This is a genomic window from Ornithinimicrobium sufpigmenti (genome assembly GCF_004322775.1).
Classification (GTDB): Bacteria; Actinomycetota; Actinomycetes; order Actinomycetales; family Dermatophilaceae; genus Ornithinicoccus; species Ornithinicoccus sufpigmenti.
In genome coordinates, this window is record NZ_CP036403.1 from 2,955,997 (window position 1) to 3,864,570 (window position 908,574).

General features: G+C 70.9%; 805 protein-coding genes, 16 tRNA genes, 3 rRNA genes, 1 other RNA gene, 7 pseudogenes and 4 riboswitches (2 of these 836 cut by a window edge). Of the genes and pseudogenes, 343 read left to right on the forward strand and 489 right to left on the reverse strand.

Annotation, left to right across the window (positions count from 1 at the left end):
• The 5 genes in view from ESZ52_RS13550 to ESZ52_RS13570 are tightly spaced (at most 28 nt apart) and all read left to right on the forward strand, a layout consistent with a single transcriptional unit that may run on beyond the window.
• On the forward strand, positions 1-414 hold the final stretch of the coding sequence (locus tag ESZ52_RS13550; protein WP_131105395.1) for an SOS response-associated peptidase. Its footprint begins 429 nt before the window's first position; 414 of the gene's 843 nt are visible here — the last part of the coding sequence; the start codon falls outside the window, past its left edge; the stop codon is at positions 412-414.
• Positions 411-1,271, forward strand: a complete 861-nt coding sequence (locus tag ESZ52_RS13555; RefSeq protein WP_131105396.1) for an alpha/beta hydrolase family protein — start codon at positions 411-413, stop codon at positions 1,269-1,271. The genes ESZ52_RS13550 and ESZ52_RS13555 overlap by 4 nt, the downstream gene beginning before the upstream one ends.
• Positions 1,268-2,719: a 3-phosphoshikimate 1-carboxyvinyltransferase gene (gene aroA / locus ESZ52_RS13560; protein WP_131105397.1), complete on the forward strand. Its 1,452-nt coding sequence runs from the start codon at positions 1,268-1,270 to the stop codon at positions 2,717-2,719. Before ESZ52_RS13555 ends, aroA begins: the two co-directional genes overlap by 4 nt.
• A complete protein-coding gene (rsgA, locus tag ESZ52_RS13565; RefSeq protein ID WP_238154435.1) occupies positions 2,716-3,735 on the forward strand; it encodes a ribosome small subunit-dependent GTPase A in 1,020 nt (339 codons plus the stop codon). Before aroA ends, rsgA begins: the two co-directional genes overlap by 4 nt.
• Positions 3,736-3,763: 28 nt before the next feature.
• Entirely contained in the window at positions 3,764-4,591 is an 828-nt protein-coding gene (locus ESZ52_RS13570) for an inositol monophosphatase family protein (RefSeq protein WP_131105399.1), read from the forward strand.
• A 4-nt stretch (positions 4,592-4,595) separates the two neighbouring features.
• Here the strand turns inward: ESZ52_RS13570 and ESZ52_RS13575 are convergent, their stop codons facing one another.
• From ESZ52_RS13575 to ESZ52_RS13590, 4 genes are all read right to left on the reverse strand, one after another.
• Positions 4,596-5,996 (reverse strand): M16 family metallopeptidase, encoded by a 1,401-nt coding sequence (locus ESZ52_RS13575; protein WP_131105400.1) that lies wholly within the window; start codon positions 5,994-5,996, stop codon positions 4,596-4,598.
• Entirely contained in the window at positions 5,993-7,264 is a 1,272-nt protein-coding gene (locus ESZ52_RS13580; RefSeq protein WP_131105401.1) for a M16 family metallopeptidase, read from the reverse strand. Before ESZ52_RS13580 ends, ESZ52_RS13575 begins: the two co-directional genes overlap by 4 nt.
• Positions 7,265-7,445: 181 nt before the next feature.
• Positions 7,446-7,519: transfer RNA gene (locus tag ESZ52_RS13585), tRNA-Met, on the reverse strand.
• 97 nt (positions 7,520-7,616) lie between these two features.
• A complete protein-coding gene (locus ESZ52_RS13590) occupies positions 7,617-10,595 on the reverse strand; it encodes a UPF0182 family membrane protein (protein WP_238154436.1) in 2,979 nt (992 codons plus the stop codon).
• Positions 10,596-10,937: 342 nt separating this feature from the next.
• Between ESZ52_RS13590 and ESZ52_RS13595 the strand changes: the two genes are divergently transcribed.
• A complete protein-coding gene (locus tag ESZ52_RS13595; protein WP_238154437.1) occupies positions 10,938-11,510 on the forward strand; it encodes a PPA1309 family protein in 573 nt (190 codons plus the stop codon).
• A 69-nt stretch (positions 11,511-11,579) separates the two neighbouring features.
• Here ESZ52_RS13595 and ESZ52_RS13600 read toward each other — a convergent pair whose 3' ends face one another.
• The 3 genes from ESZ52_RS13600 to ESZ52_RS13610 all read right to left on the reverse strand — a co-directional run bounded on the left by ESZ52_RS13600 (position 11,580) and on the right by ESZ52_RS13610 (position 14,325).
• The gene (locus tag ESZ52_RS13600; RefSeq protein WP_131105402.1) at positions 11,580-12,686 is read right to left on the reverse strand and encodes a YlbL family protein; all 1,107 of its coding nucleotides are present in this window, start codon (positions 12,684-12,686) and stop codon (positions 11,580-11,582) included.
• A complete protein-coding gene (locus tag ESZ52_RS13605) occupies positions 12,683-13,108 on the reverse strand; it encodes a molybdenum cofactor biosynthesis protein MoaE (RefSeq protein WP_238154438.1) in 426 nt (141 codons plus the stop codon). The genes ESZ52_RS13600 and ESZ52_RS13605 overlap by 4 nt, the downstream gene beginning before the upstream one ends.
• Before the next feature lie 89 nt (positions 13,109-13,197).
• Positions 13,198-14,325, reverse strand: coding sequence for an NAD-dependent epimerase/dehydratase family protein (locus ESZ52_RS13610; protein ID WP_131105404.1), 1,128 nt, complete (start codon positions 14,323-14,325; stop codon positions 13,198-13,200).
• 133 nt (positions 14,326-14,458) lie between these two features.
• Between ESZ52_RS13610 and ESZ52_RS13615 the strand changes: the two genes are divergently transcribed.
• The gene (locus ESZ52_RS13615) at positions 14,459-15,892 is read left to right on the forward strand and encodes a zinc-dependent metalloprotease (protein ID WP_131105405.1); all 1,434 of its coding nucleotides are present in this window, start codon (positions 14,459-14,461) and stop codon (positions 15,890-15,892) included.
• Between the two features lie 125 nt (positions 15,893-16,017).
• Entirely contained in the window at positions 16,018-16,809 is a 792-nt protein-coding gene (locus ESZ52_RS13620) for a hypothetical protein (RefSeq protein ID WP_131105406.1), read from the forward strand.
• Between the two features lie 49 nt (positions 16,810-16,858).
• Here the strand turns inward: ESZ52_RS13620 and ESZ52_RS20020 are convergent, their stop codons facing one another.
• From ESZ52_RS20020 to nudC, 4 genes are all read right to left on the reverse strand, one after another.
• On the reverse strand, positions 16,859-17,221 hold the full coding sequence (locus tag ESZ52_RS20020) for a WhiB family transcriptional regulator (RefSeq protein ID WP_131105407.1): 363 nt from the start codon (positions 17,219-17,221) through the stop codon (positions 16,859-16,861).
• A 121-nt stretch (positions 17,222-17,342) separates the two neighbouring features.
• A complete protein-coding gene (locus ESZ52_RS13630) occupies positions 17,343-17,564 on the reverse strand; it encodes a hypothetical protein (protein WP_131105408.1) in 222 nt (73 codons plus the stop codon).
• A 134-nt stretch (positions 17,565-17,698) separates the two neighbouring features.
• A complete protein-coding gene (locus ESZ52_RS13635; RefSeq protein ID WP_131105409.1) occupies positions 17,699-19,756 on the reverse strand; it encodes an ATP-dependent DNA helicase UvrD2 in 2,058 nt (685 codons plus the stop codon).
• Positions 19,753-20,709, reverse strand: coding sequence for an NAD(+) diphosphatase (nudC, locus tag ESZ52_RS13640; RefSeq protein WP_238154439.1), 957 nt, complete (start codon positions 20,707-20,709; stop codon positions 19,753-19,755). Before nudC ends, ESZ52_RS13635 begins: the two co-directional genes overlap by 4 nt.
• Before the next feature lie 92 nt (positions 20,710-20,801).
• Here nudC and ESZ52_RS13645 point away from each other — a divergent pair, with 92 nt between their 5' ends.
• Complete coding sequence (locus ESZ52_RS13645) at positions 20,802-22,307, forward strand: phosphotransferase (RefSeq protein ID WP_238154459.1); 1,506 nt, start codon at positions 20,802-20,804, stop codon at positions 22,305-22,307.
• 10 nt (positions 22,308-22,317) lie between these two features.
• On the opposite strand, the gene ESZ52_RS13650 is transcribed toward ESZ52_RS13645, so the two are convergent.
• Positions 22,318-25,611, reverse strand: coding sequence for an ATP-dependent helicase (locus ESZ52_RS13650; RefSeq protein WP_131105412.1), 3,294 nt, complete (start codon positions 25,609-25,611; stop codon positions 22,318-22,320).
• Positions 25,608-28,841, reverse strand: a complete 3,234-nt coding sequence (locus tag ESZ52_RS13655; RefSeq protein ID WP_131105413.1) for a UrvD/REP family ATP-dependent DNA helicase — start codon at positions 28,839-28,841, stop codon at positions 25,608-25,610. Before ESZ52_RS13655 ends, ESZ52_RS13650 begins: the two co-directional genes overlap by 4 nt.
• 111 nt (positions 28,842-28,952) lie before the next feature.
• On the opposite strand from ESZ52_RS13655, the gene ESZ52_RS13660 reads away from it, so the two are divergent.
• The 4 genes from ESZ52_RS13660 to ESZ52_RS13675 all read left to right on the forward strand — a co-directional run bounded on the left by ESZ52_RS13660 (position 28,953) and on the right by ESZ52_RS13675 (position 32,107).
• Positions 28,953-29,594 (forward strand): TetR/AcrR family transcriptional regulator, encoded by a 642-nt coding sequence (locus tag ESZ52_RS13660; RefSeq protein WP_131105414.1) that lies wholly within the window; start codon positions 28,953-28,955, stop codon positions 29,592-29,594.
• Between the two features lie 60 nt (positions 29,595-29,654).
• Entirely contained in the window at positions 29,655-29,882 is a 228-nt protein-coding gene (locus ESZ52_RS13665) for a DUF3107 domain-containing protein (RefSeq protein ID WP_131105415.1), read from the forward strand.
• A gap of 188 nt (positions 29,883-30,070) precedes the next feature.
• Positions 30,071-30,355, forward strand: a complete 285-nt coding sequence (locus ESZ52_RS13670; protein WP_131105416.1) for a GlsB/YeaQ/YmgE family stress response membrane protein — start codon at positions 30,071-30,073, stop codon at positions 30,353-30,355.
• A 264-nt stretch (positions 30,356-30,619) separates the two neighbouring features.
• Positions 30,620-32,107: a DEAD/DEAH box helicase gene (locus ESZ52_RS13675; RefSeq protein WP_131105417.1), complete on the forward strand. Its 1,488-nt coding sequence runs from the start codon at positions 30,620-30,622 to the stop codon at positions 32,105-32,107.
• A 19-nt stretch (positions 32,108-32,126) separates the two neighbouring features.
• Here the strand turns inward: ESZ52_RS13675 and ESZ52_RS13680 are convergent, their stop codons facing one another.
• Positions 32,127-32,990, reverse strand: a complete 864-nt coding sequence (locus ESZ52_RS13680; RefSeq protein WP_131105418.1) for a PHP domain-containing protein — start codon at positions 32,988-32,990, stop codon at positions 32,127-32,129.
• A gap of 104 nt (positions 32,991-33,094) precedes the next feature.
• On the opposite strand from ESZ52_RS13680, the gene ESZ52_RS13685 reads away from it, so the two are divergent.
• Entirely contained in the window at positions 33,095-33,787 is a 693-nt protein-coding gene (locus tag ESZ52_RS13685; protein ID WP_131105419.1) for a hypothetical protein, read from the forward strand.
• A gap of 56 nt (positions 33,788-33,843) precedes the next feature.
• On the opposite strand, the gene ESZ52_RS13690 is transcribed toward ESZ52_RS13685, so the two are convergent.
• Entirely contained in the window at positions 33,844-35,355 is a 1,512-nt protein-coding gene (locus ESZ52_RS13690; protein WP_131105420.1) for a threonine/serine exporter family protein, read from the reverse strand.
• A 69-nt stretch (positions 35,356-35,424) separates the two neighbouring features.
• On the opposite strand from ESZ52_RS13690, the gene ESZ52_RS13695 reads away from it, so the two are divergent.
• Complete coding sequence (locus ESZ52_RS13695; RefSeq protein WP_131105421.1) at positions 35,425-36,957, forward strand: aminopeptidase P family protein; 1,533 nt, start codon at positions 35,425-35,427, stop codon at positions 36,955-36,957.
• 6 nt (positions 36,958-36,963) lie between these two features.
• On the opposite strand, the gene ESZ52_RS13700 is transcribed toward ESZ52_RS13695, so the two are convergent.
• Entirely contained in the window at positions 36,964-37,482 is a 519-nt protein-coding gene (locus ESZ52_RS13700; RefSeq protein WP_131105422.1) for a YflT domain-containing protein, read from the reverse strand.
• A 123-nt stretch (positions 37,483-37,605) separates the two neighbouring features.
• On the reverse strand, positions 37,606-37,734 hold the full coding sequence (locus ESZ52_RS19920; RefSeq protein ID WP_272948385.1) for a hypothetical protein: 129 nt from the start codon (positions 37,732-37,734) through the stop codon (positions 37,606-37,608).
• A gap of 190 nt (positions 37,735-37,924) precedes the next feature.
• Between ESZ52_RS19920 and ESZ52_RS13705 the strand changes: the two genes are divergently transcribed.
• Genes ESZ52_RS13705 through ESZ52_RS13715 form a run of 3 tightly spaced genes read left to right on the forward strand, consistent with a single transcriptional unit; the run spans position 37,925 to position 41,005 of the window.
• Positions 37,925-39,220: a magnesium transporter MgtE N-terminal domain-containing protein gene (locus tag ESZ52_RS13705; RefSeq protein ID WP_131105423.1), complete on the forward strand. Its 1,296-nt coding sequence runs from the start codon at positions 37,925-37,927 to the stop codon at positions 39,218-39,220.
• Positions 39,213-39,809, forward strand: coding sequence for a DUF1003 domain-containing protein (locus ESZ52_RS13710; RefSeq protein ID WP_131105424.1), 597 nt, complete (start codon positions 39,213-39,215; stop codon positions 39,807-39,809). The genes ESZ52_RS13705 and ESZ52_RS13710 overlap by 8 nt, the downstream gene beginning before the upstream one ends.
• 53 nt (positions 39,810-39,862) lie before the next feature.
• Positions 39,863-41,005, forward strand: coding sequence for an Mrp/NBP35 family ATP-binding protein (locus ESZ52_RS13715; RefSeq protein WP_131105425.1), 1,143 nt, complete (start codon positions 39,863-39,865; stop codon positions 41,003-41,005).
• A gap of 85 nt (positions 41,006-41,090) precedes the next feature.
• On the opposite strand, the gene ESZ52_RS13720 is transcribed toward ESZ52_RS13715, so the two are convergent.
• From ESZ52_RS13720 to sigE, 3 genes are all read right to left on the reverse strand, one after another.
• Positions 41,091-41,477: a twin-arginine translocase TatA/TatE family subunit gene (locus tag ESZ52_RS13720; RefSeq protein ID WP_131105426.1), complete on the reverse strand. Its 387-nt coding sequence runs from the start codon at positions 41,475-41,477 to the stop codon at positions 41,091-41,093.
• 64 nt (positions 41,478-41,541) lie between these two features.
• Positions 41,542-42,783 carry a S1C family serine protease gene (locus tag ESZ52_RS13725; protein WP_131105427.1) on the reverse strand — a complete coding sequence of 414 codons (1,242 nt, stop codon included), beginning with the start codon at positions 42,781-42,783 and terminating at the stop codon, positions 41,542-41,544.
• A gap of 44 nt (positions 42,784-42,827) precedes the next feature.
• Positions 42,828-43,409 carry an RNA polymerase sigma factor SigE gene (sigE, locus tag ESZ52_RS13730; protein ID WP_131105428.1) on the reverse strand — a complete coding sequence of 194 codons (582 nt, stop codon included), beginning with the start codon at positions 43,407-43,409 and terminating at the stop codon, positions 42,828-42,830.
• Between the two features lie 76 nt (positions 43,410-43,485).
• Here sigE and ESZ52_RS13735 point away from each other — a divergent pair, with 76 nt between their 5' ends.
• Positions 43,486-44,118 (forward strand): O-methyltransferase, encoded by a 633-nt coding sequence (locus ESZ52_RS13735; protein WP_131105429.1) that lies wholly within the window; start codon positions 43,486-43,488, stop codon positions 44,116-44,118.
• Between the two features lie 146 nt (positions 44,119-44,264).
• On the opposite strand, the gene ESZ52_RS13740 is transcribed toward ESZ52_RS13735, so the two are convergent.
• Positions 44,265-44,432, reverse strand: a complete 168-nt coding sequence (locus tag ESZ52_RS13740) for a DUF3117 domain-containing protein (protein WP_131105430.1) — start codon at positions 44,430-44,432, stop codon at positions 44,265-44,267.
• Positions 44,433-44,574: 142 nt separating this feature from the next.
• Between ESZ52_RS13740 and ESZ52_RS13745 the strand changes: the two genes are divergently transcribed.
• A complete protein-coding gene (locus ESZ52_RS13745) occupies positions 44,575-45,369 on the forward strand; it encodes a PaaX family transcriptional regulator (RefSeq protein ID WP_181009907.1) in 795 nt (264 codons plus the stop codon).
• A complete protein-coding gene (locus tag ESZ52_RS13750) occupies positions 45,359-46,156 on the forward strand; it encodes an enoyl-CoA hydratase/isomerase family protein (RefSeq protein WP_131105432.1) in 798 nt (265 codons plus the stop codon). The genes ESZ52_RS13745 and ESZ52_RS13750 overlap by 11 nt, the downstream gene beginning before the upstream one ends.
• 48 nt (positions 46,157-46,204) lie before the next feature.
• Here the strand turns inward: ESZ52_RS13750 and ESZ52_RS13755 are convergent, their stop codons facing one another.
• The 11 genes from ESZ52_RS13755 to ESZ52_RS13805 form a co-directional block, all read right to left on the reverse strand.
• Positions 46,205-47,467 carry a hypothetical protein gene (locus ESZ52_RS13755; RefSeq protein ID WP_238154440.1) on the reverse strand — a complete coding sequence of 421 codons (1,263 nt, stop codon included), beginning with the start codon at positions 47,465-47,467 and terminating at the stop codon, positions 46,205-46,207.
• A complete protein-coding gene (locus ESZ52_RS13760) occupies positions 47,464-48,102 on the reverse strand; it encodes a DNA-3-methyladenine glycosylase I (RefSeq protein ID WP_131105433.1) in 639 nt (212 codons plus the stop codon). Before ESZ52_RS13760 ends, ESZ52_RS13755 begins: the two co-directional genes overlap by 4 nt.
• Entirely contained in the window at positions 48,099-48,425 is a 327-nt protein-coding gene (locus tag ESZ52_RS13765) for a DivIVA domain-containing protein (RefSeq protein WP_181009908.1), read from the reverse strand. The genes ESZ52_RS13760 and ESZ52_RS13765 overlap by 4 nt, the downstream gene beginning before the upstream one ends.
• Before the next feature lie 18 nt (positions 48,426-48,443).
• Positions 48,444-49,229 carry an LOG family protein gene (locus ESZ52_RS13770; protein ID WP_238154441.1) on the reverse strand — a complete coding sequence of 262 codons (786 nt, stop codon included), beginning with the start codon at positions 49,227-49,229 and terminating at the stop codon, positions 48,444-48,446.
• Positions 49,230-49,361: 132 nt separating this feature from the next.
• Complete coding sequence (locus ESZ52_RS13775) at positions 49,362-50,672, reverse strand: citrate synthase (RefSeq protein WP_131105435.1); 1,311 nt, start codon at positions 50,670-50,672, stop codon at positions 49,362-49,364.
• A gap of 72 nt (positions 50,673-50,744) precedes the next feature.
• Positions 50,745-51,071 (reverse strand): ferredoxin, encoded by a 327-nt coding sequence (fdxA, locus tag ESZ52_RS13780; RefSeq protein ID WP_131105436.1) that lies wholly within the window; start codon positions 51,069-51,071, stop codon positions 50,745-50,747.
• Positions 51,072-51,201: 130 nt separating this feature from the next.
• Positions 51,202-53,031 carry a VanW family protein gene (locus ESZ52_RS13785; protein WP_131105437.1) on the reverse strand — a complete coding sequence of 610 codons (1,830 nt, stop codon included), beginning with the start codon at positions 53,029-53,031 and terminating at the stop codon, positions 51,202-51,204.
• A gap of 105 nt (positions 53,032-53,136) precedes the next feature.
• Positions 53,137-53,775 carry a flavin reductase family protein gene (locus ESZ52_RS13790; protein ID WP_238154442.1) on the reverse strand — a complete coding sequence of 213 codons (639 nt, stop codon included), beginning with the start codon at positions 53,773-53,775 and terminating at the stop codon, positions 53,137-53,139.
• The gene (gene mshB, locus ESZ52_RS13795) at positions 53,772-54,701 is read right to left on the reverse strand and encodes an N-acetyl-1-D-myo-inositol-2-amino-2-deoxy-alpha-D-glucopyranoside deacetylase (protein WP_131105438.1); all 930 of its coding nucleotides are present in this window, start codon (positions 54,699-54,701) and stop codon (positions 53,772-53,774) included. The genes ESZ52_RS13790 and mshB overlap by 4 nt, the downstream gene beginning before the upstream one ends.
• A 2-nt stretch (positions 54,702-54,703) precedes the next feature.
• Entirely contained in the window at positions 54,704-56,632 is a 1,929-nt protein-coding gene (gene typA / locus ESZ52_RS13800) for a translational GTPase TypA (RefSeq protein ID WP_131105439.1), read from the reverse strand.
• A 111-nt stretch (positions 56,633-56,743) separates the two neighbouring features.
• On the reverse strand, positions 56,744-57,232 hold the full coding sequence (locus ESZ52_RS13805) for a (deoxy)nucleoside triphosphate pyrophosphohydrolase (RefSeq protein ID WP_238154443.1): 489 nt from the start codon (positions 57,230-57,232) through the stop codon (positions 56,744-56,746).
• 157 nt (positions 57,233-57,389) lie between these two features.
• On the opposite strand from ESZ52_RS13805, the gene ESZ52_RS13810 reads away from it, so the two are divergent.
• From ESZ52_RS13810 to ESZ52_RS13830, 5 genes are all read left to right on the forward strand, one after another.
• On the forward strand, positions 57,390-59,108 hold the full coding sequence (locus ESZ52_RS13810; protein ID WP_131105441.1) for an ABC transporter substrate-binding protein: 1,719 nt from the start codon (positions 57,390-57,392) through the stop codon (positions 59,106-59,108).
• Between the two features lie 136 nt (positions 59,109-59,244).
• Positions 59,245-60,252, forward strand: a complete 1,008-nt coding sequence (locus ESZ52_RS13815) for an ABC transporter permease (RefSeq protein ID WP_131105442.1) — start codon at positions 59,245-59,247, stop codon at positions 60,250-60,252.
• 10 nt (positions 60,253-60,262) lie between these two features.
• The gene (locus ESZ52_RS13820; RefSeq protein ID WP_425600018.1) at positions 60,263-61,249 is read left to right on the forward strand and encodes an ABC transporter permease; all 987 of its coding nucleotides are present in this window, start codon (positions 60,263-60,265) and stop codon (positions 61,247-61,249) included.
• Positions 61,250-61,262: 13 nt separating this feature from the next.
• A complete protein-coding gene (locus ESZ52_RS13825; RefSeq protein ID WP_131105443.1) occupies positions 61,263-62,315 on the forward strand; it encodes an ABC transporter ATP-binding protein in 1,053 nt (350 codons plus the stop codon).
• Positions 62,312-63,499 (forward strand): ABC transporter ATP-binding protein, encoded by a 1,188-nt coding sequence (locus ESZ52_RS13830; RefSeq protein WP_131105444.1) that lies wholly within the window; start codon positions 62,312-62,314, stop codon positions 63,497-63,499. Before ESZ52_RS13825 ends, ESZ52_RS13830 begins: the two co-directional genes overlap by 4 nt.
• 158 nt (positions 63,500-63,657) lie before the next feature.
• Here ESZ52_RS13830 and ESZ52_RS13835 read toward each other — a convergent pair whose 3' ends face one another.
• Positions 63,658-65,157 (reverse strand): chymotrypsin family serine protease, encoded by a 1,500-nt coding sequence (locus ESZ52_RS13835; RefSeq protein ID WP_131105445.1) that lies wholly within the window; start codon positions 65,155-65,157, stop codon positions 63,658-63,660.
• A gap of 321 nt (positions 65,158-65,478) precedes the next feature.
• Here ESZ52_RS13835 and ESZ52_RS13840 point away from each other — a divergent pair, with 321 nt between their 5' ends.
• Together ESZ52_RS13840 and ESZ52_RS13845 are read left to right on the forward strand one after the other, a co-directional pair.
• Positions 65,479-65,976 carry a hypothetical protein gene (locus tag ESZ52_RS13840; protein ID WP_131105446.1) on the forward strand — a complete coding sequence of 166 codons (498 nt, stop codon included), beginning with the start codon at positions 65,479-65,481 and terminating at the stop codon, positions 65,974-65,976.
• Positions 65,977-66,083: 107 nt separating this feature from the next.
• On the forward strand, positions 66,084-67,268 hold the full coding sequence (locus ESZ52_RS13845) for an NAD(P)/FAD-dependent oxidoreductase (protein WP_131105447.1): 1,185 nt from the start codon (positions 66,084-66,086) through the stop codon (positions 67,266-67,268).
• A gap of 21 nt (positions 67,269-67,289) precedes the next feature.
• Here the strand turns inward: ESZ52_RS13845 and ESZ52_RS13850 are convergent, their stop codons facing one another.
• The 7 genes from ESZ52_RS13850 to ESZ52_RS13880 form a co-directional block, all read right to left on the reverse strand.
• Positions 67,290-68,360, reverse strand: a complete 1,071-nt coding sequence (locus ESZ52_RS13850) for an alpha/beta fold hydrolase (RefSeq protein WP_131105448.1) — start codon at positions 68,358-68,360, stop codon at positions 67,290-67,292.
• 214 nt (positions 68,361-68,574) lie between these two features.
• Positions 68,575-69,909: an HNH endonuclease signature motif containing protein gene (locus tag ESZ52_RS13855; protein WP_181009909.1), complete on the reverse strand. Its 1,335-nt coding sequence runs from the start codon at positions 69,907-69,909 to the stop codon at positions 68,575-68,577.
• A gap of 58 nt (positions 69,910-69,967) precedes the next feature.
• Positions 69,968-70,432, reverse strand: a complete 465-nt coding sequence (locus tag ESZ52_RS13860) for an SRPBCC family protein (protein ID WP_131105450.1) — start codon at positions 70,430-70,432, stop codon at positions 69,968-69,970.
• Positions 70,429-70,773, reverse strand: a complete 345-nt coding sequence (locus ESZ52_RS13865; RefSeq protein WP_131105451.1) for an ArsR/SmtB family transcription factor — start codon at positions 70,771-70,773, stop codon at positions 70,429-70,431. The genes ESZ52_RS13860 and ESZ52_RS13865 overlap by 4 nt, the downstream gene beginning before the upstream one ends.
• A gap of 94 nt (positions 70,774-70,867) precedes the next feature.
• Positions 70,868-71,605 (reverse strand): hypothetical protein, encoded by a 738-nt coding sequence (locus tag ESZ52_RS13870; protein WP_131105452.1) that lies wholly within the window; start codon positions 71,603-71,605, stop codon positions 70,868-70,870.
• A complete protein-coding gene (locus ESZ52_RS13875; protein ID WP_131105453.1) occupies positions 71,602-72,522 on the reverse strand; it encodes an ABC transporter ATP-binding protein in 921 nt (306 codons plus the stop codon). Before ESZ52_RS13875 ends, ESZ52_RS13870 begins: the two co-directional genes overlap by 4 nt.
• A complete protein-coding gene (locus ESZ52_RS13880) occupies positions 72,519-72,923 on the reverse strand; it encodes a GntR family transcriptional regulator (protein ID WP_131105454.1) in 405 nt (134 codons plus the stop codon). The genes ESZ52_RS13875 and ESZ52_RS13880 overlap by 4 nt, the downstream gene beginning before the upstream one ends.
• A gap of 42 nt (positions 72,924-72,965) precedes the next feature.
• On the opposite strand from ESZ52_RS13880, the gene ESZ52_RS13885 reads away from it, so the two are divergent.
• Entirely contained in the window at positions 72,966-73,478 is a 513-nt protein-coding gene (locus tag ESZ52_RS13885; RefSeq protein ID WP_272948415.1) for a GAF and ANTAR domain-containing protein, read from the forward strand.
• A gap of 22 nt (positions 73,479-73,500) precedes the next feature.
• On the opposite strand, the gene ESZ52_RS13890 is transcribed toward ESZ52_RS13885, so the two are convergent.
• From ESZ52_RS13890 to ESZ52_RS13900, 3 genes are all read right to left on the reverse strand, one after another.
• Entirely contained in the window at positions 73,501-74,208 is a 708-nt protein-coding gene (locus ESZ52_RS13890; RefSeq protein WP_131105456.1) for a GAF and ANTAR domain-containing protein, read from the reverse strand.
• Positions 74,205-74,912, reverse strand: coding sequence for a GAF and ANTAR domain-containing protein (locus ESZ52_RS13895; protein WP_131105457.1), 708 nt, complete (start codon positions 74,910-74,912; stop codon positions 74,205-74,207). Before ESZ52_RS13895 ends, ESZ52_RS13890 begins: the two co-directional genes overlap by 4 nt.
• Before the next feature lie 353 nt (positions 74,913-75,265).
• Positions 75,266-75,790 (reverse strand): CarD family transcriptional regulator, encoded by a 525-nt coding sequence (locus ESZ52_RS13900; protein ID WP_181009910.1) that lies wholly within the window; start codon positions 75,788-75,790, stop codon positions 75,266-75,268.
• Between the two features lie 245 nt (positions 75,791-76,035).
• Between ESZ52_RS13900 and ESZ52_RS13905 the strand changes: the two genes are divergently transcribed.
• The 3 genes from ESZ52_RS13905 (at position 76,036) to ESZ52_RS13915 (ending at position 79,459) form a co-directional block, all read left to right on the forward strand.
• Positions 76,036-76,524: a GNAT family acetyltransferase gene (locus ESZ52_RS13905; protein ID WP_131105459.1), complete on the forward strand. Its 489-nt coding sequence runs from the start codon at positions 76,036-76,038 to the stop codon at positions 76,522-76,524.
• 54 nt (positions 76,525-76,578) lie between these two features.
• A complete protein-coding gene (locus tag ESZ52_RS13910; protein WP_131105460.1) occupies positions 76,579-77,883 on the forward strand; it encodes a glycoside hydrolase family 32 protein in 1,305 nt (434 codons plus the stop codon).
• A gap of 82 nt (positions 77,884-77,965) precedes the next feature.
• A complete protein-coding gene (locus ESZ52_RS13915) occupies positions 77,966-79,459 on the forward strand; it encodes an amidase (protein ID WP_131105461.1) in 1,494 nt (497 codons plus the stop codon).
• 153 nt (positions 79,460-79,612) lie between these two features.
• Here the strand turns inward: ESZ52_RS13915 and ESZ52_RS20135 are convergent.
• A pseudogene (locus ESZ52_RS20135) lies at positions 79,613-79,717 on the reverse strand (hypothetical protein); the annotation flags it as partial.
• A gap of 68 nt (positions 79,718-79,785) precedes the next feature.
• Here ESZ52_RS20135 and ESZ52_RS13925 point away from each other — a divergent pair.
• Positions 79,786-80,568 carry an SDR family NAD(P)-dependent oxidoreductase gene (locus ESZ52_RS13925; protein ID WP_131105462.1) on the forward strand — a complete coding sequence of 261 codons (783 nt, stop codon included), beginning with the start codon at positions 79,786-79,788 and terminating at the stop codon, positions 80,566-80,568.
• 47 nt (positions 80,569-80,615) lie between these two features.
• On the opposite strand, the gene ESZ52_RS13930 is transcribed toward ESZ52_RS13925, so the two are convergent.
• Together ESZ52_RS13930 and ESZ52_RS13935 are read right to left on the reverse strand one after the other, a co-directional pair.
• Positions 80,616-81,629, reverse strand: a complete 1,014-nt coding sequence (locus ESZ52_RS13930; RefSeq protein ID WP_131105463.1) for a DMT family transporter — start codon at positions 81,627-81,629, stop codon at positions 80,616-80,618.
• Positions 81,630-82,053: 424 nt separating this feature from the next.
• Positions 82,054-82,800: a hypothetical protein gene (locus ESZ52_RS13935; RefSeq protein WP_131105464.1), complete on the reverse strand. Its 747-nt coding sequence runs from the start codon at positions 82,798-82,800 to the stop codon at positions 82,054-82,056.
• A gap of 246 nt (positions 82,801-83,046) precedes the next feature.
• Here ESZ52_RS13935 and ESZ52_RS13940 point away from each other — a divergent pair, with 246 nt between their 5' ends.
• Together ESZ52_RS13940 and ESZ52_RS13945 are read left to right on the forward strand one after the other, a co-directional pair.
• Positions 83,047-84,465 (forward strand): hypothetical protein, encoded by a 1,419-nt coding sequence (locus tag ESZ52_RS13940; protein WP_131105465.1) that lies wholly within the window; start codon positions 83,047-83,049, stop codon positions 84,463-84,465.
• A complete protein-coding gene (locus tag ESZ52_RS13945; RefSeq protein WP_131105466.1) occupies positions 84,462-85,778 on the forward strand; it encodes an MBL fold metallo-hydrolase in 1,317 nt (438 codons plus the stop codon). Before ESZ52_RS13940 ends, ESZ52_RS13945 begins: the two co-directional genes overlap by 4 nt.
• Positions 85,779-85,907: 129 nt before the next feature.
• On the opposite strand, the gene ESZ52_RS13950 is transcribed toward ESZ52_RS13945, so the two are convergent.
• From ESZ52_RS13950 to ESZ52_RS14000, 11 genes are all read right to left on the reverse strand, one after another.
• Positions 85,908-87,146 (reverse strand): metal-dependent hydrolase family protein, encoded by a 1,239-nt coding sequence (locus tag ESZ52_RS13950; protein ID WP_131105467.1) that lies wholly within the window; start codon positions 87,144-87,146, stop codon positions 85,908-85,910.
• Positions 87,147-87,245: 99 nt separating this feature from the next.
• A complete protein-coding gene (locus ESZ52_RS13955) occupies positions 87,246-87,602 on the reverse strand; it encodes a VOC family protein (protein WP_131105468.1) in 357 nt (118 codons plus the stop codon).
• A 55-nt stretch (positions 87,603-87,657) separates the two neighbouring features.
• Positions 87,658-87,840 (reverse strand): hypothetical protein, encoded by a 183-nt coding sequence (locus tag ESZ52_RS13960; RefSeq protein ID WP_131105469.1) that lies wholly within the window; start codon positions 87,838-87,840, stop codon positions 87,658-87,660.
• A 426-nt stretch (positions 87,841-88,266) separates the two neighbouring features.
• Complete coding sequence (locus tag ESZ52_RS13965; protein ID WP_131105470.1) at positions 88,267-89,460, reverse strand: amidase; 1,194 nt, start codon at positions 89,458-89,460, stop codon at positions 88,267-88,269.
• Positions 89,461-89,518: 58 nt separating this feature from the next.
• A complete protein-coding gene (locus tag ESZ52_RS13970; RefSeq protein WP_131105471.1) occupies positions 89,519-90,124 on the reverse strand; it encodes an RraA family protein in 606 nt (201 codons plus the stop codon).
• Positions 90,121-90,822 carry a GntR family transcriptional regulator gene (locus tag ESZ52_RS13975; protein WP_131105472.1) on the reverse strand — a complete coding sequence of 234 codons (702 nt, stop codon included), beginning with the start codon at positions 90,820-90,822 and terminating at the stop codon, positions 90,121-90,123. The genes ESZ52_RS13970 and ESZ52_RS13975 overlap by 4 nt, the downstream gene beginning before the upstream one ends.
• Before the next feature lie 39 nt (positions 90,823-90,861).
• A complete protein-coding gene (locus ESZ52_RS13980) occupies positions 90,862-91,710 on the reverse strand; it encodes a fumarylacetoacetate hydrolase family protein (RefSeq protein ID WP_131105473.1) in 849 nt (282 codons plus the stop codon).
• A 34-nt stretch (positions 91,711-91,744) separates the two neighbouring features.
• Positions 91,745-92,581: an ABC transporter permease gene (locus tag ESZ52_RS13985; protein WP_131105474.1), complete on the reverse strand. Its 837-nt coding sequence runs from the start codon at positions 92,579-92,581 to the stop codon at positions 91,745-91,747.
• Entirely contained in the window at positions 92,571-93,371 is an 801-nt protein-coding gene (locus ESZ52_RS13990; protein WP_131105475.1) for an ABC transporter ATP-binding protein, read from the reverse strand. Before ESZ52_RS13990 ends, ESZ52_RS13985 begins: the two co-directional genes overlap by 11 nt.
• Positions 93,368-94,411 carry an ABC transporter substrate-binding protein gene (locus ESZ52_RS13995; RefSeq protein WP_131105476.1) on the reverse strand — a complete coding sequence of 348 codons (1,044 nt, stop codon included), beginning with the start codon at positions 94,409-94,411 and terminating at the stop codon, positions 93,368-93,370. The genes ESZ52_RS13990 and ESZ52_RS13995 overlap by 4 nt, the downstream gene beginning before the upstream one ends.
• A 148-nt stretch (positions 94,412-94,559) precedes the next feature.
• Positions 94,560-95,105, reverse strand: a complete 546-nt coding sequence (locus ESZ52_RS14000) for a maleylpyruvate isomerase N-terminal domain-containing protein (RefSeq protein WP_181009911.1) — start codon at positions 95,103-95,105, stop codon at positions 94,560-94,562.
• A 125-nt stretch (positions 95,106-95,230) separates the two neighbouring features.
• Between ESZ52_RS14000 and ESZ52_RS14005 the strand changes: the two genes are divergently transcribed.
• From ESZ52_RS14005 to ESZ52_RS14015, 3 genes are all read left to right on the forward strand, one after another.
• Positions 95,231-95,812, forward strand: a complete 582-nt coding sequence (locus ESZ52_RS14005; RefSeq protein ID WP_131105478.1) for a DUF3267 domain-containing protein — start codon at positions 95,231-95,233, stop codon at positions 95,810-95,812.
• Positions 95,813-95,941: 129 nt separating this feature from the next.
• The gene (locus tag ESZ52_RS14010) at positions 95,942-96,871 is read left to right on the forward strand and encodes an acyl-CoA thioesterase (protein WP_131105479.1); all 930 of its coding nucleotides are present in this window, start codon (positions 95,942-95,944) and stop codon (positions 96,869-96,871) included.
• 44 nt (positions 96,872-96,915) lie between these two features.
• A complete protein-coding gene (locus tag ESZ52_RS14015) occupies positions 96,916-97,407 on the forward strand; it encodes a glutathione peroxidase (RefSeq protein WP_131105480.1) in 492 nt (163 codons plus the stop codon).
• Positions 97,408-97,448: 41 nt separating this feature from the next.
• Here the strand turns inward: ESZ52_RS14015 and ESZ52_RS14020 are convergent, their stop codons facing one another.
• Positions 97,449-97,892 (reverse strand): hypothetical protein, encoded by a 444-nt coding sequence (locus tag ESZ52_RS14020; RefSeq protein ID WP_132974524.1) that lies wholly within the window; start codon positions 97,890-97,892, stop codon positions 97,449-97,451.
• Between the two features lie 175 nt (positions 97,893-98,067).
• On the opposite strand from ESZ52_RS14020, the gene ESZ52_RS14025 reads away from it, so the two are divergent.
• From ESZ52_RS14025 to ilvA, 3 genes are all read left to right on the forward strand, one after another.
• Positions 98,068-98,343 (forward strand): type II toxin-antitoxin system Phd/YefM family antitoxin, encoded by a 276-nt coding sequence (locus ESZ52_RS14025; protein ID WP_238154445.1) that lies wholly within the window; start codon positions 98,068-98,070, stop codon positions 98,341-98,343.
• Complete coding sequence (locus ESZ52_RS14030) at positions 98,343-98,738, forward strand: type II toxin-antitoxin system VapC family toxin (protein ID WP_131105482.1); 396 nt, start codon at positions 98,343-98,345, stop codon at positions 98,736-98,738. Before ESZ52_RS14025 ends, ESZ52_RS14030 begins: the two co-directional genes overlap by 1 nt.
• Before the next feature lie 193 nt (positions 98,739-98,931).
• Positions 98,932-100,173, forward strand: coding sequence for a threonine ammonia-lyase (gene ilvA, locus ESZ52_RS14035; protein ID WP_238154446.1), 1,242 nt, complete (start codon positions 98,932-98,934; stop codon positions 100,171-100,173).
• Positions 100,174-100,310: 137 nt separating this feature from the next.
• On the opposite strand, the gene ESZ52_RS14040 is transcribed toward ilvA, so the two are convergent.
• Complete coding sequence (locus ESZ52_RS14040) at positions 100,311-101,267, reverse strand: HNH endonuclease (RefSeq protein ID WP_181009912.1); 957 nt, start codon at positions 101,265-101,267, stop codon at positions 100,311-100,313.
• A gap of 287 nt (positions 101,268-101,554) precedes the next feature.
• Here ESZ52_RS14040 and ESZ52_RS14045 point away from each other — a divergent pair, with 287 nt between their 5' ends.
• Together ESZ52_RS14045 and ESZ52_RS14050 are read left to right on the forward strand one after the other, a co-directional pair.
• Positions 101,555-103,429, forward strand: coding sequence for a DUF2075 domain-containing protein (locus tag ESZ52_RS14045; RefSeq protein WP_238154447.1), 1,875 nt, complete (start codon positions 101,555-101,557; stop codon positions 103,427-103,429).
• A gap of 101 nt (positions 103,430-103,530) precedes the next feature.
• A complete protein-coding gene (locus ESZ52_RS14050; RefSeq protein ID WP_131105484.1) occupies positions 103,531-104,391 on the forward strand; it encodes an HNH endonuclease in 861 nt (286 codons plus the stop codon).
• A gap of 132 nt (positions 104,392-104,523) precedes the next feature.
• On the opposite strand, the gene ESZ52_RS14055 is transcribed toward ESZ52_RS14050, so the two are convergent.
• A complete protein-coding gene (locus ESZ52_RS14055) occupies positions 104,524-105,357 on the reverse strand; it encodes a hypothetical protein (RefSeq protein WP_131105485.1) in 834 nt (277 codons plus the stop codon).
• Between the two features lie 143 nt (positions 105,358-105,500).
• On the opposite strand from ESZ52_RS14055, the gene ESZ52_RS14060 reads away from it, so the two are divergent.
• The gene (locus tag ESZ52_RS14060; protein ID WP_486644367.1) at positions 105,501-105,926 is read left to right on the forward strand and encodes a PPOX class F420-dependent oxidoreductase; all 426 of its coding nucleotides are present in this window, start codon (positions 105,501-105,503) and stop codon (positions 105,924-105,926) included.
• A gap of 55 nt (positions 105,927-105,981) precedes the next feature.
• Here the strand turns inward: ESZ52_RS14060 and ESZ52_RS14065 are convergent, their stop codons facing one another.
• The 4 genes from ESZ52_RS14065 to ESZ52_RS14080 all read right to left on the reverse strand — a co-directional run bounded on the left by ESZ52_RS14065 (position 105,982) and on the right by ESZ52_RS14080 (position 114,096).
• Positions 105,982-107,667, reverse strand: coding sequence for an ABC-F family ATP-binding cassette domain-containing protein (locus tag ESZ52_RS14065; protein WP_131105487.1), 1,686 nt, complete (start codon positions 107,665-107,667; stop codon positions 105,982-105,984).
• Positions 107,668-108,095: 428 nt separating this feature from the next.
• Entirely contained in the window at positions 108,096-110,480 is a 2,385-nt protein-coding gene (locus ESZ52_RS14070) for a CHAT domain-containing protein (protein WP_131105488.1), read from the reverse strand.
• A 14-nt stretch (positions 110,481-110,494) separates the two neighbouring features.
• Positions 110,495-111,985: an esterase/lipase family protein gene (locus ESZ52_RS14075; protein ID WP_131105489.1), complete on the reverse strand. Its 1,491-nt coding sequence runs from the start codon at positions 111,983-111,985 to the stop codon at positions 110,495-110,497.
• Entirely contained in the window at positions 111,985-114,096 is a 2,112-nt protein-coding gene (locus tag ESZ52_RS14080) for a CHAT domain-containing protein (RefSeq protein WP_181009913.1), read from the reverse strand. Before ESZ52_RS14080 ends, ESZ52_RS14075 begins: the two co-directional genes overlap by 1 nt.
• 133 nt (positions 114,097-114,229) lie before the next feature.
• Between ESZ52_RS14080 and ESZ52_RS14085 the strand changes: the two genes are divergently transcribed.
• Positions 114,230-114,601 carry a hypothetical protein gene (locus tag ESZ52_RS14085; RefSeq protein ID WP_131105491.1) on the forward strand — a complete coding sequence of 124 codons (372 nt, stop codon included), beginning with the start codon at positions 114,230-114,232 and terminating at the stop codon, positions 114,599-114,601.
• A gap of 18 nt (positions 114,602-114,619) precedes the next feature.
• Positions 114,620-114,934: pseudogene (locus tag ESZ52_RS14090) on the forward strand (alpha/beta hydrolase); the annotation flags it as partial.
• On the opposite strand, the gene ESZ52_RS14095 reads toward ESZ52_RS14090, so the two are convergent.
• Together ESZ52_RS14095 and ESZ52_RS14100 are read right to left on the reverse strand one after the other, a co-directional pair.
• Complete coding sequence (locus ESZ52_RS14095) at positions 114,931-115,716, reverse strand: MBL fold metallo-hydrolase (RefSeq protein ID WP_131105493.1); 786 nt, start codon at positions 115,714-115,716, stop codon at positions 114,931-114,933. The pseudogene ESZ52_RS14090 and the gene ESZ52_RS14095 sit on opposite strands and share 4 nt — an antisense overlap.
• The gene (locus tag ESZ52_RS14100; RefSeq protein WP_131105494.1) at positions 115,713-116,507 is read right to left on the reverse strand and encodes an alpha/beta hydrolase; all 795 of its coding nucleotides are present in this window, start codon (positions 116,505-116,507) and stop codon (positions 115,713-115,715) included. Before ESZ52_RS14100 ends, ESZ52_RS14095 begins: the two co-directional genes overlap by 4 nt.
• A gap of 311 nt (positions 116,508-116,818) precedes the next feature.
• Here ESZ52_RS14100 and ESZ52_RS20140 point away from each other — a divergent pair.
• A pseudogene (locus tag ESZ52_RS20140) lies at positions 116,819-116,992 on the forward strand (DJ-1/PfpI family protein); the annotation flags it as partial.
• A 50-nt stretch (positions 116,993-117,042) separates the two neighbouring features.
• Positions 117,043-117,627, forward strand: coding sequence for a GlxA family transcriptional regulator (locus ESZ52_RS19755; RefSeq protein WP_131105495.1), 585 nt, complete (start codon positions 117,043-117,045; stop codon positions 117,625-117,627).
• Positions 117,628-118,403: 776 nt separating this feature from the next.
• Here the strand turns inward: ESZ52_RS19755 and ESZ52_RS19340 are convergent.
• The 3 genes from ESZ52_RS19340 to ESZ52_RS14125 form a co-directional block, all read right to left on the reverse strand.
• Positions 118,404-118,958 carry a hypothetical protein gene (locus tag ESZ52_RS19340; RefSeq protein ID WP_181009916.1) on the reverse strand — a complete coding sequence of 185 codons (555 nt, stop codon included), beginning with the start codon at positions 118,956-118,958 and terminating at the stop codon, positions 118,404-118,406.
• A 432-nt stretch (positions 118,959-119,390) separates the two neighbouring features.
• Positions 119,391-119,729, reverse strand: a complete 339-nt coding sequence (locus tag ESZ52_RS14120; protein WP_131105496.1) for a type II toxin-antitoxin system PemK/MazF family toxin — start codon at positions 119,727-119,729, stop codon at positions 119,391-119,393.
• Positions 119,713-119,910, reverse strand: coding sequence for a hypothetical protein (locus ESZ52_RS14125; RefSeq protein WP_131105497.1), 198 nt, complete (start codon positions 119,908-119,910; stop codon positions 119,713-119,715). The genes ESZ52_RS14120 and ESZ52_RS14125 overlap by 17 nt, the downstream gene beginning before the upstream one ends.
• Before the next feature lie 196 nt (positions 119,911-120,106).
• On the opposite strand from ESZ52_RS14125, the gene ESZ52_RS14130 reads away from it, so the two are divergent.
• A complete protein-coding gene (locus tag ESZ52_RS14130; RefSeq protein WP_131105498.1) occupies positions 120,107-120,955 on the forward strand; it encodes a 3-hydroxyacyl-CoA dehydrogenase in 849 nt (282 codons plus the stop codon).
• A 369-nt stretch (positions 120,956-121,324) separates the two neighbouring features.
• Positions 121,325-121,736 (forward strand): annotated as a pseudogene (locus ESZ52_RS19760) (hypothetical protein); the annotation flags it as partial.
• Positions 121,737-121,764: 28 nt separating this feature from the next.
• On the opposite strand, the gene ESZ52_RS14140 reads toward ESZ52_RS19760, so the two are convergent.
• The gene (locus tag ESZ52_RS14140) at positions 121,765-123,162 is read right to left on the reverse strand and encodes an NAD(P)/FAD-dependent oxidoreductase (protein ID WP_131105499.1); all 1,398 of its coding nucleotides are present in this window, start codon (positions 123,160-123,162) and stop codon (positions 121,765-121,767) included.
• A gap of 221 nt (positions 123,163-123,383) precedes the next feature.
• Here ESZ52_RS14140 and ESZ52_RS14145 point away from each other — a divergent pair, with 221 nt between their 5' ends.
• From ESZ52_RS14145 to ESZ52_RS14170, 6 genes are all read left to right on the forward strand, one after another.
• Entirely contained in the window at positions 123,384-124,841 is a 1,458-nt protein-coding gene (locus tag ESZ52_RS14145) for a sodium/glutamate symporter (RefSeq protein ID WP_131105500.1), read from the forward strand.
• A gap of 152 nt (positions 124,842-124,993) precedes the next feature.
• Positions 124,994-125,683, forward strand: coding sequence for a TetR/AcrR family transcriptional regulator (locus ESZ52_RS14150; protein ID WP_131105501.1), 690 nt, complete (start codon positions 124,994-124,996; stop codon positions 125,681-125,683).
• Positions 125,680-126,606 carry an ABC transporter ATP-binding protein gene (locus ESZ52_RS14155; RefSeq protein WP_131105502.1) on the forward strand — a complete coding sequence of 309 codons (927 nt, stop codon included), beginning with the start codon at positions 125,680-125,682 and terminating at the stop codon, positions 126,604-126,606. Before ESZ52_RS14150 ends, ESZ52_RS14155 begins: the two co-directional genes overlap by 4 nt.
• On the forward strand, positions 126,603-128,258 hold the full coding sequence (locus tag ESZ52_RS14160) for an ABC transporter permease (RefSeq protein ID WP_131105503.1): 1,656 nt from the start codon (positions 126,603-126,605) through the stop codon (positions 128,256-128,258). The genes ESZ52_RS14155 and ESZ52_RS14160 overlap by 4 nt, the downstream gene beginning before the upstream one ends.
• A gap of 363 nt (positions 128,259-128,621) precedes the next feature.
• Positions 128,622-131,132 (forward strand): AAA family ATPase, encoded by a 2,511-nt coding sequence (locus ESZ52_RS19925; protein WP_131105504.1) that lies wholly within the window; start codon positions 128,622-128,624, stop codon positions 131,130-131,132.
• A 9-nt stretch (positions 131,133-131,141) separates the two neighbouring features.
• Positions 131,142-131,843, forward strand: a complete 702-nt coding sequence (locus ESZ52_RS14170) for a type 1 glutamine amidotransferase (protein ID WP_131105505.1) — start codon at positions 131,142-131,144, stop codon at positions 131,841-131,843.
• 10 nt (positions 131,844-131,853) lie between these two features.
• Here the strand turns inward: ESZ52_RS14170 and ESZ52_RS14175 are convergent, their stop codons facing one another.
• Positions 131,854-132,756: a universal stress protein gene (locus tag ESZ52_RS14175; RefSeq protein WP_181009918.1), complete on the reverse strand. Its 903-nt coding sequence runs from the start codon at positions 132,754-132,756 to the stop codon at positions 131,854-131,856.
• A 104-nt stretch (positions 132,757-132,860) separates the two neighbouring features.
• Between ESZ52_RS14175 and ESZ52_RS14180 the strand changes: the two genes are divergently transcribed.
• The 4 genes from ESZ52_RS14180 (at position 132,861) to ESZ52_RS14195 (ending at position 137,714) form a co-directional block, all read left to right on the forward strand.
• The gene (locus tag ESZ52_RS14180; RefSeq protein ID WP_131105507.1) at positions 132,861-135,089 is read left to right on the forward strand and encodes an NADP-dependent isocitrate dehydrogenase; all 2,229 of its coding nucleotides are present in this window, start codon (positions 132,861-132,863) and stop codon (positions 135,087-135,089) included.
• Positions 135,073-136,317 (forward strand): MFS transporter, encoded by a 1,245-nt coding sequence (locus ESZ52_RS14185; RefSeq protein WP_131105508.1) that lies wholly within the window; start codon positions 135,073-135,075, stop codon positions 136,315-136,317. Before ESZ52_RS14180 ends, ESZ52_RS14185 begins: the two co-directional genes overlap by 17 nt.
• A gap of 120 nt (positions 136,318-136,437) precedes the next feature.
• A complete protein-coding gene (locus ESZ52_RS14190; RefSeq protein ID WP_131105509.1) occupies positions 136,438-137,208 on the forward strand; it encodes a pyrimidine reductase family protein in 771 nt (256 codons plus the stop codon).
• Positions 137,205-137,714, forward strand: a complete 510-nt coding sequence (locus tag ESZ52_RS14195) for a flavin reductase family protein (RefSeq protein WP_131105510.1) — start codon at positions 137,205-137,207, stop codon at positions 137,712-137,714. Before ESZ52_RS14190 ends, ESZ52_RS14195 begins: the two co-directional genes overlap by 4 nt.
• Before the next feature lie 153 nt (positions 137,715-137,867).
• Here ESZ52_RS14195 and ychF read toward each other — a convergent pair whose 3' ends face one another.
• Genes ychF through ESZ52_RS14250 form a run of 11 tightly spaced genes read right to left on the reverse strand, consistent with a single transcriptional unit; the run spans position 137,868 to position 148,462 of the window.
• A complete protein-coding gene (ychF, locus tag ESZ52_RS14200) occupies positions 137,868-138,953 on the reverse strand; it encodes a redox-regulated ATPase YchF (RefSeq protein ID WP_131105511.1) in 1,086 nt (361 codons plus the stop codon).
• A 49-nt stretch (positions 138,954-139,002) separates the two neighbouring features.
• Positions 139,003-139,743, reverse strand: a complete 741-nt coding sequence (locus ESZ52_RS14205; RefSeq protein ID WP_131105512.1) for an enoyl-CoA hydratase/isomerase family protein — start codon at positions 139,741-139,743, stop codon at positions 139,003-139,005.
• Positions 139,744-139,797: 54 nt separating this feature from the next.
• On the reverse strand, positions 139,798-140,730 hold the full coding sequence (locus ESZ52_RS14210; protein WP_238160622.1) for an alpha/beta hydrolase: 933 nt from the start codon (positions 140,728-140,730) through the stop codon (positions 139,798-139,800).
• Positions 140,727-141,461 carry a 3-hydroxybutyrate dehydrogenase gene (locus tag ESZ52_RS14215; protein ID WP_131105513.1) on the reverse strand — a complete coding sequence of 245 codons (735 nt, stop codon included), beginning with the start codon at positions 141,459-141,461 and terminating at the stop codon, positions 140,727-140,729. Before ESZ52_RS14215 ends, ESZ52_RS14210 begins: the two co-directional genes overlap by 4 nt.
• Positions 141,458-142,087, reverse strand: coding sequence for a TetR/AcrR family transcriptional regulator (locus tag ESZ52_RS14220; protein WP_131105514.1), 630 nt, complete (start codon positions 142,085-142,087; stop codon positions 141,458-141,460). The genes ESZ52_RS14215 and ESZ52_RS14220 overlap by 4 nt, the downstream gene beginning before the upstream one ends.
• Entirely contained in the window at positions 142,084-143,667 is a 1,584-nt protein-coding gene (locus ESZ52_RS14225; protein ID WP_131105515.1) for a class I adenylate-forming enzyme family protein, read from the reverse strand. Before ESZ52_RS14225 ends, ESZ52_RS14220 begins: the two co-directional genes overlap by 4 nt.
• Complete coding sequence (locus ESZ52_RS14230; protein ID WP_131106654.1) at positions 143,664-144,809, reverse strand: branched-chain amino acid ABC transporter permease; 1,146 nt, start codon at positions 144,807-144,809, stop codon at positions 143,664-143,666. The genes ESZ52_RS14225 and ESZ52_RS14230 overlap by 4 nt, the downstream gene beginning before the upstream one ends.
• An 11-nt stretch (positions 144,810-144,820) precedes the next feature.
• Entirely contained in the window at positions 144,821-145,696 is an 876-nt protein-coding gene (locus ESZ52_RS14235; RefSeq protein WP_131105516.1) for a branched-chain amino acid ABC transporter permease, read from the reverse strand.
• A complete protein-coding gene (locus ESZ52_RS14240) occupies positions 145,693-146,418 on the reverse strand; it encodes an ABC transporter ATP-binding protein (RefSeq protein ID WP_131105517.1) in 726 nt (241 codons plus the stop codon). Before ESZ52_RS14240 ends, ESZ52_RS14235 begins: the two co-directional genes overlap by 4 nt.
• On the reverse strand, positions 146,415-147,203 hold the full coding sequence (locus ESZ52_RS14245; protein ID WP_181009919.1) for an ABC transporter ATP-binding protein: 789 nt from the start codon (positions 147,201-147,203) through the stop codon (positions 146,415-146,417). Before ESZ52_RS14245 ends, ESZ52_RS14240 begins: the two co-directional genes overlap by 4 nt.
• Positions 147,200-148,462 (reverse strand): substrate-binding domain-containing protein, encoded by a 1,263-nt coding sequence (locus tag ESZ52_RS14250; protein WP_238154451.1) that lies wholly within the window; start codon positions 148,460-148,462, stop codon positions 147,200-147,202. Before ESZ52_RS14250 ends, ESZ52_RS14245 begins: the two co-directional genes overlap by 4 nt.
• A 239-nt stretch (positions 148,463-148,701) precedes the next feature.
• Between ESZ52_RS14250 and ESZ52_RS14255 the strand changes: the two genes are divergently transcribed.
• Positions 148,702-149,949 (forward strand): DNA recombination protein RmuC, encoded by a 1,248-nt coding sequence (locus ESZ52_RS14255; RefSeq protein ID WP_131105519.1) that lies wholly within the window; start codon positions 148,702-148,704, stop codon positions 149,947-149,949.
• A 75-nt stretch (positions 149,950-150,024) separates the two neighbouring features.
• On the opposite strand, the gene ESZ52_RS14260 is transcribed toward ESZ52_RS14255, so the two are convergent.
• The 5 genes from ESZ52_RS14260 to ESZ52_RS14280 all read right to left on the reverse strand — a co-directional run bounded on the left by ESZ52_RS14260 (position 150,025) and on the right by ESZ52_RS14280 (position 154,767).
• The gene (locus ESZ52_RS14260) at positions 150,025-150,795 is read right to left on the reverse strand and encodes an amino acid ABC transporter ATP-binding protein (RefSeq protein ID WP_131105520.1); all 771 of its coding nucleotides are present in this window, start codon (positions 150,793-150,795) and stop codon (positions 150,025-150,027) included.
• Positions 150,792-151,553, reverse strand: a complete 762-nt coding sequence (locus tag ESZ52_RS14265) for an amino acid ABC transporter permease (protein ID WP_238154452.1) — start codon at positions 151,551-151,553, stop codon at positions 150,792-150,794. The genes ESZ52_RS14260 and ESZ52_RS14265 overlap by 4 nt, the downstream gene beginning before the upstream one ends.
• An 11-nt stretch (positions 151,554-151,564) precedes the next feature.
• A complete protein-coding gene (locus tag ESZ52_RS14270; RefSeq protein WP_131105521.1) occupies positions 151,565-152,497 on the reverse strand; it encodes a transporter substrate-binding domain-containing protein in 933 nt (310 codons plus the stop codon).
• Positions 152,498-152,796: 299 nt separating this feature from the next.
• Positions 152,797-153,849, reverse strand: a complete 1,053-nt coding sequence (locus ESZ52_RS14275) for a 4-hydroxy-3-methylbut-2-enyl diphosphate reductase (protein ID WP_131106657.1) — start codon at positions 153,847-153,849, stop codon at positions 152,797-152,799.
• 204 nt (positions 153,850-154,053) lie between these two features.
• Positions 154,054-154,767, reverse strand: a complete 714-nt coding sequence (locus tag ESZ52_RS14280; RefSeq protein WP_131105522.1) for an alpha/beta fold hydrolase — start codon at positions 154,765-154,767, stop codon at positions 154,054-154,056.
• Positions 154,768-154,910: 143 nt separating this feature from the next.
• On the opposite strand from ESZ52_RS14280, the gene xseA reads away from it, so the two are divergent.
• On the forward strand, positions 154,911-156,143 hold the full coding sequence (gene xseA / locus ESZ52_RS14285; protein WP_131105523.1) for an exodeoxyribonuclease VII large subunit: 1,233 nt from the start codon (positions 154,911-154,913) through the stop codon (positions 156,141-156,143).
• Positions 156,144-156,385: 242 nt separating this feature from the next.
• The gene (locus tag ESZ52_RS14290) at positions 156,386-157,363 is read left to right on the forward strand and encodes a type IV toxin-antitoxin system AbiEi family antitoxin domain-containing protein (RefSeq protein WP_131105524.1); all 978 of its coding nucleotides are present in this window, start codon (positions 156,386-156,388) and stop codon (positions 157,361-157,363) included.
• Between the two features lie 78 nt (positions 157,364-157,441).
• On the opposite strand, the gene ESZ52_RS14295 is transcribed toward ESZ52_RS14290, so the two are convergent.
• Positions 157,442-158,602, reverse strand: coding sequence for a WD40/YVTN/BNR-like repeat-containing protein (locus ESZ52_RS14295; protein ID WP_131105525.1), 1,161 nt, complete (start codon positions 158,600-158,602; stop codon positions 157,442-157,444).
• Between the two features lie 183 nt (positions 158,603-158,785).
• On the opposite strand from ESZ52_RS14295, the gene ESZ52_RS14300 reads away from it, so the two are divergent.
• Positions 158,786-159,112, forward strand: coding sequence for an exodeoxyribonuclease VII small subunit (locus ESZ52_RS14300; RefSeq protein WP_131105526.1), 327 nt, complete (start codon positions 158,786-158,788; stop codon positions 159,110-159,112).
• A gap of 12 nt (positions 159,113-159,124) precedes the next feature.
• On the opposite strand, the gene ESZ52_RS14305 is transcribed toward ESZ52_RS14300, so the two are convergent.
• Complete coding sequence (locus ESZ52_RS14305; protein WP_181009920.1) at positions 159,125-159,775, reverse strand: DUF4245 domain-containing protein; 651 nt, start codon at positions 159,773-159,775, stop codon at positions 159,125-159,127.
• Positions 159,776-159,890: 115 nt separating this feature from the next.
• On the opposite strand from ESZ52_RS14305, the gene glpX reads away from it, so the two are divergent.
• The 4 genes from glpX to ESZ52_RS14325 all read left to right on the forward strand — a co-directional run bounded on the left by glpX (position 159,891) and on the right by ESZ52_RS14325 (position 163,742).
• A complete protein-coding gene (gene glpX / locus ESZ52_RS14310; RefSeq protein WP_131105528.1) occupies positions 159,891-160,916 on the forward strand; it encodes a class II fructose-bisphosphatase in 1,026 nt (341 codons plus the stop codon).
• Positions 160,913-161,857, forward strand: coding sequence for a carbohydrate kinase family protein (locus tag ESZ52_RS14315; RefSeq protein ID WP_202865347.1), 945 nt, complete (start codon positions 160,913-160,915; stop codon positions 161,855-161,857). The genes glpX and ESZ52_RS14315 overlap by 4 nt, the downstream gene beginning before the upstream one ends.
• A 188-nt stretch (positions 161,858-162,045) precedes the next feature.
• Positions 162,046-162,549 (forward strand): beta-class carbonic anhydrase, encoded by a 504-nt coding sequence (locus ESZ52_RS14320; protein ID WP_131105529.1) that lies wholly within the window; start codon positions 162,046-162,048, stop codon positions 162,547-162,549.
• A 158-nt stretch (positions 162,550-162,707) separates the two neighbouring features.
• On the forward strand, positions 162,708-163,742 hold the full coding sequence (locus tag ESZ52_RS14325) for a MauE/DoxX family redox-associated membrane protein (protein ID WP_131105530.1): 1,035 nt from the start codon (positions 162,708-162,710) through the stop codon (positions 163,740-163,742).
• Here the strand turns inward: ESZ52_RS14325 and glmM are convergent.
• The 3 genes from glmM to rplM form a co-directional block, all read right to left on the reverse strand.
• On the reverse strand, positions 163,720-165,066 hold the full coding sequence (glmM, locus tag ESZ52_RS14330; protein ID WP_131105531.1) for a phosphoglucosamine mutase: 1,347 nt from the start codon (positions 165,064-165,066) through the stop codon (positions 163,720-163,722). The two genes, ESZ52_RS14325 and glmM, sit on opposite strands and share 23 nt — an antisense overlap.
• Positions 165,067-165,209: 143 nt before the next feature.
• Complete coding sequence (gene rpsI / locus ESZ52_RS14335; protein WP_131105532.1) at positions 165,210-165,713, reverse strand: 30S ribosomal protein S9; 504 nt, start codon at positions 165,711-165,713, stop codon at positions 165,210-165,212.
• Positions 165,714-165,724: 11 nt separating this feature from the next.
• The gene (gene rplM, locus ESZ52_RS14340) at positions 165,725-166,168 is read right to left on the reverse strand and encodes a 50S ribosomal protein L13 (protein ID WP_131105533.1); all 444 of its coding nucleotides are present in this window, start codon (positions 166,166-166,168) and stop codon (positions 165,725-165,727) included.
• Between the two features lie 180 nt (positions 166,169-166,348).
• Here rplM and ESZ52_RS14345 point away from each other — a divergent pair, with 180 nt between their 5' ends.
• Positions 166,349-166,984: a winged helix-turn-helix domain-containing protein gene (locus tag ESZ52_RS14345; RefSeq protein WP_131105534.1), complete on the forward strand. Its 636-nt coding sequence runs from the start codon at positions 166,349-166,351 to the stop codon at positions 166,982-166,984.
• Between the two features lie 60 nt (positions 166,985-167,044).
• On the opposite strand, the gene pulA is transcribed toward ESZ52_RS14345, so the two are convergent.
• The 14 genes from pulA to infA form a co-directional block, all read right to left on the reverse strand.
• Entirely contained in the window at positions 167,045-169,729 is a 2,685-nt protein-coding gene (gene pulA / locus ESZ52_RS14350; protein WP_131105535.1) for a pullulanase-type alpha-1,6-glucosidase, read from the reverse strand.
• Positions 169,730-169,738: 9 nt separating this feature from the next.
• Positions 169,739-172,066 carry a 6-phosphofructokinase gene (locus ESZ52_RS14355; protein ID WP_238154453.1) on the reverse strand — a complete coding sequence of 776 codons (2,328 nt, stop codon included), beginning with the start codon at positions 172,064-172,066 and terminating at the stop codon, positions 169,739-169,741.
• A gap of 93 nt (positions 172,067-172,159) precedes the next feature.
• A 5S ribosomal RNA gene (rrf, locus tag ESZ52_RS14360) occupies positions 172,160-172,276 on the reverse strand.
• A 138-nt stretch (positions 172,277-172,414) separates the two neighbouring features.
• Positions 172,415-175,550 (reverse strand): 23S ribosomal RNA (locus tag ESZ52_RS14365).
• Positions 175,551-175,973: 423 nt separating this feature from the next.
• Positions 175,974-177,497: ribosomal RNA gene (locus tag ESZ52_RS14370) — 16S ribosomal RNA — on the reverse strand.
• The 16S, 23S and 5S rRNA genes sit together here, the layout of an rRNA operon.
• A 452-nt stretch (positions 177,498-177,949) precedes the next feature.
• Positions 177,950-178,924 (reverse strand): zinc-binding dehydrogenase, encoded by a 975-nt coding sequence (locus ESZ52_RS14375; RefSeq protein WP_131105537.1) that lies wholly within the window; start codon positions 178,922-178,924, stop codon positions 177,950-177,952.
• Positions 178,925-178,934: 10 nt separating this feature from the next.
• Entirely contained in the window at positions 178,935-179,774 is an 840-nt protein-coding gene (gene truA, locus ESZ52_RS14380) for a tRNA pseudouridine(38-40) synthase TruA (protein ID WP_425600020.1), read from the reverse strand.
• 205 nt (positions 179,775-179,979) lie between these two features.
• Complete coding sequence (rplQ, locus tag ESZ52_RS19770; protein ID WP_238154613.1) at positions 179,980-180,693, reverse strand: 50S ribosomal protein L17; 714 nt, start codon at positions 180,691-180,693, stop codon at positions 179,980-179,982.
• Positions 180,694-180,734: 41 nt separating this feature from the next.
• The gene (locus tag ESZ52_RS14390; protein ID WP_131105539.1) at positions 180,735-181,757 is read right to left on the reverse strand and encodes a DNA-directed RNA polymerase subunit alpha; all 1,023 of its coding nucleotides are present in this window, start codon (positions 181,755-181,757) and stop codon (positions 180,735-180,737) included.
• A gap of 164 nt (positions 181,758-181,921) precedes the next feature.
• A complete protein-coding gene (gene rpsD / locus ESZ52_RS14395; RefSeq protein WP_131105540.1) occupies positions 181,922-182,530 on the reverse strand; it encodes a 30S ribosomal protein S4 in 609 nt (202 codons plus the stop codon).
• 27 nt (positions 182,531-182,557) lie between these two features.
• Positions 182,558-182,965, reverse strand: a complete 408-nt coding sequence (rpsK, locus tag ESZ52_RS14400) for a 30S ribosomal protein S11 (RefSeq protein ID WP_131105541.1) — start codon at positions 182,963-182,965, stop codon at positions 182,558-182,560.
• Positions 182,966-183,126: 161 nt separating this feature from the next.
• Positions 183,127-183,501 (reverse strand): 30S ribosomal protein S13, encoded by a 375-nt coding sequence (gene rpsM / locus ESZ52_RS14405; RefSeq protein ID WP_131105542.1) that lies wholly within the window; start codon positions 183,499-183,501, stop codon positions 183,127-183,129.
• 277 nt (positions 183,502-183,778) lie between these two features.
• Entirely contained in the window at positions 183,779-183,892 is a 114-nt protein-coding gene (gene rpmJ / locus ESZ52_RS14410) for a 50S ribosomal protein L36 (protein ID WP_010148647.1), read from the reverse strand.
• Positions 183,893-183,991: 99 nt separating this feature from the next.
• On the reverse strand, positions 183,992-184,213 hold the full coding sequence (gene infA, locus ESZ52_RS14415) for a translation initiation factor IF-1 (protein ID WP_022925313.1): 222 nt from the start codon (positions 184,211-184,213) through the stop codon (positions 183,992-183,994).
• A 368-nt stretch (positions 184,214-184,581) separates the two neighbouring features.
• On the opposite strand from infA, the gene ESZ52_RS14420 reads away from it, so the two are divergent.
• Positions 184,582-185,568: a type IV toxin-antitoxin system AbiEi family antitoxin domain-containing protein gene (locus ESZ52_RS14420; RefSeq protein WP_131105543.1), complete on the forward strand. Its 987-nt coding sequence runs from the start codon at positions 184,582-184,584 to the stop codon at positions 185,566-185,568.
• A gap of 149 nt (positions 185,569-185,717) precedes the next feature.
• Here ESZ52_RS14420 and map read toward each other — a convergent pair whose 3' ends face one another.
• The 33 genes from map to rplJ form a co-directional block, all read right to left on the reverse strand.
• Positions 185,718-186,590 (reverse strand): type I methionyl aminopeptidase, encoded by an 873-nt coding sequence (gene map, locus ESZ52_RS14425; RefSeq protein WP_131105544.1) that lies wholly within the window; start codon positions 186,588-186,590, stop codon positions 185,718-185,720.
• An 11-nt stretch (positions 186,591-186,601) separates the two neighbouring features.
• Entirely contained in the window at positions 186,602-187,261 is a 660-nt protein-coding gene (locus ESZ52_RS14430) for an adenylate kinase (RefSeq protein ID WP_131105545.1), read from the reverse strand.
• Positions 187,261-188,586: a preprotein translocase subunit SecY gene (secY, locus tag ESZ52_RS14435; RefSeq protein WP_131105546.1), complete on the reverse strand. Its 1,326-nt coding sequence runs from the start codon at positions 188,584-188,586 to the stop codon at positions 187,261-187,263. The genes ESZ52_RS14430 and secY overlap by 1 nt, the downstream gene beginning before the upstream one ends.
• A 285-nt stretch (positions 188,587-188,871) precedes the next feature.
• Positions 188,872-189,360 carry a 50S ribosomal protein L15 gene (rplO, locus tag ESZ52_RS14440; protein ID WP_131105547.1) on the reverse strand — a complete coding sequence of 163 codons (489 nt, stop codon included), beginning with the start codon at positions 189,358-189,360 and terminating at the stop codon, positions 188,872-188,874.
• A gap of 2 nt (positions 189,361-189,362) precedes the next feature.
• The gene (gene rpmD / locus ESZ52_RS14445) at positions 189,363-189,545 is read right to left on the reverse strand and encodes a 50S ribosomal protein L30 (RefSeq protein ID WP_131105548.1); all 183 of its coding nucleotides are present in this window, start codon (positions 189,543-189,545) and stop codon (positions 189,363-189,365) included.
• The gene (rpsE, locus tag ESZ52_RS14450; RefSeq protein WP_131105549.1) at positions 189,545-190,216 is read right to left on the reverse strand and encodes a 30S ribosomal protein S5; all 672 of its coding nucleotides are present in this window, start codon (positions 190,214-190,216) and stop codon (positions 189,545-189,547) included. Before rpsE ends, rpmD begins: the two co-directional genes overlap by 1 nt.
• Before the next feature lie 27 nt (positions 190,217-190,243).
• Complete coding sequence (rplR, locus tag ESZ52_RS14455) at positions 190,244-190,618, reverse strand: 50S ribosomal protein L18 (protein ID WP_131105550.1); 375 nt, start codon at positions 190,616-190,618, stop codon at positions 190,244-190,246.
• A 3-nt stretch (positions 190,619-190,621) separates the two neighbouring features.
• Positions 190,622-191,161: a 50S ribosomal protein L6 gene (gene rplF / locus ESZ52_RS14460; RefSeq protein ID WP_131105551.1), complete on the reverse strand. Its 540-nt coding sequence runs from the start codon at positions 191,159-191,161 to the stop codon at positions 190,622-190,624.
• 22 nt (positions 191,162-191,183) lie between these two features.
• Entirely contained in the window at positions 191,184-191,582 is a 399-nt protein-coding gene (gene rpsH / locus ESZ52_RS14465; RefSeq protein WP_131105552.1) for a 30S ribosomal protein S8, read from the reverse strand.
• A gap of 124 nt (positions 191,583-191,706) precedes the next feature.
• On the reverse strand, positions 191,707-191,892 hold the full coding sequence (locus ESZ52_RS14470; RefSeq protein WP_131105553.1) for a type Z 30S ribosomal protein S14: 186 nt from the start codon (positions 191,890-191,892) through the stop codon (positions 191,707-191,709).
• A gap of 4 nt (positions 191,893-191,896) precedes the next feature.
• The gene (gene rplE, locus ESZ52_RS14475) at positions 191,897-192,499 is read right to left on the reverse strand and encodes a 50S ribosomal protein L5 (RefSeq protein WP_131105554.1); all 603 of its coding nucleotides are present in this window, start codon (positions 192,497-192,499) and stop codon (positions 191,897-191,899) included.
• Positions 192,500-192,501: 2 nt separating this feature from the next.
• Positions 192,502-192,846, reverse strand: coding sequence for a 50S ribosomal protein L24 (gene rplX, locus ESZ52_RS14480; protein WP_238154614.1), 345 nt, complete (start codon positions 192,844-192,846; stop codon positions 192,502-192,504).
• 3 nt (positions 192,847-192,849) lie between these two features.
• Positions 192,850-193,218, reverse strand: coding sequence for a 50S ribosomal protein L14 (rplN, locus tag ESZ52_RS14485; RefSeq protein WP_131105555.1), 369 nt, complete (start codon positions 193,216-193,218; stop codon positions 192,850-192,852).
• Between the two features lie 183 nt (positions 193,219-193,401).
• Positions 193,402-193,785 (reverse strand): 30S ribosomal protein S17, encoded by a 384-nt coding sequence (gene rpsQ / locus ESZ52_RS19775; RefSeq protein WP_131105556.1) that lies wholly within the window; start codon positions 193,783-193,785, stop codon positions 193,402-193,404.
• Positions 193,786-193,787: 2 nt separating this feature from the next.
• The gene (rpmC, locus tag ESZ52_RS14495) at positions 193,788-194,069 is read right to left on the reverse strand and encodes a 50S ribosomal protein L29 (protein ID WP_131105557.1); all 282 of its coding nucleotides are present in this window, start codon (positions 194,067-194,069) and stop codon (positions 193,788-193,790) included.
• Positions 194,069-194,488 carry a 50S ribosomal protein L16 gene (gene rplP, locus ESZ52_RS14500; protein WP_131105558.1) on the reverse strand — a complete coding sequence of 140 codons (420 nt, stop codon included), beginning with the start codon at positions 194,486-194,488 and terminating at the stop codon, positions 194,069-194,071. The genes rpmC and rplP overlap by 1 nt, the downstream gene beginning before the upstream one ends.
• A complete protein-coding gene (rpsC, locus tag ESZ52_RS14505; protein ID WP_131105559.1) occupies positions 194,488-195,315 on the reverse strand; it encodes a 30S ribosomal protein S3 in 828 nt (275 codons plus the stop codon). Before rpsC ends, rplP begins: the two co-directional genes overlap by 1 nt.
• Positions 195,315-195,695 carry a 50S ribosomal protein L22 gene (rplV, locus tag ESZ52_RS14510; protein WP_131106660.1) on the reverse strand — a complete coding sequence of 127 codons (381 nt, stop codon included), beginning with the start codon at positions 195,693-195,695 and terminating at the stop codon, positions 195,315-195,317. Before rplV ends, rpsC begins: the two co-directional genes overlap by 1 nt.
• A gap of 26 nt (positions 195,696-195,721) precedes the next feature.
• On the reverse strand, positions 195,722-196,003 hold the full coding sequence (rpsS, locus tag ESZ52_RS14515; protein ID WP_097188198.1) for a 30S ribosomal protein S19: 282 nt from the start codon (positions 196,001-196,003) through the stop codon (positions 195,722-195,724).
• An 18-nt stretch (positions 196,004-196,021) separates the two neighbouring features.
• A complete protein-coding gene (gene rplB / locus ESZ52_RS14520) occupies positions 196,022-196,858 on the reverse strand; it encodes a 50S ribosomal protein L2 (protein WP_131105560.1) in 837 nt (278 codons plus the stop codon).
• Between the two features lie 28 nt (positions 196,859-196,886).
• The gene (rplW, locus tag ESZ52_RS14525) at positions 196,887-197,195 is read right to left on the reverse strand and encodes a 50S ribosomal protein L23 (protein ID WP_131105561.1); all 309 of its coding nucleotides are present in this window, start codon (positions 197,193-197,195) and stop codon (positions 196,887-196,889) included.
• Positions 197,192-197,863 (reverse strand): 50S ribosomal protein L4, sunset domain variant, encoded by a 672-nt coding sequence (rplD, locus tag ESZ52_RS14530; RefSeq protein ID WP_131105562.1) that lies wholly within the window; start codon positions 197,861-197,863, stop codon positions 197,192-197,194. Before rplD ends, rplW begins: the two co-directional genes overlap by 4 nt.
• Before the next feature lie 7 nt (positions 197,864-197,870).
• Positions 197,871-198,527: a 50S ribosomal protein L3 gene (rplC, locus tag ESZ52_RS14535; RefSeq protein WP_181010026.1), complete on the reverse strand. Its 657-nt coding sequence runs from the start codon at positions 198,525-198,527 to the stop codon at positions 197,871-197,873.
• A 13-nt stretch (positions 198,528-198,540) separates the two neighbouring features.
• Positions 198,541-198,849, reverse strand: a complete 309-nt coding sequence (gene rpsJ, locus ESZ52_RS14540) for a 30S ribosomal protein S10 (RefSeq protein ID WP_006502853.1) — start codon at positions 198,847-198,849, stop codon at positions 198,541-198,543.
• 354 nt (positions 198,850-199,203) lie between these two features.
• The gene (locus ESZ52_RS14545) at positions 199,204-199,878 is read right to left on the reverse strand and encodes an SMI1/KNR4 family protein (RefSeq protein ID WP_131105563.1); all 675 of its coding nucleotides are present in this window, start codon (positions 199,876-199,878) and stop codon (positions 199,204-199,206) included.
• 123 nt (positions 199,879-200,001) lie between these two features.
• Positions 200,002-201,195 carry an elongation factor Tu gene (tuf, locus tag ESZ52_RS14550; RefSeq protein ID WP_131105564.1) on the reverse strand — a complete coding sequence of 398 codons (1,194 nt, stop codon included), beginning with the start codon at positions 201,193-201,195 and terminating at the stop codon, positions 200,002-200,004.
• Positions 201,196-201,315: 120 nt separating this feature from the next.
• On the reverse strand, positions 201,316-203,418 hold the full coding sequence (gene fusA, locus ESZ52_RS14555; RefSeq protein ID WP_131105565.1) for an elongation factor G: 2,103 nt from the start codon (positions 203,416-203,418) through the stop codon (positions 201,316-201,318).
• Between the two features lie 141 nt (positions 203,419-203,559).
• Positions 203,560-204,030, reverse strand: coding sequence for a 30S ribosomal protein S7 (gene rpsG, locus ESZ52_RS14560; protein WP_131105566.1), 471 nt, complete (start codon positions 204,028-204,030; stop codon positions 203,560-203,562).
• Positions 204,030-204,404, reverse strand: a complete 375-nt coding sequence (rpsL, locus tag ESZ52_RS14565; RefSeq protein WP_131105567.1) for a 30S ribosomal protein S12 — start codon at positions 204,402-204,404, stop codon at positions 204,030-204,032. Before rpsL ends, rpsG begins: the two co-directional genes overlap by 1 nt.
• Before the next feature lie 384 nt (positions 204,405-204,788).
• On the reverse strand, positions 204,789-208,712 hold the full coding sequence (locus ESZ52_RS14570) for a DNA-directed RNA polymerase subunit beta' (protein ID WP_131105568.1): 3,924 nt from the start codon (positions 208,710-208,712) through the stop codon (positions 204,789-204,791).
• 138 nt (positions 208,713-208,850) lie between these two features.
• A complete protein-coding gene (gene rpoB, locus ESZ52_RS14575; protein ID WP_131105569.1) occupies positions 208,851-212,324 on the reverse strand; it encodes a DNA-directed RNA polymerase subunit beta in 3,474 nt (1,157 codons plus the stop codon).
• Between the two features lie 509 nt (positions 212,325-212,833).
• Positions 212,834-213,226 (reverse strand): 50S ribosomal protein L7/L12, encoded by a 393-nt coding sequence (gene rplL, locus ESZ52_RS14580; protein WP_131105570.1) that lies wholly within the window; start codon positions 213,224-213,226, stop codon positions 212,834-212,836.
• 68 nt (positions 213,227-213,294) lie between these two features.
• On the reverse strand, positions 213,295-213,927 hold the full coding sequence (rplJ, locus tag ESZ52_RS14585) for a 50S ribosomal protein L10 (RefSeq protein WP_131105571.1): 633 nt from the start codon (positions 213,925-213,927) through the stop codon (positions 213,295-213,297).
• Positions 213,928-214,292: 365 nt separating this feature from the next.
• Here rplJ and ESZ52_RS14590 point away from each other — a divergent pair, with 365 nt between their 5' ends.
• Positions 214,293-215,594 (forward strand): MFS transporter, encoded by a 1,302-nt coding sequence (locus ESZ52_RS14590; RefSeq protein ID WP_131105572.1) that lies wholly within the window; start codon positions 214,293-214,295, stop codon positions 215,592-215,594.
• Between the two features lie 263 nt (positions 215,595-215,857).
• Here ESZ52_RS14590 and ESZ52_RS14595 read toward each other — a convergent pair whose 3' ends face one another.
• The 6 genes from ESZ52_RS14595 to ESZ52_RS14620 form a co-directional block, all read right to left on the reverse strand.
• The gene (locus tag ESZ52_RS14595; RefSeq protein ID WP_131105573.1) at positions 215,858-216,847 is read right to left on the reverse strand and encodes a PDDEXK family nuclease; all 990 of its coding nucleotides are present in this window, start codon (positions 216,845-216,847) and stop codon (positions 215,858-215,860) included.
• A 306-nt stretch (positions 216,848-217,153) separates the two neighbouring features.
• Positions 217,154-217,867, reverse strand: a complete 714-nt coding sequence (gene rplA, locus ESZ52_RS14600) for a 50S ribosomal protein L1 (protein WP_131105574.1) — start codon at positions 217,865-217,867, stop codon at positions 217,154-217,156.
• A 150-nt stretch (positions 217,868-218,017) separates the two neighbouring features.
• Positions 218,018-218,446 (reverse strand): 50S ribosomal protein L11, encoded by a 429-nt coding sequence (gene rplK, locus ESZ52_RS14605; RefSeq protein WP_131105575.1) that lies wholly within the window; start codon positions 218,444-218,446, stop codon positions 218,018-218,020.
• Positions 218,447-218,595: 149 nt separating this feature from the next.
• Positions 218,596-219,453: a transcription termination/antitermination protein NusG gene (nusG, locus tag ESZ52_RS14610; protein WP_131105576.1), complete on the reverse strand. Its 858-nt coding sequence runs from the start codon at positions 219,451-219,453 to the stop codon at positions 218,596-218,598.
• Between the two features lie 62 nt (positions 219,454-219,515).
• Positions 219,516-219,761 (reverse strand): preprotein translocase subunit SecE, encoded by a 246-nt coding sequence (gene secE, locus ESZ52_RS19780; RefSeq protein ID WP_238154615.1) that lies wholly within the window; start codon positions 219,759-219,761, stop codon positions 219,516-219,518.
• 80 nt (positions 219,762-219,841) lie between these two features.
• Positions 219,842-219,914, reverse strand: a tRNA-Trp gene (locus tag ESZ52_RS14620).
• Positions 219,915-220,024: 110 nt separating this feature from the next.
• Between ESZ52_RS14620 and ESZ52_RS14625 the strand changes: the two genes are divergently transcribed.
• A complete protein-coding gene (locus ESZ52_RS14625; protein WP_181010027.1) occupies positions 220,025-221,242 on the forward strand; it encodes a pyridoxal phosphate-dependent aminotransferase in 1,218 nt (405 codons plus the stop codon).
• A gap of 105 nt (positions 221,243-221,347) precedes the next feature.
• Here the strand turns inward: ESZ52_RS14625 and argG are convergent, their stop codons facing one another.
• Genes argG through ESZ52_RS14655 form a run of 5 tightly spaced genes read right to left on the reverse strand, consistent with a single transcriptional unit; the run spans position 221,348 to position 226,495 of the window.
• Positions 221,348-222,799: an argininosuccinate synthase gene (gene argG, locus ESZ52_RS14630; protein ID WP_131105578.1), complete on the reverse strand. Its 1,452-nt coding sequence runs from the start codon at positions 222,797-222,799 to the stop codon at positions 221,348-221,350.
• 54 nt (positions 222,800-222,853) lie between these two features.
• Positions 222,854-223,561 carry an ABC transporter permease gene (locus ESZ52_RS14635; protein WP_131105579.1) on the reverse strand — a complete coding sequence of 236 codons (708 nt, stop codon included), beginning with the start codon at positions 223,559-223,561 and terminating at the stop codon, positions 222,854-222,856.
• Positions 223,558-224,481, reverse strand: a complete 924-nt coding sequence (locus tag ESZ52_RS14640) for an ABC transporter ATP-binding protein (RefSeq protein WP_131105580.1) — start codon at positions 224,479-224,481, stop codon at positions 223,558-223,560. The genes ESZ52_RS14635 and ESZ52_RS14640 overlap by 4 nt, the downstream gene beginning before the upstream one ends.
• Positions 224,478-225,365, reverse strand: a complete 888-nt coding sequence (locus tag ESZ52_RS14645; RefSeq protein ID WP_131105581.1) for an ABC transporter permease — start codon at positions 225,363-225,365, stop codon at positions 224,478-224,480. Before ESZ52_RS14645 ends, ESZ52_RS14640 begins: the two co-directional genes overlap by 4 nt.
• Positions 225,362-226,495, reverse strand: coding sequence for an ABC transporter ATP-binding protein (locus tag ESZ52_RS14655; RefSeq protein ID WP_238154616.1), 1,134 nt, complete (start codon positions 226,493-226,495; stop codon positions 225,362-225,364). The genes ESZ52_RS14645 and ESZ52_RS14655 overlap by 4 nt, the downstream gene beginning before the upstream one ends.
• A gap of 75 nt (positions 226,496-226,570) precedes the next feature.
• Here ESZ52_RS14655 and ESZ52_RS14660 point away from each other — a divergent pair, with 75 nt between their 5' ends.
• Positions 226,571-227,611, forward strand: a complete 1,041-nt coding sequence (locus ESZ52_RS14660) for an adenosine deaminase (RefSeq protein WP_131105582.1) — start codon at positions 226,571-226,573, stop codon at positions 227,609-227,611.
• Between the two features lie 28 nt (positions 227,612-227,639).
• On the opposite strand, the gene ESZ52_RS14665 is transcribed toward ESZ52_RS14660, so the two are convergent.
• From ESZ52_RS14665 to ESZ52_RS14715, 11 genes are all read right to left on the reverse strand, one after another.
• Positions 227,640-229,025: a UDP-N-acetylmuramate dehydrogenase gene (locus ESZ52_RS14665; RefSeq protein ID WP_202865348.1), complete on the reverse strand. Its 1,386-nt coding sequence runs from the start codon at positions 229,023-229,025 to the stop codon at positions 227,640-227,642.
• The gene (locus tag ESZ52_RS14670) at positions 229,022-229,432 is read right to left on the reverse strand and encodes a MaoC/PaaZ C-terminal domain-containing protein (RefSeq protein ID WP_131105583.1); all 411 of its coding nucleotides are present in this window, start codon (positions 229,430-229,432) and stop codon (positions 229,022-229,024) included. The genes ESZ52_RS14665 and ESZ52_RS14670 overlap by 4 nt, the downstream gene beginning before the upstream one ends.
• On the reverse strand, positions 229,429-229,878 hold the full coding sequence (locus ESZ52_RS14675) for an FAS1-like dehydratase domain-containing protein (RefSeq protein WP_131105584.1): 450 nt from the start codon (positions 229,876-229,878) through the stop codon (positions 229,429-229,431). Before ESZ52_RS14675 ends, ESZ52_RS14670 begins: the two co-directional genes overlap by 4 nt.
• 167 nt (positions 229,879-230,045) lie before the next feature.
• A complete protein-coding gene (rpmG, locus tag ESZ52_RS14680; RefSeq protein WP_131105585.1) occupies positions 230,046-230,216 on the reverse strand; it encodes a 50S ribosomal protein L33 in 171 nt (56 codons plus the stop codon).
• Positions 230,217-230,255: 39 nt separating this feature from the next.
• Positions 230,256-230,332 (reverse strand) — tRNA-Met (locus ESZ52_RS14685).
• A 33-nt stretch (positions 230,333-230,365) separates the two neighbouring features.
• A tRNA-Thr gene (locus tag ESZ52_RS14690) sits at positions 230,366-230,438 on the reverse strand.
• 136 nt (positions 230,439-230,574) lie between these two features.
• Positions 230,575-230,946 carry a transcriptional regulator gene (locus tag ESZ52_RS14695; protein ID WP_238154617.1) on the reverse strand — a complete coding sequence of 124 codons (372 nt, stop codon included), beginning with the start codon at positions 230,944-230,946 and terminating at the stop codon, positions 230,575-230,577.
• Positions 230,943-231,398: a hypothetical protein gene (locus ESZ52_RS14700; protein WP_131105587.1), complete on the reverse strand. Its 456-nt coding sequence runs from the start codon at positions 231,396-231,398 to the stop codon at positions 230,943-230,945. The genes ESZ52_RS14695 and ESZ52_RS14700 overlap by 4 nt, the downstream gene beginning before the upstream one ends.
• A 65-nt stretch (positions 231,399-231,463) precedes the next feature.
• Entirely contained in the window at positions 231,464-232,384 is a 921-nt protein-coding gene (locus ESZ52_RS14705) for a MaoC/PaaZ C-terminal domain-containing protein (RefSeq protein WP_131105588.1), read from the reverse strand.
• On the reverse strand, positions 232,381-233,814 hold the full coding sequence (locus ESZ52_RS14710) for a 3-oxoacyl-ACP reductase (protein ID WP_131105589.1): 1,434 nt from the start codon (positions 233,812-233,814) through the stop codon (positions 232,381-232,383). Before ESZ52_RS14710 ends, ESZ52_RS14705 begins: the two co-directional genes overlap by 4 nt.
• A 2-nt stretch (positions 233,815-233,816) precedes the next feature.
• Positions 233,817-235,109 (reverse strand): acetyl-CoA C-acetyltransferase, encoded by a 1,293-nt coding sequence (locus ESZ52_RS14715; protein ID WP_131105590.1) that lies wholly within the window; start codon positions 235,107-235,109, stop codon positions 233,817-233,819.
• Positions 235,110-235,200: 91 nt separating this feature from the next.
• On the opposite strand from ESZ52_RS14715, the gene ESZ52_RS14720 reads away from it, so the two are divergent.
• Together ESZ52_RS14720 and ESZ52_RS14725 are read left to right on the forward strand one after the other, a co-directional pair.
• Positions 235,201-235,974, forward strand: a complete 774-nt coding sequence (locus ESZ52_RS14720; RefSeq protein WP_181010028.1) for a TetR/AcrR family transcriptional regulator — start codon at positions 235,201-235,203, stop codon at positions 235,972-235,974.
• A complete protein-coding gene (locus ESZ52_RS14725; protein WP_238154618.1) occupies positions 235,974-238,019 on the forward strand; it encodes an acyl-CoA dehydrogenase family protein in 2,046 nt (681 codons plus the stop codon). Before ESZ52_RS14720 ends, ESZ52_RS14725 begins: the two co-directional genes overlap by 1 nt.
• Before the next feature lie 169 nt (positions 238,020-238,188).
• Here ESZ52_RS14725 and ESZ52_RS14730 read toward each other — a convergent pair whose 3' ends face one another.
• From ESZ52_RS14730 to ESZ52_RS14750, 5 genes are all read right to left on the reverse strand, one after another.
• Complete coding sequence (locus ESZ52_RS14730) at positions 238,189-239,157, reverse strand: alpha/beta hydrolase (RefSeq protein ID WP_131105593.1); 969 nt, start codon at positions 239,155-239,157, stop codon at positions 238,189-238,191.
• A gap of 55 nt (positions 239,158-239,212) precedes the next feature.
• A complete protein-coding gene (locus tag ESZ52_RS14735; RefSeq protein WP_131105594.1) occupies positions 239,213-240,868 on the reverse strand; it encodes a flavin-containing monooxygenase in 1,656 nt (551 codons plus the stop codon).
• Positions 240,869-241,066: 198 nt separating this feature from the next.
• A complete protein-coding gene (locus tag ESZ52_RS14740; protein ID WP_131105595.1) occupies positions 241,067-242,125 on the reverse strand; it encodes a helix-turn-helix domain-containing protein in 1,059 nt (352 codons plus the stop codon).
• A gap of 263 nt (positions 242,126-242,388) precedes the next feature.
• Complete coding sequence (locus tag ESZ52_RS14745) at positions 242,389-242,955, reverse strand: DinB family protein (RefSeq protein ID WP_131105596.1); 567 nt, start codon at positions 242,953-242,955, stop codon at positions 242,389-242,391.
• An 84-nt stretch (positions 242,956-243,039) separates the two neighbouring features.
• On the reverse strand, positions 243,040-243,822 hold the full coding sequence (locus ESZ52_RS14750) for an alpha/beta fold hydrolase (protein ID WP_181010029.1): 783 nt from the start codon (positions 243,820-243,822) through the stop codon (positions 243,040-243,042).
• A gap of 62 nt (positions 243,823-243,884) precedes the next feature.
• Here ESZ52_RS14750 and ESZ52_RS14755 point away from each other — a divergent pair, with 62 nt between their 5' ends.
• Complete coding sequence (locus tag ESZ52_RS14755; protein ID WP_131105597.1) at positions 243,885-244,871, forward strand: helix-turn-helix transcriptional regulator; 987 nt, start codon at positions 243,885-243,887, stop codon at positions 244,869-244,871.
• 11 nt (positions 244,872-244,882) lie between these two features.
• Here ESZ52_RS14755 and rocD read toward each other — a convergent pair whose 3' ends face one another.
• From rocD to ESZ52_RS14770, 3 genes are all read right to left on the reverse strand, one after another.
• The gene (gene rocD, locus ESZ52_RS14760; RefSeq protein WP_131105598.1) at positions 244,883-246,154 is read right to left on the reverse strand and encodes an ornithine--oxo-acid transaminase; all 1,272 of its coding nucleotides are present in this window, start codon (positions 246,152-246,154) and stop codon (positions 244,883-244,885) included.
• A gap of 111 nt (positions 246,155-246,265) precedes the next feature.
• The gene (locus tag ESZ52_RS14765) at positions 246,266-247,615 is read right to left on the reverse strand and encodes an MFS transporter (protein ID WP_131105599.1); all 1,350 of its coding nucleotides are present in this window, start codon (positions 247,613-247,615) and stop codon (positions 246,266-246,268) included.
• Between the two features lie 40 nt (positions 247,616-247,655).
• Positions 247,656-248,153 carry a YajQ family cyclic di-GMP-binding protein gene (locus tag ESZ52_RS14770; RefSeq protein ID WP_131105600.1) on the reverse strand — a complete coding sequence of 166 codons (498 nt, stop codon included), beginning with the start codon at positions 248,151-248,153 and terminating at the stop codon, positions 247,656-247,658.
• A 148-nt stretch (positions 248,154-248,301) separates the two neighbouring features.
• Here ESZ52_RS14770 and ESZ52_RS14775 point away from each other — a divergent pair.
• The 4 genes from ESZ52_RS14775 (at position 248,302) to ESZ52_RS14790 (ending at position 251,220) form a co-directional block, all read left to right on the forward strand.
• Positions 248,302-248,387: transfer RNA gene (locus tag ESZ52_RS14775), tRNA-Tyr, on the forward strand.
• Positions 248,388-248,451: 64 nt separating this feature from the next.
• Positions 248,452-248,982 carry a DUF421 domain-containing protein gene (locus ESZ52_RS14780; RefSeq protein WP_131105601.1) on the forward strand — a complete coding sequence of 177 codons (531 nt, stop codon included), beginning with the start codon at positions 248,452-248,454 and terminating at the stop codon, positions 248,980-248,982.
• Between the two features lie 128 nt (positions 248,983-249,110).
• The gene (locus ESZ52_RS14785; protein WP_131105602.1) at positions 249,111-249,653 is read left to right on the forward strand and encodes an RNA polymerase sigma factor; all 543 of its coding nucleotides are present in this window, start codon (positions 249,111-249,113) and stop codon (positions 249,651-249,653) included.
• 73 nt (positions 249,654-249,726) lie between these two features.
• Positions 249,727-251,220, forward strand: coding sequence for a hypothetical protein (locus tag ESZ52_RS14790; RefSeq protein WP_131105603.1), 1,494 nt, complete (start codon positions 249,727-249,729; stop codon positions 251,218-251,220).
• Positions 251,221-251,353: 133 nt separating this feature from the next.
• On the opposite strand, the gene htpX is transcribed toward ESZ52_RS14790, so the two are convergent.
• From htpX to ESZ52_RS14870, 17 genes are all read right to left on the reverse strand, one after another.
• The gene (gene htpX, locus ESZ52_RS14795) at positions 251,354-252,223 is read right to left on the reverse strand and encodes a zinc metalloprotease HtpX (RefSeq protein WP_131105604.1); all 870 of its coding nucleotides are present in this window, start codon (positions 252,221-252,223) and stop codon (positions 251,354-251,356) included.
• Between the two features lie 117 nt (positions 252,224-252,340).
• Complete coding sequence (locus tag ESZ52_RS14800; protein WP_131105605.1) at positions 252,341-253,909, reverse strand: NADH-quinone oxidoreductase subunit N; 1,569 nt, start codon at positions 253,907-253,909, stop codon at positions 252,341-252,343.
• Positions 253,906-255,522: a complex I subunit 4 family protein gene (locus ESZ52_RS14805; RefSeq protein ID WP_238154619.1), complete on the reverse strand. Its 1,617-nt coding sequence runs from the start codon at positions 255,520-255,522 to the stop codon at positions 253,906-253,908. The genes ESZ52_RS14800 and ESZ52_RS14805 overlap by 4 nt, the downstream gene beginning before the upstream one ends.
• On the reverse strand, positions 255,519-257,564 hold the full coding sequence (locus tag ESZ52_RS14810; protein WP_131105606.1) for an NADH-quinone oxidoreductase subunit 5 family protein: 2,046 nt from the start codon (positions 257,562-257,564) through the stop codon (positions 255,519-255,521). Before ESZ52_RS14810 ends, ESZ52_RS14805 begins: the two co-directional genes overlap by 4 nt.
• Complete coding sequence (nuoK, locus tag ESZ52_RS14815) at positions 257,561-257,884, reverse strand: NADH-quinone oxidoreductase subunit NuoK (RefSeq protein WP_131105607.1); 324 nt, start codon at positions 257,882-257,884, stop codon at positions 257,561-257,563. The genes ESZ52_RS14810 and nuoK (ESZ52_RS14815) overlap by 4 nt, the downstream gene beginning before the upstream one ends.
• A complete protein-coding gene (locus tag ESZ52_RS14820) occupies positions 257,881-258,387 on the reverse strand; it encodes an NADH-quinone oxidoreductase subunit J family protein (protein WP_131105608.1) in 507 nt (168 codons plus the stop codon). Before ESZ52_RS14820 ends, nuoK (ESZ52_RS14815) begins: the two co-directional genes overlap by 4 nt.
• A complete protein-coding gene (locus ESZ52_RS19785; protein WP_238154620.1) occupies positions 258,384-259,157 on the reverse strand; it encodes a 4Fe-4S binding protein in 774 nt (257 codons plus the stop codon). The genes ESZ52_RS14820 and ESZ52_RS19785 overlap by 4 nt, the downstream gene beginning before the upstream one ends.
• Entirely contained in the window at positions 259,154-260,128 is a 975-nt protein-coding gene (gene nuoH, locus ESZ52_RS14830) for an NADH-quinone oxidoreductase subunit NuoH (protein ID WP_131105609.1), read from the reverse strand. Before nuoH (ESZ52_RS14830) ends, ESZ52_RS19785 begins: the two co-directional genes overlap by 4 nt.
• Before the next feature lie 265 nt (positions 260,129-260,393).
• Complete coding sequence (locus ESZ52_RS19345) at positions 260,394-260,558, reverse strand: hypothetical protein (RefSeq protein WP_181010030.1); 165 nt, start codon at positions 260,556-260,558, stop codon at positions 260,394-260,396.
• A gap of 208 nt (positions 260,559-260,766) precedes the next feature.
• Positions 260,767-261,609, reverse strand: coding sequence for a DUF4097 family beta strand repeat-containing protein (locus tag ESZ52_RS14835; protein ID WP_131105610.1), 843 nt, complete (start codon positions 261,607-261,609; stop codon positions 260,767-260,769).
• 83 nt (positions 261,610-261,692) lie between these two features.
• The gene (locus tag ESZ52_RS14840) at positions 261,693-262,208 is read right to left on the reverse strand and encodes a toxin-antitoxin system HicB family antitoxin (RefSeq protein WP_131105611.1); all 516 of its coding nucleotides are present in this window, start codon (positions 262,206-262,208) and stop codon (positions 261,693-261,695) included.
• A 151-nt stretch (positions 262,209-262,359) separates the two neighbouring features.
• Entirely contained in the window at positions 262,360-262,938 is a 579-nt protein-coding gene (locus ESZ52_RS14845) for an NADH-quinone oxidoreductase subunit C (RefSeq protein ID WP_131105612.1), read from the reverse strand.
• Between the two features lie 37 nt (positions 262,939-262,975).
• Positions 262,976-263,944: a YihY/virulence factor BrkB family protein gene (locus ESZ52_RS14850; protein WP_131105613.1), complete on the reverse strand. Its 969-nt coding sequence runs from the start codon at positions 263,942-263,944 to the stop codon at positions 262,976-262,978.
• Positions 263,945-264,005: 61 nt separating this feature from the next.
• Positions 264,006-265,319 (reverse strand): cytochrome P450, encoded by a 1,314-nt coding sequence (locus ESZ52_RS14855; protein ID WP_131105614.1) that lies wholly within the window; start codon positions 265,317-265,319, stop codon positions 264,006-264,008.
• A gap of 32 nt (positions 265,320-265,351) precedes the next feature.
• The gene (locus ESZ52_RS14860) at positions 265,352-265,960 is read right to left on the reverse strand and encodes an NADH-quinone oxidoreductase subunit B (RefSeq protein ID WP_131105615.1); all 609 of its coding nucleotides are present in this window, start codon (positions 265,958-265,960) and stop codon (positions 265,352-265,354) included.
• The gene (locus ESZ52_RS14865; protein WP_131105616.1) at positions 265,960-266,316 is read right to left on the reverse strand and encodes an NADH-quinone oxidoreductase subunit A; all 357 of its coding nucleotides are present in this window, start codon (positions 266,314-266,316) and stop codon (positions 265,960-265,962) included. Before ESZ52_RS14865 ends, ESZ52_RS14860 begins: the two co-directional genes overlap by 1 nt.
• An 11-nt stretch (positions 266,317-266,327) precedes the next feature.
• Positions 266,328-267,911: a serine hydrolase gene (locus ESZ52_RS14870; protein ID WP_181010031.1), complete on the reverse strand. Its 1,584-nt coding sequence runs from the start codon at positions 267,909-267,911 to the stop codon at positions 266,328-266,330.
• 103 nt (positions 267,912-268,014) lie between these two features.
• Between ESZ52_RS14870 and ESZ52_RS14875 the strand changes: the two genes are divergently transcribed.
• Positions 268,015-269,208: a cytochrome P450 gene (locus tag ESZ52_RS14875; protein WP_131105618.1), complete on the forward strand. Its 1,194-nt coding sequence runs from the start codon at positions 268,015-268,017 to the stop codon at positions 269,206-269,208.
• Positions 269,209-269,279: 71 nt separating this feature from the next.
• Here the strand turns inward: ESZ52_RS14875 and ESZ52_RS14880 are convergent, their stop codons facing one another.
• Positions 269,280-270,218: an amidohydrolase family protein gene (locus ESZ52_RS14880; protein WP_131105619.1), complete on the reverse strand. Its 939-nt coding sequence runs from the start codon at positions 270,216-270,218 to the stop codon at positions 269,280-269,282.
• Complete coding sequence (locus ESZ52_RS14885; protein WP_238154621.1) at positions 270,215-271,045, reverse strand: fructosamine kinase family protein; 831 nt, start codon at positions 271,043-271,045, stop codon at positions 270,215-270,217. The genes ESZ52_RS14880 and ESZ52_RS14885 overlap by 4 nt, the downstream gene beginning before the upstream one ends.
• Positions 271,046-271,215: 170 nt before the next feature.
• On the opposite strand from ESZ52_RS14885, the gene ESZ52_RS14890 reads away from it, so the two are divergent.
• Positions 271,216-272,220 carry a hypothetical protein gene (locus tag ESZ52_RS14890; protein ID WP_131105621.1) on the forward strand — a complete coding sequence of 335 codons (1,005 nt, stop codon included), beginning with the start codon at positions 271,216-271,218 and terminating at the stop codon, positions 272,218-272,220.
• Between the two features lie 69 nt (positions 272,221-272,289).
• On the opposite strand, the gene ESZ52_RS14895 is transcribed toward ESZ52_RS14890, so the two are convergent.
• Positions 272,290-272,793: a low molecular weight protein-tyrosine-phosphatase gene (locus tag ESZ52_RS14895; RefSeq protein WP_131105622.1), complete on the reverse strand. Its 504-nt coding sequence runs from the start codon at positions 272,791-272,793 to the stop codon at positions 272,290-272,292.
• A gap of 128 nt (positions 272,794-272,921) precedes the next feature.
• Between ESZ52_RS14895 and ESZ52_RS14900 the strand changes: the two genes are divergently transcribed.
• A complete protein-coding gene (locus tag ESZ52_RS14900; RefSeq protein WP_181010032.1) occupies positions 272,922-273,719 on the forward strand; it encodes an ATP-grasp domain-containing protein in 798 nt (265 codons plus the stop codon).
• Positions 273,720-273,763: 44 nt separating this feature from the next.
• Here ESZ52_RS14900 and ESZ52_RS14905 read toward each other — a convergent pair whose 3' ends face one another.
• Together ESZ52_RS14905 and ESZ52_RS14910 are read right to left on the reverse strand one after the other, a co-directional pair.
• The gene (locus tag ESZ52_RS14905) at positions 273,764-275,077 is read right to left on the reverse strand and encodes a hypothetical protein (protein WP_131105624.1); all 1,314 of its coding nucleotides are present in this window, start codon (positions 275,075-275,077) and stop codon (positions 273,764-273,766) included.
• Positions 275,077-275,712 (reverse strand): ABC transporter ATP-binding protein, encoded by a 636-nt coding sequence (locus ESZ52_RS14910; protein WP_131105625.1) that lies wholly within the window; start codon positions 275,710-275,712, stop codon positions 275,077-275,079. Before ESZ52_RS14910 ends, ESZ52_RS14905 begins: the two co-directional genes overlap by 1 nt.
• Positions 275,713-275,795: 83 nt before the next feature.
• On the opposite strand from ESZ52_RS14910, the gene ESZ52_RS14915 reads away from it, so the two are divergent.
• The 7 genes from ESZ52_RS14915 to ESZ52_RS14945 all read left to right on the forward strand — a co-directional run bounded on the left by ESZ52_RS14915 (position 275,796) and on the right by ESZ52_RS14945 (position 284,435).
• Complete coding sequence (locus ESZ52_RS14915) at positions 275,796-276,116, forward strand: TraR/DksA family transcriptional regulator (protein WP_131105626.1); 321 nt, start codon at positions 275,796-275,798, stop codon at positions 276,114-276,116.
• A 52-nt stretch (positions 276,117-276,168) separates the two neighbouring features.
• Positions 276,169-276,489, forward strand: a complete 321-nt coding sequence (locus tag ESZ52_RS14920) for a TraR/DksA family transcriptional regulator (RefSeq protein WP_131105627.1) — start codon at positions 276,169-276,171, stop codon at positions 276,487-276,489.
• A gap of 129 nt (positions 276,490-276,618) precedes the next feature.
• The gene (locus ESZ52_RS14925) at positions 276,619-278,514 is read left to right on the forward strand and encodes a 2-oxoacid:acceptor oxidoreductase subunit alpha (RefSeq protein WP_131105628.1); all 1,896 of its coding nucleotides are present in this window, start codon (positions 276,619-276,621) and stop codon (positions 278,512-278,514) included.
• A 71-nt stretch (positions 278,515-278,585) separates the two neighbouring features.
• The gene (locus ESZ52_RS14930) at positions 278,586-279,791 is read left to right on the forward strand and encodes a 2-oxoacid:ferredoxin oxidoreductase subunit beta (protein ID WP_131106666.1); all 1,206 of its coding nucleotides are present in this window, start codon (positions 278,586-278,588) and stop codon (positions 279,789-279,791) included.
• A 99-nt stretch (positions 279,792-279,890) separates the two neighbouring features.
• Positions 279,891-280,844: an EamA family transporter RarD gene (gene rarD, locus ESZ52_RS14935; RefSeq protein ID WP_131105629.1), complete on the forward strand. Its 954-nt coding sequence runs from the start codon at positions 279,891-279,893 to the stop codon at positions 280,842-280,844.
• Between the two features lie 112 nt (positions 280,845-280,956).
• A complete protein-coding gene (locus ESZ52_RS14940; protein WP_131105630.1) occupies positions 280,957-281,598 on the forward strand; it encodes a TetR/AcrR family transcriptional regulator in 642 nt (213 codons plus the stop codon).
• Positions 281,599-281,696: 98 nt separating this feature from the next.
• On the forward strand, positions 281,697-284,435 hold the full coding sequence (locus ESZ52_RS14945) for an MMPL family transporter (protein WP_131105631.1): 2,739 nt from the start codon (positions 281,697-281,699) through the stop codon (positions 284,433-284,435).
• On the opposite strand, the gene ESZ52_RS14950 is transcribed toward ESZ52_RS14945, so the two are convergent.
• On the reverse strand, positions 284,405-285,427 hold the full coding sequence (locus ESZ52_RS14950) for a hypothetical protein (RefSeq protein ID WP_131105632.1): 1,023 nt from the start codon (positions 285,425-285,427) through the stop codon (positions 284,405-284,407). The two genes, ESZ52_RS14945 and ESZ52_RS14950, sit on opposite strands and share 31 nt — an antisense overlap.
• A 101-nt stretch (positions 285,428-285,528) precedes the next feature.
• On the opposite strand from ESZ52_RS14950, the gene ESZ52_RS14955 reads away from it, so the two are divergent.
• Entirely contained in the window at positions 285,529-287,091 is a 1,563-nt protein-coding gene (locus ESZ52_RS14955; RefSeq protein ID WP_131105633.1) for a sensor histidine kinase, read from the forward strand.
• Between the two features lie 30 nt (positions 287,092-287,121).
• Here the strand turns inward: ESZ52_RS14955 and ESZ52_RS14960 are convergent, their stop codons facing one another.
• The 22 genes from ESZ52_RS14960 to ESZ52_RS15065 all read right to left on the reverse strand — a co-directional run bounded on the left by ESZ52_RS14960 (position 287,122) and on the right by ESZ52_RS15065 (position 311,999).
• Positions 287,122-288,069 carry a universal stress protein gene (locus ESZ52_RS14960; protein WP_131105634.1) on the reverse strand — a complete coding sequence of 316 codons (948 nt, stop codon included), beginning with the start codon at positions 288,067-288,069 and terminating at the stop codon, positions 287,122-287,124.
• Between the two features lie 8 nt (positions 288,070-288,077).
• The gene (locus ESZ52_RS19350) at positions 288,078-288,671 is read right to left on the reverse strand and encodes a hypothetical protein (protein ID WP_181010033.1); all 594 of its coding nucleotides are present in this window, start codon (positions 288,669-288,671) and stop codon (positions 288,078-288,080) included.
• 285 nt (positions 288,672-288,956) lie between these two features.
• Positions 288,957-289,598 (reverse strand): response regulator, encoded by a 642-nt coding sequence (locus ESZ52_RS14970; protein ID WP_131105635.1) that lies wholly within the window; start codon positions 289,596-289,598, stop codon positions 288,957-288,959.
• 7 nt (positions 289,599-289,605) lie between these two features.
• The gene (locus tag ESZ52_RS14975; RefSeq protein WP_238154622.1) at positions 289,606-290,604 is read right to left on the reverse strand and encodes a polyprenyl synthetase family protein; all 999 of its coding nucleotides are present in this window, start codon (positions 290,602-290,604) and stop codon (positions 289,606-289,608) included.
• Positions 290,601-292,142, reverse strand: coding sequence for an NADH-quinone oxidoreductase subunit NuoN (nuoN, locus tag ESZ52_RS14980; RefSeq protein WP_131105636.1), 1,542 nt, complete (start codon positions 292,140-292,142; stop codon positions 290,601-290,603). Before nuoN ends, ESZ52_RS14975 begins: the two co-directional genes overlap by 4 nt.
• Positions 292,142-293,674: an NADH-quinone oxidoreductase subunit M gene (locus ESZ52_RS14985; protein WP_131106669.1), complete on the reverse strand. Its 1,533-nt coding sequence runs from the start codon at positions 293,672-293,674 to the stop codon at positions 292,142-292,144. Before ESZ52_RS14985 ends, nuoN begins: the two co-directional genes overlap by 1 nt.
• Positions 293,674-295,581, reverse strand: coding sequence for an NADH-quinone oxidoreductase subunit L (gene nuoL, locus ESZ52_RS14990; RefSeq protein WP_131106668.1), 1,908 nt, complete (start codon positions 295,579-295,581; stop codon positions 293,674-293,676). The genes ESZ52_RS14985 and nuoL overlap by 1 nt, the downstream gene beginning before the upstream one ends.
• Before the next feature lie 57 nt (positions 295,582-295,638).
• Complete coding sequence (gene nuoK, locus ESZ52_RS14995; protein WP_131105637.1) at positions 295,639-295,938, reverse strand: NADH-quinone oxidoreductase subunit NuoK; 300 nt, start codon at positions 295,936-295,938, stop codon at positions 295,639-295,641.
• Entirely contained in the window at positions 295,938-296,831 is an 894-nt protein-coding gene (locus ESZ52_RS15000; RefSeq protein WP_131105638.1) for an NADH-quinone oxidoreductase subunit J, read from the reverse strand. Before ESZ52_RS15000 ends, nuoK (ESZ52_RS14995) begins: the two co-directional genes overlap by 1 nt.
• On the reverse strand, positions 296,828-297,526 hold the full coding sequence (gene nuoI, locus ESZ52_RS15005) for an NADH-quinone oxidoreductase subunit NuoI (RefSeq protein ID WP_131105639.1): 699 nt from the start codon (positions 297,524-297,526) through the stop codon (positions 296,828-296,830). The genes ESZ52_RS15000 and nuoI overlap by 4 nt, the downstream gene beginning before the upstream one ends.
• Entirely contained in the window at positions 297,519-298,937 is a 1,419-nt protein-coding gene (gene nuoH / locus ESZ52_RS15010; protein WP_131105640.1) for an NADH-quinone oxidoreductase subunit NuoH, read from the reverse strand. Before nuoH (ESZ52_RS15010) ends, nuoI begins: the two co-directional genes overlap by 8 nt.
• Complete coding sequence (locus ESZ52_RS15015; RefSeq protein WP_131105641.1) at positions 298,934-301,525, reverse strand: NADH-quinone oxidoreductase subunit G; 2,592 nt, start codon at positions 301,523-301,525, stop codon at positions 298,934-298,936. Before ESZ52_RS15015 ends, nuoH (ESZ52_RS15010) begins: the two co-directional genes overlap by 4 nt.
• The gene (gene nuoF / locus ESZ52_RS15020; RefSeq protein WP_131105642.1) at positions 301,522-302,835 is read right to left on the reverse strand and encodes an NADH-quinone oxidoreductase subunit NuoF; all 1,314 of its coding nucleotides are present in this window, start codon (positions 302,833-302,835) and stop codon (positions 301,522-301,524) included. Before nuoF ends, ESZ52_RS15015 begins: the two co-directional genes overlap by 4 nt.
• A complete protein-coding gene (gene nuoE / locus ESZ52_RS15025; protein ID WP_131106670.1) occupies positions 302,832-303,764 on the reverse strand; it encodes an NADH-quinone oxidoreductase subunit NuoE in 933 nt (310 codons plus the stop codon). Before nuoE ends, nuoF begins: the two co-directional genes overlap by 4 nt.
• Before the next feature lie 89 nt (positions 303,765-303,853).
• The gene (locus ESZ52_RS15030; protein ID WP_131106671.1) at positions 303,854-305,158 is read right to left on the reverse strand and encodes an NADH-quinone oxidoreductase subunit D; all 1,305 of its coding nucleotides are present in this window, start codon (positions 305,156-305,158) and stop codon (positions 303,854-303,856) included.
• Positions 305,159-305,226: 68 nt separating this feature from the next.
• A complete protein-coding gene (locus tag ESZ52_RS15035; protein ID WP_425600021.1) occupies positions 305,227-306,048 on the reverse strand; it encodes an NADH-quinone oxidoreductase subunit C in 822 nt (273 codons plus the stop codon).
• Between the two features lie 73 nt (positions 306,049-306,121).
• Positions 306,122-306,676, reverse strand: a complete 555-nt coding sequence (locus ESZ52_RS15040) for a NuoB/complex I 20 kDa subunit family protein (RefSeq protein ID WP_131105643.1) — start codon at positions 306,674-306,676, stop codon at positions 306,122-306,124.
• Between the two features lie 63 nt (positions 306,677-306,739).
• Entirely contained in the window at positions 306,740-307,105 is a 366-nt protein-coding gene (locus ESZ52_RS15045; RefSeq protein WP_131105644.1) for an NADH-quinone oxidoreductase subunit A, read from the reverse strand.
• 100 nt (positions 307,106-307,205) lie between these two features.
• Positions 307,206-308,498, reverse strand: coding sequence for a geranylgeranyl reductase family protein (locus ESZ52_RS15050; protein ID WP_131105645.1), 1,293 nt, complete (start codon positions 308,496-308,498; stop codon positions 307,206-307,208).
• A gap of 146 nt (positions 308,499-308,644) precedes the next feature.
• Positions 308,645-309,406 (reverse strand): exonuclease domain-containing protein, encoded by a 762-nt coding sequence (locus tag ESZ52_RS15055; RefSeq protein ID WP_131105646.1) that lies wholly within the window; start codon positions 309,404-309,406, stop codon positions 308,645-308,647.
• Positions 309,406-311,271: a putative nucleotidyltransferase substrate binding domain-containing protein gene (locus ESZ52_RS15060; RefSeq protein ID WP_131105647.1), complete on the reverse strand. Its 1,866-nt coding sequence runs from the start codon at positions 311,269-311,271 to the stop codon at positions 309,406-309,408. Before ESZ52_RS15060 ends, ESZ52_RS15055 begins: the two co-directional genes overlap by 1 nt.
• Before the next feature lie 8 nt (positions 311,272-311,279).
• Entirely contained in the window at positions 311,280-311,999 is a 720-nt protein-coding gene (locus ESZ52_RS15065) for a demethylmenaquinone methyltransferase (RefSeq protein WP_131105648.1), read from the reverse strand.
• A 38-nt stretch (positions 312,000-312,037) separates the two neighbouring features.
• On the opposite strand from ESZ52_RS15065, the gene ESZ52_RS15070 reads away from it, so the two are divergent.
• Positions 312,038-313,339, forward strand: coding sequence for an isochorismate synthase (locus tag ESZ52_RS15070; protein WP_131105649.1), 1,302 nt, complete (start codon positions 312,038-312,040; stop codon positions 313,337-313,339).
• 13 nt (positions 313,340-313,352) lie between these two features.
• On the opposite strand, the gene ESZ52_RS15075 is transcribed toward ESZ52_RS15070, so the two are convergent.
• Together ESZ52_RS15075 and ESZ52_RS15080 are read right to left on the reverse strand one after the other, a co-directional pair.
• Positions 313,353-313,856, reverse strand: coding sequence for a GNAT family N-acetyltransferase (locus ESZ52_RS15075; RefSeq protein ID WP_131105650.1), 504 nt, complete (start codon positions 313,854-313,856; stop codon positions 313,353-313,355).
• On the reverse strand, positions 313,847-315,082 hold the full coding sequence (locus tag ESZ52_RS15080) for an MFS transporter (protein WP_131105651.1): 1,236 nt from the start codon (positions 315,080-315,082) through the stop codon (positions 313,847-313,849). The genes ESZ52_RS15075 and ESZ52_RS15080 overlap by 10 nt, the downstream gene beginning before the upstream one ends.
• Before the next feature lie 77 nt (positions 315,083-315,159).
• Between ESZ52_RS15080 and ESZ52_RS15085 the strand changes: the two genes are divergently transcribed.
• Positions 315,160-316,461, forward strand: a complete 1,302-nt coding sequence (locus tag ESZ52_RS15085; protein WP_181010034.1) for a GNAT family N-acetyltransferase — start codon at positions 315,160-315,162, stop codon at positions 316,459-316,461.
• On the opposite strand, the gene menD is transcribed toward ESZ52_RS15085, so the two are convergent.
• Positions 316,458-318,386 (reverse strand): 2-succinyl-5-enolpyruvyl-6-hydroxy-3-cyclohexene-1-carboxylic-acid synthase, encoded by a 1,929-nt coding sequence (menD, locus tag ESZ52_RS15090; protein WP_131105653.1) that lies wholly within the window; start codon positions 318,384-318,386, stop codon positions 316,458-316,460. The genes ESZ52_RS15085 and menD overlap by 4 nt on opposite strands.
• 39 nt (positions 318,387-318,425) lie before the next feature.
• Between menD and ESZ52_RS15095 the strand changes: the two genes are divergently transcribed.
• Genes ESZ52_RS15095 through ESZ52_RS15105 form a run of 3 tightly spaced genes read left to right on the forward strand, consistent with a single transcriptional unit; the run spans position 318,426 to position 323,326 of the window.
• Positions 318,426-319,925, forward strand: a complete 1,500-nt coding sequence (locus ESZ52_RS15095) for a gluconokinase (RefSeq protein ID WP_131105654.1) — start codon at positions 318,426-318,428, stop codon at positions 319,923-319,925.
• A 21-nt stretch (positions 319,926-319,946) separates the two neighbouring features.
• Positions 319,947-322,202 (forward strand): helicase-associated domain-containing protein, encoded by a 2,256-nt coding sequence (locus tag ESZ52_RS15100; protein WP_131105655.1) that lies wholly within the window; start codon positions 319,947-319,949, stop codon positions 322,200-322,202.
• Positions 322,199-323,326, forward strand: coding sequence for an FAD-dependent oxidoreductase (locus ESZ52_RS15105; protein ID WP_131105656.1), 1,128 nt, complete (start codon positions 322,199-322,201; stop codon positions 323,324-323,326). Before ESZ52_RS15100 ends, ESZ52_RS15105 begins: the two co-directional genes overlap by 4 nt.
• Here ESZ52_RS15105 and ESZ52_RS15110 read toward each other — a convergent pair.
• Positions 323,323-325,299: a M13 family metallopeptidase gene (locus ESZ52_RS15110; RefSeq protein ID WP_131105657.1), complete on the reverse strand. Its 1,977-nt coding sequence runs from the start codon at positions 325,297-325,299 to the stop codon at positions 323,323-323,325. The genes ESZ52_RS15105 and ESZ52_RS15110 overlap by 4 nt on opposite strands.
• 49 nt (positions 325,300-325,348) lie before the next feature.
• On the reverse strand, positions 325,349-326,074 hold the full coding sequence (locus tag ESZ52_RS15115) for a GPP34 family phosphoprotein (RefSeq protein ID WP_131105658.1): 726 nt from the start codon (positions 326,072-326,074) through the stop codon (positions 325,349-325,351).
• Between the two features lie 69 nt (positions 326,075-326,143).
• Between ESZ52_RS15115 and ESZ52_RS15120 the strand changes: the two genes are divergently transcribed.
• The 3 genes from ESZ52_RS15120 (at position 326,144) to ESZ52_RS15130 (ending at position 329,266) form a co-directional block, all read left to right on the forward strand.
• Positions 326,144-327,775: an ABC transporter permease gene (locus ESZ52_RS15120; RefSeq protein ID WP_131105659.1), complete on the forward strand. Its 1,632-nt coding sequence runs from the start codon at positions 326,144-326,146 to the stop codon at positions 327,773-327,775.
• Between the two features lie 64 nt (positions 327,776-327,839).
• Positions 327,840-328,271 (forward strand): Rid family hydrolase, encoded by a 432-nt coding sequence (locus ESZ52_RS15125; protein WP_131105660.1) that lies wholly within the window; start codon positions 327,840-327,842, stop codon positions 328,269-328,271.
• A complete protein-coding gene (locus tag ESZ52_RS15130; protein WP_131105661.1) occupies positions 328,268-329,266 on the forward strand; it encodes an LLM class flavin-dependent oxidoreductase in 999 nt (332 codons plus the stop codon). The genes ESZ52_RS15125 and ESZ52_RS15130 overlap by 4 nt, the downstream gene beginning before the upstream one ends.
• Here ESZ52_RS15130 and ESZ52_RS15135 read toward each other — a convergent pair.
• The 3 genes from ESZ52_RS15135 to ESZ52_RS15145 all read right to left on the reverse strand — a co-directional run bounded on the left by ESZ52_RS15135 (position 329,256) and on the right by ESZ52_RS15145 (position 333,558).
• Positions 329,256-330,929, reverse strand: coding sequence for a peptide ABC transporter substrate-binding protein (locus ESZ52_RS15135; protein WP_131105662.1), 1,674 nt, complete (start codon positions 330,927-330,929; stop codon positions 329,256-329,258). The genes ESZ52_RS15130 and ESZ52_RS15135 overlap by 11 nt on opposite strands.
• A 77-nt stretch (positions 330,930-331,006) precedes the next feature.
• Positions 331,007-332,407: a M20 family metallopeptidase gene (locus ESZ52_RS15140; protein WP_131105663.1), complete on the reverse strand. Its 1,401-nt coding sequence runs from the start codon at positions 332,405-332,407 to the stop codon at positions 331,007-331,009.
• Positions 332,404-333,558, reverse strand: coding sequence for a M24 family metallopeptidase (locus ESZ52_RS15145; protein WP_131105664.1), 1,155 nt, complete (start codon positions 333,556-333,558; stop codon positions 332,404-332,406). The genes ESZ52_RS15140 and ESZ52_RS15145 overlap by 4 nt, the downstream gene beginning before the upstream one ends.
• A 157-nt stretch (positions 333,559-333,715) precedes the next feature.
• On the opposite strand from ESZ52_RS15145, the gene ESZ52_RS15150 reads away from it, so the two are divergent.
• Complete coding sequence (locus ESZ52_RS15150; protein WP_131105665.1) at positions 333,716-334,549, forward strand: SurA N-terminal domain-containing protein; 834 nt, start codon at positions 333,716-333,718, stop codon at positions 334,547-334,549.
• On the opposite strand, the gene ESZ52_RS15155 is transcribed toward ESZ52_RS15150, so the two are convergent.
• Genes ESZ52_RS15155 through ESZ52_RS15165 form a run of 3 tightly spaced genes read right to left on the reverse strand, consistent with a single transcriptional unit; the run spans position 334,536 to position 338,344 of the window.
• The gene (locus ESZ52_RS15155) at positions 334,536-335,015 is read right to left on the reverse strand and encodes an NUDIX domain-containing protein (protein ID WP_131105666.1); all 480 of its coding nucleotides are present in this window, start codon (positions 335,013-335,015) and stop codon (positions 334,536-334,538) included. The two genes, ESZ52_RS15150 and ESZ52_RS15155, sit on opposite strands and share 14 nt — an antisense overlap.
• Entirely contained in the window at positions 335,012-335,953 is a 942-nt protein-coding gene (locus ESZ52_RS15160) for a hydroxymethylglutaryl-CoA lyase (protein WP_131105667.1), read from the reverse strand. The genes ESZ52_RS15155 and ESZ52_RS15160 overlap by 4 nt, the downstream gene beginning before the upstream one ends.
• A gap of 42 nt (positions 335,954-335,995) precedes the next feature.
• Positions 335,996-338,344, reverse strand: a complete 2,349-nt coding sequence (locus tag ESZ52_RS15165; protein ID WP_131105668.1) for a glycoside hydrolase family 65 protein — start codon at positions 338,342-338,344, stop codon at positions 335,996-335,998.
• 135 nt (positions 338,345-338,479) lie between these two features.
• Between ESZ52_RS15165 and ESZ52_RS15170 the strand changes: the two genes are divergently transcribed.
• The 5 genes from ESZ52_RS15170 (at position 338,480) to ESZ52_RS15190 (ending at position 345,092) form a co-directional block, all read left to right on the forward strand.
• Positions 338,480-340,183, forward strand: coding sequence for a DNA repair helicase XPB (locus tag ESZ52_RS15170; RefSeq protein ID WP_425600022.1), 1,704 nt, complete (start codon positions 338,480-338,482; stop codon positions 340,181-340,183).
• Positions 340,180-340,926 carry an HAD family hydrolase gene (locus ESZ52_RS15175; protein WP_131105669.1) on the forward strand — a complete coding sequence of 249 codons (747 nt, stop codon included), beginning with the start codon at positions 340,180-340,182 and terminating at the stop codon, positions 340,924-340,926. Before ESZ52_RS15170 ends, ESZ52_RS15175 begins: the two co-directional genes overlap by 4 nt.
• Before the next feature lie 117 nt (positions 340,927-341,043).
• Complete coding sequence (locus ESZ52_RS15180) at positions 341,044-341,763, forward strand: response regulator transcription factor (RefSeq protein ID WP_131105670.1); 720 nt, start codon at positions 341,044-341,046, stop codon at positions 341,761-341,763.
• A 31-nt stretch (positions 341,764-341,794) separates the two neighbouring features.
• Complete coding sequence (locus tag ESZ52_RS15185) at positions 341,795-343,348, forward strand: sensor histidine kinase (protein ID WP_131105671.1); 1,554 nt, start codon at positions 341,795-341,797, stop codon at positions 343,346-343,348.
• A 115-nt stretch (positions 343,349-343,463) separates the two neighbouring features.
• Positions 343,464-345,092: an IS1634 family transposase gene (locus ESZ52_RS15190; RefSeq protein ID WP_131105672.1), complete on the forward strand. Its 1,629-nt coding sequence runs from the start codon at positions 343,464-343,466 to the stop codon at positions 345,090-345,092.
• A gap of 158 nt (positions 345,093-345,250) precedes the next feature.
• On the opposite strand, the gene ehuA is transcribed toward ESZ52_RS15190, so the two are convergent.
• From ehuA to ESZ52_RS15210, 4 genes are read right to left on the reverse strand one after another with little or no spacing between them, the layout of a single operon-like run.
• Positions 345,251-346,084, reverse strand: a complete 834-nt coding sequence (gene ehuA / locus ESZ52_RS15195; protein ID WP_425600023.1) for an ectoine/hydroxyectoine ABC transporter ATP-binding protein EhuA — start codon at positions 346,082-346,084, stop codon at positions 345,251-345,253.
• Entirely contained in the window at positions 346,074-346,712 is a 639-nt protein-coding gene (locus ESZ52_RS15200) for an amino acid ABC transporter permease (protein WP_131105673.1), read from the reverse strand. Before ESZ52_RS15200 ends, ehuA begins: the two co-directional genes overlap by 11 nt.
• Entirely contained in the window at positions 346,712-347,524 is an 813-nt protein-coding gene (locus ESZ52_RS15205) for an amino acid ABC transporter permease (RefSeq protein ID WP_131105674.1), read from the reverse strand. The genes ESZ52_RS15200 and ESZ52_RS15205 overlap by 1 nt, the downstream gene beginning before the upstream one ends.
• 13 nt (positions 347,525-347,537) lie before the next feature.
• Complete coding sequence (locus tag ESZ52_RS15210; protein WP_131105675.1) at positions 347,538-348,452, reverse strand: transporter substrate-binding domain-containing protein; 915 nt, start codon at positions 348,450-348,452, stop codon at positions 347,538-347,540.
• 292 nt (positions 348,453-348,744) lie between these two features.
• On the opposite strand from ESZ52_RS15210, the gene ESZ52_RS15215 reads away from it, so the two are divergent.
• Together ESZ52_RS15215 and ESZ52_RS15220 are read left to right on the forward strand one after the other, a co-directional pair.
• Positions 348,745-350,049, forward strand: coding sequence for a S1C family serine protease (locus ESZ52_RS15215; protein WP_238154645.1), 1,305 nt, complete (start codon positions 348,745-348,747; stop codon positions 350,047-350,049).
• 149 nt (positions 350,050-350,198) lie between these two features.
• Entirely contained in the window at positions 350,199-351,371 is a 1,173-nt protein-coding gene (locus tag ESZ52_RS15220; RefSeq protein ID WP_131105676.1) for a glycosyltransferase family 4 protein, read from the forward strand.
• Positions 351,372-351,426: 55 nt separating this feature from the next.
• Here the strand turns inward: ESZ52_RS15220 and ESZ52_RS15225 are convergent, their stop codons facing one another.
• Together ESZ52_RS15225 and ESZ52_RS15230 are read right to left on the reverse strand one after the other, a co-directional pair.
• Entirely contained in the window at positions 351,427-352,440 is a 1,014-nt protein-coding gene (locus ESZ52_RS15225; protein ID WP_131105677.1) for a DUF1648 domain-containing protein, read from the reverse strand.
• Positions 352,437-352,793, reverse strand: coding sequence for a GntR family transcriptional regulator (locus ESZ52_RS15230; RefSeq protein ID WP_131105678.1), 357 nt, complete (start codon positions 352,791-352,793; stop codon positions 352,437-352,439). Before ESZ52_RS15230 ends, ESZ52_RS15225 begins: the two co-directional genes overlap by 4 nt.
• Before the next feature lie 367 nt (positions 352,794-353,160).
• Between ESZ52_RS15230 and ESZ52_RS15235 the strand changes: the two genes are divergently transcribed.
• Positions 353,161-355,239 carry a HelD family protein gene (locus tag ESZ52_RS15235; protein ID WP_131106676.1) on the forward strand — a complete coding sequence of 693 codons (2,079 nt, stop codon included), beginning with the start codon at positions 353,161-353,163 and terminating at the stop codon, positions 355,237-355,239.
• Here the strand turns inward: ESZ52_RS15235 and ESZ52_RS15240 are convergent.
• Positions 355,236-356,207 carry a glycosyltransferase family 2 protein gene (locus ESZ52_RS15240; RefSeq protein ID WP_131105679.1) on the reverse strand — a complete coding sequence of 324 codons (972 nt, stop codon included), beginning with the start codon at positions 356,205-356,207 and terminating at the stop codon, positions 355,236-355,238. The genes ESZ52_RS15235 and ESZ52_RS15240 overlap by 4 nt on opposite strands.
• Positions 356,208-356,382: 175 nt before the next feature.
• On the opposite strand from ESZ52_RS15240, the gene ESZ52_RS20025 reads away from it, so the two are divergent.
• Positions 356,383-357,033 carry a hypothetical protein gene (locus tag ESZ52_RS20025; protein ID WP_202865350.1) on the forward strand — a complete coding sequence of 217 codons (651 nt, stop codon included), beginning with the start codon at positions 356,383-356,385 and terminating at the stop codon, positions 357,031-357,033.
• Positions 357,034-357,247: 214 nt separating this feature from the next.
• Here ESZ52_RS20025 and ESZ52_RS15250 read toward each other — a convergent pair whose 3' ends face one another.
• Entirely contained in the window at positions 357,248-359,116 is a 1,869-nt protein-coding gene (locus ESZ52_RS15250) for a DUF222 domain-containing protein (RefSeq protein WP_131105680.1), read from the reverse strand.
• Positions 359,117-359,382: 266 nt separating this feature from the next.
• On the opposite strand from ESZ52_RS15250, the gene ESZ52_RS15255 reads away from it, so the two are divergent.
• Positions 359,383-360,096: an HD domain-containing protein gene (locus ESZ52_RS15255; protein WP_131105681.1), complete on the forward strand. Its 714-nt coding sequence runs from the start codon at positions 359,383-359,385 to the stop codon at positions 360,094-360,096.
• A complete protein-coding gene (locus ESZ52_RS15260; RefSeq protein WP_131105682.1) occupies positions 360,086-360,808 on the forward strand; it encodes a DNA alkylation repair protein in 723 nt (240 codons plus the stop codon). The genes ESZ52_RS15255 and ESZ52_RS15260 overlap by 11 nt, the downstream gene beginning before the upstream one ends.
• 30 nt (positions 360,809-360,838) lie before the next feature.
• Here ESZ52_RS15260 and ESZ52_RS15265 read toward each other — a convergent pair whose 3' ends face one another.
• Positions 360,839-361,615, reverse strand: a complete 777-nt coding sequence (locus ESZ52_RS15265; protein ID WP_131105683.1) for a DUF4031 domain-containing protein — start codon at positions 361,613-361,615, stop codon at positions 360,839-360,841.
• A 202-nt stretch (positions 361,616-361,817) separates the two neighbouring features.
• Here ESZ52_RS15265 and ESZ52_RS15270 point away from each other — a divergent pair, with 202 nt between their 5' ends.
• On the forward strand, positions 361,818-362,114 hold the full coding sequence (locus ESZ52_RS15270; protein WP_131105684.1) for a WXG100 family type VII secretion target: 297 nt from the start codon (positions 361,818-361,820) through the stop codon (positions 362,112-362,114).
• Positions 362,115-362,281: 167 nt separating this feature from the next.
• Here ESZ52_RS15270 and groL read toward each other — a convergent pair whose 3' ends face one another.
• From groL to ESZ52_RS15290, 4 genes are all read right to left on the reverse strand, one after another.
• Entirely contained in the window at positions 362,282-363,907 is a 1,626-nt protein-coding gene (groL, locus tag ESZ52_RS15275) for a chaperonin GroEL (RefSeq protein WP_131105685.1), read from the reverse strand.
• Positions 363,908-364,098: 191 nt separating this feature from the next.
• Positions 364,099-364,935: an MBL fold metallo-hydrolase gene (locus ESZ52_RS15280; protein WP_131105686.1), complete on the reverse strand. Its 837-nt coding sequence runs from the start codon at positions 364,933-364,935 to the stop codon at positions 364,099-364,101.
• Positions 364,936-365,025: 90 nt separating this feature from the next.
• Positions 365,026-366,693, reverse strand: a complete 1,668-nt coding sequence (locus ESZ52_RS15285) for a formate--tetrahydrofolate ligase (protein ID WP_131105687.1) — start codon at positions 366,691-366,693, stop codon at positions 365,026-365,028.
• A gap of 89 nt (positions 366,694-366,782) precedes the next feature.
• Positions 366,783-367,073: a DUF3263 domain-containing protein gene (locus tag ESZ52_RS15290; protein WP_131105688.1), complete on the reverse strand. Its 291-nt coding sequence runs from the start codon at positions 367,071-367,073 to the stop codon at positions 366,783-366,785.
• Between the two features lie 194 nt (positions 367,074-367,267).
• Between ESZ52_RS15290 and ESZ52_RS15295 the strand changes: the two genes are divergently transcribed.
• The 9 genes from ESZ52_RS15295 to ESZ52_RS15335 all read left to right on the forward strand — a co-directional run bounded on the left by ESZ52_RS15295 (position 367,268) and on the right by ESZ52_RS15335 (position 375,047).
• Positions 367,268-367,948, forward strand: a complete 681-nt coding sequence (locus ESZ52_RS15295; protein WP_131105689.1) for a uracil-DNA glycosylase — start codon at positions 367,268-367,270, stop codon at positions 367,946-367,948.
• Positions 367,949-368,025: 77 nt separating this feature from the next.
• Complete coding sequence (locus tag ESZ52_RS15300) at positions 368,026-368,910, forward strand: SGNH/GDSL hydrolase family protein (protein WP_272948417.1); 885 nt, start codon at positions 368,026-368,028, stop codon at positions 368,908-368,910.
• Positions 368,907-369,599, forward strand: a complete 693-nt coding sequence (locus ESZ52_RS15305; protein ID WP_131105691.1) for an HpcH/HpaI aldolase family protein — start codon at positions 368,907-368,909, stop codon at positions 369,597-369,599. The genes ESZ52_RS15300 and ESZ52_RS15305 overlap by 4 nt, the downstream gene beginning before the upstream one ends.
• Positions 369,600-369,682: 83 nt before the next feature.
• Positions 369,683-370,078 carry a TOBE domain-containing protein gene (locus ESZ52_RS15310; RefSeq protein ID WP_131105692.1) on the forward strand — a complete coding sequence of 132 codons (396 nt, stop codon included), beginning with the start codon at positions 369,683-369,685 and terminating at the stop codon, positions 370,076-370,078.
• A 164-nt stretch (positions 370,079-370,242) separates the two neighbouring features.
• On the forward strand, positions 370,243-370,890 hold the full coding sequence (gene modA / locus ESZ52_RS15315) for a molybdate ABC transporter substrate-binding protein (RefSeq protein ID WP_202865351.1): 648 nt from the start codon (positions 370,243-370,245) through the stop codon (positions 370,888-370,890).
• A complete protein-coding gene (locus ESZ52_RS15320) occupies positions 370,887-371,756 on the forward strand; it encodes an ABC transporter permease (protein ID WP_238154646.1) in 870 nt (289 codons plus the stop codon). Before modA ends, ESZ52_RS15320 begins: the two co-directional genes overlap by 4 nt.
• Positions 371,753-372,952, forward strand: a complete 1,200-nt coding sequence (locus ESZ52_RS15325) for an ABC transporter ATP-binding protein (protein WP_131105694.1) — start codon at positions 371,753-371,755, stop codon at positions 372,950-372,952. The genes ESZ52_RS15320 and ESZ52_RS15325 overlap by 4 nt, the downstream gene beginning before the upstream one ends.
• Before the next feature lie 58 nt (positions 372,953-373,010).
• On the forward strand, positions 373,011-374,180 hold the full coding sequence (locus tag ESZ52_RS15330; protein WP_238154647.1) for an acyl-CoA dehydrogenase family protein: 1,170 nt from the start codon (positions 373,011-373,013) through the stop codon (positions 374,178-374,180).
• Between the two features lie 93 nt (positions 374,181-374,273).
• Positions 374,274-375,047: an SDR family NAD(P)-dependent oxidoreductase gene (locus ESZ52_RS15335; protein ID WP_131105695.1), complete on the forward strand. Its 774-nt coding sequence runs from the start codon at positions 374,274-374,276 to the stop codon at positions 375,045-375,047.
• Between the two features lie 18 nt (positions 375,048-375,065).
• On the opposite strand, the gene ESZ52_RS15340 is transcribed toward ESZ52_RS15335, so the two are convergent.
• From ESZ52_RS15340 to ESZ52_RS15365, 6 genes are all read right to left on the reverse strand, one after another.
• Positions 375,066-375,473 carry a PH domain-containing protein gene (locus ESZ52_RS15340; protein ID WP_131105696.1) on the reverse strand — a complete coding sequence of 136 codons (408 nt, stop codon included), beginning with the start codon at positions 375,471-375,473 and terminating at the stop codon, positions 375,066-375,068.
• Positions 375,474-375,595: 122 nt separating this feature from the next.
• The gene (locus tag ESZ52_RS15345) at positions 375,596-375,847 is read right to left on the reverse strand and encodes a DUF6457 domain-containing protein (protein ID WP_202865352.1); all 252 of its coding nucleotides are present in this window, start codon (positions 375,845-375,847) and stop codon (positions 375,596-375,598) included.
• A gap of 161 nt (positions 375,848-376,008) precedes the next feature.
• Positions 376,009-379,251: a phospholipase D-like domain-containing protein gene (locus ESZ52_RS15350; protein WP_131105697.1), complete on the reverse strand. Its 3,243-nt coding sequence runs from the start codon at positions 379,249-379,251 to the stop codon at positions 376,009-376,011.
• Complete coding sequence (locus ESZ52_RS15355) at positions 379,248-382,418, reverse strand: hypothetical protein (protein ID WP_131105698.1); 3,171 nt, start codon at positions 382,416-382,418, stop codon at positions 379,248-379,250. Before ESZ52_RS15355 ends, ESZ52_RS15350 begins: the two co-directional genes overlap by 4 nt.
• Complete coding sequence (locus ESZ52_RS15360) at positions 382,415-389,575, reverse strand: OmpA family protein (RefSeq protein ID WP_131105699.1); 7,161 nt, start codon at positions 389,573-389,575, stop codon at positions 382,415-382,417. Before ESZ52_RS15360 ends, ESZ52_RS15355 begins: the two co-directional genes overlap by 4 nt.
• Positions 389,576-389,700: 125 nt before the next feature.
• Positions 389,701-390,681 carry an LLM class flavin-dependent oxidoreductase gene (locus tag ESZ52_RS15365; RefSeq protein ID WP_131105700.1) on the reverse strand — a complete coding sequence of 327 codons (981 nt, stop codon included), beginning with the start codon at positions 390,679-390,681 and terminating at the stop codon, positions 389,701-389,703.
• A gap of 421 nt (positions 390,682-391,102) precedes the next feature.
• Between ESZ52_RS15365 and ESZ52_RS15370 the strand changes: the two genes are divergently transcribed.
• Complete coding sequence (locus tag ESZ52_RS15370; RefSeq protein WP_131105701.1) at positions 391,103-392,080, forward strand: IS481 family transposase; 978 nt, start codon at positions 391,103-391,105, stop codon at positions 392,078-392,080.
• Between the two features lie 146 nt (positions 392,081-392,226).
• On the opposite strand, the gene ESZ52_RS15375 is transcribed toward ESZ52_RS15370, so the two are convergent.
• The gene (locus ESZ52_RS15375; protein WP_131105702.1) at positions 392,227-392,829 is read right to left on the reverse strand and encodes a TetR/AcrR family transcriptional regulator; all 603 of its coding nucleotides are present in this window, start codon (positions 392,827-392,829) and stop codon (positions 392,227-392,229) included.
• Positions 392,830-393,046: 217 nt separating this feature from the next.
• Between ESZ52_RS15375 and ESZ52_RS15380 the strand changes: the two genes are divergently transcribed.
• The 7 genes from ESZ52_RS15380 (at position 393,047) to ESZ52_RS15410 (ending at position 400,810) form a co-directional block, all read left to right on the forward strand.
• Positions 393,047-394,369 carry a short-chain fatty acid transporter gene (locus ESZ52_RS15380; RefSeq protein WP_131106680.1) on the forward strand — a complete coding sequence of 441 codons (1,323 nt, stop codon included), beginning with the start codon at positions 393,047-393,049 and terminating at the stop codon, positions 394,367-394,369.
• A gap of 22 nt (positions 394,370-394,391) precedes the next feature.
• On the forward strand, positions 394,392-396,335 hold the full coding sequence (locus ESZ52_RS15385) for an acetoacetate--CoA ligase (RefSeq protein WP_131105703.1): 1,944 nt from the start codon (positions 394,392-394,394) through the stop codon (positions 396,333-396,335).
• Entirely contained in the window at positions 396,332-397,483 is a 1,152-nt protein-coding gene (locus tag ESZ52_RS15390) for a thiolase family protein (protein WP_131105704.1), read from the forward strand. The genes ESZ52_RS15385 and ESZ52_RS15390 overlap by 4 nt, the downstream gene beginning before the upstream one ends.
• A 14-nt stretch (positions 397,484-397,497) precedes the next feature.
• Positions 397,498-397,911 (forward strand): Zn-ribbon domain-containing OB-fold protein, encoded by a 414-nt coding sequence (locus tag ESZ52_RS15395; RefSeq protein ID WP_181010051.1) that lies wholly within the window; start codon positions 397,498-397,500, stop codon positions 397,909-397,911.
• Positions 397,908-399,095: an acetyl-CoA C-acyltransferase gene (locus tag ESZ52_RS15400; RefSeq protein ID WP_131105706.1), complete on the forward strand. Its 1,188-nt coding sequence runs from the start codon at positions 397,908-397,910 to the stop codon at positions 399,093-399,095. The genes ESZ52_RS15395 and ESZ52_RS15400 overlap by 4 nt, the downstream gene beginning before the upstream one ends.
• Before the next feature lie 23 nt (positions 399,096-399,118).
• Positions 399,119-399,571, forward strand: a complete 453-nt coding sequence (locus ESZ52_RS15405) for a MaoC family dehydratase (RefSeq protein WP_131105707.1) — start codon at positions 399,119-399,121, stop codon at positions 399,569-399,571.
• A gap of 69 nt (positions 399,572-399,640) precedes the next feature.
• Complete coding sequence (locus tag ESZ52_RS15410; protein WP_131106681.1) at positions 399,641-400,810, forward strand: MFS transporter; 1,170 nt, start codon at positions 399,641-399,643, stop codon at positions 400,808-400,810.
• Between the two features lie 221 nt (positions 400,811-401,031).
• Here the strand turns inward: ESZ52_RS15410 and ESZ52_RS15415 are convergent, their stop codons facing one another.
• The 3 genes from ESZ52_RS15415 to ESZ52_RS15425 all read right to left on the reverse strand — a co-directional run bounded on the left by ESZ52_RS15415 (position 401,032) and on the right by ESZ52_RS15425 (position 409,240).
• Positions 401,032-401,610 carry a YdeI/OmpD-associated family protein gene (locus ESZ52_RS15415; protein ID WP_238154649.1) on the reverse strand — a complete coding sequence of 193 codons (579 nt, stop codon included), beginning with the start codon at positions 401,608-401,610 and terminating at the stop codon, positions 401,032-401,034.
• Positions 401,611-402,015: 405 nt separating this feature from the next.
• Complete coding sequence (locus ESZ52_RS15420; protein WP_131105708.1) at positions 402,016-407,067, reverse strand: ATP-binding protein; 5,052 nt, start codon at positions 407,065-407,067, stop codon at positions 402,016-402,018.
• Positions 407,068-407,443: 376 nt separating this feature from the next.
• Positions 407,444-409,240, reverse strand: a complete 1,797-nt coding sequence (locus tag ESZ52_RS15425) for a hypothetical protein (RefSeq protein WP_131105709.1) — start codon at positions 409,238-409,240, stop codon at positions 407,444-407,446.
• Positions 409,241-409,736: 496 nt separating this feature from the next.
• On the opposite strand from ESZ52_RS15425, the gene ESZ52_RS15430 reads away from it, so the two are divergent.
• Entirely contained in the window at positions 409,737-410,195 is a 459-nt protein-coding gene (locus ESZ52_RS15430) for a VOC family protein (protein ID WP_131105710.1), read from the forward strand.
• Positions 410,196-411,366: 1,171 nt separating this feature from the next.
• Here the strand turns inward: ESZ52_RS15430 and ESZ52_RS15435 are convergent.
• The 4 genes from ESZ52_RS15435 to ESZ52_RS15450 form a co-directional block, all read right to left on the reverse strand.
• Positions 411,367-412,551 carry an AlbA family DNA-binding domain-containing protein gene (locus tag ESZ52_RS15435; protein WP_131105711.1) on the reverse strand — a complete coding sequence of 395 codons (1,185 nt, stop codon included), beginning with the start codon at positions 412,549-412,551 and terminating at the stop codon, positions 411,367-411,369.
• A gap of 1,002 nt (positions 412,552-413,553) precedes the next feature.
• Positions 413,554-414,141 (reverse strand): hypothetical protein, encoded by a 588-nt coding sequence (locus ESZ52_RS15440; protein ID WP_131105712.1) that lies wholly within the window; start codon positions 414,139-414,141, stop codon positions 413,554-413,556.
• Positions 414,142-414,803: 662 nt separating this feature from the next.
• Positions 414,804-415,421: a hypothetical protein gene (locus tag ESZ52_RS15445; protein WP_131105713.1), complete on the reverse strand. Its 618-nt coding sequence runs from the start codon at positions 415,419-415,421 to the stop codon at positions 414,804-414,806.
• Between the two features lie 388 nt (positions 415,422-415,809).
• Complete coding sequence (locus tag ESZ52_RS15450; protein ID WP_131105714.1) at positions 415,810-416,652, reverse strand: hypothetical protein; 843 nt, start codon at positions 416,650-416,652, stop codon at positions 415,810-415,812.
• Positions 416,653-417,149: 497 nt separating this feature from the next.
• Here ESZ52_RS15450 and ESZ52_RS15455 point away from each other — a divergent pair, with 497 nt between their 5' ends.
• The gene (locus ESZ52_RS15455; protein WP_131105715.1) at positions 417,150-418,199 is read left to right on the forward strand and encodes a toll/interleukin-1 receptor domain-containing protein; all 1,050 of its coding nucleotides are present in this window, start codon (positions 417,150-417,152) and stop codon (positions 418,197-418,199) included.
• A gap of 450 nt (positions 418,200-418,649) precedes the next feature.
• Here the strand turns inward: ESZ52_RS15455 and ESZ52_RS15460 are convergent, their stop codons facing one another.
• The 4 genes from ESZ52_RS15460 to ESZ52_RS19930 all read right to left on the reverse strand — a co-directional run bounded on the left by ESZ52_RS15460 (position 418,650) and on the right by ESZ52_RS19930 (position 423,242).
• Positions 418,650-419,780 (reverse strand): site-specific integrase, encoded by a 1,131-nt coding sequence (locus ESZ52_RS15460; RefSeq protein ID WP_131105716.1) that lies wholly within the window; start codon positions 419,778-419,780, stop codon positions 418,650-418,652.
• 137 nt (positions 419,781-419,917) lie between these two features.
• Positions 419,918-419,990 (reverse strand) — tRNA-Thr (locus ESZ52_RS15465).
• A gap of 103 nt (positions 419,991-420,093) precedes the next feature.
• Positions 420,094-421,218, reverse strand: a complete 1,125-nt coding sequence (locus ESZ52_RS15470) for a transglycosylase family protein (protein ID WP_202865354.1) — start codon at positions 421,216-421,218, stop codon at positions 420,094-420,096.
• Positions 421,219-421,409: 191 nt separating this feature from the next.
• Positions 421,410-423,242 (reverse strand): serine/threonine-protein kinase, encoded by a 1,833-nt coding sequence (locus ESZ52_RS19930; RefSeq protein ID WP_181010052.1) that lies wholly within the window; start codon positions 423,240-423,242, stop codon positions 421,410-421,412.
• Between the two features lie 128 nt (positions 423,243-423,370).
• Here ESZ52_RS19930 and ESZ52_RS15480 point away from each other — a divergent pair, with 128 nt between their 5' ends.
• Together ESZ52_RS15480 and otsB are read left to right on the forward strand one after the other, a co-directional pair.
• Positions 423,371-424,846, forward strand: a complete 1,476-nt coding sequence (locus ESZ52_RS15480) for an alpha,alpha-trehalose-phosphate synthase (UDP-forming) (protein WP_131105718.1) — start codon at positions 423,371-423,373, stop codon at positions 424,844-424,846.
• Complete coding sequence (gene otsB, locus ESZ52_RS15485) at positions 424,846-425,628, forward strand: trehalose-phosphatase (protein WP_131105719.1); 783 nt, start codon at positions 424,846-424,848, stop codon at positions 425,626-425,628. The genes ESZ52_RS15480 and otsB overlap by 1 nt, the downstream gene beginning before the upstream one ends.
• A 26-nt stretch (positions 425,629-425,654) precedes the next feature.
• Here the strand turns inward: otsB and ESZ52_RS15490 are convergent, their stop codons facing one another.
• From ESZ52_RS15490 to ESZ52_RS15505, 4 genes are all read right to left on the reverse strand, one after another.
• Positions 425,655-426,674 carry a LacI family DNA-binding transcriptional regulator gene (locus tag ESZ52_RS15490; protein ID WP_131105720.1) on the reverse strand — a complete coding sequence of 340 codons (1,020 nt, stop codon included), beginning with the start codon at positions 426,672-426,674 and terminating at the stop codon, positions 425,655-425,657.
• A gap of 5 nt (positions 426,675-426,679) precedes the next feature.
• The gene (locus tag ESZ52_RS15495) at positions 426,680-427,615 is read right to left on the reverse strand and encodes a sugar ABC transporter permease (protein WP_131105721.1); all 936 of its coding nucleotides are present in this window, start codon (positions 427,613-427,615) and stop codon (positions 426,680-426,682) included.
• Between the two features lies 1 nt (position 427,616).
• Entirely contained in the window at positions 427,617-429,305 is a 1,689-nt protein-coding gene (locus ESZ52_RS15500) for an ABC transporter permease subunit (protein WP_131105722.1), read from the reverse strand.
• Between the two features lie 125 nt (positions 429,306-429,430).
• The gene (locus ESZ52_RS15505; RefSeq protein WP_131105723.1) at positions 429,431-430,771 is read right to left on the reverse strand and encodes a sugar ABC transporter substrate-binding protein; all 1,341 of its coding nucleotides are present in this window, start codon (positions 430,769-430,771) and stop codon (positions 429,431-429,433) included.
• Between the two features lie 300 nt (positions 430,772-431,071).
• Here ESZ52_RS15505 and ESZ52_RS15510 point away from each other — a divergent pair, with 300 nt between their 5' ends.
• From ESZ52_RS15510 to ESZ52_RS15525, 4 genes are all read left to right on the forward strand, one after another.
• Positions 431,072-432,154 (forward strand): ABC transporter ATP-binding protein, encoded by a 1,083-nt coding sequence (locus ESZ52_RS15510; RefSeq protein WP_131105724.1) that lies wholly within the window; start codon positions 431,072-431,074, stop codon positions 432,152-432,154.
• Positions 432,155-432,243: 89 nt separating this feature from the next.
• Entirely contained in the window at positions 432,244-433,497 is a 1,254-nt protein-coding gene (locus ESZ52_RS15515; protein ID WP_131105725.1) for a DUF4032 domain-containing protein, read from the forward strand.
• A gap of 92 nt (positions 433,498-433,589) precedes the next feature.
• Positions 433,590-434,066, forward strand: coding sequence for a transporter substrate-binding domain-containing protein (locus tag ESZ52_RS15520; RefSeq protein ID WP_131106683.1), 477 nt, complete (start codon positions 433,590-433,592; stop codon positions 434,064-434,066).
• A complete protein-coding gene (locus ESZ52_RS15525) occupies positions 434,063-435,052 on the forward strand; it encodes a cation diffusion facilitator family transporter (RefSeq protein ID WP_131105726.1) in 990 nt (329 codons plus the stop codon). The genes ESZ52_RS15520 and ESZ52_RS15525 overlap by 4 nt, the downstream gene beginning before the upstream one ends.
• A 12-nt stretch (positions 435,053-435,064) precedes the next feature.
• Here the strand turns inward: ESZ52_RS15525 and rlmB are convergent, their stop codons facing one another.
• Both rlmB and cysS read right to left on the reverse strand, forming a co-directional pair.
• On the reverse strand, positions 435,065-436,018 hold the full coding sequence (gene rlmB, locus ESZ52_RS15530; RefSeq protein WP_131105727.1) for a 23S rRNA (guanosine(2251)-2'-O)-methyltransferase RlmB: 954 nt from the start codon (positions 436,016-436,018) through the stop codon (positions 435,065-435,067).
• Between the two features lie 14 nt (positions 436,019-436,032).
• The gene (gene cysS, locus ESZ52_RS15535) at positions 436,033-437,478 is read right to left on the reverse strand and encodes a cysteine--tRNA ligase (protein WP_131105728.1); all 1,446 of its coding nucleotides are present in this window, start codon (positions 437,476-437,478) and stop codon (positions 436,033-436,035) included.
• Positions 437,479-437,809: 331 nt separating this feature from the next.
• Between cysS and ESZ52_RS15540 the strand changes: the two genes are divergently transcribed.
• The 3 genes from ESZ52_RS15540 to ESZ52_RS15550 all read left to right on the forward strand — a co-directional run bounded on the left by ESZ52_RS15540 (position 437,810) and on the right by ESZ52_RS15550 (position 441,220).
• Positions 437,810-438,835 carry a hypothetical protein gene (locus tag ESZ52_RS15540; protein WP_131105729.1) on the forward strand — a complete coding sequence of 342 codons (1,026 nt, stop codon included), beginning with the start codon at positions 437,810-437,812 and terminating at the stop codon, positions 438,833-438,835.
• A gap of 205 nt (positions 438,836-439,040) precedes the next feature.
• A complete protein-coding gene (locus ESZ52_RS15545) occupies positions 439,041-439,697 on the forward strand; it encodes a GOLPH3/VPS74 family protein (RefSeq protein WP_131105730.1) in 657 nt (218 codons plus the stop codon).
• 38 nt (positions 439,698-439,735) lie between these two features.
• A complete protein-coding gene (locus ESZ52_RS15550) occupies positions 439,736-441,220 on the forward strand; it encodes a TIM-barrel domain-containing protein (RefSeq protein ID WP_131105731.1) in 1,485 nt (494 codons plus the stop codon).
• 97 nt (positions 441,221-441,317) lie between these two features.
• Here ESZ52_RS15550 and ESZ52_RS15555 read toward each other — a convergent pair whose 3' ends face one another.
• The 3 genes from ESZ52_RS15555 to ESZ52_RS15565 all read right to left on the reverse strand — a co-directional run bounded on the left by ESZ52_RS15555 (position 441,318) and on the right by ESZ52_RS15565 (position 443,891).
• Positions 441,318-441,851, reverse strand: coding sequence for an AMIN-like domain-containing (lipo)protein (locus ESZ52_RS15555; RefSeq protein WP_425600055.1), 534 nt, complete (start codon positions 441,849-441,851; stop codon positions 441,318-441,320).
• A gap of 259 nt (positions 441,852-442,110) precedes the next feature.
• Positions 442,111-442,740, reverse strand: a complete 630-nt coding sequence (locus ESZ52_RS15560) for an MBL fold metallo-hydrolase (RefSeq protein ID WP_131105732.1) — start codon at positions 442,738-442,740, stop codon at positions 442,111-442,113.
• Entirely contained in the window at positions 442,737-443,891 is a 1,155-nt protein-coding gene (locus ESZ52_RS15565) for an S-(hydroxymethyl)mycothiol dehydrogenase (RefSeq protein ID WP_131105733.1), read from the reverse strand. The genes ESZ52_RS15560 and ESZ52_RS15565 overlap by 4 nt, the downstream gene beginning before the upstream one ends.
• 403 nt (positions 443,892-444,294) lie before the next feature.
• Between ESZ52_RS15565 and ESZ52_RS15570 the strand changes: the two genes are divergently transcribed.
• Together ESZ52_RS15570 and ESZ52_RS15575 are read left to right on the forward strand one after the other, a co-directional pair.
• A complete protein-coding gene (locus ESZ52_RS15570; RefSeq protein WP_131105734.1) occupies positions 444,295-445,338 on the forward strand; it encodes a hypothetical protein in 1,044 nt (347 codons plus the stop codon).
• A 249-nt stretch (positions 445,339-445,587) separates the two neighbouring features.
• The gene (locus ESZ52_RS15575; RefSeq protein WP_131105735.1) at positions 445,588-447,321 is read left to right on the forward strand and encodes an AMP-binding protein; all 1,734 of its coding nucleotides are present in this window, start codon (positions 445,588-445,590) and stop codon (positions 447,319-447,321) included.
• Positions 447,322-447,470: 149 nt separating this feature from the next.
• Here the strand turns inward: ESZ52_RS15575 and ispF are convergent, their stop codons facing one another.
• Genes ispF through ESZ52_RS15590 form a run of 3 tightly spaced genes read right to left on the reverse strand, consistent with a single transcriptional unit; the run spans position 447,471 to position 449,319 of the window.
• The gene (gene ispF / locus ESZ52_RS15580; protein WP_131105736.1) at positions 447,471-447,959 is read right to left on the reverse strand and encodes a 2-C-methyl-D-erythritol 2,4-cyclodiphosphate synthase; all 489 of its coding nucleotides are present in this window, start codon (positions 447,957-447,959) and stop codon (positions 447,471-447,473) included.
• Positions 447,956-448,813 carry a 2-C-methyl-D-erythritol 4-phosphate cytidylyltransferase gene (gene ispD / locus ESZ52_RS15585; RefSeq protein WP_131105737.1) on the reverse strand — a complete coding sequence of 286 codons (858 nt, stop codon included), beginning with the start codon at positions 448,811-448,813 and terminating at the stop codon, positions 447,956-447,958. The genes ispF and ispD overlap by 4 nt, the downstream gene beginning before the upstream one ends.
• A gap of 23 nt (positions 448,814-448,836) precedes the next feature.
• Positions 448,837-449,319 (reverse strand): CarD family transcriptional regulator, encoded by a 483-nt coding sequence (locus tag ESZ52_RS15590; protein ID WP_022921966.1) that lies wholly within the window; start codon positions 449,317-449,319, stop codon positions 448,837-448,839.
• A 244-nt stretch (positions 449,320-449,563) separates the two neighbouring features.
• Here ESZ52_RS15590 and ESZ52_RS15595 point away from each other — a divergent pair, with 244 nt between their 5' ends.
• Positions 449,564-450,148 carry a hypothetical protein gene (locus ESZ52_RS15595; RefSeq protein ID WP_131105738.1) on the forward strand — a complete coding sequence of 195 codons (585 nt, stop codon included), beginning with the start codon at positions 449,564-449,566 and terminating at the stop codon, positions 450,146-450,148.
• A 3-nt stretch (positions 450,149-450,151) separates the two neighbouring features.
• Here the strand turns inward: ESZ52_RS15595 and phoU are convergent, their stop codons facing one another.
• Positions 450,152-450,856, reverse strand: coding sequence for a phosphate signaling complex protein PhoU (gene phoU, locus ESZ52_RS15600; RefSeq protein WP_337590175.1), 705 nt, complete (start codon positions 450,854-450,856; stop codon positions 450,152-450,154).
• A 256-nt stretch (positions 450,857-451,112) separates the two neighbouring features.
• Here phoU and ESZ52_RS19935 point away from each other — a divergent pair, with 256 nt between their 5' ends.
• Positions 451,113-452,363: a sensor histidine kinase gene (locus ESZ52_RS19935; RefSeq protein WP_131105739.1), complete on the forward strand. Its 1,251-nt coding sequence runs from the start codon at positions 451,113-451,115 to the stop codon at positions 452,361-452,363.
• Between the two features lie 4 nt (positions 452,364-452,367).
• Entirely contained in the window at positions 452,368-453,054 is a 687-nt protein-coding gene (locus ESZ52_RS15610; RefSeq protein WP_131105740.1) for a response regulator transcription factor, read from the forward strand.
• Between the two features lie 5 nt (positions 453,055-453,059).
• Here the strand turns inward: ESZ52_RS15610 and ESZ52_RS15615 are convergent, their stop codons facing one another.
• The 3 genes from ESZ52_RS15615 to mshA are packed head-to-tail and all read right to left on the reverse strand — an operon-like array spanning position 453,060 to position 455,668.
• Positions 453,060-453,815: a phosphoglyceromutase gene (locus ESZ52_RS15615; RefSeq protein WP_131105741.1), complete on the reverse strand. Its 756-nt coding sequence runs from the start codon at positions 453,813-453,815 to the stop codon at positions 453,060-453,062.
• 9 nt (positions 453,816-453,824) lie between these two features.
• A complete protein-coding gene (locus tag ESZ52_RS15620; RefSeq protein ID WP_238154653.1) occupies positions 453,825-454,367 on the reverse strand; it encodes a YbjN domain-containing protein in 543 nt (180 codons plus the stop codon).
• Positions 454,364-455,668: a D-inositol-3-phosphate glycosyltransferase gene (gene mshA / locus ESZ52_RS15625; protein ID WP_131105743.1), complete on the reverse strand. Its 1,305-nt coding sequence runs from the start codon at positions 455,666-455,668 to the stop codon at positions 454,364-454,366. The genes ESZ52_RS15620 and mshA overlap by 4 nt, the downstream gene beginning before the upstream one ends.
• A 75-nt stretch (positions 455,669-455,743) precedes the next feature.
• Between mshA and ESZ52_RS15630 the strand changes: the two genes are divergently transcribed.
• The 3 genes from ESZ52_RS15630 (at position 455,744) to ESZ52_RS15640 (ending at position 457,573) form a co-directional block, all read left to right on the forward strand.
• Complete coding sequence (locus ESZ52_RS15630; RefSeq protein WP_131105744.1) at positions 455,744-456,601, forward strand: class I SAM-dependent methyltransferase; 858 nt, start codon at positions 455,744-455,746, stop codon at positions 456,599-456,601.
• Positions 456,602-456,675: 74 nt separating this feature from the next.
• Positions 456,676-457,005, forward strand: a complete 330-nt coding sequence (locus ESZ52_RS15635; protein WP_131105745.1) for a DUF2516 family protein — start codon at positions 456,676-456,678, stop codon at positions 457,003-457,005.
• A 181-nt stretch (positions 457,006-457,186) separates the two neighbouring features.
• On the forward strand, positions 457,187-457,573 hold the full coding sequence (locus ESZ52_RS15640) for a phosphomannose isomerase type II C-terminal cupin domain (RefSeq protein ID WP_131105746.1): 387 nt from the start codon (positions 457,187-457,189) through the stop codon (positions 457,571-457,573).
• A gap of 86 nt (positions 457,574-457,659) precedes the next feature.
• Here the strand turns inward: ESZ52_RS15640 and dtd are convergent, their stop codons facing one another.
• From dtd to ygfZ, 4 genes are read right to left on the reverse strand one after another with little or no spacing between them, the layout of a single operon-like run.
• Positions 457,660-458,085 carry a D-aminoacyl-tRNA deacylase gene (dtd, locus tag ESZ52_RS15645; protein ID WP_131105747.1) on the reverse strand — a complete coding sequence of 142 codons (426 nt, stop codon included), beginning with the start codon at positions 458,083-458,085 and terminating at the stop codon, positions 457,660-457,662.
• On the reverse strand, positions 458,082-459,143 hold the full coding sequence (locus ESZ52_RS15650; protein WP_131105748.1) for an asparaginase: 1,062 nt from the start codon (positions 459,141-459,143) through the stop codon (positions 458,082-458,084). The genes dtd and ESZ52_RS15650 overlap by 4 nt, the downstream gene beginning before the upstream one ends.
• Positions 459,140-459,985 carry a beta-keto acid cleavage family enzyme gene (locus ESZ52_RS15655; RefSeq protein WP_238154654.1) on the reverse strand — a complete coding sequence of 282 codons (846 nt, stop codon included), beginning with the start codon at positions 459,983-459,985 and terminating at the stop codon, positions 459,140-459,142. The genes ESZ52_RS15650 and ESZ52_RS15655 overlap by 4 nt, the downstream gene beginning before the upstream one ends.
• A gap of 60 nt (positions 459,986-460,045) precedes the next feature.
• Positions 460,046-461,104, reverse strand: a complete 1,059-nt coding sequence (gene ygfZ / locus ESZ52_RS15660) for a CAF17-like 4Fe-4S cluster assembly/insertion protein YgfZ (protein WP_131105750.1) — start codon at positions 461,102-461,104, stop codon at positions 460,046-460,048.
• A gap of 101 nt (positions 461,105-461,205) precedes the next feature.
• Between ygfZ and ESZ52_RS15665 the strand changes: the two genes are divergently transcribed.
• Positions 461,206-462,417, forward strand: a complete 1,212-nt coding sequence (locus ESZ52_RS15665) for an LCP family protein (protein ID WP_181010053.1) — start codon at positions 461,206-461,208, stop codon at positions 462,415-462,417.
• An 18-nt stretch (positions 462,418-462,435) separates the two neighbouring features.
• On the opposite strand, the gene ESZ52_RS20145 is transcribed toward ESZ52_RS15665, so the two are convergent.
• The 4 genes and pseudogenes from ESZ52_RS20145 to ESZ52_RS15680 form a co-directional block, all read right to left on the reverse strand.
• Positions 462,436-462,534 carry a hypothetical protein gene (locus ESZ52_RS20145; RefSeq protein WP_425600056.1) on the reverse strand — a complete coding sequence of 33 codons (99 nt, stop codon included), beginning with the start codon at positions 462,532-462,534 and terminating at the stop codon, positions 462,436-462,438.
• Positions 462,535-462,605: 71 nt separating this feature from the next.
• Positions 462,606-463,712, reverse strand: a pseudogene (locus tag ESZ52_RS15670) (FAD-dependent oxidoreductase); the annotation flags it as partial.
• A gap of 87 nt (positions 463,713-463,799) precedes the next feature.
• Positions 463,800-464,294, reverse strand: a complete 495-nt coding sequence (locus ESZ52_RS15675; protein WP_181010054.1) for a heme-binding beta-barrel domain-containing protein — start codon at positions 464,292-464,294, stop codon at positions 463,800-463,802.
• Between the two features lie 29 nt (positions 464,295-464,323).
• Positions 464,324-465,094: a hypothetical protein gene (locus ESZ52_RS15680; protein WP_131105752.1), complete on the reverse strand. Its 771-nt coding sequence runs from the start codon at positions 465,092-465,094 to the stop codon at positions 464,324-464,326.
• A 51-nt stretch (positions 465,095-465,145) separates the two neighbouring features.
• Between ESZ52_RS15680 and ESZ52_RS15685 the strand changes: the two genes are divergently transcribed.
• From ESZ52_RS15685 to ESZ52_RS15695, 3 genes are read left to right on the forward strand one after another with little or no spacing between them, the layout of a single operon-like run.
• Entirely contained in the window at positions 465,146-465,865 is a 720-nt protein-coding gene (locus ESZ52_RS15685) for a winged helix-turn-helix transcriptional regulator (protein ID WP_238154655.1), read from the forward strand.
• Positions 465,866-465,886: 21 nt separating this feature from the next.
• A complete protein-coding gene (mshD, locus tag ESZ52_RS15690; RefSeq protein ID WP_131105754.1) occupies positions 465,887-466,966 on the forward strand; it encodes a mycothiol synthase in 1,080 nt (359 codons plus the stop codon).
• The gene (locus ESZ52_RS15695; RefSeq protein ID WP_238154656.1) at positions 466,963-467,907 is read left to right on the forward strand and encodes an NUDIX hydrolase; all 945 of its coding nucleotides are present in this window, start codon (positions 466,963-466,965) and stop codon (positions 467,905-467,907) included. Before mshD ends, ESZ52_RS15695 begins: the two co-directional genes overlap by 4 nt.
• A gap of 177 nt (positions 467,908-468,084) precedes the next feature.
• On the opposite strand, the gene ESZ52_RS15700 is transcribed toward ESZ52_RS15695, so the two are convergent.
• From ESZ52_RS15700 to treY, 3 genes are read right to left on the reverse strand one after another with little or no spacing between them, the layout of a single operon-like run.
• A complete protein-coding gene (locus ESZ52_RS15700) occupies positions 468,085-468,714 on the reverse strand; it encodes a hypothetical protein (protein WP_131105755.1) in 630 nt (209 codons plus the stop codon).
• Positions 468,711-470,666, reverse strand: a complete 1,956-nt coding sequence (gene treZ / locus ESZ52_RS15705; protein WP_131105756.1) for a malto-oligosyltrehalose trehalohydrolase — start codon at positions 470,664-470,666, stop codon at positions 468,711-468,713. The genes ESZ52_RS15700 and treZ overlap by 4 nt, the downstream gene beginning before the upstream one ends.
• Positions 470,663-473,206 carry a malto-oligosyltrehalose synthase gene (gene treY, locus ESZ52_RS15710; RefSeq protein WP_131105757.1) on the reverse strand — a complete coding sequence of 848 codons (2,544 nt, stop codon included), beginning with the start codon at positions 473,204-473,206 and terminating at the stop codon, positions 470,663-470,665. Before treY ends, treZ begins: the two co-directional genes overlap by 4 nt.
• A gap of 186 nt (positions 473,207-473,392) precedes the next feature.
• On the opposite strand from treY, the gene metH reads away from it, so the two are divergent.
• Positions 473,393-477,142: a methionine synthase gene (gene metH, locus ESZ52_RS15715; RefSeq protein WP_238154657.1), complete on the forward strand. Its 3,750-nt coding sequence runs from the start codon at positions 473,393-473,395 to the stop codon at positions 477,140-477,142.
• Between the two features lie 4 nt (positions 477,143-477,146).
• On the opposite strand, the gene ESZ52_RS15720 is transcribed toward metH, so the two are convergent.
• Together ESZ52_RS15720 and ESZ52_RS15725 are read right to left on the reverse strand one after the other, a co-directional pair.
• Positions 477,147-477,752 (reverse strand): hypothetical protein, encoded by a 606-nt coding sequence (locus tag ESZ52_RS15720; protein ID WP_131105759.1) that lies wholly within the window; start codon positions 477,750-477,752, stop codon positions 477,147-477,149.
• A 122-nt stretch (positions 477,753-477,874) separates the two neighbouring features.
• Positions 477,875-478,534 (reverse strand): hypothetical protein, encoded by a 660-nt coding sequence (locus tag ESZ52_RS15725; RefSeq protein ID WP_131105760.1) that lies wholly within the window; start codon positions 478,532-478,534, stop codon positions 477,875-477,877.
• A 99-nt stretch (positions 478,535-478,633) separates the two neighbouring features.
• Here ESZ52_RS15725 and ESZ52_RS15730 point away from each other — a divergent pair, with 99 nt between their 5' ends.
• A complete protein-coding gene (locus ESZ52_RS15730; RefSeq protein ID WP_131105761.1) occupies positions 478,634-479,410 on the forward strand; it encodes a methylenetetrahydrofolate reductase in 777 nt (258 codons plus the stop codon).
• Between the two features lie 253 nt (positions 479,411-479,663).
• Here the strand turns inward: ESZ52_RS15730 and ESZ52_RS15735 are convergent, their stop codons facing one another.
• On the reverse strand, positions 479,664-482,279 hold the full coding sequence (locus tag ESZ52_RS15735) for a DEAD/DEAH box helicase (protein ID WP_131105762.1): 2,616 nt from the start codon (positions 482,277-482,279) through the stop codon (positions 479,664-479,666).
• Between the two features lie 79 nt (positions 482,280-482,358).
• Positions 482,359-483,761 (reverse strand): IS3 family transposase gene (locus ESZ52_RS15740; protein ID WP_420886837.1). Its coding sequence is split into 2 segments (ribosomal slippage): positions 482,359-483,428 and positions 483,428-483,761, totalling 1,404 coding nucleotides; the frame shifts between segments, so codons are not numbered across the junction.
• Between the two features lie 194 nt (positions 483,762-483,955).
• On the opposite strand from ESZ52_RS15740, the gene ESZ52_RS15750 reads away from it, so the two are divergent.
• From ESZ52_RS15750 to ESZ52_RS15770, 5 genes are all read left to right on the forward strand, one after another.
• Positions 483,956-484,360: a pilus assembly protein CpaE gene (locus ESZ52_RS15750; RefSeq protein ID WP_131105763.1), complete on the forward strand. Its 405-nt coding sequence runs from the start codon at positions 483,956-483,958 to the stop codon at positions 484,358-484,360.
• A gap of 120 nt (positions 484,361-484,480) precedes the next feature.
• Positions 484,481-485,230: a DUF1648 domain-containing protein gene (locus ESZ52_RS15755; protein ID WP_181010080.1), complete on the forward strand. Its 750-nt coding sequence runs from the start codon at positions 484,481-484,483 to the stop codon at positions 485,228-485,230.
• Positions 485,231-485,465: 235 nt separating this feature from the next.
• On the forward strand, positions 485,466-486,674 hold the full coding sequence (locus ESZ52_RS15760) for a quaternary amine ABC transporter ATP-binding protein (RefSeq protein ID WP_131106689.1): 1,209 nt from the start codon (positions 485,466-485,468) through the stop codon (positions 486,672-486,674).
• Positions 486,674-487,603, forward strand: a complete 930-nt coding sequence (locus ESZ52_RS15765; RefSeq protein WP_131105765.1) for an ABC transporter permease — start codon at positions 486,674-486,676, stop codon at positions 487,601-487,603. The genes ESZ52_RS15760 and ESZ52_RS15765 overlap by 1 nt, the downstream gene beginning before the upstream one ends.
• An 80-nt stretch (positions 487,604-487,683) precedes the next feature.
• A complete protein-coding gene (locus ESZ52_RS15770) occupies positions 487,684-488,673 on the forward strand; it encodes a glycine betaine ABC transporter substrate-binding protein (protein WP_238154690.1) in 990 nt (329 codons plus the stop codon).
• Between the two features lie 109 nt (positions 488,674-488,782).
• On the opposite strand, the gene ESZ52_RS15775 is transcribed toward ESZ52_RS15770, so the two are convergent.
• From ESZ52_RS15775 to ESZ52_RS15785, 3 genes are read right to left on the reverse strand one after another with little or no spacing between them, the layout of a single operon-like run.
• Positions 488,783-489,160, reverse strand: coding sequence for a helix-turn-helix domain-containing protein (locus tag ESZ52_RS15775; RefSeq protein WP_131105766.1), 378 nt, complete (start codon positions 489,158-489,160; stop codon positions 488,783-488,785).
• A gap of 5 nt (positions 489,161-489,165) precedes the next feature.
• The gene (locus ESZ52_RS15780) at positions 489,166-489,699 is read right to left on the reverse strand and encodes a cysteine hydrolase family protein (protein WP_272948386.1); all 534 of its coding nucleotides are present in this window, start codon (positions 489,697-489,699) and stop codon (positions 489,166-489,168) included.
• 28 nt (positions 489,700-489,727) lie between these two features.
• Positions 489,728-491,245, reverse strand: coding sequence for a purine-cytosine permease family protein (locus ESZ52_RS15785; protein ID WP_131105767.1), 1,518 nt, complete (start codon positions 491,243-491,245; stop codon positions 489,728-489,730).
• Between the two features lie 121 nt (positions 491,246-491,366).
• On the opposite strand from ESZ52_RS15785, the gene ESZ52_RS15790 reads away from it, so the two are divergent.
• Positions 491,367-492,038 carry an RDD family protein gene (locus ESZ52_RS15790; RefSeq protein WP_181010079.1) on the forward strand — a complete coding sequence of 224 codons (672 nt, stop codon included), beginning with the start codon at positions 491,367-491,369 and terminating at the stop codon, positions 492,036-492,038.
• 9 nt (positions 492,039-492,047) lie between these two features.
• On the opposite strand, the gene ESZ52_RS15795 is transcribed toward ESZ52_RS15790, so the two are convergent.
• Positions 492,048-493,613 carry an SLC13 family permease gene (locus tag ESZ52_RS15795; protein WP_131106692.1) on the reverse strand — a complete coding sequence of 522 codons (1,566 nt, stop codon included), beginning with the start codon at positions 493,611-493,613 and terminating at the stop codon, positions 492,048-492,050.
• 281 nt (positions 493,614-493,894) lie between these two features.
• On the opposite strand from ESZ52_RS15795, the gene ESZ52_RS15800 reads away from it, so the two are divergent.
• Positions 493,895-493,967 (forward strand) — tRNA-Lys (locus ESZ52_RS15800).
• 93 nt (positions 493,968-494,060) lie between these two features.
• Here the strand turns inward: ESZ52_RS15800 and ESZ52_RS15805 are convergent.
• Together ESZ52_RS15805 and ESZ52_RS19525 are read right to left on the reverse strand one after the other, a co-directional pair.
• Positions 494,061-495,143, reverse strand: coding sequence for a tyrosine-type recombinase/integrase (locus tag ESZ52_RS15805; protein WP_131105769.1), 1,083 nt, complete (start codon positions 495,141-495,143; stop codon positions 494,061-494,063).
• Positions 495,140-495,418: a helix-turn-helix domain-containing protein gene (locus tag ESZ52_RS19525; protein ID WP_202865355.1), complete on the reverse strand. Its 279-nt coding sequence runs from the start codon at positions 495,416-495,418 to the stop codon at positions 495,140-495,142. The genes ESZ52_RS15805 and ESZ52_RS19525 overlap by 4 nt, the downstream gene beginning before the upstream one ends.
• 456 nt (positions 495,419-495,874) lie before the next feature.
• On the opposite strand from ESZ52_RS19525, the gene mobF reads away from it, so the two are divergent.
• From mobF to ESZ52_RS15825, 3 genes are all read left to right on the forward strand, one after another.
• A complete protein-coding gene (mobF, locus tag ESZ52_RS15815; RefSeq protein ID WP_131105770.1) occupies positions 495,875-499,735 on the forward strand; it encodes a MobF family relaxase in 3,861 nt (1,286 codons plus the stop codon).
• Between the two features lie 386 nt (positions 499,736-500,121).
• The gene (locus tag ESZ52_RS15820; RefSeq protein ID WP_131105771.1) at positions 500,122-501,600 is read left to right on the forward strand and encodes a cobyric acid synthase; all 1,479 of its coding nucleotides are present in this window, start codon (positions 500,122-500,124) and stop codon (positions 501,598-501,600) included.
• Complete coding sequence (locus tag ESZ52_RS15825; RefSeq protein ID WP_131105772.1) at positions 501,597-502,328, forward strand: cobalt-precorrin-6A reductase; 732 nt, start codon at positions 501,597-501,599, stop codon at positions 502,326-502,328. Before ESZ52_RS15820 ends, ESZ52_RS15825 begins: the two co-directional genes overlap by 4 nt.
• A gap of 10 nt (positions 502,329-502,338) precedes the next feature.
• Here the strand turns inward: ESZ52_RS15825 and cobN are convergent, their stop codons facing one another.
• Entirely contained in the window at positions 502,339-506,013 is a 3,675-nt protein-coding gene (gene cobN, locus ESZ52_RS15830) for a cobaltochelatase subunit CobN (protein WP_131105773.1), read from the reverse strand.
• Positions 506,014-506,258: 245 nt separating this feature from the next.
• A riboswitch (cobalamin riboswitch) is annotated at positions 506,259-506,441 on the forward strand.
• A 36-nt stretch (positions 506,442-506,477) separates the two neighbouring features.
• On the opposite strand from cobN, the gene ESZ52_RS15835 reads away from it, so the two are divergent.
• From ESZ52_RS15835 to ESZ52_RS15870, 8 genes are read left to right on the forward strand one after another with little or no spacing between them, the layout of a single operon-like run.
• Entirely contained in the window at positions 506,478-507,503 is a 1,026-nt protein-coding gene (locus ESZ52_RS15835) for an ABC transporter substrate-binding protein (RefSeq protein WP_131105774.1), read from the forward strand.
• Positions 507,500-508,558, forward strand: a complete 1,059-nt coding sequence (locus ESZ52_RS15840; RefSeq protein WP_131105775.1) for a FecCD family ABC transporter permease — start codon at positions 507,500-507,502, stop codon at positions 508,556-508,558. The genes ESZ52_RS15835 and ESZ52_RS15840 overlap by 4 nt, the downstream gene beginning before the upstream one ends.
• Positions 508,558-509,340: an ABC transporter ATP-binding protein gene (locus tag ESZ52_RS15845; protein WP_131105776.1), complete on the forward strand. Its 783-nt coding sequence runs from the start codon at positions 508,558-508,560 to the stop codon at positions 509,338-509,340. The genes ESZ52_RS15840 and ESZ52_RS15845 overlap by 1 nt, the downstream gene beginning before the upstream one ends.
• Positions 509,337-510,020, forward strand: a complete 684-nt coding sequence (locus ESZ52_RS15850) for a (2Fe-2S) ferredoxin domain-containing protein (protein ID WP_131105777.1) — start codon at positions 509,337-509,339, stop codon at positions 510,018-510,020. The genes ESZ52_RS15845 and ESZ52_RS15850 overlap by 4 nt, the downstream gene beginning before the upstream one ends.
• Positions 510,017-510,868 carry a precorrin-6A synthase (deacetylating) gene (gene cobF / locus ESZ52_RS15855; RefSeq protein WP_131105778.1) on the forward strand — a complete coding sequence of 284 codons (852 nt, stop codon included), beginning with the start codon at positions 510,017-510,019 and terminating at the stop codon, positions 510,866-510,868. The genes ESZ52_RS15850 and cobF overlap by 4 nt, the downstream gene beginning before the upstream one ends.
• Positions 510,865-512,046, forward strand: a complete 1,182-nt coding sequence (locus ESZ52_RS15860; RefSeq protein ID WP_238154689.1) for a cobalamin biosynthesis protein CobG — start codon at positions 510,865-510,867, stop codon at positions 512,044-512,046. Before cobF ends, ESZ52_RS15860 begins: the two co-directional genes overlap by 4 nt.
• A complete protein-coding gene (locus ESZ52_RS15865; RefSeq protein ID WP_272948387.1) occupies positions 512,043-512,828 on the forward strand; it encodes a precorrin-8X methylmutase in 786 nt (261 codons plus the stop codon). The genes ESZ52_RS15860 and ESZ52_RS15865 overlap by 4 nt, the downstream gene beginning before the upstream one ends.
• Positions 512,825-514,399, forward strand: coding sequence for a precorrin-2 C(20)-methyltransferase (locus ESZ52_RS15870; RefSeq protein ID WP_238154688.1), 1,575 nt, complete (start codon positions 512,825-512,827; stop codon positions 514,397-514,399). The genes ESZ52_RS15865 and ESZ52_RS15870 overlap by 4 nt, the downstream gene beginning before the upstream one ends.
• Positions 514,400-514,414: 15 nt before the next feature.
• Here the strand turns inward: ESZ52_RS15870 and ESZ52_RS15875 are convergent, their stop codons facing one another.
• Positions 514,415-515,173, reverse strand: coding sequence for a cobalt-precorrin-4/precorrin-4 C(11)-methyltransferase (locus ESZ52_RS15875; RefSeq protein ID WP_131105779.1), 759 nt, complete (start codon positions 515,171-515,173; stop codon positions 514,415-514,417).
• A complete protein-coding gene (gene cbiE, locus ESZ52_RS15880) occupies positions 515,170-516,450 on the reverse strand; it encodes a precorrin-6y C5,15-methyltransferase (decarboxylating) subunit CbiE (RefSeq protein WP_131105780.1) in 1,281 nt (426 codons plus the stop codon). Before cbiE ends, ESZ52_RS15875 begins: the two co-directional genes overlap by 4 nt.
• A 308-nt stretch (positions 516,451-516,758) precedes the next feature.
• Between cbiE and ESZ52_RS15885 the strand changes: the two genes are divergently transcribed.
• The 6 genes from ESZ52_RS15885 to ESZ52_RS15910 all read left to right on the forward strand — a co-directional run bounded on the left by ESZ52_RS15885 (position 516,759) and on the right by ESZ52_RS15910 (position 525,361).
• Positions 516,759-518,846, forward strand: coding sequence for a magnesium chelatase subunit D family protein (locus ESZ52_RS15885; RefSeq protein ID WP_131105781.1), 2,088 nt, complete (start codon positions 516,759-516,761; stop codon positions 518,844-518,846).
• Positions 518,846-519,460, forward strand: coding sequence for a cob(I)yrinic acid a,c-diamide adenosyltransferase (gene cobO, locus ESZ52_RS15890; protein WP_131105782.1), 615 nt, complete (start codon positions 518,846-518,848; stop codon positions 519,458-519,460). Before ESZ52_RS15885 ends, cobO begins: the two co-directional genes overlap by 1 nt.
• A gap of 38 nt (positions 519,461-519,498) precedes the next feature.
• Positions 519,499-522,045 (forward strand): bifunctional hydrogenobyrinic acid a,c-diamide synthase/histidinol phosphate aminotransferase CobBC, encoded by a 2,547-nt coding sequence (cobBC, locus tag ESZ52_RS15895; protein ID WP_238154687.1) that lies wholly within the window; start codon positions 519,499-519,501, stop codon positions 522,043-522,045.
• Positions 522,045-523,115 (forward strand): uroporphyrinogen-III C-methyltransferase, encoded by a 1,071-nt coding sequence (gene cobA, locus ESZ52_RS15900; RefSeq protein ID WP_238154686.1) that lies wholly within the window; start codon positions 522,045-522,047, stop codon positions 523,113-523,115. Before cobBC ends, cobA begins: the two co-directional genes overlap by 1 nt.
• An 822-nt stretch (positions 523,116-523,937) precedes the next feature.
• Positions 523,938-524,462, forward strand: coding sequence for a SigE family RNA polymerase sigma factor (locus ESZ52_RS15905; protein ID WP_131105783.1), 525 nt, complete (start codon positions 523,938-523,940; stop codon positions 524,460-524,462).
• A complete protein-coding gene (locus tag ESZ52_RS15910; RefSeq protein ID WP_131105784.1) occupies positions 524,459-525,361 on the forward strand; it encodes a hypothetical protein in 903 nt (300 codons plus the stop codon). The genes ESZ52_RS15905 and ESZ52_RS15910 overlap by 4 nt, the downstream gene beginning before the upstream one ends.
• A 136-nt stretch (positions 525,362-525,497) precedes the next feature.
• On the opposite strand, the gene ESZ52_RS15915 is transcribed toward ESZ52_RS15910, so the two are convergent.
• The 4 genes from ESZ52_RS15915 to ESZ52_RS15930 all read right to left on the reverse strand — a co-directional run bounded on the left by ESZ52_RS15915 (position 525,498) and on the right by ESZ52_RS15930 (position 527,224).
• On the reverse strand, positions 525,498-525,743 hold the full coding sequence (locus ESZ52_RS15915; RefSeq protein ID WP_131105785.1) for a ribbon-helix-helix domain-containing protein: 246 nt from the start codon (positions 525,741-525,743) through the stop codon (positions 525,498-525,500).
• On the reverse strand, positions 525,740-525,982 hold the full coding sequence (locus ESZ52_RS15920) for a hypothetical protein (RefSeq protein WP_131105786.1): 243 nt from the start codon (positions 525,980-525,982) through the stop codon (positions 525,740-525,742). The genes ESZ52_RS15915 and ESZ52_RS15920 overlap by 4 nt, the downstream gene beginning before the upstream one ends.
• A gap of 685 nt (positions 525,983-526,667) precedes the next feature.
• Positions 526,668-526,988, reverse strand: coding sequence for a type II toxin-antitoxin system PemK/MazF family toxin (locus ESZ52_RS15925; RefSeq protein WP_131105787.1), 321 nt, complete (start codon positions 526,986-526,988; stop codon positions 526,668-526,670).
• Positions 526,989-526,990: 2 nt separating this feature from the next.
• On the reverse strand, positions 526,991-527,224 hold the full coding sequence (locus ESZ52_RS15930) for a ribbon-helix-helix domain-containing protein (RefSeq protein ID WP_131105788.1): 234 nt from the start codon (positions 527,222-527,224) through the stop codon (positions 526,991-526,993).
• 146 nt (positions 527,225-527,370) lie between these two features.
• Here ESZ52_RS15930 and ESZ52_RS15935 point away from each other — a divergent pair, with 146 nt between their 5' ends.
• A complete protein-coding gene (locus ESZ52_RS15935; protein ID WP_238154692.1) occupies positions 527,371-527,688 on the forward strand; it encodes a GNAT family N-acetyltransferase in 318 nt (105 codons plus the stop codon).
• A 210-nt stretch (positions 527,689-527,898) separates the two neighbouring features.
• Here the strand turns inward: ESZ52_RS15935 and ESZ52_RS15940 are convergent, their stop codons facing one another.
• Entirely contained in the window at positions 527,899-528,138 is a 240-nt protein-coding gene (locus ESZ52_RS15940; RefSeq protein WP_131105790.1) for a hypothetical protein, read from the reverse strand.
• Between the two features lie 327 nt (positions 528,139-528,465).
• Positions 528,466-528,600 (reverse strand): hypothetical protein, encoded by a 135-nt coding sequence (locus tag ESZ52_RS19940; RefSeq protein WP_272948388.1) that lies wholly within the window; start codon positions 528,598-528,600, stop codon positions 528,466-528,468.
• Between the two features lie 274 nt (positions 528,601-528,874).
• Here ESZ52_RS19940 and ESZ52_RS15945 point away from each other — a divergent pair, with 274 nt between their 5' ends.
• The 13 genes from ESZ52_RS15945 to ESZ52_RS16015 all read left to right on the forward strand — a co-directional run bounded on the left by ESZ52_RS15945 (position 528,875) and on the right by ESZ52_RS16015 (position 539,443).
• Entirely contained in the window at positions 528,875-529,912 is a 1,038-nt protein-coding gene (locus ESZ52_RS15945; protein ID WP_131105791.1) for an NADP-dependent oxidoreductase, read from the forward strand.
• A 79-nt stretch (positions 529,913-529,991) separates the two neighbouring features.
• On the forward strand, positions 529,992-531,026 hold the full coding sequence (locus tag ESZ52_RS15950; RefSeq protein ID WP_238154685.1) for an iron-containing redox enzyme family protein: 1,035 nt from the start codon (positions 529,992-529,994) through the stop codon (positions 531,024-531,026).
• The gene (locus ESZ52_RS15955) at positions 531,023-531,262 is read left to right on the forward strand and encodes a CDGSH iron-sulfur domain-containing protein (RefSeq protein WP_131105792.1); all 240 of its coding nucleotides are present in this window, start codon (positions 531,023-531,025) and stop codon (positions 531,260-531,262) included. The genes ESZ52_RS15950 and ESZ52_RS15955 overlap by 4 nt, the downstream gene beginning before the upstream one ends.
• Positions 531,263-531,290: 28 nt before the next feature.
• Complete coding sequence (locus ESZ52_RS15960) at positions 531,291-531,788, forward strand: DinB family protein (RefSeq protein ID WP_131105793.1); 498 nt, start codon at positions 531,291-531,293, stop codon at positions 531,786-531,788.
• Position 531,789: 1 nt separating this feature from the next.
• Positions 531,790-532,485 (forward strand): hypothetical protein, encoded by a 696-nt coding sequence (locus tag ESZ52_RS15965; RefSeq protein WP_131105794.1) that lies wholly within the window; start codon positions 531,790-531,792, stop codon positions 532,483-532,485.
• The gene (locus ESZ52_RS15970) at positions 532,482-532,787 is read left to right on the forward strand and encodes an antibiotic biosynthesis monooxygenase (RefSeq protein WP_131105795.1); all 306 of its coding nucleotides are present in this window, start codon (positions 532,482-532,484) and stop codon (positions 532,785-532,787) included. Before ESZ52_RS15965 ends, ESZ52_RS15970 begins: the two co-directional genes overlap by 4 nt.
• Positions 532,788-532,883: 96 nt before the next feature.
• Positions 532,884-534,149, forward strand: a complete 1,266-nt coding sequence (locus tag ESZ52_RS15975; RefSeq protein WP_181010077.1) for a sensor histidine kinase — start codon at positions 532,884-532,886, stop codon at positions 534,147-534,149.
• Positions 534,150-534,310: 161 nt separating this feature from the next.
• Complete coding sequence (locus ESZ52_RS15980; RefSeq protein ID WP_131105797.1) at positions 534,311-534,838, forward strand: COG1361 family protein; 528 nt, start codon at positions 534,311-534,313, stop codon at positions 534,836-534,838.
• A gap of 177 nt (positions 534,839-535,015) precedes the next feature.
• Positions 535,016-535,597 carry a signal peptidase I gene (locus ESZ52_RS15985; RefSeq protein ID WP_131105798.1) on the forward strand — a complete coding sequence of 194 codons (582 nt, stop codon included), beginning with the start codon at positions 535,016-535,018 and terminating at the stop codon, positions 535,595-535,597.
• 50 nt (positions 535,598-535,647) lie between these two features.
• On the forward strand, positions 535,648-537,129 hold the full coding sequence (locus ESZ52_RS19360) for an Ig-like domain-containing protein (RefSeq protein ID WP_181010076.1): 1,482 nt from the start codon (positions 535,648-535,650) through the stop codon (positions 537,127-537,129).
• Positions 537,129-537,518 (forward strand): hypothetical protein, encoded by a 390-nt coding sequence (locus ESZ52_RS16005; RefSeq protein ID WP_131105802.1) that lies wholly within the window; start codon positions 537,129-537,131, stop codon positions 537,516-537,518. The genes ESZ52_RS19360 and ESZ52_RS16005 overlap by 1 nt, the downstream gene beginning before the upstream one ends.
• A gap of 1 nt (position 537,519) precedes the next feature.
• Positions 537,520-538,230 (forward strand): response regulator transcription factor, encoded by a 711-nt coding sequence (locus tag ESZ52_RS16010; protein WP_131105803.1) that lies wholly within the window; start codon positions 537,520-537,522, stop codon positions 538,228-538,230.
• Entirely contained in the window at positions 538,223-539,443 is a 1,221-nt protein-coding gene (locus ESZ52_RS16015) for a sensor histidine kinase (RefSeq protein ID WP_131105804.1), read from the forward strand. Before ESZ52_RS16010 ends, ESZ52_RS16015 begins: the two co-directional genes overlap by 8 nt.
• A 22-nt stretch (positions 539,444-539,465) precedes the next feature.
• Here the strand turns inward: ESZ52_RS16015 and ESZ52_RS16020 are convergent, their stop codons facing one another.
• Positions 539,466-539,927, reverse strand: a complete 462-nt coding sequence (locus tag ESZ52_RS16020; RefSeq protein WP_238154684.1) for a MarR family winged helix-turn-helix transcriptional regulator — start codon at positions 539,925-539,927, stop codon at positions 539,466-539,468.
• A 138-nt stretch (positions 539,928-540,065) separates the two neighbouring features.
• On the opposite strand from ESZ52_RS16020, the gene ESZ52_RS16025 reads away from it, so the two are divergent.
• Together ESZ52_RS16025 and ESZ52_RS16030 are read left to right on the forward strand one after the other, a co-directional pair.
• Complete coding sequence (locus tag ESZ52_RS16025) at positions 540,066-540,611, forward strand: YceI family protein (RefSeq protein ID WP_131106700.1); 546 nt, start codon at positions 540,066-540,068, stop codon at positions 540,609-540,611.
• 203 nt (positions 540,612-540,814) lie between these two features.
• Positions 540,815-541,120, forward strand: a complete 306-nt coding sequence (locus ESZ52_RS16030; RefSeq protein WP_131105805.1) for a hypothetical protein — start codon at positions 540,815-540,817, stop codon at positions 541,118-541,120.
• Here ESZ52_RS16030 and pabB read toward each other — a convergent pair.
• Entirely contained in the window at positions 541,089-543,317 is a 2,229-nt protein-coding gene (gene pabB / locus ESZ52_RS16035; protein ID WP_131105806.1) for an aminodeoxychorismate synthase component I, read from the reverse strand. The genes ESZ52_RS16030 and pabB overlap by 32 nt on opposite strands.
• Positions 543,318-543,320: 3 nt before the next feature.
• A complete protein-coding gene (locus tag ESZ52_RS16040) occupies positions 543,321-544,310 on the reverse strand; it encodes a pirin family protein (RefSeq protein ID WP_131105807.1) in 990 nt (329 codons plus the stop codon).
• A gap of 54 nt (positions 544,311-544,364) precedes the next feature.
• Here ESZ52_RS16040 and ESZ52_RS16045 point away from each other — a divergent pair, with 54 nt between their 5' ends.
• Positions 544,365-545,756, forward strand: coding sequence for an NAD(P)/FAD-dependent oxidoreductase (locus ESZ52_RS16045; RefSeq protein ID WP_131105808.1), 1,392 nt, complete (start codon positions 544,365-544,367; stop codon positions 545,754-545,756).
• Here ESZ52_RS16045 and ESZ52_RS16050 read toward each other — a convergent pair.
• Complete coding sequence (locus tag ESZ52_RS16050; RefSeq protein ID WP_131105809.1) at positions 545,725-546,231, reverse strand: GNAT family N-acetyltransferase; 507 nt, start codon at positions 546,229-546,231, stop codon at positions 545,725-545,727. The genes ESZ52_RS16045 and ESZ52_RS16050 overlap by 32 nt on opposite strands.
• 12 nt (positions 546,232-546,243) lie before the next feature.
• Here ESZ52_RS16050 and ESZ52_RS16055 point away from each other — a divergent pair, with 12 nt between their 5' ends.
• The 6 genes from ESZ52_RS16055 to ESZ52_RS16080 all read left to right on the forward strand — a co-directional run bounded on the left by ESZ52_RS16055 (position 546,244) and on the right by ESZ52_RS16080 (position 549,035).
• Complete coding sequence (locus tag ESZ52_RS16055; RefSeq protein WP_131105810.1) at positions 546,244-547,299, forward strand: PHP domain-containing protein; 1,056 nt, start codon at positions 546,244-546,246, stop codon at positions 547,297-547,299.
• 104 nt (positions 547,300-547,403) lie between these two features.
• Positions 547,404-547,476: transfer RNA gene (locus tag ESZ52_RS16060), tRNA-Glu, on the forward strand.
• 21 nt (positions 547,477-547,497) lie between these two features.
• Positions 547,498-547,571, forward strand: a tRNA-Asp gene (locus ESZ52_RS16065).
• A 58-nt stretch (positions 547,572-547,629) separates the two neighbouring features.
• Positions 547,630-547,703, forward strand: a tRNA-Phe gene (locus tag ESZ52_RS16070).
• 184 nt (positions 547,704-547,887) lie between these two features.
• The gene (locus ESZ52_RS16075; protein WP_131105811.1) at positions 547,888-548,376 is read left to right on the forward strand and encodes a DUF4442 domain-containing protein; all 489 of its coding nucleotides are present in this window, start codon (positions 547,888-547,890) and stop codon (positions 548,374-548,376) included.
• Between the two features lie 17 nt (positions 548,377-548,393).
• Positions 548,394-549,035 (forward strand): protein-L-isoaspartate O-methyltransferase family protein, encoded by a 642-nt coding sequence (locus tag ESZ52_RS16080; RefSeq protein WP_131105812.1) that lies wholly within the window; start codon positions 548,394-548,396, stop codon positions 549,033-549,035.
• A gap of 49 nt (positions 549,036-549,084) precedes the next feature.
• On the opposite strand, the gene ESZ52_RS16085 is transcribed toward ESZ52_RS16080, so the two are convergent.
• Positions 549,085-550,992, reverse strand: a complete 1,908-nt coding sequence (locus tag ESZ52_RS16085) for a chorismate-binding protein (RefSeq protein ID WP_131105813.1) — start codon at positions 550,990-550,992, stop codon at positions 549,085-549,087.
• 182 nt (positions 550,993-551,174) lie between these two features.
• Between ESZ52_RS16085 and ESZ52_RS16095 the strand changes: the two are divergent.
• A pseudogene (locus ESZ52_RS16095) lies at positions 551,175-551,492 on the forward strand (hypothetical protein); the annotation flags it as partial.
• A gap of 111 nt (positions 551,493-551,603) precedes the next feature.
• Here the strand turns inward: ESZ52_RS16095 and ilvD are convergent.
• The 4 genes from ilvD to ESZ52_RS16115 form a co-directional block, all read right to left on the reverse strand.
• Positions 551,604-553,364: a dihydroxy-acid dehydratase gene (gene ilvD, locus ESZ52_RS16100; RefSeq protein ID WP_131105814.1), complete on the reverse strand. Its 1,761-nt coding sequence runs from the start codon at positions 553,362-553,364 to the stop codon at positions 551,604-551,606.
• A complete protein-coding gene (ilvC, locus tag ESZ52_RS16105; RefSeq protein ID WP_131105815.1) occupies positions 553,357-554,388 on the reverse strand; it encodes a ketol-acid reductoisomerase in 1,032 nt (343 codons plus the stop codon). Before ilvC ends, ilvD begins: the two co-directional genes overlap by 8 nt.
• A gap of 106 nt (positions 554,389-554,494) precedes the next feature.
• Positions 554,495-554,962, reverse strand: coding sequence for an acetolactate synthase small subunit (gene ilvN, locus ESZ52_RS16110; protein WP_238154683.1), 468 nt, complete (start codon positions 554,960-554,962; stop codon positions 554,495-554,497).
• A complete protein-coding gene (locus tag ESZ52_RS16115; protein WP_131105816.1) occupies positions 554,959-556,803 on the reverse strand; it encodes an acetolactate synthase large subunit in 1,845 nt (614 codons plus the stop codon). Before ESZ52_RS16115 ends, ilvN begins: the two co-directional genes overlap by 4 nt.
• A gap of 282 nt (positions 556,804-557,085) precedes the next feature.
• Here ESZ52_RS16115 and ESZ52_RS16120 point away from each other — a divergent pair, with 282 nt between their 5' ends.
• From ESZ52_RS16120 to murJ, 3 genes are all read left to right on the forward strand, one after another.
• Entirely contained in the window at positions 557,086-557,949 is an 864-nt protein-coding gene (locus ESZ52_RS16120) for a PadR family transcriptional regulator (protein WP_131105817.1), read from the forward strand.
• Positions 557,950-558,265: 316 nt separating this feature from the next.
• Positions 558,266-559,660, forward strand: coding sequence for a dihydrolipoyl dehydrogenase (gene lpdA / locus ESZ52_RS16125; protein WP_131105818.1), 1,395 nt, complete (start codon positions 558,266-558,268; stop codon positions 559,658-559,660).
• 16 nt (positions 559,661-559,676) lie between these two features.
• Complete coding sequence (gene murJ, locus ESZ52_RS16130) at positions 559,677-561,206, forward strand: murein biosynthesis integral membrane protein MurJ (RefSeq protein ID WP_131105819.1); 1,530 nt, start codon at positions 559,677-559,679, stop codon at positions 561,204-561,206.
• On the opposite strand, the gene ESZ52_RS16135 is transcribed toward murJ, so the two are convergent.
• Entirely contained in the window at positions 561,122-562,372 is a 1,251-nt protein-coding gene (locus ESZ52_RS16135; protein ID WP_181010048.1) for an ATP-grasp domain-containing protein, read from the reverse strand. The two genes, murJ and ESZ52_RS16135, sit on opposite strands and share 85 nt — an antisense overlap.
• A gap of 150 nt (positions 562,373-562,522) precedes the next feature.
• Here ESZ52_RS16135 and ESZ52_RS16140 point away from each other — a divergent pair, with 150 nt between their 5' ends.
• On the forward strand, positions 562,523-563,107 hold the full coding sequence (locus tag ESZ52_RS16140; RefSeq protein WP_181010047.1) for a PspC domain-containing protein: 585 nt from the start codon (positions 562,523-562,525) through the stop codon (positions 563,105-563,107).
• A 94-nt stretch (positions 563,108-563,201) separates the two neighbouring features.
• On the opposite strand, the gene ESZ52_RS16145 is transcribed toward ESZ52_RS16140, so the two are convergent.
• Positions 563,202-563,639, reverse strand: coding sequence for a hypothetical protein (locus ESZ52_RS16145; protein ID WP_131105821.1), 438 nt, complete (start codon positions 563,637-563,639; stop codon positions 563,202-563,204).
• Positions 563,640-563,833: 194 nt separating this feature from the next.
• On the opposite strand from ESZ52_RS16145, the gene ESZ52_RS16150 reads away from it, so the two are divergent.
• From ESZ52_RS16150 to ESZ52_RS16190, 9 genes are all read left to right on the forward strand, one after another.
• The gene (locus tag ESZ52_RS16150) at positions 563,834-564,115 is read left to right on the forward strand and encodes a DUF4212 domain-containing protein (protein ID WP_131105822.1); all 282 of its coding nucleotides are present in this window, start codon (positions 563,834-563,836) and stop codon (positions 564,113-564,115) included.
• Positions 564,112-565,878, forward strand: a complete 1,767-nt coding sequence (locus ESZ52_RS16155) for a sodium:solute symporter family protein (protein WP_131105823.1) — start codon at positions 564,112-564,114, stop codon at positions 565,876-565,878. Before ESZ52_RS16150 ends, ESZ52_RS16155 begins: the two co-directional genes overlap by 4 nt.
• A 181-nt stretch (positions 565,879-566,059) precedes the next feature.
• A complete protein-coding gene (locus ESZ52_RS16160) occupies positions 566,060-568,075 on the forward strand; it encodes a beta-propeller domain-containing protein (protein ID WP_181010046.1) in 2,016 nt (671 codons plus the stop codon).
• A 364-nt stretch (positions 568,076-568,439) separates the two neighbouring features.
• Positions 568,440-569,780 (forward strand): bifunctional o-acetylhomoserine/o-acetylserine sulfhydrylase, encoded by a 1,341-nt coding sequence (locus ESZ52_RS16165; protein ID WP_131105825.1) that lies wholly within the window; start codon positions 568,440-568,442, stop codon positions 569,778-569,780.
• Entirely contained in the window at positions 569,780-571,003 is a 1,224-nt protein-coding gene (metX, locus tag ESZ52_RS16170; protein ID WP_131105826.1) for a homoserine O-acetyltransferase MetX, read from the forward strand. Before ESZ52_RS16165 ends, metX begins: the two co-directional genes overlap by 1 nt.
• A gap of 168 nt (positions 571,004-571,171) precedes the next feature.
• The gene (locus tag ESZ52_RS16175) at positions 571,172-571,669 is read left to right on the forward strand and encodes an NfeD family protein (protein ID WP_131105827.1); all 498 of its coding nucleotides are present in this window, start codon (positions 571,172-571,174) and stop codon (positions 571,667-571,669) included.
• Positions 571,670-571,694: 25 nt separating this feature from the next.
• Positions 571,695-573,017 (forward strand): SPFH domain-containing protein, encoded by a 1,323-nt coding sequence (locus ESZ52_RS16180; RefSeq protein ID WP_131105828.1) that lies wholly within the window; start codon positions 571,695-571,697, stop codon positions 573,015-573,017.
• Between the two features lie 163 nt (positions 573,018-573,180).
• Entirely contained in the window at positions 573,181-574,863 is a 1,683-nt protein-coding gene (locus ESZ52_RS16185; RefSeq protein ID WP_131105829.1) for an alpha-amylase family protein, read from the forward strand.
• Between the two features lie 125 nt (positions 574,864-574,988).
• Positions 574,989-575,969, forward strand: a complete 981-nt coding sequence (locus ESZ52_RS16190) for a TIGR03885 family FMN-dependent LLM class oxidoreductase (RefSeq protein ID WP_131105830.1) — start codon at positions 574,989-574,991, stop codon at positions 575,967-575,969.
• Between the two features lie 126 nt (positions 575,970-576,095).
• On the opposite strand, the gene ESZ52_RS16195 is transcribed toward ESZ52_RS16190, so the two are convergent.
• Together ESZ52_RS16195 and ESZ52_RS16200 are read right to left on the reverse strand one after the other, a co-directional pair.
• Positions 576,096-576,707 carry a TIGR03086 family metal-binding protein gene (locus ESZ52_RS16195; RefSeq protein WP_131105831.1) on the reverse strand — a complete coding sequence of 204 codons (612 nt, stop codon included), beginning with the start codon at positions 576,705-576,707 and terminating at the stop codon, positions 576,096-576,098.
• 131 nt (positions 576,708-576,838) lie between these two features.
• A complete protein-coding gene (locus ESZ52_RS16200; protein ID WP_238154640.1) occupies positions 576,839-577,489 on the reverse strand; it encodes an IMPACT family protein in 651 nt (216 codons plus the stop codon).
• A gap of 42 nt (positions 577,490-577,531) precedes the next feature.
• On the opposite strand from ESZ52_RS16200, the gene ESZ52_RS16205 reads away from it, so the two are divergent.
• From ESZ52_RS16205 to ESZ52_RS16215, 3 genes are all read left to right on the forward strand, one after another.
• Positions 577,532-578,206 (forward strand): copper resistance CopC family protein, encoded by a 675-nt coding sequence (locus ESZ52_RS16205; RefSeq protein ID WP_131105833.1) that lies wholly within the window; start codon positions 577,532-577,534, stop codon positions 578,204-578,206.
• A gap of 230 nt (positions 578,207-578,436) precedes the next feature.
• Positions 578,437-578,631 carry a DUF3073 family protein gene (locus tag ESZ52_RS16210; protein ID WP_238154639.1) on the forward strand — a complete coding sequence of 65 codons (195 nt, stop codon included), beginning with the start codon at positions 578,437-578,439 and terminating at the stop codon, positions 578,629-578,631.
• A 60-nt stretch (positions 578,632-578,691) separates the two neighbouring features.
• Entirely contained in the window at positions 578,692-579,213 is a 522-nt protein-coding gene (locus tag ESZ52_RS16215) for a hypothetical protein (RefSeq protein ID WP_131105835.1), read from the forward strand.
• Between the two features lie 65 nt (positions 579,214-579,278).
• Here the strand turns inward: ESZ52_RS16215 and purM are convergent, their stop codons facing one another.
• The 3 genes from purM to purF are packed head-to-tail and all read right to left on the reverse strand — an operon-like array spanning position 579,279 to position 583,281.
• Positions 579,279-580,385: a phosphoribosylformylglycinamidine cyclo-ligase gene (gene purM / locus ESZ52_RS16220; RefSeq protein ID WP_131106702.1), complete on the reverse strand. Its 1,107-nt coding sequence runs from the start codon at positions 580,383-580,385 to the stop codon at positions 579,279-579,281.
• The gene (locus tag ESZ52_RS16225; protein ID WP_131105836.1) at positions 580,382-581,731 is read right to left on the reverse strand and encodes an AI-2E family transporter; all 1,350 of its coding nucleotides are present in this window, start codon (positions 581,729-581,731) and stop codon (positions 580,382-580,384) included. The genes purM and ESZ52_RS16225 overlap by 4 nt, the downstream gene beginning before the upstream one ends.
• Positions 581,728-583,281, reverse strand: a complete 1,554-nt coding sequence (gene purF / locus ESZ52_RS16230) for an amidophosphoribosyltransferase (RefSeq protein WP_131105837.1) — start codon at positions 583,279-583,281, stop codon at positions 581,728-581,730. The genes ESZ52_RS16225 and purF overlap by 4 nt, the downstream gene beginning before the upstream one ends.
• 104 nt (positions 583,282-583,385) lie before the next feature.
• Here purF and ESZ52_RS16235 point away from each other — a divergent pair, with 104 nt between their 5' ends.
• Complete coding sequence (locus ESZ52_RS16235) at positions 583,386-584,111, forward strand: DsbA family oxidoreductase (protein ID WP_131105838.1); 726 nt, start codon at positions 583,386-583,388, stop codon at positions 584,109-584,111.
• A gap of 58 nt (positions 584,112-584,169) precedes the next feature.
• Here the strand turns inward: ESZ52_RS16235 and ESZ52_RS16240 are convergent, their stop codons facing one another.
• The 6 genes from ESZ52_RS16240 to ESZ52_RS16265 all read right to left on the reverse strand — a co-directional run bounded on the left by ESZ52_RS16240 (position 584,170) and on the right by ESZ52_RS16265 (position 588,615).
• Complete coding sequence (locus tag ESZ52_RS16240) at positions 584,170-584,430, reverse strand: hypothetical protein (RefSeq protein WP_131105839.1); 261 nt, start codon at positions 584,428-584,430, stop codon at positions 584,170-584,172.
• 82 nt (positions 584,431-584,512) lie between these two features.
• On the reverse strand, positions 584,513-584,983 hold the full coding sequence (locus tag ESZ52_RS16245) for a sterol carrier family protein (RefSeq protein ID WP_131105840.1): 471 nt from the start codon (positions 584,981-584,983) through the stop codon (positions 584,513-584,515).
• A gap of 11 nt (positions 584,984-584,994) precedes the next feature.
• On the reverse strand, positions 584,995-586,227 hold the full coding sequence (locus ESZ52_RS16250; RefSeq protein ID WP_131105841.1) for an arginine deiminase: 1,233 nt from the start codon (positions 586,225-586,227) through the stop codon (positions 584,995-584,997).
• Positions 586,228-586,307: 80 nt separating this feature from the next.
• An RNA gene (gene ffs, locus ESZ52_RS16255) (signal recognition particle sRNA small type) lies at positions 586,308-586,404 on the reverse strand.
• A gap of 43 nt (positions 586,405-586,447) precedes the next feature.
• Positions 586,448-587,131 carry a hypothetical protein gene (locus ESZ52_RS16260; RefSeq protein ID WP_131105842.1) on the reverse strand — a complete coding sequence of 228 codons (684 nt, stop codon included), beginning with the start codon at positions 587,129-587,131 and terminating at the stop codon, positions 586,448-586,450.
• Positions 587,132-587,187: 56 nt separating this feature from the next.
• Positions 587,188-588,615, reverse strand: coding sequence for a selenium-binding protein SBP56-related protein (locus ESZ52_RS16265; RefSeq protein ID WP_131105843.1), 1,428 nt, complete (start codon positions 588,613-588,615; stop codon positions 587,188-587,190).
• A 226-nt stretch (positions 588,616-588,841) separates the two neighbouring features.
• On the opposite strand from ESZ52_RS16265, the gene ESZ52_RS16270 reads away from it, so the two are divergent.
• A tRNA-Ser gene (locus tag ESZ52_RS16270) sits at positions 588,842-588,929 on the forward strand.
• Positions 588,930-589,158: 229 nt separating this feature from the next.
• Here the strand turns inward: ESZ52_RS16270 and ESZ52_RS16275 are convergent.
• Positions 589,159-590,787 (reverse strand): helicase HerA-like domain-containing protein, encoded by a 1,629-nt coding sequence (locus ESZ52_RS16275; protein WP_131105844.1) that lies wholly within the window; start codon positions 590,785-590,787, stop codon positions 589,159-589,161.
• A 24-nt stretch (positions 590,788-590,811) separates the two neighbouring features.
• On the opposite strand from ESZ52_RS16275, the gene ESZ52_RS16280 reads away from it, so the two are divergent.
• From ESZ52_RS16280 to ESZ52_RS16290, 3 genes are all read left to right on the forward strand, one after another.
• Complete coding sequence (locus ESZ52_RS16280) at positions 590,812-591,123, forward strand: type II toxin-antitoxin system VapB family antitoxin (protein ID WP_131105845.1); 312 nt, start codon at positions 590,812-590,814, stop codon at positions 591,121-591,123.
• 28 nt (positions 591,124-591,151) lie between these two features.
• Complete coding sequence (locus tag ESZ52_RS16285; protein WP_131105846.1) at positions 591,152-591,667, forward strand: LytR C-terminal domain-containing protein; 516 nt, start codon at positions 591,152-591,154, stop codon at positions 591,665-591,667.
• Between the two features lie 164 nt (positions 591,668-591,831).
• A complete protein-coding gene (locus ESZ52_RS16290) occupies positions 591,832-592,191 on the forward strand; it encodes a hypothetical protein (protein WP_131105847.1) in 360 nt (119 codons plus the stop codon).
• 109 nt (positions 592,192-592,300) lie between these two features.
• Here the strand turns inward: ESZ52_RS16290 and ESZ52_RS16295 are convergent, their stop codons facing one another.
• Entirely contained in the window at positions 592,301-592,927 is a 627-nt protein-coding gene (locus ESZ52_RS16295) for a 2'-5' RNA ligase family protein (RefSeq protein ID WP_131105848.1), read from the reverse strand.
• A 420-nt stretch (positions 592,928-593,347) separates the two neighbouring features.
• Between ESZ52_RS16295 and ESZ52_RS16300 the strand changes: the two genes are divergently transcribed.
• Both ESZ52_RS16300 and ESZ52_RS16305 read left to right on the forward strand, forming a co-directional pair.
• On the forward strand, positions 593,348-593,623 hold the full coding sequence (locus ESZ52_RS16300) for an FHA domain-containing protein (protein ID WP_131105849.1): 276 nt from the start codon (positions 593,348-593,350) through the stop codon (positions 593,621-593,623).
• 48 nt (positions 593,624-593,671) lie between these two features.
• Positions 593,672-593,761, forward strand: a tRNA-Ser gene (locus tag ESZ52_RS16305).
• 108 nt (positions 593,762-593,869) lie between these two features.
• Here ESZ52_RS16305 and ESZ52_RS16310 read toward each other — a convergent pair.
• Positions 593,870-594,349 carry a nucleoside deaminase gene (locus ESZ52_RS16310; RefSeq protein ID WP_131106703.1) on the reverse strand — a complete coding sequence of 160 codons (480 nt, stop codon included), beginning with the start codon at positions 594,347-594,349 and terminating at the stop codon, positions 593,870-593,872.
• A gap of 44 nt (positions 594,350-594,393) precedes the next feature.
• Between ESZ52_RS16310 and upp the strand changes: the two genes are divergently transcribed.
• From upp to ESZ52_RS19365, 3 genes are read left to right on the forward strand one after another with little or no spacing between them, the layout of a single operon-like run.
• Positions 594,394-595,032 (forward strand): uracil phosphoribosyltransferase, encoded by a 639-nt coding sequence (gene upp, locus ESZ52_RS16315; RefSeq protein WP_131105850.1) that lies wholly within the window; start codon positions 594,394-594,396, stop codon positions 595,030-595,032.
• A 2-nt stretch (positions 595,033-595,034) separates the two neighbouring features.
• A complete protein-coding gene (locus ESZ52_RS16320) occupies positions 595,035-596,228 on the forward strand; it encodes a pyridoxal phosphate-dependent aminotransferase (protein ID WP_202865356.1) in 1,194 nt (397 codons plus the stop codon).
• On the forward strand, positions 596,216-596,392 hold the full coding sequence (locus ESZ52_RS19365) for a hypothetical protein (protein ID WP_181010044.1): 177 nt from the start codon (positions 596,216-596,218) through the stop codon (positions 596,390-596,392). Before ESZ52_RS16320 ends, ESZ52_RS19365 begins: the two co-directional genes overlap by 13 nt.
• Positions 596,393-596,419: 27 nt before the next feature.
• Here the strand turns inward: ESZ52_RS19365 and ESZ52_RS16325 are convergent, their stop codons facing one another.
• Positions 596,420-597,031, reverse strand: a complete 612-nt coding sequence (locus ESZ52_RS16325) for a YgjV family protein (RefSeq protein WP_131105851.1) — start codon at positions 597,029-597,031, stop codon at positions 596,420-596,422.
• Positions 597,032-597,198: 167 nt separating this feature from the next.
• Here ESZ52_RS16325 and def point away from each other — a divergent pair, with 167 nt between their 5' ends.
• The 3 genes from def (at position 597,199) to ESZ52_RS16340 (ending at position 600,219) form a co-directional block, all read left to right on the forward strand.
• Positions 597,199-597,768 (forward strand): peptide deformylase, encoded by a 570-nt coding sequence (def, locus tag ESZ52_RS16330; protein WP_131105852.1) that lies wholly within the window; start codon positions 597,199-597,201, stop codon positions 597,766-597,768.
• 292 nt (positions 597,769-598,060) lie between these two features.
• Positions 598,061-599,257 carry a pyridoxal phosphate-dependent aminotransferase gene (locus ESZ52_RS16335; protein WP_131106705.1) on the forward strand — a complete coding sequence of 399 codons (1,197 nt, stop codon included), beginning with the start codon at positions 598,061-598,063 and terminating at the stop codon, positions 599,255-599,257.
• Positions 599,257-600,219 (forward strand): 2-hydroxyacid dehydrogenase, encoded by a 963-nt coding sequence (locus tag ESZ52_RS16340; RefSeq protein WP_131105853.1) that lies wholly within the window; start codon positions 599,257-599,259, stop codon positions 600,217-600,219. Before ESZ52_RS16335 ends, ESZ52_RS16340 begins: the two co-directional genes overlap by 1 nt.
• Before the next feature lie 235 nt (positions 600,220-600,454).
• Here the strand turns inward: ESZ52_RS16340 and ESZ52_RS16345 are convergent.
• A tRNA-Arg gene (locus ESZ52_RS16345) sits at positions 600,455-600,527 on the reverse strand.
• A 203-nt stretch (positions 600,528-600,730) separates the two neighbouring features.
• On the opposite strand from ESZ52_RS16345, the gene ESZ52_RS16350 reads away from it, so the two are divergent.
• Both ESZ52_RS16350 and ESZ52_RS16355 read left to right on the forward strand, forming a co-directional pair.
• Positions 600,731-602,557, forward strand: a complete 1,827-nt coding sequence (locus tag ESZ52_RS16350; RefSeq protein WP_131105854.1) for a phosphoenolpyruvate carboxykinase (GTP) — start codon at positions 600,731-600,733, stop codon at positions 602,555-602,557.
• A complete protein-coding gene (locus ESZ52_RS16355) occupies positions 602,557-602,856 on the forward strand; it encodes a hypothetical protein (protein ID WP_131105855.1) in 300 nt (99 codons plus the stop codon). The genes ESZ52_RS16350 and ESZ52_RS16355 overlap by 1 nt, the downstream gene beginning before the upstream one ends.
• A 63-nt stretch (positions 602,857-602,919) precedes the next feature.
• Here ESZ52_RS16355 and ESZ52_RS16360 read toward each other — a convergent pair.
• A tRNA-Ser gene (locus tag ESZ52_RS16360) sits at positions 602,920-603,011 on the reverse strand.
• 133 nt (positions 603,012-603,144) lie between these two features.
• Here ESZ52_RS16360 and ESZ52_RS16365 point away from each other — a divergent pair.
• Positions 603,145-604,791 (forward strand): LCP family protein, encoded by a 1,647-nt coding sequence (locus ESZ52_RS16365; protein WP_131105856.1) that lies wholly within the window; start codon positions 603,145-603,147, stop codon positions 604,789-604,791.
• Between the two features lie 90 nt (positions 604,792-604,881).
• Here the strand turns inward: ESZ52_RS16365 and ESZ52_RS16370 are convergent, their stop codons facing one another.
• Complete coding sequence (locus ESZ52_RS16370) at positions 604,882-605,085, reverse strand: cold-shock protein (RefSeq protein ID WP_131105857.1); 204 nt, start codon at positions 605,083-605,085, stop codon at positions 604,882-604,884.
• 221 nt (positions 605,086-605,306) lie between these two features.
• On the opposite strand from ESZ52_RS16370, the gene ESZ52_RS16375 reads away from it, so the two are divergent.
• A tRNA-Ser gene (locus ESZ52_RS16375) sits at positions 605,307-605,389 on the forward strand.
• 126 nt (positions 605,390-605,515) lie between these two features.
• Positions 605,516-605,923, forward strand: coding sequence for a YtxH domain-containing protein (locus ESZ52_RS19370; RefSeq protein WP_181010043.1), 408 nt, complete (start codon positions 605,516-605,518; stop codon positions 605,921-605,923).
• Between the two features lie 121 nt (positions 605,924-606,044).
• Here the strand turns inward: ESZ52_RS19370 and epsC are convergent, their stop codons facing one another.
• Complete coding sequence (epsC, locus tag ESZ52_RS16385; protein WP_131105858.1) at positions 606,045-606,665, reverse strand: serine O-acetyltransferase EpsC; 621 nt, start codon at positions 606,663-606,665, stop codon at positions 606,045-606,047.
• Positions 606,665-607,600, reverse strand: a complete 936-nt coding sequence (cysK, locus tag ESZ52_RS16390; protein ID WP_131105859.1) for a cysteine synthase A — start codon at positions 607,598-607,600, stop codon at positions 606,665-606,667. The genes epsC and cysK overlap by 1 nt, the downstream gene beginning before the upstream one ends.
• A 178-nt stretch (positions 607,601-607,778) precedes the next feature.
• Between cysK and ESZ52_RS16395 the strand changes: the two genes are divergently transcribed.
• On the forward strand, positions 607,779-610,430 hold the full coding sequence (locus tag ESZ52_RS16395) for a (Fe-S)-binding protein (protein ID WP_238154638.1): 2,652 nt from the start codon (positions 607,779-607,781) through the stop codon (positions 610,428-610,430).
• 96 nt (positions 610,431-610,526) lie between these two features.
• Here ESZ52_RS16395 and ESZ52_RS16400 read toward each other — a convergent pair whose 3' ends face one another.
• Together ESZ52_RS16400 and dcd are read right to left on the reverse strand one after the other, a co-directional pair.
• Positions 610,527-611,555, reverse strand: coding sequence for a M15 family metallopeptidase (locus ESZ52_RS16400; protein WP_131105860.1), 1,029 nt, complete (start codon positions 611,553-611,555; stop codon positions 610,527-610,529).
• 16 nt (positions 611,556-611,571) lie between these two features.
• Positions 611,572-612,153, reverse strand: coding sequence for a dCTP deaminase (dcd, locus tag ESZ52_RS16405; protein ID WP_131105861.1), 582 nt, complete (start codon positions 612,151-612,153; stop codon positions 611,572-611,574).
• An 81-nt stretch (positions 612,154-612,234) separates the two neighbouring features.
• On the opposite strand from dcd, the gene ESZ52_RS16410 reads away from it, so the two are divergent.
• A tRNA-Gly gene (locus ESZ52_RS16410) sits at positions 612,235-612,305 on the forward strand.
• A gap of 105 nt (positions 612,306-612,410) precedes the next feature.
• On the opposite strand, the gene cutA is transcribed toward ESZ52_RS16410, so the two are convergent.
• Positions 612,411-612,824: a divalent-cation tolerance protein CutA gene (gene cutA, locus ESZ52_RS16415; protein ID WP_131105862.1), complete on the reverse strand. Its 414-nt coding sequence runs from the start codon at positions 612,822-612,824 to the stop codon at positions 612,411-612,413.
• A 75-nt stretch (positions 612,825-612,899) separates the two neighbouring features.
• Here cutA and ESZ52_RS16420 point away from each other — a divergent pair, with 75 nt between their 5' ends.
• From ESZ52_RS16420 to ESZ52_RS16455, 8 genes are all read left to right on the forward strand, one after another.
• Complete coding sequence (locus ESZ52_RS16420; RefSeq protein WP_131105863.1) at positions 612,900-614,558, forward strand: AMP-binding protein; 1,659 nt, start codon at positions 612,900-612,902, stop codon at positions 614,556-614,558.
• A 102-nt stretch (positions 614,559-614,660) separates the two neighbouring features.
• Entirely contained in the window at positions 614,661-615,254 is a 594-nt protein-coding gene (locus ESZ52_RS16425) for a GNAT family N-acetyltransferase (RefSeq protein ID WP_202865357.1), read from the forward strand.
• A 21-nt stretch (positions 615,255-615,275) separates the two neighbouring features.
• A complete protein-coding gene (locus ESZ52_RS16430; protein WP_131105864.1) occupies positions 615,276-615,725 on the forward strand; it encodes a mycothiol transferase in 450 nt (149 codons plus the stop codon).
• A 146-nt stretch (positions 615,726-615,871) separates the two neighbouring features.
• Entirely contained in the window at positions 615,872-616,618 is a 747-nt protein-coding gene (locus ESZ52_RS16435) for an HAD family hydrolase (RefSeq protein WP_131105865.1), read from the forward strand.
• Entirely contained in the window at positions 616,615-617,994 is a 1,380-nt protein-coding gene (ribA, locus tag ESZ52_RS16440; protein WP_131105866.1) for a GTP cyclohydrolase II, read from the forward strand. The genes ESZ52_RS16435 and ribA overlap by 4 nt, the downstream gene beginning before the upstream one ends.
• Positions 617,995-618,048: 54 nt before the next feature.
• Positions 618,049-618,534 carry a mycothiol transferase gene (locus ESZ52_RS16445; RefSeq protein WP_131105867.1) on the forward strand — a complete coding sequence of 162 codons (486 nt, stop codon included), beginning with the start codon at positions 618,049-618,051 and terminating at the stop codon, positions 618,532-618,534.
• Between the two features lie 132 nt (positions 618,535-618,666).
• On the forward strand, positions 618,667-619,884 hold the full coding sequence (locus tag ESZ52_RS16450; RefSeq protein ID WP_131105868.1) for a cell wall-binding repeat-containing protein: 1,218 nt from the start codon (positions 618,667-618,669) through the stop codon (positions 619,882-619,884).
• A 109-nt stretch (positions 619,885-619,993) separates the two neighbouring features.
• Positions 619,994-620,608 carry a TetR/AcrR family transcriptional regulator gene (locus tag ESZ52_RS16455; protein WP_131105869.1) on the forward strand — a complete coding sequence of 205 codons (615 nt, stop codon included), beginning with the start codon at positions 619,994-619,996 and terminating at the stop codon, positions 620,606-620,608.
• Between the two features lie 33 nt (positions 620,609-620,641).
• On the opposite strand, the gene ESZ52_RS16460 is transcribed toward ESZ52_RS16455, so the two are convergent.
• Positions 620,642-621,847 (reverse strand): serine hydrolase domain-containing protein, encoded by a 1,206-nt coding sequence (locus tag ESZ52_RS16460; RefSeq protein ID WP_131105870.1) that lies wholly within the window; start codon positions 621,845-621,847, stop codon positions 620,642-620,644.
• Between the two features lie 194 nt (positions 621,848-622,041).
• On the opposite strand from ESZ52_RS16460, the gene ESZ52_RS16465 reads away from it, so the two are divergent.
• The 5 genes from ESZ52_RS16465 to ESZ52_RS16485 all read left to right on the forward strand — a co-directional run bounded on the left by ESZ52_RS16465 (position 622,042) and on the right by ESZ52_RS16485 (position 627,210).
• Complete coding sequence (locus tag ESZ52_RS16465; RefSeq protein ID WP_131105871.1) at positions 622,042-623,199, forward strand: LLM class flavin-dependent oxidoreductase; 1,158 nt, start codon at positions 622,042-622,044, stop codon at positions 623,197-623,199.
• A gap of 203 nt (positions 623,200-623,402) precedes the next feature.
• Positions 623,403-623,840, forward strand: a complete 438-nt coding sequence (locus ESZ52_RS16470) for a flavin reductase family protein (RefSeq protein WP_202865358.1) — start codon at positions 623,403-623,405, stop codon at positions 623,838-623,840.
• A 99-nt stretch (positions 623,841-623,939) separates the two neighbouring features.
• On the forward strand, positions 623,940-625,682 hold the full coding sequence (locus ESZ52_RS16475; protein ID WP_131106707.1) for an AMP-binding protein: 1,743 nt from the start codon (positions 623,940-623,942) through the stop codon (positions 625,680-625,682).
• A 20-nt stretch (positions 625,683-625,702) separates the two neighbouring features.
• Entirely contained in the window at positions 625,703-626,851 is a 1,149-nt protein-coding gene (locus tag ESZ52_RS16480; protein WP_202865360.1) for an epoxide hydrolase family protein, read from the forward strand.
• A 167-nt stretch (positions 626,852-627,018) separates the two neighbouring features.
• A complete protein-coding gene (locus tag ESZ52_RS16485; protein WP_131105874.1) occupies positions 627,019-627,210 on the forward strand; it encodes a hypothetical protein in 192 nt (63 codons plus the stop codon).
• A gap of 19 nt (positions 627,211-627,229) precedes the next feature.
• On the opposite strand, the gene ESZ52_RS16490 is transcribed toward ESZ52_RS16485, so the two are convergent.
• The 4 genes from ESZ52_RS16490 to ESZ52_RS16505 form a co-directional block, all read right to left on the reverse strand.
• Positions 627,230-628,294, reverse strand: a complete 1,065-nt coding sequence (locus ESZ52_RS16490) for a glycosyltransferase family 4 protein (RefSeq protein ID WP_131105875.1) — start codon at positions 628,292-628,294, stop codon at positions 627,230-627,232.
• Positions 628,291-628,680 carry a 6-pyruvoyl trahydropterin synthase family protein gene (locus ESZ52_RS16495; RefSeq protein WP_131105876.1) on the reverse strand — a complete coding sequence of 130 codons (390 nt, stop codon included), beginning with the start codon at positions 628,678-628,680 and terminating at the stop codon, positions 628,291-628,293. Before ESZ52_RS16495 ends, ESZ52_RS16490 begins: the two co-directional genes overlap by 4 nt.
• A gap of 44 nt (positions 628,681-628,724) precedes the next feature.
• Positions 628,725-629,735: a zinc-dependent alcohol dehydrogenase gene (locus ESZ52_RS16500; RefSeq protein WP_131105877.1), complete on the reverse strand. Its 1,011-nt coding sequence runs from the start codon at positions 629,733-629,735 to the stop codon at positions 628,725-628,727.
• A 109-nt stretch (positions 629,736-629,844) separates the two neighbouring features.
• Positions 629,845-630,942, reverse strand: coding sequence for a P1 family peptidase (locus ESZ52_RS16505; RefSeq protein ID WP_131105878.1), 1,098 nt, complete (start codon positions 630,940-630,942; stop codon positions 629,845-629,847).
• A gap of 124 nt (positions 630,943-631,066) precedes the next feature.
• On the opposite strand from ESZ52_RS16505, the gene ESZ52_RS16510 reads away from it, so the two are divergent.
• The 3 genes from ESZ52_RS16510 (at position 631,067) to ESZ52_RS16520 (ending at position 632,182) form a co-directional block, all read left to right on the forward strand.
• Complete coding sequence (locus ESZ52_RS16510; RefSeq protein WP_131105879.1) at positions 631,067-631,357, forward strand: hypothetical protein; 291 nt, start codon at positions 631,067-631,069, stop codon at positions 631,355-631,357.
• The gene (locus ESZ52_RS16515) at positions 631,354-631,575 is read left to right on the forward strand and encodes a hypothetical protein (RefSeq protein ID WP_131105880.1); all 222 of its coding nucleotides are present in this window, start codon (positions 631,354-631,356) and stop codon (positions 631,573-631,575) included. The genes ESZ52_RS16510 and ESZ52_RS16515 overlap by 4 nt, the downstream gene beginning before the upstream one ends.
• A 130-nt stretch (positions 631,576-631,705) precedes the next feature.
• Positions 631,706-632,182 carry a DUF421 domain-containing protein gene (locus ESZ52_RS16520; protein WP_131105881.1) on the forward strand — a complete coding sequence of 159 codons (477 nt, stop codon included), beginning with the start codon at positions 631,706-631,708 and terminating at the stop codon, positions 632,180-632,182.
• A gap of 128 nt (positions 632,183-632,310) precedes the next feature.
• Here the strand turns inward: ESZ52_RS16520 and ESZ52_RS16525 are convergent, their stop codons facing one another.
• The 5 genes from ESZ52_RS16525 to ESZ52_RS16545 form a co-directional block, all read right to left on the reverse strand.
• Entirely contained in the window at positions 632,311-633,192 is an 882-nt protein-coding gene (locus ESZ52_RS16525; RefSeq protein WP_131105882.1) for an ATP-binding cassette domain-containing protein, read from the reverse strand.
• A complete protein-coding gene (locus ESZ52_RS16530) occupies positions 633,185-634,234 on the reverse strand; it encodes an ABC transporter ATP-binding protein (protein ID WP_337590176.1) in 1,050 nt (349 codons plus the stop codon). Before ESZ52_RS16530 ends, ESZ52_RS16525 begins: the two co-directional genes overlap by 8 nt.
• Before the next feature lie 60 nt (positions 634,235-634,294).
• On the reverse strand, positions 634,295-634,621 hold the full coding sequence (locus tag ESZ52_RS16535; RefSeq protein WP_131105883.1) for a TfoX/Sxy family protein: 327 nt from the start codon (positions 634,619-634,621) through the stop codon (positions 634,295-634,297).
• An 85-nt stretch (positions 634,622-634,706) separates the two neighbouring features.
• A complete protein-coding gene (locus ESZ52_RS16540; RefSeq protein WP_131105884.1) occupies positions 634,707-635,363 on the reverse strand; it encodes a class I SAM-dependent methyltransferase in 657 nt (218 codons plus the stop codon).
• Positions 635,360-635,677, reverse strand: a complete 318-nt coding sequence (locus tag ESZ52_RS16545; RefSeq protein WP_131105885.1) for an MTH1187 family thiamine-binding protein — start codon at positions 635,675-635,677, stop codon at positions 635,360-635,362. The genes ESZ52_RS16540 and ESZ52_RS16545 overlap by 4 nt, the downstream gene beginning before the upstream one ends.
• A 46-nt stretch (positions 635,678-635,723) precedes the next feature.
• Between ESZ52_RS16545 and ESZ52_RS16550 the strand changes: the two genes are divergently transcribed.
• Entirely contained in the window at positions 635,724-636,656 is a 933-nt protein-coding gene (locus ESZ52_RS16550; protein WP_131105886.1) for an LLM class F420-dependent oxidoreductase, read from the forward strand.
• A 122-nt stretch (positions 636,657-636,778) separates the two neighbouring features.
• On the opposite strand, the gene ESZ52_RS16555 is transcribed toward ESZ52_RS16550, so the two are convergent.
• From ESZ52_RS16555 to ESZ52_RS16565, 3 genes are all read right to left on the reverse strand, one after another.
• Positions 636,779-637,723: an ABC transporter permease gene (locus ESZ52_RS16555; protein WP_238154637.1), complete on the reverse strand. Its 945-nt coding sequence runs from the start codon at positions 637,721-637,723 to the stop codon at positions 636,779-636,781.
• The gene (locus tag ESZ52_RS16560) at positions 637,720-638,664 is read right to left on the reverse strand and encodes an ABC transporter permease (RefSeq protein ID WP_131105887.1); all 945 of its coding nucleotides are present in this window, start codon (positions 638,662-638,664) and stop codon (positions 637,720-637,722) included. The genes ESZ52_RS16555 and ESZ52_RS16560 overlap by 4 nt, the downstream gene beginning before the upstream one ends.
• Before the next feature lie 215 nt (positions 638,665-638,879).
• Positions 638,880-640,499, reverse strand: coding sequence for an ABC transporter substrate-binding protein (locus ESZ52_RS16565; RefSeq protein WP_131105888.1), 1,620 nt, complete (start codon positions 640,497-640,499; stop codon positions 638,880-638,882).
• Between the two features lie 132 nt (positions 640,500-640,631).
• On the opposite strand from ESZ52_RS16565, the gene ESZ52_RS16570 reads away from it, so the two are divergent.
• Positions 640,632-642,521, forward strand: a complete 1,890-nt coding sequence (locus tag ESZ52_RS16570) for an acyl-CoA dehydrogenase (protein WP_131105889.1) — start codon at positions 640,632-640,634, stop codon at positions 642,519-642,521.
• A 126-nt stretch (positions 642,522-642,647) separates the two neighbouring features.
• Here the strand turns inward: ESZ52_RS16570 and ESZ52_RS16575 are convergent, their stop codons facing one another.
• The 3 genes from ESZ52_RS16575 to ESZ52_RS16585 all read right to left on the reverse strand — a co-directional run bounded on the left by ESZ52_RS16575 (position 642,648) and on the right by ESZ52_RS16585 (position 645,907).
• A complete protein-coding gene (locus tag ESZ52_RS16575) occupies positions 642,648-642,884 on the reverse strand; it encodes a DUF6458 family protein (RefSeq protein WP_131105890.1) in 237 nt (78 codons plus the stop codon).
• A 166-nt stretch (positions 642,885-643,050) separates the two neighbouring features.
• Entirely contained in the window at positions 643,051-643,905 is an 855-nt protein-coding gene (locus ESZ52_RS16580; protein WP_131105891.1) for a carbon-nitrogen family hydrolase, read from the reverse strand.
• 43 nt (positions 643,906-643,948) lie between these two features.
• Positions 643,949-645,907, reverse strand: coding sequence for a bifunctional copper resistance protein CopD/cytochrome c oxidase assembly protein (locus ESZ52_RS16585; RefSeq protein ID WP_131105892.1), 1,959 nt, complete (start codon positions 645,905-645,907; stop codon positions 643,949-643,951).
• Between the two features lie 287 nt (positions 645,908-646,194).
• On the opposite strand from ESZ52_RS16585, the gene ESZ52_RS16590 reads away from it, so the two are divergent.
• The 3 genes from ESZ52_RS16590 (at position 646,195) to ESZ52_RS16600 (ending at position 648,672) form a co-directional block, all read left to right on the forward strand.
• On the forward strand, positions 646,195-646,767 hold the full coding sequence (locus ESZ52_RS16590) for a hypothetical protein (RefSeq protein WP_131105893.1): 573 nt from the start codon (positions 646,195-646,197) through the stop codon (positions 646,765-646,767).
• A 121-nt stretch (positions 646,768-646,888) separates the two neighbouring features.
• Positions 646,889-647,815, forward strand: coding sequence for a maleylpyruvate isomerase family mycothiol-dependent enzyme (locus ESZ52_RS16595; protein ID WP_181010042.1), 927 nt, complete (start codon positions 646,889-646,891; stop codon positions 647,813-647,815).
• A complete protein-coding gene (locus tag ESZ52_RS16600) occupies positions 647,812-648,672 on the forward strand; it encodes a patatin-like phospholipase family protein (protein WP_238154636.1) in 861 nt (286 codons plus the stop codon). The genes ESZ52_RS16595 and ESZ52_RS16600 overlap by 4 nt, the downstream gene beginning before the upstream one ends.
• 130 nt (positions 648,673-648,802) lie before the next feature.
• Here ESZ52_RS16600 and ESZ52_RS16605 read toward each other — a convergent pair whose 3' ends face one another.
• From ESZ52_RS16605 to ESZ52_RS16680, 16 genes are all read right to left on the reverse strand, one after another.
• On the reverse strand, positions 648,803-649,234 hold the full coding sequence (locus tag ESZ52_RS16605; RefSeq protein ID WP_131105895.1) for a hypothetical protein: 432 nt from the start codon (positions 649,232-649,234) through the stop codon (positions 648,803-648,805).
• A 160-nt stretch (positions 649,235-649,394) separates the two neighbouring features.
• A complete protein-coding gene (locus ESZ52_RS16610; RefSeq protein WP_131105896.1) occupies positions 649,395-650,891 on the reverse strand; it encodes a dihydrolipoamide acetyltransferase family protein in 1,497 nt (498 codons plus the stop codon).
• Between the two features lie 81 nt (positions 650,892-650,972).
• Complete coding sequence (locus ESZ52_RS16615) at positions 650,973-652,007, reverse strand: alpha-ketoacid dehydrogenase subunit beta (protein WP_131105897.1); 1,035 nt, start codon at positions 652,005-652,007, stop codon at positions 650,973-650,975.
• A 20-nt stretch (positions 652,008-652,027) separates the two neighbouring features.
• The gene (gene pdhA / locus ESZ52_RS16620) at positions 652,028-653,257 is read right to left on the reverse strand and encodes a pyruvate dehydrogenase (acetyl-transferring) E1 component subunit alpha (protein ID WP_425600024.1); all 1,230 of its coding nucleotides are present in this window, start codon (positions 653,255-653,257) and stop codon (positions 652,028-652,030) included.
• A gap of 245 nt (positions 653,258-653,502) precedes the next feature.
• Entirely contained in the window at positions 653,503-654,879 is a 1,377-nt protein-coding gene (locus tag ESZ52_RS16625) for a papain-like cysteine protease family protein (RefSeq protein WP_181010041.1), read from the reverse strand.
• A 330-nt stretch (positions 654,880-655,209) separates the two neighbouring features.
• Complete coding sequence (locus tag ESZ52_RS19375; RefSeq protein WP_181010040.1) at positions 655,210-656,016, reverse strand: papain-like cysteine protease family protein; 807 nt, start codon at positions 656,014-656,016, stop codon at positions 655,210-655,212.
• 611 nt (positions 656,017-656,627) lie between these two features.
• Complete coding sequence (locus ESZ52_RS16635) at positions 656,628-657,359, reverse strand: hypothetical protein (protein WP_131105900.1); 732 nt, start codon at positions 657,357-657,359, stop codon at positions 656,628-656,630.
• Positions 657,346-657,615 (reverse strand): hypothetical protein, encoded by a 270-nt coding sequence (locus ESZ52_RS16640; protein ID WP_131105901.1) that lies wholly within the window; start codon positions 657,613-657,615, stop codon positions 657,346-657,348. Before ESZ52_RS16640 ends, ESZ52_RS16635 begins: the two co-directional genes overlap by 14 nt.
• Positions 657,616-657,787: 172 nt before the next feature.
• Complete coding sequence (locus tag ESZ52_RS16645) at positions 657,788-659,581, reverse strand: hypothetical protein (RefSeq protein ID WP_131105902.1); 1,794 nt, start codon at positions 659,579-659,581, stop codon at positions 657,788-657,790.
• A gap of 205 nt (positions 659,582-659,786) precedes the next feature.
• Positions 659,787-660,761 carry a hypothetical protein gene (locus ESZ52_RS16650; protein WP_202865361.1) on the reverse strand — a complete coding sequence of 325 codons (975 nt, stop codon included), beginning with the start codon at positions 660,759-660,761 and terminating at the stop codon, positions 659,787-659,789.
• 50 nt (positions 660,762-660,811) lie between these two features.
• Positions 660,812-662,263 carry a hypothetical protein gene (locus ESZ52_RS16655; RefSeq protein WP_131105904.1) on the reverse strand — a complete coding sequence of 484 codons (1,452 nt, stop codon included), beginning with the start codon at positions 662,261-662,263 and terminating at the stop codon, positions 660,812-660,814.
• Positions 662,260-662,853 (reverse strand): hypothetical protein, encoded by a 594-nt coding sequence (locus ESZ52_RS16660; protein WP_131105905.1) that lies wholly within the window; start codon positions 662,851-662,853, stop codon positions 662,260-662,262. The genes ESZ52_RS16655 and ESZ52_RS16660 overlap by 4 nt, the downstream gene beginning before the upstream one ends.
• 17 nt (positions 662,854-662,870) lie before the next feature.
• Positions 662,871-664,181 carry a S8 family serine peptidase gene (locus tag ESZ52_RS16665; RefSeq protein ID WP_186364086.1) on the reverse strand — a complete coding sequence of 437 codons (1,311 nt, stop codon included), beginning with the start codon at positions 664,179-664,181 and terminating at the stop codon, positions 662,871-662,873.
• Between the two features lie 125 nt (positions 664,182-664,306).
• The gene (locus ESZ52_RS16670) at positions 664,307-665,023 is read right to left on the reverse strand and encodes an AfsR/SARP family transcriptional regulator (protein ID WP_181010038.1); all 717 of its coding nucleotides are present in this window, start codon (positions 665,021-665,023) and stop codon (positions 664,307-664,309) included.
• Positions 665,024-665,229: 206 nt separating this feature from the next.
• Positions 665,230-665,979, reverse strand: coding sequence for a dienelactone hydrolase family protein (locus ESZ52_RS16675; protein WP_238154635.1), 750 nt, complete (start codon positions 665,977-665,979; stop codon positions 665,230-665,232).
• Entirely contained in the window at positions 665,979-666,359 is a 381-nt protein-coding gene (locus tag ESZ52_RS16680) for a phage holin family protein (protein ID WP_131105908.1), read from the reverse strand. The genes ESZ52_RS16675 and ESZ52_RS16680 overlap by 1 nt, the downstream gene beginning before the upstream one ends.
• Positions 666,360-666,550: 191 nt before the next feature.
• Between ESZ52_RS16680 and hisC the strand changes: the two genes are divergently transcribed.
• The 5 genes from hisC to ESZ52_RS16705 all read left to right on the forward strand — a co-directional run bounded on the left by hisC (position 666,551) and on the right by ESZ52_RS16705 (position 669,638).
• Positions 666,551-667,642, forward strand: a complete 1,092-nt coding sequence (gene hisC / locus ESZ52_RS16685; RefSeq protein WP_131105909.1) for a histidinol-phosphate transaminase — start codon at positions 666,551-666,553, stop codon at positions 667,640-667,642.
• A gap of 142 nt (positions 667,643-667,784) precedes the next feature.
• Positions 667,785-668,108, forward strand: a complete 324-nt coding sequence (locus ESZ52_RS16690; protein WP_202865362.1) for a GNAT family N-acetyltransferase — start codon at positions 667,785-667,787, stop codon at positions 668,106-668,108.
• Positions 668,101-668,325 (forward strand): RNA-binding S4 domain-containing protein, encoded by a 225-nt coding sequence (locus ESZ52_RS16695; RefSeq protein WP_131105910.1) that lies wholly within the window; start codon positions 668,101-668,103, stop codon positions 668,323-668,325. Before ESZ52_RS16690 ends, ESZ52_RS16695 begins: the two co-directional genes overlap by 8 nt.
• A 60-nt stretch (positions 668,326-668,385) precedes the next feature.
• Positions 668,386-669,195, forward strand: a complete 810-nt coding sequence (locus tag ESZ52_RS16700) for a PfkB family carbohydrate kinase (RefSeq protein ID WP_131105911.1) — start codon at positions 668,386-668,388, stop codon at positions 669,193-669,195.
• A 44-nt stretch (positions 669,196-669,239) separates the two neighbouring features.
• Positions 669,240-669,638 carry a hypothetical protein gene (locus tag ESZ52_RS16705; protein WP_131105912.1) on the forward strand — a complete coding sequence of 133 codons (399 nt, stop codon included), beginning with the start codon at positions 669,240-669,242 and terminating at the stop codon, positions 669,636-669,638.
• 126 nt (positions 669,639-669,764) lie between these two features.
• Here ESZ52_RS16705 and ESZ52_RS16710 read toward each other — a convergent pair whose 3' ends face one another.
• The 11 genes from ESZ52_RS16710 to ESZ52_RS16770 form a co-directional block, all read right to left on the reverse strand.
• Positions 669,765-670,541, reverse strand: coding sequence for a CPBP family intramembrane glutamic endopeptidase (locus ESZ52_RS16710; RefSeq protein ID WP_131106714.1), 777 nt, complete (start codon positions 670,539-670,541; stop codon positions 669,765-669,767).
• Positions 670,542-670,663: 122 nt separating this feature from the next.
• Positions 670,664-671,329, reverse strand: coding sequence for a hypothetical protein (locus ESZ52_RS19380; protein ID WP_181010037.1), 666 nt, complete (start codon positions 671,327-671,329; stop codon positions 670,664-670,666).
• Between the two features lie 135 nt (positions 671,330-671,464).
• Positions 671,465-674,497, reverse strand: coding sequence for a M14 family zinc carboxypeptidase (locus ESZ52_RS16720; protein WP_131105914.1), 3,033 nt, complete (start codon positions 674,495-674,497; stop codon positions 671,465-671,467).
• A gap of 148 nt (positions 674,498-674,645) precedes the next feature.
• The gene (locus ESZ52_RS19385) at positions 674,646-677,120 is read right to left on the reverse strand and encodes a phosphotransferase (protein ID WP_181010036.1); all 2,475 of its coding nucleotides are present in this window, start codon (positions 677,118-677,120) and stop codon (positions 674,646-674,648) included.
• Entirely contained in the window at positions 677,113-678,897 is a 1,785-nt protein-coding gene (locus ESZ52_RS16735) for an ABC transporter ATP-binding protein (protein WP_131105916.1), read from the reverse strand. Before ESZ52_RS16735 ends, ESZ52_RS19385 begins: the two co-directional genes overlap by 8 nt.
• A 130-nt stretch (positions 678,898-679,027) precedes the next feature.
• Positions 679,028-680,398: a glycosyltransferase family 4 protein gene (locus ESZ52_RS19530; protein ID WP_238154634.1), complete on the reverse strand. Its 1,371-nt coding sequence runs from the start codon at positions 680,396-680,398 to the stop codon at positions 679,028-679,030.
• A gap of 80 nt (positions 680,399-680,478) precedes the next feature.
• On the reverse strand, positions 680,479-681,747 hold the full coding sequence (locus ESZ52_RS16750) for a glycosyltransferase (RefSeq protein WP_238154633.1): 1,269 nt from the start codon (positions 681,745-681,747) through the stop codon (positions 680,479-680,481).
• Positions 681,737-683,032, reverse strand: coding sequence for a glycosyltransferase family protein (locus ESZ52_RS16755; RefSeq protein ID WP_238154632.1), 1,296 nt, complete (start codon positions 683,030-683,032; stop codon positions 681,737-681,739). The genes ESZ52_RS16750 and ESZ52_RS16755 overlap by 11 nt, the downstream gene beginning before the upstream one ends.
• Positions 683,033-683,255: 223 nt before the next feature.
• Complete coding sequence (locus tag ESZ52_RS16760; RefSeq protein ID WP_131105917.1) at positions 683,256-683,939, reverse strand: response regulator transcription factor; 684 nt, start codon at positions 683,937-683,939, stop codon at positions 683,256-683,258.
• 9 nt (positions 683,940-683,948) lie between these two features.
• Positions 683,949-685,490 (reverse strand): sensor histidine kinase, encoded by a 1,542-nt coding sequence (locus tag ESZ52_RS16765; RefSeq protein ID WP_131105918.1) that lies wholly within the window; start codon positions 685,488-685,490, stop codon positions 683,949-683,951.
• 83 nt (positions 685,491-685,573) lie between these two features.
• Positions 685,574-686,653 carry a DUF2891 family protein gene (locus tag ESZ52_RS16770; RefSeq protein WP_186364087.1) on the reverse strand — a complete coding sequence of 360 codons (1,080 nt, stop codon included), beginning with the start codon at positions 686,651-686,653 and terminating at the stop codon, positions 685,574-685,576.
• Positions 686,654-686,677: 24 nt separating this feature from the next.
• Between ESZ52_RS16770 and ESZ52_RS16775 the strand changes: the two genes are divergently transcribed.
• On the forward strand, positions 686,678-687,463 hold the full coding sequence (locus ESZ52_RS16775) for a thioesterase family protein (protein WP_131105920.1): 786 nt from the start codon (positions 686,678-686,680) through the stop codon (positions 687,461-687,463).
• A gap of 589 nt (positions 687,464-688,052) precedes the next feature.
• Complete coding sequence (locus ESZ52_RS16780) at positions 688,053-688,586, forward strand: hypothetical protein (protein WP_131105921.1); 534 nt, start codon at positions 688,053-688,055, stop codon at positions 688,584-688,586.
• Between the two features lie 44 nt (positions 688,587-688,630).
• Here ESZ52_RS16780 and ESZ52_RS16785 read toward each other — a convergent pair whose 3' ends face one another.
• Both ESZ52_RS16785 and ESZ52_RS16790 read right to left on the reverse strand, forming a co-directional pair.
• The gene (locus ESZ52_RS16785) at positions 688,631-689,617 is read right to left on the reverse strand and encodes an ABC transporter ATP-binding protein (protein ID WP_131105922.1); all 987 of its coding nucleotides are present in this window, start codon (positions 689,615-689,617) and stop codon (positions 688,631-688,633) included.
• Positions 689,617-691,173: an ABC transporter permease subunit gene (locus tag ESZ52_RS16790; protein ID WP_181010049.1), complete on the reverse strand. Its 1,557-nt coding sequence runs from the start codon at positions 691,171-691,173 to the stop codon at positions 689,617-689,619. Before ESZ52_RS16790 ends, ESZ52_RS16785 begins: the two co-directional genes overlap by 1 nt.
• A 128-nt stretch (positions 691,174-691,301) precedes the next feature.
• A riboswitch (TPP riboswitch) is annotated at positions 691,302-691,407 on the reverse strand.
• Positions 691,408-691,832: 425 nt separating this feature from the next.
• Here ESZ52_RS16790 and ESZ52_RS16795 point away from each other — a divergent pair.
• On the forward strand, positions 691,833-692,264 hold the full coding sequence (locus ESZ52_RS16795; protein ID WP_131105924.1) for an OsmC family peroxiredoxin: 432 nt from the start codon (positions 691,833-691,835) through the stop codon (positions 692,262-692,264).
• 192 nt (positions 692,265-692,456) lie between these two features.
• Here ESZ52_RS16795 and ESZ52_RS16800 read toward each other — a convergent pair whose 3' ends face one another.
• From ESZ52_RS16800 to ESZ52_RS16820, 5 genes are read right to left on the reverse strand one after another with little or no spacing between them, the layout of a single operon-like run.
• Positions 692,457-693,230 carry an amino acid ABC transporter ATP-binding protein gene (locus ESZ52_RS16800; protein WP_131105925.1) on the reverse strand — a complete coding sequence of 258 codons (774 nt, stop codon included), beginning with the start codon at positions 693,228-693,230 and terminating at the stop codon, positions 692,457-692,459.
• Positions 693,227-694,189, reverse strand: a complete 963-nt coding sequence (locus ESZ52_RS16805; RefSeq protein ID WP_131105926.1) for an amino acid ABC transporter permease — start codon at positions 694,187-694,189, stop codon at positions 693,227-693,229. The genes ESZ52_RS16800 and ESZ52_RS16805 overlap by 4 nt, the downstream gene beginning before the upstream one ends.
• Complete coding sequence (locus ESZ52_RS16810) at positions 694,189-695,136, reverse strand: ABC transporter substrate-binding protein (RefSeq protein ID WP_131105927.1); 948 nt, start codon at positions 695,134-695,136, stop codon at positions 694,189-694,191. The genes ESZ52_RS16805 and ESZ52_RS16810 overlap by 1 nt, the downstream gene beginning before the upstream one ends.
• 38 nt (positions 695,137-695,174) lie before the next feature.
• Positions 695,175-695,975, reverse strand: coding sequence for a nitrilase-related carbon-nitrogen hydrolase (locus ESZ52_RS16815; RefSeq protein WP_131105928.1), 801 nt, complete (start codon positions 695,973-695,975; stop codon positions 695,175-695,177).
• Positions 695,975-696,940: a substrate-binding domain-containing protein gene (locus tag ESZ52_RS16820; protein WP_131105929.1), complete on the reverse strand. Its 966-nt coding sequence runs from the start codon at positions 696,938-696,940 to the stop codon at positions 695,975-695,977. Before ESZ52_RS16820 ends, ESZ52_RS16815 begins: the two co-directional genes overlap by 1 nt.
• Before the next feature lie 89 nt (positions 696,941-697,029).
• Here ESZ52_RS16820 and ESZ52_RS16825 point away from each other — a divergent pair, with 89 nt between their 5' ends.
• The 7 genes from ESZ52_RS16825 (at position 697,030) to ESZ52_RS16855 (ending at position 706,210) form a co-directional block, all read left to right on the forward strand.
• Entirely contained in the window at positions 697,030-698,361 is a 1,332-nt protein-coding gene (locus ESZ52_RS16825) for an aminotransferase-like domain-containing protein (protein WP_131105930.1), read from the forward strand.
• 49 nt (positions 698,362-698,410) lie between these two features.
• Positions 698,411-699,352 carry a MurR/RpiR family transcriptional regulator gene (locus tag ESZ52_RS16830; protein WP_131105931.1) on the forward strand — a complete coding sequence of 314 codons (942 nt, stop codon included), beginning with the start codon at positions 698,411-698,413 and terminating at the stop codon, positions 699,350-699,352.
• A gap of 252 nt (positions 699,353-699,604) precedes the next feature.
• Positions 699,605-701,098 carry an APC family permease gene (locus ESZ52_RS16835; protein ID WP_131105932.1) on the forward strand — a complete coding sequence of 498 codons (1,494 nt, stop codon included), beginning with the start codon at positions 699,605-699,607 and terminating at the stop codon, positions 701,096-701,098.
• An 11-nt stretch (positions 701,099-701,109) separates the two neighbouring features.
• Positions 701,110-702,417: a type I glutamate--ammonia ligase gene (locus tag ESZ52_RS16840; RefSeq protein WP_238154631.1), complete on the forward strand. Its 1,308-nt coding sequence runs from the start codon at positions 701,110-701,112 to the stop codon at positions 702,415-702,417.
• Positions 702,401-703,582, forward strand: a complete 1,182-nt coding sequence (locus tag ESZ52_RS16845; protein ID WP_131105934.1) for an amidohydrolase family protein — start codon at positions 702,401-702,403, stop codon at positions 703,580-703,582. The genes ESZ52_RS16840 and ESZ52_RS16845 overlap by 17 nt, the downstream gene beginning before the upstream one ends.
• Positions 703,583-703,646: 64 nt before the next feature.
• On the forward strand, positions 703,647-704,849 hold the full coding sequence (locus ESZ52_RS16850; protein WP_131105935.1) for a M20 metallopeptidase family protein: 1,203 nt from the start codon (positions 703,647-703,649) through the stop codon (positions 704,847-704,849).
• Positions 704,849-706,210 carry an aspartate aminotransferase family protein gene (locus ESZ52_RS16855; RefSeq protein ID WP_131105936.1) on the forward strand — a complete coding sequence of 454 codons (1,362 nt, stop codon included), beginning with the start codon at positions 704,849-704,851 and terminating at the stop codon, positions 706,208-706,210. Before ESZ52_RS16850 ends, ESZ52_RS16855 begins: the two co-directional genes overlap by 1 nt.
• Positions 706,211-706,279: 69 nt before the next feature.
• On the opposite strand, the gene ESZ52_RS16860 is transcribed toward ESZ52_RS16855, so the two are convergent.
• Genes ESZ52_RS16860 through dctP (ESZ52_RS16885) form a run of 6 tightly spaced genes read right to left on the reverse strand, consistent with a single transcriptional unit; the run spans position 706,280 to position 711,437 of the window.
• Positions 706,280-707,020 (reverse strand): IclR family transcriptional regulator, encoded by a 741-nt coding sequence (locus ESZ52_RS16860; protein WP_131105937.1) that lies wholly within the window; start codon positions 707,018-707,020, stop codon positions 706,280-706,282.
• Between the two features lie 29 nt (positions 707,021-707,049).
• Positions 707,050-707,415 (reverse strand): cupin domain-containing protein, encoded by a 366-nt coding sequence (locus ESZ52_RS16865; protein ID WP_131105938.1) that lies wholly within the window; start codon positions 707,413-707,415, stop codon positions 707,050-707,052.
• Positions 707,408-708,586, reverse strand: a complete 1,179-nt coding sequence (locus ESZ52_RS16870; RefSeq protein ID WP_131105939.1) for a CaiB/BaiF CoA transferase family protein — start codon at positions 708,584-708,586, stop codon at positions 707,408-707,410. The genes ESZ52_RS16865 and ESZ52_RS16870 overlap by 8 nt, the downstream gene beginning before the upstream one ends.
• A gap of 9 nt (positions 708,587-708,595) precedes the next feature.
• Entirely contained in the window at positions 708,596-709,879 is a 1,284-nt protein-coding gene (locus ESZ52_RS16875; RefSeq protein WP_131105940.1) for a TRAP transporter large permease, read from the reverse strand.
• Positions 709,879-710,400, reverse strand: a complete 522-nt coding sequence (locus tag ESZ52_RS16880) for a TRAP transporter small permease (RefSeq protein WP_131105941.1) — start codon at positions 710,398-710,400, stop codon at positions 709,879-709,881. The genes ESZ52_RS16875 and ESZ52_RS16880 overlap by 1 nt, the downstream gene beginning before the upstream one ends.
• A complete protein-coding gene (gene dctP, locus ESZ52_RS16885) occupies positions 710,397-711,437 on the reverse strand; it encodes a TRAP transporter substrate-binding protein DctP (RefSeq protein ID WP_238154630.1) in 1,041 nt (346 codons plus the stop codon). The genes ESZ52_RS16880 and dctP (ESZ52_RS16885) overlap by 4 nt, the downstream gene beginning before the upstream one ends.
• 103 nt (positions 711,438-711,540) lie before the next feature.
• Here dctP (ESZ52_RS16885) and ESZ52_RS16890 point away from each other — a divergent pair, with 103 nt between their 5' ends.
• The gene (locus ESZ52_RS16890) at positions 711,541-712,344 is read left to right on the forward strand and encodes a crotonase/enoyl-CoA hydratase family protein (RefSeq protein ID WP_131105943.1); all 804 of its coding nucleotides are present in this window, start codon (positions 711,541-711,543) and stop codon (positions 712,342-712,344) included.
• An 86-nt stretch (positions 712,345-712,430) separates the two neighbouring features.
• The gene (locus ESZ52_RS16895; RefSeq protein WP_131105944.1) at positions 712,431-713,231 is read left to right on the forward strand and encodes an MBL fold metallo-hydrolase; all 801 of its coding nucleotides are present in this window, start codon (positions 712,431-712,433) and stop codon (positions 713,229-713,231) included.
• 40 nt (positions 713,232-713,271) lie between these two features.
• Here the strand turns inward: ESZ52_RS16895 and ESZ52_RS16900 are convergent, their stop codons facing one another.
• The 5 genes from ESZ52_RS16900 to ESZ52_RS16920 all read right to left on the reverse strand — a co-directional run bounded on the left by ESZ52_RS16900 (position 713,272) and on the right by ESZ52_RS16920 (position 718,391).
• The gene (locus ESZ52_RS16900) at positions 713,272-713,991 is read right to left on the reverse strand and encodes an SDR family oxidoreductase (RefSeq protein WP_131105945.1); all 720 of its coding nucleotides are present in this window, start codon (positions 713,989-713,991) and stop codon (positions 713,272-713,274) included.
• A gap of 5 nt (positions 713,992-713,996) precedes the next feature.
• Positions 713,997-714,527 (reverse strand): VOC family protein, encoded by a 531-nt coding sequence (locus ESZ52_RS16905; protein ID WP_272948389.1) that lies wholly within the window; start codon positions 714,525-714,527, stop codon positions 713,997-713,999.
• Positions 714,524-715,978, reverse strand: a complete 1,455-nt coding sequence (locus ESZ52_RS16910; protein ID WP_202865364.1) for a sugar ABC transporter ATP-binding protein — start codon at positions 715,976-715,978, stop codon at positions 714,524-714,526. The genes ESZ52_RS16905 and ESZ52_RS16910 overlap by 4 nt, the downstream gene beginning before the upstream one ends.
• 121 nt (positions 715,979-716,099) lie before the next feature.
• The gene (locus tag ESZ52_RS16915; RefSeq protein ID WP_202865365.1) at positions 716,100-717,221 is read right to left on the reverse strand and encodes a sugar ABC transporter substrate-binding protein; all 1,122 of its coding nucleotides are present in this window, start codon (positions 717,219-717,221) and stop codon (positions 716,100-716,102) included.
• 135 nt (positions 717,222-717,356) lie between these two features.
• Complete coding sequence (locus ESZ52_RS16920; RefSeq protein WP_131105948.1) at positions 717,357-718,391, reverse strand: ABC transporter permease; 1,035 nt, start codon at positions 718,389-718,391, stop codon at positions 717,357-717,359.
• 267 nt (positions 718,392-718,658) lie between these two features.
• On the opposite strand from ESZ52_RS16920, the gene ESZ52_RS16925 reads away from it, so the two are divergent.
• Positions 718,659-719,654, forward strand: a complete 996-nt coding sequence (locus tag ESZ52_RS16925) for a Gfo/Idh/MocA family oxidoreductase (RefSeq protein ID WP_131105949.1) — start codon at positions 718,659-718,661, stop codon at positions 719,652-719,654.
• Positions 719,651-720,472 (forward strand): IclR family transcriptional regulator, encoded by an 822-nt coding sequence (locus ESZ52_RS16930; protein ID WP_131105950.1) that lies wholly within the window; start codon positions 719,651-719,653, stop codon positions 720,470-720,472. The genes ESZ52_RS16925 and ESZ52_RS16930 overlap by 4 nt, the downstream gene beginning before the upstream one ends.
• A 3-nt stretch (positions 720,473-720,475) precedes the next feature.
• On the opposite strand, the gene ESZ52_RS16935 is transcribed toward ESZ52_RS16930, so the two are convergent.
• From ESZ52_RS16935 to ESZ52_RS16995, 12 genes are all read right to left on the reverse strand, one after another.
• Positions 720,476-721,723 (reverse strand): NAD(P)/FAD-dependent oxidoreductase, encoded by a 1,248-nt coding sequence (locus ESZ52_RS16935; RefSeq protein WP_131105951.1) that lies wholly within the window; start codon positions 721,721-721,723, stop codon positions 720,476-720,478.
• Positions 721,716-721,907 carry a hypothetical protein gene (locus ESZ52_RS16940; protein WP_131105952.1) on the reverse strand — a complete coding sequence of 64 codons (192 nt, stop codon included), beginning with the start codon at positions 721,905-721,907 and terminating at the stop codon, positions 721,716-721,718. Before ESZ52_RS16940 ends, ESZ52_RS16935 begins: the two co-directional genes overlap by 8 nt.
• 44 nt (positions 721,908-721,951) lie before the next feature.
• The gene (locus ESZ52_RS16945; protein ID WP_131105953.1) at positions 721,952-722,458 is read right to left on the reverse strand and encodes an aromatic-ring-hydroxylating dioxygenase subunit beta; all 507 of its coding nucleotides are present in this window, start codon (positions 722,456-722,458) and stop codon (positions 721,952-721,954) included.
• On the reverse strand, positions 722,458-723,321 hold the full coding sequence (locus tag ESZ52_RS16950) for an SRPBCC family protein (protein WP_202865366.1): 864 nt from the start codon (positions 723,319-723,321) through the stop codon (positions 722,458-722,460). Before ESZ52_RS16950 ends, ESZ52_RS16945 begins: the two co-directional genes overlap by 1 nt.
• Positions 723,322-723,438: 117 nt before the next feature.
• Positions 723,439-724,841, reverse strand: a protein-coding gene (locus ESZ52_RS16955; RefSeq protein WP_420886837.1) for an IS3 family transposase whose coding sequence is annotated in 2 segments (ribosomal slippage) — positions 723,439-724,508 and positions 724,508-724,841 — 1,404 coding nt in all. Because the reading frame shifts where the segments join, the coding sequence is not laid out codon by codon here.
• Position 724,842: 1 nt separating this feature from the next.
• Positions 724,843-725,250, reverse strand: coding sequence for an aromatic ring-hydroxylating oxygenase subunit alpha (locus tag ESZ52_RS16965; RefSeq protein WP_131105955.1), 408 nt, complete (start codon positions 725,248-725,250; stop codon positions 724,843-724,845).
• A 5-nt stretch (positions 725,251-725,255) separates the two neighbouring features.
• A complete protein-coding gene (locus tag ESZ52_RS16970) occupies positions 725,256-726,221 on the reverse strand; it encodes an SDR family oxidoreductase (RefSeq protein ID WP_337590178.1) in 966 nt (321 codons plus the stop codon).
• Positions 726,115-727,032 (reverse strand): VOC family protein, encoded by a 918-nt coding sequence (locus tag ESZ52_RS16975; protein ID WP_131105957.1) that lies wholly within the window; start codon positions 727,030-727,032, stop codon positions 726,115-726,117. The genes ESZ52_RS16970 and ESZ52_RS16975 overlap by 107 nt, the downstream gene beginning before the upstream one ends.
• A 9-nt stretch (positions 727,033-727,041) precedes the next feature.
• Complete coding sequence (locus ESZ52_RS16980) at positions 727,042-728,499, reverse strand: NAD-dependent succinate-semialdehyde dehydrogenase (RefSeq protein ID WP_238154706.1); 1,458 nt, start codon at positions 728,497-728,499, stop codon at positions 727,042-727,044.
• On the reverse strand, positions 728,499-729,491 hold the full coding sequence (locus ESZ52_RS16985; protein WP_131105959.1) for an ornithine cyclodeaminase: 993 nt from the start codon (positions 729,489-729,491) through the stop codon (positions 728,499-728,501). The genes ESZ52_RS16980 and ESZ52_RS16985 overlap by 1 nt, the downstream gene beginning before the upstream one ends.
• The gene (locus tag ESZ52_RS16990) at positions 729,491-730,510 is read right to left on the reverse strand and encodes a dihydrodipicolinate synthase family protein (RefSeq protein WP_131105960.1); all 1,020 of its coding nucleotides are present in this window, start codon (positions 730,508-730,510) and stop codon (positions 729,491-729,493) included. Before ESZ52_RS16990 ends, ESZ52_RS16985 begins: the two co-directional genes overlap by 1 nt.
• A gap of 38 nt (positions 730,511-730,548) precedes the next feature.
• The gene (locus tag ESZ52_RS16995; protein WP_131105961.1) at positions 730,549-730,743 is read right to left on the reverse strand and encodes a ferredoxin; all 195 of its coding nucleotides are present in this window, start codon (positions 730,741-730,743) and stop codon (positions 730,549-730,551) included.
• Positions 730,744-731,002: 259 nt separating this feature from the next.
• Between ESZ52_RS16995 and ESZ52_RS17000 the strand changes: the two genes are divergently transcribed.
• Complete coding sequence (locus tag ESZ52_RS17000) at positions 731,003-731,791, forward strand: IclR family transcriptional regulator (RefSeq protein ID WP_131105962.1); 789 nt, start codon at positions 731,003-731,005, stop codon at positions 731,789-731,791.
• A 35-nt stretch (positions 731,792-731,826) separates the two neighbouring features.
• Here ESZ52_RS17000 and ESZ52_RS17005 read toward each other — a convergent pair whose 3' ends face one another.
• Complete coding sequence (locus ESZ52_RS17005) at positions 731,827-732,255, reverse strand: type II toxin-antitoxin system VapC family toxin (protein WP_131105963.1); 429 nt, start codon at positions 732,253-732,255, stop codon at positions 731,827-731,829.
• A gap of 83 nt (positions 732,256-732,338) precedes the next feature.
• Here ESZ52_RS17005 and ESZ52_RS17010 point away from each other — a divergent pair, with 83 nt between their 5' ends.
• Positions 732,339-732,518 carry a hypothetical protein gene (locus ESZ52_RS17010; RefSeq protein ID WP_131105964.1) on the forward strand — a complete coding sequence of 60 codons (180 nt, stop codon included), beginning with the start codon at positions 732,339-732,341 and terminating at the stop codon, positions 732,516-732,518.
• A gap of 252 nt (positions 732,519-732,770) precedes the next feature.
• Here the strand turns inward: ESZ52_RS17010 and ESZ52_RS17015 are convergent, their stop codons facing one another.
• The 7 genes from ESZ52_RS17015 to ESZ52_RS17045 all read right to left on the reverse strand — a co-directional run bounded on the left by ESZ52_RS17015 (position 732,771) and on the right by ESZ52_RS17045 (position 738,752).
• A complete protein-coding gene (locus ESZ52_RS17015; protein ID WP_131105965.1) occupies positions 732,771-733,040 on the reverse strand; it encodes a hypothetical protein in 270 nt (89 codons plus the stop codon).
• Positions 733,041-733,292: 252 nt separating this feature from the next.
• Positions 733,293-734,102 carry an SWIM zinc finger family protein gene (locus ESZ52_RS17020; RefSeq protein ID WP_131105966.1) on the reverse strand — a complete coding sequence of 270 codons (810 nt, stop codon included), beginning with the start codon at positions 734,100-734,102 and terminating at the stop codon, positions 733,293-733,295.
• Positions 734,095-737,289 carry a DEAD/DEAH box helicase gene (locus ESZ52_RS17025; protein WP_131105967.1) on the reverse strand — a complete coding sequence of 1,065 codons (3,195 nt, stop codon included), beginning with the start codon at positions 737,287-737,289 and terminating at the stop codon, positions 734,095-734,097. Before ESZ52_RS17025 ends, ESZ52_RS17020 begins: the two co-directional genes overlap by 8 nt.
• Positions 737,290-737,443: 154 nt before the next feature.
• Positions 737,444-737,770, reverse strand: a complete 327-nt coding sequence (locus ESZ52_RS17030) for a type II toxin-antitoxin system PemK/MazF family toxin (RefSeq protein ID WP_131105968.1) — start codon at positions 737,768-737,770, stop codon at positions 737,444-737,446.
• Positions 737,770-738,009, reverse strand: coding sequence for a type II toxin-antitoxin system VapB family antitoxin (locus ESZ52_RS17035; RefSeq protein ID WP_131105969.1), 240 nt, complete (start codon positions 738,007-738,009; stop codon positions 737,770-737,772). Before ESZ52_RS17035 ends, ESZ52_RS17030 begins: the two co-directional genes overlap by 1 nt.
• 78 nt (positions 738,010-738,087) lie before the next feature.
• Positions 738,088-738,522 carry a type II toxin-antitoxin system VapC family toxin gene (locus ESZ52_RS17040; RefSeq protein WP_131105970.1) on the reverse strand — a complete coding sequence of 145 codons (435 nt, stop codon included), beginning with the start codon at positions 738,520-738,522 and terminating at the stop codon, positions 738,088-738,090.
• Positions 738,519-738,752: a type II toxin-antitoxin system VapB family antitoxin gene (locus ESZ52_RS17045; protein ID WP_181010087.1), complete on the reverse strand. Its 234-nt coding sequence runs from the start codon at positions 738,750-738,752 to the stop codon at positions 738,519-738,521. The genes ESZ52_RS17040 and ESZ52_RS17045 overlap by 4 nt, the downstream gene beginning before the upstream one ends.
• Between ESZ52_RS17045 and ESZ52_RS19540 the strand changes: the two genes are divergently transcribed.
• On the forward strand, positions 738,733-738,984 hold the full coding sequence (locus tag ESZ52_RS19540) for a hypothetical protein (RefSeq protein WP_202865369.1): 252 nt from the start codon (positions 738,733-738,735) through the stop codon (positions 738,982-738,984). The genes ESZ52_RS17045 and ESZ52_RS19540 overlap by 20 nt on opposite strands.
• Before the next feature lie 288 nt (positions 738,985-739,272).
• On the opposite strand, the gene ESZ52_RS17055 is transcribed toward ESZ52_RS19540, so the two are convergent.
• From ESZ52_RS17055 to ESZ52_RS17070, 4 genes are all read right to left on the reverse strand, one after another.
• Positions 739,273-740,625, reverse strand: coding sequence for a TRAP transporter large permease (locus ESZ52_RS17055; RefSeq protein WP_131105972.1), 1,353 nt, complete (start codon positions 740,623-740,625; stop codon positions 739,273-739,275).
• Positions 740,625-741,347 (reverse strand): TRAP transporter small permease subunit, encoded by a 723-nt coding sequence (locus ESZ52_RS17060; protein WP_131105973.1) that lies wholly within the window; start codon positions 741,345-741,347, stop codon positions 740,625-740,627. The genes ESZ52_RS17055 and ESZ52_RS17060 overlap by 1 nt, the downstream gene beginning before the upstream one ends.
• A gap of 3 nt (positions 741,348-741,350) precedes the next feature.
• On the reverse strand, positions 741,351-742,415 hold the full coding sequence (gene dctP / locus ESZ52_RS17065) for a TRAP transporter substrate-binding protein DctP (RefSeq protein ID WP_131105974.1): 1,065 nt from the start codon (positions 742,413-742,415) through the stop codon (positions 741,351-741,353).
• 74 nt (positions 742,416-742,489) lie between these two features.
• Entirely contained in the window at positions 742,490-744,076 is a 1,587-nt protein-coding gene (locus ESZ52_RS17070; protein WP_131105975.1) for a carboxyl transferase domain-containing protein, read from the reverse strand.
• A 70-nt stretch (positions 744,077-744,146) separates the two neighbouring features.
• Between ESZ52_RS17070 and ESZ52_RS17075 the strand changes: the two genes are divergently transcribed.
• From ESZ52_RS17075 to ESZ52_RS17085, 3 genes are all read left to right on the forward strand, one after another.
• A complete protein-coding gene (locus tag ESZ52_RS17075) occupies positions 744,147-744,908 on the forward strand; it encodes a FadR/GntR family transcriptional regulator (protein ID WP_131105976.1) in 762 nt (253 codons plus the stop codon).
• A 402-nt stretch (positions 744,909-745,310) separates the two neighbouring features.
• Positions 745,311-748,130, forward strand: coding sequence for a cell wall-binding repeat-containing protein (locus ESZ52_RS17080; protein ID WP_131105977.1), 2,820 nt, complete (start codon positions 745,311-745,313; stop codon positions 748,128-748,130).
• A gap of 540 nt (positions 748,131-748,670) precedes the next feature.
• Positions 748,671-748,994 carry a hypothetical protein gene (locus ESZ52_RS17085; protein ID WP_131105978.1) on the forward strand — a complete coding sequence of 108 codons (324 nt, stop codon included), beginning with the start codon at positions 748,671-748,673 and terminating at the stop codon, positions 748,992-748,994.
• A 122-nt stretch (positions 748,995-749,116) separates the two neighbouring features.
• On the opposite strand, the gene ESZ52_RS17090 is transcribed toward ESZ52_RS17085, so the two are convergent.
• Genes ESZ52_RS17090 through ESZ52_RS17100 form a run of 3 tightly spaced genes read right to left on the reverse strand, consistent with a single transcriptional unit; the run spans position 749,117 to position 752,368 of the window.
• Positions 749,117-749,875, reverse strand: coding sequence for a maleate cis-trans isomerase family protein (locus tag ESZ52_RS17090; protein ID WP_131105979.1), 759 nt, complete (start codon positions 749,873-749,875; stop codon positions 749,117-749,119).
• Between the two features lie 49 nt (positions 749,876-749,924).
• Positions 749,925-751,319 carry an MFS transporter gene (locus ESZ52_RS17095; protein ID WP_131105980.1) on the reverse strand — a complete coding sequence of 465 codons (1,395 nt, stop codon included), beginning with the start codon at positions 751,317-751,319 and terminating at the stop codon, positions 749,925-749,927.
• A complete protein-coding gene (locus ESZ52_RS17100; protein ID WP_131105981.1) occupies positions 751,316-752,368 on the reverse strand; it encodes a carbon-nitrogen hydrolase family protein in 1,053 nt (350 codons plus the stop codon). Before ESZ52_RS17100 ends, ESZ52_RS17095 begins: the two co-directional genes overlap by 4 nt.
• 444 nt (positions 752,369-752,812) lie before the next feature.
• Between ESZ52_RS17100 and ESZ52_RS17105 the strand changes: the two genes are divergently transcribed.
• Complete coding sequence (locus tag ESZ52_RS17105; protein WP_202865371.1) at positions 752,813-753,511, forward strand: TrmB family transcriptional regulator; 699 nt, start codon at positions 752,813-752,815, stop codon at positions 753,509-753,511.
• Here the strand turns inward: ESZ52_RS17105 and ESZ52_RS17110 are convergent.
• The 3 genes from ESZ52_RS17110 to ESZ52_RS17120 form a co-directional block, all read right to left on the reverse strand.
• Positions 753,469-754,416, reverse strand: coding sequence for an NAD-dependent epimerase/dehydratase family protein (locus ESZ52_RS17110; protein WP_131105983.1), 948 nt, complete (start codon positions 754,414-754,416; stop codon positions 753,469-753,471). The two genes, ESZ52_RS17105 and ESZ52_RS17110, sit on opposite strands and share 43 nt — an antisense overlap.
• A 114-nt stretch (positions 754,417-754,530) precedes the next feature.
• Positions 754,531-755,853: a D-glucuronyl C5-epimerase family protein gene (locus ESZ52_RS17115; protein WP_131105984.1), complete on the reverse strand. Its 1,323-nt coding sequence runs from the start codon at positions 755,851-755,853 to the stop codon at positions 754,531-754,533.
• Between the two features lie 193 nt (positions 755,854-756,046).
• Positions 756,047-757,213 carry a thiamine ABC transporter substrate-binding protein gene (locus tag ESZ52_RS17120; RefSeq protein ID WP_131105985.1) on the reverse strand — a complete coding sequence of 389 codons (1,167 nt, stop codon included), beginning with the start codon at positions 757,211-757,213 and terminating at the stop codon, positions 756,047-756,049.
• Position 757,214: 1 nt separating this feature from the next.
• Positions 757,215-757,321: riboswitch (TPP riboswitch) on the reverse strand.
• A gap of 39 nt (positions 757,322-757,360) precedes the next feature.
• On the opposite strand from ESZ52_RS17120, the gene ESZ52_RS17125 reads away from it, so the two are divergent.
• The 6 genes and pseudogenes from ESZ52_RS17125 (at position 757,361) to ESZ52_RS17150 (ending at position 766,563) form a co-directional block, all read left to right on the forward strand.
• Positions 757,361-757,636, forward strand: coding sequence for a DUF4235 domain-containing protein (locus ESZ52_RS17125; protein ID WP_131105986.1), 276 nt, complete (start codon positions 757,361-757,363; stop codon positions 757,634-757,636).
• A 144-nt stretch (positions 757,637-757,780) separates the two neighbouring features.
• Positions 757,781-759,607 (forward strand): nucleoside-diphosphate sugar epimerase/dehydratase, encoded by a 1,827-nt coding sequence (locus ESZ52_RS17130; RefSeq protein ID WP_238154704.1) that lies wholly within the window; start codon positions 757,781-757,783, stop codon positions 759,605-759,607.
• A complete protein-coding gene (locus tag ESZ52_RS17135; protein ID WP_131105987.1) occupies positions 759,604-760,491 on the forward strand; it encodes an MraY family glycosyltransferase in 888 nt (295 codons plus the stop codon). Before ESZ52_RS17130 ends, ESZ52_RS17135 begins: the two co-directional genes overlap by 4 nt.
• Positions 760,488-761,783 (forward strand): SGNH/GDSL hydrolase family protein, encoded by a 1,296-nt coding sequence (locus tag ESZ52_RS17140; protein WP_131105988.1) that lies wholly within the window; start codon positions 760,488-760,490, stop codon positions 761,781-761,783. The genes ESZ52_RS17135 and ESZ52_RS17140 overlap by 4 nt, the downstream gene beginning before the upstream one ends.
• A gap of 6 nt (positions 761,784-761,789) precedes the next feature.
• Positions 761,790-764,768 carry a glycosyltransferase gene (locus ESZ52_RS17145; protein ID WP_131105989.1) on the forward strand — a complete coding sequence of 993 codons (2,979 nt, stop codon included), beginning with the start codon at positions 761,790-761,792 and terminating at the stop codon, positions 764,766-764,768.
• A 167-nt stretch (positions 764,769-764,935) separates the two neighbouring features.
• Positions 764,936-766,563: pseudogene (locus tag ESZ52_RS17150) on the forward strand (IS1634 family transposase).
• On the opposite strand, the gene ESZ52_RS17155 reads toward ESZ52_RS17150, so the two are convergent.
• The 9 genes from ESZ52_RS17155 to ESZ52_RS17195 form a co-directional block, all read right to left on the reverse strand.
• Entirely contained in the window at positions 766,560-766,766 is a 207-nt protein-coding gene (locus ESZ52_RS17155; RefSeq protein ID WP_425600025.1) for a hypothetical protein, read from the reverse strand. The pseudogene ESZ52_RS17150 and the gene ESZ52_RS17155 overlap by 4 nt on opposite strands.
• A gap of 128 nt (positions 766,767-766,894) precedes the next feature.
• Positions 766,895-767,893 carry a Gfo/Idh/MocA family protein gene (locus tag ESZ52_RS17160; RefSeq protein WP_131105990.1) on the reverse strand — a complete coding sequence of 333 codons (999 nt, stop codon included), beginning with the start codon at positions 767,891-767,893 and terminating at the stop codon, positions 766,895-766,897.
• A gap of 1 nt (position 767,894) precedes the next feature.
• Positions 767,895-769,043, reverse strand: coding sequence for a DegT/DnrJ/EryC1/StrS family aminotransferase (locus ESZ52_RS17165; protein WP_131105991.1), 1,149 nt, complete (start codon positions 769,041-769,043; stop codon positions 767,895-767,897).
• Positions 769,040-770,362, reverse strand: coding sequence for a nucleotide sugar dehydrogenase (locus tag ESZ52_RS17170; protein ID WP_131105992.1), 1,323 nt, complete (start codon positions 770,360-770,362; stop codon positions 769,040-769,042). Before ESZ52_RS17170 ends, ESZ52_RS17165 begins: the two co-directional genes overlap by 4 nt.
• Positions 770,363-770,495: 133 nt before the next feature.
• Complete coding sequence (locus ESZ52_RS17175; RefSeq protein ID WP_131105993.1) at positions 770,496-771,278, reverse strand: hypothetical protein; 783 nt, start codon at positions 771,276-771,278, stop codon at positions 770,496-770,498.
• A 50-nt stretch (positions 771,279-771,328) separates the two neighbouring features.
• A complete protein-coding gene (locus ESZ52_RS17180; protein ID WP_181009830.1) occupies positions 771,329-773,950 on the reverse strand; it encodes a tetratricopeptide repeat protein in 2,622 nt (873 codons plus the stop codon).
• A 223-nt stretch (positions 773,951-774,173) separates the two neighbouring features.
• A complete protein-coding gene (locus tag ESZ52_RS17185) occupies positions 774,174-775,148 on the reverse strand; it encodes an NAD-dependent epimerase/dehydratase family protein (protein WP_131105995.1) in 975 nt (324 codons plus the stop codon).
• 392 nt (positions 775,149-775,540) lie between these two features.
• Entirely contained in the window at positions 775,541-777,067 is a 1,527-nt protein-coding gene (locus ESZ52_RS17190) for a glycosyltransferase (protein WP_131105996.1), read from the reverse strand.
• Complete coding sequence (locus tag ESZ52_RS17195) at positions 777,064-779,352, reverse strand: glycosyltransferase (RefSeq protein WP_186364088.1); 2,289 nt, start codon at positions 779,350-779,352, stop codon at positions 777,064-777,066. Before ESZ52_RS17195 ends, ESZ52_RS17190 begins: the two co-directional genes overlap by 4 nt.
• 129 nt (positions 779,353-779,481) lie before the next feature.
• On the opposite strand from ESZ52_RS17195, the gene ESZ52_RS17200 reads away from it, so the two are divergent.
• From ESZ52_RS17200 to ESZ52_RS17220, 5 genes are all read left to right on the forward strand, one after another.
• Positions 779,482-780,345, forward strand: coding sequence for an ABC transporter permease (locus ESZ52_RS17200; protein WP_181009832.1), 864 nt, complete (start codon positions 779,482-779,484; stop codon positions 780,343-780,345).
• A complete protein-coding gene (locus ESZ52_RS17205) occupies positions 780,332-781,225 on the forward strand; it encodes an ABC transporter ATP-binding protein (RefSeq protein WP_131105999.1) in 894 nt (297 codons plus the stop codon). Before ESZ52_RS17200 ends, ESZ52_RS17205 begins: the two co-directional genes overlap by 14 nt.
• Positions 781,222-782,373, forward strand: a complete 1,152-nt coding sequence (gene wecB / locus ESZ52_RS17210; protein WP_238154360.1) for a non-hydrolyzing UDP-N-acetylglucosamine 2-epimerase — start codon at positions 781,222-781,224, stop codon at positions 782,371-782,373. Before ESZ52_RS17205 ends, wecB begins: the two co-directional genes overlap by 4 nt.
• 5 nt (positions 782,374-782,378) lie before the next feature.
• A complete protein-coding gene (locus tag ESZ52_RS17215; RefSeq protein ID WP_131106000.1) occupies positions 782,379-784,709 on the forward strand; it encodes a DUF6270 domain-containing protein in 2,331 nt (776 codons plus the stop codon).
• A 117-nt stretch (positions 784,710-784,826) separates the two neighbouring features.
• Positions 784,827-786,386, forward strand: a complete 1,560-nt coding sequence (locus ESZ52_RS17220; RefSeq protein ID WP_131106001.1) for a hypothetical protein — start codon at positions 784,827-784,829, stop codon at positions 786,384-786,386.
• Between the two features lie 69 nt (positions 786,387-786,455).
• Here the strand turns inward: ESZ52_RS17220 and ESZ52_RS17225 are convergent, their stop codons facing one another.
• From ESZ52_RS17225 to ESZ52_RS17285, 13 genes are all read right to left on the reverse strand, one after another.
• Positions 786,456-788,180, reverse strand: a complete 1,725-nt coding sequence (locus ESZ52_RS17225; protein ID WP_181009833.1) for a heparinase II/III domain-containing protein — start codon at positions 788,178-788,180, stop codon at positions 786,456-786,458.
• Complete coding sequence (locus ESZ52_RS17230) at positions 788,167-790,164, reverse strand: glycosyltransferase family 4 protein (RefSeq protein WP_181009834.1); 1,998 nt, start codon at positions 790,162-790,164, stop codon at positions 788,167-788,169. Before ESZ52_RS17230 ends, ESZ52_RS17225 begins: the two co-directional genes overlap by 14 nt.
• A 211-nt stretch (positions 790,165-790,375) precedes the next feature.
• Positions 790,376-791,617 (reverse strand): UDP-N-acetyl-D-mannosamine dehydrogenase, encoded by a 1,242-nt coding sequence (gene wecC / locus ESZ52_RS17235; protein WP_131106004.1) that lies wholly within the window; start codon positions 791,615-791,617, stop codon positions 790,376-790,378.
• Positions 791,618-791,698: 81 nt separating this feature from the next.
• A complete protein-coding gene (locus tag ESZ52_RS17240) occupies positions 791,699-793,585 on the reverse strand; it encodes a glycosyltransferase family protein (RefSeq protein ID WP_131106005.1) in 1,887 nt (628 codons plus the stop codon).
• 57 nt (positions 793,586-793,642) lie between these two features.
• Positions 793,643-794,197, reverse strand: coding sequence for an NADPH-dependent FMN reductase (locus ESZ52_RS17245; RefSeq protein WP_131106006.1), 555 nt, complete (start codon positions 794,195-794,197; stop codon positions 793,643-793,645).
• Positions 794,198-794,244: 47 nt separating this feature from the next.
• Positions 794,245-794,904, reverse strand: a complete 660-nt coding sequence (locus ESZ52_RS17250; RefSeq protein ID WP_131106007.1) for a GntR family transcriptional regulator — start codon at positions 794,902-794,904, stop codon at positions 794,245-794,247.
• Positions 794,905-794,946: 42 nt separating this feature from the next.
• The gene (locus ESZ52_RS17255; protein WP_131106008.1) at positions 794,947-796,086 is read right to left on the reverse strand and encodes an alpha/beta hydrolase; all 1,140 of its coding nucleotides are present in this window, start codon (positions 796,084-796,086) and stop codon (positions 794,947-794,949) included.
• A gap of 50 nt (positions 796,087-796,136) precedes the next feature.
• Positions 796,137-797,726 (reverse strand): oxidoreductase, encoded by a 1,590-nt coding sequence (locus ESZ52_RS17260; RefSeq protein WP_131106009.1) that lies wholly within the window; start codon positions 797,724-797,726, stop codon positions 796,137-796,139.
• Entirely contained in the window at positions 797,726-798,436 is a 711-nt protein-coding gene (locus ESZ52_RS17265) for an ABC transporter ATP-binding protein (protein WP_131106010.1), read from the reverse strand. Before ESZ52_RS17265 ends, ESZ52_RS17260 begins: the two co-directional genes overlap by 1 nt.
• On the reverse strand, positions 798,426-799,283 hold the full coding sequence (locus ESZ52_RS17270) for an ABC transporter ATP-binding protein (RefSeq protein ID WP_131106011.1): 858 nt from the start codon (positions 799,281-799,283) through the stop codon (positions 798,426-798,428). The genes ESZ52_RS17265 and ESZ52_RS17270 overlap by 11 nt, the downstream gene beginning before the upstream one ends.
• A complete protein-coding gene (locus tag ESZ52_RS17275) occupies positions 799,280-800,269 on the reverse strand; it encodes a branched-chain amino acid ABC transporter permease (protein ID WP_131106012.1) in 990 nt (329 codons plus the stop codon). Before ESZ52_RS17275 ends, ESZ52_RS17270 begins: the two co-directional genes overlap by 4 nt.
• Positions 800,266-801,192: a branched-chain amino acid ABC transporter permease gene (locus ESZ52_RS17280; RefSeq protein WP_131106013.1), complete on the reverse strand. Its 927-nt coding sequence runs from the start codon at positions 801,190-801,192 to the stop codon at positions 800,266-800,268. Before ESZ52_RS17280 ends, ESZ52_RS17275 begins: the two co-directional genes overlap by 4 nt.
• A gap of 129 nt (positions 801,193-801,321) precedes the next feature.
• Complete coding sequence (locus ESZ52_RS17285) at positions 801,322-802,470, reverse strand: ABC transporter substrate-binding protein (RefSeq protein ID WP_131106014.1); 1,149 nt, start codon at positions 802,468-802,470, stop codon at positions 801,322-801,324.
• 216 nt (positions 802,471-802,686) lie between these two features.
• Between ESZ52_RS17285 and ESZ52_RS17290 the strand changes: the two genes are divergently transcribed.
• Positions 802,687-804,108: an FAD-dependent oxidoreductase gene (locus tag ESZ52_RS17290; protein ID WP_131106015.1), complete on the forward strand. Its 1,422-nt coding sequence runs from the start codon at positions 802,687-802,689 to the stop codon at positions 804,106-804,108.
• Here the strand turns inward: ESZ52_RS17290 and ESZ52_RS17295 are convergent.
• Genes ESZ52_RS17295 through ESZ52_RS17305 form a run of 3 tightly spaced genes read right to left on the reverse strand, consistent with a single transcriptional unit; the run spans position 804,105 to position 806,417 of the window.
• The gene (locus tag ESZ52_RS17295; protein ID WP_131106016.1) at positions 804,105-804,506 is read right to left on the reverse strand and encodes a nuclear transport factor 2 family protein; all 402 of its coding nucleotides are present in this window, start codon (positions 804,504-804,506) and stop codon (positions 804,105-804,107) included. The two genes, ESZ52_RS17290 and ESZ52_RS17295, sit on opposite strands and share 4 nt — an antisense overlap.
• A complete protein-coding gene (locus ESZ52_RS17300) occupies positions 804,503-805,162 on the reverse strand; it encodes an IclR family transcriptional regulator (RefSeq protein ID WP_131106017.1) in 660 nt (219 codons plus the stop codon). The genes ESZ52_RS17295 and ESZ52_RS17300 overlap by 4 nt, the downstream gene beginning before the upstream one ends.
• Before the next feature lies 1 nt (position 805,163).
• On the reverse strand, positions 805,164-806,417 hold the full coding sequence (locus tag ESZ52_RS17305) for a homogentisate 1,2-dioxygenase (RefSeq protein WP_238154361.1): 1,254 nt from the start codon (positions 806,415-806,417) through the stop codon (positions 805,164-805,166).
• Between the two features lie 623 nt (positions 806,418-807,040).
• Between ESZ52_RS17305 and ESZ52_RS17310 the strand changes: the two genes are divergently transcribed.
• The 3 genes from ESZ52_RS17310 to ESZ52_RS17320 all read left to right on the forward strand — a co-directional run bounded on the left by ESZ52_RS17310 (position 807,041) and on the right by ESZ52_RS17320 (position 814,878).
• Positions 807,041-807,433: a hypothetical protein gene (locus ESZ52_RS17310; protein WP_131106018.1), complete on the forward strand. Its 393-nt coding sequence runs from the start codon at positions 807,041-807,043 to the stop codon at positions 807,431-807,433.
• Between the two features lie 32 nt (positions 807,434-807,465).
• On the forward strand, positions 807,466-812,994 hold the full coding sequence (locus tag ESZ52_RS17315; RefSeq protein ID WP_131106019.1) for a PKD domain-containing protein: 5,529 nt from the start codon (positions 807,466-807,468) through the stop codon (positions 812,992-812,994).
• Between the two features lie 108 nt (positions 812,995-813,102).
• Positions 813,103-814,878 carry a VWA domain-containing protein gene (locus tag ESZ52_RS17320; RefSeq protein ID WP_131106020.1) on the forward strand — a complete coding sequence of 592 codons (1,776 nt, stop codon included), beginning with the start codon at positions 813,103-813,105 and terminating at the stop codon, positions 814,876-814,878.
• Here ESZ52_RS17320 and ESZ52_RS17325 read toward each other — a convergent pair.
• The 6 genes from ESZ52_RS17325 to rfbF are packed head-to-tail and all read right to left on the reverse strand — an operon-like array spanning position 814,827 to position 820,295.
• On the reverse strand, positions 814,827-815,417 hold the full coding sequence (locus ESZ52_RS17325) for a phosphatase PAP2 family protein (RefSeq protein ID WP_131106021.1): 591 nt from the start codon (positions 815,415-815,417) through the stop codon (positions 814,827-814,829). The genes ESZ52_RS17320 and ESZ52_RS17325 overlap by 52 nt on opposite strands.
• Positions 815,418-815,424: 7 nt before the next feature.
• Entirely contained in the window at positions 815,425-816,651 is a 1,227-nt protein-coding gene (gene lhgO / locus ESZ52_RS17330) for an L-2-hydroxyglutarate oxidase (protein WP_238154362.1), read from the reverse strand.
• Positions 816,648-817,955 carry an NAD(P)H-dependent oxidoreductase gene (locus tag ESZ52_RS17335; RefSeq protein ID WP_131106022.1) on the reverse strand — a complete coding sequence of 436 codons (1,308 nt, stop codon included), beginning with the start codon at positions 817,953-817,955 and terminating at the stop codon, positions 816,648-816,650. Before ESZ52_RS17335 ends, lhgO begins: the two co-directional genes overlap by 4 nt.
• Entirely contained in the window at positions 817,952-818,494 is a 543-nt protein-coding gene (rfbC, locus tag ESZ52_RS17340; RefSeq protein ID WP_131106023.1) for a dTDP-4-dehydrorhamnose 3,5-epimerase, read from the reverse strand. The genes ESZ52_RS17335 and rfbC overlap by 4 nt, the downstream gene beginning before the upstream one ends.
• Positions 818,491-819,519 (reverse strand): NAD-dependent epimerase/dehydratase family protein, encoded by a 1,029-nt coding sequence (locus tag ESZ52_RS17345; protein ID WP_131106723.1) that lies wholly within the window; start codon positions 819,517-819,519, stop codon positions 818,491-818,493. The genes rfbC and ESZ52_RS17345 overlap by 4 nt, the downstream gene beginning before the upstream one ends.
• A gap of 2 nt (positions 819,520-819,521) precedes the next feature.
• On the reverse strand, positions 819,522-820,295 hold the full coding sequence (rfbF, locus tag ESZ52_RS17350; RefSeq protein ID WP_131106024.1) for a glucose-1-phosphate cytidylyltransferase: 774 nt from the start codon (positions 820,293-820,295) through the stop codon (positions 819,522-819,524).
• 310 nt (positions 820,296-820,605) lie between these two features.
• Between rfbF and ESZ52_RS17355 the strand changes: the two genes are divergently transcribed.
• A complete protein-coding gene (locus tag ESZ52_RS17355; RefSeq protein WP_181009835.1) occupies positions 820,606-821,550 on the forward strand; it encodes a glycosyltransferase in 945 nt (314 codons plus the stop codon).
• Positions 821,495-822,445, forward strand: a complete 951-nt coding sequence (locus ESZ52_RS17360; protein WP_131106026.1) for a glycosyltransferase family 2 protein — start codon at positions 821,495-821,497, stop codon at positions 822,443-822,445. Before ESZ52_RS17355 ends, ESZ52_RS17360 begins: the two co-directional genes overlap by 56 nt.
• Here ESZ52_RS17360 and ESZ52_RS17365 read toward each other — a convergent pair.
• The 5 genes from ESZ52_RS17365 to ESZ52_RS17385 form a co-directional block, all read right to left on the reverse strand.
• Positions 822,425-823,687: a hypothetical protein gene (locus tag ESZ52_RS17365; protein ID WP_131106027.1), complete on the reverse strand. Its 1,263-nt coding sequence runs from the start codon at positions 823,685-823,687 to the stop codon at positions 822,425-822,427. The genes ESZ52_RS17360 and ESZ52_RS17365 overlap by 21 nt on opposite strands.
• An 88-nt stretch (positions 823,688-823,775) precedes the next feature.
• A complete protein-coding gene (locus tag ESZ52_RS17370) occupies positions 823,776-824,645 on the reverse strand; it encodes a glycosyltransferase (RefSeq protein ID WP_131106028.1) in 870 nt (289 codons plus the stop codon).
• Complete coding sequence (locus tag ESZ52_RS17375) at positions 824,642-825,688, reverse strand: glycosyltransferase family 2 protein (RefSeq protein WP_181009836.1); 1,047 nt, start codon at positions 825,686-825,688, stop codon at positions 824,642-824,644. The genes ESZ52_RS17370 and ESZ52_RS17375 overlap by 4 nt, the downstream gene beginning before the upstream one ends.
• Entirely contained in the window at positions 825,685-827,055 is a 1,371-nt protein-coding gene (locus tag ESZ52_RS17380; RefSeq protein ID WP_131106030.1) for an O-antigen ligase family protein, read from the reverse strand. Before ESZ52_RS17380 ends, ESZ52_RS17375 begins: the two co-directional genes overlap by 4 nt.
• 13 nt (positions 827,056-827,068) lie before the next feature.
• Complete coding sequence (locus ESZ52_RS17385; protein WP_131106031.1) at positions 827,069-828,019, reverse strand: Wzz/FepE/Etk N-terminal domain-containing protein; 951 nt, start codon at positions 828,017-828,019, stop codon at positions 827,069-827,071.
• Between the two features lie 282 nt (positions 828,020-828,301).
• Between ESZ52_RS17385 and ESZ52_RS17390 the strand changes: the two genes are divergently transcribed.
• The 5 genes from ESZ52_RS17390 to ESZ52_RS17410 all read left to right on the forward strand — a co-directional run bounded on the left by ESZ52_RS17390 (position 828,302) and on the right by ESZ52_RS17410 (position 834,670).
• Positions 828,302-828,823, forward strand: a complete 522-nt coding sequence (locus ESZ52_RS17390; RefSeq protein ID WP_131106032.1) for an acyltransferase — start codon at positions 828,302-828,304, stop codon at positions 828,821-828,823.
• Positions 828,816-829,679 (forward strand): glycosyltransferase family 2 protein, encoded by an 864-nt coding sequence (locus tag ESZ52_RS17395; RefSeq protein ID WP_131106033.1) that lies wholly within the window; start codon positions 828,816-828,818, stop codon positions 829,677-829,679. The genes ESZ52_RS17390 and ESZ52_RS17395 overlap by 8 nt, the downstream gene beginning before the upstream one ends.
• Positions 829,660-830,934, forward strand: a complete 1,275-nt coding sequence (locus ESZ52_RS17400) for a glycosyltransferase family 4 protein (RefSeq protein ID WP_131106034.1) — start codon at positions 829,660-829,662, stop codon at positions 830,932-830,934. Before ESZ52_RS17395 ends, ESZ52_RS17400 begins: the two co-directional genes overlap by 20 nt.
• Complete coding sequence (locus ESZ52_RS17405) at positions 830,934-832,526, forward strand: lipopolysaccharide biosynthesis protein (protein WP_131106035.1); 1,593 nt, start codon at positions 830,934-830,936, stop codon at positions 832,524-832,526. The genes ESZ52_RS17400 and ESZ52_RS17405 overlap by 1 nt, the downstream gene beginning before the upstream one ends.
• Before the next feature lie 65 nt (positions 832,527-832,591).
• Positions 832,592-834,670, forward strand: coding sequence for an acyltransferase family protein (locus ESZ52_RS17410; RefSeq protein ID WP_181009837.1), 2,079 nt, complete (start codon positions 832,592-832,594; stop codon positions 834,668-834,670).
• Positions 834,671-834,693: 23 nt separating this feature from the next.
• Here ESZ52_RS17410 and ESZ52_RS17415 read toward each other — a convergent pair whose 3' ends face one another.
• The 3 genes from ESZ52_RS17415 to ESZ52_RS17425 all read right to left on the reverse strand — a co-directional run bounded on the left by ESZ52_RS17415 (position 834,694) and on the right by ESZ52_RS17425 (position 837,799).
• Positions 834,694-835,605: a glycosyltransferase gene (locus ESZ52_RS17415; protein ID WP_181009838.1), complete on the reverse strand. Its 912-nt coding sequence runs from the start codon at positions 835,603-835,605 to the stop codon at positions 834,694-834,696.
• A 66-nt stretch (positions 835,606-835,671) separates the two neighbouring features.
• Positions 835,672-836,445: a hypothetical protein gene (locus ESZ52_RS17420; RefSeq protein WP_131106038.1), complete on the reverse strand. Its 774-nt coding sequence runs from the start codon at positions 836,443-836,445 to the stop codon at positions 835,672-835,674.
• 88 nt (positions 836,446-836,533) lie between these two features.
• On the reverse strand, positions 836,534-837,799 hold the full coding sequence (locus ESZ52_RS17425; RefSeq protein ID WP_131106039.1) for an ATP-grasp domain-containing protein: 1,266 nt from the start codon (positions 837,797-837,799) through the stop codon (positions 836,534-836,536).
• 121 nt (positions 837,800-837,920) lie between these two features.
• Here ESZ52_RS17425 and ESZ52_RS17430 point away from each other — a divergent pair, with 121 nt between their 5' ends.
• Complete coding sequence (locus tag ESZ52_RS17430) at positions 837,921-838,121, forward strand: hypothetical protein (RefSeq protein WP_131106040.1); 201 nt, start codon at positions 837,921-837,923, stop codon at positions 838,119-838,121.
• Positions 838,122-838,179: 58 nt separating this feature from the next.
• Positions 838,180-838,923 (forward strand): esterase family protein, encoded by a 744-nt coding sequence (locus ESZ52_RS17435; RefSeq protein WP_131106041.1) that lies wholly within the window; start codon positions 838,180-838,182, stop codon positions 838,921-838,923.
• 324 nt (positions 838,924-839,247) lie between these two features.
• On the opposite strand, the gene ESZ52_RS17440 is transcribed toward ESZ52_RS17435, so the two are convergent.
• Both ESZ52_RS17440 and ESZ52_RS17445 read right to left on the reverse strand, forming a co-directional pair.
• Positions 839,248-839,826, reverse strand: coding sequence for a signal peptidase I (locus tag ESZ52_RS17440; RefSeq protein WP_131106042.1), 579 nt, complete (start codon positions 839,824-839,826; stop codon positions 839,248-839,250).
• 8 nt (positions 839,827-839,834) lie between these two features.
• On the reverse strand, positions 839,835-840,281 hold the full coding sequence (locus ESZ52_RS17445) for a hypothetical protein (RefSeq protein WP_131106043.1): 447 nt from the start codon (positions 840,279-840,281) through the stop codon (positions 839,835-839,837).
• Between the two features lie 651 nt (positions 840,282-840,932).
• Between ESZ52_RS17445 and ESZ52_RS17450 the strand changes: the two genes are divergently transcribed.
• From ESZ52_RS17450 to ESZ52_RS17535, 18 genes are all read left to right on the forward strand, one after another.
• On the forward strand, positions 840,933-842,234 hold the full coding sequence (locus ESZ52_RS17450) for a sensor histidine kinase (RefSeq protein WP_131106044.1): 1,302 nt from the start codon (positions 840,933-840,935) through the stop codon (positions 842,232-842,234).
• Positions 842,231-842,896, forward strand: coding sequence for a response regulator transcription factor (locus tag ESZ52_RS17455; protein ID WP_131106045.1), 666 nt, complete (start codon positions 842,231-842,233; stop codon positions 842,894-842,896). The genes ESZ52_RS17450 and ESZ52_RS17455 overlap by 4 nt, the downstream gene beginning before the upstream one ends.
• 164 nt (positions 842,897-843,060) lie before the next feature.
• The gene (locus ESZ52_RS17460) at positions 843,061-843,828 is read left to right on the forward strand and encodes a 4-hydroxy-tetrahydrodipicolinate reductase (RefSeq protein WP_131106046.1); all 768 of its coding nucleotides are present in this window, start codon (positions 843,061-843,063) and stop codon (positions 843,826-843,828) included.
• 32 nt (positions 843,829-843,860) lie between these two features.
• Positions 843,861-844,883, forward strand: a complete 1,023-nt coding sequence (gene dapA / locus ESZ52_RS17465) for a 4-hydroxy-tetrahydrodipicolinate synthase (RefSeq protein WP_131106047.1) — start codon at positions 843,861-843,863, stop codon at positions 844,881-844,883.
• A gap of 5 nt (positions 844,884-844,888) precedes the next feature.
• Positions 844,889-845,719 (forward strand): 2,3,4,5-tetrahydropyridine-2,6-dicarboxylate N-succinyltransferase, encoded by an 831-nt coding sequence (locus ESZ52_RS17470; protein ID WP_131106048.1) that lies wholly within the window; start codon positions 844,889-844,891, stop codon positions 845,717-845,719.
• Positions 845,716-846,879, forward strand: a complete 1,164-nt coding sequence (locus ESZ52_RS17475; protein ID WP_131106049.1) for a pyridoxal phosphate-dependent aminotransferase — start codon at positions 845,716-845,718, stop codon at positions 846,877-846,879. Before ESZ52_RS17470 ends, ESZ52_RS17475 begins: the two co-directional genes overlap by 4 nt.
• On the forward strand, positions 846,876-848,078 hold the full coding sequence (locus ESZ52_RS17480) for a type III PLP-dependent enzyme domain-containing protein (protein ID WP_131106050.1): 1,203 nt from the start codon (positions 846,876-846,878) through the stop codon (positions 848,076-848,078). The genes ESZ52_RS17475 and ESZ52_RS17480 overlap by 4 nt, the downstream gene beginning before the upstream one ends.
• A 58-nt stretch (positions 848,079-848,136) precedes the next feature.
• Positions 848,137-848,346 (forward strand): hypothetical protein, encoded by a 210-nt coding sequence (locus ESZ52_RS17485; RefSeq protein WP_131106051.1) that lies wholly within the window; start codon positions 848,137-848,139, stop codon positions 848,344-848,346.
• Positions 848,347-848,518: 172 nt separating this feature from the next.
• Positions 848,519-849,208 carry a response regulator transcription factor gene (locus ESZ52_RS17490; protein ID WP_131106052.1) on the forward strand — a complete coding sequence of 230 codons (690 nt, stop codon included), beginning with the start codon at positions 848,519-848,521 and terminating at the stop codon, positions 849,206-849,208.
• A gap of 85 nt (positions 849,209-849,293) precedes the next feature.
• Positions 849,294-850,304, forward strand: a complete 1,011-nt coding sequence (gene rfbB / locus ESZ52_RS17495; RefSeq protein ID WP_131106053.1) for a dTDP-glucose 4,6-dehydratase — start codon at positions 849,294-849,296, stop codon at positions 850,302-850,304.
• Positions 850,305-850,307: 3 nt separating this feature from the next.
• Positions 850,308-851,708, forward strand: coding sequence for a sugar nucleotide-binding protein (locus ESZ52_RS17500; protein WP_131106054.1), 1,401 nt, complete (start codon positions 850,308-850,310; stop codon positions 851,706-851,708).
• Positions 851,705-852,571 (forward strand): glucose-1-phosphate thymidylyltransferase RfbA, encoded by an 867-nt coding sequence (gene rfbA / locus ESZ52_RS17505; RefSeq protein ID WP_131106055.1) that lies wholly within the window; start codon positions 851,705-851,707, stop codon positions 852,569-852,571. The genes ESZ52_RS17500 and rfbA overlap by 4 nt, the downstream gene beginning before the upstream one ends.
• 120 nt (positions 852,572-852,691) lie before the next feature.
• A complete protein-coding gene (locus tag ESZ52_RS17510) occupies positions 852,692-853,438 on the forward strand; it encodes a PIG-L deacetylase family protein (protein WP_181009840.1) in 747 nt (248 codons plus the stop codon).
• Positions 853,439-853,512: 74 nt separating this feature from the next.
• On the forward strand, positions 853,513-854,682 hold the full coding sequence (locus ESZ52_RS17515; protein ID WP_238154390.1) for a DUF1972 domain-containing protein: 1,170 nt from the start codon (positions 853,513-853,515) through the stop codon (positions 854,680-854,682).
• A complete protein-coding gene (locus ESZ52_RS17520) occupies positions 854,679-855,887 on the forward strand; it encodes a Gfo/Idh/MocA family protein (RefSeq protein WP_131106058.1) in 1,209 nt (402 codons plus the stop codon). Before ESZ52_RS17515 ends, ESZ52_RS17520 begins: the two co-directional genes overlap by 4 nt.
• Positions 855,888-855,919: 32 nt before the next feature.
• Positions 855,920-856,783: a hypothetical protein gene (locus ESZ52_RS17525; RefSeq protein WP_238154364.1), complete on the forward strand. Its 864-nt coding sequence runs from the start codon at positions 855,920-855,922 to the stop codon at positions 856,781-856,783.
• Positions 856,784-856,881: 98 nt separating this feature from the next.
• Positions 856,882-857,544: a CDP-alcohol phosphatidyltransferase family protein gene (locus tag ESZ52_RS17530; protein ID WP_238154365.1), complete on the forward strand. Its 663-nt coding sequence runs from the start codon at positions 856,882-856,884 to the stop codon at positions 857,542-857,544.
• Between the two features lie 82 nt (positions 857,545-857,626).
• Positions 857,627-858,817: an O-antigen ligase family protein gene (locus ESZ52_RS17535; RefSeq protein WP_131106061.1), complete on the forward strand. Its 1,191-nt coding sequence runs from the start codon at positions 857,627-857,629 to the stop codon at positions 858,815-858,817.
• Here ESZ52_RS17535 and ESZ52_RS17540 read toward each other — a convergent pair.
• The 7 genes from ESZ52_RS17540 to ESZ52_RS17570 all read right to left on the reverse strand — a co-directional run bounded on the left by ESZ52_RS17540 (position 858,798) and on the right by ESZ52_RS17570 (position 869,715).
• Positions 858,798-860,087: a lipopolysaccharide biosynthesis protein gene (locus ESZ52_RS17540; protein WP_131106062.1), complete on the reverse strand. Its 1,290-nt coding sequence runs from the start codon at positions 860,085-860,087 to the stop codon at positions 858,798-858,800. The genes ESZ52_RS17535 and ESZ52_RS17540 overlap by 20 nt on opposite strands.
• Positions 860,084-865,312: a LamG domain-containing protein gene (locus ESZ52_RS17545; RefSeq protein WP_131106063.1), complete on the reverse strand. Its 5,229-nt coding sequence runs from the start codon at positions 865,310-865,312 to the stop codon at positions 860,084-860,086. The genes ESZ52_RS17540 and ESZ52_RS17545 overlap by 4 nt, the downstream gene beginning before the upstream one ends.
• A gap of 16 nt (positions 865,313-865,328) precedes the next feature.
• On the reverse strand, positions 865,329-865,712 hold the full coding sequence (locus tag ESZ52_RS17550; RefSeq protein ID WP_131106064.1) for a hypothetical protein: 384 nt from the start codon (positions 865,710-865,712) through the stop codon (positions 865,329-865,331).
• A 326-nt stretch (positions 865,713-866,038) separates the two neighbouring features.
• On the reverse strand, positions 866,039-867,280 hold the full coding sequence (locus ESZ52_RS17555; RefSeq protein WP_131106065.1) for a glycosyltransferase family 4 protein: 1,242 nt from the start codon (positions 867,278-867,280) through the stop codon (positions 866,039-866,041).
• 30 nt (positions 867,281-867,310) lie between these two features.
• On the reverse strand, positions 867,311-868,744 hold the full coding sequence (locus ESZ52_RS17560) for a tyrosine-protein kinase domain-containing protein (protein WP_272948419.1): 1,434 nt from the start codon (positions 868,742-868,744) through the stop codon (positions 867,311-867,313).
• A gap of 81 nt (positions 868,745-868,825) precedes the next feature.
• Positions 868,826-869,419 (reverse strand): FAD synthase family protein, encoded by a 594-nt coding sequence (locus ESZ52_RS17565; protein WP_337590179.1) that lies wholly within the window; start codon positions 869,417-869,419, stop codon positions 868,826-868,828.
• 56 nt (positions 869,420-869,475) lie between these two features.
• Positions 869,476-869,715: a hypothetical protein gene (locus tag ESZ52_RS17570; protein ID WP_131106067.1), complete on the reverse strand. Its 240-nt coding sequence runs from the start codon at positions 869,713-869,715 to the stop codon at positions 869,476-869,478.
• Between the two features lie 157 nt (positions 869,716-869,872).
• On the opposite strand from ESZ52_RS17570, the gene ESZ52_RS17575 reads away from it, so the two are divergent.
• Together ESZ52_RS17575 and leuE are read left to right on the forward strand one after the other, a co-directional pair.
• A complete protein-coding gene (locus ESZ52_RS17575) occupies positions 869,873-871,378 on the forward strand; it encodes a DNA polymerase domain-containing protein (RefSeq protein WP_202865372.1) in 1,506 nt (501 codons plus the stop codon).
• A gap of 40 nt (positions 871,379-871,418) precedes the next feature.
• A complete protein-coding gene (gene leuE, locus ESZ52_RS17580) occupies positions 871,419-872,072 on the forward strand; it encodes a leucine efflux protein LeuE (protein ID WP_131106069.1) in 654 nt (217 codons plus the stop codon).
• Here the strand turns inward: leuE and ESZ52_RS17585 are convergent.
• Both ESZ52_RS17585 and ESZ52_RS17590 read right to left on the reverse strand, forming a co-directional pair.
• A complete protein-coding gene (locus tag ESZ52_RS17585; RefSeq protein WP_131106070.1) occupies positions 872,044-872,613 on the reverse strand; it encodes a GNAT family N-acetyltransferase in 570 nt (189 codons plus the stop codon). The genes leuE and ESZ52_RS17585 overlap by 29 nt on opposite strands.
• Complete coding sequence (locus tag ESZ52_RS17590; protein WP_131106071.1) at positions 872,610-873,101, reverse strand: Lrp/AsnC family transcriptional regulator; 492 nt, start codon at positions 873,099-873,101, stop codon at positions 872,610-872,612. Before ESZ52_RS17590 ends, ESZ52_RS17585 begins: the two co-directional genes overlap by 4 nt.
• Positions 873,102-873,208: 107 nt before the next feature.
• Between ESZ52_RS17590 and pdhA (ESZ52_RS17595) the strand changes: the two genes are divergently transcribed.
• The 4 genes from pdhA (ESZ52_RS17595) to ESZ52_RS17610 all read left to right on the forward strand — a co-directional run bounded on the left by pdhA (ESZ52_RS17595) (position 873,209) and on the right by ESZ52_RS17610 (position 877,812).
• A complete protein-coding gene (gene pdhA, locus ESZ52_RS17595) occupies positions 873,209-874,384 on the forward strand; it encodes a pyruvate dehydrogenase (acetyl-transferring) E1 component subunit alpha (RefSeq protein ID WP_131106072.1) in 1,176 nt (391 codons plus the stop codon).
• On the forward strand, positions 874,381-875,409 hold the full coding sequence (locus tag ESZ52_RS17600) for an alpha-ketoacid dehydrogenase subunit beta (protein ID WP_131106073.1): 1,029 nt from the start codon (positions 874,381-874,383) through the stop codon (positions 875,407-875,409). Before pdhA (ESZ52_RS17595) ends, ESZ52_RS17600 begins: the two co-directional genes overlap by 4 nt.
• Positions 875,406-876,800 (forward strand): dihydrolipoamide acetyltransferase family protein, encoded by a 1,395-nt coding sequence (locus ESZ52_RS17605; RefSeq protein ID WP_131106074.1) that lies wholly within the window; start codon positions 875,406-875,408, stop codon positions 876,798-876,800. The genes ESZ52_RS17600 and ESZ52_RS17605 overlap by 4 nt, the downstream gene beginning before the upstream one ends.
• A 91-nt stretch (positions 876,801-876,891) precedes the next feature.
• Positions 876,892-877,812, forward strand: coding sequence for a hypothetical protein (locus ESZ52_RS17610; RefSeq protein ID WP_131106075.1), 921 nt, complete (start codon positions 876,892-876,894; stop codon positions 877,810-877,812).
• Positions 877,813-877,975: 163 nt separating this feature from the next.
• Here the strand turns inward: ESZ52_RS17610 and ESZ52_RS17615 are convergent, their stop codons facing one another.
• Positions 877,976-878,638, reverse strand: a complete 663-nt coding sequence (locus tag ESZ52_RS17615) for a CueP family metal-binding protein (RefSeq protein WP_131106076.1) — start codon at positions 878,636-878,638, stop codon at positions 877,976-877,978.
• A gap of 76 nt (positions 878,639-878,714) precedes the next feature.
• Here ESZ52_RS17615 and ESZ52_RS17620 point away from each other — a divergent pair, with 76 nt between their 5' ends.
• The 4 genes from ESZ52_RS17620 (at position 878,715) to recD (ending at position 888,158) form a co-directional block, all read left to right on the forward strand.
• The gene (locus ESZ52_RS17620) at positions 878,715-879,179 is read left to right on the forward strand and encodes a YbaK/EbsC family protein (protein WP_131106077.1); all 465 of its coding nucleotides are present in this window, start codon (positions 878,715-878,717) and stop codon (positions 879,177-879,179) included.
• A 69-nt stretch (positions 879,180-879,248) separates the two neighbouring features.
• Entirely contained in the window at positions 879,249-882,887 is a 3,639-nt protein-coding gene (locus tag ESZ52_RS17625; protein WP_131106078.1) for an exodeoxyribonuclease V subunit gamma, read from the forward strand.
• Entirely contained in the window at positions 882,884-886,312 is a 3,429-nt protein-coding gene (locus ESZ52_RS17630) for a UvrD-helicase domain-containing protein (RefSeq protein WP_131106079.1), read from the forward strand. The genes ESZ52_RS17625 and ESZ52_RS17630 overlap by 4 nt, the downstream gene beginning before the upstream one ends.
• 22 nt (positions 886,313-886,334) lie before the next feature.
• Positions 886,335-888,158: an exodeoxyribonuclease V subunit alpha gene (recD, locus tag ESZ52_RS17635; RefSeq protein ID WP_202865373.1), complete on the forward strand. Its 1,824-nt coding sequence runs from the start codon at positions 886,335-886,337 to the stop codon at positions 888,156-888,158.
• A 795-nt stretch (positions 888,159-888,953) separates the two neighbouring features.
• On the opposite strand, the gene ESZ52_RS17640 is transcribed toward recD, so the two are convergent.
• The 6 genes from ESZ52_RS17640 to ESZ52_RS17665 all read right to left on the reverse strand — a co-directional run bounded on the left by ESZ52_RS17640 (position 888,954) and on the right by ESZ52_RS17665 (position 895,524).
• Positions 888,954-891,530 carry an FtsX-like permease family protein gene (locus ESZ52_RS17640; RefSeq protein WP_131106080.1) on the reverse strand — a complete coding sequence of 859 codons (2,577 nt, stop codon included), beginning with the start codon at positions 891,528-891,530 and terminating at the stop codon, positions 888,954-888,956.
• On the reverse strand, positions 891,530-892,288 hold the full coding sequence (locus tag ESZ52_RS17645; protein ID WP_131106081.1) for an ABC transporter ATP-binding protein: 759 nt from the start codon (positions 892,286-892,288) through the stop codon (positions 891,530-891,532). Before ESZ52_RS17645 ends, ESZ52_RS17640 begins: the two co-directional genes overlap by 1 nt.
• A gap of 201 nt (positions 892,289-892,489) precedes the next feature.
• Positions 892,490-892,858, reverse strand: a complete 369-nt coding sequence (locus ESZ52_RS17650) for a DMT family transporter (RefSeq protein ID WP_131106082.1) — start codon at positions 892,856-892,858, stop codon at positions 892,490-892,492.
• A gap of 1 nt (position 892,859) precedes the next feature.
• Positions 892,860-893,174 carry a DMT family transporter gene (locus ESZ52_RS17655; protein ID WP_131106083.1) on the reverse strand — a complete coding sequence of 105 codons (315 nt, stop codon included), beginning with the start codon at positions 893,172-893,174 and terminating at the stop codon, positions 892,860-892,862.
• 34 nt (positions 893,175-893,208) lie between these two features.
• A riboswitch (guanidine-III (ykkC-III) riboswitch) is annotated at positions 893,209-893,270 on the reverse strand.
• Between the two features lie 182 nt (positions 893,271-893,452).
• Positions 893,453-894,085, reverse strand: a complete 633-nt coding sequence (locus ESZ52_RS17660; RefSeq protein WP_131106726.1) for a response regulator — start codon at positions 894,083-894,085, stop codon at positions 893,453-893,455.
• Positions 894,086-894,159: 74 nt separating this feature from the next.
• Positions 894,160-895,524 carry a sensor histidine kinase gene (locus tag ESZ52_RS17665; RefSeq protein ID WP_131106084.1) on the reverse strand — a complete coding sequence of 455 codons (1,365 nt, stop codon included), beginning with the start codon at positions 895,522-895,524 and terminating at the stop codon, positions 894,160-894,162.
• 167 nt (positions 895,525-895,691) lie between these two features.
• Between ESZ52_RS17665 and ESZ52_RS17670 the strand changes: the two genes are divergently transcribed.
• Positions 895,692-896,204 (forward strand): aminoacyl-tRNA deacylase, encoded by a 513-nt coding sequence (locus ESZ52_RS17670; RefSeq protein ID WP_425600026.1) that lies wholly within the window; start codon positions 895,692-895,694, stop codon positions 896,202-896,204.
• Between the two features lie 14 nt (positions 896,205-896,218).
• On the opposite strand, the gene ESZ52_RS17675 is transcribed toward ESZ52_RS17670, so the two are convergent.
• Positions 896,219-897,301, reverse strand: a complete 1,083-nt coding sequence (locus tag ESZ52_RS17675; RefSeq protein WP_131106085.1) for an NAD(P)-binding domain-containing protein — start codon at positions 897,299-897,301, stop codon at positions 896,219-896,221.
• Positions 897,302-897,441: 140 nt separating this feature from the next.
• Between ESZ52_RS17675 and ESZ52_RS17680 the strand changes: the two genes are divergently transcribed.
• Positions 897,442-898,857, forward strand: a complete 1,416-nt coding sequence (locus ESZ52_RS17680) for a GntP family permease (protein WP_131106086.1) — start codon at positions 897,442-897,444, stop codon at positions 898,855-898,857.
• Positions 898,854-899,435, forward strand: a complete 582-nt coding sequence (locus ESZ52_RS17685; RefSeq protein WP_238154367.1) for a gluconokinase — start codon at positions 898,854-898,856, stop codon at positions 899,433-899,435. Before ESZ52_RS17680 ends, ESZ52_RS17685 begins: the two co-directional genes overlap by 4 nt.
• A 296-nt stretch (positions 899,436-899,731) precedes the next feature.
• On the opposite strand, the gene hutH is transcribed toward ESZ52_RS17685, so the two are convergent.
• A complete protein-coding gene (gene hutH / locus ESZ52_RS17690) occupies positions 899,732-901,312 on the reverse strand; it encodes a histidine ammonia-lyase (protein ID WP_131106087.1) in 1,581 nt (526 codons plus the stop codon).
• A gap of 202 nt (positions 901,313-901,514) precedes the next feature.
• Here hutH and ESZ52_RS17695 point away from each other — a divergent pair, with 202 nt between their 5' ends.
• The 3 genes from ESZ52_RS17695 to ESZ52_RS17705 all read left to right on the forward strand — a co-directional run bounded on the left by ESZ52_RS17695 (position 901,515) and on the right by ESZ52_RS17705 (position 905,935).
• Positions 901,515-902,216 carry an ASCH domain-containing protein gene (locus ESZ52_RS17695; protein WP_238154368.1) on the forward strand — a complete coding sequence of 234 codons (702 nt, stop codon included), beginning with the start codon at positions 901,515-901,517 and terminating at the stop codon, positions 902,214-902,216.
• Between the two features lie 336 nt (positions 902,217-902,552).
• Positions 902,553-905,003, forward strand: coding sequence for a glycogen/starch/alpha-glucan phosphorylase (locus tag ESZ52_RS17700; RefSeq protein ID WP_238154391.1), 2,451 nt, complete (start codon positions 902,553-902,555; stop codon positions 905,001-905,003).
• Positions 905,004-905,170: 167 nt separating this feature from the next.
• Entirely contained in the window at positions 905,171-905,935 is a 765-nt protein-coding gene (locus ESZ52_RS17705; protein ID WP_131106089.1) for an IclR family transcriptional regulator, read from the forward strand.
• Position 905,936: 1 nt separating this feature from the next.
• Here ESZ52_RS17705 and ESZ52_RS17710 read toward each other — a convergent pair whose 3' ends face one another.
• The 3 genes in view from ESZ52_RS17710 to ESZ52_RS17720 are tightly spaced (at most 11 nt apart) and all read right to left on the reverse strand, a layout consistent with a single transcriptional unit that may run on beyond the window.
• A complete protein-coding gene (locus ESZ52_RS17710; protein ID WP_131106090.1) occupies positions 905,937-906,443 on the reverse strand; it encodes a hypothetical protein in 507 nt (168 codons plus the stop codon).
• A gap of 11 nt (positions 906,444-906,454) precedes the next feature.
• Positions 906,455-908,401: a DNA/RNA non-specific endonuclease gene (locus tag ESZ52_RS17715; RefSeq protein ID WP_131106091.1), complete on the reverse strand. Its 1,947-nt coding sequence runs from the start codon at positions 908,399-908,401 to the stop codon at positions 906,455-906,457.
• Positions 908,401-908,574, reverse strand: the 3' portion of a protein-coding gene (locus ESZ52_RS17720) for a hypothetical protein (RefSeq protein WP_131106092.1). Its footprint extends 141 nt past the window's final position; 174 of the gene's 315 nt are visible here — the last part of the coding sequence; its start codon lies beyond the right edge, outside the window — the gene reads right to left on this strand; its stop codon occupies positions 908,401-908,403. The genes ESZ52_RS17715 and ESZ52_RS17720 overlap by 1 nt, the downstream gene beginning before the upstream one ends.

Below are 908,574 nucleotides of genomic sequence, written 5' to 3' on the forward strand. Positions count from 1 at the left end.
CAGCCGTTCTACATCACCCGCAGCGACGGGGCACCACTGGCGCTGGCAGGGCTCTACGAGTTCTGGAAGGACCCGGCGGCACCGCCGCAGGACCCGCTGTCCTGGATCGTCTCCTACACCGTCCTCACCCGCGCGGCCGAGCCGGGGCTGGACCGCATCCACGACCGTCAGCCGCTCGCGCTGGAGCCGGACACGTGGGCGGACTGGCTGGATCCCGGGCTGACCTCCCCCGGCCAGGTGCAGGACCTGCTCGGGGCGGCGACCGACCACGGGCCGGGCCGGTTCGAGGCGTGGCCCATCGGGCAGGCCGTCGGGAGCACCCGCAACAACGGCCCGCAGCTGCTGGAGCCCGTCCCGACCGAGGAGCTGGTGGGGGTCGTGGACCCGATGACCGGCGAGGTGATCGGGGGATGACGGCGTCGGGAGAGCGGCGCCCGACGTCCGACGGCGGCAAGGCTCGGGCCGACGTGGGCGCGACCAGGGCCGAGGTGGACAGCCAGCCCGTCCCCACCAGCCAGGGACCGGCCGCGATCCGGGTCTTCCCGGCAGACCGCGGACGCGAGCGGGGCACCGTGCTGGTCGGCCACGGTGCCGGGGGTCAGCGTGACGCCGCCGACGTCCTGGCCCTGCTGGACCTGACCGCCGACGGGTGGACCGTGGTGCTGCTCGACCAGCCCTGGCGGGTCGCTGGCCGCAGGGTGGCGACCGCCCCACCGACCCTGGACCTGGCCTGGTCGGAGGTGCTCGAGGCGCTCGCCCAGGGCGGGCGGGCCCCGGACGGCATACCCCTGCCCAGGCCGTGGGTGCATGCCGGACGCAGCGCAGGTGCGCGCGTCGCCTGCCGCATCAGCGTGGACGGGCCGCCCCCGCCCCCAGGTGCGGTGGTCGCGCTGGCCTTCCCCCTGCACCCGCCCGGCAAGCCCGAGCGCAGCCGGGCCGCGGAGCTGGCTGCCCCCCTGGCTGCCGGCATCCCCACGCTGGTCGTCCAGGGCGGCCGCGACCCGATGGGGACTCCGCACCAGATCCGGCAGGCCCTCGGCGACCCGTTGCCCGAGACGCTGACCCTCCGCGAGGTTCCGGGCAACCACTCCCCCACCCGGGACGTGGCCGCCTTGCTTGACCACGTCCGCACCTTCCTGGACCGGCACCTGCCCCGCGACGCAGGCGTGGTGGGCGGCCCACCCCGGACCGCGTCCGGCGACCGCCCCGCGGAGGGCCCCGTTGCTAGCGTGGGCCGCACCCCCAGCCGCACAGGAGCCCCGACGTCATGATCGCCCCGACGCCCGCCGTCACACCCCCGCTCTGGACGGCGCCCTGCGCGGACGGTCCCGTCGACGGACAGGTGCGGGTCCCCGGCAGCAAGTCCCTGACCAACCGTTGGCTGGTCCTCGCGGCGCTCGCCGACGGCCCGTGCACCCTGCACCACCCGCTGCGCTCGAGCGACACCGAGCACATGGTGGGGGCGCTGCGTGCGCTCGGGGTCGGGATCGACACCACCACGGAGGACCGCTGGGTGGTGCAGCCACCCCGGGGGAGCTTCACCTCCGGCATCGAGGTCGACTGCGGCCAGGCCGGCACGGTGATGCGGTTCGTGCCCCCGCTCGCGGCGCTGGCGAACGGTCCCGTCCGTTTCGTCGGTCACCACTCCGCCCTCACCCGACCGGTGGGGCCGGTGCTGGACGGGCTACGTGCCCTGGACGTGGAGGTCGACGACGAGGGGCGCGGCACCCTGCCGTTCACCGTGCGCGGCCGAGGCCGCCCGGCCCACCCTGGACAGGCTGGTGCCGCCCAGGATCCCGCGAGGGCGGACGGGACCACGCCCCCGCGGGTGCGCATCGACGCCTCGGCCAGCTCGCAGTTCGTCTCCGCCCTGCTCCTGGCCGGCAGCGCGCACCCCGCGGGGCTGCACCTGGAGCACACCGGCGCCGTGCTGCCCAGCCTGCCGCACGTGCAGATGACCCTGGAGGTGCTCGCCCGGGTGGGGGTGGTCGTCGACCGACCCACGCCCACCAGCTGGCAGGTGCACCCCGGCCCGGTCCGGGCCTTCGAGGTCGAGGTGGAGCCCGACCTGTCCTCCGCTGCCCCGTTCCTCGCCTTGGCGGCGGTCACGGGGGGTCGGATGCGCGTCCTGGGCTGGCCCCCGGCGACCAGCCAGCCCGGTGAGCGGATGCGCGAGGTGCTCGAGGCCATGGGCGCCCGCACCGAGCTCTCCGACGGCACGCTCACCGCCCAAGGGGCACCGGGCGGGCAACTGCGCGGCGTCGACCTCGATCTGGGCGAGGTTGGTGAGCTGACCCCGGTCGTCGCGGCGCTCGCCACCGTGGCGCAGGAGCCGAGCACGATCCGGGGAGTGGGTCACCTGCGCGGTCACGAGACGGACCGGCTGGCCGCCTTGGCCACCGAGATCTCCCGCCTCGGGGCGCGGGCCCGGGAGACGCCGGACGGGCTGGAGATCGAGCCCGCGCCGTTGCACCCGGCACAGCTGCAGACCTACCACGACCACCGGATGGCGATGTTCGCCGCTGTCGTCGGGGCGGCCGTGCCCGGGGTCCTGGTGGAGGACGTCGCCACCGCTGCCAAGACCTACCCGGGGTTCGATCGGGTATGGAGCGCCGCCGTCGCGAGCGCGGCGGGTCCCGGCTCGACGGGTCCTCGCCCGGCTGGCCCGGGCCCCACCGGTTCGGCCGGTACCGAGCCGCGGCACGAGGGGGAGCGGTGAGCGGACGGTACGACCACCTCGACGAGTCGTCGGTGCGCACGCGTCCCTCCCGCAAGGGCACCCGGCCCCGGACCAAGGACCGGCCCGCGCACGAGGACGCGGTGGTCGGGGTGGTCGTCGGGGTGGACCGCGGCCGCTACACCACCAGGCTCGAGGACCGCACGGTCGTGACGATGCGTGCCCGGGAGCTGGGCCGGTCACGCATCGTCGTGGGCGACCGCGTGGCGATGGTCGGCGACACCTCGGGTGAGCCGGACGCCCTCGCCCGGATCGTGCGCGTCGAGGAGCGGGAGACCGTGCTGCGCCGCAGTGCCGACGACTCCGACACGGTGGAGCGGGTGATCGTGGCCAACGCCGACCAGCTGGTCGTCGTCACTGCGCTGGCCGACCCGGAGCCCCGGGAGCGGATGGTCGACCGGTGCCTGGTGGCCGCCTACGACGCCGGGCTGGACCCGCTCCTGGTGCTGACCAAGGCCGACCTCGCCGACCCGGAGACCTTCCTGCGGCACTACCGGGCGCTCGACGTGCCGTGGGTGGTCACCCGTGGTGGCCCGGACGGGCAGCTCGAGGCAGCCTCGGTCGAGACCGTGCGCGAGCGGCTGACGGGCCGGACCAGCGTGCTGGTCGGCCACTCGGGCGTGGGCAAGTCCACGCTCGTCAACGCGCTGGTGCCGGACGCTCACCGGGCCACCGGGGTGGTCAACGCCGTGACCGGGCGCGGACGGCATACCTCGACCTCGGCGGTGGCGCTGGAGCTGCCGGGGGGCGGCTGGGTGGTCGATACCCCTGGTGTCCGCTCCTTCGGGCTGGGGCACGTCGATCCGGCCAGCTTCGTCGAGCACTTCGACGACCTGGCCCCCGGCACCGCCGGGTGCCCGCGCGGCTGCAGCCACGACGAGCCCGAGTGCGCCCTGGACGCGTGGGTGGCAGAGGGGCACGCGGGGGCGTCCGGACCGGCACGGCTGGAGTCGCTGCGTCGCCTGCTGCGCAGCCGCACCGGTGAGGATCGCGGCTGAGCCGGGAGGGCCGGGCTACCGTGTGCGGGTGACCGGCTACCACGACGACCTCCGACTCGCCCACGTCCTCGCGGACGCGATCGAACGCACCGCGCTCGACCTCTTCGGCTCCCCCGACCTCGACGGGCAGGCTGGACCAGAGGCCAGCCTCGAGGGCAGCGTCGTCACCTCGGCCACGACCCGGCTGGAGGAGCTGGTCCGGCACCAGCTGCAGCGCACGCGCCCGCGGGACCGGGTCGAGGGCCGGTGGCTGCCGCCCACCGGGCAGGCCGACCGGTGCTGGACCATCGACGTCGTGGACGGCCTGGCCAACTATGTGCGGGGACTGCCCGTCTGGGCCACCCTCATCTCGCTGGTGGTCGAGGACCAGCCCGTCCTGGGGCTCGTCGCAGCACCCTCCCTGGCCCGCCGCTGGTGGGCGGGGTCCGGCACCGGCGCCTGGACGGGCCGCACCCTCTCACGCGCGCGGCAGGTGCAGGTCTCGGACTCCTCCGTGCTGGCGCACGCCTCGGTCTCCGCAGACGACGTCCATGACTGGACGGCGGGACCGCACGGGGCCGGCTTCGGCCATCTGGCGGAACGGGCCTGGCGGACCCGGGCCTACGGCGACTTCTGGAGCCACGCCCTGGTGGCCGAGGGTGCCATCGACCTCGGGCTCAGTGCCCGGGCCGACCTGCTCCAGCTCGCCGCGCTGCTGCCGCTGGTGCAGGAGGCCGGGGGCCGCATCAGCGACCCCTTCGGCGCGCCGGTCGAGCTCCCGCAGCTCGGCGGCGGGCTTCCGGTCGTGAGCAGCAACGGTCACCTCCACGAGGAGGTCATCCAGCTGCTCGGCGCACTCCCCGACGCCGCCGGCTGAGTCCTCAGACCGGGTCGTCGCCGGGGCCGGAAGCCGTGCGCACCGGACCCAGGCCCAGGTCGGCCGCGCCACCGACCTCGTCGGGGTCACCGACGGCCACGACGGTCCAGCCCGGACCGAGGCGCACCTCGTCCCACGCCGCCCCGGCCTGCTCCGCCGTCAGACCGCGCAGCTGCTCCATGGTGCGGGTGACGGTGTCGGTCGGCAGCTCGTCGGAGACCAGGGACACCAGCTCGTCCGCGACGGCGTCCGCGGTGAGGTAGCGGCCCGGGGCGGTCATCGCGACGAAGTTGGCGGCCTGCTCGACCTCCGCCTGCTCCAGCTCTGCCCCGGGGGTCTGCAGGATCTGCAGCAGCTCCGTCAGCGCAGCCACCGTCGCGTCCGCCCGGACCGCTCCCCCGACCACCGTCAGGCCTCCTGCCGCCCGTGGCCGGAAACCGGCGCGGACGCCGTAGGTGTAGCCCTTCTCCTCCCGCAGGACCCGGTCGATGCGGGCGTGGGGCGAGCCGCCGAGGAGCAGGCCCAGCGCCTGATAGGTGCCCCAGCCGTGGGGAGTTCGCCGGTCGGGCCCCGGCCGGCCCAGGTAGAGCTCGGTCTGGGCCAGGCCCGGACGCGGCACGATGACGAGCCCGGCCGCGTCGTCGGCCCGCCGCGCCGGTCCCGGCGGACCGGGCGGCACGTCGGCCCCGGACCATCCGCCGAGGGTCCGGGCGATCGACCTCTCCGGATCGGGGAGCACGGACAGGTCGCCGGCCAGGATGACCCAGCCACCCTGCGCCGAGAGGGTGGTATGCCGTTCCTGGAGGTGCTCGGGGGTCAGTGCCCGCACCGAGGCCCGGGTGCCGCCGAGCGGGCGGTGCGGGCGGTCGCGCTCGACGTAGTAGGCGGCCATGAACTCCCTCGCCGCCCTGGTACCCGGGTCGGCGAGCTCATGGTCGATGTCGGCGAGGCGGTGGCGCGCCAGGCGGGCCACCTGCGGCTGGGGGAAGGTCGGCTCCGTCAGGACCTCGGTGAGGAGCTCGAGCGCCACGTCCAGGTGGCGGGCGGTCACCTCCAGGCCCAGGTGGACCCCGCGCTCGCCGGCACCGGTCCCCCAGGCGATCCCGTGCCGCTCCATGAGGTCCGCGAGCTCCTCGTCGGTATGGGACCGGGTGCCCTCGTCGAGCGCGCGCGCCATGAGCAGGGTCGAGCCCTCGGTCCCACGAGCCTCGTGCGAGACGGGTGCCCTCAACGCCACCCGCAGGGAGAGGACGTGCTGGCCGGGCAGGTCCACCAGGAGCAGGCGCAGCCCGCCCGGCAGGGCCACCTCGTGCGGCTGCGGGAACGACCATGCTCCCGGGGGCGCCACGGCCGGGCGGTCGAGGACCCGCGGCGGCGCGGCGGGGGACGGTGCGGTGCGCCTCATACCGGCTCCTTCCGGTAGAGGAGGGTGGCGGCCGTCTGTGGCACCAACCACCGGGCGGCCGCCTGACGCACCCGCTCGGCCGGGACCGACTGCACCTGGTCGAGATGGGTGTTGACGTGCGCGGGGTCCCCGAAGATCAGCGCGGCCCGGCTGATCAGCTCGGCACGCTCGTCATGGGTGGCCAGCGCCTCGAGCCAGGACCGTTCCGTATCCGCCCGGGAGGCCTCGAGCTCCGCCGGGGTGGGCCCCTGTCGGGCGAAGCTGGTCAGCTCCTCGGCCACCGCCTGCTCGACCGCCTGCGGGTCGACGCCCTCGGTCACGTCCACCACGAGCAGCCCCAGGGAGGTGCCGTCCCGCAGGCCCAGGGCCGAGGCGGAACACCCGCTCGAGGTCTCCTCGCCGCGCAGCAGCCGCCGGTGCAGCCGCGAGACCGACAACGAGGCGAGCGCGTCGAGGGCCAGCGCACAGGCCAGGAAGTCCGGGTGCGTCACGGCGGGCAGCCGGAAGCCGAGGTAGATCCGCTCGGAGGGGACCTCCTCGGTCAGCTCCAGCCGCAACGGCTTCGGCAACGGGCCCAGGGGGGCTCTGAGCGTCGGCCGGGGCTCGGTGCCGTCGACCAGGTGACCCAGGTACCGCTCGGCGAGGCGGAAGCCGTCCTCGGGGGCCAGGTCGCCGACCATCGTGAGCACGCTCGTCCCCGGGCCGTAGTGGGCGCGGTAGAAGTCGTGCACGTCCTCCAGGGTCGCGGCCTGCAGGTCGGCCATCGAGCCGATCGGGGTGTGGTGGTAGGGGTGCCCCTCGGGGAAGACCAGCGCGCACAGGTGCGCCAGGGCCTGGCCGTACGGCACGGTGTCGTAGCGCTGGCGCTTCTCCTCCACGACCACGTCGCGCTGGACGTCCAGGTTGGTCTGGGTCACCGCGGGCAGCAGGTGACCGTGCCGGTCGCCCTCCAGCCACAGGGCCAGCTCGAGGGCTCCGGTCGGGACCGACTGGACGTAGGCGGTGCGGTCGAAGCTGGTGGTCGCGTTGGCCCGGCCGCCGTGCGACATGAGCAGCGACATGTGCTCGCCCTCCTCCACCAGCTCGCTGCCCTCGAACATGAGGTGCTCGAACAGATGGGCCAGCCCGGTCCGGCCCGGCTGCTCGTGCCTGGACCCGACGTCGACCCACAGGCTCATCGAGACGTTCGGGACCGAGTGGTCCTCGCTCACGACCACGCGGAGGCCGTTGTCCAGGGTCGTCTGGGCGATGGGGAACTGCAGGGACATAGGCACCCCACCCTAGTTCGGCGACGCGAGCCGGGATGAGGCGGGATGAGCAGCGATGCTCCAGAGGCCTCGGATGGACCTGGGCCTCGGATGCACCTGGGCCTTGAATGCCCTTGGGCCTTGGATGCACGAAGGCCCGGACCGTGCGGTCCGGGCCTTCGTCTCGCAGACGCGAGTCCAGTAGCGGGGGCAGGATTTGAACCTGCGACCTCCGGGTTATGAGCCCGGCGAGCTACCGAGCTGCTCCACCCCGCGTCGTTGCGAAACCCCACTCTACGACATGGCCGGGGCCCGCACCAAATCCTGGTGCGGGCCCCGGCACGGTCCCGTCGTCGGGCGGGAGTCCGAAGCCTCAGGGAGCCTCGGTCTGGCCCGCGTCGTCGGTGCCGCCGTCGGTGCCGCCCGGCACGGTCACCGAGCCGCCGGCGGGGTTGGCCGCGACCGCGCGGTCGATGGCCTGGCGCAGCCGCTCCTGCGCCTCGCCGTAGGCCTCCCAGTCCTGCGGGTCGCTGGCGAGTGCCCGCTGACCGGCCTCGTAGGCCGCCTCGATCTCCGCGATCGCCTGGCCCAGCTCGCTGGCCGGGTCGACGGGCTCCGCCGGCTCGGCAGGTTCGGCCGGGTCACCCGGCTCCTCCGTCTCGCCCGGGTCCGGGACGGCGTCCTGACCGGGCTCGCCAGCTGCGCCGGCATCCCCGGCAGTGGCGCCGGAGTCACCGCCGAACAGCTCGTCCAGCGCCCCGTCCAGGGTGTCCGACCAGGCCAGCTCGTTGCCGAAGGCGACCACGACCACGCGCTGCAGCGGGTAGGCCGAGCCACCCCTCGCCTGGACGTAGATGGGCTCGACGTAGAGCAGCCCGTCGCCGACCGGCAGGGTGAGCAGGTTGCCCAGGATGACCTCCGAGCCCTGCTGCCGGTTCAGCGACAGGAACTGGGACAGGGTCTGGGCGAAGGCCTCGGAGTTCTCCGGGGAGGACTCGATGTCGTTCTGGAACTGGCCCGGGCCGCGGAAGGTGGTCTCCCGGGGCAGGGTCAGCAGCCGCAGCTGGCCGAAGTCCTCGCGGCGCTCCCCGGCCTGGGTGCCGGCGTTGGCGTCCACGGCCAGGTAGCCGGTGAGGTTCTGCCGTCCGGCACCGCGCGGGATGTAGGTGGTGGTGAGGCTGAACTGCGGCTCGTCCACCCCCGGCATCTGGATGGACAGGTAGTGCGGCGGGATGTCCGGCGGGTTGTCCCCGCCGACGCTCGGGTCCTCCGAGGTCCGCCAGAAGTCCTGGCCGGTGAAGAAGGCGTCCGCGGTCTCCACGTGGTAGCGCGACAGGATCTCCCGCTGCACCTTGAACAGGTCCTCGGGATAGCGCAGGTGCGACATCAGCTCCGAGCTGATCTCGCTCATCGGCTGGACCGAGTTCTCGAACGCCTGCGACCATGCCATGAGCAGAGGGTCCTCCTCGTCCCAGGCGTACAGCGTGACGGTGCCGTCGAAGGCGTCCACCGTGGCCTTGACCGAGTTGCGGATGTAGTTGACCTGGCCCGGCCCGATCGTCTGGATGTTCTGCGCGCTCTGCAGCGAGTCCTCGGTGACCTCGCCCAGCTCCTCCATCTGGCTGTAGGGGTAGCGGTCGGAGACGGTGTAGGCGTCGACGATCCAGGTCACCCTGCCGTCCACGACCGCCGGGTAGGGGTTGCCGTCCAGACGCAGCCACGGGGCCACCCGCTCCACCCGGTCCCGGGGCTCGCGGTGGTCCAGCATCTGCGACTCGCTGTTGATCGAGTCCGAGAGCAGGATGTTGACCTCGCGGTACTTGATCGCGTACGCCAGGCGCCTGAGCATGTCCCCCATGGGGACGCCGCCGTCGCCCTGATAGGTGTTGCGCACCTCGCCGGTCCCGGCTCCGCCACCGCTGGCCGGGTAGTCCAGCTCCCGGTCGGGGCCGTCCTCCGGACCGCCCACGATCGAGTACGGCGGGGAGTTCTCGCCGAAGTAGATGCGCGGCTCGTAGTCACCCAGCTCGCCGACCGGCGGGATGTTCCGCTCGTAGAAGATCGGCTCGCCCTCCGCCGAGCGCCGGTTGCCGTAGGCGGCGACGACGCCGAAGCCGTGGGTGTAGACGGTGTGGTCGTTGACCCAGTTGCGCTGGTCGGCCGGGATGCCGTCCAGGTTCAGCTCACGCAGGGCGATGACCGTGTCGACGGCCTCCCCGTCCACCTCGTAGCTGGCTACGTCGAGGGCGTCGGAGAACTGGTAGTAGTTGCGCACGCCCTGCAGCTGGCGGAAGGTCGGCGAGACCACCGAGGGGTCGACGATGCGGATCCCGGGGATGGTGTCCGCGTCAGCCCTCAGCTGGCCGGGTTCGACCTCGACCCGCGGGTCGTAGTCGACGCTCTCCACGTCGTCCAGACCGTAGGCGGCCCGGGTGCTTTCGATCGCCCGCTGGATGTAGGTCGCCTCCAGCTGCGCCTCCGAGGGCCGAACCCTCAGGGACTGCACCAGCGAGGGGTAGAGACCACCGAGGAGCAGCGCGACGACCACCAGGCCCACCAGCCCCACGATCGGCAGGCGCCAGGTCTTGCTCCAGATCGTGGACAGGAAGAACAGGGCCACGAGGATGGCCGCGACGGCCAGGATGGTGCGGGTGGGCAGGACGGCGTTGACGTCGGTGTACGTCATACCCGTGATCCGCGCGTGCTGGGTCATCGACAGTGAGTAGCGCTCGATCCAGTAGCCGCCTGCACGGACCAGCAGCAGCAGCGCCAGCAGCACCGACAGGTGGATCCGGGCGGCCTTCGTGGTGCGCGAGCCCCGCGGCTGGCCCTGCAGCTGCAGGCCGCCGTAGATGTAGTGGGTGAGCAGGGCCCCGATGAGGCTCAGCCCCAGTACCAACGTCGCGAAGGACACCAGCATCTGCCAGAACGGCAGGCTGAAGACGAAGAACCCGATGTCGATCTCGAAGTGCGGGTCGACCTCGCCGAACGGCTGACGGTTGAGGAAGAGCAGGACGGTCTGCCACTGGGACGCCGCGGCCGTGCCGACGAAGAGGGCGAGCACGGTGGGCACCGCGACGAAGACCAGCTTGCGCACGGGGTCCAGCGCGCTGCGGTAGCGGTCCAGCGCCGCCTGCTCGGGAGTGCTCGGTGCGTAGATGGGCCGGTGTCGCCAGGCCAGCCACAGTGCGGACCAGATGAGGGCCGCGGTGAACAGGCCCGCGATGAGGAAGAGCGAAACCTGGGTCACCAGGCGGGTGACGAGCACCTCGCGGAAGCCGACGGTCTCGTACCAGAGGAACTCGGTCCACAAGGTGGCGCCCCAGGTCAGCAGCCCCAGGACGACAGCCACGACCACCAGGGTCGGGATGAGCCGGTTGCGCGACCCGCGCCGGCCGGGGGCCCCGGGCCGGCCAGGACCGCCAGGACCACCCGGGCGTCGCGGCCCGGAAGGACCGCCACCACCGGGGCGCCCTGGGCCGCCTGCCCCACCGGGGCCACGCGCTCCCCCGGGGCCGCTCGCGCTGGCCCCACCCGCCCCAGGGCCGCCGCTCGGTCCGCCGGACCGAGGCGTGGAGTCGCCGATGGGGTCGTCCGGGTCGGGGCTGGGGTCAGGGTCGCGATCACTCACGCTTTCAGCCTAACCGTCGAACCTTGACGTCCCGACCAACGGGCTGAGTGGGACCATGGACGGGTGACCGACCTTCCAGAGTCCTCGCAGTCCTCGCAGTCCTCGTCCAGCCCTGGGTCCTCTCGGCCGCAGGATGCGCTGCTGAGGGCGGCCGTCGACACCGAGCGGCACGTGGCCCGGCTCGGGTGGGACCAACCACCCCGCCTGTTCGCCCTGGTGCGGACCGGGCTGCTGCGCGAGCGTGAGCCCAGCATGGCGTCCCAGCTGCAGCAGGCCGACGACGACGGCTACACGGCGGTGGAGCAGGAAGGGCTGCCGCCCACCTCGGACCTGGAGTCGTTGCTGGGCCGGATGGCCTGGCCCGAGGACGTCGAGGGCGTCGCCATGGCCGTCGAGCGGATCGTCGTGCCGCCGGAGGCCGAGCAGGATCTCCCGGAGGAGCCGGACGCGGCGACGGACCGGCTGGCGGCGCACCCGGACCGCAAGGACGTCCGGCTGCTCGCGGCCTGCCTCCGGGACGGCCGCAGCATCTGCCTGCTGCGCCAGCGCGACCACGACAGCGACGACGCGGTGGCGGTCGGACAGGACATCGCCCCGGGGCTGACGCACGCGCTGGCGATGACCCTGCGGGACTGACCGGCCGGGTCCTCCGGGTCAGGCTGGTGGCCGGGTCGGGCTCGTGGCCGCGGCAGGGGAGCGGGCCGGTCAGGCGCCGTCGAGCACGGACTGGCAGGTCGGCAGGTCCAGCCCGGACAGGTCCTGCACGCCCTCCGCCTGCTCGAGGGTGTCCAGTGCGTCCTCGAAGGTCTGCACGGGCACCACGACCAGGTCGTCGGGCTGGCCCGCCACCACCTCGTCGCAGTTGGCGGCAGGGCTGAGGAACAGGTCCACCCCGGCCTCGTGCGCGGCATACATCTTCTGGGTGATCCCGCCGATGCCGCCCACCTGGCCGGTCCCGCTGATCGTGCCGGTGCCGGCGATCGACCGGCCGTCGGTCAGTGGGCCAGGGGTCAGCTTGTCGTAGACGGCCAGGGAGAACATCAGCCCGGCGCTGGGTCCGCCGACGTTGCCGGCGTCGATGGTGATCTCGTAGGGCAGCTCGTAGCGCGGCGCCAGGTAGACCCCGACGATGGTCCGTCCGGTGTCCTCGGCGCGGGTCGTCGGCACGTCGAGGGTGACCTCCTCCCCCTCCCGCAGCAGGGTGAGCTCGACGTCCTCCCCCGGGGTCACGCCCTGGATGCTGTCCTGGACGGCCCGGGTGCTGGTCACCTCCTCGCCGGCCACCGCGAGGATCTGGTCCTCGACGTGCAGGACCCCGTCGGCCGGCGCCCCGACCATGACCTGGGCCACCACGACGTCCTCCGGCACGTCGACCCCGTGCGCCCGCAGCGCCACCACCGCGGCGTCCTGCTGCGAGTGCTGCATCAGCGCGGTGTTCTGCTCCCGCACATCCTCGGCCGTGACGTCCTCGGGGAAGACCATGTCGCGCGGCACGATGGTGGTGGCCGGGTCGAACTGCGACCGCAGCCACTCCCACGCGGTCAACGGGTCGCCCGGGCCCCCCTCGAGCCGGATGGTGGTGAAGAACAGGTGACCCTCGGTGTCCTCGTGGGTCTGCAGCTCCTCGTCCAGCTGCACGACCTCGGCGTCCCGGACGGTGCCCAGGGTGTCGTAGACGGGGCCGGGGTGGTAGACGACCCGAGGCAGGGTGACCAGGTTGAGAAGGCCGCCGACGAGGACGGCGAGCGCCACCGTCACCAGCAGGGCCGTGGCCCGGAAACCGACCCGGGTATGGGGTGGCCGCTCGGTCACAGGCCGACCCACTCGTGCCCGCCCTCCTCGAACTCCTGCCGCTTCCAGATCGGCACCCGCGCCTTGAGCTCCTCGATGAGCCTTCGCCCGCTCTCGAACGCCTCCGCCCGGTGCTCGGCCGAGACGGCGCAGACGACCGCCAGGTCTCCCACGGCAAGGTCGCCGGTGCGGTGCACGGCATACACCCCGTGGACCTCCTCGTCCGAGGCGACGTCCTCGGCGATGGCGCGCAGGGCGGCGGTGGCGTCGGGGTGCGCGGAGTAGCCCAGGCTGCTCACCCCGTCCCGGTCGCCGTCGTGGTTGCGCACCGTCCCCACGAAGATGGCGACCGCTCCGGCACGGGGGTGCCGCACCGCCTCCAGCGCCTCGTCGAGGGACAGCGGGCGGTCCCGGACGTCGACCACGATCTGCTCAGCACTCACCGCGTCATCATGCCGCATCCGGGCTGGGAACCGGCTGAGCACCCGCCGGGATGCGCGGCGGGCGGGCGGCGTGCGGCTGCCGCGTCCCCTCACCTGACCTGGCCGGTCGGGCCCCGCCCGCGACGACGCCGCATCAGCGCAGCGGTCGCGATCGCGGCCACCGCGGCGCTGGCCGCCCCGGCGGCCGCCGCCCCCACCGCGTCCCGGGCACCCACCCGGCGGGCCATGACGGCGCGATTGCCGCTGACCTCGTCGAGCAGCACGGCCAGGCAGGCGGCGTTGTCGTAGCGCGGACGCCACCCCGCCTGAGTGAGCCAGCCGGGCTCGCTGACCCACGGGTGGGCCACGTAGGCCAGGTCGGTCGCCGGGACGGGGACCACCCCCAGCCGGTGCAACCGGTCGGCGGCGGCGTAGGCGGTGCCTTCGGCGACGTCGATGCCGCGGATCCCCGAGAGCTCCTCCACCTGGCCCTGGGTCAGGGCTCCCCCGGCGGCCACGCTCACCTGCGCGGGCGGGTCGCTGTCCCCCTGAGCCACCGCCAGCAGCGCGGTCCCCAGGTCAGCGACGTGGCAGAAGGACCACAGCGGCTCGGTCCCCCGCAGCCGCAGGAGCCGGGGTGCCTCGAAGTGGCGGGTGATCATCGTGTCGACCCCCGGACCCACCAGGGCCGCCGGGCGCACGATCGTCGTGCGCAGACCGGGGTGCACGCTGGCGAGGGCGCGCAGCTCCTCCTCCACCGCGACCAGGTCGGCGACCAGACCCTCGGACTCCGCCGCCCGCCCCGGGTGGTCCTCCGGCAGGGGCACGGGGTTGTCGCGCCGGGCGCCGAAGACCATCGTGCTGGTGACGACGACCAGGTGAGCGACCCCGGCCGCCGCGGCGGCGGTCACCAGGGTCCGGACCTCGTCGATCTGCCGGGCCCGACGTGCGGCGGGCTGCACCTCGAGCACGTGCGTCAGGTCAGGGTCGAAGGCGACGTGCAGCAGCACGTCGACGTCGTCGAGGGCAGCCACCACGGAAGGGGCAGCGACGTCCCCCGGTCGCCAGTCGACCCCCTCCAGCCGACCGGCCCGGGCATCGAGGCCGACCACCTGCACGCCTGCCGCGACCAGCTCCTGGGCGAGGGCGCCACCGAAGGCCGAGGCGGCACGGGTGAGCGCCAGCCGCGGTGCTGGCGTCGGGCTCCGGCGCGATGCCGGGGCACTCGCGGAACTCACGAGGGGTCTCCTGGTGTTGGACCTGGTGCTGGACAAAAGAACGAGGCAGGCCGTGGGCCTGCCACCGACCGTCGCGGCCAGGCGGTCGCCGTGGCAGGCTGGGGTCAGCACCAGACCTAGGAAGGAACACTACGTGTCCGATCATCAGCCCGCCGACCGTCCCGACGAGCCGGACCCGCTGGAGGCGCTGTTCGGCGGCCCGGTGCCACCACCGATGCGGGAGGCGCTGGAGGCGATGGGGCTGACGGACCTGGACCCGTCGCAGGTGGCGCAGATGCGGGCCCAGATCCAGATGCTCATGGGCGGCGCGGCAGGTGGGGACCAAGGACCGGTGGACGAGACGTTGGCGCACGACGTGGCCCGCCAGCTGGTCGCCCAGAACGGCGACTCCTCGATCGGGGACAGCACCCGGCGCGACGTCGCCCAGGTCGTCCAGGTCGCGAACCTGTGGCTGGATCAGGTCACCGACCTGCCCCGGCCGGACGGCGACGGGGTGGCCCTGAGCCGGGCCGAGTGGGTGGAGCGCACCCTGCCGCTGTGGCTGCGCCTGACCACACCGGTGGCCGAGGGTCTGCAGGCCGCGATGACCTCCGCCGTCCAGCAGCAGCTGTCCTCCTTCGGCGAGGACGACGCCCCGCCGATCCCGGGGATGCCCCCGGGGATGAACCCGGCGGCGCTGATGGGGCAGATGGAACCGATGGTCCGGCGGATGTCCGGTGCCATGTTCGGCGGTCAGGTGGGTCAGGCGGTGGGCACCCTGGCCGGGGAGATCCTTTCCGGCACCGAGGTGGGCCTGCCGATGCTGGAGGACGAGTCGGTGGCGATCCTGCCGGCCAACGTCGCCGCCTTCGCCGAGGGGCTGGAGGTCGATCCGGGCGAGGTGCACCTGTACCTGGCGGTGCGGGAGGCCGCCCGCGTGCGGCTCTTCGCCGCCGTGCCGTGGCTGGGCCCCCAGCTGCTCACCGCCGTCGAAGACTATGCCCGTGACATCACCATCAACACCGAGGGCATCGAGGAGGCCGTGCGCCAGGTCGACCCGCAGGACCAGGAGGCCATGCAGCAGGCCGTCGGCGAGAGCCTGTTCGCGCCGGACCCGAGCCCGGCCCAGCAGGCTGCGCTGACCCGTCTCGAGACGTTCCTGGCCCTGGTCGAGGGCTGGGTCGACGTCGTCACCGCCCAGGCGGTCTCCCAGCACCTCCCCCACGCGGACGCCCTCGCCGAGGCCGTCCGCCGTCGGCGGGCCACCGGCGGGCCGGCGGAGAAGACCTTCGCCTCCCTGGTGGGCCTGGAGCTGCGCCCGCGCCGCATGCGGGACGCCGCCAACCTGTGGGCGGCGCTGGAGGACCGGCACGGTCGCGACGCCCGGGACGAGGCCTGGGGCCACCCTGACGTCGCCCCCACCGGGGCGGACCTGGACGACCCTCTGGGCTACGTCGAGCGGCACGGTGCCGCGGCCGCCGACCTCACGGTGACCGACGAGGACATCGAGCGGCTGCTCAGCGGCGGGGAGGACGACCGGCCGTCCGGGCCCGACGACGAGCCACAGGAGGGTTCCGCCGACCGCTGAGCGCGGCGCCAGCCGACCACGCGGCCACCACGCGGGCCGGTAGGTGGCCCCCTGCCCCCACTCGGTGGCAGGGGGCTCTGTGGACAACGAACGGAGCCGTGCGGCATTGGTGACAGGCTCGGGGGATGGACCGCCCCATCCCGTCGCCCCGCCGCCTGCCGGTGTCGACGGGTGAGCGAGCCGGCGCAGTCGGTGACCCGCCGTCGGCGGGCTCCGGCATGGTCCACCTGCGACGACCCGACGGCCGGCTCCAGGTGGGGGTGGGCCCGCGTTCCTGGTTGGTCCAGGGATGGTCCCCGGCGTCCTCGCCCGCGACAGGTCCCGCCTCCCTGCTGGTGCAGGCTCTCTCGGGGCAGGGCCCGCGCCGCGAGGAGGCCACGGCTCGGCCCTGTCGCGTGGTCGGCCACGGAGAGCTCGCCACCGAGGTACGGCGCCACCTGCAGCCGGCGGCCGACCCCGTGCCCACAGGCGGCCCGGTGGTGCTGGTCAGCGCGTATGCGGTGCCGGTCGGCACGGCACGCCGGCCTGACCTCGCGGGCGTCCCGGTGCTGCCCGTCGTGGCCCAGAGCAGCAGGGTGGTGGTCGGCCCCTGGACGGGACGGCCGTCGGGACCGTGCCTGCACTGCCTCGACCTGCACCGGACCGACGCCGACCCCGCCTGGCCGGCGCTGGCCGCGGCCCTGGACGACCCCGTGACCTGCCCCCCTGCACCGCTGCACCCTGCGGATGTGCGGGCCCTGGTGAGCGCCCTGACCGGTCTGCTGGTCAACGGGCTGGGGAGCGACGGACGGGACGAGGAGGGGCTGGCCTACGAGGTGGGGGCGCAGCGGCCGCACCTGGTCCTGCGTAGATGGCCCGTCCACGCGGCCTGCCCGTGGCACCCGGTCGGAACGGGCGCCACGGGCAGGTGGGGTTGAGGTGGGCTGAGCGGGTCGAGGCGGAGGCGAGATGGGCAGACGGGCCGGCTCAGGCCGCGACCTCGTCCTTGCGGGGCCGGCCGCGGGGCCGCTTGCGCGGCACCACTGCCCCTTGGAGGACGAGCTGGCCGCCCCACACGCCCCAGGGCTCGCGGCGCTCCAGGGCCCCGGCCAGGCAGTCCTGACGCAGGGGGCAGGCCTGGCACAGTGCCTTGGCCTCCTCCACCTCGTGGGGGAGCTCGGCGAACCACAGGTCGGCGGGGTGCTCCTGGCAAGGCAGACCGGTCCGGGCCGGTCCGCCGCCGAGGAGCGTGGTGAGAGCCGGTGCGTTCTGCGCGACGAGGGTGTCCACGTCGGGTCCTTCCTGGCGTTGTCGGTGCTGGTCGTCGGTGCGATGCGGTGCGATCGTCATGGCGTGGCTCCTGGGTGCGGATCCGCGGTGGCCGGGACGCCGGTCGACTCTGGTCGAGACAACGACAACGGCCGCGAATCCTCAGACGAGGACTCGCGGCCGGAAGGTAGGCGGTGGGTGCCTAGGTGATCCGGACGGGGGTCTCGTCCTGGGTGGGGTCAAAGATCGGCTGGGGCGTGGGCACGAGGTGGCCGAAGGGAGCGCCCAGACGGACACTGCCGCCGAGGCTGCCCGCGATGACGCCGGAGGCGCGCAGGCGGGAGGCCGAGAGGGCGGGCAGGGTGGTGGGCAGGGTCGAGCCGTGCACGCTGGTGCCGATGCCGGTGACGATCGCGTTCTCCATGTCTTCCACCCTCCTCTCGTGCTGCGTGTGACCCCACAGGCGTACCGCCGTGGGCTGAACGCAGCAACTGTAGAACCTGCCGAGGTCCGTGCGCAACGGATTAAACGACAGCATCTCCTGACCGTGGTCCACGCTCACCTGAGGACGGCCAGCACGTCCTTGCCGTAGAGGTCCAGCTTGCGCTCGCCCACCCCGGAGATCTGCTGGAGCGCAGCCCGGTCGCCGGGCACCGTCTCGGCGATCGCGGTGAGGGTGGCGTCGGTGAAGACCACGTACGCCGGGACGCCGGCTTCCTGGGCGGTGCGACGTCGCCACTCGCGCAGCGCCTCGAAGACCTCGGGGTCGTAGGTCGGCGGACATGCCGTGCAGCGCCCGACCTTGCGCTCTGCTGCCGTGGAGATCAGGGTGCCGCAGGTGCGGCAGGTTCGGGGCGTCCGTGTCACCGTCCGCCGCTTGCGGCCCCCGCCGCGGCTGCGTGCCGGACGGGCGCCCGCGGCCGGGCCGAGCACGTCGACGGCCGGGGCCAGGAACCTGGACACCGAGCGGCTCGACCTGCCGCCCGACCGGCTCTGGGCCCAGCTCAGGTGCAGCCGCTGCCGGGCTCTGGTCACCCCGACGTAGAGCAGGCGCCGTTCCTCCTCGACCCGTTCGGGCGTGTCGGCCAGCGTGATGGGCAGCAGGCCCTCGCTGCAGCCGACGAGGAAGACCGCGTCCCACTCCAGGCCCTTGGCGGCATGCAGCGAGGCCAGGGTGATCCCCTCGACCGTAGGGGCGTGCTGGTCCTGGGCGCGGCGCTCCAGCTCGGTGACCAGGTCGGGCATCCGGGCTCCTGGCGTCTGGGCGGCGAGGTCGTCGGCGAGCACGGCGAGCGCCTGCAGGCTCTCCCAGCGCTCCCGCACCGCGCCACCCTGGCCCGGAGCCTCCGGGGCGTACCCGGCGCCGGCGAGCACGTCCCGGGTCAGCTCGCCGAGCGGCTTGCTCCCGTCGTCAGAACGGACCGCTCCGCGCAGCAGGACCAGGGCGTTGCGCACCTCGGTCCGGGAGAAGAACCGCTCTCCACCGCGGACGAGGTACGGGACGCCGGCGCGTGACAGGGCGGTCTCCAGCGCCTGCGACTGGCTGTTGGTCCGGAACAGGATGGCGACCTCGCTGGCCGGCACGCCCTGGGCGAGCGCGTCGCGGACCCCTTCCGCTACCCCCTCGGCCTCGGCCTCGTCGTCCGGATAGGACTGCAGCACCGGAGCGGCGCCGGCCGGGCGTTGAGCGACCAGGGAGCCGGACCCCAGCACGAGGTTGGCCAGGTGGATCACCTGCGGGGTGCTGCGGTAGTTGCGCACCAGCCGCACCGTGCGGGCGCCGGGGTGGCGGGTGGCGAAGCCGAGCAGGTGGTCGGCCGAGGCACCGGTGAAGGAGTAGATCGACTGGGCCGGGTCGCCGACCACGCACACGTCGTGACGGTCCCCCAGCCACAGGTCGAGGAGGTGCTGCTGGAGCGGGTTGACGTCCTGGTACTCGTCGACCACGAAGTGGCGGTACTGCTCCCGCACCTGCGCCGCGACCTGAGGGTGCTCGGCCAGGAGGCCCACCGTCAGCAGCAGCACGTCCTCGAAGTCGATGACGTGTCGCTCGGCGCAGACCTCGTGGTAGACCTCCATCAGCCGCGACATCGCGGTCGCGTCGAGGTCGGCGACGCCGCGGCTCTCGGCGCGGGCGCGCTCCAGGTAGGTCTGGGGCGTGAGCATCGACACCTTGGCCCACTCGATCTCCGCCGCGACGTCGCGCAGCGCGGTCCTGTCCAGCCCCAGCCGGAGGCGGCCGGCGGCCTCGACCACCGCGGGGACCTTGTGCGAGAGCACGCCGGGCGGGGCACCACCGACCGCCTGCGGCCAGAAGAACTGCAGCTGGCGCAGGGCCGCGGCGTGGAAGGTCCGGGCCTGCACCCCTTGCACGCCCAGGCCGCGCAGCCGGGTACGCATCTCGCCGGCGGCCCGCGCGGTGAAGGTCACCGCGAGCACCTGGCGCGGGCTGTAGGCACCGGCGAGCACGCCGTAGGCGATACGGGACGTGATCGCTCTCGTCTTGCCGGTGCCGGCGCCGGCGAGGACCACCATGGGACCCAGGGGCGAGGTGGCGACCTCCAGCTGTTCGGGGTCCAGGGACTTCAGGATGCGGTCGGCGTCGGCAGCACTCACCGCGGCTCCCGCGGCTCGCGCAACCGGCCCCCGAACCACTCCTCGATCAGCCGCCGCGCGATGGAGACCCGCATCGGCAGGGTGACCTCGCCCGAGGCCACCTCGCGCGCGAGCCGCTCCCGGTCGTACCACTGCGCCTCCCGCAGCTCCACCGGGTCCACCACGAGATCGGTGGAGGTGGCGACCGCCCGGAAGCCCAGCATGAGCGAGGCCGGGAACGGCCACGGCTGGTTGCCCCGGTAGACGAGGTTGGTGACGGCGATGCCCACCTCCTCCTGCACCTCGCGGATGACCGCCGCCTCCAGCGACTCCCCCGCCTCGACGAAACCGGCGAGGACGGAGACCCGGTGCTCGGGCCAGGCCACGCCGGAGCCGAGCAGCAGCCGGTCGTCGACGTCGGTGACCGCCATGATCACGGCGGGGTCGGTGCGCGGGTGGTGCTGGGAGCCGTCGGTCGGGCACACGCGGACCCACCCGCCCTGCTCGATGACGGTCCGGGCCCCGCAACGGGGGCAGTGCTGGTGCCGGTGGTGCCACTCCGCCAGCGCGGTGGCGCTGGTGAGCAGGCCGGCGTCGCGGTCGTCGAGATCGGCTCCGACCTCGCGCAGCCCGCGCCAGACGATCTCGGCGCCCTCGGGGCCGCCAGAGACACCGGGCGGCTCCGTCTCGTCGGCGGCGTCCACCTCGTCCTCGACGGCGAGGTAGGTGCGCCCGTCCTCGACACCCAGCAGCCACGGCTGCGGGGCGTCCTCCGGGCGGGGCGGACGCAGCGCGAGTCGTGGACGATCACCCCCCACGACGGCTGCGGTGCCGGCGCGCAGGGTGAGGACCCGGGTGTCCGGGTCGGACAGCGCAGCGGTGATCGCTTCCGGGTCCGTGCGCAGGGCGCCGGCCCGGTGGACCGTCGATCGGGACAGGGACAGGTCCAGGAAGGTCTCGTCGGGTCCGCTCACCCGGCCACTGTAGGCGTCCGGCCCGACAAGCTCGGGACGTGCCGGGCCACCTGCCCCCGGTCGGCGGCGCCACGGCATACGGTGTGTGCGTGATGCGCAGCGACCTGGCCCTGGCCGCCCTGGCGAGCGCCGCGGTGCCCGGCATGAAGCCGGTGGCCGTGGCCGGTCTCGCCCTCCCGCTCGACGAGCAGCCCGACCATCAGCGCGCGGTCGTGGAGGACGCGACCGGACGACGATGGGTCATCCGCTCCCCGCTCACCCCGGTCGCCGGCGCGCGCCTGCTGCGCAACGACGAGCTGGTCCGCCAGCTCTCGCGCCACCTGCCGTTCAAGGTGCCCAGCCCCGTCGGCCGGGCGCAGGTGGGCCAGGACGGGTATGCCGTGGTCTACCCGCACGTGGAGGGCCTCCCTCTGGACTTCACGCGGCTGCCGCCCGGACCCGGGCTGGCCAGCGCCATCGGCCGGGCGGTCGCCGCCGTGCACAACATCCCGCGGGAGGTGTTCGAGGCCCAGGACGTGCCGGTCTTCGACGCGCCCGGGACCCGGCAGCGGCTCACCGCGATCGTGGACCGGGCCGCGGAGACGGGCCGGGTCCCGACCGGGCTGCTGGCGCGGTGGGAGGAGGCCTTCGACGCCGCCCCGCTGTGGCAGTTCGCCACCACCCCGGTGCACGGCGCCTTCCGCGGCGGCGCGGTGCTGGTGGTCTTCGCCGACGACGACGCCAGCAGTGGGCGGGTCGTCGCCGTCACCGACTGGGAGGAGGCGATGGTGTCCGACCCGGCACTCGATCTGGCCGACCTCTACGCCCGGACCGCCCCGGCCACCTGGGAGTCCGTGCTCGACAGCTACGTCCTGGCCCGGGCCCAGCGGCCCGACCCCTACCTGCACGCCCGCGCCCGCCTGCTCTCGGAGACGAACCGGCTCAGCGGCCTGTCCCAGGCGGTCGCCGACGACGACGAGGACCGGGTCCGGCAGATCGTGGAGTCGCTGCGCCGGATGGACCGGTTGACCGAGGACGAGGACTCCTTGGTGCCGGTGACGGCTCGCGGGGTCGGCGCCAGCGTCCCGTTCGGCACCAGCGCGGTCGAGGACCACCGCGAGCGCCACCGTGAGGACGACAGCGAGCACCACAACGTCGCCGAGGAGCGCAGCGCCGGCGGGGACCATGGCGGCGGCGCCGGAGCGACCGCGGCCACGCAGGTCATCTCTTCGATTCCTGGTCCCACCGACGACGCAGACGTGACCGCCGAGGTGCCCGTGCCGTCCTGGGAGGACGTACAGCCGACGTCACCCTCGGACAGCGATGACGGCGAGGGCCGCGATGTCGGTGGACTCGGCGAGCGCCGCGATCTCGGGGAGGCCGGCGATGGCGGCGAGAGCGGTGTGCAGGACGGTGAGGCGCAGACCGACGACCTGCACACCGACCAGGGTGCTGACGACGCGGCCCCGGAGGGCGAGCCAGGCGAGGCAGAGGGCGCCGAGGACCAGAGAAGGGGCGCCGAGGATGAAGGGGAGGCGCCGGACGTGGAGGAGCTCGACGACGAGGAGCGTCTCCACGAGCTGTACGGCATGCCCGCCCCTTCCCGCGACGACGGCTGACCGTCCGCCGTCAGGCGAGGGCGTTTCCGGCGTCCGTCACCAGCGCGCTCACCAGGGTCTCGACCTCCTGCTCCCCGGGCAGGGGCGGTCGGACCGTCTCGCCGCTGCGGGCGTAGAAGAAGGCTGCGCGCACCAGCTCGGGGTCGCGTCCGGTGAGCCGGGCATAGGCGATGCGGTAGACGGCGAGCTGCAGGGCACGCTGCCGCTGCTGCTCGGCGGAGCCGGGCGAGCCGGTCTTCCAGTCGACGATGGTCACGCCCCCGTCGGGGTCAGGGAAGACGGCGTCCACGCGACCCCGCACGCTGCGTCCGCCCACGACCGTCTCCAGGGCCACCTCGACCTCCAGGGGTGAGCGGTCGGCCCATTCGCTGGCGAGGAAGCTGCGTCGCAGGTGCTCCAGGTCAGCCGGTTCCGCGGTGTCGTCGAGCTGCAGATCGTGCAGGTCGACCAGCGTCGCGGTGGCGTAGTGCTGCTCCACCCACGCGTGAAAGGCGGTGCCCACCCTGGCCTGGGATGCGGGCGGGGTGGGCAGGGGACGCCGCAACCGGCGGCGGAAGCCGTCCGGGTCGCTCGCCAGCTCGACCAGGGACGAGGTCGACAGGTGTTCCGGCACGGGTGTGCCGTCCAGGCGCCGCGAACGCTCGGCGCGCTCGGCCAGCAGCAGCTCGACGAGCTCACCCCAGCGGTCGTCACCCACCCCCATGGGCAGGTGGCCCTGGCTCGACGCCTGCCGCGCGGACAGCAGGGCGGTCGACACGTCCAGGACGGCGCGTCGTCGCTCGTCCCGCGCCACCGGCCAGGTCGCCGTGACCTGCTCGGCCAGGCGTGGGTTCGACATCTGCTCGGGGTCGTCGGGGTCGGGCATCTCCAGCCACGCGCGGGCACGCACGCCCGGGAGGTCTCGCACGTCGTCCAGGAACCGGGAGGTGACCCGGGGGCGGGTGCCCGTGGACCAGACCGGCGCGGTGAGCAGCATCCGGTGGCGGGCCCGGGTGTAGGCGACGTAGGCCAGCCGCCGCTCCTCCTGCACCGAGAACCGTCCCTGCGCCAGCTCGAGCTCCTCGAGCTCGCTGCGCAGGGCCCGGGTGTGCGGCACCGAGAGCCAGCCGATGTCGGGACGGCCCTGTCGGTCACCCCGCAGCGGGGTCGGCAGCCGCCCGATCCCGGCCAGCCAGCCCTTCTCGCGGCGCTCCTTCACCTGCCACCGACCGTCGGCGCACACGGGCGTGAGACGGCCGGACGGGAAGGTCCCCTCCACCAGTCCGGGCACCGCGACGGCGTCCCACTCCAGACCCTTCGCGGCGTGCACGGTCAGCACCTGGACGGCCGAGGTGTCGACGCTGACCTCGGCCAGCTCGGGCACCTCGACGCCCTCCAGGCCACGCTCATGCTCCCGCGCCGCGTCCAACCAGTCCAGGAAGCCGCCGAGGGTCACCCGGTCGGCACCCGCGGCATACCCCGCCGCGACGTCCGCCAGGGCGTCCAGCGGCGCCCTTCCCCAGCTGGGGTGCAGGTCGGGATCGGAGGCCACCTCGATGTCCAGCCCGAGCAGCCGCTCCCCCTCCACGACGAGGTCGGGCAGCGGCAGGCCGCTCAGGCGACGAACCGCGCCCAGCACGCCGCTGAGCCACCCGACCCGCGCCTGGCCCTCGGGACTGAGGTGCTCACCACCGGGGCCCACCCACCCGGACGGTGGGGGATGCTCGACGGCCTCGGCCAGCACTGGCGCGTGCCCGCGCTCCCCCGCCGCCTCGGCGCCAGCCTGCCGTGCGTCGAGGCGGGCCCAGGCCCACAGCGCGTCGATGTCCGCGGCTCCCAGCCGACACACCGGGCCAGCGAGCAGACGCATCGCCTGGTCACCCCGCGTCGGCTCCTGCGCCAGCCAGAGCAGGGCGACCAGGTCGAGCACCTCGGGGGTGTCGAGCAGGCCACCCAGACCGACCACCTCGACCGGGAGCCCGCGTCTGCGCAGCGCGTCGACCACCGCCGGGAACTGTGCGCGGGCGCGGCACAGCACCGCCGCCGTGGAGGTCGCCGGCTCGGCCCACCGCTCCTGCACCCAGTCAGCGACCAGCTCCGCCTCGGCGACGTGGTCCAGCACCCGCGCGACCTCGACCCCACCGTGCTCCGCGCCCGGGCCGGGGCGCAGGGTGGCGACCGGCACCTCGGTCGACTCCCGCAGCGGGGCCGCCACCGCGTTGGCCGCGTCCAGGATCAGCCGGTCGTTGCGCCAGGACGTGGTGAGCTGCAGCACCTCCGCCGGTCTGCCGTCCAAGGCGAACTCGTTCGGGAACCGGGTCAGCGTGGTGGCGCTGGCGCCTCGCCAGCCGTAGATCGACTGGTGCGGGTCACCCACGGCGGTGACGCTCAGGTCATGACCGGCGAACAACGACGTGAGCAGGACCATCTGCGCCTCGGAGGTGTCCTGGAACTCGTCGAGGAGCACGGCACGGAACCGGGTCCGTTCGGCCTGCCCCACGTCGGGGACGTCCCGGGCCAGCCGGGCCGCCAGCGCCATCTGGTCACCGAAGTCCAGGGCGCCCCGGGCGGCCTTGGCCCGCCGGTAGTCCTCCACGAGCGGGTAGAGCAGCGCCTGCACCCTCAGCACCTCCGCCGTCTTCTCCCCGACCTTCAAGGGCTGGCCCTCGTGGCCCAGGTCGACCAGCCGGTCGGCGACCCGGGTGAGGAAGCGGGTGGCCTCCGCCGGCTCGACGAGGTGCTCGCCCAGCTCCCCAGCCAGGGCGAGGACTGCCCGGACCACCGTGGCGGGCGCGGAGGTGAGGCCCGGCAGGTCACCCTCGTGCCGGTGCACGAGGTCGTGGGCAAGCTGCCAGCAGGCGGCCTCGGACAGGAGCACCGAGTCGGGCTCGACGCCCAGCCGCAGGCCGTGCTCGTCGACGAGCCGGCCGGCGTAGGCGTGGTAGGTGGAGATGGTGGGGAGGTCGAAACCGTCACCCTCCAGGGACGGGTCGTCCCCCAGGGGGTCGGTCTCCACCCAGAGGCCGACCTCCCGGAGGCGCCGCAGCTTGCTGCTGAGCCGCGCGCCCAGCTCGAGCGCGGCCTTGCGGGTGAAGGTCAGCCCGAGCACATCCTGCGGGGCGACGAGCCCGTTGGCGACGAGCCAGACGACCCGCGCAGCCATCGTCTCCGTCTTCCCCGACCCCGCCCCGGCCACCACGACGGTCGGCCGCAGCGGCCCCTCGATGACGGCCTGCTGCTCCGCGGTGGGCGGCGGGGTGCCCAGGGCCAGGGCGAGGTCGAGCGCCGAGAAGCGCACTCCCTGCTGCGTCGTCGTCGCGGTCAACGTTGGGCTCCTTCGGGCTGCAGCGGGCAGGCGAAGCGCGCGGGGCAGGACCGGCACCGGCGCTCCAGGTCGTGTGCGGCGAACTGCGCCCCCCGCATGCCCTCACCGACGTCCAGGACCAGGCGGCGGGCGGCATCAGGGTCCGGTCGGTCACCGAGGGGTGGCTGCTCCTGGGCCACCGGTCCGGAGGCGCCCAGCTGGACGAGGCGGGCGCCACCGCTGGTGGTCCCGGCGTCGAAGGCGCCGGCCTCCACCGCCACCTGGTAGGCCGCCAGCTGGGCATGCTCCCCGACCTCGGCCTGCGTCGGCTTGGTCCGGCCCGTCTTGAGGTCGACCACGATCAGGCGCCCCTGCTCGTCCCGCTCCAGCCGGTCGACCGCCCCGACGAGCCGGACGGTGCGGTCCGGGTCGGTGGGGCCCTCCGCAGGGTCGTCGGGCTCGCCCTGCTGTCCCGCGACAGGGGCGTCGTCGGGCACGGTCACCGACAGCTCGAGCTCGGTGCCGATCAGCTCTCGCCCCTCGGCCGCAGCTTCGCGCACGTAGGTGGCGTAACGGCCCAGCATCTCCTGGGCCTGGCCCAACGCCCGGTCCGCCACCCACCCGGCCGGCAGCTCCAGGTCGGGCCAGCGGCGCAGGAGGTCTTCGCGCAGCTCCTCGACGGTCCCGGCCGGGGCCTCGGCGATGACGGCGTGCACGAGGGTGCCGATCTCGGCCGCCCTGGCCTCCCCCGTCTCGGCGCCGCGTGCGGTGAGGAACCACCGCAGCTGGCAGTCCTGGAAGGTCTGCACCTTGGAGGGGGAGACACGCACCGGGCCGTCAGGGCGGACCGGCCGGCCCACGGAGACGTCCCTGACCTGCCACCAGGAGCCGGGGCCCGCGCCGGCGACCCCCTCGGCGTCCAGCCGGGCCAGCAGGTCGACCGCACGGTCGCGACCGGCCAGGTCACCCTCGCGCTGGCACCGGACGGCCGTGCGCCGCATCTCACCGACCAGCCCACGCAGGGTCATCGGCGCGGGCACCTCGACCGGAGGATGCTCGCGGTAGGTGGGGTCCACCAGGTCGAGCAGGACGGACGGCTGCTCGTCGGTGCTGCTCGTCGCCGTCACCAGCAGTGCCTCCCGGGACCGGGTGACCGCCACGTGGAACTGCCGCAGCTCATCGGCCCGCACCTGCGCCTGGGCAGCCCGCCACGCCCCGGCACCGTCCATGGCCCGCCCCTGGAGTGCGGCGACCAGCGCCTCCGCCCCCAGCAGGGTGTCCCGCAGGCGCAGATCCGGCCAGACGCCGTCCTGCACCCCCACGATCGCTGCCCGGCGCCACCGGCGGCCTGCGGCCGCCTGCGGGGTGAGCACCTCCACCGCGCGCTGACGCCGCGCGCCCACCACGAGGGTGTCCGCAGCGACCTCGGCCGACCGCACCAGGGTGAGGAAGCTGCGGGCACGACTGCCTGGCAGGCGTTCCACGAAGCTCTCGGCTGCTCCGAAGAGGACGAGCATCGCATCCAGGTCGCGGTCGGCGCGCGCGCCGAGGGCACCCCCGGCCAGTGCCTGCGAGGTCCACAGGTCGGCGACCTCGCTGGTCCGCCAGAGCGCCCAGAGGACGTCCTCGGCAGTGCCCTGGGGACCCTCGGCCGACGTCCGGTGGGCGGCGGCGCCGGCCTCCAGCACCCGGCCGACCCGGACCAACCCCTCCAGCGCCGGGTCGACGTCGGAGTCGGGGGCGCGCCACAGCTGGGGGTCGCTCACCAGCTCGGCGAGCAGCTCGTCCGCGCGTCGGGTGCCACCGGCAGCGAGCTCGGTGGCACGCACCCGGCGGCGCAGCCGACGCAGGGCAAGCGGGTCCAGCCCTCCGATCGGGCTGCCGAGCAGCTCCACCGCCTCCTCGGGCGTCAGCCACCAGGTCCGGTCGTCATCCTGCTCCTGCGGGCCGCGCGTGGCGATGTCGAAGGCGAGCAGGAACGGCAGCACCGCGGGGTCCTGGCCGAGCGGAACGCCAGCGCGATCCAGGTGCACGGGCACTCCCCCGGTGGCCAGCGCCCGCCGGACCGTCTCCTGCTGCCGACCTGACCTGGCCAGGACCACCAGCTCCTCCCACGGGACACCGTCGACCAGGTGCGCCCGCCGCAACCAGCGCGCCACGTGCGCCGCCTCCTGGGCCGCGCTCCGCGCCAGGGACACCGAGACGACGCCGTCACCCTGACCTGGCTCCGGCCGGCGGTGCGCTCGGCTGCCCGTCACGCCGACGCGTTCGGCGACCCTGTCCGCCACCCTGGCGACCTCGCCCGCGGACCCGTGCCGGTGCCGCAGGACCACGGTGGGGACGGTCGTGGACGTCTCGCCCGCCCCGGCCCGCGGCACGCGCTCGTGCCAGCGGCCCGCCAGGTCCACGAACGCGCCTGGCAGCGCACCCCGGAACCCCTGGGTAGCGGCGTCCGGGTCGCCGACCAGGACCGCGGCCGCCGTCGAGGGCCTGAGGACGTCCAGCAGCCGGACCGCGGAGGCGGTGAGCTCCTGGGCGTCGTCGACGACGACCACCTCGATCTTGTCCTGCACCACCTGGCGCAGCTCGTCGTCGTCCTCCAGCGCGTCCGCCGCCGCGGTGCAGATCCAGGCCGGGTCGTAGCTGCCCGGATCGGACAGCGCCGTGACCTGGTCGTACTCGGCGAGCACCTGCGCCGCGCACGCCCACTCAGGACGGTCGTGGGCCTGCGCCAGCTCCTCCAGGTCAGCCGGCGCCAGCCCGTGCTCGACGGCCCGCATCAGCAGGTCCCGCAGCTGGGCGCGGAAGCCCGTGGTCGGCAGCGCCGGGCGCAGGCGGTCCGGCCACCGTGGCCCGGTGCCCAGCTCCTGGTGGCCGATGAGCAGCTCGCGCAGGACCACATCCTGCTCGGCGCCGGAGATCAGCCGCGGGCCCGGCTCGCCGGAGCGGGCGGCGGCCAGCCGGAGCACGGCGAACGCCAGGGATGCCGCGGTGCGGGCCATCGGCTCGGTATGCGTACGGCCCAGACCCGATCCGATCTGGGTCCGCAGCCGGGCCGCCGCGGGGCGGGTGGGCGCCAGCACCAGGCACCGGTCCGGAGAGGTGCCCGCAGCCACCCGGTGTCGAACGTGCTCCACCAGCGCGGTGGTCCGGCCGGTCCCTGGCGCACCGAGCACGAGCAGTACACCGTCGCGGTGCTCGACGACGGCGATCTGGTCAGCGTCCAGACGCGGGTGCGGGGAGAGGGACATGGGCTCATCACATCATCGCGCCCCGACAGACCCGCGCCGGACGGGGCCCGCCCCTGCATCGTCCGCGCGGGCCCCCCCTAGGATGAGCGGAACGCACCCCAGGAGCCGCCCGTGAGCACCACCCCGCCCGAGAACCGTCCGCGCCTGCGCCGTGACCAGCGGCGCGCCCAGCTGCTCGGCGCTGCCCTGGACGCCTTTTCCGAGGGTGGTTACCACCAGACGCTCATGGACGACATCGCCGAGCGGGCCGGGGTGAGCAAGCCGGTGCTCTACCAGCACTTCGACAGCAAGCTCGACCTCTACCTCGCGATCGCGCGCGGCGTCGCCGACGAGGTGTTGACGACCCTGAGCGGCGCGCTCGCCTCCTCGGACAGCAACCCGGAGCGGGTCAGGGCCTGCGTGGCCACCTTCTTCGACTTCGTCGACCGCCCGGGATCGGGCTTCCCCCTGCTCTTCGCCTCCGACATGGGCCAGGAGCCGGCCGTGGCCGCCCTGCTCGAGGAGACCCGCCGGGCCTCCGGGGATGCACTGGCGGCTGAGGTCGCCGAGGCGACGAGCCTGCCGCGCGAGGAGGCGGTGCTGGTCGGCATGGCCCTCGCCGGCGTGGCGCAGACCGCGGCGATGCACTGGTACCAGTCCCCCGGAGACCTCTCCAAGGAGCGAGCCACCGACCTCGTCGTCGCCCTCGCCTGGGGTGGACTGGACGGACTGCCCGTGGAGGGCGAGACCGAGGAGCAGCACGACGCGGGCTAGGCTGAAGGCTTGCGTCGGGGCCCGTCCAGGTCCCGTCCACGATCTTGAGGAGGTATGCCCATGGAGGTTCGAATCGGCATCCGTGATGTCGCCCGCGAGGTGGCTTTCGAGTCCGCTCAGACCCCCGACCAGGTCCGTGCCACCGTCGCCGAGGCCGTCTCTGCCGGCGCCGGGATGCTGGAGCTGGCCGACGAGAAGGGCCTGATGGTGCTCGTCCCCGTCTCGGCACTGGGGTATGTCGAGATCGGCGCCCAGGACAAGGGCCGGGTCGGCTTCGGCGCCCACTGACGCATCCCGCGGCAGGACCGGGCCGCTTGAGACCGTCTCCGGCAGCCAGCAGACGGGACTGCCCTGCACACTCAGGTGGCAGGTGGGACGGGAGGTAAGTAGCGTGAACGCCGTTCCAGCGGAAGTTGCACTCTCGCTGGACCGGCAGGGCAAACCTTGCTGACCGTCGCAGAAAGGGAAACACCACCATGATCGGCACCATCATCGCCGCCCTGGTCGCCGGACTGATCGTCGGGCCGCTGGCGCGTCTTATCCTGCCGGGCCGCCAGAACCTGTCCGTGGGCATGACCGTCCTCCTGGGGGCGGTCGGCTCGCTGCTGGGCGTCTTCCTCGGCTCGTTGTTCTTCGACTACGAGGGCGGCCCGCTGAACTTCTGGGGCCTGCTCTTCGGTATCGGCGGCGCGCTCATCGTCGTGCTGGCCTATGGCGCCATCACCGGCAACAAGGGCTCCCAGGGGCGCGTCTCCCGCTGACCGCACACCGTGACCGCCTCGGCGCGCCTTCCCCTCGGGAGGGCGCGCCGAGTCCGTTGCCGGGTGGTCACGCGACCATCGTTGGTGCCGCGGGTCTCCTCGGGTAGGCTTGGTCCGTTCACCGGTGACCGGTCGGCCGCCCGCGACATGCGGCGGTTGCTGCCGGTGGGGAAGCGCAGTCTTGCCCCACGGCATACCTTCTGAAGTTCCCGATCGGCCCGGACCGGCGCACGAGCGCCGTCCCACCGCTCAGGAAGATCTCTCATGCAGGACAACCGCACCTTCGCCGACTTCGGTCTGCACCCCGACATCGTGGCCGCCCTGGCCGACATGGGGATCACCACACCCTTCCCGATCCAGGCGATGACGCTGCCGGTGGCGATGAGCCGCCACGACATCATCGGGCAGGCCAAGACCGGCACCGGCAAGACCCTCGGCTTCGGCCTTCCGCTGCTGCACAACGTCGTCGCCCCCGGCGACGAGGGGTATGCGGCGCTGGAGCGGCCGGGCGCTCCCCAGGCCCTCGTCGTGGCCCCCACGCGCGAGCTCGCCGTGCAGGTCGCCGGCGACCTCACCAAGGCGGGCTCGCGGCGCGGCATCCGGGTCCTCACCGTCTACGGCGGCCGGGCCTACGAGCCGCAGATCGAGGCCCTGGAGAAGGGCGTCGAGGTCGTCGTCGGCACCCCCGGCCGACTGCTGGACCTGGCCTCCAAGGGCCACCTGACGCTGGCCCACGCGCGCACCGTCGTGCTGGACGAGGCCGACGAGATGCTCGACCTCGGCTTCCTGCCCGACGTGGAGAAGATGCTGGCGCTCACGCCGGCCGGTCGGCACACGATGCTCTTCTCCGCGACGATGCCGGGGGCCGTCGTCGCCCTGGCCCGTTCGTACATGACTCAGCCGACCCACATCCGCGCGATGAGCGACGACGGTGACGACCGCCGGACGGTGGCCGCGGTCGAGCAGTTCGCCTACCGGGCGCACGCCATGGACAAGGTGGAGATGCTGGCGCGGATCCTGCAGGCCGAGGGCCGCGGGCTGACCATCGTCTTCACCCGCACCAAGCGGACCGCCGCCAAGGTCTCCGACGAGCTCGCCGACCGCGGCTTCGCGGCCGCGGCCATCCACGGCGACCTGGGCCAGGGTGCGCGGGAACAGGCGCTGCGCGCCTTCCGGTCCGGCAAGGTCGACGTGCTGGTGGCCACCGACATCGCGGCCCGTGGCATCGACGTCGAGGCGGTCACCCACGTCATCAACTACCAGTGCCCCGAGGACGAGAAGACCTACCTGCACCGCATCGGCCGCACCGCGCGGGCCGGCGCGGCGGGCGTGGCCGTCACCTTCGTGGACTGGGACGACCTGCACCGCTGGGCCCTGATCAACAAGGCCCTCGACCTCGGCTACCCCGAGCCGGAGGAGACCTACTCCTCCAGCCCGCACCTGTTCGAGCAGCTGAACATCCCGGAAGGGACCCGCGGCACCCTGCCGCGCTCCAACCGCACCCGTGAGGGGCTGGCCGGCGAGGTGCTGGAGGACCTTGGCGGGCCCGAGCACGGTCGCACCGGCGGCCGCGGTGCCGGTGGTGGCCGCTCGGACCGGGGACGCTCCGGCGGCCAGGGCCGCGCGGGACGCTCGGGCAGTGATGGGCGGGACGGGCGTGACGGGCGTGAGGGTCGCGCCGCGACCGAGCAGCGCACCGACGGCGCGGGCCGACGCCGCCGCCGGCGGACCAACCGCGCCGCCCAGGGCTGACCTCGGGTCCTCGGGCGCTTCAGGCGCCCAGGAGCCGCTGACCGGCGGTGGTCTCGAGCAGCCGCTCGAACTCCGCCGGGTCGGTGGTGTTCTCCCCCAACAGGTTGGGCTTGCCCGCCCCGTGGTAGTCGCTGGAGCCGGTCCGCACCAGACCGAGCCGCCTGACGAGGGCCGCCGCACGCTCGCGGTCGGTCCGGTCGTGGTCGCGATGGTCAACCTCCAGGCCCACCATCCCGGCCTCCACCATCTCCTCGATGACCTCCTCGGTGACCACCCGCCCCCGCTTGCTGGCGAACGGGTGGGCCATCACCGCGGCCCCGCCGGCCGCGACGACCAGCTCGACCGCCTCGACGGGGCTGGGCGCGTAGTGGGAGACGTAGTAGGGGCTGGACGAGGCGAGCACCTCCGCGAACGCCGCCTCCCGGTCGGGGTAGCGCCCGTTGGCGACCAGCACGTCGGCCAGGTGCGGACGGCCCAGCGAGGTCTCCCCCGGGCTCGCGGCCCGCACCTCCGCGTAGCTCACCGGGTAACCGTCGGCGGCCAGCCGCTCGGCCATCACCTGGATCCGGGTGTCCCGGCTGTGACGGCTCCGCGCCAGCTCCGCCCCCAGGTCCGGGTCGTCCGGGTCGGGCAGGTAGGCCAGCAGGTGGACCGAGATGCCGCGCCAGCTGCAGGAGATCTCGATGCCCGGCACGACCACGACGCCGTGCTCCCGGCCGGCTGCGCCCGCCTCCTCCCAACCCGTGGTGACGTCGTGGTCGGTGAGCGCCACGGTCCCCACTCCGGCCCGGGCGGCCTGACGCACGAGCTCGGCGGGCGGCTCCGTCCCGTCGCTGCACCAGGAGTGGGTATGCAGGTCGATCACGGAGCGGAGCGGCGGCATACCCCCACCGTAGGCGTTGAGGCGGGACGCACCGCGCCCGAGGCGTCATACTGGATGGCGGACCCGTGCCGTGCCGGCACCGCCCCACCATCCGTAGGAGCAGCATGACCCCCACCCCGGCGACCCTCCGCACCGCGGGCGCAGCCGCCCTGTTGTCGGTGCTCGTGCTGGCCGGCTGCAGCGAGGAGGAACCCCTCCCCCAGCCCCCCGCGACCTCGGCGCCCACGGCCCAGGAGCCCACGACCCAGGCCCCGGACGACGAGTCGGCCACCACCTCACCCGTCGACGACGCGGACGTCACCACCGCGCCCGCCGACGACGAAGGCGCCACCCAGACGGCTGAGCCTGGGCCCGACCCCGAGCTGAGCGCCACCGACGGCAGCTTCACCATCGAGCTGCCCGACGGCTGGGAGGACGCCTACGAGCTGGCCGAGCAGGAGGGCGTGCTGCTCGCGGCCAAGGAGATCGAGCGCAAGGACGAGTTCTTCACCAACGTCGTGGTGACGCAGGAGGAGTACGTCAGCAACCTGACCACCGCCGTCGAGGAGGCCGCCGCGGAGCTCGCCGGGGAGGACGGTGAGTACGAGCTGCTGGAGCCGGCCCCCGTCGACGGCAACCGCGCCCCCGGCTACACCCTGGTCCGCGACGTGCAGGGCTCGACCATCCATCAGACCCAGCGGTGGATCTCCCACGACGGGACCCTCTACGTCGTCACCTTCTCCGCGATCGACAGCCAGGCCGAGGAGGCCGCCGGGGCGCTCGACGAGATCCTCTCCAGCTGGAGCTGGCAGGACTGAGCGCCTGAGCGCTTGCGGGGCGCTTCCGGGCCGCCGCAGCTGCCCTCAGGCGCTCCTCAGGTGGTGACGTGGCTGCCGCGGGAGCGGCGGCGGGCCCGGAGCGCGGCCCGGTCCAGCCCGAGGCGGCGACGGGCCAGGTAGCCGCCCATCGCCAGGCCCGCGGCGAGGGCGACACCGGTCGAGACCGCCACGACCAGCCAGACCATCGCCTGCGGCATGGTCGCGGCCGAGTTCTGCATCAGCAGGTAGAGCGAGCGGTAGACCGACAGGCCGGGGAGCAGCGCCACGATGGCGGCCGTGGCGACCGCGGCCTCCGCCACGTGCAGGCGGCGGTAGGCCACGTAGGCCAGCGCACCCACCAGGGTGGCGGCGACGGCCGTGGCCATCGCCGACGCCAGGCCCAGGGCCATCAGGCTGGCGTAGATCATCCAGGACAGCGCGGAGATGAGCACGCTGATGACGATGGTCCTCAGCCCTGCGTAGGTGTTGAGGCAGAACCCGAGCGCGATGAGCATCGCGCCCAGGGTGCTCAGCAGGGGCGAGCCCGCCGTCGAGACGACGGCCGAAGCCTCCATGGACACCCCCAGGCTGCGCCCGAAGCCGATGACGACCGCCACCCCGACGGCGATGCCGAGGGTCATCATCATCACCTCCAGCCCTCGGGCCCCGGCCGTGACGTAGTACCCGTCCACGGCGTCCTGGGCGGCCCCCAGCACGCCGAGACCGGCGAGCAGCACGACGATGCCGGAGATGACGACCACCGACGGGGTGAAGCTGACCTCCGGCAGGATGACGTCGCCATACCTGAACAGCAGCAGCGCGAACAGGGCCGGGACGGCGGCGCTGACCGCCTGGGTGAAGAAGGCCGCGACGCCGGCGCGGTACAGCGCCCGCTGCACGCGGTCCACCAGGGCCGTCGAGACGGCCGCGACACCCCACATGAAGGGCCCGACGCCGAACAGCATGACGACCCCGACCGCCATGATCGAGGACCCGAGCGTGACCACCCAGCGGCGGTAGGGATGGGGGGAGGCGAGCAGCTTCTGCAGCCTCGTGCGGGCCGTGGTCACGTCCATCGTCGGCCCGCCCGGGCCGGCCGAGGCGATGATCCGCTCGATGTGCTTCTGCACCGCCTCCAGGCGCGTGTAGTCGGGCGACCGGCCAGAGACCACCCGCATCACGCTGAGCGGGTCCTCGTCCAGACCACGGTGGATCGAGACGGTGATCGAGGTGTAGGTGATGTCGACGTGCACCGAGCCCACGCCGTAGGCCTGACCGAGGCGCAGCACGGTGGCGACCGTGTCCGCGGCCGACGCACCCGTCGCCAGCATCGCCTCACCCACCCGCAGCGCCAGGTCGATCACCTCGCGGGCCTTCTGCTGGGTGACCTCCTCGTCCCCGGTGCGCTGACCCAGGGCCATCGTGGGCGGCGCGCTGGAGCGCACGACGTGCACGGCGGCCTCCCGCAGGTGCCGGCCCAGGCGGGAGGCGGGCTTCAGCTGGCGGGGCGGGATCTGCTGGGGACCGGTGACCTCGGTGCGAAGGTCCGTGGTGGGTGACTCACTCATCGCCGACCAGCCTAGTGGCGTCGGCCACCCCCGGCGCTCCGCCGGCGGCGGACGCCTACCATGGTCGGCGTGAGTGAGAAGCAGCACAAGGCCGAGCACCGTAACCGTCCCACCGGCAAGGCGTTCATGGCCTTCATGCGCCAGAACTGGGCTCCCCGGGACGGGCAGCTGCCGCCGCTCACTGAGGCGGCCCGGTATGCCGCGGCGCGCCGGGAGACGGTGTCCGCCGCCTTCCCGGGCGAGCGGCTCGTCATCCCCGCCGGCGGCCTGAAGGTCCGCAGCAACGACACCGACTACGTCTTCCGTCCGCACAGCGCGTTCGCGCACCTGACCGGGCTGGGCGCGGACCGCGAGCCGGACGCCGTGCTGGTCCTGGACCCGGTGACCGGTGAGGACGGCGCTCCCGCCGGGCACGAGGCGGTCCTCTACTTCCTGCCGCTCGCCGACCGGGACAGCGAGGAGTTCTTCGCCGACTCCCGGGTCGGGGAGTTCTGGGTCGGTGCGCGACCCACCCTCGAGTCCGCCTCCACCGAGCTTGGCCTATCCACCCGGCACCTGGGCGAGCTGCCCGACGCCGTCGCCAAGGACACCGGGGCCGGCGGGGTCTCGGTGCGCGTGGTGCGCGACGCCGACGGCGAGGTCGCAGCCATGGTCGACAGGGTCCGTCAGCAGGCGGGGCTCGCGCAGGAGGACCAGGTCGAGGCCGCCGCACAGGCGGACGCCGAGCTGGCCCGCTCGCTGTCGACCCACCGACTCGTCAAGGACGACTGGGAGGTCCGGCAGATGGAGGAGGCCGTGGAGGCGACCGCCACCGCCTTCGACGCCGTCGTCGCCGAGCTGCCGGAGGCGGTCCGCCGCGGCCGGGGCGAGCGCTGGATCGAGGGTGTCTTCGGGCTGCACGCCCGCCACGCCGGCAACGGCGTCGGCTACGACTCCATCTGCGCCGCCGGGGAGCACGCCACCACGCTGCACTGGACCCGCAACACCGGCGAGGTCCAGGAGGGCCAGCTGCTGCTGCTGGACGCGGGCGTGGAGACCGACTCGCTCTACACCGCGGACGTCACCCGCACGGTGCCGGTGTCCGGGACGTTCACGCCCGCTCAACGCCGGGTCTACGAGGCGGTCCTGGAGGCGCAGGAGGCCGGCCTCGCCGCGGCCCGCCCCGGCAACCGGTTCAAGGACGTGCACGCCGCAGCCATCGAGGTCATCGCCCGCCACCTGCTGGAGTGGGGGCTGCTGCCCGAGGGGGTGACCCTGGAGCAGACGCTCGACGCCGAGGAGGGCCAGTTCCACCGCCGGTGGATGGTGCACGGCACCAGCCACCACCTGGGCATCGACGTGCACGACTGCGCGCTGGCCCTGCGCGGGGACTACGTGGAGGGCGAGCTGCGGGAGGGCATGATCCTCACCGTGGAGCCGGGCCTGTACTTCAAGTCCGACGACCTGCTCGTGCCGGAGGAGCTCCGCGGCATCGGCGTGCGGATCGAGGACGACATCGTCATCACGGCCGACGGCAACCGCAACCTGTCGGCGATGCTGCCGCGCACGGCCGACGAGGTCGAGGCCTGGGTGCAGGCCGGGGGCGTGCGCAGCGCCGGGTGAGGCCCCTCAGGTGTTGCCCGGCAGGCCCTGACCGCCCGGCATCCGGTCGAGCAGGTCGCGTGCCTGCTGCGCCAGCTTGTGCTCGGTCAGCACCTCGTAGCGGGTGGCCACCACCTGGCTGACCGAGGTGAAGTCCCGGCGACCGCGGGTCATGGCATACCCGATGAGGGCCCAGACGAGGCCGAAGAACGCACCGAAGAGCACACAGCCCAGGATGGTCATCAGCGCGTCGCGCGGGCCGGCGAAGAGGGCGAAGATCAGCCCGACGAACAGGCCGAGCCACACCCCGGAGAGGGCTCCGCCCAGGGCCACCCGACCCGTCGTCAGCCGGCCAGTGACCCGCTCGACCTGTTTCAGGTCGGTGCCGACGATCATGCACTGCTCGACCGGGAACTCGTGGTCCGAGAGGTGGTCCACGGCGGCCTGGGCGTCCTCGTAGCGGTCGTAGACCCCCAGGCTCATCGGGTAGTCGAGGGCAAGCACGGGGCCAGGGCCGGGCGCAGGACGGCGGGCGGGGGTGGTCACAGCCTCATTGTGCCCCGACCGGACCGGGTCGGCTAGCCGCACGGCCCGGAGGCCGAGTCCGGTCCCGGAAAAGCGAAAGACCCCCAGGCCCAGGGCCTCGGGGGTCGTCGTACGCAGGTCGCCTCAGCGACGGAAGAGCCGGCGGCGGGGGCGGACGACGCGCTTGGCGACGTCCTCGGCCGGGGTATGCCGGTAAGCGCGCTCGGCGGACGGGCGGTAGGTGATCAGCGTGCCCATGTGGGTGTTGCTCATCCTTTCGTGGTTCGTCATCAGGTGTGTCGAGAGGTATGTCGCGAGCGTGGTCGCGGGTTCTCGGTGGTGGCGGGCGACATGACGTGAACGTCAAGTACGTGATCCTTCACCTAAGAGTGTACGTGCTGAGGGGCGCCGATATTCCCGTGCCTGGGCGGGGCCTCCCCGGCTCGCTCGTTATCCTTCCCGGGTGAGCCTCTCCCGTGTCTTCGTCGCCCGGCTCAACGGGCTGAGCGTCTTCGACCCCCTGGGAGATGAGGTCGGTCGGGTCCGTGACGTCGTCGTCACCCTGGCGGGCCGGATGGCCACCGAGGAGCCGCGCGTCATCGGGATGGTGGTCGAGGTGCCGGGCCGGCGCCGCGTCTTCGTGCCGATCACCCGGGTGACCTCGGTGGACAGCGGGCAGGTCATCACCACCGGACTGGTGAACATGCGCCGTTTCGAGCAACGCGCCGGTGAGACGCTGGTGGTGGGCGAGCTGCTGGACCGGCAGGTGATGGTGGTCGACGGGGACGACCGGTTCTCCGCCGTGGTCGAGGACGTGGCGATGGAGCGCCAGCGCAGCGGCGACTGGCGGCTGACCAAGGCCTTCGTCCGCAAGGGTGTCGACGGCCGGCCGCCCCGTGGGAGCGGGCTGCTGCGTCGGCGCCGCGGCGAGACGGTGCTGGTCGACACCGAGCACGTGCACGGGCTGCAGGACGCCGGCCCGGCCCAGGCGGCGACCGCCCTGCTGGAGGCCTACGAGGACCTCAAGCCGCAGGACCTGGCCGAGGCCATCCACGACCTGACCCCCAAGCGTCGCGCGGAGGTGGCCGACGCCCTGGACGACGAGACCCTGGCCGACGTCATGGAGGAGCTGCCCGACGACGACCGGCTCGAGATCCTGACCCACCTGGCCACCGAACGGGCGGCGGACATCCTGGAGGTCATGCAGCCCGACGACGCGACCGACCTGCTGGCCGACCTCCCGGAGGAGACGCAGGAGGAGCTGCTGCAGCTGATGCAGCCGGACGAGGCGGCCGACATCCGCCGCCTGCTCACCTACGAGGAGGACACCGCGGGCGGGCTGATGACCACCGAGCCGGTGATCCTCGGCCCGGAGGCCAGCATCGCCGAGGCGCTGGCGATGGTGCGCCGGGAGGAGCTGCACCCCGCGACCGCCTCCCTCGTCTACGTGACCCGGCCGCCGCACGAGACACCGACCGGCCGGCTCCTCGGCAGCGTGCACATCCAGCGCCTGCTGCGCGAGCCGCCCCACCAACCGGTCGGGAGCGTCCTCGACACCGGCATCGACCCGGTGCCGCCCGGGGCCACCCTGGGCCGGATCACCCGTGCGCTGGCCGCGGACAACCTCGTCGCCCTGCCCGTCACCGACCCGGAGGGCCGGCTGCTGGGCGCGGTCACCGTGGACGACGTGCTCGACCATCTCCTGCCCGACGACTGGCGCGAGGACCGGCACGACCTGACCGAGGTGCACGATGTCTGAGCCGACGCAGGACCGGCGCCGGTGGCGCGCCGCCGACCCCGGGCGGGGGTCGCTCGACCAGCCCCTGGCCAAGCGCGCGCGTCTCAGCCTGCGCCCGCAGAACATGGACCCGGAGAGCTTCGGCGCCTTCGCCGAGCGGTTCGCCCGGTTCATGGGCACGGCCCGCTTCCTGGTCTACATGACGGCCTTCGTGGCGATCTGGCTGCTGTGGAACACGGTGATGCCCGAGGAGGTGCGGTTCGACCCCTACGCCTTCATCTTCCTCACGCTCATGCTCAGCCTCCAGGCCTCCTACGCCGCGCCGCTGATCCTGCTGGCCCAGAACCGTCAGGACGACCGCGACAAGGTGGCGATGGAGCAGGACCGCGCCCGCGACGAGCGCAACCTGGCCGACACCGAGTTCCTCACCCGCGAGGTGGCGGCCCTGCGCCTGTCGATGCGGGAGGTCGCCACCCGCGACTTCCTGCGCTCCGAGCTGCGCGACCTCATCGAGGAGGTGGAGGCCCGCGCGGAGGAGCGCGGCCGCCGCGCCGCCCTGGCGGAGCACGAGGGCGAGGACGTGGGGTCTGGCGAGCGCCCGGAACGCTGACCCTGCCCACCGCCCGTGGGGAGCACCCAGGCACCCGGCCTACCATGGACCCCATGCCATCCCCCAGCACTGACGCTCTGCACGCTGCCCTGGCCACCGTCAACGACCCGGAGATCAAGAAGCCGATCACCGAGCTCGGCATGGTCGACGCCGTCGACACCACCGAGGACGGGCACGTCCAGGTCACCGTGCTGCTCACCGTCGCCGGCTGCCCCATGAAGGACACCATCACCCGTGACGTCACCGCGGCGGTGGGTCGGGTCGAGGGAGTCACCGGCGTGGACGTGCGTCTGGGCGTGATGAGCGACGAGCAGCGCGGCAACCTGAGGAACCAGCTGCGGGGCGGGCAGGCCGAGAAGGAGATCCCCTTCGCCCGGCCCGACTCGCTGACGACCGTGTATGCCGTGGCCTCGGGCAAGGGTGGCGTGGGCAAGTCCTCGGTCACCGTCAACCTCGCTGCTGCGCTGGCCGAGGAGGGTCTGCGGGTGGGGGTCGTGGACGCCGACATCTACGGCTTCTCGGTGCCGCGCATGCTGGGCGTGACCCAGCAGCCGACCCAGGTCGACGACATGATCCTGCCCCCGGTGGCCGAGCCGTCCGGGGTCAAGGTGATCTCCATCGGCATGTTCGTCCCCGGCAACCAGCCGGTGGTCTGGCGCGGACCGATGCTGCACCGGGCGGTGCAGCAGTTCCTCGCCGACGTGTACTGGGGCGACCTGGACATCCTGCTGCTCGACCTGCCGCCGGGCACCGGCGACATCGCGATCTCCGTGGCCCAGCTGCTGCCCAGCAGCGAGCTGATCGTCGTCACCACGCCGCAGCAGGCCGCGGCCGAGGTGGCCGAGCGGGCCGGGTCGATCGCTCTGCAGACCCACCAGCGCATCGCCGGCGTCGTGGAGAACATGTCGTGGCTGGAGCTGCCCGACGGCAGCCGCCAGGAGCTCTTCGGCAGCGGCGGCGGCCAGGCCGTGGCCGACTCGCTGTCCCGCGCGATCGGCGCCCAGGTGCCGCTGCTGGGTCAGGTGCCGCTCGACGTGGCCCTGCGCGAGGGCGGCGACACCGGTTCACCGGTCGTGATGGCGCAGCCGGACTCCCCCGCCGCGGCCGCCCTGCGCGGGGTGGCCCGCCAGCTGGCCCGCCGCGGACGCGGCCTGGCCGGCCGCAAGCTCGGCATCACCCCGACGCTGTCGCGCTGACCCACCTGCCTTGACCTGCCGGCGGTGCCTCCGGGCACCGCCGGTGGTCGGCATACCCCGTGCACCTGCACCGGCTGTGCGCGCGCTAGGTCGCGTCGGTGTCGAAGGGCGTGGGCAGCGAGGGATCGTGCAGCGCCGAGGTGCGCAGGGTCGGGCGCGGGTCGGGCCTGGCTGCGGTCGTCGCTCCGGAGGGGGCCGTCTGCGCCGGTCTCGAGGGCGGCGTGGTCAGGGCGTCCCGGACGATCCGGCGCGGGTCGTACTGGCGCGGGTCGAGCTGGCGCCAGTCGATGTCCTGGAAGGTCGGGCCCAGCTCCTCCTCGATCTGTCCCTTGGCGCCCTCGGCCAGGTCGCGCAGGTAGCGCACCCCCTGCCCCAGCTTGGCGGCATACTCGGGCAGCCGCGAGGGGCCGAGGAGGATGAGGGCGGCCAGGATGAGCAGCACGATCTCTCCCCCGTGCAGCGTCCCGATCATCCTGCTCCTCGTCAGCCCGAGCGGCCCTGGCGACCGCGCAGCCCAGCCTACCTAGCGCTCCCGCCTATCCCTCGCTGCCGGCCAGGGTGATGCTCACCGTCCGCTCGGTGCCGTTGTCCGTCCGCAGCGTCATCTCGACGGTGTCGCCGACCCGGTGGGAGCGCAGGACGACCAGCAGGTGGCTCGAGTCGCGGATCCGGGTGTCGTCGACGGAGACGATGACGTCGCCCGGGCGCACGCCCGCGGCCTCGGCCGGGCCGCCGGGGATCACCGGCGGACTGCCCTCGCGACCGGCCAGCAGCACCCGCGCGCCCTCGCCGGTGTACTGCAGGTCGATGTGGACACCGATCACCGGGTGCTCGCTGCGACCGGTCTCGATGAGCTGGGTCGCGGTGTGCTCCGCCTGGTCGGCGGGGATCGCGAAACCGAGCCCGATGCTGCCGACGGCACGGCCGAGACCGCTGGTCGGCAGCTGCGCCAGGGCCGAGTTCACCCCCACCACGCGCCCGTTCAGGTCGAGCAAGGGGCCGCCGGAGTTGCCGGGGTTGATCGCCGCGTCGGTCTGGATGGCGTTGATGTAGCTCACGCTCGAGGCCTCGCCGGCCACCACGGGACGGTCCAGGGCCGAGACGATGCCACTGGTCACCGTGCTGTCCAGGCCGAGCGGCGCGCCCACGGCCACCACCGTCTGGCCGACCTGGACCTCGGCGGAGTCGGCGAACGGCAGGGCGGGCAGGCCGGTGCCGTCGATCTTCAGCACGGCGATGTCGTAGGCCGTGTCCGAGCCGACCACCTCGGCCGGCACCGGTTCGCTGCCCGGCAGCTCCACGGTGATCTCGGTCCGGGGGCCGGCGTCGGCGATGACGTGGGCATTGGTCAGCAGGTAACCGTCCTCGCGGATGACGAAACCGGAGCCGAGGCCGTCGCCGCCGACCGAGATGAGCGCGACGCTGGGCAGCGCGGCCTGCGAGAGACCCGGGATCGAGCCGTCCGCGGCGACGGGGGACGGGGCGGCCGCCTGCTGCCGGGCGGGCTCGGCCTGGACGACCACGGGCGCCTCCTCGGGCGATCCGGTCAGCTGGTCGGCCAGCACACCGCCGGCCAGGCCGCCCACCAGCCCTGCCGCGCCGGCAGCGGCCACGACCGGACCCAACCGGCCCGGGCTGCGGCGTCGCCGCCGCTCGCGCCCGGTGGGCGGAGGCGGCGTGGACGCGGGCGGCCCGTCGGGTCCGGCCAGCGTGGACGGAGCAGGTCCCAGCAGGGGGACGGTGTGGTCCACGGGCAGTCCCTGGGTCGGGTCGGTCATGGCTCAGAGTGTCTCAGGAGCGTTCGGTCCCCCAGGCAGGGCGCTCATCCGAGGGCGGTCACGGGACGCGAGAGCCCCGGTGCCGGTCGGGCTGCCGTCTCCGGACGCCGGTGCTCCAGGGACTGGCGCAGCAGCGCCCGGCCCCGGTGGATGCGGGAGCGGACGGTGCCCATCTTGATGCCGAGGGTCTGGGCCACCTCCTCGTAGGAGTAGCCCTCGATGTCCGCCAGCACCACCGCGGCGCGGAACTGCGGCGGCAGCGCCAGGAGCGCCTGCTGGATGTCCGCGTCCAGGTGCGTCATCGCGTAGACCTGCTCGGGGTCGGTGCCGGTCGAACGCAGCGGCAGCCGCGCGGACAGCTCCTCGGTGAGGGCGTCGAACCTGATCCGCTGCTTGCGCCGCACCTTGTCCAGGAAGAGGTTGGTGGTGATCCGGTGCAGCCAGCCCTCGAAGGTCCCGGGCCGGAAGGTGTGCAGCGAGCGGAAGACGCGCACGAAGACGTCCTGCGTCAGGTCCTCGGCCTCGTGCGGATCCCCGGTCAGCCGGTACGCCAGGCGGTAGACGCGCGCGGAGTGCTCCCGCACGATCTCCTCCCACGTGGGCGGCACCCAGTCAGGCGTCGTCATGCGGCACAGGGTGGCAGTCCGACCTGTGAACGGGCTGTGGCCGAGCACGCCGAGACCTCGGATATAGGCTGGGGCCATGTCCGCACCCAAGGCCGCCTCGCTGTCCTACGCCGAGGAGTTCATCACCCCGCACCCGGTCATCGAGCAGGCCCAGCGCCGGGCCGAGGAGCTCGGTGCCACCCCCGTCGGGAGCGGTGCCGGGGCGACGCTGCGGCTGCTGGCGGCCACCGTGCAGGCGCGGCACGTCGTCGAGGTGGGGACGGGCGCCGGCAGCTCCGGCTTGTGGATGCTGCAGGGTATGCCGCGCGACGGCATCCTGACCACGATCGACAGCGAGGCCGAGAACCAGCGGGCCGCCAAGGAGGCCTACGCGGCCGCCGGTATCCCCACCCAGCGCACCCGCGTCATCCGTGGCGACGCCGCAGCCGTGCTCAGCCGGCTCACCGACGGCGCCTACGACATGGTCCTCGTCGATGCGGACAAGGCCTCCTACCGCGTCTACATCACCGAGGCCATCCGCCTGCTACGCGTCGGCGGGGTGCTCGCGGTCGACAACATGCTCTGGCACGACAAGGTCGCCGACCCTGCCGCCCGGGACGAGACCACGACGCTGCTGCGGGACCTCGGCAAGGAACTGCGCGAGGACGACCGGCTGCTGCCCGCGCTGCTGCCGGTGGGGGACGGCCTCCTCGTGGCCGTCCGCCGCTGACCCGCCGCACCGCAGGAGCGACTGAGAAGCCCTGGACCGCTCGAAGCGCCCACCTGCCCGGGCGCTCCTCCGGCGAGCGTCAGGGCCCCGGGAACGCAGAAGCCCCCGGACCGGATCGGTCCAGGGGCTTCCGACGCGGGTCGGACTCAGCCCAGGCACTCCTTGATGGCGTCACCCAGCGCGCCAGCCTCCTCGGCGTTCATCTCCACGACGAGACGTCCACCGCCTTCGAGGGGCATGCGCAGCACGATGCCGCGCCCTTCCTTGGTGACCTCCAGGGGACCGTCTCCGGTGCGAGGCTTCATTGCTGCCATGTGGGGGATGCCCTTTCGTGTGACGCGGCGAAAGACCGCGGCCCGCGACGTTCTGCCGCGGACGTCGAACGACCACCATTATCCCCCACCTGCTCAGGTGCTGCCTAATCGGGTATGCGACACGTCGGGCACACTGTCGGGCGTGCATGCACGTTCCGCGGTCGTGGACCTCTACGGCGACCATCTGAGCCGTCGTGGCTGGTGGGCGCCGGTGTCGGCCGTCGTCGGGCTGGCCGAGAGCGTCTCGGTCCAGGCCCCTGCGACGCGTACCGCGATCAGCCGGCTCGTGGCCCAGGGATGGTTGCGGGCCCAGGTGCGCGACGGGGTGCGGGGGTATGCCGCGACCGGCCGTGCGCAGGCACGGTGGCGGCACGCGCACGCCCGGATCTACGCCACGGGTCCGGCCCCCTGGGACGGGCGCTGGCACCTCGTCCAGGTCGACACGGCCGGCGAGCGCCGCCTCCGCGACCAGGTGTCCTCCACCCTGTCCTACCTCGGCTACGGCAGGTGCCCCGGCGGGGGCTGGATCAGCCCCTGGTTCAGCCCCGAGCTCGCGGCCTCCCTGGATGTGCTCGGTGTGCGCTGGCTGTCGGTGCACGGGGACCTGGAGGGGGTGCCCGACCCTGGCCGCTTCGCCGCCTCGGTCTGGGACCTGGGCGGGTTGGCGGCGGCCTACGAGCAGTTTCTCGCCGAGCTGCCCACCGTCCCGGAGGGTGCGGGCCCGCGGGAGGCCTACGTGCTCCGCACGCGACTGGTCCACGCCTGGCGCCGCTTCCTCTTCCTGGACCCCGGCCTCCCCCAGGAGGTGCTGCCGCTGGACTGGGTGGGCCACCGCGCCCGGACCGGGTTCCTGACCCGGGCGCAGGAGCTCGGACCGGCGGCGGGGGTGTTCGTCGACCAGGCGCTCACCGGTAGATTGACCGGCCATGAGCGCTGAGCAGAGCCCTGTCCTCCTCGACCGCGCCGACGGCGTGGCCACCCTCACCCTGAACCGCCCCGAGGCGATGAACTCCCTCGACGTGGCCACCAAGGAGCAGCTGCTGGCCGCGCTGCGGGAGGCGGCCGCCGACCCCGACATCCGGTGCGTCGTGCTCACCGGGACGGGCCGGGCGTTCTGCGTCGGTCAGGACCTCAAGGAGCACGTCGGCCTGCTGGCGCAGGACGCCGAGGCGCTGTGGCGCACCGTCGCCGACCACTACAACCCCGTGGTCGAGCTCATCGCCACGATGGACAAGCCTGTGGTCGCCGCGGTCAACGGGGTCGCTGCCGGCGCGGGCGCCGCCTTCGCGTTCGCCGCCGACCTGCGTTACGTCGCCAGCTCCGCCGGCTTCAACCTGGCCTTCACCGGGATCGCGCTGTCCTGCGACTCCGGGACGTCGTGGTCGCTGCCCCGCCTCGTCGGGGCCGCGAAGGCCAAGGAGCTGCTCTTCTTCCCCCGGACCGTGGGTGCGGAGGAGTCGCTGGGCCTGGGGCTGGCCACCGAGGTCGTCGCCGACGAGGAGCTCGCCGACCGGGTCGGCGAGGTGGCCCGGACCCTGGCCGCCGGGCCCACCCTGGCCTACGGCGCCGTCCGCCGGGCGATGGCCTTCTCCGCCGGCCACGGGCTGACCGACTCCCTCCAGCTCGAGGAAGAGCTGATGACCCGCACCGGCACCAGCGAGGACCACCGGGCCGCCGTGGACGCCTTCCTGGCCAAGGAGAAGCCGCGGTTCAGCGGTCGCTGACCGCTCCTGCGGTTCCTTCGCCGGCCGCAGTGCTGACGTCCGCGCCGATCACGGTGGGTAGTCGCTCGGGGGCACGAAGCGGAACAGGTACCAGGTCCACCACACCTGCCAGGCGACCATCAGCGCGGCCAGCACCACCGTGCGCACCACAAGCAGCCACCGTGGCTGGTCACCGCGTCCTCCACGGCCCTGCCGGCTCCCGGGGTCCCAGCCGCCGCCGACCATGATCACGTAGAGCGGGAAGAGCAGCATCAGGTACCGGTAGAGGCTGGTCCACGGGTCCAGCGCCGCGAACAGGTACAGCGCGTAGCCCAGGCACCAGGTGCGCAGGGCGACCCCCAGCCGCGCCGCCCAGGGGCCGAGCACGGCGAGCACGAGCAGCCCCAGCCCGCCGGCCAGCACCACCAGGCCCAGCACGTCGCCCCATAACCACTGCGCCCGCTCGATGGAGGGTAGGAAGGGCGTCACCGTCTCCCCGCCGCGCCAGGAGGACATCGTCACGGGGTAGGCGTCCGGGACCCCGGTGCGCCAGGCGGCGATGGTGGGCCAGACCAGGCCGGCCAGACCGCAGCCGACCAGCGCCGCGAGCATGCCCGCGCCTTCCCGTCGCGTGATGGGTGCCTGTCCGCGACGCCGCCACCGGACCACGACGCAGACGAGCGCGACCAGGCCGAGCGGCAGCGCGATCGGCCGGGCCAGCCCCGTGAGCAGGGCGACCACCCCCGCCCACCACCAGTTCTCGCGCACCAGCAGCCAGAGGACCGCGGCCAGCAGCAGCAGGGCCAGGGACTCGGTGTAGGCGACCTGGAAGGTGGGTGCGCTGGGGAAGGCCCCGAGCAGGGTCACGCCCCCCAGGGCCGCGGCCGTGCCGACCTTCTCGCGCAGCAGCCCGGCGACCAGCACCGCAGCGGCATACCCGAGCACGGTGGCGACCACGACCCCGCTCACCCCGAACGACCAGCCGGTGAGGGCCATCAGCGCCCGCGCCAGCAGGGGGAAGATCGGGTAGAAGGCCCAGGGGTTCTGGCGGACCTGGCCCCGGGCGTCGACCGGCAGCTGCTCGGGGTAGCCCTCGGTGGCGATCCGCTCGTACCACGCGCCGTCCCACAGGGTGGCGAACTGGAAGTAGCGGGGGGTCCCGGAGTCGTCGTAGACCACGGGGTCCTGCCAGTGGTGCGCGACCTGGACGAGGATGACGGTGCTGACTAGGCGGAGCACGGTCCACAGCAGCAGCACCGCGGCCACGAAGCGCACGTCGAGCAGGTGCCGCAAGGCCGGGGGTCTCGTGCGGGCGGCGAGGGTGGCCGTCATGAGGTGGCGTGCAGCCCCGTCACCCTGGAGCCGGACCGGGAGGCCCCGGCGCGGAAGCAGCCCACGAGGTGGTCGTCGACGAGCCCGCAGGCCTGCATGGCGGCGTAGACGGTGGTGGGGCCGAGCTGGGCGAAGCCCACCTTGCGCAGCCGCTTGGCCAGCAGCTCGGACTCGGGCGTCTGGCTGGGCACCTCGGCGAAGGTGCGGGGCCGGGGGGTCGGCTCGGGCGCGTGCGTCCAGAGCAGCTCCTCCAGCCCGCCCTGCTCCCGCAGCGCCAGGGTGGCCCGGGCGTTCTGGATCGTCGCCTCGATCTTGCGGCGGTTGCGCACGATCGACTCGTCCTCCAGCAGCCGCTCGACATCGGCCTCGGTGAAGGCGGCGACCCGCTCGGGGTCGAAGTGGTGGAAGGCCCGGCGGAAGGCTGGTCGCTTGCGCAGGATGACCAGCCAGGACAGCCCGCTCTGGAAGCCCTCCAGGCACAGCCGCTCCAGCAGCGGGGCCTCGCCGTGCACGGGCTTGCCCCACTCCCGGTCGTGGTAGTCGCGGTAGTCGGCGTGGGACAGGCCCGGCCAGGCGCAGCGGGCGACCCCGTCGGGTCCGACCGTGAGGTCGGGGTGCGGTGCAGCGGTGCTCATGGGGTCCCTCCCACCCGGGGCCCGCCGTCGACGTCCAGCACGTCCCGTTCCTCGCGCAGCCGGGCGATCTCGGCGTCCCGCTCCCCCAGCTCGGCGACCAGCCGCTCGAGGGCGGCGTCGACCTGCTCGGTGCGGTAGCCGCGCAGCGCCACGTCGAAGCGCAGCCTCTGCACGTCGGCCGGGCTCAGCGGGCCGCCCGGCAGCGGCTCCGCAGAGGTGGTGGTCACGGCGTCCGGTGTCCCGGGCACGGCGATCCGCGACACCAGCACGGCGGCGACGGCGCCCAGGACCAGGACGAGCAGGATGACCCCGATGATGACCACGGCACAGATCCTCGCACGTCAGGATCGATCCGAATAGTCCGCCTCCGGCGCGTCGGAGGCGAGCTGGCGCTGGGCCCGGGCCGCCCGGTGCGCGACCATCCAGGCCACCGCCTCGTCGACGTCGTCGGTGACCCGCAGCAGGTCCAGGTCGTCCTCGCTGATCATCCCCCCGCCCAGCAGACTGGTACGGACCCAGTCCAGCAGCGGGCCCCAGAACTCCCGCCCGACCAGCGCGATCGGGAAGTGGGTGATCTTGCCGGTCTGGATCAGGGTGACCGCCTCGAAGAGCTCGTCCAGCGTGCCGACCCCGCCGGGGAGCACGATGAACCCCTCGGAGTACTTGACGAACATCGTCTTGCGGACGAAGAAGTAGCGGAAGTTGATGCCGAGGTTCACGAACTCGTTGAGGCCGGACTCGAAGGGCAGCTCGATGCCCAGCCCCACGGACAACCCGCCCGCCTCGGCCGCGCCCCGGTTGGCGGCCTCCATGGCCCCGGGCCCACCGCCGGTGATCACCGCATACCCCGCCCCCACCAGGGACCGTCCGGCCGCGATGCCCATCTCGTAGGAGGGGTGCCCGAGGCCGGTCCGGGCGGAGCCGAAGACCGCGACCGCCGGGCCGATGTTGGCCAGCGTCCCGAAGCCCTCGACGAACTCGGCCTGGATCCGCATCACCCGCCAGGGGTCGGAGTGGACCCAGTCCGCGGGGCCGCGGCTGTCCAGCAGCCGCTGGTCGGTCGTCGTCCGGGGGACCTGCGCCCCCCGCAGGGTCACCGGGCCCTTGCGGTGCTCTCGTCTGCTCACGGCACCCGACCCTACGGGAGGCCCCCCGACGACGCGAACAGCGACGCGGGTGCCGACGCGAACGGCGGGCCGGTGGAGAACCACCGACCCGCCGTGCGCGTCATCCTGCGCCGTCCGGCGCCCGGAGAGCGGTCAGCCGCGCTCGTCCATGCCGAGGAAGCTGCGCTCAGCGGCACCGGTGTAGACCTGCCGCGGGCGGCCGATCTTGGTGGCCGGGTCGGTGATCATCTCGCGGTACTGGGCGATCCAGCCGGGCAGCCGGCCGATCGCGAACAGCACGGTGAACATGTTGCTGGGGAAGCCCATCGACTCGTAGATCAGGCCGGTGTAGAAGTCGACGTTCGGGTAGAGCTTGCGCTCGACGAAGTAGTCGTCCTCCAGGGCCGTGGCCTCCAGCTCCATGGCCAGCTCGAGCAGCGGGTTGGCGGCCGCCTTCTTCTGGAACATCTCGTGCGCCGTCGCCTTGACGATCGCCGCGCGCGGGTCGTAGTTCTTGTAGACCCGGTGGCCGAAGCCCATGAGCTTGACGCCGTCCTCCTTGTTCTTGACCTTGCGGACGAACTCGGCGACGTCACCGCCCTCGGCCTTGATCTTGTTGAGCATCGCCAGCACGGCCGAGTTGGCCCCGCCGTGCAGCGGGCCGGAGAGCGCCTGGATGCCGGCGGAGATCGAGGCGAACAGGTCCGCCTCGGAGGAGCCGACGAGCCGGACCGTGGAGGTCGAGCAGTTCTGCTCGTGGTCGGCGTGCAGGATGAACAGCAGGTCCAGCGCCTTGGCCAGGTCCGGGTCCATGTCGTAGGGCTCCGTCGGCTGACCGAAGGTCATCCACAGGAAGTTCTCGACCAGGTTGTAGTCGTTGTTCGGGTAGAGCAGCGAACGGCCCTGGCTCTTGCGGAAGGCGTAGGCGGCGATCGTGGGCAGCTTGGCCATCAGCCGGAAGGTCTGGGTCTCCACCGCCTCGGGGTCGTGCGGGTCGTGGCTGTCCTGGTAGAAGGTGCCCAGGGCGGCCACGCCGGAGGCCAGCACCGACATCGGGTGCGCGTCCCGAGGGAAGCCGTCGAAGAAGTTCTTCATGTCCTCCACGAGGAGGGTGTGGCGGCGCAGCCGGCTGTCGAAGGCCGACAGCTGCTCGGCCGTGGGCAGCTCGCCGTAGATCAGCAGGTAGCTGGTCTCCAGGAAGCTGGACCGCTCGGCCAGCTGCTCGATCGGGTAGCCGCGGTAGCGCAGGATGCCGGCGTCGCCGTCGATGTAGGTGATCGCGGACTTGCAGGCCGCGGTGTTGACGAAGCCGACATCGAGCGTGACGTCGCCGGTCGTCTTGAGCAGCGCACTGATGTCGAGCCCGTTGTTCCCCTCGACGGCCGGCACGACCGGCAGCGACAGGTCCTGGCCAGCGTGCGTGAGGGTCGCCGGCTCGTGGGTGGTGGTCGTGTCGTCGGTCATAGGTCCTCCTGGTCGGGGGCGGGGCAGGCGGGGGTCAGTCGGGGGTCAGTCGGAGCTGGGGCCAGCGCCCGGTCACTCGTCGTGGGACTGGGGCGGCAGGGCGGCGATCAGGGGGTGGTCCTTGGGGATGAGCCCCATCTTGGCCGCTCCGCCGGGGCTGCCGAGGTCGTCGAAGAACTCGACGTTGGCGTTGTAGTAGTCCGCCCACTCCTCCGGCACATCATCTTCGTAGTAGATCGCCTCGACCGGGCAGACCGGCTCGCAGGCACCGCAGTCGACGCACTCGTCAGGGTGGATGTAGAGCGCACGCTCGCCCTCGTAGATGCAGTCGACCGGGCACTCCTCGATGCAGGCCTTGTCCTTCAGGTCCACACACGGTTGGGCGATCACATAGGTCATGAGGACAGAGTATGCCGTGAAGGGGGGTGCCCGACGCACGGGGGCACCCTCACGGGGATCGGGACTCACCGGCAGCCAACCGTCGGCCAACCGGCAGCAAACCGTCGGCCAGACAAGAGCCAGCCGGCAGCTAACCGGCCTCCGGATGGGTGCAGGTCACCTGGTCCGAGGCCTGGTAGGTGGTCGTGTACTCATCCCGGTGCACCTCCTGCCCGTCGCGGGACAAGATGCGGACCACGGTGATGGTGAAGCCCTCCGACCTGCCCTGGGGGACGCAGTCCTCGCTGTCGTCCTCCTTCTCCTCCCCCTGCGTGATGTTGCGCCGCTGCCCGTCGATGGTCTGCACGTCGTACTGCCGCTGACCCAGGTAGGTCATGTGGATCTCGTCGCCGCTGACCCAGGCCCGCACCACCACCGGGGTGTCGGTGTCGTTGGTCCAGAGGTTGTCGATGTACGGCAGGGCCAGCGTGGCCTCCCGGCCCGCCGGATAGCGGTCGATGTAGAACGTGTGCGGGGTGTGCGCGTCGAGCTGGACCCCGGAGTTCCAGGAGGTGTTGAGGACCACCGTCGAGATCTGGGACAGGCCGCCGCCCAGGCCCATGACCAGCCGGCCGTCCATGATCACCGGGGCATCCACATACCCGGCCTCCTTCGAGATCTCCCCCAGGGCCGCACCGAGGCTGAACTGCTCCCCCGGCATGACCACGGTGCCGTTGACGTGCCCGATCCCGGCCCGCAGGTTGGCCGTCCTGGCCTCGTTGGCCGGGCCGGTCGGGAAGGCGGAGACGAAGCTGCCCATCGGGGAGAACCGCCAGCCCTCCGACACCTCCGTGGGGATCGCCGGCTCGACCACCGAGACGTCCGCCTCGACGGTGCGCCCCTCCCCCTCCTCCGCGAGGGCGGCGAGCACGCCGTCGGCCACCCCGTCGTCCTCCAGCGCGTACCCGACCCGGGCGGGCACCACCTGCACCTCGGTGCCGTCGAGCCGGACGGTGGCGTCGACCGGTCCGGCCTCCAGCTGGCCCAGGTCCTGACGGACGCGGCCCAGCAGCGCCTCCTCGTCGAGCTCCAGCGACAGCTCGCCCCCGCTCTGCCGCACGGACAGCAGCTGGCGCAGGTCGCGCTCGGCAAGCTCTGCGGTCGCGGTGGCCTCGTCGTCCTCCTCGCCGCGGGCCGCGGTGACCAGCACGGGCGCCCCCAGGGCCAGCTCCAGCTCCTCCTCGACGAAGCGGTCCACCTCGGCCTGCGTCACCTCCGGCGACACCTCGACGGCGTGACCCGGGACCTCCCGGTCCTGGGCGGTCGGCCAGCCCGGGGTCAGCCAGGCCTCCTCGACCTCCTCCGCGGTCGCGGCGACGTCCAGGCCGCGCCCCAGCACCGCGTCCCTCGACTCCACCCCGTCGGGGCCGATCGTGACCTCGCCGTCCTCGGGCTCCCGGTCGAAGTCCTCGGCCAGCCCGGCCACCGCTCCCTCGAGGGTCTCGTGGTCGACCGCGGTGCGCAGGGGCAGCTCCCGGTCGGTCCCGGCCACGTGCGCCCACAGCTCCCGTGGGTCGAACGACAGCCGGGTCGCGCCGGACAGGGTGGCATCTAGGTCCAGGCGCAGGCCCGCCTCGTCGGGGACCAGGCTCAGCTCCTCCACCTGCGCGACGTCCGCAGGAGGCGCCTGCGCCCCCGGCGCGGGGGTGCGCACGGTGATCGGCGAGCTGGTCAGCCCGGCCAGCTGGCGGGAGAGCACGTCCTCGGCCTGCTCCCGCGTCAGGCTGCCGATGTCGACACCGGCGACGGTCACCCCGGCCGGCTGACGGTCCTTGAAGTAGTAGGCGGCGGCGAGGTAGGCACCGCCGAGCAGCACCACCGCCACGGCCAGGGTGAGCAGCACCGACCACCAGCCGCGGCCGGCAGCGGGCTCCTCACGCAGACCGTTGCGGCCGTCCGGGCGCTGGGTGCGCTCGCTCATGTGCCGTTCATCCCTTCGTGTGGCGCGGGCTCACAGCCGCGTCCGGGTCCGTGGTGCCCGCGCAGGGCACCTGGCGGCCGGGCGGCGCGCCGAGGTACCCCCGCCTCAGCGCAGTTCTCCGAGCCGTCCACGGTAGTGGACGAGGCCGGGCTCGTCGGTAGGACCCGCCCGCATCCCGACGACCTCGACGACCGCGATGACGTGGTCGCCGGCCTCGTGCAGGGCGTAGGTGCGGCACTCGAAGCTGGCCAGCACCCCGGTGAGCAGGGCCACGCCGGTGACCGGCCCTCGCTCGTGCGGGATCCGCGCCAGCTGGCCGTGCAGCGGGCGCCCCGTCTCGCCGAGCCACTCCGCCAGCCCACGCTGCCGGGCGGTGAGCACGCTGAGCCCCAACGGGCCTCCCGCCTGCAGCCCCTCCAGCACCCGGGCCTCGCCGTGCAGGCTCACCAGGAGGAGCACGGGGTCCAGCGACACGCTCGTGACGGTGTCCACGGTCAGCGCCACGTCGTGGCCGCGCCACACGGAGGTGGCGACGGCCACACCGCTGGCGAAGCGGCCCATGGCCTGCCGGTACCGCGCGGGGTCGATCGGCTCGGTGGCGTGGTCGTGCCGGTCGTGCCGGTCGTCGTGCTGGTCGGGACGCTGGTCGGGACGCTGGTCGGGACGCTGGTCGTCGAGGTGGTCGGGACGCCGGTGGCCATCCTGGACGCCGTGCGAGGTGGGGCGGGGGCGGTCGCTGGTCACGGCTGCGGCACCCCCTGGGCGTCCGCGAGCGCCTGCCTGGCCTCCGGCCAGCGGGCGAAGGCTTCACGGCCCGGCAGGCGGGCGGCGATGTCGTTGGACAGCGTGTAGAAGCCGTCGAACACGGTGGCCTGGGTGGGGTGCTCGCGCAGGGCGGCGACCTGGCGGGGCAGGGCCGAAGCGTCCTGCACGATGTGCGTCACCACGTGGTCGGGGACCACGCCCGGCGGGTATGGGTCGTCCGGGGCCGGGACCCGCGCCTCGCCCCCGGCCGGGCTGAGGGTGCCGGGTGGGACGTGCGCGGCCAGCCACGCCCGGTCCTCCGCCGCCCACGAGCGCGGCACCACGGTGACGTAGAGAGCCGGCCGCCGGACGGGGCCAGCCTGCGACCACATCCGCTCCACGGCGGCCACCGTCACCCGGTGCGTCTGCAGATGGTCGGGGTGGGCGTAGCCGCCCCAGGGGTCGTAGGTGAGGACGACGTCCGGGTCGACCTGGCTGAGCAGGTCGGCCAGCACTCCTGCCCCCTCCTCCACGTCCGCCGCCGCGAAGGCCCGCGGATGGGCTGCCGCGGGCGACCCGGCCATGCCGCTGTCCCGCCACCTGGGCGGGTCGCCGCCCAGGTAGTGATGGCGGACTCCCAGCACGGCCATCGCCCGGGCCAGCTCCCCGTGGCGGTACGGACCCAGCTCCTCGGTGCCCTCCAGGTGGGCCACCTCGGGGGTGATCACCTCACCCTCCTCCCCCAGGGTCGCGGTCACCACGTGGACCTCGTCCCCGGCCCGCACGTGGTGGGCCAGGGTCAGGCCGGTGGCCAGCGTCTCGTCGTCCGGGTGCGCGTGCACCGCGACCAGCCGCAGCGGGCGCCCGTCGGGCTGACCGTCGCGCAGGTCCGGGCGGCGGGCGACCTCCTGGGGACGTGGGGACATGCTCAGGCCTGGTTCTTGGCCTTCGAGGCCGCGCGGGCGCGCTGGTTCTGGTCCAGGACCACCTTGCGGACCCGGACCGCCTCCGGCGTGACCTCGACGCACTCGTCCTCGCGGCAGAACTCCAGGCTCTGCTCCAGGCTGAGCAGCCGCGGCGGGATGAGGCGCTCCAGGACGTCGGCGCCCGCGGAGCGGACGTTGGTGAGCTTGCGCTCCTTGGTGATGTTGACGTCCATGTCGTCGGCGCGGGAGTTCTCCCCCACGATCATGCCCTCGTAGACCTCGGTCGTCGGCTCCACGAACAGGGTGCCGCGCTCCTGCAGGTTGAACATCGCGTACGTGGTCGCCACACCGGTCCGGTCGGAGACCAGCGACCCGGACTGCCGGGTGCGGATCTCCCCGAACCACGGGGCATAGCCCTCGAAGACGTGGTTGGCGATGCCGGTCCCGCGGGTCTCGGTGAGGAACTCGGTGCGGAAGCCGATGAGCCCGCGGGCGGGCACGACATACTCCATCCGGACCCACCCGGTGCCGTGGTTGGTCATCTGCTCCATCCGGCCCTTGCGCGAGGCCATCAGCTGGGTGATGGTGCCCAGGTGCTCCTCGGGGGTGTCGATGGTCAGCCGCTCGACCGGCTCGTGCACCTTGCCGTCGATCTCCTTGGTCACCACCTGGGGCTTGCCGACGGTGAGCTCGAAGCCCTCGCGGCGCATCTGCTCGACGAGGATCGCCAGCGCCAGCTCGCCACGGCCCTGGACCTCCCAGGCGTCCGGGCGCTCGGTGGGCAGCACGCGCAGCGAGACGTTGCCCACCAGCTCCTTGTCCAACCGGTCCTTGACCAGGCGGGCGGTGACCTTGGAGCCCTTGACCCGCCCGGCGATGGGCGAGGTGTTGGTGCCGATCGTCATCGAGATAGCCGGCTCGTCGACCGTGATGAGGGGCAGCGGCACGGGGTTCTCGGCGTCCGCCAGGGTCTCGCCGATGGTGATCTCCGGGATCCCGGCGATGGCCATGATGTCACCGGGGCCCGCGGCCTCGGCCGGCTTGCGCTCCAGCCCGTCGGTGAGCAGCAGCTCGGTGATCTTGACCCGGACGATCGAGCCGTCGCGGCGGCACCACGCGACCTGCTGGCCCTTGCGGATCTCCCCCTCGTAGACGCGGCACAGGGCCAGCCGCCCCAGGAACGGGCTGGAGTCCAGGTTGGTGACGTGCGCCTGCAGCGAGGCACCGGGGGTGTAGGTCGGCGCCGGCACGGTGTCGAGGATGGTGGCGAAGAGCGGCTCGAGGTCGGGCTCGTCCGGCAGCTCGCCGTCGGCGGGCGCGGTCAGGGAGGCGCGACCGGCCTTGGCGGAGGCGTAGACCACCGGGAAGTTGAGGGCTTCCTCCACCCGCTCGGGGTCATGGTCGTCGAGCAGGTCCATGAACAGCGCGTAGACCTCGTCGACGACCTCGGAGATCCGGCTGTCCGGACGGTCCACCTTGTTGATGCACAGCACGACCGGCTTCGCCGCCGCCAGCGCCTTGCGCAGCACGAAGCGGGTCTGCGGCAGCGGTCCCTCGGAGGCGTCGACCAGCAGGACGACACCGTCGACCATCGACAGGCCCCGCTCGACCTCACCGCCGAAGTCGGCGTGGCCGGGGGTGTCGATGATGTTGATGGTCATCCCGCCCTCGGGGGCGGAGGTGCCGGTGTAGCGGATGGCCGTGTTCTTGGCCAGGATCGTGATGCCCTTCTCCCGCTCCAGGTCGCCGGAGTCCATGACCCGTTCGACCTCGGTCCCTTCCTTCTGGTGCGCGGCGAAGGCGCCGCCCTGGGTGAGCATGGCGTCGACGAGGGTGGTCTTGCCGTGGTCGACGTGCGCCACGATGGCTACGTTGCGGATGTCGTCACGGGTGGCGGCGCGCACGCCGGAGCTGGTGTCAGCGAGAGGCATAGTCTCCAGTCTCTCAGGTCCGGGGCCCTGCTCCTGCACATCGGTCAGAGCGGTCGGTCAGCGCGGGGGGGTCAGCGCGGGGGGGTCAGCGCGGGAAGTCAGGGTCGACGGTCAGGTCGGGCTGGAGCGAGGGGTATGCAGCAATCCGGCGAGGTGCTCGACGATCGGCAGGTCGGCGCTCAGCCAGGCCACCTCGAAGAGCTCCTCGCGGGTCAGCCAGCGCACCTGGTCGTGGTCCTGCAGGGGCGCGGGAGCGGGTTCGCCCGGCCGGACGACGGCCCACCACAGGTCCATCACGGCGGTGGGAGACAGGGGCCAGGCGGCCGGCCCCACCCGGTCTCCCAGGCGCACCCGCACACCGAGCTCCTCCAGGATCTCGCGGTGCACGGCCTGCTGGGAGGTCTCCTCAGGCTCGACCTTGCCGCCGGGGAACTCCCAGCCTCCCGCCAGGTCAGCCGGCCGCGTCCGGCGCGCTGCCAGCACCCTGGTGGGCAGCTGGAGGTCGTCGACGAGGGCCACGGCCGAGACCAGGACCACGGGCTGGTGGGAGCGTTCCGGCATACCGCCATCGTCGCAGTTCAGCGCGCGCGCACCCCTCATACCCCCGTCGAGAGGTGTGCGGGAGGTTACGTTCTCGTAAAGATCCGGGCGGGAATCTCCCACCGGAGGGTCCACCTGTGGTGAGGTTCGATATCTGCCGGTGCACCGGCGCCCGGCCGCGCCCCTTGTGGCGGCCGCCATCTCGAGGAGGAGACACATGATCAACCGCAAGGCTGCCGCCGTGGCCGGCGCCGCCGCACTGGCCCTAATCCTCTCGTCCTGCGCCGAGTCCGAACGGGACAGCGGTGGCGAGAACACCGACACCGAGGACACCGACACCGGGGGCACCGCCACCGGCGAGGCCGGAGGCGGTGAGGACCAGCCCTCGGACGCGACGTTCGTCTTCGGCGCGGCCGGTGCACCGACGACCTTCGACCCGTTCTACGCCAGCGACGGTGAGACGTTCCGCGTCACCCGCCAGATCTTCCAGAACCTCATCGGCATCGAGGAGGGCGGCAGCGAGGCGGTCCCGGAGCTGGCGACCGAGTGGACCAGCGACGACAGCGGGCTGGTCTGGGACTTCACCATCCAGGAAGGCGTGAAGTTCCACGACGGCACGGACCTGGACGCCGAGGCGGTGTGCGCCAACTTCGAGCGCTGGGCCGACCAGAACGAGGCCGGCCAGAGCCCGTCGGGCGCCTACTACTACGGCAACGACTTCGGCTTCGGGGAGGACTCGCTCTACGAGTCCTGCGAGGCCACCGACGACTACACCGCGCAGGTGACCGTCTCCCGCGTCACGGGCAAGTTCCCGATGGTGCTCTCCCAGTCGTCCTACGCGATCCAGTCGCCCACCGCGATGGAGGAGTATGACGCGAACGGCATCGCCCTGGAGGGCGAGGCGTTCGTCTTCCCGGAGTACGCCCAGGAGCACCCGACCGGCACCGGCCCGTTCACGTTCGAGGCGTACGACAACGCCGGTGGCACGGTGACCCTTGTCCGCAACGAGGACTACTGGGGCGACGCGGCCGGGGTGGCCAACCTGGTCTTCAAGATCGTCCCGGACGAGAACGCCCGTCGTCAGGAGCTCGAGGCCGGCACGATCCAGGGTTACGACCTGCCCAACCCGGTCGACTGGCAGGGCCTTGAGGACAGCGGCAACCAGGTCCTCATCCGCGACCCGTTCAACGTGCTCTACCTGGCGCTGAACCCGGTCGCCGACCCGCAGCTGGAGGACCCGTTGGTCCGTCAGGCGCTCTACCACGCCCTCAACCGTGACCAGTTCGTCACCTCCCAGCTGCCCGAGGGCGCCGAGGTGGCCACGCAGTTCATGCCGAACACGGTCAGCGGGTGGGACGAGAGCATCGAGGCCTACGAGTACGACGTCGACAAGGCCAAGGACCTGCTCGAGCAGGCCGGGAAGTCCGACCTGACGATCGAGCTGTGGTACCCCTCCGAGGTGACCCGCCCCTACATGCCGGACCCGCAGCGCGTCTACGACGCGGTGAAGGCCGACTGGGAGGCTGCCGGAATCACCGTCGAGACCATCACCAAGCCGTGGGCCGGTGGCTACATCGACGACACCCAGGCCAGCCGGGCCCCCGCCTTCTTCCTCGGCTGGACCGGTGACCTGAACTCCGCGGACAACTTCCTGTGCGCGTTCTTCTGCGGCGACGACAATCAGTTCGGCACCTCTGGCTACGACTGGCACGGTGACCTGCAGGAGCAGATCGCGGCGGCGGACGCCGAGCCGGACGAGGCCACCCGCGAGCAGATGTACAAGGACCTCAACTCGGCGATCATGAGCCCCGAGTGGCTGCCCGGCCTCCCGCTGTCGCACAGCCCGCCGGCCGTCGTGGTCGCCGGCAACGTCGAGGGTCTGGTGCCCAGCCCGCTGACCGCCGAGGACTTCTCCACCGTCACCATCAACGAGTGAGCTAGCCCCTCGGGCTGAGCCCTGCTCAGGCAGAGTCCGTCACCCGCGGCGGGCCAGGTCGACCGCGACCCGGCCCGCCGTCGGCGGCCTCCGACACTGCCGCACCCCCACCCTTCGCCGTCACCCAGGAGTCCGCGTGCTGAGGTTCATCGTCCGCCGCTTGATGCAGGCGGTGATCGCCCTGTTCGTCCTGAGCGTCCTGCTCTTCGCCTGGCTGCGCTCCTTGCCCGGCGGCGTGGTCGGTGCGCTCCTGGGCGAGCGCGGGACCCCTGAGACGGCGGCCCTGCTGCGCAGCCAGCTCGGTCTCGACGACCCGATCCCGGTGCAGTACTGGCGCTTCCTGGAACGGGCCGTCCAGGGCGACTTCGGCATCTCCAACGGCGTCTACCGCGGGCAGCCCGCGCTCGACGTCTTCACCCAGCGCTTCCCCGCCACCCTCGAGCTCAGCATCTTCGCCATGCTGATCGCCCTCGCCCTGGCCATCCCGCTCGGCTACATCGCCGCCCGCCGCCGCGGCGGGGTCCTGGACACCGGCAGCGTCGTCTTCTCGCTCGTGGGGGTGGCCGTGCCGGTCTTCTTCCTGGCGTACGTGCTCAAGTACCTCTTCGCCGTCCGGTGGGGGCTGCTGCCGCCCTCAGGACGGCAGACCGTCGGCATCGACGCGACGCACATCACCAACATGTACGTCCTGGACGGCCTGCTGACCCGGGAGTGGGACGCGGCCTGGGACGCGTTCAAGCACCTCATCCTCCCCGCGATCGCGCTGGCCTCGATCCCGTTCGCGATCATCTTCCGGATCACCCGGGCCGCCGTCATCGACGTCATGGACGAGGACTACGTGCGCACCGCACGGGCCAAGGGCCTGACCGCGGGCACCATCCGTGGCCGGCACATCATGCGCAACGCACTCATCCCGGTCGTCACCATCATCGGTCTGCAGATCGGCGCCCTGCTGGCCGGTGCCGTGCTGACCGAGAAGGTGTTCGCCTTCCAGGGCATCGGCCAGGCGCTGGCGATCGGCTTCGAGCTGCGTGACTACCCCGTCCTGCAGGTGCTCATCATGATGGCCGCGCTGATCTACATCGTCGTCAACCTGCTGGTCGACATCGCCTACGCGATCATCGACCCCCGAGTGCGGACCTGAGGAGGACGCCGTGACCGAGCAGACAGCTCCTCCCAGCACGACCGGGCGTCGCCAACCGACCGGTCTGGGCGCCCGGAAGAAGGCCCGGATCGACGAGCTCGCCGAGGCGGGGACCATCTCCTCGGAGGAGGGGGTCAGCCTCTGGCAGAGCGCCTGGCGGCGCCTGCGCCGCGACCCGGTCTTCCTCGTGGGCGCCGGCATCGTGCTGGTCTTCGTGGTCATCGCGATCATCGCGCCCTGGATCACCCCGCACGACCCCCGCGCCCGGCTGCTGATCGAGCAGGTGACGCCTGCCACACCCATCCCGCCCGCCCAGCCCGGGCACCCGCTCGGCGGGGACAACGCCGGCCGCGACCTGCTGTCCCGGCTCATCGCCGGGTCCCGCCAGACCCTCCTGGTGGGGGTGCTCGCCACCCTGGGCGGTCTCACCGGAGGCCTGGTGCTGGGGACTCTGGCCGGTGGCATCGGACGGTGGGCCGACACCGTCGTCATGCGCATCGTCGACGTGATGCTCTCGATCCCGAGCCTGCTCATGGCCTTCTCGATCGCCGCGATGTTCGCCCGGCCCAGTCAGTGGACCGTCATCCTGGCCATCGCCATCATCCAGATCCCCATCTTCGCCCGGCTGCTGCGCGGCTCGATGATGGCCCAGCGGCACAGCGACCACGTGCTCGCGGCCCGGGCGCTGGGGGTCCGGGCACCCGCGATCGTCTTCCGCCACATGCTGCCCAACTCGCTGGGCCCGGTCATCGTGCAGGGCACGCTCGTCCTGGCCGTCTCCATCATCGATGCGGCCGCGCTGTCCTTCCTCGGCCTCGGCAACCCGGACGACGCCATCCCGGAGTGGGGACAGATGCTGGGCAAGGCCCAGGTCTTCTTCAACTCCTACCCGCACATCGCCGTCTACCCCGCCCTGTGCATCATCGTCGTCGCGCTCGGCTTCACCCTCGTCGGTGAGTCGCTGCGCGAGGCGCTCGACCCCAAGTCCCGACGCTGAGGTGCGACACCCGATGACCACGACCGCCTCCCCCTCCGCCGGCCGCCGTCCCGGCGCCTCCCGCAGCGAGCCGCTGCTGCAGGTCGAGGACCTGCGCGTCACCTTCGGACCCAAGGGCAAGAACCCGTTCCGGGCCGTGGACGGCGTCACCTTCGACGTCGCGCCCGGCCAGACGGTCGGTCTCGTCGGCGAGTCCGGCTGCGGCAAGTCGGTGACCTCGCTGGCCATCATGCGGCTGCTGCCGCAGCGCGGCAACGAGGTCACCGGCAGCGTCCGGTTCGCCGGTGAGGACCTGCTGACCCTCTCCGACGACCAGATGCGCGACCGACGTGGCGCGGAGATGGCGATGATCTTCCAGGACCCGCTGTCCTCGCTGAACCCCGTCGTGGCCCTGGGCGTGCAGGTCGCGGAGGTCATCGCGCGCCACAAGGGCGCCAGCCGGGACCGCGCGCGCAAGGAGGCGGCGACGATGCTGGAGAAGGTCGGCATACCCGACCCGACGCGGCGGCTGAAGGACTACCCGCACCAGCTCTCCGGAGGTATGCGGCAGCGCGCCCTGATCGCCATGGCGCTCGCCTGCGAGCCCCGGCTGCTCATCGCCGACGAGCCGACCACCGCCCTGGACGTCACGATCCAGGCGCAGATCCTCGCGCTGCTGCGGGAGCTGGTCACCGAGTCCGGCACGGCGCTCATCATGATCACCCACGACCTGGGCGTCGTCGCCGGCCTCTGCGACGAGGTCAACGTCCTCTACGGCGGTCGCATCGTGGAGCGGGCCCAGCGGCACGAGCTGTTCGCCAACCCGCGCCACCCCTACACCCACGGCCTGCTGGCCTCCATCCCCCGCCTCGACGGCGGGCGCGAGCGGCTGTCCCCGGTGCCCGGGTCGGTGGCGGACAACCTGCCCTGGGACCACGCCTGCGCGTTCGCGCCCCGGTGCGTCAACGCCCTGGACACCTGCCTGACCGTCACGCCGGCCCTCGAGCCCGAGCGCAAGGGGATGGACGCTGCCGACCCCGATACGCACCTGCTGCGCTGCCACAACCCGATGGGAGGCCAGGAGTGAGCACACCTGCCCAGCATCCTGACGCTACGGCTGAGCGGCCGGGCGGCAGCACGGACGGCGCCGCTGACGACGTGCTCGTGGACGTCCGCGGGCTCAAGGTGCACTTCCCGATCAAGCGGGGCGTGGTCTTCGACCGGACGGTCGGTCACGTCTACGCCGTCGACGGGATGGACCTGAGGATCCTTCGCGGGGAGACCTACGGCCTGGTCGGCGAGTCCGGCTGCGGCAAGTCCACCTTCGGCCGGGCGCTGCTGCGCCTGGAGGACCTCACCGAGGGTGAGGTCTCCTTCGACGGGACGGACCTGGCCTCGCTCAAGGGCGAGAAGCTGCGCACCCAGCGCCGGCACATGCAGATGGTCTTCCAGGACCCGCTGGGCAGTCTCGACCCGCGCCAAACCGTCGAGCAGCTGCTGCTGGAGGGGATGCAGGCGCACGGCATGGTCAAGGGCGGAGGGGCCCGGGACCGGCTGATCGAGCTGCTCAAGGCGGTCGGGCTGCCCCGGACCGCGCTGTCGAAGTACCCCCACGAGTTCTCCGGCGGCCAGCGCCAGCGGATCGGCATCGCCCGCGCCCTGTCCGTCGACCCGCAGCTGATCGTCGCCGACGAGCCGGTCAGCGCCCTCGACGTCTCGGTCCAGGCCCAGGTGATCAACCTGCTGGTCGACCTGCAGGAGGAGTTCGGGCTGACCTACCTGGTCATCGCCCACGACCTGGCCGTGGTCCGGCACATCAGCGACCGGATCGGCGTGATGTACCTCGGCGGGCTGGTCGAGGAGGCGCACGCGGACGATCTGTATGCCGCTCCCCTGCACCCCTACACCAAGGCGCTGCTGTCGGCCGTGCCGGTCCCCGACCCGGAGGTCGAGGACACCCGAGAGCAGATTCTGCTGGTCGGGGACCTGCCCTCCCCCGCCAACCCGCCCTCGGGCTGCCGCTTCCACACCCGCTGCCCCTGGCGGCAGGAGACCCGCTGCGACGACGAGCGTCCCCAGCTGCGGGTCGTGCAGATCGACGGTGTCCCCGCCCACCACCGGGTGGCCTGCCACTGGGCCGAGGAGATCGCCCGCGGCGAGATCCAGCCGCACGCGGTCAAGGCCTCGGTCACCGACCCCACCCAGCAGCAGTCCGACGGCGACCCCTCCCTCTTCGCCAACGTCACGGGGCACGTCGCCGACGTGGACTAGCCTGACCACTCCTACGGGTTGCTGAACGCCGGCGACCGGGAGCTCCAGACCCATGCAGGCACCTCGTGCAGGCCTTCCTGCTCGTCACAGGACGAGGCAGCGAGGGCGTCCAGCCAGACACCCGCGGGAGCGCCCCGGGCCGGCGCTCCCGTGTCGTGTCACCGATGACCGCGCAGCACCTCTCGCAGGGTGTGTCCGGCCAGTCCGTCCAGCAGCTTCCGGGCATGCTCGGTGACCCCGGACAGGTCCGGGACCTCCTCGAGCGCCTTCACCGCCCGGGCGAAACGGCTCGCGTCCTCGGCCGTCACGGGTCGGTCCAGGACCTCACTCGCCGACCACAGTCCGTCCATGAACGGCTCGAGGGCCTCCTGGACGATCCGGCGGTGCTTTCGGGTGGCAGCCAGCCGGGCCAACGGGACGCGGTGCTCCTGCACGAGCGCGGCGACCTCCCGGCCACCGGGTGTCTCCTTGATGGCGACCTCGACCTCGCGGGCGATGCCTCGGTGGCGCGGCAGTCGCACCCGTTCCGCCCACGACTGGGGTCGAAGGGGCCGGTGCGCCAGCACCGGCTCACGCAGCTGTGGTGGCCACACCCGGGACGGCTTCACCGCGGGCACGAGCCGACGCGCCGGCACCGAGCCCACCAGGTCGTCGGCGGGCCGCGTCGCAAGGCCGCGGTCGCCCCGGTCGCGCGCGAACAGGCCGTCCAGCAGCTGGCCCACCACGCCGGAGCAGATGGTGGTGAGGTCGAGGTCCGCGAAGACGTCGGAGATCGGGTGGGCGTAGGCGTTGTACTCGCTGGGGACGCCGCCCCACAGCAGCCCGACGACGCGGCGCCACGCCGCCCCCTCGGGGTGGTCGCGCTCGACGACCAGCGACCCGGAGTCCCCGAAGTAGGCCATCCGCAGCTGCCCCTCGTCCGGCAGCATCTCGAAGTCGCGGGTCGACCCGTTGTGGCCGAGGGACAGGTCGATGGCCACGATGGTCCCGGTCGTGTGCTCGGTCGTGGCGCCGGACTTCTCGACCTGCATGCCCAGCACGGGCTCGGTGATCTCATACACGCCCGGGGCTATGCCCTCGATCTCGTAGACGACGTGGTCGGCGTCCGTCGGTGCGGCGATGGTGGCGTCCAGAGTTCCGGTGCGCACGTTGTCGGCGATCTGGTCAGCGGCTGCGGTCGAACCCCACGGCTGGAAGACGTTGGCTCCCACCGTGCCGCCCAACACATGGTTGTTGGACAGCAGCACGGGTCCGTCGTTGAGGTCGTCCCACACCCAGCCACCGAGCGTCCCACCGCCCAGACCGCCCTCGATGGCTCGGCCGCCGGGCACCGGCCGGATCCGGGTAGCCAGGCTTCCGTCGGGCAGGTGGGGGTACTCGACGGCGCGGGGCCGCTGCACCACATCGGTCTGCACCGGCTCCCGGTCCGAGCCCCAGACCTCGATCGACGCCGGCACGCGCCACCCGGGGGCGAGCTGGTCCACAGGGACCTTCTGGTCGACGTAGACAACCACTGAGACCTCGTCGGTGAGCTTGCCCCCGACGCGCTTGTAGCCGATTCCCACGGTGTGGACACCCGGGATAGCGAACAGGTCGGCTTCGACCTGAGCCTTGGCCGCCGAGGCGTGCTCGACCTCTGCCGCGCTCGGTCGTCTCATCTCTTCTGGCATGGTGGCTCTCCTTGGATGGACGGCCCGCCCCCGGGACGGGGGACACGTTGCCGCTCAGTTCCAGGAGGGACGCGTCGGATGCGTGATACGTGACGCCTGGCCGACTGAGCGTGAGCACCTGGGCATGCACCCCCACATCCGTCCCGCATGGCGTCGGTGCCGGGCGGTCGCTGGCGCACCGGCAGCGACCTCACCGGGACGCCGCATACCCGGCTGGCGGCGGACTCCGACGTATCACGCAAGGCTGTCCTCCCTCCTCCTCCACAGACCCCGGCGCCCGGCCGGGGCAGGGAGAAGGGACGAGTTCCGATGTGGACATCTGAGGACTTCCCCGGCGTCGACAAGGTGCCGTGGCAGCTGCTCATCCGGGCCAGGTTCGTGCGTGAGGTCGACGCGTTCGTGGCCAGCACCATCGTCAACCAGCTCGCGCACGTCGCCTCGGCGGAGGTCACCGGCAAGGTGGCGAGCGCGGCCGCCCAGGCGATGCGGTCGGCGGCGGTGGAGACCGAGAAGGTCAGCCGCACGGCCCGCGCGGAGGTGCTGGTCGCCGTGGCGGACTTCATCGACATCTGCCCGCCGTGGCCGTGGCCGCGCCCGTGGCCCTGGCCGCCGCGACCGCCGTGGCCACCACGTCCGTGGCCCTGGCCCGACCCGCCGTGGTCGGAGCACGAGCGGCTGCTGCCCGAGCTCGGGACGCCCTACGAGGGCGTGGTCCTGCAGGGGGCGCTGGAGCTGCTCGAGCGTGCCGGGAGCCCGCAGCTGCAGGAGGGCCTGCGCCCCGTGCTCAAGGAGGTCGGGCACGGGTAGGCAGACCATCCACCACGGGGTCGCGGGCGCCGCTCGACCGGCGCGCCCGCGGCCCCGCGGCTACTGTCGAGCCAGGCCCGTTGGACGACCCGAGGACGTGAGCACCCATGCGCAAGCACGACGTCGTGATCGTCGGTGGCGGCAACGCCGGCATCTCCCTGGCCGCCCGGCTGCGGCGTCTCGGCGCCCACGACGTGGCCATCGTCTCGCCGGACCGTCCGCACCGCTACCGCCCGATGCTCAACTACGTGGCCGGCGGCCAGGCGTCCATGGACGAGCTCACCCGCCCGGCCGCCTCCGTCGTCCCCGACGGGTGCACCTGGCTGCCCACCACGGCGGTCGCCGTGCACCCCGAGCAGCGCGAGCTGGAGCTGGCGGGCGGGCAGCGGGTCGGCTACGACGACCTGGTCCTGGCGACCGGCCTCGAGGAGGACCTGGACGCCATACCGGGCCTGGCGGCGGCGATGGACGCCGGCTGGGCCAGCACCGCCCACCTGGAGACCCAGGCGGAGCGGATGTGGACGGCGATCCGGGGTATGACGCGCGGTCGGGTCGTGTTCACCGTCCCGCCCGAGCCCTCACCGTGCGGTGGGACGGCGCTGAAGCCGCTCTTCCTGGCCCTGAACCACTGGCGCGAGCAGGGGGTGCTGCCGGCCATCGACGTCCAGCTGGTCACGCCCTACGCCTCGGTGCTCGACCTGCCCTTCGCCGACCGTCGGCTCGAGCCGCTGCTGACCGCCGGCGGGGTGACCGTCCACCACGGCTCGACCGTCGGGGCCGTCGACCACCAGGCTCGCACCCTCATTCTCGACGGCGCCGCGAGCGGGCTGCTCATCGACGACGTCGACCACGCCTTCGTCGTGCCGTACTACCGTGGCCCCGCCTGGCTGGCCGCGCTCGCCGCGCAGGACGCCGCGGGCCAGGTCGACGTGGACCCGGGGACGATGGCCCACCGCAGCGCCCCGCGGGTGTGGGCGCTCGGCGACGTGGCCCGTCTGCATACCCGCCCCTCCGGCGGGGCGCTGCGCCGCCAGGTCGAGGTGCTGGCCGAGAACATCCGCGCCCGTCGGCTCGGCGAGCCGCTGGCCTGCTACGACGGCTACACGATCATCCCGATCACGACCGACCGCCAGCGGCTCTTCCTGGCCGAGTTCGACCGCGCCGGCGCCCAGCAGCAGTCCACGAGCCTGGTCGACCTCACCGTGCCACGGCGTTGGCTGTGGGTCTTCGACCGCTACCTGGAGCCGGTGATCTACTTCCGCTCGCTGCTCAAGGGGCGGCTCATCCCTTGAGCCGGTCAACGCCATCGGTCGTCATACCTGGCCCTCGAGCAGCTCCTTGAGGTTGTCGTCGACCTCGGCCACATAGGACTCCTCGAAGCCGAAGAGCCCGAAGTGCCCGGCGACCGAGTGCAGCACCCGCAGCTCGCTGTTCGGCACCAGCGCCTGCTCCCGCTCGCAGTCCCGTGGGGGGAAGAACATGTCCTCGTCGATCGGCATCACGAAGGTTCGTGCGGTGATCCGGCCCAGCGCTGCCACCAGGTCGCCGCCGGCGTGCCGGGCGACGTCACCGCGCTGCCACTTCCAGGCCATCGACAGCAGGGCGTTAGGGTCCATCGCCGCGAACGTGGGCCGCAGGAACCGGTCGCGGAACTCCTGGAAGGTGTCCCAGGTAACGTCCGGCAGCTGCACGTTGCGCCAGAACTCCGAGCGCCAGAACTCGGTCGACAGCCCCATCACCGCCCAGATGTCGGCGTGCCGCCGCAGCCCGTCCGCGACGTCGGCCGGCGAGGAGTAGTCGCCGCCGTTCCAGCCTGGGTCGGAGGTGATGGCGTCCATCAGGGTCTGGGTGAAGAGGAAGTCGTGCGGGGTGTTCTGCGCGGTGCCGGCGATCATGGCCGCCCGCTGCACCTTGTCGGGGAAGCGCACCGCCCACTCCCAGGTCTGCTGGGCCCCCATCGACCCGCCGACCACGAGCGCGAGCCGCTCGATACCGAAGACCTCGCGCAGGAGCTGTTCCTGCGCGCGCACGTCGTCCCCGATGCGCACGTTCGGGAAGGCAGCCATCGCGATCTCGCCGTCGCTGTTGTGCGGGGAGCTCGACAGGCCGTTGCCGATCTGGTTGACCACGACGATGAAGTACCTCGACGGGTCCAGCGCCCGGCCCTCGCCGATGTAGGTCAGCTCCCACGTCTGGTGGGTGCCGGAGTACCAGGTGGGGATGAGGATGGCGTTGTCCTTGGCCTCGTTGAGCTCGCCGTAGGTGGCAACCGCGAGCTGCAGGTCCGGGATGACGCCGCCCTCCTCCAGCTCGAACCGGCCGAGCCCGTGCAGCTCGTAGGGCCCCTGCACCTCGGGGGTGTAGAACGGGTTCTCCAGGGTCATCTCTGTCTCCTCCTTGAGCAGGTATGCGGTATCCGGACCCGGGGCGGGCCGTGCCGGCACTTGCCCCGACGCTCGCACCCTACGGCCTCAGCCAGAGCTCGTGCGGACCTGCTCTTCGGCGGTGCGGTGTCCCCCCTGAGTCCTGGCAACGCGATGCCTCGCTCCCGAGGCATGCCTGTGGCCCGGCCCGCTCGGGGCCGGGCGCGGGGCGGGGTCATCGCACGTGCCAGGTGACGCCGTGCTCGTCGACGGTGGCGGTGAGCTCTCGTTCATGGACCCAGGTGTGGTGGCGGGGGCAGAGCAGGGCGTAGTTGGACAGGTCGGATCGGCCGCCGCGGGCCCAGGGGATGACGTGGTGGGCATCGCACCAGGTGGCGGGCACGGTGCAGCCCGGGATGGTGCAGCCCTTGTCCCGCACCGCCAGCCGGACGCGCTGGCCGGGGGTGACCAGCCGGTGGCGTCGACCCTGGTCCACGACCTCCGACGGCCCGCCGAGCACCATCGGGATGAGGTCGGCCTCGCAGGCCAGCCGCCGGATCGACTCCGCGCTGACGGTGGCCCCGGCGATGGTGGCGCCGCAGCCGGGCAGCTGCCCACCGCCCTCGGACAGCTGGCGTCGCAGGGTCTCCAGGTCGAGGGTGACGATCAGCGTCGCCTTCGCGGTCGTCGGTTGCCCCTTGCTGCCGGCCACGCCGCGGCGCAGCACCGTCATCAGCGCGTCGTAGCGCCGCTGCCCTGGCGTGCGCCGGTCCTCCTCCCCGGTCGCCTCGACCTCCTCGCGGGATGCCGGCGCCGCCAGCGGCGACGTCAGGATGGCCTTGACCGCCTGGTAGTCGGCGTCGTCGCCGAAGGTCATGATGATCCGCCTGACGGTGCCGTCGGCCAGCGAGGACTCGTGCACGTCGCGCAGCTCGTGCTGCGCGCGCCGGCGCTCCTCGTGCTTCTTCTCCGGCAGGCACTCCTGGAGCAGCTTGGCGATGATCAGGTCGATCTTGCGGTCGTCGAGATCTGGGTTGCACCCTGCGCTCGCCATCAGGTCGACCGCCTGCCCGTACTCCTCCGGCGAGACTGCCCGTCGGATCCGGGCCAGAACCCGATGCAACTTCGCGGCCCGCTCCAGCGACATACCCCCCGTCAGCACGCCGTCGACCAGCGGGGCGTGGACCTGCTCCTGGCCGGCCTGCGCCATCCGGACCAGGTCGTGCAGCACCGGCTTGGCCAGGTCCGGGCAGCGCAGCGCCAGCCAGTCGGCCAGGCTCATCCCCTCGGTCGAGTGGAGCCCCCGCTGGCGCGCCTCGCACGCCAGACGCACCCGCGCCCGCTGCAGCGCGGAGGCGACCGTCGAGACCGCCTCCAGCCCCGAGCGCAGCTCCGCCTCCTGCAGCCGGCCAGCCTCCTGCGTGGCCAGGTCGGCGAAGGTGGCCTCCCGCCCCGCCTGGCGCAAGCACCCCACGACCCACTCCCCTGGCATCCGGGACGTGGGCAGCCCGCCCTCCCGGACCTCCACCTGGGTGGTCCGGAGCACCTCTCCGGTCCAGCTCCGCTCCATACGAACAACTGTATGACGAGCGACTGACAGACCCCCTTGCCGCAGCTGGACCGACGGCTCAGCCGGACGCGCCTGGTCCCGCATCCTCGTGCGCACCCCCGTCCGAGAGGGCGCCAAGATTGCCCAACACGAACTCCCAGCCCTGCCGGTAGTCATCAGTGCCGCCGCTCGGCGTACGGTGCCGGACCGTGATGGACGTGCCGCTGTCAGTCTCGACCAGCTCGACCCGGACCAGATCCTCGACCCTCTCGCCGCCCCAGCGCCAGGTGAGCTCGAGGACGTGCGGTTCGTCCAGCGCGACCACCTCGCCCTCGACCCCGCTGCCGCCCTGCTCGCTGCGGGCCGACCAGCGCCCACCGACCCGGGCCTCCATGACGTAGACCGTGTCCGGCCAGTGCGGCCACCACCAGCGCGCCAGGCCCTCGACGCTGGTCCACGCCGCCCACACGTCGTGGATCGGCGCGGCGACCTGCTGGGTGACGACGAGCTCGGTGGTCCCGTCCGCGGCGTGCTTCGCGGTCATGATGAGTCCGCCAGGTGGTGCGGTGACGGGGATGGTGTCTCGAGGCTGGCGGCCAACCGTCCCAGCTGGACGGTCCAGAACGTGCGGGTGCGATGCAACCAGGCCTCGGTCTCCGCAAGGGCCTCCGGCCGCAGGCTCACCGTGACCGTCCTGCCCTGCTTGACGCGCCGGACCAGGCCGGCCTCCTCCAGCACACCCAGGTGCTTGAGGGCGGCAGGAAGGCTGATCGAGGTATGCCGTGCCAGTTGCGACACGGTCGCGTCGGTCGCCGCGAGACGGTCGACCATGCGCGCGCGGTTGGGCTCACCGAGGGCGGCGAAGACGTGCACATGGTTAACCATATGGCTAAGTATGGGAGGGCCCGGCCGGGCCAGTCAACACAGTGGCAGAGCGCTTCGTGCGGGCTCCGCCCGAACAGAGGCGTGACCGATGACGTCAGGCGGGCATCCTGCGCAGCGTGAGGTACGAGCCGAGCGCCAGCAGCACGCCCAGCAGGAGGCCCCACATGGTCAGGCCCAGGGCCCCGGCGCTGGTGATCCACATCCACACGTCCGGCCATGCCTGCTGCCAGGTGATGAGGGCGATGCACCCGACGAGCACGAGGGCGACACCGAGCAGGACCGTCACGAGCGTGGCCGTCCCGAACCGCTTGAAGACCGTCGCTGCCCAGAATCCGACGATGAAGAAGAGCATGCACATGACGAAGTAGGTCAGGCCGGCCGCGAGCGGACCCCCTGCCCAGACCCACTCGAGATGGGCGAAGTACCCGTTCATGCCGTAGCCGTCGGTCGCCTGCTCGAGGAGCCCGATCAGCACGAACGCGACCGACATGCCGAGGCTGCTCACACCCGCTGCCGCCAGGGAGCCGACGTAGAACTCCCGACGCGTCAGGCTCATCGCCTGCGAGAAGGGGAAGGTCATCGTCATCGCCTGGCTGCCGATGACCAGGAAGTACCACAGCGGCGCCTGGGAGCCGCCGCCGACCTTGATACCCTCCCCGCCGCCGGCCTGGATGATCCAGTAGATGAGCAACGTGATGACCCACGCGCCGCCCAGCACGAGAGCCGGCACCCAGACGAAGGTCTGCGTGTTGACGAACTGAAGTCGGACGACGTTGACGGTACGGCTGCCCCCGACGGCGGGGTGCGTGCGACTGTCGGCGATGACGCTCATCGAAGAGCTCCTTCATGCGTGGGCGCGGAGACTGAGCCACGGCTGGGTGGACGCTGCTGGGTGCGGCGCACGATGAGCTGTTGCAGCGAGACGGGCGCGAGATCGAGCCCCGCTGCGGCCAGCGCGGCGCGTTCGGCGTCGTCGAGGCGCCCCAGGATCGTGACCGACGCGACCCGGCCGAGGCTCTCGCGGTGGATGACCTCACGACCGGCGATGGCCCTCTCCACCGTGGCGGCATCGCCGACGACGTTCGTGGCCTGCGCCCGGGCGTCCTCCGTGAGCTCATCCATGATGATGCGGCCCGCGTCGATGACCAGCACCCGCTCGATGAGGTTGGCGACCTCGTCGATGAGATGGCTGGAGAGGACGACCGTCCGGGGGTGCTCCGCGTAGTCGGCCACCAGCCGGTCGTAGAAGATCTGCCGCGCGACCGCGTCGAGGCCGAGGTACGGCTCGTCGAAGAAGGTGATCTCCGCGCGGGAGGCGAGACCGATGATGACGCCGACGGCGGAGAGCTGCCCTCGGGAGAGCTTCTTGATCACGCGTTTCGTGGGCAGCTGGAACTCGTCGACGAGCTCATCGGCCAGACCCTGGTCCCATCGCGGGAAGAACAACCGAGCCGAGGCAAAGGCGTGACGCGGCGTGGCGTCATCCGGGTACTTCTGACTCTCGCGGACGAAGCACATGCGACTGAGCACCCGTGCGTTCTCGTAGGGGCTCTCCCCGAAGACGCGCACCTGCCCACTGGTCGGGAAGTTCTGCGCCGTGAGGATGGACATCACGGTCGTCTTGCCGGCGCCGTTGCGCCCCAGGAGTCCGTAGATCGTGTCCTGCTCGATGTCGAAGCTGACGTCCTCGACAGCCAGCTTGTCCTTGTAACGCTTGGTGAGGTTCCGGACCTCGATCACGGCGCTCATGCTGTCCTGTTCCTTGGGTCTGGCGTGGTGGTCACGGTGCCGTCGCTGCTCCCTCCGGCGCGGACGAGGTCGGCGACCTCGTCCGGCCCGAGCCCGAGCTTGCGCGCCTCGGCCAGCAGCGGGTGCACGTAGCGGACGGCGAAGGCGTTGCGACGCTCCTCCAGGAGAAGGCCGCGGGCCCCTGAGGAGACGAACATGCCGATGCCTCGGCGCTTGTGGAGCACTCCCTTGGTGACGAGCATGTTGACTCCCTTCGCGGCGGTCGCCGGGTTGATGCGATAGAAGGCGGCGAGCTCGTTGATCGACGGGGCCTGGGCCTCCTCGGCGAGGCTGCCGTCCACGATCGAGTCCTCGACCTGCTCCGCAATCTGCACGAACAGGGGCTTGCCCTCTTCGATCAAGGCGACCTCCGGACTGTTGGTTAGTTACTCTAGTAGTACACCATCACACCAGCGCGGTCGTCAAGGGTCGTCGGGCGGCGCGAAGGGCCGTGCTACGACGCCATCGACCGGGAGCCGGTCCTCGTCGCCAACGAGCTGCGGCACGACCAGCGGTGGCCCCGCTACGTCCCGCGCGCGGTCGCGCAGGGCGTCAAGGCCCAGATGGGCCTGCGACTCTTCATCGAGCAGGAGACGCTGGGCGGACTCAACCTGTACTCCACGCAGACCGACACCATCGACCCCCACCTGCAGCACCTGGCGGAGCTGTTCGCGACCCACGCGGCACTGGCGCTGGGTAAGGCCCGCCGGATCGAGGACCTCACCACCGCCCTGCAGACGCGCAAGGTGATCGGGCAGGCGCTCGGTATCGTCATGGAGCGGTACCAGCTGGACGAGGACCGGGCCTTCCAGTTCATGGTGCGGGTGTCCTCCCACACCAACGTCAAGCTGCGGGACATCGCCCAGGAACTGGTCGATCAGGCCAACTCCCCCAAGAAGCGCCGGACCGACGCCTGAGTCCGGAGGCCGGCCGCAGGACCTAGCGGCTGTGCGCCCGCCAGACCAGGTTGCGGGCCATCTCGGTGACCGTCAGGCCCTGCTCGCGCGCCTGAGCCGTCAGTGCGGTGTAGGCGCCACCCGGGTCCAGGGCCTTCGCGTGCATGAGGACTCCCTTGGCGTGCTCGACCAGGGTGCGGGCCTCCAGCGCCTGCGTGATGTGGGCGTTGAGTTCCCGGTCGCTGGGTTGCTGCGTCTGGACAAGGGCAAGGGTCGCGATGTCGCCGAAGACCTGGGCCAGGGCGCGTGCATCGTCGGAGAGTGCCTGGGCATGGTCGAAGAACAGGTTCACCCCGCCCAGGGCGCGTCCGTGCCACAGCATCGGCTGGGCGTGGACGCCCTGGTAGCCCGCAGCCGTCATGGCGGGTGCCAGCTCGGGCCACCGCGCCGCGAGCTCCACCTCGCCGTGCGCGGCGACGGGCGCCTGGGCACGGATGCAGTCCACGCAGGGACCTTCCTGGGTCTGGCTCTGGTGGATCTCGATCCCCGAGGCAGCGTGCGTGTTTGAGCTCAGCAGCTCCAGCTGCCCGGACCCCTGCACGACGAGCACCGCGGCAGCCTCCGCACCCGTCGCAGTGAGGCAGTGGCTGAGCATTCCCGCGAGGATGTCGGTGATGTCATAGGGCCGCACGAGCGCCGAGGTGGCGGCGGCCAGCTCCTGAGCCGGGGAGCGTCTCGGGGTGGGTCTCACGGTGTGGAACCTCCTGGCGGGCTCACGTCGAGTCGCACACGGCGCTCGACGATCTCCTCGGCGACCCGGTTCAGGGTCTGGTCGTGGGCGAAGGCGTAGGCACGGATCAGGGCCAGCGCGTCCTCGGGCGCGACCCCGAGCTGGGCCACGACCATTCCGGTAGCCATGTGCACCCGGGACCGGGTCAGCCACGGCTCGCTCGGTGCGTCGCTGCGGCCGTCGGAGTCGCGCAGGATGGCGGCGCCGATGGCATCGGCCAGGAACTGGGCGATCTCCTCCTCCTGCACCGAGAAGGGTGCCTGGCGGTGAAGCGTGAGCACCCCGATGGGATCGGTGCCGACGGCGAGCGGAAGGGCAAGCACGTGCACGGTATGGAGTTGACTGCGGACCGCTTCGCTGAGCATGGGCCAACGGTCCGGCCGGTCGGCGGGGAGCAGCCCGCGGGCCAGGTGCCCCGTCGCCGCAGCCTCCGGACCAGGCCCCTCCCCCAGGACCTCCTGCAGGTCCTCCAGCCGGGCGGCCACGTCGTCGGTGCTGCATACCGTGACCCGGCTGTCGGTGCTGTAGCCGATGGTCAGTGCGACGCCGTCGGCGTGCAGAAGCTCCTGACACGCCCGGCACACCCGGCTCGCCAACGGTTCTTCAGTCGGTGTGCGGGCGATCTTCAGCGCCAGCTGCGCGAGGACGTCGCCTCGATCGACCATCTGTACACCCTACCGCCCGGGTTCAGGAGCGGAGCGGTCTCGACGCCGCCCCACGGTCGAGACCCGTCATCGTCGGTTCGCCGTCTGAACCCGGTGCGCGTAGCGTGTCCGGCAGCGGACCGCCAGGAAGGCGCCAGATGGCGAACCGCTAGGTCTGCCGGGTTCAGACAGGAGCTCGGTGGGCCGACTTGCCACCCGCGCGGGCCACGGGCTGTGCGAGGGCGACCTGTCGCACAGCTCCCCGCGACCCCGCGGGCGTGGGCCACAGGTCGCGAAGCACCGCGCCGAGAAGCAGGACGGGTGCGACTGCCACGCTGAGCAGCCCGCGGGTCTGCCCCGTCACCCGTGACGGATCAGCTCGCCTCGGCCAGCTGCAGAGGCACCGCGGGGACGACACCATCGAGCACGGCTTCCTCGACGACGGAGTCACACTGCTCCCCACTCATCCGCAGGCACCCGACCAGCTCGGAGATGAGGGGCCGGCGGGCGTCCCGTAGGAGGTCGCGCTCCCCCAGCGACAGCCCGCGCTCCTCACGGCGCCGCACGAGGTCGCGCACGACCCCGGCAATGGTCAGGACGTCCCCGGTACGCAAGCGCTGGACCTCGTCCTTGATCCGTCGGGCCCACTGCTTCTCCTGACGTGCGCCTGGGGCGGTGAGGACGCCGAAGAGGTCGTCCAGCTCCTCGCGGCACATCGGCTCCCTCACTCCCACCTCTTCGACACTGCCCAGCGGCACGGCGATGGTCAGGCTGCTCCCCTCGACCTCGAGCCGCACATACCGCAAGAGGCGGCCCCGCAGTTCTCGCTCGGTGAACCCGGCGACCCGGGCAGGACCGTGGTGAGGGTGGACGACGATCTGGTCGTGGACGAGCTGCATGACGCGTGAGCCTCTCTGACGAGCGGGAGCGGGCTCCCGCCCCGAGGAGGGCGTCCACCGCGCGGCAGGCGGGGAGCGCGGAGGGAGACTCTCACCGGGTGGTGCTGCCCGCCCTCCGCGGGACTGCATACGCCATTGTCCCACGCCAGGGCCCCGCCGTGAGGGCGTGAGATGCCTCACACGAGCCCTGTCTGCCGGGCCGAGCCGGGCACCGAGCCGGGCACCCAGCCGGAGAGAATGGACGCATGCTGATCGCTCCGATCCCGCCCGCGCTGAGAACGGAGGCCGTCCGACTGTGGAGTGGCTGCGGACTGGTCCGTCCGTGGAACGATCCGGACGCGGACCTCGCGCGTGCGCTCGACGGGCCGTCGTCCACGGTCCTCGGGGCGGTGGCCGACGAGCAGCTGCTCGGCACGGTGATGGTGGGGCACGACGGCCATCGCGGCTGGGTGTACTACCTGGCCGTCTGGCCAGAGCAACGAGGACACGGGCTCGGGCGTGCGCTCATGGAGGCCGCTGAGTCATGGCTGCAGGGGCAGGGCATCCCCAAGCTCCAGCTGATGGTGCGTGCCGACAACACCGCTGTGACCGAGTTCTACCAGCGACTCGGCTATGTCGACCAGCAGGTCGCAGTCTTGGGCCGGTTCTTCGACGATGGGCTGCAGGGGCTCCGTGACGCGACGACGTCCGAGCGCGCTCACGAGGGCCGCGCGGCACCGCCCGCGCGATCCTGACCCTCCCTTCGGTGGGGGCCGCCACGGAGTGGTTCGTCGGCGGATACTGGACCGATGACGTCCCACCTGCGGCCCACCCGGCACTTCACCCCGCGCTCCACGTGGATGAACGACCCCAACGGCCTCGTCTTCCTCGACGGGGTCTACCACCTGTTCTTCCAGACCAACCCCGAGGGCGTCGACTGGGGCAATATGTCGTGGGGCCACGCCACCTCCCCCGACCTGCTCACGTGGACCGAGCATGACGTCGCGCTGCGCTTCTCCGAGCAGGAGGCGGTCTTCTCCGGCAGCGTCGTGGTCGACCACGACAACACCTCCGGGCTCGGCGAGGGCGACGCCCCGCCGCTCGTAGCGCTCTACACCAGCCACTACGAGCCCGGGTCGCCACGCACGGGCACCCAGGCGCAGTCGCTGGCCTGGAGCACCGACGGAGGTATGACGTGGCGCCGCCACCCGGACAACCCGGTCCTGTGCCGGCAGAGCGCCGACTTCCGTGACCCGAAGGTCTTCCGGCACCCCACCGGGTGGGTGATGGTCGCGGTCGAGGCCGTCCACCGCCAGGTGGTCCTCTACCGCTCGGACGACCTGCTGGACTGGGAGCACCTGTCGACCTTCGGCCCGCTCGGGTCGACCGAGGGGATCTGGGAGTGCCCGGACCTCTTCGAGCTGCCGGTCGAGGGAGGGCCGCGGACCGCGTGGGTGCTGGTCGTCAGCCTCGGCAGCGGCGGGCCCGCGGGTGGCTCGGGCACCCAGTACTTCGTCGGCGACTTCGACGGCCGCACCTTCACGCCCCTGCCGGGCGACACCGGACAGTGGCTCGACGTCGGCCCCGACCACTACGCGGCCGTGTCCTTCGACAACACCGGCGACCGGCGGGTCATGATCGGCTGGGCGAGCAACTGGGCCTACGCAGGCCGCACGCCGACCCCGACCTGGCGCTCCTCCATGTCGCTGGCCCGCGAGGTCACCCTGCGCAGCGCGGCCGACGGACGACCACGGCTGCACCAGCACCCCGTCCTGCCCGACGACCTCCTGCAGCACCGCCTCGTCGTGCCGCCCGGCGGCCGGTCGACGCTGACCCTGACCGCGGACGAGGGCGGGGACCCGCTGGTCCTCACCGTCGACACCGCGGACGACCGCCTCACCCTCGACCGCTCGGGCTGCGGCGACGTGACCTTCTCCCCCGCCTTCCCGACCGTCATCGAGGCATCGCTGCCCGAGCACGGCGGCGAGGTGGACGTCCTCGTCGTCGTGGACGCCTCGGTCGTGGAGGTCTACGCCCTCGACGGGGCGCTCACCCTGACCGCGCAGGTCTTTCCCACCGCGCCCCTGAACACCCTGCGGGTCGAGGCTTCCTGAGGGCGAGCACAGGCTCGACCGCGTCAGGGCCTCGCCCTAGCATGACTCCCACGGGGTGCGACCGATTCAAGGAGGAATCAGGATGCTGGACGATGCAGACGTCGCGTACGCGAGTGCGCATGAGCTGGCCCGACGGGTCCGCGACCGGGACATCTCCCCGGTGGAGCTGGTGGATGCGTTCGCGGCGAGGATCGAGGCGCGCAACCCGAGCCTGAACGCGTTCGTCTTCACTGACTTCGACGGTGCACGCGAGGAGGCGAAGCGGGCCGAGCAGGCAGTCACGGACGGGGCCACCCTCGGTGCCTTGCACGGCGTACCCACCGCCATCAAGGACCTCTTCGACTTCAAGCCTGGGTGGCCGGCCACCTTCGGCGGCGTCAGGGCCCTGGCGAACTTCAGCCTCGACACGCACTGCATCTTCGCCGAACGGGTGGAGAAGGCCGGGGCCATCATCCTGGGCAAGACGAACTCGCCGGTGATGGGTTATCGCGGCACCTGCGACAACCCTCTGTTCGGAGCGACGTCCAACCCCTTCGACACGGATCGCAACCCGGGCGGGTCATCGGGCGGCAGCGCCGCTGCTGTCGCCGACGGGCTGGTGCCCTTCGCCGAAGGTACCGACGGCGGCGGCTCGATCCGCATACCCGCGGCATGGTGCGGCCTGTATGGCTACAAGGCATCCTTCGGGCGCGTGCCGTCGGTCGTGCGCCCCAACGCCTTCGGCAGCACGATGCCGTTCCTGTTCGAGGGGCCGCTCACCCGCAATGTCGAGGACGCCGCCCTGGTCCTCAACGCCCTGTCCGGCTACCACCCCGGTGACGTGTTCAGCATCGACGAGGGACCGCACGACTTCGTCACAGACGTCCACCGCGACATCGCCGGTATGCGGATCGCCTACACCCCCGACTACGGCATCTTCCCGGTCGACCAGCGGATCCGGGACAGCGTGGGCGAGGCCGTCCAGGCCCTCGCAGAAGCCGGCGCCGTCGTGGAGGAGATCGACCTGACCCTGCCGTACGACCAGCACGAGCTCAGCGATCTGTGGTGCCGCCACATCATGCTGGTCAACCTGGGGGCGTTCGAGAACTTCAAGCAGAACGGCCTCGACCTGCTCGGCGAGCACCGCGACGACTTCCCCGACGGTTACCTGCGCTGGGCCGACCACGTCTACGGGATGTCGATGACGGAGCTCAACGAGGACTACGTGATGCGGTCCACCGTGTATGACGCCATCCAGTCGGTGTACGAGAACTTCGACCTGCTCGTCTCCCCGACGCTGGCAGCCATGCCCGTCCTCAACGCAGACACACCCGGTGCGACCGTGGGTCCGAGCGAGATCGAGGGCGTGGAGGTGGACCCCTACATCGGCTGGTGCCTGACCTACCTGACGAACTACACCGGCCACCCGGCCGCGTCGATCCCCGCTGGGCTGGTGGACGGGCTGCCGGTCGGCATGCAGATCCAAGGACGTCGGTATGCCGACGGGGACGTGCTCGCCGCGAGCGGCGCGTTCGAGCGGGTCCGCCCTTGGGCCCACATCTACGAGGCACCCATGACGCGTCACCTGAGCTCGTAGGCACGGCTGCTCACTCGACGATGTCCACGCCCTTCCAGAAGGCAACATGGCCGGTGATCTGTGCCGCGGCTCGCTTGGGGGTGAGGTAGGGGGCGAGCAGAACCGCGACGCCGCGTGGACGTCCACCTCGAGCGTGAAGTAGGACGCAGTGCCCTTCCATGGGCACACCGAGGTGGTCGACGACGGCCGCAGCTCTGGCGGCGCGGGCAGAACGCTCCCGGGCGGGGCGGGGGTGCCGCTTCCACCAGCTGGTCGCATGGGCCACGTGCCAGGGTGTTCTCCGTGACGATGCAAGGGATGCAGCCCGCCCCCCGAGAAGGAGCAGCATGAGCACCTCCCCACTCGCCGTGATCACCGGCGCCTCGACCGGGATCGGTCTGGAGCTGGCCCGAGAGCTCGCCGCGCGGTGCTACGACCTCGTCATCTGTGCCGATGAGCCGCAGATCGAGCAGGCAGCCGCCGAGCTCGCCGACAGCACCCCCACCATCGCGGTCCAGGCCGACCTCGCGACCGAGGAGGGCGTCCAGCAGCTCCTCGACCGGGTCCGCAGCCTCGGTCGGCCGGTCGACGTGCTCGCCCTCAACGCCGGCGTCGCCGCGGCTGGCCCCTTCCTGGAGGTGCCGTGGCGCGACGACGCCCGGCTGGTGGCCCTCAACATCAACCATGTCCTGGCCGTCGCCAAGGAGCTGCTGCCCGAGATGGTGCACCGCGGCAGCGGCCGCGTGCTGATCACCTCCTCGATCGCGGCCACCATGCCGGGGCCGTGGTATGCCACCTACGCCGCGTCCAAGGCGTTCCTGCACTCCTTCGCGGAGGGGCTGCGCTTCGAGCTGCGGGAGACGGGCGTCACCGTCACCTCGCTCCTGCCCGGACCCACCGACACCGAGTTCTTCGACCGGGGCGGCATGCAGGACACCGAGATCTACGACGCGAAGAAGGACGACCCCGCAGAGGTGGCCAGAGACGGTGTCGAGGCCATGCTCAAGGGCAAGGACTCGGTCGTCGGCGGCTCGTTCAAGAACCGGCTCCAGGCCGCGGCCAGCAATGTGCTGCCGGAGCCGGCGAAGGCGCGGGTGCACTCCCAGCTGACGCGGAAGAAGGACGAGTGATGAGGGCCGGCACGGATCCCCGGTAACCCCTTCGGTCACGGACCAGCTCACGTCGTTGTCGACGCCGACCCCTCGCGTGCGTCATTCGAAGCCGGATCTGACCGGGATGCTCTTTCGCGCCGCTTGCCTGTGGCCGCGCCGAGTCCCTGCAGCACCAGGCCGAGAAGCAGCAGTCCGACGCCGGCCGTGCTGATGAGGGTCAACCGCTCGTCGAGCACGACCACCCCGAGGGTGGTGGCGACGACGGGCTCGGCCAGCATGAGCGTGGTGACGGGGCCGGCCGGGAGCTCGGCGAGGCCGCGGGCGAAGAGCAGGTAGGCCAGGGTGGTGGTCACCAGTCCCAGGTGCGTCGCCGTCGCCAGGCCCCGTGGATCCAGCAGCCAGGCCGTCGGCTGGGTGACCAGCAGCGGGACGAGCAGCAGACCACCGAGGCCGAAGGCAGCGGCCATCACGGTGGAGGGTTCGTGCCCGGCACTCAGCTGCCCCTTGGCCAGCACGGTGTAGCCGGCGTAGGACAGACCCGCAAGGAGGGCGAGGGCAACTCCCCCCAGGTCGACCTGTCGCGTCCCACCTCCTCCCGTGACCAGCAGCGTCAGGCCGACCAGGCACAGCCCGGTTGCCAGGACCCAGGACAGCCTGGGGCGTTCGCCCAGGAGGAACCGGGCCAGAAGGCCGGCCAGGACAGGCCCGCTGCCGATCGCGGCGAGAGTCCCGATCGCCACGCCCGCCTGCTGCACCGCGGCGAAGAAGGACACCTGGTACAGCGCGGTGCAGACGCCCATGGCCACGCCCGCGGGGGTCCGCCACAGGCGTATCGCCTCGCTGCGCCGCCCGCCGACCAGAGGCAGGACCATCAGCAGCCCCAGCCCTCCGATGACGAGGCGGACGGCCCCCACCCCCAGCGGCGTGGCCCCCTCAGCTCCGAGCGCCTGCGCGGTCCCCGTCGTGCCGAACAGTGTCGCGGCCACCAGGACCGCCCCCACCGCCAGGAACGCGCTCAACGACCATCCCCCCTCCCCGGGCGTGGCCGCCTCAGCCAGTCCCGCCTCGTACAGGTCCATCCAGTGTCGGTGCCGGCGGTCGATAGAGACCTCGACCAGGGCCGCCCAGGACCCAGGTCGATCAGTGTACGTAGCGACGGGGCACCCATATCTCCGGTCACCACGCCCTGCCCCGGCCATGCCTTGCCGAGGTGGGCCCTGCGGAGCCACGCGACCTGCCCACCTGGACGACCGAGCACCGGCTGCTCTTCGCCGAGCTGCGGTCACGCGTCGACACGCCTGCCGAGCCGTGGTACATCGGCGCCGCCGGCCCCTACGCCGACAGTATGGGGTGCCGGTCCGCTCGTCGAGGGCACCGCCGAGCCCTTGGCCATGACGATGCTGGGCGCACGGCATACCTCGACCAGCTGGCGGCGACGGCGTGCCGCTGGTGCGCGACCGCCTCGCCGCCGCGGGGTGACCCCGCCGTCTGCGACGGGCCCCTCTACGGCTGGGGGCTGAGATCTGTGGCGGCCGGGTCGAGTGCCGTCGCGACTCCTCTGCCGCGCCGGGCCCGGACGTCGCTCGGACGCAGGGTCAGGGCGAGGTGGCGGCCCAGGATGCCGAAGGCGAACATGACCGGCAGCAGCAGGTTGCCCATCGAGGTGAGCTGGGCGATCACCACGTCCAGCGGGATCGTCGCGGCCAGCAGCACCGGAGCCAGGACGGGACGGACCCGCTTGAGCAGCAGCGTGATGCCCAGGGCGGTGGCGCCCAGCAGGATGAGCGGCAGCCCGGCGAGCGCGAAGAAGAAGGAGAACGAGAAGATGCGGGCCTCGATCCCCTGACCGTCGATGGTGCCGGTCCACTGGGTCCAGTACTCGAGGAAGACACCGACGCAGCCGATGACGGCGCCAGTGAGGAACACCCGCCACGCCCACTTCTCGGCGCCGACCGGCTGCCGCCTGCGGTGCACGACGAAGGCGCACAGGGTGAACGCGACGAACACGGGGAACCAGATCTTGCCGTAGGTCACGTAGACCACGTTCGGGTCGGCCCAGGTCAGCAGCGGCGACAGCAGGTCGCTCGCCGGCTCGGACCACGCCGCGGTCAGCGGCAGCTCCAGGTCCTCCCGGCCATCCACCGTGGCGTGGCGGGAGAGCGCGTGCAGCTGCCCCACCACGAGGCCGACCCAGGCCATGACCCAGGCGAAGCGGCCGATCCGCCGCTGGCTCCTCTGCGACTCGAACATGATGCCCTCCCTCACGGGTGGCGGGCGGCTCGAGCGTCGCCCGGTAAAAGAAGTGTCCTCCTCGGCGAGACCTCGGCACAAGGGATGCCTCGCGAAGATGCGGGCTCCAGGATCTTCCGTCCAATAGGCCGCGCGTGCCACCATGGACACACCGTTTCGATCACGGGAGCAGCCATGCACGAGGGCGCGTCGCAGAGGTCCCGAGAGGCTACGCGGGTCCGGACCGCGGTCGTGATCGTGCACGGCATGGGGGAGCAGTTGCCGCTCGAGACACTCAAGCGCTTCGTCATGACGGCCCTGCCGAAGATCGACGGCGAACGCCGCTACTTCTCCCGGCCTGAGAAGGTCACCGAGTCGTACGAGGCGAGGCGTTTCCTGGCGTACCGGCAGCCGCCGGGGCCCGGAGATCCCGTCCATGGCCAGGTCGAGTTCTTCGAGTACCACTGGTCCTACAAGATGACCGACAACCGGCTCAGGGACCTTCTACCGACCTTTCGTCGCCTGATGCTCCGCGGGCCGCGGACGGTGCCTTACGGACTGCTCGTCGTGTGGGTCATCGCCTGGCTCGTGCTGCTCGCCCTCGCGGCACTCCTCCTCTGGCTGCTGGTGCGCGGATCCGTCGACGGGTTCACGCTGGAGGCCATCCTTCTCGCCGTCGGGAGCCCAGTTCTGGTCGCGGCCGTCGTCGTCTGGCTCCTCAAGTTCGTCAGCTCGGTCGTGACCAGCTCGTTCGTCGACGTGGTGCGCTACCTCGACACATCGCCGCGCTCCTACGCAGTGCGCCGTGACATCCGGGAAGGGATGGTGGACCTGCTGCGCGGCATCCACGACCGCGGCCGTTACACCAGGCTCGTCGTCGTCGCCCACAGTCTGGGGAGCTACATCGCCTACGACGGCCTGACAGCCCTGTGGCACGAGATGAACGACCTGCACGGCGGCCCGCTGCGGGACTCGGGTCCCCCGCCCCATCTGGAGGGGCTGTCGGCCCTGCAGAAGGCCGCCCGAGCGCTCGCGGACCACCCTGCGGACATCACCGACCTGACGCCGGAGCAGTGGGCCGAGCTGCACCAGTACCGGGCCCGGCAGTTCGCGCTGTGGAAGTCGTGCCGCAAGCAGGGAAACCCGTGGCTCGTGACCGACTTCATCTCGCTGGGCAGCCCGATGTACTTCGCCGATCTGCTGCTGACGAAGAACCGACGCGACTTCGACCGCCTGGTCAAGAACTCCGAGCTGCCGCAGTGCCCGCCCAGGTCCGGGTCGCAGATGGTCGAGGGAGACGACAAGTCCGTGGGACGTGCATACGCATACGACAACCGGGGTCGGCAGGTCCTGAGGTCCGGGATGCTCTTTGCGGTCGTGCGCTGGACCAACCTCTACTTCCCTCCGGAGAGGCACTGGTTTGGCGACTGGTTCGGCGGGCGGCTCCGCCCTCTGTTCGGCACCGGCATTCTCGACGAGGCACTTCTGGGCAACCTGCCTGGGCGGCGTAGACCGGGCCTGGCGCACGGACGGTATTTCAGCTATCCAGACGACCACAGCGAGGCGAGCGTGACGACGAGACTGCAGAGGCACCTGGACCTCAATATTGATGCCGAGCTGGCGGACGTCGTCGACGTGCCTGAGCCGCTCGCTGCTACCCGCAGCGGGGCGGGGGCGACGACATGATCTCCCACACCGCACGCCAGTGGGCCGTCGGCCACGGCGGCTTCTGCACCGCCGAGATCCGTTCGGGGTATGACGCCGGCCTCCGCCCGATCCGGTACGTCTACGACTGCGGCGCCATGCGTCCTAGACATCTCTACCAGGCGATCCCGGCCTACCTCGCCGAGGTCGCAGCCGACTCTGGGGCCATCGACCTGGTCGTCCTTTCCCACATCGACCTGGACCACGTGAACGGGCTCAAGCGCCTGCTGACCGACTCCCAGGTCCGCGTCGACAGGGTCATGCTGCCGTACCTCTCACCCGCGGAGCGCCTGCTCGCGATCGCCCGGTCCGTGGCGGCGATCGAAGGTGAGGACGGGATGGACCCCGACGATCCGGACGATGACCACGACGGTGGAGCGTTGGCGCCGGACGGTTTCGAGCTTCACCTGATGCTCGACCCGACCACGGCTCTGCGGGGTCTCGATCCCGACGTGCAGGTGATCTTCGTGCACGGGAGCGAGGGGGACGACGATGCGGGCCTCGGCCCCGATCCCGCTCCGGTCGAGGACTTCAGGGTGCTCCTGCGCCCGCCGGAGGAGCCAGGTGACCTCGGGATGATCGCCGTCGGCCCAGGATGGGCCAAGCACGACCCGGAGACCGGTGAGAGCCACATGTCCGATCGCATCGCCGTGCGGGTGCACGAATCGACGAAGTTCACGATGTGGCTGCTCGCCCCCTACGTCTCGGCACGTCGGCGCGACCGCGTAGCCGCCTTCATGGCGGCTGCGGCAGCGACGTTCGATCTGTCCGAGCACGAGCTGAGGAACCAGCTGTCGGAGCCTGGCACGGCATACACGCTCGTAGTCCAGCACCGTGGTCGGCTACGCGACCTGTACAAGCAGTTCGGGGGCACGAACGCGAGCTCCATGTGCCTGTACTCCGGCCCGTTGGCGAGTGGAGGCCCGGCCTCCTCGGAGATCCTCGACGGGGACGGGATCAGCCTGACTCACTCGGACCGGGCCGGGACGCTGCTCACCGGCGACGCGGAGCTGAAGCGTCAGGACGACGTCGACGCGCTGGTCGCGCACTATGCACCGCTCGTCCCTCTCATGGACGTCGTCCACCTGCCCCACCACGGCTCGTGGCACAACATATCCGCTCAGCTGCTGGAGACTCTGCCCAACCTCCGCTTGGCGATCGGCATGACGAACCCCACCAGCCCGCATCATCCGGGGCCGGAGACGATGCACGCCGTGGCGGCACGAGGCGTGAAGGCGCACCTCGTGACGAACGAGCCGGCGTCAGCCCTCGTAACATTGGCCACCGCGACGTAGCTCGAGCTCCGGGTGCACGACTCCCGCCCGGAAGGCCGGCATTGCCTTCCTGATGAGCCACGACCGGTATGAGGCGAGCCGGGAACGGCAGGTTGGGCTGGCCACCGCCGCGGACTGAAGGCCGTGTCCTCAGCCTCGGCTACTAACGCGCTCCCCGCCCATCCAGACCTCCCGGACCCGCTCCCCCAGCCCGGTCCAGTCGTCATACGCGCCGTCGATGACCACCACGTCGGCGACCTTGCCCTCCTCCAGCGTCCCGTGGAGGTGCTCGACCCCGAGCAGCTCGGCGGCGACGCCGGAGGCGGCCGCCCAGACCTGGGCGGGCGGCATACCGAGGGCGGCGAGGTGGCCGAGCTCCTCGAGGTTGGTGCCGTGCACGCCGACCCCGCAGTCGGTGCCCATCGCGACCTTCACGCCGGCCTCGATCGCCCGACGCACCGACGCGTCGTGCACGGCAGCGACCGTGCGGGCCTTGGCGACGACGGCGTCCGACATCGGGGCGCCCGCGTCGGCCTGGGCCAGCACCGCCCGCGGAGCGCTGAGGGTGGGGACCAGCCAGGTGCCGTGCTGGAGCATGAGCTCGATCGCCTCGTCGTCGAGGTAGACCCCGTGCTCGATCGAGCGGACCCCGTTGCGGATCGCGGTCTTGATCCCGTCGGTGGCGATCGCGTGCGCCATCACGTTGAGCCCCGCGGCGGAGGCCTCGCGCACCAGCTCGGCGACCTCGTCGTCCCGCAGGTGCCCGTGGCTGGGGTTGGACCGGGGCGACAGGACGCCCCCGCTCGTGGCCACCTTGATGACGTCCGCACCGGCCCGGACCAGCTGGCGCACCTTGCGCCGCATCTCCATGGGCCCGTCGACGACCGCCGACGGCATACCGGGATGCTCGGCCAGCAGGCCGACGTGGACGCCGCAGACGTGCCAGTCGTCGCCGTGCCCGCCGGTCTGGCTGAGCATCTGGATCGCGATCTGCATCCGCGGCCCGAGCACGTGCCCGCGCCGCACCGCCTCGGCCAGCCCCAGGTCGGCGCCGCCGGCGTCGCGCACGTAGGTGATGCCGGTCGCGACCGTGCGCCGCATCCGGTCGATGGCCTCGTAGAACGGCAGCGAGAACGGCGTCTGCAGGATCTGCACCATCGTCGGCTGCTCGAAGAGGAAGTGCACGTGGCAGTCGAAGAGCCCGGGGGTGACGAACGCGCCCGTGCAGTCCACGACCCGTGTGCCGTCGGCCGCGGGGTCCTCGTCCGGCCCCACGGCGTCCCCGCCGACCACCGCGACCCGGCCGTCCACCACGAGCACGTCACCGCGCGTCGGCTCGGCACCCGTGCCGTCGACCACGACACCACCACGGAAGAGAACCCGGTCCATGACGGCAGACGCTACTCCCGCCCACACCGGTGCGGGCTGCGGGCCCGACGGTCAGCGCGGCAGAAGGCCCCGGCCGGGCGGGTGTCGACGGTGGGCGGACTACTCGACGCAGAGGCAGAACGGGTGCCCGGCGGGGTCCAGGAACACCCGGAACGTCTCGCCGGGCTGGTGCTCGGCCTTGGTCGCGCCGAGCCGCACCACCTCGGTCTCCGCCTCGTCGAGGTCCTCGACCATGACGTCGATGTGCATCTGCTGGGGCACGCCCTGGTCCGGCCAGGCCGGAGGCGTGTAGCCCTCGACCTTCTGGAAGGAGATGCACTGTCCGTAGGGTGCGCGGATGTCGGCCCACCCGTCGTCGGGCTCGACCTTCCAGTCGAGCATGGTCCCGTAGAACTCCGCCAGCGCGGTGGGGTCGGGACAGTCGATCACGATGCTGGGCATGCTTGCGATAGCCATGGTCGTGACCGTAGGTGCGAATGCGGACGGTTCGAGTCCTCAGTCACCACCGGAGTCAAGCACCACCGGGGTTGAGGCGCTGAGCCTCCGCACGTCCAGACGGGGCGTCCAGCCGGGCGGGCGCCCCGAGCTGCGCGAGCCGGCCCTCCAGGTGCTCGCGCTCGGAGTCGTTGCGGCACAGGGTGAGCGCCGACGCGTAGGCGTGCTGCTCTTCGTACCTGCGTCGCGTAAGGGTCAACCCCTCAGCTCGGCGGACGTACCTACTGCTCCCCGAATGACATGCGACCAGCGGCAGAGCCGCGCGGCCCGTCCGTGGTCGGGCCGGTTTCCAGCGCACGAGGACTCACAGAACCAATGTGCGGGAACGGTGTGTCACATCCGTCGTTCACATAACGGATGTGACACACAGTTTCCGCACCACCGGGCACAGAGCCGCCCGAGCGGTGCGCCCCCGCGGCTCCGCGGGCAGAGGCTGGTTGTCTACCGCTCACCGGCCGAGTCGTGAGGTCACGCACAGAGGGAGTGCTGCTGGTATGCCCTTCGGCGAACCCGAATGACTGACATGACCGGGAACGGAGTGCGCTGCTTGGTAGTGAGGTGATCGACCCCCAGATGGGCTGAGTCGAGACCCGGGCTCAGAGCTGACGAGCGACCCGACGCCGGCCTACTCGATGACCGTCCCCGCGAGTGGGCTCATGGCCACCGCCAGGTCGAGCAACGCCTCGTCACCGCCTCGCCAGCCGATGAAGGACAGCGACACCGGAGCACTATCGAGCACGCCGACGGGGATGGTGACCTGTGGGAGACCCGAGATGCTGGCCATGCACACCAGGCGCATACCCCTCACCCGGTAGTTCTCGAGGTCCTTCCCCTCCGCGTCGAGCCGGGGGGCGATCGAGGGTGTCGTGGGCAGCGCCAGGACCGTGCCGACCGGCGTCAGCTCATCCATGGTGCGCCGCGCCGAGGCCAGCACCTGCTTCGCGTCCGCCGCCTCCTCTGCAGAGACCTGAGCGGAGACCTCCATCCGTTCCCGGACCCCGGGTCCTAGGGAGGGGGCCGCGGAGGTGATGAAGGGTCCGAAGGTCTGCCAGACCTCGTAGGCCTGGACGACGCGCATCGCCTCCCGCCAGTCGTCCAGCCGGGCGCCCAGGTCCACCCGGACCGGCTCCGGGACCCTCCCGGCCGCGGCGACGAGGCTGCGTTCGACGATTCGTGCCACCGCCGGGTCGGCCGTAGCCAGGGCGTCGTCCAGGAGGGCGACGGTCCCGACCTGCGCCCGCACGCCCGGGCCCTGCAGGAGCACCGGTCCGGCGTGACGAAGCAGTCCGGCGCTGGCGCTGAACCAGCCTCCCGCGTCGAACGACGGTGCCATCGACATGGCGCCGTCGAAGTCGAAGCGGTCCTGGGTCACCCTGATGCCGTAAAGCCCGCAGTTCGCAGCCGGCACCCGCACCGACCCGCCGGTGTCGCTACCGATCGCCAGGTCGCACGCCCCCGACGCCGTGGCAGAGGCGGAGCCGCTGGACGACCCACCCGGCACCCGGTCGGGGGTGCGCGGGTTGAGCGGCGTCCCGTAGTGGGCGTTCTTGCCCACCGTGGAGTAGAAGAACTCGTCGCACACGGTCTTCCCGACGATGCTGGCTCCCGCGTCCAGCAGGCGGCGCACCACCCCGGAGTGCTCCTCGGCCGGCGGATGCGCCTCCAACCAGGCGGGGCTCCCCCCACCGGTCCGGGTGCCGGCGACGTCGAACATGTCCTTGACCGCGACGGTGAACCCGGACAGCGGCCCGGTCGAGGAGCCGGCGAGCGGCGCCGGGAGGTCGTGCGGCACGAACGGCGAGCTGAAGGGCTGGGACAACGGGACAACTCCTTGTGAAGAAGGATCGACGGCCGGAACGGCCCCAGCCGTCGGCGGATCAGAGCAACCGGGTCAGGGCCTCCAGGCGCGTGCCCTGGCGGAGCTCGTCCAGCCAGTCACTCTCCTTGCGCTCCTTGGCCACCGCGCGCTCCCTGACGTGGGTCCAGTCCGCGGCCGGCACGCAGACGACGCCGTCACTATCGGCCAGGACGACGTCCCCGGTCCTGACGACGGAGCCGGACATCTCGACCGACCCGCCGACCTCGCCCGGCTCGTGCTTGGTCGTCCCTCGGGGGACGATCTCCGCGCTCCATACCGGGAAGCCGAGCTCGACGAGCGCGTCGTGGTCGCGGACCCCGGAGTCGGTCACCAGCCCGCGCACGCCCCGGGCGAGCAGCGCCGTGCAGATGACCTCGCCCGCGAGACCGACCGGTGGGCCCGGGCACGAGACCACCAGCACGTCACCCGGCCCGGCCGCCGCGACCGCTCGGTGCAGGGCGAGGTTGTCTCCGGCACCGGTCCGGACAGTCAGGGCCCGTCCGATCGTGGACCGACCGGCCCGTCGCGAGATGCCTGACCCGAGGAAGACGCAGCTCTCGCCGACGTCGAGCGCGGCCGCCGTGGGGACGAGCTCGGTGAGCGGCAGGGCCGGCGAGGAGGTCATCGGTGCCTCTCCAGGGCCAGGTTGATCATCTCGGGCCGCTCCGGTCCTCCGTAGTAGTCGAACACCGTCAGTGCCGTGGTGGACAGGTGCCGGATGAGCACGGACGCGCAGAGGGACGTGTCCCGCGCGAACGCGGCCGCGACCAGGTCCTCGTGGTCGCAGATCGTCTGCTGCCGACGGTCCACGACACCTTCCACGAGGAACACCCGCCGGTAGCGCTCGGCGTGGTCCCACAGCTCGCTGATCGTGCGGAACAGCCGTGGTCCGACCCGCTTGACGATGCCCAGGTGCAGGGCACGGTGGTGCTCGTGGAAGACCTCCATGTCGTTGGCCCGCAGTGCGGCGCTGCTCGCCTCGAGCGCGTCCTTGACCTCGGCCAGGTCGTCGCGGGTCAGCTGGGGCACGGACACGTGCACGGCCAGCGGCTCCAGCAGGAGCCGCTGGCCGTACACCTCGTCCAGATCCCGCAGCGTCAGCTCCGACACGCGGACCCGCCGGTTGGACTCGGCGGTGAGCAGCCCCTCGGCCTCCAGCCGGCGAACGGCCTCGCGCAGCGGCGTCCGGCTGATGTTCATCTCGGCCGCGAGCTGCACCTGCGACATGACCTGCCCGGCGACCACCTCGCCGGTGAGGATGGCGGTCCGCAGCTCCTGGTAGGCCAGGTCGGCGGAGGTGTTGGGCGGGCTGTCTATCGTCACGTCGGGCTCTCTAGCGTGCGGGGGTCCGGATCGGCGGCGTCACTGGACGGGGTTGTCCATCCGGCCGAGTCCCTCGATCTCGGTCTGCACCCGCCAGCCCGGCTGCAGGAACATCTTCGGCGTGCGGCCCAGCCCCACGCCCGACGGGGTGCCGGTGAAGATGAGGTCGCCGGGGACGAGCTTGACCACCTTGGACAGCTCCGACACGAGGGTCGGCACGTCGAAGATGAGGTCGCTGGTCCGGGAGTTCTGCGCGAGTTCGGTCTCGCCGCCGTCCTTGACCAGCGTCGTCGTGATGGCGAGGTCGTTGGGGTCATCCAGCTCGTCGAGGGTGACGAGGTAGGGCCCGACGGGAGAGAAGCCGGGGTAGCTCTTCGCCAGGCTGAACTGCGGCTTGGCGCCCCTGTTCTGCAGGCGACGCTCGGAGAAGTCCTGCCCGTTCATGTAGCCCGCCACGTAGGACAGCGCGTCCGCCGGCTCGACCTGGTGGGCCTCCTTGCCGATCACCACGACCAGCTCGGCCTCCCAGTCCACCGTGTCGGCGGGGAGCTTGACCTCATCCGTGCTGCCGGCGATGGAGGTCTGGAACTTGGTGAAGACGACCGGGTAGTCGGGGATCTCCGACCCCGTCTCCTCCGCGTGCGCGCGGTAGTTGAGGCCGATGGCGAAGATCTGCACGGGATCGGGCACGGGCGGACCGAACCGCTCGATGTCGACGGCGTGTGCACCGTTGAGCTCTGCGGTCTCCTTCCACTCGGCGAGCTGGTCGAGCTGACCGACCAGGGTGCGGGGGTCGGACGAGTACTGCCCCCCGGTGACGGCCTCCACGTCATACCAGGAGTCTCCGTGCTGGAGGACGGCCCGACCGTGGTGATTGGCGATGCGCATGGTGAATTTTTCTCTTTCTGTATGGGGAGAGGTGTCAGTTACGGACGTTCCAGAAGGTCAGGCGCTTCTCCAGCCAGGCGACGGCCAGGAAGAGCGCCAGGCCCAGCAGGCTCAGGTAGAGGATGAGGGCGAAGACGCGGTCCAGCGCGATGCGGGCCGCGGCCACCCGAACCTGCTCGCCGAAGCCGATGCCGCCGCCGATGAACTCGGCCGCGACGGCGCCGGTGAGGCAGGCCACGACGGCGATCTTCAGCCCGGTGAAGAGGTAAGGCAGGGCGCGGTGCACCCGGAGCTTCCAGAAGATGTCCCACTTGGAGGCCTTCATCGACTGGAAGAGCTTGAGCTCGTCCGGCTCGACGGCCGCGACGCCCTGGGCGGTCGAGACGATGATGGGGAAGATCGACATGAACGCCGCCATGAGGAACTTGGAGGCGATGCCGAAGCCGAACCAGGCGATGAAGACGGGGGCGAAGGCGATCTTGGGGGTGGCGTCCAGCAGCACGAAGAGCGGCATGATGCCGCGCCGGCCGAAGCTCGTCAGGCCGACGACGATGCCGACCAGCACGCCGACGGTGACGGCCAGGACGAACCCGAGCATGATCTCCTGCACGGTGATCCACAGCTGCCCGGCCAGGAAGCCGCCGTCGAACATCTGCTGCGTCACCACGACCACCTGCTCGCCCACCGCCAGAGGCGAGGGCAGGACCAGCTGGGAGACGTTGCCGAAGGAGACCAGCAGCTGCCACGCGAGCAGGAAGACCGCGATCGAGATCAGGACGGGCGCCCAGTTGGGGAGGCGGCCGAGCAGGCCGGACCGGGGCTCGGCGGAGCGGCGCCGAGGCCGGGCCTCGGTGGGTTGGCTACGCGTCATGACCACGGGAGTACCCTTCGTCGAGCGCCTGGCGCACGGTGTTGATCAGCTGCAGGTAGCGCGGATCCTGGAGCGTGTGCTCGCCCCGGGGGTGGGGCAGGTCGATCTCGATGGCCCGGGTGATCCGCCCCGGCCGCGCCGACATCGCGTAGACGACGTCGGAGAGGAAGACGGACTCGGGGATGGAGTGCGTCACGAGCACGGCGGTCGCGCCGGTGGAGCGCACGATGCGCAGCAGCTCGCTGTCCATCCGCTCGCGGGTGAGCTCGTCGAGGGCTCCGAACGGCTCGTCGAGCAGCAGGATCTGGGGCTCGGTCACCAGCATCCGGCAGATCGCGGCGCGCTGCGCCATACCTCCGGAGAGCTGGTGGGGGTAACCCGCCGCGAAGTCGGCGATGCCGACCAGCTCGAGCAGCTCGCGCGCCTTGTCCTTCTGCCTGCGGGCGGCTTTCTTGCCGTCCCGCAGCTCCAGCGGGAGCAGCACGTTCTCCAGCACGGTGCGCCAGGGCAGCAGCGTCGCCTTCTGGAACATGTGGCTGACCTCGGGCGGCGGGCCGTCGAGCTCGCGGCCGAGGATCTGCACGGTGCCCTCGGAGGGACCCAGCAGCCCGGAGAGGATGTTGAGCAGGGTCGACTTGCCGCACCCGCTGGGGCCGATCAGGGAGGTGACGGACCCGCGCGGCAGCGAGATCGTGACGTCCTGGAGGGCGTGCGTGCCGGTGCCGTAGGTGTGGTTGACGTCGGTCACCGAGTACGCGACGTCACTGCCGACGGTCTGGGCGGCCGTCACGAGTTGAAGCCCTCGACGAGGTCGTTGGTGAAGAGGTTCTCGACCGAGACGTCGCCCTCCTCGACCTCGCCCATGTCGATCGCGTCCTGCAGGATGCTCTCCCAGTGCTCCTCGGACATCGAGCCCCACGGCTCGCCGTCGGTGCGCTCCAGGCTGGGGATGAGCGCGTCGAGGTGCGCCTCGACGTAGGTGGGGTCCTCGACCTCCTGCGGCTGGACCTCGGCGCAGGCGTCGGTGACGAGCTGGCGGTCCTCGATCGCCATCTCCAGCCCCTGCCGGTAGGCGTTGCCGAAGGCCTCGAGGCTCTCGGGGTCGGACTCGATGAGCTCGGCCGGGGCGGCCAGCCCGTTGCCGAAGAGGTAGTCGGTGGCGTCGCCAGTGATGTCGGTCAGCGGGATGCCGGCGTGCTCGATGATCGCCATGCCGTCGATCGAGGCGGCGTAGGCGTCGATGTCACCGCGCTCGAAGGCGGCGACGGCCTGGCCGCCCTCGCCGACGGTGAGGATCTCGTAGTCCGACTCCTCCATACCCTCGGCGGCCATGATCGTGTGCGCGAAGCTGACCTCGCTGCCGTCGGCGGTGGCGACCCCGATGGTCATGCCACCAAGCTCGGAGGCGTCGGCGATGCCGGTCTCCTCCGGGGCGACGAGGGCGAAGGCGCCGCCGGGCCACAGGTTGGCGATGTAGCGGATGTCCTCGCCCTGGGCCTGGGTGAGGATCGTGGGGACCGGACCGGGGGTGCCCAGGTCGGTCTGGCCGGCCAGCATCGCCTGCAGGACCGCGGCGCTGCCGTTCATCCGCTCGACCTGGATGTCCAGGCCGTTCTCCTCGAAGAGGCCCTCGTGCTGGGCCACGTAGAGGGGGAAGAACTGCAGGCAGCTGGTGCTGACGGCGGCGACGGACATCGAGGTCATGCCGCCCCCCGCTGCCCCGGTGCCGTTCGTGTCCTCCTGGCGCTCGGCCTCCTCCGCGGCCGGACCCGAGCATGCGGCCAGCAGGGTCAGGGCCGCGGCCGATGACGCAACAATCCACTTCTTCATGATCTGACTCCTATGTCTGATCCTCCGGTGAGGTCTGGATGGCTCCAGGGTGTATACAGTACGGACCAACCTGTACACAGGTCAAGGTTCTACTGCATACAGATCTCGACGCCGCTCCCCCGGCCGGGCAGGCGTGGTGCCCGCAGGCTCAGCTCCAGCGCACCCTGGCCCGCCGACGCCACACGTCGGTGAGGATGCCAGCGGGGTCGTCCATCGCGTCGGGCGCCGTCCTGTTCCACAGCGCGAGGTATGCCGCCACCGCCGGGCCGCGCACGACGGCCGAGTCCTCCTCGGGCGGGGTGTCGACGGTCACCCTCGTGGTGACGACCCTCCCGTCCGGCTGCACCTCGAGGGACCAGGCGGGGGCTGAGTCGGTGAGCCGCACGTCGAAGCGCAACGGCCCCACCCGGGCGAAGCGTGCCGTCCCGCGCGTGACGAAGCCGGTCAGCATCTCGTCGATGCCGTCGACCTGCCGACCCTCGGCGTTCCACGTCGGCGGGGAGCACTCCTCCCCCAACAGGTTGGCCCGCGCCCACCGGTGGACCATGCCCTGGTGGGCCACGAGCTTGCGCACGGTCCACCTCGGGCAGGTCGGGACGTCGGCGTCCAGACCCGCCTCGGTCGCGTGCCGGGCCATGGCCTCCACCGCCATCCGGAGGCCGGCGAGGTGCTCCGCGACGGTGCGCTGATGCATACCGGCCAGCATGGCAGCCGCGCGGCCAATCAGTGACGCATCTCACTGCCCGCGCCAGGACGACCCCGGACAACTACGTCCCGTAGGAATAGGATGGAGGCACCCGATAGAGGCAGATGAGTTAGATGGGCATCCCCCAGGTTTCGCCAACCGTAACTATCCCACCCACGCATGGCCAGGTCGTCTGGACGCTGGACCTGAAGACGAACCGGACGGCCGCACTGACGGTCCAGGTCGGGGTCGCCCTCACCGTGGCCACGGCAATCGCCCTGGCGCTCCTGCTCGACCTGCCGCTCGACAGCGGGTGGGGCAGCGGGATCACCGCGGTGGTGACCGTCGCGGCCGTCGTGGTCTACATGGTCGGACACGAACTCACCCACGGCGCCATGCTGTGGGCGCTGACTCGAGTACGCCCGACGTATGCCGTGCGCCTGCCCTACCTCACCACGGGCAGTCAGGCGCTGCTCACCCGGCCTGCCGCCGTGACCGTCGCGCTGGCGCCCTTCCTGCTCTGGGCCGTGCTGCTGTCGGCCCTGTGGCTGACGCTGCCCCAGGATGGTCGGTTGACCCTCTACGTCCTGCTGGCGCTCAACGCCGCAGGCTCGGTGGGGGACGCGGTGCAGGCGTGGGCCTTCGCCCGTCTGGCACCGGGCTCGCTGATCCGGGACGACGGCAGGCAAACCACGGTGTTCTCGCCGTCGGGCTGACCGTGGTTCCGCCCTGCAGCTCACGGATGAACGAAGACAGCAGTTGCGCGGTCGTGGGTCCAGCACCGCAGGCTGCAGACCGTGTCCCTGCGGCGGCTCACTCCCGCTGTGACGGCATACCCTGTCCCCGTGCGCGACCCCCAGATCACGCTGCGCTTCCTGGCCGCCCCGACCGACGCGGGCCAGTCCGGCAGCGTGAGCGCCGGGCGGGTGCTGGAGTGGATCGACAAGGCGGGGTATGCCGCGGCCGCCCGGTGGAGCGGCGGTTACACGGTCACCGCGTACGTCGGCAACGTCCGTTTCAGCCGGCCGGTCGAGGTCGGCGACCTGGTCGAGGCCCGGGCCCGCGTCGTGCTCACCGGCCGCACGAGCATGCACGTCACCGTGCAGGTCAGCTCCGGGCCGCCGACGACGGGCGGGCTGGAGCCCGCGACGCAGTGCCTGATGATCTTCGTGGCGGTCGACGCCGACGGACGGCCGACGCCGGTGCCGGCCCGGGAGCCGGCCTCCATGGAGGACCGGCTGCTGGCGGCGTGGGCCCAGCGCCGCACCGAGCTGCGCGAGCAGGTGCAGGCGGCCATGGAGGGCCAGACCTACAGCGACACCGGCACCGCGCCGCGGGAGGTGCTGCGCTTCCTCGCGGCGCCCACCGACGTCAACTGGGGCGGCAAGGTGCACGGCGGTATCGTCATGCGCTGGATCGACGAGGCCGCCCACGTCCTGGTCACCCGCTGGACGCACGACCCGCGCAACGTGGCCATCTTCACCGGCGGCGTGCGCTTCTACCAGCCGCTGCGCATCGGCGACCTCGTCGAGGTCGAAGCCCGCCTGCTGCACACCGGGCCGCACTCGGTGCACGTCGGCGTGCACGTGCGCTCCGGCGACCCGGCCACGGGGGACCTCGAGCTGACGACGTTCTGCCGCACGGTGTTCGTGGTCCTGGACGAGGAGCGACGAGCGGTGGAGGTGCCGCGGTGGCAGCCGGTGACCGAGGAGGACCACGCCCTCGACGCGCACGCCGTCGAGCTGGTGGCGATCCGGGAGCGGTTCGGCGACTGAGGCCGGTCGTCCGCAGCGGGGCGCGCGTCCCTACAGTGGGCCGGGTGAGCCTCCACGACATTCCCCTGACCACCCTGGACGGCCGGCCCACCACGCTCGGCGAGTATGCCGGCCGGGTCCTGCTCGTCGTCAACGTCGCCTCGCGGTGCGGGCTGACCCCGCAGTACGCCGGCCTGGAGCAGCTGCAGCAGGAGTATGGCGAGCGCGGCCTGACCGTGGTCGGCGTCCCGTGCAACCAGTTCGCCGGGCAGGAGCCGGGCAGCAACGAGGAGATCGCGCAGTTCTGCTCCGCGACCTACGGCGTGAGCTTTCCGATGATGGACAAGGTCGAGGTCAACGGCGAGGGCCGGCACCCGCTCTTCACCGAGCTGACGCAGGTGGCCGACGCCGACGGCGAGGCCGGCGACGTCGTGTGGAACTTCGAGAAGTGGGTCATCGACCGTGACGGCCAGCCGGTCGCCCGCTTCCGGTCCCGCACCGAGCCGACCGACCCGCAGGTCGTCGGCGCCATCGAGGCACAATTCGCCGGGGCGTAAGCGCCCCGACGCCTCCGTAGTGTGCGGCCTGGCTAAGGCACTCATCTGCGCTGGTCGGTCTTCGGCGAGGCAAACGGCTCCACGACCGCGGGGCCGCGGTATCCCTGCGGAAGGGCCACTGCCCGACCTCGGACGAGCATCCTGGCTCCCGGGGATGGCGTGAAGCGAACTGCCCATGCCGGCTGGCCGACGTTGAACCCAATGTCGTCGTCCGTGGGTTCGTCTCTGAAGGCATAGGTGGCCCGCAGGAGGAATGGCCATGAACCGCAGATCGCGCGCGACCGGAATCTGCATCGCTGGGCGTCGAGAAAGACCTCGCCTCCCTCGTGGATGAGCGGTCGCACCTCGGTCAGATGGCAGAGGCCCTTCTGTTCGATGTCTCGTCGCTCCGCGTCTGTGGCGTTGCGATAGCGGAGGAAAAGAACCGTGAGAAGGAGGACGGCACAGGCGATTATCATGCCGCTGAAGATGCTACCGACGGACATCAAGATGATTCCGAGGGCGCAAAGTAGCGCTTGAGAAACGAGGACGCCCCTGCGCGACAACGGGTGGTCCTGCCACGCTGTCCGGGTTCTCATGCCGCGACCGTACGCAGCCGCACCCACAGACCTGCCGCTGATGAAAGTGCTACCGTGTAGCACATTTCCAGAGGAGTGCACCGTGGCAGAACGAACGATCGGCATCCGTGAGCTGAAGCAGAACGCCTCGGCAGCGGTGTCACGCGCTGCCGCCGGCGAGGTGCTGGTGGTCACCGACCACGGCCGACCGGTCGCGCGACTGGTGCCTCTCGGCAGCAGTCGCGCGTCTGAGCTCGTGACCGCGGGACTCGCCCGCTCACCCAGACGGGCACTGGCGAACCTTCCTCGACCGGCGGGCGCGCCGAGCAGCGCGCTGTCGCAGGCTCTTGGCGAGGACCGCGAGGACCAGCGCTACTGATGGCCTACTACCTCGACACCTCCGCTCTCGTGAAGCTGGTCGCACCCGAGCCTGAGTCCGAGGCGCTCCGTCGGTGGCTCGAGGCCCGATCTGAGGCGCTGGTGACCTCGGACCTTGCCCGGACAGAGCTCTTTCGCGCGGTCCGGCGCGTGCGGCCGGAGCTCGCACCGTTGGCGCGACAGGTGCTGGACACGCTGACGGTCCTGCGGCTGGAGACCGGCGTCTTCGAAGAGGCTGCCCGTCTGGGGCCACCGGAGCTGCGCTCGCTGGATGCGGTGCACCTGGCGGCGGCCCTCTTGCTCGAGGATGACCTGCTGGGCGTGGTCACCTACGACGAACGGCTCGCGGACGCCACTCGGCTGCTCGGCTTCCCGGTCGTCGCACCGGGCCGCTGACCGGTGAGCGGCTGCGCGGTATGAGGCACCACGTAGGGACGCTTCGGTCGGCGGCTCGACATACGGGCACGCCGTCGCGCCTGAGTGATCGAAGGACGCTCCTGACCTGCACCGATGGACGACCGAGCACCGGCTGGGCCGTCGAGGGCCCAGCGCGCCTCATCGCCACGCGCTGGCGGACTAGTGTGGTGTCGTGGCCGACGACGTAGACGCACGACCCGGGACGGTGACCCTCCAGGACGTCCTCGCCGCACGCGAGGGCCTCGCCGACGTGCTGACCCCGACCCCGATGGAGTTCAGCCAGGCCCTCAGCGACCGGACGGGGGTGCAGGTCCACCTCAAGTGCGAGAACCTCCAGCGCGCGGGCTCCTTCAAGATGCGCGGCGCCTACACCCGGCTCTCGCGGCTGACCGCGGAGGAGAAGGCGCGCGGCGTGGTCGCGGCGAGCGCCGGCAACCATGCCCAGGGCGTGGCCCTGGCGGCCCGGCTGCTGGGCATCGACGCGGTGGTCTACATGCCGCACGGGGCCTCGATGCCCAAGCTGGGCGCGACCCGCGGCTACGGCGCCACCGTGATCCAGACCGGCACCACCATCGACCACTGCATCGCCGCCGCGCAGGAGCACGCGCAGCAGCACGGGTCGGTCTTCGTCCACCCCTTCGACCACCAGGACATCGTCGCCGGGCAGGGCACCTGCGGGCTGGAGATCCTCGAGCAGGTCCCCGACGTGAAGACCATCCTCGTGTGCACCGGTGGCGGTGGTCTGATCGCCGGCATCGCCGCCGCGGTGAAGGGCCTGCGGCCCGACGTCAAGGTCGTCGGTGTCCAGGCGGCGGAGGCCGCGGCCTGGCCCGCGTCGCTCCAGGCGGGGCACCCCATACCCCTGGAGTCGATGAGCACGATGGCCGACGGCATCGCCGTGGGCCGGCCCGGTGACGTGCCGTTCGGGGTGGTGGCGGACCTCGTCGACGGGATGGAGACGGTGAGCGAGTCGGCGCTGGCCCGCAGCGTGCTCTTCCTCGTGGAGCACGCCAAGCTGGTCTCCGAGCCGGCTGGCGCGGCGGCCACGGCGCACCTGCTGGAGCTCGGCGAGCAGGCGGCGGAGCACTACGAGGGGCCGGTGGTCGCCCTGATCTCGGGCGGCAACATCGACCCGGTGCTCCTGCAGCGGATCCTGCGCAAGGGTATGACGGTCGCCGGCCGTTACCTGCAGCTGCAGGTCCGGATGCCGGACGGCCCGGGCTCCCTGGCGGGAGTCCTCGCCCGGCTCGCCGAGCTGCGGTGCAGCGTCATCGAGGTGCAGCACCAGCGGCGGCTCCCCGACCTGGCGGTGGACGAGGTGGCCATCTGGGTGACGCTGGAGACGATGGGCCACGAGCACGCGGACGAGGTCTACCAGACGCTGGTCGACGACGGCTACCGCGTCGAGCGCTGACCCGCCGCGCGCCCGTCACCTCTTTGATGCATCAGGGTGTGTGGTTGGTGTATGTCCGCACCAACATCGACATCGACGACGTCCCGACCGCTGCGGTTCGTCTGCGCTACGAGAGCGCTAACGGACTCTTCTCGGTATCACCGCTTGAACACCTCGTCCATGTGCCAAGTCACCACATCGCCGCTCGGGCGTTCGTGTTCCTGGGCCGGCAACAAGATGATGTCCCCGGCTCGGGAATAGAACTCCGTGCCGTTACTGAAGTCTTCGCGGAGCCGTTTGCTCACCTGTAGGCGATGTTTTTCGTCAATACCGATGTACCCGCCGTCGAACAACGTGTGCACGTCGGAACGCAGCAGGAGGCCGTTGTCCACGCGGTGCTGGCCTTCCTTCGCAATGGGCCGAATGTGGGCTGCCTGCAGCGTAGGAGCGATATGACTACCGGTGATAGCGCAACGGCGTTGATAACTGGTCATCACCTTGCTTGCAAACCAACGCTGACCACGGCGAATCCAGTGAGGCCCGTCTATGCGTTCTTTGGTAGGACCCAGGTAGGAGACCGCGTCCGAGTCGGGCCTTAGGTTGGGCACGTCGGCCCTCAGCAGGATCTGGGCGAAGGCTTCCTCCACCGCAGACCAATCGGCGTGGCCTGGACGGTAACCGCGACCCCGCGTGGCATTCATGGGAAAACCGGGCGGGAGCGGCAGCTCCCCACCCTCGGGCACAAAGGTTACGTCCGTAAGCAAGATGCAACCTATTTCAGGATCTGGATCGAAAGGCGCACCGTTCTTGCTGCGATACCGTTGTATGCTTAGCACCAGTGCCTCTAGAGATTCGGCGCCATTCGCCTCGCCGTAGAACCGCCAAGCCTCACTAACACGCATCCGTAGATATTCGGCGTAGAGGGCACCCCCGATTATCTGACCACCGGCGTCCGCTTTGCTTCGAAACAGAAACCGGTCACCGGGAGACAAGTAAGCAAACGCGGTGGAACTGGGTAACCAAAAATTTGCCTCCGTCTGCCCCGGGTCACGCTGTTGTAGCGCAGCAAGGTAACGCGCCCACGACGTGTCCGTCGGGAATACGTAGGCTTTCATGGGAGACGACCGTAGCAGCGCGCGGATGGATCTGAGTTGTCCCGTATCCACCTGGCAGACAGATCGTGTCGTGCAATCGACCCATGTGAAGACTGCCATGAGTGCGAGAGACAGGACCGGTGGGAACAGACCGTGGTGAGTTGCCAGTAGTCCAGGCGCGCGAGCCGACCTGCGCGGACGGGGAGGGCGCGCCTTCTAGAATGGGCACGTCATAGCGGCCCGACGGGCTTCCTCCACGGACACGCCCCCACCCGCACGAGTTTCGTGCTGCCTGGGGAGTCCCGTTCGTGTTCCTGCTTCGATCGTCCGCGCAAGGACTGTCCGTCGCCGAGGCGCAGCTCGCCCAGCACATTGCGGAGCAGATGGCCATGACCACCGGCCGCACGGCCTCCCCGGCAGAACGGCGATCGTGGGAGCGCAGCCTCCCTCGCCTGCGCGCCGACCTGATCGACGCCGGGCTCGGGGACGTCGAGATGTTGGTCGAGTACCAGTTGCCGCTCACCAGCAAGCGCGCGGACGTGGTCCTCGCCGGGCAGCACCCCGAGACCGGCAGGGCGTCCTACCTGGTCGTCGAGCTCAAGCAGTGGAGCGAGGCCGAGCGGTTCGAGGACAGCGACGTGCTGGTGCGGATCGACGGCTACGGCAACCACCCGGTGCAGCACCCGTTGGAGCAGGTGCGCGGCTACTGCGACTACCTCACCGACTTCGTCGTCACGTTGGCCGAGGACGAGCACGAGCTCGCCGGCACGGCATACCTGCACAACGCGACGAACCTGGGCATCGCCGACCTGCGCGACATGGCCGCTCCCGACCCCGCACGGCCGGCGCGGATGTTCAGCGGTCAGGACCGCGGTGAGTTCCTCGACTACCTGCGCAGCCGCTTCACTCCAGGGGTGCCAGGGGCGGGGTATGCCGACCGGCTGCTGAGCAGTCACATCGCTCCCTCCAAGCAGCTGCTCGCGCTGGCCGCCGACGAGGTGCAGCGGCGCGAGCAGTTCGTCCTGCTCGACGAGCAGCGCGACGCCTACGAGCTGGTGCTGCACGCGGTCGAGAAGGCGCGGCGGGGCACCACCAAGACCGCCGTCGTCGTGAGCGGAGGGCCCGGCAGCGGCAAGAGCGTGATCGCCCTGTCGCTGCTCGGTGAGCTGTCCCGGCAGGGACGCGCCGTCATGCACGCGACCGGCTCGCAGTCCTTCACGCAGACGCTGCGCAAGGTCGCGGCCGCGCGGGCGCCGCGCGTGCGCAAGATGTTCAGCTACTTCAACAGCTTCATGGCCGCCGAGCCGAACGAGCTCGAGTGTCTGATCCTCGACGAGGCGCACCGCATCCGGGAGACGTCGGAGTCACGGTTCACCCGCAAGAAGCACCGGACCGGTCGGCCGCAGCTCGACGAGCTGCTGAACGCCGCGCGGGTGCCGGTCTTCCTGCTCGACCAGAACCAGGTCGTGCGCCCCGGTGAGATGGGGACGGTTGAGGCGATCAGCGAGTATGCCGCGTCGCTGGGCATGGACGTCCATGAGATCGACCTCGACGACCAGTTCAGGTGCGGTGGGTCCGCGCTGTATGTGGAGTGGGTCGAGCGGCTCCTGGGGCTCGCGCCGGGTGGACCGTTTGTGTGGGAGGGCGACGGGGCGTTCCAGCTGGAGGTGGTCGACTCCCCCGACGAGCTGGAGCACGTGCTGGCGCTCCGCCAGGAGGACGGCTACACGGCTCGCATGGCGGCCGGCTACTGCTGGCCGTGGTCGGACCCCGAGCCGGACGGGACGCTGGTGCAGGACGTGCGCATCGGCGACTGGTCGCGGCCGTGGAACCTCAAGGGTGACCGCTCCGTCGGCGGGGCGCCAGCCGCGGCTCTGTGGGCGACCGATCCTGCGGGCTTCGGCCAGGTCGGGTGCATCTACACGGCGCAGGGCTTCGAGTACGACCACGCCGGGATCATCATCGGCCCTGACCTGGTGTGGCGCGACGGCCGCTGGCGGTCCCTGCGCGAAGCCAACCGCGACCCGGCTCTGCGCAACCGAACGAAGGTGTCGGACCGCGACTTCGACCGGCTCGTGCGCAACGTCTACAAGGTGCTGCTGACGCGCGGGATGCAGAGCGCCTGGATCTACTCCACCGACCAGCAGACCCGAGACTTCCTCCGGAGCTTGATCCGGAGGTAGAGGGGCAGCGACGCCCCTTGACCACAACCACACACCGACGGATCGACAGGCTTCCACCGCTGGACACGCCTCCCCCGTGATGAGCACGGAAGGCGCATGCCATGGCGGCATGGCTGCTGACGATCAGCAAGGACTACCCCCAGCACTGGCAGTACGCGAAAAAGCACGGTCTCTGGGACCTGATCACTCCGCGCGGGATCAGGGCCGGTGACGTCGTCTACTACTGGCAGAGCGGCGCGTCGCTCCTCGGCAAGGTGCGGGTGCTTCGTGATGCCTCTGAGATCGACGCGGAACACGTCACACCAGGACCGTGGGACGACTGGCCCGGGGCCGAAGAGAAGCCGTACGTCCAGCGGTTCCCCCTCGAGGTGCTCGCTGGCGAAGCGATCGAGCAGCCCCGCTGGCACGACGTCGCTGCAGCCACCGGCCTGCCCAAGAACCCCACCTTCGTCCGGACACTGAAGCCGGAGCAGCAGGCGGTCCTGGACGCCTACCTCGGCGGCGACGTGGAGCCGCAGCAGTCCCTCAGCGACGCCCAGCGTGAGCGCATCTTTGCCGACCTGGACGAGGACCTGCGGGTTCGGCGGCTGCAGCTCGTCGCACTGCGGCAGGGGCAGCCGCGGTTCCGCGGAGATCTCGTCCGTGCCTACAGCGGCCGTTGCGCCATCACCGGCACGGCCATCGAGTCGGTCCTCGAAGCGGCGCACATCTCCCCGCACAAGGGTGAGCACACCAATGAGGTCTGGAACGGGCTACTGCTGCGGGCAGACATTCACACGCTCTTCGACCTCTTCCTCGTCACCGTGGAGGCCACCACCATGCGGGTGCGGATCTCCCCCGCCCTCGCTGGCTCCGAGTACGAGAGTTTGGATGGCGACGTGCTCAACCTGCCGGGCAGGCTTGATGAGCAGCCACTCGCAGAGGCCCTGGCCAGCCACAACGAATCATGCGATTGGCTGTGACCCTGGAGGTTGAGCACTGGCAGGACCAACTCCGGGTCTTCGCCGATGAGCGGGACGGGTACGGCTCCACACGCTGAACAACCAGCGATGAGCCTGCCAGCAGAGTTGCTCGGACCGTTGGGCCGCCGAGTCTCACCACGAGACGAAGGACGCTGTGTTCACAGTGAACCCCTGCCCGGTCTCCTGGCTGGAGCAGGTGAGCCCGTCCGGCTGGACGCTGCAGGACAGGCTGCCCGCCTGAAGCACCCGCCCGTAGCCGAGGATCGGCACGCGAGTGCCACGAGGCGTGACATGGACCTGGCTCTGATCTACCCACGGATCGTTGGCCAGGTCTTCGCCGGGTAGATGGACGACCCCATCGTGGTGGTTGCAGAAGAAGCCGGCGTGGCCGACGTCCTCGAAGAAGTTGAAGTACCACCCGAACCCGTCACTGGGGCAGATCCCTATGAGCTCCTCACCAGGCGGGACGCTGCTCTCCCCCACCTCGCAGGTGAGAGCGGCCCCCCGACCGTCAGCCGGGGCGGACAGAGAGCAGAAGGCTGCCTGGGCGGGCGTCGTGAAGACCGTGCCCTCCTGGACGACGACCACGTCCCCAACCCCGGCGGCGGCTTCTTCCCCTTCGTCCTCCGCTGCCTCGCTGGTGGCCGTGGGTTCTTCAGCTGACGGCGTCGGCACGGTCTCAGCCGCCGTGGTGGCTGCACCATCGACTGTCTCGTCGGCCGCTGTCTCGTCTTCGGCCGACACATCAACGGCTGCGGGCGCCTCGGTGGTCGGCGCGGAGTCCGGCGTCTTGGTGGCCTCCTCCGTGGTCGGCTCCTGCATCTGCGCCACTGTAGGAGCCTCTTCGCCGCCCTCCTCCTGGCAACCTGCGATAGCGAGAAGCACCCCCGCCGCGAGGCCGACGGGCAGCAGCCTCCTCAATGACGTGCGCATCTTCCCCTCCTCGATCGTCCTGACCGGGACCATACCCGTCGACGATCGGTGTGAGCCCTTACCCGATAACGGAGGGCGCCGGTGCAGACTATCCGCGCACCCCATACGCAGCTGGCGTGCAGACTGGTCCCATGCCCAAAGCCATCGCGACCACCACCGACGTCGACCGCGAGCAGATGCTGGACTTCGTCCGGCCGCGCCACAACCTCGTGCTCATCACCACCCGGCAGGACGGCCGGCCGCAGGCGTCGCCGGTCACCGGTGGCGTGGACGACGAGGGCCGGATCGTCATCTCGACCTACCCCGAGCGGGCCAAGACCGCCAACGCCCGGCGGGACTCCACCGTGAGCGTCCTCGTGCTCTCCGACGACTTCGGCGACGCTTGGGTCCAGGTCGATGGTGAGTGTGAGGTCATCGACTGCCCCGAGTCCGTCGAGCCCCTGGTCGACTATTTCCGGGCGGTGGCCGGGGAGCACCCCGACTGGGACGAGTACCGCGAGGCGATGGTGAAGCAGGGCAAGTCCCTGCTGCGCATCACGCCCACCAGGTGGTCCCCCGTCGCCACGGGCGGCTTCCCCGCGAGGCTGGCGCAGGACGACTGACGGACGAGGCGGCCGCAAACCCTAGCGACCTTCCCACTCAGCAGACCACCGGTCCTCAGCCCACCCCAGGCAACACCTCCGTCACCGTCCCAGACTCGACCTCCCACCGCCGCGTCAGCCGCACCGTCTCCAGCATCCGCCGGTCGTGCGTCACCAGCAGCAGCGTGCCGTCGAAGGCCTCCAGCGCCTGCTCCAGCTGCTCGATCGCCGGCAGGTCGAGGTGGTTGGTCGGCTCGTCGAGGACGAGCAGGTTCACCCCGCGCGCCTGCAGCAGCGCGAGCGCCGCGCGCGTCCGCTCCCCCGGTGACAGCGTGGACGCCGACCGGCCGACGTGCCCACCGGTGAGGCCGAACTTCGCCAGCAGCGTGCGCCGGTCGGCGTCGGTCCACTCCGGCAGCTCCAGCGCGAAGACCCGCGCCAGCGGCGTCTCGTCGGCGGCGTCCAGCAGCCGCCGGGCCTGGTCCACCTCCCCCACGACGACCCGTGAGCCGAGCGACACCGCCCCTTCGTTCGGCGCAACTTGCCCGAGAAGCAGCGCCAGCAGCGTGGTCTTGCCCGACCCGTTCGGCCCGGTGATCGCCACCCGGTCACCCAGATCAAGCTGCAGGTCCACCGGCCCCAGGGTGAACGACCCCGTCGGTCCCGACCGGCGCACCACGGCACCCCGCGCCACCGCGACGACGTCACCCGACCGGGGCGCCTGCGCGATCGAGAACTGCAGCGACCACTCCTTGCGCGGCTCCTCGACCACCTCGAGCCGCTCGATCATCCGCTCGGTCTGGTGCGCCTTGGCCGCCTGCTTCTCCGAGGTGGCGACCTGGTGCGCCCGGATGAACTTGTCCTTCTCCTGCCGCCGTGCGGACTTCTTGTTGGCGTTGCGCACCCCCTTGCTCATCCACTCGCGCTGCATCCGGGCGCGCGCCTCGAGCCCGCGCCGGCGCTCGGCATACTCCTCGTAGGCCTCCCGCGCGTGCCGGCGCGTGATCGACCGCTCCTCCAGGTAGGCGTCGTAGCCGCCGCCGTAGGCCACCACCCGCTGCAGGCTGCGGTCGATCTCGACCACCGTGGTCACCGTCGCCGAGAGGAAGGCGCGGTCGTGGCTGACGAGCACGACGGGCGCCTCCAGCCCGTGCACGAACTCCTCGAGCAGGTCCAGGCCCGCCGCGTCGAGGTCGTTGGTCGGCTCGTCGAGCAGGTAGCCGTCGTAGCGCGACAGGAGCAGCCCTGCCAGGCCGACCCGTGCCGCCTGTCCACCCGAGAGCGTCCGCACCTCACGGTCCAGGTCGACGGCCAGGCCCAGACGGGCCGCCACCTGCTCGGCCCGCTCGTCGAGGTCCGCGCCGCCGAGCGCGAGCCAGGCCTCCAGGGCGGCGGAGTATGCCGTGCCGCTCGCCTCGTCCTCCGGGTGGTCCGCCAGCCGCTGGGCAGCGGCGTCCATGGCCGCCTCGGCCTCGGCGACACCCGTACGGCGGGCGAGCGACCCTCCGATCGTCTCCCCCTCGAGCGCGTCCGACTCCTGGGTCAGCAGCCCGAGGTGCGCGGTCCTGGGTGAGACGACCACCGCACCCGCCTCCGGCGCGCGCCGCCCGGCCAGCACGTGCAGCAGCGTGGACTTCCCGGCGCCGTTGGGGCCGACCAGCCCGACGACGTCGCCCGGTGCGACGACCAGGTCGAGGCCGGAGAACAGCACGGTCGCCCCGTGGCCGACGGCCACGTCCCGGGCCTGGATCGTCGCGGTCACCGGGCCATCCTCCCAGCCTGGCGCCTGCTTGTACCGACATACCTGACTCGCTCCCTTAGCACATCGGCGTGCTGCAACGGCCTCGACCAAGACGACATACCAGGGTCAGTTGCCTGGGTGGGAGGGCGACCACGCCGGAATCCTGACAACGGAGCCCTGCCGCAAACGAGTAGCCATGTCGTACCTCACCCGCCACCGCCTCGCCTGGGCCGCGCTGTCGACGGCCCACGCCAGCCGCCGCCCCGCCGGCCTGTCCCTCTTGTACGACCACAGGAGGTGGACCTCGAGGCGGGCATGCTCGTGAGCACCAGCTACTGGGGGTTCGCGGGCGAGTCCCTGTCCTCCGGCTTCGACCCTCCTCCTGCTCCGGGACCCACCACCTCTCGCGCGACCCTCACGGTTGCGCGTAGCGGGTGGACCTGTGGTGGTCAGCCGCTGATTGCGACGAAGGCGGCGTGCGTCCAGTCGCCGTCGGGGGCTGATTCTCGCAGTTCGATGCACGCCTGCCGGAGGGCCTGGGCGGGGGGGTGCTGCGCCAGCAGCTCACCGGTCCGCGACATCAGCGCACGCGCTCGGTCGTCGTCGACCGCCCATTGGGCAGCGATCACCGAGCGAGCGCCAGCCTCTAGGAGCGCGGGGACCAGCCCGTAGGGCTCATCCCCCCGCCCAACTCGGTAGGCGCCGCCGTCGCACACGCTCAGCACGACGCAGCCCACGTTCGCCGCATCGAGTCGGCGTATCGCGTCCGCGGTCACCGGACCGGGGTGGTCCAGCTCGGGAGAGAGCAGCAGCTGGTGGTCGAAGAGCGCCGCGTCGCCGGGGAATGACCCGTGCGCGGCCACCTGGATCACGTCGCACCTTGCGGCCGCCCTGGAAAGCGCCTCGAAGGTCGCGTCCTCTTGGGCAAACGGCTCCACCGTGAGACCCCGACCTCGCCATGCGGCGGTGAGCAGCTCCATCTCCTTCATTGCCCCCGGTAGCTGTGGCAGACCGGCATAACCCACGAGCGGGTCCGCCAGCACACCCAGCCGCCGTACCTGGCCTTCCCGCCGCTGGCGGAGACGTGACCACACCGACCCGCTGGGGACCACCGTCACCGCGGCGTCGTCGAGCAGCCACCGGCCTGCGTCGTCCCGCAGCGCCATCCACGGCACCAGGTGCAGCGAACGCTGGGGCACCACGACCCAGTGATCGCAGTCGTCGGCCAACCCGGTCTCCCGCACTGGTGCGAGCAACAGCTCGTGCATGGCGGTCAGGTAGTCCTTGGCGAGCGGGCCCGGGGGACGGGGGACTGAAGACATGGCGAGACGGGTCTTCAGCACCGCGTTACCGAGTGCACTGGTGTCAAGGGGGCTGCGATCGTCGATCGTGAACCGCGCCGTCGTCACCTGGTGGGCGTCAAGGTCCGGCAGCCGCACGTATGTCGCATCCGCTGCCGTCAGCACCACCACACCGGGGAGATACGCGGGGTGCGACCACCTGTGAGGGAGCACGTAGCGGAGCATCACCTCCCCCGGCCGCAGCAGCCGCTGCACGGACCTCAGGTCCGTAGGGTCCGCGACGCCCGCGTAGCCTGCCCCGACCTGGGCGGACCGTTCCTCCAGCTCCGCCAGAGCGTCCTCAGATCCTACCGGTAGCTGGCTCAGCAGCCGCATCTCCACGAGGACCGGGTCATCTGTTAGCGCGGGTGGGAAGTCGGTCGCCGTGCGCTCCAGAATCGTGCAGAGTTCGTCGTCCGGGGTGGTCAGCAGCCCATCCAGGCCGTCGAGGAGAGTGCGAGCCGAGGCGGTCTCGGTGAGGTGGAAGATCTGGGCCACGTCGGGGGTGTCGATCCTCACGAGGTGGGCGAGGTCCTCCCCGACCAGCTCGTCCAGCCGAGCAGCCTGCATCAATCGGCCCAACCGGCTGCGGAATCGTGCTCGCGGGTCGTGCACCTCGTAAAACGCCTTCCTCAGCCGGTCGAGCGACTCGCGGTCGAACGCCCGGGCACCGTCGACGAGGATCGCCCGGCAGGCGACCGCCCATGCCTCCTGCTGGCCTTCCGAGGCGGCGAGGGCCAGCGCGGTGGCCAGCCGGTCGGCAAGGCTGGACGGCACACCGAGGTCGAGCCGGACCGCGGCGTCGGTAAGCGACCGCGCCAGCACCGAACGCTTCATCGCCTCCTCCGGGCGGTCGAACACGTCGTGCGGCACGCAAGCGTGAGCAGCCCGCACCAATCGCGCGAGCAGGCCTTGCACGTCCTCAGCGAACATGGACTCGACGCGCCCAAGCCAGAGGTCGAGGACCTGGATGGTCAAGCTGGTCAGCTGCTCGACCTGCGCCACCTCGGCGTGCGCCGCGCCACCCTCCCAGGCGGCGACAGTGTCCTCGAGCAGCTGCCGGGCCAGTTCTTTTTGGACCTCCGCCTCGGCCTCGGGGAGGGCGGCGCGAGTCCAGAACGAGCAGTCGGCCGCGATGATCCGTGCCTCCCCAGCCACCGACGGACAGTCCACAGCGTCCGCGGCGTCTGCCAGGCGGAGCAAGGCTTGGCGGACCTGGCCGTACTCCTCCGGGGTCTTTGCGGTGGCGTAGTTGACGGTGAACCGCAGCAGCGACGCCTTGATAGCCGCCTCGTGCTCACCTGCAAGGTAGAAGATTGCCTGCGCGGCTAGAGACCACGGTCCGGCCCTCGGATCACCTTGCGCGAGGGCGCGGCGGGCCTCGTCGTACGCCGCCCGGCCGGTCTCGGCGTTGACGTGCTGTGGGTGGGCTGCCAACCACGCATCGCCGTCACCCCGTTGAACCGCGGCATAGAGCTCTCCGAGCACAGTCATCTCTGCGTCCCACCTTACGGTTCGGCCAACAGGGGTGCGGCCAGCCACCGGGTGAGCGCCTCGCCGGTCGCTCGTTGGGAGAACATCGCGCAATGCCAGAAGAACTCGGTCTGCCCCAACGCGACATGCTGGTCAGCGCCAAGGTTGAGGTCGGCGCGGCCGGTGACCCGGGCGACGCCGTCGGTGGGCACGACGATGTCATTGGCCTCACCTTTGAAGACGCTGTCCACAAGCCCGTCCACGCCGCGAACCAGCCGAAGCAGCCGGCCGGTCGGCTCGAACTCCACGTCGACGGCATACTCCTTGGCCCCAAACTCGCCGAGGAAAGGCAGTCTTCTCAGCCGGTCGTCGTCGGGCCGCATCACGGCCAGCCCAGGCAGCTCCTGGACCGTGCCCGCCAGCAGTGACCGCACCACGGTGAGCAGGCCGGAGAGCGTGTCGGTGACCACGGACCAGGGTCCGTCGGGGATCAGGTTCACCATGGTGGTGACCCGATCCAGGTAGGCCCGGATGTGCCGAGGGTCCGCCAGCGGGGTGCCCCCGTTGGGAGTGGCGACGTAGACGAGGCTGCGCACATCGAGCGGAGCGTCCGGAACGCTCATCGCCTTAGCGACGGCGCGCCCGACTAGACCGCCTCGGCTGTGGGAGAGCAGGTCTACCGCGATCCGACGGCCCCTCGGCAGGTGGACCAGCAGCTCGGCCACGTTGTCGTCGAGGTCGGCGGACAGCGTGTGGTGGTCAAACGCCAGGACGCGGCCCTGATAGGCGGTATGCAGCGCACCGAAGTCGTCCTCATGCAATCCCTGGAAGGAGCCGTGGCTTGAGCTCGCAGTCCCGTGCAGTAGGAGGAGCGTCCTACCTTCTCCGAGCAATGACCAGTCGGTGACCGGGTCAGCACCGGCGGTGCGGAAGCCGGACGGGGTCAGCCAGCGGATCCCCTGCGGGCGCGACCGGTTCTCGTACGCTTTGACCAGCGCCCTGCTAGTCAGGCCGATCGCCTTCTCGACCAGCGGCACCACGAACACCGTCAGCAGCTTGGTGCCCACGGTCGCGACCAGACCGCGGTCGGCGACGTCTGCGTCCTGGGCGACGGCGGGATCCTGGGCCACCGTGCGGTCCACGGTGAACGCGACCTTAGTCGGGTCGGTGGGGTCGACCTCCGGAAGGTGCCAGGTGATCACACCGGCCTCGTCGGCCATCATCAGCACCTGCGGCTGTCGCTCCCCCAGGTCGGGAACCCGCAGCGTCATGCCAGGGGCGCCACCGCGCGTGACCAGGCCGTCGACGGCGAATTTGTCCTCCTCCGCCCGCACCTCCACCGCGTGTTGCTGCACGAACTCCTGCTGGGCCAGGGCGAACTGGAGCGCAGCAGTGGCGTTCGGCTCCTCCACCGACCGCCCGCCCATGAGGCCGGGCTGCCGCTCGGCCGTGCCGACGAGCCCGGGAGCCTCGAGGGTCACCCCCTCGCCCAGGTCGACGGGAACCGACTGCAGTGCGACTGGCATCAGGACTCCTTCGGACGGCGCAGCACGAGGTTCGGGTGGCCGTAGAACACGTAGGCCATCGGCGTCGCGGACGCGGTCGTCTCCGTGTCGGCGCGGAACGTCTCCCGGATCCGGCGTACTGCCTCGCCCACGGGGATGCCCTCATCGAGCGTCTGCTCGTAGAAGGTAAGGCTGATGTCCCGGGCCACGTCGTCGTCGACGTTCCACAGCGGCGCAAGGAAGCCGCGACACCCGGAGACGAGGAACGCAGACGCCAGACCGCCGTAGGAGCTCAGCACGATGCTGGCGGTGCCCACCTGGCAGGCGTTGAGGAAGACGAACGGCCGCGAGGCACGGCCCAACTTCGACCCCTCGATAGATGCAGGGTCGACGACCCGCTTGTCGCGCAGGACGATCCCGGTGTGCTGCTGGGCAGTCAGGCCGACCTTCCCGTGCGCAGCCATGTGCACGACCGCGGGCCGGTAAGGCGTCTCACCCCGCGTCAGCAGGTCGTTCAGAAGCCGAAGCACCTGATCCTCCTCGATATCGACGGGCACGGCGTCATAGCTGAGAATCAGGTGGTTGGCCTCCTCCACCGCGGCGGGGAGGTCGGCGATGCCGGTCACGTTGTAGTCCCCGACCACGACCGCCATCGTCGTCGCATCGACCACCGCGTCCGGAGGGCTGACCGGGAGGGCTGGGCCGAGACTCTGCGGCTCCGGATCGATCCATCGGCCCACCGACCACAGGACGCCGAGCTGCTGGTTGGGCTCCGCGGCGACGGAGCCGTCAGACCGGCGCCCCCCTGGCAGGCAGGCGGCCGGCACGTGCTGGTCGCCCTCCACCCAGGCCAGTTCCCAGGGCACGAACGGCTCGCGGGTGACCAGCATGAGCGTGGGCACCCGGTTCGCCTGCTCCGCCTGGACTTTCTCCCAGACTGCGGCCAGCAGCCGCCAGAACTCGATCGGCAGCACCTGGGACACCCGCAGACCCAGCCCGCGAAGGGTGTTGCCAAGCAGCCCGGATCCTTTCAGCGCCGGCAGCTGAGCCATCAGCTGCTCGGCAAACGCCTGGGCGTTAGCGACCGGGAGCGAGGTCTCGACCTGGTAATCCGGGCGGGCGACGTCGTGCGGCGACTGGAAGAGCCAGTGCAACTCTGGCCGACCCTGCTGGCTGAGGATCGTGACCGTCAGATCGGCCTGGTTAGTGTCCGCGGTGCCGATCTGCGAGCCGCCGCCGGTGCTGAGTCCGGACGCCCCGGCTGTCCAGCTCGGACCCGCGGGCTCGTCGGTGGCTAGGTCGCCGTGCTTGCCGCGCCCGGCAGGCAGCACGGTTATGTCGCACCAGGCGCGACCGACCACGCCGCCGTCGATCGAGAATACGACCTCTATGCTCCGGTCGATGTTTGCCCGGACGTCGTCGGCGACCACCGTGAAGCTCACCGTCGCGTTCTCCGGGTCGTCCCGCTCGATGGTCAGGGGTTGCCGCATACCTTGAGGAAAACGGAACCCGAACCCGTCCACCTGGACCTCGAAGGTCAGCAGGGCGGCCGCATTCGGCCGGATGACCGGTCTGTCCTCGGCTGACCGCGCTTCGCCGGCGAAGCCGACCTCGACCTGGAACGGCGTCCCTGCCGGAGCGCTGGTCGGGCCCGTCACCCGCGGGAAGGCGCGAAAGCGGGCGACGTCGCCGTCGCTGCGCGCCGAACCAGTTCGGCCCACCGTCGAGGCGTGCGCCTCGGCCGGGCCCGACGCCACAGGCACAGCCTTACGCGCACCCTCGACGGGCACCGTGCGACCCCCTCCACGGGTGCCGCCGCCGCCGATGTGAATGCCGAGCACAGACCTTCCCCGCAGGACGACCGTTCCCGGCCTCGCCCCCCGCCAGCCGTCGGCAGTGTCGAGGACGTCTAGGGTGGTGGCGGCCCCGAGTTCGTCAAGCCGCAGCGCCGTTCGAGCCGGGACCGCCGGGTCGGCTCGAGTCAAATGCTTCCGTGCGCTGCCGGCCTGCATGGTGACCAGGCGCGGCGGGTGGTGGAGCCTGTCAACCATCACAATGTATGCCGTACCTGGTTGCGTAGCGACGGCCTCCAGGGCTTCGCCTGCCAGCAAATCCGCATCGAGGACCTGCACCGAATGGAGTCCTCCCGGGCCGCCCATGCCCCGATCGTCCTCCTCCTCGCCCGGCCTGACAAGGGGGCGACGAGACTCACCTAGAGTGGCTCTCCCCAATCATGGTGGAGGTAGGAGCGTGACACGCCGGCTGGTGTCGCTCTACACCTACGATCACCTCACCAACGCGGTCTCCGCGATGCCTTCCCCCGAGGCCTGGGGCGATGCAGCGGCGTTCTTCGACCTGCTGGCCGACTTGGCACTGACCGAGCAGGGCAGTCCGGCAGCGGTGGAGAGCGGGCGGCTGGAGGGGCTCGGTGCCGGCGAGGGGGAGGCCGACTACCCGAACGGGTCCGACGCCTTCTACGGCAACCACTGCGCGGACGCGGACTATCCCGACCGGTTCGCGCTCTCTGCCCACGGACAGGTATGCGCGGCAGTGCTCGCAGTTTGGGCCCTTCTGGTGGTGGAGCAACACCGGGTGCGCGCACTGGGAGGTGAACCAGCACGCTACCTCGGTCTGTAGACGGCCCGCACGTCCGCTCCGGTCCTGGTCGTCGGTAACTACTTCGACGGCGTGACAGACCACGACGGCGCAGTGGCGACCGACTGGTTGCTGCGGAACAGCCGGCTGCTCAGCTACGCGGGCTGGGGCCAGACGGCATACGGCCGCCGTCAGTGTGCGACCGACCACATCGACGACTACCTGCTGACCAGGTCGTTGCCGTCCAGGGGTGAGGTATACCCGGCCAACCCGAACCCGTTCCTGCCGCAGGCCCGTATGGCGCAGTCGGCACCTCTCGTGGGGCTGCCCATGCCGTGGCTGCTGCAGACCGAGCTCCCGGCTGGGAGCCGCTAGTCAGTCGACCGGTACGGCTCCCCTGGGATGAGCCACCGCACCCGGTGCCGGACGTCCGAGGGAGCCAGCGCGAGCGCCTCCTCGACGGCTGGGCGGCCGGAGCGGAAGTGCGACCAGCCCTCGTAGTGGACGGGCACCGCCACCCGCGGGCGGGTCAGCGCGACGAGCTCCACCGCTCGCCGGCCGGTCATCGTGTAGCGCACCGGACCGGTCACCGCGAAGCGCACGCCGCCGACGTGGACGAGCGCCACGTCCACCCGCAGACGGGCGGCGACGCGGCGCAGCGACCGGTGCAGCACGGTGTCACCGGTCACCCACAACCGGACCTCCTCCTCCCCGGCGCGACGCACCGCGAAGCCGACCACGTCCCCCACGACCGGGCCGGACAGCGGAGGGCCGTGGTGCGCCGGGGTGGCGGTGACCTCCAGGGGTGGCAGGTTCGCAGCCTGCAGCACCGTCACCTCCCCCGGGGCCATCCCTAGCGCGTTCGGCAGACCAAGCCTCCGCGCCCCGCTGACCGTGGTCAGCACGGTGCCCACCGCTGGCAGGAGCTGCCTTCCGGCAGCGTCGAGGTTGTCGCCGTGCCGGTCATGGCTCAGGAGGACCGCGTCGATATGCGGCAGGTCGCGGAGCCCCAGGGCCGGCCCCGCCAGCTTGTCCGACGACGTGCCCCAGCCGAAGTCGTAGTGCCCCCCGGCCGGGTCGAACGTCGGGTCGGTCAGGAGGTGCCAGCCGTCGAGCTCGATGAGGACGGTCGGGCCACCGATGTGGGTGAGGATCACCGCGCGTGCTCCACCGCCCACGTCAGGACGTCGTCGGCGATCTGCTCCCAGCCTTCCTGCGCGGGCAGCAGGTGGGCGTAGCCCTCGTACTCCCAGATCTCGGTGGTCGCCGTCGAGGAGTAGTGCTTCTTGTTCGACCGCTGCACCGCGGGCGGCATGATGTGGTCCTCGCTGCCGGACACGAACAGCAGGGGTGCCCGCGCGTCGTTCTGGTAGTCGACCCAGGTGCCCTGCATGCCCCGCTGGAAGTTGGCCAGCACGCTGTCCCACAGGATGCCGCCGTCTGCGGGGATGTGGTACCGCTCGTACAGTCGCGCCGACTCCTCCTCGGTGAAGGTGTTGGTGAACGCATAGCGCCACTGCGCCGGGCTGAGGCCGATCGCCTTGTGCCGGTTCGCCGGGTTTCGCAGCACCGGAAAGGTGGACCGCACCTGCGACAGCGGCACGACGCGCACCCCCTCCGTCGGGGCCGAGTTCAGCGCCACGGCGGAGGCGCCGTAGCCGTGGTCCAGCAGGATCTGGGTGAACGCCCCGCCGGCCGAGTGGCCGATGATGATCGGTGGCCGGTCCAGCTCCTTCACGACGTCCTCGAGGGTGTTCACGATCGCAGGGACGGTGAGGTCGGCGATGACCTGCGGGTCGGCGCGCAGCGCCTCCACCTCGATCTGGAAACCGGGGTAGCCGGGGGCCAGGACGCGGTAGCCCTTGGTCTCGTAGTGGGTGATCCAGTCCTCCCAGCTGCGCGGCGTGACCCAGAAGCCGTGGACGAGGACGATGGTGTCAGGTTCCATGCTCTTGATCGTGCTGGGCAGCGCAGGGGCGGCGCACTACGCTGAGGGACACATACCCCACGGATCCGGCCAGGAGGTGGACGGTGGGACGGCACCGGGTGGCCCTGATCGTCCTCGACGGCACCTTCGTGCTCGACCTGGCGGTGGCGGTGCAGGCGTTCGGCAGCCGTCCCTCGGTGTTCGCCAAGGTCCGGCAGGAAGCTGAGGCCCCCTACGAGGTCGGGGTCTGCGGCCAGGTGTCCACGACCACCGCCCTGGGCTTCACCCTGGCCGACCTCAAGCCGATCGACTGGGTCCGGGGCGCCGACACGGTGGTCGTGCCCGGCCTCGAGGCACCGTGGGCCCCCCAGGACCCGGCGGTGCTCGCGGTGGTGGCCATGGCCGCGAGGGAGGGTGCGCGCCTGGTGTCGCTGTGCGCCGGGGCGTTCGTGCTGGGCCAGGCCGGCGTGCTCGACGGCCGTCGGGTCACTACCCACTGGGCGCTCGCCGAGGAGTTCCGCAGGGCCTTCCCCGCACTGAGCTGGTCGAGCACGCCATGTATGTCGATGACGGTCAGGTCCTGTCCTCGGGCGGGATGCTGGCCTCGGTGGACCTCTGCCTCTACCTCCTGGGCCGGGACCACGGCCAGTCCTACGCCAACGACGTCTCGCGCATCCTCATCAGTCCTCCGCACCGGACGGGTGGTCAGGCGCAGTACGCCAAGCCGGCGCGGCTGCCCGCATCCGGCCCCCTGGCGCCGGTGCAGGACTGGGTGGTCGACCACCTCGGTGAGCCGCTGACCGCGGCCCAGGTCGCGACGCGGGCGCACATGAGCACACGCACGCTGGAACGGCGGTTCAGGGCCGAGACCGGCGACACCCTCATCGGCTGGATCAGCCGGCGGCGCGTGGAGCGGGCGCAAGCCCTGCTCGAGGACACCGACCTCACGGTGACCCGGGTGGCCCACGACGTCGGCTTCGGCAGCGCCGAGTCCCTGCGCCGGCACTTCCTGGCCTACGCCGGCACCAGCCCCCGCGCCTACCGGGCGGCGTTCCGTGGACCCGTTGCTCCGGTCACGCAAGGCGCCAGGCGTGCATCGTCCACCCCGACGACTCCTGCGGCGCTCACGCCCAGCACGTAGTCGAGGTGCCCTTCCGCTGACCGTGCTCGGATTCGGGTCTTCGACCCCCAGATCGCTTCCAGTCCGCCGACCGCAGCAAGGATGCCGCCGTCCACGACATCAACGAAAAGGTCCCGGCCCAGCTCCCCGACCGCTGGGCCTACCTCAAGCCGCTCTACCTGGCTCGCGCCCGAGCGGACCATCGTCGCCACGAACTCCTCCACCCTGGTGCCCCAGCGATATCGCAGGCTCGGCCGGCCGGCCGGCCGAGCGGGCGAGGCCGTAGCCACCTCCGGCACTCCTCTGTGTCTAGGACGCCGTTGGCAAGGCCGTTCTACGCTGTTCTCCGGCGAGTCCGGGAAGTGGCTTGTCCGAAGAGTCAATGCCCTGCAGCACGTCACCCTCTACCAGGGCGGCACGCCTACGGGCACCACCTCGGCTTCTCCAGCACTCCGGCGAAGGAGTCCGACCCGCGGCTGATCGCCCCGCACTTCTACTCCACCCAGGAGGACCTCCTGCGGCAGGCCGCCGCCGAGCGCGGCCTCGCGATCACCGCGCTGCGGCCGGAGGCGGTGGCCGGCTACCGCGACCGGCAACCCGATGAACTGCTGCTCGTCATCGGGGTGTATGCCGCGCTCAGCCACGAGCTGGGCCTGCCGTTGCGCTTCCGCCGGACCCGGCGTGAAAGGTGTCCCGTGGGATCGGCCACCGGTGGCCGATCCCACGGGACATCTTCTACGCGCCGGCGGCCGAGCCCGACCTGTCATAGCCGGGCAGGGCGGAGCACTACCAGCCGCCTACGCCAGGACGTCCAGGAGCCGGGCCTGCAGGGCCAGTTTCAGCTGGGCCAGCTCGAGCACGTAGTCGCCGTGCTCATCCTCCGACACCGCGTCGCCAGGCCACGCCTTCGCATCCGCGCCGCTCGCAAGAGCCTTCAGCCGTGCGGCCTCGGTCTGCCCGATGCCGAGCATGTGGGAGTCCTGGTGCAGCACCGCCGCGAGGTGGTGCAGCTCGTCGAGCTGACGACCGGACACCTCGGAGGCGACGTGGGCGAGGGCGTCGACCCAGGTGTCGTCGTCCTCAGCCAGCTCCCGCACGGTGTCGGTGACCAGCTCGAAGAGGGCGTAGTGCGCTGCCGCCGGTCCCGGCCAGACCTCCTCGAAGTCGTCGAACGGACGCCGAGCCACCTGCGTGGCCATCCGACGTGCCTTGTCCTGGTCGCCCAGTGCCAGAGCCCCGACCACCTTCTCGAAGAGGTTCCCCGCCGCGAGCAGGCCCGCCATCGAGGCCGCCTGCTCCGCCGAGGGAGCGCCGCCGCGCATCGGTCCTGACCAGAAGCTGCTCGTCGACATGGGTCCAGTCTGCCTCGTCCAAAGCCCTCGCTTCCCGGTCCTACGCCACCGGCCAGAGCGCAGCCCGCGCCAGGGCGACGGCCCGGTGGTCTCCCGGGTGCTGCTCCACGTCTCGGTCGCGGAAGGTGCGCCCCGTGACGTCCTTCAGGGTGGCCCACAACGGCCGCACCCAGTGGGCCACCGCGTGGGCTCGACACCGGTCGGCCCGGTCCACGACGGGCCGGGGAGCGAGGTCGACCAGGGGCTGCAGCCCGTCTCGGACATCGGGTCATCGCTCACCGGCCCCACGGTAGCCACCCCTGGTGCGCCGGACGGTGTGCCCCCGGGTGCGTCGCTCGCTCATCGGCGCGAAGGTCTCGTGGCAGGAGTTCCGCGCAACACCTCGAGCCGGTTGTCGTACAGCGACCGGTCCTGGTTCATGGGCGAACCGACTTACAGATCCATGAGCAGCGCGAGGGTCTCGCGGACCTCACCGAGGACGACCGGGCCTACATTTCCTGTGCGCTCGTGTATGCGCGTGGTGGCGACGGAGCGCACATGCTGGCACTGTGCCGACGAAGGCGCCCCCAGCCGATTGCCCTCGTCGGGATCGATGACCACCTCGGTGCTGCTCTGACGGACCGTCCGGGTCAAGGGAACGACCTGAACGACGTTTGGCTCACCCCGCAGGATCCGACGCGCTGTCACGACGATGGCCGGCCGCCGCAGTCCCGCTTCACTGCCCGAGGGCATCCCGAGATCGAGTTCGACGACATCACCCGGCGTCAGCATCCAGCCACGCGCTCTCTTCGTCCGTGAGGTCAGCCGCAAGGTCGCGCGCCATGGCGTCCTGGCGGAGCGCTCGGATCCCCTTGCTGACGGTCTCGTCGATCGTCTCGTTGCGCTCGGCCGCCATCCGAGTCACTTTCGCGTGCGTATCCCGACTGATGCGAATCGTGGTCGTCTCACCCATAGGCACGAGCATAACCCTGGTAGACAGATCCGTCTACAGCCCAGCGGCCAGCCTCACCGCGGCGTGGCCTCGACCCGCGCCCACTTCAGCGCATACGAGCGTTCTATGTCGCGCTGACCCCGCCCTGAAGGACCGCTACGACCCGTAGTGAAAGACTGGAGGTGCCCGCATACCCGTAGGCAGCAGAGAGGAAACCATGCAGAAGCTGACCGTGCTCGGATCCGGGGTCCTCGGCTCCCAGATCGCCTTCCAGTCCGCCTACCGCGGCAAGGACGTCGTCGTCTACGACATCAACGACGAGGTCCTGGCCCAGCTCCCCAACCGCTGGGACTACCTCAAGCCGCTCTACCTGCGCGACGTGCAGGACGCCACCGGCGAGAAGCTCGACGCGGCCGTGGGCCGGATCCGGGCCACCAGCGACCTGGCGGACGCGGTGTCCGACGCCGACATCGTCATCGAGGCGGTGCCCGAGGTGCTGGAGATCAAGCAGGAGACCTGGGCCAAGGTCGGAGAGCTCGCGCCCGAGCGGACCATCTTCGCCACGAACTCCTCCACCCTGCTGCCCAGCGACATCGCCCCCTCGACCGGCCGGCCCAACCGGTTCCTCTCACTGCACTTCGCCAACGAGATCTGGCGCCTGAACGTCGGTGAGGTGATGGGCCACGCCGGCACCGACCCCGAGGCCTACGAGGCCGTCGCCACCTTCGCCGAGGAGATCGGCATGGTGCCGATCCGGGTGCAGAAGGAGCAGCCGGGCTACGTGCTGAACTCCCTGCTCGTCCCGTTCCTCAGCGCCGCGGCGGTCCTCTTCGTCCGGGGCGTCGCCGACGTCGAGACCATCGACCTCACCTGGCGGAAGTCGACCGGCGCGCCGATGGGCCCGTTCCAGATCTACGACATGATCGGTATGGAGACCCCCTACCACCTCGCCCGGAACAACCCCGACCCCGAGATGCGGCAGTTCGCCGAGATCGTCAAGCGCGACTACATCGACCAGGGCCGGCTGGGCACGGGCGTCGGCAAGGGGTTCTACGACTACTCCTGACCGGCAGGGCCCTGCCCTCGGCAACGCGGTCCCCATCTCGGCGTGTCGCGCACAGTGCAGGACGCTCGTTGCGTGTCGCACCCTCCTGCGTGTGACCCGCCGCAGAGCCTTGAGGCACTGTGCGTGACACGCCGGTCCCTCCGCTGGTCCGCCCGGCGAAGCGAAGGCGCGTACGCGGCGATCACCTGAGCCCCTCCCACGCCGCACCACATGCCGAGAGCAGCCCTTGCCTGAACGCCCTCGCGGCAGGTCGGCGTCCGCTTGCAGGCAGCGAGGGGTGTCTGTGCCTCCGCGGACCTCGGTGCAGGCAGCCCTACCCCAGCCCGGAGGTCGGTGTCCGCGGAGGCGCCGGCGGATGTCATCCCGCCCCGTGTCGTGCGGATCACCCAGAAGCCGATCGGCCGCTCGCCGAGGTCGACGCTCGCCACCTACACCGGGATGTGGGACCACGTGCGCAAGACGTTCGCGGCGTCTGCCGAGGCGAAGGAGCGCGGCTTCACCGCGAGCCGGTTCAGCTTCAACACGGCGGCCGGACGGTGCCCGACGTGCCAGGGCGAGGGTGCGGTGTCGGTGGAGCTGCTGTTCCTGCCGGGGACCTACTCGACGTGCCCGGACTGCCACGGCGACCGGTTCGGGCCCAAAACGCTGGAGGTGCGCTGGCAGGGGCGGACCGTCGCCGACCACGCTCTACGTCATGGACGAGCCGACCTCCGGGCTGCACCCCGCCGACGTGCACCGCCTGCTCGCGCAACTGCACGTCCTGGTCGAGGCCGGTCACACCTCACGAGCAGGTTGACACGGGGCTTCTCTCAGCGCGAGGCTCCGACCCGCCCACCCTCGGCCCGCGACCGGGGCCTGCGCCGCCGGGGACGGCCGTCGCGCAGCACGTGGGAGAGCACCCTGGGACGCATCAGCGACTGCGGCGGCTCGAGCAGGGCGGTCACCCGGATCATCGCCCGTGCCACCACCGGGTCGTGCTCGGCCACCCGCTGCGCCCGTCCGACGTAGGCCGCCACCGCGGCTGACCCTCGTGGCCGCTGGCCCTGGACGCCCGGGATCTGCAGGTCGGCACCGATGGCGAGGGCCCAGGCCTGGTCGACGTAGTGGGTGGCCGCCCGGTGGTAGCGGCGCAGTGCAGCCGGCAGCCCGTCCACACCGTCGCCGGACGCGAGGGCCTCTCCCAACGCCACCGCCTGCAGCGCCGCGACGCTCATCCCCTGGCCGAAGATCGGGTTGAACGAGCAGATCGCGTCACCGAGCACGGCATACCCCGGCGGCAGGGTCACGTCCTCGACCTTGCGCCGCACGCCGTGCGCGAAGCGGTAGGGCAACGGGCTGTCGAGCAGCTCACGGTCCAGCAGCGCACCGATCTCCGGCGCCACCAGTCCTGTGGCATACGCCCTCAATCCCTCCAGGTCGTCCGGCGGCTCCTCCTCCAGGTAGCCCGCGACGGTGACCACCCAGGTGCCGTCCTCCTGCCGCAGGGCCGCCCCCCCACGCGGGATGCGGGGAGTCGCCGCCGAGATGACGACCCGGGCCCCGCCGAGGTCACCCTCCCGGTGCTCCACGTGCACGGTGCGGTAGCGCACCCCGAGCACGACGCGCTCCTCCGCCGGCGTGTCCCACCCGTGGTCGGCGAACCATCGAGCAGCGCGACCCGGCCGCCCGGTGGCGTCGACGGCGAGGTCCGCGGTCAGGGTCCGGGGCGCGGCGGCCGGGTCGTCGAGGCCCTGCACCAGGACGCCGGTCACCGCTCCCGGTCGCGACGACACCAGTCCTCGCATGTCGGTGCGCTCCCGCACAGTGACGTTGGGCAGGTCGCGGACGCGCGCCCGCAGGTAGGCCTCGAGCAGCGGCCGGGACACCAGCAGCCCCAACGCGCCGGCCGGGGTGGCCACGAGCCGGTGGCCACCGATCCACCACGGCCCGCTGTCGCCGATGTCCCCCACGAGCCCTCCGTGCGCGACGAGGTCATCGGTGAAGCCGGGCAGCAGACGCTCCATCGCCGCCCGACCGGAGGCGAGCAGCCCGTGGATGTGGGCCGCCTGAGGGGTCCCCGACCGGTGCCCGGGCTCCTCAGGCAGGGCGTCCCGTTCGAGCACCACCACCTCGTCGGTATGGGGTGCCACCGCGGCTGCCGCGAGTAGGCCGGCGATGCTGCCGCCGACGACGACAGCGGTGCCAAGACGTGGGTGGCGAGGGGTCATGGTGTCCTCCAGGGACGGGCCACTTCCGCCGATCGGGGGTCGCTCGTCTCCAGTCATTGTCCACCCGCTGCCCGCCCAGCGGAAGCGGTTTGCGGGATCCGACGGGCGCGTCTGGCGCAGGCATGACGCCGGCCCTGTTGGTCAGCCGGCTCCAAGGTCGAGTCGTTGCACGCTGTCGTGTGCCAGACTCGCCGCACGGACTCCGGACAGAGGTGATCGGTATGTCTCCTGGCCAGATCGGCTTCGCGCTGTTGCTCTTAGGGCTCTTCCTGCTCATCGGGAAGGTGATCCGGGTGAGGACGGGGTGGGTGCAGCGTCTGTTCCTGCCCAGCTCGATCATCGGGGGTGCCCTCCTCCTCCTGCTGGGGCCGCAGGTCCTCGGCCAGCTGGTCCCGGGCATGTCCGAGGCCGGCGTCTTCACCGCGGAGATCCTCACGACCTGGGGGGCGCTGCCCGGGCTGCTCATCAGCGTGGTGTTCGCCACGATGTTCCTGGGCCAGGAGCTCCCCAGCCCGAAGCGTGCGGCACGTCTCGTCGGGCCGCAGTTATCCCTGGGCGTGGCACTCGGCTCCAGCCAGTACGTCGTCGGGCTCTTGATCGCCGCCCTCATCCTGGTCCCGGTCTTCAGCGCCAGCCCGATGACCGGCGCGCTGATCGAGATCGGCTTCGAGGGCGGCCACGGCACGGCCGCCGGCATGCGCCCGGTCATGGAGGACCTCGGCTTCGGCGATGGGGCGGACCTGGCCGTGGGTCTGGCAACGGTCGGCATCGTCGGCGGCATCGTCATCGGGATCGCCCTCATCAACTGGGGGGTGCGCACCGGCCGGACCGAGCTGCTCAAGGGGGACGTCAAGACCTCCCTCGACGAGCAGAAGGGCCTGTTCCGCAAGGACGAGCACTACCCCGCCGCGACGATGACCTCCCGGCCTGCCTCGGTCGAGCCGCTGTCGTTGCACATGGCCTTCGTCGCCGTGGCGATCCTCATCGGGTGGGCCATCCTGGAGTCGCTGCGGTGGATCGAGGCACAGACCTACGCCTCGGTGATGCTGGAGGACAACACGCCGCTGGAGATCTTCGCCTACGTCCCGCTCTTCCCGCTCGCCCTCATCGGCGGAGTCATCCTGCAGGCCATCGCCGAAGCGTTCAAGGTTGCTCACATCATCGACCACCAGATGATGCTGCGGATCCAGGGCTGGGCGCTGGACTTCCTCATCATCGCCGCCATCGGCACCCTCTCGCTCACCGCGATCGGTGCCAACATCGGCACCTTCACACTGCTGGCGATCGCCGGCATCGGAGTCAACGTAGCCCTGTTCCTGTGGCTGGCACCGCGGATCATCGGTCGCTACTGGTTCGAGCGGGGCATCGGCGATTTCGGCCAGTCCATGGGCGTCACCGCCACCGGCCTGATCCTCATGCGCATCACCGACCCCGAGGCCAAGAGCCCCGCCTTCGAGGCCTTCGGCTACAAGCAGCTGATCTTCGAGCCCTTCTTCGGCGGCGGGATGATCACCGCGCTGGCGATCCCGATCATCTTCCTCACCGGCGTCTGGCCGCTGTTCTTCGCGATGCTCGTCATCTTCCTCATCGCCGTGGGTGTCGGGCTGCTCTATTACGGGCCCCGGGCCAAGGCCGAGCGGGCCGAGGCGACGGGAAGCACGTCCGCGGCGACCACCTGAACGGCTCCCCCTCCCCGACGCCTCCTGCTCCCCGCCCCCCTCCCCCCGCCGCGCACCCAGGCATCAACCACGCGTCCGACCCTTGACTGAACGTCCGTTCAGGATCTACGCTGACTGAATATTCAGCCAGCGGGTCGAGGAGGACGTCTTCAGTGGATGACGAGCAGGCCACGCGGGCACCGGTCCCCCAGCCCGGCGGCGCCGAGCGGATCCTGGCGGCTGCCCTGGACCTCTTCGGCCGGCAGGGCGTCAAGGGCACCAGCCTCAAGACGATCGCCACCGCCGCCGAGGTGTCCCCCGCGCTGATCGTCCACCACTTCGGGAGCAAGGACGCGCTGCGGGTCGCCTGCGACCAGCACGTGGCCCGGATCCTGCGGACGGCCAAGACCGAGACGGTCCAGCAGGGCCAGCACGCCGACCCGCTGGCGCTGATGACCCAGCTGCGGGAGAACCGGCCCGTCGTGCGCTACCTCGCCAGGACGCTCACCGATGGAAGCCCGCACGTCAACGACCTGATCGACGAGATGGTCGCCGACGCCGAGGCCTACACCCAGACCAGCGTCGACGCCGGTCTGGTACGCCCCAGCGCCAACCCCCGCGCCCGCGTCGTCGTGCTCTTCCTCTGGTCCATGGGCGTCCTGGTCCTGCACGAGCACCTCGAGCGGCTGCTCGGGGTCTCCCTCGTGGAGGGCGACGAACCACCGCTGCCCTACCTGCAGGCGGTGCTGGAGATCTACGCCGACGGCGTCCTCGCCGACGGCACCTACGACGAGCTGCGGCACTACGTCGGCAGCCAGGACGGGCCGCACGGCCCCGAAAACAGAGGGAGCGAGGAGAGATGAGCGACGTCATCGAGTCCGCGAGGCTCGTCAAGGAGTTCGGCTCCACCCGGGCGCTGGACGGCCTCGACATGACCGTCCGTCAGGGCGAGGTGCACGGCTTCCTCGGACCCAACGGGGCCGGCAAGTCCACGACCATCCGCCTGCTGCTGGGGCTGCTGCGCGCGGACGCCGGCACCCTGCGTCTCTTCGGCCAGGACCCGTGGGCGGACGCGGTAGGCCTGCACCGCCGGCTCGCCTACGTGCCCGGCGACGTCGAGCTCTGGCCCAGGCTGACCGGCGGCGAGGCGATCGACCTCTTCGCCCGGCTGCGTGGTGCCCTGGACCGCCGTCGCAAGGACGAGCTGTGCGAGCGCTTCGACCTGGACCCGACGAAGAAGGCCCGCACCTACTCCAAGGGCAACCGGCAGAAGGTCGCGCTGATCGCGGCGCTGGCCTCCGACGTCGACCTGCTCCTGCTCGACGAGCCGACCGCCGGCCTGGACCCCCTGATGGAGGTCGTCTTCCAGGACTGCATCCGCGAGGTGCGCGAGCGCGGGACGACCGTGCTGCTGTCCAGCCACATCCTGGCCCAGGTCGAGGTGCTGGCCGACCGGATCTCCATCATCCGCCAGGGCCGGATCGTGGAGTCCGGCACGCTGGCCGACCTGCGCCACATGACCCGCACGACGATCGTCGCGCAGACGCGGCAGCCGGCCACCGCGCTGGCCACCACGCCGGGCGTGCACGACCTGCGCACCGAGGAGGGCCAGGTGCGCCTCGAGGTGGACGGGGACCGGGTCGAGCCGGTGCTGCGCGAGCTGGCGGCGCTCGGCGTGGAGTCGATCGTGGCCCACCCGCCCACCCTGGAGCAGCTGCTGATGCGGCACTACGGCGACGACCTCGCGGCGCGCGGGGCCGCGCAGCAGGAGGTGCGGGCACGATGAGCACCGACCTGGCCGCACCACGCACCACGCCGGCGGCTCCACCGCATACCCCCCAGGGTGCGCTCACGGGCACCGGCACGCTGGTGCGCTTCATGCTGCGCCGGGACCGCGTCCGGCTGCCGGTCTGGGTGGCCGGGCACGGGCTCTTCGTGCTCTACATCGCAGCGGCCCTGCCGCAGATCGCGCCCACCGAGGACGACCTGCAGGCCGTGGTGCCGCTGCTGCAGCAGCCGGTGGGCCGGATGTTCACCGGCCCGGCGCTGGGGATGGACGCCCCGACCTACGAGCGGTTCTTCGCCGCCGGCTACGCGCCCTACCTGTTCCTGCTCTCCGCGCTCATGGGCGTCCTGCTCGTCAACCGGCACACCCGGGCCGAGGAGCAGGCCGGCCGGGCCGAGCTCGTCCGCGCCAACGTCACCGGCCACGACGCCGGGCTGACCGCCGCACTCGTCGTCGCGGCCATCGCGAACACCGCTGCCGCGATGGTCGTGGCCGGCCTGGCCACGGCGGTCGGGTTCGCGCCGGTCGGCTCGCTGCTGGTCGGGCTGGGCACCGGCCTGGTCGGTATGGCGTTCGCCGGCACCACCGCGCTCACCGCCCAGGTCTTCGAGTCCTCCAGGGCCGCCGCGGGCGCCGCCGGGGCCGCGCTGGGAGCGGCGTTCATGCTGCGGGGCCTGGGCGACATGGCCGCGGTCGGCGGCACCGCCCTGTCCTGGGCCTCACCGCTGGGCTGGGCCGCGCAGGCCGGTCCCTACGTGCTGGACCGGGCGTGGCCGCTGCTGCCGCTGGCCGGCCTCGCCGTCGCCACGGCGGCGACCGCCTACGCGCTCCAGCGTCGGCGCGACCTCGGTGCCGGCCTCATGGCCGAGCGGCCCGGCCCGGCCGACGCCGGCCCGCGCCTGGGCTCGCCGCTGGGCCTGGCCGTCCGGCTGCAGCGCGGCAGCATCCTGGGCTGGGGGGTGGCCGTCGTGGTGCTCGGCGCCGTCGACGGCGCCTTCACCCAGGTCATGGTCGACGGGGCCGAGGAGATGCCGCCGGCGGTCCAGGAGATGTTCGGGATGGAGGCGCTCTTGGACGGCTACCTGGCATTCCTGGCCGTCTTCAGCGGCTACCTGACCACCGCCTACGTCGTCTACGCCGTCCAGTCGCTGCGCCTCGAGGAGGACCGCGGGCGGGCGGAGGCGGTGCTGGCCACCCCGACCAGCCGCACCGGCTGGGCCGGCTCCCACCTGCTCGTCGTAGCGGCCGGGGCGGCGGTCATCCTGGCCGCGTCCGGCCTGGGCACGGGCGCCGCCGCGGCCGCTGTGACCGGCCAGGCCTCCCTGGTGACCGAGCTCGTCCTCGCCCACCTCAACCTGCTGCCGGCCGTGCTCGTCGTGCTGGGGGTCTGCGCGCTGCTCTACGGCTGGGCGCCCGCGCTGCTCTCCCCCGTCGGCTGGGCCCTCGTGGCCCTGACCGTCTTCGTCGGCAACTTCGCGGCGCTGCTCGACCTGCCGGACTGGCTGCGCGACCTGTCGCCGCTCAGCCACCCGGCCCAGCTGCCGGCCGAGGAGTTCACCCTCGTGCCGCTCGTGGTGCTCGGCGCGCTCGCGGCCCTCGGGGTCGCGCTGGGGCTGCTCGGCCTGCGACGCAGGGAGATCGGCATCCGCTGAGCCCTGTCGGCCAGGCTGTCTCCCGAACTCCCGCCGCACCGCTCGATCAGGTCGGCCACGGCCAGGCCCTGCTCGGCGTGTCGCGCACAGTGCAGGATGCTCGTTGCGCGGCGCAGGTTCCCGTGTGCGACGCGCCGCAGAGCCAGACCGCACTGTGCGCGACACGCCGGGGCACTCCCGTCTCTACGTCACGACCTCGACCCCTTTCAGCGAGGACCTTGGCTCCGTCGTGCGCGCATCACCGGGTAGGCCGACGGCGTCCGCGGCCCACGACCCATACGTCGAGACCGAGCGATGTGGTCTGTTGCTCTCGCGCAACCGCACCACGCGCTCGGTGGACGGTGCCCGCCTAGTGTGGGACCGGTGAACGCAGGGACGATCCAGGTGTGGGGAGCGCGGCTGCACAACCTGCGCGACGTCGATGTCGAGCTGCCCCGCGACGCGCTCGTCGCGGTCACCGGCGTCTCCGGCTCGGGCAAGTCGTCGCTCGCCTTCGAGACGATCCACGGCGAGGCCCAGCGCCGCTACCTCGACTCCGTCGCCCCGTTCGCCCGCCGCCTCATCCACGCCGCCGTCGACCCGCAGGTCCGCGACGTGCAGGGGCTGCCGCCCACCGTCGCCCTCGAGCAGGGACGCGGCGGAGGTATGTCGTCCCGCTCCTCGGTCGGCACCGTCACCACGGCGGGGAGCACGCTGCGCATGCTGTGGTCGCGGTGCGGTGAATACCCCGCCGACGTGCCGCACATGGACTCCGACCACTTCTCCGTCAACACGGCGGTGGGCGCGTGCCCCGGCTGCGGCGGCCTCGGCGTGCGGCACGTGCCGACCGAGGCCTCGATGGTCCCCGACCCGTCGCTGACCATCGCGGAGGGCGCCGTCGCCGCCTGGCCCGGCGCGTGGCTGGGCAAGAACTACCGCGACATCGTCGCCGCCCTCGGCCACGACATCGACGTCCCGTGGCGCGACCTGCCGCCCGAGAGCCGTGACTTCATCCTCTTCAGCGACGAACAGCCGGTCGTCACCGTCCACCCCGTCCGCGACGCCACGCGCGTCCAGGCCCCGTACCAGGGCACGTTCTCCTCCGCACGCCGCTACCTGCTGCGCACCCTCGCCGAGACGCAGTCCGCCAGCCAGCGCCGCCGCGCCCTGCGGTATGTGGAGTCCGTCCCCTGCGGAGTCTGCGGCGGGCGTCGCCTGCGCCCGGAGGCCCTGCGGGTCACCTGGTCCGGGCTCGCCGTCGACGAGGCCGCGACCCTGCCGGTGTCCCGGCTGGTCCAGCTGATGGGCGAGCGGCTGGACGCGCTGCGGCAGTGGGGGGCGCGCGCCGACGCCGACAACGCGGACCACGCCGGCCCGTCGGCCGGCCTCTCCGCGCGGGACGAGGCCGAGCGTGTCCTGCTCGACGACCTCGTCGGCCGGCTGCGGCTCATGGACGAGCTCGGGCTCGGTCACCTCGCCCTCGGCCGGCCCGTGTCGACGGTGTCCTCCGGCGAGCTGCAGCGGCTCCGGCTCGCCACGGCGCTGAGGTCGGGGCTGTTCGGGGTCGTCTACGTCCTCGACGAGCCGTCCGCCGGCCTGCACCCCGAGGACACCGACCGCCTCGTCCGGCTGCTGCGCGACCTCGTCGCCGCCGGCAACACCGTGCTCGTCGTCGAGCACGACATGGCCGTGGTGCAGCGCTGCGACTGGGTCGTCGACGTCGGGCCGGGCGCCGGGACCGAGGGCGGCGAGGTGCTGTGGTCCGGACCGCTGGACGGCCTGCGGGGTGTCGAGGACTCGGTCACCGCCCGCTATCTCGACCAACCCGTCCACCGCCAGGAGATCCGCTCGGGCGCGGCCCGGGAGCCGCGGGGCAGGCTCGTCCTGACCGGACTCACGCGGCACACCGTCCGGGACGTCGCCCTGGACCTCTCGCTCGGCACCCTCACCGTCGTGACCGGCGTCTCCGGCGCGGGCAAGACCAGCCTGCTCGACGCCGTGCACGACGTCGTCGGTGCCCGGCTCGCCCGGGTCGAGGACGAGCGGGAGCCGGAGGGAGAGACTGCGGACGGCATACCCGCCGACGAGGCGGACGGCCCGGCGCTCGGGTCGGTGTCCGCGGAGGCGCCGGCGGACGTCATCCCGACCCGCGTCGTGCGGATCACCCAGAAGCCAATCGGCCGCTCGCCGAGGTCGACGCTCGCCACCTACACCGGGATGTGGGACCACGTGCGCAGGGCGTTCGCGGCGGCACCCGAGGCGAAGGAGCGCGGCTTCACCGCCAGCCGGTTCAGCTTCAACACGGCGGCGGGACGGTGCCCGACGTGCCAGGGCGAGGGTGCGGTGTCGGTGGAGCTGCTGTTCCTGCCGGGGACCTACTCGACGTGCCCGGACTGCCACGGCGACCGGTTCGGGGCCGAGACGCTGGAGGTGCGCTGGCAGGGGCGGACCGTCGCCGACCTGCTGCGGCTCACCGTGACCGAGGCCAAGGACGTCCTCTCGGGGCTGCCGGCCGCACGGCGGGCGCTGGTGGCGCTCGAGGCGCTGGGGCTGGGTTACCTCACGCTCGGGCAGCCAGCGACCGAGCTGTCGGGCGGCGAGGCGCAGCGGATCAAGCTGGCGACCGAGCTGCAGAAGGAGCGGCGGGCACCCACGCTCTACGTGATGGACGAGCCGACGTCCGGGCTGCACCCTGCCGACGTGCACCGGCTGCTCGCGCAGCTGCACGTCCTGGTCGACGCCGGTCACACCGTGGTGCTGGCCGAGCACGACCCTGCGGCGGTGGCGACCGCCGACCACGTGGTCGAGATCGGACCGGGCGCGGGCGACGAGGGCGGCCGGGTGGTGTCCGTCCGGGCCGGCGCCGGTGCCGGAGGGACGTCGGAGCAGGGCTAGGATCCGGCCATGACGCAGCGTCCACGCGTCCTCGTGGTCCAGCCCGAGGACGTCTGCCCCATCGGGATGTTCGGCACCTGGCTGGACCGGGCAGGGGTCGACTGCGACGTCCTGGCGGTGCAGGAGGGCCGGGCCCTGCCCTCCACGCTCGGCGACCACGCCGGGCTCATCGTCATGGGTGGCCGGATGGGCGCCAACGACGCCGCCGACCACCGGTGGATGGTCCCGACCAAGGGTCTGATCGTCGGCACCGTCGCGGCCGGCACGCCGTTCCTCGGCATCTGCCTGGGGCACCAGCTGGCGACGGTCGCCCTGGGCGGCGAGGTCGTCGTCAACCCGGCCGGCCCCACCATCGGTCTGCGGCCCTGGCGGCCCACGTCCTACGGCACCAGCGACCTGCTCACCGGTGTGCTGCCCTCCGGCACGCCCGTCCTGCACCACAACAACGACATCGCCGCGCGGCTGCCGGACGGGGCCACCACGCTGGGGCACGCGCCCGACGGGTCGGTGCAGGCGGCCCGGTTCGGCCCCCGGGCCTGGGGCGTCCAGTTCCACCCCGAGGTGGACGCCGCGACGGTGGCCGGCTGGGCGCGCGACCCCGAGGACGCCACCTCCCACGAGGCGACCCGGCAGCTGCGGGAGCGGGAGGCCGAGCTGCACCAGGCCTGGGAGCCGCTGGCCACCCGGTTCGCCGCGCTCGTCGGCGGCTAGCTGTACTCGGCTAGCCGGCGCGCACCACCAGCACCGGGCAGGACGCGGTACGCATCATCCGCTGGCTGACCGAGCCCAGCAGCCGGCCCCGGATCCCGCCCAACCCGCGGCTGCCCACGACGAGGACGTCGCACTCCCTGGAGTAGTCGCGCAGGGTCATCACGACGGGCCCCCGGGCGATCTTCACGTCGACCTCCACGCCGGGGTAGGTCTCCCGCAGCGGGGCCAGGACGCCCTCGACGAGCTCGCGCCGGTCGGTCTCCAGCTGGACCCACTCCTGCGAGTCCGGCTCGGTGACCACGAAACCGTTGACCACCTCCAGGTACCAGGTGTTCAGCGCGGTGACCCTGGCCCCGGTGTAGTGGGCCAGCGCGAGCGCGGCCCGGGCGGCCCGTCGGCTGTCGGCACTGCCGTCCACGGCCACGCCGATCCGGCCGTGCGTCAGCGCGTCGAGGTCGACGCCGGGGTTGACCACGACCACCGGGCAGCGGGCGTGCGCCGTCACCCCCAGCGAGGTGCTGCCCAGGACGAACTCCTCGATCGCCCCCTTGGCGCCGGTGCCGACCACGATGACGGCCGCCTCGTCCTGGTGCGCAAGCAGCGCCGACACCGGGCTGCCGCGGACCATCTCGACGCGGGCGGTGATCCCCAGCTCCTGGGCGAGGGCGTCGATCCGCCCCTGCAGCTCGCGCTGCGTCTCCTCCTCGGCATCCAGCACCGCGGACACCGCCATGATCTCCGCCCCCGCCATCCGGGAGGCCACCGCCTCCGGGTCGCTGGCGTGCACGACCACCAGCGAGGTCCCCGTGCGGGCCGCGGTGCGGGCAGCCCAGAGCAGTGCGGAGTCCCCCTCCCCTGCACCTGCTACCCCGACGACGATCGGGCTGGTGAGCGTGCGTGTCTCGTCAACCACCGTTGACCACCTCCACGTGGGGATCCGTACGTCCATCCTACCGAGGCCCTTCCGTAGACTCGGGGGGACGTCCGATCTCGCCGAGGCAAGGAAGACCCCACCTGATGTCCACGATCATCTACACCAAGACCGACGAGGCACCGCTGCTCGCGACCTACTCGCTCAAGCCGATCATCGAGGCCTTCGCCGGCGCCGCCGGGATCGAGGTGGAGACGCGGGACATCTCCCTCGCCGGTCGGATCCTGGCGCAGTTCGCCGACCGCCTGCCCGAGGACCAGCAGGTCCCCGACGCCCTCGGCGAGCTCGGGCAGCTGGCCACCACGCCCGAGGCCAACATCATCAAGCTGCCGAACATCTCCGCCTCCGTGCCGCAGCTCAAGGCCGCGATCGCCGAGCTGCAGGAGCAGGGCTACAACCTCCCGGCATACCCGGAGAACCCCCAGACCGAGGAGGAGCGGGACGTGCGCGCCCGCTACGACCGAGTCAAGGGCTCCGCGGTCAACCCGGTGCTGCGCGAGGGCAACTCCGACCGCCGTGCCCCCGACGCGGTGAAGAACTACGCCCGCAGCCACCCCCACTCCATGGGTGAGTGGTCGGCCGACAGCCGCACCCGGGTGGCGACCATGGCCGAGCGCGACTTCGCGCACAACGAGCAGTCGGTGGTCATCGAGCAGCAGGACGCCCTGACCATCCAGCACGTCGCCGCCGACGGCACGGTGACCGTGCTCAAGGAGTCGGTGCCGGTCCTGGCCGGCGAGGTCGTCGACGCCACCTTCATGGACGTCGCCGCGCTGCGCACCTTCCTGGCCGAGCAGGTCCAGGCCGCCGCGGCCGAGGACGTCCTCTTCAGCCTGCACCTCAAGGCCACCATGATGAAGGTCTCGGACCCGATCATCTTCGGCCACGCCGTGGAGACCTTCTTCGCCGACGTGTTCGAGCGGTATGGCGAGCAGCTCGCCTCCGCCGGCCTGTCCGCCAGCGACGGCCTGGGCGGGATCCTGTCCGGCCTGGACGCCGTCGGCGAGGAGGCCGGCGCGATCCGGGAGGCCATCGAGCAGCGGCTCACGGAGCTGCCGCGGCTGTCGATGGTCAACTCCGACAAGGGCATCAGCAACCTGCACGTGCCCAGCGACGTCATCGTCGACGCGTCGATGCCCGCGATGATCCGCAACGGCGGCAAGGTGTGGGGCCCGCAGGGCGAGGAGGACGACACCATCGCGGTGATCCCGGACTCCTCCTACGCCGGCGTCTACCAGGTCGTCATCGAGGACTGCAAGGCCCACGGCGCCTACGACCCCACGACGATGGGCTCGGTGCCCAACGTTGGCCTGATGGCGCAGAAGGCCGAGGAGTACGGCTCGCACGACAAGACCTTCGAGATCGCCGCGGACGGCGCCGTCCAGGTCGTCGACTCCTCCGGCGCCGTGCTGATGGAGCACCAGGTGAGCGCCGGCGACATCTGGCGCGCCTGCCAGACCAAGGACGAGCCCATCCGCGACTGGGTGAAGCTGGCCGTCACCCGGGCCCGCGCCAGCGGCGACCCGGCCGTCTTCTGGCTGGACCGCGAGCGCGCCCACGACGCCAACCTCATCACCAAGGTCGAGACCTACCTGGCCGACCACGACACTGACGGCCTCGACCTGCAGATCCTCTCCCCCGTCGAGGCCACCCGCCTGTCCGTGGAGCGCATCCGGCAGGGCCTGAACACCATCTCGGTCACCGGCAACGTGCTGCGCGACTACAACACCGACCTGTTCCCCATCCTCGAGGTCGGCACCAGCGCCAAGATGCTCTCGGTCGTACCGCTGATGAACGGCGGCGGCCTCTTCGAGACCGGCGCCGGCGGCTCGGCGCCCAAGCACGTGCAGCAGCTGCAGTCGGAGAACTACCTGCGCTGGGACAGCCTGGGCGAGTTCCTCGCCCTCGCCGAGTCGCTGCGCCACCTGGCCGACCGCCAGGGCAACGCGCGCGCCACGGTGCTCGGTGACGCCCTGGACCGGGCCACCGAGAAGGTCCTCTCCGAGGGCCGCAGCCCGGCCCGCCGGTTGGGCCAGATCGACAACCGGGGCAGCCACTTCTACCTGGCCCTCTACTGGGCCCAGGAGCTGGCCGCCCAGGACCAGGACGCTGAGCTGGCGCGGCTCTTCGGCCCCGTGGCGGAGCAGCTGTCCGCCCAGGCGGACTCGATCGCCCAGGAGCTGATCGACGCCCAGGGCAGCCCCGTCGACCTGGGCGGTTACTACCACCCCGACGACGAGCTGGCCTTCAACGCCATGCGTCCCTCGGCCACCTTCAACGCCATCATCGACGGCCTGGTTGGCCAGCGCGCCTGACCGGGGCCCCGCGCCCGAGGACCGCGGGCGCGGGGCACGGCATACCGTCGCCCCCTGGCTCGTCGTCCTCGCGGTCGTGCTGATCTCGCTCAACCTGCGCCCTGGCGCCTCCTCGGTCGGGCCCGTCCTCGACGAGGTGCGCCAGGGGCTGGGGATGAGCAGCACCACCGCGGGTCTGCTGACCGCGCTGCCCGGCTTCGCCTTCGGCGCGGTCGGCGCGCTGGCCGTGGGCCTGTCCCGTCGGGTCGGCATGACCATGGGCATCTGCCTGGGGCTGGTCGCGATCGTCGCCGGCCTCCTGCTGCGGGTCACCTCCGGGTCCACCGTCCTCTTCCTGGTCTTCTCCACCGTCGCCCTGGCGGGGATGGCGGTCGGCAACGTCCTGGTCCCGGCCTGGGTCAAGCGGCACAGCAGGGACGGCGGGGTCCGGCTGATGAGCCTCTACGGTGCCGGGCTGATCCTCGGCGGCGCCGTCGGGTCGGCGCTCGCGGCCCCGCTCACCGCGGCACCGGGTGGCTGGCGCACGGCGTTGGGCACGTATGGCGTGCTGGCCAGCCTGGCGCTGCTGCCCTGGCTGGTCCTGGCCCGGCGCGAGTTCCGCGCCTCCCGCGGCCAGCCCGCGGCGTTCTTCCCGCCGAACGCCAGGCTGACCGGCTCCCCCACGGCCCTGGCGCTGACCCTGCTCTTCGGCGTCCAGTCGATGAACGCCTACGTGCAGTTCGGGTGGCTGCCGCAGATCTACCGCGACGCGGGTCTGTCAGCGGTCCACGCCGGGGCGCTGCTCTCCCTGCTGACCCTGCTGGGGGTGATCGGCGGGCTGACCATGCCCACGGTCATCGACCGGGCGACCACCCTGGCGCCGCACATCACCGTCATGGGGGCGCTGCTCATCGCCGGGTATGCCGGCCTGCTGGTGGCCCCGGCGACCGTGCCGTGGCTCTGGGCCGGCATGCTGGGGCTGTCCGGTTTTGCCTTCCCGATGGCGATCGGCCTGATCACCGCCCGCACCCGCGACCCGCACGTGACTGCCCAGCTGTCCGGCTTCGTGCAGCCGGTCGGCTACGTCCTGGCCGGGCTGGGGCCACTGGTGGTCGGGGCGATCTATGGCGCGGCCGGCGACTGGACGGTGGTCCTGTGGCTGCTGATGGCCAGCGGTGTGGTCATGGTGCTGGCCGGCCTGCGGGTGGCCCGGCACGTCTACGTGGACGACGAGCTGGCCGCGGGCTGACGCGCACGACCTGCCGACCGAGCGCACGCTCCTCACCGACCAAGCGCACGCTCCTCACCGACCGAGCGCACGCTCCTCACCGACCTGCACCTGCGCCGTGCCGGACCTAGGGTCGGGTCCATGCACACTCTCGAGCCCGGCATCGAGGTTCCCGACCCGCTCGCGCCGTACCTGGAGGTTGACCGGTCCCAGCCGCGCCACGAGTGCTGGGTGACCGGGCACATGGTGGCCGGGCTCGACGGCACGGCCGCCGTCGACGGCCGCGTCGGCCCGCTGTCCACCCGGCCCGACCAGGCCCTCTACCGCGCCATGCGGGAGATCGCAGACGTCGTCATGGTCGGCGCCGAGACGGTGCGCCGGGAGCGGTTCGGGCCGGTCCGCCTCTCCGACGAGGCACAGGGGCGGCGGCGGAGTCTCGGCAAGCCGGCGCTGCCGCCGGTGGCCGTGGTCAGCCGCAGCCTGGACCTGGACTGGACGGCGCGGGTGTTCACCCAGGTGCCCGCCGACGCCCGGACCCACGTCATCACCTGCGCGGCGGCGAACGGCGAGCGCCTGGCGGAGGCGGACCGGGCCGGCGTCGTGGTCATGGCGGGTGAGGAGCGCGTCGAGCCGGCAGCGGCCCTGCGGGCGCTCGCCGACCTGGGCCACCGCGTCGTCCTGTGTGAGGGCGGCCCTACCTGGCTGGGCGAGGTCGTGGCCGCAGACCGCCTGGACGAGCTGTGCCTGTCCCTCTCCCCGCTGATGGGGGGCGACCCGCTGCCGGTGTCGGTGACCCCGCCCGGGGCGGGGATGGCCGCCTTCGAACTGAGGGCGATCCTGGCGGAGGACGACACGGTCTTCCTGCGCTACGAGGCCCGGTCCGCTCCCGGGGTCGAGCGGGGCGAGCGATGAGCGGGGACCCGTTCGACGTCCTGATGGCCGCTGCGGACCCGGCCGCCGTCGTGGTGACCACCGCCCTCGAGGGCGTGCGGGCCGGCTGTCTGGTCGGTTTCCACTCGCAGTCGAGCATGTCGCCGCAGCAGTACTGCGTGTGGCTCTCGAAGGCCAACCACACCTACCGCGTCGGCCTGCGCGCCGACCACTTCGCGGTCCACGTCCTCACCGCGGACGACCTGGCCCTGGCCGAGCGTTTCGGCACCCGGACCGGCGAGGAGGGCGACAAGTTCGAGGGTCTGGCCGTCGACCTCGACGAGCAGGGGGTGCCACTCATCGGGCAGTGCCCGCACCGCTTCGTGATGCATCGGCTGAGCGTGCTCGACGACGGCGGGGACCACGTCTGCGTCACGGGCCGGGTGCGGTCAGCCTCCACCGCGGGAGCGTTCGCACCCCTGCGGCTGTCCGACATCGTCCACCTGAAGCCCGGCCGGCCCAGCGACGGCCACGCTGTCCGTCCGTGAGGAGCGTGCGCTCGGTCGGTGAGGAACATGCGCTCGGTCGGTGAGGAACGTGCGCTCGACGGGTCTGCCGGGTGTCGGGTGGGCTGACCGGGTGACGGGGCGATCAGGACGCCGGCGTCATGTCCGAGGGTGCGAGAGTTCCCAGGGCCCCGATCACACGTTGAAGCGGAACTCCACGACGTCACCGTCGGCCATGACGTAGTCCTTGCCCTCGATCCGGACCCGGCCGGCCTCCTTGGCCTTCTGCATCGACCCGGCGGCGTCGAGGTCGGCGAAGGAGACGACCTCGGCCTTGATGAAGCCGCGCTCGAAGTCGGTGTGGATGACACCGGCGGCCTGCGGCGCGGTCCAGCCCTTGCGGATCGTCCAGGCGCGGGCCTCCTTGGGGCCGGCCGTGAGGTAGGTCTGCAGGCCGAGGGTGTCGAAGCCGATCCGGGCCAGCTGGTCCAGGCCGGGCTCGTCGACGCCGACGGACTCCAGCAGCTCGCGTGCCTCCTCGTCGTCGAGCTCGGCCAGGTCGGACTCGAGCTTGGCGTTGAGGTAGATCGCCTCGGCAGGAGCCACCAGCGCCGCCAGCTCGGCGTGCAGGGCGTCGTCGGTCAGGCCGTCCTCGTCGAGGTTGAAGACGTAGAGGAAGGGCTTGGTGGTCAGCAGCCCCAGGCTCTTGGCGATCGCCATATCCACCCCGGCCGGCTCGCCCGCGGCATACAGGGTGTCCCCGGCCTCGAGCACCTTCTGCGCCGCGAGCGCGGTGTCGAGGACCTCCTTGTCGGCGCGCTTACCCTTGACCTCCTTCTCCAGGCGCGGGATGGCGTTCTCCAGCGTCTGCAGGTCGGCCAGCACCAGTTCGGTGTTGATCGTCTCGATGTCGTCGCCGGGGCTGACCTTGCCGTCGACGTGGACGACGTCGTCGTCGCGGAAGGAGCGCACCACCTGGCAGATGGCGTCCGCCTCGCGGATGTTGGCCAGGAACTTGTTACCCAGCCCCTCCCCCTCGCTCGCGCCGCGGACGATCCCGGCGATGTCGACGAAGCTGACCGTCGCCGGCAGGATCTTGGCCGAGCCGTGGATCTCCGCCAGCCGGCCCAGCCGGTCGTCCTTGAGCGGGACCACCCCGATGTTGGGCTCGATGGTCGCGAACGGGTAGTTCGCCGCGAGCACGGAGTTCTTGGTCAGGGCGTTGAAGAGGGTCGACTTGCCGACGTTGGGCAGGCCGACGATTCCGATGGTGAGTGCCACGGGGTCAGGAGTCTAGTCGCTGGGCGGGGCTTCGCCCGCCGCCCCCGCGTCAGGAGAAGGCGCGGTGCGGCGGAAAGGCCTGGAGCATCGGCGCGGAGGCACGGGCCACGGCGGCGGCCAGCTCCTCGCCAGGCCGGGTGAACAGGCGCCCGGAGCCGGAGGACCGAGACCTCGCGGCCTCGGCCAGCGCCAGGTCCGCGAGCGTGGCGTGCTGCTGGTCGAAGAGACCGAGCGGCAGGGCCTCTTCCACGGCGACGACGTGGCGGCCCTCGGCCAGCCGCTCGGCATCGGCCTCGCCCACGAGCTCGGTCAGGCGCCAGCGGGTCAACCCGTCCAGCTCCATCCCGTGGTGCCCGAACGGGAAGACCAGCCGCGGCGCTCCGATCGCGACGCGACGGTCGCAGGCGGCCATGACCTCCACCCCTCCTCCGGCCGCCCCTCCCTCGACCACGGCGACGACCTCGCGCTCGAGCAGGTGCAGCTGCATCAGGCAGGTGACCACGCCCTCGACGAACTCCCGGGCGGGCTCCTCGCCGCTGCCGGCGAACGCCAGCGCGCCCAGGTCGGCACCGGAGCAGAAGTAGCCGCCAGCGCCGATGAGGTAGACCGGCCCTGGCCTCTCCGCAGCCAGCTCGACCACGCGGGCCCCCAGAGCGCGCCACATGTCGAGGGTCAGGGCGTTGCGGCGCTCGGGGCGGTCGAGCAGCACAGCGGGGCCGAGCGGCGAGTCCACCACCCGGACGCAGTCCTGGGTCGAGGGGGACGGCCTCGGCGAGGTGTTCGACGACATGCGGGCCAATCTACGAACCCCGGGGCCATGACCGGCGGCCGGGACCAGGGCGGCTCAGCCCAGCGCCTCCCGCAGGTGGGGCAGCAGCTGCTGCACGCCGCGGTCCTCGAGGATGACCGTGTAGTGGTTGACGTCCTCGAGCGCCACCAGCTCGATCTGGGGGTAGCGGCCGGTCCACAGCTCGCGCGCGGCGTCCGGGTAGAGAGGAGGCACCTCGTCCATCAGGCCGCGGGGCGCGAGGAACCAGCTGACCGGGTGCCGGAGGTGCTCCAGCGCCTGCTGCACGGACGCCCCGTCCACGAGCTCACGGATGTCCTCCTCCAGCGCGGCCGGGCGGGTCGCCGGGCGCAGCTCGGGCTCGGTGCCGGTGAGGTCGTAGTCGACGTAGGCCGTGGTCAGGTCGCCCCATCCTGGCCCCAGCGCCGGGTGCTCGCGCCAGAACTCCCGGTATGCCGCCTGGCTGGGAAAGGTCATCCGCAGCCGGTCGGCCGCGGGGCCGAGCACGGCCGCGGCGACCGCCTCGGGCGCCACACCGGGCGGCGCCAGCAACGGCATACCCCCGTCGACCAGCAGCAGGTTGGCGACCTGGTCCGGGTGCCGGTCGGCCAGCACCAGGCTGACGAAGCCACCCATCGAGTGGCCGACCACCGTCACCGGACCCGTCCCGAGGTGGTCCAGGGCGGCGGCGACGTCGTCGGCGTGCGTCGGCATCCCGTACGGGCCGGGCAGGTCCCGGGAGCGCCCACGTCCGCGCAGGTCGGGCGCCACCAGCCGGACGCCGGGCAGCGCGGCGGCGACCCCCGCCCAGGAGATGTGCGAGGCGGTGATGCCGTGGATCAGCAGCGCGGTCGGGGTGTCCGGGCCCGCGTCGTCCGGCTCCCACACGCCCACGTGCAGCGCGCCGCCCCGCACGGGGACGTCCACGGCCCGGTAGCCCTCGCCGAGCACCGCCGTGACGGAGGCGGGCAGGGTGTCGACGGTGCTCACTGGGCCGTCCACCCGCCGTCCATCGTGTAGGAGGTGCCGGTCACCATGCCGGCGGCGTCGGAGGCGAGGTAGGCGACGAGGGCGGCGACCTCGTCGGGCTCGACGAGCCGCTTGACGGCGGAACGGGTCAGCATGATCTTCTCCACCACCTCCTCCTCCGGTATGCCGTGCGTCCGGGCCTGGTCGGTGATCTGCTTCTCCACCAGCGGCGTGCGCACATAACCGGGGTTGACGCAGTTGCTCGTCACCCCGTGCGGGGCGCCCTCGAGCGCGACCACCTTGGACAGGCCCTCCAGACCGTGCTTGGCGCTGACGTAGGCCGCCTTGAAGGCGGAGGCCCGCAGCCCGTGCGCGGAGGAGATGTTGACCACCCGCCCCCAACCCCGCTCGTACATGTGCGGCAGCGCGGCGCGCGCCAGCAGGAAGGGCGCCTCGAGCATGAGCCGGTGGATGAGCCGGAAGTCGGCCGGGTCGAACTCGTGGACCGGGGCCACCCGCTGGACCCCGGCGTTGTTGACCAGGACGTCGCACTCCAGCGTGAGGTCCTCCAGCGCCGCGGTGTCGGACAGGTCGGCCACCCAAGGGCGGCCGCCCAGCTCCTGCGCCAGCGCCGTCGCGGCCTGCTCGTCGCGGTCGGCGATGACCACGCTCATCCCGTCGGCGGCGAGCCGGCGGGCGACCGCGGCGCCGATGCCGCTGGCTCCCCCGGTGATCAGGGCGGTCCTGGTCATGGCTGGTGTTCCTCTCTGTCGTCGCCACCGCGGTGCGGCGCGAGCGCCGCCTCGATGACGTCCATGAGACCGTCGAAGACGGCCGGGTCGATCTCGTCGGCGCCGTCCCACAGCACCCACCGCATCCCGATCAGCTCACCGGCGCCCATCAGCGCCCAGGCGGCCACCGTCGGGTCCACCGGGCGGATGTCACCGGCCTCCTGGGCCTGCTGCAGGCCCGCAGCGTAGCCCTCGCAGATGGCGTCGTAGTGGGCGCGCATCACCTCCGGGGAGACGAACTCCGCCTGCCGGATGATGCGGTAGAGCGCCGGGTGCTGGGCGGTGAAGCGGAAGAAGGCGGCGAACCCGGCCCGCTCGGCCTCCAGCCGCGTCGTGCCCTGCAGCGAGCCCTCCCGCATCGCCTGCCGGACCCGGTGGGACAGGTCGCGGACCACCTCGTCGAAGATCTCCTTCTTGCCCGGGAAGTGGACGTAGAAGGTCCCCAGCCCCACGCCCGCCTCCTCGGTGATCTTCACGATGGAGGCGTCGTGGTAGCCGACCGTCGCGAAGACGTGCTCGGCCGCCTCGATCAGCCGGGCCCGGGTCCGCGCCCCGCGGGCCGTGCGCGGTTCGCGCGCCACGCTCATACCTGCCCCCGGTCCATCTGGGCCCGCGCCAGGGCCATCTCCAGGGCCCGGGCGCGGGAGATCTTGCCGATCGAGACGGAGGGCAGCTCCTCGACCAGGTGGATCGCGACGGGGACCTTGAAGGCGGCCAGCCGCTCGCGGCAGTGCTCGACCAGCTCGGTCTCGTCGGTGACGACCCCGGCCCGGGCTACGACCAGGGCCACGCCCCGCTCCCCCCAGGTCGCGTCCGGGACGCCGACGACCACGGCGTCCTCCACCGCCGGGTGGGTCAGCAGCACCGACTCCACCTCGGCCGGAGCGACGTTCTCCCCGCCGCTGATGAAGATGTTGCGCAGCCGGTCCACGATCCGCAGGTAGCCCGACCCGTCCCGGGTGGCCACGTCGCCGGTGGCCAGCCAGCCGTCGCGCCAGACCGCCCGGGTGGCGGCCTCGTCGCGGAAGTAGCCGGCGAACATCCCCGGGCCGCGGACCTGCAGCTCGCCGGTCGCAGCACCAGCCAGCTCCTCCCCGGTCACGGGGTCGGTCAGCCGCACGTCCACGTGCGGGTAGGGCACGCCGGCCCAGCCGACCCGGTGGATCGCCTCGTCCGGCGGGACGCACAGCACGTTGGGGCCGGCCTCGGTGAGCCCGTAGCCCTGGGTGAGCGCCACGCCCCGGGCGTGGAAGATCCGCAGCAGCGGCGCCGGCATCGGCGCCCCGCCCACCACCGCCGAGCGCAGGGCGCCGAAGTCGGTGGTGGCGAAGCGGGGGTGCTCGGCGAGCCGGGCGTAGTGCGTGGGGACCCCCATCATCGTGCTCACCCGGTGCTCCTCGAGCAGGCACAGCACGCGGCCCGGGTCGAAGGAGCGCTCGAGCACCACGGTCGCCCCGGTCCACCACGCCAGCAGCGCCTGGATGTTCCAGCCGCCGACGTGGAACTGGGGCAGCACGCTGAGCACCACGTCGTGCTCGTCCAGCTCCAGGGTCCGCGAGAGCGAGAGGTTGGTCCAGAAGCAGCTGCGGTGGGTCAGCACGGCCGCCTTGGGGCGCGCGGAGCTGCCGGAGGTGAAGACCATGAGCAGGGGGTCCTCGTCCTGCACGGCGCGCGGGGGTCCGTCCGGTGCCGGTGCCGTGGAGGCCCGCCACGGGGCCGGCACGGTGCGCTCGATCCCGTCCTCGCCCAGGTATGCCGTGGGCACGGCCGCCGGGCACCGGGCCAGCGCGCCCCGGGCCAGCGTGCTGGTCTCGTCCTCGACCAGGAGCAGGGCCGGGTCGGACAGCTGGAGCTGGTCGGCCAGCTCGCTCACGGTCAGCCGCCAGGACAGCGGCACCAGGACCAGCCCGGCCCGGGCGCAGGCGAAGAACGCGACGACGTGGTCGGCGCTGTTGCCCACCAGGGTCGCGATCCGCTCCCCCGGCCGGTAGCCGGCCTTCAGCCAGGCCTGCGCCAGGGCCGCGGACCGGGCGTCGAGGTCGGCATACCGCAGCTCGACGCCCCGGTCCACGATCGCGACCCGCTGCGGGTGCAGCCGGGCCCGGTCCGCGGGCCACCGGCCCAGCGTCTGGGCTCCGGCTGCACCGTCGCGGGTCGATGTGCTCACGGCTTCTCTTCCTCCTGGACCACCGAGTCCGGGGTACGGATCTGCAGGTCGGCGGGCTCGGCAGCCCCATCCTCCCCCACCGAGCGGCGGGTGAGGGCGGCGCGCAGCCGCTGTCCCAGGCCGGCCAGGCCACCGGGCAGGAAGAGCACCACGAGCACGAAGATGGCGCCGAGGATGAACAGCGGCTCCGACAGCGGGATGCGCAGCACGTCCGGCAGCTCGTTGATGGTCGGGGACTGGGCCAGCACCGCCAGCCGCTGGCTGAGCACGACGTAGAGCAACGCACCCAGGATGGCGCCCCAGCGGGAGCCCACGCCGCCGAGCACCACCATCAGCAGCAGCGAGATCGTCAGGTCCGCGCTCAAGGTGTGCGGGACCGCGCCGGAGTTGAGGATGAGGTGCACCATCCCCATCCCGGTCGCGATGACGGAGGCGGCCACGAAGATGGTCAGCTTGACCAGGAAGGGACGCATCCCCAGGACCCGCACCCGCAGCTCGTTCTCCCGCACCGCCGCGGCGACGTGCCCGGCCCGGCTGCGCTGGATCCAGGTGACGAGGACGAAGGTGAGCACGAGGGCGGCCAGGGCGAGCCAGTAGACGTTGCGGGTGTCGGCCACCCCGACGAGCCAGTCCGGGACGTGGTCCGTCGGCAGGCGCAGGCCCTCCTCACCGCCGGTCAGGCGGGGGTTGCGCCGCACCAGCACGGACCCGGCCTGGGCGAAGGCCAGGGTGACCATCGCGAACGGGATGCCGGTGACGCGCAGGCTCACCGCGCCGAGCAGGCTGGACATGACGACGCCGGCGACCAGGACCAGCACGGCCGCGGGCACCAGCCCCAGCTCCAGCTCGCGCATGACGATCCCGAGCGCGTAGGCGCCGAAGCCGAAGTACAGCGCGTGCCCGAAGGACAGCAGGCCGGCCACCCCGAAGAGCAGGTGGTAGGAGAGCGCCAGCGCGGCCATGACCATGGCCAGGGCCATCAGGTGCAGGGAGCCGGGGGTGTAGGTCGGTCCCGGCAGGACGCCCGGCAGGCTGAGGTCGAGCAGCGGCAGGCAGGCGAGCAGGACGACCAGCCCCAGCCCCAGGAGGGCGCGGAACGCACCCGAGCGCAGGAACGCGTCGCGTCCCGTCCGCGCAGGCATCGCGGGGGTGCTCATGCTGTCCTCCCCATCAGGCCGGCGGGCCGGGTGAGCAGGACGACCGCGAGCAGCACCACGACGGCGAGGTCACCGGTGCCCCACAGGTAGTAGTTGGCGTACTGCTGCAGGACCGCCACCAGCACCGAGGCGACCGCGGCGCCGGTGAGGCTGCCCAGCCCGCCGATGACGGTGACGATGAAGGCGAAGATGAGCAGCGTCTGGCCCAGCATCGGCGAGACGTAGTTGAAGAAGTGCGAGGCGAGCACGCCGCCGAGGCCGGCCGCCGCACCGCCGATGGTGAAGACGAGGGTGAAGGCGTTGCGGACGTCGATACCGAGCGCGGTGACCATGGACCGGTTCTCCACGCCGGCGCGGATGATCATGCCGTAGCGGGTCTTGCGCAGGAAGAGCACGATGGACACCAGCACGGCGACAGCGACGGCGATGGCCACGAAGCGGTCGTTGGGCACGTTGGCCCCGGCGATCGTCGTCGTCTCGCGCATCCAGCCGGGTTTGACGGTGGTGCGGGCGTCGGTGCCCCAGATGCCGTCGAAGAGCGCCACGGCGGCCAGCGCCAGGCCGACGGTCACCAGGACCTGCTCGATGTGCCGGTTGTAGAGCCGCTGCACCAGGAGGCGTTCGGTCAGGGCGGCGAAGGTGGCCCCGGCAAGGGCCCCGACGAAGAGGGAGACGATGAACCCGCTCCAGGTGCCCGCACCCATCCGGGTCGCGACCTCATACCCGAGGAAGGCACCGAGGGAGAGGAAGGCGCCGTGGGCGAAGTTCAGCACCCCCATCAGCCCGTAGATGAGGCTCAGGCCGGAGGCGACCAGGAAGTAGATGGCTCCCAGACCCACCCCGGTGATCAGCAGCAGGATCGGCGTGCTCATACGGCTCCCTCCGCTCCGGCGTGCACGCCGAGCAGGCGTTGGGTGGCGGCCTCGTCGGCGAGGAACTCCCCGGCGGGGCCGTGGTGGACGCTGCGGCCGTCGGTGAGGACGACCGCGTGCTGGGCCAGGTCGCGCACGACCTGCAGGTTCTGCTCCACGAGCAGGACGGGCACGACCTCGGCGGCGCGTGCCAGGACGCGCCCGACCTCCTGGACGAGCCGGGGGGACAGGCCCTTGGTGGGCTCGTCGACGAGCAGGACGCGGTTGTCGTTGAGCAGTGCACGGGCCAGGGAGACCATCTGCTGCTGCCCGCCGGACAGGGTGCCGGCGGCCTGCGCGCCGCGCTGGCGCAGCTCGGGGAAGAGCTCGTAGACCATGTCGTAGCGGTGGTCGTGGCCCTTGCGCTCGGCGAGCCGGAGGTTCTCGGTGACGCTGAGCCCGGAGAAGACCTCGCGGTCCTCGGGGACGTAGCCGATGCCCAGCTGGGCGATCCGGTGGGTCTCCAGGGCGGAGATGTCGCGGCCGTCCAGCTCGACGGTGCCGGTGCGGGAGATCAGACCCATGATCGCCTTGATCGTGGAGGTCTTGCCCACGCCGTTGCGGCCGAGCAGGGCGGTCACGCCGGTGGCGGAGACCTCGAGGTCGACGTGCTCGACGACCTGCTGGCCGGCGACGTGCGCCTGCAGGTCGCGGACGACGAGGATCGGGGCGGCGCTCGTCATACCGGCTCCCCGAGGTAGGCGCTCTGCACGGTCGGGTCGGCCATGACGGCCTCCGGGGAGTCCAGGGCGAGCAGGTGGCCGAAGTGCAGGACGGCGACGCGCTGGACCAGGCCCAGGATGACCTCCATGTGGTGCTCGACGATGAGGACCGTCTTGCCGTGGTCGCGGTGCAGTGAACGGATCACCTCGGTCAGGCCGGGCACGTCCCCGGAGGCCACGCCGGCCATCGGCTCGTCCAGCAGCACGACCGAGGGGTCGGTGGCCAGCAGCATCGCGATCTCCAGCTTGCGCTTGTCACCGTGCGGCAGGTCACCGGCGCGCACCGTGCGCCGGGCGTCCAGGCCGACCTCCTCGAGCAGGTCACGGGCACGGCGGGAGGCGTCGTCGCCGGGCCGCGGGAAGGTGAACAGGCTGATCGCCTGGCCCTCCTTGACCTGCGCCGCGAGCCGCACGTTCTCCTCCACGGACAGGCCGGGGAAGAGCGAGGAGGTCTGGAAGGTGCGGCCCAGCCCGGCCACCGCGCGGTGGTGGATGGAGCGCGTGGTCACGTCCTGGCTGTCCAGCAGGATCGTGCCGCCGGTCGGGCTCAGGACACCGGAGACCAGGTTGAACAAGGTGGTCTTGCCGGCGCCGTTGGGGCCGATGACGCCCACGATCTCGCCCGCGGGCACGGCGAAGCTGATGTCCTCCAGGATCTGCGCCCCGCCGATGCGCAGGGCCAGCTCCCGGACCTCCAGCGCGGGGGCGGTGGCCGCCCCCGCGCCGGGGTGGTCCTGTGCGGTCACTGGCCGGACGCCTCCGGCGGTGCGGCCTGGTCGGCGGGGACGGTGTCGATGAGCTCCGGCACCCACTCGCCGTCCTCCTCCACGAGGCGGGCGGTGTACATGTCCTGGATGAGCGCGTGGTCGCTCTCCCGGATGGTGGTGGTGCCCTTCGGGCCCTCGAACTCCCAGCCCTCGAGCGCGTCGACCATCGCGTTGACGTCGTCGCCGCCCTCGGCGATCGCCTGGACGATCATCTGACCCGCGACGAAGCCGTCGGGGGTGAACAGGTCGGGGGTGCCGCCGGCCTCGGTGACGTGGTCGACGAGCGCCTGGTTCACCTCGTTGTCGGGGGCGCCCGGGAAGTAGTGCGACAGGAAGCTGATCCGGTCGCTGACCTCGCCGTAGGCGGAGTAGGTGGCGCTGTCGGCCAGGCCGGTGACGACCGGGGCGGCCTCGAAGACGTCCTGCTGGTCCAGCGCCTGCCACATGCTGCCGGCGGTGGCGCCGGCCCAGGCGACGAAGATCAGGTCGGGGTCGGCGTCGACGAGCTGGCGGGCGAAGCCGGTGAACTCGGTCGCGTCCTCGGGGACCATGACCGACTCGACCTCGGTGCCCTCGCCGCCGAGGACGAGCTCGACCGCGCTGAGGTTGCCCTGGCCGAAGGCGTTGTCCTGCGCCAGGACGACGATCTTGCCGCCCCCGTCGGGCAGCATCGCGCCGGCGGTGGCCACGTCCTGCAGGCTCTGCCGGCCGGAGCGGAAGGTGAACTCGTTGATGCCGGTCACCACGTCCGCGGCCGCCGGACCGGAGATGTAGAGGATCTCGTTCTGCTCCGCCTGCTCGGCCATCGCGACGGCGATGCCGGAGACGACGGTGCCGCCCAGGATCTGGAACTCCTGGCCGATCAGGTCCCGGGCCGCCGCCACGGCGGTGTCGGCGTTGCCCGCGTCGTCGCGGTAGGTGATCTCCACCGGACGGCCGTTCACCTCCCCGGTGCCGTCGGTGGCGTAGTCAAGGCCGGCCTCCAGGCCCTCGCGGTACTGCTTGCCGTAGGCGGCCAGCGGCCCGGTCTCGGAGTAGATGATGCCGACCTGGACCGGCTCACCGGAGGCTTCCTCCGCGGCGGTGCCGGTCGAGTCGTTGTCGCCGGTGCTGTCCGCGTTGTTGCCGGAGTTGTTGCCCTCGTTGCCGGAGTCGGAGTCGTTGGTGGGCGCGCAGCCGGCGACCACGAGGGTGCTGGCGGCCACCAGGGCGAGCAGGCGGGCTGGGCGTGAGATCACGGAGACACTCCTTCGTGCACTGTCGAACATGAAAGGTGATTCATGTTTCGAGATGGGACGTTATGGCAGGACGCCGCCTCTGTCAACGACGGGTGCCCGCCGTGACCGGATCGTGACCCGCGCCCACCCACCCCGACCGGCGACACGGTCTGCCCCCCACCGGCGACACGCTCTGCCCCGACCGGGCGCACGGTTCGCACCTCCCCAGGTATGTCGGACCTCGCTGCGAGGGTGTGGCCATGGACCTCTCCCCTCTCGTCCTCACGCTGGCGGCACTCGCGCTCCTGCTCATCGGTATGTCGTGGGGCTGGCTGCTGGCGCAGTCCCGCGGCTCCGCGGCGCGCGCCGAGCGGGACGTCGCCCGCAGCGAGGCAGAAGGCCTGCGGCGCGAGCTCACCCTCGCCCTGGACGCTAGCCAGCAGGACCGCCGGGCCGCGGCCGAGCTGGGTCCGCTGCGGGACTCCCTGGACCGGGTGGAGCGGCAGGTCCGGACCTTGGAGCGCGACCGCGTCGAGCAGTTCGGTCAGGTCGGCGAGCACCTGGCTCAGGTCGCGGAGCAGACCCGTGCGCTGCAGCAACAGACCGCCGCCCTGTCGGGTGCGCTGTCCTCCTCCGGCACGCGCGGAACCTGGGGCGAGGTGCAGCTGCGCCGGGTGCTCGAGCACGCCGGCATGCTGGAGCACTGCGACTTCGACGAGCAGGTGAGCGGCATCAGCCGGCACGACGCCCGGGTCCGTCCCGACGTCGTGGTCCGGCTGCCGGGCGGCAAGACGCTCGTCATCGACAGCAAGGCGCCACTGACCGCCTTCCTCCGGGCCCAGGCCGACGATCTGCCGCCAAAGGAGGTGGCCCGGCAGCTGCGCGAGCACGCCCGAGCCCTGCGGGGCCACGTCGAGGCCCTAGCCGCCAAGGACTACTGGAGCGCCTTCACGACCTCCCCCGAGCTCGTCGTCTGCTTCGTGCCCAGCGACGCGGTGCTGGCCGCCGCGCTGCGGGCGGAACCGGACCTCTACGACAGCGCCCAGGCGCACCGGGTCGTGCTGGCCTCCCCCGCCACCCTGCTGGCGGTGCTGCGCGCCACCGCACTGGCCTGGCAGCAAGACGCCCTGACCAGCAACGCCCAGGAGCTGCTCCGCCTGGGCACCGACCTGCAGCAGCGGTTGGGCACCGTCGGGCGCCATCTCGGCGCCATGGGGACGGCCCTGCGCCGCTCCGTGGAGACCTACAACCAGCTCGTCGGCACCCTGGAGTCCCGGGTCCTGGTCACCGCGCGCAAGATGCAGGAGCTGGGCCTGGCCGACGACGCGCCGGCCCCGACCGAGCCGGTGCAGGTCGCTCCCCGCCCCTTGACCAGTCCCGAGCTGCTTGCCGAGGAACTGGCTCGCGAGCTGACCGAGGCCACGCCCCAGCGCGACCTCGAAGACGCGCTGCCCGCGCCGGAGGCCTCTGAGGACGCCCCAGCGTGGCAGCCCCGCCGCCTGGCCTGAGGCGCCAGCGGCGCCACCGCCGCCGCGCTCCCCTGGACCGAGGCGTCTCCACCGCCTTGGCGGCTCGGGCTCGGGCTACCCCGAAATCAGCTCGCGCAGGAAGGCCCGGCCACGCTCACTGCGCGGTTCGTCCAGCACCTGCTCGGGCGGGCCCTGTTCCGCGATGCCGCCGTCGGCCAGCAGGACGACACGGTCGGCCGCTTGCCGGGCGAACCTCATCTCGTGGGTCACCACAACCATGGTCATGCCCTCGTCGGCCAGGTCCCGCATCACCTTGAGCACCTCGCCGACCAGCTCGGGGTCCAGCGCGGAGGTCGGCTCGTCGAAGAGCATCACCTTCGGGTCCATCGCCAGCGCCCGGGCGATAGCGACCCGCTGCTGCTGGCCGCCGGAGAGGTTGTCCGGGTAGGCGTCGGCCTTGTGCGCCAGCCCCACCCGGGCCAGCAGCCCCTCGGCCTTCTCCCGCGCCTCACCCTTGCTGCGGCCGAGCACCTCCCGCTGAGCGACGGAGACGTTCTCCAGGACCGTCATGTGCGGGAAGAGGTTGAAGGACTGGAAGACCATCCCGATGCGGGAGCGGGTCGCGTTGAGCTGCTTCTCCTCATAGCTCAGCCGGTCGCCGCCGACCTCGATGGTGCCGCCGGAGATCCGCTCCAACCCGTTGATGCACCGCAGCAGGGTGGACTTGCCTGCGCCGGACGGACCGATCAGGCAGACAACCTCTCCCTCGTGCACGTCGAGGTCGATGCCGTCCAGGACGGTGGTCGAGCCGAACTTCTTCACGATCCCGCGCATCCGGACCAGCGGTTCGGCGGCCCGGCTCGGGGCGTTCTCCTCCTGCGTCATCGCATACCCTCCGTAGGCTCCTTGCCGGCCTGGGCGACTGGCTCACCCGGGTCCGCGACGTCGTCCCGCCCGGCCGCCACCGGCCGCCGGTGCTTGCTCAGCCGCCGCTCCAGCCCGTTCACTACCAGTGTCAGCACCAGGACGATCGCCAGGTAGTAGACCGCCACGATGATGTATGCCGTCAGCGGCTGGTAGGTGGAGGCCGCCATGTTCTGCGAGGTGCGGAAGAGCTCGTTCATCCCGATGAACGCGACCAGCGAGGAGTCCTTCACCGCGATGATGTACTGGTTGCCCAGCACCGGCAGCGTCGTGCGCAGCGCGAGCGGTGCCTGCACCCGCTTCAGCGTCTTCACCTTCGACATCCCGAGGGATCTCGAGGCTTCCGTCAGGCCCTTGGGCACCGACTGGAACCCGGCCCGCATGATCTCGGCGATGTAGGCCGAGTTGTGGAAGGCCAGGGCGATCGCACCGGCCCAGAACGCAGGCAGCGTGACGACGTAGGCCAGGCCGAAGTAGATGATGAAGATCTGGGTGATCAGCGGGGTGCCACGGACCAGGCCGATGTAGGCCGTCGCCAGCCACCGCAGGGGCCGCACCCTGCTCATGGCCAGCGCCGCGACCGCGGCGCCGCCGACCATGGCCATGAGCAGGGAGACCGCCGTGAGGCTCAGGGTGAGCCACGTGGCCTCGATGAAGAGCGGTGCGTACTCCGCGAACCGGGAGAAGAACTGCTCCAGTGTGGAGAGAAATCCGTCCACGACGGTCGCGCTCAGCCGTCGGTCTCGGCGTCGTCGTCCGCCGGCGCCCCTGTCTCGGTGGCACCGTCGCCAGAGACATCGGTGACCTCACCCGCCGTGCCGGAGATGTCCTGGCCGAAGTACTCCTCGCTGATCTCCGCGTAGGTGCCGTTCTCCACGATCGCGGCCAGCGCCGCGTTGAGGTCCTCGACCAGGCCGGTGTTGCCCTTCTTGACCGCGAAGGCCGGGGACTCGGTGTAGAGCGGGTCGCCGCACTCGACGACGTCGAGACCGGCCTCCTCGATCTGGTAGAGCCCGACGAGGCGGTCGGTCATCACGGCGTCCAGCCGGCCGGTGCCCAGGTCGCGCAGGGCGACGACGTCGGAGTCGAAGGAGCGGATCTCCCCGACCCACTCCGCGCCCTCGTTCTCCAGGTACTCCATGTAGGTGGTGCCGGTCGCCACACCGACGGCGGGGCTGTCCATCTGGGTGATGTCCGTGCAGTCGGTGCCGCTCTGGACGAAGGCCTGGGCGCCGGAGCTGTAGTAGCCGTCGGTGAACTCGACGGCCTGGGCACGCTCCTCGGTCGGGGTCATCGAGGCCACGAGCACGTCATACCGGTTGGCCTGCAGCCCGCCGATGAGCGAGGCGAAGGTCGCGGACTCGGCCCGGATCTCCAGACCGAGCTCCTCCGCGACAGCAGCGCCGATGTCGTGGTCGAAGCCGGTCAGCGTGTTGCCGTCGAAGTAGCTGAACGGCTGGAACTCGCCGGACATCGCCACGATCAGCGTGCCGTCCTCGATGAGGTCTCCCTGGAGGTCGCCGGCACCGGCCGAACCGGTGTCCGTTCCGGCCGCGCCGTTGGCGTCGCCGCTGTCATCACCGTTGTCGCCGCAGGCGGACAGCACGAGCGCGCCGGAGGCGGCGAGCGCGACGAGAGCCGTGCGGGCAGTGGTCATCGACATCTGATACTCCTCGGTGCGGCGGGAGCCACCGGCTGCGGCTCCCTCGTGCCCCGGGCCGGCGCCTGACCATCCCCCGACGGTGGCCCGACACAGACCCGGTGCGGACCACCATGCCACGACCCGGCGACGTCTTCTGCCCAGATCAGCACCGAGTTGCGAGGTGGCCGGGGGTCCGCTACCCGCGCGCGGACAGGAACGGTGAGAGGGCGGAGCCCTGCTCAAGCCTCGCGAGCCGAAGCGTTACCGAACCGTGACCTCTGGCCAGGCGCACCGACTCCTGAGCTCGGCGGCGCAGCGCGTCAGCGCACCGACTCGGCCGACCGCCTGGCGCTGGGGATCGCGTTCGGGTCGTGCTGGACCTTGACCGACTCCTTGCCGGCCGCCTTGAGGTCACGACGGATCTCCGGCGGCAGGGAGAAGAGCAGCGACTCCTCAGCGGCGGTGACGGCCGAGACGTCGGCATACCCTCGCTCGGCCAGCCAGTCCAGGACGTCGCGCACCAGCACCTCGGGCACGCTGGCCCCGCTGGTCACGCCCACGGTCTGCACGCCGTCGAACCAGGCCTCGTCGATCTCGTCGGCGTAGTCGACCAGGTGCCCGTCGCGGGAGCCGTACTCCAGCGCCACCTCGACCAGTCGCTTGGAGTTGGAGGAGTTCTGGGAGCCCACGACGATCATCAGGTCGCAGTCGGCGGCCATCTGCTTGACCGCGACCTGGCGGTTCTGGGTGGCGTAGCAGATGTCGTCGCTGGGCGGGTCCTGCAGCTTGGGGAACTTCTCGCGAAGTCGGCGAACGGTCTCCATCGTCTCGTCGACGGACAGCGTGGTCTGGGAGAGCCAGACGACCTTCTCCGGGTCGCGCACCTCGACGTGCTCGACGTCCTCGGGGCTCTCGACCAGGGTGATGTGCTCCGGCGCCTCCCCCTGCGTGCCCTCGACCTCCTCGTGGCCCTCGTGGCCGACGAGCAGGATGTCGTAGTCGTCGGACGCGAAGCGCACGGCCTCCCGGTGCACCTTGGTCACCAGGGGGCAGGTGGCGTCGATGGTCTTCAGGCTCAGCTGGCGGGCCTCCTCGTGCACGGCCGGGCTGACGCCGTGGGCGGAGAAGATCACCCGGGCCCCCTCGGGGACCTCCTGGGTCTGGTCGACGAAGATCGCCCCGCGCTTCTCCAGCGTGCGCACCACGTGCTTGTTGTGCACGATCTCCTTGCGCACGTAGACCGGCGGGCCGTAGAGCTCCAGCGCCTTCTCGACGGTGACGACGGCACGGTCGACGCCGGCGCAGTAGCCACGCGGGGCGGCCAGCAGGACTCGCTTGGCCCCGTCGGGTCCCGCGGGCGCGGGGGCGGAGATGTCGGCGGGTCGGGTGGACGGCGTGGTGGAAGTCACAGGGGACAGTCTACGGAAGATCCCTGGCTCTCCCCTGAGCACCGTCGGGCCGGACCCCGCCGACCCGTGCCGCCTGCGCACCTTGAGCCGGGTTGTCATGGGTGCGCCGGCAAGAACCGGCTCCCCCATGACGAGCCAGCTCTCTGTGTGGCTCATGAGGCGCCCCGCTCAGCCGGCCTTGGCCACCGCCTCGCGCAGCACCGCGGCCACCTGCTCGGGGTGGGTCGCCGGCATGAGGTGCGTCGCCCGCGGGACCGTGACCACGTGCGGGTCCGGTGCGGCGGCGGCGAACCTGCGGACGTGGATCCGCATCTGGTCCAGCTGGCCGTTGACCATCCACACCGGGCAGGGCACCTCGCGCAGCAGATCGGGACCGCACTCGTCGATCACCAGCTGCCAGGCCGCTGGGAGCGCGGCGTAGGCCGTCCCGTCCGGGAGCAGCTCCGCGTGCTCCCCCTTGGCACCGAGGCGCCGGAAGATGAGGTTCATCGCGGCCGCCATCCGCTCGGGGTCCACGTAGGGCAGCAGGCGGGCGAAGCCGCGGTAGAGGCCGGTGAGCGGTCCGGCGGGGTCGGCCGTGGCCCCGATGAGCACGAGCGCACCGAGGTCGTGCGGGTGCTGGGCCGCCCACATCGCGCCGAGGTAGCCGCCCAGGCTGTGGCCGGCCAGCACCGGCTTGCCGTCCCCGAGCCGACGCGCCTCGTCCACAGCCTCCTCGACGGTGGTCAGGGCCGCGTCGCGGGTGAACTCCTCGCCCGCCCGGTCCCCGTGACCAGGCAGGTCGCGGACCACCAGCGGCAGGCCGGGCAGCAGCTGCTCGTAGGGACGCCACTGACGCCGGCTCATCCGGGTCCCGTGCAGGAGGATCAGCGCCCGTGTCATGCCTCAAGTGTGAAGGTGCAGCGCCCCGGCACCGGAGCCAGCCTCGGTATGCAGACGCTCGGGTATGCAGACGCTCGGCCCGCTTCCACCGCCGTCCCGGTGCGCCGGCCGCCCTGCGGCGGCACACCGCATACCCTGACGTCGTGTCCTCGCAGCTGCCCGCCACCGCCAGGGAGACCACGGCGTCCACCCCCTGGCCGGTGCGCGTCCTGTCGATGAAGATCGGCGACTACGTGGAGAAGATGTCGCCGCTGTGGGTCGAGGGGCAGATCGTGCAGCTCAACCGTCGGCCCGGGATGTCGACGGCGTTCCTGACCCTGCGCGATCCCGACGTCGACATGTCGCTGTCCGTGGCGATCCCGACCGGTGCGCTTGACGCCATGCCGAGCCCGCCGCAGCAGGGGGCCCGCGTCGTGGTGCACGCCAAGCCGACGTTCTGGGCCAAGCGGGGCACCCTGCAGCTGGAGGCCCGGCAGATGCGCCACGTCGGTGTGGGTGAGCTGCTGGCCCGGCTGGAGCACCTCAAGCAGCTGCTGCGCAGCGAGGGCCTCTTCGAGCCCGACCGCAAGCGGCTGCTGCCCTTCCTGCCCCGCCGGGTGGGGCTGATCACCGGTCGGGCGACGGCCGCCGAGCGCGACGTCCTGGCCGGCGTGGCTCGGCGCTGGCCGGCGGCGCAGGTCGAGGTGCGGCAGGTGGCCGTGCAGGGCACCGAGACGGTCGCGCAGGTGACCGCGGCGCTGCGCGAGCTGGACGCCATGGCCGAGGTCGAGGTCATCGTCGTCGCCCGGGGCGGGGGATCCTTCGAGGACCTCCTGCCCTTCTCCAACGAGACCCTCGTCCGCGCGGCCGCTGCCACGAGGACGCCGGTCGTCTCCGCGATCGGGCACGAGAGCGACACTCCCCTGCTCGACTTCGTCGCCGACCTGCGCGCCTCGACACCGACCCACGCGGCGGCCGCGGTCGTGCCGGACGTCGCCGACGAGCTGCGCGGGCTGGTCACCGTCCGTCGCCGGAGCCGCCGGGCCATCGCCACCCGGATCCGCTCCGAACGTGAACGGCTGGAGGCGCTGCTGTCCCGTCCGGTGATGACCGACCGCGCCGCGATCATCACCCGGCACCGGGACGAGGTCACCGACCTGGTCCAGCGCGGACGCGGACGCCTGGCGGAGCGGCTGGTCCGCGAGCGCGACCGCTCCCACCAGCTGCTGCGTCATCTCCGCGCCGTCTCGCCCCAGCACACCCTGGAGCGCGGGTATGCCGTCGTCCGCCACGCCGACGGCAGCATCGTCCGCGACCGCGAGGAGGTCGACGCCGCCGAGCTGCTACGGGTGACTGTCGCCCGCGGTGACTTCGCCGTCCGGCCGGTGGCTGGCTGACCTCCGGACGAAGCCTGACCCAGAGGACGCCCTGCCGCTGCGGGTCGTCGACGCCGGCCGAGGCAGGCCAGGGGCGGCCCCTCCCTGCCTGGGTTGTGCGGTAGCCCGGTGTCGCGATGGCGACACCGAACTACCGTGGACCCGCGCGTCAAGTAGACCCGCCCCTCAGGCAGACCCGTGCTTCAGGCCGCGGCTGTGGACAAGTCCTGCCCCCGGGCTCCCGGCTCGGACATCCTCGTCCCATGTCGAGACCGCTGCCCCCGGTGATCTCGCGCCAGCAGGCGCTGGCGCGGGGCATCACGCCGTCGATGATCCGGCACCGGCTCAGGACCGGCCGGTGGCAGAGGATCTTCGCCGGGGTCTATGCCACCTACAGCGGGGAGGTGGCCTGGCGAGACAGGGCCAGGGCGGCGACCCTGGCGCGAGGACCGGGAGCAGTCGTCAGCCTGCACTGCGCCCTGCACCTCTGGGGCCTGCACCCGTCCGCGCCGCAGATCCTCACGCTGGCCGAGCCGGAGGCGGTGCACCGGCACGGCCCGCTGCCGGGCGTCCGCACCCGCCGACGTCGGCGGCTGACGGCGGCCATGCGCCATCAGGTCCCCGTGACCTCGCTGGCCCAGACGGTCCTCGACATCCTGGCGCTCCCGGCGACCACCGTCGACGACGCCCTCGCTCTGCTCACCCGTGCCGTGTCGATGAGAAGGATCACCGTCCCCGAGCTGCGCGAAGAGCTGCTCCACCATCCCCGGCACTCGCGCCGAGGGGTGCTGGAGGAGATGCTGGTCGCCGCGGAGTCCGGCCTCGGCAGCGTGGCCGAGGCCCGCTACGTGCGCGATGTCGAGCAGGCCCACGGCCTACCACCGATGGAACGACAGGTGCCGATGGACGGCCCGCAGGCGGTGGCCGACGGCCGGTCGCGCCGCCTGGACTTCATGGACCGGCGGAGGGGGCTGGGTCTGAAGATCGACGGCGACCTCTTCCACTCGACCCGGCAACGTCAGGACCGCAGCCGGGACCGGGAGGCCGCCGGCAAGGGCGAGGTGACGATCCGGGCGGGCTGGGTCGAGGTCGTCGTCCACCCCTGCGACCTCGCCGCCGACGTGGCCGCTGCCCAACAGGCACGGGGATGGGCAGGGCAGCCTCGCTCCTGCGGCCCCGACTGCCGGCTCCCCCATGACCCGCGCTGGCGACACCTTCAACCTCTCGCCGCGTCTGGTTGACCCATAGGTCCGCGGTAGGTAGGTGTTGCGCTGGCGACACCTACCTACCGCGGTCCGGGGGGTCTGATGTCCAGAGTCTCAGAGCACCTCCACCGACAGCACCGTCGGCAGGTGGCGGGCCGCCTCCGCCCAGGTTTTCCCCTCGTCGCGGCTGGCGAAGACCGAGCCGGTGTTGGTGCCGAAGTAGACGCCGGCCGGTTCCAGGCGGTCGACGCCCATCGCCTGCCGGAGCACGGTGAAGTAGCACGCCTCCTGAGGCAGGCCGGCCCGCTGGTCCTGCCAGCTGCGGCCGCCGTCCCGCGAGCGCCAGACCGCAGCTGCGGCGGCGGGCGGGTACCGACCCTCCATGTCACCGTTGAGCGGGATCGTCCAGACGGTCTGCGGGTCCTGCGGGTGCACCTGGATCGGGAAGCCGAAGGTCGAGGGCAGCCCGTCAGTGATGTCCAGCCAGGTCTGGCCTCCGTCGTCCGAGCGCCATACCCCCACGTGGTTCTGCTGGTAGAGCACGTCGGCGGGGCCCGGAGCGCGCACCAGGTTGTGCACGCAGTGACCCACCTCGCCGTCGCCCGGACCGCCCGGATGGTCCGCACCGGAGGCGCCGCCGGTCAGCCCGCCGTCCACCAGGGCGTTGCGCCGCTCCCAGGCACCCCCACCGTCCTTGCTGGCGAAGACCCCCGCGGCTGAGATCCCGAGCCAGAGCTTCTCCGGGGCGGCCGGGTCGCTGATGATCGTGTGCAGCACCAGACCCGCGGCGCCCGGTGACCACCCGGGAACCGACGGGTGCTCGGTGAGCGACTCCACCTCGCTCCAGGTCAGTCCGTCGTCCTCGCTCACCAGGAGCGCAGCCGGCTTGGTGCCGGCGTAGAGACGGTCACCCACCCGGGCCAGCGACCAGACCTGGGCGAACCGGTCGCCGAACGGCATGGGTTGCGCACGCCAACCGATCGACGCGGCGAAGTCCGGGTCCTTCTCCGCCCACCGGTCGACCTCTCCGACGGTCAGCTTGCTCAGCGTCCACGACGTGCCGCCGTCCGTGGAGCGGAAGACGCCCGCACCGTTCCACTCGCTCCCGCCCCCGGCCCAGACGGTGCCCGACCGCGGGTCCCCCACGACGTGGTTGATCGGCCACCCGTCGCACAGCGGCCCCCGGACCGACCACCGTTCGCGACCGGCCGTGCCGGTGAGGATGAAGGCGCCCTTGGTCGTGCCCACCAACAGGCGCGGAGCAGGCTCGGACATGACAGCTCCCCTCGTGCGAGGGGGTCGGTCGAGCTCACGGAGCGGGTGAGAGTCGGCCGACCCGGCCCGGGAGGACGGGCCGTTCTCAGTGTGCTGCCGTCGACGCCGCGCCCGCAACCGCCTGCCCGGGTCGCCACCGATGGGTGGGGAGGCCCGGCACAGGGGCCGACTACAGTGGAGCGGGTGAGCACTCCAGACGCCGACGCCCCGACGCCCGTGGCCGACCTGTCCTACGAGCAGGCGCGTGACGAGCTGGTCCGGCTGGTCTCCCGCATCGAGTCGGGCCAGGTGCCGCTGGAGGAGTCGATGCTGCTCTGGGAGCGGGGCGAGGAGCTCGCTGCGCACTGCCAGGCCAAGCTGGACGCCGCGCAGTCGACCCTGGACCGGGCGACGGGCGAGGGAGAGCCCGTCGCGCAAGCCGCCCCCGACGGCGACGGGACCACGGACCCGGCGCCGGATGCGCGTGCGGACCAGCCGGACGCGGCCGAGGGCTCCTCGGCCGGCACCTGAGACGACCCGGCCTCAGTCGCGAGCCTGCACCGACTCCAGGAACTCGGGCAGCTCGGCCAACGCCCCGGCGGTGCCGTGCACGACGACGGTCGAGCCGCCGGTGTCCTCGGGCCCGAGCAGCCAGGCGAGCTCGGCGTTGCTGGGGCGGGGCCCCTGGAACTGCATGAACGCTTGCTCGCCGTCCGGCCCGGTGAGCTCCACCTCGCGGTCCTCGGTGCCGTCACGCAGCACCTCGTCGAGCCAGCGGTCGCTGACGTCCGCGGCCTGCGTCAGCGCGAGGTACTCCCCCTCCGGGGTCTCGTAGGAGATGTGCCAGGTCGGCATCTCGTCGTACCGCGCCTCGTACCAGGCGACCGTCGGGATCCACTCCTCCGGCGGCTGCGGGACCCACACCGGGAAGTCCGACTGCTCAGCGACATACTGCGCGGTCGCCTCCGTCTCGACGTGCGGCCGCACCGGCTCAGAGGGGTTGAAGGGGATGGCCCACCACACCAGAGCCAGCGCCCCCACGGGCAGAACCGAGAGCACCATGTTGCGCACCGAGTAGGACGCGAGCCGCTTGCGCCGCTTGTCCTGCGGGCTCTGCGAGCTCGGGCTCTGTGGGCCCGCAGAGGATCCGGGCTGTCGGTCCGGTGTCTGGGTAGGGGGTGTCGCCGTGCTCACCCCTCCATGGTCCCACCTTCTGGGGCTGCCTCGTCCCGCCTGCGCCCTCCACCGCCCTGAAGAGGCCGGGATAGGCTGGGATCCGCCTGACCGTCCAGACGAAGGAGTCGCCCCCATGGCCGCCGACCGCTCCCCCAAGCCCACCGACCAGGTGCTGCCCGACCGCAACCTTGCCCTAGAGCTGGTGCGGGTCACCGAGGCTGCCGCCCTGGCCGCTGGCCGCTGGGTGGGCCGGGGCGACAAGAACCTCGCCGACAACGCCGCCGTCGAGGCGATGCGCAAGGTGATCAGCCAGGTCGCCATGGACGGCATCGTCGTCATCGGCGAGGGCGAGAAGGACGAGGCGCCGATGCTCTACAACGGCGAGCACGTCGGCGACGGCGAGGGCCCGCAGGCGGACGTGGCCGTCGACCCGGTCGAGGGCACCACCCCCACCGCCAAGGGGATGGACAACGCGATCTCGGTCATCGCCGTCTCCGAGCGCGGCACGATGTACGACCCCTCGGCCGTCTTCTACATGGACAAGCTCGTCGTGGGCCCCGACGCGGCCGACCGGGTCGACATCCGCCTGCCGATCCGGGAGAACCTGCGCCGTCTGGCCCGCGCCAAGAAGAAGCACGTCGAGGACGTCACCGTCGTCATGCTCGACCGCCCCCGTCACGCCGACTACGTGCAGCAGGTGCGCGACGCCGGCGCCCGCCTCCGGTTCATCACCGACGGCGACGTGGCCGGCGCGCTCTCGGCCGCGCGCGAGGAGGGCTCGGCGGACATCCTGCTCGGCATCGGCGGCACCCCGGAGGGGATCATCACCGCCTGCGCGATGCGCGCGATGGGCGGGGTCATCCAGGGCCGGCTCTGGCCCCAGGACGACGACGAGCGGCAGAAGGCGATCGACGCCGGCCACGACCTGGACCGGGTGCTGACCACCGAGGACCTCGTCACCAGCGACAACTGCTTCTTCGCCGCCACCGGCATCACCAGCGGGCCGCTGCTGCGCGGCGTCCGCTACGGCGGGGGCGCGGCGGTCACCCAGTCCCTCGTCATGCGCTCCCGGTCCGGCACGATCCGGGAGATCACCTCCCACCACCGCCTGGACAAGGTGGCCGCGATCGCCGACGCGCACGCCCCGGACGCCGTGTGAGCCAGCGCCCCGACGACCTCGTGCTGACCGTCGGCGAGGCGTTGATCGACGTCGTCGTCTCCCCCGACGGGCAGCGCACCGAGCACGTGGGCGGCTCCCCCGCCAACGTCGCCGTCGGCCTGGCCTCCCTGGGCCACCCCAGCCGGCTCACGGCATACCTGGCCGACGACGAGCGCGGTCGGCACCTGCGCACCCACCTGGAGGGGTATGGCGTGCAGCTCACCGAGGGCTCGCTCGCGGCCGAGCGCACCTCGACCGCCACGGCGCACCTGGACGGCGAGGGCGTGGCCACCTACGACTTCGACCTGGCCTGGCGGCTCGGCGAGCAGGACCTGGGTGGGGTGGGACACCTGCACACCGGGTCGCTCGCGGCGACCGTCGAGCCCGGCGGCAGCGCGGTCGTCGACCTCATGGCGCGGGCGCGGATGGCGGGCGCGACCGTCTCCTACGACCCGAACTGCCGACCCACCCTCATGGGCCGGCCGGAGGACGCCCGGCAGCGGATCGAGGAGTGCGTGGGCCGCAGCGACGTGGTCAAGGCCAGCCTGGAGGACCTGGAGTGGCTGTATGCCGACGCGCCCGCGCTGGACGTGGCGCGCGAGTGGGGCCGGCTCTCCCCCGTGCTGGTCGTGGTGACCCGGGGCGCCGACGGCCCGCTGGTGCACCTGCCCGCCACCGGGACGACCCTGGAGCTTCCCGCGCAGCAGGTGGAGGTGGTCGACACCGTGGGGGCCGGTGACTCCTTCATGGCCGGGCTGCTCTCCGGGCTGCTCGACACCGGGTTGCTGGGCGACGCCGCCGCCAGGGAACGTCTACGCCGTGCGACGGGCCCGGACCTCGATCCAGCCCTAGGACGGGCGGTCGCCGCCGCCTCCTGGACGGTGGGGCGCTCCGGCGCGGCGGCACCCACGCGCGCGGACCTCCACCTGACCTCGACCTGAGTCCGGCTCACCTCCACCGCAAGGCTGCCCAGCAGACGGCCTCGGCCCGAACGCCTACCCGGCTCGGACGGAGAGTGACCGACCCGGACGGGCGTGACCACGGTCGACCCTGACCCTGCCGGAGCCCGCGCTAGGGTGCACCTGACCCGGACCGGGACTGCACCGTCCCCTGACGAGAGGCCTTGCCCATGACCGACGCCTTCGCGGACCTCCTTGCGGCCAACGCCGACTACTCCGCCTCGCACGCCGAGGAGCTGAAGGGATTCGACGGGATCGCCCGCGCCGGGGTGGCGATCGTCACCTGCATGGACAGCCGGATCGAGCCGCTGCAGATGGTGGGGCTGACCCACGGGGACGCCAAGATCTTCCGCAACCCCGGCGGGCGGGTCACCGAGGCGGCCCTGGAGGCGCTGGTGCTCGGGGTGCACCTGCTGGGGGTCGAGCGGGTCCTCATCGTGCCGCACACCCGGTGCGCGATGACGAAGTTCAGCGAGAACGAGCTGCGGGAGAAGGTCACCGAGGTCTCCGGGCAGGATGCCTGGTGGCAGCACTTCCACGTCGTCGCCGACCAGAAGGCTGCCCTCGTGGAGGACGTCCGCCGGGTGACCACCCACCCGCTCATCGCCGGCCGCGTCGAGGCGGGCGGCTTCCTCTACGACGTGGACACCGGTGCCCTGACCCAGCTGGTCTGACCCTGGCCGCCCGGGCAGGAAGCCCGGCGCGTTCCGCGGAACGTTTTCGCACGGTTCCCGGCCACGGTTCTGGCTGTGCGTTCCGCGGAACGTTTCGCGCCCCCGTACGCACCTGGCGCGACCGAGGGGCCATTAGCGGGTCACGTAGCCTGGCTGTCATGCCCCCTGCGTTCGCGCTGGCTCCCCTCGCACTGGCGGCCGTGCTGGTCCTCAGCGGCGTGGCCAAGCTGCCGGACCCGAGGTCGACGCACAGCATGATGACGTCTCTCCGGCTGCCGGGGAGGGCGGCCCACCGCACGGTCGCCCGCCTGCTGCCGTGGGCAGAGCTCGCGGTCGCGGCGCTGCTGCTCACGCCGTGGCGGTGGACCTTCGCCCTCGGCTCGCTGGCCGCGGTCCTGCTGTTCCTCGCCTTCTGGGTGGTCGTGGCGCGGGCCATGACCTTCGACCCCCGCCCCACCTGCTCCTGCTTCGGACGCGTGGGTGACCACCGGGTCACCGGCCGGACGGTGGTCCGCAACAGCGTCCTGCTGGCGCTCGCGCTCCTGACCGCGGCGGTCGCGCTGCAGGGTGAGAGCGGCACCGGGCTGCTGGCGGAATTCGGGGCCGGTGACTGGACATGGCTCGTGCTCGCGGTCGTGCTGGCCACGGTGTCGACCCTCGTCCTCGGCGGCGGTCCCCCCGCGGACCTGGCCGCCGACACCGCCGGCACGCACGGCAGCGCCCACACCGCCGACACCCACCTCGGGGCCTCCCCCGCCGGCGGGACGGGCTCCCAGGACGGCTCGCCCGTCGACGACGGGCTGCTCGTCGGCAGCGACCACGAGGTCGTCCCCGTGCGGCGGCTGGCCGCCCAGCAACCCCAGCTGCTGGTGCTGGCCAGCTGCTGGTGCGGCTCGACGATGGTCACCATCGACCGCCTGCCCGACTGGCGCACCCAGCTGCCGGGCCTCGGCGTGCAGCTGGTCCACACCCACGCCCCGTGGGAGGAGCCCCGGCTCGCCCGCGTCCCGGGGGTCTGGTGGGACCCCGGCGCGCGGGTCTACTCGGCCCTGCAGGCCGGCCCCAGCCCGGCCGCGGTCCTGCTCGACACCGGCGGGCAGGTCGTGGACGGGCCGGTCAACGGCGTCGAGGCGATCGAGCGCCTCGTCGCCCGACTCGCAGGCGACCGGGTCAGAGCGCCAGGCGCTCCTTGACCACACCGGCGAGGCGGTCGGCATACCCCTGAGCACGCTGCTCGGAGTCGGCCTCGACCATGACCCGGACCACCGGCTCGGTGCCGGACTTGCGCAGCAGGACCCGGCCCTCCCCGGCGAGCTCGGCCTCGATGGCGGCCACCTCGGCCTGCAGCGCCTCGTCGCTGCCCACCCGGTCCTTGTCGACGCCCCGGACGTTGGTCAGCACCTGCGGCAGCCGGGTCATGACGGCGGCCAGGTCGTGCAGCGGGCGACCGCTGGAGACGACGCGCTCGGCCAGCGCCAGCGCCGTCAGCACGCCGTCGCCCGTCGTGCCGTGGTCCAGCATGATCACGTGGCCGGACTGCTCCCCGCCGAGCGACAGGCCCCTGGCGCGCATCTCCTCCAGCACGTAGCGGTCGCCCACCGCGGTCTGGACGACCGAGATCCCTTCGCGCCGCAGCGCCTGCAGCAGGCCCAGGTTGCTCATCACGGTGGCCACGAGCGTGTCCTGGCGCAACTGGCCCTGCTCACGCAGAGAGACGGCGAGGATGGCCATGATCTGGTCGCCGTCCACCTGCCCGCCCTGGGCGTCCACGGCCAGGCAGCGGTCCGCGTCGCCGTCGAAGGCCACGCCCATGTCGGCGCCCCGCAGCCGCACGGCCTCCTGGAGCAGCTCCAGGTGGGTGGAGCCGGCCCCGTCGTTGATGTTGAGCCCGTCGGGGTCCCCACCGATGACGTCCACGGTGGCACCGGCGCGCCGGAGCACCTCGGGGCCCACCACGGAGGCGGCGCCGTGCGCGGCGTCGACCACGATCCGCAGCCCGTCCAGCCGACCGGGGACGGCGTTCAACAGGTGCTCCATGTAGAACTCGGCGCCCGCGGGGAAGGGGCGGATGCGACCGACGGCGGCGCCGGTCGGGCGCTCCCAGTCGACCCCCAGCCGTTCGGAGATCCGGTCCTCGATCTCGTCGGCGAGCTTGTGCCCGCCACGGGCGAAGAACTTCAGCCCGTTGTCCGGCATCGCATTGTGCGAGGCCGAGAGCATGGCCCCCATCTCGGCGTTCATCCGGCCGGTGAGGTAGGCGATGGCCGGCGTGGGCAGCACGCCGGCGTCCAGCACGTCCACCCCGGCCGAGGCCAGACCGGCCATGACGGCGGCGGAGAGGAACTCGCCGGAGGCCCGGGGGTCGCGACCGACCACCGCGGTGGCCCGCTGGCCGCCGAACACGCTCTGGCCACCGAGCTCGTGCGCCACCGCGACCGACAGGTCGAGCGCCAGCTCTGCGGTGATGTCCTTGTTGGCCAGGCCCCGCACGCCGTCGGTGCCGAAGAGTCGTCCCATCCTGGGTCCTTAGTGTCGAGAAGGTGCTGTGGTCTCGCGTGCCGGCCAGGCGGCCGCAGTCGACTTGGCAGTATGCCGCACGCGAAAGGGGGCGCGACAGATGTCGCGCCCCCTTCGTGGTCGGTCCAGCAGGACCGGGAGGATCAGCGCTTGCTGTACTGCGGCGCCTTACGGGCCTTCTTCAGACCAGCCTTCTTGCGCTCCGGCACGCGGGCGTCACGGGTGAGCAGGCCGGCCTTCTTCAGGGCCGGGCGGTTCAGCTCCGGGTCCACGCCGTTGAGCGAGCGGGCCACGCCGAGACGGACCGCGCCGGCCTGACCGGAGGGGCCTCCGCCGTGCACGCGGACCAGCACGTCGTAGGCGCCGTCCAGCTCGAGCAGGGCCAGGGCCTCGCCGGCGATCTGCTGGTGCACCTTGTTGGGGAAGTACTCCTCCAGCGTGCGGCCGTTGATCCGCCACTCGCCGGTGCCCGGGATGATCCGGACGCGAGCCACGGCCTGCTTGCGGCGACCGGTGCCGGCGCCGGGGACCGAGGCGCTGCGGCGCTGGGCCTGCTCCTCGGTGGGAGCCTCGGACTCGGTGGTGTACTCGGAGATCGCGTTCTCGTCGAACTCGTCGGTGTCGACGTCAAGGGTGGTGTCAGTCATCGTCATGTTCCTTACTGCGCGACCTGGGAGATCTCATAGGGCACCGGCTGCTGGGCCGCGTGCGGGTGGGCGTCGCCGGCGTAGACCTTGAGCTTGGTGATCACCTGTCGACCCAGGGAGTTCTTGGGGAGCATGCCGCGCACGGCCTTCTCCACGGCCCGGGCGGGGTTCTTCTCGAGCAGCTGCTCGTAGCTCTCGGCCTTCAGGCCACCGGGGTAGCCGGAGTGCCGGTAGGCCTTCTTCTGCTCCAGCTTGGCGCCGGTCAGGGCCACCTTGTCGGCGTTGATGATGATGACGTGGTCACCGGTGTCGAGGTGCGGGGCAAAGATCGTCTTGTGCTTGCCGCGCAGGAGGATCGCCGTCTGGGACGCCAGCCGACCCAGGACGACGTCCGTGGCATCGATGACGTGCCAGGCGCGAGTGATCTCGCCGGCCTTGGGGGTGTAGGTTCGCATCTGCCTAACCTTCGTCTGGTGTGTGATTGGGCAACCCCTCAAGTCTACCGACGCTGTCGGCACCACCCAAAACGGGCAAATCTGCAGGTCAGAGCACCCTGGAGGGGTGGCCCAGGACGCGATGCCGAGTGTTTGTGCATAACTATTGTGCATCCGCGTCGCGCCGCGTAGGCTGCGGGCATGACCGCCCGAGACGACGCCGGGGCCGCCCGCCGTCCTGAGCGCGGCGGGGAGCGCACCAGCCCCCGCACCTCGGAGCGGTCCGCGCTGCGGACCCTGGCCCATCCCCTGCGCAGCCGGATCCTGGCCGAGCTGCGCGTGCACGGCCGGGCCACCGCCAGCGACCTGGCCCGGGCCCTCGACACGCACACCGGCGCCACGTCATACCACCTGCGTCAGCTCGAGGCCGTCGGCCTGGTCCAGGACACTGCCACTGGCACCGGCCGGCGCAGGGTGTGGGAGGCGGTGGCGCAGGAGGACGTCGGCCTGGTCACCGTGAGCTCCGGGGGCGGCGAGGAGGACGTCGACGAGGACGACGCACATGCCGTGGACTGGCTCGCGCTGGACTACCTCGCCCACTTCGGGGACCGAGCGCGGTCCTGGCTGACCGAGCAGCACGCCTGGGACCCGGTCTGGCAGGACGTGTGCGGCCTGCAGGACCACACGGTGCAGGTCACCGCCGAACAGGCCACCGCGCTGCGCGCCGAGCTGCTGGAGGTGCTGGAGCGCTATCGCCGGGTCGGTCAGGGCAACCCCCAGGCCAAGCGGGTGGTCGTCTACACCTGCGCCCTGCCGGTCGACCGCCGCTCACCCTGACCGGCTCCGCCCCGATCCGTCCTGATCCGTCCCGCTCTCACCGCGATCCCGGCATACCGCTCAGCCCGGCCGCACCAGCACGACGGCCGAGAGCCCCGGGACGCTGGCCCGGCCCTCAGCCACATCCCACAGCGCGCCTGTGACCACCTCGTCCACCCCCGTCCGCTGCACCGGGGAGAGCTGCCACCGCTGACCCGCGAGCGCGGGCAGCCTCACCTCACGCCCGCCGCCCGCGTTGAGGATGACGAGGACGCCGGACTCCGGTGCGTCGCTGCGTGGCCCGCGCAGGTCGTCGACCAGCATCACCACCAGGTCGTCCGCCCCGTCCGCCGTGCCGGAGACGGGGAAGGTGACCTTCTCCAGGATCGCCGTCGCGGAGCCCAGCCGCAGCAGCGGGTGAGCCGCGCGCAGTCGCAGCAGGTCGTGGGCGCACGCCACCGCATGGGCCTGGTCCTGCGCGGACGGCAGCAGGGCGGGGTCGGCCAGCAACGGACGCATGACCGGCCACCGCGTCCCGTTGTCCGGCTCCGGAGGCAGCCCGCGGCCGAAGCCGTTGTCGCCGAGGGCGAAGTCAAGATGGTTGAACCAGTCGCCGGAGGCGTAGCTGTTGCGGTCCAGGCTCTTGCTGCGCAGCAGCTCGGCCCCCGCGTGCCAGAAGCAGATGCCCTGCGACAGGGTCACGGTGGCCAGCGCCAGGGTGTTGCGCCGGAGCCGCTCCCTCATCGACGTCCCCTGCGGGAGCTTGAGCACCAGGGTGTCCCACAGCGTCTCGTTGTCGTGGGCGTCGACGTAGTTGACCACCTCCTCGGGCGACTCGGCATACCCGGTGGGCGCCTGGCCGTAGGGCACCCGCTCGCCGGTCACCTGCTGCCCCGTGGCCTGGGACCGGAAGCTGATCCGGCGCAACCCGCCGGCGAGGCCGACCTGGATCTGGTCGACGCGCTCCCCCGTCGGCCCACCCGTGACGAAACCCAGCCCGGTCCGCGGGTCCGGGTCGTGGACCGAGCCTCCCCGCACGGCGTCGCGCAGGCGGTCGTTGAAGGTGCCGATCCCGGTGCCGGCCAGCTGCCCCTGCACAGCCTGGTGGAAGCGGGCGTTGTCGGCGACCTCGCCGAAGTTCCAGCCCTCGCCGTAGAGGAGGACCGCGCTGCCGTCGACGCCGTGCTCGGCGACGGTGAGTGCGTCCAGCGCCCGTCGCACGGCCATCATGGTGGCGCGGCTGTGGTGTCCCATGAGGTCGAAGCGGAAGCCGTCGACCCGGTAGTGCCGCACCCACAGCACGCAGCCGTCCACCATGAGCCGCTCCGCCATGGCGTGCTCGGTCGCCACGTTCTGGCAGCACGTGGAGGTCTCCACCCGCCCGTCCCCGTCGAGCCGGTGGTAGTAGCCGGGCACCACGCGGTCCAGCACCGAGGTGCGGTGCAGCCCGGAGTCGGTGGTGTGGTTGTAGACCTGGTCCAGCACCACCCTGAGGCCGAGCTCGTGCAGGACGCCGACCATGTCCCGGAACTGCGCGGTCCGGCGGCCACCGTGGGCCTCGCCCGGCGTGGACGTGTAGGACCCCTCCGGAACCAGGAAGTGCCAGGGGTCGTAACCCCAGTTGAACGGGTCCCGGCCCGCCACCGCGCGCACCCGCCTCTGCTGCTCCGCCGAGTCCGGTGGCAGCGCGGCGAGCTCGTCAGGGTCGGCGTGCAGCTGTTCGGCAGGGTCCTCCGGGATCGAGGTCAGGTCGAAGGTGGGCAGCAGGTGCACGGTGCTCAGCCCCGCCTCGGCCAGCGCGCGCAGGTGGTCGCGGCCGTGCCCCGGCTGCCCGAACGCCAGGTAGCTGCCACGGAGCCCGTCGGGCACCCGGTCATCGCCCCGGGAGAAGTCACGCACGTGCAGCTCGTAGATCGCCTGGTCGACGGCACGGATCGGCGGCGGCAGCGGGGCCTCGCGCCACCGTGCCGGTGCGTGGACGGGATCCTCCAGGTCCACGATGACCGACCACCTGGAGTCGAGGGCCAGACCGACGGACCAGGGGTCGGTGCTGCGGACGGTCCGGCGCGCGCCACTGCCGGGTATGACGTGCTCCAGCTCGTACAGGTAGCACCGGTCGGTCCACTCCGGGGTGCCGGTCACCGTCCAGGCGCCGTCCTGCTGCCGGTGCATCGCCACCCGGACCGGCTCGCCGACGGGGAAGGAGGCCTCGGCCGGGTGCTGCGCCTGCACCTCCTCCCAGAGCAGGAGGGTCACCCCGCGGGCGGTGGGGGCCCACAGGGTCAGGGTGGGCACGCGGAGCCCGTGGCCGTCGGTGGTCCAGCTGGGGCCGTAGGAACGGCCGGTGGCGGACGCGGCATACAGGTCGTCCAGCACGCCTGGGACCTGGACGGACGTGGCGACCATCACGGCCCCGGTCGGGTCACGGACGAGCAGCGCGGTCTGGCCGCGCAGGAGGTCCTCGGCACGGGCCGCGTCCGGGTCGGCCAGGTGAAGCGGGTAGGCACCCTTCAGGTGAGGCCAGGCGTCGGCCACGGACTCAGGCAGGGGCCCCGCCTGGAGCCGCAGCGGCAGCTCCTCGGCACCATCCTGCGACCCGGCGACCAGGCGGTCGAGGTCCAGGCCACCGTCCGCCGCGACCACCAGCGACCAGGACAGGTGCTCGACCGGGCACCCGGTGGGCAGCGCACCGGGCGGCAGGGCCACCAGGTCCCGCCGGATCCAGTGCGCGCGGGCTCGCGACAGGTCAAGGGGCTCGCCCGACATGCCCGCTCCTCAGCTGCCGCCGACGACGGGCACACCGACGACAGGGGTCGTGGCATGCCGGTCGGAGACGACGGAGCCCACCGGTCGCAGGTCGAGCCACCACTGGCTGCGTGGCCGGTCCAGCGTGGGCTCCATCTCCTCGGCGAGGTGGTCGATGGGGGTGATCCGCTCCTGTCCGTCGACCTCGCCGATGTAGCAGGCGCTGGCTGCTCCGGCGGTCAGCTCGTGGTCGATGTGCGCCAGGGCTGCGCGGACGAGCCGGGTGGCGAGCAACCGGTCGTAGGGCGTGGGTTCCCCGCCGGTCTGCACGTGGCCGAGGGCGATCCGTCGGACGTCGAAGTGGTCGCCGCCCTCCTCCTCGAAGATCCGGGTCATCAGCTCGGCCGAGTAGTTCGCGTTGGCCTGCTCCCCACGGATGGCCAGCCACAGCTGCCGGCCCTGCCCGAAGGTGCGGGTCATCCGCTCCGCATCCTCGGCCAGGTCCACGATCCCGATCTCCTCCTCCGGCAGGTAGACCCGCTCGGCCCCGGCTGCGAGACCGCTCATCATCGCCAGGTAGCCGCAGGGACCGCCCATCGTCTCCACCACGAAGCACCGCTGGGTCGCCGAGGCGGACATGCGCAGCTTGTCCAGCGCGGCGGTGATGGTGTTGAGGGCGGTGTCGGCACCGATGGACAGCTCGGCGCCCGGGAGGTTGTTGTCGATGGCGGCCGGGACGCACACCATCGGGATCCCCAACGCAGGGTGCGCGTCCCGGGCCCCGTGCAGCACGGCTGCGGTCCGGTAGGCCTCGATGCCTCCGACCAGGACGAGTGCGTCGACGCCTTCCCGGGCCAACGTCTCGGCGATCTGCAGCGTCTGAGTAGCGTCCGGGACGATCCTGCGGGTCCCGAGCTCGGCGCCCGCCCGCCCGACCCAGTCGTCGACCTCCGCCCAGTCCAGGGCGGCGACCCGGCCGGCGACGAGGCCGGGGACCGAGCCGCGCACTCCCAGCACCACGTCGCCCGTCACGGACGCGGACCGCACGAGGGTACGCACCGCGGTGTTCATGCCGGGCGCGACGCCCCCGGCGTGCAGCACCGCGATGCGGCGTGGTGCCCGCGTCGGGCTCGGCGGGTATGCGGTGCCGTGCGGGTCAGCGAGTCGCCCGGGCACCCGCGGCGGGGCACAGAGCTCGGCGACGACCTCGCTGAGTGCGGAGAAGGAGCGGCCGCGCGCCGTCCGTGCGGCGGCGAAGTCTCCGCCCTCGAGCGCGGTCTTGACCGCCGTAGTGTCCTCGACCGCGCTGCCGAGAGGCAGCGGTACGAGGCGGTTGTCGCGGACCCCGACCACCTGGGCGGGGATGTCTGTGCCGTGCAGCACCTGCTGCACGGCGGCATACCCCAGCAGGGTGGGCATCCAGCGGTCATAGGCAGAGGGGCGCCCGCCGCGCTGTACGTGGCCGAGGATGGTGACCCTGGCTCCTTCGCCGCCCAGGCGTTCGGTGATGACCTCCCCGACCTGGCCGCTCGTGATCCGGTGCCCCTCCGAGTCGGTCGCGCCTTCGGCCACCACCACGATGAGGTCTCGGAGGCCGGCCTCGCGGGAGGCCTCCAGCCGGCTGACCAGCGCATCGCGCCAGTCCGGCCCCGGCGGATCCTCCGGGACGAGGACCGCGTCGGCGGCGCCCGCGACGGCGGCCATCAGGGCGAGGTACCCGCAGTGTCTCCCCATCACCTCCACCACGAACGTGCGTTGATGGCTGGCGGCCGTGGACCGCAGGGCGTCGATGGCGTCCACGATGCGGTGCAGGGCCGTGTCTGCACCGATCGTCATGTCGGTGCCGGCCATGTCGTTGTCGATGGAGCCCACGAGACCGGCGACGGTCAGCACCGGATGGGCCTGCGGCTGCTCCGTGGTGATCGCCCCCTGCTCGAGCAGCTCGCTCAGCAGCGAGGGCCACTCGTGACGGAACTCCTCGGTCCCGCGCAGGGACCCGTCCCCGCCGATGACGACGAGCCGGTCGATGCCGTGCTGCACGAGATTGCGCGCCGCCGCCCGCATCCCCTCCCGGGTGCGGAACTCGGGGCACCGGGCCGTGCCCAGCACGGTCCCGCCCATGTGCAGGATGCCACCGACGTCGTCCCAGGTGAGCGCGCGGATCGCGACTCCACCCGCAACCGCGCCGGCCCACCCCTCGTGGATGGCGTATGGCTGACCCCCGAGCCGGAGGGTCGCCCGCACGACGGCGCGGATGGCCGCGTTCATCCCCTGCGAGTCGCCGCCCGAGGTGAGCACCGCCACCCGAGGCCCCAGCTCGGTCGGCGGGTGGGACGTGGAGGCGGCAGCGACGGTCACCGCCCCATCTTGGCATGACCGAAGCCGGAGCCGATCGTTCCGGGGCATGCCAAAGGCCCGCCCGGATTGCTCCAGGCGGGCCTTTGAAAAGAGGTCCGGCGGTGTCCTACTCTCCCACACCGTCTCCAGTGCAGTACCATCGGCGCTGTCAGGCTTAGCTTCCGGGTTCGGAATGTGACCGGGCGTTTCCCTGACGCTATGACCGCCGTAACACGATCAACCCTTGTTCAACTCTGTCCTTGTGCCACGGCTGGACGTGGACACAGGGGTGGTTGTGGGTCGGGAACCGTACAGTGGACGCAGATCTTGTCTTGTCTTTGCGGGGTACACGGGGCGGAGCCCCGTGGGATTGTTAAGTTGTCGGCTTATTAGTACCGGTCAGCTTCACACATTACTGTGCTTCCACGTCCGGCCTATCAACCCAGTAGTCTAGCTGGGAGCCTCTCACACCAAAGGTGCATGGAAACCTCATCTTGAAGTGTGCTTCCCGCTTAGATGCTTTCAGCGGTTATCACGTCCGAACGTAGCTAATCAGCGGTGCCCTTGGCAGGACAACTGACACACCAGAGGTTCGTCCATCCCGGTCCTCTCGTACTAGGGACAGCTCTTCTCAAGTTTCCTCCGCGCGCAGCGGATAGGGACCGAACTGTCTCACGACGTTCTAAACCCAGCTCGCGTACCGCTTTAATGGGCGAACAGCCCAACCCTTGGGACCGACTCCAGCCCCAGGATGCGACGAGCCGACATCGAGGTGCCAAACCATGCCGTCGATATGAGCTCTTGGGCAGGATCAGCCTGTTATCCCCGGGGTACCTTTTATCCGTTGAGCGACGGCGCTTCCACAAGCCACCGTCGGGTCACTAGTCCCGACTTTCGTCTCTGCTCGACATGTCTGTCTCACAGTCAAGCTCCCTTGTGCACTTACACTCGACACCTGATTACCAACCAGGCTGAGGGAACCTTTGGGCGCCTCCGTTACCCTTTAGGAGGCAACCGCCCCAGTTAAACTACCCACCAGACACTGTCCCTGATCCGGATCACGGACCGAGGTTAGACATTCAGAACGACCAGAGTGGTATTTCAACGATGACTCCACAACCACTGGCGTGGCTGCTTCACAGTCTCCCACCTATCCTACACAAGCCGTACCGAACACCAATATCAAGCTATAGTAAAGGTCCCGGGGTCTTTCCGTCCTGCTGCGCGTAACGAGCATCTTTACTCGTAGTGCAATTTCGCCGAGTTCGCGGTTGAGACAGTGGAGAAGTCGTTACGCCATTCGTGCAGGTCGGAACTTACCCGACAAGGAATTTCGCTACCTTAGGATGGTTATAGTTACCACCGCCGTTTACTGGCGCTTAAGTTCAGAGCTTCGCCTTGCGGCTAACCCGTCCCCTTAACGTTCCAGCACCGGGCAGGCGTCAGTCCGTATACATCGTCTTGCGACTTCGCACGGACCTGTGTTTTTAGTAAACAGTCGCTTCTCCCTGGTCTCTGCGGCCATCAGCGCTAACCCGCAAAGGGGTTTCACGCGTCCGGCCCCCCTTCTCCCGAAGTTACGGGGGCATTTTGCCGAGTTCCTTAACCACGATTCACTCGATCGCCTTGGTATTCTCTACCTAACCACCTGAGTCGGTTTGGGGTACGGGCGGCTAGAACCTCGCTAGGAACTTTTCTTGGCAGCATAGGATCACCCTACTTCCCACATACGTGGTCACTATCAAGCCTGAGGCACTGATGGGGCGGATTTACCACTCCCCGGCCCTGCGCTCTTAGACGTGGACAACCATCGCCACGCGGAGGCTACCTTCCTGCGTCCTTCCATCGCTTACCTACTACCGGCTCGGGTCACGCGCTCACCGCCCAAAGCCACACACCCGAAGGTGCGTGACCGGCTGGACGGCTCGGGCGCTTAGCATCACCGGACTCGGTATTGGGCGGTCCTTCGCCGGTTCCGGAATATCAACCGGATGTCCATCGACTACGCCTGTCGGCCTCGCCTTAGGTCCCGACTTACCCAGGGCAGATTAGCTTGACCCTGGAACCCTTGGTTATTCGGCGGAAGAGTTTCTCACTCTTCATTCGCTACTCATGCCTGCATTCTCACTCGTGCCGGATCCACACCTCGATCACTCGGATGCTTCACTCCCGGCACGACGCTCCCCTACCCACCAACACGCCTGGACCCACCCCCACAAGGAGGACAGGCCGAGCAAAAATGTTGGTGCCACAGCTTCGGTGGTGTGCTTGAGCCCCGCTACATTGTCGGCGCGGAATCACTTGACCAGTGAGCTATTACGCACTCTTTCAAGGGTGGCTGCTTCTAAGCCAACCTCCTGGTTGTCTTCGCAACTCCACATCCTTTCCCACTTAGCACACGCTTAGGGACCTTAGCTGGTGATCTGGGCTGTTTCCCTCTCGACTACGAAGCTTATCCCCCGCAGTCTCACTGCCATGCTCTCACTTACCGGCATTCGGAGTTTGGCTGACGTCAGTAACCCGGTAAGGCCCATCAGCCATCCAGTAGCTCTACCTCCGGCAAGAAACACATGACGCTGCACCTAAATGCATTTCGGGGAGAACCAGCTATCACGGAGTTTGATTGGCCTTTCACCCCTACCCACAGCTCATCCCCTCAGTTTTCAACCTAAGTGGGTTCGGGCCTCCACGCGGTCTTACCCGCGCTTCACCCTGGCCATGGGTAGATCACTCCGCTTCGGGTCTAGACCCAGCGACTCAAACGCCCTATTCGGACTCGCTTTCGCTACGGCTACCCCACACGGGTTAACCTCGCCACTGAGCACTAACTCGCAGGCTCATTCTTCAAAAGGCACGCCGTCACCCACACAAGGCAGGCTCCGACGGATTGTAAGCGCACGGTTTCAGGAACTATTTCACTCCCCTCCCGGGGTACTTTTCACCTTTCCCTCACGGTACTTGTCCGCTATCGGTCACCAAGTAATATTTAGGCTTAGCAGGTGGTCCTGCCAGATTCGTACGGGATTTCTCGGGCCCCGTACTACTCGGGTGGCATCACACACAGTCCCACATGTTTCGGCTACCGGGGTCTCACCGTCTTCGCCAGGCCGTTCCAGACCTTTCACCTACACGCAGAATTTCTTACTGTGCACCGGGCTGGTAGACCCGGAACGTGACACTCCCACAACCCCGACACTGCAACCCCTACCAGGTATCACACAGTGCTCGGTTTAGCCTCATCCGCTTTCGCTCGCCACTACTCACGGAATCACATGTTGTTTTCTCTTCCTGTGGGTACTGAGATGTTTCACTTCCCCACGTTCCCTCCACACACCCTATATATTCAGGTGCGGGTGACCAGCGATGAAGCTGGCCGGGTTTCCCCATTCGGACACCCTCGGATCACAGTCTGGTTATCGACTCCCCGAGGCTTATCGCAGATTCCTACGTCCTTCTTCGGTTCTTGGTGCCAAGGCATCCACCGTGCGCTCTTAAAAACTTAACAAAAGTCACACAAAGACTTAAGATGCTCGCGTCCACTGTACAGTTCTCAACCAACAACCAGGCCAACCACCAACCCACACCAGCACAACCGGCGTACGTCAACGGCCCCAGCAACCAAAGGACACCCGACCCACCCCCTGCACACCCACGCACACAGTGCGCGCATGTCCAGGAAGACAGGGCCCGATCCTTCAGGACCCAACAGCGTGCCAAGCACCACACCCCCACCACCACACCCCACTTTCCACACCCACCCCCCACCAACAGCAGAGGACGAGCCGTACTCACGACATGCAGCACCAGAAGGCGCAGCAACTGACCTATCGATGTTCCACCCAGAGCAACCACGGGCACCACACTCGGGTGCACCACGCGGCCACCAACCCCACCCACCAGCAGCGGGCGAGGCCGTTGAGCTCCTTAGAAAGGAGGTGATCCAGCCGCACCTTCCGGTACGGCTACCTTGTTACGACTTAGTCCCAATCACCAGTCCCACCTTCGACAGCTCCCTCCCACAAGGGGTTGGGCCACCGGCTTCGGGTGTTACCGACTTTCGTGACTTGACGGGCGGTGTGTACAAGGCCCGGGAACGTATTCACCGCAGCGTTGCTGATCTGCGATTACTAGCGACTCCGACTTCATGGGGTCGAGTTGCAGACCCCAATCCGAACTGAGACCGGCTTTCTGGGATTCGCTCCCCCTCACGGGATCGCAGCCCTTTGTACCGGCCATTGTAGCATGCGTGAAGCCCAAGACGTAAGGGGCATGATGATTTGACGTCATCCCCACCTTCCTCCGAGTTGACCCCGGCAGTCTCCTATGAGTCCCCGGCCGAACCGCTGGCAACATAGAACGAGGGTTGCGCTCGTTGCGGGACTTAACCCAACATCTCACGACACGAGCTGACGACAACCATGCACCACCTGTGCACCAGCCACAAAGGGAAACCACATCTCTGCAGTCGTCCGGTGCATGTCAAGCCTTGGTAAGGTTCTTCGCGTTGCATCGAATTAATCCGCATGCTCCGCCGCTTGTGCGGGCCCCCGTCAATTCCTTTGAGTTTTAGCCTTGCGGCCGTACTCCCCAGGCGGGGCGCTTAATGCGTTAGCTGCGGCACGGACCCCGTGGAATGGGACCCACACCTAGCGCCCAACGTTTACGGCGTGGACTACCAGGGTATCTAATCCTGTTCGCTCCCCACGCTTTCGCTTCTCAGCGTCAGTAATGGCCCAGAGACCTGCCTTCGCCATCGGTGTTCCTCCTGATATCTGCGCATTCCACCGCTACACCAGGAATTCCAGTCTCCCCTACCACACTCTAGCCTGCCCGTACCCACTGCAGACCCGGGGTTAAGCCCCGGGCTTTCACAGCAGACGCGACAAGCCGCCTACAAGCTCTTTACGCCCAATAATTCCGGACAACGCTCGCACCCTACGTATTACCGCGGCTGCTGGCACGTAGTTAGCCGGTGCTTCTTCTGCTCCTACCGTCACAAAAAGCTTCGTCAGAGCTGAAAGCGGTTTACAACCCGAAGGCCGTCATCCCGCACGCGGCGTCGCTGCATCAGGCTTTCGCCCATTGTGCAATATTCCCCACTGCTGCCTCCCGTAGGAGTCTGGGCCGTGTCTCAGTCCCAGTGTGGCCGGTCACCCTCTCAGGCCGGCTACCCGTCGTCGCCTTGGTAGGCCATTACCCCACCAACAAGCTGATAGGCCGCGAGTCCATCCACCACCGATAAATCTTTCCACCACCACCCATGCGAGTGACAGTCATATCCAGTATTAGCACCGGTTTCCCGGAGTTATCCCAGAGTGGAGGGCAGGTTACTCACGTGTTACTCACCCGTTCGCCACTAATCCACGCAGCAAGCTGCGCTTCATCGTTCGACTTGCATGTGTTAAGCACGCCGCCAGCGTTCGTCCTGAGCCAGGATCAAACTCTCCGATAAAAACCTAAACCCTTATCAAGAGCCAGATCACAAGCAAAACCACCACACCCCAACGGGGGGTCAAGACATGGCAGTCAAAAAACGCCGCACCCAACCCAGCCAAAACCAGACCAGGCACGACAAACAAACAATTGGCATCAATAAATCTGACACGCTGTTGAGTTCTCAAGAATCGGACACACACCGACGAGTCGGGCCTGGTGGCCTTCCCCGTCCGGGGCAACCTCTCCAGCCTACATGCTCTGCTCCGCTGCTCCAAATCGTCATCCTGGCGGATGTGAGTGGAGGTGGGTGCCGAGCGGCTGGGCCACCTCCGCTTTCGCGTCCGGCAGCGAGATAGAACAGTACAGCGTCCTCGGCCCACGAGGCAAATCGGCGCCCACGGTGGCCGCCAGCCGGCCGGTCGAGCGGACATCGCCGCAGGTCAGCGCGCTGATGAGGCCCTGAAGGGCTCAGCCGACGGTGATGCCGATCTTGCCCACGACGTCTCCGCGCTCCATCTTCGCCAGGGCCTCGCGCGTCTGCGCCAGGGGGTAGGTGCTGTCTACCTCGGGCCGGAGCCCGCTGGTCTGCACGAACCGGCTCAGGGCGGTCAGCTCCTCCAGGCTTCCCATCGTGGAGCCGAGCACCCGCAGCTGCTTGAAGAAGATCTTGGTCAGCTCCGCCCTGGGCGGGGCGTCGCCGGACGTCGCCCCGCAGATGACGATCGCCCCACCGGGACGCAGTGCGTTGACCGAGTGGGACCAGGTCGCCGCACCCACGCTCTCGAGCACCGCGTCGACCCGCGCCGGCAGCCGCTCCCCCACCTCGAAGGCGCGCGCAGCGCCGAGGTCCTGCGCCCTGCGCAGCTTGGTCTCGTCTCGGCCGGTGACCCAGACGGTCAGGCCCGCCGCGTGACCGAGCTGGATCAGGGCCGTCGAGACGGCGCCGCCGGCTCCCTGGACGAGCACCGTGTCGCCGGGCCGCACGTCGGCTCGGGTGAACAGCATCCGGTAGGCCGTGAGCCACGAGGTGGACAGGGCGGCCGCCTCGACCGCGCCCAGGTGCTCGGGCTTGGGCACCCACTGTCCCTCGGGCACTGTCACCAGCTCGGCCAGGGTGCCCTGGTGCACCTCCGACAGCAGCGAGCGGCGGGGGTCGAGGGTGAGGTCGCCAGTCCAGCCCGGAGTCCCGGACAGCACCGGGTAGATGACCACCTCACCGTGCTCGGGGTGCTGGGCCACCGCGTCGCAGCCCAGGATCATCGGCAGCCGCTCCTCCGGCAGGCCCACCCCCCGCAACGACCACAGGTCGTGGTGGTTCAGCCCTGCTGCCACGACGGGAAGGACCGCCCAACCGGGCCGCTCCTGCGGCTCGGGACGCTCGTCGACCCGTAGACCGGCCAGCGGGTCGTCGGGGTGGAGGGACTCGGCATACGCAGCCAGCATGCCCGTCACCCTAGCGCCCGGGCAGCGAGCGCACCGCGCGACTCTCCAGGTCCCGGGCGGCCAGCGCCTGCTCCCCCTCGGGGTAGGTGATCTCCTCCAGGCACAACCCGTGGGCGGGCATCACCTGGACGTTCGGGTCGCGCACCGCGCGGTCGGCGACCTCCTCGGGCCAGGTCACCGGACGCCTCCCCTCCCCCACCGGGACGACGGAGCCGACCAGGGCCCGGACCATGCTGTGGCAGAAGGCGTCGGCCTCCACCGTCCCCACCACGATGCCGTCCTGGTCCCGGCGCCAGGTATGCCGCAGCAGGGTCCGCACCGTGCTGGCGCCCTCCCGGGGCCGGCAGAACGCCGCGAAGTTGCGCAGCCCCTCCAGCGATCGGGCTGCGGCATCCATGGCGGAGACCTCCAGCGGCCGTCGCACGATGACGGTGTCCCTGCGCCGCAGCGGGTCCAGCTGGGCGGGCCGGTCGCAGATGCGGTAGGTGTACCGGCGGCGAAGGGCCGAGAACCGGGCGTCGAAGGCGTCCGGGACCTCCGTGGCGGCCCGCACCACGACGTCCTCGGGGAGCACTCCGCGCAGGCGGGTGACCAGCGCGGCACCCGGGGTGCGGTCCGAGCGCCCGGGCAGGGCACCCCATACCTGCGGGGTGACGTCGAGATGGCACACGGAGCCGCGGGCGTGCACCCCGGCGTCGGTCCGTCCGCCCACGGTCAGCCGCGGCGGTGGGACGCGCAGCACCCTCCCCAGCGCAGCGGCCAGCTCCTCCTCGACCGTGCGCAGGCCCGGCTGCCGGGCCCAGCCGGAGAAGTCGGTCCCGTCGTAGGCGAAGTCCAGGCGCACACGCACGGGGCCCATCCTGCCACCCGCCACGCGCCGTTCTGTGGGCGCGAGGGACGGGAAGCGAGGGACGGGAAGCGAGGGACGGGAAGCGAGGCACGGGAAGCGAGGCAAGGAGGCGGGTGGATCGACAGGACGCCCTGGACAGACCACAGGGCCGCCTCCCCGTGGGGAGACGGCCCTGGATGAGCGCGCCGTGACGGGCGCGGTCAGCTCACTTCTGGTCGGCGTCCTCGCCGTCGGCAGCAGCCTCGTCGGCAGCGTCCGCGGCGGCGTCGTCCGCCTGAGCGTCGTCGGCACCGGCAGAGACCATGGCGGCCTCGGTGGTGTCCTCGGCGCTCTCGGTGTCCGCGACCTCGACGGTCTCGGCCGGAGCCGCGACCCCGGCGCCCTGCTCGGCGGCGGCGTCGGCGGCCTCCACCTCGGCCTGGGCCTGGTCGACGGCGGCGTCGTCACTGGTCGGCTCCTCGGCGGCCAGCTCGGCGTCGCTCACCGGCGCGGCGGGGGCGCTGTCCTTGGCGGCACGGGTGGTCGCGCCCTCGGCCTGACGCACGACGGCCTTCCTGGCGACGGGCTCGCGGACGAGCTCGATGACCGCCATCGGGGCGTTGTCGCCCTTGCGGGGAGCGATCTTGGTGATCCGGGTGTAACCACCCTCGCGGTCGGCGACGTCGGGACCGATCTCGGTGAAGAGTCGGTGCACGACACCCTTGTCCCGGATGATCGCCATCACCTTGCGGCGGTTGTGCAGGTCACCGCGCTTGGCGAAAGTCACCAGGCGCTCGGCCAGCGGGCGCAGGCGCTTGGCCTTGGCCTCGGTGGTGGTGATGCGGTCGTGCTCGAACAGCGCGGTCGCGAGGTTGGACAGGATCAGGCGCTCGTGCGCCGGACCGCCGCCGAGGCGCGGACCCTTCTTGGGGGCAGGCATGGGTTCTCCTTCGTCAGTTTCTTATCTGCCGTACTGACTGCTCAGTACTGCTCGTCCTCGGCGAAGGCGGCGTCACCCTCGTCGTCGTAGCTGCCGTCCTCGTAGCTGCTCGCGCCCTCGAACCCGGGCGGGCTGTCCTTCAGGGCCAGGCTCATCTCGGCGAGCTTGTCCTTGACCTCGTCGATGGACTTGGCGCCGAAGTTGCGGATGTCCAGCAGGTCGGCCTCGCTGCGGCCCACGAGCTCACCCACGCTGTGGATGCCCTCGCGCTTGAGGCAGTTGTAGGACCGGACGGTCAGGTCCAGTTCCTCGATCGGCAGCGCCAGGTCGGAGGCGAGCGCGCCCTCCCCGGACGAGGGGCCGATCTCGATGCCCTCGGCCTCGACGTTCAGCTCCCGGGCCAGGCCGAACAGCTCGACCAGGGTGCGGCCGGCGGAGGCGACGGCGTCGCGGGGGGCCATCGAGTTCTTGGTCTCGACGTCGAGGACGAGACGGTCGAAGTCGGTGCGCTGCTCGACACGGGTGGCCTCGACCTTGTAGGTCACGGCCAGCACCGGGGAGTAGATGGAGTCGACGGGGATCCGCCCGATCTCCTGCTCACCAGACTTGTTCTGGGCCGCGGAGACGTAGCCACGGCCACGCTCGACGGTCATCTCCATCTCGATCTTTCCCGACTCACCGAGGGTGGCCAGGTGCAGGTCCTGGTTGTGCACCTCCACGCCGGCCGGCGGGGCGATGTCGGCGGCGGTGACCGGGCCGGGACCCTGCTTGCGCAGGTACATCACGACCGGCTCGTCGTGCTCGCTGGAGACGACCAGGCCCTTGAGGTTGAGGATGATCTCGGTGACGTCCTCCTTCACCCCCGGGATCGTGGAGAACTCGTGCAGCACGCCGTCGATGCGGATGCTGGTCAGCGAGGCGCCGGGGATGCTGGAGAGCAGGGTCCGGCGCATGGAGTTGCCGAGGGTGTAGCCGAATCCGGGCTCGAGGGGCTCCAGGATGAACCGGGAGCGGGTCTCGGAGACGACTTCCTCGGAGAGGATGGGGCGCTGTGCGATGAGCACTGTTCTTTGTCCTTCCCACGGGCGACCGCTATATGACGCCGCGTGAACGTGGAGCCTCTCGGCTCCTGCCCGGACCATCTCTGTCCACGGTCCGGACGGACCGGTGCAGGTATGGCGTGGACACGCCATACCTGCACCGGAATCTGGGGCGAAGCCCCAGCGGGTCAGTTCTTGGAGTAGAACTCGACGATGAGCTGCTCGGTGAGGATCGTGTCGATCTGCTCACGCGTGGGCAGCTGGTGGATGAGGATCCTCAGCGAGCCGGGGACGACCTTCATCCAGGCCGGGATCGGGCGGTCGCCGAAGGTCTGGCGGGCCAGCTCGAACGGGAAGGTCTCCACCGACTGCGGACGGACCTCGATGATGTCGTACTGCTCGACGCGGTAGGACGGCACGTCGACGCGCTGGCCGTTGACCAGGAAGTGACCGTGGGTCACCAGCTGGCGGGCGGCGCGGCGGGTGCGGGCCAGGCCGGCACGGTAGACGACGTTGTCGAGGCGGGACTCGAGGATGACCAGCAGGTTGGCGCCGGTGCGACCGGGGCGGCGGGCCGCCTCGGCGTAGTAGCGACGGAACTGCTTCTCCATGACGCCGTAGGTGAAGCGGGCCTTCTGCTTCTCCTGCAGCTGGGTCAGGTACTCCTTCTCCTGGCTGCGGCGACGGCCGTGCTGCCCCGGGGGGAACGGGCGCAGGTCGAAGCTCTTGTCGCCGCCGACGAGGTCGACCTTGAGCCGGCGGGACTTCTTGGTGATGGGTCCGGTGTAACGGGCCATGATGTTCTACCTAGTTCCTTCCGGTGCTCAGTTGCGGCGCTTCTTGGGCGGACGAACGCCGTTGTGGGCCTGGGGGGTGACGTCGCTGATCGCGCCGACCTCCAGGCCTGCGGCGGTCAGGGAGCGGATCGCGGTCTCGCGACCCGAACCCGGCCCCTTGACGAAGACGTCCACCTTGCGCATGCCGTGGTCCATCGCCCGGCGGGCGGCGGCCTCGGCAGCCATCTGGGCGGCGTACGGGGTCGACTTGCGGGATCCCTTGAAACCGACCTGGCCCGAGGAGGACCAGGCGATGACGGCACCGGTGGGGTCGGTGATGCTGATGATGGTGTTGCTGAACGTGCTCTTGATGTGAGCCTGCCCGAGGGCAACGTTCTTCTTCTCCTTGCGGCGCACCTTGCGCGCACCGCTGGCCTGACGGCTCTTGGGGGGCATGTGGTTTCTCCTGATGAGGTATGCAGTGTGGGCGGCAACTGGGCCGAGTAGTCGCAGGGGGTGGGCCCTGCGGGATCACGAGGACGTGAGTCCGCGCACCTCCGGGGTCTGGGGCGGAGCCCCAGCGGGGTGCACGGGGGCAGCGCCCCCGTGTGACTTGGTTACTTGGCCTTCTTCTTGCCGGCGACGGTGCGCTTGGGGCCCTTGCGGGTGCGCGCGTTGGTCTTGGTGCGCTGACCGTGCACGGGCAGACCGCGGCGGTGCCGCAGGCCCTGGTAGCTGCCGATCTCCTGCTTGCGACGGATGTCGGCGGCCACCTCACGGCGCAGGTCACCCTCGAGGCGGTAACTGCCCTCGAGGTGGTCGCGCAGAGCGACCAGCTGCTCCTCCGTCAGGTCCTTGACGCGGACGGACGGGTCGACACCCGTCGCGGTCAGCGTCTGGACGGCGCGGGTACGGCCCACGCCGAAGATGTAGGTGAGAGCGACCTCGACGCGCTTGTCGCGCGGCAGGTCGACACCGATGAGTCGTGCCATGTGGCAGTGCTCCTTGGATTCTTGCGAGAGTCTGGTGCAACACCGGTCCGCATCCTCTGTGGTGGGCCTGCGCCCGCGGTCCCCGGCTCTCGCGGCCGGGGGTGACGTCCCGTGTCGACGGGGGTCGGGTGTTGCGTGCTACGTCGTGACGATCTTCAGTTGTGTGCGTGCACTGCCGGGCGGGAACCGCCCCACAGCTCTTGCATGTCAGCTCAATGCTGACTCGGTGTGTCGAGGTGCGCTCGTCGCGCTCTGCGACGCGTGCTGGTCGCTCTGCTCAGCCCTGGCGCTGCTTGTGGCGCAGGTTCTCGCAGATCACCATGACCCGGCCGTGACGGCGGATCACCTTGCACTTGTCGCAGATCTTCTTCACGCTCGGCTGAACCTTCATGGCAACCTGCCTTGAGTCGATCTGTACGGGTGTGGTCGTGCGACGCGGACCGTCCCGGGCATGCCCGGCCGGTCCGCTGGGGCCTGACGGCCCCGTTCGTCAGCGGTAGCGGAAGACGATCCGTCCGCGGGTCAGGTCGTACGGGCTGAGCTCCACGACCACCCGGTCCTCAGGGAGGATCCGGATGTAGTGCTGACGCATCTTGCCGGAGATGTGAGCCAGCACAACGTGACCGTTGGTCAGCTCAACCCGGAAGTTCGCGTTCGGGAGGGCTTCGACAACTGTGCCCTCGATCTCAATGACGCCGTCCTTCTTCGCCATGTCCTCCACTTTTCGCGTGACGAGTACTGCCATCAGCCCACGGGGGCCGACGCACCATCCTACGCGAGAATCAACCCCCAAGGCCAATCCGTCAGCGTACCCGGTCTGCCGCTCTCCTCCGGCACGACCCGCGGCGGCTGTGACCGTGTCGCCGCACTACCGCAGGACCCTCGGTCTCTCCCCTCCCACCTCATGCCGGTCTGTCATGGGTGAGCCGGTTCTTGCCGGCCCACCCATGACGAACCGGCTCAGGGTATGCGGCACGGGCGCGGCCGCGGGTCCCCGCCGGCTCCGTTCGCTCCGCGTTTGTCCACAGCCTGCGCGCCGGCCACTGCGGGGCCCCGCCCGCCTGCGCCACGGTAGACGCTATGTCTCCCGAGCTCGCAGCGTTCCTGGCCAGCCACGGCCAGGTGGTGACCACCGCCGAGGCCAGTGCTCTGGGCGTCAACCGGGAGACCCTGCGCTCCCTCGTCCGTGCCGGGGTGCTGACGCGCGTGGCGAGGGGCGCCTACGTGCTGACCTCGGCGTTGGCGGCGATGGACCACGAGTCGGGGCGTCACCTGCTCGCAGCCCGGGCCATCCTGCGCTCGCGCCCCGGTGCCTGGGCCGCCAGCCATGCCACGGCCGCGGTCGTCTGGGGCCTGCCCGTGCTTGAGAGGACGCTGGACCGGATCCATGTCGTCCATGCCATGCCCGTCGGGAGCGTGCGTCGCCACGACGCCTTCACCGTGCACCGGTGCCCGGGGACGGCATACCTGATCGAGCGTGCGGGGGTCCCCACGGTCACTCCCGAGGTCGCGGTGGTCGGTGTGGCGCTGCTCGGCCCCCTGGTCTCCGCGGTGATGGCTATGGACGCTGCGTTGCGTGGCGGTTTCTGCACCCGCACATCCCTCGAGGACGCGGTTGGCCGCGCAGCCCACGTCGCCGGCGTGGGACGCGCACGTCGGGCGCTGGCGGCGGCGGACCCGACCGCGGAGTCGCCCGGCGAGTCGTGGCTGCGGGTGATCCTGCAGGCCCTGGGCTACGGGGTGGTGGCACAGCACCCGCTGCGGGACGAGCAGGGACTCATCGGGTACGTCGACTTCTACCTGCCCGAGCTCGGTGTCGTCGTGGAGTTCGACGGCAGGGTGAAGTACCAGGGTCGCCTGGGCGACGGGCTCAGCCCCTCAGACGCGGTCCTGGCCGAACGAGCCCGCGAGCGCAGGATCCGCAAGCTCGGCTATGGCGTCGCCAGGGTGGTGTGGGCCGAGCTCTTCGACCAGGAGAAGGTGCGCCGCGAGGTCGACCTGGCGGCGCGCACCGCTCGCCGTGACCTGATCGCCAGGCACGAGCGGGCCCGCGGAGGGCGGCGCTAGCGAGACGGACCGACCCGAGCGGGGGGTCGGAGTCCCAGCCGACGCACGAGTCACACCTCCGGCCGCTTCGTCATGGGTGAGCCGGAACGAACCGGCTCACCCATGACATACCGGATCTGGGTGTGTCGCGAGCGACAGGTGGGGACGACTCAGTCGGCGAGCGGGGCGAAGGGGGCGCCGCGGGCCGTCAGCTGGGCCTCGCCGCCGTCGTGGGCGGTGAGCACCCACAGGCCGGCGTCGGTGACCGCGACGGTGTGCTCCCAGTGGGCGGCGTGGCTGCCGTCGGTGGTGATGACGGTCCACTCGTCGTCGAGGGTGCGGGTCTGGATCGTGCCCAGGGTGACCATCGGCTCGACGGCGAAGGTGGCGCCGCCGGGGACCAGGGGCCCCTTCGCGGCGACGCCGTAGTTGGGCACGTGCGGGTCCATGTGCATCTGGCGCCCGATGCCGTGGCCGACGAACTCCTCCAGGATGCCGTACTCGTGCACGGGGGCACCTTCGGCACGACGCCGTTCCAGCGCCGCCTGGACACTGTCCTCCACGGCGTCCCCCACCGCGAAGAGCCGGCCGCCGACGCGCAGGGCGGCCAGCCCGTCCCAGAGCGAGGCCTCGGTGTCGTCCATCAGCGCGAGGTCGGCCGCGCTCCCCCGCTCACGGCCGCCGACGACGAGGGTGATCGCCGCGTCGCCGTGCCAGCCGTCGACGATGGCGCCGCAGTCGATGGACACGAGGTCACCGTCCTGCAGCACCCGGTCGCCGGGGACGCCGTGGACGACCTCGTCGTTCACCGAGATGCACAGGCTGCCGGTGAAGCCGTGGTAGCCCAGGAAGCTGGGCACGGCGCCGGCGCCGCGGATCGCGTCCTCGGCGGCCGCGTCCAGCTCTCGGGTGGTGGTGCCGGCGACGGCACGCTCACGGGCCAGGGCCAGGGTGTCGGCGACGACGAGCCCGGCGCGGCGCATGGCGCGCAGCTGGTCGTCGGTCTTGGACTCGATGCGGGGTCCGCGGCGGAAGATCGACATGGTCGGCCGGGTCAGCGGTCGTCGTGGCCGTCGACCGGACCGGCCGGCGGCGCCACGTGGCCCTCGGCCGGACGCCCGACCCTGCCCTCGGTCGACCGGGCCTGTATCGCCGCGGACAGCGCCTGCTCGATGCGGGCGTTGACCTCCTTGACCGAGCCCATGCCGTCGACCTCGTGCAGCAGGCCCCGCTCGCGGTAGACGGCGGCCAGCGGCGCGGTCTCCTCGGCGTAGATGCGCATGCGCGCGCGGATGACGTCTTCGGTGTCGTCGGCCCGGCCCTGCTCCTGGGCCCGGGTGAGGAGCCGCTGCACGACCTCGTCGGTGTCGACGGTCAGCTCGATGACGGCGTCCAGCCGGCGCCCGGCGTCGCCGAGCATCTCGTCCAGGGCGTCCACCTGGCCGGTGGTCCGGGGGTAGCCGTCGAGCAGGAAGCCCATGGCCGCATCGGACTGGGCCAGCCGGTCCTTGACGATCGCGTTGGTGATCTCGTCGGGGACGTAGCCGCCGGAGGCGGTGATCTCCTTGACCTGCAGGCCCAGCGGCGTCTCGTCCTTGATGTTCGCCCGGAAGATGTCACCGGTGGAGATGGCCGGGATGCCGTGGGTGTCGGCGACGAGGGCTGCCTGGGTGCCCTTACCGGCACCGGGAGGGCCGAGCATGATCAGACGCATCAGCGGAGGAACCCTTCGTAGTCGTGCTGCTGGAGCTGGGACTCGATCTGCTTGATGGTCTGCAGACCCACGCCCACGATGATGATGATGGAGGCGCCGCCCAGCGGGAAGTCCTGGATCTGCAGGACGTTGAAGGCGATCAGCGGGATGAGCGCCAGCCCGGCCAGGTACAGCGAGCCGGGGGTGGTGATCCGGGTGATGACGTACTGCAGGTACTCCGCCGTGGGCCGGCCGGCACGGATGCCGGGGATGAACCCGCCGTAGCGCTTCATGTTGTCGGCGACGTCGGTGGGGTTGAAGGTCACCGAGGTGTAGAAGAAGGCGAAGAAGATGATCATCGCGACGTAGATGACCATGTAGAGCCAGTGCGTGCCCTGACCGGTCATCCCCATCGACAGGTAGCGGTCGACGAAGGTGACCCAGCCAGGCGCCTGCTCCCCCACCGCCACGGGCCGGTTGAAGTTGGCGACCAGCATCGGCAGCATGAGGATCGAGCTGGCGAAGATGATCGGGATGACGTTGGCCATGTTCAGCTTCAGCGGGATGTAGGTCGAGGTCCCGCCGTACTGGCGCCGCCCGATCATCCGCTTGGCGTACTGCACCGGGATCCGGCGCTGGGACTGCTCGACGTAGACGACCAGGGTCATGATCGCCAGGCCCAGCAGCATGACGAGGACGAAGGTCATCACGTCGCGCTGGAAGATCGAGGTCAGCGCGCCGGGGAAGCTGGCGGCGATGGAGACGAAGATCAGCAGCGACATACCGTTGCCGACGCCGCGCTCGGTGATCTGCTCGCCCAGCCACATGATCAGCCCGGTGCCGGCGGTCATCGTCAGCACGATGAGCAGCATGGTGCCGATCCCGTCGTCCTGGAGCACGCGCGCGCAGGTGCCGCCGAACAGCCGCGCTGGTTCACGGGCGATGGTGACCAGGGTGGATGCCTGCAGCACCGCCAGACCGATGGTCATGTAGCGGGTGTACTGCGTCATCTTGGTCTGCCCGGCCTGGCCCTCCTTCTTCAGCTGCTCGAACCGCGGGATGACCACGGTGAGCAGCTGGGTGATGATGGCCGCCGTGATGTACGGCATGATCCCCAGCGCGAAGATCGACAGCTGGACCATCGCCCCGCCGGAGAAGAGGTTGACCATCCCCAGCACGTTGCCCGAGAGCTCGGCGTTGGAGAGGCACTGCTGGACCAGTCCGTAGTCGACGCCCGGGCTGGGGATGTGTGTCCCGAGCCGGTAGATCGCCATGATCGCGAGCGTGAAGAGGATCTTCGTCCGAAGATCCGGCGTCTTGAACGCACGCACGAAGGCGGAGAGCATTCAGGTCCTCCTGTGGGTCCCCTGGGTGCCACGGTCCACGAGACGGGCACCGGGGAGCGGGCATCGATCCGGATGACGATAACACCCTCGTCGGTGGGGGCGGTAAGCGTCGGTGTCTGACGAATGTGTGTGGTGCAGGTATGTCGGGCACGAAGCCGTGCCCGACGTCAGTGCGGGACCTGCGGCTCGACCCGGCGTGGTGCGCCGGGACGCGCGGGCCCGCCTGGGACGGAACAGGCCCCGGGTCGCGCGTGCGACCCGGGGCCTAGTCCGCGTTGGTGCTGCTCAGGCCTGCGTGACGGTCCCGCCGGCGGCCTGGATCTTCTCCTGGGCGGAGGTCGAGAACCGGTCTGCGGTCACGTCGACCTTCACGGAGATCTCGCCGTTGCCCAGGACCTTGACCGGCTGGCCCTTGCGGACCGCGCCCTTGGCCACCAGGTCCGCGGGGGTGACGGTGCCACCCTCGGGGAACAGCTCGGAGAGGGTGTCGAGGTTCACGACCTGGTAGGTGGTCTTGAACCGGTTCTTGAAGCCACGCAGCTTGGGCAGCCGCATGTGCATCGGGGTCTGGCCGCCCTCGAAGGTCGCGGGCACCTGGTAGCGGGCACTGGTGCCCTTGGTGCCGCGCCCGGCGGTCTTGCCCCGCTTACCGCCCTCACCGCGACCGACGCGGATCTTGGCGGTCTTGGCGCCGGGGGCGGGCCGGAGGTGGTGCACCTTCAGCGCGCGCCCGGGGGTGTTGTCGGCGCCGGTGGCAGAAGTCTGCTCACTCATGGTCAGTCAACCTCCTCGACGGTCACCAGGTGGGCGACCGTGCGGACCATACCCCGGAACTCGGGGCGGTCCTCCTTGATGACGGTGTCACCGATCCGCTTCAGGCCCAGGCTGCGCACGGTCTCCCGGTGCATGTGCTTGGTCCCCACGGTGGACTTGATCTGGGTCACCTTGAGCTTGGCCATCAGGCACCCGCCTTCGCCTCGGCCGCCGCGGCGGCGCGGGCCCGCAGCATCGCGGCCGGGGCCACGTGCTCCAGCGACATACCCCGACGGGCGGCGACCGCCTCCGGCTGCTCCAGGCCCTTCAGGGCGGCCACCGTGGCGTGCACGATGTTGATGGAGTTGCTGGAGCCGAGCGACTTGCTCAGCACGTCGTGGATGCCGGCGCACTCGAGCACGGCGCGCACCGGGCCACCGGCGATGACACCGGTACCCGGGCTGGCCGGCTTGAGCATGACGACGCCTGCCGCCTTCTCACCCTGGATGGGGTGCGGGATGGTGCCGGCGATGCGGGGGACGCGGAAGAAGTTCTTCTTCGCCTCCTCCACGCCCTTGGCGATGGCCGCGGGCACCTCCTTGGCCTTGCCGTAGCCGACGCCGACGGTGCCGTCGCCGTCACCCACCACGACGAGCGCGGTGAAGCTGAAGCGGCGGCCACCCTTGACGACCTTGGCCACCCGGTTGATGGTCACGACGCGCTCCAGGTACTGGTTGCGGTCGTCTTCACGGCCGCGGCCAGAAGACCTGTCGCGGCGGTCGTTGCTGTTGCTGTCGCGGCCGCCCCGACGGTTGTCGCGGGCGCCACCGGCGGACGCTGTGTCACCGGTGCCGCGGCGCTGGAAGTCACCAGCCATAGGAATGGTTCCTCTTTCCTTGTCGGATTACAGCGACAGGCCGCCCTCGCGGGCGCCCTCCGCGATCGCAGCCACGCGGCCGGCGTAGCGGTTGCCACCCCGGTCGAACACGGCGGTGTCCACGCCCAGGGCCTTGGCGCGCTCGGCGAGCAGCTCGCCCACGCGCTTGGCCTTGGCCGTCTTGTCGCCCTCGAGCGCGCGCAGGTCTGCCTCCATGGTGGACGCGGACGCGAGCGTCTTGCTCTCGGTGTCGTCGACCAGCTGGACGAAGACGTGGCGCGAGGACCGGTTGACCACCAGGCGCGGACGCGCCGGGGTGCCGGTGACCTTCTTGCGCAGCCGCAGGTGCCGCCGCTGACGGGCCGCAACCTTGGTCTTGGAGCGCTTGACGATCTGTGCCATGGCTTACTTACCAGCCTTTCCGACCTTGCGGCGGATGTGCTCACCCTCGTAGCGCACGCCCTTGCCCTTGTACGGGTCGGGCTTACGCAGCTTGCGGATGTTCGCAGCGACCTCGCCGACCTGCTGCTTGTCGATGCCCGTGATCGAGAACCGGGTGGGGTTCTCGACCTGGAAGGTGATGCCCTCCGGGGCCTTGATCGTGATGGGGTGGCTGTAGCCGAGCGCGAACTCCAGGTCGCTGCCCTTGGCCACCACGCGGTAACCGGTGCCGTGGATCTCCAGCTTCTTGGTGTAACCGTTGGTCACACCCTCGACCATGTTGGCGATGAGGCTGCGGGTCAGACCGTGGCGGGCGCGGGACTCGCGCTCGTCGTTGGGCCGGCTGACCTGCACGGTGCCGTCCTCGCCCTTGCCGACGGAGATGGGCTGGGCCACGTTCAGCGCCAGCTGGCCCTTGGGCCCCTTGACCGTGACGGTCGCGCCGTCGATGGCCACGTCCACACCGGAGGGGATGGTGATCGGAAGTCGTCCAATACGAGACATATCTAGTTCAGCTCCTTCCAGGTCACCAGACGTAGGCGAGCACTTCGCCGCCGACGCCCTTGGCGGCTGCCTGGCGGTCGGTGAGCAGGCCGGAGGACGTGGAGATGATCGCCACGCCCAGGCCGCCCAGCACGCGGGGCAGGTTGGTGGACTTCGCGTAGACGCGCAGGCCGGGCTTGGACACCCGGCGCACGCCCGCGATCGAACGCTCGCGGTTCGGACCGTACTTCAGGTCGATGGTCAGCGTGCTGCCGACCTCGGCGTCCTGCGTGGTCCAGGAGGCGATGTAGCCCTCCGCCTTGAGGATGTCGGCGATGTTCGCCTTCAGCTTGGAGTACGGCATGGAGACCTGGTCCTTGTGCGCCGAGTTGGCGTTCCGGATCCGCGTCAGCATGTCCGCGATCGGGTCGGTCATGGTCATGGGGCTTCGTGCCCTTTCTCATCGCGGTTTCCCCCGGGACCCTCAGGGCCCGGGCGACCTTCGATGGTCAGGATGGTTCTGGCTTCGGTGGTGGGGTGGGTATGCCGTGCGCGCAGCAGGCTGCTCACCAGCTGGACTTGGTCACGCCGGGCAGCTCGCCGCGGTGGGCCATCTCCCGCAGGCAGATCCGGCACAGGCCGAACTTGCGGTAGACCGAGTGCGGACGGCCGCAGCGCTGGCAGCGGGTGTAGCCACGAACCTTGAACTTCGGCTTGCGGTTGGCCTTGTTGATCAGAGCGGTCTTCGCCATCGGCTCAGTTCTCCTTGAACGGGAAGCCCAGACGCTTCAGCAGCGCCCGGCCCTCGTCGTCGTTCTTCGCGGTGGTGACGACCGTGATGTCCATGCCGCGGACCCGGTCGATCTTGTCCTGGTCGATCTCGTGGAACATGGACTGCTCGTTGAGACCGAAGGTGTAGTTGCCGTTGCCGTCGAACTGCCGCGGCGAGAGGCCGCGGAAGTCACGGATACGGGGCAGCGCCAGGGACAGCAGGCGGTCCAGGAACTCCCACATCCGGTCGCCGCGCAGGGTGACGTGTGCACCGATCGGCATGCCCTCGCGCAGCTTGAACTGCGCGATGGACTTGCGGGCCTTGGTGACCGCCGGCTTCTGGCCGGTGATGGTGGCCAGGTCGCGGATGGCGCCCTCGATGAGCTTGCTGTCGCGAGCGGCCTCGCCGACACCCATGTTCACCGTGATCTTGACCAGGCCGGGGACCTGCATCACGTTGCCGTGGCCGAACTCGGCCTGCAGGGCGGGCTTGATCTCCTCGTGGTAGCGCGCCTTGAGCCGCGGGGCGGCAGGCGTGCCGTGGGTGCTCGTCTCGGTGCCCGTCTCGGGGCTGATCGTCTCGGTCATGCTCACAGGTCCTTACCCGAGCGCACCGCGACGCGGGTGCGCACAGTCTTGTTGCGGCCATCGCGCTCGACGGTCTCGACGCGGGTCCTGGTCCGGGTCGGCGTCTTGGTCTCCGGGTCGACCACCATCACGTTGGACACGTGGATGGGGGCCTCCTGGACCTGGATGCCGCCGGTGTTCACACCACGGTCGCCACCGGCACGGGTGTGCTTGGTGATGCGGTTGACACCCTCGACCAGGACGCGGTCGGTCTCGCGGTAGACCGCGATGACGCGACCCTGCAGACCCTTGTCCTTGCCGGCGATGACCTGCACGAGGTCATTCTTCTTGATCTTCATCTTCGCCATGGCTCAGATCACCTCCGGCGCGAGCGAAACGATCTTCATGAATCGCTTGTCGCGCAGCTCACGACCCACCGGGCCGAAGATACGGGTGCCGCGGGGGTCACCGTCGGTCTTGAGGATGACCGCGGCATTCTCGTCAAAACGGATGTAGCTACCGTCGGGGCGACGGCGCTCCTTCTTGGTGCGCACGATGACAGCCTTGACGACGTCGCCCTTCTTGACGTTGCCGCCGGGGATGGCGTCCTTCACGGTCGCCACGATGGTGTCACCGATGCCCGCGTAGCGGCGGCCGGAACCGCCGAGCACGCGGATGCACAGGATCTCCTTGGCACCGGTGTTGTCGGCGACGCGCAGTCGCGACTCCTGCTGGATCACAGTTCGTTCTCCTACTGCCGGCGGGTTCTCGTCCCGGTGACCGGGGCGAGCCTTGCCGAACGTCGTGGATTGGTATGGCGTTATGCCGGTGTGTTCGTGCCCCTCGCCCCAGCCTGTCGGTGGGTCCGGGGGGCGGAGCCCTCCGGTGGGGGGTACCCGGGGGCGAAGCCCCCGGGCGAGGTGTTACTTGGCCTTCTCCAGGATGTCCACCAGACGCCAGCGCTTGGTGGCGCTCAGCGGGCGGGTCTCCATGATCAGGACGCGGTCACCGACGCCGGCCGCGTTGGCCTCGTCGTGCACCTTGACCTTCTCGCTGCGGCGCAGGACCTTGCCGTACAGCGCGTGCTTGACGCGGTCCTCCACCATGACGGTGATGGTCTTGTCCATCTTGTCGCTGACCACGTAACCCTGGCGGGTCTTGCGGTAGTTACGGTCGCCGCCGTGGCCCAGCGAAGCCTCGCTGGCCTCGTGCGCGACGTGGGTGCTGGTCTCGGTGGAAGTCTCGGTGGCTGCGGTCTCCTGCGAGTCCACCTCGACCTCGGGGTTCTCGGTCGTGTTCTGGCTCATCCTCAGCCCACCTTCTCGTTCTCGTCCGCGCTCGCTTCGGCGCTGTCATCGGCGCCCTGGGGGGCCCGGCCGATACCGAGCTCACGCTCGCGCATCTCGGTGTAGATGCGCGCGATGTCCTTCTTGACCGCGCGCAGGCGGCCGTGGCTCTCCAGCTGGCCGGTGGCCGACTGGAAGCGCAGGTTGAACAGCTCCTTCTTGGCCTCGACCAGGGCGTCCGCGAGCGGACCGTCCTCGAGACCGCGCAGCTGCTCGGGGGTCAGGTTCTTGGAACCGACTGCCATCAGATGTCACCACCCTCACGCGTGACGAAACGGGTCTTCATGGGGAGCTTGTGCTGCGCCAGGCGCATGGCCTCGCGAGCGACCTCCTCGGTGACGCCGGAGAGCTCGAACATGACGCGTCCGGGCTTGACGTTGGCCACCCACCACTCGGGGGAGCCCTTACCCGAACCCATGCGGGTCTCGGCCGGCTTCTTGGTCAGCGGGCGGTCGGGGTAGATGTTGATCCACACCTTGCCACCACGCTTGATGTAGCGGGTCATCGCGATACGCGCGGACTCGATCTGCCGGTTGGTGATGTAGGCCGGCGCGAGCGCCTGGATGCCGTAGTCACCGAACGCCAGCGCGGTGCCGCCCTTGGCCATGCCGGAGCGGCCGGGGTGGTGCTGCTTGCGGTGCTTGACGCGACGGGGAATCAACATCAGGACTGCTCTCCCTCGGTGGTAGCAGGAGCGGCGGCGGCCGGAGCACCGGAGGCCGGGGCCTCGTCGCGACGCGGCGCACGGCCGCGACGCTCGCCACGCTCAGCGCGCGGGCCACGGTCCCCACGACCGCCGCGGCGGTCGCCACGGCTGCCGGCGGACTGGGCCTCTTCGCGGGCCAGCTCCTTGGCGGTCAGGTCACCCTTGTAGATCCAGACCTTCACGCCGATCCGGCCGAAGGTGGTCTTGGCCTCGTAGAAGCCGTAGTCGATGTTCGCGCGCAGGGTGTGCAGCGGCACGCGGCCCTCGCGGTAGAACTCCGACCGGGACATCTCGGCGCCGCCGAGACGACCGGAGCACTGGATCCGGATGCCCTTGGCACCGGCGCGCAGCGCGGACTGCATACCCTTGCGCATCGCGCGCCGGAAGGTGACGCGGGCGGCGAGCTGCTCGGCGATGCCCTGGGCGACCAGCTGGGCGTCCACCTCGGGGTTCTTCACCTCGAGGATGTTCAGCTGGACCTGCTTGGCGGTCAGCTTCTCCAGCGCGCTGCGCAGGCGGTCGGCCTCCGCGCCGCGACGGCCGATGACGATGCCCGGCCGGGCGGTGTGGATGTCGACGCGGACCCGGTCACGGGTGCGCTCGATCTCGACCTTGGAGATGCCGGCGCGGTCCATGCCGGTGGAGAGGAGCTCGCGGATCGCGACATCCTCCTTGACGTAGTCGCGGTAACGCTGACCCGGCTTGGTCGAGTCGGCGAACCAGCGGCTGCGGTGGTCGGTGGTGATGCCGAGGCGGTAGCCGTTCGGGTTGATCTTCTGCCCCATCAGCGGGCACCTCCCTTGGCGGTGGTCTTGCGGGGACGCTCAGCGAGCACCACGGTGATGTGGCTCGTGCGCTTGTTGATGCGGCTGGCGCGGCCCTGGGCGCGCGGCCGGAACCGCTTCATGGTGGGGCCCTCGTCGACGAACGCCTCCTGGACGAACAGGTCCGCCTCGTCGAAGGCGGTGCCGTGCTGGTCCGCGGCGAAACGGGCGTTGGCCACCGCGCTGTTGAGGACCTTGAGCACCGGCTCGCTGGCGCTCTGCGGGGCGAACCGCATCAACGCCTGCGCCTCCGGGACGGACTTGCCCCGGATGAGGTCCACGACGCGCCGGGACTTCATCGGCGTCACGCGGACGTACCGCGCCACGGCCTTGGCTTCCATGGTGTTTCCTTCGGTCTGGGTAGTCATCAGCGACGGCGACCCTTCTTGTCGTCCTTCTCGTGACCCTTGAACGTGCGGGTCGGAGCGAACTCACCGAGCTTGTGGCCGACCATCGACTCGGTCACGAAGACCGGGACGTGCTTGCGGCCGTCGTGCACGGCCAGGGTGTGGCCGAGCATGTCGGGGGTGATCATCGACCGGCGGGACCAGGTCTTGATGACGTTCTTGGTGCCGGCCTCGTTCTGCGCGTCCACCTTCTTGACGAGGTGGTCATCGACGAACGGGCCCTTCTTCAGGCTGCGAGGCATTGTTGTCTAACTCCCTGCTCAGCGCTTCTTGCCGGTCCGGCGACGACGCACGATGAGGTTGTCGCTCGGCTTGTTGGGCTTACGGGTGCGGCCTTCTTTCTGGCCCCAGGGGCTCACCGGGTGACGCCCACCGGAGGTGCGGCCCTCGCCACCACCGTGCGGGTGGTCGATCGGGTTCATCACCACACCACGCACGCTGGGGCGCTTGCCCTTCCAGCGCATGCGGCCGGCCTTGCCCCAGTTGATGTTGCTCTGCTCGGCGTTGCCGACCTCGCCGATCGTGGCGCGGCAGCGTGCGTCGACGTTGCGGATCTCACCGGAGGGCATGCGCAGCTGAGCCATCGCGCCCTCCTTGGCGACCAGCTGCACGCGGGCGCCGGCGGAGCGGGCGATCTTGGCTCCACCGCCGGGGCGCAGCTCGATCGCGTGCACGACCGTACCGACCGGGATGTTGCGCAGCGGCAGGTTGTTGCCCACCTTGATGTCCGCGGATGGGCCGTTCTCGACCACGTCGCCCTGCTTGAGCCGGTTCGGCGCGATGATGTAACGCTTCTCGCCGTCGGTGTAGTGCAGCAGCGCGATGCGTGCCGTCCGGTTGGGGTCGTACTCGATGTGCGCGACCTTGGCGTTGACGCCGTCCTTGTCCGCCCGGCGGAAGTCGATGACGCGGTAGGCACGCTTGTGCCCGCCACCGATATGCCGGGTGGTGATGCGCCCGGAGGCGTTGCGGCCACCAGACTTGGACAGCGGCTTGACCAGCGACTTCTCCGGGGTGGTGCGGGTCACCTCGACGAAGTCGGCCACGCTGCTGCCGCGACGCCCAGGCGTCGTCGGCTTGTACTTGCGAATAGCCATGTCTAAAAGTTCCTCTACTCGTCCAGGCTCAGAGCGTGCCGAAGATGTCGATGGTGCCCTCGCGCAGCGTCACGATGGCGCGCTTGGTGTCCTTGCGCTTGCCCGTGCCGAAGCGGGTCCGACGGGTCTTGCCCGGCCGGTTGAGGGTGTGGACCGACTCGACCTTGACCCCGAAGATGCTCTCCACGGCCCGCTTGATCTCGGACTTGTTCGACCGGGGGTCCACCACGAAGGTGTACTTGCCCTGGTCGAGCAGCGCGTAGGACTTCTCGGAGACGACCGGCGAGAGCAAGATGTCGCGCGGGTCCTTGCTGGTGTTGAAGGCTGCGGTGCTCACTTGCTCTCCTCCTCGGCCTGGGTGGTGGCGCGGGTCCCGCGCGCACCAGACAGGTAGGCGTCCAGGGCGGCCTCGGTGAAGACCACGTCGTCGGCGCAGAGCACGTCGTAGGTGTTCAGCTGGTCGGCGAACAGCACGTGCACCTGCTCCAGGTTGCGCACGCTGCGCAGGCCGACCTCGTCCGCGCGGTCCAGGACCACGAGGAAGTTGGGCCGGTCGGACAGGGCGGCGATCGCGGTCCAGGCGGTCTTGGTGGAGGGGGTGTCCCCCTCGACCAGTGCGCTGAGGACGTGGATGCGGCCGTGGCGGGCCCGGTCGGAGAGGGCACCGCGCAGGGCGGCGGCCTTCATCTTCTTGGGGGTCCGCTGGCTGTAGTCGCGCGGCTGCGGGCCGTGGACGACGCCACCGCCGGCGAACTGCGGGGCGCGGGTCGAGCCCTGGCGGGCGCGGCCGGTGCCCTTCTGGCGGTACGGCTTGCGCCCACCGCCACGGACCTCGCCGCGGGTCTTGGTCGAGTGGGTGCCCTGGCGGGCCGCGGCCAGCTGGGCCACGACGACCTGGTGGATCAGCGGCACGTTGGTCTGCACGTCGAAGATCTCGGCGGGCAGGTCCACGGTGCCGGCGTCACCGCCGGTGGGCGTGTGTACGGAGATGGTGGGAAGTGACATAGGAGGCTCACGCACCCTTCGCGGCCGTGCGCACGAGGACGACGCTGCCTCGGGGGCCGGGGACGGCACCCTTGATCAGCAGTAGGCCCTTCTCGGCGTCCACGGCGTGGACGGTCAGGTTCGGGGTGGTCTGGCGCACGCCGCCCATCCGGCCCGCCATCCGCATGCCCTTGAACACGCGGCCGGGGGTGGAGGCGCCGCCGATGGAACCGGGCTTGCGGTGGTTGCGGTGGGAGCCGTGCGAGGCCGAGACACCGGCGAAGTTGTGGCGCTTCATCACACCGGCGAAGCCCTTGCCCTTGGTGGTGCCGGTGACGTCGACCGTCTGGCCGTCCTCGAAGACGTCAGCCGTGATCTCCTGGCCCAGCTCGTAGGTCTCGGCGTCGGCGGTGCGCAGCTCCACCACGTGGCGGCGGGGGGTGACCCCCACCTTGGCGAAGTGGCCCTTCAGCGGCTGGGTGACCTTGCGGGGGTCGATCGCACCGAAGGCGATCTGCACCGCGTTGTACCCGTCGGTCTCGGCGTTGCGCAACTGGGTCACGACGGCCGGCCCGGCCTTGATCACGGTGACGGGGACGAGGCGGTTGTCCGCGTCCCACACCTGGGTCATGCCGAGCTTTTCGCCGAGGATGCCCTTGACGCTGCGCTCTGTCGTAGCAGTCATTGGTCTGTGGTCCTTACAGCTTGATCTCGATGTTGACGTCGGCCGGCAGGTCGAGACGCATCAACGAGTCGACCGCCTTGGGGGTGGGGTCGACGATGTCGATCAGGCGCTTGTGCGTGCGCATCTCGAAGTGCTCGCGGCTGTCCTTGTACTTGTGAGGCGACCGGATGACGACGAAGACGTTCTTCTCCGTCGGGAGCGGCACCGGGCCGACCACCGTGGCGCCGGCACGGGTCACCGTGTCGACAATTTTGCGCGCCGAGCTGTCGATGACCTCGTGGTCATAAGACTTCAGCCGGATGCGGATCTTCTGTCCCGCCATCGCTTGTCTGACTCTCTCTCGTCGTCCTGCTGGAACATTCGTGGTTACCGTCCCTGCCTGGCTCGGATTCCTCCGACCCCCGCGGTCGGGCGTGTCGCCCTCTCCGCGGACGCGGCTGATGACAGACCTTCTCGTCATCGGCGGTGTCCGTGCCCGGCCGGTGCCGGGGCTTGCGCTGCCGTCGCCCGCCCCGTTCGTCCGACCGGCCCGGGTGAGACCCGGATCAGCCAGCTCGTGCTGGGGCGTGCCGGACGGCCGGCGGCGCGCACTCGGATGCACACCACGCGTCAAGCAACCTGTCTAGTGTGCCATGGATCCGGCCATGGCCCCAAATCGGGCCGGGTCGGGCCGGACTCAGCGCGTGGACAGCCTGGTCAGGACGTCCGGGTCGACGGGGCGCGCGTAGGGGTCCGGCTCGTCGTCCGGGAGGTCGGGCGAGGCCCAGGCGAGCAGCGCGTGCAGGTGCTCGTCGTCGAACTCGCTCTCCCCGTCCCGCAGCCCGGACGGCACCCCGAGCTCGTCCAGGCAGGTGGCGACACCCTCGGTCTCCCCCAGCGCCAGCGGCAGGTAGTAGGCCGCCCACGCGGCGAGGAAGCCCGCCAGCGAGGTGCCCAGGACGGCCATGGCCGGCCGTCCGTCCAGCGACATGACGGCCTGCACCACCGTGCTGCGGCGGGCCCCCGCCGGCGTCCACACCCCGATCGCCCCGTCCCCGCCGTCGCTGCCCAGCAGGACCAGCTCCTGGGGGATCACCCAGTCCCAGGAGCGGTAGGTGGCCGCCGCCTCCACGACCCCGAGCTCCTCGTCGGTGCCCAGGAGCGGGTAGAGCTGCAGCTCTCCCCCGCCCAGCTCCAGCCCGTCGGCAGCCCGGTACAGCTCGACAACCTCGGAAGGTAGTGCGCGCCCCACGGCGCTCTCGGCTGCGGCCACCGTCTGCGCCGAGGCGCCGGGTGCGAGACGTACGGCCTGGCCCACGCGGGACAGCGCGGACAGCACCTGCGGGACGGTGTGGCTGGACGAGCGGGTCACAGCTCAGACCTTAGGACAGCGGCCTACCCGGCATGCACGAGGCCCCCGCCACCAGGTGGTGGCGGGGGCCTCGCGAGCCGTGCGGCGGGTCCGGGTCCTCCTCGGGGGGAGGACCCGGTCAGATCACTTCAGGATCTTGGTGACCCGGCCGGCGCCGACGGTGCGGCCACCCTCACGGATGTTGAACATCAGGCCGTCCTCCATGGCGATCGGCTGGATCAGCTCGACGCGCATGTCGGTGTTGTCGCCCGGCATGACCATCTCGGTGCCCTCGGGGAGGTGCACGACGCCGGTCACGTCCGTGGTGCGGAAGTAGAACTGCGGGCGGTAGTTGTCGTAGAACGGGGTGTGCCGGCCACCCTCGTCCTTGGACAGGATGTAGGCCTGCGCCTCGAACTCGGTGTGCGGGGTGATCGTGCCCGGCTTGACGATGACCTGGCCGCGCTCGACGTCCTCGCGCTTGGTGCCGCGGAGCAGCAGGCCGACGTTCTCACCGGCGCGCCCCTCGTCGAGCAGCTTGCGGAACATCTCGATGCCCGTGACGGTCGTCTTGGAGGAGGTCGGGCGGATGCCGACGATCTCGATCTCCTCGTTGACCTTCAGGATGCCGCGCTCGATGCGGCCGGTGACCACGGTGCCGCGGCCGGTGATGGTGAAGACGTCCTCGACGGGCATCATGAACGGCTTGTCCAGGTCGCGCTCGGGCTCCGGGATGTAGCTGTCCACGGTGTCCATGAGCTCCAGGACGGAGTTGGCCCACTTCTCGTCGCCCTCGAGCGCCTTCAGCGCCGAGACGCGCACGACCGGCAGGTCGTCACCGGGGAACTCGTAGGAGGACAGCAGCTCGCGGACCTCCATCTCGACGAGCTCCATGATCTCCTCGTCGTCGACCATGTCGGACTTGTTCAGGGCCACGACGATGTAGGGGACGCCGACCTGGCGGGCCAGGAGGACGTGCTCCTTGGTCTGCGGCATGGGGCCGTCGGTGGCGGCGACCACGAGGATCGCACCATCCATCTGGGCCGCGCCGGTGATCATGTTCTTGACGTAGTCGGCGTGACCGGGGCAGTCGACGTGCGCGTAGTGGCGCTTGTCGGTCTGGTACTCGATGTGCGAGATGGAGATGGTGATGCCGCGCTGACGCTCTTCGGGGGCCTTGTCGATCTTGTCGAACGGCGAGGCCTCGTTGAGGTCCGGGTACTTGTCGTGCAGCACCTTCGAGATGGCAGCCGTGAGCGTGGTCTTGCCGTGGTCGATGTGACCGATGGTTCCGATGTTGACGTGCGGCTTGCTCCGCTCGAACTTGGCCTTAGCCACTGGGTCCTCCTGTTGGACTTTCGTTGTGCGTTCGTCACCGGCTGGGTGCCGCGACGACGTTCATGGGTTGGATGGTGATAGTTGCTCAGGTCCATCACTCCGCAGGCGGAGTGAGTCAGCTCACTCGCCGCGAACCTTCTTGATGATCTCCTCGGCCACGTTCCGAGGAACCTCGGCGTAGGAGTCGAACTGCATGGTGTAGTTGGCACGACCCTGCGTCTTGGACCGCAGGTCACCAACGTACCCGAACATCTCCGACAGCGGCACCACGGCCCGGACGACCTTGGCGCCGGACACGTCCTCCATGGCCTGGATCTGGCCACGGCGGGAGTTGAGGTCGCCGATGACGTCGCCCATGTAGTCCTCGGGCGTGCGCACCTCGACGGCCATGACCGGCTCCAGCAGGACCGGGTCGGCCTTGCGGGCAGCCTCCTTAAAGGCCATCGAACCGGCGATCTTGAACGCCATCTCCGAGGAGTCGACGTCGTGGTAGGCACCGTCGATCAGGGTGGCCTTCACGCCCACGAGCGGGTAGCCGGCGAGGATGCCCAGCTGCATCGCGTCCTGGATGCCCTGGTCCACGGAGGGGATGTACTCGCGCGGGACGCGACCACCGGTGACCGTGTTGTCGAAGGTGTACAGCTCGCCCTCGGAGGTGTCCATCGGCTCGATGCTGATCTGGATCTTGGCGAACTGGCCCGACCCACCGGTCTGCTTCTTGTGGGTGTAGTCCAGCTTCTCGACCTTGCGGCGGATGGTCTCACGGTAGGCCACCTGCGGGGCGCCCACGTTGGCCTCGACCTTGAACTCGCGCTTCATCCGGTCCACCAGGATGTCCAGGTGCAGCTCGCCCATCCCGCCGATGACGGTCTGGCCGGTCTCCTCGTCCAGGCGGACGGTGAAGGTCGGGTCCTCCTGGGCCAGCTTCTGGATCGCGGTGCCCAGCTTCTCCTGGTCGCCCTTGGTCTTGGGCTCGATGGCGACGTGGATGACCGGCTCCGGGAAGGTCATCGACTCCAGGATGATCTGCTCGCTCATGTCGCAGAGCGTGTCACCGGTGGTGGTGTCCTTCAGCCCGATCACCGCGTAGATGTGGCCCGCGGAGACCTTCTCGACCGGGTTCTCCTTGTTGGCGTGCATCTGGAACAGCTTGCCCAGGCGCTCGCGCTTGCCCTTCGTCGCGTTCATCACCGGCTGACCGGCGGAGATCTCGCCGGAGTAGACCCGGATGTAGGTCAGGGTGCCGAAGAAGGGGTGCGTGGCGATCTTGAAGGCCAGCGCCGCGAACGGCTCGTCGGTGCTGGGCCTGCGGGTGACCGTGGTCTCCTCGTCGCCCGGCTTCAGGCCCTCGGTGGGAGGCAGGTCCAGCGGGGAGGGCAGGTAGTCCACGATCGCGTCCAGCAGCGGCTGGACGCCCTTGTTCTTGAAGGCGGTGCCGCAGAAGACCGGGTTGACCTCGCCGGCCAGGGTCAGCGCGCGCACACCCTTCTTGATCTCCTCCTCGGTCAGCTCCTCGCCGCCCAGGTACTTGTCGAGCAGCTCCTCGTCCGCCTCGGCGACCTTCTCGACCAGGGCGTTGCGGTACTCCTCGGCCCTCTCCTGCAGGTCGGCCGGGATGTCCCCGGTGTCGTAGGCCTCGCCCAGGGCGGTGTCCACCGACCAGGTCAGGGCCTTCATGCTGATCAGGTCGACGACGCCGATGAAGTCGGACTCGGCGCCGATGGGCAGCTGCATCACCAGCGGGGTGGCGCCGAGGCGGTCCACCATGGTCTGCACGGAGAAGTAGAAGTCCGCGCCCATCTTGTCCATCTTGTTGATGAAGCACATGCGCGGGACGCCGTACTTGTCGGCCTGGCGCCACACGGTCTCGGACTGGGGCTCGACACCCTCCTTGCCGTCGAAGACGGCGACGGCACCGTCCAGGACGCGCAGGTTGCGCTCCACCTCGACGGTGAAGTCGACGTGGCCGGGGGTGTCGATCAGGTTGATCTGCGTGCCGTGCCAGAAGCTGGTGACGGCTGCGGAGGTGATGGTGATCCCCCGCTCCTTCTCCTGCTCCATCCAGTCGGTGGTCGAGGCGCCGTCGTGCGTCTCGCCCATCTTGTGGTTGCGACCCGTGTAGAACAGGATGCGCTCGGTGGTCGTCGTCTTGCCGGCATCGATGTGCGCCATGATGCCGATGTTGCGGACCTTGCGTAGGTCCGTCAGGACGTCCTGTGCCACAGTTTCTTCTCTCTGCTGCTGTGCGTGGTCAGTGGTGGTGCTGATGCTGGGTGGTGGGGCCTGCGCGTGCGTACCAGGTACGCCGGGCAGGCGACGGGGAGGTGAGGGCGTGCGGGCACGCCATACCTCACCTCCCGGTCATCACCAGCGGTAGTGCGCGAACGCCTTGTTGGCGTCGGCCATCTTGTGGGTGTCCTCGCGACGCTTCACCGCGGCGCCCAGGCCGTTGCTCGCGTCGAGGATCTCGTTCATCAGCCGCTCGGTCATCGTCTTCTCGCGGCGCTGACGGGCGTAGCCGGTCAGCCAGCGCAGGGCGAGGGTGGTGGACCGGCCGGGCTTGACCTCGATCGGCACCTGGTAGGTCGCACCGCCGACGCGGCGGGACTTGACCTCGAGGCTGGGCTTGACGTTGTCGAGCGCACGCTTGAGCGTCTGCACGGGGTCGGTGCCGGTCTTGGCGCGGCAGCCCTCGAGGGCGCCGTAGACGATGCGCTCGGCCGTCGACTTCTTGCCGTCGGTCAGGATCTTGTTGACCAGCTGGGTGACCAGCTGGCTGCCGTAGACCGGGTCCTGGATGAGGGGGCGCTTCGGAGCTGGGCCCTTACGAGGCATTACTTCTTCTCCTTCTTGGCGCCGTACCGGGAGCGGGCCTGGTTGCGGCCCTTGACGCCCTGGGTGTCCAGGGAGCCGCGGATGATCTTGTAGCGCACGCCGGGCAGGTCCTTCACGCGGCCGCCGCGGACGAGCACGATCGAGTGCTCCTGCAGGTTGTGGCCGACGCCCGGGATGTAGGCCGTCACCTCGACGCCGCTGGTCAGGCGCACACGGGCGACCTTGCGCAGGGCGGAGTTCGGCTTCTTGGGGGTGGTCGTGTAGACGCGGGTGCAGACGCCACGGCGCTGCGGGTTGCCCTTGAGCGCGGGCGAGTTGGTCTTCTTGACCTTGTCGGCCCTGCCCTTGCGGACAAGCTGGTTGATCGTAGGCACTGAATCTCTCTCAGTCGTCGTCGTTGTCTGTGCTCCGGCCGCGGCGTGGACCGCAGGTCGCACTCCTTGGGTTGTGCCTGCCCCACGCACCCGAGGTCGGGTGTGTCGGACACGCTGCTCTCCCCCGCACTTCCCGCAGCCGGCCCGCCCGTGGTGCATGATGTGCATCGACGGGGTGGGCCGGGCGGACTGCCCGGCGAGAGGGTGTACGGGCGACGTGCTGCTCGTGCCGTCCCGCGAGCGCGCAGGACTGCAGGACAGCCCACGCACAGTTCTCCAGACTACCGGGAACCGGGGGATGCGACCAAATCAGCCCGCCGACGCCAAGGGGCGGGTATGCCGTGCGGTACGGCATACCCGCCCCTGGCGGTGATCAGCGGGTGATCAGTAGCGCTGCTCGTCCATCGGCAGGTCGTCCAGACGCACGGCCTCGCCCGAGCCGGCCCCGAAGGCACCGGCGTAGTCGAAGTCCTCGTAGTCCGGCACGGCGTAGGCCGCGGCCTTGGCCTCCTCCGTGGGCTCCACGGTGAGGTTGCGGTAGCGGGTCAGGCCGGTCCCCGCGGGGATCAGCTTGCCGAGGATGACGTTCTCCTTCAGGCCCAGCAGCGGGTCGCTCTTGGCTTCCATCGCGGCCTCGGTGAGGACGCGGGTGGTCTCCTGGAAGGAGGCCGCGGAGAGCCAGGAGTCGGTCGCCAGCGAGGCCTTGGTGATGCCCATCAGCTCCGGACGACCCGAGGCGGGGCGACCGCCCTCGGAGACGACCCGGCGGTTCTCACCCTCGAACCGGCCGCGCTCGACCAGCGTGCCGGGCAGCAGCTCGGCGTCGCCAGCCTCGATGACCGTGATCCGGCGCAGCATCTGCCGGACGATGACCTCGATGTGCTTGTCGTGGATCGAGACACCCTGCTGGCGGTAGACGCCCTGCACCTGGTCGACCAGGTGCTGCTGGGTGGCACGGGGGCCCAGGATCCGCAGGACCTGCTTGGGGTCGATCGCGCCGACGATCAGCTGGGTGCCGACCTCGACGTGCTCGCCGTCGCTGACCAGCAGGCGCGAACGCTTGCTGACCGGGTAGGCCTGCTCCTCGGAGCCGTCGTCCGGGGTGAGGATGATCCGACGGGTCTTGTCGGTGTCCTCGATCTCCACGCGCCCGGTGGCCTCGGCGATCGGGGCGACCGCCTTGGGGGTGCGCGCCTCGAACAGCTCCACGACACGCGGCAGACCCTGAGTGATGTCGTCACCGGCCACACCACCGGTGTGGAAGGTGCGCATCGTCAGCTGGGTGCCGGGCTCACCGATCGACTGGGCGGCGATGATGCCGACGGCCTCGCCGATGTCGACCAGCTTGCCGGTCGCCAGGCTGCGGCCGTAGCACTTGGCGCAGGTGCCGACGAGGGACTCGCAGGTCAGGACCGAACGGACCTTGACCTCCTCGACCCCGGCCTCGACCAGGCGGTCGATGACCACGTCGCCCAGGTCGATGCCGGCCTGCGCCAGCATCTCCCCGTCGCGCTCCACCGACTCCGCCAGCGTGCGGGCGTAGACGGAGGTCTCGACGTCGTCGTGCAGACGCAGCGCACCGCTGACGCCCATCTGGGCGATCGGCATGATGAAGCCACGCTCGGTGCCGCAGTCGTCCTCACGGATGATGACGTCCTGGCTGACGTCCACCAGGCGACGGGTCAGGTAGCCCGAGTCCGCGGTCCGCAGCGCGGTGTCCGCCAGACCCTTGCGGGCGCCGTGCGTGGAGATGAAGAACTCCAGCACGGACAGACCCTCGCGGAAGTTGGACTTGATCGGCCGCGGGATGATCTCACCCTTGGGGTTGGCCATGAGGCCGCGCATGCCGGCGATCTGCCGCAGCTGGAACCAGTTACCACGGGCGCCCGAGGTGACCATCCGGTAGATGGTGTTGTCCTTGGGCATCGTGGTCTCCAGCTCCCGGGCCACCTCGTTGGTGGCCTGGGTCCAGATCTCGATGAGCTCCTGACGGCGCTCGTCGTCGGTGATCAGGCCCCGCTCGTACTGCAGCTGGACCTTGCTCGCCTTGGCCTCGTAGGCGGACAGGATCTCCGCCTTGCGCTCCGGCGTCTGCACGTCGGAGACGGCCACGGTGGTGCCCGAGCGGGTCGCCCAGTAGAAGCCGGAGTCCTTCAGCGAGTCCAGGCTGGCCGCGACCTGCACCTTGGTGTAGCGCTCGGCGAGGTCGTTGACGATCCCGGAGAGCCGCTTCTTGTCCACCACGTCGGTGACGTAGGGGTAGTTCGGCGGCAGGGAGTCGTTGAAGATCGCCCGACCCAGGGTCGTCTCCAGGGTGAAGCTGGAGGCGACCCCGTCCTCGGTGACCTCGGTGCCCTCGGGCAGCTCGAAGTCGACCGGGGGCGCGGTGTGGACCAGCCGCAGGGAGATCGTGCTGCCCAGCGCGATCTGGCCGGCGTCGAAGGCCATCCGGGCCTCGGCGACCGAGCCGAAGGAGCGCAGGTGGCGGTTGCCGTCCTCGTCGACCAGGTGGGCCGTCTCCGGCTCCTCCCAGGCGTCGCTCGTCAGGTGGAAGAGGCCGATGACCATGTCCTGGGTGGGCATGGTGACCGGGCGACCGTCCGCCGGCTTGAGGATGTTGTTGGAGGACAGCATCAGGATGCGGGCCTCGGCCTGCGCCTCCGCGGACAGCGGCAGGTGCACGGCCATCTGGTCGCCGTCGAAGTCGGCGTTGAAGGCGGTGCAGACCAGCGGGTGGATCTGGATCGCCTTGCCCTCGACCAGCTGCGGCTCGAAGGCCTGGATGCCCAGGCGGTGCAGGGTGGGTGCCCGGTTCAGCAGCACGGGGTGGTCGGTGATGACCTCCTCGAGCACGTCCCAGACCACGCTGCGGCCCCGCTCGACCATCCGCTTGGCGGACTTGATGTTCTGCGCGTGGTCCAGGTCGACCAGACGCTTCATCACGAACGGCTTGAACAGCTCCAGCGCCATCTGCTTGGGCAGACCGCACTGGTGCAGGCGCAGCTGCGGACCGACCACGATGACCGAACGGCCCGAGTAGTCCACGCGCTTGCCCAGCAGGTTCTGGCGGAACCGGCCCTGCTTGCCCTTGAGCATGTCGGACAGCGACTTCAGCGGCCGGTTGCCCGGGCCGGTGACCGCACGACCGCGGCGGCCGTTGTCGAACAGGCTGTCCACGGCCTCCTGCAGCATCCGCTTCTCGTTGTTGACGATGATCTCCGGCGCGCCCAGGTCCAGCAGCCGCTTGAGGCGGTTGTTGCGGTTGATGACGCGACGGTAGAGGTCGTTCAGGTCCGAGGTCGCGAACCGGCCACCGTCCAGCTGCACCATCGGGCGCAGGTCCGGCGGGATGACCGGGACGGCGTCCAGCACCATGCCGGCCGGCTCGTTCTTGGTCTGCAGGAAGCTGGTGACGACCTTGAGCCGCTTGATCGCGCGGGTCTTGCGCTGGCCCTTGCCGGTCGCGATGATCTCGCGCAGCTTCTCGGCCTCGGCGGTCAGGTCGAAGGTCTGCAGACGCTTCTGCAGCGCTGCCGCACCCATGCCGCCCTCGAAGTACATGCCGAAGCGGTCACGCATCTCGCGGTAGAGGATCTCATCACCCTCCAGGTCCTGGACCTTGAGGTTGCGGAAGCGGTCCCAGACCTGCTCCAGGCGCTCGATCTGCTGGTCGGCGCGGCGGCGGATCTGGTTCATCTCCCGCTCGGCGCCGTCGCGGACCTTGCGCTTGGCGTCGGCGCGGGCGCCCTCGGCCTCCAGCTCGGCCAGGTCGGTCTCGAGCTTCTTGGCCCGCTCCTCCACGTCGGCGTCGCGGCGGTTCTCCAGGACCTTCTTCTCGTTCTGGATCTGCGCCTCGAGGCTGGGCAGGTCGCTGTGCCGGCCGTCCTCGTCGACGTGGGTGATCATGTAGGCCGCGAAGTAGATGACCTTCTCCAGGTCCTTCGGGGCCAGGTCGAGCAGGTAGCCCAGACGCGACGGGACACCCTTGAAGTACCAGATGTGGGTCACGGGGGCGGCCAGCTCGATGTGGCCCATCCGCTCCCGTCGCACGCCGGCGCGGGTCACCTCGACGCCGCAGCGCTCACAGATGATGCCCTTGAAGCGGACGCGCTTGTACTTGCCGCAGTAGCACTCCCAGTCCCGGGTGGGGCCGAAGATCTTCTCGCAGAAGAGGCCGTCCTTCTCGGGCTTGAGGGTGCGGTAGTTGATGGTCTCGGGCTTCTTGACCTCGCCGTGGCTCCAGCCACGGATGTCCTCCGCCGTGGCCAGGCCGATGCGTAGCTCGTCAAAGAAGTTAACGTCAAGCACTTCGTGCTTCCTTCTCTCGTATGCAGTGAAAGCTCTGTAATTCTGGTGGTCGCCGGCCGGAGCGGTGGGGCCCCGCCCGGCGACCAGACGTCCCGGTCGACCACGCTCGCTTCGCTGGCGGTCGACCGGCATACCTGACTAGACCTCTTCGACCGAGCTCGGCTCGCGCCGGCTCAGGTCGATCCCGAGCTCCTCGGCGGCCCGGAACACCTCGGTGTCGGACTCGCGCAGGTCGATCTGCGTGCCGTCGGAGGAGAGCACCTCCACGTTCAGGCACAGCGACTGCATCTCCTTGATGAGCACCTTGAAGGACTCGGGGATGCCGGGCTCGGGCACGTTGTCGCCCTTGACGATCGACTCGTAGACCTTCACCCGGCCGGTGACGTCGTCGGACTTGATCGTCAGCAGCTCCTGCAGGGCGTAGGCGGCGCCGTAGGCCTCCAGGGCCCAGACCTCCATCTCGCCGAAGCGCTGGCCACCGAACTGGGCCTTACCGCCGAGCGGCTGCTGGGTGATCATCGAGTACGGCCCCGTGCTGCGGGCGTGGATCTTGTCGTCCACCAGGTGGTGCAGCTTGAGGATGTACATGTAGCCGACCGAGATCTCCTCCGGGAAGGGCTCGCCGGAGCGGCCGTCGAACAGCTTGGCCTTGCCCTTGTCGCCGATCAGCCGCTCACCGTCGCGGGTGGGGGTGGTCGAGTTCAGCAGACCGGCGATCTCCTCCTCACGGGCGCCGTCGAAGACGGGGCTGGCGACGCGGGTGTGGGGACCGGCCTCGCGGGCGTCGCCCGGGATGAGCTCGGCCCACTCCGGCTCGCCCTCGATCTTCCAGCCCTGCGCCGCGGCCCAGCCGAGGTGCAGCTCCAGGATCTGACCGATGTTCATCCGGCCGGGCACGCCCAGCGGGTTGAGGATGACGTCGACCGGGGTGCCGTCCTCGAGGAACGGCATGTCCTCCACCGGCAGGATCCGGGAGATGACGCCCTTGTTGCCGTGACGGCCGGCGAGCTTGTCACCGTCGGTGATCTTGCGCTTGTTCGCCACGTAGACGCGGACCAGCTGGTTGACGCCCGGGGGCAGCTCGTCGCCGTCCTCGCGGTCGAAGACCTTGACGCCGATGACCGTGCCGGTCTCGCCGTGCGGGACCTTCATCGAGGTGTCGCGGACCTCACGGGCCTTCTCACCGAAGATGGCGCGCAGCAGGCGCTCCTCCGGGGTCAGCTCGGTCTCACCCTTGGGCGTGACCTTGCCGACGAGCAGGTCGCCGTCGCGGACCTCGGCACCGATGCGGATGATGCCGCGCTCGTCCAGGTCGGCCAGGACCTCCTCGGAGACGTTCGGGATGTCCCGCGTGATCTCCTCCGGGCCCAGCTTGGTGTCGCGGGCGTCGATCTCGTGCTCCTCGATGTGGATCGAGGACAGGACGTCGTCCTGCACCAGACGCTGGGAGAGGATGATCGCGTCCTCGTAGTTGTAGCCCTCCCACGGCATGAACGCCACGAGCAGGTTGCGGCCCAGCGCCATCTCGCCACCGTCGGTCGCGGGACCGTCGGCCAGCAGCTGGCCCTCCTCGACCCGGTCGCCCACGTCGACCCGGACCACCTGGTTGTAGCAGTTGCCCTGGTTGGAGCGGGTGAACTTGGCGATCTTGTAGGTGATGTAGGTGCCGTCGTCGTTGGCCACGGTGACCAGGTCGGCGGAGACCTCCTGGACCACGCCGGCCTTGGTGGCGCGCACCACGTCGCCGGAGTCCAGCGCGGCGCGCCACTCCATACCGGTGCCGACCAGCGGAGCCTCGGCCCGCACCAGCGGGACGGCCTGACGCTGCATGTTGGCGCCCATGAGCGCACGGTTGGCGTCGTCGTGCTCCAGGAAGGGGATCATCGCGGTGGCCGCGGAGACCATCTGCCGCGCCGAGACGTCCATGTAGTCGACGTCACCGGCGGGCACGTCGACGGCCTCGCCCTCACGGGCCCGGACCAGGACGCGCTCGTCGAGGAAGGTGCCGTCGTCACCCAGGCTGGCGTTCGCCTGGGCGATGACGAAGCGGTCCTCCTCGTCGGCGGACAGGTAGTCCACCTCGTCGGTGACCTTGCCGTCGACGACGCGACGGTAGGGGGTCTCGACGAAGCCGAAGGGGTTGATCCGGCCGTAGGAGGCCAGCGAGCCGATCAGACCGATGTTGGGACCCTCGGGGGTCTCGATCGGGCACATGCGGCCGTAGTGCGAGGGGTGGACGTCACGGACCTCCATGCCCGCGCGGTCACGGGACAGACCACCGGGGCCCAGCGCGGACAGACGCCGCTTGTGCGTCAGGCCGGCCAGCGGGTTGTTCTGGTCCATGAACTGCGAGAGCTGGCTGGTGCCGAAGAACTCCTTGATGGAGGCGACGACCGGCCGGATGTTGATCAGGGTCTGCGGCGTGATCGCCTCGACGTCCTGGGTGGTCATCCGCTCGCGGACGACGCGCTCCATCCGGGACAGGCCGGTACGGACCTGGTTCTGGATGAGCTCGCCGACGCTGCGCAGTCGACGGTTGCCGAAGTGGTCGATGTCGTCGGTCTCCACGAGGGTGTCACCGGCCGGCATGTCCAGCGTGGTCTCCCCCGCGTGCAGCGCGACCATGTACTTGATCGTCGCCACGACGTCGTCGATGCCGAGGACGGACTCCTCCAGCGGCGCCTGCAGCCCCAGCTTCTTGTTGAGCTTGTAGCGACCGACCTTGGCCAGGTCGTAGCGCTTGGGGTTGAAGTAGAGGTTGTCCAGCAGGGTCTGGGCGGCCTCCTTCGTCGGGGGCTCGCCCGGGCGCAGCTTGCGGTAGATGTCGAGCAGCGCCTCGTCCTGGGTGGTGGTGTGGTCCTTCTCCAGGGTCAGGCGGATCGACTCGTACTCGCCGAACTCCTCCAGGATGCGCTCGTTGCTCCAGCCCAGGGCCTTGAGCAGCACGGTGACGCTCTGCTTGCGCTTGCGGTCCACGCGCACGCCGACCTGGTCGCGCTTGTCGATCTCGAACTCCAGCCAGGCGCCCCGGCTGGGGATGACCTTGGCGGAGAAGACGTCCTTGTCGGAGGTCTTGTCCAGGCTGCGCTCGAAGTAGACCCCCGGGCTGCGGACCAGCTGGGAGACGACGACACGCTCGGTGCCGTTGACGATGAAGGTGCCGCGCGGGGTCATGAGCGGGAAGTCGCCCATGAAGACCGTCTGGCTCTTGATCTCGCCGGTGGAGTTGTTGATGAACTCCGCGGTGACGAAGAGCGGGGCGGAGTAGGTCATGTCCTTCTCCTGGCACTCCTCGACGGAGTACTTCTGCTCCTCGAACCGGTGGTCGCGGAAGCTCAGCGACATGGAGCCGGAGAAGTCCTCGATCGGGGAGATCTCCTCGAAGATCTCCTCCAGACCGGAGGTGGTGGGGATGTCGGTGCGTCCATCGGCCTGGGCGGCGGCGACACGCGCCTGCCAGGCCTCGTTACCAAGAAGCCAGTCGAAGCTCTCCGTCTGGAGGGCAAGCAGGTCGGGTACCTCGAGGGGCTCCCGGATCTTGGCGAAGCTCAGGCGGCCGGAAGCCGTCCGAGCGGTGGACACAGTCTTCTTCGCAGTGCGCGAGGCAGCCAAGGATGGGTCCTTCCACGGGCCTTAATATTGTGCAGCGGTCAAGCGAGCCCAGGACCGGCTCTCAGTAGCGGCCGTGAGGGCGCGGCGCCCGCGATCGGGGAGGATGCGGCGCGCAGAGTGCTCACTGGGTCGACTGGGGGCAGGTGCAGGGTAGCGCAAAGTACTACTTTAGCGCCTTGAAGGCCCGTCGTCCAATCCAGGTCACGACGGGTCGTCCGGGGCTCCTGCGCCGACATCGGGAGCGGCCGCGCTCCCGGTCTACTCGGCACCGCCACGGGCGGTTGCACCCCATGATGGTGCGCCCTGACCGGCCTCGACGTCAAGCCGGACACACCTGTGCGCGGATCTGCCGGCGCCGATCGCGTCGCGCCGGCGACCCCGGCAGGGTGTCGGCCGCGGTGCCCGCCGACGACAACGGGCGGGGCCGCATACCGATCGGTATGCAGCCCCGCCCGCGGCGAGGTGAAGCGTCCCTCAGGACGACGCCGGCAGCGCCGCCCTGGAAGGGCTCACTTGAGCGTGACGGTGGCGCCAGCGCCCTCGAGCTGCTCCTTGGCCTTGTTCGCGGCCTCCTTGTCGACCTTCTCCAGGACGGGCTTGGGGGCGCCGTCCACGAGGTCCTTGGCCTCCTTCAGGCCCAGGGAGGTCAGCGCACGGACCTCCTTGATGACCTGGATCTTCTTGTCGCCAGCGGACTCGAGGACGACGTCGAACTCGTCCTGCTCCTCCTCGGCGGCGGCGTCGCCACCGCCGGCGGCGGGGGCCCCGGCAGCTGCGACGGCGACCGGCGCGGCGGCGGTGACCTCGAAGGTGTCCTCGAAGGCCTTGACGAACTCGGACAGCTCGATCAGGGTCATCTCCTTGAACTGGTCAAGGAGCTCCTCGGTGCTCAGCTTCGCCATGATGGGCGTTCCTTCCTAGTTGGTGCCGTGAGTGGCGTTGTGGTGGTGCGCTGGGTGCCGTGCGGCACTCAGCTCTCGTCGCCACCCTCGGCGACGTCGGTGCTCGCCTCGGCGTCAGCCTCGGCGGGGGTGGCCTCGGCGTCAGCCTCGGCGGGCGCGTCCTGCGACGCGGGGAGCGAACCGCCCTGCTCCTCGACCTTCGCGCGCAGCTGCTCGACCACACGGGCGGTGGCGGACAGCGGTGCGGCGAACAGGCCGGCGGCCTTGGACAGGTTGCCCTTCATGGCACCTGCCAGCTTGGCCAGCAGAACCTCGCGGGACTCCAGGTCCGCGAGCTTGGTGATCTCCTCGGGGGTCAACGGCTTGCCGTCGAGCACACCCGCCTTGATGACCAGGGCCGGGTTGGCCTTGGCGAAGTCACGCAGACCCTTGGCTGCCTCCACCGGATCACCGGTGACGAAGGCGATGGCCGTGGGGCCTACCAGGTGCTCGTCGAGGCCCTCGATGCCGGCCTCGGCAGCTGCACGCTTGGTCAGCGTGTTCTTCACCACGGCGTAGGTGGCGTGCTCACGCATGGAAGTGCGCAGCTCGGTGATCTGACTCACCTTCAGGCCGCGGTACTCCGTCAGCACGGCCGCGCCCGAGCTGCGGAACTTCTCCGTCAGCTCGACGATGGCTGCTGCCTTCTGGGGCGTCGCCATATGGCCTCCTTCACGTCGTGGTGCCGGCTACCCCCTGGCCCGACACGACAAGAGCCCCGGCGCAGGCGCACCGGGGCTCGACATGCTGCATACACGGGGTATGCCGTCTCGCTGGGTCACCTACGCTGGTCGCCCCTGTCGTGGGGACCTTCGGCCGACGCGATCCGGAGTCTGCACTCCGGGCACGCCGACAACCGGCGGTCTATGGGTAGAGCCTCAGACTACGGCATGCCCTCCCCCGCCCCCAAATCACGGGCGACGGGACCCCGTCCGGTCTCGGGACGTCTCTCTCCGTCGGCCTGCCGACCCTCGGTCGGGCCGTCCCGTCGGCGGAGACGTGAGGCGGCGCAGGGCAGGATGGGCCGGTGACCTCTTCTCCCTCCGTGCGATGGTTCCACCGCCTGGTCGACGAGGACCCCGAGGCCGAGGCCGAGCTCGGCGGCCCGCAGCGGGTGGCCTCGGGCGGTCTGCGGCTGATCGGCGCCAACGCGCTGCAGAGCGCGGGCGACCAGGTCGTCAACGCGAAGACCGTGCTGCCCTGGCTGCTGTCCCTCCTGGGGGCGCCGGCAGCCCTGGTCGCGCTGCTGGTGCCCATCCGCGAGTCCGGGTCGATGCTCCCCCAGGCGGCCCTGACGCCGTGGGTGCTGCGGGCACCGCGACGCACGCGGGTCTGGATGCTGGGCGCCTCCGTCCAGGGGCTCAGCGTGCTGGCCATGGCCACCGCCGCCCTGACGCTCACCGGGGCGGTCGCGGGTGTCGCCGTGCTGGCCGCGCTGGCCGTCTTCGCGGTGGGGCGGGCGCTGTGCTCGATGGCCAGCAAGGACGTCCAGGGGCGGACGGTGCCCAAGGGTCAGCGTGGCCAGGTCACCGGCATCGCGACGGCGGTCTCGGGTGTGGTCGCGGTGGGCGTGGGGGTGCTGCTGCACCTGCTCGGTCCCGATCTCAACGCCGGCGCTCTCGCGGCTTTCCTGGGCGCCGCGGCGCTGACGTGGATCGTCGGGGTGTTCGTCTACGCCGGGATCCCCGAGGACGCCCCGAAGGCCGGCGCCCATCGCGAGCGTACTCCTTGGTTGCGGGACCTGATCGACCTGGTGCGGCAGGACGGGACCTTCCGGCACTTCGTCGCGGCCCGGGCCCTCCTGCTCGTCTCGGCGCTGGCGCCACCGTTCCTGGTCACGCTGGCCGTGGCGCAGGGCAGCTCGCTGCTGGCGGGGCTCGGATCGTTCGTCATCGCCCAGGGCGTCGCCTCGGTGGTCGGCGGGCGGGTGTTCGGTCGTTGGTCGGACCGGTCCAGCCGGCTGGTGATGACCTACGGCTCGGTGGTGGCCTCGCTCACCGTGCTGGCCGTGGTCGCCGTGGTGCTGCTCGACCGGCCGGGCCTGACCGTGGCGGGCCTGGTCGCTGGCTACTTCGTCATCAGCCTGGTCCACGTCGGCGTCCGGGTGGCGCGCAAGACCTACGTCATCGACATGGCCGAGGGTGACCAGCGCACCCGCTACGTCGCGGTCGCCAACACCGCGATGGGCGTCATCCTGCTGGTGACCGGCGCCATCAGCGCCGGCCTGGCCACCTTCGGCGAGCTCCCGGCCCTGGTCTTCCTCGCCGTGCTCGGCCTGGTCGGCGCCGCGGTCAGCTGGCGCCTGCCCGAGGTCTCGCGCGGGGCCTGAGCGCACAACCTGGGATCAGGGTGGCGCCCCGGAACCACGCCTGCCGCATGCCCCAGGGTCGTGCATAACCTTGCCTCCAGATTGTGCTGAGAAATCACCCTGGCGCACGTGGTATCCCCGGCAAAACCTGGGATCAAGGTTGTGCGACCTGCGACCTGCCACGCCTGCGACCTGCGGCGTTTGACCCCCGCCGCCCGCACCGCCCCCGTGAACTTCGGCCCGCGTCCTCGAGACCGGATCGCGTGACTTTCTCAGTGGCACACTCACGCGGTCGCGCGGGCCGCGGCCTCGGCACGGGCGATCGCGGCCAGGATCTTGCGCCGAACCACCCGAGGGTTCCCCACATCCTCCCAGCTCAGCCGCACGACCTCGTAGCCGAGGGAGCGTAGGGCGTCCTCTCGCAGCTTCTCGGCGTGCAGGGCGTCAGGGCTGACGTACTTGCCCTTGCCGTCAAACTCCACGAGCACCCGCCAGCGCCCCAGCTTGAGGTCGGCGTAGACCGTGCGGTCGCCCAGATCCACCGGGTACTGCGGGAGGAGCGGGCCGAACCCCAGCATCTGCAGCAGCCATCGTGACCGGCTCTCGCCGACCGACTCGCTACGACCGTCGGCCAGCTCCACCACCTCGCGCACCACGCCGCTGGCGATGCCGAAACCCTCCTGCAGGCCTCGTTCGATGTCCTCCTCGACTCGTGCACGCGCCGGTCCTCGCCGTTGCCCCATCCTCTTGCGGTCCGTCGTCTCGGCCAGGTGCAGCACCCCGTCGAGGCAGACCAACCCGGCCTCGGCCCCATGCAGGGCCGCCACCTGCAGGGCCGCCAGTGCCGGGCGCACGACGTGGAGGCCGTCGACCTCGACGACCCAGCCGTGCTCGACCGGCCGATGGACGAAGATCGTCTCGTCGTGGCGCCCACGCCCCCCGTCGGTCCTGACCAGGTGCACCAGGCCGTCGGAGCCGAAGTACGCAAGCTCGTGCACCATCAGTGCGCTCTCGTGGCTCAGCGCGTGATGCCCAGCGGGATGAGCAGCCAGAGTGTGCCCCACCGCTCGCGTCCGCAGCTCCGCCCGCTCCCAGGGCGTGGCAGCCGCGTAGGCGCTGCCCAGCACGAACGCCCCTCGGCGCACCCGCACGAGCACCTTGGTCCTCACCAGCGCGTCCACGATGTGCCGGGTCACCCCCGGCAGCGCCAGGAGCTCAGCGCTGCTGGCCACCCCACCCTGAGCCTTCATGAGCTCGACGATCGCAGTCTCCATGGCTGCCAGTCTGCCGCCGTGCTGATGCTTCGACCGGGTTATCCACAGGTTGCAGCTGGATGACGACGCACCGGGGCCCTGTGCACTCTGCACGACCTTGATCCCAGAAAAGGCGGGTGGTGCCACGCGCTCGGCGGTGAATCCTCAGCACAACCCGGGTTCAAGGAGATGCGGGACGGGTCGTGAGGAGGCGAGGGAGCGAGCGCACCCGGCACAGCAACGGGCCCCCGACCAGATCGGTCGGGGGCCCGTCGACAGCTTCTGCCGGCTCTCTCGAGCGCGGTGCTCAGTGCAGCGGGGTGGGGCTCACTCCGAGGTGGCGTCCGCCACGGTGCCCACGCGAGCCGGGTCCACGGGGATGCCGGGGCCCATCGTCGTGCTGACGGTCGCCTTGGTGACGTAGCGACCCTTGGAGGAGGACGGCTTCAGCCGCAGGATCTCGTCGATCGCCGCGCTGTAGTTCTCCACCAGCTTGGCCTCGTCGAAGGAGGCCTTGCCGATGATGAAGTGCAGGTTGCTGTGCTTGTCGACGCGGAACTCGATCTTGCCGCCCTTGATGTCGGACACGGCCTTGCCGGTGTCCATCGTCACGGTGCCGGTCTTGGGGTTCGGCATCAGGCCGCGGGGGCCCAGGATCTTGCCCAGCCGACCGACCTTGCCCATCAGGTCCGGGGTGGCCACGACCGCGTCGAAGTCGGTCCAGCCGCCGCCGATCCGCTCGATCAGGTCGTCCGAGCCGACGTAGTCGGCGCCGGCCTCGCGGGCGGCCTCGGCCTTGTCACCGTTGGCGAGCACGACCACGCGGGCGGTCTTGCCGGTGCCGTTGGGCAGGTTGACGGTGCCGCGGACGAGCTGGTCGGCCTTGCGGGGGTCGACGCCGAGCCGCAGGGCGACCTCGACGGTCGAGTCGTACTTGGTGGAGGCGGTCTCCTTGGCCAGGCGGACAGCCTCGCGGGGGGCGTAGAACTTGCCCTCCTCGATCTTGTCCGCCGCGGCGCGGTAGGCCTTGCTGCGCTTCATGGTGACTCCTTGGTGTTCTGGTGGGAGCTGTGGTCAGGCGGGCCAGCGCAGGCCCTGCCACAGGCGGGACGGTGGGGCACATCGCCCAAGGCCCGTCCCTGGCCAGGTATGCCGCCGGCCGGGCGGGCGGCATACCTGGCCTGGGGGTGATCAGGGGGTGGTGATGCCCATCGAGCGGGCGGTGCCAGCGATGATCCGCTTGGCCATGTCCACGTCGACGGCGTTGAGGTCCTTCATCTTCATCTCGGCGATCTCGGTGAGCTGCGCGTCGGTCAGCGAGGCGACCTTCGTCTTGTGCGGCTCGCCCGAGCCCTTGGCGACGCCGGCAGCCTTCTTGATCAGCTCGGCGGCCGGAGGGGTCTTGGTGATGAAGGTGAACGAGCGGTCCTCGTAGACCGTGATCTCGACGGGGATGACGTTGCCACGCTGGGACTCCGTCGCGGCGTTGTACGCCTTGACGAACTCCATGATGTTGACGCCGTGCTGACCCAGCGCGGGGCCGACGGGCGGGGCGGGCGTGGCGGCACCGGCCTGGATCTGCAGCTTGATGAAGCCGGAGACCTTCTTCTTGGGGGGCATGGGTGTCTTCTTCCTTGGTTATGGGCCGACGCCGTGGGCGATGACCCGGTTGCATGCCGAAAGACGGAGTCTTTCGGCATCCCAGGACGGAGTCCTGGGAAATCTATGAAGTTACGCGGGCGAAGCCCGCTCCGTGCCGGGCGCAGCCCTCAGAGCTTGGCGACCTGGTTGTAGGACAGCTCGACGGGGGTCTCGCGGCCGAAGATGGAGACCAGCACCTTGAGCTTGTTGCTCTCGGGCAGGATCTCGGAGATGGTGGCGGGCAGGGTCTCGAACGGACCCTCCATGACGGTGACCGACTCGCCGACCTCGAAGTCGACCTGCGGCGCGCCGGCCGGCAGCCCGAAGGCGGCGGCGTCCTCGCCCTTGGCCTCGGCGGCGACCGGGGCCTCGAAGACGGGGGCCAGCATGGAGACGACCTCGTCGATCGACAGCGGCACCGGCTGGTGGGCGTTGCCGACGAAGCCGGTCACGCCGGGGGTGTGCCGCACGGCGCCCCAGGACTCGTCGGTGAGCTCCATCCGGACCAGCACGTAGCCAGGCATTCGCACGCGGCGGACCTGCTTGCGCTGGCCGTTCTTGATCTCGGTCACCTCCTCCATGGGGACCTCCACCTCGAAGATGTAGTCCTCCATGTTGAGGCTGACGATCCGGGTCTCCAGGTTGTGCTTGACCCGGTTCTCATAGCCCGCGTAGGAGTGGATGACGTACCAGTCGCCGAACTTGCCGCGCAGGCTCTGCTTGAACTCCTCCAGCGGGTCGACCGGCTCGGCGGCCTCGGCCGCGGGCGCCTCGTCGATCTCGGCGGCGTCAGCGTCGTCGGCCGGTGCCTCGGTGGTGATGTCGTCGGCCTCGCCGTAGACCTCGTCCTCGACGTCGGTCGGGGCGGCCTCGTCGGTCTCGACGGCGTCGACGGCACCGTCGAATCGCTCGGCGGCCTCCAGGTCGGCGTCCTGGACGGACTGCTCGGCCGTGACCTCGTCGTGGTCAGGGGTCTGCTGGGACATGGCCTACTTCCTCATGTGATCGGTGCGTGCCGGCGTCGAGCGCCGGCAACGGGGTGCGTGGCTCAGCCCGCGAAGACGAGGGCGACGAGCCGCTGGAAGACCTGGTCCAGGCCGAAGATGAAGCCGATCATCACCACGACGAAGACGAAGACGACGATCGTGTAGGTGATCAGCTCCTGCCGCGTCGGCTGGACGACCTTGCGCAGCTCGGCCATGACCTGGGCGACGAAGGTCGCCGGTCGCGGCGGCTGGCCAGAGCCAGGCTGGTTGCGCGCGACACCCTCGGTGTCGTGGGCCGGGTTCGCCACGGATCGCCTTCCTGTCTGCAGGTCAAGTGGTCATCAAGTGGTCACGACCGCATACCGTCCGGTCTGCGGTGCCGCTCGCGCAGGGCATGAGGGACTCGAACCCCCAACCGCCGGTTTTGGAGACCGGTGCTCTACCAATTGAGCTAATGCCCTTCACCGGGTGTCCCGCGCTCGCCTACCGTTGGGGGGCAGGCTCACGCACGGTGCGAACACCCGAAGTGGCAGTCTACGGGACGGTGCGGACTGGTGCAAAGATGGTCCGCGTGAGCGAGCACACGCAGAGGACCCGTATCTCCCGCCGGATCGGCGCGATCGCCGAGTCGGCCACCCTGGCGGTCGACGCCCGCGCCAAGGAGCTGAAGGCGCAGGGCCGGCCGGTCATCGGCTTCGGTGCCGGTGAGCCGGACGCCCCGACCCCCGACTACATCGTGCAGGCGGCGATCGAGGCGGCCAGCAACCCGGTCAACCACCGCTACTCCCCCGCGGGCGGCCTGCCCGACCTCAAGGCCGCGATCGTGGCCAAGACGGCGCGCGACTCCGGGTATGCCGTGGAACCGGCGCAGGTGATGGTCACCAACGGTGGCAAGCAGGCGGTGTACAACGCCTTCGCCACGCTGCTGGACCCGGGCGACGAGGTGCTCCTGCCGGCGCCGTACTGGACCACCTACCCCGAGGCGATCCGGCTGGCGGGCGGAGAGCCGGTCGAGGTCTTCGCCGGCGCGGACCAGGGCTACCTGGTCACCGTGGAGCAGCTGGAGTCCGCGCGCACCGAGCGGACGAAGGTCCTGCTCTTCTGCTCCCCCTCCAACCCCACCGGTGCGGTCTACCCGCCGGAGCAGGTCGAGCAGGTCGGCCGCTGGGCGCTGGAGCACGGCATCTGGGTGGTCACCGACGAGATCTACGAGCACCTGGTCTACGACGGTGCGCAGGCGACGTCGATGCCGGTCCTGGTGCCCGAGCTCGCGGACACCTGCGTGGTGCTCAACGGGGTGGCCAAGACCTATGCGATGACCGGCTGGCGGGTCGGCTGGATGATCGGCCCCAAGGACGTCATCAGGGCCGCGACCAACCTGCAGAGCCACGCGACCTCCAACGTCGCCAACGTCTCCCAGCGCGCGGCGATCGCCGCCCTGGAGGGCTCGCTGGAGGCCGTCGAGACGATGCGGTCGGCGTTCGACCGTCGGCGGGCCACCATGGTGGAGATGCTCAACGCCATCGAGGGCGTGCACTGCCCGGTGCCGCAGGGCGCGTTCTACGCCTACCCCAACGTCGAGGGCGTCCTCGGCCGGACGATCCGGGGGCGCACCCCGCAGACCAGCGCCGAGCTCGCCGCACTGATCCTCGACGAGGTCGAGGTCGCGGTGGTGCCGGGCGAGGCCTTCGGCCCCTCCGGCTACCTGCGGCTGTCCTACGCCCTGGGCGACGACGACCTCGTCGAGGGCGTCGGCCGGATCCAGGCCCTGCTGGCCGAGGCTCGCTGACCCGCAGACCGGGGGTCCGGTCACCGCAGTCGGCGCGTCCGGGCACCGCACGGCGCGCGCTCTGTCACCGCAGAGCGCGCGCCCGGCGTGCAGGAGGCCCGGGTGCTAGTCGGTGCCGGACTCCATCGCGGCGCGGTCCAGCGCCTCCTCCTCGTCCTCGGTCGGGCCGACGCCGCCGGCGATGCGCTCGGCGCCGCCCGGGGTCAGCTCGCCCACCAGCGAGGTGGTGGCCAGGCCCATGGCCGACGCGGCGGCGCCGCCGGACCCGAGGAGGCCCATCCCGACATACTGCTCCAGCCGCGCACGGGAGTCGGCGATGTCCAGGTTGCGCATGGTCAGCTGGCCGATCCGGTCCGTCGGCCCGAACGCGGCGTTGGTCACCCGCTCCATGGACAGCTTGTCCGGGTGGTAGGAGAAGGTCGACCCGTCCGTGGAGACGATCGTGTAGTCGTCGCCGCGGCGCAGCCGCAGGGTGACCTCGCCGGTGATGGCTGAGGCCACCCAGCGCTGCAGGGACTCGCGGATCATCAGGGCCTGCGGGTCCAGCCAGCGGCCCTCGTAGAGCAGGCGACCCAGGACGCGGCCCTGGTTGTGGTAGGCCGCGATCGTGTCCTCGTTGTGGATGGCGTTGACCAGCCGCTCGTAGACGATGTGCAGCAGCGCGATCCCCGGGGCCTCGTAGATCCCGCGCGACTTGGCCTCGATGATCCGGTTCTCGATCTGGTCGGCCATCCCCAGCCCGTGCCGGCCCCCGATCTCGTTGGCCCGCATCACCAGGCGGACGGGGTCGCCACCGAAGTCGTCGCCGTTGATCGCGACCGGCCGGCCGTGCTGGAAGGTCACGGTGACCGTCTCCGCCTGGATGTGCTCCGCCTCGTCCCAGAAGGGCACGCCCATGATCGGCTCGACGATCTCCATCGAGGTGTCGAGGTGCTCCAGCTTCTTGGCCTCGTGGGTGGCGCCCCAGATGTTGGCGTCGGTGGAGTAGGCCTTCTCCTGGCTGGCGCGGTAGGGCAGGTCGCGCTCGGAGAGCCACTGGCTCATCTCGTCGCGCCCGCCGAGCTCGTCGACGAAGGCCTCGTCGAGCCAGGGCTTGTAGATGCGCAGGTTGGAGTTGGCCAACAGCCCGTAGCGGTAGAACCGCTCGATGTCGTTGCCCTTGAAGGTGGAGCCGTCGCCCCAGATGTTGACGTCGTCCTCCTTCATCGCCTTGATGAGCATGGTGCCGGTCACGGCCCGGCCCAGCGGGGTGGTGTTGAAGTAGGTGCGGCCGCCGGAGCGCAGGTGGAAGGCGCCGCAGGCCAGGGCGACCAGGCCCTCCTCGACCAGCTCGGCGCGGCAGTCCACCAGCCGGGCGATCTCCGAGCCGTACTCCAGCGCGCGGCTGGGCACGGTGTCGATCTCCGGCTCGTCGTACTGACCGATGTCTGCCGTGTAGGTGCAGGGCACGGCGCCCTTCTCACGCATCCACGCGACTGCGACAGAGGTGTCGAGACCGCCGGAGAAGGCGATCCCGACCCGTTCACCGACGGGGATGCTCGTCAAGACCTTGGACATGCAGATGAGTGTATGCGGTGAGCCGCATAGATATGCAATCCGCTGGTCAGGGCCCTATTCATCACCGCGCAACTGGAAGCGCTGCAGGCGCCACCCGGCGGCACCGACGCCGGCGACAAGGATGACGAGCCCCGCCACCACGGCATACCCCAGGCCCATGTCCACACCGAGGTCCAGCGCGGAGAGGGCCTCGGTCAGCCGCTGGGTGATCGAGTACACCGAGACGTAGCGCAGGCCGCTGAGCAGCGCGCCCATCGCCCCCTCGAGGATCAGCACGTAGACGAGTCCGGCGATCATCCCGTGCCGGGTCGCGGCCGAGAACGCGGTGAAGAGCGCGGTGTAGAGCACGGCCCCGACCGCGCCGGCCACGACGGAGCCCAGCGCCCAGTCTGCCCCGAGCCCGCCGGCGAGCGCGGCCGCGGCGAGCCCGACCGCGCTGAGCAGCACGGAGACGCCGGCGGCGGTGGCCCACTTGGAGACGGCCATGGCATACCGGGACACGGGGGTGGAGAGCAGGTAGACGACCGAGCCGTCGTCGATCTCGGGTCCGAGCACGCCGTTGGCGGCCAGGAGCGCCACGACCGGCACGACGATGCCCAGCCCGACCTCGACGATGATCGTCTGCCCGTCGACGGCCGCACCGGTGAGCATCCGCACGGTGGCCGCCAGAGCAACCAGCAGAAGCGGCAGCGCCAGGAGGACCAGGCCTCGGCGCTGGCCGACGAGGGCCCGCAGGGCAAGGCGGCTGATCGTCGCGTTCATGACTGCACCAGGTAGGTGAAGACCGACTCCAGCGACTCGTCGGTGGGGGTGAGCTCGCGGACGGTGATCCCCGCGGCGCGGGCCAGGGCCGGCAGGGCGCGGGCGAAGTCGCCCATGTCAGTGACCTCCACGTGCACCTCGCTGGAGCCGGCCGGGGTCTCCAGGCTGACGCCGCGCACGCTGGGCTGGCCCATGAGGGCCGCGGCCAGGGCGCGGTCGTCGCTGCTGCGCACCGTGTAGCGGGTGGGCCGGTCGGTCATCAGCCGCCGGATGGCGCCGAAGTCGCCGCTGGCGGCGTGCCGTCCCGCGACGACCACCTCGACGTGCCGGGCGATGTGCTCGACCTCCTCCAGGATGTGGCTGGAGAAGAGCACCGTGCGGCCCTGCTCCCCCATCCGGGTGAGCAGGTCCATCAGGTGCATCCGCTGCCGGGGGTCGACACCGTTGAACGGCTCGTCCAGGAGCAGCACCTGGGGCTCGTGCACCAGCGCACTGGCCAGCTTGGCCCGCTGGCGCATCCCCTTGGAGTAGGTGCTGATCGCCCGGTCCGCGGCGTCGACGAGGTCGACCTCCTCCAGCGCTCGCTGGGTGGCGGCGCGCGGATCGGGCAGCTTGTGCAGCTCGGCGTTGGCCTGCACGAACTGGCGGCCGGTGAGGTAGGCGAAGCTGACCTCGCGCTCGGGGACGAGCCCGAGCCTGCGGTAGACCTCGACGTTGCGCCAGACCCGCTCCCCGTCCAGGGTGACGGTCCCGGCGGAGGCCTCCAGGAAGCCGGACATCAGGGCGATCAGCGTCGACTTGCCGGCCCCGTTGGGCCCCAGCAGGCCGGTGACCCCCGGGCCGATCGTCATCGTGACGTCGTTGACCGCGACCACGTTGCCGTACCAGCGGCTGACGCTGTCCAGGACGAGCTCACTCATCGGGCACCCCTGTTCCGGTAGCGGCGGACGAGGAAGAGCAGCCCGAGGGCGGCCAGACCCAGGGCGATCAGGAGCATCGCGAGGGCGGTGAGCGTGTCCTCGGGCGGGGCCTCGAAGGCGGCGGTCGCATCCCCGAGCCCGTGCTGCACGGCGTCGACGAGGACGAACGGCGAGAGCAGCCCGAGCCAGGTCGCGATGCCCTGCTGTCCCTGCTCGTTGGCCACCTCCTGCAGGATCGCCGTCATGCCCAGGCCGAAGAGCAGCACGACGATCGAGCCGCCGATCGCCAGCCCGCGCCGCATGGTCAGGCACGACGCCACCGCCCCGACGGTGGCCAGCAGGACCGCCAGGAGCACCGCCCCGGCCATCGCGACCAGCCAACGGGGCAGCTCCTCGGTGAAGTCGGTCCCCGCCGTCAGACCACCGATCAACATGACGACCAGCGGGGTGATGACGAAGGCCAGGATGGCCAGCACCAGCGAGGCCCAGCGGACCAGCGCGAAGGTGGTCGACCCCAGCGGGCGGGCCAGGTAGAGGCTGATCACCCCCGAGCGCAGGTCCCGGGTGAAGAGCACCGGCGCCTGGGCGGCGACGAAGAGGATGACGAAGAAGGAGATGTTCTGCTGGTAGCCGGCGTAGTCCAGCAGCGCGGAGCTGAGCCCGAGGAAGCTGACGATCCCGACGAGCACGAGGGCCGGCACGAGCGACATGAAGAGCAGGGCGAACGGCAGCACCTTGGCCTTACCGGAGCGGCCGAAGCCGAACGTCGACAGCGCCCCGTGCCGCAGCAGGCCGGCGATGATGCCCCACCTGCTCTGGCGCGGCCCGCGGTAGGGGCGGTAGCCGATGTCGTGGATGACGCTGCCATGTCCGTCGGTCGTCACGGGGTCACCTCCTCGCGGAAGACGTCTTCGAGGCGGCCGGTCTCCGGCTGGACGCGCACCAGACCCAGGCCGAGATCGGCGGCGGTGTCGCGCACGAGGTCGCGCAGCCGGTCGTAGGCGAGGGCGGCGGCACGCGCGTCCGCCGTGTCTGCCGCGGCCTCTTCGCGTGTCCTGTCCGGCCCTTCCGCGTGTCCTGTCGGGACCTCTGCCGTGTCCTGTGGGTCCTTCTCGCGTGTCCTGTCGGGGGTGGGTGGGTCAGGGGTGGGTGGGTCGGGGGTCGCCCGTGGGTCGGGGGTCGCCCGTGGGTCGGCCGGGAGCGGGTCGATCTCGATGAGACCTCCCCGCGGCCGGCAGGACAGGCCGCGGGCGGCCAGCGCGTGCCCCATCCGGGTCTGTGCGTCGGTGCCGTCCGGACCCGGGTCCCCCAGGACCTCGACCAGGACGAGGCCGGTGTCGCCGAGGAAGGACCGGGTGGCCTGGGAGCGCAGCAGGTGCCCGCCGTCGAGGACGACCACGTGGTCGCTGATTCGCTCCAGCTCGCCCAGCAGGTGGGAGGTGACCAGGACCGGGATGCCGAAGTCGTGGCCGATCCGGCGCACCAGGGAGAGCATGTCGTCGCGGGCGGCAGGGTCCAGGCCGTTGGTCGGCTCGTCGAGCATGACGAGCCGGGGGTCGTGGACGAGGGCCTGGGCCAGCTTGGCCCGCTGCTTCATCCCGGTGGAGTAGCCGCCCATGAGGCGGTAGCGCTCCTCGGCCAGCCCCACGTGCCGCAGCACGTCGGCGGCCCGCTCGCGCGCCGCTGCCGGGGGGAGCCCCGAGACGCGCCCCATGTGCACCACGAAGTCGATGGCGCGCATGTCGGGAGGCAGGCAGTCGTGCTCGGGCATGTAGCCGACCGCCTCGCGGATCTGCATCCCCTCCGTGCGGATGTCGTGCCCCAGCACCTGCGCGCCACCGGAGGTGGGCGTGAGCAGGCCCAGCAGGATCTTGATCAGCGTGGACTTGCCCGCCCCGTTGGCCCCGACCAGACCGGTCACGCCGTCCCCGATCTCCACGCTCAGGTCGCTGAGCGCAGCGACCTGAGCGGCGCCGTAGCGCATCCCGAGCGTCTGTGTCTGGATCACCCCCACCTGGTCGACTCTAGACCGCGCAGGGTGGGACCGACAGTGGGTTAGCCCCCGTGTCGCGCCGTCTAGGGTGGGCGCATGCCAGACCGCACGCGCTCCGTCCACGCGCTGCCGAAGGCCCACCTGCACCTGCACTTCACCGGGTCGATGCGGGTGCAGACCGTGCGGGAGATGGCCGCCAAGCACGGGCTGCGGCTGCCGCCGGCGCTCACGACGCAGTGGCCTCCGCAGCTCTCGGCCCGGGACGAGCGGGGCTGGTTCCGCTTCCAGCGGCTCTACGACTCCGCCCGCGCCTGCGTCCGGGACGAGGAGGACCTGCGCCGGATCGTCCGCGAGGCGGCCGAGGACGACGCCGCGGAGGGGTCGCGCTGGCTGGAGCTGCAGGTGGACCCCACCTCCTACGCCCCGTCCGTCGGCGGGCTGACCCCGGCGATGGAGATCATCCTGGACGAGGCCCGCCTCGCCAGCGAGACGACCGGCACCCAGGTCGCCATCGTCGTGGCCGCCAGCCGGATGCGGCACCCCCTCGATGCGCGGACGCTGGCGCGGCTGGCCTCCCAGTACGCCGGCTACGGCCCCGGCTCGGTCGTCGGCTTCGGGCTGTCCAACGACGAGCGTCGGGGAATGACAGCTGAGTTCGAGGGCGCCTTCCGGATCGCCCGGCGCGCCGGCCTGGTCAGCGTCCCGCACGCCGGGGAGCTCCTCGGCGCCGACCACGTGCAGGTCGCTCTCGACCACCTCCGCCCGCACCGGCTCGGCCACGGGGTGCGCGCCGTCGAGGACCCCGAGGTGCTGCGTCAGGTGGTGGAGCGGGAGATCGTCCTCGAGGTCTGCCCGGGCAGCAACGTCGCCCTCGGCGTCTACCCGACCCTGGCCGACGTCCCGCTGAGCCGGTTGCTGGACGCCCGCGCGAAGGTGGCGCTCGGCGCCGACGACCCGTTGCTCTTCGGAACCCGCCTGGCCGACCAGTACCTCTCGGCGAGGGAGGACCACGGCCTGTCCGACGAGGTGCTGGCCGACCTGGCCCGGGCCTCCATCGAGGGCGCCCGCGCACCTGCGGACGTGCGCCGCGAGGTGCTGCAGGGCATCGACGCCTGGCTCGCCGACGAGCCTGCCTGACGCGCCAGGGCGTCGTGCGTGGTCGCCGTCACAGCTCGAGGCCGACGAGGACCGGCTCGTTCACCAGCCGCACGCCGAAGGCCTCCTCCACCCCGTCCCGCACCTCGCGGGCCAGCGCGAGCAGGTCTGCCGCCCGGGCGGAGCCACGGTTCGTCAGGGCGAGGGTGTGCTTGGTGGACAGGCCGGCGGGAGCGCCCTGGAGGGTGCGGTGTCCCTTGCGGAAACCGGCCTTGTCGATGAGCCACGCCGCCGAGGTCTTGACGTGCGTGTCGTCGGTCGTCGGGAACTGCGGTGGCACAGGCCCGTCCGGACCGAGCTGGCGCCGGGCCCGCTCGGTGACGTGCTCCATCTGCTCGACAGTGATGATCGGGTTGGTGAAGAACGAGCCGCAGGACCAGGTGTCGTGGTCGTCGGCGTCGAGCACCATCCCGCGCCGCCGACGCTGCTCCAGCACCGCCTCACGCGCGGCGGCGAGCGGAACCCGGTCACCGACCTTGACGCCGAGGCCGGTGGCCAGGTCGGCATACCCGATCGGCTGGGAGAGCTCGGTGGGCCGCAGCGAGAAGGTGACGGTGAGCACGACGTGGCGCGGCGTCACCGCCCCGGGCACGGCGTCCGGGCCGACCATCGAGTCCTTGAGCACGGAGTGACGGTAGGAGAAGCGCAGGTCACTCGCGAAGAGGGTGCGGATGCGCTGCTCGGCGCGGTCCCAGACGCGGACCGACGCGATCGTCTGGGCCACCTCCTGCCCGTAGGCGCCGACGTTCTGCACCGGGGTCGCGCCGGTCGCGCCGGGGATGCCGGAGAGCGCCTCGATGCCGGACCACCCTTGCGCGCACGCGTGCGCGCACAGGTCGTCCCAGTTCTCCCCGGCCGCGACGGTGACGCTGACGCCACCGCAGGCGCTGGCGTGCGGCACCTCGACGCCGCTGGTACGGACCAGCACCACCGTCCCGGGAAAGCCCTCGTCGGCGACGAGCAGGTTCGAGCCGCCGCCCACGACGAGCAGCGGCTCCCCCGTCTCGTCCACCTCGCGGACCGCCTCGACCAGCTCGGCCTCGGTGGTCGCCGTCACCAGTCGCCGGGGCGGGCCGCCGACGCGGACCGTCGTGAGCTCGGACAGAGAGGGGTATGCCGAGCCGGTCCCGGGGTTTACGGGAGCGGAGCCGGTGGGGTTCGCCTCGGTGGAGCCGGTGCGGGGGTTCACGGGGGCGGAGCCCGTGGTCTCGGCGGAGCCGGTGCGGGGGTTCACGGGGGCGGAGCCCGTGGTCTCGGCGGAGCCGGTGCGGGGGTTCACGGGGGCGGAGCCCGTGGTCTCGGCGGAGCCGGTGCGGGGGTTCACGGGGGCGGAGCCCGTGGTCTCGGCGGAGCCGGTGCGGGGGTTCACGGGGGCGGAGCCCCTGTGTGACGTCATACCCGGACCACGGCCTGGCAGCGCCCGAGCACCTTCTCCCCGTCGCAGGTGGCCGTGATCGCGATCGTCTCGGTGCCGGCCTCCTCGTCCTTCTTGGTCACCGTGCCCACCACCAAGACCTCGACGGTCTCCCCCTCGGGCACGACCACCATGCCGGTGAACCGGGTCTGGCAGGACAGCACGCGAGCCGGGTCGCCGCCGACGTAGGCGGTGACGACGTCCAGCGCTGCCCCCATGGTCCACATGCCGTGCGCGATGACGTCCGGGAGGCCGACGGAGCGGGCGACGTCTGCGTCCTGGTGGATGGGGTTCTGGTCGTCCGAGGCGTCGGCGTAGGCGACGAGCCGGGCCCGGTCGACGGTGACGGTGCGGGTCAGTGCGGCAGGGTCGGTGGCGGGCACGCTCATGAGCCCTCCCCTCGCACGACGATCGTGGACCGCACGGTGGTCACCGGCCGTCCCTCGTCGTCGGCGAGCTCGACCCGGGTGGAGACCATCCCGCTGCCCCCGGCCTCGCGCATCCGGTCCACGTGCAGCACCCCGGTGAGGACGTCACCGGCGACGATCGGGCGGTGGTGGACGAAGGCTTCCTCCCCGTGCACCACCCGGGCGAAGTCGATGCCGGCCGCGGGATCGCCGATGAGCTGGGCCTCGCACTGCTGGGCCAGGCGCACCGCGAAGGTGGTGGGCGCGACGACGTCGCGGTAGCCCAGGGCCTGCGCCGCGGCCTGGTCGTGGTGGGCCACGCCGGTCGCGCCGATCGCCTCGGCGAAGGCGACGATCTCCTCGCGGCTGACGGTGAACGGGCCGGCGGGCGGGTACTCCCGGCCGGCGTAGTCCGGGTTGATGGGCATGCCGGCCAGACTATCGGTGGAGTCGCGCTGCGATGACGGCGTCCTGCGTTCCGGGTCCTGCACTTCTCGCGCTCTGACACCTGGACCGCAGGACCCAGACCGCAGGACCGCACAACGACGAAGGCCGCCACCCGGAGGGGTGACGGCCTGCGTGGTCGAGCCTCGCGTCAGCGGGTCTCGCGGTGTGCGGTGTGCTTGCCGCAGCGCGGGCAGAACTTCGCCATCTCGAGCCGGTCGGGGTTGTTCCGCCGGTTCTTCTTGGTGATGTAGTTGCGCTCCTTGCACTCCGTGCACGCCATGGTGATCTTGGGGCGGATGTCAGCTGACTTGCTGGCCACGGTTGCAACCTGCTCTCGGATTCGGGATGGATCTGCGGGTGGTAGCGGGAGCGGGGCTCGATCCCGCGACCTCACGATTATGAGTCGTGCGCTCTAACCAGCTGAGCTATCCCGCCTCGGGAGGCGACCCAGGTGGGCCAGCCTGCCAGAGCCCCCAAACGGAATCGAACCGTTGACCTTCTCCTTACCATGGAGACGCTCTACCGACTGAGCTATAGGGGCCAGCTGTGAATCCTGCACGGGCCGAGGGCCCCGCAGGCAGCGAGAAGCAACTTTACACGGGCGTCGCGGCGGAGACAAAATCGCTGACGCAGGCCCGGGACCGGGCCCGGAATCGAGCTCGGAACCACCCTAGGCATCAGGGCTGCGGATCAGGCTGCGCATCGGACTCGCGATCCGTCCGTCGAACCGACTGGGGGCCTGACTGGGGATCCGTCTGTGGATCAAGCAGCAGCTGCAGCGCCGCACGGTGCCGCCGGTAGGCCTGCCGCCCCTCCGCGGTGCTGGCGTAGGTGGTGGTCGCCCCAGGCCCGCGCCCCGACTTGGCCACCGTCAGGTACCCGGCATCCGCCAGTGCGGTCATCTGCTTGGACAGGTCTGAGTCACTGAGCCCCAGGCGGGCCCGCACGTAGCCGAAGTCGACGCTCTCGGCCGAGTTCAGCAGCGCCAGCGCCGCCAGCCTCTTGGGTGCGTTCAGCACAGGGTCGAGGGCGGACAGCGGCGAGGTCACCGCAGCCGCTCCCGCACCTCTGCCGCGGCGCGCGGGTAGAGCCACCGCCCGTAGAGGGAATGCACCAGCGCCGTCGCGCATGCCGCCGCGATGACACCAGCGAGCCACCCGAGCAGCCACCACAGCACCGCAGCGACGACCCCGGCGGCCACCAGCCCGAGCAGGAACAGTCGGTGCGCAGCCCTCACTTCCGGCGGCGCCTCGGTCATGCGGGGCCATACTCCCCACCGGCGACGCAGGCCGGCGACCATGGCGATCTGCAGCACGATGAGGGCTGCGAGCACCGCGGAGGCCTCGCTCGACCGGCCCTGCGCGTACAGGTGGACCACCACGGCCAGGGCGCCCCACAGCAGCCCTGCCACGGCTTCGTACCACCACGGGGTCTTCGGACGGTCGACGAACGGTGAGGCCGCGGCCCGGTCCGCCTCTCGGAGCAGCTCAGAACTTTCCATACTGGAAACTCTACCCAGAGCTTTCCGTCTGCGCAAGTACTCTGCCGCGCGCGGGCCACCGCGACTCAGGGTCGAGGACCCACCTGCATCGTCATGTGCACCCGCTCACCGTCGCGGGAGGTGACGGCGAGGTCGCCGCCCGCGAGCTGCATACCGCCCCGGAGCACCACCGTGGACGGCAGCAGGACCGGCTTGACGAACTGCGCGTCGATCCCGCACGCCTCCGGCAGGCGCGGCTGCACCGCCGCGAGCGCCCGGGCGTGGGTCCACATACCGTGCGCGATGGCGCGGGGGAAGCCGAGCGCCTTCGCTGTGGGGGCCGTCAGGTGGATCGGGTTGGCGTCGCCGGAGACCTTCGCGTAGTCGCGGCCCAGGTCCTTGGGCAGGCGCCAGGTGGCCAGCTCGGTCCGCGGTATGTCGTGCCGCTCACCAGAAGACGCCTCGGCAGCGTTCTCGTCGCCCTGGCCGCGGACCAGGTAGGTCGACCGTCCCTCCCAGACCACCTCGTCCCCGACCCGGGCCTCCCCGTGCAGGTCGACGGTGTGGCCCTTGCGGTGCGGGGCCAGGCCGTCGGCCCAGGAGGACAGGGTGAGGATCTCGTCGACGGTCACCGACCGATGTTGGGTCATCGCGTTGGCGACGTGGACCATGCCCATCATCGGGAACGGGAAGGCCCGGTCGGCCATCAGCTGGACCTGCAGCGGGAAGGTCAGCACGTGCAGCCAGGTGGTGGGCAGCCGGTCGGACAGCGTGGCGCCGATGACCTCGCAGTAGTCGGCCAGGCGCCGGACGTCCTGCTCGACGCCGGTGAGCATCACCCGGCGCCGCGGGAGGCTGCCCCGTGCGCCGGGTCGTCCGCGGCTGGTCGCGACCGCCTTGGCGAAGAGCGGTGCGATGCGCGGGGTGGCGTCGAGGAGGTGGACGTCCAGGTCAGCGGCGGGTCCGTCCTGCGGGTGGGGGGCGGGAGTGGTGTCGGTCATGCTCATGCTCCCAGCTGGGACTGGCCGCAGACGCGCAGCACCTGGCCGGTGACGGCGGCGGAGGCGGGTTGGGAGAGGTAGCCGATCGCCTCGGCGACGTCGACCGGACGGCCACCCTGCTGCAGGGAGTTGATCCGGCGGGCCACCTCGCGGGTGCCCATCGGCATCCGGGCGGTCATCTCGGTCTCGATGAAGCCGGGGGCGACCGCGTTGACGGTGATGCCGCGCTCGGCCAGCCTGGGGTCGGCGCTCATGGCGCGGACCAGCCCGATGACGCCGGCCTTGGAGGCGGCGTAGTTGGTCTGGCCGCGGTTGCCGGCGATGCCGGAGGTGGAGGCGACGCCGATGATCCGGCCGCCGTCGTCCAGGCCGCCGGGCAGGTCCGGGTCGAGCAGGACGTCGTTGATGCGGATCTGGGCGGCCAGGTTGACCTCCAGGACGCTGGCCCACCGCTCCTCGTCGGTGTTGGCCAGCAGCTTGTCGCGGGTGATCCCGGCGTTGTGCACGATGGTGTGGATCCGGGCGGCGTCGCCGAACCGCTGGGCCACGTGGGCAGCGATCCGCTGGCCGGCGTCGGGTGCGGTGATGTCCAGCTGCAGGGCGGTGCCGCCGATGCGGTTGGTCACCGCGGTCAGCCCCTCGCCGCCGGCGGGGACGTCGACCGCCACGACGAGGGCGCCGTCCCGGGCGTAGGTCTCGGCGATGGCGGCACCGATCCCACGGCCCGCGCCGGTCACGACGACCACCTGGCCCTCGAACGGGCGGGGGGTGGTGAGGTCGTCGACCGCGACCGGGCTGGTGGCGGCGCCGACGTGCAGGACCTGGCCGGAGACGTAGGCGGACCGTCCCTCGAGGAGGAAGGACAGCGTGGAGCCCAGGTCCGCCGCAGTGGTCGGGGTGCCGGTGAACAGGTCGACCCGCACCAGGTTGGCGGTGGCGCCCGCCCGCAGCTCCTTGCCGACGCTGCGGACGATGCCCTCCAGCGCCTGCTGGGCCGCGACGGCCGTCGGCGCGCCGGAGGTCTCCGGCTCGACGCCGACGACGATGACGCGGCCCGAGGTCTCCAGTCCCTTCATCGCCGGCCGCAGGAGCCCGCGCACCGACTCCAGGTCGGCGATCGAGGTCACCTGGGTGGCGTCGACGACCAGGGCACCGATCGTGGCGGGGTACGGGGCCGGCACCTCGCGGGTGCGGCCCTTGTCGTCGGTCTGGCTCACCCGGGTGTCCGGGGTGTCGACGAGGGCGTCCTGGGGCTCGACGCCCAGCAGGCCGAGCGCGTCCCGGACCAGGTGGGCCGCACCCCCTGCTCCCCCGGCCACGCCGAGCACGACCGGCCCGGTCGGCAGCGCGCGACCGCGGCGCAGCCTGGCCGCCTGCGGCACGCCCAGCTGCTTGGCCAGCGGGTTGGTGGTCAGCATCTGCATGAGGTCGGCCATGGTCAGCACCCTTCCAGGATCGCGACGACACCCTGGCCGCCGGCAGCACAGATCGAGATGAGGCCACGGCTCCCCGGGCCCTTCTCGTGCAGCATCTTGGCCAGCGTGGCCACGATGCGCCCGCCGGTCGCGGCGAACGGGTGGCCGGCGGCCAGCGAGGAGCCGTTGACGTTGAGCCTGCTGCGGTCGAGGGAACCCAGGGGGGCCTCGAGGCCGAGCCGCTCCCGGCAGTACTCCTCCGACTCCCAGGCCCTCAGCACGCTGAGGACGGTGGAGGCGAAGGCCTCGTGGATCTCGTAGTAGTCGAAGTCCTGCAGGGTCAGGCCCTGGCGCGCCAGGAGGCGTGGCACGGCATACGCACCGGCCATCAGGAGCCCTTCCTCACCGGAGACGTAGTCCACGGCGGCGACCTCGGCGTCGACGAACCGGGCCAGCTGCGGGAGCCGGTGCGCCTCGGCCCAGTCCGGCGATCCCAGCAGCACCACCGCCGCACCGTCGGAGAGGGGGGTGGAGTTGCCGGCGGTCATCGTCGCGCCCTCGCCCTTGCCGAAGACCGGGGAGAGCGTGGCCAGCTTCTCCACCGAGGTGTCGGGCCGCAGACCCTGGTCGCGGGAGAGCTTGAGGAAGCTGGTGGCGAGGTCGTCGAAGAAGCCGGAGTCCCAGGCGCGGGCCAGGTTGTGGTGGCTCGCGGCGGCCAGCTCGTCCTGGGCCTCGCGGGTGATGCCCCACTCCTTGGTGGTGCGGGCCTGGTGCTCGCCCATCGACAGGCCGGTGCGCGGCTCGGAGTTGCGCGGGGTCTCGGGTGCGAGGTCGCCGGGTCGGATGGTGGCCAGGGCCTTGATCCGCTGCATGGGTGACCTGGCGGCGTTGGCCTTGATCAGCGCCTTGCGCAGACCCTCCCCCACGGCGATCGGGGCGTCGCTGGCGGAGTCGACGCCGCCGGCGACGGCGGAGTCGATCTGACCGAGCTTGATCTTGTTGGCGACCTGGATGACGGTCTCCAGGCCGGTGCCGCAGGCCTGGGTCAGGTCATAGGCCGGGGTCGTCGGCGACAGGGCCGAGCCGAGCACGGCCTCGCGGGTCAGGTTGAAGTCACGGGAGTGCTTGAGCACGGCGCCGGCCGCCACCTCACCGACCTGCTGACCGGCCAGCCCGAAGCGGGCCACCAGCCCGTCCAGGGCGGCGGTGAGCATGGCCTGGTTGGAGGCTGCGGCATACGCGCCCCCGGCCTTGCCGAAGGGGATCCGGTTGCCGCCGACGACGACGGCGTCTCGCACGGTGGGCTGGTCGGGCATCGGGTGCTCCTTGGCTATGCAGGGAAAATCGATCGGCATGTATCCGATACCGACTGTAGCCGATACGAGGTGTACCCGGTACCCTGACGCTATGAGGTCACCTGGCCAGTCCCCCACGATCCTGCCCAACGGTGCTCGCGACGGTCGCGACATGCGTTGGGAGGCGCACCGGGCCAAGCGGCGCCGGCAGCTGGTGGAGGCTGCCCTCAAGGCGATCCGCAAGCACGGCGCGGGTGTGGGCATGGACGAGATCGCAGCCACGGCGGGCACCAGCAAGACCGTGCTCTACCGGCACCTGGGCGACCGGTCCGGGCTCTACCACGCGGTCGTGGCCTCGGTCGACGAGACCATCCTGGCCGACCTGGCGGCGGCCCGGGAGAGCGGCGAGGACGTCGTCAGCCGGATCGCCGCGATGGTCAGCTCCTACCTGCACATGGTGGAGCGCGACCCGGCGATCTACCGGTTCGTCATGACCCGGCCCCTGGAGACGACCGAGGGCGACCCCAGCGACCCCATCCGACAGATCACCGGGCACATCGGTGAGCAGCTGACGCAGGTGCTGCACCAGCACCTGTCCACGACCGGACGGGCCGCCGAGGCCGACCTGCTGGCCCCGGTATGGGGTCACGGCATCGTCGGCCTCGTGCGCTCCGCGGCGGACCAGTGGCTGACCCGCACGCCACACAGCACGGGCACCCCCACCCCGACCGTCGACGACGTCACCCACGCCGTCGTGGCCCTGATCCGCCCGGCCCTGAGCCACCCTGCACCGGAAGACCCGGACCCGGGGGCGCCTGTCCGCGCAGACCGGGCCAGCCCCATACCGAGCCCCACACCTGAGCCGCACCCGAGCAAAGGACGATGATGACCACCCAGACCCCCACCCACCAGACCCGCCCGCGCACCGATGTGGAGATGCCGGCCGCAGCCTCCGCCGCCGCCACCTCGGCGACCCACCCCGAGCAGCTCACCGAGCTGGGTGAGGCGCTGCGCGAGGCCACCGGCGGCCGCTACGGGCAGGTCCGCGCGCTGGCCAGGGCCACCGTCCCCGCCGAGCTCATGGTGCGCGACCCCGCGCAGAGCATGGCGCAGGCCCGCGAGTGGACGCGGCACACCCTCAAGGAGCTGGTCGACCTCGGCATGGCCGGCAGCGGCTTCCCGGTCGAGCAGGGCGGGCTGGACGACCTCGGCCGCTCCTGCGTCGACTTCGAGATGACCGCGCACGGCGACCTCTCGACCACGGTCAAGAGCGGCGTCCACTTCGGCCTCTTCGGTGGAGCGGTCACCTCGCTGGGCACGCAGTGGCATCACGAGCAGTTCCTGCCCGCCAACCTGGCCATGGAGGAGATCGGCTGCTACGCGATGACCGAGTTCGGGCACGGCTCGGACGTCGCCTCGTTGGAGACGACGATCACCTACGACGGGCAGACCGACGAGCTGGTCGTGCACTCCCCCACCCCGTCCTCGGTCAAGACCTACATCGGTGCCGCGGCGGAGGACGCGCGGATCGCGGCCGTCTACGGCCAGCTCATCGTCGACGGCCAGGGCCAGGGCGTGCACGTGGCCCTGGTGCCGGTGCGGGACGAGGCCGGCGCCCCCCTGCCCGGGGTGACGCTGGGCGACAACGGGCACAAGGGCGGCCTGCTGGGGGTGGACAACGGCACGATCGCCTTCGACCAGGTGCGGGTCCCGCGCCGCATGCTGCTCGACCGGTATGGCGGCATCGACGACTCCGGTGCCTACGTCTCCGACATCGAGGGTGAGAGCAAGCGCTTCTTCACCATGCTGGGGACGCTCGTGCGGGGCCGGATCTGCGTCGCGGCCGGCGCGGCGGTGTCCTCGCGCAAGGCTCTTTCCATCGCGACCCGGTATGCCCTGCGCCGGCGGCAGTTCTCGGCCCCGGGCCACGACGGCGAGGTCGTCCTGATGGACTACCTGGCCCACCAGCGCAAGCTGGTCCCGGCGATCGCCACGGCTTACGCGCACACCTTCGCCCTCAACGAGATCGTGGAGCGGCTGCAGGAGCTGCACGAGATGCCGGGCAAGGACCAGGTGGCCCAGCGCGAGCTGGAGACCCGTGCCGCAGGGCTCAAGGCGCTCATGACCCGCTTCGCCAACGACACGATCCAGGTATGCCGTGAGGCGTGCGGCGGTGCCGGGTACATGTCCGAGAACGGGCTGACCACACTGCGCGCCGACGCCGACGTCTTCGCCACCTTCGAGGGCGACAACACCGTGCTGCTGCAGCTGGTCGCCAAGGGCCTGCTCACCGGCTACCGCGAGATGTGGGGCGACCTCGACATGCGGGGCATGGTGCAGTTCGCCGCCCGCACCTTCGGCGGCCAGGTCGTCGAGGCCACCTCGGTGCGCCCGCTCGTGGAGCGGCTCATCGCCGCGGCGGCCCGCAAGTCCGAGGACGAGACGCTCCTCGACCGGGGCTGGCACCTGTCGATGTTCGCCGACCGCGAGCGCCACGTGCTGGAGACGGCGGTGGGCCGGCTGCGTGGCCGGGCCAAGGACGAGGACTCCTTCGAGGCGTTCAACTTCGCCCAGGACCACGTCCTGCTCGCGGCGCGCACCCACATGGACCGGCTCGTGCTCGAGGCTTTCGTCGCCGGGATCGACGCCTGCGAGGAAGGCGAGGCCCGCGCGGTCCTGGAACGGCTCTGCACCCTCTACGCGCTCAGCTCGATCGAGGCCGACTCCGGGTGGTTCCAGTCGCACAACCGGATGTCCGCCGCCCGCGCCAAGGCGGTCACCGCGCAGATCAACAAGCTGTGCGCCGAGCTGCGTCCCGACGCCCTGAGCCTGGTGGAGGGCATGGGCGTCCCGGAGGCCTGGCTGAACTCCGCGATGCTCGCCGAGGACCCCGAGTCGCTGGCCCGGTGGACCCCGGGCGCCCCCGCCTGACAGAGCACGTCAAAGGGCCCGACAGAGCACGTCAAGAGGCCCGACAGAGCGCGCGAAACGGCCCGTCAGGACACGGGGGCGTGTCCTGACGGGCACGCGACGGGCACCCTCGGGCGACAAGTCGAGGAGGGCACCGCGTGGAGCGCGTCCTCCTCCGGCGCGCGAGCGGTCAGCCGTGGAAGGTGCGGCGCAGGGCCTCGACGAAGTCCCGGTAGTAGGCCCTGGTGATGCGCGCCTCCGGCATCTGGTCGTAGGCGTGGAAGCCGCCCGGGTAGACGTGCAGCTCTGTGGGCACCCCCTCGCAGATGAGCCGTCGGGCGTACTCGATGTCCTCCTCGAGGAAGAGGTCGAGGGACCCGACGCTGATGAAGGTCGGCGGCAGACCCGTCAGCGACTCGGCGCGCGCTGGGGCCGCATACGGCGAGACGTCCTCACCGCCCGGCTCGTGACCCAGGATCGACGCCCAGCCGAACCGGTTGTCCGCCGGCGTCCAGACGAACTCCCCTGCGTGCGGGTGCGGGTCGGTCGTCGAGGCGGTGCGGTCATCCAGCATGGGGTAGATGAGCAGTTGGTAGCTGATCGGGAACTCGTCCCGGTCCCGTGCCAGTAGCGAGAGCGCCGCGGCCAGTCCACCGCCGGCGCTCAGCCCGCCGACGGCGATCCTGCCGGCATCGACTCCGAGGTCCGCGGCGTTGACGTGCAGCCAGCGCAAGGCCGCGTAGCAGTCCTCCACCAATCCCGGTGCCGTGGTCTCCGGCGCGAGCCGGTAGTCGACGGAGGCGACCACCGCGTTGGTCTCGGTGGCGATCCGCCGGCAGAGCATCTCGTCGGCGTCGGCCGAGCCCAGCACGTAGCCACCGCCGTGGACCCAGACGAGGGCGGGGGCTGGCGTCGTCCGGTTCGTGGGCTCGTAGTAGAGGATGCGGACGTCGGGGTCACCCTCGGCGCCGGGCACATGTTTCTCGGTGGTGGTGACATCGGGATAGACCTCTGCGGGATCCGGGGCGCCCTCGACGGGGACGGCCATCCCCTGACGCACCAGGGGCAGGGTCTCCGCGCTGAGGTTGAGCGGGGGGAAGACCTCGAGCATGGGTGCGACCTCGGGGTCGACGAGGTGACGGGTGCTGACGGTGGTCATGCGTTCTCCTTCGGGTGGGGGTGGTGCACGGGGTGCAGACGGGTATGCAGGGTGCTCAGGCGGGCGCGGGGACCGCGGGGGCGGGGTCGCTCGGCACGGGGACGCCCACCCGGGTGAAGCCGGGGTAGCCCTGCTCGGCGACGGTGGCGCAGTGCTCGCGGTAGGCGCCGACCCCGCCCAGGTAGGGCATGAACACCCGAGGCTTGCCCGGGATGTTGGCGCCCATGTACCACGAGGCGGCCTTGGGGTAGAGGGTGTAGGAGGCGACCTCGTTGACGTGCTCGACCCAGGTGTCCTCCGCGTCCTGCTCCGGCTCGACGGCCGCCAGGCCGTCCCGGCGGATCGCGGAGATGTAGTCGCTGATCCAGTCCACGTGCTGCTCGATCGAGACGATCATGTTGCTCAGGACCGAGGGGCTTCCGGGCCCGGTGATCATGAACAGGTTGGGGAAGCCGGCGCTCGCCACCCCGAGGTAGGTCCGGGGACCCTCGGCCCACTTCTCGCGGAGCAGCTGCCCTCCCCGCCCTCGGATCTCGATCTGGTTGAGCGGGCCGGTCATGGCGTCGAAGCCGGTGGCGAAGACGATGACGTCCACGTCGTAGTCGGTGCCGTCGACGCGGACCCCGGCCCGGGTGATTCGCTCGATGGGCGTCTCGCGGATGCTCACCAGGCGGACGTTGTCCCGGTTGTAGGTCTCGTAGTAGTCGGTGTCGATGCAGATCCGCTTGGTGCCGATGGGATGGTCGCGCGGCAGCAGCAGCTCGGCCGTCGTCGGGTCCTTGACGATGCTGCGGATTTGGTCGCGCACGAACTCGGCCGTGACCTCGTTGGCGGTCTCGTCGACCGCGGTGTCGGTGAAGGCGCTCATGATGGTCGCGCCTCCCTCGTCCCAGCGCTTGCGCAGCTCCGCGGCGCGGTCCTGCTCCGGCAGGTCTGCCGTCGCGCCGATGGGGTCGGAGACCAGCACCCCGGCGGGCGAGAACCGTGCCTGCTGACGCAGGGCGGGGAAGTGGGCCTTGACCTCTGCCTGCTCCTCGGGGTCCAGGGGGCGGTTCTGCGCCGGGACCGAGAAGTTCGGGGTCCGCTGGAAGACGGTGACCTGCTCTGCCTGGGCGGCGATCACCGGGATCGCCTGGATCCCGGAGGACCCGGTGCCGATGACAGCGACCTTCTTGCCGGAGAGGTCGACGCCCTCGTGCGGCCACCGGCCGGTGTGGTAGGTCTCGCCGGTGAAGTCCTCCACGCCCTCGAAGTCGGGCACCCGGGAGGCGGACAGACAGCCGACCGCGGTGATGAGGAACTGTGCCTCGTAGCGCTGCCCGTCATCGGTGGTGACCTGCCAGCGGTGACGGTCATCGTCATACACCGCTGACTCGACCGAGGTCTCGAAGCTCATGTCCGGGCGCAGGTCGAACCGGTCGGCGACATGGTTGGCGTAGCGCAGGATCTCGGGCTGGGTGGGGAAGCGCTCGGTCCACTGCCATTCCTGCTGCAGCTGGTCGTCGAACGAGTAGCTGTAGAACAGCGACTCCACGTCGCAGCGGGCGCCCGGGTAGCGGTTCCAGTACCACGTCCCCCCGACCCCCGTGCCTCGCTCGAAGACCCGGACCCGCAGCCCCAGGTCCTCGCGCAGGCGCAGCAGCTGGTACATGCCGGCAAAACCGGCTCCGACGATGATCGCGTCGTACTCCGTCGTCGACTCGCGAGTCATGATCCCACTTCCTCGTGGTGTCCCCCGGGAGGTCCCGGGGCGCTCTGGGACGTCCGCGTCCGAGAGCATCGGTGTGCGGATGGGCATCACCCACCCTGCGCGAGGGTGTGATCTGAGTCACGGTGCAGATGGCGCGACCTGGGCCTGCTGGTGCGCACATCTGGCGCACCGGCCTGCTCCCGAGGTTCGGCCGGCGGGTCAGCCGAGGTCGCGCGAGCCGTACAGCCGACGCAGCACGAGCGCTAGGAACAGCCGGGTGCGCCCGTAGGGCTCGGTGAGCGGGAAGCCCAGGACCTGCTCGGCCCGCTCCACGCGTCGGGCGACCGTGTTGTGGTGCATGTGCACCGCCTGGGCAGCCTTGCGGAGCGAGTCCGTCGCCGCGACGGCCTCGAGGATGTCGAGCATCTCGGTGTCGCCGAGCTCACGACACAGCACGCCGAGGTGCTGCACGTCGGGCACCTGGAGGATGTCGTCCGGGTTGAGCCGGCTGGCCAGCAGGGCGTACCCGCCCAGGTGCTCGCTGCGGACCAGGACCGCCTCACGGGCGGCATACGGCCCGTGGTCGTGACGACTTGGGAGGGCGAACCGGAGGGCGAGCCGCGCCTCGCTCCAGGCAGTCGGTGCCTCCCGGGCCGGGCGTGTGGCGGAGATGGACGAGCGTAGACCGGTCGGGACGTCGAGACCCTCTAAGTCGACTTCGCCGTGGACCAAGCACAGATGAATGCCGTCCACCACCCCGTGGCGGACGAGGTCGGACCGCTCCCGCAGGCCCTCGCACACCCGGCCCGCGCACTTCTCATCACCGACCAGCAGGACCGCGGTGACGGGCGAGTCGGCGCGCAGGTGCAGGTAGCGCAGGGCCCGCTCCCGGCTCATCGGGTCCGCGCGCAGGTCCACGAGAGTGGCCAGCTGGCCGGCCACCGTGGTCACCGGCGGCGTACGGGAGGTGAGAGCCGCGCGGGCGACCAGCGCGAGGTGACGAAGGGTGCCGTCGCCGACCGGGCCGGACGGCGACTGGACCCAGGTCGCGGTGCCGTCGGGCAGGCGGTAGCTGGACGCGTCAGCCGGAGCCGGGGCGTGCCTGAGGCTCCCGTGCTCGCCCAGCGCCAGGCTGCGCCCGTCGGGGAGCAGCACCCCGACCCGGCCACCGAGCGCCGCTGAGGCGGCCGCCAGCACGTGCTCCAGGGGCGCCTCGGACTCGAGGAGGTCGTCGAGCAGCTCCCACAGCGGAGCCCCGTCCGTGGGGTCAGGTCTCACGGACCGAGGGGCTGTCAGGCCGGCTACGTTGCCCGGTGGCCACATGCGAGGCAGATTACTCACCGCGATGAGGGAGCACCAGGGTGGATGTCCAGCCTGAGGTCTGACCATGTTGCCGGTGGAGACCTCGGGCCATGGGCCTACAGGGCCGATCGGCAGAACACGCCACGGCATGTCCTGTCGGGCCCTTTGCCGTGTCCGGTCGGGCCCTTTGCCGTGTCCGGTCGGGCCCTTTGCCGTGTCCGGTCGGGAGGGGGCGGGGGTCAGCGCAGGCCGTGGGCCCAGAGGTCGCGGAGCAGGGCGACCTCGGCCAGGTGGTGGATGCACTCCCGGTTGATGTGCAGGACCAGGGTGATCATCGGTTCCTCGGCGAAGTCACCCTCCGCGGGGCCCACGGGTGCGGCGAGCGCCTCCGGGGTGAGGGCACGCACGCCGGCGGACCAGGCGGCATACGCCGCGTCCAGCTGGCGCAGCGCCTCCTGGGCGGTCCCGGCGTACTCCCAGCGCTCGTAGCTCATCTCCGGACCGCCGAAGTGGCTGGCTGCCCGGCCACCCAGCACCCCGACCACGACGTGCGCGAGCCGCCAGGCGATCGAGGTGAACGGCGCAGGGTCGGGCTCAGGGATGCCGTACTCGAGCACCCGCCGCCCCTCGCCCACGCGCCGGTTCACCGAGGAGGGCGAGTCCTGGTCGCGGTCACGGACGCTCCACGTGCCGGGAACCGGCTCCCACAGGTACTCCTCGTCGGTCAGCCCGTCCAGCCTCGGGCGGGCCAGCGCCTGCCAGTGCCATTCGAGCTGGTCGTGCAGCTGGGTCGTCAGGTCGGCCATGGGGGTCTCGCTCTCTCGGTCGGTCTCGGGTATGCCGAGCCGGATCAGTCGGGGTCAGTCGGGGTCAGTCGGAGTCAGGCGGGATCACACGGTGCCGGGCCGGCCCAGGGCGCGGTCGGCGATGATCTGGGCGAGGTCGGCGGGGCGGCTCCACATCGGCCAGTGGCCGGTGGGCAGGTCGACGACCTCGAGGCGGCGGTACTCCAGCAGCCCGGCCAGGAAGGGCATGCCCTGCTCGGCGTAGCTGCGGTAGTCGGCGCCGCTGTACGCGGTCGCGACGAGGGTCATCGGCACGTCCAGCCGCCGCTCGTCGGTGAGCCGCACCGCCTCGCGCAGGGCCGCACCCGGCTGCGGGACGGCCCGTTCCCTGAAGGTGGCCAGCTGGTCCTCGTCGAGGCCGGCCATCGACCCCTGCTCCAGCTCGTCGTCCCACTGCGCGTCCAGCGGGTGCTCCGTCCCGTCCGCCTCGGGGTCGAGCGCGAAGCCGTCGACCACCGGCGCCGTGTCGACCCACACCACGTGAGTGACCTGCTCGACGTGGCGGTCGAGGGCTGCCGTCACGGGAACGGCGGCGCCGCTGTGGGCGACCAGGACCGTGGACGCCTCCTCGGGCGCCGCGTCGATGGCGTCCTCGACCGCCCGGACGTGGTCCTCCAGGGTCACCGCGGCCCGCGATGCCGCGTCGCCGCTCGGGTCCAGGCCCGGAAGGGTGAGAGCGACCGGCTCCAGGCCGCGCTCGCGCAGGTGGGGCAGGACGTCGTCCCAGGCCCAGGCCCCGAGCCAGAAGCCGGGGACCAGCACGACGTGGGGCGGGGCGGAACGGGTGGGCCGAGAGGAGGTCCGGGATGGAGGTTGGCTGCTCTGCATACCCCGAGCATGTCCGGGCCCGCGGACAGTATCGGTCCGCGATCAGTGGCAAGGTGGGTCGCATGGCCGACACGACCGCACGGGTGCTACGGCTCCTGGGGCTGCTGCAGGGTCGGGCGATGTGGACAGGGCCGGAACTGGCCGAACGGCTGGGGGTCACCACGCGCAGCGTCCGGCGGGACGTCGAACGGCTGCGTGAGCTGGGCTACCCCGTGCGGGCCAGCGCCGGCATCGGCGGCGGGTACCAGCTCGGCGCCGGAGGAACGCTGCCGCCGCTGCTCCTGGACCCCGACGAGGCCGTCGCCGTGACCGTCAGCCTGCGGCTGGCCGCCGGCGGCTCGGTGACCGGCGTGGAGGAGTCCGCGCTGCGGGCGCTGGCCAAGCTGGACCAGGTCCTCCCCAGCCGCCTGCGCGGGGAGGTGGAGGCGCTCAACGAGGCGGTGGTGGCCGTGGAGGGCGTCAGCATGCCGGTGGACGCCCGCCTGCTCAGCACCGTCGCCCGCGCCTGCCGGGACAAGGTGCGGCTCGAGCTGACCTACAGCGCTCGGGACGAGGCCACCACGGCGCGACGGATCGAGCCCTACCGCGTCGTCGCGATGGGGCGACGCTGGTACCTGCTGGCCTACGACCTCGACCGGGATGACTGGCGCTCGTTCCGGCTGGACCGGGTGCATCCCGACTCCCTGCACGTGACGACCTTCCGGTTCACCCCCCGGCCGGCGCCCGACGCGGTGAGCTACGTCCGAGAGTCGGTGATCCGCTCCCCCTACCGGTATGTGGCCCGGCTCCGGCTGCACGCGCCGCTCGACGAGGTCGCCGCGCGCGTGCCGCAGAACGCGGGGACGCTCACCGACCTGGGCGACGACACCTGCGAGCTGGAGACCGGGGCGGAGACGCTGGACCACCTCATCGGCGAGGCGCTCTGGCTCGGTGTGCCCTTCGAGGTGCTCGAACCGCCTGAGCTGCGGGACCGGGTGCGCGAGCTGGCGGAGATCCTGGCCGAGGCTGCCGGGGACGGGGGGTCCGTCCCCGGCGACCAGGAGACCTAGAGTGCTCGAGCTCAGGCCTGCTGCGCCTCGGTGACCACCTCGGTGAGCGCGTCGGTCACGACCTTCAGCTCCTCGGCGGTGATGGTCAGCGGTGGCGCGAGGCGGATCGTGGAGCCGTGGGTGTCCTTGGCCAGGACCCCCTTCTTGGCCAGCTGCTTGCAGGCCTCCTTGCCGGTCATCAGCTCCGGGTCGATGTCGATGCCGGCCCAGAGCCCGCGGACCCGGACCTCGTCGACGCCGTTGCCGACCAGGGCCTGCAGCGCCTGCCGGAACTGGCCCTCCAGCTCTGCGGCGTGGCGCTGGTGCTCACCGGTGGCCAGCAGGTCGCAGACGGCCTTGCCGACGGCCGCGGCCAGCGGGTTGCCGCCGAAGGTCGAGCCGTGGGTGCCCGGGGTGATGACGTTCATCACCTCGGCGTCGGCCGCCACGGCCGACACCGGGACGATGCCGCCGCCGAGCGCCTTGCCCAGCGTGTACAGGTCGGCCTCGACGCCCTCGTACTGGCAGGCCAGAGTGGTCCCGACCCGACCCAGGCCGGCCTGGATCTCGTCGGCGATCATCAGCACCTGGCGCTCGGTGCACAGCTGGCGCAGCCCGGGCAGGAAGCCCTCCGGCGGGATCTTCACGCCCTGCTCGCCCTGGATCGGCTCCACGAGCACGGCCACGGTGTTCTCGGTGATCGCGGCCTCGATCGCGGCGAGGTCGCCGTAGGGCACGGAGGTGAAGCCCGGGGTGTAGGGGCCGTACTCGTCGTGCGCCTCCGGGTCGTCGGAGAAGGAGATGATCGTCGTCGTGCGGCCGTGGAAGTTGCCGTCCATGACGATGATGTGGGCCTGGCCGTCGGCGACACCCTTGACCTGGTAGCCCCACTTGCGGGCGATCTTCAGCGCGGTCTCCACGGCCTCCGCGCCGGTGTTCATCGGCAGGATCATGTCCTTGCCGACGAGCTCGGCGAGCGCGACGCAGAACGGGCCGAGCTGGTCGTTGTGGAAGGCGCGGCTGGTCAGCGTCGAACGGTCCAGCTGCTCCTTGGCGGCCTGCACCAGGGCGGGGTGCCGGTGACCGAAGTTGAGCGCCGAGTAGCCCGACAGCGCGTCGAGGTAGCGGTTGCCCTCGACGTCGGTGACCCAGATGCCCTCGGCCTGCTCGACCACCACCGGCAACGGGCTGTAGTTGTGGGCGGCGACCCGGTCCTCCAGGTCGATGTAGTCCTGGTTGGTGGAGAGGTTGGTCGAGAGGTCGGTCGAGAGGTCGGTCGCAACGTTCGTCGAGAGGTCGGTCATGCGCGTCATCCTAGGTGTGCGGGGGCGGGGCCCGGCCGGAGGTGATCGGACGCCACACCAGGCCGAGAAGTCATACATCCCTCAGTATAACTATGCATCCATTGCCCACGGTCAGTGCACGTCGAGCGCGTCGCCGGCCCGCTCGGGCAGCATGCGGTATGCGGCCACGGCGCCCACCACGAACGCGCCGCCGAAGAGCCCGAACAGGGCCGCACTGCCCCACGTCGCCAGGATCACCGGGACGCTGAGCGGGGCGATGATCGAGGCGATCCGGCCGAAGCCGGCCGCCGCGCCCGCACCAGCGCCGCGCACCGAGGTCGGGTAGATCTCCGGGGTGATGGCGTACAGCGCGCCCCAGGCGCCGAGGTTGAAGAAGCTCATCGCGCACCCGGCCACGATGATCTGCCACACCTGGTCCGAGAGCCCGAAGCCGACCGCGGCCAACGCCGAGCCCAGTAGGAAGGTGGCCAGGGTCGCCCGCCTGCCCCAGACCTCCACCAGGACGGCGGCCACGGCATACCCGGGCAGCTGGGCGAGGGTGATGACCAGCGTGTAGCCGAAGGAGCGGACCAGGTCGAAGCCCTGGTCGTAGAGCAGCGTCGGCAGCCAGATGAACGCCCCGTAGTAGGAGAAGTTCACGCAGAACCAGACCAGCCAGATGCCGGCCGTGCGCACCCGGTAGGTGGAGGACCACAGCACACGGGGCGGCGTCGTCGTGCGGGGCGGGGTGGGTGGCAGCGGCCGGCTCGGTGGGGAGGCCACGCCGGCGGACTCCTCGAAGGAGCGCACCACGGCCTCGGCCTGCTTGACCTTGCCGCGGCGCTCGAGGAACAGCGGCGACTCGGGCATCCCCCAGCGGATGACCGCGGCGTAGAGCGCCGGCACCATCCCCAGCGCGAACGCCCAGCGCCACCCGTCGTCCGACAGGGGCACCACGAAGTAGCCGATGAGGGCGGCCAGGATCCAGCCCAGGGCCCAGAACGACTCCAGCACGACGACCAGACGGCCACGGATCCGGGTCGGCGCGAGCTCGCTCACCAGGGTCGAGGCCACCGGCAGCTCGGCCCCCAGCCCCAGCCCGACGACGAACCGGAGCAGGAGCAGCACGGCCAGGCCGGTGACCAGGGCCGAGGCGCCGGTCGCCAGCCCGTAGATGACCAGCGTGGCGGCGAAGACCGTCCGCCGGCCGTAGCGGTCGGCGAGCAGCCCACCGACGGTCGCCCCCAGGGCCATCCCGACGAAGCCGATGGTCAGCAGCCAGGACTGCTCGGTGCGGCTCAGGTCCCACTGGGTGGCGATGGCCAGCCCGACGAAGGAGATGAGCCCGACGTCCATCGCGTCCAGCGCCCAGCCGGCGCCCGAGCCGAGCAGCACCCGGGTGTGTCTGCGGGTGTAGGGCAGTCCGCCCATCCGTTCCGCACGGGTGGGCCGCAGGTCTGCCGCGGACGCGTCGCTCGTCATGGGCAGCGATGGTATGCCGGGGCCCGGCACACCCCGCAGGTCAGCGGTAGTTGGTGAACTGGATCGCGAAGTCCAGCTCCTTGGACTTCAGCAGCCGCTGGACCTCCTGCAGGTCGTCCCGCGACTTGGAGGTGACCCGCAGCTCCTCGCCCTGGATCTGGGCCTTGACGCCCTTGGGACCCTCCTCCCGGATGATCTTGGAGACCTTCTTGGCGTTCTCGGTCGAGATGCCCTCGGTCAGGGCGGCCTCCAGCCGGTACTCCTTGCCGGAGGCCCGCGGCTCGCCGTCGTTGCTGTAGTCGAGGTGCTTGAGCGAGACCCCCCGCTTGACCAGCTTGGTCTGCAGGACGTCGAGGACGGCCTTGCACCGCTCCTCACTGTTGGCGGTCATCTTGATCGTCTCCCCCGCCAGCTCGACGCTCGCGCCGACGTTCTTGAAGTCGTAGCGCTGGGAGATCTCCTTGGCGGCCTGGTTGACGGCGTTGGCGACCTCCTGGTGGTCGACCTTGCTGACGATGTCGAAGGACGAGTCGGCCATGGTTGTGCCTCCTGCTCTGCGGTGGGGTATGCGGTCTGTGTGCGGTGCTGGGCGCGGTGCTGAGTGCAGCTCGACTGCGGTGGTGCGCGGTTCGGCTGCGGTGGTCCTGCCTGTTATCCTGTCATCCGCGCCCCGCCAGGGACGCACTGGCAGGTTGTCCGAGCGGCCAATGGAAGCGGACTGTAAATCCGTCGGCGTATGCCTACGCAGGTTCGAATCCTGCACCTGCCACCAGCACCGCTCGAGGGGCACCAGGGTCAGACCCCGGTGCCCCTCTTTGCTCATCGAGGAGGAACCGATGGACTGGGGCAGCGTCTTTCTCCCGACCATGCCGGTGGTCGAGCTGGTCGTGCGTGGCACGGTGACCTTCCTGGCCCTCCTCCTGCTGCTGCGGCTCATGGGGCAGCGCGAGTCCGGAGGGCTGAGCCTGGTCGACCTGCTGGTCGTGGTGCTCGCGGCCTACGCCGCCAGCGCCGGGCTGCTCGGTGACTCCGAGAGCATCGGTGACGGCCTGATCCTGGTGCTCACCATCCTGGTATGGAGCGCGGCGCTCGACGCGGTCGCCTACCGCTGGCCGCCCCTGGGCAGGTTGCTCAAGGCCCGCCCGAAGGCCCTGATCCGGGACGGGGAGCTCAACCGCAGGGTCATGCGTCGCGAGCTGATGAACCACGACGAGGTCCTCTCCCAGCTGCGGCTCCACGGCATCACCGACCCGGGCGACGTGTACCGCGCCTACGTCGAGCCCAACGGCATGATCAGCGTCATCGCCAGGCCCGGGGCCGCGGACGACGAGGAGATCGACGGCCCTCCCCGGCCCACGATCGCCTGAGGCACCTGCCGCGGCCGGCGCTGCGCACGGACCACACGGCGTGGCCCGTGCAACACCGGCACCCGTCCGGACATAGTGCCGGTGTGACGTCGCGCAGGACGTCACCTTCGCCGATGGAAGGAAGAGCGATGGCGCTTCGCACGGCCGGGGACGACCCCGGGACGGTGGCGGACCCGGAACCCCGGGACGCCACCTGGTTCGACGGGTTCTTCGCCCTGCACGCGACAGCGATCCACCGCTACTTCGTCCGGCGGGCCGACCGGGTCGACGTCGAGGACCTCTCCGCGGAGGTGTTCGCGACGGCCTGGCGCCGGCGGGACAAGATCCCGGCCGGCTTCGAGCTGCCCTGGTTGTACCGGACTGCGTCGTACGTGCTCGCCAACCACCGCCGCAAGCCCACCCTCACCCTGCTCTCGGACTACGGGAGCGAGGAGGGCGGGCAACCTGCTCGCAGCGTCGACCCGGCCGACCTGGTGATGGCCGACGACGAGGTGCGGCGGGCGCTGGGCCGGCTGAGCGCCAGGGACCGCACGGTGCTCATGCTGCACGCCTGGGAGGGCCTGGACGGTGAGGGTATGGCGCACGCACTGGGGTTGACCCGGGGAGGCGCGGCGGCCGCGCTGTCCCGAGCCCGGGCCCGCCTTCGTGAGGCCTGGGCGGAGGACCATTGAGCCCCCCAGCCCAGACCTCGGCCCCGAACCAGCCTGAACGACACGACTCGCATCCGCTCCAAGGAGAGAGATCATGACCGAGCACGACGAAGCGATGGACCGCCTGCGCATCAGCGACCCCGCCAAGGGGTCCCACCCCGACCTGCACTCCCTGCGGGCCCTCGTGGCCCAGAAGGCGCCGGCGAGCCAGGGGTCGGACGAGGTCACCCGGCTCCACCACGATCCGCTGCGGGCACCCCGTGCCGTGGGGCCGTGGATCGCTGCGGCCGCGGTGGCGGCGATCGGCATGGGTGGAGGCGGCTACGCGCTGGGGGCGCAGCAGGCCGAGCCGACGACCCAGGTGGCCGTCGGCCCGGCGTCCTCCGGGCAGGAGGGTGCCGACTCAGGGCGGGACGGTGCTGGGGACGGTGCCGAGGACAAGGTTGGCGACGTGCCCGTGGACGTGGACCCGCCGGAGGGCGAGGCGGCGGACGGGGCCGGGGCGGACGGCGAGCCCGGACTGATCCCCGGGGGGGCGGACATGGCCATGGGCGGGGAGGACGCCATGGCCGAGGAGTACACCGACGACATGGGGATGGCCTACGACCCGGGACCGGTGCGTCTGGTCCCCGGCGAGGGACTGCCCACGGGACCCGGCACCGGGGAGGTACGGGCGTTGACCAGCGACCAGGACCCACAGGAGCTCGTCGACCGGCTCGTCGACGCGCTAGGGATGGACCCCCGACCGATACCCGAGGACGACGAGTGGAACCCCTACGCCCACGGCGCCGTCGATCCCGGATCCGGAGAGGTGGTCCAGGCCGGCGTGGACGGCGGTCCGCTAAGCTTCCACTACGAGTCGATGTTCATCGGCGAATGGTGCAGCTCGATGTTCGAGGGGCTGGAGGAGCAGGACCTGGAGATCATCCGGGAGGACTGGGCCAGGTCCTACGGCCCTGACATGCCGCTCCCCGGCCCCGAGAGCTGCCGTACCCCCGAGGGCCCCGCACCGTCCGAGGAGGAGGCCAAGTCCATCGCCGCCGAGTTCTTCGCGACGGCGGGCATCGACACCACCGGATACACCGTCGAGGTGTACGCCGACGACACCCAGAGCAGCGTCAACCTGGAGTACTGGCCCGAGGGCATGGAGTACGGCCAGCTCAACCTCAGCGCGGTCGTCGGCCCGGAGGGCGTGACCAGCGCCTACGGCAACGTCGGCGAGTTCACCTCGCTGGGGGACTACCCGGTGATCACCGCGGCCGAGGCCGTGGAGCGGTTCGGCACCCGAGAGTGGGGCATGGACCACTACGTCAGCATCTCGGAGGACTACGCCCCGTATCTGGAGGGTGAGACGAGCATGCCGGTGTATGACGTGCCCGAGCCGGTCACGCTGGCGCCCGGCGACCGGATCCCCGTCCTGATGAAGGACAAGACGGTCACGGGGGCCGAGCTGGTGCAGGGCTCGCTGCACACCCACACCGGCGGGACGATCGAGGTCCCGGTGTGGAAGCTACTGACCGCCGACGGGATGCACTATTCGGTCCTCGCCCTCGCGGAGGAGGCGTTGGACTACCAGTCCTGGGAGTGAGGCACGGCTCCTCCCTTGCTGGGCCGGCCGACGGGCTGGGCCCAGACCACCGCCCCGGGCAGCTGCCCGGGGCGGTGGTGTGTCCGGTGCAGGCCGGCGGGAGGGCACCGACGGGGCGGCAGGTCTTCCAGACTCAGTAGCGGGTGATCCCGGGCTGCTGCCCGTTGGCCATCGCCTCCAGCCTGGCGATCCGCTGGTCCATCGGGGGGTGGGTGGCGAACATCTTGCCGACGTCGCGGGCACGGAAGGGGTTGGCGATCATCATGTGCGCCGCGCTCTGCACGCGGGGCTCGGGCGCGAGCGGCGCACGCTGGGTGCCGGCCTCCAGCTTGCGCAGCGCGGATGCCAGGGCCAGCGGGTCACCGGTGAGCTCGGCCCCGGACTGGTCCGCGTCGTACTCGCGCGTCCGGCTGATGGCCAGCTGGATGACGCTGGCAGCCAGGGGCGCGAGCAGCGCCATGGCCAGCAGCAGGATCGGGTTTCCTTGACGCTGGCGGCCGCCGAAGATCAGCGCCATCTGCGCCACGGAGGTGATGATGCCGGCGATACCGGCGGCGATCGAGCCGGTGAGGATGTCGCGGTTGTAGACGTGCATCAGCTCGTGGCCGAGCACGCCGCGCAGCTCACGCTCGTCCAGCAGGTGCAGGATCCCCTCGGTGCAGCACACGGCGGCGTTCTCCGGGTTGCGGCCGGTGGCGAAGGCGTTCGGCGCTGCCGTCGGGCTGACGTAGAGCCTGGGCATGGGCTGGCCGGCCTGGGCTGAGAGCTCCTCGACGATCTTGTACATCGTCGGCTGCTGCTCTGGCGTGACCGGCTGGGCCCGCATCGCCCGGATCGCGAGCTTGTCGGAGTTCCAGTAGGTGTAGGCGGTCGAGGCCACGCCGAACAGCGCGAACAGCCACAGGAAGCGACCGCCCTCGATGACGGCTCCGAGACCCAGGAAGAGGGCCCAGATGGCGCCGAAGAGCAGGGCGGTCTTCAGTCCGTTCCGGTGGGTGCGCATGCTTCGACAACGCGGGCGGGACGTCCTGGTGTTCCCAGGTCAGGACGTCGGTGGCCGCACTGCTGCCAGGTCGAGCGCCGGGTCGAGCCTCGGGTCGACTGTCGGGTGGGTGCCGGGTCAGACGATGCCGACGGGCAGGACGCTGCCGGCGACGAGGACAGCCGTGAGGACGCCCACCAGCACCCAGACCCGGGCCGGGGTAGGCGTCGCACCCTTGGGGTCGTGGGCCTCGCGGTCGTCCGCCTCACGGTCGCCGGGCTCGTGGTCGCCGGGATCGTGGTCGTCGCGAAGCGGCGCGGCCCCGACGGCTGCGCGTGCCGGGCCGACAAGCACGGCCAGCCACCGGACGTAGACCGCCACCCCGAGGGCGATGTTGAGCGCCGCCACGACGGCCAGCCACCAGGTCCCGTCGCCCAGCACGGGGCGCAGGGCCACGATCTTGGCGACGACCCCGATGACGGCAGGCGGCAGGCCGGCGAGCGCCAGCAGGGCCAGGGCCAGGGGCAGCGCCAGGAGCGGTCGGGTCCGCAGCAGCCCCCGGTGCGCAGCGAGCGCTGTGGCCGGTGGACGTCCGGCCCGGTCCTCGGCGGGCGTGGCCGCCGCGACCGCGATGACGACGACGAACGCGAGCAGGGTCGCGATGACATAGACCACCAGGTAGGACGTGGCCGCGTGGGCGGCGCGGGAGGACAGCGAGGCCAGCGGCAGCAGGACCCAGCCCGCCTGGGCGACCGTGGACCAGGCCAGCAGCCGGACGGTGTCGGTCTGCGTGAGGGCGACCAGGTTGCCCAGGGTCATCGAGGCGGCCGCGAGGACGGCGATGGCGACCAGGGTGGTGTCGTCGACCACCCCGAGCGCCTGCACGACGACGATGAGGCCCCCGAGGGAGGCCACCTTGGACACGGTGGCCAGGTAGGCCGTCACGGGCAGCGGCGCTGCGGCGTAGGTGATGGGCGTCCAGGAGTGGAAGGGGACGGCCGAGACCTTGAACGCCAGCCCGGCCACGAGGAAGACCGCGGCGAGGACCAGCAGCGCGGGCTCCACCGTGGTGGGGCCCCCGAGCAGCGCCGTCCCGGTCGCGGCCACCCAGAGGCCGGCGCCGAGGGCGAGCAGCGCGAAGGACACCAGGGACGTGGTGAGGAGTGACACCGCGCCCTCCACGGCCCGGGCCCGCCGCTCGGGAGCCCACGTGGTGCGCACCAGGGCGACCAGCGCCACCGTGGGCAGGGTGGCCAGCTCGAGCGCGACCAGCAGGGTGCCCAGGTCACCTGCGGCCGGGACCGCGACGACGCCACCGGTCGCGCCCAGGGCGAGCGCGGCGACCACCGGCGTCCTGCCCGTCACCTCCCCGCCTCCGTCCGGGCCGGTCGCGGTCCAGTCGCGCCAGGCGAGGACCACGACGACGAGCGCGGCCAGCAGCGCGGTGAGCTGGAGGACCGAGACGAGCCGGGACGCGGCATACAGGCACTGGCCGGAGGGGAGGCAGAACGCGCCGCGGGCGTCGCCGGCGGCGAGCCCCAGGCCGGGGAGGGTGGCCACGGCACCCGCGGCCAGGCCGGCAGCGGCCACGGCCAGGTGCGGCTCGCGCCGGTGCGGCACGGCGACGTCCAGGAGCAGCACGACGACCGCGGCCAGCAGCGGGGCCAGGACGGGAAGGGTGGCCGCCAGGTGCAGCTCGAGGCTCATCGGGCCAGGACCTCTGCGACGTAGGGCGCGGTCACCGCGAGCAGGGCGGTCGGCAGGACCCCCACTGCCACCACCAGCACCCCGAGCAGGCCCATGGCCCACCGTTCGGTCACGATCGCGTCGGGGACGCGGGGCTCGAGCCGGTCACCGGTCCAGACCTCGCGCAGGACCCGGACGCTGTAGGCGACGGCCAGGACGGCGCCCAGCGCACCGATGACGGTGAAGGTCCGGAACCAGCCCTCCGGGCGGTCGGCCGCAGGCGCCCAGGAGGCGTAGAGCGCACCGATCTCCCCCCAGAACCCGGCGAGGCCGGGCAGGCCCATGCCGGCGGCGAGCCCGAGCGCGAGGCCGACACCCAGCCGGGGGGCCACCTCGCGCACCGCGGCCCGCGCGACCGCCAGGTCCGCGCTGCCCCACCGGTGCTTCAGGCCGCCGACGACCACGAAGAGCAGCGCGGAGACCAGCCCGTGCGCGACGTTGCCGAAGAGCGCCGCCTGCAGCCCGGTCTGGGTGCCGGTGGCCAGCGCCAGCACGACGAAGCCGAGGTGGGCCACCGAGGCCCAGGCGATGAGCCGCTTCAGGTCGCGCTCCACCAGGCACGCCAGCCCGGCCCACACGATGCCCACCACGGCCAGCCCGCCCAGCAGGGGGGCCCAGAAGGCGAAACCGGTCGGGACCACCGGCACGACGAACCGCGCGATGCCGTAGGTGCCGAGCTTGAGCAGCACCGCCGCGAGCAGCACCGACCCGGCCGTCGGCGCGGTGGCGTGCACCCAGGGCAGCCAGGTATGCAGCGGGAACACCGGGATCTTCAGGGCGAGCCCGGTCAGGAGCAGGGCCGCGACGACGATCTGGGTGCTGCGGTCCAGGGCACCCGGCCCGTGCTGCGCCCACAGGGCCAGGTCGGTGGTGCCGGTGGCGGTCGCCAGGGCGAGCAGGCCGGTGAGCATGAGCGAGGAGCCCACGACGGTGATCACCAGGAACCGCTGGGCGGCACCGCGGGGGTCGCTGGCGGGGTCGCCGTAGCGGCCGATCAGCAGCCACATCGGGATCAGGACCAGCTCGAAGCCGATGAAGAACAGCAGGGCGTCCCCGGCGAGGAAGGCCAGGAGGGAGCCGAGGAGGATGAGCAGCAGGCAGGCGTGGTAGCCCGCCAGGCCGGGGACGTCGGTCCCCCGGACCACAGGGATGGGCGAGGTGGGGGTGGTGCCCTCCAGGGCCGGGTCCGTCGGTCGGGGCGGCGGGGGCACGTGCAGGTGCAGGCTGGTGGCGACGACGCCGACCACGGCGGTGAGCAGGACCAGCGGCACGGACAGCCCGTCGGCCCGCAGGGTGAACCACACACCGAGGCTCTCGATCCAGGGCTGGGCGACCACCGGGCGGTGCAGGGCCGTGCCGAGCACGCCCGCCGCCGACAGCACGGCCGCCAGCATCGAGACCACATGCACCACGCGTCGTCCGGGCGGGGTGGGCCAGCGGCCCGCCGTGAGCAGGGTCACCGCCGCCAGCAGCAGCGGCCCCAGGGCCAGCAGCAGCCACCCGGTGCCCAGGTCCGGGACGAGCTCGCTGAGCTCGTCGCGGACCGCGACCAGAGCCTCGCTGACGCCGCTCACGTGGTGAGCACCCCGATCGCGGCCAGCACGAGGACACCGGCCAGCACGAGCGCCATGCTCGGGGTGGCTCGCCGCGGGCTGGCCAGGTCACCGGCCCGGCCCAGCAGTCGCGGCGCGGCGCCCAGGCCCCGGACCCAGGAGTCCAGCACCTCCCGGTCGAACCAGGTCACCGCCCGGGCCAGCGCCAGCACGGGGGCGCCGACCAGGAGCCGGTAGGCGTAGTCGGCGCCGAGCCCCCGCTCGGCCGCCAGGCTCATCCCCGCCGGGATCCGCGCCGCCGCGTCGCGGGTGCGGACGCCGCGCGCGGCCAGCCGCACCAGCAGCGCGCTGACCAGCATGAGCAGCAGGGTCGCGGCCATCAGCCGCAGGTCGAGGTGCAGCTCGGACCGCCAGACCGGCAGCAGCAGGACGGCCCCGCTGAGCACGGTCATCACCATCAGCAGCGAGGTGCCCAGCCGGGCGGTCGAGCTGATCGCGGCCTCGGCCCGCTCCAGCCCCTCGGCCTCCTGCACCACCTGTGGCTCGTCGAAGAAGTCGTCGATCCGCTCCACGTCCCCCATCTCGTAGGCCTCGGCGAGGCGCTGCTCCAGGGTGGGCCGGCTGAGCACCAGCCAGGCCCGCATGCAGTAGGCGGCGGTCAATGGGGCAGAGGCGCCGACGGCGCCGAGGACGAGGATCGAGGCCAGTCCCCCGCCGGCGGAGGCCGCCGCCTCGGCGGTGCCGAGGATGAGCTCCTTGGCGACGAAGCCGACGAACGGCGGCACCCCGGCGAGCGCCAGCAGGCCCCAGCCGAAGCGGCGCCGCAGCACGCGGTAGCGGCGGGTGCCCGACGCCACCACGGCCATCGCGGTCCCGCCGACCAGCACCCCGAGCCAGCCGGTCGCCAGGAAGAGCAGGGCCTTGAACCAGGCGTGCCCGACGAGGTGCTGCAGCGCCGCGTCCGGCCCGGTCTGCGGGGTCGCCGCGGCCAGCACGGCCAGCATCAGCGCGACCTGGCTGACGGTGGACCAGGCGAGCAGTCGCTTGAGGTCTCCCTGGGCGAAGGCGAGCACGGCGGCGCCCAGCATGGTGAAGCTGGCCAGCACCGCCAGCAGCAGCCGGGCGGGGCCCGTCACGGCCAGCAGCGGGAAGAGCTGGGTCAGCACCACGGTGCCGGCGGCGACCATGGTGGCGGCATGGATGAGTGCGGAGGCCGGCGTGGGGCCCTCCATCGCGTCCGGCAGCCAGTCCTGGAAGGGGAAGAGCGCCGACTTGCCGGCCACGCCGAGGACGACCAGCACCATCGCGGCCGTCAGCGTCGGCCCCGGGCCGTCCACGGCCACCTGGGACCAGTGCGCGACGACCTCCCGCAGGGCGGTGGTCCCGGCACCCGCCGCGAGGATCACCAGACCCACGATGAAGGCGGCGTCGGCCGTGCGGGTGACGATGAGGGCCTTGGCCGCGGCCCGCCTGGCCCCGGCCTTGGTGGAGTGGTGGCCGATGAGCAGGAACGAGCACCAGCCCATCACCTCCCAGCCCACCAGCGTGAGCAGCACGTCGTCGGAGAGCACCGTGAGCAGCATCGCCCCGGTGAACAGCGAGACGGTAGCGGCGAAGGTGCGGTAGCGGGGGTCGTACCAGAGGTACCACCGGGCATACCCCTGGATGACGAGCGCGACCACGGCCACCGTGGCGCTGACCAGGGCCAGGGGCCAGCCGACGACGAGCTGCAGAGGTGCCTGCAGCTCGCCGAGGCTGAGCGGCCCGATCGTCCCTGCCGTGCGCTGGCTGTCCTCGATCCGTGCCAGCGTGTACAGCTGCCACAGGGACACCGCCGCCGTCGCCAGCGCCCCACCGACCGCGATCCAGGCACCCAGCCGGTTGGACCGGCCGGCGAGGGTGACGCCGGCCAGCGCGGCCAGCAGGGGGATGAGCACCAGCCACTGCGACGGGCTGCCCCACAGGTCCGGCACCGGCAGGGAGGGGACGTCGAACGAGGGCAGCTGGAGGTCGTCCCAGGAGAGGGCGGGCAGAGGGGTGGACAGAGCGGCGGCAAGGCTCATCGCGGCTCCACCTCGCTCCGCGGCTCGAGGGGGGTATGCAGGTCCACGTGCCCGCGGGCGCGGAAGAGGGCCAGCAGGATCGCCAGCGCCACGACGACCTCGGCCGCCGCGATGGTGATGAGGAACAGGGTGAGCACCTGGGCCGAGGCGTCGGTGGCCACGCCGGTCTGGCCGACGGTGACCAGCAGCAGGCCGGCGGCGCCGAGCAGCAGCTCGACACCGATCAGCATGAGGACGGCGTGCCGGCGGGCCAGCACGCCGTAGGCACCGAGCCCGGCGAGGACCGCCACGAGGAGGTAGGGCAGGGCCGGACGGATCACGTCTCGTCCTCCCCGCCGACCGGAGCGCGGGCCACGGCGACGGCGGCGACCAGCGCGAGGAGCAGGAGCGCCGAGAGCAGCTCGAAGGGCCAGACGTGGGTGCCGAAGATCGCGGTGGCCACCTCGGTGCCATCGGGTCCGGTGAGCTCCACCTGCCCCCAGCCGAAGGCGGTCAGCAGGGCTCCGCCGAGGACGACGGTCGTCCCGGCACCGACGAGGCCGGCGGCGACCCGGTGCGGGGCGGCGGCCACCGCGGGCACCTTGCCCTGCCGGGTGAGCATGAGGACGAACAGGATCAGCACGACCACGGCCCCGACGTAGACGAGCAGCTGCACCAGGGCCACCAGCTCGGCGCCCAGCACGAGGTAGCAGCCGGCGATCCCGCCAAGCGCCACCACGAGCCACAGCGCCGCGTGCAGCACCTGCCGGGAGATGACCGCGAGCAGGCCGGCGCCCGCGGTGAGCAGTCCGACGGCCACGAAGAGCACGTCCAGACCACTCACGGGCGCTGCTCCCCGGGCTCCTCGGTCGTCCCCGTCCCGCCCGGTGCCGCCTCCTCGGACTCGGTCTGGGTCCCGGTGCCGGTCCTCAGCTCAGCAGCCTTCGTCTCCGCTGCCACCGCCGAGTCCCCCGGCACCCGGGCGGCGGCCCGCCTCTCCACCTCACCGTCGGGCAGCTGCGCCGCCCCCGCGGCGGTCGGGGGGGACTCGGGGGGCGGAGCCCCCCGAGTGACGGCAGCGGTCGGGGGGGACTCGGGGGGCGGAGCCCCCCGAGTGACGGCAGCGGTCGGGGGGGACTCGGGGGGCGGAGCCCCCCGAGTGACGGCATACCCCTCGGGCCAGGCCGACTCCGGCACCCGCCGCATCCAGGTGCCCAGCCGCTCCTTGTCGTGCAGGAGGTTGCGGATGTCGCCCTCGGCGTAGGCGAAGTCGGGCGCCCAGAAGAGGGCGTCGAAGGGGCAGACTTCGATGCAGATCCCGCAGTACATGCACAGCGAGTAGTCGATCTCGAAGCGGTCCAGGACGTTCTTCTGCCGGGCTCGGCCACCCTCCTTCTCCGGCGGGACCTCCTCCTTGTGCGAGTCGATGTAGATGCACCAGTCCGGGCACTCGCGGGCGCAGAGCATGCAGGAGGTGCAGTTGTCCTCGAGCAGGGCGATAACGCCGCGGGAGCGCTCGGGCAGCTCCGGCTCCACGTGGGGGTACTGCGCCGTGTGCGGGCGGCGGGTCAGGGTACGCAGGGTCGTGCGCAGTCCGCGCAGCAGGCCTTTCATCCGAGCACCACCACCCCGACGCCGGTGACCGCCAGCTGGGCCAGGGCCAGCGGCAGCAGCACCAGCCAGGCCAGCCGCTGCAGCTGGTCCTCCCGTACCCGCGGCCAGGCCACCCGCAGCCAGAGGATGAACGCCCCGACCACGGTGGCCTTGAGCAGCGTCCAGAGGGCGCCGACGCCGCCGATGTCGGCGAACGGGCCGCGCCACCCGCCGAGGAAGAGCACGGTGAACAGCAGGGACATCACCACGATCCCGGCATACTCGGCCAGCAGGAAGAAGGCGAAACGCAGGCCGGTGTACTCGGTGAGCGGACCGAAGACGATCTCTGAGTCGGCGATCGGCGCGTCGAAGGGGGTGCGCTGCAGCTCGGCGACCGTGGCGGTGAGGAAGACGACGGCTGCAGGCGCCTGCCACAGCAGCCACCACCAGGACCACTCCTGGACGATCCCGGTCAGGGAGAGGGTGCCGGCCGCCATCGCGACCGAGGCGGCGGCCAGCAGGAGCGGGATCTCGTAGGAGACCAGCTGGGCACCGGCCCGCAGGCCGCCCAGCAGCGAGTACTTGTTGCCCGAGCCCCAGCCGGCCATGAGCGTGCCGATGACGCCCACGCTGGTCACCGCCAGCACGAGCAGGAGGCTGGCGGGGACGTCAGCAGCCACCCAGGCCGCGCTCCACGGGATGACGGCCAGGGCGACCAGGTAGGGGATGAGGGCGACGGCGGGGGCCAGCCGGAAGACCGGCCGGTCGGCGGCCGCCGGCGTCACGTCCTCCTTCTGGGCGAACTTGATGCCGTCCGCGACCAGCTGCAGCATCCCGTGCGGCCCGGCCTCCATCGGGCCGAGGCGGCCCTGCATGTGCCCCATCAGCTTGTGCTCCAGCTGACCCAGCGCCAGGGGCAGGGTGAGGAAGGCCGCCACCACGACGACGGCCTTCAGCGCGACCTCGAGGGCCACCGGGAGTTCAGCGAGCATCGCCGCCACCCTAACGACAACTGGCTACCCGCGTCTGGCGGCGCTCCGTGGGGCGTGAGGGCAGGGACGAGGACGAGCGGTGAGGAACGACGGCCAGCAAGGACGGAAAAGGAAGGGCGAGGCAAACGGGCCGGACCAGAAACGGGCCGGGCCGTCCGGCTGGACGGCCCGGCTTGGACGCAGGGCGTGAAGGGTGCCTGGGGGGTGCCTGGTGTGTGCCTGGTGGGTGAGGGGCAGGAGCGGCGCGTGAGCCACCCCGGGCAGCTCACGCGTGGGCGACCACCGGGGTGGCGCCCCGGTGCGGCCGGGGCGGGTTCTGCCGCCGGCGGTCCGCCGGCTCGGCCCGGCGCTGGCGGGCCTGGAGGGCCAGGGCTCGTTCGCGCTCCTGGGCGATGCTGCGCCCGACGAGCTGGTTCATCAGGTGTTCCATGACGGTCGTCCTTCGTGGTGGTGGGTGGGCGGTGCGGGAGGGGAGGTGATGCGGGTATGCCGTGGTGGGCCAGCCGGCATGACGGGATGGCGGACCGGCGCAGGCGCCGTCCTAGAGGCGTGGGTATGGGGTTGAGCGTCGTGGTGCGTCGTGGTGCGTCGTGGTGCCTCAGGGTGCGCCGGGGGCCCGCGGAGCGTGGGCCGTGACGTCAGTGGGTGATGACGATGTCGCCCGTGCCGCTGCGCACGCTGACCGAGAGGTGCTCCTGGCCCTCCTCGGGCGGTCCCGCCGGGTAGATCCGCTGGGTGACGTCACCGAGCCCGGTGTGCAGGTCGAGCCAGAGGGGCACGCCCCGCGGCACCTGCACCTGCACGTCGCCCGTGCCGGTGCGCACGGTGGCCTGGCCGGCCTGCAGGTCGAGCTCGACATCGCCGGAGCCGGTGACCGCGGCAGTCTCCTCGGTGCGGGTGTGCACCTCGAGGTCACCGCTGCCGCTGCGCAGCTGGAGGGTGCCGGGCCCGGTGGCCTGGTCGACACGCACGTCGCCGGAGCCAGTGGTCACGGTGCCCTCGGTGCACCTGCCCACCGTGATGTCGCCCGAGCCGCTGCTGGCCTTGAGCGATCCGCTCTCCTGGACGCGCAGGTCGCCGCTGCCGGTGGTGACCCGCGTCGTGCCGGTGGTGCCGGTCGTGGAGACGTCACCGGCGCGCGTCTTGGCCTCGACGTCCGCGCCCTGGGGCAGGTGCACGACGACGTCGATGCAGGCGCTGTCCCCGGAGGAGAGCTTGAGCGGCCCCAGGCTGAAGGAGAAGCCGCGCGATCCCTCACCGCCGATCAGGGCCGGGATGTCGACCGTGACCCGCCCGTCCCGGCAGCTGAGCTCGACGCCGTCGAAGTCGACCTCGCGGTCGGCGCGCAGCGCGACGGTGGCGGTGCCCGGGGCGGCGTCGGCGTGGATGGCGACATCGCCGCGGGCGTTGTCCAGCAGCAGCGAGATCGGCGCGTCGTCGGAGAAGGTCCGGGAGAGGCTGGTGGCGGTGGTCTGGTTCATCACGGGCTCCTTGAGAGTCGAGCGTGGGTCAGGCTGGCGGGGCTGGCGGGGCTGGGTTCCGAGGGTCGGCATGGCTGGCTGGGTCAGGCCCAGCCGGTGACGCGGCGGGCGCTGTGGGTGCTCTGGGCGGTGGGCGTGCCGTCCCCGGACGCAGGCGCGGTGGCGCGGCGCAGGGTCTGCACGATCCAGGTGTTGAGGGAGACCTCCGCGTCGGTGGCCAGGCGGTCCAGGTGGCTCTTGAGCGACTGCGGCAGCCGCACGGTCACCCGAGCGGTCTCCCCGTCGTCCGGGTCGACCGGCGGGTCGGGAACCAGGACGGGCGGCGCCGGGGGCGCAGGCGGTGCCGGAGGGGCAGCCTCCGTGCGGTGCACGGCGAGCACCGGGTCCCGGCCCTCCATCCGCACCACGACCGCGGAGTCGGTCAGCTCGCTGGTGATGGTCGCGGCCGCGTCGGAGAGGACCTGCACCAGCGCCAGCCGCAGGGCCGGCTCCACTGCCGTGGCCACCCGAGCGGCGACGGAGCGGGTCTGTTCGTCAGCGAGGGCGGTGGCCCGGTCGAGGTCGGCCGCGACGGAGGCGAGGTAGGGATCGAGGTTCATGACGCCATACTGACATCATCATGACGTCACTGTCAACAGTCCTGACACCACTGTGACGCCATCACGGCGTCACGCGTCCTGCTCGGCTCCGTCCCAGGCGCCTGCATACCCCGCACGGCGCCTCCATCGCCGAGGCGCGATGACCTCGTCCTCAGTGCTCGCGCGGCCCCCAGGACGGGTCGGGCACGCCCGGCGGCAGGAGCCGGCGGCGGGAGGGCGAACGGCGAGCGGTGGCTCCCTCGCCCTCGCCGGGTTCCTTGGCGCCCGGCCACGGCTTGGAGGCCCGCGCACCGAGCATGAAGTCCTTGCGCAACGGCGTGCCCTCGAAGCCCTCGGGCAGCAGAAGAGGGCGCAGACCCAGCCCGGTGCCGTCGTCGAAGCCCTCGACATCCACGCCGAACATCTCGGCGAGCTCACGCTCGTGCCACGCGGCTCCTCGGAACATCCCGGTCACCGAGGGCAGTCGTTCCCCCGCTCGGAGCCGTGTCCGCAGCAGGAGGCTGCGCAGCCCCTCCCCCGCGGTGGGCCGGGTCACGTCCAGCAGGCGGCAGACGACCTCCAGGCCGGGGCCGGGCAGTCCCTCACCCTCCTCGGCGTCGCTCTCGTCCACGGCCGACAGCCAGTCGAAGAAGGCGAAGCCCCCGTCCCGGGCGTTCCGGACCGCCTCGACCCAGCCCGACGGCTCGACGCGTCGCTCCTCGCTGCCCAGCCCAGTCACCAGCCCAGTCATGGCCCAAGCCTATGCCGCGCGCCCGAATCGGCTCGCGTCATCGGGCGTCCTCCGGGTGGGGCGGCACGTCGTCGGCGACCGTGGCCTCCCGCCGGCCGGGCGGCCGGTCCGGCCCCACCGTGGAGTCACGGGCCGTCTGCCGCTCGCTCTCGGCGTTGAGGACGGCACCCACCACCACGAGCAGGACGGTCAGCCAGAGCCAGAACATGCTGATCGCCACCCCTGCCAGGGAGCCGTAGGTGCGCTCGTAGGTGCCGAGGTTCTGCACGTAGAGGAAGAGCGCGGCAGAGGCCCCCAGCCACAGGGCGGTCGCGACGGTGGCTCCCAGGCTGATCCAGCGCCACCTGGCCCGCCCCCGCCGGTCCGGCGCGAACCGGTAGAGCACGGCCAGACCCACCGCCATCAGCACGGCGAGCAGCACCCACACCAGGGCCAGGGCAGTGGCGCGGAACCAGCCGGGGGCGTCCGACAGCGAGCGGGTGAGCAAGGCAGTGCCGGTGATCACTGCTCCCAGCGCCAGGGCGCCGCCCACCACGAACGCCAGAGCCAGGCCACCCCGGCGCAGGGCGCCACGGGTCTCCTCCTCGCGGTAGGCGACGGTCAGGGCTTCCATCAGGAAGGTCATCGCGGTCATCGCCGTCCCGAGGGCGACCAGGAGCGCGAACAGTCCGCGCAGGGTCAGCAGCTGGGTCGAGGCGGCGGTGATGGACACCAGCTGGTCGGCCAGCACCTCCCCGAGCGCCGGGGGCAGCAGGTCGGCGATCCCGGAGAGATGGTCGAGGGCCTGCTCGGGGGTGTTGATGGCGCCGTAGACGGACAGCGCGGTGAGCAGCACGGGCGCGACCGACAGCACGGCGAAGAAGGCGACGGACGCGCTGTGCATCGCGAGCCGGTCGCGACCGACCCGCAGGAGCACCCGACGGAGGATCAGCAGCCACCCGCGCCCGGGGATCTGCGTCGGCGCGTCGGAGTCAGCGCCGGGGTCAGGAGCCGGGCACGGCGTCATACCTCAGGCCGCCGGGGCGAGGTCGGCCGGCTGGGTGGGGCGGCGGCTCATGACCGCCACCTCAGGCAGGGGTAGGGGCGGAGAGGGGGAACCTGAGCCGGAACGGTGACAGCAGCGAGGGAAGCCTGCCCGGCTCCAGCCCCGCGGTGGAGCTGAAGCTCCGCGACCCGATGAGGTGACCCACGGCCGTGCTGGCGACCAGCAGCACGACGTTGCGGCCCGGGCACATCGCGGGGCCACCGCTGAACGGCACCAAGGGCCAGTCCTCGTTGGTGCGCTCCTGCAGCCACTGGTCGGGGTCGAAGGCGTGGGCCTGGCGCAGGCGCTGGTCGTCGCGGTGGAAGAAGGGCGCGAAGATCACGAGGGAGGTCCCCTCGGGCAGGGTGCCGTTCCGCCAGGAGGTCTCCCGGGTCGCCTCCCGCAGGATGAGCGGCGTGGTCGGCCACAGCCGCAGCGACTCCAGCACCGCGGACCGCACGAAGGGCAGGTCCGGTGCCTGACCCAGCTCTGCCCGAGCCCGGTCCGCGGCGCCGGGGTGGTCGGTCAGCAGTGCCAGCGCCCGGTAGCTGGCCCAGGTGGCGGCGTCGAAGGCGAACAGCCACTGCGGGATCTGCTGGTGCGGCTCGGTCCCGGGAGGGGCCGGCGTCCGCGCGACCACCTCGGCCAGGCTGCCCGGCTCGGCCCGGTCGACATACCCGCGCAGCCGCTCCAGGAACCGGGCTCGCAAGCGCGGCCGCCGCGGCGCCAGGTAGGACAGATTGCCCATCCGGCGCAGGGCCAGCAGCTCATCGGTCACCGCCTCGTCCTCCCGCGCACCGTCCCCCAGCACCGCCCGGCGCACGACCCGCATCCACGCGCGGGCATAGCTGTCCCAGTCCAGCTCGCCGGCGAAGTCGACGTGCCCCAGCAGCGCGTCCATCTCCTCCTGGGCGATCTGCGCCATCCGCAGGCCCACCCGCGGGTGCACGGTGGTGCCGGCTGCCAGCACCTCCTCGTTGAAGGGTCGACGCCGCAGCCGGTCCTCGTTGCTCGACGCGAGCACGCCGGCCGGCTGGAAGTGGCCGAGCGCGCCCCGCTTCTCCAGGGAGGCGGGCGCGAACGACTCGGGGCTCTCGTCGAGCACCCGGTGGACGTCCTCGGGGTCCAGCACGAAGGCCATCCGGCGGCCGGCGAGATTCATCTGGACGGGGTCCGGGCCGTACCTCTCCCGCAGCCGATGCATCTGGGTCAGCGCATGGGTCTCGGCGTCGAGGCGTTCCAGCATGGTCACGGCCCGGGGTCGACGGACGATCGGGCCCTTGACCACCGGCGGCAGCATCACCGCGCCCAGGGTGCGGACGAGGTCGGGTGGGCTGACGGTCGTGAGCTGTCCCATGCCTCCTACCGTGTCAGGTCAGGCCACGTCCCTCACGTCGGAGGGCCCACCGTCGGCCCACAGTCGACCTCCGGCGGGGCCACCAGGCCTCGGGTGACCTCGTCGGCGGACACCGGGCGGTCGGCATACCGCGCGCCGGGGCGGCGGGCGCGGGCCTGCCCGGCCACCTCACCGGCGATCTGCTGCTGGAGCTGCACGATCCCCGCCAGCAGGGCCTCGGGGCGCGGCGGGCAGCCGGGGACGTAGACGTCGACCGGGATCAGCTGGTCCACGCCCTTGGTCACGCAGTAGGAGTCCCAGTAGGGGCCGCCGGAGTTGGAGCAGGCGCCGAAGGAGATGACGTACTTCGGCTCGGGCATCTGCTCGTAGAGGCGGCGGATGGACGGCGCCATCTTGTCCGTGACGGTGCCGGAGACCACCATGAGGTCGGACTGACGCGGGCCGGGGGCGAACGGGATGACCCCGAGCCGGATGAAGTCGTGCCGGGCCATCGAGGCGCTGATGAACTCGATCGCGCAGCAGGCCAGGCCGAAGTTGAACACCCACAGCGAGTACTTGCGCCCCCAGTTGAGGACGACCTGGACGGCACGGGGCGCCTTCTCCACGGGGGCCCCCACGCGAGGGACGGGCAGGTCGACCATCACCACCACCTCAGCAGACCGCGCCGCCACACGTGCAGCAGCGCCACGACGAGCACCCCGATGAAGATCGCCATCTCGACCAGCGAGGCCAGGCCCAGCTCGGTGCGGATGACCAGCGCCCAGGGGAAGAGGTAGACGGCGTCGACCGCGAAGATCACGTAGAGCAGCGCGAAGACGACATACCGGACGCTGCCCTGCTCCCACCCCGACCCGACGGGGTCGACGCCGGACTCGTAGGTCGCCAGCTTGGCGGCCGACGGGTCGACGGGCGCGAGCAGGCGCCGGCCACCCATGGCGGCCGCCACGACGGCGATGCCCGCCAGCAGGGCGAGGGCGACGACGAGATACTCACGCATCGCGCCTCACCCTAGTCCTCGTCACCCGCCAGGTGCCGCAGGCCGGCCTCGACGATCGTGCTCATCCGCAGCTGGTCGATCATCGACCCGCTCCGCGTCTGCACCGTGAGTACGAACCCGTCGGGAGCGTCCTGCGCCGACGTCCCGGAGGCGGTGCCGGTCTCGACGTAGTAGCTCAGCGCCAGGACGCCGGGGGCCGAGCCACCCTTGAAGCCCTGGTAGGTCACCCCGTCCGGCACCTGCCCGCCCGGGTTGGCCGCCAGGATGTCCCGCACCGGTGCGCCCGCCCCGGTGCTCGCCTGGTGCTGCAGCCGGGCGTGTATGGAGCACACCTCGCCCCCGGTGAGCGGCCAGTCCACGCCGTCCTGCCAGACCGGGGTGGTGACGGCGGCGACGTCCACCACCGACAGGTCCTGCGGCAGGTCGTCGAGGACGGCCTGACGTTCCTGCGGGGCGGTCGCCCGGGACCACCGGTCCCGGACGTCCTGCCCCACGCCCCAGCCGAGGATGAACAGCTCGCGCGTCGTCTGCAGCGGCGTGAGGCGCTCGGCGTCGACGCCTGCCTGCTCCGCCGAGGAGCGCAGCCGGTCCTGGCCGACGGCGGCGATGAGCAGGTCGGTGGCGGTGTTGTCGCTGATCGAGATCATCAGCTCGGCGGCCTCCTGCACGGTCACCGTCGAGCCGGCCTCCCGGTCCTGCAGGACGCCCGAGGGCAGGCTCTTGACGCCCTCGGTGACCTCCAGGTCGTCGTCCCAGGCCAGCTCGCCCGCCTCGACGGCGTCCACGAGCCCGGCCAGCACGAGCAGCTTGAAGACGGAGCCGGTCGGCCAGGCCTCCCCGCCCTCCGGGAGACCCTCGGTGGTGTGGACCGTCTGGCAGGTGCCGTCCCGGACCTCGCCGACCACGACCTGGGCCTCTGCACCGAGCTCGGTCAGCGCGGCGTCCAGGTCGGCCCACGCGCCGATGACCGGCGGCTCCCCCGAGGTGTCGTCCTGGTAGAAGAGCGTCTCGATCCGGCCCTCGTCGTCGAGGACGATCGACAGGATGAGCGGGCGCTGGTCGGAGTGCAGGGACAGGCTCGCGGCGCGCCCCACGCCTTCGGCGACGACGACGTCGGTGACCGTGTAGGGACCAGCGAGGCGCAAGGGGCCGATCCCGACGGAGAGCTCGAAGGCGCTGATCTGGTCCTGGAAGGCCTGGTCGAACCGCTCGGCGAACTCCTCCTCGGAGACGACACCTTCCTCTTCCAGCAGCCCCAGCGCCCACTGGGTCTGCTCGAGCAGGACCTCGTCGCTGATCACCGCGGCCGGGTCCACCTCGGACGGTGGGGTCGAGCCCGGCGCGGTGGTCGCCGCTGCGTCGTCCGGCCCCGCGGTCATCGAGTCGGGGGCGGGTGCCGCGGTCGTGGTCGACAGCTCGGTGGTGGTCGCTGTCGCGCTCGTCGGGTCCTGGCTCATCGGGTCCTCCTCGCCTCCGGTGCAGGCGGTGAGCAGCAGCGCGGCGGCGGCGGCGACGGCAACGGCCCCCGTTGAGCCGCGGCCAGCGGTGGCGCGGCCAGCGGTGGCGCGGTGGGCGCCTGCGGTGCGGGTCGGCATACCTGTCCCCCTCGTGTCCTGCGTGCGGTGGTCTTCCTGCGTGCGGTGGTCGACGCTGCGGACACCCATCCCACCACGACGCGGGTGCTGGCATCATCCGGGCATGGGCACGCCACGCTTCCTCCCTCTCGCTGACCCGGCCTTCGACGTGACCGGCGAGGAGGTCATCGCCGCGCGCGAGGAGGGGACGTGGGCGCGTACTGACTACGGCTATGCGCTCCTGCGGCACGCGGAGGTCACCGCGCTGCTGAAGGACCGGCGGTTCCGGCAGGGCAACGCCCGGTGGCCCTCGCAGAACGGCATCCACTCCGGGATGTTCAGCGACTGGTGGCAGCGGACCCTGCTGTCCCTGGAGGGGCAGGAGCATCTTCGGCTGCGGCGGCTGCTCAACCCGGCGTTCAAGCAGGGCGCGGTGAGCGCGATGGTGCCGGGCTTCACCGAGCTGGCCCACGAGCTCGTCGACGCGTTCAGCGAGCGCGGACGTGTCGAGCTGGTCACAGAGTTCGCCGAGCCCTACTCCAGCCGGATCCTGTGCCGCCTGCTCGGGCTGCCGGAGACCGAGTGGGAGCAGGTGGCGCACTGGGCCGACGACCTGGGCAAGAGCTTCGGGGTGCGGGTCAAGGAGGACCTCCCGCGGATCGAGGCGGCGCTGGAAGGGCTCTACGGCTACTGCGACGCCGTGGTCCAGGACCGCGCGGCGCACCCCCGGGACGACCTGGTCACCCGCCTGGTGGAGCACCAGCAGGCCGGCGACCTGACCGCGGAGGAGCTGTCGGTGGCGCTGGTCTTCCTCGCGTTCGCCGGGATGGAGACCACCCGCAACCAGATCACCCTCGCGCTCCGCACGCTGCTGGCGCACCCGGACCAGTGGCGGCTGCTCGGCGAGCAGCCGGAGCTCGGCCGCAACGCCGTCGAGGAGGTGATGCGGGTCAACCCGACCGTCACCTGGATCACCCGGGAGGCCGTCGACGACGTCGACCTGGGCGACGGCCTGGTGCTCAACGCCGGCGACATCGTGCAGGTCCTCTCGCACAGCGCCGGCACCGACCCCCGGGCCCAGCCCGACCCCGCCTTCGACATCACCGTCGAACACCCCATGCACATGGGTTTCGGCGGCGGCGTCCACCACTGCCTGGGCCACTGGGTGGCGCGGATGGACATGGCGGTCGCGCTGCCGGTCCTCGCCGCCCGGATGCCCGACGCCCGGCCCGACGGCCCCGGCGAGTGGCTGCCGATGTCGGGCAACACCGGCGCGATCCGCTACCCGATCGTCTTCACCCCGACACCGCGCCGCTGACCGACCGAGCGCGCCTGCTGCGATCACCGAGCGCACGCTCTGCACGCTGCACGCCGCGGTGCGCCCAGGCGCTAGCCGAGGACCCGCTCGGCGAGCAGACGCCGGCCGTTGTGCCACAGCACGTCCCGCAGCCACTCCTCCCCCAGCCCCCAGCGGTGCAGCGCCTCCAGCTGGTGGGCGTACGGGTAGGGGATCGTGGGGAAGTCCGAGCCCAGCACCACGCGGGAGCGCAGCTCCTGCAGGCGGCCCAGGAAATGCGGTGGTACCGGCGCCGAGCGCTCCATGAAGTCGGTGCCGACCATGGTGGTGTCCAGGTGCACCCGGGGGTGGCGCTCCACCAGGTCGGCGAACTCGTCATACTCCGGCATCCCCATGTGGGCGATGACCAGGGTTAGGTCGGGATGGGTGGCGAGCAGCCGTGCCACACCCTCCGGGCCGGCCTTGCCGGTGTCGCGCCCCTGCACCCGCGGGCCGGTGCCGGCGTGGATGATGACCGGCACGCGAGCACGGGCGAGCAGCTCCCACGAGCCACCCAGGAGGTCGTCGTCGGGAGCCAGGTTGCTGACCGTCACGTGCACCTTGACCAGGGCGAGGTCGCCTTTGACCGCGTCGCGGATCTGCTCGGTCATGCCCGGTTCGGGGTAGAGGGTGGCGCAGCGCAGCACCTGGGGGTGCGCCGCCGCGAAGTCGGCGCACCAGGCGTTGAGGTCGGCCACCATCCCCGGCTTGTGCGCGTAGGTCAGCGCGGGGACCTGGTGCACCCCGAGGCGCGCCAGCGTCGCCAGCCGATCCTCGGCGGAGGTCCGGTAGTGGATCGGCCAGGGCATGCCGTAGTGCTCCTCGGCCTTGTCGAAGTAGCCCCAGATCGCTCGCGTGAGCCGCTCCGGGTGGAAGTGGATGTGCAGGTCCGCCAGTCCCGGAATGCCCAGGACATCCAGGTAGGCGGATACCTCCTCGTCGGACCGCGGCGGACGCAGGTCACCGGCCGGCTGGCTCACGGGCGTGCTCATCCGGCCGCCTCCCGCAGAGCATCGCCGGCCTGCACGCCATACCCGCCGCCGAAGAGGATGGCGTGCACCAGCAGCGGCACCGTCTGGTAGACCGCGACCCGTTCTTGCCAGCCGTCGGCCAGCGGGTGCGCCTCGACGTACGCCGCGAACACCCGCCCGCTGAAGCCGCCGAAGAGCTGCATCATCGCCAGGTCCACCTCGCGGTGCCCGAGCTGGGCGCACGGGTCGATCAGCCAGCTGCGGCCGCGGCTGTCGACCAGGCGGTTGCCGCCCCAGAGGTCGCCGTGCAGCAGTGCGGCCGGCTCCGACGGGCCGAGGTGGTCGGGGCTGATCCGCTCGGCCAGCGCCGCAGCGGCCGGGTTCAGCGCCCCCTGCTCGGCCGCCCGCCGCGCCAGCGGGACGACCCTGCGCTCCACCCAGGACTCGTGCCAGGTCTCGGTGGTGGTGAGGTCGACCGGACAGGCCCCCAGGTATGCCGTGGGCTCGCCGTCCACCGACCCGAAGGTCGGCGACGGTTCAGGGTCAGGCGCGCTGACGTCCGGTGCGCTGGGGCCCTGCGCGCTGTCCAGGTGCAGCGCAGCGAGCTCCTGGCCGAACTGCTCCTCCGAGGCGGCCGTGCGCTCGCCGCCCTGCTCCACCCACGACAGCGTGATCGCCTCGTCGGTGACGTCGAGCACCTCGGGCACCCGGGCACCTGCCGCCCGCAAGGCTCGCAGTCCGGCCGCCTCTCGTCGGAAGAACAGCGGCGGGGCGTCCGCGAGCGTCTTGGTGAAGACCGCCTCCCCGTCGGGGCCTGTGCCGCGGTGGGCGGTGCCGGTGATCGCCATACCGCCCATCCTGTCAGGGCAGGTGTCCTGCGGTCACGGTCCTGCGATCTTCGCGCTGCAACGCGAGAATCGCAGGACCGGAACCGCGGGACCTTCGCGCCGCGACCGCTTGTCCACAGGGCTGTGTAGAGAGCTCCCGCCCCGGACCACCGCTCCGGCAGGGTCGACCCATGACGACGCAGCCCGACCACGACGACGCGGCCGATGGCGGCCTCCACACGCCTCGCGGCCACCGCCGTCAGCGTGGCCTCGACCGGCGGGCCCGGGTGCGCTCGGCCGCGAATGCCACCGGCGGGGTCCTCACGTTGACCCACCTGCGTGAGCTGGGGGTGAGCTACGACGAGACCCGCGCGGAGGTCGACGCCGCCCGGTGGCACCGCGTCGGACGACGCACCATCAGCGTCGTGGGTCCGCTGCCGGCGAGCGACGTGGCGCTGGGGTGGCGGGCCGTGTGGGACGTCGGTGGTGACGCGTGCCTGGATGGCGTCTCCTCGCTGCTGGCCTGGGGGCTCACTCGGTGGAGCACCGACCGCGTGCACGTGAGCGTGCCGAGAACAGCGCGCTACCACCGGGTCGACGGGGTCACGGTCCATGTCCTACGCCGTCGGGGCCGGGTGGTCGTCGGTTCGGGCGTGCCCAGGACCCCGCCGGAGGTGGCCGCGCTGAGGGCGGCGATGTGGGCCCGCACCGACCGGGAGGCGGCCACCGTCCTGGCGATCGGCGTGCAGCAGCGGATCGTCCACCCCGCCCGCATGCTGGCCGCCTGGAGCGCGATCGCCCGCTGCCCGCGCCAGCCGCTGCTGTCGCGGCTGGTGCCGCTCGTCGCGGACGGCGCGCAGGCGCTGTCCGAGCTCGACTTCGCCGAGCTGGGGCGCGCACGCGGGTGGCCCGAGCCGGACCGCCAGGTGGTCGTGACAACACCTCGGGGACGCCGCTACCTCGACGTGCGGTTCACGCGCTACAGCACCATCTGCGAGGTCAACGGGGTCCAGCACTACGAGGGCATGGCCACCATGGACGACGCTCTGCGCCGCAACGCCCACGCGATCGGCGGAGACACCGCGCTGGAGATCCCGGCCGTGGCGCTGGTCCTCGACCCCGACCCGCTGCTGGACCAGGTCGAGCAGGCGCTGCGCAGAGGAGGCTGGCAGGGGCCGACGCATGTCCTGCGGTGACGGTCCTGCGCTTCTCGCGTTGTGACCCGAGAAGTGCAGGACCGCATCCGCAGGACGCACCGTGGAGCGTCAGCCGGTCCGGTGCTCGGCCAGCACTCGCTCCAGCGAGTCCTCCCGCAGGGCGCGCACGAGGCCGGCGACGGCGTCCTCGATCTGGTCGTACATGGTCGTGTAGCCCTCGCGCGGGCCGTTGTAGGGGTCGGGCACGTCGCGGACCCCCTCAGCAGCGTCGCTGGCGAAGGCGCCGAGGCGGACCACCTTGGCCGCGTCCTGCGAGGTGCGGGCCAGCTCCAGGATGTCCTGCTCGTTGGTGGAGTCCATCGCCAGGACGAGGTCCGCCTCGTCGAAGAGCTCGGGCAGGAACTGGATGCCCACCGTGCTGAAGGTGTAGCCCCGGCCCTGGCCCTCCTCGATCGTCATCTCGTGCGGCCGGTTGCCCACGTGCCACGGCGCGGTCCCCGCCGACGTGACGCTCACGTGGTCCATCCCGGCCTTCTCCAGCTCGTGGATCAGCACCGCCTCGGCGGCGGGCGAGCGGCAGATGTTTCCCAGGCAGACGGTCATGATGCGCATGGCTCCAGCCTCTCAGAGCCGCCCCGGCGCCCGAAGCTGGCACCGACCCACCACCTCCCGCCGTTCGAGAGCAGGCCCTCCCCTCGAAGATGAGCCCGGTCTCATCCGGCCATGGTCGGATGAGGGGTATGCAGCGTCGCGTCGCCTTCCTCCTGGGCAAGAAGCCCCGCCCGGGCACGATCGTGGCCGAGGTCATCGATCTGCTCACGGCCTCGGACGTCTTCTGCCAGGTGCTGCTCCCGCACGACCAGCGGGTGCGGCCCGGTGACACCCAGGACGTCGACCTCGTCGTGCATCGTGGCCTGTCCGGCGCGGACGAGGACCTGCTGTCGACCCTCGACGCCATGGGGGCCCCGCTGTGCAACCCGTGGTCGGGAAGCACCCACCTCCGCGACCGGGCAGCCCTGCACGACGCCTTGGTGCGCGCGGGCGTGCCCTCGCCGCAGGGCGTCGTGCACGCGACCTGGGCGGAGGTTCTGGCGGAGGAGAGCCGACGGCGGGTCGTGGTCAAGGCGGTCGCCGGCCCGGGCCGCGGCCGCGGCGTGCTCGCCAGCCCTCTGCCGCCGGACCCGCGCATGGACGGCCCTTATCTCGTGGAGGAGCTCATCGAGCACGACGGCGTCGACCGCAAGCTCTACGTGGCCGGCGAGTACATCTCCGGCTTGCTCAAGCCGTCCACGCTGACCCGTGGGCACACCACGGCAGGGACGCCCTTCACGGTGGACTCCGAGCTCGACCGGCTGGCCAGGCGCACCCTGCAGCACCTGGACCTGCACCTGGCCGGCGTCGACGTGGTGATCGGCCCCGACGGGCCGGTCGTGGTCGACGTCAACGCCTTCCCCGGCTACCGCGGCGTCGCAGGGGCGGCCCCCGCGGTGGCTGCGCACCTCGTGGCACACGTGGACCGGCTCCGGTCGGTCCCCTGAAGAGACGCCCCCCGAGACCGGCCCGCGGCAGTGAGCTGAGCGACCTACCGCGCCGCCGCGAGCCGACGGTGGGCCACCACCAGGACGAGGGCGGCCACCACAGGGAGCACCACCACAGCACCCGCACCGTGGACGACCACCAGCCCCCCGACGAGGACGGGCGTCACGGTGGCGATCAGCAGGGCGTCGACCTGCCACAGGGCGATGACGACACCCGAGGCGTCTCCCGCCGCCGTCGGCATGGGCGTCTGGAGGACCAACGGCATCGGCGGCTTGGCGGCGTCGTAGATGCGCACGGCCACGGCCAGCAGAAGCGCCGCCACGCCGAGGCCTGCAGACCATGACGCTCCTCCGAGCAGCGCCGACAGCATCAGGCCGCAGACACCGAGCACGCCTGCCGCGGCCAGGGGCAGCAGTGCGTGCAGGCCGACCAGCTGCAGGTCCCCCACCCCGTAGAGGACCGGCGCCGCCCCCGCCTCGACCGCGTGCCGGACGCCGTCCGTGAGCACCCCCAGCCCCAGGTACCCCAGGCCCGACCCCACGCCGATGGCCAACCACCACAACCCGCCGGGCAACAGGGTCGTCGCCCCGGCGACGACCACGGCCAGGAGGATGGCGACCGTCCCGGCGAGCAGTCTCCACGGCGTGCGCAGCGCCGCGACCAGGTCACGGGTGAGGAAGAGGAGCGGCATACCGGCGGAGCGGGTGCGCAGGGCTCGGCCGGGTCGGGGCGTGGACGGCACGGCTCGGTATGTCTCGACCGCAGCCGACGCCTCCCCCGCACCCAGTGCCGTGGTCGCCGCCTGCCAGCGGCGCGCCTGCCGCAGCAGCACCGGGCCGCTCAACGCGTCGAGCAGACCGGACACGGACGGACCGGTCCCGCTGGCACGCCACCCCGCACCGACCGACACCTGCCCGGCGAGCCAGCACACGGCCACCAGCACCCCGGCCAGGACGCCGAGGACGGGGGCACCCAGGACCAGCCAGCCGGCGATCTCGCCCCGCCGGGCCAGAGCCACCACCGGCAGGGCCGCGAGGAGCGCGCCGACGCCGACCGGCAGGGCGGCAGCCAGCCAGAACGGCCCGCGCAGGCTGTGCCGACGGGGAGAGGGACCCTGGGCGACCAGGTGGGTGCGGAACGGGCTGAGGACCACCGGCCCACGTGCACGTCCGGCGAGGAGGGCCGCGAGCGCCGTGATGGCGACGGCGGAGAGCGCCAGCGTCCAGAACGCCGGGGTGCCCAGTGCGGCCAGGACACCTGGGGCGTCGAGGGCCGCCAGAGCTGCCCAGACGACCGGCCCGAGAACGACGCCGGTCAGCAGCACCGCGACGTAGACGCGGTAGACCCGGTCCCCCATCAGGCCGCTTCCCGCAGGACCAGCTCGTCGGCGCCGAGCGCCACCACCAGCCCGCGGTGGTGCGTGGCCACGACCAAGGTCGTCCCCTCGCGGCGTCGTCGGTCGAGCAGGCGGCTGACGGCGGCCAGCCGGTCCTCGTCCAGCCGCTGCTCGGGCTCGTCGAGAAGCAGCACGTCCGCGGGACGGACCAGGGTCAGGGCGAGCGCGCACAGCTGCGCCTGGCCGGACGAGAGCTGGTGCGGGAAGCGTTGCGCCAGCCGGGTGAGCCCGAGCTCGGCGAGCAGCTGATCGGCGGTCCGCCGGGCCGTCACCGCGTCGCTGCCCCACGTCCTGGCTACGAGCTCCAGGTGCTCGAGGACCGTGAGGTCCCGGGCGGTCGGGGGCGGGCCGACCAGAGCGGCGACCGCCCGGCGAAAGGCGGGGTCACGCTCGTCCACCGGACGCCCGGCGACCTGGCACCGGCCGGCGCTCGGCCGTTCCAGCCCGGCCAGGACCCGCAGCAGCGTGGTCTTGCCGGAGCCGTTGGCACCGGTGATGGCCAGCACCGTGCCGGGGTCCACGCAGAAGGTCGTGGGCGCCAGCACCAGGTGTCCCCCTCGCTGCACCTGCATCTCGGTGACCTCCACCTGCCCCATACCGTCAGCGTAGACGGCGCACCCAGTCACCGCGCCGGCCTCGCCGGCCTGACACTCGCAGCCGTCGATGAGACGGTGTGGTGATGCACGACCAGGCACGGAAGCAGCTGGCCGAACGGGAGAGGCAGATCCGGGCGCAGATGGAGGCGCTGCTGGCCCCGGACGCCGAGCTGACGCAGGCAGCGCTGGCACGCTGCCTGGGTGAGAGCGAGGCGATCATCGTCGAGCAGCAGACGGCCGGCACCGCGCACGCCGCGCTCCAGGAGCAGCTGGAGCAGGTGCAGCGGGCGCAGCAGCGGATCGCCGAGGGGCAGTACGGGGTGTGCGAGGTGTGCGGCACGGCCATCCCGCAGGAGCGGCTCGAGGTGCGGCCCTGGTCGACCCGCTGCGTGCAGCACGGTTGACGCGCCTGACAGCCGGCGGGCACGACCCCGGTGGCCGTGCGAGAGTGGGTCGATGCACGAGGACGTCAGGTCGCAGCTGGAGGCGAAGGAGCGCGAGCTCGTGGACCAGATGGGGCAGCTGACCCGGCCGCAGCAGGACCAGGGCAGCATCTCCTTCGGCAAGCGGGTCGGGGACGGGACGGCGATGGCGGTCGACCGGCTGGCGGCGGTGAGCGCCCATGACAACCTGCAGGGCCTGCTGAACGAGGTGCGGCACGCCCGCACGCGCCTGGACGAGGGCCGGTACGGCGTGTGCGAGGAGTGCGGAGAGCCGATCCCCGAGGGCCGGCTGGAGGCCCGGCCGTGGGCCACGCGGTGCGTCCGGCACAGTTGAGGGTCGGCGTGTCCTGACGGGCCGTTCCCCGTGTCCGGACCGTCGCCCCGCCGGTGCTCGAATCATTTCGGACAGGGGGTGTGCCCTAATTAGGGTGAGGGCCCACGAAGGCGTAGGCTGATCCGTGACATGTCTAGCACCCCCTTGCACCAGCTCGACCGCGTCGTCATCCGTTTCGCCGGGGACTCCGGCGACGGGATGCAGCTGACCGGCGACCGCTTCACCAGCGACACCGCCAGCCTCGGCAACGACCTGTCGACCCTGCCGAACTTCCCGGCCGAGATCCGTGCCCCCCAGGGCACCCTGCCGGGCGTCAGCAGCTTCCAGCTGCACTTCGCCAACCACGAGATCGCGACCCCCGGCGACGCCCCCGACGTCCTGGTCGCGATGAACCCCGCGGCGCTGAAGGCCAACCTCGCCGACCTGCCCCGCGGGGCGACGGTCATCGCGGACGCGGACCAGTTCACCAAGCGCAACCTGGCCAAGGTCGGGTATGCCGTGAACCCCCTCGAGGACGGCTCGCTCACCGCGGCGGGCTACCACCTGCACGCGCTGCCGCTGACCTCGATGACGGTCGACGCCCTGGCCCCCTTCGACGAGCTGACCCGCAAGGAGAAGGAGCGGGCCAAGAACATGCTGGCCCTGGGGCTGCTGTCCTGGCTCTACTCCCGCGACACCGACTCGACCGAGGCCTTCCTGCGGGCCAAGTTCGGCACCGCCCCGCAGATCCTCGAGGCCAACCTCACCGCGCTGCGCACGGGCCACGCCTACGGCGAGACGACCGAGGACTTCGCGGTCCGCTACGAGGTCGCGCCGGCGCCGATGCCCCCGGGCACCTACCGGACGATCACCGGCAACCAGGCGCTGGCCCTCGGCCTGGTCGCCGCGGCCGAGCGCACCCGCCTGCCGCTGGTCCTGGGGTCCTACCCGATCACCCCGGCCTCGGACATCCTGCACCAGCTCTCCACGCTCAAGCGCTACGACGTCACCACCCTGCAGGCCGAGGACGAGATCGCGGCGGTCGGGATGGCGCTCGGCGCCAGCTTCGGCGGCGCCCTGGGCGTCACCACCACCTCCGGTCCCGGGCTGGCGCTGAAGTCGGAGACCATCGGTCTGGCGGTCTCCACCGAGCTGCCGCTGGTGGTCATCGACATCCAGCGCGGCGGTCCCTCGACCGGTCTGCCGACCAAGACCGAGCAGGCCGACCTGCTGCAGGCGATGTACGGCCGCAACGGTGAGTCCCCGGTCGCCGTGGTCGCCGCCCAGTCCCCCACCGACTGCTTCGACGCGGCGCTGGAGGCGGTGCGGATCGCCACCACCTACCGCACCCCGGTCATCCTGCTCTCCGACGGCTACCTCGGCAACGGCTCTGAGCCGTGGCGGATCCCGAGCGCGGCCGAGCTGCCCGACCTGACCGTCGCGCACGCCACCGAGCCCAACGACCTGGACGCCGAGGGCCGGCCCGTCTTCCACCCCTACCGCCGCGACGAGGACACCCTCGCCCGACCGTGGGCGGTCCCGGGCACGCCCGGCCTGGAGCACCGGATCGGCGGCATCGAGAAGGCCGACATCACCGGCAACATCTCCTACGACCCGGCCAACCACGACAAGATGGTGCGGCTGCGGCAGGCCAAGATCGACCGGATCGCCGACTCCATACCGCCCCTGGAGGTGGACGACCCCACGGGCGACGCCCGCGTCCTGGTGCTCGGCTGGGGCTCGACCTACGGCCCGATCGCGGCCGCCACCCGGCTGGTCCGCGCCACCGGCGCCAAGGTGGCCCGTGCCCACCTGCGCCACCTCAACCCGTTCCCGGCTGACCTGGGTGAGGTGCTGCGCCGCTACGAGCGCGTCGTGCTGCCCGAGATGAACCTCGGCCAGCTCGCGCTCCTGCTGCGCGGCCGCTACCTCGTCGACGTGCGCAGCCACACGGCCGTGCGCGGCCTGCCGTTCACCGCCGGCGAGCTGGCCCAGGTGATCCACGAGCACCTGCTGGCCACCGACCGTGAGGAGGTCCTGGTATGAGCTCACACAGAGGCTCCGCCCCCGTGAACCCCCGCACCGCCCCTCCCGAGACGCACGAGGCGACCGTGGGTATGCCGCTCCGCTCCGGCCTGGCCGGGGTGCCGACGCTGCCCCTGGAGGTCAAGCAGACCAAGAAGGACTTCACCTCCGACCAGGAGGTGCGCTGGTGCCCCGGGTGCGGCGACTACGCCGTGCTGGCCGCCGTCCAGGGCTTCCTGCCCGACCTGGGGCTGCGGCGGGAGAACATCGTCTTCGTCTCCGGCATCGGCTGCTCCAGCCGGTTCCCGTACTACCTGGACACCTACGGGATGCACTCCATCCACGGGCGGGCCCCGGCGATCGCCACCGGCCTGGCCACCGCCCGCGAGGACCTGTCGGTCTGGGTCGTCACCGGTGACGGCGACGCGCTGTCGATCGGCGGGAACCACCTCATCCACGCGATGCGGCGCAACGTCAACATGACGATCCTGCTGTTCAACAACAAGATCTACGGCCTGACCAAGGGCCAGTACTCCCCCACCTCCGAGATCGGCTCGGTGACCAAGTCGACCCCAGCCGGCTCGGTGGACCACCCGTTCAACCCGGTGTCGCTGGCGCTCGGCGCCGAGGCCTCCTTCGTGGCCCGGACCATGGACTCCGACCGGGCGCACCTGACCGAGGTGATCCGGGCCGCCGCGGAGCACCGCGGCACCTCCCTGGTGGAGATCTACCAGAACTGCCCGATCTTCAACGACGGCGCCTTCCAGCTGCTCAAGGACCGCGACGAGAAGACCGCCCGCATCGCGCACCTGCGCGCCGGCGAGCCGGTCCGGATCGGCACCGAGGGCGCCGAGGGTGCCCGGGTCGTCGTGCGGCGCCCCGACGGCGCCCTGCAGGTCGTGGACGAGGCCGACGCCGGCGAGATCGGGACGGTGCTGGTGCACGACCCGGCCGAGCCAAACCCGGCCACCGCGTTCGCGCTGTCCCGCCTGGACGACCCGAGCATGCAGCAGGTGCCGATGGGCATCTTCCGCCAGGTGTCCCGACCGACCTACGACGACGCGGTGCGCGAGCAGGTGCGCGACGCCGTCGTGCAGGCCACCCCCGGCCAGCCCGGGCCGTCCGGCGACGCGGGACCGACGCTGGATGAGCTGCTGCGCGGCAAGGACACCTGGACAGTAGACGGCACCATCCCCGGCGACGTCGAGCAGACCCTCGACGGCGAGATCACCGACGGCCCGCACGGTGCCGCCGGTGACGCCCTGATGGACGAGGCCGGAAGCACGCAGCCGAAGTGATCCCCGGTGAGCCCTTCACGTGCCCGTCCACGGGGCGTCGGGTGAGCGTCCAGTGGCGTCCAGCCAGCGTCGACATGAGCGTCCAGTGAGCACCGAGGAGTGAGCGAGGACGCGAGACGGAGCCGGGAAGGCACGGCATACGGCTTCCTCGCCTATCTGATCTGGGGCGCTTTCCCCCTCTACTTCGCCACCCTGCGCCCGGCCGGGCCGTGGGAGATCCTCGCCCACCGGATCGTGTGGACGCTGGCCGTCTGCGCGCTGGTCCTGCTGGTCACCCGCGACCTGCGCTGGCTGCTGGCCCTGGCGAAGACGCCGCGCCGGCTCGGGGGCCTCATGCTCGCCGGCCTGCTCATCGCGGCGAACTGGGGCATCTACACCTACGCGGTGCTCTCCGGCCACATCACCGAGGCCGCGCTCGGCTACTTCCTCAACCCGCTGGTCACCGTCGCCCTGGGGGTCGTCATCCTGCGGGAGCGGTTGCGCCGCCTGCAGTGGGTGGCGGTGGGCGTGGGCGTGGTGGCCGCGATCTACCTCACCATCGACTACGGCGAGCCGCCGTGGATCTCGTTCGCGCTGGCCGCCAGCTTCGCCTCCTACTCGCTGCTGAAGAACCGGCTGGGCGTCTCGCTGTCCCCCTTCCGCTCCCTCTTCGCCGAGAGCCTGACCGTGGCCCCGATCGCGGTCGGCATCCTGGTCTGGCTCTCCCTGAGCGGCGGGACCACCTGGGGCGGGCACGGCGCCGGGCACACCGTGCTGCTGATGTCGACCGGCATCGCCACCGCGATCCCGCTGCTGCTCTTCGCCGCCGCCGCCAGCCGGGTCCCGCTCTCCACGATCGGCCTGCTGCAGTTCCTCACCCCGGTGCTCCAGCTGCTCTCCGGGATCGTCATGGGCGAGACCGTCCCGGCCTCGCGGTGGCTCGGCTTCGCCATGGTCTGGGTGGCGCTGGTGCTGCTGAGCATCGACATGGTGCGGCAGGTGCACCGCTCTCGACGGGCCCGCGCCGGCCAGGCGTTGACCGCCGCCCCCGGCGAGCAGCCGGCCCACCCGTGACCGCCCACCCGTGACGACCGCGCTCGCTACACCCTGAAGGACAACAGCGCAACGCGAACCCTGCACGAGGTGCAGATTTGCACTCCGTGCACCGTTTTTCTACGCTGACTCGGTGACCGAGATCCTCACCCGCCGCGAGGCCAACAAGGCTCGCACCCGGGAGGCCGTCACGGGGGCCCTGCGCAGGCTGCTGGAGCAGCGTCCGGTCCACGAGATCACCGTGGACCAGCTGTCCGAGGCCGCCGGGATCTCCCGCCGGACCTTCTTCAACTACTACGCCGGCATCCCGGCCGTCCTCATCGAGGTGTTCGCCGAGTATGCCGCCGACCTCCTCACCCACCTCGACCGGGACCGGCTGGCGCACGGGCCGGTGCAGGCGATGCGGGCCGTCGTGCAGCCCTCCGTCCTGCCCCGGGAGTTCCTCGGCTGGCTGGCGGTCCTGAACTGCCACGACGTCCACGACACCGAGGGCTTCGCGCTGGTCGAGCGGGCCGTGTGGGCCGAGATGGGCAGCTGGCTGCAGGAGGTCCTGCGCGACCTCATGCCCGCGGGCACCGACCCGCTCTACATCGCCACCCTGGCCCCCAGCGTGATGCACTCCTTCGCCGCGGCGGAGCAGGAGTGGGTCCACGGCCTGACCAGGCCGGGCTCGGTCGCCGACTCCGACATCGTCACCTTCTGCGAGCACCTGGACCGGGCCCTGGCCTACCTCGAGGTCGGCTGGCAGCACCCCCGCCCCGTGACCGCAGGTTGACCCTCACCCCGAGCTCGTCCTGCACGTCCCTCTGAACCTCCTTCTGAACCCTCACCGTCTCACTTCCCTGCTGACCCTTTCGGAAAGGACCACCTCTCGTGGCCATCCTTCTGCACAAGCTCGGGCGCTGGTGCGCCCAGCACCGGTGGACCGTCATCGGCATCTGGGCCGCCGTGCTCGTGCTCGTCTCGGCCAGCGCCGTGACCTTCATGCGGCCGCTGACCAACGACATCTCGATCCCGGACAGCCGCTTCGAGGCGGTGCTGGACACCCTGCGCGAGGAGATCCCCGAGACCTCCGGCACGACCGGCACGGTGGTCTTCACCAGCGACGCACCGTTCACCGACGACCAGCAGGACTCCATCACCGACGTCGTCGAGCAGTGGAACGCCATGGGCAACGTCGAGGCCGTCGACCCCTTCGAGAGCCAGCAGCAGCTGGACGACACCCAGCAGCAGATCGTCAACGGCCGGGCCGAGCTCGAGTCCGGTGCCGAGGAGCTGGACGCGGGCGAGGCGGAGCTGGCCGAGGCACGCGAGCAGCTCGAGGCCGGGCGGGAGCAGCTGGAGGCCGGGGAGGCCGAGATCGCCAGCCAGGCGCAGGTGCTCGACCAGGGGCAGGCCGAGCTCGACGCACAGTCCGAGCAGCTCGAGGGTGCGGTCGCCGCGGGGCTGATCCCGCCGGCGCAGGCCGACGCGGCCCGGGCCGAGATCGCCGCCGCGCAGGCCCAGCTCGACGCCGGACGCCAGCAGCTCGAGGCCGGAGAGGCGCAGCTGGCCGAGAGCCGCGAGGAGCTCGAGGCGGCCGAGCAGCAGATCACCGACGGCGAGGCCGAGATCGCCGAAGGGCGCGAGGCGCTCGAGGAGGGTGAGCGCGAGCTCACGGCCGGGCAGCGCATGGCCGACCTCACCGACGGCATGCGCGTGGTCAACGAGGAGGGCACCGTCGCCATGACGCAGGTGTCCGTCACCGGTGGCGAGGTCGCCTCCATCGACCCGGACGTCGCCGAGGAGATCCAGACGATCGGCGACTCCATCGAGGACGGCAGCGGCGTGCAGGTCGACTTCTCCGGGGAGTTCTCGATGGACCTCAACTCCATCTTCGGCCCCTCCGAGGCGGTCGGCCTGGCGGTGGCCGCCGTGGTCCTGCTCGTCATGCTCGGGACCCTGCTGGCCGCGGGGCTGCCGCTCCTCATGGCGCTGGTCGGCGTCGGGGTCGGCGTCGCCGGCTCCCTGGCGCTCTCCCCGTTCTTCGAGATGCAGTCGATCACCCCGGTGCTGGCCCTCATGCTGGGCCTGGCCGTGGGCATCGACTACTCGCTCTTCCTCATCAACCGCCACCGTGAGCAACTGCGGCACGGTATGCCGCTGCAAGACTCGCTCGCGCTCGCTGTGGGCACCTCCGGCAACGCCGTCACCTTCGCCGGGCTGACCGTGATCATCGCCCTGTCCGCGCTCACCCTCACCGGTATGCCGTTCCTGGGCACCATGGGACTGGTCGCCGCGGCCACGGTCGGTCTGGCCGTCCTGGTCGCGATCACCCTGACCCCGGCGATGCTCTCCCTCATGGGCCCGCGGGTGCTCCCCCGCAAGGCACGGGCGGCGCTGGCCGCAGGGGATGTCTCGGAGACCAGCGCCCAGGACGCGCTGCAGTCGGACACCGGGCGTGGCTGGGCCGCCAAGGTCCAGCGCCACCCCTGGCTGGCGATCCTGGGCGTCGTCGCGATCGTCGCCGCCTTGGGCTACCCCACCGGCCAGCTGCGGCTGGGTCTGCCGGACAGCAGCTCGGAGCCGGCGGACTCCACGGCATACCAGACCTATGACACGATCCGCAGCGAGTTCGGCGCCGGCGCCACCGGCCCCATCCTGGCCGTGGCCGAGCTGGACCAGCCGGTCGCCGACGGCGACGTCGAGATGATCGAGGCCCAGGCAGACATCGCCGAGGACCTCGCCGAGATCGACGGCGTGCTCCGGGTGCTGCCGGCCGGGGTGAACGAGGGCCGGGACGTGCTGGCCTTCCAGATCCAGCCCGAGGGCGGCCCCACCGAGGAGTCGACGGTCCAGCTGGTGGACGAGCTGGACGCGACCCTGCCCACGCTCGGGTCGGAGCACGGCGCGAGCATCGACATCACCGGTCAGACGGTCGCCAACATCGACATCTCCGAGCAGCTGGCCGACGCGTTGCCGGTCTACCTGGCGGTGGTGGTGGGGCTCTCGCTCATCCTGCTGCTGCTGGTGTTCCGCTCGATCTGGGTGCCGCTGCTGGCCACGGCAGGCTTCCTGCTCTCGATCGTCGCCGCTTTCGGCGCGGTCGTGGCCATCTACCAGCTGGGCCACCTGTCGTTCCTCTTCGGGGTCCACGAGCCGGGGCCGGTGCTGTCGTTCCTGCCGATCCTGCTCATCGGCATCCTCTTCGGGCTGGCCATGGACTACCAGCTGTTCCTGGTCTCCTCGATGCGGGAGATGTTCGTGCACGGCAAGAGCGCGAAGGAGGCCGTGGTCAGCGGCTTCAACCTGTCCGCGCGCGTGGTGACGGCCGCCGCGATCATCATGATCTCCGTCTTCGCCGGCTTCATCGGCGCGCACCTGACCATGGTCCGCCCGATCGGTCTGGGCCTGGCGGTCGGCGTGCTCGTCGACGCCTTCCTGGTCCGGATGACCCTGACCCCGGCCGTGCTCAGCCTGCTGGGCGAAAAGGCGTGGTGGCTGCCGCGCTGGCTGGACCGGCTGCTGCCCAACGTGGACGTCGAGGGCGTGGGCCTGGAGCAGTCCCTGGCGCAGGCCGGGTCCGGCGGCGGCTCAGCCGCTCAGGAGCCCGAGCCCGCCGGACGGGCCTGAGGCTCCTGCCCCAGCCGCTGCCCGGCGACCTGGAGCAGCGTGCGGGCGCCGGCCCGTGCCGCGGTGTCACCCTCGGTGACCTGCAGCGCGAGCCGGCGCCCGTCGTCCTGGTGGACCACGATGCCCGGCCCCCCGGCCTGGTCGACGATGTAGGAGGTGCGGTCCGGCAGCGGGCGCAGCCCGACCCCGCCCCAGCGCATCGGGTCGAGCTCCTGCACCTCCACCCCGACCACGCGCTCGGCCGCGACGTGGGAGACCTGCACCGGCAGCACCCGTGAGCGGATCCGCAGCCCGTCCACGTCGACGGTGAGGACCACCGAGGACCACGCCAGCGCGAGCAGACCTGTCCCCAGGCCGACCAGGACCAGCAGCACCGTCAGCACCAGGCTCCCCGCCACCAGCTGCCACGCCGCCGCGGCGCCGAGCACCACCAGCACGCCCACGCCGATCACCCGCAGCGTCCGCGAGTCCAGCTCGGTGCTCCACGGCTGCACCGGGCGCACCGCCCGGCCCCGCTGCGCCTGGACGCGGGCCCGCTCAGGCACCCGGGCCAGCACCTCGGCGCGAGCGGGCCAGCGGCGACCGTGCACGGCATACCCCACCCAGCCTGCACCCAGCCCGAGCAGGACCGCCAGCAGCGTCCACCACTCACGCACCTGCCCCACCCCGTCGGCCCCGACCCGCCAGACGGTGAACAGGTAGAGGAAGACGGCGCCCCAGCCCAGCGCGCCGAGGAACGCCAGCGCCCACCGGGACCAGGCCGGCGGCACGACCCGCTGCAGCAGCGCGGTGCCCGCCGCGAGGAGCGCGACGAGCACCACCGTGGACAGCAGCGCGGAGGCGAAGCCCGGCCCGGTCGCGTAGCCGTCCGCCGTGGGCCCCGACCAGTGACGCGGCACGACGGCCGGCACGGGGAGCAGGGTGAGGGCGGCCAGCAGCGCGGGCAGGGGCAGGATCGCCCAAAGCCCGGCCAGCGCACGGCGGTGACGCATCACGGTCCTTCCGGTTCGGTTCGGACCAGGGTATGCGGTGGGGCGCCGCCGCCTGGCACCTGACGAGGCCTTTCGTTGCGGCGGTAGCGTGGTCGTCCACCATGACCGCACCCGATGCCCCCTCCCCCGCCCGCGACCTGCCTGCCGCGCCCGACCGGCGCGGTGTGCCCGACGTCGACGCTGGCCACGATGTGCAGGCCGTCCTGCGCGCCGCCCGGGACCTGGTCCAGATCGAGGACGCCCACGAGCTGCTGGACCGCACCCTGGCCCTGTCCTGCCGGCTCACCGGCGCCGCCGCGGGGGTGCTGCTGGTCGTGGACGAGGACCTCGACCGGTCCCGGGGCGACGTCCTGCGGTACGGCGGCGCCGACCATCCCACCCTGGCCCAGGGGCTCATCCGGGGCGGGCCGGAGACCGTGGCGCTGAGCGCGGACGTCGTGGCGGACGGCCGGGTCCGCGCGACGATCCGCCTGGGCGCCCTGCCCTCCCAGCACACCGGGCAGGCGGCACAGGCGGGGCTGTCGGGGGCGCAGCGCGCCACCGCGCTGACCCTGGCCGCGGCCGCCGGCGCCCGGCTGGAGACGCTTCGCCAGCGCGAGGCGGCCCGGCTGTACCAGGCGGTCAGCCAGGCGCTGTGGGAGCTGGACCGGACGCTGACCAGCAGCGTGGACCTGGAGGACACGCTCCCGCTGCTGACGCGGCGGGTGCGGGAGGTGCTGCACGCCGGGACGGTCGCGCTGGTGGCCCGCCCGGACGAGACCACCCTGCGGGTCCTGGCCGCGGCCGGGGAAGGTTCGGGGGCCGCCCTGGCCGACCTGCGGACCGATCTGCACGAGGTGCTCGACCACCGTGAGCCGCGGCACTGGGCGGTCCAGCGGGACGCGGGCCTGGTCTACGTGAGCATCGTCCCCCTCGAGAACCGCGGGCCGGAGCCGGCCGTGCTGCTGGTCCAGCACTGGCGCTCCCCCCAGGGTGTGCTGCGGCAGGAGGTCCAGGACGTGATCAGCGCGATGGCCCTGCACGCCTCCCTCGTGCTGGACCGGGAGCTGGGCGAGCGGGAGCACGACCTGCTCATGCTGCTGGAGGACCGGGACCGGATCGCGCGCGACCTGCACGACCTGGTCATCCAGCGACTGTTCGCGGTCGGGCTGACGCTGCAGGGAGCCACCCGCCGGGCCGTGCTGCCGGAGGTGGTGGAACGCCTGGAGGGTGCGGTGAACGAGCTGGACCAGACGATCCGGGACATCCGGGCCACCATCTTCCAGCTCCGCCACCGCCCCGGCGAGGGCTCCTTCCGCGCCGACCTGCGGGCCCTCGTGGAGTCCTATGCGCCGACCCTGGGTCTCGCGCCGGTGCTGCACCTGCACGGCCCGCTGGACGCGGTGGCCGACGACGAGACCCACTCCCAGGTGCTCATGGTGGTGCGGGAGGCGCTGTCCAACGTCGCACGGCACGCCCGGGCCAGCAGCGTCGAGGTCACCGCCGTCGCGACCGCCGACGAGCTGTCCCTGACGGTCACCGACGACGGTGTGGGCATCCCGCCGGCCGCGGTCGAGAGCGGGCTGGGCAACGTCCGCGCCCGCGCCGCCGACCGGGGCGGCCGGGTGCAGCTGCGCGCCGTCGAGCCGCACGGCACCCAGCTGTGCTGGACCGTGCCGCTCTGAGCGCGTTCTCGGCGGTCCCGGGTGCCTGCGTCAGACGAGGGCGACCGGACCGTCGGCATACTCCATCACCGCGCAGGCGCGGGGACCGCGCGGCATGACGAGGAGCTCGACCCCCTCGGCGTGAGCCAGCAGCGCCAGCACCGGGCTGCGGTCGGTCGCGACGCCGGTGAGCAGGACCTCGGGGTAGAGCGTGCGCCAGGGCGCCAGCAGGTCCTCCAGGACCTGCCTGGCCCGGTCCGCGTGCTCGGCCCATACCTCGCGGATGGCCCGCGCCTGGCCGGCGACCGAGACGGGCACCGACCAGCTGGCCACGGCCAGCACCCGGTGCCCATTCCGGAGGGCCCGGGCCACAGCGAAGGCCAGGGCCCGGTCGGCCTGCTCTGCCTGCGCTGCCTGATCGGGCTGACCTGCTTGACCTGCTTGACCTGCCTGCTCTACCCGGTCGGTGCTCGTGCGCTGGCTGTCAGGCGCTGCGACGGTCGCCGACGAGAGGGTGCCGACGTCGACGACGATCGGGGCGTCCGGGAGGACCAGCTCCTGGGTCCAGCCGTCGGGGACGACGACGAGCGCAGGACCGTCCTGGTGGGTGAGGGTGCGTGCGGTCCGGCCGAGGCTGATGCGCCGGTTGGCGCCCTGCCCGCGGCGGCCGACGACGACGAGCGCGGTGCCGGGTGCACGCTCCAGCGCTCGCTCCCAGGTGTGAGCGGCGGCCGAGAGGGTGGCGGCTGGTCCCCCAGCGACCAGCTCGCTGGAGGGGGTGAGCTGCGGGTAGCGGCTGCTGGCCTCGGTGGTGGCCCGTTCCAGGATGGCGCGGCCGGCCGAGGGGCCCGCGGTCTCCACGTCGTGGACGAGCACCAGCGGGGCCGTGGCGCAGGACGCGGAAGCCTCCGCGGCCGCCCAGGCGACCGCGGAGGCGTTCTGTGTCGAGCCGTCCACGCCCACCAGTACCGGCCCGGGAGCCGTCATGGTGGCGGTCACGGCTCACCTCACCAGAGGTACTTGGGGGCGGTGCGGGTCCACAGCCTGCCCAGGCCCAGGTAGGCCCAGGAGGCCGGGATGAGGGCGATGGCGATGAGGACCATCGCGCCGGTGACGTGGTCGTCCAGGACCGGGTTGGTCACCATCGGCAGCGACGCGCCGTACATGAAGACGTACATCAGCGCACCGGCCAGGGCACCGACCCGGGCACCCATGCCCAGCAGCAGCGTCAGGCCGACACCGAGCAGACCCAGCATGAACAGCACGTCGATGACGACGTTGCCGGCCAGGGCGTTGTAGAAACCGGCCAGCGGACCCTCCACGCCGGACAGGTAGCCGGTGGTGGGGCTGCCGCCGTTGAGCCAGGCCCGCTCGGCAGGGGTGGCGAAGCCCAGGCCGAAGGTCTTGTCCAGGAACGCCCACAGGAAGTAGAACCCGAACGCGATCCGCACCGCGCCCAGGGCGTACCCGCCCGCGGTCGGCAGGACGTGCTCGCCGGTGCTGCGCTCCCCGGTGTGCCCCAGGGTGTGCTCGACGGTGTGCTCGACGGTGTGCTCGCGAGGGTTGCGGGCGATGTCGGGACGGGGGGCGGTGGTGGTCATGTCAGCCAGCTCCTTGAGTGGTGTGTTTCTTGGTGGCTGACTCCAGCATCCCAACATCCGACAAGCCGTAGTAGAGGCGAGAGTCCGGACCTTCACGGGACCAAGGTCCCGACCCCTCGCCCACCGCCGCGAGCAAAGCCTGTCCCCGGTCGCGGGCAAAGCCTGTCGCCGGTCGCGGGCAACGCCTGTCGCCGGTCGCGGGCAAACCGTGTCGCCGGTCGCGGGCAAACCGTGTCGCCGGTCGGGCAGAGGGGGTGCACGGGGGCGAAGCCCCCGTGGGAAGGGTTACTTGTCGAAGAGCTTGGCGCCCAGCACCGCTGCCTGGGTGCGGCGCTCCAGCCCCAGCTTGGCCAGGACCGAGGAGACGTAGTTCTTCACCGTCTTCTCGGCGAGGTACATCTTCTCCCCGATCTGCCGGTTGGTCAGGCCGTCGGCGATGAGCTCCAGGATCCGCCGCTCCTGGTCGGTAAGCATGGCCAGCTTGTCGGCCTGGCGGTCGCCACGGCGCAGTCGGTCCATCACCCGGGCCACCAGGCTCGGGTCCAGGAGCGACCGGCCCGCCGCGATCGAGCGGATGCCGTCGATGAGGTCGTTCCCGGCGATCTGCTTCAGGACGTAGCCGTCGGCGCCGGCCATGATCGCCGAGAACAGCGCCTGGTCGTCGTCGTAGCTGGTCAGGATCAGCGCCCGGATGTGCGGGTTCTGGGCGCGGACGTCACGGCATACCTCGATCCCGGAGCCGTCCGGCAGCCGGCCGTCCAGGACGGCGACGTCCGGGGCCAGCTCGAGGATGTCAGGGACGGCCTCCACGGCCGAGCCGGACTCCCCCACGATCTGCAGGTCCGGCTCCGCCGAGAGCAGGTCGCGCAGCCCGCGGCGCACCAGCTCGTGGTCGTCGAGGAGGTAGACGCGGACGGGCTGGGTCATCGGCGCCTCAGCTGGACCGCGCGGCGACACCGTCGACCAGGGCGCGCAGAGCGTCCACGGCCGGCCCGTCCGGGAGCCCGTCGAGCAGGGCGCGCGCCTCGGCGGCCACCCGCAGGGTGTGCTCACGGGCCTGCTGCATGGCCGGGTGGGCGCGCAGCAGGGTCAGCGCCTCGGCGAGCTCGTCGGGGTCCTCGATGGGTCCCCGGGTCAGGGTGAGCAGGCGCTCGTCGGCGGGGTCGGTGGAGGTGCGGGCGTAGAGCACCGGCAGCGTGGCCTTGCCCTCCCGCAGGTCCGCACCGGGGGTCTTGCCGGAGTCGTCGGCGTCGGAGGCGACGTCGAGGACGTCGTCGGCCAGCTGGAAGACGACGCCGAGCTGCTCGGCATAGTCGGTGAGCGTGCGCACCGTCTCCGGGTCGCACCCGCCGAACATCGCGCCGTAGCGGGCGGCCGTCGCGATCAGCGAGCCGGTCTTGTCGGCCAGGATGGACAGGTAGGCCGAGACCGCCTCGTGCGGGTCGGCGACCACCCCGGTCTGCCGGTCGTCGCGGATCTGGCCCGCGCAGAGCCGCACGAAGGTGTCGGCCTGGATCCGGACCGCCTCGGCGCCGAGCCCGGCGACCACCGAGCTCGCGGTGCCGAAGAGCAGGTCGCCGATGAGGATGGCGGTCGAGTTGCCGTAGCGCGAGTTGGCACTCTCCACGCCCCGGCGCAGGTCCGCCTCGTCCATGACGTCGTCGTGGTAGAGCGAGGCCAGGTGGGTCAGCTCCACGCCGACCGCGGCGTCCACGACCTTCTCGTCCCACCCGGAGCCCACCTCGCTGGCCAGCAGGGTGAGCAGCGGCCGGAACCGTTTGCCGCCGGCGCGGACCAGGTGGCCGGAGGCCTCCGCGATGAACGGGTCGTGATGGTCCACGACCTCGTCCATGCGGGACGCGACCGCGGCCATGCCGGCCTCGACCCGGTCCTGCAGGTCCTCCTGGACCCCGGGAATGGATGCGACCGTCACCGCACGAACGCCGCCGCGCTCTGGGCCAGCTCCAGGACCGGCGCGGGCATGACCCCCAGGGCCAGGGTGACTGCGACCCCGAACAGGATCGCGAAGGACGTCATCCACGACGGGGACACCACCGTGGTGCTGCTGACCCGGTCACCGGTGTACATCAGCACGATCAGCTTGAAGTAGATGTAGGCCGTCACGGCGCTGGCCAGCACACCGACCACGGCCAGCCACGCCCAGCCCTGGCTCACCGCCGCGGAGAAGACCGCGAACTTGCCGGTGAAGCCGGAGGTGAGCGGGATGCCCGCCATCGCCATCAGCAAGAAGCTGAAGGCCGCCGCCAGCCAGGGCGAGCGCTTGGCCAGGCCCGACCACTGGTCGACGTGGGTGGCCTCGGTGCCGGCGGAGCGCACCAGGAAGACGATGGCGAAGGCCGGGATGGTCATGAAGCCGTAGGTGGCCAGGTAGAAGATCGTGCTGGAGATCCCGACCTCGCTGAGCGCGATGACACCGGTGAGGATGAACCCGGCGTGCGCGATCGAGGAGTAGGCCAGGATCCGCTTGACGTCGGTCTGCACGATCGCCAGCAGGGCACCGACCACCATCGACAGGGTCGCCACCACGGCCAGGGCCGGCTGCCAGTCCAGGGCCGCACCCTCGAGCGCGACGTAGAGGACCCGCAGCATGGCGCCGAAGGCGGCCACCTTGGTCACGGCCGCCATGAAGCCGGTGACCGGGGTCGGGGCGCCCTGGTAGACGTCCGGGGTCCAGGCGTGGAACGGGACCGCGCCGACCTTGAACAGCAGGCCCACGGCGACGAGCAGCACCCCGGGGACCAGCAGGGCGTCCATCCCCACGTTGGTGCCGACGGCGGCGGCGATGTCCGCGAACCGCATCGAGCCGGCGAAGCCGTAGAGCAGGACGGCACCGAAGAGGAAGAACGCCGAGGCGAAGCTGCCCAGCAGGAAGTACTTCAGCGAGGCCTCCTGCGAGAGCAGGCGGCGACGCCGGGCCAGGCCGGCCAGGACGTACAGCGGCAGGGAGAGGATCTCCAGGGCGATGAACAGCAGCAGCAGGTCGTTGGCCGAGACGAAGAGCATCATGCCGCCGACCGAGAGCAGCGTCAGCGGGAAGACCTCGGTGGTGGTCGCGCCGACCCGGACCGACAACGCCTCGTCCTCCGAGCCGGGCACCGAGGCGCCGGACTGGGTGAAGGCGTCCGGCTGTCCCCCACCGAGCCGCTCGCCCATGACGAGCAGACCGACGACGGACAGCACGAGGATGAGCCCCTGCAGGACCAGGGCGGGGCCGTCGAGGGCGACGGTCTCCACGGCGGTCAGCCCCTGGTTGTCCTGACCCAGCAGGACCAGGGCGGCCAGGGCCAGGACCAGCGTGGCCACGGCCAGTGGCAGCTGCACGGTGTAGCGCAGCTCCTTCTTGACGAAGCCCTCGACGAGGCAGCCGAGCAGCCCACCGACGAAGACGATGATCAGCGGCAGCAGCGCCAGGTAGTTGATCTCGGGCGCGACGAACATAGAGCCACCCATCAGCGGCCCCTCCCCTCGGCGTTGGCGGTGTCGACGGCCGGCACGGGGTCAGCGACCCCCACCGACTGCAGCGTCTGCTGCACGGCCGGCTCGAGCACGTCGAGGACCGGCTTGGGGTAGAACCCGAGGATCAGGAAGGCGGCGATGAGCGGCGCCACGACCCACTTCTCCCGGCCTGTCATGTCGGGGACGTCCAGACCCTCGGGCCGTGGCCCGGTGGCGACCTTGCGGTACATCACCAGCACGTAGACCGCAGCCAGGACCACGCCCAAGGTGGCGATCAGCCCCAGCCAGGCGTTGCGCTGGAAGGTGCCCACGATGACCAGGAACTCGCTGACGAAGGAGTTCAGGCCCGGGAGCGACAGGGCGGAGAGACCGGAGATCAGCAGGGCTCCGGCGATGAGCGGGGTGACCCGCTGCCAGCCGCCGAAGTCGCGCAGGTCGCGGCTGCCGCGGCGCACGATGAGCATGCCAGCCACCAGGAACAGCCCGGCGGTGGTGAAGCCGTGGTTGACCATGTACAGCGTGGCGCCGGTGTGGCTGACCGTGGTGAAGGCGAAGATGCCCAGCACGATGAACCCGAAGTGGCTGATCGAGGTGTAGCTGATCAGCCGGAGGATGTCGGTGGAGCCGATGGCCATGAACGCGCCCCAGAACAGCGAGATCAGGGCGAGGGTGATCACCACCGGTGTGGCCCACTGGCTGGCCTCGGGGAACAGGCTCAGGCAGAACCGGATCATGCCGTAGGTGCCGACCTTGTCCAGGACGCCGACCAGCAGGACCGAGGTCGCGGGGCGGGACTGCTCCGCGGCCAGGGGCAGCCAGGTGTGCACCGGCCACATGGGGGCCTTGATCGCGAAGGCGATGAAGAAACCGAGGAACAGCCAGCGGCCGGCCTCCACGGACAGGTCCATCCCGGCCAGGTTGGTCAGCAGGAACCCGTCGGCGCCGCGCGGACCGGCCAGGTAGACCCCGATCACCGCGACGAGCATGATCAGCCCGCCGGCCAGGGAGTACAGCAGGAAGGTGGTCGCTGCCCTCGCCCGGCGAGACCCGCCGAAGATCCCGATCAGGAAGTAGACCGGGATGAGCATGACCTCGAAGAAGATGTAGAAGAGGAAGACGTCGATCGCGGCGAAGACGCCGACGATCGTCGAGGTCAGGGCCAGCATCAGGGCGAAGTACAGGTGCTGGCGACGGCCGACCGCAGGGACGTCGTCCCATGCCGCGATGAGGCAGATCGGGACCAGGATCAGCGCCAGCAGGATCATCGTCAGCGAGATGCCGTCGACGCCGAGGGCGTAGGAGACGCCGAACTGCGGGATCCACGCGTGGACCTCGGTCAGCTGGAACTGCCCGCTCCCGCCGCCGAGCTGGTACTGGGTCAGGGCGGCGATCCCGACGCCGAGGGTCAGCAGCGAGGTGCCGAGCGCCACGGGGCGCACCAGCGTGCTGGCCTTCGGCAGCACCGCCACCACCAGGGCCCCGACGAGCGGGAGCACCAGCAGGGTGGTCAACCAGGGGAAGTTCATCACTGCATCACCCACACTGCACCGAGGATGGCGACGACACCGAACAGCATCGTCAGGGCATAGGAGCGGACGAACCCGTTCTGGGCGCGCCGCAGGACCGACGACAGGCCGGTCAGGCTGGCGGTGGTGCCGCCGGTGACGGTCCCCTCGACGAGGGTCTCGTCAGCTTCGGTCAGGCCCTTGACCAGGGTCCCGGTCGGGCTGACGAAGAGGGCGTCGTTGACCTCGTCCTGGTAGAGGTCGCGACGGGCAGCGCGGGTCAGCGCGTTCGCCTCGGGAGCCTCGACAGGGACGTCCGTGGCGGCATACATCCGCCAGGCCAGGAGGACACCGATGGCCATGAGCACGAAGACCGAGATCTGGATGGCCAGCAGCGGGATCAGCGGCTCGGCGTGGTCGGCCGTGCCGAACACCGGCTCCAGCCAGCCGGTGAGGATCCCGGTCGGGTAGAGCGCGGCGCCGAGGACCAGCGAGCCGACCGCGAGGACCATCATCGGGATGGTCATCGTCAGCGGCGACTCGTGCGGGTGCTGGTCGTCCTCCCAGCGGGCCTTGCCGTGGAAGGTCATGAAGAACAGCCGCGACATGTAGAAGGCGGTGATCCCGGCGCCCAGCAGGGTGACCAGGCCGAAGACCCAGCCCTGCCAGCCCGGCGCGGAGAAGGCGGACTCGATGATGTGGTCCTTGGAGTACCAGCCGGCCGTGAACGGGAAGCCGATGATGGCCAGCCACCCCGCCGCGAAGGTGATCCAGGTGATCTTCACCTCGCGGGACAGGGCCCCGAAGCGGCGCATGTCGACCCGGTCCTTCATGGCGTGCATGACCGAGCCGGCGCCCAGGAACATCCCGGCCTTGAAGAAGCCGTGGGTGATCAGGTGGAAGATCGCGTAGACGTAGCCGATCGGCCCCAGGCCGACGGCCAGCATCATGTAGCCGATCTGCGACATCGTGGAGGCGGCCAGCGCCTTCTTGATGTCGTCCTTGGCACACCCCACGATCGCGCCGTAGAGCAGCGTGACGGCGCCGACCACCGCGACCGCGAGGCGCGCGTCGGGGGTCAGGTCGTAGATCGCCTGGCTGCGCGCGACCAGGTAGACACCGGCGGTGACCATCGTCGCGGCGTGGATCAGGGCCGACACCGGGGTCGGGCCGGCCATCGCGTCACCCAGCCAGCTCTGCAGCGGGAACTGGGCCGACTTGCCGCAGGCGCCGAGCAGCAGGGCCAGCCCGATCAGGGTCAGCATCATCGTGCTGGCCCCGTCGACGCTGGCGAAGACCGTCGCGAAGTCGAGCGAGCCGAAGGTCGCCAGCATCAGACCCATGGCGGTGATGAGTCCCACGTCACCGACGCGGTTGACGATGAACGCCTTGTTGGCCGCGGCCGCGTAGGCCGGGTTGTGGTTCCAGAAACCGATGAGCAGGTAGGAGGCCAGACCCACGCCCTCCCAGCCCACGAAGAGCAGGACGAAGGAGTCGGCCAGCACCAGCACCAGCATCGCCGCCACGAACAGGTTGAGGTAGGCGAAGAAGCGGCGCTTGTCCGGGTCGCCCTCCATGTACCCGAGGGAGTACACGTGGATCAGCGACCCGACGAAGGTGATGAGCATGACGAACGCCAGGGACAACGGGTCCATCAGCAGGCCGGCGTGCAGGGTGAAGTCGCCGAAGCTGATCCAGTCCCACAGGGGCAGCTGCAGCGCGCGCTCCCCCGGGGCCAGGCCGGTGAGCTGGACGATGACCAGCACCCCGACCACGAAGGAGGCCCAGGACAGTGCGGTGGCCAGCAACGGGCCCCACGAGTTGGTGGCGCGCCCGCCGAGCAGCAGGACCGCCGCACCGAGCAGGGGCAGCGCGATCATCAGCCAGCCGTACTGGGCCACGCCGCCGGAGACAGCGTGGTAGGCCATGGGCTGGCTGGCCGCGAGGTTCGCGGCCGTGGTGAACGGAGTCACTCGCTGCCTCCCTTAGAGCTTCAGCAGGTTGGCGTCGTCGACCGAGGCCGAGCGACGCGCACGGAAGATGGACATGATGATCCCCAGGCCGATCACGACCTCCGCGGCGGCCACGACCATGACGAACAGGGCGTAGACCTGGGCGTCGAGGTTGCCGTGGATGCGGGCGAAGGTGATCAGCGCCAGGTTGCAGGCGTTGAGCATGAGCTCGATGCCCATGAAGACGATGATCGTGTTGCGGCGGGTCAGCACCGTGAGGGCACCGATCGCGAACAGGACCACCGAGAGGTAGACCCAGGCCTCCAGACCCATCAGCGCTCATCCTCCTGCGTGTCGACCGGCTCTCCGGACGCCTGGTCCGGCGCGTGCCCGACCTCCTGGGACGCCACGGTGCCGCTGGGCATGTCGTCGGCGTCCAGGTCGCCGGCGGGCTCGCCCGCCGGGGTGCCCGCCTGCGGCGGCAGCCGGTAGGCACTGGGGTTGGTGACCTGACCGCGGGCCACCAGCGCGCGCGGCACGGACTCCTCGACCGGGGTGCCGTCCGGAGCCAGGGCCGGGGTGTCGGCGGCGTTGTGGCGGGCGTAGACGCCCGGGCCGGGCTTGCCGGACAGCCAACGGCCGGAGCGCAGCTTGTCCTGCGAGGCCTGGCGCTGGTTGGTCTTGGGCAGCAGCCGGTCGCCGTGGGCGAGCACCATGGCGCCCATCACCGCGATGACGAGCAGGGTGCCCAGAACCTCGAACGGCAGCACCTGGCGCTCGAAGATCTCCCGGGCGAGCGCGGTCACGCTGCCCTCGGCCTGCGCCTGCTCCAGACCGGCGGGCGCGGGCCAGGCGACGCGGGACAGGCCGTACACCGCGAAGCCGAGGAAGACCAGCCCGACGGCGAAGGCCCAGCCGCGGTGGCCGCGGATGGTCTCGACCATGGAGTCGGAGGCGTCGACGCCGATCATCATGACGACGAAGAGGAAGAGCATCATCACCGCGCCGGAGTACACGAAGATCTGGATGATGCCGACGAACTCGGCGCTCTGGACGATGTAGATGATGCCGAGCGTGACCATGACCACGGCCATGGACATCGCGGCGTGCACGGCCTTGCGGGCGAACAGCAGCCCCATGCCGCCGCCGACCGCGAGGGCGGACAGCAGCCAGAAGACGGCCGTCTCCATGCCGGTGATCGCCTCGGTCCCCTCGACCGGGGTCATCGCGTGACCTCCTCGGCCTGGGTCGCGGTGGCCTCGGCGTCGCGCTGGGCGACGTAGTCCTTCTGCTGCTGGGTCGGGCCGGTGACCTGGCCGCGGTAGTAGTCGCGCTCGGTCATGCCCTCGGCGTACGGGAACGGCGGGGCCAGCATCTCCGGGCCCAGCGGCGCCAGCAGCTGGTGCTTCTCGTAGATCAGCGGCTCGCGCTCGGCGTCGGCCATCTCGTACTCGTTGGTCATCGTCAGCGCACGCGTCGGGCACGCCTCGATGCACAGGCCGCAGAAGATGCAGCGCAGGTAGTTGATCTGGTAGACGCGGCCGTAGCGCTCACCGGGGCTGAACCGCGCCGCCTCGGTGTTGTCCGCGCCCTCGACGTAGATCGCGTCGGCCGGGCAGGCCCAGGCGCACAGCTCGCAGCCCACGCACTTCTCCAGCCCGTCGGGGTGGCGGTTGAGCTGGTGCCGCCCGTGGTACCGCTTCTGGGTGGGTCGCACGACCTCCGGGTACTCCTGGGTGCGCACCTTGCGGAACATGGTCGCGAAGGTCACGCCGAACCCGGCGACCGGGGCGAAGAGCTGGGACAGGAAGCCCGGCTCCGGCTTGCCGCCGGTCGGGTCGGCCTGGGTCTGCGCCGGTGCCGGTGCCGGCTCCCGCCGGCTCGGCTGCCCAGCTGCTGTCGGGTCGTTCTGGTCAGCCACGGCTGTCCTCCGCAGGGTCGGTGGTGGTCGTGCTGGGGGTAGAGCTCACCGGGGGCGCCTGGTCCAGGGCGGTCGGGCGCTCCACCAGTCGCTGTCCGGGCAGCGGGGGCACCGGGTAGCCGTCGGCGAAGGGGTCGACCTCCTCGGGGACGGCGAGGCGTTCCTCCCGCTCCTCGGCCTTGCGCCGCGAGGCGGCCTCCCAGAAGAAGATGGCGCCGATGACGACGAGGCCGATGCCGACCATGGTGTAGACCAGCACGAACCGGCCGTCACCGAAGAAGCCCTCCTGGGCGCTGCGGATGAGCATGACCGCGATCACCCAGACCAGCGAGATCGGGATGAGGACCTTCCAGCCCAGGGCCATGAACTGGTCGTAGCGCACGCGCGGCAGCGAGCCCCGCAGCCAGACGTAGAAGAAGATGAACATCCACATCTTCAGCGTGAACCACAGCAGGCCCCACCAGCCCTCGTCGAGGAAGGTGCCGTTCAGCGGCCACGGTGCGTGCCAGCCACCCAGGAACAGGGTGGTCGCCAGGGCGGAGACGGTGAACATGTTGATGTACTCGCCGAGGAAGAACATGCCGAACTTCATCGAGGAGTACTCGGTGTGGAACCCGCCACCGAGCTCGCCCTCGCCCTCGGCCAGGTCGAAGGGCAGACGGTTGGTCTCCCCCACCATGGTGATGACGTAGACCACGAAGCTGACGAAGAGCGGCACGACATACCACAGGGGTATGCCGAACCAGCCGGTCTGCTGCTGGGCGGCGACGATCTGGCTGGTCGACATGGACCCGGAGAAGAGGAAGACCGCGACCAGGGACAGGCCCATCGCGATCTCGTAGGAGATCACCTGGGCGGTCGAGCGCAGACCGCCCAGCAGCGGGTAGGTCGAGCCCGAGGCCCAGCCGGCGAGCACGAACCCGTAGGCGCCGACGCCGGCGACCGCCAGGACGAGCAGCACCGCGACCGGGGTGTCGGTCAGCTGCAGCGGCGTGGTGTGGCCGAACATCCGCACCTCGCCACCCAGCGGGATGATCGCGAAGGAGACGAACGCCAGCGTGGCCACCGTCAGCGGCGCCACGAAGAACATCAGCTTGTCGGCACCCTTGGGGGTGACGTCCTCCTTGAAGAAGAGCTTGATGCCGTCGGCGGCGGTCTGCAGGATGCCCAGCGGGCCGAGCCGGTTGGGACCGGGGCGCTGCTGCATCCGGCCGATGATCCGCCGCTCGGCCCAGATGACCAGGACGACCGAGATCATCACGTAGACGAACAGGAAGAAGGCCTTGACGAACGACAGCCACATCGGGGTGTCGCTGAAGTCGGCCGCCGGCAGGTCGCTCGCGGCGTGCACGCTCAGGCCGTTGGCCAGCATGCCGAGCTCGGGGTAGGCCAGGGCCAGGCTGGCGCTCATACCTCACCTCGCGGGGTGTCGGAGTGGTCGGTGCTCGCCTGTGTGGTCACCTTGGCGTTCGCCGGGGCGATCCGGACGACAGCGCCCGCGTCGACGCCGAGCGTCGGGCGGACGGCCGAGCCGGGCGAGTTCGTGGGGACCCACACGACGCCGTCGTGCATCTCGGTGACGACCACCGGCAGGGTGATCGCCCCGCGGGCGGTGGAGACGGTCACCGGGGCGTCGTCCGCCACGCCCAGCAGGGCGGCGGTGCCGGCGGAGACGCGGGCCACCGGCCGGGGCGCGGTGCCGGCCAGGAACGGCTCGCCGTCCTGCAGCCGGCCGGCGTCCAGCAGGTGGTGCCAGGTGGCCAGGACCGCCTCGCCCACGCCGGGCGCGGCGGGCCCGGCCGGGGAGACCTGCGGCGACGGGGCGCGGGTGCCGCTGTGCTGGTCGAGACCGGCGAGCTCGCGCTGCACCGATCCCAGCGCCTCGGTGCCGAGCCGGACGCCCATGGCGTCCGCGAGCCGGTGCAGGATGACGTGGTCGGAGACCGCCGTGGAGTCGATGGCCTGCTCGAAGGGCCGCAGGCGGCCCTCCCAGGTGGCGTAGGAGCCGGCCTTCTCCTGCTGCGGGGCGACCGGCAGGATGACGTCGGCGAACTCGTGCACGTCGCTCTCGCGGACCTCCAGGGAGACCACGAAGGCGCGGGCCAGGGCCCGGCGGGCCAGCTGGGGGTCGGGCAGGTCGTCGATCTCGACGCCCCCGACGACCAGTGCGCCCAGCTCGCCGTCCGCGGCCGCCTGCAGGATCGCGGTGGTGTCCCGGCCGCTGCCGACCGGGAGCGCGGACGCGTCCAGGCCCCAGCGGGCGGCGACGTCGGCCCGGCCGGCGTCGTCGGTCACCGGGCGGCCCCCGGGCAGCAGCGCCGGCAGGGCGCCCACCTCGACCGCGCCACGCTCGCCGGCACGCCGGGGCACCCAGGCCAGGGCGGCACCGGTCTGCTGGGCGAGCGCGGCCGCTGCGGACAGCGCGCCGGGCACGCCGGCCAGACGCTCGCCGACCAGGATCACCGAGGCGTCGGTGAGGGAGTCGGAGGCTGCGTGGTAGTCGTTGGCGACCATCGGCTCGGTGGTGCCGTCGACGGGGCGGGCCGCGCGGCTCCTGCGGTGCTCGGCCAACGCCTGCAGCACCTCGGCCTCGGTGCCCGGCGCGGAGGCGAGCAGCGTGCCGCCCAGCTTGCGCAGACCCTGGGTGGCGAACGGGGCCACCGCGTAGACCTTCAGACCCTTCTTGCGCATCGCCTTGCGCAGGCGCAGGAAGACGATCGGGCTCTCGTCCTCGGGCTCGAAGCCGACGAGGAGGACCGAGCCGGCCCGCTCCAGGGAGCTGTACGTCACGTCGTGCACGCCCGCGACGTGGGCGGCCAGGAAGTCGGTCTCCTCCGCGCTGTGCGGGCGGGCCCGCGCATCGACGTCGTTGGTGCCCAGGGCGACCCTGGCGAACTTGGCGTAGGCGTAGGCGTCCTCGACGCTGACGCGGCCACCGGGCAGCACACCCACCCGGCCCTGGGCCTGGGCCAGGCCGCGCGCGGCGGCGCGGTAGGCGTCGCCCCAGGAGGTGACGGCATACTGCCCGTCCGTCCCGCGCACGACCGGGTCGCGCAGGCGGTCCGGCAGGGCGGCGTAGGCGAACGCCCAGCGACCCTTGTCGCAGTTCCACTCCTCGTTGACCTCGGGGTCGTCCAGCGCCATCCGCCGCAGCACGACGCCACGACGGTGGTCGGTGCGGATCGCGCAGCCGGAGGCGCAGTGCTCGCACACGCTCTGCGTGGAGACCAGGTCGAAGGGGCGGGACCGGAAGCGGTAGGCCGCCCCGGTGAGCGCCCCGACGGGGCAGATCTGGACGGTGTTGCCGGAGAAGTAGGACTCGAACGGCTTCTCCTCGTAGATGGCCACCTGCTGCAGCGCACCCCGCTCGGCGAGCGCGATGAACGGGTCACCGGCGATCTCGTCGGAGAAGCGGGTGCACCGGGCGCACAGCACGCAACGCTCCCGGTCCAGCAGCACCTGGGAGGAGATGTTGACCGGCTTGGGGAAGGTGCGCTTGACGTCGGTGAACCGGGAGGTGGGCCGGCCGTCGGACATGGCCTGGTTCTGCAGCGGGCACTCCCCGCCCTTGTCGCAGACCGGGCAGTCCAGCGGGTGGTTGATCAGCAGCAGCTCCATCACCCCGGTCTGCGCCTTGTCGGCGACCGGGGAGGTGTGCTGGGTCTTGACGACCATGCCGGGGCTGACCGTCATGGTGCAGGAGGCCTGCGGCTTGGGCATCGGCTTGACGTTGCCCTCCCGGTCGGGCATGGCGACGTCGACCAGGCACTGGCGGCAGGCGCCGACCGGGTCCAGCAGCGGGTGGTCGCAGAACCGGGGGATGTGGATCCCGACCTGCTCGGCGGCCCGGATCACCAGGGTGCCCTCGGGCACGCGGACGGGGACGTCGTCGATGGTCAGGTCGATCATCTTGACGTCGGGCTCGGGGGCCGGGATGCGCGCGTCTCCGCCGTCGGTGACGGAGTTACCGCCAGCGGCCGGCGAGGTGTGGACGGTCATGCGGGCTGGCTCTCCTTCGCGAACAGGGTGCTCCGCTCGGGCGGGAAGAGCTCGTGCCAGGGGGTGTGCATCCCCTGCTCGAACTCCTCGCGGAAGTACTGGATGGCCGAGGTGATGGGGCTCGTGGCGCCGTCACCGAGCGCGCAGAACGCGCGGCCGAGGATGTTGTCGCAGATGTCGACCAGCTTCTCGATGTCGCCGGGCTGGCCCTTGCCGTGCTCCAGCCGGTTCATCACCTGCTTGAGCCAGTAGGTGCCCTCACGGCAGGGGGTGCACTTGCCGCAGGACTCGTGGGCGTAGAAGTCGGTCCACCGGGAGACGGCGCGCACCACGGAGGTGGTCTCGTCGAAGATCTGCAGCGCCCGGGTGCCGAGCATCGAGCCCTCGGCGGCCACCGACTCGAAGTCGAGCGGTACGTCCAGGTGGGCGTCGGTGAAGATCGGCGTCGAGGAGCCGCCGGGGGTCCAGAACTTCAGCTTGCGCCCGCCGCGCATCCCGCCGGCCATGTCGAGCAGCTCGCGCAGGGTGATGCCCAGCGGGGCCTCGTACTGACCGGGCCGGGTGACGTGGCCGGAGAGGCTGAACAGGCCGAACCCGGTCGACTTCTCGGTGCCCATGTCGGCGAACCAGTCGGCGCCGTGCAGCAGGATCGAGGGGATCGAGGCGATCGACTCGACGTTGTTGACGACGGTCGGCCGGGCGTAGAGGCCGGCGACGGCCGGGAACGGCGGCTTGAGGCGTGGCTGGCCGCGGCGCCCCTCCAGGGAGTCCAGCAGCGCGGTCTCCTCCCCGCAGATGTAGGCGCCGGCGCCGGCGTGCACGGTGATCTCCAGGTCGAAGCCGGAGCCCAGGATGTTCTGGCCCAGGTAGCCCGCGGCCTTGGCCTCCTCGACCGCGCGCAGCAGGCGGCGGTAGACGTGCACGGTCTCCCCGCGCAGGTAGATGAAGGCGTGGTGGCAGCCGATGGCGAAGCTGGTGATGATCATGCCCTCGATGAGGAACTGGGGGGCCGCCATCAGCAGCGGGATGTCCTTGCACGTGCCCGGCTCGGACTCGTCGGCGTTGACCACCAGGTAGCGGGGCCCACCGTCCGGCGGGGGCAGGAAGCCCCACTTCATCCCGGTCGGGAACCCGGCGCCGCCGCGGCCGCGCAGACCCGATCCCTTGGCCAGGTCCACCAGCTCGGCGGGATCCTTGGACAGCGCGGTGCGCAGACCCTGGTACCCCTCGTTGGCCTCGTACGTGGCCAGCGTCCAGGACTGCGGGTCGTCCCAGAACTTGGACAGGACCGGCGTCAGTCGGGTGCTCACCGCTCCTCCTCCTTCGTGTTCTCGCCGATGTTCTCGCCGATGTTGTCGCCGGCGGGTCGGGCGTCGCCAGCCCGGCGGTCGGCGCCCTGGCCGCCGCCCGGCTGCTCGTCGGGCCGGTTGCTCGGGGTGTCGACCGAGCTCGGACGGCCGGCGTCGAGGCCGCCTTCCTGCCCGGCCGGGGTGGCGCTGGTCTGCTGCGCCTCGGGCGCCGCGTCGTCCCCGGCTCCGCCGGGGGCGCTCCAGCCCATCTTCTTGGCCAGGAGGGTGCCCTGGAGCGAGGCGGGGCCGGCGCTCACGCCTTCGTCGGCGCGGCCGTCGGTGAACCCGGCCAGCACCCGGGAGACCTCCTTGAAGGTGCCCACGCGGGAGGGCCCCCTGGTCGGCGCGACCGGCTCACCGGCGCGCAGCCGGTCCACGACCTGCTTGGAGGACTCGGGGGTCTGGTTGTCGAAGAACTCCCAGTTGACCATCACCACGGGCGCGAAGTCGCAGGCCGCGTTGCACTCGACCCGCTCGAGGGTGATCCTGCCGTCCTCGGTGGTCTCGTCGTGACCGATCCCGAGGTACTCGCTGAGCTCCTCGAAGATCTGGTCGCCGCCCATGATCGCGCACAGGGTGTTGGTGCAGACACCGACGGTGTAGTCGCCGTTGGGGTGGCGCTTGTACTGGGTGTAGAAGGTCGCGACCCCGCTGACCTCGGCGGTGGTCAGCCCCAGCTGCTCCGCGCAGAAGTGCACCCCTCGGCCGGTGATGTACCCGTCCACGGACTGGACCAGGTGCAGGAGCGGCAGCAGCGCGGAGCGCGCCTGCGGGTAGCGGGAGATGATCTCGGCCGCGTCGGCCGACATCCGCGCCAGCACCTCCGGTGCGTACGGCTCGTCCGAGGCGCGCAGCGGGGCCTGCGGGTGCAGCGGTGACGGGGCGAACATCGACTCGTGGGTGCTCCGCATCCCCCGGCCCTCGCCGGTGTCCGCCGCGGCCCTGGCCACGTTCTGGTGCTCACCACCTGGGGAGATACTCATCGGTCCACCCCTCCCATCACCGGGTCGATCGAGGCGACGGCGACGATCACGTCGGCGACGAGACCGCCCTCGGACAGCGCCGAGGCCGCCTGCAGGTTGTTGAAGCTCGGGTCACGGAAGTGGGCACGGTAGGGCCGGGTGCCACCGTCGGACACGGCATGCACGCCCAGCTCACCCTTGGGCGACTCCACCGCCGCGTAGGCCTGGCCGGGCGGGACCCGGAAGCCCTCGGTGACCAGCTTGAAGTGGTGGATCAGGCTCTCCATGGACTCGCCCATGATCTCCCGGATGTGGTCCAGGCTGTTGCCCTGGCCGTCCGCACCGATCGAGAGCTGCGCCGGCCAGGCGATCTTGCGGTCGGCGACCATCACCGGCGCGCCCTGGCTGGCCCGCAGCCGCGCGATCGCCTGGTCCACGATCCGCAGCGACTGCCAGATCTCGTCCAGGCGGATCACGGTCCGGCCGTAGGCGTCGTGGTCGGGCCGGGTGATGACGTCGAACTCGTAGGTCTCGTAGCCGCAGTAGGGGTCGACCTTGCGCAGGTCGTGCGGCAGGCCGGTCGAGCGCAGGATCGGGCCGGTGACGCCCAGCGCCATGCAGGAGGCCAGCGACAGGTAGCCCACGTCGACGGTGCGGCCCTTGTAGATGGGGTTCTCCAGCAGCATCAGCTCCAGCTCACGGATACCCCTGCGCAGGTCGGGCAGCTCGTCCTCCAGCGCGTCCAGGTGCTCGGGCAGCACGTCCTGCGCCACCCCGCCCGGGCGCACGTAGGCGTGGTTCATCCGCGTCCCGGTGACGGCCTCCATGAACCGCAGGATGCGCTCGCGCTCCCGGAAGCCCATGGTCATGATGGTCGTGGCGCCCAGCTCCATCCCGCCGGTCGCCAGGGCGATCAGGTGCGAGGCGATGCGGTACAGCTCCATCACCAGCACCCGGATGTCGCTGGCGCGCTGCGGGATCTGGTCGGTGATGCCGAGCAGCTTCTCGATCGCCAGGCAGTAGGCGGTCTCGTTGAAGACCGGCATGAGGTAGTCCATCCGGGTGCAGAACGTGGTCCCCTGCACCCAGGTGCGGTACTCCATGTTCTTCTCGATGCCGGTGTGCAGGAAGCCGATGCCGGCTCGGGCCTCCGTGACGGTCTCGCCGTCCAGCTCCAGCACCAGGCGCAGCACGCCGTGGGTGGAGGGGTGCTGCGGACCCATGTTGACGACGATGCGCTCGGCACCGAGGTTCGCCGCCTCCCGGGCGATGTCGTCCCAGTCGCCTCCGCCGGCGGTGAAGACGGCCTCGCCGTCCACCATGTGGGCACCCTCGGTGGTTGCCCCGGTGTTGGCCCCGGTGTGGGGGCCGGTGTTGTGGTCGGTGGTGGTCACGAGTAGCTCCTCCGTCCATCGGGCGCCGGGATGGTGGCGCCCTTGTACTCGACCGGGATGCCGCCGAGCGGGTAGTCCTTGCGCTGGGGGTGGCCCGGCCAGTCGTCCGGCATCATGATGCGGGTCAGGCCGGGGCGGCCCTCGAAGACGATGCCGAACATGTCCCAGGTCTCCCGCTCGTGCCAGTCGACGGCCGGGTAGACGTGCACGATCGACGGGATGCGCGGGTCGGCGTCGGGACAGGTGACCTCGAAGCGGACCCGGCGCCCGCCGTGCGTGACGGACAGGAAGTGGTAGACGGCGTGCAGTTCGGCGCCCGTCTGCTCGGGCCAGTGCACCCCGGAGACGCCCGAGCACATCTCGAAGCGCAGCCGGGCGTCGTCCCGCAGGGGCTGGACCAGCTCGACCAGGTGCTCACGGCGCACGTGCAGGGTCAGCTCGCCGCGGTCGACGACGACCTGCTCCACACCGGCCGCGAACGCCTCGGGCGCTGCGGCCTCGAGCGCGTCGACGACCTCGTCGAAGTAGGACCCGTAGGGCCGCTCGGCCTCACCGGGGAAGAGGATCGGCACCTCGAGGTGGCCGTACCCGGAGGTGTCGTTGCCGATCGAGCTGCCGAACAGCCCCTTGCGGCGTGCCACCTCCACCGGCTCACCCGGCGTGCCGCGCCGGGCTGCGACCGCGCCGCCGCCCGACCCCTGCGCGTGCGTGGTGTCGACGATCTGCTCCTCCGTGCGCGGAGGCTGCGCGACAGGGTCGCGGGTGGTCTCGTGCGCGGGAGCTGCCTTGTCGGGGGTCTCCGGTCCGGTGCTCGTCACGCCAGCCCCCTTTCGGCGCGAGTCCGCGCTCGCTCCGGGCCTTGCCCCGCTGCGGGTCCCCGCTTCGCTGTCATCACGCCAGCAGCCCCTTCATCTCGTGCGTCGGCGTCGCGCGCAGCGCGGCGGCCTCGGCGGCACGGGCGGCCTGCTCCCGGTCGACGCCGAACTTGAACTCCCGGATCTGCTTGTGCAGCTCCAGGACGGCGTTCAGCAGCATCTCCGGACGCGGGGGGCAGCCGGGCAGATAGACATCCACGGGGACGATGTGGTCCACGCCCTGGACGATCGCGTAGTTGTTGAACATCCCGCCGGAGCTGGCGCACACCCCCATGGCGATGACCCACTTGGGGTTGGGCATCTGGTCGTAGACCTGCCGCACGACCGGCGCCATCTTCTGCGACACCCGACCGGCCACGATCATCAGGTCGGCCTGGCGGGGGGTGGCGGCGAAGCGCTCCATACCGAAGCGGGCGATGTCGTAGTCGGGCGTGCCGACGGCCATCATCTCGATGGCGCAGCAGGCCAGGCCGAAGGTCGCCGGCCACACGGAGTGCTGGCGCAGGTGACCGGCCAGCCCCTCGACGGTGGACAGCATGAAGCCACCGGGAATCTTGTCCTCAAGACCCATGGGTCACACCTCTTTCACGCGAGCGGTCGAAGTCTGCTGCTGGTCTGGTGACGATCTGCTGGGTCAGTCCCACTCCAGGCCTCCCCTGCTCCACTCGTAGACGAACGGGACGGAGACGACGAGGAGGAAGAGCAGCATCGCCAGCACGGAGAACAGTCCGACCTGCTCGAACGCCACCGCGAAGGGGTAGAGGAAGAGCACCTCCACGTCGAAGACGATGAAGAGCATCGCGGTCAGGTAGAACTTGACCGGCACCCGACCGCCCTGGTGGGCCTGCGGCGTGGGCTGGATGCCGCACTCGTAGGCCTCGGCCTTGGCCCGGTTGTAGGTGACCCTGCCCAGGAGGCCTCCGCCGAAGACCGAGCCGAAGGCGAAGAGGAGGCCGAAGAGCAGGAAGAAGAGGACCGGCACATAGGGGTGGTAGTCCATCATTGCCAGGACTCCTTTCGGGACGTGCTCGGCGTGCTCGAGACGGAGGACACCAGCTTCAGGGTCGGGCGCACGACCATCCTAGGCTCAGGCTGGGTGCTCATGCCGCAGGGGTCAGTCGGCTCAGCGCGTTGATCACGCGGTCGTCCAGACGGCCGCCGCGCTCCTGCGGCAGGTTGGCCATGATCTTGATCAGCAGCCGCATCAGGGCCTTGCGGGGCAGTCCGTAGCGGACCGCCAGGCGCATCACCTCGGGGTGCCCGATGAGGGTGGCGAACTGCTTGCCGAGCATGAAGTACCCGCCGAGCGCGTCCTTCATCACCTTGGGGTAGGAGCGCAGGACGGCCTCGGTCTCCCCCGGCGTGGCGCGGGCCAGGGCGGAGGCGATGATCTCGGCACCGTAACGGCCGGCCTCCATCGCCTCGGCGATCCCCTCGCCGTTGAACGGGTTCACCATGCCACCGGCGTCACCCACCAGCAGCAGGCCGCGGTCGTAGAGGGGCTGGCGGTTGAAGCACATCGGCAGGGCGGCCCCGCGGATCGGCGCCAGCCGGGTCTCCTCGGAGAAGCCCCACTCCTCGGGCATCTCGGCCACCCAGCGCCGCATGACCTCGCGCGAGTCGAAGTTGCCGAAGTCCTTGAAGGTGTCCAGGATGCCCAGGCCGACGTTGGCGGTGCCGTCGCCGAGCGGGAAGATCCAGCCGTAGCCGGGCATGAGGTGGCGTGCGCCGTCCTCGTCCTGCGTCCACAGCTCCAGCCAGGACTCCAGGTAGCCGTCGTCGTGGCGGGGGGTGCTGAAGTAGCTGCGGACCGCCACCCCCATCGGGCGGTCGTCCCGCTTGGGCCGGTCCATGGCCAGCGAGAGACGGCTGGAGTTGCCGTCCGCGGCGACGACGACGCGGGCCCGGAACTCCCGGGTCTCCCCCGTCGCGCGGCCGTTCGGCCCCATCACCTTGGCGGTCACGCCCACGATGTGGTCACGGTGGTCGAGGACGGGGCCGGAGACGTTCATCCCTTCCAGCAGCCGCGCGCCGCGGCGCTCGGCGTGCCGGGCCAGGGTCTCGTCCAGGTCCATCCGGGTGCGGACCAGACCGTAGGGCGGGAAGGTCTCGTTGCCGGGCCAGTCGAGCTCCATCCGGACCCCGCCGCCGACGATGCGCAGGCCGCGGGTGCGGTGCCAGCCGTCCTCGGGACGGGTGGGGACGCCGAGGTTGATCAGCTCGCGGACCGCCCGCGGGGTCAGCCCGTCGCCGCAGATCTTGTCCCGGGGGAAGGTGGCCTTCTCCAGCAGCAGGACGTCCAGTCCGTGCTGCGCCAGGTATGCGGCGGTGGCGGAACCGCCGGGGCCTGCGCCGACGACGATCACGTCAGCCGTCTCGACCTGCTCACTCACGATGCGCTCTGACACCTTCGCTTGTGACAACTTTCACGAACTCAGCAAGTCTAGGCCTGCGGTCCCCTGCGCCCGGCATAGGCATCCCTTCGCCGGATTAGGGCAGACGACCCTCGCCATATCGGTCGGAGGGCTTCCGCCGTGGCCTAGCGCAGCCCCCGCTCCAGCACGTCCGCCAGGACCAGCGGGCGTCCGCGCACCTGCTCCAGCTCGGCGGTCTGGGCGAGGAACAGCTCGGCGCAGGCCACGGCGTCCGTCACCGCCGAATGGGCCCGGTAGCGCGGCAGCCCGTGCCGCCGCCGGCAGGCATCGAGCCGGACCGTGCCGGCCTGCAGCTCGTGGTGGTGGGCCCGCAGCAGGCGCCTGGCGATCTCCAGGGTGTCCGCGACGGGGACGCCCACGGACGCGCCGTACACCTGGCGGCAGGCAGCCGCCAGGAAGGTGGTCTCGACCTGGGCGAAGTGGGCGAGGAGCACCCGGCGGGGTCGCGGTGCGGCGGCGGGGTCGTGGTGGTCAGCAGCGTCGGCGGCGGCACCCGGCGGCGGGGTGACGTGGACGAGGGCGGCCAGCACCTGCGGGAGGACCTGCTCGATCGTGGGCGCCTGGGCCAGGGCGTCGTCGGTGAGCCCGTGCACCACGGCGGAGTCGCCGACCTGGCCACGGGGCCGTACCGGCAGGTGGCGGGCCGTCCCCAGATGCACCTGACCTCCGCGGACCACCACCATCCCGACCGACAGCAGCTCGTCACGGCGCGGGTCCAGACCGGTCGTCTCCAGGTCGACGGCGAGCAGCTCGACGAGGCCCAGCGGTGTCTGCGGGTCCGGCAGGGGGGCCTTCGCCAAGGCCGCGAGCGGGGTCCCGGGGGGCACCTCCCGGCCGCCCGGGACCAGCCGCTGCCACCAGCCCATCAGCTCACCTGCGGCAGGCGGGCGCTCAGCAGCTGCTGCGCGGACCGGACGATCTGGAAGGCGTCGCGCAGGTGTCGCCGGTCCAGGCTGCCCAGGCCGCCGGGGTTGAGGTGGTTGTCCGGCAGGTCCCCCGCCCGCACCTGCCGCACCTGGTGACGCACCCGCAGGTAGGACATCAGCTCGAAGGCGTCGGCGAGGTCGGTCGCCGTCTGGGCCGACAGACCGCCCCGGGCGGCAGCGGCCTCCAGCCGCACCCGGGTGCCCAGGGCGAGGGATCCGGCCCGGAGCGCGTGCACGCGCGCCAGCTGGACCACCGCCGTGACCCCCCGTTTGATGTCGAGGGTGTCCCGGTGCTCCCCCGCGTCCTCCAGGACGAAGCCGCGGAAGAAGCCGATCGGGGGTCGCATCCGCGCCGCCTGCCCCGCCAGGTAGGCCATCAGCAGGTCCGAACGACCACCCATGGGCACGACGTCGGCACGCAGCCCCTCGACCAGGGCGTGGTCCCCGAAGACGCTGCGCATGTCGTAGAAGATCGCCGCCCACAGCACCGCGTCGGGCTCCGGGTCGTGGCTCCAGCGGGCGAACTGCTCGCGCCACTGCGACACCGTCATCCGCCACCGCGGGTTGGTGGCCATGATGTCGCCGTCACACCGGGGCCAGCCGGCGGCCTCCAGGGCGGCGGTCACCCGCTCGGCCAGCCGGCCCCACCACGGGTCCGAGGGGTCGGCGTCGTCCGCGAGCACCAGCGCGTGGTCCTGGTCGCCGCCCAGCCCCATCTCCTCCCGGGCTGCGGACCCCAGCCAGACCCAGGAGTACCGGCCCGGCGCCTCGCCGTGGCCGGCGCCGCGCAGCTCGTCGGTCGCCAGCTCGAGCAGACGCACCACCACGGCGTCCGCGAGCGCGGTGGTCACCCGTCCGATGTCCTCGGCGCTGGCCTCCTCGGCGACGAGCTGCTCGACGACCGTGGGGATCCGGCTGGCCTGTTCGACCACTCCCTCGACGTGGCCGCGGTCGGTGATGTCGGCGACGAGGTAGACGGGGTTGGACCGTTCCAGGCGCACCAGGTCCGTGGTGGTGACCAGGCCGAGCACCCGTCCGGACGCGTCCTGCACCGGGAGGTGGTGGATGTTGCGCCCGGTCATCTCCAGGAGGACCTCCAGAGCCAGTGCCTCGGCACCGATGGTGACCGGGTCAGGAGTCATCACCTCGGACACCGGGCGGTCCGGTGTTACGCCCGCCGCGAGCACGCGGCGGCGCAGGTCGCGGTCGGTGAGGATGCCCAGGAGCTGCTCCCCCCGCATGATGAGCAGCGAGGAGACCCCTGCCCGGGTCATCACCTGCGCCGCCTCGGCGATCGCCACCTCCGGCTCGGCCCGGACCGGCTCGACCGTGATCAGGTCGCGTACCGCGGTGCGCAGCACCGAGGAACCCCGGCTCGGCGCCTGGAGCTGGCCGATCGCGGTCCTGATCCGGTCGTGGTGGGTCGCGGCGAAGTGGACGGCCACGGCGGGGTGGTGCGCACTCAGCTCGTCGAACACCTCCTGGGGCAGCTGGATGAGCAGCGTGTCCTCCCGGGCGGTCGCCTCGTACCGGACGGGCACCCCCTCGACCACCGAGGACATCCCGAAAGCGCCCCCGGCCCCGACCCGGTCCACCAGCTGGCCCTGGTCGCTGACGTCGACGGCCCCGGAGCGGACCACGAAGAGCTGATCGTTGCGCTGCCCCGCCCGCAGCACCGTCGAGCCGCGGCGGGCATAGCTCAGCGTGCAGCGCCCGGGCAGCGTGTCGAGCACCTCCGCGGGCAGGGCGTCGAACGGCGGGTGCTGGGCCAAAAAGTCCCTGATCTCGGCGAGCTCGACGTCCATGTCCGGGCCTAGGTCAGCCCACCGGCAGGGGCGGGGGCGAGCGCGTGGTGCAGGGCCACGATGCCGCCCGTCAGGTTGCGCCAGCGCACCTGCTCCCAGCCGGCCTCGCGGACCGTCTCGGCGAGCTGGCGCTGGTCGGGCCAGGCCCTGATCGACTCGGTGAGGTACTCGTAGGACTCCGGGTTGGAGCTGGTGCGCCGCGCCACGGCGGGCAGCAGGTTGAGCGCGACCCTGTCGTAGAGCTGGGCGAGACCGGGGACGGTGGGGGTGGAGAACTCGACGACGAGCAACCGCCCCCCGGGGCGGGTGACCCGCAGGAACTCACGGAGCGCCTGCCCGACGTCCTTGACGTTGCGCAGGCCGAAGCTCATCGTCACCACGTCGAAGGACCCGTCGGCGAACGGCAGCGCCATCGCGTCGGCCGCGGTGAACGGCAGGTCCGGTCGGCGCCGGTGGCCCTCGCGGAGCATGCCGAGGGAGAAGTCGGCGGGGACGACCGCCACCTCCCGGTCGGCGTAGGGGACGCTGGAGACGCCGGTGCCGGCGGCGATGTCGAGCACCCGCTCCCCCGGTCGGGCGTCCACGACCCGGGCGGCGACGCGACGCCAGTGCCCGTCCAGACCGCCGGTCAGCACGGTGTTGGTGAGGTCGTAGCGCCTCGCGACTCCGTCGAACATGCCCGCGACCTCGTGCGGTGCCTTGTCCAGGTGGGCGCGGTTGGGGTTCATGGGTGCCATCCTCGCACCACGGCCTACAGTGGTCGGCTGTGTCCCCCGCCCCGCCCCGTCTGCGCGCCCGCACGGTCGCCGTCGACGCCACCGGTGACCTGCTGACCCGGATCCCTGACGAGGTGGACCCGCGGGAGGTCGTCGCCTGGCTGCGTGAGGGCGACGGCATGGTCGGCTGGGGACGGGTGGCCCATTTCGAGACCCGGGGGCCGCGGCGCTTCGCCGAGGCCGAGGACTGGTGGACCCGGCTGCGCGAGGAGGCCACGGTCGAGGACGAGGTGCGCCTGGCGGGCACCGGCCTGGTCGCGTTCGGTTCCTTCGCCTTCGCGGACGGCTCCGCGGACGCCAGTGTGCTCACCGTCCCGCAGGTGGTCATCGGTCGCCGGGACGGGCTGGCCTGGATCACCCAGGTCGTGCGGGACGACGAGCCGTGGCCGGACAGCCACCCGGCTGAGGTCCTCACCCGCACGAACCCGCTCATCGACGTCCTCGACCCGCTCGTCGAGGAGCCGGGCAGCGTGCCGGCCCAGCGTTGGCCGGAGGTCATCGCCCGGGGCATCTCCCGGATCGCCGAGGGGGAGGTGGACAAGGTCGTGCTCGCCCGGGACGTCGCGGTGCGGCACCGGGACGGGCAGCCGGTCCGGATCGCCCCGGTGCTGGAGCGACTGGAGAAGCGGTATGGCGCGACCTGGACCTTCGCGGTCGCCGGCCTGGTCGGCGCCACCCCGGAGATGCTGGTGCGCCTGCAGGGGGGCCGGGCCCGCTCCCGGGTGCTGGCCGGCACCATCCGCCGCCCGAACGGCGTGCCTGTCCCCGCCGGGGCCGCCCCGCACGGTGACCCCCGGCTGCGGCTGGTGAGCAGCGAGAAGGACCTGGAGGAGCACGCCTACGCGGTGCGGTCGGTCGCCGAGGCGCTGGCGCCGCACTGCGAGGACCTGGTGGTACCGGAGACGCCCTACGTCCTGGAGCTGCCCGACGTCTACCACCTGGCCAGCGACCTCACCGGCACCATGCACAGCAGGGCCACCTCGCTACGCCTGGCCGCGGCGCTGCACCCTTCGGCAGCGGTCTGCGGCACGCCCACCGTGGACGCCTTCCGGGTCATCGCGGAGCTGGAGGGGATGGACCGAGGTCGGTATGCCGGCCCGGTCGGCTGGATGGACGCCTCCGGGGACGGCGACTGGTGCATCGCCCTGCGCTGCGGCGAGCTGGCAGAGGACCGGGCCTCGATGCGGATCTTCGCCGGCGGCGGGATCGTCGCCGCCTCCGACCCGCAGGCCGAGCTGGCCGAGACGGAGGTCAAGCTCAGCGCGATGCGGCACGCCCTCGGCCTGGCCTGACGCGGCCGGCCGGTCAGCGGGCCTGGATCCAGTACCGCCGCTTGGCCGGGCCGGAGGCGGTGGGTCGGATGTCCTCCAGCACCCCACCGGCCTTCTCGATGGTCCCCGCCGAGGCGTGGTTGCCGTCGTCGCAGGTGATGAGCACCCTGTCCACCCCCAGCGCGGCGAGCCGCTTCACGGCCTCGCGGACGATCTGGGTGGCGTAGCCGCGGCGGCGGAACCTCGGTGCGACGGCATACCCGATGTGCCCGCCCTCCTGCAGGAGGAAGTCGTTGAGCCGGTGCCGGATCGAGACCCGGCCGACCGGCTCGCCGTCGACCTCGGCGACGAGGAAGTCCGCGGGGACGCGTCCTTCGGGCAGGCCCACCCCCCTGGACTCCCACTCGATCTGGGCCAGCACATGCGGCCACGGGCCGTCGGCGAGCAGGAACTGGAAGCCCTCCTCGGCCAGCTGCTCGTGCATGCGCCGCATCGCGGCCTCGTCGGCAGCGGTGGGCGGACGCAGGGTCAACGACATACCTCCCTATCCTGCCATCCTGGCACCTTCATCACGGGGGCCAGCAGCACCATCAGCGCCAGGAAGCCCACCACCAGGAACAGCGCCCGGTCCAGCCCGGCCCACTCGGCGAGCAGCCCGATCATCGGGGCACCGAAGAGGAAGGCCCCGTAGGCGATGGTGGAGACCACGGTGATCGCCCGGTTGCCCCGGCCGGGCACCTCGCCGGCCGCGGACATCGCCGCCGGGAAGATCGTGGAGATGCCCAGGCCCCAGAGCAGACCCCCGGCCAGCGCCACCGCCAGGGAGGGCACCAGCACCACCAGGAGGATGCCCAGCACCGCCAGGACGCCTCCGGCCCGGACGACCACGTCCCGGCCGAACCGGTCGGTCGCGGGCCCACCCAGCAGTCGGCCGACCATCATCGTCAGGTTGAACGCGGTCAGCGTCAGCGCCCCGAAGGCCTCCGGCGCGTCGTGCACGTCGACGAGGAGCAGGGCCAGCCAGTCGTTGGCCGCGCCCTCGGCGAGCGCCGCCGCCAGGGCCACCACGCCGATGAGGATCTCGGGGCGGGTGATGCTCGAGCGTCCAGACGCCGACGCTGCCGCGGACACCGGCTCGGACACCGGGTCGGACCCCGCCGCGGACACCGGCACGGGCTCCCCGGCCTGCAGCGGCGGCTCGGGGGTGTGGTCCTCCCGGACGAAGCGCTGCGCCCCGGCCAGCGCGACGACGGCCGCGACCGCCGCCAGGACGGGCAGCTGGACCAGCCCCACGCCGACGAACGCGGCGAGCGCCCCGGATCCCGCCCCCAGGACGGCACCGCCGGAGAAGGCGGCGTGGAACTGCGGCATCCAGGCCCGCGGGCGCAGCTGCTCCACGTGCGAGGCCTGGATGTTCATCGTGACGTCCCAGAGGCCGACGTTGACGCCGGTCAGGACCAGCACGGCGAACAGGAGCGGCACCGAGGGCACCACCGCGAGGCTGGCCCACCCCAGGCAGGCCAGGACGGCCGTCGTGCTGACCACGGCGCGGCTGCCGAACCGGTCGGCGAGCCGGCCGGAGAACGGCATCGCCAGCAGCGACCCGGCACCCATCCCCATGAGCGCCAGCCCCAGCTCCCCCGGCCCGGCGCCCAGCTGGTCCCGCACCGCGGGGAGCCGCGAGAGCGCCTGCCCCATGACGAATCCGGCGGCGGCGAAGACGGCGAGGACGGCGGGCACGCTGCCGCGGGGGGTGGGGGGCACAGCGGGACACTAGAGGTATGCGGCCCGGCCCGGAAATCCGCTGGCGCGTCGACGACGCCCGGCCCCAGACTGACCCGGTGAGCGACGAACCCCGCCTGATCGACCTGACCCCCGACGACCTCCCCCGCATCCAGGAGCTGGAGGACACCGTCTGGTTCGAGGTGCAGCCCGGTGTCACCGCGCAGGACCTGGCGGACCGCCTCGACTTCCGGCACGCCCGGGCGGCCGAGCGGGCCGTGGACCCCCTGCCTGGCGAGCCGGCCCTGGACCGGCCCCCGCTCGTGGGGATCTACAGCGCCTACGACCTCACGGTGAGCGTGCCCGGCCGGGGCGGCGCGATCACCAGGCTGCCGATGGACGGCCTGACGTGGGTGGGGGTGCACCCGGACGCCCGGCGCCGCGGGCTGCTCACCCGGCTCATGCGCGACCACCTGCACCGGGTGCACGACCGCGGCGAGGCGGCGATCGCCGGGCTCATGGCGAGCGAGACCGGCATCTACGGGCGGTTCGGCTACGGCTGCGCCAGCCTGGACGTCAAGCTCGAGCTGGGCCGCGGGACCGAGCTCAAGGCCCCGGCGTGGGTGGCGCAGGAGGCCGACGAGGTCCTCACCCACGTCGTCACCCTGCCGACGCCCGAGGGCATGGCCGCCCTGCACGAGGCCCACCTGGCCTGCGCCGCGACGACGCTGGGCGCGGTCACCCGACCGGGGGCCATGGCGGGCACCTGGTTCCGCGACTTCCCCAAGGCCCGCGGCGCCAAGGAGCCACGTCGCCTCCTGCTCGCCCGCCGGGACGGGCAGCTCAGCGGGTATGCTGTCTTCCGCCGTGAGGCCAAGTGGGAGGACGGCTCGCCGCAGGGCGAGGTGTCGGTCGGCGAGCTCGGCGCGGTCGACCTGCCCAGCCTGCTGGCGCTGGCCCGCCGCCTGCTCGACCTCGACCTGACCACGAAGGTGACCTTCTGGGCCCGGCGGCTGGACGACCCGCTGCTGTGGTGGACGGGCGGGCCGCGCGCGGCCGGTCCCCGCATCTACGACTCGCTGTGGATCCGGCCGGTCGACCTGCCGCGGGCGCTCACCGACCGGGGGTATGCCGCACCGTGCGACCTGGTCCTCCAGGTGGAGGACGAGCTGTGCCCGTGGAACGCCGGCCGCTGGCGGCTCACCACCGACCCCTCGGGAACCGCCACGTGCGAACGGACCGAGGACGAGCCCGACCTGGAGGTCCCGGTCGCGGCACTGGGTGCGGCCTACCTGGGTGGGCGGGCACTGGCCTCGATGGTGCCGGCACTGCACGGGCGCGAGCTGCGTCCGGGGGCGGTCGGCGAGCTGTCCCGGGCGCTGCGGGCCGACGTCGACCCGGTCGGCACGATCGACTTCTAGACGGGCTCGCGGCTGGAGGCTGCGCGCAGCGCGTCCCGCAGTGCCCGGTGCCCGGACCGGTCCACCCGGACCTCGAGCACGCGGATCCCCTCGGCCGGCCGGGCCAGCTGCCCGGCCAGCTCGGCCACCGAAGGGACGAGACGGTGCTCGACCCGGTACCCGGCGCACAGCGCACCCAGGTCGGTGCCGTGGGGTGTGCCGAAGATCCGCTCGGTCGCCGCCGCGGTCTCGGCGGTCGCCGACCGTGCGGGCTCGCCGTACTCCAGCGTGGAGAAGATCCCTCCCCCGTCGTCGTTGACCACGACCACCGTCAGGTCGGGACGAGGCTCGCCGGGGCCGAGGAGCAGGCCGCCCACGTCGTGCAGGAAGGTCAGGTCGCCCATGAGCGCGACGGTGCGGGTGGGACGGTGCTGCCGGGGAGCGGCGAGGGCGATGCCGACCGCGGTGGAGACGGTGCCGTCGATGCCGGCCAGGCCACGGCCGGCGTGCACGACGGGGGCGCCGGTCTGCGGCACGGCGCCCAGTCCGACGGCCAGGTCGCGGGGGGCGTTGGAGGAGCCGAGCACGAGGACGTCCTCGTCACTCAGCCCGGCGGCGACGGTGGTGGCCACGGCGACCCCGGTGGGGGGTGCGGGGACGGCGCCATCGGTGCGCGGCGTGGAGACGGCGTCAGGGGTGGACGCCTGGCCCGCCTGGTCCGCCTGACCGAGACCGGCCACCGACCGCACCCGGGGAGCCCAGGACCGTCCGGCCTCGACCCAGCGCTGCGCCCAGCCCTCCTCGGCCGACGTCGACGGCCGGTGCAGGGCCAGCGTGCTGTGCACCCGCTGCACCACGTGTGACGGGTCGGTCCAGGACGGGACTGCGCTGACCTGCTCGACGACGACATCCGGCCGGCGCAGCAGCGCACCGAGCTCACGGAAGAGCGTGAGCCGGCCCACGACCACGATCCGTTCGGGCGCCAGCGCGTCGACGGTGGCGACGTCGGCCGCCACGAGCACGCCGTGCGGCACCACGGTCGAGCCGTGCGGCAGCCGACCGAACGGCTCGGCCAGGACGGGGTAGCCGTGCCGTTCCGCCCAGGCCAGAGCCAGGTCGTGCAGGTGCGGCCGCCCGAGGTCGCCGAGCAGCACCACGGCACGGCCGCGGTCCACCCCCCCGTCGACGCCTTCTTCCCCCAGGTCGTCCCGCGCCAGACCCTCGCTGGCCAGGTCGTTCCTCGCCAGGCCCGCGACGGACAGGTCATCCGGCCGCACCACCGTCCACGGCCCGCCGCCCGGCCGCCCGGCGAGCTCGGTCGGGAGACCGGCGTGGCCCTCCCCTGCCGCCCCGGTGTCCGCGGCCAGGATCTGCGGGGCCAGCGGGTCCCGGAAGGAGACGTTGAGGTGGACGGGCCCGGACCGGAACCACCCCGCCACGCCCCCGGAGGAGGCATGGTCGAGCGCGGCGGCCAGGGCACGGCATACCGTCGACCGCCAGGAGGCGGCAGCCCTGGGTGCGGCCGACTCCGGGGCGGGCAGGTCGACCTCCCAGCGCACCGCGCCGGCGAAGATCCCGGGCTGGTGGGTGGTCTGGTTCGCGCCGGTCCCCCGCAGCTCGGCAGGCCGGTCGGCGGAGAGCACCACGAGCGGGAGGTGGCTGTGGTGCGCCTCGAGCACAGCCGGGTGCAGGTTGGCCACCGCGGTGCCCGAGGTGGTGACCACCAGCACGGGGGCGCCGGAGGCGCGCGCCAGCCCCAGCGCCAGGAAGCCCGCGGACCGCTCGTCCACGCGCACGTGCAGCCGCAGCCGCCCCCGCCGGTCGGCCTCCTCCAAGGCGTAGGCGAGGGGCGCCGACCGCGAGCCGGGAGCCAGCACCGCCTCCCGGACCCCACCCCGGACCAGCTCGTCGACGAGCACGGTGGCCAGCGCGGTGGAGGGATGCACGGGCACGATGGTGCCACGCTCGGCCGTACAGTGAGCCGTATGGCCTCGAACTTCGACATCGAGCTCGCAGACGCCGTGCACCCTCTCGTGCTCGCCCTGGACGTGGGTTCGACCGCCAGCCGCGGGATGGTCTACGACGCCCACGGCCGGCCGGTCGGCAGGCGGGCCAAGGTGCCGCACGCCTTCACCACCGCCTCCGACGGGACCTCCGAGATCGACCCGGACCAGGTGGTCGAGGAGATCCGGCAGATCATCGGTGAGCTGGTGACCGCCCTCGACGGGGAGCAGGTCGCCGGCGTGGCGCTGGACACCTTCGCCTCCTCCCTCGTCGTGCTGGACGCCGACGGTGCCCCGCTGACGCCGTGCTTCACCTACGCCGACGGCCGCCCTTCCTCGCAGGTGGACCGGTTGCGGGAGGAGCTGTCGGAGGAGAAGCTGCAGCAGCGCACCGGCACGCGGGTGCACGGCAGCTACTGGCCGGCCCGGCTGCGCTGGCTCGCGGCCGACCGCCCCGAGGTGATGGAGCGGGCCGCGCACTACGTCTCCCTCGGCGACTACCTGCTCCTGCAGCTCACCGGCACCCTCGCCACCGGCACCTCCACCGCGGCCTGGACCGGGCTGGTCGACCGGCACACGGCCGACTGGTACCCGGAGCTGGTCGAGATCTGCGGTGTCCGCCTGGACCAGCTGCCGCCGATCCACCACCTGGACCAGCCGGTCCAGGTGCGGCAGAAGCAGCTGTCCCGGATCGGCAAACGGTGGCCGGCGCTGGCCGGGGCGCAGTGGTTCGCGCCGATCACCGACGGCCTGGCCGCCAACGTCGGGCTCGGTGCCCACGACGAGACCGCGATCGGCGCCTCGTGCGCGACCTCCGGGGCACTGCGCGTGGTGGTCAGCGAGATGCCCGAGGAGCTGCCACCGGGGCTGTGGTGCTACCGCGTCTCGCACGACCGCGCGCTGATCGGTGGCGCTCTCAACGACGTCGGCAGGGCCCTGGCCTGGGCCGACGTCACGCTGGCCGTCGACCAGGTCGAGCCGGAGGACCTGGCGCAGGCTCTCGCCGCGGAGCCGCACCCGACCACCCCCCTGGTGCTGCCCTTCTTCACCGGAGAGCGCAGCACCGGCTGGGCCGCCGACGCCCACGCCGTCCTCACCGGGGTCACCGCGGCGTCGGCCCCGGTCGAGGTCTACCGGGGCGTGATGGAGGGCATCGCCCTGTCCTACGCCCGGATCGGGGCGCAGCTGCGCCAGGTGGCCCCCCAGCCGGAGAAGCTCTACGCCGGCGGCTCGGTCGCCGCCGACCACCCCGAGCTGATGCAGATCATGGCCGACGCTATGCGCACCCCGGTCACCCCGGTCCAGCTCAAGCGCTCGACCCTGCACGGGACCGCCCTGCTCGCGCTGGAGACGCTCGCCCCGCGCGTGCGGCGCGCCAAGCCCGACCGCGGCCCCACCCTCACCCCCGACTACGGGCGCCGCCGCTACTACACCGAGCGCTTCCAGCGGTTCGAGCGCGTGTATGACGCTCTCTACGGCTGACCCGGGGTGGCCGTGCCGGAGGTGAGATCGCTCGCGGACGACCTGCGCGGCCGGACCGACGAGCAGCTGGCGGCGCTCGTGCGGGCCCGTCCCGACCTGGCGCGGCCCGCGCCGGCCGACCTCTCGGCGCTGGCCGCCCGCGCCACCACCCGGACCAGCATCCAGCGCGCCCTGGACGGGCTGGACCTGGCCCACCTGCACGCCCTGGAGGCGGTCGTCGTGGCCGCGCCGGCCTCGGTCGACCGCATCGCCACCCTGCTGGACACCCCGGTGCAGGTGGCCGGGCGGCTCGTCGACCGCCTGCGCGAGCTGGCCCTGGTCTGGGCGGCCCCGGAGGGCATCCGCCCTGCCCGTCCCGTCGCCGACGTGGTCGGGAACCCCGCCGGGCTGGCGCCGGACGGGGGTGGCCACGTACTCGCCGCGGGCGACACCCCGCACAGCACCCAGCGAGACCCCCGGGCAGGCAGGGAGGAGATCCTGGCCGGGCTGGAGCCCACCCAGCGGCAGCTCCTGGAGGCGCTGACCTGGGGCCCGCCGACCGGGTCGGTGTCGTCGGACAGCTCGGCCCCCATGACCCGTGCCGCGCACGCCCTGGTCGAGGCCGGGCTCCTGCATCGCCTCGACGACACGCACGTGCTGCTGCCACGGCCGGTCGCGCTCGCCCTGCGGGACGGCCGGCTGCACCGCGATCCGGCGACGCAACACCCGCAGGTCGAGCTGACCAGCCTCGGCGACGACGTGGTCGACGCCGCGGCCGGGGGCCGGGCGGCAGAGCTCATCACCCTGGTCACCGAGCTCATCGACGAGTGGGGTGCCCGCCCGCCCCGGGTGCTGCGCTCCGGCGGGCTGGCCGTGCGCGACCACGGCCGCGTCTCGACGCACCTGGGGATCGAGTCCGACGAGGCGGCCTGGCTGCTGGAGACGGTCCACGCCGCCGGCCTCGTCGCCGTCGACGACGGCGCTCACCGCCCCGGCGTGGAGTCCGCCTGGGTGCCCACCACCGCCGCCGACGACTGGCTGGCCGACGAGCCTGGCCGCCGGTGGGCGACCCTGGCCCGCGCCTGGTGGGCCACGTCAGCCGCCCCCAGCCTGGTCGGCAACGCCGAGGGCAGCCGGGTCAACGTCCTGTCCGCGCAGACGTCATACCCCCTGGCGCGGCAGCGGCGGCACGACGCGCTGGCCGCCCTCGCCACCCTGCCCGGCGGCTCGGTGCCGACCGAGGCCGGGCTGGAGACCCTGCTGCGGTGGCAGCACCCGCTGCGGATGTCCCGCGCCACCGAGCACGGCATCCCGCTGGCGGTGACCCTGCGCGAGGCCGAGTGGGCCGGGGTGACCGGCCGCGGTGCGTTGTCCGCGCCCGGCCGGGCCGTGGTGACCGGCGAGGAGGACCCCTCGGCGCTCATGGATCCCCTGGTGCCGCCCGCGGTCGACCACGTCCTGCTCCAGGCCGACCTGACCGCGATCGCGCCGGGCCGCCTGGACGGCCCGGTGCGCACCCTCATGCACCTGGTCAGCGACGTCGAGTCCCGGGGCGGGGCCAGCGTGCACCGGTTCACCGAGAACAGCGTCCGCCGCGCCCTCGACCTGGGCTGGTCGGCCGACCGGGTGCTGGCGGACCTGGCCGCGGCCTCCCGCACGGGCGTCCCGCAACCGCTGGACTACCTGGTGCGCGACGTCGCCCGGCGGCACGGGCAGGCACGGGTCGGCGCCTGCGCCGCCTATCTGCGCTCCGACGACCCGGCCCTGCTGGACCGGGTCGAGCGGGACCGGGCGCTGGGCATGCTGCAGTGGCGGCGCATCGCGCCGACGGTGCTCGTCTCCCCCGTCCCGGCGCCGACGGTGCTGGACCTGCTGCGCGAGGAGCAGTACGGCCCGGTCGTCGAGGGCGCCGACGGCGGCCTCGAGGTCGCCGCGCCCGCGTGGCGGCGCACCACCGCCCGACCGCCGTCGCCGGTCCAGGTCAGCTCCGTGGACGAGACGGTCGCGCGGCACGTGGTCGGGCTGATGCGCCGCGGCGAAGGGGCTCGTGCGTCCGGCATCGGTGAGGAGGGCACGCAGACCGACCCCGTGGTGATCACCGCGACCCTGCGCGAGGCCGCGACGACCGGGGCCGCGGTGTGGATCGGCTACGCTGACGACACCGGCGGCGTGTCCACCCACCTCATCCGGCCGCTGCACGTCGAGGCCGGACGGGCCCGTGCCGCCGTCGGCGAGAGCGACGCGACCCGCACCTTCCTGGTCCACCGGGTCACCCAGGTCCGTCCCGCAGAGCCGTGAGCCGGGTCGCGATCGTCGGTGGCGGGATCGCCGGGCTCACCCTGGCCGCCGCGCTGGACCTGCGACGGCACGAGGTGACCCTCTTCGAGGAGCAGCCGCAGCGGGCCGACGCGGGCGCGGCCCTGGCCCTGTGGCCGTCGGCGGTACGGGCGCTCGACCGGATCGGCGTGCAGATCGGGCAGGACGAGGGTGACGGGGTCACGGAGGTCGCCCTCCCGTCCGCGGCCCTCTTCGACCTCCGGACCGGGGACCGCCTCGTCGGTGTCCCTCGCCGCCTCCCCGATCATCTCTCTCGACGCGCAGGGGCACTGGCGCTCGTCCCTCGACCGACGCTGCTGGCGGCGCTGGAGGACGCGGTCCCGGACAGCGTCCGACGGGTGCACCGGGCCGTTACGGACCCCACGACCCTGGACGCCGACCTCGTGGTGGGCGCGGACGGTGTCCGCAGCCGGGTCCGTGCGCTCGTCCACCCCCCGGCGGCCGAACGCCGTGCGACGCCCTGGCTGGCCCTGCGCGGCATCCACCCCGAGCCACCGCTCCCGGGCACCGTCGGGGAGTACTGGGGTCCGGGAGGGCTCGCCGGCATCACGCCGCTCGGTGCCGGGACCTACTGGTTCACCACCCACCGCAGCACCCTCGGCCCCGAGCCGCTCGACGTCCGCGAGGCCCTCACCGAGGCCCGCGAGCGCTTCGCCGACGCTGCACCCGCGGTGCGGGAGACGCTCGCGGCAGCGCTCACCACAGAACTCACGGCAGAGCTCACCACGGAGCTCACCGCAGAGCTCACCACAGGGCTCACTGCAGCGGGACCGCATACCCTCGCCACCCGGCTCTGGCTCACGCCGCCCATGCCCCGCTACGCCCGGGACCGGTATGTCGTGATCGGCGACGCCGCGCACGCCACCACGCCCAACCTGGGCCGGGGGGCCGTCGACGGCATCCTCGACGCGGCGTCGCTGGCCGACACGCTCAACCGCGGGGCCGGGCTCGGTGCGTGGCAGCTGCGTCGACTGCCCGCCACGCAGGCCGTCCGCACGCTCGCGCCGCTCGTGATGCGGCTCGCCCTGTCGGAGACCGCCGCGGCCTCCCGGGACCGGGTGCTGCGCGCGGTCGGCCGACGCTAGAAGACCCGCACCCGCTCCTCCGGCGCCAGCCACAGCCCGTCGCCCTCGGTCGTCCCGAACGCCTCGTGGAAGGCGTCGACGTTGCGCACCGTGTTCGCCCGCAGGTCGGCGGGGGCGTGGGGGTCGACGGACAGCAGCCGGCGGGCCTCCTCCTCGCGGGCGATCGTGCGCCACACCGAGCCCCAGCCCAGGAAGAAGCGCTGGTCGCCGGTCCAGCCGTCGATCTGCGGGGCGGTGCCGCCGTGGGAGATGGTGTACGCCAGGTGGGCCAGCTCCAGCCCGCACAGGTCACCGATGTTCTCGCCGACGGTCAGGCCGCCGTTCACCGTCACCCCGTCCTCGGGGATGTCGCGGGGCGACAGCCGGGAGAACTGGGCGATCAGCTGCTGGCTGCGCTCGTCGAACCGGGCCCGGTCCTCTTGCGTCCACCAGTCGGTGAGGGACCCGTCGCCGGCGTAGCGGCTGCCCTGGTCGTCGAAGCCGTGCCCGATCTCGTGGGCGATGACCGCGCCGATCCCGCCGTAGTTCGCCGCGTCATCGGCCTCCACGTCGAAGAACGGCGGCTGCAGGATCGCCGCCGGGAAGACGATCTCGTTGAGCATCGGGTGGTAGTAGGCGTTGACCGTCTGCGGGGTCATCAGCCACTCGTCACGGTCGATCGGGCGGCCGATCTTGGCCAGCTGCCGGTCGGTCTCGAAGGCGGCGCCGCGGCGGACGTTGCCGACCAGGTCCGTCGGCTCCAGCTGGTATGCGGTGTAGTCGCGGAAGACGGGCGGGTGACCGATCTTGGGGCGGAAGGCGGCCAGCTTGTCCAGCGCCTTGGCCTTGGTCTCCTCCCCCATCCACTCCAGCTCCCCGATCCGCTGCCGGAACGCCTCGGTGACGTTCTGCACCAGCTGGGCCATCTTGTCGTGGGCCGCGGGCGGGTAGTGGGCGGCCACGTACATCTCCCCCGCCGCCTCGCCGAGCAGCGCCTCGACCAGGCCGACACCGCGCTTCCAGCGCTCCTTGTTGCTCGGCGTGCCGGACAGCGTGCGGCCGTGGAAGTCGAAGTGCGCCTCGACGAGGACGGCGGACAGGTAGGGCGCCAGGCCGTCGAGCACGCGCACGGCCAGGTAGGCCTGCCAGTCGGCGACGGGCACCTCGGCGAGCGCGGCCCCGACCGCGGTCAGCGCCTCGGGCTGCCGGGCGACGACGTGCGCGAGGTGGTCCTCGCCGGCGCCGAGGCCGGCGTGGAACGCGGCCCAGTCCCAGCCGGGGGTCTGCTCGGCGAGCTCGTCGGCGGTCCACCGGGTGTAGGACTTCACGGCGTCGCGGGCGGTGACCCGGTCCCGGTGCGCGGCGGCTATCCGCTCCTCCAGGGCGTAGACCCGGTCCACGGCACCGTCGCCGAGGGCGAGCCCTGCCTCGGCCAGCGCCGGCGCGCCCAGCTCGAGCAGACGGCTCAGGTAGGCGCGGTAGGCCTCGCGCACGCCGGCGTGCTCGGCGGCCGTGTAGTAGGCCTCGTCCGGCAGCCCGATGCCGCCCTGGTGCAGGTAGGCGATGTACTCCTCGGGGTTGCCCGCGTCGGCGGTGACCCACAGGTGGACGATCCCCTCGACACCCTCGCGCTGCAGGGCACCCGCCACCCGGGCCACGTCGGAGCCGGTGGTGATCGCGGCGACCGTGGTCAGCGGCTCCACCGCAGGCCCGACGCCGAGCTGCTCGACGCGGTCCTCGTCCATGAAGCTGGCGTAGAGGGCACCGACCTTGCCGGTCGGCGTGTCCAGCGCCGGCTGCTGCTCGGCCGCACGCTCGATGAGCTGGCGCACCGCCTCCTCCGCGCTCTCGCGCAGCTGGTCGAAGGAGCCGTACCGCGCCCGGTCGGCCGGGATCTGGGCCGAGGCCAGCCAGGCGCCGTTGACGTGCACGAAGAGGTCGTCCTGCGGACGGACATCGGTGTTCATCAGGTGAGGGTCGATCCCGGAGTGCATGAGCACACGGTATGCGCCGCGGACGCGTCGCCTGGACGCAGGGCAGCCCTCAGGGCAGCTCTTGCAGGATCCTGCCGACCACGCGCAGCGGCAGCGTCGCCAGCTTGAGCACCACGCCCACGGCCTCCAGCACCTCGAAGGCCGAGTCGATGCCCTCCAGCGTCGAGCCCGGGTCGCCCGCGGCGCGGGCCTGCGCGGACGCGTCCTGCTGCAGGGTGGTCGGGAAGTAGTGCTGGTCCTCCCTCAGCTGCTCGGCGATCGCCGCGGCCCGGGCGGTGAGCGCGTGGTGGTCCTGCTCGGGAAAGAGGCGGCCGAGCAGGTCGAGCTCGTGGACCAGGGCGACCAGCAGCGCCGTGTGCCGGTCAGGACGCTGCTCGACCTGCAGCGCCCGCAGGACGCGGGTGCGCACCGCGGCCTCTGGCTGGTGGTCCCGGGCCAGGTGCCGACGGCGGCGGACCACCCCGCGACGCAGCACCCCGCGGTCGCGCAGCCGGCGCAGCAGGGCCCGCAGCTCACGGTCGGGGGCGTCGGTGGCGGCGATCACCTGCTTGCCCTGGACGTCCTGCGCGGCGCGGTCCAGCACCTGGTCGCCGCCGGTGGTGCCGGACAGGCCGGGGACCAGCACACCGTGGTCGTCGAGGGCCACGGTGCGCCGGGCGAGCAGCTCGACGAGCAGCGCCACGCGCACCGCGCGGGGCACCGCCTGGCGACGGACCAGCCAGGTCCCCTTCTCGTCGTCGAGGAGCAGCAGGATCAGTTCTTCCCCCAGGAGCATGAAGGTATGGTGCCACGCCCCCGCCCCGGCCTACGATCGAGTCCACAGGAAGGTCTCGCGGGAGGTCCCATGAGCACCGCTGCCCACCGCCGCCCGGGCTACCTCGCCGGGGTGCGCCCGCTGGTCGGGCTGTCGCTGCGCCGCAGCCGATGGTTCTACGCCTCCTGGGTGCTGGGCCTCACCGCGCTCCCGCCGCTCACGGCCGCGGCCTACGAGACGGTCGTGGACCCCGCCAGCGCGCCGCTGCTGATCGCCGCGACGGAGGGCAACCCGGCGCTGCGGGCCCTGATGGGGCCGCCGACCGACCTGACGACGGCGGGCGGCTTCACGGTCTGGCGGTCGGGCACCTTCGTCGTCGCCCTGGCGGCCGTCATGGCCGCCCTGGGGGTGGTGCGCTCCACCCGGGCCGAGGAGGAGGACGGCCGCACCGAGCTGCTGCGCTCGGCGGTGGTCGGCCGGCACGCCCCGCTCGTCGCTGGTGTGCTGGCCGCGGTGGCAGCCTGCCTGGCGCTGGGCCTGCTCATCACGGTGGCCATGGTGGCCGTGGGTGAACCCCTGGCCGGCTCGGTCGTCCTGGGCCTCGGGACGGGCCTCGTCGCAGCCACCTTCGCGGGGGTGGCCGCGGTAGCGGCCCAGGTGACCGCCTCCGCCCGGGGCGCGCGGGCGGTGGCCCTGTGGGCCGTCGCGGCGGCATACACGGTCCGGGCTGTGGCCGACGGAGCCTCTGCGCAGGATCCGCTCCACCGGTGGGGCTGGGCCTCCCCCGTGCAGTGGATGGCCCTGTCCCGGCCCTACGCCGGCGAGCGCTGGTGGGTCCTGCTGCTGCCCGTCGCCCTGACGTTGGTGCTGGTGGGCGGTGCTCTGGCGCTCGAGGCGCGGCGCGACCACGGTGCGGGTCTGTGGCCGGTCCGGCCGGGCCGCCCGACCGCTCCAGCGTCGCTCGGCTCCCCGCTCGGGCTGTCCTGGCGGCTGCTGCGCGGCGGGCTGCTGGGCTGGACGGTCGGGATCGTCCTGTTCGCGCTGGCGATGGGGTCGGTCTCGGCCGGCTTCGGAGCCGTCCTCGACGGCACCCCGCGGCTGGCGGCCGTCGTCGAGCGGCTCGGCGGCGGCACGCAGCAGCTCAGCGAGGCGTTCTACGTCGCGCTCGTCTCCCTGGTGGCCATCCTCATGGGGATGCTGGCGGTGCAGCTCCTGCAGCGGCTGCAGGCGGAGGAGCAGCGCGGCCGGGTCGACCTGGTGCTGTCCACGGCGGTCAGCCGGACCCGGCTGCTGGGGTCCTACCTGTTGTGGGCGGCGCTCGCGCCGGTGGTCCTGCTGGTGCTCTCGGCCGCGGTGCTCACCCTCGACCAGGCGGTCGCCGACGACGACTGGGGCTGGCCGGTCAGGATGGCGGCCGCTGCCCTCGCCCTGGCGCCGGGAGGGCTCCTCGTGCTGGGCCTGGCCGTCTTCCTCCACGGCTGGGCACCCCGCCAGTCCTGGTTGGCCTGGGCGACGGTCGGCTGGAGCCTGGTCGTCGTCTGGCTGGGAGCCGTGCTGGGCCTGCCGGAGTGGGTCACCGAGCTCACGCCCTGGTCGGCGCTGCCGCAGCTGCCCGTCGAGCCGATGGACTGGCCGCCGGTGCTGGCCACCTCGACCGTGGCGGTCGTCCTGGCGGTGCTCGGGGTATGGGGCTTCCGGCGACGGGACCTCGGCGCCGGGTAGTCGGCCCACCACTAGGGTGGGGCTGGCCTCGACGGCCCAGGCACGAGCGATGCGAAGGAGCTTCATGGACGGCGCCACGGACAGGTTCGCGGACGAGCTGGGCACCCGGCAGACGTTCCGCGACGGCCACGGCTGGGAGGAGTCGGCCGGGTACGCCCGGGCGGTCCGGGTGGGGAGCTGGATCCACGTCAGCGGCACCACCGCCACCGGGCCGGACGGCACCGCGTCACCGGTCGGTGACGTGCACGGCCAGACCCTCGCGGCGCTGCGGCGCAGCGTGGAGGCGGTGACCGCCCTCGGCGGCACCCGGTCCGACGTGGTGCGCAGCCGGATCTACCTCGTCCCGGGCAGCGACTGGGAAGCGGCTGGCCGCGCGCACGCGGAGGTCCTGGGGGATGTCGCCCCGGCGAACACCACCCTGTACGTGCACAGCCTCGTCGGTCCGCAGTTCCTCGTCGAGGTCGAGCTGGACGCGCACTGCGGGGGTACGTCATGAGCCCGCTGCGGTTCAGCGTCCGGGTGAACAACGACGTGCCGGCCGCCGAGCTGATCGAGCTGGCGCGCGCGGTCGAGGACGCGGGGTTCGACCAGCTGTGGGTCTCCAACGACCTGTTCCTCCGCTCCGCACCCGCCCTGGTCGGGCGGCTCAGCGCGCACACCAGCCGCCTCCACCTGGGGATCGGCGTGGTCAACCCCTACTCCATGCACACGGCCGAGATCGCGATGGCGGCCGCGACGCTGCAGGAGCTGACGCAGGGCCGCTTCCTGCTGGGGCTGGGCGCCGGCGCCGCCGAGTTCCTGGGCTGGGTGGGCCTGCACCAGGACAGCCCTCTCGCCGGGTCCCGGCGGGCGCTGGAGGAGCTGACCGCCGCACGGCACGGGCAGGTTCCTGCCGGTTGGAACCGGGCCGCCCACCTGCGTTTCGAGGCGGCGCCCTTCCCGGTCTACGTCGGGGCCATGGGCCCCCGGATGCTGGCGCTGGCGGGCGAGCTGGCCGACGGGGCGCTTCCGCTGCTCTACCCCCCGGAGCACTACGCCGCTGCCGCGGCGCAGATCGCCAGGGGTGCGGAGCGGGCCGGTCGGCCGGTGGAGGAGCTGGACATCGCCGCCTGTATCTGGGTCTCGATCGATGACGACCCGGAGCGGGCGGCGCGGCCGCTGGCCGAGAAGATCGCCTACTACGGCGCGTCTTTCTCCCCCGTCCTGCTGCAGCAGGCCGGCCTGACCCCGGCGGACTTCGCCCCCATCCAGCAGGCGATGAACGAGGGCCGCAGCGAGGAGGGGATCGCGATGGTGACCGAGACGATGCTGCAGCTGGGGATCGCCGGCACGACCCAGGACGTCGTCGAGCGCTGCCGGGGCCTGGTCGCCCGAGGTGCCCGGCACCTCTCCTTCGGCCCGCCTCTCGGTCCGGACCTGCTGCAGGCGGTCGACCGGCTGGGCTCGGAGGTCCTCCCGGCTCTCCGAGCCCAGCCCGAGGTCAGCCGTTGACCTGGACCGCCTCGACCCTGACGTAGGTGCGGGGGTCGACGATGACGTTGCCGACGTTCTGGCTGTGCACGGTGTGCGTCAGGCCGTACCACATCGGGATGACCGGCATGTCCTCCAGCAGCACGTCCTCCGCCTCCTGGTAGAGGGAGGCCGCCTCGTCGGCGTCCGCCGCGGCGTTGGCGGCCGTGATCAGCTCGTCGAACTCGGGGTTGCTGTACTCCATGTTGTTCGACGGTGCGTCCGTGGTGTAGATCGGCTCCATCGCGTACTGCGGGCTGGGGTAGCTCAGCACCCAGCCCAGCCGGAACGGGCCGGCCACCTCACGGGCCAGCAGCAGGTCGAGGTACTGGGCGAACTCCAGCGACTCGAAGGTGACGCTGTCGATGGGCAGGTGCTGCTGCCACATGTTCGCCACCGCCTCGGTCCACTCCTCGTGCCCCGCGCCGGAGTTGTACCAGATCGTCAGCTCGGAGGGGCCGCCGGCCGCCTCGTACAGCTCGGCCGCCGCCTCCGGGTCGAACTCGCAGTACTGGCAGGCGTCACCGCGGTACTCCGGCAGCACCGGCGGGATGACCCCCGTGGCCTGGGTCAGGGACCCGTTGAAGACGGTCTCGATGATCGCCGGACGGTCGATCGCCATGGAGAGGGCGTGCCGCACGTCCGGGTGGTCATACCCCTCGACGTGCATCGGCATACCCAGGTAGGTGAAGCTGCTGCTCGCGGACTCCACGACCTGGCCGGCGAAGTCGGAGTCGACGCTCGGCAGCCGCTCCGGCGGGATCCCCGACAGGATGTCCAGCTCCCCGGCCTGCGCGTCGAGGTATGCGGTGTTGAGGTCGCTGTAGATGCGCCACTGGATGCGCTCGGCGACCCCGGGCTCCTCGCCCGGCCAGTCCTCGTAGCGGACCATCGAGATCTGGACGTCGTGCTCCCAGGCGCCGTCCATCATGTACCGGCCGTTGCCGATCGGCTCTTCCTGGAAGGCGTTGATGTCCTCGAACGCCACCTCCGGCAGCGGGTAGAAGGCGGTGTAGCTGAGCAGGGAGGGCAGTGGGGAGAACGGCTCGGTGAGGGTGATCTCCAGGGTGGTGTCGTCGGGGGCGCTCACCCCGGACAGCTCGGTGGCCCCGCCCTCGGTGACCTCGGTGTAGCCCTCGATCTTGTCGAAGAAGGAGACCGCCTCCTGGGCGTTCTCCGGGTTCACGATCCAGTTCCAGGTGTCGACGAAGGTCTGCGCCGTGACGGGGTCGCCGTTGTGGAAGGTGAAGTCGTCGCGCAGGGTGAAGGTCCAGGTCTGTGCGTCCTCGGTCTCCCAGTCGGTCGCCACCATGCCGACCACCTCACCGGTGTCGTAGTCCACGGTGGTCAGGCCGCTGAAGAGCTGGTCCATGACCCGGCCGCCGCAGACCTCACCCTGGGCGCCGGTGTTGAGGGACCGGGGCTCGCAGTTGTGGATGGTGAACGAGCCACCCGAGGCGGCTGCTGCCTCCTCCGACGTCTGCCCGGGCTCGTCGCCGGCGTCGGAACCGGTCTGCCCAGCCTCCGGTGCTGGGTCCGATGCCGGGTCCGGGTCCTCGTCCTGGCCGCTGCACGCGGCCAGCAGAAGCGCGGCCGCGGCCAGGGTGGCGATCGTCGGGCGGCGATATCCGGGGGTGGGTGTCATGGGCAGCTCCTTCGCTGTGGCCCCGGCGGCACTCCCGTCCGGGATCGCGTCACCTTACAACGGGTCGTTCGGCCCGGTCAGCGGTCTGCGGGCGACGCGCCGTGCAGCCGCTCGAGCAGCTCGGCGGTGAACCGGACGTGCTCGGCGAACAGCTCCAGCGAGCCCCGTTCGTCGGCCACGTGGATGCCGCCGCCCGGCTCCAGGGTGCCGGAGGGCGAGGCGACGGGGCAGCCGTACCGTTCGGTGAAGACGTGACCCGGGCCGGCGCCGGTCATCAGGGGGTAGAGCACGCACGAGCTGCGCACCGCCACCCACGCCTCGCGCACGTGGTCCACGAACGACGACGCGGGGTCCGTGTAGGCCGGGGGGATGGCCCGCACCCGACGGACGTGGACCCGCGGGTCCGTCTCGTGGATGAGTGTCGTCAGGGCGTCCTGGACCTCGTCGACGTCCAGGCCGGGGACGATGCCGACGCGCAGCGACAGCGAGGCCGAGGACGGGATCGAGGTGCGGACCTGGGCCGTCTCGGGCATCGAGGCGAGGGTGATCCGGGGCGTGTAGATGAAGTCGCTCGTCAGCTGGTCGATCTGCGCCTGCGTGTGGCCGGCCCGGCTCTTGCCGACCTCGTCCCAGGGCAGCTGGATGCCGGACTGTGCCAGGGCCGTCCGGTCCGGCGTGACCGGCTGCTGCTGCAGGCGGTCGAGCAGTGCGGCCGGGTAGGGCCCGAGCAGCGGCGCGACGACCCGCAGCAGGTCGGCGACCGGGTCCTCGACGATGGCGGCGTAGGAGGGGTGGATGGGCTTGCGGGCCTCCTCGCGGGTGAGCTCGAGCTCCAGCGCCCCCCGGCTGCCCAGTCCGACGACGGCGCCGCCGCCGGTCTCGCGCAGGTAGCTCTCCCAGAGGACGCCCTCGGGACGGGCGCCCGGCAGCAGCTGGTCCAGGGCAGTGCCGAGGCCGGGACTGCCGACCTCCTCCGCCCCGTCCAGCACGAGATGGATGGTGCAGGTCGGCGGGGAGGTCAGTGCGGAGGCGGCCCACGCCTGGTGCAGCACGGCGATCCGCGCCGCGACGTCCGCCTTGTCGTCGCAGGCTCCCGGTCCGTACAGGTACCCGTCGGCCTCGACCGCCGCGTGCGGCTCGTGCGTCCAGTCGGCGGGATCGGTCTGCACCACGTCGTAGTGCTGGTAGAAGACGTACTCCGGGCCGTCCTGGCTGGTCCCCTCGAAGGTCGCGCAGACCACCGGCCCGTGCCCCGCCACCTCGGCGAGCCGGACCTCCCGGGCCGGTCCCGCGCGGAGGAGGTCGACGAGCTGGTGCGCCAGTGCGGTGCAGGCCTCGGCGTCGGTGGACGGGCTGGGGGTCGCGATGAGCCGGCGCCACAGCGCCGTGGCCTCGGGCAGGGCAGCCTCGGCGACGACGGCGGCGGACGGCGCCCGAGTCAGGTCGCCGCTCAGGTCGCCGCTCAGGTCGCCGCTCATGTCGCCGCGACCGGCGTCAGCTCGAAGGGGTGCTCGGTGAGGACCTCGTTGCCGTCCTCGGTCAGCACGATGCAGTCCTCCAGGCGGACCCCGCCGAAGCCCTGGCGGTAGCAACCGGGCTCTACCGCCAGGATCTCGCCCGCCTGGAGCACCGTGTCGTTCTGGTTCAGCGCCGGGAACTCGTGGATGTCCAGCCCGATCCCGTGACCGAGGGAGTGGAAGTAGCCCTCGAGCAGCACCTCGCCCGGCTGACGGTCCAGCTGGGTGCGGAAGCCTGCCTGGGCGATCGGCTCCGCGGAGATGCGGTGCAGCTCGGCGGCGGTGATCCCCGGCCGGGCGTGCTCGATGACGAGGTCGTAGGACTGTTTGACGACCTCGTAGTAGGTCCTCAGCTCATCGTTCACCTCGCCGTGCACGAAGGTCCGGGTGACGTCGGAGTAGATCCCGGTCGCCAGGTCGCGCGGGCAGATGTCGACGGTGACGGGCTCACCGGTGCGGATGGTCCCGGAGCCGGAGTGGTGACCGATGCAGGTCTGCGGACCGTGGGCGACGATCATCTCCGAGCCCTCGCAGCCCAGGTCGAGCCAGACGTGCCGGATGGCCACCTTGAGCCGCTCACAGGTCAACGGCTCACCCTCCAGGTAGAGCCGGCCGCCCTCGCGCACGTCGGCCCGTGCGAGGGCGTCGGAGACCAGGGACACGCCGGCCATGGCGGCCCGCCCGGCCCGTCTGGCCCCCTCGACCTGGGTGTCGGACTTGCGCCGGCGGCGCTCGACGAAGAGGTCGGCGGCCACCTCCAGGCCCACCCCCAGGGCGCGGAGCTCGTCAGCGAGTGCCACCGGGAAGTCCGGTGGCACCGCCAGCGCGCTCGCGCCGAGATCGCGCAGCGCCTCGGCATACAGCTCGGCGTTGCCCGCACCCGGCCGCACCCCTGGCCGGCCCGAGAGGGCCTCGATGGTGTGCACCCGCAGGCCTGGCACCGCCTCCATCCGCTGGGACTCCAGGGCCCGGACGACCACGGCGCGGGCGCCGGCGGACTCGAGCACGGGCACGGACTCGAGGTACAGGAACGGGTCAGCGACCGAGTGCTCGATCCCCTGGCGCATGTTCGGGTCCGCAGTGGAGGCATGGACGGCGAGAAACCTGGTCAAGGCGCATCCTCTCGGTCGACTGCCGGACGACGCTGGTCCCGGCCCGCTGAACGTTAGCAAGCCGCGGCCGGAAGACGCGGCAGGCGACGAGCGCCCTGAGAGTCGGCTGGATGCTTCCTGGCCGCGGCACCCAGGAGCGGCGCGTAACGTCGCCCGGATGCGACCCACCACGCCCGTCCGCCTGTCGGCCCTCGCGCTCGCCGGCGCCCTGATCCTCGGTGGCTGCTCGGACTCCTCGTCTGACACCGCCCCGACCGGCGACAACGCCGGCACCACGGCGACGGAGGGCTCCTCGGCCACAGCTGGCCCCGGTGGCGACCCGGTGGACGGCTCCGTCGAGTCCGGTGACTCCGCGCCCGACCAGGCCTCGGTCACGCTCGACACCGAGGACCTGCCCGACCCGGTCGCCGAGGTCAACGGGGAGCAGATCAGCAAGGACGCCTTCCTGACCGCCTTCGAGACGCAGCGGGACGGCGCCCGGCAGCAGGCCGAGATGAGCGGCATGCCGGTCGACGAGACCGCGCTGCGCGACGACGTCCTCGACCTGCTGGTGGACTCCGAGCTGCTGGAGCAGGAGAGCGAGCGGCTTGGCCTGACGGCGACCGAGCAGGAGATCGACGCCGAGCTCGAGACGCTCGCCGGGCAGGCCGGCACCCCGTCCACCGACGAGCTGCTGGCTCTGCTCGCGGAGCAGGGCTTCGACGAGGAGGCGGTGCGCGAGGAGCTCGGGCGCGTCGTCCTCGTCGACAAGCTCGTCGAGGAGCGCGGCGGCATCGAGGAGCCCGACGAGCAGGAGCTCAAGGACTACTACGAGGAGCTGACCGGCCAGTCCGCCGACGAGGAGCAGGCCACGAGCGACCCCGGCGCCCCCGGCTACGACGAGCTGCGCGACATGCTGGCGGACCAGCTGGTCCAGGAGCAGGAGTTCGCCTCACTCACGGCCCTGCTGGAGGAGCTGCGGCAGGACGCCGACATCGTCACCCACCTCTGAGCGGCGCCGCCTCCGGGTCGAGCAGGTCGGCCAACCCGGGCGGCACGAGGGTGGGTAGCCCGGGACCGCCCCAGGGACGCCATACCCCCACGTCGGTCGGGGCGTCCAGGACCGGGAAGGGTCCCTCCCCCAGGAGCCGGTCGTCGCACAGCCGCGCCGCGTGGACGACGGCCCACTCGTGCCCCGGGGCGCCGTTGAAGGTGAACAGGCTCTCGATCACCGCCAGTCGCTCACCGACCTCCACCTCGGTGGCGAACTCCTCGCGCATCTCCCGGCGGAGCGCCTCCTGGGCCGTCTCACCGAACTCGATGCCTCCGCCGGGCGGACGGTGCAGCACCAGCCCACGCGCGGAGTCGATGAACTCGGTCATCAGGTACGCCCCGGTCTGGGGGTGCCGCACGAGCGCCAGCGCCAGGACCCGGATGCGGCCAGGCGGGACGTAGTCGGACGGCTGAGCCGCGGTCATCCGCCGGCGAGCGCCCGGACCACCCTGGAGGGCGCCGGACGGCCCAGCTGCTCGGCCATCCAGGTGCTGGCCGCGACCAGCTGGGTCAGGTCGGCGCCGTGCTCGATGCCCAGACCGTCCAGCGCCCAGACGAGGTCCTCGGTGGCCAGGTTGCCGGTCGCGGACCGGGCGTAGGGGCAGCCGCCGAGGCCGCCGGTGGAGGCGTCGACGACCCGGACCCCTCGGCGGATCGCGGCCATCGTGTTGGCCAGGGCCTGGCCGTAGGTGTCGTGGAAGTGGACGGCGGTCTGGTCCGGCCCGATGCCGGCGTCGTCGAGGGCGTCGAGCAGGCGCAGCACGTGGCCCGGTGTGCCGACCCCGATGGTGTCGCCGAGAGAGAGCTGGTCGCAGCCCAGGTCCATCAGCCGTTGGCAGACGTCGACCACCTGCTCGACCGGCACCGGGCCCTCCCACGGGTCGCCGAAGCACATCGAGACGTAGGCGCGCACCCAGGCACCCGCGTCGAGCGCGCGCTTGACCACGGGGGCGAACATCTGGACCGACTCGGCGACGGAGCGGTTGAGGTTCTTGCGCGCGAAGGTCTCGGTGGCGCTGCCGAAGATGGCCACGGAGGTGACGCCGCACTCCACGGCCCGGTCCAGGCCGCGCTCGTTGGGCACCAGCACGGGCCGCTGCTGACCCAACCCCTGCGCCCCGAGCAGCTCGAGCAGCTCCTCGGCGTCGCCCAGCTGCGGGACCCATTTCTGCGGCACGAAGCTGGTCAGCTCGACCGTCTCCAGACCCGCCGCGAGCAGGCGACGGACGAACTCGGCCTTGACCTCGACGGGCACCGCCGTCTTCTCGTTCTGCAGCCCGTCGCGGGGGCCGACCTCGTAGATCGTCACCCGGTCGGGCATCCCCGGCATCGGCTCGGTCATCGGCAGCGACGGCGTGGTCATGTGACCATCCTCCCGCATCTCGGACGGCATCTCGGACGGCATCTAGGTCGAGGGCTCTCGACCGACCGGCTGCCGCGGCTCCGGCAGGAGCGGCTCGGGCACCACCAGCGGGCGGGTGACGGGGGCACCGACGTCGACCTGCACCTGGGTCCCGTCGATGCGCACGGTCACCGGTCCCTCGCCCCGCCGGACGGACACGGTGGTGCCGTCCCGCGTCGTCTCCACGCGCAGCAGGGTGCCCCGCCAGGTCACGTGGTATGCCGTGCGCTCCAGCCCTGCGGGCAGGCGCGGGGCGAGCTCGAGCTCGGGCTGGTCGTCGCGCAGACCGCCCAGCCCCTGGACCAGCGCGAGCCAGGACCCGGCGACAGCCGCCAGGTGCAGGCCGTTCCCGGTGTCGCCCTGGACGTCGCGCAGGTCGACGAGGGCGCACTCGCGCAGGTAGCGCAGGGCCAGGTCCAGATGACCGGCGTGGGCGCAGACCACCGCCTGGACGGCCGCCGAGAGGGAGGAGTCGCGCACGGTGCGGGCCTCGTAGTAGTCCAGGTCGCGGGCCACCTGGTCGTCGGTGAAGTCCTCCCGGCACCACCACAGCGCCAGGGCCAGGTCGGCCTGCTTGAGCACCTGGCGGCGGTAGATCTTGGCGTAGTGGTGGTGCTGCTGCAGCGGGTAGCTGTCCCGGTGGTCCTCGAACCGCCACTCCCGGTAGGTGGTGAACCCGGTGTTCGACGGGTGCACGCCCAGCCGGTCGTCCCACGGGACGTGCACGCGGCGGGCCGCGTCCCGCCAGCGCTCGACCTCCTCCGCCTCGACCCGCAGCTGCTCCGCGAGCGCCGGCTCGTGCTCCACCGCCTCGGCCGCGCGGACCAGGTTGCGCCGGGCCATGAGGTTGGTGAAGACGTTGTCGTCGACGACACCGGTGTACTCGTCGGGACCGGTCATCCCCAGCAGGTGCCAACCACCGTCCGCGTCCTCGTGCCCCATCGACATCCACAGCCGCGCGGTCTCGACCAGGACCTCGAGGACCGACAGGTCACCGAACCGGGACGCGGTGACGTTGTGGTGCAGCCAGAAGGCGCGGGCGATGTCGGCGTTGACGTGCATGGCCGCGGTGCTGGCGGGCCAGTAGGGCGAGCACTCGCGGCCGTCGATGGTCCGCCAGGCGAAGGAGGCCCCCTGCAGGTCGAGCACCTCGGCGCGGTGCCGTGCCTCGTCCAGGGTCGCTGCCCGCCAGCGCAGCAGCTCGGCCGCGGCCTGCGGCCGCAGCAGGCTCAGCGCGGGGACCACGAAGCCCTCGACGTCCCAGAAGGTGTGGCCGTCGTAGCCCAGCCCGGTCAGCCCCTTGGCCCCGACCGGCGCCCCGCTGATCCTGGCGGCAGCGCAGAACAGCTGGAACAGTCCATAGCGCAGGGCCTGCTGCAACGCCATGCTGTCGTCGTCCCCGTCGACCTCGACGTCGGCGCTCTCCCAGAACTCCTCGAGCACCGCCCGCTGCTCCTCCAGCAGCCGGTCCCAGCCCCGGTCCAGGGCCGAGGCCACGGCCGCCTCGGCGACGTCGAGCTGGCCGTCGGGCTGCCCGTCCCGCTGCCAGGCGTAGCCCAGCACCTTGGTGAGCACCACCTCCTCCCCCGCCGCCAGGTCCGCGCTGACCGTCGTGCGGAGGGCGTGGTCGCGCAGCTCGGTGCCCTCCACCTCGCCGCCCTCGACCGTGTGGTCGACGACCGCGGCGGCCGCGATCCCGGACCGGTGCGTGCACCCCGCCATCCCGCCGCCGCTGCGGTGGTGGTGGTCGGCCATCAGCTCGAACGGCTCCGACAGCGCCTCGGCCACCCGCGGGTCCCCCTTGGTCACCGCCGGCCGGCCCACCATCCGCGCCAGCTCCGAGCTCAGGACGACGTGCGCCGGGCCGTCGACCGCGCGCACGGCATACCGGATGAGGCACACCGAGCGCTCGGCGAGCGAGACCATCCGCCGGGAGCGCACCTCCAGCGTGGTGCCCGACGGCAGCCGCCAGCGCACCACCCGGTCCAGGGTGCCGGCCCGGAGGTCGAGGGTGCGTTCATGGCGCTCGGGCGGCACCCCGGTCACGTCCAGGGCCGTGCCGTCGGCGACGGTCCTGATCACGGTGCCGTCGGCGACCGAGACCAGCGCCTGGCCCTCCTCCGGGTGGCCGTAGCCGCCCTCGGGGTAGGACAGCGGGAAGGTCTCGAAGACCCCCGAGCAGTAGGTGCCGCGCAGCTGGCTCGGGGTGTCCTCGTCCAGGGTGCCGCGCACGCCGAGGTAGCCGTTGGACAGGGCGAAGACCGACTCCGTGGCCGCCAGCCGGTCCGGATCGACGTCGATCCGGGGTTCTCGCACCTGCCAGGGGTCCACCTCGAGGTCAGCGGCGGTCATGGCCTTGTTCCTACCTCCTGCGTGCCCGTCCGGCGACCTGACCCGGGAGCAGGCCGGGCCGTCGGCGGGCCCTGGCAGTGACGCTGCGGGTGGCCACCGGAATGTTGCGACCCCCGCCCGTCGTTGACGTCCCTGATGAATGGCCCCCTGATCGTCCAGTCCGACAAGACCCTGCTGCTCGAGGTCGACCATCCCGACGCCGAGGCGGCGCGGCGCGACATCGCGCCGTTCGCCGAGCTCGAGCGTGCCCCCGAGCACATTCACACCTACCGCGTCACCCCGCTGGGACTGTGGAACGCCCGTGCCGCCGGCCACGACGCCGAGCAGGTCGTGCACGCGCTGATCACCCACAGCCGCTACCCGGTGCCGCAGGCGCTGCTGGTCGACGTCGCCGAGACGATGGACCGCTACGGCCGGCTGACCCTGCTCAAGGAGCCGGTCGACGGTGAGAACGACCCCGAGACCGGGCTGCCGATGACGCGGCTCGTCCTGCGCACCACCGACCGTGCCGTGCTGGCAGAAGTTCTGCGGCACAAGAAGATCAAGCCGCTGACGGGCGACCGGGTCGACGAGGACACGGTCGTCGTCCACCCCTCCGAGCGTGGCCACCTCAAGCAGGAGCTGCTCAAGGTCGGCTGGCCCGCCGAGGACCTCGCCGGCTACGTGGACGGTGAGGCGCACACCATCGAGCTCGACCATGGAGGCCACGACCAGCTCAAGGCGTGGGAGCTGCGGCCCTACCAGCAGCAGGCCGTGGACGGGTTCTGGGACGGCGGTTCCGGGGTCGTGGTGCTGCCCTGCGGTGCGGGCAAGACGCTGGTCGGGGCCGGGGCGATGGCCCGCTCGCAGACCACCACGCTCATCCTGGTGACGAACACGGTCAGCGCCCGTCAGTGGCGCGAGGAGCTGCTGCGGCGGACCAGCCTCACCGAGGACGAGATCGGCGAGTACTCCGGGTCCCGCAAGGAGATCCGGCCGGTGACGATCGCGACCTACCAGGTGCTCACCACGCGCCGCAAGGGCGTCTACACCCACCTGGACCTGCTGGACGCCCGGGACTGGGGCCTCGTGGTCTACGACGAGGTGCACCTGCTGCCGGCCCCGATCTTCCGGATGACCGCCGACCTGCAGGCGCGGCGTCGCCTGGGCCTGACCGCCACGCTGGTGCGCGAGGACGGCCGGGAGTCCGACGTCTTCTCCCTCATCGGGCCCAAGCGCTACGACGCGCCGTGGAAGGACATCGAGGCGCAGGGCTGGATCGCGCCGGCCGACTGCGTCGAGGTCCGGGTCACCATGCCGGAGTCGATGCGGATGGCGTATGCCGTGGCCGAGCCGGACGAGCGCTACCGGTTCGCCGCCTGCGCCCCCGCCAAGGACACGGTCGTGGACGAGCTCGTCGCCCGCCACGCCGGTAACCAGACGCTGGTCATCGGCCAGTACCTGGACCAGCTCGAGCAGCTCTCCCAGCGGCTGGACGCCCCGCTCATCACCGGGGAGACCAGCGTGCCCCGGCGCCAGGAGCTGTTCCGCCAGTTCCGCGAGGGCGAGATCTCGCTGCTCGTGGTGAGCAAGGTGGCCAACTTCAGCATCGACCTGCCGGAGGCCTCGGTCGCCATCCAGGTCAGCGGCACCTTCGGCTCGCGGCAGGAGGAGGCGCAACGACTCGGCCGGGTGCTGCGGCCCAAGGAGGACGGGCGCACGGCGCACTTCTACACCGTCGTGGCCCGCGACACCGTGGACGCCGAGTTCGCGGCGCACCGCCAGCGGTTCCTCGCCGAGCAGGGCTACGCCTACCGCATCGTCGACGCCGACGACCTCGAGACCCTGGAGACCACATGAGCCCGACGCACGACACCGTCATCCTCGACGTCGACGGCACCCTGGCCGACACCAACTACCTGCACACCCTGGCCTGGGCCCGGGCCTTCGCCCGCGTCGACCTGCACCCGCCGATGTGGCAGCTGCACCGGGCCATCGGCATGGGCGGGGACAAGCTGGTGGCGGCCGTGGCCGGCGACGGGGCCGAGCAGGAGCACGGTGACGCGCTGCGCGAGGCCTGGGAGGAGGAGTATGCCGAGCTGCTGCCGGAGGTGCGCCTGCTCCCTGGTGCCCGCGACCTCGTCCTGGCGCTGGCCGACCGCGGGCTGACGGTGGTCCTGGCCTCCTCGGGCAAGGAGCAGTTCACCCAGCACGTCCTCGACCTGCTCGACCTGCCGGAGGGCGCGCTCGCGGCCCAGGCCAGCAGCGACGAGGCCGAGGAGTCCAAGCCGGAGCCCGACGTCCTCGAGGTGGCCCTGGACAAGGTCGGCGAGGGCTCTGCCCTGCTCGTCGGGGACACCCCGTACGACGTCGCGGCCGCGGCGAAGGTCGGTGCCCCGTGCGCGGCGGTCCTGACGGGCGGGTTCGGGGACGAGGAGCTGTCCCGCGCGGGGGCGGTGATCGTGGTGGACTCCCCCGCCGCCCTGGTGGACCTCCCGTCGCAGACCTGGGCCGACCTGTTGCACGCCGTCCCACCCGAGCACGCGGCCACCACGTTCTCGCCGCTGCCGGACCCTCCCTCGAAGGCTGGCTCGGGATCCTGAGGGGGCGCGACGAGGGCGTGGCCCCGTACCCGCCTCCCCTCCATGCCCCTTGAGTGAATCCCTACGCCCTCAGCGAACTCCCAGACAGTTTTCAGGCCGGGTGGGCAGACTAGACGGATGAGCGCCTCCAGCACCACGCACGAGCCCGAGGCCACCCTGCTGGTGGTCGAGGACGAGACGAACATCCGTGAGCTGCTGACGACGAGCCTGCGCTTCGCCGGGTTCGCCGTGCACGCAGCACCCGACGGCCGGACGGCCCTGCAGCTGGCCGGCGAGCACGACATCGACCTGGCCGTGCTCGACATCATGCTGCCGGACATGGACGGGTTCACCGTCACCCGCACCCTGCGCGAGCGGGGGACGGACCTGCCGATCGTCTTCCTCACCGCCCGTGACTCCCTCGACGACAAGGTCAAGGGGCTGACCGTGGGCGGGGACGACTACGTGACCAAGCCGTTCAGCCTCGAGGAGGTCGTGGCCCGGATCCGTGCCGTCCTGCGGCGGACCCGGATGGTCGACGAGGAGGACGGCCACGTGCTGCGCGTCGCCGACCTGGAGCTGGACGAGGACAGCCACGAGGTGCGTCGTGCCGGCAAGGTGATCGAGGTCTCGCCCACCGAGTTCAAGCTCCTGCGCTACCTCATGCTCAACCCCGGCCGGGTGCTGTCCAAGAGCCAGATCCTGGACCACGTCTGGGACTACGACTTCCGGGGCGAGATGAACATCGTCGAGTCCTACATCTCCTACCTGCGCCGCAAGATCGACGTCGTCGGTGAGCCGATGATCCACACCAAGCGCGGCGTCGGCTACGTCCTGCGCGCCCCGCGCCCGGCGTGACCGGCGGCTGACCGCGGCCTCGCCCAGACTTGTGATCTCCCGCCTGCGCCGGTTCGCCTACGCCCGTCTGCACGGGCTGTCGCTGACGCGACGGCTGGTGACGGTGGTGGTCCTGCTGGTGCTCGCGGCCTACCTGCTCACCACCTCCGTCACCATGATGATGATGCGGAACTACCTCGTCGACCGCATCGACGAGGACCTGGTCAACTACAGCCAGCCGCTGGCGGACAACGCGTACGCGGCCATCCTCTCCGCGGCCGGCCAGGGCCCCGTGGCGCGCCCGCAGCCGCTCATCCCGCCCAGCCCGTACTACGTGCTGGTCACCCCGGCCGACGACGACGTCAACTCCATCTCCCTGGCCTATCCGCAGGTCCGGTCGGTCCCGCCCGACCTGCAGCGCATCGAGCCCGGTGACGAGCGGCTCGGCGAGCCGTTCACCGCCCCGGCCGGCGACGGCGACGGGACCTGGCGGGTGCTGGCCCGGACCGCCACCAACCCGTCGGGTCAGGTCGTGGGCACCGTCGCGGTGGCCCTGCCGCTGGACACGGCGGAGAGCACGGTGCGCCAGCTGGCGGTCATCATCACCGTCATCGGGCTCACCACGCTGGTGCTGGTCGGGGTCCTCGGCTTCTTCGCGGTGCGCCGCGCCTTCCGGCCGCTGACCCGCATCGAGGACACGGCCGCGGCCATCGCGGCGGGGGACCTCTCGCGGCGGGTGCCGCCCGGTGGGGCCCGGGACGAGATCGCCTCCCTCTCGGAGTCGGTGAACGCCATGCTCGCCCAGATCGAGCAGTCGTTCGCGGTGCGGGAGGCCTCTGAGCAGCGGATGCGCGACTTCGTCGCCGACGCCTCGCACGAGCTGCGCACACCGCTGGCGACGGTCAAGGGGTATGCCGAGCTGCACCGGTTCGGCGCGATGACCGACTCCGAGGACGTGGCCGGGGCGATGCGGCGGATCGAGGGTGAGGCCACCCGGATGACCACGCTCGTGGAGGACCTGCTCACCCTCACCCGCTGGGACAGCCAGCCCACGATGTCGCCCACCCGGGTCGACCTGACCGTGCTGGCCTCCGACGTCGTGCAGGACGCGACCGTGCGCGCCCCGGACCGCAGGGTCACCTTGGTGCCGCTCGTGCCGCCGGCTCGGGGAGAGTCCGTCGACCCGCCGGCGCCCGTGGTGGTGGGTGAGGACGGTGCGCTGCGCCAGGTGCTGACCAACCTCGTCGCCAACGCGCTGGCGCACACGCCTGCCGGGACACCGGTCGAGGTGGCGGTGGGCCATGTCGATGACCGGGTGGTCGTCGAGGTGCGCGACCACGGCACCGGCCTGACCCCCGACGCCGCCGAGCGGGTCTTCGAGCGGTTCTACCGGGCGGACAAGTCCCGCAGCCGCGCCTCGGGCGGCACCGGCCTGGGCCTGGCCATCGTCGCCGCGATCGTGGGGCGGCACCGGGGCAGCGTCCGGCACGTGCCGACGCCTGGCGGCGGGGCGACCTTCCGGGTCGACCTGCCCGCGGCGGCACCGATGCTGTCAGACGACTCCGACGATCACGACGAGATCGACCACCCCGACCAGATCGACTAGGACTCCTGAGTTGGGTCACAAGTCGCTGATTCTTCGGGGCGCGGGGCTGTGACCTGCGGTGATGTAGTGGCTTGGTGCGTCGTTTAGGCACTAACCGGGGCCCTAGGATCGGGTGATGGCGTGGATTCGGCGGGTGCGGACGGCCTCGGGTGCGACCGCGGTGCAGATCGCCGAGTCCGTGGGCGGGCGGCGGCGCATCGTGCGGCACGTGGGGTCGGCGCACGATGAGACCGAGCTCGGGCTGCTGATGGATCGGGCGCGCAAGCTGCTCGAGGACGACGCCCAGGGGCAGCTGGACCTGGGACTGTCGCTGCCGGTGACCAGGGCGGCCATGGTGCCGGCCCCGACCCAGACGCTGTTCGACGAGCCAGCCACCGTCCCGGCACGGCGCCCGGTGGTGGCCGCGCCGCAGGTGCTGCGCACGTCTTCGGCGGTGCTGTATGACGCCCTGGCCGGGGTGTACACCGACCTGGGCCTCGACGCCCTGGAGGATGAGGTGTTCCGCGACCTGGTCATCGCCCGGGTGGTGGAGCCGACCAGCCTGCTGGACGTCGACCGGGTGCTGGCCGACCTGGGCCGGACCTCGGCGAGCCTGTCGACCCGCAAACGCACGCTGGGCCGTTGCCAGGACGGGGCCTACCGTGACCAGATCGCCGAGCTCTGCTTCCAGCACGCCCGGGCCAGCGGAGACGTGTCGCTGTGTCTGTACGACGTGACCACGCTGCACTTCGAAGCCGCCGAGGAAGACGCCTTGCGCAAGGTCGGCTACTCCAAGGAGCGTCGGGTCGACCCACAGATCATCGTCGGCCTGCTGGTCGACCGACACGGCTTCCCTCTGGAGATCGGCTGCTGGGAGGGCAACAAGGCCGAGACCCACACCATCGTGCCGATCATCGAGGCGTTCGCCGCGCGGCACGGCATCACCGACCTGGTCGTTGTCGCGGATGCCGGGATGCTGTCCGCGGCCAACCTGAGAGCCCTGGACGAGGCCGGGCACACCTTCATCGTCGGGTCCAAGACCGCCAAGGCCCCGATCGACCTGATCTCTCACTTCCGCTGGCACGGGGATGCGTTCACCGATGGCCAGATCATCGACACCGTGACCCCCAAGGTCGGCAAGAACACCGACAACGACCCCGCCCTGCGTCGCGAGCCGGCCTGGGACCCCGAGCAGCACCCCAGCTCCTGGCGGGCGGTGTGGTCCTACTCGGCCAAGCGGTTCGCGAGGGACAACAAGACCCTCACCGCCCAGGAGAACCGAGCCCGCGCGGCCATCGAGGGCGACAAACCAGCCCGCACCCCCAGGTTCGTCAAGACCCAGAGCGACGGCCTGGTCCTGGACGAAGCGGCGCTGGCCAGAGCCCGCCGGCTGGCCGGGCTCAAGGGCTTCGTCACCAACATCCCGGCCACGGCCCTGCCCGCGGCCGAGGTGATCGACTCCTACCGAGACCTATGGCACGTGGAGCAGACGTTCCGGATGTCCAAGAGCGACCTGCGAGCCCGTCCCTTGTTCGCCCGACGACGCGACTCGATCGAGGCGCACCTGACCATCGTGTTCACCGCCCTGGCGATCGCTCGCACCGTCCAGGCCCGGACCGGACTCTCCCTGCGCCGATTCCTGCGCCAGATCCGCCCACTGCGCTCAGCCACCATCGAGGCCAACGGCGCCGTCCAGACCCTGCCACCAGCCCTCAGCTCCAGCGATCAAGCCGTCCTCAACGACCTCAAGAACGGCGCGACCTAGGCACTAAGCCTTTTGACCCAACTCAGGTCCGGCACGTGCCGACGCCTGGCGGCGGGGCGACCTTCCGGGTCGACCTGCCCGCGGCGGCACCGATGCTGTCAGACGACTCCGACGATCACGACGAGATCGACCACCCCGACCAGATCGACTAGGACTGCCTAGACCACGGCCTCCAGGAACTTCTGGGTCCGTTCGTGGCGCGGGTTGGTGAACATCTCGTCGGGCGAGGCCTCCTCGATGATCCGGCCGCCGTCGAACATCATCACGCGCTGGGAGACGTCGCGGGCGAACTGCATCTCGTGGGTGACGATGAGCATCGTGATGTCGGTGTTGGCGGCCACGTCCTCCAGGACGCGCAGCACCTCCCCCACCAGCTCCGGGTCCAGCGCGGAGGTCACCTCGTCCAGCAGCAGGATCTCCGGATCCATGGCCAGGGCCCTGGCGATCGCGACGCGCTGCTGCTGACCGCCGGACAGCTCGGTCGGGTGGGCGTCCGCCCGGTGCCGCAGCCCGACCCGGTCCAGCAGGGTGAGGGCCTTCTCCTTGGCCTCCTCCTCGGGAAGGCCCAGGACGTGGACCGGTGCCTCGGTGATGTTCTGCAGCACGTTCATGTTGGGGAACAGGTTGAACTGCTGGAAGACCATGCCGATCCGCTTGCGCACCTGGGAGACCTCGCGCGGCTTGAGCTCCACCCGCTTGCCGTCGCGACGGTCGTGGGTCAGCGGCTGGCCGTCGATCCAGATGTAGCCGCCGGACAGCCGCTCCAGAGTCATCACCAGCCGCAGGATCGTGGTCTTGCCCGACCCCGACGGGCCGATGAGGGTGACGCGCTCGCCGCGGTCCACCGAGAAGTTGAGGTCCTCGAGCACCGTGGTCCGGCCGAACTTCTTCAGCACGTCCTCGAAGCGGATCCGCGGCTGGCCGTTGACGTTGGTGGCGTCGGCGCTGGCGTTGGCGCGGGCCGGATCGGTGGGGTTGGGATCAGTAGGCAAGTTTCTTCTCCAGCTTTCGCATGAGGATCGCGGTCGGGTAGCTGGCCACGAGGAACAGGATGCCGGCCACGGTGAAGGCCTCGATGTAGGTGAAGTGCTTCCCGCCGAACTCGCGGGCCGCGGTGACCATCTCCGGGACGGAGATGAAGATCAGGAACGGGGTGTCCTTGAACATCGCGATCGCCCAGTTGCCCAGGGAGGGCAGGGTGTTGCGCACGGCCTGCGGCATGATCACCGCCCGCCAGGTCCGGCTGCGGGGCAGCGAGAGAGCGGTGGCCGCCTCCCACTGACCCCTGCCGATCGACTCGATCCCCGAGCGGTAGGACTCGGCCATGTAGGTCGAGTAGTGGATCCCGATCACCACGACCCCGACGGTCATCGCGGAGATCCCGGGGAAGCCGTGGTAGATGACGAGCAGGTGGACCGGCAGAGGGGTCATCCGGATGAAGTCCAGGACCCAGCCCAGCGGCTTGGCCAGCCAGCTCGGGAGCTCGCGCTGGGCGATGGCCCAGACCAGCCCGAGGATGGCGGCGATCAGGGACCCCAGCACCGTGACCACGAGGGTGATCTCCACGAACTGCCGGAGCAGGATCGGGAAGGCTTCGAGGAAGAGCTCGGTCTCCCACATCAGGAACTCCCCCCCTTGCGTCCCACATCGTCATCCGGGCCCGGCGTGCTACCGACGCCGCCTGCGACACCCATGGACCCGCCGGCTGCGGCAGCGCCGGCCATGGCCTGGGCGGCATCCTTCTTCGCCTGGGCCAGCTGGGAGTCACGCAGCCCGAGGCGCTGCTGCGCGTGCCGCTCCATCCGGCGCAGGACCAGGGAGACCGCCAGCGCGATGAGGAAGTAGAGGATGAGGACGGCGAGGTATGCCGGCCAGGTGCCGTAGAGGCGTCGGGCGCGGTCGGCCTCGAAGGTGAGGTCGGCCACCAGCACCAGGCTCACCACGGCGGTGCCCTTGACGAGCATCACCAGCAGGTTGTTGAAGCCGGGCAGCATCAGGGCCCAGGCCTGGGGCCAGATGACCCGGCGCATCTTGGTCAGCCAGGGCATCGACAGCGCGGTGCTCGACTCCCACTGCACCTTGGGCACGGCGTTGAGGGAGCCACGGACGATCTCGGCGCCGTAGGCACCGTAGTTGAGGCCGAGCCCCAGGATGGCCGCGCCCGTGGAGCCCAGGTCGAAACCGGTCAGGGTGGGGATGACGTAGAAGAGGAAGAACAGCTGGACGACGAGGCTGGTGCCGCGGAAGAGCTCGACGATGACGCGGGCGATCCCCCGCATCCAGGCGGGTCCCTGGTGGAGTGCGAGCCCGAGCAGGACGGCCAGCAGGACCGTCAGCACGGCACCGCCGCCGAAGGCGGTGAGGGTGGCCAGCAGGCCCTCCCTCACCAGCCTCGGCAGCACCTCGCCGATGTCGGCGAGTAGGTCGATCACGGGAGGGGTCTGCTCAGCCGTCGCTCTGGAGCGCCTCGTTGGCCGCCTCCAGGTCACCCTCGCAGAGCATCTCGGTGGTCAGGCCCTCCGGCGGGCGCTCGGCCTCGGTGAAGCCGAACTCGCCGACGATGGACTCAAAGCGCTCCGGGTCGCTGACGATCTTGGCCAGCTCCTCGTTGTAGGCCTCGAGCAGCTCGGTGTCGTCCGGGCGGAAGACGGTGGCGCCGGCGCTGACCTGGGCCACGCCGTTGACCTCGGCGACGAAGGCATCGGTGGCCTCCAGGCCCTCGCCCTGGTCGGCGAGCGCGTTCATCGTGATGGCGGTCAGCGCGAAGGCGTCGGCCCGCCCGCTGGTGACCGCGTCCATCCCGTCGGTGGAGGAGTTCACCGTCATCGTGTTCTCCAGGCCCATCTCGTCGGCGTAGCCCTGCTCGATGGCGCCGGACTGCACCGCCAGGACGGCGTCGGAGCCCTCGAAGGAGGACATGTCCGTCAGGCCCATCGGGTTGCCCTCCGGCACCAGCAGCGCGGTGGTGTACATCAGGCTGGGGTGGGAGAAGGCCGCGCGCTCGCACCGGTCCGGCAGGATCGACATACCTGCCGACACCGAGTCGTAGGAGCCGCGGTTGAGGCCCGGGATCAGCGCGTCCCACTCGACGAGCTGGCCGTTGACCTCCTCGATGCCGAGGGCGGCGTAGATCTCCCGGTCCAGCGCGATGGTCGCGCCGGTGAGCTCGCCGTTCTCGTCCTCGTAGCTGTAGGGGATCTCGCCGGCGAACGCGACGGTGATCGATCCCTCTTCGCGCAGGCGCTCCAGCGTGGAGCCGGCCTCGCCGTCCCCGTCCCCGTTGCCGCTGTCACCGCAGGCGGCGAGCAGAAGGGAGGCCGCCGAGACGGTCGCCAGCGCAGTCATCCTGAAATTGGCCATGGTTGACCAGGTCCTTTCGGTTGGACGAGGCACATGCCTCCTACACCGCATGCGTGCACGCCGCAGGCAACACGTCGCCCCGATTGGACGGTTGTGACTAGGCCTTGAACATAGCGAGGACGCGGGGTCAACCTCAATCGCCGTCCCCCGATTGAGGCGATTCATCCGGTTTCGTTACGCCTTCGATACCGTTCCGAGATCTTGTCGTAATCAACTACTACCCACCTCCCCTCCCAGCGATCCCTCAGCGGCTCGTCAGGAACCGTGGACCTGCGCGGTGTTGGATATGGCTATGACCAGCCCCCTCGACCCCACGCCGGGCAACCAGGCGCACCACACGGCGTCGCAGCCCACCCCTGCCCAGACCACCGCCCCGCAGGCCACCGCCCCGCAGACCCCGGCCCCTGCGCGCGGACCCCGGACCGGTCGCCGTCCCTTCACCGACCTGCTGGCGGTCGGCTTCATCTCCGCGGCGCTGGCCACGGGCGGCACGTATGCCGCGGTGCGGATCGGGGAGAACGTCGGGGACGACGGCCCGGGGGTCGTGCAGAGCGACTCCTCTGCGGACGCGCCGGCGCTCAGCGCCGAACCGGTCGCCGACGCGACGGGTGAGGACATGACGGATGCCGACGGCACGTCGCCGGTGGGCCAGGGCGACTGGGCCGCCGTGGCGGAGGCCGTCTCCCCGGGCGTGGTGTCCATCGCCGTCCTGGGCCAGCAGGGTCAGGGCTCCGGCTCCGGGGTGGTCTGGGACGCCGAGGGCCACGTGGTCACCAACGCCCACGTCGTCGCGGGCGCGCAGCTCGTCGAGGTGACCCTGGCCGACGGCCGCACCTACGCCGCCGACGTGGTGGGCAGCGACACGGCCAGCGACCTGGCCGTCGTCCGGCTGCAGACCGTCCCCGAGGACCTGGCGCCGCTCGACGTCGGCCCGGCGTCGGAGCTGGCCGTCGGCGACCCGGTCATGGCCATCGGCAACCCGCTCGGCCTGTCCGGGACCGTCACCACCGGCATCGTCAGTGCTCTGGACAGGCCGGTCACGACCCGTTCGGCCGGGTCGACCCCCGGCTCGCCGTCGGTCCCCGTGGTGACCAACGCCATCCAGACCTCCGCGGCGATCAACCCGGGCAACTCCGGTGGTGCCCTGGTCAACGCGGCCGGCGAGCTGATCGGGATCAACACCGCCATCGCCACCCTCTCCCAGGGGGCCGCCGGCCAGGGCGGGTCCATCGGCATCGGCTTCGCCATCCCCTCCGAGGCCGTCCAGCGGGTCGCCGACCAGCTCATCACCACCGGACGAGCCAGCCACGCATTCCTGGGGGTTGGCCTCTCCGACGGCCGCACCGAGGTCGACGGGGCCGCCCTGTCCGGCGCGCAGGTGGAGCAGGTCGAGCCCGGCTCGCCCGCCGACGAGGCGGGCCTGCAGCGGGGCGACCTGGTCACCGCGGTGGACGGCGACCAGGTGTCGAGCGCGACCGCCCTCGTCGGCCAGGTCCGCGAGCGCGGCGCCGAGGACACCGCCACGCTCACGATCGTGCGTGACGGCGTCCTGCAGGAGGTCCCGGTCACCTTCGCGACACGACCCGACGAAGGCTGAGCCGCAGGCAGGCCTGGTTACCCTCGACCCTGGGCCTGGGCGCCGGTTGATACCTTGACCTGCGGCGCCCACCCAGCGGCGGCGCCCGCGCGCAGGCCGACAGCAGCCAGCCCCAGCCCCATCCCAGCCAACCCGCGAGGAGTGACCCTGTGCGGATCGCCATCTTCACCGAGGTCTTCCTCCCCAAGGTTGATGGCGTCGTCACCCGCCTGCAGCGCACACTGGAGGAGCTGGAGCAGCTCGGCCACGAGGCCATCGTCTTCGCCCCCGGCCACCCGCCCCGGCGCTTCGGTACCCACCGGATCTTCCCGGTCCGGTCGGTGTCCTTCCGTCCGTGGTACCCCGAGATCCGCGTCGGCCTGCCCACCGGCCGGATCGGCCGGGAGATGCACGCCTTCCGCCCGGACGTGGTGCACGCCGTCAACCCCGTCTGGCTCGCCGCCTACGGGGTGCTCTCCGCCCGCCGCCGCGACCTGCCGCTGCTGGCCAGCTTCCACACCGACGTGCCCACCTACACCACCCGGCTCGGTCTCTCCCTGCTCCGGGCGCCGTCGCAGTCCTGGATCGTGCACCTGCACAACCTCGCCGACGTCAACCTCTGCCCCTCCCCCCAGCTCGTGGACTGGGCGCTGTCCGCGGGGGTGCGCGAGATCGGGCTGTGGCCCAAGGCGGTCGACACCGTCGGCTACCACCCGTCCCGACGGACCCGGGAGATGCGCGAGCGGCTGACCGGCGGCCACCCCGAGGCGCCGCTGCTGCTCTACGTGGGTCGGCTGTCCCGTGAGAAGGACCTGGACCAGCTGCTCGAGCCGGTCCGGCGGCTGGCACCGCAGGGGGTGCGGCTGGCCATGGTCGGGTCGGGCCCGGCGAAGGCCGAGCTGGAGCGCGCCTTCGCCGGCACGCCGACGGTGTTCACCGGCTACCTGGCCGGTGAGGAGCTGGCCCAGGCCTTCGCCTCCGCCGACGTCTTCGCCTTCCCCTCGACCACCGACACCCTGGGGCTGGTCGGGCTCGAGGCGATGGCCAGCGGCGTGCCCGTCGTGGGCGCCGACGCCGGCGGCATCCCTTTCGTGGTCCAGGACGGCGTGACCGGTTACCTGGTGCAGCCCGGTGACACCGACGGCTGGACCGACCGGCTCAGGCACCTGCTGCTCGACCCGCAGGCCCGGCAGCAGATGTCCCAGGCTGCTCGCCGGGACGCCGAGCGCTACTCCTGGCGCACGGCAACCGAGTCGGTCGTCGAGTCCTACCAGCTCGCGATCGATCGCCAGCGGGACCGGCCCAAGACGCTCAAGCCGCTCCGCGTCATCCGCAAGCCCTGAGCCCCGGGCCGCCTGCCCGCAGCCCGGGGCCCTCGCCCCACCGCCCCGCCGTCCCTCAGCCCCGCAGGCGCAGGCCTTCGAGCACGCTGGCCGCGGCCGTCGCATCGTCCACGGTGATGATGAAGGTGCGTCCTGCCTCCCGCTCCACCTGCAGAGCCGACCCGTGCCGGGTGACGATCGCGGTCGCCCCGGGCACCGACCGGACGCCATATCCGCCGTAGTCACCCGGACGCACCTGCACCACGCTCACCTGGGTCACGTCCTCGAGCGGCACGTGCCCGCGGGGCACGCCGAGGGCCGAGCGCCAGGTGAGGCCGCCGCGGTCGACGGTCACCGTGAAGACCGTCGTGGCCGGGAAGAGCAGCAGCAGGAGCACCGCGACCAGCCACAGCCACCAGACCCCGGTGGCCAGGAACGCGAGCACCACGAGCACCACCGCGGCCAGCAGAGCCAGGAGCACCGACTGGGCGCTGCGCGCACGCCCGAACCACGACACCCGGTCGCTCGGGGAGATGGCCAGCGGCTCGGCGCGCTCGGGTATCGGCTGCGGCAGCGGGGGCGGCAGCAGCGCGACCACCACCAGCCCGACGCCGACCGCGACGGCCAGCGGGCCCAGCAGCAGCCACGGGCTCATCCGCACCTCCCCGGCGTCCGGCCCGCTCCGCAGTGCGTCGAGTCCGGCTCCCCCGGCCGCGGACCAGAGCAGCCAGGCGAACATCGCCACGAGACCGACGGCCACCCCGCAGACGAGCGCCGTGACGAACCGCGCGGACGAGCCCCGCCACCACTCGCCGGCCGCGAAGATCACCAGCAGCAGCACCGGCAGCCCCAGGCCGACGAGGCCGAACGCGACCAGCGCGACCCCCCGGTCCAGCCAGCCGTCAGCCACACCGTCCACCCCGAAGTGCACAGGTACCTGCGCCGGCAGGTCGCTCGCGACCAGTGCGGCCACCGCCAGGTAGCCGACCGCCAGAACGGCCAGCAGAGCGCAGCACGCCACCAGGTGCGCCCGGCGCACGCGCTGCTCCTGCCGGGTGAGGGTCGGGGTTCGGGGCTGGGCATCGGTCATCGGATGCCTCCTTCGTCGTCGAGGGCTCGGTGCAGGTCAGCCAGGGGTATGTCGTGCCGCCGGGCCAGGGCGACCAGGTCGCGCAGCGCGGCGCTCACCTCGCTCGGGGTGTTCGGCGCGGCGGTCACCACCGCGCCCCGGCCCCGGCGCAGCTCGATCACGCCGTCGTCGCGCAGCTCGGCGTAGGCCCGGAGGACGGTATGCATGTTGACGTCCAGCGACCGGGCCAGCTCACGGGCCGCGGGGAGCCGGTCCCCCACGCCGACCTCGCCGGCCGTGACCGCACGGCGGATCTCCCGCACCAGCTGTGCGTAGATCGGCTCGGCGGCCTGCGGGTCGATGCGGATGAGCATGCTCGCACCCTATAGTTATAGTTGCTCTATAACAAGCCTCTGGCTGAAGTTAACCTGACGACCCCGTTCCGGACCCTTCCAGCGCGGTCGCGGAGCGTGTAGCCTCTTCTCCCGCCCTTTCCCGCCGCCCCCTCTTGTGGTCTGGCCTGTCCGCCGATCTCCTCCCGGCCACCCCTCCCTCGCCACCCCTCCCTCCCCACCCCTCCCTCGCCACCCCCTGCCCGATGCTCCGGTGCATCCCGGACGGAGGCCTATCGTGCCCGCGCGCCCACCGCATACCTCCACTGCCAGCCCCGCGGCCCCCGCCGCCACCTCCCACGCCACCACCGCCCTCGACACCACCGATCTCGACACCACCGATCGCGTCATGGACTCTCCGACGAACCCCGTCACCGAGCTGGCGCACGAGCGTGCCCACCTGGTCCGGGCCCGGACCGAGCTGGCGCGGATGCGCGAGCACACCCTGTCCCTGGCGGCCGACGGCGGTGACGCGATCGCCGGGGAGGCACTGGCGCGGACGCTGTGGCTGCGCGCCAAGGCGTTGCAGGACGACCCGGGCACCACGCTGTTCTTCGGCCGCGTCGACGGCGAGGAGGCGCTGTACATCGGCCGTCGGCACGTCTCCGACGGCGAGGGTGACCCGGTCGTGCTCGACTGGCGGGCTGAGGTCTCGCGGCCCTTCTACCGCGCCAGCGTGGCCGACCCGATGGGCCTGGTCCGGCGGCGCAGGTTCGGTGTCGAGGGCGGCGAGATCACAGCCTACGAGGACGAGTGGCTGGCGAGCGCGGACAGCGGTGCCGGCGACAGCGCGGACAGGGCAGGGGACAGGGGTGGCAGCCCACGCACCAGCGCGCTGCTCGCCCGGGAGATCGAGCGGCCCCGCGTGGGACCCATGCGGGACATCGTGGCCACCATCCAGCCCGAGCAGGACGAGATCGTCCGGGCGGATGTCACGACGACCGTGTGCGTGCAGGGAGCACCCGGCACCGGCAAGACCGCGGTCGGGCTGCACCGGGCCGCCTGGCTGCTCTACGCCTACCGCGACCGGCTCTCCCGCTCCGGGGTCCTGGTCGTCGGACCCAACCGGGCCTTCCTGGAGCACGTGGGCGCCGTGCTGCCCTCGCTGGGCGAGGTGACCGTCCGGCACACCACCGTGGAGGAGCTCGTCGCGCACGCGCAGGTCCGGGCCGTCGACACCCCGCACGTCGCCAGGCTCAAGGGCGAGGCCCGGATGGCCGAGGTGCTGCGGGACGCTCTGTGGGCGAACGTCCGGCCGGCGACCGAGGCGCTCGTCGTGCCGCGCGGGTCGCGCAAGTGGCGGGTGCCGGCCTACGAGGTGCAGGACATGCTCGACGAGCTGCGCACCCGCGGGGTCCGGTATGCCGCGGCCCGCGCCATGCTGCCCCAGCGGCTCGCGCACGCCGTGCTGGTCGCCATGGAGCGCTCCGGCGACTCCCCCGACGACCGGGTGCAGGACGCCGTGGCTCGGTCGGTCGCGGTGAAGGCGTACGTGAAGAGCCTGTGGCCGGACCTGCGACCGACCGCGGTGCTCGCGCACCTCCTGTCGACCGGCGAGGGCCTGGCGCAGGACCAGCGGGCGATGGTCTGGGACAAGGCCCCTCGCTCCCCCGGGTCGGCCCGGTGGAGCGCCGCGGACCTCGTGCTGCTGGACGAGCTGAGCGACCTCATCGAGCGCACTCCCAGCCTGGGGCACGTCATCCTCGACGAGGCGCAGGACCTGTCCCCCATGCAGCTGCGCGCGGTGGGCCGCCGGGCCTCGACCGGCTCGCTCACCGTGCTCGGGGACCTCGCCCAGGGCACCACCCCCTGGGCCACCGGGTCGTGGGCCGAGTCCCTGCGCCACCTCGGCAAGGACCTCGCGGCGCCCGGCACCCACCTGGAGGAGCTGGTCCGCGGCTTCCGGGTGCCCGGAGCCGTCATCGACTTCGCCGCCCGACTGCTGCCCTCGATCGCGCCGGGTCTCACCCCGCCGGAGTCGGTGCGGAGCAACCCCGGACGGCTGGACGTCCTCCCGGTCTCCGACGCCGTCAGCGGCGCTGCCCGTGCCGCGCACGAGGCGTCCACCGCCCACCCCGGCACGGTCGGCGTGATCGTCCCGGACGGGTGGACCGGGCGGGTGTCTGACGCCCTGCGGTCGGTCGGCCTCGAGCACGAGGTGCTGGACGGCGCGCACGCGGGTGAGCGGGTCCTGCGCGTCCACCTCGTGCCGGCGACCGTCGCCAAGGGCCTGGAGTTCGACCAGGTCGTCGTCGTGGAGCCGGCAGCCATCGCGGCGGCGGAGCCGGACGAGCGCACGGGCCTGAGACGGCTCTACGTGGTGCTCACCCGGGCGGTGTCCGGGCTCACCGTGGTCCACGCCGAACCGCTTCCCGAGGCGCTGGTCAGCACGTCGCAACGGCCTGACCGGGCACCCCTCACGGGCTAGGTCTGCTGCCCCGGTGTCTCCGGGCGCCCCGACGTGAGCTCCGCCGAGTCGTGCGCCACGTAGTAGGTCGGCCGGGCCAGCTGGGCGGTGTACATGCGGCCGACGTACTCACCCAGGATGCCCAGGCACAGCAGCTGGGTGCCGCCGACGAAGGTGACGATCACGATGGTGGAGGCCCACCCGGGGACGGTGAGGCCGACGGCATACCCGATCAGGGCGTAGGCGAGCAGCAGCATCGCGACCACGAAGCCCAGCACGCCGGTCCACGTCGCCAGCCGCAGGGGCGCGATGCTGGCGCCGGTGATGCTGTCGACCGCCAGGCGCAGCATCTTGGCCAGCGGGTACTTGGACCGCCCGGCTGCCCGCTGCTCGCGGCGGTAGGTGAGCACGCCGCTGGGGAAGCCGAGCTGGGGCACGACCAGCCGGAGCACCCGGTGGTGCTCGGGCAGCGCGTTGACGGCGTCCACCGTCGCGCGCGACATCAACCGGTAGTCCCCGGCGTGCCTGGGCCCGTGGTCGGCGCCGAGGCGGCGCATCGTGTCGTAGTAGCCACGGGCGGTGACCCGCTTGAAGGCGGTGTCGGTCGTGCGGTCCGAACGCGCGCCGTAGACGACGTCGAGCTGCTCGTCCCGGGCGAGTCGCAGCATGTCGCCGATCAGCTCCGGCGGGTCCTGCAGGTCGGCGTCGATGGTGACCACGTAGTCACCCCGCGACCGGGCCAGCCCTGCGGAGATCGCTGCCTGGTGCCCGGCGTTCGCGCGTAGCCGCAGCACCCGCAGCTCGGGCCAGGTATGCCGGTGCTGCTGCAGCAGGATCGGGGTGCGGTCGCGGCTGCCGTCGTCGACGACGAGGACCTCGTAGGGCACACCCAGCCCGTCGACCACGGGGCGTAGCCGTTCCACGAACAGCGGCAGCACGTCCTCCTCGTCGAACATGGGCACGACGACCGTCAGCACCGGCTGCGGCATGGCTGCTCCGTTCGACGTGCGGTGGGCGGACGTGCACGCCTGGTCCTGCCAGGGTGGTCGAGGGGCGGGAGCGGCGTGATTCACCCGGCATCTTACGTGGGGCCGGGTCGCAGGCCGGGGCCACAAGGCATACGGTGGGACCACGGACCCCCTCCCCTCCACAGAAGGAGCGACCATGCACCCCACCCATGTCCCGCTGCGCGTCGCCACCGGCGCCTACATCCTGAACTCCGGCATCAACAAGCTCAAGGCCGAGCCGGAGGAGCAGGAGCAGATGCACGGGTGGGCGTCCGGTGTCTACCCGATCCTCAAGGACCTGAAGCCGGCCGAGTTCGGCAAGCTGCTCGCCTACGGCGAGATCGGCCTGGGTGCGGCGCTGCTCATCCCCAAGGTGCCGTCCGCCGTGGCCGGCGCTGGCCTGGCCGGCTTCGGTGCCGCGCTGACCGGGATGTACCTGAAGACCCCGGGCATGACCCAGGACGACGGGATCCGCCCGACCGCCGAGGGCACCTCGCTGGCCAAGGACGTCTGGCTGGTGGGCGCCGGTCTGACCCTGGCGCTGCAGTCCTTCCTCTCCGGCACCAAGAGCGCGGCCAAGAACGTCGTGGGCGGCGTCACCGGCGCGGCCGGTGCGGTGGCCGGCGGCGTCACCGGCGCGGCGAGCTCGGTGGGCCACGGCATCACCGGCGCGCTGAGCTCCGGCAGCTCCAAGAGCAAGAGCGGGGTGTCCGGCCTGATCGGCTCGGCCATGTCGACCGCGCACGACAAGCGCGAGGACCTGGCCGACGCCCTGGCCGACCTCGCCGACTCCCTCGTGCGTCGCTGACCCGACCTCTCCTCCGTCGCTGACCCGACCTCCTCGCGCCCCCGTGACCCTCGTTCCGGGGGCGCTTGGTCGTGCCCCCGCTCGCGTGGCCGCCTCGCTCACCACGCTGTCCTCGGAGCACTGACCGCCGGGGACGCCCAGGTCCCGAAGGAACCGGACAGCCCCGACACCTCCGACACCCCCGACACCCCCGACACCCCGAGAGCAACCCTGTCTACGCCGCCTCGTCCGGTTCCGCAGAGACCTGCCGATCCGTCACCACCTCCCAGGTACCGCGTCGGGGGTCGTCCCACGCCACCTCGTCACCGAAGGCGTCATCCCAGGTGTCGGACGACCCGCCGCCGGTCATGACGGAGGCTGACGCCGGATCCTGCTGCCTCCAGTAGGCGATCAGCTCCGCCGTCACTGCGCTGATGTCCAGAGGCTCGCCGAACCAGCCGCCGGTCACGGTCCGAGGACCGATGGTCCGCTGCGCGAGGATGCGGTCCGCCTGCCCAGCGACGGCGGGAGCAGGGTGGATGACGTCGTCGGAGGTCGCGTCGACGAACTCGAACTGCTGGTCGCCGAGGGCGGTGATCCGCAGTCGACCTAGGTGCACCGCACGATGGCACGCGCTGCACAGCAGGACGGCGTTGTCGAGGTCGGTCAGTCCGCCGTGCCACCAGTACACGACATGGTGGGCGTGCAGGAAGCGGGTCCGACCGCATCCGGGGGTCTGGCAGCAGCCGTCCCCCAGCCGCAGTGCCTTGAGCTGGGTCGCGGAGAACAGGCGACGTCTGCGGCCGTACGCCAACACCGAGCCCTTCGCTCCCTGCACCACGCACCGGGCGGAGGCTCCGCACAGCACCTCCTCCCCGGCGTCCTTGTCGAGGACCGGCCCCTCGTCCGCGCTGACCCGGCCGGTTCGACCGCCGTCCACCTCTGATGCCTGTCCCCCGTCGTCCGCGACGTGCAGGTAGATGACCTCGGCGGCCGCAGCGTGGGCAGGAGCATGCTGAGCGGCCAGTCCTATCTGCGCCAGCGCGATCAGGGCCGGCCCGGCGTCCGACGGCGGCGGGGCGGTGCGGTCCACGGCGTCCGAGGATCCACCCGGATCGACCGGCTCACCCCTCCCGCCCCTATCCTGCTGCTGACCTTCTTCGGCCCTTCCTCCGTCCTCGTGCTGCTGCGTCCGGATGCGCTCCAGCTCCGCCCTGGTCAGGGCCGCCAGGAGGACCTTCCCGTCGGCTCCCCCGAAACGGCCCCACACGACAAGTTCGTCCGTCTCCTCATCCCACCGCCATCGAAGCCGTTGCGACGGGGCCGTTCGCGGCTCGCCGACCGCGCCGGGCTCAGCGGAAGGCTGGCCTGATCCGCCGGGCCTCGTCTCGGCCGCCGCCCCGTGACCCGGCTCCTGCGCTCGAGCCCCCTGTTGATCCGGCTCCTGCGTTGGTGGCCTTTCCTCACCCGATCCCTGCGCTCCAGGCTCCGGCTCCTCCGGTGTCGGCGCCTCACCCTCCGCGCCGCTGTCTCGCCCTTCCACGCCCTCCTCGCCCGGCTCGCCGCGTGTTGGACCGGCACCACCTGACTGCGGGTCCCATGGCCGCGGCTTCGGCAGCGGCACCTTGCGAAGGCCCGCCACGACCCGCTCGACGTGGGCCGCGGGCGCGTTCTTGGCCATCCTGGCCAGGCTGTCCTCGTTCATCGGCGTCGCCACCCGCGTCAGCGCCCGCACCTTGGAGAAGGACAGCTCCCCCGCCTCGAACGCTCGGCTGATCGACGGTAGCCGCCGGAGCGCTCGCGCCATGCGGATGTGCTCCTGAGCAGTGCGCAAACTCATCCCGGCTCGCCACGACAACCACTGTGCGAGGGAGCGGATTCCCGGGCCACCCCAGCCGCCCCAGGCGTCGAACTCCCCCAGCAGCCGGAGAAACCGGGCCTCGGCCGCAGCGATCTGTCCCGCCAGCTGGGCGATCTCATCACCCAGGGCTGCCAGGTCGTCCTGGGTCGGGCGTGCTGAGCCCATCCCGGCGGTGACGCGGCGTCCGGCCTCTCCCCCAGTATCGGCCGACTCGGCAGCGCTCTTCTCGATCCTCTTCTCCATCTCGCCCCTCCTTCCCCACCCGGCCCCTCCGGGCTGTGCCTGCACGCTAGCGGCGAGGCCCGACATACCCTCCAGAACGGGCTGCCAACGCCGTGACCTGCGGTGATGAGGCGTTCCGCGGAACGTTATCTCCTCGGCCCTCCCACCTCGGCGCTGTCACCTCGACCTTCGCGACCGCCCAACCCGCACGGCTCGACCATCAGTGCCGGGCCCGGCCGCCCGCATGGCACAGTGGAGTCTCCGCCTGCCACAAGGAGCCCCGCACGATGACCTCGCCCGTCGCGGCACTCGCCGAACCGCTGCTGGACCGGTGGCTCTCCGACGCGGCCCAGCTGGCGCCGGACGCCGGGCGAGACCTGTGGCTGGCCGAAGGCTCGCTGCTGCTACGCGGCTGGTCCGAGCCGCACCGGAGCTACCACACCGCCGAGCACCTCGCCGAGACGCTGGCCGCGGTGGACGAGCTGGAGGAAGCAGGCGAGGTGGACGCCGACGAGGCGCTGGTGGTGCGGGGAGTCCTCTGGTACCACGACCTCGTCTACGACCCTCGCGCCGCGGCGGGCAGCAACGAGCACCGCTCGGCCATGATGGCGCGCGACCACCTCCACCGGCTGGGGGTGCACACCGCGACCGTCGAGGTCATCGAGGCGGGGGTGCTGATGACCTTCGGCCACGAGGTCCCGTCGCGCGCGGCGACGCCCCGGGTGCTGGACGCCGTGCACGACGCGGACCTGTGGATCCTCGGTGCCCCCGTCGAGCGCTACGCGGCCTACCGCAGGCAGGTGCGTCGGGAGTACGCCCACGTGCCCGACCCTGACTTCGCTCGCGGCCGGGCCGCGATCATGGGTCCCTTCCTGCACCGCGAGCGCCTCTACCGCACCTCGCACGCCCACCTGGCCTGGACCGACCGGGCTCGTGCCAACCTCGCCGCCGAGCTCGCCGACCTCTCCACCGACCCCGGAGCACCACCCGATGGGGTATGACGTCGCGTTCGGCTATGACGTCGCGCTCGTCGACGCGGTCCGCTCGGCCCTGACCGAGGCGGCGGACCCTGACCGCGCCGCCGGGCAGCAGGCCTACATGAAGAGCGCGATGCCCTTCCACGGCATCACCACCCCCGACCTGCGGCGGATCCTCGTCCCGGTCCTGCGGCAGCATGCCCCCGACGACCGACTGGTCTGGGAGGCCACCGTGCGCGAACTGTGGGACGGCGCCACCCATCGTGAGCAGCGGTATGCCGCGCTCGCCCTCGCCCAGCACCGGTCAGCGCGGGCGTGGCAGGACCCCTCCGTGCTCACGCTCCACCGGCACCTCGTCGTGACCGGTGCATGGTGGGACCTGGTCGACCAGATCGCCACCCGCCTGGTCGGGCCGGTGCTGCTGAGGCACCGGAGGAGTGTCACACCGGTCATCGAGGCGTGGGCCGGTGCGGACGACCTCTGGCTTCGCCGCACGGCGATCCTGTCCCAGCTGGGGCACCGCGAGGAGACCGACACCGCCCTGCTGGAGCGCTGCATCGCGGCGAACCTCACCGACAGCGACTTCGGTGACCGGTTCTTCGTGCGGAAAGCGATCGGCTGGGCGCTACGCCAGCACGCGAGGACCGACCCAGCCTGGGTCGTAAACCTCCTCGAGCGGTATGCCGACCGGCTGAGCCCGCTCAGCCGCCGCGAGGCGCTGAAGCACCTGGGGTGACGCGTGGGCGCCCCGGCCGGTCGGCTCTGGTCAGGGTCCCTGCGGCCGGTCGCGCCACCGGGCCAGGAGCGGCCAGAACACCTGCCCGCCGGCGCGCCGCTCCGCCTCTGTCCAGGACAGCCACTCTGCCTCGGCGATCTCGGTCGGGTCTGGGCGCAGCGGCTCGGGCGCGGGCAGCGGGGCACCGAAGACAGCCAGGTGGTTGGTCTGGTCCCAGGGCGGGGGTGCCGCGGCCTGGGAGGGGAAGAGGATCCGCTGGTAGCCGACCGGCACCAAGTGGTCGGGGTCCAGGCTCAGGCCCACCTCCTCGCGGAGCTCACGGACGGCGGTCTGTCGGACGGTCTCGCCGGGGTCACGCTTACCTCCGGGCGCGGCCCAGCCCTGTCGGCTGGTGTTGCGCACGAGCAGGAGCAGGTCGGCGGTGGTCACCAGGATCACGGCGGCCCCGGCCGACGAGGGTGGCTCCAGTGCCGAGGCCACGACCTCGACGACGTGCTCGTCGGGGATCCACTCCAGCCCGTTCGGGCGCCGCCCCAGGGGCCGCTCGCCCCGCCGCTTGCGGAAGCGCAGCCCGCTGTCCCGCAGGCGTCGGGCCAGCTCGCCCGCCGGCACCGGCACGGCGCCCGCGGCGACGGCGTCGGCATACCGCTCCTGCGGCACGTCGTAGTGGTCGCCCTCGAAGGCCTGCGGCGGCAGTCCCGCCCGCCGGGCAACCTCGTGCAGCTCCTCGAGGGAGGTGTCGCTGGCGAGGTGGGAGAAGAGGCGCCCGTGCGCGGCCCAGGCTGGCGGGTCGATGAGCACGGTCACGCAGCGACCTTACCCGCGGGCAGGTGCGGTGCTGCCGTCAAGCCTCACCCATGGACAGCCGAGCATCCGGGCCGTCGACGCCGTCGTCGATCGCTGTCGACCGAGCAGCACTGTGGATAACTCCTGCGGGACGTGACCACCCCGGCCTAGCGTCAGGTGCACCGGGTGGCAGACCGTCGCCCACCACTGGAGGGGATGAACCATGAGCAACACCTTTGCCGTCGACACCGCCCGGATCGCTGCCGCGTCCGGGGACATCGAGCGCATCGCGGCCAGCATCGAGTCCGAGGTCCGCGCGATGATGGCCAAGCTCAACGCGCTGCAGGACTGCTGGCGGGGCTCGGCCGCGGGTCAGTTCCACACGGTGACCCAGGACTGGAGCGCCACGCAGGAACGGGTGCGGACGAGCCTGCAGCAGATCTCCACGACGCTGCGCACCGCGGGCCAGGACTACGAGCTGGTCGAGCAGACCAACCGGATGCGCTTCACGCCGGCCTGACCCGGCTCCCGCCCCGACCCCCGACCCCCGGCGGCGTGGCTGCCCCTGGCGTCACCCCGAGCCATGGCCCCGGGACGCCGCAGGGCGGCCCCCGCAGCAGATCTGCGAGGGCCGCCCTGTCGTGCTCGTCGCCGGGCTCCGGTCGAGCCGCCCGGCGGGAGGCTGGATCAGAAGTCCATGCCGCCCATGCCACCGTCGGCGCCGGCCGGCATGGCCGGGGTCTTCTCCGGCTTGTCGGCGATGACGGCCTCGGTGGTGAGGAAGAGCGCCGCGATGGAGGCGGCGTTCTGCAGGGCAGAACGGGTCACCTTCACCGGGTCGGCGATGCCGAAGGACAGCATGTTGCCGTACTCGCCGTTGGCGGCGTTCAGGCCTTCGCCGGCGGGCAGGTTGCGCACCTTCTCCGCGATGACGCCGCCCTCGAGGCCCGCGTTGATGGCGATCTGCTTCAGCGGGGCCTCGATCGCGACCTTGACGATGTTCGCGCCGGTCGCCTCGTCACCCTCCAGGGACAGACCGTCGAAGGCGCCGGAGGCCTGGATGAGGGCCACGCCACCACCGGCGACGATGCCCTCCTCGACGGCCGCCTTGGCGTTGCGCACGGCGTCCTCGATGCGGTGCTTGCGCTCCTTGAGCTCCACCTCGGTCGCGGCGCCGGCCTTGATGACGGCGACCCCACCGGCGAGCTTGGCCAGGCGCTCCTGGAGCTTCTCGCGGTCGTAGTCGGAGTCGGAGTTGTCGATCTCGGCACGGATCTGCGCGACGCGACCGGCGATCTGGTCGGCGTCGCCGCCGCCCTCGACGATCGTGGTCTCGTCCTTGGTGACGACCACCTTGCGGGCGGTGCCCAGCAGGTCGAGCTCGGCGGTCTCCAGCTTCAGGCCGACCTCCTCGGAGATGACCTGGCCACCGGTGAGGATGGCGATGTCGCCGAGCATGGCCTTGCGGCGGTCACCGAAGCCCGGCGCCTTGACGGCGACGGACTTGAAGTTGCCGCGGATCTTGTTGACCACCAGGGTCGCCAGGGCCTCGCCCTCGACGTCCTCGGCGATGATCGCCAGCGGCTTGCCGGACTGCATGACCTTCTCCAGCAGCGGCAGCAGGTCCTTGACCGAGGAGATCTTGGAGTTCACGACGAGGACGTAGGGGTCCTCGAGGACGGACTCCATGCGCTCGGTGTCGGTGACGAAGTAGGGGCTGATGTAGCCCTTGTCGAACCGCATACCCTCGGTGAGCTCCAGCTCCAGGCCGAAAGTGTTGGACTCCTCGACGGTGATGACACCCTCGTTGCCCACCTTGTCCATGGCCTCGGCGATCATCTCGCCGATCTCGTTGTCGGCCGCGGAGATGGACGCGGACTGCGCGATCTGCTCCTTGGTCTCCACCGGCTTGGCCTGGGCCAGCAGCTCGTCGTTGACCGCCTTCACGGCGACCTCGATGCCGCGCTTGAGGGCCATCGGGTTGGCGCCGGCGGCGACGTTGCGCAGGCCCTCCTTGACCATGGCCTGGGCCAGGACGGTCGCGGTGGTGGTGCCGTCACCCGCGACGTCGTCGGTCTTCTTGGCGACCTCCTTGACCAGCTCGGCGCCGATCTTCTCGTAGGGCTCCTCGAGCTCGATCTCCTTGGCGATGCTCACGCCATCGTTGGTGATGGTGGGCGCACCCCACTTCTTCTCGAGCACGACGTTGCGGCCCTTGGGGCCAAGGGTCACCTTGACGGCGTCGGCCAGGGTGTTCATACCCTTTTCGAGACCCCGGCGAGCCTCCTCGTCGAATGCAATGGTCTTAGCCATCTGCGCTGGTTCCTCCACACGTGGACGATCGGATGACCGGGTGCCGCCCGCGACGGACGAACCGGGCGGACGGGGCTCAGGTCGTCCCGCCACCCGGCCCTCGACAGGCCGGTCAGGATTATCACTCTCACCATGAGAGTGCTAGGTCCATCATTAGCACTCGACCCCCTTGAGTGCAAATGCCAGGCGGGCTAGTGCCGCAGCTCCAGGACCCGCACCGCCGCCTCGCGCAGGGTGTGCGTCTCCAGCCCGATCCCCCGGCACGCGCTGACGAAGGCCTCGACCCCGACGCCGCCGTCCGAGACGACCTCGGAGCACCGTGCGGCCAGCTCGGCCAGGACGTCCGCCTGCTCGTCGACGAAGGCGCGGTCCACCACGTCACCGTGCCCCGGGACCCAGAGGTCGGCGTCCGCCGCAGGGGCCTTGGCCGCCAGCCCACGCAGGGTCTGCGCCCACTCCAGCGGGAAGGAGTCCTCCATCGCCGGGTCCGCGCCCTCCTCGACGAGGTCGCCGGCGAAGACCACCCCGACGTCCGGCGCCGCCACCGCCAGGTCGTGGTCGGTGTGCCCGCGGCCGGCGTAGAGCAGCTCCACGCTGCGCCCGCCCAGGTCGACCGTGGTGTCCCCCTCGACCAGGTAGAAGGGCAGGACGATCTCGGTGGCGGCCATCGCGTTGGCCATGTCGTCGCGCTGCGTGCGACGCAGATGGGCGACGACCTGCTCGCGCTGGTCCTCCCCCGAGCGGCGCAGCTCCTCGGCCGCACCGACGTGAGCGTAGATCTGGGAGTCGCGGAAGGCGGAGTTGCCGAAGCAGTGGTCGTAGTGCGCGTGCGTGTTGACCACGACGACCTCCCGGTCGGTGACCTCGCGCACCGCGGCGAGCAGCTCCATACCGTGCTCGTGGAAGCTGCGCGTGTCCACGAGCAGCGCCCGCTGCTCGCCCACGACGAGGCCGCAGTTGAGGTTGAGCTCCTCGTGCCGGCGCACGTACACGCCGGTCGCGATCTGCCGGAAGGTCACCTCAGCCATGCCTTCCAGTGTATGAAGGGGCGCGCGCGCCCCGGGCGGGAGCGGGCCGCGAGGACGGGTGGGAGGACGGGGCGGTGGGGAGGCCGCGCATCAGGACAGCCCGACGATCGTGCCGTCGTCGAAGACGTCCATGCCGTTGGCCGCGGGCACCCTGGGCAGGCCGGGCATCCGCAGGATGTCGCCGGTCAGGGCCACGACGAAGCCCGCCCCGGCGTTGACGACGAGGTCGCGGACGGTGATCCGGAAACCTCGTGGCGCGCCGAGCAGGGTGGGGTCGTCAGAGAAGGAGTACTGGGTCTTGGCCATGCACACCGGCAAGTTGCCGTAGCCCTCCTGCTCGATCTGGGTCAGCTGGGCCACCGCCGGCCCGACGAAGTCGACGCCGTCGGCGCGGTAGACCTCGGTGGCGATCTTCTCGATCTTGGTCCGCAGGCTGTCGGCGCTGTCGTAGATCGGGGCGAAGGAGCTGTTCTGCTCGCACAGCTCGACCACCTTGCGGGCCAGGTCCTCGCCCCCCTCGCCGCCCTGGGCGAAGACCTCGGAGAGGGCGACGTCGGCGCCGAGCTGGGCGCAGCGCTCCCGGACCAGGTCCAGCTCGGCATCGGTGTCCGTGGGGAAACGGTTGAGCGCGACCACGGCGGGGACGCCGAACTTCTGCAGGTTCTCCAGGTGCTGCTCCAGGTTGACCAGCCCGGCTCCGAGCGCCTCGAGGTCCTCCTCGGCCAGCTGCTTCTTGTCCCGGCCGCCGTTGAGCTTCAGGGCACGGACGGTCGCGACGACCACGACGGCGTCCGGCGTGAGATTCCCTGCCGGGCAGACGATGTCGAAGAACTTCTCGGCGCCCAGGTCGGCGCCGAAGCCGGCCTCGGTGACCACGTAGTCGGCGAGCTTGAGGGCGGTCTGGGTGGCGACCACGGAGTTGTTGCCGTGTGCGATGTTGGCGAACGGGCCGCCGTGGATGATCGCGGGCGTGTTCTCCAGGGTCTGCACCAGGTTCGGCTTGATCGCGTCCTTCATCAGCAGCGCCATCGCGCCGGGGGCCTCGAGCTGGGCGGCGGTCACCGGCTGCTTGTCGTAGGTGTAGGCCACGATCATCCGGCCGAACCGCTCCTTGAGGTCCTCCAGCCCGGAAGCCAGGCAGAGCGCGGCCATGATCTCGCTGGCCACGGTGATCTCGAAGCCTGACTCCCGCACCACCCCGTCGCCGACCTTGCCCATGCCGATGACGATGTTGCGCAGGGCGCGGTCGTTCATGTCCAGGACGCGCTTCCAGACGATCCGCTTGGGGTTGATGCCCAGCGGGTTGCCCTGGTGGATCGAGTTGTCGAGCAGCGCGGAGAGCAGGTTGTGGGCCGAGGTGATGGCGTGGAAGTCGCCGGTGAAGTGCAGGTTGATGTCGTCCATCGGCACGACCTGGGCGTAGCCGCCACCGGCCGCGCCGCCCTTCATCCCGAAGCAGGGCCCCAGGGAGGGCTCGCGCAGGGTGGTCATCGCCTTCTTGCCGATGCGGTTGAGCGCCATGCTCAAACCGACATTGGTCGTGGTCTTGCCCTCCCCCGCGGCGGTCGGGTTGATCCCCGTGCACAGGATGAGCTTGCCGTCCGGCTGGTCCTTGCGCCGGGCGAGCACGTCCAGGTTGATCTTGGCCTTGTCGTGGCCGTACGGCTCGTAGTCGCTGACGTCCAGCCCCAGCCCCGCCGCGATCTCACCGATCGGCTTCAGTGTGGCTGCCTGCGCGATCTGGACATCGGTCTGCATCGACCCGGTCTCCTCGCCGTCCACGGGCCCAGTGCGGCCCTCCCAGGCACAAACTACCCCGCGGACTGGGGCGGTATGACGTGAGTGGGTCAGACCTGCATGCCCAGCCGGCGCATCGAGCGGGTGCGCTGGCGGCGGGCACGCTCCCGGCGCAGCCGCTTGACCAGCAGCGGCTTGTGGGCCAGGGCGGCCTCGGTGTCGATGAGCTGGTTGAGGATCTGGTAGTACCGCGTCGTGGAGAGGTCGAAGAGGTCCTTGATGGACTCCTCCTTCGACCCCGGGTAGGTCCAGTGCCGGCCCTCGAACTCCAGGATCTGCCGGTCTCGCTCGGAGAGGCCGGAAGAAGGGTCGGCCTGCTCCACGCGGGTGACGGCGCCCATGCAGATGTCCTTTCGTCGCACGACTCGGCAGTGGTTTCCCCATCCTAGGCCACCGGACTTACACGCGTGTCATTCGACGCGCGGCCGATCCCGACCGGCGACACGCTCTGCTTCCGACCGGGGACACGCTGTGCCCCCGACCGGCGACACGCTCTGCCGCCACAGCCGGCACGGCACGTCATACAGTGACCGGCGTGAAGCCCGCCACTCCCCTGCGTGACCTGGTGCACCCGAGCTGGGCGGAGGCGCTGGCCCCCGCCGAGCAGACCGTCGCCGCCCTGGGCGAGTTCCTGCGCTCCGAGATGGCGGCCGGGCGCAGCTATCTGCCTGCGGGGCAGCACGTCCTCCGGGTCTTCGAGCAGCCGCTGGACCAGGTGCGGGTCCTCATCGTCGGGCAGGACCCGTACCCGACACCGGGCCATGCCGTCGGCCTGAGCTTCTCGGTCGCGCCCGACGTCACGCCGATCCCCCGCAGCCTGGCCAACATCTACTCCGAGCTCGTCGACGACCTCGGCGTGGCGCGCCCCTCGACCGGTGACCTCTCCCCGTGGGCGGAGCGCGGGGTCATGCTGCTCAACCGGGTGCTCACGGTGCGCCCCGGAGCCCCGGCCAGCCATCGCGGCAAGGGTTGGGAGGAGGTCACCGACCTGGCGATCGAGGCTCTCGTCGCCCGCGGCGGGCCACTGGTCGCGATCCTCTGGGGCCGCGACGCCCGCACCCTGGGGCCACGACTCGGTGAGGTCCCTCGCGTCGAGTCCGCCCACCCTTCTCCGCTGTCCGCCCGTGGCGGCTTCTTCGGCAGCCGTCCGTTCAGCCGGACCAACGACCTGCTCGCCCGCCAGGGCGCCGACCCGATCGACTGGAGCCTGCCGTGACCCGATCCTCCGAACCCGCCGACAAGCAGAGTCCGCTCCTGCTGGTCCACGGTGACGCAGGCCCGACGGTGCACGGCCTGGCCGGCAGCGTCCGGCCGCAGCCGCGGGCCTGGAGCCGCTACGTCGCGATCGGCGACTCGTTCACCGAGGGGATGAGCGACCCCGACCCGGCCACCCCCGGGGCGTACATTGGCTGGGCCGACCGGCTCGCGGCGCTCCTGTCGTCGCACGCCCCCGACTTCGCCTACGCCAACCTGGCCGTGCGCGGCCGCAAGCTCGCCGACGTCGCCGGTCCCCAGCTCGAGGCGGCCCTCGACCTGGGGCCGGACCTGGTCAGCATCGTCGGGGGCGGCAACGACATACTGCGTCCCCGCGCCGATATCGACGCGCTCGCCGTCCAGCTCGACCACGCCGTCGCACGGATCCGCGCCACCGGGGCGGACGTGCTCATGGCCACCCCCACCGACCCGATCGGCGCGCCGATCATCGGCCGCACCCGCGGCCGCGTGGGCACCTACATCTCCCACATCTGGTCCATCGCCCAGCGGCACGGCTGCTACGTGCTCAACCAGTGGGCCTGCGACTTCCTCAAGGACTGGCGCATGTGGTCCGAGGACCGCATCCACATGACGCCGGAGGGGCACCGCCGGGTCGCGCTCACGGCATACCTCGCGCTGGGGCACACGGCCGAGGAGGCGGACTGGCGCGCCCCGCTCCCGCCGCAGGCCCCGGCCCGGACGATCGAGACACTGCGGGGCCACGCCCAGTGGGCCCGGGTGTATGCCGGGCCGTGGGTCCAGCGGCGGCTGCAGGGCCGGTCCTCGGGCGACCTGATCAGCCCCAAGCGGCCTGTGTGGGAGCCCGTGGGCGGCGAGATGAGCGCGGGTCAGCCGCCGGACGACAGCTCTGCGGGTGACGGTCCTGCGGGTGACGGTGGGACCGACAGGGGGACGCTGCGATGACTGACCTGACCTCCCCGATGGGCCTGTGGTTGGGGCTGCTCGGGCCGGACTCGCTGGAGGCGCTCCCCACCGAAGGCCTGGGCTGGCTGGGTGTCGACCTGCAGCACGGGAGGTATGACGTCGCGGACCTCACGGGGCTGCTGCGGGTGGCCAGGGTGCCGGTCCTGGCGCGGGCGGCCTCGCAGGCGGCGGACCACCTGGCGCGTGTGCTGGACACCGGGGTGGACGGGGTGATCGTGCCGGGGGTCGAGTCGACCGCGCAGGCTGCGGCCCTCGTGCAGGCGGTCCGCTTCCCGCCCGAAGGCGTGCGCAGCACCGGGGTGACCCGCTCGGTGCTGACCGGAGGCCCGGCGCGGCCGCTCCTGCTGCCGATGGTGGAGACCCGCGGGGCGCTGGACGACGTGGAGGCCATCGCCTCCCTGCCGGGGGTCGACGGGGTGTTCGTCGGCCCGTACGACCTGTCCCTGTCGCTGGCACGGCCCTCCGTGGTGGACGACGAGGTCGTCGGTGCGATCGGCCGGGTGCACCGCGCTGCCCGGGAGGCCGGGGTGCTGTGCGGGGCCTTCTCAGGAAACCGGGACCTGGATCCTCTCCTACCTGCCGACCTGGACCTGGTAGCCGTCGACACCGACGTCTCGGTGGTCCGGGAGGGTGCGCGGGCCGTCCTTGAGCGCCGCGTCCGACGTTAAGTGCGTAGGCACCCGCTGCATGGGTGAGCGGACCCGTCGACTGCCGACGCCACTGTCGCAGATGCGGCAGATAGACTGCATTCATGACGCAGATGCGGGTGAGCGAGGCTGCTGAGCTCCTCGGGGTGTCCTCCGACACCGTGCGGCGGGCGATCGAGGCCGGTCGGCTGCCCGCTGCCAAGGACGCTGCAGGACGCACCGTGGTCGAGGGCAGGGACGTCGCCGCCCTCGCCCAGGACCAGGCGCACCCGGCCGAGGTCGGGACGGTCGGGTCCAGCTCGGCCCGCAACCGCATGCGCGGCATCGTCACCCGAGTCAAGAGCGACGCGGTGATGTCGCAGGTCGACATCCAGGCCGGGCCGTTCCGGCTGGTGTCCCTCCTGTCCACCGAGGCCGTCGAGGAGATGGGGCTGGAGCCGGGCAGCGTGGTGATCGCCTCGGTCAAGGCCACGCATGTGACCGTCGGCACCCCGTCATGAGCCCCATCCCCCGACAGGACACCCGGAAACCCCCGACAGGGCACGGGGAAGGGCCCCACCGAGCACGTCATACTCTCCGGGTCGTCGCGCTGGGCGCCCTGCTGGGCCTGTGCGGCTGCTCCGCCGAGGGCCCCGCGGACTCCCCCGGGCCGCAGACGCTCACCGTGCTCGCGGCCGCGTCGCTGACCGACGCCTTTCGGCTCGTCGCCGACGACTTCGAGGCCGACCACCCCGGGGTGAGCGTCGAGCAGAGCTTCGCGGCCAGCTCCACCATTGTCCAGCAGGTCAACGAAGGCGCACCGGCCGATGTCATCGCGCTGGCCGGGATGAGCTCTCTGGAGCCTCTCGCCGAGGAGCACCGGGTCGGCGAGGTGCACGAGTTCACCAGCAACAGCCTCCAGCTGGCGGTGCCACCGGACAACCCGGCCGGGATCAACGGCGTCGACGACCTCACCGACGACGGCATCCGGCTCGTCGTCTGCGCCGAGCAGGTCCCGTGCGGCGCGGCCACCGCGACCCTGTTCGAGACCCTCGGCATCGACCCGGCCGTCGCCTCCCTCGAGCACGACGTGCGGGCGACGCTGACCAAGGTCGAGCTCGGCGAGGCCGACGTGGGGATCGTCTACCGCACCGACGTCGCCACGGCCGGCGACCGCGTGCTGGGTGTGGAGATCCCCGACGACGTCAACGCCGTCAACAGCTACCCCATCCTCGCCGTCTCCGACGCTCCCCTGGCCCAGGCGTTCGTCGGGGAGGTGCTGTCCGAGCGAGGCCAGCAGCACCTGACCGACGCGGGGTTCGTCGCACCGTGAGCAGCCTGCGCACCCGGGGGGCGACCCGGACCCGCCGCGCGCCCCGAGCCCGCCGCGCGCCCCGAGCCCGCCGCGCGCCCCGGGCCTGCGGCGCGACCCGGGCCCGCCTGCCGCTCCTGGTGCCGGCTTGGCTGGGTGTGGCCTTCATCGTGCTGCCGCTCCTCGCCCTGTTCATCCGGGCCGACTGGGCCAACATCACCACCCATCTCGCGGCACCGGTCGTCGGCCAGGCGCTGCGGCTGTCGGCCATCACCACGGTCATCACCATGGTGGTGGTCTGGGTCGTCGGCACCCCGCTGGCCTGGCTCCTCGCCCGCTCCGACCACCCCCTCACCGCCTGGGGACGGGCGCTGATCACGGTCCCGCTCGTCCTGCCCCCCGTGGTCGGCGGCGTGGCGTTGCTCATGACCTGGGGACGCCGCGGGGTGCTGGGCGGCTGGCTCGACGAGACCTTCGGGATCACCCTGCCGTTCACCACCGCCGCGGTGATCATGGCCGAGATCTTTGTCGCGATGCCGTTCTACGTCATCTCCGTCGAGGGCTCCATGCGCAGCCTGGACCGCCGCTACGACGAGATCGCCGCCACCCTCGGCGCCGGACCCGTCCGCACCTTCTCCACCGTCGCTCTCCCGATGGTGCTGCCCGGCATCGCCGCCGGGTCAGCGCTGGCCTGGGCACGGGCCCTCGGCGAGTTCGGGGCGACGATCACCTTCGCCGGCAACTTCCCGGGCCGGACCCAGACCGCCCCGCTCGGGGTCTACTCCGCCCTGGAGAGCGACCCGCAGGCGGCGATCGCGCTGTCGCTGGTGATGCTGCTCGTCAGCGTCCTGGTGCTGAGCCTGCTCCGCAGCAGGTGGTTGCGATGAGCCGGCTGGAGGCCCAGCTCGCCGTCGACCTGGGCGACTTCCACCTCGACCTCGACCTGCGCTGTGACCGGGGCGTCACCGCGGTGCTCGGCCCCAACGGGTCGGGCAAGACGACCGCGCTCAAGGCGGTGGCGGGGCTGCATACCCTCACCTCCGGGCAGGTGCGGGTGGACGGCCAGACCTGGGCCGACCACGGCGCCCGCCTGCACCTGCCGCCCGAGGCCCGCAGCGTCGGGATGCTGCTCGCCGACCCCCTGCTCTTCCCGCACCTGAGCCTGCTGGACAACGTCGCCTACGGCCCCCGGTCACGCGGTATGCCGCGCCGCGCCGCCCGCGAGCGCGCCGCCGCCGAGCTGGGCCGGGTCGGCCTGGCCGAGCTCGCCGACCGCCGGCCCGCGCAGGTCTCCCAGGGCCAGGCGCAGCGCGCGGCGCTGGCCCGGGCGCTGGCCACCGACCCCGCCGTGCTGCTGCTGGACGAGCCGCTGTCGGCGCTCGACCCGCAGACCCGGTCCGCGACCCGCGCCGAGCTGTCGCACCGGCTGCGGGAGTTCGACGGGGTGACGGTGCTGGTCACCCACGACGCGCTGGACGCGCTCACCCTCGGCGACCGGCTGGTCTTCGTCGAGGAGGGACGGGAGGTGCAGTCCGGGACGCCGGCGGAGGTCATCTCCCGGCCACGTTCGCCCTACGTCGCCGGGGTGGTCGGGCTCAACCTGCTGCGCGGGACCCTGGTGCACGAGACCCCGGTGCACGAGACCCTGGTGCACGAGACCTTGGTGCACGAACGGTGCGACACATCCGTCGCTGCGACCACGGATGTGTCACACCGTTCCGGCACAGGGCTCGCGAGCGAGGGTCAGGCACCGGCCAACATCATCGACCTCGGCGACGGCGCGCACCTGGTGCTCGCCGAGGTGCCCGAGGACGTGCGCCACGGTGAGGCGGTCTGGGCCACCGTCGCCCCCGAGGCGGTCGCCCTGTTCACCCGGCGTCCGCAGACCTCGGCGCGCAATGTCTGGCCGCTCACGGTCGCCGCGGTCACGGTGACCGGCCCGCGGGCCCGGATCCACCTCACCGGAGCCGTCCACCTCGTCGCGGAGGTGACGCTGGGCGCGGTGGCCGAGCTGGAGCTCATCGCCGGCCGGGAGGTGTGGGCGAGCGTGAAGGCCACGGAGGTGACCGCATACCCGGCCTGAGGTGCTGTGCACCTGCGCGGTTATCGGCTGACGCCACGTCCACGTCTACCCTGCCGCCATGGCCCTGACCGTGTCGCCCCAGCGCGTCCTCCCGACCGAGGAGGCCCGTGACCTGCTCGCGCTCGTCCGGGAGATCGCCGACGAGCAGCTGCTGCCCCAGGTGGACCAGGCGGAGGCCGAGCACCGCTTCCCGCGGGAGGTCTTCACCATGCTCGGCCAGACCGGGCTGCTCTCGCTGGCCTACCCCGAGGAGTTCGGTGGCGGCGCGCAGCCCTACGAGGTGTACCTGCAGGTCGTCGAGGAGATCGCCCGGGCCTGGATGTCGGTCGCGGTCGGTGTCTCCGTGCACTCGCTGACCGCCTTCCCGATGGCCACCTTCGGCAGCCCCGAGCAGCAGCAGCGCTGGCTGCCCGGCATGCTCGGCGGCGAGCAGCTCGGCGCCTACTGCCTCTCCGAGCCGCAGGCCGGCTCCGACGTGGCCGCGATCCGGACCCGCGCGGTCCGCGACGGTGAGGACTACGTCCTGACCGGCGGCAAGGCGTGGATCAGCCATGCCGGGCACGCCGACTTCTACACCACCTTCGTGCGCACCTCCGACGACGGCGGGCGGGGCCTGTCCTGCTTCCACATCCCTGCGGGCACGCCCGGCCTGAGCTTCGCCGAGCCCGAGCGCAAGATGGGCCTGCACAGCGACACAGTCGGCGAGGTGCTCCTGGAGGGGGTGCGGCTGCCGGCCGACCACCTCATCGGCCAGGAGGGGCAGGGTATGCCGATCGCCCTCGCCGCGCTCGACTCCGGCCGGCTCGGCATCGCCGCGGCCGCGACGGGGCTGGCTCAGCGGGCACTGGAGGTCGCGTCGACGTACGCCACCGAGCGGGAGCAGTTCGGCCGCCCGATCGCCGACAACCAGGGGCTGGCCTTCCTCATCGCCGACATGGCTGCGGCGGTGGGGTCGGCGCGCGCGACGTACCTGCACGCCGCTCGGCTCAAGGACGCCGGCCAGCCGCACACGCAGGAGGCCTCGATCGCCAAGCTGGTCTGCACCGACGCCGCGATGAAGGTCACGACCGACGCCGTCCAGGTCCTCGGCGGCTACGGCTACACCACCGACTTCCCGGTCGAGCGGATGATGCGCGAGGCCAAGGTGACCCAGATCTTCGAGGGCACCAACCAGATCCAGCGGCTGGTCATCAGCCGTCAGCAGCTGGCCAGGGTCGCCGGACGCTGAGCCGCCGGTCTGCTGTACTCGTGTCACCGCACCCGCACGCGTTGGCCCACCCCTAGCGCGCACGCAGACGCACCGCACTCGCACGGAGGAAGCATGCAGATCACCGACTCGACCGTCGCCCTCATCACCGGGGCCGCCAGCGGCCTGGGCGAGCAGACCGCCCGCCGCCTGCTCGACGCCGGCGCCCGCGTGCTGCTGGTCGACCTGCCCGGTGGGCGCGGCCAGGAGCTGTCCGACGAGCTCGGCGAGCGCACCCACTTCGCCGGCGCCGACGTCCGTGACCCGGAGCAGGTCACCGCCGCCGTGGCCGCCGCCACCGCGATGGGCGAGCTGCGGATCGTGGTCAACTGCGCCGGCGTCGCGACCCCAGGACGGATCCTGTCCCGCCGCGGCGTGCTCGACCTGGACGCCTACCGCACCGTGATCGAGATCAACCTCATCGGCACCTTCAACGTCCTGCGCCTGGCCGCCGAGGCGATGGCGTCCAACGAGCCGGCGGGCGGCACCGGTGGAGACCGCGGCGTGATCGTGATGACCGCCAGCGTCGCCGCCTTCGACGGTCAGATCGGCCAGGCCGCCTACGCCAGCTCCAAGGCCGGCGTCGTCGGCCTCACCCTCACCGCCGCCCGCGACCTGGCCGACAAGGCCATCCGGGTCATGACCATCGCCCCGGGCGTCTTCGAGACCCCCATGATGGCCGGCCTCGGCGAGGACGTGAAGTCCTCCCTGGAGGCCCTCGTCCCCCACCCCTCGCGGCTCGGCAAGCCCGAGGAGTACGCCTCCCTCGTGGCCCACATCGTCGACAACCCCCTCCTCAACGGCGAGGTCATCCGCCTCGACGGCGCGCTGCGGATGCCGCCGCGCTGACGGCCGAGCGCCGCACCCCTAGGCGACGCGGCGCGCCTCCAACTGGTCGAGCTCCTCGACCAGCACGCCGGGCAGCACCACGGCCCTGCCGTCGACGAGAGCGGTGACCCTGCGGGCGTCCGCGCCGGGCTGGTCGGTGCCCAGACGCTCGACCCGCTCCCAGCGGAGGCGGCGCGTGGTCAGGCCGTTCGACAACGTCATACCCGTCCGGTCCACGGTGGTGCCGGCCCGCATGGCGCCGATCCAGAAGAGCACCATCCCGAGGATGAAGACGGCGCGCACGACTGTCCCGGCCGTCCACCCGTCCTCCAGCACCCCGACCACGCCGACCGCGACTGAGGTCAGGATCAGCACCAGCACGGCCCAGAAGAGGAAGGTCCGATGTGGTGGGCGCAGCGTGAGGTATGTCGTGCCGGCGTCGGTCATGCTCTCAGGGTACGGACGCTTTGGAGTGGGTCGGTCGGCCTGTGCGCCGGTAGCGCCGTAGACATCACTCGTATGGGTCGGGACTCTCCCCTCCCCAGGTCGAGGGGTCGCGGGGTCGCCGGCTACTGCTCACCGACACCCGGCGGGTCACCGATCCGGCGCAGAATCTCCTCCGCATCCAAACCTTTGGCGACGGCCGCCCCCAGTGCGTAGGTGGCGATCGGCGCCAGCGGCCTGGCCCGCCCGTGCGCGGTGCGCTTGGCCAGCCCCAGGATGCGGGTGACCACCTCGAGGTCGAGCGGCTCCCCCGTCACCTCGGAGACCCAGGTCAGCCACTCACGATGCTCGGCCTCGATCTCCGCCGGGGTGCTCATCGCCCCATTGTGCCGAGGTCGTGGGACGGACACCACACGGTGAACGCACAACAGGGTGGCCGAGGGGACGACGTGGAGCAGACCGGCGAGCGCAGACCGAATCAACTCGGCGTGGTGGAGCCGCCCCGCCCAGGCCGGACGGCACGGCGGGATGCCGGGGATCAGGCCTCGCCGGGGACGGCCTCCGCGATCTCGGCCTGGATGCCGGCGGCGAGGCCAGCGAGCCAGGCCATGAAGTTGAAGCCGCCGACGAAGCTGCCGTCCGGGTTCCACACCATCGTGTCCAGCTCAGTCGGCTCGGGCGACGGCGCCTCCAGCACCTCCGGTGTCAGCCGCACCCCGCCGCCGCGGGTGGACAGGGTCCGCACCGCACGCACCAGCTGCTCGGGGTCCTCGGGCAGCAGCGTGGGGGCCAGCCCGAGCCGGCCGGCGATGAGCGCCCGGCGGAACGCGACCACCTCGGACGGGCGGCCCCGGTCGAGCCGCTCGTCGAACACCGCCACCGCCAGGGAGGTGTCGAAAGACAGCCCTCGCCGCCACAGGTGGGTGCCGCCGGTGAGCGCCCAGGCGTCGTCGACCACGACCGAGGTCGCGTCCAGGTGCAGCGAGCGGCCCGGCCCGGTCACAGGCGTGAACGCCGCGACCCGGTGCCCGCCCGCCTGCCGCAGTGCCGCCAACCCCGCCATCACCCCGGCGTTGCGCACGCGGCCCAGCTTGCTCGGAGCTCCGGGCGGCAGCCGCATCGGCACGCACACCAGCACGTGCAGTGCGGGGTTCGCCGCCAACCGCGCGGTCAGCGACCCCATCACGTCGAGCTCGTCGTCGCCCGACCCCAGCGGCAGCGCGTCCAGCGCTGGTGTCTCGAGGTAGACGAAGTCCTGCGCGCCCGCGAGCCGTGCCGCCAGCGCTGTCGCGGTCTCCCGGTAGCCCCACCGCGCTCCCAGCATCCTCCGGTTCAGTGCCCGCTGCATGCTGGTCGCAGCCTGGTCCACCACGTCCGGCACCGGGATGCCTTGACCCACCAGCCAGGTCCTCAGGTCGGCCAGCGGCTGCTCCCACGGAAAGTCGCCCAGGCCGAGGGTGTCCATCACCTCGACCACACCTGGCTCACACTCCACCCGCGCCGCGACCGTGCGCAGCGTTGCTGCCCAGGACCCGGCGATGGTCGGCGCCGCCGGTGCGGGCAGAGGGGTCGCCGAGGCCAGGGCCAGCGCCGGCGTCTCGGGCGAGGTCCGTTCCCGAGCCAGCTCCGCGACCGCCACCACCGCCGGTCCACGCAGCCGAGCCGCCGTGCCGTGCCGCTCGTCATCGGCCGGCGCTCCTGGGTGGCCGGCTTGGTGCGTGCCCAGCTCGTGGTGCGTGCCGAGCGGTCGCACCCCTGCCACCGTCGCCTCTGCCACCCCAGACGACAGCGCAACCGCGACCACTTCGTCGCGTGCCTGCGTCGGCAGCGGTGAGGCGACCACGGGTGGTCGCAGCAGGAGGGTCCGGGCCAGCGCTCGGACGCTGGCCCCGGTGCCGGCCAGCGCTGCGTCCGTCTCGCCGCCGCGCCACCCGCGCCACGCGGGCTCGGTCAGCACGACGGTGTCTCCCGCGCCCAGCGCCTGCCCCACGGCGGGAGCGGCCCATGCCGAGGCGGGTATGGAGGTCGGGTCCACCAGGCTGGGCGGCGTCGCCAGTGCCACGAGTGTGGAGCCGGACGGCACGGAACCGGCAGCCACCGGACCGGTCAGCTCGGTTCCGGTCTCACACACCAGGACGCTCCCGCCGGCCGAACCCAGGGCGACCATCGCGCCACCGACCGGCGCCGGCCGCTCGAGCCGCACCTCCGGGTAGCGCGTGGTGGCGGCCGCGGTCACGACCATGATGTCGAGTCCCATCCGGTTGTTCGGCGCGACTGCCCCGTCAGCCAGACGCACCACGACGCGGGCGTTCCCGGCCGCGTCGACCAGTCCGCCGCCGCCCGCGCCCCGCAGGTGCCGACCCTTGGTCGGGTCGAAGTACTGCGGCCACACCCGGACCCAGGCCCCGGCGAGCGCCGGTCCCGTCGGCACCGTCACCAGGATCCGCTGCCCCAGGACCACGCCACCGTCGGCCGTGCCGCCCCCGGTCAGCGGTGTCGCCGTCACCCCGGTGATCGACGCCGGTGGCGGGTCGGTCGGCAGCGACGGCGCGGTGAGCGCGCCGGCACCCCGGTCGAGCACCGGCGCCAGCACGGTCGCCGGGCCTGCGTCGATCGCCGCAACGATGCTGGCCATGGCTGCGTCCGCGCTCGCCAGCAGCACAGTGTCAGCAGCCTCCACCGTGGCGCGCGCGACGAGCGTCGACGTCGATGCTCGTGCTTGGTCAGCCGCCCGGCGCGTCACCGCGTCCGAGGCACCCGAGGGCGCCGCCCGTCGCTGCCCCGTCAGGTGCTCCTCGACGTCGACCAGCGCAATGCGCACACAGTCCCGCGTCACGCCACCGACCGCGCTGCCACCTGCCCACAGCGAGGCCGACGGACCATAGGTGCCCCTCGGCAGGACTGCCACCCGCGGCAGTGCCGCGTCCGCCTGGCCACCCGCGGTGAGGGCGACCGTCGCTGTCTCGCTGCCCGCCACCCGAACAGCGCCGGCGCCGGTCATCCCCGTGGCCGAGAGTCGCGCGAGCACGCCTTCAGCCGCCGGCGACTCGTCGGGCCCGCACAGGATGACGGTGCGCTGGGCGTCGACGGTCGCGGTCCGCTCGTCCGCGCCGGATGCCCACAGGTTGGTGAACGACGTCGCCAGCCGCGCCCACCACGCCGCCACCGCACCGGGGTCGATCGCACGGCCGCGGGCGTCGAACGCGAACAGCCGCACCGTGGCCTCGGTGTCGAAGTCGAGCACCGCGTCGGTGCCGCCCAGGAAGGTGCCCGGCCGCTTGAGGTCGGCGATCGGGGTGCCCTCCAGCCCCAGGTAGCGGCGCTTCTCCTCATCGCTCATCGACCCCGGCAGCGGCGGCACCAGCCTGTCCTCCAGGCTGCTCAGCGATCCCGGGTCACCGGGCAGCTCGAGCGCGAACGTGCGCACCACCGCCCGGGTGACGCCGGTGCTCGACCCGTCGGCCGCGGGGACGTCGGCCAGCAGCGCCCCGAGCCGGGCCTCCACCTCGGGGAGCAGCCGGAACGTCGCCACGTACCGTCCGTCCTGGAACGGCGGTGTCCCGGCAGGGCCCCGCATCCCGGCGAGCGGTGTCGTGCCGGCCACCGCGAAGGACAGCAGCCCAGTCGCCGGAGGCAGCCAGCTGGTGCCGTCCGGGATGGTCAGGGTCACCCCGAGGTCGTCGGACGAGGGCACCGGCAGCGTGAGGTCGGTGGAGAACCAGGGTCCGAGCAGCGGCGCCTCGAGGCCGAGCTGCCCGGGTGCCGGCACGAGCGCGGTCATGGTGCGACCACCTCCTCGCTCGGTGCGGCGCGGCGGCCGATCGGGTCGGTCACGACCACCCGGTATGCCGTGCCCACCGGAACCGTCGGGTCCGGGTCGACGACGTCGAAGACGCCGCCGGTCCCGGCCATCCCCGGCACGGCTGTCGCCAGGCGCGCTGTTCCGCCCGGAGGTCGCCGGTACACGTCGATCGTGTAACCAGCGCTCGCACCCGGTGCCAACGGCCCCGGATGGGTGAACCGCACGTGCACGCCGGCCGCGTCACGGACGACGGACAGCCCGGTCACCCCGGCGGGCGGCTCTGCGGGCATCACCGTCGTCGACGCGGGTGCCGAGGCCGGTGACCATTCACCCTCCGGGCCGCCGCCGGGCAGGTCCGGACCCGCCACCTCGACCCGCCAGGCGTAGCGAACCCACCCCGAGAGCGAGGTCCGGGTCACGCCGGGTGCGGCACCGACGTCCACGATCTCGAAGCTCTGCTGGCCGCCGCTGGGCGCGCCGGGCGGGACCACCCCTTCGGCGACGATCGGCATGAGGGCCGGGTCGGTCGTGGCAGTCGCGCGCCGCATCCGCCAGCGCGCCGCGAGCGTGGGGCCGACGGGCACGGTCACCGTGATTCGAGCATGCAGCTCGCCCGCGGCGGTCGTGGTCGGCCGCACCCCGATGGCCGGTGTCCGCGGCGCCAGCGCGTTCGGGACCGCGCGCGGCAGGATCGGCGAGCTGCGGAAGTCGGACTCGACGCTCGCGGCGCTGACCGCGACCACCCGGTAGAGCACCAGCACCGTCAGTGACCCGGAGACCTGGTGCCGGAACGTGGTGGTGGGGGTGGCAGGGAGTGGCTCGGCCGTGAGCTGGAGGAACCACCGTCGCGGGAGTATCTCCTTGTGGACCTCCCACGCCTGGGCCCGCTCGGGAGTCCCGGGAGCCCCCGAGAGGTCGTCCAGCAGTGCCTGCGCCTGCGCGGCCGAGGGCGCCTCGCCGGCATCCCCCTCCGCGAGGATGCCGGCCGCGATCTCCTCGAGCTTGGACCGCATCGTGGACTCGTCGGCCACGAACACCCGGAACGACGCCTGGCCCGGCTGCGACGTCCAGGACAACGTGGTCTGTGCCCATCCGGTCACGTCCGGTCGAGCGGTGTAGGTCAGGTCTGCCGGCAGCAGCACCGGGGCAGGTGCACGCGGGTCGTGCAGAGTGGCGCTGCGTGGCTCGCTGGCCTCCGAGGCCACACCGGCCGTGTCGAACCATCGCGCGGTCACGGTCACCGTCCCTGACGTGGTGGGCAGCAGCGCGGGCCCGGGCACCGTCACCACGACGGTGTCCCCCGAGACCGGGTGCACTGACACGGTGGGACCGCCGGTGCTCGGCGTCACGGTCAGCTCGGCCTGCGCGAGTGCGCGGCCACCGGGCGGCAGCGAGGAGATCGGTGGCACCGGCACCTCGATCCGCACCGTCCCTGCGAGGGGCCCGGTCGGTGGGGGGAGGGGGACGACAGGGGGCGAGCTGGCCAGCAGGACCACCGGCCGTGGCGGCCTCGGGCGCGGTGCGGGGCCGAACGGCCGCCGCCTCCAGCCCGACCATCGGCCGAACCAGTCCGCCTGCGCGATCTGCCACGTGCCGTCGTCCTCGCTGACGCCGCGGTCGGTCAGTCGCCCCTGCATGGGCGAGGTCGCCGTCGGTGGCTGGCTGGGGCCGAGCAGCGTCATGCGGCCGCTGCCGTCGTCCAGGTGCCGGCTCTGCGGGTCCTTGCCGTTCGGCTGGGCGATCGCGGAGGCGAGTGCCGCCGCGGCGACGAGTCCGTCGAGGTCGGCGGTCAGCCGGCGGGAGGCGGTGGGTGGGGCGACCGACTGCCAGGTGCCGTCCCAGGTGACGTTCATCGCCGGGGGGCTGGGCACGTCGAGCGGTTCGAAGGCGGGCGCCACGAGCACCATCGTGAGGCGGACGGTCGGCCCCGTCTCGTCCCCGCCGTCCCAGGACTCGTCCACCTCCGTGGCCAGCTCCTCGACCACCTCGCGCGGCTTCTGCGCATCCGGCAGCGATCCGCTCAGCCCGAGCTTGCCGATGGTGTCCAGGTCGGCCGCGAACGCGCCGGTGACGTGGTAGACGGCGACCACCGTCTGGTCCATCTCCTCCAGGTCGATGTCGCCGAACGGCAGCCACCGGGCGACGCCGGGGTCGAGGGTCGCCTGCAGCAGCGTGGCCAGCAGGCTCCGGTCGGAGGTGCCGGCTGCTGGACCGACCCCGGTGAGGGGCGCGGCGTCGACCAGGTCCTGCTGGCTGGCCGAGGTGTCGTTGACGAGCCGGTCCAGATCCTTGCGCAGGGCGTGACCGAGGTGGTTGACGCGCGCCTCCTCCTCGCCGGGGCCGGCGGGGTCACAGGCGGCCGGTCCGGCGGCCAACGGTTGCTCGTGCAGACCGTAGCGGGTGGGTGACGCGTCGCGCGCCCTGGCGATGCCGCGGTCCCAGCCGTCCGACGGCCCGGCGTACCGGGCACCGGGGCCGCAGGGCAGCGGCAGCGTGCGTGCGGGCCTGCCCACCGGCAGGTCTGCGGGCCGCAGCCACCGGATTCCGTTCACGGTGCCGGACCCGCTGAGCACCACGCGCTCCAGGTGAGAGGCATACACGAGGTATGGGGCCCGCGAGCGCTGGGCGACCGACGCGTCACCCAGGGCCGTGCCGACCACACCCTGCACCCGCAGCCCCGCCTGCCGCGTCCGCGCCGGATCGCGTCCCGGCGTCACGACCGGGGGTCGCGTCGGCTCCACCACGAGGTCGTCTGCGGACCGGACCAGGTCGAGCGGACGCAGGATCGGGCGGACCGGTCCGCGGATCGGTCCGCTGGGGCCATCGCCGACCGTCTTGCCCGGCCTGGCCTCCACCCACGCCCAGCACGCCGACTGCGGCAGATGCCCGGTCACCGGGTTGTCCGGGGTGACGGTGAAGGGCGGGGTGAGGATCGTGCCGTTGCTGGCGACCCAGATGACGTCCGTGCGGGCGAGTCGCACCAGGTGGGCGAGGGTGGTCCGCTCCTGGTGCACGACGATCGGGCACACCGGTAGCCCGAGCAGCGGGTTGGTGACGATGCGCAGGTGGGTGCCCTCGGCCAGGTGGGTGTCACCGTGGCCGTGCAGAGCCTGGCCGCTCATCGCCCAGGAGGGTGAGAGGTTCACGTCCCGACCTCCTGGTAGACGGTCCGGGGAGCCACGAGCGCCGACCGGGCGCCGGTGACGACGGTCGACGACGTGCCACCGGTGCGGTCGGTGACGGTGCGGGTCAGCTGCACCACGAGCGGGCCGGCCTGGAACGCGTCGGTCCCGGAGGGACTGACGGCGGTGGGTGCGGCGGGCGCGAGCAGCACCCGGGTGCCGTTGGTGTTGCGTCGGCGTGCGGTGAGCGGCACCCCTCCGTGCACGCAGGAGGTGACCTCCAGTGCGCGTCGACCGGTGCGCACGATGGGCTCCGGCAGCTCCAGGACCACGCCCGCCAGCAGCCAGTCGTCACCGTCGCGCCACCACAGCACGCTCGTGCGCCCGGCCTCCGGCAGCGGCCAGGGGTCGAGCCCGACCGCAGCCATCGCCTCGTCGAGCTCACGGTCACCGACCACGAGCGGTCCCGGCGGCACCGGGCCGGTGACGATCGCGTCCGGGGCCACCAGCGGGTTGGGATCCGCGGTGAGACCCAGGGCGGCGAGCAGCTCGCGGGTGTCGCGGTGCCAGGACGCCTGGAAGTGCGCCCGCTGCACCACGAGGTCCTCGGAGTCGGGGTCAGCGCTCGGTGTCGCCATCAGCATGAGGTCGTACCAGGCACCGGGGACGAGGTCGGCCGTGATCTCCCCGGTGCTGCCGCCCAGTGGTGGCTCCTCCAGGCACGGCGCGTCCCGTACCGCCTCGAGGAACCGTTTCTGCCCCAGCGGCCGGTAGGCGTCGTGCAAGGGTCCCCAGGTGACGTCGATCGGCTCGTCCGGTGCGTGCGGCAGGCCGGCGAGGGAGCCCGGCGGCGGGTCGGTGCGGCGCAGCCGCATCCCCAGCCGGCGCCCGTACAACGCCGCCAGCTGGTCGAGGTGGTCCACCGCCAGGTGCACCCGCAGCTCGTCGTCGAGCAGGTGCGGGGCCTGCCCGGTGTCCGGCTCGAACGCCAGCAGGTAGCGCATCAGCGAGCGCGGGTCGAAGCTCTTCTCATCGGTGAGCTCGGTGGGCGGGTTGCCGCTGGTCGTCGCGTGCGACGCGGTCCGGAACCGGCGGACCACGTCTGGCCCGTCCTGCCACTCGGACGGGCTGGGGAGGGCGTCCGGTTGGGGCTTGGCCTCGGACTTCGCCCAGCCCTGCCACTGCCACCTGACCCTGACCCGGTATGCCGTGCCGGCGGCGAGCAGGCTACGGTGCGGCGCCACCAGGCTGTCACCGCCCAGCCCGTTGATGACGGCGGTGAGCCCGTCGGCGTAGGCGGCGTTGCCGTCGGCCAGCAGCTGCGCCGAGCCGCTGACCCCGCACAGCCGCTGCCAGCCGACCCGGGCCGGCGGCCGCCTGCCGCCCGCCCACTCGTGGACCCTCACACCGCGCCAGGGGCCGGGCTCCCGCGGCCGGTACACGACGACTGCGCAGGTCCCGGTGCCGTTCCGGTAGACGTGCTCGACCGTGGGTTCCCACTCCCGCTCGCCGCCGCCCACCGGCGACCCGGTGACCCGCGGCAGCTCGCTGCCCTCGGGCTGCTCGGGCGATGAGGAGCCCCAGCAGATGCGCTCGATCCCGAGCCAGGTGGCGCCATACAGCTCGACCGCCACGATGCCGGCGCCGGTCAGCACGATCGTCTGCTCCCAGTCGCCCTGCGGGTCGACAAACCCGCTGTCCACCCCGTGGCCGTGCTCATCGAGGGCGTTGAGCTTGACCGACCCGTTGTCCCACATCCGGATCCGCACCTCGACACGGTCGGACGTCTGCGGCAGGTGGGCGATCATGCCGCCCTCGGGCACCAGCACGGTGACCGGGTGGCCGCGCGTGGTGAACGTCCCGCCGTGGGAGTCGATCTTGACGCCGTCGATCGAGCTGGAGGTCCCCAGGTCCAGGTCGGCCCGGTGGTGGTCGGCCACGATCGCGCAACGTCCGGCGCGGGGCTGCTGCGGACGCTCGCGATGGTCGTCGCAGACGACGAGCACCAGCTCGGGGTCGATCACCTCGGGCGCGAGCGTCACCCGCAGCTCGGTCGTCCTCTCGGTGAAGCCGAGCCGGGTGGCGGCGGCGAGCCAGAAGACGTCCTCGGCGACGTGACCGGGGACCAGGGCGAGGCCCTGCTCGGTCAGCCACGGCGCGGCGAGCTCCAGCAGCCGGCCGGCGATCCGTTCCCGGGCGTGGCCCGCGAACCGGGACGGGAACGGTGGGAGGCCGAGGTCCTCGGGCGGCAGGTGCACCGCGTCGATGCCGGTGCGTTCGGCGTGCTGGCCGAGCAGGCACGCGCGGGTCGGCTGCGGCCGTGGCTCGCACAGCCGGCCGGGGGTCTGAGCCGGGTCGCCGTCGGTGCCGGCGCCACCGTCGGTGAGCCAGTACGTCCACGGCGCCGGGTCCCACGACATCAGCGCGAGAAACATCGCCTCTTCGGCGGAGACGGCGACGTCGCCGCCGGCCAGGACGCCTGGGCGGTGGGTGGGCAGCCACCAGCCCGAGGCCAGCGGTCCGTCCAGCGCTGCTCCGCCGTCGGGCACGATCTCGACGCCGGTCAGCCGATAGGCGTACTTCATCTCTGAGGTGCCCGACCACACCGGTCCCGGCGGGGGCGCACCGGGCGCGAACGCCGATCCTGACAGGTCGAGGGCCATGTGGTGGGTCAGCTCGATCACGGGCACCGTGTCCGGCCAGACCGTCTGCTCCGGTCCAGGTGCGCCGCTGGTCGCCTCGGCGGTCGTGTGGCCGCGCCGGTCGGTGAGCGAGACCTTCCCGACCGGGGGTGGCGGTGGCGGCGCGGTGGGTGTCAGCGGGTCGCCGATCGAGATCCCGACGCACCCGGAGACGGAGAAGAAGAAGAAGGAGACCTTGCCGCAGAACTTCCCGGAGAGGTTGACCTTGACCCCGCCTTGCTCCCAGACCGTGCAGATCAGCTCGCCAGAGACCTCCAGCTCGACGATGACCAGCGACAGGGTGCCCCATACCTCGAACAGGCCCTTGAGCAGGAACGGGCTGGTGCCCAGGCCCACGAGCATCCGGGCGCCGGCTGCGAGCTTGAGCGGTCCCGCCTCCCAGCCGATCTCGATGCCGGCCCCGAAACCGATCGAGAACCCGTCGAAGCTGAAGCGGGGGTCCCCGCCCAGCTTGTGCAGCTTCTTCTCCTCGACCATGAGGAAGGAGTACGCCTCGATGTCGAGGGTGCCGGGCAGCAGGATGATCTGCACCGGGTCGCCGCCGCGACCCTCGGAGATCACGCCGTCGGAACCGACCCGCACGAACGCGTCCTGGGGGGTGCTCGGGTAGGGGAAGTAGCCGTCGATCGGGACGTTGAGGGTGAGCACCTTGGGGATCTCGTACCGGCCGCGGATCCCGACGAGCACAGCCGTATCGTCGATGACCACCAGCCCCAGGATCTCCAGCCCGCTGCCGGGGGCGCTGCCTTGGGCCTTGGGCACCAGGTCCGGCTTGCTCGCCAGCTTTGCGTCGATCGCGAAGATCACCTCCGGGTCGGGGAACGCGACCACGAGCATCCCGACCGCGTTGAAGGTGAAGGCCTGGTCGGGCATGGTTCCGACCACGACCCCCAGCCCGATCGCCCACTGTCCGCGCTCGGGTCCGAACTTGTCGAGCAGCGGGGTGTTGCGGTACCAGGCGATCTCCCGGCCGACAGGGTCGTGCTCGAAGCCGCTCGGCAGCTGCCGGGCCCCGTTGGAGACGAACATCCCGAGGAAGCCGTAGATGCCGAGCCCGGTCGCGCCCAGCGGGATCCCGACCGGGAGCAGCAGCCCGAGCTGGATCGAGAGGTAGTCGTGCGCCGGGTAGAACTCCAGCGCGCCCATGCCCTTGGCACCCACCGAGACCAGCTCGAGCTCCAGCGAGGCCCCGAAGGCGCCGCCCTCGCCGAGCACCACCTGTCCGCTGCCGCGGAGCACGCCCGGGATGTCCACGCCCAGGGCGAGGCCGCGCACCTCGGCCGAGATGCCGCCGTCGGCGAAGATCACCCGCACCGTGGCGCCCTGGATGCTCACCACCCCGAGGTCGAGCGCGAACGCCAGGTCGCACTCGAACCACGACGAGCCGGAACCGGCCCGGGTGGCGGTGATCGCCAGCAGGTCGCCGAGCGGGCCGTCGATCTTCCACCGGCCGGGGTCGGAGACCTCGAACGAGACGTCCTCGAAGACGAAGCCGACCTTGTCGTACCACTCGGTGGCCGTGTCGTCATACTCGAGCCCGACCTTGGTGTACCGGACCTTGAGCGGGTGCCCGTCCGCGGTGGCGATGGAGCCGAGGCCGGCAGCAGGCACGTTGAGGCCGACGGCGGCCGTGTAGTCGACCGTGACCCGCAGCTTCATCCCCCGTGTCGACTCGATCGACGGGGCCCGGTACTCGGCCGAGACGGTATGCAGGACGATCCAACCCTCCTTGGTGATGGTCGCCATCACGGCACTCGCGATGGCCAGGGCCGACATCTGCACCACGCCGTCGGCCGCTCCCCCGCCGCCGATGCCGCCGAGCAGCGCGGGTGCGAGCGCGAGGGCGACCGCGAGGAAGGACGACTCGAGCTTCGCGATGCCCTCCGGGTCGCCCTCCGAGGCGACCGACACCGAGAACAGCGTCTGACCTGACCGGTTGTCGTAGGCCCAGCGTCCGGTGATGATCCAGATCTCGGTCGAGGGCGTGCCAGCGGATCCGGACGGCGACGTGACCGGCACATCGGTCTCGTTGTCGTTCTCGTCGGTCATCGTCACGTGGTCGCTGGACCAGGCGAGCGTGATCTCGGCCAGGGTCGGGACGGCGTCGGCCCAGCTGGTGACGGTCGGCGAGTCCCACGCCACGTGCAGCCGCACGAGGTAGCCGAGCCGGCTGTTGGGGTCCCCCGGCGGGGCGATCACGGTCGCGTCGGGACCGGGCACGTAGGAGCGGCGCAGCGCCGGATCGGTGGTCTGCGGGGCGGTCGAGGCCTGCTGCCCCTGGGCCGGGGCGTCCGCCGGCGGGGTGTAGGTGCCGCCGACGGCGTAGACGTCGACGCGACGGTAGCGCTCCCGGACCGGGTGGGGGCGGATGGCCTGGCCGTTGGCGTCGACCCAGGTGTCCCGGGTGGCCTGCGAGTGGTCCAGCATGATCGTGCGGCCGGCGGCCCGCTCGCTCGCGCTCATCTCCGAGATGGGCACACTCTGCTGGGTGGTCAGCACGGCACCGGTGGCGGCCTCCTGCTCGCCCCGTGCGTCCACGACGCCGCTGGGCAGATGCTGGGCGATCGAGGCGATACGGCTGCGGGCCAGACCCCGGTTCTGGTCGTCGCTGCCGATGTCGCAGCAGTGCCCCACGACGAGGAACCGGGCGCCCGGGAAGCAGCGTGCCCACTGCCGGATCTCGACCGGGACGTTGCCGGTGGTGCTGTTGGGCGCATAGCTGCCCCAGCCCTCGGGGTCGGCGCTGTTGAAGCCGTAGCGCACCGACAGGTGCCGGATCTCCGCCTCGGTGACCGGGGGCGGCGGCGTGCTCGGGTCGGTGCCGGCGCCCCGCCCGAGGGTGACGGCGGCCAACGCCCCCTCCGGGACGGTGACGCCGACCGTGCCGCCCAGCGTCGCCGGCTCGCCGGCCGTGACATAGCTGCCGTCGCGGTGGAAGCGGGTGAGGTCGTAGGTGGACTCCACACCGCGGACCTCGACCAGTGCCCCGTTGGCGTCGCGGACCCCGTCCTCGCAGCCGATCAGCAGCTCGCCGTCCTCGAGCACGTCCACGCGGATCCGGCGCGTGCGGTCCTCGATGCTGACCTCGACGTAGGAGGTGCCGACCTCCTCGACCAGCACGACGAAGTCGTCCCCGCGGCGGACCCGGGCGTCGGCGCCGGTGCCGTGCTGCCAGGTGACCTGGGACTCCTCGCCGGGCTGCGGAGGGTCGACCATGGCGGCGAGGCTGACCAGGTTGACGGCCTCCCGTGAGCCGGAGATCGACACCACGTTGGGGTGGCTGTGCGCCTCGGTGCTGACCTGCGGGCCGTGCTGGGGGTCGCCGGCCTCCTGGGTGAAGGTGTAGGTGATCGGGAGGTCGTCACGGCGTTCGCCCTCCACCACCTCGGAGTAGACGGCCTTCATGTTCTCGCCGACCGAGGTGGCGAACCAGCCGGTGTCCGGCTCCTCCACCCTGGTCGTGTCCGGCAGCGTCCAGCTGATGCGGGGCTGGGTCGGTTGACCCTGCACCGCGTCGGAGAGCTGGGCGCGCATCCGCCCGGTCTGCGGGGTGTCGGTGACGAACGGCACCGTCAGCTCACGTCCGCTGCCGGCGGGGCTGCGCGGATGTTCGGTGCCCTCGACGTCCTGGGTGAACTGCACGGCGGCACCCGAGATCGGGGTGCGGCCCAGTTCGACCGAGACGCTGCCCTGCAGGCCTGCGGGGCTGCCGAGGATGACGTCCTTCACCGAGACGTTGATCTGCTCGACGGCCGTGCCCTTGATCGGCAGCATCACGGTCGCCTCGGCGATGGCGATGCCCTGCCAGCCGGCGGTCTGGCCGCGCGCGGTCACCTCCGGCGGCGAGATCTGCTCGGTCGCGTCATACACGACCCGATCCACGACCATGCCGTAGTCGGAGTCACCGAAGGTAAAGCTGATCGGGTCGAAGGTCAGGGTGCCGACCGTGCCGTTCGGTGCAGCGGGGTCGAACGGGTCAGGAAAGTCGACGAACCGCATGAGCTCTGCTGCACCGGTGAGGTCGATCCGCAGCACGCCGGAGCCGACGAGCCGGACGACGCCCCCTGCCCGGTTCGGGATCAGGTGGGCGGGCGAGCTGCTGGTCGCCGGCACCAGCGTCGCGGGCCGCAGGCCCGGGAAGGTGACGGCAACCCGGTCGACCACCAGGTCGAGGTATGCGGAGTCGGCGGCCGGCTCCAGCGTCTGGCCTGCGGAGGGCTGTCGCCTGACCCGCACAAGCCGGAACGGCAGCCCGGTGTTGAGGCCAGGGATCTCGACGGGCCAGCTGCGCAGGGTCACCGGGTCGACGTCGAGCAAGGGCCGCACCACGCCCTCGTGGATGAAGGTGCCGGGGCTGGTCGAACTGTGCAGGTCGGTGACCGCGAGGTTCTCCAGCCACGTCGCGATCTCATCCGGCAGCAGCGCCTGCCCGCCCCCCGGCGCGAACAGGTCGAGCAACGTGACACCGCGCTTCGCCATGGTCGACCCCCGGCGTTGGAATAGTGCTGCGAACGTAACACCGGGCCGACCAGCGCGTCAGGAGAATGCCTGAGCCGCCGCTGAAGCCGTCGCCCTGGCCGTGCCGCTCCCCCGCTCGGCGACGTTCAGGTGAGGTAGGCGTCGGCGAAGAGCTCGACGGACCGTAGCCGCTCCTCCACCCGAGGGCCTTGGTGGGCGACGATGAGCTCATCGGCGCCGGTCTGCTCCGCGAACTCAGTCACCTTCTCGCGGACGACACCGGGTGTGCCGACCGCGGTGTAGGTCATCATCTGGTGCAGATGCTGGGCCTGCGGCAGGGCCAGCAGTTCGTCGGCCTGCTCGTCGGTGTACTGGGTGCCTGGACGCACGAGCAGTGCCACGCGGCTGCGCATGAGCTCCTGCAGCTGGCGCTCGGCCTCGGCCTGGTCGTCAGCGGCAACGACGTTGTACGCGGCCATGACGTAGGGCTTCTCGAGCTGCTCGGATGGCTGGAACTCACGCCGGTAGAGCGCGATCGCCTCCTGGAGGGCGGCCGGGGCGAAGTGCGAGGCAAAGGCGTAGGGCAGCCCGAGGGCAGCGGCCAACCCGGCTCCGAACAGTGATGAGCCGAGGATGTACAGCGGCACCCCGGTGCCCTTGCCCGGGTAGGCGTCGACATTGGGGATGAGTGACTGTCCACGCAGGTAGCCCTGGAGCTCGAGCACGTCCTGGGGGAAGCTGTTGGCGGAGGCGGCATCCCGCCGCAGAGCGCGCATCGTGTTCTGGTCACTGCCCGGCGCACGGCCCAGGCCCAGGTCGATCCGGCCGGGGTGGAGGGTCTCGAGCGTGCCGTACTGCTCGGCGATGATCAGCGGGGCGTGGTTGGGCAGCATGACCCCGCCGGAGCCGAGCCTGATGGTCTTGGTCTGGGCTGCGACGTGGGCGATGAGCACCGAGGTCGCGGAGGACGCGATCGAGGCCATGTTGTGGTGCTCGGCATACCAGACCCTCCCGTAGCCGGTCTCCTCCGCCTTCTGTGCCAGGGCCACCATGCCGGCCAGGGACTCGGCGACCGTCTGGTCTCGGGCGACGGTGGCGAGGTCGAGCATGGAGATGGGGAGAGGCATCGAGCACCCTTCTGTTCAGGAGGAGGCGCCGGCTGTGCCGGCAGACGTTCAGCTACCGGGACAACCCGTCAGGAGGCGCTTCTCATCCCGCTGCGCGCTCCTCAGTGTCAGAACTGGTGGTGCTTTTTGTGCCGCGACTGGGCCGGGCTCCGCCCAGAACTCCATTGCGACGAAGGCCCGGCCCAGGGTGGACGGGATCGCGAGGCGCCAGTTTGTCGGTCTGCGGGACGTCCACACCCGCGGGACGGCGATTGGCGTCATTACCAACACCGTGAGCCAGCACGATCGACACCCCTATGAGGCCTAGGTGTACTGACCACGGAGGTTAGGTACGGGACCGGGGTGTCGACGTGACATGAGGAAGACCTCCGAGTGAGGTGTGGAGCTGTCTAGGAACACACCCCTCATCCCGGAGGTCTTCATGGTCCACGCTAACGCTCCGCTGTCTCCTGCTGGCCGGTTGCGGCTGGCTCGGTGCGTCGTCGATGACGGCTGGGCACCAGCTCGTGCTGCCGAGCGGTTCAACGTCTCGCTCACTACGGCCAGGCGGTGGGCCGGCCGGTACCGCGCCGAGGGGGTGGCGGGGATGGTGGACCGCTCGAGCCGGCCGACCAGCTGCCCGTACCGCACCCCACGCCGACAGGAGCGGCGGGTGGTCGGGCTGCGGGTGTCCCGCCGCTGGGGACCGGCCCGGATCGCCTACCGCCTGGGCATGCACCCCTCGACCGTGCACAAGATCCTGACCCGCTACCGGTGCCTGCGGCTGTCCTGGACCGACCCGGCCACCGGGGCACCGGTGCGCGCGCAACGGCGCAAGGTCCGCCGCTACGAGCACGCCGCGGCCGGTGACCTGGTCCACGTGGACATCAAGAAGCTGGGCCGCATCCCCGACGGCGGCGGCCACAAGGTCGCCGGCCGCCAGGCCGGCAAGAAGAACCGCAAGGGCATCAGGCACGGCTACTGGTACATCCACAACGCCGTGGACGACCACAGCCGTCTGGCCTACAGCGAGCTGCTGCCCGATGAGCGCAAGGAGACCGCCGCGGGGTTCTGGGCTCGCGCGAACGCCTACTTCGCCGCGGCCGGGATCACCGTGGCCAGGGTGCTGACCGACAACGGAGCCTGTTACCGCTCACACGCCTTCGCCGCCGCCCTCGGCGAGGACATCAAGCACAAGCGAACCCGGCCCTACCGACCGCAGACCAACGGCAAGGTCGAGCGGTTCAACCGCACCATGCTGGAGGAGTGGGCCTACGCCCGCCCGTACACCAGCGAGACCGAACGCGTCGCCGCCTTCCCGACCTTCCTTCATCACTACAATCACCACCGCGGCCACACCGCACTCAAGGGCGCCCCACCGGCTGACCGCGTACCTAACCTCCGTGGGCAGAACACCTAGGGAAGGCCTACGCAGGTTCGCCTGGTGGCTGCGGCTTGCCCCAGGAGTACGGCTGTGATGACGACGACGGGTTAGCGGCGCGACGCAACATGAGTCGGCGCAGGCGTCTTGTCAGGGGGGCCGGCTAGTTCGCAGTGTCTATGAACTCAGCCTGCCCCTTCAGGCGCTGCGCGGGGCAGGATGCCGTTGAGGGCGAGATCAGTGAAGACGTCGGCGATCTCGTCAGGCGACATGGGCCCGTCTGGCCGCACCCAGATGTAGGTGTAGTGATGCAGGCCGAGAAGAGCCTTGACTGCGAGGTGGCCTGAGAACGAGGGCGCAAACGTCCCGTCGTCGACGCCGCGCTGCAGCATCTGGGCCCATACCTGCTCATACTCTCGGTGCAGGTCTAGCACCTGGCCCCGCCGCCCCTCGGATACTCCGTGCAGGTCACGGAAGCAGACCGTCATCTCAGGCAGGTGCTCCACGATCTCCTGCAGCACCCTGCGGGAGAACAGCCGCAGGCGCTCAGCGGCCGGCAGTGCCTGGGCCAGGAGCTCATTGCCCGACTCGATCAGGCGGCGCAGGTACTCCGTCGTGATGCCGAAGAGGAGGTCATCCTTCCCCTTCACGTGGTGATAGATGCTTCCGCGGCTCAACCCGGTAGCTCGCTCGAGATCGGCGATGCCGGTCCCGTGATAGCCGTTCGCGGCGAACAGTTCGGCAGCTCCGCGAAACAGCGTCTCGCGACTGCGGTCTCCTCGCTCCATGTCTTCCCATCTGCGCGTTCCCTGCGGACTGTTTACAGACCGTCATCAGGAGTGTACTGTACCGACCGTTCGGTCTAATTGGACCGATCGGTCGGTACAGGACCGCGTCCCAAGGGCGGGACGTGGCGGACGTGAGGAGATCCCGATGGCTGACGACCTAGACACCAGGCCGCCCAAGAAGAGCAGGACGAACGACCGCCGATCTATGGAAGCGGTTATGGGTCCGCTCAACGCTGTGGTCGAGAAGTACATGCCCAGCGCCTTCCTCTTTGCCGTCGCGCTGACCGCGGTCGTCGCTGTCGCGGCGCTTATCGTGACCGACTCCGGGCCGGCCGAGGTCGTTGATGGCTGGGGCGACGGCCTATCCGGGCTGCTGGCCTTCACCATGCAGATGGTGCTGATCCTTCTGCTTGGCTACATGCTGGCGCACACCGGACCGGTGCACCGCCTCCTCGTCAAGCTGGGCTCTGTCCCCCGCAGCGAGGGACAGGCCTACGTCTTCGTCGTGGTCGTCACTGCGGTCGCCTCGCTCCTCACCTGGGGTCTCGGGCTGGTCGTCGGTGCAGTCATCGCCAAGGAGGTCGCACGCCAGGGAAAGGCCAAGGGTCTCCGGCTGCACTTCCCCCTCCTCGTGGCCGCCGGTTACTCGGGCTGGGTCGTCTGGCACATGGGCTATTCCGGCTCCGGCCCGCTCGCTGCCGCATCGGAGGGTTCCTTTGTCACAGAGCTCACCGGCCAAGTGATTCCCATGTCGGAGACGACGTTCAGCCTCTGGAATATCACTGGGGCGGTGCTGACCGTGGTGGCCATCGCCACAGCGATGTACCTCATCCGTCCCCGCTCCACCTCGAGAATCGTCGAGGTGGACGCTGAACAGGAGAGCGCTGCCTACATCCGGGAGGACATCAACACCCCTGCCGACCGCTTGGATGCCAGCCGCTGGCCGACCACGCTGCTCGGTCTCGCCCTCGCCTCATACCTGGTGATGCACTTCGCGGGTGGCGGAACGCTGACGCTGGATATCGTCAACTGGTCGTTCATGATGCTCATCCTCCTGCTGGTCAGCTGCTCCAGCGAGATGCTCGCACTGGTCCGCAGCTCGGCCAGCAACGTCGGTGACGTGGTTTTCCAGTACCCGCTGTACGCCGGCATCCTCGGCATCATGGCCAGCACCGGCCTCATGGAGTGGCTGACGCAGCAGATGGTTCGGATATCCACCGAGGCGACCTTCCCCATCATCGCCCTGATGTCCGCGGGACTGGTCAACATCTTCGTTCCCTCAGGCGGGGCGCAGTTCGCGGTGCAGGGGCCGATCGTGCTCGACGCTGCGCAGGCCCTCGGCGTAGATCCGGCCATCGCGATCATGGCCGTCTCGTACGGCGACCAGTGGACCAACATGATCCAGCCGTTCTGGGCGCTGCCGCTCCTCGCGATCGCCGGGTTGAAGATCAGAGACATCATGGGCTACACCACGATTACCTTCCTCGTCTCTGGCGTGTTCTTCGCCGGCACCCTCTTCATCGCCAATCTCATTCTCTGACGAGACCCGACAAAGGAACTCCATGTCGCACCTCCCACGCACAGTCTGGTCGCCGACGCCCGAAGGGGCCGCGCAGACCCTCATGCACACCTTCATGACGGACAACGGTTTCGCCGACTACGACTCCATGCACCGTTGGTCGGTTGCCGACCCGGGCGCGTTCTGGTCGGCGCTGTGGCAGTACGCCGGCGTCGTTGGCGATCCGGGAAGTACAGATTTCATTCGGGACGAGCAGCACCCGATGACAGGGTCACGGTTCTTCCCCGAAGCCAAGGTCAACCTTGCGGAGAACTTCCTCCAGGGGCCAGCAGGCGATGTCGTCATCATTGAGGCGGACGAGACGGGTGTGCGTGCAGAGCTGACCCGTGAGCAGCTGCGCAGGCAGGTGGCTCAGGCTCAGCAGGTCCTCCTCCGACTCGGAATCGCCGAGGGGGACAGGGTTGCGGGGATCGTCCCCAACACTGCTCCTGCGTTGGCCTACACGCTCGGCGCGCTGTCGATCGGCGCAGTGTGGACGTCATGCGCGCCGGAGTTCGGGCCGGCCGGGGTCCTTGACCGCTTCGGACAGGTGTCACCTTCCGTCCTCGTCATCGCGGAGGACTACCTCTACAACGCCAAACGACACTCTCTCGTCGGTAAAGGCCTTGAGATCGCCGAGCAGCTATCCGGCCTGGACCACGTCCTGGTGCTGGGCGCCGCACCCACGGACCGGGCTGGGGACGCCGTGGTGCATGCCGTCGAGGACCTGGTCGACGAGTCGGCCACGAAACCAATGTTCCGACCGTTGCCCTTCGACCACCCGACCTACATCGTGTACACCTCGGGCACAACCGGACTGCCGAAGTCCATCGTGCACCGCACCGGTGGGATCCTGCTGAACCTCCTCAAGGAGCACCTCCTGCACGGCGACGTCCGCACAGGCGACCGCATGCTTTACTTCACCAACACCGCGTGGATGATGTACCACTGGTCGATCGCCGCGCTGGGGTGTGGAGCCTCTCTGGTGCTCTACGACGGAGCTGCCATTCCCTCAGGGCGGCAGGACCTCCTGTGGCAATTGATAGACGAGCTGGATGTGAGCCATTTCGGGACCAGCCCGAAATACCTGTCGATGATGGCCAAGCTGGGCGTCCAGCCGAGCCGAGACCTCGACCTAGCCCGACTCCGTTGCATTCTCTCCGCCGGAGCCCCCCTGACCGACGACAACTTCGACTGGGTTTACGGCGAGGTCAAGTCAGACCTGCTCCTGGCGTCGATTTCCGGAGGAACAGAGATCCTCGGCTGCTTCGTGCTCGGGAACCCCTTGCGGCCGGTGCGCAGCGGGGAGATCCAGGGCCCCGCTTTGGGCATGGCTGTCGCAGCGCTCGACGATCGCCAGCTACCCGTTCTCGGTCGCCCCGGTGACCTGGTCTGCACCGAGCCCTTCCCCAGTATGCCGCTCAAGTTCTGGGGTGATGGCGGGGACGAACGCTACCGACAGGCGTATTTCGCGACCAAGGACGAGGTCTGGTACCACGGTGACCTGGCTGAGTTTCGCCCTTCTGGAGGCGTTGTCATCTCCGGTCGGACGGACACGACCCTCAAACCGGGCGGGGTGCGGATCGGGACGAGCGAGATCTACCGCGTCGTGGAACGCATGCCAGGAGTGCGCGACTCACTGGTCATCGGTTATCCGGTCGAGGACGACATGGAGATCTGGCTCTTCGTGGTCCCCGACGGGACGGTCGGAGTCGATGTCGACCAGATCCGCCGAACGCTGCGTGCCGAGGCCTCACCGCGACATGTGCCATCGAAGATCTTCTCGGTGCCCGAGATCCCCTACAACCTGGCCGGCAAGAAGGTCGAGGGCGCGGTGCTCAAGACCGTCACCGGCCGGCCCGTAGGCAATAGGGAGTCCTTGAGCAACCCAGCGTGTCTCGACCTGTTCGCGGTCGAATCTCTACTGGTGCACGAGGTGGTGTCATGAGCAAGGCTGCCATCGTCGGGATCGGCGAACTGGCTCCCCAGCGCTACTCAAGCGGCGAGACAACTCTCAGCATGCTTGCGGCGGCGTCGATCGAGGCCGTAGGGGACGCTGGGCTGGGCCCCCAGGACGTGGACGGGCTACTCGTCGGTCCGCAGGTGGGTGAGACCCCCCAGCACGTGCCGGCCACGGTCGCGGAGTACCTGGGGCTGCGTCCGACCATGGCCAACGTGGTTGATCTCGGCGGTGCGACCGGGGCCGGTATGGCGTGGCGCGCGGCCGCGGCGATCCAGGCGGGCATGTGCGACACCGTGCTGTGTGTGCTCGGCAACATCAACGAGCGTGGTCGTACGCCCAGGTCGCCCAACCGCAACCCCATCCGTGAGTTCGACGTACCGTTCGGCGCCTCCGGCGCCAACACCTCGTACGCGTTCCTGGCTCGTCGACACATCGCCGAGTACGGCACCACACCCGAACAGCTAGCCCTGCCGGTCGTGGCGCAGCGGGCCAACGCGCAGCTGAACCCCAAGGCGGTTTTCCACGGCACGCCCCTGAGCGTCGACGATGTTCTGTCCTCCCCGATGGTCATCGACCCCCTACGGCTGCTCGAGATCGTGATGCCCTGCGCGGGTGCCGCTGCCTTCGTGGTGACGAGCGAGGAACGCGCACGCGGCCTGGCCCACCCGGTCGTGACGATCGCGGGGGCTGGCGAGAAGATCACCCACCGTGCCATGTCACAGGCCCCCTCACTGACGTCCGGCCCGCTCAAGGACGCGATCGCCCGCGCCTACCGACAGAGCGGCGTCGGACCCGGCGACCTGGACCTGCTCCAGCTCTACGACTGCTACTCCATCGTCATCGCGATCACGCTCGAGGACGCAGGCATCTGTCCTCCCGGGGAGAGCGGACGGTGGATGGCGGACCACGACCTGACGTGGCAGGGAGACCTGCCGCTCAACACCCACGGCGGCCAGCTGTCCTTCGGACAGGCCGACCTCGCCGGCGGGATCTCGCACATCACCGAGGCTGTTCTGCAACTGCGGGGCCAGGCCGGAGACCGGCAGGTGCGCGATGTGGAAAACGCCTTGGTCACAGGAAACGGAGCGACGTTGAGCGAGGCGACCGCCCTCGTCCTGCGCCGCGGCGCATGAGGCAGGAGACGAACATGACTACACCTCCCTTCCCTGGCCTGACGGTCACGCCACAAAGCGAGCCGTTCTGGCGGGGAGTCTCCGAGGCACGGCTGATGTTTCAGCGGTGCACCGCCTGCGAGTGCGCGGTCTTCCCGCCGCGCGGGCACTGCCCGCGGTGCTGGGCACGTGATCTGGAATGGCGGGAGAGTGACGGACAGGGCGCGCTCGCGTCCTTCGCCGCCGTTCACCGCCCGGGCCATCCTGCCTTCGCTGAGCTCACTCCCTACACCCTGGCCCTCGTGGACTTGGACGAAGGCTTCCGCATGCTGACGCGCATCGTCCAGACCGATGGGCGAGGACCCCTTGTGGGGTCCCGCGTGGCCCTGTCCTGGCACACCCAGGGCGACACCCAGCTCCCGTTCTTCACGGTGAAGGAGAAGTCATGAACCGCCCCAACGGCCCTGATGTGCCGGTCCTTCTCGACGGGGTCCGTACTCCGTTCGGCCGCTACCTGAAAGGCCTGCGCACGCTGAGCTCTCGGCAACTCGGGGCCCACGCGGTGACCGCGCTGCTCGACCGCCTGCCTCAGATGGCCCACTGCGACGGGGTCATACTCGCCCAGGTCGTGCAGGGCGGGCTGGGACAAAACCCAGCACGCCAGGCCGCCGTGGACGGGGGTGTCTCGATGAGCGTTCCCGCTTTGACGCTCAACAATGTTTGCCTCGGTGGGATGACTGCCATGGCGGACGCCACGCGACGCATCCGCCTCGGCGAAGGGCGTTCGTACCTCGTGGGGGGAATGGACTCCATGAGTCAGGCGCCCCACGCGGGTCTCTTGCGCAACGGCGCGTCGATGGCCTCCGTCGGCCTCGTCGACACCTTGTCAAAGGATGGCTTGTGGTGTTCCCTGGACGACGAGTCCATGGGGGTCCTCTCCGACAGGGTCAACCACGACCTCGGGATCGACCGGGATGTCCAAGACGAGATCGCACTGCACAGCCATCAGCGAGCCCGGGCGGCGCGAGACTCCGGCGTATTCGGCGACGAGATCGTCCCAATCACCGTGGACGGCGCAGAGGTGATGCACGACGAGGGCATCCGCGACGAGACGAGCCTTGAGTCGTTGGCTCGGCTGCGCACAGTCTTCGATCGAGCGGGAACGATCACCGCTGGCAACGCCTCGCAGATGACTGACGGCGCATCGGTCGGAGCCATCGTCGGCCACTCGGTCGCCGAGGAGTGGGGCGTCGAGCCGTTGGCCCTCGTCCGCGGATACGCCGAGGTCGCCGGACCCGACGCAAGCCTGCACCTCAAGCCGGCTGCTGCCATCGAAGAGGTGCTCCATCGTGCAGACCTGAGCGTCGCCGACCTGTCCCTCATCGAGGTCAACGAAGCATTTGCGGGCGTCGTCGAGGCCAGCCGGCGTCAGTTGTCGGTACCGCTTGACGTGGTGAACGTCAATGGAGGTGCCATTGCTCTTGGTCACCCGCTCGGTGGTACCGGTTTCCGCCTAGTCCTCACCGCCGCCCACGAACTGCGCCGCCGCGGAGGCAGGTACGCAGTCGCCAGCATGTGCGGCGGAGGTGGTCAGGGCTCAGCGGTCCTGATCGAGAACGTCAACGCACACTGAAACGAAGACGAGAAGGAGTCACCATGACAAACCAAGCAACCGCTCAGAAGGGCTGGGCCGGCACGCGGTTCGGCCAGCCGCAGATCGGCGCTACGGCCAGCGTCAGCCGCACATTCGGCCCGCGCGATGTAGAGCTTTTCAGCGAGATCAGCGGCGACCGCAACCCACTGCACGTCGACGAGGAAGCCGCCAAGGCCTCGACCTTCGGAGGCCTCATCACTCAGGGCGGCGTGACGACCGGACTGCTTAACGCTGTAGTCGCAGAGCAGTTGCCCGGCCCCGGGACGGTTTTCCTGTCCGTGTCCTGGTCGTTCCGCCGTCCTACGTATTTCGGCGAGACGATGACGGCCAGAGTCACTGTCGAAAAGGTCCGTGACGACAAGCCGATCTGCCACCTCCGCACGGAGGTCGTGAACGCCGAAGGTGAGGTGTGCGTCGAGGGCGAAGCAGTGACGTATACCGCGGCTCTTGGATGAGTGACCGTGTCTGAGGCTGGCGGGCGCCCCCCGGGAGCCGGGTGGGCGCTCGCCTCGCTGGCTACGGCCATGCTTCTGGGCATGGCCACGTGGTTCTCGGCGGGTGCCGTCGTGCCACAGCTTGTGGCGGAGTTCTCCCTCACTGGGTCGCAAACAGCGTGGCTAACTCTCGGCGTGCAGGTCGGCTTCGTCCTCGGAGCACTCACGCTGGCCATTAGCAGCCTTGCAGACCGTATTGGACCCAGACAGCTCCTGGCTCTGGGTGCTGCGGCGGCCGGGTTTGTCAACCTGCTCCTGCTGGTCGCGACCGAGGGCTGGCAGGTGATCGCCATCCGCGTGCTGACGGGCGCCTGCCTCGCGGCGGTCTACCCGCCCGCCACGAAGGCAATCGCGACCTGGTTCAGGACTTCCCGAGCGCTTGCCATCGGCGTCATGCTAGGGGCCCTGACGCTCGGGTCCGCTTCCCCTCATCTCGTGGCCACTGCCGGCGGGCTGAGCTGGACTTTCGTGGTGGTCGGCACCAGTACATTGAGCCTTCTGGCGTGTCTCGTGGCTGCTCTCGTCGCCAAGGATGGGCCGTACCCCTTCCCGGAGGCCCAGTTCAGCTTCTCTCAGGCCCGCAAGGCGTTCTCCTCGCGGCCTGTGCTCCTGACCTCTATTGGCTACTTCGGGCACATGTGGGAGCTCTACGCCATGTGGTCGTGGTTCGGCCTCTTCATCGGCACGATCCTGACCTCGGACAGCGGTCAGCCGGCCAGCCGTAGCGCCAGCCTGGTCACCTTCCTGGTCATCGGCATTGGCGCCTTGGGCTGCTTACTGGGTGGCTGGCTGGCTGAGAAGCGTGGGAGCGCCTGGGTCGCCTCTCTGTCCATGTGGGTCTCCGGCTCGTGCGCGCTCGTCATCGGCTGGCTTGCAGACGGGCCAGTGTGGCTCGTCATCGCGATCGGCCTCATCTGGGGATTCTCGATCATTCCCGATTCTCCGCAGTACTCGGCGTTGGTGACGCAAGTCGCCGACCAGCGATACGTCGGCAGCACGCTCACGTTGCAGATGGCTTTGGGGTACATCGTCACGATCCCCGTGGTTTGGCTGACACCACTCCTCTACGCGCGGGTCGGGTGGGGCTGGACCTTCACCCTGCTGGCGCTCGGCCCCATGGTGGGTCTGATCGCTATGCGCAGGCTTGCCGCAGAACTCGCAAATCGGCAGCAGCCAAGCCGAGCGACACAACCTTCCTAGATCCTCGGGTCTGTCGATCTCGACGCCACGCTCTGGAGCTGGCGAAGGGGACTCGAAACGCTCAACCACCTGTTTACAAGACATCCGGGCAGAACCCGCTGACCTGCGAAGATTGCATGAGACAGGGACTTTTCGCGGGATCCGTGCAACATACGTGCATCAGTGATGGCCACCCGAGTCGGATTCTGACCGTATGGCGCCCACACGGGGCCAGTCGCGTACTAGGACGGATCGCGCAGTCTGCCGCTCCTGGCAAGGGCGGGGTCAGTGCACGATGACAGGTCGAAGCAGCACGGCCGCCGCTTCCCGTCGTCCATCTTCGAGACGCTGGCCTCCACTCGGCGCTGCCGTGTCGCGGGGTTTCTCGTCGCCCGGACCCAGCGGACCCACTCCCACCGGGCCATCGGCGTGAAGTCCTGCCACAACTCTCGGATCCGTGCGGGGGCCTCGTCCAGGGCAGCCCTCAAGTCCGGAGGCACGTCAGGCTCTGGCCAGTCGGGCACGACCTCCAGCGTCAGGTCGGCGGTGTCCCCGAGGCCGATCCCGGCGTTGTCGGGCAACGCCTGGTCCAGGCGGATCCAGTGACCCCGGCGTCCGTCCGGCTCTACGACGGTCGCGAACGGATGCCCATCAAGGGTTCCCCGCACCGCGACCTGCCCGCGCGACGGCAGTTCCTCGCTCGCAGAGGTTGGCAAGGTCACCAACGTGATCCCGTCGATGGCAGACAGCTCGGCCGTGAACCGGATGGGCGCCTGCTCTGCGTCTTGAGTGGCCCGCGACATGCCTTGAGCGACCTCCATCGGTTCGAAGCTCAGGACCGGGTGCGTCCACGCCCAGCACGGGCCCTTCCGAGGCGTCAAGCATACTGCGGGACCTCTCATCTCATGGACGCCACGACGCCACTGCTCACCGCCGACGCAGATGCTGTCCGCCGCAGCACCCACTACGTGCGTGACAGCGCCCTCGCGCCGAGGTGCGTGACATCGCGACTCCGCAGATGAGCGGACCCTATATAACAATCCGACGTGACGACCCAGTCAGACATGCAGAAGGTGCGGTTTGCGCCCAGATTGACGCGAGCATCGTGTGATACAGGTCCTCGTGAAATGGCCGAGTCGCCCTCTAAGGGCAGCGTGCTGTGCTGTTCAAGTGGTCTGTATATCGCGCCTGCGCTGGTAACGTGACGGCCCGATGGGCTCATGCGGTCACTCTTCTAGTTGTTGCAGGGCGACTGCGGCGGAATCACCGGACGCGGCAAGGCCATCGACGATTCTGCGGTACCGAGCGATGGCCGGACCCTCGACCGCGCTGGCCGATCTGAGTTCTCTCAGCCAGTTCGTGACAAACCATGTCCGGTTGGCGAAGGCGCTGAACCGGCCGTCAAGCACAGTCTCGAGCCAGTCGAGACCGGTAGCCGCCTGCCATTCCAGTGATGCGGTTCTCGCGAACTGCGCTACTGCCTCGGCTGCCTTCGGCTCGCCTTGCGCGAGGCTGAGCCACCTGTTGATATTGGCGTCAAATGCTTCTGGAGGCGCCCATGAACTCCTGCAGCTGTTCAGCGTGGCATCTGGGTCCATGTCCTCTGATCGGATTTGGGGTGTCGGGAGGAGGGCGGAAATGGCGTAGCCGTACCAAGATGTCGAGCCATTGATGAGGCTGGCGCCCGCATCAAGCTCGTCCAAAACGGTTGTGAGCATCGGTGACCAGAAGCCTGCGAGAAGTGGTCGCAGGTCGGCGTCGTAACTGAACACAGTCGCGAAGCTGTGCAGGAACGAATGCAGGGCGTGCGCGTTGGAGGCAAAGGTCCTGAGGTGCTTGTCGAGGGCGTCGCGTTCGCCTTCAGTAGCGAGCGAGATGAAGAGTCGGGCCACCAATTCGTGATGTCGCTCGCCGAGGTGGTCATAGTTCCTTCGCCAGGCGTGGTCGAGCCCGCGAAGGTGGGCGTCCCACAAAGGATCGCTAAGCTCCGTCGCCCTGCTCGACGTGCATGGCGCGGTACGAGCTGCGTGGGTCGCGACGACGGGTAGTCGGATGCGGTTTACGAGTATCTCGCCGCTGGGAACGTCGCCCAGTGTTCGGGCGAATGGACCTTCGAGAATGACCGACTGGCGGCGTTGTGTTTCGTATTGCCAGGGCCCGAGGCGGCTGGTTGCCAGGCAGGCCTCCAACGCCTCCCAGAGCGGTTCGTGTCGCTGGCAGCGCCCGTCTTGTGCTTTGCAAGGTGCATGCCAGACAGGAACTGACCCCTTGGCGAGCGCGGTACGGACCTCGTCGTACACACTCGTCGATAATGCGACGAGTGCCAGCCGGACTCGGTCGGCGTCCAGGGCCGAGGAGTCGAAGGCAGGGAGTAGCAGGAGCGGTACCGCGATGGCAGCGGCTCGATCAGCGCCGATTGAGAAGAGACTCGATGAAGAACTGGCACCGTCGCCCCAGGGATCCTCTGCGCCTGTCAGGACCAAGTCTGCGGCCCAGTGCAGGTCGTCGGCAGGCAGGTCAGCGAGGCCGGTCCCATGTGCCCTGACGGCTGCTGCAGCGACCGCGACGAGCGGATTCTCTGGTCTGTCCAGCATCGATGACGGGCCTTCGTAACTGAGCCGGCGTGCCTCAGCGATGTCGTCGGCAAGTGTTGTCACTGGCCACTGTTCGGGTGTTTCGTTCTTCAAGGCGTAGTTGACCTGAAGACGCAGCAGGATAGAGACCGCGTCCATTTGAGCGTTGCCCTGGGCCAGTACCTCGTTCAGCTCTGCTGGGCGCTCGAACTGGATGACGACCCCGTCGTCGGCGATCGAGGCTTCGTAGTTTCCGGCACGGAACTCGGCAGCCCAACTACTCACCATGGCCAAGTACTGTTCTGCGCCTTCTGTACTGAACGCTTGTACACCCCCTGGCTCGTCCTCGACGGGATCATGCTCTCGTCCAGCCTTTATGTACTTGCGAGCTGAAGCCAGGAGGCGCTCGCCTACAGATTCGAGCTCGGCGAGGCGGCTCTCGTTGCCGGAAACTCGGGCATTCACGACCATCCAACCAACGGTGGCGTGCGGTGAGTACCGGCGCTTGTCCTGACCCACCAAGGTGTCGGCTTCGCGATCACGCACGCTGAAAGCACCTTCTGTCGTCACACGCCCGATCTCGAGGTGCCAGACGGTCACATCGCTGAGGAACGGGTCGAGAAGGTCCCCGGCTTCGTCGAGGCGTCTGGTGAGAAAACCGCACAGCAGCCCTGGGATCGCAAGGTTGTGACAGTCCTTGAGGAGCAGTTCGACGATGGCGTTGAGCGGAACTCCTGCTTCACTGTGCAGCGCGTCGATGTATCTCTCGAGTGCCAGCAGGGCGCTCATGCAGGCGTATGGGCCCACGCTGGTTCCTCTGTACCAACTCCAGACATGAGCGTCGCCAACGTAGTGCTGGGGACCGATTCGATCGCTGAGTTCAAGGGTCGCGCCCTCGTACTCGCTCCACGAAATGTGGTCGGTCAGTGGCTGTGACTCGTCGGTTACGCGGTAGAAGGCTGCCTGGTCGAGCATGCGGTTGATGAATTCGATTGTGGCGACGGGAGTTAGTCTCAGCAGCCGGTAGAACGGCCCGTAGTACCAAGCAGCACCGGGCGCACCTAAGCCCAATCCGTCGCCATGCCGGTAGTCACGAATGCCGTCGTCGAGGTGTCTGCGACCTCGTGCACCACCCCATCCGACGTCGTCATCGTCGTCGTCGGGCTTTTCGATGTAGTAGGCCTCTGACAGTTCAAGGAGTAGATCAGGGTTCACGGCTGAGAGGGCAAGAACGACTGCCGGCGATTCGGGGACGTTGTGGAGCGAGTCTGGCCGTTCTTCAGCAACCCTGCGCAGCCAGGTGACCGCGGCGTCGTCGAGGTCTCGGCCAAGGCTGGCCAGTGCTTCGATCGCGAAGTTGTCGTAGAGCGGATGGTCTTGTTCAAGGATGGTGTCGCGCACGCGTTGACGAAGAGGGTCGGGGTCTCGCTCCGCCCGTGCCATCCCTCGCAACCAGGCAAGCACAAGCTCTTGGACCCGTTCTCGGGGCGACTTCCTCTGTCCGCGAGGAGTTTGGCCCAGGTCTCGGCCTTCGCAGAAGGCAACCTCCACGATCGGAGCCAGCGCAAATTGGTCTCCGAAGTCGAATCGAACGTATCTACTGGCAGCAAGTCGCAAGAGGGTGTTGAGGCCGTCACCAGCGACCAGTACGTCCCAGAGTTCGGCGATGCTGTCTCGTGCGTTTCCGAGGGTCATGAGCGCCTCGACAGGGATCTCCGCCCATCTCACGCCGTCGCCCTCGGCGATGCCTTGGAACTCGTCGACAAGTTCCTGCCATAGATCGAGCCGCGTACGCCCGCTCGGATGTCCAAGCCGCGCCTGACAGGCGAGTCGAACCGAACGAATCGTCCAACGGGGCGATGATTGCGCGGTCAGTGGATCCCACCCAGAGAACAGGAACAGCTTGCACAGGGCGAAATCTCGGTAGAGGTCGGTCGAAAAATCAGGCCCCTGGGAGAAGGCTGCGTTCGTTTCGGCGCGGAGAACACCATCCGACCGAAGCTCGCGAACGGCTGGGCTGGCAGGTGGAGCCTCTTCTTGGAAGCCAAGTCGACGGCGCGCCACGCTGAGGGCGGCCGCCTCGCGCTCTTCCGGCGTGGCGAAGCCAGCAGGATGCGCCCCGTCGCGAAGTATCAGGCCGTTCCAGACGGCTGCAAAGACGTCCGCCTCGCAGAGGAGTTCGGCCGGGTTGAGCGGGCGGCCAGATCGGAGGATTGCATCAACCAGCCCGGGACGACCGAGAAGCCAGCTGGCCTTGGGGTCTGACAGCACCCGGCCCAGCTGTGGAATGATCGCCGCGAGTTCCTCTCGCTCCCTGGGTTCCAGTTCGTCAACCGCGTGAACCTCGACGCCCGGGGTCGAATCCAGCCCTGTTAGGGCAGCCCTGATCGCTTTCTCAACAAACCGTGCACCGTCGCTCCTGGTTACAGCCACAACACCCAAGCCCTGACGCAGTGCAGCTCTGGATAGCTCGACGAACAGTGCGTCTTGGCCCTCGAGCACCGCTTCGCAGCCATCCAACACGAGGAGCCGGGCTACCGCCGGCTCAGCTCCAGCGAAGAGCTGCGGCAAGGTCACTCCACCTAGGAGGTGTTCAAGCTCCAAGACTGTCCCACGGACATCGCGGAGGCTCAGTCTGACTATGGCGGCACCATTCTGTTCCAGAGCCGCGCACGTGGCCAGCACGAGAGCCGACTTGCCAACATCAGGTTCACCTGTGACGACCAGCGCGCTGGCCGTCGAACCTGCTGCCTCCAACGCCGCGCGAAGAGAGTCCGCTGCGTCCTCTCGGGCGAGGTGAACCGATTCTTGGCTCGAGGAGATCGTCGATCCAGTCTGCTGCCTCAGCAAGTCACCCAGACGGTCCAGGACTTCCCACGCTCCCTCGTGTGGACCGAACCTCTTCAGAGGATGGGTGCTTAGCCGGCGTCGAAGCATTCCGCCCGTCACCACAGCGCCGGCTGCGGCGTACTCGTTCGCGAGCTCGGAAAGACGTGAAAAGACCGTGTCAGCCTCGGCAGTTGTGGCGCCTTTCACCGCGGGTTGCAGCAGCGCAACGGCGGTACTTCGATCTGCTGTGTCAGTCCCCTCCAGGCGGAGCATGCGGACTCGAAGGCTCGAAAGCAATCGCCACAGCAAGACATCCACACCTACGGAGCCGAGTTCTTCGTCGCCCTCTGCTGCGGCCTCAACTAGGTTTCTGAGATGGCCAAGCCGCTCTACCGTCCTGGTATTGGCAGCTCCTGGCCGTGCGACTGCCGCAGCGAATGCTTGAGCGCTATCGACCGAGCGGGCAATCACTGCGAGCGAGTCCACTTGCTGAAACGCCTGGCGAGCGACGGCAACCGCAAGTGTCAGAGTCCAGCGGCCGGCCGCGACCTCGCCCCAGTTCTCGGTCACGACCTGTAGGAACGCTCTGATGAGCGGAACAGATGCCGAATCGCTTGAGCTCAGCCGCGGATCGCGGCGCACCCCAATGGATGCACGGTGGATAGCACCATCGACTGACTTGCCTTCCAGAACAATGTCGTCGACAGGACTGACGTTGCCCGCTTGCAGTCGCACGCTCGAGACTTCGACCCGATCGCCTATCTCGGAACACGGTGCACCGACTAGCATCCGCGCCAACAGCATGGCCGCGTACTGGTGCTCTAGAGAGACGCCTCCTCCACCAGTCGCGTATGCGCTTGCGCCCGCTTCAGACATGCTCAAAGCCTATGGGACCGTTCGGACAACCATCGACTCTCAACCACCCAGGCTCATCTCTGCGGGTGACGCAACCGTCAGAGCCTTAGCCACCGGCCGGGACGTGGGTGTGCCCCCACACAGCGGGCAAATCACTGTGGACCTGGAGTTCGTCCCGCATCCGCTCATGCCGCTCGTAGCGTGGACCGGGCGATGTGAGCGGTGGCAGCCGCCCGGCCCGTTTGTATGTGACGTGTCCCGAGCCGCCAAGTCCAGATCACCCCTGAGCCGGCTCTGCGACGTTGGGAGGAGAGTCTCGGGTTGTCGGCCGAGACACGGCGAGGGCGGGGACATGATCTTCGGCCGTACCGCGCAAGGTGCCGCGTCGCTGGCTGAGCTAACCTCTCCGCTCCGGCTGCTGGTCATGGTCCGTATGGAGCCGTAGGCGCCCGAGGGTTGTATCGGTCAAGATCACGCGGGCCGCCTTTCTAGTCGCCGGCTGACCCTCACTTGGCGGCTGCGGCTCTAGAGTCACGGCTCCGTGGATCTCGAGGAGGAACGTGAACTCGAAGTCCTCACCGAAGGGCGGGAACGGGACGGACCACGGCACCTGGAGAGACCCCGACGAGGCTCTTTGCGTTAGATCCGCGTATGCCTCAGGGTGGTCCTCGTACCACAGGACGACCTCGTCGACCCGGACACCGACTTCGAGCCCGGACACGACGTCTGCAATGGTGCGGAGGCTGGAGCCGCCTCGGCCAGCGATCGTACTTAAATCCTCGGGCAACTCGATCGGACGCCTGGTCGCCGCGCTGATCCGGACGAGATCCTCGACGACCGACACGACGACCGCTGGGACAGGGGGGTCGCCATGCAGGGTTCTGACGAACACCGGGTCGCCGAGCCGGAACTCGTCTTGCATTTTGAGATGATTTCCGTTGCCCCAAGCGGCGCAAAAGCGAAGCGCGGGTAGGACGCGTTGAACGGGCTCGCCGACCCAACGCTCGCTGCGCAGACTTAGACCACCTTCCATCGTGCCCCCTGCCGCACTCGTCATCTGTATGTACATGTCGGCGGTGATGTATCCGTCCGTGTCGCCGCCCTGACGGTGCTCGCCGCCTTCATGGCCGCGTGCAGCGAGGCGGAAGTTGAACGTCCTCTCCGCCAGCCTCACGCCATTGGGGTCCTCGATGACCCACAAGACGGGCGTCGTCGGCTCGTCTTCGAAATACCCGAACGCCGGGCCGAGTTTCAACACGCTTTCGTTTCCGCCGCCTGGGGGGGCAAGGCCACCAGGCAGGTCCAGGGTGACCTCTGCAACGGCGTCGCCTCCCAGGACGACAGGTGTGCCGTACTTGCGCCACCGTTCCCAGGCTGTGCGCTGCTCCGGGCTCATACGGTCTGGGTAAACCGTGTAGCTCCCAGGGATTGGTCGGTCCTCCAGAGCGGCGTCGTATTTGGCGAAGACGTGCCAGGTGACGTGGGTTGACCCGTGACCGGTGTGCGAGATCACGCTGGCGATGAGGCCAGGCTCCTGCGTGACAGGGGGAAGCCCGGTGGTCACCTGGTAGTTGTATTCGAAGTGCGGATCTGCGGCGTTGATGTGGGCATGAAGATCTGCGAGAGAGCCGGTGGCGTCAGCTGGTGCCACTTTCGGGGGATCAGTTACGAGGTTCCGCAGCCCCGCGAGGGTGGACATCTGCGACAGCAGCTGGCTGACTCTCTCCATGCCGTCGCCGAGGTAGTACTCGCGAACGTTGGGCGCGTCGAGCAGCAGTTCCTCGACGGCGGTCAGCCCGAAGACCTCGACGGGGAACGGCGCCTCAAGCTCATCCGCCAGGTCCAGAAGCCACCTCTCCTGCTCGCGGGTCAGGTCCATAGGTAGAGCCAGGTACCACTTGGCGATCTTGTAGTCGAAGGTCGTCTCGTTGTGCGTCGCGATGGCCCTCGCCAGGGACTTCTTGATTTGTTGTTTGCGTGAGTCGTTGAGCTCGTCAGCGAACTTCTTCACCTGGTAGTTCTCAACGTGCAGCGGCAGGTGCGTCTGACCGGGGACAGGGACCAGGACGTCCAACCCGCCATCGCCCTGGGAGGGCTTGATGCGCCTGGCATGCTTGTGTCTCCGACACAGGCCGACGGCGATTATCCGCTCGATCGTGTCTGGGTCGATGACTGTCCACGCGATAGGAGTCATTGTTGAAGCCGCGGGCGTTGCTCGTGCTTCATCGCCGACCTCTCACTCCGGGGGCTTCGTTACTGACCGAACCTACTGGCTAACGGACGATCCCAGTCCTAGGAAACGCCGATGTCAACTTCCCGCCGAATCCACGTACGACCATAGGACAGTGGTCATGGCCGACAGAAGCGCCATCCCCTACGACGAAGCGCTACCTCGCTGTCTCCCTCGGATGGCGGCCTCTGACTTCTTCCAAGGGGCGGGAAGCAACCCGTCCGCTCCTGCCGATGGTCGCGAGGCACAGGGCCCCTGCTCCCCATCGCCCCACGAACTGGTCGTGGTGGCCGAGAGGAAAGATTACAAGTAAGTCGGATATGCAGTCTCCCGGCGGTTCTGGATGCTTCCTGCGTAGGTCCAGGCCCAAGTTGGGCGCGGGGGCTTTCGAGACGCAGCGGGACAACGTCCGGTGACGGGGCGACTGCCGTCGGCTCGCCGGCCGGTGGAGGATGCTGCCATGGACGAGAACAAGCCTGTGCTGCAGCTCCGCGTCGTTGTCGAGGCCGAGGACTTCGACGCCGCAGTGCGGTTCTACCGCGACGTGCTCGGCCTGCCCGAGCGGATCGCCTACGCCCAGGGCGGCGACGACCGGGTGTCGATCCTCGAGGCAGGCCGGGCCACGCTGGAGATCGCCTCCCCCGGCCACAAGAAGGTCATCGACGAGATCGAAGCCGGCGGTCAAGAGAGCCAGCGCATCCGCCTGGCCTTCGAGGTCACCGACTCCGAGGGGATGACCCGTCGTCTGGAGTCCGCGGGAGCACGCGTCGTCGCCGAGCCGGTGCTGACACCGTGGCAGTCGCTGAACTCGCGGCTCGACGCGCCCGGCGACCTCCAGATCACGCTGTTCCAGGAGACGATGGCAGAGGAGCAGCTGCCGCAGCTCGAGGGCTTCGCAACCGACGCGGAGCGCGACTGACCTCCGTCGCCCAGCACGCCGAGTGTCCACCACGAAGCGTTGTCCCAGGCGCAGCGACTCCGGGGGCGACCATCCACTGGCTTGAAGATGATTCCTGTGTGAGCCAGTGCCGAAACCGACGCTAGCACCCGCCACACCTAGATGCAGAACCCGACCTCAGGGACGCACCACATCGACTCACCCCTCCCGACCAGCCGTGCCGAACACGCCCCACGCAGACCGACCGGCCTGAGCATGACCAAACCATCCCTGAGGCTGACCGAGTGCGACCCTGAGTCTGATCGAAACCGCCCCGCTCATGTCCCACACACCTCTTGCATTCGCGGCCCTGGTATATCGTTGGCACGATAAACACTCGCGTAGTAGCGACTCACCGGAGACGCCCATGGACACCACGGCCAGCAATGTGCCCAGCGTAGGGGACGCACCATCAGCGCCTCGCAGACCAGGGCAGAAGGTCGTCTGCGGATGGTGCCGGGCAGAGGTGCCCGTTCCTCCCCGCGGGCGCGTCCCGAAGTGGTGCTCCAGTTCCTGCCGCCACCGCGCGTGGGAGCAACGGCGCGCCGCTGACGCCGGCCTCGCCGCAGTCGAAGTCGTCGACCGCGTGGTCGAGGTGGTGAGAGTCGAGAAGGTCGTCGAGGAGCGTCGGGTGCAAGTGCCAGTGTCCCGGTCCCCTCGGTCGACGCGAGAGTGGGTTGACGTGCTGAACCGTCTCGACTGGGCGCTGCAGAGCAACCGCATGGAGCTTGACGACCTGGCCGAGATAGAGCCGGCTCTGGCTCGAGTCATCGCCGCCTACCGCGCTCGCAGCGACAAGCTACACCTGCGTCGGGGCCGTCGGTAGCTTCTCCAAGCACAGCCTCCCGACGTCGTCATTACAGACGCCACGACGTTGCTCGCCGGCGGGGCCAAGGCACAACCCCCATCAAGCGGATTGCCGCGCGGGGGGTGTGTCAATCGCGGCGGAATGACGCATCTGGTCGTAGTTCGGGCCGCCGCAGTACCGGGCCACCGCAGTACCGGGTGGCCGCCGACCAGTGACCTGCCGCCGGGCGGAGTTGGTTGGTGGTATGGGATGCGCGGATAGACCAACCCGCGGGATGGGCCGCTGCGAGGCCTCTGACACCGGGCGCTTCATGGCACGAGCACGCCGTCCGCCGCGCTGCCTCCTCTACGAGCCATCTAACTGCTGACTGAACTGATTCGTCACGCTCTGCGGGTCATCCAGCTCGCGATCCAGATCGGCCTTGAGCGCTGCACGTAGTTCCGGCAACTCCGGCCCGGCGTACGCCGGGTTCTCCATAAAGCTGACAACCTCCTTGAGCGCCGCGTTCCACCACTTCTGCGTTCCCCGCTCACCACGCTGACCCTTCCGGTCCTTGAGCAAGTCCTGCCAGATCCTCAGCTCCCAACTGTTGCGTGCAGCGTCGAGTGAGACTTCGCTCGTCAGCAATTCGCGCAGTCGGCTCTCCAACTGATCCGCGCGCGCGGAGGTGTGCTCCCAGGTGTCCAGTGTGAAGTTCCACCAGACCTCTCGGCGTAGCCGAATGACGCGGTACGCCAAGTTCTGCAGCGAGTCGTTCTGGAGTTCCACGACCACCTCCTGCAGGTCTCGGACGAGGCGCTGCACGTGCTCTATCTCGTACGCCGCCGAGTCCGCGGAGGACGCGGCAGAATCGGCGGAGGACGCGGCGGAGTCAGCGGCATCAGCCGCCCCCTGAGTCGTCGCCGACAGGTGCTGAATCGGCTGGGCGATCTTCTCCTCGATTCCCTCGGCGATCTGGTCCACTTGGCTGCCAACTGCGCCGACGGCTGACTGAAGTTCCGAACTGGTTTGCCGGAAGCGGACGGCGAAGCTGCCAGCCTCCCGGTCGAGGTAGATTCTCAGCAGTTCGTCGTCTGTCAGAGCACGGATCGACCGACCTTGGCGCGTCTGGCGACGACCCTCGTCGTCAAAGTGCGGCGCCATGGCCGGGCGAATCTCCACCCGCACGAACGGCACATCAGTGGAGACCCCCTCCTCCACGATTTGCACGTTGACAGGGATGGGCCGTGTCTTGCTCGCCATGTCCTGGATCCGAGCGACCGCCTTGTCTAGCCCCCTGGCTAGCCCGAACGGCTTGCCATAAACGAGGCCCGTGGTCTTGTCCTCGATCTCCTCGACCCCGATGACCAGATGCGCGGCATCACGCGCCGGGTCGAGCGCAACCCAGTTCGCGAGCGCTGCCAACAGCTTCGGACTCACGACTTCAACGTCCCGCTTGAACTCATACCGGTCGGATTCGCCGAGCGCGAGTATCCGCTGAGCTACGGTGCTGATTTCCTGGTACCGCGACGGCTCGGGATCCACATCCATCTCGCAGTTCTAGCATCGAGCACCGACGCGCGTGTTGAGCCTCAGCCCGGTGCCCGGGTCTTGTCCGTCTCCGGGCGGGGTGGCGCACATGCTCATCAGGCGACTCGCGGCGGTAAGGCGCAGCCCGGACGACCGACCGGCGGCAGTAGCGTGCGGTCGCGAGGCGGAGCCAGGCGCCGCTGAATAGTTTACGGTTGCGTGACGTGGGTGTGCGCGCAGAGCCATTCCCGGGGGGACCCGACCTCGGTGCACAGAACGTAATCCCCTTCAGCCCGCGGCGGAACGGTCAGTAGGTCTGGTCCGCGCCCAGTTTTTCCCAAACTGATGCCGGCGCGTTCTGGCTCGTATGGGTACCACGCGGGGCGGTTGCCGGGGGACTCCCCGCTGTAGGCGGTCGTTAGCTGATACCTGGGCAGCCACTCTTGACCATTGGCCTCATGGAGCAGGTAGTGGATCCCACGGTCGGTCGACTCGTCGAAGTGAACTTCGAAGTCTTGACCGGCCTCAAGCACTGCTGGGATGGAGAGAGCATCAGGGAGTACGCGAGCGTCGTCAGCTCTCAGCGACCCTGCCGTCTCCTTGGTGCTCTCACGATCGCCGCAAGCGGTCACGCTGAAGACGATGGCGCAGGCGAGTAAGGGCACCACGTATCGACGATGCTGTCCCATACGTGTTCTGACGGCCACCGGCGCCCTTTCGTTCCCAGCGTGCAACCTTCATGCGTCTGCAGCCTGCTTGATCGAGAAGACCAAGGTAGTCCAGAGGCACGTGGCCGTGTCGGGTGCAGACAGCCGGGCTGATTCCAGACCGACGTGGCGACCCTGGTAGCCGAAGCACACAAGGAGCAGGACGTCATTGGGTGTGATTGCCCGCCGCGCCGGACTCAAGCCGGTATGCGGCAATAGCGTGCGACCACGCTCCTGGCGGCAGATGAGCGAGAAGGTGCTCGGTCGCTGGTGCTCTTGAACCTACCTTCGATGCCGCGTTCGGGTCGGCCGGCAATCAGTCGCGCTTCTTCAGTTCTGCAGTGATGCCCTCGACAGCCCGCGTCAGTTTGTGAAGCGTTCCCGCCGGGCGATCCTGCGATTCGCGAAAGTCTGCCAGGTTGATCTCATATGCGAGGGTCGGGATGGGGCCGAACGGCCCGTCTGCGTCGATGGTCACCGAGTGGAGCTGCGCCATGTCCGACTCTAGAAGCGTTGCCGACGCTCCGAGAACCCAGGCGAGCATGTGTCCGGGCGCAAGCGACGACATCCCCGTCTGCATTCGTTCTAGCGCTGTCCCGGTCAGGCTATCGACCCGGTCTTCGAACGGCAAAGGTGGGTCGAACACGACGCGAACGTTCTCTGCGACCGTGGGGCCGGAGTTTCCGACTACGAGTTGCAGCCAATGGCCTTGGGTGTCGTCAGCCCGTACATCAGCCCACACGTACGGCTGAGCGGCCGCGATGCTGCTCTCGCGCTGTCCAACGACCTGCGCTTCAGCCGCATCAGCCGATCGTTTGGCTTGTCGGACGCTAGCCCTAGCGAACCAGGCCGAGGCGAGTGCCACTAGAGCTGCGAGTCCGGAGATGGTGATGTTGACGTCCATAACCCCCATTCTTGGCCGGACCTCTGACATGCTCTTCGGCTCGGCAGTTGTCGCCCCGGTCCGGACTACTGAGCGCGAGTTGCTGGAACGCTCCGTCGACCACCATGATCGCCGAAGCGAACGGCCTGCGGCAGAAGCGGACGGAAGGGCCGTCCTCCAGGCGGTCGAATCCGACGCCTCGGCAAGGTGACGGCGGTACCGTGCGATGGGCGGGTCCGAGCGCAGGGGGCTCGTGCGTCGACCGTTGAGAGGATGGTGGTGAGCCACAATGTCTGGGATCCAGCAGGGTGACAGAGTGCGACGGAGAGGCTGCCGGGGGTGAGGTCGGCATTGTGTACATAGTCAGAGATCACAATGGGGACGCTCACGTTAGGTTCCCGACCGACGGCATGAACATCATCCCAACATCAGAACTGATTCCCGTCGCCGAAGACGAGATTGACGACTAGGACCTTGCCCGGTGACAACTACGTCGACAGGTAGCACCTGACACGCCGAGGCCAAGAGGCCCGTGTTGCACGAACAAGCCGGCGCGACGGAGGCTGACGAGCGTGGCGGACCTCCACGCGGCAGTTGCGGATGTCCCGCGCAAGCGTTCGTCAGGTCAGAGTTTCATGGCGACGTCTGCGACCGGCCCGTACAGGTACGACCTTTGCTGGACGTCAGAGGTATGGGCCCCACTTCGCCAATGTGTTCTCAAACGATTGGTACGCGCTATAACGAGAGCCCATCTTAGCAGCGCACTCGTCCGACATGGCGGGAGGATCGAACGGAGGACCACACCACTCTTCAAGGTCCACACTAGCAATCCGTTCCAGAGCTTCGACCGTCTCTTCCACAAGATCGTTCATGCTGGTCGGTGGCATCAGTTCCTTTAGATCTCTGGCTGCATTGCTCGCAGTGATTCCCATCGTCACCTCCTCGGTGTAGCAGAGGCGTGCTTCCATGCTCGACAGGACATCGTCTTCGTCGTATCGGACGTACCGTAGCCGGCAGGTACCAGCCTCATCGATTACGCCCTGCCAATCCTCCTGCTCACCGGCAATGATCGAGGCCAACTGCTGGGGCGTGGCTGTTTCCTCCGCCGTCTCTTCTGTGCGGGCCTCCTCGTGCCCTTCCTCGGCCGCGTCCCCACCGTCATTGGCAGTGCCTGTAGTTTCGGGTTCGACTGCGTTGTCGGTGGCAACCACCGGCGTTGGAGTCGCGCTCGACGGAGTCTCTGCACCGGAGCAGCCCGCTGTTGCCAGTAGCACCGCCAGGGCAGCGATAGTTCTCTTCACGCGCGATGTCTATCAGACAGGGGTTGTCGTCCTGCTCTTGGGGGGGCACTCGCCCCACCTAGCGGGAACAGCAGCAGGTAGCAGCCACGTTTGGGCGATACGCGGGCGACCACCCACGAGGAGCGACAGGCGGGCGCTGCCGTGCCCGCAGTGCGGCATAGGGAGGCGTTAGCGCCAGCTGGCGTGGGTGCGTTTCGCGACCCGCCGATGTGCTTAGCGACCAGTCTCTGCGAGGATTCGGTGGTCGCTGGTGCACCACTGCGTCTGTCATGCGCTGACACTACCCAAGGCGAAAACCCGTACCTCAACGATGCCCATCTACCCCAAGCAAACGCCGGCGCTAGAGAAGCGCTCACGGCATCACAGCGCAGCTCTGGCCGGAATGCGGTTAGCTTTGTTGCAGGATCTTCTGAATGCGATCCCCAAGCTTCAACTTCAAACGCTTTAGACCGATTTCAGATGGCTCGTACATCAAGGTCCGAAGGTGTCGCAAGTCGAATGGGATCTCGTCAGCAGGTTGCGTGAGCGGGATGCAATGCTTACCCAAAGTATGTGCAATTCCCGTCTCGTAGAAGACGTTGGCGTTGTGGCTAGTGTAGTCGGTTATGACGATTTGTGCCCGCCACAATAATCCGACGATGTCATCCATGATCGAGTCTTTGTCCCAGATGGAGTCGGCGCGCTCACAATTCAACCCAGCGTCGTAGACTACGCTCTGTATCGCCTGCCAGACCGGCTCGAACTCGGCCCGAAACGGCATCATCACAACAACCAAGCCGGGGTCAACGGGCCCCTCTGGAAAGTTGAGGTACCTGCGGCTCGGCCGGACCGCCTCACGGGACTGACCTAGCTCCAGCAGTGTGCGGTAGAGGTCGATTTCTTTGACCGTCAGCCTAGTTCGGTGGAAGCCCCACTCGCCTTCGACATCAAACGTCTCGCGATTGGCGAGGATTTCATTGACGGGGATGGGAAGGATGTGCGGATTGGGCGTGAACTGCAGCAGGACGTTGGCGCCGCTGGGCGTTATGCGGCTCAGCGTTCCGACCCTTGCCACATCGGATGAACCGTGTGGGCCCACTTCGGGCATCGCGAGGGTCGGAAGGTCCAAGAGTCTGTTGAAATTTCCATCCGCTACGCCTAGGAATTCCTGGACGTGAGATAAGGTCCCCTCCAGCATGCGGTTCCTAGGGAGTGCCCCGCCATTGGGCATACCGACGAGCAAGTTGAACACGACAACCCTTCCTAACTCTTGTCAGACCTCAGTGTTTTCGCATATGACCTCTGCGCTGTGGCCGCTAACTCCTTGTCCCGCTCACAGGGGGACATTCGTTCCGCTGCGTCCGCGAGGTGAGGCGGGGACTCCGCCGCGGGACAGGCCTACCCATCCTCGAGGCGTGCGAGCGCCCTAGCCGTCGGTCCTCGGGGCTAGGGCCACGCGCATCTTCCGGCGAGATCTAGGCTAAGGCTGCCACCCCCCTTGGAAGTAGGTTGAGGATCGTACGACAACTGTGTCCTGGTGAGAGTCCTACTTGCTTCGCGGCGGGGTTGGCCCATGGCGCTGGGTCGCGCCAGGCACGTCGTGCGAACACGAGCACGGAGCGCCGAGCCGGGATGCGCTGGCCGGCGATGAGCGGTTGCGCCCCAGCGTTCATGCAGCCGGGCCCGTTCCTAGCCGACTTGCGATCGCGTTGCGCCCGCTCCCCGGTGCCATGCCCATAGGATGGGGCCATGGCCAGAGTTTTCGTTAGTCACGCATCCGCGGACAAAGAGTTCGTGGACCTGTTCGTCGACTATGTCCTTCGTATAGGCTTAGGCCTCAATGGCGAGAAAGTGTTTTACTCCAGCGAACGCGATACGGGGGTGCCATCGGGTGCTGATCTAATGGCGCACTTGCGTACGGAGGTCAGTGAAGCCACCCTCGTGATCGCCGTGATTACGCCTATGTACCAAACGCGTCCCGTGTGCATCGCTGAACTCGGCGCCGCTTGGGGGCGCACCTCGCCCGAGCACTTCTTCCCACTCCTAGCACCCAACCTCAGTCGCACGGAACTAGAAGGCATCCTTCCCTCTGCGCTGACTTTACGCATTGACGACGCTGCCGCCCTCGACGAGCTATCGGATCGGGCCGAGGAGGCGCTGGGGTCGCAGGTGACCAAAACTCAATGGGGCGTGGGCAAGCAAAAGTGGCTAAGCGTAGTCGGCAGCGTGGCCACATCACTGCAGGAGCCAGAAATACCAACCATCGACGAGTACAAGACCGCAATGCGCGAGCTCGCGGAACTTCGGGAGGCGCTGGATTACACGGAACGGGAGGTGGATGAATGGAAGCAAAAGTTCGAACTCGTGGCAGAGGTCAAAGACCAAGCAGAAGTGACGCGAATACGAGTTGGCGACAAGCCGATTGACGTGTTCCAAAACGCTCTGACGGCAGCCAGAAATACTGTGGGCAAACTGCCATCCTGTGTTCGCGAAGCAATTTTTCAATCGCTCAGGGGAGAGGGGATCTACGGGCCGAACCGGTTCGATGATCCAGATTCTGCCGACGCATTCGAGGATGCGATCGAGCGAAAGTTGCTGGTCGAAAATCACGAGAACGAATATTTCCCGAATCCTGAGAAGTCGAGAGTTGGTGAAGCGCTCGAAGCGGTCGACCAACTTGAAGAGGCCATGGATCCCGCGAAGACAGGTCCGGAGTTCGACGATTGGTTCAGGTCCGAGTACGGCGGAAACGCTCCGGACTTGCGAGATCGTGATTGTTGGGAAGAGCTCATGAACTGACTCCCGTGACGAGGGTTCCTGTTGGCAGGGGCGACGCGTCTACGCATTTCGATGGCTGGACGCCGTTTCAGAAGTAGGTTGACGCAACGTCCCGTCGCACGCGCTTGCTCAGAGCAACAGGCTGCGAGCCCGCATCAGGCGGCGCATTGGGGCGTGGGACCTGAACCTTTCTGCCACGCGCGCCCCGGCATCCGGTCATCGGCGATACAGCGATGTACCGACCGTTGGCCTCTCTGGGCGCCAGGCAGGACTCGCCGATCATCGGGATCAATGGATGCGCGCGGGCGCCCTTCGTGCCGCGTCCTTCTGGGCGAAGTGACGCACCGGCGAGGGCTGATGCACCAATCGCCCCTGCTTCGCCTTGTCCGATTGCGCGGTAACTTTCGCTGAGGACCTGTCGGCGGCGGAGCTGGCTGTGACGCCCTCCCAAGTCGGTGACCCCTCCGAATCTCACTCCCCCTGGGGAGGGCGGGCGAGATCGGAGAGCTTCGCGGCGATCTCTGCGTCGCGACCCTGGGCTGCATGCTGGTAGCGCAGCGCGGCAGCGACAGTGGAGTGCCCAAGGCGGGCCTGTAGCTCGGCGAGGGTCGCGCCGGTCATGGCAGCCATCGTTGCGCCCGTGTGCCGCAGGTCGTGGATCCTCAGATCCTCCCGTCCGGCGACGGCGCGGGCCTTCCGCCAGGCGGTGTGCAGTACGGTCGGCTGGAGGTGGCGTTGCGGGTCGCGCAGGGCTGGGAAGAGCAGCGCATCGGTTCCCGTCCGCACGTGTTCTTCGAGGTGCTGCTCCAGGGCAGGAACGATGTGCGGCGGCACGCTCACCTCGCGGGTCCCGGCGGCCGACTTCGGGGTGCCGACAATCGGTTGGCCGCGAACCCATGACACGGCGCGGGTCACCTTGACGACGCCGCGATTCAGGTCGAGGTCACGCCGGCGCAGCTCGAGCACCTCCCCCACGCGCAGTGCGCACCAGGCGCACAGCAGGACTAATGCGCCGAGCTGGGCCGGCATCTCCCGCACGAGCACGTCCAGCTCGGCGACCGTCGCTGGGCGGATCTCCTTCTTGGTCGGAGGGTTCGACGCAGACCTAACCCGGCAGGGGTTGCTGGCGAGGAGCTCGTCAGTGACCGCTGTGGTCAGGATGGCACGCAGCAGTGCGTAGGCGCGGGCGTTGACCGTCGGGTGTTTGGTTGACAGCCCGGCCCACCACCGGCGCACGAGGGCCGGTGTGAGGTCGGGGACGAGCAGATCGCCGAACTCCGGCTCGAGGTAGCGCCGCAGAAGGTGCTGGTAGCCCTCGCGGGTCCGCGGCTTGAGGGTCCGGTCGGCCAGCCACTGCCGGGCGTACTCGTCGAAGGTGGGCGGCGCCAACCGCTCGGCGATCTCGACCCGACGCTTCGGGGCGACCCAACCGTCGCCGCTCGCGAGCGTCCGCTCCTGGGCCAGCCAGACCTCGGCATCCATTTTCGAGGAGAAGGTGTGCGGAGCCGAGTGCCTCTGCAGGTCGGGCCCAACGTAGGTCGCCTGCCAGCGCTTGCTCGGCAGCCGCCGCAGTGTCCCGAAGCCCCGTCTCGATGCCATCATGCCCTCATTTCGTGCATCATACGTGCACTAAGGGTGTCACTTCGTGCATCATCCTGACAACACGTGACAGCCTCGGCTAAGAGCCGGTAGATCGCGTTTCCGCAGGTCAGATGGGTGAAACTGCTGGTCAAGAAGAGAGCTGGCGAAGGGACTCGAACCCTCAACCACCTGTTTACAAGACAGGTGCGCTACCAATTGCGCCACGCCAGCGGGGCCGACCGAGGTCGGCCGAGTGCGATGCTACCTGCGCCCAGCGCGAGGCCCGGCATCCGCAACGAGCCAGGTGCCGGGCCTCGGGCGCAGGACGGGGAGGTCAGCCGATCTTCGTGACGATCCCGCTGTAGACGAACCCGCTGCGGTCGGCCAGCTTGATCCAGCCGTTGCTCTGCGGCGTGCCGCGCAGCTGGGTGCCGTGGCCGGCCCCGCCGATCACCGAGTGGTTGGTGCCGGGGCCGGAGCGGATGTTGGCACCGACGGATGCGGACACCCGGTAGGTGGAGACCTCGCCCGGCGGGGCGGGCGACGGCGGCGGGGTCGGCGCGGAGTTGACGGGGGCCAGCGTGGTCAGGCTGATGAAGCCCCGACCGTCGGAGAGCTTGACCCAGCCGTTGCTCGCGGCCCCGGTGACCTGGCTGCCGTGACCGGCGCCACCGACGACCCGGTGGTTCAGGCCCGGGCCGGAGCGGATGTTGGCGCCCACGCTCGCGGACACCTTCCACGTGCTGGTCTCGCCCGGCGGGGTGGGATCGGCGGGCGGCGGGGTCGGCGGAGCCGGCGGCGGCGTCGGGGTGCCCGGGTTGCTGGTGGTCAGCGTGGTCAGGCTGATCCAGCCACGGCCGTCGGAGATCTTGACCCAGCCGTTGCTGGCCGCTCCGATGATCTGCGTGCCACGGGCGACACCGCCGACGACGGCGTGGTGGGTGCCGGGCCCGGAGCGGATGTTCGCTCCCGCACCTGCGGAGACCCACCAGGTGCCGGACTCACCCGGCGGCGGGGTCGGCGGAGCGGGCGGGGCCGGGTCCTCGGTGCCCGGGTAGGGCGCGCTGCCGTTCTGCATGTTGAGGCCGGCCCGCACCGAGCACACCGGCCACGCGCCCGGGCCCTGCACCTGCAGGACCCGCTGGGCGACCTGGATCTGCTGCAGCTTGGTGGCCTGGTGGGCATAGGAGGCGAACTCCTGGCCGCCGAAACCGACCCAGGTGGGCTGGTAGAACTGCAGGCCCCCGTAGTAGCCGTTGCCGGTGTTGATGTGCCAGTTGCCGGTGGACTCGCACTGGGCGACGCGGTCCCACACATTGTGGTTGTGGGCCGACGCGGCAGGGGCGGTCAGGCCGACGGCGGCCAGGGAGGCAGCGCCCGCCAGGCCGAGGTGGCCCGCTCGGCGGACGGTGGAGCGGGCGCGGGTCGCAGGGGCGCGATGTTGAGCGGGGCGGGCCATGGAGGTCCTTCCGGCGAAGTTGTGTGGTGCGTGGGACGTCTGGGACTGACGCCCGGACCAAGGTAGGCCATGCGCACCGTCACAGGGAACCCGATGTGACCAGTGTCACGTACACGCCTCCCCCAAATCCTTGCCCTTCTGCGCTATCAGGGGTATGCCGTACTGGTCGCCGGGGCGCATCCCGCCGCGCGTCAGGGCAGCGTGAACGGCACCAGGTCGAGCAGGGTGGTCCCCGGCGCCAGCGGCCACCAGGAGACGTGGTCACCGCCCTGGTAGGCCGCGAACCCCAGCGCCGCCGCGCCGAGCAGGCAGCCCACCACCAGCACGACCGTGGGCGCACCTTCGGGGACGGTGGCGCGGACCGTGGTCCGCGACCCGCGGCGCAGCGAGGTGCTGGCCAGGCCCCACCAGCTCAACCCGCCTCCCACGAGCGCCCCCAACGCCATCGACAAGGGGTGCTCCGGCCCCACGCCGGCGAGCAGCTCGGTGCTCGTCACCAGCCCCGAGAACACCAGTGCCACGACCGCCGCCATCGCCACGGGCAGCAGGAGCGAGAACACCGTCGACACCGTCGCCACCACCAGGTGGACCGGCGAGGCCAGCACGGTGACCGGCACGTCGGTCGCCCGCTTGCCGGCCCGGTGCCGGCGCAGGACCAGCCCGGTCAGGGTGCGGTCGACGGTGCGGGCACTCACACCCCACACCGCATACAGCCCCCACGCCACGAGCGGCACCACGGCGGCCAGCCCCACGAAGGCGGCCAGCATCGCCGTCAGCGTCCCGGTGCGCGCGCGCCGTCCGATGCGGGGGTCGAGCGGCTCAGCCTCCACCGGGCCGTAGGCCTCGTCGTACCCGTACGGCTCCGCCGCGCCATAGGGCTCGTCCGCGCCATACGGCTCCCCGACGCCGTAAGGCTCGACGGCGCCATAGGCCTCCGGCCCCCCGCGGTGCTCCGCACGGCTGTGGTGCTCCCCCTCCCCATACGGCTCCGCGTCCCCGTAAGGCTCCGTCACCGGAGACCGCTGCGTCCGCGCCACCGTCCGCTGCGGCGCCACCCGGGTCGGGTCGGTCACCTCGTGCAGGAGGGTGTGGTCCGCACCGTCCCTCCAGTCGCCAGGCGGGGGCAGCATGGGCAGCGCCCCGGTCACGTCCTCCTGCCGCGCGTACCGCTCCAGACCGTCCAGCACCTGGGCCTCCGTCGGCCGTCGGGCCGGGTCCGGGTCCAGGGCAGCGGCCAGCAGGGGTCGCAGCGCCGGGTCGACGCCGTCCAGCTGCAGCCGCCCGCGGGCCACGCGGTCCAGCACGACGGTCACCGGCCCGCGGCCGAAGGGCGGGTGCCCGGAGGCGGCATACGCCAGCGTCGCGGCCCAGCCCCACCAGTCCGTGGCGCGGCTGACCGCCGCCCCCTCGGCGATCTCCGGCGACAGGTAGCCGGGCGTGCCCATGACCAGCCCGGTCGAGGTCAGCCGCACGTCGTCGGCGAGCTGGGCGATGCCGAAGTCGATGACGATCGGCTCGCGCTCCCCGGGCTCCCCCACCAGCAGCACATTCCCGGGCTTGAGGTCGCGGTGCACGATCCCCACCTCGTGGATGGCGTGCAGCGCGTTGGCCAGGCCCCGGGCCACGCCCAGCAGTTCCTCCCCGTGCAGCGGCCCCTCCTCGTCCACCACGACGTCCAGGGGCGGACCGGGGACGAACTCGGTGACGATGTACGGCGCCGGGCCGTCCACGTCGGCGTCGATCACCGCCGCCACCTGCGGGTGGTGCACGCGGGCCAGCGTGTGCACCTCCCGGCGCAGCCGCTCACGGGCCCCCTGGTCGTGGGCGATGTGCGGCCGCAGCACCTTGATCGCGACGTCACGGTCGGGGTGGCGCAGGTCGGCGGCCCGCCAGACCACCCCCATACCTCCCTCCCCGACGCGCTCGACCAGCTCGTAGCGGCCCAGCCTGCGCGGCACCACCACGGCCTCGGTCGGCTCCGCGCCCGGTGCCGGGCGGGACGAACGGGGCAGCTCGGTGGTCACGGGCTCCACGGTATGCCGTCTCCATGAGTCAGGGGTGCGAAGGGGCCGGGCGAGCCGTCGCCCGGTGCGGCCTACCTCTAGGGTGTGGAGGGAGATCCGCTCCAGAGCCTGACGAACGAAGGGGTCAGATGGTTCCCGCATCCAGCAGCTCGGGTTTCGACTTTGTCATCGCCGCCAACCGGCTGCCGGTGGACCGGCACGTGCACCCCGACGGCAGCGTCGAGTGGCGCACCAGCCCCGGCGGCCTGGTCACCGCCATGGAGTCGGTGATGCAGAACCGGGAGGCCGCCTGGGTCGGGTGGGCCGGCTTCGCCGGCGAGGCGCCGGAGCCGTTCGACGACGGGCCGCTGCGGCTGTGCCCGGTGCCCCTGTCGACCGAGGAGGTCGCCGACTACTACGAGGGCTTCTCCAACGACACCCTCTGGCCGATCTACCACGACGTCATCGTGCCGCCCACCTTCCACCGCTCCTGGTGGCACGCTTACCGGCGGGTCAACGAGCGCTTCGCGGACGCCGTCGCGGACGTGGCGGCCGAGGGCGCGACCGTGTGGGTGCACGACTACCAGCTGCAGCTGGTGCCGGCGCTGCTGCGCGACCGCCGCCCGGACCTGCGCATCGGGTGGTTCAACCACATCCCCTTCCCCCCGGTCGAGCTGTTCTCCCAGCTGCCCTGGCGCGGCTCGATCCTGCGCGGCCTGCTGGGCGCCGACTTCCTGGGCTTCCAGCGCCCCGACGACGCCCGCAACTTCATGCGCGCCTGCCGCTCCGTGCTCCGCGCCACCGCCAAGGGTGATGTCGTGACCTGGGCGGGCGCGGACGACAACCATCTGGGCGCTGCGCCCCGGCGCGTCCGGGCGGCGGCGGTGCCGATCTCCATCGACGCCCAGGGTCTGCGTGAGCTGTCCGAGACCCCGGAGGTCAAGGAGCGGGTCAAGGAGATCCGCGAGTCACTGGGCGACCCCAAGGTCGTGCTCCTCGGCGTCGACCGGCTCGACTACACCAAGGGCATCCGGCACCGCCTGCGCGCCATCGGTGAGCTGCTGGAGGACGGGGAGATCGCCCCGCCGGACGTCGTCTTCGTCCAGATCGCCACGCCCAGCCGCGAGCGGGTCGAGGCCTACCGACTGCTGCGCGAGGAGATCGAGGGCACGGTCGGCCGCATCAACGGCGACTTCTCCCACCTCGGCGACACCGCGGTCCACTACCTGCACCAGTCCTTCGGCCGCGCGGAGATCGCCGCCTTCTTCCAGGTGGCCGACGTCATGCTGGTCACCCCCCTGCGCGACGGGATGAACCTCGTCGCCAAGGAGTACGTCACCGCCCGCCACGACGGCGGCGGTGCCCTGGTGCTCTCGGAGTTCACCGGCGCGGCCGAGGAGCTGCGCCAGGCCTACATGTGCAACCCGCACGACCTCACCGGGCTGAAGGAGACCATCCTGCGCGCGATCCGCGACGACCCGGCCGCCAAGCGCCGCCGGATGTCCGCGCTGCGCCGCCGGGTGCGCAACCACGACGTCCAGACCTGGGCCGAGGAGTTCCTCGCCGCCCTCGCCGCCGCCCCCGCCCGTCCCACGAAGAACGCGTCCCGCCTCCAGGAGTCCTGATGCCCCTCTCCCCCGACCTGCTCGCCGCCGTGGAGGCCTTCGCCGGCCGCCCGACCCTGCTGGTCGCCACCGACTTCGACGGTGCGCTGGCGCCGTTGGTGGTGGACCCCAGCGACTCCCGCCCGGTCGAGGGAGGTATGGAGCTCCTCACCGAGCTCGCCGCCCTCCCCGGGGTGACGGTCGCCCTGGTCAGCGGGCGGGCGATGCGCGACCTCGCCGTGCTGTCCGGCGCGCCGCCGGAGATGGTGCTCATCGGCTCGCACGGGGCGGAGGACTCCCGGCACCCCGAGGGGCTGGCGCTCTCCGAGCAGCAGCAGGGCCTGCTGGACACGCTGGACGAGGAGCTGGCCGAGCTGGTCGAGGACCATCCCGGCGCCTGGGTCGAGCACAAGCCCGCGGGCCGGGTGGTGCACACCCGCCGGATGGACCCCGTGGCGGGGCCTGCCGCCCTGGACGCGGCCTCCGCCCTCGGGGCACGGCATACCGCGCTGGTCGCCACCCCCGGCAAGGAGGTCGTCGAGCTCGCCGTCGCCCACGTCGGCAAGGGCGCGGCGCTGGTCGGGCTGGCGGAGGAGCTCGGGGTGGACGCCGTCTTCTACGCCGGTGACGACGTCACCGACGAGCACGGCTTCGCCGCGCTGGCCGCGAACGACCGCGAGGAGCGCGCCGCCCGCCGGCTCACCGTCCGGGTCGGCGACGGCGAGACCGCCGCGCAGCACCGGGTGGCCGACGAGCACGAGCTCGTCGAGGTCTTCCAGGCGCTGCTGGACGCCCGCCGCTGAGGCGACGGCCGGGATCGCAGGCTGCTTCAGCCGGGCGGCGCCGTCGAGCCGCGGAGGATGAGCTCGGGGGCGAAGAGGTACTCCCGGTGCTCGACCTCCTCGCCGGCGATCTCGCCGAGCACCGCGCCCACGGCGACCTCGGCCATCGCGTTGACGTTCATCCGCAGGGTGGTCAGCGGCGGGTCGACGAACCCGACGAAGGGCACGTCGTCGCTGCCGATGACCGACAGCTCACCGGGCACGGTGTAGCCGAGCTGGCCGGCGCTGCGCAGCACGCCCAGCGCCATGACGTCGGAGCCGGCGATGATCGCGGTCGCGCCGGCCTCGATCAGCTGCTTGCCGGCGGCCGCACCGCCCTCGACCGTGAACAGCGTGGTGCTGACCATCTCCTCGCCGTCGAAGCCGGGCACGTCGGCCATCAGCTCGTGGAAGGCCTCGGCCCGTCGCTGGACCGGGACGTAGCGGGCCGGGCCCGTCCCGAAGCCGATCCGGGTATGCCCCAGGTCGCGCAGGTGGCGCACCGCCAGCTGCATCGCGGCCCGGTCGTCGTGGCTGACGAAGGTGGCGTCCACGTCGTCGCGGTAGCCGTTGATGAGCACCATCGGCAGCCCGCGGTCCCGCAGCTCGGCATACCGCTCCGTGCTCGCCACGGTGTCGGCGTGCTGGCCGCTGACGAAGACGATCCCGGACACGCCCCGGTCCAGGAGCATCTGGACGTACTCGTCCTCGTGCACCCCGCCCGGGGTCTGCGTGCACAGCACCGGGGTGTAGCCGGCTCCCGCCAGCTGGGTTTCCACAATCTGGGCGAACATCGGGAAGACCGGGTTGGTCAGCTCGGGCACGACCAGCCCGATGAGGCCGGCGCTGCTGCGGCGCAGCTTGCTCGGCCGCTCGTAGCCGAGCACGTCCAGCGCGGTGAGCACCGACTGCCGGGTGGTGGTGGCCACACCGGGCTTGTCGTTGAGCACCCGGCTCACAGTCGCCTCGCTGACGCCGGCGTAGGCGGCCAGGTCGGCGAGACGTCCTCGGGGCCTGGCTGGGCTCACGGTGCTCACTTCACCGAGCCGGCGGTGAGGCCACCGATGAGCTGCTTCTGCAGGCCTAGGTAGACCAGCACCGGCGGGATCGAGGCGATCAGCGCACCGGCGGCGAACATGCCGAAGTAGCGGTTGCGGTCGGCCATGTTCAGCGAGTACAGCCCGACGCCGAGCGTGCGCTGGTCCTGGTCGACCAGGAAGATGCTGGCCAGCATGAACTCGCCCCACAGGGTGACGAAGGCCAGGATCCCGACCGTGGCCAGGATCGGGGCGACCAGGCGCAGGGTCATGGTGAAGAAGATCCGCGCGTGGCCGGCGCCGTCCATCTTGGCGGCCTCGTCCATCTCCTTGGGCACCGTGTCGAAGTAGCCCTTGAGCAGCCACACGTTGGAGCCCATCGCGCCGCCAAGGTAGACGAGCAGCAGGCCCCAGATGGTGTTGAGGCCGACCTGCGGGATGACGTCACCGATGCGCAGGAACATGATGTAGAGCGCCGGGAAGGCCAGCATCACGGGGAACATCTGCGCCAGCAGCAGCGCCATCAGGCCGGGCCTGCGACCGGCCCACCGCAGCCGGGAGAAGGCGTAGGCCGCCGAGGCGCCGATGAAGACCTGGAAGACCGTGCCCAGGCCGGCGACGATGAGGCTGTTGCGGAACCATGTCCAGAACGGGAACGTCGTGGAGCTGAACAGGTCGGTGAAGTTCTTCGCCGAGAAGGTCTGCGGCAGCGGCGAGGTGGCGCTGAGGGTGCCGACCGGGTTGAGCGCGGCCGAGAGGATGTAGAGCACGGGGAACAGCGCCCAGGCCAGCGCGACGATCGCCAGGGCGTGCCGCCACCAGACGCCGGAGCGAGGGCGGGTCACCGTGGAGGTGCTCTCCTGCCGACGCTGCCGGCGCGGCTTCGGGGCCATCGCGGCGGTGGTGTTCGCGGCGGTCGTGGACTGAGTCATATCAGTTCACCTCTTCCAGGGCCTTGGACTGGCGGAACCCGACGTAGCTGATGGCGCCGACCAGCATGAAGATGACGATGCTCACGGCCGAGGCGAGCCCGATGTTGGGGTTGCCCGACTCCAGCGCGATCCGGTAGGCGAAGTTGATCAGCAGGTCGGTGCTGCCCACGAGGCTGTTGCCGTCGACGAACGGCCCGCCGCGCGTGACCAGGTAGATCAACGTGAAGTTGTTGAAGTTGAAGGCGAAGCTGGCGATGAGCAGCGGCCCGACGGCGACCAGCAGCAGCGGCAGGGTCACCGAGACCAGGGTGCGCACCGGCCCGGCACCGTCCACCGCCGCCGCCTCCTTGACGTCCGAGGGGATCGACTGCAGGGCACCGGTGCAGATGAGGAACATGTAGGGGAAGCCCAGCCACAAGTTGGTGATGACCAGCGCCAGCCGCGCGGCCCACGGGTCACCGAGCCAGTTAGTGTTCAGTCCCGTCAACTCGTTGATCAGCCCGAACTGCTGGTTGAACATGGCGGCCCAGATCAGGCCGGTGACGAAGACGGGGAGCGCGTAGGGCAGGACCAGCAGCGAGCGGTAGACCGCCTTGCCCTTCAGCCGCGGGTCGTTGAACAGCAGCGCCAGCAGCATGCCGAGCAGGAAGGTGCTCGCGACCGAGATGACCGGGAAGGCGAGGTTCCAGGCGAAGATCTTCAGGAAGCCGCCGCGGAACGCCGGGTCGGTGAAGATGGTGAGGAAGTTGCCGAAGCCGACGTTGACCGTCCAGCCGGCCGGCAGGGGTGAACCCTCCCCGTCCTCGGGGACGAAGTTGCCGTCCTCGGTGGCGACGTAGACCTTGCCCTCGGCGTTGGTCATCGTGTCGGCCTCCTCGTCGTAGACCATCGTCGGCTGCCCGACGAAGGCCTGCGAGGTGGTGGCGGCCTTGACGGCCGACCCGTCCTCCCCGACCGGCACCGCGAGGTCGGTCACCTCCGCCGAGCGCTCGTTGGCCTCGAGCAGGTTCAGCACGCGGTAGCCCGGCGCGGTCTCGACCGTGCCGTTGGCACGCACGCTGACACCTTCGGCGGCCAGCGGCTCCAGGCCCTCCTCGGTGCCGACGAAGAGCTGGTAGCCGTCGGCCGTGACGTTCTCCCCCGTGTCCCCCGTCTCCTCGGCGCCTTCCTCCAGCTCGTCGCCGTCCGCGGTGGGCGCGACGGTGAGCAGGAAGGACAGGTCGCCGCTCTCGATCGGCTCGCCCTCCGGCACGGCCACCGACATCCCGAACCGAGGGGCGTCCGGGTCCTGGCGCACGGACTGCGCCTGGATCGCGACGATCGCCTCGTCCTTGGACAGGGTGTGGCCGTCGCCGTAGTTGGTGAAGGCGGTCGCCGCGGTGTAGACGATCGGCCACATCTGGAAGAGCAGCAGCAGGACCAGGCCGGGCAGCAGGTACTTGGCGGGGATGAACCGCTGGGTGGAGTAGACCACCAGGACCGCCATCGCGATGAAGGCCACCACGGTGACGATCAGCCAGGAGCCGGCCTCGATGGCCTGCTGCGCGGCATACCCCAGACCCAGCAGCGCGGCCGCGATCAGCGCCCACCGGGTGACGTGCACCCAGGCGGGGGTGCGGACGCCCTCCCCCGTGCCGGGAGCCGGCGGCTCACCGGTGCTGCGCGGGGGGTCGATGACGGACTGGGACATCGATGTCTCCTGACGGGGTGAGGGTGGGAGCGGGTATGCCGAAGGGTCCCGGATGGCCGGAGGTCAGACCGGCGGGTGGGGTGGGTGCCCACCCGCCCGTCTGGGCTAGTGGTCTCGCGCGTGGCTCAGAGCGCCGACTCGACCTCGGACTGCGCGGTGGCCATCTGCTCGGCCGGGTCCTCGCCGTTGACGATACTGGCGGTGGCGATGCCCAGCGGTCCCCACACGGCGTTCATCGCGGGGATGTTCGGCATCGGGGTGCCACCCTCGGCGGCCAGGCCCCAGGCCTCGATGTCCGCATTGGTCTCGGCGACCTGGTCGTAGGCCTCGATCAGGGCCGGCGGACGGTCGCCCGCCTCGAATAGCGCGACCTGGACGTCCGGGCGGGAGACGTACTCCTGCACGAAGGTCTGGGCGATCTGCGGGTTCTGCGAGGCGGCGGAGACGTAGAAGCCGTTGACGCCCAGGAGCGGGGACGGGTCGCCACCGTCCTCGAAGTCGGGCAGCGGGCTGATCGCGTAGTCGATCCCGGCCTCGGTGGCCTGCTGGATCGCCCACGGGCCGGAGACGAGGAAGGCGGTGTTGCCCTCGACGAACTGCGGGATGGTGTTGGAGCCGTCCAGGTTGACGGTCAGCGCGTCCTGCTCGGCCAGCCAGGCGATCTTCTCGGCGCCCTGCAGGGTCTCCTCGCTGTCCAGGATGGCCTGGCTGCCGTCGAAGCCACCCTCCTCCAGCAGCGGGAAGATGCCGCCGCCGTAGGCCGCGAGGTAGGGGTACATGTTGTAGGCGTTGCCCTCCTGGCCCACCTCCTGGGCCATGACCAGCTCGGCCTCACCGTCCTCGACCAGCTGCTGGCCGGTCGCGACGAGCTCCTCGAAGGTCGCCGGCTCCTCCGGCGCCATCTCCACGTTGCGGATGAGGGCGAGGGACTCCACGGAGTAGGGGACGCCGTAGGTCTGGCCCTCGAACATGAAGGCCTCAACGCTCTCCGGGGAGAACCGCTCGACCAGGTCGGAAGACAGCTGGATGGGGGCGACGACGTTGTTCTGGACCAGCTCGCCGAGCCAGTCGTGGGCGCCGACGGCGATGTCCGGGCCGGCGCCGGCGCTGACGGCGTCACCAAACTGCTCGCGCAGGTTCTCGTTGGCCACGACCTGCAGGGTGACCGGCACGCCGGTCTCCTCCTCGAAGAGGGCGGCGACGTCCTCGAGCGCGGCGGCCCGCAGGTCGTCGGCCCAGATCACCAGGCTGGTGCCGTCGCTGGCGGCCGGCTCCCCACCGGCCTCCGCGGTGGACTCCTCGCCGTCAGCGGGGGCCTCCTCCGTGGTCTCCGCGGACTCGCCGTCCTCGGTTGCGGTGTCCTCCGCGGCCGGGGTCTCCTCGGTGTCCGCGTCGCTGTCGCCGCAGGCGGCCAGCAGCAGGGCTGCGACGGCTGCCGAGGCGATGACGCCGGTGGTGCGCTTCATGCGTTCTCCTTCGAACCGGGGGCGGGACGCTGATGCACCGGGTGCGCCGAGGGCCCGCTGAGCAACCGATCCTTGCTGCCGGTTGCCGGATGGTCGCTTCAGTATGTGCCTGATTTCAGGTTTTTGCAAGTTCTTGCAACGACTCTTGCGGAGGGGTGCTACTGTCAGATCCGTCACCTGCAACGGCGCCGGGAACGCCATACCTCGTCGTCGCCGCAGCGACACCTCCACCCCGCACCCGCGGGTGGGTCCTTTACGACGGATCGTCCGGCACGTACCTGCCGGTGAAGGAGATGGATGATGGCAACGGTGACCTTCGACGAGGCCACGCGCATCTACCCCGGGGCCGAGACCCCCTCGGTGGACAAGCTCAACATCGAGATCGCAGACGGAGAGTTCCTCGTGCTCGTCGGGCCCTCGGGCTGCGGCAAGTCGACCTCCCTGCGCATGCTCGCCGGGCTGGAGGAGGTGAACGACGGCCGCATCCTCATCGGCGACCGCGACGTCACCCACATGCCGCCCAAGGACCGCGACGTGGCGATGGTCTTCCAGAACTACGCCCTCTACCCGCACATGACCGTCGCGGACAACATGGGCTTCGCGCTGAAGATCGCCGGTCGGCCCAAGTCGGAGATCCGCGAGCGGGTCGAGGAGGCAGCCAAGATCCTGGACCTCACCGACTACCTGGAGCGCAAGCCCAAGGCCCTCTCCGGCGGCCAGCGCCAGCGCGTGGCCATGGGTCGCGCCATCGTCCGCCAGCCGCAGGTCTTCCTCATGGACGAGCCGCTGTCCAACCTGGACGCCAAGCTGCGCGTGCAGACCCGCACCCAGATCGCCTCGCTGCAGCGGCGGCTGGGGGTCACCACCGTCTACGTCACCCACGACCAGGTCGAGGCGATGACGATGGGCGACCGCGTGGCCGTGCTCAAGGACGGCATCCTGCAGCAGGTGGACAGCCCCCGCCGCATGTACGACCACCCCAACAACGTCTTCGTCGCGGGCTTCATCGGCTCCCCCGCGATGAACCTGATGACGGTGCCGGTGACCGACGGCGGGCTCAAGCTGGGCGACTACACCCACCCGGTCGAGCGGGGCACCCTCGCCTCCGCCGGCAGCGAGGTCGTCCTGGGCGTGCGGCCCGAGGACGTCGAGCTCTCCGACTCCGGCCGCGGCCTGCCGATCGAGATCGACGTGGTCGAGGAGTTGGGCGCCGACGCCTACATCTACGGCCAGCTGCCCGGCCACGGGGCGGTGGACAAGCCGTTCATCGCCCGCGTCGACGGCCGCACCCCGCCGAAGAAGGGCGAGGTCGTCCACTTCCAGCCCAAGGGCGACCACATCCACGTCTTCCACGCCGAGACCGGCGAGCGCCTGAGCGTTTGACCCTCACGCGCCACCGCGCACCACCCGCCCCGACCGGCCGGCGTCGCACGACGCCAGCCGGTCAGCGCGTCCGGACCTAGGCTGGGCCCATGCCGCTCGACATCAGCGCCATCAACCCCGACCCGGCGATGCTGGACCTGCCCTGGGACCAGCCGCTGGAGGACTGGCCGGAGAGTCACCTGGCCGCGCTCCCCCGCGGCATCAGCCGGCACGTGGTGCGCTTCGTGCGGCTCTCGGGCCGGGTGGTGGCGATCAAGGAGATCACCGAGCACCTGGCGCGTCGGGAGTTCCAGACCCTGCGCACGCTGCGCCGGATGGACCTGCCGGCCGTCAAGCCCCTGGCCGTGGTCGCCGGACGCCTCGACGCCGACGGCCAGCCGCTGGACGCCTGCCTGGTCACCCAGCACCTGCGCTTCTCCCTGCCCTACCGGGCGGTCTTCAGCCAGCGCATGCGGCCGGACACCGCCCGCCGCACCCTGGACGCGCTGGCGGTGCTGCTCGTGCGCCTGCACCTGGCCGGCATCTTCTGGGGCGACGTCTCGCTGTCCAACACGCTGTTCCGCCGCGACGCCGGCGACTTCGCGGCATACCTCGTCGACGCCGAGACCGCGGAGATCCACCCCCAGCTCTCCGACGGCCAGCGCCAGCACGACCTCATCATCGCGCACGGCAACATCGCCGGGGAGCTGATGGACCTGGAGGCGGCCGGGCTGCTCGACGAGGGCGAGGACCCGGTCGAGATCGCCAACCGGATCATGTTCCGCTACGACCTGCTCTGGGGGGAGCTGACCGGCGAGGAGCGTTTCGAGCAGGGCGACCGGTGGCGGGTGGAGGAGCGGATCCGACGCCTCAACAACCTCGGCTTCGACGTCGACGAGCTGGAGATGACGACCGACGTGGACGGCACCTCGCTGCGCATCCAGCCGCGGATCGTGGACGCCGGGCACCACTCCCGCCGGCTCATGCGGCTCACCGGCCTGGACGTGGAGGAGAACCAGGCCCGGCGCCTGCTCAACGACCTCGACTCCTACCGCGCGGCCACCGACCGCCAGGGCGACGACGAGAGCCTGGTCGCCCACGACTGGGTGACCCAGATCTATGAGCCGGTCACCCGGTCCGTGCCGCCGGAGCTGCGCGGCAAGCTGGAGCCGGCGGAGTTCTTCCACGAGATCCTCGAGCACCGGTGGTACCTGTCCGAGCGCGCCGGCCAGGACATCCTGATCGACGACGCGGTGCAGGACTACGTGCAGACCGTCCTGCCGGGCAAGCCCGACGAGGACGCCGTGCTCGGGGTCGACACCCAGGAGATCCCGATCCGGGCGCACCTCGGCGGTCCCTCCTGACCGGTCCCGGTGCCCGGGCTGCCGCCATCCGCGCAGGTCGGCCGGTTGGGCCGGTGAGAACCGCAGCTGAGGGCCATACTTCCCGTGTGCTGATGACTCGCCTGTGGCCCACCGTGCTCGCCGGCGCGCTGCTGCTGACCGGGTGCGGGGTGGACATCCCCGTCGACCCGGACGGCACCCTGGATGCGATCGTCGCGTCCGGCGAGCTGACCGTCGGTGTCTCCCCCAACCCACCGTTCACCACGCTCCCGGAGTCGCCGGACGGGCCGCCCGGTGGCACCGAGGTCGCCCGGGTGACCGGCTTCGCCGAGTCCCTCGGCGTCGAGCCGGTCTGGGTCGTCGGCGGCGAGGAGGAGCTGGTCCGCCAGCTCGAGGAGGGCGAGATCCAGGTCCTCATCGGCGGGTTGACCGACAAGAACCCGCACCTGACGAAGGCCGGCACCACCCGCCCCTACGTGACGACCCCCGAGCACGGCGAGCAGGTGAAGCACGTGATGGCCGTCGTCCCCGGCGAGAACGCCCTGCTCAGCGCCCTGGAGCGCTTCCTCGACGGGGAGAGCCCCCGATGAGCTCCCGCCACGGCTCCTACTTCGGTGCCACCGAGCTGCCCGAGGACATGCAGGACGTCCTGCGCAAGGCCCGGCGGCTGGAGGTCGTCTCGATCATCTACATGGCCACGGTCATCGCCGTCATCTACCTGGTCATGGGCAGCTCCCAGGCGATGAGGGCGGCGTGGGTGGAGGACCTGCTCTCCCTCGTCCCGCCGATCTCCTTCCTCGTCGCGGTGCGGGTCGCCGCCAGCAAGCCCGACCGTCAGCACCCCTATGGTCGGCACCGTGCCGTCGCCGTCGGTCACCTCGTGGCCTCCGTCGCGCTCGCGGCCATGGGCCTGCTGCTCACCTACGAGTCGCTCTCCGGGCTGCTCATGCGCGAGCACCCGCCGATCGGCACGATGCAGGTCTTCGGTCACACGGTCTGGGCCGGCTGGCTGATGATCGCGGCGCTGATCTACGGCGGCATCGGGCCGGTCATCCTCGGCCGGCTGAAGAAGCCGCTGGCCGAGCAGTTGCACGACAAGGTGCTGCACGCCGACGCGGACATGAACAAGGCCGACTGGATGACCGCCGGGGCCGGCATCCTCGGCATCCTGGGCATCGGTATGGGGCTCTGGTGGGCGGACGCCGCGGCCGCCCTGGTGATCTCGTTGTCCATCCTCAAGGACGGCTGGAGCAACCTCAGGGCCGCCGTCGGCGGGCTGACCGACACGACCGCGCGCACGGTGGACGACAAGGCGGAGCACCCTCTGGTCGGGCGGATCGAGGACTACCTGGAGTCGCAACCCTGGATCGCCGAGCACCGCAGCCGAGTGCGGGACATGGGCCACGTCTTCCAGGTCGAGGTCCGCGTCGTCCCTCGGGGCGGTGAGGTCGAGCTCGCGCGGCTGCACCAGGTCACCGAGGACCTGCGGGCCATGGACTGGAAGCTCGACGACGTCACGGTGAGTCCGGCCCTGCGCATCGACGAGGGCGAGACGACGTCGCCGCCCGCCGACTGAGCGGGCCGTCGGTCAGCGCTTCCGGGAGCGTGCGATCTCGTAGAGCGTCACTGCGGCGGCGATCCCGGCGTTGAGCGACTCGGTCGCGCCGGCCATCGGGATGGAGACGATCTGGTCACAGGTCTCCCCGACCAGCCGGGACAGCCCCTTGCCCTCGGAGCCGACGACGACCACCAGCGGCTGGTCGGCCAGCGCCAGGCCGGGCAGCTCCACGTCGCCGTCGGCGTCCAGGCCGATGACGAAGAAGCCGGCCTTGCGGTAGTCCTCCAGGGTCCGGGTGAGGTTGGTCGCCTGGGCCACCGGCACTCGGGCTGCCGCGCCGGCGGAGGTCTTCCAGGCGGCCGCGGTCATGCCGGCCGAGCGCCGGGCGGGCACCACGACGCCGTGCCCGCCGAAGGCGCCGACCGAGCGGATGATGGCGCCCAGGTTGCGCGGGTCGGTGATCCCGTCCAGCGCGACGATGAGCGGCACGCCCGGCAGCTGCTGGGAGAGCAGGTCGTCGGGGTGGGCGTAGTCGTAGGGCGGCACGGTCAGCGCGAGCCCCTGGTGCACCGCGCCGTCGGTGATCCGGTCCAGCTCGCCGCGCGGGGTCTCCAGCAGCGCGATCCCCGCCTCGGTGGCCAGGGTGATGGCCTCCTTGACGCGGTCATCGCTCTCCATCCGGGTGCCGACGTGCAGCGCCGTGCCGGGCACGCCGGTCCGCAGCGCCTCGAGCACGCTGTTGCGCCCCGCCACGACCTCGGTCACCGCGCCACGGCCCGGCCCCGAGCGCCGTCCCGCCGGCCGGCCCCCGCCGTCCTTCGACGACCGTGCCGCCCGGCGCGCAGCCGGGTGCCCGGTCCGCTCCTCGGCCTTGGGCGTGGGACCCCTGCCCTTGAGCTGCTTGCGCCGCTGGCCGCCGGAGCCGACGGTCATGCCCTTCTTGTTGGTCGTGCGGGCCGCACGTCGCTGCTGGTTGCCTGCCATGTCGCTTCCGTTCCTCAGCCCAGCGACCAGCGGGCGCCGGCCGGGGTGTCCTCGATGACCACGCCGAGCGCGGTCAGCTGGTCGCGGATGGCGTCGGCCGCCGCGAAGTCCTTGTCGGCCCGTGCCTGCGCCCGCGCCGCCAGTCGTTCCTCCACGAGTGCGGCCAGCACCTCGCCCGCCCGTCCACCCTCGTCCGTGCCGCCCCACCGGGGGTCGAGGGGGTTGACGCCGAGCACGTCCAGCATGGCGACCAGCTGCAGCAGGGTATGCCGCACCCCGCCGGCCGGCTCGCCGCCCTCCAGCGCCTTGTTGCCCTCGCGCACCGCCCCGAAGACCACGGCGAGCGCCTCGGGCACGTTGACGTCGTCGTCCAGCGCCGCGCGGAACTCCGCCGGGAAGGCCTCGTCGACCGACAGGGCTCGGGACTCCTGCACCAGCTGCTCCGCCGGGGCCCCCACAACCTCCAGGGCGCGCGCCACATACCCCTCGATCCGCTCCACCGCGGCGAGCGCCTCGTCCAGCGAGCCCTCGCCGTACTCGATCGTGGAGCGGTAGTGCGCGGCGCCGAGGTAGTAGCGCAGCACGAGCGGGCGGACGGTCCTGGTCAGCTCGGTGACCGCGAGCGCGTTGCCGAGCGACTTGCCCATCTTGGCGCCCTTGACCGTGACCCAGGCGTTGTGCAGCCAGAAGCTGGCGAAGTCGAGGCCGGCGGCGCGCGACTGGGCCTGCTCGTTCTCGTGGTGCGGGAAGCGCAGGTCGACGCCGCCGCCGTGGATGTCGAAGGCGTCGCCGAGGTACTTGCGCGCCATCGCGGAGCACTCCAGGTGCCAGCCGGGCCGGCCGCGGCCGTAGGGCGTCGGCCAGGAGGCGGTCTCCGGCTCGCCGGGCTTGTGCCCCTTCCAGAGCGCGAAGTCGCGCGGGTCGCGCTTGCCGCGGGGGTCGGCGTCGCCGGCCCCCTCCATGTCCTCGATCTTCTGCCGGGTCAGCTCGCCGTAGGCCGGCCAGGAGCGGACGTCGAAGTAGACGTCGCCGGAGCCGTCCTCGGCGGCGTAGGCGTGGCCCCGCTCGATGAGCAGCTCGATGAGCTCGACCTGCTCGGTGATGTGGCCGGTCGCCCGCGGCTCGTAGGTCGGCGGCAGGACCCCGAGCAGGTCGAGCGCGCGCGTGGTCTCGCGCTCGTGCAGGTAGGACCACGCCCACCAGGGCTGACCGGCCTCGGCGGACTTGGCCAGGATCTTGTCGTCGATGTCGGTGACGTTGCGGACCAGGGTCACGTCGTACCCGTGTCCGCGCTCCAGCCACCGCCGCAGGATGTCGAAGGAGACCGCGAAGCGCACGTGCCCGATGTGCGGGCTGCCCTGCGTGGTGAGGCCACAGATGTAGATGCCGACCTTGCCGGGCTCGAGCGGTTCGAACGGCCGTAGCTCGCGGGAGGCGGTGTCGTACAGGTGCAGGCTCACCTGGTCAAGGTTACCGGGGGTATGCCGCACCGCCCGCCACCCGCCGTCTGGCTCAACCTCCGTCTGCCGCCCGCGCGTGCTGCACCCCGCGACCCCGCCTCATGCGTTCTCCCGCCCGCGACCCCGCCTCCCGCCCGAGACAGGCAACGTCCTGCACGACAGACCACGTCGACGACGCTGCATGTCGTGCAGGATGTTGTCTCTCCCCAGCTCGACCTCTGTCCTCAGCCCGACCTCGCGGCGGGTCCGCGCATCCCGCACCTCCAGCCCTGCCCTCGCCCCCTGTGGACAGTCCCAGCATCGAGGTGACTACCCCCGGCACACTCGGACCATGTCGATGGCGGGGATCATCCAGTTGCTCGAGGCGCAGGGCGGGGCGGGGAGCAGGCGCCAGCTGCACGACGCTGGATTCTCGCGCCGGACGGTCGAGGCGATGGTGCGCAACCGTGACCTGGTCGTCGTCCGCCGTGATGCCGTGATCCTGGCCGAGGCTCTGGTCGACCTCAGTCCTTGGGCAAGGCGTGCGCTGGAGGCGAGGGCGGTCGGTCACAGCCTTGCGGCTGCGGCCGGTAGCACCCCGCGCCCGGCTGTCCACGCGCTGAGCCACGAGAGTGCGCTGATGGTCCACGGGTTCCCCTACTTCGGCGAGGACGGGCTGGTCCATCTCGTCCGGACCGATGGGCACCGGGGTCGCCGCGACGGCACGATCTGGGTGCACAGCGCGGTCGACCTCAGCTGGGTGGTGGAGATCGATGGACTCCGGGTGATGAAGCCGGTGATGGCTGCCCTACAGGTCGCGGCCACGCATGGCGAGGAGGCCGGACTGGTCGCCCTCGACGGCGTCCTGCACGAGGCACGGCTCCGGGACCAGGACGAGGTCGGCCGCTCGGACGGTCCCGCGACCGCCCAGACTCGAAGCGAGATCGAGTCGGCCCTCACCCTCACCTGGGGGCCGGGCACCCCGGTGGTCGAGAGTGTCGCCGAGCTCGCCGACGGGCGCAGCGAGTCTGCGGGTGAGAGCCGAAGCCGTTGGCTGCTGCGCCTCCTCCGGTTCGGCCCGGTGACCCCTCAGTTCCCGGTGCGCGACGGTGCAGTGCTGGTGGGTCTTGCCGACCTGAAGCTCGACCGCTGGACGGTACTGATCGAGTTCGACGGGACCGGCAAGTACACCGGACCCGCCGCGCTCCTGGCCGAGAAGGACCGCGAGGACCGGATGCGAGCGCTGGGGTATGAGGTGGTCAGACTCCGCTGGGCCGATCTCGCTCGGCCGCACGTGGTCCGCCAGCGCGTCCTCGCCGCGATCGCCCGGGCGGAAACTCGCGCCGCGACGACCGCCCACGCTGCGCCGACCGGGTGACGACAGCGATGACGACGGCCCCGCACACCGGCACCGGACAGGCAACGTCCTGCACGACAGACCACGTCGACAGCGCTGCATGTCGTGCACCACGTTGCCTACCTCGGCACCGGCGTCGTCGACGCGGAGTGTTCATTGGCATTCATCGGCGCCCGGAATGCCGGATCGCCCGTCACCACCCCTGCCCTAGCCCTAACCTTGAGCCATGCACATCGCCGAAGAACTGGTGTTGGTCGGGACCAGCGTGGAGGGGCGAAACCTGCTGGGCACCGGCCGCAACCTGGTCCTGGCGGGCGCCTTCCTGACCGAGCTGGCGGTCATGGAGCGCCTGGACGTGCAGGACAAGCGGCTGCGGGTGCTCGACGCCGGCTCGATCGGTGACCACCTGCTCGACGACGCGCTGGTGCGCTTCGCCCAGTACGAGGGCAAGAAGCCCAAGGATGTGCTGGACAAGGTCGGCAAGCACCTCCTGGAGCCGGTGCTGGAGAGCCTGGTCACCCAGGAGCTGGTCCGGCCCGAGCCGGTGTCGGTGGTCGGCCTGACCCTGTGGACCCGTTGGCCGGTGGTTGTGGACGGCCCGCGGCAGGCCGTGCTGGACGACCTGGCCCGCGTGCTGACCGGTGCGCAGGAGGCGGACTCGCGCACCGGGGCGCTGATCTCGCTGCTGCACGCCGTCAACATCCTGCACACGGTGGTCCCCCAGGAGCTGCGGCCCGGCATGACCAACCGCGACGTCAAGCGCCGCGGCAAGGAGGTCCTCAAGGGTCGGTGGGCCCCCGAGGCGGTCGCCAAGGCCATCGAGGAGGCGGCCACCGCGACCACGCTCGCGGCCGCCGCGGCGGCAGGTGGTGCGTCCAGCTGAGCGCCGCTGGCGGGTGGCTGAGCCAATAGCGTGGGGCCATGCCCGTCGTCCACCAGACCGACCGCGCCCGCCTGAGCGTGCTCACGCCATACCTCGTCCGTTTCGAGTGGTCACCGTCCGGGACCTTCACCGACGAACCGACGCAGGTGGTGCTGCACCGCGACCTCGGGCCGGTGCCGGCCACCGTGACCCCGGTCGGCGAGGGCGTGGAGGTCGTGACCGACGGGTTCGAGCTGGTCTACGACGGGGGGTCGCCGACACCGTCCGGCCTGTCGCTGCAGGTCAGGGGCGGGGTCACCACCTACCACTCCGTGTGGCGGTATGGCGTGCCCGTCCGGGAGAAGAGCCGGCTGGGCGGCACCGCCCGCACCCTGGACGAGGTGGACGGGCGCACGCCGCTGGAGCCGGGGGTGATCTCCCGGGACGGTTACGAGGTGCTCGACGACTCCGTCAGCCTGGTCCGGACCGGCCCCGGCGCCACCGACCTGCGACCCCGCGAGGAGGGGGCGGTCGACCTCTACGTCTTCGCGCACGGGCTGGACTTCCGCGGCGCGCTGCGCGACTTCTACCGGCTGACCGGGCCCGTGCCACGGGTGCCGCGCTACGTGCTGGGCAACTGGTGGAGCCGCTACCACCCCTACTCCGCGCAGGAGTACTCCGCGCTGCTGGACCGGTTCGCCGCTGACCGGTTGCCGTTCTCGGTCGCGGTGCTGGACATGGACTGGCACATCACCGACCCGGAGAGCCGGTTCGGCAGCGGCTGGACCGGCTACACCTGGGACCCCCGGCTCTTCCCCGACCCCCAAGGCTTCCTCAAGGAGCTGCACGACCGTGGCCTGAAGGTCACCCTGAACGACCACCCGGCGGACGGGGTGCGGGCCTTCGAGACGGCATACCCGGCGATGGCGCGGGCCCTCTACGTGGACCCCTCGACCGAGGCACCGCTGGCCTTCGACGTCACCGACCCCGCGTGGCTGCGGGCCTTCTTCGACCACGTCGCGCACCCGCTGGAGGAGCAGGGGGTGGACTTCTGGTGGATCGACTGGCAGTCCGGCCCCTGGTCGCGCCTGCCGGGGCTGGACCCGCTGCGGGTGCTCAACGAGGTGCACTTCGCCGAGCAGTCCCGGCGGGCGGCGCGGACCCCGCTGCGGCTGCGTCGAGGGGTCCTTACGATCGGTCCGGCCGAGGGCGACCTGTCTGTGCTCCCCGCGGCGCGGACCTGGACGGTGCACGTGGCCGGAGTCGCCCCCGCGGTGGCGGTGCACGCGGACATCCCCGTCGGCGAACAGGTCAGCGTCGACCTCTCGACCGTCGAGCCCACCGCGCGGGAGCTCGGCACCTGCTTCGACATCCTCGACGCGGCGGAGATCGAGCACGCCACCAAGGACGAGGTATGGCGTCTGCTCACCCGGGCGGACCTGGCGGCATACCGTGCCGGGCTGGTGGGTGAGCTGACCTCGCTCGGCCTGGACCCGTCGCTGCTCGGCGCGCTGGTGGAGGTGCTGACCGCCGAGGGGCGGTGAGGGCTGGTCCGGCTCCGCCTGCCACGCCCGGGAGAACGCTCGCGATCACCTTTCTGGCGTCCGCGCGGCGCACGCCCGCCCTCTCGCCCGTGCACCATCACCACCGGTGCGCGACGTCGATCAAGAGCCTTGACCCGCTGCCCGGGCCGTCGAGCACGAGGACACGCATCGGCAGCCGGGCGCGCACGCCCACCCCGAAGGTCGTCTGTCCCTCGTAGGATCCCGCGATCGCAACCTGGCGCAGCGTGTCGTAGCCGGTGACGTCGACGACCCTGGCTCTGTCCTTCGGTGAGTAGGTCGGCTCGCCGGAGGAGTCGTAGGCCGGGACGGTGACGTCCACCTGCATCCGCGCGCCGCCGTCCAACGGCACCGGCCGGCCGGACCCGGGCTCGCTGACCGTGTCGACATACCTCACCCGGTAGCCGACCTTGCCGGCCGCGACCCCCGCGATGTCGACGACCACGCGGTCGAAGCAGGTATGCCGTCCCGACCGGACGTTGGTGATCGTGCCGTCGCCGACGTGGCTGTCGCTGCGCGCCTTCTCCAGTGACCCCCACGTCACCCCGCAGCTGACGCCGGCCGTTCCAGCCGAGGCGCTCGTCGCGCCGGTCGGCACGTGGCTCGACGTCATGGCCGCGGCGGGCACGACCCCGCCGAGCATGACGAGCGCAGCCAGCGTGGCCGCGGCCCTCCGATTGGTCCCCACGGTCGTTCCCATGATCTTTCCCCTGCCCCTGTGGGCGTTCCGGCGGAGCGCCTTCGTCAGGTAGTCGCACGCGCGGCTGAGAAGGTTCAGGAGACGGGACGGGGGCGGGTGTGCACCCGCCCCCGTCATCACGGCATACCGGTCATGGTCGCCTCGGTGACCGGTCGGTCACCGGCCGGAATCCTCAGCTGCCCCGGTCGATCCAGTCCTGGCGCTGCGGTGCCTCCGCGCCGATCGTGGTGGTGCCGCCGTGGCCGGTGCGCACGACGGTCTCCTCCGGCAGGGTCAGCAGCTTGTGGGTGATCGACTCGATGATGGTGTCGAAGTTGCTGAACGAACGGCCGGTGGCCCCCGGCCCGCCCTCGAAGAGCGTGTCGCCGGTGAAGACGGTCGCCATGCCGGGGACGTAGAAGGAGCAGGCGCCAGGCGAGTGACCCGGGGTATGCAGCACCTGGATGGTCTGCCCGGCCACCTCGATCGTCATGCCGTCGGCCAGATCCTGGTCCCAGGTGCGGCCCGGGTGAGTGAGCTCCCAGACCTCCTTGTCGTCGGGGTGCAGGTAGATCGGGGCGTCGACCCAGTCCTTGAGGTCGAAGACGGCGTCGACGTGGTCGCTGTGGGCGTGGGTGAGCAGGATCCCGACCACCTTGCGGTCGGCCGCGATGTCGGCGATCTTCTGGGCGTCGTGCGGCGCGTCGAAGATCACGCACTCCTCGTCGTTGCCCAGCACCCAGATGTTGTTGTCCACCTCCCAGGTGCCGCCGTCCAGCTCGAAGTTGCCGGTGGTGATCCCGTGGTCGATCCGCACGTTCATACCTTGCTCTCCTCCCTCTCAGGGGCACCCGCAGGCGCCTGGGTCTGGCTGTCGATGACGACGACGCTACGCAGCACGTCGCCGCCGTGCATCTTGTCGAAGGCGGCCTCGACGTCGCCCAGCCCGATGGTCTCGGTGACGAAGGCGTCAAGGTCGAAGCGGCCCTGGCGGTAGAGGTCGATGAGCATCGGGAAGTCGCGCGAGGGCAGGCAGTCGCCGTACCAGCTGGACTTCAGCGCCCCACCCCGGCCGAAGATGTCGGCCAGCGGGAGGGTGACCTCCATGTCGGGGGTCGGCACCCCGACCAGGACGACGGTGCCGGCGAGGTCACGGGCGTAGAAGGCCTGCTTGTAGGTCTCCGGCCGGCCCACCGCCTCGACCACGACGTCGGCGCCGTGGCCGCCCGTGAGGGCCTGGATGGCCTCGACCGGGTCGCTCTCCTTGCTGTTGACGGTGTGGGTGGCACCGAAGCGCTTGGCCGTCTCCAGCTTCCGGTCGTCGATGTCGACGGCGATGATCGTCGTGGCGCCGGCGATGGCGGCACCGGCGATGGCGGCGTCACCCACGCCGCCGCAGCCGATGACGGCGACCGAGTCGCCGCGGGTGACGGCGCCGGTGTTGACGGCGGCACCGAAGCCGGCCATCACGCCGCAGCCCAGCAGGCCGGCGGCCACGGGCGAGGCCTCTCGGTCGACCTTGGTGCACTGGCCGGCCGCCACCAGCGTCTTCTCGATGAACGCGCCGATCCCGAGGGCGGGGCTCAGCTCCGCGCCGGCCATCGGGTCACCCTCGGCCAGGGTCATCTTCTGCGTGGCGTTGTGGGTGGCGAAGCAGTACCACGGCTCACCCTTGGCGCAGGCCCGGCACTGGCCGCAGACGGCGCGCCAGTTGAGGATGACGTAGTCACCCGGCTGGACCTCGGTGACGCCCTCGCCGACGGCCTCGACGGTGCCCGCCGCCTCGTGGCCGAGCAGGAACGGGAACTCGTCGTTGATGCCGCCCTGGCGGTAGTGCAGGTCGGTGTGGCAGACGCCGCAGGCCTCGACCTTGACCACCGCCTCCCCCGGTCCGGGGTCCGGCACGACGATGTCGACGACCTCGACGTCGGCGTCCTTGCTGCGGGCGATGACGCCCTTGACGATCTGGGACATGGGCGATCCTCCTTGGTCGGGGACGGGAACTGCTCTCCAATCTAGGCACTCCGCTCCGCCCGGTCATCCAGCGGGGTGGGAGTGGGCACCGCGCCGATGAGGTATGTGCGAGAACGGTGTGTCACATCCGTGGTGCCAGCGACGGATGCGACACACCGTTTCCGCACCTGCGTGCGCTCAGGCGGGTCCGCGCCCTCCTGGCCCGCAGGTTCCTGGCTCGACCCAAGGCCCTCCTTACCCGCAGGTTCCTGGCTCGACCCAAGGCCCTCCTTGTCCGCAGGTTCCTGGCTCGACCCAAGGCCCTCCTTGTCCGCAGGTTCCTGGCTCGACCCAAGGCCCTCCTTGTCCACAGGTTCGTCCTCGGCCCAGGCGGATGAGGCGCCGGACCGGGGACGCTGGGCCCATGAAGCAGCTGGCTGAGAACCCCGACGAGTCCTCCAGCACCTTTGAGGCGCAACCCCGCGTCAGACCGACCTTCCCCACCATGCCGGGGCAGCGGGGCCTGGCGACATACCCGCAGTTGCGAACCGCGGGCTGGACCGAGGCCCAGATCCGACACGCCAGGACCACCCTCTGGCAGGTCCCCTTCCCGTCGGTCGTGGCCCCTCACCGTGGACCGTTGGACGGCACGACGCAGCTCATCGCGGCGACGCTGTGGGCGGGACCGCGCGCCGTCCTGTCCGGCCTGACGGCCCTCCGGGGTCATGGTCTGCAGGTGCCGGGAAGCCACCAGCATCTCTTTGTCGTCCCCGCGTCGGGGCGCGCGAGGCAGCACGGCCAGGCCCGCGTCATCCGTTCGAGCCGTCCGATGACGGGGGCGCAGACCGCCGGTCTCGTCGCCCTCGCGTCTGCTCCCCGAGCCCTCGCCGACGCCGCGGTCTACCAGCACGTGCCCGATCAGGACCTGGTGGCACTGGCGATCGCGGTACTCCAGCGAGGTCTCTGCACCGCCGAGGAGCTGAGAGAGGAGCTCTGGCAGCGACCGCAGGACACGGTGCGGGGCATCGACGCCGGTGTGGAAGCGTTCGTGGGCGGGGCGTGGTCCCGCCCCGAGGCGGCCCTGCGACGTGTCGTGGACCTGGAGCCGGGCCTGCCGCAGATGCTGACGAACGTCGGGCTGGAGCGCCTCTCGGACGGAAAGCTCGTGGGCTACCCGGACGGCTTCTTCCCTAACCTCGGGTTGGTGATCCAGGTGCACTCCCGACAGCACCACCAGGGCATCGATGACCAGGGTGGTGACCGCTGGGCCGGCACGGTGGAGAAGGACTCGGACTACGTGGCGGTCGGAGCACGGGTGCTGGGGGTCACCCCCTGGACGCTGTACTCCCAGCCAGAGCGCTTCCTCATCAGACTCCGTCGGACTGTAGCCCTCGGACCCGCTTCCCCCCTGCCCGCCGTGCGGGTCGTCGCGGCGCCTCCTCGCGGGCCGGCCCAGCACGGACAGTGAAGGTCAGGGAAGGTTGACCCGACCTGCCCTGCCTGAGCAAGAACGGTGTGTCACATCCGTCGTCAGCGCCACGCCTGCGACACACCGTTTCGGCACAGGGGTTCTCCGCAACCGGGTGCCCGCTGTCGTGCCCGGTGTATGTCCGCCCAGTCGCCCCTTCACCCGTTCACCCGTTCGCCCGGCCGTCCGTCCGTCCGCCCGGCCGCCCGCCCGTTCGGCGACGAACCTACGGCAGCGTAGGTTTGAGGGGTGACGAGCGAAGAGCCCCTCATCCCGTTGACGGTGACGCCCGCCGGGTCGACCACCGAGCTGCTGGCGCAGGCTGCCCGACGCTGGCCGGAGCGGGTGGCGATCGACTTCCTGGGCGCGGAGCTGACCTACGCCGAGCTCGCCGCCCAGGTCGCGGCCGCGGCGCAGGTCCTGCGCGACCACGGTGTCGCGCCCGGCGACCGGGTGGGGGTCGTCCTGCCCAACAGCCCCCAGCACGTCGTCGCCTTCTATGCCATCACCTCGCTGGGCGCCACCGTCGCCGAGCACAACCCGCTCGCGGCACCGGAGGAGATCCGGGCCCAGCTGCGGATGCACGGCGCGAAGGTGGTGCTGGCCTGGGAGCACGCGCTGGCCGCGGTCCTGCCCGAGGGAACGGCCGCCGACCCCGACCGCACCGTGCTCGCCGTCGACCTCACCGCCGGTATGCCGCGCCGCACCCGGCTCCTGCTGCGCCTGCCGCTGAAGGCCGCGAAGGCCAAGCGAGCACAGCTCAGGGCCGCCGTCCCGGCGGGCGTGGGCTCCTGGGACCGTAGCGTCGCGGCGGCCGGTCGACAGCCGAAGGGGACACGGGACGGGGCGAAGGGGAAGGCGCCGTGGACGGCATACACGCCCTCCTCGGAGGACATGGCGGTGCTGCTGCCCACGGGCGGCACCACAGGCACCCCCAAGCTGGTGCCGCTGACCCAGGCCAACCTGATGGCCAACGCAGCGCAGGGACGGCAGTGGGTGCCGCTCAAGGAGGGCGAGGAGACGTTCGGGGCGGTGCTGCCGTTCTTCCACGCCTTCGGGATGACGCTCTCGCTGACCTTCGCCGTCTCGATGGGCGCCACGCAGGTGGTGCTGCCCAACTTCGACGTCGACCTGGCGCTGGCCTCGATCCGGCGGCGGCCGTGGACCTTCCTCGCCGGCGTTCCGCCGATGCTGGACCGCCTCGCGGCAGCCGCCACCACGGCGGACCCGACGCTGCTGCGGCCGTTGCGCCACGCGATCTCCGGTGCCATGTCGCTCGACCCGGCGATCGCCCGGCGCTGGGAGGAGGCGACGGGTGGCCTGGTCATCGAGGGCTACGGGATGACCGAGTCGTCCCCGGTCGCGCTCGGCAACCCGTTCGGCCCGGGGCGCCGCCCCGGCACGCTCGGCATCCCCTTCCCCGGGACCCGGATCCGCGTCGTCGACCCGGAGCTGGTCGAGAAGGACGTAGAGGCCCCCGACGTCCCCGACGGCGAGGTGGGCGAGCTGCTGGTCCACGGGCCGCAGGTCTTCGGCGGCTACCTCGACGCCCCGGAGGAGACCGCCCAGGTGCTCCTGCCGGGCGGGTGGCTGCGCACCGGCGACCTGGTCCGGCGCGACCCGGACGACGGCTTCGTGGCTCTCGCCGACCGCCGCAAGGAGCTCATCATCAGCGGCGGCTTCAACATCTACCCGACCCAGGTCGAGGACGCTGTCCGCGGCATGCCCGGCGTCGTCGACGTCGCCGTGGTCGGCCTGCCGGACACCTCGCTCGGGGAGCGCGTCGTCGCCGCCCTGGTGCTGGAGCAGGGCGCCGCGGTGGACCTGACCGCCGTGCGTGAGTGGCTGCACGGGCGCGTCTCCCGGTATGCCGTGCCCCGCGCCGTACACCTGCTGGAGGACCTGCCCCGCAGCCAGCTCGGCAAGGTGCTGCGCCGGCGGGTGCGCGAGCGCCTCCTCACCGACGGGAACGACGAGGGTTGAGCACCTCGCCCGGTGGACGTCAGCGGCGGGCGACGACCAGCTGGAGCGGGTGACCGGTCCGGCGGCTCACCGGTCCGTCGGACGCGGGCGGGGCACCAGCGGAGGTTGCAGCCGTTCCGTCGGACACGGAGCGGGCTACCGGCGGGCGCCTACCGTCGCGCGACGAGCGCGGTGGCGATCCCGGCGAGGCCCTCGACGCGGCCGATGAAGCCGAGGGCGTCGGTCGTCGCAGCGCTCACGGAGACGGCCGCGCCGCCGAGCGCCGCGGACATGGCGGCCTCCATCTCGCCGCGGCGGGGGCCGATCTTGGGCCGAGGTGCGACCACCTGGACCGCGACGTTGCCGATCGTCCAGCCGTCGGACCCCAGGAGGCCCGCGACGTGCTGGAGCAGGCGGGCACCGGAGGCCCCCGCCAGCTCGGGCCGTCCGGTGCCGAAGACCGCGCCCAGGTCGCCCAGCCCGGCCGCCGAGAGCAGGGCGTTGCAGGCGGCGTGCGCGGCGACGTCGCCGTCGGAATGGCCCTCGATGCCGCGCTCCCCCGGCCACTGCAGGCAGCCGAGCCACAGGGGCCGGTCGGCGCCCACGGGGGCCCAGGCGTGGACGTCGACGCCGATCCCGGTGCGGGGCAGAGCGGTCATGACGGGACTCCCTCGTCGTGGGTTGCTGGTGAGGCGGCCTGGGCACGCGTGCTCGGCGGACCTGGCGTGCCGGTCGCGCTCGTTCCGCTGCCTGGCGCGCCCTGCGCCAGCCAGCCCGCGGCCACCTCCAGGTCGTGGGGTGTGGTGATCTTCAGCGCCCGCGGCGACCCCTCGACCACGGTGACCTCGCCCCCGCACGCCTCGACCATGCCGCAGTCGTCGGTCGCCAGCGCGGCCCCGCCCGTCCCGCGGCGCGCGAGGTCCCCATGGGCCCGCTCCAGCGTCTGACGCAGAAAGCCTTGCGGGGTCTGCACCGCCCGCAGCGTGGACCGGTCGAGGGTGCTCACGACCCTGAGCAGCCCGTCCGGGCCGGGCACGACCTGCTTGACCGTGTCGGTGACCGGCAGCGCCGGGGTCACGGCCGGATGACCCGCTCGCACGGCGTCCACCACCCGGTCGAAGACCTCGACGGGGGTCAGCGCCCTGGCCGCGTCGTGCACGAGGACCACGTCGATCCCCGGTGGCAGAGCAGCGAGGCCGGCCGCCACGGAGTCGGAGCGCTCCGCACCGCCCGGGACGACCTGGATCGCGGGCGCCGTCGTGTCCTGACCAAGGGCAGCACCGGCGGCCGTGATCGCGGAGGTGAGCTGCTGCCTACCCTCCGGGTCTGGCGGGGCGACGACCACCACCGACGTCAACGCCCTGCAGGCCAGGGCGGCGTGCAGGGCGTGGACGACGATCGGTGCCTCGTGCGGGCCGTGGCCGAGGGGCACGAGCGCCTTGGGCATGCCGGCACCCAGTCGGGTGCCCTGGCCCGCGGCGACGAGGACCAGCCCGACGCCCGACGAAGACATGGCGGGCGGCGCCGGTTCTGTGCTCAGGAGGCGAGGACCTCGTCCAGGGTGGCCTCGGCGGTGTCCTCGTTGGTCTTCTCGGCGAGCGCGAGCTCGGAGACGAGGATCTGCCGCGCCTTGGACAGCAGGCGCTTCTCGCCCGTGGACAGACCACGGTCCTTGTCCCGGCGCCACAGGTCACGCACGACCTCGGCCACCTTGATCACATCGCCGGAGGCGAGCTTCTCCAGGTTGGCCTTGTAGCGGCGCGACCAGTTGGTCGGCTCCTCGGTGTGCTCGGCGCGCAGCACGGCGAAGACCTTGTCCAGGCCTTCCTTGCCGACGACGTCACGCACACCGACCAGGTCGCAGTTCTCAGCGGGCACCTCGATGGTGAGGTCTCCCTGAGCGACCTTGAGCTTGAGGTAGAGCTTCTCCTCGCCCTTGATGGTCCGGGTCTTCATTTCTTCGATGAGAGCGGCCCCGTGGTGGGGGTACACAACCGTCTCTCCGACCTTGAACGTCATCTTGTCAATTGCCCCTTTCGCGGACCTTCAGTTTACCACGCGTGGCGCAGGTCACGGAATAACATGATTGGCATTTATGCAGGTCAGGGGCTTGACAAAGGCTTTCAGGTATGCCGCGCACCGTCCGGAGGAGCATATCCGCTCCGCACCCGGACCCCACCTCCCCGCAGGTCAGAGGGCTCGGCGACGGCGGCAGGCAGCCCGTGACGGGCCCGGGGCGGGCCTGCCGGGTAGGGTGTCCTCCGTGACGACTGCACCTGCCTTCCGCGCCCGCCGCCGTGCCGCTGTGCTCACCGCCGCCTTTGCCGCACTCGCGCTGTCCGGCTGCTCGCTGACCTCCCCCACCACGAGCATGATCCGCTACTCCCCGGCCGACGGGGTGGAGATCGACGGGCAGTCCGTGGACGTGCGCAACCTGCTCGTGGTCAGCCACGGTGAAGGCGCGCCCGGCGTCGTCGTCGGCTCGGTGTCCAACCGCACCTCGGAGCCGGTGACCGTCACGGTCAGCGCCGCGGGCAACGACCTCAGCCCGCAGGTGGAGGTGGGCCCGGGCGGCGTGGTCCGCCTGGACGGCTACCCGTCCGATGGTCCCGGGGAGCCCGTCACCATCCCCTCCGTGGACGGTCCCTCCGGCCAGGGCATGGAGATCCGGATCGTCACCGACGAGGAGACGCTGACCGCCCACGCGCCGGTGCTGCTGCCGCAGGGCCCGTACGAAGAGTTCGCCGACCTGGCGGGCGGGCCGGTGGAGCCCCGGCCGGCGGCCGAGGACCACGACGGAGCGGCCGAGGACGAGGACCACTCCACCCCCGCCGACGGCGACCGCTGAGGATCAGCCGCTGGAGCGCGGCACGTCGCTGAGGAAGTGCTCGTGCGCGCCGGGCAGCTGCTCGTCCGCCCATACCCCCGTCACCAGGTAGACCACGCGCAGCGCGACCGAGACCGCGTGGTCGGCGAACCGCTCGTAGTAGCGGGACAGCAGGGTCGCATCGACGGTCGCCTGCGCGGACATCGACGTCGCGGGGTCGAGCAGGATCCGGAACACCTCGCGGTGCAACCGGTCCATCGTGTCGTCCGCGCCCATCAGCTCGGCCGCACCGTGCGCATCGCTGGCCGCCACGATCTCCCCGGCCCGGCGCACCATCTGTATCGCTGTGGTCGACATCTCCTCGAAGATCGGGCGCAGCTGCTCGTCCAGGGCCGGCGAGGGGTAGCGCAGCCGGGCCAGCTTGGCCACGTGCCGCGCCAGGTCCCCCGCGCGCTCCAGGTCCGAGCTCATCCGCAGGGTGGTGACCATCTGTCGCAGGTCGGTGGCGACGGGCTGCTGCCGGGCCAGCATGTCGATGGCGCGGTTGTCGACGTCGCGGCGCACGGCGTCCAGGTAGGCGTCGTCGGAGATGACCTCCTGGGCCAGGTCGAGGTCAGCGTCCATGAGCGAGCGGGTCGCCCGCTCCAGCGCGGTGGCCGCCAGGCCACTCATCTGCACCAGCTGCTCATTGATGTGACCGAGCTCTTCCTGGTAATGACTACGCAACACGCCTGCTTGCCCTCCTGCGTTCGATCTAGGTCGACCGGGTCGGTCTAGATCGGGTTGGTCGATGTTTTGCCCAGGTCCGTCGACGGATGCCGATGTCCGTCGAGCTGGGGTCGCGTCCGAGACTCAGGACGCCAGTCTCGAAGGTTCCCACGTTCTCATGAACGCCTGACGACGGTGGAGTGAACTTCAACCCCCGCATGCCGCACCTGACGTCCACCTGCGGGGACCGGGTCCTCCAGCGTCCTAGGCTGTCCCCGTGACCCCCTTCGCTGCGGGTCTCCTGGGTGCCGTCCTGGGAGCCCTTGTGACCGGCCTGGTGTGGTGGCTGTCCCACCGCCTCGGTTCTACGGTCATGTCCGAGGCCGTGACGGAGGCGGACGACCCCGACCCCGGGTCCCGCGTGCCCGAGGGGGTCCAGGACGTGCTCACCGTGCTGCGGTCCGGCGGGGTGGTCCTGGACGCGGAAGGGCGGGTGCAGACCGCCAGCGCCAATGCCCTGGCGTACGGCCTGGTCCGCCGCGACCGGCTGGCGCACGAGCAGCTGCGCCGGCTCGCGGCGCAGACCCTGCGCGACCGCGCGATCCGTGAGGCGGAGTTCGAGCTGCCGCTCAGCCCGATCGCGGGAGGGCGCATCCTGCTCGCCGTCCGGGTCGCCCCCCTGGCCCAGGAGCATGTCCTGCTCCTGGTCGAGGACCGTACCCAGGCACGGCGGGTCGAGGAGGTCCGCCGCGACTTCGTGGTCAACGTCAGCCACGAGCTCAAGACCCCCGTCGGCGGCCTGCAGCTGCTGGCCGAGGCCGTGCAGGACGCCGCGGACGACCCGAAGGCCGTGGCCAGGTTCGCCGCCCGGATGACCACCGAGACCGAGCGGCTGACCCGCCTGGTCAGCGAGATCATCGACCTCTCCCGCCTGCAGACCACCGACCCGCTGGCGGACATGGTCATCGTCGACGTGGCCGCCTGCGCCGCCGAGGCGGTCGAGCACACCCGGCTGGTGGCCGGCCTGCGCGAGGTGGTCGCCACCCCCACCGGCCACCCGTCCCAGCTACGGATCTACGGCGACCCGGAGCTGGTCACCACCGCCATCCGCAACCTCGTCACCAACGCCATCAACTACTCCGAGGACGGCACGAAGGTCGGCGTGGTGACCCGGCGCGTGAACGACGTGGTGGAGGTCTCGGTCTCCGACCAGGGACGGGGCATCTCCGCGGAGGACCAGGAACGCGTCTTCGAGCGCTTCTACCGGGTCGACGCCGCCCGCTCCCGCCTCACCGGCGGGACCGGGCTGGGCCTGTCCATCGTCAAGCACATCTGCGCCAACCACGGCGGGGAGGTCACGGTCTGGAGCCAGGAGGGCCAGGGCTCGACCTTCACCCTCCGCCTGCCTGCGGTCACCGACGACGACCGACCGGTCGGCTCCCCCGCCGACCGGGGCCGGCACCTGACCCTCGCCCCCGACGTCTCCACCGAACCCCTGACGCTGCACGACAGCCTGCCCGAGAGGTGAGCCCATGACCCGCATCCTGGTCGTCGAGGACGAGGAGTCCTTCTCCGACCCGTTGTCCTACCTGCTCGAGAAGGAGGGGTATGACGTCGCCGTCACCGGTACCGGGCCGGACGCGCTCGCCGAGTTCGACCGCAACGGCGCCGACCTGGTCCTGCTGGACCTGATGCTGCCCGGCCTGTCGGGCGTCGACGTGTGCCGCGCCCTGCGTCAGCGCTCCAACGTCCCGGTGATCATGCTGACCGCCAAGGACTCCGAGGTCGACAAGGTGGTGGGGCTGGAGATCGGCGCGGACGACTACGTCACCAAGCCGTACTCCGGGCGCGAGCTGCTGGCCCGGATCAAGGCGGTGCTGCGCCGGCTGGCCGAGCCCGAGGAGCTGCTGCCCTCCACGATCGAGTCCGGGCCGGTGCGCATGGACGTCGAACGGCATACCGTCCAGGTGGACGGCGAGCCGGTCACCCTGCCGCTGAAGGAGTTCGAGCTGCTGGAGATGCTGCTGCGCAACACCGGCCGGGTGCTCACCCGCGGCCAGCTCATCGACCGTGTCTGGGGCAGCGACTACGTCGGCGACACCAAGACCCTGGACGTGCACATCAAGCGGCTGCGCGCCAAGGTCGAGCCGCACCCGTCCAAGCCGCAGCACATCATCACCGTGCGCGGCCTGGGGTACAAGTTCGAAGCAGGGAGCTGAACCGCCTACTTCTTGCCCTGGTTGGCCACCTGCTGGATCGCCTCGGCGGCGGCCTCGGGGTCGAGGTAGCGACCGCCGCGCGCGACGGGGCGCAGGTCGGCGTCGAGCTCGTAGAGCAGCGGGATGCCGGTGGGGATGTTCAGTCCGACGATGTCCTCGTCGCTGACGTCGTCCAGGTGCTTGACCAGGGCCCGCAGGCTGTTGCCGTGGGCGGTGACCAGCACCGTGCGGCCCGCCTTGAGGTCGGCCACGATCTCGCCGTCCCAGTAGGGCAGCATGCGGGCGATGACGTCCTTGAGGCACTCGGTGCGGGGCAGGTCCTCGCCGAGGTCGGCGTAGCGGGGGTCGCCCGCCTCGGAGTACTCGTTGTCGTCCTCGATCGGCGGCGGCGGGGTGTCGAAGGAGCGGCGCCACAGCATGAACTGCTCCTCGCCGTACTTGTCCCGCGTCTCGGCCTTGTCCAGACCCTGCAGGGCGCCGTAGTGCCGCTCGTTGAGCCGCCAGGAGCGCCGGACGGGGATCCAGTGCCGGTCCGCCACGTCCAGCGCGGTGTTCGCGGTGGTGATCGCGCGCCGCAGCAGGGAGGTGTGCAGCACGTCCGGGGCCAGGCCCTCCTGCGTCAGCAGCTCGCCGGCCCGCCGGGCCTCGGCGTGGCCCCGCTCGGTGAGGTCGACGTCGACCCATCCGGTGAACAGGTTCTTCTGGTTCCACTCGCTCTCGCCGTGGCGGAGCAGGATGAGGGTGTAGGCAGCCGTGCTCATGGCTGCACACTATCGGGTGGCCTGGCCGGCGCCGGTCCCCTCCAGCTCGGCCCGGAAGGCCTCGAGGTTGGCGGTGGACTCGCCCCGGTCGACCCGCCAGGCCCACTCGCGCCGGATCGAGGTCCAGAAGCCCAGGCGCAGCAGGTCGTTGAACGGCTCGTCGCAGGCCGTGAGCACTCCACCGAGCAGCTCGTCGAGGCTCTCCTCGTCCAGCCCCGCCAACGGGACGCGCCCGGTGAGGTAGACGTCGCCGCTGGCGTCGACGGCATACCCCAGCCCTGGCAGCCGCAGGGCCCGCCGCAGCAGGTAGCGGTAGAACGCCTCGTGGTTCTCGTCCGGGTTGCGGATGACGAAGGCGCGCAGCTCCAGCGCCCGCTCCCCCAGCAGCAGCGAGACCACCGTGCGCAGCTTGCGCTCCCCCGGCAGCGTCGCCACCGTCTCCCGCTTCCGCGCGCCCTGCTCCCAGGGCACCTCGAGCGCGTCCAGGTGCTCGCGCAGTCGGGTCAGGTATGCGGTGTCTGTGCTCATCGGCCTGCTCATCGGTCTGCTCATCGGCGCTCCTCGGTCGGGGTGGGTGGGAGGTGAGGATGCTGCCGGGCGGTGCGGTAGGCGTCGAGCAGCCCGTCGACGGTGCGGTCCCAGGAGAACTGCGCTGCGTGCGCGACCGCCCGGGCCGACCAGGCCACCCGTTCCGCCTGCAGCCGGGCCAGCGCGGCAGACAGGGCGTCGGCCCAGTCGTGGGGGTCGTGCCCGTCCACGAGCACCCCGACCTCGCCCACCGCGTGCGGCAGACCGCCGACGCGGGCGGCGACCACGGGTGTGCCGCTGGCCAGCGCCTCGACCGCGACCAGGCCGAAAGACTCGTGGTGGGAGGGGACGGCGAGCAGGTCGGCGGCGCGGTACCAGCGGGCCAGCTGGGCGCGCGGCAGGGTCTCGCCGAAGCGCACCACGCCGCCCAGCCCCTCCTCGTCGACGATGGCGGCCAGCGCCCCGGGACGGGCCAGTCCAGAGCCGGACGGGCCGCCCAGGACGGCGACCAGCAGCCGGTCGCGCAGCTGGGGGTCACGCCGGAGCAGCTCTCCGGCGGCTCGCAGCAGCACATCGGGGGCCTTGAGCGGCTGGATCCGGCCGACGAAGAGCAGGATGAGCGCCTCGGCCGGCAGGCCGAGCTCGGCCCGGGCCAGCTGCTGCGGGCCGGGCCGGAAGGTCTGCAGGTCCACGCCAGGGGCGACGATCCGGACGCGCCCAGCCTCGGCGGCGTGCAGGGTCACCAAGGAGTCCTGCTCGTCGGCGGTGTTGACGACGAGCAGGTCGGCGCGCGCGACCAGCTCGTCCTCCCCGCGGACCCGCACCGCGGGCTCGGGGCGCTCCCCCTGCGCCAGCCGTTGGTTCTTCACCCTGGCCACGGTGTGCATCGTGTGGACCAGTGGCGCGGGCTTCCCGTCGGCGAGCATCTCCCCCGCGCGCAGGGCAGCCACCCCCGAGAGCCAGTAGTGGCTGTGCACCACGCCATCCTCGGCCGCGGCCCTGGTCACGAACGGGGCGAGCTCCTGCGCGAAGGCGTCGACGTGCGCGGGCAGCTCCTCCTTCGGCACCGGCGCGCGTGGGCCGGCCGCCAGGTGGTGGACCTCCACCCCGGGGGCGGGTCGGACCGTGCCGACCTCCTCGGGCGTGGTGGCGCGGGTGGCGACGTCCACGGACACACCGCGGCGCGCCAGGTGCAGGGCGGTCTGCAGGACGTAGACGTTGAGCCCACCGGCGTCCCCCGTCCCGGGCGTCAGCAACGGCGAGGTGTGCAGCGAGACCATCAGCACCCTCGCCGGAGGGCCGGCACGGTCGTCGGCGCTGCGCATCCGGTCAGTCTGGCACGGTGGCGGGGCCGCCCGGCAGGGCCGGCACCGCATACCGGCCCTCCTATCCTGGGTGTCGTGCCCCGCCCCGCGCCGCGCCGCCGTGCCGTCTCCAGGACCGCCCCGGTCGGTGAGATCACCCGTGGCACCACCAACCCCAACCGGCTGCGGCGCGTGGACCGGTGGATCGCCGCGTTCCTGCGCGAGGAGCTGCGGGCCCCGGCCGAGCCACCCGTGGTCGTGGACCTGGGCTACGGCGCCTCGCCCGTGACCGTGCTCGAGCTGGCGCAGCGGCTGCGGGCGGTGCGCGAGGACGTCCGCGTGGTCGGGGTCGAGATCGACCCCGACCGGGTGGCCCGAGGGCTGCCCCACGCCGACCCGCCTCGCGTGGACTTCGTGCTCGGGGGGTTCGAGGTGCCGGTGCCCCCCACCAGCGGTGGTGCGCCCACGGTGGTGCGCGCCTTCAACGTGCTGCGGCAGTATGCCGAGGATGACGTGCCCCCGGCCTGGGCCCGGGTCGTGGCGCGGCTCGCGCCCGGTGGCGCGCTGGTCGAGGGCACCTGCGACGAGCCCGGGCGGCTGGCGACGTGGGTCGACGTGCGCCGGGGGCCGGACGCCGCACCGGTGCCGCGCTCGCTCACCCTGGCCTGGCGGCTGGCCGGACTGGAGACGCTCTCCGTGGTGGCCGAACGGCTGCCCAAGGTGCTCATCCACCGCAACGTGCCCGGCGAGGGGGTGCACGACCTGATGCGCGCGCTGGACGCCGCCTGGGCCCGCAACGCCCCGCTCGCCTCCTACGGTGCCCGTCAGCGCTTCGTCGCGACGGCGCGCGACCTGACCGGGGCGGGCTGGCCGGTGCGGGGCGGTCCGGGGCGGTGGCGGCTCGGTGAGCTGACCGTCGACTGGGCCGCGGTGGCGCCTCGCCACCTGGCCTGACGTGGGCGTGATGTGCGCCTGACCTCCGGCGCGGTTCCCGAGAGACATCCAGGGTCGGCACGTACGCTGGTGGGATGTCGCCGGTCCTGATCTCCGCCCAGAACACCGTGACGCTCGTGCTGGGCGTCGCTGCCTTCGCGCTGATGGCGTGGGCGCTGGTCGACTGCCTGCGGGTGCGCGCCGACGCCTTCCCGGCGGCCGGCAAGCGCAGCAAGCAGTTCTGGCTGCTGCTCACCGGGGTGGCGACAGCGGTCGGTTTCATCTCGATCTTCGGGCCGCTGAACATCTTCAACCTCGCGGCCGTCATCGCGGCGGCGGTCTACCACACCGACGTCAAGCCCGCCGTGCGCGCGGTGCAGGGCCGCGGCGGGGGGAGCCACATGGGCCCGTACGGGCCCTGGTGAGCCGGCCGGCCGACGCGTGCGCCGGTCCGCACGGGTGGGAAAGCAGTGAGGACGCCACGCTCCGACAAGACCGTCCCCGGATGGCATAGTGGAGCGCGCAGCGCCCCCGCGCAGCCGTGACCAGCGCAAACCTGCACTGATCGCGCCCGTCATCAGCGACACGAGCAGCCAAGGGAGGACCATGGCGACGAACACGGAGCCGGTGGTGGAGCAGGACCGCCGTCAGCAACCCGTCGTCGTGGAGCGTCCCTGGGGTCGGTTCGAGCAGTTCTGCCTCAACGAGCCGACCACCGTCAAGGTGATCACCATCGCCCCCGGCCAGCGACTGTCCCTGCAGCGCCACGAGCAGCGGGCAGAGCTGTGGCAGGCACTCGACGAAGGCGTGCAGGCGACGGTCGACGGGTACTCGTGGACGATGCGCAAGGGCGAGGTGGCCTGGGTGCCCCTGGGAGCCCCCCACCGGTTGACCAACCTGGGCACCTCGGACGTGCGGGTCCTGGAGCTGGCGTTCGGCGACTTCGACGAGGAGGACATCGAGCGCCTGCAGGACGACTACCTCAGGGCCTAGGCCGAGCGGGTAGCCGGTCGCAGACGGAGGTCGGGCCGGTCAGGTCACGTGCCGGGGTTCATGGGCCGGCGTTCAGGTGTCGACGATCAGGTGTCGACGAGCAAGGTGAACGGCCCGTCGTTGACGAGCTCCACCTGCATCATCGCGCCGAACACCCCGGTCGCGACCTCGATCCCACGGTTGCGCAGGTCGGCGACGACCGCGTCGACCAGCGGCTCGGCCACGTCGCCGGGGGCGGCCGCGGTCCAGGACGGCCGGCGGCCCTTGCGGGTGCTGCCGTAGAGGGTGAACTGGCTGACGACGAGCACCGCGGCCCCCGCCTCGGCGACCGACCGCTCCTCGGGCAGGATGCGCAGCTCGGCGATCTTGCGGGCCATCGTCGCCACGTCGCCCGGGCCGTCGTCGTGGGTGGCTGCCACCAGCGCCAGCAGGCCGGGGCGGTCGATGGCCCCGACGACCTCGCCGTCGACGCTCACGCTGGCCCGGGTGACGCGCTGCAGGACCGCCCTCACCCGGCGCCCCTCGACGGCATACCGGGCCCGTCCGCCTGAGGGGTTGCCCGGGTGGCGGTGCCCAGACCGGGCACGACGGCGCGGACGGCGCCGACCGGCTGGCCGTGCCCGCGGACGACGGCCCGGGCGTCGAGACGGTTCAGCGCCTCCGTCACGCTCGGAGCCAGGCGCTGGACACCGGCCGCGCGCAGGACCGCCGTGGTGACGACCACCCTGGCCCGTTCCGCGCCGTCGGTGATCTTGACCGCCAGTCCACGGCCGTCGGCGAGCCCTACGGCATAGACCGACTCCGCGCCGTCCTTGGCGATCAGACCGGGCACGACCTCGATGAGCTCGGTGACGTCGCGGCCGGTGCCGCCCAGCCACGCCGGGTGCGCGCCGATCGCGGCGGCGACCCGGCCCTCGGGGGTGCCGGGCCCCGCAGCGGCGAGGGCGCCGAAGGCGCGGGCCAGCCCGGCCGTGGAGACGGCGAGCGCGGGGGCACCGCAGCCGTCGACGGTGAACGCGCTCACCCGGTCCCCGGTCAGCTCCTCGACGACCTCGACGATGAGGCGCTGCAGCGGGTGCTCGGCAGCCAGGTAGGTCGTGGTGTCCCAGCCGGCGGCGCGGCAGGCGGCCAGCATGCCGGCGTGCTTGCCGGAGCAGTTCTGGGCCAGGCTGGAGTCGGGCAGGCCCTCACGCACCCACCGCTCCCGCTCGTCGTCGTCGAGGGGACGGCTCGGGGTGTTCTGGAGCGCGGACTCGTCTAGCCCGACGGAGGCGAGGATCCGACGCGCGCCCTCCAGGTGGAAGGGCTCCCCCGAGTGGCTGGCGCAGGCCAGGGCGAGCAGCTCGTCACCCAGCTCGGCACCGGCGCGCAGCATCGCGACCGCCTGGAGCGGCTTGAGCGAGGAGCGGGGCAGCACCGGCACGTCGACCGGGCCGACCGCGAGCGAGGTGCTGCCGTCGGCCGCGGTCAGCGCCACCACGCCGTGGTGGACCGACTCCACGAACCCGTTCCGGACCACCTCGGCGACCACGGGCGCCTGCGCCAGCGGCGACATCGTCTGCTCGCTCATCGGGCCCGCCGGTCCTTGACCCCGAGCAACGCGCGCACGTCCTGCGTCGCCATCGGTGGGCGCTGCATGGTCGTGGCCAGGCCGGCCGCCCGCTCCACGAGCTCGGCGTTGTGCTGCACCTGCTGCCCGCGGGCATACATGAGGTTGTCCTCCATCCCGACCCGCAGGTGGCCGCCCATCGCCAGCGCGGCCGCCGCGACCGGCAGGTGCGCGCGCCCGATCCCGGTGGCCGACCAGCTGGTGACCTCCTCCGGCAGGGCCTGCACCCCGGCCACGAGCGCAGGGACGGTGCCGGGCATGCCGCCGGGCACGCCGGTGACGAAGTCGACGTGCACCTTGCCGCCGTAGGGCAGCCCGTGCTGGTCGATGAGCCGACGCAGGGCAGCCACGTGGCCGAGGTCGAAGAGCTCGAACTCGGGCACGACCTCCCGCTCCTGGGCCTGGACGTAGAGGTCGCTCATGAAGGGGTAGGGGTTGAGGAAGACGTCATCGCCGAAGTTCACCGTCCCGCAGGTGAGGGAGCAGGAGTCGGGCTCGGCGTCGAGGACGGTGAGCCGCGACTCCAGCGGGTCGTGGACCGAGCCTCCGGTGGAGAGCTGGACGACCAGGTCGGTCGCCTCGCGCAGGGCCTGGACCGTGTCCTTCAGGCGCACCGGGTCGAGCGTGGGCGTGTGGCCCGCCTCCGGGTCCCGCACGTGCACGTGGATCAGGCCCGCGCCGGCCTCCTGGCAGCGGCGGGCCGTCTCGACCAGCTCCTCCAGCGTCGTGGGCAGCTGGGGGGCGTCGGCCTTGGCCGTCTCGGCGCCCGTGGGCGCGACTTTGATCAGCGTCGATGCGGACATGGGCCGCATCCTGCCAGCCCGCGCCGCAGCCCGCCGCACCCAGGGTGGGGACGGCTGGTCTCAGGCGCGGGGTATGCGGGGGCGCTGGGCGGGTCGCTCGGTCCTGACCGGCACGATCGGCGTCTGGGCGGCCGAGACGTCACCGGCGAGCAGCACGGCGGACGGGTCGGTCGTGAACTTCACCAGGGCGAGGGCGACGGGGCCGTCGTCGGCGTGCCTGGCCACGCTGGTCAGCTGACCCACCGGGCGCCCACCCTCCACCTGCGTGAGCTCCGTGCCGGGCCCGGGGCTGATGTGCTCGGAGCCGTCGAGGTGCAGGAAGACCAGGCGGCGGGGCGGCCGGCCGAGGTTGTGCACCCGGGCGACGGTCTCCTGACCCCGGTAGCAGCCCTTCTGCAGGTGGACCGCGCTGCGCAGCCAGTCCAGCTCGTGCGGGATCGTCCGGTGGTCGGTGTCGACGCCGGCCCGGGGCCGCCAGGCCGCGACCCGCAGCGCCTCCAGCGCCCAGGTGCCGGCGGGTGACCGGTCACCGACGGCCGCGGACAGCTCTTCCCGGGGCACGATGAGCTCCCGCCAGGCCCAGCCGGCGCCGGGGTGTTCCGTCCCCTCGGGCCCGTAGCAGAAGGTGGTGCCGACGGGGCCCGGCCAGGGGTCCACCCAGGCCAGCGGCTCCCCCTCGGCCGAGGGGCGGCCGACGGGCTCGCCGAGCACGGCATACTCACCGGAGACGTCGGCCACCTCGACCCGCAGCATGAACCGCATCGAGTCAAGCCAGCCGCTCACCGCCTCGGCCGCCCCCGGCTCGGTGGTCAACCACGTCGTGGTGCCGTCGTCGACGACGTGCAGCGCGTGCTCCACGTGCCCCTTGGGCGAGAGGATCAGCGTCTCCGCCCCGACCCGGGGCGGCAGGTCGGTGAGGTGCTGGCTGGTCAGCGAGTGCAGCCAGCTCAGCCGGTCGGGACCGGTCACGGTGACCACGCCCCGGTGGGAGAGGTCGACGACGGCCAGCCCCTCCTGCAGCAGGCGCTGCTCGCGGTGCGGGTTGCCGTAGTGGGCCGGGACACCGGCGTCGATCCCGGAGCCGTCGACGGCCCCGGGGCGGTCCAGCAGGGTGCTCATGGCGTCCTCTCTCGTGGTGTGCGCAGGCATGCTGCGCAGCCTCACCCCACGGTAGCCCGCGTGCAGGGAACGCCCACCATCCGACCGTAGAATCGACGGTTATGGCGTACGAGGACCAGGACAGCCGCAGCGACCGGCCTACCGACCGGCATCCCGACCGGCAGGGTGAGACCCGTCGTCGGCGACCGCTGCGGACCCTGGTGGTCGGCGTCGCCGTCGTGGCTCTGCTCGGCGTCGCCAGCCTGGTCGGCTTCGCGTTCTACTTGCAGCGCACCGTGGAGAACAACATCGTCCACGAGGACCTCCGGGCCGATGACAACTCGCAGATCACCCTCTCCCCCGACCAGTTCGGTGGGCACCGGCCGGGCGACCAGGACGCCCCCGAGGACGGCGAGGACGGGGACGAGGTGGAGGAGGACGAGGAGGGACTCCCGCCCATCGTCGGCGAGGACGGCGAGGCGATCACCGTCGACGGCGGCAGCACCGTCGCGGCGACCAACCCGCCCCGGCCCGAGTCGGCCGGCGATGCCCTGAACTTCCTCATCATCGGCACCGACAGCCGCGACCTGGCCGTCGACCGCGGCCGCTCCGACGTCATCATGCTGGCTCACGTCAACGACGACCGGACCCGCGTGGACCTGGTCCACTTCCCCCGCGACCTCTTCGTGCCGATCGCCGGCACCGGTGGCTCCTCCAAGATCAACGCCGCCTACGCCTACGGCGGGGCGCCGCTGCTCGTCCAGACCGTGCAGCCGCTCGTCGGCGTTCCGGTCGACCACGTCGCGATCACCGACTTCGAGAGCTTCAAGGCGATGACCGACGCGATCGGCGGGGTGCAGGTGCAGGTCACCGAGGCGGGTGGCGGCTTCGACGTCGGCAGCCACTGGATGAACGGTGAGGAGGGCCTGCGCTTCGTCCGCGAGCGCTACAGCCTGTCCCAGGGTGACATCTCCCGCGGGGAGCGGCAGATGCAGTTCGTCCGGGGGGTGATGAACAAGGCCCTGTCCCGCGAGACTCTGACCAACCCGAGCCGGCTGGCCGGGTTCGTCGACGCGGCCACCAGCAACCTCACCGTGGACGCGGACCTGCAGGTGAGTGACATGCGCGACCTGGCCTTCGCGATGCGCAACGTGCGCGGCGGCGACATCCACTTCTGGACCGCGCCGTGGAACGGCATCGACATGCACCCGGTGGCGGGCTCGATCGTGCGGGTGGCTCCCGAGCAGATGCAGTCGCTGGCCCAGCACCTGCAGAACGACACGATGGAGTCCTACACCGACAACGTCTCGCCACGGGTGGGTTTCGGCGGCTGAGGCGGGGACCCGACCGTCTCAGGCCCCCCGCGGCTGCGCACGGTCGGTGTGGACGAGGTTGGCCACCGCGACGCCGGCGACCGCCTGTGTCTCCATGGTGGAGACGGCATACTCCATCGCGCCCGTGTAGTACAGGCCGTCGCCAGCCTGAAGCCCGGGCTGGGCGCTCCGGCCGGGAGGCAGGGGTAGGCAGACCACGTCATCCTCGTGACCTTCGTCGCCGTGAAGAACCGGCCCACGAGGCTGTCGGTCAGCGGCTCGGTCGAGAAGACCTTGTAGAGCTCGCGCCCCTCGGCGTCGCCAGGGGCCACGCGTTCGATCGACATCAGGCTTCCCGCGGCGGCGGTGGTGAGGACGAAGCCGGGTGCGGTACCGGCGCTGGTGAGCGAGGGTGCCGAGAGCTCCCCGGAGACGAAGCTGACGTGCAACCTCACGAACTCCCGCGGCGGCGGTGCGGACACCTCGGCCAGCTGGATCCCGCTGCCCTCCAGCGGCGCGGCGATCACGACCGCGTCGGCCTCCAGCGGCGCGAAACCCTGGCCGGTGACCTGCCACGAGGGACCCTTCGGTATGACGCGTTCCACCGTCGCCGCCAGGTGCAGCTGGGCTCCGGCCCGGGCCAGCAGCCCCTCGCTCACCGCGGCGTTGCCCTCGGCGAGCCGGTACAAGGAGCCACCACCCAGGCCGGCTCCCGCGAGGGACACCGCGTTGACCAGGGCGTTGAGGCGCGTCGTCTCCTGTGCGTAGTTGTTGCGGGCGACGCCGTCGGCGAACTCTGTGCGGAAGCGCCCACGGCCGGTGACCTCGTCGGCCGGCTGGCGCAGCAGGTGGTCCAGGCCCAGGGTGGCCCACAGCTGGTCCGGGCTCCCCCATGCCTCACCCGCCTCGAGCCGGGGGTAGACCTGCCCGAGCTGGCGGACCAGCTGCCGGACCCCGCGGCCGCCGGCGAGCAACCCCCCGCGGTAGCGCGCCAGGAGACGCAGGCCGTCTCCTCGCCCCGTCGTGCGGAACACCAGACCGGTGCCGTCCCAGATGCCTAGCGTGCCCGTGCCGCCGGCGTCCACGACAGCCAGGCCCAGCTCCTCCGCCGCGCCGACGAGGAGGCGGTTGGCCGAGTGGAACACCGAGGCTCCCGTCTCGACCGGCACCCCGTGCACCGTCCGGCGCCACGCCCGGCCGCCGGCGCGTTCCTCGCGGTCCAGGACGACCAGCGACAGTCCCTCGCCGAACCACCGGCGCAGCGCGCGGGCCGCGAAGGCGCCGGACATCCCGGCCCCCACCACGACTGCTCTCATGTCTGCCTCCCGTGACTCGCAGTGGCCACCGGTGACGGCCAGTCCTGACGGCGAGGTCGAAGACGCGGTGGGGCCGGGCCTGACGGGTCAGACGCGGCGGAGCTCGGCGGAGAGGTGGGACTGCATGGGATGCCCGGTGGCGGCCATGTCCATCACCCACATCATGTTGCCCTTGACGTAGCCGTAGAGCCGGGTCGCGGCGTTGTACTCCTTGGCGTGCGGGCTGCGGATCACCCCGTCGGTCTGCAGCTCCACCTTGGCCGGGCTGGTCCGGCCGTAGTACATCTCCACGATGCCGGTCGGGTGAGCCAGCAGCAGCTCGACCTCGCCGTTGGGCTGGGGCCGCCAGAAGCCGGTCTCGACCGCGGCCGGCCGCTCCTTGTTGCCCTGCGCGTCCAGGATCCAGGCCCGGGACGTCCACATGAGGAACGGACGCCCGTCGTGGGTGACGTCGATCTCCTGGCCGAAGTTGCGCGACTCGATCGAGGGGTAGCCGAGCACGCCCGCACCGGCCCAGGAGCCGAGCATCCAGGCCAGGGGGGCGCAGTCGGGGTGCATGGTGGGGTCGATCTCGATAGGCACCGCCCCATCGTAGGGCCACGGGCGGCGACTCAGCCGGGCAGCGCTCCCGGCACGAAGGTCACGGCCACCAGGTAGGGGACGAGCCCGACAGCCAGCACCGAGGCGATCGCCGCCACCAGGCGCGGGCGGGGGTGGGCCATCGTGGGCAGCGGCCCCAGCACCGCCCGGGCGGCATGGCTGAGGGCCGCACTGGCCACGCCGACCAGGACCCACACCAGCACGGGGGCGTCCAGGAGCCACGCGGCGGCGGACGCCGCCCCGGCCCCGGCCAGGAGCGCCACCGGCGTCAGCCACGGGCGGGCGGCAGGGACCGTGCCGAGCAGGTCGGTCACGGCCGAGGCGGCCGCCGCGGCCAGGGCGCCCACCACCAGCGCGATCCCCAGGTCCGTGCGGCTGGCCGGAACGAGCAGCACGCCGGTGCCGACGACGGCGAGCGCGAGCACTACGGCGCTGACCGACTCGACCACCCGCGGACGGCCGTCCCGTCGAAGCAGCTGGTGCAGGAAGGCGGCGATCATGGACAGCGCCGCCGCGGCCGGGACCCAGCCCAGCCACGGGGCGGCGTCGCGGGCGACCACCGCGGCCAGGAGCGAGAGCCCGCCCACCGCGAGCACCCCGAAGGTCCCCCTCGGCGTGGGCAGCGCCAGCGCCCCTGCCCAGCCCCACGCGATGACACCGGCGCAGGCCGCCAGACCCACCGCGAGCAGCTCGGGGGACGCCGCCGCCGCGACCCCCAGCATCACGGCCACGACCAGCACCTCCAGCGTCAGCTGGAGCTGATGACGGGCGGTGTGCGGCATACCTCCATCTTGCCCCACCGGCCCCGGCCGGGTGTCTGTCACACTTTCGACGTGGCCGACCTGGTCCTCCTCACCCCGCGCGCGGCCGACAACGCCTCGGCGTTCGAGGTGCTGCCCGGGCTCGCCCTGCTGCCGCACCGGGTCAGCGTCCTGGGACCCGACCCAGCCCTCCTCCTCTCGCGTCCTGGCTGCCAGCTGGTCCTCGTCGACGCCCTGCACGACCTGGTCCAGGGCCGCTCCACCTTGCGCACCCTGGCCGCCATGGGGCTGGACCTGCCGGTGGTCGCGGTGGTGGGCGAGGGTGCGCTGGCCGTGGTCGACGAGCAGTGGCCGATGGACGACCTGGTCCTCGTCGGCGCCGCGCCGGCCGAGGTCGCCGCCCGCCTGCGGCTCGCCCTGGCCCGCGGGGCGCGGGCGGGCGCTCCCCCACCTGCCGACCAGCCGGAGGTCGAGGAACCGGAGACGATCCGGGTGGCCGACATCGTCGTCGACGAGGCCAGCTGGACCGTACGGGCCGGGGGCCGGGTGCTGGACCTGACGTTCAAGGAGTTCGAGCTGCTGCGCTATCTGGTCAGCCACCCGGGCCGCGTGCTGACCCGCCACCAGCTCCTGCAGCACGTGTGGGGATCGGACTACTACGGCGGCACCCGCACGGTGGACGTGCACGTCCGCAGGCTGCGGGCCAAGCTCGGACCGGAGCGCGAGACCCTCATCGGCACCATCCGCGGCGTGGGCTACCGGTTCAGTGGGCCACGCGGCGCGCAGCGCTGACCTGCATGTCAGACTGACACCATGCCCGGCCCCCGCATCGTCGTCGAAGAGTTGTCCGCGCTCCCCGGGAACCTGTCCGGGAACGTGCTTGCCCTCGCTGTGCGAGCCACCCACCACGACGGGGTCCGGCCGCTGTCCGAACAGACGGTGCTGCAGGCCCAACGGCTGCCCGAGGACCACGACCGGTCCCCCAGCGGGGTGCACCTGCTCGTGGTCCGGTTCGATCCCCGCTCCGGTGGCACGCCGCTCGAGCCGGGCCCCGGCGAGAGCCCGGTCGTGCTCGGCTACGGCTACGTCGACCTCGGTGACCCGGAGTCGCCGTCCGCGGAGCTGGTGATCGACCCGGAGCACCGGAGGCAGGGGCTCGGTGGTGCGCTGCTGGACCACGTCCTGCAGCGCTGGCCGCATGCGCGCCTGTGGTCCCACGGCGACCTGCAGGACGCCCGCCGTCTCTACACCTCGCGCCAGCTCTCCGTGGTCCGCGAGCTGTGGCAGATGTCCCGCCCGCTGACCGGCGAGTGGTCCGACCTGCCCGAGCACGTCGAGCTGCCGGAGGGCTTCGCCGTCCGGCCCTTCCAGGTCGGTACGGACGAGGGGACCTGGCTGGGGGTCAACGCCCGGGCCTTCGCCGACCACGCCGAGCAGGGCCGGATGACCGAGGCCGACCTGGCCGACCGGCAGCGCGAGCCGTGGTTCGACCCCCACGGCTTCCTCATCATCGAGGACACCACCGCGCCCGAGCCCGACGGACGGCCCCGCATCGCCGCCTTCCACTGGACCAAGGTCGAGCCCGAGGACCCTTCCACCGGGGAGGTCTACGTGGTCGGGGTGGACCCTGACTACCAGGGCCGTGGGCTGGGCAAGGCGGCCACGCTCCTCGGTCTGCACCACCTGCGTGCCCGGGGCGTGCGGACCGCGACCCTCTTCGTGGACGGGGACAACCCGGCCGCGATCGCGACCTACCACCGGCTGGGCTTCGAGCGCTCGGCGGTGGACGTGATGTATGCCGCGGGCACCTCGGAGCGCACCGGGGCCGAGGGTGCCGAGGGTGCCGAGGGTGCCGACGGGGTGACGAACACCACGGAGGCCATGGAGGGGTGAGCCCGCGGGGGGAGGTGCGTGCGGCCGGGGTGGTGCCCGTGCGGCTGCGCGCGGGCACCCTGCGGGTGGCGGTGGTGCACCGGCCCAAGTACGACGACTGGTCCTGGCCCAAGGGCAAGCTCGACCATGGCGAGGACTTCGTGTCCGCGGCCGTGCGGGAGACGCGGGAGGAGACCGGCCTGCGGGTCCGTCTCGTGGCACCCCTGCCGCAGGTGCGCTACACCCTGCGCGGCGGGGACACCAAGGCGGTCTCCTACTGGACCGGGCAGGTGGCCGGGGGCAAGGGCCAGCTGCAGCACGAGGTCGACCGGGTGGAGTGGCTCACGCCGGACCAAGCGGGCTCACGGCTGACCTACGAGCACGACCGCCAGCTGCTCGGGCACGTGGTCGAACGGCACGCGGCCGGACTGCTGGACGCGTGGACCCTGCTCGTCGTCCGCCACGCGCACGCACTGTCGCGGGACGACTGGTCCGGGCCGGACGAGAAGCGACCGCTGAGCCGGTCCGGCGTGCGCCGGGCGCAGGGTCGCATGGCCGCCGTGCTGGCCGCCTACGCGCCCCAGCTGGTGCTCTCCAGCCCCGCGGTGCGCTGCACCGACAGCGTGCTGCCCTACTGCAGGGCGACCGGCGTCGAGGTGGTCACCCGCAAGGGCCTGTCCGAGGAAGGCTTCGCGGCCGACCGCAGCAAGGTCGACAAGCACCTGGACAAGGTGCTGGCCCGCGGCGAGGCCGCAGCGCTGTGCACCCACGGCCCGGTGCTGCCCACGCTGCTCACCCGGCTGGCCGACCGTTCGCACGACAAGCTCGCCAACCGTGAGCGCCGGATGCTGCGCCGGCTGCGGGACGCGGCCATGGACAAGGGCGAGATCCTGGCCTGCACGATGGTCGGCACGGGTGAGGACGCCCGCGTCGTCGCGGTCGAGCGGCACCGTCCGCGCTAGGCCCCATCCGCCGGGGGAATGGACCGAGGGAAGAAGGTGCGTGCCGGACCGGGAGCGCCTCTCGGCGCGAGGCCGCTCGAAGCGGCGTATTTTGGAGCCCGGGGCTGCCGCGGCCCGGCACGCAATGGGGTTCAACCAGGGTCTCCCGCGAGGTATTCCCCGGCCTTTTCTGATCCCTCAGTGCAGCTCGCCCAGGCGCCAGAGCCGCGCGCAGGCGGTGAGGTCGTCGGCGGTGTCCCGCAGGCGGGCGGCCCGTCTGACCTGGCGGTGCGCCACCTCGGGGGCGGCGGGGTCGACCAGGCCGACCGCCATGACCTGGCAGAAGGCGGAGGCGCGTTCCAGCGCGATGGCGAGGTCTCCGGTGAAGACCCCGGAGAGGATCTCCTCGGTGAGCCGGCGCAGGTCCTCCGGCTGCGGAGGCTCCACGAGACCGGCGATGGCGCGGTAGACCTCGGCGTGGGCGGCGCCGGCGGAGAACTGGCGCCCCACGTCCACGGGCTGGCGGCGGACCCACTCGTGCAGCAGGTAGAGCCGCCAGAGTGCCCCGGGTAGGGTGCGGGCCGGCCGGTCGGCCCACATCTCGGCGACGGTCGACAGGCCGAGCTCCTCGACCAGGCGGATCAGCCGCCGGGTCAGTTCGGGGTCGGCACGTCCCTCCTCGCGGCCACGGCCGACGACGAGCTCGGCGGTCCGGTGCGCCGTCTCCGCGGCCTCCAGCGGGTCGATCCCGCCGGCGAAGCCCTCGAGCAGCTCGGTCGGCCGCAGGGTGGGCCGGTGGAAGGGCCGACGGTGCCGGTCCTCGCTCATTCTGCACCTCCCGGGTGCTGGGTGTCAGGGGGACCCTCCGGGTACGACTCGTCCCGAGAGTCGTGCGGGTGACTGTGGGCCTCTCCCATGGTGTCATCCGCACCGGCCCGGAGCACCACCACGCTGTCCGGCGACAGCCGGAGCGCGTGCTGCGCCTGCTCGACGTCGCCGAAGCTGGCCAGGATCCGCGCCCGTGCGGGTAGCGCGACCTCGTGCTCGGCGGAACCCCCGAGCCGGGCCAGCATCTGCACCTCGCCCCGGGTGACGGTCAGCAGCTCCCCACCCTCGGCACCGCCCTCTCCGGCGAGGGCCTCCCTCGTGAGCGAGCCCTGGCCCAGCGGGATGGTCCGCAGGCCGGGCTCCTCGCGGCGCAGCCGGAGCAGGTCGCGGTAGAAGGCGAGCATCTCGGCATGGCCGCTCGAGCCGACCTCCTGCCAGTTCAGCGTGGAGGCCGACACGGTGGCCGGGTCCTGGGGGTCGGGCACCGTGCCTCCCCAGCCGTGCTCGGCGAACTCCGCCTGCCGGCCCTGGCGGATCGCCTCGGCCAGCTCCTCCTCCTCGTGGTCGGTGAAGTACTGCCAGGGCGTGCTGGCCCCCCATTCCTCACCCATGAAGAGCATCGGCGTGAAGGGGGAGGTGAGCAGCAGGGCGGCCCCGGCTGCGTGCCGGCCGGCGCTGATCCCGTGGTGGATGCGGTCACCCACGGCCCGGTTGCCGACCTGGTCGTGGGTCTGGAGGGAGACGACATACCGCCACCCGGGCGTGGTCGCCGGGTCGACCGGACGTCCGTGCACCCGCCCGCGGAAGGTGGAGAAGGTCCCGTCGTGGAAGAACGGGGTGCGGGAGAGCACCTTGCCCAGCGCCTCGGGGTCGGCGAAGTCGGCGTAGTAGCCCTGGGTCTCCCCGGTGAGCAGGACGTGCAGCGCGTGGTGCACGTCGTCGGCCCACTGCCCGTGCAGCCCCAGGCCGCCGGAGCCGCCCGGGCCGCGCGGGGCCACCGTGGCGGGGTCGTTGCGGTCGGACTCCGCCACCAGGGTGCGGGGTATGCCGGTGCGCTCACCGATCTCGTCGGCCAGCGCGGACATCTCCTCCAGGACGTGGGTGGCGCGGTCGTCGTGCAGCGCGTGCACGGCATCCAGCCGCAGCCCGTCCAGGTGGTAGGCCTCCAGCCACTGCCGGACGTTGTCCAGCAGGAAGGCGCGCACGCCGTCGCTGTGCGGGGCGTCGAGGTTGACCGCCTGTCCCCAGGGCGTGTGGTGCTGGTCGGTGAAGTATGGGCCGACCAGCCCCAGGTAGTTCCCGCTGGGGCCCAGATGGTTGTAGACCACGTCGAGCCACACCGCCAGGCCCTTGCTGTGAGCCGCGTCGACGAAGCGGGCCAGACCCTCGGGACCGCCGTAGGGCTCGTGGACCGCGTAGAGCGAGACGCCGTCGTAGCCCCAGCCGTGCCGGCCGGGGAAGGCCGCGACCGGCATCAGCTCGACGACGCTGACCCCCAGGTCGACCAGGTGGTCGAGGCGCTCGACAGCCGCCTCGAAGGTCCCCTCCCGGGTGAACGTCCCGACGTGCAGCTCGTAGACCGCCGCGCCCTCCAGCCCGATGCCGGCCCAGTCCTGGTCGGTCCAGGTGAAGGCGTCGGTGTCCACCAGCTGGCTGGGCGCGTGCACCCCGTCGGGCTGGCGGCGCGAGCGGGGGTCCGGCACGGGTATGCCGCCGTCCACCGTGAAGGCGTAGCGCCCGTCGTGCGGGGTGGGGTCGGCCTCGGCCGCCCACCACCCGTCCTCGACCTGGGCCATCTCGACCCGGTCCGCCGCGTCCGGGTCAGCGCCCAGGAGCAGGCCGACCGTCTGCGCCTCCGGCGCCCAGAGGGTGAACCGGTGGCGGTCCGTTTCGGCGCGGGGGGCCGCGTGGGGAGTCACGTCCGGGGTCGTGTCGGGGCTGGCGTGGCTCATCGTCCACCCTCCCGGAGGTCGTGGGCCCGCACCAGCAGCGCGACCGGTCGGTCGGTGAAGACGTCGGCGGCCAGCAGCGAGCCGCTGCCACCGCCCTCGTCGTGGACGTGGTGCTCGGCGCCGGTGAGGGCGTCGACCCAGGTGTCGGCGGGCAGCGGGACCCGGGTCTCGCCCAGGCCACCTGCGGCGCCCAGGGCGCGCGGGGCCCGGATGGTCAGGGTGGCGGCGACCCCGCCGCGCAGGAAGCCCAGGACGTGCGGGCCGGCCTCGATCGGCTGGTAGTCGGTGCCGGGGCCGTAGGCCTGCGGCAGCCAGGACCGCAGCCGCAGGGCCCGGGTGGTCACCCAGAGCACCTCGTCGTCCAGGTCGGTCGGCCACCCGGTCGCGTCGAGCCGCTCCAGGCGCTCCACCCGCTCGGCGTAGTCGACCGGGCGGCGGTTGTCCGGGTCGACCAGGGACAGGTCGACCCGGCCGGCGCCCTGGTAGGTGTCCGGCACGCCGGGCAGGGTGAGCTGCAGCAGCTTCTGGGCCAGCATCAGGGTGCGGATGGTCAGCTCGTTGTCGCGGATCGCCGCACCGATGGCCTCGGCCACCTCGCCCTCGGAGACCATCTCGCGGGCCAGCGCCACGACCCGCGCCTCGTAGTCCTCGTCCGGCTCCACCCAGGTGCTGTGCTCCTTGGCCTCCCGCATGGCCTTGGTGAGGTAGGCCTCGAGCCGGTCCTCGCTCACCCGGCCGGCCCCGACCAGGGTCTGCCAGATGAGGTGCGCCGTCGGCGGGTCGACCCCGTGCTCCTCCGCGGCGTCCCGGCCCAGCTTGGCCAGCCGGCTCCAGGCCTCCCAGTCCCCGGCCACGGCCAGGATCCGGGCACGGACCCCCTCGCTGCGCTTGGTGTCGTGGGTGGACAGGGTGGTCATCCCCAGCGGCCAGTGCTCCGCCTGGTGGCGGGCCCACGCGTGCAGGAGCTCGATCCCGCCGTCGGGGGTGAGCCCCACCGACGGGTCGGCCCCGACCTCGTTGAGGGCGACCAGCCGGTGCCACCGGTAGAAGGCGGTGTCCTCGATGCCCTTGGCCATGACCGGACCCGTCGTCTGCTGGAAACGCACGCACAGGTCGGTCGCGGCGGCGGGGTCGCTCACGCACCCTTGGGGGTAGAGAAGCACACCGGCGAGCGCCTCCAGCTCCGGCCGCAGGTCCTCCCGGGCGACGACCGCCCGACCCAGTCCCTCACGCAGCGGGGCGGCCATCGCCTCGTCGTGCGGGGAGGGCGCGGCGCCGGGGCGGACGTAGGCGCGGTAGGCGTGGACCGAGACCAGCAGCTCGGTCAGCGCCTCGCACAGCCGGTCGGGGTCGTGGTGCGGCAGCGCCTCCCGCACCCGGCGCATCAGCCGGCTGACCTCAGGCACGAGCAGCTCGTCGACGGCCAGCCGCTTGCACCGCTCGATCTCGACATGGATGTCCGGCTCCCCACCGGTGGCCACCCAGGCGTTGGTGACGACGTCGGTCGTGGTGGGGTCGACCAGGGCGGCGGAGAGGGCGGCGTTCGCGTCATACCCCGTCGTGCCCTCGCACGCCCATCCCTGCGGCAGCCGCTCGCTGCCCTCGAGGATCTTCTCCACCCACACCGGGGTGCCGGGCTGCAGCCGGGAGCGCAGCTGCTCCAGGTAGCCGGTCGGGTCGGCCAGGCCGTCCGGGTGGTCGATGCGGAAGCCGTCGATGACGCCGCGGTGGTGCAGGTCGAGCAGCAGCTCGTGGGTGTCGGCGAAGACGTCGGGCTCCTCCACCCGTACCCCGATCAGCCCGTCGACCTCGAAGAAGCGGCGGTAGTTGAGCAGCTCGCCGCCCTCCAGCCAGGACCCGAGCAGCCAGTGCTGGGCGTCGAGCAGGGCGGTGACCGCGGCCGGGCTGTCGGGACCGTCGGGGTGCTCCTGCGCGATCCGCTCGGTCCCGGGAGCCAGCGGCAGCACGTGCTCGTAGTAGCGGACCACCGGCAACCCGGCCGCGGGCCCCTCGTCGTCCCGGCCGGTGTCAAGGCTGATCTCCCCACGGGAGACCACCTCGGCCAACGGGTCGCCCAGCACGGGCAGCCCCAGGCGGCCGGACAGGTGGTCCCAGTCGATGTCGAACCAGTGCGCCCGCGGTGCGGTGCGACCCTCCCGCAGCACCTCCCACAGCGGGGCGTTGCGCCAGAACGGGGCGACCATCGCCATGTGGTTGGGCACGACGTCGACGATCAGCCCCATCCCGCGCTCGTGGCAGGCGGCGGCCAGCTCCTCGAGCGCCTCCTGGCCCCCGATCTCGGGGTTGATCTCGGTGTGGTCGACCACGTCGTAGCCGTGCTCGGAGCCGGGGACGGCGGTCAGCACCGGCGAGAGGTAGACGTGGCTGACCCCCAGCGCGTGCATGTAGGGCACGACCTCCAGCGCGTCCGCGCAGGTGAAGCCGGCGTGCAGCTGCAGCCGGTAGGTCGCGGTGAGGGGACGGGGTTCAGGGGAGGCCGGCTGGGGAGCGGTCGGCTCGGGGGAGGTCGCATCGTTCATGGCCCGGTCATTGTGTCAAGGCCGCGACCCCGCTGCCGACCCAACGAGCCCAGCGTGACCTCGCACCCCACGTGCAGCCGGGACGTCATGGGTGAGCCGGCAGGAACCGGCCCACCCATGACGAACCGGCTCCAGGTGCGCCGGCGGAGATTCGGCGACGCCCCCGCGCGCCCATACAGTGACAGGGTGGCTGCCATCCCCTCTCCTGCCGCCGACCGCGTGCCTGTCCCCAGCACCGCCCATCCCCTGCGGCGCCTGGCTGAGGACCGCATCCTCGTGCTGGACGGCGGGTACGGGTCGATGCTGCAGCAGGAGGGGCTCCGCGAGGAGGACTTCCACGGGGAGGGGCCGCCGTGGGAGGTGCACCAGGGGACCGCGCTGCGCGGCAACTTCGACCTGCTCGGGCTGACCCGGCCCGAGGTGGTCGCCGGGGTGCACCGTGCCTACCTGGAGGCAGGCGCCGACATCCTCACCACCAACTCCTTCTCGGCCACGTCGATCGCCCAGGCCGACTACGGCACCCAGGCGCTGGTGCGGGAGATGAACGTGGCCGCGGCCCGGGTCGCGCGGCAGGTGGCGGACGAGGTGGCCGCCGCCACCGGCCGTCCGCGCTGGGTGGCTGGATCGCTGGGCCCGACCAACCGCACCGCCTCCCTCTCCCCCGACGTCGAGCGCCCCGAGCTGCGGACCGTCACCTACGAGCAGCTGCGCGAGGCGTATGCCGAGCAAGTCGAGGCCCTGCTGGACGGCGGCGCCGACCTGCTCCTGGTCGAGACGGTCTTCGACACCCTCAACGCCAAGGCGGCCCTGCACGCGATCGCCGACGTGCAGCAGCGGCGGGCCGGGACCGGCGCGACGCCCGTCCCGGTGCTGCTCTCCGGCACCATCACCGACGCCTCCGGGCGCACCCTGTCCGGGCAGACGCCCGAGGCCTTCGCGGTCTCGACCGAGCATGCCCCGCTGCTCTCGGTCGGGCTGAACTGCGCGCTGGGCGCCGAGGCGATGCGCCCGCACCTGCGCGAGCTCGGGGCGGCGGCCACCGCCGGCACCCTCACGTCAGTGCACCCCAACGCGGGGCTGCCCAACGCCTTCGGGGGGTACGACGACACACCGGAGGAGATGGCGCAGGTCCTGGGCGAGATGGCCCGGGAGGGGCTGCTCAACATCGTCGGCGGCTGCTGCGGCACCACGCCCGAGCACATCCGGGCCATCGCCGAGGCCGTGGAGGGGGTGGCGCCGCGCAGACCGGTGACGCCCACGCCATACCTGCGCACGTCCGGGCTGGAGGCCTTCACGCTGTCGCCGGACGTCAACTTCGTCAACGTCGGCGAGCGCACCAACATCACCGGCAGCCCCCGCTTCGCCCGGGCCGTCCAGGAGGGCGACTGGGACGCGGCGGTGGCCATCGCGCGGCAGCAGGTGGAGGCGGGGGCCCAGCTGGTCGACGTCAACGTCGACGAGGGGATGCTCGACGGGCCGGCCACGATGACCCACTTCCTCAACCTGCTGGCGGTCGAGCCGGACGTGGCGCGGGTCCCGGTCATGGTCGACTCCTCCCGCTGGGAGGTGCTGGAGGCCGGGTTGCGCTGCCTGCAGGGCAAGGGCGTGGTCAACTCCCTGTCCCTCAAGGACGGGGAGGAGGAGTTCCTGCGCCGGGCCGCGGTCGTGCGCCGCTACGGCGCCGCGGTGGTGGTGATGGCCTTCGACGAGCAGGGCCAGGCCGACTCCTACGAGCGCCGGATCGCGGTCTGCGAGCGCGCGTTCCGGCTGCTGACCGAGCCCTCGGTGGCGCTGCCGCACCCGTTCCCGCCGCACGACGTGATCTTCGACCCCAACGTGCTGACCGTGGCGACCGGGATGAGCGAGCACGACCGCTACGCGCTGGACTTCATCCAGGCCACCCGGTGGATCAAGGAGCACCTGCCCGGGGCGCTCGTCTCCGGCGGCATCTCCAACGTCTCCTTCTCCTTCCGCGGCAACAACGCCGTGCGGGAGGCGATGCACACCGTCTTCCTCTTCCACGCCATCCGCGCCGGGCTGGACATGGGCATCGTCAACGCCGGCATGCTCGGCGTCTACGAGGAGATCGAGCCCGAGCTCCGGGAGGCGGTCGAGGACGTCGTGCTGGCCCGTCGCGAGGACGCCACCGAGCGGCTGATCGCCCTGGCCGAGCGGATCAAGGCCGACGCCGCGGGCGAGGGTGGCACGGCCGCCGGCTCAGCGGCTGCCGCCGCCCGGCTGGCCTGGCGGGACGCCCCGGTCACCGAGCGGCTGCGGCACGCGCTCGTGCACGGCATCGACGCCTACGTCGTCGAGGACGCCGAGGAGGCCTACCAGGAGCTCGGCTCCCCGCTGCAGGTCATCGAGGGCCCGCTGATGGCGGGCATGGACGTGGTCGGGGACCTCTTCGGCGCCGGCAAGATGTTCCTGCCCCAGGTGGTCAAGTCCGCGCGGGTGATGAAGAAGGCCGTCGCCCACCTGACGCCCTACCTGGAGGCCGACGCCGCCGCCACCGGTGGGCGGACCAAGGGCCGGGTCGTGCTGGCCACCGTCAAGGGGGACGTGCACGACATCGGCAAGAACATCGTCGGCGTGGTGCTGGGCTGCAACGGCTACGACGTCACCGACCTGGGCGTGATGGTCCCGGCGGAGAAGCTGCTGGCCGCGGCCGACGAGCTGGGGGCCGACGTCGTCGGGGTCTCCGGGCTGATCACGCCGAGCCTCGATGAGATGGTGGCGCTGGCGACCGAGATGCAGCGCCGAGGGCTGACCACGCCGCTGCTCATCGGCGGCGCGACGACCTCGGCGGCGCACACGGCGGTCAAGATCGACCCGGCCTACGAGGGCACCGTGGTGCACGTGGTCGACGCCTCCCGTGCGGTGGGTGTCGTCTCCGACGCGATCCACCACGAGGAGAAGCTGCGCGACCGCGTCGCCGGCACCTACGCCGAGCTGCGCGAGCGGCACGGCACCAAGGACGTCCGTCTCGTCCCGCTGGAGCAGGCGCGGGCGGACACCCGCGCGGTGTCCGAGCCGGTGCCGGTGACCCCCGCGCTGCTCGGCACGCAGGTGCTGCAGCCCACGCTCGCAGAGCTGGTCGAGGTCGTGGACTGGACCCCGTTCTTCTCCGCCTGGGAGCTGCGCGGGACCTATCCCCGGATCCTGGAGGACCCCAAGGTCGGCGAGCAGGCCCGCGCCACGTGGGCCGACGGGCAGCGGTGGCTGACGCGGATCCTGGACGAGCAGCTGCTCACCGCGCGGGGCGTGGTGGGGCTGTGGCCCGCGCACCGGGACGGCGACGACATCGTCCTGGACGTGGACGGGGAGGCGACCGTGCTGCATACCCTCCGGCAGCAGCGGGAGCGCAGGCAGGGCGGGTATGCCGCGCTGGCCGACTTCGTCGCCGCGCCCGACGAGCAGGGCCGGCCCCGCGACCACGTCGGGGCGTTCGCGGTGTCGATCCACGGCGCCGAGGACCTGGCGGCGCAGCTGCGGGAGGAGCACGACGACTACGGCGCGATCATGGTGCAGGTGCTGGCCGACCGGCTCGCCGAGGCGTTCGCCGAGTGGCTGCACCGCGAGGTCCGGACCCGGCTGTGGGGCTACGCGCCGGAGGAGGACCTGGCGGTCGAGGACCTGATCAAGGAGCGCTACGACGGCATCCGGCCTGCCCCCGGCTACCCGGCGCAGCCGGACCACACCGAGAAGTTCACCCTGTGGCGGCTGCTGGACGCCCAGGCGGCCGCGGGGATGCTGCTCACCGAGCACGGCGCCATGTCGCCGGGCAGCGCGGTCTCCGGCCTCCTGGTCGGCCACCCGCAGGCGCGGTACTTCGCGGTGGGCCGGGTCGGCCAGGACCAGGTGGTCGACTACGCGCAGCGCAAGGGCTGGAGCAGGACCGAGGCGGAGCGCTGGCTGGGACCGCTGCTGCGGTGAGGGCTCAGGGCAGCGGCCACATCCAGCCACCGGCCATCTGGTAGCGCACCGCGTCCAGCACGATGGCCTCGACCTCCGCGGGCGCGTCGAGGACGACCGTGCCCGCCAGCTGTTCGCCAGGGGCGACGGCCTCGGGGAGCCGCTCGTCCTCGGGCAGGCAGGTGGCACCGTTGCCGCGCAGGCCGCCGGTGACGCCGCCGTCGGGAAGGCGGACCTGGAAGTCCTGGGGGGCCATCGGCAGCTGGTCGAAGCCCAGGTCCTCCATGTCGGGGTTGGCCTCGACCTCGACCTGCAGCCCGATGAACTGCTCCTCCTCCGGCTGTGCACCGTCGGCGCACTCCAGGTCCCTCACCACCTCCTGGATGCGCAGGAGCGCAGCCGGCTCCTCCTCGGCGGTGATCTCCACCCACTGACCCAGCTCGGTGACCCAGTAGCCGGTCTCCTCGTCGAGCTCGTCCTCACCGAGGCCCTCCACGTCCCGGTCCTGGCCGAAGGTGCTGGTCGGAGGCGGCACGTCCTCGGCCGACTCCACGGTCTCCTCGCCGCCGCAGGCCGCGAGCATCAGGGCCGCGAGAACCGCGGCCGTCGGTGTCGTCCAGGGTCGTGCCACTGCGGTCCTCCGTCGGTCGGCTGTCCGTCCACCGTAACGACGAGACCCTGACGTCGCAGGCCAGAGCCATGGCAAGGGCTCGCTGGCCCGCTGGCTTGCTGGTCTGGCGTGCCTGGCCGACCTCAGGGCAGGTTCCACTCCCAGCCGCGCATGCTGCGGAAGGGGAGGCCCTCGAGGACGATGGCCTCGGCCTCCTCCGGGGCGTCGAGCACGAGCGTGCCGCTGACGCTCATGCCGGCGGTGACCGCGTCGGGCAGGTACTCGTCCCGCGGGAGGCAGGTGCGCCCCTCGCCCAGCAGCCGGCCCTCGGTCTGCCCGTCGGGCAGGACCGCCGTGAACTGCTCGGGGTGCAGGTTGAAGGTGGCGCGCGAGCCCGTCTGGCCCAGCTGCGGGCTGGTCTGCACCTCGACCTGCAGGCCGATGAACCGGCCGTTCACCGGCTCCGCGGCGTCCTCGGCGGTGCAGCGCAGGTCCGGGTCGATCCGGGTGATGCGGAACACCGCGTCGGTGACGGTGTCCTCGTCGTCCCGCAGCCCCGCCCACTGGCCCGTGCGCTTGAGCAGGGTGCCGCGTTCGTCGTGGATGGTCTGAGGCCCGAAGTCCTTGCCCGCGGTGATGTCCGCCGGGCCGGTGGTCTCCTGCGCCGTGTCCAGCGAGGTGGAGTGCGGGGAGGTCTGCGCGGAGGTTTCTTCCTCGGAGATCGCCCCGTTCCCGTCCCCTGCGCACCCCGCGAGCAGCAGGACTGCCAGGCTGGCAGTCAGCAGCGGCCCGGCACGGCGCATGTCCGGGTCTCCCTCCGTCGGTGTCCGGTGATCCTACCGACCGCACCTGTCCCGACCTGCACGGACCCTCGCCCGGCGGCCTTGCCAGACTGGTCCTCGATGACCAGCACCCAGCCCCGCATCTCCGTCGAGCTCGTCCCCCGCAGCGTGGAGTCCGTGCGCACGGAGATGGCGCAGGTCCACGCGCACCTGCCCTGGGTGGACACGATCAACATCCCGGACCTGCTGAAGTTCGAGCTGCGCAGCTGGGAGGCGACCAAGGTCGCCGGGGAGGCGGTCCGACGCCCGGACGGCACGGCATACCGGCGCATCCCCCACATCCGGGCCGCGGACGTCAACCCCGACGCGCCGCTGCCGATGGGGCAGGACCTGCTCGACCAGGGCGTGGACGAGGTGCTGGTCGTCTCCGGTGACGACGCCGACTACTTCACCCACCACACCTACCCGGTGGATGCGGTCGACGTCATCCGCCGGTTCCGCGCCGAGCTGCCGCAGGTGCGGGTGTATGCGGGCCTGGACCCGTACCGGACGGGCATCGCGCAGGAGATGCGCTACCTGGAGCGCAAGCTGGCGGCCGGGGCAAGCGGGATCTTCACCCAGCCGTTCTTCGACACCCACCTGATGGCCGCGTGGGCCGGGATCCTGCCGCAGGGTGTGGACGTGTGGTGGGGCGCCACGACGGTGACCACCAAGGGCGCGGCCGGCTACTGGCGCCGGCGCAACCTCGTCGCCTTCCCCACCACCTTCGCGCCGACCATCGACTGGCAGCGTGAGTTCGCCCGCCGCGCCATCGACTTCGCCCGCGAGCGCGGCCAGCACATCTACCTCATGCCGGTCCGCACCTCGGTCATGGACTACCTGGCCGGCGTCCTCTAACCCCCCACAGGACACGGCAAAGGGCCCCACAGGACACGGCAAAGAGCCCCACAGGACACGCGCACGCATGCCCGACGGTCCCCACACGGGCCGGCGAGCGCTCGGGCGGTGCTCCAGGTTGCCGTCTCGCGTGCTCTGTCGGGCCGTCTCGCGTGCTCTGTCGGGCCGTCTCGCGTGTTCTGTGGGGCCGTCTCGCGTGTTCTGTCGGGCCGTCTCGCGTGTTCTGTGGGGCCGTTTCGCGTGCTCTGTCGGGTCAGAGGCGGCGGAAGGCCACCGCCAGCAGCACCGGCTCACCGGCCAGGTCGCTGGCGTCCAGGTCGCACTCGGCCTCGATGACCCAGTCCACGTCGCCCTGAGGGTCGACCACGGTCTGGGTCACCTCCCAGACCCGGCTCGCCTTGCCGTCGGCGATCTGAGCCTGTGCCGGGGGGACCGGGCCCATCCGCAGGTGTTGCGGGCCGCGGGCGTCGGCGTCGAGGACCACCTGGTCGTGGGCGTCGTAGTAGTCACCGACGGCGAGGTCCCAGTCCCCCGGGGTCATCAGCGGCTCCAGCGGCGGCTCGGGCAGGGCGGCGACCTGCGCCTCCAGGGCACCGAGGGCCTCCCACGCGTCGTCGGCGACCAGCTCGACCCGCCGCCACATCGCCTTGCGGAGCATGACCCGGAAGGCCCGCTCGTTGCCGGTGACCGGCCGCACGGGTACCGGCGGGGCACCCGCGGCCTCGCGCGCCGCGGCTGCGGCGACCAGCTCCGGGTCGGTCAGCGCCTCCCACTCCTCCAGGAGCGAGGAGTCGGTCTGCCGGATCGTCTCCCCCAGCCAGTGGACCAGGTCGTGCAGCTCCTCGGTGTAGGCCGACTCCGGGACCGTCTGCCGCAGGGTGCGGTAGGCGTCGGTGAGGTAGCGCAGGACGACGCCCTCGGACCGGGCCAGCTGGTAGAAGCCGACGAACTCGGTGAAGCTCATCGCCCGCTCCCACATGTCGCGCACGACGGCCTTGGGCGAGAGCGCGTCCTCGCGCACCCAGGGGTGGGACTGGCGGTACATCGCCAGCGTGCCCTCGAGCAGCTCGGCCAGCGGCCGCGGCCAGGTGACCTCCTCCAGCAGCGCCATCCGCTCGTCGTAGTCGATCCCGTCGGCCTTCATCTGGCCGACGGCGTCGCCGCGGGCCTTGTAGCGCTGCTGCATCAGGATCGGCATGGGGTCGTCCAGCACCGCCTCCACCACCGAAAGGGCGTCCAGGGCGTAGGTGGGCGACTCCCGGTCGAAGAGGTCCAGCGCTGCCAGGGCGAACGGCGCCAGCGGCTGGTTGAGGGCGAAGTTGTCGGCGACGCCGGGCGCCAGGTCCACGGTGCGACCGTCCGGGCCGGGAGGATCGCGGCGCACCAGCACCCCCGTCTCCAGCATCGACCGACCCAGCGCGATCGCCCGCCGCTGCAGCCGCGCCTGCGCCGCCGGCGTCTCGTGGTTGTCCCGCAGGAGCGTGGCCAGGTTGGCCACGGGGTCGCCCTTGCGGGCCACCACGTTGAGGATCGTCGAGTGGTCGACCTTCATCCGCGACTGCAGCGACTCGGGGTCTGCGTTGACCAGCCTCTGGTAGGTCTGGTCGGACCAGGAGATGAAGCCCTCGGGTGGCTTCTTGCGCTGGACCTTCTTCAGCTTCTTGGGGTCATCGCCCGCCTTGGCCAGGTTGCGGGCGTTCTCGACGGCGTGCTCGGGGGCCTGCACCACGACATACCCTGCCGTGTCGTAACCGGCCCGGCCGGCGCGCCCCGCGATCTGGTGGAATTCCCGGGCGCGCAGCACCCGCGAGCGCGAGCCGTCGTACTTGGCCAGCCCGGTGAACAGCACCGTGCGGATCGGCACGTTGATGCCGACCCCGAGGGTGTCGGTGCCGCAGATGACCTTGAGCAGCCCGTCCTGGGCCAGCTGCTCGACCAGGCGGCGGTAGCGCGGCAGCATCCCGGCGTGGTGCACACCGATCCCGGCCCGCACCAGCTGGGACAGGGTGCGCCCGAAGCCGGCGGTGAATTTGAAGGCTCCGATCCGCTCCCGGATCGCCTCCTTCTCCTCGACGCTGACCAGCCGGGGCAGCGAGAGCAGCGACTGGGCCCGTTCCAGCGCCTCGCGCTGGGTGAAGTGCACGACGTAGATCGGCGCCTGGCGCTCCTCCAGCAGGTTCTGGATGGTGTCCGGCAGCGGCGTCATCGCCAGCTCCTCGCCGAAGTGCAGCGGCACCGGCCGCTCGGCGCCGGCCACCAGCGCCGTCTCCCGCCCGGTCCGCCGGGTCAGGTCCTGCTCGAAGCGGGTGGTCTCGCCGAGCGTGGCCGACATGAGCACGAACTGCGCCTGCGGCAGGGTGAGGAGCGGGACCTGCCAGGCCCAGCCGCGGTCGGGCTCGCCGTAGTAGTGGAACTCGTCCATCACCACGACCCCGATGTCGGCACCCTCCCCCTCGCGCAGGGCGATGTTGGCCAGCACCTCGGCGGTGCACACCACGATCGGAGCGTCGGCGTTCACGGCCGCGTCGCCGGTGAGCATGCCGACGTTCTCGGCGCCGAAGATCCGGCAGGCGTCGAAGAACTTCTCGCTGACCAGGGCCTTGATGGGCGCGGTGAGGAAGGCGACCTCGTCCCGGGCCAGCGCCAGGAAGCAGGCGGCCGTGGCGACCAGCGACTTGCCGCTGCCGGTCGGCGTCGCCAGCACGACATTGCTGTCGGCGAGCAGGTGCAGCAGCGCCTCCTCCTGGTGCGGGTAGAGGCTGGTGCCCTGCTCCGCCGCCCAGGTGGTGAACACCTCGTAGAGGGCGTCGGGGTCGCCGGCGGCCGCGCCCGGCGGGAGGGCGTCGGTCAGGGTCTGGTCCGGCTGCATCGCCACCATTGTCCGGTATGCCGTGCCGCCGCCACCGGGCGCCTCCCGGAAGGTGTCAAGTCGGGTGAGACAGTTTCCGTCAGGCGGTCTGTATGAGGGACTCCTGTGAGGGCTGGTTGATCCACGCGGCCTGGGGCAGCTTGGGCGCCTGGGGTCGGCGGTGGCCGAACCGCTCGGGGTGGGCGGCGTAGGCAGCGTCCAGGGTGGACTGGCGTTGGGCGCGGACCTGACCGACGGTGCCGTAGTGGACGCTGGCGGGAGTGTGCAGCCCGATGCCGGAGTGGCGGTGCTCGTGGTTGTAGTAGGCGAAGAACTGCTCGGCGAACGCGCCGGCGTCGGCCAGGGACCCGAAACGTTCGGGGAAGACCGGGGCGTACTTCAACGTCTTGAACGCGGCCTCGCTGTACGGGTTGTCGTTCGAGACGTGCGGGCGGGAGTGGGACCGGGCCACGCCCAGGTCCACCAGCAGCTGCGCGACCGGTTTGGAGGTCATCGAGGTGCCCCGGTCGGCGTGCACCGCGTCCGGGACACCGTGCACGCCCATGGCCTGCTCGAGCATGTTCTTGGCGATGTCGGCGTCCTCGCGGGCCGCGATGGTCCAGGCCACGACGAACCGGGAGAAGATGTCGAGCACGACGTACAGGTCGTAGTACACGCCCCGCTCCGGTCCTCGCAGCTTCGTGATGTCCCAGCTCCAAACCTGTCCAGGGCCGGTTGCCACCAGCTCGGGCCTGGTCCTGGCTGGGTGGGTGGCCTGCCGGCGTCGTTCGCCGGCCATGTCGTGCTCGCGCAGGATGCGGTGCATCGTGGACTGCGAGCACAGGTAGGTGCCCTCGTCCAGCAGCGTGGCCCAGGCCTGGGCGACCGACTTGTCCGCGAACTCCTGGCTGGTCAGCACCGCCAGCACGTGCGCCCGTTCAGCCTCGGTGAGCTTGTTCGCCGGGGCCGGGCGCGGTGTCGTCGGGCGTGGCCGGGGCGGGTTCTTGGCCCGGTAGTGACCCGCGCGGGAGCGGCCCAGCAGGGCGCACGCAGCTGCGGTGCCGACCTGCTCAGCCAGGTCGTCGACGGCCGGGTCGATCACCGCCGCGACCGCGGCGGCTTGTCCGCGCTCTCGGAGAGCGTCTCCAAGAGCGCGTGTGCTTTTCCCACCAGATCCAGGGCAGCTTTCGTGCGGGCGAGCTCGGCCTCGGCCTTCTCCGCCCGTGCCCGCAGCGCCTGCAGCTCCCGTTCCTGGCGGTCTCGTCGCTTGCCACCCAACCCGGCCTGCGCACCGGCCTGCGCTGCCTTGCGCCACTCGATGATGTGCGAGCTGTACAACCCTTCCCGGCGCAAGATCGCGCCCCGCTCACCACGTTCCGCGGCGTCGTACTCGGCAAGGATCGCGGCCTTGAACTCGGCGGTGAACCTCCGCCGCTTCGGCTGGTCAGCACGAGGGGACATGACCCCATCATCGGTGCCGACATCAGCAGTCGTCATCGTCATCTCAGTATTGATCCGATCTCGCCCCGTGCAGTGCGAAGGTCAACAGTGCTGGTGTCTCACCCCATCCTGACGCACAGGGTCCCGGCGACTCCCGGCGGCTGCCGACGACTCTGTTCCGACTCTGTGCCGACTCTGTGCCGACTCTGTGCCGACTCTGTGCCGACTCTGTGCCGGGGCTGCGCCACACTGGGGTGATGATCAGCGTGGACCTGGCCCGCCGGCTGCACGACGAAGGTCTGGTGTGGTCCCCGATGTCGGGCGACCGCTTCGTCGTGGACCGCCCCGGGATGGAGCAGGACGTCTTCCACCTCGCCGACATGACCGTGGACGTCCACCACCTGGTCGGCGGCTCGGTCATCGGCTTCAACGGCGTCGCCGAGTGGGCGCTCGACTCGGTGGCGCTGGAGGAGACGCTGTGGCTGCCGCGCGAGGACCAGCTACGCGCGGTGCTCGGGCACGACTTCGTCGGCCTGGGGATGGAGGCGGAGGGGTATGCCGTGGTGGCGCTCGTCAACGGCGCGCCGCTGACCTTCTCCCACCGGGACGCGGAGGAGGCCTACGGCCTGGCGGTCCTCGAGGTCCTGCGCCACCGGACCTGAGGTCCTGCCCCCGGCTCGATCAGCCTGTTCGACGCGGCGACCGCGCGGGCCACCGGGAACCCCCATGCTCGCTGGGCCGTCGCACCCCCGACCCCCGAGCGACCGAGCATGAGGAGATCCGTGCCGACGACGACCCAGATCGACCAGCTGCTGCGTGAGGGACGGCGTGCGTCCTGGTGGCCGTTCCTGCTGGCGGCGGCCGTCCTCGTGGGCGTGACCGTCTACGGGATCGCGATCTACGACAGCCTTCCGGACCGCATCCCTCTGCACTTCGGACCGGACGGGGAGGCCACCCGGTGGGGCGAGAAGTCTCCCGACACGGTCTTCATGGGCCCGCTGATCGGGGCGGGGACGCTTCTCGTGCTGCCGGTGGTCGCGGCGGTGCTGCCGAGCCTGACCCCGATCCCCGACGACGCCTCGGACTGGACGCAGCTGCGGGTCGAGGGCTCGGTGCGCGGCACCCGGGCCGGCCTGGGCTGGGTCGCCCTCCTGCTCGCGCTCCTCTTCGCCTGGATCGCGGTGTCGACCTGGCAGACGCCCGAGCGGCTCTCCCCCTGGCCGGTGGTCGTCTTCCTGGTGGCGATGTTCGTGGCCCTCTGGCTGGCCTACCGCCGGTGGGCGCGGTGGGCGAGGTCCACCGCGCAGCTGCACGGCATACATCCCACCCCGGAGGAGGAGGCGGAGGAGCGGCTGTGGTTGCCGCTGGGCCTCTATCGCAACCCGGACGATCCCCGCGTCATGGTGCCCAAGCGCGAGGGGCACGGCGTGGGCACCACGGTCAACGTGGGCTCTCGCGGGGGCAAGATCGCCGTGGCGGCGTTCGTGGTGGTCATGGTGGTGCCGGTCGTGCTCATCGTGTGGCTCGCCTGAGAAACTCTTGTCGCGACGGGCCCACGCATCACGAGAGGATCACGGGCGGATCACGAAGGGATCACGATTGGTGCCGCAATTGGATTCCCGAGGCTGAACTGGCCTAGCGTCGGCCAGTGGCCCCTCTGCGTGCCGACGCCCTCGGGCGGCTCCTCAGCCTGCCCTGACGGGCGTCCCGGCGTGCGCCCGGTGGCCGCCTGTGACCGCCCCGTGACCACCGACCCGAGGGATGCGTGTGCCCATTCTTGCCGCTGAGCATCTGTACAAGATCTTCGGCCGTCGACCCCACCGCGGGGTCGAGGCCCTCCAGCGCGGTGCGACCCGCGACGAGCTGAGGGACGACGGCCAGACGGCCGCCGTCATCGATGCCAGCTTCGAGGTCGAGGCCGGGGAGATCTTCGTGGTGATGGGCCTGTCGGGCTCCGGCAAGTCGACCCTGATCCGGATGATGAACGGCCTGCACCCCGCCACCTCCGGCGAGGTCGTCGTCGCCGGCGAGCAGCTCTCGACGCTCAAGGGTGAGGCGCTGCGCAGGCTGCGCCGGGAGCGGATCAGCATGGTCTTCCAACACTTCGCGCTGCTGCCGCACGAGACGGTCGGCCAGAACGCCGCCTACGCCCTGAAGATCCAGGGGATCAACCGCGCCGACCGGGAGGAGAAGGCCGAGCGGGCGCTGTCGATGGTGGGTCTGGACGGCTGGGGCGGCCACCTGCCCGGCGAGCTGTCCGGCGGTATGCGGCAGCGCGTGGGCCTGGCCCGTGCGCTGGCCGCCGAGACCGACATCATGCTCATGGACGAGGCGTTCAGCGCCCTGGACCCGCTGATCCGGCGCGAGATGCAGGACCAGCTGGTCGACCTGCAGCAGCGGCTGGACAAGACCATCCTGTTCATCACCCACGACCTCAACGAGGCGATGCGGCTGGGCGACCGGGTCGCGATGATGCGGGACGGGCGGATCGTGCAGATCGGCACCGCCGAGCAGATCCTCAACGACCCCAGCAACAACTACGTCGCCCAGTTCGTCCAGGACGTCGACCGCAGCAAGGTGCTGGCCGCAGGCGCGGTCATGGAGCCGCCGGTGGCCGTGCTGGGCGCCGACCAGGGTCCGCACGCGGCCCACAAGCTCATCCGCGAGCACCAGCTGGAGCACCTGGTGGTGGTGCACCGCGACCGCAGGCCCGCCGGTGTCGTCTCCTCCGAGGACGTCGCCGCCGCGGTGTCCGGCCAGTCCCGGACGCTGCCGCTGGTGCCAGTTGCGCAGCTGCGCACCGTTGACCAGGACGTCCCCCTCGGCGAGCTGCTCACCGACGCCGCCGAGCAGCGCGAGCCGCTGCTCGTGCTGGACCGGGACGGCCGGCTGGCCGGCGTCATCCACCGGGTGACGTTGCTGTCCGCGCTGGGCACTCCACGTGAGTCCACCGCTCCTCAGGAGGTGTCGATCTGATGGCCGACGAACACAGCTGGCTCCCCCAGGTCCCGGTCGGTCAGTGGGCCGACGCCGGGTTCGACTGGATCGACGACAACCTCTCGGTCCTGCTGACCCTCTTCCGCGACGTGATGAGCTCGCTCATCAACGGCCTGATCGACCTGCTCCTGATGCCGCCCCCGCTGGTGATGGCGCTCATCTTCGCCCTCATCGCCTGGTTCGTGGCCTCCTGGAAGCTGGCGCTCGGCTCGCTGGTCGGCCTCAGCCTCATCGTGTCGATGGGCATGTGGACCGAGTCGATGCAGACCCTGGCGCTGGTGGCCGTCGCCACCCTGTTCGCCGTGCTCATCGCCATCCCGATCGGGGTCCTGGCGGCCCGCAACGACACGGTCAGCGCGGTCGTGCGCCCGATCCTGGACTTCATGCAGACGATGCCCGGCTTCGTCTACCTCATCCCGGCCGTGACCTTCTTCTCGATCGGCCTGGTGCCCGGCATCTTCGCCACCATCATCTTCGCCCTGCCCCCGGGCGTGCGGCTGACCGAGCTGGGCATCCGCCAGGTCGACCAGGAGACGGTCGAGGCCGGCTACGCCTTCGGCGCCTCCCCCGGGCAGATCCTGCGCGGCATCCAGCTTCCGCTGGCGACGCCCTCGATCATGGCCGGCATCAACCAGGTCATCATGCTGGCACTGTCCATGGCGGTCATCGCCGGCATCGCTGGCGCCGACGGGCTGGGCAAGGTGATCGTCGAGTCGATCTCCCGGCTCAACACCCCTCTCGGGGTCGAGGGCGGCGTGTCGGTGGTGATCCTGGCGATCTACCTGGACCGCCTCACCGCCGCCCTGGGCAACCGCCGGGCCTACAGCAGCTCGCTGCTCGCCCTGGCCGCCGGCCGCCGGCGCCGCCTGGCCGCCGCCGACAAGGAAGCCCTCCAGAGCACCGTGTGACCTCTGACCCTGCCGACCGCGGCGCCACTCCCTGCACGAGACACCTGATACGCAACCAAGAGAAGGAAGAGAACACCACGATGATCGCAACCAGAACCCCCCGCATGCGTCTGCTGGCCCTCGCGGCCGCGGCCTCGCTGACCCTGGCCGCCTGCGGCAACGGCGAGGACGACAGCACCACCGACGACACCGGTGCCGTGGGTGGCACCGACGCCGACAGCACCGACGACAGCACCGACGACTCGGACGAGGCGGCCGCCGGTGGCGAGGACCTCGGCACCATCACCATGGGCTTCCTCCCGGCCTGGACCGACGGGCTGAGCACCGCATACCTGCTGGAGAACCAGCTGGAGCAGATGGGCTACGAGGTCGAGATGGAGACCCTCACCGAGGCCGCGCTGCTCTACGCCGGCCTGGCCAACGGCGACGTCCACATGTACCCCTCCGCCTGGCCCGAAGTCACCCACGCCGACTACATGGACGAGTACGGCGACCAGATCGAGGACCTGGGCGGCTACTACGACGGCGCCGTGCTGACCATCGCGGTCCCGGAGTACGTCGACATCGACTCCCTGGAGGAGCTGGCGGACAACGCGGACCGGTTCGACGGCCGGATCATCGGCATCGAGCCAGGGGCTGGGCTGACCCGGGTCACCGGCGAGGAGATGATCCCCGCCTACGGGCTGGAGGGCTCCTACGAGCTGGTCACCTCCTCGACCGCGGCGATGCTCGCCGAGCTGCAGAGCGCGATCGACGACGAGGAGGACATCGTCGTCACCCTCTGGCGCCCGTTCTGGGCCAACAGCGAGTTCCCGATCAAGGACCTGGAGGACCCGCTGGGCGCCATGGGCGACCCCGAGACCCTGCACTTCCTCGGCTCCGACGGCTTCGCCGAGGAGTTCCCGGAGGCTGCCGAGTTCATCGGCCAGATCCAGCTCTCCGACGAGGAGTACGGCGCGCTGGAAGACCTCGTCGTCAACGAGTACGGCGAGGGCAACGAGGCCGAGGCGGTCGAGGCCTGGCTGGAGCAGTACCCGGACGCCATGCCGGAGCTGCCCACCGCTGGCTGATCCGCCCCCACGCAACACCCACAGCACCACGACGCCCCCGCCGGTCCGCCGGCGGGGGCGTCCCCGTCCTTGCTCAGCCTGGCCGCGCCGTGGCTGACGGGGGAGGCGATCAGCCGAGCTCGACGCCGCTGATCTCCTCCGGCGGCGGGAACTGGCGCACCGCCCTGCCCTCGTGCCACGGCGCCGCCTCGAGGTAGCTCAGGTGACCGCCGTCCACGAAGAGCAGCAGCAGGGCGTCCGGGTGGTCGGCGGAGACGACGAGCCGGCTCGCGTCGTCCTCGACCCCCTCCGCCGGCGACAGCTCGATCGACGGGCAGGTGCCGCAGCCGCAGGGCCGCACCGCCTCCGCGGACGGCACCTCCGCCCGCGCCGGGTGCCCTTCCGGCAGCCCGTCGGCGAGGAGTGCGAGGACCTGCCGCTCGCGGTCGGTCAGGGGGCGCGGGTAGCTCCCCGGCTCCGGTGGGGAGGCGGGCGGGCCGGACGGCATACCGGTCAGCGGCGGACCTGGATCTGGGGCGCGTAGAGCTCCATCGCCGCGAGCGCCCGCTCGTGTGCGTCGTCGCTGGAGCCGGCGCACGCGTCGGCGACCACCTCGACGAGGCAGCCTGCGTCAGCCGCGGCGAGCGCGGTGGACAGCACGCAGCAGTCGGTGGAGACGCCGGCGAGGACGAGGTGCGCATCCTGCCCGACCACGTCCCGCAGGTGCTCGCCCCACTTGCCGAAGGTGGGCTCGGACACGGTATGCGGCAGGCGCAGCTCGGCGATCTCGTCCACGACGTCGAAGATCGGGTCGAAGGGCGAGCGGTCGGCGAAGGGGAAGCGCTCGAAGTAGGGGACCCAGGAGCCGTGCTTGGCGTGCGGCGGCACCCACCGGGTCTGCACGACGCGGCCCTCGTGCGCGGCGACGAGCTCCCGGATCGGCTCGACCGTCTCGGCGAACCGGGGCGCGTACCACTCCGAGGCCGGGTCGGCGAAGATCCGCTGGGCATCGACGACGACCAGCCACGGCGGCGAGATCCGGCTCATGCCTGTCACGGTAGTGGGCGGGGCGGGGTCAGTGGGTCACGCGGTTGGGCTGGTCGGGTTGGTCGGTGGGGGCGGGCACGATGCCCTCCTCCTGGCGGCGCACCGCGGCCCGGCCCAGGACCAGCCAGCCGACGAAACCGATGACCAGGGCAGCCAGCACGCCGAGGTTGGCCCAGGCCCAGGTGCCGTCCCGGCCGCCGAGGCCCAGGCCGAGCAGGTAGCCCTGCCAGTTGTTCCAGGACGCCTCGTCGGCGAACTGGTTGATGACCAGGCCCCAGCCGACGACCGAGCCGACGATCATGAGCGCGATCGGGGTCCAGCTCCAGCTGCCGTAGCGGCCCCGGGGGTCGAACAGCGCCCGCTCGTCGTAGTCACGGCGGCGCAGGGCGATGTCGGCCATCAGGATCCCGGCCCAGACGGCGATCGGCACGCCCAGGGTGATGAGGAAGCTCTGGAAGGGGCCGAGGAAGCTCTGCGCGAAGAAGACCACCCAGACCGCGCCCAGCGTCATGATCGTGCCGTCGATGCCGGCGGCGGCCGGGCGGGGGATGTTCACCCCCAGGGACAGCAGCGTCAGGCCGGAGGAGTAGATGCCGAGGACGGCGCCGCTGACCAGGGCCAGGACGGCCGCGAGGAGGAACGGCAGCAGGAACCAGGTCGGCAGGATGGTGGCCAGGGTGCCGATCGGGTCGTTGACGATGCCCTCCTCCAGGTCCGGGCGGGATCCGACGAGCAGCAGGCCGTAGATGACCAGCAGGACGGGGGCGAGCGCGCCGCCGACGGTGTTCCAGAGGACGATGGCGCTGCCGGGAGCGTCGCGACGCTGGTAGCGCGACCAGTCCGCGGCGATGTTGATCCAGCCCAGGCCGAAGCCGGTCATCAGCATCACCAGTGCCCCGATGACGGCGCTGAGCGGCCCGGGCTCGATCGCCTGGATCGCGGCGAAGTCGACCTGGTCCCACGTCATCGCGATGTAGGCGATGGTGACCGCGCCGGTGACCCAGGTCAGCACCGACTGCAGGCGCATGATCGTGTGGTAGCCCGCGACCGAGGCCAGGATGATCAGCCCGGCGATGACGACGATGGCCAGCACCTTGGTCGTGGTGCCGCTGGCCCAGCCCAGTTGCTCGAAGATCGTCGCGGTGGCCAGGACGGCCATGATCGCCAGGAAGGTCTCCCAGCCCATCGAGATCAGCCAGGAGAAGACCCCCGGGACCTTCTGGCCGTTGACCCCGAAGGCAGCCCGGGAAAGCACCATGGTCGGCGCCGAGCCTCGCTTGCCGGCGATCGCGATGACCCCGCAGAAGAGGAACGACAGGACCACGCCGACGACGGTGACCAGCAGCGCCTGCCAGAAGGAGATGCCGAAGCCGAGCACGAACGATCCCCAGGAGATCCCGAAGACCGACACGTTGGCGGCGAACCAGGGCCAGAACAGGTCCACCGGCTTGGCGGTGCGCTCTGCCTCGTCGATGATGTCGATGCCGTTGATCTCGACCAGGCGACGCTCGCCCTCGGTGAGCCGCGTGGTGGTGCTCTCGTTCATGGCGAGAACTCTCCCACACGGCCAGGGGGCACATGGACAGGTCAGCGGCGCACAAAGGACAATGAGGGCTGCGCGTCGATGGCCGACGTTTGTCGCGTGTGCCGAGAGCGAAGGAGCCCCCGTGAGCTGGCCGATCAACAACCCCGACGAGCCGCAGCCGTGGCGGGGTGGCCCCGTCGACCAGCCGCCGACGGGCACGGGCGCCTCACCGATCCCGCCCTACGCCCCTCCGCAGCAGCCCGGCGCGTGGAACACCCCACCGCAGCCCGGGGTATGGAGTCCCCAGCAGCAGCCGGGGGTGTGGGGCCCGCAGGACACCGTCCCCGGCCACGCCCGCACGCCTCAGCAGCCATCACAGCTGCGCTACGCCCACTGGGGCGAGCGCGTGGCCGCGACGCTGATCGATGCCCTGCTGGTCCTCGGCGTCACCATGGTGCTCAACCTGGTGACCTTCGGCCTCCTCGACGGCGCGTCCGGCCTGGCCGGTGTGGCGGCGTGGGCCTACATCGCCTGGCTCAACGGCAGCAGGGGGCAGTCCCCCGGCAAGGCGCTCACCGGTCTGAAGCTGGTGAGGGACGCCGACGGACTGACCCTGGGCGGGCCGGTCGGGCTGGTGCGGACGTTGATGCTGTGGCTGTTCTTCCCGTTCGGCGTCGGCATCGTCTGGCTGCTGGCGGTCCTCTGGCCGACCTGGGACCCGAAGAAGCAGGCCCTGCACGACAAGATGTTCGGCGCAGTCGTCGTGGCCGGTCACCCGCCGGTGAAGTTCGGCAAGGACCTCTTCCTCCCCTGAGGCGGGTCGTCAGTAGACGATTGAGAACACCCACACCGCCAGGGTCATCGTGGTGGCGGTGATCAGCACGATGCCGATGAGGTTGAGGTAGAGGCCAGCCTTGACCATCTGCGGGATGGTCACGTAGCCGGAGCCGTAGGCGATCGCGTTGGGCGGGGTGGCCACCGGCAGCATGAAGGCGCAGGTCGCGGCCAGCGCCACCGGGATGGCGAGCAGCATGGGGTCGACGCCGATGCCGATCGCGATGCCACCGGCGATCGGCAGGAAGGTCGCCGCGGTGGCGGTGTTGCTGGTGAGCTCGGTGAGGAAGATGATGCCCGCGGCGAAGATCGCCACGATGAGCACGACGGGCAGCCCGCCGACACCGCTGGTGACCTCGCCGATCCACTCGGTCAGGCCGGAGGAGCCGAACTGGCTCGAGAGGGCCAGGCCACCGCCGAAGAGGATCAGCACACCCCACGGCAGCTCCTTGGCCGAGTCCCAGTCGAGCAGCCGCACCCCGCGCGCCGCGCCGGCCGGGAGCAGGAACAGGAGGATGGCCACCGTCATCGCGATGCCCGCGTCGGAGATCGGCGTGTTGTCCGGCCAGATGAGGGGGATGCCGACCCAGGAGACGGCAGCGAGCAGGAAGAGGGCCAGCACACGGATCTCCCCCTGGGACATGGACCCGAGCTTCTGGATCTCGCGCGTCATCAGGTCACGCCCGCCGGGGATCTCCTTGATCTCCGGCTTGTAGATCACCTTGGTGAGCAGCCACCAGCAGATCAGCATGAAGACGACCGCGAGCGGCACCCCGACGACCATCCAGTCGACGAAACGGATCTGGATGTCGTGGTTCTCCGCCAGGTAGCCCACCAGCAGGGTGTTGGGTGGGGTGCCGATGATGGTGCCCAACGAGCCGATCGAGGCGGCGTAGGCGATCCCGAGCATCAGCGCGGTGCCGAAGTTGGACTTGATGACCGCGGCCTTGACCTCGTCGGACTGCATGTCCATCTCGTCGGCGTCCTGGTGCTCGGCCCCCTCGGGGCTCTCCACCTCCGTGCTCAGCTTGGAGACCAGCATGAGCACGGAGACACCGATGGGGATCATCATGACCGCCGTGGCGGTGTTGGACACCCACATCGAGATGAACCCGGTGGCGACCATGAACCCCAGCACGACCGTCGAGGGGTTGGTGCCCATGGCCCGGACGGTGACCAGCGCGATGCGGCGGTGCAGGTTCCACCGCTGCATCGCGAGGGCGATCATGAAGCCACCCATGAAGAGGAAGATGATGTTGTTGCCGTAGCTGCGCCCGATGTCGTCCACGACGACGTCAGGGTTGAGGACGGGGAAGACGACGAGCGGCACCAGAGCAGTCGCCGGGATCGGCAGCGCCTCGGTCATCCACCAGACCGCCATCAGGACGGCCGTCGCCGCCGTCAGCCGGGCCGAGTGCGGGACGTCCCCCGGCATGATGAAGTAGACGAGGAGCGCGGCCGCCAGACCTCCAGCCAGCCCGCCGTACCTGACCTTGCGGGTGCGCGGCTCGATCTCCGGCGAGAGCTCACCGGGCGACTGCTGCTCGACCTCCATGCCGCGGCGCGGGTCGGGCGCAAAGTCCTTCAGATGGTCACCCGGGATCGGGCGGCTGTGGTCGGACACCGGAGTTGCCCCCTTCGTGGCGGATCGATGCGGACCAACGTAGCGCCGTACCGCGGTGTGAGAACAGCATCTGTGCGGCGCCGTCGGCGGGCTGCGCGGGCGAAGATACGGGCAGGGTATGCCGCGCCGCCCCCCGGACGGGGCCTGAACTGGTACCAGCCACGGCATCTGACCTACCCTTGCCGGGTCGCGCGGGGTCAGGTCTCCGCTCGGGGCCTCTAGCTCAATGGTTAGAGCTGCGGACTTTTAATCCGTAGGTTGTGGGTTCGAGTCCCACGGGGCCCACCGTGATGTTTTCGCTGGTGAGAGCCGGTGTCACTCTGTCGATGGGCCCCTCCGAAGACACCAACCGCGGCTCGTAGGCCGCCACGTAGGCCGTCACAGCCGGCCGTCCAGGTAGCCGTCGAGCTTCGCGGCCGCGCCGTCGAGCGCGTCGGGCAGCAGGTGGGTGTAGAGGTTGAGCGTCGTCGCCGGCGTGCTGTGTCCGAGGATGCGCTGCACCTCCACGGGGGTCGCACCCGCCTGGATGAGCAGGCTCGCGCACGTGTGACGCAGGTCGTGGAACCGGATGCCGCCGCCCATGCTGGCCACAGCCTCGCTCCACCCGGACCACCGCTTCCAGTTCGATGCCCGCAGCCGCTCCCCCTCGGGCGAGGTGAACAACAGCTCAGATGCCGGCCGTCCTTCCGTCTGCTCGCGCAGTTCGTCGACCAGCCGCCCCGGGATGGGCACGCGGCGCTGACCGTACCGCGACTTCGGCGCCTTGATCTCGATCCGGCCGGAGACCTCGACCTGTGCCCGCTGGACCCGCAGACGCCGTGCCTGCAGGTCGACGTCCCCGACCTGCAGTGCCGCCACCTCCCCCCAGCGCAGCCCGCAGTATGCCGCTACCCGCACCAGCGTACCGTGGTGGTGGACCCTCACCGCCAGCAGCTCGACCTGGTCGACACCGAGGACGTGGTCGCCGAGCTGTGCCGGGAGGCTGGGCAGACGGACCCCGTGAGCCGGGTTGACCGCAAGCCGGCGTTCGGCCACCGCCTGGTCGAGGATCAGACTCAGCGTCCTGTGCACCTTCCGCGTCGTGGCCGCCGACCGCTGGGTCGCGAGGGTTGAGACGAACTCCTGGATCCGCGGCACCGTCAGCCGGTCGACCGGCACGTGCCCGAAAGTAGGGCCGAGATGCGTGCGCCAGTGCTGGCGATAACCCTGGATCGTTCGGGACGCCACCGTGCCGGTCAGGTTGGCGAAGTAACGCTCGGCCACCTCGGAGACGGACACCCGGCTCGAGGAGACGGCGCCCGCCCGCCTGGCCCGGGCGCGTTCGCGCTCGAAGTCCAGCGCCTCCCGCCTCGTGATGAAGGTGCGGCTCCGCTCGCGCCGTCCACCGGCGGGCTCGGTCTCGTACCACCGCACGCGCCACACCACCCGTCCGGTGATCGGTGATTGGCGGCGGTCGATCATCGGCGGCCGCCCTCCTGCTCCTCGACCCACTCCATGACGCGCTCGGGCCGGTACCGGATCTGCTTGCCGAAGCGCATCGCTGGTGGACCCTCGCCCTTGGCGATCCAGGCCCGGACCGTCGCCGGACTGACCCGAAGCATCTCAGCGACCTCCTGCACGGTCAGGAACATCGGGTCTGGGTGCCGTGCCCCGAGCCCGTCGGTAGGGCCCGGGCTCTGCAGCGCGGCCTGCGCTGCCAGCCACCCGCTCCTGCGTTGGCTGCGCTCAACCGTCATGCTCACCACTTCCTTCGCTGTGCAGGCACCGTTTGTGCCTGTTACCCCAAAGGCGGACGAGGAGGCGCTGGGGACTCAGCCGAAACAGATTCCTCGCAACTCGCGCTCGCGCGTGCCGCCGGCACGATGGGCCCACGAGTCCAGCATGACCCCGCAAACAGATCTCGAGACTCCTTGTCCACAGGCAGAGCGACATGCTCGTCCTCGCCGCTGTGAGGCAGCACATCCAACCGCACGCCATCGCGAGGCATGCTTCAGAAGCGCACGCCGGACATGACTTGCCCCCTCATCCGCTCCATCACGCTGCCCCCGCCGAGTAGCCGCAGACTACGCCCTGACGTCTCCACCTCGACCGAGCGACCGACGCCAACGTTCTTTTCTTCGGAAGAGGCACACCTCATGCACGCGGATTGTGGATGAGACCCAGCGCGTGCGCCCGGCGCCTTGGTGGGCGTGATGACGTTGCACAAGCTGTCCGCGGGCAGTGGGTACACGTACCTGACCGGTCAGGTCGCGCAGCATGATGCGACCGAGCGTCGGCAGGTGGGCCTGGCCGCGTACTACGAGGAGAAGGGCGAGTCGCCGGGCCGGTGGCTGGGCACGGGCCTGGCCGGTGTGGACCTCGCCGCCGGCGAGGTGGTGACCGAGGAGCAGATGAAGCTGCTGTTCGGTCAGGGCCGCCATCCTCGGGCCGGTGAGCCGGGGGCCGTCGAGCGTGGCTGGGGAGTCCTGGGACGGCCGTTCCCCACGTTCGGAGCCACGACCTTGCAGCAGGTGATCGCGCGGGCGTTCACCGAGTACAACACCAGCCGGGGTTTGGCGTGGAACGCCCCGATCCCGGCCGAGGAGCGGGCCGCGATCCGTACCGGGGTCGCGCGGGAGGTGTTCGAGCGGCGGCACGGCCGGGGGCCGGTGGACGAGGGCGAGCTGACCCGGTTCGTGACCAAGGCGTCCAGGCCGGCGCGGGTGCCGGTGGCTGGGTTCGACCTGACGTTCTCGCCGGTGAAGTCGGTCTCGGCGCTGTGGGCACTGGCGCCGGTCGAGGTCGCCAGGCAGGTCCGGGAGGCGCATGAGGACGCGGTCCGGGCGACGCTGGCGCTGCTGGAGCGCGAGGTGGCGTTCACGCGGATGGGCCAGGGCGGTATCCGCCAGGTGCCCGTCACCGGGTTGATCGCGGCGGCGTTCGACCACCGGGACTCGCGGACCGGGGACCCGGACCTGCACACCCACGTGGTGGTCTCCAACAAGGTGCAGACCCTGCCGGAGGACGGTGGCCGGTGGTTGTCGCTGGATGGGCGGATGTTGTTCAAGGCAAACGTGATGGCCTCGGAGCACTACAACACCCACCTGGAGGCCGGTCTGGTCGACCGGCTTGGCGTCACCTTCGTGGACCGCCCCGGACAGGACGGCAAGCGGGCGGTGCGGGAGATCGACGGGATCGACCCGGCCCTGCTCGCGACCTGGTCGTCGCGGCGAGAGGCGATCCAGGCCCGGCAGGACGAGCTCGCCTCGGCGTTCCTGGCCGACCATGGTCGGGCCCCGACCGGTACCGAGTCGCTCCACCTGGCGCAGCGGGCGAACCTGGAGACCCGGCCGGGCAAGCACGAACCCCGCTCGGAGGCCGAGCAGCGCCGCGCCTGGCACCAGCAGGCCACGAGCGTCCTCGCCCGTAGCGGTCTCAACCCGGAGGCGATGGTCGCCGCCGCGCTGGGTACGCGGTGGGGACGCAACCGCGAGCGCACCAGAGACGCAGGCAGAGACGTCGGTGGAGACGCGGCCGTCGTTGCAGGTCAGCGGGTGGGTACGCAGCAGGGGGGACCCTGGGGACGGACGCAGGGACGTGCTCGGGTGCAGCGAGCTGGGGGTGTGCGTCCCCAGGTGGTCGCTGCGCGGGTGCTTTCGGTGCTGGAGGGGTCGCGGGGGACGTGGCAGGTGTGGCACGTGCGCGCCGAGACCTCACGTCAGCTCCGTACCGCGCGGGTGCCGCTGGCCCGGCTCGAGGAGTACGGGCGCGAGGTGGAACGGTGGGTCCTGGAGGGTTTCTCGGTCCCGGTCGGAGTGCCACCCGAGCTGAGTGAGCCGGGGGTGTTGCGCCGGGCGGACGGGCAGCCCGCCCACCGGGTGCACGGCAGCCAGGCCTACACCTCCAAGGCGATCCTCGCTGCCGAGGACGAGCTATTGACCCTGGCGCTGCGTCGGGACGGCCGCCAAGCCGAGCCGGCCGTGGTTGAGAGCGTCCTGGCGGCCCAGAGGGTGGATGGTCCGGGGCTGGACCGGTCCCAGGTGGCGATGGTCCACGGCCTGGCCACGAGCGGGTGCCGGGTCCAGGTCGCCCTGGCCCCGGCCGGCGCCGGCAAGACCGCCGCCCTGCGGGTGCTCGCTCGCGCGTGGGAAGCCACTGGCGGGACCGTCCTGGGCCTGGCACCCACCGCGGTCGCTGCCGAGGAGCTGGCCCGAGCCACCGGCATCCCCGCAGACACCCTCGCCAAGTACCTCCACGAGACCACCGCGGCAGCTGCCTCCCGAACGCGGGTGTCGTCACCGTCCGTCGTGAGCAAGGTTGTGGGGCCGGGGACGTTGGTCGTCATTGACGAGGCGGGCATGGCCGGCACCCGTGACCTGGCCGCCGTGGTCCGCCACGTCGTCCAGGCGGGTGGCAGTGTCCGGCTGGTGGGGGATGACCAGCAGCTGGCCGCGGTCGCCGCGGGCGGCATCCTGACCGACCTGGCCGAGCAGGGGTACGCGCACGGCACCACCGTCACCCTGACCGAGCTGCACCGGTTCACCGACCCAGCCGAAGGCGCCGCCACCCTCGCGATCCGGGACGGGGACCCCGCGGGCCTGGAGCACTACCTGGAACGGGACCGGGTGCACGCCGGAGACACCGGCGCCATGACCGAGGCCGCGTACGCCGCCTGGAGGACCGACCGGCAGGCGGGCCTGTCCAGCCTGCTGCTGGCCGCCACCCGGGACACCGTGCGCGACCTGAACCACCGCGCCCGCCACGACCGACTCCACACCACCGCCGGACAGCACCCCGGCCCGGAAGTCACCCTGGCCGATGGGACCCGCGCCAGTGCCGGCGACCTGGTGATCACCCGCCGTAACGACCGGCGCCTACGGGACCGCGACGGGTCGTGGGTGAAGAACGGCGACCGGTGGCGCGTCGACGCCGTCCACCCGGACGGCGCCGTCACGGTCGACCGTCAGGACGAGCGGGCCCGGCCCGGGCTGGGCCGGGTCCGGCTGCCGGCGGGGTACGTGGCCCAGCATGTCCACCTGGGGTACGCGTCCACGATCCACGGCGCCCAGGGCGCCACCGTAGACACCACCCACACCGTCCTGACCGGCACCGAGACCCGACAAGGCCTGTACGTCGCGCTCTCCCGCGGCCGGGAGTCCAACCACCTCTACCTCGCCACGCCCGCGGCTTCGATGGACTCCGTCGGCCCAGAGGTCCAAGAGCAGGTGGCGGAGCCGCGGCAGGTACTCACCGACATCCTGGCCCGGGACGGCCGTGCCCTCTCGGCCACGACCGTCGAGCACGGCGACACCGCCGCCCTGCTGCGGGAAGCAGTGCTGGCCTACCAGGACGCCCTCACCGTCCTGGCCCAGCACCACCTCGGACGCGAGCGGATGGCCGGCCTGGACGACGCGCTCGAACGCTGGCTGCCCGGCCTCACCCAGCAGGAGGCCTACCCGAACCTGCAGGGCCAGCTCGCCCTGCACTGGGTCGACGGCACCCCACCGCAGACCGTCTTGTACGAAGCGACCTTGTACCGCGGCAAACACAGCCTCACCGAGGCCGACGACCCTGCCGCCGCCCTCACCTGGCGCATCAGCGCCGTCGTCCCCCTGCTGCACAGGGGCGCGCCGCTGCCGTGGCTGCCCGGCATCCCACCCGCCCTACGACACGACCCAGACACGACCGAGTACCTGGACCGGCTCACCCACCGGGTCCAGCAGCTGGTCGAGAACGTCGCCGGCGAGGCACGCCAAGCAGGCGCGTCCGCCCGGACACCCTGGCAACGGACCCTCCCGCCCGAGGTCGACGACCACCTCATCGAAGATCTCGCCGTCTGGCGCGCCGCCCGCGCCGTTCCACCCACCGAGTCGAACCCGACCGGCCCTCCAACAAAGGAACCCGAGGCAACCAGGTACCGGGCACGACTGCTCCGGCGGCTGAGCGCCCCGTCCCCAGTCTCCGGCGCCCTCAAGCCCGACGCTGGCACCCGTCTCCAGGCTGCCCAACGACTAGCCGAACATCACCAGGTCTTCAGCAGCGCGTCCCACCAACCCTCCGGCCCACCCCGATAACCCGAGCCCACGTCGCAAGCGGTGCCTGCCATCTGAGGGGCGATACATCGCTGTACCGCCGATGAGCGCACGGTCATCAGGGATATGCCGGTGATCCGCGCGCGTGGAGGGTCGGTACATCGCTGTGACGCCGAGAGTCGGATGTACACGGACCCTGCATCAGGAGGCCTTCGGTCGGCATGGGCTGCACCTCGCCGATGCGCCCGCCGGGCCGGGGCGCCCGTCGCGGATGCACAGGCCCCGAAGCCTGGCAACCTCAGGCGGGCCGCCCGGTGGCCCCGGGACCGCCCTGCCGTAGGCTGCGCGGCCATGTGCCTGCCTCTTCTCATGCCCGCCGCCGCACGCCCCGGCGACCCGGCGACCTGCCCGGCTGCCCTCCCGCGGCGATGAGCGGTCTGCTCGTCGCTGGCACGACGTCGGACGCCGGCAAGACCGTCGTCGCTACCGGTCTGTGCCGGGCTCTAGCCCGCCGCGGCGTGGACGTCGCGCCCTACAAGGCGCAGAACATGTCGAATAACTCCATGGTCTGCCTCGGCGCCGACGGCACTACCGCTGAGATCGGGCGGGCGCAGTGGGCCCAGGCGCTCGCGGCCGGAGTCGAGCCGGAGCCGGCGATGAACCCCGTGCTCCTTAAGCCCGGGTCGGACCGCCACAGCCACGTGGTGGTGATGGGCCGTCCGGGCGGTGTGCTGACCTCCGACGATTTCCCCGGCGGAAGGAGCGAGCTGGCGCGGGTCGCCCACGCGGCCTTCGACGACCTCGCGGCCCGCCACGACCTCGTCGTCGCCGAGGGGGCCGGCAGCTCCGCGGAGATCAACCTGCGCGCGAGCGACTACGTCAATATGGGCCTGGCCCGGCACGCCGACCTGCCCGTCGTCGTGGTCGGCGACATCGATCGGGGCGGCGTCTTCGCCGCGATGGTGGGTACCCTGGCGGTCCTCGACCCCGCGGACCAGGCGTTCGTCGCCGGCTACGTCGTCAACAAGTTCCGAGGCGACGTCAGGCTGTTGAGCCCGGGCCTGAGCCAGCTCGAGGCAATGACCGGCCGGCCGGTGCACGGCGTCCTGCCCTGGCACCCCGACCTGTGGCTCGACTCCGAGGACGCGCTCGACCTGGCCAGCCGGCGTAGCCGCGGCGCCGGGCGGCGGGTCGCCGTCGTGCGGCTCCCCCGCGTGAGCAACTTCACCGACATCGACGCCCTCGGCCTCGAGCCCGACCTCGATGTCGTTTTCGCCTCCTCCCCCCGGGACTTGGCGGACGCCGACCTGGTCGTCCTGCCCGGCTCGAGGGCCACGCTCGCCGACCTGGCCTGGCTGCGTTCGCGTAGGCTCGACCAGGCCCTCGTTGACCACGCCCGCAGGGGGCGGCCGATGCTGGGCGTCTGCGGGGGCTACCAGATTCTCGGCACGAAGATCGAGGACCCGTGGGGCGTCGAAGGGCCCGCCGGAGCGGTCGCAGACGGGCTAGGGCTGCTGCCGGTAACGACGACCTTCGCCCCCGACAAGGTGCTGGGGCTGCCCTCCGGTGAGGCGCTGGGGGCGCCGGTCACCGGCTACGAGATCCATCACGGGCGCGTCACGCGGGCCGACGGCACCGAGGAGTTCGCCGACGGTGCACGCTCCGGTCAGGTCTTCGGCACGATGTGGCACGGCAGCCTCGAGAGCGACGCCTTCCGCTCGGCCTTCCTCGCCGAGACCGTCGGTGTTGCGCCCTCGGGCGCGAGCTTCCCGGCCGCGCGCGAGCGGCGGATCGAGCTGCTCGCCGACCTCGTCGAGGAGCACCTCGACGTCGGTGCGCTGCTCGACCTGGCCCGGGGTGGTGCCCCCGCGGGCCTGCCCACGCTCACCCTGGGGGCGGCGCGGTGAGGGTGCTTCTGCTCGGCGGCACCGCTGAGGCGCGCGACCTGGCGGGGGCGCTGGTGGACGAGGGCGTGGACGTGCTGTCCTCCCTCGCCGGCCGGGTGGCCCGCCCCCGGCTGCCCGTCGGGCGGGTCCGGGTTGGCGGCTTCGGTGGCGTCGACGGCCTCGTCGCCGCGCTGGCCGGCCTGGGCATCGACGTGGTCGTTGACGCCACGCACCCTTTCGCCCGGGGCATGACCGCCAATGCCGCTGCGGCCTGCGCCGCCACCGGTGTGCCGCTGCTGCGGCTGGAGCGGCCCGGGTGGGACACCGACCCGTCCTGGCACCGGGCAGCCGACCACGCCGCCGCGGCGGAGCTGGCCGCCGGGCTGGGCCGGCGCCCCTTCCTCACCGTGGGCCGCCAGGAGCTGGCCCGCTTCGTGCCGCCCCTCGGCGGGCTCGACGTCCTCGCCCGGGTCGTTGACCCGCCCCAGGCCCCGCTGCCGGCCGCTTGGACGCTCGTTACGAGCCGCGGCCCCTACACCCTCGACGGCGATCGGAATCTGATGACCGGACACGGGGCTGATGTGCTTGTGACCAAGGACTCGGGAGGCAGTTACACCTGGCCCAAGATGGAGGCCGCGGCGCAGTTGGGCATCCCCGTCGTCGTCGTCGAGCGGCCGGCGCCCGAGCCCGGCGCGCTCGTGGTCGACGGCGTGGCCCCGGCGTTGGAGTGGGTGCTGGGCCGGCGCTGAGCCGGGCGCCTCACTCCTCCAGGTCGCCCTCCACCTCCAGATATGCCTGCTGCATCGCGGCGACGACCTCGGGGTCGGGCTGCTGCCACAGGCCCCGGTCAGCCGCTTCGACGAGGCGCTCGACGATGGAGCGCAGCGCCCAGGGGTTGGCCTGGCGCAGGAACGCCTGGGTCTCCTCGTCGAGGACGTACTCGCGGGCGAGGCGGTCGAACATCCAGTCCGGGACGACGCCGGCCGTCGCGGCGAATCCGAAGACGTAGTCGGTCGTCGCCGCGAGCTCGAAGGCGCCCTTGTAGCCGTGCCGCCGCATCGCCCCCACCCAGCGCGGGTTGACGACTCGGGAGCGGAACACGCGGGCCGTCTCCTCCGAGAGCGTGCGCGTGCGGACCGCGTCCGGGGTCGTGGAGTCCCCGACATAGGCTCGCGGCTCAGCGCCGGCCAGCGCCCGGACGGTCGCGATCATGCCGCCGTGGTACTGGTAGTAGTCGTCGGAGTCGAGGATGTCGGACTCGCGGTTGTCGACGTTCTTGGCGGCGACCTGGATGCGGCGGTAGGTGCGCTCCATGTCCTGCCGAGCCGGCGCACCGTCCAGGTCCCGGCCGTAGGCGTAGCCGCCCCAGGCGGTGTAGACCTCCGCCAGGTCGGCGCCGTCGCGCCAGCCGCCGGACTCGACGACTTGGAGCACGCCCGCCCCATAGCTGCCCGGTTTGGAGCCGAAGATCCGGGTCCGCGCCCGCCGCTCGTCGCCGTGCTCCGCCAGGTCCGCGCGGGCGTGGGCGCGCACGTAGTTGTCCTCGTCCGCCTCGTCCAGTCCGGCGACGAGCGCGACGGCGTCGTCGAGCATCGAGACGACGTGGGGAAAGGCGTCGCGGAAGAAGCCGCTGATCCGCACCGTCACGTCCACGCGGGGGCGGCCCAGCTGGGCCAGCGGCACCGGCTCGAGCCCGGTGACCCGCCGCGACTGCTCGTCCCACACCGGCCGCACCCCGAGGAGGGCCAGGACCTCGCCGATGTCGTCGCCGGAGGTACGCATGGCGCTCGTGCCCCACGCCGACAGGCCGACCGAGCGGGGCAGCTCGCCGGTCTCCTCCCGGTACCGCTGCAGCAGGGACTCCGCCATCGCCACCCCGGTGTCGTAGGCGAGCCGGCTCGGGATGGCCTTCGGGTCGACGGAGTAGAAGTTGCGCCCGGTCGGCAGCACGTTGACCAGGCCGCGCAGCGGGGAGCCCGAGGGCCCCGCCGGGACGTAGCCGCCGTCCAGGGCGTGCAGCACCATCGGGACCTCCCGGGTTGTGGCGGCCAGGCGGGGCACGACCTCCTGGCAGCCAAAGCGCAGCGACGCCTCGACCCCGGCGACGTCCAGGCCCGGCAGGTCGGTGCTGGCCAGCACGTCCCGGACCACCCGGGGCACCTGCACAGCGTCCCAGCCGGTGCCGGCGACGGCCTCGACGAGGTCGCGGGCCACCTGCTCGACCCGGTCCGTACGGGTGACTGATTCGGCGCCTTCCCCACCGCTGAGCCCGAGGGCCGCGCGCAGGCCGGGCACGCCGTCGCCGGAGCCGCCGAAGAGCTGTCCGGCCCGCAGCACGGCCAGAACGAGGTTGACCAGGCCCTCCCCCTCGGGGGCCGCACCGAGCACGTGCAGGCCGTCGCGGATCTGCACGTCCTTGATTTCGCAGAGCCAGCCGTCGATGTGCATGACGAGGTCGTCGAAACCGTCGGCGTCCTCGAGGTCGGCCTCCTCGGTGAGCCCCAGGTCGCGGTGCATCTCCGCGGCCTTGAGCAGCGTCCAGATCTCCCCGCGCAGCGCCGGGGCCTTGGCCGGGTCCATGACGCTGACGTTGCCGTACTCGTCGAGCAGCTGCTCCAACCGCGCGATATCGCCATAGGTCTCGGCCCGCGCCATCGGCGGGACCAGGTGGTCCACGACCGTGGCGTGGGCCCGGCGCTTGGCCTGGGTCCCCTCCCCCGGGTCGTTGACGAGGAAGGGGTAGACGAGAGGCAGGTTGCCCAGGGCGGCGTCGGCGCCGCAGTCGGCCGACAGCGCGAGGTTCTTGCCCGGGAGCCACTCCAGGTTGCCGTGCTTGCCCACGTGGACGACCGCGTGCGCGCCGAACTCCTCCTCGATCCACCGGTAGGTCGCAACGTAGTGGTGGCTCGGCGGCAGGTCGGGGTCGTGGTAGATCGCCACGGGGTTCTCCCCGAAGCCGCGCGGCGGCTGCACGAGGACCGTCACGTTGCCGGCCCGGAGCGCGGCGGCGACGATCGCCGGCTCCTCGCCCTCCTCGTCGACGTAGAGCGTCCCCGGCGCGGGACCCCAGTGCTCGGTCATCTCCGCGCGAAGGGCGGGGGACAGGCGGGCGAACCAGCCCTCGTAGCGGCTGCGCGGGATCCGGACGTGATGCTCGGTGAGCTGGGCCTGGGTGAGCCATTCCGGGTCCTGCCCGCCAGCGGCGATGAGCGCGTGGATGAGCGCGTTGCCGGCGGTGGTCTCCGGGTCCTCCCCCGGCACCGGCTCCAGGAGGTCCTCGTCGAGGCCGGGCACCTGGCCGGGCGCGCCAAGGTCGTAGCCGGCGTCCCGCATGGCGCGCAGCAGCCGGACCGTCGACACCGGCGTGTCCAGGCCGACGGCGTTGCCGATCCGGGCGTGCTTGGTCGGGTAGGCCCCCAGGACCACCGCGACCCGCCGGTCGGCCGGCGCGGTATGCCGCAGCCGGGCGTGCGCCACCGCCGTGCCGGCGACGCGGGCGCACCGCTCCGGGTCGGGCACGTAGGAGGGCAGCCCATCCTCGCCGATCTCCTTAAAGGAGAAGGCGACCGTGATCAGCCGCCCGTCGAATTCCGGCACCGCGACCTGCGTGGCCACGTCGAGGGGCGACATCCCGTCGTCCGAGCTCGCCCAGTCCTCCCGACCCCAGGTCAGGCACAGACCCTGGAGGATGGGGATGTCGAGGGCGGCGAGGGCGCGCACGTCCCAGGCCTCGTCGTCACCGCCCGCCTGCGCCCCGGCCGGGCGGGTGCCACCGGCGGCGAGGACGGTCGTGACGAGGGCGTCGTAGCTGCCCAGGTGCGCGAGGAGGTCCTCCGACGCCTGGCGCAAGGACGTGGCCCAGACGACCCCGGCGTGACCGCCAGCTGCGTCGACCGCGTCGGCGAGCGCCTGCACGTAGGCGGTGTTGCCGGCAGCGTGCTGGGCCCGGTAGAAGAGGATGCCCACGGCTGGGCGCGTGCCGCCGTCGGGCAGCGGCGGGGGCGCCGGACGGTCGAGCACGCCCCAGGACGGCAGCTCCCGCGGCGGCTCGAAGCCCTCACCGGTGAGCAGCAGGGTGTCGGAGAGGAAGTGGTGCAGCTGGGTGAGGTTGTCCACCCCGCCCTCCGCCAGGTAGCGGTGCGCCTCGGCCACGACGCCGGCGGGGGCGGTCGAGAGTTCCATGAGCGCCGCGTCCGGCTGCTGCTCCCCGCCGAGGACCACCAGCGGCACTCCGGTGCCACGCAGTCGTCGGACCTCCTCGGGCACGTCGTCGGGGCCGCCGAGGATCCGGGCGACGACGATGTCGGCCGCGGCCAGCACCTCCGGCAGCCGGGCCGGCCGGGCCGGGTTGGCGTAAACGTACCGGGCGTCGGCCGCCCGGGCGCAGAGCAGGTCGGTGTCCGAGGTGGAGATGATTGCGATGGCAGGGGTCATGGCAGGCGCCGTCCTCCTGCGGGGTCCGCGCCCCGCTGGTCGTGAGGAAGGGCGCCGGTCGGCGCCCCCGGCCGGGGTGACAGCTCTGACTCGGGGCCGGGAGGGTGTGCGGCGTCGCCGCCCTCCTGGCCGCTCACAGTGGCGGGACCGTCCCGGAGTCGCACCGGGTTCCGTCGCCGTCGGCCGCCGTCAGTGTAGGGGCATGTCCCAGAGGCCCGGCCCCCTGGTATGTTCCTGTTCGACCGGACACCCCGGTCGACGTCGGTGGCCCCCCACAGGGTGCAAGGGAATCCGGTCTGAGTCCGGAGCTGACGCGCAGCGGTAGGGGTGACGGTCGGGGCGATTCGCCACTGGGCTCATGGTGCCCGGGAAGGTGCCCCGGCTGGATGAGCCCGAGCCCGAAGACCTGCCGACGTCGTTGATGAAGGCCTCGCGCATGGGCCTGGAACAGCGAAAGAGCAACCATGAACCGACGTCGTCACCGGGTCCGGACAGCCGTGGCCCTGATGTCCCTGCCCTTGGCAGCCTGCGCCGGTGCCCCGGACGGGCAGCTTGAAGCCGCACCCGGTGCCGGGACGACACAGGAGGCCGAGGCGACGCAGGACCCGAGCTCGACCTTCCCGGTCACCGTGGACAACTGCGGTGTCGAGGTCACGGTCGCAGCGCCGCCCGAGCGCATCGTCACCCTCAACCAGGGGGCGACCGAGGTCGCGTTGGCCTTGCGTCTGGCCGACCAGATGGCGGGCACCGCATACCTGGATGACCAGGTCGCCGAGCGCTTCGCCGAGGACTACGCGCAGGTGCCGGTGCTCTCGACCGAGTACCCGACGGTGGAGCAGTTCCTCGCGGCGGAGCCCGACCTGGCCATCGCCTCCTACTCCAGCGCCTTCGGCGACAACGGCGTGGGCACCCGGGATGAGCTCGCCGGCCGGGGCACCGCCACCTACGTCAGCCCGCTTACCTGCCCCGACGAGTCCGGTCTGGAACCGACCTTCGAGTCGGTCTGGACCGAGCTGCGCGAGGTGGGCCTGCTGACCGGGGCCGCGGACACCGCCGAGGATGAGGTCCAGGACCAACAAACCGCGATGGAGGAGATCGAGGCCACGGCGGCCGGGGAAGGCCTGAGCATTCTCTGGTACGACTCGGGCGACGACACCCCCCTCGTCGGTGCGGGCGGTGGGGGCCCCCAGCTGCTGATGGATGCCGTGGGTGCCACGAACGTCTTCGCCGATCTTGACGGGGGCTGGGCCGACGGATCGTGGGAGACCGGGCTCGCGGCCGACCCCGACGTGATCGTGCTGGCCGACGCAGCCTGGTCCACGGCCGAGGACAAACGCGCCTACCTCGAGTCCGATCCCGTGCTTGGTCAGCTCTCCGCGGTCCAGGACGAGCGGTATGTCGTCGTGCCCTTCAGCGAGAGCACGCCCGGCGTTCGCATGGTGGACGGGGCGCGTGGGTTGTCCGACCAGCTCCAGGCACTCAACCGGTGACCGCGCCGGCCCTGCAGCGGGACCGGCCCCGCATCGGGGCCCGGCCCGCCGGACTGGCGCTCGCTACGCTCCTGCTGCTCAGTGTCGTCATGGTCCTCGGCGTGGGTTCGGTGAGCGTCGAGGCCCGGGACGTGGTGCACGTGGTGGCCCGTCGGCTCCATCTGGTCGACGGAGCCTCGGTGGGCGTCCTGGAGGACCAGATCGTCTGGCAGCTGCGGCTGCCCAGGGTGCTGGCCGCGGCCGCGGTCGGTGCCGTGCTTGCGCTGTCCGGGGCAGTGATGCAGTCGTTGCTGACCAACGAGCTAGCTGACCCTTTCCTGCTGGGCATCTCCAGCGGCGCGGCCTTCGGAGCGGTGCTCGCCCTGACCTTCGGGGTCACGGTGATGGGAACCGGGCTGGGGGTGGGCGTCGCAGCGATGCTCGGCGCAGTAGTGGCCCTGGGACTCGTGCTTGCCCTGGCGACCAGTCGCAGCGGAGCGCTGCCTCCGGTGCGCACTATCCTGGCCGGCGTCGCGGTCGCCCAGCTCAGCGGGGCAGGCACCTCGATGCTCATCATGGTCTTCGGCAGCCGGGACACGGCCCGGCAGGTCCTCGCCTGGACCCTGGGCTCCTTTGCCGGCGTCCGCACCCGCCACGCCGTGGTCCTCGTCGCGGTCGCCCTCCTGGTGGTGCTCTGCGTTCTGGCTGCCGCGCGAACCCTGGATGCCTTCGCGTTCGGGGAGACCGCGGCCCGCTCCGTCGGGGTGGACGTCCGGCGCATCACCTGGGTGCTGCTGGTCGGCAGCGCCCTGGCTGCCGCCGCGACGGTCGGGGTGGTCGGACCGATCGGTTTCGTCGGGCTGGTCGTGCCGCACCTGGTCCGCCTGGTGGTCGGTCCGGGGCATCGCCGGCTGCTGCCGCTGGCCGCACTGACCGGCGCGCTGCTCATGGTGTGGGCCGACACCGCCGCCCGGTCCGTGGCCCAGGACCGTGAGATCCCGGTCGGAGTGGTCACCGCGATCGTCGGGGCCCCCGTGCTCATCGCCTTGCTGCGTCGGCAGGCCAGGACATCGTGATGGGTGTGCTGCAGGTGCGGGACCTCGCCTGGAGGGCTGCGGGTCGTCTTATCGTCTCCGGCGTCGACCTGACCGTCGCACCCGGCCGGGTGACCGGCATCGTCGGTCCCAACGGGTCAGGCAAGACGACCGTGCTCCACCTCATCGCCGGGTTGCGGATCCCTGCCCGGGGGCGGGTGCTCCTCGGTGGAGAGGACGTGCTGGCGCTCTCGCCCCGGGAACGGGCCCGCCGGATCGCCCTCGTGGAGCAGAAGGCCGGCACCAACCTCGACCTGACGGCGCGCGAGGTGGTCGCCCTGGGTCGGTACGCCCGGCGCCCCAGGTGGGGCCGACCCGACCGGGATGACGCGGTGGACCGTGCGCTGCAGATGGCCGACGCGGCAGGACTGGCCGACCGTTCCTGGGCCACCATGTCCGGCGGTGAGCAGCAACGCGTGCACCTGGCCCGGGCGCTGGCCCAGGAACCCCAGGTCCTCCTGCTGGACGAGCCGACGAACCACCTGGACCTGGCTCACCAGATCGGCCTCCTCCAGCTCGTGCGGTCCCTGGACTGCACCACGCTCGTCGTCCTGCACGACCTCGACCTTGCCGCCGCGTCGTGCGACGAGCTGGTCGTCATGGACGCCGGAAGAGTGGTGGCTTCCGGGTCAACCGCAGAGGTGCTGGCCCCGGGCCTGCTCGAGGACGTCTTCGCCGTGCGCACCTCGGTGCGGCACGAGGAGCGGCTGCGCGTGCTGTGGCACGGTCTCGCTGAGTCCTCGCCCCGGAGGGATGGCGGATGACGCAGACTGCCGGGCATCTCGTGCTTGTCACGGTCGACCTTCAGGATCCGCGCACCCATTCCGGGCTGGTGCGGACCGCCGGCGAGTTGGGAGCCGTGCTGGCCACCGTCAACGGTTCGGGCCCCGCGCTCGTCGACGTCCTGGGCTCGCTCGCAGCGCGCCGGGTCGTCCAGGACCATGCCGTCCTCGTTCCGGTGGCCGGTCACGAACCGGGGACCGGCTGGTCGTGGGTGCGCAGGGTCGCCGCTCACTGGTGGCGCACCCACCCCTACCCGCCGTTTTCCCTCTCGGTCAGCGCACCGGCGCAGGACCACACCGCACAGGCGGTCCGGGCCTGCCTGGAAGGTGCGCACCACCCAGTCACCGGGTCCGAGGCGGGCCTGACCAGCTCAGCCTGGGAGCAGGTCCCTGAGCACCGCCACCACCTGCTGCTGTGCCGCGGGCCACGGTGCAGCGCCCAGGGCGCGAGCCAGACGGTCCGCGCCGTCGCCGCAGAGATGCGGCGCCGGGGGTGGGGCGATGAGCAGATCCTGCTCACCCAGACCGGTTGCCTCTTCCCCTGCAATAAGGCACCGGTCGTCTGCGTCCATCCCGGGGGCCGGTGGCTCGGGCCGATCCACCCGGTGGACGTCCCCTCCCTGCTCGATGACCTGCACAGCGCAGAAAAGGCGGAACAATGACGGCTGTTCGGCAGATCCGTGTCATCGGCGTCGGCGTCGGAGGGCCTGGCCAGCTGACCCTCGACGCGGTTGCTGCACTCAAGGAACTGGACGTCGTGCTCGTCGCCGACAAGGGCGAGGGTCTGGCGCAACTCGTGGACGCACGGCGGGCGCTGCTGGAGACCCACCGTCCGGCCCCGGGCGGCGGCACGGCGGTGCGCGTGGTGCAGGTGCCCGACCCCCGCCGCGGGCCGGACCCGCAGGAGACCGCCTCCTACCTGGAGGGCGTGCGCAGCTGGCACGAGGCCCGGGTCGACGCCTACGCCGCCACCGTGGACTCCCTCGAGCCGCACCTCGTCGTCGGGTTCCTCGTGTGGGGAGACCCCGCGCTCTACGACTCCATCCTGCGCGTCGTCCGGGCGCTGGGCGAGCGCACCCCGGTCGCTGTGCGCACCGTGCCGGGCGTCACCGCGCTCTCCGCCCTGGCCGCCGCCCACGACGAGGTGCTCCACGCCATCGGCGAACCGGTCCACGTCACGACCGGCCGGCGCCTCGTGCGCGAGTGGCGCCCCGGGCTGGGCACGGTCGTCGTCATGCTGGACGGCCAGCTGCGCTGCCGCGACCTCCTGGCCGCCCGCCCTGAGACCGCCGACCTCGAGCTCCTCTGGGGCGCGTGCCTCGGGCTCCCACAGCAACGGCTGGCCCGCGGCCGCCTCGGTGACGTCCTCGACGACGTGGCCGCGGCCCGCGCCCGGCTGCGGGAGGAGCACGGCTGGGTGATGGATGTCTACGCGCTGCGGCCCGCACCGGCGAGGTCGGCCGCCCCGCCGGCAGCTCCCGCGTCGGCCACCGGCGAGGTGGGGCCGTGAATGCCACCGACCACCGCGGTCAGCGACCGGACGCCACCCTCGCCCTGCCCGCGCGGACGGGGGGTGACGCCTGCCCGGGGACCCTACGCCCGCACCCCGCGCTCGACGGCTCCCTCGTCCGGCTGCGGCTGCCCGGCGGCGGCGTCGACCCCGCCGCGCTCGACCGGCTCATGGGACTCGCGCGCCGGCACGGGTCACCGATGCTGCAACTCACCTCGCGGGGCAACCTCCAGGTGCGCGGCCTGCCCGACCCGCTGCCCGGCGCCCTCGTGGATGAGGTCGAGGCGTTGGGGCTGCTGCCCTCCCGCACCCACGAGCGCGCCCGCGGCATCCTCGCCGTGCCCGACCCGGTCGCGCAGGCCCTGGCCCGGCAGGTCGACGAGGCCGTCCAGGCCGAGCCCGACCTCGCCGAGCTGCCCGGTCGCTTCCTCACCGTCGTCAGCGACAGCTCCGCCCAGCTGCTCGCGGAGCGGTGGGACCTGGCGCTGCAGGTGACCGACCCCGCTCATACCGCCTCGACGGGGGTGCGGGTGCTCGTGGCACCGGGCCACGCAGTCCGGCACGCCCTGCCACCGGCCCGCGCCGTCGCCGAGCTGGTCGGGCTCATGCGGACCTTCCTGCGGCGGCGCCCCGACGAGCGCACCTGGAACGTCCGCGACCTGCCCGATCCGGCGAGCCTGCACCCCGACCTCGTCCCGGCCCGGCTGCGCCCGCCCCCGCCCCTGCGCCCCGGCGACCGCCCAGGCCCGGGGCAGCTCGTGGCCGCCGTGCCGCTCGGCCTGCTCCGCCCCCAGCACACGGCCGCTCTCCTGCGGGCCGCGGGCGACGGGGGCCGGGTCGTCCTGACGCCGTGGCGCTCAGTGGTCCTCGGCCTCGGCCAGGAGGAGGGTTCGGACAGCGCGGTGCGCCCGGCGGCGAGCATCCTCGCCGACGCCGGCCTGGTCGTCGGCCGCGGGTCGCCCTGGGCGCGGCTGAGCGCCTGCGTCGGCGCCCCTCACTGCCGACGCACGACCTCCCCCACTCTCGCCCTCACCGCCGAGGCGGCGGGCCGCGTGCCGGAGCACGGGGGCCGCGTGCACGTCGTGGGGTGCGGGCGGGCCTGTGGCCGGCCGCAAGGCGACCACACCCTCGTCGTCGACCCCACCCACCCCGACCAGATTGTGCAGGAGGCGCGTTGAGCGCGACCCATCCCACCGGCAGCCACCCCGAGGACGTCCCGGAGCTGGCGGCCCCGTCCGCAGCGGACCACCCGACGCGACCTGGGGGCACGCCCCCGACGACCGACCCGGTCGCGCCCCGTCGCCCAACCCGCCGCTACGCCTACCTCACCGACGGGCAGGAGATCTACCGGCGCTCGTTCGGCACCGTGCGCGCCGAGCTGGCCGGCCGACTCGGCGCCCTCGACCCGCAGCTGGCCACCGTCGTGACGCGCGTCGTGCACGCCGCCGGCGACACCGGCGTCGTGGACGACGTCGACGCCCATCCCGACGTCGTCCGTGCGGCCCGGGAGGCCCTGCGCGCAGGAGCCCACGTGCTGACCGACTCGCACATGCTCGCCAGCGGCATCACCGCGCGCCGACTGCCGGCGGCCAACCGGGTCATCTGCAGCCTGCGGGACCCACGGGTGCCGGGGTTGGCGCAGCGGTGGGGCACCACCCGCGCCGCCGCAGCGGTGTCGCTGTGGGAGCCGTGGCTGGAGGGGGCGGTCGTGGCGGTGGGCAATGCCCCGACCGCGCTCTTCCACCTGCTAGAGCTGCTCCATGACGGCGCCCCGCGTCCGGCGGCCGTCGTCGGGATGCCGGTGGGCTTCATCGGCTCGGCCGAGTCCAAGGTCGCCCTCGCTGGGCACGACCTGCCCGGAGGTCCGGTGCCGTGGTTGACCCTGCACGGACGGCGCGGCGGGTCGGCGGTCGCCGCCGCCGCGATCAACGCTCTTTCCACCCCCGAGGAGCTGGCGTGAGCGCGGTGGGGGCCGGAGGGCCGGCCGCCCGGGGCGGTCACCTCTACGGCGTCGGGGTCGGCCCCGGGTCCCCCGAGCTGCTGACCTTGCGGGCGGCCCGGCTGGTCGCTACCGCCGACGTGGTCGCCTACCACGCCGGCCGGCGCGGGTCCTCCCAGGCGCGGCGGATCGTCGCCGCGGCCGGGCTTCTGCGAGCCGACGTCGTGGAGGAGGAGCTGGTCTACCCCGTCACGACCGGCACGATCAGGCACGAGGCCGGTTACTACGGCGCGCTGGCCGAGTTCTACGACACCTGCGCCGAGCGGCTGGCCACGCACCTCGACGCCGGGCGGAGCGTCGTCGTCCTGGCCCTCGGCGACCCGCTCTTCTACGGCTCGTTCATGTATGTGCACGATGCGCTGCGCCCCCGCCACCCGGTGACCGTCGTCCCCGGCGTCACCGCCGTGGCGGCGGTCACCGCGGCGGCCGGCACCAACCTGTGCCTGCACGAGGACACCCTCACCGTGCTGCCGGGCACCCTCCCGACCGCAGAGCTGGCGCGCAGGCTCGCCGACACGGACGCGGCGGTCGTGCTCAAGCTCGGGCGCACCTTCCCCGCCGTTCGGGAGGCGCTGCGCCAGGCCGGGGTGCTGGAGCGTGCGGTCTACGTCGAGCACGCCTCCACGCCGCGGGAGCGGGTGCTGCCGATCACCGAGGTCGACGAGGCGGACGTGCCCTACCTGTCGATGGTCGTGGTGCCGGGGCAGGACCTGCGCGCCGACGCGGCGGGCCGCGCCGGGGTGGAGGAGCAGCACGCCGTTCCCCCGCCGGCGCCACGCGCCGGCGAGGCACCGGGCACGGTGCACGTCGTCGGGCTGGGACCCGGAGGCGCGGGGTGGACAACACCGGAGACGACCGGGCTGCTGGAGCGGGTCGCGCACGTCGTGGGCTACGCGCCCTACCTCGCCAGGGTGCCGCAGCGGCCCGGTCTGACCCGGCACGCCAGCGGCAACACCGTGGAGCTCGACCGGGCACGGCTGGCACTAGACCTCGCCCGGGGCGGTGAGGACGTTGCCGTGGTGAGCGGCGGCGACCCGGGGGTCTTCGGGATGGCGGCGGCCGTCCTGGAGGCCGCCGCGGACGACGGGGACGACGGGGACACCCCCGTGCCGGTCCGCGTGCACCCCGGCGTCACGGCCGCGCACGCCGCCTCGGCCCGGGTCGGGGCGGTGCTCGGGGGCGACCACGCGCTCGTCAACCTCTCCGACAACCTCAAGCCGTTCGAGGTGCTCGTCGACCGGCTCGTGGCGATGGCCGAGCGAGACGTCGTCGTGGCCTGCTACAACCCCCGGTCGCGCAGCCGTCCCGACACCCTCGGTGCCGTGCGGGACCGGTTGGTCGAGCGCGTGGGTCCCGACCGCACCGTCGTGGTGGCCCGGAACGTCGGCCGGGACGGTGAGTCGGTGGAGGTGACCACGCTGGGCGGGCTCGACGTGGGGACCGTGGACATGGCGTGCCTCGTCGTTGTGGGGGCCTCCACCACACGGGTCACCCCGGACGGGCAGGTCTGGACGCCGCGCGGCGTGGGCTGACCGCGCGGCGTGCGGTCAGGGGGCGGTGGCCCGGCCGGCGGCGCGGTGGCAGGAGTAGAGGTGAGACTCGACGAAGTCCGCCGCCCCCAGGGCCGGGCCGACGAGGATCACCGCGGCCTGCCGCAGGCCCGCCGCCTCGACCTGGTCGGCGATGTCGGCGAGCGTGCCACGCAGGACGAGCTCGCCGGGCTGGGTGACCTGGGACCCCACGACGACTGGGCAGGCCTCGCCGTAGTGGGGCACAAGTTCGGCAGCCAGGCGGCGGGTGTGCCGGATCGACAGGTGCAGCACGAGGGTGGCGCCCGTCGTCGCGAAGGCCGCCAGCTCCTCGGTGGCGGGCATGCGGGTGGAGTCCTGGTGCGTGCGGGTCAGCACGACGGACTGCGCGACCTCGGGCACGGTGAGCTCGCGTCCCACCAGGGCCGCCGCGGCGGCGTAGGCCGGGACGCCCGGGGTGACGTCCCACGGGACGCCCGCCATGTCCAGGCGCCGGGTCTGCTCGGCGACGGCGGAGTAGACCGAGGGGTCGCCCGAGCAGAGCCGGGCGACGTCGTGGCCCTGGGCCGTCGCCTCGACGAGGTGCGCGGTGATCTCGTCCAGGGTGAGGTGCTGGGTGTCGACCAGGCGGGCACCGGGCGGGCAGTGGGACAGGACCTCGGCGTCGAGGTAGGTCCCGGCGTAGAGGCAGACCTGGCTCTCGCCGAGCAGCCGCACGGCCCGTAGCGTCAGCAGGTCACCCGCGCCAGGGCCGGCGCCGATGAAGTGGACCGTCATGCGGGGGCTTCCTTCCGGGTGCACGAAAACTGGACGACGGCCCGCGCGGGCGTCCAGGACAGGTAGCGCCCCAGAGCGGTCGCGTGCTCCACCGAGAGCCGGGTCAGGTCGCCGCCGAGGCGTTGCAGCGCGCGGACGAGGACCGCCTCTCCCTCGAGGGTGACCGCGTGGCCGACGAGCCGACCGCCGGGCGACAACGCCTGCCAGGCGAGGTCGAGGAGTACATCGCTCGCTCCCCCGCCGACGAAAACGGCGTCAGGACGCGGCAAGGTGGTGCCGCCCTCGGCAACCCGGCTGAGCAGGTGGGCACTGTCACCGTGGAGCACCTCGACGCGGGCGCCGACCCCGTGCGCCCACGCGTTGGCACGCGCCCTGTCGGCACGGTGAGCGTCCCGCTCGAAGGCAGTGCATCCGGCCCGCGGCGCCGCCAAGCACCACTCGACGCCGACGGACCCCGAACCGGCCCCCAGGTCCCACAGGTGCGCCCCCGGCGTGGGCCGCAGCCGGGCCAGGGCGCTGGCACGCACGTCACGCTTGGTGATCTGCCCGTCGTGGTCGAAGCAGTCCTCGGGCCGCCCAGGGACCGGGCCCCACGCCTCGGCGAGCGTCGCGGCACCGCTGCTGGTCCCGGCGAGCCGCTCCGCCGACGGTACCTCGACCGCGCAGACGACGAGGTCGGGGGTGACCTTCCCGGCGGCGTCCTGGTCCGCCCACTCGCCCGCGCTGGCGGTGCGCGAGCCCTCCTCCGCGCCCCCGAGGTACCACAGAGCCGTGAGCCGCGCCGCAGCCAGTCCCTTCCCGGCTAGCAGGCCGCCGAGACGCGCGGGGTCCCGCCCGTCCGAGCAGAGGACCACGACCCGGGCGCCGGGGGTGAGCAGCGGCAGGACGGTCTGCAGGTCACGGCCCACGGTCGTGACCACGTCGGTGGTCTCGGCCGGCCAGCCAAGGCGGGCGCGCGCAAGGGTGTCGCTGGAGACGGCGGGGTGGATCCGGACGGTGTGCGAGCCGAGCAGCTCGAGCAGCGTCGTGCCGACGCCGGAGCGGAGCGGGTCGCCGCTGGCCAGCACGACGACGCTGCCCCGGACGTCCGCGAGCAGGGCGGGCAGCCCCTCCCGAAGGGGGCTCGGCCAGGTGCGGCGGTCCTGACCGTCAAGGGGAGGCACGAGCGCGAGGTGGCGGGCGCCGCCGAGCAGCACGTCAGCACCCCGCACCAGCTCGCGCTGGGGCTCGCCCAGCGCCGCCCAGCCGGCGTCCCCCAGTCCCACGACCTCGATCACGGTCCCGAGCCTAGACGCACGCGGGCCCTGTCCCGGCGGCGGCCGTCGCGGGGGTGTCGGCGTGCGCAGGTCGGCTCCGCGGCGTCGACGGCGCGCCCGGGGTGGGTCCGTGGACCGTCCCGTGGTGTGGCATGCTAGCGCCGACGCAGGGCGTGGAATTCGGTGAGAGTCCGGAGCGGTCCCGCCACTGTGATCCGGGTCTGACCTCGCGCCGGGCGCCGGAAGCCAGAGCTTCGCTCCTGCGTCCCTGGTGCCGGCCCCGGCCCCGGAGAGACTCGACGCGAGCGCGGATACTCGCAGGAGGCCCGATGGTCATCCCGTCCTACCCCTTCACCGCCGTCGTCGGTGCCCAGGAGCTGTCCACCGCCCTGCTCGTGGCAGCGGTCTCCCCCGAGATCGGTGGCGTGCTGGTCCGTGGCGAGAAGGGCACCGCCAAGTCCACCATCGTGCGGGCCCTCACCCGGGTCCTGCCCGCCCAGGAGGTCGTCGCCGGCTGCCGCTTCGGCTGCGACCCCGCGCAACCCGATAGCTGCCCCGACGGGCCCCACGGGACCGCCCCGCCCGTCAGCCGCCCCGCCCGGCTGGTGGAGCTGCCGGTCGGCGCCACCGAGGACCGCGTCGTCGGGTCCCTGGACCTGCGTCGCGCGCTAGGCGAGGGCCGCGCGGACTACCAGCCGGGGCTGCTGGCCGAGGCGCACCGCGGCATCCTCTACGTCGACGAGGTCAACCTTCTCCACGACCACCTCGTCGACGTCCTGCTGGACGCCGCGGCGATGGGGCGCAACACCGTCGAGCGTGACGGTATCTCGATGAGCCACCCCGCGAGGTTCACCCTCGTGGGCACGATGAACCCCGAGGAGGGGGAGCTGCGCCCGCAGCTGCTCGACCGCTTCGGGCTCACTGTCGAGGTTCGCGCCAGCCGCGACCCCGACGAGCGGACCGAGGTCGTCCGCCGCCGGCTCGCCTTCGACGCCGACCCCTCCGGCTTCGCGGCCCGGTGGGCCGGAGCCGAGGCGGCGCTCACCGCCCGCTTGACGCAAGCGCGCGAGCTGGCAGCACGAGTCTGTCTGGGTGACCGCGCGTTGCGGGCGATCTCCCGGGTGTGCGCCGGCTTCGACGTCGATGGTCTGCGTGCCGACATCGTCACAGCCCGTGCCGCCGTCGCTCACGCCGCCCTCCACGAGCGCGAGGAGGTCACCCGCGCCGACGTGCGCGCCGCCGCGCTCCTGGCGCTCCCCCACCGCCGGCGCCGGTCCCCCTTCGACGAGCCCGGCCTGGACGAGGAGCTGCTCGACCGGCTGCTCGATGAGGAGCTGCCGGAAGACGACGGCCCGGTGGGGCCCGAGGACGACCCGGACGATCCGGGGCGCGGCCCCGACGACGGCGACGACGGCCCGGGCGGCGGCGCGGAAGGGACCGCACAGTCGCCGAGGGACGGCGGGCCCGACACGAGCGTGACGTCGCCGGCCGACGGCCCCGGCACTGCCGAAGACACACCTTCCCAGGGTCCCGGTCTGACCTCGCAGGCGCCGGGCGACGACGCCGGTGATGACGGCGGCGGCGCACCGCCCCAGGCCGCCGCACCGGTGGGCGTCGCCCCTGCCGGCAGGGCCTACCGGGCCCGCAACCTCGCGGCCAGGGGGCTGGGGCGCGGGTCCGCGGGGCGGCGCAGCCCCGCGCTGACCACCCGCGGACGCACGGTCGGGGTGCACCCGGCGGGCCGGCCCGCATCCGGTGCGCCGGTGCACCTCCCCGCCACGCTGCGGGCCGGTGCCCTGCGCGTCGGGCGCGCCGGCCGGGCGACCGTGGAGGCGGAGGACGTGCGCTACGCCGTGACGCGCGGCAAGGAGGCCAACCTCGTGCTGCTTGTCGTCGACGCCTCCGGCTCCATGGCGGCGCGACGGCGCATGCAGGAGGTCAAGACCGCGGTGCTCTCTCTGCTCATGGATGCCTACCAGCGGCGCGACCGTGTGGGGCTGGTGACCTTCCGCGGCACCGGCGCCGAGCTCGTCGTGCCCCCGACCTCCTCGGTCGAGGTCGCGGCCGCGCGCCTGCACGAGGTGGGCCACGGCGGCCGCACCCCGCTCGCCGAGGGTCTCGTCCTGGCGCACCGCGTCATGGCCCGGGAGCGGATCCGCGACCGGCACCAGCGCGCCCTCGTCGTCCTCGTCACCGACGGCCGCGCAACCGCTGGCCAGGACGCGCTCGCGCGGGCACGGCAGGTCGCGGACCGCTGGCCCGGCACCCACACCGTCCTCGTCGACTGCGAGACCGGCCCGGTGCGCCTGGGGCTGGCCGCCGACATCGCGCGACGGATGGGCGCCGAGCACCTTCCGCTGGAGCAGGTCGCCGCCGGCTCCATCGTCGACATCGTCACCGACCGAAAGGCCGCCTGATGGCACAGGGACAGCCCCCCGTCACCCCCGGCGACGGCCGCACCACGCGGCAGCGCCGGCACACCCCGCTGCTCGTCGTCCACGCCGGCGAGGGCAAGGGCAAGTCCACCGCCGCCTTCGGCCTGGCCCTGCGGGGGTGGAACCAGGGCTGGTCGATCGGGGTCTTCCAGTTCGTCAAGTCCGCCAAGTGGCGCATCGGCGAGGAGGCGGCCCTGATGGCCCTCGACCAGGTGCACCGAGACACCGGCCAGGGCGGCCCGGTGGAGTGGCACAAGATGGGCGCCGGCTGGTCCTGGTCGCGCAAGGCGGGCACCGAGGAGGACCACGCCGCCGATGCCCGTGAGGGGTGGGCCGAGGTCCGGCGCCGGCTGGCCGCCGAGCAGCACGCGCTCTACGTGCTCGATGAGTTCACCTACCCGCTGAAGTGGGGGTGGATCGACGTCGAGGAAGTGCTGGAGACGCTGCGGGACCGGCCGGGATACCAGCATGTCGTCATCACCGGGCGCGACCCCCACCCTGACCTGCTCGCGGCCGCCGACGTCGCGACCGAGATGACGAAGCTCGCCCACCCCTTCGACCGCGGCCAGAAAGGCCAGAGGGGCATCGAGTGGTAGCGGCAGCCCCCGCCACACCTCCCGTCGAGCTGCCCAGGGTGGTGGTCGCCGCCCCGGCCTCGGGGCAGGGCAAGACGACCGTGTCGGTCGGGCTGATGGCGGCCCTCACCGCGCGCGGGCTCACCGTCGCCCCCGGCAAGGTCGGACCGGACTACATCGACCCTGGCTACCACGCGCTCGCCACCGGCCGCCCCGGCCGCAATCTCGACCCGTGGCTCGTGGGCGCCGAGCGGGTGCCGGGGCTGCTGGTCCACGCAGCGCGCACGCCGACGGTCGCCGACCTCACCGTGGTGGAGGGGGTCATGGGCCTCTTCGACGGGCGCAACGGGACCGACGGCGAGTCCTCCACCGCCCACGTCGCCCGGCTCCTGGGGGCACCGGTCGTGCTCGTCGTCGACGCGGGCCACGCCTCGGGGACGGTCGCCGCAACCGTCCACGGCCTGCGGACCTTCGACCCCCGCGTGCAGGTCGCCGGGGTCGTCCTCAACCGCACCGGCTCGCCGGGGCACGCGGCGGAGGTCACCCGCTGGGTCGAGCGGCTGGGTCTGCCCGTGCTCGGCGCGTTGCCGCGTGACGCCGCCATCAGCGCCCCCTCCCGGCACCTGGGGCTCGTCCCCGCCGCCGAGCGCGCGGACGCCGCGGCCGCGCTGGAGCGGCTCGCGGAGCGGACGGCCCGTCACGTCGACCTCGACGCCGTCCTCGACGTCGCCCGCTCGGCTCCCCCGCTGGACGCCGAGCCGTGGTCGCCGGAGGCCGGCTCGGTCGCCGGCCGGGGTGGCCGCCGCCCGGTCGTCGCCGTCGCCGGAGGGCGCGCCTTCACGTTCCGGTATGCCGAGACCGAGGAGCTCCTGCGCGCGGCAGGGTGCGACGTCCTCACCCTCGACCCCGCCGTCGACCGGGCGCTGCCGGCCGGCGTCGCCGGGCTCTACCTCGGCGGGGGCTTCCCGGAGGTGCACGCCGCCGCGCTGTCGACCAACACGGGCCTGCTCGGCGACGTGCGCGACGCGGTGGCGGCCGGCCTGCCGACGGTCGCCGAGTGCGCCGGCCTGCTCTACCTGACCGAGTCGGTCGACGGCCACCCGTTCGCCGGGGTCGTGCCGGCCACGGCGGCGATGGCGCCGCGGCTCACGCTGGGTTACGCGGGCGTCCGCACCGCCGCAGACTCCGTGCTCGGCCCGGCCGGCACGACCGCGACCGGCCACGAGTTCCACCGCACGGTCACCGACCCGGCGTCCGGCCAGCAGTCGGGCGGCCGTGGAGCGGGGGCCGCCTGGACGTCCGAGCGCGGGCCCTCAGGCTTCGCCCTTGACCCCGCGGGCACCGGCCGGGCCACCGTGCACGCGGCCTACCTGCACACCCACTGGGCCGGGCAGCCACATCTGGCGCGCAGCTTCACGCAGGCTGTCGCCGAACACGACCGCGCCGGGCTCGCCGACCGCGTCCTGCTCCCGCGCCCCTGCTCCGCCCCCACCGCAGTCGCGGAGGCAGGTGTCGCGGAGGCCCGCACCCCGGTCATCTCGAAGGCCATCGACGACCCCGACCTGACGCACCACGGCGACCGGGAGACCGCCCCCGACCTGGTGGACCTCGCCGTCAACGTCCGCCTGCCCGAGCCGCCCGCCTGGCTGGCAACGGTCGTCGCCAGCACCAGCCGGCAGCTCGCGGCCTACCCCGACCCGGCCCACGCCCGCGCCGCCCTCGCGCGCCGGCACGGCGTGGCGGAGGACATGGTGCTGCCGACGGCGGGCGCCGCCGAGGCCTTCACGCTGCTCGCCCGGGCCGGCCTCTGCGCTCGGGCGCTCGTCGTGCACCCGCAGTTCACCGAGCCCGAGGCGGCCGTGCGCCGGGCCGGGCTGGACGTGGAGCGGCACCTGCTCGACCCAGGCGAGGGCTTCTGTCTCGACCCCCAGGCCGTGGGACCGGCCGACCTGGTCCTCATCGGCAATCCGACCAACCCCACGGGCGTGCTGCACCCCGTGCAGACGCTGCGCGACCTCCACGCACGTACTGGTGGGGTGCTCGTCGTCGACGAGGCCTTCCTTGACGAGGTGGTCGACGGCGAGCGTCAGAGCCTGATCGCGCCCTCCATGCCGGGGGTGCTCGTCCTGCGCAGCCTGACGAAGACCTGGGGCCTGGCGGGCCTGCGGGTCGGCTATGTCGTCGGGGACCCCGCCCTCGTCGCGCGGCTCGCGGCGCAGCAGCCGCCGTGGTCGGTGAGCACCCCCGCACTCGCCGCGATGGTCGCGACGGCCGCGCCCTCCGCGTTGGCCGAGGCCGGGCGGATGGCCCTCGAGCTCGAGCAGTGGCGCCACCACCTTGACGCCGGGCTCCGGGCGCTGGGCGTCGAGGTCGTGCCCTCCGAGGCACCGTTCCTGCTCGCCCGCGTCGGGCGCGGTGTCCGCGAGGCCCTCCGGGCTTGGGGGTATGCCGTGCGCCGCGGCGACACCTTTCCCGGCCTGGACGCCACGTGGGTACGGATCGCCGTGCGGGACCCCCTGACCATCGATGGCATGCTGCGTGAGCTGCGCGCGGTGCTGACCGGCCGGGCGCTGACGCCCGCCCGAGACATTCCACAGGAGGACTAGTGGAGATCGAACCGACCTCGGGGTGGACCCTGCCCGGCCGGCCCGAGTCAGCGCTGGTCACTCGGCCCGGTCCCCGGGCCAGCGAGACGGTGCACGCACTGCTCGACCGCGGCCTGCGGGTTACCGTGGCCACCAGCTCTCCCGACGCGCGCCTCCGCGACCTGGCGGGGCGGGGCCTGGTGGCCTTGACGGAGCCCGGCGTCAGCGACCTTGAGGACTTCGATGTCGTGATCCGGGACACCGCACACCTGCGCGGCGGCGACCCCGGCGCCCCTGCCCGAGGCGACGCCCGGCCAGGCCGGCGGCGCGGCGAGGTTGTCCTCGTCGGCGGCGGGCCCGGTCCCCTCGGTCTGCTGACGCTCGCCGGGGCTGAGGCGCTGCGCGCCGCGGACGTCGTCGTCTACGACCGGCTGGCGCCGCTGGCGGCCCTCGACCTCGCTCCCTCCGGCGCCGAACGGATACCGGTCGGCAAGATCCCGCGCGGGGAGTTCACTCCGCAGGAGCAGATCAACGCGATCCTGGTGAACCGTGCCCAGCAAGGCGCCACCGTGGTGCGGCTGAAGGGCGGGGACAGCTTCGTCTTCGGCCGCGGGGGCGAGGAGTGGCTCGCGTGTACCAGCGCCGGGATTCCAGTCCGGGTTGTCCCCGGGGTGACCTCGGCGGTCGCCGTACCTGGCCTGGCGGGCCTGCCCGTGACGCACCGCGCGGTCACGCCCGGCTTCGTCGTCGTTTCCGGTCACGTCGGTCCGGACGACCCCCGCAACCAGGTGGACTGGGCAGTCCTGGCCGGGGCCGGCCTGACGATCGTTGTGCTCATGGGCGTGGCGACGCTGCCCGCGATCGCGGAGCGGCTCGTCACCTGCGGGTTGCCCGGCGACACGCCCGCCGCCGTCGTCGCCGACGGCGGCCTGCCCTCCCAGCGCCGGGTGATCGCGCCGTTGGGACAGGTTGCCCAGGCCGCCCAGCAGGCGGGGCTCGGGGCGCCGGCGGTGGCCATCATCGGCGCCACCGTCGCGGCGTTGACTCCGGCTGAGCCGGACGGACTGCAGATGAGCCCGATGCCGGACTAGCCTGGTCCCGGGTTGCGGGGTGAGTGCATATGACGGAAAAGTCACCCCAGCCCTGTGAACTGCACTGGCACATGCCGCCCGTCCTAGTGTGTCCGCTCTGTGCGCGAACACCCAGACCCAGCGAGACGGCTATGTCTGACCCCCCGCACGGCCTGCGAGCCTGACTTCACCCCTGCCCCCGTGCTGTCGCGCGCGTCACTCGATGCGATTGCCCAGTGCGAAGACGCCCATCCAGACGCTGACCGCGCCCAGTGCGTCGTTGCTGCCTTCGAGCCAGGTCGCGGCCTAACCGTCCACGGCGATCGCAGAACGCTCTCCGACGGCCGTGGCGCCGTTGCGGTCGACGCAGACGGCGGTGTGCTCATTGATGCCGAGTGAGGCTATCGATGGGTCGGCGTGGACAGCGCCGTAAAGACGCCCCCGAGACAGGGGGGATATCCACGCACGCCGAAGGCCATACCGACGCCACTCCCCTGACGTGCGGACATCACGACTCCGCGAGAGCCGGTCGACATTCAGCCGGCCCCTTGCTCGGCGCGCGTGACATCACTGTCATGCCGCTTGTGGTGCGGCGCGCTCGTGCGGAGGGCACCGACGTCGAGTGCGCCGCAGACTTCCCCGGCCACGTTCGGCTGAGCCTGGCCCGGCTTGCCTCACGGTAGCCGCCTGTACGACTGACCGGCTTCCCGTGTCCGTTCTGCCGCGGCCTCGCGCGCCGCGCCCGGTATGTCATCTCGTGGGGCATGCGGACGTCCTCCCCTAGCTAGGCAACCGTTCTGGGGGTCCAGCCGGTTGAATGGGGTATGGAGCAGGGAGGCCCCGATGCGTGAGCCGGAGGGATTTCGGGAGTTCGTGGTGGGCCGTTCCCCGGCGCTGCTGCGGACCGCCTGGATGCTGACCGGTGACGCTGCCGCGGCTGAGGACCTGCTGCAGACTGCCCTGGCCCGCACCTGGCCGCACTGGGGGCGGGTCAGCCTCGGTCATCCTGAGGCGTACGTGCGCACCGTGATGGTCCGGACCAACGCGAGCTGGCGGGCACGCTTGTGGACCCGGGAGCAGCCCACGGACCTGGCCATGGAGCGTGCTGGCATACCTACTGGCGGGTATGCCGTGCATGACCCGAGCGGGGCTGTCACCGATCGGGTGGTCCTGGTCGAGGCGCTGGCCCGGCTGCCGGTGCGGCAGCGGCAGGCGGTGGTGCTGCGCTACTTCGACGACCTGTCCGTGGCGACCGTGGCCGAGATCATGGGCAGCTCGACGGGGACGGTCAAGAGCCAGACCGCCAAGGGGCTGGCGCGGCTGCGCGAGCTCATCGACACCAAGCCCCTGGTGAAGGAGGACCTGTGAACGACACCGACCGTCTCATCGACCGGCTGCGGGACCTGCCGCCCGACCTGCCCGATCCGCTCGACCGGTTCGAGGTCATCGGTGAGCGGGTGCGCCGGCGCAGGCGTCGCCATACGGCCGTGGCGATGGGTGGCACGCTCGCGGTCGCGGCGCTGGCCCTCGCCGTGCCCCTGGGCGCCCAGCTGCTGCCGCAGTCAGCCCAGGTCGGACCCGGCGGCGGTGCCGACCAGAGCACCACCGGGCCAGTCACCAACGACGCGGACCTGCTGCCCGGCAGGACCCGTGTCACCCACCTCAGCGAGCCCATCACCCGGACCGAGACCGGCACCGCCACCGTGGAGCTGGGCAGCAGGCCCCAAGGCGCCACCGGGGTGGGGCTGGTGATCGACTGCCTGAGCGCCGGAGAGTTCACCTACCCCGACGGCGCCGGCATGATCTGCGACACCGGGGCCGAGCCCAGCGACCTGGAGGACTTCCCGTCTATGGCCTACGTCGTTGACCTGGCCGCGGGGATGGATGAGGTGGAGATCAGGGCGACCGAGGGCGCTACCTGGCGGCTCACCGCGGCCTATGTGAGCACTGAGGTCACGCAGTGGGGCGTCAACGCCAAGGGCCAGACCTTCGGGGTGGAGAACGCAAACGGTTCCCCTGACCTCGTCGCGGTCGTGGCCACCAACGGGCAGCTGGGCTACGCGTATGTCTCCGACATGAACGCCGCAGGCGGTCCAGCACCCACCTCCCCCGAGGATGCCCTGATCCAACAGCAGGAACGTCTCGGCAAGACGCTCAGCGTCAACGTCTACGAATCCGACGGCGAGACCGTGATCGGCGAGTTCGTGATCGGCAGCAGCCGCCCAACCGATGGTGACGACACCGCCACCGTCACCTGGATCCCCTGAAAGCGACAGACGCCAGACCATCCTGTACGATGCCGCAGATCGCTCGGACCTTGGAATCGTGATCGCGGAGCAGTCGACCGCCCCCTTTCACCGGGACGTCACGGGACGGCTCCTCGGCCCGCGGGGCTAGGACAGTTCAGGCGGTATCGAGATAGTTCGAGAGCGCTTCGCGGACGACGGCGTCGGGCGACTGCCCATCTTTAGCGGCTCGCTCGTCGATGGCGTCCAGCAGGTCCTCGGGAACCAGCTGAACCCGGTGGAAGTGCGGATTCAGCTCGGACGTGCGGGCCGTCAGTTCGTAGCCGGCCTCCGCCTCCTCGACCAGGTCGGTGACCTGCGCATCCGTGAGGCCAGGCACGCTATCAGTGATCTCGTAGCTCATGCGCGCCCTCCTTTCGGGTAGTACCGCTTGCGCAACTTCATCGCGTGGATGACAACCTCCGCACCATCATCCCCCGCGACCGTGACGATCTCCAGTGGTCTGGCCGCTGCGTCCACACCCACATAGAGCCACCTGTCCGGGTCTTCACCGACCTGTGTGCGTTGCCACGCCGTGGCGACGGCGTGCGCGATGTCCGACGGCGTGCATCCGTGCTTCAACGCCGAACGGAGGATCCTCACGAGATGAGTCTGGCAGGAGCCACCGACACGGACGCACGCGCCCAGCGGCAGCCCGGATCCTGCACGCTTCCACTCTCGGCGCCTCAACAAGGCCGTAACTAGCCGCGAGTCTCAAGCGCCATGGGGTCGCTGGCGTAGGCCGTCAGTAGGCCGTCACAGGTTCAGAACATCGTGTTCCTGCTGCGCTGGATAGCGACGTTTGTGCAGGTCAGCGCCCTGCAGGTGGTGGCCACTCACCCCCTGGACGCCCTTTTAATCCGTAGGTTGTGGGTTCGAGTCCCACGGGGCCCACCGTGATGGTGTTGCTGGTCACACGTGTCTTGACGCACCTTCCGCGTCGTGGGGGCCGACCGCTGGGCCGCGAGGGGTGAGACGAACTCCTGGATCCGCGGCACCGTCAGCCGGTCGACCGGCACGTGCCCGACAGTAGGGCTGAGGTGCGGTGCGCCAGTGCTGGCGGTAACCCTGGATCGTTCGGGACGCCACCGTGCCGGTCAGGTTGGCGAAGTAGCGCTCGGCCACCTCGGAGACGGACACCCGGCTCGAGGAGACGACGCACCCCCGCCTGGCCCGGGCGCGTTCGTGCTCGAAGTCCAGCGCCTCCCGCCTCGTGATAAAGGTGCGGCTCCGCTCACGCCGCCCAGCTCGATCGGAAGGCATCGTCCCTGGGTCCCTTACGGAGCGATCACGGCTCCCCCAGCAACGGCACGTCGAGGTCGTACGCCAGCACGATGGCTCTTGCCAGGTGGCGCTCCTGCTCGGGCGTGAGGAAGCCCAGCGTCCGGCCCAGGAGGTCGGCGGGGATGGTCAGGACGTTGTCGATCGAGACAGCACTGTTGTGGTCCAGCCCGTTGGCACGTCCTACCGGCACTTCGCTGGACAGCCCCTTGACCGTCGACGTGATGGGAGCCACGGTCACCTTGGTCATCACGGCGCGGGCAGTGTCGCGGGTGAGCACCAGGACGGGGCGGGTCTTGTCCAGCCGCGCCAGGCAGATCTCGCGCAAGGTCAGTCGTCCAGTGTCGCGTGGGCTACGGACCAAGTGACGAGCTCGTCGAGGTCATCGGCCGTGCCCTTCTTCTTCAGGGTCTGGGCGTCCTGCTGAGCGGCTTGCAGGCGCATCTCACGCTCTAGGGCCGCGGCCACCAGCGCCGCTCGGCTGGGAGCCTTGCCACTGGCCACGCTCCGGTCCAGAAAGCGAACCATCTCATCAGGGAGCCGTACCGCGATCTGTGTCGTCACCCCATCAGCATACCATCTAGCATCCCACAACGGGATGCACGACTTTGTCGCGGGCGCGCGAGCATATCGCGCCCCCCGCCACCGCTTACCTTGCGGCATACCCGCCCGGTGTTGGAGCCACCAACTTGAGCGATGCCCAGCGAGAGGTGGACGATACCGTCGCCGAAGAGTTCGGGTCGCTTCCGCATGACCTCACCCGGGTCGCCACCCTCCAGGGTCGGCCCGTGGGGGCGATCCTGGTGGTCGACAAGTCGATATGGGATCCAGAGCTGGATGGGCCCTTCATCATCGACCTCTTCGTCCATCCCGACGCACAAGGGATGGGCGTCGGTCAAGCCCTGCTCGACGAAGCGGTCCACGCCTGCGCCGCGGCCGGGGACCCCACCCTTTCACTGCGCTTCGGCGACGGTACCTCGCCTGCAGCCCACGCCCTCTACACCCGAGCAGGGTTCGAGCAGCGCTGACAGCGACGCCCCTGCTCTGCGCGGGCTCGGTTCCTCTAGTGCCGTCGTGTCCTCTAGTGCCATCGTGCAAGCGACCCGCACGCGACGCCCGCTTCTGCCGCGGATCGCTCGCCACCTTGGATGGCGTGGATATCTGCGGAGCAGTCGACCGCCCCCTTTCATCGGGACGTCACGGAACTCCTCGGCCCGGGGCTAGGAGTAGTTCAGGCGCTATCGAGATAGTTCGAGAGCGCCCTCGCGGACGACGGCGTCGGGCGACTGCCCATCCTTGGCGGCTCGCTCGTCGATGGCGTCCAGCACGTCCTCGGGAACCAGCTGAACCCGGTGGGAGTGCGGATTCTGCTCGGACGCGCGGGCCGTCAGTTCGCAGCCAGCCTCCGCCTCTTGGACCAGGTCGGTGACCCGCGCATCCGTAAGGGCGGGCACGCTATCAATGATCTCGTCACTCATGCGCGCCCTCCTTACGGGTAGCGCGATGTCCGCCGGCGTGCATCCGTGCATCAACGCCGAACGGAGGATCCTCACGAGATGAGTCCGGCAGGAGCCACCGACACGAACGCACGCGCCCATGACAGCCCGGATCCTGTACGCTTCCGCTCTCGGGGCCTTCGAGAGGCCGTCACTAGCCGCGCGGATCCAAGCGCCACGGTCGCTGGCGTGAGCCTTCAGTAGACCGTCGCAGGTTCAGACATCGTGTTCCTGCTGCGCTTACGGATCTGTCGCTGAAGCGCTCCGTGACTGGCTCGGCTTCACGGTCTGACGAGTGACGAAGACCGGTCAGGCCTGGAGGTTCCTGTCGGGAGCCTGCTCCGCGGTGCTCGCGTCATCCTGGGCCGCGTCAGCGCCCTGCTCCTCCTCGGCCTCGGGCTCAGCGTTGGCGGGGTTGTAGGGGTCGTTCGGGGACTCGCTCATGGGGACCGCCTGGATTCGGGTTGCCGGCGTTGGAGTCACTGCCGGTACTCGTCAGGCTATGGCTTGACCATCCCCCCGGCAACCGATCGCATCGCCAGATTGGCGGTCCCCGCCGAGTCTCGAACGACCTGGCGGCGCACCTCCGCGCGACGGGGCGACCCGTCGGGCCTGAACTGGTCCACGACCTCTACTCGGCGTTGGACCACCACCTGGTCCGAGAGCGCGACGAGGTGCGGCTGCGGGCTGTGTCGGCCGCACCGGGCAGACTGCCTCTATGGCTGCAGACCCCCAGACCCAGAGCACCCGCATCGTCCTCGCCTCCCGCCCGGAGGGTGTCCCGTCCTCCGAGAACTTCGGCACCGAGGTGGTCGACCTGCCCGAGATCTCCGACGGGCAGGCGCTGCTGAGGACCGTCTACCTCTCCCTCGACCCCTACATGCGGGGGCGGATGAGCACCGCTCCGTCCTACGCCGCGCACCTGGAGCTGGGCGACGTGATCGTGGGTGGGACCGTCGGGCAGGTCGTCGCGTCGCGCCACCCTGACCTCGCCGAGGGTGACTACGTCCTCGCGGGCGCCGGGTGGCAGTCGCACGCCGTCGTCGACGGCGCGCACGTGCGCCGGCTGGACCCTTCCGCAGCCCCTTTGTCGACCGCGCTGGGTGTGCTGGGGATGCCGGGCTTCACCGCATACTCCGGCCTGCTGAAGATCGGCCGGCCCCAGCCCGGGGAGACCGTCGTGGTCGCCGCGGCGACCGGCCCCGTGGGGTCGGCGGTCGGCCAGATCGCCCGGCTCAAGGGAGCGCGGGCCGTGGGCATCGCCGGCGGGCCGCAGAAGTGCCAGGCCTTGCTGGAGGAGTTCGGCTTCGACGCGGCCATCGACCACCGCGACCCCGACTTCGCGAGCAAGCTCGCCGACGCCGTCCCCGACGGGATCGACGTCTACTTCGAGAACGTGGCGGGGCACGTCGCCGACGCCGTGCTGCCCCTGCTCAACCTCTACGCCCGGATCCCGGTCTGCGGGCTGGTGGCTCAGTACAACGGGGCGGACCTCGACGGCCGAGACCGGCTGCCCGGCTTCCTCTCCCAGATCCTGTCCAAGAGCCTCACCATCCGCGGTTTCATCCAGTCCGAGTTCGTCCCGGAGATGTATGAGGACTTCCTCACCGACGCGACGGGCTGGGTCCAGGACGGGACGCTGCGCTATCGCGAGGACATCGTGGACGGTCTGGAGAACGCCCCGGAGGCCTTCGCCGGCATGCTCCAGGGCAAGAATTTCGGCAAGCTTCTCGTCCGGGTCACCCCGGAGCGCTGAGCGCCGCGCCCACCGGGCCGCCCAGGAGGCGCCCGGTGGGCCTCGGACATAGCGTGACGCCAGACGACAGGAGACTCCGATGCACCTCCCGCAGCCTCGCGGCCCGAGCTCGACCGCGGTGGTCGAGCACCTGCGCCAGCCGTCCCCCGGGAGCGACGCACAGCTGCGGACGGTCGGCCTGGAGCGCTCGCCGGGGATCACGAACGACGAGGACCGGCTGCTCGCGCTCTGGGTGCTGCAGGGGCTGAACTACCACGGCTACTCGGGCGTCGACCCCGAGATCGAGTGGGACCTGGCGGTGGTCCAGGCACGCACCCAGCTGGAGGCCGAGCTCGAGGAGGAGCTGCTCGCCGCCTTCACCCCCGTCGTGGAGGAGCTGCTGCCGGAGGCACGCCGCGACCTGACCGGGACGCTGTTCTCCCTGCCCGACCGGGTGGCCGCCTCCGCCCCGTCCATGTCGGCCTGGGCGCGCTCCTCGATGACGGCGGAGCAGTGGCGGGAGATGCTGGTGCTCCGGTCCGCCTCCCAGCTCAAGGAGGCCGACCCGCATACCTTCGCCGTGCCGCGGATCCCCGGCCGCGCCAAGGTCGCCCTGATGGAGATCCAGTTCGACGAGTACGGCAGCGGCGACCCTTCCGCGCTGCACTCAGAGCTGTTCGCCCAGGCCATGACGGCCGTGGGCCTGGACCATTCCTACGGCGGGTATGCCGACACCTGGCCCGCTCCGGTGCTTCTGTCGAACGTCACGTTGGGCTGGTTTGCCGGTCGCAGTCGCTGGGCGCCGGCCGTCGTCGGTCACCTGACCATGGTGGAGATGACCAGCTCGCTGCCGTCCAAGTTCTACGTCGCCGGGGCCCGCAGGCTGGGGCTGCCCGAGGAGGCCTGGCGCTACTTCGACGAGCACGTGGAGGCCGATGCCGCCCACGAGCAGGTCGCCGTGCGCGACGTGTGCGGGGCACTGGTCGCGGACGATCCTGACACCCTGCCCACCCTCCTCGTGGGCGCGGTGGCCGGGCTGCACGTCGAGGGCTTGGTCGCGGAGCTCGTCATGGGCGCGTGGGAGCAGGGGCGCTCGGCCCTCCGCATACCGCTGCATCCCTGGGTGGCCGCATGAGAGGCGACCGCGTGCCCGTGGCCACCCCGCTGCCCACCGAACTGCTCCGCCTCACCGAGTGCGAGGACGGCCCGGTGCTGGTGCGTGGCGCGCGCGTGGTGGTCGACGCCCAGGGTGTGACCCATCCCGTCACCCGCCCCGTCGTCGCCCTGTGCCGGTGCGGGGCCAGTCAGCGGCTCCCCTGGTGCGACGGCGTACACAAGCGCCTCGGCAAGCGGGAGACGTCTACCGGCTGACGAGGGCCCGCTGCACTACATTCGGGCCATGACCGATGTCGGCGGCGGGACGGCGTGGACAGAAGACCTCCGCAGGCGACTGGATGAGCTTCTGGACGAGCACCGCTCCATGCTGGAGCACAGTCTCGACGGGCTGACCGAGGAGGAGGCCCGACGACGCCTGGTGCCTTCGCGGACGACACTGCTGGGCCTGGTCAAGCACGTCACCTACGTCGAGCAGGTCTGGTTCAACCAGGCGCTGACCGGCCGCAGCCTGCAGGAGGTCGGGGCACCGTCCACCCCGGACCGATCCTTCATCCTGCACCTTGCCGACACCATCGACAGCGTGCGCGACGCCTACGCCGCCGCGTGCGCCGACTCACGGCTGCTGGTCCGGGACCTCAGCCTGGAGCACGAGGTGACCGGCCGGGGACGCCGGGCGGTCTGGGCGATCTATGCGCACATGCTGCGGGAGCTCGCCCAGCACTGCGGACACGCCGACATCTTGCGCGAGCAGGTTCTGTCGGCCCGCGAGGACAGGAGCTGACATGCCGCCGTCGAGCTTCTCCTCCATCCTCCCTGACCGTCCTCGTCCTCGCCCACGCCTGTGGAGCGGCCCGGTCAGGGCTGGGCTTCTCGGCCTGAGCGCTCTCGCCCTGACCGCGTGCGGTGCGACGTCGCCCGCAGCGGACGTCGACACCCCCACGGTGCAGCCGGAGCAACTGTCGGAGGCAGGTGGCGAGCCGTGCCCCGACGAGCTACCCATCGGTGACGACCCGTCCAGGCACGGGTTCGGCGTGGAGCATGCTGCGGAGCAGCTGCCCCACCTCCTGGACCCCCAGGAGGCCCGGGTCTGCGGCTACGAGACCTACGACCGGGACACCACCTCCAACGGCGGACTCGTCTACGGCTGGCGGCTGATGGGAAAACCCCAGCCCGTCGCGCCGGACGACCTGCCAGCGTTGCGGTCGGCCCTGGACGGCCTGAGCCTCCTCAGCCCCGACCAGGCCTGCACCGCCGACCTCGGCCCGCGTTGGCTGGTCGTGTACAGCCACGACGGCGACCTCACTGGGGTGCTGGTCGACGACTACGGCTGCCGCAACGTCCGCCTCACCGACGATCCGCACTCGACGCCGCCCGGGACGTCGCAGCAGGGCGGGATGGTCGGCGGCCTGCTGGACGGGGGCACCGCAGTCCTCGACGCGGTCGAGCCATCGACGGCACGAACGAAGGAGGGCTGGTGATCTGCTGCCAGTTCATCTTCCGGCCCGGCACCTACGACGACGACTTCCACCGACTCGACGAGCAGATCGACGACTACGCGCGGAGCCTCCCCGGCTTCGAGCGGGTGGAGAAGTGGGTCTCGCCGGACGGTCGGGATGTCAACGCGATCTACTACTTCGCCGACATGGCTGCGGTCCGTCAGCTCGCGCGCTTCCCGCGACACCTCGAGGCGAAGGAGCAGGTGGCCCGCTGGTACGACGGGTACCGCATCGTGGTGAGCGAGGTCAGCGCCACCTACGGCGACGGCCGGCTCGAGTCTTGACGCATCGCTCAGAGCCGCCGTGCTGCTTTGTGGTCCCGGCGGCGGCATACCGCCTTGTCTGAGAGTATGGAGCGGCGTAGGACGAGGAGGTTTCGCGTGAGGAGAGGGGGCACGGTGGTCAGTGCCGCGATGCGCGAGAGCGACAAGGAGATCCAGGGCTACCGCCTGCTCGACCGCCCCAGCGGCGCAGAGCTGCAGTCGCTGAGCGATCTCGCGGCCGGCATGTTCGGCGTGCCCTTTGCCGCGATCAACATCCTCACCAGCACCCACGAGTACCAGATCGCCACCACCGGCTTCGCCGGCGCGGTTCTGCCGCGACAGGAGTCGATGTGCGCAACTCTTCCCCCCGACGCCGGTGCGGTGGTCGTCGCAGACGCCAGCGCTGACCCGCGCTTCGCCGACAGAGGGGTCATCCGGAGCGGCCCAGGGGTGCGGTTCTACGCCTCCGCACCCCTGCTCACGCCCACGGGAGTGCCGCTGGGGTGGTTGTGCGTCTTCGACGTCGAGCCCGGGGAGGCCACCGAGAAGCAGCGCGAGCTGCTCACCTTCGCGGCCGCGCGGGTCACCGACGTGCTGGAGCTGCGTCTGCGCAGCGTGCAGCTGGAGGACTCCCTCTTGGAGCTGACCCAGGTGCGCGACGAGCTGGCCCGCTCCAACGAGGCGTTGTGGCACTTCGCCAGCCAGGTCAGCCACGACCTGCGCAACCCCCTGATGGGCGTGCGCGCCAACGCCGAGCTGTTGGCTGGAGAGCCGGCCATCCTCGCGGACCCCGAGCTGTCAGACATCGTCGGGCACATCACCGAGTCCGCGAGGGGGATGAGCCGGATGATCCAGGAGGTGCTGGCTCACGCCAAGGAGGGCGGTGCGCGGCCACGCCGCGACTGGGTGGACCTGGGCGAGGTCACCGATCGGGCGCTGCTCGACCTCAGCCCCTTCATCCGGGAGACGGAGGCCAAGGTGCGGGTCGATGATCTCCCCCGTGTCCCCGGTGACGGTGAGCTGCTCTACTCCGTCTTCTCCAACGTGCTGACCAACAGCCTGAAGTTCACCCGCGACGGGGTGACCCCCGAGGTGCAGGTCACGGCTACCCAGCAGGGATCTGTCTGGCGGATCTGCGTGATGGACAACGGCATCGGCGTGCCGGCAGGGCAGGAGAGGTCGATCTTCCTGCCCTATGTGCGCGCCCGCAACAGCGCCGACGCGCCCGCCCGCGCCGGCTACGGCATCGGCCTGGCCACCGTCCACCGGATCATCACCGCGCACGAAGGCCGGGTCGGTATGGAGCCACGCCAGGAGGGCGGGACCACCGTCTGGTTCGAGCTGCCCGCGCGCATGCCGGAGGAGAACGCGGCTGCCTCCTGACGCCGCGCTTGGGTTACCGGTCAGTGTTACTACTGAGTAGAACTGACGAGTAACTGAGGAGCTGGGGTGGATCTTCTGTTGGAGAACCGTGGAACTACCGGGCGTAGTGTTTGAAACATCAACGGTTCCGCCGTGAGGCACCCCCACCACCAGGAGTCAGCATGACCAGCACCACCTCCCGCTCGAAGAAGGTTCTTGCCCCCCTCGCCGTCCTGCTCGCGGCCGGCGCGCTGGCCGTCGGTTCGGGTGCGACCTTCACCTCCGCGTCGAGCAACACCATCGGCTCGGTCACCTCGGGCACGCTGAAGCAGACCAACAGCAAGGACGGCCAGGCCCTCCTCAGCGCGACGGACCTGAAGCCGGGCAAGGACGTGTCGGGGACCGTGACCCTGACCAACAACGGCACCCTGCCGGCCATCTTCAACCTCACCGCCACGAGCGCCGACAGCACCTTCCCCCAGAATGACCTGAAGCTGAAGGTCGTCAACGAGGCCAACAGCCAGACCATCTACGACGGCGACTTCAAGGGCATCAAGGACGGGCCGGCCCGCAAGATCGGCGACTTCGCCGTCGGCCACTCCGCCACCTTGAAGTTCACCGTGAGCCTGGACAAGGACGCCGGCAACGACGCCCAGGGCAAGACCGCCAACGCGGCCATCACCTGGGATGCCATCCAGACCGACCACTGACCTATCCCCCAAGGTCATTCCTGAAGGTCCCGTGACCCACCCGGTCCGGTGGCAGGTGCCGCTGCCGGACCGGGTGGCCAGTCGAGTCGACTGGCCACCCGCACCACCAGGCACCACACCCCCTGAGCAACACCCTGAGAATCCCCGAAGCCCCTGAATTCCGGAAGGATGACCCCGATGCAGCGGATGAAGCACTGGGCCCGACGCCTCCTCAGCATGGCCGGCAACCTGGGTCTGGTCGCACTCGTCCTCGCCTGCGCCGCATACCTTCTGCCCCACGCGCTCGGCTTCGAGCGCTACGTCATCACCGGGGGCTCGATGTCCGGCTCGATCGAGAAGGGCTCGGTCGTGTTCGCCGAGCCCCGCCCCGTGGAGGACCTCGCGGTCGGTGACGTGATCACCTACCTGCCTCCCGCGGACAGCGGCGTCAGCAACCTGGTCACCCACCGCATCGTCGAGATCACCACCGACGAGGCCAGCGAGCTGGTCTTCCTGACCCAGGGCGACGCGAACCCCGACGTCGACCCGTGGACGTTCAGCCTCGTCGACGCCGAGCAGCCGGTCGTGACCCAGTCCGTGCCGTACGTCGGCTATCTGCTCATCGCCCTGGCCGACCGCGGGGTCCGGATGATCATCATCGGCATCCCCGCGGCCATCATCGCCCTGCTCGCCCTCGTCGAGCTCGGCCGCAACCTCACCGGTATGTGGCGCGAGCACGAGTCGTCCGACAGCTCCCGTCACGCGGCCACCAGCCGCTGACCTCTCAGTCTCACCCAGCATCGCCAGCAGCACCGACCAAGGAGTATGACGTGACCGACCGGCGTTCCCTCAAGGTCATCGTCTTCGGTGCGCTGGCGATGCTGCTCGCGTTCACCATGCCCGGCTTCTCCACCGCGACGTTCACCTCGAGCAGCTCCAACACAGCGACCGTCAGCGCCGCCGCCGACTGGGTGGCTCCGAAGGTGTCTATCGTGGACCTGCCCGCGCAGGCCTCCGGCACCCAGGCCCTGAGGGCCCAGGCCTCCGACGAGTTCGGCACGGGTGTGGCGAGCGTGACGATCGAGACCCGGCAGACCGGGGGCACGTGGGCGGCCCTCTGCACGGACACCTCCGCGCCGTACGAGTGCGTCTGGAACACCACCAGCCTGAGCAGTGGGAACTACGAGGTCCGGGCCCGGGCCACCGACCGCGCCGGTCTCATTGGCACCTCAGAGACCGTGGCCACGAGCGTCGCGAACGGCAGGCTCGTGCTCGACCACCCGGGCCAGCCCGTCTCCGGCAGCCCCACGTTGACCGCGAGGATGTCCGGCTGGGTCCTGCACACCCTCCGCATCGACTACCGCGAGTCCGGCGGTCGTTGGCAGCCCCTGTGCGCTGGCGTCACCCGAGAACTCAGCTGCCCCTGGGACACCACACAGCTGAAGGACGGCCAGTACGACCTGCGCGCCAGGGCGATCTGGATTGTCCCGACCGATGAGCACATCATCTACGACGTCACCGTCGACAACGCCGGCGTCCTCCGCCCCCGCGCGGCCAACATCGGTCCGGAGGCAACCGACCCCGCCGCCGACTCGGTGGACAAGGGCCAGGTCGGGCCGGACGTCCGGAGGGTCTCGCCCGTCGAGCGCCGACCTGTGGACCCGCCGGTCGAGGACGAGCCGAACGATGAGGCTGTCGTCGAGCCTGCCCCGGAGGAGCCGCCGATGCTCCCCGGTGACGACAACGACCAGACCGTCCCGGGCGACGATGAGGACGAGACCATCCCCGGCGACGAAGAGGACATCGAGGAGCCCGAGCTGCGCGGCGTCGGCCTGACCGCCATCAACGGCGGCACAGCCGGAAGCCTGGACGAGGGTGACGCCTTCGCGTTCACCTACTCCGGCGCGGTCGACCTCGGCACCGTCCTGCCCGGGTGGTCCGGTGAGGCGACCCCGGTGTCGGTGCGGCTGCGGGACGGCGCCCTGCTCGGTGCCAGTGCCCAGGACGACACCTTCGACGTCCGCTCCGGCGACCTGCCCGTCGAGGTCGGCCAGGTGCACCTCGGCGCTGACGTCATCGACGTGGAGCAGCAGATCCTCCTGCCCGCCACGATGACGGCGCAGACGGTCACCGTCGACGGGGCCATCCAGACCACGGTCACCGTGACCCTGGCAGCAGTGAACGACGAGGACGAGGTCATGCAACCGGCCCCCGCCGCGGTCCTGACCTGGACCCCGTCGGCCGTCGTCACCAGCCTGACCGGCCGCGCCTGTGTGGCCGATCCCGTCACCCAGACCGAAGGAAGCTTCTGATGCGCCGGATCCTGGCCCGCCCTCTCTGGGCAGCGGTCATCGTCACCGCCGTCCTGGGCGGCCTCCTGATCGCCTATGCCCTGGACAGCACGTTGACCCCTTACTCCTTGATGAGCGGGTCCGCCGGCGTCGCAGCCGGCCTGGCGGCCATCGTGATGGCCGTCCGGGACCCCTTCCCGGCGCGACTGGCTGCAGTCCTGCTCTGCGTGACCGGCGCCCTCGCCGCGGTGCTCGCGATGACCGTGGGTGTGCCGGGAGACCTCGCGACCGGGGTCACCCTGCGGGGCCTGGCTCTGGTGGCCTGCGGCCTTCTGGTCCCGATGCTGCTGGCGGTCCACGTCACGTCCGGCTCGAGCCGCATCCACGAATCAGGCCCGTATGCTCGCTGACATGCCCACCATCGTGGTCGTCGAGGACGATGACAAGATCGCCGCCCCGCTGGTCCGCACCCTGGAGCGAGACGGTTACACCGTCGTGCGCTTCGCCGAGGGCCTCCCCGCGATAGAGCGGGTGACCAAGCACGACGACGTGGCGCTGCTCATGCTGGACCTCGGTCTGCCGGACATCGACGGCATCGACGTGTGCCGCGCCGTCCGTGACGGTGGCTTCGCCGGTGGCATCATCATCCTCACCGCCCGGGACGGGGAGCTGGACCGCGTGGTCGGTCTGGACCAGGGCGCGGACGACTACCTGGCCAAGCCGTTCGGTCTCGCCGAGCTCCAGGCGCGCACCCGGGCACTGCTGCGTCGTGCTGAGTATCACGACAAGGCGGTGACGCCCGGCGCGGCACCCGCGGCCAGGCGCGACAGCAGCTTCGTCGTGGACCAGGACGCCCGTCGCGTCTGGGTCGGGGAGCAGGAGCTGCCGGCCACCCCGAAGGAGTTCGACGTCCTGGCCCTGCTGGACTCCCGACGCGGGACCGTGCTGACCCGGGACACCCTCATCCACGAGGTGTGGGACGAGAACTGGTTCGGCTCCACCAAGACCCTTGACACCACCGTGGGGCGCCTACGGCAGAAGCTGGAGGAGGCCGACGCCCCCGTCCAGATCACCACGGTCCGCGGGGTGGGGTTCCGCCTCGAGGACGTGGAGGATGCGTAACCGGCTGGTCGCCGTCCTCGTCTCACTGGTCGTCGGGATCGTCGCTCTCTACGGCGTCCCGCGGGCCTACCTGCTGGCCGACCTCGTCGAGGACGGTGAGCGGCAGGAGACCCACCACGCCGCCGACATCGCCGCCATCGCCCTTTCCGAGAGGGTGCGTGTCGGCGAGGAGGTCACCTCCGACTTCCTCGCGCTCTTCCTGCGGGAGCAGGAGAGCCTGAGCGTCACCGCGCCCGACGGCAGCATCGTCCGGGTGGGCCTTCCGACCGAGACAGACTCCCCCGAGGACATCGTCGCCACCCGGCCTCTCACCGGTGGGGGCGAGCTCACCGTGCGCCGGTCCGCGGACCTCGTCGACCAGCGGGTCGGTGACGCCCTGATGCCTCTCGTCCTCATCGGCCTGGCGCTGGTGATCCTGGTGCCGCTGCTCATGCTGGGCCTGGCGGAACGGCTCTCGCGCCCCTTCCGCGAGCTGGCCGGCGTCGCTGAGCGCATCGGGCAGGGACACTTCGACGAGCCCATCCGGCACCACCGGGTGGCCGAGGCGGAGGCGATCGCCGACGCCCTGCGCCGGGCGTCAGCCCGGTGGGCCGAGCTGATGCGGCGCGAGCGCGACATCGCCGCCAACGCCTCCCACGAGCTGCGCACGCCGATCAGCGCGCTGCGGGTGGAGATCGAGGACCTGGCCTCCTGGCCCCAGACCCCGCCCGACGTCGCCGCCGAGCTGCACAGCTACCTCCCCCAGCTCGACCGGCTCAACGCGGCGGTGCGCGCCTATCTGGACCACGTCCAGTCCCAGCGACTGACGGACGTCGACACGGTCGACCTCGTCCCGGTCGTGCTGGGGGCGATGCAGAGGTGGGAGGCACCCCCCGACGGGGACCGCCCCGGCCTGCCATCCGTCCTGGTCGAGGAACCAGAGGGCGCGATGCCGGTGCGCGCGTCGCAGGCCACGGTCGGCCAGATCCTCGACCATCTCTTCCGGGACGCGCGCGACCGCGGGACGACGCTGGTCCGCGTCGAGCTGGGGTGCACCGACGCCTTCGGCCGGGTCCGGCTGAGCCTCGAGGGAGAGGTGACCCCTGCGGGCGAGGAGGCCCGCACCGCGGCGTCCCGGATGGCCCTCGAGGTGGACGGGCGGGTGTCCATCGTCGACGGGCACAGCACCCTGCTCCTCCCCCGCGCCTCCGGCTCGGAGCCGGCCCGCCCCTGACCTCGTTGGGGCCCGGTCGGCTTCAGTCGCCGGTGCGCTCGACCACTCGCCCCAGGAAGGTATGGAGCGCGTCGAGCTCCTGCTCCGTCGCTCCGTCGAAGAACACTCGTCGCACCGCTGCCAGGTGACCCGGTGCTGCAGCGGCCAGGTCGGCCCTCCCCTGCACGGTGATGTTCACGAACGCCCCCCGACCGTCAGAGTCGCACTCCTCCTTGGCGATGAGGCCCCGACCCACCATCCGGCGCAGGTGGTGGGACAGGCGGGAGCGCTCCCAGTGCATGGTGTCGGCCAGCACGGAGATCCGCAGGCGCCCGCCCTCCGCCTCGACCAGGTGGACCAGCGTCTCGTAGTCCTGCATGGACAGCTCGCTGTCCTCCTTCAGGGCACGGCCCAGCGCGGCGGGGACCTCGGTCTGCGCTCGCAACCAGCGGCGCCAGACCTGCATCTCCCGCTCGGTCAACCATGGGGTGCTCGATTCGGACATGCGTCAACCATACCATCTGCTTGACACGTCACGCATAAGCCTCTACTGTAGGTGACATATCAACAACGCACGGATGAGGGCACGCCCCCACACGCACCACGAGGAGACCGCATGACCACACTGAACGAGGAGACCCGCATGACCACGCTGCACGAGCTCAACGGCACCTACACCATCGACCCCAGCCACAGCCGCCTCGGCTTCTCCACCCGCCATGCGATGGTGACCAAGGTCCGGGGCTCGTTCAACGAGGTCGAGGGCACGGCCACCACCGGCCCGAACCTGGAGGGCGCCTCCGTCGAGCTGGTCATCCAGGCCGCCTCGGTCGACACCCGGTCGGAGGACCGCGACGCCCACCTGCGCTCCGGTGACTTCTTCGACGTGGAGACCTACCCCACCCTGACCTTCCGGTCCACCGAGGTCACCGCGGCCGACGCCGAGACCCTGCGCGTCACCGGCGACCTCACCATCAAGGACGTGACACGTCCGGTCACCGTGGACTTCGAGTACGCCGGCGGCGCCACCGACCCGTTCGGCAACCAGCGCGTCGGCTTCGAGGGCTCGGTCGTGGTCAACCGCAAGGACTTCGGCCTGGTCTGGAACGCCGCCCTGGAGACCGGGGGCGTGCTGGTGTCCGAGAAGGTCACCCTGGAGTTCGAGATCTCGGCGATCAAGAGCGCCTGACCCTCGGATCAGCACTGACCCCGGCGGCCGTGATGGCCCCGACCGGTCGCCTGCGACCCTGACGCCCCCGCCGACCCCGCGGCGGGGGCGTCCGCATGCCCTGCCGCTCCCGCGACCCGGCTGCCGTGACACCAGGAGGACGTCGGGGCACCGGCGGCGCCGTCGTGTCGCGGTCGCTCCCCCTCCGCGGCCACACTGGAGGCATGTCGGGCGTGTCGTGGGGCCAGCCACTGGCGACGCTGCTCTCCCGCCGCATTCCCGTGCGGGGGCTCGAGCCCGGGCCGGTGACCGGGGTGGGGCGGATGCGGTGGGGCGACGGCACGGTCATGCTCGTCACGGCCGCCCGGCCCGGGGAGCTGAGCCGGATCCTGCGCACCCTGGCCAGCCGGCGATCTTTGACCCTGGCCACCTACGAGCTCGGCGAGGACGGCCCGCTGCTCACCCTGCGCGGCGCGACCGGGCGCGAGCCGGTTCGGGTCATCGTGGTCGGCCGGGATCAGCCGGACTGACTCCCGCCGCAGCGACTGGGCGGTGCGGCGGCCGGGTGCGTGTCGGGGCGGCGAGCGCCTGGTCGGCCAGCGCCAGGTCCAGAGCCCGCAGCACCGACTGCGCCTTGGTGACCGTCTCCGCATACTCCTCGGCCGGGTCCGAGAGCGCCGTCACCGCACCGCCCACCCCGAAGGTGACCTGCCCGTCGGCCCAGGTGGCGGTGCGGATGACGATCGAGGTGTCCATCGTCCCGTCGAGGCCGACCCAGCCGATGGCTCCGGAGTAGATCCCGCGCGCCGTCCCCTCGAGCTCGTCGAGGATCTCCATCGTCCGCACCTTCGGTGCCCCGGTCATCGAGCCGCCCGGGAAGCACGCGCGCAGCACGTCGGTCGGCCCCATGCCGTCGGCCAGCCGTCCCCGCACGGTGGACACCAGCTGGTGCACCGTCGCGTAGGTCTCCACCGCGAAGATCTCCGGGACCTCCACGCTGCCCGAGCGGCAGACCCGGTGCAGGTCGTTGCGGAGCAGGTCGACGATCATCAGGTTCTCGGCCCGGTCCTTCTGCGCGGTGCGCAGGTCTTCGGCCAGGCGTGCATCCTCCTCGGGGGTCGCGCCGCGCGGGCGGGTGCCCTTGATCGGCCGGGCCTCGACCACGCCGTCCCGGACCGAGACGAACCGCTCCGGCGAGCCGCTGAGCACGCTGACCCCCGGCGCGCGCAGCCACGCCCCGTGCGGCACCGGGGACACCTCGCGCAGGGCTCGGTAGAGCTGCGCCTCCCCCACCCCGCTGCCCCGCACGGTGTAGGCCGTGGTCACGCACACCTCGTAGGACTCCCCGCGCCCGATCTGCTCCTGCGCCTCCCGCACCAGGCCCAGGTATGCCGTCTCCTCCTCTCGCCGGACCACCCGCCAAGGGCGGCCCTCGGCCACCTCCGGAGGGGGAGTCTCGAACGGACGCCTGTCTGGCTCGTCGCGCAGGTGCCGGGCCTCGGCCTCGTCGTGCACGGCCGCCGCCACCGCCTCCCCCACGCCCTCAGCCCACTGCCGCTGGGTGGCGGCGACGTCGGGCGTCTCGAGCCACACGGCATACACCGCGCCGGTGGAGTGGTCCACGACCACGCCGCGGTCGGCGAAGATGAGCCACGCATCTGGCCACGGCGAGCGGTGCGCCGCCGATCCGCCCGTCTCGGCCTTGAGCTCGTACCCCCACCAGCCGACGAGACCCGGCCGCCAGGCGAACGGCAGCCCCAGCCCGGCCACCCGCTCGCGCTCCGTCCCGTCCAGCTGCCACCGTCCGAGCAGCTCGTCCATCCGGTCCAGGAGCGGCGGACCCTCCCCGACCCGGTGCTCGAGCTCGAAGGAGAACGGGCCGCGGGAGTCGACGAGCACCGACCACCCGGACCCGTCGGAGGCGTCCAGCCAGGCCGACGTCGGGGCGTCCCGGAGCAGCTCCTCCTGCAGGGTCCACACGTCCACCGGTCCGGTCCAGCGGCCTACCCCGATCGTGGCGGCCACCCGCTCCTGCCCTTCTGCCCCCGCCGCCCTCGGCACCGCCGGGGCCAGGGCGTCCCCCACCGCGACCGGGCCGGTGTCGACCGCCCCGCCGACCCCCGCCGCAGCACCGCGCTGAGCCAGGACCCCCGCCAGCCTCAGGAAGTTGGCCACGATCGTCTCGCCGTGCTCGGAGAGCACCGACTCGGGATGGAACTGCACGCCCCAGACCGGACGGTCCGGGTCCTCCAGGCCCATCACCGAACCGTCGTCGGTGGCCCGCGCGGTCACCCGCAGCCGCGAGACCAGCGGCTCGGAGACGTCCAGGGAGTGGTAGCGCACGACGTCCAGCGGCGAGGGGACACCGGCGAAGATCCCGCTGCCGTCGTGCTCGACCGGGCTGACGATCCCGTGCCGCGGCACCTCCATCTGCAGGACCCGCTCCCCCGCCAGGTGTGCCAGCCCCTGGTGCCCCAGGCAGACCCCGAGCACCGGCACGTCCTGCTGGCGCAGCGCCAGCTCCGACAGCCCCATGTCGGCCGTGACCTGGGGGCGCCCCGGCCCCGGCCCGACGACGATGGCTGCGAACGAGCGCAGCTCGGCCTCGTCCACCTCGCGGTCGTGCCGCCAGACCACCGGGGCTCGGCCCAGCACGCGGTGCAGCAGGTCGGCGATGTTGTACGTGAAGCTGTCGACGTTGTCGACCAGCAGGACCTCACCGGGCAAGGCTCACCCGCGGGGCCGCAGCCGGACGCGCGGCAGCGTCGGCGCCGGCAGCCACTCGCCGCCGGGGTAGTCGAACGCCCCGAACCGACCGTCGGGGTCCTGCCCCCGCTCGGCGTTCCACCGCTCGCGCGCCTGCACGACCTCCTCGTGGGAGCGACCGATGAAGTTCCACCACATGACGATCTGCTCCTCGAAGGGCGTGCCGCCGATGAGGATGACCCGGGCGCCCTCCGGCCCGGCCAGCAGCTCCAGGGTGCCCGGACCGGGCGGGTGGTGGGAGAGCTGGTGCGGCTGCAGGGGCGTGCCCGACGCGTGCACCTGGCCCTGGTCCAGCAGCACGCCGTGCTCGAAGGCCGGATCGACCCCCAGGTATGCCGTGGCCCCGGGCTCCAGCACCAGCTCGGCACCGAGCAGGGGTGAGTAGGTCGGCACCGGCGAGCTGAGCTCGGTGCCACCGACGGCCACCGTGCCCAGGAAGACGCTGGCGCGCACGCCGTCCGCCGCGTGGGGCTCGGGCTCGAAGTGCTGGAAGTGCGCCGGCACGTCGGCGTGCTCGGCCGGCAGGACTGTCCACAGCTGGACGCCGTGCAGGATCCCGGGCGCGCCCTCCTCGCGCACGGAGACCTCGGAGTGGCAGATGCCGTGCCCGGCGGTCATCAGGTTGAGCTCGCCGGGGACGACGTGCGCGCGGACCCCCGTCGAGTCACGGTGCTCGACCGTGCCGGTGAAGAGCCAGGAGACGGTCTGCAGCGAGGTGTGCGGGTGCGGCGGCACCACCATCCCGCCGGTCTCGGCGATCTCGTCCGGGCCGTAGTGGTCCAGGAAGCACCAGGCCCCGATGGTGGTGCGGCCGCGCGCGGGCAGGCTGCGGCGCACGGTCATCGCCCGGGGACCGCCGAGCGGGACCTCCCGCGGCTCGATCACGGTCGTGCCGTGCCCTTGTGCCTCGTCGCCGCACTCGACCGCGACCGGGTGCGGGTCAAGGTTGGTCATGCGGCCAGTCTCACACGGGAAACACCAGCGCCGCCGATGGTGTTGACTCCTGATATGAGTGCCAGCCCCGCACCCGCCACCCCGACCTCCCCCCTCCCGCACCGGGTCCTCATCATCGGCTCCGGCTTCGGCGGCCTGTTCGCCGCCAAGTCGCTGAAGGACCCTGCCGTGTCGGTGACCCTGGTCGCCCGGACCGGCCACCACCTCTTCCAGCCGCTGCTCTACCAGGTGGCGACCGGCATCCTCTCCGAGGGTGTCATCGCCCCGCCGACGCGAGACGTCCTCGCCTCCCAGGACAACGCCCGGGTGCTGCTGGGTGACGTGCAGCAGATCAACCTCGCGGAGCGCACGCTCACCGCCACCACCGCGGGCCGCGAGATGGTCTACGACTACGACAGCCTGATCGTGGCCGCCGGGGCCAACCAGTCGTACTTCGGCAACGACCTCTTCGCCGAGTACGCCCCCGGCATGAAGACCATCGACGACGCCCTGGAGCTGCGCGGCCGGATCTACGGCGCCTTCGAGCTGGCCGAGCTCGCTGCGGCGGCAGGGCGGCAGGAGGAGGTGCGCCGCCTGATGACCTTCGTCGTCGTCGGTGCCGGGCCTACCGGGGTGGAGATGGCGGGCCAGCTCGTCGAGCTGTCGAAGCGGACCCTGCGCAAGGAGTTCCGGCACATCGACCCGGGGCAGGCCCGGATCGTGCTCGTGGACGCCGCGGACGCGGTCCTCGGCAGCTTCGGCAGCGGCCTGGCCGAGAAGACCGAGCGCGACCTGACCCGTCTTGGCGTCGAGGTCATGCTGGGTCGGATGGTGGTCGACGTCGACGAGTCCTGCGTCACCGTGGAGGGCAAGGACGGGCAGCGCACGCAGATCGAGGCCCGGACCAAGGTGTGGGCCGCGGGCGTGCAGGGCAACCCGCTGGGCCGGCAGCTGGCCGAGCAGTCCGAGGCCGAGCTGGACCGGGCCGGCCGCGTCGTGGTGCAGCCGGACCTCACCGTCCCCGGCCATCCCGAGGTGTTCGTCGTCGGAGACCTGGCCGCCATGGACGGCGTCCCGGGAGTGGCGCAGGGCGCGATCCAGGGTGCCCGGCACGCTGCGGACCAGATCCTGCGCCGCCTGCGGGGCGAGTCGACCGGGCAGCCGTTCGTCTACCGCGACAAGGGCTCGATGGCCACCATCTCCCGCTTCCGCGCGGTGATGAAGCGCGGCAACCTGGAGCTCACCGGCTATCCCGCCTGGGTGGCCTGGCTCGCGGTGCACCTGTTCTACATCATCGGCTTCAAGAGCCAGCTGACCACGCTGATGCACTGGGCGGTGAGCTTCCTCGGCCGCGACCGTGCCGAGCGCACGGTGACCGAGCAGCAGGTGCTGGCCCGCCTGGCGCTGGAGTACCTCGGCGAGGACTTCCGGGACCTCAGGAGGTCTGAGCGCCGCGACGAGGAGTGAGCTCCGGGCGCACCATGGGCAGGTGGGGTATGCCGTCCTCCAGGTAGTCCTTCCCGGCCCGGCGGAAGCCGAACCGCTCGTACCACCGCTCCAGGTAGGCCTGTGCCCCGATGTGCACCGCGTGGCCGCCGATCCGGTCCAGGCCGGCCTGGACCAGGGTGCTGGCGTAGCCGTGCCCGCGGTGGTCACGACGGGTGGCGACCCGGCCCAGGTGGTGGACGCCCTGGGCGTCCACCAGGGTGCGCACGGTGGCCACCGGGACCCCGTCGGCCTCGATCCACAGGTGCTCGGTCGTGGCTTCGGTGTCCACGCCGTCCAGCTCGGGGTAGGCGCAGTCCTGCTCCACGACGAAGACGTCGACCCGCAGCCGGAGCAGGCCGTAGAGGGTGAGCGGGTCGAGATCGACCAGGCGGGCAGCCCGGACCTGCGGCCCTAAGGTGTCGCCGGCGCGGGCTGAGGCGGGTGGGATCGGCATACCCTCGAGCCTATGAGCCAGGTCCTCGAGCCCGTCGACGCGCTGCGCCGCATCGCCTTCCTGCTGGAGCGCAGCCGGGCGGAGTCCCGGCGCGTGGAGGCCTACCGCAAGGCGGCGCGGACGATCCTGCCGCTGGGCGAGGACGAGGTGCGGCGGCGGGTGCAGGACGGCACCCTGCGCGAGCTGCCGGGGATCGGCAGCTCGACCTCCGCCGTCATCGAGCAGGCGGTCGCGGGGCAGGTCCCCGACAAGCTGCGGGACCTGGAGGCCGAGGCGACCGGGCCCCTCGTCGAGGGCGGGGAGTCGATGCGTGCCCTGCTGCGGGGAGACCTGCACACCCACTCGGACTGGTCCGACGGCGGCTCCCCCATCGAGGAGATGGTCGCGACGGCCATGGAACTGGGTCACGAGTACCTGGCGCTGACCGACCACTCGCGGGGGCTGCGGGTCGCGAACGGCCTGTCCGCCGACCGGCTGCGGCGCCAGCTCAAGGTGGTCGAGGCGGTGAACGCCCAGGTCGCCCCTGGCTTCACCCTGCTCGCGGCGATCGAGGTCGACATCCTCGACGACGGCACCCTGGACCAGGAGCCGGACCTGCTTGCGGCACTGGACATCCGGGTGTCCTCGGTGCACTCCAAGCTGAGGATGGAGCCGGCCGCGATGACCCACCGGATGATCGCCGCCGCGCGTGACCCGCTCACCTCGGTGCTCGGCCACTGCACCGGTCGCCGGGTCATGCCGCGGCGCGGCGACAAGGGCGAGCGCACCGGCGGGCGGATGCGGCCACCGAGCGAGTTCGACGCCCGCGCGGTCTTCGAGGCGTGTGCGGAGACGGGGACCGCGGTGGAGATCAACTCCCGCCCCGAGCGGCAGGACCCGCCCGGCGAGCTGCTGGACCTGGCCATCGAGATCGGCTGCCTGTTCGCGATCAGCACCGACGCCCACGCCCCCGGGCAGCTCGACTTCCTCGACCTCGGCTGCGAGCGCGCCGTCCGGCACGGCGTCCCCCCGGAGCGCGTGGTCAACACCTGGCCGGTCGAGAAGCTCAAGGCCTGGGCCCGCCCGTGACCTGTCGCGAGCAGCCCGGAACCGCGTCGTGCAAGGCTCGCCGACGGCGGATTTGGGTCCCGCCGATCCATCACGTATGCTCACTCACTGTCCTCAACGGATAGGCCCCCATCGTCTAGTGGCCTAGGACCCCGCCCTTTCACGGCGGTAGCACGGGTTCGAATCCCGTTGGGGGTGCACAGGTCTTGTCCTGTACAAGGCCCCGTAGCGCAGTTGGTTAGCGCGCCGCCCTGTCACGGCGGAGGTCGCGGGTTCGAGTCCCGTCGGGGTCGCAGAGGATGCGGGCGTGGCACCGGTCGACAGACCGGAGCCACGCCGCAGCGTTCTCCCGGCCAGGTAGCTCAGTTGGTACGAGCGTCCGACTGAAAATCGGAAGGTCGGCGGTTCGACCCCGCCCCTGGCCACAGCGATAAGCCGCGGGGCCGCCCTCATACCCCCGCGGCTTTCGCGTGTCCGGGGTACGCCGCGGCCCACCAGCGCTGATGAGCACCCTGCGCAACCGCGGCACCCGCGTGGCAGCATGACCCTGATGACCACGCTGACCAGCCCCTCTCCGGCCGGCCCTGGTACGCCACCGCCGCGGGCCGCATGAGCCGCAGCGAGCAGCGGGTCGGCGCGATCAAGTCGCTGGCCACCCACCACCGCACCCTGCAGCACGGGATGAACGTCTGGCCGCCGTTCCTCTTCTCCGGCATCCGCGTCCAGCGGATGAGCGCCGACTTCCGGCACGTGCGGGTGCGGCTGCGCAGGCTGCCGGCGACGACGAACTATGTGGGCACGCTCTTCGGCGGGTCGATGTTCGCGATGACCGACCCGTTCTGGATGCTGATGATCCTGCGCAACCTGGGGCCCGGCTACGTGGTGTGGGACAAGGCCGCCGAGATCGAGTTCGTCGCGCCGGGCCGCTCGTCGGTGACCGCGACCTTCGACCTGACCGAGGACGTCCTGGACGAGCTGCGCGAGGCGGCCGCGGACGGGCAGAAGGTGCTGCGCTGGTTCGAGAACGACATCGTGGCCGACGACGGCACCGTGGTCGCCCGGTCGCGCAAGCAGATCTACGTGCGCCGCAAGCGCTGAGCGGGCACCCTGGGGGTATGTGGTGGCGCCGCGGACCCGGCCGCGCCGGTCGTGAGGGGACCGGCGGGGAGGCTGACGGCCGGCTGCGGGAAGCCTTCGCTGCCGTCCCCCGGACGGGGTTCCTGCGCGAGCCGGACCGGGCCCAGGCCGGCATGGACGGGCCCCTGTCCATCGGGCACGGGCAGACCAACTCCCAGCCACGCACGGTGGCCGACATGCTCCGTCTGCTCGACGTGCAGCCGGGCCACCGGGTGCTCGACGTCGGCGCCGGCTCGGGATGGACGACGGCCCTGCTGGCCACGCTGGTCGGCCCGCGGGGCTACGTGCTGGGGCTGGAGGTGGTGCCGGAGCTCGCGGCCTGGGGGGCGGACAACCTGCGCGCCTGGGCGCAGGGGCGGTCGGGCGTGGGGCAGGCGAGCGTCGAGCTGGCCGATCCTGCCGAGCTGGGCCGCGCAGAGGCCGGCCCGTGGGACCGGATCCTCGTGTCCGCCATGGCCCGGACGCTGCCGGAGGAGCTCGTCGACCAGCTGACCGATGACGGCCGCATGGTGTGCCCGGTCGACGGGCAGATGATCCTGGTGCAGCGGGAGGGGTCAGGGCGAAGCCTCACCAGCCACGGCGCCTACCGTTTCGTCCCGCTGCGCACGCCCGAAGGTTAGGACAGGGCGCGCCCGGACGGAGCACGCCAGCCCCGTGCGTCCGTCCGTGTCAGGGATGGGGCAGGACCGGCGCGAGCGCGTGCCGCAGCAGGTCGTGCAGGGTGATCATCCCGTCGCGCGAGAGCACGGACTCCGCGTGCCCCTGGATGGTCGCCAGGCCCGGCCCGCGCAGAGCGACGACGGACTGGTCGCGCACCGCCATCTCCAGCTCGTGCCCGGCGACGACGGGCGCGCTCCCGTCCCCGGGCGGGAGCGCGACGAAGGTGTTGTAGAAGCCGATCAGCCGCACGTCTCCCCACAGGTCGACGGGCAGCTGCACACCCTGGTGCGGGCTGGGCAGCTTGGCGACCTCCAGCCCCACTAGCGTGCTCAGGACCTGATGGGACAGGCAGACCGCCAGCAGCGGCTGACCTGTCGCCAGCCGGGCCTGCAGCAGCTCGCGCAGTCGAGCGACGCGCGGGTCCGTCAGGTCGGTGGGGTCACCGGGGCCCGGCCCGAAGAGCACCAGGTCCCAGCCCTCCTGGGTGACGTCCTCCGCGCTGACCTGCTCCCAGCGCCTCACCTGCGCCGCCATCCCCAGGTGCCGCAGCATGTGGGCGAGCATCTGGGTCCACGCATCCTCCGCGTCGACGACGAGCACCCGGCGACCGAGCAGGAGCGGGTCAGGACGGGAGTCCTGAGGGGCCAGCCAGAAGGGGGCCAGCGTCTCGTTGCGGGCCGCGAGGGCCTCGGCGACGCCGGGTAGGCCGGCCAGGTCCACGGCATGCCCCAGGTTGCGGCGTGGCCGCAGCCCCAGAGCCGCCAGGACCCCGCGCGCCTTGGCCGAGGTCTCGGCGCACTCGGCGACCGGGTCGCTGTGGCGCACCAGGGTGGCGCCGGCGCTGACGGTCACCGTGCCGGCTCCGTCGACGTGAGCGGTCCGGATGAGGATCGGCGCGTCCAGCCGTTCCCCGCCGTCCTCGTCCAGGTCGAGCAGGGCCAGCACCCCGGAGTAGTAGCCGCGCCCGGTGGGCTCGTGGCGGCGGATCACCGTGCACGCGTTCTCCATCGGTGAACCGGTGACGGTCGGCGCGAACATGGTGTGCCGCAACACATCTCGCACGTCACGGTCGCTGCGGCCGTCCAGCAGGTACTCGGTGTGCGTCAGGTGGGCCATCTGCTTGAGGTAGGGACCGGTGATCCGCCCGCCCTCAGAGCAGACCTCCGCCATCATCTTCATCTCCTCGTCGACCACCATGAAGAGCTCCTCGGTCTCCTTGGTGTCGGCCACGAAGGCCGAGAACGAGGCGCTCAGGCGGGCTCCGTCAGGGTCGCCCTCGGGGTCGTGCTCGGGGTGGCGGAAGGTGCCGGAGATCGGGTTCATGGACACCCGCCCGTCACGGACGCTCACGTGCCGCTCGGGGGTGGCTCCGACGAGGCTGTGGCCGGGGGTGTGCACCGCGAAGGTCCAGTAGGCCCCGCGCTCGTCGAGCAGCAGGGTCCGCAACCAGGTGAGCACCGCGATGGCAGGGTCGGTCTCGGTGTGCGCCACCACGTCCCGGCGGATGACGAAGTTGGCTCCCTCGCCCTCGCCGATCTCGCCCTCGACCACCCGCGCGACGGTCGCCGCATAGTCCTCGTCGGAGACGCTGAACCTCTCCCCCGTGACCTCGACCGTCTCCGTCGGCAGCGCCGCGACCAGGTCCTCGACGCGCACCCGCCCGGTCAGCGTGGGGCGCAGCACCCGCAGAGGCGCACCGTCGTCGTGCACGTCGAAGCCCCGCTCGGCGATCTGACGGTAGGGCACCATCGCCAGCACCGGCGCCTCACCGGTCGGACGAGGTATGTCGTGCAGCCGCGCCAGATCCTCCACCTCGCCCACGAGGACCTCGGCGTCATCCTCCCCCTCGCGCCACAGGATGGCCCAGGACTGGCCAGAGGGGTCGGTGAGCAGCTGGTCCAGGGCACGGCGCGGCATGGGGCCCAGTCTCCCATCTGCGGTCGACGTGCCCAGCACGTTCGTCTTGACTCGTTCCAGTCCGTGCGAAATATGAGGGCCCATGGCGCTCCCGGACCTCACCTCGGCGCTCCGCGGCGCCTCGCTCCGGGTGACCCGCCCGCGGCTGGCCGTGCTGGGCGCCGTGCACGACCATCCGCACGACCAACGACTTCTTCGTCAACCTGCTCGCCCCCGGCAAGCACTGGAGGGCGTCGGAGCAGCAGGAGGGTGTCTACGAGATCCGCGACGGTGCCACCGGCGAGGTCGAGTGGACGGCCACGGCGGTGGACCTGGTCTTCGGGTCCAACGCGCAGCTGCGTGGCCTGGCCGAGGTCTACGGCGGTGACGACGCGCAGGAGAAGTTCGTCCGGGACTTCGTCGCGGCGTGGACCAAGGTGATGGAGCTGGACCGCTTTCGACCTGCGCTGACCCCCCGAGCGAGTGATCGGGCGAGTGATCGGGCAGTGATCGGGCAGTGATCGGGCAGTGGTCGGGCAGTGATCGGGGCCGCCCGGTCCCAGGACACCCAGAGGGATCCTGGCGACCGGACGGCCCCGTCGTCGGTGCCGCGGCAGGAGCGCCGCCGAGCCTCAGTGCGTGACCGCACCCTCGGAGGCGGAGCCGACGAGCGCCACATACTTGGCCAGGACGCCGCGACGGGCCCGCTCCGGCGGCTCCGGCGGGCTCCAGGTGGCGCGTCGCCGCTCCAGCTCGGCTTCCTCCACCTCCAGGTCGAGGCGGCCCCCGGCCACGTCGAGGACGATCGCGTCGCCGTCCTGGACCAGCGCGATCGGCCCGCCGTCGGTCGCCTCCGGGGCGATGTGGCCCACGCACAGCCCGGTCGTGCCGCCGGAGAACCGGCCGTCGGTGATGAGCAGCACGTCCTGGCCCAGCCCCGCGCCCTTGATGGCGCCGGTGATCGCGAGCATCTCGCGCATGCCGGGGCCACCCTTGGGCCCCTCGTAGCGGATGACGACGACGTCGCCGGCCGAGATCGTGCCGTCCTCGAGCGCGTCCATCGCCGCCCGCTCGCCGTCGAAGACCCGGGCGGTGCCGCGGAAGACGTCGGAGTCGAAGCCGGCCGACTTCACCACCGCTCCCCCGGGCGCCAGCGTGCCGTCCAGGATGGTCAGCCCGCCGGTGGCGTGGATCGGGTTGTCGAGCTGCCGCAGCACCGTGCCGTCCAGGGGCGGCACGTCGAGGTCCTCGAGGTTCTGCGCCAGGGTCCGTCCGGTGACCGTCATCACGTCGCCGTGCAGATGGCCCGCGTCGAGCAGCGCCTTCATCACCACCGGGATGCCGCCGACCCGGTCGATGTCGACCATGACGTGCCTGCCGAACGGCTTGACGTCGGCGAGGTGTGGCACTCGTGCCCCGATCCGACGGAAGTCGTCGAGGCTGAGGTCGACGTCGGCCTCCCGCGCGATCGCCAGCAGGTGCAGCACCGCGTTGGTCGAGCCGCCGAAGGCCATCGTCACCGCGATCGCGTTCTCGAAGGCCTCCTTGGTGAGGATCTGCCGGGCGGTCAGCCCGGCGCGCAGCATCCCGACCACCGCCTCGCCGGAACGGCGGGCGAAGCTGTCCCGGCGCCGGTCGGGGGCGGGCGGCGCGGCCGAGCCGGGCAACGACATCCCCAGCGCCTCCGCGGCTGCGGCCATCGTGTTGGCCGTGTAGAAGCCGCCGCACGCACCCTCGCCCGGGCAGATCGCCCGCTCGATCGCGTCCACGTCCTCGCGCGGCATCAGCCCGCGCGCGCAGGCCCCGACCGCCTCGAAGGCGTCGATGATCGTCACCTCCCGCTCCGACCCGTCGGACAGGCGCGCCCGCCCGGGCAGGATCGAGCCGGCATACACGAACACCGCGGCGAGGTCGAGGCGCGCGGCCGCCATGAGCATGCCCGGCAGCGACTTGTCGCACCCGGCGAGCAGCACCGACCCGTCCAGCCGCTCGGCCGACATCACCGTCTCGACCGAGTCGGCGATGACCTCGCGGCTGACCAGGGAGTAGTGCATGCCCTCGTGGCCCATCGAGATCCCGTCGGAGACCGAGATGGTGCCGAACTCCAGCGGGTAGCCGCCGCCCTCGTGCACCCCCTCCTTGACCGCCTTGGCCAGCCGGTCCAGGGACAGGTTGCACGGGGTGATCTCGTTCCAGGAGCTGGCCACGCCGATCTGCGGCTTGACCCAGTCCTCGTCGCCCATCCCGACCGCCCGCAGCATGCCGCGGGCGGCCGTCTTCTCCAGTCCGTCGGTGACGTCGCGGGAGCGCGGCTTGAGGTCGGGGGTGTCAGGGGTATGCGGTGCCGCCGCCCCTCCGGTGGTCGTGCCGGCGCTGTCGTGCGGGTCAGCCACGGGCCGCGGACCCCTCGACGTAGTCGGAGTCGTGGGACTTGACCCAGGCCATCATCCCGCGCAGGTCCTTGCCGACCGCCTCGATCGAGTGCTGGGCACCCTGCTCGCGGAGCTTCTTGAACTCCGGGGCACCGGCGTCCTGGTCGTCGATGAAGCGCTGGGCGAAGGAGCCGTTGCGGACGTCCTCGAGGACCGCCTGCATGTTCTCCTTGACCCGGTCGTCGATGACGCGCGGACCGGAGACGTAGTCGCCGTACTCCGCGGTGTCCGAGATCGACCAGCGCTGCTTGGCGATGCCGCCCTCGTACATCAGGTCCACGATCAGCTTGAGCTCGTGCAGGACCTCGAAGTAGGCGATCTCGGGCTGGTAGCCCGCCTCGGTCATCACCTCGAAGCCCTTCATGACCAGCTCGGACACGCCGCCGCAGAGCACCGCCTGCTCGCCGAAGAGGTCGGTCTCGGTCTCCTCGGTGAAGGTGGTCTCGATGCCGCCCGCACGGAGCCCGCCGATGGCGGCGGCGTAGGACAGTGCCAGCTCCTTGGCCTGGCCGGTGGCGTCCTGCTCGACGGCGATGAGGACGGGCACGCCCCGGCCGTCCACATACTCCCGGCGCACCAGGTGCCCGGGGCCCTTGGGCGCGACCATGCAGACGTCGACGTTCTCCGGGGGCTTGATGTAGCCGAACCGGATGTTGAAGCCGTGGCTGAAGAAAAGGGCCTTGCCCGCGGTCAGGTGCGGCTCGACGGCCTCGGCGTAGAGGTGACGCTGGACGTGGTCCGGGACCAGGACCATGATCACCTCGGCCTCCTCGCACGCCTGGGCGGGGGTGACGACGCGCAGGCCCTCGGCCTCGGCCTTGGCCCGGCTGCCGCTGCCCTCGGCGAGCCCGACGCGCACATCGACGCCGGAGTCGCGCAGCGACAGGGCGTGGGCGTGGCCCTGGCTGCCGTAGCCGAGGACGGCCACCTTCTTGCTCTGGATCAGGGTCAGGTCGGCGTCGTCCTCGTAGTACATGGTGGCCATGAAGGTTCAGTTCTCCTTGAGTGAAATGGGGGTTGGGGCCAGGGTGGCGTGTTCGGTCGGGCCGTTGGGCGTGTTCGGTCGGGCCGTTGGGCGTGTTCTGTGGGGTCTAGAAGGCGGCGGCGGCCATGGCGCCGACGGGGCGGGGGCCGTGGTCGTTGATCTCCCACAGGCGGGCGCGGATGGCGTCCGCCTCGTCCAGCTCCTCGATGTGGATGACCTCCACCAGCTTGTCCAGCTGGCTGGTGACCCGGTGCAGCTGCTCGGTGCTGACGTTGACGACGACGGTCATCCGGGAGACCTTGTTGTCCTCCGTCGGCCCGACGACCAGGTGGTCGATGTTGAAGTTGCGGCGGGCGAACAGGACCGAGACCCGGGCCAGGACGCCGGGGTTGTTCTCGACCAGGACGGACAGGGCGTGCCTCGTGCGGGTGGCGGTGGTGTTCATGGTGCTGCCTTTCGGTGCGGTGCTGCAGTGGCTGGAAGGTGCGGTGGCGGCTGAGGATGGGGGCCGGTATGCCGTCGCGGGCGTGGGGAGCTCGCCCGCGTCGGTGCGGTAGTCGTGCAGGAGCGTCATTCGTCCTCCCCGAAGTCGGGCCGGAGATCGCGCGCGTGCTGGATGTCGTCGTTGCTGGTGCCGGCGGCGACCATCGGCCACACCATGGCGTCCTTGCTGACCCGGAAGTCCACGACGACCGGCTGGTCGTCCACGGCCATCGCCGCCTCGATCGTGCGGTCGACGTCCTCCGGCCGGTCGCAGCGCAGGCCGACGCAGCCGTAGGCCTGGGCCAGCATGGTGAAGTCCGGCACCTGCATCGAGGGCAGCTGGCTGGCCGAGTAGCGCTCGGAGTAGAACAGCGACTGCCACTGGCGGACCATCCCCAGCGCGGCGTTGTTGATGATGGCGACCTTGATCGGGATGCCCTCGACGGCGCAGGTGGCCAGCTCCTGGTTGGTCATCTGGAAGCAGCCGTCGCCGTCGATCGCCCAGACGGTCGCGTCGGGGCGGCCGATCTTCGCGCCCATGGCGGCGGGCACGGCATACCCCATCGTGCCTAGCCCGCCGGAGTTGAGCCAGCGCCGGGGCTCGTCGTAGCCGATGAACTGGCTGGCCCACATCTGGTGCTGGCCGACGCCGGCGGCGAAGATGGTGTCGCTGCCGCCGGTGAGCGCGCCGATCCGCTCGATGACGTACTGCGGCGCCATCGCGCCGTCGGTGGGTGCGTCGTAGCCCAGGGGGTAACGGGCCTTCCAGTCCATGCACCGCTGGACCCACGCCTCGTAGTCGGGGGCCGCGCCGGCGGCGGTGCGCAGCGTCCACTCGGTGACCAGCGCGGCGATCGTCTCGCGGGCGTCGCCGAGCAGGCCGACGGCCGTGGGGAAGTTCTTGCCGATCTCGGCCGCGTCGATGTCGGCGTGGATGATCTGCGCGTGCGGGGCGAAGGTGTGCTTGGCACCGGTGACCCGGTCGTCGAAGCGTGCGCCCAGGCTGATGATCAGGTCCGACTTCTGCAGGGTGGTCACCCCCGAGACCGAGCCGTGCATGCCCGGCATCCCCATGTGCTGGGGGTGGCTGTCCGGGAAGACGCCGCGCGCCATCAGCGTGGTGACGACCGGCATCCCGGTGAGCTCGGCCAGCTGGCGCACCTGCGCGGCGGCGTTGGCCCGCAGGCAGCCGCCGCCGACGTAGAGGACCGGGCGGCGGGCGGTCAGCATGAGCTCGACCGCGTCCCGGACGGCCTCGGGCGCGGCCTGCACCGGGACCCGCAGGCCCGGCAGCGGCAGCTCGCGCAGGGAGTCGTCGGCCAGGGCGGTCAGCGCGTCCTTGGAGACATCGACCAGGACGGGACCGGGGCGGCCGCTGGCGGCCAGGTGGAAGGCCGAGGCCACGGTGGCGGCGATCTCGTCGGGGCGGGTGACCAGGAAGGAGTGCTTGGTGACCGGCATCGAGATCGAGCGGATGTCCGCCTCCTGGAAGGCGTCCGAGCCCATCGCCGTGCTGGCCACGTTGCCGGTGATGGCCACCATCGGCACCGAGTCCATGTTGGCGTCCGCCAGCGGGGTGACCAGGTTGGTGGCCCCCGGCCCGGAGGTGGCCATCGCCACCCCCACGCGGCCGGTGGCGGCGGCATACCCCTGGGCGGCGTGGCCGGCGCCCTGCTCGTGCCGGACCAGGATGTGCCGGATGCCCTCGGCCTGGTAGAGCGCGTCGTAGAGGGGCAGGACGGCGCCGCCCGGGAGCCCGAAGATGTGCTCCACCCCGACCCGCTGGAGGGTCTCGACGAGGGCCTGGGCCCCGGTCCTCGAGGGTGAGGTGGTCGCGGGCGGGTGCTCGGACGCCGCACCGGCGGCGGGCGCGCCGCCCGGCGTCGGACTGCCGGGACGAGCCGGCGCCGGCTGCTGGGTGGTGGTGGTCATCGGGTGGTCTCCTGCCTGGAGAGGGGGTGCTGGGGGTGGTCGGGCAACAAAAAACCCCTCGGCCCGGAGGGCAGACGAGGGGAGGACGCGCAGCGGCTGTGGAGTCAGGCCGTAGCGCGTCCCGGGCGAATAAGTACGAGGGCAGAAAGGTGCATGTGCCTCACTCTGGGCCAGAAGTGCCGCGGCGTCAACCCCCTGCATGAATATGTGAGCCAACGCACATTCATTCAGTTATCGCTATGACGTTGACCTATCAAGACAGATCGTGACATTCTGAACGACATGAACTCTCGACAGCAAGGACCCGGCGGCTTCGGCGGCTTCGGCTTCGATCCCGACCAGATCTTCGGCCCCCACGGCGTGCTCAACCAGGTCTTCGGCAACCAGGGCGGCGGCGGCTGGGCAGGCAGCGGCTGGGGCGGCAGCCCCTGGGGGCAGCGCCCGCCGCGTCCTCCGCAGCCCGGTCAGCGCCAGGGGCCGCGCTCGGGTCGGCGGGCCCGCCGCGGGGACGTGCGCAACGCGATCCTGCACCTGCTGCAGCGCGAGCCGATGAACGGCTACCAGCTCATGCAGGAGATCGCCCAGAGCTCCGGCGGTGCCTGGCAGCCCAGCTCGGGGGCGATCTATCCGGCGCTGAGCCTGCTGGAGGACGAGGGGCTGGTGGAGCAGCTCGACGTCGACGGCCGCAAGGCCTACCAGCTCACCGAGGCCGGTCGCCGCGCCGCCGCGGACCTGCCCCGCCAGGCGTGGATGGGCACCGGCGGAGCGGAGCCGGACGATCCGTGGGCAGGCGAGGAGTCGGGCGCCTGGGCCGGGGATGGTGAACGCGCTCATGACCGGCACAACCGCCACCACACCCACGACCGTCACGGCGGCGGGCGTCGGGAGCGGGGCGCGCAGCTGTGGAAGGCGCTGGGCAGCGTGGCGATGGCTACCCAGGCCGTCGGCCAGGCCGGCGACCAGCAGCTCTCGCGGGAGGCTGCCGACCTCCTCGACCGCACCCGACGCGACCTGTACCGGCTGCTGGCCGAGGCCGAGGTCGCCCGGGATGAGGACGAGCGCGGGTACGGCGCTGACGGCGAGGACGATCTCGACCCCGACGTGGACGGCGAGATCACCGACGCCGAGATCGTCGACGAGGACTGAGGCGCGTGCCCGGGGGGCGGCAGCCCCCCGGGTCGGGAGAACGGCGGGGGGTGCCCGGGGGCGGCAGCCCCCCGGGTCGGGAGAACGGCGGGGGGTGCCCGGGGGGCGGCAGCCCCCGGGTCGGGAGAACGGCGGGGGGTGCCCGGGGGGCGGCAGCCCCCGGGTCGGGAGAACGGCGGGGGGTGCCCGGGGGCGGCAGCCCCCGGGTCGGGAGAACGGCGGGGGGTGCCCGGGGGGCGGCAGCCCCCCGGGTCGGGAGAACGGCGGGGGGTGCCCGGGGGGCGGCAGCCCCCCGGGTGACGGCATACTTGCACCCATGGCCGATCACTATGACGTTGTTGTCCTGGGCGCCGGCCCCGGTGGGTATGTCGCGGCGATCCGCGCGTCCCAGCTGGGCAAGAAGGTGGCCGTCGTCGAGAAGCAGTACTGGGGCGGCGTGTGCCTCAACGTCGGCTGCATCCCGTCCAAGGCCTTGTTGAAGAACGCCGAGCTGGCGCACACCCTCACGCACGAGAAGAAGAAGTACGGCATCGAGGGCGACGTCACGATGTCCTACGGCCCGACGCACAAGCGCAGTCGCCAGGTGTCGGCCGGCATCGTCAAGGGCGTGCACTTCCTGATGAAGAAGAACAAGATCACCGAGGTGGACGGCTGGGGCACGCTCACCTCGGCGACCTCGATGGACGTCGAGCTCGAGGGCGGCGAGAAGCAGCAGCTGACCTTCGACAACCTCATCATCGCGACCGGCTCCGTCACCCGCATGCTCCCGGGCGTCGAGGTCAGCAAGAACGTCGTCACCTACGAGGAGCAGATCCTCGACGAGGAGCTGCCCGGCTCGATCGTCATCGCCGGGTCCGGCGCCATCGGCGTGGAGTTCGCCTACGTCATGGCCAACTTCGGGGTCGACGTGACGATCGTGGAGTTCATGGACCGGATGGTCCCCTCGGAGGAGCCGGAGATCTCCAAGCTCCTGGCCAAGGAGTACAAGAAGCTCGGCGTCAAGGTACACACCGGCACCAAGGTCGAGTCGGTGGAGGACACCGGTGACGGTGTGAAGGTCACGGTCAGCCGGGACGGCAACACCGAGGTGCTGGAGGCCGACAAGCTGCTGTCCGCGATCGGCTTCGCGCCCCGCACCGAGGGCTTCGGGCTGGAGAACACGGGTGTGGAGCTGACCGACCGCGGCGCGATCGCGATCGACGACTACATGCGCACCAACGTCGACGGCGTCTACGCCATCGGCGACGTCACCGCCAAGCTGATGCTCGCCCACGTCGCCGAGGCACAGGGCATCGTCGCCGCCGAGACCCTCGCCGGCGCCGAGACCATGCCGATCGACTACCGGTTCATCCCCCGCGCCACCTACTGCCACCCGCAGATCGCCTCCATGGGCCTGACCGAGGACCAGGCCAAGGAGGCCGGTCACGAGGTCAAGACCGCCACCTTCCCGTTCAGCGCCAACGGCAAGGCCGCCGGCCTGGGCTCGAACGTCGGCTTCGTCAAGGTCGTCGCCGACGCCGAGCACCACGAGATCCTCGGCACCCACATGGTCGGTCCCGACGTCACCGAGCTGCTGCCGGCCGTGAACGTGGCGCAGACCTGGGACCTCACCGCCGACGAGGTCTCCCGCGTCGTCTTCGCGCACCCCACGCTCGGGGAGGCCCTCAAGGAGGCCATGCACGGCATCGCGGGCCACATGATCAACTTCTAGGCCTCGCCGCGCACGGGTGGCCGCGTCCTCCAGCATCGGCCGGGCGGCCCTCCTCGTCGCGGGCCTGACCGGCGTCTCGACCCTCCTCGGCTTCGGCCGCGACATGGTCATCGCCGCGGTCTACGGGGCCGGGGCCGAGCTCGACGCCTACTTCGTCGCGCTCGGCCTTGCCAACATCCTTCTCGGGCTGTTCGGCACCTCGCTCACCCGTGCCTCCACCCCGGTCCTGGCCCGCGAGGCCAGGGACGAGCAGCGGTGCGACGGGCACCGCAGCTTCGACACGGTGCTCACCATCTCGGTGGTGGTCATCGGCGCGCTCAGCGTGGTGCTGGGCCTGGCGGCCGCCCCCATCGCGCAGGTGCTGGCCCCCGGCCTGGGGCCCGAGGCCAGCGGCACGCTGGTCCTGCTCACCAGGATCGTGCTGGTCACCACGGTGCTGGTCGCCGCCACGGACCTGCTGGTCTCGCTGGCCCAGGGGCACGGCGTCTTCCGGTGGGGAGCCCTGCAGGGGGTGCCGTTCAACCTCGTGATGATCGCTGCGGCCGGGTTCTTCGGCCCCCGCTACGGCATCGTCGCGCTGGCCATCGGTTTCGTGGTCGGCTCGCTGGCCCGGCTGGCGCTCCAGGTGTGGGCCGCGACCCGGCACCGCTGGCCGCTGCGGCCCCGCTGGGACCTACGCTCCCCCGGCGTGCGCGAGATGGGGGCGCTGCTGCCGCCGCTGGTCGTGGGTCAGGCGGTCCTCAACGTCAACACCCTGGTGGACCGGGCGGTCGCCTCGACCGTGGGGGACGGCGCGGTCACGGCGATCTTCCTGGGCTGGCGGCTCGTCAACCTGCCCGAGATGCTCGTCGTCGCCGCCCTGGTCGCGCCGCTCTACCCCGCCATGGGCGCCGCCGCCCAGGACCCTGCCCGCATGCGACATCTCGTGGGCCGTGGGCTGACGGTGGGCCTGACCCTGCTCGCTCCCGTGTCGGTGGTGCTGCTCGTCGCCTCCGAGGAGACGGTGGCGCTCGCCTTCGGCCGGGGCGCCTTCGACGCGGAGGCGGTGCGGCTCACCGCGCTCGCCGTGGTCTGCTTCCTGCCTGGCCTGTTCGCGCTCGCCTGCCGGCAGGTGCTGGTGAGCGCCTGCTACGCCGTGGGGGACACCCGCGGACCGGTGAGGATCGGGGTCGTCGCGATGGTGGTCAACGTCGTCGGCACGCTCGCCCTGGCGCGGGTATGGGGCGTGGCCGGCATCGCGCTGGCCACGTCCCTGTCGATGGTCGTCGCGGTCCTGCTCATCGCCCGCCTGGCCCACGTACGGCACCGACTGCTGCCGGCCCGGGAGGCCGGCCTGCTGGTGCTCCGGACCGGAGCGGCCACGCTCGTCGCCGCCGTCGTCACCGGGCTGGCGGTGCGTGGCCTGGCCCTGCCCACGGCGTGGCAGGTGCTCGTCCTGGCCGCGGTGGTGTCGGCCGGCTCCTACCAGCTGACCCTGGTGGCGCTGCGCGCCCCCGAGCGGCGGATCGCGGGAGAGGTCATCTCCCGGCTGCGCTCGCGGGGGTGAGACTCCGGCGCGGTGCTGTCACCCCGGTCCGCCCACCGGCCGGCCAGCAGGTGCAGCGCCGGCCGTGGGTCGCCCATCCGGGCCACGCTGTGCCGGGCGCCGACGCCCCAGCGCACACTGTCCCAGACGTCGTGGACCAGCCCGCCGCGCCGCTCGGCGACCGCGCGGCGCAGGTCCCCCGGCAGCCAGTGGTAGCGCAGGCCAGCCTGACCGTCTCCCAGCTCGGGGACCGGTGCGCCGATCGCCGAGCGGGCCCACGCGTCGACGAGGCCGGGTCGCGCGCTCTCGCTGAGCGCCAACGACCCGAAGAAGCGTCCGTTGACGTCGATGAGGTGGTGCACCGCGTCGTCGTCGATGAGGAACTGCAGCTCGACCAGCCCGGTCCACCCCAGCCTGCGCAGGAACTCCTCGGAGCGTCCGGCGAGGTCGGGGTCGACGGGCACGGTGCGCGCCCGGGCGGAGGCACCCGTCGGCGTGGGCCACAAGCAGGGCGAGACCTGCTGCACCCGCCCCAGGAGCCGCCCCTCGTGCATCACCCCGATGAGTGCGCCGAGCCCGCCCTCGATGTGCTCCTGCAGCACCGGCTCGTCACCTTCGTGCGAGAAGCCCGCCAGGTGCTCGCGCAGACCTTCGCGGGTCCGGCAGATCCGCGTCTCCACCCGGTGTCGACGGCTGCGGTCGGGGACCCAGTGCCACCGGTTCTTGACCACGACCGGCAGCGGAGTCTCCTCGATGCTCACCGGCTCGGCGGAGGCGGTCCACGGCGCTGCGAGCCCGACGTCGGCGGCCAGCCGTGCCAGCTCGAGCTTGTCGAGCGCCCGGGCGACGACGTCCGGCGGCGGGTGCGCCACCCGGACGGGCAGCCTGTCCTGCAGGTAGGAGGTGGCCGCCATCCAGTCGTCCCCCGAGCCGAACACCACGTCATACCCGCCCAGCCGGTGCGCCTGCTCCACGGCGGAGACGAAGGCGTCCTTGTCCTCGGTCGGCCGGGGCACGACATGGACCGTGCCCACGGCGCGCGAGGCGCCAAGCAGGCCACCGTCCGCACGCGGCGAACCGGCGTCGACGCGCCAGCCGGCGGCCCGCAGCGCTCGGGCGGCGGTGAGAGCGCCGCGGTCCCGCACGTGCGCCAGGACCAGCACAGATCCAGGGCAGGTGCGGTCCATACCGGCACGATATAGATGGCACTGGCCAGGGGAAGGAGGCTCGCCGGACGACGTCGGATGGCAGGCGCGGCGCGGCGGGGGGTATCCCCCCGGATGTTCCGGTGGTGCACCGGCTGCTCTGGGCGGGCGGATCAGGACAGGCTGAGGGGTATGAACGAGCACCTCACCTCCTCCTCCCCTCTCGACCTCGGCCCCACGCCCGGCAGCGCCCCTGACGGCGGCCCTCCGCCCCTGCCGGGTCCGGTCCTGACCGGACCGATGACCGGCCACCGCCCGACCGGTGACGGCCCGGAGGACGCCAGCCCGGCCGGCGACGGCGCGACCGGCTTCCACCGACTGTTCGCCATCCTGCGGCGCTCCCCGGTGCGCCGGGACGGCACCCGGGGCGTGCTCGGCGGCCTGTGCGCCGGCATCGCCCGGTCCACCGGCCTCTCGGTCGTCGCGGTCCGGGTGATCGCGGTGGCCGCAGCCTTCCTGCCGGGCACCGTCGTCGGTGCCTACCTGCTCGCCTGGGCGCTGCTGCCGGACGAGGACGGCGGCATCCACGCCGAACGGGCGCTGTGCGACGGCCGCCCGCGGTCGTTGGTGATCCTCGGCCTGGGCGCGATCGCGCTGCTCGGCGTGCTCAGCTGGGTGCTCAACACCTGGCCGCTGCTGGTCGCCGCCGGCCTGGTGGCCCTGGTGCTGTTCCACCAGCTGGGCGGCTCCCAGGGGCGGCGCCACCCCAGCGCCTGACCGCTGCACCCTGAGGCCCCGGGGGGAGGCAGTCCCCGGGGCCTCAGGCTGCGTGACCACTCAAGCTCCGGGGCCGCTCACCCTCCGTGGCCGCTCAGGTCGCGGGCCCTCGGGACGGGCTCACGGACGCCGGCTCGACCCTCGACAGCTGACGAGCGGCCGTCAGGGCCAGGATCCCGCCGAAGGCGCTCATGACCAGGCCCGGCCCGGGCATCCACCCCTCGGTCCCGACCAACCCGAGCAGCTGCACCACCTGCCACACCGGCAGGGCCAGACCCACGACCCCCGCGATGACGCCCTGGACGACCGCAGCCATCCGCAGACGTGGAGGCAGGATTCCACCGGCGACGGCGAGCAGCGCGAAGTAGAAGACCCACAGGCCAGGGGCCACCCCCAGGACCAGGGTCCGTGACAGCCCGACGGCACCGCTGACAGTGCCCAGCTCGGTGTAGAGCCAGGGCAGCCAGCCGCCGAGCGCCATGAGGGCCCCAGCGCCCAGGAGCCGCATCCGTCCGGGGGGTCGCCGTCGCATGGACCGCACCCTAACGCGCCGCAGGCGGCAGGAATGCGGCCGTACCGTTCACCGCACCGCCCTACCGTTCGGCGTGTCGGACCCGCCGTTCGGCGCGGCTGCGGAGGGTCACCCTTGACCGGGTGCTGAGCGGCTCGGTTGTGTGGCCAAGCGCGGCACCCGCCGCCCATCCGCACCCCGAGCAAGGAGGCTCGATGCTCGACGTCGAACAACGACAACGGTACTGGAAACGCAATCTGCGGCTGATGGGCATACTTCTGGTCATCTGGGCCCTGGTGTCCTTCGGCGCCGGGATCATCTTCGTGGAACCGCTCAACAACATCTCCCTCTTCGGGATCCCGCTCGGCTTCTGGTTCGCCCAGCAGGGTTCGATCATCACCTTCCTCATCCTGATCGCGATCTACGTCTGGCGGATGGACAAGCTCGACGCCGAGTTCGGCATCACCGAGTACGAGCAGGAGGTGCATCACGGATGACCAGCACGCAGCTGTGGACCCTGATCTTCGTCGTCCTCACCTTCTCCTTCTACATCTGGATCGCCTACCGCAGCCGGGTCTCCGACACGGCTGGCTTCTACGTCGCGGGCGGTGGCATCCCCGCTCCCGCCAACGGCGCGGCGATCGCGGCGGACTGGATGAGCGCGGCGTCGTTCATCTCGATGGCCGGCATCATCGCCTTCTCCCAGAACGGCTACGCCGGCTCGGTCTTCCTCATGGGCTGGACCGGTGGCTACGTGCTGCTGGCCATGCTCCTGGCGCCCTACCTGCGCAAGTTCGGTAAGTACACGGTCCCCGAGTTCGTCGGGGACCGTTACAACGAGACGGCGCGCCTGGTCGCCGTCATCTGCGCCCTGGTCGTCTCCTTCGTCTACGTCGCCGGCCAGATGTCCGGTGTCGGCGTGGTCTTCCAGCGCTTCCTGGGCGTGGACGCGACCTGGGGCGTGATCATCGGGATGGCGATCGTCTTCACCTACGCCGTGCTCGGCGGGATGAAGGGCATCACCTGGACCCAGGCGGCGCAGTACACCGTGCTGATCATCGCCTACCTGATCCCGGCGGTCGCGATCTCGCTGCAGCTGGCCGGCAACCCGCTGCCGCAGATCGGCTTCGGCGCGATCCTGGACGACCTGGACGGGCTGCAGCGGGACCTGGGCATCGAGGCCTACACCGAGGCCTTCACCCAGACCTCGATGCTGAACATGATCCTCATCACGGCCGCGCTGATGTTCGGCACCGCCGGGCTGCCCCACGTCATCGTCCGGTTCTACACCGCCCGGTCGGTGCGGGCGGCGCGCTACTCGGCGCTGTGGGCGCTGTTCTTCATCGCCCTGCTCTACACCGTGGCCCCGGCGGTCGGCGCCTTCAGCAAGTACAACGTGCTGAACACCATCCCCGGCACCGCCGTGGACGAGACACCTGCCTGGTTCGACAGCTGGATGGAGGTCGGCCTCATCGAGGTCAACGACCTCAACGCCAACGGCATCATCGACGTCGCCGGCATCGGGCTCGGACCCGGCACCGAGCTGATCATCAACAACGACATCGTGGTGCTCGCGACGCCGGAGATCGCCGGCCTGCCGGCCCCGATCGTGGGCCTCGTCGCCGCGGGTGGCCTGGCGGCTGCCCTGTCGACGGCCTCGGGTCTGCTGCTGGTCATCTCCAGCTCCGTGGCCAACGACATCTACTACAAGCGGATCAACCCGCAGGCCACCGAGGCCCGCCAGCTCCTGGTCGGCCGGCTCGCGATGGCCGCGGCCATCCTCGTCGCGGGCTACCTGGGCATCAACCCGCCCGGGTTCGTGGCGGAGGTGGTCGCCTTGGCCTTCGGGCTGGCGGCGTCGAGCTTCTTCCCGATCCTCTTCCTGGGGATCTTCTGGAAGAAGGCGACCGCCATCGGAGCGGCGTGCGGGATGACGGTCGGCATCGTCTTCACGCTGGGCTACCAGCTGTGGACCCTGCCCACCTTCTTCGGCAACGACCCGATCTTCGACATCCCGGCCACCGGTGTCGGGACGATCGGCATGATCCTGAACCTGCTGACCATCCTCATCGTCAGCCAGTTCACGCCGAAGCCGAGCGAGCTGATGCAGCAGGTCGTCGAGGACGTCCGCTACCCCGGCCGCTCCGAGCTGGTCGTCGCCCACGCCGAGGGTCAGCTGGACGACCTGTCCACGGGTACCTCGGAGACGGGCGGTGCGCACGCGGCGCGGCCCGACCGCGACACGGGACCGGAGCACTGACCCGCCCCACCCGCTGACCGCACAACACCGACGGCACACCACAGAGGAGCCGGTCCCCACCTCCGGGGGCCGGCTCCTCCGCGTCATGCGGGCGCGCTCACCCGTCTGCCTGGCGCGAGGACGGAACCTTGCCCGCACCGCCGGCGTCCTACCCCCATCGATCTCGCGGCAGGAGCGGATGATGGCGCAGCACACCCGGTCACGCAGGCCCCTGGCCCTCCCCCTCGCCCTGGTGGCACCGCTGGTCGCCGGCGTCGCTGTCGCGGCGTGCACCCCGGCCGACCTCGTCGCCCCACCGGCAGCGGGGGCTGCTGTGCAGCTGGAGGACTTCGGGTCCTGCGAGGAGCTGCTGGACTACTTTCAGCAGCACGCCCTGGCGCAGGTGGGGCCCTGGGGGCTCGGCTCTCACTATGGCTGGGGCGGCAGCGGACCGTGGCCGGTGGATGACGCCATGCTCGACGCGGGCGTCGCAGGGGAGGCGGGCGACGCCGGCAGTGAGGCCGCGGCGGTGAGTGATGCGGGAGCGGGGGGTGACTACTCCGGCACCAACAACCAGAGCGAGGGGGTCGAGGAGCCCGATCTGGTGCAGACCGACGGCGAGATCATCGTCACCGTCAGCGCGGGCCGGCTCGTCGTCGTGGACGCCGCGAGCGCTACCCGGGTGGGAGCGGTCGAGCTGCCCCACCGGCGCGAGGGGCACAGCGAGCTGCTGCTGGACCGGGAGACGGGTCGGGCCCTGGTCCTGACGACCGAGTGGACCGAGTGGGGCGGTGACGGGGCCGCCGTCGACGGTGCGACGACCTGGCCCGCCTTCCCCCCGCAACGGACCGTGCTCACCCTGGTCGACGTGACGGACCCGGCGGCCCCCTCCGTCCTCGGCGGTATGCGGCTCGAGGGCGGCTACCGCTCGGCCCGGATGCACGACGGGACCGCCCGCGTGGTCATGGTGACCGAGCCGCCCGGGCTGAGCTTCGTCCAGCCCCGCGACGGCAGCCTGACCGCCGAGGAGGAAGCCACGGCCTCCAACCGGCGCATCATCGAGGAGTCGACCCTGGACGCCTGGCTTCCGCACCTGCAGGTCCTCACGGGCAGTGGCGGTGGAGGGACCGGCAGCGCAGCGACCGAGCTGGCCGTGCCGTGCACGGACGTCGCGCGGCCGCCGGAGTTCTCCGGCCTGTCCACCGTGTCCGTGCTGACCCTGGACCTCTCGGGTGAGCCCCGGCCGACCTCCGCCACCGGCCTCGTGGCCACCGGCTCGACCGTGTACGCCTCGGCGGACCGCCTCCTCGTCGCGACCTCGGCCTGGGACGCGCGGCCGGTCGAGGCCATGACTGGCGCGGACGTCCGGATGGAACAGCCGAGCACGGCGCTGCACGCCTTCGAGCTGGGACCGGACGGCCGCACGGACTACCTGGCCTCGGGCCGGGTGACGGGACAGCTGCGCAACCAGTTCGCGCTCGACGAGACCGACGGAGTCATCCGGGTGGCGACCACCCTGGAGGCCACCCAGGAGGCGCCCTCGAGCAGCTCGCTCGTGATGCTTGCGGAGCAGGGGCGCGAGCTGGTGCAGACCGGCCGGGTGGACGACCTTGGCCCCACCGAACGGATCAAGGCCGTCCGCTACCTCTCTCCCGACCTGGCGGCGGTCGTGACCTTCCGCGAGACCGACCCGCTCTACCTGGTCGACACCTCCGACCCCACAGCCCCGGTGGTGGCCGGCGAGCTGAAGATCCCGGGCTACTCGACCTACCTGCACCCGGCCGGCGACGGACGTCTGCTGGGCCTGGGACAGGACGCCACGGAGGACGGCCGCACCACCGGGCTGCAGCTGTCGGTCTTCGACGTCTCCAACCCCGGCGACCCCGTCCGGGTCTCGCAGGTGATGTGGCCGGACTACTACTCCGGGGCGGAGTACGACCACCGAGCCTTCCGCCACTGGACGGCGACCGGGCAGGTGTTCCTCCCCGTCGAGGTGTGGTCCGAGCACAACAGCTGGACCGGGGTGACCAGCGCGAGACTCATCGGCGACCAGGTGCACAAGGGGCCGGAGCTGCGGGTGGGCGGCTCCGACGCCACCGGCTGGGAGTACGCCTCCCGCACGCTCGTCATCGACGGCCTCCTGTGGGTGCTGACGGACTCGACCCTGCGGGCAGTGGACCTCACCACCCTGGAGGAGCACGCCACGGTCCGGCTCTGACCGAATATTTGTCGGGGTCCCCCCAGTCCGGGGCAATATCCCGACAGGAGGGCAGAACCCGGACGATCCTTCAGAGCCGTCCTTGCTACCCGAAGATCATGCAATGAACAGCGCCTATAGTCCCCTCTCAACGAATTGACTTCGCTCATGCACCTGGGTTAGACATAGGCCATGCCGATCCCCCCGCGTCGCCGAATGCGTCGCTGCTGAGTCCTGACCTCGCAGCCTGACGCACCGACGCGCACCGTGCCCACCGGCACGGCATACCGGCTCCGCGCCCTGGCGGGACTCAGCAGAGTGACCTTCACGCCACCCTGCCCCACCCTTCCCGAGAGTCCCCCTCCCAGAGCACCCAGGAGCACCCATGTCCAGCTACAGCTACAGCGACTTCACGACCCGCCAGATCCACGCCGGCCAGACCCCCGACTCGCAGACCGGGTCGCGCGCGCTGCCGATCTACCAGACCACCTCCTACGTCTTCGACGACGCCGACCAGGCCGCCAACCGGTTCTCGCTGGCCGAGCTCGGGCCGATCTACACCCGGATCACCAACCCGACCCAGGAGGTCGTGGAGAACCGGCTGGCCGACCTGGAGGGCGGAGTCGGAGCGCTGCTGACCGCATCTGGCTCCTCCGCGATCACCCTGGCGATCCTCAACCTCGCCGGCGCCGGGGACCACATCGTCTCCTCGCCCAGCCTCTACGGCGGCACGCAGAACCTGTTCGCCCACACCCTGCCCAAGCTGGGCATCGAGGTGAGCTTCGTGCAGGACCCGACGGACCCGGAGTCCTGGCGCGCGGCGTCGCGGCCCAACACCAAGGCCTTCTTCGGCGAGACCGTCTCCAACCCCAGCGGTGAGGTGCTGGACGTGCGGGCCGTGGCCGACGTCGCGCACGAGGAAGGGGTGCCGCTCGTCGTGGACAGCACGATCGCGACCCCCTACCTCTCCCGGCCGATCGAGCACGGTGCGGACGTCGTGGTCCACTCGGCCACGAAGTACCTCGGCGGTCACGGCACCTCGATCGCGGGCGCCATCATCGACAGCGGCAACTTCGACTACGGCGTGGGGGACAAGTTCCCCGGCTTCACCACCCCCGACCCGTCCTACAACGGGCTCGTCTACGCCGAGACGCTCGGCAAGGACGGCATCTTCGGCGCCAACCTGTCCTACATCCTCAAGGCCCGGGTGCAGCTGCTGCGCGACATCGGCCCGGCGATCTCCCCGTTCAATGCCTTCCTCATCGCCCAGGGCATCGAGACGCTGTCGCTGCGCCTGGACCGGCACGTGCAGAACGCGCAGCAGGTGGCGCAGTGGCTGACCGGGCACGAGCAGGTCGAGCACGTGGTCTACGCCGGGCTCCCTGAGCACCCCTCCTACGACCTGGCCCAGAAGTACCTGCCCAAGGGCCCCGGCGCGGTCCTGGCCTTCGAGATCAAGGGTGGCGTGGACGCCGGCAAGGCGTTCGTCTCCGCGCTCCAGCTGCACAGCAACGTCGCCAACATCGGCGACGTCCGCTCCCTGGTGATCCACCCCGCCTCGACGACCCACAGCCAGCTGAACGAGGAGGCGCTGCGCGCCGCCGGCGTCACCCCCGGGCTGGTCCGCCTGGCCGTCGGCATCGAGGGCATCGAGGACATCCTGGCCGACCTGGAGATCGGCTTCGCGGCCGCGGCGGAGGTCACCGGGGACGCCAAGGCAGCCTGATGACCGCCTCCCGCCGCCGCACCCACCCCGTCGGTGACCTGCAGCTGGACTCCGGGCAGACCCTCGAGGGCGTCCGGGTCAGCTACCGGACCTGGGGACGGCTCAACGAGGCCGGGGACAACGCGGTGCTGGTCCTGCACGCGCTCACCGGCGACAGCCTCGTCGTCGGCGAGCGCGGGCCGGACCAGCCCACTCCCGGCTGGTGGCCCGGGCTGATCGGGCCCGGCGCGCCGCTGGACACGGACGAGTGGTTCGTCGTCGCGCCGGACGTGCTCGGCGGCTGCCGCGGCACGACCGGACCGTCCTCGCCCGCACCGGACGGCCGCCCCTACGGCAGCACCTTCCCCCGGATCACGGTCCGCGACCAGGTGCGGGCCGAGGCGCTGCTGGCCGACGCCCTGGGCATCCGCTCCTTCGCCCTGGTCGTGGGCGGATCGGTCGGGGGTATGCGGTCCCTGGAGTGGGCGGTGAGCTACCCGGGCCGCGTCCGGCGGTGCGTCGCGCTCGCCGCGGGCGCCCGGGCCACCGCCGACCAGATCGCCTGGTCGGTGCCGCAGCTGCACGCGATCCGGCTCGACCCGGCCTTCCACGGCGGCGACTACTACCCCGGCCCCGGCCCCCGCGCCGGGCTGGAGATCGCCCGGCAGATCGCCCACACCACCTACCGGTCGGCGCCGGAGCTCGAGCTGCGCTTCGGACACTCCGCGCAGGAGGGGGAGGACCCGCTGCGCGGCGGCCGGTATGCCGTGCAGTCCTACCTGGAGCACCACGGCAAGAAGCTGGTGCGCCGGTTCGACGCCAACTCCTACCTGGTGCTGACCGAGGCGATGGTCTCCCACGACATCGGGCGCGGGCGGGGCGGCGTGGAGGCGGCGCTGCGCCGGATCACCGCCGAGCTCACGGTCGGCGTGGTGTCCAGCGACCGGCTGTTCACCCCCGGCGACGGTGAGGTCGTGGCCACGGCCCCCGCCTGCCGGGAGCTGGCCGTCATCGACTCCCCCTACGGCCACGACGCCTTCCTCATCGAGACCGAGCAGGTCTTCGGGATCATCCGCCGTGCCCTGACCAGCGCGCCGGTGCCGGCGTCCCCCCGGCCGCCCGGTGAGTATGCCTTGCCTGCGCACCTCGTCCAGCGGGAGGAGCCTGCGGTGAGCGGGACGCGAGCGGCGGCGCTCGGTGCCCTACGTGCGGCACCGGCCATGGTCGGCCCCAGCCTCTGGTAGGAGAGGCGCATACGCCTGTGCGCAAACGGTGTGTCACCTCGGTTGCTCGAACGACCGTGGTGACACACCGTTCTCGCACAAGCGTGGGGCAGCCGCCGGGAACCTTCCGGGCGGGTGACGCGTCCACCACGTAGGATCGATGGACGAGACGGGGAAAGGAGTGCCTCCATGGAGTGGTTGCGCGACTCGCAATGGCTGTGGTGGGTCGGGGCCGCCCTGGCCTTCGGCATCGTCGAGATGAACACCCTCGACCTCATCTTCCTCATGCTCGCCCTCGGAGCCCTGGTTGCGGCGATCGCAGCCGGCGCCGGGATCCCGCTGATCCTGCAGGTGCTCCTCTTCGGCCTCTCGGCCGGCCTGTTCGTCTTCGCCCTGCGCCCGGTGGCGCTGAAGTACCTGCGCCTGGAGGGCAAGGGCGACCCCACCCTCGGGATCGAGGGCAACATCGGGCTGACCGCCACGGTGGTCGAGGAGGTCACCGACCGGTCCGGCCTGATCAAGCTGCGCGGGGAGAACTGGACCTCCCGCGCCGAGCTGGAGGGGACGCACTACGCGCCCGGTGAGCTGGTGACCGTGGTGAAGATCGATGGCGCCACCGCCGTGGTCACCGCAGCACCCCCCGAGGACAAGCCCTTCGACGCACCTCCGGCCCCTCCCCACGACTGAACGTCATACAAGGAGAACACGCAGTATGGAACCAACCACCGTGATCGTCTGGGCGGTCGTCGCCCTCTTAGTGCTGTTCGTCGTCGTGGCGATCGCCCGGGCGATCCGCATCGTCCCGCAGGCGACTGCCGTCATCGTGGAGCGGCTGGGTAAGTACGACCGCACCCTCGACGCCGGCCTGCACTTCCTCGTCCCCTTCGTCGACCGTCCCCGCTCGGTGGTCGACCTGCGCGAGCAGGTCGTCAGCTTCCCGCCGCAGCCGGTGATCACCAGCGACAACCTGGTCGTCTCGATCGACACCGTCATCTACTTCCAGCCGACCGACCCCAAGGCGGCGACCTACGAGATCGCCAACTACATCCAGGGCATCGAGCAGCTGACCGTCACCACGCTGCGCAACGTCATCGGCTCCCTGGACCTGGAGCAGACGCTGACCAGCCGCGACATGATCAACGGCCAGCTGCGTGGGGTCCTCGACGAGGCCACCGGCCGCTGGGGCATCCGCGTCAACCGCGTCGAGCTGAAGGCCATCGACCCGCCGGCCTCCGTGCAGGACTCGATGGAGAAGCAGATGCGCGCCGAGCGTGACCGCCGCGCGACGATCCTGAACGCCGAGGGTGTCAAGCAGAGCCAGATCCTCACCGCCGAGGGTGAGAAGCAGGCCCAGATCCTGCGCGCCGAGGGCACCGCCCAGTCGGCGATCCTGGAGTCCCAGGGTGAGGCCCGTGCGATCCTGCAGGTCTTCGACGCCATCCACAAGGGCAACCCGGACAGCAAGCTGCTGGCCTACCAGTACCTGCAGATGCTGCCCGAGATCGCCAAGGGCGACTCCAACCAGATGTGGGTCGTGCCCACCGAGCTCACCGCCGCACTCTCCGGCATCGGGAACGCGCTGGGTGGCGGGAGCGGCTCCGGCAGCGGCGCCAACCTGGACGGCCCGTCGGCCGGTCTGCGCGCGGACTCCGGCTACTCCGGCCTGGACGACCTGGACACCCCTATGCTCGAGGACCCCAAGGAGGCGCTGCGCCGCGCCCGCGAGGAGGCCGACCACGCCTCCCGTGACGCGGAGGGTGCCACCAAGCAGCGCTCCGGCAAGGAGGCCGAGGCCGCCGTGGCCGAGGCAGCCCGCAAGGCCAAGGCCGCGCAGCAGCAGCGAGCCGAGGCCGACCAGGACCAGGCCCGCGAGCTGGGGCAGATGCCGCAGCAGGAGCAGGTCGTCCCCGACCTGCCCGAGCAGGGTCAGTCCGAGGCGGCGCCGCCCCAGACCGCGCACCGCGACCAGCCGGGCGCGACCTCGTGGGAGCGTCCCGCGGGCGAGCGCAAGCCCTGGGACCAGAGCCAGGGCTGACCCCACCCGCACAGCATCACCCCTGACGGGGCCGTGACCTGCACAGGTCGCGGCCCCGTCCGTGTCCCCCGGAGCTCAGCGGCGCCGGGCAGGGACGTGCCAGGGGGACGCCGCATACCCCCCTCGGTTGTGCGGCACCGCGCCCCACGTCAGAGTGGGGGGTATGCGGATCACCGACACCAGCGACCTGTGGTGGAAGAGCGCCGTCGTCTACTGCCTCGACATCGAGACCTTCCTGGACGCCAACGGCGACGGGATCGGGGACATCGAGGGCCTGGCGCAGCGCATCGACTACCTGGCCGAGCTCGGGATCAGCTGCCTGTGGCTGATGCCCTTCTTCCCCAGCCCGGACCGGGACGACGGCTACGACATCAAGGACTACCTGGGCGTCGACGAACGCCTCGGTGACCTGGGCCGGGTCGTGGAGCTGCTCCGGCTGGCGCACGACCGGGGCATCCGGGTCGTGGCCGACCTGGTCGTCAACCACACCAGCGACCAGCACCCGTGGTTCAAGGCCTCCCGGCGCGAGGCCGACCCGGCGAAGAACCCCTACCGCGACTACTACATCTGGCGCTCCGAGGAGCCGGGCGACACCTCCGACCAGGTGGTCTTCCCCGACAAGGAGGACTCGATCTGGACCAAGGACGAGGGGACCGGCGAGTGGTACCTGCACCACTTCTACCGCCATCAGCCGGACCTCAACCTGGACAATCCCAGGGTCGTCGACGAGCTGCTGCGCGCCGTCGGTTTCTGGCTCGAGCTGGGCTTCGACGGCTTCCGCGTCGACGGCGTGCCCTTCTTCGGACAGCAGGGGGGCAAGGAGGGCCCGGACCAGGTGGTCGACCCGCACGCCTTCACCCGCAAGCTGCGCGGCTTTCTCAACCGCCGCAAGGGTGACGCGGTGCTGCTCGGGGAGGTCAACCTGCCGTACGAGGAGCAGCTCGCCTTCTTCGGCGGCGCGTCGGCCGACGAGCTGCACATGCAGTTCGACTTCATCGGGATGCAGGCGACCTACCTGTCGCTGGCCCGGGCCGATGCCCGGCCGCTGGTCACGGCCCTGCAGGAGCGCCCGACGCTGCACCACTCCAACCAGTGGGCCACCTTCCTGCGCAACCACGACGAGCTGACCCTGGACAAGCTCTCCGACGAGGAGCTCCAGGAGGTCTTCGCCGCCTTCGGCCCGGAGGAGGAGATGCAGGTCTACGGGCGCGGCCTGAAACGTCGCCTGCCGCCGATGCTCCAGGGCGACCCGCGCCGGGTCCGGATGGCCTACTCGCTCCTGTTCTCGCTGCCGGGCACGCCGACCCTCTACTTCGGCGAGGAGATCGGGATGGGCGAGGACCTCGATGCCGAGGGCCGGATGGCGGTCCGCACCCCGATGCAGTGGAGTGCCACCAAGAACGGCGGCTTCTCCTCCGCTCCCCCGTCCCGGTTGGTCCAACGCGTCGTGCCGGACGGCTTCGGTCCCGAGCACGTCAACGTCAAGGACCAGCTGCACGACCCCGACTCGCTGCTGTCCTGGATGCGCCGGCTGATCGAGATCCGGCGGGCCTGCCCCGAGCTGGGTTGGGGTGAGCTGTCCATCCTCGAGCACGACGCCGGGCACGGGGTGCTCGCCCACCGGCTCTCGCTCGACGAGAGCGCCGTCGTGGCGCTGCACAACCTGCACCCGGACCCGGTCACGGTGACCGTGCCGGTAGAGGGCTTCGGTGCCGAGCCACGGGTCGTGGACCTGTTGACCCACGAGGTCGTCGACGCCGAGGGTGCCCGCGCCCGGTCCTCGCTGGAGGGCTACGGGCTGCGCTGGCTCCGCGTCCGGGCCGCCGGTGACCTGGCTGTGCCGTGAGCGACCCCTCCTGGTCGACAGATCTTGCACCCCAGGCCCGCGTCACCCCACATCCCGGACCACGCGTACTCCGCACCTGTCCCGCATAACCCGCACCCCATACCCCGAATGAACAGGAGCGTGACATGACCCGGATCGGCTTCCACGCCTCGCACGAGCAGATCTCGCCCCGCCAGCTGCTCGCCGACGTCCAGCACGCGGAGCGCGCCGGCTTCCAGATGGCCATGTGCTCCGATCACCTCGCCCCGTGGAGCGAGCGGCAGGGACACTCCGGCTACACCTGGTCCTGGCTCGGTGCGGCCCTGGCCACCACCGACCTGGAGCTGGGGTGCGTCAGCGCCCCGGGGCAGCGCTACCACCCGGTGGTGCACGCCCAGCGGATCGCCACCCTGGGTCAGATGTTCCCCGGCCGGTTCTGGGTGGCGCTGGGCAGCGGGCAGAACATGAACGAGCACGTCACCGGCGACCTCTGGCCACGCAAGGAGGTGCGCAGTCAGCGACTGGACGAGTGCGTCGACGTGATCCGGCGGCTGCTGGCCGGGGAGACCGTCTCCCACGACGGCCTCGTCCGCGTGCACGAGGCCCAGATCTGGGAACGCGCCGACCCCGTGCCCCCGCTGCTCGCCCCGGCGATCACGGTCGAGTCCGCCAGCCGCGTCGCCGCCTGGGCCGAGGGGTTGATCACCCTCAACCAGCCGATCGAGGTGCTGCGCGACCTGCTCGCCGCCTACCGCGACGCCGGCGGCACCGGGCCGGCCGCCCTCCAGGTGCACCTGTCCTGGGCACGGACCGAGGAGGAGGCCGAGCGGATCGCCCACGACCAGTGGCGCAGCAACGTCTTCGACGAGCCCGTCGACTCCGACACCGCCCAGCCGGCCGCCTTCGACATCATGTCCGAGCACGTCGGCACCGGTGCGGTGCGCGAGGCCGTCAGGGTCTCGGCCGACCTGGCGCAGCACGTCGAGTGGCTGCAGGAGTATGCCGAGCTGGGCTTCGACGACCTCTACCTGCACTTCGTGGGTCAGGAGCAGGAGGAGTTCATCGACGTCTTCGCCGAGCACGTGCTCCCGCAGGTCCTGCCGGGGTCGGGCGCAGGGGCCGGCTGAGGGCACTGGCGCTGGACTCGTCGTCTGCTGCGGGGTCTGCACTCGTCGAATGCTGCGGCTGTGCATGCCAGAACCGGCGATGGCGGGCATGCCCGCAGCATTCGGTGACCGGAGACGGCCAGGGTGTCAGCGGCCCCAGCGCGGGTCGCGACCGGTGAGGGCCACCACCTCGTCGAGCGGCTCGGTGTTGCCCTCCGGCACCGGCACCGCGCGGCCGAAGATGCCCGGCCAGCCCTCTCCGCCCTCCAGCCGGGGACGCTCGTAGTCCAGCGCCTCCTGCACCGCCGCCGGGGCGGGGTCGTAGGGCAGGCCGGCGCCCCGCGCGAGGTCCCAGCCGTGCACGACGAGGTCCACGACCATCTGCTGGGCGTACTCGTGCCGGGTCACCGGCCCGAAGGACATCTGGATCTGCACCGTCTCGTCATCCACCTGCGCCCACGCCAGCAGCGAGCGCGTGATGGCGTCCTCCCACGCCGCGGGCGGGTCGGAGCCCAGGACGTCCCCGTCGTAGTCGTCCCCGACCTCGGCCAAGGTCTCGCCAGCCAGGAGCCGGGGGACCCAGAGGTGCTCGGCGGTCAGGTGGTTGAGCAGGGTGCGCAGGTCCCAGTCCGCGCACGGTGTCGGGCGACGCCATACCGGATCACCAGCGTCGGACGGCAGCAGCCGCACCACGTCGCTCACCCCGGCAGCCGCCGCGCCCAGCACCTGCCGGGCCATCGACGAGGTCAGATCGGCCATGCCTGCCACCCTGCCACGGGAGCGCGGGACGGGGCTACCTGTGCTGCAGCGCCCGGGACCTCCGAGGAGCTGCTGGGTCCCCCCCGCCGCAGGCCGCTGAGGCCCCGAGGACGAGACCGGCGGCCGGCCCGTCAGCCGGGCTGGCCGGGCGGCAGATCCACCCAGCGGGTGCCGACCCGCTCCACGGACCCCGCTCCGGACGTCAGCCGGGCGACCTCGCCGCGCACCTGGTCGACCCGCTCGGCCGGGACCCCGACCTGGAGGACGACGTCCCCGGCACCCCACCGCACGTCGAGGACCTGGACGTCCTGGGCCCGCAGGTCGTGCTCCAGCCGACCGGTCAGGTCCGGTGTCGTCTGCACCTGCAGCACCTGCAGCTGCTGGCGCACGAGGATCGTGGCCCGGTCCACCGCCTCCCGGACCGCGCCGCCGTAGGCCCGGACCAGCCCACCCGTGCCGAGCAGCGTGCCGCCGAACCAGCGGGTCACCACGGCGACCACGTCGGTCAGCCCGGCGCCGGTGAGCACCTCGAGCATCGGCATACCGGCGGTGCCGTCCGGCTCACCGTCGTCGTTGCTGCGCACGGTCGCCCCTCCCGGCCCCAGGACGAACGCCGAGCAGTGGTGGCGAGCGTCCCAGTGCGTGCTCCGTGCCTCCTCGACCACCGCACGCGCAGCCGTCTCGTCGTCCACCCGCCGCAGCCAGCACTCGAAGACCGATCGCTTCTCCTCCAGGCTGACCACGACCGGCGCCGCCACCGTGCGCAGGGTCGTCGGCTCCACCCCCGCAGGGTATGCCGTCCCTCTGCTCCTAGACTGGCAGGCATGGTCCGCCTGCTGAAGTCCATCGTCGTCGGTCTTCTCGCCGCCCTGGTGGTGCTGCTCCCCGGAGGGGTCGCGCTGGCCCATGACGAGCTGCTCTCCACCGACCCGGAGGACGGGGCCACGGTCCAGGAGGCACCCGAGGAGCTGGTCCTGACCTTCAGCGGGCAGATCGCACAGGTGGGTGCACAGCTGCAGATCACCGATGCCGACGGCACCGACGTCGCGGACGGCGACCCCGTGGTCGAGGGGACCGATCTGGTCCAGGCGCTGTCCGACGTCGGCTCCGGTGACTACGAGGTGATCTGGCGGGTGACCAGCTCCGACGGCCACCCGATCTCCGGCACCTTCGGCTTCACCGTCGAGGCGGCGGAGGAGACCGAGGAGCCGGCCGAGGGCACGACGGACCCGGCCACGGACGAGGCCACGGAGGACGCGACCGACGAGACCACGGACGGCGCAGCGGTCGAAGCCACTCCGGACGCCACGGACGAGGCCACCGACGAGGTCACTGAAGACCCCACCGAGGACGCCACGGAGGTGGCGACCGACGACGCCGGCACTGTCGTCGCCGAGGACGACAACGGGATGCCCGCGTGGGTCTGGGTCGTGGTCGGCGTGGCCGTGCTGGCCCTCGTGGCGCTGCTGGCGCGTACCTGGAGCCGCGGCCGCAACTGACTGCGCCCCCCTTGTCGCCTGATGCGGGGTCGAGCCCGCGCACCCCTAGGGCCGATTCCGGATGAGAGCCACGTCTCATGTAGCCTAGGGCTCACGCAGATCACACACCCCGGGACGGCTCCGCGACCTGAGTTCCTCAGCCAGCGATGCCGAACCCGCAGACGACACAAGGGGGTCACGCCATGGGGCGCGGCCGAGCCAAGGCAAAGCAGATCAAGGTCGCTCGGAAGTTGAAGTACTCAACTCCGGAGACCGACCTCACCGCACTCGAGCGCGAGCTTCGCGCGTCGCGAGGAGAGTCCAGCGAGAGCTACTCCTCCTCCGTCGAGGACGACACCGACGAGGACGACGACACGTACGCGTCCTATGACGCCGGTGACGACCAGGACGACTACGGGTCCTGGACCGGCAACGGCCACCGCTGAGGTCCGTGGACGGTCGGGCCGTCCTGCGTGACGAGGACCACCTGACCCGGACGGAGAACGATGGCGCGAGCTCGCCATGAGGCCTCGTGGACCCACGCGGAGGCAACGGTCAAGGGCAGCACCCAGGGCAACCGCCCCTGGGTGCTGATCCTGTGCGTGGCGCTCATCGTGGGTCTGGCGACCCTGGGCTACTCCCGGTTCTGGAACCTGCAGACCGTCAGCTACGAGCTGCGCGAGTGCGCCCAGCCACTGACGGACGAGTCCACCTGGGAGCAGGTCCAGGCCGCCGGGTGCGACCCCGTCGACCCCGGACAGACGAAGCTGTGGGTGACCAACGAGGGTGAGCAGATCGAGCCGGCCACGGTCGAGGGGTCGACGTTCAGCTTCGACATGATCCCCATCCACTCCCCCGCGCCCGGCCTGCGCGTCGAGCTGGACGGGGCGGCGCAGTCCATCGTCATCGCGGAGCCGGAGAACCAAAAGATCCGACGGCAGATGAACGGTGACCGGGCAGGCACCTCCTGGAGCGCGAACATCGGCTCCCGCGGCCCGCTGCACTACTGGGTCCTCGTCACACCCTGACTCGGGCCTCGTGACTGTCCCGACCAGGACACCCGCACCCTCGTCGGCGGACCTGCCCTGAGGCGTCAGGAGGCCGGGTAGGACCCGACCATCTGCACGGCACCGCCGTCGACGCCCTTGGCCCCCTGGACCACCGGCGCGTCCGGCCGCGCTGCGTCCGGACCGGTCACGGAGCCCACCACCCAGGCCTCGATCCCGTGCCCGGCCAGCAGCTGGACCGCACGGTCCACGCCCTCGGGGGCGAGCACGGCGACGAAGCCGACCCCCATGTTGAGGGTCTGCTCCAGGTCGCCCAACGGCACCCGACCCAGCTCCTGCACCAGGCCGAAGACCGCCGGCGGCGTCCACGACCGCTCCACGGTCGCCAGCACGCCGACCGGCAGCACGCGGGCCAGGTTCGCCGCCAGGCCGCCGCCGGTGACGTGGGAGAGCGCGTGCAGGCCGAGGTCGGCGCGGACCACCTCGAGCAGCGGACGCGTGTAGATCCGGGTCGGCTCCAGGCACTCCTCCCCGAGGGTCCGCCCCAGCTCCTCGACGTGCCGGTCCCACTCCCAGCCGGCTGCTGCGAAGACCCGCCGCACCAGCGAGTAGCCGTTGGAGTGCAACCCCGAGGACGCGAGCGCCAGCACCACGTCGCCCTCCCGCACCCGGTGGGGGCCGAGCACCTCGTCCCGCTCCACGACACCGGTCGCGGCGCCGGCCACGTCATACTCGTCCGGGTCCAGCAGCCCGGGGTGCTCGGCGGTCTCCCCGCCCACGAGCGCGACCCCGGCCAGCTCGCAGCCGCGGGCGATCCCGGAGACGATCGCGGCGATCCGCTCCGGCACCACCTTGCCGCAGGCGATGTAGTCGGTCATGAACAGCGGCTCCGCCCCGCTGACCACGATGTCGTCCACGACCATCCCCACGAGGTCCTGGCCGATCGTGTCGTGCACGTCCATCGCCTGGGCGATCGCCACCTTGGTGCCTACCCCGTCCGTGGAGGAGGCGAGCACCGGGTGCCGCATACCCTTCAGCGCCGACGCGTCGAACATCCCCGCGAACCCGCCCAGCCCGCCGAGCACCTCGGGCCGGGTCGCGCGGCGCACTGACTCCTTCATCAGCTCGACCGCGCGGTCCCCGGCGTGCACGTCCACCCCGGCGCTGGCATAGGTGATCGGCTGGTCGGTCATGGGGTCCCCTCGGTCTTCGGGCGGTCGGGCGGCTCCAGGGTATGCCGTGCCGCCCTGTCGTCCTCCGCCTGGCCAGTCTCGCCTGCCTCCACCAGCTCCACCGGCTCCCCAGGCTCCCCTGGCTCCACCAGCTCCACCGGCTCCCCAGGCTCCCCTGGCTCCACCGGCTCCACCGGCTCCACTGGCTCCCCGTGCGAGCGTCCGCGGGGCGCGGCGCGGGCGGCCAGCTCCTCGAACGGTGGCGAGGGGTGGGAGCCGATCCCCTTGGCGGCCCGTACCTCCGGTGGCAGCTCGCGTCGCCAGCCCCGGACCGCGGCGGTGAGGATGCCGGCGATGGGCACGGCGAGGAACAGGCCGGGCAGACCCAGGGCGATGCCGCCGCCGGTGGAGAGCAGCAGGGTCAGCAGGGGCGGGAACTCCATGGCCCGGCTCATCAGCAGCGGGGAGAGCACATTGCCCTCGATCTGCTGGACGGCCAGGACGATGAGCAGGGCCCAGACCGCGGTCGTCACGCCGTTGAAGAAGAGGGCCACGGCCACCGCGACGGCACCGGCCAGGGTGGCGCCGATCATCGGGATGAAGCCCAGGATGAAGGTGAGCAGCGCGATGGGGACGGCCAGGGGGACGCCGAGCAGGTACAGGCCCAACCCGATGAAGATGCCGTCGACCGCGCCGGTGACGGACGAGGCGAACATCCACCAGCGGGCGGTGGTCGCCGCGTCCCGGATCGCCGCGAAGGCCGGCAGCTGCCGGCTGCCCGGGACCGCGGCGACGATGCCCTGCGTCATCGTCTTGCCGCCGACGAGCGCGAAGATGGTGGCGAAGAGCGCGACCACCACGACGGTGAGGGTCGAGCCGAGCGCGGACAGGGTGGTGCGCGCATACCCCGTCAGGCCCGCGGCGATGTCGCCGAGCCGGTTCTGCAGCTGGTTCTGGATGTTCTCGACGAACTCCTCCGGCAGCGACCAGCCGCGCTCGAGGAACCAGTCGTTGGCGGAGGTGAGGCTGCCGCCGATCGCGTCGAAGATCCGCGGCCCGGCCTCGAGCATCTGGACCAGGGTGAACCAGGCCAGGGCGCCGATCGCGGCGGCGTAGAGCGCGACGACGACCAGTGTGGCCAGCGCCCTGGGCAGGTGCCGCTCGAGCCTGCCGACGACCGGCCACAGCAGGGCGGCCTGGGTGAAGGCGATGAAGGCCGCGATCGCGATGACCGTGACCTGCAGGGTGAGCCAGATGGCCAGCAGCGCCACCGCCGCGATGAGGAGCATCCGCCACGCGAGGGTGGCCTCCATGCGCAGCCAGACCGGCCGGTTCACGGCGGCCCCCTCGGGCTCGGTGGCGGTCACCGTCCTGAGGTCGTCCGCCGGTCCAGCGTGCCGACGTCGGTGATGTCCACGTCGTCGTGCACCGCCGGGAACTGCAGCTCCAGCACGTCCTTGCCGAGCTGGTCGCGGCTAGGCAGCGTGATCGGGTAGTCACCGCTGAAGCAGGCCGTGCACAGCGCCGAGCGGTCCTGCTCCGTCGCCGCGACCATCCCGTCCTCGGAGATGTAGCCCAGCGAGTCGGCCCCGATCGAGGTGCGGATGTCCTCGACGGCCAGGCCGGTGGCGATGAGCTCGGCGCGGGTCGCGAAGTCGATCCCGTAGAAGCAGGGCCAGCGCACCGGCGGGGAGGAGATCCGCACGTGCACCTCCGCGGCACCCGCCTCGCGCAGCATCCGCACCAGCGCCCGCTGCGTGTTGCCGCGCACGATCGAGTCGTCGACCACCACCAGCCGCTTGCCCTTGATGACGTCGCGCAGCGGGTTGAGCTTGAGCCGGATCCCCAGCTGCCGGATGGTCTGCGACGGGGCGATGAAGGTGCGCCCGACGTAGGCGTTCTTCACCAGGCCGTGGCCGAAGGGGATCCCGGAGGCCTCGGCATAGCCGATGGCGGCAGGGGTGCCCGACTCCGGGGTGGGCATGACCATGTCGGCCTCGACCGGGTGCTCGGCCGCCAGCCGCCGGCCCATCTCGACCCGGCTGTCGTAGACCTCGCGGCCGGCGATCTTGGTGTCGGGACGGGCGAGGTAGACCCACTCGAAGACGCAGCGCTTGGGCGCCGGCTCCGCGAACCGCTGGCTGCGCAGGCCGTCCTCGTCGATGGCGATGAGCTCCCCGGGCTCGATCTCGCGCACGACCGAGGCGCCGACGATGTCCAGCGCGGCGGTCTCCGAGGCCACCACCCAGCCGCGCTCCAGCCGGCCCAGGACCAGGGGACGGACCCCCTGCGGGTCGCGGGCGGCATACAGGGTCGTCTCGTCGCAGAAGACCAGGCTGAACGCGCCGCGCAGCAGCGGCAGCACCCGCATGGCCGCGGTCTCCAGGGGGATGTCCGGGTCGGAGGTGAGCAGGCCAGTGACGAGCGCGGTGTCGGTGGTGTTGCCCCGGCCGACCTCGCCGCGGGAGCGGCTCAGGTCGCCGCCGAGCGTCTCGGCGAGCCGGTCGCGCAGCTCGGCGGTGTTGATGAGGTTGCCGTTGTGGGTCAGTGCGACCGTGTGGTCGTCGGTGCCCCCCAGGGTGGGCTGGGCGTTCTCCCACGAGTTGCGGCCGGTCGTGGAGTAGCGGCAGTGGCCGACCGCCAGGTGGCCGGGCAGCGAGGCGAGCGCGGACTCGTCGAAGACCTGGCTGACCAGGCCGACGTCCTTGTAGACCACGAGGCGCTGCCCGTCGCTGGTCGCGATGCCGGCCGCCTCCTGCCCGCGGTGCTGGAGGGCGTAGAGGCCGAAGTAGGTGAGCTTGGCGACCTCCTCGCCGGGGGCCCATACCCCGAAGACGCCGCAGGCGTCCTGGGGCAGACGCTCACCGGGCAGGAGGTCGTGCGAGAGCCGTCCGTCGGGTCGTGCCACGGTCCTCATCCTCCCACAGCACCCGCGCCCGACAAGCCCGACCGAGCCTCCACGAGCACCTGGCGGACGGGACAGCGGGGGAATGCTCCCCCGCCAGGCCCGGTTGCCCGGGTATGCGCATCGACATCTGGTCCGACATCGCCTGCCCCTGGTGCTACATCGGCAAGCGCCGCCTGGAGGGAGCCCTCGAGGGCTTCGAGCACCGCGACGACGTGGAGGTCGTCTGGCACAGCTTCGAGCTCGACCCCGGCGCCCCGGTGCCGCCGACGGAGAAGACCTCGGTGCACCTGGCCAAGAAGTTCGGCGGCGGGTCGGAGCAGATCGCGCAGATGACCCAGCAGGTGGCGGACACGGCGCAGGGTGAGGGGCTGGACTACCGGCTCGAGGACACCATGCACGTCTCGACCCGGGACGCGCACCGACTCCTGCACCTGGCACGGGAGACTGGCGGCCACGAGCAGCAGGGCACCCTCAAGGAGCGGCTGCTGGAGGACTACTTCGTCAAGGCGCTGGACGTCAGCGACCACGCCGTGCTGCGCGCCGCCGCAGCCGACGTGGGGCTCGCTGAGCCGGAGGTCGACCGCGTGCTGACCTCGGGCGCCTACGACGACGACGTGTCGGCCGACATCCAGCAGGCGCGGGCCTACGGCGCCAACGGGGTGCCGTTCTTCGTGGTCGACGGCAGGTACGGCATCTCGGGCGCCCAGCCGACAGAGGTCTTCGCCGGCGCGCTGCGGCAGGCCTGGGCGGAGTCCCACCCGCAGCTGACGACGATCGCCGGCGACGCCGACGCAGAGGCGTGCGGCCCGGACGGCTGCGAGGTCCCGCAGCGGTCCTGACCCTTCCTAGACCCTGACTTCCCTTCCTGACCCCCGCGCCCGCGCGCTCCGGACAGCCCTAGCGGGGGCGACGCATGCTGGCCCGGTCAGCCAGCAGGTAGGCGATCGCCGCGGCCAGGGCGGCGAAGAACGCTCCGACCGCGCCCAGGAGCACGACGTCCTGCAGCGTCGACCTGCTCGCGGTCTCCGGGCCGAAGAAGCCCACGGCGCCACCGAGCACCAGGCCGATGACCGCGCCCGTGATGAGGAAGCTCCACATCTGCGGCCGCCGGCGATAGGTCACCTGCTGCGGGGCGGGGGTCTGGTCCTGGGGGCTCACGTCCTCCAGTATCCCCCGCGCGGTCCTCAGTCCGTGTGTCCGCCCGGTCCCCCGGCCGGTCTCGCCCCTCCCCACGCTCAGGTCATGCGTCGGGCAGGACCGGCAGGTATGCCGTGAGGTCGGCCCGCTGCCCCGATGCGCGCAGGGCACCGCTCGCCTCCGCGTCGGACCACGCGAGCCGGCCGGTGGCCAGCCCCAGCCAGGTCTGCGGGTCGGTCTCGACGACGTTGGTCGGGGTGCCGCGCGTGTGCCGCGGACCCTCCACGCACTGCACGGCCGCGAACGGCGGCACCCGGACCTCGACCGAGCGCCCGGGGGCCAGGCTGGCCAGCTCCTCCAGGGTGTAGCGGACCGCGGTGGCCAGCACGGTGCGGGGCACCTCGGCCTGGGCGACGGGCGCAGCAGCCGGCCCGTCGGCCGGCCCGCCCATACCCGGTGCGTCGCCCGGCGCGCCGACCGTGGCGTCCGCCGACCCGTCCCGGGGCTGCGCGGCCAGCCAGGCGGCGACGGCCTGCTCACCGGCGGCGGGGTCGGTGCGGCGACGGGGCGGCATACCGGACCGCCTCAGAGGGGGGCGCGCTCGATGGGGCAGGACATGCAGCGGGGGCCGCCGCGGCCGCGGCCGAGCTCTCCCCCGTCGATCTCCAGCACCTCGATGCCCAGACCGCGCAGGTAGTCGTTGGTCACGGTGTTGCGGGCGTAGGCGAGGACGACGCCCGGCTCGAGCGCCAGCAGGTTGCACCCGTCGTCCCACTGCTCGCGCGAGGCCGCGCGGGGGTCCTGGGCGGCCTGCAGGATCCGCAGCCGCTCCAGCCCCAGGGCGCGGGCGATGACCTTGTCCATGTCCTCCGGCGCATGCCGGGTGACGACCAGCTGCAGCTCGCCGTCGACCTCGTCGCCGGCGGTGAGCGTCCATGAGGGCAGGTCCGGCAGGCCGAGATAACGGGTGAAGGACTCCTCGTCGACCATCGTGAACACCGTGTCCAGGTGCATCACGGCGCGGGCCTTGGGCATGTCCAGGGCGATGATCGTGCTCACCTCGTCGCTGGCCAGCAGCCGCCGCGCGAGCCGCTCCACGCCCTGGGCCGTGGTGCGCTCGGAGAGTCCGACGAGGACCACCCCGTGGCCCAGGACGAGGATGTCGCCACCCTCGGCCGTCGCCGGGCCCGAGTCGATGCCGTGGCTCCACCACTGCATACCGGCCTGGGCGAACATCGGGTGGTAGCGGTAGATCGCGTCGTAGTGGACGGTCTCCCGGCGCCGAGCCTTCTTGTGCATCGAGTTCACCGCGACCCCGCCGTAGATCCACGCCGAGGTGTCGCGGGCGAAGAGGTGGTTGGGCAGCGGCGACATCAGCGCCTCGTGGTCCGCCAGCTGCTCGACGACCAGCGACTGCGGCGAGGAGATCCGCTCCAGCACCTCGGCCTTGGTGATCCCCCCGATGAGGTAGGTGGTGAGCTCGGCATCGTCCATCCCGTCGAACATCTCGCGCACCGCGCCGGCCGCCAGCGGCCCGAAGTGCCGCTCGTCCAGGCTGTGGTCGAGCACGTGGGCGCGCGCCTCCGGCACGGCGATCGTCTCGCGCAGCAGGTCGGCCAGGTGCAGCACCTCGACCCCGCGCTGCTCCATCACCTGCACGAAGTGGTCGTGCTCCTGCTGCGCGCGCTCGACCCAGAGGATCTCGTCGAAGAGGTACTGCTCCCGGTTCTCCGGCGTGAGGCGGTGCATCTCCAGTCCCGGCCGGTGCACGATGACCCGGCGCAGCGTTCCGACCTCGTTGCCGACGTGCAGCGTCATGGTGGTCCTCTCGTCAGGTGGGTATGCCGTAGGGCCGACTCATCCTTGCACGCCCCGCGCAGACCGGACCGGCCCAGGACGCGAAGAACCCCTCGCGCACCTGGAAGAGCTCGGCTGCCCTTGCTGCATTCCTGCCCTGGGGGAGTTCACCGAGGTACCACCGCACGAGGGGTCCGGCGCCTAGTCTACTGGGCCGTCGCCGGGGGACCAAGCCTGCCGCTCACCCGAGCCCGAACCACGCCGCGGCCACGCCCAGACCGGCCACCACGAAGGCGATGGCCCAGACCCGGTCCAGGTTGACCCAGTGCGTGCGCAGGATCCGCAGGCCCACCGTCTGGTAGACCAGCAGCGCGACCGCCCCGGCGGCGAACGCCATACCGGCCGCGTGGACGAGCGCGACCTGGACCGCGGCGCCCAGGTCACCCGCGAGCGACCCGGCGTGGGCATGGTGGCCGGGGTCACCGGTGGTGTGCAGCAGCACCGGCGCCAGCATGAGCCCCGCACCGGTCACGGTGGACATGAGGAAGGACCACCAGGCCAGCTGCCAGGGCCGCAGCCGCATCCCGACCCAGCGGAAGTGGCGGGGCCGCAGCAGGAGGATCAGCCCGAAGACCAGCAGGGCCACCGTGACCACGCCCATCGCCAGGCTGCGGGAGACCTGGCTGGCGAAGAGGGTGATGATCAGTGCCGAGGGCAGGACGGCAGCCTCGTGGCCCAGGACGATCCAGGCCAGCGAGCGCACGATGGAGCGCCGGCTCTTCTCCTGCAGCCCGTAGGACAGGGCGAAGAGCCAGCCCATCGCGGGGTTGATCCCGTGGAACAGGCCCAGGCCGATGGAGGCGAGGAGCGCGGCGGCGTCCACGCCGGAGGCGCCGGCGTCGTGGCCGGCATGGGTGAGCAGCATCAGTGGTCAGGGTCTCCGCACGGTGGTCTGCGAGATGAGGTCCGCCAGCCGCTCCGTCAGCTGTAGCAGTAGGAGTCGCTGGAGGCGTCGCCGCCCTCCAGGTGGGTCTGGTGGACGCGGTTGCCACGGAAGTCCGCGCCGTGCGGGAAGAACCGCTCGTCGAGCGTCATCCCTCCCTGCTCGGTGTCGATGTGCGCCATCGCCATCCAGGCGCCCACCCCGTCGGGGTAGAAGTTGTCGTCCCAGGCGCCGTAGAGGGAGTTGGTCCAGTAGACCCGCTTGCCGTCGCGGCTCACCTCGACCATCTGGGGTGCGCCGGCCAGGGGCAGGTCCGGCGCCGCGGGGTGCGAGGCGCGGGACATGATGCCGCCGAGCTGGATCTCGCCGACCTTGCGGGGGTTCATCGGGTCGGTGACGTCGAGCTGGATGGCCCGACCGGTGCCGAAGCAGGAGACGTAGAGGAAGCGGTCGTCGACCGAGAGGTCCACGTCGGTGACCAGCGGCGGCACGGCCTTGAACGGCTTGAGGACGTCCGGGAGGCGGTGGACGTCCTCCTCCGCGACCGGCTCGGCCGGGATGTCGTAGACCTTGTGGATGGTGAAGTCGCCGTCCTTGCCCTCGCGGCGCCAGCACCAGATGGAGGCGGAGAGGTCTTCCAGGGAGACGGCGACGCCGATGAAGCCGTACTGCTGGTCCGGGTCGTGGGCGGGGCGCAGCTCGAGAGCGAGCTGGTACTGCGGGCCGAGCTCCAGCGCCTGGAGGTGCTTGCGGCTGACGAGGTCGAAGACGTGCAGCTTGTTGCCGTACTTGCCGGCCAGCAGGTCCTCGACGATCAGGCCGTTCTCGATCTGTCGGGGGGTGCCCCACTCGCTGGTGATGAGCCGGTCGTGGTTGATGTGCCACCAGAAGTCGTAGGCGAGGTACTGCGGGCCGCGGTCCTTCTCCCAGGTGCCCTTGACCTCGAAGGTGTCGTGGTCGAGCAGGGCGATCCCGCCCGGACCCTCGTCGCCCTCGGCGGTGCCGAGGTTGGTGATGTAGATGCCCTCGGGGCCGCAGTGGGCGGTGTGCGGGCGGGAGTATCCGGACTTGGCCTTGTACTCCTCCGGCTCGATGATCTTGGCGATCTTGGGGCTACGCGGGTCGTCCTTGACGTCGACGAAGTGGATGCGGCTGGAGCGCAGGCCCATCATCAGCAGGTAGCGCCGCTCGATGTGCGGGTGCGGGTTGTTGGGGCACAGTGCCGAGGAGCAGGCGTTCCACCCGTGGTGGTGCAGCTCGTCGCCGTAGTTGGGCATCTCGCACCAGCCGACGACCTCGCCGAAGTCCGCGGCGTCCGGGTCGACACTGACCACGGCCAGCGCGTCCTTGTTCGGCTCGCCCTCGCCGCGCCAGAAGGTGGCGACGAACGCGTGCTTCTCGTCCGGGGCCACGGCGGCCATGCCGGGCGAGGGGTAGAAGGTCGGGTCGGGCTTCCAGGTGGCCATGGTGCATCCGATCAGTGATGGTTATGGGTATGGCTAGCGAGGGTGATCCTCGCACGATTCTGACGGCAGCCCCAACCCGACCCCTGCGCACCGGCCAGCGACCGCAGACGCGGGCGGGGAAGCGCGCTGTGGGATCGGATGGTCGGGCGGTGCGGCGGCCCCAGGACAGGGCCACCAGGGCCCGCGGATTTCTGGCCCACGGCGCCCGTCAGGTATCCTTCTCGGCGGAGGATTCGCATAGTGGCCTAGTGCGCACGATTGGAAATCGTGTTGGGATAAAACCCTCGGGGGTTCAAATCCCCCATCCTCCGCCACTGCAAGGGGCCCCGGACCGGGATGGTCCGGGGCCTCTTGCGCGCCCGGCGGACTTCGCGCCGCCCTGCCACCCCCCGACAGGGCATGCGCCGGCGCAGGCGAGACCCGGCCACCCCGCCCTGGTGCCGGAACGGTGTGTCACATCCGTTGCTAGCACCACGGATGTGTCACACCGTTTCCGCACCTCCTGAACTCGCAGGGATTCAGCTGTCCTCCTGCGGCCTCAGGTCAGCGGCGGCGGCCGATGCCGAAGATCGAGCGGGTGATCTCCCGACCGATGACGGTGCCGGCAGAGCGCAGGGCGCTCTCCATGCCCTTGCCAAGGGCGTCGCGCTGCCGCTGGCGGGCTGTGGCCTCGGCGGTGGCCTCCCGCTCGGCAGCCTTCTGCGCGGCGGCCCGCCGCTTCTCCGCCTCCTTCTCCAGCCTGTGCTCGGTGGCCAGCCGCTCCTTCTCCATCTCGGCCGCGAACGCCTCCGCCTCGGCGGCCAGGGCTGCCTGCTCCATCCGGGCCCGGAGCAGCTCGTGCGCGGACTCACGGTCCACGGGCTCGGCATACCTGCCCGCCAGCGGCGAGCCGGAGGCGAGCCTGTCCAGCACCTGCTGCGAGGCCGGCCCGATCTGTCCCTGCGGGGCACGGAGCATGGTGCGGGCCACCGGCGTCGGCGAGCCCTGCTCGGAGAGCACGGTCACCACGGCCTCGCCGGTGCGGAGGGAGGTCAGCACCTCGCCGAGGTCGTACTCGCTGGTGGGGTAGGTCGACACCGTCGCCCGGAGCGCCTTGGCGTCATTGGGCGTGTGCGCACGCAGCGCGTGCTGCACCCGGTTGCCCAGCTGGCCGAGCACGGAGGAGGGCACGTCGGTCGGCGCCTGGGTGACGAAGAAGACGCCGACCCCCTTGGACCGGATCAGCCGCACGGCCTGCTCGACCGACTCCAGGAACGCCGGGGAGGCGTCCTTGAAGAGCAGGTGCGCCTCGTCGAAGAAGAAGACCAGGGTCGGCTTGTCGGGGTCACCGACCTCGGGCAGGTCCTGGAACAGCTCGGCGAGCAGCCACATCAGGAAGGTGGAGAACAGCACCGGCTTGTCCTGCACTCCCGGCAGCTCGAGCAGGCTGATCACCCCCTTGCCGTCGGCGCTGGTGCGCAGCAGGTCCGCGGTCTCGAACTCCGGCTCGCCGAAGAAGTCCTCGCCGCCGGCCGCGGCCAGCGCGGTGAGCTCGCGCAGGATGACGCCTGCGGTGGACCGCGCCAGGCCCCCGACCTCCTTCAGGTCCTCCTTGCCATCGTCGGAGACCAGGTGCTGGATCACCGACCGCAGGTCCTTGAGGTCCAGCAGCGCCAGACCCTGCTGGTCGGCCCAGAAGAAGACGAGCGCCAGGCTGGACTCCTGGGTCTTGTTCAGCCGCAGCACCTTGGACAGCAGGGTCGGGCCGAAGGAGGTGATGCTCGCGCGCACCGGGGACCCGGGGCCGTGGCCGCCGAGGTTGAACAGCTCGACCGGGTATGCCGTGCCCTCCCAGTCCTGCCCCAACCCGGCCATGCGCTCGGCGACCCGGCCACCGCCCTCGGCGGGCGTCGCCATACCCGTCAGGTCGCCCTTGACGTCGGCCAGGAAGACGGGGACGCCCGCGTCCGAGAGCTGCTCGGCCAGCACCTGGAGGGTTACGGTCTTGCCGGTCCCGGTCGCGCCGGCGACCAGCCCGTGCCGGTTCATCGACCCCAGGGGCAGGCGCACCGCCGCGTCGGGGACGACCTGCCCGTCGTCGACCGCGGCTCCCAGGAGGATGCTGGGGCCCTCGACGGCGTAGCCGGCGCGGATCAGGTCGATCTGGCGCGCGTTGACGCTCTCCTCGCTCACGGTGCTGACAATAGACTCCGGCACATGATCTTCAAGGGAGTCGGCGATGGCCGCCCCTACCCTGCCCACCCCCTTGACGAGACCGGCGACTGGGGCCACCTGCCGCCGCGCATGGTGCGGCTGGACGAGCTGATCACCACCCGCTCGGTGCTGGATCTGCGGGCGCTGCTGTCCCAGGACTCCACGTTCTACGGCGACATCTTCTGCCACGTCGTGCGGTGGCAGGACGAGCTCTACCTCGAGGACGGGCTGCACCGGGCGCTGCGGGCGGCGCTGCAGGGCCGACCTGCGGTGCACGGGCGTGTCCTCGACCTGGACGACCCCCGCGCTCGATAACCTCGTGCGCCGGAGAGGAGACAGCGACGTGGGATATGTGCGCACGGCCGGGATGTCGACGGCAGCCCGGCGGGCGCGCCGCCGGGCAGGACTGGTCATCGCCGGGCTCCTCGCCGCCCTGCTCCTGGCCCTGTTGATCGCGCTGGCCGTCGTGCAGGGCTGGTTCGGCCTCGGGGGCGGTGACGCCGACGACGCCAGCCAGACCACGGCCGTGGCGGTCCCCGTCCCCTCGATGCTGCCCAGCGAGGTCAGCGTCAACGTCTTCAACGCCACCAGCCGCAGCGGCCTGGCCGGACGGACCGCCGACTCTCTGCGCGAGCGCGGCTTCGACGTCCAGGGGGTGGACAACACCTCTGCCGTCGAGGGCGTCGGGGTGATCCGCTACGGCTCGGAGGCGCAGGAGCAGGCCGAGCTGCTCGCCGAGTCGGTCGGGCAGGGGATGGTCCTGGAGCTGGTCGAGCGCGAGGGCACGACGGTCGACCTCGTCCTGGGTCCTGACTGGACCGATCTCTCGTCCGACGCCGAGGCGACCACCGACGGCTGAGCTCTCGGCGGGCGCAGGCCGGACCGGCCGAGGCGTCGGCGCAGGACTACCCGGCCGGGCTGAGCCGTCGGCGGGTGCACGGTCGCCGGAGCGGCCCGACTCCTCACCACTCACCCTGTGGACAGGACCCGCACCGCCGACGCGGAACTTCCTACCGTCGGCAGATGGACAGCTACCCGTCAGTGCCGCCTCCCCCACCACGGCCCGGTATGGCGCCGCCCGAGCCGACGGCGCCGTGGCGACCGCCCCCTCCCCAGCCCGTCGAGCACCCTCAGGCCACGACGGTCATGCTCCTCGGCGTGCTGAGCATCGCCGGATTCTCCTTCCTCGGCCCCGTCGCCTGGACCATGGGGCGTCGAGCCCTGGCGCAGGCGGACGCCGCCCCGTTCCCGACCGCCAACCGCTCGGTGCTCGAGACCGGGACCAGACTCGGACGCTGGGGCACCTACATCCTGGTCGGCACGGTCGCACTGATCATGCTGGCCGTCGTCGCGGTCGTGGTGCTGGAGGCGACCGCCCGGTGAGTTGACGCCGGCGCCGGCCGTGACCGGCCGCCGGTCGCTTCGTGTGTCACGGCCGCCAGCCGGTTCGGGTCCCCTCAGGCCGCCGACCGGATCGCGTCGTGACCACCGGTCAGCCGCCGGCCAGCATCAGCACGCGGTCCTGCTCAGGGTTCCACCAGCGCAGACCCACCACGCGGCGGATCCCTTCGCCCGCGGGTGACGACGTGGCACGCTCTGCCGAGCGCTCGCCGGCAGACGCTTGCGCCAGGAGCGACAGAGCGGTAGCGACCGCCTCCGGACTCAGCCGCTGCGCCAGGGTCAGGTGGGGCAGCCACGGGCGAGGATCGGCACCCGGCCACAGCTCGACCAGCCGCGCCCGCACCCCGAGCAGTGCGATCGGGGGTGTCACGAGCTCGACCAGGGTGCTCCACCCCGGCCGCCCGAGGAGACCCAGACCCGACACGCGCAGGTCGACCGGCAGCAGACCGCCGATCGCCTCCGCTGCGAGCCGCAAGGCCTTCTCGGGGGGCGGAGGACCGCTCAGCACGGTGACGTGCGGGCGGTGCGTCGCGCCGGTATGCCGCATCAGGGATGGAACCCCACCGGCCGCCAAGGCGGCCCAGCTCGTCCGCACCGCCTGCTCCCCCACCTCGTCGAGCACCAGCTCCAGGGCGTGCGCCCGGCCCCTGCCCCGTGCCAGACCCACCGCCTGGGCGTGACTCTCGGCACCGGTCGTCTCGCCTCGGCCGTCCCTCACCTAAGCCACCCTAGAACCGACCGACGCGGCGTGCCGGCTCCCGTGCCGGGGCCGCCCGGAAGAGGGACCGCGGAGCCGTGCCTGGCTGGCGGCAACCACTCACGCCGGGGCCAGCAACAGACGACCGCGCCTGCGGAATTGCGTCTTCCGAACGTGCGCCCCTACACTGGATAGACTTTGACAAACACTAGACAAGCAAGGCACTGACCATGGTGACCACCTTGAGCCCGGCCGTCGACCTCACTCCGGAGACTGCCCCCGGCACGGCCGTCGACCACCCCGGTGAAGGGGACGCTCACTCCGCGACACGGACGCCGGAGTGCCCACGACCCCCTCGGTAGTGGAGACCCCCGACTCGTCTACTACCCCGCGCCGCCGTGGCAGGGCGGCCCGCGACACCAGCTGAGCCTGAGACGGGGCGTGACGACGGTCGGCGGTGCCCCCGAGGACGACCTCTTCGCGTCCGGGATGCAGCCCGGGCACCTCAGGATCGAACGCGACCCGACCACGGACAGGCACGAGGTCGTGCCGGTCCCAGTGGCGCTCACCCTCGTCGACGGGCAGCCGCTGGAGGTCCCCGTCGTGTTGCGCACCGGCACGGTCCTCCGAGCCGGCGACCTGGAGTTCTCCTACGTCCGGGAGCAGTATGCCGACCAGGGCCGGCCGAATGGCGGTCGTCAGGCCGGGGAGCTCTGACCGGGCCGCAATTTCGGGCTCCTTCCGCGCTCGGGTAACCTTTCCGGCGGTGGCGTGTCCGAGCGGCCTAAGGAGCGCGCCTCGAAAGCGCGTGAGGGCGCAAGTCCTCCGTGGGTTCAAATCCCACCGCCACCGCCACACCCGATGTCACCGACATCCGAGCGGGCCGGATCTGCCTCGCGCAGGTCCGGCCCTTGTTCGTCTCGCCGCCCCCTCCCGCTCGCTCCCCGGCCCGAGTGGGCCCGATCAGCGCCGCTGGCCGAAGAACTCCAGCAGCAGGTCCGCGCACTCCTGCTCGAGGACCCCACCCACGACCTCGACCCGGTGCAGGGCGCGGCGGTCGCGGGGGAGGTCCCAGACCGACCCGCAGGCCCCGGCCTTGGGGTCCCAGGCGCCGAAGACGACCCGGCCCACGCGGGACAGCACGGTCGCGCCCGCGCACATCGCGCACGGCTCCAGCGTGACCACCAGCGTGCACCCTTCCAGCCGCCAGGACCCGAGCGCCTCCCCAGCCTCGCGCAGGGCCCGTACCTCGGCGTGCCCCGTCGGGTCGTGCTCGGCCTCCCGCACGTTGTGCGCCCGACCCAGCACCACCCCGTCCGGCCCGACGACCACCGCACCGATCGGGACGTCCCCCGCACCGTCCGCCACCACGCCGGCGGCCTCGGCGAGCGCGAGACGGACCCACTCCTCATACCGGGCGAGGGCACCGGTGGGACGAGCCATGGGTGGGGTGCCGGACTGCGCGCTCACGACCTAGAGTCTGTCCCATGCGCGTCCACGTTGCCGACCACCCGCTCATCGCCCACAAGCTGACCTACCTGCGGGACAAGAGGACCGACACGCCGACGTTCCGCCGGCTGGCCGACGAGCTGGTCACGCTGCTGGCCTACGAGGCGACCCGCGAGGTGCGGGTCACCCCCTTCGAGATCGAGACCCCGGTCGCGCGCACGCAGGGCATCCACCTGTCCAGCCCCAAGCCGCTGGTGGTCCCGATCCTGCGCGCCGGCCTCGGCATGCTCGACGGCATGATGAAGATGCTGCCCACCGCCGAGGTCGGCTTCCTCGGGCTGGAGCGCAACGAGGAGACCCTCGAGGCCCGCACCTACGCCAACCGGCTCCCGGAGGACCTGGACAAGCGGCAGTGCTACGTCCTGGACCCGATGCTGGCCACCGGCGGCACCCTCTCCGCGGCGATCCGCTTCCTCGTCGACCTGGGCGCCGACGACATCACCGCGGTCGTGCTGCTGGCCGCCCCCGAGGGCATCGAGCGCGTGCAGCGCGAGGTGGCCGACATCGGCGCCCCGATCACCCTGGTCACCGGCGCGATCGACGAGCGGCTCAACGACAAGGGCTACATCGTGCCGGGCCTGGGCGACGCCGGCGACCGCCTCTACGGCGTGGTCTGAGCATGACGGCACGCCTGCAGCGGGTCTCGGAGCGGTCCGATGTCGAGCCGTTCTACGTCATGGAGGTGCTCAAGGCCGCCGCCGAGCGCCAGCGCACCCACGGCGACGTCCTCATCCTCTGCGCCGGGCAGCCTTCGACCCCTGCGCCGACGGCTGCCCGGGAGGCGGCGGTGGCGGCGCTGCAGGACGGCGAGGTCCTGGGGTATACCGAGTCCACGGGCATCCTGCCCCTGCGCCAGGCCATCGCCACCCATCACCGGGAGACCGCCGGCATCGAGGTGCACTCCGACGACGTCGTGGTCTTCCCCGGGTCCTCCGGCGCCTTCACCGCGCTCTTCCTGGCAGCCTTCGACCCGGGCGACACGGTGGCGATGACCAGGCCGGGCTACCCGGCATACCGCAACACCCTGCAGGCGCTGGGCTGCCGCGTCCTGGAGCTGGACTGCGGAGCCGAGACCCGCTACCAGCCGACGGTGGCGATGCTCGAGGCCCTCGACGAGCCGCCCGCCGGCCTCATCGTCGCCTCCCCGGCCAACCCGACCGGCACCGTGATCGATGCCACCGAGCTGGCCGCGATCGCGAAGTGGTGCGAGGAGCACGGGACGCTGCTGATCAGCGACGAGATCTATCACGGGCTGACCTACGGCCGTGAGGCCGCGAGCGCCTGGGCCACCTCGCGGTCCGGCGTGGTCGTCGGCTCGGTGAGCAAGTACTTCTCGATGACCGGGTGGCGCATCGGCTGGCTGCTGGCCCCGCCCGCGCTGCGACGGCCGCTGGAGGTGCTCACCGGCAACCTCAACATCTGCGCCCCGGCCATCGGCCAGGTCGCGGCGATCGGTGCGCTGACCGCCGGGCACGCCGAGCTCGACGCCCACCGGGAGCGGTATGCCGTCAACCGCGACCTGCTCGTCCGGCGCCTGCCCGAGCTCGGCCTGGGCGAGTTCGCCCCGCCGGACGGTGCCTTCTACGCCTGGATCGACGTGGGCCACCTGACCCAGGACTCGGTGGCCTGGTGCACGGCGCTGCTCGACGACTGTGGCGTCGCGCTGACCCCCGGGGTCGACTTCGACACCGTCGAGGGGCACCGCAAGGTCCGGCTGAGCTTCGCCGGGGCGACCGAGGAGGTGGCCGAGGCGCTGGACCGGATGGCCGCCTCGCCACTGCTGAGGGGCGAGGAGCCGCGATGCTGTCGATGATCCGGCGGATCCTGCTGGTGCTGGTTCTGGCTTTCCTGCTCTACGCGGTGATCACCAACCCGGACGAGGCTGTCGACATCGGGCGCGCCGCGTGGGACCTCGTCCGCGCAGGCTGGAGCAGCCTGCGCGAGCACATCGACCAGCTGGTCGCGGCCGTGCGCTGACGGACCTTCCGGCGCGAGTCACACCGCTCAGAGGTCCAGCACCCAGCGCTCACCCTCGGGCCGGAAGCCGATCCGCCGGTAGTACGGGTTCCTCATCCCCGCCGGCGACAGCACCCGGCGATAGCCGCGGCCCGCGAACAGCCCCGACTCCCGGAAGACGAACTCCCCGGGCGAGAAGTCCCGGTGCCGCTGCGTCACGTAGTCGAGCACGATCTCGGCGGTGCCGTCCCCGGCGTCCCGGGTCACCACCATGCCGACGGTCTCGTCCCCGAGCACGACGAGGTAGGCGTCCTGGTCCGAGGCGACGGAACCGGCGAACTGCGGGTTGAACCGGGCGATGTCCTGGCCGTGCACCTCCAGCACGTGCTGCAGGTAGCGGTCGTCCGGCCGCACCTCGAGCACCGTGTAGGCGGCGGCGTCGTGCCGGGCCCGCAACATCCTGGTCAGGTAGACGATGTTGATCAGCGACAGCACCGCGTTGAGCCCGACCATCGGCCACACCTCGATGACGGCGTTGTAGGTGAGCAGCACCAGCGACCCGACGAGGTTGACCAGCCGCAGCCGCAGCACCCGTGCCTGCAGCAGGCTGATCACCAGGATCGTCGACCCGGTCCACCCGACCACCTCGACCCAGTCCATGGACGGAGGGTAGGGGGTGCCGTCGACCTCGTGTCGCCGGTCGGGGGCAAAGCGTGTCGCCGGTCGGAGGCAAAGCGTGTCGCCGGTCGGAGGCTGGGCCGGCGGGGGCTGGGCCGGCGGGGGCCGGCGGCGTCGGGCGCGGCGCACCGCATACCTAGAATGCCGCCATGGCAGTCCGTCCCATCACGATCATTGGCCACCGCGCCCTGCACTCCCCGACCAAGAAGGTCAAGGAGGTCACCGACGATATCCGCACCCTGGTCGCGGACATGTTCGACACCATGGAGGCGGCCGACGGCGTCGGCCTGGCCGCGAACCAGGTCGGCTCGCGGCTGCGCATCTTCGTCTACGACTGCCCGGTGAGCAAGGACGAGCGCGAGCGTGGTGTCGTCATCAACCCGGTGCTGGAGCGGCTCGGCACACCGCCGCCCCTGGACGAGGACGAGGACGGCGAGGGCTGCCTGTCCGTGCCGGGCGAGTGGTTCCCGCTCGCACGTCACCCACGGGCCCGGGTGACCGGGACCGACCTGGACGGCAACGAGGTCGTCGTCGAGGGCGAGGGCCTGCTCGCCCGCTGCCTGCAGCACGAGACCGACCACCTCGACGGCTATCTCTACGTCGACCGCCTCACCGGCCCGGTCAAGGCCGAGGCCCGCGAGGCGGTCAAGGACCGTGGCTGGGCCGCCGACGGCATCCTCAAGTGGGACCCCACGACCAGCAAGGCCGAGGACGTCTGACGCAGCCGTGCTGACGCTGCGTGCCGATGGAGCAGGTCACCGAATGCTGCGCCTGTGCACGCTATCGTGCAGATTCACGTGCACAGCCGCAGCACTGGGCGAAGTCCGGTGCGTAGGAGCGAGCCGCAAGAGCGCCGGGGCGCGACACCGGCCACGCCGGCCGCAACAAGGGTCCTAGTCGCGCGGATCGAACCGGCGCGGACCGCGCCCGGCCACTACCCTGAGGGCGATCGTCGTCGCGGCCGACGGAGGGCGCACGGCATACCCCGGACAGCACGAAGGAGTGGTGAGCGTGCGGCTCGCGAGCAGACTGGACGACCTGGGCACGGAGACGGCGTTCGCCGTGGCGGCGGCGGCCGCCGACTGGAAGGCGCGCGGCAACGAGGTCTACCCCTTCCACCTCGGCGACCTGGACTTCCCGCTCGCCGAGCACATCGTCGAGGCGATGAACAGGGCCATCGCCGACGGCAGGACCGGCTACTGCCCCGGCCCGGGGATCCCCGAGCTGCGCGAGGCCCTGGCCGACGACATCGGCGGCCGCCGCGGCCTTCAGCTCGACCCGGCCGAGATCACCGTGATGACCGGGGGCAAGCCGGTGATCACCAAGTTCGTGCAGGCCGTGATGAACCCCGGCGACGAGGTGCTCTACCCCAACCCGGGCTTCCCGATCTACGAGAGCCAGATCGAGTACCACGGCGGCGTCGCCCGGCCCTACCGCTACCTGCCGACCGACGACGGCTTCCGCATCGACCTGGACCAGGTGCGCGAGCTGATCACCGACAGGACGGTGGCGATCATCTACAACGACCTGCAGAACCCGATCTCCGCCGAGTCCAGCGACCAGGAGCGGGAGGCGATCGCGCAGCTGGCGCAGGAGCACGACCTGTGGGTCCTCTCCGACGAGGCCTACTTCGAGATGCGCTACGAGGGCGAGTCCCGCTCGATCGCCTCGCTGCCGGGCATGCGCGAGCGCACGGTGATCCTCTACACCTTCTCCAAGAAGTTCGCGATGACCGGCTCCCGGCTGGGCTGCGCCGTCGCACCGAAGGAGCTCAGCCAGGTCTTCGGCACGATGAACACCAACGACGAGTCCTGCACCACCCACTACGTCCAGTGGGCCGGCATCGCGGCGCTGCGTGGGCCGCAGGAGCCCGCGCAGGAGATCCTGCGCACGCTGCGGGGCCGCCGCGACGCCGCCGTCGAGCTCGTCAACGACACTCCGGGCATGTCCGTGGAGACCCCGCGCTCGACCTTCTACCTCTTCCCCGACGTCACCGAGGCGATCCAGATCGTCCAGGCAGAAGGGCTGGCCGACTTCGCCGAGCAGGCGCTGCACCACACCGGCGTGAGCTTCTGCACCCGCAACCACTTCGGCCGCCCGCAGCCCGGCGAGGACCGCCGCTACATCCGGTTCGCCTACTCCGGCCTGCCCGAGCACCGCATCCGCGAGGGGCTCACCAGGCTCCGCGACTGGGTGGGCTCGTTCTGATGGGGCGCGTGGTCATCACCGGCAGGATCCCCAAGCCGGCGCTGGACATCCTGCGGCGCGCGGGTCACGAGGTGGTCGCGTGGGAGAGCGAGGAGCAGCAGTCCCGGGACCAGCTCCTCGAGCAGGTATGCGGTGCCGACGCCCTGGTCACGCTGCTCACCGAGCAGGTGGACGGGGAGCTGCTCGACGCCGCGGGCGAGCAGCTCAAGGTCGTCGCGAACGTCGCCGTCGGCTACAACAACATCGACGTCGAGGCGTGCCGCGAGCGTGGCGTCGTGGCGACCAACACCCCCGGCGTGCTCACCGACGCCACCGCGGACCTGGCGATGGCGCTCATCCTGATGGCCACGCGCCGTCTCGGTGAGGGCGAACGGGTGATCCGGTCGCAGACCCCGTGGCAGTGGGGCATGTTCTACCTGCTCGGCTCCGGGCTGCAGCGCAAGACGCTGGGTGTCGTGGGGCTGGGCGCGATCGGCGCCGCGACCGCCCGGCGGGCCAGGGCGTTCGGGATGAACGTCATCTACTCGTCCCGGTCCGCGGCCCCACGGGAGGTCGAGGCGGAGCTCGGGGCACACCGCGTCGACATGGACACCCTGCTCGCCGAGAGCGACGTGCTCTCCCTGCACTGTCCCTACTCCCCGGCCACCCACCACCTCATCTCCGCCGAGCAGCTGGCTGCGATGAAGTCGAGCGCCTACCTCATCAACACCGCCCGAGGGCCGGTCGTCGACGAGGCGGCGCTGGTCGAGGCGCTCAAGGGCGGGCAGATCGCCGGGGCCGGGCTGGACGTCTTCGAGGACGAGCCGCAGGTGCACCCGGGTCTGCTGGACTGCGAGAACGCCGTGCTCCTGCCGCACCTGGGGTCGGCGACCATCGAGACCCGCACCGCCATGGCCACGCTGGCGGCCGACAACGTCGCCGCGGTCCTGGCCGGGGAGAACCCGCCCACGCCCATCGGCTGACCCGCCCCTGGACCGGCCGGTCCGGTAGGCGGCGCTCACACCCGGGGCGGGGCTGCCAGCCCCGATCGGCTGAAGGGACGCCGAATCGACCGGGTGAGATACGTCATACCGGCAGGGTCGTCGCCCGCGCCCTCGCGCAGGCCATCGCGCAGGCCAGAAGGGGCGCACGCACCCACCCATGGCGAAGGCCCCCACCGCGTGCGGTGGGGGCCAGTCCATCTGTCTCAACACAGAGCGCGCCCGAAGGGATTCGAACCCCTAACCTTCTGATCCGTAGTCAGATGCTCTATCCGTTGAGCTACGGGCGCAACGAGGGTCAACCTTACACCGCCGAGGCCGGGACGGCTAAATCGGCGACCTGACTGGCCACCTTCGACCCCCTGGTCGGGGCTCCGCACCCCTGCCACCCCGAGTGGGACGGCGCAACCCCTGACGCTAACGTTGCGGGATAGAGGCAGCGCAGCCTGACCGCCTGCCCACGACGCCGGCGCCGCCGGGAAGGGACGCTCTGATGCAGGAGATCAAGACCACGGGTGGAACCACCCACAAGGAGCTCGACGCCTGGGTGAAGGAGGTGGCTGCCCACGTCAGGCCTGACGAGGTCGTCTGGATCGATGGATCCGATGAAGAGATCGAACGCATCAACAACCTGCTCGTGGAAGCCGGCACCTTCACCAAGCTGGCCGAGGACAAGAAGCCCAACAGCTATCACGCGCTCTCCGACCCGCAGGACGTCGCGCGGGTCGAGGACCGGACCTACATCTGCTCCCAGGAGGAGAAGGACGCCGGCCCGACCAACAACTGGATGGACCCCGAGCAGATGAAGGCCAAGCTCTGGCCGCTGTTCGAGGGCTCCATGCAGGGCCGGACGATGTACGTCATCCCCTTCGTCATGGGCCACCTGGAGGCCGACGACCCGAAGTTCGGTGTCGAGATCACCGACTCGGCCTACGTCGTCGCCTCGATGCGGATCATGGCCCGCATCGGCGCCAAGATCCTGACCAAGATGGAGGAGACGGACGCCGTCTACGTCAAGGGTCTGCACTCCGTCGGCGCCCCGCTCGAGCCGGGCCAGGACGACGTGCCGTGGCCGTGCAGCGAGACCAAGTACATCGTCCACTTCCCCGAGGAGCTGGCGATCTGGTCCTACGGCTCCGGCTACGGCGGCAACGCGCTGCTCGGCAAGAAGTGCTACTCGCTGCGCATCGCCTCGGTGATGGCCCGCGACGAGGGCTGGATGGCCGAGCACATGCTCATCCTCAAGCTGACCAGCCCCGAGGGCGAGGTCCACTACGTCGCCGGCGCCTTCCCCTCGGCCTGCGGCAAGACCAACCTGGCGATGATCGAGCCCACCATCCCGGGCTGGAAGGCCGAGCTGGTCGGTGACGACATCTCCTGGATGCGCTTCGGTGAGGACGGGCGCCTGTATGCGGTGAACCCCGAGTTCGGCCTGTTCGGCGTCGCGCCGGGCACCGGGCGCGACACCAACCCGGTGGCCATCGAGACCATCGACAAGGGCAACTCGATCTTCACCAACGTCGCCCGCACCCCCGACGGCGACGTCTGGTGGGAGGGGATGACCAAGGAGAAGCCGGCCGAGCTCATCGACTGGCACGGGGAGAGCTGGACCCCCGACTCCGACCGCCTCTCCTCGCACCCCAACAGCCGGTTCTGCACCCCGATCAACCAGGTGCCGAACATCGCGCCGGAGTATGAGGACCCGCGGGGTGTGCCGATCTCGGCGATCATGTTCGGCGGCCGCCGCAAGACGACCGTGCCGCTGGTGAGCGAGTCCCGGGACTGGCAGCACGGCACCTTCATCGCCTCCACGCTCTCCTCCGAGACCACCGCGGCGGCCACCGGTGCGGTCGGCGTCGTCCGGCGCGACCCGATGGCGATGCTGCCCTTCATGGGCTACAACGCCAGCGACTACTTCGCCCACTGGCTGAACATCGGCAAGCAGGCGGACGCCTCCAAGCTGCCCAAGGTCTTCCTGGTCAACTGGTTCCGTCGCGACGAGGACGGCGGCTTCCTGTGGCCCGGCTTCGGGGAGAACTCCCGGGTGCTGAAGTGGATGATCGACCGCATCGAGGGCCGCGTGGACGCTCAGGAGAGCCCCATCGGCCTGCTGCCGATGCCGGAGGACATCGACACCGAGGGCCTGGACACCTCCACCGAGGACGTCGCCAAGGCCCTGGCCTTCAACCCCGAGGAGTGGAAGGCGGAACTGCCGCTCATCCGCGAGTGGTTCGACAAGTTCGGCGACGACCTGCCGGGCGCCCTGGAGGACGAGCTGGCTGCTCTGGAGCAGCGCCTGTCGGAGGAGGTGCAGGTCTGATGGGCATCACCCCAGGCGAGGAGCCGGGCCCGGTCGAGGAGCAGCCCCTGCTGGCCGAGGAGCCGCTGCCCCCCGGTTCCGAGCTGGCCGAGAAGGTGGAGGAGCTCGACGAGCGGATTCGCCAGGCCGGTCCGGAAGAGGTCCGGGAGGCCGATGAGGAGGCGGACGCCGTCGAGGGCGACGCCGACGACGACACGCGGACCCGCGACGCTGACGCGGGGTCCGACGCGGACTCCGACGCGGACCCCACCTCCGACGAGGGCGCAGACCCCGAGGACCCTGAGGCCCAGCACGGCTGAGCCTGTCGACGAGAACGCACGAACCCCCGGCCCGCGAGGGCCGGGGGTTCGTGTGTTGATCGGCGGAGGCGGAGGGATTTGAACCCTCGATGGGGCTATAAACCCCAAACCCGCTTAGCAGGCGGGCGCCATAGACCAGACTAGGCGACGCCTCCAGATCGAGGTTCAGGGTAACCTCCTATCGGCACCGAGGCCAAAACCGGCTCCCAGTCCGTGACCAGCCACCCTTGGTAGACATCGGGCTGCCAGCCGAACTACGCGACCGATGCGAGAGGGACCAGCACGTCCATGAGCGCCGACGACGACCGCGCCGAGGCTGACGACGGTCGGCACGGCGACGGTGGGCCTGGTGACGGTGGGCCTGGTGACGGCCAGCCCGCGCGGACGGGGCAGCACCGGGACCGTGACGGGATGGGCCGCGCGCTGGGGCTGACCACGCTGAGCGCGATCCTGCCGGGGGCGGGGCTGCTGCGCACGCGCAGGTGGAAGCTGGGGCTGGGGATCGTGGCGGCGGCCGTCGGGCTGCTGGCCGGCATCGGCGTCTACGCCGGCGTCAACGGGCTGACGACGACCGCCTTCCAGACGGCCGCCGACACCGGCCGGCTGCGGCTGATCCTCGGCGTGGCCGTCGCGGGGACCGTGCTGTGGATCGGAGTGATCGCGCTGACCGCGGTGCTGACCCGTCCGCGACGGCCCAGCACGGGGCAGAAGGTGTCGCTGGCCGCGTTCACGGCCCTGCTGTGCGTGGCCGTCTCCGCGCCCGCCGCGATCGGGGTGCGCTACATCAGCGCCCACGTCGACGCGGTGGACCGGGTCTTCAACTCCGGCTCGATGGGTGGCGGCGGGCCGGACGCACCGCAGCCGACGTCGCTGGTCGGCAACGACCCGGAGAACCCCTGGGCGGACCTGCCCCGGGTGAACGTGCTGCTCCTCGGCTCCGACGCCACGGAGGCCCGCGAGGGCACCCGGACCGACACGATGATGGTCGCCAGCATCGACACCACGACCGGCGACAGCGTCCTGTTCTCCATCCCGCGCAACCTGCAGAACGTGCCGATCCCCCGCGACCTGCCGCTGCACGAGCTCTACCCCGACGGCTACAACTGCGGGCCCGAGTGCCTGATGAACGGCATCTGGACCGCGGCCGAGGCGCACGCCGAGGAGCAGCCCGACCTCTACGTCGGGGATCCCCACCCAGGGCTCACCGCGACCCAGCGGGTGCTCGCGCAGGTGCTGGGCCTGCCGATCCACCAGACGGTGATCGTCAACCTCCAGGGCTTCGAGGACCTCATCGACGCCATGGGCGGCGTGGTCGTCAACGTGCAGGAGCGGATCCCGATCAACGGGCGCACCTACACCGACGCCCAGGGCCGGCTGCAGCTGGACCCCAACTCCCCCCGCCTGGAGTGGCTCGAGCCCGGCCCCCAACGCCTCGACGGCGACCAGGCGCTGGGCTACTCCCGCTCCCGGGTCACCTCCGACGACTTCAGCCGGATGCGCCGGCAGCGCTGCATGGTGGCCGCCGTGGTCGACCAGGCCAACCCGATGACGATGCTGCAGCGCTACCCGCAGATCATCGGCGCCGTCGGCGACAACATGGTCACCGACATCCCGGTCTCCGACCTCGACGAGTGGGCCGAGCTGATGCTCAAGGTCCAGGGTGCGCAGATGCAGAGCCTGCCGCTGACCTCCTCCAACATCGACACGGCCGCCCCCAACTACTCCCAGATCCGCATGTGGGTGTGGGACGCGCTGTATGCCGTGGACCCGCCGGAGCCCGCCGCGGACGCCGACGACGCCGGGGAAGAGACCGGCACCGCCGACGACGCCGTCAGCGCCGCCCCCACCCCGGAGGACACCCCGGACACCGACGAGGCAGAGATGACCACCACGCCCGCCGACCAGCTCAGCGACATCGGCGCCGTCTGCAGCTGACCGTCACGGCCGCATACCGGAAGCAGCATGCGGAAGGCCCCCGCCACCAGGTGGTGACGGGGGCCTTCGCGGTGCTCGGGGAGGGTGACCTCAGAGCGGACGGACGGCGTCGGCCTGAGGGCCCTTGGGGCCCTGCGTGACCTCGAACTCGACCCGCTGGGCCTCGTCGAGGGACTTGTAGCCGTTGGTCTGGACGGCCGAGTAGTGGACGAACACGTCGGGGCCACCGCCATCCTGAGCGATGAAGCCGAAGCCCTTCTCCGAGTTGAACCACTTCACGGTTCCCTGTGCCATGGGCGATCTTCTTTCTGCTGTGCTGGTGCAAGTGCGACCCCACGCACCTGCGTGGAGCCGGTCTTGGCAGCACTCCCCCGGCTCACCCCGTCGCACACCCTCGGGCGAGGACGCGTGGTCCGGGCTGTCTCTCGCAAGGGAAATGCAACGTCAACCGCCGCCAACGGTAGCAGGACCGGGCCCCTGGGGCGACCCTCGCGACATGCGATGATGAGGGCCTTGGAGGGTTCGCATAGTGGCCGAGTGCAGGCGCCTTGAAAGCGCCCGAGGGAGACCTCCGTGGGTTCGAATCCCACACCCTCCGCCGTCGGGATGCCGCGCAGGCATCCACGCTGGGCCGAGTGACCGGCCCACGCTCTTCGACATGCCCCTGCACGGCGCGGGTTGTAGGGTCAAGACCGGTACATGACCCCAACAAGGAGGAGTCATCATGAAGAACAAGCTGATGCTGCTGATCGCCGGCGGCGCCGGATACGTCCTGGGTGCCCGCGCGGGCCGCGAGCGTTACGACGAGATCGCCGACCGGGCCAACAAGCTGTGGACGGACCCCCGCGTGCAGGAGAAGGTCGAGGAGGTCAAGGCCAAGGCTCCCGAGGTGGCCCAGATGGTGGGCGACCAGGCCAAGAGCAAGGCCGGTGACCTCAAGTCCAAGGCTTCCGACAAGGGGTCCGAGATGGGTGGCGCCATGGGTGACATGGGCGGCAGCTCCGGCAGCGACAGCGGCTCAGGCGCCGGCTCCAGCGGCGGCTACGAGAACGCCACCGGTGAGGTCACCGGGGACGGCGAGATCAAGGTCGACGACTCCGGCTTCGGCCCGGGTGGCGACAAGCTCCCCTGAGCTGATCTGCTTCGCCCTCCCTGCGCACGCCGCCTCGAGGGTATGACGTGAAGCGGCCCCTCTCCCGCGGGAGAGGGGCCGCTTCGTGCGTGCCGGGCGCGCGCAGATCCAGCGCTTCGGCTCAGATCCAGAGCGCCGGCTCGTCGTAGAGGATGGCCTGCGGGTCCGCGCCGGGCTCGGAGGACCGGACCTTGGCCGGGATACCGGTGGCCACGCACATGGACGGGACGTCCTTGGTCACTACGGCGTTGGCGCCGACCTGGGCACCGTGGCCGAGGGTGATGTTGCCCAGGACCTTGGCCCCGGCGCCGATGGTGACACCGTCGCCGAGCGTGGGGTGGCGCTTGACCGGGTCCAGCGACCGCCCGCCCAGGGTGACCCCGTGGTAGAGCATGACGTCGTCGCCGACCTCGGCCGTCTCACCTATCACCACGCCCATGCCGTGGTCGATGAAGAACCGCCGGCCGATGGTGGCCCCGGGGTGGATCTCCACCCCGGTGGCCGCCCGCGCCACGTGCGAGATCACGCGGGCCGGCAGCGTGACGCCGCGGTTCCACAGCTCGTGGCTGACGCGGTGGGTCCAGATGGCGTGCAGGCCGGGTGAGGCCAGCGCCATCTCCAGCCGGCTGTCCGTGGCCGGGTCACGCGCGATGGCCGCGTCGAGGTCCTCGCGGACGCCGGCCACGGCGCGCCTCAGCATCCCGGCGGCACGGCCGGGCGTCCTGACGAGGGCCGCGAGCATCAGTCAGTCAGCCCCTCGAAGAGGACGGTCGACAGATAGCGCTCACCGAAGTCGCAGACGACGGCGACGATGGTCTTGCCGGCGCTCTCGGGACGACGGGCGACCTCCAGGGCGGCGTGCACGATGGCACCGCTGGAGATGCCGGCGAGGATGCCCTCCTTGGTGGCAAGGTCACGGGCCACCCGCACCGAGTCGTCGAGGGTGACGTCGGCGACCTCGTCGTAGATCTCGGTGTCGAGGATCTCCGGCACGAAGTTGGCGCCCAGACCCTGGATCTTGTGGGGTCCGGCCTGGCCCCCGGACAGGATCGGGGAGTCGGCCGGCTCGACCACGACGAGGCGCAGATCGGGCTTCTGCTCCTTGAGGTAACCACCGGCCCCGGTGATGGTGCCGCCAGTGCCGACGCCGGAGACGAAGATGTCGACCTGGCCGTCGGTGTCGGCCCAGATCTCCGGGCCGGTGGTGGCCCGGTGCACGGCGACGTTGGCGGGGTTGGCGAACTGGCGGGCGCGCACCGCGCCCTCCTTCTCGGCGATCTCGTCGGCCTTGGCGACCGCGCCCTTCATCCCCTCCGCGCCCGGGGTGAGGATCAGCTCGGCGCCGTAGGCACGCAGCAGGGCCCGGCGCTCCAGGCTCATGGTCTCCGGCATGGCCAGCACGACCCGGTAGCCGCGGGCCGCGCCCACCATGGCCAGCGCGATGCCGGTGTTGCCCGAGGTGCCCTCGACGATGGTGCCGCCAGGCTTCAGCTCGCCGCTCTCGACGGCGGCGTCGATGATGGCCGCGCCGATGCGGTCCTTGACCGAGTTGGCGGGGTTGGCGGACTCCAGCTTGACCAGCACCTGGGCACCTTCGGCGATGCCCTCGGTGAGGCGGTTGAGGCGCACCAGCGGGGTGCGGCCGATGGTCTGGGTGATGTCGTCGTAGACGGCCACGTGAAGGACCTTTCATCAGGGGATGATGGGCTTGAGCTCTCGCGTCCGTTATACAACGCTGAACACCGCGTTATTCCACGGGCCCCCGCCCCCGCCCCCGCGCTCCCCCGCGCGGCTACCAGGCCGCCCGCGGCAGGTCCCCGGCACCCCTGTCGGGCGGGGCGACTACCCTGCGCTTATGTCACTCACGGTCCTGCAGGTCCTCGCCATCGTCGTCGCGGCCCTGGTCACCCTGACTGCGGTCGCGCTCTTCGTGCGCACGATCGTCGGCTTCGTGGCCAAGTTCCGCCTCGGCCAGCCGGCCGCCGCGCGGGCGGACGAGCCGGGGACCCGCACGATCACGCTGATCCGGGAGTTTCTCGGGCACACCCGGATGGCCCGCAAGCCGGTGGTCGCGATCGCGCACTGGGGCGTGATGCTCGGCTTCATCCTGCTGACCACGACCCTGGCCACCGCCTACGGCCAGCTCGTCGACCCCTCCTTCGCCCTGCCGCTCATCGGGCACTTCCCGCCCTACATCTGGCTCGCGGAGCTCTTCGGCTGGTTCACGATCTTCGGCATCATCGCGCTGATCGTGGTCCGCCAGCGCATGCACCCCCGCTCGCTGGACCGGCGGAGCCGGTTCTGGGGATCCAGCTTCTGGCAGGCGTATGTCGTGGAGTTCGTGATCCTCGGCGTCGGCCTGTGCATCGTGGCGCTGCGGGCCCTGGAGTATGCGCTGGGTCGGGCCACCGGCGCGGACTGGGCGGACGTCGCGCACTTCCCGACGACCGGTTGGATCGGCAGCGTCTTCGAGGGCATGTCGGTCGGCGCGATCGAGAACACCATCGTCGTGGTGGCCCTGGTCAAGATCCTCATCTCGATGGGCTGGATGATCACGGTGGCGCTCACCCCGACGATGGGTGTGGCCTGGCACCGGTTCCTCGCCTTCCCCAACATCTGGTTCAAGCGGCACGCCGACGGCCGCACCTCCCTCGGTGAGCTGCAGCCGATCCAGATCGCCGGCGAGCCCGTCGACTTCGAGAACATCGAGGAGCTCGACGAGGACGCCGCCCTGGGCGTGGGCAAGGTGGACGACTTCACCTGGAAGGGCCTGCTGGACTTCTCCACCTGCACCGAGTGCGGCCGCTGCCAGGAGCAGTGCCCCGCCTGGCACACCGACAAGCCGCTGTCGCCCAAGATGCTGGTGACCCAGCTGCGCAACCACCACCACGCCGCGGCCCCCTGGCTGCTGGCCACCCCGGAGGCACGGGCCGGCGCCGCATCCGCCCTCGAGGCGGCCGGCGGGGCCGGTGCCGCGGGCCTGCCCGACCAGCTGCACGGCATACCCACCACGGCGGTGCTGGAGGCTCAGCGGCCGCTCGTCGGCGAGACCGAGGGCGACCCGACCATCCCCAGCGGTGGGGGCGTCATCGACCCCGAGGTGCTGTGGTCCTGCACGACCTGCGGCGCCTGCGTCGAGCAGTGCCCCGTGGACATCGAGCACGTGGACGCGATCGTGGACATGCGCCGCTACCAGTCGCTGATCGAGTCGGCCTTCCCGACCGAGCTGGGCGGCCTGTTCAAGAACCTGGAGAACAAGGGCAACCCGTGGGGGATGAACGCCCGGCTGCGGATGGACTGGGCCAAGGACCTCGACTTCGAGATCCCGATGGCCGGCGCTGACATTGAAGACCTGAGCGAGGTCGACTATCTCTTCTGGGTCGGCTGCGCGGGCGCCTTCGAGGACCGGGCGAAGAAGACGACGCGGGCGGTGGCCGAGCTGCTGCACACCGCGGGCGTCTCGTTCGCGGTGCTCGGCGACGGTGAGACCTGCAGCGGCGACCCGGCGCGGCGCGCGGGCAACGAGTTCCTCTTCCAGATGCTGGCGATGCAGAACGTCGAGGTGCTCAACGAGGTCGGCGCGACCAAGATCGTCGTGACCTGCGCGCACTGCTTCAACACCATCAAGAACGAGTACCCCCAGGTGGGCGGCACCTTCGAGGTCGTCCACCACACCCAGCTGCTGAACAAGCTGGTGCGCGAGAAGCGGCTCGTCCCGGTCGCCCGCCCCGACCAGGCCGACACCCAGGGCGCCGCCTCGACCGCCTCCACCGTGACCTACCACGACCCCTGCTACCTGGGCCGCCACAACCAGGTCTACGCCCCGCCGCGCGAGCTGCTCGGCGCGCTGCCCGGCGTGGAGATGCGCGAGATGCCCCGGCACGGCGAGAAGTCCTTCTGCTGCGGCGCCGGCGGTGCCCGCATGTGGATGGAGGAGAAGATCGGCACCCGGATCAACCTCAACCGCACCGAGGAGGCCCTGGCCACCGGCGCGGACCGGATCGCGATCGGCTGCCCGTTCTGCCGGGTCATGCTCTCCGACGGTCTGACCCAGAAGCAGTCCGAGGGCGCCCGCGAGGAGGTCGAGGTCGTCGACGTCGCCCAGATGCTGCTCGCGGCGGTGCGGCGCGGCCAGGAGGTCGAGGCGGAGGTCGAGCTGGAGGAGGCTGCGGTCGCGGCTGTGGACGGCATGGCTGCGGCCGACGCTGACAGCGCGGTGGACGGCTCCGGGGCGAAGGTCCCGGCTGAGGGATCCGCGGAGGCTGGCGCACCGACCACGTCGGCAGCAGCCTCCGGGGAGGTCGCCGACCAGGCCCAGGTCGAGCAGATCGAGGGTGACCTGGTCGAGGAGGGCGTGGCGCCGACGAGCACCGAGGCCGTGGAGACCACGCTCGGCCCCGAGCAGCAGCTGGACCAGCCCGCCGACGCGGAGCCCACCGCGGACGCCGACGGCAACCCCCAGCCGGACGTGGACCCCGAGCCGGGGGCTGGCCCCGCGAAGGGCTGACACCAGATCGCGAGGCCCCCACGGACGCACGTCGCCCGTGGGGGTCTCCTGTTGCCCGTGGCCGTACGGGACGTGGTCCGGTCGCGCGGGCGCTGGTCAGTGCACGCCGGCGGCGCGGGCCGCGACCGGTTGGAAGTGCTCCCAGTAGGCCTCGCCGGCCAGGTGCATGCCCCACGCCGCGCGAGGCCCGACGTAGCGCAGGTGCCAGGGCTCCCAGGCGTAGCCGGTGACGGCCTGACCGTCCTGCGGGTAGCGGACGATGAAGCCCCAGCGGTGGGCGTTCGCGGCCACCCACTGGCCTTCCGGGGAAGCGCCGAAGCACTGGTAGTTGCAGGTCCCCCCGAGGTCGACCGCCAGGCCGAGCTGGTGCTCGCTGTGGCCGGGTCGGGCCGAGAGCAGGTCGGCTCGCTCCTCCCCCAGGCGACCCGCCCAGTCGGCGAAGGTGCCCGCCTGCGTCTCGTGGGAGCGGAACCCCGAGGTGACGGTCAGCGACGGGTGCCCGGCTTCCGCGGCGGCCGCGAACAGGGCGTCCAGCTGCTCGCCCACCTCGGCCCGCGCCTGGTAGACCCCACCGCGCAGCGGGACGAGGTCCTCCGGCACGTAGTCGACCGGGTCGACCGCCTGCTCACGGGTGACCTGCGCCAGCAGCATCCTGGCGTCGGTCGCCTCGAGCGGGGTCGGCGGCAGCGCCTGCCAGGCGGGGATCGTGCAGCCCAGGGCGCTCGCGCCGAACGCCGCCCCGCCGACCGGCCCGGACGCGATCTCCGCACCACCGGGCTCGGCCCGGCACGGCTCCCCCGGTCCGGTGGGGGTCAGTGCGTCCGGGTCCTGGCCCGCAGCCACGGTGGCGCCCTGCCGATCGGCCGGCGGCGGAGGCGGGACGGCGACCGCCGCGGCCTGCGCCTCGACCTGGCCACCGGAGGGGTCTGCGCCGCTGAACGGCATACCCCCTCGCGTGACGGCGAAACCGGAGACGGCCACCACCGCGACCAGCCCGAGCGCCGCCGCGCGTCGTCGCCGCAGCACCACCTGCTGACGGCGACGGAGCAGCGCGGGGAGCGACCCGTGCGCGCGGCGACCCGGCTGCACGTCCTCGGCGTGCGGCGCGGGTGCCGGTGCGCTCATCGCGGGTGCCGCCTCCTCAGTCAGCTATCCGGGTGCGGTGGAAGGACTGGAAGGAACGGCTGGCGGTCGGCCCGCGCTGGCCCTGGTAGTGGCTTCCGCGAGGGGCCGAGCCATAGGGGTGCTCGGCCGGCGAGCTGAGCTGGAAGAAGCACAGCTGGCCGATCTTCATCCCCGGGTGGAGCAGGATCGGCAGCGTCGCCACGTTGGACAGCTCGAGGGTGACGTGACCGGTGAAGCCGGGGTCGACGAAGCCGGCCGTCGCGTGGGTGAGCAGTCCCAGGCGACCCAGGGAGCTCTTGCCCTCGACCCGCGCGGCGATGTCGTCCGGGAGGGTCACCTGCTCGAACGTGGAGGCCAGCACGAACTCCCCCGGGTGCAGCACGAAGGTCTCCTCCGGCCCGGTCTCGATGAGCCGGGTCAGCTCGGGCTGCTCCTGGGACGGGTCGATCATCGGGTACTTGTGGTTGTCGAACAGCCGGAAGTAGCGGTCCAGCCGGACGTCGATGCTCGAGGGCTGGATCATCCCCGGCTCGAACGGGTCCAGGACGACCCGACCGGAGTCGAGCTGGGCACGGATGTCGCGGTCGGAGAGCAGCACGTTGGCAGCCTATCCGGGGTGGCGCTTTGACCCTGGGAGGAGGCCGGTTAGTATGTCGCTTCGACCCCTCAACAGGGTCGTGCGGGCGTAGTTCAATGGTAGAACATCAGCTTCCCAAGCTGAATACGCGAGTTCGATTCTCGTCGCCCGCTCTCCCTCCGGCCACACCTGCCTACCTCTCGGCGGCCGCTGCGCCCGGGTACGCCCGCCCCCTGCTGAGCGCCTCCGCGCATCGCTGCACGTCGGCGGCGGGCCCCTCACTCGTGCGGGTTGAGCAGCTCCGCGTCCGAGATCCCGTCGGAGCGCTTGCGCACCCAGTCGGCATACTCCGGCAGCGCGTGCGTGACCGGCACCCCGAGGATCTCCGGAACCTCATAGCTGTGCTCCTCCACGATCACCGCGGACAGGGCCTCGAAGGCGTCCTCGGTGGTCTTCATCAGCAGGAGCCACTCGTCGCCCTGCTGGGTCTCCCCCTGCCAGCTGTAGACCGAGGTGATCGGGCCGATGACCTGCACGCACGCCGCCAGCTGCCGCGCGACCAGGCTGTGCGCCAGCGCCAGGCCCGTCTCGGTGTCCGGCACCGCCACCCGCACCTCCAGCAGACCCGGGCTGTCCGGGCTCTGCGGCGGGGTGGGCTGGTCGGCCGCGCCAGGGCCGATCTCGTTCTTCATGACGGCACACTAGGGCAGGTCCGGGAACCGTGGCGAGTGCTGGCACGCGCGCCTGTGGACAGGCAGGATGGTGTCATGTCGGACACAGCGAGCGCTCCGGTGGACCCGTCCCCGTCCCACGCGGTGGGGAGCACGGACGTCCCGCTGCTGGAGCAGACCATCGGGGACAACCTGGACCAGAACGCCCGCGCCCATGCCGAGCGCGAGGCGCTGGTGGAGATGGAGAGCGGCCGCCGCTGGACGTATGCCGAGCTGCTCACCGAGGTCAACCGCGCCGCCCGGGCCTTCCTCGCCTCCGGCGTGCGCCGCGGCGACCGGGTCGGGATCTGGGCACCGAACTGCGCCGAGTGGACGATCGTGCAGCTCGCCACCGCCAAGATCGGCGCGATCCTGGTCAACATCAACCCGGCGTACCGCACCCACGAGCTGGCCTACGTGCTGCGCCGGTCGGGCGTCTCCACGATCGTCGTCGCCGAGTCGTTCAAGGGCAGCAGCTACCCCGCGATGGTGGAGGAGGTGCGGAGCGAGTGCCCGGATCTGGTCCAGGTCCTCGTCATCGGCAGCACGGGCTGGCGCGAGTTCCTCGACGGCGCGCACCAGGTGACGCGGGACCGGCTGGTCGAGCTGCAGTCGCAGCTGGACCCCGGGGACCCCATCAACATCCAGTACACGTCCGGCACCACCGGCTTCCCCAAGGGCGCGACCCTCTCCCACCGCAACATCCTCAACAACGGCTACTTCGTTGGCGAGGGCTGCGGCTACACCGAACGGGACGTGATCTGCATACCCGTGCCCTTCTACCACTGCTTCGGGATGGTGATGGGCAACCTGGCGGCCGTCACGCACGGCGCCTGCATGGTGATCCCCGGGCCGGGGTTCGACCCCGCGGGGACACTGCGCGCCGTGCGGGAGGAGCAGTGCACGTCGCTGTACGGGGTGCCGACGATGTTCATCGCCGAGTTCGCGCTCATCGACAGGGGTGAGGGCTTCTCGATCGACGACCTGGCCTCGGTGCGGACCGGGATCATGGCCGGCTCGCTGTGCCCGGCGTCGGTGATGCGCCGGCTGATCGAGGCTGGGATCACCGACCTGACGATCTGCTACGGCATGACCGAGACCTCGCCGGTGTCGACGATGACCTCGCCGTCGGACCCGTTCGAGAAGAAGACCGGCACCGTCGGCCGCGTCATGCCGCACCTGGAGATCGCGATCGTCGACCCGACGACGCGCGAGACCGTCCCCCGCGGGACGCCGGGTGAGTTCTGCACGAAGGGCTACTCGGTCATGCTCGGCTACTGGGAGGAGCCGGAGAAGACGGCCGAGGTGCTCAGGGACGGGTGGATGGCCACCGGCGACATCGGCGTGATGGACGAGGAGGGGTATGTGGAGATCACCGGCCGGATCAAGGACCTGGTGATCCGCGGTGGGGAGAACATCTATCCCCGCGAGGTCGAGGAGTTCCTCATGGGCCACCCCGACGTGCTCGACGCGCAGGTCGTGGGGGTCGCGGACCCGCGGTACGGCGAAGAGCTGATGGCCTGGCTGCGGATCAAGGACGGCGCCGAGCCGCTGACGGAGGAGTCGGTGCGGGAGTTCTGCACCGGCAAGCTGGCCCACTACAAGATCCCCCGCTACGTCCGCATCATCGAGGAGTATCCGATGACGGTCACCGGCAAGATCCGCAAGGTCGAGCTGCGCGAGGCCGGCGAGCAGTCGATCCAGGGCCAGGGCTGAGCCTGACCGACCCGCTCCCACCGGCGACACAATTTGCTCGCCACCGGCGACACGGCCTGCTCGCGGACGATATCCGTCCGCTTCTCCTGCTGCACTGGTCCGGTGAGCACCTGGGAGACCCGGCCATTGACGGCTGCGACGTTCGAGGACTTCGCCGATGTCGTGAACCCCCGACGGCGCGAGAACCACTGCTGGTGTCTGTCGCACCGGCTGCCGCTGAAGGAGATCGAGGCGCTGGGTCAGGGCTCGCGCGAGCAGGCGATGCGCTGCCTGGCCGATCGCGAACCCCCGCCCGGGGTGGTGACCTACCGCGACGGCACTCCCGTCGGCTGGTGCAGCATCAGCCCCAGGTCGGCCATCCCCCGGCTGCAGACCTCTCGGCTGATCAGGCCGGTGGACGACACCCCGGTATGGAGCATCATCTGCCTGGTCGTGCGGGGTGGCCACCGTCGCCAGGGAGTGGTGCGCCATATGCTCGAGGGCGCGGTGGAGTATGCGGCGAGGCAGGGCGCGCCCGCGGTCGAGGCCTACCCGGTGGACCCGGGGGGTCGGATGGACACGACGATGGCCTTCGTCGGGACGGTGTCCATGTTCCGCGGAGCCGGGTTCTCCCAGGTCGGCACCACCGACGCGGTCGCGAGCCGGATGCCGCGGGTCGTCATGCGGCGCGATCTGGGCACGGCGCCGTCGAGTTGACCCGTGGCGGAGGATAGGCGGGTGAAGGATTCGATGGTCGGCCGCTTCTGCCTCGCCAAGCTGGACGAGATGATCGAGGTCGTCAGCGCGCTGGACGACGAGACCGCCAACACGGTGCCCGACCTGCCCGACGCGAACTCGGCATACCAGATCCTGTCTCACTGCCTGGGCATGGCGCGGCAGTGGACCGCTGAGCACGTCCTCGACGAATCGACGGGCCGGGACCGAGCTGCCGAGTTCCGGGCACAGGGGGAGGTCGCGGACCTGGTCGCGCGGGCGAGAATGAGCAGAGACCAGATCGCGGGCGACCTGGCACGCATGGAGCCGGGTATGCAGGTGCCCGGCCGTCCCGGCGCTGACAGCTTCTGGAGCCATGACGTGGAGGGCATCCTGCTGCATGTGCTGGAGGAGCTGTGCCAGCACCTCGGTCATCTGGAGATCACCAGAGACCTGGTCAGCGACCGCCCGTGACCCTCGGTATCGAGGCGGGCAGACCGTGTCCCCGGTCGCGGGCAGACCGTGTCCCCGGTCGCGGGCAGACCGTGTCGCCGGTCGCGGGCAGACCGTGTCGCCGGTCGGGATGGGCGAGGCGTGCAGCGCTGTGCGACTGTTGCGGCGTGGGCGAACATCGCGATGCGTCGTGGGGGGCGGAGCAGCAGGCGCTGGCCCGGCAGCTGGTGACGGCCGCGTCGCTGGTCCTCGTGGACTTCGACGGGCCGCTGGCCAGGTTGCTGCCCGGAGATCGGTGGCTGGAGGTGTCGGCCCAGGTCCGCGCACGGGCCGGCGAGCTGGGCGGGCCGGAGCTGGAGGCGGCTCTGCACGGTGAGCCCGACCACGTGCAGTGCCTGCGCCGGGTGCACGAGCTCGCGCCCGACGTCGTCTCCAGCCTGGCCGAGGAGGTGACCCGGTTGGAGCTCGAGGCGGCCATGCAGGTCGGACCGGGCGAGCGTGCCGTCGACTTCCTCGTGCAGTGCCTTGACCGGGGCACTGCGGTGGTGGTGGTCACCAACAACGATCCCGAAGTCGTGCCTGTGGTGCTCGACCCCAGCCGTCCGGGACTCAGCACGCGGCTGCACAGGGTCCTCGGGCGGGCGCACGACCGGCTGGGCGACCTCAAGCCCAGCCCGGCCATGCTGCTCGACGCCCTGCAGCTGACCGGCGCCCGACCGCAGGACGCGGTCTTCCTCGGCGACTCGGTCACCGACGTCGAGGCCGGAAGAGCTGCGGGCGTGATCGTGGTGGGGGTGGCCGAGGAGGCCGAACGCCGCACCGAGCTCGTCGCGGCCGGCGCCCTGGCGGCCGTCCCGGACGTGGGCCACCTGCTCCGCTCCGCGGAGGCTGGGGGGACCATACTCAGGGGGTGACTTCCAGCCTCGCGATCCCCCTCCAGGACCCGACCTCGGTCGAGCGGCTCGCCGACACCGTGCTGCCCACCCGGCACGGGACCTTCCGGATGACCGCCTACCGCGATGATGTCGCCCAGGAGCACGTCGTCCTCAGCGTCGGCCTCAGCGACGAGGACTCACCGGGCCGTCACGTCGGCCGGGCGCCCCTGGTGCGGGTGCACTCCGAGTGCCTCACCGGCGATGCGCTCGGCTCGCGACGGTGCGACTGCGGCGAGCAGCTGCAGCAGGCGCTGCACCTGATCATGGAGGACGGGTATGGCGCTCTGGTCTACGTCGGGGGGCACGAGGGCCGGGGCATCGGGCTGGTCGAGAAGCTGCGCGCGTACGAGCTCCAGGACGCCGGCGTCGACACCGTGGATGCCAACCTGCGCCTCGGGCACGACGCCGACCAGCGCACCTACGGCCAGACCGCCGCGATGCTCGAGGACCTCGGGATCGGCGAGATCCGGCTGCTCTCCTCCAACCCGGCCAAGCAGGAGGCGCTCACCGAGCTGGGCGTGCGGGTGGTCTCCCGCCAGTCGCTGATCGTGCCCCGCCGCCCGGAGAACGCTGCCTACCTGCGCACCAAGCGGGAGCGCATGGGCCACGACCCGGAGAGCATGGATGAGTGGCAGGCGCTGCTGCAGGGCGACGAGGTGCTGACGACCGGGCAGCTGACCGAGCGGTATGCCGACCTGGTGCGCCCGGACGGGCCGAGGGTGATCGCGCAGCTCGGGCAGAGCATGGACGGCTTCATCGCCAGCCGCACGGGCGACGCGGTGTTCGTCACGGGCGAGGAGGACCGGGAGCACCTGCACCGGCTGCGCGCGCTCGTCGATGCGGTCGTGGTGGGGGCGGCGACCGCGGTGGCGGACGACCCGCAGCTGACCGTGCGCGCGGTGCCCGGTCCGCAGCCGACCCGGGTCGTGCTGGACCCCGGCGGCGCGCTGCCGAGCGACGCCCGGTTGCTCACCGACGGTGCCGCCCCGACGGTGTGGGTCGTCGGGCGGGGCGTGGACGCCGGCCCGGTCGGCGACCACGTCGAGGTGGCCACCTGGGACGGCGAGGGGGCGATGGACCCCGCCGGGGTGCTGTCCCTGCTGCGCGAGCGCGGTCTCGAACGGGTGCTGGTCGAGGGCGGGGGGCGGCTGGTGACCGCGTTCGTCGAGGCGGGGCAGGTCGATCGGCTCTACCTGACGGTCGCGCCCGTCCTCATCGGCGACGGCGTCCCGGGCCTGCGGCTGGCCGGCACGGACCGGCTCGCCGATGCCCTACGCCCACCGGTCGTGCGCCGGTGGCAGGCCGGTGAGGACATGGTCACCGAGCTGGACCTCGCCGCGACCCGGACGACCTAGCGGAGACGGGCCCGGCATGGCGCGACCAGGACGACACAGCGGAGGCGGTGCGGTATGACCCGCGAGCTGACCGTGCTCCTGCAGCACCTCAGCGCCGAGCGGCAGCACGTGCTGGCCGCGGTGGACGGGTTGAGCGAGGAGGAGATGGTCAGGGTCGTCGCACCCTCAGGCTGGTCGATGGCGCAGCTGCTGAACCACCTCACCTATGACGACGAGATCTTCTGGGGAGCCGCCGTCGCCGCGGGTGACGAGGAGGCCATCGGCCTTCTCCGAGACGGCTGGCAGGTCCCCGTGACGTCCGGGACCGAGGTCGTGGAGAGGTACCGGCACTGGGTCGGCCGGGTGGACGCCGTGCTCGCCGAGGCGGACCTTGATGCCCCGCCGCGCTGGTGGCCGCCGAAGGACGTGTTCCCGTTCCCGCCTTTCCAGGACACCCGTCACTGCGTCCTCAGACTCCTGGTCGAGACCGCCACCCATGCCGGTCACCTCGACCTGGCGCGCGAGGCGATTGACGGTCGCCAGCACCTCGTCGTCGGCTGATCCCGTCCTCCCGCGAGTGGAGTTTCCTTGTGCGGCCCTGTCCGGTTAGTGTTCGCCCTGCGCCGGGCATCGGCTCGATGACGCCTCCGCGGTCCCGGCTCGACCGTACTTTTCTTGACAAGGCTTTGTGTGATGGCAATGACGCGCATCCTGACCACCACCGTGGCGGTCACCCTCCTGGTGACGGCCGGGCTGGCTCCCGCCACCCGGGCTGACACCGAGGTCTCGCCCGCAGCTGCGTCAGCCGTCGTGGCGGAGGACGGCGGGCTGCCGGTCCTGACCGTCGAGGAGGCCGAGGCGATCCGGCTCCGCGCCGCTCGCGCGCTGGCCGCCGAGCCGTCCCGGACGGCATACCTCGGCCCCGATCCTGCAGGCTCGGCGGGCTTCGTGGAACCGGTGGTGACGCGGCACTCGGGGTCGGACCGCTACGCCACGGCGGCGACGCTAGCCCTGGACATGTGGCGGGACGCCCTCTGGGCCGACGTCGACGGGGTCCCGTACCCCTACAACAGGGTGGTGCTCGTCGCCAGCGGGCAGGACTTCCCCGACGCCTTGTCCGGGGGCGCCCTGGCCGCCTACTACGGCGGGCCGCTGCTGCTCACCCGCAAGGACGGCCTGCCCGGCGCGACCCGGAACGCGCTCGCGGACCTCGACCCCGACTACATCGTGGTCCTCGGGGGCACGAACGCCGTGAGCAACAGCGTCGTGACGCAGCTCGGCCAGTACGTGCCGGCGCAGTCGCGGGTCGTGCGCTACGGAGGCAAGGACCGGTATGAGGTGTCCGCGACCATCGCGCGCGACATCTTCGGCGCCGGCTTCGGCCAGCGAGCCTATGTCGCGGTGGGCACCAACTGGCCCGACGGCCTGGCCGGCGGGGCCGCTGCCGGTCAGGACTGGGCGCCGTTGCTGCTCACCCGCAAGGACGGGGTGCCGGGGGTGGTGATGCAGACGCTGACCCGAGCCCAGCCGGAGGAGATCGTCCTGCTCGGCGGGACCTCGGCGGTGAGCGCCACGGTGGTCAGCCAGCTGCGGACCGTGGCGCCCGTCGTGCGGGTGGAGGGTGCGGACCGGTATGTCGTGGCCGCGAACGCTGCCGCCCTGCACCCCTCCCGCTTCGGCGCCACGATCGCCAGCGGCCAGAACTGGCCGGACGCGCTCGCCGGCAGCGCCTACGCCGGCCTGGTCGGGGACAAGATGCTCCTGGTGCGTGCCAGCGGCGTGCCCGGCGCCACGCAGCAGGCGGTGCGCACCGGCTCGCTCGCGCTGATGGACGCCGTCGGCGGCACGACGACCCTGCCGGAGCCGGTGCTCAACCAGTTGCGGTCCCTGAACGTCCGGACGCCGGGGTAGCGCCGGGGCGAGGTGCCCGTGCTCCGACCCCGAGACCGCCACCCGATGATGCCGACGGATGGTCTCCTCGGCGACGGTTCGTCCGATGAGCAGGTGAGATGATGACCAGGTGGCTGACCGTGTAGCAGATCTCCGTGAAACGCAGAAGGCGCGGACGCGCGCGCTCCTTCTGAAGAACTCCTGGGCATTGTTCGCCACGCAGGGGTATGCCAAGACCACGGTCGCTCAGATCGCTCGTGTTTCAGGGGCCAGCCGGGCGACCTTCTACCTGCACTTCTCCGCGAAATGGGAAACCGTGGGCGAACTGCTGCAGGTGCGCCTGATGCCCGAGACCCTCGACTACTACCGACGCCTCGACGCCTTGGGGTCGCCGTCCCGCGCGGAGTTGCGCACGTGGCTCGACGACGCGTTAAACTTCTATGACCGGCACGAGAGCGAGCTGGCCATCTGGAGACAGGCGACGGCCATGGAGCCGGACCTCGCGCGCGTGCAGGCGGAGGGCATGAGCGCCATCGTCCAGGTCATGCCTGGCTTCCTTCGTCGCTTCGGTCCCGACCGGCGGGACGAGGCGCGGCTGCGCGTGTCCCTGCTCGTCACCCAGCTCACCGACTTCGCGATCGACTGGACCAGCGGACACTGGGACTTCCGCAGGGACACCCTGCTCGACGTCCTGCTCGACTTCTGGATCGCCGGCATGAGAGCGCCGGTGACCGCCCACGTCTGAGCGGCCACCGGCGTCGTCACGGCGTCGTCAGGGTCAGGCCAAGGACTCCCGCAGCGCGGCGATGAGGTTGGCTGTCCGCATCTCCGGCCCGAACGATGCCGAGAGCTGGTTCTGGACGTAGCCGAAGCCGATCCGGTGGTCGACATCGGCGAAGCCCAGCGCGCCACCTGCGCCGGCGTGCCCGAAGGAGGCCGGTGAGAGCAGTGGGGCCGTCTCGGTGGCCAGCTGGTACCCCACGCCGAACTTGCTGGCGCTGAGCAGCACCTCGTCCATCCCTTCGGCCTGGACCTCCGTCGCTCGCTCCACCACCTCCGGGCTCAGCAGGCGAACGCCCTCGACCTCGGCCACCGTCGCGGCGTACATCCGAGCCAGTGATCGTGCATTGGTGACAGCTGCGGCGGCGGGCTGCTCACCGGCGCGAACCTCTGGCACGTTCCAGGTGTCCGCGTCAGGGGTGGGCAGGGCGCCGTTGGTGGACAGCACACGCGAGAACAACGAGCCGGGGTCACTCATGGCCGTGAGGAGCGCCTCGACCTGCGCGCGCATGTCGGGGTCCGGAATGAGGTCGAGGTCGAAGGGGGTGGGCTCGCCGTTGACCAGCGGTGCGTAGTCCACGGTCGCCGAGGAGGGGACGCCGATCCAGAAGTCGAGGGACAGCGGCTCGGCGACGAGCCGGCGGAACAACGCTCCGGTGCTCTCACCGGTGGCCGCCGTGAAGAAGCCGTGGGCGAGCCAGCCGAACGTCAGCGCGTGATAGCCATGGGCTGTCCCCGGGGTCCACCTCGGCTCCTGCTGCGCCAGCAGGGAGGCCACCCGGTCGATGTCGAAGAGCTCGGCACGGGAGAGCTCCTGCGTGAGGGCCGGCAGGCCGGCCTGGTGACTGAAGAGCTGGCGGACCGTCACCTTCTCCTTGCCGGCGGCGGCAAAGTCCGGCCAGTACTGCGCCACCGGAGCGTCCAGGTCGATCTGCCCTTCCTGGACGAGCCGGTGGAGCACCGTCGCGGTGGCTCCCTTCGTCACCGAGTAGACGATGGTAGCGGTGTCGCGCTCCCAGGTGCGACCCGTGGCCGGGTCGGCCACGCCGCCCCACAGGTCCACCATCAGCTGGCCGTCCTGGTAGACCGCCACCGAGGCGCCTACCTCCCCCAGATCGTCGAAGTTGGCGCGGAAGGCCTCCGCGACGGCTTCGAACCCGGGGGCCACCGTCCCATCGATCGGCGTGCGAGTCGTCGTTGACATCACGTTCTCCTTGTCAAAAGGTCCGCGTTGTGGTGTGCGCCACACCGCCTGGTGCGTGGAGTCTAGGGGCGCGGTAGACCCTTGCCAAGTGGGTTGACACGAGTCCAGCGTCGTGCCATGTTGTGGGCCACGTCACAACACGTAGTTGCGGCGAGCCCCACGACGAAGTGGTCGTGCTACCGAGAGGAGCTGGCATGCGTGCCGGAGTGACACTGTTCATCCAGGGATACCAGGACTGGGAGCGCTACGAGGCAGCCGAGCGGGGAGAGGACGTTCCCGAGGTTGACGTCGAGGCAGACACACGCCGCTGGCGGGAGGAGATCGACACGGCGCTCAAGCTCGAGGAGTGGGGGTTCGACTCCATCTGGACGGTCGAGCACCACGTCAGCCCGTACACCATGATCACCAACCCCATCCAGCTGCTCACCTATCTCGCGGGCGCCACCTCACGGGTCGACGTCGGCACCATGGTCACGGTGCTCCCCTGGCACCACCCCCTCCGGGTGGCTGAGGACATGACGATGCTGCAGCACCTGCTCAACGGCCGGCGAGCCTTCATCGGCGTGGGCCGCGGCGCCGCACGGCGCGAGTTCGCACAGCTGGGCTTCGACATGAACGAGTCGAAGGAACGGTTCGCCGAGAGCGCCGAGATCATCAAGCTCGCCCTGACCAACGAGACGTTCAGCTATGAGGGCGTCCACTACCAGTTCGACCGCGTCACCCTGCGACCGCGCCCGCGGGACGGTCAGCAGCTGGTCGACGACCTGCACTTCTCCTGGGGGTCGCCCTCGTCAGCCCCCGTGGGTGCCAAGCTCGGTCTCAAGCCGCTGATCATCCCGCAGAAGCCGTGGGCCGACTACCACGCTGACCTGGCGGAGTTCAACAAGGCGCGGCGGGAGGCCGGGCACGACCTCGCCCGGCCTCGCGTCAACATGAACGTCTACTGCGCCAGCAGCGAGGAGGAGGCCAGGGCAGGAGCGGAGAAGTACATGCCCGAGTACGCCGACAGCGCCACGCGCAACTACGAGACCTACAGCGACCACTTCAAGTCGGTCAAGGGCTATGAGCACTACGCGAACGTCGCGTCCGCGGTGGGCCACTCCCGAGAGGCCATGTCGAAGGCCATGGGCGACACGTACATCGCCAACCACGTGTACGGGACGCCGGAGCAGTGCATCGCCAAGCTCCAGACCATCGCCCAGGACTTCCACCCTGAGGAGTTCCTGTTCACGATGCGCTACGGAAACATGAGCCAGGCCGAGGCGGAGGCGAGCACCGACCTGTTCGCCCGTGAGGTGCTGCCGGCCATCCACGAGATCGAGGTCCAGGAGCCCATCTCCTACGCAGCCTGACACGTCCCGTGTGGTGAGGGGGCGCCCGGTGCGTCCCCTCACCACACCCACGGGCGGGCTCACTGCTGTGGAGACCGCCGCTGCCGATGAGGTCTGAGTCAGAACGGGGACAACCGATGTCTACGACTAACCTTCCTGCCACCGCGTCCAGCAGTCGCCAGCACCGAGTTGCCGCCGACGTGTTCCGAAACATCATGTCTGGCGTGGCCGCACCGGTCACCGTGGTGACAACGCTCCTCGACGGTCGGCCGTACGGGACGACCGTGAGCGCCTTCTCGTCCTTGTCCATGGACCCGCCGCTGGTCCTCGTGTCGCTGGACAACACCTCCGACCTGCTCGCCGCGGTGAGACAGACCCGCCGCATGGGGATCAACGTGCTGCAGAAGGACCAGTGCCAGCTCGCCCTGAACTTCGCCAGGAAAGGGGAGTCCAAGTTCGCTGACGTCGGCTGGTCCGACGCGCAGGCGAGCCCGCGCCTGCTGGACGTCAAGGCCTTCATGTGCTGCGAGGTCGTGGACATCGTGGCGGGCGGCGACCACAGCATCCTGCTCGGGGCCGTCGAGGCAGGCGAGGTGCTGCCCGGCGAACCACTGACGTACTTCGAGCGGTCCTTCGGCACGCACCTCGCCACGGCGGTCTGATCCCACCTGATCCCACCTGACCCCCCGTTCCTAACCCGATCCGCACGCGTCCCCGGAGGGCCCATGTCCACGACCACAGCGAGTAGCTCCGGACCGGCGATGGCCGCGCCGGCCACCACATTCCGCGCCGCCCGTGACCAGCTCCTGTCCATGTACGGGGATCCTGACCGCGCCCGGGCGGAGTTCCGCTACCCCGACGTCGGAGGGCGCTGGAACTGGGCCGTCGACTGGTTCGACACCTTCGCCCGCGGCAACCAGCAGCCTGGCCTCATCGTGGTCGAGGAGGACGGGACGGACAACACGCTGACCTTCGCGCAGATCGCGACACGCTCGGACCAGGTCGCCACCTTCCTCAGCCAGCAGGGGGTCTCGCGGGGCGACAGCGTCATCGTCATGCTGGGCAACCAGGTCGAGCTGTGGGACACGATGCTGGGAATCATGAAGATCGGCGCGGTCATCATGCCCACGACCACGGCCGTCGGCCCGACCGACCTGCGCGACCGCATCGCCCGCGGGGGTGCGCGCGCGGTGGTCGCGAACGCCGCCGATACCGGCAAGTTCGAGGAGGTGCCGGGCACCTACCTGCGGCTCAGCGTCGGGGCCGCGCCCGGCTGGACCGACCTCTCCGCTGCCTACTCCTTGCAGGTCCCGGCCGACGGGCTGGAGCATCCGGGAACCGCGCCGGCGGACCGCATGCTGCTCTACTTCACCTCCGGCACCACCAACCGCCCCAAGCTGGTGGAGCACACGCACGCGTCGTACCCGGTCGGCCACCTGTCGACCATGGCCTGGCTCGGCGTGCGCCCTGGGGACGTCCACCTCAACATCTCCTCGCCAGGCTGGGCCAAGCATGCGTGGTCGTGCTTCTTCGCGCCGTGGATAGCCGAGGCGACCATCCTGGTCTACAACTACGCCCGGTTCGACGCCAAGGCGCTGCTGCAGGTGCTGAGGGCGCACAGGGTGACGACCTTCTGCGCCCCGCCGACCGTCTGGCGGATGCTGATCAACGCCGACCTGTCTGGCGGTCCCGGCGCACTGCGAGAGGTGATCGGCGCCGGCGAACCGCTCAACCCGGAGGTGATCGCCCAGGTCCAGCGGCAGTGGGGGTTGACTCTGCGCGACGGTTACGGCCAGACCGAGACGACCGCGCAGGTCGGCAACATGCCCGGCGATCCGGTGAAGCCTGGCTCGATGGGTCGCCCGCTCCCCGGCATACCGTCCGTGCTCGTCGACGTCCAGACCGGGGAGGTGCTCGACGGACCCGGAGAGGGTGAGTTGTGCCTGGACCTCTCCGCCTCCCCGCTGGCCCTGATGACCGGTTACCAGGGTGACGACGCCCGCAACGAGGCAGCGATGGCGGGCGGCTACTACCACACCGGCGACGTGGCGGCGCGGGACGCCAACGGCCTGATCACCTACGTGGGACGCACCGACGACGTCTTCAAGGCCAGCGACTACAAGATCAGTCCCTTCGAGCTGGAGTCGGTGCTGATCGAGCATCCTGCGGTCGCCGAGGCGGCCGTCGTTCCCGCCCCGGACGAGGTGCGCCTGGCGGTCCCCAAGGCCTACGTGGCCCTGTCCCCGGGTCACGAACCTACCCAGGAGACCGCACTGTCCATCCTTCGGCACGCCCGTGAGCAGCTGGCACCCTGGCAGCGCGTGCGCCGGATCGAGTTCTACGAGCTGCCCAAGACGATCTCGGGAAAGATCCGGCGCGTCGAGCTGCGGGCCCGGGAGCAGGAACTGGCCACCGGGACGGGTCACGCCAGCGGCACCCTCGGGAGTCGCGAGAATCTCGAGTACCGGGACAGCGACTTCCCGGAGCTGCGCTCGCCGTCATGACGCGGGGCAAGGCGGGCCGCGTGACCTCGTTTGAGCTGCACGTTCCGGACCGGGAGATCGCTGACCTGCGTGAGCGGCTAGCCAGGACGCGCTGGCCGGACCAGCCGCATGGCGAGCCGTGGGCCTATGGCTCCGACCTGCGCTACGTGCAGGACCTGGCGAGCTACTGGGGCCAGGAGTTCGACTGGCGCGAGCAGGAGGCGGCTCTCAACGCGTTCCCCCAGGATCGGATCGAGGTGCACGGCATACCCCTGCACTTCCTGCACGTGCCGGGGCAGGGGCCTGATCCGTTACCGCTGCTGATCAGTCACGGCTGGCCGGGCTCGGTGTTCGAGTTCCTCCAGGTCATCCCTCGGCTGACGGACCCCGCCCGGTTCGGTGGTGACCCGGCCGATGCCTTCACCGTGGTGGCACCGTCGCTGCCGGGCTACGGCCTCTCCTTCCGGCCGGGTCAGCCCAGGATGGGGATCAGGCAGATCACCGCCTGCCTCGCGGACCTGATGGTCGACGTTCTGGGCTACCGGCGTTTCGGCGCCCAGGGTGGTGACTGGGGCGCCTACGTCGCGGCCACCCTCGGAACGGAGTACGAGGCCCACCTCATCGGTCTCCATCTCAACTTCCTGCCACCGCTCGTCCGCCAGCCGACGGCTCCTCCTGCCCCCACCGCCGAGGGAGCAGCCTTCCGGGAGCGCTACCGGGAGTGGCAGCGAGAAGAATCTGGGTACGCGACCCTACAGGGGACCAAGCCGCAGACGCTCGCGTTCGCCCTGACGGACAGTCCGGTCGGCCTGGCTGCGTGGATCGTGGAGAAGATGCGCGCCTGGTCCGATCACGACGGCAACGTCGAGGACGCTATCGGCCGCGACGTGATGCTCGCGAACATCTCCCTCTACTGGTTCACCAGAGCTATCGGGTCGTCCTTCTGGCCCTACTACGCGGAGCGGCACGGTGACCGGCCACCGGGGGAGTCGTCGCGGCCGGTGAGCGTCCCGGTCGGCTACGCCGAGTTCCCGGCAGAGATCCTGCGCCCGCCGCGCAGCGTGGCAGAACTGAGCTATCGGGACATCCGTCGCTGGACCACGATGCCGCGCGGAGGTCACTTCGCCGCTCTCGAGCAGCCTGCGGCCCTCGCCGCGGAGGTCGCCGCGTTCTTCCGACCTCTCCGCTGATCCGGCGTTCGGCTCGGCCTACCCGGCCGGCACCCAGCCATCCCGCCCCCGCCGCCGCGGCAGCAGGGACGCTGCGGTGCGGCACGCGGCTGGGGTCGTTCGAGTTGCGCGTGCCGGCGCCACCACTAGCGTCGACGCCACGAGCCCATCCCGACGAAGGGTTGATCATGAAGATCGACAAGGCGCAGATCATCGACTTGCTGAAGTCTCAGGGCGACCAGGACAAGGCAGGGCAGGCCGAGTCCGAGCTGCCCGACCAGGTCGACACGGACCAGCACTCCAACCTCCTGGAGAAGCTCGGCATCAACCCGCGGGACCTGCTCGGCAAGCTGGGTGGGCTGGGCGGGCTGGGCGGCTGAGCTAGCCGAGCGTCGACCCTCAGTTCCCAGCGGGCGGAACCAGGCGGGCGAGGGCATCGTGCAGCACCTGCGCCGTCTCCCCCCACCCCGGTAGCACGTCCCGCCGCCTCAGCGCGTCGGAGCGCCATGCGGTCCGGGTCGCCTCGTCGGCGAGCCACTCCCGCAGCACCTCGGTGAGCTGGTCGGGGTCGTCCACATCGACGGCGGCGCCCGGGCTCCCACCACGCCAGGTCAGCGCCTCCTCGGCCCCCGTCCCCCGGTTCACGACCGCCGGTATGCCGCGTGCGTGCGCCTCGCTGACGACCATCCCCCACGTCTCGCTGCGGGACGGGTGCACGAGCAGATCCGTCCGGGCCCAGGCCTCGTCGAGCGCAGCGCCGTCAAGGGGGCCGGACCAGGTGATTCGCTCCTCCAGACCGAGGTCGTGCGCGGTGCCGCTCAGTCGTTCCGCGAAGGCGTGGTCGGGCGCGGGACCGGCGACGGTCAACGTCCACCTGAGGTCCCGAAGTCTCGCGAGCGCCGCCAGGAGTGCCGCGTGGTTCTTCACCGGGGTGAGGGCACCCAGGGTCAGCAGGTGTGGGGTCGACCCACCGCCCGGTTCACTGCTGCCTGGTGCGACGAGGGCCGGGTCCACCCCCGGCCGGGCGACGACGACCTCCTCGATCCCGTAGTGCGCACGAAGATCGCTGGCCGACCATGCGCTGGTCGTCGCCACCAGGTCGGCGGCCCGCAGAGCCCGGTGCTCCAGAGCGTCCAGCTCCTCCGCCACCGCACCCTGCGCGCCCGACCCCGCCGAGAGCGTGGAGTGCACCAGGACGCCGGTGACGCGCACCTGGGCGCTCGCCTCGATGAGCTCCGGCACCGCGCTCCCCACCAGGCCGTCGATGAGGACCGGCCCCCTGCCCAGCCCCGCGAGCAGGCGGGCCAGGCTGGCCCGGTCCGCGTCGGCGGGGCGGGGCCAGGCACCGGGGGCACGGCATACCCGCAGGTCGTCCGGCCAGTGGGCGGCCACCCGCGCGTCGTAGACGTCCCCGCCGCTCGGGGCGGCGGAGTCGCGGTCGGGGACGACGAGGGTGGTCCTCACGCGGTGGTGCCGAGCTCCCGCCGGTAGGAGGCCCAGGCGTCCGGGTGCTCACGCAGGGTGACGGTCAGCGCGGTGAGGCCCTCGGTGTCGACCGACACGGCGAGCTCGTCGGCGATCCAGCGGCAGAGGAACTCCGTGGTGGTCACCTGACCGGCGAGCTCGGGGACCTCGTCGAGGTTGCGGTAGCGCAGCCGGCCGAGGATCTCGGCGAGGGACTCGGTGGCCGCCCCGATGTCGACGACGACGTTGTGCTCGTCGAGCTCGGGCCGCTCCCAGGTGGTCTCCACGACGTAGGTCGCGCCGTGCAGCCCCTGCGCCGGTCCGAAGAACGGGTCGGGCAGGGAGTGGGCCACCATGACGTGGTCGCGGACGGTGAGGGTGAACATGGGTCTCCTGTCGGTATGCGGTGCGGTGGGACGGTGTCGCGGGGTCAGTCAGGCGCGTCAGCCTGGTGGGCCTCGTCAGTCTGGTCGGTCGCGTCGGGGTAGCGGACGAGGTGGCACAGCCCCGGCTCCCCCGCCGCCAGCCGCCGCATGAGGCCGGGGAGCTCCTCGAACGGTGTGGGCCCGGCGAGCAGGTGGTCGAGGGCGGGGTTGCGGGCGGCGCGGAGCGCGACCTGCATGCGGTCGGCGTAGTCGCGGGCGGGGCGGTGCGGGCTGACCCTGCTCACCTGGCTGGCGCGGATCGCCAGCCGTTGCGTGTGGAAGGTGGTGCCGAGCGCGACGGTGACGGGGGTGGTGCCGTACCAGGACAGCTCGACGACCTCCCCCTCCCGGCCCAGCAGCCCCAGCGCGGTCTGCAGTCCGGCCTGGGTGGCGGAGGCGTGGAAGACCACGTCGCAGTCACGGCTGGCGTGCTCGGGTGCGACCCCCGTGGCGCCCAGCTCCCCCGCCAGGGCTCGCCGGGCGGGGTCGGTCTCGACCAGCTCCAGGCGGTTGAGCGGGAGCTGCCCGAGCAGCGCGGTGACGCTGGCGCCGACCATGCCGGCACCGACGACGGCGACCCGGTCGCCGTAGAGCGGCCGGCCGTCCCAGAGCGCGTTGACCGCGGTCTCGAGCGTGCCGAGCAGCACGGCCCGCTCGTCGGGGACGTCGTCGGGGAGGGCGGTGAGCGCGGTGACGGGCACGACATACCGGTCCTGGTGGGGGTGCAGGCAGAAGACGCGGCGGCCCACCCACTCCGGCTCGCCGTCCTCGACGACGCCGACGGAGAGGTAGCCGTGCTTGACCGGGCCGGGCAGCTCGCCCTCCTCGAACGGTCCCGCGACCTGGTCGGCCACCTCCGGGGGCACCTCGCCGCGGTGCACGAGCAGCTCGGTACCGCGGCTGACCCCGGAGACGACGGCGCGCACGAGGGCCTCGCCGGGGCCGGGCGGGGCGAGCGGCTGGGTGCGGATCTCGCCGGTGCCGGGGCCGACGGTCCAGTACGCGCGTGCCTGCATCAGGCCATTCTCACCAGCGGTGATGCATCGTGTCCGACCGGGTCGGTGCAGGTCCGGGCATGAGGGGGGTATGGCGTGGGCCGAGCGACGCCGTCGAGCAGGTGCGACGTCAGCGCGCTGCGCTGGGGAAGGCGTCGCGGTAGGAGCGCCAGGTCCCGGCCGGTGTCGTGACGCTCTCGGCGCCGAGCATGGCCCGCACGATCGCCCGGGTGACGACCTCGCCGACGGCGTGCAGCATCTGGTGGAAGGTGGCTGGGTCCGGCGCCGTGCTCTGCGCGGTGGACAGGCCGAAGAGGGTGTCCCCGTCGAACATCGTGTGGATCGGGCTGACTGCCCGTGCCATCCCGTCGTGCCCTGAGCCCGCCAGCCGGGCGCACTGGGCCTTGGTCAGGGTCGCGTCGGTCGCGACGACGCCGATGGTCGTGGCGAGGGTGCGGGGCATGGCGCCGGCGGCATTCGCCTCGGCGGCGGCCCGGCGCGAGGCCTCCAGGTCCTCGGGGTGCGGTCGACCGGGCAGGGTGCCGTCCGGCCAGCCCGGTATGCCGTGGACGTCAGCCTCCAGCAGGTGCCGTGCGCCCCACATCTCACCGGTCGCGGGGTCGACCGCGGACCCGGCGGCGTTGACGACGACCAGGGCGGCGACGGTGACCGCGCCGCCGATCACGACGCTTGCCGAGCCGACACCGCCGCGCAGCCCGCCGGTCTGGGTGCCGGTGCCGGCTCCGACCGAGCCCTGCGCCAGCGCCGGGTGCTCGTCGGCTGCCTGGGCCTGCAGGGCGGCGGCACAGGCGGCCTCCCCGAAGTCGGCGCCGGGGAAGGTGCCGAAGTCCCCGCCGCGCCCCAGGTCGAAGACGACGGCGCCGGGCACGATCGGGACCACCTGGCCGGGTCCACCCATGGGGAAACCGCGCCCCTCGGCATACAGGTGGCGCATCACCCCGTCGGCGCTGGCCAGGCCGAACGCGGAGCCGCCGGTGAGGGTGACGGCGTGGACGCGCTCGACCATGTTGCGCGGGTCAAGCAGGTCGGTCTCGCGCGTGCCCGGCCCCCCGCCGCGCACGTCGACTCCCCCGACCGCACCCTCGGGTGGTGCGAGCACGACGGTGGTGCCGGTGAGCCACCCGTCGCCGGTGCGCTGGTGGTGGCCGACGGCCAGTCCGGTGACGTCGGCGAGGTCGTTGCGCGGGCCTGCGTTCCACGTGTCCATCCGGCCCATTGTGGCCGATCGGGTGATGGACCGTGGGGGCCTGGTGGGGAGCACTTTGGGAAAAAGCGCTGGTGAGCGGCCCTTGGGGATGCGAGCCAGGGGGGTGGGGGGCACGATGACCCGCATGACAGAGGACACGCGCGCTGCAGGCCTCGACCTGGATGACGATGCGGACTTCGAGCGTCGTGACCGACAGCTGACCCGGGTGGGGTGGATCCTGCTGACGGCCTTCGTGCTCGCCGCCTTCGTGGGGCTGCTGGGACCGGGCCCGTTGAGTGCCCGCACCCCGACCAGCGCCGACGGGGCGCTCGGCGTCGAGTACCACGCCATCGGCCACATCGAGGCCGACGACTCGATGTCCTTGCTGCTCGACGCGTCGACCGTCGAGGGCGACACACCGTCACCGTCGAGATGACGGGGAGCTGGTTCGCCGGGACGGATCTCACCACCGTGTCCCCCACGCCCGCCGCGGAGCTCCTGGTCCCCGGCGGCGCGGTCCTGGAGTTCGACATCGAGCGACCCGGCGACCTCGAGGTGATCCTGCACTTCCGCGCCAAGGAGCTCGGCCCGCTGGAGCTGACCGTCGCGAGCGGCGACTCCTCGCTCACCGTGGACCAGTTCATCCTTCCCTGATCCCGCCACCGACCTGACCCTCTGTCCACCTGACTCGCTGCAGGCCAGATGCCCGCTCGACCCACCGCAGGCCGGATGCCTGCTCCAACCGCTGCAGGCCGAACGTCTGCGCCGACCTGAAAGGACCCCCATGGACGAGGTGCTCCGCACCATCGCGGTCTATCTGATCCTGCTGGTCGTCTTCCGCCTCACCGGCAAGCGCACGCTGGCCCAGGCGACCAGTTTTGATCTCGTCATCGTGCTGGTCGTCGGTGAGGCGACCGCCCAGGCACTGCTCGGCGAGGACTTCTCGGTGAGGCGGGCCGCGATCGTCATCGTCACGCTGGTGCTCCTCCAGCGCGGCAGCGACTACCTGGCGTGGAGGTCCAAGACCTTCGACCGGATCACCGAGGGCGCGCCGTCCCTGCTCATCTCCGACGGGGACGTGCTGGCCAAGGAGCTGGCCACCCACAAGCTGCGCGAGAGCGACATCATGGAGGCCGCCCGGGACAAGCACGGCCTGGAGCGGATGGACCAGATCAAGTGGGCGGTGCTGGAGAAGTCCGGCGACATCACCGTGGTGCCGCGCGAGGAGGAGGCATCCGACGCAGGTGTGAAATCGGTGTGACGCATCCGTCGCTGCGACGACGGATGCGTCACACCGTTCCGGCACAGGGGTGGGCTGCCGCGCCCAGCGGCGACGGAGGTGTCACACCGTTCCGGCACCGGGGGCCAGGCCTCGTCCCGGCAGACTCGCTACGAGGAGTCGCGCGCCCGGACTCCTGCCGCCAGGTCCTCCGTGGTCCGTCCGGCCAGCGCGCTGCGCAGGTCGGGGACGGCGGCCAGGAGGGAGCGGGTGTATGGGTGCTCCGGCGCGGCGAAGAGCTCCTCGGTGGGGGCGACCTCGACCACCTCGCCGTGCTGCATCACGGCGATCCGGTCGCAGGTGTGGCGCACCACCGACAGGTCGTGGGAGACGAAGATCAGGGTGAGGTCGAAGCCGTCGACCACCTCGTCGATGAGGTTGAGCACCTGGGCGCGGACCGACACGTCCAGCGCGGAGACCGGCTCGTCCGCGACGAGGATCGCCGGGTCGGGGGCGAGGGCGCGGGCGATCGAGATCCGCTGGCGCTGGCCACCGGAGAACTGGTGCGGGTAGCGGTCGACCATGTCCGCCGACAGCCCGACCCGCTCCAGCAGCTCGGCGACGCGCGCGGCGGAGCCTTCCCGGCGGCCCTGGGCCACCAGCGGTTCCGCGACGATCTCCCCCACCCGCATCCGCGGGTCGAGGCTGCTCATCGGGTCCTGGAAGACCAGCTGCACCGTCTGGCGGAGCCAGCCCAGCCGACGCCCGGGCTGGTCATGGACGGGCCGGCCCTCGACGTAGATCTCCCCGGCGGTGGGCTGGTCCAGCCCGCAGATCAGCCGCAGCAGGGTCGACTTGCCCGACCCGGACTCGCCGACGATCCCGAAGCGTTCGCCCCGCTCGATGCTGAGCGAGACGTCCCGCACCGCGTGCACGACGGGCGGCGACTCGCGCAAAGACGTCCGGGGTCGCCGGTACTGCCGGTCGACCCCGCGGAGCTCGACCGCCGGCGCCGCAGCCCGCGGTCCGGGACCCCGCGTCTCCTCAGCCATCGTCGACCCCCGCCGGGTGGAAGCAGGCGTACCCCGACGCGGTCTCCCCGGCCGGGTGGTGACCGCGAGGAGTCCAGGGCGGGCGGGTACGGCATACCTCGGTGGCGTGGGTGCAGCGGGTGCGGAAGACGCACCCTTCGGGGAAGCCGCCCGCCGGCGGCACGGTCCCCGGGATGGTGGGCAGGGCGGCCCGGGCGTGGCGGGCTCCGTCGGCGCAGGAGAGGTCGCTCGCCGCGATCAGGCCCTGGGTGTAGCGGTGCCGCGGGTCGGTGAAGATCTGCGCGACGGGACCGGCCTCGACGATGCGGCCGCCGTACATCACGAGCACCCGCTCGCAGACCGTGGCCACCACCGCCAGGTCGTGGGTGATGAAGAGCATCGCCGCGTCGCGCGCCTGCACCCCGCGCACGACGAGGTCGAGCACGGTGGCCTGCACGGTGACGTCGAGCGCGGTCGTCGGCTCGTCGCAGATGAGCAGCGCCGGGTCGTTGGCGAGGGCGATGGCGAGCACGACCCGCTGGCGCTGACCACCGGACAGCTCGTGCGGGTAGGCGCGAAAGATGTGGGCGGGTTCGGGCAGACCGACCTGGTCGAGCAGCTCGACCGCCCGCTGCCGGGCCTCGGTCCGCGAGCGCGTGCCGTGGATGGTCATCACCTCGGCGACCTGGGCCCCGACCCGCATCGTGGGGTTGAGCGCGGTCATCGGCTCCTGGAAGACCATCGACATCGCGTCGCCGCGCAGCTTGGCCATCTCCCGCTCGCCGACCGTGAGCAGGTTGCGCGTGGCGGGGGTGCGCCCGCACAGCCGCACGTCGCCCTCGGCGTGCAGGCCCTCCCCCAGCAGCCCCATGACCGCCAGCGCGGTCAACGACTTGCCGGACCCGGACTCACCGATCAGCCCGACCCGTTCGCCGCGCCGGATCGTGAAGGTCACGTCGTGCAGCAGAGGGGTATGCGGCGTGCCGACGTCCAGCCCGCTCACCTCCAGCACGGGCGGGGCGTCTGCTCGCTCGGCGGTCGGCGAGGTGCTCACCGTGGTCACCGGCGTGCCTCCTCTGGCGCTGGGCTGGCTGGACAGCGCTCAGAGTAGTCGGCGCGCCTGCTACTTCGGCGGCAGTGCCCGCGCCGTCGCCGTCCCACGGTCGACGACGGCGCACAGCTCGTCCGCTGTGGTCAGCCCGGCCGTATCGACGTGCAGCCATCCGGTCATCACCCGGTCCCCCATGACCTGCTCCCGCACGTGGCCGCCGACCTGCGCCTCGCCCGTGCCCGGCTCGATGCGGAACATGAGGCCGTCCTCGCCCACCGCCACGGCCATGTGGTCCGCGAGCAGGAACGCCAGACCGCCGAACATCTTCTTCTCGGTGACGTCGGCCTCGTCCCGCAGCAGGTCACGGACCCGCTGGGCCAGCTCCTCGTCATACGCCATGGAGGGAGTATGCCGCGCGCGCCGGCCCTGCGCTCACCCTCGCCGGGCGACGGCGAGCAGGTGTGGGCTGGCCTCGGCGACTGCGTCACGGTGGGCGGCGATCCGTGCGGGGTCCTCGCCTGCGCTTGTGGTCAGGACGGCGTCCAACCGGTCGGAGACCCGGTGGCAAGTTCCTGCAGCTCGGGGTCGTCGGCGACCGCTCCAGCGCACCGACGTGGGGCCCCTCGACCCCGTGCACCTCGACTTCCTCGAAGCCGGCCTCCTCCACCTCGGCGCGCAGCTCGGCCACGGTGTGGAAGTGCCCGCCGGGGAAGCCGCCCGCGGTGCTGGCCCACTCCCCGGTCCGCAGGATGTGCAGGTCGGCGGTGCCGAGGGCCTCGAAGCCGCTCCTCGTCGCGGCCTCGGCGAAGGCGGTCAGCCGGCCGATGCCCTGGGCGAAGAGCAGTCCGCCAGGGACCAGGACCCGTCGCGCCTCCGCGAGCGCCCGCAGGCGGTGCTGCCTGCTGATCAGGTGGTACAGCGGGCCGAGCAGGAGCACCGCGTCGAGGGACCCGTCGTCATGGCACAGGTCGCGCGCATCACCGACGGAACGGGTCGTGATCCTGGTGTCCTCGTCGACGTGGTCGGCGTAGTAGGACAGGATCGCCGCGTCCAGCACATCCTGGGCCGGCACGGTGGCGTCGTCGCCGCTCCCGAGCGAGGTCGCGCCCTCGTCAACGCCTCCGGGTGAGGCGGACGTCATACCCCGTCGCCGGGCGCCTGGCCCAGATGCTCGCGCACCCGGTCGACCTTGCCCTGCAGCTGCCCGGTGAAGCCGGGGCGCAGGTCGGCCTTGAGGACCAGGGAGACGCGGGGGCCGTGCGCGGCGACGGCGTCGCAGGCGGCCTTGATCACCGGCATGACCTCGTCCCACTCACCCTCGATGGTGGTGAACATGGAGGTCAGCTCGTAGGGCAGCCCGGAGTCCTGGACCACCTTGATGGCGTCGGCGACGGCCGCGCTGACCGAGCCGGACTCGTCGGAGGCGGAGGGGGCGACGGAGAAGGCGAAGAGCATGGGTCCACCGTATGCGGTCCTCGAGGCCGCGGGTCAGACTGAGGCCATGGACCTGCGCATCTTCACCGAGCCCCAGCAGGGGGCGACCTACGACGACCAGCTCCGCCTCGCGCGGACCGCGGAGGACAGCGGCTTCGGCGCCTTCTTCCGCTCCGACCACTTCGTCGCGATGGGCCGGGAAGGCCTGCCGGGTCCGACCGACTCGTGGGTGACGCTGGGAGCGCTGGCCCGCGAGACGAGCACGATCCGGCTGGGGACGCTAGTCACCTCGGTCACCTTCCGGCACCCGGCGCTGCTCGGCGTCAGCGTGGCCCAGGTCGACCAGATGAGCGGTGGGCGGGTCGAGCTGGGGCTGGGCGCAGGGTGGTTCGAGGCCGAGCACGCGGCGTATGGCGTGCCCTTCCCCGACGCGCGGGGCCGGTTCGACCTGCTCGAGGACGCACTGGAGATCATCACCGGGATGTGGGCGACGCCGGAGGGGGAAAGGTTCAACCACGAGGGGAAGGTGGTGACGGTCAAGGACTCGCCAGCCCTGCCGAAGCCGGTGCAGCAGCCGCGGCCGCCGATCGTCATGGGCGGTGGTGGCAAGAAGCGCACGCCGGCGCTGGCGGCGCGGTTCGCCGACGAGTTCAACATGGCCTTCCCGACGATGGAGGCCACGGTCGCGCAGTTCGCGCGCGTCGACGACGCGTGCCGGGCGGTCGGGCGGGAGCCCTCGGAGCTGCTGCGCTCGGTGGCGCTGGTGGCGTGCGTCGGCCGCGACGACGCGGAGGTCCGCCGTCGGGCGGACGCGATCGGACGGGACGTCGACGAGCTGCGGGCCAGCGGTCTGGCCGGGACGCCCGCCGAGGTCGTCGAGCGGCTCGGGCAGTGGCGTGAGGAGACCGGGGCCGAGCAGTACTACCTGCAGATGCTCGACATCGGCGACCTCGGGCACACCGAGCTGGTGGCTGCCGAGGTGGTGCCCCAGCTGGGGTGAGCGCAGGTCGCGCGCTCGGTCGGCGCAGGTCGCGCGCTCGGTCGGCGCAGGTGGCGCGCTCGGTCGGCGCAGGTGGCGCGCTCGGTCGGTGCAGGTCGCGCGCTTGGTCGGGTGGGGCCGCGTCAGCGGTGCTGGAGCTTGGGGTCGAGCCAGTCGCGGAGGCCGTCGCCGAAGAGGTTGAAGCCGAGCACCGACAGGGCGATCGCGGCGCCGGGAATGAGTGCCAGGTGCGGCGCGGCGCGGAGGGTGGTCTGGGCCTCGTAGAGCATCCGGCCCCAGGAGGCCTGGCCGGTCGGGGTCCCGAGCCCGAGGTAGGCCAGGGCGGCCTCGGCCAGGATCGCGATCGCGAACGACACCGAGGCCTGGACGATGACCAGCCCGGCGACGTTGGGCAGGACGTGGCGCCAGGCGATCCCCCACGAGGAGCGACCGGCGGCCCGGGCGGCCACGACGTACTCCGTGCGCATCACGCCCAGGGCTCCCGAGCGGGTGACCCGCGCGAAGGCCGGGATCGTGGCGATCCCGATCGCGATCATCGCCACGCGGGTCGAGCCGCCGTAGAGCGCGGCGAACATGATCGCCAGCAGCAGCGCCGGGAACGCCAGCAGCACGTCGTTGCCGCGCATGACCAGCTGGCCGAGCCAGCCGGGGGACATCGCGGCCAGGATGCCGAGCGGCACGCCGACGACGGCGGCGACGCCCACGGCGACCAGACCGACATACAGGGTGGTGCGGGCGCCGACGAGGATCTGGGTCAGCACGTCCCGGCGCAGCCGGTCGGTGCCGAGCCAGTGCTCGGCGTTGGGGGTCTGGTAGGGGTCGACGGGCAGCACCCGCATCGGTGGGTAGGGCGTCCAGACGTAGGAGATCAGCGCGAGCACGACCACGGCGAGGACGATCGAGCCGCCGATGATCAGGGCGGGGTTGAGCCGGGCCAGCCGTCGGCGCCGCGACCCGGCCTGACCGGTCGGCTCCGCACCAGCACCGCCGGGCGGCCCGCCGGCAGCCCCGTCACCCACCGGGCCGGAGCGACCTGGGGTCGGCAGTCCCTGCAGCGCCTCGCTCATCGCGTCTTCAGCCTCGGGTCGATGAGCAGGTAGAGCACGTCCACCAGGAAGTTGATCACCAGCACGACGACGACCAGCACCATCACCACGGCCTGCACGGTGAGCAGCTCCCGCCTCGCGACCGAGTCCAGCAGCAGCGAGCCCAGCCCCGGGATGACGAAGACCCGCTCGATGACCACCGCCCCGATGAAGAGGGTGGCCAGCTGCAGGCCGAGGACGGTCACGACCGGCACGGCCGCGTTGCGCAGCCCGTGGCGCCGCAGCGCCGGCAGCGGCCGCAGCCCCTTGGCCCGCGCGGTCCTCAGGTAGTCCTCGCGCAGCACGTCCAGGACGGCCGAGCGGACATACCGGGCCAGCACCGCCGCCTGCACCAGCGCCAGCGAGATCGCCGGCAGGGTCAGCCGCTGCGCGAACCCGAGCGGGTCCTGCGCGGGCACCACCCAGCCGCCGGAGGGGAACCAGCCCAGCCGCACCGCGAAGACCGAGATGAGCAGGATGCCGGCCAGGAACGCCGGGACGGCGACCCCCACCTGCGACAGCGCCGAGACGACCACCCCGTCCGCGTGCCGGTGCCGCACCGCCATCCAGGTCCCGACCGGCACCGCGACCAGCACCGCCAGCACCATCGACGCCGCCACCAGCCACAGCGTCACCTGCAGCCGGTCGGCGATCTGCGGGCCGATCGCAGCGCGCGAGATGAACTCCACCCCGGGGTCGAGGGTGAGCAGCCCGCGCATCCAGTCCAGGTACTGCACCAGCACCGGTCGCTCCAGCCCGAACTGCTCCCGCAGCTGCGCGACCGCCCCCTCCGAGGCGTTGATCCCGAGCGCGATCCGCGCCGGGTCACCGGGCAGGACCCGCATGAAGCCGAAGACCAGCACCGACGCCACCAGCACGCTGGCCACCAGGACCAGGGCGCGGTTGAGCAGGCGCAGGAGCATTGGATCAGGGTATGCGGTGCCTTCCCGCCCACTCACCGCGATCAGGTATGCGGCGTCCCACCGCCCGGACCGCGATCAGGTATGCGGTGCCTCGCGCCCACCGACTGCTGCACCTGTGCACGGCATACCGCAGAATTCTGTGCACGGCCGCAGCATTCGGTGAGGTGGCCGTGCCGGGGCCGCATCACCAGGCGCCACCCTCCGGGGCGCGCGCCTCACTCCCGCGCGAGGTCCGCCAGCGGGAAGGAGTCGGTGAGCAGGTTCTCCGGAAGGCCGGTGATGTCGGGCTCGGCGACCATGAGGTTGGGCAGCAGGAAGAGGAAGTCGGCGGCGGCGTCCTCGCTGATCAGCCGAGCGGCCTGCGCCATCGCCTCGACCTGCTCCTCCTCGGTGCCGCTGTCCGCGGTCTCGAAGAGCGCCTGGATCTCCTCGGTGCCGTAGGTAGTGTAGTAGTCGGGGCTGCCGAAGACCGCGGCCATGTCGCGGGCCTCGACGTGGGCCACGATCGACAGGTCGTAGTCCTTGTTGGTGTAGACCGTCTCCAGCCAGGCCGAGGGGAACTCCAGCTCGTCGATGGTCACGTCGAGGCCGACCTCCTCCAGCATGGACTCCACGACCGTGCCGCAGGCGACGGCGTAGGGCAGGGTCGGGATCCGCAGCCGCAGCGTCGTGTCCTGCGCCCCGGCCTCCTCGACGAGCTCGCGGGCCCGGTCCTGGTCTAAGGGGTAGTCGCCGGTGCGGTCCTCGTACCAGGGGTCGGTCGGCGGGGCCATCGAGCCGATGAGGGTGCCCTTGCCGGCCCAGCAGGTGTCCATCAAGGTCTGGTGGTCGATGGCGTGCCGCACCGCCTGGCGCAGCCGCAGGTCGGACAGGGGGTTTCCCTCCTGCTGGTTCATCGACAGCACCACCTCGCCGTTCGTGGTGCCCTCCAGGATCTGGTAGGCCCCGCCCTCGAACTCGGCCAGCGCCTCGGGCGCCTGGACGGTGGACACGACGTCGATGGCGTCGGTGAGCATGGCGTTGTTCAGCGCGTTGCCGTCCCTGAAGTAGCGCATCTCGACGGTGCCGAAGTAGGGCGCGTCGCCGTGGTAGTCGTCGTTGCGGGTCAGGGTGATCGCCGACCCGCGGTCCCAGCGCTCGAAGACGTAGGGGCCGGTGCCGACCGGCTCGGTGGCCAGGTCGTCCACGCCCTCGGTGTCGAACATGGCCCCGACCAGCGTCGTCATCGAGAAGAGGAACTCGTTGCTGGGCCGCGACAGGGTCACGACGACGGTCGTGTCGTCGGGCGCCTCGACGGACTCGACCACGTCCAGCCGGCCCGCGAGGCCGTTGGTCCACGCGTCGGTGCTGACCCGCTCGATGCTGAACGCCGCGTCCTCGGCGGTGAACTCCGCACCGTCGGAGAAGGTCACCCCTTCCTTGAGGTGGAAGGTGTAGGTCGTGCGGTCCTCGCTGACCTCCCACGACTCGGCCAGGGCCGGCACGATCTCACCCTCGTCGATGGTCACCAGCGTCTCGTAGACGTTGTCCATCATCACCTGCGGGATGGCGGCGCCGCCGTTGGTGGTGAAGTCCAGGCTGGCCGGCTCGGCGACCAGGCCGACGCGGACCGTCTCGTCGGAGCCGCCCGGGGTGGTGTCTCCGCCGGTCCCGGTGGCGTCGACCCCGTCCCCGTCACCGCTCCCGGACCCGGTGCCCTCGCCAGCGCCCGAACCCGCCGTCGGCGTGGGGTCAGCGGTGCCCGAGCCGGCGCTGCACCCCGCCAGGAGCGCCGTGCTCGCCAGGGCGGCCGCAGCCAGCGTGCGGGCACGGGTCAACGTCGACGTCGCGGTCATGACGTGCATCTTGCTTCATCGGGCAGAACGGGTGCAATTTCGTCACTGAGAGGTCTGGAAACTACCGACGGGAAACTGATACTGTCGGTATCAGGTACTTTGGGTACACCCCTTCCGGGAAGAGAGGCCACCGTGGGTCACTACCGCAGCAACGTCCGCGACACCGAGTTCATGCTCTTCGACGTCCTGCAGCGCCAGGACGTGCTGGGCCGCGCGCCCTACGAGGAGGTGGACCTGGAGACCGCCCGGGAGGCGCTGCGTCAGGTCGCCGAGCTCGCCGAGGGTCCGCTGGCGGCCAGCTTCGAGGAGTCCGACCGCCAGCCGCCCGTGCTCGACCCGGCCACGGGCCAGGTGAGCATGCCGGAGAGCTTCGTGACCTCATACCGGACCTGGGTGGACAACGAGTGGTGGCGCCTGGAGGTCGACGAGTCACTCGGTGGCACGCCCGCTCCCCCGAGCCTGTCGTGGGCGCTGTCGGAGCTGGTGCTCGGCGCCAACCCGGCGGTGAAGATGTTCGCCGCCGGGTTCACCTTCGCCAACGTGCTGCACCGCCTCGGGACGCCGGAGCAGCAGCAGCTGGCCCAGTTGATCATCGACAAGCGCTGGGGCGCGACCATGGTGCTCACCGAGCCCGACGCAGGCTCCGACGTGGGCGCCGGCCGCGCCAAGGCGGTCGAGGCCGGTGACGGCAGCTGGCACCTGACCGGCGTCAAGCGCTTCATCACCAGCGGCATCGCGCCCTTCTACGACAACGTCGTCCACTTCGTGCTCGCCCGCCCCGAGGGCGCCGGCCCGGGCACCAAGGGCCTGAGCCTGTTCGTCGTCAGCGACCACCACATCGAGGACCTGGAGACCGGCGAGCTCGGCGAGCGCAACGGCGTCGAGGTGGCCAACATCGAGCACAAGATGGGGCTGAAGGTCTCGACGACCTGCGAGCTGCGCTTCGGTGAGGACGCCTCGCGCCCGGCCGTCGGCTACCTGCTCGGCGGGGTGCACGACGGCATCGCGCAGATGTTCCGGATCATCGAGTACGCCCGGATGCTCGTCGGCACCAAGGCCATCGCGACCCTGTCCACCGGCTACCTCAACGCCCTCGACTACGCCAAGGAGCGGGTGCAGGGCGCCGACCTGGCCAAGATGTCCGACAAGGCCTCGCCGCGGGTGACGATCACCCACCACCCGGACGTGCGCCGCTCGCTCATGCTGCAGAAGGCGTATGCCGAGGGGCTGCGCGCGCTCATGCTCTACACCGCCTCCATGCAGGACGAGGTGCACGCCGCCCAGGATCTCGACTCGGCCGAGGACATCAAGGATCCCGGTCAGCTCTCGGAGCAGGTCGCGATGGCCGCCCGGGTCAACGACCTGCTGCTGCCGCTGGTCAAGGGCTGCGGCTCGGAGCGCGCGTGGACGCTCCTCGGCACCGAGTCGCTGCAGACCTTCGGCGGCTCGGGCTTCCTGCAGGACTACCCGGTGGAGCAGTACGTCCGCGACGCCAAGATCGACTCCCTCTACGAGGGCACGACCGCGATCCAGGGCATGGACTTCTTCTTCCGCAAGATCGTGCGGGACAAGGGACAGGCGTTGGGGTATGTGGCCAAGCAGGTCATGGCCACCGTCTCCGGTCAGGAGGATGACGGGTTGGGACCGGTGCGCGAGGCCGTGGGCCGGGCGCTGGGCGAGGTCCAGCAGATGGTGGAGTTCATGACCGGCAGGGCGATGGCCGCCCAGGACGAGCCGACGCAGATCTACGCCGTCGGGCTGGGCACCACCCGCCTGCTCATGGCGGCCGGTGACCTGATGATCGGCTGGCTGCTGCTGCGGCAGGCCGAGGTCGCGGCGGGGCTGCTCGCGTCCGGGGAGAGCGGCGTCTCCGGTGCGGGTGACGACCAGGCCTACCTGCAGGGCAAGGTGGCGGCGGCGAAGTTCTTCGCGACCGAGGTGCTGCCCCGGTTGAGCGCCGACCGGCGGACGATCACCGCGGCCGACGTGGCGCTGATGGAGCTGCCGGAGGAGGCCTTCTAGTCACCGAGCACTCTCGGGGACAGCCTCTCGGAGGTCAGGCAGGGTGCTGCACGACAGACCACGTCGACAACGCTGTCTGTAGTGCAGGACGTTGCCTGACTTCCCGGTGGATCAGGTCTGGGCGCGTCAGCGGATGTCGTCGCGGCGGCGAATGTCACGGTCCTCGTGCCGGTCCACGACCTCGCGGTGGGTGGTGTTCGTGCGCTGCGTGTTCAGCACCAGGCCGACCAGCAGGGAGAGCACACCGCCGGCCAGCAGGATGTAGCCGATCGTGGTGACGTCGATGCCTTGGATGGTGTAGTCGACAGCGAAGGCAAGGATCGCGCCGACGACGAGCAGGAAGATACCCAGACCGATACCCATGGGACAGTCCTTTCGGTTGGTGTCCCTGAGCACAGTAGCGGCGACCGCGCGACGACGCCCCTCAGCGTGAGGCCAGACGTCCGGTCGGGGGCAGACCGTGTCGCCGGTCGCGAGCAGACCGTGTCGCCGGTCGGGGGCAGACCGTATCGCCGGTCGGGGTGGGAGGTCAGAGCCGCCGATCGGCCAGGACGGGGAACTTCTCGCGCGCCCTGGCCACCTCGGCGGGGTCGATCTGGACCGAGAGGATCTCCTGCTCGGTCCCGGCCTCGGCGAGCACCGTCCCCCACGGGTCGATGACCGCGCTGTGCCCGCCCATCTCCACCCCGGCATGCGTGCCGGCGGTGTTGCAGGCCAGCACGAAGCACTGGTCCTCGATCGCCCGCGCCCGGGCCAACAGCCGCCAGGCCTCGACCCGCGCCGCCGGCCACGCCGCAGGGATGAGGAAGAGCTGTGCGCCCAGGTCGAGCTGCGCGCGGTAGAGCTCGGGGAAGCGCAGGTCGTAGCACGTCGACAGGCCCACGGTCAGCGCGTCCGCCGGGGCCGGAAGGTCACCGATGACCAGCTCGGTGCCGGCCTCCATCAGCCGCGGCTCCCCCGACCCGAAGCCGAAGCGGTGAATCTTCCGGTACGTCGCGCACACCCGACCGTCCGGGCCGAGCACGACCGAGGTGTTGGACAGGTGGCGCCCCTCCTCGCCCGGCTCGGCGGTCCGCTCGACGACCGACCCGGTATGCAGCACCACGCCCGTCTCCTTGGCCGCCTCGGCCAGCGGCGCCAGGGCCGGCGGCCAGTCCGGCTCTGTGCCCTCGGTGCCTTCTGCAGCGCGGACGGTCTCGAGGTCCTGGCTGCGCTCCTGCCAGTCGTCGATGGCGAAGCCGCCGGCGCTCCAGAGCTCGGGCAGCACCACCAGGTCGTGGTCACGGCCCACCTCCCGGACCAGGTCCGCGGCCCTCGCGGCCCGCTCCTCGACGCTTTCCTCGCTGCCCTCGCCGTAGGCGAGCTGGATCAGCGCGATCCTCATCGCTGACTCCTCATCCCGTGGTCGAGCTGGGGCAAAGAACTCGTCATCGCTGGCTCCTCTCGTGCATGGCCTGCAGGCGGGCGTTGTAGGCCGCGAGCGCGGCATCGCCGTCACGGTCCGCCTGGCGGTCGGAGCGGACGCTCTCGCGGTCATCTCGCCGGATCCAGTCCACCGCGACCATCAGCACGATGATCACCGTGGGGATCTCCCCCACCCCCCAGGCGATGCCGCCGCCGAACTGCTGGTCGGCCAGCAGGTCATCGACCCACGGGACGTCGATGGTCTTGTAGAACTCCGGCGCCAGCAGCCAGGTGCCCTGCATCAGGGCCAGGCCGAAGAAGGCGTGGGCGGCCAGGGTGGCCAGCAGCACGATGAGCCGCAGCGGCGGCTCCCACTTCGGCGGCCCCGGGTCCCGGCCGACCATCGACCAGACGAAGGCGAAGCCGGACAGCGAGAAGTGGACCACCATGAAGATGTGTCCGGAGTGGGTCCGCATCGCCCAGTCCAGCATCCCCGTCCAGTAGAAGACGATGAGGCTGCCGAAGAAGATGGCCCCCGCCACGACCGGGTTGACGATGAACTTCGCCCACCCGGAGTGCACCACCGCGGTGAGCACCTCGCGGGGGCCGAGGGTGCGGTCGCGCCGGGCGGGCAGGGCCCGGTAGGCGAGGGTGATCCCCTGGGCCGGCACCAGCAGGATCGGCACGAGCATCATCAGCGCCATGTGCATGATCATGTGCTGGGAGAACATCACCCGCCCGTAGACCGCGGGGCCGCCGTTGGTGACCCAGATGAAGGCCACCCAGCCGAGCACCCACAGGATCGTCCGGCCGACCGGCCAGGCGTCGCCGCGCCGACGCAGCCTGGCGACACCGGCGAGGTAGAGCCCGATCGCGACCAGCGCGGTGAGCAGGAAGAGCCAGTTGACCTGCCAGGAGGTGAAGAGCCGGGCCCAGGTGAACGGCTCGGGCATGGGATAGCCGGTGAGCACGTAGGCCATGTCCCCGATCCGAGGCTCCGCACCGACCGGTGGCGGGGTGCGCCCGAGCACGGTGCCCAGCCCCATCGCGGTCCCCATCAGGACGACCTCGAGGGCAGCCAGCTTGGCGAAGGCCCGTGAGCGGCCCTCGTCACCGGCGACGATCGTGCGCCGCTGCACCAGGCCGAAGACGAACAGGCCGGCCAGCGCCGCCACCTTGAGCCAGATGACGACCCAGTAGGGGGTCACGAGGTCGGCGACCTCGTCGACGGTGAGCAGGGCGAAGAGCACACCGGAGAGCCCCACCGCGACGAAGCACCATGCGGCGAGGGTGGAGTAGCGCCGCAGCGCGTCCCCCAGGGCCGGACCCAGGACGGGCAGGAGCAGGGCGAGCGCCAGCAGCCCGCCGACCCACACGGTGATCCCGACCAGGTGGATGCCCAGCGAGGTGACGGCGGTCTCGTGGCCGTCGGTGCCGCTGGCGTGGCCGCTGAAGGCCAGCGGCATCAGCGCCAGCAGGGACAGCACGCTGGCCCAGGCCAGGGCGCCGCGGGTGCGGGCCAGGGCCGCGAACGGCACCAGGACGGCGACCATGACCGTCTCCAGCCCACGCAGCGCCATGACCTCAAGCGACATATTGCCCCACAGCTGGCTGAGGTAGCCGGGGGCCGAGGGCTGGATGCCGGCCAGGTCGCCGAAGCCGAGGACGAGGATCCCGAGCGCGCTGAGCGCCCAGAGGGCGGCGGACATCGAGGCGACCTTCGCGGCCGTGGCCCGCCGGGAGGTGGTCTTTCCCTCGCGGACCAGGAAGGCTGCGACCAGCAGCAGGCCGATCGTCAACGAGGCGGCGAGGTGGTGCACGACCCTCAGCAGCACCATCCCCCAGCGCACCACGGGGCCGGCATCGCCCAGCGCCAGCGGCTCCACGGCCCCGCTGAAGGCCGCCACAGGGATCGCCACCACCACCGCGGCGACGAGCGCGGCGACCGGGGCGGTCCAGGAGAGCGGGGGACGGTGCGGCATACCAGCAATGCTAGGTCTGATTTCTGCACGGCCCGGACCCCGTCGTGGGAAGGGCTGGCCGGCAGGCCCGATCAGGCGGAGAAGCGCGCCGGCGGTGCCACCCCACCCGTACGGGCGGGGCCCGTCCCCTGGATGGGCTTTTCGCCAGGACGTTTGCGAGACTGGGCAGGTCGAGTCGACGACGGTGCCGGCGTGGAGGGGGATTCCCCGGTACCCGTGGCCACGCCGTGCCCGCCTCCGCCCCGGCGCATCGCACGACGAAATCACGAAGAGAGAGAGCAATCATCATGCGTCGCACCTTCACCACCATCACCGCGCTCGGCGCCGTCCTCGCCCTCGCCGCGTGCAACGGCGACAGCACGGACGACACCGCGACCGACGAGGACACCGCCGCCGTCGAGACCACGGACGAGACGACCGACGAGACCACTGACGAGACGACGGACGCTGACACCGACACGGCCACCGCCGACGGCGAGGCGACCACCGCGGGCGCCGACGGGGCCGGCGCGACCGCAGGCGGCATGACCGACCCGGTCTGCGCGGAGTTCTTCCAGACCCAGGGCACCCCGCTGTCCGAGCGGGCCACCGCGCAGTTCGAGATCGTCGGCGCGGGTGACGACCTCGACCCGGTGTCCTTCTCCGAGGTCAACCTGCTCAACGGCCGCATCACCGACCTGGTCGAGGACGCCGAGGGCGAGCAGGCCGACCTGCTCACCCGCGTCAACGCCCCGTTCGACGAGGTCGTCCAGGCCGTCACCTCCGAGGACGCCGGCCTGGAGCCCGAGATCGCGATCCCGAGTGTCGACACCGCCGACGCCGAGGCCGCGCTGGAGGAGTTCGAGGCGTCCTGCGCCTGATCCGCCCCGGTGCCTGCGCCTGATCCGCCCCAGGCGTTGCGCCGTCGGTCAGTACCGTGAGGACCGCCCGCGAGCATGCTCGTTCATGCTCCCGGGCGGTCCTGTCGTTACTCTGGTCGGCATGGTCGTCCACCCCCCGCCACCCGCCGACGTCCCGTCCCTCATCGAGGCCTACCGCGAGGTGCTCGGCGGCCTCGTGGACACCTGCGACGGCCTGCGCCCCGCGGAGTGGGACCTGCCGACCGCGTGCGACGGGTGGACCGCGCGCGACCACCTCGCCCACGTCGTGCACCTCGAGGACCAGCTGACCGGCGGAGAGCACCCGATCAGCGGCTGGGCCGACGGCCCTCGCGGCGAGCAGGAGGCCATCGCGATCGGGCACCCGGAGCACGTGCGCAACTCCTTCGGCGTGTGGATCGAGGAGGGCGTCCGGGCCCGTGCGGAGCACTCCCCCGAGGACCTGCTCGCCGAGCTGCGCGGGCTGATCGAGGTCCGGGTGGCGCAGATGTACGATCCCGACCTCGAGCTGGACACCCCGGTCCGCTCGATCCGGGGCCGGCAGACGCCGTTCGGTGAGCTTGCGGTGCTGCGGCTCAGCGACGTCTGGGTGCACACCCAGGACATCCGCGACGTCGTGGACCGTCCCGGGCTGCTGGACTCCCCCGGCGCCGTGGTCTTCACCGCCGCCATCCTCGGCGCCCTGCCCGACGTCGTGGCCAAGCGGGTCGAGCCGCCGGCCGGGACCGTCGTCATCGTGGAGAGCACCGGCCCGGTCACCGGGCGCGGGGGCGTGCGCATCACCACCGACGCCGACGGCGAGTGCGTCGCCCACGAGCTCTTCACCGGCCACGTGGAGGAGCACGAGGAGGGCGACGCCCCCGCCGCCGAGGAGCAGCCGGAGGAGTCGGTGACCACGATCTCGATGTCGACCCACGAGCTCACCCGCCGCGCCGCGGGCCGACAGAGCACGGAGGAGACGCGCTACCACGTGCACGGCGACGAGGACCTGGCCCGCCGCGTCCTCGACGCGCTCGTCCTCACCCCGTGACCCGAGCCGGCGCGCAGGTGGTCGGCGACGGGATCGCGCCGGGTCAGCTGCAGACCAACCTGCTCGGGATCGCCCTGGGCGGCGGGGGTGCGCGCGGACTGTGCCACATCGGGGTATGGCGCGTGCTCCAGGAGCTGGACGTGCGCCCCGACCTGGTTTCCGGGACCAGCATGGGCGGTCTGGTCGGGGCGTTCATCGCGGCGGGCTACAGTGCCGAGGAGCTGGAGGAGATCACCGCCAGCGTCGGCTGGCTGAAGCTGATCGACTGGGGGCTGTCGGGGCGGCTGCTGTCGACCAAGGCCTACCGAGCCTTCCTGGAGGAGCACCTGCCGCCGACCTTCGAGGAGCTGGAGCTCCCGCTGGTGCTGACCACGACGGACGTGGTCGACGGGCAGATCCACTACCTGCGCTCCGGCGACCTGCACACCGCGATCCGGGCCACGACGGCATACCCGGGCCTGGTCGAGCCGGTGCCGCTGGGCGACGCGATCCTGGTCGACGGCGGCATCCTCAACCAGATCCCGGTCGACGGCGCGCTGTTCCTCGGCGCGCGGCGGGTGATCGCGGTCAACGCCACGGCGCTGGAGCCGCTGGAGCGGCCGAAGAACGTGGAGAAGGTGCTGCGGCGCCGCCCGGTGACCGGCGCGCTCAAGGAGGCGATGCGGGCCATCGACGTCATGCAGACCCAGCTGACGATGGCCCGGCTGTCGCTCTACCGCCCCGACGTGCTCATCGACCCGCCCATCCAGGGGGTGGACATCCAGGACTTCCACAAGGCCAAGGAAGCCATCGCTGCCGGTGACGAGGCGACCCGGGAGGCGGCCGACCGGATCCGGCGGCTCATCGCGGTCGAGTAGCGGCGCTGGACCCGGTCTGGCGGCTCCATCGCGGTCGAGTAGCGGCGCCTGGGCGGGTCGGCCGCGAGGGCGTGTCCTGTTGGTCCCTTTGGCGTGTTCTGTGCGTCCCTATGACGTGTTCGGTGGGTCCCTATGACGTGTTCTGTCGAGCTTTGTGGCGTGTCCTATCGGGGTGGCGAGGGCTGTACCAGGCGAGCCCTGCCACGAAGACCGCCACCACCAGCAGCGCCGTGCCCGCGACCCAGAGGCCGGGGCCCCACTCCACGCCGAGCTCCAGCCCCAGCCCGACGGCGGCGACCAGCAGCGCGGCCTGGCCCGCGAGCCGGGTGGCGCGGAACTGCGCCATCCGCTCGGCGTGGTCGGCCTCGCTGCCGCTGAGCAGCCGGGCGGCGGGTGCCAGCCGCCGGGTGACCGACTGCAGGACGGCATAACCCAGGAAGAACACCGCCCCGGCGATCGCGACCCGCGGGTTGCCCCGGGCGAAGCCGCCGACCAGCACGACTCCCGCGCCGAGGACGCACAGGGCGGTGAACAGGCGGTCCTTCAGGGCGGGGCGGGCCATGGGGTCAGGGTATGTGGTGCCTCGCCGCACCCCCAGCGCATGCCTGTGCGGGAACGGTGTGTCACATCCGTTGTCGCGACAACGGATGTGACACACCGTTTCGGCACCACGGTGCGCTCAGTCCCAGACCCGGCGCCTGGCCGCGCGGGAATGCGCGCGCTCAGCCCCAGACCATCGCCCTCGCGGGGTCCTCCAGGAGCCCCCCGAGGTCGGCGAGGAAGCGGGAGCCGAGCTCGCCGTCGATGAGGCGGTGGTCGAAGGAGACCGCGAGCTGGGTGACCCAGCGCGGCTCGATCCGCTCCTCCGCCCCCGTGCCGACGACCCACGGCATGCGGCGGACCGCGCCGAAGGCCACGATCGCGGACTCGCCGGGGTTGATGATCGGGGTGCCGGTGTCGACGCCGAAGACGCCCACGTTGGTGATCGTGATCGTGCCGCCGGACTGGTCTGCCGGCTGCGTCCGGCCGGCCTTGGCGGTGGCGACCAGGTCCTGCAGGGCCTCGGCCAGCTGGCGCAGGTCCATCAGGTCCGCGTCCTTGATGTTGGGCACGATGAGCCCGCGCGGGGTCGCCGCGGCGATCCCGAGGTTGACGTAGTTGCGGCGCACGATCTGCTGCGCCTGCTCGTCCCACACCGCGTTCATGCCCGGGTTGCGGCGCACCGCGATCGTCATCGCCTTGGCGAGGATCAGCAGCGGGCTGATCCGCAGGTCGGTCATGCCGTACGAGCGGTCCGCCTTCAGCCGCTCGACCAGCTCCATCGTGGCGCTGACGTCCACGGTGAGGAACTCGGTGACGTGCGGGGCGCTGAACTTCGAGCTCACCATCGCCTGGGCCATCATCTTGGTGACGCCCTTGACGTCGACCCGCTCCTCCCGCTCGCCACTGCGGTCGAGCTGCGGACGCTGGTAGGAAGCGGCCTGCGGCGCGCGGTTGCCCGAGTCTCCCCCGACAGCCGCTGGCGCAGCCGAGGGCGCCGCGTCGCCGGTGGCAGCGCCCTCACCGGCAGGGGCCGCGAGCTCGGCCGCGACGTGCTGCGCCGACGGCGAGGCAGCGCTCCCGGCCAGGTAGGCGTCGACGTCGGAGCGGCGGATCACGCCGTCCTCGCCGGCCGGGGTGACCTGGGTGAGGTCGACGCCGCGGTCCTTGGCGTACTTGCGCACCGGCGGGGTGGACCGCACCTTGCGCGGCCCGACGCTCTCGGCCTCCGCCTCCGCCTGGGCGGCCCCGCGGCGACGGCGACGGGTCGTGGAGCCCTCGATCGCGCCATACCCGACCAGCACCGCCTCCCGCTTGGTGCCCTCCTGCGCGGTCTCGCCACCCGCCGTGGCGGTGGGCACGAGGTCGTCGGAGGCGGCGGTCGCCGCGTCGGTGACGTCCTCGACGCTGGTCGTGCCGGACCCGCCACCACCTCGGCCGCCGTCGCCGTTGTCGATGACGATGATCGGGGTGCCGACCTCGACCTCGTCACCCTCCTGGGCGAGGATCTCGGTCACCGTGCCGGCCCACGGGATGGGCAGCTCGACCAGCGACTTGGCGGTCTCCACCTCGACCACGATGTCGTTGGTCTGCACGGTGTCGCCGACCGCCACCTTCCACTGGACGATGGTGGCCTCGACGAGACCTTCACCGGGGTCCGGAAGCTTGAACTCGGGCACGAGGTGCTCCTTGCGGGTTGTGCGCTGGTGCGGGGACGAACGGGGTATGCGGTGGCGCGGGCGCGGCGGTCCGGCTGCCGGTCAGTAGGCCATGACCGTCTCGACGGCGTGCAGGACGCGGTCGAGGTCGGGGAGGAAGACCTCTTCGTGGCGGCTGGGCGGGTAGGGGATGTTGTAGCCGCCGACCCGCAGGACCGGCGCCTCGAGGTGGTAGAAGCAGCGCTCCTGGACGTGCGCGGCCAGCTCGGCGGTGATGCTGGAGAAGGTCTGGGCCTCCGACAGCGCGATGCACCGGCCCGTCTTCCTCACCGAGGCCTCGATGACGTCGATGTCCAGCGGCGACAGCGAGCGCAGGTCGATGACCTCCAGCGACGGGCCGTCCTCCAGCTCGGCGGCCTGCGCCGCGGCGAGCGCGACCTTGACCGACGGGCCGTAGGTCAGCACGGTCACGTCCTGGCCCTCGGCGCGGACCACCGCCTCGTCGAAGCCGTAGGGCGCCTCGGCCAGGTCGGGCACCGAGCCGAGGTCGGCGAGGTCGAGCACGCCGCGCTCGTGGTAGCGGCGCTTGGGCTCGTAGAAGACGACCGGGTCGTCGCTGGCGATCGCCTGCTGCATCATCCAGTAGGCGTCGTCGGGGGTGGAGCAGGTGACCACCCGCAGGCCGGCGGTGTGCGCGAAGTAGGACTCGTTGGACTCGCTGTGGTGCTCGACCGCGCCGATGCCGCCGCCGTAGGGGATGCGGATGACCATCGGCAGCTTGAGCTTGCCCAGGGAGCGGTAGTGCATCTTGGCGACCTGGCTGACGATCTGGTCGAAGGCCGGGTAGACGAAGCCGTCGAACTGGATCTCGACCACGGGCCGGTAGCCGCGCAGGGCCAGCCCCACGGCGCTGCCCATGATCCCGGACTCGGCCAGCGGGGCGTCGATGACGCGGTCCTCGCCGAAGTCCTTCTGCAGGCCCTCGGTGATGCGGAAGACGCCGCCCAGCTTGCCGATGTCCTCGCCCATGAGCAGGACCTTGGGGTCGCGCTCCATGGCGGCGCGCATCCCGGCGTTGAGGGCCTTGGCGATCGTGGTCCTCTGGGCGGTGGCGGAGGTGGTGCTCGAGGTACTCATCAGGTCTGCGGTGTCCTTCCTCAGTCCTCGAACCCGGCCTGGTAGTCGGCGAAGGCCTGGGCCTCGCGCTTGACCAGGGGGTGCGGCTCGGCATACACGTGCTGGAACATCTCGGGGTGCGGCGGGTCGGGCATCGTCTGGCAGGCGTGCCGGATGCGCGCGGCCAGCTCGTCGGCCTCGGCCTCGATCTCGCTGATCCAGGCGTCGTCGACGATGCCCTCGGCGAGCAGGTACTTCGTCATCCGGTCGATCGGGTCCTTCTTCTTCCAGAGGTCCACCTCGGCCGAGATCCGGTACTTCGTCGGGTCGTCGGAGGTGGTGTGCGCGCCCATCCGGTAGGTGAACGCCTCGATGAGGGTCGGGCCCTGTCCGGACCGGGCACGCTCCAGGGCGGCGCGGGAGACGGCATACGAGGCCAGCACGTCGTTGCCGTCGACCCGCACGCCGGGGAAGCCGAAGCCGTCGGCGCGGCGGTAGGGCGGGATGACGAACTGCCGCTCGTTGGGCTCGGAGATCGCCCAGTGGTTGTTCTGCACGTAGAAGACGACCGGGGCGTTGGCGACCGCGGCGAAGACCAGCGCCTCGTTGAAGTCGCCCTGGGCGGTGCCGCCGTCGCCGGTGAACGCCATGACGGCGGTGTCGCGGTCGGTGTCACCGGTGGCGACGTCACCGTCGCGCTGCACACCCATGGCGTAGCCGACGGCGTGCAGCATCTGGTTGCCGATGACGATCGTGTAGAGGCCGAAGTTGTTCTCGCTCGAGTCCCACCCGCCGTGGTTGACCCCGCGGAACATGCCCAGCAGGTTCTCCGGCGCTACGCCCTTGCACCAGGCGACGCCGTGCTCGCGGTAGCCGGGGAAGGCGTAGTCCTGCTTGCGCATCGCGCGGCCCGGGCCGACCTGCGCCGCCTCCTGGCCGAGCAGGCTGGGCCACAGGCCGAGCTCACCCTGCCGCTGCAGGGCGAAGCCCTCGCTGTCGACCCGACGGACCAGGATCAGGTCGCGCAGCATCCCGCGCAGTGCGTCCTCGTCGAGCTCCTCGAGGTATGCGGCATACGGGCTGTTCACGTCGGTCACCGGGACCCGGGTCCCGTCGGCGGCGAGGAACTGGACCATGTCCGGCCCGCCGTCGGTGATGTCCCGCTCGGGCGGCTCGTGACTCTGGGAGCCGGGCGAGCTGTCGGGGCTGCTGCCCGGGGTCCCGCTGGGGGCGCCGGCCGCCTGGGCCGACACGACGTCCTCGTCGCTCACGCGCAAACTCCTTCTCGTCAGGCCGGCACCGGCGCAGGTGCTTCGTGCGGCCTAGCGGTACGGGGGTGGTTCCGGCGTCACGTTACCGCAGACGTCAACCTGACCCGAGGTCAGGACCCGGAGGCAGGATCCGGGGCAGGATCGGCAGGATCCGTCCCCAGCCACTGACCGGCGGACGCCCGGGAGAACGCCAGGTCTATGCCCGTGCGATGTGGCTGATCGACCGATCACGGTCCGCACGGAGATCACGGGACGCCGTAGGCAGCCTTCACCCCTGGCCAGTCGTAGCGCGCGCTGGTGGCCGGCTCGATGGCAGCGGAACCGCCGAGCCCAGACACCAGGGTAGCCAGTCCCTGTTGGAGGGTCAGCCATAAGGTGTGGGCAGCGGTGAAGACCACGTCACTCAGCGCATGATCGACCACCGTCGTCACCCGGTCGGCGCCACGGGTGCCAAAGGTGTAACTGCCGTCCTCGTTGGGAAGGTAGCCGAACCATCGGTTACCCGAGACCGGGTGGCCGAGGTCCTGGGGGGTCCAGATGGTCGAGAACGTCCAGTGGTCAGGGGCCGAGTCGCTGACGAGCACCGAGCCGTCGTCGGGGTTGGCCCACTCCGCCCCCGATCGCATGTCGATGTGGATGACAGCTCCTGCAGGGGCGCTGGAGTGCCAGATCGCGGTCTCAGCATCGTCGTAGGGCTCGAAGAACGCCAGCCTCTGGTCGATGGTGGAGTTGAGGTCGCGCCGCCACCGATCGAGCAGCTCAGCTGCGGACATCCCCGACGGAGGTGACACCCGCACCGGGTACCAGTCGAGGTTGACAGGCCCGTAACCGTCGTCGATCCGGTGCACATACCCGTCCGGGGTGAACTTGGTCAGCCGGGAGACGAGCGCAGACGCTGGCGTCCAGCGCATCAGCCCTACCCACGGGTCCAGGGCCGGCGGCGCAGGCGCGGGCAGGACACTGAAGGCGGCCGCCAGCCGTGACGGCCGACGCCGGGCCGCAATGGTGTGACCGTTCGCCCTGCTCGGCGGGCGCGCAGCACTGGTGAAGGACAGTGCACCAGCCTGGGTACCGGACGGGAAGTGGAAGACCTGAACACCGGCCCAGCCCGTAGGTGCCAGCTCCTCGTACTTGGCCAGGAAGGTCGCCAGCGACTCGCGGTAGCGCGTGCCTGTACCTGGATCGACGATGTCGACCTGCGTCCCGACCGGCGTGCCGTCCCCCGAGATGCCCACCACGAGTCGCGCGTGGACCGCCCAGGCTTGTGTCAGCGCCTCGTCGCCAATGACCAGCAGAGGGCCGTGGTCACGCAGCAGATCCTCCCACCGGGCCACGGTGAAGCTTGCGGCCGGCTGTCCGGAGAGTGCCAGCGCGGCCTGAAGCCGCTGCACCTGGTCGGGCAGTAAGCCGGTGTTGTTCTCGTAAGCCTCCCGGAACAGGCGTGGGTCGCCTACCCGCGCGCCGAGGTCGTCAAGGTATGCCGTCAGCTCCAGCGACTGGCCGCGGCGCCACTGCTCAAGCATCAGCGTCGCGAACGCCCAGCAGGCCATCGACTTGTCCTGCCGGAGCACCGCGATCAGACCCGGCACGGTGTAGTCGACCGCCCGGTTGAACGCGCGCACTCGCGGCGCGCTGAAAGCCCGTACTCGTGGCGCCCGTGGTCCGCCGGCTGCACTGTCACGTGGGCTCCACGGGCCGAGGCTCAACGGCCCTGCAGTCTCGACCGGGATGGTTGGTGACGATGTCGGGGCTCCGGGCGCTGCGGCCCGGGCCGGGACGGGCGCAGGAGCTGACCCGGGCACACCTGGCCTGGCGGACCGCTCAGACCGTCGCGTCGCAGCACGATCCGCGACGACACGGCCACCCTCGGAGGTGGGGTGCCGGTGGGCCTCCGCGAGTCGGGCTATGTCGGACTCCAGGGCTGTGAAACGAGATGACATGATGCACTCCGCTCAGGTGGGCACGAGGTGGGCGAGGGTGAGCGGTGCGCCGTCGACCGCGTCGACGCGCATCCGCAAGGTGTGCCAGGTGTCCACAAGCTGATCGTCACCGGCGGCACAAGGATCGATCACGCTGAACGACACCGGGCCGGCGGCGAGGTCGCCGGTAACCCCACTGACGACCACAGCGTGGGGCCCAGGCGGTGCTGCCGCGAGCCACAGCGGACCGTGCGCGTGCAGAGCCCGAACCAAGCCGGCTTCGTCGGTGACATCTGGCGGACCCAGGACGGTCAGTCCCCAGGTGCTGAGGTCGTCCAGACTCCTGGCCTGCCGCCCGTCCGCGTAGGGCGCCCACACGCCCGAGCCGGTGACCAGATCGTCGGTGGACGGGTCGAGCCCGTCCCGCCAGCCGACCATGCAGGCTGCGCTCACCGCCCAGCAGGTCAGGCCGGACCGGGCCCTCCCGTGCGGCACGGCGTGGACAGCCAGTTGTGGCCCAGTCCTCGCCGGACCCGTCGGGGCGCTCGACACCACGGGTGGTGCAGCGGGGGGCTTCGCCGTGGAGAGGCGGTCCCGGACCTCCGCGACATCGAGGTGGTCGTCATGACCGCGCAGGGCCCTGCCCCGGTCGCTGCGGGACTGCGCGACGTCTCTGGCGGCGGCCTCGGTGTCCATGAGTCGGTCGAGCTCGTCGAGTCGCCGCTCCATGGCGATGGGGCCCAGGTCGTAGGTCGTCGCCATGCTCAGCTCCTTGCCGAGCCGGTCGAATACCGCGTGACCCTGGTCCACGGGGGTCGAGACAGCAGCAGGCGCAGCCACGTCTGCACCTTCCGGCGATGCGGGTGCGGCAGGAGCTGGCACCGGCGGGGACGTCGGGTCAGGCCGGTGCGAAGCAAGGATGCCCATCAGATCTGCCGCGAAGGTGTCCTCGTCCTCCGGTGGCGCCGGCGTCGTCGGTCGCAGGGGCTTCTTGGGCGCCGGTTGACGATCCGGTCCCGGGGCGGCATGGGACGCAGGGGGGACGTCCAGCGGTGCCCTGTCCTGGTCGGCGACTCCCGCTCTGTCGGAAGTGGAAGGAGTAGAAGGCGAAGGTGTGCCGGGTGGCCAGTTCTGGGTGACGGTCGGCACCAGTCCGGGGACGGTCCTGACCTGGTCCTGGGGCGCAGTCACAGGGCCGGTTGCCGGCGAGTGACCCATCGAGGCTGTCTCGAGTGCGTGGCCCACCCGATGGCCACCGACGCTCAGCGACACCGGGGTCCCGTCGTCCTGGATGGCGGTGGCGGTCCGTGACCTGAGCGGTCCCGAGGCCGGAGGCGTGCGGTTGACAACCCTCCTGCCGGACGTCGGCGGCAGAGGCGGCGCCGATCCTGCTCCTCCGGTCCGGGACCTCAGGTCCGACTCCAGGGATGCCAGGCGGTTCCTCAGCGGCCTCATGGTCCTACCTCCAGGGAGATCACGGCGTAGGGGTCCAGCGCCACCTCGACCCGGCTTGAGCGCTTGGGCGCAGAGGAGAGGCCCAGGACCAGACGGTGCTCGGTGGCCTCCGTGACCGGGACGTCCCGGCCAGATACAGACGCCTTCGGGTAGGCAGGACTGCCGAGACCCAGGCCCAGGTTCTCGCCGCGCAGCACTAGCCCGGAGGGGGACATGGACAATGCGGTCACCGTGGGGCGTAGCAGGTCCCGCCGCGACTTGTTGATCAAATCTGCCAGATCGCTGTAGTCGCGGACTTTTCCGGAGGTGACAGTGGCGATGTCGACATTGCGGCTCTGCACCCGCTCCAGGTCCCGGGCAGTCCGGATCCCGGCCTTGGTGAGAGCAGCTTTGGCCTCCGGCTCGATATCAAGCACCTCGATGACCGTGTCGTCGCGTGACACCGGTGCGGGCGCTGTGTCCCGGATGCTGGAGGAGGTGATCGAGCCGAGCAGGAACCGCAGCGAGGATGCACCCTCTTGACCGGGGCCCGCGGTCACGAACCTCACCTCGTCACCGTCGTACTGAGGGAAGCAGCGCAGATCCAGGGCCACGTCCTGGATGGTGTAGGTCAGGGGCCGCGTGATCCCCTTGACGGCGAGCGTCTCCTGCCAACCATCGAGATCCCGCACCAGCGAGTCGAGGAAGTTGTCCAGCCCCCAGGTGCGGTTGCGATCAGTCGTCGGCATCGCGCACCACCGTGATCCGCAGCCGATGGAAGACGGGCATGACCGTGGTGATGATCGGTTGCCTCGGCGGACTGAGTCGCACCGTGACTGTCGCGGCGTCATCTGACCCGGCCTGCTCCACAAGCAGCTCGACGGGGAGGTCGCACCTCAACACCTCGACAGTGGTGCAGCCGGCCTCGTCCGCCTGGTCCGGCAGGTCGAGCAGCCCACCGGCAATCTCGCTGACCGGAAGGAGCTCGGAGTCCAAAAGGTTCATCCTGACCGCCTGTGTCCACGCTGCGGTGGCTGCGTCAACGGCTCAGACTTCGTTGGCCGTTGAGGCCTCTCGGGCAAGGGCATCAGCGCGACGACCTCGTCCGAACGCACCGTCAGCCCGTCGATCTGCACCGGACCGTCGGGATGGTCCGCCAGCGACCGCGCCAGCGGGCTCACGAGCTGGCTCCCAGCACGTGCGCGAGGGCCGGGAAGGCAAGCCGGACCTCGTCCTCGGTGAAGGAGCGCACCTGGCCGGTGGGCATCACGTCACCGGGCCGGTGCAACGTGATCCGGTGCCACCGCACCTCCGGCCAGACCCAGATCGCTCCCTGGTCTCCGGGGCGCCCGCGCAACGAGACAGTTGCCTGAGCGGTGCCGCCGAGCTCGTGTGCGGGGATCCCAGCGCACGCTGCGAGCACCGCCGGGTCCAGCCGGGCACCGGTCAGTCGCCACGCCAGGTCGTCGACCGCGTCGATGCCCAACCGAAGTCCGCTGACGAGGCTCGCGGTGAGCTTCCACCGGCCCTCCGCCGTCTGGACAGCCATCCGCGTGGGTTCTCGGACCGTACCTACCACCTCTGGGTCAAAGCGGTAGACGTACCGCAGGCGCAGCTCGGCCCGCCTCATGTCTCTGCTGAAGTCTTCGGCCCATACACGATGCCAGAACGGTCGATGGTTCGTGATGTCGTCGAGGGCGCTGAGCTCTCCGTCGCGATGGATGCCGCCCGCGGTCACCGGACCGGGCACCCGGAGCAGCAGGACCCGGCTGGTCCCCCACGACCCGTCTCGTCCCGGCCAGGTCAGAGTCGCGCGGACGTGGTATTCCGTACCGAGGGGCAGGCTGCTTACAACCGGGACCGGAACGGTCACTGTCGCGAGCGTCCCCGAGCCGGTGACGGCGACCTCCGTCCGGCGCTCGAACCGGCTGCGGCGGCTCATCCGCTCCTCCACGCGCAGAGTCAGCAGCGCCGAGGGGATGGGTCGCCCGATCTCGGCCGTGATGGTGAAGTGCCATGGCGCGCTGGCGGAGAAGGCGACCACAGGCTCTCCGCCCATCGGTGTGACGGGTTCCAGCCCCACGAACGCGATGGAGACCTGCTCGGACCTCCGGTAGTCAGGCTCTGCGCGCATCCGCCTCTCGCGTAGGGTCATGCTGGTCAGGAGACGCTCGGCCAGGTCGTCCCCGAGTCCGGGGTTGAGTCGTTCGAGGTGCTCCATCTGCGCCTGGTCGGCCTGCAGACCGATCTTGGCCAGGTCGCCCAATCCTGCCGTGATCGTCGCCAGCAGTCGGTTGGGATCGGCTGTCTGGAGCACCGACTGGATGGTCTGAGGGCTGAGCACGTTCTGCAGCAACGGCATCAGGGCCGGCAGCGCGGCGAGGAGGGCAGCGGGCAGCGCCTTGGCCTCGGCGTAGGTCGGACCGCCGGGGTAGGACTGGCCCGTGACCAGCGTGCGGGCACCGGTCAGGTTGCGAACCTGCTCGGCGAGCAGCTGAAGCAACTGGGCCGTCTCGGGACGGGCGAGCAGGGCACCAAGATCCGAGACCGCTCCTCCTGCGCTCGTTGCGGGCGCCGCAGGTGCAGGGGGGCCGGCTGGCCTGCCGGCCGAAGGCCCCGTCGGTGCGGCGGCGCCGGCCGCCTGGGGGACGAAGGTGCCGCCCAGCCGTGCCACGCCGGGCAACAGTTGGCTCAGGGCGGGCAAAAGCTGAGCAATGGCCGTGACCACACTGTCAAGGAACATGGCCGTGCTGACCCCCCGGTCGACCGGGGGCGCGCTCACGTCCACGCTGCCAGCAAGATCGACCCTTGGAGCTCTTACCGTGTGAGGGCGATGCCGCCACCCTGTCGGGTCGTGGGCAGGGCGGACCACGGCGGAGACGGCCGGGCCCTCCAGCGCCTCGGTGCGGTAGCTGAGGATCTGCACCGCGGTACCCGGACGCGAGAACGCGTCGTGGGGGATCTCGATCACGGCGCGACCGCGGGGGTCTGAACGGAGCAGTCCAGACAGGCGGTCAGGGTCGCTCAGCATGGTCATTCCTTCCGCGCCCGACGAGTGCTGGCCGGTGACCCACCGGAAGAATGGGCTGCTCCCGGTGTTGACCACGAAGCGATGACCATCAGCGCTCGCTCCGTCGTACGTGAGGTGTGCCAGAGCCATGGTGTTCGCCGGGATGTCATCGGACCGTCGCCGGTGGCAGGGCCGCAGATGCGCCAGGGGCAGCTGGGCCGCCGCTCTGGTCGATCGGGCCGTACATCGTCGCGAAGTTGTCGAGCTTGAAGTAGTCGGACTTGAAGTTGATCTCGACCGAGCCCGTGACCTTCGCGGTCAAATCGGTTGAGGCGTCGCTCTTGGCCGATGAGACACTGATCTGCGTGTGCCGGTTGGAGCGGGTGTGGCCGCCCCTCGGCCCGCCGATGATGGAGCCGATGAGGCCACCGCTGGCGCCGAACGAGCTGGAGTCACTCCTGGCGTCCTGCACCATGCCACGGTCACTCTTGGTGATCTTCTCACCCGCTTTAATGTCGAAGACGACGGCGGCCTTGACGACTCCCTTCTCGACGACCAGGCGTGTGATGCCCATCAGGATGGTCTCCCGTAGGAGAGCGCGCTGCTCCTTGGCCATGGCCAGTGTCGCGTCCATGATTTTGGCCTTGACCGCAGAGTCCTCGGTGTCGACGGTGTTGCCCTCCTTGTCAGTGAGCTCGGCCTCACCACCCTCAGGCGGCCAGTTCACCGAGAACTCGTCGGAGTTGTTCTCCGCGAGGTAGGCGAAGGCGTCCGCTGGGGGGATTGCCTGGGCGAACCTGGCGAGGGACTGCGTAGCGGTCTTCAACAGCGCGCCATAGGCCTCCATCTGCTGCAGCGTGACCTGCAGATTAGCGTCGAAGACCGCCTTGAGCAGGTCGCGCACGAACTGTGGGAAGTCGACCGCGTCGATGAAGTCGCCGGCCAGGTCACCCGCCTGGTCGATCCGATCGTTGCGGTGGCGGCTGTCGTCGATGAGGTCTCCGGCTCTCCTGGCGTCCGCCATCGCCCGCGACGTCTCTGGTCGCGCCAGTTCGAAAGCCCGAGCGTTGACCAACTGCCGGTAGAGAGCAAGCTGGTCGTCATTGGACATCCGGGCGAAGTGAGGCACCTCCGCCAGCATGGACCGCACCTCAGAGCGTGCCTGATCCCTAACCTGGGCTGGAACGGTCGTCATCGGAACGCCTCCTCGTCATCGAAGTTCGCCTGAGACTCCCGTGTGTCCCAGTGTTGCCCATCCCAGCCGTCCTCCTCCCAACTCTCCTCCTCGTCGGGCGCCGTGCGACCGGAGCCAGTGGACGTGCTGGCGAGCAGTCCCTGCCCCGCTGCCTTCTGAGCCAGGACCCAGGCCTTGCCGTGGGTGATGAGCTCGGAGAAGGCCTGGTCGTCGGTCTGCCCCGGTTGGTAGTCGGCGAGCCACTCGAAGATGAGCAGTCCCTCGTCGGCCGAAGTCCCGATCGAGGTGACGTTGGGCGACACCCCGAACTCCTCCGAGGCCAGAGCCTGCACGACGGGGGCAACATCCAGTTCCGCGCCCTTGGCAAAACGTGCCATGACCTCTTCGTGTTCGAGGACGTCCAAGGCACCGAGGAATCCCGCCTCGCTGCGTTCGGCGCGCAGCTGGTTGTACATCTCGGTCACGTGCAGGATCGCCATGCCCGCCATGTGCTGCGACAGGTTCGCCTGCAGCTCGCTGGCGGCCTGGTACACGCCGGCCCGGCTCACCTGGTCGTTGCTGAAGCTGGACTCCGACTTCGACACGTAGAGGCTGATCTCCTCCATGAGATTGTGCCAAAGGTTGGGGAAGGCCTCGTTGACGACAACCCGTTCGGAGACCTGTCCTTCACCGAGCGCGAACACCCGCCGGAAGAGGAGCGCACGCTCCTCGGCCGAGGGCCGCTGCTCGCGCAGCTTCCAGTAGCGGTACAGCTCGTTGCTCAGGTTCTGGTCGGCGAAGTCTTCCTCGCCGACCCACCATCGGTAGACGAGGGCGTCCGCCAGGGCGTAGACCCCCATCCGTTCACCCACTTCGTAGCACCAGGAGAGGGCGCCAGCGGCAAGGATGCGCTCACGGTTGATTCGACGACCCTGCGCGTGCCCGAAGCGACGCACCCGGAAGTTCCACGGTGTGATCCGGTTCGGGGGAGAGGTCAGTGCGATGGGGTCGGAGCCGGCCGCGGAGCCTACGAACTCGCCGTAGATACGAGCCACCGTATGGTCCCGGGTAGCGTCGGGCGCAGCCGGGTTGCCGGGGTCGATACGGAGTTCCTCCAGCGCCTCGATCATCAGCCGTCGCTCCTCGTGCCGGGGCGCGTTCAACTCCTTCCGAGTGATGAACTCATCGATGACACGTCCCCATACGCCCTCACGCCGAGTAGCCAGGATGGCGCGGAGCACCTCGTCCTGCGTCCGTCCGGGGCGCAGGTCGAGGGCGCGCGGCGACAGCGTCCTCAGCACCCGCTCGCGTAGGGCCGCATCCGTGGCGATCCCGTTGGCGTCCGCCACCTCCTCGACCAGGATGGCGCCCCAGTCGGCCATGACGTCCGCCACGTGGTTCTCCACGTAGTCCAGCAAGGCCTCGGTGTTGCGCGCCCGGTCGAGGATCACATCGTCGTCGCCGCTCATGACGATCCCTTCTTCTGGTTGCCGGTGGACGGCTTGTCCGTGGCCGGGGAGCTCTTGACGGCTGGGCCCGCGGCAGCGCCCTCGGCACCGTCGCCGCGCCCCAGCAGGGCTTCGAGAACGCGCTGATTGCTGGCCATGACGTCCGCCAATGTCTGGATGAGGGTTTGCGTGGTCTTCAGGGACTCCTCATGCCGCTCGTCACGACTCTGCTCACGTTCGCGTCGTTCGGCGGCCTCCTTGTCCCTGTGCTCCTGGCGCTCCTGTCTTCTTTTCTCCCGCTCGTCCTCCGCCTTCTGCAGATCGTCGGCCTCGAGAGCATCCAGCAGGAGACGATGTAGCACTCCGGGGCGGGACAGCAGCAGTCGCTCAAGACCGCCGAAACGCCGTTCTACTCGGTCACGTAAGCGTTCGATGTCTAGGGTCAGCCCCTCGTCCCGGATAAGGGATTCAGCCTTCCGTACCGCGTTGGCGTACTGCGCCTTCTCCACCATCTTCTTCAGCGCCCGCTCGACGAGCGGGTCGACGGTCCCAGACGGCGGCGAGACCTCCAAAGGCTTTCTCGACCGGTGGTCGAGGACAAGCGGTGACATGGTTGGCTCCTTCGTAGTCAGGCGGCTGGGTGGGTGACGGGACGATCGGAGATCTGGTCGCACTCGAGGTCGAGCAGACGAAGGGCGTCACCGACATCGACGACACCCGCGCCGTAGTGGCGGTCACGCCAGGTGGTGCCCGGACGGTTGGCGGTAGCGGTCAGGACGCGAGTTACGCCATCCGGCGTGAGACGGGTGCCCCGCTCGGCGGCACGCGACAAGAGGAGGGCCGCGGCACCGGCGACGAAAGGGGCAGCCTGCGAGGTACCGCTCGCCAAGCCGTAGGTCCCGTCAAGCAAGCTGCTGTAGATGTCCACCCCGGGCGCGACCAGGCTCACCTGGCGTCCCCAGGTAGAGAATCCAGGCACGCTGCCGTCGCTGTCCACGGCTCCCACGGCGAGGACACCGGGAAGTGAGCCGGGGTAGTAGAGCGCATCGGTGCCGTCGTTGCCCGAGGCAGCGGTGACCACGACACCGCGCCGGCGCGCGTAGGCGATGACGCGAGCATGCGGAGGGCCGCCTCCCGTGCGCCGGATGCCCAGGCTCATGTTGATCACTGCTGCCCCGTTGTCGACCGCCCACTTAATCCCGCTGTCGATGTTGTCCACGACGCCAGCACCGATCAGTCGACCATCCCGTTCCAGAGCCCCGAGGACCCGCACCGGAACGATGCGGCAGCGCGGCGCGACACCGACGGGCATGGCCAACCCCCGGGCGGCGATGATGCCACTCACATGGGTGCCATGGCCCACACCTGGGTCTTCCGCCACGCGGTCGGCATCGAGAGAATCACCGACGAACGTGTCGGAGCCGGGGATGATGTCGACGAAGTCCCGGCCCGGGGACAATGCCAGCTCCGGGTGTGGATTCACACCGGTGTCGAGGACTGCCACCGTGACGGCGGGAGCGCCGCGGGTGCGCAGGTGGGCTTCTGGTAGTCCGACCATCTCTCCGGCCCATCGGCTCGGCCGTCCGTGTCCGGTCGTCGGGGGGAGAGGCGCTCCTGCGATGGACATCGCATCGACCCGATTCACCGACGGCAACGTAGCGAGTTCCGCGATCAGGTCCCGACCGAACGGTTGGTCGGTCTGAGAAACCACCCGGACGATGCGGTCCAGGCCGAGGTGACGCTCGTCCGGGTTCCACTCCTCGCCGGCCTGCTCGTACTCCTGGGTGAACCACACCGCGCGTCGATGCCGACGGATGACGGCGTCAACGTCGGGGCGCAGACCGTGGTCGTCCGTGGCCGCAAGCGAGACGTCGTGCCATGGACGGAGCGGCCGGTGCCGAGCCCCGGCTCGCAGACTCATGGTCAGGTGCGGCTTCACATCCATCAGAATGCCGACGGGACAGTCACCACGGCGTCACGGCACGGCTCGGTCTCTTTACAGCCGCAACTCTTCAGACGTCTGCTACGAGGCCGACACCATGCTTCGCAGCGTTGATGGAGACGTCACGATCGCGTCACGCCCCGTCGCGGCCAGGCTCCGCCGTCGGTCGACGTCGGGGACCCGAAGACCGACAGCAGCACTGCCGAAGGATCGATGCCGAGATGACGACGCAGGTGGTCGCGGCACAGCTCGAGCTGTCGGTGAGCCTCGACCACGTTGCCCATCTTCAGGTGTGCCTCGATCACCAAGCGATGAGCGCTCTCACGAAGGGGTTCGCAGGCGACGATGGCGAGCCCCACGATTACTGCGTCGGCAGGCCGGCCCGCCCTGAGGAGCGCGGTGGTCAGTGACTCCATCCCGTACAGGTGAATCTGTCGTTGCCGCTCTCGCTCCAGGAGCACCCAGTCCTCGTACCAGCCGGGCAAGAGGTCGGCAGTCGCTGCGTGCGCGAACGCAAGCACATCCCCCAGCGGCGGCACCGACTCGACGTGAGCAAGACAACGGCTCTCCAGCTCTCGCGCATCCACCCACACCTGCTCGGACAGTCCCACCCGACTGGGCTCGGAGACGAGCAGGCCGGGAAGCTCGGCGCCGGCGCGCCACAGGGCCGAACGAAGGTTGGCCAGGGCCCGACTTTCGGGTTTCTCCGGCCACATCTCGCCCGCGAGCTGGGCACGCGGCAGGAAGGGGCCGCGCAGAGCGAGAAGAGCGAGGATCCGCTGCAGGGTCGCGGACGTCATGACTGGCGCGCCATCGTTCTCACAGCGGAAGCCGCCCATCAGCACCAGCCGAGCCCCGGCACGCTGGGCCGTCGTCCCGGGTGGAACGTCCGAGGACACCCGAATGTCCGCCGGAGGGCTGGCGATAAGGAAGTCTCCGCCGACGGCACCAGCACCCATGGAGAAGTCCTCCTCGTACCGGGGGAACGCCGGCCCCCGGAGACCCCAGTCTTCTCCCGCGTGCAGGAGCCGTCAAGAGTGCACGATCAGGCGGGCAGCACCTCGGCCAGGAACTCCTGGGTCTGCGCCCAGGCGGCCCGGCTGGCCTCCTCGTGGAAGAACGTCGGGTTGGGGTTGTCGAAGGCGTGACCCGCGCCCGGGTGCAGCTCGAAGCGCACCTGCTCGCGGGTGCCGCCGTCGGTGACGGCCTCGCGGATCCGCTCCACCTGCTCCATCGGGATGTAGTCGTCGTCGGTGCCGAAGACGTGCAGGCTGGGGCACTCGACCTGCGGGGCAAGGTCGAGCAGCCGGGGCAGCGCGGAGCCGTAGTAGCTGACCAGCGCGGCCGCGGGACGGCCGGCGCTGGCTGCGGCGGCGGCGACGTTGAAGGCCAGCCCGCCGCCCATGCAGAAGCCGAGCAGCGCGACCTTCTTCTTCTTGACCGGGCCCAGCCGGCCGAGGTCGGTCATCGCGGACAGGCCGTCCTTGACCGCCTGGTCCCAGTCGAGCTGGCCGGCCAGCTGCAGGGCTTCGCTCAGCACGGCCTGCGGCTCGACGCCGGCCTCCTGCACCGCCGCGACCGGCGGGTCGAGGCGGGCGTACAGCTGGGGTGCGAGCACGGCATACCCGAGCTGGGCGAGGTCGGCGCAGCGTGCGCGGACGTAGGACGACAGGCCGTAGATCTCCTGGAAGACCACGATGCCGGGGACCCGGCCGGTGGCGCCCTGGGGCAGCCAGAGCAGGGAGGGCAGCGGACCCTTGGAGGTCTGGATCTCGTGCTGCAACATGGCCGACATCAGCGCTTGTCCTTGTCCGGGAGGAGGCGGCCGGTGACGACGCCGACCGCGGAGATGATGAGCGCACCGAGCACGGCGTCCCACCAGAAGCTCTGGACGGTGAAGTCCAGGTTGAAGACCCCGGCCAGCCACGACGTGAGCGAGAGCATGAGCGCGTTGACCACGACGAGGAACAGGCCGAGGGTGAGGACGATCAGGGGGATCGACAGGATCTGCAGGAGGGGTTTGACCACGGAGTTGACCACGCCGAAGACGAGTGAGACCAGCGCCACGGTGAGCGCCAGGTCACCGCCCTCGCCGCCGAACTGGATGCCGGGCACGACCGCGGCGGCCACCCAGAGGGCGAGCGCGTTGGCCAGGATGGTGAGCAGGAACCTCATGACCTTCACTCTACGTCCGGCGCACGCACCGCCCGTGGCCCCCGACGGTGCGTCCTGGCGTGACTCGTCTGCCTTTTTCTGCTGAGGTCGCGAAAGATGCAGGCCCTCAGCACGAGAACGGCAGGTGAGTCGAGGCGCGCGGGGCCGACACCCCCGGCCGACCTGGCGCGGGCCTCACTATCCTTCCGGTCATGAGCGACCAGCCGTCCCCCGTCCGCCTGCGCAAAGCCCTGGAGGGTGTGCCCGCCTACACCCCCGGCAGGCCGGCCGCGCCGATCGAGGGCGTGACGTCATACAAGATCTCCTCCAACGAGAACCCCTATCCCCCGCTGCCGTCGGTGCTGGACGCGGTGACCACGGCGGCGCAGGCGATCAACCGCTACCCGGACATGGGCGTGGTGATGCTGAGCCAGGCGCTCTCCGACCACCTCGGCGTGCCGGTGGAGCAGATCGCGACCGGGACCGGCAGCGTGGCCGTCCTGTCCCAGCTGATCGCGATCACCTGCGAGCCCGGTGACGAGGTGGTCTACGCCTGGCGCAGCTTCGAGGCCTACCCCATCGTCGTCGCCCTTTCCGGCGCACAGTCGGTGCAGGTGCCGCTCGACGCCGAGCACCGCCACGACCTCGACGCGATGGCCGCCGCGATCACCGACCGGACCCGCCTGGTGCTGGTCTGCACCCCGAACAACCCCACCGGGCCCGCCGTGCGCGAGGACGAGCTGCGGGCGTTCCTGGCGAAGGTGCCCTCCGACGTGCTGGTGGTCATCGACGAGGCGTACCTGGAGTTCACGACCGAGGAGAGCGTCCCCGACGCCCTCGCGCTGGCCGCGGAGCACCCGAACGTCGCCGTGCTGCGCACCTTCTCCAAGGCCTACGGCCTGGCCGGGCTGCGGGTCGGGTATGCCGTCGCGCACCCCACCGTCGCCACCGCACTGCGCAAGGCCGCGACGCCGTTCGGGGTCACCGACCTGGCCCAGGAGGCGGCGATCGCGAGCCTGCGCGCGTACGACGAGCTCGAGGTGCGGGTCAAGGAGCTGGTCGGTGAGCGGGAGCGCGTCGTCTCCGCGCTGCGGGAGCAGGGCTGGGACATCCCGGACGCCCAGGGCAACTTCCTGTGGTTCCCGCTCGGCGACGAGGCGGTGCCCTTCGCCCAGGCCTGCCAGGCCCGCGGGCTGATGGTCCGCCCGTTCGCCGGCGACGGCGTCCGCTGCACCGTCGCCGAGCCCGAGGCCAACGACCGCCTCATCAGCGTCGCCGCCGAGTGGCTCCGCACGCGCGACTGACAGAACACGTCAAAAGGCCCGACAGAACACGTCAGAGGGCCCGACAGAGCACGCGGAAAGGCCCCACAGAGCACGCGGAAAGGCCCCACAGGACACGCCCGCGGACAGGACGGGGGCGGCGGGACGGCATACCCTGGCAGGCATGAACGAGGTGCAGATCGTCCACCACCCGGACCAGAAGCGCTGGGACGCGATGTGGGGGCAGGGAGACGAGGCGCGCTCTGTCGGCTTCCTGTCCTACGAGCTGCGGGACGGTGTGCTCGACATGCAGCACACCGTGGTCGACCCGGCGATGCGCGGGAACGGTCTGGGCGGACGGCTGGTCGAGGCGGGGCTGCAGCACGCGCGGGCGAAGGGACTGCAGGTGCGGCCGACGTGCCCGTTCATCCCGCCGTACATGTCGCAGCACCCCGAGCATCTCGAGCTCCTCGAAGGCGCGCCGAAGGTCGGCGAGGGCGATGGCTGACGTCGAGCAGGTCCCGATCCGCGACGCCGCGATCCGGCTGGGGCAGCTGCTCAAGCTTTCAGGCCTCGTGCCGGAAGGCTCCATGGCGCGCATGGTCATCGAGAACTCCGAGGTCACCGTGGACGGCGAGATCGTCGTCCGCCGCGGGACCCAGGTGCGGCCGGGGCAGGTCGTGGAGTATGCCGGGCAGCGCGTCACCCCGGTGCACGAGGGCTGAGCGCGCCAGGGTTGTCATGGCGCGTTCCGCGGAACGTTTGCCGGATGGGATCATGGGTAGATGCAGACTCCACCCGTCGCCCTGACGATCGCGGGCTCCGAGGCCACCGGTGGTGCCGGGGCCCAGGCCGACCTCAAGACCTTCCAGCAGCACGGTGTCTTCGGCACCATCGCCCTGACCTGCATCGTGTCCTTCGACCCCAGGGCCGACTGGGGGCACCGGTTCGTGCCGGTCGACCCGCAGGTCATCGCCGACCAGCTCGAGGTCATCACCACCACCTACGGCCCCGAGCAGCTCGAGGTCGCCAAGATCGGCATGCTCGGCACCCCCGCCACGATCGAGACCGTCGCCGGCGCCCTGCGTCAGCGCAACTTCGGCCACGTCGTGCTGGACCCGGTCCTGATTTGCAAGGGGCAGGAGCCCGGTGCCGCACTCGACACCGACCGCGCGCTGAAGGCGCAGGTGCTGCCGCTGGCCACCTTCGTCACGCCGAACCACTTCGAGTCGATGTCGCTGTCCGGGATGGACACCATCGAGACGGTCGAGCAGCTGACCGAGGCGGCCCAGCGCATCCACGAGGCCAGTGGCGCGGTCGTCCTCGCCAAGGGCGGCGTGCACCTGCCCGGCGACGACGCGGTCGACGTCTACGTCGACTCCGAGCGCACCGAGATCCTGTCCGCGCCCAAGATCGGCGACGGAGCCCAGGTTGCCGGCGCCGGCTGCACCCTCGCCGCCGCCGTCGCGGCCCAGCTCGCGCTCGGCGCGACCCCGTTGGAGGCAGCCAGGTCCGCGAAGGAGTTCGTCACCCGGGGCATCCAGGAGCGCCTGGCCAGCAACGCCCCGTTCGACGTGGTGTGGCAGGGCGCCTGACCGGTAGCCGCAGCCACGCGGCCGAAGTGCGGTAGAAACGGAGTATGTCGCTCTCCCACGGCTCGACCGCAGTTGTCGAGGGGTCGCTGCCCAAGGGCCTACCGATCATGCTGCTCGGTGGTGTGCTGGCGTGGGTCGCGGGGCAGGCCTGGAGTGGACGCGGCGATGCCGCGCTGGTCTTCCAGCTGGTGATGGTCTTCGGCACCCTGGCCACGGTGTCGGTCCCGGCACAGCTCGTCGCGGGACCTCGGGCCAAGCCCTGGTTGATGGCCACCATGGGTGCCTGTGGCCTGGGGGTGCCGTGGCTCTTCGGGCTCGCGGTCGAGCGCGAGGGTCAGGATGTCGTGCTGCAGACGGCGCTCGTCACCCTCGCCGCCTGGATCCTGGTGTATGCCGTGACCTGGGCGACCCGCCGCGTCCTGCGGGAGAGCCTGCGCGCATAGGCCCGCACGAGCCTCGCCGCGTGTCCTGTGGGGCTCTTTGGCGTGTCCTGTCGGGCTCTTCCCCGTGTCCTGTGGGGCTCTTTGGCGTGTCCTGTCGGCGAGGGTCGGGGTCCGGGTCGAGCGGGCTCAGAGCCAGGTGACGTGGTCGGCGAGGGCGGCGTAGCCGACGAACGCCACCACGTCGAGGAGGGTGTGCGCGATGACCAGGGGCATCACCCGTCTGGTCCGGGTGTAGACCCAGCCGAGGAAGATGCCCATGACGATGTTGCCGACGAACCCGCCGAAGCCCTGGTAGAGGTGGTACGTCCCGCGGATGAGCGCCGACGTCAGGATGATCGTCCACATCGACCAGCCGGCCTGGGCCCACCGGGTGAAGAGGTAGCCCACCATCAGCACCTCCTCCAGCACCGCGTTCTGGATCGAGGCGAGGATCAGCACCGGCACGGCCCACCAGATGGAGGGCAGGTTGGCCGCGGCGATGGTGGTGTTGAGGCCGAGCTCCCGCGCGGCGACATACAACCCCAGACCGGGGATGCCGATCATCGCGGCGAGCAGGGCCCCGAGCAGCAGGTCGCGGCCGGGCCGGGCGAGGTCGAAGCCGAGCAACCGCGTCGGCTGGCGCAGCTCACGCGCCAGCAGGTGCAGCGCCAGCGCGACCGGCACCAGCGCGATCGCGATGCCGGCCAGCTGGTACGCCAGGTCCAGCCACGGCTGGTCCGGCGCGGAGCTGGTGTTCATGCGCGTGGTCTGCGCCGAGAGCGGCGCCTCCCTGGTCAGCTTGCGCAGGATGCTCAGCACCGCCCAGATCGCGGACGCCCCCAGGCTCACGCCGAGCACGAGGACGGTCTCGGTCAGCAGGGTGCGGCGCGGCAGCGGGCTCACCGCCACCGCCAGGGTCCGCATCATCGGGGTCGTTCCCGGTGCATCCACCCCGGTCCGCGCAGCCGTCATGGTCACACGGTATGGGGCGTGCGAGAACGGGGGGCGCTCAGGGAACGAGGGAGCCGCACGGTCGGAGGGTCGACTCAGTCGTCCCAGTCGTCGTCATCATCGTCGTCGTCCCAGTCATCGTCCTCGTCATCATCGTCGTCGCAGTCCCACTCCCACCCGTCGTCGTCGTCCCACTCCCAGCACTCGCCGGGCGAACCACCGGGATTGGGGGCGGGCTGGACCGGGACGGGCTGTACTGGGGCCGGCTGGACCGGAGCAGGATGAGGAGCCGGCTTGGGCGCGGTGTTCTGCTCCTCCTGCCGCGCCTTCTCCGCAGCGGCCTTCTCAGCAGCATCCTTCTCAGCAGCATCCTTCTCGGCAGCCGCCTCGTCAGCGGCGGCACGAAGGTCCTCGGAGAGGGTCTGGCCGCCGACGCGGATCCCGTCGAACACGCCTCGCAGCGAACTGACCGTGGCCGCCATGACCTTGTCGTCGATCTCGTCGGCCGCGTCCAGCTGCTCGTCGGCAGCCTGGCTCGCCTCGGCCGAGGCGTCCTGGGCGGCCGCGTCGGCGGCCCGACCAGCTGTCCCGGGAGCCTCGTCACCGGGCGACTGGGCCGCGGAGACTGCGTCCGGGTCGACCTCCGACACGACGACGACACCGGCCGTGTCCTGGATGGCGTCGCTGGTCGCATCGAGCCACAGCCACACGCCGAACAGACCGACGAGGACCAGGGCGAGAGCGGACGCGAGAGCCTTCATGAGGCACATCCTGCCTGCGCGGAAGGAGACCTCCGTGAGAGCTTCATGAGAACTCTCTCATTCTGGGCCGGACACGGCGCAGGGCCGGGGAAGAAGCTCCCCGGCCCTGCACGTGTTCGTGTCCGTCAACGACGGTCAGCGACCTCCGAGGATGCCCTCGAGCGCCTCGACGACGTCGTCCGAGAGGGCACCGTCGCCACCGAGCACGTAGGCGTGCTCGGTCTCCTCGTTGTCCTCCAGCCAGTCCGTGGTCGCGTCGGCCAGCTCGGCCGTGCGGCTGAGCAGGATGAGCTGACCCAGGGTGCCGCCCGGCAGAGCGTCGACCATGTTGGTCGCGATGCCGGAGGCGACGGCCACCGAGCTGCTGTCCATGCCCTCGGCGACGTAGTGGTCCGCGACCGCGGTGGCGGTGTGCCACCGGTCCTTGCCCGAGAGCCGGGTGGGGTCGGGCAGCTCGCCCATGACCTCGTCGTTGACCGCACCGTCGCCACCGACGACGATCGAGGAGTCGTAGTCCTCGAGGGCCTCAGCGGTGACGCCGGGCACGCTGTCCTGGCGGACCAGCAGAACCGGGGTGTTGGTGGCGGCCGCCGGGCCGGAGACCGCCAGCGCGTCCACCAGGTTGCCCTGGCGGCCGGAGGCCACGATGACCTCGTCGGTGTCGGCGCCCATGTGCTCGGCGACGGCGACTGCGGTGCCGTACCGGTTCGCACCGGAGACCCGCTCGACCTCGATGTCCATGGCCTCGAGGGCCTCGACGACGTCCTCGCTGACGGCACCCTCACCGCCGACGACGACGACCTCGGTGACACCGCGGTCGGTGAGGTCGTCCGCGGTCGCGCCGGACAGACGGCTGCTGTTGGTCAGCAGGACCGGAGCCTCGAGAGCTGCACCGAGCGGTGCGGCGACGAGGCCGTCGACCATGCTGGCGTCCGGGCCGCCGACCAGCACCGCAGTGGTGCTGTCCGGGTAGGCCTCCTGGCCGATGGCGACCGCGGTCTCGTAACGGGTCCCGCCAGAGAGCCGGGTGACGTCCTCGCGCTCGGGCGCCGCGTCCGCGGCGATCTTGACCAGCTCGACCAGCCCGGCCGCATACTCCTGCGACTCGGGGTGGGCCTCCTCGAACGGCGGCTGGAAGCCGACGCCTTCCCAGCGCTCCGTCTCCGGGTTCCACAGGTCGTTGCCGACCTCGAAGTTGTACGCGACGATGTCGTGCACGTAGTACATGTGGTCGGCCGAGTTGCCGCCGGCGCTGTAGAGGGTGTCGATGATCGGGCCGGTGTTGGCCGGCCAGGTGACGGTGCCCCGGTGCTGGCTGATCGCCGCGATGATCCGCTGGGAGGCGTCGAAGAACATCTCCAGGTCCTCCGCCGGGGGCATCGGCAGCGGCTCACGACCGGGCATCTTGTAGGCGCCCGGGCTCCACATGAAGTAGCCGCCGTAGCTGTGCACGTTCATCGAGTGGGTGATGTTGTCGTACGTGTCCGCGATCCAGGCGGTGTTCTTCGCCTCGGGCTCGGACAGCTCCTCGGGGCCGGCGTAGCTGCCCGAGAGGCAGTTCTCCGAGCCGCCGACATATCCGTCGTGGACGGACCCGACCGTGAAGTTGCGGTTGAGGTCGACGCCCCACTGGTCCTGACGCCGCGGGTCGCGGTCGGCGCCGTCGCAGTGGTTGCTGAGGTTCTTGCGCTGGAAGTTGTAGTCGTAGAAGGAGTAGTTGGCGCCGTCCGGGTTGACGACGGGCACCACGAAGATCTCGACCGTGTCCAGCAGCTCCGCCGTCTCCTCGTCGGTGGCGGCGTTGGCCAGCATCCGCTCGGCGAACTCCATCGTCGCCAGCGGGGTGACCCACTCGCGGGCGTGCTCCTGGCTGTAGGCCAGGACACCGGGGACGGACCCGTCGCGGTGCTCGCCGATGCGCATCATCCGCACCGTCTGGCCCTCGGAGTTGAGGTGCGAGGCGTCCAGCCCGTCGTCCAGGGTGACGGACTCCACGGCCGGCATGGTGGCCGAGCCGTCGGTGATCACGTTGGCGCGGAAGGTCTCCTCGAACTCCTCGTTGATGTATGCGGCCACCTCCTCGACCGTGCTGGTCACCGCGCCCTCGGCGTCGGTGGCCAGGGAGATCGTCAGGGTGCCGTCCTCGTAGGTGCCGCTGAGCTCCTGGCTCGCCGCACCCGGGTCGGCGATGACGACCTCGGTCCCGTTCATCCCGTCGGTGCCGTAGGCGACCGACTCCACGGCCAGCGCGGCGGTGGCGGGGTCGCCGACCAGCCCCATGGCCGGGCGGCGGTAGCCCCGTGAGTCGTGCGGCAGCTCGACCACGTCGACCAGGTCGGGGTACTGCGCGGCGAGCCGGTCGATGCGCTCGCTGATCTCCGCCGGCGTCATGTACTGGTCGATGAAGTCCTGCTGGTAGCCCTCGGGGAGCTCCGGCACGTCGGCGCCGGGCCAGGGGGCGGGCTCGGCGGTGGCGGTGCCGCCCTCGCTGGAGGTGACGGTCAGGCTGACCGGGGCCGACGGCATCGGCTCCGGCTGGTGGTAGTGGAACATGTACTGCCCGGCGTCGAAGTAGCGGACCAGCGGGAAGCTGCCGCTCTCGCCTCCCTCGGCCACCCACTCGACGGTGAGCTGCACGTCCGGGTCCTCGGTGGCCGAGGTCGACACCTGCACCTGCAGGAAGGTCTCGCCCTTGGACTCCCACCAGTAGGCGTGGTCGACGACCAGGACGTCCGCGAGCACGCGGCGGCCCTCGATGGTCTGCATGGTCATCCCGGCCTGGTGCCGCCGCTCGGCCTGAGCCCGGCTGGCCTCGAAGTTCGCGGTGCCCTCGCCTTCGCGCTGGATCACCTGCAGGAGGGTGGCGCCGTCGGCCTGCAGCGCCGCGAGCTCTGCGCCGGTGAGGACGAGGTCAGCCATCACCCGGTCGCCGCGGACGTCGGGGCCGGAGGCGGGCACACCGGCCAGGTCGGCGCCGTCGGCGACGAGCTGCTCGAGCATCTGCCGGTCCGGCAGCTGGAGACGGACCAGGGCCGTCTCCTCCGCCGCCAGGTTGGCCTCGACGGAGGCGGCGGGAGGATCTGAGTCACCAGGCGCCGCGGCGGCGGTGACCGTGCCAGCGAGCACCAGCGCTGCTGACAAGGTGGTGGCAAGGGTTCTACGCGACATTGCGCTCCTTTGGAGATGGCCGCCCGTGGGTGAGATCTGATGGGACTGGACGTCGGTCGGGCGGGTGCTCCCCATCCTCATCCCACCGGACCCCTACGTCAAGCATTTCTTAAGCGGATCTCCAGACCGTCGGCGAGCCCGGGACGCCTCAGCCTTCGGGCCGGGCCCACCGCCCGTCGGCCCAGGTCAGCACCCGCTCACGCCACCGTGGCCGGAAGGCGTACACCGCCGCCAGCCGGGCCACCGTCGCCCGCTCCGCCAGGGCGCGCCGCTCCTGCCCCACAGCCGCCGCGGCGAGGACGCTCTCGACCGCCTCCACCACGGTCGGCACCGCGCCGGCCGGCCACAAACCCTGGGTATGCCGCAGGTCGGCGTGCACCGCGAGGTTGACGGGGTCGAGGGCTGGCTCGGCGAGGCAGAGCGTGTCCAGGTCGAGGACCCCGAGGCGGCTTCGGCCGCCGTCCCAGAGCAGCTGCTGGTCGTGCAGGTCGCGGTGGGACACGACGAGCCGTCCCGCCGTCTCGCTCGTGGCCTCCAGCTGCTGCGCGGTCTCCTCCAGCCGGCGCGGCCACGGCGTCCCGTCCAGCATCCCGGTGGCCGCCGCGCGCGTCGCCCACGTGCGCAGCACCTGCGCCTCGTCCGCTCCGGTATGCCGTGCCAACCCGCCCGTCGCCTTGCCGTCCTGCGCCTGCAACTGCACCCAGGCGGCCGCCCACCGCTCCCAGATCTGCGGCCAGGACGGGTCGCCGTGCAGCTGGTGCACGGCCTGACCGGGCAGCACGGTCATCTCCACCACCGAGTCGTCGCTCGCCAGCACCGACGGTGCCGCGAGACCAGCCGCCTCGACGAGCCGCCGGCCGGTCTCGCTGGCCTCGGCGACACCGGGTGCCCGGCCCGGCCGCACCACCTTGGCGTACCGGTCAGCCAGCTGCACGACCGCACGGCGGCCGGCGCGGTGGACGACCAGCCGGCCCTGCGCCGCAGCGTTCGCGAGCGCCGGCAGCTTGTCGTCCTCCCCCGGGGGCAGCAGGTTCACCCTGCCGTCCAGGTCGAGGGTCGCGGCGCGCAGGCGACCCTCACCGTCTGGGCCCTCCAGAGCCAGGCGGGGCCGCTCCCCCACCGGCCAGGCACGACGGACCTGCACCACCTGACCGTCGACCTGCACGGTCGAGGGCACCCGCCACCCGGCGAGCGTGGTCGCCGATCCGACCGAGCGCGCGGTTGTCACCGTCCCACCAGAGCGCTCGCTGGTCGCCGATCCGACCGAGCGCGCGGTTGTCACTGTCGCGTCGGTGAGAACCGTGCGCTCGGTCGGGGTGGGGGTGGGCGCGCCCGTGAGAATCGTGCGCTCGGTCGGGAGGGGGGTGGCCGCACCTGTGAGAACCGTGCGCTCGGTCGGGATGGGGGTGGCCGAGGCGGTGATCCCGTCAGCCAGGACGGTCGCGGCGAGCGCCGTACGTCGCTCGACCTCGGCCGCCCAGTCCTCGTCCTGCGCCCGCCAGGGCTCGGTCACCCGGGACAGCAGGGCTGCGGCGACCCAGACGGGGTGCGGGGCGGGCGCGCCATACGCCTCCTGGACGGCACCGACGGAGGTGCCCTCGAGGAGGGCCACCGCCCAGAGGCTGCCCAGGTCGAGCTCGGCGGGTCCGCGGCAGAGCCGGTCGAGGTCGCCGAGCACGATGCTGCCGTCGGTGGCGGCCAGGCACTGGTCGAGGGAGAAGTCACCGTGCAGCACCACGTCGGGTCCACCCGCCCACGAGGTCGGCAGCTGCTCGAGCACCGAGCGCGCCCCACGGCCGAGCCCGGGCGCTACCCGCTCCAGCTGCTCCACGGTGCACTCCGCAGCCCCCCTCACCTCGGGCCAGCCACGCCCTTCCAGGTCGGGCAGGGACGAGGTCGGCACCCGGTGGAGGCTCGCCAGGAGCCGGCCGGCGCTGCGCTGCTCGGCGTCGGAGGCGTGGAGCGACAGGTCACGACCCTCGACCCACTGCCACACACTGACGCTCGACCCCACCTTCAGACCGGTCCCCGCAGCGTCCTCTGCTGTCGCCGGGCGCAGCACCGACACCCCGTGCTCGGTCAGCGCCCGCACCGCCCGGGCCCAGCGCCTCCGGTGCGGCTCGGCCGTGACCCGCACCACCGAGTCGCCGACGCGCAGCACCAGCCGGCGCAGCGGGTTGTAGCGCAGCACGGTCGCGGCCCCGAGGTCGAGCCCGCCCAGCGCCCGGGCGAGCCGGGGGTCGGTCTGGACGGGACCCCAGAGCAGCACGGCACCGTCGGGCAGCTCCCGCTCCGCCAGCCGGTCGGCGAGCCCGACCTCGGCCGCGACCAGCCGTGCCTTCTCGGCCTTGACACGCGCGGATCCGATCAGGATCTGCGCCCAGCCGACCGCTGCGCCGGTGGACCGGTCGACGAGGGCCGCGACGTGCTTGACGCCCGGCTTGGGCCGCAGGCGGGTGGCGCGCACCGGCATACCGATGAGCGCGCTCAACCGGTCGGCGTCCAGCAGGGTGCCCAGGTGGGGGTCCCGGTCCGGGGCCGGGGCCGGGTCCGGGGCCGGGGCCGGGGCCGGGTCCGGGTCCGGGGCCGGGTCCGGGTCCGGGTCCGGGAGCAGCTCAGCCACGGAGGTCCTCCAGCACCCGCTCCCACGGGGCGTCGGCGGGCTGACCCTCCCACGCCACCTGTCCCTCCTCGACGAGGACGAGGCGGTCGGCCCAGCCGGCCGTCTCCAGGTCGTGGGTGACCATGACGCAGGTCCGGCCGCGGGCCAGCTCCTGGATGGCCTGGCTGACCAGCTCGACGTTCTCCGGGTCCAGGCCGGTCGTCGGCTCGTCGAGCAGCAGCACGGGGGCGTCGCGCAGGAAGGCGCGGGCCAGCGAGATCCGCTGCCTCTGCCCGCCGGAGAGGCTCGATCCGCGCTCGCTCACGGTGGTCTGCAGGCCGTCGGGCAGCCGGTCGGTGAACTCTACGACCCGCGCCAGCCGGGCGGCACGCAGCACCTCCTCGTCGGTCGCGTCCGGGTTGCCCTGGCGGATGTTGTCCTCGACCGTGCCGGTGAAGAGGATCGCGTCCTGCTGCACCAGGGCGATCTGGCGGCGCAGCTCGCCGAGGTCGAGGTTGCGCAGGTCGACACCGTCGAAGCGCACGCTGCCCTGGTTCGGGTCCAGCAGCCGCAGCAACAGGGAGATCAGCGTCGACTTGCCCGAGCCGGAGGGCCCGACCACGGCCACGGTCTCACCGGGTCGCACCGCGAGCGAGAGCCCGCGCAGCACCGGCACCCCGGGCTCGAACTCCAGGTCGACCTCGTCCAACGACAGCGCGCCCCGGACCTTGCGCAGCGGCACGGGATGCGGCGGGGAGACGATGTCGGGCTCGACGTCGAGGATGTCCGCGACGCGCTCGCCGGAGGCGCTGGCGCGGGCGATGCGGCCGGTGTACTTCGCCAGGTCACGCAGCGGCTTCATCGAGGTCTTGAGGTAGGTCAGGAAGATCACCAGGTCACCGGGGGTCATCGCGCCCTGCAGCACCCGGGTCCCGCCCAGGTAGAGCACCGCGGCGGTCGCGACCCCGACGAGCACGTCGGTGCGGCGCTCCAGCGCGGCGGCCAGCCGCCTGGCCTTGACCCCGTCCTTGAGCGACTTGGCGTTCGAGCCGCGGAAGTGCTTGGAGCGGTCGTCCTCCATGCCGTACGCCTGCACGTGCGTCATCCCGGCCATCGTCTCCTGGGCGATGTTGGCCAGGTCGCCCTCGCTGCGCCGGGTCTTGCGCGAGGCGGAGGTGATCTGGCCGGTGCTCGTGCGCGAGGAGAGCACAAAGACGAGGATCGCGCCCAGGCTGATCAGCGTCAGCATCGGGTCCAGCCAGGTCATCACGCCCAGCATCGCGACGAGGGTGAAGCAGTTGACCAGCAGCGGCATACCGGCGGTGACGCCCACCTCCTGCAGCCGCCCCACGTCGGCGACCAGCCGCTGCACGACGTCGCCGGAGCGTGCCTTGCCGTGGTAGCTCCTGGACAGTCCCTGCACGTGGTCGAAGACCCGCGCCCGCAGCTGGGTGGCGATCCGGGAGCCGCCGAGGGCGAAGCAGACGGTGCTGCCGTAGTTGCTCACCGCGCGCAGCCCGACGATCGAGATCGTCGCCAGTCCCGCGGCGATGAGCAGCTGGGTCGAGGCGGCCGGGCCGCTGCCGCTGAGGTCGGCGCCCAGGCTGCGGGTCACCGCGTCGACGACCAGCTTGACCGGCCACGGCTCCAGCACGCGGAAGACGACCTCGAGCATGAGCAGCAGCCCGCCGCCGGCCAGCAGCTTCTTCTGCCCGTTGAGGTGGGGCCTGATCAGCCCGAGGGTGCGGCGCAGGGCCGAGGGCCGCAACGTCTGCGACGTCTGCGTGGCCCTGCCCATGCGCCCCACCTTCCTCTCCTTCTGCGGGTCTGTCGTGCCGGCCGTCCCTTGGCCCTCCCGCTCCGGGGATGCCGGGCCGGCCGTCTTCGTGCGCGGCCACCGCCACGCCGCCCCGGTCGGGCGTCCTGCTCTAGACCAGTGCACCGTGGGCCTCCAGCGTGGCAGTCCTGGTGGCGTCCAGCGCGTGGTCCAGGACGTGGTCCAGGACGTGGTCCAGCACGTGATCCAGCACGTGATCCCAGGAGTGCTCGGACTCCATCAGCGCGCGTGCCGCGGCTCCGAGCCGGGCGGCGCGTGCCGGATCGGTGACGAGCGCGTCGATCGCGGCCGCCAGTGCGGGCGGGTCGGACGGCGGCACCAGGACACCGGTCTCGCCGTCGCGGACGACGGAGGGGATCTGCCCGATCCGGGTCGCGACGGTCGGCAGTGCGGCCGCGCCGTACTCGTAGACCTTCAGCGGTGAGAAGTAGTGGTCGTCGCGCTCGGGGTAGGGGGCGACGGCGACGAGGGCACCCTGCAGGGTGTCCGGGATGTGCTCCGGCGCCACCGCCCCGACGAGGTCGACGTCCAGCCCGTGCCTGGCGACGGCCGTCTCGACGACCTCGCGCACCGGGCCGTCACCGATGAGGCGCAACCGCCACGGGACCTGGGCCAGGGCGGCGGCCTCGACCAGGTCCTCCACGCCGTGCCACGGCTTGAGGGTGCCGACGAAGACGACGACGGGGGCGCCGTCCAGGTTGGGCACGACCGGCTGCACGCGGGCGGTGTTGACGCCGTTGGGGGTGACGACGACGGCGGGACGGTGGGCACCTGCCATCAGCCCCGTCGCACCCGTGTGAGCGGGACCCTCCCCACCCGTGTGGGCGGGACCCTCCCCACCCGTGTGCAGGAACGGTGTGTCACATGCGTCGTCCGCACGACGGATGTGACGCACCGTTTCGGCACAGTCGTCCCCGTGACTGTCCAGGTGGCTGACCAGGTGGCCGCGCACCCAGCCGGCCACCGGCTCGCTGACGCAGCCGACAACGTCGGCGGCAGCCAGCTGGGCACGGAGGGCACCGACGGCGCCGTCGTGGTCGACGAGCACGCGGTGGGTCGCCTGCTCCTCGATCAGCGGGGCGTTGACCTCCAGGATCGTGATCGGCTCGCGCCCGGGCAGGGCGTCGCGGACCTGGCTGAAGATGCGGGAGAAGAGGGAGTAGCGCTCGTAGACCACGTCGGGGGCCAGCTCGATGACGCGGGCGGCCAGCTCGGCGGCTGCGCGCTGCTGGGCGCGCTCGCGCTCGGCCGGGTCCAGGCCCTTGCCGCCGACGCGGACGAGGTGGACGGGCAGGTCGGCCAGGTCGGCCGGGACGTCCTCGCCGTGGCGCACGGCATACACCTCCACGTGTGCACCACGGGCGCGCCAGGCGCGGACGATCTCCTGGATGTGCACGCTGGCGCCCTTGGTGCCGAAGACGGGGATGCCGGGGTCGGCGCAGACGTAGGCGACGGTGGTCACCGGCGTGGTCCTCGGACGGCTTGTCGGACAGGTCGTCGGACGGCTTGTCGGCGGGGTCATCGGTGTCGTGCTCAGCGTGGTCATCGGCGGGCCTCCACGGGTCGGGCGAGGTCGGCGAGCAGCCGGACCTGGCGGGTGGTGTCGAAGTCGCGCTCGATGAGCGCCCTGGCGGCGCGGGCGATGTCCACGCGCGGCCAGGCGGGGTCGGCGACCTGCCGCAGTGCGGCGGCGACCCGTTCGGGCAGGCCGGCGGGCTCGTGGGAGAGCAGGATGCCGGTGGCGGGGCTCTCGCCCCGCGCCGGGTGGACGGCCTCGGGGATGCCGGTGACGTCGGTCGCGACGCAGGGCACGCCGCTGGCCATCGCCTCGAGCAGCACGGTCGGCAGCCCGTCCGCGTTGCCGTCCGCACCTACCACGCAGGGGGCAGCCATGACGTCGGCCCAGTCCAGCTCGGCGACCAGCTCGGCCTGGCTGCGGGAGCCGAGCAGGCTCACCACGTCGGTCAGGCCGGCGTCGGCAACCTGCTGGCGCAGGGCTGGGAGCAGCTCCCCCTCGCCCACGATCCGGACGTCGAGCGGCATACCCTGCCCGTGCAGCTGCCGGACGGCCTCCACGAGGTGGTCGAAGCCCTTCTTCTCCACGACGCGGCCGACGGCCAGGACCCGCAGGGGGGTATGCGGCGGCTCAGGATCGCGGTAGCTGAAGCGGGGCAGGTCCAGGCCGTTGCGGACCAGCACGACCTTGTCCTCGCCGAGGGTGGGGTCGATGGTGGTGAGCAGGTGGCGGCGGTTGTACTCGCTGATCGCTACCACCTTCTCGGCGCGCTGCAGGATCTCACGGAGCAGGATCGGGTCGAGGTCGTGGTGGAAGATGTCCTTGGCGTGGGTGGTGAGCGTGTAGGGGATGCCGGTCAGCGCAGAGGCGACGGCGGCGCACCACGAGGCGAGCGTGGCGAAGTGGACATGCATGCGGGTGATGCCGTCGCGGCGCAGCGCCAGGGCCAGCTCGACGGCCTGGGCGGCGTCGCCGGGGTCGAGGCGGACCAGCAGCGGCATCAACTCGCCGAACCGGGCGCCGAAGTCGGGCAGCTCGGCGTGGGCGCGCGCGAAGGCGCCCCACTCGGTGGACAGCTTGTGCGCCCGCGGCAGGTGGGTGACCGGTGCCTGGACCTGGGCCAGCTGGGGGTGGAAGCGGGAGTCGCGGGTGGGGCGCAGGGCGTAGATCGCCAGGTCCTCGCCGGCGGCCTCGCGGGCGAGGATCTCGGTGACGACGAACGTCTCGGAGAAGCGCGGATAGACCTTGAGGATGTATGCGGTGCGTTCGGGGCGGGGCTGGGTGTCAGACAGCAACGGGGAGCTCCTGGGTCGTGGTGGTGGCGGCGGGCTGATCGGCCGCGGCGAGGGGAGCGGTGGTCGTCTCGGGGCTGCCTTCGCCCTGGGCGTCCGCGGTCCGGGCGTCCGCGGTCCGGGCGGTGCACACCAGGCGGGCGGCCGAGCGGGCGACCTCGCGCAGGCCGCCGAGGTGCAGGTGCGCGCGCTGCGTGCGGCGGCGGACGGCGCCGGCCCACCAGCGGGTGAGCGCCTGCGGGGTGAGGTCGCCCTCGCGCAGCAGGTCGACCGAGCCGTGGGCGGCCAGCGACTCGACGCGGATGAGCTGCTCGCGGCGGGGCGTCTCCCGCGGCACCAGCAGGGCTGGGACGTCAGTGGCGAGGGTCTCGGTGACGGTGTTGTAGCCGGCCATCGAGATGCTGGCGGCGGCGCGGCGGATCGGACCCGCCGCGTCCGGGATGGACCGGACGACGGTCGTGGACGGCCCGGCTGCGAGCTCGATCGCGCGGTGGTCGGCGTCGGACATCTGCGGACCGGTGATGATGACGTGGCGGTGACCGGCCGGCACGGTGGCGCGGGCCGCGGCCATGCACAGGCGGAAGCCGTCGCTGCCGCCGCCGGCGGTGGTGATGAGGTAGGGGATCTCGGGGTCGAGCCCGGAGGGGAGCTCCGCACGGCCGTGGGAGAGGAAGCCCTGGTAGCGGACCATGTCGTGCAGCGCGGTGGGGATCTCCTCGGTGCGGCGCAGGTCATGCACACGGGGGTCGCCGTAGACCCAGATCTCGTCGTAGAGCTCGCGGACCAGCGCCGGCTGGACGCGCGCCCACTCGACGGCGACGACCTGCGGCGAGTCGAGCACGTCGCGCAGCCCCAGGACGATCCTGGCCTGGGGGTGCTCGGTGCGCAGGGCGCGCAGCCCGGCCTCCAGCTCGCCGTTCACGCCTAGAGCGTGTCGGTCGACGATGAACAGGTCGGGGCGGAAGGTGGTGAGGGTGGCCCGGACGATGTCGCCGCGCACCGAGGTGACGGTCTGCATACCGACGTCGAGGCGCTTGGGCCCATAGCCCCCCACGCCCTTGTTGACCGCCGGCAGCGTGACGACGTCGAAACCCTGCGGCAGCGAGTCGGCACCAGCCTCGGGGACGCCGTTGATGAGCAGACCGGTCACCTGGCGGCCGGTGAGCACCGGCAGCCGGTGGCTCAGCGCGTGAGCCAGCGCACGGTTGCGCCGGAAGTGACCGAGCCCCTGCGAGTCGTGCGAGTAGAGCACCACCCGGAGCGATGAGCTCTCTGATCGAGCGACCACGGCGTCCACCGTCCTTCCTCATCCAGGGCCGCCGGGACCGGCGGCCGATGAAGATTGAGTGAACTGCACCCGGATGAGGGGTGGATGACAGAGCGATGAGAGCTCTCTCATCCGTCACGCCCAGCCCCGACCGGCGACACGGTCTGCGCCCCACCGGCGACACGGTCTGCGGCGAACGTGGTGCCGCTCAGAGGGAAAGCCTGCCGCCGGGCCGGAAGATGACTCAGGTCACGAAGCGGTAGCCGATCCCGCGCACCGTGACAATGCGCTCGGCGCCGAGCTTGGCACGCAGGTAGCGGATGTAGACGTCGACGACGTTGGAGGTGCCGGTCACCTCATACCCCCAGACCCGGTCGAGCAGCTGTTCGCGCGACAAGGTCTGACCAGAGTGGGACATCAGCGCCTTGGCCAGCTCGAACTCGCGCGTCGACAGCTCGACCGGGGTGTCGTCGACGGTGACCGTCCGGGCCCCAGGATCGAGCACGACGCCGCCGGCGCTGAGGACCCCGTCGTCGACCTGACCTCCAGCGCCGCCCTGCATGTCGGCGTGCTGTCGGAGCCGCAGCCGGACTCGGGCGACGAGCTCCTCGACCCGGAACGGCTTGGCGATGTAGTCCTCCGCGCCCCAGTCAAGGCCGTGGACCGTGTCCTCCACCGAGTCGCGGGCGGTGCACATGATCACCGGGACCGGCTCCTCCATGGTCCGCAGCATGCGCAGCACAGTGAACCCGTCCATCTTGGGCAGGCCGACGTCGAGAATGAGTAGGTCGATGTCGCCGACTGTCGCGGCCTCCAGCGCGGCCAACCCGTCGGCGACCACCGTGGTGCGGTGCCCCTCAGCGCGCAGACCTCGCTCGATGATCCGAGCGATGCCCTCCTCGTCCTCAGCGATCAGGATGTGCGCCATGCCCGCAGGCTACTCGGCCACGTCGGAGTGCTGGGGCTCCTCCGGAGGGTCGGTCGGCAGCCAGAGCGTGAACCGGGAGCCGATCCCTTCCGTGGACTCCACGACGACCGAGCCACCGTGCGCCTCGACGATCGCCTTGACGATGGCCAGTCCCAGACCGCTGCCCTCGACGTTCACGCTGTTGTCCCCACGGCCGAAGCGGTCGAAGACCCGCTCCAGCTGACTCTCCGGTATGCCGCGCCCCTGGTCGGTCACGGACAGGGTGATGTACTCCGGGGCCTCCGCGGCACCGGCCGCGACGGCGTCGGGCACCCGCGGGTCGTCGCCGGGGACGAGCGCGGTGCCCAGCTCGACGATCGAACCGGGCTCGCTGAACTTCACCGCGTTGGCCGCGAGCTGGAGGAGCGCCTGGATGAGCCGCTGTCGGTCGACGAGCACCTCACCCTCGGCGTCGGCGGTCAGCCGCCACTGACGCTCGCCGAGCGTGGTCATCCGGTCCATGCACTCCACGGCCAGCTCGGCGAGCTCGGTCGGGGAGCGGCGGATGAAGTCGGGACGCTGGGCCCGGGCCAGGATGAGCAGGTCGTCGACCAGGCGCTGCATACGGTCCAGCTCGTCCAGCAGCAGGACCCTGGTCGTGGCCACGTCCTCGGGGTCGTCCGGCTGGAGCAGCTCGGTGTTGCCGCGCAGGATGGTCAGGGGCGTGCGCAGCTCGTGTGCGGCATCGTCCAGGAACTGACGCTGCTGGCGCACGCCGTCCTCGATGCGGTCCAGCATCTGGTTGAACCGGATCGCGAGCTCGGCCACGTCGGTGTTCTCGGCCGTGTTGACGTCCACCCGCATCGACAGGTCCTCCGGGTGGATCTGAGCGGTGGCGTCCCTCAGCGCCTGCAGCGGACGGAGCAACCGACCCAGCGCCACGTGGGCGACCGCGCCACCGGCCAGCAGCATGAGGATGGAAACCCCGGTGTAGGTGAGTACCTGCCGGTTCACCATGGCGCGCTGGCTGCCGAGGTCGTTGAGGACGACGAACTGCGCCTGCCGATCCTCTCCCGGCAGCTGGACGTCGGCCACGAGGAGGCGCAAGGTGGTGCCCTGGGTGCGCATCGTCCAGGTTTGGGCCCGCCCTGGGCCGATGTCCAGTGCGCTGACCGCCTCGAGGATCTCCGGGTCGGTCGGGTCGAACGACCGTCCTGTCCCACCGCTGTAGACGGGCTGCGCGCCCTCCAGCATGCCGAGGAAGGCCTCGTCCTCCCCGGCGACCGCGATGCTGATGAAGTCGTAGAAGAGCTCGCCGGCGTTGTCGTAGGCCCTGCCGTCCCGCTCAGGCCCGCTCTGCGCCAGCTGGGTCAGCTCCTCGATCTCCTGGTCGAGGTCGCGGTCCACCCGTTCGGAGACGGTGGCGTACTGCACCGCGAAGGTCAGCACGCCGGTGAGCAGCAGCGTCAGCCCGAGGATGAGCGTGATGATGACCATCAGCCGCTGGCGCACCGTGCGACCCAGGAAGCCCGCGGGCGGCCGGGGCTCCTCGTCCTCGCGGTGCGGGCTCACGTGAGCCACCCCACGGACGGCACCCGCGGCCCGCGCCAGCTCACCAAGGAAGGCACCTCATAAGCGTCCCGCTGGGCCGCGTCTCACCGCGGCCCCTCCCCCTGAGCCAGCAGCGCGAACGAGACCAGCCAGTGGGTCGCCATGAAGTGCCCGTCGGTGATGTGGTCGAGCACGACGTCCTCCTGGTGGCGGGCAGACTCCCGCAGCCGGTCGGCGGCGGGTCCGGCTAGCCATCCTGCCAGCCCCCTCAGTGCCCAGGCGCGCGACAGCGCCAGACCGAGCAGGTGCGCACCTTGGCCGTCGGTCGGGTCCAGCACCGTCGGCGGCACCAGGAGGTGCTCGTGCGCGCCCTCCCCCAGCCCTGGCAGGAACCTCCCCGGCCATGGCCTCACCTCCTCCTGCGGCAGCAGCCGCGTCATCAGCAGCGCCTCGGTCAGCGCCGGCGAGAGAAAGTCCGAGCCCCCCGGCTCGTCGTCCGTGCTCGCCCCCTCGTCCTGTGCGAACCAGTCCAGCGCACGGGACCGACATACCTCCACCACATCGCCCCGACCGAGCCGCGCGTAGGCGTCCATCAGGAGGAGCAGGGCGAAGGCGTCGTTCTGGTGCTTGCCGTGCCGGACGGGGTAGGCCTGCCGGGGCAGCCAGTCCAGGACATGGTCGCCCACCACCTCACCCAACGGTGCGAGGGCCTCGGCCCAGGTGCGGGCGTCGCTTCCCACGACGGTGCCGCCGCCTCGATGGGGTATTGCGTCGGCCAGCTCCTGCACCGTGGCCGCCAGCTGCGCCGCCCAGGCCCACCCGTAGGGCCGCTCGAAGGAGGGGCGCTCACGCAGGTAGGCGACCTCCACAGCGAGGTGCGCCGGGGTCAGCCGCTCCGCCAGCAGCACGCCAGCCGCCTGCCGCTCGGCCGGGTCGAGCGCGGCGCCGTGCCGGAGCAGCAGCGTGGCCAGCGACCAGTGCATGTGCACGCACGAGTGCCAGTCCAGGGCGCCGTGGAAAGCGGGGTGCAGCTCGTGCGGCACGACCCGGGTGTCCTCCGGGCCGGTGACGACGTGCCCCGGCGCCCAGGGGTATGGCGTGCCGATCACCTGGCGAGCGATCCGGCTCCAGGCATTGAGGTTTGCGGTGGACGGCGGCGCCGTCGGCGGGGTCTGGGGGTTCACCCCTCCATTACTACACTCGCGGCCATGACGCGGGAGCACTACTTCGAGGCCCGGGGCGACGGGCGCTACCAGCCGACCCTCCACGTGCAGGGCGCATGGTCGCCCGAGGAGCAGCACGTGGCCCCGGTGATTGGGCTGCTTCTGCACGCCCTGGAGCTGAACCACCCGCGCGATGACCTGCAGTGGGCACGGATCAGCGTCGACATCCTGGGCTTCATCCGCCGGGCCGAGACCACCGTGACCACCCGTGTGCTGCGACCGGGACGGACCATCGAGCTGCTCGAGGCCACCGCGCGGATCGACGACCGCGACACGGTGCGTGCCACTGCGTGGCGGCTGGTCCGCGGCGACACCAGCGACGTCGCCGGGGCGCCGGAGCCGGAGGGGCCCCCGATGCCGACGCCGGACGAGCTGCCCGTCTGGGACGGGATGCTGCACTGGGGCGGTGGGTTCATCAAGAGCCTGGAGTTCCGCTCTCCCGGCAACGAGTCCGGCCGGGGCCGGACCTGGGTCCGCACACCGGTGGACCTGGTCGCCGGGGAGCCGGTGTCTGCCCTGGCGGCATGGGTCGGGCTGCTCGACACCGCCAACGGCACGGCGGTCCGCAAGGATCCCCGGGAGTGGATGTTTCCCAACGTGGACCTCACCCTGCACCTGCACCGCGCCCCCGAGGGGCGATGGCTCGGCCTGGACACCAAGGTCTACTTCGGTCCGAGCGGCGTCGGCGAGACCTCGTCCGTCGTGCACGACGAGCACGGACCGGTGGGCACGCTGGCGCAGTGTCTGACGCTCCGGCCGATCGGGAAGTGACCGCCTGCCCGGCGACGCGCTGACCCCGTCGACGGCCGGCTTGCAGCAATGTGACACAGATCACGCGAAACCGGAGCAACGATCTGGCAGGTCGCGACGTCTACGTAGTGTCGGTTCGGGACAGCCGACGCCCGTCACGGGGAGGCCGCTTCGGCGGGACAGAGGGGTTGCAGGAGGGTGGGGTGCCGGTGCAGGGGCCCGGCGCCCCACTCCTTCTGTTCCGCACAGAACACGCCCAAGGGCCCGACAGGACACGTGAAACGGCGCGACAGAACACGCCGAAGGGCCTGACAGAGCACGCGAGATGGCCCGAGTGAGCACGCCGTTCTCCAGCCCATGCGAGGTCGCCTCGTCCTCGTGCTCTGTCCCGCCCCCCCGGACGCGTTCCGTGGCGCCTTTTCTCGCGTTCAGTGGGCCTTCTCGCGTATTCGGTGGCGCCCTTTCACGTGTCCTGAGGGGCCTTCTCGCGTGTTCGGTGGCGCCTTATGACGTGTCCTGCGGGACCTTTCCACGTGTTCTGGCCGTTGGGCAAGGCCCGTTGGCTGCCCCTCTCCTAGACTGACCGAGACTCTACGGAAGGTGATCGACGATGAGCCGACCCGCACGGACGGGATACCTGATCGCCGTGGCGGGGCTGAGCGTCCTGCTCACCGCCTGCGGCACGGAGACCGACGACGGTGGCGCCGCGGACAGCCCCACCATCACCGACGCAGAGATCATCACTCCTGAGGAGCCCACCTTGACGGACGACGCCCGCCCCACCCCTACCCGGATCCCCCAGCCCACCCCTGACGACTCCCTGCCCTCCGGCCCGGTCGACCCTTCCGTCCTGGAGCGTGAGGAGGTCAAGGCGGCCATCGCCGCGGAGGCCGAACGGCGCCAGGTCAGCGAGGACGAGGTCGAGGTCGTCGGTTTCGCGGACGTCACCTGGACCGACGGCAGCCTGGGGTGCCCGCAACCAGGGATGCACTACACCCAGGCACTGGTCCCCGGGCACCAGCTCATCCTCCAGGTCAACGGTGAGCGCGCGAGCTACCACTCCGGTCGCAACAAGACCTTCAGCTACTGCGCCAACCCGAGTGCACCCGCCCCGAGCGGCTCCAGCGGCATCATCGACCAGTAGGTCGCTGCCGCCAGGCAGGCAAGCAGCAGGTGGATGACCCCACCTCAGAGCCAGGCGACGCCGCGGTCATCGAAGTCGAGGCGCACCGCATCTCCCGCCGCGAGCCCGACCTCGTCCCCGAGTGCCTCGACGGTGCCCAGACCGTCGATCCGGACATCCAGGTGGACGGCGTCGCTCACGGTCACCGCGCGTAGGACCTGTGCCGTCACCGGCCCGTCCGGGGCGACCCGCAGGGCGCTGCGCCGCAGCGCCAGCCGACCGTCCGGCGGGCCGTCGAGAGCCACCCGCTCACCCAGCCGGCGGGCCTGCTCCGGCGACAAGATGGTGCTGAACCCGATGAACGACGCGACCTCCGGTGTGCCGGGCGCTCCCCAGACCTCGGTCGTCGGGCCCTCCTGGACGACCTCCCCGGCGAGCATCACGGCCATCCGGTCGGCGACGGTGAAGGCCTCGTCGTGGTCGTGGGTCACCATGACCGCGGTCGTGCCCGTCGTCGTGAGGATTTCCCGCAGGTCGCCGGCCAGCCGCTCCCGGAGCGAGCGGTCCAGCGCCGACAGCGGCTCGTCGAGCAGCAGTAACGCCGGCTCCGCCGCCAGGGCCCGCGCGAGCGCCACCCGCTGCTGCTCGCCGCCGGAGAGGGTAGTCGGCCGACGGTCGGCATACCCCGGCAGCCCGACCAGCTCCAGCAGCTCCGCCGCCCGCGACGCACGCTGCGCGCGACCGACGCCACGCAGCCGCAGGGAGTAGGCGATGTTCTCGGCGACGGACGCGTGGGCGAAGAGCTGCCCGTCCTGGAACATCAGGGCGAAACCGCGCCGGTGCGTCGGCACGCCTGCCAGGTCACGCCCCTGCCAGACGATGCGACCCCCGTCGAGCCGCTCCAGCCCGGCGACCGCCCGCAGCAGGGTCGACTTCCCGCACCCCGACGGGCCCAGCACGGCCAGCACCTGGCCCTCCTCCAGGGTCAAGGAGACGTCATCGACCGCGGTCGTCTCGCCGAAGCGCACGGTCAATTCACTGAGCTCGAGCATCAGAAGGAACCTACCGATCCGACTCGCAGCCGCTCGACCACGCCCATCACGGTCACCGTCACCAGCGCCAGCAGGACGCTCGCGGCGAGCGCCATGCCGACGTGGTCGGCCCCCGGGCGGGAGATCAACTGGTAGATGACGACCGGCACGGTCGGCCGGTCCGGGCGGGCCAGGAAGGCGGTGGCCCCGAACTCACCCAGCGACACCGCGAACGCGAAACCCGTCGCCGCCAGCAGCGGCTTGGTCAGCACCGGCCCCTCCGCGGTCCACGCCGCCCGCCACGGCCCGGCACCCAGTGCCGCTGCCGCCTCTCGCTGCCGCGGGTCCACCGAGCGCAGCACCGGCGTCAGGGTCCGCACCACGAGCGGCAGCGCCACCATCGCCTGCGCGATCGGCACGAGCACCGGCGAGGTGCGCAGGTCCAGCGGCGGCCGGTCCAGGGTGATGAGGAAGCCGAAGCCGACTGTCACCGCGGAGATCCCCAGCGGCAGCATGAACGCTCCGTCCAGCCCGGACACCACCCGCCGCCATGCCCTCGCTCTCGGCCGCCGGGACACGAGCACCGCCACCACGAGCCCGAGCACCATCGCCAGCACGGTGGCGTCGACGGCCGAGCGCAGTGAGTTGCCCATCGCCTCGGTCACGCTCACCCGCAGCGCCTGGGTCGCGTCCGGATCGGTGAGCGCCCGGTAGTGCCCCAGACCCCAACCGTCCCCCACCTGCAGCGAGCGCACGACCAGGGAGCCGACGGGCAGGAGCACGAACGCCACCACCAGCCCGGTCACCACCAGGGTGGGTATGTCGTGCCGCCGCACCGGGCGCGCTGCCGCTCGGGCGCCGACCCGCTGCAGGCTCTGCTCGCGCCGGCCCCGGGTGCGGGCGGCGATGACCAGCATCACCACGACGGCGAGCAGCTGCAGCACGGAGAGCACTGCCGCGCCCTGCAGGTCGAGGAAGTTGACGGTCAGCAGATAGATCTCGGTCTCGATGGTGCCGTAGCGCAGACCGCCGAGGGTGAGCACGACCCCGAAGGCGGTGGAGCAGAAGAGGAAGACCAAGGTGGCGGCGGAGATGACCGCCGGCGCCAGGACGGGCAGGGTGACGGTGCGCCATACCTGCCAGGGGTTGGCGCCCAGGGCGGCGGCGGACTCCTCGGCCCGCCGGTCCAGGCCCTCCCACATCCCGCCGACCGTACGCACGACCACGGCCAGGTTGAAGAAGACGAACGCCATCAGGATCGGCACCCAGGTGCCGTCCCAGCCGAGCCACCCGAGCGGCCCGCCGGAGGAGAGCAGGGAGCGGAACATGACGCCGACCACCACGGTCGGCAGCACGAACGGCATCACCACGACCGCCCGGAGGAGCGCCCGGCCGGGAAAGCGCAGCCGGTAGAGCACGAACGCGACCGGCAGCCCCGCCAGGAGCGTCAGTACGGTGCCCGCCGACGCGCTGACCAGGGTGAAGGCGAGCACCCGGAGGGTACGCCGCCGGGACAGCACCTCCGGCACGGCGGACAGGTCGAGCTGGCCGTCGGGGAAGAAGCCGCGGGCCAGCATGCCGCCGACCGGGAGCACGAAGAAGATCGCCAGGAAGGCTAACGGCAGCAGGGCGACCAGCCCCAGGGCGAGTCCCGGGCCGGTGAGGTGCGCAGAGCGTGCACCCCGACCTAGACGAGCCCAGATGGCCGCCGCCTCCTTCGACTTCCTTCGCCGGTGCTAACCGGAGCAGGTTCAAGGGTCTGCGGCCAGCTGCCGCACTCTCAGCGCACTCGCGCTCCCCTGTCGTACCGGGCCAGCCTACAGGCCGGTGGGTCAGCGGAGTGCGCACAACCTGGGATCAAGGTTGCGCTGAGGGATCACCCCGCCGCGCGTTGCCTCCTCGACTCAACCTGGGATCAAGGTTGTGCAAAGGGATGGAATCGAGGTTGTGCGGAGGGATCACCCCGCCGCACGTTGCCTCCTCGGCACAACCTGGGATCAAGGTTGTGCGGGGAGAGTCGGCGGCCTCGTCGGCGACGCGAGGCGAGACTTCGGCGCGCGAAACGCCGGCGAAGCGACGCGAGACGTCGCCGCGCGAGACGTCGCCGCGCGAGACGCAATCAGGAGGAAGACGCAACCAGGGCGAAGCGGGTGGGGCGGGGCCGCGCTACGGTGCCAGCAGGTGCCTTCGCGATCCGGCACCGCACGACGACGATCACGACGACCAGGAGCACCTCATGCCCAACCCCGTAGTCAGCAAGGCCAGCACCGTCTGGAACGGTGAGCTGTTCACCGGCAGCGGCACCACCACCCTCGACAGCTCGGGAGCGGCGTCCTTCCCGGTTGAGTGGAACGCCCGCGCCGAGGGCTCGGACACCACGACGACGCCGGAGGAGCTGCTCGCCGCGGCCCACGCGACCTGCTTCTCGATGGCCTTCTCCAACGAGATGAAGAAGAACGACACCCCGCCCACCGAGGTGCGGACCAGCGCCGAGGTGACCTTCGTCGCCGGCACCGGCATCACCGGCATCCACCTGACCACGCAGGTCACGGCCGAGGGCCTCGACGAGGAGACGTTCCAGAAGCTCGCCCAGGGCGCGAAGGAGAACTGCCCCGTGAGCCAGGCGCTCAAGAGTGTCGAGATCACCCTCGACGCCAGTCTGGGCTGAGTCACGCACACGCCAGTCTGAGCTGACCCGCGCACGACGCCAGTTCGGCCTGTTCCAGGCCACCACAACGACAAGGGCCCGGCCCGCCGGGAGGCTCATGCCTCGCCGGCTGACCGGGCCCTTCGGTTGCGCCCACCGCGGTTGCACCCACCGTCGGTTGCGCCCACCGTCGTTGCGCCCACCGTCGTTCGCCTACAGGAAGCGCGCGAAGAACTCCTTGGTGCGCTGCTCCTGCGGGTTCTCCAGGACCTGGTCGGGCGGGCCGGACTCGACCACGACACCGCCGTCCATGAAGAAGACCCGGTCGGCCGCGGCCTTGGCGAAGGTGATCTCGTGCGTGACCACGACCATGGTGTGGCCGCGCTCGGCGAGGTCCTGCATGGTGGACAGCACCTCCCCCACCAGCTCGGGGTCGAGCGCGCTCGTCGGCTCGTCGAAGAGCAGCAGCGTGGGCTCGATGGCCAGCGCGCGGGCGATGGCGACGCGCTGCTGCTGCCCGCCGGAGAGCTGGCCGGGGTAGGAGCCCTCGCGGTCGGCGAGGCCGACGATGCCCAGCAGCCGCCGGGCCCGCTCCTCGGCCTCGCGCCGGGAGACCCCGTGGACGACCGTGGGAGCCTCGATGAGGTTCTCCATGACGGTCATGTGCGGGAACAGGTTGAACTGCTGGAAGACCATGCCGACCTGGCCGCGCTGCTGGGCGGCGACCTTCGAGCTGGCCTTGTACAGCTCGCCGTTCTTCATCTCGTACCCGATGTAGACCCCGTCGACGCAGATCGAGCCGCTGTCCATCTCCTCGAGGTTGTTGATGCACCTCAGGAAGGTGGACTTACCCGACCCGGACGGGCCCAGGATGACGATGACCTCGCCGCGGTGGACGTCCAGGTTGATGCCCTTGAGCACCTCCAGGTCGCCGAAGCTCTTGTGGACGTCCTCGGCGCGGACGAGGATCTCGTTGGTGCTCTTCATGTGCGCTCCTGAACCTGCGGGACGATGGCCGGGTCCTCGTCGATGCCGTCGGCGTCGCCGTTGCGACCCTTGGCCTTCTTCTTGCTGGTTCCCCGCGTGGCGATGTCGCTCTTGCCGTAGTAGTTCTCGACGTGGTGCTGGACGAAGCTCAGGATCGACACCACGACCAGGTACCAGATGACCGCCACCAGCAGCAGCGGGATGGTCTGGAAGGTCCGGTTGTAGACGGCCTGCACGGTGTACAGCAGGTCGTGCATCGCGATCACCGACACCATGGCGGTGGCCTTGACCATGCTGATCAGCTGGTTGCCCGTGGGCGGGATGATCGACCGCATCGCCTGCGGCAGCACGACCCGGCGCAGCGCCGTCGTCTCGGTCATGCCGTAGGCCTTCGCCGCCTCGCGCTGGCCCCGCCCGACGGACAGCAGCCCGCCGCGGATCACCTCGGCCATGTAGGCGCCCTCGTTGAGGCTCAGCCCGAGGATCGCCGCGGTCAGGGGCGTGATGAGGTCGTTCGTCTCCCAGCTCACCAGGTCCGGGCCGCCGAAGGGTATGCCGATGCTCAGGGTGGGCAGCAGCGCCGCCAGGTTGAACCAGAAGATCAGTTGCACCAGCAGCGGCGTGCCCCGGAAGAACCAGAGGTAGGCGTCCGCGACCGCGCGCAGCAGGCGGTTGTTGGACATCTTCATCACGGCGAAGATCACCCCGAGGACCATGCCGATCAGCATGGAGACCGTCGCCAACCAGAGCGTGGTCCACAGGGCCCGCATGATCGAGGGGGCGAAGAGCCACTCGCCCACGACGTCCCACTCGAAGTTGGGGTTGGTGATCAGCTGGTGCACCAGCATGGCGACCAGCAGCAGCACGACGGCGCGGGTGGCCCACTGGCCCCAGTTCGGGTGGGTCTTGGCGTGCGCGACGTCCACCCGAGTGGTGGCCGTATCGGTCGGGCTGGTCATCACGACGTCGCCAGGTTCATGCCGGGCTCCTCGATCATGTTGTCACCGAGGTTCCACTTGGTCATGATCTCCTCGTAGGCGCCCGACTCGAAGAGCACCGTCAGGGTCTCCATGAGCAAGGGCCCGAGCTCGGAGTCCTTGGCGACGACCGCGCCCTGGTAGAGCGTGTCGAAGCCGTTGTCCTGACCCGTGGCGGCCAGCTCCAGCTCACCCTCGGCCTGCTCGACGAAGTAGGTCAGCGGCGCCTGCGAGGAGAAGAAGGCGTCGGCGCGACCGGAGCGCACGGCGAGGATGGACTGCGGCTGGTCCTTGAAGCTCATCACCTCGACCGCCGGCTCACCCTCGTCCTCGCAGGTCTGGGACTGCTCCTGGATGACCCGCTCGGCGCTGCCGCCGGCCTGCACGGCGATCTTCAGGCCGCAGGTGTCCTCCAGCGCCTGGATGTCGTTGGGGTTGCCGTTCTCCACGGCGAAGACGACGAACTCCTGGACGTAGTCGACGAAGTCGTTCTGCTCCTGGCGCTCCTTGAAGTCACCGACGGGGCCGAAGGCGAAGTCGAAGCGGCCGGACGACATACCGGTCAGGATGGAGGACAGCCCGTCGGCGGTGACGTGGTTCATCTCGATGCCCCAGATCTCACCGACGGCGTCGGCGAGCTCGGCGCTGGCGCCCTCGACGTTCCCGCCCTCGTGCACGATCGTGTACGGGGGGAAGGAGCCGGAGTTGACCGCGGTGATCTCGCCCGCCTCGGCATACTCGGCGGGCAGCATCTCGCGGATGCGGTCGACCTCGGCCTGGTCGATCTCGTCGAGGACGGACCCGCTGGCCTCGACCTCCTCGCCGCCGTCGGTGTCGACCTCGACAGGGTCGGAGCCGCAGGCGGCCAGGGTCAGGGTGGCGGCCGTCAGCAGGGCGCCGAACCGCAGGGTGTTCTTCGTGCTCTTCATGGCAGTGCTCCTCGAGGGGAAAGGGTCAGACGTTGAGTTCAGCTGAGGGAGGGGGGCGCGAAGCGCATGTTGGCCAGGACGGGGAGCTTGGCGCGGACGTCGTCGACCCGCTGGGTGTCGATGTCGGCGAAGATCAGCGCCTCGTCCTCGGCGGCGGCGGAGACCACGCGGCCCATGGGGTCCACGACGCAGCTCATGCCGACGTTGCGCTGGGAAATCTCCCCGCTGCCCACGACGTAGACCGTGTTGTCCAGCGCGCGCGCAGTGCACAGCGTCATCCAGTGGTGCTCCTTCATCGGGCCACGCACCCAGGCGGCGGGGACCAGGATCACCTGGGCACCGGCGAGCGCCAGGTGGCGGGAGTGCTCCGGGAAGCGCAGGTCGTAGCAGGTGGCGAGCCCGAACCGCACGCCGTCGAGCTCGACGACCGGGGGGAGGTCGTTGCCGGGGATGACCTTGTCCGACTCCTTGTCGGCGAAGGCGTCGTACAGGTGCAGCTTGTCGTAGCGCTCCACCACCTCGCCGTCGTCAACGACGAGGAAGGAGTTGAGCACCTTGACGGCGTCCGCGTCCTCCTTCAGGTGGACGGTGCCGGCCAGCGCGACGCCGTGCTCCTGGGAGATCTCCTGCAGGCCGCGGACGAACGGCCCGTCGGCGGCCTGGGCGCCGGTCTGGGTGGCGTTGGGGTCCTGGGCGTCCCGGGAGATGAGGCCCTCGGGCAGGACCAGAAGCCTGGCTCCCCCGGCGGCGGCCTGCTCGGCGAACCGCCCGATCGCCTCGAGGTTGGCGTCCGGCTCCTTGGCGACACGCATCTGTGCTACGGCGACCTTCACGGTCATCACTTCCAGTCCTGGGTCTTGGTGAAGAGGGTTTCGATGGACGGCGCGCTCGCGGCGATGCCGTCGTGGACCTGCAGCTCGAGGAAGTCCTCGACCATCGATCGGTGCATCTGCAGGGACGCTGCGTCCCATCCGGGGCGCAGGTGGCGCTTCTGCTGCTGGTATGCGGTGTCGGCACCCAGGGCGGGCTCGTCCAGCATCCGGCTGCGCCGGTGCGTCCACTCTGCCCGGGAGGACACCAGGACGTCGACCACCGCACGGGCGATCTCGACCGGGACCTCGGGCGCCGCGGTGAGGATGTGGATCCCCGGGACGTAGCCCCGGTCGGCGTAGTAGGCCAGCTCGGGCTCGGCGGAGGAGCCGTAGAGCGGCCGGATCGCCGCGTCGGGGCCGTAGGCCTGCGGCGGCATGAACGGGGTGAGGACGGCGTCGAGGTCACCGGCGAGCAGCAGGTCGACCAGGGTCGCGCCCTCCTCGATCTCCTCCACGTCGGTCCGGTCCCGTCCGGGCCCGAGCCGGTCGTAGGGCTTCGCCCCGCCGGTCAGCTGGCCGACGCGCCACTGCACGCCGTCGGTGTCGAGCCCGTCGTGACGCAGCGCGTCGCGGGTCCAGATGTTGCCGCTGTCGTGCCAGCCGGTCAGCCCGACCCGGCCGCCGGCCAGGTCGCCCGCGGACCGGCTGCCGGAGTCCCGGCGGACCAGGACGCAGCGGCTGCGGAAGGCCTGCATGGCGAAGAACGGGACGGCATACCGGGTGGTGGTGGCGGCAGCGGTGTCCAGCACGAACCGGCTGAGCGATGCCTCGGCGAGCTCGAAGCGGCCGTCGGCGTCGGCGCCGGGCAGCGTCTGCACCCGCTCGAGCTCCAGCTCGGCCCCTGCCTGGGCCAGGGGCGTGGTGTCCACCTCGCCGAGTGCCAGTGGCGTCAGCCAGGCCCAGTCGCGCATCGCCAACCTGATGGTCCTCATGTGAGGTCCTCCTCGTCTTGGATACCGATCGACGTTATGTTCAGCCTGGCGAGTAACGCAACCACATATGTTCCTGTACATTACCGGCCATGAGCGACGAGGTGACTGCGGAATGGCTGGCGCGACAGGTCCAGGACCGCAGCGCCAGCGGGATCGCCAGTGAGGTCTCGCAGCTGATCAACACCGGAGAGCTGCAGGTGGGGACACGTCTGCCCAGCGTGCGCGAGCTGGCGGTCCACCTGCGCGTCAGCCCCGCGACGGTCTCGGCGGCGTGGACCTCCTTGAAGCGTTTCGGGTCGGTCGAAAGTCGTGGCCGGGCGGGCACCCGGGTACTCGGCCCGCAGGCGCCCCACCCCCGCCGCTACTCCTCGGAGTTCACCGACGCGGAGAGCGCGGTGCTGGACCTGGGCCTCTCCGTCCCCGATCCCGCCCTGCTGCCCGACCTGACCCGCTACCTGCGGCCGCACGAGATCGCCGGCCTGCACCAGTACAAGCGGGTCCCGATCCACGCCCCGCTGGAGTCGGCCGCGCGCCAGCACTGGCCCTACCCCGCCGACACCCTCGCCGCCCTCAGCAGCGGCTACGAGGGGCTGCTCATGGCCTTGCGCACCTTCGTCCGGCCCGGGGACAACGTCATCGTCGAGGAGCCCTCGCCGCCCCGGCTCCTCGACTCGGTCGAGCACGTCGGCGCCCGGCTGCTGCCGGTCCGGCGCGACGCGGAGGGCGTGCGGCTCGACGACCTCGAGCGGGCCCTGGCCCGCAAGCCCACGGTCATGGTCCTGCAGCCCGGCGTGCACAACCCGGACGGCAACGCGCTCTCCGCCGCGCGGGCCGACGCGATCGCCGACCTCATCCAGGACCACGCCCTGTTGACGATCGAGGACGACGGCCTCGGCCTGCTGACGGACCGTCCCCTGCACACCCTGGCGGAGCGCCGTCCCGACCAGCGGCGGATCTTCGTCCGCTCCTTCTCCAAATCGCACGGCCCGGACCTTCGCCTGGCCGTCGTCGAGGGCGGCGAGCGGGAGATCGAGCAGCTCAGCGGTTTCTGGGAGTTCGGCGCCCGGTGGGCCAGCCGCATCCTGCAGGACGCGCTGGCCAGGATGCTCACCGATCCGGTGGCCTGGCAGACGCTGGACCGGGCGCGCGGGGAGTATGCCCGCCGCCGGCAGGCCTTCATCGAGCGCTTCGACCTGGCCGACCGCGCTCACGGTCAGGGCCTGCTCGACGTCTGGCTGCACGTCCGCAATGAGCGCCGCGCCGTGGTGACCCTCGCCGCCAACGGCGTCTCCTGCCTGGGCGCCCACCTCTTCTACACCGGCCAGGCCCCCGACTTCATCCGCGTCTCCACCTCGCTGATGCAGGGCACCGAGTGGACAGTGCTCGACCGCGCGGTCCGGGCGCTGAACCGGCAGCCGTGAACCGGCACCCTGGCACGCCTTCTGCTGCGCGTCCGGGTTGGATGGGCCCATGAGCCCAACGAGTCCGACGAGTCCAGCGACGACGGACGAGCACCAGGCGGGCGGGGCCGGCGGGTCCTCCGTCGCCGCCATGACCCGCGAGGCGATGGGCCGGCTGACGAACGCCGAGCGCAAGGCCGCCCGGGCGCTGCTGTCGGCATACCCGGTCGCCGGCCTGGAGACCGTGGCCGAGCTGGCCGAGCGGGCCGGGGTGAGCGCACCCACGGTGGTCCGCTTCGTCTCCCGCCTCGGGTTCAGCGGGTATGCCGCGTTCCAGCGGGCGCTCATGCACGAGGTGCACGCGCGGATGGGCTCGCCGCTGGAGCAGTATGCCGAGAAGCGCGCCGTGCCCTCCGGCGAAGAGCTGCTCCCCTACGTCGCCTCCACCTTCGTCGACTCCCTCCACTCTTCTTTCGACGGCATCCCGACCAGCGACTTCGAGCACGCCGTCGAGCTGCTCTGCTCCGCGCGGGTGCGCGTGCATGTCGTCGGGGGCCGGTTCAGCCACGTCCTGGCCGAGTACCTCGTCGCCCACCTGCAGCTGCTGCGCGCCGGGGTCCGCACCGTGCCGGGCGACGAGTTCTCCCGGGTCTCCCTGGTCGGCGACGTCACCAAGGACGACCTCCTCGTCGCCTTCGACTTCCGCCGCTACGACCCGAGCACGGTCCGGCTCGCGCAGGAGGCGGCCCGCGGCGGCGCCAAGATCCTGCTGCTCACCGACCCGTTCCTCTCGCCGATCTCGGCGGTCTCCGACACCGTCCTGCCCACCCGGGTCGACTCGCCCTCGCCCTTCGATTCCCTCGTGCCCGCCTTCGCGCTGGTCGAGGCGCTGGTGGCCGCGGTGACCGACCGGCTGGGCGACCGCGGCCGGAGCCGCGTCGAGCGGCTCGAAGGGCTGCGCGAGCGGCTCGACCCGCATACCCCGTCCGCCTTGCCCCCGCCCGTCCCCTGACGACCGGCGACACGCTTTGCTCGCCACCGGCGACACGCTTTGCTCGCCACCGGCGACACGGTTTACTCCCCACCGGGGACACGCTTTGCTCCCCACCGGGAACACGCTGTGCTCGCCACCGGGGACACGGTTTGCTCGCCACCGGGGACACGACATCGCCCAGGGCTGTAACGAGAATTTCACACACCTTTGCTTGACGCTTTGACGTAACCGATGTTTCATGGACCCGCCCTCACCGTCGAAAGGCCACCCATGCATCCGCAGCCCGAGCCCGGGACCGTCTCCTCCTCAGGCGCCTCAGCAGCGTCGGACACCACGCCCGACGGGACCGTCGTCACCCCCTCCGGCCTGCACCGCCGCCTGCGCGTGTGGGAGGTCACCGCCCTGTCGGTCGGCTTCATGGGCCCGGTCATGGCCATGTCGCTCAACGGCATCGGCGTCGCCGGCCTCGTCGGCAGCGCGGTGCCGTTCACCTTCGCGGTCTCCTTCGCCGGCGTCATGCTCGTGGCCTACGCCTTCATCCGGCTCACCCGATACTTCACGCACGCGGGCAGCGTGTATGCCCTCGCCGGCGTGACGCTGGGCCCGCGCGCCGGCTTCTTCGGCGGGTTCGCGCTGCTGGGTACCTATCTCTTCTTCTCCGCCTGCATCACCGGCGCCTGCGCGGTCTTCTTCGAGGCGATGCTGGGCGAGCTCGGCGTCGAGATGCCGGGCGGCGCGTGGGTCGCGATCGCCGTCGTCGTCTCCGCGCTGGCGCTGCTGCTCAACGTGCGGGAGTCGACGGTCACCACCCGCACCCTGCTGGGCATCGGCATGGTCGGGATCCTCGTCATGGTCGCGCTCAGCCTGATCATCATCGCGCGCGTCGCCAGCGGCGACGCGCCCGTCAGCACCGGCGTCGACTTCAGCACGCTGCTGCCGGGCGAGGCGTCCTGGACGGCGATCATGACCGCCTCGGTCTTCGGCTTCCTGTCCTGGGCCGGCTTCGAGTCCGGCACCTCGCTCAGCGAGGAGGCCCGCGACCCCAAGCGCACGATCCCCCACGCGCTGACCTACGCGGTCGTCATCGCCGGTGTCATCTACACGCTGGTGATGTTCGCCCAGACGATCGGCTACGGCACCGACGCCGCCGGCCAGGAGGCGTTCGCCGGCGCCAGCTCCACGCTGACCGAGCTGAGCTCGACCTATATCGGCCCCTGGTTCGCCGTGATCATCTCGATCATCGCCTTCTGCGTGGCGTTCGCCTCGCTGCTCAGCTGCTCGGCCGCCGCTGCCCGGCTCGTGTTCGCGCTGGCCCGCGACGGCTTCGGCCCCGCCGCCCTCGCCCGCACCAGCGCCAAGACCGGCGCCCCTGTGCCGGCCACGATCGCGGTCATCACCGTGACCATGCTCCTGGTCGTCCTGCTGGCGGTCATCGGCGGCGGCCCGGTCGAGGTCTACTACTGGTACGCCACCATCGCCACCCTCTGCATGGTCGTCGCCTACGGCATGGCCTCCGTCGGCGCGATCCGGCACACCTTCCGCCCCGACTCCCCCATCAAGCGTTGGGAGGTCGTCGTCCCGACGCTCGGCATCGTCTACCTGGTCTACGTGTATGTCGTGCAGGTCGCCGGGCAGGAGGCGCCGTACACCTACTTCCCGTGGATGGCCGGGGCCTGGTGCCTGGTCGGCCTCATCGTCATCCTCGCCGCCCCGTCGCTCGCCGACCGGATCGGTGCACGTCTCACCAGAGAGGACCTCGGGTAAGGATGGGACACGTGAGCCAGACCGAAGAGGACCTGACCCCCCTGACCTTCGTCGCGACCAGCGACCTGTCGGCGATCACCAAGGGCCGGTCGATGCCGAGCGCGCTGCTCGAGCCGGGGGTGACAACCGGCTGGGTGCCGGCCAACTTCGGCATCGGCGCCAGCGGCCACATCGCCGACCAGATCCCGTTCGGGTCGACCGGTGACCTGCGGCTGCGCCCGGACCACGACTCCGCGCACGTCATCACCGGCGTCCCCGGCCGTCCGGACACCCGGCTGATCCTGGCCGACATCGTGCACACCGACGGCGAGCCGTGGGCCTGCTGCCCGCGCACCTTCCTGCGGGACGCGGTCGAGCGGCTCGAGAGCGAGTTCGGGCTCACGGTGCAGTCGGCGTTCGAGCACGAGTTCATGGACCTCGACATCACCGACGACCACCACCCGTTCTCCTGGCGCAACTTCCGCAACGCCGAGCCGATCGGCTCCCAGCTCGTCACCGCCATGGAGCGCAGCGGGCTGGAGCCGGAGACCTGGCTGCCGGAGTACGGCCAGCACCAGTTCGAGGTCACCGTCTCCCGCACCGACGCCGTCGCCTCGGCCGACCGGGCGATCCTCGTCCGCGACCTCGTGCGTGACGTCTTCTCCGCCGCCGGCCACCGGACCAGCTTCTCCCCCGTCGTCGTCCCCGGCGGCTCCGGCAACGGCGTGCACGTCCACTTCGGGCTGAGCGACGCCGAGGGCACCAACGTCATGTTCGACGCCTCCCGCCCGGGCCGGCTCACCGAGCTCGGCGGCCGGTTCGCGACCGGGGTCCTGCGGCACGCCCCCGCCCTCGCCGCGATCTTCGCCCCGCTCACCGTCTCCTACCTGCGCCTGCGGCCGCACCAGTGGTCCAGCGCCGGCGTCTTCCTCGGCCTGCACAACCGCGAGGCGCTGCTGCGGCTGTGCCCCACCGTCGAGATCGACGGGCAGGACCCGGAGCCGCAGCTGCACCTGGAGTTCCGCGGCGGCGACATCGGCGCCAACCCGTGGCTGCTGCTCGGTGCCCTGCTGCACGCCGGGATGGAGGGCCTGCGCACCGACGCCGAGCCGGCCGAGCTGCAGGTCGGCGAGGTCGACCCGAGCAGCCGCGGCGACGTCGCCGAGCTGCCCCGCACCCTCGCGGAGGCGCTGGACGCGCTCGAGCAGGACGAGGTGGTCCGGGGCTGGTTCGCGCCCGAACTGGTCACGACATACCTGCGCATCAAGCGGATCGAGCTGGAGGAAGTGAGCAAGCTGAGCGAGACCGAGCAGTGTGAGTGGTATGCCCGTGCCTACTGAGAACGGCTGGCTCGCCGACCTGCACCTCGTCGACCACCACTGCCACGGCGTCATCGAGGGGCCGGTGGACCGGGCCACCTTCGAGGACCTCATCACCGAGTCCGACGTGCCGGCGCCGGACGGGGCGACCTTCTTCGACACCCAGCTCGGCTTCGCGATCCGCCGCGACTGCGCGCCGGTCCTCGACCTGCCCTCCTTCGCCTCCCCCGAGGACTACCTGGCGCGGCGGGCCGAGCTGGGTGGCGAGGCCACCCGCCGCCTCCTGCGGGCCAGCGGGATCGGCGACTACGTCATCGAGACCGGCTTCAAGGCCGACCAGATCCTCACGCCCGCCCAGATGGGCGCGGCCGCGGGCGCAGGGTATGCCGAGGTGGTCCGCCTCGAGCGGCTCGCCGAGCAGGTGGCCGAAGAGGTCGGCCCGGAGGACTTCCTCGCCGCCTTCCGCGACCGCCTGGACGCCGAGCTGCGCACGGCGGTGGGGGTCAAGAGCATCGCGGCCTACCGGGTCGGCTTCGACATCGACCCATCCCGGCCGACCGACGACGCGGTGGCGCGCGCGGTCGGCGACTGGCAGGCCGCGCGCCAGCCCGGGCAGCCGCTGCGGCTGAGCGACCCGGTGCTGGTGCGGCTGGGCTGGTGGGAGGCGATCGACCGGGCGGTGCCGATCCAGTTCCACGTCGGCTACGGCGACCCGGACGTCGACCTGCATCGCTGCAACCCGCTGCTGCTCACCGACCTGCTCCGTCTGGCCCGCGGCAGCGGCGCGAGCATCCTGCTGCTGCACTGCTACCCCTTCCACCGCGAGGCCGGCTACCTCGCCCACGTCTTCGAGCACGTCTACTGCGACGTCGGGCTGGCCGTCACCTACACCGGCGCGCAGTCCGCCCAGGTCATCGCCGAGTCGCTGGAGCTCACGCCCTTCTTCAAGGCGATGTTCTCCTCCGACGCCTTCGGTGCAGCCGAGCTCTACTACCTCGGCGCCGAGCTGTTCCGCCGCGGCCTGCAGCGCGCCTTCACCACATGGGCCGGGCCTCAGGGCTGGCCCGAGGAGGAGCAGCAAAGGGTGGCCAGCCTCGTCGCCGGCGAGAACGCCCGCCGCGTCTACCGGCTCGACCAAGCCCCGACCACGACCTTCGGGCGACCGGGCGCACGGTTCTCACGATGACGATGGTTACGATTCCGTCCTCCCGGCGACCGGGCGCACGGTTCTCACGAGGGCGCGCGAGCAGATGACGGCCTCTTTCGCCCAGGACACTGCGCTGGACAGCCTGCGCCAGCGCTGGCTCGAGGCGGTCGCCGCGGAGCTCCCGGCCGCGCTCGAGCTGCGCCGCGAGGTGCACCGCGACCCCCGCCTGTCCGGTGCGGAGGAGCCGACGGCGCAGGCGGTCGAGCGGGCCCTCGGCATACCTCTGGAGCGAGTCGCGGAGACCGGCCGGATCGGTCGCGTCGGCCCGGCCACCGGGCCGTCCGTCCTGCTGCGGGCCGAGTTGGACGCGCTGCCCGTGCGCGAGGCGACGGGCGCGGCCTACGCCTCGACGACCGGCTCCATGCACGCCTGCGGGCACGACGTGCACCTGGCGGCCCTGGTCGCGGTGGTCCGCGCCGCCCGTGCGCTGCCGCTGCCGCTGGGCCTGGTGCCGCTGCTGCAGCCGCGCGAGGAGACCTACCCCTCCGGGGCGCAGAACGTCGTGCGCTCGCGGGCCCTGTCGCGGTATGCCGTGTCCGCCGCCGTCGGCGCGCACGTGCACCCGACCGTCCCGCCGGGGACCGTCGCCACCGGCGCCGGGGTGGTCAACGCGGCCGCGGACGAGATCGAGATCGTGCTGCGGGGCCGCGGCGGGCACGGGGCCTACCCGCACCACGCCAGCGACCCGGTCGCCGCGATCGCCCACATCGTGCTCGGCCTGCCCGAGCTGATGCGCCGCACGGTCTCCCCGATGCAACCCAGCACCCTGTCTGTCGGCCACCTGCAGGCCGGCGAGCGCAGCGCCAACGTGCTGCCCGGCGAGGCGCGGCTGCTGGCGACGCTGCGCACGACCACGCACGCCGACCGGCAGCAGTTCCAGGAGCAGGTGCGCCACTTCGTCGCCCGGCAGGCGGACTCCTACGGCCTGGAGGGCGAGGTGGTGGTCACGGCCGGGGAGCCGATGCTGTCCAACGACCCGCTGCTCGTGGGGCATATGGACGCCTGGCTGGAGCGGTGCGGCATCGAGCCGACCGAGCCGATGCGCTCCCTCGGCGCCGACGACTTCTCCTTCTTCGGCGAGGTCGTGCCGTCGGTGATGGCGTTCGTCGGCGTGCAGGTCGACGGCCACGCGCAGCCGCCGCCGCTGCACCACCCGGAGTTCCTGCCCACCGACGACGCGGTGGAGCGGGTCGCGACGGCGTTCGTCTGCGGCTACCTGGCCGCGGTGGAGAGGCAGGAGGGCTGATGACACCCGCAGCAGGGACGGGCCGGGCTACCCCCGGACGCTCCGACGAACAGTGGTATGCCGCCGACGGCCAGGTCGTCGCCGGCGTGGAGAAGCTGCGCTTCTTCCCTCAGGTGACGGCGGCCGGTCGCGGCAGCATCCTGACGACCCCCGAGGGCCGCGAGCTGCTCGACCTCAGCGCCAGCTGGACCGCGACGGGACTCGGCCACGCGCACCCGGCCGTGGTGCAGGCGGTCACCGACGCCGTGTCCACCCAGGCGACCGGGTCGATCCTGTCCGGCAGCCACCCCGAGGCGGTCCTGCTCGCCGAGGAGCTGCTCGGGCTCGTCGCGACCACCGGCACGGAGCGCCGCGTCTACCTGGGCCACGCCGGCACCGACGCCAACGACGTCGCGCTCCGCGCCGTCCGGCACGCCACCGGGAGGCCGGGGATCCTCGCCTTCGAGCGCGGCTACCACGGCGGGCTCGGCGGCTCGATGGCCGTCTCCGGGCTGCACGTCGCGGCCGGCGCGGTGCCGGACCCCCACCTGCGGCTGGTCCCCTACCCCGACCCCTACCGGCCGTGGACCGGCGACCCCGCCACCCTGCTCGAGCAGACCCTCGCCCGCGTCGAGGAGCACCTGGCCGGCGGAGACGTCGCGGCGGTCTTCGTCGAGCCGATCCAGTCCGACGGCGGCGTGATCGTCCCGCCGGACGGCTTCCTCGCCGGACTGCGAGAGGCGACCGCACGGCACGGCGCCCTGCTGGTGATCGACGAGGTCAAGGTCGGGCTCGGCCGGACCGGCCACTTCCTGGCGCACCACGCCGAGGGCGTCCTGCCCGACCTGGTCACCCTGGGGAAGGTCCTCGGCTCGGGGCTCCCGCTGTCCGCCGTCGTCGGCCCTGCCGCCGCGCTGGACGAGCCGAGCGCGTCGGCGCTGATGACGACCATCGGCAACCCGGTCTCCTGCGCCGCCGGCCGCGCCGTGCTGCGCCTGCTCCGCGACGGCTCCCTCGCCAAGGCGGCCCAGGTGCGCGGAGCGCAGCTGCGGGCGGGGCTGGAGGCGTATGCCGCTTCCGACCGGCCGGGCGCTGCGCACGTCGGCGACGTGCGGGGCCGCGGGCTGGCCCTCGGCGTCGAGCTGGTCGACCCCGGCACCCGCGAGCCGGCCACCGGGCTGACCGCCCGGGCGGTCTACGCCCTCTGGCGGCTCGGCGGCATCGCCTACCCGGTGCGCGACAACGTCATCGAGATCACGCCGGCCCTGACGATCAGCGAGGCGGAGGTCGACCACGCGGTCGAGCTGTTGTCCGGAGCCATCGACGCCGCAGTGAGCGGTGAGGTGAGCGAGGAGGACGTCGCGCCGTTCAGCGGCTGGTAGGCGACCCCTCGGGCCTGACGGTTGGTGCACACGCGGCCACCCACGGGTCAAGCACGGGCGGCCTACCGGTCATCCGGCTCCCCCGGTCGTGAGGTCGACGGCGCGGACGACCTCCGTGGCGGTCCGCCCTATGCGAGGCAGGTGCTCCTCGATCCGGCCGACGGGCCCGGCGATGGAGATCGCCGCGCTGAGTCCGCCCACGGCGAGCGGGACGGCCACCGCGGCCACGTCCGTCTGCGACTCGCCGATGTTGAACGCCAGACCGCTCTCCCGCACGGTCGCCAGCTCCACATCGACGTCGCGGAGGTCGGTCTCGGCCTCCTCCCGGAGCAGGATGCGACCGACCTCCGGCTCGGGCAGGTGCGACAGGAAGATCTTGCCCGCGCTCGTCGGCCACAGGGGCCGACGGACCCTGGTGGCTGCCTGGTAGGAGATCGCGTGCGTCGGGGTCAGACTCTCCAGGTAGACCACGTGGTCCCCCACCCGGACCGCCAGCGTGATCGTCTCGTTGAACCGGTCGAGCATCTCCTCCCGCACGGCCCGCGTCAGCTCGATCAGGGAGTTCTCCTGAGACAGCAGCATCGCGTGTGCTCCCCAGCCCAGCTGGTAGGTCTGCTTCTCGGTCCCCTCGGACACGTAGCCCGCGGCGAGCAGACCTCGCAAGAAGCCGTGAGTGCTGGACTTGGGCGCCTGCACCGCATCGGCGATCTCCGCCAGCCGGGCCCCCTCCGGACGGGACGCCACATACTCGAGGATGCCGATCACCCGACTGACGGTGCGGTGACCTCCAGGGGCAGTGGGCTGGGGCATGGTGTTCACCTCGGAGCGGGTCGGTCGGGTCAGGGGGTCAGGATGTCGCTCGTCTGCAACGGGGGGTGGTACACGTTGACGAGCTGCAGGTCAGTCTCCCCCAGCACGGTGACCACATGAACCTGCCCCACGGGGATGAAGACGGTGTCGCCCGGCCCCAGCTCCCGCACCTGGCCGTCCACCTCGACGCGGCAGCGGCCGGTGATGACGTGCGTCACCTGGGTGCTGACGCGGTGAAAGTGTGCCTCTGCGCAGCCGCCCGGTTGCAGCTGGCCGCGGACCATGGACAAGGTCTCCTGGGAGGTGGCTCCGTCCAGAATCCTGCGGTTGGTCGTTCCCACGTGGGCCGGGGGCGAGTACTCCTCCAGCTGCTCCCACATCACGAACTCAGCCATGCTCGTTCTCCGTTCTCAACATCGTCTCGATCTCTTCGCGGTGCTCGTCCAGTCCGGGAGTCGGGGAAACCTGTTCACCAGGGGTGCCCGAGAAGCGGATGCCCGGGCTCGGCGACCAGTAGGCGCCCTCGGTCGGATGCTGCTGCAGCGTCATCGAGCCGCGCCCGCGCAGGTACGGGCTCGACGTCAGACTTTCCAGCGTGGCGACCTCCTGGCACGGGATCCGCCGTGACTCGCAGGCGGCCAGGACCTCAGCCACCGACCTACCCCGGCAGTAGTCAGCAATCAGGTCCTGGACGAGGCCGACGTTCTGGGTGCGCGCGGCCGACGTGGCACAGCGCTCGTCCGCGGCGAGCTCGGGCCGGTCGACGAGCTCGACGAAGGCCGCCCAGTCGCGGTCGGTGTAGGGCAGGACGCACACCCAGCCATCCGTGCACTCGTGCGGTCGCCGGCGGGGGTCGATGGTGCGGTGCCACCCGGCGGGACCGGCGGGTGGGTGGAAGGCGAAGTCGTTGAGCTGCTCGACGGCGTTGAAGTCGGCCAGGACGTCGAGCATCGGCACGTCCACCCACTGGCCACGCCCGTCGACACCACGACGGAAGAGCGCAGCGAGGAGGGAGTAGACCATCGCCATACCGGAGACCTTGTCCGCCATGATGTACGGCGCATAGGCCGGATACCCCAGCGAGAGCCGGTTGACGTCGCACAGCCCAGAGGCGGCCTGGATGGTGTCGTCGTAGGCGGGACGGTCGGCGAGGTCGGACTCCGAGCCGTAGCCCTGGGCGGTGCAGAGGATGGCCGCAGGATTCACGGCAGACACCGACTCCCAGTCCAGGCCGAAGCGTTCGCGCCGGGACGGCAGCAGGTTCGTCAGCACCACGTCCGCGAGCGCGATAAGGCGACGCAGAGTGGCCCGACCCTCCTCGGTGCGGGCGTCCACCTCGATGCTCTTCTTGCCCTCGTTGAGGATGAGCACGGTGCCGCTCATCGTCTGACCAGGAGGCACCGCCGCGCTGCGCAGCAGATCCCCGCCGGGCGGCTCCATCTTGATCACCCTCGCCCCCAGCTGGGCCAGGATGCGGCCGGCGAACGGCGCCATCACGACGCTGGAGACCTCCAGCACCGTGACACCGTCCAGCGGCCCGGCCACTGCTGCTTGCGCGCTACTCACTGATCCACCTCACATCAGCCCTGGTAGGTAGAGCACGATCCCGGGCAGGAAGAAGAGTGCGGCCGCGACCAGGAAGATCGCGATGGCGAACGGGATCGCGCCCAGGAAGACAGACTCGACCCGGATGCCGGACGCCTTGGACACCACGAAGACGTTGAGCCCCAGCGGCGGGGTGATCAGGCCGATCTCGGCCAGCAGGATGACGATGACGCCGAACCAGATCGGGTCGTACCCGAACCCGGTCACGATGGGCAGCGTGACGGGGACGGTCAGCGCGATGATCGCCAGCTGGTCCATGAAGAAGCCGAGGACCAGGTAGCCCAGGGCGATCAACGCCACGATGACGAGGCTGGGGATCGCCAGGGACTCGGTGAACTCGACGAGCCGCGGGGTGACCTGCGTCTCGGTGATGAAGTGTCCGTAGACGTGGGCGGCCAGGACGATCGCCAGGATCATGATCGACGTCGACAGCGCCTCGACGAAGCTCTCCTTGATCCGCGCCCAGCTCGCTGTGCCCTTGAGGACCATCAGGGCGAAGGCACCGACGGCGCCCATGGCCGCAGCCTCGGTCGCGGTCGTGATGCCGAGGAAGACCAGGCCTACGACGAGGAGGAACAGGAAGGCGATCGGGCCGATCCCCACCAGGCTCCGCCCCTTCTCCTGCCAGGTGTGCGCCCGTCCGCGCGGGGCAGAGCCGGTGCGCACCTTGATCAGCAGCAGGATGGTGGCCACGAGCGCCACGGCGACGAGGGCCCCGGGGATGATGCCGGCGATCAGCGCTGCACCGACGCTGACCTCCGCGGTGATGGCGTAGAAGACCAGCAGCACGCTGGGTGGGATCATCGCCGCGAGGGTGCCGGCGGCTGCGACGACTCCGGCGCTCAGGCTCGGGCTGTACCCCTCGCTGACCATCCGCTTGGTCGAGGTCTGCGCCAGCGCGGCCGCCGACGCCATCGAGGAGCCGGAGACGGCGGCGAACACCGCGCCAGCCCCCACCGAGGCCATCGCCGTTCCGCCGGGCGCGCGGCCGACGATCGCGGACACGGCGCCGAACAACCGGTCCAGCACTCCGCTGTGCACGACGAACTGGGCCATCAGCACGAAGAGAGGGATCGCTGCGAGCGCGTTCTTGCTGACGGCGGTCTGCGGGATGGTCTGCAGGACGCCGACGACCATCTCCGGGCCACCGAGCAGCAGGAGGCCCAGGATCCCGCTGCCCAGGATCGCGAAGACGATCGGGACCCGCAGGAGGATCAGGACGAGCAGGATCAGGGTGATGAACGCGGTGAGCATCAGAGGGTCTCCTCGTCCCGGACGCGGCCGAAGATCTCGATCAGCGTGACGACCAGGGCGCCGGCCGCACCCAGGGGAAGGAAGGCCCGCCACGTCCAGCTCGGCAGACCCAGCTGGGCGGACAGGGGTGGCGGTTGGGCACCGATGCGGAACATCGCGACCGCGATCACAAGACCACTGATCAGCAGCAGCGTGTAGCAGACGACCTCGATCACCAGCGCCAGACCACGGCTGAACCGTTGGATCCCGGCGGAGAGCCGCTCGTAGACCATCCCGGCGCTGACGTGGGCACCGACGCTGCGGGCCCACGGCAGACCCAGGAAGACGATGCCTGGCAGGAGGACCTTCTCGATGAGGGAGAGGTTCCACCCCAGCGGCTCGCCGACGGCATAACGCGCCACCACCTCCACGACCATCACGATCGTCAGCACCGCGAGGAAGACGGAGGCGACCGTCAGGGACGCGCCGGTGATGGCCCGGTGGACGGTCGCGAAGGGACCTCTGTAGTGCGTGGTGGTCATCGCTGCGTCCCTTCGTGCTCAGCGATGGCCGACTCGTACTGGCTGAGCACCTCGCTGCCGGGTAGTCCGATGTCGTCCAGGCTCTGCGCCCACCGCTGCGGCACGGGTTCGGTCAGCTGCCCCCAGGCGCTGCCTGGTGAGAGGTCCACCTCGGTCATCGTCACGCCGTTGTCCTGCAGGAAGGTGCGGCCCTCCTCGTGCAGCGTGTTGAGGGCCTCGCACAGCGTCTGGTTGGCCTCGTCGGCCGCGGCCTGGACAGCTGACTGCTGCTCCGCGGTCAGCGCGTCCCAGGCCTCGTGCGACATCACGTACGGGATGCCGACCGAGCCGAGGTTCAGACCATCGGTGCTGTAGGCCGACACCTCGTCCAGGCGGTAGGGCACGGTGCTGAGGAAGGGCATGACGGTGCCGTCCACGGTGTTCCGGGACATCGCCTCGTAGGTGTCACCCGCCGGCATGCTGACCGCGGCCGCCCCCGTCGCGGCCATGGTGACGTCGAAGGCGCCGCCGGAGGACCGGATGATCAGGCCGGGCAGGTCCTCGGGCGTCGTCACCTGGCGACTGGCGGTGAGGATCTCGTAGTTGGGGATGATGGAGATCCACAGCGGCCGCATACCCATGGGCTCGTACTCCTCCTCGTAGAGGATCCCGCCCTCGGACAGCAGATCCATCATCGCGTTCGCGGCCACGCACGCGTCGGTGGTCATGTTGGGCAGGTCGGAGACGCTGGAGAGCGGGAACTGGTCCTCCAGGTAGGCGGCGCTGGCGGGGGCGATGGTCAGCACACCCGCACCGACGAGGGTGGCCAGATCCTGCGGGTTGCCCATCTGACCCGCCGGGAAGTAGTCCACCTGGAAGCCGGACTCCTGCGCGGCCTCGTTGAAGGTGGCGGTCCCGTACTTGCCGAAGGGGTGGGCCGGGGAGTAGCTGTCGCCGAGCCGGATGACCGGGTCCGAGGAGGAGTCGGATGCGCAGCCGGAGAACACGAGCGCCGCGAGCGCGGCGGCGGCAACGGCACTGTTGCGATGGTGGCCCATGGGCTTCATCTTCCGTTCGTAGTTACGGATGAGGATTCAAGATTATGAAAAACGTAGCGGTAGGGTCGGACCCTGTCAAGGAAGCGGCGATGGAAGGATCGACATGAGCGACACCCCCTTGCTGGTGGAGAGGGAGGGCCACGTCGAGACGTGGACCCTCAACCGACCGGAGGAGCGCAACCCGATCTCCGACCAGCCGATGATCGAAGAGCTGGTCAGCGCGGTCGAGCGGGTGAACCGGGACAGGCACGTGCGGGCCGTGATCCTCACCGGGGCCGGGCCCGCGTTCTCGGCCGGCGGCAACGTCAAGAAGATGCGCGACCGTCAGGAGATCTTCTCCGGCCTGCCGCACCAGATGCGAGACGGTTACCGCTACGGCATCCAGCAGATCCCTCTGGCGTTCTACAACTGTGAGGTGCCGCTCGTCGCCGCGGTCAACGGCCCGGCCGTGGGAGCTGGCTGCGACCTGGCCACGTTGTGCGACCTCCGGGTGGCGGCCGACACCGCCTGGTTCGCGGAGTCCTTCGTCAAGCTCGGCATCATCCCCGGCGACGGCGGCGCCTGGCTCCTCCCGCACATCATCGGGCACGCCCGGGCGACCGAGATGGCACTCACCGGAGACCGGGTCAGCGCCGAGCAGGCTCTGGACTGGGGACTCGTCAACGCGGTCGTCCCCCCCGCGGACCTCATGGCCACCGCCCGGGAGTATGCCGAGCGGGTGGCCGTCAACCCCCCTCACGCGGTGCGCATGACGAAGAAGCTCCTGCGCGAGGCCAGGCACTCGCACCTGAGCACGATCCTGGAGATGTCCGCGGCCATGCAGCCGCTGGCGCACCATGCCCCTGACCACATGGAGGCCGTGGAGGCCTTCCTGGACCGGCGCGATCCTTCGTTCTCCGGTGACTGAGCGCTGACCCGCCGCGGGTCGCACGCGACGGCGATGGCGCAGTCCGATCGAGTTGACAGCCTCCGACAGCAGTCTGACGGTGAGGTATGACCGATCCAAGCCTGGAGTTCATCGGGACGGCGACGACCATCCTCCGTCTCGGCCCGTTCACCCTGCTGACCGACCCCAACTTCCTGCACAAGGGCCAGCGCGCCTACCTGGGCAAGGGCCTCTTCTCCAAGCGGCGCACCGAGCCCTCGCTCCAGCCCGAGCAGCTGCCGGACCTGGACGGGATCCTGTTGTCCCACCTGCACGGCGACCACTTCGACCGGGTGGCGAAGAAGAAGCTGGACCGCCGGCTGCCGATCTTCACCACCGGGCACGCCCAGCGGCGACTGCACAAGTGGGGGTTCGAGCAGGCCACCGCGGTCCAGACCTGGACCTCTCAGACCCTGGAGCGCGACGACACCGGCCTGACCATCACCGCCGTCCCCGGCACCCACGCGCCCAACCTCGTCAAGCCCCTCCTGCCGCCGGTCATGGGCAGCGTGCTGGAGCTCGACACCGGCTCCGGCCGCCCCTTCCGCCTCTACATCAGCGGCGACACCCTCTACCGGCCCTGGCTGCGCGAGATCACCGACCGCCTCGGCCACCTCGACGCGGCGGTCGTCCACCTGGGCGGCACCAAGATCCTGGGCAGCATCCTGGTCACCATGGACGACAACCAGGGCGCCGACCTCGTCCAGCTCCTGCAGCCGTCCCTCACCGTGCCGATCCACTACGACGACTACACCGTCTTCCGGTCACCGCTCAGCGACTTCGAGAGGGAATGGCAGACACGGCAGATGCCTGGGCAGCTCCGTCTCGCCCATCGCGGCGACACCATCTCGCTCAAGGTCGACCTGTAGCCCATCGCGCAGCGGCGTTCTCCTCCGACGTACGGCGCCTTCACTGCTGGTGGGTATGGGCGACGTGCAGTTCTCGAACGCTGACGTGCGCCGGCAGTTCCGCGGCCCACCCGACGACGTCCGCGACGTCCTCGGGTTCGAGCACGTGCGCGCGTCTGGCCAGGTACTCACTGCGCAGTTGATCAGAGCTCGTCGAGTCCACCAGGTTGGTCCGGATCATCCCTGGCGCCACCTCCACCACGCGCACCCCCTGCGGGGCGGCTTCGAGCCGCAGCGCCGCACACAGCGAGTGGACTGCGGCCTTGCTCGCGCAGTAGGCCGCGTGATTCTCGAAGACCTGACGTGCCCCGAGCGAGGAGATCACCAGGATGGTCCCCCGCTGCCGCTGGTACATGGACGGCAGCACGAGTCTCGTCAAACCGACGACCGCGAGCAGGTTTACCTCTATGGTGGAGCGCCACTCGTCCAAGGGTTGATCAACGATGCCGCCCAGTGACATCACCCCCGCGTTGTGCACCAGCGTCTCCACCGGGCCGAAGCGCGCCGTAGCCGCCTCGAGGGCACTAGAGACCGCGTCTGTGTCCTTGATGTCCACGGCCGCGAGCTCCGCCCTCTCCAGACCAAGCGCGGCCATCGGTTCCTTGCGGCGCGACAGCAACAGGAGCGGATGTCCCGAAGCATGAAGGCGTGTGGCCACCGCCGCGCCCACCCCGGCGCTCGCGCCTGTGACGACGGCGAGGCCTCGGCTGCTTGCACTCATGCTGCTCACTCCCACTCCGTTGTCGGATCGACCGGTGAGTAGAGCCGGCGCGAGGTGTCCCTCTCGTAGGCCTTGCCGTGGGGGTAGCTGATCAACTCCAGGGGTTGACCCCACGGCGTGAGGAAGAAGCAGAACTCCGCGTTGGTCCCGGTTTCCGGCCCGGGCAGCGGGAGCGAGCCGCCCAATACTTCTACGTCCTGGGCGCGTAGGTAGGCCACCGCCTTCGCCATGTCCTCGACATACAGCGCGATGTGTGCGCTTCCCCAGTCGCTGGTCTTCGGCATGCGCCGCACCTGATCAGGCGACTCGAACTGCAGCAGCTCCAGGTTGAGGTTGCGGGTACGCAGCATGCGAATCTGCACCGTGCGCGCCCGCGGGTGACGGTCGAAGTAGACCGTCTGGCTGTCACCGTCGAGGTCCTCGTAGGGCCCGTGGGCGTAGAAGTCCTCGAAGCCGAGCAGACCTGTGAAGAACTGCACCGCCTGCTCCATGTCGGGCACGGTTAACCCGATGTGATCGATTCCCCGGCTGATCACGAGCTCGCCCCGTCCGCACGATCCGTCGAGCCGGTGCCAGCGGAGTACGCCGCTGCGTGCACCTCGTCCAGGTGGTTGACACCACCCGGCACCTCGGCGACCAGGCTGCCGCGGCGCATCACCAGGACCCGATCAGCGCACTCCGCCACCTCCTCGGTGTCGGAAGAGACATACAGCACCGCCAGGCCCTGGTCCACCAGGGTCCTGACCCGGTTCATCAGTGCGCGACGGGTGTTCGCATCCACCCCTTGGGTGGGGTCGTGAAGGACGAGGACCTTGGGTTGGTGCTCGAGCACCCTGGCGAAGATGACCTTCTGCTGGTTCCCGCCGCTGAGGGCCGCCATGGGCAGTTCCGGGTCGGCAGGGAGCACGTTGTACTCGGCGCAGACCTCACGCGCCCAGGCCTTCTCACTGCCTTCCCGCAGCAGTCCGCCGCGAAGGTGCTGCCGCCGGCTGGTCGGAGAGAGGTTCTCCCGCACCGTAGCGCTCAGCGCCATGCCCTTGCGCAGTCGGTCCGAGGGCAGGATCCCGAGACCGCTTCGCTGAGCTTCCCTGGCACCGCGCCCGGTGTAGGGCTGGGACTCCAGCCACACCTGACCGCCGGTATGAGGTGTCGCGCCGCACAGCAGGTAAGGCACGTCATCCTGTCCGGCTCCGGCGGCTCCGGTCAGGCCGACGATCTCGCCCGCACGGACAGCGAAGGACATGTCGAAGGCTGCGCCACCCGTCAAGCCCTTAACGGTGAGAACCTCGCGCGCGGAGGCTGCCGCGCCGCCGTCATCGCGGCGCTCCAGCGCGGTCGGCTTGCGGCCGCCACCGATGATGGTGAGCAGTTTCTCCTCGGTGGTCCCCGCGACATCGACGGTGTCGACGACCTGGCCGCTCACCAGAACGGTCGCCCGGTCGGCCACCTGGGTGACCTCGGACATGTGGTGGGTCACGAGCAGTACGGCGCCGCCATGTGCTGTCACCGAGCGTGCTGCGGACAGAACCTTCTCAGCGTCGGGGCCGCGCAGCGCTGCCGTGGCCTCGTCGAGGATGAGCAGGTCCACCTCGTCCACCCCGCCAGTGGCCTTCAGGGCCCGGGCGATCGCCGTGATCGCCCGATCAGCCGGGGGAAGGTCAGCCACGATGTCGTCCAGGCCGATGTCGGCGCCGAGCTGTTCAAGGACCCTGGCCGTTGCAGCGCGCTCTTGTCCCCAGTCGATCATGCCGAGCCGGCGTCGGAAACTGCCCATGCCGCAGTTCTCCACGACGGTGGCGGGCAAGCACAGGCCAAGATCCTGGTGGACGATCCCGATGCGGGGATGGGCCTCCTGCCCAGACGCCGCGTCGACTCTCCCGGAGTCCGCCCGCTGGTAGCCGCTGATGATCTTTACAAGCGTGGACTTGCCGGAACCGTTGTGGCCCAGTAGCGCATGCACCTCCCCTCTGCGCACCTCGAACGACACCTCACGCAGGGCGTGAGTCGCGCCGTAACGCTTGCTAACACCTCGGACCGCCAGAGTGGTCTGGCGGCCCCGCCCCACGGGGAGTGTGGTTGCTGTGCTCACGACCGGTTCCTCCCGCTCATCACTTCACACCCCACAGTTCGAGGTAGCCCTCGCGGTACCCGGTGCCGAAGTTGGCCTCGTTCGCGACCTCCTGGCTCGCTGTGCTCCCCGCCTCCAGGTCGGCGGTGGTGAGGTAGCGCGTCGGCAGGACGGGGTGTGCGGGCTCCATACCGAGCATTCCTCGCATGGCCTGGTCCACGGCCGCCCACGCGGCCCAGTCGTTGTTCTGAGCGATGTTCGCCACCGCGATGTCGCCTTCCAGCACGAGATCGAGGGCGGGGGCGGTGCCGTTGAACGAGGCCATCTGAACATCCCGGACGCCCGACTGCCGGATGCCGCTGGAGGCGAATATCGTCATCGCGTCGTAGATGGGCAGCACGAAGTTGACGTCCGGATCGCTCCTGACGGCCGATCCCGCCTGACCCTGCAGCTCGGTGGACCAGTTCACCAGCTCGGTGTCCGTCGTGGTGTATTCACACGCTTCGCACTGATCGAGCACTTCCGTGATGCCACCGACGATCGCGGGAGCGACCGTCAGCTCGGAGGTGTTCATGATGATCACATTGGCCTCTCCCTCCGTCTCGACGATGGCTGTCGCCCCCAGGAGCCGGCCGACGTGCTCGCTGTCCGGCGCGACGTTGGCGAACATCTGGGGATCGGACCCCTGCCCGTCAACATCGGGCACCGGCGGGCTGTTGATCACGTCCACCATCGGAATGCCGGCGTCCTTCGCCTCGCCGATCTGACCGGAGATCAGGTCGACGACGAGGCCCACGCTCAGGATGGCGTCGACCTCGTTGTTGATGGCCTGGCTGAGTCCCTGGTTGACCATGCTCGGGTTGCCTTCGCCGTCGAAGGTGGTGGTCTGCAGGCCTATCTGCTCGGCGACCTCCTGGACGCTCGCGGTGACCTCAGCGATAGCCGGGACGTTCATGTCGATCGCGACGACGGCAATCGTCGCGCCCTCGAGCTCGCTCGCGTCCAAGGCCGGCCCTGGGTCGGTGAACTCCGGCTGGCTCGAGGACTCATCGATCAACGCCTGCATGTCGGCGACCAGCTCGGAGTGATCACCTGATCCCGCGGCCTCCTGGGGCGCAGCCTCTTGGGTGCAGGAGGCAATCAGCAGGCTGGTGATCGACACCGCTGCCGCCAACGACACTGCGCGCCGCCGGGGACCGCCTCCACTGTTCAGAGCGGGGTCTGGCACTGCTGGGGTAGGGAATGTGCGGTTCATGGTCAGGTCTCCAGATGATGTGGTGTGGGGGGCAAGCAGGAGTCAGCGACGCTTGGCGAAGATCGTCGAGAAGGTGACAGCGAGGATGAGCACGGAGCCGTTGAACACGCTCGTCACCCAGTTAGAGAAGCCGAGGAGCTGGAAGCCGACCGTCCCGATAGCCAAGAGGTAGACGGCGAAGACGGTGCCCCAGACGTTGAACCGACCCGGGGTGAAGGCGGTCGCGCCGAGGAAGCCCGCGGCGTAGGCCGGTAGCAGGTACGGGCTGGCGATCCCCGGGCTAGCCGCACCGACCTGCCCGAGCATCATCACGCCGGCAAGGGCCGCCAACAGGCTCGAGGTGACGAGCGCGCCGACCCGCAGGCTCGGGACCTTGATGCCAGCGAGCGCCGCGGCCGTAGGAGCCTGGCCGACGAAGTAGGTGTTCCGCCCGACGGGCGTCTTCTGCAGCACGATCCACCCGATGACAGCGATCGCCAGCATGATGAAGAAGGCCGCATCGACCCCCAGGACGCGTGTGCGGAAGACGCTCGTGAGGGAGTCCGGCACGCCACCGATCGTGGTGGAGCCAGCCACCCCCAGAGCCGCCCCCGTCACCAGGGTGCCCATGCCGAGGGTGACGATGAAGGAGTGGATGCCCACCTTCACCACAAAGAACGCAGAGGTGAGGCCGATGGCCAGCGCACTCACGAGGACGACGGCCAGTGCCACGAGGACGGGCCATTCGTGGACCGTGGTGAGGTAGGCCATCACCGCGGCCGACATGCCCATCACCGACGCCGCGGACAGGTCGAACTCTCCGACGAGCAGGACCACTGTCACACCGAGGGCGAGGACTGCGAGCGGCGCTTGGATGCCAAGCATCGAGGTGAAGTTTGCCGCGGTGAGGAACACGTCCGGCCGCAGCGCAGAGAAGATGCCGATCAGCACGACCATCGCGGCCAGGAGGGCGTAGCGGTCGACCACGGAACGACCAAGACGCTGCAGAACATTCCGCGAGCGCTGGACGGCTAAGGGCCGGGGGCGCACCTCGTCTCGTTCTGCTGGTTCTGCCTGTACGGCGGTCTCCGTCGTCATGACGGCCTCCTTGGATGAGCTTCGTTGCTTCCGTGGCATCGCGTGGATGCTCGCTATGTGAACACCCTGTTGACTATGTGGATACGATGCTCGAATTCTTGGCTTCCGTCAAGAGCTTCGCCACATCCTTCTTGCCACCGCATGCTGCGGGGGTGATCAGCAGCGTGGAGCCATCGCACCCTCGACACTTATTCATAGAGCGGCTACGGTGTTCGCAAAGAGGATGCGACGATGCCTTCCTCTATACGGCGATGGGATGTGTGACGTATGCGCGTAGGACTCACCGGGGTGGGCCGGGTTGGCGAGGTCCACCTCAAGAATCTGTGCGGAAGCTCCGGAGTTTCAGAGGTGCTGGTGCATGATGCGCACCGGGCCCGGGCCGAGTCCGTGGCGGAGGAGCACGGAGCCCGCGTCGTCACCTCCTTCGACGACCTGCTCTGTAGTGTTGACGCGCTGGTGGTCGCCTCACCGACGGAGACACACGCTGACATCCTCGATCGGGCGATCGCGCGCGGCGTCCCTACGTTCTGCGAAAAGCCCGTATCGACCGAGCTCGTTGAGATCGCGGACTTGGCCGTCACGGCAGCCCAGTCTCAGACAGACGTGCAGGTGGGTTTCCACTACCGGTTCGACCCGGCGCTCCGAACTCTGGCCGCAGGTCTGTCGACGACCGACGGGCCGCACCAGGTCCGCGTGCACAGCACCACCGAGTTCGCTCCCTCCCAGGAGTACCTGGCCGGCGCCGGCGGCCTCATCCTGGACAAGCTGATCCACGAGCTCGACATGCTCCGGTGGCTGACCGGAGCAGAGGTCAGCCACGTCTCTGCGCTTGCGCTGTCCCCTGAGGCCCCAGCATCCGAGCCGATGACCGCATCGCTCACGCTGCAGCTCAACGATGGTGGGCTCGCCACCATCTGGGGCGCGTACCGCTCCTCGGCGGGATTCGACCTGACCGTCGAGGTCGAAAACACTGGCGGCGTTCAGGTGATGGGGAGCCGCCGGCCGGCCACGGAGATGCCCACCCAGGTCGGCCCCAGCAAGATCACCGACTTCCGCGATCGCTTCGCGACGGCCTATGAGCTGGAGATGACGGCGTTCCTCGACCTGGCTCAAGGCACGGGTAAGAACCCAAGTGACCTCGACGAGGCCGTTCGAACCCACCAGCTCGTCGAGGCCGCTCGCACCGCTCTGCTGACGGGTACCGTAGTTGCCGTGGAGGACATATCCCCACGTCAGCAGAGCAAGGGAAAGACGAGAACATGACTGGTGATGCCGCCCAGGTGACCCCCGCGCGGCGTCAGCAGGTGAAATCGCTGTCCCGTAGCACCGAGATCCTGCGCGTCCTTGCCGACCGCCCGATGCGACCTGCCGAGTTGTCCCGTGAGCTTGGCCAGCCCTGGGCGACCATCTACCGCTCGATTCGCGTGCTGGCCCAGGAGGGGGTGCTGCAGCGCGACCTCGACACGGGTGAGTACTCCATCGGACCGACACTGTGGAGCTTGGCCACCACCTACCTGCGGGATCACGCGGTCATGCGTGTCGGGCTCGGCCATCTGGATCACGCCATCGTGCGCATACCCGGGCTCGTGAAGGTCACTGAGAGGCACGACGCCGAAGCAGTCACCCTGTTCGCCGAGCAGAATCCGCAGGCCTCGCCGGTGACGCGGATCCGGGAGCAATACCGCCTCCCCCTCCACGTTGCCTCCTTCGGACACCTCCTCCTCGCCTTCGCCGGCGCCGACGTCATCGAGGCCTATCTGCAGCGGCCGCTCGTGGCGTACAGCCAGCGTACGGTGACCGACCCCAGTAAGCTGGCCGCCAGGCTCCGCGAGATCAAAGACGTGGGGTACGCAGCTTCACTGGGCGAGCTGCAGCACGAGAACGGGTCGATCTCGGTCCCCATCAGAGCACGGGACGGTGAGGTGATCGCCGCGTTGACGGCCGTCCTACCGATCCCTCTGCTGAAGGACGCAGATGTATTTTCCGAGCAGCTCGACTACCTCACCGACACTGCACGCAACATCTCTGAAGCCCTGGGTTGCCTCAACTACGCCCAGTTCAGCAGCAAGCCCCCGGCATGAGCCTCATACCTCACTGACCGCAGGGATAGGCGCACTCACAGCTGCGGCGTCGATCAGGTCAACCACCTCATGCACGGGAAGATCCGCCTCCCAGGCACGGCGCAGCTTCGGCACCAGCTGGGGCCATCCGAAGACAGCGCACGCCGTGTGCCGACCGCCGCGTGAATAGAGCACGACGTCGCGTTCGCCACCGGGGGTCTGACGGCGCAGCACCTCCATGTCGTCGTCCGCCGCGCAGTGACCCACCATTTGGATCTTCATTCCGTGCTGGTCGGACCAGAAGTACGGCGCCTTGGTGTTCGCCTGCAGGTCCTGGGGGTTCAGTATGTTGTGGGCCGCCAACTGCGCCTGCTGGAAGGCATGCGTCCAATGCTCACTACGTCGGTGGACACCGTCGCGTGCGTCAAACCACCGGGCGACGTCACCGATGGCATAGACATCCTGCACGCCTCTCGCACGGCAGAACTCATCGGTGACCACCCCGTCATCGAGCATGATGCCCGAGGACTCGAGCCACTCGGTGTTGGGCACGCAGCCGATCCCGGCCACCACCGTGCCCGCTGCGAGCGAGCGCCCGTCGGCGAGCTGGACCACACTGGCGGCACCGACGTGCTTGATGCCCACCACGGCGGCCCCGGCGATGACCTCGACGCCGTTCTCGGCATGCAGCCGAGCGATCAACGAGCCCGCGGTCGGGCCGAGAACCCGGGAGAACGGCGCCGGGAGAGCCTCAACGATGGTGCACCGACGGCCCAGCTCCGTGGCCGACGCCGCAACCTCGGCACCGATGAAACCTCCTCCGATGACCACAAGGGGATCTTCAGAGGCGAGCAACCGCTTGCGCAGGCTCAACGCGTCATCCTGCGTGCGGATTGTCCGCACGACGGCTGGATCGGCCCGCCATGGCAGGGGGCGTGGTCGCACACCGGTGGCGATGACCAACCGGTCATAACCCAGGCGCGACCCGTCGCCCAGCTCGATTTGACGCTGGGTCACGTCCACACCACGAGCGGCAACGCCCAGGCGTAGCTCGATCCCCGCGTCCTCCAGCTCCGCCGGCTCGGCCAGACGAATCTCCTCGGCCGACCACGCCCCTGTCAGGAGCTGCTTCGACAGTGGCGGCTTGTCGTACGGGAACTGCGCCTCGGCCCCGACCAGGACAAGCTGGCCGTCATAGCCGGCGGACCGGAGCGCCTGGGCGCACCGGACCCCTGCGACCGAGGACCCGACGATGACCACGCACTCAGGCATCGTGTTCTCCGTCCAGGGCGTTGCCCGGGTCAGTCGCGAAGGCGACGACCTGGGCGAGCTGGTCCTCGGTCAGCATGGTGAGCGCTTCGAGCACCGTCGCGTCGATGCTGCCGACCGCTTCGACGCGCCCGGCGCTGATCTGCAGCCGCACGCCCCGGCCGTGCCGCACCTTGGTCAGCGTCACTGAGGCGAACTCGTTGTGGATACGCCACCGCTCCGAGTCCTCCATCAGAAGATCGACCCGAGCTGAGAGTCGGTCGGCACCTCGGTATCGAGGTAGACGACCCGTTCCCGCAGGAGCAACCGTTCACCCTGCCGCACGATGCGGTCGACCCGGCGCGCGGAGGCTACCGACGGAGGATCAGGCAGCCGGGACCGGCTCACCAGAACGTTGGATGAAACCGTCCACGCCCGGCCCTCCACCTCGGTCTCCACCTGGACGTTGCTGACGAAGTGCCGCACGTATGCGGAGGGCCGCTCCGCCCAGGCGAAGTCGGAGTCAATGCGATGGAACCGCATCGAGAGAAAGCTCTTCGACTCGTTGGCGTACTCAAGGACCGGGTCATGCTGCGGCTGGCTGGGCTCTTCGCGGGCCACCGGCACCGGCAGGCGGTAGACGAACTCGTCATGCAGCAGGTCAAGCCACTCGCCCTGACGGTTGCTGTCGAGCAGGTGCGACTCCTGGTAGAGGAACTGCTCGATCTCGTACTGGATCCGGATGTCTTCGTCCTTCATCACGCCTCCGTTCCCATCTGCTGCAGGTAGCGCCGGACCATGTTGCGCTGGTTGGCCTCGGTCAGGTCCTGGTGGACCACGTTGCCGGGGCCCTTCCACGGCGGCACCGTAGCGGTGGCCACACCCTCGCCGAGCTCGTAGTTGAACGGGTCGGTGCCGGCCACCTGGTCCCCGAGCGCAGCGTCGATGCGGCGGAAGTTCTCCAGGTCGTCAGCCTCGAAGTAGGAGGCCGCACCGTGCTGCCGCGTGCTGTACAGATAGGACTTGGCCTTCCACTCGTCGCTGGCGTCCTTGGGCACCAACGACCAGTACGTCACCCGGTGGTGGTGCGCGTCGATCGGGGTGACCGAACGCAGCTGGGTGAAGGCGGTCGACCCCTTGGCGTCCTCGCCGAAGTACAGGGGGGCCGTGGTGATGAGCAGCAGGTTGGGATAGACAAGACCGTGGATCACGGACGTCCGCTGACGGAACTTGACCTGCTCCTGCTCCAGGGTCCGGCCGGCTTCCGCCAGGAGCGCCTCCTCATACCCGAACGGGATGTGCGGAGTGCCCTCGTCGACGACGTACTGGGCGCGGATCGAGTGCCCGGTCGGGACGTTCACCACGAAGCCTTCCACCGCGCCGGCCTGCTCCCCCATGACCCCGAGGTCGAACATCGTGCGGTGAGCGTTCTGCAGGTGATATCCGTCACCGGAGAAGTTCTCGGCGTGGATCTTCCAGTTGCCCCGGATGTCGACCTGGTGGGCGCCGCCGTAGACCTCCATCCCTCCGGGGAACAGCTCGAAGAAGGCCTTGAGGTACCAGGCGTAGTCACCGAGAAAGTCCATGAGCGGCGGAGCGTCCGGGTTCCACGTGGCGAACACCAATCCGTAAGCAACCTCCACGCGCGCCTGGCGCAGCCCCAGCTTCTTAGGGTCAAACTCCGGGCCGTAGAGCGCTCGCCGTCCCGGAAGGTGTCAAGTCGGGTGAGACAGTTTCCGTCAGGCGGTCTGTATGAGGGACTCCTGTGAGGGCTGGTTGATCCACGCGGCCTGGGGCAGCTTGGGCGCCTGGGGTCGGCGGTGGCCGAACCGCTCGGGGTGGGCGGCGTAGGCAGCGTCCAGGGTGGACTGGCGTTGGGCGCGGACCTGACCGACGGTGCCGTAGTGGACGCTGGCGGGAGTGTGCAGCCCGATGCCGGAGTGGCGGTGCTCGTGGTTGTAGTAGGCGAAGAACTGCTCGGCGAACGCGCCGGCGTCGGCCAGGGACCCGAAACGTTCGGGGAAGACCGGGGCGTACTTCAACGTCTTGAACGCGGCCTCGCTGTACGGGTTGTCGTTCGAGACGTGCGGGCGGGAGTGGGACCGGGCCACGCCCAGGTCCACCAGCAGCTGCGCGACCGGTTTGGAGGTCATCGAGGTGCCCCGGTCGGCGTGCACCGCGTCCGGGACACCGTGCACGCCCATGGCCTGCTCGAGCATGTTCTTGGCGATGTCGGCGTCCTCGCGGGCCGCGATGGTCCAGGCCACGACGAACCGGGAGAAGATGTCGAGCACGACGTACAGGTCGTAGTACACGCCCCGCTCCGGTCCTCGCAGCTTCGTGATGTCCCAGCTCCAAACCTGTCCAGGGCCGGTTGCCACCAGCTCGGGCCTGGTCCTGGCTGGGTGGGTGGCCTGCCGGCGTCGTTCGCCGGCCATGTCGTGCTCGCGCAGGATGCGGTGCATCGTGGACTGCGAGCACAGGTAGGTGCCCTCGTCCAGCAGCGTGGCCCAGGCCTGGGCGACCGACTTGTCCGCGAACTCCTGGCTGGTCAGCACCGCCAGCACGTGCGCCCGTTCAGCCTCGGTGAGCTTGTTCGCCGGGGCCGGGCGCGGTGTCGTCGGGCGTGGCCGGGGCGGGTTCTTGGCCCGGTAGTGACCCGCGCGGGAGCGGCCCAGCAGGGCGCACGCAGCTGCGGTGCCGACCTGCTCAGCCAGGTCGTCGACGGCCGGGTCGATCACCGCCGCGACCGCGGCGGCTTGTCCGCGCTCTCGGAGAGCGTCTCCAAGAGCGCGTGTGCTTTTCCCACCAGATCCAGGGCAGCTTTCGTGCGGGCGAGCTCGGCCTCGGCCTTCTCCGCCCGTGCCCGCAGCGCCTGCAGCTCCCGTTCCTGGCGGTCTCGTCGCTTGCCACCCAACCCGGCCTGCGCACCGGCCTGCGCTGCCTTGCGCCACTCGATGATGTGCGAGCTGTACAACCCTTCCCGGCGCAAGATCGCGCCCCGCTCACCACGTTCCGCGGCGTCGTACTCGGCAAGGATCGCGGCCTTGAACTCGGCGGTGAACCTCCGCCGCTTCGGCTGGTCAGCACGAGGGGACATGACCCCATCATCGGTGCCGACATCAGCAGTCGTCATCGTCATCTCAGTATTGATCCGATCTCGCCCCGTGCAGTGCGAAGGTCAACAGTGCTGGTGTCTCACCCCATCCTGACGCACAGGGTCCGGGCACGCCTCGGAGCTGGCCGTCGGGGCTGAAAACCCACCCGTGGTAGCCGCACCTGAAGGTTGTGGTGTTGCCGTAGGAGAGCTTGCACAGCTCGGTGCCACGGTGGGTGCACGAGTTGAGCATGACGTGCACGTCGCCGTCCTCCGTGCGGGACATGATGACCGGGTTGGCGCCCATCCGGCGGGTGACGTAGTCACCGGCCGCCGGGATCTCGGTCTCGTGACCGACGAAGAGCCAGTTCTGGCCGAAGATCTTGTTGTACTCCTGGTGGAGCGCGTCCTCGTCCCGGTAATACGAGCGTGGGATGTTCACTGAGTCAGGCACCGTGGTCACGATGGGATCCCTTCATTCCTGTGTGCTTCGTGTGAGGACGACGTCGTCGTCGTCCGGACTGAGAGCCCACCGTCGGGCCTCAGTACCTCGCCCGTCATACCCCGCGCCTGAGGCGAGCTCAGGAAGAGGTACAGGTCGGCGAGTTCGTCGGCAGTCATGACGACGCCGAGCGGGTTGAAGTCAGCGATGACGCGTTCGATGTCATTGGGGTCGTCGAAGATCTCGCGGCTGGAGCCGTCCGGCACGGTGGCTCGCAGTCGGGTGACGACGCCGCCCGGGGCTACGGCGTTAACCCGCACGCGTGGAGCCAGCTCGGCCGCCAGGTGGCGCACCACACCCAGCGCACCATGCTTCGACGCTGAGTAGATGGCTCCGGAGCCGTTACCGGACACGACGTATGAGGCGTCGGACAGGGTGAACGTCATGCACCCGGAGCTCTCCTGGAGAGCCCCGACGGCGGCACGGGCACCCAACAGATACCCGATGACGTTCACCCCGAGCACAGCATGAGCGATCTCGGCGATCTCGGCACCGGAGGTGTCACGGAAGGAGATCCCTCCGTCGTGGATGCCGGCGTTGCCGACGAAGTGATCGAGCCGACCCGCGATGTCGAGCACGGCCTGGACCGCACGTGCGTTGTCCTCGAACGTGGTGACATCGCCGCCGACCCAGATGACGTCCGCAGGCAAGGAACCCTGCGGCGGGTCCCGGTCGAGGACGACGACGTGGTCACCGAGGCGGGCGTGGGCCCGGGCCACGGCGGCCCCAATGCCCGAGCACCCGCCGGTGACCAGCACGCCACGACCGGAAGAGTTGAGAGCTCGATCAGTACGCTTCATCGAAGTGCCTCGCGCCTCAGAACGGAGCCCGTGTCCACAGGCCCGGGTCGGTCGGCCCGTGCATCTCCTTGAGGATGACCTCGTCGAAGGCGTTGGACGTGCCCCACTGGTCGGTGTCCTCATCGCTGGTCGAGTAGACCCGGGGAGTCCAGCCGTGGGACTCGTCGATCTCGGCGAGCGCGGTGGTGTACTCCATGACGTAACCGGTTTGGGGATCCTGGAAGTAGGAGAAGGTGTTGTCCCCCGCGCCATGGCGACCCGGTCCCCAGAGCACCTTGTGCCCGAGTCGCATCATGGACCCCGTGGCGCGCATGAACTCATCGAGGCCGCGCACCTCGAATGAGATGTGGTTCAGGGAGGTGTTCTCCGACCGCGCAAACGCCACGATGTGGTGGATTGAGCTGGAGCGCATAAAGCAGAAGAAGTTCTCCACCCAGTCCGAGATCTTGAAGCCCAGAGCCTCTTGGTAGAAGGTGTGCGTCTTGGTCAGGTCCGGGGTGTTGAAGACCACATGGCTAATCTTTTTCGGGCGGCGCTCGCCGGGCTCGACCTCGTAGAACGGTCGAAGCTCCAGGTCGGCTGAGATCTCAACCAGGCGACCGTCGCAGTCGAAGAACTGGAAGCCATAGCCGCCGCCACGGTCCTGACGTGGAGCGGGCTCCTGCACCATGGTCGCCAGTGGGTGCGCGGAGACCCGCTGAGCATAGGCGTCGACCTCCCCCGCGGTTTCCACCGCGAGGCTGACAAAGTCGATGCTGGAGTGCTCGGCGCGGCGCAGCCGCAGAACATAGTTTTCCGGTGAGCCTGCACCTAGGTAGAGACGGTCATCGTCACTGTCAAGCTCTTCCAGCGCCCAGTGGCGTGAGTAGAACTCCCGAGCGGCGTTGAGCTCCGGCACTGCGATTCCGACACTGCGAACGTGCGTGATAGTCATACATCCTCCTCAGACGTAGGGCGTAGCGAGGTACTTCGTCTCCATGAATTCCAGAATTCCGTCGTGCGATCCTTCGCGTCCCAGACCGCTGTGCTTCGATCCGCCGAAGGGTGCGCCCGGATCCGAAACCAGGCCGCGGTTTAGACCCACCATCCCGGCCTCCAGCCGACGGGAGACCACCAGCCCGGACGTGAGGCCTTGGGTGTAGACGTAGGCAACGAGTCCGGCGTCGGTGTTGTTGGCCCAGGCCAACGCCTCATCGACGTTGTCGAAACGGATGATGGGGGCGACCGGTCCGAAGATCTCGGTCTGGGCGATGGTGCTGTCGGGCCGGACGTTCTCGAGCACGGTGGGCGTATAGAAGAAGCCTTCGCCGTCGGGGATGGTTCCGCCGGTGCGAATCGTGGCGCCTTCTGCCACAGCCTGGTCGACCAGCTCGGCGACGCGATCGCGCTCGGTCCGGGAGACCATCGCCCCGATATCGGTGCCGTCCTTCAGCCCGGGGCCGACCTTCAGTTGCTCAACACGGCGGGTGATGCGCTCGACGAACTCGTCGGCGACGCCGCTCTGGACGAAGATGCGGTTGGCCGCCGTGCAGGCGGACCCCCCGTTGCGGAACTTGGCCAGCATGAACCCCTCCACGGCCTCGTCCAGGTCGGCGTCGTCGAGGACGATGAACGGGGCGTTCCCACCGAGCTCCATGGAGGGCTTGGCGACATTCCCGGCCGCCTCGCGGAGCAGGACCATGCCGACCTCGGTCGACCCGGTGAAGGACACGGCCCGCACCCGCCTGTCGGCCAGCATGGCAGCGACCGCAGGCCCTGCGGGAGAGGTCACGATGACGTTGACCACCCCGTCCGGGACGCCTGCCTCCGCGAGCAGCTCGGCGACGAACAGCGCGGCCAGGGGCGTCTCGGTCGCGGGCTTGAGGATGACCGAGCACCCGGCCGCGAGAGCTGGCGCGATCTTGCGCGTCGCCATCGCTGCGGGGAAGTTCCACGGCGTGATGAGCAGCGCGACACCGATCGGCTCGTGGGAGACCGCGATCCAGTTATGGCCCGAGGGTGAGGGGCGCAGGTCGCCCCGCACCCGCACGGCCTCCTCGGCGAACCAGCGGAAGAACTCAGCCGCGTATGCGGCCTCGCCGCGAGCGTCGGAGAGTGCCTTGCCGTTTTCCATGCTGATGAGCTCGGCGAGCTTTTCCTGGTCACGGACCATCAGGTTGTAGGCGCGGGAAAGGATCTCCGAGCGGGCCCGAGACGGCAGCGCTGCCCAGTCGCTCTGTGCCCGGGCTGCCGTGTCGACGCTGGCCCGGCACTGGTCGATCGAGGCGAGGCTGACCTCGGCGATCGGAACCTCACGGCTGGGGTCGATCACCGCGCGGGTGCCGCCCTCTCCCTCGACGTGGGCTCCGCCGATGATCGAGTGGTGGGTCGGGGTCGATGTGGCGGTTGCCATCTGGAACATCACAGATTCACCTTCACTGCCGAGAGCGGGTCGATCCGCCGACCGAAATCGTTCTGCTCGGCGGCTTCGATGATCGCCGCGCCCAGGATGAGATCCTGCAGGGGCGATCCGATGGACTTGTACACGGTGCGGATGCCGCGGTCCGGGGTTGTGGTCCCGAACAGTGCGTGGCCGAGCATCTCGCCGCGGTTGCGGTCTAGCCCAAGCGCGATCGCCTCCAGCGCGTCCCCGGACTCGTCGAAGACCTCGTCGGTGTCGACCACGATCCGGTCAGCCGTGGTCAGGACCCTCCCGCCCAGCTCGCGCTGGTTCGGCAACGTGGAGCCGATGGACGCGATCACGGGGACCGAAGCGACGTCGGCCTCGTCGATCACGATGCGACCGCCGGAGTTGGTAGCCGAGTACACGAGGTCCGCGGACTGCACCGCGCCCGCGAGGGAAGCGTGGGCGACCACGTCGAGACCCGTCCGCTCCCGGGCACTGGCGACGAATGCCGCGCGGTTCTCCGCACTGCGGCTCGTCACCGTGACCGACTCGAGCGACAGCACCTCGTGGAGCGCCTCAAGGCCGGCCAGAGCCTCTGCACCTGAGCCGACGACGGCGAGCCGTACGGGGGCCCTGGTCCCGATGATCTGCTCGACCGCCACCGCAGCCGTGGCGGCGGTCCGCAAGGTGGTGACCAGTGCGGCGTCGATGATGCCGAGGGGGCGTCCCGTGCCGACGTCGAAGAGCTTGATGCAGTAGCGCACCGACTTGTCGGCGGTGAGGTGGAACTCCTTGTAGCCGAAGACCCCGGCGGAAGGCACGGAGGCAGCCATGAGCCGCATCCAGCCACCAGGGATCGGAAGCGTGGCGCGGCGCAGTTCGACGTCGGGCTCAATCGCGGCGAGCGCAGCGACCCGGGCTGCCTTGATCGCCAACGGCCAGGAAACGTGCTGCGCGATGTCCTCGGAGGAGATGTGGAGCGGCTGGATGTCGGTGGCGGTGATCATCAACGGATCCGTCCCGTGAAGAAGCTGGCATCCGGCTCGTCGGTCACGTCGAGCCCGGAGGCCACGGCCGCGTTCCGCAGCTGGACCATCTGCCGGTCGTGCAGGCGGGCGTGCGGGCTGCGGACGGGGCCTCCGTTGAAGCCCTGGAGCCAGCCCTGGTATTTCCACAGCAGCCGGTGCACGAAGGACGTGCCACCGTTCGCCTCGGCCATCAGGGAGCTGGTCGCCGACCGGGCGGGGTCGATCCGCCAGTACAACTCCATGGCCTCCGCCCGGGTGGCCTCGTCATGGGCCATCCGGTGGATGCGCGGGATGGCATCGCCGAAGTACTCGTAGTTCGAGGTGCCCATCCACGGCATCCCGTAGGCCTGGATCCACGCGGGAGCGTTCACCTCTAGGGGATCACCCACCAGGACGCGGTCGCGCAGGCGCCAGAAGACCTCGGCCAGGCCAGCGACGCCGAAGTTGCCGATCTCATTCTTGATCGCCACAACGTTGGGGACCGTGTCGACGATCTCCTCCAGCCAGTCGGGGGCGAACCCGGACGGGTGCAGCCGCGTGAAGTTCCACAGGTTCATCGCGAAGACGATCAGCCCCATGTCGCTGGCGTCGGCGATGGCTCGCGTGTAGTCGATCACCTCGGCAGCGTCCTGGGGGTAGAACGTGATCGGGTAGGAGGGCATCACCAGGTCGACGCCCTTGCTGGCAGCCATCTGGGTGACCGCGACGTTGTCGGCCAGCGTGCCTGCCGACGCCTGGACGATCGTGACCATGTCATCGCCCGCCTCGTCCACGGAGATCTCGACGAAACGCTCGAACTCCTCGGGGGTCGTCCCGCACTCGGCCACGATGAGGAACCCGGTGAAGCCCAGTTCCCGCTCGCGCCGGATGTCGTGCCGGATCGCCTCCTCGTTCAGCGTGGACTGGTCCAGGGTGAACGAGGGCATGACACAACCGTTCACGCCTCGTAGGTTCTCCATCGCCCAAGCGCGTGCTTCGCCGGCTGCAAACTTCGCCATCTGTGGTGTCTTTCCGTTAGGGGGATGCTGCGTGAACTTCAGTTGATCTCTAGGAGTGCTCGCGCGGGGCAGCTCTTCACCGCGCTGCGGGCCTCGTTGACCTGGTCCGCGGGAACGGTCCCGTCTCCGACGACCTCGGCGTAGCCGCCGGCATCCAGGACGAACAGCTCTGGTGCCTCGTCCGCGCAGTTGCCATAGGCCTGGCACTTTGACTTCACGATCTCGACCTTCATCCGGATCACGCCCTCTTTGCCGTGGTTACGTACGCCGTCACGCTAGGTCGATGCTCCAGCGGATGGAACGATCTCGATTTTCTTTCCTCTCTGCGGAATTCTCTTGGCCACCCACTGAGGGTTCAGGCGGCGTCAGGCGCGTCGGCGTGTTCTAAGGGGTTGTCAGTCTGACGCGTACAGGGCACTATTCCGGTATGAGGAATATGCCGGCGGTAGGGTTCCGCCCCAGGCAAGGTGCCCAACGGGATAGGCGGAGCCAGTGACCGCGGAGTCAGGTCTACCCGGCCAGTCACTGACATCCGTCAGCCGGGCCCTGCGGCTGCTCCTCATGCTGCAGGCCGCGGACTCTGTCCGCGTCGTCGATGTGGCCCGCGAGCTCGGGGTGGCCGGTTCGACAGCCCACCGCCTCCTCACGTGTCTGCGCGAGGAGGGATTCCTGAGGCAGAAGACAGACTCGCGCCACTACGTCGCCGGCCCGCAGTTGCTGGGTCTCGCGCGCCACTTCAGCGATCAGAACACCCTCGAGCACATTGCGCGGCCTCACCTGGAGCGGCTATGCAGGGACGTCAATGAGGCCGTCAACCTCCAGATCCTCGTCGGTGCCGACGTGCTGTGCATCGACTCGGTCGTTGAGGCCCGCCATGAGCTGAAGGTCCACCGCATCACCGGCCAGCGGGCCCCCGCCATCGTCTCGGCCGCAGGCAAGGCGCTGCTCAGCCCGTTCTCACCGCACCAACTTGCCGAAATCCTTTCGACCAGTGAGGAGTGGGCCAACCGTTCGACGGCCCGCGGCCTGGCCGAGCTCAACCGTGAGTTGGCCCTCATCCGATCGCGCGGCTACGCCGTTAACATGGGTGACCGCGAGGCTGGCGTGCATGCCGTCGCGGTGCCGATCTTCGACGCCGAGCGCAACATGATCGCCGCGCTCTCCGTCGCAGCGCCCTCCGTGCGGCTCCCGGCCAATCGCGTATCCGGCCTTGTGAAACGGCTACGCAGCGCCAGCGCTGCCGTGACGGCCGACTACTGCTTCTCGCAGACGGGCGTCTGAGCCTCGGTCGCGCCATACGGCACGTGCTGGGCAGGTCAGCCAGCCAACGGGTTCCGGACCCGAAGCTCGGGAAACCAGGAGAAGTCACGGTCTGCCGACCAGAGAGCATCGACCCCATGACCGAGACAGATCGCGGCGATCCGGGCGTCGTGCACCTTGAGCCCGACTCCGGCCGTCTGCAGAAGCCTGCCCAGGATCGCCCCGTGGTCGGTCGTCTCCGACAGGAGCCCGAGGGTCGGGAGCGCGAGCAGGGACTCGACAGCCCTGACCGCAACGGCAGACCTGTTCGGCGGCCGGTAGATCCGCGGGTGGGTGGCTACAGCCAGGAACTTGTGCAGGCACGGCCAGGGAATCGCCCAGGTGCCGCGGCCGGCGGCCAGGCTGCGTAACACCTCGGCCGCCGGCGCATGATGAGGACTGTCGTCGCGGTGCACGTAGACCAGGATGTCCGTGTCGACCGTGATTACGAGGAGATCCCGTAGGACCGGGTCACCGCGTCCTCGGGAGCCAGATTGGCGACGAGCCCATCCCCCGTCACCGTGGGGAAGTGGAAGTCGACCTTGACGGCGCTACCACGCCGCTCGACCTCGGACCGCAGGCCTGCCACCCGCCTCACGGCAAGACCTACCGGCCGCGCCCCTCGGCGAGCACCACCGCGGAGGTGTTGACCGAGCTCGGACTCAGCGATGACGAGGTCGACCTGCTCCGGATCGACGGGGTGGTCTGACGCTGCCGGCCGGTGGAGTACGGGATTGCGGGAGAAGGCTTACGGTACCCCGCATGAAGACGACGATCGATATCCCGGACGCCCTGGCCCAGGAGGCCAAGGCCGTAGTCCAGCGTTCCGCGCGACTTTATGGGAACTCGTCCGTCGTACTTCTCTAGGCGCTCCTCGAGCTCGGCCATGCTCAGTCGACGCGTCCAGTCACCACACACCGCGGTGCGCCCCATCGACCGACAGGTCGGCGGGGCACCGCCCTTACCTGGCGAGGAGCCACACGGCGCCGGCACGGAGGGACAGCACCACCACAACGGCAGCCACGCTCACCACCGGCGCGATCCGCCACATCGCGGTGACGTCTCCGTAGGACCGGCCCCGGCGGAGCGACAGCGCGACGTCGGAGACCAGGTAGAGCAGGAGCACCGCGGTGCTGGCCCCGACCCGCACCAAGGACAGGGTGCCCACGCCGGCGGACAGCCAGGCCAGGAGCAGCACGACGACCCTCTCCACGAGGAACCCGCCGGCCACGAACAAACCAGGCCGCAAGGGCGGAGGACCGGTGCCGGGCGAAGGTGGCGGCATACCCCGGGTCGTCCGGGGAGAGCCAGCGCTGGCCCTCGCGCAGCGCCACGTGCGGCGGCCGCTCGAGCCGGACCCGGATCGAGTCGGCCGGCACCCCGAGCAGGCGGCCGAAGAGGTAGTGCCCACCCTCGTGCACCAGGCCCGCGCCCCAGGCCGCGCCGAGGACGGCAACCACGAGCAGCCCGGCCTCCAGCATGCTCACTCTGGGCCCCCCAGCCCGTCATACCCAGGACTCAGCACCTCGACCAGCGGCCGGCCGCGCACCACCACGCCCACGTCGGGCACCTGGTCGATGAGCCGCGCCACGGCGGGCGGCGCGGACCCGGGCAGCTCGCCCTGCAGCGCGAAGAACGACCCGAGCAGGTCCTCCAGCGGCACGTCACCAGGCTCATCAGCATCATCGCCACCAGCACCAGAGCCGGAGCCAGAGTCCAGGCTCGCCAGCAGCTCCTCCCGGGTCCGGCCCCGCCACGCCAGGATCCGGAAGGGGTCCTCGTCGAAGGACTCGGCGAGCAGGTAGAACGTGGCCGCCAGGTGCTTGCACGGGACGCTCCAGTCCGGGCAGCTGCAGTCCATCGCCAGGTCGGCGGCCGACGACGGAAACAGGCTCAGCCCCGCCCGCGCAAAGACCTCCTCGACGTCCTCCGGCATCTCCCCCGCCAGCAGCCGCGCGAGGTACCACGCGTCGGCCCGCAGCTCCCGCTCCACCGCCTCCCACTCCGAAGGACCAAACGCCGCCGTCCTCACCGACACCCGATAAGGCGCCACCCGGCTCCCCTGCACCGACGCCTCCACCACACCGACGCCGACCTCCAACGAGATCACCTGCCCCTTGCGGGCATACGTCCGGCCCCGACCCAGCCGGCCGCCGAGCCCGGGCACCCCCTCCAGCACGGCGATGAACCGCTGCCCCCACCAGGTCTGCGCGATCGCCCCCCGGGCGCTCCGAGCCCGCAGCCCGCCCTCCACCGCCCGCGGCCGCGCGGCGGGCCAGAACCGGTCACTCACCGACGGCCCCCTCCGACAGCGTGAACAGCGAGCGCAGCTCCGTGGTCGACAGCTCGGTCAGCCAGCTCTCACCGTCGCGCACCACGAGATCAGCCAGCGCCGACTTGTCACGCAGCATGGCGTCGATCTTCTCCTCCAGCGTCCCCGTCCCGAGGAACTTGTGCACCTGCACGTTGCGCCTCTGCCCGATCCGGAAGGCCCGGTCGGTGGCCTGGTTCTCCACCGCCGGGTTCCACCACCGGTCCAGGTGCACGACGTGGTTGGCGGCGGTGAGGTTCAGCCCCGTCCCGCCGGCCTTGAGCGAGAGCACGAACAGCGGCGGCCCGTCCCCCGCCTGGAACCGCTCGACCATCGCCTCCCGCGCCGCCCGCGAGGTGCCGCCGTGCAGCCACAGCACGTCGGTGCCGAACCGCGCGGCCAGGTGCGGCACGACCATCTGTCCGAACTCGGCATACTGCGTGAACAGCAGCACCCTGTCCCCCTCGGCGAGCACCTCCTCCAGGATCTCCTCCAGCCGCAGCACCTTGCCCGAGCGCCGCCCCAGCGGCCCGCGCTCGTGCAGCAGCTGCGCCGGGTGGTTGCACACCTGCTTGAGCTTGGTCATCGCCGCCAGCACGTTGCCGCGCCGCTCGATCCCGTCGGACTCCTCGATGACCTCCATCATGTCGTCGACCACCGACTGGTAGAGCGCAGCCTGCTCCGGCGTGAGCCGGTAGTGCTGGGTGGTCTCGATCTTCTCGGGCAGGTCGTCGATGACGTTCGGGTCGGTCTTGACGCGGCGCAGCAGGTAGGGGCGGGTCACCTTGCGCAGGCGGGCGGCTGCGTCGGGGTCGGCGTGCCGCTCGACGGGTATGGCGTACCGCTTGCGGAAGGTCTCCGGCGTCCCGAGCAGCCCGGGGTTGAGGAAGTGCATGATCGACCACAGCTCGCCCAACCGGTTCTCCACCGGCGTGCCGGTGAGCGCGACCCGGTGCTCGGCGTGCAGCCGCCCGACCGCCTTCGCCGTGCGCGAGTGCCGGTTCTTGATCGCCTGGGCCTCGTCGAGCACGACCCGCCGCCACGGCACCTCCCCGAGCTCGTCCAGATCACGGGTGGCGGTCGAGTATGTCGTCACCACCAGGTCGGTCTGCGCCAGCCGGTCTATCAGATCCTGGCCGCGCAGCCGGCCCTGCCCGTGGTGGGCGTAGACCCGCAGGTGGGGCGCGAACTTCGCCGCCTCCGCCTGCCAGTTGCTCACCAGTGACATCGGGCAGAGCAGCAGGGTCGGCGGCAGACCAGGTCCGGGGCCGGCGTCGGGGTACTCGCCAGGGGACCCCTCGACGGGCGCATCCCCGCCCGTGGGAGAACCGTGCGCTCGGTCGGAGAGAGCCCGTTCGGTGACCTCCAGCGAGAGCAGCTGCAGCGTCTTGCCCAGGCCCATGTCGTCGGCGAGGCAGGCGCCCAGACCTGCCCGCGAGAGGAAGCGCAGCCAGGACAAGCCGCGCTGCTGGTACGGCCTCAGGTCGGCGCGCAGCGTGCCCGGCGGTGTGACCGGCTCCAGCTGCAGGCCGGAGTCGTCGTCGAGGAGGGCACCCAGCCAGCCGTCGGCCTCCACGCCGACCACCTCGAGCGGGGTGTCGTGGTCGTCGGGGTGGGCGGAGGCGAGGGCGAGCAGCTCTGCGGCGCTCATCCGGCCCTGGGCCTCCTCGGCGAGGAAGTCGAGCCCGAGCCGCAGCTGCTCCTGGTCGACCGCGACCCACTGCCCGCGCAGCCGCACGAGCGGTGCCTTGCTGGCGGTGAGGGCCTCGATCTCCTCCTCGGTGAGGGTGTCGTCGTCGACCGCCAGGTCCCAGCTGAAGTCGACCAGCTGGTCGCGACCGAAGAGCCCCCGCTCCCCCGGGTCGGCCTTCGTGCCGGAGGCGCGGAGCTTCAGCCCGAGCCGACGGCGACGCCTCCACCAGTCGGGCACGAGGACGCCGAAGCCGGCCTCCTCCAGCGCCGCCGCGGCCTCGGCGAGGAAGACGTGTGCCCCGGCGGTGTCGAGCTCGAGGTACTCCGGCCGGGCCTGCCGCAGACCGGCGGCGAGCCCGGGCCAGACGCGGCTGGCGCGCCCCAGCTCGGTGAGCAGCAGCTCCTGCGGCCGGTCGACCCAGCGGCGCAGCGCCCCGGCGTCGTCCCACACCTGGCTGGCCGGGATGAGCAGGCTGGGGTCCTCGGTGGACTGCAGGAGGAACTCCACCCGCCAGGCCGGCTCGTCAGGGGTGGGCTCGCCCGGCATCGCGCCTGGCCCGTCTGGCGCCGGTCCCGGCTGCTCCCGGTATGCCGCGGCCTCGCTGAGCCGGAACGTCGCGCGGGCGGGGCCGAGCGTTCCGGTGCCGACCTCGTCCCAGGGCGCCAGCGTCTCCTCAAGCTCGTCGAGCAGGTCGACGTTGGCCACGAACCGGCCGTCGGGCCCGGTCAGCGCGGCCAGCCAGGCGTCGGCGGCCGGCTCCACCCGTGGCCTGCGGCCACGGCGCGAGGGCAGCAGCATCCCGGCCTCGGGCAGCCGCTCGCGCGCGGCGGCGTCGACGAGGAGCTGGAGGGCGCGCTCCACGAGGGTGCGGGCGGACGGCATACCGGGCTCGGCGCGGCAGACCGGCGGCGTCGCCGCGACCACCCTCTGCAGCGCCAGCACGTCCGGACCCTGCAGGGCCGGGCGCCAGGCTGCGAGCGGGCACCCCTCGGCGTCCCGGGAAACGGTCGGCAGCACCCGCCCGCGCTCGACCAGCTCCAGGGCGAACCGGGCGAGGTCGCGCAGCCAGCCCACCGACGCTCCCGTCCGTGCGTCGCCGTCCGCACCGCCGTCCGCACCGCTGTCGGCGTCCCCACCGAGCCAGGCCAGCGCGGCCGCCGCGTCCAGCCGGAGCACGGGCACGGTCCAGGTGAGCAGGCGCGGCTCCTCCTGGCTGACGCGCCGTGGGGACAGCCGGACCAGCTCCGGGGAGTCGAGCGGCGATCGCCGCCGCGACGGCAGCTGCAGGTCCGCAGCACCGACGGCACCCTCGCCCGCGCCCAGCCCCAGCACCTCCCGCAGCACCTCGACCTGTGCCGCGAACGGGTGCGGGCGGGCCCTCGTCAGCGCCTGGCTCGGGCTCGTCGTCGCCGCCTCGGAGTCCTCGCCCCACAGGCACAGGCGGTCACCGGACCAGAACGCGTGGACGGCCAGCACGGGAGCCCTTCGGGGAGACGCAGATGACGTCGCCGAGGATACGACTCTCGACACGACCACCGCCGAGCGGTCCGCGCCGCAGGGTGGCCGCGACGACCAGACCGCCGGCAGGGCGATGAGCGTGCTGATCGCTCGCAGGTGAGCGCCTCGACCTTCAGCCGGTGCATCCCGCCGCGACAGTCACCGCCTCGCAGACCTGCCGCATGGCGGCGTCGCTCAGGCCTCCCCGCCGCCGCGTGAGGACGTCGACGGGGAGGTCGGTGAGGGCGTCAAGCTGCACGACGCACCGCTGGTGGACCGGCTCCTGCCCCGGCTCCAGCAGCACCTCACTCGGCAGCCGGCGGATGGCCGTGCTGCACGGCGCAACCAGTGCTCGTCGACGTCCGCGGACGGCCGCGTCTCGGCCTACCACGACCACCGGCCTGGCACCGGCCTCGGCGAGGTCCGCCCACCACAGCTCGCCTCTCGCGGGAAGGTGCATCAGCGTCTGGCGGCCTCGTCGAGGAAGGCATCCAGGTCGCCCCAGTCATCAGGGGTGTCCTGCGGATGCTCGCGGAACGCCCGCTCGTAGGCCTGGTCGATCTCACTCTCGCGGTGCTCCCGGAGCAACGCCTTCAGGGCCGCCTCGACGACGGAGGCGTCCGTGGTGCCGGCGTGGGCGCGGCGAGCTCGAGCCATCAGGTCTGCATCCACGGTCGTGCTGATCCGGGTCTTGGGCATGCCACGATCATGCCGTGGAAGTGCCACTGCCGCGCGGACACGGGGCCTCAAGGCTGGGTCTGGGCGACGCGGGATGGGTCACCCGGTCAGCGGATTGAGGACCCGGAGCTCGGGGAACCACGAGAAGTCGCGGTCTGCCGACCACAGCGCGTCCACGCCGTGGCCGAGACAGATCGCCGCGATCCGGGCGTCGTGCACCTTGGGGCCGACCGCCCCGGGTACGTGCAGCAGCCTGGCGAGGATCGACCCGTGGTCGGTCGTCTCCGACAGCAACCTGAGGTTGGGTAGTGCGAGCAGGGACTCGACGGCCTCGACCGCGACGGCCGGCGTGGTCGGCGGCCGGTAGATCCGCGGGTGAGTGACCACAGCCAGGAACTCGTGCAGGCACGGCCAGGGGATCGCCCAGGTGCCCCGCCCGGCGGCGAGCCCCCGCAATACTTCGGATGCCCGCTCATGGTGAGGACTGTCTGCGCGGTGCGCGTAGACCAGGACGTTAGTGTCGACCGCAATCACGAAGGGAGCCCGTAGGACCGGTGCACCACGTCCTCGGGCACCAACTCGGCGGCCAGCCCATCCCCCGCCACCGTGGGAAAGTGGAAGTCGACCACAACGGCCGCCTCGCGCCGCTCGACCTCCGCCCGCAGGCCGGCCACGACAAGCTCCCTGAGCGTCGTGCCCGAGCCTCGAGCGACAGCCTTTGCCTCCTGCGCCAACGCATCAGGGATGTCAATCGTCGTCTTCATAAGGGCAACCGTAACATGGCACCCGTACTCCCGTATCGACCACTGGCAGGCACTGGTCCATGACCTCGAACCGGTCTCCATCGTTAACGGCCACTGGCCCAGGTTCGTCGCCAGCGGGCCGGACGACGTCCGCGCCACCCTGGAGCAGATGGTCGAGGAGAGCGACGCGGACGAGGTGATGGTCCAGGACTCATCACCGACCCGACCGCCCGCCGCCACTAGCACGAGCTAGCGCACGCCTTCGACCTACCCAAGAACAACCGGGTATGAAGCACACTGTGACGCCCCTCAACCGGTCACGGCGGCGAGGGGCGTCTGGACAACACCGTCACGGGGAGACGGGGCCAACCAACAAGTAACTGTACTTGACCGTTCAACTACAGGCAGGGTGGGGTTGTACCGCTCACACGAAGGCTCCCCCGTGTCGCCACTCGCGGACGGATGGGATCGGATGGAACGAAAGGCTCCCCGGAGGTGATCACCTCCGAGGAGCCTTCGTTCACTGCGCCGGCGTCACCGGCTACTGATACAACAACTCAGGCACGAAGAGCACGATCTCGGGGAAGATCGAGAACAGCGCGATCGCCAGGCCCATGACGACGATGTAGGGCGCCGAGCCGATGAGGATCTCCTTCAGCGGGATGTGTGGCGCGATCCCCTTCAGGACGAACAGGTTCAGCCCGACCGGCGGGGTGATCAGCCCGACCTCCATGTTGATGGTCATGATGATGCCGAACCAGATCGGGTCAAAGCCCTGGCTGATGATGAGCGGCAGCAGGATCGGGGTCACCATCACGATGATCGACACCGGCGGCAGGAACATCCCCATCACCAGCAGGACCACGTTGATGATGAGCAGCACGACCCACCGGTTCAGGTCCATGTCCGAGACCAGCGCGGCCAGGTCCTGCGGGATGCGCAGGTAGCTCATCACCGTGGCGATGACCGCGGAGAAGGCCGTGATCAGCAGGATCATCGTGCTCTGGTTCGTCGTGTCCAGCAGCACATCCATCAGGCCACGGCCCGTCAGGCCCCGGTAGATGCCCATCACCATGATGCCGACGAGCAGCGCACCGATGGCCGCCGCCTCGCTGGGCGTGGCGATGCCGCGGTAGAGCACGACGAGGATCGCGGCGACCAGCAGGCCGAACGGGATGACCTTCAGCAGGCTGGTGAACCGCTCGTTCCACGTGTAGCGCTTCACCGCACGCTTGAACGCCTCCCCGGCTGTCCTGTCCCCGGCAGCCTTGCCGCGGCGCATGTCCAGCGTCTGGGCGATGAACACCCAGACGCAGAACATGAGGGCGAGCACGATGCCGGGCACGATGCCGGCAGCGAAGAGCTGCCCGATCGACTGCTCCGCGGCGATGCCGTAGAGGATCAGGGTGACGCTCGGGGGGATCAGGATCCCCAGCGTCCCGCCGGCCGCGATGGCGCCCGTGGAGACCCTGGCGGAGTAGCCGCGGGCCTCCATCTCCGGGATGGCGACCCGCCCCACCGCTGCAGCCGTGGCCGGGCTGGAGCCGGTGAGCGCGGCGAACATCGTCGACGCCGCCACCGAGCTCATCGCCAGACCACCACGGATCCGCGAGAGCCAGGCCTCGCCGGCCTCGAAGAGCTGCCGGCTCGCCTGGGAGCCGCCGAAGAGGTTGCCCATCAGCACGAACAGCGGGATGGCCAGCAGCCCGAAGTCGTTGACCGAGTCGAAGACCATCTTGCCGAACAGGTCGAACTGCCCCGGCCCGAGGAAGATCAGGACGGAAGCGAGGGCGGTGATCGCCAGGGCGAAGGCGATCGGCATACCCGACAGGAACAGCAGGAGCGCGAAGCCGGCGATGATCAGCCCTTGGACCATCGAGTCCAGGTCAGCCATCAGTCACTCCCTCGTTCCGGTGCCCGACCAGGTCGGGCTGGTTGTTGACCGGCCTCGGCCGCGCCGGCCTCTTTGGCCTCCGCCTGCTCGACGACCTCGATGTGCGACTGGGCGTGCGCGAGCTCGGTGGCGGCGCGCATGAGCGACACCTCGGACAGCGGGATCCGTCCGCGCAGCCCCTGGACACCCTCGATGATCATGGCGATGAGCTGCAGTGCCACCAGGAGCATGCCGATCGGCAGGATCGCGTAGGCGATGGACAGCGGTGCGCGCCAGGCGGTGGCCGAGCGGTGCCCGCCCTGCCACGCCGTGTACCACATCTGGTACGAGAGCCAGAGGACGACGAGGACGACCGCCAGGCACAACGTGAAGGTGATCAGCTTCCACACCAACCGTGCCCGCCCCTCGACCCGCTCCACCAGCAGGTCCACGCCGACGTGGGCGTGGTGCTTCAGCCCGTAGGCGGCGCCGACGAAGGTCACGAACATCATCAGGTAGATCGTGGTCTCGGTCTGCCAGATCGTGGACTCCCGCAGCACGTACCGGACGAAGACGCCGTGGGTCGTGACGAGCGTGGCCGCGATCAGCGCGACACCGCTGAGGTAGCCGGTCAGCTCGGAGAGCCAGGTGGCCCACCGGAACGTCAGCGCCTTGGTGAGCAGCGAGGGCTCGGCGCGGTCAGGAGGAGGGGCGGGTGTGCTCCCCTGTGGTTCCCGAGCCACCGATCAGTTCCCGGCCTCGAGGGCCATGTCGATCAGGTCCTGGCCACCCTCGATCGACTCGGCGTAGTCGGCCCACTGCTTCTCGGCCAGGGTCACCCACTCCTGGTATGCCGCGTCGTCCATGGTCACGACGTTGACGCCCGCGTCGGTGAAGAGCTGCTCGACGCGTGCGTCGTCGTCGCGGGAGGCCTGGTAGGCGAACTCCTGCAGGTCCTCACCGGCCGCCACGACGGCCTCCTGCTGCTCCTCGCAGAGCGACTCGAAGGTCTCGGTCGTGATCACCAGGGGCTCAAACATGAACCAGAAGGTGTTCTCCGTCGGGCTGGTGTAGGCCGCGACCTGCTCCTGCAGGTTGAACGAGGCGAACGACCCGGTCGAGGTGACTGCCGCGTCGAGGACACCGGTCTGCATCGCGGTGTAGATCTCGTTCGAGGGCAGGCTGGAGATGCCGGCGCCGGCGTCGGCGAGCATGTGCTCGACGTAGGTGCCGGCCGCGCGCATCGTGGTGCCCGACGGCATGTCGTCGGGGGTCACGATGGGCTGGTCGGCCTTGGTGCCGATGCCGCCCGCGTTCCAGACCCAGGTGAGGAGCACGAGGCCGTTCTCCTCCATGTTCTCCACGACCCAGTCACCGATCTCGGCGTCCTCCCAGGCCTGCGCCTGGTCGTGGTTGCTCACCAGTCCCGGCATGAGGGTGATGCCCCACTCGGGGACCAGGCCGCTGGCGTAGTCCAGCGGGAAGACCGACATGTCGATGGAGCCGGCGAGCATCGCGTCGTACTGCTCGGTGGCCCGGGACAGGGTGCTGTTGGGGAAGATGTCGACCGAGACGGAGCCGTCGGTGGCCTCCTCGATCTTCTCCTTGAAGTCGATGGCGATCTGGGAGCGGAAGTCGCCGTCCTCCCCGGTGGGCTCGGGCCACTGGTGGGACAGGCGCAGCGTCACGTCCTCACAGCCGGCCGCCGCGCCACCGCCTGCCGTGGAGTCGTCCGAGTCCGAGCCCCCGCCGCATGCGGCGAGCACGAGGCTGGAACTGAGGGCAAGCGAGAACAGCACCTTGCGGGTCACGAAGGTCTCCTTTGACTGAGTAAGTGGCCTAGTGGCCCATCCAGGGAGGACTCTAGATGGGCATTCGTATACCGTCAACGACCGCCGAGGGTGCGGTAGCGGGCGCGGCGCGCGGCCAGACGCTCCCCTTCGGGCATCGCCAGCAGGTCGGCCAGGTGGCCCACGACGGCCTGCGCGACCCGCTGGCTGAAGGCCTCCGGCTCCTCCGCCGCATCGGGGTGCTCGGGCACGATCTCGTCCACCGCGCCCGTCCGGAGCAGATCGACGGCGCGGATGCGGTGCAGCTCGGCCATCTCGGCCGCCCGCTCGCCCGAGCGGTGCACGATCGCGCTGGCGCCCTCGGGCGGCAGAGGAGCGATCCAGCCGTGCTCGGCGCAGACCGTCCGGTCGGCGGGCATCAGGGCCAGGGCCCCGCCCCCGGTGCCCTCACCGAGCACGACCGAGACGACCGGCACTCGCACGGTCGCGAGGGCACCCAGGGTGCGGGCGATCTCTCCGGCCATGCCGCCCTCCTCCCCCTCCGGGGACAGGTCGGCCCCCGGGGTGTCGATGACGGTGACGACGGGCAGGGACAGCTCCTCGGCCAGCTGGAAGCCGCGCTGCGCCACTCGCAGCGCCGCCGGACCCAGGTAGGTGTTCTGCTGCGCCTGCCGGTCCTGGCCCACGAGCACGCAGGAGACCCCGTCGAAGCGGGCCAGCCCGAAGATCACGGTGAGGTCGGACTCCCCCGACCCGGTGCCGCGCAGCGGGATGAAAGTCTCGGCCGCGTGCTCGAGCAGCTCGCGCAGCCCGGGACGGTCCGCCCGCCGGGTCGCCTCGACCGAGGACCAGGCGGAGCTCTCCTCCCCCACGTCCGGCGGTCCGACCGGTTCCCCTGTCGACCGGTGTGTCGATCGGTGTGTCGATCGGTATGCCGACCGGCCGGCGGAGCGCGCCGGCTCCTGCGGCGCGGTGAGCACGTGCAGCGCGGCGATCGCCAGTCCGCGCAGCTCCTCGAGCGGCACGACGCCGTCGAGGACACCACGGCGGGCCAGGTTCTCGGACACCTGCACACCGGGCGGGAAGGGCTCCCCGTGGATGACCTCGCGCACGCGCGGTCCCAGGAAGCCGACGAGGGCGCCCGGCTCGGCGACCGTCAGGTGCCCCAGCGAGCCCCACGAGGCCAGCACCCCGCCCGTGGTGGGATGCCGCAGGTAGACCAGGTAGGGCAGGCCTGCCTGGCGGTGCGCCATCACCGCCTGCCCGATCTTCACCATCTGCAGGAACGCCGGCGTCCCCTCCTGCATGCGCGTGCCGCCCGAGGACGGGGAGGCCAGCAGCGGCAGGCCCTCCTCGGTGGCCCGCTCGACCGCGACGGTCAGGCGTTCGCTGGCGGCCTGCCCGATGGAGCCCGCCAGGAAGGCGAACTCCCCGGCCACGACGGCGACCCGGCGACCGTCCAGGAGTCCCTCGCCGGTCATCACCGCCTCGTCGACGCCGCTGCGCTCGCGCGCCTTCCGCAGGTCGGCGGCATACTCCTCGCCCAGGTCGGGCTGCGTCACGGGCTGGTCCCAGGACCGGAACGAGCCCGGGTCGAGCACCGTGGTGAGCACCTCCAGCGCCGGTAGGCGGGTCGGGCGCGTCGGCGTGGAACCCGGCCGGGCCTCGGTCGTCTGTGTCATCGTCACTCCCTTGTGGACCAGTGGCCTAGCCAATAGGCAACTCAGACGCTTGTCAATAGAGTGTGGCGCCATGAGTGCCAATGACGACACCACCCGGGTGCCGACGCCGGCCGCAGCGACGCCGCGGCCCACCCCGCTGTCCAGACCGCGCCTGTACGAGCAGATCGTCCAGGAGCTGCACCACCACATCGCCACGCACGGCCTGCAGCCCGGGGACAAGCTGCCCGCGGAGCGCGAGCTGGCCCAGGCCCTGGGCGTGAGCCGCGCCTCCCTGGCCCAGGCCCTCGTCGCCCTGGAGGTGGTGGGGGTCGTGCAGGTCCGGCACGGCGAGGGGGCGACCATCCGCCAGCTGCCGGGGGCCGGGGACACCCTGCTGCGGGCGATACGCGAGCACCAGGACGCGCTGCCGGACATCATCGACGCCCGCTCCGCGATGGAGGCCAAGCTGGCCTGGCTCGCCGCCGAACGACGCACCGAGGAGGACCTGCGGCTCATCGACGAGGCGCTCGCGCAGATGCGCAGCGAGGTGCGGGCTGGCCAGCGGGCGCTGGAGGGCGACCGTGCCTTCCACGAGGCGGTGACCCGGGCCGCGCACTCGCCGGTGCTGGCCCGGCTGATGGCGGAGATCAGCGAGCTCATCCTGGAGAGCCGCACTCAGTCGCTCTCCCAGCCCGGGCGCCCCCAGGACTCCCTGCGCATGCACGAGAAGATCACCGACGCGATCCGTCGACGGGACGCCGGGGCCGCCGCCGCGGCGATGACTGAGCACATCGCGGTGGTCTCCGACGTGGAGTTCCTCTCAGAGACCCCACTCACACAGCAAGAAGCCTGACCGCCCAAGTGTGGACGTGTCGTTGTCCCGTAGTTCCACTTCCGTGACGGTCCACGAGGAGTTGGCCTACCGCCGCCCCTGATCGAACGCCTGAGGCGCCTCCCGCCGGTCACGGCAGCGAGAGACGCCCCACGGCAGTGCCCCTCCCTAGAAGGCTACCTACCAACGAGTAACATTATTAGGCGTTCACGCGTTAGTGCAGGCGGGGTGCCTGCACGCTCTCGGCCAGGACCAATGACCCAGTCTCAGAACGTCCGGTGACGAGACGCCGGCAAAACCCAGCTGCCTGCCTCCAGAGGCTCGCCGAACTGGGCGTCGCGACGCACAACAGGGCGCCGAATCTGAGGGATCACCGGTTGTTAGGGTCGAGCGGCCCCTGCACATTTCCAAGGAAGGAAACCCATGCGCAGCACGCAGTCACGGCTGCGGGGCCTCGCCGGCATCGTTGCCGGCACGCTGGTGGTCAGCACCCTCAGCGCGGCTCCAACCCAGGCGGACGAACCGTCCCAACCCGCCCCCCACATCGAGCTGCAGGCTCGGTCCAACCTGCTCGTCAACGACGAAGGCTGGAACCTGCCCCCCGGCAGCTCGTTCAACAGCATCACCACGGCGCTCAGCGACGACGCGCAGATCGCGTTCCCCGTCCAGATCGCGACCTACCCCGGCAGTCCCACGACCTCCACGGCCGCGGTCTGGCTGGGGCAGGGCGGCGAGGGTGACCTCGCGCACCGGCTCCCGGTCAACACCTCGATCAGCTCCTCGGTCCACATCAACGACGCCGGCGACGTGGCCTTCACCGTCGGTGACGCCACCGCCAACACGCTGTGGATGTATGAGGCCGCCGACGAGGAGGCCCGGCAGATCGTCACGATGCCGGTCGTCCCGGTGAACTACTCGCTCGGCGGGATCGACGAGGAGCAGAACATCGGCTTCCAGGGTGGCTTCGCCGGCAACCGCGCCTTCGCCGCGGTGATCGACGGCCAGGGCGTGTTCTACGCCCAGGACACCGGCCTCGACCCGGAGTCGGGGTTCAGCTACCTCTACTCCCCCACCTTCAACGACGCCCAGCAGATCGCCGGGAAGGTCAGCCTGACCGAGTCGTTCAACCACCAGGAGATCCGCCTCTTCGAGGCCGACGGCTCGTCCCAGGCCGTGCTGGCCACCGACAACGTGGACCCCGACTCCCCCTACCGGTCCTTCGACAACTCCGTCGGCCTCTCCGACGACGGCCAGGTGGCCGCGTTCGCCACGCTGCGCGAGGGCAACACCAAGGTCCTGGTCCGCACCGACGGCACCACGGTCGAGCACGTCGCGGACGTCTCGGCCGACTCCCCGCTCGCGTCCTTCGAGTTCTTCGCCCCGGACGTCAACACCCGAGGCGAGGTGGTCTTCCGCGCCGTGGACAAGGACGGCAAGCGTGGCGTCTGGGTCGCCGACGGTGAGGACCTGCGGCCGGTCCTGGTCGAGGGTGACGTCGTCGAGACCGACCTGGGCCTGGGCCAGCTGGGGCAGCACGACAGCAGCCCGGTCTTCGGCGGCTCGCCGCAGATCAACAACCGCGGTGACGTCTCGATCACCTCGGGCGTGCACCCCGAGGGCAACAACGAGGTCGAGTGGGGCACCGGCGTGTTCATCGCGTATGCCGACACCCCGGTCGACCCTGACCCGCCCGTGGGCGTGATCGAGGTCGAGCCGACGTCGCTGACCCACGAGGTCGAGTTCGGCGGGACCGAGTCGACCGAGGTCACCTTCAGCAACACCGGCGACGCCGACGCCGAGGTCACCCTCAGCGAGGACGCCGACTGGCTCACGCTGGACCCGGCCTCCTTCGACATCGCCGCGGACGAGGACGTCAACGTCGCCTTCACCACCGACGCCGACGGTCTGGCGTCCGGCACCTACACGACCGCCGTGGCCATCACCACCGACACCGGCCAGGAGCTCGACGCCATCTCGGTCACCCTGACCGTGGCCGAGGAGCCCGCACCTCCGGTGGGCGTCATCGAGGTCGACCGGACCGCGGTGACCCACGAGGTCGAATTCGGCGGCTCGGAGTCGACCGAGGTCACCTTCAGCAACACCGGTGACGCCGACGCCGAGGTCATACTCAGCGAGGACGCCGACTGGCTCACGCTGGACCCGGCCTCCTTCGACGTCGCCGCGGACGAGGGCGTCAACGTCGCCTTCACCACCGACGCCGAAGGTCTGGCGTCCGGCACCTACTCCACCGACGTGGAGATCACCACCGACACCGGCCAGGAGCTCGACGCCATCTCGGTCACCCTGACCGTGGCCGAGGAGCCTGCTCCCCCGGTGGAGCCGATCGACGTCGACCGCTGGGAGGGCACCAACCGCTACGGCACCGCCGCCGCGGTCTCCTCGACCTACCAGGCCGGCGCGGACGTCGTCTTCCTCGCCACCGGCCTGGACTACCCGGACGCCCTGACCGGGTCCGCGCTGGCCGGGTCGCTGGACGCCCCGGTGCTGCTCACCCGCACCGACGCGCTGCCCAACTCGACCAAGGCGGAGCTGAAGCGGCTGGCCCCCGAGCACGTCGTGGTGCTGGGTGGCGACGGCGCGGTCGAGGACGCCGTTCTCGCCGAGGCCGCAGCACTGACCGGTGCCGCGGTCGACCGGCTCTCGGGCACCAACCGCTACGGCACGGCCGCCGCGGTGGCCGCCGAGTTCGGCGCTACCGGCGAGCGGGTGTTCGTCGCCGTCGGGCTGGACTACCCGGATGCGCTGTCCGCCGCAGCTCGCGCGGGTGCGCTGGACTCGCCCGTCCTGCTGGTGCGGCCCGACGAGATCCCGTCCGCCACGACCCACGCCCTGGACGACCTGGCACCCAGCCAGATCACCCTCCTGGGCGGCGAGGGCGTGGTGACCAAGGAGGTCATGGACGAGCTGGCCGACTGGGCGCCGACCACCCGGGTCTCCGGCCTCAACCGGTGGATCACCTCGGCCCGCCTGTTCGCCGAGGTCGCCAGCGCGGACACGATCTACCTGGCCTCCGGCCAGGACTGGCCGGACGCGCTGGCCGGCGGCGCCAAGGCTGCCTCGGATGACGAGCCGCTGCTGATCACCCGCGAAGACGGTCTGCCTGACGCGATCGAGGACGCCATCGTGCGCCTCTTCCCCGAGCGGGTCGTGGTGCTGGGTGGCGAGGGCGCGGTCGCGGACACCGTGATCAAGGAGCTGGAGAAGCTGCGCGGTCAGGACTGAGCAGCCCCACCACACACCGCGGTGCCCCGTCGACCATCCGGTCGGCGGGGCACCGCTGTCTGCGCCTCATGAACCGGGCTGCGGGCGAGAACTTAGACGTGCCTGAAGTCCCTTCTGACCGCTATAGCCATCGCTGAGGAGGAGCCCCACACTGATATCCACGGGCGGGTAAGCGTCCCGTGTGGTCCTACAGCTCGGCTGCCGTGAGGCTGAGATGAAAGGGGCGTTCTGATGAGCATTCGGTCCATGGGGATGCGGTCCGCGGTCAGGCTGGCGCAGACCACTGGCGCGGCCCCGCCAGGGAATGCCATGGGGACCGTGGTCCTCGCTCCCGCTGCTGCGGGCGCCATGGCAGGGCAGGGCGGCCCGGGAGCACCCCCACCACAAGCCGCGCCCGCGCCGTCACCACCGATCCCGTCACCGCCGGCTTCGCCACCTCAGGGACCTGCCAATCCGGTAGGCCGGTTCACCGACAGCGTCACCGCGTGGATTCCCACCGAGACAATCGCTCTCTTTGTCGCCTTCTCAGGCTTCTTCGCAGTGTTCGAGAACTCGTCGCAAGAGTTCGCGCTCGGGGTCGTGGCCGCAGGGCTCACGGCGGTGTTCGCTGCCCTCTCCAGTCTTAATGCGCAAACTGCGAACACGCTGCTTGGCCCGGACGGCCGGACGCGGACGGCGGTGACCACCGCCGGCCTAGCCGTTCTCGCTTTCGTCGCCTGGTGGGGCGCCCTCCCTGGTTCCTTCGCCACCGACGAACTTGAGCTGGCCCCCTTCTGGCCCTCGCTCTTCGTGGCGGTGGTCTCGCTCTGTCTGCCACTCGTCGCCCGCGCCCTCAAGGTCGAACCGGTGCCCCGCCCGGTATGACCCGGCTGCGGACCTGCGGACCCCTTGCCCCCCATTGGGCGGCGGTCGCCCGAAGGTCCGTCGCACCGCGGGCCAGCTGCTGAGGTGGCTGGCCCGCGGTGTGGATGACGGCCCGGGCCGACTCAGTACTTGCCGCTGAGCAGCTCGCCCGCGTCGGGAACGAGCGTGTCGAGATCGAGCGCTTTCAGCATCTGGTACACGGTCGCGGTGGCAGCGGACACGACCGGCTTGCCGATCTCGTCCTGCACGATCTGGATCGCTTCCAGTGAAGGCATCTGGACGCAGGCCGACAGCACGAGCACGTCGGCGTCTGAATGGTCGACCTGTCGGGCAAGCTCAACGAGCGCCAGCGGGTCCCGGGCACCGACCTCGAGGTTGTCGGCGATCTCCAGAGCGAGTGAGTCCGTCACCTGGATTCCTTCGTTCTCGATGTAGGCCACCACCTTGTCCGTCAGCGGCTGCATGTATGGAGCGATGACGGCGACCTTGGCCGCCCCCATGGTGTGCAGAGAATCGATCAGAGCACCCGCACTCGAGATGATGGGCGCCGGTGATCCATTCTCAGCGGCTACCTCGCCCAACCTGTCCTGCGACTTGCAGTGGTAGCCGAACTCGCGCGCCATGATGGCGACCAGACACGCATAGCCGATGACATCCACCTCAGCATCGGAGAGCTCCGCCGCGCATCGATCGGAGTCGTTGTCCATGGACAGCAGCTGCTCGGGAGTGACCTCCTTCATGCGCATCCGCGCCGAGTGGAACGTGAACCGCTCAGGGGCGACCGTTTGACGACGATTGAACATCGCCGGTATCTCGGTTTCCATCGTGACATTCGAGCTGGGCACGATCTGCCCGATGCGGAACGTGGTTTTCGCTGACATGTTGAGCTCCTTCTAGGTAGGGGCGCACCGTTCGGCAGCCGAACCCCGATCAGATGTGTTCCAGGTCTACGTGCCGGACGTCCTTGGCGATGTAACCGCCGATGATGAGGCAGATGGCCCCCAAGCTGCCGATGACGATCGGCGTGTAGTCGTAGTCCATCACATTGCCCAGCCACACCATGTAGTAGCCGTAGAGGGCCGGGATGATGCTGGGCAGGCTGTAGGCCACGCCGTATCCGGACGCACGCACGTTGGTGGGGAACAGCTCCATCAGGAACGCGGTGATCATCGCCCAGATGAGCAGTCCAGGGATCAGACCGATGACCGCTAGGACGACGAACATGTTGGTCTCGACGAAACGCACGGCCAGAGCCATGCCGACGGAACCGAACAGGAGGATCAGCACGCCGATGGCCATGATCACCTGACGCCTGCCGAACCGTTGCCCGGCCGCACCGACAAGGGGGAAGAGGAGCGCGCCGCTCAGCGCCGCGACGAGGATGACCGTGTTGATGGTCCCGTCGCTCACCTCGAGCCTCCGGAAGTGACCTGCGAACATCCCGACCGAGCCATTGAGCGTGAGCCAGGCCCCGGTGCCCACCACGAAGGCCACACCGAAGGACTTGATGTTCGACCCCGAGAACAGGATCTTGAGCGGGTTTCCGCCGCTGTTCTTGGGCATCTTCGTCCAGATCTCGGACTCGGGGACGGCCAAGAGGTAGTAGAAGAAGAGCGACGTGCAGAGGACGAAACCGATAAAGAACGGGATGCGCCAACCCCAGACGGCATACGCGGATGCTGCATCTCCGACCGGGAAGAACCGCATCGTGATGATGGTGACGACCGTGATGGTCGCGAGGGCCAGCGGATACCCGGTGTTGATGAGCGAGCCAGCGACCCCTCGCCGTTCCTTCCGGGTGTACTCCATCGCGAGCGGGTTGGCTGCCGTGTACTCGCCTCCCAGGAAGATTCCGTCGAACAGCCGAAGCACCAGGAGCGCCACCAGTGCCCAGATACCGAGGGTGGTGTAGCCCGGTAGGAAGGTCATCAGGCCTGTCGCGACCGACGAGCCACCAGCCGCGATGAGCGTCGTCTTGCGACGCCCCAGGGTGTCGCCAAGCGGACCGAAGATCAAGGAGCCCAATGGACGGCCCACGATGGAGGCGACATAGATCAGCGTGAGGAAGACTGCGGCGTCTACACCGCTCGTCTCAGGAGGCATGAAGTACACCATGGCCGGCGCCAGGACGATCACCGGGAGGTAGATGTCGTACATGTCCACCCAGAACCCGAACATGGCGGCGCCCAGGGCACGCCGACCCTTGGTACGGAACTCTGGCGTGTCCCGATCCACGACCTCAGGCGGTCCGCCGACCGGCGCCTGCGCAGTCAGGTCGACCGACCCTGCCGCTCCGCCCTCGGGCTTAGTGGTTCCGCTGGTCATTGCGCCATCTCCTCTTCGGCAGCGGATCGGCGGGGGGCCGAGGAGAACTCGGTGAACCTGCTGCCCGTGCTGCCCTGCACACGGATAGGAGTGTGCCGCGTCTTGTTCACCTCGAAAGAGAACACGTCCATCCGGTTGTAGGTGCCGACGATGTCCTGCGCCTGCTTGGGGATGATGCGGTCTTCGAGGTCGATGTCGGCATAGAGGATGCCCTCGTCCCCGACCAGCGGCCCGGCGAGGTACTGCCCCACAGGGCCGAGGATCATGGAGGCCGTGGGCTTGGCCCTCATCAGGCCAGCGATCTCCTCGTTGTCGCCGGCGACCGCCGCGACGGCGTCGTCTCCGAGGGCGGTGGCCGCGACGATGTTGAAGACCTTCCCCTCGAAGCTGTGGGCGGCACTGCGTAGCCGGATGGCCTCGGCGAGGTCATAGTCGGCGCGGTTGTCAGACCGGTCGAACGGCCAGGCGGGGGGGTAGGTGGAGATGTGCACCTCCTCGCCCTGGGCGAGCAGGGCGTACCGCGCCAGGGTGTTGGTGTTCTCCCCGCACAGCAGGACGCCGACGTTGGCCCCTGACGTGTGGACCGGGTGGAGGTCGTAACCGTCGCCGTGGGACCACGCGAGGCGCTCGCACCAGGTCGCGACCAGCTTGCGGCGGTGGTTGAGGAGCCGCCCGTCCGGGCCGAAGATCAGGTTGGCGTTCCAGACCGTCCCGACGCTGACGTCGCTCACCTCGTTGATCCCGACCGACAGGGTGACGTTGCTCTCGCGGGCGATGGATCCCAGCTCATCGACCTCGGGCCCGGGCACCGTGATCGACGAGCGCACCAGCTGCACCTGGAAGTCGTGCTGGTCAACCGGGGGCAGGACGTTGGTCCATACCGGGAAGCCGGAGAGAAAGGACTCGCCGAAGGCCACGATGGTGGCACCTTCCTGAGCGGCCTCGCGCACGAGGTTTCGAAGCTTCTCCATGGTCGCCGGGGTGTCGAGGAAGACGGGTGACGCCTGCACGGCTGCGACTCGCAGCTGTGGTGTGGACGCGGTGTTCATGAGAGTTCCTTTGCTATCGGGGCACTGGCCCATGGTGTGGCCGTCGTTGCAGAATCTGGCTCGGACGGGTTCTTCGCGTGTGCTCTGTGTTGGGAGCGTGCATCAGGGGGGGCGGTTCGTCGGTGCCGCCTGTGGACGCTGCTCGTCTTCGACGAGCTCCAGCAGGCTCGGGCGGTCCACTGCATACGACGGTGTCCGGAAGACCACCTCGCGGCCTGCTCCAGCCAGTCGAGCAGGCCGCCTCGAGCCAGTCAAGGGTCACCGTGTTGTCGAAACCGGTCGACACGGCCGTCCGCGGGGCGACCAGGATCTAGGCTGGGTCACAGAAGACCCGGCTCGTGCACCCGTAAGATCGAGGATGCTGTCACCAAATGCGGGAGGCCCGTCTTGTCAACTGGCTCAGACAATTTCCTCTGGCGCGACCTCGTGGATGAGGGACTGGACGTGAAGGAGGCTCGGCTGTATCTCACCTTGCTCCAGGGCGGAGGCATGCCGGTGTCGACTGCAGCTGAACGGGCCTTCGTGAGTCGGACCAGTGCCTATGACATCGTCAAGAGGCTGGTGCGCAGAGGCCTGGTACAGGTCGTGGAGGACTCGGAAGATCACCGGACAGTGCTGCAGGCGAACGACCCGGGCGTGCTGCTGCAGCAACTGGCAGTGCAGCAGGAGCGGGTAGAGGCGATGATCCCCCGTCTACGCGCGGTTCGGCCGAAGGGTGCACTGCCGCGGGTCCGCTACCTGGAGGGTGCTGCGGGGATCAGGAGTGCACTCTTTGAGTCACTCAGCTGGCCATCTCCCCTCTACGGCATCCTGTCCATGTCAGACCTGATGGCCGTCCCCGGTGCGGGCGCCATGGCGGACTACATCCAAGGACGCCGCGACCGGGACCTGGAACTGCATGTCGTGCGTTCGGCAGAGAAGGAGTCCGGCCTGCAGTGGCCCACCGCTGACGCCGATCTGCGGGTTGTCCGTCTGGCACCCGAGCCCTACGTCTTCTCCATGACGACGTTGATCGGCGAGCACGCCGTCGCGACGCTGTCGTCGCGTCAGGAGAATTTCGCCATGGTCATCGAAAGCGAGGAGTACGCGGAGCAGCAGCGTTACCTTTTCGAGGTCCTGTGGGACTCCAGCGACCCCGTGTGAGACGACCCTAGTGATGTTCGCCCCAGCTCGGCCCATCGTCCCGCGCAGTAGGGAGCCCGCCACCCCACCGCCGTGAGCCAGCTGGGCGCCTGCTCCTGGCCGACCAGCACCATCTCCAGGCGGCGAGCGTGGCCCTGCAGCCCTGGGCGAGCTCGGCCGGCGAGGAATGCCGCGCTGATCGCTGCGGAGGCCAGCGTCTGCGGGACCCGACGGGGAGGACGTCCGCCCAACAGGTGCAGCAGGCTGCTCACCGTCAGCCCCTCCGAGGGGTGGTGGACGATGCGCGGCAACTCCTCCTCGGTCGTCGCCAGGAACGCGATGGCATCCGCGACGTTCTCGATCAGCGCCTGGGGCGAGTTCTGGTCGCCGGGGCTGGCGACCGTGGCCCACCGCCCCCTGGCCAGTCTGACCAGCTTCTGGGTGACCGCCCTGTCAGGTCCATGCACGCCGGGCGGCCGATAGATGCATGCCGTCGACGAGTGAGCCAGGACGGCCCGCTCTCCGGCAGCCTTGCTCGCCGAGTAGGGGGAGAACGGTGCATATTCGGCGCTCGAGTCCAGGGCGGGCCGCCTCCCCTGCACCGCTGCCGAGCTCATGTGGACCAGCCGGACCCCCAGCCGAGCTGTCACCTGTGCCAGCAGACCGGGCAACCGGTGGTTCGCCCACTCCATGTCCTGGCTCGAGCCTACGGCGTCGGCAACGCCAGCAGCGTTCACGACGACGTCGCACTCGGAGAGCATGTCGAACAGGTAAGCCTCGTAAGGGTCAAGTTTAAGTGAGGCGACACTGTGAGCCATTCTTGGCGCCCGGACGGGCTTGACGACGACACTTGTTTGTCGTAGCCACTTCGTGACGTGTCCGCCGACAAAGCCGCTAGCCCCCAGGACCGCGGCTGTCCTAGCCATGGTGGTTGACCCTTCGGAGTGAAGGGGCCGCCCTTCGATCAACGTGATGCCGTTGTCGCACGTAGCCAGTGTAGGTACGACTGTTCAGGGTATTCCTCGCTGACCCGGGCGCAGTCATGCGCTCGACTGAACGCGAGAAGCCCTGTAGCGATCGAGAACGATGTCAGCGCCTGCCAAGGCAGGCACGTCAGGCCACCTAGCCGGGTACTGCGCCCACCGGTCACGGTAGTAGGCGAGCATTGAATCACCAGTTCGTTCCGCCAGAGTGGTGAGCGTGTCTATGTGGATGAAATGGTACGAGTTGTACTGTCGCCCACCAATCGCCTTGGTCCAACTCGTCGGGTAAGCGACCAGCTCTGCCCGTGCCCACGGAATCGAGATGTCCAGGGTGTTCGGACCTCGATGTACGACGACCTCGGCCACGGTGGAGTAGGAGTCGGTGCGGACCCAACTGGATAAGGGATCGTACGACCCCTCACCCACCTGCACCGTCACCATCCCTTCCTCAGCCGAAGTGAGATCAAGTGCCAGACGGTTCGGCTCTGGCCACGTCACACGGCACAGCAAGATCTCCATAACGGCTTCGCGGCCTCCCACAACGCCGTCCGCACCCAAACCGGACACGAATCGGTTGGTCCACTTGCCACTCCCAGCACCCAGCGGGAAATCGCCTTCACCGGGAATGATCACCTTTGCGGAGTTGACCGCTGTCCGCGGACTGGTGAATCCAAGTTTCACTCGGACAGCGCCGGTCAGTCGATACCGAGAGTTCGCCAGCTCGGGAACGTCATAAAGCGGCAGTACGTCCCGAATTCCCCGAATACTTTGCTCAAAAATGGTGCGCGCGTGCTGGCTGTCCGTGGTCTCAGCGTATTCGTGCAGCAACGTCGTCGCGGTCGTCCACCCATTCAGCGTGTAGTCGGGCACTTGGTGGCTGTACTCTTCGATCAACAGTCCGCCACTAGGCGTGTGACGCGCAATTCCCCCATCTTCAGCTGGTACTTCAAAACTGGAGAGAATCGCCTCGGCTGCGTTGGAGTATCTCGAAGAGGGGGAAACTTTTCCAAGAACTCCGAAGGTACTCAAGTACCGTGCCTGAGTGAGGCCGCTGTAGAACACACTGGGCAAAGAGCTCAGTCCAGCGCCCGGCTGATAGTAAAACACTAGCGCGCCGCGATGTTCCTCCATCCGGTCGATTGCTGCGTTGGCTACACGCTTGGCGGCCTCGAGGAACACCTCATCCTTGTGTTTGCGGTACTGAGAGATGTAGTCATTGATGACGTAAGTGCCATAAATCGGGTGCGCATGAAGACCGTACTTGGATCGCCGCCCAGGGTACCCGTCCTCGAGGAACTCGATGCGGTAGTAATCCCAAATTTGCTTGCGACTCACGGACAGAGACGGCAGATTCACGGCGGCCTCGTTGGTCACAGTCATGCCTCGACCATACCGAGCCTAATGAACGGGTTGCGTACTCGACACCCATGGGCCATGCCGCTCAACACGAGATTCGTTCCCGTCTGGGTGAAGCCGACGCCGCCCAGAGGGTCACCGCCTTCAGCCACCTACAGCGGGATCGATCCCCGACACCTATCGGCGGCCTTGCACGGCGCAACGGCGACCGCAACGATCAGCCCGCCGAGATATCCGCCCACTCGCGCAGCCAGGTCTCGCGCTCGGCCTCGATCTGCTGGGGGTGCACGACGATCGGGTCGTCGGCGACGGCGGCCCACTGCGCCCACAGGTCGGGCAGGACGACCTGGTCGTTGACCGGGTACATGTACATGGCGTCCGGGATCGCGGCCTGCACCGGCTCCGAGAGCAGCCAGTCGACGACTTGCCGTGCACCCTCGGGGTTGTCGGCGCCGGCGAGCACGCCGGCGTACTCCACCTGCCGGAAGCAGGTGTCCAGCAGCGCGCTGGTGGACGGCTGCCAGCCGCCCTCGGGGATGGTGGACGGAGGGCTGGAGGCGTAGGACAGCACGATCGGCCGGTCGCCCCCACCGCCGCCGGCGGTGAAGTCGACGGTGTAGGCGTCGGTCCAGCCGCTGGTGACCTTCGCGCCGTTGGCCATCAGCTCCTCCCAGTAGGTCTGCCACTCGCCGGGCCCGAACTCGCCGATGGTGGCGAGCAGGAAGGACATCCCTGGGCTGGAGGTGGTGGCGCCGGGGGTGACGAAGAGGTTCTCGTACTCCGGCTCGACCAGGTCGGCCAGGGTCTGCGGCGGGGCGATGCCTTGGTTGGCGAACCACACGTTGTCGATGTTCACGCAGACGTCGCCGTAGTCGACCGGTGTCAGGTATGCCGCGCTCGGCCCCTCCAGGTCGTGCTCGGCCACCGCCTCGGGCAGGCCCTCGGGCGTGTAGCCCTCCAGCGCGTCGGACTCGATGACGCGGGCGGCGAAGGTGTTGTCGATGCCGAAGACGACATCGGCCACGGGGCTGCCGGCGGTGAGCACCACCTGGTTGGCCATGGCCCCCGCGTCGCCCGCGCTCTGGATCTGCAGGTCGAGACCGGTCTCGGCCTCGAAGGCGGCGACCAGCTCGTCGGGCAGGTAGAACGAGTCGTGGGCGATGAGCGTCACCGTGCCGGGGCCGTTCGGGGTCCCCTCCTCCGTCGCGGCGTCGGTGGACGTCCCGTCATCGGCAGAAGCCTCACCCGTGTCGACCGGCGGCGGCGCGGGCGCGGGCGCGGTGGTGGGCTCCGCGGCCTCGTCCTCACCCCCTGCAACGGTGCAGGCCGAGGTGGTGGTCAGGGTCAGGGCGGCCACAAGGGCCAGGGCACGGGTATGCCGCATGCGTCTCTCTCCTTCGACTTCCTTCGCCGGTGCTAGCCGGGGCAGGTTCAAGGGTCTGCGGCCTGCTGCCGCACTCTCAGCGCCGGTGGCGCTCCCCTGTCGGTTCCGTCCGACGACACTAACACCCCTGTGGCAGGATCAGGACCCATGAACATCACGGCCAAAGTCGTCACCGCCGGAGCAGCCCTCCTCGCCAGCATGGTCGCCAAGAAGGCCACCGACGGCACGTGGTCGTTCGTCACCGGCAAGGACGTGCCGGAGAACCCGGACGACCCAGAGATCGACATCAAGGAAGCGGTCATCTTCGCCGTCCTGTCTGGCGCCCTCGTGGCGCTGGCCCGCATGCTGGCCAACCGTCAGGCCACCAAGGTGTTGTCCAAGAGCCAGGGCAAGAGCCGCGCGCAGGTGGCTGACGAAGCCTGAGCGTCAGTGGCGGGATCCATCCCAACTGTGTCCTGTGACGGAAGTCTGAGAAGATTTACTACTGTCCCGTCACTGACACAGTTGTGAGGCTCGTGCATGGCATCGTCACGCCGACTCCCGGAGCCGCTGAAGCGTGTCCTTTGGATGGTTGGCGACGGCTTGGTCTGGGTTTGCGCCGTCCTGGTGACGACGTGGATGCGCTTCGAGTACAACCACGAGCGTGCATTCGTCGTCGATAGCTGGATCGTCGCGGGCACCGCTGGGGGGATTCAGATTCTCGTCGGCATGGTGCTGGGGCCCTACCTGGTCAAGCACGCCCGGGGGTCGTTCGAGGAGGTCCTCGCCCTCGTCCGGGCTGCGGCGATCACGGCCGTCAGCCTCGCGGTGTGGACGCTCTGGCTCCAGCCCTACGTCGTGCCCCGTTCGGTGCCCGCCTCAGCCGGCATCATCGCGCTGATGATCATGCTCGCCCTGCGGTTCGTCGTGCGCTCCTACCGGGCTCGCAAGGCCGTGCGCCGCAATGTGGAGAACAACGTCATCATCTACGGCGCCGGGGTGCTGGGGCGCCGCCTCGTCTCCAACATGGTGGCAGACGTCGAGTCGGACTTCCGCCCGGTCGCCCTCATCGACGACGACCGCAGCAAGCGGAAGCTGAAGATCGACGGTGTGCGGGTGCGTGGTGGCCGTGAGCAGATCACCCGGATCGCCCAGCGCTACGAGGCCACCCACCTGGTCGTGGCGATCCCCCAGGCGAGCGCCGAGCTCATGCGCGAGATCAACGAGCTGGCGGAGGAGAACGACCTGGTCGTCAAGGTGCTGCCGACCGTGGACCGGTTGCTGCACGCCGACCCCCAGGTCTCGGATCTTCGGGACATCGACCTGGAGGACCTGCTGGGCCGCCGGGCAACGCAGCTGGACCAGATCGCCATCGCGGAACAGATCACCGGCAAGGTGGTCCTCGTGACCGGGGCCGGTGGGTCGATCGGTTCGGAGCTGTGCCGCCAGATCCACCGCTTCCGGCCCGCCCGGCTGGTGATGCTGGACCGGGACGAGTCGGGACTGCACGGCACCGAGCTATCGATCAAGGGCCGCAGCCTGATGACCGACGGTGACCTGGTGCTGGCAGACATCACCGATGTGGATCAGCTAGACGAGGTCTTCACGCTGCACCGTCCCGACGTCGTGTTCCACGCCGCCGCACTGAAGCACCTACCCCTTCTGGAGACCCACCCCCGGCAGGCCTGGCAGGTCAACGTGCTGGGCACCCTCAACGTGCTGCGGGCCGCCGCCCGCAGCGGCGTCGGCACCTTCGTCAACATCAGCAGCGACAAGGCCGCCCGGCCGGTGGCGGTGCTGGGCTACACCAAACGCCTGGCAGAGCGCCTCACCGCATACTTCGCCTTCACCCAGCCGGGGCGCTACGTCTCGGTGCGGTTCGGCAACGTGCTCGGTTCCCGCGGGTCGGTGGTGCCGACCTTCACCGAGCAGATCCGCCGCGGGGGTCCGGTGACCCTGACCCACGAGGACGTCGAGCGCTACTTTATGCTCATCCCCGAGGCGTGCGAGCTGGTCATGCAGGCCTCGGCAATGGGTTCCGACGGCGACGTACTCGTGCTGGACATGGGCTCGCCGGTGCGGATCGAGGAGCTCGCCCGCACCCTGATCCGCCTCTCGGGCCGCACCGACATCCGGATCGAGCGCACCGGCCTGAGGCGGGCCGAGAAGCTCACCGAGGACCTCTTCGGTATGGACGACCCGCGACCCACCGACCACGAGCTGGTCCGCTCGGTGCAGGTGCCACCCCTCGCCCCGCAAGTGCTCCCGACCGCGTTCGCCGACGCCCGCGAGCTCGTGGGTTGGATGCGTGCCCGTGCCGACGAGGTGGTGGGGATCGCCCCGCACCGGGAGCAGCAGCCCATCTTCGGCCGTAAGCGCAGGGACGGCGGCGAAAGCACGCTCACCGGAGCATGATCGACCTGGCTCAGGTGCTCCTGCTGGGGGTGGGCGCCCTGCTGCTGACCACTGTGCTCGCACCCCTCACGATGACGCTGCTGCACCGCTGGCAGGTGATCGACCATCCCAGCCATCGCTCCTCACACGTGCAGCCCACTTTGCGCGGCGGAGGTCTGGCCGTTCTGGGGGGCGTTCTGGGATGCAGCACAGCGGCCCACTCCCTTGGTGCCGAAATGCCGTTGGTCGCCCTCGTCGGCGTGCTCGCGCTGACCATGCTGGGGCTGGCCGCCGACACCACCGACATCGGGCCCTTGGTCCGGTTCGTAGCGCAGGCTTTTGCCGGCGCGGCTCTAGGGTCGCTCATCGGTGACTACCGGACTGCCCTGCTCGGCGCGATCGCAATGCCAGTGCTGGTCAACGCGGTCAACTTCATGGACGGCATCAACGGCATCACCGCCCTGACGATGAGCGCCTGGGCCGTCATCGTCCTCTTTGCAGGCAGCACCAGCGCCGCGGTCATCCTGGCGGCGCTCACCCTTGGCGGCGCTCTCGGGTTTCTTCCCTGGAACCTGCCACGTGCCCGGATGTTTTTGGGTGACAGCGGCAGCTACCTCTTCGGTGGGTTTGTGACGCTCGCCCTGATGCACGAGCAGGCCGGGGGCGGCTATCCGCTCGTGGTCATTGCGGCCATGGTCCCGTATCTCTTCGACACCGGTCTGACGCTGGTTCGGCGGGCGGCGCGAGGCGAACGCCTCACCGAGGCCCATCGGGAGCATTTCTATCAGAGGCTCTCGCGCCGTCCTGGCTGGGGACATATCCCAGTTGCCGCGCTGTTCGCCGTGCTGGCTCTGTCGGTGGGTGCGTCCGCCGCGTTCCTCGTCGGGCAGAATGGTGTGTTGTGAAGGGTTCCCGGGCGAAGACGACAGGGCTTGGCCTGGTGCTCATCGTCGCCAACGTGCTGCTGGTGACGGTCGTCGCGATCGGCATCTCCGAGCGGGGTTTCTCCGGGTGGTGGGACACCCTGCGCGGCGAGTGGGAGGACCCGCTCGACTCTCTGCAGGTTGACGACCCGTTCGCCGTGGAGGAGCCCGCTGACGACCCGGTCGTGACGACGGCACCCGCACCGACCGTTCCACCGGACGACGCCGGCGTCACCACGGCGCCCCCGACCCAGGAGCCGACCGAGGACCCGGATCCCCCGACGGTCATGGAGCGCTACGAGGACGGTGAGGACCTCACCGTCCTGGTCCTCGGGGACCAGACCGGCACCGACCCCAACGACTGGGTCGGCGCGTGGTCGCGCATGCTGGCCACCGACCGGCTCGTGGAGCTGCACTCCCCCACCGCCGCAGACCCCACCCAGTACAACCCGCCGGTCGAGCTGGGCGCGGGCGAGTCCCGCATCGCCCTCTACAACGCCAGCCTGGTCGGCGGGACCCCGGGCTACGCCGCCGAGCGCCTACCGCTCCTCGCCCCCGAGGAGCCGGATCTGGTGCTCCTCAACTTCGGCCGTTCAAGCAGCCCGGACGAGCTCACCGGCGAGCTGGACTCCCTGTGGGACTCCCTGGGCGAGCAGTTCCCCGACGCCGAGGCCTGGGTGGTCGTCGCTCCGCAGCGCACCGACGGCGTCGAGCCGACGGTGCAGACCACCCGTGAGTGGGCCGAGGACGCCGAGGCTCCGATCGTCGACGTTGCCCAGGTCTTCGATGACGAAGGCCTCACCTGGACCACCGTCTCCACCCGCGACCCGCTCAGCGTGAACATCTTCGGCGGCGAGCGCTGGGCCCAGGTCGTCCACGAGTCGGTCCTGGGCGACATCCCGCAGGCACCGGTGGCCCCGCAGGCCTCCCCTGAGCAGCCGACCGACGCGGCGCAGCCCGAACCGCAGCTGCCCCCGGTCGAGCCCGAGCTCCCTCCCGTGGACCCGGGCCCTCCGCCGTACCAGCCCCCCAACCCTCCGCCGTACGAACCTCCCCCGTACCAGCCACCGCCCTACCAACCGCCGCCGGCCCCTACGCCCACCCCCACGCCGGACCCGCCCGACCCCACTGATCCTGCCGATCCGACCGAGCCGACAGATCCGACCGAGCCGACCGAGCCCGAACCAACTGACCCCGAACCGACCGACGAAGCCCCGCCGTCGGCACGTCCGACGGAGCCCAGTGTGGGGCCGGGCACCACAAGGTCGCGCTGAGGCCGCATGCGCATCCTGCTGCTCACCCACCACTACGCCCCAGAGGTCGGCGCTCCGCAGCTGCGCTGGTCCGCGCTCGTGCGGGAGTTCCGCGCTCACGGCCACGAAGTGGACGTGCTGGCACCGCCGCCGCACTACCCCCTTGGCCAGCTGCTCCCCGGAGCACCGGCCGAGGTCACCAGGGTGGGCAGCGCCGCGCCGGGTGAGCACGGGGAAAGGGTGCACCGGGTGCTGTGGTGCCCCTCGTCCACGTCCACCCTGTCCACCCTGGTGGACCAGGTGCTCGCCGCGGGCCACAGCGTGCTGATCGCCTGGCGGCTGCGCCGACAGATCGCGCCTGACGTGGTGGTCGCCACTGCCCCGGCGCTGCCAAGCCTGGCAGCCGGCTGGGCAGTGGCGAGGCTGCTGGGGAGACCGCTGGTTCTGGAGATGCGCGATGCCTGGCCAGAGCTGGTCACGGACACCCTTCCGAGAGCCCCCTCACCACGGCAGAGGATCCGCGGGTATGCCGTGCAGCTGGCCGCAGCAGGGGTCAAGACGCTGCAGGCACGGGCGGACCTGGTAATCAGCACCACGGCACGCTTCGCCGAGGTGCTCCAGAGACGGGGCGTCCGGAGCGTCGCCGTCGTCCGCAACGCCTATCATCCTCTCCCCGGGCTCGAGGCGATCCGACCGGGTAGCCGGTCTGCCGCCGATGTCCTGCAGATCGTCTACGTGGGGACCGTGGGCCGCGCCCAGGACCTCGAGACCGCCGTCCGTGCCGTGGCGCGCGTCACCGCCGACGGGACCCGTGCCCGACTGCGCATCGTCGGCACCGGCGCCAGGATGGCGTCGGTGGTATCGGTGGCACGAGAACTCAGCGTCCCGGTCGAGTTCGTCGGGCCGGTCCCACGCGAGCAGGTCGCCGAGCACTATCGCTGGGCCGACACCCTGCTGGTCAGCCTGCGCAACTGGCCCGGGTTGGCCTGGGCCGTGCCCTCCAAGCTGTATGAGGCGCTGGCTCTGGGGATGCACGTGTCGGGCGTGGCCACGGGCGAGACCGAGGAGATCATCGCGGACACCGGGGCCGGCTTCACCGTCCCGCCGGGTGATGACCGAGCGCTGGCCGAGCAGTGGCGGCTCCTGGCGGAGCACCGGCACGAGCCGCACCGAGAAGGGATGCAGGCCTGGGCGCGAGAGCACGCGCACGAGGCCGGGACGGCGGCTGCATACCTCGAGAATCTGACGCAGGTGGTCGCCCGGCACGACGAGGCGCCACCGCGCGGGCTGCGGCTGCTGGCCCAGCAGGCCCGACACCTGACGACCGCCGGAGGGACCGTCGCATCGATGGCTCGCGACGACCTTGCCTGGCTGACGGTGCAGGCGGGGCGCCGGCTACCGACGGGAGTGCGCTCCCGGCTCGGGCGCTGGGCCACGCGCCGGCCCACGGGGGTGCTCGGGGTGTGGGGCGAGCTGCTGCTGGACCGCCCGGAGCAGGCGCGACAGCGGCTTGCGGGCCTGGGGACGCAGGGTGCCCTTGCCGGGACGCTGGCGGTGCACGCGGGGACAGCCCCGGCGGCGAGCGCGCCGGACGCCCATCGGGCCCGGTGGGCGTGGCTGGTCGGCGACCTCGACCAGGCCGACCGACTGGCCCGGCAAGGCAACCTCTCCCAGCGGCTGCGCGGCAAGGTCTTGGGCGACATCGAGGCACTGTCCGGTGGGCCGAGGCCACTGCCGGGTGCACGCCGCTCGTGGGAGCCCGGTCCCGAACCGCGAGTGCTGCATGTCCTGACCAACTCCCTGCCGCACACCAGGTCCGGCTACACCCTGCGCACCCACGCCATCCTGACCGCGCAGCGGGACGCCGGGATAGCGGTGACGGCGATGACCCGACCGGCTTACCCCGTCTCGATCGGGAAGGTCCTCGCTGGCAGCGTGGACGTCGTCGACGGCATCTCCTACCACCGGTGCGTGCCCCCAGCCCTGCCCCCTGGCGAGGCGCAACGGGTCGACGTCTGGGCCCAGCACCTGGTGAAGCTGGCGGAGCGGCACCGGGCCACGCACCTGCACTCGACGACGCACTACCCCAATGCCCTGGCCGCCCAGGCCGCCGCCCGGGCGCTCGGCCTGCCGTGGGTGCACGAGGTCCGCGGCCAGCTGGAGCGCACCTGGGCCTCGGGGCGGGCTCGCAACGGGGTCCCCGACCCGCTGCGCTCCCAGCGCTACCTGGCGTGGCGGGAGCGCGAGGCCGAGCTCGCCGCCCAGGCCGACCATGTCGTCACCCTGTCCGAGACCATGAAGGCCGACCTGGCCGCCCGTGGCGTCGACCCCGAGCGGATCACCGTGGTGGCCAACGGCATCGAGTCGGCCCTGCTCGAGCGCGACGTCGAACCTGCTGCTGCTCGGCGGGCCCTGGGGCTGCCCACGGAGGGCCTCTGGGTGGGCGCCGTGACCTCGGTCGTCCACTACGAGGGCATGGAGGACCTCGTGGACGCAGTGGCCATCGCTCGCGACCGCGGCCTCGACGTGCGAGCCGCCATCGTCGGTGACGGCCTGGCCTGGCCCGCCCTGCATCGCCGAGTCGCTGACCTCGGTCTCCACGACGTCGTCCACCTGCCCGGCCGGCTGCCCCGCCCCCAGGCCCTGGCCTGGCTGGACGCTCTCGACGTGGTCGCCATCCCCCGTCGAGACTTCGAGGTCACCCGCCTGGTGCCGCCGCTGAAGCTGGCTGAGTCCATGGGTGCGGGGAAGCCGATCATCGCCTCGGACCTGCCGGTGCTGGCCGAGGTCGTCTCCGAGGGGTGCGGAGTCCTCTCGCCGACGGAGGACCCCGGAGCGTTGGCTGACGCCCTCGTCCTGATGAGTGATCCGGAGCGGCGGACTCATGCAGCGAGCGGCGCCCGTGAGGCCGCCCGCGCACTGACCTGGGCCGCTCAAGCGCGCTCGTATGCCGAGGTGTATGACCGCACAGCCGTCGCCGAGGGCTCGGCGTCAGGTCGCCGGTAACACCTCCCTGGTCAGAAGGAGAGCGAGACCGTCCGACCGGCCTGCGCGGACTCCAGCCTGAGTTGGGTCACAAGTCGCTGATTCTTCGGGGCGCGGGGCTGTGACCTGCGGTGATGTAGTGGCTTGGTGCGTCGTTTAGGCACTAACCGGGGCCCTAGGATCGGGTGATGGCGTGGATTCGGCGGGTGCGGACGGCCTCGGGTGCGACCGCGGTGCAGATCGCCGAGTCCGTGGGCGGGCGGCGGCGCATCGTGCGGCACGTGGGGTCGGCGCACGATGAGACCGAGCTCGGGCTGCTGATGGATCGGGCGCGCAAGCTGCTCGAGGACGACGCCCAGGGGCAGCTGGACCTGGGACTGTCGCTGCCGGTGACCAGGGCGGCCATGGTGCCGGCCCCGACCCAGACGCTGTTCGACGAGCCAGCCACCGTCCCGGCACGGCGCCCGGTGGTGGCCGCGCCGCAGGTGCTGCGCACGTCTTCGGCGGTGCTGTATGACGCCCTGGCCGGGGTGTACACCGACCTGGGCCTCGACGCCCTGGAGGATGAGGTGTTCCGCGACCTGGTCATCGCCCGGGTGGTGGAGCCGACCAGCCTGCTGGACGTCGACCGGGTGCTGGCCGACCTGGGCCGGACCTCGGCGAGCCTGTCGACCCGCAAACGCACGCTGGGCCGTTGCCAGGACGGGCCTACCGTGACCAGATCGCCGAGCTCTGCTTCCAGCACGCCCGGGCCAGCGGAGACGTGTCGCTGTGTCTGTACGACGTGACCACGCTGCACTTCGAAGCCGCCGAGGAAGACGCCTTGCGCAAGGTCGGCTACTCCAAGGAGCGTCGGGTCGACCCATAGATCATCGTCGGCCTGCTGGTCGACCGACACGGCTTCCCTCTGGAGATCGGCTGCTGGGAGGGCAACAAGGCCGAGACCCACACCATCGTGCCGATCATCGAGGCGTTCGCCGCGCGGCACGGCATCACCGACCTGGTCGTTGTCGCGGATGCCGGGATGCTGTCCGCGGCCAACCTGAGAGCCCTGGACGAGGCCGGGCACACCTTCATCGTCGGGTCCAAGACCGCCAAGGCCCCGATCGACCTGATCTCTCACTTCCGCTGGCACGGGGATGCGTTCACCGATGGCCAGATCATCGACACCGTGACCCCCAAGGTCGGCAAGAACACCGACAACGACCCCGCCCTGCGTCGCGAGCCGGCCTGGGACCCCGAGCAGCACCCCAGCTCCTGGCGGGCGGTGTGGTCCTACTCGGCCAAGCGGTTCGCGAGGGACAACAAGACCCTCACCGCCCAGGAGAACCGAGCCCGCGCGGCCATCGAGGGCGACAAACCAGCCCGCACCCCCAGGTTCGTCAAGACCCAGAGCGACGGCCTGGTCCTGGACGAAGCGGCGCTGGCCAGAGCCCGCCGGCTGGCCGGGCTCAAGGGCTTCGTCACCAACATCCCGGCCACGGCCCTGCCCGCGGCCGAGGTGATCGACTCCTACCGAGACCTATGGCACGTGGAGCAAACGTTCCGGATGTCCAAGAGCGACCTGCGAGCCCGTCCCTTGTTCGCCCGACGACGCGACTCGATCGAGGCGCACCTGACCATCGTGTTCACCGCCCTGGCGATCGCTCGCACCGTCCAGGCCCGGACCGGACTGTCCCTGCGCCGATTCCTGCGCCAGATCCGCCCACTGCGCTCAGCCACCATCGAGGCCAACGGCGCCGTCCAGACCCTGCCACCAGCCCTCAGCTCCAGCGATCAAGCCGTCCTCAACGACCTCAAGAACGGCGCGACCTAGGCACTAAGCCTTTTGACCCAACTCAGGTCCAGCACCGCCTCCACCACCCGCACCGTGTGCAGGCCTTCACGCATCGTGACGATATCCGAGGGGTCACCGAGGACGGCGTTGCGGAAGGCGATGTGTTCGGTCCGCAGCGGCTCGGTGCGCTGCAGCGCGTACCGCACCGAATCCCCTTCGCTGACACCACGGAACGAAGCCATGGTCTCCCACACATTTGTGTCCGCCTTGCCGTTGGCGTGGAACGTGAGGTCCGTTCGTATGCCGAGGTGTATGACCGCACAGCCGTCGCCGAGGGCTCGGCGTCAGGTCGCCGGTAACACCTCCCTGGTCAGAAGGAGAGCGAGACCGTCCGACCGGCCTGCGCGGACTCCAGCACCGCCTCCACCACCCGCACCGTGTGCAGGCCTTCACGCATCGTGACGATATCCGAGGGGTCACCGAGGACGGCGTTGCGGAAGGCGATGTGTTCGGTCCGCAGCGGCTCGGTGCGCTGCAGCGCGTACCGCACCGAATCCCCTTCGCTGACACCACGGAACGAAGCCATGGTCTCCCACACATTTGTGTCCGCCTTGCCGTTGGCGTGGAACGTGAGGTCCGCCTTGATGGTGTCCCCCACCAGGGCCCCCTTCTCGCCGGTCACCACGGTGATCCGCTCCTTGAACGGCGAGAGCCAGTTCACCATGTGGTTGGTGATCGTGTCGTCCGCGAGACGCCCCGCGATGGACACCATGTCCTCGTCGTTCCGTCCCGAACGCCGCGTCGAGACCGCACCCACGGTCGCGTAGGGCGACTGCGCCACCCAGGTGGTCAGGTCAAGGTCGTGGGTGGCCAGGTCCTTCACCACACCCACGTCGTGGATGCGGTCCGGGAAGGCGCCCTGGCGCCGGGTGCTGATCTGGTAGATCTGGCCCAGCTGCCCATCGGCGATGCGCCGGCGCATCTCCTGGAGGGCCGGGTTGTACCGCTCGATATAGCCGACGGCACCCACCAGGCCCTTGTGCTCGAACACGCGGGCGATCTCCTCGGCCTCGCCGATGTCGAAGGCCAAGGGCTTCTCCACCAGGCAGTGGACGCCCGCGTCGGCGAACGTCAGTGCCACCTCGCGGTGGAACTGGGTGGGCACGGCCACGACCGCGTAGTCGATGCCGGCCTTGATGAGCGACTCGGCGTCCGGGAGCACGTCGAGGTCGGGGGCTGTGCCGTGCACGTCCCCACCAGGGTCGGCCACCGCCACCAGGTCGACCCCCTCGAGAGCCCTGAGGTTGCGGGCGTGGTGACGACCCATCATGCCCAGCCCGATCAGCCCGGCGCGCAGGTTCCGGGCCATGTCAGGCACCGCCCCTGGCGACCGCGTTCACGGCCTCGACGACACGGTCCCTGTCCTCGTCGCTGACGCTGGGATGCACGGGCAGCGAGAGCACCTCCCGGGCAAGCATCTCGGTCACCGGCAGCTCGATGTCCTCCTGATAGGTGGCCAGGCGGTGCACAGGGGTCGGGTAGTAGACCCCGAACCCCACCTGGTGCTCCTCGCGCAGCGCGGCCGCAAAACGGTCACGCTCAGCGGCGCTCGCCCCTTCGAGCCTGACCGTGTACTGGTGGTACACGTGCGTGGCTCGGTCACGCACCACGGGGACGACGACACCCTCAAGATGCGCGTCGTAGAAGCCGGCGAGCTCTTGCCTCCGAGCCGTCCAGCCAGGCAACTTCTGCAACTGGACCCGCCCGATGGCCGCGTGGATGTCGGTCATCCTGTTGTTCAGACCGACCACCTCGTTCGCGTACTGCTTCTCCATGCCCTGGTTGCGCAGCAGACGCACCGTCCGGGCGATCTCGGCGCTCCCGCAGGCCACCATGCCGCCCTCACCGGAGGTCATGTTCTTGGTGGGGTAGAGGGAGTACATGGCGGCGTCCCCGAAGGATCCGACCTGCCGACCGTCCCAGATGGCCCCGTGGGCCTGCGCCGCGTCTTCGAACACCCACAGGTCGTGCTCGGCGGCCACGGTGACGATGTCGTCGATCGGCGCCGGGTGGCCGTAGAGGTGCACGGGTTGGATCCCGACCGTCCGGTCGGTGATCGCCTCTCGCACGCACGCCGGGTCCAAGGTGAAGGTCTCCGGGTCCACGTCGACGAACACCGGGACCGCCCCCGTGATCGCGACCGAGTTCGCCGTCGCGGCAAAGGTGAACGACGGGACGATGACCTCGTCTCCCGGCTTCAGCCCGAGCGCCAGCATGCCAAGGTGCTGACCCGAGGTGCCGGAGTTGACCGCGACGCATTCGCGGCCACCGACCAGTGCGGCGGCGAACTCTTGCTCGAAGGCAGCCACCTCGGGGCCTTGGGCCACCATGCCCGAGGCGAGCACGCGCGTGACGGCGTCCTGCTCGTCCTGGCCGATGATCGGCTTGGCCGGGGGGATGAAGGTGCGTTCAGTGGGCACGCTGAGCGACTCCTGGTCGATGGGGGCGTCTTGTCTCATGAGCTCGCGTTGTCGGATGCAGCGACGGAGCCGTCGCCGAGGACCATCCGGGGGACTGCGGGCCAGTTCGTGGACGAGGTGATGTTGCGACCGTCGATTACCAGCTTTACACCGGGAACGTCCGCGCTGGTCAGTTCGGCATACTCAGGATGGTTCGTCTGGATGACCACGAGGTCAGCGGGCTGACCGACGGCGTAGGGCTCCCAGCCGAAGCCGGTCAGCTCCTCGTCGCTGTAGTAGGGGTCGTGCACGGCGACGGTGGCGCCGCGCCGGCGCAGCTCCTCGACGACCGCGAAGACGCCGGAGAAGGCGGTCTCCTTGACGCCGGTCCGGTAGGAAGCGCCGAGAACTGCCGCGCGCATCCCCGTCAGCTCCCCCAGCTGGTTGACGGCGCGCTCGATCAGGCGGGCCGGCATGGAGGCGTTGAGCTTGCGGGCGGTGCGCACCGTGTCCGCCTCGGGGTGCGTCGAGAGGTAGAGGCGGGGGTAGACGGGGATGCAGTGGCCGCCCACGGCGATGCCGGGCCGGTGGATGTGCGAGTAGGGCTGGGAGTTCGAGGCCTCGATCACCTTGTAGACGTCGATGCCGTGGTCCTGAGCGAAGAGGGCGAACTCGTTCGCCAGCCCGATGTTGACGTCCCGGTAGGTCGTCTCCGCCAACTTGGCCAGCTCGGAGGCCTCGGGCGACCCCAGGTCCCAGACCCCGTTGGGCCGCGGCAGGTCCGGACGCGGGTCGAAGGTCAGTGCGGACTCGTAGAACTCCCGCGCCCGCTCGGCCCCCGCCTCACTGATGGCGCCGATGAGCTTGGGGTACTTGCGCAGGTCCTCGAACACCCGGCCCGTCAGCACCCGCTCGGGGGAGAACACCGCGTAGAAATCGCGCGACTCCTGCAGACCCGAGATCTCCTCAATCATCGGCACGAAGCGCGACCGCAGCGTCCCGACCGGCAGCGTCGTCTCGTACGAGACCAACGTGCCCGGCGTGAGGTGTTCAGCGAGCGACCGGGTCGCGCTGTCCATCCAGGCGAAGTCGGGCTCCCAAGTCTCCTCGTCGACGAACAGCGGCACCACGATCACCACCGCGTCCGCCTGCGGGACGGCGTCGGCGTAGTCGGTCGTCGCGCGTAGCTTGCCGGCGGGCACCAGCTCGGCCAACTTGTCCTGTAAGCCCTCCTCGCCGGGGAAGGGCTCGAGTGCTTGATTTACTTGTTGTACCTGCCGCGAATCGATGTCGACCCCAATGACCTCATGCCCAGCAGATGCAAACTGCACGGCGAGCGGTAGGCCGATCTTACCCAAGCCGACGACTGCAGTAATCAAGGGTCAAACCTCCAGGATTGTGAAGACGCTGCACGAGTCAACAGATCGACCATACGGGACTCTGAGGAGACGCTACCTGACGCAAACCCCTCAGGTCACCCTAAGGATCGACAAACACCCTCTGCAAGGACCATCACGGCCTGATGAGAGGTGTCGAACTTTCCGGCGGCTCCGGAACGCAGGAGTAGTCTGAATCGAGGACACCTCGAGCCAGTCCTAGGTAAAAGCCATGCTTCACGTAAAACTCCTTGCCAGAAATTTGCAGGTCACCACAATCGCGCTCGAACTCTTCCTCTACCTGCTCATGAGCCTTGGCACCACCCATTGCACCGCGGCTCTCGGCGGCTTCTAATCCACGGGCTCCGGCTAGGAGCGCCTTATTCCCAGGATTGCGCATTAGACCATTCGTGAGAAAGGTCTTCATATTATCGCGGGTCTTTTCTTTGGTGTACTTCGGGTATGAGTATCTGTATTTTCCGTACAATTCACGTGCAGTCCAGATCGGATGGTGATACGTCAAAGCTTCGCTCTTCGGCGTGTATGAGCGGGATAGATTGGTTTCAGCTTCAATCCTGGCGCATAGGTCGAGATCTTGCTTGAAGACGTTTCGGAACCGGAAACGATCCTGCAGTACCCCCATATTGAACGCCCACAAGCCCCCAGAGCTTATGCCGTGGATGGCGTCATAGCCCCGAGCTATAGCCAAGTAGTGATCGTTCATGTCAAGTGTATCGAGCAACACGGAAATCGCTCGTCGTTCGAGCAGTACGTCGGAGGCAGTATGCACCAACACATCACAACCGTTCTCCCACGCTATATCCAGTGCCGCATTGAAAGAGTCTGTCATCGGACTCTTTCCAGCCACGACCCGGTGAATTGAGAACCGACCCTGACCTGCTTTCGAGATCGTTTGCATGGAGGCCGTGACAGTAGACTCGCCCATATGACTAACGACACAAGCAATTCTCACTTCTCACTCCCATCTAGTCTTGTCCCAGCGCTCTCAGCGGAGGATTGCGGCGACAAAGTGAGTGAATCGTACAAAGCCCTCAAGCGTCCCGCTAGAGCGCCATAGCCATGGACAGCAGACGCGTACTCGCGCGAGCGCTCTGATATCTCGCGGCGCTCGGCAGATGTCGCCGATATAAATTGCTCGATCCGAGCGGCAATGTGGCCAGGATCCCGATGGACCGTTAGAATCGGCCAGTCATCGACATTTATCCCCGCGTCAACCGCTCTGTGCGCAGCATCTTCACGAATGTGCACGAGCACGGGAATCCCTGCAGCTAACGCTTCGACTGCGGCGTTGCCGTACCAGCCGACGACATCGTCAACAGACAGCGGGCTGCTAATGCCCTCTCTTCCAGCTTGGTCGAAATACAGAGATGCTGCCTGGGTCCTCGCCATGGCGCTCGCATGACTGACGCCGCTGATGAAGTCGACTCCCCATTTCGACCAAGCGGCAGTCCCGCGCTGCTCTAAGAGAGAGACCGCTTCAAACAACAAGTCAGTCCCCTTCCTGATCGGCTTAACCGTCGAACTTGAGTGCGCCAGTATATTTGAGTCCGTCCAAGCGTAACCAACCATTTCCGTGTCGATGGCGTGTGGAAGAAGAACGCCCTTATACCAGTCGAAGTTCAGGTCAGGCGTCATAGCCGCCCTAGCATCGAAGGAAGAAACTGCAGCTCGCCAATCCTGATTATCTTTGTGGCTGCGCGCCCAACCCCCATACGTCGTGAAGACAGTGCGATGGTGAGAGCGGAACTCGCCAAAGAACAGGGAGTGCAGAAGCTCTGTATTGATTCCCTGCGCATTGTTAAACCATGAGTGCTCGTCCTTGAGGTGTAGTACGCTAGCAGTCTCCACTTGCTTGAGTAGCGAGCGCAGACGTGCTGGCGTGACCTCGGGAACGACCAAATCGTCTGGGTACCCAAAGGGGTGGGGATGAAAGGTGATGAGACGAACGGCGTAATCCGAGTGTCGGTTTACCGCCTCGGCTAACTTGTACATGGACCCCGAGAAGTCTTTAGGTGCGATCATAAGGACTCGTCTCGAGTGATCGGCTTGCGCCCACTTCGTCGCCCACGCAGAAATCCCAGGGGTGCACGATCCAAAATCGTACTCTGGCATGACCGCGGACAGATCTTGCCGTTGCTCTCTCGAGAGCTTCAAGACTCCCAAATTGACATAGTCGACGCCATCCGGATTCAATCTCCCACTAATCAACGCCCGGGCGAACTTTATGGAAGGGTCCTCCGAGCCTCGAGCGCTTGGCTCATCGAGCAACCGGCTAGCTAACTCCGGGCGTCCCGTCTTGAAATGGGCCGTCGCCAGATGGCCGAGCCAGGCGGCTCGAACCTCGGCCTTCGCCTCGGCGATCAACGGTTCACCCACAGCCACCGCCGCTACCCAGTCCCGGGCGGCTACACGCACCCCCAACAGTTGGCCACGCAACGCGTAAGCGTCAGAATGTGCCGCCAGCCCACGCTCGAGGACGCTGGCGGCAGACTCTAGGTCGCCCGACTGTGCATGGGCCGTAGCCAACTGCGCGTACCAGGAAGCCTTGGCATTCTCTCCTTCTTCAGAAACCAACAGGCTGCCCACTGCAACAGCCCCCGTCCAGTCCCGAGCGGCTACACGCAGCCCCAACAACTGACCGCGTAATGCCGGAGCGTCGGGATGCGTCGCTATCCCACGCTCGAGGACGCTAGCCGCCGTCTCAGTGTCCCCCGACTTCGCATAGGCCGTCGCTAACTGCGCGAACCAGGAAGGCTGGGAGGAGGATGCCTGCTCGGCGAGCAGTCGCTCGCCCACTGCCATCGCACCTGCCCAGTCTCGCGCAGCCACCCGTACTGCCAAGAGTCGACCGCGCAGCACGACGTCATCGGGGAACATCGTCAACCCGCGCTCCACGACACTTTCAGCCGACCTTAGGTCTCCAGACTTTACATACGCCGTCGCCAACTGTGCGTACAGGGACGCCTTCAACGTGGGCCCGCCTTCTGCCAGTAAGGGCATACCCACGCTAACCGCCCCATCCCAGTCTTGCGCTGCGACGCGGACTCCCAACAGGCGCCCACGCAAGACCGGTGAGTCGCGGTGCGCCTCCAAACCCCGCTGTATCACCTTTTCAGCCGACTCCAAGTCACCCGACTTCACGTAGGCAGTCGCCAGTTGCGCAAACCATGAAGTTTGTGGTGCTGACCCCCGCTCGTCGACCAGCGGTTGGCCGACCGCGATCGCGCCCGCCCAGTCTTGCGCTGCGACACGGACCCCCAGCAATCGTCCTCGCAGCACTGAAGAGTCGGGATGCAGGGCCAGCCCGCCCACGAGCACCCTTTCAGCTAACTCCAACTCTCCTGACTTCACGTAGGCTGACGCCTGCTGTGCGAACCCAGACGCCTTCGCGCTAGGAACCTCCTCCGCGCCCGGGCGGGCATTCACAGCCTCGGCCGTACTGATCTCCGCTTTATGCGATGCTAAAACCCGCTCATGTTCCTGATCAGTAATGTCGTAATCCGGTCTTGCGGTCGGAGCCTCCTCCTTGTGCAGTTCAATCGGGTGCTCAGAGGGCGCCGGTGTGCTCATGAACCGCCGCTTGACCGCCAATAACGCCGGCCCGAATCGCGATCTCCGGGCAGTCAACTTAAGGTGCCGCACTCGCGGCCGAATGTGATCCCGCAACGCCTTCATGCGCTCCATAACGATACCTCCATCTGGCATTTTCCCTTAACAATCGACGACCACGTGTAACATAATCGCTCGGCACAAGGGCGCGCTGACAGCGGCTGTTGACCGAGCAGTCTACGAGTCAGGACCGCTCGGAGTTCCTGCTGCGATGTGATTCGATCACGTCGCGCACATGCGCTTTCCAGTCTTTGTTGAAGGTCATGCCAAGGGACAAGATTTTCGAGTTATCAATATCGAAATCGATGATGTCTCCGGCCCGCCAATCGTGATGCTCGATCTCGGACGACGATCCAGTCTCGCCCCTCACGAAGTTGGCCAGTTCAGAGATGGACACCTGGATACTTGAAGCACAGTTGACATACTGCTTAGCCCAAGCAGGATCTGTCGCCGCTAGCAAGTTCGCACGCACTACGTCGTGCACGGACGTGAACGACCGTACTTGCTCTCCCGAGCCATAGATGTTAAGTGTCTCCCCGCTTAAGGCCCTTCGCACAAAGATCGGAACCACACCCCCAGTATCACTGTCGTTCTGCCGTGTGCCGATGACGTGATAATACCGTAATACGCTGAAGTCTACGTCATAGATTTCGCCGACAACACGGCAATACGACTCCCCCGCCAACTTACTCACGCCGTAGAAGGACGCCGGATTCTTCGGATGATCCTCATCCTGCGTTGCCTGCAACTGTCCAAACACGGACCCAGTGGAAGCGTGCACAAACTTGCGCACGCCAAAGCGATGGGCTGCCAGAAGCAAATTCAAGGTTCCGAGCGCATTGACATGTAGATCTCGCGCTGGGTCCGCCTGTGACACCGTGAATTTTGAAGCCGCTTGATTGAAAAGGACGTCAACGCCGGTTAAGTCAGCAGTTACGGCCCAGTCAGCCATATCCTCCCGCACGAATTCGAACTGCGGTTTACCAACTAGGTGGTCGATGTTGCGTGTCGAGCCGTCAGTGCCCGCCAGGTTGTCGACGCAGATGACAGAAGCTCCCCGAGCAAGAAGAGCGTCGCAGAGGTGTGATCCCACGAAGCCAGCCCCTCCGGTTACAACTGTCCGCGCGCCCTCCAAATTCAGATGTTCCGCGGTGTTCATTTTTGCGTCCCCGTCCTTTACTGGGTAGCGTGATCCCGTTCGGCCTATAGTCAAAGTGGCCTCGCTAAGGCTACCATGGCGCTGAGTAAGCTTTGAGGGGGCCCAAGCATCTCGCCATAGCGTTATGGGACAGCGGCGTTGCGCAGTTCATGGCGTGATCCTGGTTGGAGTCTAGGTATGGGCAGCGCCGCACTCTTTCCGAGGTCTGATGTACTTATGTCGCCCCGGCTGGAGCACCTCGTTGTGACCCACGGTACCTTCGCGCGACTGGGCCTGCCACTTGCAGCGACTGGACGGCCTTGCCCAGCAAGGTACTGATCGGCCTGGCGATCCCTACCGTACCGGCTCGCGTGCCGGGTCGCTGAAACGTTGATTTGTGTCGCTGCCGGGCGTCATCCTTCGCTATCTGTCGTGTCCAGATGGATACGATGAGTGTCCGTAAGTGAGTGGACACGCTCGACCAAGAGCTCGCGCTCGGTCTCCCAAGTGTTGCTTCGCCCGTAGGCGTGCGCATTCATTCGAAAGGCGTCGGAATGTGCTCCGTTCAGGAGCAACCCCACCGCCGACCCGAGAGCAACGGGGTCGTACGGGTCGTACACCTCACCGCAGCCAGAGGTCTCGACGATCTTGCGCAGCTCGGGCAGGTCGGAGGCGACGAACGGAACGCCCGCGCCGGTGTACTCGAACACCTTGTTGGGCAGGGCGTACCTGTTGTTCTTCGAGACCGGCTGGTAGGGGATGAGGCCTACCGAGGCTGCGGCGGTGTAGGCCGGCAGCTCGGCGGGCGGGACTGCTGGTAGCCAGTGGACTCGGTCGCGCACGCCCACTTCTTGGGCCAGGGCGACCAGGCCCTGCTTCTCCCGGCCGTCCCCGATGAAGACGAGGTGCGCGCCGTCCGGGAAATGGGCTGCGGCCCGGACGCAGACGTCGAGGCCTCGTCCGGCCATGAGGCCACCCTGGTAGAGCACGACGTGCGCCTCGGGTGCCAGGCCGAGCAGGCCTCGGACGTCGATGGGGTCGGCACGTACCGAGGCTGGGACTCGTGGGGCGCAGTTGCGCAGGACGACGCCGTCGACGCCATACCGCCTCTGATACTCATCCCGGATGGTCTGGTTCACGATGACGATCGCGTCGGCACGACGCATGTAGTGGCGCTCCACGGGCCACAGGAGCAGACGCTCGTGACGTTTCAGCGTGGTGCTCTCGAGGTAGAGCTCGTGACAGTCGTGCAGGTGGGGGCGGCCCAGCCTGCGAGCGGCGATGTTGGCTCCGACCAGCCCGGGGAGGTCGGAGCTGACGATGAGGTCGGGGTCGAGTGCGGCGATCTCGTCCGGGGACAGCCACCAGAACTCGACGAACCGGTTGACGGGGTGAAACTTCTTGAGGCCGTCACGGATGGCCAGGTCCCGCTTCTTGCGCAGCTCCCGGCCTCGTTTGATGGCCTTCTTCTTCAGGGACGGCCACCGTTCCTCCACCAGCCCACGCACGCGCCGACCGGGCGGCGACGTCCACCCGCGGTAGGCCAGCGCTGCCAACTGGTTGTTGGCCTGCATCCACTCGGGAGCAACCGGCACCGGGAGTCTGGCGCGAGCCCTCGCTTCCTCACGCTCACGGGCCCACTTCTCCTTGCGCAGGACGTTCTGGCGGCTCATCCACGCCTGGTAGCGCACCGCGGCTGAGCGTGCCTCGACGAAGCGGGTGTGCAGGCGCGGGCTCTCCAGGCCCTGGAAGAAGTCGTCCCGAGGCGGGGTGTTCACCACCGTCACCTCGGCACCCAGCTCGAGGAACGTCATGATGTTGCGCCGGATGCGGCCGCGCAGCATCGGCTTCATGGCCACGACGACGATGCGAAGGGGGCGCTCGCCGTTCTCCGCCTGGTCAGCCACGTCAGTGTTCACCCCGTCCGTGGCGACGCTCACGGGACACCCGTGTAGCCCAGACGCCGATAGGTCTCGAGGTAGATGCTGGCGTTGCGCTCCCACGATCGGTGGGTCCGAACCCACTCGGCCCCCTTCCGTGCCAGCTCCTCCCGCCGGCCGGGGTTCCTGATCAGCGTCGTCAGGACCTCGGCAAGGCTTGCGGCGTCTCCCGGCTCGAAGAGCTCTGCCGCTCCCGACTCCTGAGCGATCTCCCGCAGCGCGCGGACGTCGGAGAGGACGACCGCCCTGCCGGTGGAGAACGCCTCGAACGGCTTGAGGGGGGTCACCAGTTCCGTCACGGTGCTCTTCCTGCGCGGGACGACGAAGACGTCGATGAGGCCGTAGTACCGCAGTACCTCCTCATGCGGAACCCCACCTGTGAAGATCACGCCCTCGACGCCGTGGGCGTTCGCGTGCTCCCGCAGGTCCTGTGCGTGGTTCCCCGACCCCACAAGCAAAAGACGCAGCTCTGTTCGCGTCTTCGCCTGCACCAGCTTGAACGCGTCGATCAGCGTGTCGATGCCTTCATACTCGACCAACGAGGAGATGTACCCGACGACGAGCGCATCATCGGGGATCCCCAGGTCCTCGGCCAACCGCCGATCGCGTTCCTGACGCGGGAAGTCTGCCGACGTCACCGCGTTCGGGACGAGAGACACCTTCTCGTCCGCCAACTTGCCAGCCGCAGCCTCGACGATGCGTCCCTTCATCACCGAAGACAGCGTGAAGACATGGGCAGGGAGCAGGCGTGCTCGCTCTTCCGCGCGCTTACGCAGCGAGTATGCCGCCGGCAGATCCTCCCCTCGGTCCCACCGCCAGCCGCGACCTCCGACGCGGCCCGCGGTCCGCGACAGCCACGACTCCTCCCAGAACCCCCGCACCTCATACACCACCGGGATGTCGTAAGCACTCCCCACCGCATGAGCCGCATACACGTTCAGGAAGTCGCTGTGCGCGTGGATGATGCTGGGGCGCAGTTCTTGCACGAGCTGGCCCAGCTGCTCCATGTTGGACCGCATCCAGGTGCGTAGCCCGCTGTGTTTGCGGCTGGGTCCGGCCAGGACGGTGTAGTCGACGCCTTGGTGCGTGTAGCGCTGCATCTCATCGCCGTCGCCGCTGCCGCTCTGGCCGACGACGACAGCCGCGATACCGCGACGCATCTGCGCTCGGACCGTGTACTGCGTGCGCAGCGTGTACCCCGTCTGGGTGAACGGCAGCACGTTGCCCACGACGTGGAGCACAGGACCGTCCTGCTGGCGGGCGGACGATGCCGCAGCCGGGAGCGTGGGAGGGGCCGAGCTGAAGACCGCAAGCTCCTGGCGCACCCGTTGGGCGGTGGTCTTGTCCCCCGACTTGCCTGACTTCGAGGCGATGATGTCCACCGTCTTCGACGCCATGTCCCAGTGGCCGCTGGCGCGGAAGGAGCGGTAGAGGTGCCGCAGCGTTGTCAGGCTCTGCCTGGGTAGGAGGTCGAAGGCCTCGATGACGGGGATGGCAGAGACGGCCTCGTCGCGAGCCAGGGAGTCCTCCAGGACCAGCTGGGCGTCCGGCGCACTGAGCACCTGTGTGAGATCAGACCCCATAGCCGTCGCCGAGCCGGCGAGGACGGGAAGCGACCGACGAGACCGTGAGGTGAGGATCTGCGTCCGCTTCCTCAGACTGTCGATGGCCTCGGCGGAGCCGCTCTCCTGGGTGACGCGGGCCTCCTGGCGCACCTTCTGGACAGCCGCCTCAAGCCCGGTCTGGACTTCTTCCACCTTCGCTAGCTGGCTGCTCAGCGCGCTGAGGACCCCTGTTTCGACACCATCCAGCTTTTCGCCGATCCGGGTCAGTTCCTGCAGCGCACCGTCGACTCTCAGGTCCTGCTCGCTCGCTCGCGCGTCCAGTTGAGCTTGGCGCGCGTCGACCTCTTGCACCCGCTCCCCCAGTGCCTGCAGGAGGCCCACATCCACGGTGCTGACCCGGGTCTCGAGCGCCGCGACCTGCTGGCGGACGTCATCGAGACCCTCGACCCGTGCCACCAGCTCCGCCATCCCCATACGGACCCGCTCGGTCTCGGCGCGGGCATCCTCAGCTCTGCGATGAGCATTGGAGATGCGGGTGGACAGGCCGTTGATCCGTGTGCGCTGCCAAGTCACGAGGCGGAGCCCAAGAAGGGCCCCGAGCACGACTGCCACGCCGGCCAAGCCTGCGGCACCCGCGGCCCAGAGCCACTCGCCGGTTGCGATGGCCCCCGTGACCAGAACGAGAGCAGCCAGGGCGCAGATGGCCAACGCCGTGAGCATCAGGGACCATCCGAGTGTTGGACGACGCAAAGTATGCCTTCCTTGGGTTGCCCGCTACCGGGTCGCGCCAGACTATCCGGCGGAGAGTCCGGTTCGGCGTGTGCATGTCTATCAGGGATGATGGCCCCTATGAGTGTCTCGTCGCGACAGGAGGCCCCACCGGCAACTCCAGAGCTGCGGCCAGTGGGGGGGCGCCCTAACCTTGGCACCTACCTGCGTCAACTGTGGGCCCGCCGCTACTTCATCTACGCCGACTCACGCGCCAAGGCGTTCTCCGGGAATCGGGACATGCTCCTTGGAAACGTGTGGCTGATCGGTGTTCCAGTGCTGCAGGGGCTTGTCTACTTCATCATCTTCGGCCTCGTCCTTCAGACGACGCGCGGGATCGAGAACTTCACTGGCTTCCTCATCATCGGAATCTTCCTCTTCCGCTTTACCACGGCATGTCTCAACCAAGCAGTAAGCGTCATGTCTGGCAGCCGGGGCCTCACCTCCGCCTTCTCTTTTCCACGCGCAGCTATCCCCATCTCTGTCGCCGTGCGCCAGACCCTGTCCATGGCGCCCGTTCTGGCCACGATGGTCATCCTACTGCTGGTGATCCCGCCGGGAACGCAGATCACGCTGACATGGCTACTCTTCCCCTTAGTCTTCGCCTTGCAGGTCGCCTTCAATGCAGGCCTGATTTGCTATATGGCCCGTCTTGGCGCCGCGGTGCCAGATTTCCGCCACGTGATGAGTTTCCTCGCGAGGTTTTGGTTTTACACCTCTGGGGTGTTCTTCTCGATTGAACGGTTTGTAAGCGACGGAATTTGGCTGGCCATCTTCCAGGGCAACCCCATGTACCTTGTGCTGGACATGTCGCGGGACCTGCTTCTGTACGACACCGTCCCTGAGCTGAACTCTTGGCTCATTCTCTCCGTGTGGGCCGTCCTCACTCCGCTCCTGGGGTTCTGGTACTTCTGGCAGGGCGAGGAGAGCTATGGCCAACTCTGACTCTCAGCACCCCACCGTGGTGGTGGACCGGGTCAGCCGGAGATTCGAGGTCGCGGTCGAGCTGCCCCGCACCCGTGACGGTACAAGTCACCTCCGTCGACTTGCCTCGACGCTGCGTCCCCGGCCCAAGGCGTCTGTCCACGCTCTACGCAAGGTTTCCTTCGTGGCGCACTCCGGCGAAGCCATCGGCATCGTTGGCACGAACGGTTCCGGCAAGAGCACGCTCCTCCGGCTCATCGCCGGGCTGGACGTGCCCGACCAGGGCGAGATCTCCGCCACGTCGCAACCCATGCTGCTGGGCGTGGGGGCTGCCCTGCAGCAGGAGCTCTCGGGGATCACCAACATCAGGCTCGGCCTGCTAGCGCTGGGGTTCACTCCGGAGAAGGTGCAGGGCACGATCCCGAGGGTGCTGGAGATCGCAGGCATCGGGGAGGCGATCTACCGGCCTATCCGCACATACTCCTCGGGTATGTCGTCCCGCCTCCGCTTCGCGATCGCGGCCGCCGCGGAGCCGGAGATCCTGCTCCTGGACGAGATCCTGTCCACCGGCGATGCCGCCTCTGTGCAGCGGGCTGAGCAGCGTATGGCGGAGATCCGGGAGCGTGCCGGAACCGTCTTCCTGGTCTCGCACGCGGCTAAAACCATCCAGGAGACCTGCACACGCGCCCTGTGGTTGCACAACGGCACCCTGATCCAGGACGGTCCCGCAGAGGAGACCGCCGAGGCCTACCGTTGGTGGGCGTGGAACGTCGCCCAGGGCGAGATCGAGACCGCGGATAACCTGTTGGAGAAGGCCCTCGAAGCAAGGCGCGGCGTCGCCGAGGCCGAGCAGGAGGTTGAAGAGCTGCACCCCGAGACCCAGGAGAGCCCCACACCATGAGTACAACCGCCCGCGTGATGACCGTGTACGGCACCCGGCCCGAGGCCATCAAGGTCGCTCCGATCATTCGGGCACTCGAGGACAGCCCCCTGCTGGAGTCGACCACCGTGGTCACCGGCCAGCACCGCGAGATGCTTGACCAGGTCAACGAGATCTTCGGCATCGTGCCTGACCACGACCTCGACGTCTTCGCGCACGGACAAGGCCTGAACACCCTCATGGCCAAGGTGTTCGAGCGCCTGGACCCGGTCCTGGAGCGCGAGCGACCCGATGCGCTCATCGTCCAGGGCGACACCTCGACCGTGGCTGGTGCCTCGATCGCCGCCTTCTACCGGCAGATCCCCGTGGTCCACGTCGAGGCCGGCCTGCGCAGCGGCAACATCCACTCCCCCTTCCCCGAGGAGGCCAACCGCAAGCTCACCTCTCAGGTCACGACCCTGCATCTGGCCCCGACCCCCACCTCCAAGCAGAACCTCCTGCGGGAGGCCATCGACGAGTCGACCGTGGTCGTCACCGGCAACACCGTGATCGACGCGCTTTTCCATACCGTCGAGCAGGGTCTGCCCATCACCGACCCGCGGCTGGCTGACCTGGTGGCGAGGGAGGCACCGCTCCTGCTGGTCACGAGCCACCGCCGAGAGAACTGGGGCGGGGCCATGGAAGGCGTCGGGCGCGCGCTGCGTCACTTGGCCGAGGCGTTCCCCGACGTCACGACCGTTCTGCCCGCCCACCGCAACCCCATCGTCCGCGAAGCCGTCCTGCCCCACCTGGAGGGGCTGGACAACGTCGTCGTGACTGAGCCGCTCGCCTATGGGGAGTTCACGCGCGTGATGGCGGCCTCCACCGTCGTCCTCACCGACTCCGGTGGCGTCCAGGAGGAGGCCCCCTCCCTGGGTAAGCCCGTGCTGGTGATGCGCGAGAACACTGAGCGCCCCGAGGCCGTGGACGCCGGCACCGTGCGCCTGATCGGGACGGACCAGCAGCGCATCATCGACGAGGTGACCAGTCTCTTCACCAACGAGGCGGCATATGCCGAGATGGCCAACGCGGTCAACCCGTACGGTGACGGGCGGGCGGCTGCCCGCAGCATCGCAGCCCTGGAGCACCTGCTCGTCGGCGGCGAACGCCTGCCCGACTTCGAAGGCTGACCTGGGTGATCCGCACCTTTATCTACGGCAGCTGCGTCTCTCGGGACACCTTCGAGCGGCTGCCCTCTGACCGGTTCGAGCTGGTCCAATACGTGGCCCGGCAGTCATTGATCAGCGCCATGGCGCCCCCCAGTGCCCACCCGGTCCCGCAGATCGACACGTCTTCCCCCTTCCAACGCAGGATGCTCGAAGGCGACTGGAACAGCTCACTGATGCCGCTCCTGCGCGAACAGGCCGACTCCATTGATCTCCTGCTGTGGGACCTCTGCGACGAACGCCTCGGCCTCCGCCAGCTTGACTTAGCCGCTCCCTCGCGGGGGTACGCCATGGCCACGCGATCGGTGGACGGCATCCGGGCGGGGGTGGACGCGCAGTTAGAGCACGCGCCGCTGATCAGCTTCGGGTCGCGCAAGCACCGGCTTCTGTTTCTACGTGCTCTGCGTACATTCGCCGACCAATTGCGGGGACTGGGTCTCCTGTCCAAGACCGTCCTCCTCGCCCCTGCGTGGGCGACCCACACCCGGGCCGGCACGCCGACACCTTCTTCTTTCGGACTCCGGCCAGATCGAGCCAACCGACTTTATGACGACTACCACGCCGCTGTGCGCCACACGCTAGACCCAACTGTCATCAGCCTCACCGTCGCCGAAGTCGCCGCCGATCCAGACCACCCCTGGGGTATAGCACCGTTCCACTACACGGAAGAGGTGTACGAGAACCTCACCGGGGCCATTGCCTCCCATGCGGAACCTCGGATCAGTGCTTCGCCGCGCCGTGTGGAGCCGGGCGGCGATGCCCAGGAGGACAGTCAAGCGACCAACCCCACTAACGTCGAGGCCCTAAGCACCCGTATTTTGGGCCAAGTCCCAGCTGGAACTCACTCACGGATCGTCTTTCACGACGGCACAAAACGTCTCAGAGTACCTGTCGCGCGAGACCCCATCTCGGAAGTCCTCAGGACAGAAGCCCCTTTGCTCAAGTACAAAATACAAACATTCGATGGCCATGGCTGGGTTGACTCAACGCCCTACGTCCGGGTACAACAACTCTTAAGGGCAGGGAGCCTACGAAAAATCCGCAGGCTTGAAGACTTCAAAAAAATGAACAACCAGGAGGTGGCGCGGCATATCTCGTCCTCTCAAGCGGATCACTTCCTAGTGCACAGCGCGCGCCGCTTGACCGTCGGCGGTCACGTCTCACGCCAGCGCCCCCAACTAGAGTCGTTGCACGCCTTTTTCACGGCACATAGAGCTGCTCTCACCACACCTGAGGCGCAGTACGTTGCCGGGCTAGTAAAGTATCTGCTCGCCTGTGCACCCCACTTGGATGCAGCCATCGCGAATGGGGAGCCCAGCGAGTGCTTGAGCGCTTTGACCAAGGCCCCGACACCCGACAGTGCTGCCGAGGACGTCGCCCACCAACTCCTGATCGCCAAGCTGTGGAGTCTCGCTGACAGGGAGACTGCCGCGCACCATTTCGCGGCTCTTCTGCCCTCTGGGCGCTCACTTATCACGAAATTCTACATCGACACCGGCGCAACAACCTACTATGACGCTGCTCAGCTCGAATCGAGTTCCACACCCTCTCATCAGTTCTCCAATCCAGCCCTCGAGGTTATTGCGGGACACGCTGATGCTCAAGAACCTCTGGCAATCGGCATGTCGCTAGATCCGGGATTTTTTCGCATATACGGACCGCAAATATTGTTCCAAGCCCATCAGATGCCGGAGCTGCGCTTCAATTTAATACTGTGCGCCTCCCCGATCGAGGCTCAAGAGGTCGTTGCCGATAGCGAGACCTTCAGAGACGGCATGGTAACAATGACGGGGTTGAAAGCAGTCTCCAACGTGACAATCTGGAATACACCCGTCCCCGATGTCCCGGGCGATCCTAAAGCATTCTTTGCCAGTGCCCGCTTCTTGGCTGCCCCCACGCTCCTTGAGCGCCACAAGCAAGTGTATCTGTTAGACGCCGACCTGTTCTTCACGCAAGATCCTGTCCCGTACATGACGAAGAATCGGCGCACCCCAGTTGCCTCGAGCTCCGCCTCCACGGGGGTCACGGCCTTATCTCCGTGGAGACGGTACACGGCAGGCAACGTCCTCCTGCAGCAATCTCCAGCCGCAGCACCCATTCTCACGGACATTCGCAACTACCTCGCGAGGGGCATGCAGGAGCCTGACAACTGGATGCTGGACCAGAATGCTTTAGCCTTTGCAGTCGAGCGTCATCAGCCCAGCTGGAGCGGCCTCAGCACGAGACCTGCCATGCAGGCGCCTATTCGATCCGTCTGGGAGCGCAACTATAGATCCGACCGATCGCACCGATTCACATGACGCGGGCGAGGACCCAAGCCGCGATGAGGCGCCAGGACCAGCGACCCCTTGCACCAAGAGACGCCACCCCTCAGGTTGATCACACATCAGCACTACCGATGTTGTTACCGTGATCCAATGGATGCCCACGCTTCTCCCCAAGGCCCTTCGCCGCTGGCTCTTCAGATAGCGGCGGATGCCCAGGCGGTCGACGCCGGGCGCGTGGCCTTCCATCGAGATGGCACGTTCCTATTCGCTCCCCCGGACGCGGCAGAAATACACCACGTTCTCTGTGCAGAGGAACCTCGAAAGTTTAAGTTGCAGCGCTTTGTGGACGGCAAGTGGAAAGACGCCTCCCATTATAAGGCGCTAAAAGCTCCGCAATCCATACTTCGGTCGCTTCAAAGGGGAAGGGTCGAGGACCTGCAGAAAGCGACGCCTGAGGAGCTCGCTCATGCGCTCGCTGCGAATCCTGCCGCCTTGGCGGCAGCTACCATGGGACTACACCGGCATATATTTGACGAGCTCAGCCGAGACCCAGGCAGCTCACACATCGGCAGGATCCACGACCTTTTTGAGTGGCACATCGATTTTATTGGGGAACCGCGTCTTGAGTACCTTAGGTCTGCGGTCGCGCTCCACGATGCCATGGTGAAGGGCGGGTTGGCATCCGTGCTGCGCGGGGCCTCTCCAGTCTCAATGATCAACAGTTTGACCGCATACATTGATCAGCACCCCACTCGCTTTGAGAGTGCCGCCGGCCAACTCGCCCTGCACAACACCCTCGGCAAGGTGCGCAGTTTGCTTGACCGGGACTCAGCCGCTGCACACTTTCAGCAAGTCCGAGACCTCGACTCCATCGGCCTCATGGAACATTTCTATCTAGAGACCGGCTGCAAGACCTACTTTTCTGCTGCTGAGTTCTCCCACACATCCACTACCCCAGTTGCTGACATTGCGGCAAGCATTGTGGACGTCGACGGAGCCTCGCCGTCGAACAAGTTCGGCGTCCTTGTTGCTTTAGACCCCGCATTCTACCGCATCTATTCCCCTACTCTGCGGTTTTATGCACAGCAGATGCCCGATATCGACTTTGTCTTGCTGGTCTGTGGAACAGAGGCGGAGGTGAGTGCCGTCGTCGCTGACGGCGATGAGTATTCGCGTTCCTTAAACAGACTCAACCGCAGTGGTATCCCGAGCAATTTGTCCCACTTCAGGATCCCCGTGCCGGCCGGGGTCCCCGAGGACCGGACCTTCTTCGCCTGCGCGCGGTTCTTCGCAGTGCAACTCATGCTAGACCGATATGAGAGCACCTACATCATGGATGCGGACCTTGTGACGGACATCGACCCAAGGCCATACTGGCGAAGGACGTCTGAGCATGCCTTCGCACTGCCCGCCATGCGCGGCTTCGCCGCGCTGCACCCTTGGCGTCGGTACATGGCGGGAAACATCGCGGTGAACAGGAAGGCCTTGAGCTCTAAGATTCTGTCCGACCTGCAGGCATATTTGACTTACGGGCTCAGCATGCCACACAGTTGGGCTCTGGACCAGAATGCTCTCACCTTCGCCGCGGAGAACCATCCCGGATTGTGCACGGATCTTTCGCCTCTGAAAAGACCCTTCTATCAGCCCAAGTTTCGACTCTCCTGGGAGCGTCGGCACCTAGAGCATTCGGGCGGCGTGCAACAGTCCTAGCAGACGGTCAGCTGCGCCCGAGGCCTGGCTCCCTAGGTGTCTCTGCGATCGGGCGCCCGGGGCGCTCGGCTATTCATCGCGATGCAACTGCGTCACCGCGATGTCTGGGTCACTGATCTGAACCAGCCATCGTTTCGATCCTCGCGCAGCCTCTACCTCAACCCTACCATCGCTCGTCACGTCCGAATGGACAATACTCAGGGGTCCGCTATAGGTGCCAGCGAAGAGCATCACCAGTCGAGGGCTTCGAGCAGTGACATTTGCAGTGATCATCGAGCCGGGTTCTTTATGGTTCCATTTCGTGGCGATCCATCCCTCATGGGAATCGGGGCTCGCCCGGTGAAGTGTCAACTTCGGCCGAGTGCGTCCCAACCAGTGCATATAGGCAGAGGCCCTTCGATCTCGCAGTACATAGCCTCGATCGTGGAGACGCACACGCAGCCCGACGTCCACCAACCAGCGGTGGCCGAGGTGGACCGCAGACTGAGAATCAGCATGGTCGTACACCACCCAGAAATCGGGGTCTACGAAGTAGGTTACTCTACGCGTGAGTTTCAAGCCATCGTAGCCCTTATCCCACAGAAGAAAATCATGTGCTTGCGCTGTTATGTGAGACCGCAGAAGTTCTACGTGGGAACGTGGGTCCACCTGCAAGCCTTCGACAAACGCGAGGTTGTGTGCGTCGCGACTCAGGGTAAAGCGCCGGAACGGGTCGCTACTCTGGTAGTTGAGAAATCCGCTGTCGACGAGCCAAGGGCGGCCTTGGGTATACAAGTGCACGGAACCGCGGTCTTGGTGGGAGTGTGACTGGTAATCCGGACCGAAGCGCACCAACATGTGCGAGTGATCAACGCCCCGCGGCCAATCCCAACCACTTCGCGAGGATATGTACCCTCTTCTGAAGACTTTGGCTATAGCGCTAGGACGCGATCCGCGTTGGCCCCGCGATCGCACCCACTCGGTAGGAGGTCCAAAGGCGCCAAGTGGGACATCGCGCTTAGTATCCCCGATCTGCGGCAGATGCCCATCGGGTTGGGCGAGCTGCGCGAGTGTCTCTGCTGCCCTTCTCAGGCGTACCTGGGCATCCTCCGGGACAGTCAGTCCTTCGGCGCTGACTCGTTTCCAAACTGTGGTCCACCAGGTCAGGTTTAGTTGATGATAACCAAGAGACCCCTCGTCATTTGTCCCCTCCGTGTCGAAAACCGACTCGAAGAGCTTGGCCAAGCGGTCGCGCGCGACTGTGGCAGCGTGGTCGTCTCGTAGAGCGGCAGATACGACGAGGAGCCCCGTCAACTGGTGCATCGCGTGGTTCTTCTTGACGATGTTCTTCTCGTCCAGAAGGTAGTCGCGGTGTGCCTGTAGCGCCGGGACGAACCAAGTTTCGTCGTCGGGGACGATGCCGACGCCTAGGGCGAGGACGATGGCGCGAGTGCCGTCAGCCATGTCCTTCCATGCCCAGGGACTGGTGGCGGATTCAGGCGGTAGATTGCTGGAGGACCAGGACCGCACTGCGTTAACCCAAAAGTTCCGAGCAGCCTGGTCCCCTTGTTGTGCGAGATACCGTGGCGCATCAAGCCAACGGAGGGTGTGGTGCTGGAACTGCCAATTGCGGTCCTTGAAGGGATCCGCGGTCCAGTCGAAGAGATCGTCGGTTTGCCACTCAGGGTGAGGTGGCATGCGCAGTCTGCCCTGTGTCAACCGTAAAAACTCTTCCTCGGCGTTCTTGGGCCGCCGCTGCTGAGCCGTCACGGCCTGTCTCTCGGCTACACCATGATCGAGCTCACTCGGCAGCATGGGGCAACTCCGTGGGACGTGTACCACCCAGTTCGCCATAGAGTGTCGAGACGCGTTGGGACAGGTGGTCCCAATCCCTTTCGCCGCGGACCCAATCCATCGCCGATGAGCCTAGGCGTCGCCGTCTGTCCGGGTCATCTGCCAGTTGCCTGATTGCGGCTGTCAGTGAGTCGGCGTCTCCCTTCGCATGCAGCAGACCGTTGTGGCCGTCCATCACGATCTCGGCGAGTGCCGCCACGTCTGACGCGATGACCGCCTTGGCCATCGCCATGGCCTCGAAGGGCTTGAGCGGGGACACCATCTCGCACACGGGCAGCGGGAGGCGAGGAAAGGGGCAGATGTCGATGACCGAGTAGTAGTCCTCGACCTCGTGGTGCGGCACTCGCCCTGTGAAGATCACCGTGTCCCCGAGGTGCTCTTCCTCGACCCGCTCGCGGAACTCCGGCAGTTCTGCACCGTCTCCGACCAGCAGGAAGGCGACATCGTCCCGCTCCGCCCGCAGGGTGGCGGCTGCGTCAATCAGCAGACCAAGGCCTTCGTAGTCGAGGATCGAGCCGACGTAACCCACCACGGTCTTGCCCGCGACGCCCAGCCGGGCCGCGAGTTCTTCGTTGCGGGGGCGCGGTCCGAAACGTGCCGTCTCGACGCCGTTGGGCACGATGGTGATCTTGTCCTCGTCCACCCCACGGCGGACCAGCTCCTCCTTCAGCGCCCCGGTGATCGCGATGACTCGGGTGGCGTACTTGGCGGCGTCGGCCTCCATCCGTGCCATGTACCGGTACATGCCGCCACCCATCCACTCTGGGTCTCGGGAGCCTCGGGTGACCTCCCACAGGCCGCGCACCTCATACACGCTCGGGATGCCGAGCTGGCGCGCCGCTTGCACGACGGCGAGTCCGTTCCAGTGGTTCGAGGCGGCGTGCAGGACGAACGGCCGCTGTTCCTCGGCCAGCGCGCGCAGCGCCGCGGAGTAGCGCTCCACGTAGGGCTGGATGGGGTTCTTCTTCTCGATCCCGGGGGTGGTGCTGAGCCGGTGGTACGGGACCCCGTCGACCTCGATCTGGGGCTCGATCTGCCCCAGGGACTGGTGCCCGGGCATGTCGTAGGGGTAGCCCAGCCGCGTCACCCCGTGGATGTCCCACCCCTCCGCGCGTATGCCGCGCAGCAGGCCGTGGGTCCGGGTGGCGTAACCGGCTGAGTGGTGGGGCAGTGAATTGTGCAGGCAGTACAAGGCGCGATGCGGGACCGCTTCGTAAGCGGCCTCCTTGCGCGCCTTGCGGAAGGGGAAGCCCTTCGTCGCGAGCTGGTAGTGCGACAGCGGCCGCTCGGTGGACAGCTCCGCAAGCTTGGCCCGTGACCAGGCGTCCGCCGGACGCGCCTTGCGGTAGCGCTTGAGAAGTTTGATCGCGGGCTTGTCCCGGCCGCGACGGAGCTCTCGACGGATGGCGATGCGCAGGGCCCGGACGGGCAACTCCTCAGGGTCCATGTCGGCCATGAGGTCGTAGGTCTCGGCGTACGCGCCCCGGCCCAGGGCAAGCGAGAGCCTTGCCTGGGCCACCGTCTCGCTCGGTACACCCGCGGTCAGGCTCTCCCACTGGGCGGGGTCCGCAAGAGCCATCCGGCTGGCCAGGCGCGCCACGGCGTCGTCGCTGGCCTGCAGCGCCTGCACTCCCCGACGCAGCGCGTTGACCCGTTTCATGGCCGGAAGAAGGAACGCCAGTGCGTCGGCGTCCACACCGGGCCGGGCCGGCAGTCTCTCTGCCAGGTGGGTCAATGCCGCCGTCACCGATCCCTTGGCCGCGGGATGCTTGTCCTCGGCCTCGAGGAAGAACTCGAGTGCGTCCAGGTTCGTCGGGTCGAGGTCCACGGCGTCGTGCAACGCTTCGCGGGCGGCCCACCCCTGGCCCAGCTGCATCGCGCGCGTCCCGTAGGCGAAGCAGAGCCAGGAGTCCGGCCCGTGCTCCAACCGGGCACGGCGGAGCACCTCCAGCGACTCCTGCTTGCGGCCTTCTTCCCACAGCGCGGTTGCATGCGCGCGGGCGGCGGCGCGGAGCTCGGCTGCCGTCGGCGTCGTGCTTCTCGCGTCAGGTGCTCCGCTCGCGTCCTGATCCCCGAGCTGCTTTTGGTCGGGCGAGGACTGCCCGAGCCTCTGACGGCGGCGGCTTCCCCAGGTGCTCCGTGGGCTTGTCATCGTGTCAGCGCCAGACGCCACGGGTGTCGACCACCGGCGCGGAGAGCTCGCTGGCGCCCTGGAAGTCTTTGAACTCTCGGTGGTCGACGAGCATGGCGACGACGTCGGCACGGTCCAGCGCCTCCGTCAGGCCGACGAGCTGAACGTTCTCGAAGTCTGCCAACCGCGCGGGCAGCTCCTCCACGTTCGGCTCCACCGCGAGGACTGTCGCGCCCGGCAGGCGCTGCGCAAGGTCGCGGGTGATCTCCAGCGCCGGCGACTCCCGCATGTCGTCGATGTCGGGCTTGAAGGCCAATCCCAGCGCCGCGATGACGGGCGCATCCTTGCCGTCGAGGTGACCGATGACCTGGCTGATGACGTACTCAGGCTTGGAGTCGTTCACCTCGCGAGCGGTGCGAATCAGTTGAGCTTCCTCGGGCACAGCGGACACGATGAACCACGGGTCGACGGCGATGCAGTGACCCCCGACGCCAGGGCCCGGCTGCAAGATGTTGACCCGAGGGTGCTTGTTGGCCAGCTCGATGAGTTCGAAGACGTCGATCCCGAGCCGCTCGGCGATGATGGACAACTCGTTGGCGAAGGCGATGTTCACGTCGCGGAACGAGTTTTCTGTGAGCTTTGCCATCTCGGCGGTCACCGCGTCAGTGAGATGGATCTCGGCCCGGCAGAACGACGCGTAGAGCTCCTTGGCACGGGTGGCGGCCCGTGGCGTCAGTCCCCCCACGATCCGGTCGTTGGCCACCAGCTCGACCATCACCCGCCCCGGCAGGACGCGCTCAGGGCAGTGGGCCACGTCCACGTTGGTGTCGGATTCGGCGTCGTTGGTCGTCAGCTCGGGCCGGGCGGCGGTGATCCGGTCGGCCAGGTGCTGCGTCGCGCCGGGCGGGGAGGTGGACTCCAGGATGATGAGCTCGCCGCCCTGCAGATGCGGAATGATGCCGTCGGTCGCCGCCTCGATGTAGGACAGGTCAGCCTGGTTCCCGTCCTTGAACGGCGTCGGCACCGCAATGATGTAAATGTCAGCGTCGGGTGTGTCGGCCTGAGCCCTGAGATGTCCTTGGCTCACGGCGCCCGCGACATGGGTGCCCAGGTCAGGCTCGACGAAGGGCACTTCACCCCTGTTGACGGCGTCCACGTGCTTGGGGTTGACGTCCACCCCGATCACCTCGTGCCCGTGGCTGGCGAGGATCGCTGCCGTCGGCAGTCCGATATACCCCAGGCCGATCACTGCAACGCGCTCAGACATGACACCTTCTTGTATTGCGATAGGGACGCCGTCGACTATAACGGGCCTATGTCGCCTCCTCCATTCTCCTGTGATGGACGGTCACACGAAGACGTGCCTCGCACCCGCCCCGTAGGCGACGACATCCCCGTTGGCCAGCAGCTCGACATCTGTGGCCTCCCAGGTGTGCCCCTCGTCGTTGCGGACCTGGATAAAGTTGTACCGGTCGGACGAGTAGACCCGGCCGCCGGCGAGGAGCACGCGCCGCAGGAAGTGTGTGTCCTCCCCGCGGGTGCGGGCGGCGAACGGCATACGGACCGCGAGCTCGCGACGCATCATCAGGGTCGGACCCATGACCATGTCGGTGAACCGGTGCTCCCTCTCCGGGAAACGCACCATCAGCACGCCCGGCCCGTTCAGGAGCAGGTGATGTGCCTGTTTGCCGACGACGTCTGCCCCGCTGTAGTCCAGGGCACGGAGCTGGTCGGCAAGGTAATACGGGCCGTAGAGGTCGTCGTCGTCGAACTTGGCGACCACGTCGCCACTGGCACGTGCGATCCCAGCGTTGAGGCACTCCCCCAGGGTCAGCGCCGCGTCGACCTCGTGCGTCACGACGTCGGTCAGGCCCAGCTCGCGAGCGCGCCCTTTCACCCAGTGCGGCAGGGTGAAGCCGTGACTGACGAGCACCAGCTGAGGGGTCACATCCTGCTGCGCCGCCACCTGCTGCAGCACGTGGTCCACCTGGTGCGGCCGGTTGGTGGAGACCACCACGCTCACGGTCGGGTCGGAGGTCCGGTGCTTGCCGAGGTCTACGAGGTCCAGCACCTCGTCGACGCGATGACGGTAGGTGTGCTCCGATAGCACTCTCCGGGCCGCCTTGTGCGCCATCCTCTGGCGCCACTGGTCGTTGCGGACCAGCGCGCGCAATGCCCACTGCGCCTCCTGCGGCTCAAGGACCGTCACCATCTCGTCCCGGCCGAAGAAGGCGTCGATGGCGGGGGTCGGCGTGGACACGACGGGGGTGGCGCAGGCGCTTATCTCGAAGATGCGCCGCGGGCACATGGTGGTCGACTCGGGCACCGAGCTGACGTTGAGAAAAACCTTGAAATCGCGGTATGCGGTCAGCATCTGCCGGTAGCTCAGCTCACCGACGACGCGGTCCGCGAACCGCTTCGGGAACTGGTACCGCTCATCGGTGTCGAGGAACCGGGAGAAAATCTCCAGGCCACGTTCCATCCGGTGGGAGACGTCCATCGCCGCTCCCAGCAGCAGGTCCATCTGCGCCCGCCGGGCCGGGAACCTGTGCTGGTAATACATCCCGCCGAAGGCGATGTCCCGGTTCGCCCCGGCGCGCAGGCGGACGGGGTTGTGGATCCACGACGCCGCGGCGAAGGGCATGACGAAGACCCGGTCGTGCCCCAGTCGCGCGACATACTCCGGGACCTTCTCCCCCTCGGTCGTGAGCACGTAGTCGAAGAGTGCGGCGGTGCTGAGGAAGTCCTCGAAGTGGACTGGGTCCTCCTTGTTCCAGAAGACGGTCGGTATGCCGTGCTCACGACAGTGGGCGACCAGCTCTCGCAGCTCCGGCCACGGGGCTTTGGACCCGGTGAGGGCGTACTTCCACGAACCACCGTTGCCGTTCCACGCAGACTCGACGAAGAGCAGCTCGACCGGCTTGTCCGCGATCTGTTCACGCCAGGTCTCCCGCCCCAGGGGCACCTGGTCCCACTCGTAGCGCAGAGCCAGCTCGGTGAACTCGTCAGCGATGATCCCGACCTTGAGGCCTCGCCGCGGAGGCCGCTCCGGGAGCGTCCACTCGGGGATGTCCGGAGCCTCGGTCAGCTGACCTCGGGCCTGCCCAGGACGAGTGGCGACCGCACCCCCCTGCCCCAGAGCAGGGATGCGGCGACGGGCTCGGTAACGCCGCCATTGCTGGACCCCTCCCCTGCGCAGGTGCCAGAGCTCGGTCCGCAGGCCGTTGAGGGACATGCTTCGACCTTAACCGGGGCCGCGGGTCCGTCACGCGGTGGTCGAGCTGAGCGGGTTTCAGCCTCGCAGCGGGTTCATCGCGACGGCCGACCTCTCCAGGGACTCGAACAGCGCGCCGATCTCCCTGGCGTGGCGCTCGGTCGGCTGCAGCTGCCCGTCCTGCACGTCGGTGACGGTGCTGAAGGTGACCTGCGCCTTGATGTCAAACATGTTGGCGGTGGCCACGATCAGCCGCCAGTGCTCGATGACCCGCAGCCCGAGGGCCGAGCCGTAGGCGACGAAGGCGATGGGCTTGCTCCACCACTCGGGGAAGATCCAGTCGAAGGCGTTCTTCAGGCTGCCCGGCACGCCGTGGTTGTACTCCGGGGTGACGAAGACGAACGCGTCGCAGGCGTCCATCGTCTGGCTCCAGCGGGTGACCCGCTCGTCGTCGTACTTTTTGCCCGCCGCCGCGGCCACCTTCGGAGAGGTGTAGTTCGGCAGGTCGAAGTCCTTGAGGTCGACCAGCTCGTAGCTGGTCTCTCTCCCCTGGGCCTGCTCGTGGACCCACTGGGCGACCTGGGCCCCGAGGCGTCCTTCGCGGACCGATCCGATGACGATGCCGATCTTCATACCTCTGGGTCCTCTTCTGCTCGTGCGGTACGGGGGTGCTCAGGTGCTCACGCCGAGGCGTGGCGGGCGGACAGGATGTGGGCGCGCATGACCGCCTCGGCCCAGTCGCCGTCGCCGTGGCGGGCGGCGTCGATGAGCTCGGCGTGGTGGCGCATGCTGCGCACCAGGCCGTGGCGGCTGTAGGTCTGGAAGGTGCGGGCGACGTAGACCGGCCGGGTGACCGCCTGGATCGCCATCGCCAGGTGCCGGTTGCTCGCCTCCCGGATGAAGACGGCGTGGAAGGCGTTGTTGAGCCGCGTCATCTCCTGGGCGTCCGTCTGCGGCTCGGCGACCAGCGCCTCCATCTGCTCGGCGAGGTCGGCCAGCTCCTCCAGGTGCTCGGGCTGCATCCGCGGCACGGCCAGCTTGGTCGCCAGCGGCTCGAACTGCGCCCGCAGGTCGTAGAGGGAGTCGACCTCCTCCGGGCTGATGGAGACGACCTGGGCGCCCCGGTGCGGCTTGAGCTCGACGGCTCCCTCGGCGGCCAGCCGGTTCAGCGCCTGCCGCACCGGCGTGCGGCTGACCCCGATCTGCTCGGCGAGCGTCGTCTCGCGCAGCCAGGAGCCCTCGGCCACCTCACCGGTGACGATCATCGACAGCACGGCGCGGTAGGCGCGCTCCGCCGCGTCGTGCACCTCGGCATACTCCGGGATCTCCTGCGCGGTCATCTCAGCTCCTCGTCCTTGTCGTGCTCATCTCGGGCCCGCGCCTCAGCGCAGGTCGTGGGTGTCCAGCCAGTCGACCACCTTGTCGGCGAACCGCTCCAGCAGCTCCGGCTGGCCCTTGAAGTAGTGGTTGGCACCGCCGATCTCGAACAGCTCCTTGGCCTCGTGCTGCACGCCGGCATAGAGCGCCTTGCCGTGGGCAGGGAACGCGGCGTTGTCCGCGGTGCCGTAGGCCACCAGCACCGGCACGCTGACCCGGCCCAGGTGGTGCGGCCCGTCGGCGTTGCTGTCGTCGATGCTCCATTGGCTCAGCCAGGAGCGCAAGCTGGTGTTGTGGCCGAGGGAGGCCGGCAGGAAGTTGGCCACCCACGGGTCGCCCCAGAGCGTGCCCGGCTCGCGGTCGGAGGGCTCGATGGTCTCGTCGAGGAAGCGCAGGTCGGCGCAGGTCCCGTGCACGGTGAACGGCAGGTCCTGCACGCCGTCCCCCTGCGCCTCCAGCTCCGCGAGCTGGCCGCGCACCCACGCGGTGATCCGGCGGTTGCGCTCGACCTGGGCGGCCCGGTAGCGCTCGATGAACTCCGGCGAGTAGGGACGGGTGTGGCGCGGATCGAAGGCGTCCAGCTCGGGGTCGCGCTCGAACGGCCGCTCCTCGTCCGTGATCGCCGGGTCGAGCCACTCGGTGTAGACGGAGGCCCGTCCCGGGTGGGCCATGGCGCAGATGACGCCGTCAGCCCTCGGCAGGTCGGCCTGGGTCAGGTCGGGGGCGTCACCGGCCGGTGTCGCGGTGATCGACGGCTGCTCCGCCTGGCTCTGGTAGAGCGAGACGAGGCCGCCACCGCCGGAGTTGCCCATGAGCACGACCTTGTCGAAGCCGTTCTCCTTCAGGTAGCGCACACCCGCGCCGACGTCGAGCACGCAGTTCTCGGTGATGAGGGCGCTGTCGTTGCCCAGGTAGCGGGTGTTCATCCCCACCGCGGTGATCCCGCGCCGGGCCAGCGGCTCCAGCGCGTAGTGGCCGAGAAAGTTGGAGGTCGGGTGCACGATGAGCACCGCGGTGCGGCTGTTCCCCCTCTGGGCGCGGTGGCAGCTGGCCCACAGCTTGCCGGCCAGCCGCGCCACGCCCGAGTAGACGTCGAGCCGCCCACCGGTGGGCATCGGGATGGCCAGCAGTTCCTGCGATGTCATGGAGCTTCCTTCGTGGGTGTCGTGCGGGTATGCGGGGTATGAGGCGGGTGTCAGATCTCGCGTCCGACGCGGTGCCCGTCGGTCAGGGCGGCGAGCGCGTCGCGGGGTGCGGCGGCGTCGCCCACGGTGAGGATGCGCAGGTCCGGGCCGGCCCGGGCGCGCAGCTCGGCGACGAGGCCGGGGCCACCTGGGTCGGTACCGCCGGGACCGGTGCCGACCACGACCACCTCAGGCTCCTGTGCCAGCACGGTCCGCGCGTCGGCGCGGGAGGAGGTGTGCACCTGCACGCAATACCGCGCCAGCATCCGCTCCCGCCAGGTGACCACGTGCGCCCATTCCCGGTGCCCGTCCTGGGTGGAGAAGGTGCGCACCTGCCCGCCGAGGTGCGCCTGCGTCTCGTGCAGGCTGACCTGGTGTCCCCGGGCGGCCGCGACCCAGGCGGCCTCCAGGCCGGCGGGACCGCCGCCGACCACGACGACGCGGCGGGCGTGCGCGGCACGCGGCGGCGGGAACTCCGGCCAGTCGAGCTCGCGGCCGACGGCCGGGTTCTGCACGCAGCTGATGTCCAGACCGGTGAGGAGCCGGCCGTAGCAGCCCTGGTTGCACAGGATGCACTGCCGGATGTCCTCGGTGCGCCCCTCCTCGACCTTGCGGACCAGGTGCGGGTCGCTGATGTGGGCCCGCGTCATCCCGACCAGGTCGGCGGTGCCGGCCGCCAGCACGGACTCCGCCTCCTCCGGCGTGACGATCGAGCCGACGGCGACCACGGGCAGGTCGACCACCTCGCGGATCGCCCGGGTGAGGTGCACGAACGGCAGCCGGCCGTGGCTGGCATCCGGGATGAAGGTGCCGGGGTCGGCATAGCTGCCCTGGCTCACCGACAGGTAGTCGACGAGGCCGAGCTGCTCGACCCGTCGGGAGACCTCCCGCATCGCCTCGACGTCGAGGCCGCCGGGGGCGAACTCGTCGGCGCTGATCCGCACCCCCACGACCGTGGGGCGGGGCAGGGCCGAGCGCACGGTCTGCAGCACCTCCACGAGGAAGCGCATCCGTCCCTCGACGTCGCCGCCGTAGGCGTCGGTGCGGTGGTTGCTCCACGGGGAGAGGAACTGCTGGATGAGGTAGCCGTGCCCGGCGTGGACCTCGACGCCCTGGAAGCCGGCGGCCAGCGCCCGGGTCGCCGCCGCGGCGAAGGCGTCGACCAGCTCCTCGATCTCCTCCACGGTCAGCTCGTGCGGCACCTCCCCGCCCTTGGGCGAGGCGATCGGCGAGGGCGCCACGAGCGGGCGCCGGGTCACCCGCGGGTTGTGCTCCCGCCCGCCGTGATTGAGCTGGGCCACGATCGCGGCGCCATGTCCACGGACGGCCGAGGTCACCGCGCGCAGCGGCGCGACCGCGGCGTCGTCCCACAGCTGCAGGAAGAAGGTGTTGGGCCCGGCAGTGGGGTGCACCGCCAGGGACTCCGAGACGATCAGCCCGGCCCCGCCCCGGGCGCGCTCGGCGAGGTATGCCGCGGTGCGCGGCGTCGCCAGGTGCTCGTGGCTGCCGAAGTTGGTCACGTGCGCGGTCACCACGACCCGGTTGCGCAGCCGCAGCTCGCCCAGCGACAGCGGCGCGAGCAGGTGCGGGTAGTCGGTCATCAGCCGATGAAGGAGGCTTCGAGCCGGCCGCTGTCGTCGACGAGCGAGCGCGGGTTGGGCTCGTCGATGTGGATGCGGCCCAGGCGCAGCACGTAGGCGTGGGTGGCGATGTCGAGGATGCGCACGCTCTGCTCGACGACGAGGAGGGTGACCCCGGACTCCCGGTTGATCGTGGCCAGGGAGTCGACGACGTCGTCGACGACCACGGGCGCCAGCCCCAGGAAGGGCTCGTCGAGCATGAGGCACGACGGTCCGCTCATCAGCGCCCGGCCGATCGCGAGCATCTGCCGCTCGCCGCCGCTGAGCGTGGCCGCGGACTGGTTGACCCGGTCGCGCAGCTTGGGGAAGAGCTCGTAGACCGACTCCAGCCGTTCCTCGCGCACCGCCGGGTCCTTGACGGTGAAGGCGCCCAGCAGCAGGTTGTCCCGCACGGTGAAGTCGCGGAAGACGCCACCGGCCTCGGGCACGGCGGCCATGCCGTGGGCGACGTTGTCGGCGACCGCGCCGCGGGCGGTGTCCCGCCCGTCGTAGGTGATGGAGCCGGACGTCGGCTTGATCGCGCCCATGATCGTCTTGAGCGTGGTGGACTTGCCGGCCCCGTTGGTGCCGAGCATGACGGTGATCGAGCCGGGCTCGACGGCCATCGAGATGCCGAAGAGCACCTCGCGCCGTCCGTAGCCGGCGTGCACGTCGGTGAGCTCAAGACGCATCGGTCGCTCCGTTCGCCGGGGTGGTGCTCAGGATGGGGCTGTCGTCGTCGGCCGCCTCTTGCGCCGCCTCTTCCGCGCTGTGGCTGCGGGAGAAGTAGACGTCGATGACGCTCTGGTCGGCCTGGATCTGCGCGGGCGTGCCGGTGGCGATGACCTGGCCGTGGTGCAGCACGGTGACCCGGTCGGCGTAGTTCATGATCAGGTCCATGTTGTGGTCGACCAGCAGCACGGTCCGGCCGTCCGCGACGGACTGGCGCAGGACCGAGCCGATCTGGTGCAGGTTGACGTCGGGCAGACCCGCGCCGGGCTCGTCGAGCATCAGCATGTCGGCGCCGGTGGCCAGCAGCCGGGCAACGACGAGCAGCTTCTGCTCGCCGTAGGACAGGTCGGAGGCCAGGGTGTCGGCCCGGTCCAGCAGCCCGACGTAGTGCAGCAGGTCGACGGTCCTCTGCACGTTCTCCCGGTGGGTGCGGTTGGCGACCCAGGGGGTAAACAAGAGCCGGGACAGCTTCTCCGCGGGCTGGTCGGGGAAGCCGAGCAGGACGTTCTCGGCGACGGTGAGCCGCTGCATGACCTCCAGGTCCTGGAAGGTCCGGGCGAGCCCGATCCCCACCCCCTGGTGCGGCCGCATACCGGTGATGTCCCGTCCGCGGAAGGTGACGCGGCCCTCGTCGAGCCGGGTGAAGCCGGAGACGGCGCCCAGCAGGGTGCTCTTGCCGGCACCGTTGGGGCCGATGAGGGCGGTGATCTCGCCCTCGCGCGCCTCGATGGACACGTCCTTGAGCGCGCGCAGGCCGCCGAAGCTGACCGAGGCGTGCTCGACCTGGAGCATGGGGCGGTCGGTCATCGGGTCTCTCCCGTCGAGGTGGTCGAGCCGGTGGTGGCGCTCGAGGAGGACGCTGCGCCGGCCGAGGCGGCGGCGGGCGCGGTGACGGTGCCGCGGCGCAGCATGCGCTGGACCCGCAGCACCGGGCGCTCGGCGATGAGCCCCTTGGGGCGGAACCAGACGAACCCCATGAGGATCACGCCGTAGACCACGCGCTCCATCGGGCCGAGCAGGTTGCTCGGGATGAACTCGCTGGTCGCGATCAGCTCGGGGATGGAGAGCAGGATGACCGCGCCGACGGCGGCGCCCCACATGTTGCCCAGGCCGCCGACCAGCAGGTAGGCGACGATGATGATCGACAGCATGATCGTGAAGCTGTCGGGGTGGATGAAGGTGACCAGCGAGGCCTGCAGCGTGCCGGCGATGCCCGCGAACGCGCAGGCGATGACCATGACGAGGATCTTCACGTGGGCGGTGTTGCGGCCCAGGGCCTGCATGCTCGGGACGCTCTCGCGCACGCCGCGCAGCACCAGCCCGTAGGTGGAGCCGCCCATCCGCATCATGATGACCGCGCAGATGAGCATGACGACCACGGCGAAGACGGAGAACTGCTGGATCGTGCGCAGCGGCTCGCCGAACAGCTCGGGCTTGGGCACGCCGGAGAGGCCGTAGGTGCCGCGCGTCACGTCGGTCCACCGGCTGATCGCCTCGACGATGACCATCTGCAGCGCGAAGGAGGCCAGGATGAACTCGTCGCCGCTGATCCGGGCCGTGGCCAGGGCGAACAGCCCGCCGATGAGCGCGGCCGCTGCCGCGGCGAGGAACATCGCCCAGACCATGTTGATCTCGGCGTTGATCGCGAACCAGGCGGCGGTGTAGGCACCGATGCCCATGAAACCGCCGTGGGCCATGCTGACCTGCCCGGTGTAGCCCATGAGCAGGTTGAGCGACATCGCCAGGATGATCCCGATGGAGAAGAAGCTGACCAGGGTGAGCAGGTAGTTCATGCCGAGACCTCCGTGCGGTCGACGGGCTTGGCGGGCTTGTCGGGCTTGGCTGGCCTGGCTGGCCTGGCTGGCCGGCGTCGGCGCAGGCTCGACAGGTCCAGGCTGCGGACCACGAGGTAGGCGAGCATGGCGAAGAAGGCGAAGAGTGTCTGCAGCTCGGTCGGGAACGGCCAGGCCACCAGGCCCATGAACAGGCCGAGGACCACGCTCCACAGGGCGACGTGGCTGAGCTTGCCGCCGCCCAGCAGGGTGGCGATGAAGGCGAAGAGCATGACGTCGAAGCCGGAGCCGGGCCGCACGCCCTCCCGGGTGACGGCGATCAGGCCGGCGGTGGCGCCGATGGCCGAGCCCAGCGCGTAGGCGAAGACCTTGATGCGGCCGGTGCGGATGCCGACGAGGTCGCTCATCGTGGAGTCGCGCATGACGGCGCGGATGGCCAGGCCGATCTGCCTGCGCTCGAGCATGTACCAGAGTCCGGCGAAGACGACGAGGAAGATCGCGACCGTGACCAGGTCGATCATCCGCAGCTGGGTGCCGAGCACCGAGACGGTCTGCGTCAGCGGGCCGGCGGGCAGCACCTTGTCGGTCGGGCCGAAGATGATGTGCAGGACGTTCTCCAGGATGATCGCCATCCCGAAGGAGAACAGCAGGACCGCCAGGTGGTCGGCGAGCCTGCGGTAGAGCCAGCGCTGGATGGCCGCGCCCACCGCGGCGCCGAACGCCAGCGCGATGGGGGCAGCCACGAGGGCGGGCAGGCCCTGGTCCACGACCAGCGAGTAGTAGAGGTAGCCGCAGGCCGCGAGCAGCGCCCCGTACGCGAAGTGCAGCTCCTTGGTCGTGTAGAAGATCAGCGCGAAGCCGAGCGCGGCCACGCCGATCCGGGCCCCGTCCAGCAGGCCGGTCAGCAGCAGGTCTGTGAGCACCTGTCCCCTCGTCCCTTCAGTCGTGTCGAACGTTCCCCGGCCAGAACCGCGCGGTCCGGGGTGGCCCGGAACGGGCCCGGGGTGGCCCGGTGGTGGCGGGACACCACCACCGGGCCGGCAGGGGCCCGCTTACTCCCAGGTGCCGATCTCGCCGTCGACGATCTCGAACTCGTTGAGCGGGAAGTCGGACTGGCGCTCCGGGGTCATGTTGGTCGTGCCCAGGACGCCCTCGTGGCCCTCGACGTTGGCCACGTAGTCGATGAGGGCCTGCCGGTCGTTGCCGACCTCGCGCAGCCCCTCGGCGATGATCATCGTGCCGTCGTAGGAGACGGCGGCGGTGACGTTGGGCCAGGTGCCGTAGGCCTCCTCGTAGCGCTCGGCGAAGTCGAGCGCCTTCTCGCTGTCGTTGACGAAGGAGACCGCGATGCCCTTCATGCCGTCCATCGCGTCGCCGGCGATCTCGAAGTTGTCCGGCGAGAGGGCGTAGGTGAAGCCGTAGCGGGGCAGGTCGATGCCGAGCTCCTCGGCCTGCGCCACGCTGTGCCCGACCTCACCGACGTTGGAGATGAAGACGACCGCCTCGGCGTCGCTGGCCTTGATCTTCGTCAGCTGGGTGCGCATGTCGGTGCCGCCGAGCTCGTGGATCTCGCGGGCCGAGATCGTGCCCCCGGCTTCCTCGAAGGCCGTGTGGAACGCCTCGGAGGTGTCCTTGCCGTAGTCGTTGTCGACCGAGAGCGTGGCCACCTTGGTGATGCCCTCGTCCTCGACCAGCCGGTCCGCCAGCCGGTCGGCCTCGGCCGCGGAGGTCGGGATGAAGTTGTAGACCTGCGGCAGGTCCGGGGAGATGAGGGCCGGGGACTGCGCGCCGATGTTGGCGAGCATGACCTCGTCCTGCTCGGCCAGGGGCGCCAGCGCCAGCACGACCGAGCTGCCCGCCGTCATCACCGTCACGGGGTTGCGGCCGGCGGTGCGCTGGTAGGCCGTGATGGAGGCCTCGGGCTGCAGCTCGTTGTCCTCGAAGAGGACCTCCAGCTCCGAGCCGTTGATGCCGCCGGACTCGGCGATGTCCTGCAGGGCGAGCTCGACGCCGCCGCGGGAGGCCTCGCCGAAGGCCGCAGAGGCGCCGCTCAGCGGGTTGATCCAGACGACGACGTACTCCTCGGAGTCGCCGCCACCACCGCCCGTGTTCCCCGCCGTGTCGTCGTCCGCGCTGTCACCGCAGGCCGCCAGCATCAGACTTCCTGCGGCCGCGAGCGCGACCAGGATTCGACCTCGCATCACCTATCTCCTTTGACTGTCGGTGGGTGCCCACGCACAAGCGACCGGGCCGCGGCGCGGGCGGTCGTCGGCCTACCTCGTTCTGTCACAGGGCGGCAAGCCTCGTTGTATACAACTCCACGACGGGCGTCTCGTCAAGGGGCAATTCGGAACATTGTCAATCCGGCACTCCCCGACTACCTTGCATACGACTATCTGCTGAGCGGGAGTGAGAACGTGTCGACGGACTGGGACGTCATCGTGATCGGCGCCGGTGGCGCAGGGCTGGCGGCCGCCGCGTCGGCGGCCGAGCGGGGCGGTCGGGTGCTGCTCCTGGAGTCCGAGGACACCGTCGGCGGGTCGATGCTGCTGGCCGCGGGGATGTTCACCGCGGCGGGCACGCGGGTCCAGGAGGCCCTCGGGGTGCAGGACTCCCCCGAGCGCTTCTACCAGCACTACATGGACCTCAACCAGTGGCGGCTGCAGCCGGGGCTCATCCGGACCTTCTGCGCGGCCACCGCGCCGACGCTGCACTGGCTGATGGACCTGGGCTTGGAGGTACCCGCGCAGCGCTCCACCAACGCGCACATGCCGGGCCTCGGGCACGCCGGCGTCGAGGACGTGTGGCGGGGCCACACCCCGGCCGGCGAGGGGTATGCCGTGGTCGAGCTGCTCGACCGCACCCGCAAGCGCCACGGTGCCGAGCTGGCGCTGGGCTCACGCGTGGAGGGGCTCGTCGTGCACGACGGGCAGGTCCGCGGGGTGCGGGTCGGCGGCGAGGAGGCCCTGGCCGGTGCCGTGGTCGTCGCCTCCGGCGGCTTCGCCCAGGACCGCGACCTGGTCCGCCGCTACTACCCCACCGCGGACGCGGCCGGTGAGCACCTCTTCGTCGTGGCCGGCCCCGGCAGCCGTGGCGACCACCTGCGGCTCGGGGAGCAGGTCGGTGCCGACCTGGCCGGCGAGGGCTGGGGCCTGCTGCTGGTCACGGCATACCTGCAGCAGCACCACCACTGGGACTCCGGATTCCCGCCGCTGTCGCGGATCAACGTCAACTCGGCCGGGCACCGGTTCATGGACGAGGACGTCTCGTATGCCGTCGCCGCCGGCATCCTGCTCGACCAGGACGGCCCGTGCTGGGTGGTCTTCGACGAGGCTGCGCGGCTCGCCCTGCCCGAGGGCTTCCTGGACTGGACGCCCGCCCGGGTGCTGGAGGAGGCGCAGGCCGGGCGGACTCACCGCGCCGACGACCTGCCTGGCCTCGCAGCCGCGATGGGGGTCCCGGAGGCGACCCTGGTGCGGACCGTCGAGCGGTGGAACGGCACGCTCCCGCGCGGCGAGGACCCGGACTTCCAGCGCCACCTCACGCTGGAGGCGAAGGGGGCCACCGCCCCGCCTTCCCCCGTCGCGACCCCGCCCTTCTACGCCGCCCGGCTGGTGCCCGGCGAGCTGGTGTGCACGCACACGGGCCTGCGGATCGACCCGCAGGCCCGTGTCCTGGGCACCCTCGGCGACCCGCTGCCCGGCCTGTATGCCGCGGGCGAGGCCGGGGGCGGTGTGCTGGGCAACCGCTACGTCGGCGGCGGCAACGCCATCGCCAACGCGCTGACGATGGGTCGCATCGCCGGGCTGTTGGCGCTCGCGCACGCCTCGGGCGGCTAGGGGTCGCGCCGCACCTGCCGCGCCCGGACCAGCACACCGCCGTCCGGCCCCGTCGACAGCCGGTCGTGGATGACGACGTGGCGCATCAGCGAGGGCGTGCCCTCCCGGTCAACCCGCACGATGAGCAGGTAGGCCCGGGAGGTCTGCGCCTGCGCGTCGACGACCACGCTGTTGACCCAGTGCCGCTGTCGCAGACCCTCGGCCTGCAGGTCGGCGTAGACGCCCTCGGCGAAGCGGGTGAGCGCCTCCGTGCCGACGATCGGGTCCCCGAACGTGGGCGAGCTGAAGCTGCCGTCCGCCGTGAAGGTCGCCGCCCACGCGGCTGCCTCCCCGTCGTCGATCGCATGGCTCTGCCGGGCGTACAGCTCGGTGACGGACGCGGTCGTGATGCCGGTCATGCGGTGGCCCCCGGCGCCATGGGCACGAGCGCCGCGACCAGGTCGTCCACCGCGGCCGCGACGCGGTCGGGGAAGCCGGACCAGTCGTGGTCGCTGAGGGTGACGACGCCGATCGCCGCCGGCAGCCCGGGCAGGCCCGGGACGGCGGCGACGACGCCCGTCGCCCCGGGCGTGAGCTGCCCATGGCTGACGAAGACGCCCCGCTCGCCGGCCGCGGCCGCCTGGAGCGCCTCGCCCAGCGCGCCGCGGCCGAGCGGGTGCCGGGTGCCGGGCCGGTAGGCGAGGTGGAAGTCGGTGGAGCGGGGCTCCACGACGCAGACGGCGACGGAGTCGGTGCCGTCCGACACCGCGAGGTGCGCCGTCGCGCGCAGGTCCTCGGCCAGGCGCTCCAGCACCGGCTGGCTCGCCTCACGCAGGGACGGGTAGAAGTTCTCGGTGAGGCGCAGCACGCCCAGCCCGACCGAGAGCGTCCCGTCCGCGGTGCGGCGCACCATACCGTGCTCGACCAGGGTGCCGACCAGGCGATAGACCACGGTGCGGTTGAGCCCGAGGTCGGTGGCCACCTGGGTCGGGGTGCGCGGCACCGGGGACCCGGCCAGGTAGGTGAGCACGTCCAGGCCGCGGCTCAGCGTCTGGGAGCTCTCGGCCGCGGCCACGTCAGCCGTCGCTCTTCGGCGTGCGGCGGCCGGCCCAGGTCCACGGGTAGTTCGGGTCGTCGCAGGCCAGGGCGCCCTCGCCGACACGGAGGGTGTTCATCGTGTCGACCATGAACGCCATCTCCTTGCTCTCGGCGGCGCCGACCGAGTTGAGGTAGGCCTGGCGCGTGGGGCCGTGGGTGTAGGCGGCGGGGTGCAGCGACACCGAGGCGTTGCCGATGCCGGTGCCCTTGCGGGCCGCGGTCTCGCCGGCGTAGTAGAACATCACCTCGTCGGCGTCGACGTTGGAGTGGTAGTAGGGCACGGTGATCGCGCCCTCGCCGTACTCCAGCATCCTCGGCACGAAGTTGCAGATGACGAAGTTGTGGCCCTGGAGGATCTGGTAGGTGGGCGGCGGCTGCAGGATCTTGCCGGTGACCGGCGAGAAGTCGCGGTAGTTGAAGGCGTAGGGGTAGAGGTAGCCGTCCCAGCCGACGACGTCGAAGGGGTGGTGGTCGTAGACGACGACCGCGCCGTGGACGTCGGCGCCGCTGCCGTGCTTGACGTAGACCTCGGTGTCCTGGTCCGCCAGCTCGGCCGGGGCCAGCAGGGGGCCGACCGGTCCGCGCATGTTGCGCTCGGTGAGCGGGGCGCCCTCGAGGAACTGGCCGAACCGGGTCAGGTACTTCTCCGGGATCTCGACGTGGCCGGTCGCCTCGACGCAGTAGGCCTTGAGCGGGCCGTTCTTCTCCACGTCGACCGGCACCCAGCGGTGGATCGTCACGCGTGGGATGACGACGTTGTCGCCCTGCCGCACCCGCAGGGTGCCGAAGACGCTCTCGACGTCGGCCTCGCCGCTCTCGATGTAGACGACCTCGTCGCCGATGCCGTTGCTGAAGAGGGGCGAGGGGCTGTCGGCGACGACGTAGCTGATCCGCACGTCGTCGTTGCCCAGGACGAGGCGCCGGTGACGCACGAGGTCCTTCCCCTGGTGGCTGCCGGCCGGGAAGAGGTCGGGCAGGCGGAAGTGGCGGGGCCGCAGCGGGGTGTTGGTCTGGGTGGACAGGTCACCGAGGTCCCAGACGCGGGAGTCGACCAGGTTGGCCGGGATCCCGAGGTGGTAGAGGTGCGAGGCGGTGCCGGAGAAGCCCTCCTCGCCGATGAACTCCTCGAAGGTCTCCCGACCGTCGCTGGTCTGGAAGGTGACGTGACGGGACGTGGGGAACTCCCCCATCGAGCGGTAGTACATGAGCGCGGACCTCTCTGTCGTCGGCAAGTGGTTCGACTATAGAACGTCGGCGTTCTCATGTCGACCCTCCTCGTGTCTCCCGCCTCAGACACGCTGCAGGTGTGGTCAGGGAACCCGTGGGAATGCGGGCGCGCCGATGAGCCCACATCTGCCGATAAGGAGATTTTAAGTTTGGGCTGGCTATACCAATCCTTTGCCGTTTAGCATCCTCAGAGTGCGCACCGTGACGCGCACATCCCTAGGGGCGCACCGTGGCGCACCTCTCGCAGACGGAGTGACATGAAGCTTCATCAGCTGGCGCTCGCGATTTTTCGGTACTCCGACTCGGTCGACCATGCCCGGGCCAAGGCGGGCATGAACCCCATGGGACCCAGGTCATGAAACCTCTACCGATCGGGGTGCTCGGCGCCTCGGCAGCGCTTGCCCTGGCGGTCGGGGCAGCACTCGTGATCCCGAGCGGAGCCGATGGCGGTGCCGACACCGCGGCAGCCGATATATCGAAGGTCAGCGGGAATCACGACCCCTCTCAGCCATCAGCTGCTCCTGCGACGTCGACACCCTCCGCACAGGTGGAGATGTCTGAGCCACGTGCCGTTGACGACCCCGATGAGCCATTGTCTCCGCCTGCGACCTCGGCACCCGCCGCGCCGGTGGACACTGAACCGCTGGAGCCCGTTTCGGTCGACGAGCCGGCTGACTTCGGCAACGGCCTGGTCGCGGTCGTCACGGAGATCCAGGCGGTGGAGGTCGAGGCGGCACGCCTCGGGGAGACCGCTGGGCCCGCGGCCGCGGTGCACCTCGACGTGCACAACGAGTCGGACGCGGCCCTCGATCTCGCCGGCCTGGCGGTGAACGCCTCGGACAAGGAGGGGATCCCCCTCGTGCCCAACTTCATGCCTCCCGCCGAGGCCCTGTCCGGGGTCCTCGAGCCTGGAGATTCCGCAGCCGGCGTCTACGTCTTCCGCCTGGCTGGTGACATCGACGCAGTCACTGTCCAGGTGCACCACAACACCACCCCCAACTTCGTCGTGATCCAGCCGTGAACGACCACGGCACGCACACAGGGAGCCACGCCATGCGACACATTCACGTTGGATCGCGCACCTACTTCTGGATCGCTGCCTGGGTGACGGCGGCCCTGGTCGCCTCGCTCTTCGCGGTGCTCGGCAGCCCAAGCCCCGCTGCGGCTGACACCGCCCCGCACCGGCCCGGCGAGCCCCGCACCGTCTCGGCCGATCGGCTCCCGACCGTGCAGATCAACGGCGTGGTCTGGGACCAGGTGATCGTCGGCGACCGTGTGTATGTCACTGGAGAGTTCACCCACGCCCGGCCTGCGGGAGCCAACCCGGGCCAGAACCAGACGCCTCGCTCGAACATCCTGGCCTACAACCTGCACACCGGCGTGCTGATCTCGAACTGGGCCCCCAGTCTGAACGCGCAGGGAATGGCGATCACCGCCTCCGCCGACGGCTCTCGCATCTACGTCGGTGGCGACTTCTCCCAGGTGAGTGGCGTGTCGCGCTCGCGCATCGTGGCGCTGGACGCACAGACCGGCGCCGTGATCCAGAGCTTCAACCCCGCTGCGAACACCCGCGTCGCCTCGCTGGCCGTGCACGGCAACACCCTCTACGTGGGCGGACACTTCAGCACTGTCAGCGGGCAGTCACGTTCCCGTCTGGCAGCCGTCAATGCCACGACGGGCGCTCTCCTTCCGTGGGCTCCGTCGGCGGACCGCGAGATCGTCACGATGACCGTGCACCCGGACAGTGGTCGGGTCATCGTCGGTGGCTCCTTCTCCACCGTGAACGGCGTGTCGCAGCGGGGCATGACCTCGCTGGACGGGACCACCGGGGCGGTCATGCCGTGGGCCGCGAACCAGGTGATCCAGAACTACGGCGCGAACACGCAGATCTCCAGCCTCATCACCGATGGAGAGATGATCTACGGCGTCGGGTGGGCCTACTTCGGGGCTGGCGGGACCACAGCCAACTTCGAGGGCACGTTCGCCGCCGACCCGCTCACCGGGGAGATCGACTGGATCAACGGCTGCCGTGGCGACCAGTTCAGTGTCGCCGCCCAGGGTGACGTGCTCTACACCACGGGCCACTCGCACGACTGCGGCATGATCGGCTTCAACCCCGAGTCCACACCGATCCTCGAGCAACGCGCCCTGGCCTTCGACAAGCGGGGGTCGTCCTACGGGCGGTACAACGCCCATGGCTCGAACTTCAACTGGCGGCCGTTCGCCGGCATGCCGGCGACCGACCCTCTGCACTGGATGCCCAACATGGCCGCCGGAACCTACACCGGCAGCTTCCAGGCGGGCTACTCCGTCGAGGCCAACGACCAGTACCTGCTCTACGGCGGGGAGTTCCCGCGGGTGAACAACACCGGCCAGCAAGGGCTGGTCCGGTTCGCCATCCGGGACATCGCCCCGAACAACACCGGGCTGGTCGGCATGAACGGCCTGACCCCCCAGCTCACCCAGATGGGACCGGGAACGGTCCGGGTGGCCTGGACTCCGCCCTGGGACTACGACAACGAGCGCCTGAGCTACCAGGTCCTGCGAGGCTCCTCGGTGAACAACTCGGTCGTCGTCGCGAGCGGCGAGATCGACACCAACCGGTGGACCCAGCCGCCGATGGCCTTCGTCGACAGGACGGCTCCCCCCGGGACGACCCAGACCTACCGCGTCCGGATGCTGGACACCTTCGGGAACGGCGGGGTCGGCAGCGCTGCCACGATCAGCGTGCCCTCCGGGTCCGTCCCGAGCAGTGCCTACCGCGACGCCGTCCGGAACAACGGTGCGATCCACCACTGGCGGTTGGACGAGACGACCGGCACCGTGGCCCGGGACCACATCCGCTCCAACGACCTGACCTTGTCCGCCGACGCGCAGCGTGACGTCGCCGGGGCACTCCTCAGCGAGGACAACGGGGCGACCGGCTTCCCGGCGAGCGCCGACACCAGGACGGTGCGCGGGACGACCAGCTGGTGGCAGTCGGGGCCGCAGACCTTCACGGTCGAGGCATGGTTCAACACCACCTCCACCGAGGGCGGCAAGATCGTCGGGTTCGGTGACAGCCGCACCAACCGGAGCAGCAGCAACAACGCCGACCGGCACCTCTACCTGACGAACAACGGGCAGGTGCGGTTCGGGCTCCGGCCGGACATGGCTCAGCGGATCACGATCGACAGCCAGGCCGGCCTGAACGACGGCCAGTGGCACCATGCGGTCGCCACCCTGAGCGAGGACGGCGCGCGCCTCTACATCGACGGGGAGCTCGCCGCGCAGAACTCGGAGCTGACCAAGGCCCAGGTGTACTGGGGGTACTGGCGCGTCGGAGGCGACCGCCTCACCTCCTGGCCGTCCGCACCCACCCGGGAAGCCTTCGCGGGGACGATCGACGAGGTCGCCATCTACCCGCACGCGCTGACCTTGAACCAGGTGCGACAGAACTACGGTGCAAGCGGTCAGGTGGAGTCCCCCAACCAGGCACCGGACGCCTCCTTCACCTTCGAGGAGGACGGTCTGGGGGTCACCTTCGACGCGTCCGCATCGTCCGACCCGGACGGAACGATCGCCTCCTACGTCTGGAACTTCGGTGACGGGACCTTCGGGTCCGGCGTGTCTCCGTCGCACACGTACACCGAGGCCGGCACGTACACGGTGTCACTCACGGTCACGGACAACGACGGTGACTCGGACGAGGTATCGCACGACGTCACGGTGGTGGCGCCGCCGCCGAACGCCGCACCCGTCGCCGCCTTCACCGTGGACCAGACCCACCTGCTCGTCGCGGTCGATGCCTCCGACTCCTCCGACGAGGACGGCGACATCGTGTCGTACAACTGGGACTTCGGGGACGGCAACACGGGCAGCGGACTGACCGTGAACCACACCTATGCCGCGGCCGGTGACTACAGGATCACCCTGACCGTGACGGACGACGACGGTGTCAACGACACAACCACCCAGGACGTGACTGTCGTCGCGCCTCCGGTCAACGTCGCACCGACGGCAGCCTTCAGCGCGTCGGTGAACGATCTCACGGTCAGTGTGGACGGGTCCGGCTCGACCGACCCCGATGGCACGATCCAGTCCTGGACGTGGACCTTCGGCGATGGCAGCACGGACACCGGCGTGAACGCCCAGCACACCTATGCCGCCGCCGGCACCTACCTCGTGGGGCTGACCGTGGTCGACGACGACGGTGCCGAGAACACTTACTCGGAGGAGGTGACGGTCGAGGCTCCGCCTGCGAACCAGGCGCCCGAGGCGAGCTTCTCGGTGGAGGCCTCAGGCCGGTCGGCGACGTTGACCTCGACGTCGACCGACCCCGACGGGTCCATCGCCTCCTACGACTGGGACCTCGGCGACGGCACCAGTGCAGATGAGCCCGTGGTGGTGCACACCTACGCCCAGGCGGGCACGTACCAGGTGACCTTGACCGTCACCGATGATGACGGTGCCACGGGCTCGGTGACCGTTCCGGTGACCGTGAGCGACCCGGACCCGGGTGACGTGGCTCCGACCGCGTCGTTCACCGCGACGGTGGACGGGCTGACCGTGGGCTTCGACGCCAGCGCCTCGACCGACCCAGACGGCACGGTCGAGTCCTACACGTGGTCCTTCGGCGATGGAGGCTCCGGTTCCGGAGTGAGTCCGACTCGCACCTACGTGGACTCCGGGTCGTACACGGTGACCTTGACCGTCGTCGACGACGACGGCCTGTCGGACAGCGTCCAGCAGGTCGTGCAGGTGAGCGCGCCTCCGGGTGCTGCGACGTTCGCCACCGACACGTTCAACCGCTCGGTGAACAACGGATGGGGTACCGCCGACCTGGGCGGGCCCTGGACGAGCAGCAACAGTGCCTCGGTGTTCTCCGTCTCCGGTGGCCAGGGGCGGATCGCGTTGCGCAACGCCGGGTCCGGCCCGGCGATGTGGCTGAACTCCGTCTCGGCCCAGGATGTCGAGGCCACGGTCGACGTGGCCATGGACAAGCCCGCCACGGGCGGCGGCACCTACCACTACCTGGCGGTTCGCCGTACCGGCAACAACGACTACCGCCTGGTGGCGCGACCCATGCCGACCGGTACCCAGGTGCTGCTGACGGCCACCGTCAACGGTGCCGACCAGTTCCTGGCCAACACCACGCTCCCCCTGACCTACAGTCCGGGTGACGTCTTCCGGCTCCGGCTGGTCGTGGAGGGCACCAACCCCACGGTCCTGTCCGGGAAGGTCTGGCGGGTAGGTGACCCCGAGCCCGCCAACTGGCAGGTCACCGCGACCAACTCGGCGGCGGCGCTGCAGGGCCCCGGTGGGATCGGGTTGCGCTCCTACCTGACCGGTTCGTCGACGAACGCGCCGGTGGTCAGCTCCTTCGACAACCTGCACGTCGGTGGCATCGGTCGGGCCCAGGGCAACCAGACGCCGGTAGCCGCCTTCACGACAGTGGTGGACGGACTGGAGGTCGCGGTGGACGGTTCCGGCTCCAGCGACCCCGACGGCTCGGTCACGGCATACGCCTGGAACTTCGGGGACGGCTCCCCCGCCGTGACAGGTGCCACGCGCACACACACCTACGAGGAGCCGGGCACCTACCAGGTGACCCTCACGGTCACCGATGACGAGGGCGCCACCCACGCGGTGACGCGCCCGGTGACGGTCGAGCAGGTCGAGGACCCCGGGCCGGCGGAGAACCAGCCGCCGGTGGCGGTCTTCACCCACACCGCGGAGGACCTGGCCGTCAGCTTCGACGGGTCCGGGTCATCCGACCCGGACGGGACCATCACGGCCTACGCCTGGACGTTCGGCGATGGCAACACCGGCACCGGTGTGGCGCCGAGACACACCTACGCGGAGCCCGGCACCTTCCAGGTGACCCTGACGGTGACCGACGAGGACGGCGCCACCCATGACGTCACTCAGCCGGTGACGGTCGACGAGGCGCCTGCCGGCCCCGAGGCGGCGGCTCTCGACTCGTTCACCCGCAACGTGACCGCCGGGTGGGGTTCCGCCGACATCGGTGGGAGCTGGACCACCACAGGGTCGTCGACGAGCTTCCGGGTAGCGGACGGTCAAGGAGTCATCCGCATGCCGAACGCCGGTGGTGGCCCGAGGGTCCAGCTCACCGGGCTGAGCGCCATGGACACTGACACCACACTGCAGGTGTCGCTGGACAAGGCGCCTTCCGGTGGTGACACCTACATCTCGGTTGCTTCCCGCCACGTCGGCACGGACGGTTACCGGGCGAAGCTGCGGTTCATGCCTACCCAGACGATGGTCCTCCTCAGCCAGATGGTGAACGGGACGGAGTCGAACCTCGCCTACGTCACGGTGCCGGGAGCCACCTACCAGGCGGGGGACGTCTTCAACGTGCGGTTCCAGGTGCACGGCGAGGGGGCGACGGCGCTGCGGGCCAAGATCTGGCGTACGTCGGAGACCGAACCGACCACCTGGCAGGTCACCGCGACGAACGCTCACGCCGCACTGCAGCGACCAGGTGGACTCGGTGTGGTGACCTATCTGAGCGGGTCGGCCAACAACTCGCCGGTAGAGGCGCGTTTCGACAACGTCAGCGTGACGATGCTCTCTGATTGACGGACACGAGGGTAAAGATCCCGTAATGTCAGGGCCAAGAAACCCTTGCTATATATCCGTGCGCTCCGCTAGCGTCCATTCGTGGCTATACAAGGAGCGTGGGGGCGAATGAGCCCCGGTCAGCGGTGGAGCATCGGGATCGTTGCGCTCCTGGTCGTCGTGAACGGACTGATCCTTTTCGGGCTGCTCCGTTCCGGGCCCGACGCTGTGCCGGAGGCGGCCGCTGACCCCACGCCGGCGACGGCGACCGGCGAGGGCACGGCCGAAGAGATGGCCGCCGTCGAGGACGACGACGCCACTGACGAGACCACCTCGACCGCTTCCCCCGCCCCGACCACGACGGCCGCCGCGCCTGTCCAGGACGGGGAGGACTGCGAGTCCATCACCGTCTGGACCGCCCCGCACCTGGAGCCCGCGGTGCAGGCGGCCGCCGAGCGGGTGACCGATGGCTGCTTCCGTTTTGCGGTGGCGCCGCACGCCGACGCCTCGGCCCAGACCGCGCTGAGCGGCGGTGAGCGGCCGGACGTGTGGATTCCCGGTTCGGCCGCCTGGCCGGGGCTCGTCGCGCAGGACGGGGTCCAGCTGCAGGTCGGCGAGACGATCGCCTCGTCCCCGGTCCTGCTCGCCGGGGCGCCGCAGGTGATCAGCGCCCTGGAGCAGATGGGGGTGGGCCCAGAGACCACCTGGGCGCAGGTCGTCCAGCAGGTGATGGAGAGCAGGGCGGCCGGGCAGGAGACGCCGTTCGAGATGCGCGTCGGTGACCCCCGGTCCGACGCGGCCACCATGTCCCTGCTCTCGACGACAGGGAGCCAGCCGGGCGGCTGGACGGAGCCGGACAGCGCGCAGCGGGGGATGCTGGTGCTGCTCGCGCACACCGCGATCCCGGACGACCCGTTGACCGCCCTCGTGGCCGACCCGACCACGGTGGTCCCGGCGACCGAGCGACAGGTGGGCGCTGCCCAGGAGGCCGGCCGCGAGGTGGCCGGGCTGGCCCTGGCGGACGGACTGGGTGTGGTGCAGATCCCGTTCGTCCGGGTGGGCGATGGTTCGGAGGAGGGCGTCGACGCGCTGGAGGAGCAGCTGACGTCCCCGGACGCCGCCGAGGACCTTCAGGAGCTGTGGCTGCGACCCGGCGCCTCAGGGCCGGCTCCCGGTGTGCCGGGTGTGTCCGCTGACGTCCCCGCCACCGCCACCGAGGTCGACCCCGCGACCGTGCCGCTGACCGCCCAGACGTGGGCGGCGATCTCTCGGCAGTCACGCATCCTGACGGCCATCGACATCTCCCTGTCGATGGCGGAGGAGGTGGGTGACACCACCCGTGTCGACCTGACCCGCGAGGCGGCCCAGGCCGCCCTGCAGACCATCCCGCCGCGCACCGCCGTCGGGGTCTGGTACTTCGCCACGGCGCTCGAGGGCACGCAGGACTGGACCGAGGTGGCGCCCCTGCGACCGCTGGGTGAGCGGGTGAACGGTGGAACGCAGCGGGACCTGCTGATGTCGGTGACCGACGAGCTCGGCGTGGACACCCTGACCGGTGACACCGGCCTCTACGACACGCTGTGGGCGGCCTACCAGAAGATGCAGGAGGAGTGGACGCCCGAGGCGGTCAACTCCGTGCTCCTCCTGACCGACGGCAAGAACAACGACAAGACGGGCGGCCTCACCGAGAACGAGGTCGTGGAGCTGCTCACGGCGGCGCAGGCCGCCGGGGACCGCCCGGTCACGGTGGTGCTGATCGGGATGGGCCCGGAGGTGAACGCCGAGGCCCTGGAACGCCTGGCCACCGCGGCCGGCGGTGTGTCGATCGTGCTGCGCGACCCGCGCGAGCTGCCTCAGGTCTTCGTCGAGGTCGTGGCCCAGCGCACCAGCAGCGCGACGCCGTAACCCAGGACCCCGACCGCCCCCGACGCGACGACATCACTCACCCGGTGGTGCGGTAGGGCGACCATGAGCAGGCCCATCATCGTCGAGGCCAGCGCTCCAGCCACGAGGACCGGCCGCCGCCGCGAGCGCGGCACCACGATGAGGAGCGCCACGACGACCGCGATCACCGCCGCCGTGTGCCCGCTGGGCAGCGAGTTCGGCAGCGGCCACGTCACAGCCAGCTCCGGGCGGGGCAGCACGGGCTTGAGCACCTGCGGGGTGACCAGGCACACCGCCACGCCGGCCGCGGCTGCCAACCCGACGCGCCACCCCTTGACGACGGTCCCGGCGACGACCACCACGGCCGCCAGGGGGACCATCGTCCACGGGCCGACCAGCGTCAGCAGGTCGTGCAGGCGCGCGGCCAGCTCACCCTCCGCCCGGACCATCCCGGTCAGCGCGAGGTCGGCGCGCTGACCGGTGGTGGTCCACACCGCCGCCAGGTAGATCCCCAGCAGGCCGAGGACACCGGCGGTGACGAGGCGCCACCCGGTTCGCACTGCTGCCCTATCTGGCGAGCGCACCCACCCGTTCCGCGATCATGGCCCCGATGGGCAGCGCGGACGTGGCCGCCGGGGAGGGCGCGCTGAGGACGTGCACCATACGGTCGGTGTTCATGACCAGGAAGTCCTCGACCATGCTGCCGTCCGCACGGATGGCCTGGGCGCGGATGCCCGCCTCCTCCGGACCGAGGTCGTCGACGGTCAGGCTGGGGCAGTACTTGCGCACGAGCGCCAGGTAACCGGGGCGGTAGAGGGAGTTCCACTGCTCCGCCACGCCGCTGCGCACATGCTTGCGGACGAAGCGCCAGAACCCGGGGAAGCGCGCGATGTCTGCGGCGTCCTTGGGGTTGACCGACAGCTTGCGGTAGCCCTCGCGGGCCAGGCCCAGCACGGCGTTGGGCCCGACGGTGACGCCGCCGTCCATCATCAGGGTCAGGTGCACGCCCAGGAAGGGCAGCGCGGGGTCCGGCACGGGGTAGATCAGCGTGCTGACGATGTCGTTGCGGGATGGGGGCAAGCGGTAGTACTCACCCCGGAAGGGGACCATCCGGACGTCGCTGTCGATGCCGGCCATCCGGGCGAGCCGGTCGGCCTGGATCCCGGCGCACACCACGAGCGTGCGGCCGTAGACCGGCCCGACGGTGGCACCCGCCTCGTCGGCGATGTCGATCCGCACCTCGCTGAGGGACTCGGTGATGCCGGTGACGCGGGTGCCGAGCTGCACCTGCCCGCCCAGCCGCGCGATCTCCCCGGCCATCGCCTCGCAGACCTGCGTGTAGTCCACGATCCCGGTGTCGGGCGACCAGAGCGCGCCCACACCGGTGATGTTCGGCTCACGACGGTGCAGCTCGGCGGCGTCCACCCGCTCCAGCGCCAGGCCGTTCGCGGTGGCCCGCTCGTAGAGCGCGTCCATCCGGGCCAGCTCGGCGTCGTCGGTGGCGACGATCAGCTTGCCGACGTTGCGGTAGGGGACGCCGTGCTCGTCGCAGAACTCCTTCGTGGCACGCGCGCCCGCTGTGCAGAGCCGAGCCTTCAGCGATCCGGGCGTGTAGTAGACGCCGGCGTGGATCACCCCGCTGTTGTGGCCCGTCTGGTGCCGGCCCAGCGACTGCTCCTTCTCCAGGACCAGCACGTCGAGCCCGGGGCGTTCCCGCAGGAGCGTCATGGCGGTGGAGAGACCGACGATGCCACCCCCGATGACCACGACGTCGTGGGCCGACGCGGCGCTCACGAGGACACCTGCTCGAAGAGCGCGTCGACCTCGGCGCGCAGCCGGTCGGCGAGCCTGCCCTCGGGCACGGTCACGTCGGCATACCCGATCACCTCGTCCTGGGCGATGTCGCGGGTCAGCACGCACCCCTCGGCCAGACCGACGGGCAGCAGCCGCTCCTGGTGGACGGTGCTGGCCCGCTCGCACTCGCCGTAGTAGGTGTAGCCGCCGAGCGCGTCCAGGGTCTCCCCCGCCTTCAGGTCCCGCTTGGCGACGGTCACGACGTCGACGTGGGGCGGGCCCGGCAGCGGCTTGATCGTCGCGTCCCCGAGCAGGGCCGCCCGGGCGACGGTGTTCGGCACCTCGAAGTGGCACAGGTGGTAGGGGGTGTAGAAGCTGTACAGCGGCCCCTCCCCCAGCTTGTAGAGGTTGAGGTAGTGCTGCTGGGCCGGGTCGTCGTGCTCGGCGAGCACGTAGACCCCGGGGCCGGGCTGGGACCCCACGACGTAGTCGACGGCGCCGCCCAGGGCGCGCAGCTCGTCCACGTCGTACATCTGGGTCAGCTCGTCCACGTGCCCGCGGTGGTCGCGTTGGAGCAGGCCACGGCGGTGGACGGAGAAGCCGGCCGCGTTGGCGACCAGCGCCTGCTCCACCGACACCTTGGTGCCGTCGGCGAAGCTGGTGACCATGTGCGGGTCCTGCCCCCACTTGCGGGCGAACCCCTCCTGGGTGGTCGGGGTGCGGTAGGGGTCCTGCAGGCCCTTGATGTTGCCGGCCACGAGCGGGGTCAGGCCGAGCCCGCGGACGAACCGGATGAGGTTCATCTGCACGCCGGGCTGGTCGCCGTCACAGCCGGTGTAGACCAGACCGGCGGCCTCGAACCGCGGGTTCAGGGCGGCCCCGATGGTGGCGTCGACCTCGGCGTTCAGCAGGACCAGGTGCTTGCCGCCCTCGAGCGTGGCCAGCGCCAGGTGCGCGCCGAACTCCACCGCTCCGGTGCAGTCCACGACGACGTCGACCGAGGCGGCCTGGGTGAGGGCCTCGACGCTGGTGGTGATCGCCACCTTGCCGGCGGTGACCGCGGCGTCGATCTGGCTCGCCTCGTCGACCTGGGTCAGCCGGTCCTCGCCGAGGCCGGCCTTGCCCAAGGAGGTGAGCGCCTGCTCGGGGCGGCGCGCGTAGACGGCGGCGATCTCCATACCGGGGACGGTGTTGACGATGTGGTTCATCAGCCCGGTCGCCATGAAGCCGGATCCGGCGAGGCCGACGCGCACAGGCGTGCCCTCGTCCGCGCGGCGGGCGAGGAGTGTGTCGGTGATGATCACGCGATCGGCTTCCCGTCCCAGTCGGGCCAGCTGCGGTCCTTCTCCGAGATGACCGTCACCTCGTGCGGCCACTGCAGGCCGAACGCCGGGTCGTCGTAGCGCTGGCCACGCTCACCCTCGGGGGCGTAGGGGCCGGAGACCTGGTAGAGGACCTCGGTGTCGTCCGCGAGCGTCTGGTAGCCGTGCGCCACGTAGGGCGGGACCCAGAGCGCGCGCCGGTTGTCGGCGGTCAGCTCGACCATGGCGTGCTTGCCGAAGGTGGGGCTGTCCTCGCGCAGGTCCAGGGCCACGTCGACGATCGCGCCACGGATGCAGCGGACCAGCTTGCCCTCGGCGTGCGGCGGGATCTGCCGGTGCATGCCGCGCAGCGTGCCGGCCTTGTGGTTGAACGACAGGTTGGCCTGCACGACCTGGGTGTCCAGGCCGTGCGCGGCGAACTCGTCGGTGCAGAAGGCACGAGCGAAGAAGCCACGGTCGTCCGCGTGCTCCTCCAGCTCGACGATCATGCACCCCTCGACCTCGGTGGGGGTGAACTTCATACCGCCGGCTCCTTCCAGAACAGGGAGCCGTCCACCTGACCGGTGTCGAGCAGGTGCTGGATCTGCTTGAGCCGGGTGTGGCCGCGGCCGTAGAAGGTGTCGCGGTCCAGGTCGATGAGCCGGAAGACCTCGTGCAGCTGCCGGGCGCCGCGCGCCAGGTCCCAGTCGCAGGAGAAGCCCAGCTCGTCGTGGATCCGGTCGAAGTTGACCCGGTAGGACCGGTTGTCCTGGCTGGGAGGCCCGAAGGTCAGCTCGCAGTCGGGGAACTCGGCAGCGACGGTCTCGGCGATCTGCCGGACGGTGTAGTTGTTGTCGTTGGAGCCGACGTTGAAGACGCGGTCGTGCACCTTGTCGACATCTGCAGTGAGCACGGTGCGGATGGCCTTGGCGATGTCGAGGGCGTGGACCATCGGCCGCCAGGGCGTGCCGTCGGAGGTCATCGCGATGTTCTTCTCCACCCAGGCCAGGCCGCAGAGGTTGTTGAGCACGATGTCGAACCGCTGCCGGGGCGAGGCGCCGAACGCCGTCGCGTTGCGCAGCGACGTGGGGTGGAAGGTGTCGTCGGCCAGCTCGTGCAGGTCGTTCTCGGTGAGCGCCTTGCACTCGGCGTAGGCCGTCTGCGGGTCGATCGGGGACGTCTCGTCGACCCACCCGTCAGCCACGCCGTAGACCGAGCAGCTGCTCATGTAGATGAACCGCGAGACGCCGGCCTCCTTGGCCGTCCGCGCCACATGCGCCGACCCTCGGTGGTTGATGTCGAAGGTGATGGGCCCCACCAGGTCGCCGGTGGGGTCGTTGGACAGCTCTGCCATGGCGACCACGGCGTCCACCCCCTCCAGGTCCTCCGGGGTGAGGTCGCGCATGTCCTTGTCCAGGGTGAACGGCGTGCTGGGGACCCCGTTGTAGAGCCAGCCGTTGCGGTAGAAGCCGGTGTCCAGGCCGACCACCTCGTGACCGTCCGCCCGGAGGGCAGGGGCCAGCAGGCAGCCCAGGTATCCGTCTGTCCCGGTGACCAGGATCTTCATACTCACCACACCTTCCAGGGCGCCCTACCGGACGCCCAGAGCTCTTCAAGCAGGTTCTTGTCACGCAGGGTGTCCATCGGCTGCCAGAAGCCGGTGTGCTTGTACGCGTTCAGCTGGCCCTCGTGGGCAAGGGCCCGCAGGGGCCCCTGCTCCCAGACCGTGTCGTCGCCGTCGACGTGGTCGATGACCGCGGGCTCGAGGACGAAGTAGCCGCCGTTGATCCAGGCCCCGTCGCCGTCCGGCTTCTCCTGGAACTGGGTGACCTGGGTCTCGCCGGCACCGAGCACGAGGGCGCCGAAGCGACCGGGCGGCTGGACCGCCAGCATGGTCGCCTGCAGCCCGGCCTCCCGGTGGAAGGCGATCTCGGCGGTGAGGTCCACGTCGCAGACCCCGTCGCCGTAGGTCAGGCAGAAGGTCTCGTCGCCGATGTGGTCCCGCACCCTGGCGAGCCGCCCACCGGTCATGGTCTCGGCACCGGTGTCGACGAGGGTCACCCGCCACGGCTCGGTATGCGGGGCGTGGACGGTGATCTCGTCCTTGCCCAGGTCGATGGTCAGGTCGGACATGCGTCGCCGGTAGTTGACGAACCAGTCCTTGATCACCGACCCCTTGTAGCCGCAGCACACGACGAAGTCGTCGATGCCGTGCGTGGCGTAGGTCTTCATGATGTGCCAGAGGATCGGCAGTCCGCCGATCTCGACCATCGGCTTGGGGCGTAGGGCGGTCTCTTCGCTGAGACGCGTGCCTAACCCACCGGCCAGTATTACCGCTTTCATGCGCCATCCTTGCGCTAGGGAACACCCCGCTCCCCGGGGGTGTGTGCTGTCACGTTGCGGGGAGCATATCCTGCGATTGACTCTGCTGCGAGATGCGCGCGAGGTTCCTCCAGTTGCCGGAAGCGCCACGGGCGTGGATGATAGGCGGGGCGCCGTCAAGCCCCTGGATCGCCGCCCCTGTGTCCTCTGGACGACCGTGACGAAGGAAATTGCTATGACTGGCCGAAAAGCGCTGCTCGTTGCCGAGAGCGGGGGTCACCTCGACCAGCTTCTCCGCATAGCTCCCCGGCTACGCCCCCAGTTCGAGTCCGTGACATTTGTCACGTCCGAGACGGACCAGTCGCGCAGCCTCCTGCAGGGGGAAGAGGTCCGCTTCGTCCCCCGAGTCCCGCCCCGGGACTGGCGCACGGCGACGCGGGCCCTACCGACCGCGCTGGGACTCATCCGCCGCGAGCAGGTCACCGACGTCATCTCCACCGGCTCTGCGATCGCGGTCCCCTACCTGCTGGGTGCGCGGCTCGCGCGGCGCGAGGCGCACTACATCGAGAGCGCTGCCCGGACCGACGGACCCAGCGTCGCGGGGCAGATCCTGCGGCGCATCCCGGGCATGCGGCTCTACACGCAGTATCCGCGGTGGGCCGACGACCAGTGGTCCTACCGCGGCTCGGTCTTCGACGGTTTCGTGGCTCGGCCGTCGGACGCGGAGCGAGCCGCGCCCAGACGCGTCGTGGTGACGTTGGGGACGCTCAACCAGTACCCGTTCGACCGCGCCGTCCAGGCCGTCCGTCGGGTGCTGACGCAGCTCGGGGACGAGGACGTCCACGTGTTGTGGCAGATCGGTGAGGCGCAGGCGGAAGGCCTGTCGGGCGAGGTCCGTGCGACGGTCCCCGCCGACCGGCTGCGGGTCGCGATCGCGCAGGCCGACCTGGTGATCGCGCACGCCGGGACCGGTTCCGCGCTGCAGATCCTCGATGCCGGCCGCATCCCGCTCTTCCTCCCTCGTTCCAGTGCCAGGGGGGAGCACATCGATGACCACCAGCTGCTCATCGCCGCGGAACTGGAAGGTCGAGGGCTGGCCGTGACGGCTGATCCGGACGACCTCAGCGTGGAGCATGTGCGCAAGGCGCTCTCCGCGCGCGTCGAGCACCGCTCGGCCACGGACTTCCACCTGAAACCGCAGAAAGTTGAGGTCCCAGCACATGGCACGGGTCTCGATCGTCGTTCCGACCTATCGGCGTCCACACTTCCTCGTTAACGCGCTGGCCTCGCTCCGGGCTCAGACCTTGACGGACTTCGAGGTCCTGGTCTGTGACAACGGCGCTGAGGCGGCCACCGAGGACGTCGTGCGCGCCCTGGACGACCAGCGGTTCCGGTACATCCCGCGGCCCCAGAACGTGGGGATGCTGCGCAACGCCATGCTCGGGTTCGCCGATGCCCGGTCGCCGCTGGTGATGAAGCTGGACGACGACGACTTCCTGCTGCCCGAGGCGCTGGAGGGCCTGGTCACACCTCTTGAGCGAAACCCCGACATCAAGCTGAGCTTCGGCGGCGTGCAGCTGGTGGACGCAGATGACGCCGTGCTGCAGGAGCGGACGCAGTGGCTGGATCGTGAGAGTGGGCGTGCGTCGTTCCAGGAGGGACGACTGACCGACAGCACCGGCATCGTGGCGCGCGGGGGCGTCCAGCTCGCCGGCGCCGTGGTGCGGGCCGACCTCGTCGACTGGGCGTCGGTCCCGGCCGAGGTGGCGACCGCCTACGACTTCTACCTCGCCCTGACGGCGGCCGAGGACGATCGGCCCCTGTGGTTCACCCAGGAGCGGGTGGTGCGCTACCGGCTCCACCCGGACGCTGACACGAACACGCATTCGGCGGCGCAGGCGAAGGCGACCGTCTACGTGCTGGAGAAGGCGCTGGCGTCCGGGCGGCATCAGGACACGACGGCGCTGCAACGCCGCCTGGGCGAGGCGACGTTGGCAGCCGGCCGGGCCCTGCTGCACGACCGCGACATCCGGTCGGCCAGGCCCTACCTTCGCCGGTCGCTCCGGCTGCAGCCCGGCCTCACCACGGCTCGGCTTGCGCTCGCGTCGCACCTTCCGTCGGCCTTGGTCAGCCGACTCGTGTCCCGACCGTCAGAGTCGGCGGCGGCGTAGCGTCAGGCCTGCGACCACCGCGCCTGCGGCGACCAGCAGGCCGATGAGCACCGGCGGCCACGGGAAGGCCGCATCTGGTGCCTCCGCGGGGGACGCGGCGTTGGGCCTCGCGTCCGAGGGGGGCGAAGCGGCGTTGGTCTCCGCCAGGGTGGCTACGGCCTCATCCCCGCCTACGGCGGCCGGAGCATCTTCTGGGGGCCACGGCAGGTCCTTGCCGTAGTCGACGGGCAGCGCCACCAGCTCCTGCAGCGGGAACGGGTCCTCCCCCAGGGCCGGGTCGCCGGCCATCTCCTCGTAGGCATACCGTCCTCGGAAGATCTCGTCATACCGGTTGTCGACCAGCCCGAACTCGTGCTCTCCGGCGAAGGCGACGGCCCCGGAGGTGTCGGTGATGACGATGCCGTAGTCCTGGGCCGCCTGGGCGACCGTCCTCGCCGAGGGCGAGAGGTTGAGCGAGTCGAGGTCGAAGTCTGCCGGAAGCCGCAGGAGCTGGCCCATCGCGATCTCGGTGCCGTCCACCCGCCCGTCCGTGCGAGTCGCGGGCCAGGAGATGACCCCCTTCTTGATCTCGGGGATGGTCAGGCCGATGACGTGGTTGATCTCGCCTTCGAGCAGCTCGTCATGCCGGATGGTGTACGCCCACAGGGCCATCCCTCCGGCCGACGCTCCGTAGGGGACCGCGAAGGTTCCCGGTGACACGCTGGCGTCCTCGATCACGCCTCCCCAGCACGCCTCCCACACCCCGTCCGGCGCTTGACGCGCCTGCCAGAGCTCGACCAGCGTGCCTGTGTCGGCGTTGTAGATGGACACATTGCCGTCGCTCGACCCGTCTGGCTTGAGGTTCGAGGGCAGGTGCTGCCCGCTCCACATCTCGGCCAGCTCCGCGTCCCATCCCTCCTCCTTGTCCTGACAGTTCCAAGGGCGGATGTCCTGCTGGGGGTCGTCGGTGCTGGTGATGTACAGGGGTGCCGTGTAGTTGTCGATGTTGATCGTGACGTTCGGCTGACCTGGGCGACCAAAGTAGTCGATCGCTTGTTGGTAGAGGCCAGCGATCAGCGCCTCGGAGTCCGCCGCGACGGGGGTGTCGTCCGGCAACGGGCGGTAGAAGGGTGAGTCTGGTGCGAAGACGCCTTCGACCGCCGTGTCCGGCTCGTGCGGCGCCGCGAAGGCCCCCGTAGCGATCACCAGCGGCGCTAGTCCGCCGGCCACGAACCACGAACGTGCCCTGGTGCCGGTGATCATGGGTAGCCCTCTCTGTGGACGGGCGCGCCGCAGCTCACGCAGGCCGAGCCGCACGTGTGCAGGCTACCTGACCGGTGGTCCGTCTGGCTCACTTGCCGAGGGACCCGAAGGTGAGCTTGAGTGACTCGTAGCGTCGGACGCCGATCACCTTCCGGAGCACGGACGCGCCGGGACGGAGCACCCGATCGCGGACCAACCGAACGGGCTGCGCCACGGCGTCCCGCGCCTTGTCCTGGCGACTCAACGGGGGCAGGTCATCGATGAGCCCCGGGAAGTAGGACGCCTGTCGGCCGGGAGAGGTCATCCGCCCCCCGACCCGGTTGGAGACGTTGCGGCCGTGGACGACCTGCAGCCAGGCGGGTGCACCATCCTCGCGGACGACGGGCATGAGGGAATCCAGCTCGTTGTGCCGGGCCGCCCAGCAGCTGACGAAGCCGGGCGAGGAGACGTCATCGACCACGGCTCCGAAGGCGTTGTCGCGGTCCTGACGCAGGTAGACGCGGTCTCCGCTGAGGATCAGCCCTCGGGTCAGGTACAGGGCGGCCGGGGCCTGGTCCGGGACCAAGGCGCGGACGCGCCGCACGAAGTCAGTGGCCAGGCCGTCGTCGTTGTCAAGGTTGGAGGTGGACACCAGGCCGCTCGTCTGCCCGCTGACCTGCATGACGTGCGTCTTGATGGCCTCCCGGTCCAGGGGGCCGTCCAGGTAGATGGGGTGGAGCGGCAGCTCCTGCTGCAGCTCGACCATCCGGTCGCGCAACCACTGGGGCGTGCCGAGCGCGTCGAGGTAGACCACCCAGGACACGCCTTCCCGTCCCTGCGCACGGACGGACGGGACGGTGTAGGCCTCGAACAGCTGCATGCGCGCGTCCAGCCATTCCGGCGAGAAGATCGCTTGCTCCACCCGGTTCGCTGGCAGGTTGAACCTGGTGAGGAAGACGTGCGGGGTAACTCTGCTCATGACGGTATCTCCTTGTCATCCTTGGTCTGGTCGGCGCCAGCGCCGCGCTGGTGGGACCCGTCGGCCGGGCCCTGGATGCGACCACCCATGCGTGCGTCGATGCTGCGCTGACGCAGCCGCCCCAGGGTGGTGAGGCCGGGGACGTAACCCAGAAGCAACGCTCTGGCCTTGACCCTGGGATCTTCTGAGCTGACGGCGGCCAGCTGCCGGTAGAGGACGCGGGCACGGTCGTCCTCGCGCTCGCGCAACGCCTCCCCGGCCAACAGGTCGATCAGACGTGGCGGTCTCGTCGTCAGCCGCAAGGAGACGAACTCTTGCTCTTCGGGCGACAACACGTCCCAGTGCTGCTCCCGCACGCGTCGGATGATGTCATCCTCGGCTGCGTGGCGTCGCTCATCGGTCGACTTGGCACCTGGCGACAACCGGTAGAGGGCTTGCGGCTCGGACTGGAAGATCACCTTCCACCCTGCGAGGACGGCGCGTATCCAGAACTCCCAGTCCTCCACCAGGTCGAGGTCCTCGGCGAAACCCGGGACATCGTCCAGGAGCTCACGCGGGAAGACGCTGAGGATCGGGAGGAAGTTCTTCTGCAGGATGGCCAGCCGTTGCCGACGTCGCGGGAAGTGTCCCCCGATCAACCGCCTCCCGTGCGCCACACCGGTGGCGGTCAGCTGCAGGGCCTCGCACATGACGATGTGACGGCCCTCGCCAGCCTCCCGGTACGCGTCGACCGCGCGGTCCAGGTACGCCGGCAGGAACATGTCGTCCGCGTCGCAGAAGGCGATCAGGTCGCCTCGGGCGAGAGCGAAGGCAGCGTTGCGGGCCGCTGCACTGCCGGCGTTCTCCTGCCGCACGTAGCGCACGAGGGGTTCGTGCGCGCGGCAGATGTCGCCGGTCCGGTCCGTGGACCCGTCGTCGACCACCACGATCTCCACCCGCGGGTAGGTCTGCGAGAGCAGCCCGGACAGGCAGGCCCCGATGGTCGCCTCAGAGTTGTAGGCGGGGACGACCACGGAGACAAGGGGCAGGTCTGGCTCGTTCATGGCAACCTCGCTGGGTCGGACGGACGGTGGGCGCCAGGGCGGCGTGCGACGCGGTGTGCGTCGCTGCCCTCGACGGGCCGGTGCAAGAGCGCGAACGACGCGACCCCGGCGATCAACCACACGGAGTAGTTGGGAAAGGGTGGGGACAGCGGACCGAACATGCCTGCGACCAGCCAGACCGCAACGACATACCCGGACAGCACCCGCCATCCGGCCAGGTCTAGCTGTCCAGCGACGGGCGGTGCCGGCAGGGCGGACCGCACCGGCCCGAGGACGATGATCAGGATGAAGACGATCACGGCCGGCAGGCCTAGCTCGACGGCACGAGACAGGATGACGTTGTGCACCTCGATGACCGCGTTGTTCAACGGGAAGCTGTCCGACTGCCGGGCCCACTCGCTCCCGTGCGGGTAGAACCTACGCCACCCGATGCCCGTCAACGGCAGGTCCTCGAGCACGCGCAGGGCGGCGGCGTTGCTGCTCAGCCGGTCGAAGATCGGGCCTGAGGTGGTCGATCGCTCCAGGATATTGTCCCACAAGGAGGGCAGGTACAGCACCACCCCGATGAAGCCGACGACCGCGCCCGCTGCCATGGCCGGTATCCACCGCCGGAGCGCCGGCGAGAGCACCAGGGCAACGATGACGCCGGCGAACACGCCGACCCACACCGATCGGGTAGTCGTCAGCACCACGCCGAAGAAGCACAAGAGGCTGACCACCAAGGACAGCACCGACCACCGCGGCAGGTTCCTGCTCTTGAGCAGCAGTGCCGCGCCGGCACAGACGGCCAGGGCCATCGCCATCGCCTCTGCCGAGGCGAACGGACCTCTCGGACGACCGAAGTGGATGCCCACGTTCGGGTCGACGATGTACTGCGGGAAGACGAACTGCGGCGCCCACTGCTCCAGGATCGCCGTCAGGCCCAGGTACAGGCCAACAACTGTCAGGGCCTTGAGCAGCAGGTCACGACTGTGTGTGTCCCTGAAGATCACCGGGCCGAGCAGAAACATCAGGAAGGGCATGACGGTCCGGTCCAGCAAGGCGAAGAGTGGCGAGCTCGACAGGACGTTGCCGTGCCAGATCATCGAGACCAGCGTCCAGACCACAAAGGCCGCCATCAGCGCCGATACCGCACCCCAGCGCACTCTCGCGCGGCGTTTGTCCATCAGAAACAGCACGATCGCGAGCGGGATCAGGATGCGATCAGGGGACAAGGGGATTCCCAGCCGGTGACTGTGGCTGGACAACATGTTGGCGACGAGGCCGAGAATGAAAAGGACGACGTAGGGCTGCGTCCGGTGATCGGGGGCGTGGCCCTCCCCGGACGTCACGGGTGCGCGGTTCTCGGCGGCGGTGGCCGCGCTCACGGGACGCGCTCGGTCACTGCTTCTCCCCAGCCCGCGTCTTGTCCCCAGCGCGTGCCTTGTCCCCAGCGCGTGCCTTGTCCCCAGCGCGTGGCTTGTAAGAAGCGCGTGCCTTGTCCCCAGCGCGTGGCTTGTCCCCAGCCCGTGGAGAGTCGCGACGACGCTCACCCAGCCACACGATCCCCGCGGCGATCCCTAGTCCGGCGAGCGCTGCGAGGAAAGTGTTGCGCTGGATCGTCGACGCTCGGTCATCCCCCACGATCTGGGCGGGGGAGACCTCCACGAGGTTGGCTTCGGTGCTGCGCGAGGACGTCAGACTGCGGAAACGGTCTCGACGTCCGTCCTGCTCCAGCTCCAGCGTGACCAGTTCTTGCTGCGCCGCGACCAGAGTGTCGAAAGCCGTGCTGACCTGCGCTGGGGAGGCGTCCGAGTCGAGAAGGTCGTTGTAGGCGCTCTCAGCGTCTCGGGCCTCCTGACGGGCGACGAGGAGTGGCGCAACCTGGTCACGAATCTCTGCGATCAAGGCTTCCGGGTCGTTGAAGTCCGCGACCTGGTTGACACCCTCCATGAGCAGGTCCGCAGCCTCGTCAGCAGCGGCGACAGCAATCTGCGGATCGAGCGAGGTGGCTTCAACCCGCAGCACGTTGGACTCCACGATCGGCGAGGCGGAAAGCTCTATGGTGCCCTCGGGCGCTAGTTCACCCTGAACACCTTGGTGGTTGACCCATCGGGCATAGTTGGACGCCATGGCCTCCGACGCAGTCGGGTAACCGGGGATGTTGAGGGCAGTCATCTGCCCGGAGCCGACCGCCAACCGCGCCTCCGCGGTGTAGACCGGAGGGCGCAGCAACCAGGTGAGGATCATCGAGAGCAGCAGGGAAATCAGCACCACGATGGCGATCAATGGCCAATGGCTGCGCACTCTGGACCACATCGGGGGTGGCGCAGCATCGATCGCGGTAGACATGAAACTCCTGGGGGCACGGGCCTGGTGAGACAACTACGGAGCCTCATGGTGACACACGAATGCCCTCTATCCATGCGAACTCTCCGATCCTGAGCCCTGCGAAGACTGCTCAGGCTTGACCGGACCGCGTGCCAAACGCGAGCCCCCTACCGCCCCCCGATGATGTGAGTTAACCTGTGGCTGCTTGGGTCGGAGTGACCCGCAGCCGACGTCGTGGACCGTGCCGCGATGCCCAGACCCGCAGGAGTGATAGTGACCCGGGCTCAGCGACTCGCAAATGGCATGCGGTATGTCCTGTACTACTCGCTCGCCAGCCGCTTGCCCCGCAGCTACGCGCCCGGAGGCTCCGCGGCCGCCGTGCTGCGTCGACGACTGGCCGGCCCTCTGCTGGGACAAGCGGGCCGCGACATCAACATCGAGACAGGGGCGGTTTTCGGCTCTGGCCGTCTGCTCACCCTCGGCGACCGCTCCGGACTAGGGGTAGACGCGGACATTCACGGGCCCGTGACGATCGGCAACGACGTCATGATGGGCCCCCGGTGCACCATCCTGACCAGAAATCACCGCATCGACGACACCACCGTGCCGATGAACCAGCAAGGTTTTCAGGAGTACAAGCCGGTCGTCATCGAGGACGACGTGTGGATCGGCGCGAACGTGACGATCATGCCTGGTGTACGGGTGGGAACCGGCTCGGTTCTTGCCGCCGGGTCCGTCGTTGTCCATGACGTCCCTCCCTACTCCATCGTCGGCGGGGTCCCCGCCAAGGTCTTGAGAAGCCGGCAGGTCGCTCCACATGCCTGACGTGTCCACGCCTCGTGCCAGCGTCGTGATCCCGGCGCACAACGAGGGTCGACACATCCGAGGCTGTCTGCACCCGCTCCTCACCCTCAGCTCGTCACTGCCGCTAGAGATCATCGTCGTCGCCAACGGCTGTCAGGACGACACCGTGGCGGTCGCCCGCCAGGTGCCAGGGGTGCACGTGCTGGACCTCCCTGAACCGGGCAAGACGGGGGCGCTCAACGCCGGTGACGAGGCCGCGACCACGTTCCCGCGCATCTACCTCGACGCCGACGTCGAGCTCGACCAGCAAGCACTGCGCAGCATGATCGCCGCGCTGGACACCGATCAGCCCCGCCTGGCTGCCCCTTCGGTGCGCTACGACACGCAGGGGGCCGACCTGTGGGTGCGGGCCTACTACCGCGTCTTCAGGCAGTTGCCCTCGGCTCGCGAGACGACCGTCGGGCGGGGCGTCTACGCAGTGAGCAAGGCGGGCCGCGCTCGGTTCCAGCAGTTTCCCGACGTCCTCGGGGATGACCTGTTCGTCAACCGACTCTTCACCTCGGAGGAGAGGGTTGTCTGCGAGGGGTGGAGCACGGTGCGCACGCCGCGCAGGTGGCGCGATCTTGTCCGGGTCCGGGCCCGACTCGCGGCCGGCAACGCTCAGCTGGCCCGGACCAATCCGGAGGAAGTTGGCGCTCTGGCACAGAGCCAGGACTTCTCGCGCACGACGTCCAGCACCCTGCGGGCGTTGCTCCGCCTGGTGGCGTCGCGACCGCAGGAGCTGCCGTCGGCCGCCGTCTACGTCGGCATCACCACCCTGGCGAGGTCGAACCGCCGGATGACTGGAAGGTGGCACCGTGACGAGTCCAGCCGGTGACGAGGCCCCCGTGCGTCGGCTCGCCTACCTCAACAGCCGTTATCCCGCGCTGTCGCACACCTTCATCGAGCGAGAGATCGCGGCGGTCCGCGCCCAGGGACTGGAGGTCCACACCTTCTCGGTGCGGGCCTCGCCACCGCAGGACCTGCTCTCGGCCACGATGCGGACCGAAGCGGCGAGCACCTTCGTGCTCCTGAACGGGCAGCCCCGTCCTTGGTTGCGAGCGCACGGCTCGATGCTCGGACGCCACCCCCGCGGTGCCCTGTCGACGATCCGGACGGCCCTCGGCAGCGGCGAAGCCACGCCCAGAGCCCGTCTCTGGCAGATGTTCTACTACGGCGAAGCTGTCGTCCTGCACGACCAGATGCGGGCCCGGGGTCTGCGGCACGTGCACGTGCATCATGCGAACGTGTCTGCGGACGTCGCCCGTCTCACCTGTCAGCTCGGGGACGCGGTGGACGGTCCGGGAACGTGGACCTGGTCGGCGACGATCCATGGGTCGGCCGAGTTCGAGAACATCATGGCGTGGGACCTACCCGCCAAGATCCGTCAGGCGAGGGCCATCGCCTGCATCAGCGACTTCACCCGTGGCCAGCTGATGCGTCTGGTGGAACGGTCGCACTGGGACAAGATCCGCGTCGTGCGGATGTCGGTGGACCCTGACGTCTACCACCCCCCGCGGGCCCCTCGTCACCATGACGGTCCGATGCGGGCGCTCGCGGTCGGCCGGCTCGTCACGCTGAAAGGTTTTCATGTGCTGACCGACGCGGTCGACGTGCTCCGGCGCGAAGGAGTCGACGTGGAGGTCCGCATCATCGGGCAGGGACCGGACGAGGACGCACTGCGCGCACATGTCGCGGCGCTCGACCTCCAGGACCGGGTCCAGCTGGTGGGCCCGGTCGGCCAGGACGACATCGTGGAGCACTACCACTGGGCCGACGCCTACCTCATGACCTCCTTCATGGAAGGTCTGCCGGTGGTGCTGATGGAAGCCATGAGCACCGAGCTACCGGTCATCTCCACCGCGGTCGCCGCCGTGGGTGAGCTGGTCAGGGACGGCGAGAACGGCTTGATGGTCAGCATGGCACGGGTCGACCACCTGGCCGAGGCCATCGCCCGGCTGGCAGCAGATCCGCACCTGCGGTTGCAGATGGGTCGCGCCGGTCGCGCCGCCATCCTTGAGGAGTTCACGCCCCGCACCACCGGACCCGCTATGGCCGACTTCCTCCTCGCCAACGTGCCCGTCCCCGCCTGATGTCCGACCTCCATCCGACCACGAGCGCCGACGCGGCGCCGCAGACGGGGCCGCAACCGACTCCCCAGCCCAGTCTGGCGGCCAGACTGATCAAGGGCAGCAGCTCGCGCATCATCGCTCAGATCATGCCGCTGTTCGTCAACCTGGCGCTGACACCGTTCGTCATCACCAGTCTGGGGCGTTCCGGTTACGGGCTCTGGCTGGTCCTGAGCTCCCTGACTCACCTGTTGGGGCACTTCGATGGTGGCATCGGCCGCAGTGCCCAGCACTTCTTCACCCTGCTTGCCGGTAAGGACGACCGGGCATCCAACACCCGTCTGCTGATCTCGCTCTCGGCGGCCGTCATCGTGGTCAGTGCTGTCCTTCTGGTGCCGGCGCTCGCGTTCGCTGGGCAGCTCGCTGCGTTCTTCCAGACGCCACCGCAACTGCAGGACGACGCGACCTTCCTGCTCCAGGTGCTGTTGCTCCTCGTCGCCACGAGCCTGCTGCGCAACCTCTTCGCGGCCGTTCTGCACGCCTATGAACGGTTCACCCTCACCTCGATGTCCTCACTGGCCAGCTACACGGGCTACGCGATCGGTATGGTGTGGGCCCTCTCCAGCGGCCTCGGCCTGCGAGGGATCGCCTACGCCTTCATCGCCCAGCACGTGATAGCCACGCTCGTGATCGTCCCTCCCACCCTGCGCCACCTGTCTCGGCAAGGCCTAGGTCTTGTGACGCGAGAGCGCTTCCTGGAGGTGGCCCGCGTGTCCTGGCGGATCCAGATCGCCGGCACTCTCACCGTGGCCGCCATGCAGGCTCCGCTTCTCATCATGGGCCGCATGCAACCGGTGCAGGTCGCCGACTTCGGGCCGGGAAGCACCTTCGCCCAGCAGCTCAAGCTGATCCCGATGAACGGCGTCGTGCCCATCCAGGCCATGCTGGGACGCAGTGTTGGCGCGAAAGGCGCCGCGGCCACCCTCGGAGAAGCGCGGACACTTCAACGGACCTGGGTCCGGGCCGTCACCGGCTGGTGCGTCGTCGGCGCTCCAGCCGCGTACGTCGGCGTGAACATCTGGCTTCCGCTGGAGGGCCATCTGGCCGGCCAGGTGGCCGCCGTCATGCTGGTGGCACAATGGCTGTCGCTGCTGCCGCAGGTCTTGCTCCAGTGGCAGCTGCTCCAGGGGCGGCCCAACTTCGAGATGTGGGGCTCCGGTGTGACGGCCGTGGTGCTGGTCGCCAGCTCACTGCTCCTCATCCCCCAGTTCGGCGCTCTGGGAGCGGCCGCCGCGGCGGTGCTCGGCTACCTCGTGGGACTGGCCATGCTGCTGTTCGTGTCCCGGTCCCTGCCGGTCCCCGCCCCCTCGCTGCTCGGTGACATTCCTTGGTGGCAGTCGGTCCTGTCCGGCACCCTGAGCCTCGGCCTAGTCGCCGCCATGAGCCACCTCATCACCCAGGGCTACCTGCCCGACGGGGGCGTTGGGTTGTTGCTCTGCGGCGCGGCTGCCAGCCCAGCACTGGCCCTTTTCGTCGTGACCACTTGGGGGCCCCGCCGCGTCTGGGACCTCGTGCGGACAAGAATCTCCCCTCGATCGGGTCGTGACGAGGGCTAAGGCATGACGGAACTAGCGCACGCATACCAGCTGTCGGACGGAGCACGTCTACGCAAGAGAGCAAAGTGACCGGCGCAGCTGCTCCTACCCGCCTCACCCATATCCAGACATTGAGGGCGGTCGCGGTCGGTGCCGTCCTCATCTTCCACTTCTGGCCATGGGTCCTGCCCGGTGGCTTTCTCGGGGTCGACGCCTTCTTCGTCATCTCAGGCTTCTTGATCACCGGCGGGATCGTGCGGCAGGTGGAGCGGCGGCAGTTCGCCTTCGGCCCGTTCTACCTACGCCGAGCACGTCGACTGCTTCCTGCCGCTGCTCTTGTGGCGCTCGTGTCCGGTTTCGTCGCCTGGCTGGTCCAGCCTGTCAGCCTCTGGCTGGACACTTTCTCCGAGCTTCTCGCAGCCACCCTCTACGTCCAGAACTGGTTCTTGGTCTACACAGGTAGTGACTACTTCGCGGGTACCCCGTCGTTGGCTCAGCACTACTGGTCCCTCTCCGTCGAGGAGCAGTTCTACCTCGCGTGGCCGGTCGTCATCGTGCTGGTGGCGTGGGTGGGCCGCCGGATCGGGCATACCCGCCGCAGCATCGTCGTCGCGCTGGCGTTGCTGACCGTGGCGTCCTTCGTCGCCTCGGTCGTGGTGACCCCGAACGACTGGCAGTACTCCTTCTTCGCCACCCACATCCGGGCCTGGGAGTTCGGCGTGGGTGCGCTCCTGGCCCTGGCCCCGTCCTCGTATCAAGGACGGTGGCGTGCCACTGCGGGTTGGACGGGCGGTCTTGTCCTCGTGGTGTGCCTCGTCATCTATCAGGGCTCCTGGCCGTTCCCCGGGTGGATCGGTGCGATCCCCGTCCTCGCCACGGCACTGTGCATCTGGGGCGGTTTCGGGGCCGGGCGCCGGGGGCTCAGTCGCCTGGCGCTCTCGCGACCCGTGGTATGGATGGGCGACATCTCCTACTCGCTCTACCTGTGGCACTGGCCGGTCATCGTGCTCGCGCCGTCGCTGCTCGGTGGTCGCCCTTCCCCGCTCACCCAGCTCATCATGGTCGTCCTCTGCTTCGTCCTGGCCTGGGTGACGAAGACCCAGGTCGAGGACCGCTTCCGCGAAGGTGGGATGGTCGTCGTGCGGGGGCGGGATCCCTGGCGCAGGCAGTCCATCATCGTGACGGCGGCGCTCCCCTTGGTGGTGGTGGTGGGCTGTGTCGTCCAGCTCCAGGCCATCAGCACGTCATCGGCCCGGGCCTCTGCCCTCGAGCGGCAGGCGCTGCAGGAGGACCTTCCCTGCTACGGAGCTGACGCGCTCTCCGACCCCAGCTGTGCGCCGCCCTTCGGCGACGAGCTCATTCCGCCGCTCGCAACGGCCTTCGCGAAGTTCTCCCGTTCCCCGGAGAACACGGAGTGTATGCAGGTCGTGACGTCCTCAGAGGTCATCCGTTGCAGCTTCGGCGACCCGGACGCGGACGTGACGGTGGCACTCGTCGGGGACTCGCACGGGCTGGCCTGGCTGCCCGCAGCGCAGATCGCTGCCGAGAACGAGGGTTGGCGGCTCGTGACGTATCTCCGTGGCGCCTGCCCGGTCAGCGCAGCGGTCACCAAGCGCTACGTACCTGGCGAGCAGGAACTGTGCGATGCCTGGTCGCAGGGCGTGATCGACGAGGTCGCCTCAGATCCGGACATCAATCTGGTGATGACGGCAGCCCTCAACACGATTACCTGGGTGCCTGCCGATGGTCAAACTCCCTTCGAGACAGGCGTCTCCGGTTACGCCGAGGCCTGGACGCGGTGGGTCGAAGCCGGGAAGCAGGTCGTCGTGATGGAGGAGACCCCCCTTCCTCGGCCGGGGGTTCTGGAGTGCCTGGCCGAGGCACCGGTCAACGAGTGTGGTCGCCCCGAGTCGGAGGCATCCCAACCAGGCCCGAGCCCTCTCCACGCCGCAGCTGCCAGACTGCAGGCCGAGGGACTTCCCGTGCATCTCATGCCGGTGCGTGAGCTTTTCTGTGCGGACGGCCAATGCCCCGCTGCCATCGGCAATGTCGTCGTCTACGTCGACGACGACCACGTCTCGAGGGCGTACATGCGCACGCTTTCTGAAGAAGTCGCCGAGTGCTGGACCCGAGTGCTGAGCGAGGACGGAGAGTCACAGGCGTGAGGAACGCCGGCACCGACCGGGGTTCAGGCGAGAGCCAGCATGCCGAGGTTACGAGGTAGGTCGCTGTACAGGTAGCCCCCGGTCAGAAGCGTGACCCTGCGCCGGAGAAAGGTCTGTTCCTCGGTCCGTACGAAGCGCTCGACCCGAGCCCGCGCCGTAGCCGGGAGCTCGTCGCCGAACTGGTCGATAAGCGCTTGCGCCTGAAGCCGGCGCATGTCCATGCCGTGCCTGACTGCCGCCATCTTGCCGGGCGCCTTGGCGTACGAGGTGAGCTTGACTTCCTTCTGATCCGAGGAGTTGTTGCCGTGAAGTCGGTAGCTCATCGTCTGCTCATGCATCGGTGCGACGTGACCGAAGACGTTCGCAACGAGCATCATCCACCAGTCGTGCCCGGTGACCTGATCCACTGGGACGGGCACGGAGCGACGGATGAGGGCAGCGTTGGCACCGGTAGCGCAGCCCAGCATCGGAGGGCAGACCAACAGCCCGCCTAAGGACTGAGCGATCGACGGTCGGATCTTCTTGTACTCCCAGTAGGAGTCGCCCTTCGCGGCCCCCGCCCCGTCGATCAGACGCACATCCGAGAAGACGAGGGCCGGGACGTCGACCCCGTGCTCCGCCTCCATCCTCTGCAGGGCAGACACGGTTCGCCTGACCTTGTCCGCGTCCCAGACATCGTCCGCGTCAGCGAACAGCACGTGGGCCGAAGTCGACAGCTCCATCAAGACGGCATAGTTCGCCTTGGCGGAGCCGCTGGGTCGTGGCTGAAGGTGCAGGCGCATCCGACCCTCGAAAATGGGCTCATATCGCTGCAGGATTTCGACAGTCCTGTCCTGCGAGCAGTCATCACTGACGATCAACGAGAAGGGGCTGGTCTGTGCCAGGAGCGAGTCCAACATCGGCTCCAAGTAGGCCTCGTTGTTGTAGGTCGCCATCAGGACCTCAACGCTCAAAGACATCAGCTACCTCATCGTCGGGCCGAGAAACACGGAGAGGTCATCCTACTCACGGTGATCGGCGGCACCAAGGCGTTGCAGGTCCGGTGGGGCGCCTGCGTTCATGGCCGCGGCCGCGTGGTCATTGAGCCGCATCCACGCCTCTACGACAAAGAGCAGGAAACCCAACCCCAGCAAAAGCTCGACCGGCTCCTGAAACCGCGGTGGCCCTTCCCCCAGCGCAACGCCGAGGGCACGTCCGGCAGGGGCGACGTAGTCAACGTACGCGTAGTACGCCAGGGCTGGAAGGAACCACCAGAACAGCTCCTTGGACGGCGCGAACGCATACCAGGGACGCAACCACGCCACCCTGCGTGCCACCCAGCGGCCGACGCCGATCCCCCACACGCCGATCACGATGTACAGGCCGTGGAGTGCATACCGACCCAGCAGATTATGCAGGTTCGCCTCGTCCTGCTGGTTCGCGGCGACAAGTGCCGGGGGCCCTTCGAAGCCCAGGATGCGCTGGCCCCAGCTGATCTCCTCCCCTGCGATGAAGAAGAACGCGCCGCACAGGAGCACGTACGCGACAGCGTTGAGTCGTAGGCCGGAGGTCCACCAGCGTGGCACCAGTGCGGCAGCGACCGCGAGCGCCACCAGGTAAGTCACGACCGTGGCCCACTCGACCGCCCGGTCCTCACCTGTCGCCCACAGATAGCCGTCGAGGTGGACGAGATACAGCGCGTAGGCGCCGAGCAGAGCAAGCGCGGGGCCTGCTACGAGGAGGACGCGAAAAACGGCAGGAAAATGACGCCACGGGGAACGCTGGGTGAACTGCATGCCGCATGGTAGCGACCCATCACGGATCCGTATAGGGCCCGTCTTGAAACCGGTTCAAGGAGAATGCACAACCTCCGAGGCGCGGAGGTCACGCCCGGGATCCACCTCCTGCCACTCGTCGCTGGTCGTTCACCCACAGGTCTAACAGCCCGCCGAAGTGGGCCATGAACTTCTCCTGCTCGTGCTGGGGATAGGTCGCCCGGACCGTGTCCTCGAGCAGCTGCTGGAAGGCCGGGGAGTCAACCCACTCCAGCACGCGCTCCGGCAGGTGAGGCAGGTGCGTCTCGCACCACTCCCAGTAGCGGTCCGCCTCGAACTCCTGGTCCGCGAGCTGGCGGTAGGCCTGCATCTTCTCCAGATAGGTGCGGTCAGGGTCGTCGGCGATGTCGAAGTAGGTGCGGGGGTCACGGACGCCGATCTTCGGCCGTCGGCCGGTCACCAGGCAGTAGGCCGACCAGCGCACCAGCGCCGTGATCGCCCAGGGGAAGTAGTAGTGCAGCGAGGTGACCGCGACGTCGGGGCAGGCGTTGGCGTAGTCGATGGGGTGCACCTCGTCGCCGGCCACGAGCATCTCCGCGGAGTTGAACTCCCAGCCGAAGAAGGCGTTGACCACCTTGCTCACCGTCTCGGCCTCCCACCCCGCCTGGGGGGAGAGGAAGTCGTGCGTGACGGCATACCGGTTGTGCATGGGCTGCTCGGGCCGGAAGTCCATCACCATGGTCTCCGGGCCGATGGTCAGCGCCCGGGCGAAGTGTTCGTAGTCGACCGTGGCCTGCAGGTGCATGAGCATGTTGCCCGACTCGTCGTAGGCACGGTGCAGCGTCTCGACGTCGTCGACCCGGGACACCCCCCGCCAACCGCCACCGTCGAACGGCTTCATGAAGAGCGGGTAGCCGACCTCTTCGGCGATGGCCTCCAGGTCGAAGGGGTCGTTGTAGCGCGCCGCCGTATAGGCCCACCGGGTGTTGTCGACCGGGTTCTTGTAGGGCACGAGCACGGTCTTGGGAATCTTCATCCCCAGGCGCAGCATCGCCACGTACGCGCTGTGCTTCTCCATCGCCTGGAAGGTGAAGGGGCTGTTGAGCAGGTAGGTGTCGTTCATCAGCGACGCCTTCTTCAGCCACTCGCGCGGGTGGTAGTACCAGTACGCCAGCCGGTCGATCACCAGGCCGTAGCGCACCGGGTCGGTCAGGTCGAAGGGATGGATCCGCACCCGTTCGGAGGTGAAGGTGTGGGTGGTGCCCTTGACGTCCAGCGGCCCGACGAGCGAGAGGATGGACTCGAACGCCCGCGGCCAGTCCTCCTCCGCGCCCAGGAGCAGACCGATCAGGTGGGTCTTCACGTCGTTGACCATGGAGGCACGGTAGCGGCTGGGGGAGCCGGGCACCACAGGATCTCGCTGGTAGGCTGCATGGGTCCCCTTGCCGCGCGGTTGCGGCTCGATGCCCCTTTACCTGTTTCGAGAGTGCTGCTACGTGTTTTCCGGCCTTGACCAGACGGCGTTGCTCTGGATCGGCATCGGTCTCCTCGTCGTCCTCGCCGGGGCCTGGCTCGCCATCTCGATGTCGTCGAGCCGGGACGTCCTCGGCGGAATCCCGTTGATTCTCGACCAGGCCGAGGACGAGCTGGAGGACGATGACGAGGACGAGGACGAGAGCGGCACGCGCGCGGGCTGAACGCTCGCTATGGCAGGCTTTACCCCTGACCGGAGCCCACCCGATCGAGGAGGACGGTATGGAGCGCGTGCAGGTCGACCTTGACACCGAGGGCACTGGCCGGGGCACCGTGATCCGCTACGGACACTGGGGCCGGCCGGTGCTGGTCTTCCCCTCCGAAGCCGGTCGCGCCTGGGACTTCGAGAACAACGGCATGGTCGAGCCCATCAGGACGCTCATCGAAGCCGGCCGCGTCAAGGTCTACTGCGTCGACGCGATCGACCACCTCACGTGGAGCTGCAACACCCTGCCGACCGAGGAGCGGGCCCGCCGCCACCGGGTCTACGAGCGCTGGCTCCTCGAGACCGTCGTCCCCCGCATCAACGCCGACTCACCCGGTCATGCGGGAATCGTCACGGTCGGGGCCAGCATGGGCGGCTACCACGCGGTCCACATGGGCCTGACGCGTCCGGACGTCTTCCCGGTAGCGATCAGCCTCTCGGCAAACTTCGACCCGACCAGCTGGCACGGATGGGGTGAGTTCGGCGAGGCGACCTATTTCGCCAACCCCACGGCCTACGTCGCGGGCATGGAGGGGGATCACCTGGCCTGGGTGCGCGCCCACGCCAACATCCTGCTCGTCGTGGGTCAGGGGCCCTTCGAGGTGCACCCCACCCAGTCCCTGCCCGGCGCCCACCGGATGGCGCACATCCTCGCCGACAAGGGGATCCCCCACGAGCTGGACGTCTGGGGCTTCGACAGCGCTCATGACTGGCCCTGGTGGCGCAAGCAGCTAGAACACCACCTCCCCCGCTTCTGCTGAGGGTGGGATCCCCCGCTGAGGGGCGGGTCCCGCGCTGAGGGCGGGATCTCGCGCGGTGTCGGGGCGCCTCCCGCCGGTCACGGCGGCAGGAGGCACCCAGGGCAGGAGACTGCACTACGCAGCCCCTACCGACCGGTAACACTAGCAGCACCCTGGCGACTGCGTCAGGGGGATGGTGGGCCCGGCGGTTGAGTCGGCAGGTGAGCCGGCAGCTCCCAGTGCTGCAGCACGCCGCCGTCGACGTGGAGGGAGCTCGCAGATGCGACGTCGTGCGCACCAAGAATTCCGAGGAGTGCGCCGAGCAGCGCCGCAGACGCGAGGAATTTAATCACCTGAACCGGCTTTCTTTTCGGCGCCACTCTTCTGCTTCCCGGGCTGGGGATCCCTGAGAAGCAGCCACATGGTGAACGCTCCACCCGCCAACCCCGCCGCGACCGGCGGGCTGAACAAGGTCATCACGACGCGGCCGCCGGAGGGGACGTGCAACCAGAGTGAACCTTCAATGTCTTCGGCTGCCGGAGACCATTCGTCGATTTCGTCACGGTTGTCTCCCTGAATAACGAATCGCTCCGGCGTACCGTCGACGATGCGGTGGATGATCAGCACACCGGCGCTGGGCTCGCCCTCGGGCACCGGGAAGACCACGATGTCACCGACCGCATACTCGGCACGCTCCCGGAGGATCACCAGGTCGCCGTTGTAGAGGGTTGGCTCCATGCTCTCGCCGCTCACCACGATGAAGCTGGCCGGCCCACCGAGCTGGGTCGGCCGGAGAGTGAAGGCCCACGCCACAAGGACGAGGGCGATAGCGAGCCACCCCAGGAGGGAGCGAGCCCGGCGCCGCGTTCTGGTGTTGGCCGGGCCGGACCGTGGCGGCCGTAACCCAGCGGTGACGGCCGCCACGGCTCAGATCACCCGTCGATCCAGATGCGCACGGAGTCCAGGGCGCCCGCGTCCTGGTGCGGGCTGAGCGTGAACGTCTCCGTGCCGGTGGAACCGACGGTCACGCTCTGCTGCTTGGCCATCAGGTTGGTCCGGATGAACATCTCTGCACCGTCGCACTTCTCGTCGATGTCGGTGACCCGGAGCTTCTGCACCGTGCTGTTGTCTGTCTCGAGAACGTACTCTACCTTTACGCCGTCCGTGTCACAGCGGAGGTCCCCGTCGAGACCCACCTGCATGACGCCGCCGTCCACCGTCAGCGACGCTGCCGAGGCGAAGGCGAGGGAGGCGACGGCGGTGCCTCCGAGGACTGCAAGAACTAGCTTCTTCACGGGATTGCCCTTCTTGATGTCTGGTGGAGTGACTCTCCACCGGTGCCAAGAACATAAACCACGATCACCGTTTCCGTAGGTCACGAAACGGTAACGATCAGGCAATCGATATGCATATCCCCTCCTTCCCCTGGGTAAAGCAAGAGTTTATGCGACGTAAATGCGACATAAGCCCAGATCGGCCACGTCTGCCTAGACACCCAGGACCGCGACCTATATGGGTTTCCCGCCCGAAAGCGTGCCGGAGCCCCGTCTGGAGGGGCTCGGAGGGCCCGGAGGCGACCCCCTTGCATACCTCGCAAAAATCATTCTGGAGGATGACGAACCTCGCGAAACCCTCGTCCACACTTGTCTGGTGCAGCAGCAGGGACCGGTCCTCGTCGTAGAGGCCAGGGACAACGAGAGCAACGGTCGACCCGTGGGACCAGCCACTCTCGTGGCCCTCGACAACGCGACTGTGCGGGTGGATCACAGGGACACCACCCCGACCTTGCTGCCGCATGTGCTCGTCCCTGTCGCCGCAGGGGGCGACAGGGACGAGCACAAGACGACGAACCGTGACAGCACGTCCGCCGCCGTGGTGCCGATGGTGCACTCGGCGGCGGACAGGTCCGGTCCCGGTGAGTGGGTCCATGGTCGCCGGCCAGGACCCGTACGTCCGTTACCCCGAGATATACGTCGCCGTGCTGCCGTAGGTTGAGCCTTCCGAGCAGGACGCACCGAAGGGAGGCTCGCGTGAACCGTGACAGCGAGCTCGCTGCGGTCGCCCAGGGTGCGGTCACCTTCTCGCGGGAAGCCCCCTCGGGAACGTTGCCGTTCGGCATCCGCTGGCGCGACCTGCTCATCGTCGTGCTGGCGTTCATCGGCGACCTCTTCTTCCTCGGGGTGTTCACCAACGAGCTGAACACCCGCCACGGGGACGCTCCCGTCTCGCCGGTCGTGGCGGTGGTCGTGGTGGCGGCGATGGCCACGGCCCTGCTCTGGCGGTGGCGCGCCGGCTTCCCCGTGCTGGTCTACGTGCTCGCCATCACGGTCGGGCTCATCCTGTGGGTGCAGGAGTCGCTGCCGATCATCTGCGTGCTCGTCGCCCTGTACGCCGCGGCCCGTGACGCGAGCCACCGGACCGCCGCGCTGGTCCTGGGCGTCGGCCTCGGCGCCGTCGCGATCTCCACGGCTGCGGTGGTCAGCAACGACGGCGTCCGCGACCTGCAGTTCTCCGACGTGGCCCTCCCCGCCGGGGTGCTGGCCAGCGTCATGCTCATGGTGTGGATCTTCGCCCGCCGCGAGCAGCACGCCTCCCGTCGGGCGGCGGCGCTGGCCACCCAGATGGACGCGCACGCCGAGCTCGCCACCCGGGCCGAGCGGGAGCGGATCGCTCGCGAGCTGCACGACATCCTCGCTCACTCGGTGAGCGCGATGATGATGCAGGCTGCCGGAGCCCGCGCCCTCGGCCATACCGTCGCCGACGAACAGCCACCGGACGAGCGGGTGCAGACGATTCTTGAGGCGTTGAGCAGCATCGAGACGACCGGCTCGCAGAGCTTGCGCGAGCTGCACCGACTGCTGGGTACCTCGGTGTCGGCCGCACCGGAGCTTGAGGTGGCTGGGCCGAGCGAGCCGCCAGGATTGGCCCAGCTGGACGACCTCGTGCGCACCGGTCGGCGCAGCGGACTCATGGTGAATGTGCACCGGACCGGGACGCCAGGGGAGCTGGACCCCTCTGTGGGGATCGCCGCCTACCGGACCGTGCAGGAGTCGTTGACGAACGCACTCAAGCACCTGGGGCGGGGCGCGGTCGTGGACATCCACGAGTGCTGGGACGAGCGGGAGGTCCGAGTGCAGGTGCGCTGCCGGGGAGGACGGGACAGCATGCGGGTCGATGCACCGCAAGGTGGCCTGGGGCTACGCGGCCTGCGGGAGCGGGTGGAGCTGGCCGGGGGCACCTTCGAGGCGGGCTGGCTGGATGACCAGTTCGTGACCACCGCTCTGCTGCCACAGTCTGCCGCCCGGAGCGGCGCTCGGGAGGAGGAGTCATGAGCATCCGAGTGGTCATCGCCGACGACCAGAAGCCGGTGCGCGCAGGCATGACGATGTTGTTGTCGGCGGAGCCCGACATCGAGGTCGTCGGTCAGGCCGAGGACGGTGCGCAGGCGGTGGCGATGACCCACCACCTGCACCCCGACGTGGTCGTCATGGACATCCGCATGCCCGGCGTGGACGGCATCGAGGCCACCCGGCGGATCACCGCCGACCGGGACGACCCGAACGCGGTCACCACCGTGCTGGTGCTGACCACCTTCGACCAGGACGACCTGCTGCACGGCGCACTGCGCGCCGGTGCATCGGGATACATGCTCAAGCACGCGGCCCCCGCCGGCCTGCCCGACGCCGTGCGCGCCGTCGCCGACGGCGGCTCCTGGATCGACCCCAGCGTCGCGGGCAAGGTGATCGACACCCTCCGCCAGACGACCCCGATCGACGCGGCCGGCCGACCCAACCTCGACATGCTGTCCAAGCGGGAGCTGGAAGTACTGCGCCTCATGCGGGATGCCCCGACCAACCCGGAGCTGGCCGCGATGCTCTTCGTCTCCGAGTCGACGGTCAAGACGCACATCTCGCGGCTGCTGATGAAGACCGGCTCGCACGACCGGGCCCAGCTCGTCGCCCTCGCCTACCGCTCCGGGCTCGTCCAGCCCTAGGCTCACGGCCGTCTCAACTTTCTCGGTGTCGACCGGACGGTGGGACCTCGAAGGGGACCCTCGCGCAGGACATCTTCCTGCCCGCCTCGGTATCACCGAAAAACCTGCTCTGACCTGCGCAAACGCCGTTTGATCTCGGCTCGTGAGCGCCACATACTCATCGGGTGCTCACTCTTGGTCTGCTCGGCACCGGACGTCTCGGCACGGCGATCCGGGCCCTTGCCGACGCCACGGACGACCTCGAGGTCAGGTGGGGGTTCGGCCGGGAAGGCCTGACCGCAGATGCGCCGAGGGTGGACGTCGCGATCGACGTCAGCACCGCGACGGCGGTGCCTGCTCATCTGCGCTGGGCGCGGGCCACCGGCACCGACCTGGTGATCGGCACCACGGGCTGGGACCCCGCCGTGCTCTGCCCCGGCGCCGGGGACCTCCGCGTCCTGACCGCTCCCAACTTCTCCCTCGGCGTCGCCCTGCTGAGCCGGCTCGCGCAGGCGCTCGGTGGCTACGCGACGCACTCCCCCACGCCCGTCGACCTGGCCGTGACCGACACCCACCACCGCCACAAGGTCGACGCACCGAGCGGGACAGCGATTGCCCTGCGTCAGGAGCTCGCCCGTGGCGCCGGCCGTGCGCCCGAGGACGTCCAGGTCACCAGCCTGCGGCTCGGGGAGGTGGTCGGCGACCACGAGGTCATCGCCTCGTCAGCGCTGGAGACCCTCACCCTGCGCCACACCGCACACAGCCGTGACCTCTTCGCCGCGGGCGCGCTCACCGCAGCGCGCTGGCTCGCGGACCGGCCCGAGCCTGGTCTCTACACCCTCGACGACCTCGCCGCCGACCACCTCCGTGGCCTGCTTGCCGGCCCCACGCCCACCTCCTCACCAGCCGGCGCACCTGCCGGCGACCCCACCCCCGCCGGGGCACCCGCCTGAGGCGGGGACCGGCATACCCGAAGGAAGACCCGATGGACACCACCCCGACCGCAGCGCCCTTCACCGGCCTCGGCGTCGCGCTGGCGACGCCGTTCGGCGCCGGTACCGACGCCGTGGGTGGGGCGCGAAAGCCCGCGGTGGACCACGCCGCCTTCGCGCGGCTGGTCGAGCACGTGCTCGCCGAGGGGCGCGGAGCCGACTGGCTGGTCGTGCTCGGCTCGACGGGGGAGGCCGCGACCGTGGACGACCGTGAGCGCCGTGCCCTGGTCCGCCAGGCCGTGGCCATCGCCCGGGCCGGCTCGCGCCACGTCCCCGTCGTGGTCGGGGTCGGTCACAACGACACCGGGCGCACCGGCGAGCTGGCCGCCGCCGCGGCGGAGGCGGGGGCGGACGGTCTGCTCGTCGTGACGCCGTTCTACAACAAGCCGCAGGTGGGCGGACTCGTCGCGCACTACCGCGCGGTGGCTGCCGCAGCGCCCGGTCTGCCGATCGTCGCCTACAACGTGCCCGGACGCACCGGCTGCAACATCACCCCGGCGGCGATGCGTCGCCTGTGGGAGATCGACCAGGTGGTGGCGCTCAAGGAGAGCTCCGGCGACCTGCGGCAGATCGCGCGCCTCTGCCAGGAGGCTCCGGCCGGTCGGGCCGTGCTGGCCGGTGACGACGACCTCGCCCTGGCCTCGATCGCCGTCGGCGCCCAGGGTCTGGTCTCGGTCTGCGGCAACGTCGCACCCGCCGAGACCGCGGACCTGGTGCGCGCCGCCCGCGCCGGGGACCTGGGCTCCGCGCAGGCGACCTTCGCGCTGCTGGCCCCGCTCATGTCGGCCCTCTTCGCCGAGACCAACCCGGTGCCGGTCAAGGCGGCGCTGGCGTGCCTGGGGCTGACGACCGGGACGGTCCGGCTGCCGCTGGCGCCGGCCGAGCCCGCCACGTGGACGCAGGTGCAGCAGGCACTGTCGGAGCTGCTGGGGGCGCGCCGCGCGCGGGCCGGGTTGGGCGCCGCGTCCGCGGCGATGCCCACCATCCCCTCGAGCCCTGCGGCGCTGGTGTCGTGAGCGCGATGTCGTTGAAGGAGTTCTTCATCCGCCTTGCGCAGCAGTCGGACAGCGCGGGCTCGGACGGGTCCGCACCGTCGGAGGCCGAGGTCGTGGCCCGCGTCGAGGAGCTGCTGACCCAGCTGGAGGCCGGCACAGCGCGGGCAGCGACCCGCTCGGCGGACGGCACCTGGCAGGCGCACCCGTGGGTCAAGCACGGCATCCTGACGGCCTTCCGGCACAGCGAGACAGTCGAGATGGAATGGCCCGGCGGGGCGGTCGACAAGTCGCTGGTGCCCGCGCGCCAGATGGCACCCGGGGACGGGGTCCGGGTCGTGCCGGGTGGCACCTCGGTGCGTCGCGGCGCCCACCTGGCCCGGGGCGTGGTGGTCATGCCACCCAGCTACGTCAACGTCGGCGCGTTCGTCGACTCCGGGTCCATGGTGGACAGCCACGTGCTGGTCGGCTCCTGCGCGCAGGTCGGCAGCGGCGTCCACCTGTCGGCTGCCGTGCAGCTCGGCGGGGTCCTGGAGCCGGTCGGCGCACGCCCGGTCGTGGTCGGGGACGACGCCTTCGTCGGTGCCCAGTGCGGGCTCTACGAGGGTGCCGTGGTCCGTGAACGCGCTGTCCTGGCCCCCGGCGTGGTGCTCACCGGACGCACGACGATCTATGACCTGGTGCACGGACGGGAGCTTCGCGGGGAGGTCCCCTCGGGCGCCGTGGTCGTCCCGGGGACCCGCCCGGCCAGCGGTGCCTTCGCGGCGGAGCGCGGCCTGTCCCTCTACGCGCCGGTCATCGTCAAGTACCGCGACTCCTCCACCGACGCCTCGACCGTCCTCGAGGACGCGCTCCGGTGAGCCCCGCGAGCCGGGTGGCAGGCCAGCGCCTGTCACCCATCCGCCGCATGGCCGTCGGGGCTCCGTCGGGCACGATCAGCCTCGCCCTGGGCGAGCCCGGCTGGCCGCTGCCCGACGTCGCCCGGCGGGCACTGGCCGAGGTCGGGCAGAGTGCGGGACCGCTCCCCTACGGACCCAACACGAGCCGACCCGACCTGGTCCAGGCCATCGCCGCCCACCACTCCTGCTCCTCGGCCGACGAGGTCATGGTCACCTCCGGCAGCCAGGCGGCTCTCTTCGCGCTCTTCCAGGCGCATGTCGACCCCGGGTCGACGGTGCTGGTCCCTGACCCCGGCTTCGTCTCCTACCCTTCCCTGGCCCGGCTCTGCGGCGCCGATCCGGTCGGCTACCCGCTGGCCACCGGCGGCCACCTCGACGCGCAGGCCCTGGTCCAGACGCTGGAGGCCCATCCGCAGACCTCGATGGTCGTGCTGTGCCACCCCGCCAACCCCACGGGAGGTATGGCGTCCGAGACCGACCTGGCGACGGTCGCCGACGCCTGCGCCCGCCGCGGTGTGCTGCTGGTCAGCGACGAGGTCTACCGCGAGCTCTGGGTGGACGAGCGGCCACCGTCCCTGCACGACGTCGCCGGTGTGGGTGGCGGGGTCGTCCTCGGGTCGATGAGCAAGGCGTTCGGCGCGCCCGGCCTGCGGCTCGGCTGGGCGGTCGGCGCGGCTGAGGCACTGGCACCGGCCCGCATCGTCCACAACGCGATGACGACCGCTCCAGCGCAGCCCTCGCAAGCCGGTGCGGTGGCACTGCTCACTGCGGCCGACGAGGTGCTGACAGAGTCCCGGCGCCACGTGCGGGCGCGGTGGGAGACGGTGGCGCAGGTCGCGTCGGCGCTGACGACCTCGGCCGGCTCTCCTGCCCGGCCTGCACGCGCGGGCATCTACCTGTGGGTGCCGGTCCCAGACAGCTCGCTCACCGCGGCCGACACGGCTCCGGACGATCCCACCCTCGCCTTCGCCCTGCGCCTGCGTGACGAGGGCGGGGTGACCACCGTCCCCGGCAGCGCCTTCGGCCCCCGCGGGGCCGGCCACCTGCGGGTCAGCCTCGGCGGCGCGCTCGACGAGCTCGAGGAAGGACTGCGGCGTCTGGCGCCGTGGTGGACGACATGATGCTGACTGCTGCGACGACCGACCTCTTCGCCTTCGACGCGCCTGCGCTGCAGGAGCTGGCCGCCTCGCAGGCGGGCCCGTTCTTCGCCTACGACCTGGATGCGGCGAGGGAGCGCTTCGGTCGGCTCCGCTCCCTCCTGCCGGCGCGGGTCCGGCTGGCCTACGCCGTGAAGTCCAACCCCGGTCTGCCGTTGCTGGAGACCTTCGCGGCGGGAGGGGCATGGTTCGACTGCGCCAGCGCCGGCGAGGTCTCCGCGGTGCTGGCCGCCGGAGGCACCGGGACTGGGATGGTCTTCGCCGGGCCGGCCAAGTCCGAACGGGACCTGCAGGCAGCCCTCTTCGCCGGCGCCCGCATCCAGGTGGACGGCATCGAGGACGTGGCGCGGCTGCATACCCTGCACACCGGCCGCGACGCGCTGCCGGTGAGCGTCCGGGTCAACCCCGCCCAGGGTGTGTCGGAGGCCGCCGCCATCATCGGTGGTGGCGGGCCGAGCGCGTTCGGGGTGGACGAGGAGGTGATCGAGGAGTTCGTGGCCGAGGCGGCGCGGTACGACCGCGTGCAGATCACCGGGCTGCAGGTCTTCGCTGCCAGCAACGAGCTGGACGCCGGGCGGCTGCTGGGCAACCACCGCACGACGCTGGCGATCGGGCAGCGCCTGCAGGGGCTGCTCGGGCGGGAGCTGGATCTCATCGACCTGGGTGGCGGCCTCGGGGTCCGGTACGAGACGGAGGCGCCGAGCCTGGACGTCCGGTCGCTCGCGGCCGGGCTGGGGCGGGTGCTGGAGGAGAACCCCTGGTTCACCGGTGAGCTGCTGCTGGAGCCGGGTCGTTGGCTGTCTGCCCCCACCGGCGTCTACTGCGCGCGCGTGGTGCGCACCAAGGTCTCCCGCGGCGAACGGTTCGTCATGCTGGAGGGCGGGATCAACCACCTCCTGCGGCCACTGCTGACCGGGCAGTCCTTTCCGTCGCTGGCACTGCGCCCCGGTGTCGGGGTGCTCGGTGGCGAGACAGCGCCCACGACGCTGGCGGGTCCCCTGTGCACCTCCCTGGACCGGGTCGGCACCGGTGACCTCCCCCTCACCCTCCAGCCGGGAGACGTGGTGGTCTTCGGTCAGGCTGGTGCCTACGCCTCCACCCAGGCCATGACGCACTTCCTGTCCCACCCGGCACCTGAGCAGGTCTGGGTCAGCAGTCGCTGAGTTATGACGGACGGTCCTGCGAGCAGGGACACGGGTTTCGCACCGGTAGTTTTGCCACATGGACGAGCCACAGCAGCCTGATGAGTCAGCTCCCGACGAGCCAGGCGCTGAGGAGAAGTCAGATTATCCGGGCCTCATCTACGGCCTGATCTTCGGCATGATGCTCGGGACGGTCCTGTTCGTCCTCACCGATGAGGTCCTCTGGCTGGCCATCGGCATGCCCCTCGGCATGGCCGTAGGGGTGGGCTTCGACAGCAGCCGCCGGTAAGGACTGACGGCGCGAGGCCGCCGAGGATCAGAAGGCTCCCAGTGCGGGGTTTTCGCGAGACTTCGGCTGAGACTCGCTCGGACATTGACAAGAGCGGGCCGAAGGTAAAGACTTCGCAAAGGCTCACCCGTGACTGAGCCCATCTCCCTGTCTCTTCATACCGAGGAGTTCCGTGACCCGACATACCTGGCTCATCCCGCTCGACCCTGCGCCAGCTGCCTTCAAGACCACCCTCGGCACCCTCGAGGACTGCGCCATCCCGTACATCATCATCGGGCCTGAGCTCGTTCGTGAGCGGCTGGACGAGACGGCGCCGCTCGCCTCCATCGTCCATGGCGGAGCCATCACCCCTGAGCTCATGGACGTGCAACGGTGGCTGGCGGAGTTCCACGTGCCCACCTTGGTCCTCGCCGAGCGACTGACCGATCACTACGAAGCGAGCCTTCTCGATCGGGGGGCCAGGGACGTGGTGGGGCTCCCGGCCTCGACCCGCAAGCTGCGCAGCCGACTGGATGCCCTCGTCCGCTCCGAGCGCCTCGCGCCGGTCGGGTCCAGCCTGCCCGACTCTGTCTCCGTCGCCGGCACCATGGACATCCACCTGCGTCAGCGCACCGTCGACGTGGGCAGTCGACGGGTGAACCTGACGAAGTCCGAGTTCGAGATCCTGCTGGCCCTCGCCCTGCATCAGGGGGACGTGATGCCCCGCGCCGAGCTCGCGGTGGCCGCCGGCAACGCCTACCTCAGCGACCGGGCCCTGGAGTCGCACATCAGCCGCATCCGGATGAAGCTTCGTGCCGCCGGCGCTCCGGATTGCATCGACTCGGTGCGCTCGGTCGGCTACCGGCTGCAGACCGCGCAGTGAGGTCGGGTGCAGATCCGCATCGAGCCGAGCAACACGTCATCCTCAGCCCTCCGACGACGGGTCCCCCACAAGATAGGTTTGGCCCATGCGTCGTCTTCTCGTGACCGGTGGTGCCGGTTTCATCGGATCCAACTTCGTCCATTACCTGCTCAAGCACACCGATGTGCACGTCACGGTGCTCGACAAGATGACGTATGCCGCCTCGCCGGAGGCGCTGCACGCCCTTCCGGAGGACCGTTTCGACCTGGTCGTCGGCGATATCACTGACGAGCGTCTCGTCGGCGAGCTCGTCGGAGGCCTCACGGGTCCCGACGACGCGCTGGTGCACTTCGCGGCCGAGTCGCACAACGACAACTCCTTGCACGACCCCAGCCCGTTCATCCAGACCAACATCGTCGGCACGTTCGCCCTCCTGGAGGCAGTCCGGCGTCACGACGTCCGCATGCACCACGTCTCCACCGACGAGGTGTATGGCGACCTGGAGCTGGACGACCCTGAGCGCTTCACCGAGCACACCCCCTACCGGCCGTCCTCGCCATACTCGGCCTCCAAGGCAGCGGCCGACCACCTGGTGCGGGCCTGGGTGCGCTCCTTCGGCGTGCGGGCGACGCTGTCGAACTGCTCCAACAACTACGGCCCGTGGCAGCACGTGGAGAAGTTCATCCCCCGCCAGATCACCAACCTGCTCTCCGGCGGCCGGGTCAAGCTCTACGGCAGCGGGGAGAACGTGCGCGACTGGATCCATGCCGATGACCACTCCAGCGCGGTCTGGACCATCCTCAACCGGGGCCGGATCGGGCAGACCTACCTGGTCGGTGCTGACGGGGAGCGGTCCAACCTGCAGGTCGTCCGGCTCATCCTCGAGGTGATGGGGCACGACCCGGACGACTTCGACCACGTCACCGACCGGGCCGGGCACGACCTGCGCTACGCCATCGACCCCACCCAGCTGCAGACGGAGCTGGGCTGGCAGCCCTCACACGACTCCTTCGAGGAGGGGCTGGCGCGCACGATCGACTGGTATGCCGCCCACCGCGACTGGTGGGAGCCCAAGAAGGCGGGCACCGAGGCTGCCTACGCCGCCAAGGGCCAGTGAGCGATGGCTGACCTGGGCCTGCGGCACACCGCGATCCCCGGCCTGCTCGTCCTGGACCTGCAGGTGCACGGTGATGCGCGCGGCTGGTTCAAGGAGAACTGGCAGCGGGCGAAGATGACCGCCCTCGGGCTGCCGGACTTCGGCCCGGTGCAGCACTCGGTCGCCTACAACGGCCCCGCCGGGGTGACCCGAGGCATCCACGCCGAGCCCTGGGACAAGCTGGTCTCGATCGCCCACGGCCGCGCCTTCGGCGCCTGGGTCGACCTGCGCGAAGGACCCACCTTCGGCACGCTGCACACGGAGGAGCTGGACGAGCACACCGCGGTCTTCGTGCCCCGCGGGGTCGGGAACTCTTACCAGACTCTCGTCGACGGGGTCGTGTACTCCTACCTCGTCAACGACCACTGGTCACCCGAAGCGGGCTACACGATGCTCAACCTGGCCGACGAGACCGTGTCCGTGCCCTGGCCGCTCCCGCTGGTGGACGCGGAGGTCTCGGACAAGGACCGGGCGCACCCACGGCTCGCCGAGGTGACGCCGGTCCGGGATCGGAAGACCGTCATCATCGGGCGCACAGGACAGCTGGCCCGCGCCCTCGCTGAGGCCCTGCCGCAGGCGCGCGCCGTCGGCCGGGATGAGCTCGACCTCGCCGACCCCGACTCCATCGCCCGCTTCGACTGGGCCGGCGTCACGACGGTGATCAACGCGGCTGCGCACACGGCGGTGGACGTGGCCGAGACTGCGGACGGCCGCCAGGAGGCCTGGGCCGTGAACGCGACCGGTGTGGCTGCGCTGGCACGGGCGGCGGTCGAGCACGGGTTCACCCTCGTGCACTACTCCAGCGATTACGTCTTCGACGGCACCGCCGACGTCTACCGCGAGACCGACCCGCTCTGCCCGTTGGGGGTCTACGGACAGTCCAAGGCGGCCGGTGACCTGGCCGTCTCCGTCGTGCCCCGCCACTACCTGATCCGGACGTCGTGGGTCGTGGGCGAAGGGAAGAACTTCGTCACCACCATGGCCGGACTGGCCGAGCGCGGCGTGACCCCGTCGGTCGTGGCCGACCAGGTGGGCCGGCTCACGTTCACCAGCGACCTGGCGCACGTCACCGCCCACCTGCTCAGCACGGGCGCCGCGTTCGGCACCTACAACGTCACCAGCACCGGTGAGCCCACCTCCTGGGCGGACGTCGCCCGGGAGGTCTTCACGCTCCGTGGCGTCGACCCGAGCGCCGTGAGCGACACCACCACGGCCGAGTACACCGCGGGGGCGACCCACCCGGTCGCACCCCGACCGGCCCGTTCGGTCCTGTCCCTGGACAAGATCACGGCCACCGGCTTCACCCCCACGGACCAGGCGGCCGGGCTGGCCGCATACCTGCACCGAGAGGACGAGCGGCGATGAAGGGCATCATCCTGGCGGGGGGCACCGGGTCCCGGCTGCACCCGATCACCCAGGGCATCAGCAAGCAGCTGGTCCCGGTGTACGACAAGCCGATGATCTACTACCCGCTCTCCACGCTGATGCTGGCCAACATCCGCGATGTGCTGGTCATCACCACCCCGCACGAGTCCGAGCAGTTCCAGCGCCTGCTGCAGGACGGGTCGCAGTTCGGGATCAACATCACCTACACCGTCCAGGCCTCGCCCGACGGCCTGGCGCAGGCCTTCCTCCTCGGCGCCGACCACATCGCCGGCGACCGGTCCTGCCTGGTCCTGGGCGACAACATCTTCTACGGACCCGGTCTGGGCACCCAGCTGGGCCGCTTCGACGACCTGGTGGGGGCCGCCGTCTTCGGGTACCGCGTCGCCGACCCCACGGCCTACGGCGTGGTGGAGTTCGACGAGCAGGGACGGGCCATCTCCCTGGAGGAGAAGCCCGCGGAGCCCAAGAGCTCCTACGCCGTGCCGGGCCTGTACTTCTACGACGAGCGAGTGGTCGACTACGCCCGCGAGCTGCGTCCCTCGGCCCGGGGCGAGCTGGAGATCACCGACCTCAACCGCCGGTATCTCGAGCAGGGCGAGCTGCAGGTCGAGATCCTGCCCCGCGGCACCGCCTGGCTCGACACCGGCACCTTCGACTCCCTCAACGACGCCTCCAACTTCGTCCGCACCCTCGAAGCCCGGCAGGGCTACAAGATCGGCGCACCCGAAGAGGTCGCCTGGCGTCAGGGCTTCCTCAGCGACGCCGACCTCGCCGCACGCGCGGAACCACTGCGCAAGTCCGGCTACGGCGACTACCTGCTCAGCCTCGTGAGCGAGCAGTAGCGCATCGTCGGTCAGCCGAGAGGTGGTGTCATGAGCTCCTTGTCGTCCCTGCCCCGTAGGGCGGCCAAGACGTTGACGCGCGTCGCGTCCTCAGGGGCGATTCGGGCGGTCGGTGTGGACATGACCGATGAGATCTCGGACAGGCCGACGCTCGTTGTCGCGCCTCACCCCGATGATGAGACCCTCGGGTGCGGGGCGACCATTGCCAGGATGCGGATGCGGGGCACCCCCGTGTACGTGGTGCTGGTGACAGGAGGTGGCCAGTCTCCTCGACCACCGGGTATGAGCGTTGCGGAACTCCTGGCCCTCCGTCAGCAGGAGGCGAGCGGAGCTCTCGCCCATCTCGGTGTCGACGAGGACCACACCACCATGCTGAACTTTCACGATGGTGCGCTGCCACCTGATCGATCGACTCTGACGCAGGCGTTGAGCTCGGTCATCGGTTCCACACATGTGGCACAGGTGATGGTGACCTCCTCTCGAGACAGACATCCGGATCACGCGACAGTCGCCCTCGCCACCATCGAGGCGGTCGCCCGCAACCCTGCGGACGTGCGGGTGTATGAGTACGCGGTCTGGCAGCGGGTCCCCGCGTTCGGCACCTGCCGGGATCTCGTCCGGCGCCTCATCCGTGACCGGTCAGAGGGAAACCTTCCCGAGCGCGCACGTCCCCACCTGGTGTCCACCCGGGGCTTCCTCGACCAGAAGCGGCAGGCGATGGCGGTCTACCAGAGCCAGCTGCCACATTTCCCGGTCGGCTTCCTGGAGGACTTCTTTCTTCCGTTCGAGGCGTTCGCTCAGGTTCGCCCGGCAGGACCTGCAGCGGTCGCGAGAACCCCGCGAGAAATCAGCCAGGAGGACCATTGACGTGACGGCACGGCACCCGTAGCGTGAGCCGGGTTCCGTGACAACACTGTAGTGGGAGAAGCCTGATGGCGCCGATGCCTGCTGCCCATATTTTGGGGACCCATGGGGTTCCCGCTGCGTATGGGGGATTCGAAACAGCTGCCGAGCACGTCGGCCTGCACCTAGCCCGACGGGGGTGGCAGGTCACTGTGCACTGCCAGGTGGAAGGACGTGGGCCAGTCCGCACCGACGAGTGGCGTGGCCTGCGGCGGGTCCTGATCCCTGAACACCGACCTGGATGGCTCGGCACCGCCAGCTTCGACAGGAAGTCGATTGCCTGGTTGATGCGTGAACGGCAGGATGTCGACGTCTGCCTCACCTTCGGCTACAACACCGGAGTGCTGAACATCGCGCACCGTCTCAAGCGCGTACCCAACGTCATCAACATGGACGGGATGGAGTGGACCCGCGCGAGGTGGGGGTTGACTCGCCAGGCGATACTGCTCGCCAACGAGCGGTGCGCCGGTCTCGTCGGCACCCTTCTCGTGGGTGATCACCCCGTCATCTCGGACTACCTGGGGCGACACTTCGGCCGTCGCCGTGTGCGGACCATCACGTATGGCGCGCACGAGGTGCAGACTGCGGCGACCTCCCCGGTGCTCGGACTCGGGTTGACGCCAGGGAACTACGCGACGCTCATCTGTCGGCCCATCCCCGAGAACTCCATCCTGGAGATCGTCACGGCCTGGTCCGCACGGCGCCGGGGTATACCCCTCGTCATTCTGGGCGACTACTCCACGGAAGACACATACCAACGGCAAGTTCTGGCCGCTGCCTCGGACGAGATCCGGTTCGTCGGGTCCATCTATGACCAGAGCATCGTGTCAGCGCTCCGGTTCCACAGCCGCGTGTATCTCCACGGCCACACCGTGGGAGGAACCAACCCCTCCTTGGTCGAGGCCATGGCTGCCGGCAACCCCGTCATCGCCCACCACAACCCGTACAACACCTGGGTCGCGGGCGCCGCCGGACGGTACTTCCACGACGCGACAGACCTGGCGGCGTTGCTGGACGAACTCCTGCACGACAAGGCCACGCTGACGGAGATGTCCGAGGCCGCGCGGGAGCGTCACGCCGAGGAGTTCACCTGGGAGCACATCGGGACGCAGTACGAACGCGTCCTTCTCGAGGCCTGCGGGCGCACTTCTCACCAACTACAAACAGCTGACCCCCGTGCCAGCGTCGACCGGAAGGGTCAACTGTGATCAGAGTCGGTGTAGTCGGACTAGGCAAGATGGGGTTGTCACACCTCTCCATGCTGAAGCCTCATCCAGACGTCGCGGTAGCCGGCATCTGCGACTCCACCAGGTACGTCCTGGACGTCCTGCATCGCTACTCGGGGGTGCCCACCTATACCGACTACGCGCGCATGCTGGACGAGGCAGGCCTTGACGCAGTGGTCATCGCTACCCCCTCGCACCTGCACGCGCCCATGGTCGAGGCAGCCCTGGAACGCAACGTGCACGTCTTCTGCGAGAAGCCCCTCTTTCTCGATACCCGTGACGGCACCCGCCTCACCGCACTGGCCCGAGAGCGTGACCTGGTGACCCAGGTCGGCTACCACAACCGGTTCGTGGCCTCCTTCGCCGAGGTCAAGCGCCTCCTCGAGGCCAACGCCATCGGCACCCCGGTGCACGCTCTGGCCGAGGCGTACGGCCCGGTGGTCCTCAAGCCGCAACGGCGGAGCTGGCGATCCCGCGCAGCAGAAGGCGGCGGCGCCCTCTACGACTACGCAGCGCATCCCCTGGACCTCCTGACGTGGTATCTGGGAGTTCCCTCCGCCGTGGACGGTCGGGTCGGGCACGCTTTCTCGCGGGACGCGGATGACACGGTGGCCGCGACGGTACGGTTCGGCCAGGCCAACGCCATGCTGTCCGTCAACTGGTCGGACGAGTCCCAGCGGAAGATGACGACCAAGATCACCATCTGGGGAACGCATGGTCGGATCTGCGCCGACCGCCAGGAGATTCAGGTCTATCGGCGAGTCGGTGCCTCGCCCGTGGATGGATACGACACCGGCTGGAACGTTCGCTACACCACCGACCTCACCGAGACGCCGTGGTTCTACGTCCGCGGTGAGGAGTACAGCGCTCAGATCGACAACTTCGTGCATCGGGTTCGCCACCATGAGGTCGACGGGGTGAACACCTTCACGAGCGCCGGTGTCACGGATCGCCTGATATCCATGATCGCTGACCGGGCGAAAGAGTCGGGACGGGATGCCGGCCGTCCGACACCTGATGTCGGGACGCTCAACGGGTCGATCGGCGACGCCATCAACGGAGCACAAGCACCTACGCGACCCACGGTGGGGAGCATCTTGGCCCGGGCATCGGTCGGTGTGGGGCGATCCAGCGTCGGCCGGGTGTTGAGACCGCGCTACGCCAGAACCGGAAAGGCCGACCAATGACCGCGCTCGTTCCTGACGCCCCCACACAGCCCTTGGACCGATTGCTGTTCGGGGACAACCAGTTCTTCGGCGTGAACCACATGTCCGAGGAGAAGGCCCGCGCGCAGCAGATGCGTTTCCAGCGTCTGGACTCGGTCATGAATGTCCTGGGCCATGCCGTCGAGGCGGGCGCACGTACCTTCATGTGCACGACCCACGACCGAGTCGCGGAGATCTGTCGCGAGGTGCGGCGTGACCCGGCTCGCTGGGCCGGTCTGCAGTTCATGCCGTGCATGCCCTACGCCCACAAGTATGCCAATGCGGTCACGGACGACGGCTTCCTCGGCGCCGTGCGTCGATTCACACCCCAGGAAGGCCTGCTCGACGCAGTGGCGAAGGGCACCAAGTCCCTTGCCACCAAGGACGTCGACGGGCTGGCGACTCTTCTCGTCGACGCCGAGATGCGGATGTTCGACGGTCTCCCGACACCGGTGATCTGGCTCCAGAACGTGGTCGTGGACCTGCTTCTGGGGTTGGGAGCCCATGAACCGCTACGCACCTTCGCGGACCACGTCCGTTCGCGGTATGGAGTCGAGCCCGGCTTCATCACCATGAACCTGCCGATGCTCCTGGACGCGCTGGATCGGGTCGGTGTCGAGAACCCCATGGTGTGCGCCAACATCAACAAGCTCGGGTTCCGCATGCCAGGCGGCGTGGACGCCTACCTCGACTCGCTCAGCAACCGTCAGTTCCGCGCCGTCGCGATGTCGGTGTTCGCCTCCGGGGCGATCCCCGCCGAAGAGGCGATCGAGTGGGTCTGCGGGCTCCCCAACCTGGAATCGATCGTCTTCGGGGCCTCAAGCCGCGCAAACATCGAGAGCACCGCCCGGCTCGTCGGGAAGTACTGGGCTCAATGAGCACCCTCATCGACCGATCCGTCCCCCTCGCTCAGACCTACGCTCAGCTGGCGTCCGCTCAGAAGAGCTCCGTCGGGGTGTCTCTCTACTCGCGCTGGGTGAACCGGCCTCTGGGACGGGTCTTTGCGGTGGTTGCCTTCCGCTACGGACTGACACCGAACCAGGTCACGGTCGTCAGCGCCCTGATGACCTTCGGCGGGCTGACGCTGCTCACCCTGGCCGCTCCGTCCTGGCCCGCGGCGATCGCCGTCGCGCTCCTGCTGGTGCTCGGATATGCCCTCGACTCCGCCGATGGGCAGGTCGCCCGGCTCGGTGGTGGTGGCAGCCCCGCCGGGGAATGGCTGGACCACGTGATCGACGCCGCCAAGGCGATCGCTCTCCACGCGGCGGTCCTGATCCACTGGTATCGGTTCGTCGACCTTCCCCCAGAGATCCTGCTGATCCCCGTGCTCACCATGGTGGTCAGCGGAACGTGGTTCTTTGCCGAGATCCTCACGCAGATGCTGGAGCGGCTGCATCCCCGGGACAGTGCTGCAGAGCGCCGACGCCCGGCGTGGCAGCCGGTGCTGGCGCTGCCCGCGGACTACGGGGTGCAGGCCTGGACCTTCGTGCTCCTGGCTCTGCCAGCTGTCTTCGTCGGCGTCTACATCGCCCTCGCAGCACTGACAGCCGTGATGATGGTCCGCCAGCTCCGGTCGTGGTTCCGACGGGTGGCCGCTCTCAGGCCCGCTGCAGCGCGTCCGTCGTCCGTCTCTGCCTGAGCTCACCGTGCTCACACCTTCAGGCCGCTCGCCGAGCCGTCCCGGGGACAGGTCACGCAGTCCCCGGACGAGCCTCTTCATCATGCTGCTGCTGGTCGTGGCGACCACCAGCTGGAGGAGGGGTGTCTACTTCGAGGGCGGTGTGGATCCGGTCGTCGCGGGCAAGGCGGCCCTCAGCATCCTGGCCCTGTCCATGGCCTGGTTGGCTCGACAGGCACAGCGCGATCCGCAGCCTGTCGGCGGCCGGACGTTCTGGATGTTGACGGCCTACTTGACAGTAGCGACGTTCGGCGGACTGGCGGCAGGCCACGTCGTGCCAGCGGCGGTGCTGTCGATTCGCATGTTCATCCTGGGCCTGACGCTGATCCTGCTGGTGCGTACCTTCCCGGTCGAACGTCTCTTCCGTGATCTTCTGACCGCGATGCTCGTCGTCGGCGGCGTGGCCGCGACGACCGGGCTCGGCTCGATCCTGGAGCAGGGACGGCTTTTCGGCGGCATACCACCCTCCCACCCCAATGAGATCGCCATGCTTCTGGGGATCCCGCTGATCGGTCTTGTCTGGCTCGCCGTTCAAGGGAGAGCGTCCACACCGCAGCTGGTCATCGCCCTCACCTGCTTCGCCCTGATCTGGGCCACGGGCTCGCGAACCGGCTTGTTGGCTGTTGTCGTGGCCTTGGCGGTCATGCTCCTGCAGGCACGTCGGCTGGGTCCGGCGGCTGCCAGCGTGGTGGCCGCCATCATCCCGTTGGCCGTCTACGGCATCTTCGCGAGCGAAGCGGTCGCGCAGTACCTCGGTCGAGGAGGAGCTGCGAACTTGACCACCCTGAGCTCCCGGACGATCGCCTGGCAGGCAGCATGGTCCTACCCCGAGACGCAGTGGGCGCGCTGGATGGGCAGCGGTCTGAACCAGAAACTGATCCCGGTGAAGGGTCAGTGGTGGGACACCCAGCTGCTGGACAGCACGTGGGTCTCCGCCCTTGTGCAGGCAGGTTTCCTGGGAGTCATCATCCTGATGTTGTGGCTCGTCGGTACGATCGTCGCCAGCCTGCACTGCGCGTGGCGGGCCAGGATGTTCTTCGTGGCAGTGCTGTCCTACCTGGTGATCCGCAGCATCGTCGAGAGCGGCCTCCTGGACAGCACCGCACCCTTCCTCGTCCTGATGCTGGTCTCCCTGACCAGCGATCGAGTGACCCGACGCGGTTGGCGACCAGCAAGCAACGTAGAACCGCCGGAGATCCGCCCGGTGATTCCTCTTAGCGCACCGCCGCGCTGACCCCGCGGCGAGACGCGTCTTTTCTGACGAGCACCCACCGCATCATCATCCCAGCGGCCACGCTCCCGACGGCGAGGACAAGGGGGGCGAAGCTGACCGACATACCCAGGTGCAGCAGCACCAGGAGCGCGGTCAGTGACGTCAGGGCGTCCACGCACCGGATGGCGAACACGCTGACGTGGTGCCCCCTGACCGCTGCCATCTGTCCGTAAGGAGTGCTCATCGCGACAGCCGCGGCGAACACCGCCCACCCCACCACGGCGACCGCCGACAACTCATACTCACCGTCGGTGAGAAGGGGGGCCAACCACGGCATACCCAGGATCGCCAGGAGACACAGGATGACCACGAAGGCCACCAGCAGACCTACATTGCGGTCGACGCGGCGCAACTGTGCACGGTGAGACGTCTCCCTGGGCTCGGCGGCGTAACTGGCGAACAGGAAGCTGCTGACCCCACCGACCACGACCATGGCCGGGGCCATGTAGATCCGTGCGGCCTCCAGCTCACCCGCTGCCGCCAAGGACACGATGGCGATGACCCCCACGCGGACGCCGGCCAGCATGGTGGGCCGCACCAATTGCTGCAGCGCCCGCCATGCCCCGTACCGCGCAACGACCCCCCAGTCGGCCCCGGACCAGGACACGAGGTGCCGCTCGCTCCGAGGCAGGACCGCGACTCCCACCACGATGCCGGCCGCCTGGCCGCAGGCCATGGCGAGAAAGAGCTGCGCCAGGTCGACGGCGTTTCCGGTGGCGTGCACGCCGACGATCCAGGAGATCGAGACGGAGAAGACGGCGAGGTCGACGATGACGATGTGCCAGAAGCGCATCGTCGCCATCAGGGTGCGGCGCACCACGTCGTTGCAGAGGAAGAACGCGGTAGCGAAGGCGCAGGCCACTGCGGTGCGGCCATCCACCAGGCCGACTGTCCAGACGCCGAGGCCGAGCACCAGACCAAGTCCGCCGGACAGCCCCACCCAGTAGCCCTGTAACGCTGCGCGAACCCTCCGGTCGGCGCGGTCCAGGACAGTCAGGGAGTCCCCGACGAAGCCGCTGGAGACCGCTGTTGCCATGACGATCAGGGCGTACACGGCCGCGAACAAGCCCAGGCCTTCGGCCCCCAGCACACGGGCAGCGATCACCTGCAGAGCCAGGCTGACGATGGCCTGCGTCCCCTGGGCACCTACACCCCCCAGCGCGTTGAGTCGGCCCCGCCGGGGCTTCTCGGCCTCGGCGCGGACCGAGGTAGTGGAAGGTGACCGGGTCACTGCGCCTCGTTCTCCTGACCGTGTTCCTGGGTGCTGCCGACGTGGAGGTTGTCCCAGGAGGAGGTGACGGGGGCGTTGGTGGACGAGCCGGACAGGTAGGAGATCAGGCCTACGCCGCCGGCGCCCTGCAGAGCGGCGGTGGTGTCGGTGGCCTGCACCTGCCATGCCGCCGGCTCGGGGGTGCCCAGGACCCATGCCTTACCAGTCAGGCTGGTGGTGCCGCTGCCGTCGGCCACCACGCGCAGGCGCAGGGTGTCCCCTGCTCGGTAGACGATGGGCACGGTCGTGCTGGACAGCGTGCTCTCCGCCCCGTTCACGGTGCGGGTCAGGAGGATCTGCACGTGGTCCGGCAGGGCTCTGACCTTGAGCTGGTAGTCGTTGTTGGCGATCCGCCGCACGACCAGGCTGTTGTAGGTCCCTCCACCCGTGGGGTCCTTGTCCATTGTCACGTCGACCGTGGCATCCAGATCCACCGCCAACGGTCCCTGCAGGAAGATGTTCGGACCTGATCCAGGCGCGCTCATCCGGATGTGTCCCTTGCCGTCGCTCACCGAGAAGAGACTCGAGCTGCGCGTGGTCGTCCAGGAACCACCGAGATCGGCCGTGCCGAACCCGTTGGCCAGGGTGCGGCTGAAGGTGTCGGTGACGAAGGTCTGAGCACCAGACGTGACCACCACCTGCGCCGTGACCTCAGCACTGGCACCGTCGTCGTCGACCACAGTCAGGGTGATGGTGTAGTTGCCGCCAGCGGCATACGTGTGCGAAGCAGCAACACCAGACGCCGTGCTGCCATCACCGAACTCCCACACGTAGCTGCCGATGGTCCCATCAGGATCCGCAGACCCCGCGGCGTCCACCGCGACCGTGAGATCGGCTGTCTGGTGGGTGAACTGCGCCGTGGGCGGTTGGTTCACCGGTGGCGGAGCCTGCACCACGACCTGGTGCGTCACCGAACCCGTGGCACCCGCGTCGTCGGTCACCGTCAACGTCACCGCATAGCTACCCGCCGAGCCGTAGCTGTGCATGGCCACCTCTCCCTCACCCTCGGCGTCGTCCCCGAAGTCCCATTCGTAGGCCGTGATGACCCCATCAGAGTCCGTCGATCCCGACGCATCCACGGTGGCTGTCAACCCGGTGGCGGACCAGGAGAACGCCGCCTGCGGAGCCTGGTTGACCGGTGGGGCACTCACCTCGACCTGCTCCTGAGCCGTGCCCGTGGCGCCGTCGTCATCGGTCACGCTCAACGTGACCGTGTACGTGCCGGCCGCGGCATAGGTGTGCGACGCCGTCTGCCCGGAGGCCTGCTCACCATCACCGAAGTCCCAGTCGTAGGCCACGACCTGGCCATCGGTGTCGAGGGACTCGCTGCCGTCCACCGACACGGTCAGATCCGAGACCGAGACGGTCAGCTGAGCCGTCGGCGCCTGGTTCTGCGGAGGCTCCTGCACCGTGACCGAGACCGAGCTCAGGGCACTGGCCCCCTCGTCATCGGTCACCACCAGGCTCACCTCATAGGTGCCGGCCGCAGCATATGTGTGCGTAGCCATCAGGCCCGTGCCCGTCGCACCGTCACCGAAGCCCCACTCATAGGACACGATGTCACCGTCAGGATCCTCGGAGGCCGAGGCATCCACCGACACCAGCAACGCGGTCACCTCGTGGGAGAACTCAGCCGCAGGTGCCTGGTTCGGCGGCTTCGCCGCCACCGTCACCTCAGCGGAAGTGCTGTGCACCGCCCCATCGTCATCCCGCACCTGCAGAGTCACCAGGTAGGTCCCCGGCTCGTCGTAGGTGTGACCGGTCACCACACCTGAACCAGCCGAACCGTCCCCGAAGTCCCACAGGTACTCCACGATCGACCCATCCTCGTCCGAGGACGCCGAGGCATCGAAACCGGCCTGCAGGAACGACGACTCCACCCCGAACCGAGCCATCGGCGGCACGTTGGCGACCACCGTCACCTCACGGACCGACGTGTGCGTCGCGCCGTCGTCATCGGTCACCACCAACGTCACCGGGTAGGTCCCTGACTCGGCATAGGTGTGGGTGGGCGTGACACCACTCGCCGTCGCGCCGTCACCGAAGCTCCAGTCGTAGGACGCGACCTGCCCATCCGGGTCCTGGGAGGCCGAAGCATCGAAGGCCACCGCCAGATGGCTCGCCACGGACTCGAACGACGCCACGGGCGGGACATTGGGCACCTGACCGCTGCCGGTCGTGTAGTTGTGCTGCACCTGCTCGAGGGTGAGGGGTTGCGAGTACACAGCGACCTCGTCGATGGTGCCGTCGAAGAAGGCGCTCGTGGCGCCACTCCAGACGCGGTCGCCCCCCACTCGCCAATAGCCGTTGAACGACTCAGCGCGGGAGGTCGGGTTGGTGCCGACGAGCGCGCCGTCGACGTAGAGCCGCATGCCCTCTTCCGACAGCGTGGCCACCATGTGGTGCCAGGAGCCGTCGTTGTAGGTCCCGGCCGTGGTGATGCGTTCCTCGACGCCCGTGTAGACCCCGAAGATCAACCTGCCGTCGTCGGCCATGTAGACGTGCCGGTCGTAAGTGCTCGAGAGCGAAGCCTGCTGGTTGCCGAACCCGATGATCTTGCCACCGCGGGTCGTCGACGTCTTGAACCAGGCCTCGGTGGAGAAGACCTGCGGGTTGAGGAACTGGGTGTTCGAGGAGACGTAGCCGGAACTACCGTTGAAGGTGACCGCCGGGTTGTCCACCCCGGCGAGGGCGCCAGGCTGGTTGAGGGTGTGACCGCCGCGGTAGGTCCCGTTGTTCAGCATGGACCCCGCGTCCCCCGCTGTGGTGCCGCTGGTCTCGGCCAGGCGCCAGTACAGGTTCGGTTCATGGTCGAAGACCGCTTGACCGTAGGTATCCGCGGGCCGCTCAGGGATCAGTGACGCGCGGCCGGACGCGACATAGTGGGCGTTGACCTGCTGCGGTGTAAGGGCATGCGGGTAGATCGCGATCTCGTCCATGGCCCCGGTGAAGTTGGCGTTGCCGCCGTTCGGCCAGCCGCTCTGGCTGTCGCCGCCGGCCCGCCAGTGTCCGACGTACTCCTCAGGATTGGTGATGTCGTGTCGCGCACCCACGAGCACGCCGTCCACATACAGCCGGGCAGTCTGACCCGAGAGGGTCGCGACCACGTGGTGCCACTGGTTGTTGTTGTACGACGAGGGACTGGCCACGACCTTCGCCCCGTCCGACTGCAGGCCGAAGTGCACCCGCCCGCTGTTGCCCAGGTAGATGCTGCGGTCGCGGTGACCGGAGTTGCCGGTCTGCAGGTCGCCGAAGCCGAGCAGGCGTCCGCTGGTGGCGCTGCTGCGGAACCATGCTTCTGCGCTGAACTCCACCGGAGCGATGTGGCTGCCTCGAGCGTAGATCCGGCCGTTGTTGTTGTTGGCCACGCTGACAGCCGTGCTGTCAGGGATGGCTCCCGCGACGGTGTAGGTCACCCCGCTGCCTGGGACACCGTAGAACCCACCGGCGTGGTCGGTGATGGTGCTGGTTCCTGAGGTGTCGTCCAGCGGCCAGTACAGCTCGGGACCGTCGTCGAGCACCGCGGCCCCGTACGGAGTACGGGGAACCGTGGTGGGCACGGTGACCTGTCGGTTGGCGCCGAACACCCGGTTGCCCGAGCTGTCGATGACCCTCACCTGGTAGCTATAGGTCTGTCCCGGTGTCAGATCGGTGTCGACGTGGCTGAGACCGGGCACGCGCCACCAGGCGGAGGAGGCGCTGAACTCACGGACCATGCCCCCGGGGGTGCGCACGACCTGGTAGGTGAGCGACTCGTCATCCATGTCATACCCGGCCATCCAGCTCACCTTCACGGCGCCGTCAGCGACCGGTTGCAGGTCGGGGATGAGGGAGTTGTCGAGGAACTGCGGCCCTCGGTTCTGCGGCGCGATGGGCGCGACGGCGAACCGGACGAGCCCTTCCTGCACCGCCCCGTTCACCCTCGGGAACTCTCCCGCCACGGTGACGTACTCGCTGTTGCCCGTGATGTGCCAACCAGCCTGGTAGGCGCCGCTCACGCTGCCCATCGACATGGTGGGGAACCAGTGCACGGTCGAGGGGCTGGGGGTGCCAGCCCAGTTGGCGTAGCCGTGCACCTCACGGATGTTCTCGCCGGTAGCCTCTTTCGTCACTGCCCCGGTGTGCTGGTACTTCCAGCTGGAGTACTGGGGGAAGCCGAGACTGACGTTGCCGCAGTAGTGCGGGTGGCCGACGAAGTAGACGGCGTCCTGCGCGACCCACTGGCTGTAGGTGTCCCCATGACAGTCGTTGACCCACCCCGTCTCGCCCGTGTGGACGTTGACCTTGAACGGGCCCTCCAGGTTGCCCCCGGGACCGAAATGGTAGGTCGTGCCGTAGATCCAGTCCCCATCGACGGAGACACTGGTCACCGCCGCGTCGGGTCCCCCGTTCGAGACCTGATAGGGCAGCTGCTGCAGCTCTCCGGTCACCGCGTCGAGCTTTGCCAGCCCGCGCTGCCGAACACCGTTCACCGTCTCGAACTCACCGCCGGCGATGACGTGCTGACCGTCCTCGCTGAGAGCCAGGCCCCAGACCGGTCGGTCGAGCACCGGGTTCCAGTTGAGCAGGTTGCCCTCGGTGTCGAAGGCGGCCAGATGCGTCCGGCTGACCCCTCCGACGCTCTGGAAGGACCCCCCGACGTAGATCACGTCGTCGGTAGCCACGATCGTCTTGACCTGGCCTGTCATCGCTGGCCTGAAGTCGGTCAGCTGGCCGCTGGCCGTGTCGTAGGCAGCGATCCGTCCTCTGTTCTGTCCCTGCGCCGCGCTGAAATCCCCTCCCACATAGACTCGCGAGCCGTCAGGGGCCGCCGAGACGGCCAACACCTGAGCGTTGAGGTCGGGGCTGAAACCGGTGAGCTGGCCAGTCGTGAGGTTGTAGCTCAGCAGGTTGCCCCGGGGCGTCTGGTTGGTGCCCGGAGCGGCTCCAGGCGGGCGGGCGTGGGTGAACCGGCCGCCGGCATACACGGTGTTCCCGACGATCGCCTGGGACCAGGCGATGCCGTTGATCTGAGCCGTCGGTAACGCATCTGCTGTGACCTGCTGCGGTCCTCGAGGTGCGATCGGGCTGATCGCGGCCTGCGCCGCGGACGCGCCGGCAACCGTCACAAGGATCGTGGCTAGCACCGTGGCTACCACTGCCATCATGGCGGTGACCCGCTGGGAAAAACTGCGAAGACCGGTCATGTCCGTGTCCTTACTCCTACAGGCTGCCTACGAAGACAGCAGCGGGGTCCTCAGCGGCAGCGCTGACGCGCACCGTGTACGGCGGGGTGACATCAGCGAGAGTGAAGACGTACGTGCCTTCGGTGGAGCCTCCGGGTTCGAGATCGCCATCGAGGGGTGAGTACGGTTCGCCATAGAGCGGGGACAGAGGTATGCCGTCGGCATCGTCCACGGTGACCGACACGGTCGACACGTCGCGCGAGGTCGCGCCCTCGTGACGGATCTGCACGGTGACCGCCAGCGCCTCCCCGCCGATCTCGCCCGGCCTTCCGGACGCGACCTCCGTCCTTGCCAGTTCCACCTGCAGACTGAACTGGTCCGGGACCAGGGCCGCGTCGCCGACCGGCACCGGATCCAGCACGACCTGCGGGGGAACATGCACCGTGGAAAGGTCGCCGGGACCTCCGGGCGGGGTAGCTGTCAGGTGCTCCGTCACCGCAGCACCAGCCTCCTGAGTCTGCCCTGGAGACTCAGTGTCGAGGGTGCAGCCACCCACCGCAGTGCTGAGGCAGAAGATCACGGCTGCGCATGCCGGCCATGGGCGACTGCGCCGGGAAACGGCGGCTTCGGACACACCCGTGGTAGGCATGCGACTCCAATGGCTGATGCTCCGCGCGCGCCGCACGCGAAGACCTACGGGGCTTGCCAGTCACGGTGACAAGTGGTGGTTGAAGCGTATGGACAGAGTCATGAAAGCGCAAGGAATCTGCGAGACTTTTCCGCGGTCTGGCCCTCGGTCGCGAACAAAGTGCGAATCTCTTGGTGGTAACGAGCCACAGAGAACCGTTCCTGTGCTGCCCGACGCCCTCCCTGGGCCAGGTGGTCCGCCAGCTCGGGACCATCCATCAGCCGCACGATGCCCGCGGCCAGTGCTGACGGATCCGAAGCCGGGACCAAGAGCCCGGTCACCCCGTCCTGGACCGTCTCGTCGTGCCCGCAGACGTCGCTGGCGATCACGGGTCGCCCGGACAGCTGGGCCTCGATGACCGCGTTACCCAGAGATTCGCCCAGGGAAGTCGCCAGGACGGCGTGCGCGTCCCGCAGTACGGGCCATACCGGGCTCACGTAACCCGCGAAGGTGACCGCCCCGCGGAGATCCTCAGCCTCGGCACGGCGGCGAAGCTGCTCCTCGAACCACTCATACCCGGCGAACGGCGTTCCACAGACGATGAGACGGACGTCATGTCCGGCCTGCCGGACCAGACCGACCGCCTCGAGCGCGATGTCGACGCCTTTCCGAGGCGACAGCCGCGCTACCAGTGCGACCCGGAAAGAGCGGGACGGTACTGGAGCGCCTCCGGGGTCGCCCGTCGGGCCGGGGACCCCGTTGTAGATCAGATGCGCGCGTCGACCCAACGGCGGCACGGTCTCGACCAACGTCTGCAGGGTCGCCCTGCTGTTGGCGAGGCACCGGTGCGCCGCCAGGAGAGGGGCATAGAGGGCCAGGCGCATCGGCAGCGGTTCCCGACGTTCGGCCTCATGGACGTGGCAGGCCACCGGCACGCGTGCCAGGCGTGCCCCCAAGATCCACCACGGGAGCGTCACGGTGTTGACATAGACCCAGGCCGGTCTGCGACGACGGAGGTGTCGCGCGAGATGAACCGAGCTCCGCGCTCCCTCCCACCCCAGCCGCAGAATACCGCCGACGCTGGCCTGTGCCTTTCTCAGCACCGGGTAGTGCAGGTGCTCCACCGTGGCGCCACGAGCCACGAGCTGGTCGACGAGCGGGCCCGCCGTCGGAGTCGTCACGACGACCTCATAACCGGCCTGGATGAGAGCCGTGACACTTTCCAGCATCTGCAGGTCGGAGCCGTAGACGTCTGCCGAAGGGTTCGCGATCAGGATGAGCGGCTGCGGGCGTGGATGCCGCTCGCCTCGGCCGACCGGGGCCCGCAGTCGAGCCGTGCGTCTCCTCACCTTGGCCCCCATCGCCTTTCTCTCCTCCGCAGCACGCGAGGGTTACGACGTCTTCTGGGCGGAGGCGACGGTCTCGCCGCCGTCCACTGCCGCCGCCCGTGCACCGTGACGGGGGTTCGCCGACTTGGCGGGCGTATACGTGTACCCCACGAGTGGGGTGACGTTCGGCCCGTTCTGGGGGACCTTGTTGATCACTATCCCTAGAGCCCGAGCGCCTACGGTCGTCAGCATCTGCAGGCTTCGCGAGAGCTCGTTGGCCGTGATCGCCTTGCGACCGAAGCCAACGACCACGATCGCCCCCGCGCAGCGCTTGGACAGGACTGCTGCGTCCGTCACCGGCAGCAGAGGAGGTGCATCGACCAGGACCACGTCGTAGGCCTGCTGCAGACGTTGCAGCAGTTGCTCCATGGCGTCGCTCACCACGAGGTCCGACGGGTTCGGCGGGATGGTCCCGGCCAGGATGACGTCCATACCGTCGCGGTACTCCTGAACCACCTGGCTCCAGTCCGCCCTGCCGATCAAGGCGTCCGTCAACCCCACTGTGCTGGAGAGACCGAGGTAGGCGGCCGTGCGTGGCCGGCGCAGGTCTGCCTCGACAAGACACACGCGAAGCCCACCCTCGGCCATGGTCACAGCCAGGTTGACGGCCGTGAGGGTCTTGCCCTCTCCAGGCATCGATGAGGTGACCACGTAGGAGCGCTGCCCCTGAGGAACATCGAGGAACTGCAGGTTGGTTCGCACCTGGCGCAAGGCTTCAGCCCTCACGCCGTGCCGGTTGTCGAGCGTGATGATGGGCTGCTCGTCCGCCGTCCGATCCGCGGGGATGCTGCCCATGACCGGCGTGGGCGTGACCGCCTTCACATGCTCCTCCGACTTGATCCGTCGGTCCAGAGCCTCCCGACCCACCGCCGCGGCGAGCCCGGCCGCCATGCCTGCCAGGAGGCCGAGGATCAGGTTGAGCGTCGGGTTCGGGGAGACGGGATGCAGCGGCGTCCGAGCCGGATCGACCACGTTGATACTGACGACCGAGTTCTCCTGGCTGGTGCGCGCCGGCTCGAGGGTCGGCACGGTGGCCATGAACTGGGCAGCGATCGCGTTGGCAGTGTCGGCCGCCTCCTGGGCGGACTCGTCCTCTACCGTGATGCGAACGACGACCGTCTCGGGCACCACCGTGGCGCTGACCCGCTCCGACAGAGCACCCACCGTGTCGTCGAGGCCGAGATCCTCGATGACCGGGTCAAGAATCACGGCCTTGTCGACGATCTCCACGTAGGACTTCACCCGGTCCAGCACGAAGTCGGATCCTTGCATGAGCTCGGAACTGGTGGACCCGAGGTCCGGGGCGACGAACAACTCGCTCGTGGCCTCGTACTTCTCCGGAATGGCCACAGTGATCAGCACGGCGCCGACGATGCCCAGCTGGATGCACGAGAGGACGAGGAGCCATCGCTGACGGAGAACCCGCCAGTAGTCCATCAGCTCCACGAGCTGCACCTCGCCTCGCGAGTCAGCGCAGCCGAGGGACCTGCACAGATAGCGCTACGCTCACCCGGCATGTCAGGACGCCACCACTCGCTCCAAGGCACCGCGCAGCAGAGTGCTGCTCGTGTGCACGGTGTAGGGGAAGTACACGATCTCGACCCCCACCTCTCGGAACGTGGCTTCGAGCTCATCACCCTTGGGCGTGCCACGCCAGTCGTCCCCCTTGAAGAGGACGTGAAAGCGCAGTTTCTGCCACATCTCGAGCTTGGACTGCACCGCCTCGGCCACCACCTCATCCACAAGTCGGCAGTGCTGGAGCAGCTCCATCCGCTCGAGGAGTGGGACGACTGGCGCCCTCCCCTTGGCTGCCAGGGCCTTCTCGTCCGAGACCACCCCGGCGATCAGGTGGTCACAGTGCTCACGCGCACGAGACAGGATGTTGACGTGCCCGACATGAAACATGTCGAAGACACCAGGGACGTAGCCGACTCGGCCTGATCGCGACGTCACGGAGTCGTGATTCTGAACCATGGATCCTCTTTCGAGAGGCAGACCAGCGAAGTGACGCGAGCATAGCGCGAGCATGACGTCCGCGAATAGACCTGTGGGATGATTTTTCCAGCACCACACCAAGGCAAAGTAAAGCTTTTGCAAAGTCCACTCCGTCATCAGGGAGTGAGGCGAGCCCGAACGGCCGGTCCGCCACGTCTCGCCCGACGACCGCCTCACCCCACCCGGTCATCCACCGGCACATCGCCCTCCGCACGCTTCGCGCAGTGGGCGCAGCAGTAGAACCGGCCCTCCACCTCGATGCCGTGACCGATGACCTTGCAGCCGCAGTGCTCGCAGATCGGTGCCATCTTGTGGATCGCGCACTCGAAGCTGTCGAAGGTGTGCGTCTGTCCAGCAGCCACCACCTGGAAGCTCTTGTCGTAGTCGTTGCCGCAGACCTCGCAGGTCCCCATGGTCGTCTCCTTCCAGGGGCCGGCCGGGCGCCGGCCCGATCCCTCGACGGTAGGGCCGCTGCTGGCCGGCCGCGAGCGGAAAGCTGGACAACATACCCCTGACCGCAGTCGGTCGTCTGCCGAGCGCGCACCCGGACGACGTGGCACCGTGCCGGGTATGGCGCAGGACCTGGTCTTCGCGGTGCAGCGGCACCGGGCCACGGCGCGGCACTACGACTTCCGGCTGGAGCTGGACGGGGCGCTGGTCAGCTGGGCGGTGCCGAAGGGACCCACCCTCGACCCGGGCGTGCGGCGGTTGGCCATGCGGGTGCCGGACCACCCGATGGAGTACCTGCACTTCGAGGGCGTCATCCCGGAAGGAGACTACGGCGGAGGGGACGTGATCGTGTGGGACACCGGCGTCTGGGTGCCGGTGGGCACGGACGACCCGGCCAAGGCCCTTCGGGACGGCGAGCTGCACCTCGACCTGCACGGGGAGCGGCTGCACGGACGTTTCGTGCTGGTCCGCACCGGGCAGGAGCGGGACCTCGAGCGCTGGATGCTGCTGCACAAGCACGACGAGCACGCCGTCGAGGGCTGGGAGGCCGAGGACCACCCCCGCTCGGTGCTCAGCGGGCGTACGAACGACGAGGTCAAGGCCGACCCCGACTACCTCTGGCGGTCCGACGCACCTGCCGACGAGGCGCAGGTCGGGCTCAAGCCGGCGACACCCGACCCGCCGACCGAGGACGAGCTCGCGGCGCTCGACGCCCTTGGGACGTCCGGCAGGTGGGAGGTCCTCGGCCGAACGCTGAAGGTCACCAACCTGGACAAGGTGCTGTTCCCCGGGCGGGAGGGCGAGGAGCCGCTCACCAAGCGGGACCTCATCAGGTATGCCGCGCAGATCGCGCCCGTCTCGCTCCCCTACCTCGCCGGGCGGGCCCTCAACCTGCACCGGTACCCGGACGGGGCGGACAAGAAGGGCTTCTGGCACAAGGAGGTGCCCGACCACGCGCCCGACTGGCTGCCACGATGGGACAACCCGGACGCCGACCCGGGCGAGACTCGCACCTACCTCGTCGTGGACGAACCGGCGGCCCTGGTGTGGGCGGCGAACTTCGGGGCGCTGGAGTGGCACCCGTGGACCTCGCCGACTGCGGCGCCGGACCGGCCCTCCTACGTCATGTTCGACATCGACCCGGGCGGGCGGACCAGCTGGGAGGAGACGCTCGTGCTGGCCCGACTGCATCGCAGCGCCTTCGAGGCGATGGACCTGCGCGCCTACCCCAAGGTCACCGGCCGGCGAGGGATCCAGGTCTGGGTGCCGATCCGGCGCGGCCCTGACTTCGCCCAGACCCGGCGCTGGGCGGAGAAGGTCTCCCGCAGCATCGGCGCGGTCGTCCCGGAGCTGGTGAGCTGGACGTGGGAGGTCAAGGGCCGCGGGGGCCTGGCCCGCCTGGACTACACGCAGAACGCGGTCAACAAGACGCTCGTCGCCCCGTACAGCCCCCGGCCCGCACCGGGAGCGCCCGTGTCGACGCCAATCACCTGGGACGAGCTGGACGACCCTGACCTCAGGCCAGACCGCTGGACCGTGCGGACGGTGCTGGACCGGCTGGCCGACGTCGGCGACCCGTTCCGCGGCGTGCTGCACCTCGACCAGAAGCTCCCGCGGGTCAGGTGACCGATGTCGGCCGGCCGCAACGTCGGCCCTAGAATCAGCCGTGCTCTTCGGAATCCCTGACTACTGGGCGTTCGTCGTGGCCGGCCTGATGATCATCCTGCTGCCGGGCCCGAACTCCATCTACGTGGTCTCCCAGTCCGCCCGCCGCGGCCGTGCCAGCGGGTATGCGGCCGCCGCCGGCGTGTTCCTCGGCGACGCGGTGCTCATGGCGCTGACCTACCTCGGCGCGGCGTCGGTCCTGCGCACGCAGCCCGTGCTGTTCCAGGTCGTGAAGTACCTCGGCGCGGCATACCTGGTGTGGATCGGTCTGCGCCTGGTGCTCGCCGGGCTCACCAAGATCCGTCGTCCACAGCCGACCGGGCCCGTCGAGCAGGCTCCTCAGGTCAGGGGGCACGGCTCGTTCGCGACCGCGCTGCTGCTGAGCCTGCTCAACCCGAAGGCCATCCTGTTCTACGTCGCCTTCTTCGTGCAGTTCCTCCGACCGGACGCGGCGGACCCGCTCGTCACCTTCCTAGTGCTGGCCACGACCCTGGAGGTGCTGAGCATGCTCTACCTCAGCGTGCTCATCGTGGCCGGCACCGCTCTGGCTGCCCGCTTCCGCCAGCGCCAGCGGGCCGCCGGCGGGTTGACGGCCGGCGTCGGCACAGCCTTCATGGGCTTCGGCGTCAGTCTGGCAAGCACCACGCTGGGCTGACGTCGAGGGGCATCGCCGACGCTGCCGTCCCGGGGTCGAAACGCAGCCGGCCGTAGGTCAGGACGTCGATCCGCTCACCGTCGATGAGGAACTTCTCCCGCTCGCGGCCCTCCTGCACGAAGCCGGCCGCCAGCGCCACCCGGCCGGAAGCCGGGTTGTTGACCCGGTGGCCCAGCTCGAGCCGCTCCAGGCCCCCGCCGTCGGGCTGGGGCTGGAGCGCCCAGTCGGCGACCGTGGCCACCGCGCGTGCGGTCACTCCCTGGCCGCGGTGCGCCGCGTGCATCCAGTAGAAGACCCACCCGTTGCGGTTGACCTCGTCGACGCCGACCGCGACCAGGCCAACCATCCGGTCGCCTTGGCAGATCGCGAAGGAGCGGCGGGATCTCTCTCCGAGCCACGCCACATACCCCTCCGCTGACTTCGGGTCGGTGACGTCCCCCTGCCGCGCCATGTCGGGTGCGGACCGGAAAGCGTCGAGCACGGCCTGGGCGTCAGTCGCATGCACCGGCCGCAGCCGGTAGTCGTCCTGCGCGCCTGTCACGTCACCCACTCCTCGAAGATCAGCCAGGTCCGAGTGCCGCGGACGCCGGGGATCGCCTGGATCTGGCCCAGCACCACCTCGCGCAGCTCGTGGTTGTCGTGCGCGCGCACCTGCACCAGCATGTCGAACTCGGCGCCGACCAGCGCCACCCGCTCCACGCCCGGCAGCTCGCTGAGCGCGTCGCGGACCTCGCGCCAGGAGCCCTGCTGGATGGACACCGAGACATAGGCCGCGGTGGCCAGGCCGAGCCGGTCGGGGTCGACCTGGGCGGCATACCCGGTGATGACGCCGTCCCGGTGCAGCCGCTCCAGGCGCGTGTAGGCGCCGGCCCGGGAGATGTGCACCTGCTCGGCCAGCGCGCGCACGGACAGCCGCCCGTCGACGCGCAGCAGCGCGACGATCTGCCGGTCCGTGTCGTCCAGGGCGGCCATCTGTCTGCCCGACCCACCGCGCGGGGCACCCGGTCTGGACGTCTGGCTGCTCGGCATACCGCAAGCATGCCAGATGTCCAGACTTGACCCCAGGGATGGAACGGAAACCTGCCCAGGCGCGACGATAGGGGGCAGACGTCTATCTCCCAGACACAGGAGTCTGCATGACCAGCGACATCGCCGACCTCCTCCCCTGCCCCGAGCCGGTGCGCTTCCTCGCGCCGGACGGGACGAGGGTGGAGCCCTCCGCGCAGGCGGCCGCGCGCGGCTACGCCTTCCCCGAGCCGGAGGAGCTGCTCGCCGTGTGGCGCGCGATTGTGCTCGGACGCCGCTTCGACGCCCAGTCCACGGCGCTGACCAAGCAGGGGCGGCTGGCGGTCTACCCCAGCTCCCGTGGTCAGGACGCCTGCCAGGTCGCCCCGATCCTGGCGCTGGAGGAGCAGGACTGGGTCTTCCCGACCTACCGCGACTCGATGTCGCTGGTCACCCGCGGCATCGACCCGGTCGAGGTGCTGACCCTGCTGCGCGGCGACTGGCACTGCGGCTACGACCCGCAGAGGACCCGCACCGCCCCGCAGTGCACCCCGCTGGCCACCCAGGCCGTGCACGCCGCGGGCAGCGCGCACGCGCTCGACCGTCGCGGCGCCGGTGCCGTCGCGCTCTGCCTCATCGGCGACGGCGCGACCTCCGAGGGTGACTTCCACGAGGGCCTCAACTTCGCGGCCGTCTTCAACGCCCCGACCGTCTACCTGGTGCAGAACAACAAGTACGCGATCTCCGTCCCCCTCGCCAAGCAGACCAAGGCGCCGACCCTGGCCTACAAGGGGATCGGGTATGGCGTGCGCTCCGAGCAGGTGGACGGCAACGACCCTGCCGCCGTGCTGGCCGTGATGAAGGCCGCGTACGCCCATGCCCGCGGGGGCAAGGGCCCGGTGCTGGTCGAGGCGCACACCTACCGGATGGAGGCGCACACCAACGCCGACGACGCCACCCGCTACCGCACCCCCGACGAGGTCGACGAGTGGACGGGACAGGATCCGATCGTGCGGCTGCAGACCTGGCTGGTCGCTGAGGGCCACCTGGACGAGGAGCAGATCGAGCAGGTCAGGGCGCAGGCCGAGGAGCAGGCCGCGGCGCTGCGCGACCGGATGAACGCCGAGCCGGTTGTCGAGCCGCTCTCGCTGTTCGAGCACGTGTATGCCGAGCCCACCCCCCAGCTGCTCGAGCAGCGGGCGATGGTGCAGGCCGAGCTGGCCGGTCAGGCCGCGAGCGCCGACGACGCGCAGAGCGCCGGCGCGGGGAGTTCCGGGCAGGACGCGATGAAGGAGAGCACCCGATGAGCCAGACCACCTTCGCCCAGGCCCTCAACCAGGCCATGCGCGACGCGATGACGCAGGACCCCGACGTGGTCGTCATGGGCGAGGACGTCGGCGCGCTCGGCGGCGTCTTCCGGATCACCGACGGGCTGACCCGGGACTTCGGCGAGGACCGGTGCATCGACACCCCGCTCGCCGAGGCCGGGATCGCCGGCTTCGCGGTCGGGATGGCGATGCAGGGCTTCCGCCCGGTCATCGAGATGCAGTTCGACGCCTTCGGCTACCCCGCCTTCGAGCAGGTGGTCTCGCACATCGCCAAGCTGCGCAACCGCACCCAGGGCAAGCTGGCGATGCCGATCGTCATCCGGATGCCCTATGCCGGCGGCATCGGCGGCGTCGAGCACCACTGCGACTCCTCCGAGGGCTACTACATCCACACCCCCGGCCTGCACGTCGTCACCCCCTCGACCCCCGCCGACGCCTACTCGCTGCTGCGCGAGTCGATCTTCTCCGACGACCCCGTCGTCTTCATGGAGCCCAAGCCGCTCTACTGGTCCAAGGCCGACCTCGACCTGCCCCTGAGCACCGAGCCGATCGGCACGGCGGCCGTGCGGCGCTCCGGGAGCGACGTCACGCTGATCACCTACGGCCCCCAGGTGCCGAACGCGCTCAAGGCCGCCGAGGTCGCCGCCGCCGAGGAGGACTGGGACGTGGAGGTCATCGACCTGCGCAGCCTGGTGCCCTTCGACGACGCGACCGTGCAGGCCTCGGTGCGCAAGACCGGCCGGGCCGTCGTGCTCGCCGAGGCGCAGGGCTTCGGCGGCATGGGTGCCGAGATCGCCGCCCGGGTGCAGGAGCGCTGCTTCCACTCCCTGGCCGCCCCCGTGCTGCGGGTCAGCGGCCTGGACATCCCCTACCCGCCGCCCAAGCTGGAGCACACCTACCTGCCCGGCGTGGACCGCATACTCGACACCATCGCGCGGCTGCAGTGGGACGACGAGCCGGACCTCACCCACGCCTCCTCCCACGGCACGGAGGTGGCGGTATGACGCAGGTCTTCCGTCTCCCGGACCTGGGCGAGGGACTCACCGAGGCGGAGATCGTCGCCTGGCACGTCCGGGTCGGCGACGAGGTCGGGGTCGACCAGGAGGTCGTCACGGTCGAGACCGCCAAGGCCGCGGTCGAGGTGCCGATCCCGTTCGGCGGGACCGTCTCGGTGCTGCACGCCGAGGAGGGCCAGGTGCTCCCGGTCGGCGAGCCGTTGATCACGATCGGTGAGCAGGTTGTCGTCGGCTCCGACGCTGCCCGGGTGAATGGCACGTCGGCGGCTGCCGAGGTGGCCGTGCCCGACGGGGCAGGTGGCGAGCAGTACCGCACCGAGGAGCGCGCCGGTGCCCGTGTGCCCGAGGCCGAGGAGGACAAGCCGGAGCGACCGCTCATCGGGTATGGCGCGAGCGAGCAGCCCGTGCGCCGGACCGGCGGGCGGCGGCGCAGGCGGGGGCAGCTGGTGCCCGAGCCGATCGCGGCAGCGACACCCAGCGGCCGCCAAGCCGTGCGGGTCATCTCCCCGCTGGTCCGACGACTGATTCAACAAGCTGGTGTCGACCCCAGCGAGATTCGTCCCGGGCCGACCGGGGTCATCCGCCGCGTCGACCTTGAGGCCTATCTCACGGAGCAGCGGGGAGGGCCTGTCCCGGGTCAGGAGCGAAGTGTGTCGCCGGTCGCGGCAGAGCGTGTCACCGCTCGGGAGGCGACCCGAGTCCCGATCCAGGGCGTGCACCGGATCATGGTCGAGCGGCTGTCGACGTCGCGTCGCGAGGTCCCGGACGCCACCACCTGGGTGGACGTGGACGCGACTCGGCTGATGAAGGCCAAGGACGCGCTCAAGGCGGCCCGGCCCGAGGCGGGGATCGGTGTGCTCCCCCTGCTGGCGCGGATCGTGGTGGCCGGGCTGGCGGCATACCCCGCCCTGAACTCCTCCGTGGACGTCGAGGCTGGCGAGATCGTCCAGCACGGCGGGATCAACCTGGGCTTCGCGGCGCAGAGCCCGCGCGGCCTCGTCGTGCCGGTGGTGCACGACGCGCATGCGCTGAGCACGGCCGAGCTGGCGCAGCGGCTGCGCGAGCTGACCGCCAGGGCGCGGGAGGGGAAGCTGTCGCCGGCCGAGATGACCGGCGGGACGTTCACGCTGAACAACTACGGCGTCTACGGCGTCGACGGCTCGACCCCGATCATCAACCACCCCGAGGCGGCGATGCTGGGCGTGGGCCGGATCGTGGACAAGCCGTGGGTGCACCGCGGGAAGCTGAAGGTGCGCAAGGTCACGCAGCTGTCGTTCACCTTCGACCACCGGGTCTGCGACGGCGGGACCGCGGGCGGCTTCCTGAGGTTCGTCGCGGACTGTGTCGAGGATCCGCGGAGGTTGCTGGCCGACCTGTGAAGGGACGTGACATTTGGTCCTGGCCGGATCAGTGTCACGTCTGTCCGCAGGCAGCGCCGGGCGACCCAGCCGCGCCGCATAAGGTCACCCCATGAGCGAGATCACCGCGCAGTCAGAGCTGGACGCGACTCCTGACCAGAAGGGCCGGTGCGAGCCACGCACCGTCGTCGCGAGCGCCCTGGCGCTAGGTGCCCTGACCCTGCCCGACCACACCCGCATGGGCAGCGGGCAGCGTCACCTGCTGCGGCTGGCGCGGTCGGCCTACGTGGGCTGGTACACCGCCGACATGGCGCGCGGCAGCTCGGTCCCCGACGTGTCCCCGGTGGCCTTCGGGGCGGTCTCGGGCATGGCGGCCGGTCTCATCACTGCGCCGATGGACGAGGCGACCGACAGGTGGGTGGCCGACCGCCTCCGCGCCTGGGGCGTGCCCCGTCCCCGCCTGGCTCTCGCGCTCATCGGCGCAGGGATGGGAGCGCTGCTGGCCCTGGACCAGCAGCGCCAGCAGGCCTCGGTGGACGAGGACGAGCTGCTCGAGCCCGACGACTTCTTCGAGTCCGTCGACGTCCCCGACCACGCCCGGGCCCTGGTGCAGGCGATGCTCGACGCGGCGGGGTCTCCCGCCGGCGACGCGCCCGTCCCGGCCGGGCTGGCCGGGACCGCCGCGACGCTGCGCGGCCAGCTCGACCACGCCCGGGCCTCCGTCCTGCGCGACCAGCCGCTGAGCACGGACGTGCACTTCGAGGTCCCGCCGGAGACTCCGCGCGTCGTCCCGCACACCCAGGGGTGGCCCGTGCGGGCCCACTTCGAGGCCGGTGGGCTCCCCCTGCAGGTCGAGCTGTGGATCGGCAACGGCTACCTGAGCCACCTGAGCATCATGCTGCGGGACGACGACCTGGCCGAGGACGACCAGCGGTGGGAGATCGACATCCTCGACGTGCTGGAGTCCTGGCCGGCCCCCGAGCAGGTCCGCCTGGTGGTGGAGACCCCCGACGGCTCGCGGCCGGTCGGCTGAGACACACGCTGATCGGTCTGCTGGACGTCTGCTGGTCTGCCGCACCCGCGGAACTACCGAGCCACCTTTGCAGCTCCCCGCCACCGTTGCAACGGTGGCGAGACCCTCCAAGGGTGGCTCACTCGCCGAAGAGGTGCCGCGCGCGCAGCCGGTCGGCTGACCCTCAGGCCCGCAGCTGCAGCGACGTCACGCAGGTGGGGTCGCCCTCGCCGGTCTCGAACGCCGCCACCCCGGTCAGCTCGCCCTGGGTGATCGTCACGGTGCCGTGGGCGTCCTTGGGCAGCCAGTAGCCGACGAAGCCGTTCGCCCGGGTCGTGACCTGCTCGTCGACCAACACCTCGCCGAGGTGGTCGACGATGTGGACGTGCACCTCCTCGTCCACCATCTCCCCCTGGCAGCCGCCGAGGGCGTGGAAGTGGCAGGGGTGCGTCTGGTCGACGTAGGGCGCGATCGAGACGTAGACCAGGTCGCCCGGGATGGGGACGGTGATCTCCTCCTCGCCGTCACCGAAGACGACGTCGTCGGTGCGCACCGAGGCCTGCACGCTCAGCGGCCGCTGCTCGTCCACCCGGTCCAGGGTGGTGATCGCCGCCCGGACGCCCGCCTGGGGGTCCACGCCATACCCCTCGAGCATGGCGGCCACCTCCTGGGGCAGTGGCTCGTCGGCGGAGGTGTCGGGCTCGGGGGCCGGGACGCTGCCGACGGTGGCGGTGTCCTGAGCCGCGGCCCCAGGCGTGCCGCTGGTCGGGGCGCCTCCGTCGGCCGAGCTGCACCCGGCGATGGCGACGGCGAGCGCGGCGAGCAGGGCGGCGGAGCGGAGCGTCATGGCGGGTCCTTCACGTGAGTTGTTACTACGAGTCGTAGTGTAACTGTCACGCCGGCCGGTCTGGGACGCTGAGGCCATGCACCCCACGAACCAACGAGTCCTCGACGCCGTCACCGCGGCCGGGATCGAGCCCCGGATGGTCTTCCTCGACGAGCATGCCCGCACGGCCGCCCTGGCCGCCGCGCAGATCGGCTGCGAGGTCGGCGCGATCGCCAACAGCCTGGTCTTCGACTCCGACGGCGAGCCGCTCCTGGTCATGGCCAGCGGTGCCGCCCGGGTGGACACCGACCTCATCGCGAGCACTGTTGGCGCGGGACGGGTGGAGCGGGCCAGCGCCGCCTTCGTGCGGGAGGCGACGGGTATGGCGATCGGCGGCGTCGCACCCACCGGTCACCCTGCGCGGTTGCGGGCGTTGGTCGACGTCGAGCTGGAGCAGTACGAGGAGATCTGGGCCGCGGGCGGCACGCCCGACACGGTGATGGCGTTGCGCTATCCCGACCTGGTGCGGCTGACCGGGGGGACGCCGGTCCGGGTGCGGTGACGTTGGTGGGCCGGGCCAGCGGGAGAGCGTCCTGCGGGCCTGTCGGTGGCCCCGGTTAGGGTCGCTGGCGTGACCCTGTTCGTGCACCGTGGCCGCAGCACCGACGTGCTGGCCGACGGCCTGGCCGAGCTCCTCGCGGACCCGCTGGAGGACCCGTTCGCCGAGGAGGTCGTCGCGGTGCCGACGCGCGGGGTCGAGCGGTGGCTGGCGCAGCGGCTCTCGCACCGGCTCGGCGCGGGTGACGGTGACGACGGCGTGTGCGCGGGGGTGCGCTTCCTCACGCCGCACTCCCTGGTCGCGATGGTCCTCGGGATCGAGCGCGACGACCCCTGGCACCCCGACCAGCTGGCCTGGCCGCTGCTGCGGGTGATCGACGCAAGCCTCGGCGAGCCCTGGGCGGCCACGCTCGCCACCCACCTCGGCCACGGCCTGACCGGCGTGGAGCGTGAGCTGCGCAACGGCCGGAGGTATGCCGTCGCCCGTCGCCTCGCCGGTCTCTACGCCGACTACGCCGCCCAGCGGCCCACGATGCTGGCCGACTGGCGTGACGGCGGCGCCGGGGACGGGCACGGCGGGCAGCTCGACGAGGACCTGGCCTGGCAGCCCGAGCTGTGGCGCCGCGTCGTGGACCACGTGGGCGGCGAGACCCCCGACGAGCGGTCGGCCCGGGTCGTGCGCCTGCTGCGCGAGGAGGGTGCCGGAGCGCTCGGTCCCCTCGGTGACCGGCGGAATGGCGAGCTGGTCCTGCCGGGCCGACTCTCGCTCTTCGGGCACACCCGCATCGCCCGGTCCGAGGTCGAGGTCGTGGCGGCGCTCGGGGAGCACCTCGACGTCCACCTGTGGCTGCCACAGGCCTCGCCCGCGGCGTGGGACCGTCTCGCCCCCGTCGCTGCCGAAGGGCCGATCCCCCGCGCGGAGGACGACAGCGCGCTGCTCGTGCGGCACCCGCTCCTGGCCAGCCTGGGCCGGGACGCGCGCGAGCTGCAGCGGACCCTCGCCACCGCCGGCGGGCAGGAGCGGGTGGTCGACGGCGGAGATGGCGGGGCGCGAGGCGACGCGAGGCAGACGGAGGACGGCGACGCGTCGGGCGCGGCGCGGGAGGGCCGGGTGAGGCCTGAGGAGGACAGGAGCGGGCCGCATACCCTCCTGCACCTGCTGCAGTCCGACCTCGCCGCCGACCACGTGCCCGACGAGGCGGAGCGCGCGGCGCGGCGGGTCCCGATCGACGACCGGAGCGTGCAGGTGCACGCCTGCCACGGCCAGTCGCGGCAGGTCGAGGTGCTGCGCGACGTGCTGGCGCAGCTGCTGGAGCACGACCCGACCCTCGAGCCGCGGGACGTGCTGGTCATGTGCCCGGACATCGACGCGTACGCCCCGCTCGTGCACGCCGGCTTCGGGCTCGGTGAGGTGGTGCGCGAGGAGCCTGCCCATCCCGCGCACGGGCTGCGGGTGCGGCTGGCCGACCGTGCCCCGGTGCAGACCAACCCGCTGCTGGGCCTGGCCACGCGGCTGCTGGAGCTGGCGGGCGGCCGCGTCACCGCCAGCGAGGTGCTCGACCTGGCGCGGACGGCACCGGTGCGGCACCGCTTCGGGTTCGACGACGACGACCTGGAGCGGCTGGGCGACTGGGTCGAGTCGACCGCCGTGCGGTGGGGCCTGGACGCCGAGCACCGGGCCAGCTACCAGCTGCCCCACCTGACCCAGAACACCTGGCAGGTCGCCCTGGACCGGCTGCTCGTCGGGGCGGCCGTCGACGGCGAGGACACCGACCACCTGGGCCGGACCCTGGCGCTGGACGACCTCGACAGCGGCGACCTGGACCTGGCGGGCCGGCTGGCCGAGCTCGTCGACCGGCTGGCGCACACGGTGCGGGGGCTGCGCACGGCCGACACCGTCGTCGAGTGGGTCAAGCTGCTCAAGGAGGGGGTGTTCGGGCTGGCGGACACGGCATACCGCGACGCCTGGCAGCTGGCCCAGCTTGAACGCGAGCTGGACCGGCTGCAGGCGGCCGCCACGCGAGAGGGCGCGGCAGGTGGACGCGGCGGGCGCGGCTCGGCCCGGGACGAGGGCGCCAGGTCGACCCAGGACTCCGGGCGCGGCGGCGCCGTCTCCCTCTCGCTGTCCGACGTGCACGCGCTGCTGGCCGAGCAGGCCGCGGGCCGGGCCACCCGCGCCAACTTCCGCACCGGCACGCTCACCGTCTGCACGATGGTGCCGATGCGCTCGGTGCCGCACCGGGTCGTGGCGCTCGTCGGCCTCGACGACGGCGTCTACCCCCGCTCGACCACTCCCGACGGTGACGACGCCTTGGCCCGGCGCCCGGTCACCGGCGAGCGCGACCTGCGCGGGGAGGACCGGCAGCTGCTCCTGGACGCGGTGATGTCCGCCGGGGAGACCCTGGTCATCACCTACACCGGCTTCGACGAGCACTCGGGCCAGGAGCGGCCGCCGGCGGTGCCGCTCGGCGAGCTGGTCGACGCGGTGCGCCGCACTGCCTCCGGCGAGGGCGTGGACCGCGTGCTCACGGAGCACCCGCTGCAGCCGTTCGACGCCCGCAATCTGGGCGGCGACCACGTCCCCCACCTGGACGGCCGGGTCGCGCTGCTCCCGGACGGCGCGCCGTTCAGTTTCGACCCGGCCGCGCTGGCCGGCGCCCGTGCAGCGGTCGAGGAGCGCACCGGCCCGGAGCCCGTCGCCCGCCACCGCCTGGCCCCGAGGGACCCCGACGCCGACGTCGACCTCGGCGAGCTGATCCGCTTCTTCGACAACCCGGCCCGCGCCTTCCTGCGCTCCCGGCTCGGTCTGGTCCTGCCCGAGGTCCCGGAGGTGCGCGGCGAGGGCATCCCCATCGAGCTGGACGGGCTGGCCACCTGGGCCGTCGGTGACCGCATCCTGGCGGCCGTGCTCAGCGGCCGCGACCCCGTCGCCACCTTCGACGCCGAGCACTGGCGCGGCGAGCTCCCGCCGTTCGAGCTCGGCACCCGGGCCCTGAACGACATCACCCGCAACGTGCAGGCCCTCTGCGAGGCGACCTGGCGCACGACCGGGCTCGGCGGGCTCGGGCAACCCCTGCCGCGTGAGGCCCTCGACGTCGACCTCACCCTGCCCAACGGCCGCCGCCTCGTCGGCACCGTGCCGGGGGTGGTCGGTCAGCGGGCGCTCGAGGTCACCTACTCCACCGTCGGCGCCAAGCAGCGGCTGCGCTCGTGGATCACCTCGCTCGCCCTCGCGGCCGCGCTCGGCGCGGAGGCCACCAGCCACGTGATCGGTCGCTACCGCTGGGGCCGCAGCAAGGGCTACGTCCTGGCCACGCACGGCCCCCACCAGCCGCAGGACGCCCTCGACCTGCTCGAGCAGCTCGTCGACCTGCGTGACCGCGGGCTGTGCGAGCCGTTACCCCTCTCCCCCAAGACCTCGCTGCGGTGGGCCCAGGCCTGGCTGTCCGGCCCCGGCGACCAGGCCGCCGCGACCATGGACGCCGACCGCGAGTGGAAGACCAACGACACCTTCGAGAACGCCTTCCCCAAGGAGCAGGACGACCCCAGCGTCCGCTACGTCCACGGCGACTCCGTGCCGCTCACCGCGGTCCTCGGCGTCCCGGACGACGACGAGCGCTGGACCCCCGGTGTCGACTCACGCCTGGGCCAGCTCGCGCTGCGCGTGTGGGCGCCGGTGCTGCGCGGGGCCGAGAGGTTGGAGCGGGTATGACGATGCGCCAGTTCTCCATCACCGACCCGTTGCCGCAGGGCACCGTGCTGCTCGAAGCGAGCGCCGGCACCGGCAAGACGTGGACCATCGCGGCCCTGGTCACCCGCTACGTCGCCGAGGGCGTCGCGACCCTGCCCGAGATGCTGGTCGTCACCTTCGGCCGGGCCGCGTCCCAGGAGCTGCGTGCCCGGGTCCGCGAGCAGCTGGACGCCGCAGAACGGGCCTTGGCCGACCCACCCCCCGAGGAGGAGCGCGACGAGCTGCTCGGCCTGCTCCTCGACGGTGACCCGGACGAGGTGGCGGCCCGCCGGACCCGGCTGCGGGCAGCCCTGTCCAACCTCGACGCGGCCACCATCGCCACCACGCACCAGTTCTGCCAGCAGGTGCTGCGCAGCCTCGGCGTCGCCGGCACCACCGATGCGTCCGCGACCCTCGTCGAGGACCTGGACGACCTGCTGGTCGAGGTGGTCGACGACATCTACCTGCGCGGGTTCATGAAGGACGAGTCGCCGCCCCTGTTCTCCCGGGGCGACGCGCTGAAGATCGCCCGCCGCGTCATCGACGACACCCACGCCGAGCTGCGCCCGACGATCGCCGAGCGGGGCAGCGCGCCCGACCGGCGGGTCCGCTTCGCCAGGGCCGTCCGCGAGGAGATGGACGTGCGCAAGCGGCGGCTGCAGGTCATGCATTACAACGACCTGCTCAGCCAGCTGGCCGATGCGTTGGAGGAGGAGCGCTCCCCCGCCCGGGCCCGCATGCGGGCGCGGTGGCGGGTGGTGCTCGTCGACGAGTTCCAGGACACCGACCCGGTCCAGTGGCAGGTGCTGGACCGGGCCTTCTCCGGGCACGCGCACGCGATGGTGCTCATCGGTGACCCCAAGCAGGCGATCTACGCCTTCCGCGGCGGCGACGTCGTGACCTACCTGCAGGCCGCGGCGACGGCGGTCGACCAGCGCACCCTGCCCCGCAACTACCGCTCCGACCCCGGCGTCGTCGACGCCCTCGGCAGGCTGCTCGGCGGTGCCCAGCTCGGCGACGAGCAGATCGCGGTCCACCCGGTGACCGCCCACCACTCCGCCGCCCGGCTCGCCGGGGCCCCGAGCGCCGCGCCCGTCCGGGTCCGGCAGGTACTGCTCAAGGAGCACCTGGACGGCGACAGCCGGATGGGCGCGGTGCGGCCCTTCATCGCCCGCGACCTGGCCCAGGACGTCGCCGCGCTGCTGGCCTCGGGCGCCACCTTCGACGGCCGCCCGGTCCAGGCCCGCGACATCGCGGTCATCGCGCACAAGGGCAAGGACCTGGCCGAGGCGCAGCGCGCCCTGCACCAGCTCGGCATACCGGCCGTCAGCACCGGCGGCTCGACCGTGCTGCACAGCCAGGCCGCGCACGACTGGCTGGCGCTGCTGGAGGCGATGGTGGCGCCGCACCGCTCGTTGCTCACGCGCGCGGCGGCGCTCACCGACCTGCTCGGGTATGCCGTGCCGCAGCTCGACGCGGGTGGCGCGGACCTCGACGACGAGCTCGCCCAGCGCTGCCGCGAGCTGGCCCACGTCTACGCCCGGCAGGGGGTGGCTGCCGTGCTGGAGCTACTCACCGTGGCCGGACTGCCCTCGCGGGTGCTGGGCCGGGTGGGCGGCGAGCGCCTGCTCACCGACCTGCGGCACGTGGCGCAGCTGCTGCACGAGGTCGGCCGGCACGACCAGCTGGGGCTGGTCGCGCTGCTGGAGTGGCTCCGTGCCGGCATGGCCGAGGACGCGCCGCAGTCCGCGGGCGCGCGGACCCGGCGGCTGGACAGCGACGCCGCGGCGGTGCAGCTGGTGACGATCCATGGGAGCAAGGGCCTGCAGTACCCCGTCGTCTATCTCCCGACGCTCACCGACCGCTGGGTCAGCGACGTACCCGACATCCCTCTCTTCCACGAGGAGCCGCCCGCCCGGACCCGCTGCCTCGACGTCGGCGGCGCGAGCGGCAACCCTGGCTGGGACGCCTCCGTGCGGGCCCACAAGGACGAGGACTCCGGGGAGTCGCTGCGGCTGCTCTACGTGGCGATGACCCGGGCGCAGTCGCAGGTCGTCACCTGGTGGGCCCCGTGCAGCAACGCCGCCAACTCCGCCCTGCACCGGGTGCTCTTCGGACGGACCCCTGACGAGGGGCCGGTGCCCGACCGGGTCGCGGTGCCGCGCCGCGACGACCAGGCCGGTGAGCGCCTGCGGCAGTGGGCCGGCGAGGGGGCCTTCGTGCTGGAGCTGGCCGACCCCGCGGCCGAGGTGCCCGAGGTGCCGGTGCCGCCGGTGCCCGAGCTGCGGCTGGCCAGCTGGACGCGGCAGATCGACACCGGCTGGCGGCGCACCTCCTACACCGCGCTGTCCACCCCCCAGGACGAGCAGCTTGCGGGGGTCGGCAGCGAGCCCGAGGTCGTGCCCCGCGAGGACGAGCCGGACACCGTCGACCCGGTCGTCGAGGGCACCCCCGCGCTCCCGGGGCTGGAGGCGGCGGTGCCGGGTGCCGAGGTGCCCTCGCCGATGGCCGAGCTGCCGGTCGGGGCGACGTTCGGGTCGCTGGTGCACGGGGTGCTGGAGCACGCCGACCCCCAGGCCGACGACCTGCACGCCGAGCTGCTCGAGCACATCGGCGAGCAGAAGGTGCTCTGGCCCGTCGACCTCGGGGAGGGCGGGGAGGAGTCCTTGGCGGACGCGCTCGTCGCGGTCTGCGAGACCCCGCTCGGGCCGCTCGCCGGCAATGCGACCCTGCGCGACATCGGCCGCGTCAACCGGCTGACCGAGCTGGACTTCGAGCTGCCGCTGGGCGGTGGCGACCTGCGACGCCCCACCCCCCGACCGGGGACACGCCTCGCCGCTGACCGGGGACACGGTTTGCCGCTTACCGGGGACACGGCATACCCCCCGGCCGTGCTGGGCGACCTGGTGCCGCTGCTGCGCGCCCACCTGCGCCCGGGAGACCCTGTCCGCGGCTGGGCCGACGTGCTTGAGGGCAACCCCGAGCTGGGCGGGCAGGAGCTGCGCGGCTACCTGACCGGGTCGGTCGACGTGGTGCTGCGCACCGGCGGGCGCTACCTCGTCGTGGACTACAAGACCAACTGGCTGGGGCGGCCGGAGGAGCCGCTGACCGCGGCGGACTACCGGCCGGAGAAGCTCGACGAGGCGATGGGGCACAGCTCCTACCCGCTGCAGGCGCTGCTGTATGCCGTCGTCGCGCACCGGTTCCTGCGGTGGCGGCTGCGGGGTTACAACCCGGCGAAGCACCTCGGCGGGGTGCTCTACCTCTACCTGCGCGGGATGTGCGGGCCGGCGACGCCGGTCGTCGACGGGCACCCGTGCGGGGTCTTCTCCTGGCGGCCGCCGGTGGAGCTGGTGACGGGCGTCTCGGACCTGCTCGACGGCCGTCGCGCGGCGGGTGCGGCATGAGCGGCATGAGGAGGGTGGACCGGTGATCGTGGAGACGTTCGAGCCGGTGGGTGACTTCGACGCGCGTCTGGTGCGGTCCGACCGGGACGGGGTGCTGGGGCGGTTCAACGCTGCCGGGGTGATCACCGCGGCCGACGTCCACATGGCGCGCACCCTGGCTCGGATCACGCGGGAGCAGGACGAGTCGGCAGTGCTCGCCGTGGCGCTGGCCTCCCGCGGGGTGCGGTCGGGGTCGGTGGCGATCGACCTGACCGACCTCGCGGTCGACGGCGCGGGGGCCCTGCCCGGCCTGCCATGGCCGGAGCCGGAGGACTGGATGGTGGCTGTCGAAGGCAGCAAGCTCGTGGCGCAGGGCGCGCTGGTCGTGGACCAGGGGCTGGTCTACCTGCAGCGCTACCACCACCAGGAGGTCCAGGTGGTGCAGGACCTGCAGGCCCGCGCCGCCCTGGAGCCGCCGGCGGTCGACGAGGCGGTGCTCGCGGTCGGGCTGCAGCGGATCTTCCCCGGCGGGGGGTATGCCGAGCAGCGCGCCGCGGCCGAGGTGGTCACCCGATCCCGCACGAGCGTGCTCACCGGCGGGCCAGGCACCGGCAAGACGACCACCGTCGCCGGCGTGCTGGCGCTGCTGGCCGAGCAGGCCGCCGCGGCGGGCGCCCGGCCGCTGCGGGTCGGGCTGGCCGCGCCCACCGGGAAGGCAGCGGCCCGGGTCAAGGCAGCCCTCGACGGGGCGATGGCCGGGATCCTGGAGCGCACCCCCGACCCGGGGACCAGGGCGGTCGTCGAGCCGCTGGCCGGGGTCGAGGCGATGACCCTGCACCGGCTGCTCGGGTGGCGGCCGGACAGCCGCACCCGGTTCCGGCACCACCGGTCCAACCGGCTCCCGCACGACGTCGTGCTCGTGGACGAGGCCTCGATGGTGTCGCTGACGCACATGGCTCGGCTGCTGGAGGCCCTGCGGCCGACAGCGCGGCTCATCCTCGTCGGCGACGCCGACCAGCTGGTCTCCGTCGACGCCGGGGCGGTCCTGGCCGACCTCGTGGCGGGCGCGGCCGCGCCCTCCTCACCGGTGGCGGTGGCCCGGCTGCGCACCGTGCACCGGTTCGGCGCCACGATCGGCGCCCTGGCCGAGGCGCTGCGACAGGGCGACGCGGACGCCGTCATCGCCGCGCTGTCCTCCGGCAGCCCCGAGGTCGAGTGGGTGGGGGACGACGAACCGGACCACACGGCATACCTGCGCCCGGTGCTCACCCGGCACGCCCGCGCGGTGCTCGACGCCGCCCGGCGCGGCGACGGCGAGGCCGCGCTGGCGGCGCTGGGCGAACACCGGCTGCTGTGCGCGCACCGCGCCGGGCCGCACGGCGTGCGCACCTGGAACCAGCTGGTCGAGGTGTGGCTCGGCGAGGAGACGGGGATGACGTTCTACGAGCCGATGTACCTCGGGCGCCCCCTGCTCGTCACCGCCAACGACTACGCCACCGGCGTGCTCAACGGCGACACCGGTGTGGTGGTCGCCTCGACGCGACCGGACGGCACTCCGGTGCGGATGGCGGTGATCGAAGGGCCGGCGGGTGCGCAGCGGTTCGCGCCGAGCCGGCTCGGGGACGTCGAGACGATGCACGCGATGACGATCCACAAGGCGCAGGGCAGCCAGGCCCGGGAGATCACCGTGCTGCTGCCGGAGTCGGACAGCGCGCTGCTGACGCGCGAGCTGTTCTACACGGCGGTGACGCGCGCCCAGGAGCGGGTGCGGGTCGTGGGGTCCGCGGCTGTCGTGCGGGCCGCCGTCGAGCGGCGGGTGGTCAGGGCGAGCGGGCTGCGGGGGCGGTTGGCGGCGCTGTCTGACTAGAACGCGTCAGGTCGGCTCGACGTCCAGCCTGGACGTACATCTACAGCCGGTGGCGCTCGAGGAGTTCTCCCTCCACAACCGCCTGGAGCGCGTGCCCGAAGGTGTCGAGATCGAGACAGCGCGACAGATCATCGGGGGCCACGCCCGGGTAGACGTGGTCCGCGCCTCGTTCGACGCACTCGAGGCCAGCAGAGGACGATCAGCGCTGCCGACACCAGGTGGGCGCCGCGGGTCCCGTGGCCGGTGGCCTGGATGACCGTGCGCCCCGACAGGTCGGCCCTGGCGATGACGACCGCGACGTCCACCTGACCGGGGTCCGGCGCACCCGGCTGCCCCAGGTCCTCGACGTGGCACCGCATCAGTTCAACCCGTCGAGTGTAGGAAGTCGAGCATCGGCTTCGCCTGCTTCACTTGCGGATCCCAGCTGGCCGTCGTCGCGGCGCCACTTCCCTGCCCTTTTCGTGCTGACGCTCCCCTTCTTCCGTGCGAGAAGCAGGGAAAGAGCACGTAAGCGCAGATGGCCCTGCGAGGAAAAGGTGAGCGCCCGGTCGTACCTGCCCCTGCAAGGTACGACCGGGCGCTCCGGGCCGACCCGGGTGTCCCTTCCCGGGTCGGCCTACTGGGGGTAGTCACCGTCACGCGTCCCTTCGTGTTGGTGCCCCAGTCGCAGCTCCTGCTCAGGTGTCAACCCTGTGCCGGGAGCGAGTTCGAGTGCTGTGTTCTGTTGTCGGACTGCACATCTCGCGTCGGGCTAACAGCGTTAGGCCCCTCGGCATTCCGCTCATCCTGTCGGCGTCACGTCGTCGCGAGCCCCTGGGCCGGGGTGACGCGGGCGGCGCGGCGGGCCGGCAGGACGCTGGCCAGCAGGCCTGCGAGGAGCGCCAGAGCCAGGATCAGGCCCAGGCGCGCCCACGGGATCCCGAGGCGCACGTCGGTGCCCTCCGGCAGGACGGTCTGGACACCGAGCCAGGCGTAGAGCAGACCCAGCCCCAGCCCGATCAGCGCGCTGACGACGGCCAGCAGCACGCCCTCGGTGAGCAGCATCGAGCGCATCTGGCCCCGGGTCAGGCCCAGGCCGCGCAGCAGTGCGTGCTCCCGCCGGCGCTCGACCACCGACAGCGACAGGGTGTTGGCGATCCCGACGACGGCGATGACGACGGCCACGCCCAGCAAGGCGGTGGTGACCAGCACCAGCACGTCGAGCGTCTGGGTGATGACGGCGCGGTCCACAGCGGAGCCCCCGTAGGACAGGGAGTCCTCGCCGAGATCCTCGATGCCGGTGAGCAGTGCCGGGAGGTCGGCGTCGTCGGCGGCGCGGATCAGCAGGGTGCCGTCCCCGACCTGGTCCCCGCCCAGGAGCGGCAGGTCCTGCGCGTGCACAGCCACGTCATAGCCGAGACCGACCTCGACGACCGTCATCTCCTGGCTGCCGCCGGCGCCGCTGACGTCGAGGCGGTCACCGACCTCGAGCCCGTACATCGACTGCAGACCTTCGCTCAGGCCCACGGTCCCCGGCTTCAGGTTCGCCAGCTGCTCGGCGCTGCGGAAGACGTTGCCGTGCTGCTCGTCCAGACCGAGCGCCTGGGTCGACCAGTCCTGATCACCGAGGGTGAGCTCGGTCGTGGGCACCAGCGCGGTGTCGGCGACACCCTCCAGCGCCCGCACCCGGCTCTCGATCCCGGGCGGGATCTGTGCGGGCACCGGCTGGTCGTCCTCGTCCGTGCCGGCCGAGGCGGAAAGGGCCAGGTCCACGGTGTAGGCGTCGTCGATCTCGCCCAGGGCGGTGCGCTCGCCCGTGGCCGCCCCGATGGTGGTCATCGTGATGAGGGTGACCCCGACGAGCAGCGCCGCCGAGGTTGCGGCGGCCCGGCCCGGGTTGCGCACGGCGTTGTCGACCGCCAGCCGCCCGGGCACGCCGGTGCGGCGTGCCACCACCCCGAGGGCGCGGACGGCGAGCGGCACGATGACGACCGCGGCGAGCAGCACCCCCGCGAAGGACAGCAGGCCCCCGGCCACGCCCGCGAGCATGTCCCGGTTCGTGGCGGCATACAGCATGGCGGCCAGACCCGCCCCGACGAGCAGCACCGCGAGGCCGATCCGGACCCATCCGGCACGCCGTCCCGGCCGGACCGGGTCGGTGGGGCGTAGGGCGGCCAGCGGCGAGACGCGGGTGGCCCGGGTGGCCGGGTGCAGGCTGGCCAGCACGGTGACCCCCGTGCCGACCGCCAGCGGCAGCATGACGGCGAGCGTCGTGACCGCCAGACCGGAGCCGAGCGGGATGCCGAGCTCGAGGGTCCGCGCGAAGGCCAACAGGCCCCACGCCGTGCCGAGGCCGACGAGCACCCCGACCGCGGAGGCGAGCATGCCCAGCAGCAGCGCCTCGAGCAGCACCATCCGGCGGATCTGCGCCTTGGCCGCGCCGACGCAGCGCAGCAGCGCCAGCTCGCTGGTGCGCTGGGCCAGCGTGATGGTGAAGGTGTTGGCGATGACGATCGCGGCGGTGGCCAGGGCCACGGCCCCGAAGCCGAGCAGGATGGCGCCCAGCACAGCGGTCTCGCCCGTGAGCTGGGCGACCCGCGCCTCGGCCGCCTCCGGGCCGGTGCGCACCTCGGCATCCGGCACGGCCGTGGCCAGGGCGGTCCGCACGGCGTCCTGGTCGGCACCCTCGGCCAGCTCGACCTGCGCGGAGGCGTAGCCCAGCCACGGGTCCAGCTCGCGCAGCGTGGCGTCGGTGGCCATGAACCCCTCGCCGAAGCTGAGCTGGCTCAGCTCGCCGGGGTCGATGATGCCCACCACGGTCGCCTCGATGGCGTTGACGGTGCCGTCCTCGTTCTCGAGGCCGGTCACGGTCAGGGTGTCCCCGACCGCCACCCCGTTGTCGGCGGCCAGCGGGTTGACGGCGATCTCGCCGGTGGCGGTGGGGATCGCGCCCTGCAGGAGGGTGGCGCCGGCCGTCGGGACCGAGACGCCGGCGAAGAAGTCGGAGCCGTGCTCGGCATACGTCGAGGCATCGCCAGTGATCCGGCCGACACCGTCGACGGCCGCGACGGCGTCGAACTGCTCGGTGGTGAGCCACGAGTACTGGATCTCCACGACGAGGTCAGCGTCGCGGAGCCCCGCGGCGACGCCGTCCTCCAGACCACGTTGGGCGGTGGCGACGAGGATCAGGCTCGTGGCCAGGAAGGCGGTGCCGATGATGATGGCGACGGCGGCCGAGATCAGCCGACGGCCCCGGGCGGCGAGACCCGCCGTCATCCAGGCCGCGGAGGCGCGGTGGCCACCCCGGGAGGTGGCGGGCGAGGAGCGACGCGGTGCGGCGCCCGTCGGTCCGGTGCCGGTCGCGGCACCCTGCGGGATGGTGGAGGTCGGCATCACGCACGCCCCAGCCCGCGCACGGCCTCGATGACGGCGTCGACGTCGGGGTCGAGCAGCTCACCGGCGATCTGACCGTCGGCGAGCAGCAGCACCCGGTCGGCGACCGCGGCGGCGTTCGGGTCGTGGGTGACCATGACAACCGTCTGGCCCCACTCGTCGACCGAGCGGCGCAGCAGCGCGAGCACCTCGGCCCCGGTGGCGGAGTCCAGGGCACCGGTCGGCTCATCGGCGAAGATCACCTCCGGGCGGGTGACCAGCGCACGCGCCAGCGCGACCCGCTGCTGCTGTCCGCCGGACAGCTCGCCGGGCCGGTGCCCGAGGCGCCGCGTGAGGCCCAGGCCGTCGACGACGAGCTGCTCCCAGGCGGGGTCGACGCCGCGGCCGGCCAGGTCCAGCGGGAGGCGGATGTTCTGGCGCGCGGTGAGGGTGGGCAGCAGGTTGAACGCCTGGAAGACGAAGCCGACGGCGCGGCGACGCACCTTGGTCAGCTGCGCGTCCGAGAGCGAGGTCAGCTCGGTGTCCCCGAGGAAGACCCGGCCGCTGGAGGGGCTGTCCAGTCCCGCGAGCAGGTGCATGAGCGTGGACTTGCCGGAACCGCTGGGTCCCATGATGGCGGTGAACTGCTGCGCCTCGATGCCCACGGACACCCCGTCGAGGGCCTTCACCGCGGTCTCCCCGCCGCCGTAGGTCTTGGTCAGGTCCAGGGCGCTGGCCGCCAGGGTGGCCGCAGGTCGCGGCTCGGTCGTTGTCGTCATGGGTGAAACCGTAGGTCGGCCCGTACGCACCGGACGTCCGTCACCGGTCGTGACCTGGGTCGTCGTCCCTACGACCTGGGTATGACGTGCGCCCGGTCAGTTTCCACCCACCGTCGGCGCGGCGGTCACCGCGGGCTGCGTCGCGGTCACCGAGTGCTGTGTCGATGCACGCCCGGGCGCCGCATCTCGTGCATCACCGCGTCACTCGGTGGGCCCAGAGACTCCGGCATCTTCAGCGGCCTCGACGGCCGGGGCTGCGGTGGTGAACTTCAGCCCCGCCGCGCAGCCGATGATGCCGGCCAGGAAGAGCACCTTGAGCGGGGTGAGCGGCTCGGCGCCCGTCACCGCTGCCCAGGCCACGGTGAGGACGGCGCCCAGGCCGGTCCACACCGCATACGCCGTGCCGATCGGGATCGAGCGCATGGCCTGGGCCAGGCCCACGAGACTGAGCACGCAGAAGATGAGGAAGACCGTAGTCGGGACGGGGCGGGTCAGGCCCTCGGAAGCGCCGAGCGCGGTGGCCCAGACCGCCTCGAGCACGGCGCTGAAGAGCAGGATCCCCCACGCCATGTCAGGCCACCGCCTTCAGGCCGACGACGCAGGACACGATGCCGAGCAGCAGCAGGATGCGCACGAGGGTGGCCGGCTCGGTGCCGCGCAGCATCGCCCAGAGGACGGTGAGGCTGGCGCCGGTGGCGGTCCAGACGGCATACGCGGTGCCGGTGGGGATGGTCTCCATCGCGACCGCCAGGCCCCACATGCTGATGACGGCGGCGACGGCGAAGACGAGGGTGGGCAGCGGGCGGCGCAGGCCGCGGGAGGCGCCGAGCGCGGTGGCCCAGACCGCCTCGAGCACGCCGGAGGCGATGAGGATGACCCAGTCCATGGCGGGTTCACTCCTGACGAAGGTCGACGAAAGGGGTGGCCAGTCTTGTCCTCACCGGGTACTGAACCGTCGTCCGGGGCGCTGAGGCGCCACCGTCCAGGGTAGCAACGTTGCGCCTTCGCCCGGTCGATGGAAGTCCGGTCGCACAACGTGCGCCTGAGAGGGTCCTCCGCCCCTGACCTTGAGCCGCTGAGCGTGTGGTCCCGGCACAAGCGCTCGGTCGGTGCAAAGGGTGCGCTCGGTCGGTGCAAACGGTGCGCTCGGTCGGGAAGGGTGGGTCACTCGGGGCGGCCGACGAGCCCCGTCTCGTAGGCGGTGATCACCATGTGCACGCGGTCGCGCAGACCCAGCTTGTGCAGCACCCGGCCGATGTGGGTCTTGACCGTCGCCTCGGCCAGGAACAGCTCGGCGGCGATCTCGCTGTTGGTCAGTCCGCGGCCGACCGCCTCGAGCACCTCACGCTCCCGGTCGGTCAGCGGCGCCAGCCGGGCGGTCGCGGCACGGCGCTGCGCCGCGGCGGCGTTCTCCTCGCCGGCATCGGGCAGGTCAGGCACGAACCGCTCCAGCATCCGCCGCGTCGTCGACGGGGCCATCGCGGCGTCGCCGGCGTGCACCGCCCGGATCGCCGAGAGCAGCTCGGCCGGGCCGGCGTCCTTGAGCAGGAAGCCGGAGGCGCCGGCCTTGAGCGCGGCATAGACGTACTCGTCCAGGTCGAACGTCGTCAGCACCAGCACCCGCGCCGGGTCGTCGCGCTCCTGCAGCCGTCGGGTCGCCTGGACCCCGTCCAGGCGGGGCATCCGGATGTCCATGAGCACCACGTCCGGCCGCGTCGCCTCGATGGCGTCGAGCGCGGCGGCACCGTCGCCCGCCTCCCCGACCACGGTCATGTCGGCCTGCGCGTCGAGGACCATCCGGAAGCCGGCACGCACCAGCTCCTGGTCGTCGACGAGGAAGAGCCGGATGGGGCCATCGCCGGGCGCTGCGGTCACTGCGGTCCTCCTGGGGTGGGCACGTCAGCCGAGGGTATGCCGCTCACCTGCACCTGTGCCGGCAGCGTGGCCACCACCTCCCAACCGCCGCGCGGCCGGGGACCGGTCTGGACGCTGCCGCCCAGCACCTCCACCCGCTCGGCCATCCCGAGGATGCCGTTGCCCTCACCGTCGGAGTCGGGATCGAGGCCCAACCCGTCGTCGGTGACGCGCACCAGCAGCACCGCAGGCGTCCGGAGCACGTCCACGTCGATGACGGCGTCGGGACCGGCGTGCTTGAGCGCGTTGGTCAGCGACTCCTGCACGACCCGGTAGGCCGCCAGGTCGACCTCGCGCGGCAGGTCGTCGATCCGTCCGCGCACCGCGACGTGCACCTCACGACCCGAGTCCCGGACCCGCTGGGCCAGGTCGTCGAGGTACTCCAGCCCCTGCAGCGGCGTGTACTCAGCCCCGGCACCCTCGTCGCGCAGGACGCCGACGAGCTTGCGGGTCTCGGCCAGGGAGGCCCGCGCGGTCTGCGCCAGGGTCTCCAGGGTCGTCGCGGCCCGCTCCAGCGCGGCCCGGTCCGCCGCGATCGCGGGCGGCTGCCCCAGGGCGGTGCGCGCGGCATACAGACCGCCGTCGGCCTGCACCACCACGACCGCCAGGCTGTGCGCGACCACGTCGTGCATCTCGCGGGCGATCGAGGCACGCTCGCCCTGGGCCGCCAGCTGGGTGCGCTGGGCCTGGTCGCGGGCCAGCGCGCGGTTCTGCTGCTCGAGCCTGGCGACCACGTCCTTGCGGCGGCGCACCACGTCGCCGAGCACCCAGGCCACCGCCACCACCATCGCGATGAAGAAGGCGTTGAAGGCGGCGTAGAGCAGGTCCGAGCGCCAGTCCATCCCGGGGTAGAAGTAGGACCAGTCCAGCGCTGCGACGCCCGCCCCGACGATCCCCAGCAGGAGGACGCCACGGGACTGGGCTCGGGTGCCGAAGACGGCGGCGCTGTAGACGGCGACCGGCACGGCGATGTTGCCGAAGTTGGGACCGTCCAGAACCACCACCTGCAGCAGGCAGGCTGCGGCGACGCCGAGGGCCGCCACCAGCGGGGCCCTGCGCCGCATCACCAACGGCAGGAACAGCAGCACGCCGATGAGCGTGTAGTCGGTGCCCACGCCGCCGCTGAAGAGCAGGTTGAGCAGGATCAAACCCCCTACCAGCAGGAGGTCGGGGACGAGGCTGCGCAGCGACAGCGGCTGGTCACCGCCCAGCTCCGCGGCCCAGGTCCCCGCCTTCTCGGCCCAACTCCCGGCGTTCTTGCTCCACGTCTGCGCAGCGTCGCTCCACGCCCGGGGGCGGCTCGGTCTCGTCCTTTGATCCACGTCCTCGACCCTAGGCCTGCCCCTGGGCACCGGGCGTCAGGCCACGGGCGTGAGCGGGTGGGCGGGCGTCATACCCGGGTATGACGCTCCACCCGGGCACAGCTCGTGCTCGAGCCGTGCCGCCGGACCGCTCGGGGGAGCGGTCCCTGCTCGTAGAGTCGGTCGGTATGGACGCATCTGGACAGGGCGCCTCGGACGAGCAGATCGGTGAGCAGCGCGCGCTGGCGGCGCTGGAGCGGGCGGGGCTGGCGCATGACGTGACGCGGCACGGGAGGGTCGGCAGCCTGGAGGAGGCGGCTCGGGTGCGGGGCGTGCAGCCGCGGGACATCGTCAAGACGCTGGTCGTGCGGCGGGCGGAGGGTGACTACCTCTTCGTGCTGGTGCCGGGCGACCGGGAGATCTCGTGGCCCAAGCTGCGGGCGCTGCTCGGCGTCAACCGGCTCTCGATGCCGGACGCGGCGACGGCGCGGGAGGCGACCGGCTACGAGCGGGGGACGATCACACCGTTCGGGTCCACGACCGCGTGGCCGGTGGTCGCCGACGCCTCGCTGGTCGAGGAGCCGGGGCGCCTGATCTCGCTGGGGGCCGGTGCCCACGGGGTGGCCGTCAACGTCGACGCCACCGCCGCCCTGGAGCATCTCGAGGCGCAGGTCGCGGACGTCACCGAGCCGATCGACTGAGGGCGCACGGTCCCTCACCTCGACGGGTGCTCGGCCAGCCACTTCTGCGTGGCCCGGGCTGCGACGCGGCCCGCCCGGTTGGCGCCGATCGTCGAGGCGGACGGGCCGTAGCCGACCAGGTTGACCCGGTGGTCCAGCGCGGCGGTCGTGTAGGTGTGCCGGTCGAACGGCGCGAGCAGCTGGATCCCGCCGTGCGGACTGCGCAGCCCGAGCGGGCCCAGATGATCCACGCTCTGCCGAAAACCCGTCGCCCAGACGATCGCGTCCACCTGCTCCACCGTCCCGTCGGCCCAGCGCACCCCGCGCGGTTCGACCCGCTCGAACATCGGCCGCCGCTCGTAGGCGCCCAGCTGCCGTGCCCGCTCCTCCTGCGGCCGCAGGATGAGCCCCGTGACGTCCACGACGCTGCGCGGCGGCAGCCCCTGTGCCACCCGCTCCTCCACCAGGGCGACCGCCTTCCGGCCCGCGTCGAGGGTGAACTCGGAGGTACGCCATACCGGCTCCCTCCGGGTGACCCAGACCGTCTCCGCGACCGGGGCCAGCTCGCCCAGGATCTGCACGGCCGACGCGCCACCGCCCACGACCACCACCCGCTGACCGGCGAAGTCGTCCGGGCCGGTCCACTGCACGGTATGCAGCTGACGTCCTTCGAACTCGCCCATCCCCGGGTAGGAGGGGACGAACGGGCTGTCCCAGGTGCCGGTGGCGTTGACGACCGTGCGGGTGAGCCGGTCCCCGTCCTCGGCCCGTACCCGCAGCAGCCCGGCAGGGTCGTCGTCGACGGGCTCGACCGCGGTGACCACGACCGGCCGCTCGACCGGCAGCCCGTGGCGCTGCTCGTAGTCGGCGAAGTAGCCGGGCACGACCTCGTTGGCCCGCGCCCGCTCGTCGTGCCCGGGCAGCTCCTCCCCCGGCAGGTCCGAGACCCCGTGGACGTCCGACATCGTCAGCGTGTCCCACCGGTGCTGCCACGCGCCGCCCGCGGTCTCGTTGGCGTCGAGCACCACGAACGGGTCGACCCCCAACCGCGTGAGGTGGTATGCCGTGGACAGGCCCGCCTGACCGGCGCCGATCACGATGCTGTCGTAGGTCTGCACCTCAGGTCCAACGTGAGATGGCCGGCCTGACTTCCGTCCCTGCTGCGCCGGGTCGTGTGGTCAGGCTACGGTGACGGCAGGTCGCGCTGACCTGGTCGCGCCGGCTTGGTCGGGCGATCCCCTCACGCGAAGGAGCGCGCATGGAAGCCATCGAACCAGCCTACGGAGCCGGGGTGCTGCTGCTCATCGCGGCCGCAGCCGTGGCTCTCCTGCTCTTCCTCATCATGAAGGTCAAGCTGCACGCCTTCATCGCCCTGGTCCTGGTGAGCGTGCTGACCGCCGTCGCGGCCGGGATCCCGCTGGGTGACGTGCCCGGGGCCCTGATGAGCGGCTTCAGCACCACGCTGGGGTCGGTGGCCCTGCTGGTCGCCTTCGGCGTGATGCTCGGGCGGCTGCTGGAGCACACCGGTGGGGCGCAGGTGCTCGCCGACACCCTCATCAACCGGTTTGGGGAGAAGCGAGCCCCGCTGGCCCTCGGGGTGGCGGCCCTCATCTTCGGCTTCCCGATCTTCTTCGACGCCGGTCTGGTCGTCTTCCTGCCGATCATCTTCACCGTCGCCCGACGGTTCGGCGGGTCCGTCCTCAAGTACGGCCTGCCCACCGCCGGTGCGTTCGCGGCGATGCACGCCATCGTGCCGCCCCACCCCGGACCGGTCGCGGCGGCCGACCTCATGGAGGGCAACATCGGGATCACCCTGCTGCTGGGCGTCCCGGTCGCGATCGTCGGGTGGTTCATCGGCGCCCACCTCGTGTCCCAGTGGCTGGGCAACCGCTTCCACGTCTCCGTCCCCGACCTGCTCTTCGGCAAGGAGAACGGCGGCGTGGACGCGGACGCCGACGACGAGGCCGAGCGCCGCGGGGTGCGCAAGGAAGCGCCGCCTTTCGGGACGGTGCTGCTGATCCTGCTCCTGCCCTTCCTGCTCATCGCCCTGAACACCGGCGTCAGCACCCTGCAGACGGACGGCGTGGTCGCGGAGGACGCCGTGTGGGCCGACTTCCTGGTGCTCATCGGCCAGACCTCGGTCGCGCTGCTGATCACCGTGATCGTGGCGCTGATCCTGCTGGCCCCCGGCCGCTTCAGCATGTCCAAGGCCAGCGGACTGTTCGACGACGCGCTCGGCTCGATCGCCGCCATCATCCTCATCACCGGTGCCGGTGGCATGTTCGGCGGGGTGCTGCGGGCCAGCGGCATCGGCCAGGCCCTGACCGAGTCGCTGGGCGATCTGGGTCTGCCGCTGATCGTGCAGGCCTTCCTCATCGCGACCGCGCTGCGCGTGGCGCAGGGCTCGGCCACGGTGGCGATCACCACGACCGCCGGGCTGATCTCGGCCTCCGTCATCGCGGAGGGACTGGGCGACGTCCACGTCGCCCTGCTGGTGTTCGCGATCGCAGCCGGCGCCACCGTCCTGTCGCACGTCAACGACTCCGGCTTCTGGCTGGTCGGGCGGTTCTTCGGGATGGACGTGAAGACGACGCTGAAGACGTGGACCGTCCTGGAGACGACGCTGGGTGTGGCGATCTTCCTCATCGCCGCGCTGTTGTGGGTGGTGCTGTGACGACCACGCCACGCACACCCACCCCGCGCCACGTCGTGGTCATGGGTGTCTCCGGCACCGGCAAGTCGACCGTGGCCGACGCCATCGCGGACCACCTGCCCGGGATGCTCGTCGAGGGAGACTCCTTCCATCCCCAGGCGAACATCGACAAGATGGCCGCCGGAGAGCCCCTCGACGACGACGACCGCCGACCCTGGCTGAAGTCGCTCTCGGCGGAGATCGCCCGGCTCGACGTCGAGGGCCAGACCGGCGTCATCGCCTGCTCCAGCCTGAAGCGGATCTACCGCGACTGGCTGCGCGAAGGCGTCGAGGAGCTGTTCTTCGTCCACCTGCACACCGACTACGAGGTCCTGGACCAGCGCATGTCGGAGCGGAAGGGCCACTTCATGCCGCCCTCCCTGCTGAAGTCCCAGTTCGAGACCCTCGAGCCACTGCAGGACGACGAGCTCGGCGTGAAGATCGACGTCCGGAACCCGCCTTACGAGGTGGTCGTACGCTCCCTCGCGGCCCTGGCCTCGGTCGGCCTGCAGCCTCAGACGCAGGGCGAACGGGACATCGGGCCGACCTGGCGCCCCTGACCGCCCCCATCCCCATCCCCTCCCCATCCCGACAGAACACGTGGAAGGGCCCTTCAGAACACGCGGTAAGGCCCTACAGAACACGTAGGAAGGCGCAACAGAACACGTAGAAGAGCCCTTCAGAACACGCGACCGGGCTCAGGAAGCAAGCTGCACGTGTTCTGTGGGGCTCTTCGGCGTGTCCTGATCAGCCCTTTGGCGTGTCCTGATCGGCCTTATCGCGTGTCCTGATCCGCCCTCTCCCGTGTCCTGTGGGGCCCTCTTGCGTGTCCTGTGGGGCCCTTTGACGTGTCCTGTCAGTGGAGGGGGCCGGTGGCTGACTCGGCGGCGGCGCGGACGCGGCCGTCGAGGACGAGGTCCACGGTCGTCTCGATCTCCGGGGACAGGTGGCGGTCCGGGCCGGGGCCGGCGACTCCGTTCTCGCGCAGCAACGTCACCACGGCTCCGGTCGCGGCTGCCGGGGTCAGCGGGGCGCGCAGGTCGAGCGCTCGGGCGGCGGTGAGGACCTCGACGGCCAGCACGCGAGCCAGCCCGTCCACGGCGCGGCGCAGCTTGCGTGCGGCGCCCCACCCCATACTCACGTGATCCTCCTGCATGGCCGAGGACGGGATCGAGTCCACGCTGGCCGGGGTGGCCAGGCGCTTGAGCTCGGAGACGATGGCGGCCTGGGTGTACTGCGCGATCATCAGCCCGCTGTCGGTGCCGGGGTCGTCGGCGAGGAAGGGCGGCAGGCCGTGGTTGCGGGCGACGTCGAGGAAGCGGTCGGTGCGCCGCTCGGAGATGCCCGCGACGTCCGCCACCACCACCGCGAGGAAGTCGAGGACGTGGGCGACGGGGGCGCCGTGGAAGTTGCCGTTGGACTCGACCCGGCCATCGAGGGTGACGACCGGGTTGTCGATGGCGGAGGCCAGCTCGCGGGAGGCGACGAGGCGGGCGTGGTCGCAGGTGTCGCGGGCAGAGCCGTGGACCTGCGGGGAGCAGCGCAGGGAATAGGCGTCCTGGACCCGGGTGCAGGCGGTCGGGTCACGGTGGCTGTCACGGATCGGGCTGCCAGCCATCACGGCGCGGAGGTTGGCGGCACTGGCGCCCTGCCCGGGGTGGGGTCGTAGCTCCTGCAGGTCGGCGGCGAAGACGTCGTCCGTGCCGAGCTGACCCTCCACGCTCATCGCAGCCGCGACGTCGGCCGTGGCGAGCAGGGTGTCGAGGTCGTGCAGCGCGAGCAGCAGCATGCCGAGCATCCCGTCGGTGCCGTTGATCAGCGCCAGCCCTTCCTTCTCGGCCAGCTCGACGGGGGCGATCCCGGCGCTGGCCAGGGCCTCCGCGGCCGGCAGCAGCCCCGGCTCCTGCTCTGCCCAGTCGTCGGCGCCCGCCGGGGCGCCGACACGGACCGTCCCCTCCCCCATCACCGCGAGCGCGCAGTGGGCCAGCGGGGCGAGGTCGCCCGAGCAGCCGAGCGAGCCGTGCTCGCGGACGACAGGGGTGATCCCCGCGTTCAGCAGGTCGGCGTACGCCTGGGCGGTCTCCACGCGGACCCCGGTCCGCCCGGTCGCGAGGGTCGACAGGCGCAACAGCATCAGGGCCCGGACGACCTCCCGCTCGACCTCCGAGCCGGAGCCGGCGGCGTGGCTGCGGATCAGACTGCGCTGCAGCTGGGCGCGCTTCTCGAGCGGGATGCTGGTCGTCGCCAGCGCCCCGAACCCCGTCGAGATCCCGTAGTGCGCCTCGGTGTCGTCGGCGAGACCGTCGATGATGCGGCGGGTCTGCCCGATCGCCTCCAGCGCGGCCACGGACAGGCGCACGCGCGCACCGTGTCGCGCCACCGCGACGACCTCGAGCGGGCTCAGCGGGCCGACGTCGATGACGACCTCGGTGGGCATGCCTGACAGGGGAAGACGGCTCATGGCCACATTCCACCGCACCCGCCCCGGGCGTGGCACCCCCTCCCCCGTGCGGCCGTCTCGGATGCCAGACGGATTTCCGAGGTATGCCGTGGGCAGCGGCCGACGCATCTTCGTCGTGGACCACGGGGCAGGAGCCGTCCATCGGCAGGTCGGCCGGGCTAGCGCCTACGCTGGGCCCGTGCCTCCAGCCGACCGCGCCTTTGACGACGCCCACGGGTCCAGCCACAACGCGTCCAACCACAACGGCTCCAGCCACAACGCCGGCGGGACCCACGACCCCCAGGCCGCCGCCATCGCCGCCTTCTGGGCCGACGCCCGCATCCGGGCCCGGCTCAACCCGATCGAGGTCTACACCGGTCCCGGCATCAGCGACACGGTGCCGCCCCCGGCCTGGTCCTTCGGGGACGACCCGCGCCTGGCCGACGACCTGCTGGACATGGTGCTCAAGGGGCAGAAGACCGCCACTGCGAGCGCGTTGCGGGACTACGAGGAGGAGGCCCGCGAGCTGGCCCGGGCGCAGGACGACCTGCCGGGCGCCGCGGAGGGCGACCTGCTCGTCGACACCGACCTCGACCTGGCACTCCCGGAGCCTGGGCTGCTGTCCATCCTGCTCGACGGCTCGGGCCGGCCGAGAGCGCTGATCCGGACCACCGACGTGCAGGTTGTGCGCTTCGGCGACGTCACCGACGAGCACGCCCGGCGCGAGGGTGAGGGTGACAGCTCGCTCGCCCACTGGCGGCGCGCCCACCAGGAGTTCTTCCACCGCAGCTCGGCCACCGGCGAGCGCGTCGACGAGGACACCATGGTGGTGCTGGAGCGCTTCGAGGTGCTCGTGCCGGCCGAGGCACGCCGCGCGGCTCGCCGCAACGGCCTGGCCTGACCGCACGCCCTGCACGCGGACGTATCAAGAGCAGTCTCCCGCCACTCCTCACCACGCCGCCACCCGCACCTCCTCGCCACGCACCGACCTGGCGGCATACTCTGGGGTAACCGGACCGCATACCCCATCCCGGACGGGCACGCTGGCCGAAACGACCCTTGACGCGGCGTACCCTGGGGTGTGGGCAACGGTGCCTTCGTCCTGACCCACGACCGTTGTACCCCCGAGCGAGGCCCTCCTGTGACCGACACCTTCGAGACCATCCCCTCGTTCTCCGACGAGCTGCCCGCCGCCGAGCCCAACCGCCGCGGCCCGAGCTTCCCGGCCAGCCACGAGCTGGCGACCGGGCCGGTCAAGTCGCCGCCGGTGACCGTCGACGGCTTCGTGCAGGAGTTCCTCACCGAGCTCAACTACGGCCAGGGCGTCAAGCTCTCGCAGTCGACGATCAACGACCAGTACCTCGCGCTGGCGCGCACCGTGCGGTCCTACCTCATGGCCGCCTGGCTGGAGACCGGCCACCGGCGCCGCAAGAACCCGACCAAGATGGTCGCCTACCTCTCGGCGGAGTACCTGCTCGGGCGTCAGCTGGGCAATGCGCTGCTGTCCACCAACCTCATCTCGATCGCCGAGCAGGCCATGCACGAGTGCGGCATCGACATCGCCGAGCTGCGCGCCCAGGAGATCGAGCCCGGGCTCGGCAACGGCGGCCTGGGCCGGCTCGCGGCCTGCTTCGTCGACTCGCTGGCCACGATGGACGTGCCGACCATCGGCTACGGCATCCGCTACGAGTACGGCATCTTCCGGCAGTCCTTCGAGGACGGCCGCCAGGTCGAGCACCCGGACCCGTGGCTGCGGCTCGGCTCACCGTGGGAGTTCCCGCACCCCGAGCGGGCGGTCACCGTCGGCTTCGGCGGGACGACCGAGGAGTATGCCGACGAGCAGGGGCGGACCCGCTGCCGCTGGACCCCGGAGTGGCAGGTCCGCGGCGTGCCCTACCACTACATGGTCCCCGGCTACCGCAACGGCGTGGTCAACACCCTGCGGCTGTGGAGCTCGGAGGCGCACGAGGGCTTCGACCTGCAGGTCTTCAACTCCGGTGACTACGCCCGGGCCGCACGCGCCCAGACCTTCGCCGAGAACATCTCCAAGGTCCTCTACCCCGACGACTCCACCCCGCAGGGCAAGGAGCTGCGCCTGCAGCAGCAGTACTTCTTCGTCGCCTGCTCGCTGCACGACTTCATCGAGAACACCCTGCCGGGCGACTTCGACCTGCAGAACCTGCCCAAGCGGATCATCTTCCAGCTCAACGACACCCACCCGGTCATCGCGGTGCCCGAGCTGATGCGGCTCCTCGTCGACGAGAAGGGCTTCGACTGGGACGAGGCGTGGGCCATCACCCAGAAGTGCTTCGCCTACACCTGCCACACCCTGCTGCCCGAGGCGCTGGAGGTGTGGCCGGTGGAGCTGCTGGGCCGCATGCTGCCGCGGCACCTGGAGATCATCTACCGGATCAACGAGGAGTTCCTGGCGCAGGTGCGCGAGGCCTTCCCGGACGACGAGTGGCGGGTGCGCCGCATGTCGATCATCGCCGAGCACCCCCAGCGCTCGGTGCGGATGGCCTTCCTGGCGACCGTGGCCTCGGTCAAGGTGAACGGCGTGGCCGCCCTGCACTCCGAGCTGCTGCGGGACAACGTCCTGCCCGACTTCGCCGAGCTGTGGCCGGACAAGTTCACCAATGTCACCAACGGCATCACCCCGCGCCGGTTCGTCCGGCTCGCCAACCGCCGCCTGTCCGGTCTGATCACCGAGGCGCTGGGCACCGAGGAGTGGGTCACCGACCTCGACCTGCTGCGCGGCCTGGAGCCGCTGGCCGACGACGCCGGCTTCCGCCAGCAGTTCCGGGAGGTCAAGGCCGCCAACAAGGACCGCCTGGCCCAGGTGCTCCAGGGCCGCGACGGCCTGGTGCTGGAGCAGGACCACATGGTCGACGTCATGGTCAAGCGGCTGCACGAGTACAAGCGCCAGTCGCTGAAGCTGCTGCACGTCGTCTCGCTCTACGAGGGCGTGCGCTCCGGCCGCCTGTCGATCGACCAGGTCACCCCGCGCACCGTGCTCTTCGGCGCCAAGGCCGCCCCCGGCTACCACCTGGCCAAGGAGACCATCGCGCTGATCAACCACGTCGCCGCGGTCGTCAACGACGACCCGGTCATGCAGGGCCGGCTCAAGGTCCTCTTCCCGGCGAACTACAACGTCAACCTGGCCGAGAAGATCATCCCCGCCGCCGACCTGTCCGAGCAGATCTCGCTCGCCGGCAAGGAGGCGTCGGGCACCGGCAACATGAAGTTCGCGCTCAACGGGGCGCTGACGATCGGCACCGACGACGGCGCCAACGTGGAGATCCGCCAGCTGGTCGGCGACGACAACTTCTTCCTCTTCGGGCTCTCCGAGCCGGAGGTCGAGGCGCTGCGCAGGTCAGGCTACGTGCCCAGCAGCTACTACCAGCAGGACCCGGTGCTGCGCGCCACGCTGGACCTCATCGGCAGCGGCCACTTCACCAACGGCAGCCGGCACTCGGCCTCGGCGGTCGTGGACAACCTGCTGCACCACGACCCGTTCATGGCCCTGGCCGACTTCCAGGCCTACCTGGCCGCCCAGGACCGGGTGGAGGCGGCCTACGCCGACCAGGACGCGTGGAGCAGGATGGCGATCCTCAACGTCGCCCGCTGCGGGTTCTTCTCCTCCGACCGCTCGATGCGCGACTACCTCGACAAGATCTGGCACGCCTGACCCGACCGGCGACACGGTCTGCTCGCCACCGGCGACACGGTCTGCTCGCCACCGGCGACACGGTCTGCTCACGACCCCTTGTCTGGCAGACACGGGCACACCGGCCAGCCGTGTCCGGGTGGTACTCGGGGGGTGGAGCCCCCCGAGCGACCGCATACCCTGCCGCCATGGCGACCAACGCCCCAGCCGCCGCGCACGCGCTGGCCATCCTCACGCTGCTGGCCCGGCGGCCCACGCCGGTGTCGGCGGCGGCGATCGCCCGTGACCTCGGGCTGCCGCGCTCCTCGACCTACCACCTGCTGGCGGTCCTGGTCGAGCAGGGGTATGCCGTCCACCTGCCCGAGGAGCGGCGCTACGGGCTCGGGGTCGCGGCCTTCGAGCTGGGCTTCGCCTACACCCGGCAGGCGCCGCTGGAGCGGATCGCCCGGCCGCGGCTGTCCCGGCTGGCGGACGCGGCCGGCCACAGCGCGCACCTGGCCGTCCTGCACGGCCGGGACGTGCTCTACGTCGTCGAGGAACGGGTGGCCGGTCGGCCCTCGCTCGTCACCGACGTCGGGGTCCGGCTGCCCGCCTCGCTCACCGCGAGCGGGCTGGCGCTCCTCGCTGCCCTCCCACCCGCGCAGGTCAGGGCGCTGTTCCCCTCCGTGGACGCCTTCGTCCAGCGGCACGGGGTCGGGCCCACCTCGCTGTCGCAGCTGCGGCGGGAGCTGTCCGCCACCCGCCAGCGGGGGTATGCCGTGGAGGACGGCCAGGTGACGCCCGGCCTCGCCTCGGTCGGAGCCGCGGTGCTCGACCACACCGGGCACCCGGACGCTGCCGTGGCCGTCACCTATCCGCTCGAGGGTGTCGACGACGCAGCCCGCGCGCAGTTGGCCGTGCTCGTCCGCGCCTGCGCGGCCGAGATCTCGGTGCGGCTGGGGCACCGGGGCTGAGTCAGCCGTCGCGGCGGAAGTAGGCCAGGACGCCGCTGCGACGGGGCTCCGCAGGGGCTGCCTCCCCGGGCAGGTCGCCGCTGGCCCGCAGCCGCTCGACCAGCGCCTCGACCTCGGCCCGGTTGAGCTCAAGGTAGTCGTGCACCTGGTCCCAGTAGGGATCGCTCCCCGAGTCCTCCTCCGGCCTCAACGGCAGATCCGTCAACACCTGGAAGTCACGCTGGCCATCACGGTCTGCGACGAGGCGCAGCTCGCTCCAGTCCACGTCCTCCAGCGCCAGCTCCATGCGACGGAAGGCGTCGTACGCATCCATCGTGCTGCCGTACTCAGCCCGCGGTCCCGCGCCCTCGTGCACGACGATGCGGTGCACCGTCGTGGAGGAACCCGCCGGGCGGCCGTCCGGCTCTGCCAGCCGACCGGTCCAGGCCACGAGACGGATCCAGTCCGGCTGGGTCTTGGTGATCTCGTTGACGTATTCCTCGACGTCGGCGTCGTTGATCTCGGCCATCGGTGACACTCCTACTTGTTGTCGAAGACCCATTGTCTGGGGCGCCCGTCGATCCAGGCCTCGACGACGAACCGGTCGGGTCGGGTCGTGATGCCCTCGGGGTAGACCGTGCGCAGGTTGAAGCGGACCTCGCTACCTCCCTGCAGGGCACCGCGCAGCACATTCTCCATCCTGGCGTAGGCGCCCTGGTTGAGGTTGGCCAGGCCGTCGTCGATGGGCCGGCCGTTGCCGGGCAGCACGTTGAGCCGGTTGGTCGGCCCGCCGAGGGAGTCGGCGATGAGGTGGAAGCCGACGTCGCTGTCCAGGGCGTCCGGCCCGCGCCCGATCTCGCCCTGCAGCCGCGCGTCCCGGCCCCCGGGGTTCAGGCTCAGCTGACCACCGACCTCGGCGGTCCTGCCGGCCTCGTCGGTGCGCCAGAACATGTCGTTGTACTCGTAGCGGACATTGGGGTGGGCCCGGTTCGCCGCCGCGTTGAAGTCGGCCATGCTGTCGAACCGGAAGACCCCCGGGCCGATGTTGTCGCCCCGGGCCAGCAGCTGCACCGAGTCGTCCAGCTGGTTGAGCGGGACGTTGTCGAGGTTGCGCAGCACCGCCGCGGCCTCGTCGGCGGTGAGGACGCGCCGCCCCCACTTGCCCGCGGTCGCCGCCTGACCGCCCAGCGGGACCAGCGCCACCATGGACAGCGAGCCGTCGATGACATTGCCCTCGGCGAAGTACCAGACCGCGTTGACCCCGTCGGCCAGCTCACCGATCCCGGGGACCATGCCGAGGACGTCGAGCACGATGTGGCCGGCGCTGGACCACCACGGTGCGTCGTCCCGGCGGGAGGCGACCTCCTCCTTGAACGCCTCGGACGCCCAGTAGGCATCATCAGCCACCTGGGCGGAGTAGACCGAACCGCCCTCGTAGGGCGTGGCGGCCCCGAGGATCATCTCGCCGGCGGCCTGTCCGTCGTCGACGGGCCACCGGCGCTGGGAGATCAGGTAGTCCATGAAGGCGCTGACGGAGCGGTCCTCACCCTCAGCGGTCACCGTCGTCGTGCCGGACTCCTGGAAGATCCGCATCCCGGCCTCGGGGTTGCGCGCCGCGGCCTGCAGGACCAGTGCGAGCGGGTCGTAGGCCTGGGTGCCGTCCGGCAGCGTGGCGCCGAGGTAGGTGCCCATGGGGTAGGCGTCCATCTGCCACATACCCCTCATGCCCCGGTCGCCGGTCTCCAGGTCGTAGATCGCCTGCACCAGGCCCACCGTGAAGTCCGTGGACCAGGTGCCGCGGGAGACGACCGCCGCAAGGTTCGAGGCCTGGCCGGGGTTGTCCATCGCGGTGATGGCCTCGATCCAGCGCTGGTCCCAGCCGTGCGGGGGTGCGACGTCCCCGGTCCCGCGGGAGGCCAGCCCGAGGGTCTGCCCGAGGCCGTCGAGCAGCTCCTCGTAGTCGGTCTGCCAGCGCGCATGCTCCGCGGCCGGGTCAGTGCTGTGGGCCAGGTCCGGACGGATGGCTGCGTTGCGCAGGGTGCCCGCCAGCTGCTCCAGGTCGACCTGCCCGGCGAGGGCCTGGGCGAAGTAGGGGTCGTTGCGCCCCTCGCGCAGCAGGTCCAGGATCTCCTGCGGGATCTCACCCCCGCCCTCGTTCACGAAGTCGGCGACCCGCCGGGCGTCCGCCTCCACCTGGGCCCGGGACTTCGTCGACAGGTCGTTCTCGTCGAACTGCGCATAGAGCTGCTGGCCCGGCGTGGAGGCCTCGATCTGCAGGGCCATCGCGAGCCGCCGGTGCAGCCCCATGATCTCTCCGTCGGCCCAGCCGAGCACGGTGTCGACCGGCATCAGCGAGCCGGTGGGCAGCAGCACGTGCTGCAGCCGCCCGGACACCGCGGACCGGTCGCCGGCCAGGTCCAGACGCACCTGCTCGATGCCCGCGACCAGGTCGATGAAGCCGGGTATGTGGATGGAGCAGAGGGCCATCAGCGTGGCCCCATCCGCAGCCAGTTGACCCGCCAGTCGGTCGACTCCACCAGCTCGGGCTGCCGCGCGACCGCGTCGTCGAACTCGGCCAGCGCGTCCTCCCGGACACGGCCCAGCGTCCTGCGGTGCTCGGCCAGCGCGACCCCGAAGTCGTCGGCGGTGGTGCTCAGCCA

What these genes read in the sequence shown, in the direction of transcription:
- ESZ52_RS13555 (WP_131105396.1), top strand. Translation starts at nt 411, where the DNA reads ATGACGGCGTCGGGAGAGCGGCGCCCGACGTCCGACGGCGGCAAGGCT.
- aroA (WP_131105397.1), top strand. Translation starts at nt 1,268, where the DNA reads ATGATCGCCCCGACGCCCGCCGTCACACCCCCGCTCTGGACGGCGCCC.
- ESZ52_RS13575 (WP_131105400.1), bottom strand. Translation starts at nt 5,996, where the DNA reads ATGAGGCGCACCGCACCGTCCCCCGCCGCGCCGCCGCGGGTCCTCGAC.
- ESZ52_RS13580 (WP_131105401.1), bottom strand. Translation starts at nt 7,264, where the DNA reads ATGTCCCTGCAGTTCCCCATCGCCCAGACGACCCTGGACAACGGCCTC.
- ESZ52_RS13620 (WP_131105406.1), top strand. Translation starts at nt 16,018, where the DNA reads ATGGACCGCCCCATCCCGTCGCCCCGCCGCCTGCCGGTGTCGACGGGT.
- ESZ52_RS20020 (WP_131105407.1), bottom strand. Translation starts at nt 17,221, where the DNA reads ATGACGATCGCACCGCATCGCACCGACGACCAGCACCGACAACGCCAG.
- ESZ52_RS13630 (WP_131105408.1), bottom strand. Translation starts at nt 17,564, where the DNA reads ATGGAGAACGCGATCGTCACCGGCATCGGCACCAGCGTGCACGGCTCG.
- ESZ52_RS13645 (WP_238154459.1), top strand. Translation starts at nt 20,802, where the DNA reads ATGCGCAGCGACCTGGCCCTGGCCGCCCTGGCGAGCGCCGCGGTGCCC.
- ESZ52_RS13655 (WP_131105413.1), bottom strand. Translation starts at nt 28,841, where the DNA reads ATGTCCCTCTCCCCGCACCCGCGTCTGGACGCTGACCAGATCGCCGTC.
- ESZ52_RS13665 (WP_131105415.1), top strand. Translation starts at nt 29,655, where the DNA reads ATGGAGGTTCGAATCGGCATCCGTGATGTCGCCCGCGAGGTGGCTTTC.
- ESZ52_RS13670 (WP_131105416.1), top strand. Translation starts at nt 30,071, where the DNA reads ATGATCGGCACCATCATCGCCGCCCTGGTCGCCGGACTGATCGTCGGG.
- ESZ52_RS13675 (WP_131105417.1), top strand. Translation starts at nt 30,620, where the DNA reads ATGCAGGACAACCGCACCTTCGCCGACTTCGGTCTGCACCCCGACATC.
- ESZ52_RS13680 (WP_131105418.1), bottom strand. Translation starts at nt 32,990, where the DNA reads ATGCCGCCGCTCCGCTCCGTGATCGACCTGCATACCCACTCCTGGTGC.
- ESZ52_RS13685 (WP_131105419.1), top strand. Translation starts at nt 33,095, where the DNA reads ATGACCCCCACCCCGGCGACCCTCCGCACCGCGGGCGCAGCCGCCCTG.
- ESZ52_RS13690 (WP_131105420.1), bottom strand. Translation starts at nt 35,355, where the DNA reads ATGAGTGAGTCACCCACCACGGACCTTCGCACCGAGGTCACCGGTCCC.
- ESZ52_RS19920 (WP_272948385.1), bottom strand. Translation starts at nt 37,734, where the DNA reads ATGAGCAACACCCACATGGGCACGCTGATCACCTACCGCCCGTCCGCC.
- ESZ52_RS13710 (WP_131105424.1), top strand. Translation starts at nt 39,213, where the DNA reads ATGTCTGAGCCGACGCAGGACCGGCGCCGGTGGCGCGCCGCCGACCCC.
- ESZ52_RS13715 (WP_131105425.1), top strand. Translation starts at nt 39,863, where the DNA reads ATGCCATCCCCCAGCACTGACGCTCTGCACGCTGCCCTGGCCACCGTC.
- ESZ52_RS13720 (WP_131105426.1), bottom strand. Translation starts at nt 41,477, where the DNA reads ATGATCGGGACGCTGCACGGGGGAGAGATCGTGCTGCTCATCCTGGCC.
- ESZ52_RS13725 (WP_131105427.1), bottom strand. Translation starts at nt 42,783, where the DNA reads ATGACCGACCCGACCCAGGGACTGCCCGTGGACCACACCGTCCCCCTG.
- sigE (WP_131105428.1), bottom strand. Translation starts at nt 43,409, where the DNA reads ATGACGACGCCTGACTGGGTGCCGCCCACGTGGGAGGAGATCGTGCGG.
- ESZ52_RS13735 (WP_131105429.1), top strand. Translation starts at nt 43,486, where the DNA reads ATGTCCGCACCCAAGGCCGCCTCGCTGTCCTACGCCGAGGAGTTCATC.
- ESZ52_RS13740 (WP_131105430.1), bottom strand. Translation starts at nt 44,432, where the DNA reads ATGGCAGCAATGAAGCCTCGCACCGGAGACGGTCCCCTGGAGGTCACC.
- ESZ52_RS13750 (WP_131105432.1), top strand. Translation starts at nt 45,359, where the DNA reads ATGAGCGCTGAGCAGAGCCCTGTCCTCCTCGACCGCGCCGACGGCGTG.
- ESZ52_RS13755 (WP_238154440.1), bottom strand. Translation starts at nt 47,467, where the DNA reads ATGACGGCCACCCTCGCCGCCCGCACGAGACCCCCGGCCTTGCGGCAC.
- ESZ52_RS13760 (WP_131105433.1), bottom strand. Translation starts at nt 48,102, where the DNA reads ATGAGCACCGCTGCACCGCACCCCGACCTCACGGTCGGACCCGACGGG.
- ESZ52_RS13775 (WP_131105435.1), bottom strand. Translation starts at nt 50,672, where the DNA reads ATGACCGACGACACGACCACCACCCACGAGCCGGCGACCCTCACGCAC.
- fdxA (WP_131105436.1), bottom strand. Translation starts at nt 51,071, where the DNA reads ATGACCTATGTGATCGCCCAACCGTGTGTGGACCTGAAGGACAAGGCC.
- ESZ52_RS13785 (WP_131105437.1), bottom strand. Translation starts at nt 53,031, where the DNA reads ATGAGCGAGCGCACCCAGCGCCCGGACGGCCGCAACGGTCTGCGTGAG.
- mshB (WP_131105438.1), bottom strand. Translation starts at nt 54,701, where the DNA reads ATGTCCCCACGTCCCCAGGAGGTCGCCCGCCGCCCGGACCTGCGCGAC.
- typA (WP_131105439.1), bottom strand. Translation starts at nt 56,632, where the DNA reads ATGCCTCTCGCTGACACCAGCTCCGGCGTGCGCGCCGCCACCCGTGAC.
- ESZ52_RS13805 (WP_238154443.1), bottom strand. Translation starts at nt 57,232, where the DNA reads ATGAGGGGTGCGCGCGCGCTGAACTGCGACGATGGCGGTATGCCGGAA.
- ESZ52_RS13810 (WP_131105441.1), top strand. Translation starts at nt 57,390, where the DNA reads ATGATCAACCGCAAGGCTGCCGCCGTGGCCGGCGCCGCCGCACTGGCC.
- ESZ52_RS13825 (WP_131105443.1), top strand. Translation starts at nt 61,263, where the DNA reads ATGACCACGACCGCCTCCCCCTCCGCCGGCCGCCGTCCCGGCGCCTCC.
- ESZ52_RS13835 (WP_131105445.1), bottom strand. Translation starts at nt 65,157, where the DNA reads ATGAGACGACCGAGCGCGGCAGAGGTCGAGCACGCCTCGGCGGCCAAG.
- ESZ52_RS13840 (WP_131105446.1), top strand. Translation starts at nt 65,479, where the DNA reads ATGTGGACATCTGAGGACTTCCCCGGCGTCGACAAGGTGCCGTGGCAG.
- ESZ52_RS13845 (WP_131105447.1), top strand. Translation starts at nt 66,084, where the DNA reads ATGCGCAAGCACGACGTCGTGATCGTCGGTGGCGGCAACGCCGGCATC.
- ESZ52_RS13850 (WP_131105448.1), bottom strand. Translation starts at nt 68,360, where the DNA reads ATGACCCTGGAGAACCCGTTCTACACCCCCGAGGTGCAGGGGCCCTAC.
- ESZ52_RS13855 (WP_181009909.1), bottom strand. Translation starts at nt 69,909, where the DNA reads ATGGAGCGGAGCTGGACCGGAGAGGTGCTCCGGACCACCCAGGTGGAG.
- ESZ52_RS13860 (WP_131105450.1), bottom strand. Translation starts at nt 70,432, where the DNA reads ATGACCGCGAAGCACGCCGCGGACGGGACCACCGAGCTCGTCGTCACC.
- ESZ52_RS13865 (WP_131105451.1), bottom strand. Translation starts at nt 70,773, where the DNA reads ATGGTTAACCATGTGCACGTCTTCGCCGCCCTCGGTGAGCCCAACCGC.
- ESZ52_RS13870 (WP_131105452.1), bottom strand. Translation starts at nt 71,605, where the DNA reads ATGAGCGTCATCGCCGACAGTCGCACGCACCCCGCCGTCGGGGGCAGC.
- ESZ52_RS13875 (WP_131105453.1), bottom strand. Translation starts at nt 72,522, where the DNA reads ATGAGCGCCGTGATCGAGGTCCGGAACCTCACCAAGCGTTACAAGGAC.
- ESZ52_RS13895 (WP_131105457.1), bottom strand. Translation starts at nt 74,912, where the DNA reads ATGGTCGATCGAGGCGACGTCCTCGCGCAGCTGGCGCTGAAGATCGCC.
- ESZ52_RS13900 (WP_181009910.1), bottom strand. Translation starts at nt 75,790, where the DNA reads ATGCAGCTCGTCCACGACCAGATCGTCGTCCACCCTCACCACGGTCCT.
- ESZ52_RS13905 (WP_131105459.1), top strand. Translation starts at nt 76,036, where the DNA reads ATGCTGATCGCTCCGATCCCGCCCGCGCTGAGAACGGAGGCCGTCCGA.
- ESZ52_RS13910 (WP_131105460.1), top strand. Translation starts at nt 76,579, where the DNA reads ATGACGTCCCACCTGCGGCCCACCCGGCACTTCACCCCGCGCTCCACG.
- ESZ52_RS13915 (WP_131105461.1), top strand. Translation starts at nt 77,966, where the DNA reads ATGCTGGACGATGCAGACGTCGCGTACGCGAGTGCGCATGAGCTGGCC.
- ESZ52_RS13925 (WP_131105462.1), top strand. Translation starts at nt 79,786, where the DNA reads ATGAGCACCTCCCCACTCGCCGTGATCACCGGCGCCTCGACCGGGATC.
- ESZ52_RS13930 (WP_131105463.1), bottom strand. Translation starts at nt 81,629, where the DNA reads ATGGACCTGTACGAGGCGGGACTGGCTGAGGCGGCCACGCCCGGGGAG.
- ESZ52_RS13935 (WP_131105464.1), bottom strand. Translation starts at nt 82,800, where the DNA reads ATGTTCGAGTCGCAGAGGAGCCAGCGGCGGATCGGCCGCTTCGCCTGG.
- ESZ52_RS13940 (WP_131105465.1), top strand. Translation starts at nt 83,047, where the DNA reads ATGGGGGAGCAGTTGCCGCTCGAGACACTCAAGCGCTTCGTCATGACG.
- ESZ52_RS13945 (WP_131105466.1), top strand. Translation starts at nt 84,462, where the DNA reads ATGATCTCCCACACCGCACGCCAGTGGGCCGTCGGCCACGGCGGCTTC.
- ESZ52_RS13950 (WP_131105467.1), bottom strand. Translation starts at nt 87,146, where the DNA reads ATGGACCGGGTTCTCTTCCGTGGTGGTGTCGTGGTCGACGGCACGGGT.
- ESZ52_RS13955 (WP_131105468.1), bottom strand. Translation starts at nt 87,602, where the DNA reads ATGGCTATCGCAAGCATGCCCAGCATCGTGATCGACTGTCCCGACCCC.
- ESZ52_RS13970 (WP_131105471.1), bottom strand. Translation starts at nt 90,124, where the DNA reads ATGACCTCCTCGCCGGCCCTGCCGCTCACCGAGCTCGTCCCCACGGCG.
- ESZ52_RS13980 (WP_131105473.1), bottom strand. Translation starts at nt 91,710, where the DNA reads ATGCGCATCGCCAATCACCACGGTCGGGCCGTCCTCCAGCACGGAGAC.
- ESZ52_RS13985 (WP_131105474.1), bottom strand. Translation starts at nt 92,581, where the DNA reads ATGACGCGTAGCCAACCCACCGAGGCCCGGCCTCGGCGCCGCTCCGCC.
- ESZ52_RS13995 (WP_131105476.1), bottom strand. Translation starts at nt 94,411, where the DNA reads ATGAAGAAGTGGATTGTTGCGTCATCGGCCGCGGCCCTGACCCTGCTG.
- ESZ52_RS14000 (WP_181009911.1), bottom strand. Translation starts at nt 95,105, where the DNA reads ATGCATCAGCGCACCGTCGCGGAGCACCTCGCCGGCCTCCGGATGGCG.
- ESZ52_RS14005 (WP_131105478.1), top strand. Translation starts at nt 95,231, where the DNA reads ATGGGCATCCCCCAGGTTTCGCCAACCGTAACTATCCCACCCACGCAT.
- ESZ52_RS14020 (WP_132974524.1), bottom strand. Translation starts at nt 97,892, where the DNA reads ATGTCCGTCGGTAGCATCTTCAGCGGCATGATAATCGCCTGTGCCGTC.
- ESZ52_RS14030 (WP_131105482.1), top strand. Translation starts at nt 98,343, where the DNA reads ATGGCCTACTACCTCGACACCTCCGCTCTCGTGAAGCTGGTCGCACCC.
- ESZ52_RS14040 (WP_181009912.1), bottom strand. Translation starts at nt 101,267, where the DNA reads ATGAAAGCCTACGTATTCCCGACGGACACGTCGTGGGCGCGTTACCTT.
- ESZ52_RS14050 (WP_131105484.1), top strand. Translation starts at nt 103,531, where the DNA reads ATGGCGGCATGGCTGCTGACGATCAGCAAGGACTACCCCCAGCACTGG.
- ESZ52_RS14055 (WP_131105485.1), bottom strand. Translation starts at nt 105,357, where the DNA reads ATGGTCCCGGTCAGGACGATCGAGGAGGGGAAGATGCGCACGTCATTG.
- ESZ52_RS14060 (WP_486644367.1), top strand. Translation starts at nt 105,501, where the DNA reads ATGCTGGACTTCGTCCGGCCGCGCCACAACCTCGTGCTCATCACCACC.
- ESZ52_RS14070 (WP_131105488.1), bottom strand. Translation starts at nt 110,480, where the DNA reads ATGACTGTGCTCGGAGAGCTCTATGCCGCGGTTCAACGGGGTGACGGC.
- ESZ52_RS14075 (WP_131105489.1), bottom strand. Translation starts at nt 111,985, where the DNA reads ATGCCAGTCGCACTGCAGTCGGTTCCCGTCGACCTGGGCGAGGGGGTG.
- ESZ52_RS14100 (WP_131105494.1), bottom strand. Translation starts at nt 116,507, where the DNA reads ATGGAACCTGACACCATCGTCCTCGTCCACGGCTTCTGGGTCACGCCG.
- ESZ52_RS19755 (WP_131105495.1), top strand. Translation starts at nt 117,043, where the DNA reads ATGTATGTCGATGACGGTCAGGTCCTGTCCTCGGGCGGGATGCTGGCC.
- ESZ52_RS19340 (WP_181009916.1), bottom strand. Translation starts at nt 118,958, where the DNA reads ATGTCGACGAGCAGCTTCTGGTCAGGACCGATGCGCGGCGGCGCTCCC.
- ESZ52_RS14120 (WP_131105496.1), bottom strand. Translation starts at nt 119,729, where the DNA reads ATGCTGACGCCGGGTGATGTCGTCGAACTCGATCTCGGGATGCCCTCG.
- ESZ52_RS14125 (WP_131105497.1), bottom strand. Translation starts at nt 119,910, where the DNA reads ATGGGTGAGACGACCACGATTCGCATCAGTCGGGATACGCACGCGAAA.
- ESZ52_RS14130 (WP_131105498.1), top strand. Translation starts at nt 120,107, where the DNA reads ATGCAGAAGCTGACCGTGCTCGGATCCGGGGTCCTCGGCTCCCAGATC.
- ESZ52_RS14140 (WP_131105499.1), bottom strand. Translation starts at nt 123,162, where the DNA reads ATGACCCCTCGCCACCCACGTCTTGGCACCGCTGTCGTCGTCGGCGGC.
- ESZ52_RS14145 (WP_131105500.1), top strand. Translation starts at nt 123,384, where the DNA reads ATGTCTCCTGGCCAGATCGGCTTCGCGCTGTTGCTCTTAGGGCTCTTC.
- ESZ52_RS14155 (WP_131105502.1), top strand. Translation starts at nt 125,680, where the DNA reads ATGAGCGACGTCATCGAGTCCGCGAGGCTCGTCAAGGAGTTCGGCTCC.
- ESZ52_RS14160 (WP_131105503.1), top strand. Translation starts at nt 126,603, where the DNA reads ATGAGCACCGACCTGGCCGCACCACGCACCACGCCGGCGGCTCCACCG.
- ESZ52_RS14170 (WP_131105505.1), top strand. Translation starts at nt 131,142, where the DNA reads ATGACGCAGCGTCCACGCGTCCTCGTGGTCCAGCCCGAGGACGTCTGC.
- ESZ52_RS14180 (WP_131105507.1), top strand. Translation starts at nt 132,861, where the DNA reads ATGTCCACGATCATCTACACCAAGACCGACGAGGCACCGCTGCTCGCG.
- ESZ52_RS14190 (WP_131105509.1), top strand. Translation starts at nt 136,438, where the DNA reads ATGCACACTCTCGAGCCCGGCATCGAGGTTCCCGACCCGCTCGCGCCG.
- ESZ52_RS14195 (WP_131105510.1), top strand. Translation starts at nt 137,205, where the DNA reads ATGAGCGGGGACCCGTTCGACGTCCTGATGGCCGCTGCGGACCCGGCC.
- ESZ52_RS14205 (WP_131105512.1), bottom strand. Translation starts at nt 139,743, where the DNA reads ATGTCGTCGAACACCTCGCCGAGGCCGTCCCCCTCGACCCAGGACTGC.
- ESZ52_RS14215 (WP_131105513.1), bottom strand. Translation starts at nt 141,461, where the DNA reads ATGACCAGGACCGCCCTGATCACCGGGGGAGCCAGCGGCATCGGCGCC.
- ESZ52_RS14220 (WP_131105514.1), bottom strand. Translation starts at nt 142,087, where the DNA reads ATGAGCGTGGCGCGCGAACCGCGCACGGCCCGCGGGGCGCGGACCCGG.
- ESZ52_RS14230 (WP_131106654.1), bottom strand. Translation starts at nt 144,809, where the DNA reads ATGCCTGCGCGGACGGGACGCGACGCGTTCCTGCGCTCGGGTGCGTTC.
- ESZ52_RS14235 (WP_131105516.1), bottom strand. Translation starts at nt 145,696, where the DNA reads ATGAGCACGCCGATCCTGCTGCTGATCACCGGGGTGGGTCTGGGAGCC.
- ESZ52_RS14240 (WP_131105517.1), bottom strand. Translation starts at nt 146,418, where the DNA reads ATGACGAGCGCCGCCCCGATCCTCGTCGTCCGCGACCTGCAGGCGCAC.
- ESZ52_RS14255 (WP_131105519.1), top strand. Translation starts at nt 148,702, where the DNA reads ATGGACCTCTCCCCTCTCGTCCTCACGCTGGCGGCACTCGCGCTCCTG.
- ESZ52_RS14260 (WP_131105520.1), bottom strand. Translation starts at nt 150,795, where the DNA reads ATGACGCAGGAGGAGAACGCCCCGAGCCGGGCCGCCGAACCGCTGGTC.
- ESZ52_RS14270 (WP_131105521.1), bottom strand. Translation starts at nt 152,497, where the DNA reads ATGTCGATGACCACTGCCCGCACGGCTCTCGTCGCGCTCGCCGCCTCC.
- ESZ52_RS14280 (WP_131105522.1), bottom strand. Translation starts at nt 154,767, where the DNA reads ATGACACGGGCGCTGATCCTCCTGCACGGGACCCGGATGAGCCGGCGT.
- ESZ52_RS14290 (WP_131105524.1), top strand. Translation starts at nt 156,386, where the DNA reads ATGTCGAGACCGCTGCCCCCGGTGATCTCGCGCCAGCAGGCGCTGGCG.
- ESZ52_RS14295 (WP_131105525.1), bottom strand. Translation starts at nt 158,602, where the DNA reads ATGTCCGAGCCTGCTCCGCGCCTGTTGGTGGGCACGACCAAGGGCGCC.
- glpX (WP_131105528.1), top strand. Translation starts at nt 159,891, where the DNA reads ATGGCCGCCGACCGCTCCCCCAAGCCCACCGACCAGGTGCTGCCCGAC.
- ESZ52_RS14320 (WP_131105529.1), top strand. Translation starts at nt 162,046, where the DNA reads ATGACCGACGCCTTCGCGGACCTCCTTGCGGCCAACGCCGACTACTCC.
- ESZ52_RS14325 (WP_131105530.1), top strand. Translation starts at nt 162,708, where the DNA reads ATGCCCCCTGCGTTCGCGCTGGCTCCCCTCGCACTGGCGGCCGTGCTG.
- glmM (WP_131105531.1), bottom strand. Translation starts at nt 165,066, where the DNA reads ATGGGACGACTCTTCGGCACCGACGGCGTGCGGGGCCTGGCCAACAAG.
- rpsI (WP_131105532.1), bottom strand. Translation starts at nt 165,713, where the DNA reads ATGACTGACACCACCCTTGACGTCGACACCGACGAGTTCGACGAGAAC.
- rplM (WP_131105533.1), bottom strand. Translation starts at nt 166,168, where the DNA reads ATGCGAACCTACACCCCCAAGGCCGGCGAGATCACTCGCGCCTGGCAC.
- ESZ52_RS14345 (WP_131105534.1), top strand. Translation starts at nt 166,349, where the DNA reads ATGACCGCCCGAGACGACGCCGGGGCCGCCCGCCGTCCTGAGCGCGGC.
- pulA (WP_131105535.1), bottom strand. Translation starts at nt 169,729, where the DNA reads ATGTCGGGCGAGCCCCTTGACCTGTCGCGAGCCCGCGCGCACTGGATC.
- ESZ52_RS14375 (WP_131105537.1), bottom strand. Translation starts at nt 178,924, where the DNA reads ATGCTGGCTGCGTATGCCGAGTCCCTCCACCCCGACGACCCGCTGGCC.
- rplQ (WP_238154613.1), bottom strand. Translation starts at nt 180,693, where the DNA reads ATGCCTGCCCCCAAGAAGGGTCCGCGCCTCGGCGGCGGTCCGGCGCAC.
- rpsD (WP_131105540.1), bottom strand. Translation starts at nt 182,530, where the DNA reads ATGGCCCGTTACACCGGACCCATCACCAAGAAGTCCCGCCGGCTCAAG.
- rpsK (WP_131105541.1), bottom strand. Translation starts at nt 182,965, where the DNA reads ATGCCCCCCAAGAGCCGTCAGGCCAGCGGTGCGCGCAAGGTGCGCCGC.
- rpsM (WP_131105542.1), bottom strand. Translation starts at nt 183,501, where the DNA reads ATGGCACGACTCATCGGTGTCGACCTGCCGCGCGACAAGCGCGTCGAG.
- rpmJ (WP_010148647.1), bottom strand. Translation starts at nt 183,892, where the DNA reads ATGAAGGTTCAGCCGAGCGTGAAGAAGATCTGCGACAAGTGCAAGGTG.
- infA (WP_022925313.1), bottom strand. Translation starts at nt 184,213, where the DNA reads ATGGCGAAGAAGGACGGCGTCATTGAGATCGAGGGCACAGTTGTCGAA.
- ESZ52_RS14420 (WP_131105543.1), top strand. Translation starts at nt 184,582, where the DNA reads ATGTCTCCCGAGCTCGCAGCGTTCCTGGCCAGCCACGGCCAGGTGGTG.
- map (WP_131105544.1), bottom strand. Translation starts at nt 186,590, where the DNA reads ATGTCGATCTTCCGCCGCGGACCCCGCATCGAGTCCAAGACCGACGAC.
- ESZ52_RS14430 (WP_131105545.1), bottom strand. Translation starts at nt 187,261, where the DNA reads ATGCGTCTGATCATGCTCGGCCCTCCCGGTGCCGGTAAGGGCACCCAG.
- secY (WP_131105546.1), bottom strand. Translation starts at nt 188,586, where the DNA reads ATGCTCTCCGCCTTCGTGCGTGCGTTCAAGACGCCGGATCTTCGGACG.
- rplO (WP_131105547.1), bottom strand. Translation starts at nt 189,360, where the DNA reads ATGAGTGAGCAGACTTCTGCCACCGGCGCCGACAACACCCCCGGGCGC.
- rpmD (WP_131105548.1), bottom strand. Translation starts at nt 189,545, where the DNA reads ATGGCCAAGCTCAAGGTGACCCAGATCAAGTCCACCGTGGGGACCAAG.
- rpsE (WP_131105549.1), bottom strand. Translation starts at nt 190,216, where the DNA reads ATGGCTGGTGACTTCCAGCGCCGCGGCACCGGTGACACAGCGTCCGCC.
- rplR (WP_131105550.1), bottom strand. Translation starts at nt 190,618, where the DNA reads ATGGCACAGATCGTCAAGCGCTCCAAGACCAAGGTTGCGGCCCGTCAG.
- rplF (WP_131105551.1), bottom strand. Translation starts at nt 191,161, where the DNA reads ATGTCTCGTATTGGACGACTTCCGATCACCATCCCCTCCGGTGTGGAC.
- rpsH (WP_131105552.1), bottom strand. Translation starts at nt 191,582, where the DNA reads ATGACCATGACCGACCCGATCGCGGACATGCTGACGCGGATCCGGAAC.
- ESZ52_RS14470 (WP_131105553.1), bottom strand. Translation starts at nt 191,892, where the DNA reads ATGGCGAAGACCGCTCTGATCAACAAGGCCAACCGCAAGCCGAAGTTC.
- rplE (WP_131105554.1), bottom strand. Translation starts at nt 192,499, where the DNA reads ATGACCGAGACGATCAGCCCCGAGACGGGCACCGAGACGAGCACCCAC.
- rplX (WP_238154614.1), bottom strand. Translation starts at nt 192,846, where the DNA reads ATGGCGAAGATGAAGATCAAGAAGAATGACCTCGTGCAGGTCATCGCC.
- rpsQ (WP_131105556.1), bottom strand. Translation starts at nt 193,785, where the DNA reads ATGAGCCAGAACACGACCGAGAACCCCGAGGTCGAGGTGGACTCGCAG.
- rpmC (WP_131105557.1), bottom strand. Translation starts at nt 194,069, where the DNA reads ATGGCAGTCGGTTCCAAGAACCTGACCCCCGAGCAGCTGCGCGGTCTC.
- rplP (WP_131105558.1), bottom strand. Translation starts at nt 194,488, where the DNA reads ATGTTGATTCCCCGTCGCGTCAAGCACCGCAAGCAGCACCACCCCGGC.
- rpsC (WP_131105559.1), bottom strand. Translation starts at nt 195,315, where the DNA reads ATGGGGCAGAAGATCAACCCGAACGGCTACCGCCTCGGCATCACCACC.
- rplV (WP_131106660.1), bottom strand. Translation starts at nt 195,695, where the DNA reads ATGGAAGCCAAGGCCGTGGCGCGGTACGTCCGCGTGACGCCGATGAAG.
- rpsS (WP_097188198.1), bottom strand. Translation starts at nt 196,003, where the DNA reads ATGCCTCGCAGCCTGAAGAAGGGCCCGTTCGTCGATGACCACCTCGTC.
- rplB (WP_131105560.1), bottom strand. Translation starts at nt 196,858, where the DNA reads ATGGCTATTCGCAAGTACAAGCCGACGACGCCTGGGCGTCGCGGCAGC.
- rplD (WP_131105562.1), bottom strand. Translation starts at nt 197,863, where the DNA reads ATGTCACTTCCCACCATCTCCGTACACACGCCCACCGGCGGTGACGCC.
- rplC (WP_181010026.1), bottom strand. Translation starts at nt 198,527, where the DNA reads ATGACTGCTACGACAGAGCGCAGCGTCAAGGGCATCCTCGGCGAAAAG.
- rpsJ (WP_006502853.1), bottom strand. Translation starts at nt 198,849, where the DNA reads ATGGCGGGACAGAAGATCCGCATCCGGCTGAAGTCTTATGACCACGAG.
- rpsG (WP_131105566.1), bottom strand. Translation starts at nt 204,030, where the DNA reads ATGCCTCGTAAGGGCCCAGCTCCGAAGCGCCCCCTCATCCAGGACCCG.
- rplL (WP_131105570.1), bottom strand. Translation starts at nt 213,226, where the DNA reads ATGGCGAAGCTGAGCACCGAGGAGCTCCTTGACCAGTTCAAGGAGATG.
- rplJ (WP_131105571.1), bottom strand. Translation starts at nt 213,927, where the DNA reads ATGGCGACGCCCCAGAAGGCAGCAGCCATCGTCGAGCTGACGGAGAAG.
- ESZ52_RS14595 (WP_131105573.1), bottom strand. Translation starts at nt 216,847, where the DNA reads ATGGAGACTGCGATCGTCGAGCTCATGAAGGCTCAGGGTGGGGTGGCC.
- rplA (WP_131105574.1), bottom strand. Translation starts at nt 217,867, where the DNA reads ATGAAGCGCAGCAAGGCCTACCGCGCCGCGGCGGACAAGATCGAGGAG.
- rplK (WP_131105575.1), bottom strand. Translation starts at nt 218,446, where the DNA reads ATGCCCCCCAAGAAGAAGGTCTCCGGCTTCATCAAGCTGCAGATCCAG.
- nusG (WP_131105576.1), bottom strand. Translation starts at nt 219,453, where the DNA reads ATGTCCCAGCAGACCCCTGACCACGACGAGGTCACGGCCGAGCAGTCC.
- argG (WP_131105578.1), bottom strand. Translation starts at nt 222,799, where the DNA reads ATGTCCAAGGTCTTGACGAGCATCCCCGTCGGTGAACGGGTCGGGATC.
- ESZ52_RS14635 (WP_131105579.1), bottom strand. Translation starts at nt 223,561, where the DNA reads ATGAACGCGACGATCAGCCGCCTTGCCCTGCGGGCCCTCGTCGGCCAG.
- ESZ52_RS14640 (WP_131105580.1), bottom strand. Translation starts at nt 224,481, where the DNA reads ATGAGTGAGCTCGTCCTGGACAGCGTCAGCCGCTGGTACGGCAACGTG.
- ESZ52_RS14660 (WP_131105582.1), top strand. Translation starts at nt 226,571, where the DNA reads ATGCCAGACCGCACGCGCTCCGTCCACGCGCTGCCGAAGGCCCACCTG.
- ESZ52_RS14665 (WP_202865348.1), bottom strand. Translation starts at nt 229,025, where the DNA reads ATGACGTCACACAGGGGCTCCGCCCCCGTGAACCCCCGCACCGGCTCC.
- ESZ52_RS14670 (WP_131105583.1), bottom strand. Translation starts at nt 229,432, where the DNA reads ATGAGCGTGCCCGCCACCGACCCTGCCGCACTGACCCGCACCGTCACC.
- ESZ52_RS14675 (WP_131105584.1), bottom strand. Translation starts at nt 229,878, where the DNA reads ATGCCCATCAACCCGGACTACGCCGGCCGGGAGTACCCGCCCGCCGGC.
- ESZ52_RS14700 (WP_131105587.1), bottom strand. Translation starts at nt 231,398, where the DNA reads ATGGAAAGTTCTGAGCTGCTCCGAGAGGCGGACCGGGCCGCGGCCTCA.
- ESZ52_RS14705 (WP_131105588.1), bottom strand. Translation starts at nt 232,384, where the DNA reads ATGAGCATGACCGACACCACTCCCGCCCCCCACCCGCAGGACGGACCC.
- ESZ52_RS14710 (WP_131105589.1), bottom strand. Translation starts at nt 233,814, where the DNA reads ATGGCCGACCTCATGCAGATGCTGACCACCAACCCGCTGGCCAAGCAG.
- ESZ52_RS14715 (WP_131105590.1), bottom strand. Translation starts at nt 235,109, where the DNA reads ATGCCCGACCAGCCCACCGTGCGAGACGCCGTCGTCGTCGGCGGCAAC.
- ESZ52_RS14720 (WP_181010028.1), top strand. Translation starts at nt 235,201, where the DNA reads ATGAGGTCACCTGGCCAGTCCCCCACGATCCTGCCCAACGGTGCTCGC.
- ESZ52_RS14725 (WP_238154618.1), top strand. Translation starts at nt 235,974, where the DNA reads ATGACCACCCAGACCCCCACCCACCAGACCCGCCCGCGCACCGATGTG.
- ESZ52_RS14730 (WP_131105593.1), bottom strand. Translation starts at nt 239,157, where the DNA reads ATGACCACCGTCAGCACCCGTCACCTCGTCGACCCCGAGGTCGCACCC.
- ESZ52_RS14735 (WP_131105594.1), bottom strand. Translation starts at nt 240,868, where the DNA reads ATGACTCGCGAGTCGACGACGGAGTACGACGCGATCATCGTCGGAGCC.
- ESZ52_RS14745 (WP_131105596.1), bottom strand. Translation starts at nt 242,955, where the DNA reads ATGGCCGACCTGACGACCCAGCTGCACGACCAGCTCGAATGGCACTGG.
- ESZ52_RS14750 (WP_181010029.1), bottom strand. Translation starts at nt 243,822, where the DNA reads ATGCAGAGCAGCCAACCTCCATCCCGGACCTCCTCTCGGCCCACCCGT.
- ESZ52_RS14755 (WP_131105597.1), top strand. Translation starts at nt 243,885, where the DNA reads ATGGCCGACACGACCGCACGGGTGCTACGGCTCCTGGGGCTGCTGCAG.
- rocD (WP_131105598.1), bottom strand. Translation starts at nt 246,154, where the DNA reads ATGACCGACCTCTCGACGAACGTTGCGACCGACCTCTCGACCGACCTC.
- ESZ52_RS14765 (WP_131105599.1), bottom strand. Translation starts at nt 247,615, where the DNA reads ATGACGAGCGACGCGTCCGCGGCAGACCTGCGGCCCACCCGTGCGGAA.
- ESZ52_RS14770 (WP_131105600.1), bottom strand. Translation starts at nt 248,153, where the DNA reads ATGGCCGACTCGTCCTTCGACATCGTCAGCAAGGTCGACCACCAGGAG.
- ESZ52_RS14780 (WP_131105601.1), top strand. Translation starts at nt 248,452, where the DNA reads ATGGACTGGGGCAGCGTCTTTCTCCCGACCATGCCGGTGGTCGAGCTG.
- ESZ52_RS14785 (WP_131105602.1), top strand. Translation starts at nt 249,111, where the DNA reads ATGGCGCTTCGCACGGCCGGGGACGACCCCGGGACGGTGGCGGACCCG.
- ESZ52_RS14790 (WP_131105603.1), top strand. Translation starts at nt 249,727, where the DNA reads ATGACCGAGCACGACGAAGCGATGGACCGCCTGCGCATCAGCGACCCC.
- htpX (WP_131105604.1), bottom strand. Translation starts at nt 252,223, where the DNA reads ATGCGCACCCACCGGAACGGACTGAAGACCGCCCTGCTCTTCGGCGCC.
- ESZ52_RS14800 (WP_131105605.1), bottom strand. Translation starts at nt 253,909, where the DNA reads ATGAGCCTCGAGCTGCACCTGGCGGCCACCCTTCCCGTCCTGGCCCCG.
- ESZ52_RS14810 (WP_131105606.1), bottom strand. Translation starts at nt 257,564, where the DNA reads ATGAGCCTTGCCGCCGCTCTGTCCACCCCTCTGCCCGCCCTCTCCTGG.
- ESZ52_RS19785 (WP_238154620.1), bottom strand. Translation starts at nt 259,157, where the DNA reads ATGAAAGGCCTGCTGCGCGGACTGCGCACGACCCTGCGTACCCTGACC.
- nuoH (WP_131105609.1), bottom strand. Translation starts at nt 260,128, where the DNA reads ATGCTCGCTGAACTCCCGGTGGCCCTCGAGGTCGCGCTGAAGGCCGTC.
- ESZ52_RS19345 (WP_181010030.1), bottom strand. Translation starts at nt 260,558, where the DNA reads ATGGAACACCTGATGAACCAGCTCGTCGGGCGCAGCATCGCCCAGGAG.
- ESZ52_RS14835 (WP_131105610.1), bottom strand. Translation starts at nt 261,609, where the DNA reads ATGAACCAGACCACCGCCACCAGCCTCTCCCGGACCTTCTCCGACGAC.
- ESZ52_RS14840 (WP_131105611.1), bottom strand. Translation starts at nt 262,208, where the DNA reads ATGAACCTCGATCCCTACCTCGCCTCCGTCGCGGCCGACCTCGACCGG.
- ESZ52_RS14845 (WP_131105612.1), bottom strand. Translation starts at nt 262,938, where the DNA reads ATGACTGGGCTGGTGACTGGGCTGGGCAGCGAGGAGCGACGCGTCGAG.
- ESZ52_RS14850 (WP_131105613.1), bottom strand. Translation starts at nt 263,944, where the DNA reads ATGACGCCGTGCCCGGCTCCTGACCCCGGCGCTGACTCCGACGCGCCG.
- ESZ52_RS14855 (WP_131105614.1), bottom strand. Translation starts at nt 265,319, where the DNA reads ATGGGACAGCTCACGACCGTCAGCCCACCCGACCTCGTCCGCACCCTG.
- ESZ52_RS14860 (WP_131105615.1), bottom strand. Translation starts at nt 265,960, where the DNA reads ATGGTCGACCTGCCCGTCCCTCGCGTGGGGGCCCCCGTGGAGAAGGCG.
- ESZ52_RS14865 (WP_131105616.1), bottom strand. Translation starts at nt 266,316, where the DNA reads ATGCGTGAGTATCTCGTCGTCGCCCTCGCCCTGCTGGCGGGCATCGCC.
- ESZ52_RS14870 (WP_181010031.1), bottom strand. Translation starts at nt 267,911, where the DNA reads ATGCCGACCCGCACCGCAGGCGCCCACCGCGCCACCGCTGGCCGCGCC.
- ESZ52_RS14875 (WP_131105618.1), top strand. Translation starts at nt 268,015, where the DNA reads ATGGGCACGCCACGCTTCCTCCCTCTCGCTGACCCGGCCTTCGACGTG.
- ESZ52_RS14880 (WP_131105619.1), bottom strand. Translation starts at nt 270,218, where the DNA reads ATGAGCACGCCCGTGAGCCAGCCGGCCGGTGACCTGCGTCCGCCGCGG.
- ESZ52_RS14885 (WP_238154621.1), bottom strand. Translation starts at nt 271,045, where the DNA reads ATGGCGATCACCGGCACCGCCCACCGCGGCACAGGCCCCGACGGGGAG.
- ESZ52_RS14890 (WP_131105621.1), top strand. Translation starts at nt 271,216, where the DNA reads ATGACGACGCAGCCCGACCACGACGACGCGGCCGATGGCGGCCTCCAC.
- ESZ52_RS14895 (WP_131105622.1), bottom strand. Translation starts at nt 272,793, where the DNA reads ATGCGCATCATGACCGTCTGCCTGGGAAACATCTGCCGCTCGCCCGCC.
- ESZ52_RS14900 (WP_181010032.1), top strand. Translation starts at nt 272,922, where the DNA reads ATGCAGCGTCGCGTCGCCTTCCTCCTGGGCAAGAAGCCCCGCCCGGGC.
- ESZ52_RS14905 (WP_131105624.1), bottom strand. Translation starts at nt 275,077, where the DNA reads ATGGGGGACCGGGTCTACCGCGTCTACGTCGCGGTGCTGCTGACCGGC.
- ESZ52_RS14910 (WP_131105625.1), bottom strand. Translation starts at nt 275,712, where the DNA reads ATGGGGCAGGTGGAGGTCACCGAGATGCAGGTGCAGCGAGGGGGACAC.
- ESZ52_RS14915 (WP_131105626.1), top strand. Translation starts at nt 275,796, where the DNA reads ATGCACGACCAGGCACGGAAGCAGCTGGCCGAACGGGAGAGGCAGATC.
- ESZ52_RS14920 (WP_131105627.1), top strand. Translation starts at nt 276,169, where the DNA reads ATGCACGAGGACGTCAGGTCGCAGCTGGAGGCGAAGGAGCGCGAGCTC.
- ESZ52_RS14925 (WP_131105628.1), top strand. Translation starts at nt 276,619, where the DNA reads ATGTCTAGCACCCCCTTGCACCAGCTCGACCGCGTCGTCATCCGTTTC.
- ESZ52_RS14930 (WP_131106666.1), top strand. Translation starts at nt 278,586, where the DNA reads ATGCCGCTCCGCTCCGGCCTGGCCGGGGTGCCGACGCTGCCCCTGGAG.
- ESZ52_RS14950 (WP_131105632.1), bottom strand. Translation starts at nt 285,427, where the DNA reads ATGCGTCACCGCCGTGCGCTGGCCGGGCTTTGGGCGATCCTGCCCCTG.
- ESZ52_RS14955 (WP_131105633.1), top strand. Translation starts at nt 285,529, where the DNA reads ATGACCGCACCCGATGCCCCCTCCCCCGCCCGCGACCTGCCTGCCGCG.
- ESZ52_RS19350 (WP_181010033.1), bottom strand. Translation starts at nt 288,671, where the DNA reads ATGACCACCACCGCCCCCCGTCCCGACATCGCCCGCAACCCTCGCGAG.
- ESZ52_RS14970 (WP_131105635.1), bottom strand. Translation starts at nt 289,598, where the DNA reads ATGACCCAGCCCGTCCGCGTCTACCTCCTCGACGACCACGAGCTGGTG.
- nuoN (WP_131105636.1), bottom strand. Translation starts at nt 292,142, where the DNA reads ATGGGTGGCTCTATGTTCGTCGCGCCCGAGATCAACTACCTGGCGCTG.
- ESZ52_RS14985 (WP_131106669.1), bottom strand. Translation starts at nt 293,674, where the DNA reads ATGAACTTCCCCTGGTTGACCACCCTGCTGGTGCTCCCGCTCGTCGGG.
- nuoL (WP_131106668.1), bottom strand. Translation starts at nt 295,581, where the DNA reads ATGGCCTACCACGCTGTCTCCGGCGGCGTGGCCCAGTACGGCTGGCTG.
- nuoK (WP_131105637.1), bottom strand. Translation starts at nt 295,938, where the DNA reads ATGGGTCTGGAGGCCTGGGTCTACCTCTCGGTGGTCCTGTTCGCGATC.
- ESZ52_RS15000 (WP_131105638.1), bottom strand. Translation starts at nt 296,831, where the DNA reads ATGACCCCGGTCGAGGGGACCGAGGCGATCACCGGCATGGAGACGGCC.
- nuoH (WP_131105640.1), bottom strand. Translation starts at nt 298,937, where the DNA reads ATGAGCGCCAGCCTGGCCCTGGCCTACCCCGAGCTCGGCATGCTGGCC.
- ESZ52_RS15015 (WP_131105641.1), bottom strand. Translation starts at nt 301,525, where the DNA reads ATGACCGTCCACACCTCGCCGGCCGCTGGCGGTAACTCCGTCACCGAC.
- nuoE (WP_131106670.1), bottom strand. Translation starts at nt 303,764, where the DNA reads ATGTTCGCCCCGTCACCGCTGCACCCGCAGGCCCCGCTGCGCGCCTCG.
- ESZ52_RS15030 (WP_131106671.1), bottom strand. Translation starts at nt 305,158, where the DNA reads ATGGTGGACGGCGAGGCCGTCTTCACCGCCGGCGGAGGCGACTGGGAC.
- ESZ52_RS15040 (WP_131105643.1), bottom strand. Translation starts at nt 306,676, where the DNA reads ATGGGTCTTGAGGACAAGATTCCCGGTGGCTTCATGCTGTCCACCGTC.
- ESZ52_RS15045 (WP_131105644.1), bottom strand. Translation starts at nt 307,105, where the DNA reads ATGGACTACCACCCCTATGTGCCGGTCCTCTTCTTCCTGCTCTTCGGC.
- ESZ52_RS15055 (WP_131105646.1), bottom strand. Translation starts at nt 309,406, where the DNA reads ATGGGCTGGTGGCAGCGGCTGGTCCCGGGCGGCCGGGAGGTGCCCCCC.
- ESZ52_RS15060 (WP_131105647.1), bottom strand. Translation starts at nt 311,271, where the DNA reads ATGGACGTCGAGCTCGCCGAGATCAGGGACTTTTTGGCCCAGCACCCG.
- ESZ52_RS15065 (WP_131105648.1), bottom strand. Translation starts at nt 311,999, where the DNA reads ATGAACCCCAACCGCGCCCACCTGGACAAGGCACCGCACGAGGTCGCG.
- ESZ52_RS15075 (WP_131105650.1), bottom strand. Translation starts at nt 313,856, where the DNA reads ATGTCGTTGACCCTGCGTCCGCCCACCGCTGCCGACGAGGCCGCGATG.
- ESZ52_RS15095 (WP_131105654.1), top strand. Translation starts at nt 318,426, where the DNA reads ATGGCCTCGAACTTCGACATCGAGCTCGCAGACGCCGTGCACCCTCTC.
- ESZ52_RS15110 (WP_131105657.1), bottom strand. Translation starts at nt 325,299, where the DNA reads ATGCACTCCGGGATCGACCCTCACCTGATGAACACCGATGTCCGTCCG.
- ESZ52_RS15115 (WP_131105658.1), bottom strand. Translation starts at nt 326,074, where the DNA reads ATGCTCCTGGGGGAAGAACTGATCCTGCTGCTCCTCGACGACGAGAAG.
- ESZ52_RS15120 (WP_131105659.1), top strand. Translation starts at nt 326,144, where the DNA reads ATGAGCACCGCTGCCCACCGCCGCCCGGGCTACCTCGCCGGGGTGCGC.
- ESZ52_RS15125 (WP_131105660.1), top strand. Translation starts at nt 327,840, where the DNA reads ATGGACGGCGCCACGGACAGGTTCGCGGACGAGCTGGGCACCCGGCAG.
- ESZ52_RS15130 (WP_131105661.1), top strand. Translation starts at nt 328,268, where the DNA reads ATGAGCCCGCTGCGGTTCAGCGTCCGGGTGAACAACGACGTGCCGGCC.
- ESZ52_RS15135 (WP_131105662.1), bottom strand. Translation starts at nt 330,929, where the DNA reads ATGACACCCACCCCCGGATATCGCCGCCCGACGATCGCCACCCTGGCC.
- ESZ52_RS15140 (WP_131105663.1), bottom strand. Translation starts at nt 332,407, where the DNA reads ATGAGCGGCGACCTGAGCGGCGACCTGAGCGGCGACCTGACTCGGGCG.
- ESZ52_RS15150 (WP_131105665.1), top strand. Translation starts at nt 333,716, where the DNA reads ATGCGACCCACCACGCCCGTCCGCCTGTCGGCCCTCGCGCTCGCCGGC.
- ESZ52_RS15155 (WP_131105666.1), bottom strand. Translation starts at nt 335,015, where the DNA reads ATGACCGCGGCTCAGCCGTCCGACTACGTCCCGCCTGGCCGCATCCGG.
- ESZ52_RS15160 (WP_131105667.1), bottom strand. Translation starts at nt 335,953, where the DNA reads ATGACCACGCCGTCGCTGCCGATGACCGAGCCGATGCCGGGGATGCCC.
- ESZ52_RS15165 (WP_131105668.1), bottom strand. Translation starts at nt 338,344, where the DNA reads ATGACCGCCGCTGACCTCGAGGTGGACCCCTGGCAGGTGCGAGAACCC.
- ESZ52_RS15170 (WP_425600022.1), top strand. Translation starts at nt 338,480, where the DNA reads ATGAATGGCCCCCTGATCGTCCAGTCCGACAAGACCCTGCTGCTCGAG.
- ESZ52_RS15175 (WP_131105669.1), top strand. Translation starts at nt 340,180, where the DNA reads ATGAGCCCGACGCACGACACCGTCATCCTCGACGTCGACGGCACCCTG.
- ESZ52_RS15180 (WP_131105670.1), top strand. Translation starts at nt 341,044, where the DNA reads ATGAGCGCCTCCAGCACCACGCACGAGCCCGAGGCCACCCTGCTGGTG.
- ESZ52_RS15190 (WP_131105672.1), top strand. Translation starts at nt 343,464, where the DNA reads ATGGCGTGGATTCGGCGGGTGCGGACGGCCTCGGGTGCGACCGCGGTG.
- ESZ52_RS15200 (WP_131105673.1), bottom strand. Translation starts at nt 346,712, where the DNA reads ATGTGGGAGACCGAGCTCTTCCTCGAAGCCTTCCCGATCCTGCTCCGG.
- ESZ52_RS15210 (WP_131105675.1), bottom strand. Translation starts at nt 348,452, where the DNA reads ATGGCCAATTTCAGGATGACTGCGCTGGCGACCGTCTCGGCGGCCTCC.
- ESZ52_RS15215 (WP_238154645.1), top strand. Translation starts at nt 348,745, where the DNA reads ATGACCAGCCCCCTCGACCCCACGCCGGGCAACCAGGCGCACCACACG.
- ESZ52_RS15225 (WP_131105677.1), bottom strand. Translation starts at nt 352,440, where the DNA reads ATGACCGATGCCCAGCCCCGAACCCCGACCCTCACCCGGCAGGAGCAG.
- ESZ52_RS15230 (WP_131105678.1), bottom strand. Translation starts at nt 352,793, where the DNA reads ATGCTCATCCGCATCGACCCGCAGGCCGCCGAGCCGATCTACGCACAG.
- ESZ52_RS15235 (WP_131106676.1), top strand. Translation starts at nt 353,161, where the DNA reads ATGGACTCTCCGACGAACCCCGTCACCGAGCTGGCGCACGAGCGTGCC.
- ESZ52_RS15240 (WP_131105679.1), bottom strand. Translation starts at nt 356,207, where the DNA reads ATGCCGCAGCCGGTGCTGACGGTCGTCGTGCCCATGTTCGACGAGGAG.
- ESZ52_RS20025 (WP_202865350.1), top strand. Translation starts at nt 356,383, where the DNA reads ATGCACCCCACCCATGTCCCGCTGCGCGTCGCCACCGGCGCCTACATC.
- ESZ52_RS15250 (WP_131105680.1), bottom strand. Translation starts at nt 359,116, where the DNA reads ATGGAGAAGAGGATCGAGAAGAGCGCTGCCGAGTCGGCCGATACTGGG.
- ESZ52_RS15255 (WP_131105681.1), top strand. Translation starts at nt 359,383, where the DNA reads ATGACCTCGCCCGTCGCGGCACTCGCCGAACCGCTGCTGGACCGGTGG.
- ESZ52_RS15260 (WP_131105682.1), top strand. Translation starts at nt 360,086, where the DNA reads ATGGGGTATGACGTCGCGTTCGGCTATGACGTCGCGCTCGTCGACGCG.
- ESZ52_RS15270 (WP_131105684.1), top strand. Translation starts at nt 361,818, where the DNA reads ATGAGCAACACCTTTGCCGTCGACACCGCCCGGATCGCTGCCGCGTCC.
- groL (WP_131105685.1), bottom strand. Translation starts at nt 363,907, where the DNA reads ATGGCTAAGACCATTGCATTCGACGAGGAGGCTCGCCGGGGTCTCGAA.
- ESZ52_RS15280 (WP_131105686.1), bottom strand. Translation starts at nt 364,935, where the DNA reads ATGGCTGAGGTGACCTTCCGGCAGATCGCGACCGGCGTGTACGTGCGC.
- ESZ52_RS15285 (WP_131105687.1), bottom strand. Translation starts at nt 366,693, where the DNA reads ATGCAGACCGATGTCCAGATCGCGCAGGCAGCCACACTGAAGCCGATC.
- ESZ52_RS15290 (WP_131105688.1), bottom strand. Translation starts at nt 367,073, where the DNA reads ATGGGCGCCGTCACCCGCGTGGAGCAGGCCGACCCTTCTTCCGGCCTC.
- ESZ52_RS15305 (WP_131105691.1), top strand. Translation starts at nt 368,907, where the DNA reads ATGACTGACCTGACCTCCCCGATGGGCCTGTGGTTGGGGCTGCTCGGG.
- ESZ52_RS15310 (WP_131105692.1), top strand. Translation starts at nt 369,683, where the DNA reads ATGACGCAGATGCGGGTGAGCGAGGCTGCTGAGCTCCTCGGGGTGTCC.
- ESZ52_RS15325 (WP_131105694.1), top strand. Translation starts at nt 371,753, where the DNA reads ATGAGCCGGCTGGAGGCCCAGCTCGCCGTCGACCTGGGCGACTTCCAC.
- ESZ52_RS15330 (WP_238154647.1), top strand. Translation starts at nt 373,011, where the DNA reads ATGGCCCTGACCGTGTCGCCCCAGCGCGTCCTCCCGACCGAGGAGGCC.
- ESZ52_RS15335 (WP_131105695.1), top strand. Translation starts at nt 374,274, where the DNA reads ATGCAGATCACCGACTCGACCGTCGCCCTCATCACCGGGGCCGCCAGC.
- ESZ52_RS15340 (WP_131105696.1), bottom strand. Translation starts at nt 375,473, where the DNA reads ATGACCGACGCCGGCACGACATACCTCACGCTGCGCCCACCACATCGG.
- ESZ52_RS15345 (WP_202865352.1), bottom strand. Translation starts at nt 375,847, where the DNA reads ATGAGCACCCCGGCGGAGATCGAGGCCGAGCATCGTGAGTGGCTGACC.
- ESZ52_RS15350 (WP_131105697.1), bottom strand. Translation starts at nt 379,251, where the DNA reads ATGACCGCGCTCGTGCCGGCACCCGGGCAGCTCGGCCTCGAGGCGCCG.
- ESZ52_RS15360 (WP_131105699.1), bottom strand. Translation starts at nt 389,575, where the DNA reads ATGGCGAAGCGCGGTGTCACGTTGCTCGACCTGTTCGCGCCGGGGGGC.
- ESZ52_RS15365 (WP_131105700.1), bottom strand. Translation starts at nt 390,681, where the DNA reads ATGCCTCTCCCCATCTCCATGCTCGACCTCGCCACCGTCGCCCGAGAC.
- ESZ52_RS15370 (WP_131105701.1), top strand. Translation starts at nt 391,103, where the DNA reads ATGGTCCACGCTAACGCTCCGCTGTCTCCTGCTGGCCGGTTGCGGCTG.
- ESZ52_RS15375 (WP_131105702.1), bottom strand. Translation starts at nt 392,829, where the DNA reads ATGGAGCGAGGAGACCGCAGTCGCGAGACGCTGTTTCGCGGAGCTGCC.
- ESZ52_RS15380 (WP_131106680.1), top strand. Translation starts at nt 393,047, where the DNA reads ATGGGTCCGCTCAACGCTGTGGTCGAGAAGTACATGCCCAGCGCCTTC.
- ESZ52_RS15385 (WP_131105703.1), top strand. Translation starts at nt 394,392, where the DNA reads ATGTCGCACCTCCCACGCACAGTCTGGTCGCCGACGCCCGAAGGGGCC.
- ESZ52_RS15390 (WP_131105704.1), top strand. Translation starts at nt 396,332, where the DNA reads ATGAGCAAGGCTGCCATCGTCGGGATCGGCGAACTGGCTCCCCAGCGC.
- ESZ52_RS15395 (WP_181010051.1), top strand. Translation starts at nt 397,498, where the DNA reads ATGACTACACCTCCCTTCCCTGGCCTGACGGTCACGCCACAAAGCGAG.
- ESZ52_RS15400 (WP_131105706.1), top strand. Translation starts at nt 397,908, where the DNA reads ATGAACCGCCCCAACGGCCCTGATGTGCCGGTCCTTCTCGACGGGGTC.
- ESZ52_RS15405 (WP_131105707.1), top strand. Translation starts at nt 399,119, where the DNA reads ATGACAAACCAAGCAACCGCTCAGAAGGGCTGGGCCGGCACGCGGTTC.
- ESZ52_RS15410 (WP_131106681.1), top strand. Translation starts at nt 399,641, where the DNA reads ATGCTTCTGGGCATGGCCACGTGGTTCTCGGCGGGTGCCGTCGTGCCA.
- ESZ52_RS15415 (WP_238154649.1), bottom strand. Translation starts at nt 401,610, where the DNA reads ATGGAGGTCGCTCAAGGCATGTCGCGGGCCACTCAAGACGCAGAGCAG.
- ESZ52_RS15420 (WP_131105708.1), bottom strand. Translation starts at nt 407,067, where the DNA reads ATGTCTGAAGCGGGCGCAAGCGCATACGCGACTGGTGGAGGAGGCGTC.
- ESZ52_RS15425 (WP_131105709.1), bottom strand. Translation starts at nt 409,240, where the DNA reads ATGACTCCTATCGCGTGGACAGTCATCGACCCAGACACGATCGAGCGG.
- ESZ52_RS15430 (WP_131105710.1), top strand. Translation starts at nt 409,737, where the DNA reads ATGGACGAGAACAAGCCTGTGCTGCAGCTCCGCGTCGTTGTCGAGGCC.
- ESZ52_RS15435 (WP_131105711.1), bottom strand. Translation starts at nt 412,551, where the DNA reads ATGGATGTGGATCCCGAGCCGTCGCGGTACCAGGAAATCAGCACCGTA.
- ESZ52_RS15440 (WP_131105712.1), bottom strand. Translation starts at nt 414,141, where the DNA reads ATGGACGTCAACATCACCATCTCCGGACTCGCAGCTCTAGTGGCACTC.
- ESZ52_RS15455 (WP_131105715.1), top strand. Translation starts at nt 417,150, where the DNA reads ATGGCCAGAGTTTTCGTTAGTCACGCATCCGCGGACAAAGAGTTCGTG.
- ESZ52_RS15460 (WP_131105716.1), bottom strand. Translation starts at nt 419,780, where the DNA reads ATGATGGCATCGAGACGGGGCTTCGGGACACTGCGGCGGCTGCCGAGC.
- ESZ52_RS15470 (WP_202865354.1), bottom strand. Translation starts at nt 421,218, where the DNA reads ATGGCCCGCCCCGCTCAACATCGCGCCCCTGCGACCCGCGCCCGCTCC.
- ESZ52_RS15480 (WP_131105718.1), top strand. Translation starts at nt 423,371, where the DNA reads ATGGTTCCCGCATCCAGCAGCTCGGGTTTCGACTTTGTCATCGCCGCC.
- otsB (WP_131105719.1), top strand. Translation starts at nt 424,846, where the DNA reads ATGCCCCTCTCCCCCGACCTGCTCGCCGCCGTGGAGGCCTTCGCCGGC.
- ESZ52_RS15495 (WP_131105721.1), bottom strand. Translation starts at nt 427,615, where the DNA reads ATGACTCAGTCCACGACCGCCGCGAACACCACCGCCGCGATGGCCCCG.
- ESZ52_RS15500 (WP_131105722.1), bottom strand. Translation starts at nt 429,305, where the DNA reads ATGTCCCAGTCCGTCATCGACCCCCCGCGCAGCACCGGTGAGCCGCCG.
- ESZ52_RS15505 (WP_131105723.1), bottom strand. Translation starts at nt 430,771, where the DNA reads ATGAAGCGCACCACCGGCGTCATCGCCTCGGCAGCCGTCGCAGCCCTG.
- ESZ52_RS15510 (WP_131105724.1), top strand. Translation starts at nt 431,072, where the DNA reads ATGGCAACGGTGACCTTCGACGAGGCCACGCGCATCTACCCCGGGGCC.
- ESZ52_RS15515 (WP_131105725.1), top strand. Translation starts at nt 432,244, where the DNA reads ATGCCGCTCGACATCAGCGCCATCAACCCCGACCCGGCGATGCTGGAC.
- ESZ52_RS15520 (WP_131106683.1), top strand. Translation starts at nt 433,590, where the DNA reads ATGACTCGCCTGTGGCCCACCGTGCTCGCCGGCGCGCTGCTGCTGACC.
- ESZ52_RS15525 (WP_131105726.1), top strand. Translation starts at nt 434,063, where the DNA reads ATGAGCTCCCGCCACGGCTCCTACTTCGGTGCCACCGAGCTGCCCGAG.
- rlmB (WP_131105727.1), bottom strand. Translation starts at nt 436,018, where the DNA reads ATGGCAGGCAACCAGCAGCGACGTGCGGCCCGCACGACCAACAAGAAG.
- ESZ52_RS15540 (WP_131105729.1), top strand. Translation starts at nt 437,810, where the DNA reads ATGTCGATGGCGGGGATCATCCAGTTGCTCGAGGCGCAGGGCGGGGCG.
- ESZ52_RS15545 (WP_131105730.1), top strand. Translation starts at nt 439,041, where the DNA reads ATGCACATCGCCGAAGAACTGGTGTTGGTCGGGACCAGCGTGGAGGGG.
- ESZ52_RS15550 (WP_131105731.1), top strand. Translation starts at nt 439,736, where the DNA reads ATGCCCGTCGTCCACCAGACCGACCGCGCCCGCCTGAGCGTGCTCACG.
- ESZ52_RS15555 (WP_425600055.1), bottom strand. Translation starts at nt 441,851, where the DNA reads ATGACGTCGAGCCACGTGCCGACCGGCGCGACGAGCGCCTCGGCTGGA.
- ESZ52_RS15560 (WP_131105732.1), bottom strand. Translation starts at nt 442,740, where the DNA reads ATGAACGTGCGGATCGACCACGGGATCACCACCGGCAACTTCGAGCTG.
- ESZ52_RS15565 (WP_131105733.1), bottom strand. Translation starts at nt 443,891, where the DNA reads ATGTCCCAGATCGTCAAGGGCGTCATCGCCCGCAGCAAGGACGCCGAC.
- ESZ52_RS15570 (WP_131105734.1), top strand. Translation starts at nt 444,295, where the DNA reads ATGAAGCAGCTGGCTGAGAACCCCGACGAGTCCTCCAGCACCTTTGAG.
- ispF (WP_131105736.1), bottom strand. Translation starts at nt 447,959, where the DNA reads ATGACCGCTCTGCCCCGCACCGGGATCGGCGTCGACGTCCACGCCTGG.
- ispD (WP_131105737.1), bottom strand. Translation starts at nt 448,813, where the DNA reads ATGTCTTCGTCGGGCGTCGGGCTGGTCCTCGTCGCCGCGGGCCAGGGC.
- ESZ52_RS15590 (WP_022921966.1), bottom strand. Translation starts at nt 449,319, where the DNA reads ATGACGTTCAAGGTCGGAGAGACGGTTGTGTACCCCCACCACGGGGCC.
- ESZ52_RS15610 (WP_131105740.1), top strand. Translation starts at nt 452,368, where the DNA reads ATGACCCGCATCCTGGTCGTCGAGGACGAGGAGTCCTTCTCCGACCCG.
- ESZ52_RS15615 (WP_131105741.1), bottom strand. Translation starts at nt 453,815, where the DNA reads ATGAGCACGGCTGCCTACACCCTCATCCTGCTCCGCCACGGCGAGAGC.
- ESZ52_RS15620 (WP_238154653.1), bottom strand. Translation starts at nt 454,367, where the DNA reads ATGAGCAGACCGATGAGCAGGCCGATGAGCACAGACACCGCATACCTG.
- mshA (WP_131105743.1), bottom strand. Translation starts at nt 455,668, where the DNA reads ATGCGCAGCGCCGACGACCGTGCCGGCCCTCCGGCGAGGGTGCTGATG.
- ESZ52_RS15635 (WP_131105745.1), top strand. Translation starts at nt 456,676, where the DNA reads ATGTCGCCGGTCCTGATCTCCGCCCAGAACACCGTGACGCTCGTGCTG.
- ESZ52_RS15640 (WP_131105746.1), top strand. Translation starts at nt 457,187, where the DNA reads ATGGCGACGAACACGGAGCCGGTGGTGGAGCAGGACCGCCGTCAGCAA.
- ESZ52_RS15650 (WP_131105748.1), bottom strand. Translation starts at nt 459,143, where the DNA reads ATGAGCGAGCAGACGATGTCGCCGCTGGCGCAGGCGCCCGTGGTCGCC.
- ESZ52_RS15655 (WP_238154654.1), bottom strand. Translation starts at nt 459,985, where the DNA reads ATGTCCGCATCGACGCTGATCAAAGTCGCGCCCACGGGCGCCGAGACG.
- ygfZ (WP_131105750.1), bottom strand. Translation starts at nt 461,104, where the DNA reads ATGAGCACCCTGCTGGACCGCCCCGGGGCCGTCGACGGCTCCGGGATC.
- ESZ52_RS15665 (WP_181010053.1), top strand. Translation starts at nt 461,206, where the DNA reads ATGGCGTACGAGGACCAGGACAGCCGCAGCGACCGGCCTACCGACCGG.
- ESZ52_RS20145 (WP_425600056.1), bottom strand. Translation starts at nt 462,534, where the DNA reads ATGGAGTATGCCGTCTCCACCATGGAGACACAGGCGGTCGCCGGCGTC.
- ESZ52_RS15680 (WP_131105752.1), bottom strand. Translation starts at nt 465,094, where the DNA reads ATGCCGCACACCGCCCGTCATCAGCTCCAGCTGACGCTGGAGGTGCTG.
- mshD (WP_131105754.1), top strand. Translation starts at nt 465,887, where the DNA reads ATGCCCGGCCCCCGCATCGTCGTCGAAGAGTTGTCCGCGCTCCCCGGG.
- ESZ52_RS15700 (WP_131105755.1), bottom strand. Translation starts at nt 468,714, where the DNA reads ATGAGCGAGGACCGGCACCGTCGGCCCTTCCACCGGCCCACCCTGCGG.
- treZ (WP_131105756.1), bottom strand. Translation starts at nt 470,666, where the DNA reads ATGAGCCACGCCAGCCCCGACACGACCCCGGACGTGACTCCCCACGCG.
- treY (WP_131105757.1), bottom strand. Translation starts at nt 473,206, where the DNA reads ATGAACGATGCGACCTCCCCCGAGCCGACCGCTCCCCAGCCGGCCTCC.
- ESZ52_RS15725 (WP_131105760.1), bottom strand. Translation starts at nt 478,534, where the DNA reads ATGCGCCGTGCCGGGCCGCTGCTGACTGCCAGCCTGGCAGTCCTGCTG.
- ESZ52_RS15730 (WP_131105761.1), top strand. Translation starts at nt 478,634, where the DNA reads ATGACCAGCACCCAGCCCCGCATCTCCGTCGAGCTCGTCCCCCGCAGC.
- ESZ52_RS15735 (WP_131105762.1), bottom strand. Translation starts at nt 482,279, where the DNA reads ATGCAGCCGGACCAGACCCTGACCGACGCCCTCCCGCCGGGCGCGGCC.
- ESZ52_RS15750 (WP_131105763.1), top strand. Translation starts at nt 483,956, where the DNA reads ATGATCAGCGTGGACCTGGCCCGCCGGCTGCACGACGAAGGTCTGGTG.
- ESZ52_RS15765 (WP_131105765.1), top strand. Translation starts at nt 486,674, where the DNA reads ATGGCCGACGAACACAGCTGGCTCCCCCAGGTCCCGGTCGGTCAGTGG.
- ESZ52_RS15770 (WP_238154690.1), top strand. Translation starts at nt 487,684, where the DNA reads ATGATCGCAACCAGAACCCCCCGCATGCGTCTGCTGGCCCTCGCGGCC.
- ESZ52_RS15775 (WP_131105766.1), bottom strand. Translation starts at nt 489,160, where the DNA reads ATGCCGTCCGGCCCGCCCGCCTCCCCACCGGAGCCGGGGAGCTACCCG.
- ESZ52_RS15780 (WP_272948386.1), bottom strand. Translation starts at nt 489,699, where the DNA reads ATGAGCCGGATCTCGCCGCCGTGGCTGGTCGTCGTCGATGCCCAGCGG.
- ESZ52_RS15785 (WP_131105767.1), bottom strand. Translation starts at nt 491,245, where the DNA reads ATGAACGAGAGCACCACCACGCGGCTCACCGAGGGCGAGCGTCGCCTG.
- ESZ52_RS15795 (WP_131106692.1), bottom strand. Translation starts at nt 493,613, where the DNA reads ATGGAGGTCGAGCAGCAGTCGCCCGGTGAGCTCTCGCCGGAGATCGAG.
- ESZ52_RS15805 (WP_131105769.1), bottom strand. Translation starts at nt 495,143, where the DNA reads ATGATCGACCGCCGCCAATCACCGATCACCGGACGGGTGGTGTGGCGC.
- ESZ52_RS19525 (WP_202865355.1), bottom strand. Translation starts at nt 495,418, where the DNA reads ATGACGGTTGAGCGCAGCCAACGCAGGAGCGGGTGGCTGGCAGCGCAG.
- mobF (WP_131105770.1), top strand. Translation starts at nt 495,875, where the DNA reads ATGACGTTGCACAAGCTGTCCGCGGGCAGTGGGTACACGTACCTGACC.
- ESZ52_RS15820 (WP_131105771.1), top strand. Translation starts at nt 500,122, where the DNA reads ATGAGCGGTCTGCTCGTCGCTGGCACGACGTCGGACGCCGGCAAGACC.
- cobN (WP_131105773.1), bottom strand. Translation starts at nt 506,013, where the DNA reads ATGACCCCTGCCATCGCAATCATCTCCACCTCGGACACCGACCTGCTC.
- ESZ52_RS15835 (WP_131105774.1), top strand. Translation starts at nt 506,478, where the DNA reads ATGAACCGACGTCGTCACCGGGTCCGGACAGCCGTGGCCCTGATGTCC.
- ESZ52_RS15845 (WP_131105776.1), top strand. Translation starts at nt 508,558, where the DNA reads ATGGGTGTGCTGCAGGTGCGGGACCTCGCCTGGAGGGCTGCGGGTCGT.
- ESZ52_RS15850 (WP_131105777.1), top strand. Translation starts at nt 509,337, where the DNA reads ATGACGCAGACTGCCGGGCATCTCGTGCTTGTCACGGTCGACCTTCAG.
- cobF (WP_131105778.1), top strand. Translation starts at nt 510,017, where the DNA reads ATGACGGCTGTTCGGCAGATCCGTGTCATCGGCGTCGGCGTCGGAGGG.
- ESZ52_RS15875 (WP_131105779.1), bottom strand. Translation starts at nt 515,173, where the DNA reads ATGACGGTCCACTTCATCGGCGCCGGCCCTGGCGCGGGTGACCTGCTG.
- ESZ52_RS15885 (WP_131105781.1), top strand. Translation starts at nt 516,759, where the DNA reads ATGGTCATCCCGTCCTACCCCTTCACCGCCGTCGTCGGTGCCCAGGAG.
- cobO (WP_131105782.1), top strand. Translation starts at nt 518,846, where the DNA reads ATGGCACAGGGACAGCCCCCCGTCACCCCCGGCGACGGCCGCACCACG.
- ESZ52_RS15905 (WP_131105783.1), top strand. Translation starts at nt 523,938, where the DNA reads ATGCGTGAGCCGGAGGGATTTCGGGAGTTCGTGGTGGGCCGTTCCCCG.
- ESZ52_RS15915 (WP_131105785.1), bottom strand. Translation starts at nt 525,743, where the DNA reads ATGAGCTACGAGATCACTGATAGCGTGCCTGGCCTCACGGATGCGCAG.
- ESZ52_RS15940 (WP_131105790.1), bottom strand. Translation starts at nt 528,138, where the DNA reads ATGAGTGACGAGATCATTGATAGCGTGCCCGCCCTTACGGATGCGCGG.
- ESZ52_RS19940 (WP_272948388.1), bottom strand. Translation starts at nt 528,600, where the DNA reads ATGAGCGAGTCCCCGAACGACCCCTACAACCCCGCCAACGCTGAGCCC.
- ESZ52_RS15945 (WP_131105791.1), top strand. Translation starts at nt 528,875, where the DNA reads ATGGCTGCAGACCCCCAGACCCAGAGCACCCGCATCGTCCTCGCCTCC.
- ESZ52_RS15950 (WP_238154685.1), top strand. Translation starts at nt 529,992, where the DNA reads ATGCACCTCCCGCAGCCTCGCGGCCCGAGCTCGACCGCGGTGGTCGAG.
- ESZ52_RS15955 (WP_131105792.1), top strand. Translation starts at nt 531,023, where the DNA reads ATGAGAGGCGACCGCGTGCCCGTGGCCACCCCGCTGCCCACCGAACTG.
- ESZ52_RS15960 (WP_131105793.1), top strand. Translation starts at nt 531,291, where the DNA reads ATGACCGATGTCGGCGGCGGGACGGCGTGGACAGAAGACCTCCGCAGG.
- ESZ52_RS15965 (WP_131105794.1), top strand. Translation starts at nt 531,790, where the DNA reads ATGCCGCCGTCGAGCTTCTCCTCCATCCTCCCTGACCGTCCTCGTCCT.
- ESZ52_RS15980 (WP_131105797.1), top strand. Translation starts at nt 534,311, where the DNA reads ATGACCAGCACCACCTCCCGCTCGAAGAAGGTTCTTGCCCCCCTCGCC.
- ESZ52_RS15985 (WP_131105798.1), top strand. Translation starts at nt 535,016, where the DNA reads ATGCAGCGGATGAAGCACTGGGCCCGACGCCTCCTCAGCATGGCCGGC.
- ESZ52_RS16005 (WP_131105802.1), top strand. Translation starts at nt 537,129, where the DNA reads ATGCGCCGGATCCTGGCCCGCCCTCTCTGGGCAGCGGTCATCGTCACC.
- ESZ52_RS16010 (WP_131105803.1), top strand. Translation starts at nt 537,520, where the DNA reads ATGCCCACCATCGTGGTCGTCGAGGACGATGACAAGATCGCCGCCCCG.
- ESZ52_RS16015 (WP_131105804.1), top strand. Translation starts at nt 538,223, where the DNA reads ATGCGTAACCGGCTGGTCGCCGTCCTCGTCTCACTGGTCGTCGGGATC.
- ESZ52_RS16020 (WP_238154684.1), bottom strand. Translation starts at nt 539,927, where the DNA reads ATGTCCGAATCGAGCACCCCATGGTTGACCGAGCGGGAGATGCAGGTC.
- ESZ52_RS16025 (WP_131106700.1), top strand. Translation starts at nt 540,066, where the DNA reads ATGACCACGCTGCACGAGCTCAACGGCACCTACACCATCGACCCCAGC.
- ESZ52_RS16030 (WP_131105805.1), top strand. Translation starts at nt 540,815, where the DNA reads ATGTCGGGCGTGTCGTGGGGCCAGCCACTGGCGACGCTGCTCTCCCGC.
- ESZ52_RS16040 (WP_131105807.1), bottom strand. Translation starts at nt 544,310, where the DNA reads ATGACCAACCTTGACCCGCACCCGGTCGCGGTCGAGTGCGGCGACGAG.
- ESZ52_RS16045 (WP_131105808.1), top strand. Translation starts at nt 544,365, where the DNA reads ATGAGTGCCAGCCCCGCACCCGCCACCCCGACCTCCCCCCTCCCGCAC.
- ESZ52_RS16050 (WP_131105809.1), bottom strand. Translation starts at nt 546,231, where the DNA reads ATGCCGATCCCACCCGCCTCAGCCCGCGCCGGCGACACCTTAGGGCCG.
- ESZ52_RS16055 (WP_131105810.1), top strand. Translation starts at nt 546,244, where the DNA reads ATGAGCCAGGTCCTCGAGCCCGTCGACGCGCTGCGCCGCATCGCCTTC.
- ESZ52_RS16075 (WP_131105811.1), top strand. Translation starts at nt 547,888, where the DNA reads ATGAGCCGCAGCGAGCAGCGGGTCGGCGCGATCAAGTCGCTGGCCACC.
- ESZ52_RS16080 (WP_131105812.1), top strand. Translation starts at nt 548,394, where the DNA reads ATGTGGTGGCGCCGCGGACCCGGCCGCGCCGGTCGTGAGGGGACCGGC.
- ESZ52_RS16085 (WP_131105813.1), bottom strand. Translation starts at nt 550,992, where the DNA reads ATGCCGCGCCGTGCCCTGGACCAGCTGCTCACCGACCCCTCTGGCCAG.
- ilvC (WP_131105815.1), bottom strand. Translation starts at nt 554,388, where the DNA reads ATGGCCACCATGTACTACGAGGACGACGCCGACCTGACCCTGATCCAG.
- ilvN (WP_238154683.1), bottom strand. Translation starts at nt 554,962, where the DNA reads ATGACGCTCCTGCACGACTACCGCACCGACGCGGGCGAGCTCCCCACG.
- ESZ52_RS16115 (WP_131105816.1), bottom strand. Translation starts at nt 556,803, where the DNA reads ATGACCACCACCACCCAGCAGCCGGCGCCGGCTCGTCCCGGCAGTCCG.
- ESZ52_RS16120 (WP_131105817.1), top strand. Translation starts at nt 557,086, where the DNA reads ATGAACTCTCGACAGCAAGGACCCGGCGGCTTCGGCGGCTTCGGCTTC.
- lpdA (WP_131105818.1), top strand. Translation starts at nt 558,266, where the DNA reads ATGGCCGATCACTATGACGTTGTTGTCCTGGGCGCCGGCCCCGGTGGG.
- ESZ52_RS16135 (WP_181010048.1), bottom strand. Translation starts at nt 562,372, where the DNA reads ATGGACCGCACCTGCCCTGGATCTGTGCTGGTCCTGGCGCACGTGCGG.
- ESZ52_RS16140 (WP_181010047.1), top strand. Translation starts at nt 562,523, where the DNA reads ATGAACGAGCACCTCACCTCCTCCTCCCCTCTCGACCTCGGCCCCACG.
- ESZ52_RS16145 (WP_131105821.1), bottom strand. Translation starts at nt 563,639, where the DNA reads ATGCGACGGCGACCCCCCGGACGGATGCGGCTCCTGGGCGCTGGGGCC.
- ESZ52_RS16150 (WP_131105822.1), top strand. Translation starts at nt 563,834, where the DNA reads ATGCTCGACGTCGAACAACGACAACGGTACTGGAAACGCAATCTGCGG.
- ESZ52_RS16155 (WP_131105823.1), top strand. Translation starts at nt 564,112, where the DNA reads ATGACCAGCACGCAGCTGTGGACCCTGATCTTCGTCGTCCTCACCTTC.
- ESZ52_RS16160 (WP_181010046.1), top strand. Translation starts at nt 566,060, where the DNA reads ATGGCGCAGCACACCCGGTCACGCAGGCCCCTGGCCCTCCCCCTCGCC.
- ESZ52_RS16165 (WP_131105825.1), top strand. Translation starts at nt 568,440, where the DNA reads ATGTCCAGCTACAGCTACAGCGACTTCACGACCCGCCAGATCCACGCC.
- metX (WP_131105826.1), top strand. Translation starts at nt 569,780, where the DNA reads ATGACCGCCTCCCGCCGCCGCACCCACCCCGTCGGTGACCTGCAGCTG.
- ESZ52_RS16175 (WP_131105827.1), top strand. Translation starts at nt 571,172, where the DNA reads ATGGAGTGGTTGCGCGACTCGCAATGGCTGTGGTGGGTCGGGGCCGCC.
- ESZ52_RS16180 (WP_131105828.1), top strand. Translation starts at nt 571,695, where the DNA reads ATGGAACCAACCACCGTGATCGTCTGGGCGGTCGTCGCCCTCTTAGTG.
- ESZ52_RS16185 (WP_131105829.1), top strand. Translation starts at nt 573,181, where the DNA reads ATGCGGATCACCGACACCAGCGACCTGTGGTGGAAGAGCGCCGTCGTC.
- ESZ52_RS16190 (WP_131105830.1), top strand. Translation starts at nt 574,989, where the DNA reads ATGACCCGGATCGGCTTCCACGCCTCGCACGAGCAGATCTCGCCCCGC.
- ESZ52_RS16195 (WP_131105831.1), bottom strand. Translation starts at nt 576,707, where the DNA reads ATGGCCGATCTGACCTCGTCGATGGCCCGGCAGGTGCTGGGCGCGGCG.
- ESZ52_RS16205 (WP_131105833.1), top strand. Translation starts at nt 577,532, where the DNA reads ATGGTCCGCCTGCTGAAGTCCATCGTCGTCGGTCTTCTCGCCGCCCTG.
- ESZ52_RS16215 (WP_131105835.1), top strand. Translation starts at nt 578,692, where the DNA reads ATGGCGCGAGCTCGCCATGAGGCCTCGTGGACCCACGCGGAGGCAACG.
- purM (WP_131106702.1), bottom strand. Translation starts at nt 580,385, where the DNA reads ATGACCGACCAGCCGATCACCTATGCCAGCGCCGGGGTGGACGTGCAC.
- purF (WP_131105837.1), bottom strand. Translation starts at nt 583,281, where the DNA reads ATGAGGACCGTGGCACGACCCGACGGACGGCTCTCGCACGACCTCCTG.
- ESZ52_RS16235 (WP_131105838.1), top strand. Translation starts at nt 583,386, where the DNA reads ATGCGCATCGACATCTGGTCCGACATCGCCTGCCCCTGGTGCTACATC.
- ESZ52_RS16245 (WP_131105840.1), bottom strand. Translation starts at nt 584,983, where the DNA reads ATGCCGCCCCGTCGCCGCACCGACCCCGCCGCCGGTGAGCAGGCCGTC.
- ESZ52_RS16250 (WP_131105841.1), bottom strand. Translation starts at nt 586,227, where the DNA reads ATGACGCTGCACGTCGGCAACGAGGTCGGAACGCTGCGCCGGGTCATC.
- ESZ52_RS16260 (WP_131105842.1), bottom strand. Translation starts at nt 587,131, where the DNA reads ATGCTGCTCACCCATGCCGGCCACGACGCCGGCGCCTCCGGCGTGGAC.
- ESZ52_RS16265 (WP_131105843.1), bottom strand. Translation starts at nt 588,615, where the DNA reads ATGGCCACCTGGAAGCCCGACCCGACCTTCTACCCCTCGCCCGGCATG.
- ESZ52_RS16280 (WP_131105845.1), top strand. Translation starts at nt 590,812, where the DNA reads ATGATCTTCAAGGGAGTCGGCGATGGCCGCCCCTACCCTGCCCACCCC.
- ESZ52_RS16290 (WP_131105847.1), top strand. Translation starts at nt 591,832, where the DNA reads ATGGACAGCTACCCGTCAGTGCCGCCTCCCCCACCACGGCCCGGTATG.
- ESZ52_RS16310 (WP_131106703.1), bottom strand. Translation starts at nt 594,349, where the DNA reads ATGGCTCGTCCCACCGGTGCCCTCGCCCGGTATGAGGAGTGGGTCCGT.
- upp (WP_131105850.1), top strand. Translation starts at nt 594,394, where the DNA reads ATGCGCGTCCACGTTGCCGACCACCCGCTCATCGCCCACAAGCTGACC.
- ESZ52_RS16320 (WP_202865356.1), top strand. Translation starts at nt 595,035, where the DNA reads ATGACGGCACGCCTGCAGCGGGTCTCGGAGCGGTCCGATGTCGAGCCG.
- ESZ52_RS19365 (WP_181010044.1), top strand. Translation starts at nt 596,216, where the DNA reads ATGCTGTCGATGATCCGGCGGATCCTGCTGGTGCTGGTTCTGGCTTTC.
- ESZ52_RS16325 (WP_131105851.1), bottom strand. Translation starts at nt 597,031, where the DNA reads ATGGACTGGGTCGAGGTGGTCGGGTGGACCGGGTCGACGATCCTGGTG.
- def (WP_131105852.1), top strand. Translation starts at nt 597,199, where the DNA reads ATGGCAGTCCGTCCCATCACGATCATTGGCCACCGCGCCCTGCACTCC.
- ESZ52_RS16340 (WP_131105853.1), top strand. Translation starts at nt 599,257, where the DNA reads ATGGGGCGCGTGGTCATCACCGGCAGGATCCCCAAGCCGGCGCTGGAC.
- ESZ52_RS16350 (WP_131105854.1), top strand. Translation starts at nt 600,731, where the DNA reads ATGCAGGAGATCAAGACCACGGGTGGAACCACCCACAAGGAGCTCGAC.
- ESZ52_RS16355 (WP_131105855.1), top strand. Translation starts at nt 602,557, where the DNA reads ATGGGCATCACCCCAGGCGAGGAGCCGGGCCCGGTCGAGGAGCAGCCC.
- ESZ52_RS16365 (WP_131105856.1), top strand. Translation starts at nt 603,145, where the DNA reads ATGAGCGCCGACGACGACCGCGCCGAGGCTGACGACGGTCGGCACGGC.
- ESZ52_RS16370 (WP_131105857.1), bottom strand. Translation starts at nt 605,085, where the DNA reads ATGGCACAGGGAACCGTGAAGTGGTTCAACTCGGAGAAGGGCTTCGGC.
- ESZ52_RS19370 (WP_181010043.1), top strand. Translation starts at nt 605,516, where the DNA reads ATGAAGAACAAGCTGATGCTGCTGATCGCCGGCGGCGCCGGATACGTC.
- epsC (WP_131105858.1), bottom strand. Translation starts at nt 606,665, where the DNA reads ATGCTCGCGGCCCTCGTCAGGACGCCCGGCCGTGCCGCCGGGATGCTG.
- ESZ52_RS16395 (WP_238154638.1), top strand. Translation starts at nt 607,779, where the DNA reads ATGTCACTCACGGTCCTGCAGGTCCTCGCCATCGTCGTCGCGGCCCTG.
- ESZ52_RS16400 (WP_131105860.1), bottom strand. Translation starts at nt 611,555, where the DNA reads ATGAGCGCACCGGCACCCGCGCCGCACGCCGAGGACGTGCAGCCGGGT.
- cutA (WP_131105862.1), bottom strand. Translation starts at nt 612,824, where the DNA reads ATGAAGAACGAGATCGGCCCTGGCGCGGCCGACCAGCCCACCCCGCCG.
- ESZ52_RS16420 (WP_131105863.1), top strand. Translation starts at nt 612,900, where the DNA reads ATGTCGGACACAGCGAGCGCTCCGGTGGACCCGTCCCCGTCCCACGCG.
- ESZ52_RS16445 (WP_131105867.1), top strand. Translation starts at nt 618,049, where the DNA reads ATGACCCGCGAGCTGACCGTGCTCCTGCAGCACCTCAGCGCCGAGCGG.
- ESZ52_RS16450 (WP_131105868.1), top strand. Translation starts at nt 618,667, where the DNA reads ATGGCAATGACGCGCATCCTGACCACCACCGTGGCGGTCACCCTCCTG.
- ESZ52_RS16460 (WP_131105870.1), bottom strand. Translation starts at nt 621,847, where the DNA reads ATGTCAACGACGACTCGCACGCCGATCGATGGGACGGTGGCCCCCGGG.
- ESZ52_RS16465 (WP_131105871.1), top strand. Translation starts at nt 622,042, where the DNA reads ATGCGTGCCGGAGTGACACTGTTCATCCAGGGATACCAGGACTGGGAG.
- ESZ52_RS16475 (WP_131106707.1), top strand. Translation starts at nt 623,940, where the DNA reads ATGGCCGCGCCGGCCACCACATTCCGCGCCGCCCGTGACCAGCTCCTG.
- ESZ52_RS16485 (WP_131105874.1), top strand. Translation starts at nt 627,019, where the DNA reads ATGAAGATCGACAAGGCGCAGATCATCGACTTGCTGAAGTCTCAGGGC.
- ESZ52_RS16495 (WP_131105876.1), bottom strand. Translation starts at nt 628,680, where the DNA reads ATGTTCACCCTCACCGTCCGCGACCACGTCATGGTGGCCCACTCCCTG.
- ESZ52_RS16500 (WP_131105877.1), bottom strand. Translation starts at nt 629,735, where the DNA reads ATGCAGGCACGCGCGTACTGGACCGTCGGCCCCGGCACCGGCGAGATC.
- ESZ52_RS16505 (WP_131105878.1), bottom strand. Translation starts at nt 630,942, where the DNA reads ATGGACACGTGGAACGCAGGCCCGCGCAACGACCTCGCCGACGTCACC.
- ESZ52_RS16510 (WP_131105879.1), top strand. Translation starts at nt 631,067, where the DNA reads ATGACAGAGGACACGCGCGCTGCAGGCCTCGACCTGGATGACGATGCG.
- ESZ52_RS16515 (WP_131105880.1), top strand. Translation starts at nt 631,354, where the DNA reads ATGACGGGGAGCTGGTTCGCCGGGACGGATCTCACCACCGTGTCCCCC.
- ESZ52_RS16520 (WP_131105881.1), top strand. Translation starts at nt 631,706, where the DNA reads ATGGACGAGGTGCTCCGCACCATCGCGGTCTATCTGATCCTGCTGGTC.
- ESZ52_RS16525 (WP_131105882.1), bottom strand. Translation starts at nt 633,192, where the DNA reads ATGGCTGAGGAGACGCGGGGTCCCGGACCGCGGGCTGCGGCGCCGGCG.
- ESZ52_RS16535 (WP_131105883.1), bottom strand. Translation starts at nt 634,621, where the DNA reads ATGGCGTATGACGAGGAGCTGGCCCAGCGGGTCCGTGACCTGCTGCGG.
- ESZ52_RS16540 (WP_131105884.1), bottom strand. Translation starts at nt 635,363, where the DNA reads ATGACGTCCGCCTCACCCGGAGGCGTTGACGAGGGCGCGACCTCGCTC.
- ESZ52_RS16545 (WP_131105885.1), bottom strand. Translation starts at nt 635,677, where the DNA reads ATGCTCTTCGCCTTCTCCGTCGCCCCCTCCGCCTCCGACGAGTCCGGC.
- ESZ52_RS16550 (WP_131105886.1), top strand. Translation starts at nt 635,724, where the DNA reads ATGGACCTGCGCATCTTCACCGAGCCCCAGCAGGGGGCGACCTACGAC.
- ESZ52_RS16555 (WP_238154637.1), bottom strand. Translation starts at nt 637,723, where the DNA reads ATGAGCGAGGCGCTGCAGGGACTGCCGACCCCAGGTCGCTCCGGCCCG.
- ESZ52_RS16560 (WP_131105887.1), bottom strand. Translation starts at nt 638,664, where the DNA reads ATGCTCCTGCGCCTGCTCAACCGCGCCCTGGTCCTGGTGGCCAGCGTG.
- ESZ52_RS16565 (WP_131105888.1), bottom strand. Translation starts at nt 640,499, where the DNA reads ATGACCGCGACGTCGACGTTGACCCGTGCCCGCACGCTGGCTGCGGCC.
- ESZ52_RS16575 (WP_131105890.1), bottom strand. Translation starts at nt 642,884, where the DNA reads ATGGGTATCGGTCTGGGTATCTTCCTGCTCGTCGTCGGCGCGATCCTT.
- ESZ52_RS16580 (WP_131105891.1), bottom strand. Translation starts at nt 643,905, where the DNA reads ATGAGGATCGCGCTGATCCAGCTCGCCTACGGCGAGGGCAGCGAGGAA.
- ESZ52_RS16585 (WP_131105892.1), bottom strand. Translation starts at nt 645,907, where the DNA reads ATGCCGCACCGTCCCCCGCTCTCCTGGACCGCCCCGGTCGCCGCGCTC.
- ESZ52_RS16590 (WP_131105893.1), top strand. Translation starts at nt 646,195, where the DNA reads ATGCGTCGCACCTTCACCACCATCACCGCGCTCGGCGCCGTCCTCGCC.
- ESZ52_RS16595 (WP_181010042.1), top strand. Translation starts at nt 646,889, where the DNA reads ATGGTCGTCCACCCCCCGCCACCCGCCGACGTCCCGTCCCTCATCGAG.
- ESZ52_RS16605 (WP_131105895.1), bottom strand. Translation starts at nt 649,234, where the DNA reads ATGGCCCGCCCCGCCCTGAAGGACCGCCTGTTCACCGCCCTGTGCGTC.
- ESZ52_RS16615 (WP_131105897.1), bottom strand. Translation starts at nt 652,007, where the DNA reads ATGAGTACCTCGAGCACCACCTCCGCCACCGCCCAGAGGACCACGATC.
- ESZ52_RS16635 (WP_131105900.1), bottom strand. Translation starts at nt 657,359, where the DNA reads ATGCCGACGACTGATCGCAACCGCACCTGGGGGCTGGACAACTTCCTC.
- ESZ52_RS16640 (WP_131105901.1), bottom strand. Translation starts at nt 657,615, where the DNA reads ATGAACCTTTTGGACTCCGAGCTCCTTCCGGTCAGCGAGATTGCCGGT.
- ESZ52_RS16650 (WP_202865361.1), bottom strand. Translation starts at nt 660,761, where the DNA reads ATGCTGGCGGAGGTGCCTCACTTCGCCCGGATGTCCAATGACGACCAG.
- ESZ52_RS16655 (WP_131105904.1), bottom strand. Translation starts at nt 662,263, where the DNA reads ATGAGCGGCGACGACGATGTGATCCTCGACCGGGCGCGCAACACCGAG.
- ESZ52_RS16660 (WP_131105905.1), bottom strand. Translation starts at nt 662,853, where the DNA reads ATGTCACCGCTTGTCCTCGACCACCGGTCGAGAAAGCCTTTGGAGGTC.
- ESZ52_RS16670 (WP_181010038.1), bottom strand. Translation starts at nt 665,023, where the DNA reads ATGGGCGGCTTCCGCTGTGAGAACGATGGCGCGCCAGTCATGACGTCC.
- ESZ52_RS16675 (WP_238154635.1), bottom strand. Translation starts at nt 665,979, where the DNA reads ATGTCGGCCATGTTGCAGCACGAGATCCAGACCTCCAAGGGTCCGCTG.
- ESZ52_RS16680 (WP_131105908.1), bottom strand. Translation starts at nt 666,359, where the DNA reads ATGAGGTTCCTGCTCACCATCCTGGCCAACGCGCTCGCCCTCTGGGTG.
- hisC (WP_131105909.1), top strand. Translation starts at nt 666,551, where the DNA reads ATGAGCGACCAGCCGTCCCCCGTCCGCCTGCGCAAAGCCCTGGAGGGT.
- ESZ52_RS16690 (WP_202865362.1), top strand. Translation starts at nt 667,785, where the DNA reads ATGAACGAGGTGCAGATCGTCCACCACCCGGACCAGAAGCGCTGGGAC.
- ESZ52_RS16695 (WP_131105910.1), top strand. Translation starts at nt 668,101, where the DNA reads ATGGCTGACGTCGAGCAGGTCCCGATCCGCGACGCCGCGATCCGGCTG.
- ESZ52_RS16700 (WP_131105911.1), top strand. Translation starts at nt 668,386, where the DNA reads ATGCAGACTCCACCCGTCGCCCTGACGATCGCGGGCTCCGAGGCCACC.
- ESZ52_RS16705 (WP_131105912.1), top strand. Translation starts at nt 669,240, where the DNA reads ATGTCGCTCTCCCACGGCTCGACCGCAGTTGTCGAGGGGTCGCTGCCC.
- ESZ52_RS16710 (WP_131106714.1), bottom strand. Translation starts at nt 670,541, where the DNA reads ATGCGGACCCTGGCGGTGGCGGTGAGCCCGCTGCCGCGCCGCACCCTG.
- ESZ52_RS19380 (WP_181010037.1), bottom strand. Translation starts at nt 671,329, where the DNA reads ATGAAGGCTCTCGCGTCCGCTCTCGCCCTGGTCCTCGTCGGTCTGTTC.
- ESZ52_RS16720 (WP_131105914.1), bottom strand. Translation starts at nt 674,497, where the DNA reads ATGTCGCGTAGAACCCTTGCCACCACCTTGTCAGCAGCGCTGGTGCTC.
- ESZ52_RS16735 (WP_131105916.1), bottom strand. Translation starts at nt 678,897, where the DNA reads ATGGGCAGGGCCACGCAGACGTCGCAGACGTTGCGGCCCTCGGCCCTG.
- ESZ52_RS16760 (WP_131105917.1), bottom strand. Translation starts at nt 683,939, where the DNA reads ATGGCGCACATCCTGATCGCTGAGGACGAGGAGGGCATCGCTCGGATC.
- ESZ52_RS16775 (WP_131105920.1), top strand. Translation starts at nt 686,678, where the DNA reads ATGACGCGGGAGCACTACTTCGAGGCCCGGGGCGACGGGCGCTACCAG.
- ESZ52_RS16780 (WP_131105921.1), top strand. Translation starts at nt 688,053, where the DNA reads ATGAGCCGACCCGCACGGACGGGATACCTGATCGCCGTGGCGGGGCTG.
- ESZ52_RS16785 (WP_131105922.1), bottom strand. Translation starts at nt 689,617, where the DNA reads ATGCTCGAGCTCAGTGAATTGACCGTGCGCTTCGGCGAGACGACCGCG.
- ESZ52_RS16790 (WP_181010049.1), bottom strand. Translation starts at nt 691,173, where the DNA reads ATGCTGGCCCGCGGCTTCTTCCCCGACGGCCAGCTCGACCTGTCCGCC.
- ESZ52_RS16795 (WP_131105924.1), top strand. Translation starts at nt 691,833, where the DNA reads ATGCCCAACCCCGTAGTCAGCAAGGCCAGCACCGTCTGGAACGGTGAG.
- ESZ52_RS16800 (WP_131105925.1), bottom strand. Translation starts at nt 693,230, where the DNA reads ATGAAGAGCACCAACGAGATCCTCGTCCGCGCCGAGGACGTCCACAAG.
- ESZ52_RS16805 (WP_131105926.1), bottom strand. Translation starts at nt 694,189, where the DNA reads ATGACCAGCCCGACCGATACGGCCACCACTCGGGTGGACGTCGCGCAC.
- ESZ52_RS16810 (WP_131105927.1), bottom strand. Translation starts at nt 695,136, where the DNA reads ATGAAGAGCACGAAGAACACCCTGCGGTTCGGCGCCCTGCTGACGGCC.
- ESZ52_RS16815 (WP_131105928.1), bottom strand. Translation starts at nt 695,975, where the DNA reads ATGACCGTGAAGGTCGCCGTAGCACAGATGCGTGTCGCCAAGGAGCCG.
- ESZ52_RS16820 (WP_131105929.1), bottom strand. Translation starts at nt 696,940, where the DNA reads ATGAGGACCATCAGGTTGGCGATGCGCGACTGGGCCTGGCTGACGCCA.
- ESZ52_RS16825 (WP_131105930.1), top strand. Translation starts at nt 697,030, where the DNA reads ATGAGCGACGAGGTGACTGCGGAATGGCTGGCGCGACAGGTCCAGGAC.
- ESZ52_RS16830 (WP_131105931.1), top strand. Translation starts at nt 698,411, where the DNA reads ATGAGCCCAACGAGTCCGACGAGTCCAGCGACGACGGACGAGCACCAG.
- ESZ52_RS16835 (WP_131105932.1), top strand. Translation starts at nt 699,605, where the DNA reads ATGCATCCGCAGCCCGAGCCCGGGACCGTCTCCTCCTCAGGCGCCTCA.
- ESZ52_RS16845 (WP_131105934.1), top strand. Translation starts at nt 702,401, where the DNA reads ATGCCCGTGCCTACTGAGAACGGCTGGCTCGCCGACCTGCACCTCGTC.
- ESZ52_RS16850 (WP_131105935.1), top strand. Translation starts at nt 703,647, where the DNA reads ATGACGGCCTCTTTCGCCCAGGACACTGCGCTGGACAGCCTGCGCCAG.
- ESZ52_RS16855 (WP_131105936.1), top strand. Translation starts at nt 704,849, where the DNA reads ATGACACCCGCAGCAGGGACGGGCCGGGCTACCCCCGGACGCTCCGAC.
- ESZ52_RS16860 (WP_131105937.1), bottom strand. Translation starts at nt 707,020, where the DNA reads ATGCCCCAGCCCACTGCCCCTGGAGGTCACCGCACCGTCAGTCGGGTG.
- ESZ52_RS16865 (WP_131105938.1), bottom strand. Translation starts at nt 707,415, where the DNA reads ATGGCTGAGTTCGTGATGTGGGAGCAGCTGGAGGAGTACTCGCCCCCG.
- ESZ52_RS16875 (WP_131105940.1), bottom strand. Translation starts at nt 709,879, where the DNA reads ATGCTCACCGCGTTCATCACCCTGATCCTGCTCGTCCTGATCCTCCTG.
- ESZ52_RS16880 (WP_131105941.1), bottom strand. Translation starts at nt 710,400, where the DNA reads ATGACCACCACGCACTACAGAGGTCCCTTCGCGACCGTCCACCGGGCC.
- dctP (WP_238154630.1), bottom strand. Translation starts at nt 711,437, where the DNA reads ATGGGCCACCATCGCAACAGTGCCGTTGCCGCCGCCGCGCTCGCGGCG.
- ESZ52_RS16890 (WP_131105943.1), top strand. Translation starts at nt 711,541, where the DNA reads ATGAGCGACACCCCCTTGCTGGTGGAGAGGGAGGGCCACGTCGAGACG.
- ESZ52_RS16895 (WP_131105944.1), top strand. Translation starts at nt 712,431, where the DNA reads ATGACCGATCCAAGCCTGGAGTTCATCGGGACGGCGACGACCATCCTC.
- ESZ52_RS16900 (WP_131105945.1), bottom strand. Translation starts at nt 713,991, where the DNA reads ATGAGTGCAAGCAGCCGAGGCCTCGCCGTCGTCACAGGCGCGAGCGCC.
- ESZ52_RS16920 (WP_131105948.1), bottom strand. Translation starts at nt 718,391, where the DNA reads ATGACGACGGAGACCGCCGTACAGGCAGAACCAGCAGAACGAGACGAG.
- ESZ52_RS16925 (WP_131105949.1), top strand. Translation starts at nt 718,659, where the DNA reads ATGCGCGTAGGACTCACCGGGGTGGGCCGGGTTGGCGAGGTCCACCTC.
- ESZ52_RS16930 (WP_131105950.1), top strand. Translation starts at nt 719,651, where the DNA reads ATGACTGGTGATGCCGCCCAGGTGACCCCCGCGCGGCGTCAGCAGGTG.
- ESZ52_RS16935 (WP_131105951.1), bottom strand. Translation starts at nt 721,723, where the DNA reads ATGCCTGAGTGCGTGGTCATCGTCGGGTCCTCGGTCGCAGGGGTCCGG.
- ESZ52_RS16945 (WP_131105953.1), bottom strand. Translation starts at nt 722,458, where the DNA reads ATGAAGGACGAAGACATCCGGATCCAGTACGAGATCGAGCAGTTCCTC.
- ESZ52_RS16970 (WP_337590178.1), bottom strand. Translation starts at nt 726,221, where the DNA reads ATGAGGACACCGACCAGTGGGGCACGTCCAACGCCTTCGACGAGGTCA.
- ESZ52_RS16975 (WP_131105957.1), bottom strand. Translation starts at nt 727,032, where the DNA reads ATGACTATCACGCACGTTCGCAGTGTCGGAATCGCAGTGCCGGAGCTC.
- ESZ52_RS16980 (WP_238154706.1), bottom strand. Translation starts at nt 728,499, where the DNA reads ATGTTCCAGATGGCAACCGCCACATCGACCCCGACCCACCACTCGATC.
- ESZ52_RS16985 (WP_131105959.1), bottom strand. Translation starts at nt 729,491, where the DNA reads ATGATCACCGCCACCGACATCCAGCCGCTCCACATCTCCTCCGAGGAC.
- ESZ52_RS16990 (WP_131105960.1), bottom strand. Translation starts at nt 730,510, where the DNA reads ATGGCGAAGTTTGCAGCCGGCGAAGCACGCGCTTGGGCGATGGAGAAC.
- ESZ52_RS16995 (WP_131105961.1), bottom strand. Translation starts at nt 730,743, where the DNA reads ATGAAGGTCGAGATCGTGAAGTCAAAGTGCCAGGCCTATGGCAACTGC.
- ESZ52_RS17030 (WP_131105968.1), bottom strand. Translation starts at nt 737,770, where the DNA reads ATGCACCTTCCCGCGAGAGGCGAGCTGTGGTGGGCGGACCTCGCCGAG.
- ESZ52_RS17035 (WP_131105969.1), bottom strand. Translation starts at nt 738,009, where the DNA reads ATGCCCAAGACCCGGATCAGCACGACCGTGGATGCAGACCTGATGGCT.
- ESZ52_RS19540 (WP_202865369.1), top strand. Translation starts at nt 738,733, where the DNA reads ATGTCAATCGTCGTCTTCATAAGGGCAACCGTAACATGGCACCCGTAC.
- ESZ52_RS17045 (WP_181010087.1), bottom strand. Translation starts at nt 738,752, where the DNA reads ATGAAGACGACGATTGACATCCCTGATGCGTTGGCGCAGGAGGCAAAG.
- ESZ52_RS17055 (WP_131105972.1), bottom strand. Translation starts at nt 740,625, where the DNA reads ATGGCTGACCTGGACTCGATGGTCCAAGGGCTGATCATCGCCGGCTTC.
- ESZ52_RS17070 (WP_131105975.1), bottom strand. Translation starts at nt 744,076, where the DNA reads ATGACACAGACGACCGAGGCCCGGCCGGGTTCCACGCCGACGCGCCCG.
- ESZ52_RS17075 (WP_131105976.1), top strand. Translation starts at nt 744,147, where the DNA reads ATGAGTGCCAATGACGACACCACCCGGGTGCCGACGCCGGCCGCAGCG.
- ESZ52_RS17080 (WP_131105977.1), top strand. Translation starts at nt 745,311, where the DNA reads ATGCGCAGCACGCAGTCACGGCTGCGGGGCCTCGCCGGCATCGTTGCC.
- ESZ52_RS17090 (WP_131105979.1), bottom strand. Translation starts at nt 749,875, where the DNA reads ATGTCAGCGAAAACCACGTTCCGCATCGGGCAGATCGTGCCCAGCTCG.
- ESZ52_RS17095 (WP_131105980.1), bottom strand. Translation starts at nt 751,319, where the DNA reads ATGACCAGCGGAACCACTAAGCCCGAGGGCGGAGCGGCAGGGTCGGTC.
- ESZ52_RS17100 (WP_131105981.1), bottom strand. Translation starts at nt 752,368, where the DNA reads ATGAACACCGCGTCCACACCACAGCTGCGAGTCGCAGCCGTGCAGGCG.
- ESZ52_RS17110 (WP_131105983.1), bottom strand. Translation starts at nt 754,416, where the DNA reads ATGGCTAGGACAGCCGCGGTCCTGGGGGCTAGCGGCTTTGTCGGCGGA.
- ESZ52_RS17115 (WP_131105984.1), bottom strand. Translation starts at nt 755,853, where the DNA reads ATGACTGTGACCAACGAGGCCGCCGTGAATCTGCCGTCTCTGTCCGTG.
- ESZ52_RS17120 (WP_131105985.1), bottom strand. Translation starts at nt 757,213, where the DNA reads ATGCGGCATACCCGTGCCCTGGCCCTTGTGGCCGCCCTGACCCTGACC.
- ESZ52_RS17125 (WP_131105986.1), top strand. Translation starts at nt 757,361, where the DNA reads ATGAACATCACGGCCAAAGTCGTCACCGCCGGAGCAGCCCTCCTCGCC.
- ESZ52_RS17130 (WP_238154704.1), top strand. Translation starts at nt 757,781, where the DNA reads ATGGTTGGCGACGGCTTGGTCTGGGTTTGCGCCGTCCTGGTGACGACG.
- ESZ52_RS17135 (WP_131105987.1), top strand. Translation starts at nt 759,604, where the DNA reads ATGATCGACCTGGCTCAGGTGCTCCTGCTGGGGGTGGGCGCCCTGCTG.
- ESZ52_RS17145 (WP_131105989.1), top strand. Translation starts at nt 761,790, where the DNA reads ATGCGCATCCTGCTGCTCACCCACCACTACGCCCCAGAGGTCGGCGCT.
- ESZ52_RS17155 (WP_425600025.1), bottom strand. Translation starts at nt 766,766, where the DNA reads ATGGCTTCGTTCCGTGGTGTCAGCGAAGGGGATTCGGTGCGGTACGCG.
- ESZ52_RS17160 (WP_131105990.1), bottom strand. Translation starts at nt 767,893, where the DNA reads ATGGCCCGGAACCTGCGCGCCGGGCTGATCGGGCTGGGCATGATGGGT.
- ESZ52_RS17165 (WP_131105991.1), bottom strand. Translation starts at nt 769,043, where the DNA reads ATGAGACAAGACGCCCCCATCGACCAGGAGTCGCTCAGCGTGCCCACT.
- ESZ52_RS17175 (WP_131105993.1), bottom strand. Translation starts at nt 771,278, where the DNA reads ATGCAAACGATCTCGAAAGCAGGTCAGGGTCGGTTCTCAATTCACCGG.
- ESZ52_RS17180 (WP_181009830.1), bottom strand. Translation starts at nt 773,950, where the DNA reads ATGAGCACACCGGCGCCCTCTGAGCACCCGATTGAACTGCACAAGGAG.
- ESZ52_RS17185 (WP_131105995.1), bottom strand. Translation starts at nt 775,148, where the DNA reads ATGAACACCGCGGAACATCTGAATTTGGAGGGCGCGCGGACAGTTGTA.
- ESZ52_RS17195 (WP_186364088.1), bottom strand. Translation starts at nt 779,352, where the DNA reads ATGCTCACGGCGTTGGCCATCTGCGCCCTGGCTGCTCTCGTTCTGGTC.
- ESZ52_RS17200 (WP_181009832.1), top strand. Translation starts at nt 779,482, where the DNA reads ATGAGTGTCTCGTCGCGACAGGAGGCCCCACCGGCAACTCCAGAGCTG.
- ESZ52_RS17205 (WP_131105999.1), top strand. Translation starts at nt 780,332, where the DNA reads ATGGCCAACTCTGACTCTCAGCACCCCACCGTGGTGGTGGACCGGGTC.
- wecB (WP_238154360.1), top strand. Translation starts at nt 781,222, where the DNA reads ATGAGTACAACCGCCCGCGTGATGACCGTGTACGGCACCCGGCCCGAG.
- ESZ52_RS17220 (WP_131106001.1), top strand. Translation starts at nt 784,827, where the DNA reads ATGGATGCCCACGCTTCTCCCCAAGGCCCTTCGCCGCTGGCTCTTCAG.
- ESZ52_RS17225 (WP_181009833.1), bottom strand. Translation starts at nt 788,180, where the DNA reads ATGCTGCCGAGTGAGCTCGATCATGGTGTAGCCGAGAGACAGGCCGTG.
- wecC (WP_131106004.1), bottom strand. Translation starts at nt 791,617, where the DNA reads ATGTCTGAGCGCGTTGCAGTGATCGGCCTGGGGTATATCGGACTGCCG.
- ESZ52_RS17240 (WP_131106005.1), bottom strand. Translation starts at nt 793,585, where the DNA reads ATGTCCCTCAACGGCCTGCGGACCGAGCTCTGGCACCTGCGCAGGGGA.
- ESZ52_RS17245 (WP_131106006.1), bottom strand. Translation starts at nt 794,197, where the DNA reads ATGAAGATCGGCATCGTCATCGGATCGGTCCGCGAAGGACGCCTCGGG.
- ESZ52_RS17250 (WP_131106007.1), bottom strand. Translation starts at nt 794,904, where the DNA reads ATGACCGCGCAGGAGATCCCGGAGTATGCCGAGGTGCACGACGCGGCG.
- ESZ52_RS17255 (WP_131106008.1), bottom strand. Translation starts at nt 796,086, where the DNA reads ATGACATCGCAGGAACTGCTGGCCATCCCGATGCCCACCGGTGGGCGG.
- ESZ52_RS17260 (WP_131106009.1), bottom strand. Translation starts at nt 797,726, where the DNA reads ATGACCGACTACCCGCACCTGCTCGCGCCGCTGTCGCTGGGCGAGCTG.
- ESZ52_RS17265 (WP_131106010.1), bottom strand. Translation starts at nt 798,436, where the DNA reads ATGCGTCTTGAGCTCACCGACGTGCACGCCGGCTACGGACGGCGCGAG.
- ESZ52_RS17270 (WP_131106011.1), bottom strand. Translation starts at nt 799,283, where the DNA reads ATGACCGACCGCCCCATGCTCCAGGTCGAGCACGCCTCGGTCAGCTTC.
- ESZ52_RS17275 (WP_131106012.1), bottom strand. Translation starts at nt 800,269, where the DNA reads ATGAACTACCTGCTCACCCTGGTCAGCTTCTTCTCCATCGGGATCATC.
- ESZ52_RS17285 (WP_131106014.1), bottom strand. Translation starts at nt 802,470, where the DNA reads ATGCGAGGTCGAATCCTGGTCGCGCTCGCGGCCGCAGGAAGTCTGATG.
- ESZ52_RS17295 (WP_131106016.1), bottom strand. Translation starts at nt 804,506, where the DNA reads ATGACCGGCATCACGACCGCGTCCGTCACCGAGCTGTACGCCCGGCAG.
- ESZ52_RS17315 (WP_131106019.1), top strand. Translation starts at nt 807,466, where the DNA reads ATGCGACACATTCACGTTGGATCGCGCACCTACTTCTGGATCGCTGCC.
- ESZ52_RS17320 (WP_131106020.1), top strand. Translation starts at nt 813,103, where the DNA reads ATGAGCCCCGGTCAGCGGTGGAGCATCGGGATCGTTGCGCTCCTGGTC.
- rfbC (WP_131106023.1), bottom strand. Translation starts at nt 818,494, where the DNA reads ATGAAGTTCACCCCCACCGAGGTCGAGGGGTGCATGATCGTCGAGCTG.
- ESZ52_RS17345 (WP_131106723.1), bottom strand. Translation starts at nt 819,519, where the DNA reads ATGAAGATCCTGGTCACCGGGACAGACGGATACCTGGGCTGCCTGCTG.
- rfbF (WP_131106024.1), bottom strand. Translation starts at nt 820,295, where the DNA reads ATGAAAGCGGTAATACTGGCCGGTGGGTTAGGCACGCGTCTCAGCGAA.
- ESZ52_RS17360 (WP_131106026.1), top strand. Translation starts at nt 821,495, where the DNA reads ATGGCACGGGTCTCGATCGTCGTTCCGACCTATCGGCGTCCACACTTC.
- ESZ52_RS17365 (WP_131106027.1), bottom strand. Translation starts at nt 823,687, where the DNA reads ATGATCACCGGCACCAGGGCACGTTCGTGGTTCGTGGCCGGCGGACTA.
- ESZ52_RS17370 (WP_131106028.1), bottom strand. Translation starts at nt 824,645, where the DNA reads ATGAGCAGAGTTACCCCGCACGTCTTCCTCACCAGGTTCAACCTGCCA.
- ESZ52_RS17375 (WP_181009836.1), bottom strand. Translation starts at nt 825,688, where the DNA reads ATGAACGAGCCAGACCTGCCCCTTGTCTCCGTGGTCGTCCCCGCCTAC.
- ESZ52_RS17385 (WP_131106031.1), bottom strand. Translation starts at nt 828,019, where the DNA reads ATGTCTACCGCGATCGATGCTGCGCCACCCCCGATGTGGTCCAGAGTG.
- ESZ52_RS17390 (WP_131106032.1), top strand. Translation starts at nt 828,302, where the DNA reads ATGCGGTATGTCCTGTACTACTCGCTCGCCAGCCGCTTGCCCCGCAGC.
- ESZ52_RS17395 (WP_131106033.1), top strand. Translation starts at nt 828,816, where the DNA reads ATGCCTGACGTGTCCACGCCTCGTGCCAGCGTCGTGATCCCGGCGCAC.
- ESZ52_RS17405 (WP_131106035.1), top strand. Translation starts at nt 830,934, where the DNA reads ATGTCCGACCTCCATCCGACCACGAGCGCCGACGCGGCGCCGCAGACG.
- ESZ52_RS17415 (WP_181009838.1), bottom strand. Translation starts at nt 835,605, where the DNA reads ATGGCGACCTACAACAACGAGGCCTACTTGGAGCCGATGTTGGACTCG.
- ESZ52_RS17420 (WP_131106038.1), bottom strand. Translation starts at nt 836,445, where the DNA reads ATGCAGTTCACCCAGCGTTCCCCGTGGCGTCATTTTCCTGCCGTTTTT.
- ESZ52_RS17425 (WP_131106039.1), bottom strand. Translation starts at nt 837,799, where the DNA reads ATGGTCAACGACGTGAAGACCCACCTGATCGGTCTGCTCCTGGGCGCG.
- ESZ52_RS17435 (WP_131106041.1), top strand. Translation starts at nt 838,180, where the DNA reads ATGGAGCGCGTGCAGGTCGACCTTGACACCGAGGGCACTGGCCGGGGC.
- ESZ52_RS17455 (WP_131106045.1), top strand. Translation starts at nt 842,231, where the DNA reads ATGAGCATCCGAGTGGTCATCGCCGACGACCAGAAGCCGGTGCGCGCA.
- dapA (WP_131106047.1), top strand. Translation starts at nt 843,861, where the DNA reads ATGGACACCACCCCGACCGCAGCGCCCTTCACCGGCCTCGGCGTCGCG.
- ESZ52_RS17470 (WP_131106048.1), top strand. Translation starts at nt 844,889, where the DNA reads ATGTCGTTGAAGGAGTTCTTCATCCGCCTTGCGCAGCAGTCGGACAGC.
- ESZ52_RS17480 (WP_131106050.1), top strand. Translation starts at nt 846,876, where the DNA reads ATGATGCTGACTGCTGCGACGACCGACCTCTTCGCCTTCGACGCGCCT.
- ESZ52_RS17485 (WP_131106051.1), top strand. Translation starts at nt 848,137, where the DNA reads ATGGACGAGCCACAGCAGCCTGATGAGTCAGCTCCCGACGAGCCAGGC.
- rfbB (WP_131106053.1), top strand. Translation starts at nt 849,294, where the DNA reads ATGCGTCGTCTTCTCGTGACCGGTGGTGCCGGTTTCATCGGATCCAAC.
- ESZ52_RS17500 (WP_131106054.1), top strand. Translation starts at nt 850,308, where the DNA reads ATGGCTGACCTGGGCCTGCGGCACACCGCGATCCCCGGCCTGCTCGTC.
- rfbA (WP_131106055.1), top strand. Translation starts at nt 851,705, where the DNA reads ATGAAGGGCATCATCCTGGCGGGGGGCACCGGGTCCCGGCTGCACCCG.
- ESZ52_RS17510 (WP_181009840.1), top strand. Translation starts at nt 852,692, where the DNA reads ATGACCGATGAGATCTCGGACAGGCCGACGCTCGTTGTCGCGCCTCAC.
- ESZ52_RS17515 (WP_238154390.1), top strand. Translation starts at nt 853,513, where the DNA reads ATGCCTGCTGCCCATATTTTGGGGACCCATGGGGTTCCCGCTGCGTAT.
- ESZ52_RS17535 (WP_131106061.1), top strand. Translation starts at nt 857,627, where the DNA reads ATGCTGCTGCTGGTCGTGGCGACCACCAGCTGGAGGAGGGGTGTCTAC.
- ESZ52_RS17545 (WP_131106063.1), bottom strand. Translation starts at nt 865,312, where the DNA reads ATGACCGGTCTTCGCAGTTTTTCCCAGCGGGTCACCGCCATGATGGCA.
- ESZ52_RS17555 (WP_131106065.1), bottom strand. Translation starts at nt 867,280, where the DNA reads ATGGGGGCCAAGGTGAGGAGACGCACGGCTCGACTGCGGGCCCCGGTC.
- ESZ52_RS17560 (WP_272948419.1), bottom strand. Translation starts at nt 868,744, where the DNA reads ATGGACTACTGGCGGGTTCTCCGTCAGCGATGGCTCCTCGTCCTCTCG.
- ESZ52_RS17565 (WP_337590179.1), bottom strand. Translation starts at nt 869,419, where the DNA reads ATGACGGAGTGGACTTTGCAAAAGCTTTACTTTGCCTTGGTGTGGTGC.
- ESZ52_RS17570 (WP_131106067.1), bottom strand. Translation starts at nt 869,715, where the DNA reads ATGGGGACCTGCGAGGTCTGCGGCAACGACTACGACAAGAGCTTCCAG.
- ESZ52_RS17575 (WP_202865372.1), top strand. Translation starts at nt 869,873, where the DNA reads ATGGCGCAGGACCTGGTCTTCGCGGTGCAGCGGCACCGGGCCACGGCG.
- ESZ52_RS17590 (WP_131106071.1), bottom strand. Translation starts at nt 873,101, where the DNA reads ATGCCGAGCAGCCAGACGTCCAGACCGGGTGCCCCGCGCGGTGGGTCG.
- pdhA (WP_131106072.1), top strand. Translation starts at nt 873,209, where the DNA reads ATGACCAGCGACATCGCCGACCTCCTCCCCTGCCCCGAGCCGGTGCGC.
- ESZ52_RS17600 (WP_131106073.1), top strand. Translation starts at nt 874,381, where the DNA reads ATGAGCCAGACCACCTTCGCCCAGGCCCTCAACCAGGCCATGCGCGAC.
- ESZ52_RS17605 (WP_131106074.1), top strand. Translation starts at nt 875,406, where the DNA reads ATGACGCAGGTCTTCCGTCTCCCGGACCTGGGCGAGGGACTCACCGAG.
- ESZ52_RS17610 (WP_131106075.1), top strand. Translation starts at nt 876,892, where the DNA reads ATGAGCGAGATCACCGCGCAGTCAGAGCTGGACGCGACTCCTGACCAG.
- ESZ52_RS17615 (WP_131106076.1), bottom strand. Translation starts at nt 878,638, where the DNA reads ATGACGCTCCGCTCCGCCGCCCTGCTCGCCGCGCTCGCCGTCGCCATC.
- ESZ52_RS17620 (WP_131106077.1), top strand. Translation starts at nt 878,715, where the DNA reads ATGCACCCCACGAACCAACGAGTCCTCGACGCCGTCACCGCGGCCGGG.
- ESZ52_RS17630 (WP_131106079.1), top strand. Translation starts at nt 882,884, where the DNA reads ATGACGATGCGCCAGTTCTCCATCACCGACCCGTTGCCGCAGGGCACC.
- ESZ52_RS17640 (WP_131106080.1), bottom strand. Translation starts at nt 891,530, where the DNA reads ATGCCGACCTCCACCATCCCGCAGGGTGCCGCGACCGGCACCGGACCG.
- ESZ52_RS17645 (WP_131106081.1), bottom strand. Translation starts at nt 892,288, where the DNA reads ATGACGACAACGACCGAGCCGCGACCTGCGGCCACCCTGGCGGCCAGC.
- ESZ52_RS17650 (WP_131106082.1), bottom strand. Translation starts at nt 892,858, where the DNA reads ATGGCGTGGGGGATCCTGCTCTTCAGCGCCGTGCTCGAGGCGGTCTGG.
- ESZ52_RS17655 (WP_131106083.1), bottom strand. Translation starts at nt 893,174, where the DNA reads ATGGACTGGGTCATCCTCATCGCCTCCGGCGTGCTCGAGGCGGTCTGG.
- ESZ52_RS17660 (WP_131106726.1), bottom strand. Translation starts at nt 894,085, where the DNA reads ATGGTCCTCGACGCGCAGGCCGACATGACCGTGGTCGGGGAGGCGGGC.
- ESZ52_RS17670 (WP_425600026.1), top strand. Translation starts at nt 895,692, where the DNA reads ATGGACGCATCTGGACAGGGCGCCTCGGACGAGCAGATCGGTGAGCAG.
- ESZ52_RS17680 (WP_131106086.1), top strand. Translation starts at nt 897,442, where the DNA reads ATGGAAGCCATCGAACCAGCCTACGGAGCCGGGGTGCTGCTGCTCATC.
- hutH (WP_131106087.1), bottom strand. Translation starts at nt 901,312, where the DNA reads ATGCCCACCGAGGTCGTCATCGACGTCGGCCCGCTGAGCCCGCTCGAG.
- ESZ52_RS17705 (WP_131106089.1), top strand. Translation starts at nt 905,171, where the DNA reads ATGGCGACCAACGCCCCAGCCGCCGCGCACGCGCTGGCCATCCTCACG.
- ESZ52_RS17710 (WP_131106090.1), bottom strand. Translation starts at nt 906,443, where the DNA reads ATGGCCGAGATCAACGACGCCGACGTCGAGGAATACGTCAACGAGATC.
- ESZ52_RS17715 (WP_131106091.1), bottom strand. Translation starts at nt 908,401, where the DNA reads ATGGCCCTCTGCTCCATCCACATACCCGGCTTCATCGACCTGGTCGCG.